General features: G+C 71.1%; 772 protein-coding genes, 17 tRNA genes, 3 rRNA genes, 1 other RNA gene, 22 pseudogenes and 2 riboswitches (1 of these 817 running past the window's edge). Of the genes and pseudogenes, 464 read left to right on the forward strand and 351 right to left on the reverse strand.

What is annotated here, in order from left to right:
• Positions 1–413 precede the first annotated feature (413 nt).
• Entirely contained in the window at positions 414–941 is a 528-nt protein-coding gene (locus ACX25U_RS21025; protein ID WP_454382261.1) for a MarR family winged helix-turn-helix transcriptional regulator, read from the reverse strand.
• A 120-nt stretch (positions 942–1061) separates the two neighbouring features.
• On the opposite strand from ACX25U_RS21025, the gene ACX25U_RS21030 reads away from it, so the two are divergent.
• The 6 genes from ACX25U_RS21030 to ACX25U_RS21055 all read left to right on the forward strand — a co-directional run bounded on the left by ACX25U_RS21030 (position 1062) and on the right by ACX25U_RS21055 (position 8375).
• Complete coding sequence (locus ACX25U_RS21030; RefSeq protein WP_454382263.1) at positions 1062–1853, forward strand: dioxygenase family protein; 792 nt, start codon at positions 1062–1064, stop codon at positions 1851–1853.
• A gap of 434 nt (positions 1854–2287) precedes the next feature.
• Entirely contained in the window at positions 2288–3286 is a 999-nt protein-coding gene (locus ACX25U_RS21035; protein WP_454382265.1) for a sigma-70 family RNA polymerase sigma factor, read from the forward strand.
• Between the two features lie 704 nt (positions 3287–3990).
• A complete protein-coding gene (locus tag ACX25U_RS21040) occupies positions 3991–4752 on the forward strand; it encodes a DeoR/GlpR family DNA-binding transcription regulator (protein WP_454382267.1) in 762 nt (253 codons plus the stop codon).
• Positions 4749–5696, forward strand: coding sequence for a 1-phosphofructokinase (gene pfkB, locus ACX25U_RS21045; protein WP_454382269.1), 948 nt, complete (start codon positions 4749–4751; stop codon positions 5694–5696). Before ACX25U_RS21040 ends, pfkB begins: the two co-directional genes overlap by 4 nt.
• A 136-nt stretch (positions 5697–5832) precedes the next feature.
• Positions 5833–8010: a PTS fructose transporter subunit IIABC gene (locus ACX25U_RS21050; protein ID WP_454382271.1), complete on the forward strand. Its 2178-nt coding sequence runs from the start codon at positions 5833–5835 to the stop codon at positions 8008–8010.
• A 110-nt stretch (positions 8011–8120) separates the two neighbouring features.
• The gene (locus ACX25U_RS21055; RefSeq protein WP_454382273.1) at positions 8121–8375 is read left to right on the forward strand and encodes a hypothetical protein; all 255 of its coding nucleotides are present in this window, start codon (positions 8121–8123) and stop codon (positions 8373–8375) included.
• Between the two features lie 27 nt (positions 8376–8402).
• Here the strand turns inward: ACX25U_RS21055 and ACX25U_RS21060 are convergent, their stop codons facing one another.
• From ACX25U_RS21060 to ACX25U_RS21070, 3 genes are all read right to left on the reverse strand, one after another.
• The gene (locus tag ACX25U_RS21060) at positions 8403–9149 is read right to left on the reverse strand and encodes a DUF6227 family protein (protein ID WP_454382274.1); all 747 of its coding nucleotides are present in this window, start codon (positions 9147–9149) and stop codon (positions 8403–8405) included.
• A gap of 174 nt (positions 9150–9323) precedes the next feature.
• Positions 9324–10544 carry a L,D-transpeptidase gene (locus ACX25U_RS21065; protein ID WP_454382276.1) on the reverse strand — a complete coding sequence of 407 codons (1221 nt, stop codon included), beginning with the start codon at positions 10542–10544 and terminating at the stop codon, positions 9324–9326.
• Positions 10545–10709: 165 nt separating this feature from the next.
• On the reverse strand, positions 10710–11738 hold the full coding sequence (locus tag ACX25U_RS21070; protein WP_454382278.1) for a P1 family peptidase: 1029 nt from the start codon (positions 11736–11738) through the stop codon (positions 10710–10712).
• Positions 11739–11873: 135 nt separating this feature from the next.
• On the opposite strand from ACX25U_RS21070, the gene ACX25U_RS21075 reads away from it, so the two are divergent.
• Positions 11874–12056 carry a hypothetical protein gene (locus tag ACX25U_RS21075; protein ID WP_454382280.1) on the forward strand — a complete coding sequence of 61 codons (183 nt, stop codon included), beginning with the start codon at positions 11874–11876 and terminating at the stop codon, positions 12054–12056.
• Between the two features lie 76 nt (positions 12057–12132).
• Here ACX25U_RS21075 and mscL read toward each other — a convergent pair whose 3' ends face one another.
• The 6 genes from mscL to ACX25U_RS21105 all read right to left on the reverse strand — a co-directional run bounded on the left by mscL (position 12133) and on the right by ACX25U_RS21105 (position 17886).
• Positions 12133–12591 carry a large conductance mechanosensitive channel protein MscL gene (gene mscL / locus ACX25U_RS21080; RefSeq protein WP_454382281.1) on the reverse strand — a complete coding sequence of 153 codons (459 nt, stop codon included), beginning with the start codon at positions 12589–12591 and terminating at the stop codon, positions 12133–12135.
• Positions 12592–12648: 57 nt separating this feature from the next.
• Complete coding sequence (locus ACX25U_RS21085) at positions 12649–13245, reverse strand: hypothetical protein (RefSeq protein ID WP_454382282.1); 597 nt, start codon at positions 13243–13245, stop codon at positions 12649–12651.
• A 159-nt stretch (positions 13246–13404) separates the two neighbouring features.
• Positions 13405–14238: an S-methyl-5'-thioadenosine phosphorylase gene (locus ACX25U_RS21090; RefSeq protein WP_454382283.1), complete on the reverse strand. Its 834-nt coding sequence runs from the start codon at positions 14236–14238 to the stop codon at positions 13405–13407.
• 268 nt (positions 14239–14506) lie between these two features.
• Positions 14507–14809: an FmdB family zinc ribbon protein gene (locus ACX25U_RS21095; protein ID WP_454382284.1), complete on the reverse strand. Its 303-nt coding sequence runs from the start codon at positions 14807–14809 to the stop codon at positions 14507–14509.
• Between the two features lie 67 nt (positions 14810–14876).
• Entirely contained in the window at positions 14877–16172 is a 1296-nt protein-coding gene (locus ACX25U_RS21100) for an MFS transporter (RefSeq protein WP_454382285.1), read from the reverse strand.
• A gap of 202 nt (positions 16173–16374) precedes the next feature.
• On the reverse strand, positions 16375–17886 hold the full coding sequence (locus ACX25U_RS21105) for a potassium/proton antiporter (RefSeq protein ID WP_454394407.1): 1512 nt from the start codon (positions 17884–17886) through the stop codon (positions 16375–16377).
• Between the two features lie 203 nt (positions 17887–18089).
• Between ACX25U_RS21105 and ACX25U_RS21110 the strand changes: the two genes are divergently transcribed.
• On the forward strand, positions 18090–20918 hold the full coding sequence (locus ACX25U_RS21110) for a penicillin acylase family protein (protein WP_454382286.1): 2829 nt from the start codon (positions 18090–18092) through the stop codon (positions 20916–20918).
• Positions 20919–21005: 87 nt separating this feature from the next.
• Here ACX25U_RS21110 and ACX25U_RS21115 read toward each other — a convergent pair whose 3' ends face one another.
• The gene (locus ACX25U_RS21115; protein WP_454382287.1) at positions 21006–21620 is read right to left on the reverse strand and encodes a 5-formyltetrahydrofolate cyclo-ligase; all 615 of its coding nucleotides are present in this window, start codon (positions 21618–21620) and stop codon (positions 21006–21008) included.
• Positions 21621–21723: 103 nt separating this feature from the next.
• Between ACX25U_RS21115 and galU the strand changes: the two genes are divergently transcribed.
• The 8 genes from galU to ACX25U_RS21155 all read left to right on the forward strand — a co-directional run bounded on the left by galU (position 21724) and on the right by ACX25U_RS21155 (position 28469).
• The gene (gene galU, locus ACX25U_RS21120; protein ID WP_454382288.1) at positions 21724–22626 is read left to right on the forward strand and encodes a UTP--glucose-1-phosphate uridylyltransferase GalU; all 903 of its coding nucleotides are present in this window, start codon (positions 21724–21726) and stop codon (positions 22624–22626) included.
• A 5-nt stretch (positions 22627–22631) separates the two neighbouring features.
• The gene (gene glp / locus ACX25U_RS21125; RefSeq protein ID WP_454382289.1) at positions 22632–23954 is read left to right on the forward strand and encodes a molybdotransferase-like divisome protein Glp; all 1323 of its coding nucleotides are present in this window, start codon (positions 22632–22634) and stop codon (positions 23952–23954) included.
• A gap of 86 nt (positions 23955–24040) precedes the next feature.
• Positions 24041–24553 (forward strand): cyclic pyranopterin monophosphate synthase MoaC, encoded by a 513-nt coding sequence (gene moaC, locus ACX25U_RS21130; protein ID WP_454382290.1) that lies wholly within the window; start codon positions 24041–24043, stop codon positions 24551–24553.
• A complete protein-coding gene (locus tag ACX25U_RS21135; RefSeq protein ID WP_454382291.1) occupies positions 24550–25092 on the forward strand; it encodes a MogA/MoaB family molybdenum cofactor biosynthesis protein in 543 nt (180 codons plus the stop codon). Before moaC ends, ACX25U_RS21135 begins: the two co-directional genes overlap by 4 nt.
• Before the next feature lie 20 nt (positions 25093–25112).
• Entirely contained in the window at positions 25113–25739 is a 627-nt protein-coding gene (locus ACX25U_RS21140; protein WP_454382292.1) for a GNAT family N-acetyltransferase, read from the forward strand.
• Between the two features lie 204 nt (positions 25740–25943).
• Positions 25944–27116 (forward strand): divisome protein SepX/GlpR, encoded by a 1173-nt coding sequence (sepX, locus tag ACX25U_RS21145; protein ID WP_454382293.1) that lies wholly within the window; start codon positions 25944–25946, stop codon positions 27114–27116.
• Between the two features lie 100 nt (positions 27117–27216).
• A tRNA-Ala gene (locus ACX25U_RS21150) sits at positions 27217–27290 on the forward strand.
• 303 nt (positions 27291–27593) lie between these two features.
• Positions 27594–28469 (forward strand): putative RNA methyltransferase, encoded by an 876-nt coding sequence (locus tag ACX25U_RS21155; protein WP_454382294.1) that lies wholly within the window; start codon positions 27594–27596, stop codon positions 28467–28469.
• Between the two features lie 42 nt (positions 28470–28511).
• Here the strand turns inward: ACX25U_RS21155 and ACX25U_RS21160 are convergent, their stop codons facing one another.
• Entirely contained in the window at positions 28512–32306 is a 3795-nt protein-coding gene (locus tag ACX25U_RS21160) for an AAA family ATPase (protein ID WP_454382295.1), read from the reverse strand.
• Between the two features lie 22 nt (positions 32307–32328).
• On the opposite strand from ACX25U_RS21160, the gene ACX25U_RS21165 reads away from it, so the two are divergent.
• From ACX25U_RS21165 to ACX25U_RS21185, 5 genes are all read left to right on the forward strand, one after another.
• Complete coding sequence (locus tag ACX25U_RS21165) at positions 32329–32514, forward strand: hypothetical protein (protein ID WP_454382296.1); 186 nt, start codon at positions 32329–32331, stop codon at positions 32512–32514.
• A 322-nt stretch (positions 32515–32836) separates the two neighbouring features.
• The gene (gene pglW / locus ACX25U_RS21170; protein WP_454382297.1) at positions 32837–37249 is read left to right on the forward strand and encodes a BREX system serine/threonine kinase PglW; all 4413 of its coding nucleotides are present in this window, start codon (positions 32837–32839) and stop codon (positions 37247–37249) included.
• 77 nt (positions 37250–37326) lie between these two features.
• The gene (locus tag ACX25U_RS21175) at positions 37327–37800 is read left to right on the forward strand and encodes a hypothetical protein (protein WP_454382299.1); all 474 of its coding nucleotides are present in this window, start codon (positions 37327–37329) and stop codon (positions 37798–37800) included.
• Positions 37797–39251, forward strand: a complete 1455-nt coding sequence (locus ACX25U_RS21180) for a KGGVGR-motif variant AAA ATPase (RefSeq protein WP_454382300.1) — start codon at positions 37797–37799, stop codon at positions 39249–39251. Before ACX25U_RS21175 ends, ACX25U_RS21180 begins: the two co-directional genes overlap by 4 nt.
• Entirely contained in the window at positions 39248–40735 is a 1488-nt protein-coding gene (locus ACX25U_RS21185; RefSeq protein ID WP_454382301.1) for a hypothetical protein, read from the forward strand. The genes ACX25U_RS21180 and ACX25U_RS21185 overlap by 4 nt, the downstream gene beginning before the upstream one ends.
• A 55-nt stretch (positions 40736–40790) precedes the next feature.
• On the opposite strand, the gene ACX25U_RS21190 is transcribed toward ACX25U_RS21185, so the two are convergent.
• Positions 40791–41435 (reverse strand): hypothetical protein, encoded by a 645-nt coding sequence (locus ACX25U_RS21190; protein WP_454382302.1) that lies wholly within the window; start codon positions 41433–41435, stop codon positions 40791–40793.
• 15 nt (positions 41436–41450) lie between these two features.
• Positions 41451–41918 carry a hypothetical protein gene (locus ACX25U_RS21195; RefSeq protein ID WP_454382303.1) on the reverse strand — a complete coding sequence of 156 codons (468 nt, stop codon included), beginning with the start codon at positions 41916–41918 and terminating at the stop codon, positions 41451–41453.
• Positions 41919–42192: 274 nt separating this feature from the next.
• On the opposite strand from ACX25U_RS21195, the gene ACX25U_RS21200 reads away from it, so the two are divergent.
• A complete protein-coding gene (locus tag ACX25U_RS21200; RefSeq protein WP_454382304.1) occupies positions 42193–42537 on the forward strand; it encodes a hypothetical protein in 345 nt (114 codons plus the stop codon).
• Between the two features lie 12 nt (positions 42538–42549).
• Positions 42550–45996: pseudogene (pglX, locus tag ACX25U_RS21205) on the forward strand (BREX-2 system adenine-specific DNA-methyltransferase PglX); the annotation flags it as partial.
• 25 nt (positions 45997–46021) lie between these two features.
• Here the strand turns inward: pglX and ACX25U_RS21210 are convergent.
• On the reverse strand, positions 46022–46315 hold the full coding sequence (locus ACX25U_RS21210) for a GntR family transcriptional regulator (protein WP_454382305.1): 294 nt from the start codon (positions 46313–46315) through the stop codon (positions 46022–46024).
• A 158-nt stretch (positions 46316–46473) separates the two neighbouring features.
• On the opposite strand from ACX25U_RS21210, the gene ACX25U_RS21215 reads away from it, so the two are divergent.
• The 7 genes and pseudogenes from ACX25U_RS21215 to ACX25U_RS21245 all read left to right on the forward strand — a co-directional run bounded on the left by ACX25U_RS21215 (position 46474) and on the right by ACX25U_RS21245 (position 57954).
• Positions 46474–46812 (forward strand): hypothetical protein, encoded by a 339-nt coding sequence (locus ACX25U_RS21215; protein ID WP_454382307.1) that lies wholly within the window; start codon positions 46474–46476, stop codon positions 46810–46812.
• On the forward strand, positions 46812–47174 hold the full coding sequence (locus tag ACX25U_RS21220; RefSeq protein ID WP_454382308.1) for a hypothetical protein: 363 nt from the start codon (positions 46812–46814) through the stop codon (positions 47172–47174). The genes ACX25U_RS21215 and ACX25U_RS21220 overlap by 1 nt, the downstream gene beginning before the upstream one ends.
• A 74-nt stretch (positions 47175–47248) precedes the next feature.
• Entirely contained in the window at positions 47249–47596 is a 348-nt protein-coding gene (locus tag ACX25U_RS21225; RefSeq protein ID WP_454382309.1) for a DUF6247 family protein, read from the forward strand.
• A 174-nt stretch (positions 47597–47770) separates the two neighbouring features.
• Positions 47771–49975: a hypothetical protein gene (locus ACX25U_RS21230; RefSeq protein WP_454382310.1), complete on the forward strand. Its 2205-nt coding sequence runs from the start codon at positions 47771–47773 to the stop codon at positions 49973–49975.
• Between the two features lie 1741 nt (positions 49976–51716).
• Positions 51717–54440 carry a BREX-2 system phosphatase PglZ gene (gene pglZ, locus ACX25U_RS21235; RefSeq protein ID WP_454382311.1) on the forward strand — a complete coding sequence of 908 codons (2724 nt, stop codon included), beginning with the start codon at positions 51717–51719 and terminating at the stop codon, positions 54438–54440.
• Entirely contained in the window at positions 54437–55783 is a 1347-nt protein-coding gene (brxD, locus tag ACX25U_RS21240; protein ID WP_454382312.1) for a BREX system ATP-binding protein BrxD, read from the forward strand. The genes pglZ and brxD overlap by 4 nt, the downstream gene beginning before the upstream one ends.
• A pseudogene (locus ACX25U_RS21245) lies at positions 55780–57954 on the forward strand (DEAD/DEAH box helicase). Before brxD ends, ACX25U_RS21245 begins: the two are co-directional and overlap by 4 nt.
• A gap of 121 nt (positions 57955–58075) precedes the next feature.
• Here the strand turns inward: ACX25U_RS21245 and fmdA are convergent.
• The 3 genes from fmdA to ACX25U_RS21260 are packed head-to-tail and all read right to left on the reverse strand — an operon-like array spanning position 58076 to position 60306.
• Positions 58076–59326, reverse strand: a complete 1251-nt coding sequence (gene fmdA / locus ACX25U_RS21250) for a formamidase (RefSeq protein WP_454382313.1) — start codon at positions 59324–59326, stop codon at positions 58076–58078.
• A gap of 9 nt (positions 59327–59335) precedes the next feature.
• Positions 59336–59989 carry an AmiS/UreI family transporter gene (locus ACX25U_RS21255; protein WP_454382314.1) on the reverse strand — a complete coding sequence of 218 codons (654 nt, stop codon included), beginning with the start codon at positions 59987–59989 and terminating at the stop codon, positions 59336–59338.
• Between the two features lie 38 nt (positions 59990–60027).
• Positions 60028–60306 carry an FmdB family zinc ribbon protein gene (locus ACX25U_RS21260; RefSeq protein WP_454382316.1) on the reverse strand — a complete coding sequence of 93 codons (279 nt, stop codon included), beginning with the start codon at positions 60304–60306 and terminating at the stop codon, positions 60028–60030.
• Positions 60307–60758: 452 nt separating this feature from the next.
• On the opposite strand from ACX25U_RS21260, the gene ACX25U_RS21265 reads away from it, so the two are divergent.
• Positions 60759–61181 (forward strand): hypothetical protein, encoded by a 423-nt coding sequence (locus ACX25U_RS21265; protein WP_454394409.1) that lies wholly within the window; start codon positions 60759–60761, stop codon positions 61179–61181.
• Positions 61182–61236: 55 nt separating this feature from the next.
• Here ACX25U_RS21265 and ACX25U_RS21270 read toward each other — a convergent pair whose 3' ends face one another.
• On the reverse strand, positions 61237–61713 hold the full coding sequence (locus tag ACX25U_RS21270; protein ID WP_454382318.1) for a GNAT family N-acetyltransferase: 477 nt from the start codon (positions 61711–61713) through the stop codon (positions 61237–61239).
• 148 nt (positions 61714–61861) lie between these two features.
• Here ACX25U_RS21270 and ACX25U_RS21275 point away from each other — a divergent pair, with 148 nt between their 5' ends.
• Entirely contained in the window at positions 61862–62665 is an 804-nt protein-coding gene (locus tag ACX25U_RS21275) for an exodeoxyribonuclease III (protein ID WP_454382320.1), read from the forward strand.
• 43 nt (positions 62666–62708) lie between these two features.
• Here the strand turns inward: ACX25U_RS21275 and ACX25U_RS21280 are convergent, their stop codons facing one another.
• Together ACX25U_RS21280 and ACX25U_RS21285 are read right to left on the reverse strand one after the other, a co-directional pair.
• Positions 62709–64076, reverse strand: coding sequence for a recombinase family protein (locus tag ACX25U_RS21280; RefSeq protein WP_454382322.1), 1368 nt, complete (start codon positions 64074–64076; stop codon positions 62709–62711).
• Between the two features lie 184 nt (positions 64077–64260).
• Positions 64261–64881: a MerR family transcriptional regulator gene (locus ACX25U_RS21285; protein ID WP_454394411.1), complete on the reverse strand. Its 621-nt coding sequence runs from the start codon at positions 64879–64881 to the stop codon at positions 64261–64263.
• Between the two features lie 237 nt (positions 64882–65118).
• Here ACX25U_RS21285 and ACX25U_RS21290 point away from each other — a divergent pair, with 237 nt between their 5' ends.
• The 4 genes from ACX25U_RS21290 to ACX25U_RS21305 all read left to right on the forward strand — a co-directional run bounded on the left by ACX25U_RS21290 (position 65119) and on the right by ACX25U_RS21305 (position 68788).
• Positions 65119–66630: a flavin-containing monooxygenase gene (locus tag ACX25U_RS21290; RefSeq protein ID WP_454382324.1), complete on the forward strand. Its 1512-nt coding sequence runs from the start codon at positions 65119–65121 to the stop codon at positions 66628–66630.
• Complete coding sequence (locus ACX25U_RS21295) at positions 66627–67616, forward strand: alpha/beta fold hydrolase (protein ID WP_454382326.1); 990 nt, start codon at positions 66627–66629, stop codon at positions 67614–67616. Before ACX25U_RS21290 ends, ACX25U_RS21295 begins: the two co-directional genes overlap by 4 nt.
• Complete coding sequence (locus ACX25U_RS21300; protein ID WP_454382328.1) at positions 67613–68506, forward strand: SDR family oxidoreductase; 894 nt, start codon at positions 67613–67615, stop codon at positions 68504–68506. Before ACX25U_RS21295 ends, ACX25U_RS21300 begins: the two co-directional genes overlap by 4 nt.
• 96 nt (positions 68507–68602) lie before the next feature.
• On the forward strand, positions 68603–68788 hold the full coding sequence (locus tag ACX25U_RS21305; RefSeq protein WP_454382329.1) for a hypothetical protein: 186 nt from the start codon (positions 68603–68605) through the stop codon (positions 68786–68788).
• Positions 68789–68875: 87 nt separating this feature from the next.
• On the opposite strand, the gene ACX25U_RS21310 is transcribed toward ACX25U_RS21305, so the two are convergent.
• Complete coding sequence (locus ACX25U_RS21310) at positions 68876–72535, reverse strand: S41 family peptidase (RefSeq protein ID WP_454382330.1); 3660 nt, start codon at positions 72533–72535, stop codon at positions 68876–68878.
• Positions 72536–72726: 191 nt separating this feature from the next.
• Here ACX25U_RS21310 and ACX25U_RS21315 point away from each other — a divergent pair, with 191 nt between their 5' ends.
• The 6 genes and pseudogenes from ACX25U_RS21315 to ACX25U_RS21340 all read left to right on the forward strand — a co-directional run bounded on the left by ACX25U_RS21315 (position 72727) and on the right by ACX25U_RS21340 (position 77387).
• A complete protein-coding gene (locus ACX25U_RS21315; protein WP_454382332.1) occupies positions 72727–73326 on the forward strand; it encodes a TetR/AcrR family transcriptional regulator in 600 nt (199 codons plus the stop codon).
• A 104-nt stretch (positions 73327–73430) separates the two neighbouring features.
• The gene (locus ACX25U_RS21320; protein ID WP_454382334.1) at positions 73431–75635 is read left to right on the forward strand and encodes an MMPL family transporter; all 2205 of its coding nucleotides are present in this window, start codon (positions 73431–73433) and stop codon (positions 75633–75635) included.
• Between the two features lie 94 nt (positions 75636–75729).
• A complete protein-coding gene (locus ACX25U_RS21325) occupies positions 75730–76269 on the forward strand; it encodes a YbaK/EbsC family protein (RefSeq protein WP_454382336.1) in 540 nt (179 codons plus the stop codon).
• Between the two features lie 491 nt (positions 76270–76760).
• Positions 76761–76837: transfer RNA gene (locus tag ACX25U_RS21330), tRNA-Met, on the forward strand.
• Positions 76838–76909: 72 nt separating this feature from the next.
• Positions 76910–77035 (forward strand): annotated as a pseudogene (locus tag ACX25U_RS21335) (EamA family transporter); the annotation flags it as partial.
• Between the two features lie 79 nt (positions 77036–77114).
• Positions 77115–77387, forward strand: a complete 273-nt coding sequence (locus ACX25U_RS21340; RefSeq protein ID WP_454382338.1) for a dsRBD fold-containing protein — start codon at positions 77115–77117, stop codon at positions 77385–77387.
• A 75-nt stretch (positions 77388–77462) separates the two neighbouring features.
• On the opposite strand, the gene ACX25U_RS21345 is transcribed toward ACX25U_RS21340, so the two are convergent.
• The 6 genes from ACX25U_RS21345 to ACX25U_RS21370 form a co-directional block, all read right to left on the reverse strand.
• Positions 77463–78632, reverse strand: a complete 1170-nt coding sequence (locus tag ACX25U_RS21345; protein WP_454394412.1) for a serine hydrolase domain-containing protein — start codon at positions 78630–78632, stop codon at positions 77463–77465.
• Positions 78633–78709: 77 nt separating this feature from the next.
• A complete protein-coding gene (locus ACX25U_RS21350; protein WP_454382340.1) occupies positions 78710–79156 on the reverse strand; it encodes an organic hydroperoxide resistance protein in 447 nt (148 codons plus the stop codon).
• 106 nt (positions 79157–79262) lie between these two features.
• Positions 79263–79730 carry a MarR family winged helix-turn-helix transcriptional regulator gene (locus ACX25U_RS21355; RefSeq protein ID WP_454382342.1) on the reverse strand — a complete coding sequence of 156 codons (468 nt, stop codon included), beginning with the start codon at positions 79728–79730 and terminating at the stop codon, positions 79263–79265.
• Positions 79727–80476, reverse strand: a complete 750-nt coding sequence (locus ACX25U_RS21360) for an energy-coupling factor ABC transporter ATP-binding protein (protein WP_454382343.1) — start codon at positions 80474–80476, stop codon at positions 79727–79729. The genes ACX25U_RS21355 and ACX25U_RS21360 overlap by 4 nt, the downstream gene beginning before the upstream one ends.
• The gene (gene cbiQ, locus ACX25U_RS21365) at positions 80473–81234 is read right to left on the reverse strand and encodes a cobalt ECF transporter T component CbiQ (protein WP_454382344.1); all 762 of its coding nucleotides are present in this window, start codon (positions 81232–81234) and stop codon (positions 80473–80475) included. The genes ACX25U_RS21360 and cbiQ overlap by 4 nt, the downstream gene beginning before the upstream one ends.
• A 1-nt stretch (position 81235) precedes the next feature.
• Positions 81236–82342, reverse strand: coding sequence for an energy-coupling factor ABC transporter permease (locus ACX25U_RS21370; protein ID WP_454382345.1), 1107 nt, complete (start codon positions 82340–82342; stop codon positions 81236–81238).
• A 187-nt stretch (positions 82343–82529) separates the two neighbouring features.
• Here ACX25U_RS21370 and ACX25U_RS21375 point away from each other — a divergent pair, with 187 nt between their 5' ends.
• Complete coding sequence (locus ACX25U_RS21375) at positions 82530–82895, forward strand: SsgA family sporulation/cell division regulator (RefSeq protein ID WP_454382346.1); 366 nt, start codon at positions 82530–82532, stop codon at positions 82893–82895.
• Positions 82896–82929: 34 nt separating this feature from the next.
• On the opposite strand, the gene ACX25U_RS21380 is transcribed toward ACX25U_RS21375, so the two are convergent.
• The 3 genes from ACX25U_RS21380 to ACX25U_RS21390 all read right to left on the reverse strand — a co-directional run bounded on the left by ACX25U_RS21380 (position 82930) and on the right by ACX25U_RS21390 (position 88314).
• Positions 82930–84600 carry a penicillin-binding transpeptidase domain-containing protein gene (locus tag ACX25U_RS21380; RefSeq protein ID WP_454382347.1) on the reverse strand — a complete coding sequence of 557 codons (1671 nt, stop codon included), beginning with the start codon at positions 84598–84600 and terminating at the stop codon, positions 82930–82932.
• 243 nt (positions 84601–84843) lie between these two features.
• On the reverse strand, positions 84844–86469 hold the full coding sequence (locus ACX25U_RS21385; RefSeq protein WP_454382348.1) for a penicillin-binding transpeptidase domain-containing protein: 1626 nt from the start codon (positions 86467–86469) through the stop codon (positions 84844–84846).
• Between the two features lie 105 nt (positions 86470–86574).
• A complete protein-coding gene (locus ACX25U_RS21390; protein ID WP_454382349.1) occupies positions 86575–88314 on the reverse strand; it encodes a dolichyl-phosphate-mannose--protein mannosyltransferase in 1740 nt (579 codons plus the stop codon).
• Between the two features lie 97 nt (positions 88315–88411).
• On the opposite strand from ACX25U_RS21390, the gene rsmI reads away from it, so the two are divergent.
• The 6 genes from rsmI to ACX25U_RS21420 all read left to right on the forward strand — a co-directional run bounded on the left by rsmI (position 88412) and on the right by ACX25U_RS21420 (position 94143).
• Positions 88412–89260: a 16S rRNA (cytidine(1402)-2'-O)-methyltransferase gene (gene rsmI / locus ACX25U_RS21395; protein ID WP_454382350.1), complete on the forward strand. Its 849-nt coding sequence runs from the start codon at positions 88412–88414 to the stop codon at positions 89258–89260.
• A gap of 236 nt (positions 89261–89496) precedes the next feature.
• Positions 89497–89865: a hypothetical protein gene (locus ACX25U_RS21400; RefSeq protein ID WP_454382351.1), complete on the forward strand. Its 369-nt coding sequence runs from the start codon at positions 89497–89499 to the stop codon at positions 89863–89865.
• A gap of 38 nt (positions 89866–89903) precedes the next feature.
• A complete protein-coding gene (locus tag ACX25U_RS21405) occupies positions 89904–90788 on the forward strand; it encodes a TatD family hydrolase (RefSeq protein ID WP_454382352.1) in 885 nt (294 codons plus the stop codon).
• 47 nt (positions 90789–90835) lie between these two features.
• Positions 90836–92140: a ubiquitin-like domain-containing protein gene (locus ACX25U_RS21410; RefSeq protein ID WP_454382353.1), complete on the forward strand. Its 1305-nt coding sequence runs from the start codon at positions 90836–90838 to the stop codon at positions 92138–92140.
• A 204-nt stretch (positions 92141–92344) separates the two neighbouring features.
• Positions 92345–93253 (forward strand): 16S rRNA (adenine(1518)-N(6)/adenine(1519)-N(6))-dimethyltransferase RsmA, encoded by a 909-nt coding sequence (gene rsmA / locus ACX25U_RS21415; protein ID WP_454382355.1) that lies wholly within the window; start codon positions 92345–92347, stop codon positions 93251–93253.
• Positions 93250–94143 (forward strand): 4-(cytidine 5'-diphospho)-2-C-methyl-D-erythritol kinase, encoded by an 894-nt coding sequence (locus ACX25U_RS21420; RefSeq protein ID WP_454382356.1) that lies wholly within the window; start codon positions 93250–93252, stop codon positions 94141–94143. Before rsmA ends, ACX25U_RS21420 begins: the two co-directional genes overlap by 4 nt.
• A 16-nt stretch (positions 94144–94159) precedes the next feature.
• Here the strand turns inward: ACX25U_RS21420 and ACX25U_RS21425 are convergent, their stop codons facing one another.
• Positions 94160–94753 (reverse strand): Uma2 family endonuclease, encoded by a 594-nt coding sequence (locus tag ACX25U_RS21425; protein ID WP_454382357.1) that lies wholly within the window; start codon positions 94751–94753, stop codon positions 94160–94162.
• A 157-nt stretch (positions 94754–94910) separates the two neighbouring features.
• Between ACX25U_RS21425 and ACX25U_RS21430 the strand changes: the two genes are divergently transcribed.
• From ACX25U_RS21430 to galK, 7 genes are all read left to right on the forward strand, one after another.
• Positions 94911–96734, forward strand: a complete 1824-nt coding sequence (locus tag ACX25U_RS21430; RefSeq protein WP_454382359.1) for an ABC-F family ATP-binding cassette domain-containing protein — start codon at positions 94911–94913, stop codon at positions 96732–96734.
• Between the two features lie 232 nt (positions 96735–96966).
• On the forward strand, positions 96967–98877 hold the full coding sequence (locus ACX25U_RS21435; protein WP_454382360.1) for an outer membrane protein assembly factor BamB family protein: 1911 nt from the start codon (positions 96967–96969) through the stop codon (positions 98875–98877).
• Positions 98878–98977: 100 nt separating this feature from the next.
• Positions 98978–100873, forward strand: coding sequence for an outer membrane protein assembly factor BamB family protein (locus tag ACX25U_RS21440; RefSeq protein WP_454382361.1), 1896 nt, complete (start codon positions 98978–98980; stop codon positions 100871–100873).
• A gap of 182 nt (positions 100874–101055) precedes the next feature.
• Complete coding sequence (locus tag ACX25U_RS21445) at positions 101056–101727, forward strand: helix-turn-helix transcriptional regulator (RefSeq protein WP_454382363.1); 672 nt, start codon at positions 101056–101058, stop codon at positions 101725–101727.
• 164 nt (positions 101728–101891) lie between these two features.
• On the forward strand, positions 101892–102977 hold the full coding sequence (gene galT / locus ACX25U_RS21450) for a galactose-1-phosphate uridylyltransferase (RefSeq protein ID WP_454382364.1): 1086 nt from the start codon (positions 101892–101894) through the stop codon (positions 102975–102977).
• Positions 102974–103942, forward strand: coding sequence for a UDP-glucose 4-epimerase GalE (gene galE / locus ACX25U_RS21455; RefSeq protein WP_454382365.1), 969 nt, complete (start codon positions 102974–102976; stop codon positions 103940–103942). Before galT ends, galE (ACX25U_RS21455) begins: the two co-directional genes overlap by 4 nt.
• Positions 103943–105097, forward strand: a complete 1155-nt coding sequence (gene galK, locus ACX25U_RS21460) for a galactokinase (protein ID WP_454382366.1) — start codon at positions 103943–103945, stop codon at positions 105095–105097. It abuts the gene before it with no gap.
• 92 nt (positions 105098–105189) lie between these two features.
• Here the strand turns inward: galK and ACX25U_RS21465 are convergent, their stop codons facing one another.
• Positions 105190–105552 (reverse strand): aldehyde dehydrogenase family protein, encoded by a 363-nt coding sequence (locus tag ACX25U_RS21465; RefSeq protein ID WP_454394414.1) that lies wholly within the window; start codon positions 105550–105552, stop codon positions 105190–105192.
• On the opposite strand from ACX25U_RS21465, the pseudogene ACX25U_RS21470 reads away from it, so the two are divergent.
• Together ACX25U_RS21470 and ACX25U_RS21475 are read left to right on the forward strand one after the other, a co-directional pair.
• Positions 105544–105714, forward strand: a pseudogene (locus ACX25U_RS21470) (aldehyde dehydrogenase family protein); the annotation flags it as partial. The gene ACX25U_RS21465 and the pseudogene ACX25U_RS21470 overlap by 9 nt on opposite strands.
• A gap of 87 nt (positions 105715–105801) precedes the next feature.
• Entirely contained in the window at positions 105802–105957 is a 156-nt protein-coding gene (locus tag ACX25U_RS21475; RefSeq protein ID WP_458633778.1) for a hypothetical protein, read from the forward strand.
• Between the two features lie 110 nt (positions 105958–106067).
• On the opposite strand, the gene ACX25U_RS21480 is transcribed toward ACX25U_RS21475, so the two are convergent.
• From ACX25U_RS21480 to ACX25U_RS21490, 3 genes are read right to left on the reverse strand one after another with little or no spacing between them, the layout of a single operon-like run.
• A complete protein-coding gene (locus tag ACX25U_RS21480) occupies positions 106068–106295 on the reverse strand; it encodes a hypothetical protein (protein ID WP_454382367.1) in 228 nt (75 codons plus the stop codon).
• 47 nt (positions 106296–106342) lie between these two features.
• The gene (locus ACX25U_RS21485) at positions 106343–106594 is read right to left on the reverse strand and encodes a DUF397 domain-containing protein (protein ID WP_454382368.1); all 252 of its coding nucleotides are present in this window, start codon (positions 106592–106594) and stop codon (positions 106343–106345) included.
• Positions 106595–106636: 42 nt separating this feature from the next.
• On the reverse strand, positions 106637–107398 hold the full coding sequence (locus ACX25U_RS21490) for a GntR family transcriptional regulator (protein ID WP_454382369.1): 762 nt from the start codon (positions 107396–107398) through the stop codon (positions 106637–106639).
• Between the two features lie 497 nt (positions 107399–107895).
• Between ACX25U_RS21490 and ACX25U_RS21495 the strand changes: the two genes are divergently transcribed.
• The 6 genes from ACX25U_RS21495 (at position 107896) to ACX25U_RS21520 (ending at position 113013) form a co-directional block, all read left to right on the forward strand.
• Entirely contained in the window at positions 107896–108198 is a 303-nt protein-coding gene (locus ACX25U_RS21495; protein WP_454382370.1) for a hypothetical protein, read from the forward strand.
• Positions 108182–109021 carry an ATP-binding protein gene (locus ACX25U_RS21500; RefSeq protein ID WP_454382371.1) on the forward strand — a complete coding sequence of 280 codons (840 nt, stop codon included), beginning with the start codon at positions 108182–108184 and terminating at the stop codon, positions 109019–109021. The genes ACX25U_RS21495 and ACX25U_RS21500 overlap by 17 nt, the downstream gene beginning before the upstream one ends.
• Positions 109018–109623 carry a Uma2 family endonuclease gene (locus ACX25U_RS21505; RefSeq protein WP_454382372.1) on the forward strand — a complete coding sequence of 202 codons (606 nt, stop codon included), beginning with the start codon at positions 109018–109020 and terminating at the stop codon, positions 109621–109623. Before ACX25U_RS21500 ends, ACX25U_RS21505 begins: the two co-directional genes overlap by 4 nt.
• Positions 109624–110200: 577 nt before the next feature.
• Complete coding sequence (locus tag ACX25U_RS21510; protein WP_454382373.1) at positions 110201–111073, forward strand: hypothetical protein; 873 nt, start codon at positions 110201–110203, stop codon at positions 111071–111073.
• Between the two features lie 434 nt (positions 111074–111507).
• Positions 111508–111738 carry a hypothetical protein gene (locus tag ACX25U_RS21515; protein ID WP_454382374.1) on the forward strand — a complete coding sequence of 77 codons (231 nt, stop codon included), beginning with the start codon at positions 111508–111510 and terminating at the stop codon, positions 111736–111738.
• Between the two features lie 660 nt (positions 111739–112398).
• On the forward strand, positions 112399–113013 hold the full coding sequence (locus tag ACX25U_RS21520; RefSeq protein ID WP_454382375.1) for a Uma2 family endonuclease: 615 nt from the start codon (positions 112399–112401) through the stop codon (positions 113011–113013).
• 14 nt (positions 113014–113027) lie between these two features.
• Here the strand turns inward: ACX25U_RS21520 and ACX25U_RS21525 are convergent, their stop codons facing one another.
• On the reverse strand, positions 113028–113471 hold the full coding sequence (locus ACX25U_RS21525) for a GNAT family N-acetyltransferase (RefSeq protein WP_454382376.1): 444 nt from the start codon (positions 113469–113471) through the stop codon (positions 113028–113030).
• Between the two features lie 236 nt (positions 113472–113707).
• On the opposite strand from ACX25U_RS21525, the gene ACX25U_RS21530 reads away from it, so the two are divergent.
• Positions 113708–114475 carry a LuxR C-terminal-related transcriptional regulator gene (locus tag ACX25U_RS21530; protein ID WP_454382377.1) on the forward strand — a complete coding sequence of 256 codons (768 nt, stop codon included), beginning with the start codon at positions 113708–113710 and terminating at the stop codon, positions 114473–114475.
• On the opposite strand, the gene ACX25U_RS21535 is transcribed toward ACX25U_RS21530, so the two are convergent.
• Complete coding sequence (locus ACX25U_RS21535) at positions 114434–114931, reverse strand: MarR family winged helix-turn-helix transcriptional regulator (RefSeq protein WP_454382378.1); 498 nt, start codon at positions 114929–114931, stop codon at positions 114434–114436. The two genes, ACX25U_RS21530 and ACX25U_RS21535, sit on opposite strands and share 42 nt — an antisense overlap.
• Before the next feature lie 101 nt (positions 114932–115032).
• Here ACX25U_RS21535 and ACX25U_RS21540 point away from each other — a divergent pair, with 101 nt between their 5' ends.
• Together ACX25U_RS21540 and ACX25U_RS21545 are read left to right on the forward strand one after the other, a co-directional pair.
• Positions 115033–115857 carry a trans-aconitate 2-methyltransferase gene (locus ACX25U_RS21540; RefSeq protein ID WP_454382379.1) on the forward strand — a complete coding sequence of 275 codons (825 nt, stop codon included), beginning with the start codon at positions 115033–115035 and terminating at the stop codon, positions 115855–115857.
• Positions 115858–115860: 3 nt separating this feature from the next.
• Positions 115861–116223: a VOC family protein gene (locus ACX25U_RS21545; RefSeq protein WP_454382380.1), complete on the forward strand. Its 363-nt coding sequence runs from the start codon at positions 115861–115863 to the stop codon at positions 116221–116223.
• A gap of 25 nt (positions 116224–116248) precedes the next feature.
• Here ACX25U_RS21545 and ACX25U_RS21550 read toward each other — a convergent pair whose 3' ends face one another.
• Genes ACX25U_RS21550 through ACX25U_RS21560 form a run of 3 tightly spaced genes read right to left on the reverse strand, consistent with a single transcriptional unit; the run spans position 116249 to position 118194 of the window.
• Positions 116249–116491 (reverse strand): type II toxin-antitoxin system Phd/YefM family antitoxin, encoded by a 243-nt coding sequence (locus ACX25U_RS21550; protein WP_454382381.1) that lies wholly within the window; start codon positions 116489–116491, stop codon positions 116249–116251.
• Between the two features lie 21 nt (positions 116492–116512).
• Complete coding sequence (locus ACX25U_RS21555) at positions 116513–117190, reverse strand: TetR family transcriptional regulator (RefSeq protein ID WP_454382382.1); 678 nt, start codon at positions 117188–117190, stop codon at positions 116513–116515.
• Positions 117187–118194 (reverse strand): acyl-CoA desaturase, encoded by a 1008-nt coding sequence (locus ACX25U_RS21560; protein WP_454382383.1) that lies wholly within the window; start codon positions 118192–118194, stop codon positions 117187–117189. Before ACX25U_RS21560 ends, ACX25U_RS21555 begins: the two co-directional genes overlap by 4 nt.
• 294 nt (positions 118195–118488) lie before the next feature.
• Here ACX25U_RS21560 and ppc point away from each other — a divergent pair, with 294 nt between their 5' ends.
• Entirely contained in the window at positions 118489–121230 is a 2742-nt protein-coding gene (gene ppc / locus ACX25U_RS21565) for a phosphoenolpyruvate carboxylase (RefSeq protein WP_454382384.1), read from the forward strand.
• A 78-nt stretch (positions 121231–121308) separates the two neighbouring features.
• On the opposite strand, the gene ACX25U_RS21570 is transcribed toward ppc, so the two are convergent.
• The 7 genes from ACX25U_RS21570 to ACX25U_RS21600 all read right to left on the reverse strand — a co-directional run bounded on the left by ACX25U_RS21570 (position 121309) and on the right by ACX25U_RS21600 (position 126900).
• Positions 121309–121815, reverse strand: coding sequence for a hypothetical protein (locus ACX25U_RS21570; RefSeq protein ID WP_454382386.1), 507 nt, complete (start codon positions 121813–121815; stop codon positions 121309–121311).
• A gap of 52 nt (positions 121816–121867) precedes the next feature.
• The gene (gene pth / locus ACX25U_RS21575; protein WP_454382388.1) at positions 121868–122470 is read right to left on the reverse strand and encodes an aminoacyl-tRNA hydrolase; all 603 of its coding nucleotides are present in this window, start codon (positions 122468–122470) and stop codon (positions 121868–121870) included.
• 70 nt (positions 122471–122540) lie between these two features.
• Entirely contained in the window at positions 122541–123131 is a 591-nt protein-coding gene (locus tag ACX25U_RS21580) for a 50S ribosomal protein L25/general stress protein Ctc (protein ID WP_454382389.1), read from the reverse strand.
• 188 nt (positions 123132–123319) lie between these two features.
• Positions 123320–124294 (reverse strand): ribose-phosphate diphosphokinase, encoded by a 975-nt coding sequence (locus tag ACX25U_RS21585; protein WP_454382390.1) that lies wholly within the window; start codon positions 124292–124294, stop codon positions 123320–123322.
• A 92-nt stretch (positions 124295–124386) separates the two neighbouring features.
• On the reverse strand, positions 124387–125835 hold the full coding sequence (gene glmU / locus ACX25U_RS21590) for a bifunctional UDP-N-acetylglucosamine diphosphorylase/glucosamine-1-phosphate N-acetyltransferase GlmU (protein WP_454382392.1): 1449 nt from the start codon (positions 125833–125835) through the stop codon (positions 124387–124389).
• Positions 125836–125951: 116 nt separating this feature from the next.
• Positions 125952–126024, reverse strand: a tRNA-Gln gene (locus tag ACX25U_RS21595).
• Between the two features lie 15 nt (positions 126025–126039).
• Complete coding sequence (locus tag ACX25U_RS21600) at positions 126040–126900, reverse strand: hypothetical protein (RefSeq protein ID WP_454382393.1); 861 nt, start codon at positions 126898–126900, stop codon at positions 126040–126042.
• 167 nt (positions 126901–127067) lie between these two features.
• On the opposite strand from ACX25U_RS21600, the gene ACX25U_RS21605 reads away from it, so the two are divergent.
• The gene (locus ACX25U_RS21605; protein WP_454382394.1) at positions 127068–128393 is read left to right on the forward strand and encodes a sensor histidine kinase; all 1326 of its coding nucleotides are present in this window, start codon (positions 127068–127070) and stop codon (positions 128391–128393) included.
• 30 nt (positions 128394–128423) lie between these two features.
• Here ACX25U_RS21605 and ACX25U_RS21610 read toward each other — a convergent pair whose 3' ends face one another.
• A complete protein-coding gene (locus ACX25U_RS21610; RefSeq protein WP_454382396.1) occupies positions 128424–128918 on the reverse strand; it encodes an SUKH-3 domain-containing protein in 495 nt (164 codons plus the stop codon).
• Between the two features lie 41 nt (positions 128919–128959).
• Positions 128960–129475 carry a YwqJ-related putative deaminase gene (locus ACX25U_RS21615; RefSeq protein WP_454382397.1) on the reverse strand — a complete coding sequence of 172 codons (516 nt, stop codon included), beginning with the start codon at positions 129473–129475 and terminating at the stop codon, positions 128960–128962.
• 324 nt (positions 129476–129799) lie between these two features.
• Here ACX25U_RS21615 and ACX25U_RS21620 point away from each other — a divergent pair, with 324 nt between their 5' ends.
• From ACX25U_RS21620 to ACX25U_RS21630, 3 genes are all read left to right on the forward strand, one after another.
• Positions 129800–130828: an SMI1/KNR4 family protein gene (locus tag ACX25U_RS21620; RefSeq protein WP_454382399.1), complete on the forward strand. Its 1029-nt coding sequence runs from the start codon at positions 129800–129802 to the stop codon at positions 130826–130828.
• 8 nt (positions 130829–130836) lie between these two features.
• Positions 130837–133425, forward strand: a complete 2589-nt coding sequence (locus ACX25U_RS21625) for an SUKH-4 family immunity protein (protein ID WP_454382401.1) — start codon at positions 130837–130839, stop codon at positions 133423–133425.
• A gap of 248 nt (positions 133426–133673) precedes the next feature.
• Positions 133674–134540: a cellulose-binding protein gene (locus ACX25U_RS21630; protein WP_454382402.1), complete on the forward strand. Its 867-nt coding sequence runs from the start codon at positions 133674–133676 to the stop codon at positions 134538–134540.
• A 30-nt stretch (positions 134541–134570) separates the two neighbouring features.
• Here the strand turns inward: ACX25U_RS21630 and ACX25U_RS21635 are convergent, their stop codons facing one another.
• Complete coding sequence (locus ACX25U_RS21635; protein ID WP_454382403.1) at positions 134571–136184, reverse strand: sodium/solute symporter; 1614 nt, start codon at positions 136182–136184, stop codon at positions 134571–134573.
• Entirely contained in the window at positions 136181–136687 is a 507-nt protein-coding gene (locus ACX25U_RS21640) for a DUF485 domain-containing protein (RefSeq protein WP_454382404.1), read from the reverse strand. The genes ACX25U_RS21635 and ACX25U_RS21640 overlap by 4 nt, the downstream gene beginning before the upstream one ends.
• 500 nt (positions 136688–137187) lie before the next feature.
• Between ACX25U_RS21640 and ACX25U_RS21645 the strand changes: the two genes are divergently transcribed.
• The 7 genes and pseudogenes from ACX25U_RS21645 to ACX25U_RS21675 all read left to right on the forward strand — a co-directional run bounded on the left by ACX25U_RS21645 (position 137188) and on the right by ACX25U_RS21675 (position 148498).
• The gene (locus ACX25U_RS21645) at positions 137188–137976 is read left to right on the forward strand and encodes an ABC transporter ATP-binding protein (protein WP_454382405.1); all 789 of its coding nucleotides are present in this window, start codon (positions 137188–137190) and stop codon (positions 137974–137976) included.
• Positions 137973–140552 (forward strand): ABC transporter permease, encoded by a 2580-nt coding sequence (locus ACX25U_RS21650; RefSeq protein WP_454382406.1) that lies wholly within the window; start codon positions 137973–137975, stop codon positions 140550–140552. The genes ACX25U_RS21645 and ACX25U_RS21650 overlap by 4 nt, the downstream gene beginning before the upstream one ends.
• A 200-nt stretch (positions 140553–140752) precedes the next feature.
• Positions 140753–144346 (forward strand): transcription-repair coupling factor, encoded by a 3594-nt coding sequence (gene mfd, locus ACX25U_RS21655; RefSeq protein WP_454382407.1) that lies wholly within the window; start codon positions 140753–140755, stop codon positions 144344–144346.
• A 133-nt stretch (positions 144347–144479) separates the two neighbouring features.
• Positions 144480–145193 (forward strand): HNH endonuclease family protein, encoded by a 714-nt coding sequence (locus ACX25U_RS21660; RefSeq protein ID WP_454394415.1) that lies wholly within the window; start codon positions 144480–144482, stop codon positions 145191–145193.
• A gap of 137 nt (positions 145194–145330) precedes the next feature.
• Positions 145331–146062 (forward strand): annotated as a pseudogene (locus ACX25U_RS21665) (hypothetical protein); the annotation flags it as partial.
• Positions 146063–146213: 151 nt separating this feature from the next.
• Positions 146214–146957, forward strand: a complete 744-nt coding sequence (locus ACX25U_RS21670; RefSeq protein WP_454382408.1) for a hypothetical protein — start codon at positions 146214–146216, stop codon at positions 146955–146957.
• 29 nt (positions 146958–146986) lie between these two features.
• Positions 146987–148498 (forward strand): protein kinase domain-containing protein, encoded by a 1512-nt coding sequence (locus ACX25U_RS21675; RefSeq protein WP_454394417.1) that lies wholly within the window; start codon positions 146987–146989, stop codon positions 148496–148498.
• A gap of 32 nt (positions 148499–148530) precedes the next feature.
• Here ACX25U_RS21675 and ACX25U_RS21680 read toward each other — a convergent pair whose 3' ends face one another.
• Together ACX25U_RS21680 and ACX25U_RS21685 are read right to left on the reverse strand one after the other, a co-directional pair.
• Positions 148531–148746, reverse strand: a complete 216-nt coding sequence (locus ACX25U_RS21680; protein ID WP_454382410.1) for a DUF397 domain-containing protein — start codon at positions 148744–148746, stop codon at positions 148531–148533.
• 8 nt (positions 148747–148754) lie between these two features.
• Positions 148755–149591, reverse strand: a complete 837-nt coding sequence (locus ACX25U_RS21685; protein WP_454382411.1) for a helix-turn-helix domain-containing protein — start codon at positions 149589–149591, stop codon at positions 148755–148757.
• A 231-nt stretch (positions 149592–149822) separates the two neighbouring features.
• Here ACX25U_RS21685 and ACX25U_RS21690 point away from each other — a divergent pair, with 231 nt between their 5' ends.
• Positions 149823–150242, forward strand: coding sequence for an ATP-binding protein (locus ACX25U_RS21690; RefSeq protein ID WP_454382412.1), 420 nt, complete (start codon positions 149823–149825; stop codon positions 150240–150242).
• Positions 150243–150250: 8 nt separating this feature from the next.
• On the opposite strand, the gene ACX25U_RS21695 is transcribed toward ACX25U_RS21690, so the two are convergent.
• A complete protein-coding gene (locus ACX25U_RS21695; RefSeq protein ID WP_454382413.1) occupies positions 150251–150694 on the reverse strand; it encodes a hypothetical protein in 444 nt (147 codons plus the stop codon).
• Positions 150695–150901: 207 nt separating this feature from the next.
• Between ACX25U_RS21695 and ACX25U_RS21700 the strand changes: the two genes are divergently transcribed.
• Positions 150902–151861: a hypothetical protein gene (locus ACX25U_RS21700; RefSeq protein ID WP_454382414.1), complete on the forward strand. Its 960-nt coding sequence runs from the start codon at positions 150902–150904 to the stop codon at positions 151859–151861.
• Between the two features lie 228 nt (positions 151862–152089).
• Positions 152090–153832: an insulinase family protein gene (locus ACX25U_RS21705; RefSeq protein WP_454382415.1), complete on the forward strand. Its 1743-nt coding sequence runs from the start codon at positions 152090–152092 to the stop codon at positions 153830–153832.
• 19 nt (positions 153833–153851) lie between these two features.
• Here ACX25U_RS21705 and ACX25U_RS21710 read toward each other — a convergent pair whose 3' ends face one another.
• Together ACX25U_RS21710 and ACX25U_RS21715 are read right to left on the reverse strand one after the other, a co-directional pair.
• Positions 153852–154232: a hypothetical protein gene (locus tag ACX25U_RS21710; protein ID WP_454382416.1), complete on the reverse strand. Its 381-nt coding sequence runs from the start codon at positions 154230–154232 to the stop codon at positions 153852–153854.
• A gap of 64 nt (positions 154233–154296) precedes the next feature.
• Entirely contained in the window at positions 154297–155028 is a 732-nt protein-coding gene (locus ACX25U_RS21715) for a hypothetical protein (RefSeq protein WP_454382417.1), read from the reverse strand.
• Between the two features lie 230 nt (positions 155029–155258).
• Here ACX25U_RS21715 and ACX25U_RS21720 point away from each other — a divergent pair, with 230 nt between their 5' ends.
• The 12 genes from ACX25U_RS21720 to ACX25U_RS21775 all read left to right on the forward strand — a co-directional run bounded on the left by ACX25U_RS21720 (position 155259) and on the right by ACX25U_RS21775 (position 168607).
• Positions 155259–156089: a glycoside hydrolase domain-containing protein gene (locus tag ACX25U_RS21720; RefSeq protein ID WP_454382418.1), complete on the forward strand. Its 831-nt coding sequence runs from the start codon at positions 155259–155261 to the stop codon at positions 156087–156089.
• 156 nt (positions 156090–156245) lie between these two features.
• Positions 156246–156878 (forward strand): SurA N-terminal domain-containing protein, encoded by a 633-nt coding sequence (locus tag ACX25U_RS21725; RefSeq protein ID WP_454382419.1) that lies wholly within the window; start codon positions 156246–156248, stop codon positions 156876–156878.
• 54 nt (positions 156879–156932) lie between these two features.
• Positions 156933–157934 carry a nucleoside triphosphate pyrophosphohydrolase gene (locus ACX25U_RS21730; protein ID WP_454382420.1) on the forward strand — a complete coding sequence of 334 codons (1002 nt, stop codon included), beginning with the start codon at positions 156933–156935 and terminating at the stop codon, positions 157932–157934.
• A gap of 122 nt (positions 157935–158056) precedes the next feature.
• Positions 158057–159310: a cytochrome P450 family protein gene (locus ACX25U_RS21735; protein ID WP_454382421.1), complete on the forward strand. Its 1254-nt coding sequence runs from the start codon at positions 158057–158059 to the stop codon at positions 159308–159310.
• A 228-nt stretch (positions 159311–159538) separates the two neighbouring features.
• Positions 159539–160591, forward strand: a complete 1053-nt coding sequence (locus ACX25U_RS21740; RefSeq protein ID WP_454382422.1) for a transglycosylase family protein — start codon at positions 159539–159541, stop codon at positions 160589–160591.
• A 183-nt stretch (positions 160592–160774) separates the two neighbouring features.
• Positions 160775–160941, forward strand: a riboswitch (cyclic di-AMP (ydaO/yuaA leader).
• Between the two features lie 4 nt (positions 160942–160945).
• Positions 160946–161662: a transglycosylase family protein gene (locus ACX25U_RS21745; protein WP_454382424.1), complete on the forward strand. Its 717-nt coding sequence runs from the start codon at positions 160946–160948 to the stop codon at positions 161660–161662.
• Positions 161663–161885: 223 nt separating this feature from the next.
• Complete coding sequence (eno, locus tag ACX25U_RS21750) at positions 161886–163172, forward strand: phosphopyruvate hydratase (RefSeq protein ID WP_454382426.1); 1287 nt, start codon at positions 161886–161888, stop codon at positions 163170–163172.
• A 118-nt stretch (positions 163173–163290) separates the two neighbouring features.
• Positions 163291–163767, forward strand: coding sequence for an FtsB family cell division protein (locus tag ACX25U_RS21755; protein ID WP_454382428.1), 477 nt, complete (start codon positions 163291–163293; stop codon positions 163765–163767).
• Between the two features lie 26 nt (positions 163768–163793).
• On the forward strand, positions 163794–164351 hold the full coding sequence (locus tag ACX25U_RS21760) for a DUF501 domain-containing protein (protein WP_454382430.1): 558 nt from the start codon (positions 163794–163796) through the stop codon (positions 164349–164351).
• Entirely contained in the window at positions 164348–165313 is a 966-nt protein-coding gene (locus tag ACX25U_RS21765) for a Ppx/GppA phosphatase family protein (protein ID WP_454382432.1), read from the forward strand. The genes ACX25U_RS21760 and ACX25U_RS21765 overlap by 4 nt, the downstream gene beginning before the upstream one ends.
• A 435-nt stretch (positions 165314–165748) precedes the next feature.
• The gene (locus ACX25U_RS21770) at positions 165749–167131 is read left to right on the forward strand and encodes an NAD(P)/FAD-dependent oxidoreductase (protein ID WP_454382434.1); all 1383 of its coding nucleotides are present in this window, start codon (positions 165749–165751) and stop codon (positions 167129–167131) included.
• A 165-nt stretch (positions 167132–167296) separates the two neighbouring features.
• Complete coding sequence (locus ACX25U_RS21775) at positions 167297–168607, forward strand: class I SAM-dependent methyltransferase (RefSeq protein ID WP_454394419.1); 1311 nt, start codon at positions 167297–167299, stop codon at positions 168605–168607.
• Positions 168608–168665: 58 nt separating this feature from the next.
• On the opposite strand, the gene ACX25U_RS21780 is transcribed toward ACX25U_RS21775, so the two are convergent.
• Positions 168666–171194 carry an ABC transporter permease gene (locus ACX25U_RS21780; RefSeq protein WP_454382436.1) on the reverse strand — a complete coding sequence of 843 codons (2529 nt, stop codon included), beginning with the start codon at positions 171192–171194 and terminating at the stop codon, positions 168666–168668.
• 50 nt (positions 171195–171244) lie between these two features.
• Positions 171245–172015: an ABC transporter ATP-binding protein gene (locus ACX25U_RS21785; protein ID WP_454382438.1), complete on the reverse strand. Its 771-nt coding sequence runs from the start codon at positions 172013–172015 to the stop codon at positions 171245–171247.
• A gap of 402 nt (positions 172016–172417) precedes the next feature.
• Here ACX25U_RS21785 and ACX25U_RS21790 point away from each other — a divergent pair.
• A tRNA-Leu gene (locus tag ACX25U_RS21790) sits at positions 172418–172504 on the forward strand.
• 503 nt (positions 172505–173007) lie between these two features.
• On the opposite strand, the gene ACX25U_RS21795 is transcribed toward ACX25U_RS21790, so the two are convergent.
• Both ACX25U_RS21795 and ACX25U_RS21800 read right to left on the reverse strand, forming a co-directional pair.
• Positions 173008–173208, reverse strand: coding sequence for a hypothetical protein (locus ACX25U_RS21795; RefSeq protein WP_454382440.1), 201 nt, complete (start codon positions 173206–173208; stop codon positions 173008–173010).
• A gap of 221 nt (positions 173209–173429) precedes the next feature.
• The gene (locus tag ACX25U_RS21800) at positions 173430–173828 is read right to left on the reverse strand and encodes a helix-turn-helix transcriptional regulator (protein ID WP_454382441.1); all 399 of its coding nucleotides are present in this window, start codon (positions 173826–173828) and stop codon (positions 173430–173432) included.
• A gap of 241 nt (positions 173829–174069) precedes the next feature.
• Between ACX25U_RS21800 and ACX25U_RS21805 the strand changes: the two genes are divergently transcribed.
• The 6 genes from ACX25U_RS21805 (at position 174070) to ACX25U_RS21830 (ending at position 180012) form a co-directional block, all read left to right on the forward strand.
• The gene (locus ACX25U_RS21805) at positions 174070–174285 is read left to right on the forward strand and encodes a hypothetical protein (RefSeq protein WP_454382443.1); all 216 of its coding nucleotides are present in this window, start codon (positions 174070–174072) and stop codon (positions 174283–174285) included.
• A 51-nt stretch (positions 174286–174336) separates the two neighbouring features.
• Positions 174337–174555 (forward strand): hypothetical protein, encoded by a 219-nt coding sequence (locus tag ACX25U_RS21810; RefSeq protein WP_454382445.1) that lies wholly within the window; start codon positions 174337–174339, stop codon positions 174553–174555.
• A 189-nt stretch (positions 174556–174744) separates the two neighbouring features.
• Positions 174745–176661, forward strand: a complete 1917-nt coding sequence (locus ACX25U_RS21815) for a hypothetical protein (RefSeq protein WP_454382446.1) — start codon at positions 174745–174747, stop codon at positions 176659–176661.
• 235 nt (positions 176662–176896) lie between these two features.
• Positions 176897–177481, forward strand: coding sequence for a hypothetical protein (locus ACX25U_RS21820; RefSeq protein ID WP_454382448.1), 585 nt, complete (start codon positions 176897–176899; stop codon positions 177479–177481).
• A 209-nt stretch (positions 177482–177690) separates the two neighbouring features.
• Positions 177691–178866 carry a 4-hydroxybenzoate 3-monooxygenase gene (locus ACX25U_RS21825; protein ID WP_454382449.1) on the forward strand — a complete coding sequence of 392 codons (1176 nt, stop codon included), beginning with the start codon at positions 177691–177693 and terminating at the stop codon, positions 178864–178866.
• A gap of 234 nt (positions 178867–179100) precedes the next feature.
• Positions 179101–180012 carry a Bax inhibitor-1/YccA family protein gene (locus tag ACX25U_RS21830; RefSeq protein ID WP_454382450.1) on the forward strand — a complete coding sequence of 304 codons (912 nt, stop codon included), beginning with the start codon at positions 179101–179103 and terminating at the stop codon, positions 180010–180012.
• Between the two features lie 97 nt (positions 180013–180109).
• Here the strand turns inward: ACX25U_RS21830 and ACX25U_RS21835 are convergent, their stop codons facing one another.
• Positions 180110–180337 (reverse strand): DUF4287 domain-containing protein, encoded by a 228-nt coding sequence (locus tag ACX25U_RS21835; RefSeq protein ID WP_454382451.1) that lies wholly within the window; start codon positions 180335–180337, stop codon positions 180110–180112.
• Between the two features lie 101 nt (positions 180338–180438).
• On the opposite strand from ACX25U_RS21835, the gene ACX25U_RS21840 reads away from it, so the two are divergent.
• Entirely contained in the window at positions 180439–180750 is a 312-nt protein-coding gene (locus ACX25U_RS21840; RefSeq protein WP_454382452.1) for a hypothetical protein, read from the forward strand.
• 19 nt (positions 180751–180769) lie between these two features.
• Here the strand turns inward: ACX25U_RS21840 and ACX25U_RS21845 are convergent, their stop codons facing one another.
• The 3 genes from ACX25U_RS21845 to ACX25U_RS21855 all read right to left on the reverse strand — a co-directional run bounded on the left by ACX25U_RS21845 (position 180770) and on the right by ACX25U_RS21855 (position 184318).
• Positions 180770–181567, reverse strand: coding sequence for a hypothetical protein (locus ACX25U_RS21845; RefSeq protein ID WP_454382454.1), 798 nt, complete (start codon positions 181565–181567; stop codon positions 180770–180772).
• Between the two features lie 306 nt (positions 181568–181873).
• Positions 181874–183094, reverse strand: a complete 1221-nt coding sequence (locus tag ACX25U_RS21850) for an acetyl-CoA C-acetyltransferase (RefSeq protein ID WP_454382456.1) — start codon at positions 183092–183094, stop codon at positions 181874–181876.
• A 198-nt stretch (positions 183095–183292) separates the two neighbouring features.
• Positions 183293–184318 carry an SGNH/GDSL hydrolase family protein gene (locus ACX25U_RS21855; RefSeq protein WP_454382458.1) on the reverse strand — a complete coding sequence of 342 codons (1026 nt, stop codon included), beginning with the start codon at positions 184316–184318 and terminating at the stop codon, positions 183293–183295.
• Positions 184319–184479: 161 nt separating this feature from the next.
• Between ACX25U_RS21855 and ACX25U_RS21860 the strand changes: the two genes are divergently transcribed.
• On the forward strand, positions 184480–185868 hold the full coding sequence (locus ACX25U_RS21860) for a cystathionine beta-synthase (protein WP_454382460.1): 1389 nt from the start codon (positions 184480–184482) through the stop codon (positions 185866–185868).
• Between the two features lie 236 nt (positions 185869–186104).
• Here ACX25U_RS21860 and ACX25U_RS21865 read toward each other — a convergent pair whose 3' ends face one another.
• On the reverse strand, positions 186105–186530 hold the full coding sequence (locus tag ACX25U_RS21865) for a hypothetical protein (RefSeq protein ID WP_454394421.1): 426 nt from the start codon (positions 186528–186530) through the stop codon (positions 186105–186107).
• A 243-nt stretch (positions 186531–186773) separates the two neighbouring features.
• Between ACX25U_RS21865 and ACX25U_RS21870 the strand changes: the two genes are divergently transcribed.
• Both ACX25U_RS21870 and ACX25U_RS21875 read left to right on the forward strand, forming a co-directional pair.
• Positions 186774–187616 (forward strand): MurR/RpiR family transcriptional regulator, encoded by an 843-nt coding sequence (locus ACX25U_RS21870; protein ID WP_454382462.1) that lies wholly within the window; start codon positions 186774–186776, stop codon positions 187614–187616.
• A 146-nt stretch (positions 187617–187762) separates the two neighbouring features.
• A pseudogene (locus ACX25U_RS21875) lies at positions 187763–188374 on the forward strand (hypothetical protein).
• Here the strand turns inward: ACX25U_RS21875 and ACX25U_RS21880 are convergent.
• The 5 genes from ACX25U_RS21880 to ACX25U_RS21900 all read right to left on the reverse strand — a co-directional run bounded on the left by ACX25U_RS21880 (position 188335) and on the right by ACX25U_RS21900 (position 192000).
• Positions 188335–188709 (reverse strand): hypothetical protein, encoded by a 375-nt coding sequence (locus ACX25U_RS21880; RefSeq protein ID WP_454382464.1) that lies wholly within the window; start codon positions 188707–188709, stop codon positions 188335–188337. The pseudogene ACX25U_RS21875 and the gene ACX25U_RS21880 overlap by 40 nt on opposite strands.
• 19 nt (positions 188710–188728) lie before the next feature.
• On the reverse strand, positions 188729–189232 hold the full coding sequence (locus ACX25U_RS21885) for a roadblock/LC7 domain-containing protein (RefSeq protein ID WP_454382466.1): 504 nt from the start codon (positions 189230–189232) through the stop codon (positions 188729–188731).
• A 13-nt stretch (positions 189233–189245) separates the two neighbouring features.
• Positions 189246–190082 carry a MarR family transcriptional regulator gene (locus tag ACX25U_RS21890; RefSeq protein ID WP_454382468.1) on the reverse strand — a complete coding sequence of 279 codons (837 nt, stop codon included), beginning with the start codon at positions 190080–190082 and terminating at the stop codon, positions 189246–189248.
• Complete coding sequence (locus ACX25U_RS21895) at positions 190079–190471, reverse strand: hypothetical protein (protein WP_454382469.1); 393 nt, start codon at positions 190469–190471, stop codon at positions 190079–190081. The genes ACX25U_RS21890 and ACX25U_RS21895 overlap by 4 nt, the downstream gene beginning before the upstream one ends.
• A gap of 170 nt (positions 190472–190641) precedes the next feature.
• Positions 190642–192000, reverse strand: coding sequence for a diaminopimelate decarboxylase (locus ACX25U_RS21900; RefSeq protein WP_454394423.1), 1359 nt, complete (start codon positions 191998–192000; stop codon positions 190642–190644).
• Between the two features lie 176 nt (positions 192001–192176).
• On the opposite strand from ACX25U_RS21900, the gene hutU reads away from it, so the two are divergent.
• Genes hutU through hutI form a run of 4 tightly spaced genes read left to right on the forward strand, consistent with a single transcriptional unit; the run spans position 192177 to position 197684 of the window.
• On the forward strand, positions 192177–193841 hold the full coding sequence (gene hutU / locus ACX25U_RS21905; RefSeq protein ID WP_454382471.1) for a urocanate hydratase: 1665 nt from the start codon (positions 192177–192179) through the stop codon (positions 193839–193841).
• Positions 193842–193900: 59 nt separating this feature from the next.
• Positions 193901–195103 carry an allantoate amidohydrolase gene (locus ACX25U_RS21910; RefSeq protein WP_454382472.1) on the forward strand — a complete coding sequence of 401 codons (1203 nt, stop codon included), beginning with the start codon at positions 193901–193903 and terminating at the stop codon, positions 195101–195103.
• Positions 195100–196449 carry a formimidoylglutamate deiminase gene (locus tag ACX25U_RS21915; RefSeq protein ID WP_454382474.1) on the forward strand — a complete coding sequence of 450 codons (1350 nt, stop codon included), beginning with the start codon at positions 195100–195102 and terminating at the stop codon, positions 196447–196449. The genes ACX25U_RS21910 and ACX25U_RS21915 overlap by 4 nt, the downstream gene beginning before the upstream one ends.
• Before the next feature lie 26 nt (positions 196450–196475).
• The gene (gene hutI / locus ACX25U_RS21920; RefSeq protein WP_454382476.1) at positions 196476–197684 is read left to right on the forward strand and encodes an imidazolonepropionase; all 1209 of its coding nucleotides are present in this window, start codon (positions 196476–196478) and stop codon (positions 197682–197684) included.
• Here the strand turns inward: hutI and ACX25U_RS21925 are convergent, their stop codons facing one another.
• Both ACX25U_RS21925 and ACX25U_RS21930 read right to left on the reverse strand, forming a co-directional pair.
• Entirely contained in the window at positions 197685–199244 is a 1560-nt protein-coding gene (locus ACX25U_RS21925) for a ricin-type beta-trefoil lectin domain protein (RefSeq protein WP_454382478.1), read from the reverse strand.
• Between the two features lie 239 nt (positions 199245–199483).
• Positions 199484–200425 carry an RNA polymerase sigma factor SigF gene (locus ACX25U_RS21930; protein ID WP_454382480.1) on the reverse strand — a complete coding sequence of 314 codons (942 nt, stop codon included), beginning with the start codon at positions 200423–200425 and terminating at the stop codon, positions 199484–199486.
• A 239-nt stretch (positions 200426–200664) separates the two neighbouring features.
• Between ACX25U_RS21930 and ACX25U_RS21935 the strand changes: the two genes are divergently transcribed.
• Both ACX25U_RS21935 and ACX25U_RS21940 read left to right on the forward strand, forming a co-directional pair.
• Positions 200665–201042: an STAS domain-containing protein gene (locus tag ACX25U_RS21935; protein ID WP_112467508.1), complete on the forward strand. Its 378-nt coding sequence runs from the start codon at positions 200665–200667 to the stop codon at positions 201040–201042.
• A 248-nt stretch (positions 201043–201290) separates the two neighbouring features.
• Entirely contained in the window at positions 201291–201839 is a 549-nt protein-coding gene (locus tag ACX25U_RS21940) for an ATP-binding protein (RefSeq protein ID WP_454382481.1), read from the forward strand.
• Between the two features lie 154 nt (positions 201840–201993).
• Here ACX25U_RS21940 and ACX25U_RS21945 read toward each other — a convergent pair whose 3' ends face one another.
• Positions 201994–203532: a peptide MFS transporter gene (locus ACX25U_RS21945; protein WP_454394425.1), complete on the reverse strand. Its 1539-nt coding sequence runs from the start codon at positions 203530–203532 to the stop codon at positions 201994–201996.
• A 516-nt stretch (positions 203533–204048) separates the two neighbouring features.
• Here ACX25U_RS21945 and ACX25U_RS21950 point away from each other — a divergent pair.
• Positions 204049–204726 carry a response regulator transcription factor gene (locus tag ACX25U_RS21950; protein ID WP_454382482.1) on the forward strand — a complete coding sequence of 226 codons (678 nt, stop codon included), beginning with the start codon at positions 204049–204051 and terminating at the stop codon, positions 204724–204726.
• A gap of 34 nt (positions 204727–204760) precedes the next feature.
• Positions 204761–206032: an ATP-binding protein gene (locus ACX25U_RS21955; RefSeq protein ID WP_454382483.1), complete on the forward strand. Its 1272-nt coding sequence runs from the start codon at positions 204761–204763 to the stop codon at positions 206030–206032.
• A gap of 642 nt (positions 206033–206674) precedes the next feature.
• On the opposite strand, the gene ACX25U_RS21960 is transcribed toward ACX25U_RS21955, so the two are convergent.
• On the reverse strand, positions 206675–207211 hold the full coding sequence (locus ACX25U_RS21960; RefSeq protein ID WP_454394427.1) for a GtrA family protein: 537 nt from the start codon (positions 207209–207211) through the stop codon (positions 206675–206677).
• Positions 207212–207454: 243 nt separating this feature from the next.
• On the opposite strand from ACX25U_RS21960, the gene ACX25U_RS21965 reads away from it, so the two are divergent.
• From ACX25U_RS21965 to ACX25U_RS21975, 3 genes are read left to right on the forward strand one after another with little or no spacing between them, the layout of a single operon-like run.
• Complete coding sequence (locus tag ACX25U_RS21965) at positions 207455–208648, forward strand: 5-(carboxyamino)imidazole ribonucleotide synthase (RefSeq protein WP_454382484.1); 1194 nt, start codon at positions 207455–207457, stop codon at positions 208646–208648.
• Positions 208645–209175 (forward strand): 5-(carboxyamino)imidazole ribonucleotide mutase, encoded by a 531-nt coding sequence (gene purE / locus ACX25U_RS21970; RefSeq protein ID WP_454382486.1) that lies wholly within the window; start codon positions 208645–208647, stop codon positions 209173–209175. Before ACX25U_RS21965 ends, purE begins: the two co-directional genes overlap by 4 nt.
• A gap of 5 nt (positions 209176–209180) precedes the next feature.
• Positions 209181–210368 carry a dipeptidase gene (locus tag ACX25U_RS21975; protein WP_454382488.1) on the forward strand — a complete coding sequence of 396 codons (1188 nt, stop codon included), beginning with the start codon at positions 209181–209183 and terminating at the stop codon, positions 210366–210368.
• Between the two features lie 46 nt (positions 210369–210414).
• Here ACX25U_RS21975 and ACX25U_RS21980 read toward each other — a convergent pair whose 3' ends face one another.
• Both ACX25U_RS21980 and ACX25U_RS21985 read right to left on the reverse strand, forming a co-directional pair.
• The gene (locus tag ACX25U_RS21980) at positions 210415–210774 is read right to left on the reverse strand and encodes a VOC family protein (protein WP_454382489.1); all 360 of its coding nucleotides are present in this window, start codon (positions 210772–210774) and stop codon (positions 210415–210417) included.
• Between the two features lie 688 nt (positions 210775–211462).
• The gene (locus ACX25U_RS21985; protein ID WP_454382491.1) at positions 211463–212806 is read right to left on the reverse strand and encodes a UDP-glucose dehydrogenase family protein; all 1344 of its coding nucleotides are present in this window, start codon (positions 212804–212806) and stop codon (positions 211463–211465) included.
• Positions 212807–212992: 186 nt separating this feature from the next.
• Here ACX25U_RS21985 and ACX25U_RS21990 point away from each other — a divergent pair, with 186 nt between their 5' ends.
• The 4 genes from ACX25U_RS21990 to ACX25U_RS22005 all read left to right on the forward strand — a co-directional run bounded on the left by ACX25U_RS21990 (position 212993) and on the right by ACX25U_RS22005 (position 216493).
• On the forward strand, positions 212993–214150 hold the full coding sequence (locus tag ACX25U_RS21990) for an acyl-CoA dehydrogenase (protein WP_454382493.1): 1158 nt from the start codon (positions 212993–212995) through the stop codon (positions 214148–214150).
• Between the two features lie 66 nt (positions 214151–214216).
• Complete coding sequence (locus ACX25U_RS21995) at positions 214217–215074, forward strand: serine hydrolase domain-containing protein (protein ID WP_454382495.1); 858 nt, start codon at positions 214217–214219, stop codon at positions 215072–215074.
• Between the two features lie 84 nt (positions 215075–215158).
• Positions 215159–215983, forward strand: a complete 825-nt coding sequence (locus ACX25U_RS22000; RefSeq protein ID WP_454382497.1) for an SAM-dependent methyltransferase — start codon at positions 215159–215161, stop codon at positions 215981–215983.
• A 147-nt stretch (positions 215984–216130) separates the two neighbouring features.
• Positions 216131–216493 carry a four-helix bundle copper-binding protein gene (locus tag ACX25U_RS22005; RefSeq protein ID WP_454382499.1) on the forward strand — a complete coding sequence of 121 codons (363 nt, stop codon included), beginning with the start codon at positions 216131–216133 and terminating at the stop codon, positions 216491–216493.
• A 78-nt stretch (positions 216494–216571) separates the two neighbouring features.
• Here the strand turns inward: ACX25U_RS22005 and ACX25U_RS22010 are convergent, their stop codons facing one another.
• Positions 216572–217891, reverse strand: a complete 1320-nt coding sequence (locus tag ACX25U_RS22010; protein ID WP_454382501.1) for an LCP family protein — start codon at positions 217889–217891, stop codon at positions 216572–216574.
• Positions 217892–218009: 118 nt separating this feature from the next.
• On the opposite strand from ACX25U_RS22010, the gene ACX25U_RS22015 reads away from it, so the two are divergent.
• Complete coding sequence (locus ACX25U_RS22015) at positions 218010–218567, forward strand: acyl-CoA thioesterase (protein ID WP_454382503.1); 558 nt, start codon at positions 218010–218012, stop codon at positions 218565–218567.
• 167 nt (positions 218568–218734) lie between these two features.
• Here the strand turns inward: ACX25U_RS22015 and ACX25U_RS22020 are convergent, their stop codons facing one another.
• Entirely contained in the window at positions 218735–220225 is a 1491-nt protein-coding gene (locus ACX25U_RS22020) for an LCP family protein (RefSeq protein ID WP_454382505.1), read from the reverse strand.
• A 128-nt stretch (positions 220226–220353) separates the two neighbouring features.
• On the opposite strand from ACX25U_RS22020, the gene ACX25U_RS22025 reads away from it, so the two are divergent.
• Positions 220354–221382, forward strand: a complete 1029-nt coding sequence (locus ACX25U_RS22025) for a glycosyltransferase family 2 protein (RefSeq protein WP_454382507.1) — start codon at positions 220354–220356, stop codon at positions 221380–221382.
• Positions 221383–221433: 51 nt separating this feature from the next.
• On the opposite strand, the gene ACX25U_RS22030 is transcribed toward ACX25U_RS22025, so the two are convergent.
• The 3 genes from ACX25U_RS22030 to ACX25U_RS22040 all read right to left on the reverse strand — a co-directional run bounded on the left by ACX25U_RS22030 (position 221434) and on the right by ACX25U_RS22040 (position 226148).
• Complete coding sequence (locus ACX25U_RS22030) at positions 221434–223077, reverse strand: LCP family protein (RefSeq protein WP_454382509.1); 1644 nt, start codon at positions 223075–223077, stop codon at positions 221434–221436.
• Between the two features lie 103 nt (positions 223078–223180).
• The gene (locus ACX25U_RS22035) at positions 223181–224935 is read right to left on the reverse strand and encodes an LCP family protein (protein ID WP_454382511.1); all 1755 of its coding nucleotides are present in this window, start codon (positions 224933–224935) and stop codon (positions 223181–223183) included.
• Positions 224936–225392: 457 nt separating this feature from the next.
• The gene (locus tag ACX25U_RS22040) at positions 225393–226148 is read right to left on the reverse strand and encodes a TIGR03089 family protein (RefSeq protein ID WP_454382513.1); all 756 of its coding nucleotides are present in this window, start codon (positions 226146–226148) and stop codon (positions 225393–225395) included.
• A 133-nt stretch (positions 226149–226281) separates the two neighbouring features.
• Between ACX25U_RS22040 and ACX25U_RS22045 the strand changes: the two genes are divergently transcribed.
• Positions 226282–227664: a peptidoglycan recognition protein family protein gene (locus ACX25U_RS22045; RefSeq protein ID WP_454382515.1), complete on the forward strand. Its 1383-nt coding sequence runs from the start codon at positions 226282–226284 to the stop codon at positions 227662–227664.
• A 109-nt stretch (positions 227665–227773) separates the two neighbouring features.
• Positions 227774–228856, forward strand: coding sequence for a mannose-1-phosphate guanylyltransferase (gene manB / locus ACX25U_RS22050; protein WP_454382517.1), 1083 nt, complete (start codon positions 227774–227776; stop codon positions 228854–228856).
• A 201-nt stretch (positions 228857–229057) separates the two neighbouring features.
• On the opposite strand, the gene ACX25U_RS22055 is transcribed toward manB, so the two are convergent.
• The 4 genes from ACX25U_RS22055 to ACX25U_RS22070 form a co-directional block, all read right to left on the reverse strand.
• Entirely contained in the window at positions 229058–230104 is a 1047-nt protein-coding gene (locus ACX25U_RS22055; RefSeq protein WP_454382519.1) for a DNA-3-methyladenine glycosylase family protein, read from the reverse strand.
• Positions 230105–230175: 71 nt separating this feature from the next.
• Positions 230176–231510: a coenzyme F420-0:L-glutamate ligase gene (locus ACX25U_RS22060; protein ID WP_454382521.1), complete on the reverse strand. Its 1335-nt coding sequence runs from the start codon at positions 231508–231510 to the stop codon at positions 230176–230178.
• Complete coding sequence (cofD, locus tag ACX25U_RS22065; RefSeq protein WP_454382523.1) at positions 231507–232466, reverse strand: 2-phospho-L-lactate transferase; 960 nt, start codon at positions 232464–232466, stop codon at positions 231507–231509. Before cofD ends, ACX25U_RS22060 begins: the two co-directional genes overlap by 4 nt.
• Positions 232467–232554: 88 nt before the next feature.
• Complete coding sequence (locus tag ACX25U_RS22070) at positions 232555–233094, reverse strand: cysteine dioxygenase (protein WP_454382525.1); 540 nt, start codon at positions 233092–233094, stop codon at positions 232555–232557.
• 666 nt (positions 233095–233760) lie between these two features.
• On the opposite strand from ACX25U_RS22070, the gene ACX25U_RS22075 reads away from it, so the two are divergent.
• The 3 genes from ACX25U_RS22075 to ACX25U_RS22085 all read left to right on the forward strand — a co-directional run bounded on the left by ACX25U_RS22075 (position 233761) and on the right by ACX25U_RS22085 (position 239495).
• Positions 233761–234024 carry a WhiB family transcriptional regulator gene (locus ACX25U_RS22075; RefSeq protein ID WP_003975777.1) on the forward strand — a complete coding sequence of 88 codons (264 nt, stop codon included), beginning with the start codon at positions 233761–233763 and terminating at the stop codon, positions 234022–234024.
• A 180-nt stretch (positions 234025–234204) separates the two neighbouring features.
• Entirely contained in the window at positions 234205–237948 is a 3744-nt protein-coding gene (locus ACX25U_RS22080) for a glycosyltransferase (RefSeq protein ID WP_454382527.1), read from the forward strand.
• Positions 237945–239495, forward strand: a complete 1551-nt coding sequence (locus ACX25U_RS22085) for a DUF5719 family protein (RefSeq protein ID WP_454382529.1) — start codon at positions 237945–237947, stop codon at positions 239493–239495. The genes ACX25U_RS22080 and ACX25U_RS22085 overlap by 4 nt, the downstream gene beginning before the upstream one ends.
• Positions 239496–239523: 28 nt before the next feature.
• On the opposite strand, the gene ACX25U_RS22090 is transcribed toward ACX25U_RS22085, so the two are convergent.
• On the reverse strand, positions 239524–239973 hold the full coding sequence (locus tag ACX25U_RS22090; RefSeq protein WP_454394429.1) for a metallopeptidase family protein: 450 nt from the start codon (positions 239971–239973) through the stop codon (positions 239524–239526).
• Positions 239974–240235: 262 nt separating this feature from the next.
• On the opposite strand from ACX25U_RS22090, the gene ACX25U_RS22095 reads away from it, so the two are divergent.
• From ACX25U_RS22095 to ACX25U_RS22120, 6 genes are all read left to right on the forward strand, one after another.
• Positions 240236–240661: a DUF3499 domain-containing protein gene (locus ACX25U_RS22095; protein ID WP_073949633.1), complete on the forward strand. Its 426-nt coding sequence runs from the start codon at positions 240236–240238 to the stop codon at positions 240659–240661.
• Positions 240662–240815: 154 nt separating this feature from the next.
• Positions 240816–242180 carry a phosphomannomutase/phosphoglucomutase gene (locus tag ACX25U_RS22100; protein WP_454382531.1) on the forward strand — a complete coding sequence of 455 codons (1365 nt, stop codon included), beginning with the start codon at positions 240816–240818 and terminating at the stop codon, positions 242178–242180.
• 141 nt (positions 242181–242321) lie between these two features.
• Entirely contained in the window at positions 242322–242492 is a 171-nt protein-coding gene (locus ACX25U_RS22105; protein ID WP_007382472.1) for a Trm112 family protein, read from the forward strand.
• A gap of 102 nt (positions 242493–242594) precedes the next feature.
• Positions 242595–243722 carry an SIS domain-containing protein gene (locus ACX25U_RS22110; protein ID WP_454382533.1) on the forward strand — a complete coding sequence of 376 codons (1128 nt, stop codon included), beginning with the start codon at positions 242595–242597 and terminating at the stop codon, positions 243720–243722.
• A gap of 45 nt (positions 243723–243767) precedes the next feature.
• Positions 243768–244919 carry a mannose-6-phosphate isomerase, class I gene (gene manA, locus ACX25U_RS22115; protein WP_454382535.1) on the forward strand — a complete coding sequence of 384 codons (1152 nt, stop codon included), beginning with the start codon at positions 243768–243770 and terminating at the stop codon, positions 244917–244919.
• Positions 244920–245074: 155 nt separating this feature from the next.
• On the forward strand, positions 245075–246055 hold the full coding sequence (locus ACX25U_RS22120; RefSeq protein WP_454382537.1) for a cation diffusion facilitator family transporter: 981 nt from the start codon (positions 245075–245077) through the stop codon (positions 246053–246055).
• Between the two features lie 58 nt (positions 246056–246113).
• Here ACX25U_RS22120 and lepB read toward each other — a convergent pair whose 3' ends face one another.
• Positions 246114–246779, reverse strand: a complete 666-nt coding sequence (gene lepB / locus ACX25U_RS22125) for a signal peptidase I (protein WP_454382539.1) — start codon at positions 246777–246779, stop codon at positions 246114–246116.
• A 284-nt stretch (positions 246780–247063) separates the two neighbouring features.
• On the opposite strand from lepB, the gene ahcY reads away from it, so the two are divergent.
• Positions 247064–248521, forward strand: coding sequence for an adenosylhomocysteinase (gene ahcY / locus ACX25U_RS22130; protein WP_454382541.1), 1458 nt, complete (start codon positions 247064–247066; stop codon positions 248519–248521).
• A 133-nt stretch (positions 248522–248654) separates the two neighbouring features.
• Positions 248655–249272 carry a hypothetical protein gene (locus ACX25U_RS22135; protein WP_454382543.1) on the forward strand — a complete coding sequence of 206 codons (618 nt, stop codon included), beginning with the start codon at positions 248655–248657 and terminating at the stop codon, positions 249270–249272.
• 35 nt (positions 249273–249307) lie between these two features.
• Here the strand turns inward: ACX25U_RS22135 and ACX25U_RS22140 are convergent, their stop codons facing one another.
• Positions 249308–250276: an RDD family protein gene (locus ACX25U_RS22140; RefSeq protein WP_454382545.1), complete on the reverse strand. Its 969-nt coding sequence runs from the start codon at positions 250274–250276 to the stop codon at positions 249308–249310.
• A 131-nt stretch (positions 250277–250407) separates the two neighbouring features.
• On the opposite strand from ACX25U_RS22140, the gene ACX25U_RS22145 reads away from it, so the two are divergent.
• The 4 genes from ACX25U_RS22145 to rrf all read left to right on the forward strand — a co-directional run bounded on the left by ACX25U_RS22145 (position 250408) and on the right by rrf (position 257120).
• Positions 250408–251412: a stage II sporulation protein M gene (locus tag ACX25U_RS22145; RefSeq protein ID WP_454382547.1), complete on the forward strand. Its 1005-nt coding sequence runs from the start codon at positions 250408–250410 to the stop codon at positions 251410–251412.
• 554 nt (positions 251413–251966) lie between these two features.
• Positions 251967–253492, forward strand: a 16S ribosomal RNA gene (locus tag ACX25U_RS22150).
• A gap of 304 nt (positions 253493–253796) precedes the next feature.
• A 23S ribosomal RNA gene (locus ACX25U_RS22155) occupies positions 253797–256919 on the forward strand.
• Positions 256920–257003: 84 nt separating this feature from the next.
• A 5S ribosomal RNA gene (gene rrf, locus ACX25U_RS22160) occupies positions 257004–257120 on the forward strand.
• The 16S, 23S and 5S rRNA genes sit together here, the layout of an rRNA operon.
• 73 nt (positions 257121–257193) lie before the next feature.
• Here rrf and ACX25U_RS22165 read toward each other — a convergent pair.
• Genes ACX25U_RS22165 through ACX25U_RS22185 form a run of 5 tightly spaced genes read right to left on the reverse strand, consistent with a single transcriptional unit; the run spans position 257194 to position 262729 of the window.
• Positions 257194–258504 (reverse strand): DUF58 domain-containing protein, encoded by a 1311-nt coding sequence (locus ACX25U_RS22165; RefSeq protein ID WP_454382549.1) that lies wholly within the window; start codon positions 258502–258504, stop codon positions 257194–257196.
• Positions 258504–259493: an AAA family ATPase gene (locus tag ACX25U_RS22170; protein WP_454394431.1), complete on the reverse strand. Its 990-nt coding sequence runs from the start codon at positions 259491–259493 to the stop codon at positions 258504–258506. The genes ACX25U_RS22165 and ACX25U_RS22170 overlap by 1 nt, the downstream gene beginning before the upstream one ends.
• A complete protein-coding gene (locus tag ACX25U_RS22175) occupies positions 259493–260689 on the reverse strand; it encodes a DUF4350 domain-containing protein (protein ID WP_454382551.1) in 1197 nt (398 codons plus the stop codon). The genes ACX25U_RS22170 and ACX25U_RS22175 overlap by 1 nt, the downstream gene beginning before the upstream one ends.
• Positions 260686–261408 (reverse strand): DUF4129 domain-containing protein, encoded by a 723-nt coding sequence (locus ACX25U_RS22180; RefSeq protein WP_454382553.1) that lies wholly within the window; start codon positions 261406–261408, stop codon positions 260686–260688. The genes ACX25U_RS22175 and ACX25U_RS22180 overlap by 4 nt, the downstream gene beginning before the upstream one ends.
• A gap of 4 nt (positions 261409–261412) precedes the next feature.
• The gene (locus ACX25U_RS22185; RefSeq protein ID WP_454382554.1) at positions 261413–262729 is read right to left on the reverse strand and encodes a hypothetical protein; all 1317 of its coding nucleotides are present in this window, start codon (positions 262727–262729) and stop codon (positions 261413–261415) included.
• A gap of 140 nt (positions 262730–262869) precedes the next feature.
• On the opposite strand from ACX25U_RS22185, the gene mtnA reads away from it, so the two are divergent.
• The 7 genes from mtnA to ACX25U_RS22220 all read left to right on the forward strand — a co-directional run bounded on the left by mtnA (position 262870) and on the right by ACX25U_RS22220 (position 271699).
• Positions 262870–264012, forward strand: a complete 1143-nt coding sequence (gene mtnA, locus ACX25U_RS22190) for an S-methyl-5-thioribose-1-phosphate isomerase (protein WP_454382556.1) — start codon at positions 262870–262872, stop codon at positions 264010–264012.
• Between the two features lie 111 nt (positions 264013–264123).
• Entirely contained in the window at positions 264124–264813 is a 690-nt protein-coding gene (gene mtrA / locus ACX25U_RS22195; protein WP_003975799.1) for a two-component system response regulator MtrA, read from the forward strand.
• Position 264814: 1 nt separating this feature from the next.
• On the forward strand, positions 264815–266884 hold the full coding sequence (gene mtrB, locus ACX25U_RS22200) for an MtrAB system histidine kinase MtrB (RefSeq protein WP_454382557.1): 2070 nt from the start codon (positions 264815–264817) through the stop codon (positions 266882–266884).
• Entirely contained in the window at positions 266874–268706 is a 1833-nt protein-coding gene (locus ACX25U_RS22205; RefSeq protein WP_454382559.1) for an LpqB family beta-propeller domain-containing protein, read from the forward strand. Before mtrB ends, ACX25U_RS22205 begins: the two co-directional genes overlap by 11 nt.
• Positions 268707–268847: 141 nt before the next feature.
• Positions 268848–269738, forward strand: a complete 891-nt coding sequence (locus ACX25U_RS22210) for a ComF family protein (protein ID WP_454382560.1) — start codon at positions 268848–268850, stop codon at positions 269736–269738.
• 314 nt (positions 269739–270052) lie between these two features.
• Positions 270053–270745, forward strand: coding sequence for a ribosome hibernation-promoting factor, HPF/YfiA family (gene hpf / locus ACX25U_RS22215; RefSeq protein ID WP_454382561.1), 693 nt, complete (start codon positions 270053–270055; stop codon positions 270743–270745).
• A 207-nt stretch (positions 270746–270952) separates the two neighbouring features.
• On the forward strand, positions 270953–271699 hold the full coding sequence (locus ACX25U_RS22220; protein WP_454382563.1) for a response regulator: 747 nt from the start codon (positions 270953–270955) through the stop codon (positions 271697–271699).
• 3 nt (positions 271700–271702) lie between these two features.
• Here the strand turns inward: ACX25U_RS22220 and ACX25U_RS22225 are convergent, their stop codons facing one another.
• Together ACX25U_RS22225 and ACX25U_RS22230 are read right to left on the reverse strand one after the other, a co-directional pair.
• Positions 271703–272878: a winged helix-turn-helix domain-containing protein gene (locus ACX25U_RS22225; RefSeq protein ID WP_454382565.1), complete on the reverse strand. Its 1176-nt coding sequence runs from the start codon at positions 272876–272878 to the stop codon at positions 271703–271705.
• A gap of 77 nt (positions 272879–272955) precedes the next feature.
• Complete coding sequence (locus ACX25U_RS22230; protein ID WP_454382567.1) at positions 272956–273534, reverse strand: GNAT family N-acetyltransferase; 579 nt, start codon at positions 273532–273534, stop codon at positions 272956–272958.
• A gap of 272 nt (positions 273535–273806) precedes the next feature.
• Between ACX25U_RS22230 and secA the strand changes: the two genes are divergently transcribed.
• Positions 273807–276653: a preprotein translocase subunit SecA gene (gene secA, locus ACX25U_RS22235; RefSeq protein WP_454382568.1), complete on the forward strand. Its 2847-nt coding sequence runs from the start codon at positions 273807–273809 to the stop codon at positions 276651–276653.
• A gap of 50 nt (positions 276654–276703) precedes the next feature.
• Here secA and ACX25U_RS22240 read toward each other — a convergent pair whose 3' ends face one another.
• On the reverse strand, positions 276704–277528 hold the full coding sequence (locus tag ACX25U_RS22240; RefSeq protein WP_454382570.1) for an Rv3235 family protein: 825 nt from the start codon (positions 277526–277528) through the stop codon (positions 276704–276706).
• A 301-nt stretch (positions 277529–277829) separates the two neighbouring features.
• Between ACX25U_RS22240 and ACX25U_RS22245 the strand changes: the two genes are divergently transcribed.
• The 4 genes from ACX25U_RS22245 to ACX25U_RS22260 all read left to right on the forward strand — a co-directional run bounded on the left by ACX25U_RS22245 (position 277830) and on the right by ACX25U_RS22260 (position 286215).
• Positions 277830–278345: a DUF6912 family protein gene (locus ACX25U_RS22245; protein ID WP_454382571.1), complete on the forward strand. Its 516-nt coding sequence runs from the start codon at positions 277830–277832 to the stop codon at positions 278343–278345.
• Positions 278346–278421: 76 nt separating this feature from the next.
• Positions 278422–279090 carry an HAD family hydrolase gene (locus tag ACX25U_RS22250; RefSeq protein ID WP_454382573.1) on the forward strand — a complete coding sequence of 223 codons (669 nt, stop codon included), beginning with the start codon at positions 278422–278424 and terminating at the stop codon, positions 279088–279090.
• Positions 279091–279622: 532 nt separating this feature from the next.
• Positions 279623–284557, forward strand: coding sequence for an NAD-glutamate dehydrogenase (locus ACX25U_RS22255; protein ID WP_454382574.1), 4935 nt, complete (start codon positions 279623–279625; stop codon positions 284555–284557).
• A gap of 143 nt (positions 284558–284700) precedes the next feature.
• Positions 284701–286215, forward strand: coding sequence for a hypothetical protein (locus ACX25U_RS22260; RefSeq protein ID WP_454382576.1), 1515 nt, complete (start codon positions 284701–284703; stop codon positions 286213–286215).
• 15 nt (positions 286216–286230) lie between these two features.
• Here ACX25U_RS22260 and ACX25U_RS22265 read toward each other — a convergent pair whose 3' ends face one another.
• Both ACX25U_RS22265 and ACX25U_RS22270 read right to left on the reverse strand, forming a co-directional pair.
• Positions 286231–287034 carry an ABC transporter ATP-binding protein gene (locus ACX25U_RS22265; protein WP_454382578.1) on the reverse strand — a complete coding sequence of 268 codons (804 nt, stop codon included), beginning with the start codon at positions 287032–287034 and terminating at the stop codon, positions 286231–286233.
• Positions 287027–287941 (reverse strand): ABC transporter permease, encoded by a 915-nt coding sequence (locus tag ACX25U_RS22270; RefSeq protein WP_454382580.1) that lies wholly within the window; start codon positions 287939–287941, stop codon positions 287027–287029. The genes ACX25U_RS22265 and ACX25U_RS22270 overlap by 8 nt, the downstream gene beginning before the upstream one ends.
• A 146-nt stretch (positions 287942–288087) precedes the next feature.
• Here ACX25U_RS22270 and ACX25U_RS22275 point away from each other — a divergent pair, with 146 nt between their 5' ends.
• A complete protein-coding gene (locus ACX25U_RS22275; protein ID WP_454382582.1) occupies positions 288088–288714 on the forward strand; it encodes a TetR/AcrR family transcriptional regulator in 627 nt (208 codons plus the stop codon).
• 68 nt (positions 288715–288782) lie between these two features.
• Here the strand turns inward: ACX25U_RS22275 and galE (ACX25U_RS22280) are convergent, their stop codons facing one another.
• From galE (ACX25U_RS22280) to ACX25U_RS22295, 4 genes are all read right to left on the reverse strand, one after another.
• Positions 288783–289775, reverse strand: a complete 993-nt coding sequence (gene galE, locus ACX25U_RS22280) for a UDP-glucose 4-epimerase GalE (protein ID WP_454382584.1) — start codon at positions 289773–289775, stop codon at positions 288783–288785.
• 80 nt (positions 289776–289855) lie between these two features.
• Positions 289856–291451 (reverse strand): glycosyltransferase family 2 protein, encoded by a 1596-nt coding sequence (locus tag ACX25U_RS22285; RefSeq protein WP_454394433.1) that lies wholly within the window; start codon positions 291449–291451, stop codon positions 289856–289858.
• A 410-nt stretch (positions 291452–291861) separates the two neighbouring features.
• Positions 291862–292137, reverse strand: coding sequence for a hypothetical protein (locus ACX25U_RS22290; RefSeq protein ID WP_454382586.1), 276 nt, complete (start codon positions 292135–292137; stop codon positions 291862–291864).
• A gap of 145 nt (positions 292138–292282) precedes the next feature.
• Entirely contained in the window at positions 292283–292777 is a 495-nt protein-coding gene (locus ACX25U_RS22295) for a MarR family winged helix-turn-helix transcriptional regulator (protein ID WP_454382588.1), read from the reverse strand.
• Positions 292778–292881: 104 nt separating this feature from the next.
• Between ACX25U_RS22295 and ACX25U_RS22300 the strand changes: the two genes are divergently transcribed.
• The gene (locus tag ACX25U_RS22300; RefSeq protein ID WP_454382590.1) at positions 292882–293295 is read left to right on the forward strand and encodes an organic hydroperoxide resistance protein; all 414 of its coding nucleotides are present in this window, start codon (positions 292882–292884) and stop codon (positions 293293–293295) included.
• Here ACX25U_RS22300 and ACX25U_RS22305 read toward each other — a convergent pair.
• The 3 genes from ACX25U_RS22305 to ACX25U_RS22315 are packed head-to-tail and all read right to left on the reverse strand — an operon-like array spanning position 293285 to position 299051.
• Positions 293285–294604 carry a hypothetical protein gene (locus tag ACX25U_RS22305; RefSeq protein WP_454382591.1) on the reverse strand — a complete coding sequence of 440 codons (1320 nt, stop codon included), beginning with the start codon at positions 294602–294604 and terminating at the stop codon, positions 293285–293287. The genes ACX25U_RS22300 and ACX25U_RS22305 overlap by 11 nt on opposite strands.
• Positions 294601–296844 carry a bifunctional glycosyltransferase/CDP-glycerol:glycerophosphate glycerophosphotransferase gene (locus ACX25U_RS22310; RefSeq protein WP_454382593.1) on the reverse strand — a complete coding sequence of 748 codons (2244 nt, stop codon included), beginning with the start codon at positions 296842–296844 and terminating at the stop codon, positions 294601–294603. The genes ACX25U_RS22305 and ACX25U_RS22310 overlap by 4 nt, the downstream gene beginning before the upstream one ends.
• A gap of 8 nt (positions 296845–296852) precedes the next feature.
• Entirely contained in the window at positions 296853–299051 is a 2199-nt protein-coding gene (locus ACX25U_RS22315) for a bifunctional glycosyltransferase/CDP-glycerol:glycerophosphate glycerophosphotransferase (protein WP_454394435.1), read from the reverse strand.
• Between the two features lie 473 nt (positions 299052–299524).
• Here ACX25U_RS22315 and ACX25U_RS22320 point away from each other — a divergent pair, with 473 nt between their 5' ends.
• The 3 genes from ACX25U_RS22320 to ACX25U_RS22330 are packed head-to-tail and all read left to right on the forward strand — an operon-like array spanning position 299525 to position 303232.
• Positions 299525–300973 carry an ABC transporter substrate-binding protein gene (locus tag ACX25U_RS22320; RefSeq protein ID WP_454382595.1) on the forward strand — a complete coding sequence of 483 codons (1449 nt, stop codon included), beginning with the start codon at positions 299525–299527 and terminating at the stop codon, positions 300971–300973.
• A 7-nt stretch (positions 300974–300980) separates the two neighbouring features.
• Positions 300981–302324: a carbohydrate ABC transporter permease gene (locus tag ACX25U_RS22325; protein WP_454382596.1), complete on the forward strand. Its 1344-nt coding sequence runs from the start codon at positions 300981–300983 to the stop codon at positions 302322–302324.
• Entirely contained in the window at positions 302321–303232 is a 912-nt protein-coding gene (locus ACX25U_RS22330) for a carbohydrate ABC transporter permease (protein WP_454382597.1), read from the forward strand. Before ACX25U_RS22325 ends, ACX25U_RS22330 begins: the two co-directional genes overlap by 4 nt.
• A 51-nt stretch (positions 303233–303283) precedes the next feature.
• On the opposite strand, the gene ACX25U_RS22335 is transcribed toward ACX25U_RS22330, so the two are convergent.
• On the reverse strand, positions 303284–306769 hold the full coding sequence (locus tag ACX25U_RS22335; protein WP_454382599.1) for an FHA domain-containing protein: 3486 nt from the start codon (positions 306767–306769) through the stop codon (positions 303284–303286).
• A 531-nt stretch (positions 306770–307300) separates the two neighbouring features.
• Between ACX25U_RS22335 and ACX25U_RS22340 the strand changes: the two genes are divergently transcribed.
• The 4 genes from ACX25U_RS22340 (at position 307301) to ACX25U_RS22355 (ending at position 312954) form a co-directional block, all read left to right on the forward strand.
• Positions 307301–308968, forward strand: a complete 1668-nt coding sequence (locus tag ACX25U_RS22340; RefSeq protein WP_454382601.1) for a serine/threonine-protein kinase — start codon at positions 307301–307303, stop codon at positions 308966–308968.
• 161 nt (positions 308969–309129) lie between these two features.
• Positions 309130–310371 (forward strand): serine/threonine-protein kinase, encoded by a 1242-nt coding sequence (locus ACX25U_RS22345; protein ID WP_454382603.1) that lies wholly within the window; start codon positions 309130–309132, stop codon positions 310369–310371.
• 397 nt (positions 310372–310768) lie between these two features.
• Complete coding sequence (gene prfB, locus ACX25U_RS22350) at positions 310769–311884, forward strand: peptide chain release factor 2 (protein WP_454382604.1); 1116 nt, start codon at positions 310769–310771, stop codon at positions 311882–311884.
• Between the two features lie 302 nt (positions 311885–312186).
• On the forward strand, positions 312187–312954 hold the full coding sequence (locus tag ACX25U_RS22355) for an LPXTG cell wall anchor domain-containing protein (protein WP_454382606.1): 768 nt from the start codon (positions 312187–312189) through the stop codon (positions 312952–312954).
• A 118-nt stretch (positions 312955–313072) separates the two neighbouring features.
• Here the strand turns inward: ACX25U_RS22355 and ACX25U_RS22360 are convergent, their stop codons facing one another.
• A complete protein-coding gene (locus tag ACX25U_RS22360) occupies positions 313073–313264 on the reverse strand; it encodes a hypothetical protein (protein ID WP_454382608.1) in 192 nt (63 codons plus the stop codon).
• Positions 313265–313494: 230 nt separating this feature from the next.
• On the opposite strand from ACX25U_RS22360, the gene ftsE reads away from it, so the two are divergent.
• From ftsE to ssrA, 5 genes are all read left to right on the forward strand, one after another.
• Positions 313495–314184 carry a cell division ATP-binding protein FtsE gene (gene ftsE, locus ACX25U_RS22365; protein ID WP_454382610.1) on the forward strand — a complete coding sequence of 230 codons (690 nt, stop codon included), beginning with the start codon at positions 313495–313497 and terminating at the stop codon, positions 314182–314184.
• A gap of 35 nt (positions 314185–314219) precedes the next feature.
• Positions 314220–315137 carry a permease-like cell division protein FtsX gene (gene ftsX / locus ACX25U_RS22370; protein ID WP_454382611.1) on the forward strand — a complete coding sequence of 306 codons (918 nt, stop codon included), beginning with the start codon at positions 314220–314222 and terminating at the stop codon, positions 315135–315137.
• Positions 315138–315205: 68 nt separating this feature from the next.
• Positions 315206–316384, forward strand: a complete 1179-nt coding sequence (locus tag ACX25U_RS22375; protein WP_454382612.1) for a S41 family peptidase — start codon at positions 315206–315208, stop codon at positions 316382–316384.
• A 63-nt stretch (positions 316385–316447) separates the two neighbouring features.
• Complete coding sequence (gene smpB / locus ACX25U_RS22380) at positions 316448–316927, forward strand: SsrA-binding protein SmpB (protein WP_454382613.1); 480 nt, start codon at positions 316448–316450, stop codon at positions 316925–316927.
• Positions 316928–317047: 120 nt separating this feature from the next.
• Positions 317048–317446, forward strand: a transfer-messenger RNA (tmRNA) gene (ssrA, locus tag ACX25U_RS22385).
• Positions 317447–317531: 85 nt separating this feature from the next.
• Here ssrA and ACX25U_RS22390 read toward each other — a convergent pair.
• From ACX25U_RS22390 to ACX25U_RS22410, 5 genes are all read right to left on the reverse strand, one after another.
• Positions 317532–317948: a PIN domain-containing protein gene (locus ACX25U_RS22390; protein WP_454394437.1), complete on the reverse strand. Its 417-nt coding sequence runs from the start codon at positions 317946–317948 to the stop codon at positions 317532–317534.
• Entirely contained in the window at positions 317948–318172 is a 225-nt protein-coding gene (locus tag ACX25U_RS22395) for a type II toxin-antitoxin system VapB family antitoxin (protein WP_454382614.1), read from the reverse strand. Before ACX25U_RS22395 ends, ACX25U_RS22390 begins: the two co-directional genes overlap by 1 nt.
• 114 nt (positions 318173–318286) lie before the next feature.
• Entirely contained in the window at positions 318287–318538 is a 252-nt protein-coding gene (locus tag ACX25U_RS22400; RefSeq protein WP_454382615.1) for a hypothetical protein, read from the reverse strand.
• Complete coding sequence (locus ACX25U_RS22405; protein ID WP_454382616.1) at positions 318535–318891, reverse strand: DUF6247 family protein; 357 nt, start codon at positions 318889–318891, stop codon at positions 318535–318537. The genes ACX25U_RS22400 and ACX25U_RS22405 overlap by 4 nt, the downstream gene beginning before the upstream one ends.
• 53 nt (positions 318892–318944) lie before the next feature.
• Positions 318945–319388, reverse strand: coding sequence for an ATP-binding protein (locus ACX25U_RS22410; protein ID WP_454382618.1), 444 nt, complete (start codon positions 319386–319388; stop codon positions 318945–318947).
• Between the two features lie 138 nt (positions 319389–319526).
• Here ACX25U_RS22410 and ACX25U_RS22415 point away from each other — a divergent pair.
• Positions 319527–320350, forward strand: a pseudogene (locus ACX25U_RS22415) (helix-turn-helix domain-containing protein).
• Positions 320335–320523, forward strand: a complete 189-nt coding sequence (locus ACX25U_RS22420; protein WP_454382619.1) for a DUF397 domain-containing protein — start codon at positions 320335–320337, stop codon at positions 320521–320523. Before ACX25U_RS22415 ends, ACX25U_RS22420 begins: the two are co-directional and overlap by 16 nt.
• Positions 320524–320547: 24 nt before the next feature.
• Here ACX25U_RS22420 and ACX25U_RS22425 read toward each other — a convergent pair whose 3' ends face one another.
• Positions 320548–321666 (reverse strand): sensor histidine kinase, encoded by a 1119-nt coding sequence (locus ACX25U_RS22425; RefSeq protein WP_454382620.1) that lies wholly within the window; start codon positions 321664–321666, stop codon positions 320548–320550.
• Positions 321667–322005: 339 nt separating this feature from the next.
• Here ACX25U_RS22425 and ACX25U_RS22430 point away from each other — a divergent pair, with 339 nt between their 5' ends.
• The 10 genes from ACX25U_RS22430 to ACX25U_RS22475 all read left to right on the forward strand — a co-directional run bounded on the left by ACX25U_RS22430 (position 322006) and on the right by ACX25U_RS22475 (position 340894).
• Positions 322006–328188, forward strand: a complete 6183-nt coding sequence (locus ACX25U_RS22430; RefSeq protein ID WP_454394439.1) for a DNRLRE domain-containing protein — start codon at positions 322006–322008, stop codon at positions 328186–328188.
• A gap of 135 nt (positions 328189–328323) precedes the next feature.
• The gene (locus ACX25U_RS22435) at positions 328324–328896 is read left to right on the forward strand and encodes a hypothetical protein (RefSeq protein ID WP_454382621.1); all 573 of its coding nucleotides are present in this window, start codon (positions 328324–328326) and stop codon (positions 328894–328896) included.
• Positions 328897–328969: 73 nt separating this feature from the next.
• A complete protein-coding gene (locus ACX25U_RS22440; RefSeq protein ID WP_454382622.1) occupies positions 328970–329572 on the forward strand; it encodes a response regulator transcription factor in 603 nt (200 codons plus the stop codon).
• A 174-nt stretch (positions 329573–329746) separates the two neighbouring features.
• Positions 329747–329944, forward strand: coding sequence for a hypothetical protein (locus tag ACX25U_RS22445; RefSeq protein ID WP_454382623.1), 198 nt, complete (start codon positions 329747–329749; stop codon positions 329942–329944).
• Entirely contained in the window at positions 329941–330129 is a 189-nt protein-coding gene (locus tag ACX25U_RS22450; protein WP_454382624.1) for a DUF397 domain-containing protein, read from the forward strand. The genes ACX25U_RS22445 and ACX25U_RS22450 overlap by 4 nt, the downstream gene beginning before the upstream one ends.
• Positions 330130–330540: 411 nt before the next feature.
• Complete coding sequence (locus ACX25U_RS22455) at positions 330541–335388, forward strand: RICIN domain-containing protein (protein ID WP_454394441.1); 4848 nt, start codon at positions 330541–330543, stop codon at positions 335386–335388.
• Between the two features lie 12 nt (positions 335389–335400).
• The gene (locus ACX25U_RS22460; protein WP_454382625.1) at positions 335401–336645 is read left to right on the forward strand and encodes a hypothetical protein; all 1245 of its coding nucleotides are present in this window, start codon (positions 335401–335403) and stop codon (positions 336643–336645) included.
• A 436-nt stretch (positions 336646–337081) separates the two neighbouring features.
• On the forward strand, positions 337082–338371 hold the full coding sequence (locus tag ACX25U_RS22465; protein ID WP_454382626.1) for an esterase/lipase family protein: 1290 nt from the start codon (positions 337082–337084) through the stop codon (positions 338369–338371).
• 31 nt (positions 338372–338402) lie between these two features.
• Entirely contained in the window at positions 338403–339434 is a 1032-nt protein-coding gene (locus ACX25U_RS22470) for an alpha/beta fold hydrolase (protein WP_454382627.1), read from the forward strand.
• The gene (locus ACX25U_RS22475) at positions 339431–340894 is read left to right on the forward strand and encodes a carboxylesterase/lipase family protein (protein ID WP_454382628.1); all 1464 of its coding nucleotides are present in this window, start codon (positions 339431–339433) and stop codon (positions 340892–340894) included. The genes ACX25U_RS22470 and ACX25U_RS22475 overlap by 4 nt, the downstream gene beginning before the upstream one ends.
• Positions 340895–340968: 74 nt before the next feature.
• Here the strand turns inward: ACX25U_RS22475 and ACX25U_RS22480 are convergent, their stop codons facing one another.
• Entirely contained in the window at positions 340969–342222 is a 1254-nt protein-coding gene (locus ACX25U_RS22480; protein WP_454382629.1) for an MFS transporter, read from the reverse strand.
• 140 nt (positions 342223–342362) lie between these two features.
• On the opposite strand from ACX25U_RS22480, the gene ACX25U_RS22485 reads away from it, so the two are divergent.
• The 15 genes and pseudogenes from ACX25U_RS22485 (at position 342363) to ACX25U_RS22555 (ending at position 359457) form a co-directional block, all read left to right on the forward strand.
• Positions 342363–343322 (forward strand): LysR family transcriptional regulator, encoded by a 960-nt coding sequence (locus tag ACX25U_RS22485; protein WP_454394443.1) that lies wholly within the window; start codon positions 342363–342365, stop codon positions 343320–343322.
• Positions 343323–343639: 317 nt separating this feature from the next.
• Positions 343640–344752, forward strand: coding sequence for a hypothetical protein (locus tag ACX25U_RS22490; RefSeq protein ID WP_458633779.1), 1113 nt, complete (start codon positions 343640–343642; stop codon positions 344750–344752).
• Positions 344752–346971 (forward strand): bifunctional polysaccharide deacetylase/glycosyltransferase family 2 protein, encoded by a 2220-nt coding sequence (locus ACX25U_RS22495; RefSeq protein ID WP_454382631.1) that lies wholly within the window; start codon positions 344752–344754, stop codon positions 346969–346971. The genes ACX25U_RS22490 and ACX25U_RS22495 overlap by 1 nt, the downstream gene beginning before the upstream one ends.
• A 110-nt stretch (positions 346972–347081) precedes the next feature.
• The gene (locus ACX25U_RS22500) at positions 347082–348299 is read left to right on the forward strand and encodes an acyltransferase family protein (protein ID WP_454382632.1); all 1218 of its coding nucleotides are present in this window, start codon (positions 347082–347084) and stop codon (positions 348297–348299) included.
• Between the two features lie 190 nt (positions 348300–348489).
• A complete protein-coding gene (locus ACX25U_RS22505; RefSeq protein ID WP_111005491.1) occupies positions 348490–348912 on the forward strand; it encodes an RlpA-like double-psi beta-barrel domain-containing protein in 423 nt (140 codons plus the stop codon).
• A 13-nt stretch (positions 348913–348925) separates the two neighbouring features.
• Positions 348926–349543 carry a cell wall protein gene (locus tag ACX25U_RS22510; protein WP_454382633.1) on the forward strand — a complete coding sequence of 206 codons (618 nt, stop codon included), beginning with the start codon at positions 348926–348928 and terminating at the stop codon, positions 349541–349543.
• Positions 349544–349579: 36 nt separating this feature from the next.
• A complete protein-coding gene (locus tag ACX25U_RS22515; RefSeq protein ID WP_454382635.1) occupies positions 349580–350482 on the forward strand; it encodes a MauE/DoxX family redox-associated membrane protein in 903 nt (300 codons plus the stop codon).
• Positions 350483–350680: 198 nt separating this feature from the next.
• Positions 350681–350940: pseudogene (locus tag ACX25U_RS22520) on the forward strand (MFS transporter); the annotation flags it as partial.
• A gap of 143 nt (positions 350941–351083) precedes the next feature.
• Positions 351084–352250 carry a uroporphyrinogen-III synthase gene (locus tag ACX25U_RS22525; RefSeq protein ID WP_454382637.1) on the forward strand — a complete coding sequence of 389 codons (1167 nt, stop codon included), beginning with the start codon at positions 351084–351086 and terminating at the stop codon, positions 352248–352250.
• Positions 352251–352383: 133 nt separating this feature from the next.
• The gene (locus tag ACX25U_RS22530) at positions 352384–352977 is read left to right on the forward strand and encodes a CGNR zinc finger domain-containing protein (RefSeq protein ID WP_454382639.1); all 594 of its coding nucleotides are present in this window, start codon (positions 352384–352386) and stop codon (positions 352975–352977) included.
• A gap of 352 nt (positions 352978–353329) precedes the next feature.
• Positions 353330–353851, forward strand: a complete 522-nt coding sequence (locus tag ACX25U_RS22535; protein WP_019056398.1) for a sigma-70 family RNA polymerase sigma factor — start codon at positions 353330–353332, stop codon at positions 353849–353851.
• Positions 353851–354660 carry an anti-sigma factor family protein gene (locus ACX25U_RS22540; RefSeq protein WP_454382641.1) on the forward strand — a complete coding sequence of 270 codons (810 nt, stop codon included), beginning with the start codon at positions 353851–353853 and terminating at the stop codon, positions 354658–354660. Before ACX25U_RS22535 ends, ACX25U_RS22540 begins: the two co-directional genes overlap by 1 nt.
• 79 nt (positions 354661–354739) lie before the next feature.
• Positions 354740–357073, forward strand: coding sequence for a HelD family protein (locus ACX25U_RS22545; RefSeq protein WP_454382642.1), 2334 nt, complete (start codon positions 354740–354742; stop codon positions 357071–357073).
• 378 nt (positions 357074–357451) lie between these two features.
• The gene (locus ACX25U_RS22550; RefSeq protein ID WP_454382644.1) at positions 357452–358867 is read left to right on the forward strand and encodes a malic enzyme-like NAD(P)-binding protein; all 1416 of its coding nucleotides are present in this window, start codon (positions 357452–357454) and stop codon (positions 358865–358867) included.
• A gap of 308 nt (positions 358868–359175) precedes the next feature.
• The gene (locus ACX25U_RS22555) at positions 359176–359457 is read left to right on the forward strand and encodes an HU family DNA-binding protein (RefSeq protein WP_112468873.1); all 282 of its coding nucleotides are present in this window, start codon (positions 359176–359178) and stop codon (positions 359455–359457) included.
• A gap of 842 nt (positions 359458–360299) precedes the next feature.
• Here the strand turns inward: ACX25U_RS22555 and murA are convergent.
• Positions 360300–361640: a UDP-N-acetylglucosamine 1-carboxyvinyltransferase gene (murA, locus tag ACX25U_RS22560; protein ID WP_454382646.1), complete on the reverse strand. Its 1341-nt coding sequence runs from the start codon at positions 361638–361640 to the stop codon at positions 360300–360302.
• A 275-nt stretch (positions 361641–361915) separates the two neighbouring features.
• Here murA and ACX25U_RS22565 point away from each other — a divergent pair, with 275 nt between their 5' ends.
• From ACX25U_RS22565 to ACX25U_RS22620, 12 genes are all read left to right on the forward strand, one after another.
• Positions 361916–362488, forward strand: coding sequence for a YqgE/AlgH family protein (locus ACX25U_RS22565; RefSeq protein ID WP_454382648.1), 573 nt, complete (start codon positions 361916–361918; stop codon positions 362486–362488).
• 28 nt (positions 362489–362516) lie between these two features.
• A complete protein-coding gene (locus ACX25U_RS22570) occupies positions 362517–362795 on the forward strand; it encodes a DUF3039 domain-containing protein (RefSeq protein WP_111003985.1) in 279 nt (92 codons plus the stop codon).
• 139 nt (positions 362796–362934) lie between these two features.
• Entirely contained in the window at positions 362935–364575 is a 1641-nt protein-coding gene (locus ACX25U_RS22575) for a beta-N-acetylhexosaminidase (protein WP_454382650.1), read from the forward strand.
• A gap of 271 nt (positions 364576–364846) precedes the next feature.
• Complete coding sequence (locus ACX25U_RS22580) at positions 364847–365740, forward strand: FAD binding domain-containing protein (protein WP_454382651.1); 894 nt, start codon at positions 364847–364849, stop codon at positions 365738–365740.
• Complete coding sequence (locus ACX25U_RS22585) at positions 365737–367506, forward strand: 2Fe-2S iron-sulfur cluster-binding protein (RefSeq protein WP_454382652.1); 1770 nt, start codon at positions 365737–365739, stop codon at positions 367504–367506. Before ACX25U_RS22580 ends, ACX25U_RS22585 begins: the two co-directional genes overlap by 4 nt.
• Complete coding sequence (locus ACX25U_RS22590; RefSeq protein WP_454382653.1) at positions 367503–369809, forward strand: xanthine dehydrogenase family protein molybdopterin-binding subunit; 2307 nt, start codon at positions 367503–367505, stop codon at positions 369807–369809. The genes ACX25U_RS22585 and ACX25U_RS22590 overlap by 4 nt, the downstream gene beginning before the upstream one ends.
• A 185-nt stretch (positions 369810–369994) precedes the next feature.
• Positions 369995–370486 (forward strand): SUKH-4 family immunity protein, encoded by a 492-nt coding sequence (locus tag ACX25U_RS22595; RefSeq protein ID WP_454382654.1) that lies wholly within the window; start codon positions 369995–369997, stop codon positions 370484–370486.
• 84 nt (positions 370487–370570) lie between these two features.
• A complete protein-coding gene (locus tag ACX25U_RS22600) occupies positions 370571–372031 on the forward strand; it encodes an MFS transporter (protein ID WP_454382655.1) in 1461 nt (486 codons plus the stop codon).
• 40 nt (positions 372032–372071) lie between these two features.
• Positions 372072–372272: a ribbon-helix-helix protein, CopG family gene (locus ACX25U_RS22605; RefSeq protein WP_196462387.1), complete on the forward strand. Its 201-nt coding sequence runs from the start codon at positions 372072–372074 to the stop codon at positions 372270–372272.
• The gene (locus ACX25U_RS22610; RefSeq protein WP_454382656.1) at positions 372269–372661 is read left to right on the forward strand and encodes a type II toxin-antitoxin system death-on-curing family toxin; all 393 of its coding nucleotides are present in this window, start codon (positions 372269–372271) and stop codon (positions 372659–372661) included. Before ACX25U_RS22605 ends, ACX25U_RS22610 begins: the two co-directional genes overlap by 4 nt.
• Positions 372662–372778: 117 nt before the next feature.
• Complete coding sequence (locus ACX25U_RS22615; RefSeq protein WP_454382657.1) at positions 372779–374569, forward strand: DEAD/DEAH box helicase; 1791 nt, start codon at positions 372779–372781, stop codon at positions 374567–374569.
• Positions 374570–374967: 398 nt separating this feature from the next.
• A complete protein-coding gene (locus ACX25U_RS22620; protein ID WP_454382658.1) occupies positions 374968–375609 on the forward strand; it encodes an IclR family transcriptional regulator in 642 nt (213 codons plus the stop codon).
• A 459-nt stretch (positions 375610–376068) separates the two neighbouring features.
• Here ACX25U_RS22620 and ACX25U_RS22625 read toward each other — a convergent pair whose 3' ends face one another.
• The 6 genes from ACX25U_RS22625 to ACX25U_RS22650 all read right to left on the reverse strand — a co-directional run bounded on the left by ACX25U_RS22625 (position 376069) and on the right by ACX25U_RS22650 (position 383015).
• Entirely contained in the window at positions 376069–377790 is a 1722-nt protein-coding gene (locus tag ACX25U_RS22625) for an FAD-binding protein (RefSeq protein WP_454382659.1), read from the reverse strand.
• Positions 377783–378658, reverse strand: a complete 876-nt coding sequence (locus ACX25U_RS22630) for a shikimate dehydrogenase (protein WP_454382660.1) — start codon at positions 378656–378658, stop codon at positions 377783–377785. The genes ACX25U_RS22625 and ACX25U_RS22630 overlap by 8 nt, the downstream gene beginning before the upstream one ends.
• Positions 378651–379502: a hypothetical protein gene (locus ACX25U_RS22635; protein WP_454382661.1), complete on the reverse strand. Its 852-nt coding sequence runs from the start codon at positions 379500–379502 to the stop codon at positions 378651–378653. Before ACX25U_RS22635 ends, ACX25U_RS22630 begins: the two co-directional genes overlap by 8 nt.
• Entirely contained in the window at positions 379475–380578 is a 1104-nt protein-coding gene (locus ACX25U_RS22640; protein WP_454382662.1) for a Gfo/Idh/MocA family protein, read from the reverse strand. The genes ACX25U_RS22635 and ACX25U_RS22640 overlap by 28 nt, the downstream gene beginning before the upstream one ends.
• On the reverse strand, positions 380578–381963 hold the full coding sequence (locus tag ACX25U_RS22645) for an MFS transporter (protein WP_454382663.1): 1386 nt from the start codon (positions 381961–381963) through the stop codon (positions 380578–380580). Before ACX25U_RS22645 ends, ACX25U_RS22640 begins: the two co-directional genes overlap by 1 nt.
• A gap of 155 nt (positions 381964–382118) precedes the next feature.
• Entirely contained in the window at positions 382119–383015 is an 897-nt protein-coding gene (locus ACX25U_RS22650) for a LysR family transcriptional regulator (protein ID WP_454382664.1), read from the reverse strand.
• Between the two features lie 156 nt (positions 383016–383171).
• Between ACX25U_RS22650 and ACX25U_RS22655 the strand changes: the two genes are divergently transcribed.
• The 4 genes from ACX25U_RS22655 to ACX25U_RS22670 all read left to right on the forward strand — a co-directional run bounded on the left by ACX25U_RS22655 (position 383172) and on the right by ACX25U_RS22670 (position 386983).
• Positions 383172–384905, forward strand: coding sequence for an FAD-dependent oxidoreductase (locus ACX25U_RS22655; protein WP_454382665.1), 1734 nt, complete (start codon positions 383172–383174; stop codon positions 384903–384905).
• On the forward strand, positions 384902–385357 hold the full coding sequence (locus ACX25U_RS22660) for a VOC family protein (protein ID WP_454382666.1): 456 nt from the start codon (positions 384902–384904) through the stop codon (positions 385355–385357). Before ACX25U_RS22655 ends, ACX25U_RS22660 begins: the two co-directional genes overlap by 4 nt.
• Positions 385354–386043, forward strand: coding sequence for an SDR family NAD(P)-dependent oxidoreductase (locus ACX25U_RS22665; RefSeq protein ID WP_454382668.1), 690 nt, complete (start codon positions 385354–385356; stop codon positions 386041–386043). The genes ACX25U_RS22660 and ACX25U_RS22665 overlap by 4 nt, the downstream gene beginning before the upstream one ends.
• 148 nt (positions 386044–386191) lie before the next feature.
• Positions 386192–386983 (forward strand): S16 family serine protease, encoded by a 792-nt coding sequence (locus ACX25U_RS22670; RefSeq protein WP_454382670.1) that lies wholly within the window; start codon positions 386192–386194, stop codon positions 386981–386983.
• A 4-nt stretch (positions 386984–386987) separates the two neighbouring features.
• Here ACX25U_RS22670 and ACX25U_RS22675 read toward each other — a convergent pair whose 3' ends face one another.
• From ACX25U_RS22675 to ACX25U_RS22685, 3 genes are read right to left on the reverse strand one after another with little or no spacing between them, the layout of a single operon-like run.
• Positions 386988–387173 carry a hypothetical protein gene (locus ACX25U_RS22675; protein WP_454382671.1) on the reverse strand — a complete coding sequence of 62 codons (186 nt, stop codon included), beginning with the start codon at positions 387171–387173 and terminating at the stop codon, positions 386988–386990.
• Positions 387174–387184: 11 nt separating this feature from the next.
• A complete protein-coding gene (locus ACX25U_RS22680) occupies positions 387185–387769 on the reverse strand; it encodes an ArsR/SmtB family transcription factor (RefSeq protein WP_454382673.1) in 585 nt (194 codons plus the stop codon).
• 57 nt (positions 387770–387826) lie between these two features.
• Complete coding sequence (locus tag ACX25U_RS22685) at positions 387827–388294, reverse strand: Lrp/AsnC family transcriptional regulator (RefSeq protein WP_454382674.1); 468 nt, start codon at positions 388292–388294, stop codon at positions 387827–387829.
• 126 nt (positions 388295–388420) lie between these two features.
• Between ACX25U_RS22685 and hppD the strand changes: the two genes are divergently transcribed.
• Complete coding sequence (gene hppD, locus ACX25U_RS22690) at positions 388421–389569, forward strand: 4-hydroxyphenylpyruvate dioxygenase (RefSeq protein ID WP_454382675.1); 1149 nt, start codon at positions 388421–388423, stop codon at positions 389567–389569.
• 67 nt (positions 389570–389636) lie between these two features.
• On the opposite strand, the gene ACX25U_RS22695 is transcribed toward hppD, so the two are convergent.
• A complete protein-coding gene (locus tag ACX25U_RS22695) occupies positions 389637–391100 on the reverse strand; it encodes a tetratricopeptide repeat protein (RefSeq protein ID WP_454382676.1) in 1464 nt (487 codons plus the stop codon).
• Positions 391101–391192: 92 nt separating this feature from the next.
• Here ACX25U_RS22695 and ACX25U_RS22700 point away from each other — a divergent pair, with 92 nt between their 5' ends.
• The 3 genes from ACX25U_RS22700 to ACX25U_RS22710 all read left to right on the forward strand — a co-directional run bounded on the left by ACX25U_RS22700 (position 391193) and on the right by ACX25U_RS22710 (position 395395).
• On the forward strand, positions 391193–392650 hold the full coding sequence (locus tag ACX25U_RS22700; RefSeq protein WP_454382677.1) for an FAD-binding oxidoreductase: 1458 nt from the start codon (positions 391193–391195) through the stop codon (positions 392648–392650).
• 134 nt (positions 392651–392784) lie between these two features.
• Entirely contained in the window at positions 392785–394449 is a 1665-nt protein-coding gene (locus ACX25U_RS22705) for an RDD family protein (protein ID WP_454382678.1), read from the forward strand.
• Between the two features lie 283 nt (positions 394450–394732).
• The gene (locus tag ACX25U_RS22710; RefSeq protein ID WP_454382679.1) at positions 394733–395395 is read left to right on the forward strand and encodes an RDD family protein; all 663 of its coding nucleotides are present in this window, start codon (positions 394733–394735) and stop codon (positions 395393–395395) included.
• Positions 395396–395419: 24 nt separating this feature from the next.
• On the opposite strand, the gene ACX25U_RS22715 is transcribed toward ACX25U_RS22710, so the two are convergent.
• Positions 395420–395692 (reverse strand): hypothetical protein, encoded by a 273-nt coding sequence (locus ACX25U_RS22715; RefSeq protein WP_454382680.1) that lies wholly within the window; start codon positions 395690–395692, stop codon positions 395420–395422.
• Between the two features lie 481 nt (positions 395693–396173).
• Here ACX25U_RS22715 and ACX25U_RS22720 point away from each other — a divergent pair, with 481 nt between their 5' ends.
• The gene (locus ACX25U_RS22720) at positions 396174–398528 is read left to right on the forward strand and encodes an immune inhibitor A domain-containing protein (RefSeq protein WP_454382681.1); all 2355 of its coding nucleotides are present in this window, start codon (positions 396174–396176) and stop codon (positions 398526–398528) included.
• Between the two features lie 121 nt (positions 398529–398649).
• Complete coding sequence (locus ACX25U_RS22725) at positions 398650–398982, forward strand: hypothetical protein (protein ID WP_454382682.1); 333 nt, start codon at positions 398650–398652, stop codon at positions 398980–398982.
• Between the two features lie 216 nt (positions 398983–399198).
• On the opposite strand, the gene ACX25U_RS22730 is transcribed toward ACX25U_RS22725, so the two are convergent.
• Both ACX25U_RS22730 and ACX25U_RS22735 read right to left on the reverse strand, forming a co-directional pair.
• Positions 399199–399786, reverse strand: a complete 588-nt coding sequence (locus ACX25U_RS22730; RefSeq protein ID WP_454382683.1) for an isochorismatase family protein — start codon at positions 399784–399786, stop codon at positions 399199–399201.
• Between the two features lie 178 nt (positions 399787–399964).
• Positions 399965–401311 (reverse strand): nicotinate phosphoribosyltransferase, encoded by a 1347-nt coding sequence (locus ACX25U_RS22735; protein WP_454382684.1) that lies wholly within the window; start codon positions 401309–401311, stop codon positions 399965–399967.
• Between the two features lie 102 nt (positions 401312–401413).
• Here ACX25U_RS22735 and clpS point away from each other — a divergent pair, with 102 nt between their 5' ends.
• The 8 genes from clpS (at position 401414) to ACX25U_RS22775 (ending at position 406942) form a co-directional block, all read left to right on the forward strand.
• A complete protein-coding gene (gene clpS, locus ACX25U_RS22740) occupies positions 401414–401731 on the forward strand; it encodes an ATP-dependent Clp protease adapter ClpS (protein WP_454382685.1) in 318 nt (105 codons plus the stop codon).
• Between the two features lie 12 nt (positions 401732–401743).
• Positions 401744–402349 carry a DUF2017 domain-containing protein gene (locus tag ACX25U_RS22745; RefSeq protein WP_454382686.1) on the forward strand — a complete coding sequence of 202 codons (606 nt, stop codon included), beginning with the start codon at positions 401744–401746 and terminating at the stop codon, positions 402347–402349.
• Positions 402350–402709: 360 nt separating this feature from the next.
• Entirely contained in the window at positions 402710–404137 is a 1428-nt protein-coding gene (locus ACX25U_RS22750; protein WP_454382687.1) for an amino acid permease, read from the forward strand.
• 231 nt (positions 404138–404368) lie between these two features.
• A complete protein-coding gene (locus ACX25U_RS22755) occupies positions 404369–404791 on the forward strand; it encodes a Mov34/MPN/PAD-1 family protein (protein WP_454382688.1) in 423 nt (140 codons plus the stop codon).
• 101 nt (positions 404792–404892) lie between these two features.
• Positions 404893–404988, forward strand: a complete 96-nt coding sequence (locus ACX25U_RS22760) for a putative leader peptide (protein WP_454382689.1) — start codon at positions 404893–404895, stop codon at positions 404986–404988.
• A 119-nt stretch (positions 404989–405107) separates the two neighbouring features.
• Complete coding sequence (locus tag ACX25U_RS22765; protein WP_454382690.1) at positions 405108–405386, forward strand: MoaD/ThiS family protein; 279 nt, start codon at positions 405108–405110, stop codon at positions 405384–405386.
• A 17-nt stretch (positions 405387–405403) separates the two neighbouring features.
• Positions 405404–406354, forward strand: coding sequence for a PLP-dependent cysteine synthase family protein (locus tag ACX25U_RS22770; protein ID WP_454382692.1), 951 nt, complete (start codon positions 405404–405406; stop codon positions 406352–406354).
• A gap of 108 nt (positions 406355–406462) precedes the next feature.
• Positions 406463–406942 (forward strand): hypothetical protein, encoded by a 480-nt coding sequence (locus ACX25U_RS22775; protein ID WP_454382694.1) that lies wholly within the window; start codon positions 406463–406465, stop codon positions 406940–406942.
• A 24-nt stretch (positions 406943–406966) separates the two neighbouring features.
• Here ACX25U_RS22775 and ACX25U_RS22780 read toward each other — a convergent pair whose 3' ends face one another.
• The gene (locus ACX25U_RS22780; protein WP_454382696.1) at positions 406967–407422 is read right to left on the reverse strand and encodes a type II toxin-antitoxin system PemK/MazF family toxin; all 456 of its coding nucleotides are present in this window, start codon (positions 407420–407422) and stop codon (positions 406967–406969) included.
• A gap of 215 nt (positions 407423–407637) precedes the next feature.
• Between ACX25U_RS22780 and ACX25U_RS22785 the strand changes: the two genes are divergently transcribed.
• Positions 407638–408390 carry an MBL fold metallo-hydrolase gene (locus ACX25U_RS22785; RefSeq protein WP_454382697.1) on the forward strand — a complete coding sequence of 251 codons (753 nt, stop codon included), beginning with the start codon at positions 407638–407640 and terminating at the stop codon, positions 408388–408390.
• Positions 408391–408456: 66 nt separating this feature from the next.
• Here ACX25U_RS22785 and ACX25U_RS22790 read toward each other — a convergent pair whose 3' ends face one another.
• Positions 408457–409722 carry a PTS transporter subunit EIIC gene (locus ACX25U_RS22790; protein ID WP_454382698.1) on the reverse strand — a complete coding sequence of 422 codons (1266 nt, stop codon included), beginning with the start codon at positions 409720–409722 and terminating at the stop codon, positions 408457–408459.
• A gap of 195 nt (positions 409723–409917) precedes the next feature.
• Between ACX25U_RS22790 and ACX25U_RS22795 the strand changes: the two genes are divergently transcribed.
• The 3 genes from ACX25U_RS22795 to rdgB all read left to right on the forward strand — a co-directional run bounded on the left by ACX25U_RS22795 (position 409918) and on the right by rdgB (position 411595).
• Positions 409918–410151 (forward strand): glucose PTS transporter subunit EIIB, encoded by a 234-nt coding sequence (locus ACX25U_RS22795; protein WP_454382700.1) that lies wholly within the window; start codon positions 409918–409920, stop codon positions 410149–410151.
• A gap of 98 nt (positions 410152–410249) precedes the next feature.
• Positions 410250–410975: a ribonuclease PH gene (rph, locus tag ACX25U_RS22800; RefSeq protein WP_454382702.1), complete on the forward strand. Its 726-nt coding sequence runs from the start codon at positions 410250–410252 to the stop codon at positions 410973–410975.
• 17 nt (positions 410976–410992) lie between these two features.
• Positions 410993–411595 (forward strand): RdgB/HAM1 family non-canonical purine NTP pyrophosphatase, encoded by a 603-nt coding sequence (rdgB, locus tag ACX25U_RS22805; RefSeq protein WP_454382704.1) that lies wholly within the window; start codon positions 410993–410995, stop codon positions 411593–411595.
• A gap of 45 nt (positions 411596–411640) precedes the next feature.
• On the opposite strand, the gene ACX25U_RS22810 is transcribed toward rdgB, so the two are convergent.
• The 4 genes from ACX25U_RS22810 to bcp form a co-directional block, all read right to left on the reverse strand.
• Positions 411641–411723, reverse strand: a tRNA-Leu gene (locus ACX25U_RS22810).
• A gap of 13 nt (positions 411724–411736) precedes the next feature.
• Positions 411737–412420, reverse strand: coding sequence for an HNH endonuclease signature motif containing protein (locus ACX25U_RS22815; protein WP_454382706.1), 684 nt, complete (start codon positions 412418–412420; stop codon positions 411737–411739).
• Entirely contained in the window at positions 412417–413079 is a 663-nt protein-coding gene (locus tag ACX25U_RS22820) for an HNH endonuclease signature motif containing protein (RefSeq protein ID WP_454382708.1), read from the reverse strand. Before ACX25U_RS22820 ends, ACX25U_RS22815 begins: the two co-directional genes overlap by 4 nt.
• A 131-nt stretch (positions 413080–413210) precedes the next feature.
• Positions 413211–413678: a thioredoxin-dependent thiol peroxidase gene (bcp, locus tag ACX25U_RS22825; protein WP_454382709.1), complete on the reverse strand. Its 468-nt coding sequence runs from the start codon at positions 413676–413678 to the stop codon at positions 413211–413213.
• Positions 413679–413808: 130 nt separating this feature from the next.
• Here bcp and ACX25U_RS22830 point away from each other — a divergent pair, with 130 nt between their 5' ends.
• From ACX25U_RS22830 to sugE, 3 genes are all read left to right on the forward strand, one after another.
• Positions 413809–414138 carry a DUF3618 domain-containing protein gene (locus ACX25U_RS22830; protein WP_454382710.1) on the forward strand — a complete coding sequence of 110 codons (330 nt, stop codon included), beginning with the start codon at positions 413809–413811 and terminating at the stop codon, positions 414136–414138.
• Positions 414139–414193: 55 nt separating this feature from the next.
• Entirely contained in the window at positions 414194–414550 is a 357-nt protein-coding gene (locus ACX25U_RS22835) for a GroES family chaperonin (RefSeq protein WP_112466413.1), read from the forward strand.
• A gap of 70 nt (positions 414551–414620) precedes the next feature.
• A riboswitch (guanidine-III (ykkC-III) riboswitch) is annotated at positions 414621–414683 on the forward strand.
• A 36-nt stretch (positions 414684–414719) separates the two neighbouring features.
• A complete protein-coding gene (sugE, locus tag ACX25U_RS22840; RefSeq protein WP_454382712.1) occupies positions 414720–415040 on the forward strand; it encodes a quaternary ammonium compound efflux SMR transporter SugE in 321 nt (106 codons plus the stop codon).
• Here sugE and ACX25U_RS22845 read toward each other — a convergent pair.
• Positions 415018–417447, reverse strand: a complete 2430-nt coding sequence (locus tag ACX25U_RS22845; RefSeq protein WP_454382713.1) for a transglycosylase domain-containing protein — start codon at positions 417445–417447, stop codon at positions 415018–415020. The two genes, sugE and ACX25U_RS22845, sit on opposite strands and share 23 nt — an antisense overlap.
• A gap of 204 nt (positions 417448–417651) precedes the next feature.
• On the opposite strand from ACX25U_RS22845, the gene ACX25U_RS22850 reads away from it, so the two are divergent.
• Genes ACX25U_RS22850 through ACX25U_RS22865 form a run of 4 tightly spaced genes read left to right on the forward strand, consistent with a single transcriptional unit; the run spans position 417652 to position 421006 of the window.
• A complete protein-coding gene (locus tag ACX25U_RS22850) occupies positions 417652–418452 on the forward strand; it encodes an ABC transporter permease (protein ID WP_454394445.1) in 801 nt (266 codons plus the stop codon).
• The gene (locus ACX25U_RS22855; protein ID WP_454382714.1) at positions 418445–419302 is read left to right on the forward strand and encodes an ABC transporter permease; all 858 of its coding nucleotides are present in this window, start codon (positions 418445–418447) and stop codon (positions 419300–419302) included. Before ACX25U_RS22850 ends, ACX25U_RS22855 begins: the two co-directional genes overlap by 8 nt.
• Positions 419303–419326: 24 nt before the next feature.
• The gene (locus ACX25U_RS22860; RefSeq protein ID WP_454394447.1) at positions 419327–420307 is read left to right on the forward strand and encodes an ABC transporter ATP-binding protein; all 981 of its coding nucleotides are present in this window, start codon (positions 419327–419329) and stop codon (positions 420305–420307) included.
• A 9-nt stretch (positions 420308–420316) separates the two neighbouring features.
• Positions 420317–421006: a DUF1707 SHOCT-like domain-containing protein gene (locus ACX25U_RS22865; protein WP_454382715.1), complete on the forward strand. Its 690-nt coding sequence runs from the start codon at positions 420317–420319 to the stop codon at positions 421004–421006.
• 25 nt (positions 421007–421031) lie between these two features.
• On the opposite strand, the gene ACX25U_RS22870 is transcribed toward ACX25U_RS22865, so the two are convergent.
• Positions 421032–422369, reverse strand: a complete 1338-nt coding sequence (locus ACX25U_RS22870) for a GDSL-type esterase/lipase family protein (protein ID WP_454382716.1) — start codon at positions 422367–422369, stop codon at positions 421032–421034.
• A gap of 223 nt (positions 422370–422592) precedes the next feature.
• Here ACX25U_RS22870 and ACX25U_RS22875 point away from each other — a divergent pair, with 223 nt between their 5' ends.
• The 4 genes and pseudogenes from ACX25U_RS22875 to ACX25U_RS22890 form a co-directional block, all read left to right on the forward strand.
• Positions 422593–423912, forward strand: a complete 1320-nt coding sequence (locus ACX25U_RS22875) for a DUF445 domain-containing protein (protein WP_454382717.1) — start codon at positions 422593–422595, stop codon at positions 423910–423912.
• A 78-nt stretch (positions 423913–423990) separates the two neighbouring features.
• A complete protein-coding gene (locus ACX25U_RS22880) occupies positions 423991–425520 on the forward strand; it encodes an MFS transporter (protein ID WP_454382718.1) in 1530 nt (509 codons plus the stop codon).
• Positions 425521–425595: 75 nt separating this feature from the next.
• Positions 425596–426054, forward strand: a complete 459-nt coding sequence (locus tag ACX25U_RS22885; protein ID WP_454394449.1) for a ribosomal maturation YjgA family protein — start codon at positions 425596–425598, stop codon at positions 426052–426054.
• A 27-nt stretch (positions 426055–426081) separates the two neighbouring features.
• Positions 426082–426246 (forward strand): annotated as a pseudogene (locus ACX25U_RS22890) (AraC family transcriptional regulator); the annotation flags it as partial.
• Positions 426247–426256: 10 nt separating this feature from the next.
• On the opposite strand, the gene ACX25U_RS22895 reads toward ACX25U_RS22890, so the two are convergent.
• Together ACX25U_RS22895 and ACX25U_RS22900 are read right to left on the reverse strand one after the other, a co-directional pair.
• Positions 426257–426565, reverse strand: a complete 309-nt coding sequence (locus ACX25U_RS22895; RefSeq protein ID WP_454382719.1) for a hypothetical protein — start codon at positions 426563–426565, stop codon at positions 426257–426259.
• 67 nt (positions 426566–426632) lie between these two features.
• A complete protein-coding gene (locus ACX25U_RS22900; RefSeq protein WP_454382720.1) occupies positions 426633–427514 on the reverse strand; it encodes a universal stress protein in 882 nt (293 codons plus the stop codon).
• 248 nt (positions 427515–427762) lie between these two features.
• Between ACX25U_RS22900 and ACX25U_RS22905 the strand changes: the two genes are divergently transcribed.
• From ACX25U_RS22905 to ACX25U_RS22915, 3 genes are all read left to right on the forward strand, one after another.
• Positions 427763–428236, forward strand: a complete 474-nt coding sequence (locus ACX25U_RS22905) for a carboxymuconolactone decarboxylase family protein (RefSeq protein WP_454382722.1) — start codon at positions 427763–427765, stop codon at positions 428234–428236.
• A gap of 176 nt (positions 428237–428412) precedes the next feature.
• Entirely contained in the window at positions 428413–428832 is a 420-nt protein-coding gene (locus ACX25U_RS22910; protein ID WP_454382724.1) for an Hsp20/alpha crystallin family protein, read from the forward strand.
• Positions 428833–428974: 142 nt separating this feature from the next.
• Positions 428975–429403: a DUF2267 domain-containing protein gene (locus tag ACX25U_RS22915; protein WP_454394451.1), complete on the forward strand. Its 429-nt coding sequence runs from the start codon at positions 428975–428977 to the stop codon at positions 429401–429403.
• A gap of 262 nt (positions 429404–429665) precedes the next feature.
• On the opposite strand, the gene ACX25U_RS22920 is transcribed toward ACX25U_RS22915, so the two are convergent.
• Complete coding sequence (locus ACX25U_RS22920) at positions 429666–430082, reverse strand: GNAT family N-acetyltransferase (protein WP_454382726.1); 417 nt, start codon at positions 430080–430082, stop codon at positions 429666–429668.
• Positions 430083–430772: 690 nt separating this feature from the next.
• On the opposite strand from ACX25U_RS22920, the gene ACX25U_RS22925 reads away from it, so the two are divergent.
• The 5 genes from ACX25U_RS22925 (at position 430773) to ACX25U_RS22945 (ending at position 434897) form a co-directional block, all read left to right on the forward strand.
• Complete coding sequence (locus tag ACX25U_RS22925; RefSeq protein WP_454382728.1) at positions 430773–431372, forward strand: hypothetical protein; 600 nt, start codon at positions 430773–430775, stop codon at positions 431370–431372.
• 586 nt (positions 431373–431958) lie between these two features.
• Positions 431959–432390 (forward strand): hypothetical protein, encoded by a 432-nt coding sequence (locus ACX25U_RS22930; protein ID WP_454382730.1) that lies wholly within the window; start codon positions 431959–431961, stop codon positions 432388–432390.
• 112 nt (positions 432391–432502) lie between these two features.
• Complete coding sequence (locus ACX25U_RS22935; RefSeq protein ID WP_454382732.1) at positions 432503–432991, forward strand: Scr1 family TA system antitoxin-like transcriptional regulator; 489 nt, start codon at positions 432503–432505, stop codon at positions 432989–432991.
• Between the two features lie 403 nt (positions 432992–433394).
• Positions 433395–433967 (forward strand): hypothetical protein, encoded by a 573-nt coding sequence (locus tag ACX25U_RS22940; protein ID WP_454382734.1) that lies wholly within the window; start codon positions 433395–433397, stop codon positions 433965–433967.
• Between the two features lie 447 nt (positions 433968–434414).
• Positions 434415–434897 carry a hypothetical protein gene (locus ACX25U_RS22945; RefSeq protein ID WP_454382735.1) on the forward strand — a complete coding sequence of 161 codons (483 nt, stop codon included), beginning with the start codon at positions 434415–434417 and terminating at the stop codon, positions 434895–434897.
• On the opposite strand, the gene ACX25U_RS22950 is transcribed toward ACX25U_RS22945, so the two are convergent.
• Positions 434889–435599: a formylglycine-generating enzyme family protein gene (locus ACX25U_RS22950; RefSeq protein ID WP_454382737.1), complete on the reverse strand. Its 711-nt coding sequence runs from the start codon at positions 435597–435599 to the stop codon at positions 434889–434891. The two genes, ACX25U_RS22945 and ACX25U_RS22950, sit on opposite strands and share 9 nt — an antisense overlap.
• 134 nt (positions 435600–435733) lie before the next feature.
• Positions 435734–436606: an RNA polymerase sigma-70 factor gene (locus ACX25U_RS22955; RefSeq protein WP_454394453.1), complete on the reverse strand. Its 873-nt coding sequence runs from the start codon at positions 436604–436606 to the stop codon at positions 435734–435736.
• Positions 436607–436883: 277 nt separating this feature from the next.
• Here ACX25U_RS22955 and ACX25U_RS22960 point away from each other — a divergent pair, with 277 nt between their 5' ends.
• Positions 436884–437369: a carboxymuconolactone decarboxylase family protein gene (locus tag ACX25U_RS22960; protein ID WP_454394455.1), complete on the forward strand. Its 486-nt coding sequence runs from the start codon at positions 436884–436886 to the stop codon at positions 437367–437369.
• Between the two features lie 348 nt (positions 437370–437717).
• Here ACX25U_RS22960 and ACX25U_RS22965 read toward each other — a convergent pair whose 3' ends face one another.
• The gene (locus ACX25U_RS22965; RefSeq protein ID WP_454382739.1) at positions 437718–438896 is read right to left on the reverse strand and encodes a glycosyltransferase; all 1179 of its coding nucleotides are present in this window, start codon (positions 438894–438896) and stop codon (positions 437718–437720) included.
• 1002 nt (positions 438897–439898) lie between these two features.
• Between ACX25U_RS22965 and ACX25U_RS22970 the strand changes: the two genes are divergently transcribed.
• Entirely contained in the window at positions 439899–440222 is a 324-nt protein-coding gene (locus ACX25U_RS22970) for a hypothetical protein (protein WP_454382740.1), read from the forward strand.
• Positions 440223–440679: 457 nt separating this feature from the next.
• Here ACX25U_RS22970 and ACX25U_RS22975 read toward each other — a convergent pair whose 3' ends face one another.
• The 5 genes from ACX25U_RS22975 to ACX25U_RS22995 all read right to left on the reverse strand — a co-directional run bounded on the left by ACX25U_RS22975 (position 440680) and on the right by ACX25U_RS22995 (position 444946).
• Positions 440680–442053 carry a sensor histidine kinase gene (locus tag ACX25U_RS22975; protein ID WP_454382741.1) on the reverse strand — a complete coding sequence of 458 codons (1374 nt, stop codon included), beginning with the start codon at positions 442051–442053 and terminating at the stop codon, positions 440680–440682.
• Positions 442050–442739 carry a response regulator transcription factor gene (locus ACX25U_RS22980; RefSeq protein WP_454382743.1) on the reverse strand — a complete coding sequence of 230 codons (690 nt, stop codon included), beginning with the start codon at positions 442737–442739 and terminating at the stop codon, positions 442050–442052. The genes ACX25U_RS22975 and ACX25U_RS22980 overlap by 4 nt, the downstream gene beginning before the upstream one ends.
• Positions 442740–442886: 147 nt before the next feature.
• Complete coding sequence (locus ACX25U_RS22985; RefSeq protein ID WP_454382745.1) at positions 442887–443276, reverse strand: hypothetical protein; 390 nt, start codon at positions 443274–443276, stop codon at positions 442887–442889.
• Between the two features lie 624 nt (positions 443277–443900).
• A complete protein-coding gene (locus ACX25U_RS22990) occupies positions 443901–444101 on the reverse strand; it encodes a DUF397 domain-containing protein (RefSeq protein WP_454382747.1) in 201 nt (66 codons plus the stop codon).
• Positions 444101–444946 (reverse strand): helix-turn-helix domain-containing protein, encoded by an 846-nt coding sequence (locus ACX25U_RS22995; RefSeq protein ID WP_454382749.1) that lies wholly within the window; start codon positions 444944–444946, stop codon positions 444101–444103. Before ACX25U_RS22995 ends, ACX25U_RS22990 begins: the two co-directional genes overlap by 1 nt.
• A gap of 233 nt (positions 444947–445179) precedes the next feature.
• On the opposite strand from ACX25U_RS22995, the gene ACX25U_RS23000 reads away from it, so the two are divergent.
• Entirely contained in the window at positions 445180–445821 is a 642-nt protein-coding gene (locus ACX25U_RS23000) for an ATP-binding protein (RefSeq protein ID WP_454382751.1), read from the forward strand.
• Between the two features lie 12 nt (positions 445822–445833).
• Here ACX25U_RS23000 and ACX25U_RS23005 read toward each other — a convergent pair whose 3' ends face one another.
• Both ACX25U_RS23005 and ACX25U_RS23010 read right to left on the reverse strand, forming a co-directional pair.
• On the reverse strand, positions 445834–448983 hold the full coding sequence (locus ACX25U_RS23005) for a DUF3427 domain-containing protein (protein WP_454382753.1): 3150 nt from the start codon (positions 448981–448983) through the stop codon (positions 445834–445836).
• Between the two features lie 170 nt (positions 448984–449153).
• Complete coding sequence (locus ACX25U_RS23010; RefSeq protein WP_454382755.1) at positions 449154–449324, reverse strand: DUF6087 family protein; 171 nt, start codon at positions 449322–449324, stop codon at positions 449154–449156.
• Between the two features lie 504 nt (positions 449325–449828).
• On the opposite strand from ACX25U_RS23010, the gene ACX25U_RS23015 reads away from it, so the two are divergent.
• Together ACX25U_RS23015 and ACX25U_RS23020 are read left to right on the forward strand one after the other, a co-directional pair.
• On the forward strand, positions 449829–450254 hold the full coding sequence (locus tag ACX25U_RS23015; RefSeq protein ID WP_458633780.1) for a hypothetical protein: 426 nt from the start codon (positions 449829–449831) through the stop codon (positions 450252–450254).
• Between the two features lie 207 nt (positions 450255–450461).
• Positions 450462–450590, forward strand: a complete 129-nt coding sequence (locus ACX25U_RS23020; RefSeq protein ID WP_454382759.1) for a hypothetical protein — start codon at positions 450462–450464, stop codon at positions 450588–450590.
• A gap of 166 nt (positions 450591–450756) precedes the next feature.
• Here ACX25U_RS23020 and ACX25U_RS23025 read toward each other — a convergent pair whose 3' ends face one another.
• Together ACX25U_RS23025 and ACX25U_RS23030 are read right to left on the reverse strand one after the other, a co-directional pair.
• Positions 450757–452052 (reverse strand): hypothetical protein, encoded by a 1296-nt coding sequence (locus ACX25U_RS23025; RefSeq protein WP_454382761.1) that lies wholly within the window; start codon positions 452050–452052, stop codon positions 450757–450759.
• A 247-nt stretch (positions 452053–452299) separates the two neighbouring features.
• Positions 452300–453487: a nuclear transport factor 2 family protein gene (locus ACX25U_RS23030; protein WP_454382763.1), complete on the reverse strand. Its 1188-nt coding sequence runs from the start codon at positions 453485–453487 to the stop codon at positions 452300–452302.
• Between the two features lie 94 nt (positions 453488–453581).
• Between ACX25U_RS23030 and ACX25U_RS23035 the strand changes: the two genes are divergently transcribed.
• The gene (locus ACX25U_RS23035; protein ID WP_454382764.1) at positions 453582–454481 is read left to right on the forward strand and encodes a LysR family transcriptional regulator; all 900 of its coding nucleotides are present in this window, start codon (positions 453582–453584) and stop codon (positions 454479–454481) included.
• A 12-nt stretch (positions 454482–454493) separates the two neighbouring features.
• Here ACX25U_RS23035 and ACX25U_RS23040 read toward each other — a convergent pair whose 3' ends face one another.
• Positions 454494–455525 carry an SEC-C domain-containing protein gene (locus ACX25U_RS23040; protein WP_454382766.1) on the reverse strand — a complete coding sequence of 344 codons (1032 nt, stop codon included), beginning with the start codon at positions 455523–455525 and terminating at the stop codon, positions 454494–454496.
• A 178-nt stretch (positions 455526–455703) separates the two neighbouring features.
• On the opposite strand from ACX25U_RS23040, the gene ACX25U_RS23045 reads away from it, so the two are divergent.
• Both ACX25U_RS23045 and ACX25U_RS23050 read left to right on the forward strand, forming a co-directional pair.
• Positions 455704–456021: a DUF6412 domain-containing protein gene (locus ACX25U_RS23045; protein WP_454382768.1), complete on the forward strand. Its 318-nt coding sequence runs from the start codon at positions 455704–455706 to the stop codon at positions 456019–456021.
• A gap of 101 nt (positions 456022–456122) precedes the next feature.
• Entirely contained in the window at positions 456123–456791 is a 669-nt protein-coding gene (locus tag ACX25U_RS23050) for a YidC/Oxa1 family membrane protein insertase (protein ID WP_454382769.1), read from the forward strand.
• A gap of 107 nt (positions 456792–456898) precedes the next feature.
• Here ACX25U_RS23050 and ACX25U_RS23055 read toward each other — a convergent pair whose 3' ends face one another.
• From ACX25U_RS23055 to ACX25U_RS23070, 4 genes are all read right to left on the reverse strand, one after another.
• Entirely contained in the window at positions 456899–457870 is a 972-nt protein-coding gene (locus ACX25U_RS23055) for an endonuclease/exonuclease/phosphatase family protein (protein ID WP_454394457.1), read from the reverse strand.
• A 75-nt stretch (positions 457871–457945) separates the two neighbouring features.
• Positions 457946–458857: an LLM class F420-dependent oxidoreductase gene (locus ACX25U_RS23060; protein WP_454382770.1), complete on the reverse strand. Its 912-nt coding sequence runs from the start codon at positions 458855–458857 to the stop codon at positions 457946–457948.
• Positions 458858–459115: 258 nt separating this feature from the next.
• Entirely contained in the window at positions 459116–459982 is an 867-nt protein-coding gene (locus tag ACX25U_RS23065) for a nitrilase family protein (RefSeq protein WP_454382771.1), read from the reverse strand.
• Positions 459979–461427, reverse strand: coding sequence for a purine-cytosine permease family protein (locus ACX25U_RS23070; RefSeq protein ID WP_454382772.1), 1449 nt, complete (start codon positions 461425–461427; stop codon positions 459979–459981). The genes ACX25U_RS23065 and ACX25U_RS23070 overlap by 4 nt, the downstream gene beginning before the upstream one ends.
• Before the next feature lie 217 nt (positions 461428–461644).
• Between ACX25U_RS23070 and ACX25U_RS23075 the strand changes: the two genes are divergently transcribed.
• Complete coding sequence (locus ACX25U_RS23075; RefSeq protein ID WP_454382773.1) at positions 461645–462229, forward strand: helix-turn-helix domain-containing protein; 585 nt, start codon at positions 461645–461647, stop codon at positions 462227–462229.
• Here the strand turns inward: ACX25U_RS23075 and ACX25U_RS23080 are convergent.
• The 3 genes from ACX25U_RS23080 to ACX25U_RS23090 all read right to left on the reverse strand — a co-directional run bounded on the left by ACX25U_RS23080 (position 462126) and on the right by ACX25U_RS23090 (position 464327).
• Positions 462126–462659: a PIN domain-containing protein gene (locus ACX25U_RS23080; protein ID WP_454382774.1), complete on the reverse strand. Its 534-nt coding sequence runs from the start codon at positions 462657–462659 to the stop codon at positions 462126–462128. The two genes, ACX25U_RS23075 and ACX25U_RS23080, sit on opposite strands and share 104 nt — an antisense overlap.
• Before the next feature lie 115 nt (positions 462660–462774).
• A complete protein-coding gene (locus ACX25U_RS23085) occupies positions 462775–463260 on the reverse strand; it encodes a heme-degrading domain-containing protein (protein WP_454382775.1) in 486 nt (161 codons plus the stop codon).
• Complete coding sequence (locus ACX25U_RS23090; protein ID WP_454382776.1) at positions 463257–464327, reverse strand: Gfo/Idh/MocA family oxidoreductase; 1071 nt, start codon at positions 464325–464327, stop codon at positions 463257–463259. The genes ACX25U_RS23085 and ACX25U_RS23090 overlap by 4 nt, the downstream gene beginning before the upstream one ends.
• Positions 464328–464444: 117 nt before the next feature.
• Here ACX25U_RS23090 and ACX25U_RS23095 point away from each other — a divergent pair, with 117 nt between their 5' ends.
• From ACX25U_RS23095 to ACX25U_RS23105, 3 genes are all read left to right on the forward strand, one after another.
• Entirely contained in the window at positions 464445–464642 is a 198-nt protein-coding gene (locus ACX25U_RS23095; RefSeq protein ID WP_454382778.1) for a DUF1737 domain-containing protein, read from the forward strand.
• A 148-nt stretch (positions 464643–464790) separates the two neighbouring features.
• Positions 464791–465519 (forward strand): SDR family oxidoreductase, encoded by a 729-nt coding sequence (locus ACX25U_RS23100; protein ID WP_454382779.1) that lies wholly within the window; start codon positions 464791–464793, stop codon positions 465517–465519.
• Positions 465520–465654: 135 nt separating this feature from the next.
• Positions 465655–466434 carry an HAD-IIA family hydrolase gene (locus ACX25U_RS23105; RefSeq protein ID WP_454382781.1) on the forward strand — a complete coding sequence of 260 codons (780 nt, stop codon included), beginning with the start codon at positions 465655–465657 and terminating at the stop codon, positions 466432–466434.
• A gap of 10 nt (positions 466435–466444) precedes the next feature.
• On the opposite strand, the gene ACX25U_RS23110 is transcribed toward ACX25U_RS23105, so the two are convergent.
• Entirely contained in the window at positions 466445–466768 is a 324-nt protein-coding gene (locus tag ACX25U_RS23110) for a hypothetical protein (RefSeq protein ID WP_454382783.1), read from the reverse strand.
• Here ACX25U_RS23110 and ACX25U_RS23115 point away from each other — a divergent pair.
• A complete protein-coding gene (locus ACX25U_RS23115; RefSeq protein WP_454382785.1) occupies positions 466767–466970 on the forward strand; it encodes a hypothetical protein in 204 nt (67 codons plus the stop codon). The two genes, ACX25U_RS23110 and ACX25U_RS23115, sit on opposite strands and share 2 nt — an antisense overlap.
• Positions 466971–467074: 104 nt before the next feature.
• A complete protein-coding gene (locus tag ACX25U_RS23120) occupies positions 467075–468109 on the forward strand; it encodes a glycoside hydrolase family 6 protein (RefSeq protein WP_454382786.1) in 1035 nt (344 codons plus the stop codon).
• Positions 468110–468172: 63 nt separating this feature from the next.
• Here the strand turns inward: ACX25U_RS23120 and glxA are convergent, their stop codons facing one another.
• From glxA to ACX25U_RS23135, 3 genes are all read right to left on the reverse strand, one after another.
• A complete protein-coding gene (glxA, locus tag ACX25U_RS23125; RefSeq protein ID WP_454382788.1) occupies positions 468173–470107 on the reverse strand; it encodes a radical copper oxidase GlxA in 1935 nt (644 codons plus the stop codon).
• The gene (locus ACX25U_RS23130; protein WP_454382790.1) at positions 470104–472161 is read right to left on the reverse strand and encodes a glycosyltransferase family 2 protein; all 2058 of its coding nucleotides are present in this window, start codon (positions 472159–472161) and stop codon (positions 470104–470106) included. Before ACX25U_RS23130 ends, glxA begins: the two co-directional genes overlap by 4 nt.
• 400 nt (positions 472162–472561) lie before the next feature.
• Positions 472562–472635, reverse strand: a tRNA-Lys gene (locus ACX25U_RS23135).
• A gap of 311 nt (positions 472636–472946) precedes the next feature.
• On the opposite strand from ACX25U_RS23135, the pseudogene ACX25U_RS23140 reads away from it, so the two are divergent.
• The 3 genes and pseudogenes from ACX25U_RS23140 to ACX25U_RS23150 all read left to right on the forward strand — a co-directional run.
• Positions 472947–473087 (forward strand): annotated as a pseudogene (locus ACX25U_RS23140) (SPFH domain-containing protein); the annotation flags it as partial.
• Between the two features lie 97 nt (positions 473088–473184).
• Positions 473185–473790 (forward strand): lytic polysaccharide monooxygenase auxiliary activity family 9 protein, encoded by a 606-nt coding sequence (locus ACX25U_RS23145; RefSeq protein WP_454382792.1) that lies wholly within the window; start codon positions 473185–473187, stop codon positions 473788–473790.
• A gap of 88 nt (positions 473791–473878) precedes the next feature.
• A complete protein-coding gene (locus ACX25U_RS23150) occupies positions 473879–474340 on the forward strand; it encodes a DUF3592 domain-containing protein (protein WP_454382794.1) in 462 nt (153 codons plus the stop codon).
• Between the two features lie 44 nt (positions 474341–474384).
• Here ACX25U_RS23150 and ACX25U_RS23155 read toward each other — a convergent pair.
• The 5 genes from ACX25U_RS23155 to ehuB form a co-directional block, all read right to left on the reverse strand.
• A tRNA-Lys gene (locus ACX25U_RS23155) sits at positions 474385–474458 on the reverse strand.
• Positions 474459–474622: 164 nt separating this feature from the next.
• Positions 474623–475351 carry an ectoine/hydroxyectoine ABC transporter ATP-binding protein EhuA gene (gene ehuA / locus ACX25U_RS23160; protein ID WP_454394459.1) on the reverse strand — a complete coding sequence of 243 codons (729 nt, stop codon included), beginning with the start codon at positions 475349–475351 and terminating at the stop codon, positions 474623–474625.
• Positions 475352–475472: 121 nt separating this feature from the next.
• Complete coding sequence (gene ehuD / locus ACX25U_RS23165; RefSeq protein WP_454382796.1) at positions 475473–476123, reverse strand: ectoine/hydroxyectoine ABC transporter permease subunit EhuD; 651 nt, start codon at positions 476121–476123, stop codon at positions 475473–475475.
• Positions 476120–476869 (reverse strand): ectoine/hydroxyectoine ABC transporter permease subunit EhuC, encoded by a 750-nt coding sequence (gene ehuC, locus ACX25U_RS23170; protein ID WP_454382798.1) that lies wholly within the window; start codon positions 476867–476869, stop codon positions 476120–476122. The genes ehuD and ehuC overlap by 4 nt, the downstream gene beginning before the upstream one ends.
• Complete coding sequence (ehuB, locus tag ACX25U_RS23175; RefSeq protein WP_454382800.1) at positions 476866–477798, reverse strand: ectoine/hydroxyectoine ABC transporter substrate-binding protein EhuB; 933 nt, start codon at positions 477796–477798, stop codon at positions 476866–476868. Before ehuB ends, ehuC begins: the two co-directional genes overlap by 4 nt.
• Before the next feature lie 195 nt (positions 477799–477993).
• On the opposite strand from ehuB, the gene ACX25U_RS23180 reads away from it, so the two are divergent.
• The 4 genes and pseudogenes from ACX25U_RS23180 to ACX25U_RS23195 all read left to right on the forward strand — a co-directional run.
• A complete protein-coding gene (locus ACX25U_RS23180; RefSeq protein WP_454382802.1) occupies positions 477994–478725 on the forward strand; it encodes a maleate cis-trans isomerase family protein in 732 nt (243 codons plus the stop codon).
• Positions 478726–478895: 170 nt separating this feature from the next.
• Complete coding sequence (locus ACX25U_RS23185) at positions 478896–480050, forward strand: glutathione-independent formaldehyde dehydrogenase (RefSeq protein WP_454394461.1); 1155 nt, start codon at positions 478896–478898, stop codon at positions 480048–480050.
• A gap of 212 nt (positions 480051–480262) precedes the next feature.
• Positions 480263–480388, forward strand: a pseudogene (locus ACX25U_RS23190) (alkanal monooxygenase); the annotation flags it as partial.
• A 370-nt stretch (positions 480389–480758) separates the two neighbouring features.
• A pseudogene (locus tag ACX25U_RS23195) lies at positions 480759–481304 on the forward strand (MsnO8 family LLM class oxidoreductase); the annotation flags it as partial.
• Positions 481305–481311: 7 nt separating this feature from the next.
• Here ACX25U_RS23195 and ACX25U_RS23200 read toward each other — a convergent pair.
• Positions 481312–483297 carry a putative bifunctional diguanylate cyclase/phosphodiesterase gene (locus ACX25U_RS23200; RefSeq protein ID WP_454382804.1) on the reverse strand — a complete coding sequence of 662 codons (1986 nt, stop codon included), beginning with the start codon at positions 483295–483297 and terminating at the stop codon, positions 481312–481314.
• Positions 483298–483697: 400 nt separating this feature from the next.
• Here ACX25U_RS23200 and ACX25U_RS23205 point away from each other — a divergent pair, with 400 nt between their 5' ends.
• Positions 483698–485029, forward strand: coding sequence for a M6 family metalloprotease domain-containing protein (locus ACX25U_RS23205; RefSeq protein WP_454382806.1), 1332 nt, complete (start codon positions 483698–483700; stop codon positions 485027–485029).
• Between the two features lie 200 nt (positions 485030–485229).
• Here the strand turns inward: ACX25U_RS23205 and ACX25U_RS23210 are convergent.
• The 8 genes from ACX25U_RS23210 to ACX25U_RS23245 all read right to left on the reverse strand — a co-directional run bounded on the left by ACX25U_RS23210 (position 485230) and on the right by ACX25U_RS23245 (position 493496).
• A tRNA-Lys gene (locus ACX25U_RS23210) sits at positions 485230–485303 on the reverse strand.
• Entirely contained in the window at positions 485294–485908 is a 615-nt protein-coding gene (locus ACX25U_RS23215; RefSeq protein ID WP_454382807.1) for a bifunctional DNA primase/polymerase, read from the reverse strand. Before ACX25U_RS23215 ends, ACX25U_RS23210 begins: the two co-directional genes overlap by 10 nt.
• Positions 485909–486030: 122 nt before the next feature.
• Positions 486031–486405 carry a hypothetical protein gene (locus ACX25U_RS23220; RefSeq protein WP_454382809.1) on the reverse strand — a complete coding sequence of 125 codons (375 nt, stop codon included), beginning with the start codon at positions 486403–486405 and terminating at the stop codon, positions 486031–486033.
• Between the two features lie 109 nt (positions 486406–486514).
• Positions 486515–487864 (reverse strand): AAA domain-containing protein, encoded by a 1350-nt coding sequence (locus ACX25U_RS23225; protein ID WP_454382811.1) that lies wholly within the window; start codon positions 487862–487864, stop codon positions 486515–486517.
• Positions 487865–488061: 197 nt separating this feature from the next.
• Positions 488062–489669 (reverse strand): hypothetical protein, encoded by a 1608-nt coding sequence (locus ACX25U_RS23230; protein WP_454382812.1) that lies wholly within the window; start codon positions 489667–489669, stop codon positions 488062–488064.
• Positions 489660–490832: a hypothetical protein gene (locus ACX25U_RS23235; protein ID WP_454382814.1), complete on the reverse strand. Its 1173-nt coding sequence runs from the start codon at positions 490830–490832 to the stop codon at positions 489660–489662. The genes ACX25U_RS23230 and ACX25U_RS23235 overlap by 10 nt, the downstream gene beginning before the upstream one ends.
• Positions 490744–491742 (reverse strand): phosphatase PAP2 family protein, encoded by a 999-nt coding sequence (locus ACX25U_RS23240; RefSeq protein ID WP_454382815.1) that lies wholly within the window; start codon positions 491740–491742, stop codon positions 490744–490746. The genes ACX25U_RS23235 and ACX25U_RS23240 overlap by 89 nt, the downstream gene beginning before the upstream one ends.
• A gap of 332 nt (positions 491743–492074) precedes the next feature.
• Positions 492075–493496, reverse strand: a complete 1422-nt coding sequence (locus tag ACX25U_RS23245) for a hypothetical protein (protein WP_454382816.1) — start codon at positions 493494–493496, stop codon at positions 492075–492077.
• A 297-nt stretch (positions 493497–493793) separates the two neighbouring features.
• Here ACX25U_RS23245 and ACX25U_RS23250 point away from each other — a divergent pair, with 297 nt between their 5' ends.
• Both ACX25U_RS23250 and ACX25U_RS23255 read left to right on the forward strand, forming a co-directional pair.
• Positions 493794–494210, forward strand: a complete 417-nt coding sequence (locus tag ACX25U_RS23250; RefSeq protein WP_454382817.1) for a hypothetical protein — start codon at positions 493794–493796, stop codon at positions 494208–494210.
• A 73-nt stretch (positions 494211–494283) separates the two neighbouring features.
• Positions 494284–495153, forward strand: coding sequence for a spermidine synthase (locus ACX25U_RS23255; protein ID WP_454382818.1), 870 nt, complete (start codon positions 494284–494286; stop codon positions 495151–495153).
• Positions 495154–495168: 15 nt separating this feature from the next.
• On the opposite strand, the gene ACX25U_RS23260 is transcribed toward ACX25U_RS23255, so the two are convergent.
• Entirely contained in the window at positions 495169–495705 is a 537-nt protein-coding gene (locus ACX25U_RS23260) for a hypothetical protein (protein ID WP_454382820.1), read from the reverse strand.
• A gap of 139 nt (positions 495706–495844) precedes the next feature.
• Here ACX25U_RS23260 and ACX25U_RS23265 point away from each other — a divergent pair, with 139 nt between their 5' ends.
• Both ACX25U_RS23265 and ACX25U_RS23270 read left to right on the forward strand, forming a co-directional pair.
• Positions 495845–496549, forward strand: a complete 705-nt coding sequence (locus ACX25U_RS23265; RefSeq protein WP_454382822.1) for a response regulator transcription factor — start codon at positions 495845–495847, stop codon at positions 496547–496549.
• The gene (locus ACX25U_RS23270) at positions 496546–497949 is read left to right on the forward strand and encodes a sensor histidine kinase (RefSeq protein WP_454382824.1); all 1404 of its coding nucleotides are present in this window, start codon (positions 496546–496548) and stop codon (positions 497947–497949) included. Before ACX25U_RS23265 ends, ACX25U_RS23270 begins: the two co-directional genes overlap by 4 nt.
• A 286-nt stretch (positions 497950–498235) precedes the next feature.
• Here ACX25U_RS23270 and ACX25U_RS23275 read toward each other — a convergent pair whose 3' ends face one another.
• The 4 genes from ACX25U_RS23275 to ACX25U_RS23290 form a co-directional block, all read right to left on the reverse strand.
• Positions 498236–499672 (reverse strand): GH1 family beta-glucosidase, encoded by a 1437-nt coding sequence (locus tag ACX25U_RS23275; RefSeq protein WP_454382826.1) that lies wholly within the window; start codon positions 499670–499672, stop codon positions 498236–498238.
• An 81-nt stretch (positions 499673–499753) separates the two neighbouring features.
• The gene (locus ACX25U_RS23280) at positions 499754–500656 is read right to left on the reverse strand and encodes a carbohydrate ABC transporter permease (protein WP_454382828.1); all 903 of its coding nucleotides are present in this window, start codon (positions 500654–500656) and stop codon (positions 499754–499756) included.
• A 12-nt stretch (positions 500657–500668) separates the two neighbouring features.
• Positions 500669–501682, reverse strand: coding sequence for a carbohydrate ABC transporter permease (locus ACX25U_RS23285; RefSeq protein ID WP_454394463.1), 1014 nt, complete (start codon positions 501680–501682; stop codon positions 500669–500671).
• Between the two features lie 5 nt (positions 501683–501687).
• Entirely contained in the window at positions 501688–503010 is a 1323-nt protein-coding gene (locus ACX25U_RS23290) for an ABC transporter substrate-binding protein (RefSeq protein ID WP_454382830.1), read from the reverse strand.
• A gap of 415 nt (positions 503011–503425) precedes the next feature.
• Here ACX25U_RS23290 and ACX25U_RS23295 point away from each other — a divergent pair, with 415 nt between their 5' ends.
• Complete coding sequence (locus ACX25U_RS23295) at positions 503426–504487, forward strand: LacI family DNA-binding transcriptional regulator (RefSeq protein ID WP_454382831.1); 1062 nt, start codon at positions 503426–503428, stop codon at positions 504485–504487.
• Positions 504488–504670: 183 nt separating this feature from the next.
• Positions 504671–505879, forward strand: a complete 1209-nt coding sequence (locus tag ACX25U_RS23300) for an MFS transporter (RefSeq protein ID WP_454382833.1) — start codon at positions 504671–504673, stop codon at positions 505877–505879.
• Between the two features lie 931 nt (positions 505880–506810).
• On the opposite strand, the gene ACX25U_RS23305 is transcribed toward ACX25U_RS23300, so the two are convergent.
• Positions 506811–507218, reverse strand: a complete 408-nt coding sequence (locus ACX25U_RS23305; RefSeq protein WP_454382834.1) for an ATP-binding protein — start codon at positions 507216–507218, stop codon at positions 506811–506813.
• A 105-nt stretch (positions 507219–507323) separates the two neighbouring features.
• On the opposite strand from ACX25U_RS23305, the gene ACX25U_RS23310 reads away from it, so the two are divergent.
• Complete coding sequence (locus tag ACX25U_RS23310; protein WP_454382835.1) at positions 507324–507584, forward strand: hypothetical protein; 261 nt, start codon at positions 507324–507326, stop codon at positions 507582–507584.
• 186 nt (positions 507585–507770) lie between these two features.
• On the opposite strand, the gene ACX25U_RS23315 is transcribed toward ACX25U_RS23310, so the two are convergent.
• Positions 507771–509369 carry an acyl-CoA carboxylase subunit beta gene (locus tag ACX25U_RS23315; protein WP_454382837.1) on the reverse strand — a complete coding sequence of 533 codons (1599 nt, stop codon included), beginning with the start codon at positions 509367–509369 and terminating at the stop codon, positions 507771–507773.
• Positions 509370–509465: 96 nt separating this feature from the next.
• Between ACX25U_RS23315 and ACX25U_RS23320 the strand changes: the two genes are divergently transcribed.
• Entirely contained in the window at positions 509466–510593 is a 1128-nt protein-coding gene (locus ACX25U_RS23320) for an acyltransferase domain-containing protein (RefSeq protein WP_454382838.1), read from the forward strand.
• On the opposite strand, the gene ACX25U_RS23325 is transcribed toward ACX25U_RS23320, so the two are convergent.
• Positions 510554–512824 (reverse strand): multicopper oxidase family protein, encoded by a 2271-nt coding sequence (locus ACX25U_RS23325; protein WP_454382840.1) that lies wholly within the window; start codon positions 512822–512824, stop codon positions 510554–510556. The genes ACX25U_RS23320 and ACX25U_RS23325 overlap by 40 nt on opposite strands.
• Positions 512825–512933: 109 nt before the next feature.
• Between ACX25U_RS23325 and fabG the strand changes: the two genes are divergently transcribed.
• The 10 genes from fabG to ACX25U_RS23375 all read left to right on the forward strand — a co-directional run bounded on the left by fabG (position 512934) and on the right by ACX25U_RS23375 (position 520344).
• Entirely contained in the window at positions 512934–513674 is a 741-nt protein-coding gene (gene fabG, locus ACX25U_RS23330) for a 3-oxoacyl-ACP reductase FabG (protein ID WP_454394465.1), read from the forward strand.
• A gap of 10 nt (positions 513675–513684) precedes the next feature.
• Positions 513685–515172 (forward strand): peptide MFS transporter, encoded by a 1488-nt coding sequence (locus ACX25U_RS23335; RefSeq protein WP_454382841.1) that lies wholly within the window; start codon positions 513685–513687, stop codon positions 515170–515172.
• A 93-nt stretch (positions 515173–515265) separates the two neighbouring features.
• Complete coding sequence (locus tag ACX25U_RS23340; RefSeq protein ID WP_454382843.1) at positions 515266–515586, forward strand: TcmI family type II polyketide cyclase; 321 nt, start codon at positions 515266–515268, stop codon at positions 515584–515586.
• A 68-nt stretch (positions 515587–515654) separates the two neighbouring features.
• A complete protein-coding gene (locus ACX25U_RS23345) occupies positions 515655–516080 on the forward strand; it encodes a cupin domain-containing protein (protein WP_454382844.1) in 426 nt (141 codons plus the stop codon).
• Entirely contained in the window at positions 516077–517342 is a 1266-nt protein-coding gene (locus tag ACX25U_RS23350) for a beta-ketoacyl-[acyl-carrier-protein] synthase family protein (protein WP_454382846.1), read from the forward strand. Before ACX25U_RS23345 ends, ACX25U_RS23350 begins: the two co-directional genes overlap by 4 nt.
• Positions 517339–518550, forward strand: coding sequence for a ketosynthase chain-length factor (locus ACX25U_RS23355; protein ID WP_454382848.1), 1212 nt, complete (start codon positions 517339–517341; stop codon positions 518548–518550). The genes ACX25U_RS23350 and ACX25U_RS23355 overlap by 4 nt, the downstream gene beginning before the upstream one ends.
• 295 nt (positions 518551–518845) lie before the next feature.
• Positions 518846–519103 carry an acyl carrier protein gene (locus ACX25U_RS23360; RefSeq protein WP_454382850.1) on the forward strand — a complete coding sequence of 86 codons (258 nt, stop codon included), beginning with the start codon at positions 518846–518848 and terminating at the stop codon, positions 519101–519103.
• Position 519104: 1 nt separating this feature from the next.
• On the forward strand, positions 519105–519572 hold the full coding sequence (locus ACX25U_RS23365; RefSeq protein WP_454382852.1) for an SRPBCC family protein: 468 nt from the start codon (positions 519105–519107) through the stop codon (positions 519570–519572).
• A complete protein-coding gene (locus ACX25U_RS23370) occupies positions 519569–519913 on the forward strand; it encodes an antibiotic biosynthesis monooxygenase family protein (protein WP_454382854.1) in 345 nt (114 codons plus the stop codon). The genes ACX25U_RS23365 and ACX25U_RS23370 overlap by 4 nt, the downstream gene beginning before the upstream one ends.
• Positions 519910–520344: an SCP2 sterol-binding domain-containing protein gene (locus tag ACX25U_RS23375; protein WP_454382855.1), complete on the forward strand. Its 435-nt coding sequence runs from the start codon at positions 519910–519912 to the stop codon at positions 520342–520344. Before ACX25U_RS23370 ends, ACX25U_RS23375 begins: the two co-directional genes overlap by 4 nt.
• A gap of 121 nt (positions 520345–520465) precedes the next feature.
• On the opposite strand, the gene ACX25U_RS23380 is transcribed toward ACX25U_RS23375, so the two are convergent.
• Together ACX25U_RS23380 and ACX25U_RS23385 are read right to left on the reverse strand one after the other, a co-directional pair.
• Positions 520466–521206 (reverse strand): SchA/CurD-like domain-containing protein, encoded by a 741-nt coding sequence (locus ACX25U_RS23380; RefSeq protein ID WP_454382856.1) that lies wholly within the window; start codon positions 521204–521206, stop codon positions 520466–520468.
• 24 nt (positions 521207–521230) lie between these two features.
• Complete coding sequence (locus tag ACX25U_RS23385) at positions 521231–521677, reverse strand: anthrone oxygenase family protein (RefSeq protein WP_454382858.1); 447 nt, start codon at positions 521675–521677, stop codon at positions 521231–521233.
• Positions 521678–521877: 200 nt separating this feature from the next.
• Between ACX25U_RS23385 and ACX25U_RS23390 the strand changes: the two genes are divergently transcribed.
• From ACX25U_RS23390 to ACX25U_RS23410, 5 genes are read left to right on the forward strand one after another with little or no spacing between them, the layout of a single operon-like run.
• A complete protein-coding gene (locus ACX25U_RS23390) occupies positions 521878–522345 on the forward strand; it encodes an anthrone oxygenase family protein (RefSeq protein ID WP_454382859.1) in 468 nt (155 codons plus the stop codon).
• A gap of 59 nt (positions 522346–522404) precedes the next feature.
• Entirely contained in the window at positions 522405–523457 is a 1053-nt protein-coding gene (locus tag ACX25U_RS23395; protein WP_454382861.1) for a methyltransferase, read from the forward strand.
• Positions 523458–523504: 47 nt separating this feature from the next.
• On the forward strand, positions 523505–524254 hold the full coding sequence (locus ACX25U_RS23400) for an SDR family NAD(P)-dependent oxidoreductase (protein ID WP_454382862.1): 750 nt from the start codon (positions 523505–523507) through the stop codon (positions 524252–524254).
• A 1-nt stretch (position 524255) separates the two neighbouring features.
• Positions 524256–524567 carry an antibiotic biosynthesis monooxygenase family protein gene (locus ACX25U_RS23405; RefSeq protein ID WP_454382863.1) on the forward strand — a complete coding sequence of 104 codons (312 nt, stop codon included), beginning with the start codon at positions 524256–524258 and terminating at the stop codon, positions 524565–524567.
• Positions 524564–524893: an antibiotic biosynthesis monooxygenase family protein gene (locus ACX25U_RS23410; RefSeq protein ID WP_454382864.1), complete on the forward strand. Its 330-nt coding sequence runs from the start codon at positions 524564–524566 to the stop codon at positions 524891–524893. The genes ACX25U_RS23405 and ACX25U_RS23410 overlap by 4 nt, the downstream gene beginning before the upstream one ends.
• Before the next feature lie 235 nt (positions 524894–525128).
• On the opposite strand, the gene ACX25U_RS23415 is transcribed toward ACX25U_RS23410, so the two are convergent.
• The 3 genes from ACX25U_RS23415 to ACX25U_RS23425 all read right to left on the reverse strand — a co-directional run bounded on the left by ACX25U_RS23415 (position 525129) and on the right by ACX25U_RS23425 (position 528001).
• Complete coding sequence (locus ACX25U_RS23415) at positions 525129–526130, reverse strand: beta-ketoacyl-ACP synthase 3 (protein WP_454382865.1); 1002 nt, start codon at positions 526128–526130, stop codon at positions 525129–525131.
• 46 nt (positions 526131–526176) lie between these two features.
• Positions 526177–527109 carry a hypothetical protein gene (locus tag ACX25U_RS23420; RefSeq protein ID WP_454382867.1) on the reverse strand — a complete coding sequence of 311 codons (933 nt, stop codon included), beginning with the start codon at positions 527107–527109 and terminating at the stop codon, positions 526177–526179.
• A 349-nt stretch (positions 527110–527458) separates the two neighbouring features.
• A complete protein-coding gene (locus ACX25U_RS23425) occupies positions 527459–528001 on the reverse strand; it encodes a MarR family winged helix-turn-helix transcriptional regulator (RefSeq protein WP_454382868.1) in 543 nt (180 codons plus the stop codon).
• 173 nt (positions 528002–528174) lie between these two features.
• Between ACX25U_RS23425 and ACX25U_RS23430 the strand changes: the two genes are divergently transcribed.
• Positions 528175–528603, forward strand: coding sequence for a DUF6069 family protein (locus ACX25U_RS23430; RefSeq protein ID WP_454382870.1), 429 nt, complete (start codon positions 528175–528177; stop codon positions 528601–528603).
• Positions 528604–528712: 109 nt separating this feature from the next.
• Positions 528713–530593, forward strand: a complete 1881-nt coding sequence (gene asnB / locus ACX25U_RS23435) for an asparagine synthase (glutamine-hydrolyzing) (RefSeq protein ID WP_454382872.1) — start codon at positions 528713–528715, stop codon at positions 530591–530593.
• 112 nt (positions 530594–530705) lie between these two features.
• On the opposite strand, the gene ACX25U_RS23440 is transcribed toward asnB, so the two are convergent.
• Positions 530706–532535: a BTAD domain-containing putative transcriptional regulator gene (locus tag ACX25U_RS23440; protein WP_454382873.1), complete on the reverse strand. Its 1830-nt coding sequence runs from the start codon at positions 532533–532535 to the stop codon at positions 530706–530708.
• Positions 532536–532770: 235 nt separating this feature from the next.
• Here ACX25U_RS23440 and ACX25U_RS23445 point away from each other — a divergent pair, with 235 nt between their 5' ends.
• Both ACX25U_RS23445 and ACX25U_RS23450 read left to right on the forward strand, forming a co-directional pair.
• Positions 532771–534387, forward strand: coding sequence for an MDR family MFS transporter (locus tag ACX25U_RS23445; RefSeq protein WP_454382874.1), 1617 nt, complete (start codon positions 532771–532773; stop codon positions 534385–534387).
• A 286-nt stretch (positions 534388–534673) separates the two neighbouring features.
• Positions 534674–535039 (forward strand): holo-ACP synthase, encoded by a 366-nt coding sequence (locus ACX25U_RS23450; protein WP_454394467.1) that lies wholly within the window; start codon positions 534674–534676, stop codon positions 535037–535039.
• Here ACX25U_RS23450 and ACX25U_RS23455 read toward each other — a convergent pair.
• The 5 genes from ACX25U_RS23455 to ACX25U_RS23475 form a co-directional block, all read right to left on the reverse strand.
• Positions 534990–535328, reverse strand: coding sequence for a DUF6059 family protein (locus ACX25U_RS23455; RefSeq protein WP_454382875.1), 339 nt, complete (start codon positions 535326–535328; stop codon positions 534990–534992). The two genes, ACX25U_RS23450 and ACX25U_RS23455, sit on opposite strands and share 50 nt — an antisense overlap.
• Before the next feature lie 408 nt (positions 535329–535736).
• Positions 535737–535809: transfer RNA gene (locus ACX25U_RS23460), tRNA-His, on the reverse strand.
• Between the two features lie 111 nt (positions 535810–535920).
• Positions 535921–536529, reverse strand: a complete 609-nt coding sequence (gene orn, locus ACX25U_RS23465; RefSeq protein ID WP_454382876.1) for an oligoribonuclease — start codon at positions 536527–536529, stop codon at positions 535921–535923.
• Between the two features lie 259 nt (positions 536530–536788).
• Positions 536789–537991 (reverse strand): helix-turn-helix domain-containing protein, encoded by a 1203-nt coding sequence (locus tag ACX25U_RS23470; RefSeq protein WP_454382877.1) that lies wholly within the window; start codon positions 537989–537991, stop codon positions 536789–536791.
• A gap of 378 nt (positions 537992–538369) precedes the next feature.
• Entirely contained in the window at positions 538370–538669 is a 300-nt protein-coding gene (locus tag ACX25U_RS23475; protein WP_454394469.1) for a hypothetical protein, read from the reverse strand.
• Between the two features lie 449 nt (positions 538670–539118).
• On the opposite strand from ACX25U_RS23475, the gene ACX25U_RS23480 reads away from it, so the two are divergent.
• Positions 539119–539646, forward strand: coding sequence for a universal stress protein (locus tag ACX25U_RS23480; protein WP_454382878.1), 528 nt, complete (start codon positions 539119–539121; stop codon positions 539644–539646).
• A 191-nt stretch (positions 539647–539837) separates the two neighbouring features.
• Here ACX25U_RS23480 and glmS read toward each other — a convergent pair whose 3' ends face one another.
• Together glmS and ACX25U_RS23490 are read right to left on the reverse strand one after the other, a co-directional pair.
• The gene (glmS, locus tag ACX25U_RS23485) at positions 539838–541655 is read right to left on the reverse strand and encodes a glutamine--fructose-6-phosphate transaminase (isomerizing) (RefSeq protein WP_454382879.1); all 1818 of its coding nucleotides are present in this window, start codon (positions 541653–541655) and stop codon (positions 539838–539840) included.
• Positions 541656–541714: 59 nt separating this feature from the next.
• Positions 541715–541972 (reverse strand): hypothetical protein, encoded by a 258-nt coding sequence (locus ACX25U_RS23490; RefSeq protein WP_073952882.1) that lies wholly within the window; start codon positions 541970–541972, stop codon positions 541715–541717.
• Between the two features lie 222 nt (positions 541973–542194).
• Here ACX25U_RS23490 and ACX25U_RS23495 point away from each other — a divergent pair, with 222 nt between their 5' ends.
• Positions 542195–543814, forward strand: a complete 1620-nt coding sequence (locus ACX25U_RS23495; protein WP_454382880.1) for a beta-N-acetylhexosaminidase — start codon at positions 542195–542197, stop codon at positions 543812–543814.
• 65 nt (positions 543815–543879) lie between these two features.
• Here the strand turns inward: ACX25U_RS23495 and ACX25U_RS23500 are convergent.
• The 9 genes and pseudogenes from ACX25U_RS23500 to ACX25U_RS23540 form a co-directional block, all read right to left on the reverse strand.
• A pseudogene (locus tag ACX25U_RS23500) lies at positions 543880–545646 on the reverse strand (IucA/IucC family protein); the annotation flags it as partial.
• Complete coding sequence (locus ACX25U_RS23505; protein WP_454382881.1) at positions 545643–546170, reverse strand: GNAT family N-acetyltransferase; 528 nt, start codon at positions 546168–546170, stop codon at positions 545643–545645. The pseudogene ACX25U_RS23500 and the gene ACX25U_RS23505, both read right to left, overlap by 4 nt.
• Positions 546167–547444: a lysine N(6)-hydroxylase/L-ornithine N(5)-oxygenase family protein gene (locus ACX25U_RS23510; RefSeq protein ID WP_454382882.1), complete on the reverse strand. Its 1278-nt coding sequence runs from the start codon at positions 547442–547444 to the stop codon at positions 546167–546169. Before ACX25U_RS23510 ends, ACX25U_RS23505 begins: the two co-directional genes overlap by 4 nt.
• Positions 547428–548870: a pyridoxal phosphate-dependent decarboxylase family protein gene (locus ACX25U_RS23515; RefSeq protein WP_454382883.1), complete on the reverse strand. Its 1443-nt coding sequence runs from the start codon at positions 548868–548870 to the stop codon at positions 547428–547430. Before ACX25U_RS23515 ends, ACX25U_RS23510 begins: the two co-directional genes overlap by 17 nt.
• 167 nt (positions 548871–549037) lie before the next feature.
• Positions 549038–550087 (reverse strand): ABC transporter substrate-binding protein, encoded by a 1050-nt coding sequence (locus ACX25U_RS23520; RefSeq protein ID WP_454382884.1) that lies wholly within the window; start codon positions 550085–550087, stop codon positions 549038–549040.
• Positions 550088–550239: 152 nt separating this feature from the next.
• Entirely contained in the window at positions 550240–551400 is a 1161-nt protein-coding gene (locus tag ACX25U_RS23525) for an acyl-CoA dehydrogenase family protein (RefSeq protein ID WP_454382886.1), read from the reverse strand.
• 6 nt (positions 551401–551406) lie between these two features.
• Positions 551407–552357 carry a hydroxymethylglutaryl-CoA lyase gene (locus ACX25U_RS23530; RefSeq protein WP_454382888.1) on the reverse strand — a complete coding sequence of 317 codons (951 nt, stop codon included), beginning with the start codon at positions 552355–552357 and terminating at the stop codon, positions 551407–551409.
• Positions 552354–554306, reverse strand: coding sequence for an acetyl-CoA carboxylase biotin carboxylase subunit (locus ACX25U_RS23535; protein ID WP_454382890.1), 1953 nt, complete (start codon positions 554304–554306; stop codon positions 552354–552356). The genes ACX25U_RS23530 and ACX25U_RS23535 overlap by 4 nt, the downstream gene beginning before the upstream one ends.
• 16 nt (positions 554307–554322) lie before the next feature.
• Positions 554323–555939 (reverse strand): carboxyl transferase domain-containing protein, encoded by a 1617-nt coding sequence (locus ACX25U_RS23540; RefSeq protein WP_454382891.1) that lies wholly within the window; start codon positions 555937–555939, stop codon positions 554323–554325.
• An 85-nt stretch (positions 555940–556024) separates the two neighbouring features.
• On the opposite strand from ACX25U_RS23540, the gene ACX25U_RS23545 reads away from it, so the two are divergent.
• The 4 genes from ACX25U_RS23545 (at position 556025) to ACX25U_RS23560 (ending at position 559907) form a co-directional block, all read left to right on the forward strand.
• Entirely contained in the window at positions 556025–556639 is a 615-nt protein-coding gene (locus ACX25U_RS23545) for an SACE_7040 family transcriptional regulator (RefSeq protein ID WP_454382893.1), read from the forward strand.
• Positions 556640–556853: 214 nt separating this feature from the next.
• Complete coding sequence (locus tag ACX25U_RS23550; protein WP_454382895.1) at positions 556854–558011, forward strand: acyl-CoA dehydrogenase family protein; 1158 nt, start codon at positions 556854–556856, stop codon at positions 558009–558011.
• A 34-nt stretch (positions 558012–558045) separates the two neighbouring features.
• Positions 558046–558918 carry an acyl-CoA thioesterase II gene (tesB, locus tag ACX25U_RS23555; RefSeq protein WP_454382897.1) on the forward strand — a complete coding sequence of 291 codons (873 nt, stop codon included), beginning with the start codon at positions 558046–558048 and terminating at the stop codon, positions 558916–558918.
• Between the two features lie 5 nt (positions 558919–558923).
• A complete protein-coding gene (locus ACX25U_RS23560) occupies positions 558924–559907 on the forward strand; it encodes a cation diffusion facilitator family transporter (RefSeq protein WP_454382898.1) in 984 nt (327 codons plus the stop codon).
• A 15-nt stretch (positions 559908–559922) separates the two neighbouring features.
• Here the strand turns inward: ACX25U_RS23560 and ACX25U_RS23565 are convergent, their stop codons facing one another.
• The gene (locus tag ACX25U_RS23565) at positions 559923–560714 is read right to left on the reverse strand and encodes a phosphatase (RefSeq protein ID WP_454382900.1); all 792 of its coding nucleotides are present in this window, start codon (positions 560712–560714) and stop codon (positions 559923–559925) included.
• 16 nt (positions 560715–560730) lie between these two features.
• Positions 560731–562368 (reverse strand): helix-turn-helix domain-containing protein, encoded by a 1638-nt coding sequence (locus ACX25U_RS23570; protein ID WP_454382901.1) that lies wholly within the window; start codon positions 562366–562368, stop codon positions 560731–560733.
• A gap of 158 nt (positions 562369–562526) precedes the next feature.
• Between ACX25U_RS23570 and ACX25U_RS23575 the strand changes: the two genes are divergently transcribed.
• The 5 genes and pseudogenes from ACX25U_RS23575 (at position 562527) to ACX25U_RS23595 (ending at position 568266) form a co-directional block, all read left to right on the forward strand.
• Positions 562527–563987, forward strand: coding sequence for a sodium:solute symporter (locus tag ACX25U_RS23575; RefSeq protein WP_454382902.1), 1461 nt, complete (start codon positions 562527–562529; stop codon positions 563985–563987).
• 56 nt (positions 563988–564043) lie between these two features.
• Entirely contained in the window at positions 564044–565012 is a 969-nt protein-coding gene (gene speB, locus ACX25U_RS23580) for an agmatinase (RefSeq protein ID WP_454382903.1), read from the forward strand.
• A 46-nt stretch (positions 565013–565058) separates the two neighbouring features.
• A complete protein-coding gene (locus ACX25U_RS23585) occupies positions 565059–566744 on the forward strand; it encodes a thiamine pyrophosphate-binding protein (protein WP_454382904.1) in 1686 nt (561 codons plus the stop codon).
• A 218-nt stretch (positions 566745–566962) separates the two neighbouring features.
• The gene (locus tag ACX25U_RS23590) at positions 566963–567211 is read left to right on the forward strand and encodes an AAA family ATPase (protein WP_454382906.1); all 249 of its coding nucleotides are present in this window, start codon (positions 566963–566965) and stop codon (positions 567209–567211) included.
• 38 nt (positions 567212–567249) lie between these two features.
• Positions 567250–568266: pseudogene (locus ACX25U_RS23595) on the forward strand (AAA family ATPase).
• A 17-nt stretch (positions 568267–568283) separates the two neighbouring features.
• Here ACX25U_RS23595 and ACX25U_RS23600 read toward each other — a convergent pair.
• The 3 genes from ACX25U_RS23600 to ACX25U_RS23610 all read right to left on the reverse strand — a co-directional run bounded on the left by ACX25U_RS23600 (position 568284) and on the right by ACX25U_RS23610 (position 570003).
• Positions 568284–568892 (reverse strand): hypothetical protein, encoded by a 609-nt coding sequence (locus tag ACX25U_RS23600; RefSeq protein ID WP_454382908.1) that lies wholly within the window; start codon positions 568890–568892, stop codon positions 568284–568286.
• Positions 568893–568994: 102 nt separating this feature from the next.
• Positions 568995–569216: a DUF397 domain-containing protein gene (locus ACX25U_RS23605; protein WP_454382910.1), complete on the reverse strand. Its 222-nt coding sequence runs from the start codon at positions 569214–569216 to the stop codon at positions 568995–568997.
• Complete coding sequence (locus ACX25U_RS23610; protein WP_454382911.1) at positions 569209–570003, reverse strand: helix-turn-helix domain-containing protein; 795 nt, start codon at positions 570001–570003, stop codon at positions 569209–569211. Before ACX25U_RS23610 ends, ACX25U_RS23605 begins: the two co-directional genes overlap by 8 nt.
• A 162-nt stretch (positions 570004–570165) precedes the next feature.
• Here ACX25U_RS23610 and ACX25U_RS23615 point away from each other — a divergent pair, with 162 nt between their 5' ends.
• From ACX25U_RS23615 to ACX25U_RS23640, 6 genes are all read left to right on the forward strand, one after another.
• Positions 570166–570327, forward strand: coding sequence for a hypothetical protein (locus ACX25U_RS23615; RefSeq protein WP_454382913.1), 162 nt, complete (start codon positions 570166–570168; stop codon positions 570325–570327).
• Between the two features lie 159 nt (positions 570328–570486).
• Positions 570487–570807 (forward strand): hypothetical protein, encoded by a 321-nt coding sequence (locus tag ACX25U_RS23620; RefSeq protein WP_454382914.1) that lies wholly within the window; start codon positions 570487–570489, stop codon positions 570805–570807.
• A gap of 62 nt (positions 570808–570869) precedes the next feature.
• Positions 570870–571793 (forward strand): serine hydrolase, encoded by a 924-nt coding sequence (locus ACX25U_RS23625; RefSeq protein ID WP_454382916.1) that lies wholly within the window; start codon positions 570870–570872, stop codon positions 571791–571793.
• A gap of 91 nt (positions 571794–571884) precedes the next feature.
• Positions 571885–575613 (forward strand): ABC transporter ATP-binding protein, encoded by a 3729-nt coding sequence (locus tag ACX25U_RS23630; RefSeq protein ID WP_454382918.1) that lies wholly within the window; start codon positions 571885–571887, stop codon positions 575611–575613.
• 80 nt (positions 575614–575693) lie between these two features.
• The gene (locus tag ACX25U_RS23635) at positions 575694–576083 is read left to right on the forward strand and encodes a hypothetical protein (RefSeq protein ID WP_454382920.1); all 390 of its coding nucleotides are present in this window, start codon (positions 575694–575696) and stop codon (positions 576081–576083) included.
• 109 nt (positions 576084–576192) lie between these two features.
• Positions 576193–577644: a S28 family serine protease gene (locus ACX25U_RS23640; protein ID WP_454382921.1), complete on the forward strand. Its 1452-nt coding sequence runs from the start codon at positions 576193–576195 to the stop codon at positions 577642–577644.
• A 50-nt stretch (positions 577645–577694) separates the two neighbouring features.
• Here the strand turns inward: ACX25U_RS23640 and ACX25U_RS23645 are convergent, their stop codons facing one another.
• The 3 genes from ACX25U_RS23645 to ACX25U_RS23655 all read right to left on the reverse strand — a co-directional run bounded on the left by ACX25U_RS23645 (position 577695) and on the right by ACX25U_RS23655 (position 581514).
• A complete protein-coding gene (locus ACX25U_RS23645) occupies positions 577695–578321 on the reverse strand; it encodes a hypothetical protein (RefSeq protein ID WP_454394471.1) in 627 nt (208 codons plus the stop codon).
• Between the two features lie 140 nt (positions 578322–578461).
• Positions 578462–580276: a glycoside hydrolase family 3 protein gene (locus ACX25U_RS23650; RefSeq protein ID WP_454382922.1), complete on the reverse strand. Its 1815-nt coding sequence runs from the start codon at positions 580274–580276 to the stop codon at positions 578462–578464.
• A 320-nt stretch (positions 580277–580596) separates the two neighbouring features.
• The gene (locus tag ACX25U_RS23655) at positions 580597–581514 is read right to left on the reverse strand and encodes a LysR family transcriptional regulator (RefSeq protein WP_454382923.1); all 918 of its coding nucleotides are present in this window, start codon (positions 581512–581514) and stop codon (positions 580597–580599) included.
• A 107-nt stretch (positions 581515–581621) separates the two neighbouring features.
• Here ACX25U_RS23655 and ACX25U_RS23660 point away from each other — a divergent pair, with 107 nt between their 5' ends.
• Both ACX25U_RS23660 and lpdA read left to right on the forward strand, forming a co-directional pair.
• The gene (locus ACX25U_RS23660) at positions 581622–582551 is read left to right on the forward strand and encodes an EamA family transporter (protein ID WP_454382924.1); all 930 of its coding nucleotides are present in this window, start codon (positions 581622–581624) and stop codon (positions 582549–582551) included.
• Between the two features lie 30 nt (positions 582552–582581).
• A complete protein-coding gene (gene lpdA / locus ACX25U_RS23665) occupies positions 582582–583982 on the forward strand; it encodes a dihydrolipoyl dehydrogenase (protein ID WP_454382925.1) in 1401 nt (466 codons plus the stop codon).
• Between the two features lie 117 nt (positions 583983–584099).
• Here lpdA and ACX25U_RS23670 read toward each other — a convergent pair whose 3' ends face one another.
• On the reverse strand, positions 584100–585146 hold the full coding sequence (locus ACX25U_RS23670; RefSeq protein ID WP_454382926.1) for a LacI family DNA-binding transcriptional regulator: 1047 nt from the start codon (positions 585144–585146) through the stop codon (positions 584100–584102).
• A gap of 284 nt (positions 585147–585430) precedes the next feature.
• Here ACX25U_RS23670 and ACX25U_RS23675 point away from each other — a divergent pair, with 284 nt between their 5' ends.
• The 6 genes from ACX25U_RS23675 to ACX25U_RS23700 all read left to right on the forward strand — a co-directional run bounded on the left by ACX25U_RS23675 (position 585431) and on the right by ACX25U_RS23700 (position 593330).
• Positions 585431–586582 (forward strand): Gfo/Idh/MocA family protein, encoded by a 1152-nt coding sequence (locus tag ACX25U_RS23675; protein ID WP_454382927.1) that lies wholly within the window; start codon positions 585431–585433, stop codon positions 586580–586582.
• Positions 586583–586865: 283 nt separating this feature from the next.
• Positions 586866–588053 (forward strand): dihydrodipicolinate synthase family protein, encoded by a 1188-nt coding sequence (locus tag ACX25U_RS23680; RefSeq protein ID WP_454382928.1) that lies wholly within the window; start codon positions 586866–586868, stop codon positions 588051–588053.
• Positions 588050–588886 carry a sugar phosphate isomerase/epimerase family protein gene (locus ACX25U_RS23685; protein ID WP_454382929.1) on the forward strand — a complete coding sequence of 279 codons (837 nt, stop codon included), beginning with the start codon at positions 588050–588052 and terminating at the stop codon, positions 588884–588886. The genes ACX25U_RS23680 and ACX25U_RS23685 overlap by 4 nt, the downstream gene beginning before the upstream one ends.
• A gap of 313 nt (positions 588887–589199) precedes the next feature.
• Positions 589200–589433, forward strand: coding sequence for a DUF6507 family protein (locus ACX25U_RS23690; RefSeq protein ID WP_454382931.1), 234 nt, complete (start codon positions 589200–589202; stop codon positions 589431–589433).
• A gap of 43 nt (positions 589434–589476) precedes the next feature.
• Positions 589477–591741: an SF1B family DNA helicase RecD2 gene (gene recD2 / locus ACX25U_RS23695; RefSeq protein WP_454382933.1), complete on the forward strand. Its 2265-nt coding sequence runs from the start codon at positions 589477–589479 to the stop codon at positions 591739–591741.
• Between the two features lie 299 nt (positions 591742–592040).
• Positions 592041–593330, forward strand: coding sequence for a citrate synthase (locus ACX25U_RS23700; RefSeq protein WP_454382935.1), 1290 nt, complete (start codon positions 592041–592043; stop codon positions 593328–593330).
• 660 nt (positions 593331–593990) lie between these two features.
• Here the strand turns inward: ACX25U_RS23700 and ACX25U_RS23705 are convergent.
• The 3 genes from ACX25U_RS23705 to ACX25U_RS23715 form a co-directional block, all read right to left on the reverse strand.
• The gene (locus tag ACX25U_RS23705) at positions 593991–596258 is read right to left on the reverse strand and encodes a heavy metal translocating P-type ATPase (RefSeq protein WP_454382936.1); all 2268 of its coding nucleotides are present in this window, start codon (positions 596256–596258) and stop codon (positions 593991–593993) included.
• A gap of 57 nt (positions 596259–596315) precedes the next feature.
• A complete protein-coding gene (locus tag ACX25U_RS23710) occupies positions 596316–596591 on the reverse strand; it encodes a heavy-metal-associated domain-containing protein (protein ID WP_454382938.1) in 276 nt (91 codons plus the stop codon).
• Between the two features lie 75 nt (positions 596592–596666).
• Entirely contained in the window at positions 596667–597365 is a 699-nt protein-coding gene (locus tag ACX25U_RS23715) for a TetR family transcriptional regulator (protein WP_454382939.1), read from the reverse strand.
• Between the two features lie 167 nt (positions 597366–597532).
• On the opposite strand from ACX25U_RS23715, the gene ACX25U_RS23720 reads away from it, so the two are divergent.
• Positions 597533–600028, forward strand: coding sequence for an MMPL family transporter (locus ACX25U_RS23720; protein WP_454382941.1), 2496 nt, complete (start codon positions 597533–597535; stop codon positions 600026–600028).
• Positions 600029–600098: 70 nt separating this feature from the next.
• Positions 600099–601142: a zinc-dependent alcohol dehydrogenase family protein gene (locus ACX25U_RS23725; protein WP_454382942.1), complete on the forward strand. Its 1044-nt coding sequence runs from the start codon at positions 600099–600101 to the stop codon at positions 601140–601142.
• A gap of 46 nt (positions 601143–601188) precedes the next feature.
• On the opposite strand, the gene ACX25U_RS23730 is transcribed toward ACX25U_RS23725, so the two are convergent.
• Positions 601189–601389, reverse strand: a complete 201-nt coding sequence (locus ACX25U_RS23730; protein WP_454382943.1) for a helix-turn-helix transcriptional regulator — start codon at positions 601387–601389, stop codon at positions 601189–601191.
• A gap of 312 nt (positions 601390–601701) precedes the next feature.
• On the opposite strand from ACX25U_RS23730, the pseudogene ACX25U_RS23735 reads away from it, so the two are divergent.
• From ACX25U_RS23735 to ACX25U_RS23760, 6 genes and pseudogenes are all read left to right on the forward strand, one after another.
• A pseudogene (locus tag ACX25U_RS23735) lies at positions 601702–601878 on the forward strand (5-deoxy-glucuronate isomerase); the annotation flags it as partial.
• 71 nt (positions 601879–601949) lie between these two features.
• A pseudogene (locus ACX25U_RS23740) lies at positions 601950–602154 on the forward strand (3D-(3,5/4)-trihydroxycyclohexane-1,2-dione acylhydrolase (decyclizing)); the annotation flags it as partial.
• Positions 602155–602168: 14 nt separating this feature from the next.
• On the forward strand, positions 602169–603671 hold the full coding sequence (mmsA, locus tag ACX25U_RS23745) for a CoA-acylating methylmalonate-semialdehyde dehydrogenase (RefSeq protein WP_454382944.1): 1503 nt from the start codon (positions 602169–602171) through the stop codon (positions 603669–603671).
• Positions 603672–603856: 185 nt separating this feature from the next.
• Complete coding sequence (locus tag ACX25U_RS23750; protein WP_454382946.1) at positions 603857–606508, forward strand: alpha/beta fold hydrolase; 2652 nt, start codon at positions 603857–603859, stop codon at positions 606506–606508.
• Positions 606505–607368, forward strand: coding sequence for an ABC transporter permease (locus ACX25U_RS23755; protein ID WP_454382948.1), 864 nt, complete (start codon positions 606505–606507; stop codon positions 607366–607368). The genes ACX25U_RS23750 and ACX25U_RS23755 overlap by 4 nt, the downstream gene beginning before the upstream one ends.
• 153 nt (positions 607369–607521) lie before the next feature.
• Positions 607522–608082 carry a chaplin gene (locus ACX25U_RS23760; RefSeq protein WP_454382950.1) on the forward strand — a complete coding sequence of 187 codons (561 nt, stop codon included), beginning with the start codon at positions 607522–607524 and terminating at the stop codon, positions 608080–608082.
• Between the two features lie 643 nt (positions 608083–608725).
• Here the strand turns inward: ACX25U_RS23760 and ACX25U_RS23765 are convergent.
• Entirely contained in the window at positions 608726–609988 is a 1263-nt protein-coding gene (locus ACX25U_RS23765; protein ID WP_454394473.1) for an NAD(P)-binding domain-containing protein, read from the reverse strand.
• Positions 609989–609990: 2 nt separating this feature from the next.
• Complete coding sequence (locus ACX25U_RS23770; protein WP_454382952.1) at positions 609991–611334, reverse strand: carboxylate--amine ligase; 1344 nt, start codon at positions 611332–611334, stop codon at positions 609991–609993.
• 167 nt (positions 611335–611501) lie between these two features.
• On the opposite strand from ACX25U_RS23770, the gene ACX25U_RS23775 reads away from it, so the two are divergent.
• Positions 611502–612815 carry a glycoside hydrolase family 26 protein gene (locus ACX25U_RS23775; protein WP_454382954.1) on the forward strand — a complete coding sequence of 438 codons (1314 nt, stop codon included), beginning with the start codon at positions 611502–611504 and terminating at the stop codon, positions 612813–612815.
• A gap of 71 nt (positions 612816–612886) precedes the next feature.
• On the opposite strand, the gene ACX25U_RS23780 is transcribed toward ACX25U_RS23775, so the two are convergent.
• The 8 genes from ACX25U_RS23780 to ACX25U_RS23815 are packed head-to-tail and all read right to left on the reverse strand — an operon-like array spanning position 612887 to position 622367.
• Positions 612887–613546, reverse strand: a complete 660-nt coding sequence (locus tag ACX25U_RS23780) for a lipopolysaccharide biosynthesis protein (protein ID WP_454382956.1) — start codon at positions 613544–613546, stop codon at positions 612887–612889.
• Positions 613543–614703, reverse strand: a complete 1161-nt coding sequence (locus tag ACX25U_RS23785) for a glycosyltransferase (protein ID WP_454382958.1) — start codon at positions 614701–614703, stop codon at positions 613543–613545. The genes ACX25U_RS23780 and ACX25U_RS23785 overlap by 4 nt, the downstream gene beginning before the upstream one ends.
• A gap of 1 nt (position 614704) precedes the next feature.
• The gene (locus ACX25U_RS23790) at positions 614705–615487 is read right to left on the reverse strand and encodes a polysaccharide deacetylase family protein (RefSeq protein ID WP_454382960.1); all 783 of its coding nucleotides are present in this window, start codon (positions 615485–615487) and stop codon (positions 614705–614707) included.
• A complete protein-coding gene (gene murJ / locus ACX25U_RS23795; protein ID WP_454382962.1) occupies positions 615471–617159 on the reverse strand; it encodes a murein biosynthesis integral membrane protein MurJ in 1689 nt (562 codons plus the stop codon). The genes ACX25U_RS23790 and murJ overlap by 17 nt, the downstream gene beginning before the upstream one ends.
• A complete protein-coding gene (locus tag ACX25U_RS23800) occupies positions 617156–618499 on the reverse strand; it encodes an O-antigen ligase family protein (RefSeq protein ID WP_454382964.1) in 1344 nt (447 codons plus the stop codon). Before ACX25U_RS23800 ends, murJ begins: the two co-directional genes overlap by 4 nt.
• A 5-nt stretch (positions 618500–618504) precedes the next feature.
• Positions 618505–619932 carry an exopolysaccharide biosynthesis polyprenyl glycosylphosphotransferase gene (locus tag ACX25U_RS23805; RefSeq protein WP_454382966.1) on the reverse strand — a complete coding sequence of 476 codons (1428 nt, stop codon included), beginning with the start codon at positions 619930–619932 and terminating at the stop codon, positions 618505–618507.
• Complete coding sequence (locus tag ACX25U_RS23810) at positions 619929–621224, reverse strand: glycosyltransferase (protein WP_454382968.1); 1296 nt, start codon at positions 621222–621224, stop codon at positions 619929–619931. The genes ACX25U_RS23805 and ACX25U_RS23810 overlap by 4 nt, the downstream gene beginning before the upstream one ends.
• 54 nt (positions 621225–621278) lie before the next feature.
• Complete coding sequence (locus ACX25U_RS23815) at positions 621279–622367, reverse strand: DUF3344 domain-containing protein (RefSeq protein WP_454382970.1); 1089 nt, start codon at positions 622365–622367, stop codon at positions 621279–621281.
• A 291-nt stretch (positions 622368–622658) separates the two neighbouring features.
• On the opposite strand from ACX25U_RS23815, the gene ACX25U_RS23820 reads away from it, so the two are divergent.
• The 5 genes from ACX25U_RS23820 to ACX25U_RS23840 all read left to right on the forward strand — a co-directional run bounded on the left by ACX25U_RS23820 (position 622659) and on the right by ACX25U_RS23840 (position 625107).
• A complete protein-coding gene (locus tag ACX25U_RS23820) occupies positions 622659–622898 on the forward strand; it encodes a chaplin (protein WP_454382972.1) in 240 nt (79 codons plus the stop codon).
• Positions 622899–623067: 169 nt separating this feature from the next.
• Positions 623068–623775, forward strand: a complete 708-nt coding sequence (locus tag ACX25U_RS23825; RefSeq protein WP_454382974.1) for a hypothetical protein — start codon at positions 623068–623070, stop codon at positions 623773–623775.
• Positions 623776–623907: 132 nt separating this feature from the next.
• On the forward strand, positions 623908–624141 hold the full coding sequence (locus tag ACX25U_RS23830; RefSeq protein ID WP_454382976.1) for a hypothetical protein: 234 nt from the start codon (positions 623908–623910) through the stop codon (positions 624139–624141).
• Between the two features lie 272 nt (positions 624142–624413).
• On the forward strand, positions 624414–624671 hold the full coding sequence (locus ACX25U_RS23835) for a hypothetical protein (RefSeq protein ID WP_454382978.1): 258 nt from the start codon (positions 624414–624416) through the stop codon (positions 624669–624671).
• Positions 624672–624816: 145 nt separating this feature from the next.
• Entirely contained in the window at positions 624817–625107 is a 291-nt protein-coding gene (locus tag ACX25U_RS23840; protein ID WP_454382980.1) for a hypothetical protein, read from the forward strand.
• A 117-nt stretch (positions 625108–625224) separates the two neighbouring features.
• On the opposite strand, the gene ACX25U_RS23845 is transcribed toward ACX25U_RS23840, so the two are convergent.
• Together ACX25U_RS23845 and ACX25U_RS23850 are read right to left on the reverse strand one after the other, a co-directional pair.
• Positions 625225–626154 carry an alpha/beta fold hydrolase gene (locus ACX25U_RS23845; RefSeq protein ID WP_454382982.1) on the reverse strand — a complete coding sequence of 310 codons (930 nt, stop codon included), beginning with the start codon at positions 626152–626154 and terminating at the stop codon, positions 625225–625227.
• Between the two features lie 149 nt (positions 626155–626303).
• Complete coding sequence (locus ACX25U_RS23850) at positions 626304–627857, reverse strand: PucR family transcriptional regulator (protein WP_454382983.1); 1554 nt, start codon at positions 627855–627857, stop codon at positions 626304–626306.
• Between the two features lie 112 nt (positions 627858–627969).
• On the opposite strand from ACX25U_RS23850, the gene ACX25U_RS23855 reads away from it, so the two are divergent.
• Together ACX25U_RS23855 and ACX25U_RS23860 are read left to right on the forward strand one after the other, a co-directional pair.
• The gene (locus ACX25U_RS23855; RefSeq protein WP_454382985.1) at positions 627970–629463 is read left to right on the forward strand and encodes a purine-cytosine permease family protein; all 1494 of its coding nucleotides are present in this window, start codon (positions 627970–627972) and stop codon (positions 629461–629463) included.
• Positions 629464–629517: 54 nt separating this feature from the next.
• Positions 629518–630378, forward strand: coding sequence for a polysaccharide deacetylase family protein (locus ACX25U_RS23860; protein ID WP_454382987.1), 861 nt, complete (start codon positions 629518–629520; stop codon positions 630376–630378).
• Positions 630379–630572: 194 nt separating this feature from the next.
• On the opposite strand, the gene ACX25U_RS23865 is transcribed toward ACX25U_RS23860, so the two are convergent.
• Both ACX25U_RS23865 and ACX25U_RS23870 read right to left on the reverse strand, forming a co-directional pair.
• Positions 630573–631394, reverse strand: a complete 822-nt coding sequence (locus ACX25U_RS23865; protein WP_454382988.1) for an IclR family transcriptional regulator — start codon at positions 631392–631394, stop codon at positions 630573–630575.
• An 18-nt stretch (positions 631395–631412) separates the two neighbouring features.
• Positions 631413–632693, reverse strand: a complete 1281-nt coding sequence (locus ACX25U_RS23870; protein ID WP_454382990.1) for an MFS transporter — start codon at positions 632691–632693, stop codon at positions 631413–631415.
• 298 nt (positions 632694–632991) lie between these two features.
• Here ACX25U_RS23870 and ACX25U_RS23875 point away from each other — a divergent pair, with 298 nt between their 5' ends.
• Positions 632992–635628, forward strand: a complete 2637-nt coding sequence (locus ACX25U_RS23875) for a SpoIIE family protein phosphatase (protein WP_454394475.1) — start codon at positions 632992–632994, stop codon at positions 635626–635628.
• A gap of 182 nt (positions 635629–635810) precedes the next feature.
• Here the strand turns inward: ACX25U_RS23875 and ACX25U_RS23880 are convergent.
• Positions 635811–635886 (reverse strand) — tRNA-Arg (locus ACX25U_RS23880).
• 321 nt (positions 635887–636207) lie between these two features.
• Between ACX25U_RS23880 and ACX25U_RS23885 the strand changes: the two genes are divergently transcribed.
• The 8 genes and pseudogenes from ACX25U_RS23885 to ACX25U_RS23920 form a co-directional block, all read left to right on the forward strand.
• Positions 636208–637821: a dynamin family protein gene (locus ACX25U_RS23885; protein WP_454382992.1), complete on the forward strand. Its 1614-nt coding sequence runs from the start codon at positions 636208–636210 to the stop codon at positions 637819–637821.
• 3 nt (positions 637822–637824) lie between these two features.
• On the forward strand, positions 637825–639840 hold the full coding sequence (locus ACX25U_RS23890; protein WP_454382994.1) for a GTPase: 2016 nt from the start codon (positions 637825–637827) through the stop codon (positions 639838–639840).
• A 215-nt stretch (positions 639841–640055) separates the two neighbouring features.
• The gene (locus tag ACX25U_RS23895; protein ID WP_454382996.1) at positions 640056–640526 is read left to right on the forward strand and encodes a single-stranded DNA-binding protein; all 471 of its coding nucleotides are present in this window, start codon (positions 640056–640058) and stop codon (positions 640524–640526) included.
• A 251-nt stretch (positions 640527–640777) separates the two neighbouring features.
• Complete coding sequence (locus tag ACX25U_RS23900) at positions 640778–642112, forward strand: Cys-Gln thioester bond-forming surface protein (protein ID WP_454382998.1); 1335 nt, start codon at positions 640778–640780, stop codon at positions 642110–642112.
• Between the two features lie 101 nt (positions 642113–642213).
• On the forward strand, positions 642214–642510 hold the full coding sequence (locus tag ACX25U_RS23905; RefSeq protein WP_454383000.1) for a hypothetical protein: 297 nt from the start codon (positions 642214–642216) through the stop codon (positions 642508–642510).
• Between the two features lie 87 nt (positions 642511–642597).
• On the forward strand, positions 642598–642792 hold the full coding sequence (locus ACX25U_RS23910; protein ID WP_454383002.1) for a hypothetical protein: 195 nt from the start codon (positions 642598–642600) through the stop codon (positions 642790–642792).
• A gap of 61 nt (positions 642793–642853) precedes the next feature.
• A complete protein-coding gene (locus tag ACX25U_RS23915) occupies positions 642854–642991 on the forward strand; it encodes an NUDIX domain-containing protein (protein ID WP_454394476.1) in 138 nt (45 codons plus the stop codon).
• Positions 642931–643299, forward strand: a pseudogene (locus ACX25U_RS23920) (NUDIX domain-containing protein); the annotation flags it as partial. The gene ACX25U_RS23915 and the pseudogene ACX25U_RS23920, both read left to right, overlap by 61 nt.
• Before the next feature lie 405 nt (positions 643300–643704).
• On the opposite strand, the gene ACX25U_RS23925 reads toward ACX25U_RS23920, so the two are convergent.
• The 3 genes from ACX25U_RS23925 to ACX25U_RS23935 all read right to left on the reverse strand — a co-directional run bounded on the left by ACX25U_RS23925 (position 643705) and on the right by ACX25U_RS23935 (position 646171).
• Positions 643705–644070 (reverse strand): hypothetical protein, encoded by a 366-nt coding sequence (locus tag ACX25U_RS23925; RefSeq protein WP_458633781.1) that lies wholly within the window; start codon positions 644068–644070, stop codon positions 643705–643707.
• A 752-nt stretch (positions 644071–644822) separates the two neighbouring features.
• Positions 644823–645287, reverse strand: coding sequence for a GNAT family N-acetyltransferase (locus tag ACX25U_RS23930; protein ID WP_454383004.1), 465 nt, complete (start codon positions 645285–645287; stop codon positions 644823–644825).
• 365 nt (positions 645288–645652) lie between these two features.
• Positions 645653–646171, reverse strand: a complete 519-nt coding sequence (locus ACX25U_RS23935; RefSeq protein WP_454383006.1) for an HAD domain-containing protein — start codon at positions 646169–646171, stop codon at positions 645653–645655.
• 241 nt (positions 646172–646412) lie between these two features.
• On the opposite strand from ACX25U_RS23935, the gene ettA reads away from it, so the two are divergent.
• Genes ettA through ACX25U_RS23950 form a run of 3 tightly spaced genes read left to right on the forward strand, consistent with a single transcriptional unit; the run spans position 646413 to position 649201 of the window.
• Positions 646413–648077: an energy-dependent translational throttle protein EttA gene (gene ettA / locus ACX25U_RS23940; protein WP_454383008.1), complete on the forward strand. Its 1665-nt coding sequence runs from the start codon at positions 646413–646415 to the stop codon at positions 648075–648077.
• 9 nt (positions 648078–648086) lie between these two features.
• The gene (locus ACX25U_RS23945; RefSeq protein ID WP_454383010.1) at positions 648087–648515 is read left to right on the forward strand and encodes an acyl-CoA thioesterase; all 429 of its coding nucleotides are present in this window, start codon (positions 648087–648089) and stop codon (positions 648513–648515) included.
• A complete protein-coding gene (locus ACX25U_RS23950; RefSeq protein ID WP_454383011.1) occupies positions 648512–649201 on the forward strand; it encodes a hypothetical protein in 690 nt (229 codons plus the stop codon). Before ACX25U_RS23945 ends, ACX25U_RS23950 begins: the two co-directional genes overlap by 4 nt.
• Before the next feature lie 10 nt (positions 649202–649211).
• On the opposite strand, the gene ACX25U_RS23955 is transcribed toward ACX25U_RS23950, so the two are convergent.
• From ACX25U_RS23955 to ACX25U_RS24050, 20 genes are all read right to left on the reverse strand, one after another.
• Positions 649212–650171 (reverse strand): ABC transporter ATP-binding protein, encoded by a 960-nt coding sequence (locus tag ACX25U_RS23955; RefSeq protein WP_454383013.1) that lies wholly within the window; start codon positions 650169–650171, stop codon positions 649212–649214.
• 103 nt (positions 650172–650274) lie between these two features.
• Entirely contained in the window at positions 650275–653004 is a 2730-nt protein-coding gene (locus ACX25U_RS23960; protein WP_454383015.1) for an ABC transporter permease, read from the reverse strand.
• A 1-nt stretch (position 653005) separates the two neighbouring features.
• The gene (locus ACX25U_RS23965) at positions 653006–656293 is read right to left on the reverse strand and encodes an FtsX-like permease family protein (protein ID WP_454383016.1); all 3288 of its coding nucleotides are present in this window, start codon (positions 656291–656293) and stop codon (positions 653006–653008) included.
• Positions 656294–656455: 162 nt separating this feature from the next.
• Entirely contained in the window at positions 656456–656860 is a 405-nt protein-coding gene (locus ACX25U_RS23970; protein ID WP_454383017.1) for a globin, read from the reverse strand.
• A 124-nt stretch (positions 656861–656984) separates the two neighbouring features.
• Positions 656985–658265, reverse strand: coding sequence for an FHA domain-containing protein (locus tag ACX25U_RS23975; protein WP_454383018.1), 1281 nt, complete (start codon positions 658263–658265; stop codon positions 656985–656987).
• A 92-nt stretch (positions 658266–658357) separates the two neighbouring features.
• Positions 658358–659704, reverse strand: coding sequence for a vWA domain-containing protein (locus ACX25U_RS23980; RefSeq protein WP_454383019.1), 1347 nt, complete (start codon positions 659702–659704; stop codon positions 658358–658360).
• Between the two features lie 157 nt (positions 659705–659861).
• A complete protein-coding gene (locus ACX25U_RS23985; RefSeq protein WP_454394478.1) occupies positions 659862–661460 on the reverse strand; it encodes a protein phosphatase 2C domain-containing protein in 1599 nt (532 codons plus the stop codon).
• A 12-nt stretch (positions 661461–661472) separates the two neighbouring features.
• Positions 661473–664016, reverse strand: a complete 2544-nt coding sequence (locus ACX25U_RS23990; protein WP_454383020.1) for a tetratricopeptide repeat protein — start codon at positions 664014–664016, stop codon at positions 661473–661475.
• Complete coding sequence (locus ACX25U_RS23995) at positions 664013–665344, reverse strand: hypothetical protein (RefSeq protein ID WP_454383021.1); 1332 nt, start codon at positions 665342–665344, stop codon at positions 664013–664015. The genes ACX25U_RS23990 and ACX25U_RS23995 overlap by 4 nt, the downstream gene beginning before the upstream one ends.
• Before the next feature lie 33 nt (positions 665345–665377).
• Complete coding sequence (locus ACX25U_RS24000) at positions 665378–666394, reverse strand: glutamate ABC transporter substrate-binding protein (protein ID WP_454383022.1); 1017 nt, start codon at positions 666392–666394, stop codon at positions 665378–665380.
• 14 nt (positions 666395–666408) lie between these two features.
• Entirely contained in the window at positions 666409–667824 is a 1416-nt protein-coding gene (locus tag ACX25U_RS24005) for a hypothetical protein (RefSeq protein WP_454383023.1), read from the reverse strand.
• 344 nt (positions 667825–668168) lie between these two features.
• Entirely contained in the window at positions 668169–668615 is a 447-nt protein-coding gene (locus ACX25U_RS24010; RefSeq protein WP_454383024.1) for a hypothetical protein, read from the reverse strand.
• A 91-nt stretch (positions 668616–668706) separates the two neighbouring features.
• Positions 668707–669678, reverse strand: coding sequence for an N-acetylglucosamine kinase (locus ACX25U_RS24015; RefSeq protein WP_454383025.1), 972 nt, complete (start codon positions 669676–669678; stop codon positions 668707–668709).
• Complete coding sequence (locus ACX25U_RS24020; RefSeq protein ID WP_454383027.1) at positions 669669–670934, reverse strand: 6-phospho-beta-glucosidase; 1266 nt, start codon at positions 670932–670934, stop codon at positions 669669–669671. The genes ACX25U_RS24015 and ACX25U_RS24020 overlap by 10 nt, the downstream gene beginning before the upstream one ends.
• Before the next feature lie 4 nt (positions 670935–670938).
• Positions 670939–671832: a carbohydrate ABC transporter permease gene (locus ACX25U_RS24025; RefSeq protein WP_454383029.1), complete on the reverse strand. Its 894-nt coding sequence runs from the start codon at positions 671830–671832 to the stop codon at positions 670939–670941.
• Positions 671833–671834: 2 nt separating this feature from the next.
• Entirely contained in the window at positions 671835–672776 is a 942-nt protein-coding gene (locus ACX25U_RS24030; RefSeq protein ID WP_454383030.1) for a carbohydrate ABC transporter permease, read from the reverse strand.
• Positions 672777–672782: 6 nt separating this feature from the next.
• Complete coding sequence (locus ACX25U_RS24035) at positions 672783–674120, reverse strand: ABC transporter substrate-binding protein (protein WP_454383031.1); 1338 nt, start codon at positions 674118–674120, stop codon at positions 672783–672785.
• A 69-nt stretch (positions 674121–674189) separates the two neighbouring features.
• Positions 674190–675521 (reverse strand): ROK family transcriptional regulator, encoded by a 1332-nt coding sequence (locus ACX25U_RS24040; protein ID WP_454383033.1) that lies wholly within the window; start codon positions 675519–675521, stop codon positions 674190–674192.
• Positions 675522–675686: 165 nt separating this feature from the next.
• Positions 675687–676307: a Uma2 family endonuclease gene (locus tag ACX25U_RS24045; RefSeq protein WP_454383035.1), complete on the reverse strand. Its 621-nt coding sequence runs from the start codon at positions 676305–676307 to the stop codon at positions 675687–675689.
• Positions 676308–676511: 204 nt separating this feature from the next.
• A complete protein-coding gene (locus ACX25U_RS24050; RefSeq protein WP_454383037.1) occupies positions 676512–677621 on the reverse strand; it encodes a mechanosensitive ion channel family protein in 1110 nt (369 codons plus the stop codon).
• A gap of 313 nt (positions 677622–677934) precedes the next feature.
• Here ACX25U_RS24050 and ACX25U_RS24055 point away from each other — a divergent pair, with 313 nt between their 5' ends.
• The gene (locus tag ACX25U_RS24055) at positions 677935–678471 is read left to right on the forward strand and encodes an HNH endonuclease (RefSeq protein WP_141360845.1); all 537 of its coding nucleotides are present in this window, start codon (positions 677935–677937) and stop codon (positions 678469–678471) included.
• 328 nt (positions 678472–678799) lie between these two features.
• Here the strand turns inward: ACX25U_RS24055 and ACX25U_RS24060 are convergent, their stop codons facing one another.
• Positions 678800–679045 carry an ATP-binding protein gene (locus ACX25U_RS24060; RefSeq protein ID WP_454394480.1) on the reverse strand — a complete coding sequence of 82 codons (246 nt, stop codon included), beginning with the start codon at positions 679043–679045 and terminating at the stop codon, positions 678800–678802.
• On the opposite strand from ACX25U_RS24060, the gene ACX25U_RS24065 reads away from it, so the two are divergent.
• The 3 genes from ACX25U_RS24065 (at position 678962) to ACX25U_RS24075 (ending at position 680517) form a co-directional block, all read left to right on the forward strand.
• A complete protein-coding gene (locus tag ACX25U_RS24065; protein ID WP_454383038.1) occupies positions 678962–679654 on the forward strand; it encodes a DUF5753 domain-containing protein in 693 nt (230 codons plus the stop codon). The two genes, ACX25U_RS24060 and ACX25U_RS24065, sit on opposite strands and share 84 nt — an antisense overlap.
• 2 nt (positions 679655–679656) lie before the next feature.
• Entirely contained in the window at positions 679657–679830 is a 174-nt protein-coding gene (locus ACX25U_RS24070; RefSeq protein WP_454383039.1) for a DUF397 domain-containing protein, read from the forward strand.
• Between the two features lie 300 nt (positions 679831–680130).
• Positions 680131–680517 carry a VOC family protein gene (locus tag ACX25U_RS24075; protein ID WP_454383041.1) on the forward strand — a complete coding sequence of 129 codons (387 nt, stop codon included), beginning with the start codon at positions 680131–680133 and terminating at the stop codon, positions 680515–680517.
• 51 nt (positions 680518–680568) lie between these two features.
• On the opposite strand, the gene ACX25U_RS24080 is transcribed toward ACX25U_RS24075, so the two are convergent.
• The 4 genes from ACX25U_RS24080 to ACX25U_RS24095 all read right to left on the reverse strand — a co-directional run bounded on the left by ACX25U_RS24080 (position 680569) and on the right by ACX25U_RS24095 (position 686271).
• A complete protein-coding gene (locus tag ACX25U_RS24080) occupies positions 680569–681924 on the reverse strand; it encodes an FtsX-like permease family protein (protein WP_454383043.1) in 1356 nt (451 codons plus the stop codon).
• Positions 681921–682610, reverse strand: a complete 690-nt coding sequence (locus ACX25U_RS24085; RefSeq protein ID WP_454383045.1) for an ABC transporter ATP-binding protein — start codon at positions 682608–682610, stop codon at positions 681921–681923. Before ACX25U_RS24085 ends, ACX25U_RS24080 begins: the two co-directional genes overlap by 4 nt.
• Positions 682607–683149, reverse strand: coding sequence for a PadR family transcriptional regulator (locus tag ACX25U_RS24090; RefSeq protein ID WP_454383047.1), 543 nt, complete (start codon positions 683147–683149; stop codon positions 682607–682609). The genes ACX25U_RS24085 and ACX25U_RS24090 overlap by 4 nt, the downstream gene beginning before the upstream one ends.
• An 80-nt stretch (positions 683150–683229) precedes the next feature.
• Positions 683230–686271, reverse strand: a complete 3042-nt coding sequence (locus ACX25U_RS24095) for a beta-N-acetylglucosaminidase domain-containing protein (protein WP_454383049.1) — start codon at positions 686269–686271, stop codon at positions 683230–683232.
• Between the two features lie 253 nt (positions 686272–686524).
• Here ACX25U_RS24095 and ACX25U_RS24100 point away from each other — a divergent pair, with 253 nt between their 5' ends.
• The 4 genes from ACX25U_RS24100 (at position 686525) to ACX25U_RS24115 (ending at position 690992) form a co-directional block, all read left to right on the forward strand.
• Complete coding sequence (locus ACX25U_RS24100) at positions 686525–686842, forward strand: hypothetical protein (RefSeq protein ID WP_454383051.1); 318 nt, start codon at positions 686525–686527, stop codon at positions 686840–686842.
• Complete coding sequence (malQ, locus tag ACX25U_RS24105; protein WP_454383053.1) at positions 686843–688981, forward strand: 4-alpha-glucanotransferase; 2139 nt, start codon at positions 686843–686845, stop codon at positions 688979–688981. It abuts the gene before it with no gap.
• A gap of 78 nt (positions 688982–689059) precedes the next feature.
• A complete protein-coding gene (locus ACX25U_RS24110) occupies positions 689060–689329 on the forward strand; it encodes a hypothetical protein (protein WP_454383055.1) in 270 nt (89 codons plus the stop codon).
• 193 nt (positions 689330–689522) lie between these two features.
• Entirely contained in the window at positions 689523–690992 is a 1470-nt protein-coding gene (locus ACX25U_RS24115) for an FAD-dependent monooxygenase (RefSeq protein WP_454383057.1), read from the forward strand.
• Positions 690993–691007: 15 nt separating this feature from the next.
• Here ACX25U_RS24115 and ACX25U_RS24120 read toward each other — a convergent pair whose 3' ends face one another.
• The 4 genes from ACX25U_RS24120 to ACX25U_RS24135 all read right to left on the reverse strand — a co-directional run bounded on the left by ACX25U_RS24120 (position 691008) and on the right by ACX25U_RS24135 (position 699026).
• Positions 691008–691526, reverse strand: a complete 519-nt coding sequence (locus ACX25U_RS24120; RefSeq protein ID WP_454383059.1) for a MarR family winged helix-turn-helix transcriptional regulator — start codon at positions 691524–691526, stop codon at positions 691008–691010.
• Between the two features lie 75 nt (positions 691527–691601).
• On the reverse strand, positions 691602–694232 hold the full coding sequence (gene pepN / locus ACX25U_RS24125) for an aminopeptidase N (protein WP_454383061.1): 2631 nt from the start codon (positions 694230–694232) through the stop codon (positions 691602–691604).
• 115 nt (positions 694233–694347) lie between these two features.
• Complete coding sequence (locus ACX25U_RS24130; protein WP_454383062.1) at positions 694348–695364, reverse strand: aspartate-semialdehyde dehydrogenase; 1017 nt, start codon at positions 695362–695364, stop codon at positions 694348–694350.
• Between the two features lie 344 nt (positions 695365–695708).
• On the reverse strand, positions 695709–699026 hold the full coding sequence (locus ACX25U_RS24135) for a S8 family serine peptidase (RefSeq protein ID WP_454383063.1): 3318 nt from the start codon (positions 699024–699026) through the stop codon (positions 695709–695711).
• Positions 699027–699274: 248 nt separating this feature from the next.
• Here ACX25U_RS24135 and ACX25U_RS24140 point away from each other — a divergent pair, with 248 nt between their 5' ends.
• The gene (locus ACX25U_RS24140) at positions 699275–699721 is read left to right on the forward strand and encodes an NUDIX hydrolase (protein ID WP_454383065.1); all 447 of its coding nucleotides are present in this window, start codon (positions 699275–699277) and stop codon (positions 699719–699721) included.
• 283 nt (positions 699722–700004) lie between these two features.
• Here the strand turns inward: ACX25U_RS24140 and ACX25U_RS24145 are convergent, their stop codons facing one another.
• Together ACX25U_RS24145 and pepN (ACX25U_RS24150) are read right to left on the reverse strand one after the other, a co-directional pair.
• Positions 700005–701057: a hypothetical protein gene (locus ACX25U_RS24145; protein WP_454383067.1), complete on the reverse strand. Its 1053-nt coding sequence runs from the start codon at positions 701055–701057 to the stop codon at positions 700005–700007.
• A 202-nt stretch (positions 701058–701259) separates the two neighbouring features.
• Positions 701260–703848 carry an aminopeptidase N gene (gene pepN, locus ACX25U_RS24150; RefSeq protein ID WP_454394482.1) on the reverse strand — a complete coding sequence of 863 codons (2589 nt, stop codon included), beginning with the start codon at positions 703846–703848 and terminating at the stop codon, positions 701260–701262.
• Between the two features lie 131 nt (positions 703849–703979).
• Between pepN (ACX25U_RS24150) and ACX25U_RS24155 the strand changes: the two genes are divergently transcribed.
• Entirely contained in the window at positions 703980–704666 is a 687-nt protein-coding gene (locus ACX25U_RS24155) for a mycothiol-dependent nitroreductase Rv2466c family protein (RefSeq protein ID WP_454383069.1), read from the forward strand.
• 9 nt (positions 704667–704675) lie between these two features.
• Here the strand turns inward: ACX25U_RS24155 and ACX25U_RS24160 are convergent, their stop codons facing one another.
• Positions 704676–704897, reverse strand: a complete 222-nt coding sequence (locus ACX25U_RS24160) for a hypothetical protein (RefSeq protein ID WP_454383071.1) — start codon at positions 704895–704897, stop codon at positions 704676–704678.
• 713 nt (positions 704898–705610) lie between these two features.
• Between ACX25U_RS24160 and ACX25U_RS24165 the strand changes: the two genes are divergently transcribed.
• Positions 705611–706192: a biotin transporter BioY gene (locus ACX25U_RS24165; protein ID WP_454383073.1), complete on the forward strand. Its 582-nt coding sequence runs from the start codon at positions 705611–705613 to the stop codon at positions 706190–706192.
• A 101-nt stretch (positions 706193–706293) separates the two neighbouring features.
• On the opposite strand, the gene ACX25U_RS24170 is transcribed toward ACX25U_RS24165, so the two are convergent.
• Entirely contained in the window at positions 706294–707013 is a 720-nt protein-coding gene (locus tag ACX25U_RS24170) for an LPXTG cell wall anchor domain-containing protein (RefSeq protein WP_454383075.1), read from the reverse strand.
• Positions 707014–707172: 159 nt separating this feature from the next.
• Between ACX25U_RS24170 and ACX25U_RS24175 the strand changes: the two genes are divergently transcribed.
• The gene (locus ACX25U_RS24175; protein WP_454383077.1) at positions 707173–708930 is read left to right on the forward strand and encodes a protein kinase domain-containing protein; all 1758 of its coding nucleotides are present in this window, start codon (positions 707173–707175) and stop codon (positions 708928–708930) included.
• 75 nt (positions 708931–709005) lie between these two features.
• Here ACX25U_RS24175 and ACX25U_RS24180 read toward each other — a convergent pair whose 3' ends face one another.
• On the reverse strand, positions 709006–710484 hold the full coding sequence (locus ACX25U_RS24180; protein ID WP_454383078.1) for an amino acid permease: 1479 nt from the start codon (positions 710482–710484) through the stop codon (positions 709006–709008).
• Between the two features lie 218 nt (positions 710485–710702).
• On the opposite strand from ACX25U_RS24180, the gene ACX25U_RS24185 reads away from it, so the two are divergent.
• Together ACX25U_RS24185 and ACX25U_RS24190 are read left to right on the forward strand one after the other, a co-directional pair.
• Positions 710703–711188, forward strand: a complete 486-nt coding sequence (locus ACX25U_RS24185; RefSeq protein ID WP_454383079.1) for a ribose-5-phosphate isomerase — start codon at positions 710703–710705, stop codon at positions 711186–711188.
• 578 nt (positions 711189–711766) lie between these two features.
• Positions 711767–712576, forward strand: coding sequence for an Fpg/Nei family DNA glycosylase (locus ACX25U_RS24190; RefSeq protein WP_454383081.1), 810 nt, complete (start codon positions 711767–711769; stop codon positions 712574–712576).
• A 6-nt stretch (positions 712577–712582) separates the two neighbouring features.
• Here the strand turns inward: ACX25U_RS24190 and ACX25U_RS24195 are convergent, their stop codons facing one another.
• Positions 712583–713824 (reverse strand): GNAT family N-acetyltransferase, encoded by a 1242-nt coding sequence (locus ACX25U_RS24195; RefSeq protein WP_454383082.1) that lies wholly within the window; start codon positions 713822–713824, stop codon positions 712583–712585.
• A 162-nt stretch (positions 713825–713986) separates the two neighbouring features.
• On the opposite strand from ACX25U_RS24195, the gene ACX25U_RS24200 reads away from it, so the two are divergent.
• Entirely contained in the window at positions 713987–715165 is a 1179-nt protein-coding gene (locus tag ACX25U_RS24200) for a PP2C family protein-serine/threonine phosphatase (protein ID WP_454383083.1), read from the forward strand.
• A gap of 12 nt (positions 715166–715177) precedes the next feature.
• Here ACX25U_RS24200 and ACX25U_RS24205 read toward each other — a convergent pair.
• Positions 715178–715321: pseudogene (locus ACX25U_RS24205) on the reverse strand (hypothetical protein); the annotation flags it as partial.
• 303 nt (positions 715322–715624) lie between these two features.
• On the opposite strand from ACX25U_RS24205, the pseudogene ACX25U_RS24210 reads away from it, so the two are divergent.
• Positions 715625–715975, forward strand: a pseudogene (locus ACX25U_RS24210) (hypothetical protein); the annotation flags it as partial.
• 92 nt (positions 715976–716067) lie between these two features.
• On the opposite strand, the gene ACX25U_RS24215 reads toward ACX25U_RS24210, so the two are convergent.
• The gene (locus ACX25U_RS24215) at positions 716068–717180 is read right to left on the reverse strand and encodes an acyltransferase family protein (RefSeq protein ID WP_454383084.1); all 1113 of its coding nucleotides are present in this window, start codon (positions 717178–717180) and stop codon (positions 716068–716070) included.
• 559 nt (positions 717181–717739) lie between these two features.
• On the opposite strand from ACX25U_RS24215, the gene ACX25U_RS24220 reads away from it, so the two are divergent.
• Complete coding sequence (locus tag ACX25U_RS24220; RefSeq protein WP_454383086.1) at positions 717740–717934, forward strand: hypothetical protein; 195 nt, start codon at positions 717740–717742, stop codon at positions 717932–717934.
• Between the two features lie 73 nt (positions 717935–718007).
• Here the strand turns inward: ACX25U_RS24220 and ACX25U_RS24225 are convergent.
• A tRNA-Gly gene (locus tag ACX25U_RS24225) sits at positions 718008–718078 on the reverse strand.
• 272 nt (positions 718079–718350) lie between these two features.
• Between ACX25U_RS24225 and ACX25U_RS24230 the strand changes: the two genes are divergently transcribed.
• The 5 genes from ACX25U_RS24230 to clpX all read left to right on the forward strand — a co-directional run bounded on the left by ACX25U_RS24230 (position 718351) and on the right by clpX (position 723223).
• Positions 718351–718424, forward strand: a tRNA-Pro gene (locus ACX25U_RS24230).
• Positions 718425–718620: 196 nt separating this feature from the next.
• The gene (tig, locus tag ACX25U_RS24235; RefSeq protein ID WP_454383088.1) at positions 718621–720057 is read left to right on the forward strand and encodes a trigger factor; all 1437 of its coding nucleotides are present in this window, start codon (positions 718621–718623) and stop codon (positions 720055–720057) included.
• A 282-nt stretch (positions 720058–720339) separates the two neighbouring features.
• Positions 720340–720945 (forward strand): ATP-dependent Clp protease proteolytic subunit, encoded by a 606-nt coding sequence (locus ACX25U_RS24240; protein ID WP_454394484.1) that lies wholly within the window; start codon positions 720340–720342, stop codon positions 720943–720945.
• Between the two features lie 141 nt (positions 720946–721086).
• Positions 721087–721767, forward strand: coding sequence for an ATP-dependent Clp protease proteolytic subunit (locus ACX25U_RS24245; protein WP_361408447.1), 681 nt, complete (start codon positions 721087–721089; stop codon positions 721765–721767).
• Positions 721768–721936: 169 nt separating this feature from the next.
• Complete coding sequence (gene clpX, locus ACX25U_RS24250; RefSeq protein ID WP_454383090.1) at positions 721937–723223, forward strand: ATP-dependent Clp protease ATP-binding subunit ClpX; 1287 nt, start codon at positions 721937–721939, stop codon at positions 723221–723223.
• 71 nt (positions 723224–723294) lie between these two features.
• Here the strand turns inward: clpX and ACX25U_RS24255 are convergent, their stop codons facing one another.
• Positions 723295–724272, reverse strand: a complete 978-nt coding sequence (locus ACX25U_RS24255; protein ID WP_454383092.1) for a hypothetical protein — start codon at positions 724270–724272, stop codon at positions 723295–723297.
• A 137-nt stretch (positions 724273–724409) separates the two neighbouring features.
• On the opposite strand from ACX25U_RS24255, the gene ACX25U_RS24260 reads away from it, so the two are divergent.
• The 11 genes from ACX25U_RS24260 to ACX25U_RS24310 all read left to right on the forward strand — a co-directional run bounded on the left by ACX25U_RS24260 (position 724410) and on the right by ACX25U_RS24310 (position 740043).
• Positions 724410–727034, forward strand: a complete 2625-nt coding sequence (locus ACX25U_RS24260) for a valine--tRNA ligase (protein ID WP_454383094.1) — start codon at positions 724410–724412, stop codon at positions 727032–727034.
• Positions 727035–727281: 247 nt separating this feature from the next.
• On the forward strand, positions 727282–728799 hold the full coding sequence (gene folC / locus ACX25U_RS24265; protein WP_454383096.1) for a bifunctional tetrahydrofolate synthase/dihydrofolate synthase: 1518 nt from the start codon (positions 727282–727284) through the stop codon (positions 728797–728799).
• 6 nt (positions 728800–728805) lie between these two features.
• Entirely contained in the window at positions 728806–729180 is a 375-nt protein-coding gene (locus ACX25U_RS24270; protein ID WP_454383098.1) for a DUF4233 domain-containing protein, read from the forward strand.
• Positions 729181–729236: 56 nt separating this feature from the next.
• Positions 729237–729650 (forward strand): nucleoside-diphosphate kinase, encoded by a 414-nt coding sequence (gene ndk, locus ACX25U_RS24275; RefSeq protein ID WP_454383099.1) that lies wholly within the window; start codon positions 729237–729239, stop codon positions 729648–729650.
• 314 nt (positions 729651–729964) lie between these two features.
• Positions 729965–730984: a rod shape-determining protein gene (locus tag ACX25U_RS24280; protein WP_111005632.1), complete on the forward strand. Its 1020-nt coding sequence runs from the start codon at positions 729965–729967 to the stop codon at positions 730982–730984.
• A 162-nt stretch (positions 730985–731146) separates the two neighbouring features.
• Positions 731147–732082 (forward strand): rod shape-determining protein MreC, encoded by a 936-nt coding sequence (mreC, locus tag ACX25U_RS24285; RefSeq protein WP_454383102.1) that lies wholly within the window; start codon positions 731147–731149, stop codon positions 732080–732082.
• A 13-nt stretch (positions 732083–732095) separates the two neighbouring features.
• Positions 732096–732776 (forward strand): rod shape-determining protein MreD, encoded by a 681-nt coding sequence (mreD, locus tag ACX25U_RS24290; RefSeq protein ID WP_454383103.1) that lies wholly within the window; start codon positions 732096–732098, stop codon positions 732774–732776.
• A gap of 135 nt (positions 732777–732911) precedes the next feature.
• A complete protein-coding gene (gene mrdA, locus ACX25U_RS24295) occupies positions 732912–735185 on the forward strand; it encodes a penicillin-binding protein 2 (protein WP_454383105.1) in 2274 nt (757 codons plus the stop codon).
• On the forward strand, positions 735182–736381 hold the full coding sequence (gene rodA / locus ACX25U_RS24300; RefSeq protein ID WP_454383107.1) for a rod shape-determining protein RodA: 1200 nt from the start codon (positions 735182–735184) through the stop codon (positions 736379–736381). Before mrdA ends, rodA begins: the two co-directional genes overlap by 4 nt.
• A gap of 166 nt (positions 736382–736547) precedes the next feature.
• Positions 736548–738056, forward strand: a complete 1509-nt coding sequence (locus ACX25U_RS24305; protein ID WP_454383109.1) for a CYTH and CHAD domain-containing protein — start codon at positions 736548–736550, stop codon at positions 738054–738056.
• 40 nt (positions 738057–738096) lie between these two features.
• Positions 738097–740043, forward strand: coding sequence for a TIGR03960 family B12-binding radical SAM protein (locus tag ACX25U_RS24310; RefSeq protein WP_454383111.1), 1947 nt, complete (start codon positions 738097–738099; stop codon positions 740041–740043).
• Here the strand turns inward: ACX25U_RS24310 and ACX25U_RS24315 are convergent.
• Positions 740030–740893 (reverse strand): COG4705 family protein, encoded by an 864-nt coding sequence (locus tag ACX25U_RS24315; protein ID WP_454383112.1) that lies wholly within the window; start codon positions 740891–740893, stop codon positions 740030–740032. The two genes, ACX25U_RS24310 and ACX25U_RS24315, sit on opposite strands and share 14 nt — an antisense overlap.
• A gap of 141 nt (positions 740894–741034) precedes the next feature.
• On the opposite strand from ACX25U_RS24315, the gene ACX25U_RS24320 reads away from it, so the two are divergent.
• The 10 genes from ACX25U_RS24320 to ACX25U_RS24365 all read left to right on the forward strand — a co-directional run bounded on the left by ACX25U_RS24320 (position 741035) and on the right by ACX25U_RS24365 (position 755243).
• Positions 741035–742150, forward strand: a complete 1116-nt coding sequence (locus tag ACX25U_RS24320; RefSeq protein WP_454383114.1) for a hypothetical protein — start codon at positions 741035–741037, stop codon at positions 742148–742150.
• A 98-nt stretch (positions 742151–742248) separates the two neighbouring features.
• The gene (locus ACX25U_RS24325; protein ID WP_454383116.1) at positions 742249–743034 is read left to right on the forward strand and encodes a TIGR03936 family radical SAM-associated protein; all 786 of its coding nucleotides are present in this window, start codon (positions 742249–742251) and stop codon (positions 743032–743034) included.
• A gap of 279 nt (positions 743035–743313) precedes the next feature.
• Entirely contained in the window at positions 743314–747447 is a 4134-nt protein-coding gene (locus ACX25U_RS24330) for an Rne/Rng family ribonuclease (protein WP_454383117.1), read from the forward strand.
• Between the two features lie 177 nt (positions 747448–747624).
• The gene (locus ACX25U_RS24335; protein ID WP_454383118.1) at positions 747625–748377 is read left to right on the forward strand and encodes a phosphocholine cytidylyltransferase family protein; all 753 of its coding nucleotides are present in this window, start codon (positions 747625–747627) and stop codon (positions 748375–748377) included.
• The gene (locus ACX25U_RS24340) at positions 748365–749426 is read left to right on the forward strand and encodes an iron-containing alcohol dehydrogenase family protein (protein ID WP_454383119.1); all 1062 of its coding nucleotides are present in this window, start codon (positions 748365–748367) and stop codon (positions 749424–749426) included. Before ACX25U_RS24335 ends, ACX25U_RS24340 begins: the two co-directional genes overlap by 13 nt.
• Before the next feature lie 190 nt (positions 749427–749616).
• Positions 749617–749937 carry a 50S ribosomal protein L21 gene (gene rplU, locus ACX25U_RS24345; RefSeq protein ID WP_454383120.1) on the forward strand — a complete coding sequence of 107 codons (321 nt, stop codon included), beginning with the start codon at positions 749617–749619 and terminating at the stop codon, positions 749935–749937.
• A 14-nt stretch (positions 749938–749951) separates the two neighbouring features.
• A complete protein-coding gene (gene rpmA, locus ACX25U_RS24350) occupies positions 749952–750206 on the forward strand; it encodes a 50S ribosomal protein L27 (protein WP_030051735.1) in 255 nt (84 codons plus the stop codon).
• A 140-nt stretch (positions 750207–750346) separates the two neighbouring features.
• Positions 750347–751783, forward strand: a complete 1437-nt coding sequence (gene obgE / locus ACX25U_RS24355) for a GTPase ObgE (RefSeq protein ID WP_454383121.1) — start codon at positions 750347–750349, stop codon at positions 751781–751783.
• Between the two features lie 121 nt (positions 751784–751904).
• Positions 751905–753953, forward strand: a complete 2049-nt coding sequence (locus tag ACX25U_RS24360; protein WP_454383122.1) for a glycosyltransferase — start codon at positions 751905–751907, stop codon at positions 753951–753953.
• 204 nt (positions 753954–754157) lie between these two features.
• Positions 754158–755243 (forward strand): glycosyltransferase family 2 protein, encoded by a 1086-nt coding sequence (locus ACX25U_RS24365; RefSeq protein WP_454383123.1) that lies wholly within the window; start codon positions 754158–754160, stop codon positions 755241–755243.
• 45 nt (positions 755244–755288) lie between these two features.
• Here the strand turns inward: ACX25U_RS24365 and ACX25U_RS24370 are convergent, their stop codons facing one another.
• Both ACX25U_RS24370 and ACX25U_RS24375 read right to left on the reverse strand, forming a co-directional pair.
• Positions 755289–758852 (reverse strand): bifunctional glycosyltransferase/CDP-glycerol:glycerophosphate glycerophosphotransferase, encoded by a 3564-nt coding sequence (locus ACX25U_RS24370; RefSeq protein ID WP_454383124.1) that lies wholly within the window; start codon positions 758850–758852, stop codon positions 755289–755291.
• 24 nt (positions 758853–758876) lie between these two features.
• Complete coding sequence (locus ACX25U_RS24375) at positions 758877–761108, reverse strand: bifunctional glycosyltransferase/CDP-glycerol:glycerophosphate glycerophosphotransferase (protein WP_454383125.1); 2232 nt, start codon at positions 761106–761108, stop codon at positions 758877–758879.
• A gap of 325 nt (positions 761109–761433) precedes the next feature.
• Here ACX25U_RS24375 and galE (ACX25U_RS24380) point away from each other — a divergent pair, with 325 nt between their 5' ends.
• The 8 genes from galE (ACX25U_RS24380) to ACX25U_RS24415 all read left to right on the forward strand — a co-directional run bounded on the left by galE (ACX25U_RS24380) (position 761434) and on the right by ACX25U_RS24415 (position 769147).
• Complete coding sequence (gene galE, locus ACX25U_RS24380; RefSeq protein WP_454383126.1) at positions 761434–762405, forward strand: UDP-glucose 4-epimerase GalE; 972 nt, start codon at positions 761434–761436, stop codon at positions 762403–762405.
• A 503-nt stretch (positions 762406–762908) separates the two neighbouring features.
• On the forward strand, positions 762909–763133 hold the full coding sequence (locus tag ACX25U_RS24385) for a hypothetical protein (protein WP_454383127.1): 225 nt from the start codon (positions 762909–762911) through the stop codon (positions 763131–763133).
• A gap of 217 nt (positions 763134–763350) precedes the next feature.
• Entirely contained in the window at positions 763351–764049 is a 699-nt protein-coding gene (locus ACX25U_RS24390; RefSeq protein WP_454383128.1) for a hypothetical protein, read from the forward strand.
• 185 nt (positions 764050–764234) lie between these two features.
• The gene (proB, locus tag ACX25U_RS24395) at positions 764235–765362 is read left to right on the forward strand and encodes a glutamate 5-kinase (RefSeq protein WP_454383130.1); all 1128 of its coding nucleotides are present in this window, start codon (positions 764235–764237) and stop codon (positions 765360–765362) included.
• A gap of 161 nt (positions 765363–765523) precedes the next feature.
• Complete coding sequence (locus tag ACX25U_RS24400; protein ID WP_454383131.1) at positions 765524–765952, forward strand: hypothetical protein; 429 nt, start codon at positions 765524–765526, stop codon at positions 765950–765952.
• 62 nt (positions 765953–766014) lie between these two features.
• The gene (locus tag ACX25U_RS24405; RefSeq protein WP_454383133.1) at positions 766015–767301 is read left to right on the forward strand and encodes a glutamate-5-semialdehyde dehydrogenase; all 1287 of its coding nucleotides are present in this window, start codon (positions 766015–766017) and stop codon (positions 767299–767301) included.
• A gap of 90 nt (positions 767302–767391) precedes the next feature.
• Positions 767392–767967 carry an SCO2584 family spore wall biosynthesis protein gene (locus ACX25U_RS24410; RefSeq protein WP_454383135.1) on the forward strand — a complete coding sequence of 192 codons (576 nt, stop codon included), beginning with the start codon at positions 767392–767394 and terminating at the stop codon, positions 767965–767967.
• 109 nt (positions 767968–768076) lie between these two features.
• Positions 768077–769147, forward strand: a complete 1071-nt coding sequence (locus ACX25U_RS24415) for an SCO2583 family membrane protein (RefSeq protein ID WP_454383137.1) — start codon at positions 768077–768079, stop codon at positions 769145–769147.
• Between the two features lie 31 nt (positions 769148–769178).
• On the opposite strand, the gene ACX25U_RS24420 is transcribed toward ACX25U_RS24415, so the two are convergent.
• Entirely contained in the window at positions 769179–770288 is a 1110-nt protein-coding gene (locus tag ACX25U_RS24420) for a M48 family metallopeptidase (RefSeq protein ID WP_454394486.1), read from the reverse strand.
• 101 nt (positions 770289–770389) lie between these two features.
• Between ACX25U_RS24420 and ACX25U_RS24425 the strand changes: the two genes are divergently transcribed.
• From ACX25U_RS24425 to ACX25U_RS24455, 7 genes are all read left to right on the forward strand, one after another.
• A complete protein-coding gene (locus tag ACX25U_RS24425) occupies positions 770390–770548 on the forward strand; it encodes a hypothetical protein (RefSeq protein ID WP_454383139.1) in 159 nt (52 codons plus the stop codon).
• 127 nt (positions 770549–770675) lie between these two features.
• Entirely contained in the window at positions 770676–770831 is a 156-nt protein-coding gene (locus ACX25U_RS24430; protein ID WP_454383141.1) for a hypothetical protein, read from the forward strand.
• Between the two features lie 63 nt (positions 770832–770894).
• The gene (gene nadD / locus ACX25U_RS24435) at positions 770895–771569 is read left to right on the forward strand and encodes a nicotinate-nucleotide adenylyltransferase (RefSeq protein ID WP_454383143.1); all 675 of its coding nucleotides are present in this window, start codon (positions 770895–770897) and stop codon (positions 771567–771569) included.
• Between the two features lie 16 nt (positions 771570–771585).
• Positions 771586–773352: an LCP family protein gene (locus tag ACX25U_RS24440; RefSeq protein ID WP_454383145.1), complete on the forward strand. Its 1767-nt coding sequence runs from the start codon at positions 771586–771588 to the stop codon at positions 773350–773352.
• A gap of 77 nt (positions 773353–773429) precedes the next feature.
• Positions 773430–773876 (forward strand): ribosome silencing factor, encoded by a 447-nt coding sequence (rsfS, locus tag ACX25U_RS24445; protein WP_454383147.1) that lies wholly within the window; start codon positions 773430–773432, stop codon positions 773874–773876.
• A 26-nt stretch (positions 773877–773902) separates the two neighbouring features.
• The gene (locus ACX25U_RS24450) at positions 773903–774544 is read left to right on the forward strand and encodes a histidine phosphatase family protein (protein ID WP_454394488.1); all 642 of its coding nucleotides are present in this window, start codon (positions 773903–773905) and stop codon (positions 774542–774544) included.
• A gap of 118 nt (positions 774545–774662) precedes the next feature.
• A tRNA-Ala gene (locus ACX25U_RS24455) sits at positions 774663–774735 on the forward strand.
• A gap of 64 nt (positions 774736–774799) precedes the next feature.
• On the opposite strand, the gene ACX25U_RS24460 is transcribed toward ACX25U_RS24455, so the two are convergent.
• A complete protein-coding gene (locus ACX25U_RS24460) occupies positions 774800–775750 on the reverse strand; it encodes a helix-turn-helix transcriptional regulator (protein ID WP_454383149.1) in 951 nt (316 codons plus the stop codon).
• Positions 775751–775964: 214 nt separating this feature from the next.
• Here ACX25U_RS24460 and ACX25U_RS24465 point away from each other — a divergent pair, with 214 nt between their 5' ends.
• The 4 genes from ACX25U_RS24465 to ACX25U_RS24480 all read left to right on the forward strand — a co-directional run bounded on the left by ACX25U_RS24465 (position 775965) and on the right by ACX25U_RS24480 (position 778001).
• A complete protein-coding gene (locus ACX25U_RS24465; protein WP_454383151.1) occupies positions 775965–777323 on the forward strand; it encodes an MFS transporter in 1359 nt (452 codons plus the stop codon).
• 69 nt (positions 777324–777392) lie between these two features.
• Positions 777393–777566 (forward strand): hypothetical protein, encoded by a 174-nt coding sequence (locus ACX25U_RS24470; RefSeq protein ID WP_454383153.1) that lies wholly within the window; start codon positions 777393–777395, stop codon positions 777564–777566.
• Between the two features lie 3 nt (positions 777567–777569).
• Positions 777570–777803, forward strand: a complete 234-nt coding sequence (locus ACX25U_RS24475) for a hypothetical protein (RefSeq protein WP_100566877.1) — start codon at positions 777570–777572, stop codon at positions 777801–777803.
• A 125-nt stretch (positions 777804–777928) separates the two neighbouring features.
• Positions 777929–778001 (forward strand) — tRNA-Ala (locus tag ACX25U_RS24480).
• A gap of 132 nt (positions 778002–778133) precedes the next feature.
• On the opposite strand, the gene ACX25U_RS24485 is transcribed toward ACX25U_RS24480, so the two are convergent.
• Positions 778134–779744 carry an NADH-ubiquinone oxidoreductase-F iron-sulfur binding region domain-containing protein gene (locus tag ACX25U_RS24485; RefSeq protein ID WP_454383155.1) on the reverse strand — a complete coding sequence of 537 codons (1611 nt, stop codon included), beginning with the start codon at positions 779742–779744 and terminating at the stop codon, positions 778134–778136.
• The gene (locus tag ACX25U_RS24490) at positions 779741–781048 is read right to left on the reverse strand and encodes a cytochrome b/b6 domain-containing protein (protein WP_454383156.1); all 1308 of its coding nucleotides are present in this window, start codon (positions 781046–781048) and stop codon (positions 779741–779743) included. The genes ACX25U_RS24485 and ACX25U_RS24490 overlap by 4 nt, the downstream gene beginning before the upstream one ends.
• Before the next feature lie 448 nt (positions 781049–781496).
• Here ACX25U_RS24490 and leuS point away from each other — a divergent pair, with 448 nt between their 5' ends.
• The 8 genes from leuS (at position 781497) to holA (ending at position 792708) form a co-directional block, all read left to right on the forward strand.
• On the forward strand, positions 781497–784370 hold the full coding sequence (gene leuS / locus ACX25U_RS24495) for a leucine--tRNA ligase (RefSeq protein ID WP_454383158.1): 2874 nt from the start codon (positions 781497–781499) through the stop codon (positions 784368–784370).
• Positions 784371–784513: 143 nt separating this feature from the next.
• Positions 784514–785242, forward strand: a complete 729-nt coding sequence (locus ACX25U_RS24500; protein WP_454383160.1) for a hypothetical protein — start codon at positions 784514–784516, stop codon at positions 785240–785242.
• An 83-nt stretch (positions 785243–785325) separates the two neighbouring features.
• A complete protein-coding gene (locus ACX25U_RS24505) occupies positions 785326–786171 on the forward strand; it encodes a DegV family protein (RefSeq protein ID WP_454383162.1) in 846 nt (281 codons plus the stop codon).
• A 1119-nt stretch (positions 786172–787290) separates the two neighbouring features.
• Positions 787291–787971 carry a helix-hairpin-helix domain-containing protein gene (locus ACX25U_RS24510; RefSeq protein ID WP_454383164.1) on the forward strand — a complete coding sequence of 227 codons (681 nt, stop codon included), beginning with the start codon at positions 787291–787293 and terminating at the stop codon, positions 787969–787971.
• On the forward strand, positions 787968–790574 hold the full coding sequence (locus tag ACX25U_RS24515) for a ComEC/Rec2 family competence protein (RefSeq protein ID WP_454383166.1): 2607 nt from the start codon (positions 787968–787970) through the stop codon (positions 790572–790574). Before ACX25U_RS24510 ends, ACX25U_RS24515 begins: the two co-directional genes overlap by 4 nt.
• Positions 790575–790578: 4 nt before the next feature.
• Positions 790579–791379 carry an arylamine N-acetyltransferase family protein gene (locus ACX25U_RS24520; RefSeq protein WP_454383168.1) on the forward strand — a complete coding sequence of 267 codons (801 nt, stop codon included), beginning with the start codon at positions 790579–790581 and terminating at the stop codon, positions 791377–791379.
• A gap of 33 nt (positions 791380–791412) precedes the next feature.
• Entirely contained in the window at positions 791413–791658 is a 246-nt protein-coding gene (locus ACX25U_RS24525) for a hypothetical protein (protein ID WP_454383170.1), read from the forward strand.
• 60 nt (positions 791659–791718) lie between these two features.
• On the forward strand, positions 791719–792708 hold the full coding sequence (gene holA, locus ACX25U_RS24530) for a DNA polymerase III subunit delta (RefSeq protein ID WP_454383172.1): 990 nt from the start codon (positions 791719–791721) through the stop codon (positions 792706–792708).
• 208 nt (positions 792709–792916) lie between these two features.
• Here holA and rpsT read toward each other — a convergent pair whose 3' ends face one another.
• The gene (gene rpsT / locus ACX25U_RS24535; protein WP_454383174.1) at positions 792917–793183 is read right to left on the reverse strand and encodes a 30S ribosomal protein S20; all 267 of its coding nucleotides are present in this window, start codon (positions 793181–793183) and stop codon (positions 792917–792919) included.
• Between the two features lie 221 nt (positions 793184–793404).
• Here rpsT and lepA point away from each other — a divergent pair, with 221 nt between their 5' ends.
• The 4 genes from lepA to hemW all read left to right on the forward strand — a co-directional run bounded on the left by lepA (position 793405) and on the right by hemW (position 800877).
• Entirely contained in the window at positions 793405–795273 is a 1869-nt protein-coding gene (gene lepA / locus ACX25U_RS24540) for a translation elongation factor 4 (protein ID WP_454383176.1), read from the forward strand.
• 260 nt (positions 795274–795533) lie between these two features.
• The gene (locus ACX25U_RS24545; protein ID WP_454383178.1) at positions 795534–797408 is read left to right on the forward strand and encodes an AMP-dependent synthetase/ligase; all 1875 of its coding nucleotides are present in this window, start codon (positions 795534–795536) and stop codon (positions 797406–797408) included.
• Between the two features lie 230 nt (positions 797409–797638).
• Positions 797639–799585, forward strand: coding sequence for a SpoIIE family protein phosphatase (locus ACX25U_RS24550; protein WP_454383180.1), 1947 nt, complete (start codon positions 797639–797641; stop codon positions 799583–799585).
• A 59-nt stretch (positions 799586–799644) separates the two neighbouring features.
• Entirely contained in the window at positions 799645–800877 is a 1233-nt protein-coding gene (gene hemW, locus ACX25U_RS24555) for a radical SAM family heme chaperone HemW (protein WP_454383182.1), read from the forward strand.
• Between the two features lie 219 nt (positions 800878–801096).
• Here hemW and ACX25U_RS24560 read toward each other — a convergent pair whose 3' ends face one another.
• Both ACX25U_RS24560 and ACX25U_RS24565 read right to left on the reverse strand, forming a co-directional pair.
• Positions 801097–801951 (reverse strand): DUF3097 domain-containing protein, encoded by an 855-nt coding sequence (locus ACX25U_RS24560; RefSeq protein WP_454383183.1) that lies wholly within the window; start codon positions 801949–801951, stop codon positions 801097–801099.
• 32 nt (positions 801952–801983) lie between these two features.
• Positions 801984–802718 carry an MBL fold metallo-hydrolase gene (locus ACX25U_RS24565; protein ID WP_454383185.1) on the reverse strand — a complete coding sequence of 245 codons (735 nt, stop codon included), beginning with the start codon at positions 802716–802718 and terminating at the stop codon, positions 801984–801986.
• Positions 802719–802854: 136 nt separating this feature from the next.
• Here ACX25U_RS24565 and hrcA point away from each other — a divergent pair, with 136 nt between their 5' ends.
• The 11 genes from hrcA to ACX25U_RS24620 all read left to right on the forward strand — a co-directional run bounded on the left by hrcA (position 802855) and on the right by ACX25U_RS24620 (position 817281).
• Positions 802855–803871 carry a heat-inducible transcriptional repressor HrcA gene (hrcA, locus tag ACX25U_RS24570; protein ID WP_454383187.1) on the forward strand — a complete coding sequence of 339 codons (1017 nt, stop codon included), beginning with the start codon at positions 802855–802857 and terminating at the stop codon, positions 803869–803871.
• Positions 803872–805011, forward strand: a complete 1140-nt coding sequence (gene dnaJ / locus ACX25U_RS24575) for a molecular chaperone DnaJ (RefSeq protein WP_454383189.1) — start codon at positions 803872–803874, stop codon at positions 805009–805011.
• A gap of 74 nt (positions 805012–805085) precedes the next feature.
• On the forward strand, positions 805086–806174 hold the full coding sequence (locus ACX25U_RS24580) for a nitronate monooxygenase (RefSeq protein ID WP_454383190.1): 1089 nt from the start codon (positions 805086–805088) through the stop codon (positions 806172–806174).
• A complete protein-coding gene (locus ACX25U_RS24585) occupies positions 806171–806911 on the forward strand; it encodes a 16S rRNA (uracil(1498)-N(3))-methyltransferase (protein ID WP_454383192.1) in 741 nt (246 codons plus the stop codon). The genes ACX25U_RS24580 and ACX25U_RS24585 overlap by 4 nt, the downstream gene beginning before the upstream one ends.
• Before the next feature lie 86 nt (positions 806912–806997).
• A complete protein-coding gene (locus ACX25U_RS24590) occupies positions 806998–807570 on the forward strand; it encodes a hypothetical protein (protein ID WP_454383194.1) in 573 nt (190 codons plus the stop codon).
• Between the two features lie 298 nt (positions 807571–807868).
• On the forward strand, positions 807869–811066 hold the full coding sequence (locus ACX25U_RS24595; protein WP_454383196.1) for a S41 family peptidase: 3198 nt from the start codon (positions 807869–807871) through the stop codon (positions 811064–811066).
• Between the two features lie 159 nt (positions 811067–811225).
• Positions 811226–811579, forward strand: coding sequence for a histidine triad nucleotide-binding protein (locus ACX25U_RS24600; RefSeq protein ID WP_454383197.1), 354 nt, complete (start codon positions 811226–811228; stop codon positions 811577–811579).
• Positions 811580–811586: 7 nt separating this feature from the next.
• A complete protein-coding gene (locus tag ACX25U_RS24605; RefSeq protein ID WP_454383198.1) occupies positions 811587–812492 on the forward strand; it encodes a ribonuclease Z in 906 nt (301 codons plus the stop codon).
• A gap of 20 nt (positions 812493–812512) precedes the next feature.
• Complete coding sequence (locus ACX25U_RS24610) at positions 812513–813505, forward strand: adenosine deaminase (protein WP_454383199.1); 993 nt, start codon at positions 812513–812515, stop codon at positions 813503–813505.
• A 436-nt stretch (positions 813506–813941) separates the two neighbouring features.
• A complete protein-coding gene (locus tag ACX25U_RS24615; RefSeq protein WP_454394490.1) occupies positions 813942–815063 on the forward strand; it encodes a carbohydrate kinase family protein in 1122 nt (373 codons plus the stop codon).
• 112 nt (positions 815064–815175) lie between these two features.
• Complete coding sequence (locus tag ACX25U_RS24620; protein WP_454383200.1) at positions 815176–817281, forward strand: TIM-barrel domain-containing protein; 2106 nt, start codon at positions 815176–815178, stop codon at positions 817279–817281.
• Between the two features lie 30 nt (positions 817282–817311).
• On the opposite strand, the gene ACX25U_RS24625 is transcribed toward ACX25U_RS24620, so the two are convergent.
• From ACX25U_RS24625 to lxmK, 15 genes are all read right to left on the reverse strand, one after another.
• A complete protein-coding gene (locus tag ACX25U_RS24625; protein ID WP_458633782.1) occupies positions 817312–819087 on the reverse strand; it encodes an ABC transporter ATP-binding protein in 1776 nt (591 codons plus the stop codon).
• 133 nt (positions 819088–819220) lie between these two features.
• Complete coding sequence (locus ACX25U_RS24630) at positions 819221–819418, reverse strand: LxmA leader domain family RiPP (protein WP_454383202.1); 198 nt, start codon at positions 819416–819418, stop codon at positions 819221–819223.
• 270 nt (positions 819419–819688) lie between these two features.
• The gene (locus ACX25U_RS24635; protein WP_454383203.1) at positions 819689–821005 is read right to left on the reverse strand and encodes a M16 family metallopeptidase; all 1317 of its coding nucleotides are present in this window, start codon (positions 821003–821005) and stop codon (positions 819689–819691) included.
• Positions 821002–822273 carry a M16 family metallopeptidase gene (locus ACX25U_RS24640; protein WP_454383204.1) on the reverse strand — a complete coding sequence of 424 codons (1272 nt, stop codon included), beginning with the start codon at positions 822271–822273 and terminating at the stop codon, positions 821002–821004. Before ACX25U_RS24640 ends, ACX25U_RS24635 begins: the two co-directional genes overlap by 4 nt.
• Before the next feature lie 138 nt (positions 822274–822411).
• Positions 822412–822609 carry an LxmA leader domain family RiPP gene (locus tag ACX25U_RS24645; RefSeq protein ID WP_454383205.1) on the reverse strand — a complete coding sequence of 66 codons (198 nt, stop codon included), beginning with the start codon at positions 822607–822609 and terminating at the stop codon, positions 822412–822414.
• Between the two features lie 273 nt (positions 822610–822882).
• Positions 822883–823149 (reverse strand): hypothetical protein, encoded by a 267-nt coding sequence (locus tag ACX25U_RS24650; RefSeq protein WP_454383206.1) that lies wholly within the window; start codon positions 823147–823149, stop codon positions 822883–822885.
• A gap of 40 nt (positions 823150–823189) precedes the next feature.
• The gene (locus ACX25U_RS24655; RefSeq protein WP_454383207.1) at positions 823190–823933 is read right to left on the reverse strand and encodes a class I SAM-dependent methyltransferase; all 744 of its coding nucleotides are present in this window, start codon (positions 823931–823933) and stop codon (positions 823190–823192) included.
• Positions 823930–824955 (reverse strand): hypothetical protein, encoded by a 1026-nt coding sequence (locus ACX25U_RS24660; RefSeq protein WP_454383209.1) that lies wholly within the window; start codon positions 824953–824955, stop codon positions 823930–823932. Before ACX25U_RS24660 ends, ACX25U_RS24655 begins: the two co-directional genes overlap by 4 nt.
• Entirely contained in the window at positions 824952–825578 is a 627-nt protein-coding gene (locus ACX25U_RS24665; protein ID WP_454383210.1) for a flavoprotein, read from the reverse strand. The genes ACX25U_RS24660 and ACX25U_RS24665 overlap by 4 nt, the downstream gene beginning before the upstream one ends.
• Positions 825571–826554, reverse strand: a complete 984-nt coding sequence (locus ACX25U_RS24670; protein WP_454383211.1) for an LLM class flavin-dependent oxidoreductase — start codon at positions 826552–826554, stop codon at positions 825571–825573. The genes ACX25U_RS24665 and ACX25U_RS24670 overlap by 8 nt, the downstream gene beginning before the upstream one ends.
• Positions 826551–827435, reverse strand: a complete 885-nt coding sequence (locus ACX25U_RS24675) for an ABC transporter permease (RefSeq protein WP_454383213.1) — start codon at positions 827433–827435, stop codon at positions 826551–826553. The genes ACX25U_RS24670 and ACX25U_RS24675 overlap by 4 nt, the downstream gene beginning before the upstream one ends.
• A 3-nt stretch (positions 827436–827438) precedes the next feature.
• The gene (locus tag ACX25U_RS24680; RefSeq protein WP_454383214.1) at positions 827439–828251 is read right to left on the reverse strand and encodes an ABC transporter ATP-binding protein; all 813 of its coding nucleotides are present in this window, start codon (positions 828249–828251) and stop codon (positions 827439–827441) included.
• A 150-nt stretch (positions 828252–828401) separates the two neighbouring features.
• Positions 828402–828740 (reverse strand): helix-turn-helix domain-containing protein, encoded by a 339-nt coding sequence (locus ACX25U_RS24685; protein WP_454383215.1) that lies wholly within the window; start codon positions 828738–828740, stop codon positions 828402–828404.
• A 3-nt stretch (positions 828741–828743) separates the two neighbouring features.
• Positions 828744–829796, reverse strand: a complete 1053-nt coding sequence (locus ACX25U_RS24690; protein WP_454383216.1) for a T3SS effector HopA1 family protein — start codon at positions 829794–829796, stop codon at positions 828744–828746.
• Positions 829793–830917, reverse strand: coding sequence for a class V lanthionine synthetase subunit LxmK (gene lxmK, locus ACX25U_RS24695; protein WP_454383217.1), 1125 nt, complete (start codon positions 830915–830917; stop codon positions 829793–829795). The genes ACX25U_RS24690 and lxmK overlap by 4 nt, the downstream gene beginning before the upstream one ends.
• Positions 830918–831406: 489 nt before the next feature.
• Here lxmK and ACX25U_RS24700 point away from each other — a divergent pair, with 489 nt between their 5' ends.
• On the forward strand, positions 831407–831901 hold the full coding sequence (locus ACX25U_RS24700; RefSeq protein WP_454383218.1) for a LuxR C-terminal-related transcriptional regulator: 495 nt from the start codon (positions 831407–831409) through the stop codon (positions 831899–831901).
• Between the two features lie 112 nt (positions 831902–832013).
• On the opposite strand, the gene ACX25U_RS24705 is transcribed toward ACX25U_RS24700, so the two are convergent.
• Positions 832014–832274: a hypothetical protein gene (locus ACX25U_RS24705; RefSeq protein WP_454383219.1), complete on the reverse strand. Its 261-nt coding sequence runs from the start codon at positions 832272–832274 to the stop codon at positions 832014–832016.
• 775 nt (positions 832275–833049) lie between these two features.
• On the opposite strand from ACX25U_RS24705, the gene ACX25U_RS24710 reads away from it, so the two are divergent.
• Positions 833050–833259: a DUF397 domain-containing protein gene (locus ACX25U_RS24710; RefSeq protein ID WP_454383220.1), complete on the forward strand. Its 210-nt coding sequence runs from the start codon at positions 833050–833052 to the stop codon at positions 833257–833259.
• Between the two features lie 385 nt (positions 833260–833644).
• Here ACX25U_RS24710 and era read toward each other — a convergent pair whose 3' ends face one another.
• The 9 genes from era to ACX25U_RS24755 all read right to left on the reverse strand — a co-directional run bounded on the left by era (position 833645) and on the right by ACX25U_RS24755 (position 841573).
• Positions 833645–834598: a GTPase Era gene (era, locus tag ACX25U_RS24715; protein WP_454383221.1), complete on the reverse strand. Its 954-nt coding sequence runs from the start codon at positions 834596–834598 to the stop codon at positions 833645–833647.
• 43 nt (positions 834599–834641) lie between these two features.
• Positions 834642–835001, reverse strand: a complete 360-nt coding sequence (locus ACX25U_RS24720; RefSeq protein ID WP_454383222.1) for a cytidine deaminase — start codon at positions 834999–835001, stop codon at positions 834642–834644.
• Positions 835002–835040: 39 nt separating this feature from the next.
• The gene (locus ACX25U_RS24725) at positions 835041–835400 is read right to left on the reverse strand and encodes an MmcQ/YjbR family DNA-binding protein (RefSeq protein ID WP_454383223.1); all 360 of its coding nucleotides are present in this window, start codon (positions 835398–835400) and stop codon (positions 835041–835043) included.
• Complete coding sequence (locus tag ACX25U_RS24730) at positions 835397–836707, reverse strand: hemolysin family protein (protein WP_454383224.1); 1311 nt, start codon at positions 836705–836707, stop codon at positions 835397–835399. The genes ACX25U_RS24725 and ACX25U_RS24730 overlap by 4 nt, the downstream gene beginning before the upstream one ends.
• A gap of 7 nt (positions 836708–836714) precedes the next feature.
• Positions 836715–837212, reverse strand: a complete 498-nt coding sequence (gene ybeY, locus ACX25U_RS24735; RefSeq protein ID WP_454383225.1) for an rRNA maturation RNase YbeY — start codon at positions 837210–837212, stop codon at positions 836715–836717.
• A gap of 12 nt (positions 837213–837224) precedes the next feature.
• The gene (locus ACX25U_RS24740; RefSeq protein WP_454383226.1) at positions 837225–838307 is read right to left on the reverse strand and encodes a PhoH family protein; all 1083 of its coding nucleotides are present in this window, start codon (positions 838305–838307) and stop codon (positions 837225–837227) included.
• A gap of 129 nt (positions 838308–838436) precedes the next feature.
• Positions 838437–839807 (reverse strand): GH1 family beta-glucosidase, encoded by a 1371-nt coding sequence (locus ACX25U_RS24745; RefSeq protein ID WP_454383227.1) that lies wholly within the window; start codon positions 839805–839807, stop codon positions 838437–838439.
• A gap of 46 nt (positions 839808–839853) precedes the next feature.
• The gene (locus tag ACX25U_RS24750; protein ID WP_454383228.1) at positions 839854–840120 is read right to left on the reverse strand and encodes a protealysin inhibitor emfourin; all 267 of its coding nucleotides are present in this window, start codon (positions 840118–840120) and stop codon (positions 839854–839856) included.
• Positions 840121–840475: 355 nt separating this feature from the next.
• Positions 840476–841573: a M4 family metallopeptidase gene (locus tag ACX25U_RS24755; RefSeq protein ID WP_454383229.1), complete on the reverse strand. Its 1098-nt coding sequence runs from the start codon at positions 841571–841573 to the stop codon at positions 840476–840478.
• A gap of 382 nt (positions 841574–841955) precedes the next feature.
• On the opposite strand from ACX25U_RS24755, the gene leuA reads away from it, so the two are divergent.
• Both leuA and ACX25U_RS24765 read left to right on the forward strand, forming a co-directional pair.
• Positions 841956–843686, forward strand: a complete 1731-nt coding sequence (gene leuA / locus ACX25U_RS24760) for a 2-isopropylmalate synthase (RefSeq protein ID WP_454383230.1) — start codon at positions 841956–841958, stop codon at positions 843684–843686.
• A 195-nt stretch (positions 843687–843881) separates the two neighbouring features.
• On the forward strand, positions 843882–844580 hold the full coding sequence (locus tag ACX25U_RS24765; RefSeq protein ID WP_454383231.1) for a TerB family tellurite resistance protein: 699 nt from the start codon (positions 843882–843884) through the stop codon (positions 844578–844580).
• 218 nt (positions 844581–844798) lie between these two features.
• Here ACX25U_RS24765 and ACX25U_RS24770 read toward each other — a convergent pair whose 3' ends face one another.
• On the reverse strand, positions 844799–845104 hold the full coding sequence (locus tag ACX25U_RS24770; RefSeq protein WP_454383232.1) for a hypothetical protein: 306 nt from the start codon (positions 845102–845104) through the stop codon (positions 844799–844801).
• A gap of 273 nt (positions 845105–845377) precedes the next feature.
• On the opposite strand from ACX25U_RS24770, the gene ACX25U_RS24775 reads away from it, so the two are divergent.
• The 3 genes from ACX25U_RS24775 to ACX25U_RS24785 all read left to right on the forward strand — a co-directional run bounded on the left by ACX25U_RS24775 (position 845378) and on the right by ACX25U_RS24785 (position 848962).
• Entirely contained in the window at positions 845378–846130 is a 753-nt protein-coding gene (locus ACX25U_RS24775) for an SCO2525 family SAM-dependent methyltransferase (protein ID WP_454383233.1), read from the forward strand.
• A 75-nt stretch (positions 846131–846205) separates the two neighbouring features.
• On the forward strand, positions 846206–848050 hold the full coding sequence (locus tag ACX25U_RS24780) for an SCO2524 family protein (protein ID WP_454383234.1): 1845 nt from the start codon (positions 846206–846208) through the stop codon (positions 848048–848050).
• A 3-nt stretch (positions 848051–848053) separates the two neighbouring features.
• Positions 848054–848962: an SCO2523 family variant P-loop protein gene (locus ACX25U_RS24785; RefSeq protein WP_454383235.1), complete on the forward strand. Its 909-nt coding sequence runs from the start codon at positions 848054–848056 to the stop codon at positions 848960–848962.
• On the opposite strand, the gene ACX25U_RS24790 is transcribed toward ACX25U_RS24785, so the two are convergent.
• A complete protein-coding gene (locus ACX25U_RS24790) occupies positions 848862–850022 on the reverse strand; it encodes an ISL3 family transposase (RefSeq protein WP_454383236.1) in 1161 nt (386 codons plus the stop codon). The two genes, ACX25U_RS24785 and ACX25U_RS24790, sit on opposite strands and share 101 nt — an antisense overlap.
• Positions 850023–850243: 221 nt before the next feature.
• Here ACX25U_RS24790 and ACX25U_RS24795 point away from each other — a divergent pair, with 221 nt between their 5' ends.
• The gene (locus tag ACX25U_RS24795; protein ID WP_454383237.1) at positions 850244–850690 is read left to right on the forward strand and encodes a protein-tyrosine phosphatase family protein; all 447 of its coding nucleotides are present in this window, start codon (positions 850244–850246) and stop codon (positions 850688–850690) included.
• Here the strand turns inward: ACX25U_RS24795 and ACX25U_RS24800 are convergent.
• Both ACX25U_RS24800 and ACX25U_RS24805 read right to left on the reverse strand, forming a co-directional pair.
• Positions 850627–850821: pseudogene (locus ACX25U_RS24800) on the reverse strand (DUF397 domain-containing protein); the annotation flags it as partial. The gene ACX25U_RS24795 and the pseudogene ACX25U_RS24800 overlap by 64 nt on opposite strands.
• A gap of 293 nt (positions 850822–851114) precedes the next feature.
• A complete protein-coding gene (locus ACX25U_RS24805; protein ID WP_454383238.1) occupies positions 851115–851603 on the reverse strand; it encodes an NAD(P)-dependent oxidoreductase in 489 nt (162 codons plus the stop codon).
• 97 nt (positions 851604–851700) lie between these two features.
• On the opposite strand from ACX25U_RS24805, the gene ACX25U_RS24810 reads away from it, so the two are divergent.
• Positions 851701–853044: an IS701 family transposase gene (locus tag ACX25U_RS24810; RefSeq protein ID WP_454383239.1), complete on the forward strand. Its 1344-nt coding sequence runs from the start codon at positions 851701–851703 to the stop codon at positions 853042–853044.
• 21 nt (positions 853045–853065) lie between these two features.
• On the opposite strand, the gene ACX25U_RS24815 is transcribed toward ACX25U_RS24810, so the two are convergent.
• The 5 genes from ACX25U_RS24815 to ACX25U_RS24835 form a co-directional block, all read right to left on the reverse strand.
• Positions 853066–853569: an NAD(P)-dependent oxidoreductase gene (locus ACX25U_RS24815; protein WP_454383240.1), complete on the reverse strand. Its 504-nt coding sequence runs from the start codon at positions 853567–853569 to the stop codon at positions 853066–853068.
• A gap of 48 nt (positions 853570–853617) precedes the next feature.
• A complete protein-coding gene (locus tag ACX25U_RS24820) occupies positions 853618–854784 on the reverse strand; it encodes a pyridoxal phosphate-dependent aminotransferase (RefSeq protein WP_454383241.1) in 1167 nt (388 codons plus the stop codon).
• The gene (locus tag ACX25U_RS24825; protein ID WP_454383242.1) at positions 854781–855746 is read right to left on the reverse strand and encodes a hypothetical protein; all 966 of its coding nucleotides are present in this window, start codon (positions 855744–855746) and stop codon (positions 854781–854783) included. Before ACX25U_RS24825 ends, ACX25U_RS24820 begins: the two co-directional genes overlap by 4 nt.
• On the reverse strand, positions 855743–859693 hold the full coding sequence (locus ACX25U_RS24830; protein WP_454383243.1) for a P-loop NTPase fold protein: 3951 nt from the start codon (positions 859691–859693) through the stop codon (positions 855743–855745). The genes ACX25U_RS24825 and ACX25U_RS24830 overlap by 4 nt, the downstream gene beginning before the upstream one ends.
• A gap of 128 nt (positions 859694–859821) precedes the next feature.
• Positions 859822–860265: a GNAT family N-acetyltransferase gene (locus ACX25U_RS24835; RefSeq protein WP_454383244.1), complete on the reverse strand. Its 444-nt coding sequence runs from the start codon at positions 860263–860265 to the stop codon at positions 859822–859824.
• A gap of 284 nt (positions 860266–860549) precedes the next feature.
• Here ACX25U_RS24835 and recO point away from each other — a divergent pair, with 284 nt between their 5' ends.
• Complete coding sequence (gene recO, locus ACX25U_RS24840) at positions 860550–861296, forward strand: DNA repair protein RecO (RefSeq protein ID WP_454383245.1); 747 nt, start codon at positions 860550–860552, stop codon at positions 861294–861296.
• A gap of 45 nt (positions 861297–861341) precedes the next feature.
• The gene (locus ACX25U_RS24845; RefSeq protein WP_454383246.1) at positions 861342–862181 is read left to right on the forward strand and encodes an isoprenyl transferase; all 840 of its coding nucleotides are present in this window, start codon (positions 861342–861344) and stop codon (positions 862179–862181) included.
• Positions 862182–862629: 448 nt separating this feature from the next.
• Here the strand turns inward: ACX25U_RS24845 and ACX25U_RS24850 are convergent, their stop codons facing one another.
• From ACX25U_RS24850 to ACX25U_RS24865, 4 genes are all read right to left on the reverse strand, one after another.
• Positions 862630–863049: a Fur family transcriptional regulator gene (locus ACX25U_RS24850; RefSeq protein ID WP_454383247.1), complete on the reverse strand. Its 420-nt coding sequence runs from the start codon at positions 863047–863049 to the stop codon at positions 862630–862632.
• Between the two features lie 58 nt (positions 863050–863107).
• Positions 863108–864010 (reverse strand): metal ABC transporter permease, encoded by a 903-nt coding sequence (locus tag ACX25U_RS24855; RefSeq protein WP_454383248.1) that lies wholly within the window; start codon positions 864008–864010, stop codon positions 863108–863110.
• Positions 864010–864813, reverse strand: coding sequence for a metal ABC transporter ATP-binding protein (locus ACX25U_RS24860; protein WP_454383250.1), 804 nt, complete (start codon positions 864811–864813; stop codon positions 864010–864012). The genes ACX25U_RS24855 and ACX25U_RS24860 overlap by 1 nt, the downstream gene beginning before the upstream one ends.
• Before the next feature lie 65 nt (positions 864814–864878).
• Positions 864879–865841 carry a metal ABC transporter substrate-binding protein gene (locus tag ACX25U_RS24865; RefSeq protein WP_454383252.1) on the reverse strand — a complete coding sequence of 321 codons (963 nt, stop codon included), beginning with the start codon at positions 865839–865841 and terminating at the stop codon, positions 864879–864881.
• Between the two features lie 185 nt (positions 865842–866026).
• On the opposite strand from ACX25U_RS24865, the gene ACX25U_RS24870 reads away from it, so the two are divergent.
• A complete protein-coding gene (locus ACX25U_RS24870) occupies positions 866027–867409 on the forward strand; it encodes a glycine--tRNA ligase (protein ID WP_454383254.1) in 1383 nt (460 codons plus the stop codon).
• 131 nt (positions 867410–867540) lie between these two features.
• Here ACX25U_RS24870 and ACX25U_RS24875 read toward each other — a convergent pair whose 3' ends face one another.
• Complete coding sequence (locus ACX25U_RS24875; protein WP_454383256.1) at positions 867541–867990, reverse strand: hypothetical protein; 450 nt, start codon at positions 867988–867990, stop codon at positions 867541–867543.
• A 281-nt stretch (positions 867991–868271) separates the two neighbouring features.
• Positions 868272–869717, reverse strand: coding sequence for an MFS transporter (locus tag ACX25U_RS24880; RefSeq protein ID WP_454383258.1), 1446 nt, complete (start codon positions 869715–869717; stop codon positions 868272–868274).
• A gap of 95 nt (positions 869718–869812) precedes the next feature.
• Between ACX25U_RS24880 and dusB the strand changes: the two genes are divergently transcribed.
• Positions 869813–870982, forward strand: coding sequence for a tRNA dihydrouridine synthase DusB (dusB, locus tag ACX25U_RS24885; RefSeq protein WP_454383260.1), 1170 nt, complete (start codon positions 869813–869815; stop codon positions 870980–870982).
• Positions 870983–871001: 19 nt separating this feature from the next.
• Here dusB and ACX25U_RS24890 read toward each other — a convergent pair whose 3' ends face one another.
• Entirely contained in the window at positions 871002–872633 is a 1632-nt protein-coding gene (locus ACX25U_RS24890) for a CDP-alcohol phosphatidyltransferase (RefSeq protein ID WP_454394492.1), read from the reverse strand.
• A 1343-nt stretch (positions 872634–873976) separates the two neighbouring features.
• Here ACX25U_RS24890 and ppdK point away from each other — a divergent pair.
• The 5 genes from ppdK (at position 873977) to ACX25U_RS24915 (ending at position 879624) form a co-directional block, all read left to right on the forward strand.
• On the forward strand, positions 873977–876724 hold the full coding sequence (ppdK, locus tag ACX25U_RS24895; RefSeq protein ID WP_454383261.1) for a pyruvate, phosphate dikinase: 2748 nt from the start codon (positions 873977–873979) through the stop codon (positions 876722–876724).
• Positions 876725–876883: 159 nt separating this feature from the next.
• Entirely contained in the window at positions 876884–877813 is a 930-nt protein-coding gene (locus ACX25U_RS24900) for an oxidoreductase (protein ID WP_454383262.1), read from the forward strand.
• A 284-nt stretch (positions 877814–878097) separates the two neighbouring features.
• Positions 878098–878880: a sulfite exporter TauE/SafE family protein gene (locus tag ACX25U_RS24905; protein ID WP_454383263.1), complete on the forward strand. Its 783-nt coding sequence runs from the start codon at positions 878098–878100 to the stop codon at positions 878878–878880.
• 52 nt (positions 878881–878932) lie between these two features.
• The gene (locus ACX25U_RS24910; protein WP_454383264.1) at positions 878933–879193 is read left to right on the forward strand and encodes a ribbon-helix-helix domain-containing protein; all 261 of its coding nucleotides are present in this window, start codon (positions 878933–878935) and stop codon (positions 879191–879193) included.
• Positions 879190–879624, forward strand: coding sequence for a PIN domain-containing protein (locus tag ACX25U_RS24915; protein ID WP_454383265.1), 435 nt, complete (start codon positions 879190–879192; stop codon positions 879622–879624). Before ACX25U_RS24910 ends, ACX25U_RS24915 begins: the two co-directional genes overlap by 4 nt.
• Before the next feature lie 81 nt (positions 879625–879705).
• Here the strand turns inward: ACX25U_RS24915 and ACX25U_RS24920 are convergent, their stop codons facing one another.
• From ACX25U_RS24920 to ACX25U_RS24940, 5 genes are all read right to left on the reverse strand, one after another.
• Entirely contained in the window at positions 879706–880326 is a 621-nt protein-coding gene (locus ACX25U_RS24920; RefSeq protein ID WP_454383266.1) for a class F sortase, read from the reverse strand.
• 112 nt (positions 880327–880438) lie between these two features.
• On the reverse strand, positions 880439–880975 hold the full coding sequence (locus tag ACX25U_RS24925; protein WP_454383267.1) for a hypothetical protein: 537 nt from the start codon (positions 880973–880975) through the stop codon (positions 880439–880441).
• A gap of 530 nt (positions 880976–881505) precedes the next feature.
• Positions 881506–881988: a hypothetical protein gene (locus ACX25U_RS24930; RefSeq protein WP_454383268.1), complete on the reverse strand. Its 483-nt coding sequence runs from the start codon at positions 881986–881988 to the stop codon at positions 881506–881508.
• On the reverse strand, positions 881972–882172 hold the full coding sequence (locus ACX25U_RS24935) for a DUF397 domain-containing protein (protein ID WP_454383270.1): 201 nt from the start codon (positions 882170–882172) through the stop codon (positions 881972–881974). Before ACX25U_RS24935 ends, ACX25U_RS24930 begins: the two co-directional genes overlap by 17 nt.
• 3 nt (positions 882173–882175) lie before the next feature.
• Positions 882176–883063: a helix-turn-helix domain-containing protein gene (locus tag ACX25U_RS24940; protein ID WP_454383271.1), complete on the reverse strand. Its 888-nt coding sequence runs from the start codon at positions 883061–883063 to the stop codon at positions 882176–882178.
• A 188-nt stretch (positions 883064–883251) separates the two neighbouring features.
• Here ACX25U_RS24940 and ACX25U_RS24945 point away from each other — a divergent pair, with 188 nt between their 5' ends.
• The gene (locus tag ACX25U_RS24945) at positions 883252–883728 is read left to right on the forward strand and encodes an ATP-binding protein (RefSeq protein WP_454383273.1); all 477 of its coding nucleotides are present in this window, start codon (positions 883252–883254) and stop codon (positions 883726–883728) included.
• Between the two features lie 61 nt (positions 883729–883789).
• Here the strand turns inward: ACX25U_RS24945 and ACX25U_RS24950 are convergent, their stop codons facing one another.
• From ACX25U_RS24950 to ACX25U_RS24965, 4 genes are all read right to left on the reverse strand, one after another.
• Positions 883790–884380 (reverse strand): hypothetical protein, encoded by a 591-nt coding sequence (locus ACX25U_RS24950; protein ID WP_454383274.1) that lies wholly within the window; start codon positions 884378–884380, stop codon positions 883790–883792.
• Between the two features lie 639 nt (positions 884381–885019).
• A complete protein-coding gene (locus ACX25U_RS24955; RefSeq protein ID WP_454383275.1) occupies positions 885020–886150 on the reverse strand; it encodes a catalase family protein in 1131 nt (376 codons plus the stop codon).
• Between the two features lie 55 nt (positions 886151–886205).
• Positions 886206–887558 carry a Dyp-type peroxidase gene (locus tag ACX25U_RS24960; RefSeq protein ID WP_454383276.1) on the reverse strand — a complete coding sequence of 451 codons (1353 nt, stop codon included), beginning with the start codon at positions 887556–887558 and terminating at the stop codon, positions 886206–886208.
• Between the two features lie 108 nt (positions 887559–887666).
• Positions 887667–888257 carry a hypothetical protein gene (locus tag ACX25U_RS24965; RefSeq protein WP_454383277.1) on the reverse strand — a complete coding sequence of 197 codons (591 nt, stop codon included), beginning with the start codon at positions 888255–888257 and terminating at the stop codon, positions 887667–887669.
• 417 nt (positions 888258–888674) lie between these two features.
• Here ACX25U_RS24965 and ACX25U_RS24970 point away from each other — a divergent pair, with 417 nt between their 5' ends.
• Positions 888675–889352, forward strand: coding sequence for a GAP family protein (locus ACX25U_RS24970; RefSeq protein ID WP_454383278.1), 678 nt, complete (start codon positions 888675–888677; stop codon positions 889350–889352).
• Positions 889353–889449: 97 nt separating this feature from the next.
• Here the strand turns inward: ACX25U_RS24970 and ACX25U_RS24975 are convergent.
• Positions 889450–890624, reverse strand: a pseudogene (locus ACX25U_RS24975) (IS3 family transposase); the annotation flags it as partial.
• Between the two features lie 265 nt (positions 890625–890889).
• Between ACX25U_RS24975 and ACX25U_RS24980 the strand changes: the two are divergent.
• Both ACX25U_RS24980 and ACX25U_RS24985 read left to right on the forward strand, forming a co-directional pair.
• Entirely contained in the window at positions 890890–891456 is a 567-nt protein-coding gene (locus ACX25U_RS24980; protein ID WP_458633783.1) for an SMI1/KNR4 family protein, read from the forward strand.
• Between the two features lie 18 nt (positions 891457–891474).
• Positions 891475–891969 (forward strand): DUF5959 family protein, encoded by a 495-nt coding sequence (locus tag ACX25U_RS24985; RefSeq protein WP_454383280.1) that lies wholly within the window; start codon positions 891475–891477, stop codon positions 891967–891969.
• Positions 891970–892264: 295 nt separating this feature from the next.
• Here ACX25U_RS24985 and ACX25U_RS24990 read toward each other — a convergent pair whose 3' ends face one another.
• Together ACX25U_RS24990 and ACX25U_RS24995 are read right to left on the reverse strand one after the other, a co-directional pair.
• Positions 892265–892729, reverse strand: coding sequence for a hypothetical protein (locus ACX25U_RS24990; protein ID WP_454394494.1), 465 nt, complete (start codon positions 892727–892729; stop codon positions 892265–892267).
• A 309-nt stretch (positions 892730–893038) separates the two neighbouring features.
• Positions 893039–894682: a M4 family metallopeptidase gene (locus ACX25U_RS24995; protein ID WP_454383281.1), complete on the reverse strand. Its 1644-nt coding sequence runs from the start codon at positions 894680–894682 to the stop codon at positions 893039–893041.
• 129 nt (positions 894683–894811) lie between these two features.
• Between ACX25U_RS24995 and ACX25U_RS25000 the strand changes: the two genes are divergently transcribed.
• On the forward strand, positions 894812–895261 hold the full coding sequence (locus tag ACX25U_RS25000; RefSeq protein ID WP_454383282.1) for a gamma-glutamylcyclotransferase family protein: 450 nt from the start codon (positions 894812–894814) through the stop codon (positions 895259–895261).
• 10 nt (positions 895262–895271) lie between these two features.
• Here the strand turns inward: ACX25U_RS25000 and ACX25U_RS25005 are convergent, their stop codons facing one another.
• The gene (locus tag ACX25U_RS25005) at positions 895272–895958 is read right to left on the reverse strand and encodes a SanA/YdcF family protein (RefSeq protein ID WP_454383284.1); all 687 of its coding nucleotides are present in this window, start codon (positions 895956–895958) and stop codon (positions 895272–895274) included.
• Between the two features lie 149 nt (positions 895959–896107).
• Between ACX25U_RS25005 and ACX25U_RS25010 the strand changes: the two genes are divergently transcribed.
• The 4 genes and pseudogenes from ACX25U_RS25010 to ACX25U_RS25025 all read left to right on the forward strand — a co-directional run bounded on the left by ACX25U_RS25010 (position 896108) and on the right by ACX25U_RS25025 (position 902235).
• The gene (locus tag ACX25U_RS25010) at positions 896108–897454 is read left to right on the forward strand and encodes a deoxyguanosinetriphosphate triphosphohydrolase (protein ID WP_454383286.1); all 1347 of its coding nucleotides are present in this window, start codon (positions 896108–896110) and stop codon (positions 897452–897454) included.
• A gap of 143 nt (positions 897455–897597) precedes the next feature.
• Positions 897598–898863 carry an NAD(P)/FAD-dependent oxidoreductase gene (locus tag ACX25U_RS25015; RefSeq protein WP_454383288.1) on the forward strand — a complete coding sequence of 422 codons (1266 nt, stop codon included), beginning with the start codon at positions 897598–897600 and terminating at the stop codon, positions 898861–898863.
• Positions 898864–898929: 66 nt separating this feature from the next.
• Complete coding sequence (gene dnaG, locus ACX25U_RS25020) at positions 898930–900840, forward strand: DNA primase (RefSeq protein ID WP_454383290.1); 1911 nt, start codon at positions 898930–898932, stop codon at positions 900838–900840.
• Between the two features lie 116 nt (positions 900841–900956).
• Positions 900957–902235, forward strand: a pseudogene (locus ACX25U_RS25025) (RNA polymerase sigma factor).
• Positions 902236–902435: 200 nt separating this feature from the next.
• Here the strand turns inward: ACX25U_RS25025 and ACX25U_RS25030 are convergent.
• From ACX25U_RS25030 to ACX25U_RS25045, 4 genes are all read right to left on the reverse strand, one after another.
• Entirely contained in the window at positions 902436–904412 is a 1977-nt protein-coding gene (locus ACX25U_RS25030; RefSeq protein ID WP_454383291.1) for an ABC transporter ATP-binding protein, read from the reverse strand.
• Positions 904412–906145, reverse strand: a complete 1734-nt coding sequence (locus ACX25U_RS25035) for an ABC transporter ATP-binding protein (RefSeq protein WP_454394496.1) — start codon at positions 906143–906145, stop codon at positions 904412–904414. The genes ACX25U_RS25030 and ACX25U_RS25035 overlap by 1 nt, the downstream gene beginning before the upstream one ends.
• Before the next feature lie 164 nt (positions 906146–906309).
• Positions 906310–907764: a xylulokinase gene (locus ACX25U_RS25040; protein WP_454383292.1), complete on the reverse strand. Its 1455-nt coding sequence runs from the start codon at positions 907762–907764 to the stop codon at positions 906310–906312.
• A gap of 160 nt (positions 907765–907924) precedes the next feature.
• A complete protein-coding gene (locus ACX25U_RS25045; RefSeq protein WP_454383293.1) occupies positions 907925–908227 on the reverse strand; it encodes a YtxH domain-containing protein in 303 nt (100 codons plus the stop codon).
• Between the two features lie 145 nt (positions 908228–908372).
• On the opposite strand from ACX25U_RS25045, the gene ACX25U_RS25050 reads away from it, so the two are divergent.
• From ACX25U_RS25050 to ACX25U_RS25060, 3 genes are all read left to right on the forward strand, one after another.
• Positions 908373–908445, forward strand: a tRNA-Asn gene (locus ACX25U_RS25050).
• Positions 908446–908450: 5 nt separating this feature from the next.
• Positions 908451–908523, forward strand: a tRNA-Asn gene (locus tag ACX25U_RS25055).
• A 189-nt stretch (positions 908524–908712) separates the two neighbouring features.
• Positions 908713–908789, forward strand: a tRNA-Ile gene (locus ACX25U_RS25060).
• 191 nt (positions 908790–908980) lie between these two features.
• Here ACX25U_RS25060 and ACX25U_RS25065 read toward each other — a convergent pair.
• Together ACX25U_RS25065 and ACX25U_RS25070 are read right to left on the reverse strand one after the other, a co-directional pair.
• Positions 908981–909145 carry a hypothetical protein gene (locus ACX25U_RS25065; RefSeq protein WP_454383295.1) on the reverse strand — a complete coding sequence of 55 codons (165 nt, stop codon included), beginning with the start codon at positions 909143–909145 and terminating at the stop codon, positions 908981–908983.
• Between the two features lie 81 nt (positions 909146–909226).
• Complete coding sequence (locus ACX25U_RS25070) at positions 909227–909934, reverse strand: ANTAR domain-containing response regulator (protein ID WP_454383296.1); 708 nt, start codon at positions 909932–909934, stop codon at positions 909227–909229.
• Between the two features lie 439 nt (positions 909935–910373).
• Between ACX25U_RS25070 and ACX25U_RS25075 the strand changes: the two genes are divergently transcribed.
• A complete protein-coding gene (locus ACX25U_RS25075; RefSeq protein WP_454383297.1) occupies positions 910374–910550 on the forward strand; it encodes a hypothetical protein in 177 nt (58 codons plus the stop codon).
• Positions 910547–911488, forward strand: coding sequence for an anti-sigma factor RsbA family regulatory protein (locus ACX25U_RS25080; protein ID WP_454383298.1), 942 nt, complete (start codon positions 910547–910549; stop codon positions 911486–911488). Before ACX25U_RS25075 ends, ACX25U_RS25080 begins: the two co-directional genes overlap by 4 nt.
• A gap of 416 nt (positions 911489–911904) precedes the next feature.
• Here the strand turns inward: ACX25U_RS25080 and ACX25U_RS25085 are convergent, their stop codons facing one another.
• The 3 genes from ACX25U_RS25085 to ACX25U_RS25095 form a co-directional block, all read right to left on the reverse strand.
• A complete protein-coding gene (locus ACX25U_RS25085; protein ID WP_454383299.1) occupies positions 911905–912945 on the reverse strand; it encodes a rod shape-determining protein in 1041 nt (346 codons plus the stop codon).
• A gap of 133 nt (positions 912946–913078) precedes the next feature.
• On the reverse strand, positions 913079–914440 hold the full coding sequence (locus ACX25U_RS25090) for a carboxyl transferase domain-containing protein (protein WP_454383300.1): 1362 nt from the start codon (positions 914438–914440) through the stop codon (positions 913079–913081).
• On the reverse strand, positions 914433–915384 hold the 3' portion of the coding sequence (locus ACX25U_RS25095) for an acyl-CoA synthetase (RefSeq protein ID WP_454383301.1). It continues 494 nt past the right edge of the window; the window shows 952 of its 1446 coding nt (coding positions 495–1446); the start codon falls outside the window, past its right edge; the stop codon is at positions 914433–914435. The genes ACX25U_RS25090 and ACX25U_RS25095 overlap by 8 nt, the downstream gene beginning before the upstream one ends.

The following is a 915384-nucleotide window of genomic DNA, read 5'->3' on the forward strand; positions in this document are numbered from 1 at the left end:
CCACCGGTTTCCGGCTGCACCCTTGCGATCACCCTGTGTCGCGGGGGCGGTCGGCGCGCGTTGGAGCCGTCCGGTCGTGGGACACCTCGTCCGGTCGTGGGAACGGATGCGGCCGGGTGGGTGCGGTTCGGGTCGCGCAGGATTCGCGACGGGACGGATGTGACTCAGGCACGGGAAAACTCGGGACGGGTGCGAGACAACCGGAGCCCCGTCCCGTCGCGGTACGGTCCACGACCGGGACCGCAACGCCGCAGTCGACGTCGAACAGGCCGCCGGACCGGCGGTGACAGCCTGTGGAGCGCGAGTAGGACCGGACCGTGGTCCGGCACAGCGCGGTGGCCGGGTCCGGTGCCGGTGAGGGTGCGGAGGACGAGGTGGCGGTGCCCGTCGTCGCCCAATGAGCGGTACGTGCCTCAGCGGAGCCAGGGCAGGTCCGCACCCGCCTCGTTCGGCTGGAGTCCCTCGGCGACGATCTGCATGATCTCGCCGAGGGACTTCTGCTGTTCGGGGCTGAGCCGGTCGAACAGCGCCTGGCGTACGGCGGCCACATGGCCCGGCGCGGTGCGCCGCAGCACGTCCATGCCCTGGTCGGTCAGCACCGCGAACTGGCCCCGCTTGTCGGAGGGGCAGTCCTCGCGGCGCACCCAGCCGTTCGTCTCCAGGCGGGCGATCGCGTGCGAGAGGCGGGAGCGGGTGATCTTGGCGTCCATGGCCAGCTCGGTCATCCGCAGTCGGCGGTTCGGGGCCTCGGCGAGCTTGACGAGGAGGCCGTAGTAGATGTGCGGCATGCCCGCGTCGCGCTGCAGCTGGCGGTCGAGGTGGTCCTCGAGGAGGGTGGTGGCGTGCAGGTAGGAACGCCAGACGCGCTGCTCCTCGGCGGTGAGCCAGCGGTGGGTTTCGGCGGAGGCGGGCTCGGGTGCGGGTGCGGGTGCCGTGTTCATGCATCCACTGTACGAGACTTCTCATTGAAAGTTAAACAAATTTGCCGTAGTCTTGAGGCAGAGCTTTAGACTTCAAGTAAACCGATCCCGAGCAACACCAAGTCGGAGGGAGTAGCCGCCATGTCCGCCGCCACCTCAGAGCGCATGCCCGCCCTCTATCTCAGCCACGGCGCCCCGCCGCTCGCGGACGACCCGGTCTGGCCCGGCCAGCTCGCCGCCTGGTCCGCCGACCTGCCCCGCCCCAAGGCGATCCTCGTGGTCTCCGCACACTGGGAGGAGGCCCCGCTGGCCCTCGGCGCCACCGAGACCGTCCCGCTCGTCTACGACTTCTGGGGCTTCCCCGAGCACTACTACCAGGTGAAGTACGCCGCCCCCGGCGCACCCGAACTCGCCGACAGCGTGCGGAAGTTGCTGCGCGCCCCCGGCATGCCCGTGCAGGACGTCCCCGACCGCGGCCTCGACCACGGCGCCTACGTGCCGCTCGTCGAGATGTTCCCCGCGGCCGACATCCCCGTGCTGCAGGTGTCCATGCCGACCCTCGACCCGGTCCGGCTCATGGACATCGGCCGCAGGCTCGCGCCGCTGCGCGACGAGGGCGTACTGATCGTCGGCTCCGGCTTCTTCACCCACAACCTGGCCGCGCTGCGGTACGCCGGCAGCGGCACCCCCAGCTGGTCCGCGGAGTTCGACGACTGGGGCCGGCGCGCACTGGAGACCCGTGACTTCGACGCCCTGCTGGACTTCCTCGACAAGGCCCCGGCCGGCCGGTACGCCCACCCGCGCACCGAGCACTTCGCCCCGCTGTTCGTGACCATGGGCGCGGCGGAGGCCGGCGGCGAGCTGGACACGCAGAAGTCGGTGATCGACGGCTTCTGGATGGGGCTGGCGAAGAGGTCCGTTCAGTTCGGCTGAAACATGTGCGCCTCCGCTGCGTAAGACGAGGGTGTGGAGAGTCTGGGAATTCCCCGAGAGTCCGGGTTTGCGGCAACCTTCCGGCGGTCCGGCCCGTCCATAGGTGTGGGAGGCGGTCGAGGGCGACGTACTGCGCCATCGGTGTGAGGGGAGTCTCATTCCCGGCGCCACCGAGGGGGCCGTGAGGTCCCCGGGGAGTTCCCGGCTCCGCCCTGACCTGCGGTTACGTGGCCGTCGGCGGAGACGTCGGGCGGCTGCGGCGCGACAGGATACTGCATGATCAGAAAATTGGGGGGCGGGTTGGGAATTCTGTCCGGATTCCAGTCGTTGTTTCCATCGGATGCGGGGCACCCGAGGAGAGTTCTCAAGGCTCCGAAGAGAGTGCCAAGCGTCCCAAGGACCACCCGCTGACCCACCATCGCAAGGGAGCACGCATGGCAACCCGTGCCGTCGCCCGTCGCAAGTCCGCCACCGGCGAGACGGCCGACGCGGCAAGCAGTGTTCGCGCCCATGGCGGCGAGATCGCCGATCGCGACCTGGTCGGCATGTACCTCGACGAGATCGCGCGTACACCGCTGCTCGACGCCGCCAAGGAAGTCGAGCTGTCCCAGATCATTGAGGCGGGTGTGTTCGCACGGCAGATCCTCGACGGGCATGAGGAGTCCACGACGGACGCCACCCGCGAGGAGCTCGAGGCCCTGGTCGCCCAGGGCGAGCGGGCCAAGGACGTCTTCATCCGCTCCAATCTGCGCCTGGTCGTCGCCGTCGCCCGCCGCTATCCGCGCAGCGGCCTGCCCCTGCTGGACCTGATCCAGGAGGGCAACGCCGGCCTGGTGCGCGCGGTGGAGAAGTTCGACTACCGCAAGGGCTTCAAGTTCTCGACGTACGCCACCTGGTGGATACGTCAGGCGATCACGCGCTCCATCGCGGACCAGTCCCGTACGATCCGGCTGCCCGTCCACCTGGTGGAGGAGCTGGGCCGTATCCGCCGCGTCCAGCGCGAGTTCAACCGGGAGCACGGTCGCGACCCGGAGCCCGCGGAGATCGCCGCGGAGCTCGGCTCGACGCCCGAGCGGGTGACGGACGTCCTGGACTGGGCCCGTGACCCGGTCTCGCTGAACATGTCGGTGGACGACGAGGGCGAGACCCAGTTCGGCGACCTCCTGGAGGACACCTCCGCGGTGTCGCCCGAGCAGTCGGTGCTGACCCTGCTGCGCAGCGAGGAGCTCGACGACCTCATCGGCCGCCTCGACCAGCGCACGGCGTCCATCATCAAGATGCGGTACGGCATCGAGGACGGCCGGGAACGCACGCTGACCGAGGTCGGCAAGGAGCACGGTCTCACCCGCGAACGCATCCGTCAGATCGAGAAGCACGCGCTGCTGGAGCTGAAGAAGCTGGCCCGCGACACCGGCTTCGACGCGGCGGCGTGACGCGAGCGACCGTACCCGCCGACCGCGTACGCCCGGTGGCGAAAGACCGCGCAAACATGGCCGTGTACCGTCGCTTCAAACGGCGGGGTCGTGGGAACAACCTTTCAGAGCCCAGGAGTTCGGTCCTCGGGCCGGCTCCGGCTCCCCCGAGACGTACTGATGATCCGAACGCGTACTGATATCCGCCCTGAGTCGATGTCCGTTCTGAGCTGATGTCTGTCCTGAGCACGTACTGACGTCCCGAGCCACGTCCCGACGCACTCCCCCCCGGCGCCGGGACTCTCCCTGAGCCGGGCTTCGGCGCCTCACCCCCCGGGCGCCGGGGCCCGGCTCCTCTTCTGTCCGGGCCCGCCGGAGAGGTGGGCCACCCCGGACCTGAACCCCGGGGTGGCCCACCCAGAGGGCAGATTGTGCCACAGGGGCACAGCCCGCCGACGTGACGAGCTCCAGCCCCTCCTCGGCAGGCCTCCTCACTGACCGAGCGCCCCGATGCGGCCACCCGTATGGGGATCGGCCGCGCGGCGGCCCGCCCGGCCACGACTGCCTCGTTCTCGTTGTACTCGGCTGTACTCGGCCGCACTCGGATACACCCGGAAGTCCGTTCATGCCCGGTTGGATGCCCGGACCTGTTTACTTTCCGGACATACTGGCGTAGCCTCCGGAGTGAAACCACAAGTTCGGGCATCTGTCGGAGGCGAACGGACATGTACGCACCGGAGCGGCAGCAGGAGATCCTCCGGCTCGCCCGGGACGGCGGACGGGTGGACGTCGTGTCGCTCGCCGAGGAGTTCCAGGTGACGGCGGAGACGATCCGCCGTGACCTGAAGGCCCTCGACCGGGCCGGTCTGCTGCGCCGGGTGCACGGCGGGGCCATCCCGGTCGGCCGCCTCGACTTCGAACCGGACCTCGCCGAGCGCGAGTCGACCGCGGCGGACGAGAAGGACCGCATCGCCAAGGCGGCCCTGGCCGAACTGCCGGCCGAGGGCACGCTCATCCTCGACGCCGGTACGACGGTGGCCCGCCTGGCCGCCGCCCTCCCCCTGGAGGCCGAGCTCACCGTCGTCACGCACTCCCTGCCGATCGCGGCCCGCCTCGCGGACCACCCCGGCCTGCAGCTCCACCTCGTGGGAGGGCGCGTGCGCACCCGTACGCGCGCCGCCGTGGACGCCTGGGCGCTGCGGGCCTACGGCGAGATCCGCGCCGACGTGCTGTTCGTCGCCGCCAACGGCTTCTCCGCCGAGCACGGTCTGACCACCCCCGACCTCGCCGAGGCCGCGGTGAAGCGCGCGGCGATCGCCGCCGCCCGCCGCGTGGTGCTGCTCGCCGACTCCACCAAGCACGGCCAGGAGCACTTCGCCCGTTTCGGCGGCCTGAGCGACGTGGACCTGCTGATCACCGACAGCGGGCTGAGCCCCGAGGACGCGGCCGCCATCGAGCGCGGCGGCACGGAAGTAGTACGCGCATGATCGTCACCGTCACCCCCAATCCCTCCCTGGACCGCACCTACGAGGTCCCCTCGCTCGAGCGCGGCGGGGTCATCCGGGCCACCGGCGAGCGCATGGACCCGGGCGGCAAGGGTGTCAACGTCTCGCGCGCGGTCGCGGCCGCCGGGCGGCGCACGGTCGCCGTACTGCCCCTGGGTGGTGCGCCGGGCGCGCTCGTCGCGGATCTGCTGGACGCCCAGGGCATCGAGGTGGCGCCGGTCCCGATCGCGGGGGCCACCCGCTCCAACATCGCGCTCGCCGAGACCGACGGCGTACTGACGAAGATCAACGCTCCGGGGCCCGAACTCTCGGCGGAAGAACAGGAGTTGCTGCTGGAGACCGTGCGGCGGCAGTCGCGCGGCGCCGACTGGATCGCCTGCTGCGGCAGCCTGCCGCGCGGGCTCGCACCCTCCTGGTACGCCGACCTGGTCGCGCGGGCGCACACCGCCGGCGTACGCATCGCACTGGACACCTCCGGGCCCGCGCTGCTGGAGGCGCTGCGCGAGGGACCGGACGTGGTCAAGCCCAACGCCGAGGAGCTCGCCGGGGCCGTGGGCCGTCCGCTGGCCACGGTCGGCGACGCGGTGAAGGCGGCCGAGGAACTGCGCGGGCTCGGCGCCCGGACCGTGCTCGCCAGCCTGGGCGCCGACGGGCAGCTGCTCGTCGACGGCGACGGCGCCTGGTACGGCAGCGCGCGCGTCGACGCCGTCCGCAGCAACGTCGGCGCCGGCGACTCCTCCCTCTCCGGTTTCCTGATCGCCGGCGGCACCGGCCCCGAGGCCCTGGCCCTCGCCGTCGCGCACGGCGCCGCCGCCGTCCAGCTGCCGGGCAGCGTGATGCCGACGCCCGCCGACCTGAACCCGGCGGCGGTGTCGGTCACCGCGGACATGCCCGTGGACCGCCCACTGACGGAGCCGGTGTCATGACCGCCCGCCCGCCCCGCACCAGGTGCCGTACGACCGCTACGACGGCCCCGACCCCCTCCGCTTCCCCCCACAGCATCCCCGTCCCCACTCCCGCCCACCCCACTGACCGGGCGATATGCGTGCTAAGGAGCCCGCGATGAGCGACATGATCACCGCGGACCTGGTCGATCTCGACCTGTCCGCCGACACCAAGGAGGCGGCGGCGCGCGCCCTCGCCGAACGGATGGTGGCCCTGGGCCGGGTGACCGACCTGGAGGGCTTCCTCGCCGACGTGGCCGCCCGTGAGGCACAGATGCCGACCGGCCTCGACGGCGGCATCGGCATCCCGCACTGCCGCAGCGAGCACGTCACCGAGCCGACGCTGGCCTTCGGGCGCAGCGCGGCCGGGATCGACTTCGGCGCGGCGGACGGCCCCGCCGACCTGATCTTCCTGATCGCGGCGCCGGCCGGTGCCGACGACGCCCATCTGACGATCCTGTCGTCGCTGGCTCGGCAGCTGATGAACGCCGAGTTCACCTCGGCGCTGCGGTCGGTGGACGACGCGGCGGTCGCGGCCGCGCTCATCCGCGGGGAAGAGGCTCCGGTGGCTGAGGCTCCGGCGCCCGAGGCTTCGGCGCAGGCCGAGAGCCCCGCCGCGGACAGCGCGGGTGCCTCCGCGCAGGACGCGCAGGGCACCCAGGACGTGCAGGACGCGCGGGCCAAGGGTGCCTCCGAAGACACCGCCGCGGCGCCGGGGGCGGCCTCCTCCGGCGCCGCGGCGGCCGGCACGGCCGGGGCTGCGGGCGAGGTGGGTGAGCGGTCCGGCGACCGTCCGTTCCGGGTCGTCGCCGTCACCTCCTGCCCCACCGGCATCGCGCACACCTACATGGCGGCCGAGTCGCTGGAGAACGCCGGCCGCGAGGCGGGCGTCGAGGTCGTCGTCGAGACACAGGGCTCGGCCGGCTTCACCCGGCTCGACCCGGCGGTGATCGCGGCGGCGGACGGCGTCGTCTTCGCGCACGACGTCCCCGTACGGGACAAGGACCGCTTCGCCGGGAAGCCGACCGTCGACGTCGGCGTGAAGGCGGGCATCAACCGGGCCGCCGAGCTGATCGCCGAGGTCCGCGACAAGGCCGCGCGCGGCGAGGTGACCGCGGCGGCGGCACCCGGCGGCACTCCGGTCGAGCGGGCCGGCGAGGCGGGCGAGGGCTACGGCACGAAGCTGCGCAAGTGGCTGATGTCGGGTGTCAGTTACATGGTGCCGTTCGTCGCGGCGGGCGGTCTGCTGATCGCCCTCGGCTTCGCGATCGGCGGCTACGAGATCAACAAGGCGCCGTCGGTGATGGACCACTTCGTGTGGACCCAGGCCGACAGCTGGGCCGCCCTGCTGTTCCAGATCGGCGGCGTGGCCTTCGGCTTCCTCGTCCCGGTCCTGGCCGGCTACATCGCCTACGGCATGGCGGACCGCCCCGGCCTCGTCCCCGGCTTCGTCGGCGGCGCGATCGCCCTCACCATCAACGCGGGCTTCCTCGGCGGTCTGGCGGCCGGTCTGATCGCCGGTGGTGTGGTGATGGCGATCCAGAAGGTGCGCATCCCCGCGGCCCTGCGCGGGATCATGCCGGTGGTGGTGATCCCGCTGATCTCCTCGGCGGTGGTCGGGTTCCTGATGTTCGTGGTCATCGGCAAGCCCATCGCCACCGCGCAGAAGGGTATGACCGACTGGCTGAACCACCTGACCGGCACCAACGCCGTCCTGCTCGGCGCGCTGCTCGGCCTGATGATGTGCTTCGACCTCGGCGGCCCGGTCAACAAGGTCGCCTACACCTTCGCCACCGCCGGCATCGCGGTCTCCAACCCCAGTGACTCCGCGATGAAGATCATGGCCGCGGTGATGGCGGCCGGCATGGTGCCGCCGCTGGCGATGGCCCTGGCCACGACCGTGCGCGGCAAGCTGTTCACCCGGACCGAGCGGGAGAACGGCAAGGCCGCCTGGGTCCTGGGCGCCTCCTTCATCTCCGAGGGCGCGATCCCGTTCGCGGCGGCCGACCCGCTGCGCGTCATCCCGGCGTCGATGGTGGGCGGCGCGGTCACCGGCGCCCTGTCGATGACCTTCGGCGCCACGCTGCGCGCCCCGCACGGCGGCATCTTCGTGGTCCCGCTGATCGGCAACCCGCTCCTGTACCTGGTCGCCATCGCGGCGGGCATGTGCGTGACGACGGCCCTGGTGGTCGTCCTCAAGACGCTGCGCAAGCCGGCGCCGGGCGCGGCGGCCCAGGGGGCGGACGAGGGTGCGCTGAGCGCGCAGGCCGACCGGAAGCAGCCGGTCGCGGCGTAGGGGACACACAGCCTCTTGTCCCTTTAGGGCACTGTGAGTTGTTCACGGCACATGCGAGATACGTCACGGTCCGGGGCGGAAGCCCCGGACCGTGGTGTCTACTGGAAGACATGCCTGAGCACGTCTCCCTCCTGATGTGGTTCGGCGTGGCCCTGCCCGCCGCGCTGACCTTCGCCGCCATCATCGGCATGGCCCGCATCCGGCGCAGCCTTCGCCTCGAGACCGCTCGACAGCATCCCGCCCGGCGCCTGACGGCCCTCCCGTCGCAGCCCGGGGCCGCCCCCCGCCGGGAGTCCGTCGAACTGACCCCGGCGGAGCAGGACGCCTTCGCCGGCCTGATGCGCCGACTCGGCGACGGCCCCTGAAGCTCCCCGTACGGGCAGACCCTGCCGCTACGGCACCTGCGCCGCCCGCCGTTCCATCGCGCTGCGGGCCGCGTCCTCCGTCGCGTACACCTCGCACATGTGGCGTCCGTCGGGGGTCGCCGTGTGCTCGACCTCCCACAGGGAGATCTCCCCGCCGTCGCTCAGCAGGAACGCGTGCTCGTAGAGCGAGAAGCACAGTCCCGCACGACCCGTCCGGCAGGGGCGGCCGAAGGCCTGGGTGATCTGGTGCCCGGACGCCGTCGCCAGCAGCGAGGCGATGTCCGCGCCGGGCCGGTCGGCGTTCTCCGCGCGCCGCAGCAGACGGCGTGCGTGGTCGGGCGAGCCGTCGGGGACGTACGCGTGCCGCGCCTCGGGCATCGGCGCGAGCTGGACCAGCACCGGCAGCTCCAAGTCCGGTGTGTCCGGCGGGAGCGGCAGCCGGGCGGTGGCGGTGCTCAGCTCCTCCTCGTCGAGGTACACCTCGTGCTGCGCCTCGCCGCCCGGCGCGGTGTTGTGCACCAACTCCCAGAGGGTGAGCGCCGAGCCGTCGTCGAGCAGCCAGGTGTGCCGGTACGTCTCGCGGTGCAGCCCGGCGCTGTGGTGCGCCGAGTACAGCGAACCGTCGTACGCCAGCGCGCACTCGAGCCGCCGTATCGTCTCGTCGGGCAGCTCGAAGGAGTTCAGGGCGCGTCCGAGGAGCCGCGCGAGGTGCTCCTCCGGAGACTCGGGCGACTCGGTTGGTTCGTACGCAGTCGTCTCGTACGGAACGCTCAAGGTTTCTCCCGGCGTTGCTGCATGTCACCTTGTGGGTGCATACCGTAGCCCCTCGGTCGGACATCATGTCCGGGAACCGAGAAAACGTACGCCGGAAAAACGGCCCGGCCGCGCGAGAAGTTCCCGCGCGACCCGATGTTCCGTCAAAATTCGCTGCTCAGCGGCCGTTGGTGATCAGACCGCGCCTCCGGCGGTCCACTGACTCCATGGCATGTTCCAGGCGTTGAGGCCGTTGTCCGGGGCCACGGTCCTGTCGGGGGAGTGCCTGACGATCACCACGTCCCCGATGAGCGAGTGGTCGTAGAACCACTTGGCGATGGTGTCGCCCTGTCCTCCCTTCACGTCCGCCATGCCGACGCAGCCGTGGCTGGTGCCCTCGCGGCCGAAGGGAGGATTGCCCTTGAGGTACCAGTAGTTGCCGTGGATGAAGGTGCCGGATGTCGTCAGGCGCATCGCGTGTGGCACGTCCGGGATGTTGTACTCGCCGCCCAGATCGACCGTCCTGCTGTCCATCCGGGTCTGCGTGAACTTCTCCGAGATCACCATCTGCCCGTTGTACGTGGTGTGCTGCGGGCTGCCCGTCGAGACCGGGATCGTCCTCACGGTCCGCCCGTCCCGCACGACCGTCATGGTCTGCGTGCTCACGTCCACCGTGGAGACCTGCGAGCGGCCGACGGTGAAGGCGACCGTCTTCTTCTGCACGCCGTAGACGCCGCGGGCACCCTGCACGCCGTCCAGGTCGATCTTCATGGTGACCTTGGAGCCGGCCTTCCAGTACTCCTCGGGCCGGAAGTCCAGCCGCTGCGCGCCGAACCAGTGGCCGACGATCCGCTGCCCGCTGCTGGAGGTGACCGTGATGTGCGACTGCACCGCCTTCCTGTCGCTGATCGCCTTGTCGAAGGTGAACGACACCGGCATCCCGACGCCCACCGTCGTGCCGTTGTCCGGCGTGTACGTCCCGATGAAGCTGTTCGCCGCGCTGACGGTCGTGAAGATGGAGTTGGCGGCCGCCGTACGGCCGTTCGCGTCCTTGGCGGTCGCCGAGATCCGGTACTTGGTGCCCCGCTCCAACTGCTCCTTCGGCTTCCAGCCGGACCCGTCCGCGGAGACCGAACCCGGCACGGCCTGTCCCGACCCCGCCACCGTCATCCTCACCTCGGTCAGCCTGCCGCCGCTGACCTTCACGCCGGTCGCGTTGATGGACGCGCTCGTCGAACCGTCCTCGGCCGAGATGACGATCTTCGCCGTGGACATTTTGGCGGTGTCCTTGCCACCGTCCTTGCCGTCGTCGTGGGCGTTGGCGTCGCCGCCGCATCCGGTGAGGGCGAGGGACCCGACCATCAGGGCGGCACAGGCCCCCAGTACGCGCCGCGCTGCTGTGTCCGGCCTTGTCACGGGCTGCTCCAGGTTCGTGTGGTGTGAGTGATCCGCCGCAGTGCGTGGGTAGAGAGGGCGCCTTCGCCCGCCGGAGTTCCCATCGCCCGAGCCGAACGCCGACACGTGACAGAACCGGGACAATCGCGGCCCCACCGAGACGCACGGGGTGGACTCCACCCCGGCTCAGCGAGATCCGTACAGGTCCTCGTACGCCGGCCACGTCCCGCCCGGTCCGTCCACCGGCTCGGCGGCCCGTACCGCGCGGACGATCGCGCGGGTGACCTGATCCGCACCCGCGGCGAGGATCTCGTTCAGGGCGAGGGGGGAGCCGGGATCGAGTGAGTGCGCCCCGGTGGCCAGGGCGAACACCGTGTCGCCGTCGTTGAGCAGGTGCACCGGCCGTACGGCGCGCGCGATGCCGTCGTGCGCCGTGCCGGCCAGCTTCTGCGCCTGCGCCTTGGACAGGTCCGCGTCGGTGGCGACCACCGCGAGCGTGGTGTTCAGCGGGGGCGGCGCGTTCCGTTCGGCGGCCTCGGCGAGGCGCCGGCGCGCGGCCTCGTGCACCCGCGCGTCGGGGTACCCCACCGGTCCCTGGAACAACTCCCCGTACAGCACCCCCGTTTCCGGATCCACCGCCGATCCCACCGCGTTGGCCACCACCAGTGCCGCCACCGTGATACCCGAGTCGAGCACCGTGCTCGCCGTGCCGACCCCGCCCTTGAACGGCCCCACGACCGCTCCCGTCCCCGCGCCCACGCACCCCTCGCGCACGCGCCCGCCCACCTCGCTCGCCGCCGCGGCCTCGACCGCGGCGCGCCCGGTGGCCGCGTCCGGCCGGGCCCGGAAGTCGCCACCCCGGCCCAGGTCGAACACACAGGCGGCCGGCACCACCGGCACCACGTGCGAGGGGTCCCGCCCGACCCGCACGCCGCGCCCCTGCTCCTCCAGCCAGGCCATCACCCCCGAGGCGGCGTCCAGCCCGTAGGCGCTGCCGCCGGTCAGCACGACCGCCTCCACCGTCCGCACCAGGTTGCGCGGATCCAGGGCGTCGGTCTCCTTGGTGCCCGGGCCGCCGCCGCGCACATCCACGGCGGCCACGGCGCCGCCCTCCGGCGCGAGCACGACCGTCGTACCGGTGAGCCAACCGCCGCCCGTACGCGTCGCATGCCCCACCCGCACACCTGAGACGTCCGTCAAAGCGTCCACTGCCATGGGAGCCAGTCTCCCCGGGCAGGCCCCGGGGAATGTCATGGGCCCCTTCGGCGGAACGGGGACGTCACACCGCCTGCGCCGAGACGAGGCCTGCAGCGGGACGGCCTCGCCCGCCGCGGACCGTACCCTGGAGATATGAGTACCGCCCCCCAGCCCGCCCCCGAACCGAGTGACCCGAAGGCCGCACTGATCTTCGACGACCCGCTGAACCAGCAGTCCACGGACGACACCGACCGCGGGTGGGGCGAGCGTCCGGACGGCGACGCCGTCTCCGACCTCAAGCGCTTCCTCGACGAGAAGCCGCCCCACCACCTCTGAAGCCCGCGCGCCCACCGGACCGCGGCGGCCACCGCCCACCGGACCGCGGCGGCCACCGCCCACCGGACCGCGGCCGCTACCGTCCGCGGTACTGCGAGCCGCGCTGCGCGACCAGCTCGTCGCGTATCTCCTTGAGCACCTCCAGTTCGGTCGCCTCCGGCACCTCCCGCGTGTCCTCCCTGGCCCTCTTCCGTGCCTCCTGGCGGGCCAGGAACTTCGCCATGGGCAGGAGCATCAGGAAGTAGACCACCGCCGCGGTGATCAGGAACTGAAGGGCGGCGCCGAGGACCGAGCCCCACATGATCTGGATGCCCTGGTCGCCCTCGCAGGTGGAGCTCAGGCACGAGCTGTAGTGATCGAGGTTCTTGGTGCCGATCGCTCCGACGACCGGATTGATCACACCTTTCACCACCGAGTTGACGATGTTGGTGAAGGCGGCGCCGACGACCACCGCGACTGCCAGATCGACGACGTTCCCGCGCATCAGGAAGGCCTTGAAACCCTGCCAGACGCTCGGGTCCTTCTTCTCGCTCACCTGGGGCCCCTTCTTGAACGTGCAGCTTGCGGAACAAACAGCTCCGCAACCTACGGCTCACCACAGGGTCACCGCCAGCCTGGCCGTCGCGCTCGCCCCGGCCAGACGCGCCGCGGTGGAGCGCGGCACCGACAGCGCGACCAGCGCACCGCCGCCGGCCACCTCCTCCACGGGCTCCGGGACCTTCGCCACCCGGGCGCCGCGCGCGACCACCTCGGCCCGTCCGCCGGTCGCAGGGTCCTCCGCGGCGATCACGTCGACCCGGTCGCCGGGGCGCAGCAGCCGGACCGTGGCCGCGTCCGCGATGCGTACGGGCGCGGTCACCGTCCGCTCGTCGTCCGGCTCGCGGGCCCCGGACGCCAGGTCCGCGCTGTCGGCCGGCGCCGGATGTCCGCGGGCCGGTCCGCCACGCGGAGGGTCCGAAGCGGCCCGCGGACCCGCCGCCACGAGCGCGGCCGCGGTGACGGCGAGCCCGGCCGCCACGGCACGCCTGCGGTGCCGTACGAACCGGCGCAGCGCGTACTTCCCGCCGCGTACACGCACCGGCGCGAAGTGCGGCACCTCGCACGTGGCCGGAGCGTCCGTGCCGGGCGCGTACGGAGAGGAGAGGGGAGGGGGAGAGGGGGGGAGGGGAGTCGGACAGGGCAGGGACATGTGGACCACCACCAGCGACGTGGATCTCGGCTTGTGATGCCACGATGAGGCATCGCGCCGTCGGCCGCCGGAGCCCGTGTGTTACTCGCGGGTTGTGGACAACTCCCTCACTCGAACGAGGAATTCCGGCCCGCGACAGGCACGCCGACCCGCGTCCGGTTACGGCAGCACGAACCCCGGATCCATCCCGCCCAGCGCGTTCGCGCACAGGCAGTCCCGTTCCCCGGCGGCGGGCAACTCGGCCACCGCGTCGAACAGAACGTCCCGCAGCCGTTCCACATTGGCCGCGAACACCCGCAGCACCTCCTCGTGCGAGACGCCCTCGCCGCTCTCGGCTCCCGCGTCCAGGTCGGTGACCAGCGTCAGCGAGGTGTAGCAGAGCTCCAGCTCGCGGGCGAGCGCCGCCTCGGGGTGGCCGGTCATGCCCACCACCGACCAGCCCTGCGCCTGGTGCCACAACGACTCGGCACGGGTGGAGAAGCGCGGCCCCTCCACCACGACGAGGGTGCCGCCGTCCACCGCCTCCCAGTCCCGCCCGCGCGCAGCCTTCAGCGCGGCCGTCCGGTCGACGGGGCAGTAGGGATCGGCCAGGGAGACGTGCACGACGTTCGGCACCGTGCCGTCGGGCAGGGGGAGCCCGTCGAAGTAGGTCTGCTCCCGGGACTTTGTCCGGTCCACGAACTGGTCGGGCACGATCAGCGTGCCCGGCCCGTACTCGGGGCGCAGCCCGCCCACCGCGCAGGGGCCGAGGACCTGGTGTACGCCCACGGAGCGCAGCGCCCACAGATTGGCCCGGTAGTTGATGCGGTGAGGGGGGAGGTGGTGGCCGCGGCCGTGCCGGGGCAGGAAGGCGACCCGCCGGCCGGCGACCTCGCCGAGGAAGAGGGAGTCGCTGGGCGCCCCGTACGGAGTGTCCACCCGGATCTCGGTCACGTCGTCGAGGAACGAGTAGAAGCCGGAACCGCCGATGACACCGATCTCTGCGTTCGCCATCAGTCTCCTAGCGAGGGGACCACCGGCTTCGGCCGGTGGGGAATCGCTTACTGAATTTGTGGTGGTTTCCGCCCGTCCTGCAAGGGATCGGTTCGGGCCGGACCGCAACCCTCGGGTGGGAAGCCCCCACTTTCAGGTGGGGGAGCGGAGTCACGACCGGCACATTAGTCGATGTGCCGGTGCCGGTACGGGGATGCGTCGAAGGCCCGTCCGAAAAAACGCCAGGGACCCCGCCGCCCTACGACGGCAGGGTCCCGGAGGCGAAACGTCAGGCGGCGGAGCTGCCCGCCGAGCTCGTCGACGACGAGGACGAGGACGAGGACGACGAGGACGAGGACGACGAGGAGCCGTTCGACGACTTCGACGACGACGCCGGGCTGCTGCTCGACGAGGAGCCGCGGCTGTCGTTGCGGTAGAAGCCGGAGCCCTTGAAGACAATGCCGACCGCGGAGAACACCTTCTTCAGGCGGCCACCGCAGCCGGGGCACTCGGTGAGCGCGTCGTCGGTGAACTTCTGCACCGCCTCGAGGCCGTCGCCGCACTCGGTGCACTGGTACTGGTAGGTGGGCACTGTCTTCCTCCTGGCACTCTTGCTCGGTGAGTGCTAACGACGGTCCATAGTGACTTATTCCCGAGGATCAGTCCACTGCGACAGGTGCGCGGTGACCGACGCCACGTGCGACGGTGCGGCTGTGCGGCCGGTCCGTGAGCCGTGACCTGAGCGCCACCAGGATGACGAGGGCGAGCACCGTGCCGGCCATCGGGACCAGGAACCCGGCGCCGCCCCACAGCCGGTCCTCCAGCTGTCCGGCGGCGGTGACCGCGGCCGCCTGGCCGAGCGCGACCGCGCCCGTCAGCCAGGTGAACGCCTCGGTGCGGGCGCCGGCCGGGACCAGGCTCTCGACCAGGGTGTAGCCGGTGATCAGGGTCGGTGCGATGCACAGGCCGACCAGCAGGCCGAGCGCGGTCAGGAGCAGCACCGAGTGCGTGGTCCACAGCGTGGACGCGGCCAGCGCGAGGGCGGTGTAGCCGACGACGAGGCGGTGGCGCGGGGCGGCCTTCCAGGCGATGGCGCCGCAGACGATGCCGGAGAGCATGTTGCCCGCGGCGAACGTCCCGTACAGCACGCCGTTGAGGCCGGGCCGGCCGATCGACTCGGTGAACGCGGCCAGCGAGACCTGCATGCCGCCGAAGACGCACCCGATGCCGAGGAAGGTCACGATCAGCACGCGCACGCCGGGGACGCGCAGGGCGGAGACGTGCTCCACGCGCGCGTGCCGGTCGGTGGTGACGGGCGGCTGGGTGCGCTTCTGCGCGGCGAACAGCAGGCCGCCGATCAGGGTCAGCCCGGCCTCCGTGACCAGCCCGGCGGCCGGGGCGACGGTCGTGCACAGGGCGGTCGCCAGCAGGGGGCCGAGGACGAAGGTCAGTTCGTCGGTGACCGACTCGAAGGCCGCCGCGGTGGTCATCAGCGGCGAGTCGCCCAGCGCCACTCCCCAGCGGGCGCGCACCATGGGCCCGATCTGCGGCACCGAGGCGCCGGTCGGCACGGCCGCCGCGAACAGCGCCCACAGGGGCGCGTGCGCCAGGGCGAGCGCGGTCAGTGTCAGTCCTGCCAGGGCGTGCACCAGGACGCCGGGGAGCAGGACGGCGCGCTGCCCGTAGCGGTCGGCGAGCCGTCCGCTGTACGGCGCGAACAGCGCCATGGAGACCCCGGTGACGGCCGCGATGGCGCCCGCAGCGCCGTAGGAGCCGGTGGTGTGCTGCACCAGCAGGACGATGGAGATGGTGAGCATCGCGAACGGCTGGCGCGCCGCGAAGCCGGGGAGCAGGAACGTCCAGGCGCCGCGGGTGCGCAGCAGTTGCCCGTATCCCGGGCGGGAGGATGCCGTCGAGGTCTGCGCCGGTTCGGTTGTGGTGACCGTGGATCCCACGGCCCGTGCCTTTCTGCCGCCTGGTGGCGCGGCCCCTGCGTGTGGGCACGCCGAGAGCTGTCCTCTTGCGCGGACTGCGGTAGATACCCGGCGCCCGCTGCGGGGGCGACCCGGCCGCCATACGGTCGCGCCAGCTCTGCGTCAGGCAGAGTTGGTTCGATCAGGGTGCGGCTTCATCGTACAGGGGTGTGCGAAACGCCCCTCAGCTCGCGCCGCCCGCACCGGTCCCGTTCGTGCCCAGCCATCCCGCCAGCTTGCCGCCCCGGCCGACCGCGCGCAGGCGTCGTTCCGCCGCCTCGCGGACGGGATCGGTGGCGACCACGAGGAGTTCGTCGCCGCGCCTCAGGGTCGTGGTGGGCAGCGGTACGAACGACTTGCCCTCGCGGACGACCAGGGTGACCGCGGACCCGGCGGGCAGCCGCAGCTCGTTGATCTCGACGCCGTGCATCCGGGAGCCCTCAGGGATGGCGACGGACAGCAGATGGCCGCGCAGCCGCTCCAGGGGCGCCGACTCGATGCCGAGGTCGGCGGCCTCCTCGCCGTTGCCCAGCCGCAGCTTGCGGGCGAGCCAGGGCAGGGTCGGCCCTTGTACGAGGGTGTAGACGACGACGAGGACGAAGACGATGTTGAAGATGCGGTGGGTGGCGTCGACGCCGTTCACCATGGGGATCGTCGCCAGGATGATGGGCACGGCGCCGCGCAGCCCGGCCCAGGACATCAGGGCCTGCTCCTGCCACGGGACGCGGAACGGCAGCAGGCTGGCGACCACGCCCAGCGGGCGCGCGACCATGGTCAGCGCCAGGCCGATGACGAGGGCGGGCCAGATGTCGTCGACCAGCTCGTGCGGGGTGACCAGCAGGCCGAGCAGGACGAACATGCCGATCTGGGCGATCCAGCCGAGCCCTTCGGCGAAGCCGCGCGTGGCGGGCCAGTGCGGCAGCTTGGCGTTGCCGAGCACCATCGCCGCGAGGTAGACGGCCAGGAAGCCGCTGCCGTGGGCCAGCGCGCCGGCGGCGTACGCCGTGACCGCGATCGCCATGACGGCGATCGGGTAGAGGCCGGAGGCGGGCAGCGCCACGTGCCGAAGAGCCCAGGAGCCGAGCCAGCCCACCGTCAGGCCGATGGCCGCGCCGATGGCCAGCTCCAGGGCGATCTCGCCCACCAGTACGTACCACTGCTCGATCGGACCGGCGGTGGAGAAGGCGACGACCAGGATGACCACGGGGGCGTCGTTGAAGCCGGACTCGGCCTCCAGCGTGCCCGTCACGCGCGCGGGCAGCGGGATCTTCCGCAGCACCGAGAAGACGGCCGCCGCGTCCGTGGAGGACACCACCGCGCCGATGATGAGCGCCTGACTCCACCCCAGGCCGGTGAGGTAGTGGGCGGCGGCCGCTGTGATGCCGACGCTCACGGCGACGCCGACCACCGCCAGGGCGGCGGCGGCCGGAAGGACCGGTTTTATCTCTTTCCACTTCGTGCCGAGGCCGCCCTCGGCGAGGATCACGACCAGGGCCGCGTAGCCGATGACCTGGGTCAGTTCGGCGTTGGTGAAGTGGATGTGGCCGAGGCCGTCCGAGCCCATGACGACACCGATCCCCAGGTACACGAGCAGGCTGGGGAGCCCGCTGCGCGAGGAGATCCGGACCGCTGCGACCGCGACGAGCAGGACGAGTGAGCAGGCGAGCAGGAGCTGGTTGAGGTGATGAACAGTCAGCAGCGGTTCCTTCCGCGAGTGCCCGGAGTACTTCGTTACCTTACCTAACTCTTGACGCTTTCTTGACGCCCTTGATGGCGAAATCGAACGTCCGCCCGGCGCCCGGACCCGACTCCGCGTCAAGCGCGATCGGGCCCTGCGCCTATGGTTGCTCCAGCACTCCAGGACCGCCTGCCGCTCGCGTTAGGACAGCAAGGACAGCGATGCCCCCCAACACCACCGCCTCAACGGGTGACAAGCCCGGCAAGTCCGGCAGGAAGAAGGGGCGAAAAGCCCGACTGGTCGTGCTCGTCCTGGTATTGGCGATCATCGGAGGCATCGCCTACGGGGCCTACTGGTCCGTCAGCACCGTGCGCGCCTCCTTCCCGCAGACCAAGGGCGCCCTCACGCTCAAGGGCCTGTCCGGCCCCGTCGACGTCAAGCGGGACGGCTACGGCATCCCGCAGATCTACGCCTCCTCCGCCGAGGACCTGTTCATGGCGCAGGGCTTCGTCCAGGCGCAGGACCGGTTCTACGAGATGGACGTGCGCCGGCACATGACCTCCGGGCGCCTGTCGGAGATGTTCGGCAAGGGCCAGGTCAAGAACGACGAGTTCCTGCGCACCCTGGGCTGGGACCGGGTCGCCAAACAGGAGTACGACACGAAGCTGTCGGCCTCCACCAAGAAGTACCTGCAGGCGTACACCGCGGGAGTCAACGCCTACCTCGAGGGCCGGGACGCCAGGGACATCTCCCTGGAGTACGCGGCCCTGGGCTTCGCCAACGACTACAAGCCCGGGCAGTGGGCCCCCGTGGACTCGGTCTCCTGGCTGAAGGCGATGGCCTGGGACCTGCGCGGCAACATGCAGGACGAGATCGACCGCGCCCTGATGACCAGCCGCCTCGGCCCCAAGCAGATCAAGGACCTGTACCCGGACTACCCGTACAGCCGGAACAAGCCGATCGTCACGCAGGGCCGGTACAACGAGCTCGCTCAGGCCTTCGAAGCGAGCGGCAGTGCGACCGGCTCGACGGGCACGGGCGCCTCGACGGGTACGTCCGGGACCTCGACCGGTACGCCGGGCACGGCCGGCACAGGTGCCGCCACCGGCACGGCCGGCACCTCGTCCGGAACGTCGGGCGCGACCGACACCTCCGCGCTGCAGAGCCAGCTGATGGGCCTGCACGACGTCCTGGACGGCCTTCCGACGGCCGTCGGCGTCAACGGCAACGGCATCGGCTCCAACTCCTGGGTCGTCTCCGGGCAGTACACCATCACCGGCAAGCCGCTGCTCGCCAACGACCCGCACCTGTCGGCCTCGCTGCCCTCGGTCTGGTACCAGATGGGCCTGCACTGCCGCACCGTCTCCAGCGCGTGCCCGTACGACGTCAGCGGCTACACCTTCGCGGGCCTGCCCGGCGTGATCATCGGCCACAACCAGAACATCGCCTGGGGCATGACCAACTCCGGCGTGGACGTCACCGACCTGTACCTGGAGAAGCTCAGCGGCGACGGTTACGTACGCGACAACAAGACGGTGCCGTTCCAGACCCGCGAGGAGATCATCAAGGTCGCCGGCGGCACGTCCAAGACGATCGTCGTGCGTACGACCAACAACGGGCCCCTGCTGTCCGACCGCTCCGGCGAACTGGTGACGGTCGGCAAGAAGGCCCAGGTCAACGCCGCGGCACCCGACCGCGGCGAGGGCTACGGGATCGCCCTGAAGTGGACGGCGCTGGAGCCGGGCACCACCATGGACGCCGTCTTCGCCATCGACAAGGCGAAGAACTTCGACGACTTCCGCTCGGCCGCCGGGCTGTTCGACGTGCCCTCGCAGAACCTGATCTACGCCGACACCGAGGGCAACATCGGCTACACGCTGCCCGGCCGCATCCCCACGCGCGCGCAGGGCGACGGTTCCGTCCCGGCCCCCGGCTGGGACTCCAAGTACGCCTGGACCGGCTACATCAAGCCGGAGGAACTGCCCTACGAGTACAACCCCAAGCGCGGCTACATCGTCACCGCCAACCAGGCCGTCGTCGACCAGAAGAGCTACCCGTACACCCTGACCACGGACTGGGGCTACGGCACCCGCAGCCGGCGCATCACCGACCTGATCCAGCAGAAGATCGACGGCGGCGGCAAGATCTCCACCGACGACATGCGCCAGATGCAGCTGGACAACAGCAGCGCGATCGCCAACCTGCTGGTGCCCAAGCTGCTGAACATCGACATCGGTGACAAGGACGTCCGCGAGGCGCAGAAGCTGCTGGAGGGCTGGGACCGCACGCAGGACGCCGACTCGGCCGCGGCCGCCTACTTCAACGCGGTCTGGCGCAACATCCTCAAGCTGTCCTTCGGCAACAAGCTGCCCAAGGAACTGCGGGTCGAGGGCCAGTGCCTGTGGGTGGAGCCGGCCGGCAACACCGGCCCGGCCGACGAGAACCGGAAGGTCCGCGAGTGCGGCCGGCGCGACGCCGACCAGGCGCAGCCGGACGGCGGTGACCGCTGGTTCGAGGTGCTCCGCAACCTCATGGACAGCCCGGACAGCGACTGGTGGAAGACCCCGGCGTCGGGCACCCGGCCCGCGGCCGACAACCGCGACGAGCTGTTCGAGCGCGCCATGATCGACGCCCGCTGGGAGCTGACCGCCAAGCTCGGCAAGGACATCGACACCTGGAGCTGGGGCCGGCTGCACCGCCTGTTCCTGAAGAACCAGACCCTGGGCACCGAGGGTCCCGGCGTCCTGCAGTACGTCCTCAACCGCGGCCCGTGGAAGCTCAGCGGCGGCGAGGCCGCGGTCAACGCCGCCGGCTGGAACGCGGCCGGCGGCTACGGAGTGGTGTGGGTGCCGTCGATGCGGATGGTGGTCAACCTCGACGACCTGGACAAGTCCAAGTGGATCAACCTCACCGGCGCCTCCGGGCACGCCTACAGCGCCCACTACACCGACCAGACGGACAAGTGGACCAGGGGCGAGCTGCTGCCGTGGTCCTTCTCGGCGAACGCGGTCGACAAGAACACGAGCGACACGCTGGTGCTCAAGCCGTGAGCCGCTGACGGCCGGCCGACGACGAAGGCCCTCCACGCGCGCGTGGAGGGCCTTCGTCGTACGAGTCGCCGCCGCAGAGGTCGGGAGTCAGACGAAGCGGCGTACCCCCGAAGGGGTCACCACCGCCTGCACGGGCCGGTCGTGGGCCTCCTCGGGGACGCGTTCGACGACTTCCGTGTCGTACAGCAGGACCACGCGCGCGGGATGCGCGTCCGCCGCTTCCAGGCGGGCGAGGACACGGTCGTAGGACCCTCCGCCGCGCCCGAGGCGCATCCCGCGCGCGTCGACGGCGAGACCGGGCAGCAGGACGACATCGGCCTCCGTCACGGCGTGCGGGCCCAGGCGCTCGCCGGCCGGCTCGAACAGCGCCATTTTCCCGCTGTGCCGCACGCGCGCGAGGGAGCCCTCTCCGGTGTAGGCGCCCCAGTCCAGGTCGTTGTCGGGCAGCAGCGCGGGCAGCAGGACGCGTACGCCCCGCGCGCGCAGTGCGTCGAGCAGGGGAAGGGTTCCCGGTTCGGTGCCCACGGAGACGTACGCGGCCACCGTGCGGGCACCCGTCAGCTCGGGAAGCTCCAGGGCGCGCCGCGCGAGCGCGTGTGCCGCCTCCCGTACGTCATCCACCGTCAACGTGTTCCTCACCGCGAGGAATTCTCGTCGCAACGTGCGCTTGTCAGGCTCGGCCCCGCGTCCGGTGTGGCTCACTGGTCCTTCCGTGCCCTTCTTTATGTCGGTATCTGTGCTCATATGGGATTCAATTAACCGGAGTCGCGGATTCCCCGCAAAGGCAATGGATAAGGTTGCGGGCATGACTCAGGAGCACCCCAGGATCAGCAAGGCTGTCATTCCCGCGGCAGGTCTCGGTACCCGGTTCCTGCCGGCGACCAAGGCGACTCCCAAGGAGATGCTGCCGGTCGTGGACAAGCCGGCGATCCAGTACGTGGTCGAGGAGGCCGTCTCCGCGGGCCTCGACGATGTCCTCATGGTGACCGGCCGCAACAAGCGGCCTCTGGAGGACCACTTCGACCGCAACTACGAGCTGGAGTCCGCCCTGGAGAAGAAGGGCGACGGCGACCGGCTCGCCAAGGTGCAGGAGTCCAGCGACCTCGCGATGATCCACTACGTCCGCCAGGGCGACCCCAAGGGTCTCGGGCACGCGGTGCTCTGCGCGGCCCCGCACGTCGGCCACGAACCCTTCGCCGTCCTGCTCGGCGACGACCTGATCGACCCGCGCGACCCGCTGCTGCAGCGGATGATCGAGGTCCAGGAGACCTACGGCGGCAGCGTGGTCGCCCTCATGGAGGTCGAGCCCGAGCAGGTCCACCTCTACGGCTGCGCGGCCGTGGAGACCACCGAGGACGCCGACGTCGTCCAGGTGACCGGCCTGGTCGAGAAGCCGGACGCGGCGGAGGCCCCCTCCAACTACGCGATCATCGGCCGTTACGTCCTCGACCCGCACGTCTTCGACGTCCTGCGCAGGACCGAGCCCGGCCGCGGCGGCGAGATCCAGCTCACCGACGCGCTGCAGCAGCTCGCGCAGGACGAAGAGATCGGCGGCCCGGTGCACGGCGTCGTCTTCAAGGGCCGCCGCTACGACACCGGCGACCGCGGCGACTATCTGCGTGCCATTGTCAGACTCGCGTGCGAACGTGAAGACCTGGGCCCGGACTTCAGGGCCTGGCTTCAGCGGTACGTAGCCGAGGAGATGTAACGACGTTGAGCAGCGCCGAGCCCCGCACCGCCGGCCCGGACCACCTGTGGTCGGTGGACGAGCACCTGGAGGACATCCTCACCACCGTCCGCCCGCTGGAACCCATCGAGCTGCAACTGCTCGACGCCCAGGACTGCGTCCTGGTCGACGACGTCACGGTGCCGGTCTTTCTGCCGCCGTTCGACAACAGCTCCATGGACGGTTACGCGGTACGGGTCACGGACGTCTCGGGCGCGAGCGAGGAGTTCCCGGCCGTCCTTGACGTCGTCGGGGACGTCGAGGCGGGCTCGGCCGGACTGCTCCGGGTGGGGCCGGGACAGGCGGCGCGGATCATGACCGGTGCCCCGCTGCCGCCCGGCGCCGAGACGGTCGTCCCCGTGGAGTGGACCGACGGCGGGCTCGGCGAGGGCCCGGTCGGCGGGATGCGTGCCCGCAGCCTCGCCCCCGAGGGCGCCGGCGGGCAGGTACGCGTGTACCGGGCGGCCGAGGCACGCGCGCACGTGCGCGCCAAGGGCAGCGACGTGAAGGCCGGCGACCGCGCTCTCGAGGCCGGTACGGTCCTCGGTCCGCCGCAGATCGCCCTGCTGGCCGCGATCGGCCGCGGCACGGTCCGGGTGCGCCCACGCCCGCGCGTGGTGGTGCTGTCCACCGGCAGCGAGCTCGTCCAGCCCGGCGAGCGGCTCGGCGACGGCCAGATCTACGACTCCAACAGCTTCGCCCTGACCGCGGCGGCCCGGGACGCCGGCGCCATCGCCTACCGGGTGGGCGCCGTCGCCGACGACGCCGACACCCTGCGCACCACCATCGAGGACCAGCTCGTCCGCGCCGACCTGCTGGTCACCACGGGCGGGGTGAGCGTCGGGGCGTACGACGTCGTCAAGGAGGCGCTGTCGCACGTCGGCGACGAGGACGAGCCGGGCGGCGGCGTGGAGTTCCGCAAGCTGGCCATGCAGCCCGGAAAGCCCCAGGGCTTCGGGTCCGTCGGCCCCGACCACATCCCGCTGCTGGCCCTGCCCGGCAACCCGGTGTCGTCGTACGTCTCCTTCGAGCTGTTCGTCCGGCCCGCCATCCGTACCCTGATGGGCCTTCAGGACGTCCACCGGCCGACGGTCCGCGCGACCCTGGCCGCGGACAAGGCGCTCGGCTCGCCCAAGGGGCGCAGGCAGTTCCTGCGCGGGACGTACGCCGACGGCGAGGTCAGGCCCGTCGGGGGTGCCGGTTCCCATCTGATCGCCGCCCTCGCGCAGGCCGACGCCCTCATCGTCGTCCCCGAGGACGTCGAGTCCGTGGAGCCCGGCGCCGAGGTCGAGGTGGTCCTGCTCGGCTGAGCTCCGGAGGGTGGCGGTACCGTGTCGCGCACAACAGGCCCGCGCGCCGCACCGCGCCGGGCCAGGACCGGGAGCCCCACAAGATCATGACTGTGCCTTCCCCGGGGGAGACCCCCGGACCACCAGCGCCGGACCGGCTGACGCACGTCGACGACGCGGGCGCCGCCCGCATGGTCGACGTCTCCGGCAAGGACGTGACCGCGCGCACCGCCCGCGCCAGCGGCCGCGTCCTCGTCTCGCCGCGCGTGGTCGAGCTGCTGCGCGGTGAGGGCGTCCCCAAGGGCGACGCGCTCGCCACCGCGCGGATCGCCGGGATCATGGGTGCCAAGCGCACCCCCGATCTGATCCCGCTGTGCCACCCGTTGTCGGTGTCGGGTGTGAAACTGGACTTGTCGGTCGCGGACGACGCCGTGGAGATCCAGGCCACCGTGAAGACGACGGACCGCACGGGCGTCGAGATGGAGGCGCTCACCGCGGTGTCCGTCGCCGCGCTCACCGTGATCGACATGGTCAAGGCGGTCGACAAGGGGGCGATCATCACGGACGTACGAGTGGAGGAGAAGACGGGCGGCAAGTCGGGCGACTGGAGCCGGGCATGACACTGGACGCATCGGCGGGGAGCGCGCTGCTCGCACCGTACAGCGCTCTCGTGGTCACCGCCTCCAACCGGGCTGCCGCCGGGGTCTACGAGGACAAGGGCGGTCCGCTGATCGCCGAAGGGCTCAAGCGCTTCGGGTTCGCCGTGGACGGACCGCGGGTCGTGCCCGACGGCGACCCCGTGGAGGCGGCCCTGCGGGCCGGGGTCGAGGCCGGTTACGACGCCATCGTCACCACCGGCGGCACGGGCATCTCGCCCACCGACCGCACCCCCGAGGCCACCCGCCGGGTGATCGACCACGAGGTGCCGGGGATCGCCGAGGCCATCCGGGCGTTCGGCAGGCAGAAGGTGCCGACCGCGGCGCTCTCCCGGGGCCTGGCCGGCGTGGCAGGGCGGACGCTGATCGTCAATCTGCCGGGCTCGACCGGCGGGGTGAAGGACGGACTGACCGTCCTGGAGCCTCTGTTGGCGCACGCCGTCGACCAGCTGCGCGGCGGCGACCACGCCAGGCCCGCCGCCAGTAGTGGGGGTGCGAGCTGAACAGCTCATCCTGGCCCGTCGTGCTGACGGAGGGCGATGTCGTCCTGCGGCCGATAAAGCTGCGCGACCAGAAGGTCTGGCGCGAGGTGAACCGGCGCAACCGGGACTGGCTCCGGCCCTGGGAGGCGACCATTCCGCCGCCCACGCCCGGCGGGCCCCTCACGCACCGGCCGACCTACCGGCAGATGGTGCGCCACCTCAGGTCCGAGGCGCACGCGGGCCGGATGCTGCCGTTCGTCATCGAATACCAGGGGCGGCTGGTCGGGCAGTTGACGGTCGCCGGGATCACCTGGGGCTCGATGTGTTCGGGCCACGTCGGCTACTGGGTGGACGAGTCGGTGGCCGGCCGCGGGGTCATGCCGACGGCGGTGGCACTCGTCGTGGACCACTGTTTCCGCACCGTGGGACTGCACCGCATCGAGGTCTGCATTCGCCCCGAGAACGGGCCGAGCCGGCGGGTGGTGGAGAAACTCGGATTCCGCGAGGAGGGCCTGCGCCCGCGTTATCTCCACATCGACGGGGCCTGGCGCGACCACATGGTGTTCGCGCTCACGGCGGAAGAGGTGCCTGAAGGGCTGCTGAACCGCTGGCGGAGGACCCGGGCACAGCGGGCGTCGAACGGGAATCCCGCGTCACCCAGAAATTGAATATATGTTCGAAATTGAACGCACTGTGATGCCTGCGATGCGTACTGGATCCGGTCGCGATCGTACGGGTGACATTGAATTCACGTCCTTGACGGCCTACTGATCACATCGATCGCAAAAAAAGTTCGAAATATCAGCCGGATCGTGCGACACACCGGCCCAATTGGCGGATGGCCTCACGCAAACCCCTCTACGGTGTGAGACGTGAGCAGCAGCGGCCTCATCTACGCAGTCATCGTCGGGGCCTGGGCCGCCTACTTGGTGCCGATGTGGCTCCGTAGGCAGGACGAGCTGAACGAGGCCCGTCCGACGGAACGCTTCAGCACCGCCATCCGGCTCCTGTCCGGGCGGGCGGGAATGGAGCGCCGGTACGCCAGGGACCTCAAGGCGCGCTCCGCCGAGGAGGAGCCCGGCGCCGGGGAGCCGGACGCCGTCACCGACTCGGTGGACGTCCGGGCCTTCGCCATGCCTCCGACCGGTTCGCGGGAGCGGCAGCGGCCGCCGGCGCATGACGTGCGGGAGAAGGCGAAGGACGAGCGCGCCCCTCGGGACCGGACCACGGCACCGCCGGTGCCCCCCTCCGTCGACGCGCCCGCGCGCAACGGCGTCCCCGCGGCCCGACGCACGCCCGGCGCAGAGGCGGCCGCAGCACGCGCCCGGCGCTCGAAGGTGCTTGCGCGCCGTCGGCGCACCACCGTCATCCTCTTCCTCGCCTTCACCCTCGGCGCGATCGTCGCCGCGGTCGGCGGACTCGCCTTCCTGTGGGCGCCCGCCGCACCCGCCGTGCTGCTCAGCGCGTACATCGTGTATCTGCGCGCCCAGGAGCGGCGCCGCTTCACCTATCAGATGGACCGCCGCCGCGCCGAGGCCGCCGCGCAGCGGCTGCACGAGAGCCGGCGCCGGCCCCGTCGGCGCGCGCCCCTGGCCCCCTCCGCCGGCGAGCCGGACGCGGGGCCCGAGCCCGAGACGGACCCCGGACTCTCCGCCCTCGCCGCCGACCGACGCGCCCTGGTCGAGCAGACCGACCACGCCGAGTGGCTCGACCAGCAGCGCGAGCGTCAGCGCCGCCCCGGCCAGGGCGACAGCTGGGACCCGGTCCCCGTACCGCTGCCCACGTACGTCACCGCCCCGGTCGCCCCGCGCGCCACCTCCGACGTCGACCTCGGCGCTCCGGACACCTGGAGCTCGGCGCGCTCGTCCACGGCGGTACCGGAGGAGGACGCCGCCCCCACCGCGGACGAGCTCTCCTCGCCCACCGCCGACGACCGCACCGACGCCCGCCGCGCGGCCTCGGCCCGCCGCTCCCGCGAACGCGGCCGCACCCCGCTCTTCGACCAGAACGAGGACGGCGACCGCCCGCGCGCGGCCAACGAGTGACCCCGGGGCCGAACACCGCCTCAGGAGGCCCACCCCTGACCAGCCCGGCAACGGATTTCCAACCACCCGGACGAGGATGCTAAAGTTTCACTCGTTGCAAGGGCCTGTGGCGCAGTCCGGTAGCGCACCTCGTTCGCATCGAGGGGGCCAGGGGTTCAAATCCCCTCAGGTCCACGCAGCTCGAAGCCCCGGTCGGTGATCACCGACCGGGGCTTCGACGTGTTGACGGTCGGCTGTCGGTGTACTGGCGACTCGTTGTAGCCTCAAGCCATGGCATGCCTCGGCATCCCGCACCTCTTTCTCTGAACGCAGCGGTCACGGCAGCGGCGTTGGCCATCCGGCCCGGACCGGAGAGCTCTGACGACGCCGCTGCCTCGTCGTGCCCTCTGACGAGACCCTCACGGTCGGTCGGGCACGCCAACGGCTTCGCACCCATGCTCCGCCGATCACGCAGCCGACCGCTGCCGAGGAACAAGCATGCCCACTTCACCCAACGCGCGTCGCGAGGCGCGGCACAGGCTCTTCGACGTCCTGACCTGCCCGGTGTGCCACGACCGCCTTGAACCCGCCGACCAGGCTCTGCGGTGCCCCCATCGGCACACCTTCGACTTCGCCCGGCACGGCTATGCCGGCCTGCTGACCGGCAAGCAGCGCCCCACCAGTGGGGACACCGCCTCCATGGTCCAGGCTCGTACCGCCTTCCTGCGGACCAAGCACTTCGCGCCGCTCACGCACACCCTCGCCGGCCTCGCCGCGGAGCTGTGCCCGCCCGGCGGCACCGTGCTGGACGCCGGGGTCGGAACCGGTTACTACCTCGCCGCCGTCCTGGACGCCCTCCCCGACGCCGCCGGCCTCGGACTGGACACTTCCCCGCACGCTCTCCGCCGGGCAGCCCGGGTTCACCCCCGCGCAACGGCTGCCGGCTGGGACGTCCGGCGGCCGTTGCCGGTACGCAGCCGCTCCGTCGACCTCGTGCTCAACGTCTTCGCGCCGCGCAACAGCCCCGAGTTCCACCGGGTCCTCCGGCCGGGCGGCGCCCTGCTCGTCGTCACCCCCGAGTCGCGGCACCTCGGCGAACTCCAGCGGCACCTCGGCCTGCTGTCGGTCGACCCCGCCAAGGAGGAGCGCCTGCGCCGCACGCTTTCCGCGCGCTTCCAGCGCGCTCACACCGAAGCGGTGGAGTACGTCATGCCCCTGAGCGACCAGGACATCGAGGCCCTGTCCTCCATGGGCCGCACCGTTTACCACGTCAATGCTGACGTACTCCGCCGGAGGACCGCCTTGCTGAGCACCACCTTGAGGCGAAGGACCTCGACAGCTCCCTTCTTGCCGGCTCGAGGCGCTTTTCGCTGAGCGGGTCGCCTGCCGGGCAGTCCGCTTCATGAAAGCGCGAGGCTAGGAACCCGGATGCCGCCGTGCTGTTCGCTTGGCGACTCGCCGTGCCGGCCCGGGCTGACCACCCGCTGGGTCTGGTGGCATGGCCGGTGTCACCCCCAGGACCTCGGACGCCAAGTGCAGCCAGGCCTGCGCGTCGGCGCCGTTGAGGTCGTCCGTCCACATGAGGGAACCGTTCGGTCCGCCGCCCTGGGTGTGCGGAAGGATGCCGTTCTCTGCGTACCAGGCCTTTTTGAGTTCCCATTTCCGGGCGTAGTCGGGCAGGTCGAGCATGCCTGCATGCTCCCAGTAGACCGTGTGGCCGTTGCCGTCCGAGATCGTGAAGTCGGGCAGGACGACGCGTCCGTCGGCACCGGTGAACGGTTCCTCGTATCGCCATTTACCAGGGACGAGCCGGTCGAGGAGGCCGGCGATGATGACCTCGTTCTTCGACGCCATCGCGATGCCGTTCGCCGACACGTGCATGAGCTTGCGGTCGAAGCGGTGGGCTGTGCCCCGGATCCGGAGCGCTACCGGGTGCGGCGCCTCGAACAGGTCGGTCAGTCGGCGGGACGTCTCCGAGCGCCAGGGCTGCGCAAGGTCGCGCAGATCGGAGAGGGTGCCCTCGTGGAGAATGACGACCTTGTCCTTCTGCCGGGTGAGGGCGGTGTACATGAGCTCTCGGGAGACATTCGCCCGGGCGGGGAGGACGAGGAAGGTCGTGCCGAACTCCGATCCCTGCGACTTGTGGACCGTGACCGCCCAGGCGAGCTTCAGCAGCGCGTCATCGGACTCTGTCGGCCAGTACGAGTACTGAAACCCGGGTTGGGAGGAGAACTCGACGTTGAGGCGCAGTCTGTTCTTCGGTGTCTTCGTCGCCGGCGAGACGAATCCGATCGCGACACCGATCTCTCCATTCGCGACGTAGTTCATCGCGTCCTGCCGCGGCCATGCCTGCAGACGCTTGTTGGTGGTCTGCATGACCTTGTCGCCGCGAACGATCAGCTCGGGGCCGATCGGCTTCGGGATGTTGCCGCGCCGGGTGTCCCGCTGTGCCCACGAGGTGTCGCTCGACCGGTACGTCCGCTTGATGTGGCGGTTGAGTTCGACCGTGCCGAACGCCCGTGAGCGGGTCGGTGAGAGGATCTGCCAGTCCTCGGCGTGCTGCCCCGCGCCGGCCTGCCAGTTGAGGTACGCGCCGTTGAGGACGCCGCCGTAGGTGAGAGCGAAGGCGCGTGCTGGATCCGGGTCGCGATCGAGAGGCAAGTTGTGCCTGAGCTCGTCGGTCAGTGCTTGGACGGCGGACCTGTTGCCCCAGGGCACGTATTTCACGGTGGGCAGGTCAGGGTTGGCGGCCAGCTCCGCCCAGATGGCTTCGTCGCCCGCACCCCGTGTGTTGTCGCCGAAGAAGGCTGCCAGTTCGAGGTCGTGCCGGATGCCGTGGCTTCCGTCGGCGAGTTGACGCCGGGGCACCTGCAGTTCGACGTAGCCCGGCGCCACCCGCACCCAGTCGTTGAACCTGTCGGGTCGCAGCTTGTTGACGAGATCGACGAAAGGGCGGCCTGCGCCGATCGGCGGGAGTTGCCGTGGGTCGCCGACCAGGATGAGTCTTTCGACCTCTGCGAAGGAGTCGAGGGCGGCCGCGAGCATCTCCTCGGTGAGCATCGACGCTTCGTCGATGACGACCAAGGCGTAGCTGTGCCGTGGTTGCCGATCTCCCCACACGAGGTACCGGCCGGTCTCCGCGTCGTACCTGCGAGTGGCGCTCAGGTACGACGCCAGGGTCCTGGCGGGCAGCTTCACCTTGGTTTCCAGCTGCACTTTCGCCTTGCCGGTGGGAGCGAGGAGGAGGACGTTGCCCGCGGCGACCCCCGGGTACTCGACCAGGGCGCGCAGCAGCGTGGTCTTGCCGGTTCCGGCCGGCCCGATGAGCACGGAGAGCGGCGCGTCATGAAGGGCGGAGAGGCCGGCGGCCTTCTCGGTGCGAGCTCGTTCCTCCAACGAGTCGGACTCTCCCGGGACCTTTTCTCCCGTGACCTTCTGGTTCCGGTCGAGCGCGCTGTCCAGCACCCGGCGGGCGTCCGTGATCGGCCCGAGGCTTCCCCGGTTCTCCTGGGCCCCGACCCAGTCCCGGATGACCGAGGAGACCTCCTCGAACCGTGTGAGCTTGTACGCGGGAGTGCCGTCGGCGAGCGACACGTTCGTCAGCGGCGACCAGTCACTCCACTCGTCGACGCCGTCGTGGTCCAGGCCGAGGCCGGTCAGGATGGTCTTGGTCAGTGCGGGCGGCTGAGCGAGTGGGACATCATTGGCCAGCGCGATGGTCTCGCCTTCCGGTACGACCGTGTCGCCTTGCCGGCCCTGCCGTTCAAGGACATCGGTCAGCAGCGCTTCGATCCGACGCCGGTCGAGGTGACCCTCCAGCTCGACCTCGTCGGGAACGGGTGGCTCCCAGGTGACGTGGGTCGGCGGGAAGAGAGCGCGGTCGACGGTCGTGAACGGCACGTGCTCCGGGACGCCGTAGGTACACGTCGCAGCGAAATACGGGTTGACCAGCAGTTCCTCCGCGGTCATCTCGACCTCGGTCTCACCTTCCAGCAGCATCCGGACCTGGGCCGGTGAGATGTCGAAGCCGGAGAGCAGGCGCAGCACCGCCTGCCGCTCGGGCGTCATCTTCTTCCAGATCCTGGCCTGTGGTGCGCCGATGTGCGGCCTCAGCGCACTCGGCGCACCGGACGGATCGGCGAAGACCGTCTCGAGGAAATCCCACGGGTGGGTGTCGGCACCCTCCTGCGCGACCACCGCTCTCGCCGCCACGTACGGCTGCTGGACGCCGATCTCTCGGAGGACTCCCGGCAGGCCGGGGACGGGACCACGCATCTGCCAGAGCCGCTCGATCTGATCCTGTAGCCACTGCCGCCCGGTGTCGGGCAGCTCCACACCCAGTTCCCGCATGCCGTCGACGGCCGACTGGAGGGAGCTCAACGCCTCGATGGCGGCGTCGTCGGACAGGTGCTCGGTGACGTACGAGAACTCGACCTCGCGGCCCTCGGGAGCCCACGCGAGCGCCTTGTCGACATCGATACCCCCGTCCATCAGGGGAATGAGCTGCTGGTAGGGCAGCAGGATCCCGTCGGTCATGTCGGTGCGGAGCGAGTGCTCGACGATCGTCTCCCACATGGAGGACCCGAAGGGGGCGTCGTCCGACTGGTTCCACATCGGCGGAGGGGTGACGCGCGTGACCCGCGCAGCGCCTACCAGCAGCCGGTCCGTGCGCTGCTCCTGAAAGGGTGAGTGCTTCAGATAAGCGAAGACCAAGGAGTCACCCGGGGCGACGGGCTCGAAGAAGGCATCGAGGACGGCACGCTGGTTGTCGCCGTCCATCACCCACGGAGGCTCGTAGCTCAGCGCGGCATCAGCGGCATCCTCCGCGGTCTGGTCGAACAGGGGGACCCGCTCGTGGCCGATCTCCTGCGCGAAGAACTCACGGTTCATCCAGCGGAACGGAACTGCCTCGAACGCGTATCCGGGAAGAGTGACCTGCGTGTCGTGGAGCTTTCCTCGTAACGCACGGTTGTGCCGATACGCATGCCGCTTGACGACCGTGTAGCCGAGCGGGGACATGAACGTCGCGCGCTCGCTGAGACAGGGGAGCCGGTTGTGATCGAGGCTGTCGATTCCGGCACCGGCGTGCGTGACCTCGAACGAGTCGTCCCGGCCCTTGCCGATCGCGGCGAGCAGCGTGCATGACGAGTTGCCCAACGGGTCGTCGCAGACGAACTGGTCCCAGGGACGGTCCCGCCACGGAACTCGCATCGAGAGATGCTGAATTGCGGCCATGCGGGAGATCTACCACCTGCTGGGGACGCAGTTCCGGGCTTCCGGCTCCCTGATGCAGTTCGGTTCCAAAGTCCTCACCGAGCTCGTACACCGTCGCGCCCGCCCGGTAGCCCTCGATGCGGCGCTGTATCTGCTCCTCGTCGAGTCGCCGTTGCCCTGCCGTGTGTTTCTGGGCCACATATAAAACACGTGTTCGAATTCAGGATGTGTCCATCTTTTGAGCGACCCAGCCACTGAGGGGCAGCTTTACGGAGCCGGCAGCCATGCGTGCCGCTGCCCCCTCCCGTCCGCCCGGGTGATCGTTCCTGCGGCCGGGCGCGGGGAACGGACCGATTAGGATTGCCGTCCCAGGGCGGGGCCGGGCAGAGGACGCCCAGGCACGTGGAAGCAGCCACTCCAAGGACTTCCGCACCCCGGCCGACAGCGTGGGCTCATGTCGCTCCGCCTTCCGTGCCGACGTTCGACGATGCCAGGAGGTCTCGGTGACGCCACCCGCGTGACCGTCCGTGCCGAAGCCCGGACCTCCTGCCGACCGTGAGCGGTGGTTCCAGCCGCGGCGCTCCGGCTACGCCTGGGAACAGGAGGGCCTGGAACACGTCCGGCGGCTGATGCCCAAGGCCGAGCCCTACCGTGCCTGGGCGACGTTCCAGTTCACCGGTCCCTCCGGTCGCGTCAACGAATGCGACCTGCTGATCGCCGTGCCCGGCGGGGTGTACCTGCTGGAGCTGAAGGGCCACCCGGGCCGGGTGGTGAACCACGGGGACACCTGGCAGTTCCACGACGACCGGGTGCGCACGCTGAAGAACCCGCTGCACCTGACCGACCTCAAGGCCAAGGAGCTCAAGGAGCAGCTGGCGCGGGCGGCGCGCGGTATGGGGGAGGACCCCAGGCGGGTTCCCTTCATCAAGCCGGCGGTCTTCCTGCACGACCCCGACCTGGTGAGTGAGCTCGACGAGTTCCAGCGCACGGCGGTGTACGGGCGTGACGGCGGCGGCAGCGGTCTGCCGGGCATCTGGGAGGGCTTGCTGGGCCTGCCGCCCGAGCGCGAGAGCTGGCGGGTCACCCCGCAGGCCGGCGCGCTGCTCGAACAGCTGATGAAGCGCATAGGCGTGAGCCACTCGACGGCTCACCTGCGCTTCGGCGACGACTGGCGGCTTCAGCCGCGCGCGCTGGACGCGGGCCCCGGCTGGGAGGACCGGCTCGCCGAGCGGGACGACGGCCTGGTGCAGGAGAGCGGCCGGGTGCGGATCTACCTGACCGGTGAGGCGGCATCCCAGCAGCAGCGGCAGCAGGTGGACCGGGCGGCCCGCCGTGAGTACCAGGTGCTGCAGGGCATCAACCACCGCGGCATCGTGCAGGCGGTGCAGATCCGCGAGCACGTCAGCGGCCCGGCGATCCTGTTCCGGCACCGGGCGTCGGACCTCCGGCTGGACGCCTACCTCGACGCGTACGGCGGCCGGCTCACGCCCGAGGTCCGCCTGGACCTGGTGCGGCAGCTCGCCGAGGCGGTGCGCTACGCCCACAACCGCTCCCTCTACCACCGTGCACTGTCCGCCCGGTCGGTGTACGTGTCGGCGGCGGAGGACGGCAGCGACCCGGTGCTGCGGATCGCGGACTGGCAGACCGCCGCCCGCGACTTCGAGACCACCCTGCACCGCACGCTCGGGGACACTCCGCTCGACGTCAACCTGATCGCGGACGTGGCACAGGTCTACCTGGCCCCCGAGACCGGTCAGGAGTTCGCCGACCCGGTGGACCTCGACGTGTTCGGGCTGGGCGCCCTCGCGTACCTGCTGCTCACCGGCCGCCCGCCGGCCGACCGGCGCAGCGCCCTGGTGGACCGGCTGAGGGAGGAGGGCGGGCTGCACCCCTACGCGGTCGCCGACGGCGTGTCCGAAGCGCTGGATCTGCTGGTCTTCCACGCGACGGCGGCCGACGTGCAGGACCGGATGGCGTCGGCCGACGAGTTCCTGCGGCTGCTGGACGCGGCCGAGGCCGACGCGGCGGCTCCGGAGCCCTCGGGTGCGGCGGTCGCGGACCCCCTGACGGTCCAGCCGGGCCAGCCCCTCGACGACACCTGGACGGTGGCCCGGGTGCTCGGCACCGGCGCCACGGCCCGTGCCCTGCTGGTGCGCCGTACGGAGGACGAGCCGGGCGGGCAGACGGATTCCCCGAGGGTGTTCAAGGTCGCGCTGGACCACGAGAAGGACGCCCGCCTGTACGCGGAGGCCAGGGCGCTCAAGGAGGTCGGGGGCGGCCGGATCGTGAAGCTGCTCGCCGAGCCGCGCGAGCTCGGCGGGCGCATGATCCTGGAGATCGAGTACGCGGGCGGCTTCCGTCCGCCCGGGGACAGGGAGCCGGTCAGCCTCGGCTCGCGGCTGCGCGGAGAGGGCTCGCTCGGCTACGACCAGCTGGAGCGTTTCGGCAACGACCTCTTCGAGGCCCTGGACAGTCTCTCCGCGCGCGGAGTGCGGCACCGCGACATCAAGCCGGACAACCTGGGCCTGTTCAAGCGCAGCGACGGGTCCTGGCAGCTGATGCTGTTCGACTTCTCACTGGCCGACGCGCCCGACCAGGACCTGCACGCGGGCACGCGTGGCTATCTCGACCCGCTCCTGGGCGGCAGCAGGCGCGAGCGCTACGACGACCACGCAGAGCGGTACGCCGCCGCGGTGACCCTGCACGAGATGGCCACGGGCGAGCGCCCGGTGTGGGGCGACGGCCAGAGCGACCCGCTCACCGTGCCGGACGCCGAACTCCACATCGCCGACGAGCTGTTCGACCAGGCGCTGCGTGACGGCCTGACCACGTTCTTCCAGCGGGCCCTGCACCGCGACGTCGAGCAGCGCTACGACAGCCTGCGCGAGATGCAGGAGGCGTGGCGCCGGGTGTTCCGCACGGCGGACAAGGCACCCCCGGCGACCACGCCCGCCACGATGGGCATGACGGCGGAGGACATCGAGGAGGCCCGGGACCAGGCCGCCGCGGTGGCGGGTCCGAAGACCCCGCTGGACGCGGCGGGCCTGTCACCGCGGGCCGTGTCCGTGGCCGCCGCCCTCGGCGCGTCCACCGTGGAGGCCCTCCTCGACATCCCGCCGCACACGATCTCCCGGGCCCGCGGCGCGGGCAACGTGATCCGCAAGGAACTCAACCGCCGTCACCGCCAGTGGACGCAGGCCCTGCGCAGGCGCCCCGCACCCCGCACCCCCGTGGCCGTCCCGGTGGACGCGCCCGAGGAGGCGGTGGAGTCGGTGGAGACGCTGGCGGCGCGGCTCACGCCCCCGGAGGGCAAGCGCCGTACGAAGCCCCGCCCCGACGTCGTCCGTGCCACGCTCCAGCTGCCCGGCGGCGAGCGGCTGGAGCCGTGGCCCGCCCAGCCGGCCATCGCCAGGGCCCTGGGTATCAGCCAGCCCACGGTCTCCCAGCACCAGCAGGCCGCGATCGAGCTGTGGGCGGCGCTGCCGTGGCTGCGCCGGGTCCGTGACGAGCTGGCGGCGATCCTCTCCGAGCAGTGCAGGGTCGCGACCGCCGAGGAACTGGCCGCCGAGCTGCGTGCCCGGCACGGGGCGGGTGACGGGGACCCCGCCGACACGCTGGCGCAGGCACTGGCCGTGGTCAGGGCGGCGGCGGAGGCGGAGTCCCGCAAGCGGGAGGAGGACACCGGTCCCGACGGCGAACCGCCTGCCCGGCTGGCCGTGCTGCGGCGCGGCGGACGGGTGGTGCTGGCCCTGGAGGACCAGCCGGGCGCCGACGATCCCACCCCCGCCGAACTCGCGGACTACGCGGCCGTCCTGGGCGAGGCGGCGGCCGACGTCGCGGGCCGTGACCCGCTGCCGGGCCGGGCGACGGTGCTGCGCGAACTGCGCGCGGTGCCCGCGCCGGAGGGCATGGCGGCCATGGCCGACACCCGGCTGGTCGACCTGGCGGCGGCCATGGCGGGCGGCGTCGCGGTCTCTCCCCGGCTCGAACTCTTCCCGCTGGACCTGGACCTGGTCCGCGCCCTGCGCATCTCCCAGGCCCCGGCGGGGGTGCGCGCCGACACCGGGGTAAGCGCCGCGGAACTCACGGCCCGGATCCGCGCGCGGTTCCCGGGCCTGAAGGTGCTGGCCGACACCACCTACGTGGAGTTCGAGGAGGCCCTGGCCCAGACCGACTTCCCGCTCCGCTACGACCGCCACCGCAAGCGGTTCATGCCGAGGGTCCGCGAGTCGGCCGGCAGCCGCCACGAGCCGTCGGTGTCCCTCCTCACCAGCACCGGCACGCTCATCGCCGCCGCGCAGAGCGAGCTGGCGCTGGGCCGTGACCCACGCCGGGCCAAGGAGGCGCAGCTTCTGGCGGCCCACAGGCGCGGCGGTTTCCTCGCGCTCACCGTCAAGGCGCCCAAACTCCCTGGTGTGGCAGAGCGGTTGGCGGAGCGCTTCGACGTCGTGCCGGTCTCGCTGGACGACCTGTTCCTCACGGCGCTGAGGGAGCTGGCCGGGGAACAGGGCGTCGAGTGGCAGGCGCTGCTGCGCGCGGACGCCGTGTTCGCCGCCTCGGGCACGCTCGGCGCGGGGCTGGCCTCGTATGCGCGGGCCGCGTCCGAGCGGGTCGTCGCACGTGCCGTCGCCCTCGCGGAGCAGTCGGGGCCGCGTGCCGTGCTCTTCGCCCAGGAGGCCGCGCTCGTCGCCCGCTACTGGGCGGCCGGCGGCCGTGAGCTGCTGGTCGCGCTCCAGGAGGCCGCCCGCCACCCGGCGAGCGCCCCGCACGGCCTGTGGCTGCTGGTCCCCATGGAGGACCCGGAGGCGTCGCCCGCGCTGGACGGCCGCACGGTGGACGTCGTGGACCAGAGGAGCGAATGGGTACAGCTGGTCGGCTTGTTCCTCAAGGAATTGAAGTCCGATGAGGAAAGGGCGGGGGAGTTGACAGGCCAGGGGTGACAAGTGGCGTTCATGCGAACGGTGTTGCATCCCCTTTTCCCTGCCGCCTCCGGCATACCCGGCCTAAGATCGATTGCGTGCCGGAGACCTTACAAGAGGACCACTTCGCGAAAGCCGCCGCGCGTCACTTCCACGACGCCGCCTACTGCCACACCGACGATCGTCTGCCCACGGCCGACCACCTCTACGGGTTCGCGGCGGAGTGCGCGACGAAGAGTCTGCTGCTGCGGTTCACGGACGTGAGGATGGGCCCGTCCAACAGGCCCGAGGCTCCGCATCCCGAGCATCCTGACGATCCCGACCACACTCTCAAGTTCGGTCACGTCAACGAGCTGATCAGGGAGATCAAACTGCTCGCGCACGGCCGGACGGGTGCGGTGCTGCACACGGCGCTCGACGCCGACCTCAAGGTGTTCAGGAGATGGCACGTCAGCACCCGCTACACAGACGGCACTTATGCGCAGGTCGAGATGGTGAACCGGCGCCGGGACGCAGCCCGCCGGATACTCTCCCTGCACGAACAGGCACTGCTCAACGGAAGGCTGCCGTGACCTTCTTCCCGTTTCCCGTCCGCTTCGACGAGGCCCGGCAGCGTGCCTTCGAGACCGCCCGTGCCGCGGCCGGACAGGGTTTCCACGTCGTGCTGGTCCGGGACGTGCTCGGCCGCTTCTCCCTCGTCGTCGACGACCAGGGGAAGGAGAAGGAGACGGTACGCAGGTTAGCGGCGTCCTGGGAGACGGAGTTCACCGACCGTCTGGGCCGGTACCGGTCCGGTCAGCCGGTGCTGCTGGCCTCGGACATGTTCTCGGCGGACACGCTGCTGACCTCTCCGCGCGCGGTGGCGGACCCCGACGGCCCGGCCGGAGCCGGCTCCGTCCGTTTCCTCGACAACACCGTCGTCGGTGAGGACTGGGCCATCGTGTCCCCGCCCGGTGACGGGACCGGCGGCGTCCATGCCCACCGCACCGCGCTGTACGGCTTCAAGGGCGGTGTGGGCCGGACCACGGCGATGGCCGTGCTGGCGCGGCATCTGGCCGACCGGGGGCACGCCGTCCTGGTCGTCGACCTGGACCTGGAGTCACCGGGCGCGGGCCCGCTCCTCATGGGCCGGGACCTGCCCCCGCACGGGCTGGTGGACCAGCTTGTCGAGGACGCGGTCGGCAACGCCGACGGCCTGGAGATCGTGACCCGTTCCTCGTACGTCCCGCCCCGGGCGGCGGACGGCCGTTTCGGGGAGCTGTGGGTGGCCCCGGCCCGCGGCAGGGGAACGGACGACGTGCCCTACTCGTACGCCGACAAACTGAACCGTGTCTACGCCGACACCGCCGACGCGGCCTTCGCGGACCGGCTGGAGCAGGCGGTGTGCGCCTGCGAGGACGCGGTGGAGCGGGACAGCGACACCGGTCGCCGCCCGGACGTCGTTCTTCTGGACAGCGGAGCCGGTATCCATGACGTGGCGGCTGTGGCCATCTCCCGGCTGAGTGACCTGGCGCTGCTGTTCGGCTCCCACAACGAGCAGACATGGATGGGCTACGGCGACCTGTTCGCCGCCTGGCAGTCCTCGGGGCAGGCGTCGCGCATCCGGGAGAAGCTGCGCATGGTGGCCTCGATGGTGCCCGACTCCGTGCATTACCCGATGGACAGCTACCTGGAGGCGTTCCGCAAGCGGGCGTTCGAGTGCTTCGCGGTGCTGTACGACACGGTCGCAGCGGTCGACGTACGGGACGTCGACGTACGGGACGCCGAGGCCTTCGCCGAGGCCGCCGCCTCGGCGGGGGACGCCTTCTTCGCCCCGACGCTCGCCGACGACCAGGCACCGCACTCGCCCATCCCGATCCTGTTCGAGCCGGGTCTGGTGGGCATGGACGCGGTCAACGCGCCGGGCTGGCAGGACCGTGCCTTCGTGCAGGCCGCGTACCGTGACTTCCTGGACGGAGCCACCGCGCTGATCGATCAGGCGCTGCGAGCCGGCCGGGACCGGGAAGGGGCGCGGGACACGTGACGAACGAGGCCACCCTCACCGCACATGAGTACCGGGACCTGCTGTCGGCGGCGCTGGAGGAGTCGCTCTACGGCGACACCCGGGAGCCGACCGCGCACACCCTGTTCATGCCGGACTCGCACCGTACCGCCCTCTACGTGGACAACGTGGTCGTGCCGGGCGGCCGGGGCGTCGGCAAGACGTTCTGGTACCGCACGCTTCTCGACGACAAGCTGCGCGAGGTCGCCGCAGCCGAGTACCGCATCAACCGACTGCGCCGTCTCAGAGTCCACCCCGGACACGGACTGGACCTGCGCCACGACTGCTATCCGGGACCGCCGGACCTGCGCGCCCTGGCCGAGGCCGGCGAGGACCCCTACTACCTCTGGTACGCGGTGCTGTTGACAGCGCTCGAGCAGGAGGAGCTGCGCGAACTGCCCGAGTGGCGGGACAGGGTCGCCTGGGTGCGCGCCCACACCGGTCAGGCCCAGCGCACGGTGGAACGGGCGGACCGCGAGGCGCATGAGGCGAACGTCGTCCATCTGCTTCTCTTCGACGCCCTGGAGCATCTGCACCCCGACCGCGAGCAAGCCGACCGGCTGGTCGGCGGCATCCTGCGGCTCGCCCTGGAGATGCGGTTCGGCACACGCAACATCCGCTTGAAGGTGTTCATCCGCCCCGACATGTTCGAGGCCGCGAAACTCGCCTTCGCCGACGCCGCGAAGCTGTCCGGGTACGCGTCGGCCCTGGAGTGGAGCCAGACCGACCTGTACGGTCTGCTCTTCCACTGCCTGGGCAATGAAGACGGCGAACAGGCCGAGCTGGCACGGCGGTTCCGCGAGGTCACCGGGGGCTGGGAGACCGATGAGAAGGTCGCACGGCACGAGCCGCCCCTGCTGCTGCGCAATGTCGCGGAGGTCCAGGAGAAGCTCTTCGCTCAGATCGCCGACCCGTTCATGGGCGGTAACTACCGCAAGGGGAGGCCCTATACCTGGCTGCCGAACCACCTCATGGACGGCAGGGGAAAGATCAGCCCCCGCAGCTTCCTCCAGGCCCTGGCGACGGCCGCCGACGCCACCCGCACAAGCCACCCCTCCCATGACCGGGCCCTGCACCACGAAGCGATCCGCGCCGGGGTGCAGGCCGCTTCGAAGCGGCGGGTGGAGGAGGTCAGCGAGGACACCCCCTGGGTGAAGCTGGCGATAGAGCCGCTCGTGGGCTGCCAGGTGCCCATCGAGAAGGAGAAGGTTCTCGAGCTGTGGAAGGCGGCCGACCTACCGGCCGCGCTCGCCCAGGACGCGGCTCAGTACATGCAGGCCGACAAACCGTCCCTCGTCCGCACCGGCCCCCGCCACCCGGACGACCTGCCCCGGCTGATCACCGAGCTGATCGAGCTGGGCGTGATGACGGAGCGGCGCAGCGACGGCCGGCTGGACCTGCCCGACGTGTACCGGATCGCCTTCGGACTGGGACGCCTGGGCGGTGTTCCCCGGCCGAAGCCCTGAAAACCGCGGGTGAGCGAAGGAGGGCGCTCCCCGAGGGGGCGCCCTCCTCATCCGGTCAGTGCACCAGGTTCACCACAGCCACACAGTGCGGGTCGTCCTCTGGGGACTCGAACAACTCACGCTCCTGCGAGCGTGGGAACACCTCGGCGATCACTGCCGGTCCTGCCTCCGCGAGCCGCACATCGCAGCCCACCACATCGGGATCGCCCTGGTGCCGCACGTACAGCCGCATCCGGCCCTCGTCGAGGTACAGGAAGCCGACCAGCAGAGACTCCGCCTTCTCCCGCTCCTCGTCGCCCGGTGCCGGACAGTTCAGCGTGGTCAGCAGCGCGTACGCCCGGTCCTCCGGACGCTCCTCGTAGGGCACGTCCTCCGAGAGCCTGATCAGCGGTGTACCGAGCACGGTGTCCACTTGGCCGCCGGAGTAGAAACGCACTTCGCCCGCCTCGTGCCGTACGCGGCTGACCGCATCCCACGGGCTCAGCATCTCGTCCTGCCGGGAAAGCGGGATCTCGTAGATGGTGAGGAGGTCATGGACGTCCGCTTTGCGTTTGCCGAGGGCGATCCGTAAGGCCGGAGCCTGGTGGGGGGCCGGGAGGACGCCGCGGACGCGGAGCTTCTTCACGAGGGGCGCCTGTGTGTAGCGGATCATGTGGCCGGTCACGTCGGCCTGTGCGACGGCCACTTCCCACGGCGTCATACGAACGTCTCCCTGTCAGCGTGTGAACTGGGCGGTGGACTGGTTCATCCAGTTGGGGCACTTCGTCATGCCCTTGCAGAAGGCGGTGATGACGCCGATCATCTGACCCTTCCCGGCGTCGTACCGCTTGTCCTGGGTGCGGCGGGTGACCTGCGCCTTGACGATGATCTTCACCTGCGGGTGCTTGCCGTCGAAGGCGTAGCCCCAGTATTCCAGCCCTCCCTTGCCGTCGTTCTTGTCCGGCTTTCCGTTGAGGGGGGCGTTGACGATACGGCAGGTGCGGATGTTGTGCCTGCCGGAGAAGTGGGCCCAGCCGAGTTCGCTGTTGCCGATGCGGGTGGGGACGTTCCGTCCGTCCCAGTCCTTCTGCTGGCACTTGACTGTTTTGTTCCAGTGTGGGGCGGCCTGCGCGGAGCCCACCTGGGTCAGGGCCAGGAGGCCAGCCGAGAAGGCGACGAGCGATGCTTTCGCGATCTTCTGCATGTTCTCCGACCCTGCCAGACAACTGCCCGGCGAAATACCTGATTTCTGGTCATCCTGGCTCAACGGGACACGGACGGATGATTCAGTTCGAGGGTGGACCGGACGGAGGTGCTGGGCGGGACCCGGTCGCCTCTGGCCGTGGCCGAGATCGTGTCCCCGCGCGGGGCGTGCACCGGCTGGTGCCGGTACCTGACGGTTGGCGGAGCCGACCTGGCAGGATTGGCGGGCGCGCCGTGTGCACACGGCGGGTCGGTCGGGATGGAGAGGTTCGCCGGTGTCGTCTGAGGAAGTCCGTGACGCGCAGTCGCCCGCGGGAAGCGCGCGAAAGAGCCATGACGCGCTGCTGAAGGACTTGCAGAAGCAGGTCACTCTGCTGGAGCGGGACCTCAGGGAGCGGGCGGCCGGCGAGGAGTTCGACGCGTCACTGCGGGCCGAGTACCGGCGGGCCGACGAAGAGGGCCGTACGGGCGTCGGCTACGAGACCTGGCTCGACGACCGGCTGGTCCAGATCGCCGCCGCGTGGGTCCTGGCCTGCGTCTTCGTCCGGTTCAGCGAGGACAACGGGCTGATCCCGGAGGCCTGGCTGTCCGGCCCCGGCGAGCGGCTGGCCGAGGCGTAGGACCGCCACGACGACCACTTCCGCGCCCACCCGGAGCACAACGACCGCGACTGGCTGCTGGAGGCGTTCAACGCGCTCGGCGAGGCCCACCCGACGGCCGCGAGCCTGTTCGACCAGCGCTTCAACCCGCTGTGGGAGGTCACCCCCTCCTACGTCGCCGCCACCCGCCTGTTGACCTTCTGGCGCGAGCGCGACGCGGAGGGCCGGATCCGCCACGACTTCACCGACCCCGAGCTGGACACCCACTTCCTCGGCGACCTCTACCAGGACCTCTCCGAGCACGCCCGCAAGACCTACGCCCTGCTCCAGACGCCGGAGTTCGTCGAGAAGTTCATCCTCGACCTGACGCTGGAACCGGCCGTGGAGGAGTTCGGCCTCGACCCCGTGTGGAAGCACCGGCCCGAGGGCTGGCGGGGCGAGACCGACGAGGACGGCCAGGTCCGGGGCCTGCGCTGCATCGACCCCGCGTGCGGCTCCGGGCACTTCCTGCTTGGCCTGTTCGACCGCATCTACGCCAAGTGGCGTGCCCTGGAGCCCGGTGTGGACCGCTGGGTGCACATCCGACGCACGCTGGAGTCCGTCCACGGCGCCGACAAGAACCCGTACGCGGCCGCCATCGCCCGCTTCCGTCTGCTGGTCGCCGCGCTGAAGGAGGGCGGCGTACGGGAACTGCGGCGTGCGCCGGCCATGCCCATCCGGGTCGCGGTCGGGGACTCGCTGCTGCATGGGCGGGAGGCCGGGCAGGAGGCCGAGGCGACGTTCGACGACGTGGTGCGGGGGGAGGTCTTCACGTACCGGACGGAGGACGTCAACGAGTACGTGCGGGAAGTGGACCTGCTCGGGCGGGGGTCGTACCACGTGGTCGTGGCGAATCCGCCGTACATCACGGTCAAGGACAAGCAGGAGAACCAGAACTACCGGGACGTGTACTGGGCCTGCTCGGGCAAGTACGCGCTGTCGGTCCCCTTCGCCCAGCGGATCTTCGAGCTGGCGCTGCGGGCGGGTGGGAGCCGTCAGGACGGTGGCTTCACGGGACAGATCACGGCGAACTCGTTCATGAAGAGGGAGTTTGGGAAGGTACTGATCGAGTCGTTCTTCCGTGGGGGGCCTTACAAGGACCCCAAGAGCAAGCGGAAGCGTGACTTCGGTGGTGTGGATCTGACGCACATCATCGATACGTCGGGGGCGTATATCCCGGGGCACGGTACGCCGACGGTGATTTTGGTGGGGCGGAACCAGGTGGCTCGGCAGGCTAAGCCTATTCGGGCTGTGCTGGGGGTACGGGGTGAGGCCAGCATTCCTAAAGAGGGCGCGCTTGGGCCGGTGTGGGTCGCGATCACTGGGCAGGTGGGGAAGCCTGGGAGTGAGTCGGAGTGGGTGAGTGTTGAGGATGCGACGCGGGAGCGGTTTGCTTCGTTTCCTTGGTCGCTGAGTGGTGGTGGTGCAGGTTCTCTCCTGGAACAGATCGAGGCTGCTGCGCGATCCCGCCTTGGCTCGGTCGCTGACTCGCTCGGTATCACCTGTTTCACCTTGGAGGACGACCTCTACCTGCTCCCCGAGAGTGCGGCGCGGAGGGCCGGGGTTGCTGCGCAGTGGACTCGCCCGATGGTCACCGGTGACCTATTGCGCGATTGGGCGGAGGGAGACTTCGAGTATGCCCTTTTCCCGTATACCGAAGAGTTCGCGCCCATTGATGTGGAGCGCGTTGATTCTCTTCATCGGTTCATGTGGCCGAGCAGGACGACGATTGCTAATAACATTCTCTTCGGCAGAAAAACGAAGATGGAAGGAGGGCTTAAATGGTCAGAATACGGGCGGCTGACCTCAAGTAAGCTTCGAACGAAGCTGTCGATCGGGTACGGCGAGGTTGCTACGCATAACCACTTTATACTGGATCGAGGAGGTAAGGTATTCAAGCAGACGGCGCCTGTTGTCAAGTTTCCTGAAACGGTCGACGAAGATCAGCATCTGCAGATCATGGGGATGCTGAACTCGTCGGCGGCGTGCTTCTGGCTGAAGCAGGTAAGTCACGATAAGGGAATTCGAGGAGAGGGGGGAGGGTTCACGAGTAGTGATTGGGAGCGCTTCTATCGGTTTAGTTCATCTAAATTGCAAAGCTTTCCCATTCCCGCCGTGCTTCCTCTTGGCCTGTCTCGCGAACTCGACACCCTCGCTCAGAAGCTGACTAAGTATGAGCCCTCTGCCGTCACCGTCTCCACCACCCCCACCCGTGCCGCTCTCGACGAAGCCAGCAAGGCTCAAGACCGCATCCGTTCGCGGATGGTCCTTCTTCAGGAGGAGCTGGACTGGACGGTCTACGGAGCGTACGGGCTGCTCACCGCTAAGGAGGTCGCGACGGCCACCCTGCCTGGGGATCCCGCCGAGCTGACCGACGAGGATGTACCACAACTCAAGCTCGGCCAGCGGGCCTTCGAGATCGTGCTGAAGCGGCAGGCTGACGCCGGGGAGATTGAGACCGTCTGGTTCGAGCGGCACAGATCCCAGGACACCGCCGTCTCCGATATCCCCGCCGAGTGGCCCGAGGCCTACAAGAAGGTTGTGCAGGCCCGGCTCGACCTCATCGCCTCCCACAAGGACATCCGGCTCCTCGAACGCCCTGAGTACAAGCGCCGCTGGTCCACCGAGGAGTGGGAGAAGCGGGAGGCTGCCGCGCTGCGTACCTGGCTGCTGGACGCAGCCGAGCGCGAGGAGCTGTGGTTCGGGGAGCGTGGTGAGTACACCGCACCCCGCACTCTCACCGTGTACCAGCTTGCCGACGCCCTGCGTCACGACGAGGACGTCCAGGCCGTCGCCGCGCTCTATGCGGCCGACCACCTCAAGAAGTCCGAGGCGTCCCTCGCCACCGTGCTCCAGGCCGTCATCGAGGCCGAGCACGTCCCCTACCTCGCCGCTCTCCGCTACAAGGAGACCGGCCTGCGCAAGCGCGCGCAGTGGGAACGGGTCTGGGACCAGCAGCGCGAGGAGGACCGCGACGGCGTACGGCTCGACATCAAGGTCCCGCCCAAGTACAGCGGCGCCGACTTCCTCCGGCACTCCTACTGGTCGAACCGCGGCAAGCTCGACGTGCCCAAGGAGCGGTTCATCTCCTACCCGGGTGCCTCCACCGACAGCGACCCCTCCCTGCTGCTCGGCTGGGCCGGCTGGAACCACCGCGACCAGGCCGAGGCCCTCGTCAACCTCATCATCGACCGCGCGGCCGAGGACGGTTGGCAGCGCGAGGATCCCCGGTTCGTGCCGCTGCTGGCAGGTCTGCTCGAAGTCATGCCTTGGGTCCACCAGTGGTACGACGAGTACGACGAGGAGTGGGGCGACAACCCGGCCCAGGAGTTCCAGACCGCGCTGAACAAGGGCTGCACCGAACGCCACCTGTCGGAGGCCGATCTCCGCGCCTGGCGCCCCGAGAAGCGGCGGGGTGGACGAGTGAAGTCCGCCGAGTAGCGACAGGGCAACGGGGGTGGGACCGTCAGTCGGCGGTCCCGTCTCCGGGCGCGTCGGTCGGCGGCCGTTCCACGACGAAGGAGCCCTTGCCCCGCACGGTGACGATGAGTCCTCGTTCGCGGAGTTCCTGTGCGGTCCGCCGCGCGGTGAGCCGTGCCACGCCGTACTCCTCGGCGAGGTGGTTCTCCGAGGGGATCGGCCTGTCCGGCGCCAGTTCCCCTGACCTGATCTTCTTCGCGATGACATCGGCCAGCTGGACGTAGAGCGGCTTGGCGCTCATCGGGTCCAGAATCGGCTTCCGCTCCTCTGTATCGCTCATGTGTCCAACGTAGGCGTGCACCTACCTGCACGTTCGGGTGGATCCCTCCCTACTTGTATGTAGAGGGATGCATCCTGCGCTAGCTTCAGCAGTAGAAAGACCCCGGCGAGGTGGCTAGACCTCCCGGGGCACGGCCAACGCTTACCAGGAGCGTCGACATGTACGACCTTATCCGCCGCCTCGCCCATTGGCTGAGCCTTCTCTTCGGCCCCGGCACCGGAACCCACCGAGCGGGCGACCCCCACCCCCGCCGTCACCGCCCCGCGCACCTCACCCCCCACCCCGCCGACTCCCTCTGCCTCCCCCTCCACCGCTCCCCGTACTGCCTGCACCTCCCCCTCGACGGCACCGAGTCACGCCTCGTCCGCCCCTACCTCACCGCCCACGAACAGAAAGAAGCACGTCAGCGGCGCCGCCGTCTCACACTCGTCCTCGCCGCCGACTTCGGCATCGACCTCGACCAGCACGTGATCGGCGCGGAGAGGGCGGCGGCCTGATGGATTCCCTCACCACACTCCGGCTGCTGCCCTGGCTCTCCCCGGAGGGCAAGCCCTGCTTCCTCGCCAACGGCAGCGAGGGCGGGTACATCTCCCGCCTGGCCGACGAGACGGAGGACCTGCAACTGGCCGAGGGCCTGGAGGTGCTCGTCGAGGCCCGGCGGCTGCTGCGCGACCCCCTGTCCCCGAACGTCGAAGTGCGCTACGCCGCGATCCGGCTGTCCGAGTGCCTGGCCGACGTACTGCGCGTGGCCGAGTCCCGTGGCCGGCGCCTGCCCCCGTCCGACACCGGCGACTCCGAAGACATCAGGGGTGACGAGAACGGCGGAACCGATGACGGCGGCCCGGGAACTCGGTCATGAGCCCCCGGACCGCCGAGGCGGGCTATCGTCGGAGTCACCGTGCGCCGAAGGAGCACAAAGGAGTACATCCGGTCATGACCGCACACGCCGCAGAACCCACGCCGGTCGTTCCGCCCATGCCCGAGCGGAACCCGAAGGCGCTGCGCGCCGCCATCGCCCAGCACGCTCCCCAGCTCCTTCCCGACTTCGACGACCACTGGAAGTGGGCCGTTGCGGACGCGTACGACATCAGCACCGTGCCCGCGTTCATGGCCCGCTGGTGGGGCGAGTACGCCATCGCCCGGGATCCGAAGCTCGACGCGCACATGGCTGATCTCCACCAGCGCGCGTCGGAGTCCACCGACATCGCCGAGGCCAAGGCACTCATCGAAGAGGCCGCAAAGATCCGCTACCGGGCGCGGGAGGTGCGGCCCGGCCAGTGAGTGTGATGTCCGGCGTCCGGTGAGCCGCCTAAAGCCCCGCACACCACCCCCTCCCGCCCAGCCGAGCTGGCAGGATGGAGGGCGTGTGTGCGGGGCGCGGGTGACCGCGGGGCTCCGCCGGGCAGCCGGCCGGGTGGTGGCCGGGCGGGACGCTGTGGGAAGCAGGGGCGGTTGATGGCCAGGGGTGGCGGACATGTCGCACTGAAGGACGTTCTCGACATCAAGGAGGACGCCCACGCCGGCGACTTCAAGGTCGAGCTGTCCCAGGGGTTCGGCGGCGCCTCGGCCGGTTCCGTGGCGGACTACGTCGTCACCGAGCAGCTGGCGAAGGAGTTCGACAAGGCGCTGAGGCTGGTGCGCGGCGCCGTGCGGAAGAACTCCTCGTACGCCGCCTACCTGCACGGATCGTTCGGCTCCGGTAAGAGCCACTTCCTGACCGTGCTGCACGCCGTGCTGAACGGCGACCCGGCCACGCGGACCAAGTCCCGGCTGCGCGAGGTGATCGCCGACCACGACGACTGGCTGCGGGGCCGGAGGTTCCTCATGGTGCCCTACCACCTGGTCGGGGCCGCCAACCTGGAGTCGGCGCTGCTCGGCGGCTACGTCAAGACCGTACGGGCCCTGCATCCCGAGGTTCCCGTTCCGACCGTGTACAAGTCGGACGCGCTGCTGGCCGACGCCCGCGCGCTGCGGGAGTCGCTCGGCGACGAGGCCTTCGTAAAGCTGCTGCCCACCGCCGCGCCCGCCGCCGGGGACGGGCTGACCCCCATCGGCGCGGGCGCGGCCCCGGCCGCCGGGGACGGCCTCGTGCCCATCGGGTCCGTCGCCGCCACGCCGTGGACCGGTGCGGAGCTGGACGCCGCCTTCGCGGCCCCCGGGGGCGACCCGGGCCGTGAGCGTCTGGTGTCCGCGCTGATCAACGGCCCCATGAAGTCGTACTCGGGCGGCGCGGAGGGGTACAAGTCGCTCGACGACGGCCTCAGCGAGATCAGCAGGCACGCCCGCACGCTCGGCTACGACGGCGTGGTGCTGTTCCTCGACGAGCTGATCCTGTGGCTCCAGGCCCGGATGCGGGAGCGGACCTGGGTCAACGAGGAGATCCAGAAGCTGGTCAAGCTGATCGAGTCGGACAACCCCGACCGGCCGGTGCCGATCGTCTCCTTCATCTCCCGCCAGCGGGACCTGTCCCAGCTCGTCGGCAAGGACATCCTCGGCTCCGACGTGCAGAACATGGAACAGGCGCTGGAATACCTCAAGGAGCGCTTCACCGTCATCAACCTGGAGGACCGCAACCTCCCGGAGATCATCAAGGAGCGCGTGCTCAAGCCGAGGCCGGGTCAGGAGGAGGTGCTGAACGCCGCCTTCCGGGGCATCGACAAGTCGAACCAGCAGGTCAAGGACGTCCTGCTGGACGACAAGGGCGCCACGCACGCCGGCTGGGACGACTTCCGCGCCGTCTACCCGCTCTCGCCCGCGCTGCTGAACGTGCTGGTCGCGCTCTCCGGCGCGCTCCAGCGCGAGCGCAGCGGTCTCAAGCTCGTGCAGCAGCTGCTGGAGAAGAACGCCGACGCCCCGCTCGGCAGGCTGATCCCGCTCGGCGACCTGTGGGACGTCCTCGTCGACGAGACGGGGGCCGCCTTCACCGACCAGCTCGCGCACGAGGCGGAGGCGGCGAAGAAGTTCCACGCCAAGGCCCACCAGTTCCTGCTGGGCAAGTACGGCCGGGCCGACCATCCCGACCTGCTCGCCGACGACCGGTTCGTCAAGACGCTGCTGCTCGCCGCGCTGGCGCCCGAGGTGCCCGCGCTGCGCAGGCTCACCGGCGCCCGGCTCGCCGCTCTCAACCACGGGTCCGTGCAGTCGCGGACCGTGCCCCCGGCGACAAGGTCGCCGAGCGGATCGCGGCGCTGCAGGGCCAGTTCATCACCGAGGTGCGCAGCGAGGGGGAGACCGACCCCGTCTTCTCGCTGCACCTGTCCGACCTGGACGTCGAGCCGATCCTGGCCGCCGTCGCCGGGGAGGACAAGGACGGCGTGCGCCGGGTGTGGGTGCGCGACCGGCTGTGGGACCTGCTCGGCGTCAAGCAGGGCGAGTTCATCGACCAGAAGGACGTCGTCTGGCGCGGCACCAAGCGCACCGTCGAGTTCGTCTTCGGCAACGTCTGCGAGTCCCGGAAGCTGTCCGACGAGCAGTTCACCCCGGCCACCGGCGGCAACATCCGGTTCGTCGTCGACTACCCGTTCGACGAGGACGGCCGCACCCCGTCGTACGACTACCAGCGGGTCAAGGAACTCCAGCAGAACGGTGTCGAGGAACCCACCCTGGTGTGGCTGCCCGACTTCTTCTCCGAGCAGCGCAAGGCCCAGCTCGGCCGGCTGATGCGGATCTCCTTCCTGCTGGAGCGCAACCGGCTGGACGAGTACACCCGCACCTTCGCCCCCGACGACCGCGCCAAGGCCCGCCGCCAGCTGGAGCTGGGCCGCGACACCCTCACCCGCACCCTGGCCGACTCGCTCGGCGAGGTGTACGGCATCTCCGAGCCGAAGGAGGGCACCAAGGCCGCCGAGGTCGTCGACGGCCGCCATGTGCTGTCGCTGCTGCCGAAGTTCCCGCGGCCCGAGCCCGAGGGCGGCAAGACGTTCGCCGACAACCTGCTCCACCTCGCTGACGGCATGTTCGCCGCGCTGTACGACAAGCACCCCGACTTCGGCCCCGACCCTCGCAGCGGGAAGCCCAAGGCCGTCACCTTGGGCGAGCTGCGGACCACCCTGGAGTGGATCACGCGGGCCATGGACGAGGACGGCCGCGTCGAGGTCGGCAACAAGAACGATCTCGCCACGGTCAAGCGGATCGTGGAGCCGCTGGAAATCGGCACCGTCCATGACGGCCCGCTCGTGCTGCGCGCGGACTGGCGTACCCGGATCAACCAGGTGGCGGCCAAGCACGGGGAGCGCGACCTGCTCAAGGCCGAGGACATCCGCCGCTGGATCGCCGACGACCTCGGTTACAGCGGTCTCGACCGGCAGGTGGAGAACCTCCTCATCGCCGTGTACGCCCTGCTCGACGACCGCGCCTGGGTGTACCACTCCGGCCCGGAGACCGCGGCGCCCGAGCTGACGGCGATCGGGCCCGGCTGGGCCCTGCGCGCCCAGCCGCTGCCCGCCAAGGACGTGTACGAGACCGCCCGGGACCAGGCCGCCCGTCTGTTCGGCGTGCCGTCCAAGCCCAACCCGTACGCGCGCAACGTCAACAAGCTCGCCGAGGACGTCCGCGCCAAGGCCGGGAAGTTCGAGGACGACGTGGTGGCCGTACGCGCCACCCTGGAGCGGCACGCCGCCCTGCTCGGCCTCGCCGGCGCTGGTCCCGCCCCGCGCTCGGTGGTCCTGCGGGAGGCCGCCGGACTGCTCGCCCGGCTCGGCCGGCACGCCACCGACGCCACCGCCCTGGTGGAGGAACTGGCCGCCGTCTCCTACGAGACGTCCGCCCGCGAACTGGCACACGCGATGGAGAGCGCCGAGGACGTGCTGAACGCCCTGGACGCCACCGACTGGCGGCTGCTGCAGAGCGTGAGCGAACTGTCCGGCCGTGACGACAGCGTGGGCGACCGCGCCGGACGGCTGCTCGCCCAGATCGCCGAGGCCGCCCGCGCCCCGGAGTTCGAACGGTCGCTGATGACGGTGCTCGACGGCGTACGGGACACGGCGATGGCGATCGTCGACGCGGCGCTGAAGGTGGAACGGACGGCGCCTCTGCCTCCGGCCACGCCGGTCCGGCCCCTTCCCGGACCCGAGCAGGTGTCCCTGACCGAGCACGGGAATCCGGCCGTGCCCTCGCAGCCGGTCCTTCCGCACCCCGCCGACGGGGAACCGACCGTGCCTGTCCCGGGGACGGCGGCCGGAGCGACCACCGGGGCAGTGGCCACCGGGGCGGCGGCCGCTTCCGGCCGGGGCGTCCGCCGGGTCATCGGCGCCGGGACCAGCGGCCTGGAGGCCCTGCTGACCGAACTGGCCGCCGTGCGACGGGAGATCGAGGAGTTCCGCGCGGGGCACCCGGACACCGAGGTGGAGATCGTCTGGCGCAGGGCCGACGGCACCGGCAACGACGACGGGGGAGCGGACCGTTGACAGCCACGCGTCCCGTCGTCGGCCGACGCGCGATCGAGATCCTGCTGCAGGCCGAACTCCCGGGCGCGGCGGGAGAGCGGCTCGTCCTGGTCGACGCCGCCTACGAAGCCCGAGGCCGGGAGACCGAGTTCACCCTGCGCGTCGACGGCCGCAGCCGTCGGGTCCGGGTCAGCGACCAGGACTCCGTGCTCGGCATCGTCGACGCATGGCGCCGGTACCGCGCCGAGGCCGGCCCGGACGGCACCGGCGTCCTCGTCGTCACCGGTCAGGTGCCCGCCGACCAGCTCGGCTGGGACCTGCGGGCCCACGCCGTACGCCGCCACCCGCTCGCCGTCGACCGAGCCGACATCGTCAAACAGCTCTTCGGCGCCGCCGACCTGGACACCCGCATGGCCGGGGAACGCTGGCTCCTCGACGCCCTGCTGGAAGCCGAACCCGTCGACGGCTGGCCGCGCGCCGGTGCCGTCCTGACCCGCGACCGTGCGGTGCGGGCCCTCATCGCCGCCCGGCTCGGACTCGGCGACACCACCGCCGACACCCTCGACCTCGACGCCGACACCCTGTTCACCTGGTCCCGCAACCCGGCCGGCCCGGCCCGCTTCGCCGCACTGCCCCCCGCCGAACGCGACGGGATCGGCGAATGGCTCGCCCGGACCGTCGGGTTCGCCGCACCCACCCTGCTCGCCCTCGCCGCCGACGGGCGGGGCACGGACGCCCTGCCACTGGGGGCGCTCGCGTCGGCCGCGCTGTCCTCCACGGCGGCCGAAGCGGCCGGCTTCGCCCTCGGCACCCTCTTCGGCCCGGCGCTGTCCTCCTTCGACGCGCTGCGGCCCTTCGCCAACGCCGCCACCGGCGTCCTCAGCCGGTGGATCGCCCAGGCCGAGGGCAGCGGACCGCAGCGCGCCGAGGCCCGCGACCGCGTCCTCGACGTCCTCGGCCGCGCCGACCGGCTCGCCGCCGAGGCCCGGCTCAGCCCGCTGATCGGCGCCGACCAGCTGCTGCCCTCCGGATACCAGGCACGGCTGCGCCGGCTGGCCGGCCTCCTCGACGGACCGGCCGCATCCGTCGAAGCCGCCCTGCAGGAACTGACGGAGCACCAACTCGGCGGCATGTACGCCGACTCCACCGAGACGGCCCGTACCGCCGTCCGGCTGGTGCGCTGGACGCAGTCGCCCCTGCCCGCGGTCGAGTCGGTGGCCCAGGGGGTCCGCACCCACCTGGCCTCCTCCGGCTGGGCCGACCTCGCCGTGGGGATCCTCGCCGAAGGGGAGACGTCCCGGGACCCGGCCGTCGCGGACGCCTACCAGCGGCTGATAGGAGCCGTACGCGCCCGCCGTGCCCTGCTCGACGAAGCTTTCGCCAAGAGGCTCGCCCTGTGGACGGAGACCGCCTCCCAGCAGGCGCCCGGCGGTGCCCTGCTCGTCGAGGACGTCCTCGCCGAGGCGGTCGCGCCCCTCGCCCGCGACGGCGGCAGGCCGCTGATCCTGGTCCTGGACGGCATGAGCGCCGACGTGGCCGTACAACTCGCCGGCGAGCTGGACCGGAGGGTGTGGACCGAGATCGTGCCCAAGCCCCGGCAGGGCACCGGGGCGGTTTGGCAGGCCGCGGTGTCGATGCTGCCGTCCGTGACGCGCACCAGCCGCGCCTCCCTGCTGTGCGGACAGCCGACCGAGGGCGGACAGGACAAGGAACGCGCGGGCTTCGCCGCGTTCTGGAAGAAGCGCCACCGGGGCGCCCACCTCTTCCACAAGGGCGGCTACGAAGGCCCGCCCGGCCACCGGCTGGCCCCCGAGCTGCTGCACGCCCTGGCCTCCGAGGACGTCGTCGCGGTCGTCCTCAACACCATCGACGACGCGCTGGCCGACGGCCGGGAGGGCGCCCGCGGCCGGTGGTCGCTCGGCGACGTCGCCAAACTGCCCGACCTGCTGAACGCGGCCCGCGACTACGGCAGGCCCGTCGTCCTCGTGTCCGACCACGGCCACGTCCTCGACCGCACCCCGCGCGGGCAGCCGTCGGCCGCGGCCGACGGCGCCGAAGGCGCCCGGTGGCGCACCGGCACCCCGGGCGACGGCGAGATCGCGGTGGCCGGACCGCGGGTGCGCACCCGCACCGGCCGGGCCGTCCTGCCGTGGCGCGAGGACCTGCGCTACACCGCCCGGCAGGCCGGATACCACGGCGGTGCGTCCCTCGCCGAGGTCACCGTTCCCGTGATCACACTGGTGCCGTCCGCCGACCGGATCCCCGCCGGCTGGACGCTGCTCCCGGCCGAGCGCATCGCGCCGGGCTGGTGGCAGGGCAGTGACGAGAACACGCCCGCCGCCGAACCGGAGCCCGTCCTCGGCCGGACGCACCGGCAGGAGCCGGAGAGCGAGAGCGGCTCCGTGGTGCCCGGCCGGGCCACCCTCGGGGAGCGGACCGTGCAGTCGGCCCCGTACCGGGCGCAGCGCGAGTTCGTGCGGCTCGCCCCGGCCGACAAGGCGGTCGCCGCCGCACTCGACGCGCTGCTCGCGGCCGGCGGAAAACTGTCGCCCGGCGCGGTGGCGGCCGCGGCGCAGACGGCCACCGGCAAGTCGCAGCGCAATCCGGAGCGCTTCGCCACCATGCTGGAACGCCTCCTCAACGTCGACGGCTACCCCGTGCTCCAGCTCATCGAGTCCGGACGCACCGTCCAGCTCGACAAGGCGCTGCTCACCCAGCAGTTCCCGGGAGACGCGGCATGAGGGGGGTGAACACGCCCGGACCGGACGTCAGCCTCGCCCGCAGGCGCGACGTGATCGACGCCCTGCGGCGCGGCACCGTGCCGCAGGCCGGCCTCGGCCTGTTCGCCGTCGGACTGGAACGCTTCGAAGCCGCCCTCGACGACGACCTTGCCACCGTGGCCCGCGGCGGCTCCGCATTCCACGCGCTGCGCGGCGAGTACGGCTCCGGCAAGACCTTCTTCGCGCGCTGGCTCGCCGAACGGGCCAAACGGCGCGGCCTCGCCGTCAGCGAGATGCAGATCTCCGAGACCGAGACCCCGCTGCACCGGCTGGAGACGGTCTACCGGCGGCTCGTCGAACGCCTCACCACCGCCACCCACCCGCCCTCCGCGCTCCGGGCGGTCGTCGACTCCTGGTTCTACGCCCTGGAGGAGGAGGTCCTCGACGGCGGCGACATCGCCGACGACGACGAGGCGGCGCTCGCCCAAGCGGTCGACGAACTGCTGGAACGCCGGCTCGCGGACGTCGCCCGCACCACCCCGGCCTTCTCCGCGGCCCTGCGCGGCTACCGGCGGGCCGTGGCGGCCGGGGACGGCGCGCACGCCGAGGCCCTGATCGCCTGGCTCGGCGGGCAGCGGTCCGTGGCGGCGTCCGCCAAGCGCGCCGCCGGCGTGCGGGGCGACCTCGACCACTTCGCCGCACTCGGCTTCCTCCAGGGACTGCTCACCGTTCTGCGAGACTGCGGGCATCCCGGGCTGCTCCTCGTCCTCGACGAGGTGGAAACCCTGCAGCGGGTGCGCAGCGACGTACGGGAGAAGTCCCTCAACGCGCTGCGCCAGCTCCTGGACGAGATCGACGCCGGCCGCTTCCCGGGGCTCTTCCTCGTCATCACCGGCACCCCGGCCTTCTACGACGGCCGGCAGGGCGTGCAGCGCCTGGCACCGCTCGCCCAGCGGCTGGCCACCGACTTCACCACCGACCCGCGCTTCGACTCCCCGCGCGCCGTACAGCTCCGCCTGCCCGGCTTCGACCTGACCTCGCTCGGCGAGCTGGGGCGCAAGGCGCGGGACCTGTACGCGGGGGCCGCCCGCCACCCCGAGCGGCTCGCCGAACGGGCCGACGACGCCTATCTCGACGAGCTGGCCCGCGCGGTCACCGGCTCCCTCGGAGGCAAGGCCGGCATCGCGCCCCGGCTGTACCTGCGCAAGCTCGTCGCCGACGTGCTGGACCGGGTCGACGAGTTCGCCGACTTCGACCCACGCGTGCACTACGCCCTCACCCTGCGCAGCTCCGAACTGAGCGAGACGGAGCGGAACGCGGCCACCGGTGCGGGAGACGTCGAACTCGACCTGGACCCGTCGTGAGCACCACCCCGGAACCCGCCGAGGACGTTTTCGACCTGCTCGATCCCGTCCTCGGCCACCACATCGTCAACTCGCTCGGCTGGCGCTCCCTGCGCCCGCTGCAGGAGGCGGCGATCGAACCGCTCCTGGGCGGCGCGGACGCCCTGCTGCTCGCGCCCACCGCCGGGGGCAAGACCGAAGCGGCGGCCTTCCCGCTGCTGACCCGCATGGGCCGGCACGGCTGGAAGGGCACCAGCGTGCTCTACGTGTGCCCGCTCAAGGCCCTGCTCAACAACCTGCACCCCAGGCTGCGCACCTACGCGGAATGGGTGGGCCGTACCGCCGAACTGTGGCACGGCGACGTCACCTCGCCCCGTCGGCGCCGCATCCTCGCCTAGCGCCCCGACATCCTCCTCACCACACCGGAGTCCCTGGAATCGATGCTGGTGAGCACCCATGTCGACCACCGCGCGTTCTTCTCCGGACTGCACGCCGTCGTGGTCGACGAGGTGCACGCCTTCGCGGGTGACGACCGGGGCTGGCATCTGCTGGCCGTACTGGAGCGCCTGAGCCGGGTCGCCGACCGTCCGCTTCAGCGGATCGGCCTCTCGGCCACCATCGGCAACCCGGAGGAACTGCTGGCCTGGCTTCAGGGCGCAGGTCGGGGCCGGCGCCCGGCCAAGGTCGTGGCCCCCGACCTCGTCGAGCGGACCGGACCCGGCCCGGCCACCGGGGCGGCAGCACCTGCGGCGCCACCGCCCGGGGACATCGAACTCGACTACGTCGGTTCCGTCGCGAACGCGGCGACGGTCATCGCGGCCCTGCACCGGGGCGAGAAGCGCCTGGTCTTCTGCGAAAGCCGCCGCACGGTCGAGGAACTGGGTGAGCAGCTTCGCCTGAGAGGTGTCACGACCTTCCTCTCCCACGCCTCTCTCTCCGTCGACGAACGACGCCGTGCCGAGGCCGCCTTCGCCGAAGGCCGTGACTGTGTCATCGTCTCGACCAGCACCCTGGAGCTCGGCATCGACGTGGGAGACCTCGACCGGGTCATCCAACTCGACGCGCCGTCCACCGTCGCCTCCTTCCTGCAACGCCTCGGCCGTACGGGCCGACGCCCCGGCACCAGGCGCAACTGCCTGTTCCTGGCGCTCGACCGTGACGGGCTGCTCTCCGCGGCCGCACTCCTGCTCCAGTGGTCCCGAGGCTGGGTGGAACCCGTGGTGGCGCCGCCCGAGCCCCGCCACCTGGTGGCCCAGCAACTGCTGGCGCTGTGCCTGCAGGAGCACCGGGTCGGCGAGAATCTGTGGCAGGAGTGGTGGCGCGGCACGGGACCCTTCGCCGCGGACGCGGCCCCCGTGGTCCGACATCTCGTGCAACAGGGATACCTGGAGCAGGACGGCGGGCTCCTCTTCGTCGGACCCGAGGCGGAACGCCGCTTCGGACACCGCCACTTCATGAACCTGACGGCGGTGTTCACGGCTCCGCCGGAGTTCACGGTCTTCAGCGGACGCAACGAAATCGGACGCACCGACCCGGACCTTCTCACCGAGCAGATCGAAGGTCCCCGGAAGTTGCTGCTCGCGGGCCGGAGCTGGCTGGTGACCTACATCGACTGGACCCGCAGGCGCTGCTTCGTCGAGCCTGCCGACGGGGGAGGGCGTGCCCGGTGGAGCGGTTTCGGCACCGAGCGCATTCGCTCGTTCGCCCTCGCCCGTGCCGTCCGCGACGTCCTCCTCGGTGAGGACCCGCCGGTCGGCCTGACCAAGCGGGCCACATCCAAACTCGCCGAGGCACGCGACGCACAGCTGCACACCGTCCACCCGGGCGGGACCGTGGTCACCCGGACCACTGACGGCGACGTCCGATGGTGGACCTGGGCGGGGCACCGGGCCAACGCCACGCTGGCCGCGTCCCTGTCGTCAGCCGTGGTCCCGCGCCGACGCGTCGACGACGCGTGGATCCCAATCCGTGAGGGCTTCACCGCAGAGGATTGGAAGACCGCCTTCGCGGACACCCGCAGGGGACTGTGCCTGCCGGAGATCGACGAACGGGCAGTGCGCGGCCTGAAGTTCGGCGAAGCCCTGCCGCCGCGACTCGCCGAGGCAACGCTCGCCGCGCGTGGTGCCGACGAGGAGGGCGCCCGCAAAATCCTGACGGAGCCAGTGCGTTTCGTCACGCTCACCGGCGTTTAGGAGCGGACCTCGGCCGAGCAGCAGGTACGACGAGGCCCGCACCTTGCTGCATCGTGCGGCCCCGCAGCGCGTGCTATGCCGACCAACGGCATCTGCGTGCTGCGGGGCCGTCGTGGTCCGGTCAGGCGCTGGTCAGCGCGGCCTGGCCGCGGTCGGCCTTCGTCGGGCCGGCGGCGGAGGGCCGGACGTCGAAGTCGAACATGGCGGTGGGGACGTACAGCGAGCAGCAGGCGTTGGGGATGTCGACGATGCCGCTGATGCGCCCCTCTATGGGGGCGGAGCCGAGCAGCAGGTAGGCCTGCTCGCCGCTGTAGCCGAACCTCTTGAAGTACTCGACTGCGTTGAGGCAGGCCCGCCGGTAGGCCAGCGTCGCGTCCATGTAGAAGTTGGTGTCCGTGTCGTGGTCGACGGAGACCCCGATGAAACTGATGAACTCCGTGTAGCGCGGCTCGACGTTACCGGGCATGAACACCGGGTTGGTGGTGATGCCGTACTTCTCCATGCCGCCCTTGATCAGGTCGACGTGGAAGTCGATGAAGCCGCCCATCTCGATGGCGCCGCAGAAGCTGATCTCTCCGTCGCCCTGGCTGAAGTGCAGGTCGCCCGCGGAGAGCTTGGCGTCCTTGACGTACACGGGGAAGAAGGCCCGCGAGCCGCGGGTCATGTTCTTGATGTCCTGGTTGCCGCCGTTCTCACGGGCCGGCACCGTGCGTGCGCCTTCCGCGGCGATGCGGGTGGCGACGTCTCCGGTGGCCTTGCCGGCGAGCGCGTTGTTGGCGTCCGGAGGTACGGCGAGGGGCGGGACCCGGTTCGGGTCGGTGTCGATCAGCGCCTTCTCGCGGGCGTTCCAGCGCGCGAGCATCTCGGCCGACGGTGCCGTTCCGAACAGCCCGGGGTGGGTGATCCCGGTGTAGCGGATGCCGGGCAGGTGGCGGGAGACCGCCTGCTGGCCGTGGAAGTTCCAGATGGCCTTGTAGGAGTCCGGGAAGTAGTCGGTCAGGAAGCCTCCGCCGTTGGCCTTGGCGAAGATCCCGGTGTAGCCCCAGCCCTGGCCCGCCGCGTCCCCGCTCTGCTGCGGCACGGGACCGAGGTCGAGGATGTCGACGACGAGCAGGTCGCCGGGTTCGGCGCCCTCCACGCCTATCGGGCCGCTGAGCATGTGAGGGATGGTCAGGTCGATGTCGCGCACGTCGTTGGCGGAGTCGTTGTCGCCGATCTGGCAGTCGGTCCAGTCACGGGTCTCCATCCGGAACTCCGCTCCCGGCTTCACCATGGTGGCGTTGGGGACGTCGGGGTGCCACCTGTTGTGTCCGGGAACGTCCTGCTCACGCATCGACTTGGTTTGGTCCACACGGAAGATGATTTCGGGCATGACAACTCCTCACTTCTGATCCGGTGATGTTGGAGCACCCGCACTATTGGCCGGCGGAGCGGCTTGGGTCGGCTGAGGCGGTTGACGGGTGAGCGGCCACAGCCCCACGAACATCAGCACGCCGAAGACCCCCAGGGCGATGGCGGTCTCGGTGGGGTGCTTCCAGTAGCCGGAGAGCAGTAGCCCCGCGGGAATGACACCGGTGACCCAGCCCTCGATCGCGGTGATCCAGCCCGTATAGGTCGTGAGGTGGTCCATCTTGAGACCGAGTAGCAGGAAGAACAGGAACCACAGCAAGGCCCAGTAGAGCCAGATGACCCCGAAGGGGTAGTCCTTCAAGAGCCGAAAATTGACGTACGAATATCCCAGGGCGGAAATTGCCACAAACAATGAGTAATAGCCGACCCCGGTGGTGTCGAGGTTGGCGAGCAGGCCGATACCCACATAGAGGTAGGTGAATCCGAACAGGTAGATGCCGGATGCCGCCAGGATCTTCTTGGGGTCGCCGCCGGCGGTGAAGATGAGGTAAGTCGGCGTCAGTACCTGCAGTGCGCCTACGAACAGGTTAAATACCGCTCCTGCCCGGGCATCGACCTTGCCGAGAAGCAGCAACCCATTGATGAAGAGCACCGCACCGACAAAGAGCAGTCCCACGTTTCCCACGGGGACGCACCTCCTGACTCCGTGTGGGGTGGAGACAGTCAGGGACGCGGCAACCGCGAAAGCGCGGGGTGCGGCAGCCGCTCCGGCCTTGTGCGCGGCGGCACTTCGGAAACCACTGCCGGGGCCTCGCGGGCCTGCTCCTCCCGTTCGTGGAGGGCGGCGGACACGCTCGAGGTCAACGACAGGCCGGGCGCGGAGTACAAACGCCTCGCAGGGTTTGTGCAAACGGGGCAGCCATACGTCTTGGGTGCCGTTCCGATCGTCAATTTCACGTCGAAAGAGCCACAGTGGCTGCACAGATATTCGTAAGTGGCCATTATCGCTCCGGAAACCGCTGGACGCTCGCGAACCCGAGTGTGCGGCGCGCCTGGAAAAGCGTGTGCCGCGGCTGTTTCCTCTCTTCAAGGAGACGTCTCGTCAATGGGCGTGTCAAGTCGGGGCGGGTCGCCCGCCCCTGACCTGCTCCGGCAGCCCGTGGTGTGCGCCGGGGCCCACCGGAAGCCGGCATGAACGAGCGGCCGCGTTGATCAGTCAGGCGCTGCGCGGAACCAGGAGAAGATCCATTACGTGAGGGGGCAATGGATCTTCCGGCATGCCGTGCCCACTGCGGCCTCGAGCCTGCTGTGAGCCGACTCACTCCGAATTTTGCTGGACGGCTGTGACCGACACCTTTAGTTTCGGTAAATAGATTGATTTTTCTTATGCGGAGGCGCCGGCGCCGCGCATAATGTCTCGCAAGAAAGCCAAGGAGGGCGGATCGGTGAGCAACATGGACGCCGTGTGGGTACGAGGCGTGAACGGCATTCAGTTGCATCACGTGACCGACCTTCAGGATGCCGGCAGGTTTTTGGGCAACGCGGCGATGGCGCTGCGGGCCGCGCACGTGAGGACCGGCACCGACCGGTACGCCGACATCGCCGCCGAACTGAACAGCCTGCTGAAGCGAGTGCGGGAGCTGGAGGACAAGGCGCGGGCGAGCATGCACGACCTGCACGCCAGTGACCCCGAGCAGTTTGCCCGCTGCAGGGATGGTGAGGAGCCGTGGCCCGGTGAGATCCCGGCAGGATTCATCCCCCGCCACACCTGCAGGGACGAGTGCCTCTACCACGACCGCGACGTCCTCGACGCCCTCATGCAGTGCACATGCGGCCGGCCGCCGTGCCGGGCGTGCGAGATCGGCGGGAAGCTCTGACGAGCCCGAGCCCGAGCCCGAGCCCGAGCCCGAACCCCAGCCCTGTCGACGCGCCCTACAGCCTCTTCGCCAGGCAGATGCTCGACTCGTACTCGCGGTAGTAGCCGAACTTGACGCACGGCTCGTAGCCGCTGGAGGTGTAGAGGGCGATGGCCTCCGGTTGCTGGTCGCCGGTCTCCAGGACCATGCGGAGGCGGCCGGCGGCGCGGGCGTCCTCCTCCAGCGTGGCGAGGATGCGGCGGGCCAGGCCCCGGCCGCGCATCCGCTCGATCACGTACATCCGCTTGAGCTCGGCGTCGCCGTCCTCGTTGCCCTCGGCGTTCCTGTCCTGGCTGCGCCAGCCGCCCGTGGCGACGGGGGTGCCGTCCTCGTCGTAGGCGATCAGGTACGCGCCGTTCGGGTGCCGGAAGTCGGCCGGGTCGAGGGGCGTGGCGTCGCCGCCGTCGCCGTAGCGGACGTGGTACTCGGCCTGGACCTCGTCGTTCAGCTTGACGGCGTCGGGATGGTCGAAGGGCACAGGGCGGATATGCATGTGGTAAACCGTATATCGATGCGTTGGCGGGCAGGGGCGCGGTCTTCGAAAAGACCTCGTTCAGTGTGCAGGTATGGTGCCTCCGTGTTGACTGTGACCTCCGTCAATGTGTCCGGAGGGGGTCGTCAGTGAAGGCAAGGAGAGTGTTTTGCTCACTGTGACCTCCGTCAATGTGAACGGACTGCGCGCCGCCGCCAAGAAGGGCTTCGTGGAGTGGCTCGCCGGGACCCGGGCCGACGTGCTGTGCCTGCAGGAGGTGCGCGCCGAGCCGCATCAGCTGCCCGAGCACGTCCGCACGCCCGACGGCTGGCACGTCGTGCACGCGCCCGCCGCCGCCAAGGGCCGCGCCGGCGTCTCGCTCTACACCCGCCGCGAACCCGACCGGGTCCAAGTCGGCTTCGGGTCTGCCGAGTTCGACGGCAGCGGGCGGTACGTCGAGGCCGACCTGCCCGGTGTCACCGTCGCCAGCCTCTACCTGCCCTCCGGCGAGGTCGGCACCGAGCGGCAGGACGAGAAGGTCCGCTTCATGGGCGAGTTCCTCGCCTACCTGAAGGAGCTGCGCGAGCGGGCCGCCGCCGACGGCCGCGAGGTCCTCGTCTGCGGCGACTGGAACATCGCCCACCAGCAGGCCGACCTCAAGAACTGGCGCGGCAACACCAAGAACTCCGGCTTCCTGCCGGAGGAGCGGGAGTGGCTGACCCAGGTCTTCGACCCGGCGGACGGTGGATACGTGGATGTGGTGCGAGCACTGCACCCGGAGGTCGAGGGGCCGTACACGTGGTGGTCGTATCGAGGGCGCGCTTTCGAGAACGATTCGGGATGGAGGATCGACCTCGCCGTCGCGACTCCTGGGCTCGCCCGGCGTGCGGTCAAGGCGTATGTGGAACGGGCTGCCAGCTATGAGGAACGCTGGTCGGATCATGCTCCGGTGACGGCGGTCTTCGAGCCATGAGGAGACGGTGTGGGGCGCACCGAGTCGGCACGCCCCGTCCGTTTCAGTGTTGTGGCTGGTCGGGTGAGGAGTTCCCGATAGTGAACGTCAGGCGTGAAGTGTCCGGGCCGGCCAGCCGTTCCGGCCCGCCGCCGGGCCGTCCCTTCGTGACAGTGACACGGACGCCGTCGCGGAGCAGATCCTCGCGGGACACAGAGATCTCCGTCGCCGTCGCTCGACGATAGTGGTCGAGCGTGTACTTCTCGAGCCAATCGGAGCGCATGCCCGCCGGAGTGGAGCACACGTCACCCCGCGCGGTCGCTCGACACACGTAGTCGCCGTGCGGGTACCCCTTGCGTACGGCGAAGTACATTCGACCACCGCAGCCCGCGCAGTATGCGATACCGGTGAGCAGCGAAGTCGTCCGACTTCTCGGACAGCGGGTGCCGTTCGAGCGTGCGTCGAGGGCATCCTGCAACGCGTCGAAATCCTTCTCGGAAAGCAATGGCTGCCCGATGAGTACGGGCGCACCGGATGAATCGCGGACGGTCCGGCCCTGGTGCGTGCGATGTCCCACCAACGACGGGCTGCGCAAAACTTTGGACAGGGTGCCCGACGTCCATCGGAACCGTTCGAAGTCCCGCCCGTGGCGTCGTCCGCCCATCGGCCGGCCTTGGAGCTGAGCGTGGCGGTCGCGGGGCACTGGCACACCTTGGTCGCTCAGTCCTCGTGCGATGGCCACCAGAGATCGTCCCGCATGTACGTCCTCCACGATCGACCGGACGAGGGTGGCGGTCTCGGGGTCGGGAGCCAGACACCAGCCGATGCCATTGGGGTGCGGAATCTTCCGGTAGCCGAAAGGAACCAGACCGCCGCCGTATCGGCCTGTGGCGCGCAGTGCTTCGTGGGCGCCGGTGAGCCGAGCAGAGATGGCGCGAGCTTCCTGCTCGGCGGCGTAGGCCAGGTCCATGCACCGACGGATGACGTTGCCGTCTGCCTGCGGCATGACAACGAGAGGCTGTTGAGCCTCGGGCATCCCGAAGACGAGCATCGTTGTGTGCGTTTGTCCCCACTCGATCAACTGGGACATGTGAGCAACGGATCGTACGGCGCGGTCCACATGTGACCACACGAGGGCGTCGTACTCGTCAGGACGTTGCAGCCAAGGCGACAGGGACGGCCTTTCGAACGGAGACGTCTTGCGCGCAGAGACTCCGAGATCTGCAGCTTCGGCGATCAGGGTCAAGCCCAGTTGCTCTGAGCACAGTTGGATCGCGGCACGCTGCCTGCCGGGTGACGTGGTCACTTTGGTGAGAATGCTGAGACGTACGACACCGAGGGCTCGCGATGATCCGATACGAGCTGAAGTCGGCTGGGATGGTTGAGGGTTATGCTCATGCACGTCGGCGCTCCCAAGCAGTGTCGGCCACACCCCGGGGCTGGTCGCACAGCCGCCGGGGGCTTTTCGATTTCACTCTCGGAGCGCGAGCTCGGTGCTGTCTTCCGTTATGCGGAAAGTGCCTCGATGGAGTGAATGTGCACAAAACGCAGGACGCTAGACCAACTGTGCTTCCATACCGTGCTCCACGGACGGTCGTCGGTCGTTCAACCGCAGGTCACGCCTGCTTCCGCAGCCGCCGGTCCAGCGCCATCGACAGTTCCGCCTCCACCACGCTCTTCGCCAGCGGGCGCAGGCGCCGCAGGTCCTCCTCGGGGGCGTGGCGGAGGATCAGGTCGGTGAAGAGGACGGCGAGGGCGTCGGCGTGTTCGCGGACGCGGCGGCCGGCGGCGAGGACCTCGGCGAGGGGGATGCCCTCGCGGACCAGGGCGGAGGAGACGTCCAGCAGGCGGCGGCTGACGTGGACGATCTCGCCGCCGTCGGTGCCGACGTAGCCGAGTTCCATGGCGGCGGCCAGGTTCTCGGCCGTGACCTCGCCGGCGAAGTGGTCGGCGAGGTCCTCCGGGGTGAGGCGGACCGGGATCTCCTCTGTCGGGGCGCCGAGGCCCAGCAGGTCGCCGACGTCCCGGCCGTGGTCGAAGGCCTCGGCCAGCTCGGCTATGCCGTTGAGGGTGTGGCCGCGTTCCAGCAGCGCCGAGATCGTGCGCAGGCGGGCCAGGTGACGGTCGTCGTACCAGGCGATACGGCCCTCGCGGCGCGGCGGCGGGATCAGCTTGCGCTCGCGGTAGAAGCGCAGGGTGCGCACGGTGATGCCGGCCAGCCGGGCCAGTTCCTCCATGCGGTACTCGCGTCGGCCGCCGGCCTGTCCGCCGCGTTCCCCACCGTCTTCTGCCACGGCAGCAGCCTATGTTGTACCGCCGGTACCCGCGGCGGCAGCCGCTGATGTCAAACGCCCCTGCACGCCCCCTACCCATCAGTACGCACCTCCTCTACTCTCCCCATTGCGCCAGTGTTCACTGGCAGAGTCGCCGAAGGCTGGACGCGAGTCGCGGCACGCGAGGCAGGGAGGGGTGCGATGTCCGAGCACCAACATGTGCGGGTGGCGGTGATCGGGTCCGGCTTCGGCGGGCTGGGCGCCGCCGTGCGGCTGCGCCGGGAGGGGATCACCGACTTCGTCGTGCTGGAGCGGGCGGGCAGTGTCGGCGGCACCTGGCGCGACAACAGCTATCCGGGGTGCGCCTGCGACGTGCCCTCGCACCTGTACTCGTTCTCCTTCGCGCCCAACCCCGACTGGCCGCGCACCTTCTCCGGGCAGGAGCACATCCGCGCCTACCTGGAGCACGTCACGGACGTCTTCCACCTCCGCCCGCACATCCGCTTCGACTCCGAGGTCAAGAAGATGACCTGGGACGCGGAGAAGCTGCGCTGGGACATCGAGACCACCGGCGGGAACCTCTCCGCCGACGTCGTCGTCTCCGCCACCGGGCCGCTGTCCGACCCGAAGGTCCCGGCCGTCCCGGGGCTCGACTCCTTCCCCGGCAAGGTCTTCCACTCCGCCCGCTGGGACCACGGCTACGACCTCGCCGGCAAGCGGGTCGCCATGGTCGGCACCGGCGCCTCCGCCATCCAGATCGTGCCGTCCATCCAGCCGGAGGTCGCCCGGCTCACCGTCTTCCAGCGCACCCCGCCGTGGGTGCTGCCCCGCGTCGACCGCGCGATCAGCGGCGCGGAGCGCTCACTGCATCGCGCGCTGCCGTTCACCACGCAGCTGCGCCGCGGACTGCTGTGGGGCATCCGGGAGTTGCAGGTCCAGGCGTTCACCAAGCACCCCGACGAGCTCGGCTTCGTCGAGCGGTTGGCCAAGCGCAACATGGCCCGCGCCATCAAGGACCCGGCGCTGCGCGCAAAGCTCACCCCGGACTACCGCATCGGCTGCAAGCGGATCCTGCTGTCCAACACGTACTACCCGGCGCTCGCGCAGGACAACGTGGACGTCGTCGCGAGCGAGATCGTCGAGGTCCGCGGGTCGGCCGTCGTCGCCGCCGACGGCACCGAGGCCGAGGTGGACGCGATCGTCCTCGGTACGGGCTTCCACGTCACCGACCTGCCGATCGCCGAGCGGATCGTCGGCGCGGACGGCCGTACGCTCGCCGAGACCTGGAAGGACGGCATGGCGGCGCTGCGCGGTGCCTCCGCGGCAGGCTTCCCGAACTGGATGACGATCATCGGGCCCAACACCGGCCTCGGGAACTCCTCGATGATTCTCATGATCGAGTCCCAACTGAACTACATGGCCGACTTCCTGCGCCAGCTGAACGTCCTCGGCGGCCGGGCCGCCCTCGACGCCCGCCCGAGCGCGGTGAACGCCTGGAACCGCAAGGTGCAGGACCGCATGGAGCGCACGGTGTGGAACACCGGCGGCTGCACCAGCTGGTACCTGGACGCGAGCGGCCGCAACACCACCGTCTGGCCCGGTACGACGGCCGAGTTCCGGCGGGTCACGCGGCGGGTGGACCTCGCCGAGTACCAGGTGCTGCGGGCGCCCGTCAGGAAGAGTGCCGCCGAGCCGGCGGAGGTGGAGGCGTGAGACGTACGCTCCGCGTCACGCCCGGCCCCTACGCCCCTCCCGTCCCCGCCCACGAACTCACCGCCGTCTCCGCCGACGGCGCCCGGCTGCACGTCGAGGTGCACGGGCCCGCCGACAGACCTGACGGCCCCGACGCCCCGGCCGTCGTCCTCGTCCACGGCTGGACCTGCTCCACGGCCTTCTGGGCCGCGCAGATCCGGGACCTGGCCGCCGACCACCGTGTCATCGCCTACGACCAGCGCGGCCACGGACGCAGTCCGGCGAGCCGCGCGTGCGGTACGGAGGCGCTCGCCGACGACCTGGAGGCCGTGCTCGCCGCGACCCTCGCGCCCGGCGAGAGGGCGGTGATCGCGGGCCACTCGATGGGCGGGATGACGGTCATGGCCGCGTCCGGCCGGGCCGGCTTCCGGGAGCACGCGGCGGCCGTTCTGCTGTGCAGCACGGGAAGTTCACGGCTGGTCGCCGAGGCGACCGTCGTACCGATCCGGGCCGGGCGGCTGCGGACCTGGCTGACCCGGCACATCCTCGGCTCCCGGGCGCCGCTCGGGCCGGTCACTCCGCTCGCCCTGCGCATCCTCAAGTACGGGACGATGGGCCCCGGTTCGACGCCGCACATGGTCGAGGCGTGTGCGCGGATCGTGCACGCCTGCCCGCGCCGGGTGCGCCACGCCTGGTCGCAGGTGCTGTATCTGCTCGATCTCGACCATGGTGTAAGGGAGTTGAACGTGCCGACGGCGGTCGTCGTGGGCACGGCCGACCGGCTGACCCCGCCGGTGCACGCGCGGGCGCTGGCCGAGGCGCTGCCGCGGTGCGTCGGCCTGACCGAGCTGCCCGGGCTCGGGCACATGACGCCGGTGGAGGTGCCCGAGCTGGTCACCGGGAGGATCCGGGAGCTCGTCACCGCCTACGTACGCGCACGCGAGAGCGACAACGACAACGACGACGCACGGATCAACGACGACGCACGGATCAGGGAGGGCGCATGAGCAGGGCGGGCCTGGAGGGGCAGGTCGCGGTCGTCACGGGGGCCGCGCGGGGCGTGGGCGAGCTGCTCGCGCGCAAGCTGTCCGCGCGCGGCGCGAAGATCGCGCTGGTCGGGCTGGAGCCGGACGCGCTCAAGCAGGTCGGTGAGCGGCTGCACGGCGAGAGCGCCCACTGGCACGCCGACGTCACCGACCACGAGGCGATGACACGGGTCGCCGCGGAGGTCGAGGAGCGGTTCGGCAAGGTCGACATCGTGGTCGCCAACGCCGGTGTGGCGAGCGGCGGTCCGTTCGCCGCCTCCGATCCGGAGTCCTGGCGGCGGGTGATCGAGGTCAACCTCATCGGATCGGCGGTCACCGGGCGGGCGTTCCTGCCGGCGCTCACCGAGAGCCGGGGCTATCTGCTGCAGATCGCCTCGCTCGCCGCGATCACGCCGGCGCCGATGATGACGGCGTACTGCGCCTCCAAGTCCGGTGTGGAGGCGTACGCGCACAGCCTGCGTGCCGAAGTCGGCCACAAGGGCGTGCGGGTGGGCGTCGCGTATCTGTCGTGGACCGACACCGACATGGTCCGCGGGGCCGATCAGGACGACGTCATGCGGGAGTTGAGGCAGCGGCTGCCGTGGCCGGCGAACAGGACCTATCCGCTGGGGCCCGCGGTGGACCGGATCGTGGCCGGGATCGAGCGGCGCGCCGGCCATGTGTACGGGCAGTGGTGGCTGCGTGGGATGCAGGGCGTGCGCGGGTACCTGCCGGGGATCGTCGCGACCGCGGGGCAGCGGGAGATGCGGCGGTTCGCGGACCGGCTGACGGGCATGCGGACCGGGTTGGTCGGCGCGGGCGGCGCGGCCGACGAGCAGCACCGGACGACCTCGACTACGTACCGTCACTGATCGACATGCGCAGGGTCACCGCCCGTGTGAATCTGGTCGAGGCCGATCCCCTCGTCCACTTGGGGATCACCCTCACCCATACGGGAGTGAAACAGCATGGGCATGAAGGACAAGTCCCAGGGCCAGGCCGGGCAGGCGCAGCGGCAGGGCAAGGAGAAGCCCGGCGCGGGCCGGGAGAAGACGGGTCAGCGCTCCCCCCAGGAGCGTGACCGTGCCCGGCAGGGTGTCGGGGACACACACGACGAGATGGAGGACCGCCTCAACCAGGACTACGACCGGTAGTCACTGTTGTTGCCGCGCTCGGCTTCGGCCGTAACGGCGTGGGGTGCCCCGTGTGTTGGGGCACCCCACGTTTGTCGGCGGGCGGGCTCAGTGACGCGGAGGCAGCTTCGGCCGCGAGCGGTCGGGTACGTCGCTGTAGTCGGGCGGGGTCGCCGCCGGGTTGGCCTCCAGGAGTTCCCGGGCCAGTTCGATGGCGTCGTCCATCTCGACGTGGCGGCCCTCGGCCCAGTCCAGGGGGGTGCGCAGGCTCTCCACGTCGGGGGCGACGCCGTGGTTCTCGACGGACCAGCCGTAGGCGTCGAACCAGGCCGCGTTCATCGGTACGGTGATGATCGTGCCGTCGCCGAGGCGGTGCCGGCCGGTCATGCCGACCACGCCGCCCCAGGTGCGCTGACCGACCACCGGGCCCAGCTTCAGCAGCTTGAAGGCCGCGGTGATCATGTCGCCGTCGGAGGAGGTCGCCTCGTCGGCGAGGGCCACGACCGGGCCGCGGGGCGCGTCGGAGGTGTACGACACCGGCTGGGCGTTACGGGTCAGGTCCCAGCCGAGGATGGTGCGGGTCAGCTTCTCTATCACCAGTTCGCTGATGTGGCCGCCGGCGTTGCCGCGGACGTCGACGATCAGCGCGGGCCGGGACATCTCCATGCGCAGGTCCCGGTTGAACTGGGCCCAGCCGGAGCCGCCCATGTCGGGGATGTGCAGGTAGCCGCAGCGGCCGCCGCTCAACTCCCTCACGACAGCCCTTCGTTTGGCCACCCAGTCCTGGTAGCGCAGCGGGCGCTCGTCGATCAGCGGGACGATGGCGACCCGGCGTGGCGGCCCGCCCTCCGCGGGCTCGAACGTCAGCTCCACCGTCGTACCGCCCGAACCGGCCAGCAGCGGATACGGGCCCGCCACCGGGTCCACCGGGCGGCCGTCCACGTGGGTCAGGACCGCGCCCTCGCGGATGCCGGTGCCGGCCAGCGGGGAGCGGGCCCTGGAGTCGGAGGAGTCGCCGGGCAGGATCCGCTTGACGGTCCAACGGCCGTCCCGGCACACCAGGTTGGCGCCGAGCAGGCCCTGCCAGCGCTGGTAGTGCGCGGGGCCCTCGTTGCGGCGGGCGGCGGCGACGTAGGCGTGGGAGGTGCCCAGCTCGCCGAGCACTTCGCGCAGCAGGTCGGCGAACTCGTCGGGGGACGCGACGCGTTCGACCAGCGGGCGGTACTGGGCGAGCACCCCGTCCCAGTCGATGCCGCACATCTCCGGCTCCCAGAAGTAGGCCCGGATCAGCCGGCCCGCCTCCTCGTACGACTGGCGCCACTCGGCGGGCGGGTCGACCACGTGCAGGATCCGGCGCAGGTCGATCCAGGTCGTGGTGTCGCTGTCACCGATCTCCGTGGAGGGCACCGCGCGCAGGTCGCCCTCGTCGGCGACGACGAGCCGGGTGCCGTCGCCGCTGACCGCGAAGAAGTCGAGGTGGCCCACGAGTTCGTACTTCTTCGCCTTGCTGAGGTTGAAGTGCTCCAGCGTCGGCCGGCCGGAGGTGTCGTCCGGGTTGACGAACGTCTCGCCCAGCGCACCGGAGATCGGCCAGCGCAGCCAGACCAGACCGCCACCGGCGACCGGGCGCAGCGCGGAGTACTTGGACGCCGTGACCGGGAACGGCGTGACCCGGCTCTCCAGGCCCTCGACCTCCACGGTCACCGCGCCGGGCTCGCCGGTCTCCTCGTCCTCGGCGGGGTCCAGACCGCCGGCGGCCGGGCGGCCCTCGGGGTTCAGCGCGAAGGGGGAGGGGGTCGCGGAGGACAGCGGGACCAGGTAGGGCTTGCAGCCGAGCGGGAAGGACAGGTCCCCGGTGTGCACGTCGTACACCGGGTCGAAGCCGCGCCACGACAGGAAGGCCAGATACCGGCCGTCCCGGGTGAACACCGGGTTCTCGTCCTCGAACCGTCCATTGGTCACGTCGACGATCAGCCGGTCCTTGATCCGGGCCATCCTGATCTGCCGCAACGACCGCCCCACCCCGGGCTGCGACCAGGTCAACCACGCCCCGTCCGGCGAGAACGCCAGATCCCGCACGGGACCGTTGACAGACCGCGCCAACTCGGTGACGCCCCCGCCCGAACTCTCCGCGGTACCCCCCGCGGCGGGTCCGGCGGAGCCGGCAGTGGGGCCGGGGGTGCCGGAGCCGGCGGAGGTGCCCGCGGGGCTCGCGGCGCCGGAGCCGCCGAAGTCGGCGGAGCCTGTCGCGCCTTGGACGTCCTGCGAGCCGACGGGACCGCTCACGCTCGCGGGACGGCCCGCATCCGCGGGTTCGCCTGCGTCCGTGGGACTGCCTGTGCTCGTGGAGTCGCCTGCGTCCGTGGGACGGCCCGCATCCGCGGGTTCGCCTGCGTCCGTGGGACTGCCTGTGCTCGTGGAGTCGCCCGCGCCCGTGGAGCCGCCCGCGCCCGCGGGCTCACTCCCGATGTCCGACCCCCCGGCGTCCGCCGAGCCCTCCGTCGCTCCCGAGCCGCCCGAGTCACCAACGGCGTCCGAGTCACCGGCATCCACGTCCAGGAGCAGCAGGCGGCCGTCGTGGGAGGCCATGGCCAGGCGTTCGCCGGCGGGGTCGGAGGTCAGTTCCAGGACGCGGCCGAGGCGGCCGGAGGCCAGGCGGCGGGGTGGGCGGGCTCCGGTGGCTCGGGGGAGGTGGGCGATCTCGACGGCGTCCTCGCCCTCGGCGTCGGTGACGTAGGCGACCTGGCCGGTCTCGCCGAGCATCTCCGGCAGCCGGATCCGTACGCCCGGTGTGTCGATGAGGGTGCGCGCGGGGCCGTCGCGGTGGGTCAGCCAGTGCAGGGAGCCCCGTACGACGACCGCGCTGGCCCGGCCCGTCTCGTCGACGGAGATGCCGTCGACGTGCTGGGCGGCCGGCACGTGGTAGCGGCGCCGGCCCGCCTGTGCCCCGCTCAGCCGTACCTCGAGCTTGCGCGGGACCGAGTCCGGGGACAGGTCGTCCACGACCCACAGGTCGCCCGCGCACTGGTACACCACCCGCGTGCCGTCGCTCGCGGCGTGCCGGGCGTAGAAGGCGTCGTGGTCGGTGTGCCGGCGCAGGTCGGAGCCGTCGTAGGCGCACGAGTAGAGGTTGCCCACGCCCTCGTGGTCGGAGAGGAAGGCGATCCGGCCGCCGACGAACATGGGACAGGCCAGATGCCCTCCGGTGCCGGCGAGCAGCCGTTGCCCGTGCAGCCACAGCCGGCCCATGGCACCGCCCCGGTACCGCTTCCAGGAGGCCGGTTCGTGCGGCGGCGTGCCGGTCAGCAGCAGGGTCTTGTGCCCGCCGTCCACGTCGGCGACCTGGAGGTCGGCCACCGGTCCCCAGGGCAGCTTGCGGCCGGGGGAGCCGTCGGTGGCGACCTTGTAGGCCGAGGTGAAGTAGGAGAAGGGCTCGCCGTGGGAGGTGACGGCGAGGATGTCGAGGTGGCCGTGTTCGTCGGGCGGCGCCCACCCGCACACGCGGGTGTCGGTGCTGCCCCAGTACGTCAGCTGCCGGCCCGGTCCGCCGTCCACCGGAACCAGGTGGATCTCGGGCACCAGACTCCGCCAGCTCGTGTACGCGATGTGTCGCCCGTCGGGCGAGAAGCGGGGATGGCCGACCTTGGTGCGGTCCACGGTGAGCCGCCAGGCACGGTCCGCTCCGTCGAGCGGCGCCAGCCAGAGGTCGTCCTCGGCCACGAAGCACAGCAGGTCGCCGCTGAGGTGCGGCAGGCGCAGATAGCTCACCTTCCCATGCTTCGCCCGGGTATGGCCCGCAGCAACTTATGAAGAACCGACAACCGTGACTCAGCCCACGTACGAAACCGTTTCGTTTCGCTCCGTCCCTGCGCTACATTCGTCGCGTACGAGACGCACACCGAAGCACGTGCAGAAGCGCGTACGAGACCGTGTCGTTCGGAGAGGGAAGGCGACAGACCATGGCTGAGGTCGCACCACCGCGTCGCAGCCGTCTCACGCCCGAGCGCGAGGCCGAGCTGTACGAGACCGTGCTCGACCTGCTCCGCGAGGTCGGCTACGACGCCCTCACCATGGACGCCGTCGCCGCCCGCACCCGCTCCAGCAAGGCCACCCTCTACCGCCAGTGGGGCGGCAAGGCCGAGCTGGTGGTGAAGGCCATCCGGCACGGCAAGCCCGCCCGGATCGAGGAGATCGACACCGGCACGCTCCGCGGCGACCTGCACGCCCTCGTGGCGCTGGAGGACGACTGCACCGTGGAGCGCAACGCCGCGCTGATGCGGGGCGTGGCCATGGCGATCCACCAGAACCCGGATCTGCGCCAGGCGTTCCGGGAACAGCTGGTGGAGCCGGAGATGGCCGAGTTCCGGCGGGTGCTGCAGCGCGCCGTCGACCGGGGCGAGATCCGGCCGGACTGCCCGGCACTGGAGTTCCTGCTGCACATGATGGTCGGCGGGTTCGCCACCCGGACACTGCTGGACGACCAGCCGCCGACGCGGACCTTCCTCACCTCGTACATCGACGCCGTGGTTCTCCCCGCCCTCGGCGTGTCCACCTCCTGACAGATCCCCACCTCGCGTAGCACCTGACGCCGAACCGCTCACGTCGTCGGGCTGATGACCCCTGCCCAGAACAACCCCCACGACCTGACCGGGAGTACGTCAACGTGGCCACGATCCTCTACAGACTCGGCCGCCTCGCCTTCCGGCGACGGCACTTCGTCGCCCTGATCTGGGTGGCGCTGCTCACCCTCGCCGGCGTCGGCGCCGCCTCCGCGCCCACCGCGGGCAACACCTCCTTCTCCATCCCCGGCACCGAGGCGCAGCGGGCCTTCGACCTGCTGGAGCAGCGCTTCCCCGGCGCGAGCGCCGACGGGGCGACCGCCCGCGTGGTGTTCAGGGCGCCGGACGGCGAGAAGATGACGGACGCCGGCAACAAGGCGACCGTCAAGAAGACCGTCAAGGAGCTGTCCGACGGCTCCGAGGTCGCCTCCGTCACCGACCCCTACACCACCAGGGCCGTCAGCCGGGACGGCACGATCGCGTACGCGTCGGTGAGCTACAAGGTCTCCGGAATGGAGCTGGAGGACTCCTCCCGCACCGCCCTGCAGACGGCCGCGCAGCACGCGCGGGACGCCGGGCTGACCGTGGAGATCGGCGGCGACGCCCTCCACGCCGTGCCCCGGACCGGCGCGGCGGAGGTCATCGGGATCGGCATCGCGGCCGTCGTCCTCGTCATCACCTTCGGCTCGCTGCTCGCGGCCGGACTTCCGCTGCTGACCGCGCTCATCGGCGTCGGCATCGGCGTCGCCACGATCACCGCCCTCGCCGGCACCCTCGACCTGGGCTCCACCACCTCCACCCTGGCCACGATGATCGGCCTCGCGGTCGGCATCGACTACGCGCTGTTCATCGTCTCCCGCTACCGCGCGGAGCTCGCCGAGGGCCGCGAGCGCGAGGAGGCGGCCGGGCGGGCCGTCGGCACGGCGGGCTCCGCGGTGGTCTTCGCCGGCCTCACCGTCGTGATCGCCCTGGTCGGCCTGTCCGTGGTCAACATCCCGATGCTGACGAAGATGGGCATCGCCGCCGCCGGAACGGTCGTCATCGCCGTCCTCATCGCGCTCACGATGATCCCGGCGCTGCTGGGCTACGCGGGCCGCAAGGTGAAGCCGGCCGGGGAGAGCGGGCTGCTCGGCCGCGGGCGCGCCGGGAAGAAGCCGGGCCGGCCGAACATGGGCACGCGCTGGGCGAGCTTCGTCGTCCGCCGCCCCGTCGCCGTACTGCTGCTCGGCGTGATCGGCCTGGGCGCCGCCGCGATCCCGGCCGCCTCCCTCGAACTGGGCCTGCCCGACGACGGCTCCCAGCCCACCTCCACCACCCAGCGCCGCGCCTACGACCTGCTCTCCGAGGGCTTCGGCCCCGGCTTCAACGGCCCGCTCATGGTCGTCGTCGACGCGAAGGGCAGCGACGATCCGAAGGCGTCCTTCACCCGGGTCACCGACGAGATCAAGGGTCTCAAGGACGTCGTGACGGTGACTCCGGCGCAGCCCAACAAGGCCGACGACACGGCGATCGTCACCGTCGTCCCCCAGTCCAAGCCGTCCTCGACCGCCACCGAGGACCTGGTGCACGCCATCCGCGGCGCGGGCGCGGACATCGAGGCCAAGACGGACGCGAAGGTCCTGGTCACCGGCTCCACGGCGGTGAACATCGACGTCTCGCAGAAGCTGAACGACGCGCTGCTGCCGTACCTGGCCCTGGTGGTCGGCCTCGCCTTCCTGCTGCTGATCGTGGTCTTCCGCTCGGTCCTCGTCCCGCTCAAGGCGGCGCTCGGCTTCCTGCTGTCGGTGCTGGCGGCGCTCGGCGCGGTGGTCGCGGTCTTCCAGTGGGGCTGGCTGTCCGGACTGATGGGCGTGGAGCAGACCGGCCCGGTCATGTCGATGATGCCGATCTTCATGGTGGGCGTCGTCTTCGGTCTGGCCATGGACTACGAGGTGTTCCTCGTGACCCGGATGCGCGAGGCCTACGTCCACGGGGAGAAGCCCGGCCAGGCCGTGGTGACCGGCTTCCGGCACAGCGCCCGGGTGGTGACGGCCGCCGCGGTCATCATGATCGCCGTCTTCTCCGGGTTCATCGGCTCCAGCGAGTCGATGGTCAAGATGATCGGCTTCGGCCTGGCGGTCGCGGTGTTCTTCGACGCGTTCATCGTGCGCATGGCGATCGTGCCGGCGGTCCTGGCCCTGCTGGGCCACAGGGCCTGGTGGCTGCCGAGGTGGCTGGACCGCGCCCTGCCCAACGTCGACGTGGAGGGCGAGGGCCTGCGCACCGAGCAGGCCGATCCCGCCGACGGCCGGGCGCTGGTACGGGCCTGAGCCCACGGCTCGGCCGGGAGACCGGCCGGTGAGGGTGCCGTGGGGACGGCGCACCCTCACCGGCCTTCCGTACGCAGCGGCTAACCTGCCGTCCATGACGACGCCACCCGAGTCCGCGGCCCATCCCCGTTTTGCCGAAGCCCTGCGTGAGCTGGGGCTCGAGGAGCTGATCGCCGAGGTCCGCCGGTTCCCCGAGGCGACCCGGACCGCCGCCGAGGCCGCCGCGGCCGTCGGCTGCGAGCTGAGCCAGATCTGCAAGTCGCTGATCTTCGCCGCATGGGGGTCCCCCCTGCTCGAGCGCAGTCGAGAGCTCGGGGGAGGGGAGCCGGTCCTGGTGCTCATGGACGGGTCCTCCCGCGTGGACCTCGAACGGGTGAGGGAGGAGCTCGGCGCGGAGAAGGTCACCCGGGCCAAGGCCGACGTCGTACGGGAGACCACCGGGTACGCCATCGGCGGCGTACCGCCCTTCGGCCACCGGACGCGGACGCGGGTGCTCGCCGACCGTTCGCTGCTGGAGCACGACGTGGTCTGGGCGGCCGCCGGAACTCCGTACACCGTCTTCCCGATGGAACCCAAGGCGCTGGCCGCCCAGGCCGGGGCCGTCCTCGTGGACGTGCGTGAGCGCACCGCGTGACGCCACCCGTGACCGCCGCCGTGCTGCCGGCCGCGGATGGGGGTACCTCCCACACGTTCAGCAGTGGGGGAGCATGCGAGCAGGAACGCGATCGCCCACCGGATCACCGGCAAGCTGGTCGGGTTACACCCATCGCGGGCGGGGCCTGCTGATCGGGCTGACCACGGCGCCGTTCGCCCCGCTCCCGGCCCACGGCGCGTGACCGTACCTGTGCGCCTCGGCGGCCATCCACGTCGTGTACCACGCCCTGCCGACGAAGTCCTTCCGGCCGGGCGACTTCGGGCAGGCCTGTCCGAACTCGCACCGGTCGCCGCGCTGCGGGAATCATCGGTCAAGCACTGCTCATGCAGTAATGACCTGGCTGGTCGGGGGCCGGACGCCGAGCAGTGGCCAAGGCGTGGAGCTTTTGAGCCCGCTCGGTCCCGGAGGGAGCAGGCCACCGTGGCTGGTCACTGGATGCCGCTGAGTGGCGTAGAGTGTTCCTACACCGACGCGGGGTGGAGCAGCTCGGTAGCTCGCTGGGCTCATAACCCAGAGGTCGCAGGTTCAAATCCTGTCCCCGCTACCACATGAAGCGGAGCCTGGGCATACACGCCAGGCTCCGCTTCGTATATTGCCGGGCAGTTTTCTCTCGGCCCAGCGGGTGATGTCGATCCTCGTGGGTGCCGCGGTCGGTGCGGTGTTCTCCAAAGAGCGCTTCGGGGCGCCGCGCATCGCCGCCGCGGGGCTGCTGGTCGTAGGGATCGAGCTGATGCTGCGCGCCGGGCAGGGCCGGGTTTTGGGTGCGCGAGCGCCGTGTGAGGGGCACTCTGGAAGCAGGTGTTCCGGAGGTGATCGTCATGACGATGAAGACCGCTGTGGGATGGCATGTCGAGCTGGAGTTCAAGGAGGACGACCAGCACACCCGGGCGGTGGCGTTGGTCCGCCTGCCCGACGGCAGCGAGGTCCGGGCGCACGGGCGGGCCAGCCGGCACCGCACCGACTCCAATCAGCCGCGGGTCGGTGAGGAGATCGCCGGAGCGAGGGCCCTGAACGAGCTCGCCTTGGAGCTCCTGACCAAGGCGCACACCGAGATCGACGAGGCATCGGGCCGCACGTCCCAGCCCATCCACGTCTGATACGGCCGCACCGGGCGGTACCGCCGCCCCGCTCCGGGCCCCGGCCCTGGGCCCGGACGCGCCCCGGGCTCGCGGCTACGTCAAGGACGCCGCGACCGCGCGTACCAGGGCCTGGGCCCTCGGGTCCGCCGTCACGCTCTTGCGGAAGCCGTTGGTGACATAGGCGAAGGCGATGCCCGAGTCGGGGTCGGCGAAGCCGAGGGCACCGCCGCGGCCCGGGTGGCCGAAGGAGCCGGGGCCGAGAAGCGGGGACGCGCTGCCGTGCAGCATGTAGCCGAGGCCGAAACGGGTGCCCACCACCAGGACGCGGTCCGGTCCTGCGGAGTGTTCCGCGCGGGCCAGGTCCCGGGTCTCAGGGGTGAACAGGCGCTTGCCGCCGTCCACTTCGCCGATCAGCGCCGCGTAGAAGCGGGCCAGGCCGTCGGCCGTGGCGATGCCGTTGGACGCGGGCAGGACCGCCGCGTGGTGGGCGGGGTCGTTCTCGTCGGGCGGTGGGGTGATGGCGGCGAAGGCGCGCCGGGTGAGGGAGTCGGGGTCGGCGTAGGCCTCGGCCACGGATCGCTTCGGGCGCGTCCGCAGGCCGTTCGCCGAGTGCGGGGGCTCGATCGGGCCCACCCTGCCCACGCGGCCGGTCTCGCCAGGCGGCAGGCCGACCCACAGGTCCGCGCCGACCGGTCCGGCGATCCCGTCGGCGATCCACTCGCCGATCGTACGGCCCGTGACCCGCCGCACCAGCTCGCCCGTCAGCCAGCTGTACGTGTGCGCGTGGTAGCCGTGGGCCGTGCCCGGCTCCCACGCCGGCGCCTGCGCGGCGACCGCCTCCGCGCCGAGCACCGGATCGGCGGCCTGCTCGGGCGTGAGCGGCCGGTCCAGCACCGGCACACCCGCGCGGTGGGCCGGCAGATGCCGTACGAGCGTCTGCTCCTTGCCCGCCGCCTTGTACTCCGGCCAGTACGTTCCCACCGGCGCGTCCAGGTCCAGCTCGCCGCGCTGGTGCAGCAGCAGGAGTACGGCGGCGGCGACGCCCTTGGTCGCCGAGCGCACGATCTGCGCGGTGCCCCGCTCCCAGGGGGCGGAGCCGGCCGTACCGTCGACGTCCCGCGCCCCCGCCCACAGGTCGACGACCTTGTGCCCGTCCCGGTAGACGGCCACCGCCGCGCCCCGCTCGCCCCGCACCGTGAAGTTCGCCGCGAACGCCTCCCCCACCGGCTCGAAGCCCTCGGCCACTGTGCCGTGCACGTCCACGTCCGCCACCCTTTCCGCTCTTCGCCTGCGACAGTGGGTGCAACACGGACGTACGGCCTGCGATTCCTGGGCGCCGGCTACCCGAGGACGATCGTCACGTCGATGTTGCCGCGCGTCGCGTTCGAGTACGGGCACACCTGGTGGGCCGCGTCGACCAGCTTGGCCGCGACGTCCGGGTCCAGGACCGGGAGGGAGACGCTGAGGGCGACGGCGAGGCCGTAGCCGCGGTGCTTGTTGGGGCCGATGCCGACCTTCGCGGCGACCGCGGAGCCGCTCAGGTCGTAGCCCGCGCGGTTGCCGACCAGGATCAGGGCGTTGTGGAAGCAGGAGCTGTACCCGGCGGCGAACAGCTGCTCGGGGTTGGTGCCCTCGCCGGTGCCGCCCATCTGCGGCGGCATCGCGACCTTCAGGCCTAGGTGGCCGTCCTGGCTGGTGACATAGCCGTCCCGGCCGCCGTGCGCGGTGGCCTCGGCGACGTACATGATCTTCGTCGGGCGGGTGTCGGCAGCGGTGCCGTCAGTCATGGTCGGCCTTCCCCGGAACAGGTGCGCGCAAGTGCATCGTGCACAAGGTACTGGCCGGTAAGTCAGTTGTCCCCACCCGGGGGCGCAACTGCGGGTAACTTTTTGATCAGTGGCGCCGCGCGGCCGCGTCGGCGCGCTCCGCCAGCCGCCGCAGCTCCTCGCGCAGCCGTACGACCTCCGCCGCGCCGACCCCCGTCGTCGCCAGCAGCGCGCCGGGCACGCGCGCCGCGCGCTCCCGGAGCTCCTCCCCGCGCCCGGTGACCGTGACGAGCACCGAGCGCTCGTCGCGCGCCGAGCGCTCCCTGCGCACCAGCCCCGCCGCCTCCAGCCGCTTCAGCAGCGGCGACACCGTGCCGTAGTCCAGGCGCAGCGCCGCGGCCAGCTCCTTCACCGTGGTCTCGCCGCGCTCCCACAGCACCAGCAGCACCAGGTACTGGGGATAGGTGAGCCCCAGCTCGTCGAGGAGTGGCCGGTACGCGGCCGTCACCGCGCGCTGGGCGGCGTACAGCGCGAAGCACAGCTGGTCGTCCAGCAGCAGCGACCCGGCGGGCCTTTCGTCGTCTTGACGCGTCACGCACCCATTGTCACGGACCGCGGATCGAAGCCGAAGGGCAGCTCCAGGCGGTGGGCACGCATCAGCGTGTCGTCGGCGAGCAGTTCGCCGGTCGGACCGTCCGCCGCGATCACCCCGTCGCTCAGGATCAGCGAGCGCGGGCACAGCTCCAGAGCGTACGGCAGGTCGTGGGTGACCATGAGCACCGTCACGTCCAACGAGCGCAGGATGTCGGCCAGTTCGCGGCGCGAGGCCGGGTCGAGGTTGGACGAGGGCTCGTCCAGGACCAGGATCTCCGGCTCCATGGCGAGGACGGTCGCCACGGCGACCCGGCGGCGCTGGCCGAAGGAGAGGTGGTGCGGCGGGCGGTCGGCGAACTCCCGCATGCCGACCCGCTCCAGGGCGGTGTGCACCCGCTGCTCCAGCTCCGGGCCCTTCAGTCCGGCCGCCGCCGGCCCGAAGGCCACGTCCTCCCGTACGGTCGGCATGAACAACTGGTCGTCCGGGTCCTGGAAGACGATGCCGACCTTCTGCCGGATCTCGGCCATGTGCTTCTTCCCGACCGGCAGCCCGGCCACCCGCACCGTGCCGGTCCCGCCGCCCAGGATGCCGTTCAGATGCAGTACGAGGGTGGTCTTCCCGGCGCCGTTCGGCCCGAGCAGCGCCACCCGCTCCCCGCGTCCGATGTCGAAGTCCACGCCGAACAGGGCCTGGTGGCCGTCGGGGTAGGCGAAGGCGAGGCCGGAGACCTCCAGAGAAGCTGTCATAGCGTCCATCCCAGCAGACAGACCACGAGCGCCGCGCAGGGGAGGGCCAGGGCGTACGACCACTGCGCCCGGGACGCGGTCACCTCGTCGATGACCGGCATGGAACCGGCGTATCCCCGGCTCACCATGGCCAGGTGGACCCGCTCCCCGCGCTCGTAGGAGCGGATGAACAGCGCGCCCGCGGACTTGGCGAGCACGCCCCAGTGCCGGATCCCGCGCGCCTCGAAGCCGCGCGACTCCCGGGCGATGCGCATGCGCCGCATCTCGTCGGTGATGACGTCGCCGTAGCGGATCATGAAGGAGGCGATCTGCACCAGCAGCGGGGGGAGCTTCAGGCGCTGCAGGCCGAGCAGCAGCTCCCGCAGTTCGGTGGTGGCCGCGAGCAGGACGGAGGAGGCGACGCCCAGGGTCCCCTTGGCGAGCACGTTCCAGGCGCCCCACAGGCCGTTCACGCTCAGCGACAGCCCGAGGACGTCCACCCGCTCGCCCTGGGCCACGAACGGCATCAGCACCGCGAACGCGACGAACGGCACTTCGATCAGCAGCCGCTTGAGCAGGAAGCCGGCGGGCACGCGGGCCACGGACGCGACGACCGCGAGCAGGGCGGCGTACAGGGCGAACGCCCACATCGCCTCCCGCGGGGTCGACACCACGACCACGACGAAGGCGAAGGCCGCGGCGAGCTTGGTGTGCGGCGGCAGGGCGTGCACGGGGGAGTGCCCGTGCCGGTACAGCCGGTGCGCGTGGCCCGCTCCCATGTCAGACGGCCTGGGACGAGGCGGACTCGGAGGAGTCGGCGGCCTCGGCGGCGGCCGTACGGCGCTTGCGGACCACCCAGAAGACACCGCTGCCCGCCACGACGGTCGCCCCGACGCCGATCACGCCCGCGAGCCCGCCGGACAGCCGGGCGTCCGAGACGTCCTTCACGCCGTAGTCGGCGAGCGGGGAGCCGGCGTAGGTGTGCTCCTTCTCCGTCCTGTCGATGCCGTGGTCGTGGGCGACCTTCTCCAGGCCGTCGGGGCTGGCGGAGGCGTAGAAGCTGACGAAGCCGGCGAGTATGAGGGAGGTGACCAGACCGGTGATCCACAGCTTGCGGTGGTGGGGGTGCCTCCCCGCTCGAGCGGAGCCGAGAGCTTGGGGGAGTGCGGCGACAGGGGCGGGCCCCGAGGCGGCCGGGGCGTCGACGAGTTCCCCGTTGACCCGCAGCTTCAGGCGCTGCTGGAGGTCGCGCGCGCCGTACACCAGGTCCGGGCGTACGGCGATGACGGCGCCGACGGTCAGCGCGGTGATCGCGGCCTCGCCGATGCCGATGAGGACGTGCACGCCGATCATGGCGGTGGCGACCTTGCCGATCGCGACGTCGGTGGTGCCGCCGACCGCGTAGATCAGCGTGAAGGCGACGGCGGCGGCCGGGACGGAGACGAGGGCGGCGACGAAGGAGGCGACGGTGACCGTGCGGCGGCCGCGCGGGAACAGCTTCACCAGACCGCGGAAGACGGCGTAGGCGACGACCGTGGTGACGACCGCCATGTCGGTGATGTTGACGCCGAGCGCGGTCAGCCCGCCGTCGGCGAAGAGGATGCCCTGCATGAGCAGGACGACCGAGACGCACAGGACCCCTGTGTAGGGGCCCACGAGTATCGCGGCCAGCGCCCCGCCGAGGAGATGGCCGCTGGTTCCGGCCGCGACGGGGAAGTTGAGCATCTGCACGGCGAAGATGAATGCCGCGACGAGACCGGCCAGCGGCGCGGTCCGCTCGTCGAGTTCCCGGCGCGCACCGCGCAGGCTCACGGCGAGGGCACCGGCGGCGACGACTCCGGTGACGGCGGAAGTGGGCGCGTTGATGAATCCGTCAGGCACATGCACCGTTCGATGATAGTGGCTTGTTGCGAGCCTTTTGCAAGAGCGAGGTGGTCGTGCGGAGGCGCCGGCGCATCGATGCCCGGCCGGGGGTTCAAGAAGCGGATTTCAGGAAATGTGGGAAATTAGGGGAGGGCTGAAAGCGCGGAACGCGCAGCTCTCGCACAGGCAACACCGCGTAAGGGGTCGTCCGATGTCGGTAGTCGAACAGTGCGTACGCGCCCACATACTCACGGACGACAACCAGGACGAGCAGGAGGACGTCGCCGTTCCGGTCGGCCTGCGCTACGACCCTCTGGCGGACCCGCGCGAGGTGCGGGTCGACCTGCCCGGCGCGTGCGAGTGGGCCTTCTCCCGGTCGCTTCTCGAGCAGGGCCTGTGCGCCCCGGCCGGCACCGGCGACGTGCGGGTGTGGCCGTGCGGGCGGGTGCAGACCGTGGTTGAGCTGCACTCCGCGCACGGTGTCTCGGTGGTGCAGTTCGAGACCAGGACGCTGATCAGGTTCCTGCGGCGGACCTACAGGGCGGAGTCGTTCGTCGCGACCGTCGCCCACGGGTGACGCCCGGAGCCCCGCCGGTGGCGCCGGGGCGTGTTCAGCCGCCCGCCTTCAGCAGTGCCGCCACGATCGGGCCGGCCGTGTCGCCGCCGGTGCCGCCCGCCTGGACGACGCCCGCGGCGGCGAGATCGCCGCGGTAGGCGATGAACCAGCCGTTGGGCTTCTTCTGGTTGTCGACCTCGGCGGAGCCCGTCTTCGCTCCGTAGTCCGGGCCGAGACCGGCCATGGCCTGGGCGGCGGTGCCGGACGCGGCCGTGTACCGCATCAGGTCGCGCAGCTGGGACAGCGTGGACGCGGACATCGTGCGGGAGGCCGTGGCGAGCTTGCGGCTGTCGACGGACGGCGAGACCAGGTACGGCTGGTGGAAGACGCCCGCCTTGACCGTCGAGGCCACCGACGCCATGTTCAGCGGGTTCATACGGACCCCGCCCTGGCCGATGAGCGAAGCGGCCATCGGGGCCGCCGTCTGCACCGGGACCGCGCCGTCGAAGGACGGCACGCCGATCGCCCAGTCGCCCTGCGCCAGGCCGAAGACCTGCTGGGCCTGCTGGGTCAGGTCGGAGTTCTTCAGCTTCCCCGCCTGGCTGATGAAGGCCGTGTTGCAGGAGCGGGCGAAGCTCGCCTTGAACGTCCCGTCCTTGATCTCGAAGTCCTTGTGGTTGTGGAACTCCCAGCCGCCGTAGGGGAACGTCTTCGGGCAGGGATGCGGCTTGTCGGCGGAGGCCAGGCCCTTCTCGATGAGCAGCGACGCGGTGACGACCTTCATCGTGGAGCCGGGGGCGAGGGAGCCCTGGAGGGCGGTGTTGAAGTTGCGGTTGCTGTTCGCCACGGCGAGGATCTCACCGGTCGACGGGCGCATCACGACCACCGAGGACCGGTCCTTCCGGGACACCTCCTTCTCCGCCGCGGCCTGCAGGGACGGGTTCAGCGTCGTCTTCACCGTGCCCGGCGTGCCCTTGCTCAGCTCCAGGAGCGTCTTGTCGGACAGCTTCGCCTTCTTCGACTCCTTGCCGCGGACCACGCGCAGTTCCACGCCCGCCCTGCCGCCCGCCGTCGCGCCGTACTTCTCGCGCAGCCCGTCCAGGACCGGACCCAGCGAGGGGTACGTGGCGGTGGTCATCTCGTCGCCGTCCCGGTCCAGGGCCTTGACGGGCGGGGTGCCGGACTCGCCGGTGACGAGGGTGTCGCCGTCCTTCAGCTCGGGGTGGACGACGGCGGAGTGCCAGTCGACGACCGGCTCGCCGTCCTCGGCGCGCCGGACGACGGTCAGCGCGCTGTCGTACGCCAGCGGCTTGGTCTGCCCCTTGTAGGAGACGGTCGCCTTCACGGAGAACGGCACCTTGCCGCCGCTGCGGGTGCCCGCGGTGAGCGTGACGTCCTTCAGGTGCGCGTCCTTGGTGCAGCCGGTCAGCAGGGCGGCGGCCGCCGCGGAGTCGCTGGTCGCGGCCGCCGCCTCGGTGGGCCTGCCCTGCTGCCAGGCGGTCAGGAACCGTACGGCCGTGGTCTGCACCTCGGTCGCCGACAGCGGGCCGGTCTTCACCGCCTTGCGGTGGCCGTCCGCCGCGGTCTGCGTCCGGTTCTCGGCCTCCGCGCCGCCGTACAGCGCGTAGGCACCGGCGCCCGCGCCGATGGCGACCACGGCGATCACTCCGCCGACCACGGCGGGAGACGTCTTCCGTCGCTCGGCGACGCGCCTTCTCTTGCCCACTGTGTTCCGTCCTCCGCGATTCCCCAGGGCGCCCCCACTGCCCTCACCCGCCACACGCACCTCGACGTCGACCACCCTAGAGCCTGCCGCCGCATCCCGGCCTGCCGGGCGACGCCGGGCGCTCCCCGAGCCGGGCCCGGTTGTCGGCGCGGGTGTGGGGGGCGCGCCCGCGCGGCGGAGCCGCACGTCGATACAGTCCCGCGCCCCTGGGCGGGGGCGTGTGCGCCCGCGCTCCGGGCCCGGTCAGCCGCCCGTGCGCAGGACCGCTGCCACGATCGGGCCCGCCGCGTCGCCGCCGTGGCCGCCCTCCTGGGTCATGGCGGCGGCTGCCATGTCGCCCCGGTAGCCGGTGAACCAGCTGTTGGACTTGGCCTGGCCGTCCACCTCGGCGGAGCCGGTCTTCGCGCCGATGTTGCCGCTCAGGCCCGACATCGCGGTGGCCGCGGTGCCGCTGGTGGCCGTGCGGTTCATCATCCGCCGCAGCTGGTCGACCGTGCCCGCAGACAGGCCCCGGGCCCGGGCCAGCGGGCGGTCGTCGAGCGACGGCGGGACGATGACCGGCTGGCGGAAGGTGCCGGTCATCGCGGTGGCCGTCACCGACGCCATGTTCAGCGGGCTCATCTGGACCTGGCCCTGCCCGATGAGGTTGGCCGCGGTGTCCGGCCCTCCGGAGGCGGGGACCGAGCCGTCGAAGGTCGGGACGCCGACCTTCCAGTCGTCCCGCCCGAGCCCGAAGCGGTCCTCGGCCTCCCGGGTCAGGGAGTCCACCTTGACGTCGTCCGCGTACTTCACGAACGCCGTGTTGCAGGAGCGGGCGAAGCTCTCGGCGAGGGTGGCGTTCTCATTGGGGGCCATGCTCTTGAGGTTGTGGAAGGTCTGGCTCTGCCACACCGCCTCGTCGGGACAGGGCGCGGGCCCGCCCGCCGTGGTGATCCCGTTGTCGATGAGCGTGGCCGCGCTGATGATCTTCATGGTGGAGCCGGGCGCGAGCCGTCCGAGGAAGGCGGCGTTGAAGCCGTCGGCACGGTGGTTGGCGACCGCGAGCACCTCGCCGGTGGACGGCTTCACGGCGACCACGGACGACTCGGCGTAACTCCGCACGGCCCGCTCGGCCGCGGCCTGCGCGGTTGCGCTGATGGTCGTGGGCAGCTTGCCCGGCCGGCCCTTGGCGAGGGTGATCAGCGGGGTCTCGGCCGCGTTCGTGTCCTCGTGCCGGATGCTCAGCTCAATCCCGGGCGTGCCGCCGGCCTTGTCGCCGTACTTCTCCCGCAGCGCGTCGAGGATCGGCCCGAGGGACGGGTACTTGTCCCTGGTCAGCACGGCTCCGTTGCGGTCGACGGCCTCGATCGGCGCCGCCGCCGACTCGCCGGTGACGAGCGTGTCGCCCTTCTTGAGCTCGGGGTGCACCACCGACGGGTCCCAGTCGACCAAAGGCCGGTGCGTGGTGGCGCCGCGCACGACGGTCAGCTTGCTGCGGTAGGCGAGCGGCTTGGACTTCCCGCCGTAGGACACGGTGGCCTCGACCGAGAAGGGCACAGTGGTGCCGGAGGCCGCCCCGGGCGTGATCCTCACGTCGGTGATGTGCGCGTCGTTCCCGTAGGCGGTGAGCAACTGCCCGGCCACCTCGGGGAAGTTCGTGTACGACGCGGCCGTCGCCGCCTGGTTCTTCTCCCAGGCCGCGAAGAACTTCGCCGAGGCCTCCTTCACCTCGTCCCGGCTCGGCGGCCCGGTCCTCGCGGGCGCGGGACCGCCGCCGACAACCGTTTTCCCGTCCAGCGCGGACACGAAGTTGTACGTCCCGTACCCCGCTCCGCCCACCAGCGCGGCGAGCACCCCGCCGACGACGGCGACCTTGGCCCCCTTGCGCATGAAAGCGCTCCCTCCCCGTTAGCAGAACCACGACTCTAAGTGGCTGAAGGGGAAACTGTGAGGCTTGTTTTCGGATGTTGTCCGAACAGTGATCAGCCGGCTGACTCAAACCCAGGTGTCCAGCCACATACGTGAACGCCACGAGTCGATCGGGATCGACGTGCCGGTGTACAGCGGCCAGAAGTAGACGAAGTTCCAGGCGATCAGCAGGACCAGGACCCCCGCGCCGGTCGCGCCCGCGACGCGGCGGGTGTCCGTGGAGCCGGGCGGGCCGACGATCGCGCCGATCAGCGTCGCGACCGCGAGGCACAGGAACGGCAGGAAGACGACGGCGTAGAAGAAGAAGATCGTGCGTTCCTGGTACATGAACCAGGGCAGATAGCCGGCCGCGACGCCGCAGGCGATGGCGCCCGCGCGCCAGTCGCGGCGGAAGAACCAGCGCCACAGCACGTACACCAGCGCCGCGCAGGCCGCCCACCACAGCATCGGCGTGCCGATGGCGAGGACCTCGCGGGCGCACTTGCCGACCGCGTCCGCCGGACAGCCGTCCGTGCCGGGGGAGGGGGACTCGTAGAAGTACGACACCGGGCGGCCGTCGACGATCCAGCTCCACGGGTTGGACTGGTAGGTGTGCGGCGAGGACAGGCCGACGTGGAACTTGTAGACCTCGTGCTCGTAGTGCCACAGGCTGCGCAGCCAGTCCGGCAGGAAGGCGAAGAAGCCGCCCTTGCCGTCGGTCGCCGCCCAGTTGCGGAAGTAACCGCCGGTGCCGTCGTCGGGGGAGCGGATCCAGCCGATCCAGGAGACCAGGTAGACGGCGATCGCGACCGGGACCGTGGACAGGAACGCCCGGCCGAGGTCGTACTTGAGGACCGCCACGTACGGGTGCCGGGCGCCGGCCACCCTGCGGGAGCCGACGTCCCACAGCACGGCCATCACGCAGAACGCGACCAGGACGTACAGGCCGTTCCACTTGGTGCCGAACGCCAGGCCCAGCATGAGGCCCGCCGCCCACCGCCACGGGCGCAGGCCGAGGCGGGCCGTCTCGGCCGTGTGCGCGTCGGGACGGACCCGGCCGTCGGCGTCGGCCGGGAGCGCGGCGGCGAGTTTCGCCCTGGCCCGGTCGCGGTCGACCAGCAGGCAGCCGAAGGCGGCCAGCACGAAGAACATCAGCACACCGTCGAGCAGCGCGGTCCGGCTCATCACGAAGTGCAGGCCGTCCACCGCCATCAGCGCGCCCGCCAGACAGCCGAGGAAGGTGGAGCGGAACAGCCGCCGGCCGATCCGGCACAGCATCAGCACGGACAGCGTGCCGAGCAGCGCCGTCATGAACCGCCAGCCGAACGGATTGAACCCGAAGATCAGCTCGCCGAGGCCGATCGCGTACTTGCCGACCGGCGGGTGCACGACGTACGCCGCGTCCGAGGGGATGGGGACGTGGCCGCCGGTCTTCAGGATCAGGTCGTTGGCGTTCTTGTCCCAGTTGACCTCGAAGCCGCGGTGGACGATCGCCCACGCGTCCTTGGCGTAGTACGTCTCGTCGAATATCACCGCCTTCGGGCTGCCCAGGTTCCAGAACCGCAGCACGCCCGCCATCAGCGTGACCAGCAGCGGGCCGCCCCAGCCCGACCAGCGGGCGAACCGGTCGGCGAACGTCCGCGGAACGCCGAAGGCAGCCCACAGGCGCTCACTGGGCTGCGCATACGGCGGCACCAGACGGTCGCGGACGTCGCTTGCGGGCCCCGCCGAGTAGCCGAAGCGGCGCAGCCGCTGCTGCCACGACGGTCGCTGGTCGTACGGGGCCAGGCCCTGCCGGGTGTCCGTGGAGGACGTGGTACTGGTCACCGCGCCATCGTAGGGAACCGTTCTGTGTGAGTCCCGCGCATGGCCGGTACCGGCCGGGATGCGTCCGCCTCCCAGGGCGCTTGAGAGGATGGGAGGCGTGACTGGAACCCTGGTTTTGGCGGGCACTCCCATCGGCGACGTCCAGGACGCACCGCCCCGGCTCGCCGAGGAGCTGGCCGGCGCGGACGTGATCGCCGCCGAGGACACCCGACGGCTGCGCCGGCTCACGCAGGCGCTCGGCGTGACCCCCAAGGGGCGTGTCGTGTCGTACTTCGAGGGCAACGAGTCCGCCCGTACGCCGGAGCTGGTCGAGGAACTGCTCGGCGGCGCGCGCGTGCTGCTGGTGACGGACGCGGGCATGCCGTCCGTGTCCGACCCCGGCTACCGGCTGGTCGCGGCGGCCGTCGAGAGGGACGTCCGGGTGACGGCCGTACCGGGTCCGTCCGCCGTGCTCACCGCGCTCGCGCTGTCCGGGCTGCCCGTCGACCGGTTCTGCTTCGAGGGGTTCCTGCCGCGCAAGGCGGGCGAGCGGCTGACCCGGCTGCGGGAGGTCGTCGGCGAGCGGCGCACGCTGGTCTACTTCGAGGCCCCGCACCGGCTCGACGACACACTCGCCGCGATGGCCGAGGTGTTCGGCGCCGAGCGGCGGGCCGCCGTGTGCCGGGAGCTGACCAAGACCTACGAGGAGGTACGGCGCGGCGGGCTCGGGGAGCTGGCCGCGTGGGCCGCCGAGGGCGTGCGCGGCGAGATCACCGTCGTGGTCGAGGGGGCGCCCGAGAAGGGGCCCGAGGAGGTCGGCGCCGAGGAGCTGGTGCGGCGGGTACGGGTGCGCGAGGAGGCCGGCGAGCGGCGCAAGGAGGCCATCGCGGCGGTCGCGGCCGAGGCCGGGGTGCCCAAGCGGGAGGTGTTCGACGCGGTGGTCGCCGCCAAGCGCGCGGGGGCGTGAGAGGGCGCCCGCGGCCGCTCTGAGCAGGACGCATCTCTCCTGAGCGGGCGCCCCATGGGGCGGCAAAGGGCAGTGCTGGAAGGCAAAGCGACTTCGGCCGTCCAGGGGAGCCTTTGACAAGCGGAGTCCAAATCGCCTCCAACACTCCACAGGCCGTGAGCGTTCGCGTCAGGGGCGGCGTTCACTGGACGGCGGGACGTGTCCGTCCCTTTGTCCAGTGGACGAGAGGAGTCGGCGTGAGCGGGATCACAGGGCCGGCCGGCCGGCGCGGCACGGCCACCGCAGTCGTCAACGAGTCCTACTCCTTCGCCTGCATGCGATGCGGGCACGGATGGGAGCAGTCGTACGAGATAGAGCACCACACGGACGGTGACGGCAACGAGTTCGTGCGGTACGTGGCGGACGGCCGCGTCGTTCCGTCCCCGCTGTCCCGGCCGAGCTGCGGGAACTGTGACGGTCACGTCGTGAGGATCATGCGGGCCGGACGGGTGTCGTCCGCGCAGAGCCCGCTGCACCGGCGGCCCCCGGCCCCGGCAGGCCGGCCCGAGCGCCACCACTGGCACCTGTCCGACCTGCTGCACCCGTTCCACCGCCACACGGGATGACGAACGGTGACGGCATGCCCCTTTCGTAGGATCGGGGCATGCCTTCCCACGCCGACAAGAACGCGGCGCCCCCGCTTCCGGAACCGCTCCGGATACCGGTCGCCGACTCCCACACCCACCTCGACATGCAGTCCGGCACCGTCGAGGAAGGCCTGGCCAGGGCCGCGTCCGTGGGGGTGGCGACGGTCGTCCAGGTCGGCTGCGACCTCAAGGGCTCGCGGTGGGCCGCCGAGACGGCCGCGGCGTACGGGAGCGTCCACGCCACGGTCGCCCTGCACCCGAACGAGGCCCCGCGCATCGTCCACGGCGACCCCGACGGCTGGTCGAGGCAGGGCGCCCGCGAGCCCGGCGGGGACGCGGCGCTGGACGAGGCGCTGGCCGAGATCGACAAGCTGGCCGCGCTGCCCCAGGTCAAGGGCGTCGGCGAGACCGGGCTCGACTACTTCCGCACCGGCCCCGAGGGCAAGGCGGCACAGGAGAGGTCCTTCCGCGCCCACATCGAGATCGCCAAGCGGCACGGCAAGGCCCTCGTCATCCACGACCGCGAGGCCCACGCCGACGTCCTGCGCGTCCTCAAGGAGGAGGGAGCCCCGGAGCGGACGGTGTTCCACTGCTACTCGGGCGACGCGGAGATGGCGCGGATCTGCGCCCGGGCCGGCTACTACATGTCCTTCGCCGGCAACGTCACCTTCAAGAACGCCCAGAACCTGCGGGACGCCCTCGCCGTCGCCCCGCTGGAACTGGTCCTCGTGGAGACCGACGCGCCCTTCCTGACCCCGGCGCCGTACCGCGGACGGCCCAACGCCCCGTACCTCGTTCCGGTCACGGTACGCGCGATGGCCGCCGTGCGGGGCATCGACGAGGACGCCTTGGCGGCGGCGCTGGCGGCGAATACGGCACGGGCGTTCGATTACGTTCGGTAGTCGGTCGGCTTTGGAGGGTGGCGGTCCCTCCGCTAGGTTCTGACGCCGTGAAGAACTCGCCGTACGAGACCCACGAGCCATACGTGGGCGTCGGTGCCCCCCACGACGTGCACACCGCACCGACGCTGCCGTACGGGGCTCACGGGTCGCCGTACGTCGGCACCCACCGCCCCGTTGCCCACGAGCCCACCCAGCCGGTGCTGCCCCGCCAGGTGGGCAGGGGCGGCCGGCGGCGCAGGGCGCGGCACGCGGAGGGGCCGGAGGCGAGCGTGCGCCGGCTGCTGCCGCGCGCGCTGATCGTCGCGTTCCTGGCGGGCGGGACCACGGCGTTCGTCGCCAAGGACAAGGCGATCGAGCTCGACGTCGACGGCCACAGACGCACCCTGCACACCTTCGCCGACGACGTGTCCGAGCTGCTGGCCGACGAGGGCGTACGGGTCGGGCCGTACGACGTGGTGGCACCCGCCCCCGGCACGGCGCTCACCGACGGCGACGAGATCGCCGTGCACCACGGACGGCCGGTCCGGCTCACGCTCGACGGGCACGCGCACGAGGTGTGGACGACGGCGCGCACGGTGGAGGGGGTGCTCAGCGAGCTGGGCGTGCGCGCGGAGGGCGCGTACTTGTCGGCCTCGCGCTCCCGGCCCATCGGACGCGCCGGGCTCGCGCTCGACGTGCGCACCGAGCGCTCGGTGACCGTCATGGCGGACGGCCGGGCACGCACCGTCCGCACCAACGCGGCGACCGTGCGGGAGGCGGTGGAGGCGGCCGGGATCACGCTGCGGGGCCAGGACACCACGTCCGTGGCGCCGGACAGCTTCCCGCGCGACGGGCAGACGGTCACCGTGCTGCGGATCACCGGGAGCCGGGAGGTGCACGAGGAACCCATCCCCTTCGCCGTACGGCGCACCGCCGACCCCTCCCTGTTCAAGGGGACGGAGGTCGTCGAGCGGGCCGGGGAGCCGGGGGTGCGCCGGGTCACGTACGCGCTGCGCACGGTCAACGGCGTGCGGCAGCGGCCGCGGCGCCTGGAGTCCGAGGTGGTGCGCGAGCCGCGCACCCGGATCGTGAAGGTCGGCACCAAGGCCCACCCGCCGTCCGTGCGAGGCGCCGACGGCCTGAACTGGGAGGCTCTGGCCCGGTGCGAGTCCGGCGGCCGGCCGGACGCGGTGGACTCCTCGGGGACGTACGGCGGCCTCTACCAGGTCGACACGGAAACCTGGCACAACCTCGGCGGCAAGGGCCGCCCCCAGGACGCGTCGGCGGAAGAACAGACCTACCGGGCCAAGAAGCTGTACGTACGCCGAGGCGCGAGCCCGTGGCCCCACTGCGGCGACCGACTGCATGCCTAGTGCTGCGACCGGAAGGGTTCACCGGCTCGCGACGCCCGGCACGGCACCTCGCCGCGTTGTCGCATCACCCGAGTACATCCAGTACGCGGGTGATGCTCCGCCTTGCGATGCACCGCACCGGACGCCGCGAGCTTTCCGGCAAACCTTTCCGGTCACTAGCCGGCATGGCAACCACGTCACCCGCACCCCCGTACCCTTGTGGCCGTGAGCAGCCCCACCCCCGACGCCCTCCTGGGCCCCGCCGACATCCGCGAACTGGCGGCAGCCCTGGGCGTGCGCCCCACCAAACAGCGCGGCCAGAACTTCGTGATCGACGCGAACACGGTCCGCCGTATCGTCCGTACCGCCGACGTCCACCCCGAGGACGTGGTCGTCGAGGTCGGCCCGGGGCTCGGCTCCCTCACCCTCGCCCTGCTGGAGGCCGCCGACCGCGTCACCGCCGTCGAGATCGACGACGTACTCGCCGCCGCGCTGCCCACGACCATCGCCGCCCGCATGCCGGACCGCGCCGGCCGTTTCGCGCTGGTCCACTCCGACGCCATGCACGTCACCGAGTTGCCGGGCCCGGCCCCCACCGCCCTGGTCGCGAACCTCCCCTACAACGTGGCCGTCCCGGTCCTGCTGCACATGCTCGACACCTTCCCGAGCATCGAGCGCACCCTCGTCATGGTGCAGTCGGAGGTCGCCGACCGGCTCGCGGCAGCGCCCGGCTCGAAGGTGTACGGCGTGCCCTCCGTGAAGGCCAACTGGTACGCCGAGGTCAAGCGGGCCGGTGCCATCGGCCGCAACGTCTTCTGGCCCGCGCCGAACGTCGACAGCGGGCTGGTGTCCCTGGTCCGGCGCACGGAACCGATCAAGACCACCGCCACCAAGGGCGAGGTCTTCGCCGTCGTCGACGCGGCCTTCGCCCAGCGCCGCAAGACCCTGCGGGCCGCGCTCGCCGGATGGGCCGGGTCGGCCGCGGCAGCGGAGGCGGCACTCGTCGCCGCCGGGGTGTCGCCGCAGGCGCGGGGCGAGTCGCTGACCGTCGAGGAGTTCGCCCGTATCGCCGAAGCCGCATCACTGCGGGAGACGACCCCCGCACCCCCGAAAGAGGAGCCCGGCAACCAGTGAGCGTCACCGTCCGCGTCCCGGCCAAGGTCAATGTCCAGCTCGCCGTGGGCGCCGCCCGTCCCGACGGGTTCCACGACCTGGCGAACGTCTTCCTGGCGGTCGGCCTGTACGACGAGGTCACGGTCACCGAGGCCGACGAGCTGCGCGTGACCTGCGCGGGCCCGGACGCCGGCCAGGTCCCCCTGGACCGTACGAACCTCGCCGCCCGCGCGGCCCTCGTCCTCGCCGAGCGCTACGGTCACCGCCCCGACGTCCACCTCCACATCGCCAAGGACATCCCGGTCGCCGGCGGCATGGCGGGCGGCAGCGCGGACGGCGCGGGCGCGCTGGTGGCCTGTGACGCACTGTGGGGCACGAACGCCTCGCGTGACGAACTGCTGGACATCTGCGCCGAGTTGGGCAGCGACGTACCGTTCAGCCTGGTCGGCGGGGCGGCGCTGGGCACCGGGCGCGGGGAGAAACTCCGTCCGCTGGAGGTCGGCGGCACCTTCCACTGGGTGTTCGCGATGGCCGACGGCGGGCTGTCCACCCCGGCGGTGTTCCGCGAGTTCGACCGGCTGAACGAGGGCGTACGGATCCCTGAGCCGGTCGCCTCCGACGACCTGCTGGCCGCCCTGGCGAAGGGCGACGCCCACGCGCTCGCGGGCGCCCTCTCCAACGACCTCCAGCCCGCCGCGCTGTCCCTGCGCCCGTCCCTCGCGGACACCCTCGCGGCGGGCCGTGGGGCGGGGGCTCTGGCCGAGCTGGTCTCCGGGTCGGGGCCGACGACGGCGTTCCTGGCCCCCGACGCGGAGACGGCGACCGCGGTGGCGGAGGCGCTGCTCGCCTCGGGGACCTGCCGGGCCGCCCGGGTCGCCGAGTCTCCGGCGCCCGGGGCGACGGTGGTGTGAGGGACGGGCGTGGGCGTTACAGCTCGTTGATCACGGTGAGGTCGATGTCGATGTCGTATGGCGCGGAGACCTTGACACGGTCGCGGTGCATGCCCATGTGAACGTACGCGTGAGTGAGCGGGTCGAGTTCGTAGACGTGGACGAGTGGGCTGCGGCCGCTTCCGTCACGCTCGACGCGCCAGAAGTTGGGGATGCCGGCGGCGGCGTACTTCTGCGGCTTGGTCGTACGGTCGCGGGACTCCGAGTCCGGTGACACCACCTCGACGGCCAGCAGCACGTCCAGCGCCTGGTAGCTCGTCTGATCCGGTCCGCTGACCGCATCGGCCAGGACCACGCTCACATCGGGCTCCGGGCCGTTGCGCCGGTCGAGGACAATGGTCATTTCCCGCTTCACTTTGAACTTCTTCGGAACGCTTCGCCGGAGGCCGCTGACCAGCAGGTCGATCACGTCTGCGTGGAAATTGCGTTGCGGACTCACGATGACGAGGCTCCCGTCGATCAGCTCGGTGTGCGGCGGGAGATCGGGCAGTGTGAACAGGTCGTCCACGGTGTAACCGTCCTTGGGCGGCACGTGCCACTGGCTGTGCTGCGTCACGGACTCGGCGGTCATGGTTCCTCCCATGGACGGGATCCTGCTGCCTGCCCTCCACGGTAGCGGCCCGTTCCCGATCATGTCATCACAAAGAGTGACCCTCCCCTCGCGCGCCGCCCCCGCCTCCGCAGGCCCTACGCTTGAAGGCTGACCGACCCCCGCGCACAGGAGTGAAATGGCCGTCAACCTGGTCAATGTCGAGAACGTCAGCAAGGTGTACGGCACCCGTGCCCTGCTCGACGGTGTCTCGCTCGGCGTGTCCGAAGGAGACCGGATCGGGGTCGTCGGACGCAACGGTGACGGCAAGACCACGCTGATCCGGATGCTGGCCAAGCTGGAGGAGGCCGACACCGGGCGGGTCACGCACTCGGGCGGGCTGCGGCTCGGGGTGCTCACGCAGCACGACTCGCTCGACCCCCGGGCGACCGTGCGGCACGAGGTCATCGGGGACCTGGCCGACCACGAGTGGGCGGGCAACGCCAAGATCCGCGACGTACTGACCGGGCTGTTCGGCGGGCTGGACCTGCCCGGGTTCCCCAAGGGACTGGACACCGTCATCGGACCGCTGTCCGGCGGCGAGCGGCGACGGATCGCGCTGGCCAAGCTGCTCATCGACGAGCAGGACCTGATCGTCCTGGACGAGCCCACCAACCACCTCGACGTCGAGGGCATCTCCTGGCTCGCCCAGCACCTGCGCGCCCGGCGTTCGGCGCTGGTGTGCGTCACCCACGACCGGTGGTTCCTGGACCAGGTGTGCACGCGCATGTGGGACGTGCAGCGCGGGACCGTGCACGAGTACGAGGGCGGCTACTCCGACTACGTCTTCGCCCGCGCCGAGCGTGAGCGCATCGCCGCCACCGAGGAGGTCAAGCGGCAGAACCTGGTCCGCAAGGAGCTGGCCTGGCTGCGCCGCGGCGCCCCCGCCCGTACGTCCAAGCCGCGCTTCCGCGTGGAGGCCGCCAACGAGCTGATCAAGGACGTTCCGCCGCCGCGGGACAGCAGCGAGCTGATGAAGTTCGCCTCCTCGCGGCTGGGCAGGACCGTCTTCGACCTCGAGGACGTCACCGTGCAGGCCGGGCCCAAGGTGCTGCTCAAGCACGTGAACTGGCAGCTCGGGCCGGGCGACCGGGTCGGTCTCGTCGGCGTCAACGGCGCGGGCAAGACCTCCTTGCTGCGGGCCATGGCCGAGGCCGCGCGGACGCAGGGCGAGGAGCAGCCCGCGGGCGGCCGGGTCGCCGTGGGGAAGACCGTGAGGCTGGCCTACCTGTCCCAGGAGGTCGCCGAACTCGACCCGAACTGGCGGGTGCTGGAGGCCGTGCAGCGGGTGCGCGAGCGCGTCGACCTCGGCAAGGGGCGGGAGATGACCGCCGGGCAGCTGTGCGAGACGTTCGGCTTCGGCAAGGAGAAGCAGTGGACGCCGGTGGGCGACCTGTCCGGCGGTGAGCGGCGGCGGCTGCAGCTGCTGCGCCTGCTCATGGACGAACCCAACGTCCTCTTCCTCGACGAGCCCACCAACGACCTCGACATCGAGACCCTCACCCAGCTCGAGGACGTCCTCGACGGCTGGCCCGGCTCGATGATCGTCATCTCCCACGACCGGTTCTTCGTCGAGCGCACCACCGACACGGTGTACGCCCTCCTCGGCGACGGCACGCTGCGGATGCTGCCGCGCGGCATCGACGAGTACCTGGAGCGGCGGCAGCGGATGGAGCAGCAGGCCGCGGCCGCCGCCCCGGCCCCGGCGCCCGCCGCCGAGAAGGACGTGCCGGAGAAGAGCGCCGCCGAACTGCGCGCCGCCAAGAAGGAACTGCAGAAGATCGAACGGCAGCTGGACCGGATCTCCGAGAAGGAGACCGCGCTGCACGCGCGGATCGCCGAGCACGCCACCGACTTCTCGAAGGTCGCCGAACTCGACGCCGAGCTGCGTGCGCTGACGGGCGAGCGGGAGGAGCTGGAGATGCGCTGGCTCGAACTCGCCGAGGACGCCCAGGGCGTGTGAAGGGGGGCGTGTGAACGCGGGCGCGTGCGCCGTGTGAAGGGGGCGTGAAGGCGCATAACGAGCGCGTCACGGGCCGGTCCTCCCTTGGGAACAGGGGTCCACGCGGGCCGGTGGACTGTCATGGGCGGGTGATAGGAAGGAGCTGCCCGTGACATTTCCGAGTACGGCTCTGGGCCCATCGCGTGCCTCAGGGCGTGGCTAAAAATCAGTGGATTGAGGGGGAACGGCGCTGATGACTCAGCCGCCCAACCAGCCGCCGCAGGGCGGCTTCGGAGCACCGCAGGACCAGCCGCCGCAGCCGCAGCAACCACCGCAGCAGCCGCAGGCCGGTGGTTTCGGGCCGCCGCCCCCGCAGAGCCCGCCCGCCCAGGGCGGCTTCGGCGCCCCCCGGAACCCGGGCCAGGCCACGCCCCCGCCCCCGGCCCAGCCGCCGCAGACCCCGCCCGCGGGGCCCCCGCAGCCCCAGCCCGGCTACGGCTACCCGCAACAGCCCGGCCCCTACGCCCAGCCGGGACCGTACGGCGCCCCCGCCGCCCCCGGCCCCTACGGCGCCCCCGCCGCCCCCGGCCCCTACGGCGCCCCCGCCGCGCCCGGTCCCTACGGGCAGCCGCAGCAGCCGGGACCGTACGGGCCGCAGCCCGGCTACGGCTACCCGCAGCCGCAGTTCCCGGGCGCGCCCGGCACCCCGCCGCCCGGCGGCTCCCGCAACCCGTTCAAGGGCAAGCCGGCCGTCGTCGTCGGCGCCGCGGTGGCCGCCCTGCTCGTGGTCGGCGGCACCGTGTGGGCCGTCACCGGCAGCGGCGACGGCGAGAAGAAGCCGGTCGCCGGGAAGAGTGACGGCTCCAGGCCCTCGGGGCCCGCCGTCTCCGGTGCCCCCGTCGACCCCGGCGACGGCGGCGGCGACGGTGACACGGACCCGGAGGACCTCAACGCGGGCCGCCAGGCCGGCGAGGCCAAGGTGCTCTGGTACAAGGAGGCGCCCGAGGCACCCGGTTCCGGCGCCGACGCCCCCGGCATGTGGATCACCGGCAAGGCGGCGGTGAAGGCGGCGTACAAGCAGGTCTTCGCCTACAACGTCGGTGACGGCAGGCCCACCTGGGAGCCGGTCGCCCTCCCGGAGAAGATCTGCGCGGTGACGCCGCAGAAGACCGCCGACGACAAGGTCGTCGTGGCCTACATGAGCGGCAGCAGCGACCGCGCCAAGTGCAACCGGATCCAGCAGCTCGACCTGAACACCGGCAAGAAGGGCTGGAGCGCCGAGGTCCCCGAGGGTGGGCTGTTCGACATCTCGTCCGACGTCACGCTGAGCGTGACCGGCAAGACCCTGATGGTGGGCCGTTCGCAGTCGGGCACGGCGTACGACATCGACAGCGGCAGGAAGCTCTACGTCAAGCAGCGCTACGGCCAGGCCTGCTTCCCCGGCGCCTTCGCCGGCGGTGCCCGGCTGATCTCGGTCTCGTCCTGCGCCGTCGGCGCGCCGAACGCGCACGACGAGGTGCAGGAGCTCGACCCGGCCACCGGCAAGGTCAAGTGGACCAAGCAGATCCCCAAGGACTGGGAGGTCCAGCGCGTCTTCTCCGTCGACCCGGTGGTCCTCTACTCGACGGACAAGGACCGGAAGCACTGGAACATCTCGACGCTGAACAGCGGTGGTTCCATCCGCTCCCAGGTCGACTCCAAGGCGACCTTCGACCCTCGGTGCGGCTTGTTGGTCTCCCTGACACGCACCATGCAGAGCTGCAAGGGGGTCGTGTCCGACGCCGACACCCTCTACCTGCCCACCAAGGCCGCCACCGGTCCCAACGAGATCGTCGCGATCAGCCTGGCCACCGGCAAGGAGAAGTGGCGCGTGAAGTCCCCGACGAACACCTCGATGATGCCGCTCAGGGTGGAGAACGGGCAGCTCATCGCGTACGCCGAGGCGTGGTACGACGCCGGCGGCCAGATCGTGTCCGTGCCGACGACCGGCTCGGACCACACCCCGGTGAAGCTGCTGCAGAACCCGGAGGGCACCGTGAGCATCGAGAGCGGCTTCTTCTCCAAGGACGTCGACTGGGTCGACGGACGCTTCTACATCTCCACCACCCGGCTGAGCGGGAGGAGCGACAGCAAGGAGAAGTTGATGCTCGCCTACGGCAAGTGAGCCGGGCCGGCCGCCCCGTGCGGCCGGCGCCCGCGCGCCGTTCCGGCCACCCGGCTTCCCGGTCCCGCCGTCGTTTCCGTACCCCCGAGGTGTCCCCGTCATGACCCAGCCGCCGCCCAACCAGCCGCCGCAGCAGGGCGGTTTCGGCCCGCCCCAGGACCAGCCGCCCCAGTCCGCGCCTCCCGCGGGCGGCCCGGACCTAGGCAAGTCCCCCCAGCCGGCGCCGGGTTACGGCTACCCGCAGATCCCCCAGCCGCCGCAGGGCACCCCGCAGACGCCTCCGGCCCCTCCGGCGGGCCCGCCGCAGCCCCCGCCCGGCTACGGCTACCCGCAGGCACCCCAGGGACAGCCCGCCCCGCAGCCGCCCCCGGGCTACGGCTACCCCGCTCAGCAGCCGAACCCGTACGCCCAGCCCTACGCCCCGCAGCCGGGCCCGTACGGCGCCCCGGCCGTCCCCGGCCCCTACGGGCAGCCGCAGCAGCCGGGCCCGTACGGCGCCCCGCAGCCCGGCTACGGCCATCCCGGCCAGCCGCCGACCATGCCGATACCTCCTCAGGCCGGACAGCCGGGCGGCGGCCGCAAGGGCAACGCCCAGCTGGCGATCATCGTCTCGGCCGTCGTCGCGATCGCACTCATCATCGGCGCCGGCGTCTGGTACTCGAAGTCGTCCGGCGGCGACGGCAAGCAGGACACCGCGAGTTCCAGTGGCGGCACCGGCGGCAAGGACGGCGGCACCACGGCCGGAGGCAAGGAGAAGGTGCCCTCCAACCCCGCCTCCAAGGTCCTCTTCCAGGTGCCGATGCCGGAAGTGACCGACACGGTCTCCACCCCCGGCTCCTGGCTCACCGACAAGGTGTACGCCAAGACCGGTGTCGCCGAGATCGTCGGCTACGACCCCGCCAAGGGCACCAAGCTGTGGACCCTGAAGCTGCCCGGCCCGGTGTGCCAGGTCAGCCGGCACATGACCTCCGACGGCAAGACGGCGATTCTCCACGAGCCCGCCATGCCGACCAAGGCCGAGCCCTACCACGGCTGCAACCAGATCGCGGCGATCGACCTCGGCGCCGGCAAGAAGCTGTGGACGCAGACGGTCAAGTCCGGTGACCAGGTCAGCAGCCTGGACAACGTCACCGTCAGCGCCGGCACGGTCGCCGTGGGCAGCACCAGGGGCGGAGCCGCCTTCGACATCGCCGACGGCAAGGCCCTGTGGCTCCCGAAGCCGGACGACACCTGCTACGACGCCGGCTACGGCGGCGGGGAGAAGCTGGTCGCGGTGCGCAAGTGCGGCCCGTACGACCAGCGTGAACTGCACATCCAGACCATCGACCCGAAGTCCGGGAAGGTGATCTCCGAGTACAAGATGTCGCGGGGCATCGACACCGCGGTGGTCGTCTCGACCAACCCGCTCGTCGTGGCCGCCGAGGTCGGCGACCGCAGCGGCGTCTCGGATCTCTTCTCCGTCGACAACCGGACGGGCAAGCTGCGCACCCGCATCTCGGCGCCCCGCGACAGGTACGCGTTCCGCTGTCAGCGCGTCAACAGCATCGAGTACTGCGCGAACCTCGTGGTCGGCAACGACCGGCTGTACGTGCCCACCGAGGAACACGACGGCACCGGCGAGTACACCAGGACCAACGAGATCGTCGCGTTCGACCTCGGCACCGGCAAGCAGACCGGCCAGCGCGCGGACGCGGGCGACGGCTACCGGATCTACCCGCTGCGCATGGACGGCGGGAACGTCATCGCCTACAAGACCCCGCCCTACGACAAGGGCGGCCAGATCGTGAGCATCGACGGCAGCAGCTTCAAGGCGACCAAGCTGCTGGAGAACCCCTCCGGCGAGGCCGTGCGGAACGTGGAGAGGACCATGTCCCCGGACTACACGGAGATCCTCTACTCCCAGGGCCGCCTCTACATGGCGGACACCTACGCCCGCAAGCCGTCGTCGGGCCTCGGCAGGCAGTACCTGGTGATGGTCCTCGGCACGAACGGCTGACCCCCACAATGACCCTTCATCGAGAGGAATGCCAAAAAGTCCGCCGATCCGGGGCACTTCTCGCCGGTAGGGGCAGCGCGACGTCGAACAAGCGTGTAGCTTCCGGGGCATGAAGGGCGGGTGTGCCGGGGGGCCACTGCCCGTAGGGCTGTGGGCATCCGCTGGGGGGACTGGGGGGCTCGATGGGAGTGCGGCTCATGGTGGTCGACGACCACCGACTGCTCGCCGAGGCGCTGGCCTCGGCGCTGAAGCTGCGCGGACACCGCGTGCTGGCCGCCGCGGCGCCGGCCGCGGGCGCGGCCGACGTCGTGATCAGCCGCGCGCCGGAGGTGTGCCTGCTCGGTACGGCGACGCCGGCCGAGCCGGGCACGTTCGACCCGGTGGTGAAGATCAAGCGGGAGCGTCCCCAGGTCGCGGTGGTCGTCCTGGGGCCGGTCCCGTCCCCGCGCGGCATCGCGGCCGCCTTCGCCGCGGGCGCCTCGGGCTACGTACGCCATGACGAGCGCATCGAGGGCGTCGAGCGGGCGATCATCAAGGCCAGGGCGGGCGAGGCGGCGATCTCCCCGCAACTGCTCCAGGGCGCCTTCAGTGAGTTGCTGAACCCCACCGCCCAGCCGGACGACGAGGGCCAACGCCTCCTTCAGATGCTCACCCCGCGCGAGGTGGAGGTCCTGGTCCGCGTCGCCGAGGGCGAGGACACCCGCCTGATCGCGGCCGGCATGGGCATCGCCCCCAGCACGGCCCGCACCCACGTCCAACGCGTTCTGATGAAACTGGGCGTGGGCTCCCGCCTCGAAGCAGCGGCCCTGGCCGCCCGCACGGGCCTGCTGGACCAGGCGCCCCGCCCGATGTAGCCGCGGCAACCCCCGTCACCGGTCAAGCGATCGCACATCACTCACCGCGCCCTGCTCCGTCGCACCCATCGATGGTCGGTTGTGATGTGTTATGTTTGATTGTGTTGGGTGGGTGATGGGGTGCTGACGGGTGCGGGCCCGAGGCCCAGGTAGGGAGTCCGACAGTGAAGAAGACCTCGACCCGGCTGGCCGACGGTCGTGAGCTCATCTACTACGACCTGCGGGACGGCACCGTGCGCGGCGCGGCCGACCGGCGCCCGCCGGCGCGCACGGTCACCACCTCCGAGATACGCCGGGACGTCCTGCTCGGCGACGCGGTCGCCGTCGCCTCCCACCGCCAGGGCCGCACCTACCACCCGCCCGCCGACGAGTGCCCCCTGTGCCCGTCCCGGGACGGGAGGTTGAGCGAGATCCCCGACTCCTCGTACGACGTGGTGGTCTTCGAGAACCGTTTCCCGTCACTGGCCGGCGACTCGGGCCGCTGCGAGGTCGTCTGCTTCACCTCCGACCACGACGCCTCCTTCGCCGACCTGAGCGAGGAGCAGGCACGGCTGGTGCTGGACGCCTGGACGGACCGCACGGCGGAGCTGTCGCACCTGCCGTCCGTCGAGCAGGTGTTCTGTTTCGAGAACCGCGGGCCCGAGATCGGCGTGACCCTGGGGCACCCGCACGGCCAGATCTACGCCTACCCCTTCACCACCCCGCGCACGGCGCTGATGCTGCGCTCACTGGCGGCCCACAAGGAGGCCACCGGCGGCGAGAACCTCTTCGACGCCGTCCTGGAGCGCGAACTCGCCGGCGAGCGGGTCGTCCTCGAGGGCGAACACTGGGTGGCCTTCGTGCCGTACGCGGCGCACTGGCCCTACGAGGTCCACCTGTACCCCAGGCGCCGCGTCCCCGACCTGCTCGCGCTCGACGAGGCGGCGCGCACGGAGTTCCCCCAGGTGTATCTGGAACTGTTGAGACGCTTCGACCGGATCTTCGATGGGCGGGATGGAGGGGAGAACTCCGCGGGTGGGCCTCCCACGCCGTACATCGCGGCCTGGCACCAGGCCCCGTTCGGCGCGCTGGAGGAGTTCGACGGTGTGACGCGCGACGACTTCGCGCTGCATGTCGAGCTTTTCACCATCCGCCGCACTTCCGGCAAGCTGAAGTTCCTCGCCGGTTCCGAATCCGGTATGAGCGTGTTCATCAACGACGTGCCGCCCGAGCGCGCGGCCGAGCGACTACGAGAGGTAGCGAGTTCATGAGCGGGAAATACCTGGTGACGGGCGGCGCGGGCTACGTCGGCAGCGTGGTCGCCCAGCATCTGCTGGAGGCCGGCCACGAGGTCGTCGTGCTCGACAACCTCTCCACGGGCTTCCGCGAGGGCGTGCCGGCCGGCGCCTCCTTCGTCGAGGGCGACATCCGCGACGCCGCCAAATGGGTGGACTCCAGCTTCGACGCGGTGCTGCACTTCGCCGCCTTCTCCCAGGTGGGCGAGTCGGTGGTGAAGCCGGAGAAGTACTGGGAGAACAACGTCGGCGGCACGATGGCCCTGCTCGCCGCCATGCGCGAGGCCGGCGTGCGCAAGCTGGTCTTCTCGTCCACGGCGGCCACGTACGGCGAACCGGAGCAGGTCCCGATCGTCGAGACCGCCCCGACCCGGCCCACCAACCCCTACGGCGCCTCCAAGCTCGCCGTCGACCACATGATCACCGGCGAGGCGGCGGCCCACGGCCTGGGCGCGGTCTCGCTGCGCTACTTCAACGTGGCCGGCGCCTACGGGACGCACGGCGAGCGCCACGACCCCGAGTCGCACCTGATCCCCCTGGTCCTGCAGGTCGCGCAGGGCCGCCGGGACGCGATCTCCGTCTTCGGCGACGACTACCCGACCCCGGACGGCACCTGCGTACGCGACTACATCCACGTCGCGGACCTGGCCGAGGCCCACCTCCTCGCCCTGAAGGCGGCCGCCCCGGGCGAGCACCTGATCTGCAACCTCGGCAACGGCAACGGCTTCTCCGTCCGCGAGGTCGTCGAGACCGTCCGGCAGGTCACCGGCCACCCCGTACCCGAGGTCGTGGCCCCGCGCCGGGCCGGCGACCCGGCGGTCCTGGTCGCCTCGGCCGCCGCCGCCCGCGACAAGCTCGGCTGGAACCCGTCCCGCGCGGACCTCGCGGGTATCGTCGCGGACGCCTGGGAGTTCGCGCAGCACATCGCAAGGGAGAGGTAAGTGGGGGCACTTGAGGTCCGGGAAGGCTTCACCGAGCTGTACGGCGCCGCACCGGAAGGGGTCTGGGCGGCGCCGGGCCGCGTCAACCTCATCGGCGAGCACACCGACTACAACGACGGCTTCGTGATGCCCTTCGCGCTGCCGTACGTCACCCTCGCCGCGGTCGCGCGCCGCGCGGACGGCGTGCTGCGCCTGCACTCGGCGGACGCGCCGGGAACGCCCGTGGAACTACGGGTCGCCGACCTGACCCCCGAGTCCGACCGGAACTGGACCGCCTACCCCGCGGGCGTGGTCTGGGCCCTGCGCGAGGCGGGCCACGAGGTGACGGGCGCGGACGTCCACCTGACGTCGACGGTCCCCACGGGCGCCGGCCTGTCCTCCTCCGCGGCCCTGGAGGTCGTGGTCGCCCTGGCCCTCAACGACCTCTACGACCTGGGCCTGAAGGGCTGGCAGCTGGCCCGCCTGTGCCAGCGCGCCGAGAACGTCTACGTCGGCGCCCCCACCGGCATCATGGACCAGACGGCCTCCGCCTGCTGCGAGCCGGGCCACGCCCTGTTCCTCGACACCCGCGACCTGTCCCAGCGCCAGATCCCCTTCGACCTGGCGGCCGAGGGCCTGCGCCTGCTGGTCGTCGACACCCGGGTCGAGCACGCCCACAGCGACGGCGAGTACGGCAACCGCCGCACCGGCTGCGAGAAGGGCGCGGCCCTGCTGGGCGTGGACGCCCTGCGGGACATCCCCTACGCGGACCTGGACGCGGTGCTGCAGCGCCTGACGTCCGACGAGGAAGTGACCCGCCTGGTCCGCCACGTGGTGACGGAGAACGCCCGCGTCGAACGCGTCGTCTCCCACCTGGAATCAGGCGACCTGAGGTCCATCGGCCCGATCCTCACCGAGGGCCACGCCTCCCTGCGCGACGACTTCCGCGTCTCCTGCCCGGAGCTGGACCTGGTGGTCGACACGGCCCTCGCCTCCGGCGCCCTGGGCGCCCGCATGACGGGCGGCGGCTTCGGCGGCTCGGCGATCGCCCTGGCGGAGGAGAGGGACATCCCCGCCCTCACCAAGGCGATGGAAGAAGCCTTCGCCACGGCGGGCCACACGGCCCCGCGCGTGTTCGAGGCGGTGCCATCGGCGGGAGCGCGGCGGCTGGACTGACCGGCATACGTCTCAGCGATGTGCTCAGGGCCGCCCTCACTGATTCGGCGCAACAGCCCGGTGCAGCCGCTACCGGCGGCGGGCACGTGCGCTCAAAAGGGGAAGGTTCGCTTCGTGTCACGGGCGGTGACCCACTGCAGCTCGGTGAAGTCCTCGACCGCGAACCCGACACCGAAGCGGCCCCAACCGCTGTTCTTGGTTCCACCGAAAGGCATGTGGGGCTCGTCGTTGACATGGATGATGCCGGCGGTGATCCTGCGGGCGACCTCAAGGCCCTGGACGGAATCAGCCGCAAGGACGGCCGCGGTAAGTCCGAAGCCGGAAGCGTTGGCGCGCTCGACGGCCTCGTCGCGATCATTGACCACGGTGAGGACCACAACGGGACCGAAGGTTTCGTCGAAGGCCAGCTCGATGTCGTCGGGTACACCAGTCAACACGGTCGCCGGGTAGTGCACATCAACGACCAGACGGTGAACGACGAAGCGGTGGCACCGTTCGGAGGAGTGAAGGCATCGGGTACGGGCTCCCGCTTCGGCGGGGCCACCGCGAACATCGAGGCCTTCACCGAGACCCGCTGGATCACCATGCGCGGCACCACCGCGCGCTACCCCTTCTGACTGATACGCCTTGCTCCGACCGGGGCGCCTCGTCCGGGGCCCCGGCCGGACCAAGCATCGCCGGCTCCTGCAGACGCCATCAGCGTTGTGGGAGCCATCGCGCACGGACTCACCACCGCCGACGCCCAGCACCGCTCCCTGCGGGCGCTGGGGGCGAGGATGACCGACGGCGGCTTCGGCGGGGGCACGACGGCTGGACTGACGTCCGCTGCCGGGGGTGCGGCTGTGGGCCCGGCAGCGTAGCTATGCCATGTCTGTTGTGACGTCAGGTCCGTCTCAAGGTGCCCGAAGTGGCCCCTGCGTCGCACTCGTCGGGATCATGGGTGCCCGACTGCCGGCTATGGGTTCTTGCTTCACTTCCTGTCAGTGTCGGCGGGAAGTGAAGCATCTTTCTGTACCGGGTCTTCGGTTGGGGTGCGGTAACGGCCCATGCTCGCCATGATCAGAATGGTTCCGGCCGGAGCTGCGAGTCCGTAGGCCAGCGGGAAGCTGTCTTTCACCAGGTTGAGCAGGACAAGCAGACCGACGAGGCCGACGACGAGCGCGGGACGTCGGATGATGTGCCGCGCAATGATCTTCAAGCGCCTTCTTCCGCGGGCGTGGGTGAGCCGTTCCCACTCTGACGCTGTCATGTCATCAGCCTAGGATCGCCCCCGTGTGCTTGGTGCCTGGAGCTGCTCGCCGGTCGGATGTCCAGCACCTCAATGAACGCCGTGAAGGCAGCGCGCGATACGGACAGGCTGCCTCGTGTGGGGGCTTTCGAATCGCGGATGGCGGTGGCTCTGCCGTGGAGCGCCACCTCGGCGCACTCGTTGCCCTCCCCTCCGCTGTAGCTGCTCTTGAGCCATGTCGTGCTCGCCATGAGGACAGCTCGTGCCATGTCGTGGTCGGCACGCGAGGGCGGCGGGTGCCTTGGCTCGGTTCAAGGGGACTGATCCACCGCGAACTCGTAGGCCACCTCCCAGCGCACGTCCGGGACCGTGATGTCCGCTGTTTCGACCGGCCGCCCGTCCGTGTCGTAGTACGTCCTCTCGATCTGGAGCACCAGGTCGCCCACGTTGATGCCCAGCAGATTCGCCTGCGTCTGGTTGGCGCGGGAAGGTCGTGGCACTTCGACCGCGCTTTCGATCTGTACGCCGATGGAGCGCATGCGCTCGACCACCCCGGCACCTGCCAGGGGGCCCATCTCCGGCAGAACGATCGGTGTTCCGTCCGTGAGGGCCATCGGTTCCCAGGACTGGGACAGTTGGACGGGCTGTCCGTCGGCCAGGAACTCGTAGCGTGTTGTTACGCAGAGATCCCCGGGGCTGATGGCGAGCCGCTCGGCGATGGCCTCCGGGGCCGGCACGCGGGCCTGACTGTGCGACTCCCATGTGCCGTTCCGGCCCCGTTCCTTCATGTCGGCACGGAAGGGGGACCCGCCTCGGCGTTCCCGATGCCGTGAGCGGACCATGCGCATGCGCTCGCGCGGCTTTCGGACGTACGTGCCCGATCCCGCCCGTCCTTCGAGAAGTCCCTCGACGATCAGACGGTCCATCGCCCGCTGGGTGACGTTGCGGCCGACGCCGTACTCCTCCGCGAGTTGGGCACGAGACGGCAGGCGGGTTCCGACTTCCCACTCTCCCGCGAGGACTCGTACGCGCAGTGCGTCGGCTACTTCGAGATACGGCGCCTCTCGGGGCATGGCGGCCTCCGGTTCCCCTGTCGTGGGGCGATGTTTCCAGCGACGTCGACAAGTTACTGCATCAGGTGAAAGCTACTGGAGTAGAAATACGCATTGTGTTCATACCGCTACAGGAGGCTCCTTTGTGTGCTCCCGATGCGCGGGCGGCTGTGCTGGCCCTCAGGCTCACTGCCGTGACCGGGCACCGGGCGTGGACCGAGGAACTTCCGGATCGAGTCCGTGTCGGCACCATGGTTCCCGCGCGACTCACAGCGGCATGCCGTCGCTCGCTTCTCAAGGTCCTGGCCGACGCCGACCGGTACGGACATGACGCGACGGCACAGGGCGAGGTCGTCTGGGCCGAGATCGACAGAGGCGCAACGGCCCGGAATCCAAGCAACGACTCGTGAACAGAGGACGATCACATGGCCCGTACGATCGCTCGCGCACGCGACTTCCTTCGCTCCGTCGGTGTTCCGCGTGGAAGACACCGCGCCGCCGCACGGAGGGGCTTCCGCTTGGGAGCGCCGTTCGGCCGCCTGATGCAGCCGGGGCTCTCGGCAGGCTCCGCCATGCCGAGGACGTCCAACCCGGGGCCGTCCCGCACGGTGCCCGCCTTCACCGTCCGTCGCTGGTACGAACCCATCGACGGTGCCGCCACCGTGCTCGTCCGTCCCTACCTCACCGCGTACGAACGCGAGGAGAAGGCGCGGATTCAGCGGCTGCGGCGGGATGCGCTGTGGTGTGCCACGTACGGCGTCGACCTCGATACCCGGGACATCCACGCCTGCCTGGGGCGGCCTCGTGACAGGCTTCGGTGACTGCGACGACGTCATGCGGGACACCGCGAAGGACGCGCCCGACCTCGTACGGCTGCTGCCGTGGACCGGCGCCAACGGGCAGCCCTGCCTACTCCTCACCGACGGCGACGGGACCGTTTCCCGACTCGCCGACCGGATCGAGGAAATGCAACTCGCCCTCGGGGAACGGCTGCTCGGCCGGTCCCGCGCACTGCTCACCATGCGTGGCGTGCCGACGGCCGGTGAACTCGGGATCCTCATCGGACAACTGTCCGACGCACTCGACGACGTACTGCGCATCGCCCGGTCCCGAGGGGCCCGGTTCGGGGGTGGACCGCAGGGGCTTCCCGTGACATTCGCGCCCCTGGCGTTCGGCCAGTTCTCCCTGCCTGGCGACGACCTCGCCTCCGCCCCCACTGTCCGGCGCCAAGTGCGTGACACGGCCCGGTCGTGGGGTCTGCCTCCCGGCGTTACGGACGACCTGGAGACGATCGCCGGAGAGCTGGTCGCCAACGCCCTGGAACACAGCGACAGCCTCACCGTCATGGTCGCCTGTGCACTCACAGCCCGGTCGGTCACGATCAGCGTGACCGACGAGGGCAAAACCGGCGCACCGGTGCCTTCCGCCATGCCCACCGGATCGCCGGGGCCGGACCAGGAGCGGGGCCGTGTACTACTGATCACCGAAGCCTTGGCCACCAGGTGGGGAACCTGGCGGACGCGGGCCGGCAGTGGCCTGACGGTCTGGGCCGAGATTCTCATCGAATCCGCCGCCCCGGTCCGATACACGACGCCCGCTCCAACAGGTTGTCGCCGTCATACTGGGAGGCGGGAGGACCCATGACTCAGCAGACCCTGTACCGGCGCCTCCGCGACCGCCGTGATCGCATCACTCCGCCGCCGGGCTTCGCCTGGCCCGAGATCAGTGACGGACAGCTTGTGATGATGATGAGCCCGCGGCCTCGCCACCAGTTCACGGCGAAGCTCGTTTCCCGGCAGCTCGACGAGCAGCTTCCCGAGGGCTTCTTCGCGTTCGAAGCGACCGACACGGACGACGAGGCCCTCGGCAAGCTGCGTGTCCCGGACATCCTCGTCTGTCCCAGTGAGGCCATGCAGACGGACGATCCGCTGGATCCCCGCAAGATTATCCTCGCCATCGAGATCGTCTCGCCGTCGAACCCGGAGAACGACTACGAGAGCAAGACCCGCGACTACCCTGCCATGGGCATCCCGCACTACCTGATCCTCGACCCGCGCGACGGGACGTGGACGTACCAATGGGAGATAGGGCGGAGCGAAGGCCGACCTGCGTACGAGAACCGGTTGCGCCTCCCGTACGGCAAGCCGGTGACCATCACCACCGACCTCGGGACCTGGACGATCGAGACCACCGATCTGCCTCGGTACAGCGCCAAGGACATGGGGATGGAGCCGGAAGCGGAGTAGTCCTGGAGGGCGGCCCGCTCAGCGCAAGCGCTTCGGCGGCGTGTACTCGGTTCCCGGATGACCGGCGGCGGCCTTCACGGCCCGTGCGTCTTCGAGGCGGTGCCATCGGCGGGAGCGCGGCGGGTGAACTGACGGTATCCGTTCCTACGGCCCACACCGGCCTCGTGCGCGATCAATGTGTACGGGGCCGGTGTCGTCGTTCCCAGACCTTGGCGTCGGACACCGAACGCCAGGAGTTCGTAGGGGACTTGGCAGGCAACGGTAATGTGCATGGCTGCGCCGCAATGACCGGCGGTGCACCGTCAGACGCGGGGGAGGCCACATATGGCGTGGGAAGAGTGGGAGCAGCTGAAAGCCCAGGCGGCCGATCGGCATTCCACACGGATGCAGCTCAACCAGTACCCGGCCGACCAAGGAGGCGACGGCACCCAGGGAGACCTCGTAGTGGGGCACAAGGACCTCGAAGCGGTCGGCAAGGCGGCCCATGACCTGTTCGACCACTTCACGACCTGGAGAGTCCCTCGGACGTGCGCTGGAGAGCGCCGTCACCGGAGTCGCGGCCGGTGACACTTCCTCCATGGCCCCACCGCACAGCGCGGCGCAGATCGAGATCATGGCCAACATCATGAATGCGGTGGCTCAGTCCGGGGGCGGTGAGGCTCTTGTGACCAAGGGGTTGGGCGAGAGCTTCGGGGACATAGCGGCTGCTTACATGCCGGAAATAAGCCAGGGCCTTGCCGGCCCTAACTCGGGATCTATTTTCCTCACGAACAGTGAAGTGCCCGATGCTTTCCAAGGGAAACGTGTCCCTGATGTAGTGAGATTCCTTTCCGTGACGTCCGCAGACCCAGCGGGCAGGGCCGGGATCATCTGCGGAGAAAGCATTTATACTGGCAGCCTCCTTGAGGCGCACCTTTCTGACCCATCTCTGTTCGACGGCTCCCGCAATCAAATCCTTGAGAGCATCGGGAGGAATGCGGGTGTTATCGAGGGTATCGTCGGACATTCCGTTGCGGACGGTGAAGTAAAGGCTTTCGTCGACGGGGAGAAGAGCTACAACGATGCGCTGAAGCAAAAAGGGGATTTCGCTAAGAGTTGGGTCTCGATCGGCCTCACCGGCCTCAAAGTACCCGAACACCTGGGCGGTGAGCTCATGGGGTCCGTGGTCGGGGGAGGGGCTGGAGCCGTTGCCGGTGCGGCCATTGACCGCCTACTTGAGGGTCAGCAGATGGGGGGCGCCAAGGACGATGGACTGTATGTGAGCGCCAAAGACCTGTACGCGATGCGGGATTCCGTCAACCAGCAAACGCAATGGTCGACTGAAGACGCGCTCGCTCGGCACCATGTGAACCTGCCCAAGGACGGCACTGACGATCTCGTCCGCATCGCTGTCAATACAGGCTGGGACGCTAGTAGTGAATACCTGAGCAACACGAAGGAGCGTCCCTAGTGGAGAAAACGCAGAGGAGTCGAACGCAACTTGCTTCTTGGGGGAGTGGGAGAGTCGTCCTTCTGTTCCTGGTGGTTCTTGGGCTCTTCTGCGGCGCTGGATGGATTTTCCTGAACAAAGGTCTCTACCTGCTTCCAGGAGAAATGTGTGAAGGTATTCTCAAGCGAGATATGGTGAAGCGGGTGCTGCCGCAGGCGCGAGCGGCTGACAGCGGCTCCGACCGTCAGGGAGCGGGAGATGGACTTGAATTCTGGTGTCACGTCACCACCAGCAATGATTCAATCCTCTCCGGGAGAGCACGGGTCCAGCCGCTTTCCCGCGAAAAATGGCTTGAATGCTATCGGGGGTCCGGGGGGCAGAATCGGATAATCCGCGTCTCCATAGGCGACATAGAAGCTCTGGCTCAAATCGGTTCCAGTGCGGACACCTCATCGGTGTACGTGCCCTGTGCTCCGCCCGGTGTCCCCTCCTACAACGCCTCCCAGCCCTACGCGGTCGTCGGTGAGGCCCTGGTTTACGGACGCGCCAAGGTCACGGGCGTACCGCTGCACCAAGCCCTGACCGACTTCGCCTACCAGCTCACCAAGCACGCCTACAAGCTGGCCGAGTGCAAGGCGCCCCGCGACTTTCCCGAACAGTTGCCCCGTTACGAGGAACGACGATGAAGGACGACGAGATACGGTCCCGCTTCGACGGACGGGGATTGGTCGAGATCCGGGGCGAGGTGTCGGTGAAGGCTCGGGCCGAGGTGATCGCGCACGCGCTCGGATACCGGCTGATCTCCACCGAACACCTCCGGGGACCGAGCCTAGGGTTGCTCTCTCCCGAGTTGTTCTCTCCCGGATACCGCGCTCCTGCCAGCGTGCGGCTGCTCTTCCGGCGCGACGACGATCCCCGGGCCCGCCGCCGGGCCGAGCAGGCCGTCGAACGGCTGCGGGCGGGCGGCCCACTGATGCCGGAGGTGGAGCCGCCTCCGCCCCCGCCGCCGTCTCCGGCGCCGCCCCTCACACCCCGGCCGCCCGCACCCCGTCCCCGGCGGTCGCTGGAACCCCAGCCGCCTCCACCGGTAGGCCCACCCAGGCGCCGGATCCCGCCTCGGCCGCCCTACCCGCCTCCCCCTCCGCCACCACCTTCCGTTTGAGTACTGGCCTGACCGGCAGCGCCCAGAACTCGACCAGGCGGGTCAGTGTGAGGCTGGGGGCACGACAACACCGCTCCCGCTGAGTCACACCACGGGCCCGGTCGTCACCCTTTGTGATGACGTTCGTCGATTACGGCGGCTACCGTGGACGGGCAGGCCGAGGATGCCGCCCATGGGAGGAATCATGACTGCCGAGCCCACTGCCGAGCCCACTGCCGAGCCCGGCTGCCGCTGGCCGGTGCCGCCCCGGGACGGATACACCGTGGACGACCTGTTCACGGTGCCCGACCTCCCGCCGCACACCGAGCTGATCGACGGGAGCCTGATCTTCGTGAGTCCGCAGCGGGATTTCCACAGCATCGTGATCGACCTTCTGGTGACCGGCCTGCGCCGCACGGTTCCCGCGAAGATGAAGATCCGCCGGGAGATGACCGTCGTCCTGGACCGTCGTAACGGACCGGAGCCCGACATCTGCGTGGTCCGCGCAGAGGCGGTCACCAGTAGGGAGCAGACCCGCTTCCCCGTCGCCGATGTCCTGCTGGCCGTCGAGGTCGTCTCACCGGACTCCGAGGCCCGGGACCACGACACCAAGCCGCACAAGTACGCCGCCGCGGGCATCCCGCACTTCTGGCTGGTCGAGATGAGTGGCTCCGATCACCACCCCGTGGTCCGCACCTACGAACTCGACCCGCTGACCAAGACGTACGCCCTTACCGGCACCCATCGCGACCGGCTCAAGCTCGACGTGCCTTACGACATCGACATCGACATCACCACGGAGGCGCTCGACGCGCTCTGAGGGTCGCTGTTGGCTCAGATCAGACGCTTTGTCAGCGTGTACTCCGTGATCCCCGGCGGATAGTCCGGGATCACGCAGACCACCTCGTAGCCGTGCCGGCGGTAGAAGTCCGGGGCCTGGAAGTCCCAGGTCTCCAGGCGTACGGCTGTGCAGTCGCGCTTGTCGCGGGCGATGCGTTCGGCCCGCTTGAGGAGGTGGGAGCCGAGGCCCGTGCCGCGGTGGGGGACGTCGACCCACAGGTACGTCACGTGCAGCCAGGTCGCCCAGGTGTGGCCCACCAGGCCGCCGGCCAAGCCCCCTGACTCGTCCAATGCCCAGACATGCAAGGGAACTTCGCGTGCGGCGGTGGTTCTGCGCAGGGCGGCCAGCACGGGGGAGGCCGCCGTGTTCGTGTCGCGGAGGCGGGAGCGGAGCAGATCGCGGCGTTCTTTGTCGACTTCTGCCTCGATACGAAACATGCGGCACACCTTAAACGCGCACGGCTGTCAGTTCTGCGAATTGCCTTCCCCTGCCGGTCACCGCCCGTACTCTGAGGAGCGGTACCGGTGGGGGCCGGTGCCGGTCAGGGGGGGGCGAGAGGCGTCGGGGCCGCGCCGGTCGGTGTTCTCCGTCGCGTTCTCCGAGGCGTTCTTTGACGCACTTTTGACGAAGAGAATCCCCTGCTCCGCCAGGAGCCTGGGGAAGGGGGTTTTCCGTGGTTCGCATCCGAGTCCTGGTCGTCGACGACCACCGAATCTTCGCCGAGTCGCTCGCCGCCGCCCTGGCCGCCGAGCCCGATGTCGACGTCTCCGCCGCCGGGTCCGGGCCGGCCGCGCTGCGCTGTCTGGAGCGGGCCGCTGCCGAGGGCCGCCGCTTCGACGTCGTCCTCGTCGACGCCGACCTCGGCGGAAACGTCCTCGGGGCCCGCCCCGCCGTCCCCGTGCGGGAGGGCGAGGAGGACGGGCTGGTGGACGGGATCTCCCTGGTCGCCGGGGTGCGCGGCGCCCAGTCGGCGGTGCGCGTCGTCGTACTGGCCGAGAAGGACGATCCGCGGCGTGCCGCGCTCGCCCTGCAGGCCGGGGCCTGCGGCTGGGTCGCCAAGGACTGCTCGCTGTCCCGGCTGCTCACCGTCGTCCGCGGTGTGCTGCGCGACGAGACCCATCTGCCGCCGGCCCTGCTCACCGGCGTACTGCGGGAACTGACCGCCGCCCGCAGGCACCGCACCGAGAGCGAGCGCCTGGTGGAGTCGCTGACGCCGCGCGAGCGGGAGGTGCTGCGCTGCATGGTCGCCGGGCTCGGACGCAAGGCCGTCGCCGAACGGCTGTACCTGTCCCCGCACACCGTCCGCACCCATATGCAGAACGTCCTGGGCAAGCTCGGCGTGCACTCCACCCTCGCCGCCGTCGCCCTCGCCCGCCGCGCGGGGGTCGGACCCGCGGACCTAACCGGGGATGTTGTCGAACGGGGCGGTCAACTGGCGTAGCAGGCTCGCCAGTTCGACCCGCTGGGTGGACGACAGCTCCGCGAGGATCGCCCGCTCCTGGTCCAGCAGCCCCGCCAGGGAGCGGTCCGCGCGGTCCCGGCCCTCCTCCGTCAGGCGGACCAGCACACCGCGCCGGTCGTTGGGGTCGGGGAGACGCTCCACCAGGCCCTTCTTCGCCAGCCGGTCGATGCGGTTGGTCATCGTGCCCGAGGTGACCAGGGTCTGGGTCAGCAGCTGTCCGGGGGAGAGCTGGTACGGCGTTCCCGCGCGCCTGAGCGCCGTCAGGACGTCGAACTCCCAGGGCTCCAGGCTGTGCTCGGAGAAGGCCAGCCGCCGCGCGCGGTCCAGGTGCCGGGCCAGTCTGCTCACCCGGCTGAGCACCTCGAGCGGTTCCACGTCGAGGTCCGGACGCTCCCGGCGCCACGCTGCGACCAGCCGATCGACCTCGTCCTCCATGGCGATCAGTGTAGTGGTTGTGTCGACGTGAAGTCTCTTGATATCAATTTTCTTGATGTCGAGATACATTGTCGAGGTGCATCGAGGAGGCCGACATCGACATGCCCGCCCACACCCCCGCCTGGGACCCCGCCCAGTACCTGCGCCACGCCGGCCACCGCGCCCGCCCCTTCACCGACCTGCTCGCCCGCGTCCCCGACCTCCCCGGCGGGCCCCGCCCGCCACGCATCGCCGACCTCGGCTGCGGTCCCGGCAACGTCACCGTCCTGCTCGCCGGCCGCTGGCCCGCCGCGCACATCACCGGCTACGACAACTCGCCCGAGATGCTCGACAAGGCCGTGGTCGACCACCAGGGCCCCACCCCCGGCGGCGGCCGCCTCGACTTCGCCCACGCCGACGTGCGCACCTGGACGCCCGGCGAGCCGTACGACCTGATCGTCAGCAACGCCACCCTGCAGTGGGTGCCCGGGCACGTAGACCGGTTCGCCGACTGGGTGGCGGGGCTGAGCCCCGGCGGCAGCCTCGCCTTCCAGGTCCCCGGCAACTTCTCCGCCCCCAGCCACCGGCTCATGCGCGACCTCGCCCACTCCGCCCGCTGGCGCGACCGCCTCGCGGACGTCCTGCGTCACGAGGACGCGGTGCTCAGCCCCGAGGCGTATCTGGAGAAGCTGACCGCGCTCGGCTGCACGGCGGACGTGTGGGAGACGACGTACATCCACCTGCTGACCGGCGAGGACCCGGTCCTGGACTGGGTGAAGGGCACCGGGCTGCGGCCGGTCCTCACCGCCCTCGGCGACGACCCCCGGACGCGCGAGGAGTTCCTGGCCGAGTATCGCGCGGCCCTGCGCGAGGCCTACCCGGCCGGCCCGCACGGCACCCCGTTCCCCTTCCGCCGCATCTTCGCGGTCGCCACCAAGGAGGCGTAGACCATGCTCACCGCCCTCGACCACGTCCAGCTCGCCGCCCCGCCCGGCTCCGAGGACGACCTGCGCGCGTACTACGTCGACGTCCTCGGCATGACGGAGATCCCCAAGCCGCCGGTCCTGGCCGCGCGCGGCGGCTGCTGGTTCCAGGCCGGTGCCGTGCAGCTCCACCTGGGCGTCGAGGAGGCCTTCCGCCCGGCGCGGAAGGCCCACTCGGGCCTGCGGGTGACGGGTATCGAGGCGTACGCGGCCCGGCTGGCCGAGCGGGGTGCGCAGGTCACCTGGGACGACAACCTGCCGGGCCACAAGCGCTTCTACTCGGAGGATCCGGTGGGGAACCGGCTGGAGTTCCTGGAGCCGGTCAGCTGACGGCAGGCAGGCAGGCAGGCCCGGTTCAGATGCCCAGGATGCGACGAACCTCCTCGCGGGGGATGCCCGGCGCGAGCGTTCCCTCTGCCTTGCGGCGCTGGTGGTCGGCGACGGCGAGGGCGTCCTCCAGGTCCTCGATCACGTGCGGCGACACGAGGAGAGCCGCGACGCGCCCGTGGTCGGTGAGGGCGATGGTCTCCCCGTCACGCGCGCGGCGTACCAGCTCTTCGAGGCGGGAGTCGGCTGTGCTGATCTCGATCTCGGTCATGGCCGCATGCTCCCGCGGGGGTCAGCTCTTCCGGTGGCCGATCAGCCGCGGCCTCGGCTCCAGCCCGTCCAGGCCGTGCCACGCCAGGTTCACCAGATGGGCCGCGACCTCCGCCTTCTTCGGGCGGCGGACGTCCAGCCACCACTGGCCCGTCAGGGCGACCATGCCGACCAGGGCCTGGGCGTACAGCGGGGCCAGCTTGGGGTCGAAGCCGCGGGACTTGAACTCGCGGCCCAGGATGTCCTCCACCTGGGTGGCGATGTCGGAGATCAGGGAGGCGAAGGAGCCCGTCGACTGCGGGATGGGGGAGTCACGGACCAGGATGCGGAAGCCGTCCGTGTACTCCTCGATGTAGTCCAGGAGGGCGAAGGCCGCCTGCTCGCACAGCTCACGCGGATGGCCGGCCGTCAGCGAGCTGGTCACCATGTCCAGCAGCCGCCGCATCTCGCGGTCCACCACCACCGCGTACAGGCCCTCCTTGCCACCGAAGTGCTCGTACACCACCGGCTTGGACACCCCGGCCTTCGCCGCGATCTCCTCCACCGAGGTGGCCTCGAAACCCTTCGCCGCGAACAGGGTGCGACCGATCTCCAGCAGCTGCTGGCGGCGCTCGGCACCGGTCATACGGGTGCGACGCGCGCGCCGCGGCTTGTCGTTGCTGGGGGTGCTGCTGGAGTCGGTCGCCACGGCGTCAATCATGCCGCCTCGGCGGTCTCCTTACGGCGCCGGGAGCGGTCCTTGCCGGTGTTGCGGCGGGAATCGATACGCGAGCGTGACGGCCAGCGCACGTCGTACGCCCAGCCGAGCTGCTCGAACCAGCGGATGATCCGCGCAGAGGAGTCCAGCTGGCCGCGCTCCACCCCGTGCCGGGCAGAGGTCGGGTCGGCGTGGTGCAGGTTGTGCCAGGACTCGCCGCAGGACAGCACCGCCAGCCACCACACGTTGCCCGAGCGGTCCCGCGACTTGAACGGGCGCTTGCCGACCGCATGGCAGATCGAGTTGATCGACCACGTCACGTGGTGCAACAACGCCACCCGAACGAGTGAACCCCAGAAGAAGGCGGTGAACGCTCCCCACCACGACATGGTGACCAGACCGCCGATCAGCGCCGGAAGCGCGAGCGACACCGTCGTCCACAGCACGAACTGGCGGGAGATCCGCCGCATGGCCGGATCCTTGATCAGATCCGGCGCGTACTTGTCCTGCGGGGTCTGCTCCTCGTCGAACATCCAGCCGACATGAGCCCACCACAGGCCCTTCATCAGCGCCGGAACCGTCTCGCCGTACCGCCACGGCGAGTGCGGATCGCCCTCGTGGTCGGAGAACTTGTGGTGCCTGCGGTGGTCGGCGACCCAGCGGACCAGGGGCCCCTCGACCGCCATCGACCCCGCGACCGCCAGCGCGATCTTCAAGGGCCGCTTCGCCTTGAACGAGCCGTGGGTGAAATGCCGGTGGAAACCGATCGTGATGCCGTGACAGCCCAGGAAGTAGAAGAACACCAGCAGGCCCAGATCCAGCCAGCTCACCCCCCACCCCCACGCCAGCGGCACCGCCGCCAGCAGCGCGAGGAAGGGAACGGTGATGAACAGCAGCAGAGTGATCTGCTCGATCGAACGCTTCTGCTCACCACCCAGCGTGGCGGACGGCAGCGCGGTGCCGGTCGCCTTCGGGGAGTCGTCGATCACATCGGAGCTCGTGGTCATGGGCGTCCCCTGTGGGTCGAGAGTCGAGACAGGTGCCGGCGGCATCCGGAACCGTCCAGCTCCCTACGGTTCCGTAACCTACGGCGTCGTAAGTATGGCAGCGCGTCGCCCCGCGGCAAGAGCCCGCAAGCCTTGCGCGTCCCGCCCGAGACCTAGACTTGGAATCGGTCGGACAGCGCGGTCCGCTGAAGAAAATCCCTTCCCGGATGCCCGGCCCGTATGCGGCAGCCCGCCGCGCGGCACCCGTCCGGGTCCCCTCCCAGAAGCGCTTCAACCCTGCAAGGAGCCGCACCTGTGAGCAGTGCCGACGACCAGACGACGACCAGCAGCGAGCTGCGCGCCGACATCCGCCGACTGGGTGACCTCCTCGGGGAGACCCTCGTACGGCAGGAAGGCCTCGAACTCCTCGAACTGGTCGAGAAGGTCCGCCGCCTCACCCGCGAGGACGGCGAGGCCGCCGCCGAACTGCTGCGCGGCACGGAACTTCAGACCGCGGCCAGGCTGGTCCGCGCCTTCTCCACCTACTTCCACCTCGCCAACATCGCCGAACAGGTGCACCGCGGCCGCGAACTGCGCGCCCGCCGCGCCGCCGAAGGCGGCCTCATCTCGCGCACCGCCGACCGGCTCAAGGACGCCGACCCCGAACACCTGCGCCAGACCGTCCGGCACCTCAACGTCCGCCCCGTGTTCACGGCGCACCCCACCGAGGCCGCCCGCCGCTCCGTCCTCAACAAGCTCCGCCGCATCGCCGCCCTCCTGGAAACCCCGGTCGCCGCATCCGACCGCCGCCGCCACGACACCCGGCTCGCCGAGAACATCGACCTCGTCTGGCAGACCGACGAACTGCGCGTGGTGCGCCCCGAACCCGCCGACGAGGCCCGCAACGCCATCTACTACCTCGACGAACTCCACGCCGACGCCGTCGGCGACGTCCTGGAGGACCTCACCGCCGAACTCGAGCGCGTCGGCGTCAAGCTGCCCGACGACACCCGCCCCCTCACCTTCGGCACCTGGATCGGCGGCGACCGCGACGGCAACCCCAACGTCACCCCCCAGGTCACCTGGGACGTGCTGATCCTCCAGCACGAACACGGCATCAACGACGCCCTCGACATGATCGACGAGCTGCGCGGCCTTCTGTCCAACTCCATCCGCTACACCGGAGCCACCGACGAACTGCTCGGCTCCCTCCAGGCCGACCTGGAGAAGCTGCCCGAGATCAGCCCCCGCTACAAGCGCCTCAACGCCGAGGAGCCCTACCGGCTCAAGGCCACCTGCATCCGCCAGAAGCTCGTCAACACCAAGCAGCGCCTGGCCACCGGCACCCCCCACGAGCCCGGCCACGACTACCTCGGCACCAGCGAGCTTCTGCACGACCTGCGCATCATCCAGGACTCCCTGCGCGAACACCGCGGCGGCCTGTTCGCCGACGGCCGGCTGGGCCGCACCATCCGCACCCTCGCCGCCTTCGGCCTCCAGCTCGCCACCATGGACGTCCGCGAACACGCCGACGCCCACCACCACGCCCTCGGCCAGCTGTTCGACCGGCTCGGCGAGGAATCCTGGCGCTACGCCGACATGCCCCGCGAGTACCGCGCCAAGCTGCTCGCCAAGGAGCTCAGGTCGAGAAGGCCCCTCGCCCCCACCCCCGCCCCCGTCGACGCGGCCGGCGCCAAGACCCTCGGCGTCTTCGAGACGGTTCTGCGGGCCCTGGAGGTCTTCGGACCCGAGGTCATCGAGTCGTACATCATCTCCATGTGCCAGGGCGCCGACGACGTCTTCGCCGCCACCGTGCTGGCGAGGGAAGCCGGCCTCGTCGACCTGCACGCCGGCTGGGCCAGGATCGGCATCGTGCCGCTCCTGGAGACCACGGACGAGCTGAAGGCCGCCGACACCATCCTCGAGGACATGCTCGCCGACCCCTCCTACCGGCGCCTGGTCGCACTCAGGGGCGACGTCCAGGAGGTCATGCTCGGCTACTCCGACTCCTCCAAGTTCGGCGGCATCACCACCAGCCAGTGGGAGATCCACCGTGCCCAGCGCCGCCTGCGCGACGTCGCCCACCGCTACGGCGTACGCCTGCGCCTCTTCCACGGCCGCGGCGGCACCGTCGGCCGCGGCGGCGGCCCCACCCACGACGCCATCCTCGCCCAGCCCTGGGGCACCCTCGAAGGCGAGATCAAGGTCACCGAACAGGGCGAGGTCATCTCCGACAAGTACCTCATCCCCTCCCTCGCCCGGGAGAACCTCGAACTGACCGTCGCCGCCACCCTGCAGGCCTCCGCCCTGCACACCGCCCCCCGCCAGTCCGTCGAAGCCCTCGCCCGCTGGGACGCCGCCATGGACGTCGTCTCCGACGCCGCCCACGCCGCCTACCGCCGCCTCGTCGAGGACCCCGACCTGCCCGCGTACTTCTTCGCCTCCACCCCCGTCGACCAGCTCGCCGACCTCCACCTCGGCTCCCGGCCCTCCCGCCGCCCCGACTCCGGCGCCGGCCTCGACGGACTGCGCGCCATCCCGTGGGTGTTCGGCTGGACCCAGTCCCGGCAGATCGTCCCCGGCTGGTTCGGCGTCGGCTCCGGACTCAGGGCACTGCGCGAGGCGGGCCTGCGGCAGGAAGGGGACACCGTGCTCGACGAGATGCACGAACAGTGGCACTTCTTCCGCAACTTCATCTCCAACGTCGAGATGACCCTCGCCAAGACCGACCTGCGCATCGCCCGGCACTACGTCGACACCCTCGTCCCCGACCGCCTCAGGCACGTCTTCGACACCATCCAGGCCGAACACGAACTCACCGTGCGCGAAGTCCTCCGCGTCACCGGCGAGAGCGAACTCCTCGACCACCAGCCCGTCCTGAAGCAGACCTTCGCCATCCGCGACGCCTACCTCGACCCGATCTCCTACCTCCAGGTCGCCCTGCTCAAGCGGCAGCGCGACGCGGCGGCGGCCGGCGAGGAGGCCGACCCGTTGCTCTCCCGGGCCCTGCTCCTCACCGTCAACGGCGTGGCGGCCGGCCTGCGCAACACCGGCTGACCGCCTGGACAGATGAAGGTGCCCCCGGTTTCGTACGGACCTCCGTACGAAACCGGGGGCACCTTCATGCCGCATGGCTCACAACGCCAGGAACGCCGCCGTCAGCAGCGCCACCCCCGACCCCGCCAGCACCCACGCCGCCCGGGTCCGCCGCAACCCGCCCGCCACCACCACCGAGGCCAGCAGCAGCGCACCGCCCAGCGGAGCCCACGCGTACAGAATCCCGGCCGGACCCGACCGCACCACCTCGTCCGTCCCCGGCTTGACGACGACGCTGTAGGTCCGGCCCTTCCGCGCCGCCACCGTATGGGCGATCACCACCCGCTCACGGGCCGCCGACCCCGTCGAGACCGGCGTGTACGGCCCCGTGCACATGTCGCCGGCGCACTCCGTCACCGTGACCGTGCCGAGCTCACGCCCCTTGGTCAGCATCACGTACGGCGCGGTGTCCCACGACGCCCACACCCCCGCGATCAGGATCAGCACCGTCACCACACCCGTCGCCGCGACCCGCCCGAACCGGAGCGCGACGTACGAGGCCTGACGGGAACGAGTGGCGGTGGCGGCAGGCATGGCGGGGATCATTGGCCATACCTCTACGGCCGGTCAACTTCAGGGGAGTCCGGCGGGCGACAAGTCAGGAGTTGTACGCGCTTTGCGCCCGCTCGAGCCCCTCCGCCAGCAGACACTCCACCGAGTCCGCCGCCCGGTCCACGAAATAGTCCAGCTCCTTGCGCTCAGCCGACGAGAAATCCTTCAGCACGAAGTCCGCCACCTGCATACGGCCCGGAGGACGCCCGATCCCGAACCGCACCCGGTGATAATCCGGACCCATCGCCTTCGTCATCGACTTCAGGCCGTTGTGACCGTTGTCACCACCGCCCAGCTTCAACCGCAGCACGCCGTAGTCGATGTCCAGCTCGTCATGGACCGCCACGATGTTCGCGAGCGGCACCTTGTAGAAGTCCCGCAGCGCGTTCACCGGCCCACCCGACAGATTCATGTACGACATCGGCTTCACCAGCACCACCCGGCGACTGTCCGGCCCCGGAGAACCCATCCGGCCCTCCACCACCTGCGCCTGTGCCTTCGTCGCCCGCTTGAACCGGCCCCCGATCCGGTCGGCCAGCAGATCCACCACCATGAACCCCACGTTGTGCCGGTTCATGGCATACCCCGGTCCGGGATTGCCCAGGCCGACGATCAGCCAAGGGGCATTCGCGGCGGTCGTCACGTCCATGTCTCCTCAATACGCGTCGGCCGCCGCTCCCCAAGGAAGCGGCGGCCGACGAAACGACGACGGTTCCGGCTCAGGCCCCGGCGACCTCTTCGCCTTCCCCGCCCTCCGCGGCCTCCTCGGCCTGCGCGGCCAGGATCTGCAGGACCGGAGTGTCCTCCTCCACGGCCAGCTTCACACCCTCCGGCAGCGGGATGTCCTTGGCCAGGATCGCCGCACCGGCCGCCAGACCCTGCACCGACACCGTCAGCTGGTCCGCAATGGTCGTGGCCTCGGCCTCCACCGGCAGCGCGGAAATGACGTACTCCAGCAGGTTCCCGCCCGGAGCCAGCTCGCCCTCGGCCACCACCGGAATCTCGACGACGACCCGCTCGCCACGCTTGACCATCAGCAGGTCCACGTGCACCAGGTGACCCTTCAGCGGGTCACGCTGCACCGCCTTCGGAATCGCCAGCTCGTTCGACTTGCCGTCGATGTCCAGCGAGATCAGAACGTTCGACGTACGCAGCGCCATCAGCAGCTCGTGACCCGGCAGCGCCAGGTGGATCGGCACCATGCCGTGCTCGTACAGCACACCGGGAACCTTGTTCTCACGGCGGATACGACGCGCCGCACCCTTGCCGAACTCGGTGCGCGTCTCAGCGGCGAGCTTCACCTCGGACATGCTCTTCACTCCTCGTAGAAGTACACGGAAAACGGTCGGAGTCACCCGGCCACGAACGGCCTGCTACGAAGAGCGCGTCGATAACGGACCGCCATACCCCGAAAACGAGTACGGCCTCCCTCGCCGAGCAACTGCAGCAGTCTACTCGGAGCGGGAGGCCGCACCCAAAACGATCTACAGCGCGATCATCACTGCTCGTCGAACAGGCTCGTCACCGAACCGTCCTCGAACACCTCACGCACCGCACGCGCGATCGTCGGCGCGATCGACAGCACCGTGATCTTGTCCAGCTCCAGCTCGTTCGGCGTCGGCAGCGTGTTCGTCAACACGAACTCGCTCACCTGCGAATTCTTCAACCGGTCCGCCGCCGGACCCGACAGCACACCATGCGTCGCCGTCACGATCACATCCTCCGCACCGTGCGCGAACAACGCGTCCGCCGCGGCGCAGATCGTGCCACCGGTGTCGATCATGTCGTCCACCAGGACACAGATACGGCCCCTCACATCACCGACGACCTCATGCACCGTGACCTGATTCGCCACATCCTTGTCACGCCGCTTGTGCACGATCGCCAGCGGCGCACCCAGCCGGTCACACCAACGGTCCGCCACCCGCACCCGGCCGGCATCCGGAGACACGATCGTCAGCTTCGAACGGTCCATCTTGGCGCCCACGTAGTCCGCCAGCAGCGGCAGCGCGAACAAGTGGTCCACCGGCCCGTCGAAGAAACCCTGAATCTGGTCCGTGTGCAGATCCACGGCGAGGATACGAGTCGCACCGGCCGTCTTCATCATGTCCGCGATCAGACGCGCCGAGATCGGTTCACGCCCCCGGTGCTTCTTGTCCTGCCGCGCGTAACCGTAGAACGGCACGATCACCGTGATGGAACGGGCCGACGCGCGCTTCAACGCATCGATCATGATCAACTGCTCCATGATCCACTTGTTGATCGGAGCCGTGTGGCTCTGGATCAGGAAGCAGTCGGCACCACGCGCCGACTCCTGATACCGCACATAGATCTCCCCGTTCGCGAAGTCGAACGCCTTCGTCGGGACGACCTCGATGCCCAACTCATGGGCGATTTCCTCGGCAAGCTCGGGGTGAGCGCGGCCGGAGAAGAACATCATCTTCTTCTCGCCGGTCGTCTTGATCCCGGTCACAGCAGTGTCTCCTCAGAGGGTGTTCGCAGCGTGGTGGCGTACACGAAAGTGCACTTATCACGGTACGCCGTGTTCGGCGCACCCGTTTCCGGTCAGACCTCGCCCTCCGCCTCCGGAACAGCCGCCTCGGCCGCCTTCGCCGCCGCACTCCCCGGACGCTTACGAGCCACCCAACCCTCGATATTCCGCTGCTGACCACGGGCCACAGCCAGCGCACCGGGCGGCACATCCTTCGTGATCACCGAGCCGGCAGCCGTATAAGCACCGTCCCCGACCGTGACAGGAGCCACAAACATGTTGTCCGAACCCGTCCTGCAGTGCGAACCCACCGTCGTGTGATGCTTGCTCTGCCCGTCGTAGTTCACGAACACACTCGCGGCACCGATGTTCGTGTACTCACCGATCGTCGCGTCACCGACATACGACAAGTGAGGAACCTTCGTCCCCTCGCCGATCGACGCGTTCTTCGTCTCCACGTACGTACCCACCTTGGACTTCAGCCCAAGACGCGTCCCCGGCCGCAGATACGCGTACGGCCCCACCGACGCCTGCGGACCCACCACAGCCCCGTCCGACACCGTGTTGTCCACACGCGCCCCGGCCCCGACCCGCGTATCCGTCAACCGGCTGTTGGGCCCCACCTCCGAGCCCTCACCAAGATGCGTCGACCCGTGCAACTGCGTCCCCGGATGCACGACGACGTCCCGCTCGAACGTCACCGTCACATCCACCCAGGTCGTCGCCGGATCCACCACCGTCACCCCGGACAGCATGGCGGCCGCCAACAACCGGTCGTTGAGAATCCGCCGCGCCTCCGCAAGCTGCACCCGGTTGTTGATCCCCGCGATCTCCCGATGATCACCGGCCACACACGCACCCACCCGGTGACCCGCCTCACGCAGAATCCCGAGCACATCCGTGAGGTACTCCTCACCCTGACTGTTGTCCGTCCGGACCTTCCCCAGCGCCTCCGCCAGCAACCGCCCGTCGAACGCGAACACCCCGGAATTGATCTCCCGGATCGCCCGCTGCGCCCCGGTCGCGTCCTTGTGCTCCACGATCGCGGTCACGACACCGGTGGCGCCGTCCCGCACGATCCGGCCGTACCCGGTCGCGTCCGGCACCTCGGCGGACAGCACGGTGACGGCGTTGCCGCCCTCGTGGTGCGCGGTGGCGAGGCTCTGCAGCGTCTCACCGGTGAGGAGAGGAGTGTCCCCGCAGACGACGATCACGGTCCCGTCGACGGGCCCGCCGAGCTCCTCCAGCCCCATACGGACCGCGTGCCCGGTCCCCTTCTGCTCCTCCTGCACGGCCGTACGGACCTCGGGGTCGACCTCGGCCAGATGCGCGGTGACCTGCTCCCGCGCGTGCCCGACGACGACGACGAGATTCTCCGGCTTCAACTCACGCGCGGCGGCGAGCACATGGCCCACCAGGGAACGGCCACAGATCTCATGCAGAACCTTCGGTGTGGCCGACTTCATACGGGTGCCCTCACCCGCTGCGAGAACGACGACGGCTGCCGGGCGAATGGCGCTCACGGGATGCCCTTCGGCTGTGGATGGGTGGGGGTGGACATCCGCAGGATACCGGGGCGTGTCTGGGGGGAGATGAGAGCGGGTCCTGACCCGTGGGGGGCAGGACCCGAACCGAGCAGCTCCGCCAGCTGGATTCGAACCAGCACTACAGGGCTTCAAAGGCCCGCGGGCTACCAGTTACCCCATGGCGGATCGCTGCATCAGACCTTACCGGAGACGTGCTGGGGCCTGTGCCACCATTCCATTCCACCAGCCCTCGATGCGGCGGTAGAGCTCGGCGCCCTGCGATACGCGGATCACAAGGCAGCCCCGGTAGTTCTCGCCCACGTTCTTGCGGACGGTCTTCGGATTGTGCTTCTTGATCGTCGTCTTCTGGAACGTGGCAGCGTCGACGCCGACCAGGGCGGCCCAGTAACGCTTGGCTGCCTCCACATCTGCCGTCATGTGAATCATTACGCGGTACTGCAGGCGCTCCGCCTCAACGTCCAGGAGGCTCAGCCAGGCGAGATAGAGCTGGATCACACCGGGGTCGCTGTTGACGAAGATGACGGTTTCCCGCCGTTCGTACGGTTTGTCCTTTGTCCCCTCTGCCCAGTAGAGGGCTACTCCAGCTATGAAGAGGTCCCGGTCGGACATCTCCCCGACCTCCTGCGCGGCAACGGCCTTGGTTTGCTGCCGTGCCTGGTCGCGTACGGCGAGCTCGTGCTCCCATCTCTTCCGCGCTGCCAGCTTTGCCTGCTCCGACGGATCGCGCCGCTCGGGCTTCGGTAGATCCCGCACCCACAAGGAGATCGAGCTCTTCGAACACCCCAGCTCCACCTGGATCTGGTCGTACGTCCAGCCCTGGAGACGAAGCTCGCGTGCCTTGTCGCGCAGGTCGTCCTTCGCGTTCGGGCGTTTGGTCCACTCCGGAGGCGGCTCGCCCTCCAGGAGGCGGTTGAGGATGTCGTTGTTGTCGACGTGCAGGCGGTCTCGGATCTGCCGTCGGCTGAGCCCTGCCCGTCGCAGCGCGACCGCCCGCTCCCGGAGCCCCTCGAAGTCGGCGTACTTGCCTTGTGCATGTGCCATGGGCATACCGTCCGGGCGGAATGCCCGGTTCCGGGGTCGAACGGGGGGTGGTTCAGCAGTTCGAGGGATTCCGGATGGTTTCGCTGTCATTCGATTACGGAGTGTGGTCCAGTCCTGTGCCCGGAACTCGGCGGAAAAGCCGGGGCGGCCGCCCGTAGGCTGGGGGTATGACCACGACGGGGGAAGACCACGGGACGGCCCCGACCGGGCCGTGGTGGTGGGCGCGGTGGCGTGGTGCGGTGCTCGACGGGAGCCTTGCGCTGGTGTCCGCGCTGGAGTGTGGGGTCGAGGGCGTGCCGTTCGCGCGGGACGCGGGGGTTCCGGCGGCCGTGGGGGTCGTGTTCGGGGTGCTCGCGGGCTCCGTGCTGCTCGTTCGGCGGCGGTGGCCCATTGCCGTGGTGCTGGTGGCGATCGCCATCACGCCGGCCCAGATGGGCTTCCTGATGGCGATCGTCGGGCTCTACACCCTGGCCGCGTGCGAGTTGCCGCGCAGGGTCATCGCCGCTCTCGCCGGGATGTCCTTCCTCGGGACGATGATCGTGACGTTTGTGCAGGTGCGCCAGGACATGGCCCGGGGGGATCTGACCCTCGGGAACTGGTTCGTGCCGTTCGCCGCGGTCACCACCTCGCTGGGGCTGACGGCGCCGCCGCTTCTCCTCGGTCTTTACGTGGGGGCGCGGCGGCGGCTCATGGAGAGTCTGCGGGAGCGGGCGGACAGTCTGGAGCGGGAGTTGCAGCTGCTCGCGGAGCGGGCGGAGGAGCGGGCCGAGTGGGCTCGTAACGAGGAGCGGACGCGGATCGCGCGGGAGATGCACGACGTGGTCGCGCACCGGGTGAGTCTGATGGTGGTGCATGCCGCCGCGTTGCAGGCTGTCGCCCGGAAGGATCCGGAGAAGGTTGTGAAGAACGCCGCTCTGGTCGGGGACATGGGCCGGCAGGCGTTGACCGAGTTGCGGGAGATGCTGGGGGTGCTGCGCAGTACGGAGGGGCAGGTGCCCGCGCAGGCCCGTGAGCGTGTGGAGCGGGCCGCTGTGCCGTTGGCCGCGGTGGGGGCGGCCGCGGCGGCCGCGGCTTCCCGGGCGGCCGGTGGTGGGGCCGAGGGTCCGTGTCTGTCGGAGTTGGGCGAGTTGGTCGGGCAGTCGGTGGCGGCGGGGATGGCCGTGGATCTGTCGGTGGAGGGTGAGGTCCGCTCGTATGCGGTGGAGGTGGAGCAGACGGCGTACCGGGTGGTGCAGGAGGCGTTGACGAACGTCCACAAGCATGCGGCGGGGGCGAAGGCGTATGTGCGGTTGGCGCACCGGTCGTCGGAGATCGCGATGCAGGTGGAGAACGAGCCGCCGCCGGAGCCCGCGTCGGCGTCGGCGGGGCTGCCGTCGGGCGGGAACGGTCTGGTGGGGATGAGGGAGCGGGTCGTCGCGCTGGGTGGTGTGTTCGTGTCGGGGCCGACGGATGCGGGGGGTTTCCGGGTGTCGGCGGTGATTCCGGCGTCGTAGGGCCGGGTGCGGGACGGGTTCCTGGTTTGTTCAGCCTGTTGTCAGCCGTACCGGTTGCATGCCGGAGATGAGGGCGGTCAGGGCCTGGTCGATGTCGGGGCCGAGGTACCAGTCGCCGGTGTGGTCGAGGGCGTAGACGCGGCCTTCGGTGTCGATGGCGAGCAGGGTGTCGGTGTCGGTTTCGGTGCCGAGGGGGCAGATCTCGGTGTCGAGGGCGCGGCCGAGGTCGCCGAGGGTGCGGGCCATGTGGAGGCCGTGCAGGGGGTCGAGGTGGAGGGTGGCGGGGGCGATCTGGCGGCCGGGGCCGGTGGGGGTGATGTGCAGGTCGCCGAATTCGGCCCAGGCTTCGACGGCGGCGGGGAAGACGGCGTGGCGGTGGCCGGCGGGTGAGGTGTGGTCGCGCAGGGTGTCGGCCCAGATTTCGGCTTGTTTTATGTCCCAGCGTCCGGGTTGCCAGCCGGCGGCGCGCAGGGCGGCGTCGACGGGGACGGCGAAGCGGGTGGTCGAGGTGCGGTCGGCGTGCATCTGCCTTCGTTCGTCGTGGGGGTGGTGTGGTGGGGGCGGGGTCAGGTGTCGTCGGTCGTGGGGTCGACGATGCGGACGCCGAAGTGGGCGCTGAGTGCGGTGCAGGCGCGGCAGGGGGTGGCGAAGCTGCCGTGGAGGGGGTCGCCGTCCTCGCGGATGCGGCGGGTGGTGAGTTTGGCCTGTTTGAGCGTTTTGCGGGCTTCGCCGTTGGTCATGGGTTTGCGGGCGGCGCGTTTGCTGCGGGCGGCGTCGGCGGTGGCGATGTGCCGGGAGATGAGGGTGGTTTCGGCGCAGCGGCCGGTGAAGCGGTCGCGTTGGGCGCTGGGGAGGGTGTCGAGGAAGTCCTGGACGAGGGGGTGGAGGGCGGGGGGTTCCTCGCTGCGGGCGGCGGTGCCGGTGAGGGTGGCGCCGCGGACGGAGAGGGCGGCGGCGACGGTGGGGAGTATGCCGTCGCGGCGGTGGCGGAGGGTGGGCGCGTGGGGGGTTTCGGTGGTGCTCCAGCCGATTCTCGGGTCGCCGGAGGCGTTTGCCTGCGGTCCCGTCTGTGTCGCGCTCATGATCGTTTTTTCCTCCTGTGCATCCCCCCGAAGGACACAGATTGCCAAATGGCGTTGCCGCCGCGGTAGCTGGGGCGGTGTGACACGCCCGGGTGGGGGCGGTGCGTCACGGCGGGGTGACGGCTGGTCACGTCTGGGGGGCGGTGGGGGCGTGGAGGCGGGGTGGAGGCCCGGTGACCGGTGTCGTCGTACCGCATAGGCTGTCGGCACGCCGCGATGCGCGCGGTTGACGCGTTGGAGAGAAGTAGGGATACGGGTCTTGGCGGGCCGGAGCTGGAAGCCGGTCGCCGTGGGTCGTACAGAGTGCCTCAGGGGGCAACCGCCATGACGACAGGTCGGCTCGGGCTGGGGGTTCCACCCGGCCGCCAGGCTGGGGGACAGGCCGCGCCGCCGAACGCGGCCTATGCCGGGCAGATCGTGCACTTTCCGGATCCGGTCCGGGCCGCTCGTCACCCGAGAGGGGTACGGGTGGACGAGCGTGGTTTCCCCGACTTCTCGCCGTATGCGCGGGCCGCGGTGGAGATCGCGGAGCCGCCTGCGGGGTTCGGGGTCGACGAACTGCGGCTGACGGACTATGTGTCGGCGAACGCGGCGCTGGCGGCCTCCGGGCACGAGCTGTGGGACACGGTGCCGAGTGTGGCGACTCCGCACGGCTGGACGTGGCATCACGTGGCGGGTGGCCGGCGTCTGGAGCTGGTGCCGGTGGAGGTGAAGGCGCTGTTGCGCCATCACGGCGGGATCGCGACCGCGAACGTCGACCGGGCCAAGCGGGGTACGCGTCCGTTGCAGGAGACGCGGCCGGCGCACTTCGGGCTGCCGAAGTCGGGTGTGGCGGTGTCGGAGCAGCAGGTGCTGGGGGTCGAGGAGGACCTGGGGTACCGGCTGCCGGGTGCGTACCGGTCGTTTCTGAAGGCGGCGGGTGGTTGTGCGCCTGTGGGGACGGCGTTGGGCGCGGAGTTGGGGCTGCTGATCGACCAGCCGTTCTTCACGGTGCGGGAGGAGGCGGCGGTCAATGACCTGGTGTACGTCAACAAGTGTCTGCGCGACCACTTGACGAAGGATTATCTGGGGGTCGGTTTCGTGCAGGGCGGGCTGCTCGCGGTGAAGGTGAGGGGCGAGCGGGCCGGTTCGGTGTGGTTCTGTGCGTACGACGATGTGCGGGACGTGGATCCGTCGTGGTCGCAGGCGGAGCGGGTGGAGCGGTTGCTGCTGCCGTGCGGTGAGGACTTCGATGTGTTTCTGTCCCGGCTGGCGGGTTCCCCGACGGAGTTGGAGACGGTGGCGAACCTGATGGTGGACGGCGGTTTCGTGCGTGTGGTCGCTGTCTCTTCCGGGCCGTCGGTGGGGGAGTGAGTCGGGCGATGGTGACGTTCGCGCAGGCGCAGGAGCGCGCGGAAGAGTGGGTCAACGGGGATGTGCCGGCGTACCAGCATCGTGAGGTGCGGGTACGTGAGTTCGAGCTGGGTTTCGTGGTGTGGGCGGAGGACCGTGAGGGCGGTCCGCGGCTGGACGGCGGTGCGCAGCGGCTGGTGATCGCCCGGGACAGCGGGGAGGCCACGCTGTGGCCCGGCTTGCCGGTGGGTGAGGTGATCCGCCGGTACGAGGAGGAGTACGGCCGTTCGGAGCAGGTCGCGGACGCGGTTCCGGCGCCGGCGGCCCGGGTGGATCTGAATCAGACGTCGTTCTTGCTGAGTCCGCCTCAGTGGCTGCAGGAGGCGGCGGACAAGCTGGGGATTCCGGACCGGCGGGGCGGGTCGGAGGCGGCGGAGGACGGTGCGCTTCCGCAGACGCAGGCCGGGGTGCCGGTGGGTGGGTCCGCGGGCGCGGGTGTGCCGGGTGCGCCTGCCGGGGCGACCCCGTGGGCCGGGACGGACACCAACGCGGATGCGGGGGACGACCGTTCCGTGCCGCTGCCGGACACGGTGTACTCGCCGTCGCTGAGCGAGGCCGACGACGACACTCCGCCGCCGCTCGCCGCCGCGTCGGACGCCGAGACGGCACTGATGGCGGGCGGGAGCGGGCTTCCGCGTACGACGCAGGCACCGGCGGTCGACGGGGCCGGCGGGAGCGGTACTCCGGCCGATGCGGGCGTGTCTGGTGTCCCGTGGGGCGGCACGCCGCCGCCTGCGCCGCCGAGCACGTTGCCCGGTCCGGGCACGCCGCCCACCGGCGCCCCGCAGGGCGGGCCGCAGGATTCGGCCGGTCCGGCGCGGCCGCTCGCGCCCAACGCGGGTGACATCGCCGACGCCGTGACGAGCAAGGCGCCGCCTCCGCCGCGCCGTGGGCGGAGTGGCTCGACCGCGCCTCCGCCTCCGGGTGCCCCGGGGGCGCCGGGCGCGCGTCCGGGCGGAGCTCCCACGCCGCCTCCGCCCGGTGCGCCGGGTGCCGCGGGCGGTTACGTGCCGACCCAGCTCGTGTCGTCGCTCGGCCCCGACGGCCCCGAGGGTGCCAATGGTCCGGGCGCGCCCCAGCCGCCGGGGGTGCCGGGGGCGCCTGGTGGTACGCCTCCGGGTGGGGTTCATCACGCGGCCACGATGCTCGCGGACCCGGGCCGGACCGGTGGGGGGACGCCGCCGACGGCTCCGCCCGGTGTTCCTCCGGGCGCTCCGGGGGTGCCGGGCGCGCCCCAGCCGCCGGGAGCCCCGGGTGTGGTGCACCACGCGGAGACGGTGCTGGCCGCGCCGTCGCCGGGCGGCCCCGGTATGCCCCCGCCGCCTCCGGGTGCTCCCGGTGTGCCTCCGGGTGTCCCGCAGCCGATGCCGCCGGGTGCGATGCCACCGCCTGGCCGGCAGCCTGTCCCTGGGCAGCCCGTGCTTGGGCAGCCTGTCCCTGGGCAGCCCGTGCCTGGGCAGCCCGTGCCTGGGCAGCCTGTCCCTGGGCAGCCCGTGCCTGGGCAGCCTGTCCCTGGGCAGCCCATGCCTGGACAGCCCGTCCCCGGGCAGCAGCCCCCGGCCTACGGCTACCCCCAGCAGGGGCAGCCGACGGTCGGCCCCGGCTATCAGGCCGTGTTGCGCTACCGCGCGCAGGACGGTTCCGAGCAGCAGCTGATCCGGCGCTCCGCGCCGGGTACGCCGCACCCGGAGTGGCAGATCTTCCACGAGCTGCGCGCCATGAACGTGCCGCCGGACCAGGTCCTGGAGCTGCACACGGAGCTGGAGTCGTGTCAGCTGCCGGGTGCGTACTGCGCGCGGATGATCCGTGAGCAGTGGCCGCAGGCGCGCATCACGTCGATCGCGCCGTACGGCACCGATCACGCGAGCCGCCGGCAGGGCATGCAGCAACTCCTCGCCCATCAGGGCGAGTTGCACCAGGTGGCGGACGGTCCGGCCCGCCCGGGCCCGGTCCGTGCGCCGTTGCCGCCGGTGCAGGCGGCGCCGCCGATTCCGCCGGAGGCCATCGCCCAGGAGCTGGGCGCGGCCTTCGGGCCGGGCGTCTTCCGGTTCGAGCATGCAGCGGTCTCCCGGCAGGGCGTTCCGCCGATCGTGGCGCACATCCTGGTGGTGGCGGGGCTGCCGGTCGACATGGGTCCGTTCTTCTGGGCGCAGGCCCAGCCGGGGCGCCCGGTGCCGACGTTGGCGGAGCTGGCGGCCGAACGCGGGGTGCAGCCGGCGCCGGACGCGGGCTCGTACCTCGTCATGGGCAGTGACTTCGGCAAGGCGATCTGCGTGCAGTACGGCACGGCGAACATCGTGGCGGTGCCCGTGGAGGCGGGGCCGGGCGGTGGGCCCGTACCGCCGCAGTTCGTGAACACGGGGCTGCCGGAGTTCGCGCGCTGTCTGGCGCTGCTCGGGCGGATGTGGCGGCTGCGTTTCGGCCTGAACCAGGAGCAGGCGGGCCGCTGGACCGTCGACTTCCAGGCGCAGCTGGCGGCGCTGGACCCGGCGGCGCTGGGTTCGCCCGAGAGCTGGTGGTCGGTGTTGCTGGAGCAGATGTGGGACGGGCTGCTGTGAGGCGTCCCGGCTGACGGCCGCACACCGTGCGGGCAGGGCCGGACCCGGTCGTCGCGACCGGGTCCGGCCCTTTTGCGTTCGTCCTTGTGTCCGTAGCCCTCCGGGCGCCGTCCGACTTCCGCACCCGGAGTGTCGCGTTATGAACATTCACGCCCAATACATCAAGATATGCGCGAAATAATCATGTCGTATTCCGTTCGTGCCGTTCGGCGGTGTTCCGGCAGCGTTCCGGCGGAGAGGGGTCCAGGATGAGCAGCGCACCGGAGTCGCCGCACGGATTCGTGGTCGCACGGGGACGCGGCTACCGTCCCGCCCAGGTCGACGCGTACACGGCTGCCCTCTCCGACGACCGGGACGCCGCGTGGGAGCGCGCGGCGCGGCTGACCGTCCTCGCCCGGGAGATGGAGGCGGAGCTGGCCCGGCTGCGTGAGGCGGTGGCGGGACTGGGCCCTCAGACGTACGAGAGTCTCGGTGAGCGTGCCGGGCGGCTCTTCGAGCTGGCTCAGGAAGAGGCGCACGCGGTGCGCAAGGGCGCGCGGCGGGTGGCGCAGCGCCTGGTGGAGGCGGCGCGGGCCGATGCGGAGGGCGTACTCGCGGCCGCACGGGCGCAGGCCGACGCCGTGCGCGCCCGGGCCGACGAGCAGGCCGAGCGGCGCCTCCTCGCGGCTCGTACGGAGGCCGACGAACTGCGGGTCACGGTGCGGCGGGAGGCGAAGGAGTGCCGCGGCGAGGCGCTGGCCGCGCTGCGGGAGGCGCGGCAGTGCGCCTCCGGGATGCTCACCGCGCAGGCCAGGGAGCACGCCGAGCGGTGGGCGGAGGCGGAGCGTGTGGAGGCCGAGCGGCGGGCCGCCCTCGAGGCGGAGCACGCCGCCCGGGCGGCGGCCGCCGAGGCGGCCCTGTCGGAGGCGGTGCGGGCGCTCGTCGAGGCCGAGCAGGCGGCGCTGCGGGGGCAGCAGGAGGCGCGGGCCCGGGCGGCGGAGGTGCTGACCGAGGCCCGGCTGCGGGACGAGTGGATCGCCGGGAAGACGGAGCGGGCGCTGCGCGAGCACGACGGGGCGTGGGACGGCGCACGGGCGCGGAGGGATCCGGTGCGGAGCGGCATGACGGGACGCTGACCGGGCCGGGCGGGCGAGGAGGTGGCCGCGTCAGCTTCCCCTGCGTACCGCCCCCGCCAGGATCCACCCCTCCACCGCCTCGTACTGCCGACGCTGCTCCTCGGCCGTGCGGCGGCCGGAGGCCAGTGTGCCCAGCCAGCCGAGGAGGAAGCCGAGCGGGATGGTGACCAGCCCGGTGGTGGTGAAGGGGAAGAAGGCGAAGTCGGCGTCCGGGAAGGCGGAGACCGGGGAGCCGGAGACGAGGTTGGTGCCGGGCATCAGCAGCAGGACGGCGAGTGTGCCGCCGATCAGGGTGCACAGCAGACCCGTTCGGGTGAAGCGGCGCCAGAAGAGGCTGTAGACCAGGGCGGGCGCGATGGCGGAGGCGCCCAGGCAGAAGCTCAGCGTCACCAGCGGCTGGAGGCTGCGGTGTTGCACCAGCGTGGCCAGCAGGATGGTGGGCAGGCCCACCGCCAGGGCGGAGAGGCGGGCCAGCGTCATCTCGCGGCGTGCCGGCATCTCCTTCACGCGGGCCGCGAAGACGTCGTGGGCGAGGGAGTTGGCGCAGGCCAGGATCATTCCGGCGACCGAGGCGAGCAGGGTCAGGAAGACGGCCGTGGTGACGGTGGTGAACAGGAAGGTCTCCCCCGCGGACACGTCCGCCCCGAACGCGGCCCGCGAGCCCAGCAGGTACGCCGTGTTGCCCTGCGGGTCGGCCCGTGCGATCGTCCCGCGTCCGATCAGCGCCGTGGCACCGAACCCGACCACGGTGATGACCAGCACGAACAGTGCCACGCCGGCCACGGCCCAGGACATCGACCGCCGTACCTGCCGTGCGCTGGAGGCGGTGTACATGCGCATGGTGACGTGCGGCAGGCACGCTCCGCCCAGGACGACCGTCAGCTCGGACGTGATCATGTCCAGGCGGGGGTGGGGCCCGCCCGCGAACTGCAGCCCCGGGTGCAGGAACGCCGGCCCCGCGCCGCTGTGCCGCGCCGCCGTGTCGAACAGGGCGCCCGGGTCCCAGTCGAACCGCCGCAGCATCAGTACGGCGACCACCGCGCCGGACCCGAGCAGCATCACCATCTTCAGGATCTGGATGAGGGCCGTGCCCTTCATCCCGCCGATCGCCGCATAGCTGATCATCAGGACGCCCAGGCCGACCACACAGCCGGTCTTGAGGGAGTCGCCGGCGAAACCGAGGAGGAAGGCGAGCAGTTGGCCCGTGCCGGCCAGCTGCACGAGCATCATCGGCACCAGCGCGGCGATGGTGACCGCGCACGCCGCGATGCGTACCGCCCGCCCCGGCATCCGCCGCGCCAGCACGTCTCCCATGGTGAACCGGCCCGCGTTGCGCAGGGGTTCGGCCAGCAGGAACATCAGCAGCGTCAGCGACAGCGCGGTGCTCAGTGCCAGCACGATCCCGTCGTAGCCGCACAGGGCGATCACGCCGGTGGTGCCCAGCACGGTCGCCGCGGAGATGTAGTCGCCTCCGATGGCCAGGCCGTTGCGCATGGGGGACAGGGAGCCGTAGCCGGTGTAGAACTCGTCGAGGTCGTCGCGGTCGGGGCCGGTCATCACGCACAGCAGCAGCGTGATGGTGGCGACGGTCGTGAACGCCACCAGGGACATCGTCTGCGCTGAGCCGCTGAACTGCGTCGTCATCGCGTCGCCTCCCGCTTGGCGTCCAGTTCGGCCTGCTTGCGGATGAGGTTCGCGATCGGGTCGACGTACCGGCGCGCGGTGTGCTCGTAGAGGGCTGTGGCCAGCCAGGTGACGGGCAGTTGGGCCAGGGCGAGCAGCAGTCCGGCGGGCAGTCCGCCGGTGACCTCGCCGGCCATGAGGGACGGGGCGAAGGCGGACAGGACGAGGAACAGCGTGAAGTATCCGAGCGCGGTGAGCGCCGCCACGCGCCGCTGCAGGCGGTAGGCCCTGCGCAGCATCCGCAGGTCGCTGTGGTGTCCCAGCGCCGCCCGGCGCGGCAGCCGCCGCGCGGGCTCGGGCCGGGGCTCGGGCGACTGCCAGGGGTAGGTCGGGTGCGGCGGTGACGACGGGTGCGGGGCGTATGCGTGCGGGGCGTGCGGGGCGTACGGGTGCGGCGGTGACGACGGGTGCGGGGCGTATGCGTACGGGTGCGGCGGGTGCGGCGGGGAAGGGTCGTACGACATCCCGGTGCTCCTAGAGTGGCGGCTCTTGCGGGGATGTGGGGGGTGCGGGTCACGCACGCTACTCGGAGCCCCGGTGACGCGCGGCGTTTTGGCCAAACTGAGCGGTCGGTATGCGCTTGCCGCGCAGGCCGGGGAGCGGTCGCCCTTGACCTTCACGCGGCGGGAGGGTGGACGCTCGGTGGGCCGATGGGTGGAGGCGACCCTGAGACGGGGTCCACCTGTCGGCGGACGACCCCTAGGGGGAGCTCCGTACTCGGGGTCGGGGAGGGTTCGTACCGGCGGAGGACGTGAAGGGGCGGGGGCCGTCCTTAGTCTGGCTTTACGCCGCAGGGGGGCGGTGAGCCGCACCGACGGAGGTGGGGTTTTCCCCAGCGAAAGACTGCGCTGAGCACCAGCGCGCCAGGGGGACTTCGCCGAGCACACTCGATGGCGTACCGATTCACCACATCACGCATCTCTTCCAGCGTGACCCACCAGCCAACCGATATAGGAGACTTAACGTGACAACGGCTGTGACCATTCCCAGGCACGGGGGTACTGGAGGGACTACGGCCGTTGCCGCGCGGGCGCGGCAGGTCGTAAAGGCGTACGGGGCCGGCGAGACCCGTGTCGTCGCCCTCGACCACGTCGACGTGGACATCGCCCGCGGCCAGTTCACCGCGATCATGGGTCCCTCGGGGTCCGGCAAGTCCACGCTGATGCACTGCCTCGCCGGTCTCGACACCGTGACCAGCGGTCAGATCTTCCTGGACGAGACCGAGATCACCGGCCTGAAGGACAAGAAGCTCACCCAGCTGCGCCGGGACCGGATCGGCTTCATCTTCCAGGCGTTCAACCTGCTGCCCACGCTGAACGCGATCGAGAACATCACCCTGCCCATGGACATCGCCGGCCGGAAGCCGGACGGGGCGTGGCTGGACCGCGTGGTGGAGACCGTGGGTCTGGCCGGCCGGCTCAAGCACCGGCCCAACCAGCTCTCCGGCGGCCAGCAGCAGCGCGTCGCCGTGGCCCGCGCCCTGGCCGCCCGACCCGAGATCATCTTCGGTGACGAGCCGACCGGGAACCTGGACTCCCGCGCGGGCGCCGAGGTGCTGGGCTTCCTGCGCCAGTCGGTGGACGAGCTGGGCCAGACCATCGTGATGGTCACCCACGACCCGGTGGCCGCCTCCTACGCCGACCGCGTGCTGTACCTGGCCGACGGCCGGATCGTCGACGAGATGCACAAGCCGACGGCCGACCAGGTCCTGGACCGCATGAAGGACTTCGACGCCCGGGGGCGCACGTCATGACCGTCCTGAAGACCTCCCTGCGCAACTTCTTCGCGCACAAGGGGCGCATGGCGCTGTCGGCCGTCGCCGTTCTGCTGTCGGTGGCGTTCGTCTGCGGGACGCTGGTGTTCACCGACACCATGAACACGACGTTCGACAAGCTGTTCGCCGCCACGTCGTCCGATGTGACGGTCAGTTCGAAGGACGCCTCGGAAACCGGCGAGACCACCTCGGGCAACGGCAAGCCGCCGGTCATGCCGGCGTCCGTGCTCGGCAAGGTGCGCGGCGCGGACGGGGTGGAGTCGGCCGAGGGCGCGGTGTTCTCGTCCTCGGTGACCGTGGTCGACGCCGACAAGGACAGCCTGTCGCCGACCAGCGGTGCGCCCACCATCGTCGGCAGCTGGAACGGCAACGACGCCCGCACCATGAAGATCACCTCCGGTGCGGCGCCCAAGGGCCCGGACCAGATCATGGTCGACGCCGACACGGCCGACAAGCACGGCCTGAGGCTCGGTGACGAGGTCGCCGTGATCAGCGCCGTCGGCACGCACAAGGCGAAGATCTCCGGTGTCGCCTCGTTCACCGTCACCAATCCCGGCGCGGCGATCTTCTACGTCGACACGAAGACCGCCCAGCAGGCCCTGGTCGGCCAGACCGGCGTGTACACCAGCGTCAACGTCACCGCGGCGGCCGGCGTCAGCGACGCGCAGCTGAAGAAGAACGTCACGGCCGCGCTCGGCGGCGGCTACAAGGTGCAGACCGCCCAGGAGATCACCGACGCCAACCAGAAGGAGATGAGCAGCTTCCTCGACGTGATGAAGTACGCGATGCTCGGCTTCGCCGGGGTCGCCTTCCTCGTCGGCATCTTCCTGATCATCAACACCTTCTCCATGCTGGTCGCCCAGCGCACCCGGGAGATCGGCCTGATGCGGGCCATCGGCTCCTCCCGCACGCAGGTCAACCGGTCCGTGCTGGTCGAGGCGCTGCTGCTCGGTGTGGTCGGCTCCGTGCTCGGTGTCGGCGCCGGCGTCGGCATCGCGATCGGGCTGATGAAGCTCATGGGCTCCATGGGCATGCACCTGTCCACCGACGATCTGACCGTCGCCTGGACCACCCCGGTCGTCGGCCTCGTCCTCGGTGTCGTGGTCACGGTGCTCGCCGCCTACCTGCCGGCCCGTCGCGCCGGCAAGGTCTCGCCGATGGCCGCGCTGCGCGACTCCGGTGCCCCGGCCGACGGCCGCGCCGGACGCGTCCGGGCGGTGCTCGGCGTGCTCCTCACCGGCGCCGGCGGGGCGTCCCTGTACGCGGCCGCCGCGGCCGACAAGGCGAGCCAGGGCTCGCTGTGGCTGGGCCTGGGCGTGGTGCTGTCGCTGATCGGCTTGGTGGCCGTCGGCCCGCTGCTGGCGGGCGGCGTGGTCCGGGTCCTCGGCGCCGCGCTGCTGCGGGTCTTCGGCCCCGTCGGCCGCATGGCCGAGCGCAACGCGCTGCGCAACCCGCGCCGCACCGGAGCCACCGGCGCGGCCCTGATGATCGGCCTGGCCCTGGTGGCCTGCCTGTCCGTGGTCGGCTCCTCCATGGTGGCCTCGGCCACCGACCAGCTCGACAAGACCGTCGGCACCGACTTCATCATCCAGTCCGACAGAGGAGAAGTGATCACTCCCGATGCGGTCAAGGCCGTCAAGTCGGTGGACAGCCTGGAGCGCGTCACCGAGTACCGGATCATCGACGCCGCCCTGACCACGCCCGACGGCAAGACGTCCAAGAAGGAGACGATCAACGCCGCCGACCCGACGTACGCCACGGACCTGCGCACCGAGACGGTGGCCGGCAACCTCGCCGACGCCTACAAGGCCGACTCGATGTCCGTCTTCGAGGGTTTCGCCGAGAAGCACGACATCAAGATCGGCTCCACGGTCGAGGTCGCCTTCAAGGGCGGCGGGACGGCCAGGCTGACCGTCCGCGCGATCACCAGTGACGACGTGGTGGTCGACAAGGGCGCGATGTACGTCTCCATCGACACCCTCGCCAAGTACGTCCCCGCCGAGAAGATGCCGCTGGACATCCTGCTCTTCGGCGCGGCGAAGGAAGGACAGCAGGACGCCGCGTACAAGGCGCTGAAGGCGGAGCTGCACGACTACCCGCAGTACATCGTGCGCGACCAGACCGACTACAAGCAGGCGCTGAAGGACCAGATCGGGCAGCTGCTCAACCTGATCTACGGACTGCTGGCGCTCGCGATCATCGTGGCGGTCCTCGGTGTGGTGAACACCCTGGCGCTGTCGGTGGTCGAGCGGACGCGTGAGATCGGCCTGATGCGGGCGATCGGCCTCTCCCGCTGGCAGTTGCGGCGGATGATCTGCCTGGAGTCCGTGGTGATCGCCCTGTTCGGCGCGCTGCTCGGACTCGGGCTCGGGATGGGCTGGGGCGCGACCGCCCAGAAGCTCCTCGCCCTGGAGGGTCTGAACGTCCTGCAGATCCCGTGGGGCACGATCATCGCCGTCTTCATCGGCTCGGCGTTCGTGGGCCTGTTCGCCGCCCTGGTCCCGGCCTTCCGGGCGGGCCGGATGAACGTACTGAACGCGATCGCCACGGACTGATCCCGGGGTGCGGCCCCAGGGACGGAAGGGCAGGGGCGGCGGGGGCGAGACACCCCCGCCGCCCCTGCCCCCGTTGTCCACAGCCCCCACAGCCACCGGCCCCGGCGTCGTACGCTGAAGGGACCCCGGCCCGCCGCACGAGTCGGGCCCTTCGTGTTTCCCACCTCGTGTTGCCCACCTCCGGACGGAAACAGCCCCTCATGAGCCTGCACGGTCTGCTCGACGCCGTCGTCAAGGACCCCGCCCTCGCGGAAGCGATCGCCGCCGCGGCGGACGGCAACCGCATGCACGTCGACCTCGTCGGCCCCCCGGCGGCCCGCCCCTTCGCGGTCGCCGCCCTGGCCCGCGAGGCCGCCCGCCCCGTGCTCGCGGTGACGGCGACCGGCCGCGAGGCCGAGGACCTGGCCGACGCCCTGCGCTCGCTGCTGCCCCCTCAGGGCGTCGCGGAGTACCCCTCCTGGGAGACGCTCCCGCACGAGCGGCTCAGCCCCCGCAGCGACACCGTGGGCCGCCGCCTGGCCGTGCTGCGCCGCCTGGCCCACCCCAGCCCCGACGACCCGGAGACCGGCCCGGTCTCCGTCGTCGTCGCTCCCGTGCGCTCCGTCCTCCAGCCACAGGTCAAGGGCCTGGGCGACCTGGAACCGGTAGCGCTGAGGAGCGGGCAGACCGCCGACCTGAACGACGTCGTCGACGCCCTGGCCGCCGCCGCGTACTCCCGCGTGGAGCTGGTGGAGAAGCGCGGCGAGTTCGCCGTGCGCGGCGGCATCCTCGACGTGTTCCCGCCCACCGAGGAACACCCCCTGCGCATCGAGTTCTGGGGCGACGACGTCGAGGAGATCCGCTATTTCAAGGTCGCCGACCAGCGTTCCCTGGAGGTCGCCGAGCACGGCCTGTGGGCACCGCCCTGCCGTGAGCTGCTGCTCACCGAGGACGTACGCACGCGTGCGCGTGCCCTCGCCGAGCGGCACCCGGAGCTCGGCGAACTGCTGGGCAGGATCGCCGAGGGCATCGCGGTCGAGGGTATGGAGTCCCTGGCACCGGTCCTGGTCGACGACATGGAGCTGCTGCTCGACGTACTGCCCAAGGGCGCCATGACCGTCGTCTGCGACCCGGAGCGGGTGCGCACGCGCGCGGCGGACCTGGTGGCGACCTCGCAGGAGTTCCTGCAGGCCTCCTGGGCGGCGACCGCGATGTCCAGCGCGGACGAAGTCCGCTCCGGCAAGGGTGGTGGTGGGCGACGGGTGGGAGGCGAGGCGCCCATCGACGTCGGCGCGGCCTCCCTGTGGTCGATCGCGGACGTACGGGACCGCGCGCGCGAGCTGGACATGATGTGGTGGACCGTCTCGCCGTTCGCCGCGGACGAGACGGCGTACGACGGGGACGGGGACACCCTCAAGCTGGGCATGCACGCGCCCGAGACCTACCGCGGGGACACCGCGAAGGCGCTCGCCGACACCAAGGGCTGGCTCGCGGACGGCTGGCGCACGGTCTTCGTCACCGAGGGCCACGGCCCGGCCTCCCGCACCGTCGAGGTGCTCGGCGGGGAGGGCATCGCGGCCCGCCTGGACGTGGACCTGGGACAGCTGTCGGCGTCGGTGGTGCACGTGGCGTGCGGCTGCATCGACCACGGCTTCGTCGACCCGGGCCTGAAGCTGGCGGTGCTCACCGAGACCGACCTGACCGGCCAGAAGGCGGCCGGCCGCGACGGCGCCCGGATGCCGGCCCGCCGCCGCAAGTCCATCGACCCGCTGACCCTGGAGGCCGGCGACCACATCGTCCACGAGCAGCACGGCGTGGGCCGCTACATCGAGATGGTGCAGCGCACCGTGCAGGGCGCCACCCGCGAGTACCTGGTGGTGGAGTACGCCCCGGCCAAGCGCGGCCAGCCCGGCGACCGCCTCTACATCCCCACCGACCAGCTGGAGCAGATCACCAAGTACGTCGGCGGCGAAGCGCCCACCCTGCACCGGCTCGGCGGCGCGGACTGGACGAAGACCAAGGCGCGTGCGAAGAAGGCGGTCAAGGAGATCGCCGCCGACCTGATCAGGCTCTACAGCGCGCGCATGGCCGCGCCCGGGCACGCCTTCGGCGCCGACACGCCCTGGCAGCGTGAGCTGGAGGACGCCTTCCCCTACGCGGAGACGCCCGACCAGCTCACCACGATCGCCGAGGTCAAGGAGGACATGGAGAAGTCGGTCCCGATGGACCGTCTGATCTGCGGCGACGTCGGCTACGGCAAGACGGAGATCGCGGTCCGCGCCACCTTCAAGGCGGTCCAGGACGGCAAGCAGGTGGCGGTGCTCGTGCCCACCACGCTGCTGGTGCAGCAGCACTTCGGCACGTTCTCCGAGCGGTACGCGCAGTTCCCGGTGAAGGTGAAGGCGCTGTCCCGCTTCCAGACCGACACCGAGGCCAAGGCGGTCCTGGAGGGGCTGCGCGAGGGCTCGGTGGACGTCGTGATCGGCACCCACCGCCTGTTCTCGTCGGAGACGAAGTTCAAGGACCTGGGCCTGGTCGTCGTCGACGAGGAGCAGCGCTTCGGCGTCGAGCACAAGGAGCAGCTGAAGAAGCTCCGCGCCAACGTCGACGTCCTGACGATGTCCGCGACGCCGATCCCGAGGACCCTGGAGATGGCCGTGACCGGCATCCGGGAGATGTCGACGATCACCACGCCTCCCGAGGAGCGCCACCCGGTGCTGACGTTCGTCGGGCCGTACGAGGAGAAGCAGATCGGCGCGGCGATCCGCCGTGAGCTGCTGCGCGAGGGCCAGGTCTTCTACATCCACAACCGGGTGGAGTCCATCGACCGCGCCGCGGCCCGGCTGCGCGAGATCGTCCCCGAGGCGCGGATCGCCACCGCCCACGGCCAGATGTCGGAAGCCACCCTGGAGCAGGTCGTGGTCGACTTCTGGGAGAAGAAGTACGACGTGCTGGTCTCGACGACGATCGTCGAGTCGGGCATCGACATCTCCAACGCCAACACCCTGATCGTGGAGCGCGGCGACAACTTCGGCCTCTCCCAGCTGCACCAGCTGCGCGGCCGGGTGGGCCGTGGCCGCGAGCGCGGCTACGCCTACTTCCTGTACCCGCCGGAGAAGCCGCTGACGGAGACGGCCCACGAGCGCCTGGCGACCATCGCCCAGCACACGGAGATGGGCGCGGGCATGTACGTGGCGATGAAGGACCTGGAGATCCGCGGCGCCGGAAACCTGCTGGGCGGCGAGCAGTCCGGGCACATCGCGGGCGTCGGCTTCGACCTGTACGTGCGGATGGTCGGCGAGGCGGTCGCGGACTACCGCCGCCAGCTGGAGACCGGTGGGATCGAGGAGGAACCGCCGCTGGAGGTCAAGATCGAGCTGCCGGTCGACGCGCACGTCCCGCACGACTACGCGCCCGGCGAGCGGCTGCGCCTGCAGGCCTACCGGTCCATCGCCTCCGCCGACTCGGAGGAGGACGTCAAGGCCGTCCGCGAGGAACTCACCGACCGCTACGGCAAGTTGCCCGAACCGGTGGAGAACCTGTTGCTGGTGGCCGGGCTGCGCATGCTCGCCCGCGCGTGCGGCGTCGGCGAGATCGTGCTGCAGGGCAACAACATCCGCTTCGCCCCGGTGGAGTTGCGCGAGTCGCAGGAGCTGCGCCTCAAGCGCCTCTACCCCGGCTCGGTGATCAAGCGGGCCGTCCACCAGGTCCTCGTGCCCCGCCCCAAGACCGCGAAGGTCGGCGGCAAGCCGCTGGTCGGGCGCGAACTGCTCGGCTGGGTGGGGGAGTTCCTGGCGTCCGTCCTGGGGTCGTAGCCGTGCCGCACCGCGCCCCGTGCCTCCGTGCCCCCCGTGTGACATGGACATCCTCCCCGCTACCGTGGGCACTTCGGAAAAGAGGCCCGCACCAGGGGCGGGACCAGGCATGCAAGGGGAGGGGCGCGGCGTGATGCGTCTGAGGGGTGGTGCGGTCGCGGCCGCCGTCATGGCGTTGACCGTGACCGGTTGCACGGAGGAGATCAACGGCTCGGGCGAACCCGGGAAGGCGGCGGGCGGGGGCGGTGCGGCGCTCGCCGCCGCCGAGTCGCTGCCCGTCAAGGGGCGTGCGCCGAAGACCGGTTACGAGCGGGGCAGGTTCGGCAGCGCCTGGGCGGACACCGACTCCAACGGCTGCGGCACCCGTGACGACATCCTCAAGCGGGACCTGAAGGAGGTCAGGTTCACCGGCGGCACGTGCAAGGTGTCGTACGGCGTGCTGCCCTCGGATCCGTACTCCGGCAAGGAGATCACCTACCGGCGCGGTCGCAGCCAGGTCGACATCGACCATGTGGTCGCCCTGTCGGACGCCTGGCAGAAGGGCGCCAAGTACTGGAACGCGAGCAAGCGCATAGCCCTGGCCAACGACCCGCTCAACCTGCTCGCCGTGGACGCGAGCACCAACCGCTCCAAGGGCGACGGCGACACGGCGACCTGGCTGCCGCCCAACAAGGCCTACCGGTGCACGTACGTCGCCGCGCAGGTCGCCGTGAAGAAGAAGTACGAGCTGTGGGTCACCGCCGCGGAGAAGGACGCGATGAAGAAGGTCCTGTCCGCCTGCCCCGGCCAGAAACTCCCCTCCGGCGGCAACCCGACGAAGGCACCGGAGCGGTTCCAGGCGCGGTGACGCGACGCCGTACGGCCGGGGAGGCGGGTGTGCCTCCCCGGCCGGGGCGACGGGTGTGCCTCCCCGGCCGGGGCGACGGGTGTGCCTCCCCGGCCGGGGCGACGGACCGCCGGTCGGATGGCCTGGTACTGAGGTGACCGCCGCCGGAATCGCGCGGCCCGCGGGGGTCGGCCGCGCGGCCGTCAGCAACTGGCGCCGCCGCCACGCCGACTTCCCTCGCCCCGCCGCCGCCCGCCACCGGGGCCCCGCCGGTGCGCTGGCCGCTGACCACCGTCGGCGAACTCGCCCGTGCCGGCGCCCTGGTCCTGCGCACCGCCGGCCCCACCGCCGCGACGCACACGCGTACCTCCGCCACGGCGCCGGCCCGCGCGGGCGCCCCGGTCCTCACCGACCACGACGTCCTCGCCGCCGCACCCTCCGGACTGCTGCCCGACGGGGAGACGGCCGAGGACACCGTGCTCACCGAAGCCGGCGACGTCGTCGTCCCCGTCCTCGGCGGGGGAGGCGTCGCCCGCGTTCTCGACGAGCGCACCGCCGGCGCCGTGCTCGGCCGCAACCTCACCCTGCTGCGCCCCGACCCGGCCGCGCCCGACCCGGCCGCGCCCGACCCCTGGTTCCTCGCCGGACTCCTGCGCGGCACCGCCAACAACCGCCAGGCCGGCAGCTACGCCTCCACCGCCACCCGGCTCGACGTGCGCAGGCTCCAGCTTCCCCGGATCCCGCTGGAACAGCAGCGGCCCTACGGCGAACGGTTCCACGGCCTGGCCGCCTTCGAGGACACCCTGCGACTGGCCGGACGCCTCGGCGAGCAGCTCGTCCGGGGCATGTACGACGGGCTGACCGACGGGACGGTCCCACCCGACGCCTGACCGGGAGACGACAACGGTTCGGTACATCCGAAGCCGGGCGTCCGAGCGGACCGATACCCTCGGAACACGCCCGGAACACCCCCGGTGGTACCGCACCGTACGCAACGTCCCCTCAGGCGCCTCACCGGCGGCCTCGGCACTAGGAGCAGTCATGCACGGCCCCGGCTACGCGCCGCCGCAGCCTCCGCGCCCCTCGACCGCGCTGGTGGTCGTGCTCAGGGTGCTGTTCGTGGCCCTGTCGGTGCTGAGCATCGGCTTCCTGGCCTGGGCCGCCATGCTGCGCGTCGCCTGCGTGACCCGTGCCCGGCGCGACTGGTTCCTGTTCGGCGTGTCACTGGCCGTCCTGGTCGTCGCGTGCGTGCTCATCAACAACGACCCCACCGACGACCTCAGTACTCCGAGCGGCGACCTCGCCGTGGTGATGCTGCTGCTGTCCGCGTTCGGCAGCGCCGGCTACCTCCTGTACGCGGATGTCCGCCGCCTCCGTACGCCGCCGGTCGGTCCCAGTCCCACGGCCACCACCGTGGTGTACGGCTACCCGCCGTCCATCACTCCCCAGAGCTACGCTCCGGCACCGGCCCCCCACCTCCCGCCGCAGCCCGCTCCCTACGCCCCGCCGCAGCCCGCCCCCTACGTCCCGCCGCCGCCCGCGGCCTTCGGCACCACCCCGGCCCCCGCGCACGCGCCCCAGCCCGCGCCGGCCCCGATACCCCAGCCGCAGCGCCCCGCGCCCGCCCGGATCGACCAGGTCCGCGCCGAACTGGACGAGCTGAGCGACTTCCTGCGCGGCCAGGACCACGGCCCCGACCACGGCCGTCAGCCCGGGCAGGGCGGAACCCGGGGCAGCTCGGACACCGGGTACGGAAAGGGCCAGGGTACGGGGGGCGGCCGGTGACCGCACGCGTCATCGCCGGACGCTACGAACTGTCCACGCTCATCGGACAAGGCGGCATGGGCCAGGTCTGGACGGCCTACGACCAGCGGCTCGACCGCCGCGTCGCCGTCAAACTGCTGCGCCCCGACAAGGTCGCCGGACCCGACAGCCAGGACGCCGCCGAACTGCGCCGCCGCTTCGTCCGCGAGTGCCGCGTCACCGCCCAGGTCGACCACCCCGGCCTGGTCACCGTGCACGACGCCGGCAGCGAGGGCGAGGACCTGTACCTCGTCATGCAGTACGTCGACGGCGCCGACCTCTCCGACCACCTCGCCGAAAACGAGCCGTACCCCTGGCAGTGGGCGGTCGCCGTCGCCGCCCAGCTGTGCGCCGTGCTGTCCGCCGTGCACGCCGTGCCGATCGTCCACCGCGACCTCAAACCGCGGAACGTGATGGTGAAGCCGGACGGCACCGTCACCGTCCTCGACCTCGGCGTCGCCTCCGTCCTCGACAGCGACACCACCCGCCTCACCCACACCGGCTCGCCCATCGGCAGCCCCGCCTACATGGCCCCCGAACAGGCCATGGGCGGCGCCGTCGGCCCGTACACCGACCTGTACGCGCTCGGCGTGGTGCTGCACGAACTCCTCAGCGGGAACGTCCCGTTCGCCGGCCCCACCGCGCTCGGCGTGCTGCACCGCCACCTCTACGAGCCGCCCCTGCCCCTGCGCCGGCTGCGCCCCGAGATCCCCGACGCCCTCGAATCCCTCGTCCTGCGACTGCTCGCCAAGGACCCCCAGCACCGCCCGGCCGGCGCCCAGGCGGTGTACGAGGAGCTGCTGCCGCTGCTGCCCCCGCGCGGCCCGCACACCGGCGGCCCCCTCGACCCCACCCGCCCCTTCCTGCGCCCGCACGCCCCCTGGCCCGACCGCGCCGTCATCCCCGCACCGCGCCCCGAACCGCCCACTGCCGAGGCCGGCGGCCACCGCGATGTCGCCACCGCCGTCGACGAGGTCAAACAACTGCTCGGCGAGGGCCGTATCACCCAGGCCGTCGACATCCTCGGCGCGATCCTCCCGGCCGCCGCCGCCCAGCACGGCGAGCACTCCCCGGTCGTACGCACGCTGCGCAAGCAGTACGCGGCCACGCTGATGGACGACGGCCAGTACCGGCGTGCCCTGCCCGAACTGCGGCGCCTGGCCGACGAACGGGCCGCCGAGGCCGGCCCCGCCGACCCGCAGTCCCTCCGGTTCCGCTACGACGCGGCGCAATGCCTCGAACAACTCGGCGAGCCGGTCGCGGCGCTCAACGAGTACCGGGCCCTGCTGCCGTACTTCGAGAACCGGTTCGCGGAGAACCCGTACACGGCCGCCGACCCCGATCTGCCCTTCGAGCTCCGCCGCCGCATAGGGCACCTGCTGCTCGCTCTCGGCGACCGGGCCGCCGCCCACGACACCCTGCTGCGCCTGCTCCACGACGCGGAGCGCCGCCACGGCCCCGGCCATCCCTTCCCGGCCGAGATCCAGCGCACCCTTCACTGGCTGGGCCAGGTACGCGGCTGACCGCGGGGAGGGCGTTTCTGCTGCCCTCTGCTTCAGTCGTGGAATCCGGCGAGGTCGGTCCCCGTCGAGCAGCCCTCGCCCTTGAGAGCTTGGACGAAGGCGCTGAAGGCGCCGGCCGGGAAGGTGAGGGTGGCCCTGGCCGGGGCTTTTGAGTCGCGGATGGCTATGTGGGTGGGGGAGTTCGCGATCTCGACGCACTCGTTGCCGTCGCCCGGGCCCGAGTAGGACGACTTCCGCCAGGTGTCCATGGGGTTCCTCACAACTCCTTCGCCAGCCTGTGGACGAATTCACGCGACTGTTCGGGTTCGAGTGACGCGGCCTCCACCTTACGGAAACTCGTTCGGTAGGTATTGAGCTGAGCCTCGGAATCAATGAAGGCTGAGCCGTGCAGCGCGTCGCGGACCACAGTGTCAAGCTTGGGCAGGGGACCGCCCACATACGTCATCGTGCTTGAGGCGCTGGCGAAGCCGTCCAGGTCGAAGGGGATGACGCGCACGGTGATGTGGTCCGCTTCGGAGAGCTCGAGAAGCCGGGTGAGCTGAGCCCTTGAGGTGGCACGGTCGCTGACTCTGATCCGAAGTGCCGCCTCATGGATCACCGCTTCGTACGGGATGGTGAACTCCTGGCGCGCCTTTCGGTGCTGGATGCGCAACTCGAGTTCCTCATTGGTCAGTTCTGGCAGCCTGGACGAGAAGACGGCACGCGCGTAGTCCTCCGTCTGCAGTAGGCCCGGCACGTACAGGATCGCCACGTGGCGTAGGAACCGGGCGTGGTGCTCCAACTCGGACAAGTCCAGGAATGACGTGGGGAGGAGGCCCCGGTACTCCTCCCACCAGCCGCGTGTCCGATCGGTGGCCATCGCCACCAGGGCGTCAATGAACCCGTCGTCGGTGCAGGCGTAGTGGGAGGCGAGGCGACGGAGTCGCTGCTCGCTCACGCCCGCGAGTGCGGACTCGATATGAGTGATCTGGGCGGGACTCACGCCGAGCAGCCCGGCTGTCTGGCGGGAGTTGAGACCCGCGGCCTCACGGAGCCTGCGCAGTTCAGTTGCCAGCCGCAACTGGCGTGCCGTTGGTTCGCGCCTCTTCACCATCGACTGGCCTCCCTAACGCGCTTGTAGGCGCGACTCGTTCGGCGTCAGATTACGCGACCAGCTTGCCGCGTCCCTAGATTTAGATCTACCGTCGGTGACGCGAAGCACACGCTGCGGCATTCCGGGATCCCGGAAGCGCACCGCTCCGTCCTGCCACGACGGCCGCGGCAATGCCACCGCCCGCACACCGCCGTAGAGCCCAACCCCTCACCCGACGATCGGAGCTGACCCATGCCCGAAACCGGCACCACAACCGACCCCTGGGAGTACTGCCTCTACATTCCCAACGACCCCCGCGCCGTCACGGTCAGCCGCCGCACCCTCCGCCTGATCCTCACCATGCACGGTCTGATCCGCCTCGTCGACGCTGCCGAACTCCTCGCGACCGAGCTGGTCTCCAACGCCGTACGGCACACCAAGGGACCCGCCGCCCTGCGGGTGCGCTGGGCGGCGGGCGTGCTGCGGATCGGGGCGTGGGACGCCGACCCCGCGCCGCCGGAGCCGCCGGTGCCCTTGGAGCGGGTGGCGGACCTGGAGGAAGGGCGCGGGCTGGCGCTGGTCAAGGCCTGCGCGGACCTGTGGGGGTGGCAGCCGCTGGCCAGGGAGGGCAACCGGGGCAAGGTCGTCTGGTGTGAGCTGGCCGCCGCCTGACCGACAGGTCAGCGCGTCACCGGAAACGCCGCCACGAACCGCGGCCCGTCTCCCAGGTGCTGGACCGGGAACGAGACCTTCAGGCCCTGCTCCTGGCCGGCCACCGACAGGTGGGTGACGTAATGCAGGCCGAGGAAGGCCCTCTTGGAGCCGCCCGCGGAGACATACGCGCGGGGAAGGTTGAGCTCCAGCCTGCCCGGCTTTCCACCACGGTTGCCGTCGAAGAACAGCACGCGCTGGTCGGTCAGGACGATGTACAGCGGACGGGGCGTCACCGTGGCCATCACGGTGCCCGCGCTGAGGATGCCGACCGCGGCGGCGGTGAGCGCCTGCCTGCCGACGGAGACCGAGCCGACCCCGGCCAGGCTCGTCAGCTCCACGCGCTCGTCCGCGAGGAGCAAGGGGGCGACAGCCTCGCGCAGTTGACGGGCGCGGCGGGCGTTCAGTGCCATGGGGAACTCCGTTGGGCAGGGCGGTCCCGGCGAGAGGCGCCCGTCGATCAAGACGGGCGGAGGTTAGGGAGATCAGGTGAACAGTAGGTGTCCGGGAGGTACGTGTACGGTCAAGCGGCGGTTGTTTTCGTGCCGCGTCCCTGTGCCGCCCGACCTGCGGGCTTCCCGGTGGCGGCACTGTCACCGGCCTCGCTTAGGATCCGCCGCATGTCGCTCGCCTTCTCCGCGTCCTCCCTGCCGCCGCCCGACTTCGAGGTCGCCTCCGCCTTCCCCGAGGCCGCCTGGCTGCGGCAGGCCGCCGCCACGGGGGACTGGGCCTCGGTGCGTCAGTACGCCGACTCCCTGCCGCAGGGCACCGACCGGGCCTTCGCGGTGCGCGTGCTGGCCGAGGTGCCAGGCGTCGAGCAGCCGCTGCGCGAGCTGGTCGCAGCCGCTCCGGACGACGTGTTCGCCCTGACCGTGCTCGGCGCCCGTGAGATCGAGGCCGGCTGGGAGATCCGTACCGCGGCGCGCGCCGAGCACGTCAGCCGCGAGCATTTCGCAGCCTTCCACGCGCACCTGCGGGAGGCCGAGAAACTGCTCATCCGGGCCACCGCCCTCGACCCGTCCCACGATGCGGCCTGGGCCGAGCGGCTCAACACCGCCCGTGGACTGCAGCTCGGGCAGAACGAGGCGCGGCGCCGGTACGACCGGCTGGCCGCTCATCATCCGCACCACTTCACCGGCCAGGCCCGCCTGCTCCAGCAGCTGTGCCCCAAATGGGGCGGAAGCTGGCAGTCCACCCACGGCTTCGCCCAGGAGTGCCTGCGGGGCGCTCCGGACGGGGCCCTGAACGGCGGCCTGGTCGCGGAGGCGCACCTGGAGCACTGGATGGAGCTGCGGGCCGGCCAGGAACGCACTGATTACCTGCGGCAGCCCCACGTCCACGCCGAACTCGTCGAGGCCGCCGAGCACTCCGTGTCCCACCCGCACTTCCGGCCCACCTACGGGTGGGTCACTGTCCAGGGGTGCTTCGCCGCCCTCTTCTCGCTGATCGGGGACCGCGCACGGGCCGCCGCGCACTTCCGCGCGCTGGGCAACCTGGCCTCGGAGTACCCGTGGAGCTACCTGGGCACGCCGGCCGACGCCTACGTCAAGCACCGCGACGCCGCCCTCGCTCCGGGCTGACGGTCCACGACACCGAGCACCCCGGTCCCGCCGGACCCGCCGGGTCCACCACGCACGCCAGGCACGCCGGACCCGCCGGGCACGCCGGCCGACGCCTACGTCAAGCACCGCGACGCCGCCCTCGCTCCGGGCTGACGGCCCACGACACCGAACATCCCGGACCCGCCGGACCCGCCAGGCACGCCCGAACCCCACGAACGTGACGAACACGCCGAACAGAGGCCGAAGATGAACCCGCAGGCCGCCGTCCGCCTCACCGAGACCGACGGCATACCCACCCTCTTCGCGCAGGCCGCCGGGCCGATGCGCGCCGGACTCGTCTTCCGCGTCGGCGTCGCCGACGAGACGCTGGCCCGGGCCGGCGTCACCCACATGGTGGAGCATCTGGCCCTGCACCGCCAGGGCCTGGCCGACTACCACTTCAACGGCGCCACCAAGGCCGCCTTCACCCACTTCCACGTGGAGGGCGCCGAACACGAGGTGGTCGCCTATCTGCAGGGCGTCTGCGCCTCCCTCACCGCTCTGCCCCTGGAGCGCCTGGAGACCGAGAAGGAGATCCTGCGCACCGAGGAGTCACGGCGCGAGGCCCCCCAACTGCCGCTGTGGCGCTACGGCGCCCAGGGGTACGGTCTGGTCAGCTATCCGGAGTGGGGTGTGCGGAACCTGGGTCCGCAGGACGTGGAGGCCTGGGCACAGACCTGGTTCACGCAGGGCAACGCCGTGCTGTGGGTCGCCGGTGAGCGCCTGCCGGCCGGACTCACGCTCAAGCTGCCCGCCGGTCCGCGCCGTTCCCTGCCCGCCGTCACCTCCGCCCTTCCCGCCACCCCCGCCTACTTCTCCGACGGTTCGGGCGGCGTGCTGCTGGACGCCGTCGTCACCGACGGCGCCGCCGCCCGGCTGTACGCGGGTGTTCTCGAGCGGGAGCTGTCCCGCGCCCTGCGCCAGGAGGGCGGCTACTCGTACACGGCGGCCACCGACTGCACCGCGCGCCGTGACGGTTTCGCCCTGGTGACGGCCTTCGCGGACGCCCTGCCGGCCAAGCAGGACGCGGTGCTCGGCGGCTTCGTCGACGTCCTCGCCGGGCTCCAGGTGGGCCGGATCGGGCAGGGCGACCTGGACGCGGTCCGCACCCGGGCCGACAGTGCGCTGACCGCGCCCGACGCGGCCGTACGGCGGCTGCCCGGCGCGGCGGAGGACCTGCTCGCCGGGCGGCCCTCGCGCACCCTCGACGAACTGCGCGCCGAGTTGTGGGCGGTGACGCCCGAGCATCTGCACACGGTGGCCGTGGAGGCGGCGGCAACGGCTCTGCTGCAGGTGCCCAGTGGGCACAGTGCGGACTGGGCCGGGTACACAGAGGCCCCGACGAGTTCGTCGTACGCCGTGACCGGGCGGCGGTTCGCCTCGATGAGCCGTGACGGTTCGGCGCTGGTCGTGGGAGAGGAGGGGGTCAGCATGACGGCGGGCGCGCAGGACGGCACGGAGCGCGCGGCGACCGTGCCCTACCGCGCCTGCGCGGCCATGCTGAGCTGGCCGGACGGCGGCCGTCGGCTCATCGGCACCGACGGTCTGGTCGTCGATGTGGAACCCGGTCTGTACGGCGTCGACGCGCACACCATGGCGACCGTGGACGCCGCAGTGCCGCCGACCGCGGTGGTGTGGCTGCCGCCCCGGCAGCGGACGCCCGCGCCGGAGCCGGGACCGGCCCCTGACGGGAGCGGCGCGACCCGCGCCGGTTCGCCGGGCCGGGCCACGCCCACCCGGCGGACCGGCGGCCAGACGGCGGCCCTGGTCGTCCTCGGGCTGCTCGGCGCTCTGTTCGGCTTCCTGGCTCTCTCGTTCACGGTCTTCGGGGCCGATGATCCGGAGACCAGTACCGGTGAATGGCTCGCCATCGCGGGCTTCATGTGGGGACTCACCGGCCTGGTGACCTGGCCGGCTGTCGGGATCCTGCGCCGCACCCGGCGGGTGTGACCGGTACCGGGGCCTGCCGCTACCGTCCGTACGGGTATCCGTACGTCTGTCCCTGAGCAGGTGCCGTCGGTGCCCCGTACGCAGGCTGCACCCCCTGCGCCGGCCGCCGTTTGTCGAAGACGGCGAACAGCAGCATCGCCGTCGCCGTCAGCATGCACAGCAGGGCGACGGCGCCCAGGATCGGGTCGCCGTCGCCGTCGCCGCGGGAGGTGATGGAGGACCACGGCAGCGTCACGCACTCGTAGAAGACGAACGCGGCGAACGCCCCCCAGTCCGAGCCCCGGCCGCGGCGGATCGCCACGTACAGGAACGGGACCCACACCAGCAGGCCCAGCGAGCCCCATGCCAGAACCGACCAGGCGATCCGCTGGAACCAGCCGGCCTCCAGACGCTTTTCCATCTCTACCCCCCAAGGCAGTGCAGGGGGCAAGATTAAGCCACCGGGCGGCGCACGCGGCCCCCTGTCAGGAAGTCTTCTTCAGGGACGCGACGATCCGCTCCGTCAGTTTCTTCGCCGTCGCCGCGCCGTTGTCGTGGCCGTCCGTCGACATCACGCTGACGACGTTCGTGCCGACCTGGGCGGCGATGAGCGTCGTGCCGTTCTCCCAGGCGGTGTTCGTCAGGGTGATCGTGTAGGCGGAGTCGCCCAGGCCGGGCGTGGCCTGTCCGGTGACCTCGACCTTCGAGTGGGTCTGGGAGTCGGTGAAGCCCGTGCAGGCCGTGGCGGCCTTCTCCACGCCCTTCAGGACGTCCGCCGCCGTCGTGCCCCGGTAGGCGTCGATCTCCTGGCCGATGTTCTCGGAGGTGTTCTTGTTGACGTAGTCGTTCTGCGCGAAGGACACCCCGGTGATCCCGGTGATGTCTATCCAGGCGGTGCCGCCCAGCTTGGTGCAGTCGGGCTTGGCCGCCGGGGCCGTCGAGGGGGGCGTGTAGGTGTCGCCGGAGTCCCTGGCCCCGCTCGGGTCGACGGCGAAGCCGGAGGCGAAGAACGACGCCGGGGCGAGGGCCTTCTTCAGCTGGGCACCGGTGAGCAGACCGGCGTTCGGGTCGCTGGAGGCGCTCGAGGACGGGCCGGAGGAATCGGAGGAATCAGAGGAATCAGAGGAATCGGAGGAGCCGGACGGGCCGCAGGCCGTCAGGGCCAGGGGAAGCGCCGCCAGGGCGAGGACACGGACGGCACGGGACGGGAGGTGCATGTGAGGTGCTTTCTCGGGCTGGGCCACAAAAAAAGGGGGATGGCCAGCGGATCTTATGACGCCACGAGCAGGCCCGAACGCCACCCGTCATGGCCGGCACACACGTTTTTGCTGTGACTTGAGCGATTCCTGTGGCCAGTGAGGCGATCTTTTGTGCGGTCCGAGAGGCTTCGTCGATTAGCGTGCGGCGCAGCGCGCACCGGCGCGTACACGAGCACACAGGGGTGGGGATGGCCGAGCACCGGCAGTCGAAGAAGCGCAGATACATCACGTGGGCGGCGGCCGGGGCCGTCGTCGTCGCCGGTGCCGGAATCGCGGCGCAGACCTCCATGGCGGCCACCACCTGGCCCGCGCAGAAGACCTTCACCGGCCGTGCCTTCGACACCTGCACCGCGCCCTCGCTGAACGCCATGAAGGCCTGGCGCACCGACAAGTACTACGGCGCCGCGGCCGTCTACGTCGGCGGCAAGAACCGCGGCTGTGCCCAGCCCAATCTCACCGCTTCCTGGGTGAAGTCCGTCAGTTCCCAGGGCTGGAAGCTCGTCCCGATCTACGTCGGCGCCCAGCCGCCCTGCCAGAAGAGCGCCAACCCGGAGAAGCTCACCGCCTCCACCGCCTCCTCCCTCGGCACCGCCGACGCCAAGGACGCGGTGGCCAAGGCCTCCGCGCTCGGCATGAAGGCGGGCAGCGCGATCTACCTCGACATGGAGCCGTACGACGTCACCGACAAGTCGTGCAACGACGCCGTGCTCACCTACGTCCGCGCCTTCGACAAGGAACTGCGCGCCAAGACCTACCGCGCCGGCTTCTACGGCTTCACCAGCTCCAGCGCCAAGGCCATCGCCACCGCGAGCAACAAGACCGACCTGCCGGGCAACCTCTGGTACGCCCTCTGGGACGGCAAGGAGACCACCACCACCGACTGGCCCTGGAACCCCACCCAGTTCACCGACCACAGCCGTGCCCACCAGTACAAGGTGAACAGCAAGGAGACGCGCGGCGGCTACACCCTCACCGTCGACCGCGACTGGTGGGACGCGCCGGTGGCGATCACGGGCTGACACCGGCCGGCCATCGTCAGGCGGGAGCGGGGCGACGGTGCCCGAAGTCGCGGTGAATCGTTGGTCCAATGGCTTGGCCGGAGCCCGGCCACTGCCTACTATCGATCACCGCAAGACCTTGTGCACCGTCGCACAATCTCCAAACGGGAGGTTTCCTTGCACCGCCGCCGTCGCACCGCGCTCGTCCTGTCCGCCGCGATCGTCGCGGCGGCTCCCCTGCTCACCGCCTGTGGAAGCGACGCGCATCCCGGTGCGGCGGCCGTCGTCGGCGGGCAGCGGATCACCGTCGCGCAGCTGCAGAACAGGGTGAACGAGGTGCGCCAGGCGCAGCGGTCCGCGGTCGCCGACGAGACGCAGTACCAGCAGGTCGTCGCCAGGACCGGCGCCCTCACCCGGGACACCCTGCACCAGATGGTCCTCGACCGTGTGCTCGACCGCGCCGCCGGGAACGCCGGCATCGAGGTCACCCGCAGCGAGGTCCAGCGGTTGCGCACCGAGCTGGAGCGGCAGGCGGGTGGCGCCAAGGCGCTGGAGAACACCTGGCTGCACCAGTACGGAGTGCCGCCGCAGCACCTCGACGAGAACCTGCGTCTGCAACTGGAGGCGCAGAAGCTCGCGGCCCGGCTGCAGACCGACACCAGCCGGCCGGCCTTCTGGAAGGCGCTGTCCGACGCCTCCACCGAACTGAACGTCGACCTCAACCCGCGCTACGGCACCTGGGACGCGCAGAAGACCAGCCGGGTGGACGCGAAGGCGCCGTGGCTGCGGGACGTCTCGGCCGCCGGCTGACCCGGCCGTCGGCCGACCCGGGGCGATGCCGGTCCGGTGCGTTACGTTCGGAGCGTGAACACCACCAGCGCGACCACCTCCGAAGCGGCCCCGGGCCGGATCGTCCTGCTCACCACCAGCCACCGGGTCGCCCCCGGACTGCTGTCCTGGCCCGCCTGGCAGGAGCTGCGCACGGCCGACCGGGTGCTGTGCGCGGACGGGACGCATCCGCAGCTGCCGTATCTGCGTGAGGCGGGCATAGCCGTGGACGAGGCCGCGCCGAGCGCCGGGGAACTGGTCGACGCGTGCGCCGGCGGCCGTACGGTCGTGGTCGTGGCCACCGGCGAGGGCGAGCCGGCCCTGACCGACGGCCTGGCCCGCCTGGCCGGTTCCGGCCGCGTGAACATGCCGGAGCTGGAGCTGCTGCCCGCCTCCTACGACCTGCCGGGCGCCCGCCTGCTCGACCTCGTCCAGGTCATGGACCGCATCCGCGCCGAGTGCCCCTGGTCGTCGCGGCAGACCCACGAGGGCCTGGCGAAGTACGGCATCGAGGAGGCGTACGAGCTGGTCGAGGCGATCGAGGACGGCGACCGGGAGGAGCTGCGCGAGGAGCTGGGCGACGTACTGCTCCAGGTGGTCTTCCACGCCCGTATCGCCGAGGAGGACCCCGAGGAACCGTTCTCCGTCGACGACGTGGCCGGCACCATCGTCGCCAAGCTGATCCACCGCCATCCGCACGTCTTCGGCGAGGAAACGGCCACCACCCCGGAGGAAGTCAAGGAACACTGGCTCCGCACCAAGGCCGAGGAAAAACGCCGCACCTCGGTGACGGAGGGCATCCCCCTCGGCCAGCCGGGCCTGGCCCTGGCGGCGAAGCTGGCGTCCCGGGTCCGCACGGCGGGCCTGGACGTCCTGCTCCCCAGGACGGACGGCTTCGGCTACGAACTGCTGGCCCTGGCGGTCCGGGCAGAGGCGCAGGGCGTGGATCCGGAGGCGGCACTGCGGGCGGCGGCGCGGGCTTATCGGGATGCGATCAGGGAGGCGGAGGAAAAAATCAGCCCGTCTGGGGGAGTTTGAGGACGAGACCGAAGGCCGATGACGGGGGTCCGGGGCGCAGACCCCAGGGACGGGAAGGGCAGGGGCGGCGGGGGCGAAAACCCCTCGGCCGTCCCCCGCCCGCACGGTCTAGGGTCGACCGTATGCACGACCAGCCACCCACCCTGTTCACCTGGGAGTTCGCCAGCAACCCCTACCCCGCCTACGCCTGGCTCCGTGAGCACGCCCCCGTGCACAAAACCCGCCTCCCCAGCGGAGTGGAGGCCTGGCTGGTCACCCGCTACACCGACGCCAAACAGGCCCTCGCCGACCAGCGCCTGAGCAAGAACCCGGCGCACCACGACGAGCCCGCGCACGCGAAGGGCAAGACCGGCATCCCCGGCGAGCGCAAGGCCGACCTGATGACGCACCTGCTCAACATCGACCCGCCGGACCACACCCGCCTGCGCCGCCTGGTCAGCAAGGCGTTCACCCCCCGCCGCGTAGCCGAGTTCGCCCCCCGCGTGCAGGAACTCGCCGACGGTCTCATCGACCGGTTCGCCGCCCGCGGCACCGCCGACCTCATCCACGAGTTCGCCTTCCCGCTGCCCATCTACGCCATCTGCGACATGCTCGGCGTCCCACGCGAGGACCAGGACGACTTCCGGGACTGGGCAGGCATGATGATCCGCCACGGAAAGGGCCCCCGCGGCGGAGTAGCCCGCTCGGTGAAGAAGATGCGCGGCTACCTCGCCGACCTCATCCACCGCAAACGCCAGGCCCTGCCCGCCGAACCCACCCCCGGCGAGGACCTCATCTCCGGCCTCATCCGCGCCTCCGACCACGGCGAACACCTCACCGAGAACGAGGCCGCCGCCATGGCCTTCATCCTCCTCTTCGCCGGCTTCGAGACCACCGTCAACCTCATCGGCAACGGCACCTACGCCCTGCTCACCCACCCCGAACAGCGCGACCGGCTGCAGCGGTCCCTCGCCGAGGGGGAAAGGGACCTGCTGGAGACAGCGGTGGAGGAACTCCTGCGCTACGACGGCCCCGTGGAGCTGGCCACCTGGCGCTTCGCCACCCGCCCGCTCACCGTCGGCGGACAGGACATCGCCCCCGGCGACCCGGTCCTCGTCGTCCTCGCCGCCGCCGACCGGGACCCGGAGCGGTTCACCGACCCCGATGTCCTCGACCTCGGCCGACGTGACAACCAACACCTCGGGTACGGTCACGGCATCCACTACTGCCTCGGCGCCCCGCTCGCCCGGCTGGAGGGCCAGACCGCCCTCGCCACCCTGTTCACCCGGCTGCCGGATCTCCAACTCGACGCGGAAACAAGCGACTTGCGCTGGCGCGGCGGGCTCATCATGCGCGGACTGCGGACCCTGCCCGTGAGCTTCACCCCGCACCCCTAAGTCCGGACAGGGCCGGAAAAAGGGCCGTGCGCAGGCCCTGCACCGGCCTGCGGCTGCCCGCCGACGAGCGCAAAGGTGACACGCGTTCAACTACGTGACCTTCACGTGATCTGCGCGGCATTAACTTGTGACAAGTGATCGACAGCCGCTACCTTCACCCATCAACGTGGTGGTGTCCAGCCGTATCCGCCGCCTCGTTGTCACTGCTGTCGGTTGAAAGGTCTCCGCATGCTCTCCGGGAACGGTCGTCACCGTCGCCCCCGTCAGGCTCCGGCTCTCCTCGTCGCTGCCGGAGTGACCGGATCCGCCATCGCCATCCCGCTGATGGGCGCCTCCGGAGCCAGCGCGGCGGACGGCACCACGTGGGACAAGGTGGCGGAGTGCGAGAGCGGCGGCTCCTGGAGCGCCGACGCCGGCAACGGCTTCTACGGCGGGCTGCAGTTGACCCAGGAGGACTGGGAGAAGTACGGCGGCCTCGACTACGCCCCGAGCGCCGACCAGGCCAGCCGGTCCCAGCAGATAGCCGTGGCCGAGAAGATGCTCGCCGACCAGGGCCCCGGCGCCTGGCCGACCTGCGGACTGCTCTCCGGGCTCAGCAAGAAGTCCGGCGCGGCGAACGTCGACACCGGTGTGGGAGACGGTTCGTCCGGATCCTCCAACTCGTCCGGAAAGTCCGGCCCCTCCCTGTCGAACGGTCTCGGCCTGTCCAACTCGTCGCAAGGGTCGGGCGACTCGTCCGGTTCGTCCGACTCGTCCGCCGCCGAGTCCGATGCGGCATCCACGCCGAGCGCGACTCCGGCGAAGCCGTCGCCTTCGGCCTCTTCGCCCGGCAAGGCGGACAAGTCGGCCAAGTCCGACACCGCGCCCGAAGTCGACGCGAGTGACACCTCGGCACCCACCGCCTCGCCCTCCATCGCGCCCGAATGGGGCGACTCGGACAACTCCGGCTATGTCGAGGGCGCTTCGGCGCTGGTCGACACCGGCGCGCTCGGTACCGGCCGCCACCGCGGGGGCAGCGCGGTCGAGGGCTCGGTCGACAGCCGTACCGCCGCTCCCTCCGGCCGTCACGCCTCACGCGGCGGCAACGGCGTACGCACCAACGCGAGCAGTTCCTACACCGTCCGCTCCGGCGACTCCCTCGAGTCCATCGCCGACTCCCTTGGCCTCCAGGGTGGATGGAGCGCGCTGTACGACGCGAACAAGCAGGCGATCGGTGCCGACCCGGGTCACATCGTCGCCGGTCAGACCCTGGATGTCCCTGCCGAAACGGCCCAAAAGTAGCGGGAGTTCGCGCCACACTTCGCACTGAATGTCCCTTTCGGTGAAAGTGTGGGATGAGTCTCAGAAGCCCTGATCGTCTTTGAAATTCCGCGGATCTCGTGTCTACGGTCATGACCGCTCGCCATCGCGAGCCCCGGCTGCCGCGAACGCCGAATCCTGCCAGCGGCCGCACGGGAACAGTCGTCGCGTCAAGCGCCGTAGGCAGGAGCGGGGGACCCAAGGTAAGTGCCGCGCCGGACAGTTGACGGAGCGGCTAGGGGTGGAGCCGTGCCTCGCGGAAGAGGCACGGCCGGGCAACTCAACCGGCCCGAACCCGACAGCTCACCTCGCAGGCGTCGGTGAGGGGATTCATCCATGCTGTTCTCCGGCAAGGGCAAGCACCGTCGTCCGTCCAAGGCCAGTCGCGTTGTCGCGCTCGCCGGTGTCACCGGCGCCGCCGTCGCCGCCCCGCTGATGGCGGCCGGCAACGCCTCCGCCGCCACCGCCTCCGAGTGGGACGCGGTCGCCCGGTGCGAGTCCGGCGGCAACTGGTCCATCAACACCGGCAACGGCTTCTACGGCGGCCTGCAGTTCACCAAGTCCACCTGGGCGGCGTTCGGCGGCACCGCCTACGCCCCGCGTGCCGACCTGGCCGCCAAGTCGCAGCAGATAGCCGTCGCCGAGAAGGTCCTCGCGGGCCAGGGCAAGGGTGCCTGGCCGGTCTGCGGCAAGGGCCTGTCCGGTGCCGCCTACAACGGCGGCGCCCCCTCCTCGTCGAGCGCCGGCTCCAAGAGCGGCGACTCCAGCAGCTCCGCGAAGAGCGGCACCACCAAGCGCTCGACCGAGCAGCGGGCCGCCAACCGTTCGGCGGCGCGTCCGGCCCCGGCCCCGAAGAAGACCGTCACCACCCCGACCGGCGAGAAGGTCAAGAAGGGCGACGGCGAGTACAAGGTGGTCTCCGGCGACACCCTCAGCTCCATCGCCGAGCGGAACGGCGTCCAGGGCGGCTGGCAGAAGCTGTTCGAGCTGAACAAGGACGTCGTCGACAACGCCGACCTCATCTACCCGGGCCAGCAGCTGCACCTGAAGTAACCGGCCCGCCCCCGTCCCCAGGGGCTCCCCGCCCCGGTGCGTGTCCCCCGTACGCACCGGGGCGGGGCTCTTTTTTGTTCCGGCCGGAAACAAAAAGGGTATCGTCAGCCTGTCCCACCCCGTCCACGGGACGGTCGGTCGGCCGGCCGACGGCCCCGGACGGTTAGGCTCTAGTCGCAAGGCTCACACGCCCCGCACTTCAAGCGTCACATCCACGAAGGAGATGCTCGTGCCGTCCATCGACGTCGTCGTAGCCCGGGAAATCCTGGACTCCCGAGGCAACCCCACGGTCGAGGTCGAGGTCGGCCTCGACGACGGCAGCACGGGTCGTGCCGCCGTCCCGTCCGGCGCCTCCACCGGCGCCTTCGAGGCCATCGAGCTCCGTGACGGAGACCCCAACCGCTACCAGGGCAAGGGCGTCGAGAAGGCCGTCCTCGCCGTGATCGAGCAGATCGGCCCGGAGCTCGTCGGCTACGACGCCACCGAGCAGCGGCTGATCGACCAGGCCATGTTCGACCTGGACGCCACCGACAACAAGGGCTCGCTGGGCGCCAACGCCATCCTCGGCGTCTCCCTCGCCGTCGCCCACGCCGCCTCCGAGGCGTCCGACCTGCCGCTCTTCCGCTACCTGGGCGGCCCCAACGCGCACCTGCTCCCGGTGCCGATGATGAACATCCTGAACGGCGGCTCGCACGCCGACTCCAACGTGGACATCCAGGAGTTCATGATCGCCCCGATCGGCGCGGAGTCCTTCTCCGAGGCCCTGCGCTGGGGCACCGAGGTCTACCACACCCTGAAGAAGGTCCTGAAGAGCAAGGGCCTGTCCACCGGCCTCGGCGACGAGGGCGGCTTCGCCCCGAACCTCGGCTCCAACCGCGAGGCCCTGGACCTCATCCTCGAGGCCGTCAAGGAGGCCGGCTACGCCCCCGGCGAGCAGATCGCCCTCGCCCTCGACGTCGCCGCCTCCGAGTTCTACAAGGACGGCAAGTACGTCTTCGAGGGCAAGGAGCGCTCGGCGGCGGAGATGACCGAGTACTACGAGGAGCTGGTGGCCGCCTACCCGCTCGTCTCCATCGAGGACCCGCTGTTCGAGGACGACTGGGCCGGCTGGAAGGTCATCACCGACAAGCTCGGCGACAAGGTCCAGCTCGTCGGCGACGACCTGTTCGTCACCAATCCCGAGCGCCTGGCCCGCGGTATCGAGGAAGGCGCCGCCAACGCCCTGCTGGTCAAGGTGAACCAGATCGGCTCGCTCACCGAGACCCTGGACGCCGTCGAGCTGGCCCAGCGCAACGGCTTCAAGTGCATGATGTCCCACCGCTCCGGCGAGACCGAGGACGTCACCATCGCCGACCTGGCCGTCGCCACCAACTGCGGCCAGATCAAGACCGGCGCCCCGGCCCGCTCCGAGCGCGTCGCCAAGTACAACCAGCTGCTGCGCATCGAGGAGATCCTCGACGACGCGGCGGTGTACGCGGGCCGCAGCGCGTTCCCCCGCTTCAAGGACTGAGCGGCAAAGGGTAAGGCTTCGCCCGTCGTACGTACGTCCCCGTACCCGGTCCCGTACCGTGTGCGGGGACGTACGCACGTGTGAGCGGCGTGAACGGCACGAACGGGAGGCGGGGACGATGGCCGTCAAGGACCGGGACCGGTTCTCCACCGCGACCAGGCTCAGGCTGCTCGGCGAGCAGACCGCGGCCCGCGTCTACCGTTCGCAGACTCGGCGCCAGGCCCGCCGCTCCCGGCTCACCGGCCGCGCGGCGCTGCTCGCGCTGGTGGTGTGCTCGATGGTGGTCGCCCTGGCGTACCCGATGCGGCAGTACGTCTCCCAGCGCGCCGCCATCGCCGACCTCGAGCGGCAGAAGCGGCAGGCCCAGCAGCGGGTGGAACAACTGCGCGACCTCAAGGCACGCTGGCAGGACGACGCCTACGCCGAGCAGCAGATCCGGCGGCGGCTGCACTACGTGAGGCCCGGGGAGACCGGCTACGTCGTGATCGACCCGGGCCCGGCCGAGCGGTCCCGCGCCGAGCAGGGCTCGGCCCGCCGACCCTGGTACGCCAACGTCTGGGACGGCGTCGACAAGTCCGACGCCTCCGACCAGTGAACCCACAGAGAGAAACTACGCAAGGCATGGAAACCCCACCGCCGCCCACCGAGCGCACCGAACCCACCGACGCGGACGTCGAGGCCTTCGAGCAGCAGCTCGGGCGGCCGCCGCGCGGGCTGCGCGCGATCGCGCACCGCTGCCCCTGCGGACAGCCGGACGTCGTGGAGACGGCCCCGCGGCTGCCCGACGGCACGCCCTTCCCGACGCTGTACTACCTGACGTGCCCGCGCGCCGCCTCGGCCATCGGCACGCTGGAGGCCGACGGCGTGATGAAGGAGATGACCGAGCGGCTGACCACCGACCCCGAGCTGGCGGCGGCGTACCGGGCCGCGCACGAGGACTACATCCGGCGCCGGGACGAGATCGAGGAGCTGACCGGCTTCCCGAGCGCGGGCGGCATGCCGGACCGGGTCAAGTGCCTGCACGTCCTGGTCGCCCACTCGCTGGCCGCCGGTCCCGGCGTGAACCCGCTGGGCGACGAGGCGATCGCGATGCTGCCCGAGTGGTGGCGCAAGGGCCCGTGCGTGACGGTGCCCGCCGAGCCCGAGAAGCACGGCGAGCGTGAGGAGGGGCAGCAGTGACCCGGGTCGCCGCCATCGACTGCGGTACGAACTCCATCCGTCTGCTCGTCGCGGACGCGACCGTGTCCAACAGCGCCTCCGGCGCGGGCACCACCGGCGAACTCGTCGACCTGGACCGCCGTATGACCATCGTGCGGCTCGGCCAGGGCGTCGACCGCACCGGCCGGCTCGCCCCCGAGGCGCTTCAGCGGACCTTCGCGGCCTGCCGCGAGTACGCCGGGATCATCAAGGAGCACGGCGTCGAGCGGCTGCGTTTCGTGGCCACCTCCGCCTCCCGGGACGCCGAGAACCGGGAGGAGTTCACACGCGGGGTGATGGACATCCTCGGCGTCGAGCCGGAGGTGATCTCCGGCGATCAGGAGGCGGAGTTCTCCTTCACGGGCGCCACAAAGGAACTGGCGGGGCGTGCGGATCTCGCCCGGCCCTTCCTGGTGGTGGACATCGGCGGCGGCTCGACGGAGTTCGTCGTGGGCGACGACCACGTGCGCGCGGCCCGCTCGGTGGACGTGGGCTGCGTCCGTATGACCGAGCGCCACCTGGTGCGGGGCGGTGTGGTCACCGACCCGCCCACCGAGGAGCGGATCGCCGCCATGCGGGCCGACATCGAGGCCGCGCTCGACCGCGCCGAGGAGACGGTCCCGCTGCGCGAGGCGCGCACTTTGGTGGGCCTGGCCGGCTCGGTGACGACGGTGTCGGCGATCGCCCAGGACCTGCCCGAGTACGACTCGACGGCCATCCACCACTCCCGCGTCTCCCACGACCGCGTCCGCGAGATCACAAGGAGGCTGCTCCACTCCACGCACGCCGAGCGTGCGGCGATCCCGTCCCTGCACCCGGGCCGCGTCGACGTCATCGGCGCGGGCGCCCTCGTCCTGCTGGCGATCATGGAACGCATCGGCGCCGAGGAGGTCGTCGTCAGCGAGCACGACATCCTCGACGGCATCGCGTGGTCGGTGGCGTAGACCTCGTTGGCTACCGGTCGGTAGCATTCGGGTGAGCGGGTCGGACAGCGTGCGGGCGGTGCCCAGGGGTCCCTTTCCGGTACCCCCGGGGGCCGCCCTCCGGAAAACTTCGTGAAGTTGTTCACAAGGAAACCGGCCCGGTTCGAGGGTAAAAAGGTCCCCGTAGGCCCATTCGGGGGCTCAGTAGGCACGAAACGGTGCTCGGGGGAGTGCCGGGCGGGGGTCGCGGAAGGGCCGTTCGGTCCCTCCTCGCGGGACCTCCGGCAGGGCGGAGGAGCAGCTCACACGGCCTTGACAACGGTCCGAACCGGACGGCGGCCACCTTCCGGCGACGGGGCCTGCGCAAGGCGGGGCGCGGACTATAACACAGGCCCCGCCCAAGCTTGTGAAGGGGCGCACGAGCTACCCACCTGGGGTGGGGGGATACTCGATGCCATGAGCACCACGGAGCGTCCCAGGATCCTCGTAGTAGGCGGTGGGTACGTAGGCCTGTACGCGGCTCGGCGCATCCTGAAGAAGATGCGCTACGGCGAGGCGACCGTCACGGTCGTCGACCCCCGGTCGTACATGACCTACCAGCCCTTCCTCCCCGAAGCCGCCGCCGGCAACATCTCCCCCCGGCACGTCGTCGTCCCGCTGCGACGCGTGCTGCCCAAGGCGGAGGTCCTCACCGGCCGGGTCACCACCATCGACCAGGACCGCAAGGTCGCCACGGTCACCCCGCTGGTCGGCGAGTCCTACGAACTGCCCTTCGACTACCTGGTCATCGCGATGGGCGCGGTCTCCCGCACCTTCCCGATCCCCGGGCTCGCCGAACAGGGCATCGGCATGAAGGGCATCGAGGAGTCCATCGGCCTGCGCAACCACGTCCTCGAGCAGCTCGACAAGGCCGACTCCACCACGGACGAGGAGATCCGCCGCAAGGCGCTCACCTTCGTCTTCATCGGTGGTGGCTTCGCCGGCGCCGAGACCATCGGCGAGGTCGAGGACATGGCCCGGGACGCGGCCAAGTACTACCGGAACGTCTCCCGCGAGGACATGCGCTTCATCCTCGTCGACGCCGCCGACAAGATCCTTCCCGAGGTCGGCCCGAAGCTCGGCCAGTACGGCAAGGAGCACCTCGAGAGCCGCGGTGTGGAGGTCTACCTCTCCACCTCCATGGATTCCTGCGTCGACGGCCACGTGGTGCTCAAGAACGGCCTCGAGGTCGACTCCAACACCATCGTCTGGACCGCAGGCGTCAAGCCGAACCCGGCGCTGGCCCGCTTCGGTCTGCCGCTCGGCCCGCGCGGCCACGTCGACACCCAGCCGACCCTCCAGGTCACCGGCACCGACTACATCTGGGCCGCCGGCGACAACGCCCAGGTGCCCGACCTCGTCGGCCGCAAGGCGGGCAACGAGAACGCCTGGTGCCCGCCGAACGCCCAGCACGCGCTGCGCCAGGCCAAGGTCCTCGGCGACAACGTGATCTCCGGCCTGCGGGGCTTCCCGCAGAAGGAGTACGAGCACGCCAACAAGGGTGCGGTCGCGGGCCTCGGCCTCCACAAGGGCGTGGCGATGATCGTCGTCGGCAAGATGAAGCTCAAGTTCAAGGGCCGTCTCGCCTGGTACATGCACCGCACCTACCACGGCATGGCCATGCCGACCTGGAACCGCAAGATCCGCGTCTTCGCCGACTGGACCCTCGCCATGTTCCTCAAGCGCGAGGTCGTCTCCCTCGGCGCGATGGAGAACCCCCGCGAGGAGTTCTACGAGGCCGCCAAGCCGGCCCCGGTCGCCGCCGCCCCGAAGACCGGGGAAAAGGCCAAGGCCTCCTGACCCCCGGTCACCGAACGGTCCGAAGGGCCTCCCGCCATCCGTGGTGCGGGAGGCCCTTCGGGGTGTTTGCCCATTTGTAACTCCGTTGCGGGACTGCGTCGCGGGCGTCCCGGTGTTTACGTGGTGGATGACATTCCGGCGTTCGTCGTCACGGAGGTGTTCACCATGCCCGACGCCGCGCTGCGGCTCACGAGATTTCTCGAACAGTTGGCGGGGGTCCCGCTCCCGGTGCGGATCCGCGCCTGGGACGGTTCGGAGGCGGGGCCGCCCGGGGCACCGATGCTCGTCGTACGCAACCGCCGCGCCCTGCGACGGCTGCTGTTCAAACCCGGTGAACTGGGCCTGGCCCGCGCCTGGGTGGCCGGGGACCTGACCGTCGAGGGGGACCTCTACACCGCCCTGGACCTGCTCGTCGGCCTCATCTGGGAGCGCGAGGAGGACGCCCCCGGGCTCACCCGGGCGCTGCGCGACCCCGAAGTGCGGGCCGCCGTCCGCGGACTGGTGAAGATGGCCGGGCCCCCGCTGCCGCCCGCCCCGCCCCGAGAGGAGGTCCGCCGGCGCCGCGGCCCCGTGCACACCAAACGCAGCGACAAGCGCGCCATCAGCCACCACTACGACGTCGGCAACGACTTCTACGAACTCGTCCTCGGCCCGTCCATGGTGTACTCCTGCGCCTACTGGCCGGCCCCCGAGCCGCGCGCCACCCTCGAACAGGCCCAGCGCGACAAGCTCGAACTCATCTCCCGCAAGCTCGGCCTGGAGCCCGGCCGGCGCCTCCTCGACGTCGGCTGCGGCTGGGGCTCCATGGCCATCCACGCGGCCCGCGAGCACGGCGTGAGCGTCGTCGGGGTCACCCTGTCCCAGGAACAGGCCGCGTACGCCCGTAAACGCGTCGCCGACGAAGGGCTCACCGACCGGGTGGAGATCCGCGTCCAGGACTACCGGGACGTGGACGACGGGCCGTACGACGCCATCTCCTCCATCGGCATGGCCGAACACGTCGGCGCCGCCCCCTACCTGGAGTACGCGCGAGCCCTTTACGCCCTGCTCGTGCCCGGCGGACGGCTCCTCAACCACCAGATCGGCCGACGCCCGCAGCGGGACGAGTCGGTGTACCACGTGGACGAGTTCATCGGCGCCTACGTCTTCCCCGACGGCGAACTCGCCCCCGTCGGCACCACCGTCACCCAGCTGGAACGCGCCGGGTTCGAGGTGCGCGACGTGGAGTCGATCCGCGAGCACTACGCGCTCACCCTGCGCCGCTGGGTCGCCAACCTGGAGACGCACTGGGACCGCGCGGTACGGCTCACCGGCCCTGGTCGCGCCCGCGTCTGGCAGCTGTACATGGCGGCCTCGGCCGTCGCCTTCGAGCGCAACCGCATCGGCGTCAACCAGGTGCTGGCCGTGAGGACCCCCGAGTCCGGCGACTCGGGGATGCCGCTGCGGGCCCGTACGTGGGGTGCGCCGGCCGTCTGACGGATACCCCGAAAGGTGCCCCGTTCCGCGCTGGAGCGGGGCACCGTCCGGGGTACGGCTACTCCGACTTGATGGCCTGCAGCATGTTCAGACGGGCCGCGCGCCGGGCCGGCCACAGGGCCGCCAGCACACCGACCGCCGCCGCCAGCAGCAGGAAGACGGCCAGCCTCCCCCAGGGCAGGACCAGTTCGTACGTCGCCATCCTGGTGCCGAGCAGTTCACCGGCCGCCCAGCCGAAGAACACGCCGAGTCCGATGCCGAGGACGCCGCCGAACAGGGAGATCACCAGGGACTCCAGGCGGACCATCCGCTTGACGCCCCTGCGGTCCAGGCCGATCGCGCGGAGCATGCCGATCTCCTGGGAGCGCTCGAACACCGACATCGCCAGGGTGTTGATGACACCGAGGACCGCCACGATCACCGCCATGGCGAGCAGGCCGTAGAGCATGTTCAGCATCAGCGTGAACATCTGCGCGATGGCGCTGGAGATGTCCTTCTTGTCCTGGATCTGGATGGCCGGGTTGGAGCCGAGGGCCTTGACCAGCCTGTCCTTGGTCGCGTCGGACGCGCCGTCGGCGGTCCTGACCATGACCTGCATGTCGGTGGGGTCGGACTGGTGCGGGGAGAGGGTGGCGTTGTCCAGCATGATCCCGCGGATCATCTCGTTGCCCTCGTAGACCCCGGCGACCGTCAGCTTCTGCTTCCTGCCGTCCTCGTAGGCGACGGTGAAGCTCGAACCGGCCTTCCAGTGACGGGACTTCGCGGTCCTGTCGTCGACGACGACCCGGGTGCCGCCGACCGTGAAGGAACCGTCCTCGACCTTCAGGTCCGTCAGCTCGCCGATCGCGGAGCCGTTGACACCGGTCAGGTACTCGGTCCGGCCCTCGATACGGGAGGGCGCGTTGCGCAGCGGGCTGGTGGCGGTGACGCCCTCGGTGGCGCGCAGCTTCTTGTCGACGTCCGGGGAGAGGAAGTTGCCGTTCGCCATCGACACCACGTAGTCGGCGCGGATCGCGGACGAGGCCATCTTGTCGATCGCGTGCTGCAGGCTGCCCGCCGTCACCGTCATGCCGGTGATCAAGGTCAGGCCGATCATCAGCGCGGACGCGGTGGCCGCCGTACGGCGCGGGTTGCGCACCGAGTTCTGCCGGGCCAGCTTGCCGGCCACGCCGAACGCGCGCAGGACCGGGGCCGCGGCGGCGATCAGCGGGCGGGACAGCAGCGGTGTCAGGACGAACACGCCGGTGATCAGCAGCACCGCGCCGAGACCCATGGGGGCCTGGGCGGAGTCGGCGTCCATCGTCGTGGCCGTCAGGACCACCGCGACACCGGCGGCCGAGAACAGGGCGCCGATGATGTTGCGCAGCACCAGCGACTTGGTGGTCGCCTTCGCGTGCACGCTGCTCATCGCCGCCACCGGCGGGATCTTGGCGGCCCGGCGGCCGGGCAGCCACGCGGCCAGCATGGTCACGAGGACGCCGACCGCCAGGGCGGTGACGACCGTGCCGGGCGCGACGACCAGCGGCCCGTCCGGGACGGTGGCGCCCAGCGTTCCCATGAGGGACTTCAGCCCCGCGCCGATGCCGATACCGGCGACCAGACCGGTCACGGCGGCCACCGCGCCCACCACGAACGCCTCGATCAGCACCGACCGGGTGACCTGCCGGCGCGAGGCGCCCACCGCGCGCAGCAGCGCCAGCTCCTTGGTGCGCTGGGCGACCAGCATGGAGAAGGTGTTGGCGATGATGAACGTACCGACGAACAGCGCGATCCCGGCGAAGACCAGCAGCCCCTGACGCAGCCCGCTCATCGAGTCCGAGATCATCCGCGCCTGGTCGTCGGCGAGCTGCTCGCCGGTGATCGTCCCGGTCCTGCCGCTGGGCAGCGCCCGGTCCAGCTGCGCCTTCAGCGCCGCCTGGCTGGTGCCCGCCTTCGCCTTCACGTCGATCTCGTCGTACGTGCCCGGCTTGCCGAACAGCTTCTGCGCGGTCGCCGTGTCGAACAGGGCGAGGCTGCCGCCGGCGGCGACGTTGCCGTCGTCGGTGGTGAAGATGCCGGTGACGGTGGGCGTCAGGACGGGACCGTCGACGGAGATGCGGATGGTGTCGCCGACCTCGTAGCCGGCGCGGCGGGCGGTCTCGGAGTCGATGAGGACCTGACCCTCGCCGTGCGGGGCGGCGCCGGACTTCAGCGGGTACCGGGGGTCCTCGCTGCCCCAGTAGTTGCCGCCCTGGGACCGGAAGCCGCCGCCGATCAGCTTGCCGTCCTTGCCGGCGATCGCGGTGAAGCCCCGGACGACACCGATGGCGGAGGCGGCCCCCGGTACGCGGGCGCTGTCGTCCAGCAGCGCCTGGGTCAGCTCGGCCCGCTTGCCGAGCCGGTCGCCCTTGCCCTCCTGGTACGTGGCCTCCACGGCCACGTCGACGTGGCCGAAGCCCTTGGCGGAGCTGTTCTGGTACGCGTCCGAGATGGTGTTGGTGAAGACCAGGGTCCCGGACACGAAGGCGACGCCGAGCATCACGGCGAGCACGGTCATGAGGAGCCGGGCCTTGTGCGCGAGTACGTTGCGCAAGGCGGTGCGGAACATGGTTCTGTCTCAGTCCAGAGGTACGTGTACGAGGTGTACGGGGAGGGGGATCAGCTGGTGCGGCTCTTGCCGTCGAACTGCTTCATGCGGTCCAGAACGGCATCCGCCGTCGGCCCGTACACCTCGTCCACGATCCGGCCGTCCGCGAGGAAGACGACGCGGTCCGCGTACGCCGCCGCCACCGGGTCGTGGGTCACCATCACCACGGTCCGGCCGAGCTCGCGCACGGAGTTGCGCAGGAAGCCGAGCACCTCGGCGCCGGAGCGTGAGTCGAGGTTTCCGGTGGGTTCGTCGCCGAAGATGATGTCCGGCTTGGAGGCCAGCGCCCGGGCGACGGCGACACGCTGCTGCTGGCCGCCGGACAGCTGGGAGGGCCGGTGGCCCAGCCGGTCGGCGAGCCCGACCATGCCGATCACGGAGTCCAGCCACTTCTGGTCCGGCCTGCGGCCGGCGATGTCCATCGGGAGGGTGATGTTCTCCAGGGCCGTGAGCGTCGGCAGCAGGTTGAACGCCTGGAAGATGAAACCGATCTTGTCCCGGCGCAACCTGGTGAGCTGTTTGTCCTTCAGCGAGCCGAGCTCGGTGTCACCGATGAGCACCGAACCGGAGGAGAAGGTGTCCAGACCCGCCACACAGTGCATCAGCGTGGACTTGCCGGACCCGGACGGCCCCATGATCGCCGTGAACTCGGCCTGCTGGAAGTCGACCGAGACCCGGTCGAGCGCGACCACCCGGGTCTCGCCCTGTCCGTAGATCTTCGACAGATCCCTGGCGCGCGCGGCCACGGCGGTGGTCCGGCCGGCGATGGAAGAGGTGGTCACGGGTGGTGCTCCTGACGGGACGGCGACGTTCTCGGGGACACGAACCATCGTTGCGGCCGATCCGGCCCGTGTAGTCAGCCGCAGTTCCGGTTCCGGGGGCCGACTCGGGTCGGACCGCGGCCGAGCACGTCATACCTGGGAATGACGGCCGCCCCTGAGACGCGTCCCCCGACCGGGGATGTTCGGAACAGGTGGAGCCCCCTGGTTCGGAGGGTGAAATTCCGTCATTCCGCGTACGTGGTCGGCCGCTGTCCACAAGGCTGCTGGCAAGTGCCGATGGCCACTCCGTGGGGCTGATGCTTCATCAGTTACCCATGAAATAAGACAACATGATTCGACCCGCCCGCTGCCCGGGGAAAGCATCCCGATAGGCTCGGAGACCCAGCGCGGACCCCATGGCCTGCCCGGATGGTGGAATGCAGACACGGCGAGCTTAAACCTCGCTGCCCCTTCGCGGGCGTGCCGGTTCAAGTCCGGCTCCGGGCACCACCCGTCACCCACGGTCAGTCCTCGTCGACCGTCCGTACGGCTCCGTCGATGCCGTGTGTGCCTCGGGACCGTCCGATCGCCGTCGGACGCGGGCCTGGGCGTGGACAGGGTGTGCCGGGCCGCGGGCAGGTCGGTGGCCCCGGTGCCTCGCACGGCCACGGTGCGGACCGGACCGGCACGGCGCAGTCGCAGTTCCTGGTGCTCGTAGCCGCTCTTCGTCGAGAGCGGGGGCTGCGCGGCGGCCCAGGCGGCGTACGCTTCGCCGGCCGTGAGGACGACCGCCGCCCCGGGAGCGGCCGGTTCGGCCCGGGCGCCGGGCAGGAGGAACACGGCCGCGAGCGCGTACCGGATGCCGTCGGACAGGTGGAGCGGACGGCCGTTCTTCCGGCGAAGAGGGCCGTCACCACCGCATGGAACTGGAGGCCGGTCGGGGCGGAGCCGGTGAACCACGCGGCTGCCGGACCGGCGCATACGGTTCCTTGATCGAACCGCGGCGCGGGCGGTCAGCCCTCGTAGACCGTCAGCACGGCTCCGCCGACCTCGATGCGGCGGCCGGCGCGCATGCCGTTGCGGCGCAGGGTCTGCAGGCACTTGCCGAACAGGACCAGTTCGTCGGCGTCCAGGATCGCGGCGGCCAGGTCCAGGAGCTCGGCGAGGGCCTCGTCGGTGAGCACCTCGGGCAGTTCACCGGACAGCAGGACCATCGCGTCTCCGGCGGGATTCCGGACCACCGCTGTGGTCGGTCCGCCATGCACGAACAACACATGTCCCCCCTGGGAGCCCGGGTCGTGCGGCTTTCGCGTCTCGGGCAGGGAGAGACTAGCGGTGGATCTCGGCGGATTTGGGGCCGTCCGGATTCTTTTTCCGAGTTGGTGGGAGAACGGGCGTTCGGTGTCATCCGACGGCCGACCGGTGGCCCGCGGGGTCACTTCTCCCGCGTGGAGCGGTCCAGCAGGGACTCCACCAGAGCGGCGACGTGCCGGCGGTCGTCGGCCGACAGCTTCTGGACGCTGGCGATGAGGAGGTCGACCTCGGGGTCGGTGGAGCGCGGGGCGCCGCCCTCGGTGTCCGCGCCGGACCCTGGGCCGTAGACGTGGATGCCGCAGGCCTCGGCGGCGGCGCGGCGCACGGTGTCGAGCGGCAGTTCCAGGCCCTTGGAGAGCCCCTCCAGCGTGGCCGGCTGGGGCATGCGCACCACGCGCTCGGCGGTGGCCAGGTGGTGGACGGTGGAGCGGGGAACGCCGCCGCGGCGCGCTACGTCGCCGTATGACCAGCCCTTGCGGTCGAGGCGCTCACGGATCAACTGCTGCAGTGCGTTGGCCACTGATGGTCACTTCCTGCTCGCTGCCTGGCAAAACCCGCGGTCATCCCTCCACGTGGGGCCCGATTCTACGGGCGTCGGCGCGGACGGCCGAGAGGGGATCGGCGAATGGGGTTGCGCGAGGGGTCCCCGAGGCCCTAGTGTCCAATCTCGTTGGACAGCTCGTCCGACCAAGTTGGACGGAGTCCGGGGGGAACCTGACTCGGTCCGACCGGAAACGCCCATCCCTGAGGGGGAATTGATCATGATGGACGCCCACGAGCTCGAGGCCGAGTCCGCGGAGCTGCTGCCGGGACGCGAGGCCCTGGGCCGGCTGAAGTTCAGCTTCACCAAGTCGGTCAACGTCACCAAGCACGTCGCCAACGTCTCGGCCGCCAACCAGTCCGCCGCCCTCAACGACCACTCGCTGTGGTCCGTGGCCGACTCCGGCGCCGCCCAGAGCATCAACGTCGCCCAGTAACACCCACTCCCGGTCGAACCCGATCCCGTAAGACACGAAAGGACATCCATCATGAGCATGGACATGCACGAGCTGGACACCGAGTCCGCGGAGCTGCTGCCGGGCCGTGAGGCCCTGGGCCGGCTGAAGTTCAGCTTCGGCAAGACGGTCAACGTCACCAAGCACGTCGCCAACATCTCGGCCGTCAACGAGTCCGGCGCGCTCAACGACCACTCCGCCTTCTCGTCCGCCCAGTCGACGGCGCTGCAGAGCATCAACGTCTCGCAGTAACGGCAGTGCCGTGACGGCGCCGCTACGGCGCCTGCCACGGCAGCAGATCCGGGGGCGGACCGCGCAGGGGTACGGCGCGGGCCGCCCCCGGAGTCGGACCGGGGGGTTCACCTCCGGGACCGGGCCGGGGTTCCGCCCCCGGACCCGGATCAGGGGGGAGAGCGGGGAGGACGTGGGGGGAGACCACACATGACGGTGCTCGGAGACGGGGCGCCGCCGCTGCACGACACGGGTCCGGTTCCCGGGCCCGGCGGCTGGCCGGTGACCTACGAGCAGGTGGCGACCGGCAGCCTGCCGGTCGTCGAACAGCCGGCGGCACTCGTTCCGCGGCTGAGCGCGGGACTGCGACTGCACGGCGAGTACCAGGGGTCGGGCTTCACCGAACCCAAGTACATCGCCCGTCGGGGGGACGGGCAGGTCGTGCAGCTGTCACGGCTGCTGTATCTCGTGGCGTCGTCCATCGACGGCGTCCGCGACGTCGAGACCATCGCCCACCGCGTCAGCGCGCGGTTCGGGCGGGAGGTCAGCGGCGACAACATCCGCTACCTGGTCGAGAACAAGCTCGAACCGCTCGGAGTGACGGTCCCCGACGGCCAGGAGAGCGAGGAGGTCGACGCCCCGCGCTCCGACCTCCTGCTCGCCCTCAAGGGCCACCGGGTGATCTTCAACGAGCGCCGTACGGCGAAGATCGCCCGGACCTTCGCCTGGCTGCACCGGCCGGCCGCGGTCGCGCTGGTGCTGGCCGCGGCGGTCGTCATGGACGTCTGGCTGTTCGGCTTCTTCGGGGCGATCGAGCCGGTGCTCGAGGTCCTCGACCAGCCGGTGCTCATCCTCATCGTCTTCGTCCTCACCGTGGCCTCGCTCGTCTTCCACGAGTTCGGCCACGCCTCCGCCTGCCGGTACGGCGGTGCGAGACCCGGGTGCATCGGCTGCGGGCTGTTCCTCATCTGGCCGTCGATGTACACCGACGTCACCGACGTCTACCGGATCGGGCGCGGCGGACGGCTGCGCACCGACCTGGGCGGGATCTACTTCAACGTCGTCTTCATGCTGGCCATGGCCGGGGCGTACTTCGCCACCCAGGCGCAGTTCTTCCTGGCCGCCGTCTACCTCGGGCACTTCGAGATCCTGGAGCAGCTGATGCCGGCCGTCCGGCTGGACGGCTACTACATCCTCGGCGACCTGGCCGGGGTGCCCGACCTGTACGGCAAGATCAAGCCGATCCTGCTCGGCCTGCTGCCGGGACGGAAGGGCCGGGCCGCCCGCAAGGAGGTCGCCGGGCTGAAGAAGTCGGCCCGCACGATCGTCGCCACCTGGGTGCTGACCATGGTGCCGCTGCTCGTCGGCGAACTCGGGTACGCCCTGTGGAACCTGCCCCGGATCGTCGCCACGATGATCCGGTCGCTGGCCGAGCAGGTCGGCGGCACCGGCTCGGCGTTCGTGCACGGGCAGGTCGTCGAGGGCCTGGTAGGCCTCATCGGCTGCGTCATGCTGCTGTGCCCGATGGCGGGTGTCGTCTATCTCTCCGTGAAGCTGGGCGGCCGCCTCTTCCGGGTCGCCAAGCGGGCCACGGAGGGTCGGCCGGGACTCCGGGTGACGGTGTGCGCGCTCGCGCTGGCCGGTCTCACGGGGCTGAGCTACGCGTGGGTGTCCGGGATGACGCCGCAGCCGCTGCCGAAGAAGCCGCCGATCGCGCCGATTCTGCAGCCGGGGGTGTCCACGCAGGAGCCGCAGCCGCGGCACGCGTCGACGCCGGACGGGCCGGAGCCGGGCGGGCCCTCGGCCGGGGCCTCCGCCGTGCCGTCGGGGTCCGCCGGGACGACGGGCGTGTCGGCGGGGCCGGGCGGCGGGCCTTCGGGAACGGCGTCGGGCCGTGCGTCGGCGTCGGCGGGGGAGTCGGTGGCGGCGTCGGGGAAGCCGAGTGCTTCGCCGAAGGCGGTGCCGAGCGGCAAGGGCGCGGTGGAGGAGCCGGTGGCTGCGCCTACGCCGTCGGAGAGCGCGGCCGCGCCCACGCCGTCGGAGAGCGTGTCGGCGTCGTTGCCGACCGAGAGCGTGTCCGCGCCGCCGGTCGTCAGTGGGCCGGAGAGTCCGGCTGGGTCGCCCTGACGCGGGCCGGGGGTGGGTGCGCCCGCCCTGCTCGAGGGGTGCTGCTGCGCCCACCCGTGCCCCCCTGGGGGTCCCCCTGCTCGAAGAGCTCGGGGGAGGCACGACTGCCCGCAGCTATGTATGACCATCCATCACAGGAGACTTCATGAGCAGTCATCGGAAACCTCGTTCCAGCAGTCGGCCGATTTCTCAGCGGGCCGTGCGGATAGGGTTGTTCGCCGCCGGGGTTGCCGGGGTGGCGACCGCTGTGCCGGCGCAGGCGGCGACGGCCGCGCCGCATGCCGCGGTCGCGTCGGACAATGTGTTCACCCATGCCGACCGGTTGCACCACACACAGGCGAAGGACTCGTTCACGGTCCGGCAGTTCGGCACGGTGAACGCGGCCGGTGTGCGCAACCAGGCCAACGCCGTCTCCACCGGGTGCTCGGCCGACGACGCGTGCCGTTCGGTGGCGCTGTCCTTCCAGATCGTGACGATCGCCGGGGAGCACACGCGCCTGAACGCCGTGAACCGCAGTGACGCGGTGAACAAGAAATGCACGGGCTGCCAGACCCTCGCCGGGGCCTACCAGTTCGTCGTCTCCACGCCCACGGCGTTCCGCTTCGACGCCACCACCCAGCGGCGGCTCACCGACCTGCACCGCCGGCTCGACGGGCTGACCCGGTCCTCGCTGCCCGCGGTGGAGCTGAAATCACAGGTGGACGCTCTCGCCGCCGAGGTCACCGACGTCCTGCACGACGCGGTCGCGAACGCCCCCAAGGGCGACGTGCGGCCCGCCGTGACCATGCACCGCCACCTGGACGGCTGGCCGGGCCGCTGACCGCGCCGTAGCCCGTCCGTCCCCCTTGGCCGACCGCCGGGTCCGCGACCTGATCGCGCGGACCCGGCGGTCGCTCGCGTGTGGGGACACCATTGACATCGGGTGAGTCCGGACGGAAACTCAGGGGACGCTTGAGTGAAGAATTTTTCACTACACGAACACGCTCGACCCGCCTCCAGGCAATGACGCCAACCCGAAGGGAACGACCGATGCGCACCACCGTCGGCATCATCGGAGCCGGACCGGCCGGCCTGCTCCTCGCCCGGCTGCTCCACAACGCCGGGATCGACTCGGTCGTCCTGGAGAGCCGCGACCGCGCCTACGTCGAGCACCGGCAGCGGGCCGGAATCCTGGAGCAGGGCACCGTCGACGTGCTGCGCGCGGCCGGGGCCGCGGAGCGGATGGACCGCGAGGGGCTCGAGCACGACGGGATCGAGCTGCGCTTCGACCGGCGCCGGCACCGCGTCGACTTCCCCGCGCTCACCGGCGGGCGGTCCGTGATGGTCTACGCCCAGACCGAGGTGTGCAAGGACCTCATCGCCCTGCAGCTCAAGGAGGGCGGTCCGCTGCTGTTCGGGGCGGAGGCGCTGGCCGTGGAGGGGGCCGAGACCGACCGTCCCTCCATCCGGTTCCGCCACGAGGGGCGCGAGGACGTCCTCGAGTGCGACTACGTCGTCGGGGCCGACGGCTTCTGGGGCGTGGCCCGCAAGGCGATCCCCGCCTCGATCTCCCAGGTGTTCGAGCGGACGTACCCCTTCGGCTGGCTCGGCATCCTCGCCGACGTGCCCCCCTCGCACGACGAGCTGATCTACGCCCGCCACGACCGCGGGTTCGCCCTGCTGTCCATGCGCTCCCCGTCCGTCTCCCGGCTCTACCTCCAGGTGCCGGCGGACACCGACGCCGGGACGTGGAGCGACGAGCAGATCTGGGACGAGCTCGAGCGGCGGTTGGAGACGGACGACGACTGGACCCTGCGGCGCGGGCCGATCACCCAGAAGTCGGTGACCCCCATGCGCTCCTACGTCCACGAGCCCATGCGCCACGGCCGGCTGTTCCTCGCCGGGGACGCCGCCCACATCGTGCCGCCGACCGGCGCCAAGGGGCTGAACCTCGCCGTCGGGGACGTCGTCACCTTCGCGCGGGCGCTCGTGCACCAGAAGGAGACCGGGTCCGCCGAGCTCCTCGACGCCTATTCGGCGAACTGCCTGCGGCGCGTCTGGCAGGCCGAGCGGTTCAGCTACGACATGACGACGATGCTGCACCGCGCCCCCGACGCCATCCCGTTCGACCGGCGCCTGCAGCTGGCCCGTCTGGACCGCATCAGCTCCTGCCGGGCCGCCGAGACCGACCTCGCCCTGGGCTACACCGGGTTCCCGCTCGACTGACGGACGGTCCGAGCAGGCGGACGGTGCCCGGAAACCGGCCGGTTGTCTCCGGCCGGTTCCGGACGGGTCGCGGCTTGGTGATGAATGACACCGTCCGCTGCCGGGAATCACCTGGTCGCGTAGCGTGTTCGACAGCACGAGGAGGGAAAGATCCTTCCTAGGTACTAGGGCCCATCCTTTGCCTTTCCATTACTCTTGGGCCAAGGCTGCGCAGTGCGGCCATGGAGGAGTGAGATGAGGAGCAGAAACCCGGTCTTCTCGCGACGGGGGTTCAGCCGCGACAACGGCTACGCGGGCTTCAACACCGCGCCGCAGGCCGGGGGTCCCGCTGTCGGCACGCAGGCCAATCCGTACGCGCAGGGCAACCCGTACGCCCAGCCGAGCGGCAACCCCTACGCGCAGAACCCCTACGCTCAGCAGGACCTGCAGTACGGCACGCCGCCGCAGGCCCCGGCCACCACCGGCCGGATGACGATGGACGACGTCGTCCTGCGCACGGCGTCCACGCTCGGCACGCTGGTCGTGACGGCCGCGCTCGCCTGGGCGCTGCTGCCGGTCGACGGCGCCAACATCGGCCGTACCTACGCCATCGGGATCGGCGCCGCGCTGGTCGGCATGGTGCTGGCCCTGGTGCAGTCCTTCAAGCGCAAGGCCTCGCCCGCGCTGATCCTGACCTACGCCGCCGTCGAGGGCGTGTTCCTCGGCGTCGTCTCCAACATCGTCGACACCCACATCGCCAGCGGCGCGGCCATGCAGGCCGTGCTCGGCACGATGGCGGTCTTCGGCGGCGTCCTGCTGGCCTACAAGGCGGGCTGGATCCGCGTCAACCGCCGGTTCTACGGCTTCGTGATGGCGGCGGCGCTCGGCTTCGTGCTGCTGATGATGGTGAACATGCTGTTCGCCGTGTTCGGCGGCGGTGACGGCCTCGGCTTCCGCAGCGGCCCGCTCGGCATCTTCTTCGGTGTCGTCGGCATCATCCTCGGCGCCTGCTTCCTCGCCCTGGACTTCAAGCAGGTCGAGGACGGCATCGCCTACGGCGCCCCGCGCGAGGAGGCCTGGCTCGCGGCCTTCGGCCTCACGCTGACGCTGGTGTGGATCTACATGGAGTTCCTGCGGATCATCGCGATCCTCAACCAGAGCGACTAGTCCACCGGCGACACGCCGAGAGAACCGAGAGAACCGAGAGAACACGGAAGGGCCCCGGGGTTTCCCCGGGGCCCTTCGCCGTGCCGACGGTGCGCGCCTAGAGCAGTTTGCGCGCGGCCCTCCTCAGGTCGTACTCGTGGATGATCGCCTTGGCGTGGCCGTACGCGAGGTTGTGTTCGTGGCGGAGCCAGCTGACCTTCTCTTCGAAGCGGAGCGCGGGGCCTTCTTCGACGGTGCGCAGCCAGTCGGAGATCTCACGACCGGTGCAGTGGGGGATGCGGGCGAGCAGATTGCGATGGGTCTCCTCGGAGAAGACTTGGGACATCGGCGCCTCCGGACGCATTCGACGAAGCCGGTCCTTCACGTCACCGTGCCCGAGGGTTCGCGTGTTGGCAACAGTCCTGGTGCGACGCGTAGTCTCGCGGCGTGGTGGACACGACTTCTCTGACCCGGGCAGTGGATCACTTCGCCGACCGCCTCAGGGCGGCGCCGCAGAGCCGGTTGCAGCGGGCCGGCGCCGCCGAGGCACTGGCGCTGGCCAGGGAGTTCGCCCGGCGGGCCCAGCTCGCCGAGCGCCCCGGGACCGAGCCGCGGGAGATGCCGGACGCGGGGATGTTCGCGGCCGCGGACCAGGTCACCGTCGCCGGACACGATCTGGCGCTCGTACTGAAAACCGAGGACGAGGTGGCGGAGGCCGTACGTCTGGTGCAGGAGGCGCAGCGGCGGGCGAGGGTCTGACCCCGGTCGCGGGCCCCGGCTACAGGGAGGCGATGACGCGGTCCGCCAGGATGTACACGTTCTCCTCACCGCAGGCGAAGGTGAGCGTGTAGGCGCCGGAGACGCCCGAACCGCCCAGCAGGACCGGGGACTCGCCCGTGCACAGGGCGGCGGCCAGGCGCTCGGCGGTCTCCCGGTGACCCGGGGTCATGCACAGGGTCGTACCGTCGGCGAAGACGTAGACGTCGAGGGTGCCCAGCGGGCCCGGGCGGACGTCGGTCAGCTCCACGCGGGTCGCGGCCAGCTCCTCCAGGGCGGCCACCGTGCGCTCGTGGTCGTCCACGACCGGGGACGGGCGGGGCGTGAAGTCCGGGTGCGAGGGGTGCCGGCGGCGGGCCGCGGCCAGCTCCGGGGACTCGCCGGAGGCGGCCTGCTCGTCGGCCTCCGAGCCGGTCTCGGCCACCGGCTCCAGGTGCTCCAGCCCCGCGCAGTCGGCCTGCCGGGGCAGGAACAGCTCGCTGTCGGGCAGCCCGAGCAGGGAGGGCGCGTCGGCGGCGTCCCTGGCTTCCTGGGCGGCCCAGAACGCCCGTGCCTCGGCCAGTTCCCGCTCCCGTTCCTCGGCGAGCGCCTGGACCACGGCGGCACGTATCTGCTCCGCGTCAGCGTGGCCGCGGGCGTCGGGCAGCAGGGCGCGCGCGGTGGCGGCGTGGTTCTCCGCCAGCTGCTTCTGCAGAGCCGCGACCTGGCGCCGCAGGGCGAAAAGGGTGCGCAGGACGGCGACGCCCACGGCGCCGGTGGCGGCCGTGGTAAGCAGCAAGGCGATCGGCATGGCGCTCACTGACGTACTCCCGGGTTCAAGGTCGATCCCCGACTTCCTACATCAGCTTGAAGGGCGGACTATCCAGTTGTCAGTGCGTAACGTCACGAAACGGGCAGGAAAGCGACCTGTGGGTTTCCTGAGGGAAAACGCTGACCTGCGAGGATCCCTCTGCCGAGGGAGAAAGGTCACATCCTGAGGGAGATTGGATCACAAAACGGCCCGGAATCCAGGCGTTTCCTGGATTCCGGGCCGTTCGATCACGGCGGGTGGTAAGGCGGCCACTGACGGTCTTCCGGACGGCCGCGTGTCCCGTCGTCCAGAGGGTCAGCTGAGGCGCTCGATGACCATCGCCATGCCCTGGCCGCCGCCGACGCACATCGTCTCCAGGCCGAACTGCTTGTCGTGGAACCGCAGGGAGTTGATCAGCGTGCCGGTGATACGGGCGCCGGTCATGCCGAAGGGGTGGCCGACGGCGATCGCGCCGCCGTTGACGTTCAGCTTCTCCAACGGGATGTTCAGGTCGCGGTAGGAGGGGATCACCTGGGCGGCGAAGGCCTCGTTGATCTCGACCAGGTCGATGTCGTCGATGGTCAGCCCGGCCCGCTGCAGGGCCTGCTTGCTGGCCTCGACCGGGCCGAGGCCCATGATCTCCGGCGAGAGGCCGGAGACGCCGGTGGAGACGATCCGGGCGAGCGGGGTCAGGCCCAGCTCGCGGGCCTTGGTGTCGGACATGATGACGAGCGCGGCGGCGCCGTCGTTGAGCGGGCAGCAGTTGCCGGCGGTGACCAGCCCGTCGGGGCGGAAGACCGGCTTGAGACCGGCCACGCCCTCCACGGTCACGCCCGGGCGCGGACCGTCGTCCTTGCTGATGACGGTACCGTCGGGCAGCGTCACCGGGGTGATCTCCCGCTCCCAGAAGCCGTTCTTGAGGGCCTCCTCGGCGAGGTTCTGCGAGCGGACGCCGAACTCGTCCATCTCCTGGCGGGTGACGCCCTTCCAGCGGGCGAGGTTCTCCGCGGTCTGGCCCATCGCGATGTAGGCGTCGGGGATCAGGCCGTCCTCGCGCGGGTCGTGCCAGGTGGTGCCCTCCTGCTCGGCCACGGCCGCGGTACGGGCCTCCGCCTCGGCGAACAGCGGGTTGTGCGTGTCCGGCAGGCTGTCGGAGTTGCCCTTGGTGAACCGGGAGACCATCTCCACACCGGCCGAGACGAACACGTCGCCCTCACCGGCCTTGATGGCGTGCAGGGCCATGCGGGAGGTCTGGAGGGAGGAGGAGCAGTAGCGGGTGATCGTGCAGCCGGGCAGGTGGTCCATGCCCATCTGCACGGCGACGATCCGGCCGAGGTTGTTGCCCTGCTCGCCGCCGGGCAGGCCGCAGCCGAGCATCAGGTCGTCGATGTCCCTCGGGTCCAGCTCGGGGACCTTCGCGAGGGCGGCCTGGACGATCGTGGCGGTGAGGTCGTCGGGGCGCAGGTCCTTGAGGGAGCCCTTGAAAGCGCGGCCGATGGGGGAGCGGGCGGTCGAGACGATGACGGCTTCGGGCATCACGGCTCCGTATCAGTGGGGCGGCGCGTAGCGCCTCGTTGAGGGGTGGTGGCCGGGTGGCGGGTGGGCGTACGTATGGGTGAGGGGCGGCTGCTTGGAAGTTACCCGCCCGTATGGCGAAGGTCACGGGAACCGCGGTGTGACCCTGACCGCACTTGTCTAAGCGCTTGCTTGGCTGTCATCCGGTCGCGCCCACCCTCAAACCGACGGAGTCACCGGCGCGGGCTGCGGCTCCGGCACCCTCCTCCGCCGACGCCGCTTGAGCAGGGCCCACGGCCCCCGCGGCCCGGTGGGCATGGCGGCCGTGACCTCCGTACCCGCCTCCGACGCCGCCTCCGCCGCCGCACGGGCCACCGGCAGGAAGCCCTCGCGCCGCGACACGTCCGGACGTTCCTCCTCCGCCGGCCACAGCCCCAGCGCCGCGCACACCGTCGGCAGCACCGCCATCGCCGCCGTGGCGTACCCCTCGGCGGAGGGGTGGTAGTTGTCCGGCCCGAACAGCTCCCGCGGATTCGCCTCGAACTCGGGTCCGAGCAGATCGCCCAGCGACACGGTCCGGCCCCCCTGCTCCACCACTCCGATCGTCTGCGCCGCCGCCAGCTGCCGTGAGGCGCGCCGGGCCAGCCACCGCAGCGGCTGCTGGACCGGCTCGATCGTGCCCAGGTCGGGACAGGTGCCCACGACGACCTCCGCCCCCGCCGTACGCAGCCGCCGTACCGCCGCCGACAGATGCCGCACCGAGCGGGTCGGCGGCATCCGGCGGGTCACGTCGTTCGCGCCGACCATGATCACGCAGATGTCCGGGACCTGCGCCGGATCGGCGAGCACCAGCGCCACCTGCCGGTCCAGGTCGTCGGACTGCGCCCCGGGTGCGGCGACGTTCCGCAGCCGCACCGGACGCTCCGCCACCGCCGCGAGCCCCGACGCCAGCAGAGCGCCCGGCGTCTGCCCGGCCCGGTGGACGCCCTGGCCCGCGGCCGTGGAGTCACCGAGCATGACCAGGCTCAGCGGCAGCTCGCCGGGGATGCCGTACACATGGCCGTACAGACCGTCCGCGACCGGCACGTGATTGTCCGTGCCGTTGCCCACGTGACGCTTGGCCATCTGCACCTCGGCCAGCAGCAGACCGACGGCGGCCGCGCCGACCAGGCCGAGCCCGCCGCCCCCGTACGCGGCACCGGCCGCGATCCGCCGGGCCACCCTCGCCCTCGACATGCTCGTCATGCCCGCCGCCACCTCCTGCGTAGCCGTACACCCACTCCTTGCCCCGTACCGACCGTGGTCCAATCTCGACGGGGAGTGAACGCCCGCCCCCGGAGCCGCGCCCCTGGCCTACGCTGGCGGAACCATTACGACCACACCTTTTGCAGCGACCGGAGACAACGGTGCAATTCCACGACTCGATGATCAGCCTCGTCGGCAACACCCCGCTGGTGCGGCTCAACAACGTCACCAAGGGCATCAAGGCGACCGTCCTGGCCAAGGTCGAGTACTTCAACCCGGGCGGTTCCGTGAAGGACCGCATCGCCCTGCGCATGATCGAGGCGGCCGAGCAGAGCGGGGAGCTCAAGCCCGGCGGGACGATCGTCGAGCCGACCAGTGGCAACACCGGCGTCGGCCTCGCCATCGTGGCCCAGCAGAAGGGCTACAAGTGCGTCTTCGTCTGCCCGGACAAGGTCTCCACCGACAAGATCAACGTGCTGCGCGCATACGGCGCGGAAGTGGTCGTGTGCCCGACGGCCGTCGCGCCCGAGCACCCGGACTCGTACTACAACGTCTCCGACCGGCTGGTGCGGGAGACGCCGGGCGCCTGGAAGCCCGACCAGTACTCGAACCCCAACAACCCCCTCTCGCACTATCACTCCACCGGCCCCGAGCTCTGGGAGCAGACCGAGGGGAGGATCACCCACTTCGTGGCCGGCGTCGGCACCGGCGGCACCATCTCCGGCACCGGCCGCTACCTGAAGGACGCCAGCGACGGCAAGGTCAGGGTGATCGGTGCCGACCCCGAGGGCTCGGTGTACTCCGGCGGCTCCGGACGGCCGTACCTCGTCGAGGGCGTCGGCGAGGACTTCTGGCCGACCGCCTACGACCGGACCGTGGCCGACGAGATCGTGGCCGTGTCCGACAAGGACTCCTTCCAGATGACCCGCCGCCTGGCCAAGGAGGAGGGCCTCCTGGTCGGCGGCTCCTGCGGCATGGCGGTCGTCGCCGCCCTGCGCGTGGCCGAACGGCTCGGCCCGGACGACGTCGTGGTGGTGCTGCTGCCGGACAGCGGGCGCGGGTACCTCAGCAAGATCTTCAATGATGAATGGATGGCCGACTACGGCTTCCTGGAGGACGAGGGCCCGAGCGCGCGGGTCGGTGACGTGCTGAACGACAAGGAGGACGGCATCCCGTCCCTGGTCCACATGCACCCGGACGAGACGGTCGGCCAGGCCATCGAGGTGCTGCGCGAATACGGCGTCTCGCAGATGCCGATCGTGAAGCCGGGCGCCGGTCACCCGGACGTCATGGCGGCGGAGGTCGTGGGGTCCGTGGTGGAACGGGAACTGCTGGACGCGCTGTTCACCAAGCGGGCCTCGTTGGAGGACCCGCTGGAGAAGCACATGTCGGCCCCGCTGCCGCAGGTCGGCTCCGGTGAGCCGGTCGGCGACCTGATGGCGGTGCTCGGCACGGCGGATGCGGCGATCGTGCTGGTGGAGGGCAAGCCGACCGGTGTGGTCAGCCGTCAGGACCTGCTCGCCTTCCTGGCCAAGAGCGGGAAGCAGTAGGCAGTCACGGAAGTGGTGCGAGCGTTCACGTGCCCGCAGCACCCGCTTAACACGGGTCCGGAAGAGTAGGGGGTGCGAACGGCGCCAGGGCCTCCGGAGCGGCTCCCGGACCTCCATGGACGCCGTGGACGCGCCTGCCCGGCCCTGAGCCGGCCCGCGTCCCCCCGCGCGGGGACCGCCGTCGTCCCGCCCCCCGGTCACACGGGGGTGTGGCGGTCCCCGCGCACAGCTTCCGCTCAGTTCTCCCAGGCGTCGTCCTTGGCCGAGCCCCGGCGGCCCGTGAACAGTCCGGGGTTGGCGCGGGCGGCCTGGACGGCGTTGACGCCCACGATGCCGACCCAGGCGGCGATGAGGCCGGGCAGGTCACCGACGCCGCCGCCGATCGCGGACAGCGGGACGGCCAGTACCAGGGAGACGATGCCGAAGCCGAAGCGCTCGCCCCAGGAGTCGGTGGCCTTCGGCGAGCGGGAGTCACGGGCCGTCGTCATCTGCTGCTCGGCGAGCTGCCGGCGCACCCGGCGTTCGACGGCGCTGTCGATGCGCTGGTCGACCTTCTCCAGGAACGAGTCGACCAGCGCGGACTCGTACTCCTCGCCCAGCTCCCTGCGGGCCTGCAGGGAGGCGTTGAGTTCCTTCTTCAGATCGGCGTCCCGCGCGTCCATTCCGGTCATGCGGACCAGGCTAGGCAGCCGGGGCGCCCGCCGCACTGGGGATAGCCCCCCTGTTCGGCGGGGGCAGGCCGCCGCCGGTGTCGCCGGGGTGACCGTTCGGACACACTTGGCCGGTCTCCTGCCGTCCCTTGCCGTGACTGCATGACCTCATGCAGAGTTCTTGGTGTCTGAATAGAAACTGGTCGGGGAGGTAGCCTCCCGGGGCGTCGACGACTTCTGGAGGGGAAGCACGTCATGAGCGGGACCGACAGCCCTGCCGCACGGTTGCAGGCGCTCTTCGAAGGACACCGGCTCACGCCGACCCAGCGGCGCATCGCGCACAGCATGGTGCGGCGCGCCGCCGACGTGCCGTTCCTGTCCAGCGTCGAACTGGCCGAGCTGGCCGGGGTCAGCCAGCCGTCGGTGACCCGCTTCGCGGTCGCGCTCGGCTTCGACGGCTACCCGGCGCTGCGCCGGCATCTGCGCGAGGTCGCGCCCGCCGAACCCGTGGCTCAGCCGGCCTCCTACAACGAGTACCAGCAGGCGGTCGAGGCCGAGATCGAGAACCTCCGGCACCTGGCGGAGGCGCTGGCCGATCCGCGGCCGGTGCGGGAGGCGGGCCGTGTTCTCGCCGCCTCCCGTCCGCTGCCCGTCCTGGGCCTGCGGGCCGCGGCCTCCCAGGCCTACGGCTTCGCGTACTTCGCCGGCAAGGTCCACCCCGACGTACGGCTGCTCGACGAGGGCGGCACGATGATCCAGGACCGCATCGACGGGGCCGTACGGGCGGGCGCCTCGGCGCTGCTGTGCTTCGCGCTGCCGCGCCATCCGCGCGAGGTCGTGGACACCCTCGCCTACGCCAAGGACGCGGGGCTGACCGTCGTCACGGTCGCGGACTCGGCCTTCGCGCCGGTCGCCAAGCACTCCGACCTGCTGCTGCCCGCGGCGGTCGGCACCGGGCTCGCCTTCGACACCGCGTGCGCGCCGATGCTGCTGGGCCGGGTGCTTCTGGAGGCCATGTGCGACGACCTGCCCGACGCGCAGGCGCGGCTGGAGGAGTTCGACGGGAAGGCGGCGGCGCGGGGCCTGTTCGTGGAGTGACGCTCCTTACGCGGCGCGGGAACTCTCGGATTCGTCCCACGGACGCTCGTCGGCCTGCCCGCACCGACGAGTGTGCCGGGACGACGAGGAGACAGCACGTGGCACGCGGAGGTCGTGCGGATCGCGGAGGTCGGGGCCTGGCCCGGGTGGCCGCCGTGGTACGGGCCGGGGCGGCGCCGCTGTGGTGGCTCGGGGTGCTCGCGGCGGGGATCGGGGTGCTGGTGCCGGGGCCGACCGGGCGCCGGATCGGTGTCCTCGCGGGGGCCGCGCTCTTCCTGGTGAAGGTGGCCGTCGTGGCCCGCGCGCGGCGCCGGCGCCATCAGGCACTCGCGCGTGGCGCCTCCCGCGCCGGACGGCACGACGTGCTCCAGGGCCGGGCGGTCGGTGTCCGGGTCTGGCGCCGGGGGCACCGCTGGTGGCTGCTGTCGGCGTTCGTGGCCGCGCCGGGCGGCTCCTTCGTCCTGCCCGCGGCCGGCAGCATGCCGCCGGCCGCGGGCAGGGGCGGGGCTGTGGCTGAAGGCCGCCTGGCTCGGCCGGCTGGAACGGTCCGGGGACGCCCCGTTGTGGGTGCACGTCGACCGGCTCGGCAGGCGCGGCGGACGCCCGCGGGCAGGACGGTCCGCGCCTACCACGCCACGGGCCTCGCGGCGGGCGACGCGGCCCCGGGCGGGGCACGTCGCCGCACCGCGGCGCTCGTCCAGTCTCCGGGGGCGCCGGATCAGACCTCCAGGTCCTCCTCGATCCTCTTCAGCTGGTGACGGGCCATCGCCAGGTTGGCCCGCTTGCCGTCGAGGACGAGGTACAGGAACAGGCCGTTGCCGCCGCGCCCGCTGATCAGGCGGATCAGGTGGTACTGGTCGGACAGGGTGATCAGGATGTCCTCGATCTGCGCCTTGAGGCCGAGGTGTTCCATGGTGCGCATCTTGGCCCGTACGACATCGGTGTTGCCTGCCGCGGCGACGTTCAGGTCGAAGCTCTTGCTGCCGCCCATCGTGCCCAGCGCCATGCCGCTGGTGTAGTCGACGAGCGCGACGCCGGTCGCGCCCTCGATGGAGGCGAGCGCTTCCTTCAGGCAGGTCTCGGTGTTGGCCATGGCGGGTCTCCTTGTTCTCTCAACTTTCGGTGGTGGTACGCGCGTTGGTGGCAGTGGTGCGTGGTGCGCGCGTGGTTCTGGTCCGTGTGGTGCCGGTCCTGGTGGCCGGTTTCGCGGGCTTCGCGGGCGCCTTGCCGGGGGCCTTGGCCGCCGCTTCGGCGTCGACCAGTTCCCCGATGCGGGCGCCGGCCCTGCGGCCCTCCAGGTGGAGGCGGCCGACGTTGACGCGGTCCTGGGCGAGCAGGGTCAGCACCGCGGTGCTGCCCGCCGCGTAGGTCGCGACATAGCCGTAGGCGCCCCGCACGAGCAGTTCGCGCAGGTCGCCCTGGCCGGTGACGTCCGCCATGCGTACGGCGACGCCGAGCGCGGCCGCGGTGAGTGCCGCCACGCTCTCCGGCTCCACGCCCGGGGTGTCGTGGGCCAGTACGAGGCCGTCGACACTCGCGGCGAGGGCGCCGGTGAGCTGGGGTACACGGGCTCTCAACCGGCGTAGTTCGTCCAGGATTTCCGGCTCGGCTGCCATCCGGTGTCTCCTCTCAAAGGGCCTCCAGCGCATCCCTGAGCCTCTTCAGCAGCGTGATGTGGGGGTCGGTGGTGTACGCCAACCGCTCGGCGAGCGTGGGTGTCTCCCCGCCGCCGGCCGGCCCGGGCGCATCCCGTGGTGCGACGAGTCCGGCGGCCGCCAGGCGCCGTACGTCCACCAGGGTGTGGAACGCCTGCCGGCCCAGCTCCCGGGCCAGGTCGGTGGCAGTGCGGGCGCCGTCGATCCGCTCCAGGAGCGCGTGCTGGCGGGGTGTGAGCTTCGGTGCGGCGGTGGCGTACGTCCGCACCAGCGGGGCGCTGTCCGGCCTGGCGTCGGGCCAGATGCGCCGCAGCAGCTCGCGCCGGCGCAGGGTCTCGCGCTCCAGGTCGGCCACCGGGACCGGCAGGACGGGGCCGAGCCGGTGGGCGATGCCGTAGCGGAAGCGGCCCGGGGCGCTGCTCGGGGCGAGCGCGAAGTAGGCGGCGTCGTACAGCGCGCCCAGGTGGCACAGTTCCAGGGCGCCCTCGGACAGATGGCCGCCGTCCAGCAGCAGGTGGGCCGCGCCGTGCCGGTCGTCGGCCCGGGCCACGGCGTCCCGCCACACCGCGGCCTCCAGCGTGCCGTGGGCGGTCAGCAGCAGCTCCAGGCCGGGCGTCAGGGGGCTCTCGGCGTGCACCACGCGGCCCTCGGCGAGGTAGAGCGTGCCGCGTTCGCGGACCAGGACGCCGGTGGCCTGTTCGGCGGCGAGCCGGGTCAGCATCGGCGATACGCCGCCCCAGGCCGGCTCGGCGGCGGCCGGCTTGCTGCGCACCGGCAACCGGGGCGGCGGCGGGGTGTCGACCACGGTCATCCCAGCACCAGCCGCTCGGCCATCTCGCCCAGGCGTATGCGGGCCAGGGCGAGGTTGCCCTCCGTACGGGTCAGCCACAGGTGCAGGAACACGCTGCTGTCGAAGGACGTGTCCACGAACCGCAGCAGGTGGTAGCTGTCGCGGTTGCTGACGATCAGGTCCTCGACCGGGGGCCGCTCGCCGTCGGGGTCCTCGGCGGAGGCGAACGCCCCGTGCTCGGCGGCCAGCCGGGCCAGTTCGGCGGCCTCCGCCGCCGTGGTCTCGTGGTCGCCGCCCGGGGACTCCCCGACGGTGCCCAGGGCAAGTCCGCTCGTCCAGTCGACCAGCGCGGCGCCTCTCGCACCGGGCAGCCGCATGGCTTCCAGTAGGCACTCGTCGATTCCGGGCACCGTTGTTCCCCTCCCGCCTGGGGCTTCGGCTGAGTGATGGAGACGCTACGCACGGTGTGCGGCGACGGCGAGGGTTACGGCATTTTCCGGTGGAACATGCGGTCGAGGGGCTAATGTGGGTCAACTGACCCGGGTTTCACACCAGATGCGCCGGGTGCGCTCGGCGTGCCTCAAGCGCGCTCGGGTGCGCGCAGGGTGGTGAGCGCCGCCGCGTGCTCCCCTCCCGCCTCCGCCACGATTTCCCGGACCGTCTGCGGCTCGCGCACGGTCGCGAAGGCGATACCTCCCGAGCCGTCCGGGGTGAAGCCGTAAATCCCGGGCCGGGGCAGGGAGTTGTAGGCGTAGTGGTGCGCGAAGTAGTAGGCGCCGGTGTCCAGCGCCGCCACGTGGTCGCCCGGTTCGAGCGGGGCGAGGGCGCGGCCCTCGGCGAGCAGGTCGCCGGCGAAGCAGGCGGGCCCTGCGACGTCCTGCACCACCTCGGGTCCCGTCTTGGGCCGCCCCTTCGCGTCGTACGCGGCGAGGCGCAGCGGCCACGCCCCCGGTACGTACACCGTGCGCGTCGCGACCTGCACGCCCGCGTGGGTCACGGCGACCGGTCGCCCGCCGGCGCTCTTGGTGTACTCCACCCGGGCCACCACCGTGCCCTGCTTGGCCAGCAGCGACCGCCCGAACTCGGTCACCAGCCCGTACCGCCCGTCGAACAGCCCCGGCACCACCTCGCCCAGCAGCCGCGCGTACTGCGCGTACGTCGGCGCGGTCGCCTCCGAGCCGAAGTTGACCGGCAGCCCGCCGCCGATGTCGAGGGTGTCGATCTGCCGCCGTCCCACGCGCGCGTTGATCTCCTCCGCGAGCGCGTACGCCTGCGCCACTCCCCGTGCCATCAGGGGGAGCGGGATGCCCTGGGATCCGGTGTGGGCGTGCAGCCTTGTCAGCCAGGGGCGGTCCAGATACGCCCGTACGACCCACTCGCGCGCGCCCTCGTCGCACAGCCCCACCCCGAACTTCGAGGTCGCCGTGGCTGTCGACAGCGCCTCGATGGAGCCCCCGCCGACCTGCGGGTTCACCCGGATCCCGAGCGGTGAGCGAGGGACGGCGGACCCCACGAGGGCGTCGATGCGGGCCAGCTCCTGAGGGTTGTCCGCGTTGACGGCGATGCCCAGCTCCAGCGCCTCGCGCAGCTCGGCCGGGGTCTTGGCGGGGGAGTCCAGGACGGTGCGGGCGGGCGGCACCCCCGCCGTCCGCGCCAGCGCCAGCTCGCCCGGGCTCGCCACCTCGGCGCCCATGCCCTCCTCGTGCAGCAGCCGCAGCACCGGCACGAGCGGGGTCGCCTTGACCGCGAAGGCGTGCAGCACCGGGGTCCCCGGCGCCGCCACCGCCTCGAACGCCGCCCGGAGCGACGCCGCCGACTCCCGGATGCCGGTGGCGTCGAGCAGGCCCACGATGGGGGAACCGGGCCCGAGCAGTCCCTGGTCCACCGCGGCCCGTACCGCCGCGTCCCGCCGGACGACCCGCCCGCGGTCCTTGTCCATGCCGCCGTCCCCCGTCCCCGTCGCCCTGTCGCTGCCTGCCGTCATGCGTCCAGCGAAACATCCGGGGTGGGCCCGTGTCGGCAGGCGGCGACGTATTGACTAGCTCTATTCATCAGGTCAGGATGTGAATAACGGCAGCAACAGCCCGCTGGGAGCAATCCGCTGGGAGGCAGACCATGTCAGGACCCCGCCCCGTACGAGCGCCGCGCGGTACGGAACCGAGCGCCCTGGGGTGGCAGCAGGAAGCCGCCCTGCGGATGCTCCAGAACAACCTGGACCCCGAGGTCGCCGAACACCCCGACAAGCTCGTCGTCTACGGCGGCACCGGCAAGGCCGCCCGCGACTGGCGCTCCTTCGACGCCATGGTCCGCACGCTGAAGACCCTCAAGGCCGACGAGACCATGCTCGTCCAGTCCGGCCGTCCCGTCGGAGTCATGCAGACCCACGAGTGGGCCCCGCGCGTGCTCCTGGCCAACTCCAACCTCGTCGGCGACTGGGCCAACTGGGAGGAGTTCCGCCGCCTGGAGGCCCTCGGCCTGACCATGTACGGCCAGATGACCGCCGGCTCCTGGATCTACATCGGCACCCAGGGCATCCTCCAGGGCACCTACGAGACCTTCGCCGCCGTCGCCGCGAAGAAGTTCGGCGGCACCCTCGCCGGGACCATCACCCTGACCGCCGGCCTCGGCGGCATGGGCGGCGCCCAGCCGCTCGCGGTGACCATGAACGACGGCGTGGCCATCTGCGTCGACTGCGACCCGCGCGCCATCGAGCGCCGCATCGAGCACCGGTACCTCGACGTCAGGGCCGACTCCCTCGACCACGCCCTCCAGCTGGCGGTCGAGGCGCGCGACGCCCGGCGGCCGCTGTCCATCGGCGTCCTCGGCAACGCCGCCGAACTCGTCCCGCAGCTGCTCGCCATGGGCGCGCCCATCGACATCGTCACCGACCAGACCTCCGCCCACGACCCGCTGTCCTACCTGCCGCTCGGCATCGACTTCGAGGACATGGCCGAGGCCACCGCCAAGGACCCGGCCGGGTTCACCACCCGGGCCCGCGAGTCCATGGCCAGGCACGTCGAGGCGATGGTCGGCTTCCTGGACGCCGGCGCCGAGGTCTTCGACTACGGCAACTCCATCCGCGGCGAGGCGCAACTGGCCGGATACGACCGGGCGTTCGCCTTCCCCGGCTTCGTCCCCGCCTACATCCGGCCGCTGTTCTGCGAGGGCAAGGGCCCGTTCCGCTGGGCCGCGCTGTCGGGTGAGGCGTCCGACATCGCCAAGACCGACAAGGCGATCCTGGAGCTGTTCCCCGAGAACGAGTCCCTGGCCCGCTGGATCAGGATGGCGGGCGAACGCGTCCACTTCCAGGGCCTGCCCGCGCGCATCTGCTGGCTCGGCTACGGCGAGCGCGACAAGGCGGGCGAGCGGTTCAACGACATGGTCGCGAGCGGTGAGCTGCGGGCACCGATCGTCATCGGCCGCGACCATCTCGACTGCGGGTCCGTCGCCTCTCCCTACCGGGAGACCGAGGCCATGCTCGACGGGTCCGACGCGATTGCCGACTGGCCGCTGCTGAACGCGATGGTCAACGTGGCGTCGGGGGCGTCGTGGGTGTCGATCCACCACGGTGGCGGTGTCGGCATGGGCCGGTCGATCCACGCCGGGCAGGTGACGGTGGCCGACGGTACGGCGCTGGCCGGCGAGAAGATCCGCCGGGTTCTCACCAACGATCCCGGGATGGGCGTGATCCGGCACGTCGATGCCGGGTACGACATCGCGGAGTCGGTGGCGGGGAAGCGGGGGGTTCGGGTGCCCATGCGTGAGGGTGACGACGGGTGACCCGGCGTTCTGGTGATGGCCGGAAGCCTGTAGCGGGCGGCGGGGGTTCCTTCCACGAGATGTGGCGGGACCTCGCTTCCATCGGACGGCACGCGGAGTCCGGTGGTTACCGCCGGTTTGCGTGGACGGCTGCCGACGCGGAGTGCCGGGCCTGGTTCAAGGAGCAGGCCCAGGGCCGCGGGCTGGCGTACGAGGTCGACCGGAACGGGAATCAGTGGGCCTGGCTCGGGGATCCCGCCCGGGGGGACGCTGTCGTCACCGGGTCGCACCTCGACTCCGTGCCGGATGGCGGGGCCTTCGACGGGCCCTTGGGTGTCGTGTCCGCCTTTGCCGCTCTCGACGAGCTGCGGAGCAGGAACGTGCGGTTCGCCCGGCCGCTCGCCGTCGTCAACTTCGGGGACGAGGAGGGCGCCCGGTTCGGGCTCGCCTGTGTCGGGTCGCGGCTGACCGCCGGGCAGCTCACCGCCGAGCAGGCGCACCGGCTCACCGACGGCGACGGGATCACGCTGCCCAAGGCGATGGAGGCCGCCGGGTACGACCCCGACGCCATCGGGCCGGACCCGGAGCGCCTCGCAGGGATCGGGGCCTTCGTCGAACTGCACGTCGAGCAGGGGCGCGCCCTCGACCTCACCGGGGAAGCCGTCGGTGTGGCCGACGCGATCTGGCCGCACGGGCGGTGGCGGTTCGACTTCCGGGGTGAGGCCAACCACGCGGGTACCACCCGGCTCGCCGACCGGCGCGACCCGATGCTGTCGTACGCCGAAACGGTGCTCGCCGCCCGGCGCGAGGCCACGCTCGCCGGTGCCGTCGCCACCTTCGGCAAGATCGCCGCGGAGCCGAACGGCGTCAACGCGATCCCCTCCCTGGTGCGCGGCTGGCTCGACTCCCGTGCCGCCGACCAGCAGACCCTCGACACCGTGGTCAGCGGTATCGAGAAGGCGGCCCGCGAGTACGCCGCGGCGCACGGCGTCGATCTGGACGTGGTGCGCGAGTCCTTCACGCCCGTGGTCGAGTTCGACCACGCCCTGCGGGACGAACTCGCCCGCATCCTGGGCAAGGACACCGGCCTGACGGTGCCCGTTCTCGGCACGGGCGCGGGACACGACGCCGGAATCCTGTCCGGGACCGTTCCGGCCGCCATGCTGTTCGTGCGCAACCCCACCGGTGTCTCGCACTCCCCGGCCGAGTTCGCCGCCGAGGACGACTGCCTGGCCGGGGTACGCGCACTCGCCGACGTACTGGAAGGACTGGCCTGCGCGTGACCCCCACTCAGCAGACGCGGACGTACTGGCTGGAGCAGGCCTGGCTCGGCACGCACGTCGAGCCGGGCGTGGCGCTCGACGTGCGCGACGGTCGCATCGCGGCCGTCCGCACCGGCGTGCCCGCCCCGCCACCGGGAGCCGAACCCCTCCGGGGGCTCACGATCCCCGGCCTCGCCAACGCGCACAGCCACGCCTTCCACCGGGCCCTGCGCGGCACCGTCCAGGTCGGCGCCGGCACCTTCTGGACCTGGCGCGAGGTCATGTACACCACCGCCGACCGGCTCACCCCGCATAACTACCACGCGCTGGCCCGCGCGGTGTACGCCGAGATGGCGCTCGCCGGGATCACGGCCGTCGGCGAGTTCCACTACGTCCACCACGCGCCGGGCGGCTCCCGGTACGCCGACCCGAACGCGATGGGCGAGGCCCTGATCGAGGCCGCCGCCGAGGCCGGCATCCGCATCACCCTCCTCGACACCTGTTATCTGTCCTCCGGCTTCGGGCAGCCGCCCGACACCCACCAGCTCCGCTTCTCCGACGGGACGGCCGAGGCCTGGGCCGAACGCTGTTCAGTTCTCGGGGAACGGGATCACGCACGGATCGGTGCCGCCGTGCACTCCGTACGGGCCGTGCCCGCGCGGGAGCTGGCGACGGTCGTGCGGTGGGCCGAGGAGCGGCGGGCCCCGCTCCATGTGCACCTGTCGGAGCAGACCGCCGAGAACGACGCCTGCCGGGCGGCCCACGGGTGCACCCCGGCCCGGCTGCTGGCCGACCACGGCGTCCTCGGCCCGCGCACGACCGGCGTGCACAACACCCACCTCACCGACGAGGACATCGACCTCATCGGCCGCTCCGGCACCGGCACCTGCATGTGCCCGACCACCGAGCGGGACCTGGCCGACGGCATCGGCCCCGCCCCGGCCCTGCAGCGCGCCGGCTCGCCGCTGTCCCTCGGCTCGGACAGCCACGCCGTCGTCGACGTGCTCGAAGAGGCCCGCGCGATGGAGCTCGACGAGCGGCTGCGCACCCGCGCCCGCGGCCACTGGACGGCCGCCGCCCTGCTGCGGGCCGCCACCGCCGACGGTCACGCGGCCCTCGGCTGGTCCGACGCGGGCAGCCTCACCCCCGGCGCCCTCGCCGACTTCACGACGATCGCGCTGGACTCGGTCAGAACAGCGGGGACGCTGCCCAGGCTCGGCGCCGAGACGGCCGTATTCGCGGCGACGGCAGCGGACGTACGCCATACGGTCGTGGGCGGCCGGCACGTCGTACGGGACGGCGCCCACACCCTCGTACCCGATGTGCCGTCAGCGCTGGCAGAGGCCGTCGAAGCCCTGCGCGGCTGAATCCCACCGTCGACGCCGAGGACACCATGAGCAGCACCGTCATCACCAACATCGCCACGCTGGTCACCAACGATCCCTCCCTCGGATGGGGGTCCCCCCGCTCGAGCACGTTCGAGAGTGGGGGAAGGACTCCTCTCGGACTGGTCCGGGACGCGGCCGTCGTCATCGACGGCGACCGCATCGCGTGGACCGGTGAATCCAGGAAAGCACCCGCCACTGACAACCGGGTCGACGCCGGTGGCCGGGCGGTGATCCCGGGCTTCGTCGACTCCCACTCCCACCTGGTCTTCGCGGGCGACCGCACCGAGGAGTTCAACGCCCGTATGTCCGGCCGGGCCTACAGCGCGGGCGGTATCCGCACCACGGTCGCCGCCACCCGCGCCGCCACCGACGCGGAACTGGAGGCCAACCTCACCCGTCATCTCGCCGAGGCCCTGCGCCAGGGCACGACCACGTTCGAGACGAAGTCCGGATACGGGCTGACCGTCGACGACGAGGCCCGCGCCCTGCGCATCGCCGCCCGCCACACCGACGAGGTCACCTACCTCGGCGCGCACATCGTCCCCCCCGACTACGCCGAGGACCCGGCGGCGTACGTCGAACTGGTCACCGGCGAGATGCTCGACGCCTGCGCGCCGTACGCCCGCTGGATCGACGTGTTCTGCGAGAAGGGCGCCTTCGACGGCGACCAGGCCCGTGCGATCCTCACCGCGGGCAGGGCCAGGGGCCTGCACCCGCGCATCCACGCCAACCAGCTCACCTATGGCCCCGGCGTCCGGCTCGCCGTCGAACTCGATGCGGCCAGCGCCGACCACTGCACCCACCTGACGGACGCGGACGTCGACGCCCTGGCCGACGGCAACACGGTCGCCACGCTGCTGCCCGGCGCCGAGTTCTCCACCCGCGCCCAGTGGCCCGACGCCCGGCGCCTGCTGGACGCCGGTGTCACGGTCGCACTCTCCACCGACTGCAACCCGGGCTCGTCCTTCACGTCCTCGGTGCCGTTCTGCATCGCGCTTGCCGTACGGGACATGGGCATGACCCCCGACGAGGCGGTCTGGGCGGCGACGGCGGGCGGCGCGAAGGCCCTGCGCCGCGACGACGTGGGCCGGCTGACCCCCGGTGCCCGTGCCGACCTCGCCGTCCTCGACGCGCCCAGCCACGTCCACCTGGCCTACCGCCCGGGCGTCCCCCTGGTCACCCAGGTCTGGCGGAAGGGCGTGCGCGAGGTCTGATCAGGCGTCCCCCGCCCGCCACCGCTGCGTCGTGCCCCCGGTCAGCGGGTTGAGGGAGAGGTAGCCGTCGGCGTTCGGGGTGAGGCCGGTCGCGATGGCGACGGCCGGGCGGATCACGCCGTCCGGGTCGACGGTGAACGTCAGGTTCCGGCCGTTCCTGCCCTCCACGGAGGAGCACTTCCAGATGCCGACGCCCTTCTCCACGGAGCCACGGCTGTCGAGGCAGAAGTCGGGGTCGGCCGCCGACTGCAGCACCCCGCGGTAGGAGTCGACGCGCCAGCGCTGGGTGGCCGCGGACCCGCACGGGGCGGTGACGACGTCCGTGCCGTTGTCGAAGTCACCGGCCACGTCCAGGCAGCGGCCCGTGGCGACGTTCACCACCTGGGCGTAGGACGCGCCCGGCGGATACGCGGGCGTGGGCTTGGGCTTGGGGGTGGGCTTCGGCTTCGGACGCGCCGTCCTGGAGGGGCTCGGCGTGGGCTTGGGCGAAGGAGGACGGGAGGTCGCGGAGGGCGAGGGCGACGGCGGCGTCGCCGAGACGGTCGCCGTCACCGTGACCTCCACCGGCGGAGTGGGTGTGGTCGCCGCGCCCGCCGCCTGCTGGTGCTGGGGAGCGCCGCCCGAGGTGACCAGGAACAGCAGCAGCGGCGCGAGGGCCACGCCGAGCGCTGCCGAGGCCAGCATGTAGCGACGGGAGGGCGGCCAGGCGGCGGCCCGCGCGCGGGCGCCCGGGCGCGGTTCGGCCGACCGCCGGGTGACGTATGCGGTGCCCCCCCAGGGGAGCAGGCCCTCGGCCGACGCGGTGCGCGGGTGGTCGCGCAGGGCGGACTGCTCCTCGAAGGCGGCGGTGCAGTGACCGCAGTGCGCCATGTGGGTGTGCAGGTCGAAGCTGGGACGGGGGTGGTCGGGCCGTACCGCCTCCTCGATGAGCCGGCGGAAGTCGCCGCAGTGCGGGTCGTCGGAGGCGGCGAGGCGGGACCGCAGGGAGGCCTGGGCCATCGCCTTGAGCGCCTGCGGGACGCCGTACGCCACGTCCTGACGGCCGACGCCGAGGAACTTGGCGGTCCGGTCCTCGGGCTCCTGCTCCACGGCCCCGTACCAGAGCAGGCCCTGGGTGCGGGTCGGCAGCGACTGGAAGGCGGCGAGCAGGGGCGGTACGGGGCCCTCGGGGCGGGCCGTGTTCAGGACCAGCAGGAGCCCGGCGTCCACACCGCCGGACCGCTCGTCGCGCGCCCAGGCGGCGGCCAGCCGGGCGGTCAGCAGCAGCAGGTGCAGCCGGACCGGGACGCCGGGGTCCACGCCGCGTGCTGTCTCACGGGCGGCGAGGGTGAACGCCTGCGCGGCGAGCTGCCGTGCGGCCGACTCGCTCGTGGTGCACTGCCGGGCGTAGGCGAGGACGGAGGGGAGGTGGCGGGCGCGCAGTTCCTGCAGTGCCGGATAGACGGTCGGTGTGTCGGCGCCCAGGAGCCCGGTGAGCCGCGCGTCGGACGCGCCCTCGTACGGTCCGCCGCCCGCGTCCCCGGTCTCGACACCGTTGTCGGCACCGTCGGCCCGAGCCATGCACCCGCCTCCTCGCACCCCGGCGTCGATCTCGGCGCCCTCGCCGGACTCCTGACGTACCGGCCAGTTTGGGGGTGACCATAGTGGTGCAAGGGAGCCCGTGGGGAAAGACGTTTCCCGGGGTAACCAGCGGGGCGCCGACGGCTTTTCGGTAAATGCCCTGTACGGCGTGGAGACGGCCGGAACGCGGCCCGCCCGGCGCCGCTTCCGGCACCGGACGGAGGCGTCCTGTCACCCCGTCACTCCTCGAGCGTCAGCCCCTTGCGCAGCCGCCCGAGCGTGCGCGACAGCAGTCGCGAGACGTGCATCTGCGAGATGCCCAGCTCCTCGCCGATCTCCGACTGGGTCATGTTGGCCACGAACCGCAGGGACAGGATCTTCCGGTCCCGGGAGGACAGTTCGGCGATCAGCGGCTTCAACGACTCGACGTACTCGATGCCTTCGAGCCCGTGGTCCTCGTACCCGATGCGGTCCGCCAGGGCGCCCTCGGAGTCGTCCTCCTCGGGCTGTGCGTCCAGCGAGGAGGCGGTGTACGCGTTCGAGGCGGCCATGCCCTCGACCACCTCGTCCCTGGACAGACCGAGATGCCCGGCGAGTTCGGCCACCGTCGGCGCGCGGTCCAGCCGCTGGGCCAGTTCGTCACCGGCCTTGGCGAGGTCCAGGCGCAGCTCCTGCAGCCGGCGCGGGACGCGCACGGACCACGAGGTGTCGCGGAAGAAGCGCTTGATCTCGCCGATGATGGTTGGCATCGCGAACGTGGGGAACTCGACGCCACGGGAGAGTTCGAAGCGGTCGATCGCCTTGATCAGGCCGATGGTGCCGACCTGGATGATGTCCTCCATCGGCTCGCTGCGGGAGCGGAAGCGGGAGGCGGCGAACTTGACCAGCGCGAGGTTGAGTTCGACGAGCGTGTTGCGGACGTACGAATATTCGTGGGTGCCTTCCTCGAGGGACTCCAGCCGCTCGAAGAGGGTCTTGGACAGGGCCCGGGCGTCGTCCGGGGCCACTTCGTCGTACGGAGGGATGTCCGGAAGTCCGGCCAGTGGGGCCGGTGTGGCCTGATCGGCCCGCTCGGCGCGTACGTCGTGAAGCTCGATGGGATCCAGGTGCTCCGCTGGGGATGCCGACGTCGCCCTCTGGGTATGCGATGCGTCGAGCCGGGGTGACATGATGTCCTCCATCGTTCTCGGCATATGGCTGCCGAAGCCAATACGTGCACTGCGGTGTGCGGCGCCTCCAAAGCCGGCCGTGTCGGGTACGGGTCTCTACTAGCCCTACCCGCTTTCCCAACACTGCCGCAAGTGCATTACGTGAGGGTATGTCCGTTTATGTGCGGTTGTCGGGTGTCGAAGTGGTGGCAGAAGCAGTAGTGTTCGAGGGCATCAGTCATCGGATCAAGACCCCGGGAGAGAGAGACGGCATGGACCGCGGGACGGTCGGCAGCGCACAGTCGGGCCGGCTTCTGGTGGAGGTGCGGCAGGAGGGCTCCAGTGCCGTCGTGACTCCGGCGGGCGAGCTGGATCACCACACGGCCGACCTGCTGCGCGAACCGCTCGAGGAGTGCCTCGCCAAGGGGCGCTCGCGACTGGTGGTGGACTGTTCACGCCTGGAGTTCTGCGACTCCACGGGTCTGAACGTGCTGCTGGGCGCGCGGCTGAAGGCGGAGGCGGCCGGAGGCGGTGTGCATCTCGCCGGGATGCTGCCGGTGGTGGCTCGTGTGTTCGAGATCACGGGGGCCGATGCGGTCTTCAGCGTGCACGACACGCTCGAGGACGCCCTGGCCGACGAGGCCGGCTGAGCCGGCCGCCGGATCGTCGACGTGCCCCTTCCGGACTCCCGCGACCGGCGCGCACCGGGCGTCACGCCCCACGCGCCGAAAACGGGGGTGTTCCACCGGATCGGTCGGGCAGGAGACAACCTGAGTGGATCGGCCGCCCGCACGGGATCCGGCGACCGGGGTTCTGGCGTGTGTACGGATGTACCGACCGTGTACGTGTGAAGTGACTTTTGAATCGTGAACTGGTGAATCGGTGAGGTGAAGCGCTGATGAGCACCACCCGGCCTTACTCGCCGGGCGACCGCGGCCCGGAGCCCAGCGGCGCTTCCGGGGCGTCCGAGGGGGGCGTGCCGGCGGGAGGGGCGTCCACAGGGGGTGCGACGGCCGTGCCGGCGGTCCCGTCGGGGGGTCGCCAGGTCCGCAGGCTGAGCTTCGACGGCCAGAGCGGCGTCGTGCCGCTCGCCCGCGACTTCACCCGTCAGGCGCTGCACGCGTGGGGCTGGCTGCCCGCCGCGACCGCCGACCAGCGGGCCGCCGCCGAGGACGTGCTCCTCGTCGTCTCCGAACTGGTCACCAACGCCTGTCTGCACGCCGAGGGCCCCGACCAGCTGGAGATCACCTGTGACAACAAGGTGATCCACATCGAGGTCTCCGACCGCGGCACCGGCCAGCCCGCCCCGCGCACCCCGCACCGCGCCGGCCGCCCCGGCGGCCACGGCATGTTCATCGTCCAGCGACTGTGCCTGGACTGGGGGGTCGTACGCACTCCTGGCGTCATGGGCAAGAGAGTGTGGGCCGAGCTGGGGGCGCCCGCCTGAGCCGGCCGGGGGCGACCGGGACTTCTTTCGTCACGCGTTCCACGGGTCGTACGACTCCGGCCAGGAATTCCACGGGCTCCGCGTGACACGCCGAAGGGCCACCACATCCTCGGATGTGGTGGCCCTTCGGCGTGTCGGCCGGACCGGCCAGGGCTCAGCGCACGTCGCCCATCAGGGACTTGACCTTCCGGCGGTACATGTAGACCGCGAACCCGGCGAGGACGGCGAGGACGGCCTCCACGGCGACCGCTCCCGTGCCACTGAGGTCGACCCCGGCCACGGCGGGGTTGGACAGCAGGCCGGTGATGGAGTCGCCCGCGGTGACCGCGAGGAACCACACGCCCATCATCTGGCTGGCGTACTTCGCCGGGGCCATCTTGGTCGTCACCGACAGGCCGACCGGGGAGAGGCACAGCTCGCCGACGGTCTGGATCAGGTAGATGCCCACCAGCCACATCGGGCTGACCAGTGCGTCGCCCGTGGCCATGCCCAGCGGCAGCAGGAAGAAGAAGAACGAGACGCCGATGAAGAACAGGGCGGCCGCGAACTTCGCGACGGTGCTCGGCTCCTTGCCCTTGCGGTTCAGCCACAGCCAGAACCAGGCGAAGACCGGGGCCAGGGCCATGATGAACACCGGGTTCAGCGACTGGTACCAGGAGGACGGGAAGTCGAAGCCCAGCAGCGAGCCGGAGGTCTTGGTCTCACCGAACGCCTGGACCGTGGAACCGCCCTGGTCGTAGATCATCCAGAAGACGGCGGCCGCGACGAAGAACCAGATGTAGCCGGTCATCTTGGACTGCTCGACGTCCGACAGCTCCTTGTCCCGCTTGATGCGCAGCAGGACGCCGGCCGGGATGACCAGACCGATCACGGTGAGCGGGATCATCGCCCAGTTCAGGGTGAAGTGGCCGCTGAAGCCGACGATGCCGTAGAAGACGGCGGCGACGGCGAGCCAGATCAGACCCTTGCGCAGCCAGGAGGCGCGCTCCGCGGCGTCCAGCGGCTTGGGTACGACGCTGCTCTGCGGGTTCAGGTTCCGGGTGCCGATGAGGAAGGCCGCGAGGCCGATCGCCATGCCCACGGCGGCGAGACCGAAGCCCAGGTGCCAGCTGACCTGCTGACCGACGGTGCCGATGATCAGCGGGGCGAAGAAGGCACCCATGTTGATGCCCATGTAGAAGATCGTGAAGCCACCGTCGCGGCGCGGGTCGTCCGGGCCGTCGTAGAGATGGCCGACCATGGTGGAGATGTTGGCCTTCAGCAGGCCGGAGCCGAGCGCGACCAGCGCCAGACCGGCGAAGAAGGGCGCCTGTCCGCCGGGCACCGCCAGCACCGCGTGACCCGCCATGATCGTCACGGCGGCGATCGTCACCGTCTTGCGGGGACCCCAGACGCGGTCGCCCAGCCACCCGCCGGGCATGGCGAGCAGGTACACCATCGACAGGTAGACGGAGTAGATCGCGGTGGTGGTGGCCAGATCCATGCCGAGCCCACCGCCCATGCTCCCCTTCTTGGCGTCGGGACCGCCGGAGAGCAGGTAGACGACGAGAAGGGCGCGCATGCCGTAGAAGCTGAAGCGCTCCCACATCTCGGTCATGAAGAGGGTGGCCAGGCCGCGGGGGTGGCCGAAGAAGGTCTTCTCGGAACCGGGGGTGCCCGGATGGACCGAGTCCTTCGTCAGGCTGGACGCCATGGTCGTTCCTTGCTGGTCGGGACGCGCTCCGATCAGCGGACACGCGCCCGGTGTGGGGGCGGCCGGCACCGGCGGGGCCGAGGTCCACCCCACGCCCAGGGGGAGCCCGCTCCAGGTCATGAAGCGGCGGACGACGGCCACCGGGATCCACACCTCTGCCCGTGTCGACACGCGTAGAGGCCCGGCCCTAGGTCATTCCTTTCCGGGCCGGCCGGGGCCGACCCGCACGCAAAAAGGACCTTCAGCGTCGAAGTGAGCGCCAAAGGTCCGCTGCGTGCTACAGGCGTTCAACTCACCATACGGCAGTACAGTGCCGGATATGGAAGGACTTGAGACATGGATCACAAGGGACTGGGGACTCCTGTCCGCCCTTTCCAAGGTCCATGCGGAGCCCCGTCAAGGATCACACTCCGCGCCTGTTGGTCCATACCATTGGGCGGGAAGGTAAGAAGCCCGCTCGACGATCACACCGCAGCACCGCCCCAGCAGACGGCGCGGGCGGACTACCATCGGTTCATGACCCGTGTACTGCTCGCCGAGGACGACGCGTCCATCTCGGAGCCGCTGGCCCGCGCACTGCGCCGGGAAGGTTACGAGGTCGAGGTGCGTGAGGACGGACCCGCCGCGCTCGACGCCGGAATGCAGGGCGGTGTCGACCTGGTCGTGCTGGACCTCGGGCTGCCCGGCATGGACGGCCTGGAGGTCGCCCGCCGACTGCGCTCCGACGGCCACACGGTGCCCATTCTGATCCTGACCGCGCGCGCCGACGAGGTGGACACCGTCGTCGGTCTCGACGCGGGCGCCGACGACTACGTCACCAAGCCCTTCCGGCTCGCCGAACTGCTCGCCCGCGTCCGGGCCCTGCTCCGGCGCGGCGCCACCGAGCCGCAGCAGCCGCCCGCCACACACGGTGTGCGCATCGACGTCGAGTCCCACCGCGCCTGGATGGGCGACGAGGAGCTGCAGCTCACCGCCAAGGAGTTCGACCTGCTCCGGGTGCTGGTGCGGGACGCGGGACGGGTCGTCACCCGCGACCAGCTGATGCGCGAGGTCTGGGACACCACCTGGTGGTCGTCGACCAAGACCCTCGACATGCACATCTCCTGGCTGCGCAAGAAGCTCGGCGACGACGCGGCGAACCCCCGCTACATCGCGACCGTGCGAGGCGTCGGCTTCCGCTTCGAGAAGAGCTGAGCCCCGCCGCCGGGCCTTCGTCAGGTAGGAGGACATGCGCCGTCGACTGATCCAGTCCACGCTCGCCGTGGTGCTCGTCGTGATCGCCGTCTTCGGTCTCTCCCTGGTGATCGTCGAGACCCGCACGATCAGCAACAGTGCCCAGGAACGGGTCGACTCCGAGGCGGTCAGGCTGGCCAGCATCGTCGACAGCCGGCTGCTCGGCGCGGAGACCGTCAACGCGGAGGTCCTGCGCGACCAGGTGGCCGGCGGCCAGTACGCCGTGATCGGCATTCCCGGACAGCGGCCCATCGAGGTCGGCAGCAAACCGTCCGGCGACGTGATCCACTCCATGGCCAGGGGCGAGCGGGGCGAGACCGTGCGGGTGGAGGAGTCCCGCTCCTCGGTGACCCGCGAGGTCGGCCGCACGCTGCTGATCATCGGCCTGGTCGCGCTGCTCGCGGTGGTGGCCGCGGTGCTGCTCGCGGTCCGCCAGGCCAACCGGCTCGCCTCCCCGCTGACCGACCTCGCCGAGACCGCCGAACGCCTCGGCTCCGGCGACCCGCGCCCCCGCCACAAGCGCTACGGCGTCCCCGAGCTGGACCGGGTCGCGGACGTGCTCGACGGCTCCGCCGAGCGCATCGCCCGGATGCTGACCGCCGAGCGGCGCCTGGCCGCCGACGCCTCCCACCAGCTGCGTACGCCGCTGACCGCGCTGTCCATGCGTCTGGAGGAGATCACCCTCACCGACGACCCGGACACGGTGAAGGAGGAGGCGAACGTCGCCCTCACCCAGGTCGAGCGGCTGACGGACGTGGTGGACCGCCTGCTGACCAACGCCCGGGACCCGCGCACCGGCTCCGCCGTCTCCTTCGACCTCGACGAGGTCATCCAGCAGCAGATCGCCGAGTGGCGCCCCGCCTACCGCAGCGCCGGTCGCGCCATCGTCAGCTCCGGCAAGCGGCACCTGCGGGCCGTGGGCACGCCGGGCGCGGTCGCCCAGGTGCTGGCCGCGCTGATCGAGAACTCCCTCATGCACGGCGGCGGCACGGTCGCGCTGCGCACCCGCGTGACCGGCAACCAGGCGGTCGTGGAGGTCACCGACGAGGGCACCGGCGTCCCCGCCGACCTGGGCGCCCGCATCTTCGAGCGCACGATCAGCGGACGCAACTCCACGGGCATCGGCCTCGCCGTCGCCCGCGACCTCGCCGAGGCCGACGGCGGCCGCCTGGAACTCCTCCAGACCCAGCCCCCGGTCTTCGGTCTGTTCCTCTCCCGCACCCCGCCACCGAAGAAGCAGGCGCAGCAGCAGCCGACGGTACGCTGACCCGCGCGCACCGACGACGAACGGGCGGACGGCATGGGCGGGCACGCCTCGTCCGACGAGGGGCTGAAGGCCGCCCGGCTGTCCCTGCGGCGCCCGACGGCGGGCTGAAGACCGCCCGGCTGTCCCTGCGGCGCCCGACGGCGGGCGCCGTCCTCGCGATCCACAGCGACCCGCCGCGTGCGCCCGCAACCCTTCCGGCGCCCTCACCGAGCGGACGGAGGCCGAGCGGCTCCACCTGCGCCGGGACGACCAGGGGCGGCGCCACGGCTACGGATACCGGGTGGTCCGGCACCTTGGCGCGGCCCGCACGCCGGGGCTTCTGCGGGGTCAGGCCCATGGACCTGGCGGGCCTGCGGATCCTCGGCCCCTTCCACCGCTTCGACCCCGCCGCCCGGGGCCGGGGCCTGGCCGGCGAGGCCGCGACGGCGGTCGTGACCTGGGCGGATCGGCGGGTGCCGCGGCTCCCGTGGTCGCCCGGATCCGTCCGGCCAACACCGCTTCCCGGCGCGTCGCGCTCCGGGCCGACCCGGTCCGGGCCGCACACCTCGGCGGCCCCGGTGAGGACGGCCTCGACCGGATCTCCGCGACGAACCTCCCCGGCGGCACAAAGCCCCGACAGCCCGGCGGCAGGGGTGGGGGCCGCTAGCGGAAGGCCCTCTGCTGCGGCTTCTCCGATTCGGCCTGCAGGATCGACTCCACGCCCGCCACGGCGTCCCGGGCCGGCAGGGCGCGGAACACCCAGGTGCGGTAGGACCAGAAGCGGAACAGGGTCGCGATACCGATGCCGAGGAACTTGAAGAAGTTGTTCTGCAGCGGGCTGCCCCAGCCGAAACCGTACGTCGCCAGGTACAGCACGCCGTTCTCGATCACCAGGCCGACCACGCTGAACAGCAGGAACAGGGTCAGCTCCCTGGTACGGCCGCTCTTGTCGCGGTCCCGGTAGGTGAAGTACCGGAAGCCGATGTAGTTGAAGATGATCGCGACGACCGTGGCAATGACACTCGCGCGCACCACCTGCAGGCCGGTCACCTGCCGTACCAGGTTGAACACGAGCAGGTTGACAAGGAGTCCCGCTCCGCCCACCGCGCCGAACTTGGCGACCTCGCGCCACAGCCGGCCCACGCGCCTGCGCAGCGCGCCGCGAGGTACCGGTTGAAGCCCTGATGAACCATGGCCCATGGTCGTGCAGGCCCCCGTCTCGGTCGGTGTCTCGGTCGGTCCAGTCAACTCCGCCATGCTAACCAGCGCTCCGGGCCCGCGCCCGTGGACGGGCTTCCAGCCGGGGAACGGGTCGGAAAGAGCCCTGGAAATGGCAGGAAAGAGACGTCGGAACAACCGGTAAGAGCGTCGGTGCGCATGTCAGTGCGGGCTCCGACAGGCGCCGAATCCGGCCGGCGTGGCGCGGCCGATACTCTTGGAGGCGTGACATTCCCGGTTGTCGGCATGGTCGGCGGTGGCCAGCTCGCTCGTATGACGCACGAGGCGGGCATCCCGTTGGGCATCAGGTTCAAGCTTCTCAGTGACACCCCCCAGGACTCCGCGGCACAGGTCGTGAGCGACGTCGTCGTCGGCGACTACCGCGACCTGGAGACGCTGCGCGCGTTCGCGCGGGGCTGCGATGTGATCACCTTCGATCACGAACACGTCCCCACCGAGCATCTGCGGGCCCTGGAGGCGGACGGCATCCCCGTGCGCCCCGGCCCCGACGCGCTCGTGCACGCCCAGGACAAGGGCGTGATGCGCGCGCGGCTCGACGCGCTCGGCGTGCCCTGCCCGCGGCACCGGATCGTGACCGATCCGCAGGACGTGGCCGCGTTCGCGGCGGAGCTCGAAAGGGGCGGGCACGAAGTGCCCTCCGGCAAGGGCGGTGGTGGGCGACGGGCGGGCGGCTTCCCGGTCGTCCTCAAGACCGTCCGCGGCGGCTACGACGGCAAGGGCGTGTGGCTGGTGAACTCCGTCGAGGAGGCCGCCGAACCGTTCCGCGCCGGCGTGCCCGTCCTCGCCGAGGAGAAGGTCGACTTCGTCCGGGAGCTGGCCGCCAACGTCGTACGCTCCCCGCACGGCCAGGCCGTGGCCTACCCGGTCGTGGAGTCCCGTCAGGTGAACGGCGTCTGCGACACGGTCGTCGCACCCGCCCCCGGCCTGGACGAGAACCTCGCCCTGCGGGCCGAGGAGATGGCGCTGCGGATCGCCAAGGAACTCGGCGTCGTCGGCCACCTCGCCGTCGAGCTGTTCCAGACCCGCGACGGCCGTGTCCTCGTCAACGAGCTGGCGATGCGCCCGCACAACTCCGGCCACTGGTCCATGGACGGCGCGATCACCTCCCAGTTCGACAACCACCTCCGCGCGGTCCTCGACCTGCCGCTGGGCGACCCCCGCCCGCGCGCCGAGTGGACGGTCATGGTGAACGTCCTCGGCGGCGACTTCCCCGACATGTACTCCGCGTACCTGCACTGCATGGCCCGCGACCCCCAGCTGAAGATCCACATGTACGGCAAGGACGTGAAGCCCGGCCGCAAGGTCGGCCACGTCAACACCTACGGCGACGATCTGGACGACGTGCTGGAGCGCGCTCGTCACGCAGCCGGCTACCTGAGAGGCACCATCACCGAATGAGCCCTGTTGTTGGCATCGTCATGGGGTCGGACTCCGACTGGCCCGTCATGGAGGCCGCCGCCGAGGCGCTCGACGAGTTCGAGATCGCCTACGAGGTCGACGTCGTCTCCGCACACCGCATGCCGCGCGAGATGATCGCCTACGGCGAACAGGCGGCGGGCCGCGGGCTGAAGGCCATCATCGCCGGCGCGGGCGGCGCCGCCCACCTGCCCGGCATGCTCGCCTCCGTCACCCCGCTGCCGGTGATCGGCGTGCCCGTTCCGCTGAAGTACCTGGACGGCATGGACTCCCTGCTGTCGATCGTGCAGATGCCGGCCGGGGTACCCGTGGCGACCGTGTCCGTCGGCGGTGCCCGCAACGCGGGCCTGCTCGCCGCCCGGATCCTCGCCGCGCACGACGAGGAACTGCTCGGCCGGATGCGGGAGTTCCAGCAGGAACTGAACGACCAGGCCACCGAGAAGGGCAAGCGGCTGCGTGCCAAGGTCGAGGGCGCGGCCGGCGGTTTCGGCTTCAACTCCGGGAAGTGACGCCGATGACGGCACTGGAGGAAGCCCGGGAGCTGCTGCGCGAGTTCCCGGTCGTCGACGGCCACAACGACCTGCCCTGGGCGCTGCGCGAACAGGTCCGCTACGACCTCGACGCCCGCGACATCGCCACGGACCAGGGCGCCCATCTGCACACCGACATCCCGCGCCTGCGCGAGGGCGGCGTCGGCGCCCAGTTCTGGTCGGTGTACGTCCGCGCGGACCTGCCCGACGCGGTGCCCGCGACGCTGGAGCAGATCGACTGCGTACGGCAGTTGATCGCGCGCCACCCGGCCGACCTGGCTCCCGCGCTGACCGCCGCCGACATGGAGGCGGCGCGGGAGCAGGGCCGTATCGCCTCGCTCATGGGCGCCGAAGGCGGCCACTCCATCGCCAACTCCCTCGGCACGCTCCGGGGGCTGTACGCGCTCGGCGTGCGCTACATGACCCTCACCCACAACGACAACGTGCCGTGGGCGGACTCGGCGACGGACGAGCCGGGCGTGGACGGTCTGTCGGCCTTCGGCCGCGAGGTGGTCCGCGAGATGAACCGCCTGGGCATGCTGGTCGACCTCTCCCACGTGGCCGCCACGACCATGCGGGACGCGCTGGACACCACCGGCGCGCCGGTGATCTTCTCCCACTCCTCCGCGCGGGCCGTGTGCGACCACCCCCGCAACATCCCGGACGACGTGCTGGAGCGGCTGCCCGCCAACGGCGGGGTGGCGATGGTGACGTTCGTCCCGAAGTTCGTCCTCCAGGCCGCCGTCGACTGGACGGTCGCGGCCGACGAGAACATGCGCGCCCACGGCTTCCACCACCTCGACACCACCGCCGAGGCGATGAAGGTCCACCACGCCTTCGAGGAGTCGAACCCGCGCCCCGTCGCCACCGCGGCCACGGTCGCCGACCACCTCGACCACATGCGCGAGGTCGCCGGCATCGACCACCTCGGCATCGGCGGCGACTACGACGGCACGGCCTTCACCCCCGACGGCCTCAGGGACGTCTCCGGTTACCCGAACCTGATCGCGGAACTCCTGGACCGCGGCTGGTCGAAAACCGACCTGGCCAAGCTGACCTGGCAGAACGCGGTACGGGTCCTGGGCGCCGCGGAGGACGTCGCCCGCGACCTGCGGGCCACGCGCGGCCCGTCCAACGCGACGATCCGGGAACTGGACGGTCTGGACGGCTGAAGCCGCTACGGCTGCCCGGGACCGGGCGTACCGCGACGCGGCCCTGTCAGCAGGCGCACAGGCAGAACGGGTGTCCGGCCGGGTCGGCGTAGACCCGGAAGCTGCGCGTCCGGTCCGTCGCGTCCAGCGGGCGTGCGCCGAGCGCCAGGACGCCCTTCTCCGCCGCGTCCAGGTCCTCGACGTCCAGGTCCAGGTGGAACTGCTGCGAGCCGTCCGCGGCGGGCCACTTCGGCGGCACGTGGTCCGGTGCCTTCTGGAACGCCAGCGCCGGCCCGCCCGGCACCTTCAGGTCCACCCACTCGCCCTCGTCCTTCACGGTCCCGCCGAGCACCTCGGCGTAGAAGCCGGCGAGCGCGCGCGGGTCGGGGCAGTCCAGGACGACGACACCCAGCTTGGCGAGAGCCATGACTTCCTCCTCGTGTGATGGTTACCCGTTGTAGGCGAGTATCCGGTAACTGTTACCGCATCTCCTATACCGGGTAGCGATGCGACCGTATGCGCGAGGTGCCGTCGCCGGCATGAGTTGAGAGATCGCCCGCGTCGGGGGCCTGGCTCTGGCGGAGTCCTCGGTGAACACGCTGGACATCGAGACGGGCACCGACTCGCTCGACACGCCGGATGGCCGGGCGCACCTCGGGATCTCGGAGGTGGAACCGCTACGGGCGCGCGAGCTGCGCGAGCGAAGAGGCGGTGCTACCGCGCACTTGCTCGGTGCTCCACCCTTCAGGGTGGAGATGAAGGGCATTCTGGTACCGGCGGCCCGGCGGGCCGCAGCGACACCGCTAAAGTCGCCTTGCCCGACGACGTAGTCGGCGGACCTACCGCCGGACGGGCGGGAAGTGAAGCCTGTGGAGACCTTGTCAGACCACCCTCACGGGCGGCAGGGGTCGATGAAGCAGGAACCCGAGGGAGCACCGCGGAGCGGTGCAGACCGGAATCGTCTGCGTTCACGCAGGCGAGGGCGTCAACGGGCGAAAGAGGTGTGATCCACAGGGGTTCCTTCCGCATGCCCCGGCCCGGTGGTGCACAATGCGTGAAGACGCCGGTTCGGCCGACTGAGCCTCGGCCGAACCGGCGTCGTCCGGCACGTCCCGCTACGCGGTCGGCCGCCCCATCGCCCGGTACGACCACCCGGCCCGGCGCCACCGCTCCGGGTCCAGCGCGTTGCGCCCGTCCAGGATCACCCGGGCCGCCACGGCCTCGCCCAGCTCCGCCGGGTCCAGCTCGCGGAACTCCCGCCACTCGGTCAGGTGCAGCACCACGTCCGCACCCCGCACGGCCTGAAGCGCCGAGTCCGCGTACCCGAGCGTGGGGAAGACCCGCCGGGCGTTGTCCATGCCCTTCGGGTCGTACACCGTCACCTGACCGCCCTGCAGGTGGATCTGCCCGGCGACGTTGAGCGCGGGGGAGTCCCGTACGTCGTCCGAGTCCGGCTTGAACGTGGCGCCCAGCACCGCGACCCGCTTGCCCAGGAACGGCCCGCCGCTCAGCGCCTGCCGGGTCAGCTCCACCATCTGCCCGCGTTGACGCATGTTGATCGAGTCGATCTCGCGCAGGAACGTCAGCGCCTGGTCGGCGCCCAGCTCACCCGCGCGCGCCATGAACGCCCGGATGTCCTTGGGCAGGCAGCCGCCGCCGAAGCCGATCCCGGCGCGCAGGAACTTCCTTCCGATCCGGTCGTCGTACCCGATCGCCTCGGCCAGCTTCGCGACGTCGCCGCCCGCGGCCTCGCACACCTCGGCCATGGCGTTGATGAAGGAGATCTTCGTGGCGAGGAAGGAGTTCGCGGCGGTCTTCACCAGCTCCGCGGTCGGGAAGTCGGTGACCACGAAGGGGGAGCCCTCGGAGATCGGCGTGGCGTACACCTCGCGCAGCAGCTTCTCCGCCCGCTCGCTGCGCACCCCGACCACGATCCGGTCCGGGTGCAGCGTGTCCTTCACGGCGAAGCCCTCGCGCAGGAACTCCGGGTTCCAGGCCAGCTCCGCGTCCTCGCCCGCGGGCGCGAGCTCGGCGATCGTACGGGCCAGGCGGTCCGCGGAGCCGACGGGCACCGTCGACTTGCCGACGACCAGGGCGGGACCGGTCAGGTGCGGGGCGAGGGAGGCGATCGCGGCGTCGACGTAGCTCATGTCGCAGGCGTACTCGCCGTGCTTCTGCGGGGTGTTCACGCAGACGAAGTGGATGTCGCCGAACGCGGCCGCCTCCGCGAAGTCCGTCGTGAACCGCAGCCGGCCGGTCGAGCCCTCGATCCCGGCCACGTGCCGGCGCAGCAGCTCCTCCAGACCGGGCTCGTACATCGGGACCTCGCCCCGCCGCAGCATCTCGATCTTCTCGGGGACGACGTCGAGACCCAGTACCTCGAAACCGAGCTCGGCCATGGCCGCGGCGTGCGTCGCGCCGAGATAGCCGGTGCCGATCACGGTGATCTTGAGGCTCATGGGTGCTCCAGGAGGGACGATGGTGATGCGGTGCCCGAGCATATCGGGGGCATGCGCAAGGCCTTCGCCGGGCAATGTCCTCGCTGTCACCAAGCTCACGTATCACCGGGCGTGGGCGGGCCACTAAAATTTGAGTTACTTAACGGTAGTTAGCGTCAGTGCGTATCTTCTTTGGAGTGAGAGACCTTGGCCGGATCGGCTGACTTCGACCTGTACCGCCCGTCCGAGGAGCACGACATGCTCCGCGACGCCGTCCGCTCGCTGGCCGAGGCGAAGATCGCGCCGTACGCCGCCGAGGTGGACGAGGAGGCCCGCTTCCCGCAGGAGGCCCTCGACGCGCTGGTCGCGAACGACCTGCACGCCGTGCACGTGCCCGAGGAGTACGGCGGCGCGGGCGCGGACGCCCTCGCGACGGTCATCGTGATCGAGGAGGTCGCGCGGGTCTGCGCCTCGTCCTCCCTGATCCCCGCGGTGAACAAGCTGGGCTCGCTGCCGGTGATCCTCTCCGGCTCCGAGGAGCTGAAGAAGAAGTACCTCGCCCCGCTGGCCAGGGGCAACGGCATGTTCTCGTACTGCCTCTCCGAGCCCGACGCGGGCTCGGACGCGGCCGGCATGAAGACCAAGGCGGTCCGCGACGGCGACACCTACGTCCTCAACGGCGTCAAGCGCTGGATCACCAACGCGGGCGTCTCGGAGTTCTACACGGTGATGGCCGTCACCGACCCCGCCAAGCGCAGCAAGGGCATCTCCGCCTTCGTCGTGGAGAAGTCGGACCCGGGCGTCTCCTTCGGCGCCCCCGAGAAGAAGCTCGGCATCAAGGGCTCCCCGACCCGCGAGGTGTACCTGGACAACGTCCGCATCCCGGCGGACCGGATGATCGGCGCCGAGGGCACCGGCTTCGCCACCGCGATGCGCACCCTGGACCACACCCGCATCACCATCGCCGCCCAGGCCCTCGGCATCGCCCAGGGCGCCCTCGACTACGCCAAGGGCTACGTCAAGGAGCGCAAGCAGTTCGGCAAGCCGATCGCCGACTTCCAGGGCATCCAGTTCATGCTCGCCGACATGGCCATGAAGATCGAGGCCGCCCGCCAGCTCACCTACGCGGCGGCGGCGAAGTCCGAGCGGGGTGATGCGGATCTGACCTTCCAGGGCGCCGCCGCCAAGTGCTTCGCCTCCGACGTCGCCATGGAGGTCACCACGGACGCCGTCCAGCTCCTCGGCGGCTACGGCTACACCCGCGACTACCCGGTGGAGCGGATGATGCGCGACGCGAAGATCACCCAGATCTACGAGGGCACGAACCAGGTCCAGCGCATCGTCATGGCCCGCAACCTGCCGTGACGTCCGGCTGACAGCAGGAGGGTGCCCAGGAGCTGGGCACCCTCGCGGGGGGCGATGAGGGTGTTCGTGCGACGGGGCGTGCCGTTGTGTGTGCTGGGGTCGGGGCGGGAGCTCCGGGCGGAGAACGGGCATGACGGCGATCGGTTCGTCGAGATCGGGTCGCTGACCAAGGTGCTCACCGGGACCGCGCTGGTGCGCATGGCTCAGGAGGGTCTCCTGGGAGTGGACGATCCGGTGCGGCGCTGGCTGCGCGCCGCGCCCGGGACGGGCATCACCCTGCGGCATCTGATGGAGCACACCTCGGGGCTGCCCAGGCTTCCTCCGCAGACGCGGGGGCGCAGCAAGGATCCGTATGCGGGGTTCGGCCCGGAGCGGTTGAGGCGGCTTGTCGGGCGGCTCGATGAGATCGTCGAGCGTCCCGCGGGCCGGGAGACCACCTACTCGAACCTCGGATACGCCGTGCTCGGGGCCGCACTCGAGGAGGCGGCCGGGGAGCCGTATCCGGACCTGCTGCGCGCTCATGTTCTTGAACCGCTGGGTCTGGCCGACGAGGTGACGGCCGATCCGCCCGCCGATCGACTGCTCGCCGCCCGTGGGTGGTTCGGGCGGACGCGGGCGCCGTGGACCATGAGCGGAGCGATCCTGCCGGCGGGTGGGCTCTGGGCGACTCCCCGGGCGATCGGCGACCTGGTCGCCCGGCTGCTGGTGGAGCGCAGGCTGGGTGAGCCGGCCGCTTCCTGGCAGCGGGCGGGCCGACTGCGGTGGCACAACGGCGCGACCCGCGACGCGTCGGTGTTCGCGGGGGCCTTCGACGACACCGGCGACTGGGTGGTGGTGCACCGGCTCGGTGGAAGACCGCGAACGACGGACCGGCTCGGCGCCCAACTGCTCATGCGGGAACGCCCTCGGAAGTCGCCGAGTTGAACAAGTGCCCGGTCCGGAAAGGGGCTTGAGGCCAGGTTGGTGGTGCGTGTTTGATCAGTGCCTGTCATAAGGAGAGCAGACGCCATGTCCGACCTCTCGGGGACACGTGACGAAGGAGTCGCGCGTGCGGCCCGGGTGCGGAGCGACGTGTCGCACTCGGCCCGGATCTGGAACTACTGGCTGGGCGGCAAGGACCACTACCCGGTGGACGAGGAAGTCGGCGAGCGGATCCTCTCCTTCGTGCCGCAGCTGCCCCGTTCCGCGGTCGCGGACCGCGGGTTCCTGGCGCGTGCCGTGACGTTCCTCGCGGGGCAGGCGGGGATACGCCAGTTCCTGGACATCGGCACCGGGCTGCCTACCGCCGACAACACCCACGAGGTTGCCCAGCGTGTGGACCCGTCCAGCCGGATCGTCTACGTCGACAACGACCCCCTGGTGCTCGTCCACGCCAACGCCCTGCTCACCAGCACCCCCGAGGGAGCCGCGGCCTACATCGACGCGGATGTGCGCGACCCCGAGGCGATCCTGCGGCAGGCCGCCGAGACGCTGGACTTCGACCAGCCGATCGCCATCACCATGCTGGGCATCCTGAACTTCGTCATGGACACCGACGAGGCGGTCTCCATCGTGCACCGGCTGCTGGACGCCGTACCCTCCGGCAGTCATCTGGTCGTCTCGCATCCGACCGCGGAGGTCGACGGCGAGGCGATGACCCAGGCGGTGGGGTACTGGAACAGCCAGGGCTCGGCGCTGATGACCCTGCGCAGCCGCGCCGAGCTCGTCCGTCTCTTCGACCGGGTCGACGTCCTCCCGCCCGGCATCGTCTCCTGCTCACGCTGGCGTCCCGACGAGACGGAGGTGGAGATCGTCGACGTCACCCACTTCGGCGGCGTCGGCCGGAAGCCGTAAGCCGGGGAGCCGGGAAGCCGGAGCAGTACGCCGGACGGGTGCAGCGGAGTCCTCGTCCGTCGGATGGCGCCGGGCCGGGGGCAGGCGTACGACGGAAGGGAAAGGGGACCGTTTCGGGGTCCCTTCGCCCCCCCCCAGGAGGAAGCCATGGCCCAGCCCGGAACCACGACCCCCATGAGCAAGGAGATGCAGGACTGCGTCCAGGCGTGCATGTCGTGCTACACCATCTGCGAGGAGACCATGAGCTCCTGCATGCAGATGGGCGGCCAGGCGCAGATGCAGATCATGCGCGCGCTCATGGACTGCTCCGAGATGACCCGCATGTGTGCGGACATGATGATGCGCCGCTCGCCGCTGGCGGCGGAGATGTGCGGCCTGTGCGCCAAGGCGTGCGACATGGGCGCGGAGGCGTGTATGTCCATGCCGGACGACAAGATGATGATGCGCTGTGCGGAGGCGTGTCGTCGCTGTGCGGAGATGTGCCGCAGGATGGCGGGCGCCAGGATGTGACCTGAGCCCGGCGGTACGGCCGGAGCCCCGCGGTCGCCGGAGTACGGGCACCGCGGGGCTCTCCGTGGCGGGGGCCGGTCAGTTGCCGGTGACGGTGACCTTCTGGTCGTTCTTCAGCTCGTCCACCAGCGTCTTGACCTTCGCCTTGTCCCAGACGAGGTTGCCGCCGACGGAGCCCGAGATCGGCATGTTCATGGAGGTGCCGTCGCCGCCGTTGACGTTCTTCATCGCCCAGAACATGGAGACCAGGTCCCACAGGCTCATGTCCTTGTCGACGATCAGGGAGTCCAGGCCCGCGCCCATGGTCGGGTACAGCTTGAACGGGTTCAGGACCGTCGAGGGGGTGGCCACCTCGTGGGACAGCGCGGCCAGGAACTTCTGCTGGTTCTTGGTGCGCTCCAGGTCGGAGGCGGCGAAGGCGTGCCGGGTGCGGACGAAGGCCAGCGCCTGCTGGCCGTCCAGCTTCTGCTTGCCCGCCTGGAAGTCGGCGCCCGAGTACTTGTCCTTGAAGCCCTTGTCGATGGTGAGCTCCACACCGCCGACCGCGTCGACGATGTTCGCGAAGCCGGCGAAGCCGATCTCCACGTAGTGGTCGATGTGCAGGCCGGTGTTGTACTCGACGGTGCGGACCAGCAGTTCCGGGCCGTCGTAGGCGTAGGCCGCGTTCAGCTTGTTCGGCCCGACCGGGCCCCTGAGCTTGCCGGACTCCGAGCCGCGGAACTGCGGGATCGTGACGTTGGAGTCGCGCGGCAGGGAGATCAGCGTGTCGCCGTTGGAGCCGACGTGCAGGATCATCATCGAGTCGGTGCGCTTGCCCTCGGCGGACCCGGTGTGCAGCTTCTTCTTCTGCTCGGCCGACATGCCCTCCCGGCTGTCGGAGCCGACGATCAGGTAGTTGGTGCCCTTGCCGGTCTCCGGCCGGTCGATGACCTTGGACAGGTCGACGGCGCGGTTGAGCTTGGAATCGGCCCAGAAGTACGTCGCGACAGTGGTCACCAGGAGCACGGTGACCAGGGTTATCGCGGTCAGCTTGATGCGGCGGCCCCAGTTCGGCGCGGGGCGGGACCCGCGCGCGTATCCGTCGCCCGGCCCGCCGGGGCCGCCGGCCTGCCTGCCGTAGACCTGGCCGGTGTTGTAGCCGTTGTCGTACCCGTAGTCGCCGCCGGGGGCGTCGTAGCCCCGGCCGTCGACGTACGACGGCTGCTGCGGGACCCCGTACGGCGGCGCCGAGGGGCCGGGGCCGCCCGGACCTCCGTACCCGCCGTGCCCGGCGGGTGCCGGCCCACCGCGCCGCACCTGGCGCATCACGCGCGCGCCCTCCGGCCGTGCGCCGGCACTGCCGCGTCCGTACCGGGAGCCGCGGTTGTCGTCGGACCACCCCTCGGGCCAATTATTCATGCGCCCCAGTGTGCAGGGCAGGGCTGTGCGCCTGACAGAGGCGTCGGAGAATAAGGTCACCGCTGTTGCCAAGCTGACACAAATTCCCCGGATCTCGCCTCGGCATAAGGTGGAGGTCATGACAGACCAGGCCTCCACCGCGGAATCCGGAACCACGGATATACCGGGCAAGCCGACCTCGGCGTCCCGGACCACCCTGAGCCACATCATGACCCACAACGACACCAACCTGCTGGGAACGGTGCACGGTGGGGTGATCATGAAGCTGGTCGACGACGCGGCGGGCGCGGTGGCCGGCCGGCACAGCGGCGGGCCCGCGGTCACCGCGTCCATGGACGAGATGGTGTTCCTCGAACCGGTCCGGGTCGGCGACCTGGTCCATGTGAAGGCCCAGGTCAACTGGACCGGTCGGACCTCCATGGAGGTCGGAGTGCGGGTCCTGGCCGAGCGCTGGAACGAGTCCACCCCGTCCACCCAGGTCGGTTCGGCCTACCTGGTCTTCGCCGCCGTGGACGCCGACGGCAAGCCGCGCCCGGTACCGCCGGTCCTGCCGGAGACCGACCGGGACAGGCGCCGCTACCAGGAGGCCCAGATCCGCCGCACCCACCGCCTGGCCCGCCGCCGCGCCATCAGGGAACTGCGCGAGAAGCGGGCGGCGGAGGGTTACGAGGACTGAGGGCGGAGGCGGATGCCGCCGGGAGCGCCGCGGCTCCCGCCGTCGGCCGCACGCGATCTCGCTGTTCTCGTGGGCGGTCGCACGCGATCTCGCTGTTCTCGCGGGCGGTCGCACGCGATCTCGCTGCTCTCTAGGCCGGCCGCGCACGGCCTCGACTGCCCCCGTCGTCAGCCGCACGTCACCTCGTCGCCTCTCACCACCGCGGTGGCCGCCTGGGCCGGGTTCTCCACGCGGACCTTGCGCACCTGGCGGTAGTCGCTGCCCGCGATCACCCTGAGCGTGGCGCCCTGCCCCGGCACCGGACGCAGCTCGCTGCCCGACAGGGCGGTGGCGAGTGACTTCGCCGAGCGGTCCCAGCGGGGGTCGTAGAGCACCACGGTCCGCGTGACGCCCCGCTCCTTGGCGTCCAAGGGCGCCTTGGTCGTGAGGAAACCGGCCGCCGCCAGCTCCGTGTCCACCCGCCGGCCGAGCCCGGCCGTTTCGGTGCCGTTCTCCACCTGGACGCGGATTCGCTGCGGGGCGACCTCGACGGACTCGGGAGGGTTCGGTCGGCGGGGCTTGTGCGCGGCCAGCGGCCGGTCCTCGCGCAGCGCCTGGAAGAGCTGGTCGGCCCTGGCCCGGTCCCACTTCACGGTGGAGCCGACGCCCTTGACCGGGTAGGCCATCTGCGCGATCGGGACGGTGGTGAACTCCGAGGAGGAGGGGGAGAAGTTCCGCATCGCCCGCCCGAGGTCCAGCAGCTCGTCGGTGTGGAAGCCCTTGTCCGCCCGTACCGAGCCCAGCACGGCCACGGCCACGTCCCGGAACTTGATGGGGTTCAGCAGCACCCGGGAGGAGGTCGCCCGTTCGATCAGGGCTGCCAGGAAGCGCTGCTGGCGCTTCATCCGGCCGAGGTCGCTCGCTCCGTCGACGTGCCGGGAGCGGACGTACTGCAGGGCCTGGCCGCCGGAGAGCGTGTGCGTCCCGGCGGCCAGGTCCAGGCCGGTGTAGCTGTCCTTCATCGGTTCGGCGGTGCAGATCTGCACCCCGCCGATCACGTCCACGGTCCGCATGAAGGTGGTGAAGTCCACCTCCAGATAGTGGTCGATCTTCAAGCTGGTCATGTTCTCGACCGTGCGCACGGTCAGGTTGGGCCCGCCCTCCGCGTACGCCGCGTTGAGCTTGACCGGGTGCGGCCCGTGCCGTCGCCCGGTGTTCTGGTCGACGTGCTCGGGCAGCTCGGCGTAGGAGTCCCGGGGCAGGCTCACCACGCTGGCCCGCTCCCGGTCCTGCGACAGGTGCACGATCATCATCGTGTCGGTGCAGTTGCAGGGGCGTCCGCCCAGCCGGTACTGGCGTCGTTCCCGCTCGCTGATCCTGTCCCGGCCGTCGGTGCCGACCAGCAGCACGTTCATGCCGTGGCCGGCCGGCGGGCGGTTCTTCATGTCCTTGAAGGGGTCGACCCGGGCGATGTCCGCGTCCAGGCTGGAGACCACCGCGTGCCCGATCCCGGCGGAGGCGAGCACCACCACCGACAGTGTGGTCGCCGCCCGCATGGCCCAGCGTGGTCTGCGGCGCGGTACGGGCGCATACGGCACGCGGGCCGGCCTCGCCGGACCGGCGGCCTGCCGTGGGGCGCGCTGCGACCGCGGGCGCGGGCGGTACTGCGTGGTGGACATGCGGGGACACCTCCGCTGATGGCGTGGGTGGACACCGTGTGCACCGTAGGGGCATACGATCGGCTGATCAGCGCAGCGCCCCCCGCGGCGCGCACCGGTGTCCCCCGTTCGCGGTAACGTGAGCACCGATGAACACCAAGCCCGACGTGCGGCTCCCCGCCGTTTCTGTGATCATGCCCGTCCTCAACGAGGAGCGGCATCTGCGCGGAGCCGTGGAAGCGATCCTCGCGCAGGAGTACGACGGCGAGACGGAGGTCGTGATCGCCCTCGGTCCGTCCACGGACCGCACGGACGAGATCGCCGCCGAGCTCGTACGCGAAAACCCGCGCGTGCACACGGTCCCCAACCCCACCGGCCGCACCCCCGCCGCGCTCAACGCCGCGATCAAGGCCTCCCGCCATCCGATCGTGGTCCGCGTCGACGGCCACGGGATGCTCTCGCCGAACTACATAGCCACGGCCGTACGGCTCCTGGAGGAGACCGGCGCGCAGAACGTCGGCGGCATCATGCACGCCGAGGGTGAGAACGACTGGGAGCACGCGGTGGCCGCCGCGATGACCTCGAAGATCGGGGTGGGCAACGCGGCCTTCCACACCGGCGGCCAGGCCGGTCCCGCGGAGACCGTGTACCTGGGGGTGTTCCGGCGCGAGGCGCTGGAGCAACAGGGCGGCTACAACGAGGAGTTCGTCCGCGCCCAGGACTGGGAGCTGAACTTCCGCATTCGCGAGGCGGGCGGCCTGATCTGGTTCTCGCCGGAGCTGCGCGTCTCCTACCGGCCCCGCCCGACCGTGAAGGCGCTGGCCAAGCAGTACAAGGACTACGGCCGTTGGCGGCACGTCGTCGCCCGCTACCACGAGGGCTCCATCAACCTGCGCTACCTCGCTCCGCCGGCCGCGGTGTGCGCCATCGCGGCCGGGATCGTGGTGGGCGCGGCCCTGACCCCCTGGGGTTTCGTGATCCCCGGCGGCTACCTGGCGGCGATCGTCGCCGGATCGCTTCCCGCGGGCAAGGGCCTGCCCCTGAAGGCCCGCCTGCGCATCCCGGTCGCCCTCGCCACCATGCACATGTCGTGGGGCTGGGGCTTTCTGACGAGTCCGAGGTCGCTGGCGAGGAAGGTCATCGCCTCGCGCAGGTCCGCGGTCGTCACCGCCGGCTGAGCGGTTCGACTCGGTGGGCCCCTCTCCCCGGGAGAGGGGCCCTACGCGCGTCTACCAGCGGTAGGGCGCGTACACGTCCATGCACTGGCTCTCGTCCGAGCCGTTGATGGCGTCGGAGTTGCCGGGCAGGTCGCCGGCCTTCGGTGTGGACTCCTTCGGATAGGTCGTCCCGGTACGCCAGTCGGCGCCGACGACGACGGTGACACCGGAGACGTCGGTCGACCTCTTGACCGAACTCATCGGAATTCCCAGGGCCTTGGCAACGCCCTGCGCGTCACCCTCCATGTCGGCGCTCGGGTAGCGCACGAGGGTCTCCTCCTCGGACAGCGCCGCCGAGGTGTCGGCCGCCGCCCTGGTGAAGCCCTTCTGCCGCAGCTCCTGGCTGATCGTGTGGGCCCGGTTGCGGACCGGGGCCTGAGCGGAGGTTCGGGTGGCGTTCTGCACCACCACGCCCAGCCGGTCGGCCGCGACCGAGGGAGCCGTGGTGGCTTCGTCCTTGCCCGGCGTCCTCGCCTCCGACTTGGGGCCGTTGTCGTCGAAGGGCACGTCCTCGCGGAGCATCTTCCACATCTTCGTGGCGCCGGCGCCGTCCGGGAGCAGGTGGTCGCTGTTCTCCGGATCCTGGACATTGGGCATCGTCGTCATGGTGATGCGGTCGGTGGGGACCGTCTTGAGCTGCATGCCCAGGTCGTAGAGCTTCTTGACGGTTCCGATCTCCTCGGAGACCTTCAGCGACTTCGTGGCCGCCTCCGCCAGGTTCATCAGCCGGCCGGTGTCGGTGAAGACGTTCTGGTCGCGCAGCGTGCGGATCATCGAGTTCAAGTACATGTGCTGGGCCCTGGCCCGCAGCGGGTCGCTGCCCCAGGCGTGCCGGGTGCGCAGCCACTGCAGGGCCTCTTTGCCCTTGACCTTCTTGGTGCCGGCCCGCATTTTCAGGCCCGAGCCCCCTGGTACACCGGGCAGCGGGCGGTCCCACACGTTCTGCTTCGTGCAGACCTCGACGCCGCCGATGGCGTCCGCCATGTGCACCACGCCCGCGAAGTCGATCGTCATCCAGTGGTCGATGTAGACACCGGTGAGGTTCTCCCAGGTGGCGAGCGTGCAGCCGGGGCCGCCGCGGGCCAGCGACTCGTTGATGATCTCGTTGATCGGGGGGTAGACCTTGCCGGTGTCGGAGTCGGTGCACTTGGGGATGTCGACCCGGGTGTCGCGCGGGATGCTCACCACGGCGGCGCTCTCGCGGTCCGCGGAGAGGTGGATGAGCATCTGCACGTCGCCCAGCGGCGGGTTGCCGCGGTTGTCCCTGCTGCCGCCCAGGGCGACGTTCGCATCCGAGTTACGGCTGTCGGAGCCGATCAGCAGGATGTTCATGGGCGTCTGGCCGGCCGAGTTCGGCCTCGTCCTCTCCGCCTTGGAGTCGCCGCTGCTGCGCTGGCCCTTGCGTATGTTGTTGTTCAGGTGCTGGTAGTAGAGATATCCGGCGCCGGCCGTGCCGAGTATGACCAGTGAGAGCACGGTGGCCGACCAGCGCAGTATGCGCCTTCGAGGGCGTCTGGCGGCGGCGCCGTGCCCTTTGCCTCCGCCCTGCCCTCCGCCGTGCCGGCCGTGACCACCCGCCGCGCTGTCGTCCCGCGCGGCGAGTGACGTCGTGACCTCGACCGCAGGCTCCTCCCCGCGCAGACTGCTCTGCGTCAACTCCCCATCCTCCCCACCCTGGTGTTCCATCGAACGGGCCTGTCATGCGCCGTGTTAGACGCATGACAGGCCCATAAGGTGGCGTGGTGCGTTCAACTTGCGTTCAGCTGGCGCACTGAACCTTGTCCGCCGTGGACTGTCCGTCGACCTTCGGTGCCTTCGTCGGGGGGGTGAGCGGCACCCCCGCACCCTTGAAGTCCTTGCCCAGGGTCAGCGTCATCGTCGGCAGACCCTGGGAGTTGGTCACGCTCTCGCCCAGCTTCAGTGCCGACCCGGGCAGTCCCATGATCGCGGCGAGTTTACGTGCCTGCGGCGCCTGGTCGGCGTCGTACTCGAGGGTGGTCTTGCCGAGCTTCTCAGGCGCGTTGCCGGCGTTCTCGGACTTGGACACGCCCTGGGAGGTCTGCAGCCAGGCAAGGGTCTCCTGCGCGGAACCGGAGGCGGCCCCGCCGTTGAAGATCCGTACCCGCACCTCGGAGGCGGCGGACTGGGTGCCCTTGAGGCGGGCGGCCTCGGCGCTCTTGGCTGCCTTCTGCTTCTCCTTCACCTGGGTGAAGGAGACGTCGTTCGCGATGGCGTTGAAGACCTGCGGGGCCTGGGCCTGGTCCACGACAACAGTCGCGTGGACCTTTTCGGCCGGGTTGTCGCGTACCGGCACGGTCAGGAAGGTGATGTTCTTCGGCGGCACCTTCTTCAGCTCCTGCGCCACGTCCATGAGGGTGCCGACCTTGCCGATGCCCTTGTCGACGGTCAGGGCCTTGGTGGCCGCGTCCGCCAGGTTGTACAGCTTGGTCGGGTCGGTGAGCGTGTCGCCGGAAGCCATCTTGCGCATCAGTGAGCTGAGGAACTGCTGCTGCACCTTGATGCGGTCCAGGTCGCCCTGGTTGCCCCAGGCGTGCCGGGTGCGCACGAAGGCCAGCGCGTCTTCGCCCTCGATCGTGGACTCTCCAGCGGGCAGGTCCAGGCGCGAGTCCTTGTCCTTCACGGCGTGCTTGAGGCACACGTCGACTCCGCCGACCGCCGTCGTCAGCGTCTTGACCGCGTTGAAGTCGGCCATCATGAAGTGGTCGGGCACGATGCCGGTGACCTCTTTGACCGTGCGCATCGTGCAGCCCGCGTCGCGGCCGTCCTGGCCGAGGCTCACGTTGAAGCGGACGTTGTCCGTTCCCGGGATGACCTTCGTGGTGTCGTCGGGCTGCTTGGTCGGGCAGTCCGGGATGTTCACGATCAGGTCGCGCGGGATGCTCAGCGCGGTGGCGTTCGTGCGGTCCTTGGAGACGTGCAGCAGGACGTTGGTGTCGGCGTGGCCCACGCTGCCCTTGTCGCCGTAGCCCTCGTTGCCCTTGCCGGTGCGCTTGTCCGTGCCGATGATCAGTATGTTGAAGGCCTCGTCCTTGCTGAAGCTGTCCTTGGCCGCGCCGGCCACGTCGGTGGTGGTGACGTTGCCCTCGAGGTGCTTGAGGACCAGATAACCGGCCGTGCCGACGCCGACCAGGACGAACGCCATGGTGCCGCCGGTCCACAGCAGGGCCTTCTTGGCCTTCGACTTCTTCTCCGGCCGGCGTCCCCGCCGCCCGGGCAGCGGCTCCTCGGGCGGTGCGCCGCGGCGGCGGCGCGGGCCGGGGACCGTACGGGCGGGGGCGGCCTCACGCGCCTGCTGCCGTCCGGGCGCCGCTCTGCGGCCTCCCGCCGCACCGTCGCCCCCCGCGCCGGGCGAGGCCGGCCGGCGGGGTCCCGGAATCGGCGACTGCGGAGCGGAAGGACTCAGTCGCAGCTCGTATTCGCCGGTGTTCGGGTTGAGTACCCATTGGTCTGCGGGATCGATGTTGTCCGCCCGCCCACGGCCTTGCGCGTCCACGGTTGTCCGAATCCTCCGTCGGGGCCACGCGGCGCCTTGTCCCCCTCAAGGCGCTCAGGTCTGCTTCACAGTGCTCGACCCCAGGAAGACCTCGCGGCCAGTAGCACCGGATCGCTCACACTATCCGGCTGGTTCGGCGTCAAGCGACGCCCGTGACAAATTCCACTTCCCTACAAGTGGGCAATCCGCCCATTTCCTTGGACAAAAGTTCGCCTCTGGCCGTGGCTTTACCCGCGGAAGCCCTCCATCGTGGTGTGTTGCGGCGGAACGCCGGGGTGAGCGGGGTGTGCATCCCGGGGTTCCCGGCTCGGTTGCCGACGCCGTACGCGCCGTCAAAAACCTACTGAACGTAGTCGCATGACCGCGCAGACGAATCCTCGTCGTCCGTTGGGAATCCGAATCGCCGGAAGGGGAATTGACGTCCTTTGTTCCCGAATCCCGTGGTACTTCCGCTGCGTCACCTTGCCGTCGCCGTGACCCGTTCCGATTCGATGCGCTTGGCGAGTGCGTCCTCGGAGAGATGGTCGAGGTTGCGGCACAGCACGACGGAGGCGCCGGCGGCGAGGGGGGCGTACAGGCCCGCGCTGAGGCCCTCCCAGGTGCCGTACGGCAGCGCGGACAGCATCCGGGAGCCGGGGCCCGTCAGGTCCAGGGCGGGGGCGTCGGCGCGGGCGTGTTCCACGACCTCCGCCGCCGAGTACTCGGCCCCGGCCACGATCAGGGCCGGCTCGTCCGGGTCCACCGGGGCGAAGGGCGCGAACACGTCGCCCTGCCCCGGCACCTCGACGGCGTAGTCCGCGAAGCCCTCCGGCGGTTGCGGGAACCGTCCGCCGAGCGGCCGCAGCGCCAGCGCCACCCGCTCCCCGGAGCAGGCCCGCGCCGCGTCCAGTGTGTCCGGGCCGCTGACCACGACGTCCGCGGCCGCCGGGTCCCCGTCGACGTCCGCGACCGTGCCCACCGACGCGCACGCCAGCAGCCACACCGCCGTCTGCCAGTGCGCCGGCAGCAGCAGTGCGACCCGGTCGCCGGGCCCGGCGGCGAGGTCCCCCTGGAGGAGGTTCGCGGTCTTGGCCACCCAATTGGCGAAGGTGGCCACGGACAGTTCGACGCGTTCCCCCGTGGCATCGTCGTAGAAGGTCACCAGCGGGCGTCCGGGGTCCGCGGCGAGCGCGGAACGCAGCAGGTCGGCAGGGGTGCGTTCAGTGGCGTTCACCCGCGCAAGCGTACGCGGCGCCGCGCCCGCGCACCGTGCGGCGGGGCCACGTGCGGGGGAGTGGCGCACCACCGGTTCGGCCCAACCGTGGCCGACGGCCCGTCAATTCCCCGATGGACAGATTTGTATGATCATGTCCAAGGTCAGGGGTATGCGTCGATACGGATTCCTGGCGTCCTCGATCGGTGTCACCTGTACGGCCGCCCTCATCCTCACCCTCGCGCCGGGCCTTCCCGTCGCCGCGGCCACGGCGAGACCGACGTCGGCCACCGGGCCGTCGGCCGTACCCGGCAGCACCCAGTCCCTGCCTCTCCTCCCGCTCATCCGCGACCGCGCCCGCGGCGCCGCCGTCGAACAGGGACTGCGCCGCACGGACGTCCACCACTTCTCACTGGTCGGCGTCGTCTGGGACGACCCGGACACCGAGCTGCACGGCAGTGTCCGGATCCGCACCCGCTCCACCGCCACCGGCACCTGGTCCCACTGGCAGGACGTCGACACCCACAACGCCGACCACGGCGCCGACCCCGGCACGGCCGAGCGCACCTCCGGGCTCGTGCACGGCGCCACCGCACCGCTGTGGGTGGGCGAGTCCGACGGCGTCGACGTACGCGTGCGCGTGGACACCGGGGACCGCGACGGGGGTGCCGCCGCCCCGCCGATCACGCTGCCCTCCGGCCTGCGCCTCGAACTCGTCGACCCGGGCGACGAGCCCCCGCCGCAGGACCCCCGGGCCGACGCCTCACACACCGGCGAACCGAGCGAGGAGGCCACCGCGGCCTCCGCGGCCAACGCCCGGCTCGCCCCGCTCGGCGCCACCGAGATCCCCGCGCTCGACCGCGAGGACACCGAACGCGAACTGCTCGCCCTGCACGGCGACGAACTGACGGAACGCCGGCGCGCACAGCCGTACATCGGACCGCGCCCGCGCATCGTCACGCGCCGCGGCTGGGGCGCGGACGAGTCGCTGCGCGGCCGGGGGTTCGTCTACACCAAGAAGGTCAAGGCGGCGTTCGTCCACCACACCTCCTCGGGCAACAACTACGGCTGCGCGCAGGCCCCGTCGGTCATCCGCAGCATCTACCGCTACCACGTCAAGAGCGTGGGCTGGCGCGACATCGGCTACAACTTCCTCGTCGACAAGTGCGGCAACATCTACGAGGGCCGCGCCGGTGGTGTGGCGAAGGCGGTGCTGGGCGCCCACACCCTGGGGTTCAACACCAACAGCGTGGGAATCGCCGTCATCGGCTCCTACGGCAGGTCCAAGCCGTCGTCGGCCGCCGTGACGGCCGTGGCGCGGCTGGCGGCATGGAAGCTCGGCCTGTACGGGATGAATCCGCGCGGAAAAACATATCTGACGTCCGGCGGTGGCAACCTCTACCAAAAAGGAAAGAGCGTACGCCTGAACGTGATCTCCGGCCACCGGGACGGCTTCTCGACCGACTGCCCCGGCCGGCAGCTCTACGGCAAGCTCGGCACGGCCCGCTCGTCGGCGGCGCGCTACCAGGGCCGCTGAGGGGGGCCGGAGGACCGGACAGGGCTCCACAAGGCTGCACGAGCGCGTCTGCATACACTGGCCGGCCGAGGACTGATCGGCCGGTCCCGGCAGGAAGCAGAGACGACAGGTGACAGAAGCGATCCTTCTGGTCGGCGGCAAGGGCACCCGGCTGCGCCCGCTCACGGTGCACACCCCCAAGCCCATGGTGCGGGCGGCGGGGGTGCCGTTCCTCACGCACCAGCTGGCGCGGGCGAGAGCGGCGGGCGTCGAGCACATCGTGCTCGCCACCTCCTATCTGGCCGAGGTCTTCGAGCCGTACTTCGGCGACGGCTCCTCACTCGGACTCCACCTCGAGTACGTCACGGAGGAGGAGCCCCTGGGCACGGGCGGCGCCATCCGCAACGTCGCCTCGCGCCTGCGCTCCGGTCCCGACGAACCGGTCCTGGTCTTCAACGGCGACATCCTCACCGGGCTGGACATCGGGGCGCTGGTGCGCACGCACGAGGAGACGGGCGCGGACGTCTCCCTGCACCTGACGAAGGTGACGGACCCCCGTGCCTACGGCCTGGTCCCGACGGACGACACGGGCCGCGTCCTGGCCTTCCTGGAGAAGCCGCAGACCCCCGAGGAGATCGTCACCGACCAGATCAACGCGGGGGCGTACGTCTTCCGCCGCTCGGTCATCGACACCATCCCGCGGGGCCGCCCGGTGTCGGTGGAGCGCGAGACCTTCCCGGACCTGCTGTCCGCCGGGGCCCACCTGCAGGGCATGGTGGACTCCACCTACTGGCTGGACCTCGGCACTCCCGCCGCCTTCGTACGCGGCTCCGCCGACCTGGTCCTCGGCCGCGCCCCCTCCCCGGCGGTCCCCGGCCGCTGCGGCGACCGCCTGATCCTGCCCACGGCCGTCGTCGCCCCCGACGCCAAGCTGACCGGCGGCACGGTGGTCGGCGAGGGCGCGTTCGTCGCCGAGGGCGCGCGGGTCTTCGGCAGCACGATCCTGCCCGGCGCCGTCATCGAGCCCGGCGCCGTCGTCACCGACTCCCTCATCGGCACCCAGGCCCGCATCGGCACCCGCTCCGTCCTCACCGGCACCGTGATCGGCGACGGCGCGGTGGTGGGCGCCGACAACGAACTGAGGGAGGGCGTAAGAATCTGGTGCGACGCCCGCATCCCGGCGGGCGCGGTGAGATTCTCCTCGGACCAGTAGACACGGAGGTACGCAGCTCCGTAGCTGCGGGCGGTCGTGCCGCCGTAGCTGCGGGCAGTCGTGCCGCTGGGGCGCTGGGGTCCCCCTGCTCGAGCGGAGCCGAGAGCTTGGGGGAGGGTGGGCGCGGCGGCACCCACAGCCCAGGGTCATCTGTCAATCCGAGTCAGCTGTCCCAGCCGCCCACCTCAACCGCCGCGCACCTCAGAGCCGCCCGATGTCCCCCGTCGGCCTCCGCGGCCCCCGCCGCCCCGGCGCCCGCCCGCTCAACAGAATCAACCGAGCAGCCCGATGCCGCTGTCCCGCATACGGCTCGAGCAAGCGCAGCATCTCCGCGTCATCGGCCCCCCGATGCCCCGCCAGCGCGAACCCCACGATCCCCGGCAGATGCAGATCCCCGACCGTCACCGCGTCCGCCGCACCATGACTGCGCTGCACGGTCTCCGCCGACGTCCACGGCCCGATCCCGGACACCAGCTCCAACCGTTCCTGCGCCACCGCCGGAGGCATCCGCACCGCCTCCTCCAGCCGCGCGGCGACCCGCACCGCCCGCAGCACCGTAGACGCCCGCTTGTCGTCGACCCCGGCCCGGTGCCACTCCCACGACGGAATCAGCGCCCAGGTCCGCGGCGCCGGCATGACGTACATCCGCCCGGGAGCGGGTCCCGGTGCCGGCTCCCCGTACTTCCGTACGAGCACCCGCCACGCCGCGTACGCCTCGACCGTCGTCACCTTCTGTTCCAGGACCGACGGGATCAACGACTCCAGCACCAGCCCGGTCCGCGTCAGCCGCAACCCCGGCCGCCGGTGCCGCGTCAGCGCCAGCAACCGGTGCCGCGGCTCGAACAGGGACGGGTCGTCGGCGGCCCCGAGCAGCTCGGGCAACTGCTCCAGCAGCCACTCGGCTCCCGGCCCCCACGCCTCCCCGCGCACCTGCCCGCCGCTCGCGGACACCCGCAGCGTCCCGGGCCCGAGCGGCGTCCGGCTGGCCCGCCACACCGACCCGTCGGGCATCGCCCGGAACGTGGGATCGCCGGGCCCCCGCCGCAGCGGCCCGAGCACCAGCCCCAGGTCCAGCGGCCCGTCCGGCACCCACGTCCGCACCCGCCCCGGCGCGACGGTCTGCTGCGGCACCCCCGCGGACGCGCTCCCGGGCGCGTCGACCTGCCCACCGCGCACGGGCATGGGGGCCCCTCCCGCGCCGTCAAGGCTGTGGGGGAGCGTGGGCCGCGGAGCGAAACGTCCTGCCATGAAGGAGATCCAGGAGGGCCGAAGGTACCGAAGAAGCTCTACGAGCCTAGGCGGTCATGCGGACGAAGCGGTCACAGCGAGACCACGAACGCCCCCGCGTCCCGCTCCGGCCGCGGCTTCGGCGGCCCGGCCGGATGCCCGACCGCGACCGCCCCCATCGGATCCCAGTCCTCCGGCAGCCCCAGCACCTCGCGCACCACGTCCCGGCAGAACATCGTCGAGGACACCCACGCCGAGCCGAGCCGCTCCCCGGCCAGCGCGACCAGGAAGTTCTGCACCCCGGCCCCGGCGGCGACCACGAACATCTCCCGCTCGGCACCGTCCCGCCGCTCGTCGCCGTACACGTGCGAGCCGTCCATGACGAGGCACGGCACCACCAGGTAGGGCGCGTTGCGCAGCACGTCCCCGCGCCGGATCCGCTTGGCGATCGACTCCTCGCCCCTGCCGTCCCGCCGCAGGTCGGCGATCCAGGCGTCCCGCATCGCATCCAGCAGACGCGTCCGCGACTCCACCGACTCCAGCAGCACGAACCGCCACGGCGTGGTGTGGTGCGGCGCGGGCGCGGTCACCGCCGCGGCCACCGCGCGCCGTACCGCGCCCGGGTCGACCGGCTCGTCGGTGAAGGACCGTACGGTACGCCGCTGGGTCACCGCCTCCCGTACGGCCTCGGAGGTCCCGAGCCGGAACATGTCGTCGCGCGCGTCCCGCACCATGGCCCGTGCTCCCTCCCCGTGTTCCTCGGTCACCACGTGCCCCAGCCCGCGCACCACGGCGATGGGCAGCCCGGCGGCCTTGCCCTTGACCAGGTCGCCCGCGGCGGCGAGTTCGTCGGCGGTGGCGACGACGGTGGCGCTCAGCGGATTGCCGTGCGCGTCCGTGCCACCGCGCAGATCGTCCAGCGCGCGTACGCCCGCGGCGCCGATGGCGACATCCGTGAGCCCGGCGCGCCAGGGTCGCCCGAAGGTGTCGGTGACGAGCACCCCGACCGTGACCCCGAGGGCGTCGCGCAGGCCGTCCCGGATGGCGCGCGCGGACGCGTCCGGGTCCTCGGGCAGCAACAGCACCGTGCCGGAAGGGGTGTTGGAGGCGTCGACTCCGGCGGCGGCCATGACCAGCCCCTGCCGGTTCTCCACGATCCGCAGCGGCCCGCGCCGGGCCACGACCCGTACGGTCTCCGCGTCGATCGCGGCTTCCCGGTCGACCGCCTCGACGATCCGGCCCTCCGCCTTGGAGACGATCTTCGAGGTGACGAGGAGCACGTCCCCGTCGGCCAGAGCGGGTTCCGCGGCGGCGATCAGCTTCGCCAGGTCGTCGCCCTGCTGCACCTCGGGAATCCCGGCAATCGCCCAGACCCGGAACTCCGGGGCGGACGCGTCCGCCCGCGCGTGCGCCGTCGCGCCGCTCATGCTCCCCGCACCTCCTCGGCCAGCACCAGCGCCTCCCGTGCCATCCGGGCGGCGGCGTCGACGTCGGTCATCATCAGCGGCACCGCCCGGCACCGGATGCCGGCCGCCTCGACCCGCTCCACCGAGGCCGCGTCGACGGTGTCGACGAGCCAGCCGTCCAGCAGTCCCGAGCCGTAGTGCTCGGCCACCGCCGCGGCCGTGGACTCCACGCCGACCGCCGCGAGGACCTTGTCGGCCATGCCGCGCACGGGCGCGTCGCCGACGATGGGGGACAGTCCGATCACCGGTACCCCGGCGTCGGCGACGGCCTCCCGGATACCGGGCACCGCGAGGATCGTGCCGACGGAGACGACGGGGTTGGACGGCGGGAAGAGGATCACGTCCGCCTCGGAAATCGCCTCCAGCACCCCGGGCGCCGGCTTCGCCTGTTCCGCGCCGACCGGCACGACCGCCCCGGCCGGCACCGACGCCCGCAGCCGCACCCAGTACTCCTGGAAGTGCACCGCCTTGCGCTCACCGTCCAGCTCGACGGCGACGTGCGTCTCCACGCGGTCGTCGGTCATGGGGATGAGCCGCACCCCCGGCTTCCACCGGTCGCACAACGCCTCGGTGACCGCGCTCAGCGGATACCCGGCGCCGATCATCTGGGTGCGCACGATGTGCGTGGCGAAGTCCCGGTCGCCGAGGCCGAACCAGTTCGGTCCCACGCCGTACGCCGCGAGCTCCTCCTTGAGATGGAAGGTCTCGTCGGCCCGACCCCAGCCCTGCTCCTCGTTGATGCCGCCGCCGAGCGTGTACATCACCGTGTCCAGGTCCGGGCAGACCTTCAGCCCGTAGAGGTGGATGTCGTCGCCGGTGTTGCCGATGACCGTGACGTCCGCGTCCGGCACGGCCCGCTTCAGACCGCGCAGGAACCGGGCACCACCGATGCCGCCTGCCAGAACCACAATGCGCATGGGGTCAAGTCTTGCAGGCGGGTACGACAACGTGGCACGTGCCCGCCGTTCCGGCACCTGCTCGTCCGGGCAGGTCCCCCGGCGGGCCTCAGGCGCCGACGGCGTCCACCGGGCCCGTGCAGGCCCCGGCGTACCGGGCGGCGGTGCGGGCGCCTCCGGCCGAGGACCGGGGGTGCATGGGCATCTCGGTCAGGCCGGGGAAGTACACGTGCAGGCTGACCGCCGGCTCCAGCGTGTCGTTGACGACCTCGTGCGCGTACCCCGGCGCGAACACGCGCTGCGCGCCGCCGCCCAACGCGCGCGTGCCGCGCTCGGTGCGCTCGGTCAGCTCGCCGTCCAGGACCGTGAGGACACCGGAGGAGGGGCCGTGGCCGTGCAGTCCGCTGCCCTGCCCGGGCACCCAGGACAACAGCCACACCTCGTAGCCCGGGCCGGTGCGCAGCCGGTGGTACCAGCGGGTCGTCGCGTCGTAGCGGACGAGATGCTCCCAGTGGGTGCGGTCGGCGGCGATGGAGCGGGCCAGGCCGACGAACTCGGCCACGGTGGCCGGGTGCTCGCGCGGGGCCTGGAGCAGGTGCGGGACTTCGAGGATGTCGCCGGCGATCTGAAGGTCGCTGTCGCTGTTCATGAGGGTGGGGGTTCCTCGGTGAAAGGTGAAAGGAGGTCGAGGGGAACGGGCGTCGAGCGCAGAGGGACTCGGGCGACGGCTGGAGCACGCGTGCGCGTGTGGGGCTCAACAGCCGGAACAGCAACAGCTACAGCGAGCGCGGGCAGCACCGAGGGACCCGGCGGTGCGGGTCGTGGTGAGTGCCGGATTCGCGAGCATGCCCACTAGGACAGCGGTTCACACCTCCACTGTCAACTCGACGCCCGGAATGTGGGACATGTTTCACCTCATCCGGTTCATCTCGCAGGTGAAAGGTTTGCTCATGGGCCGACCGGGACACATGGGGCACATGCCGGGCGCGCAAGCGCCGTTGCGATTCCGTGATCCGACCGTGATCCGGGCCGCTTCGGTGTGCGTGTCGGAACGAGATCGAAGCCCTGGGCGTCCTTCCCTGTGTGGGCCCCGTACAGGGGTGCGAAGCCCTCGGGACCTTGGCTGTGTGTCTGGGTTTAAGTTGATTTGAACACTTTCTGGAGAGGCTTGGTTCCGGAGAGTGAATAAGGGGCCCAATAGCAGATCTCGGCTTGACTCGCCCGGAGCAGCACACTTGTAATTTCACTCGTGTCGTTCAGCCGGGACAGGTAACGGCTGCATCACGGGGACGCGAAAGACAGACGAGGGGCGCACATGACCGAGCTGGTGCAGCAACTGCTGGTCGACGACGCGGACGAGGAACTCGGCTGGCAGGAGCGCGCGCTGTGCGCCCAGACCGACCCCGAGTCCTTCTTCCCCGAGAAGGGCGGCTCCACCCGCGAGGCCAAGAAGGTCTGCCTCGCCTGCGAGGTCCGCTCCGAGTGCCTCGAGTACGCCCTCGCCAACGACGAGCGCTTCGGCATCTGGGGCGGCCTGTCCGAGCGTGAGCGGCGCCGGCTGAAGAAGGCGGCCGTCTGACCGCACGCCCGGCGCACATCCCCATACAAACGTCACGAACGGCCCGTCGCAGGTGGGTTATCCACAGGCGGCGGGCCGTCGTCCTGGCCAGCCGATAGTGTGGTCGCTCGTCCGAGACGCCCCCCTGCCCCCCCGGGCACAGGCGTCCACCGCAGTCCACCGAACCGGGGCCGTATCTCGATGTCCGTGCACAGCCATACGGCAGCCCACTACGACGTCGCTGCCGCAGCGCCGTCCGACCCCGCGCGCGCGACGGCGTCCGACCCGAGCCGCGCGCCGGAATACCCGAGGCACGTCGTCACCGCCGTGCTCGTCTCCCACGACGGCGCCCGCTGGCTGCCCGACGCGCTCGCCGGCCTGCTCGGCCAGGAGCGCCCCGTACAGTACGCCGTAGCGGCCGACACCGGCAGTGCGGACGACTCCGCGCAGGTGGTCACCGACGTCCTCGGCGCCGACCGCGTGCTGCACCTGGCCCGGCGCACCGGCTTCGGCCAGGCCGTCGAGGAGGCCATCCACGCCGCCCCGGTCCTCACCCCGGACGACCTGCCGTACCTCAAGCGCCCCAGCGGCTGGGACCCCGTCACGCGCACATGGCGCGACGACGCCTACGACCTGCCCGAGCTGCCGTACGGAGAGCCGGTGCAGTGGCTGTGGCTGCTGCACGACGACTGCGCCCCCGAACCCGACGCCCTGGCCCAGCTGCTGCGGGTCGTCGACAACGAGTACGAACTCGGCCGCGACGACGTGGCGATCGTCGGCCCCAAGCTGCGCGGCTGGTACGACCGCAGGCAGCTGCTCGAAGTGGGCGTCAGCATCGCCAACTCCGGCCGCCGTTGGACCGGTCTGGACCGCCGTGAACAGGACCAGGGCCAGCACGACCACGTACGGCCCGTGCTGTCGGTGTCCACCGCCGGAATGCTGATCCGGCGTGACGTCTTCGAGGAGCTGGGCGGGTTCGACCGCAGGCTGCCCCTGATGCGCGACGACGTCGACCTGTGCTGGCGCGCCAACGCCGCCGGCCACCGCGTCCTGATCGCCCCCGACGCCGTCGTACGACACGCCGAAGCCGCCTCCCGCGAGCGCCGCACCGTCGACTGCGCCGGCCGCACCGCCGCGTCCCCGCACAAGGTGGACAAGGCCGGCGCCGTCCACACCCTGCTCGTCAACGTCCGCACGGCAGCGCTGCCCTGGGTGCTGCTGAGACTCGTGCTCGGCACCCTGCTGCGGACGGTCGCCTATCTCGTCGGCAAGGTACCGGGGCAGGCCGTCGACGAGATCCGCGGCCTGATGGGCACACTCCTGCGGCCCGAGCGGATCGTCGCCGGCCGGCGCAGACGCGGGAAGCCGCAGGTCGACAAGGGCGAGATGCGGCCGCTGTTCCCACCGCCGGGCGCCACCGTCCGCGCCACGGTCGAACAGGTCGCGAGCAACCTCGTCGGCCGCTCCGACCCCGAGGTCTCCTCGGCCGGCCGGCACGGCGGCGCGGTCGAGTCCGGGCCCGGCGGCGAGGACGCCGACTACCTGGAGATCGAGCAGTTCGCCCGCCTCAAGCGCATCGCCCGCAAACCCGGCCCGGTGCTCTTCCTGATGCTGCTGATCGTCTCCCTGGTCGCCTGCCGCGGCCTGCTCGGCGGCGGCGCGCTCGCGGGCGGTGCCCTGCTGCCCGCCCCGGCCGGCTCCTCCGAGCTGTGGTCGCGCTACCTCGACTCCTGGCACCCGGTCGGCGCCGGCGGCACCCCGTCCGCGCCGCCGTACCTGGCGATGGTCGCGATGCTGGCCTCCCTGCTGCTGGGCTCGACCGGCCTCGCGGTCACCGTCCTGCTGGTCGCCTCGGTGCCGCTGGCCGGATTCACGGCGTACTTCGCCTCCCGCCCGCTCGTCCCCTCGCGCCTGCTGCGCGCCTGGGCGGCCGTCGTCTACGCCTTCCTGCCCGCGACCACCGGCGCGCTGGCCGGCGGCCGCATCGGTACCGCGGTCCTGGCCGTGCTGCTGCCGCTCATCGCCCGCGCGGGCATCGCGGCCGGCGGCCTGGCCAACGCGTCCGGTGCCCGCGGCAGTTGGCGCGCCACCTGGGCGTACGCCCTGCTGCTGACCGTCACCACCGCGTTCACGCCCATCGTGTGGCCCCTCGCGTTCCTCCTCGGCCTCGGCGTGCTGGCCGTACGCCGCGACGACATCGTGGCGTACGCACCGCGCTTCCTGGCCCAGTTGGGCACTCCGCTGCTGGTCCTCGCCCCCTGGTCGCTGACGCTGCTGCCGTTCGGCTTCTTCCAGGAGGCCGGGCTGGAGTACGGCTCCTCGGCCGCCTCCGCCCTCGACCTGCTCGGCGCCGGCCCGGGCGGCCCCGGCACGGTGCACGGACTGATGCTCATCGGCATCGTCCTGGCCGCGCTGGCCGCGCTGCTGCGCGCCGAGCGCCAGTTCGCGATCTGGACGGCCTGGGCGGTCGCCCTGGTGGCGCTCGTCTTCGCGGTGCTGTCCAACGGCTCCACCTGGGCCGGCCCGGCCACCCTCGTCTACGGCCTCGCGCTCCTGACCGCCGCCGTGCTCGGTGCCGACGGGGCACGCGCGCGCGTGGCCGAGCAGAGTTTCGGCTGGCGCCAGCCGGTCGCCGCGCTGATCGCCTTCGCCTCGGCCGCGGGCCCCTTGCTCGTCATCGCCGGCTGGATGATCCGCGGCGCCGACGGCCCCGTTCAGCGGCGCGACCCCGTGCAGGTGCCCGCGTTCGTCGCCGAGGAGAGCAGCACTCGCGACCAGGCCCGCACCCTGGTCCTCGACAGCGACTCGCCCGGCCACGTCGGCTACATGCTCGTCCGTGGCTCCGGCGCCCGCATGGGCGATGCCGAACTGGCCGCGGCGAACGGCGGGAACAGCACGCTCGACAAGGTCGTCGCCAACCTCGTCGCCGGCTCCGGCGCCGACCAGGCGGGCCAGCTCGGCGGCTTCGCCGTGCGCTACGTCCTCGTCCACAAGGGCGCGCCCCGCGAGGTCGGCCGCGTCCTGGACGCCACGCCCGGCCTGACCCGGCTCAGCCAGCAGGACGGCAGCGCCCTGTGGCGGGTGAACCAGGAGGTCTCGCGCGCCGCCATCGTGCCCGCCTCCGGCTCCGGCACCGCCCAGCCGGTCGCCGCCGGGCCGGTCGAGATCCACACCACGGTCCCGTCCGGTGCCGAGGGCCGCGTGCTGCGCCTGGCCGACTCGGCCGACGCGGGCTGGACGGCCACCCTGGACGGAAAGCCGCTCACCCGCACGACGGTGGACGGCTGGGCCCAGGGCTTCCAACTCCCCGCCTCCGGCGGGAAGCTGGACGTCACCTTCGACGACCCGATCGGCCACACCGCCTGGCTGTGGGGCCAGGGCGCGCTCGCCGCCGTCCTCGTCGTGCTCGCCCTGCCCGGCCGGCGCCGCGACATCGACGACGACCTGCCCGAGGAGGAGCTCGTCCCAGCCCAGGCCGTCGCCGGGGAGGGCCGCCGGGCCCGCCGGCTGCGTGCCCAGGCGGAGGCCGAGGAGGCCGGCCAGGAGGGGCAGGAGGGGCAGGAGGACTTCGAGCCGGGGCCGGACGGACCGGAGACCATGTCTCCGCCTTCCCAGGAGGAGGCTCCCGCCGCCGTTCCGCACCAGCAGTCCTACGGCGAGTGGGACACCACCGCCTACGCGGGGGCCGGAGCCGAGTACGGCGCCTACGGCGGCGAGCACTACCAGGGCACCCAGCCCCAGCAGTACCCGGCGGGCGCCTACGACCAGGCGTACCCGGCCGACCCGTACCACAGCGGTCAGTACGACCCGTACGCGTACGGCGGCCAGGCCCCCTCGGCGCCGTACGACCAGGCGTACCACCAGGGGTACGAGGAGCCGTACGATCCGGCCCAGCACCACCCGCACGGCAACGGCAGTGAGCGCCCCGACGGGAGCCAGCAGTGAACCGCACGACCCTGTCCCTGATCGCCGGCGTGACCGCGCTCGCCGCCGTCACCGGATTCGCCGCGCTGGACACACCGGACGCCGCGGGCGCCGGCCCCGCCAAGGCGGCTGCCCAACTGCCCGTCGAGCGCACGACCCTGGTCTGTCCGACGCCGAGCAGCTCCGACATCGCCGACACCTCGTACACGTCCTTCACACCTGCGACCCAGGGCGCGGGCAGCACGGGCAAGGCCCAACTCCGGCCCGCCACCGGGCAGTCGGCGACGGACGCCGGCAGCGGGAAGGACGGCTCCCAGGGCAGCTCCAAGGAGAAGGACAAGGCCAAGGACGGTGACGGCGGCAAGAAGCAGGCCGTCAAGCCCGTCCTGGAACCCAAGGAGCCCGGCACCCCCGTCACCGGCGACACCTCGGGCGCGGACGCCCCCGCGCTGATCGGCACGGCCGAGGGCAAGTTCGCGCCCGGCTGGACGATGCAGCAGACCACCGAGGTCGCCGCGGGCACCGGCCGCGGCCTGCTGGGTGTCAACTGCACCGCCCCGGACACCCAGTTCTGGTTCCCGGGCGCGAGCACGGCCGCCGGCCGCTCCGACTACGTCCACCTGACCAACCCCGACGACTCCGCGGCCGTCGTCGACATCGAGCTGTACGGCAAGGACGGCGCCGTGAAGTCGGCCGTCGGAGAGGGCATCACCGTTCCGCCGCACTCCAGCGAACCGGTCCTGCTGTCCACGCTCGCCGATGCCCCGCAGGAGGACCTCACCGTGCATGTGAGCGTGCGCAGCGGCCGGGTCGGTGCGGCCGTGCAGGCCCTCGACGACAAACTGGGCGGCGACTGGCTGGCGGCGTCCGCGGACCCGGCGGGCAGCCTGGTGCTGCCGGGCATCCCCAAGGACGCCACGTCCGTACGGCTGGTCGCCTTCACGCCGGAAGACTCCGACGCCGACCTGAAGGTGCGGCTGGCCTCGCCGTCCGGGCTGATCACGCCCGCCGGGCACGAGACGGTCCACATCAAGGGCAGGATGACGACCGCCGTCGACCTCGGTGAGATCACGCGCGGGGAGGCGGGCTCGCTGGTGCTGACGCCGACCTCGCAGTCGGTGCCCGTGGTCGCGGCGCTGCGGATCGTCCGGGGCAAGGGCGACAAGCAGGAGACGGCGTTCATCCCGGCGACGAGCCCGCTCGAGACGCGCGCGACCTCGGCCGGCAACAGCGCCAAGGGGTCGACGCTCTCGCTGACCGCTCCCACGGCCACCGCGCAGGTCAAGGTCACCGCCTCGGCGGGCAGCGGAGGCGGCGCACCGGAGTCGAAGACCTACACGATCAAGGCGGGCAGCACCCAGGACATCGACCCGCCGGTGCCGTCCGGTCTGAAAGGGACGTACGCCCTGACGGTGGAGCGCCTGTCCGGCGGCCCGGTCTACGGGGCGCGGACCCTCGAGGCGACGCGTGTGGGCATCCCCGCCTTCACGGTCCAGACACTGCCGGACGACCGGGGGACCGTGGCGGTGCCGCGGGCGGACCAGGATCTGTCGGTGCTGCAGAAGTGAGGCGGGCGCCCCGGACGGCGCCCCCGGCTCAGTCCTCGCCGTACCGGGGGTCCACCGTCTCCGGGGTCAGCCCCAGCAGTTCGGCCACCTGCTCGACGACGATCTCGTGCACCAGGGCGGCCCGCTCGTCGCGCCCCTTGGTGCGGATCTCCACCGGCCGCCGGTAGACCACCACGCGCGCGCGTCGCCCGTCTTGCGAGGCGATCGTGCCTCCGAGCGGCACCGCCTCGTCGCTCCAGGGCTGTCCCGGCCGGTCCAGCCGCGGCACCTCCAGCACGAGGAAGTCGATGTCGGCCAGCTGCGGCCACCGTCGCTCCAGGCGGTCCACGGAGTCCTGCACCAGGTCCGCGAACGCTTCGGCACGGCTCGCCGCGAGCGGCACCTGCGGCGGTGCGATCGGGCCGCGCATGCCGCGGCCGTGGCGATCACGTCGTCGGGGCCCGGGGCCGGCGGCACGGGGCGGTACACGGTTGTCCATCACTGCTGAAGGGTAGTCCCCGGCGCCCGCGCGTGCCCGGCCTCGACGGTCTGCCGTCCGGTGACCATTCCAGCCAGGACTGGGCTCGATTCCGTATCTCTCCAAGACCGTCGATCTCAAGGCAATTGACGGCGTTTGTACCCGGTCGTGACCGGATCCAGGGTTGTTCGAAATTTCGACAGGAGACGTCCGCGCAGGTCAGCGAAGTATGACAGAAGGTGTGTGCCGGGCGTTTCACTCCGCGACACGGTGGAGTGACCTGATGGAGAGTCGTCGCGGCCCGCTCAAGAGTGCGGTACCGTCCAACATCGTGAGCCCTGTACGTCGCTGTTCGCGCACCGCTTGCGGCCGTCCTGCCGTAGCGACGCTGACGTACGTCTATGCCGACTCCACCGCCGTCCTCGGCCCGCTCGCCACCTACGCCGAACCCCACTGCTACGACCTGTGCGCCGAGCACTCCGAGCGCCTCACCGCCCCCCGCGGCTGGGAGGTCGTCCGCCTTCTCGACGGCTCGGCTCCCGCGCGGCCCAGCGGTGACGATCTGGAAGCGCTTGCCAATGCCGTGCGCGAGGCGGCCAGGCCCCAGAAGCGGGCGGCCGAGGCCGGAGGCGGCGGCCCGCGCACGGCGGACCCGATGGAGGTCGCGCGCCGCGGCCACCTGCGCGTGCTCCGCTCGCCGGACAACTGATCGCCGGGCAGCCGCGAACATTCCTGGCCCTTCGCCACCCGATGGCGTTCCGTGCAAGCGCTTGCGCCACGACGTGCGCTCGGTCCCTGACGCCACCACCGTCAGCAGGCACCGGTAGCTTGTGGTGACCGATAGGACTCCAGAAGGGTTGGCCGTGGCTGCTGATCTGTCGCAGATCGTGAAGGCGTACGACGTACGCGGAGTGGTCCCGGACCAGTGGGACGAGTCACTGGCCGAACTCTTCGGGGCGGCCTTCGCCCAGGTGACCGGCGCGAGCGCCCTCGTGACCGGGCACGACATGCGGCCCTCCTCGCCCGGCTTGACCCGGGCCTTCGCGCGCGGGGCGGCGCGGCGCGGCGTGGACGTCACCGAGATCGGGCTGTGCTCCACGGACCAGCTGTACTACGCCTCGGGCGCCCTGAACCTGCCGGGCGCGATGTTCACCGCCTCCCACAACCCGGCCCAGTACAACGGCATCAAGATGTGCCGCGCGGGCGCCGCTCCCGTCGGCCAGGACTCGGGCCTGGCGGAGATCCGCGAACTGGCCGAGAAGTGGCGGGAGTCGGGCGCCCCGGACCCCGCGGACCGGCCAGGAACGATCATGCAGCGCGACACGCTGGACGACTACGCGGCACACCTGCGCTCCCTCGTCGACCTGACCTCCATCCGCCCCCTGAAGGCCGTCGTCGACGCGGGCAACGGCATGGGCGGCCACACCGTCCCGACGGTCCTCGCCGGGCTGCCCGTCGACCTCGTGCCGATGTACTTCGAACTGGACGGCACCTTCCCCAACCACGAGGCCAACCCGCTGGACCCGGCCAACCTCGTCGACCTGCGAAACCGGGTCCGCGCCGAGGGCGCCGACATCGGCCTCGCCTTCGACGGCGACGCCGACCGCTGCTTCGTCGTCGACGAGCACGGCGAGCCGGTCTCCCCGTCTGTGATCACCGCGCTGGTCGCCGCCCGCGAGCTGGCCAGGAACGGCGGCAAGGGCGTGATCATCCACAACCTCATCACCTCCTGGTCGGTCCCGGAAGTGGTGAGGGAGAGCGGCGGCACGCCCGCACGCACACGCGTGGGCCACTCCTTCATCAAGGCCGAGATGGCGCGGACGGGCGCGATCTTCGGCGGCGAGCACTCCGCGCACTACTACTTCAAGGACTTCTGGAACGCCGACACGGGCATGCTGGCCGCCCTGCACGTCCTCGCGGCCCTGGGCGGTCAGGACGGCCCCCTGTCGTCACTCGTGGCCCAGTACGACCGCTACGTCGGCTCCGGCGAGATCAACTCCACGGTCGACGACCAGACCGCCCGCCTCGTCGCCGTCAAGTCGGCGTACGCCGGCCGCGACGACGTCACCCTGGACGAACTCGACGGCCTCACGGTCACCGCCGCCGACTGGTGGTTCAACGTCCGCCCCTCCAACACCGAACCGCTCCTGAGGCTGAACGCCGAGGCCCGCGACGAGGTCACGATGGCCAAGGTGAGGGACGAGGTCCTGGCCGTCATCCGCGGCTGAGGCGCTGTAAGGGCCACTCCCGACCACCCCGGGCGTGGCCCGACGGCCCGGCCCGACCCCGCCACGCACCCTCACCGGCGGTACCCTGACCAGGCACGACCGTACGACCACACACGCCCGCCCGCCCCGAAGGGAACGCCCATGCCGCTCGAAGCCGGCCTCCTGGAGATCCTCGCCTGCCCGGCCTGCCACGCCCCCCTCAAGGAGCAGGACACCGAGCTGATCTGCACCGGCCAGGACTGCGGCCTGGCGTACCCCGTGCGCGACGGCATCCCCGTCCTGCTCGTCGACGAGGCCCGCCGCCCCGCGTAGCACGGACCCGTCCGCGGGAGGCCCGCCGCCCCGGACGGACGTGGTCCGCCGCCCCCACAACCGACGACCCGGTGTTCGGAGCCCGATCGGAGGCTGCCGCCCATGCTCGACGAATCACTGCTCGACGACCCCGGGGGGCTCGCCGAGGCCGACCACCGCGGACTGCTTCGCGGAGCCGCCGAGGCCGGCGCCCGGATCCGCACCGCCGCCCGGAACGCCGCCGAGGCCGGCGTGGGCGACCTCAAGCCCGACGGCCGCCCGCGTGCCGTCCTGATCGCCGGACCGGGCGCCGCCGCCACCCACGCCGCCGACCTGCTCGGCACGCTCGCCGGCGCCGGCAGTCCCGTCACCCGGCTGGCACCCACCGGCGTGGCCCCGGCCGCCGGCGCCCTGCGCTGGGAGCTGCCCGGCTGGGCAGGCTCCGTCGACCTGCTGCTGATCGCCACCCCGGACGGCACCGAGCCCAGCCTGTCCCTGCTCGCCGACCAGGCCTACCGGCGCGGCTGCACGGTCGTCGCCGTGGCCCCGGCCCGCACCCCGCTCGCCGAGGCCGTCGAGGCCGCCCACGGCCTGTTCGTACCGATGGCGACGGCGCCGTACGACCACGACGAACCCCTCGCCGGATCCGCCCCCGGCGTGCTGTGGGCGCTGCTCACCCCGCTGCTCGCGCTCCTGGACCGGGTGGGCCTGCTGACCGCCCCGCCCGATGCCCTGGAGAAGGCCGCCGACCGGCTGGACCACATCGCGGAGCGCTGCGGGCCCGCCATCGTGACGTACAGCAACCCGGCCAAGACGCTCGCCGCCGAACTCGCCGACGCGCTGCCCGTGATCTGGACCGAAGGCGTCTCCGCCGGCCCCGCCGGCCGCCGCTTCGCCGCCGGGCTCGCCGAGCTGTCCGGCATCCCCGCGGTCGTCGCCGAACTGCCCGAGGCGCTGGCCGCGCACAGCGCCCTGCTCGCCGGCCCACTGGCCGCCAGCGCCGACCCGGACGACTTCTTCCGCGACCGCGTCGAGGAGACCCCCGCCCTGCACGCCCGCGTGGTGCTGCTCCGCGACCGCCCGCTCGGCGGCCTCACCGCCGCGCCGGCCGCCCGTGACCTGGCCCTCAGCAACGACACGCCGATCAGCGAGCTGGAACCGGACCCAGGAGACGAAATCGAGACCCTCGCCGAACTGATCGCCGTCACGGATTTCACCGCCGTTTACCTGGCGCTCGCCTCCGGCGCCTGATCTGTCCTCGGTACCCCCGCCGGCAAGAACTGCAGAGAGAAGCCCATGGACCGCCTCGACAACACCATCCGCCCCTACGCCTGGGGTTCCACCACCGCCATACCCCACCTGCTGGGTGTCGAGCCGAGCGGCGAACCGCAGGCGGAGATGTGGATGGGTGCCCACCCGGGCGCGCCCTCGCGCACCGGACGCGGCACCCTCGCCGAGGTCGTCGACGCCGACCCGGAGCGGGAACTGGGCGCCAAGACGGTCGCCAGATTCGGCCCCCACCTGCCCTTCCTGCTCAAGATCCTCGCCGCCGGCGCCCCGCTCTCCCTCCAGGTGCACCCCGACCTGGACCAGGCCGGGTGGGGATACGCCGACGAGGAGCTCCGCGGCGTCCCCCTCGACGCCCCGCACCGCAACTACAAGGACGCCAACCACAAGCCGGAACTGGTCTGCGCGCTCACCGAGTTCGACGGCCTGTGCGGCTTTCGTGAGCCGAGCCGGGCCGCCGACCTGCTCGACGCCCTCGGCGTGGACTCCCTCAAGCCGTACGTCGACCTGCTGCGCGCCCGCCCCACGGACGCCGCCCTGCGCGAGGTCCTCACCGCCGTCCTCACCGCCGACCGCGAGGAGATGGCCGGCACGGTCGCCGAGGCCGCGGCCGCCTGCGCCCGCCTCGGCGGCGACCACGCCCCCTACGCGGGCATAGCCCGCCACTACCCGGGCGACCCGGGCGTCCTCGCCGCGATGCTCCTCAACCACGTCCGCCTGCAGCCCGGCGAGGCACTCTTCCTCGGCGCCGGCGTCCCGCACGCCTACCTCAACGGCCTCAGCGTGGAGATCATGGCGAACTCCGACAACGTCCTGCGCTGCGGTCTGACCCCCAAGCACGTCGACGTCCCCGAACTCCTGCGCATCGTCCGCTTCGAGGCCGGCGACCCCGGCATCCTGCGCCCGGAGGCCGCGGTGGACGGCGAGGAGGTCTACGACACCCCCATCGACGAGTTCCGCCTGTCCCGCTACGTCCTGCCCGAGGGCGCCACCGGCCACGACCTCACCCTGGAGACCCCGCAGATCCTGCTCTGCACGGCCGGTTCCGTCCGGACGGGCGAGCACGAGTTGACCCCGGGGCAGTCCGTGTTCGTCCCGGCGGGCGAGAAGGCCGAAGTGTCCGGCGCCGGCACCCTCTTCCGGGCCACGGTCGTCGTCTGACTTCCGTTCGCTCCGCTCGCGACGACCTGACGCACGGTGCCGGGGTACCGCTGTCGTACCGGGCTGCAACAATGACCCACCGGCAAAGCGCGGGCAAAAGCCGGAACCGGCACAAGGACGACGGCGAGACGACGGCGAAAGGATCACGCGAACACATGAGCGCGTCAGGCGGCACCAAGGCGATCGTGGCGGCACTCGGCGCCAACCTCGCGATCGCGGTATCGAAGTTCGTGGCGTTCGCCTTCAGCGGCTCGTCGTCGATGCTCGCCGAGGGCGTGCACTCCCTCGCCGACTCCGGCAACCAGTTCCTGCTGCTGATCGGCGGCAAGAAGGCCCAGCGCGAGGCCACCCCGCAGCACCCGTTCGGCTACGGCCGCGAGCGCTACGTCTACGCCTTCCTGGTCTCCATCGTCCTGTTCTCCATCGGCGGCATGTTCGCCATATACGAGGGCTACGAGAAGATCCGCCAGCCGCACGCACTGGAGCACTGGTACTGGCCGGTGGGCGTCCTCGTCTTCGCGATCATCGCCGAGGGCTTCTCCTTCCGCACGGCCATCAAGGAGGCCGACGAGCTGCGCGGCAAGCTGTCCTGGACGCAGTTCATCCGCCGCGCCAAGGCGCCCGAGCTGCCGGTCGTCCTCCTGGAGGACTTCGGCGCGCTGATCGGTCTCGTCCTCGCCCTCGGCGGCGTCGGCCTGACCCTGCTCACCGGCGACGGCGTCTGGGACGGCATCGGTACTGTCTGCATCGGCGTCCTGCTCGTCCTGATCGCCCTCGTCCTGGCCGCCGAGACCAAGTCACTGCTGCTCGGCGAGGCCGCCGGCACCGACGTGGTCCAGCAGATCGAGGCCGCCATGGTCGACGGCGACACCGTCACCCGCATCATCCACATGCGCACGCTCCACCTCGGCCCCGAGGAGCTGCTCATCGCCGCCAAGGTCGGCGTCCAGCACGACGACACGGCCACCGAGGTCGCCGCCGCCATCGACGCCGCCGAGGCCCGCGTCCGCACCGCCGTTCCCATAGCCCGCGTCATCTACCTCGAGCCCGACGTCTACAGCGAGGCCGAGGCCGCCAAGGGCCCGGACCGCGAGGCCACCCCGGGCGGCCCGGCGCCGCACACAGGCGGACGCTGAGCCCGCCACCGCGACGGCCGACGGGGCCCGCCGACCATTCGGCGGGCCCCGTCCGCGTTCACACCCGCGTGGGCCACGGGGGCACGGCCCTCCGCGGCCGCACGACCAGGGCCGCCACCCCCAGTCCGAGCCCGACCAGCACCATGACGGCCCCCACCAGCACCGCACCGCCGATCAGGACCGGTGCGGTACGGCTCGCGACGACCCGGCCCCGCACGGCCGAGACGGACACCGTCCCGTCATGGTCGGAGGCGAAGAAACGCGAGTCCATCGCGTTCGCCCGGTAGTCACCCAGCAGGAACAGCCGGCCCTGGGGAACCTTCACGTCGTACGTCCTGTGCATCCCGTCGGCGTCGCCGTCCTTCACGTACGGCTCCTCGAGCGGCCGGCCGTTCACGGTGACCCGGGCGTCCGTTCCCGCACCCGTGCAGCACACGACGTGATCGCCACCGACTCCGACGACCCGCCACATCACCAGGGTCTCGAAGCCGTAGCGGTCCGGTGCCGAGAACAGGACGACATCGCCGCGCCGCACCCGGGTGCCGTCGACACGTTCGAAGAAGACCCGGTCTCCCGGCTTGTACGTCGGGGACATGCTGGTGCTCTGCACGATCGATCCCCCGTACGCCTCCTTGCCGTACACGAACGCGCCGATCCCCAGGACCAGCCCCACCAGACCCACCACCATCGCCGCGAGCCCCAGTCCCCGGCTTCTGCCTGCCATTCGTCCCCTCCCTCAGCGGCCCGTCCGCGGCGCAGAGGGTAACGAAGTGTCCGGAGGCGGACTGGGGGCGGCCCGGCTCTCCGGTGTAGCTTGGGACGGAGCCAGACGTCGCTGCTGATGGCGGTCGGGCGGTCCCACGAAGGGCCGGCCGAGGGAGAGAGGGCCTCCGACGGACTGCGCTGCGCGCACGCGGGCATGCCTGTGTCCTCTTTGGGCACCCCAGTGTCCGCCGCCGCGCAGGTCAGCCGTACCCACCTCGACCCAACCCCGAGGAGCAGCCCGTAATGACGACTGTCGACAGCCGACAGGACTTCAAGGTCGCCGACCTGTCCCTGGCCGAGTTCGGCCGCAAGGAGATCTCCCTCGCCGAGCACGAGATGCCCGGTCTGATGGCGATCCGCAAGGAGTACGCCGCCGCACAGCCCCTGAAGGGCGCGCGCATCACCGGCTCCCTGCACATGACCGTGCAGACCGCTGTCCTGATCGAGACCCTGGTGGCCCTGGGCGCGCAGGTCCGCTGGGCCTCCTGCAACATCTTCTCCACCCAGGACCACGCGGCCGCCGCCATCGCCGTCGGCCCGAACGGCACCCCCGACAAGCCGCAAGGCGTCCCGGTCTTCGCCTGGAAGGGCGAGACCCTGCAGGAGTACTGGTGGTGCACGGAGCAGGCACTGACCTGGCCGGACAGCCCCACCGGCGGCCCGAACATGATCCTGGACGACGGCGGTGACGCCACCCTCCTGGTGCACAAGGGCGTCGAGTACGAGAAGGACGGCAAGGTCCCCTCGCCCGACACCGCCGAGTCCGACGAGCACCGCGTCATCCTTCAGCTGCTGACCCGCACCCTGGGCGAGACCCCCCAGAAGTGGACCCAGCTGGCCTCCGAGATCCGCGGCGTCACCGAGGAGACCACCACCGGCGTGCACCGCCTGTACGAGATGCAGCGCGACGGCACTCTCCTCTTCCCGGCGATCAACGTCAACGACTCCGTCACCAAGTCGAAGTTCGACAACAAGTACGGCTGTCGGCACTCCCTGGTCGACGGCATCAACCGCGCCACCGACGTCCTGATCGGCGGCAAGACCGCCGTCGTCTGCGGCTACGGCGACGTGGGCAAGGGCTGCGCGGAGTCCCTGCGCGGGCAGGGCGCCCGCGTGATCATCACCGAGATCGACCCGATCTGCGCCCTTCAGGCGGCGATGGACGGCTACCAGGTCACCACCCTGGACGAGGTCGTCGAGACGGCCGACATCTTCGTCACCACCACCGGCAACAAGGACATCATCCTTGCCTCCGACATGGCGAAGATGAAGCACCAGGCGATCGTCGGCAACATCGGCCACTTCGACAACGAGATCGACATGGCCGGCCTCGCCAAGGTCCCCGGCATCGTCAAGGACGAGGTCAAGCCGCAGGTCCACACCTGGACCTTCCCGGACGGCAAGAAGATCATCCTGCTGTCCGAGGGCCGCCTGCTGAACCTGGGCAACGCCACCGGCCACCCGTCGTTCGTGATGTCCAACTCCTTCGCGGACCAGACCCTGGCCCAGATCGAGCTGTTCACCAAGCCCGACGAGTACCCGACCGGCGTCTACGTGCTGCCCAAGCACCTCGACGAGAAGGTCGCCCGCCTCCACCTGGACGCGCTCGGGGTGAAGCTGACCAGGCTCCGTCCCGAGCAGGCCGCGTACATCGGCGTGGACGTCGACGGCCCGTACAAGTCGGACCACTACCGCTACTGACCGACACCGGCACCGGCACCGGCGCTGAGCCGTGCGCCGCGTCTCAGCCAGGTCCTTCGAGGCAGGCCCCCGCACCCCCGTGCCGGGGGCCTGTCCCTTTCGCCGGACCAGCCCCTCAGAACTCAGGACCCCCATGCCCCGCGGCCGTTATTCGCTCCACGATCCGCACGATCACACCCCTTACGCAGAAGAGCACTTCCAGTGCGCCCCCGGCCCCTCCGGCTGGCGCTACGTCTCCCAGCTGACCACCCCCTCGGGCGACCATCACGGCTCCGTCGACCTCGCTCTCGACGAGCTCGGCCGCCCCATCCGCCTCGAACTCCACGCGGGAAGCTGGCAGGTGCGCGGCGCCGCCCTCGACGGCGTCACCTGGGTCCGCACCGATCCCACCGGCACCCATGCCACCGAAGGCAATGTGCGTGCCCACGCCTTCACCGGCACGTCTCCCGCATTCCTCGTCGCCACCACTCGTCTCCTGCGTCTCACCCCCTCCGCCGCCGCGACCCGCGTACGCCTCGTCCTCTTCACGGAACCGGTCCTCGCCCCGCGCACCGTGGACCAGTCCTGGGCCCTGGTGGAAAGAGAAGCACACGCCACTGACAACGGCCCCCTGATCGTGGACGAATACCAGGTCACAGCACTGGACACCGGCGAACAGCACGCCGTGCACATCGCCGGGGACGTGGTCCTGGCGGCCCCCGGCATCGAGCTCGAGGACCTCCAGTCGCCGCCGTCGGTCTTCAGCTCCTGAACGCGAGGCGACAGGCACTGGGCCGGTCGGCCGGCTCAGGCGGGCGGCACGAACCCGGTGCTCGGGCGCTCGGTCCGCGCAGTGCCGGGTGCGGGAGTCTCCGGGTGCCCGCCGGTGCCGTATGCCGAGGACTCAGGACGGGCTCCGGCCGGATACGACGGCGGAGGTGTGGTGGGCGCCTGCGGCTGCGGCGTGGAGAAGCCGGACGCACCTGGCAGGGCATCGCCCCCGCCGGCGGTCTTTTCCGCCGCCGGGCTCTTTCCGAACGCGCGCCGGGCCTCCCGGGTCTGCCGCTCCTGCAGCATCGCCGCCAGATACATGGCCGGCGGGACCCCGACCGGCGCCGGAGCCCCGGTGCTGGAGGCGAGATCGGCGGCAAGCCGCTCCGCCATGCCCTGGCCGACCTGCGGGTCCAGCTGCTGCATCCGCGTCAGGTACTGCCGGATCGTCAGCCACAAGCCGTCGGGGACCGCTGACAGGTCCAGTGCCGAGAAACGCCCCGCCAGCCAGGGCGGCGGCGGAGGCACGAACGCCGTCGGCCCGGCCGGTACCCGCTCCCGCACAACCAGGGTGCCCGCGAACACGTCACCCAGCCGACGCCCGCGCGCCGACACCAGCGAGGCGATACACGCGATCACTCCGAAGGTCATCAGAATCTCGACCACACCGATCGCACCGCGGACCAGCGCATGCCGGAACCGGATCGGCCCGCCGTCGTCCCTGACCACTCGCAGCCCGCACGCCACCTTCCCGAGCGACCGTCCGTGGCTGAGCGTCTCCACGGCTATCGGTCCCCCCACCAGCACGAGCAGGAACGTCGCGATCGACAGCGCGATCTGCGCCGCCTCGTCCAGGGAAGCCGTGGCGGCAACCACAACCACGGTCACGGCGACGTAGACCGCCACGGCCACGAGGAGGTCGAGCAGCACCGCCAGCGCCCTGCTGGGCAGCCTCGCAGGGCGCAACTCCAGCGCCACCGCCTCGCCCGTCACCAGCTCACTCACACCCGTCGTCCTTCCCCTGGCCTGCCCCGAGAACGGCCAGTCTGCCAAGCTGAGGGCAATCGCGCCGCAGTACGACAAGCTGACACAGCCGACGCGCCGTCGAACAACCAGCCGAGGAACAGGCAGACCCGATGGACCTGGACGTCTTCGTCTCCGCCCACCGAGCCGAGTGGGACCGCCTCGACGCCCTGCTCCACCGTCGCCGCCTCACCGGTACGGAGGCCGACGAACTCGTCGCCCTCTACCAGCGCGCGGCGACCCACCTCTCCCTGATCCAGTCCAGCGCTCCGGATCCTCAGCTGACCAGCTGGCTCAGCCAACGCGTGGCACGCGCGCGGAGTGCCGTGACGGGAACCCGCCGTGCCTCGTGGCGAGACGTCACCCGCTTCCTGCTGGAGGGCTTCCCCGCAGCGGTCTACCGGACCCGCTACTGGTGGGGGCCCACCGCGATCCTCTCCACTGTTGTCGCGGCACTCCTGGGATGGTGGATCGGCACGCACCCCGAGGTGCAGGCCGCGATCGCGGCCCCCAGCGAGCTACGGGAGCTCACCCGACCCGGCGGCGAGTACGAGACGTACTACTCCAGCCACCCCGCGGCCTCCTTCGCCGCCCAGGTGTGGACGAACAACGCCCGGGCCGCCGCCATGTGCCTGGTCCTGGGCGTCTTCCTGGGACTGCCTGTCCTGTGGATCCTCTTCGAGAACATGCTCAACCTCGGCGTCGGTATCGGTCTGATGTCCTCGGCCGGCCGACTCGACACATTCCTCGGTCTCGTCCTGCCACACGGCCTGCTCGAACTGACGGCCGTCTTCGTCGCCGCCGGTACGGGACTGCGCCTCGGCTGGACGCTCATCGACCCCGGCCCCCGCTCTCGACGCACCGCCCTCGCCGAAGAAGGCCGAGCCGCGGTGGGCATGGCGATCGGCCTGGCCCTGGTCCTCTTCGTGTCCGGCGCCATCGAAGGCTTCGTCACTCCCTCGGGTCTGCCCACCTGGGCTCGCATAGGCATCGGCGTCGTTGCCGAGCTGTCCTTCCTCGTGTACGTCTTCGTCCTCGGCGGTCGTGCGGCCCGGGCCGGCGAAACCGGGGACGTGGAGGCAGTCGAGCGAAGCGCCACCGTGCCGATGGCCGCCTGATGTGCGTTTACGTCTGCTGAGCTGCTACTCTCCTCTTCGCCGCACCGGAGCCGTTGACACGGATCGAGTGTGGAGGTAGATTCGAACAGTTGCCTGGAGCTGGACCTGGTCCAGATGGGTGACAGTGAGCATCTGTCTGCTTCTGGAGACGACGACAACGTCGATCGTGAAGAAGCCCCCTCCCGATGAATCGGAACAACGGCCGGTCAGACCGGCTCAAAAGTTCTGATAAAGTCGGGGCCGCCGGAAAGGAAAGCGCGAGAGCGTGAACCTGGAAGGCACCGAGGAAATCGGATCGGAAAGATCTGATAGAGTCGGAAAAACCGAAGGGAAGCGCCCGAAGGAAAGCCCGCGAGGGTGAGTACGAAGGAAGCGACCGTTCCTTGAGAACTCAACAGCGTGCCAAAAATCAACGCCAGATATGTTGATACCCCGTCTCCGGCATCCGCCGGGACGAGGTTCCTTTGAAAAAACACAGCGAGGACGCTGTGTGCGAGGGGATCATTCCTCCTCTCGCACCGCTCTCGTGGTGTCGACCGGATTACCGGTAAACATTCACGGAGAGTTTGATCCTGGCTCAGGACGAACGCTGGCGGCGTGCTTAACACATGCAAGTCGAACGATGAAGCCCCTCGGGGTGGATTAGTGGCGAACGGGTGAGTAACACGTGGGCAATCTGCCCTTCACTTCGGGACAAGCCCTGGAAACGGGGTCTAATACCGGATATCACTCCCGCAGGCATCTGCGGGGGTCGAAAGCTCCGGCGGTGAAGGATGAGCCCGCGGCCTATCAGCTGGTTGGTGAGGTAACGGCTCACCAAGGCGACGACGGGTAGCCGGCCTGAGAGGGCGACCGGCCACACTGGGACTGAGACACGGCCCAGACTCCTACGGGAGGCAGCAGTGGGGAATATTGCACAATGGGCGCAAGCCTGATGCAGCGACGCCGCGTGAGGGATGACGGCCTTCGGGTTGTAAACCTCTTTCAGCAGGGAAGAAGCGCAAGTGACGGTACCTGCAGAAGAAGCGCCGGCTAACTACGTGCCAGCAGCCGCGGTAATACGTAGGGCGCGAGCGTTGTCCGGAATTATTGGGCGTAAAGAGCTCGTAGGCGGCTTGTCACGTCGGGTGTGAAAGCCCGGGGCTTAACCCCGGGTCTGCATTCGATACGGGCTGGCTAGAGTGTGGTAGGGGAGATCGGAATTCCTGGTGTAGCGGTGAAATGCGCAGATATCAGGAGGAACACCGGTGGCGAAGGCGGATCTCTGGGCCATTACTGACGCTGAGGAGCGAAAGCGTGGGGAGCGAACAGGATTAGATACCCTGGTAGTCCACGCCGTAAACGGTGGGAACTAGGTGTTGGCGACATTCCACGTCGTCGGTGCCGCAGCTAACGCATTAAGTTCCCCGCCTGGGGAGTACGGCCGCAAGGCTAAAACTCAAAGGAATTGACGGGGGCCCGCACAAGCAGCGGAGCATGTGGCTTAATTCGACGCAACGCGAAGAACCTTACCAAGGCTTGACATACGCCGGAAAACCCTGGAGACAGGGTCCCCCTTGTGGTCGGTGTACAGGTGGTGCATGGCTGTCGTCAGCTCGTGTCGTGAGATGTTGGGTTAAGTCCCGCAACGAGCGCAACCCTTGTCCTGTGTTGCCAGCAGGCCCCTCGGGGTGCTGGGGACTCACAGGAGACCGCCGGGGTCAACTCGGAGGAAGGTGGGGACGACGTCAAGTCATCATGCCCCTTATGTCTTGGGCTGCACACGTGCTACAATGGCAGGTACAATGAGCTGCGATGCCGCGAGGCGGAGCGAATCTCAAAAAGCCTGTCTCAGTTCGGATTGGGGTCTGCAACTCGACCCCATGAAGTCGGAGTTGCTAGTAATCGCAGATCAGCAGTGCTGCGGTGAATACGTTCCCGGGCCTTGTACACACCGCCCGTCACGTCACGAAAGTCGGTAACACCCGAAGCCGGTGGCCCAACCCCTTGCGGGAGGGAGCCGTCGAAGGTGGGACTGGCGATTGGGACGAAGTCGTAACAAGGTAGCCGTACCGGAAGGTGCGGCTGGATCACCTCCTTTCTAAGGAGCACTTCTTGCCGGGCTTGCCCGGTCAGGGGCCAGTACACCGGCGAGTGCCCGGTGCTGGTTGCTCATGGGTGGAACGTTGATTATTCGGCCGGATGCACGGGCCGGAGGCTGCCAGTACTGCTCGCAGGAGCGTGGAACGCATGATCTCCGGACGGGTTCCGGCCGGGCACGCTGTTGGGTGTCTGAGGGAATGACCTTTCCTCGGCCGCCGGCCCCAGTGAACTCCGGATGTTGTCCGGGGGTGATGGGTGGCTGGTCGTTGTTTGAGAACTGCACAGTGGACGCGAGCATCTGTGGCCAAGTTTTTAAGGGCGCACGGTGGATGCCTTGGCACCAGGAACCGATGAAGGACGCGGGAGGCCGCGATAGTCCCCGGGGAGCCGTCAACCAGGCTGTGATCCGGGGGTTTCCGAATGGGGAAACCCGGCAGTCGTCATGGGCTGTCACCCGCTGCTGAACACATAGGCAGTGCGGAGGGAACGCGGGGAAGTGAAACATCTCAGTACCCGCAGGAAGAGAAAACAACCGTGATTCCGGGAGTAGTGGCGAGCGAAACCGGATGAGGCCAAACCGTATGCGTGTGAGACCCGGCAGGGGTTGCGCATGCGGGGTTGTGGGATCTCTTTGCTGTTGTCTGCCGGCAACAGGACGAGTCAGAAACCGTTGGCGTAGGCGAAGGACATGCGAAAGGTCCGGCGCAGAGGGTAAGACCCCCGTAGCCGAAACGTCAGCGGCTCGTCGAAGAGACACCCAAGTAGCACGGGGCCCGAGAAATCCCGTGTGAATCCGGCGGGACCACCCGCCAAGCCTAAATATTCCCTGGTGACCGATAGCGGATAGTACCGTGAGGGAATGGTGAAAAGTACCCCGGGAGGGGAGTGAAATAGTACCTGAAACCGTGTGCCTACAAGCCGTGGGAGCGTCGGAACGAGGCTTGCCTCGTTCTCGTGACTGCGTGCCTTTTGAAGAATGAGCCTGCGAGTTTGCGGTGTGTTGCGAGGTTAACCCGGGTGGGGTAGCCGTAGCGAAAGCGAGTCCGAACAGGGCGGTTGAGTAGCACGCTCAAGACCCGAAGCGGAGTGATCTAGCCATGGGCAGGTTGAAGCGGAGGTAAGACTTCGTGGAGGACCGAACCCACCAGGGTTGAAAACCTGGGGGATGACCTGTGGTTAGGGGTGAAAGGCCAATCAAACTCCGTGATAGCTGGTTCTCCCCGAAATGCATTTAGGTGCAGCGTCGTGTGTTTCTTGCCGGAGGTAGAGCACTGGATAGGCGATGGGCCCTACCGGGTTACTGACCTTAGCCAAACTCCGAATGCCGGCAAGTGAGAGCGCGGCAGTGAGACCGTGGGGGATAAGCTCCATGGTCGAGAGGGAAACAGCCCAGAGCATCGACTAAGGCCCCCAAGCGTACGCTAAGTGGGAAAGGATGTGGAGTCGCTCAGACAACCAGGAGGTTGGCTTAGAAGCAGCCACCCTTGAAAGAGTGCGTAATAGCTCACTGGTCTAGTGATTCCGCGCCGACAATGTAGCGGGGCTCAAGCGTACCGCCGAAGTCGTGTCAATCCAGCGGCAAGCCCCAACGGGTGCTGGGTTGGGTAGGGGAGCGTCGTCTGCCGGGTGAAGCGGCACCGGAAGGTAGTCGTGGACGGTTGACGAGTGAGAATGCAGGCATGAGTAGCGATACACACGTGGGAAACGTGTGCGCCGATTGACCAAGGGTTCCTGGGTCAAGCTGATCTGCCCAGGGTAAGTCGGGACCTAAGGCGAGGCCGACAGGCGTAGTCGATGGACAACCGGTTGATATTCCGGTACCCGCTGTGAAGCGTCAAACATCGAGCATCGTGATGCTAAGGCCGTGAAGCCGCCCTGATCTCTTCGGAGTTGAGGGGAGTGGTGGAGCCGCCGGACCAAGCGGTCAGTAGGTGAGTGATGGGGTGACGCAGGAAGGTAGTCCAGCCCGGGCGGTGGTTGTCCCGGGGTAAGGGTGTAGGACGCCAGGCAGGCAAATCCGCCTGGCATGCAGTCCGAGACCCGATGCCGAGCCGATTGCGGCGAAGTGGATGATCCTATGCTGTCGAGAAAAGCCTCTAGCGAGTTTCATGGCGGCCCGTACCCTAAACCGACTCAGGTGGTCAGGTAGAGAATACCGAGGCGTTCGGGTGAACTATGGTTAAGGAACTCGGCAAAATGCCCCCGTAACTTCGGGAGAAGGGGGGCCGCGCCCGGTGACGAGTCTTGCACTCCGAGCTGGGGGTGGCCGCAGAGACCAGCGAGAAGCGACTGTTTACTAAAAACACAGGTCCGTGCGAAGCCGTAAGGCGAGGTATACGGACTGACGCCTGCCCGGTGCTGGAACGTTAAGGGGACCGGTTAGCTCACCTTCGGGTGGGCGAGGCTGAGAACTTAAGCGCCAGTAAACGGCGGTGGTAACTATAACCATCCTAAGGTAGCGAAATTCCTTGTCGGGTAAGTTCCGACCTGCACGAATGGCGTAACGACTTCTCGACTGTCTCAACCATAGGCCCGGTGAAATTGCACTACGAGTAAAGATGCTCGTTTCGCGCAGCAGGACGGAAAGACCCCGGGACCTTTACTACAGTTTGATATTGGTGTTCGGTTCGGCTTGTGTAGGATAGCTGGGAGACTGTGAAAGCCGCACGCCAGTGCGGTGGGAGTCGTCGTTGAAATACCAGTCTGGTCGTGCTGGATGTCTAACCTGGGTCCGTGATCCGGATCAGGGACAGTGTCTGATGGGTAGTTTAACTGGGGCGGTTGCCTCCTAAAGGGTAACGGAGGCGCCCAAAGGTTCCCTCAGCCTGGTTGGCAATCAGGTGGTGAGTGTAAGTGCACAAGGGAGCTTGACTGTGAGACCGACGGGTCGAGCAGGGACGAAAGTCGGGACTAGTGATCCGGCGGTGGCTTGTGGAAGCGCCGTCGCTCAACGGATAAAAGGTACCCCGGGGATAACAGGCTGATCTTCCCCAAGAGTCCATATCGACGGGATGGTTTGGCACCTCGATGTCGGCTCGTCGCATCCTGGGGCTGGAGTCGGTCCCAAGGGTTGGGCTGTTCGCCCATTAAAGCGGTACGCGAGCTGGGTTTAGAACGTCGTGAGACAGTTCGGTCCCTATCCGCTGTGCGCGCAGGAGTCTTGAGAAGGGCTGTCCCTAGTACGAGAGGACCGGGACGGACGAACCTCTGGTGTGCCAGTTGTTCTGCCAAGGGCATGGCTGGTTGGCTACGTTCGGGAGGGATAACCGCTGAAAGCATCTAAGCGGGAAGCCTGCTTCGAGATGAGGACTCCCACCCACTTGATGGGGTAAGGCTCCCAGTAGACGACTGGGTTGATAGGCCGGATCTGGAAGCGCCGCAAGGCGTGGAGGTGACCGGTACTAATAGGCCGAGGGCTTGTCCCCAGTTGCTCGCGTCCACTGTGTCGGTTCTGAAACCACGAACGGTCCCATGTGGCCACACATGGCCGGCTGACGGTTTCATAGTGTTTCGGTGGTCATAGCGTGAGGGAAACGCCCGGTCACATTCCGAACCCGGAAGCTAAGCCTCACAGCGCCGATGGTACTGCAGGGGGGACCCTGTGGGAGAGTAGGACACCGCCGAACAAATATTGAAGAAAACCCCGCACCTCACGGTGCGGGGTTTTCTGCGTTCATGGGGGGCTTACGCCCACCCATTTCAAAGTCGTCCCGCTGCCTTCAACGCCAGATATGCATCCGCCAGCGCCGGCGCCAGGTCGTCCGGTGTCGCGTCGACGACCGTGACGCCGTGGTGGCGGAGTTGCTCTGCTGTGCGCCGGCGTTCGGTTTGTGCCTGGGCCGCCGCGGCGGCCTCGTACACCGCCTCGACGTTTCCGCGGGACGCGGTCATCCGCGCGATGTGCGGATCCGCCACCGAGGCCACCAGCACCGTATGGCGCTGGGTGAGCTGGGGGAGCACGGGCAGCAGACCCTCTTCGACGGGCGCCGCGTCCAAAGTGGTCAGCAGCACGATCAGCGTACGGCGCGGAGCCGTACGCAGGGCCGTGGCCGTAAGACCTCGGGCATCCGTCTCGAGGAGTTCGGGTTCCAGCGTCGCCATGGCGTTGACCAGGGAGGGGAGGAGGTCGTTCGTCGTACGGCGCTGGACGAGGGCGCGTACGCGCCGGTCATAGGCGAGCAGGTCGACGTGGTCGCCGGCGCGGGAGGCGAGGGCCGCGAGGAGCAGGGCCGCGTCCATGGCGGCGTCCAGGCGCGGGGCGTCGCCCACACGGCCCGCGGAGGTACGGCCGGTGTCGAGGACCAGCAGGATGTGCCGGTCGCGTTCGGGGCGCCAGGTGCGTACGGCGACCGCGGACTGGCGGGCCGTGGCGCGCCAGTCGATGGAGCGGGTGTCGTCGCCGGGGACGTACTCGCGCAGGCTGTCGAATTCCGTTCCTTCTCCGCGTGTGAGCACGCTGGTGCGGCCGTCGAGTTCCCGGAGCCGGGCGAGCTTGGAGGGCAGGTGCTTGCGGCTGGTGAACGGGGGCAGGACACGTAGCGTCCAGGGGACCTTGTGGGTGCCCTGGCGGGAGAAGAGCCGGAGAGGGCCGTAGGAGCGGATCGTGACGCGGTCGGCCTGGCGGTCGCCGCGGCGGGTGGGCCGCAGCCGAGTGGTGACGCGGCGGCGTTCGCCGGGCGGCACGGTCAGACGGTGGCGGGAGGTCCCCACCTCTGTGCCGGGCTGCCAGCTGCTGGGCGGCCAGGCGTCACGCAGCTGGGCACGGAGCGGGCGGCGGGAGGGGTTGGTGATCGTGAGGGTGACGTCGGCGCTCTCGCCCAGGCGTACGGAGGTGTCGCCGGAGCGCGTCAGGCCGAGGCGTCGTACCGGCGCAGCGAGGGCGTAGTCGCAGGCGCAGGCGATGGCCAGCGGGGCGTTCACGGCGAGGACGCCTGTCCAGCCGGCGTCCCAGATGCCGACGGGGAGGGAGCCGAGTGCCGCGAGGAGCGCGGCGCGTCCGGTGAGAGCCATCAGCGGGGGACCGGGACGTGGGAGAGGATCGCGTTGATCACCGAGTCGGCGGTCACGCCTTCCATCTCGGCTTCCGGGCGGAGTTGCACGCGGTGGCGCAGGGTGGGGAGGGCGAGTGCCTTGACATCGTCGGGGGTGACGTAGTCGCGGCCGGTCAGCCAGGCCCAGGCGCGGGCCGTCGACAGCAGGGCCGTCGCTCCGCGGGGGGAGACGCCGAGGGCGAGTGAGGGGGATTCGCGGGTTGCCCGGCAGATGTCGACGACGTAGGCCGTGATCTCGGGGGAGACGGTCGTCTTGGCGATGGCGGTGCGGGCCGCGTCCAGGTCGGCGGGGCCGGCCACGGGGCGTACGCCGGCGGTGCGCAGGTCGCGCGGGTTGAAGCCCGCCGTGTGGCGGGTGAGGATGTCGATCTCGTCCTGGCGGGAGGGGAGCGGGATCGTCAGTTTGAGCAGGAAGCGGTCCAGTTGGGCCTCGGGGAGGGGGTAGGTGCCCTCGTACTCGACCGGGTTCTGGGTGGCGATGACCAGGAAGGGGTCGGGGAGCGGGCGTGGGGTGCCGTCGACGGTGACCTGGCGCTCCTCCATGGCTTCGAGCAGTGAGGACTGGGTCTTGGGCGGGGTGCGGTTGATCTCGTCGGCGAGGAGGAGGTTGGTGAAGACCGGGCCGGGCTGGAAGGAGAACTCGGCGGTGCGTGCGTCGTAGACCAGCGAGCCGGTCACGTCGCTCGGCATCAGGTCGGGGGTGAACTGGATGCGCTTGGTGTCGATGTCGAGCGCGGAGGCGAGCGTGCGGACGAGCAACGTCTTGGCGACCCCGGGGACTCCTTCGAGGAGAACGTGTCCGCGGCACAGGAGGGCGACGACGAGACCGGTCACGGCGGGATCCTGGCCGACCACGGCCTTGGCGATCTCGGCGCGCAGGGCTTCCAGGGAGGACCGGGCGGCGGCCGCGTCCCCGGTGTGCCCGGCGTTGTCAGTGGTCGGGTCCATCATGGACGGCGTACCTCTCTTTCGAGGGCGTCGAGTCGGTCGGCGAGGGAGACGAGGGCCGCGTCGTCGTTGGGCGGCGGGCCGAAGAGCAGGTCGTGCAGGGGCTGTCCGTCGCTGTCGAGCCGGGCGGACAGGGCGGGGAGCAGGGCCTCGGGCGTGTGCGCCTGGGTGACGGGCACGCCGACGAGGGGGGCGAGGCGGGTGCGTGTGGTGGAGCGAAGAGCGGTGGCGGCGCGGTCGCGGGCGTTCGCCTTGCGGTAGAGGCGGGCGCGGCCTTCGGCGGTTTCGGAGGCGCGGATCGCGACGGGAAGTTTTTCGGGCACGAGGGGGCCGAGTCGGCGTGCCCGCCACAGGGCGGCCAGGGCGGCGGCGATGAACAGCTGCAGGGTGCCCCAGAGCCAGCCCGAGGGGAGCAGGTCGAAGAAGGTGCGGTCGCCGGTGTCGGGGGCCGAGGCGTCGGAGAGCGAGGGGAGGTACCAGACCAGATGGGGGCGGGAGCCGAGGAGTTGGAGGGCGAGCGAGGCGTTGCCCCGCTTGTCGAGGCGGTTGTTGTAGAGGATGTCGGGCGCGCCGAGGACGACGGTGTCGCCGCCCTTGGCGGTCTGCGGGATGCGCAGCAGGGTGGGCAGTCCGTCGCTGGGGTAGCAGATGTCGGCCTTGCGGGCGGTGGTGGAGTAGCGGATGCCGCCGCCGCTGTCCGCGGTGCCGGCGCGGCGGGCGGCGGGCAGGGAGCAGCCGGGGGAGAGGGTGGTGTCGAAGCTGGGTGCGGGGTCGGCCGTGACGCCGGGAGCCAGTCGGCCGACGGAGGGGGTGTCCGGGGCGACGAGGACGGTGCGTCCGCCGGAGGCCGCTGTTGCCGCGCGCAGCCGGGACTGCTGACCGTCCGTCAACAGGTCGGGAACGGCGACCAGCAGGGTCGTGTCGGGACCGGCCGTGGCCCGTGCCTGGTCGAGGGTGGTGACCACGCGTGTGGACACGCCGTGGTCGGCGAGGATCGCGGCGACGGCGCGGCTGCCGTAGGGATCGGCGGAGCGCGGGTCGAGGCGGCCGTGCTGGCCGCCCGAGCGGAGTGCGGCGATCGCGACGGCTCCTACGAGGAGGAGGATGAGCGCGAGCAGGATGCCTCGCGTACGGGTCCACACCTGGCGGGCGGTGGGCGAGGCCGAGGTGGACGGGAGTGTGGCCTCGGTGGTCATTCGGCGGCTCCCTGGCGGGTGTGGGGGGCCGTGCTGTGGCTGGTGGTGGCGAGCTGGGGCTTGGTGCGTTCCAGGTCGCGGTCGAGTCCGGTGATGCGGTGGTACGCCTGTTCGGTCGCCCTGCGTCCGCCGTACGTGACGTCGTCGAAGTCCCGGGCGGCGGCGCGGAGTCGGTCGGCATGCGCGGGGAGGGTGCGCCCGGCCTCGGCGGCCGCTTCGTCGGCGGTGCGTCCGGGGCGTACGTCGAGCAGGGTGCGTTCCTCCAGGGAGCGGACGATGGCGCGCATCCGTTCCTGGACGGCCTGGTTCCAGTGGCCCTGGGCGGCGTGTGCCTCGGCGGCGGCGCGGTGTTCGGCGGCGCTGCGGGGGCGGTCGTCGAACAGGGCGGCGGAGGAGGTGGGTTCGCGTCGCGGTGTGCCGAGGCGCCACCACAGGGCGCCGAGCACGGCGAGCACGGCCACGACGACGACGGCCAGGCCGACGCCACCGCCGGGTGTGGCGGACGAGGCGGAGTCGAAGAGCTTGCCGAGCCAGTCCCAGAAGGCGTTCAGGGCGCGTTGCAGCAGGCTGGGGTCGTGCTCGTGGTACATGCCCTTGGACAGCTCGCGCTGGGCCGCCTCCCGCGCGGGATCACGCGGGAGGGTCACCGGTGGTTCGGTCGCGGCGGGCGCGCGTGGAAGCGCCAACAGTGCTGTGAGGACTGCCCCCGTCGGGCTCACGCCATCAGCTCCCCGGGGTGGTCGCGCCGGAACCGTGGCTCGGGACGCCGGCGGCTCGGGCCAGTTCGAGGTCGAGGGCCTCGCGGCGAATGCGCTGGTCGATGTAGAGCAGCACGGTGACGCCGGCCGAGATCGGAAACGTGATCATCGAGCCGATCACCGCCCCGATCCCGGTGATGACCAGGTAGGTCCAGCCCAGCTCGGGGGTGCCGTTGAGGAAGTTCGTGAGACCGTCCCCACTGGACATCATGGCGATCACGGCGAAGGGGAGGGCGACTACCACGGAGACCAGGAACGTGATGAGTACGGTCAGCAGTTGGATGCCGAAGATCCGCCACCAGGAGCCGCGGACCAGCTTGCCGGATCGGCTCATCGCCTTGATGATGCCCTGCTTCTCCAGCATGAGGGCCGGCGAGGCCAGGCAGAAGCGGATCCACAGCCACACAGCGGGCACGAGAGCGGCGACGCTGCCCAGGAATGCCAGCCCGATGCCCCCGAGGGGGGATCCCGTGGCGGCCACGATGACGCCGGGCAGTACGCCGACGGTGACTATGCCGACGCCGATGAGCAGCAGCAGGAAGACCAGCCCGAACAGCTTGAGCACCTGCGGGCGGGCGTCCCGCCAGGCTTCGCCGACGGTGACCGGCTTGCCGAGCACCGCACGGCTGGTGACCGTCGTGAGCAACGCGGTGGCCACGACGGTGCCGACCATGGTGGTCATGAAGGCGACGCCGGAGCCGAGCAGGGAGTTGCCCATGGCGCGGATGAACTCGCTGGGGGTGGCGTTCGGGTCTCTGAGTATCTGGGTGGTGGCGTCGTCGAGGGTGAAGCGCTGCGCCAGGATGGCGATGACCCGGGTGATGACCGCCACGACCAGGGAGATGCCCAGGACGGTGCGCCAGTGGGTGCGCATGGTGGTCACCGCGCCGTCGAGGATCTCGCCCAGGCCCAGCGGGCGGAGCGGGATCACGCCGGGCTTGGCCGCGGGCGGTGGGCCGCTCCAGCCCGCGCCCCAGGCACCGTAGCCACCGGGGCCGCCGTAACCGTAGCCACCCGGAGCGCCGTAGCCGGGCCGGCCCCAGCCGGGGCCGGGCGGTGGTGGCGGTGGGGTCTGGCCGGGGGCCGGGGCTCCCGTGGGCGCGGACCACTGGTCGGGCGGCGGCTGCTCCTTGGACCACTTCACGCCGGGGCCCTGCGGCTGTTCGCCCGGCTGGTCCGCAGGCTGTGCCGGGCCGGCGGCGTCGGCAGGCCCGGACCCACCGGGCTCCGGTCCGTCGGACGGGACGGATCCGGGCGAGGACCAGCCCGGAGTGTCATTCATCGTCGCTCCTTCACGGTGCCCGTCCGCGGTCGCGGCGGCAGGTTGGCAGCCATCGTGCCATGGGGTGGTCTTCGGGTGACCGGCGGTGGTGGCGGCTGTGTACCTTCAATTGTCCGCCGGATACGGGGCAGACTGACGACATGGCTGATCAGTACGCGCAGACTCGCGAGGACAACCGGCCGGCCGGGACACCGGTGATCCGCTGGGAGGAGCCGCCCGAGGGCCCGGTCCTGGTCCTCCTCGACCAGACGAGGCTGCCCGCCGAGGAGGTCGAGCTGGTGTGCACGGACGCGTCCGCTCTGGTGGAGGCGATCCGGTCGCTGGCCGTGCGCGGAGCGCCGCTGCTGGGCATCGCCGGGGCGTACGGCGTCGCGCTCGCCGCCGCGCGCGGTTTCGACGTGGACGAGGCCGCGAGGGCGCTGGCGGGTGCCCGGCCCACGGCGGTCAACCTCTCTGTCGGTGTGCGCCGGGCACAGTCCGCTCATCAGGCGGCGCTCGCCAGGACCGGCGATGCCCGGCGGGCCGCTTCGGCGGCGCTGGCCGCGGCGCGCCGGTTGCACCAGGAGGACGCCCAGGCCAGTGCGCGGATGGCCGAGCACGGGCTGGCAGTGCTGGACGAGTTGCAGCCCGGCGGCGGGCACCGCATCCTCACGCACTGCAACACCGGGTCACTGGTGTCGGGCGGGGAGGGGACGGCGTTCGCGGTGGCGCTCGCGGCGCATCGCGCGGGGCGGCTGCGGCGGCTGTGGGTGGACGAGACCCGGCCGCTGTTCCAGGGCGCGCGGCTGACGGCGTACGAGGCGGCCCGCAAGGACATGGCGTACACCCTGCTCACGGACAGCGCGGCGGGCTCGTTGTTCGCGGCCGGTGAGGTGGACGCCGTGCTGGTCGGCGCGGACCGTATCGCCGCCGACGGCTCGGTGGCGAACAAGGTGGGCAGCTATCCGCTCGCGGTGCTCGCGCGCTACCACCACGTGCCGTTCATCGTGGTGGCGCCGGTGACGACGGTGGACCCGGAGACCCCGGACGGTGCGGCGATCGAGGTCGAGCAGCGCCCGGGCTACGAGGTGACCGAGATCATCGCGCCTCAGGTCCCGGTCACGGGAGCCGGCGGCGGCATCCCGGTCGCGCCGCTGGGGACGCAGGCCTACAACCCGGCGTTCGACGTGACCCCGCCCGAGCTGGTGACCGCGATCGTCACCGAGGAGGGCACCGTCTCGCCGGTGACGGCCAAGGGCCTGGCCGAACTGTGCGCCAGGTCGCGGCAGACGGCGGTCGAGTAGGGACGGCGTCCCGTTCTCGGGGTGAGGGCAGACAGTAGCGAGTCGGTGCGACTATCGTCACAGGCCAGTGAACTCCCTCACCTGGATCTTCGCCGCCGTTACGAGAATGGGATGATGTCGTTTATGAAGGGACGAGTCCTTGTCGTCGACGACGACACCGCACTGGCCGAGATGCTCGGGATCGTGCTGCGTGGTGAAGGTTTCGAGCCGTCTTTCGTAGCCGACGGCGACAAGGCGCTTGCCGCTTTCCGTGAGACCAAGCCCGACCTGGTACTGCTGGACCTGATGCTGCCCGGCCGGGACGGCATCGAGGTGTGCCGCCTGATCAGGGCGGAGTCCGGGGTGCCGATCGTGATGCTGACGGCCAAGAGTGACACCGTGGACGTCGTGGTGGGCCTGGAGTCCGGCGCCGACGACTACATCGTGAAGCCGTTCAAGCCGAAGGAGCTCGTGGCCCGTATCCGGGCGCGGCTGCGCAGGTCGGAGGAGCCGGCGCCGGAACAGCTCGCCATCGGCGACCTCGTCATCGACGTGGCCGGTCACTCCGTGAAGCGGGACGGGCAGTCGATCGCGCTGACGCCGCTGGAGTTCGATCTGCTGGTCGCCCTCGCCCGCAAGCCGTGGCAGGTGTTCACCCGCGAGGTGCTCCTGGAACAGGTCTGGGGCTACCGGCACGCGGCCGACACCCGCCTGGTGAACGTGCACGTGCAGCGACTGCGCTCCAAGGTCGAGAAGGATCCGGAGAAGCCCGAGATCGTGGTGACCGTCCGTGGTGTCGGTTACAAGGCCGGGCCGAGCTGACGTGTCGGGGGACAGTGCCGCTTCGACGCCCGGAGGGACCGGGACCCGCGCGGGGCGGCCTGTCGGTCGGACGACCGCGGGTTCCCGCTGGGAGCGCCTCCTGGACGGCGGGCTGTTGCACGGCGGCGTGCAGGGCAGCCCGGTCCTGCGTCTCTTCCTGCGCTGGGTGCGTCGGCCGCTGCTGCCCGTCATGCGGCTGTGGCGGCGCAACATCCAGCTCAAGGTCGTCGTCACCACGCTGCTGATGTCGCTGGGCGTCGTCCTGCTGCTCGGTTTCGTCGTCATCGGCCAGGTGCGCAACGGGCTGCTGGACGCCAAGGTGAAGGCGTCGCAGAGCCAGGCCACCGGCGGCTTCGCGGTGGCCAAGCAGCGGGCCGACGAGGCGACGACCGTCACCGGCGACGCCGCCTCCACGACGGACGGCCGCTCCTCCCAGAACGTCATCCAGTGGATGAGCGACCTGGTGTCCGCGCTGTCCAGCGGCGGCCAGGGGGCCTTCGACGTGGTCACGCTGCCCGCGGGCGACGACAGCGGCGGCGGCCGCGGTCCGCGCGCCTCCGGCGGCGTGGACCCGACGGCGAGCGTGCCCGAGGAGCTGCGGGCGCGGATCAACATCAACATGGTGGCCGCCCAGAGCTACGCCCGCATCGTCTACAAGGACAGCGACAAGGGCTCCCAGCCGGCGCTGGTCATCGGCAAGCAGGTCAACGACCCCAACGGTGACCCGTACCAGCTGTACTACCTCTTCCCGCTCAGCCAGGAGGAGAAGTCGCTGAGCCTGGTCAAGGGCACCCTTGCGACGGCCGGTCTCTTCGTCGTCGTACTCCTCGGGGCCATCGCCTGGCTGGTGGTGCGGCAGGTCGTCACGCCGGTGCGGATGGCGGCCGGGATCGCCGAGCGGCTGTCGGCCGGGCGGCTGCAGGAGCGGATGAAGGTCACCGGCGAGGACGACATCGCGCGGCTCGGTGAGGCCTTCAACAAGATGGCGCAGAACCTGCAGCTGAAGATCCAGCAGTTGGAGGACCTGTCGCGGATGCAGCGCCGGTTCGTCTCCGACGTCTCGCACGAGCTGCGCACGCCGCTGACGACCGTGCGGATGGCCGCCGACGTCATCCACGAGGCGCGCGAGGACTTCGACCCGGTCACCGCCCGCTCGGCGGAGCTGCTCGCCGATCAGCTGGACCGGTTCGAGTCGCTGCTCGCCGACCTGCTGGAGATCAGCCGTTTCGACGCGGGTGCGGCGGCGCTGGAGGCCGAGCCGATCGACCTGCGGGAGGTCGTGCACCGGGTCGTCAGCGGCGCGGAGCCGCTGGCCGAGCGCAAGGGCACCCGGATCCGGGTCGTCGGTGACCAGCAGCCCGTCGTGGCGGAGGCCGACGCGCGGCGCGTGGAGCGTGTTTTGCGCAACCTGGTCGTCAACGCCGTGGAACACGGTGAGGGCAGGGACGTCGTCGTCAAGCTCGCCGCGGCCGGCGGCGCGGTCGCGGTCGCGGTGCGCGACTACGGGGTCGGGCTCAAGCCGGGCGAGGCGACCCGTGTCTTCAGCCGCTTCTGGCGGGCGGACCCGGCACGCGCGCGTACCACGGGCGGTACGGGCCTGGGGCTGTCGATCGCCCTGGAGGACGCCCGGCTGCACGGCGGCTGGCTGCAGGCGTGGGGCGAGCCGGGCGGCGGCTCGCAGTTCCGGCTGACGCTGCCCAGGACCGCGGACGAGCCGCTGCGGGGCTCGCCCATACCGCTGGAGCCCAAGGACTCGCGGCGCAACCGCGGGCTCGACGACGCCGGTCTGCCCAGCGGGGGAGAGAAGCGTGCCACCGTGCCGATGCAGGCGACGGGTGAGGCGCGGGACCCGATCGCACCGCGGCCGGCCGCGGTGCCACCCACGGCCGACCCGACGGCGCTGCCCGGCAACGGCGCGCGCGTGGTGTCCCGGCCGGCCTCGGGCGCGCGACGGCAGGAGGTCGTGCCCGCGGTGGAGACGGCGGGGAACGAATCGGAGGGCTCCGTGGATCCGGAGGGAGCCGGGCCGCGGGACGTGACGCAGCAAGGGGAGGCATTTCGTGGACGCTGACCGCGAGGGGGGCGTGCGGCGGCCGGTGCGCGCGGTGGCGTATGCCGCCTGTGGGGTCGTACTGCTGACAGGGTGCGCCACGATGCCCGACAGCGGGGACCTGCGGGATGTGGAGTCCACCCCGCGTCAGGACACCGAGGTACGGGTGTTCGCCATGCCGCCCCGGGAGGGTGCTCCGCCCGCGGAGATCCTTCAGGGCTTCCTGGAGGCGCTGACCAGCGACGATCCGCAGTATGCGACGGCCCGCCAGTACTTGACGGGAGCGGCCGCGCGGCAGTGGCGGCCGGAGTCGTCCACGACCGTGCTCGCCGGCGGCCCGGGTATCCAGGTGGACCGTACGACGGGACACGACGACGCCGACGACTACGCGTTCACGCTGACCGGCAGCAAGGTGGCCCGGGTGGACGAGCAGCAGTCGTACACGCCGTTGGCCGGCCATTACAGCCAGCCGGTGCATCTGACGCGGGACAAGAAGAGCAGGCAGTGGCGCATCGACGTGCTGCCGCAGGGCGTCGTCATGGGCCAGTCGGACTTCCAGCGCAACTACACGTCCGTCAACAAGTACTACTTCGCCTCCGGCACCTGGGCGGAGTCGGGGACGCCGACGACGGCCGTCGCCGATCCCGTCTACGTGCGCCGGCGTGTGGACGCGATGACGCAGATGGTGCGCTCCCTGCTGGCCGGGCCCACGAGCTGGCTCAAGCCGGTGGTCAGGTCGAGCTTCCCGACCGGTACGGCGCTGCGTGGCGGCGTCACCGCGCTGACACCCGACGACCAGAACAAGCTGACCGTGCCGCTGAACGGCAAGGCCTCCAAGGTGGGGCACGAGAAGTGCTGGGAAATGGCGGCCCAGCTGCTGTTCACGCTGCAGAACCTGACGCCCACGGTGGACACGGTCGAGCTGCAGCGGGCCGACGGCAGCACCTTGTGCGCGTTCGGAGAGGGCCAGGCCGAGACCGTCGCCAGGCGCGGGTCGGTGAAGCGGTCCGAGTACCTGTACTTCGTCGACGACAAGCGTCGGCTGGTGCGGATGCCCGGTACCGGTACCAGCGCCGAACCGGTGCCGGGCGCGCTGGGCGAGGGCGTCCAGCCGCTCGGGTCGGCGGCCGTGTCATGGGACGAGCGCACCGCGGCCGGGGTCAGCGCCGACGGGAAGTCGCTGTTCGTGAGCTCGCTGGTGGCGGGCGGTCCGCTCGACGCGCCCGTGTTGGAGAGCAACGGCAAGACCGCGGCCGACGGGTTGACGGCGCCGAGCTGGGACGCGCGCGGCGACCTGTGGGTGGCCGACCGCGATCCCACCGGGCCACAGCTGGTGGTACTGGAACAGGGTGAGGGAAAGCCGCTCGGCGTGCGCGTCCCCGGGCTGAAGGGGCGCATCGACGCGGTGCGCGTGGCCGCCGACGGGGTGCGGATCGCGCTCGTCGTGCAGGCGAAGGACGGCAACAAGTCCCTGCTCATCGGGCGGATCGAACGGGACGACAGCTCCGGGGACCGGCCGGTGGTGTCGGTGCTGGAGCTGCGTTCGGCGGCGCCGGAGCTGGAGGACGTCACCGCCATGTCGTGGGCCGGTGACAGCCGGCTCGTGGTGGCCGGGCGGGAGCAGGGGGGCGTGCAGACGATGCGGTACGTCCAGGTCGACGGCTCCACGCCGGAGGGTCCGGCGCCCGCCGCGCTCACCGGGGTGAAGTCGATCGCCGCGTCCGAGGACGATCAGTTGCCGCTGGTGGCGTACTCGTCGGAGGACGGGATCGTCCGGCTGCCGTCCGGGGCGCAGTGGCAGAAGGTGGTCAAGGCCGGGTGGGCGCCGGTCTATCCCGGCTGAGCACTCCTGCTGCTTCTGTCCCGGCCGAGCGTCCCTTCGCCATCCGTGTGGGGGAAGCTCTGGTCGCCGTGAGCGGAGTTGTCCACAGGGCGTTGTCCACAGGGCTGGCCGGGACGGTGCGGCGTTGGCACAGTGGAGTGCATGCGCGGGTGGTGGCAGGACCTGACCGACCTGGTACTGCCGGCCGAGTGCGGGGGCTGCGGCCGGCCTCGCACGGTGCTCTGCCCCCAGTGCCGGGCCGCCCTGTGCGAGGGCGCACCACGCCGGGTGCGTCCGGTGCCGGAGCCGCCCGGACTGCCGGCGGTGTACGCGACGGCTCCGTACGCGGACGCGGTCAGGGCGGCTCTGCTCGCCCACAAGGAACGGGGCGCACTGGCTCTCGCCCGCCCGCTGGGCACGGCGCTGGCGGGCGCGGTGCGGGCCGGGCTGCGGGTGGCCGCCGGGGCAGGGACAGGAACAGGGACAGGGACAGGAACAGGAACAGCGGGCGGGGGGCTGCTGTGGACGATGGGCGGGACCGTGCTGCTGGTTCCCGTGCCGTCCGCGCGGCAGGCGGTGCGGGCCCGCGGGCACGATCCGGCGCGGCGGATCGCGCTCGCGGCGGCCGGTGAGCTGCGGCGGTCCGGGACGCCGGCCAGGGCTCTGACCGTGCTGCGCCAGCGGCGCGCCGTGGCCGACCAGTCGGGGCTGAACTCCCGGCAGCGGCTGGACAACCTCGCCGGTGCGCTTCAGGTGGCCGCGGGCGGTGCGGGTCTGCTGCTGAGCGGTCCGGTGGTGCTGGTCGACGACCTCATGACGACGGGCGCCTCCCTGACAGAAGCGGCACGTGCGGTGAAAGCGGCTGTGTATGCGGTGCGGACTCGGGAAGGGATGGGGGAACGGAAGTCTGGAGCAAGGCAGGAAGCAACGCAGAAGGAGGGGAACTCGGTGTATGGCGCACTGGAAAACGGGGGTGCGTATGGCGCCGGTGACGTGATCTGTTCGGCCGTCGTCGCGGCGTCTCCGGATTCCTTCGAAATAAACCGGAACTGACTGCGAACCTGCATCGTTGCAGGTAATGAGGGGGGCAATTCACCTGAACGGAGGTACGCCGCAGTAGAGGGTGACGTCATCCGTCCGGGCGAGATATGTTCGGGGTGTGAGGGAAAGGCGCAGGCCATCCCCGCCATATCCGAATGCCGTGCTGCGGGTTTTCCGCAATCATCCGCACCGGCTGGGTGGAGATCTTGCCCCGGGGGAGGAGGAGGTGGACGTCACCGAGTCCGAGGTTCCGGGCTCACCGGAACCGGTGCGAAAAGGGAGATGCTCCGCCGACGTGGCGGAGCGATCCGGGAACGGAGTTCTGCGTGGACATCGTCGTCAAGGGCCGCAAGACCGAGGTGCCCGAGCGGTTCCGCAAGCACGTGGCCGAGAAGCTGAACCTGGAGAAGATCCAGAAGCTCGATGGCAAGGTGATCAGCCTCGACGTCGAGGTGTCCAGGGAGCCCAACCCCCGGCAGGCCGACCGCAGTGATCGAGTGGAGATCACGCTTCGCTCCCGCGGTCCGGTGATCCGGGCGGAGGCAGCGGCCAGCGATCCGTACGCGGCACTCGACCTGGCGGCGGAGAAGCTGGGTGCCCGGCTGCGCAAGCAGCACGACAAGCGTTTCTCGCGACGCGGCGCGCGCCGGATCTCGGCCGCCGAGGTCCCCGACCACGTCCCGGGCGCGGCGACGCTGAACGGCAGCGGCCAGACCGCCGCGGAAGAGGAAGCGGGCCAGGCGCCCACCAAGAAGGTCGGCTCGCTGGAGGTACAGGGGGACGGTCCCCTCGTTGTCCGCGAGAAGACCCACGTCGCCTCCCCGATGACCCTTGACCAGGCCCTCTACGAGATGGAGCTGGTCGGGCACGACTTCTATCTGTTCGTCGACTCAGAGACCAAGGAACCCAGCGTCGTCTACCGACGGCACGCCTACGACTACGGCGTGATCCACCTCAGGACGGACACGATGGTCACTGAGGCGCACTCTCCCGAGGCGGGCGGCACACTGGGCGGCTGACCCACCCGGCCGACAGCTGAGACGGTGCCCCTGGATGCGCGTGTGCGCCCCCAGGGGCACCGGCGTGCGACCCCTTCGCGCCCCGCTTGGTCACCGCAGTGTCGGTCGGACATGGAATCATGGCGGCAACGGCTCAACGGATGGGCTGTTGCCTCGGGTTGGCCATGGCACCACACACCAGGCCACAGCCTCAGGGGGAGGACAACGATGGCGGACAGCTTCGGACCGATGCGGGACGAGGATGCCGACGGTGGCGTCGTCGGCATGGGCCCGGACGCGGGCACTGCGCGCAAGGAGCCGATCAGAGTCCTTGTCGTGGACGACCACGCCCTCTTCCGCCGCGGCCTGGAGATCGTGCTCGCCGCCGAGGAGGACATCCAGGTGGTCGGCGAGGCGGGTGACGGTGCCGAGGCCGTGGACAAGGCCGCCGATCTGCTGCCCGACATCGTGCTGATGGACGTACGGATGCCCAAGCGCGGCGGGATCGAGGCGTGCACCTCCATCAAGGAGGTCGCTCCCAGTGCCAAGATCATCATGCTGACGATAAGCGACGAGGAGGCCGACCTCTACGAGGCGATCAAGGCGGGCGCGACCGGCTACTTGCTCAAGGAGATCTCCACGGACGAGGTGGCCACCGCCATCCGCGCCGTGGCCGACGGCCAGTCGCAGATCAGTCCGTCCATGGCGTCCAAGCTGCTCACCGAGTTCAAGTCGATGATCCAGCGGACCGACGAGCGCCGCCTCGTCCCCGCACCCCGGCTGACCGACCGTGAGCTGGAGGTCCTCAAGCTCGTCGCCACAGGGATGAACAACCGGGACATCGCCAAGGAGCTGTTCATCTCCGAGAACACCGTGAAGAACCACGTGCGCAACATTTTGGAGAAGCTCCAGCTGCACTCCAGGATGGAGGCGGTGGTGTACGCGATGCGGGAGAAGATCCTCGAGATCCGCTGACGCTCAGCCGAGCGCGCGGGCCAGCTCCCGGGCCAGGGGCTCGCGCAGCTCGGGCGCGTCCACCCGTTCCACGCGTACGTCCGTGCAGTCCACCCAGCTCGCCGCCTCGACGAGAGCCTGGGCGACCGCGGGCACGGACCTGGCGCCGTCCAGGGTGACCTGCTTGGCGACCAGGGTGCGGCCCTCGCGGGCGGGGTCCACGCGGCCGACGAGGCGGCCTCCGGCGAGCACCGGCATCGCGAAGTAGCCGTAGACCCGCTTGGGCTTGGGGACGTAGGCCTCCAGGCGGTGGATGAAGTCGAAGATCCGTTCGGTGCGGGCCCGCTCCCAGATCAGGGAGTCGAAGGGGGACAGCAGGGTGGTCCGGTGCCGGCCGCGCGGGGCTGTCGCGAGCGCCGCCGGGTCCGCCCAGGCCGGCCTGCCCCAGCCCTCGACCGTGACCGGGACCAGCCCCGAGTCCGCTATCACCGCGTCGACCTGCTCGCCCTTGAGGCGGTGGTAGTCCGCGATGTCCGCGCGCGTGCCCACGCCCAGGGACTGGCCGGCCAGACGGACCAGTCGGCGCAGGCACTCGGTGTCGTCCGGCTCGTCGTGCAGCAGCTGCTCCGGGACGGCGCGCTCGGCGAGGTCGTACACCCGCTTCCAGCCCCGGCGCTCGACGCAGACCACCTCGCCGTGCATCAGGGCGCGCTCGACGGCGACCTTGGAACCGGACCAGTCCCACCACTCACTGGTCTTCTTCGCCCCGCCCAGCTCCGTCGCCGTCAGCGGGCCCTCGGCGCGCAGCTGCTTGATGACCTGCTCGTAGACGCCGTCGGGCAGTTCGTGGTTCCAGTGCGGGCGGTTGCGGTAGGCGCGGCGGCGAAAGGCGAAGTGCGGCCACTCCTCGATGGGCAGGACGCAGGCGGCGTGCGACCAGTACTCGAAGACGTGCGTGTCGGTCCAGTAGGCGCGGTCGACGGTTTTGCGGCCGACCGCGCCCAGACGCGCGTAGGGCACGAGCTCGTGGGAACGGGCGAGGACCGAGATCGTGTCGAGCTGGACGGCGCCGAGATGACGCAGGACGCCGCGCACCCCGGCCCGCCGGTCCGGCGCGCCGAGGAAGCCCTGGGCCCGCAGGGCGATGCGGCGGGCTTCGTCCGCCGAGAGGTCGGTGGTGGGGCGCGGGAGGGAGGTCATGGCTCCGCACGATAGGGGGTGGCACTGACAACGCGGGTCGAGTCGGGCGTTCGTCCCGGTGTCGTCGTCCCCGATGTCTACGCGGGCGCCGGCAGGTAGGGCGCCGCCGACGGCAGGTCCAGGTCCGACGGCAGCAGGGAGCCCACCCAGCAGTCGCGTCGTACCCCCTTGTTGTCGAGCGCCGAGCGCAGGGTGCCCTCCAGGGTGAAGCCCACCCGTGCGGCCACCGCGCGGGAGGCCGTGTTGCCGACCTCGGCGCGCCACTCCAGGCGGTCGACGGCGAGGTGGGTGAAGGCCCAGCGGGCGGTGGCGAGAGCGGCCTCGGTCATGTAGCCGTTGCCACGGTGTTCCTTCGTGCCCCAGAAACCGATCTCGGCCTCGCCCGGCGAGCGCATCGTTATGGCGAGCGTGCCCACGAGGTCTCCTTTGGAGCCGGGGAGGAAGAGGCCGAAGGTGAACACCGAACCGTCGGCCCAGCCCTCGGGGACCGTTTCCTCGGTGAAGTTCCGCGCGTGCTCGGGAAGGTAGGGCGAGGGCAGCTGGGAGAGCCAGCGCTGCATGTCGGGGTCCTGCACGGCGGCGTACACGGCGTCGGCGTCCTCGGGGCCGAGGGCGCGCAGGAGCAGGCGGTCGGTGGTGAGTGTGGCGGGTTCCATCGGCCGATTCTCCTCGGGGGATGCGACAGGGCACCATCCTTTTGTGCCCTGAGTGAGTGGACGATCACAATTCGCGTAAATCTTCGGGGAAAGGCGGCACCATCCGCGACCCCCGGACGTTGTCCTGTGTGTAGCCCTCGCGGTGCAGTGGACGCGTGCCCTTGCGGCAGGCCCTCCCGGCTTGGCCGTGTCCTCGCATACGATGGCCGTTGCTCAGTCAGTCAAATGGAAACCGACCGTCCCAGGCCCGACCGGCAAGGAGACCAACCCCCGTGTCCGTCCTCTCGAAGATCATGCGTGCAGGCGAAGGCAAGATCCTGCGCAAGCTGCACCGCATCGCGGACCAGGTCAACTCCATCGAAGAGGATTTCATCAGCCTCTCCGACGCCGAGCTGCGTGCCCTCACCGATGAGTACAAGCAGCGGTACGCGGACGGTGAGAGCCTGGACGACCTGCTGCCCGAGGCGTTCGCCACGGTGCGCGAGGCGGCCAAGCGCGTCCTGGGCCAGCGGCACTACGACGTCCAGATGATGGGCGGCGCCGCCCTGCACATGGGCTACGTGGCCGAGATGAAGACCGGTGAGGGCAAGACCCTCGTCGGCACCCTGCCGGCGTATCTGAACGCCCTGGCCGGCGAGGGCGTCCACATCATCACGGTCAACGACTACCTGGCCGAGCGCGACTCCGAGATGATGGGCCGCGTCCACCGTTTCCTGGGGTTGAGCGTCGGCTGCATCCTGGCCAACATGACGCCGGCCCAGCGCCGCGAGCAGTACGCCTGCGACATCACCTACGGCACGAACAACGAGTTCGGCTTCGACTACCTGCGCGACAACATGGCGTGGTCCAAGGACGAACTCGTCCAGCGCGGCCACAACTTCGCCATCGTCGACGAGGTCGACTCCATCCTCGTCGACGAGGCCCGTACGCCGCTGATCATCTCCGGCCCGGCCGACCAGGCCACCAAGTGGTACGGCGACTTCGCCAAGCTGGTCAAGCGCCTCAAGCGCGGCGAGGCCGGCCAGCCGCTCAAGGGCATCGAGGAGACCGGCGACTACGACGTCGACGAGAAGAAGCGCACCGTCGCCATCCACGAGTCCGGCGTCAGCAAGGTCGAGGACTGGCTGGGCATCGACAACCTGTACGAGTCGGTGAACACCCCGCTCGTGGGCTACCTCAACAACGCCATCAAGGCCAAGGAGCTCTTCAAGCGCGACAAGGACTACGTCATCATCGACGACGAAGTCATGATCGTCGACGAGCACACCGGCCGTATCCTCGCCGGCCGCCGCTACAACGAGGGCATGCACCAGGCGATCGAGGCGAAGGAGGGCGTGCCGATCAAGGACGAGAACCAGACGCTCGCCACGATCACGCTCCAGAACTTCTTCCGCCTCTACAAGCGCCACGACCACAAGGGCAAGGAACTGCCCGGCCTGTCCGGCATGACCGGTACGGCGATGACCGAGGCGGCCGAGTTCCACCAGATCTACAAGCTCGGCGTGGTGCCCATCCCGACCAACCGGCCGATGATCCGCAAGGACCAGTCGGACCTCATCTACCGCACCGAGGTCTCCAAGTTCGAGGCGGTCGTCGACGACATCGCCGAGAAGCACGAGAAGGGCCAGCCGATCCTGGTCGGCACCACCTCGGTGGAGAAGTCCGAGTACCTCTCGCAGCAGCTCAGCAAGCGGGGCATCCAGCACGAGGTGCTCAACGCCAAGCACCATGAGCGCGAGGCGTCGATCGTCGCCCAGGCCGGCCGCAAGGGCTCGGTGACCGTGGCGACGAACATGGCCGGCCGTGGTACGGACATCAAGCTCGGCGGCAACCCCGAGGACCTCGCCGAGGCCGAGCTGCGTCAGCGTGGCCTCGACCCCGAGGAGCACATCGAGGAGTGGGCCGCGGCCCTGCCCGAGGCGCTGCGGCGCGCGGAGGAGGCGGTCAAGGCCGAGAAGGAGGAGGTCGAGAAGCTCGGCGGGCTCTATGTGCTGGGCACCGAGCGGCACGAGTCGCGTCGTATCGACAACCAGCTGCGCGGTCGTTCCGGTCGTCAGGGCGACCCCGGCGAGTCCCGCTTCTACCTCTCCCTCGGCGACGACCTGATGCGTCTGTTCAAGGCGCAGATGGTCGAGCGCGTGATGGCGATGGCGAACGTCCCGGACGACGTGCCGATCGAGAACAAGATGGTCACGCGCGCGATCGCGTCCGCCCAGTCGCAGGTCGAGCAGCAGAACTTCGAGACCCGTAAGAACGTTCTGAAGTACGACGAGGTCCTCAACCGGCAGCGCGAGGTCATCTACGGCGAGCGGCGCCGCGTCCTGGAGGGCGAGGACCTGCAGGAGCAGGTGCAGCACTTCATGAACGACACGATCGACGCCTACATCCAGGCGGAGACCGCCGAGGGCTTCCCGGAGGACTGGGACCTCGACCGGCTGTGGGGCGCCTTCAAGCAGCTGTACCCGGTGAAGGTCACCGTCGAGGAGCTGGAGGAGGCGGCCGGCGACCGCACGGGTCTGACCGCGGAGTTCATCAGCGAGTCCATCAAGGACGACATCCACGAGCAGTACGAGGAACGTGAGGCGCAGCTCGGCTCCGAGATCATGCGGGAGCTGGAGCGCCGGGTGGTGCTGTCGGTTCTGGACCGCAAGTGGCGTGAGCACCTCTACGAGATGGACTACCTCCAGGAGGGCATCGGCCTGCGCGCGATGGCGCAGAAGGACCCGTTGGTCGAGTACCAGCGCGAGGGCTTCGACATGTTCACCGCGATGATGGAGGGCATCAAGGAGGAGTCCGTCGGCTACCTGTTCAACCTGGAGGTCCAGGTGGAGCAGCAGGTCGAGGAGGTCCCGGTCGAGGACGCCAAGCCGGTGGCCGACCTGGAGAAGCGCGACGCGGTACCGGCGCAGGCGGGCGCGCGTCCGGAGATCCGGGCCAAGGGGCTCGATGCCCCCCAGCGGCGGGACCTGCACTTCTCCGCGCCGACCGTGGACGGCGAGGGCGGCATCGTCGAGGGCGAGTTCGCCACCGACGGCGGGCCCGTGCGCTCGGAGTCCGACGGCCTCACGCGCGCGGAGCGCCGCAAGCAGGCCAAGGCGGGCCGCCGCCGCAAGAAGTGACGTGACGTGCAACGGCCGGGCACCCTCGAGGGTGCCCGGCCGTTCGTTTCTCAGGGGAGTTCGTCGTCCGCGTGGGGCATGCGGGGACCGCCCAGCTCCACCGCCGTGCAGCGCCAGCGCCGGTCCCGGCCCTGCTCCAGGCGGAACGCCATCGCCCGCAGCCGGTCGCCCGCGCCGATGCGGGCGAAGGCCTCCACGGCGCCCGGGCGGGGCTCGTAGTAGCCGATGTCCCGCACGACCGGGCGTGCGCCACGGGTGCGCAGAGCGCCGCGCTCGGCAAGCCAGGCGAGTTCGTCGTACGCCCGACCCGCGGTGTGCCGGAGCATCCAGTGCACGGGCCGCTGCCCGCTGAGCACGGCGAGAAGCCGATCGGCGAACAGATCGGTGGCAACAGGCAGCGAAGCCGCCCGCAAGGCGGCCTGCGCATCCACCACGGGGACGGTGCCGCGCGCCACGGGGGCGTGGGCACCCGCCGCCGTCCGGCCCGCCGCCGTCCTGGCAGCTGTGCCCGCCGGGCCGGCTACGCCCCCTGTACGCGCCGTGCTTGCCCGCGTGACGGTGTCGCCGGTCCGGCGGGGAGTGCGGGCGTCTGCTCTGCCGGCTGCGGCACCGGTGCCGTTGGCCGGGACAGGGGCCGCTGCCCGGTCGGCTGCCGCCGGAACATTCGTGGTGCCGGCCCAGGTGCGGGTGCTTGTTCCGACGGTCGTACGGGCATCGCTCGGACGGGACGGGAGCGGAGAGCGGGCGGAGGAGGCGGAGTGGGCGAGGGTGCTGGTCGGGGTGCGTGGTGGGGAGCCGCCGGGGCGGCGGGTGTCGTGGCGGCCCGGCGGGCGGGTGCCCGGGCGGCGCTGGGCCCTGGTCATGACCTTGTTCATGAGTCCCCGTTCGGTGTGGTCGCCCGGTGCGTACCGGGCAGTAACTTTCTGCTGGGCCTCTTGTACGGGGCGAAAGCGGCGGCGGCAAGGAAGGTGCGGCGCGCGTCGCGGGACGGACGGATTCACCTATCCGTGTGATCGAGGGGTCCGCGAACCCTGGGAGAACAAGGGCGCATCGGGTGAGACGAGGGGCCCGGAGTGGACGATTCAGGGGGTGTGGCCGGGACTCGAAAGAGGGCTTGCGCACGTATCCTGAAGGCCGTCCGGGCGGCGAACCCTCCGACCACGAAAGCGGCCTGCCATGCGTGTCTACGTCCCTCTGACCCTCTCCGGTCTCGCCGAGGCGCACAAGACGGGGGAGCTCGGGGCGGAGTCGCTCCTCGCGTACGCCGTGACACCGGCCCTGCGCGAGTGGTACCTCTCCGACGACATCGAGGAGCTGGAGTACGCCGCGCTGAGCCGGGCCGCGCTCGCCTCCCTGCGGCTGCTGGCCATGGACCCGGGCGCGCCGCGGCACCGGGTCGTGGTCGCCGCGGACGTACCCGACAACACAGCGGCGGCCGACCCCGACCGCGGACTCGACCCTGCCGCGCTCGGCGAGGTGCGGGTGGCCGGCCCCGTACCGCTGGCCAAGGTGGCCGCCGTGCACGTCGACGCGGGCGACGCGGAGGCGGACGTGACCGCCGCCGCCGAGGCACTGGGGGCGGCGGACGCCGGGGACGACGACGCCCAGTTCGTCGTGGACGGCGCCGAGGACCACGAGCTGCTGTGGTACGCCACGCAGGAGATCCCCAGCCTCATCGGGCTCGGCGGCTGAAAAACCCACCGGACCCGGGTCCGCCCCCTGGCCTGCTGTTCTCCTGATTGTCAGTGGCGGCGAGTACGTTTTTGGCATGGGGAAGCAATCAGGGGCGCACATCGTCTGGGACTGGAACGGCACGCTGTTCCACGACAACGACGCGGTCATCGGAGCGACGAACGCGGCGTTCGCCGAGCTCGGCCTGGATCCGATCACACTGGAGCAGTACCGCGCGCTGTACTGCGTGCCGGTCCCGAAGTTCTACGAGCGGCTGCTGGGCCGGCTCCCCACCGAGGCCGAGTGGGACGCGATGGACGCCGTCTTCCACCGGTACTACGCCGAGCACCGCACCCGCTGCGCGCTGACCGAGGGAGCGGTGGAACTGCTCACCGGCTGGACTTCGTCCGGCCACAGCCAGTCGATCCTGAGCATGTACGGGCACGAGGACCTCGTCCCGCTGGTACAGGGCTTCGGAATCGAATCGCACTTCATACGGGTGGACGGGCGGACGGGGCCGTCCGGCGGCAGCAAGGCCGAGCACATGGTGCGGCACCTGGGCCTGCTCGCCGGGACGGTGAACCCGGCGCGCACGGTGGTCATCGGGGACGCCGCGGACGACGCGCTGGCCGCGCGGCACGCCGGGGCGCGGGCGGTGCTCTACACCGGCGGTTCGCACAGCCGGGCCAGCCTGGTGGAGGCCGGTGTGCCGGTGGTGGACACCCTCCGTGAGGCAGTCGCCGAAGCCCACCGCCTCGCGGAGTGAAAGCGGGAGGGAAAAGACGGAGGAAGGAAGGGAGAAGGGGGAAAAGAGGGGCAGAAGCAGTAAAGGGAGACAAGCGGGCATACATTGCTTTCGCCTCCGCCGCCCCTGTGCAGAACGTCAAACTTCCACCCCCCGTTTTGTACACATGCGGCTCATGACGGGCCCCCCTGGAAGAGGGATAGCCTTGGTGGCGTGATCAGCGCGATAGTCCGCGGGGGCACCGTCGCCTTCGCTGTGCGCCCGGTGAGCACGGACCACATCCGTGTCCGGGCGGCGGTCGTTGATCCCCGCGGGCGGGAAGGGGGTGCGACGGCCCCCAGGGCGCCGCGTCAACTTCGGGTACCGGTGCCATGGAGAGCAGCGTCACACCCGTCGGACGCGTCGAAGATGGCTGATATCCCCCCGCTCATCTCACCCCGAGGCATAGCGTCGGAGCGGGCCGGACACCCCGGTCCGAGGCGTCACGCCGAAAGGGCGGAGACCGTACTTCCTTCTACGTCACGCAACGGCGCGCGACAGGAGCCAGAGGACAATGCAGACCAAGCTGGACGAAGCCAAGGCCGAGCTGCTCGAGAGGGCCGCCCGGGTAGCTGAGAACAGTCCGGTCGGGGGACACCTCCCGACCGGGTCGACGGGCGAGGGCGCCCCGGACCGGGACTCCGTCCTCGCCTTCCTCCAGCGTTTCTACCTGCACACCGCCCCCGAGGACCTCACGGACCGCGACCCGGTCGACGTCTTCGGAACCGCCTACTCCCACTACCGTCTGGCCGAGAACCGCCCGCAGGGCACGGCCAACGTCCGGGTCCACACCCCGACCGTCGAGGAGAACGGCTGGACCTGCACCCACTCCGTCGTCGAGGTCGTCACCGACGACATGCCCTTCCTCGTGGACTCCGTGACGAACGAGCTCACCCGGCAGGGACGGGGCATCCACGTCGTCGTCCACCCGCAGTTCGTGGTGCGCCGGGACGTCACCGGCAAGCTCATCGAGGTGCTGCCCACCGCGTCGCCCGGCGAGCCGCTGCCGCACGACGCGCTCACCGAGTCCTGGATCCACGTCGAGATCGACCGCGAGACCGACCGCGCCGACCTCAAGCAGATCACCGCCGACCTGCTGCGCGTGCTGTCCGACGTCCGCGAGGCCGTCGAGGACTGGGAGAAGATGCGCGAGGCGGCGATCCGGCTCGCCGAGGGGCTGCCCGGCGAGTCCGTGCCCGACGACCTGCACCCGCGGGAGGTCGAGGAGGCCCGCGAGCTGCTGCGCTGGCTGTCCGACGACCACTTCACCTTCCTCGGCTACCGCGAGTACCAGCTGCGCGGCGACGACTCCCTGGCCGCCGTGCCCGGCACCGGTCTGGGCATACTGCGCGCGGACCCGCCGCACGCCGGCGACGACAGCCACCCGGTCAGCCCGTCCTTCGAGCGGCTGCCCGCCGACGCCCGCGCCAAGGCGCGCGAGCACAGGCTGCTGGTGCTGACCAAGGCCAACAGCCGGGCCACCGTCCACCGGCCCTCCTACCTGGACTACATCGGCGTCAAGAAGTTCAACGACAAGGGCGAGGTCGTCGGCGAGCGCCGTTTCCTCGGCCTGTTCTCGTCCGCCGCCTACACCGAGTCGGTGCGCCGGGTCCCGGTCATCCGGCGCAAGGTCGACGAGGTCCTCGAGCTCGCCGGCTTCTCGCCCAACAGCCACGACGGGCGCGACCTGCTGCAGATCCTCGAGACCTACCCGCGCGACGAGCTCTTCCAGACCCCGGTCGGCGAGCTGCAGGCGATCGCCACCTCCGTGCTGTACCTGCAGGAGCGCCGCCGGCTGCGCCTGTACCTGCGCCAGGACGAGTACGGCCGCTACTACTCGGCCCTCGTCTATCTCCCGCGCGACCGCTACACCACCGGCGTACGCCTGCGGTTCATCGACATCCTCAAGGAGGAGCTGGGCGGCACCAGCGTCGACTTCACCGCCTGGAACACCGAGTCGGTCCTCTCCCGGCTGCACTTCGTCGTCCGCGTGCCGCAGGGCACCGAGCTGCCGCAGCTGTCCGACGGCGACAAGGAGCGCATCGAGGCCCGCCTGGTCGAGGCCGCCCGCTCCTGGACGGACGCCTTCTCCGAGGCGCTGACCGCCGAGCTCGGCGAGGAGCGCGCCGCGGAGCTGCTGCGCCACTACTCGGGCGCCTTCCCCGAGGGCTACAAGGCCGACCACACCCCGCGCGCCGCGGTCGCCGACCTGGTCAACCTCGAGCAGCTGAACGAGGACAGGACCTTCGTGCTCAGCCTGTACGAGCCGGTGGGCGCCGCCCCCGAGGAGCGCCGTTTCAAGATCTACCAGAAGGGCGGCTCGGTCTCCCTGTCCGCCGTCCTGCCGGTGCTGAGCCGGCTCGGCGTCGAGGTCACCGACGAGCGGCCGTACGAGCTGCGCCGCGCGGACCGCACGACGGCGTGGATCTACGACTTCGGTCTGCGCATGCCCAAGGAGGTCAGCGGCAACGGCGACTACCTGGGCGACGACGCCCGCGAGCGCTTCCAGGACGCCTTCGCCGCCGTCTGGACGGGCAAGGCGGAGAACGACGGGTTCAACGCCCTGGTGCTGTCCGCGGGGCTGACCTGGCGGCAGGCGATGGTGCTGCGCGCGTACGCCAAGTACCTGCGCCAGGCGGGCTCGACCTTCAGCCAGGACTACATGGAGGACACCCTCCGCAACAACGTCCACACCACCCGGCTGCTCCTCTCCCTGTTCGAGGCGCGGATGTCGCCGGACCGCCAGAGCGCCGGGCACGAGCTCGTGGACGCGCTGCTCGAAGAGGTCGACGCGGCCCTGGAGCAGGTCGCCTCCCTCGACGAGGACCGGATCCTGCGGGCCTACCTCACCGTCATCAAGGCGACCCTGCGCACCAACTTCTTCCAGCGGGCGCAGGACGGCCGGCCTCACGGGTACGTCTCCATGAAGTTCGACCCGCAGGCCATGCCGGACCTGCCGGCGCCGCGCCCGGCGTACGAGATCTGGGTGTACTCGCCGCGTGTGGAGGGCGTGCACCTGCGCTTCGGCAAGGTCGCCCGGGGCGGCCTGCGCTGGTCCGACCGGCGCGAGGACTTCCGTACCGAGATCCTCGGCCTGGTCAAGGCGCAGATGGTGAAGAACACCGTCATCGTGCCGGTCGGCGCCAAGGGCGGCTTCGTCGCCAAGCAGCTGCCCGACCCGAGCGTGGACCGGGACGCGTGGATGGCGGAGGGCGTCGCCAGCTACAAGACGTTCATCTCGGCACTGCTCGACATCACCGACAACATGGTCGCCGGCGAGGTCGTGCCCCCGCGGGACGTCGTACGGCACGACGGCGACGACACCTACCTGGTGGTCGCGGCCGACAAGGGAACGGCGCGGTTCTCGGACATCGCCAACGAGGTCGCCCAGTCGTACGACTTCTGGCTCGGTGACGCCTTCGCCTCCGGCGGCTCGGCGGGCTACGACCACAAGGGCATGGGCATCACCGCCCGCGGCGCCTGGGAGTCGGTCAAGCGACACTTCCGGGAGCTGGGCGTGGACACCCAGACCCAGGACTTCACGGTCGTCGGCATCGGTGACATGTCCGGTGACGTGTTCGGCAACGGCATGCTGCTGAGCGAGCACATCCGGCTGGTCGCCGCCTTCGACCACCGGCACATCTTCATCGACCCCAACCCGGACGCGGCCGTCTCCTACGCCGAGCGCCGCCGCCTGTTCGAGCTGCCGCGCTCCTCGTGGGCCGACTACAACACCGAGCTGCTCTCGGCCGGCGGCGGGGTGTTCCCCCGTACGGCCAAGTCGATCCCCGTCAACGCGCACATCCGCGAGGCCCTCGGCATCGAGCCCGGCGTCACCAAGCTGACCCCGGCCGACCTGATGCGGGCGGTCCTCAAGGCCCCGGTGGACCTGTTGTGGAACGGCGGCATCGGTACGTACGTCAAGGCGTCCACCGAGTCCCACGCCGACGTCGGTGACAAGGCCAACGACGCCATCCGCGTCGACGGCCGCGACCTGCGGGTCCAGGTCGTCGGCGAGGGCGGCAACCTGGGCTTCACCCAGCTGGGCCGGATCGAGTGCGCGATGCAGGGCGTCCGGAACAACACCGACGCCATCGACAACAGCGCCGGCGTGGACACCTCCGACCACGAGGTGAACATCAAGGTCCTGCTCAACGGCCTGGTCGCGGACGGCGACATGACCGTCAAGCAGCGCAACAAGCTGCTCGCCGAGATGACCGACGAGGTCGGCTCCCTGGTGCTGCGCACCAACTACGCGCAGAACACGGCGATCGCCAACGCGCTCGCCCAGTCCAAGGACATGCTCCACGCCCAGCAGCGCTTCATGAAGCACCTGGTGCGCGAGGGCCACCTGGACCGGGCGCTGGAGTTCCTGCCCACCGACCGCCAGATCCGCGAGCGGCTGAGCGCCGGACGCGGCCTGACCAGCCCGGAGACGGCCGTCCTGCTGGCGTACACGAAGATCACGGTCGCCGAGGAACTGCTGCGCACCTCGCTGCCGGACGACCCGTACCTGCGCGGTCTGCTGCACACCTACTTCCCGACCCCGCTGCGCGAGCAGTTCGGCGAGCGGATCGACAACCACCCGCTGCGCCGCGAGATCACCACGACCGTCCTGGTCAACGACACGGTCAACACGGGCGGTACGACCTATCTGCACCGCATGCGGGAGGAGACCGGGGCGTCGCTGGAGGAGATCGTCCGGGCGCAGACGGTGGCCCGCGCCATCTTCCGGTCGGCGCCGGTGTGGGACGCGGTCGAGGCGCTGGACAACAAGGTCCAGGCCGACGTCCAGACCCGTATCCGGCTGCACTCGCGCCGCCTGGTCGAGCGCGGCACGCGCTGGCTGCTGAACAACCGGCCGCAGCCGCTGGAGCTCGGCGAGACCATCGAGTTCTTCGCCGACCGGGTCGGACAGGTCTGGGCGGCACTGCCCAAGCTGCTCAAGGGCGCGGACCTGGAGTGGTACCAGCAGGTCTACGACGAGCTGTCCGGCGCCGGCGTCCCGGACGAGCTGGCCACGCGGGTGGCAGGGTTCTCCTCCGCCTTCCCGGCGCTCGACATCGTCTCGGTGGCCGACCGCATGGGCAAGGACGCGATGGACGTCGCCGAGGTGTACTACGACCTCGCCGACCGCCTGAACATCACCCAGCTGATGGACCGCATCATCGAGCTGCCGCGCGCCGACCGGTGGCAGTCCATGGCCCGTGCGGCGATCCGCGAGGACCTGTACGCGGCGCACGCGGCCCTGACCGCGGACGTCCTGGCCGTGGGCAACGGCTCCTCCACGCCGGAACAGCGGTTCAAGGTGTGGGAGCAGAAGAACGCGGCGATTCTCTCCCGGGCGCGTGCCACGCTCGAGGAGATCCACGGATCGGACGCGTTCGACCTCGCCAACCTGTCGGTGGCGATGCGGACGATGCGCACGCTGCTGCGCACGCACTCATAGCGAGCCTGGGCAGTACGTCGAGGGCGCCCCGGACCGGCGGGTCCGGGGCGCCCTCATGTCCTTGAGCATCCGCAAGTGTCCTTGAGCGGGATCGTCCGGGACATTTGGATAAAGTTGCCGCGTGACTGCGATCCTCCTGGTCGATGCGCACGGCGCCGACTGAGGCGCCTCCCGCGGGCAGAGCCGCCCCCCGGCCGGCGGTCACCCCGGGGCGGGCCGTCGCGCCCCGCGCGACGGCCGCACTCCTCGTCGCCCTGCTGTTATGGGTGATCGTCCGGCTGCCCTGGGCCGGCGATCTCGGCATGCACGCGGCGACCATCGAGCGGCTGCGTCACAGCCTGCTCCACCCCGGCAACCCGCTCGTCGACGCGGACACCCCGAGCCCGTACTACTCGCCGTGGATGCTGCTGCTCGGCTGCGTCGCCCGAGCGACCGGGCTGTCGGTCTTCGTCGTCCTGCGGTTCGCCGCGCTCGCCGGGCTCGCGCTGCTGGTGACGGGCGTACGGCGGTACGTCAGGACGCTGAGCGCACACCGGGCGGCGCCCGCCCTGGCCGCCCTGAGTCTCGTCCTGCTCTGGGGAACGGCCGTCATCAACTGGAGCGGCTTCCTCTCCCTGAACTCCCTCGCGCTGACGGTGTCGTACCCCAGCGTGTTCGCCCTCGGCCTCTCCTTCCACCACTGGGCGTGGCTCACCCGGGCGCTGCGCGCGCCCGCCGGATGGCAGACCTGGCCGGGGCTCGGGGCGCTGTGGGCGGCGATCCTGCTCTGCCACCAGTTCACCGGGCTTGTAGCCACCCTGGGCGGCCTGGCCGCGGTGCTCTCCGCCCGGCCCCCGCGGGCGCTGTGGCCGCGGCTCGCCGCCTCGGCGGCGCCGGGCCTGCTGCTGCTGTGGCTGTGGCCGTACTACGACTTCTTCGCCCTGCTCTCGGTCGACGGCGACCTGGAGGAGGTGCACCGGGCCCTCTACGAGCACTTCCTGGGCCGCTACTGGCTGGCCCTGCTCGGGGTGGCCGCCCTGGCCCTGCGGTGGCGGCGCGACCGGCGGGACCCCCTGGTGATCTTCTTCCTGCTGGGTGCGCTGATGTGTGCGGCGGGCTTCGCGGACGGCCACTACTCCTGGGGCCGCGCCCTGCCCGCCGCCCTGATCCCGGCTCAGCTCGCCGCCGCGCTCGAGGTGGTCCAGGGCGGCCGGCGGGCCGTACGGATCCGCTGGGCGTGGGCGCTGGCCGGAGCGCTGGCCGTGGGCGCGTGGGCCCAGGCCGGGATGCTCGGATACGTCGCCGGACGCGCAGCGCTGCCGGACGTGCTCGCGGTCGACTACACCCCGCCGTGGGCCGGGTACGACTGGATCACCCCGTATGTGGAGTACGGGGACGTGGTCATGGCCCGGGACCTCCCCTCCCAGCTGATCCCGGCCTACGGCCCCTACACCGTCGCCCCCGGTTACCCGGACTTCTTCCTGACGGACGAGTTCCAGCGCGAGCTGGCGGTGCAGCGCTACTACACACGTGGCACGCCGGCCGTCGCGCGCGGGGAGATCCTGCGTGAGTACGGGGTGCGCTGGGTCCTGGACGGGCGCGGCCCCCGGCACGACCCGGGCCTGCGGGCGGTGGCGCACGGCCCGGACGGCGAGGTGCTGTACGCCGTGGTGCCGTGACTCCTTCCCGGCCGGCTATTTCCTGGCGCGCTTGTCGGCACCGCTGGTGAAGGCCTCGTACGCCTCCAGGACCTCCTCGGTCGGCCCGTCCATGCGGAGTTCCCCGCGCTCCAGCCACAGCACGCGCTCGCAGGTGTCGCGGATCGACTTGTTGTTGTGGCTGACCAGGAAGACCGTGCCGGCCTCCTTGCGCAGCTCCCGGATGCGTTCCTCGGAGCGCTGCTGGAACTTGCGGTCGCCGGTGGCCAGCGCCTCGTCGATCAGCAGGACGTCGTGGTCCTTGGCGGCGGCGATGGAGAAGCGCAGCCGGGCCGCCATGCCGGAGGAGTAGGTGCGCATCGGCAGCGTGATGAAGTCGCCCTTCTCGTTGATGCCGGAGAAGTCGACGATCTCCTGGTAGCGCGACTTGATCTCCTCGCGGGACATGCCCATGGCCAGGCCGCCGAGGTGGACGTTGCGCTCGCCGGTCAGGTCGTTCATCAGCGCCGCGTTCACGCCGAGGAGGGAGGGCTGGCCGTCGGTGTAGATCTTGCCGCTCTCCACCGGCAGCAGGCCCGCGACGGCCTTGAGCAGGGTGGACTTCCCGGAGCCGTTGGTGCCGATCAGGCCGATCGCCTCGCCCTTGTAGGCGACGAACGAGACCTTCTTCACCGCGTGAACCCGGCGTACGCCGGCGGCCTTCTCGGCCTTCTGGCGGCGCAGGATGCGGTTGAGGGCGGCGGTCGCGCTGCCGCGGCCGGAACCGGTGCCGTTGACCCGGTAGACGATGTCGACCTTGTCGGCGATGACGGTGGGGACGGGTTCGGTGTTCTCAGCCACGGCCGTACGTCTCCTCAGCCTTCCAGAAGTAGATGAACCCGCCGACACCGGCGAGCAGCGCCCAGCCCAGCGCCAACGCCCACACGTGGTGCGGGAGCTGGTTCGCCTTGAAGCTGTCGATCAGCGCGAAGCGCATCAGGTCGATGTAGACGGCGGCCGGGTTTGACTCCAGCAGCACCTTCACCACGTGCGGCATATTGGTGTGCTTGAGCGTCTTGTCGATGCTCCACATGACGCCGGAGACGTACATCCAGGTGCGCAGGACGAACGGCATCAGCTGTGCGATGTCCGGCGTCTTCGCGCCCATCCGGGCCATGAGCATCGAGACACCGGCGTTGAACACGAACTGCAGCGCCAGCACCGGGAAGGCCAGCACCCACGACACGCCGGGCGTCATGCCGAAGCAGAGCAGGATCACCACGAGGGCGGCCATCGAGAACAGCAGCTGCTGGAGCTGCTGCAGCGCGAACGAGACCGGCAGCGCGGCCCGCGGGAAGTGCAGGGCCCGCACCAGGCCGAGGTTGCCGGAGATCGCGCGGGTGCCGGACATGATCGAGTTCTGCGTGAACGTCCAGACGAACACCCCCGTCACCAGGAACGGGATGTAGTCGGCCACACCGCGGCTGGTGCCCAGCAGGACGCCGAAGATGAAGTAGTACACCGCCGCGTTCAGCAGCGGGGTGGCCACCTGCCAGATCTGGCCGAGCTTCGCCTCGCTGTACTGGGCGGTGAGCTTGGCCGTGGCGAAGGCGCTGATGAAGTGGCGTCGCGCCCACAGCCGGCGCACGTACTCCGGCAGGGAGGGGCGGGCGCCGCTGACGGACAGGCCGTGGCGGGCGGCGAGCGCCGCGAGGTCGTCCTCGGCCGGGGCCGGGGCGGGGGGCGGTGCGTGGAGGACCTGGCTCACATCCGTTGCTTTCGCTCGGAACGTTTTTCTTACGGCTCTCTTCACAGTTTCTTACGTCGGGACGGGACCGTATCGTCGCAACGTGAGCGTAGGGCGAAGTGACGTCGGGACGCAACCGTTTCGTCGTCACGCCCTATGCTGGGCCCATGACGACGAACGCCGAGGACTCCCGGACGCGTCCGCGCCGCCGCGCCCCCGCCGGGGCGGCCGTACTGCGCGAGGACGTGACGGAGGCGATCCGGGCCGCGGTCTTCGAGGAACTCGCGGCCGTCGGCTACGCGCGCATGTCCATCGAGGGGATCGCGCGGCGCGCGGGCGTCGGCAAGACCGCGGTGTACCGCCGCTGGCGCTCCAAGCTGCACCTGGTGCTCGACATCGTCTCGGCGCTCGCCGTGCGGGGCCTGCCCGCGCCGGACACCGGCTCCCTGGAGGCCGACCTGCGGCTGCTGTACGAGGTGACCTCCCGGGCCCTGCGCCACCCCGTGGCCTCGCAGATCATCCCGGATCTGCAGGCCGAGGCGGCCCGCAACCCGGACATCGCCGAGGCCGTGCAGAAGGCCCTGCGCGACGGCCAGGAGAGCGTGGCCAGCAGCATTCTGACGGCGGCCGAGGGCCGCGGCGAGGTCCGCCCCGGCCTGGACCGGGACCTGGCCCTGGACCTGATCTCGGGCCCGCTGTACTGGCGCGCGGTCGTCATCCGCACCCCGAAGCTCCCCAAGGGCTACCTGGACGCCCTGGCCCGGGGGACGGCGGAGGCCATCAAGGCGCTGTGAACACACCTGACGGCGGCTGAAACGCCGCTGGGCCCGCCGGAGCGGGCCCAGTGGCGGAGGACACGCGGTCAGTCGCGGGCCGCCTCCGGATGGCGGTGGGTCCAGCCCTGCCAGGCCGAGGTGATCATGTCGTGGACGTCGTGCTTGGCCTGCCAGCCGAGTTCCGTGGCGATGCGGTCGGCGGAGGCGACGACGCGGGCGGGGTCGCCGGGGCGGCGCGGGGTGACCGTCGGGGGGCTGTCGTAGCCGGTGACGGCGTTGATCGTGTCGATCATCTCGCGCACCGAGACGCCCTCGCCGCGGCCGATGTTCAGGGTGAGGTCCAGACCCGGGGAGGACAGCAGGGCGCGGGCCGTGGCCACGTGGGCCTCCGCGAGGTCCACGACGTGGATGTAGTCACGGATGCAGGTGCCGTCCGGCGTGGGGTAGTCGTCGCCGAAGATGCGCGGGGGCGCCTTCTCGGTCAGCCGCTCGAAGACCATCGGGACCAGGTTGAACACGCCGACGTCGGCCAGCTCCGGACTCGCCGCGCCCGCCACGTTGAAGTACCGCAGGGACGCCGTGGCCAGGCCTGTCGCCCGGCCCGTGGCACGGACCAGCCACTCGCCGGCCAGTTTGGTCTCGCCGTACGGCGACATGGGCACGCACGGAGTCTCCTCCGTGACCAGGGCGTCGTCCCGCGCGGCGTACGGCATGCCGTACACGGCCGCCGAGGAGGAGAACACGAACGCCCCGACCTCGGCCGCCGTCACGGCCTCCAGCAGGACGCGCAGGCCCTCGACATTCTCCCGGTAGTAGTGCAGCGGCCGGTCCACCGACTCGCCCACCTGCTTCTTCGCGGCCAGGTGGACGACCCCGGTCACCTCGTGCCCGGCGAGCGCGCGCGCCACCCGGTCGCCGTCCAGGGTGGAGCCCACCACCAGCGGGACCCCCTGCGGGACGCGCTCGGCGATGCCGGTGGACAGGTCGTCGTACACCACCGCCCGCTCGCCCGCTTCCGTCATCGCGCGGACGACGTGCGCTCCGATGTAGCCGGCGCCGCCGGTGATCAGCCATGTCATGTGCGGGCTTCTCCTCGTCAGTTGACCCAGGACGTCGTACGGGTGCGGGAGCGCGGCCGGGGTTCCGCCCCGGCCCGTCCTCAGTGAAGCAGACGGCGGAGCCTGCCACGGAGCACCGACGTGACCCCGCTGAGCCCGGCCGCCAGGCGCAGGGAGAGCGCGCCGGAGTGCGTGGCGTAGGGCTGGACCAGCAGGACGCCGTACCGCACGCTCGGCACGGCACGGCGGCGCAGCAGACCGGCGCCCGCGCGGGCGTGCGCCGTCGCCTCGCGGCTCGTGCCGCCGGCGAAGCACACCCGCACGCGCAGGTCCCAGGTGCCGGCGCCGAGCCCCGCGAGGTCCACGACCGCCTCGGCCGACCAGGTGCCGGCGGTGGCGGGCGTGAGGGGGACGGTGGCGCGCTGGGCCGTGCGGCCCGCCTCCCGGTGCCGCCACTCCAGCTCCAGGGTCCTGGGGCCGGCGGGAGCCACCCCGCCGTACAGCTCGTGCAGGCGCAGCCGCAGCAGGCTGCCACGCGCGCGTGGGCGCAGTTCCGCGTCCACGGCGAGGGGCAGGAGATGTGCCGGCCGGGTCAGGTAGGGCTCCAGCGTGATCTGGGGCAGGTCCTCCGCCCAGACCGGCGTGCCGTCCTTGTCCCGCGCGTACGGCGGGCACAGCCGGGCCGGGCGGGCGGCGAGCTCCTTCAGGCGCGGCAGGTCGCGCGGTTCGGGCGAGGCCAGGATCACCCGTGCGAGGAGGCGGCCGGGGGCCGTCGGGTTGACCCCCAGGTCGGCCGCGTCGTACTCGCCGAGGTACGCGCGGGTGTGCGTCCACCACGCGCGCCGGTACTCCGCGTCGCGCAGGCCCAGCTCGCGCGCGTACATGCGCAGTTCGTGGTCGAGGAACTTGGCTCGCGCGGCTCGCGCGAGCTCCTTCTGGCCGGCGTTCAGCAGGATCTCGTACGCCGTCCGGCTCGCCTCGATGCGCTCTTGCCAGTTGTCGATGGTCGCGCGGTCCAGCGAGATCGACAGGTTTTCGGCGGACCGGCGCACGTTCCACACGTACACCCGGTCCGGGACGAGGGCGATGCGCGGTCCGGCGGCCAGCACGCGCGCGGTGAACACGAAGTCCTCGTAGCGGAAGCGGCCCTCGGGGAAGCGGATGGCGTGCTCGCGCAGGAAGTCGGTGCGGTACAGCTTGTTGACGCACAGGGTGTCGTGCACGAGGCGGGGGAGCCGGGCGGGGCGCGTGAGGACGGCGCTCTCCTTGTAGAGCTGCTCCTGCCACGGCACCTCGCGCCCGGAGGGCAGCTCACGGCGCACGCACAGACCGCTCGCGACCTCCGCGTGCTCCTCCCGTGCGGCGCCGAGCAGCGCGTCCACGGCGCCCGGGGGCAGTACGTCGTCACTGTCGAGGAACATCACGTACGGCGACGTCACCGCGTCGAGGCCGGTGTTGCGCGGGGTGCCGCAGCCGCCGCTGTTCTCCTCGTGCCGGACCACCCGCACTCTCGGATCGGATTCGGCGAGGCGGCCGAGCAGCTCGAAGGTGCCGTCCGTCGAACAGTCGTCGACGGCGACGACCTCGCTGACGGCGGGTCCCTGCGCGAGTGCCGAGCGCACGGCGTCGGCTATGTGGGCGACATCGTTGTAGCCGATCACGACGACGCCGACCTGGGGGGTCTGGTGCGGGTGCATGGAATCCACGGCCGGGAATAGTAGGTGCGGTCGGTAAATCTCCGATTAAGAAGGACTTGGTGTCCCGTGCGGAAGAGGGTGAGACTCGGACTCGGGTTCCCCGTTCAGCCTGATCAATTTCGTCGAGCGCCACAGTTGGCCGAGAGACAGTACCGCGACGGCGGCGAGCAGACCGTCGCGGACGGGCGTGAGGGCACGGCCTGTCCCTGTGCACGCCGCGACCTGGTGGCAGAGCGTGGGGCAGGCGATGACGCTGACCAGACTCGCGAGTGCGACCAGCGCGACCAGCGCGGCCGCGGGGCGCTGTGCGGTCTGCCGTGATGTCGGACACACCGCGGACGCGCCCAGCGGCCAGACCATGTGTCGCGCTCTGATCACCCGGCTGGTGACGGTGAACAGCGGTACGGCGCTCAGCGCGGCGTCGTACGGTGTGGCCCCGTCCAGAGCCGGGCGCGGGCCCGCCACAGCAGCACCGCGCCGGCGATGGCCGGCAGGGCCAGTGACAGGTGGGCGAGGGTGAGCGCCGCGGAGGACTGGGAGTACGTCGGCCAGGGCGGCAGCGCTGGCGACAGCAGCACCACTCCCGTGCCCGGCGGGTACTGCCACACCGTGTCGTGCGCCGGGAAGGCGCCGTGGGACAGCACGACGTACCGGTGCTGGTACAGCTTCCACACCTCACGCGCCACCGGCAGCCGGCGGTCTGGCGGCCCACCGTCGTCACGGGCGCCCGTCCTCCACTGCCGGGTGTCCCGTGGTCGTCGTGCGGGGCTTGCCGGTCCGGTGTCGTCGGCCGTCCGGCGGTCCCGCTGGCCGGCGGTCTGGCGGCCCGCGTCACTCGCAGCCCGGTGTCTCCTCCAGCGCCGCCGTGTCGAGGGCCGTCGTGAGGTGGTCGAGGCGGGTGTGGAGGTCGCGGACCTCCTCGAGGGTGAGACCGGTGGCCGACACGATGCGGCGGGGTATCCGGAGCGCGCGGGCGCGCAGTGCCGTGCCCTGTTCGGTCGGGCGGACCTCCACCGAGCGCTCGTCGCGCGTGCTGCGCTCGCGGCGTACCAGACCGGCCGCTTCCAGGCGCTTGAGCAACGGGGACAGGGTGCCGGAGTCGAGGCGGAGGTGTTCGCCGAGCTTCTTCACAGGGGTCTCGCCGCGCTCCCACAGGACCAGCATCACCAGGTACTGCGGGTAGGTCAGTCCGAGTTCCTTGAGGACCACGCGGTAGACGCCGTTGAAGGCACGCGAGGCGGCGTGCAGCGAGAAGCAGATCTGGCGGTCCAGGCGCAGCCATTCCGCGTCCTGCGCGGCGGCGCCCTGCGGAACCTCGGTAGTCATGCCGTCAGGATAGCTCTGGTGCACTATTTAGTTGTGCGCAATTGAATTGCGTGCTGTACTGGTGCCCAGGCAGCCGCACGACTCCTCGAGAGGGATGGTTTTCCATGGACACGCTCTACACCGCCGTCGCCACCGCCACCCACGGCCGCGAGGGCCGCGCCGTCAGCTCCGACGGCCGCCTCGACCTGCAGCTGGCCCTCCCGGTGGAGATGGGCGGCAACGGGCAGGGCACCAACCCCGAGCAGCTGTTCGCCGCCGGCTACGCCGCCTGCTTCGCCAGCGCCCTCGGCCTCGTCGGCCGCCGGGCCGAGGTGGACGTCGGCGACGCCGCGGTCACCGGCGAGGTCGGCATCGGCAAGCAGGGCGAGGGCTTCGCGCTCGCCGTCACCCTGCGCATCGAGCTGCCCGACTCCGTCGACGAGGCCACCGGCCGCAAGCTGGTCGAGCAGGCCCACCAGGTCTGCCCGTACTCCAACGCCACCCGGGGCAACATCCCGGTCGAACTCGTCATCGAGTGACCGGGCTCAGCCCTGCCTCCTCACTCGTCGCCCGCGGGCCCGGTACGCCCACCGCCACCCGGCCCGCCGCGCCCTCCAGCAGCAGCGGCACTCCCACCACCGGCAGCAGCCAGGCGAGCACGATCAGCCGTTCGCCCCACACGGTGATGTCGGGATGCGCCGCCTGCGTGAGGATCCCGGTGAAGGCGGCCGCCACTGCACACAGGCCGAACGCCCGCTGCCGCCGCAGCGCACCCCACGCGCCCGCGGCGAGCAGTGCCGCGAACAGCGGCTGCCACAGCTGCCGGCGCAGCCACTCCAGCCAGAAGTTCGCCTCCAGGTGCGGCAGCTCCCGCCAGGGACGGGCGAGGTCGGGCCGGGCGTAGTGGCCGGTGAGCAGGTCCTGCAGGCTGTCGCTCCCGGTCGGATAGCGCAGTGCCCGGGCCAGCAGCACCGTGCCGACCACGGCACAGCACGCCACCGCCGTGACCGCCAGGACCCCGCGCCCCACCGGCCGCCGCCGCGTCCACCGCCGTACGGCGATCAGCGCGCCCGCGGCGGCCAGGCACAGCCCCAGGAACAGCGCCTGGGAGTGCTTGACCGTGAACAGCGCGAGCAGCGAGCCCGCGACCAGAGCGGTCCCGGCCCGCCCGCGCCCCTCCAGCGCCAGCGAGCAGCCCCACAGCGCCGCCAGGGTCAGCGCCAGCATCAGGCCCTCGGCCATCGGCCGCATGGCCGTGGTGCCGCACGGCAGCACGTAGTAGAGGCCCTGGCCGGTCAGCGCCAGGGGCACGGGCACCCGGCGGCTGCGCAGCAGCAGATGGACGAGGACACCGCCGGCGACCGTGACGACGACACTCGCCGCCCACATCCCCCACGTCGCGCCGAACACCGTGATGAACGGGATCAGGAACACCGGATAGCCCGGCCGCACCTCGAAGATCCGCATGAAGCGCGCCGACGTGAACGGCAGGGTGTGCCCGCCGGTCTGCCCGGCGCGCAGCCGCGCGTCCACCTCGCGCCACAGCTCGGCCCGGCACTCCTTCGCCACCCGCGCCGCCGGGCTCGGCTCGTGGAAGCGCAGCACGTCCACGCTCTGCCCGCGGCGCGCGCGGGCCGCCTCGCCGGCGCACACGTAGTCGATGGTGACGGCCGCCGCCTCCCGCTTGCTCTCGCCGCGCAGGCTCAGCGCGTACGACAGGTAGTTCTTGGTGTCGGGGGTGTCCCGGCCGGTGACGGTGGAGAGCTGGAGCAGCGCGAACAGCGCGGCCAGGACCAGTACCCACGTGCGGGGCCGCCAGGAACGCCACCCGGGCGTACGCGCCCTCATGACGGCGCCAGCAGGTCGTGGCCCGAGGCCTGTGCGGGCAGCTGGGCGACCGCCCCGGTCGGCGCGGGTGCCGACGGCTCCGGTGCCCAGTCCTCCTCGCCGAGGATCAGGGTCCGTACCACCCGCTCGGCCGCCCAGCCGTCGTCGAACTCGCAGAACCGCGCCCGGAAGCCGGTCCGCAGCCGCGCCGACTCGGTGTCCCGCCAGCTCCCGGACGCGAACAGCCACGCCAACTCCCGGTAGGACCGCGACACATGGCCCGGCGGATCGGCGGTGATGTCGAAGTACGCGCCCCGGCTCGCCGTGTACGCCTCCCAGTCGTCGGCGTGCACCACGATCGGCCGGTCCAGGTTGGCGTAGTCGAACATGATCGACGAGTAGTCGGTGACCAGCACGTCGGCGGCGAGCATGACCTCCTCCACGTGCGGCTCGTCGGTCGCGTCGACCAGCACCCCGCGCCGGTGCAGCTCGGCCAGGCCCATCCCGCGCGCCGGACCGGCCCCCGGCGACGGGTGCAGCCGTACGACGAGGGTGTGGCCCTCGCCGAGGTCCGCGGCGAACCGGGCCAGGTCGACGCGCTCGACGTATCCGCCGCGCCGGTACTCACGGCGCGTCGGCGCGTACAGCACCACCGTGTGCTCCGGTGGGATGCCCCACCGGGCGCGTACGGCGGCGCCCGCGCCGGGCCGGGCACCCACGAGCACGTCGTTGCGGGGGCTGCCGGTGCGCGCGGAGGTGAACCGGCAGGGATAGGCCCGCTCCCACACCAGCTCGGAGTGGCGGTTGGCGACCAGGCTGTAGTCCCAGCGGTCCGCGCGGCACAGCATCCGCGGAACGTCGACGCCGTGCCGGGCGCCGGGCTTGCCCAGCAGGTCGGCCGCCATGTACTTCAGCGGGGTGCCCAGGTGGGTGTGGATGTGGACGCTGCCGGGCCGCTTGGGCAGGGCGGCGGGCCAGTTGACGTTGTTGACGAAGAACGCGGCGCGCGCGGCGAGCTGCCGGTGGCGCAGGGTGCCGGGCAGGACGTACTCCACGTCCTGCGGCAGCAGCGCGGCCTGCTCCCGGTCCTTGACCACCCACACCCCGCGCAGATGCGGCGCGACCTCCCGCGCCTTGCGGTGGATCGCCGCCGGGTCACCGAGCATCCCCCGGTGCGAGAACGCCGAGTACAGGACGAGGTCGGGGTCCAGCGGGCGGCGGGCGTGCAGCGCGGCCCAGCCGCCCTTGACCCGTCCGGCCGCGGCCCGGCGGACCCGCAGCGCGCGGCGCCCGAGCTCCCGGCCGGCCCTCCCGGACTGGCGCCTGACCTGGTAGGCGGCGTAGCTGCCCTCCAGTACCCGGACCGCACCGGACGTGTCGGCGCCGGCCGGCCGGCGCGCGCGGAACACCTCGGCGGTACGGCGGAAGAACTCGGCCTTGTCCGAGGGCGGCAGCCGGTCCGGCTTGGCGAGGACGTCCAGGCAGTGCTCGCCCATCTTCCGGTGCAGATACGGCCGCCAACTCGCCAGCTGAGGGCGGGAGTCGAGATACGCGAAGACCCGCTCGTACTGGTCGTGGATGTCGAAGTGCTTGCGGCTGGTGGTGGACAGGATGTTGCCCCGGCGGCGCTGGCGGTAGAGCAGGCAGATCCGGTCGAGCGTGGCGATCCGGCCCGCGCTGAGCATCACTGGGAACGTCCAGGGAGTGTCCTCGTAGTAACCGGGCGGGAAGGTGAAACCGTGCTCCTCGACGAAGTCGCGCCGGTAGACCTTGTTCCACACCACCATCAACAGGTCGAGGATCTCCGGGTGTTCGGCGGCCGTGAAGGTGCCGTCCCCTGCTTCGGTCAGCACCCGGGCCAGCACGTTGCGCCGGGTCCCGCCCCACCAGTACGTGCGCGCGTAGTCGAAGACCAGCACGTCCGGGTCGCCCGTCTCGGCCAGCCGGTCGGCCATGGCGCGCAGCGCGCCCGGGGTGAGGGTGTCGTCGCTGTCGAGGAAGAACAGGAAGTCGCCGGTGGCGAGCGGCATTCCGGCGTTGCGGGCGCGGCCGAGCCCGACGTTCTCCGGCAGGTGCAGCACGCGCACGCGTGGGTCGCGGCCGGCGTACTCGTCGAGGATCGCGCCGCAGCCGTCCGGGGAGCGGTCGTCGACGGCGATCACCTCGAAGTCCCGGAAGGACTGCGCCAGTACGGAGTCCAGGCACTCGCGCAGGAAGCCCTGCACCTTGTAGCAGGGGACGATGACGCTGAAGCGGGGCAAGGCTCTTGTCAGCTCCTTACGAGGGTGGCGGCGGGGGCCGGGACGCGCTCGGCGAGCGGGATCACGGGCGGGAGCTGCTCGGGCGGCTCGCCGAGGAACACCCGGCGTACGACCCGCTCGGCGGCCCGTCCGTCGTCGAACTGGCAGAACCGCTCACGGAAGCGCGCCCGCAGCTCCGCCGACTTCGGGCCCGCGTACGAGCCGTCGCGGAACAGGCGTGCCAGCTCCTCAGGGGTGCGCGCGACCGGGCCGGGCGGCAACTGCATGAGGTCGAAGCAGACGCCCCGCGTCTCCCGGTAGACCTCCCAGTCGTCGGCGTGGATCACGATCGGCCGGTCCAGGTTGGCGTAGTCGAACATGATCGACGAGTAGTCGGTGATCAGCGCGTCGGCGGCCAGGCACACGTCCTCCGAGGAGCGGTGCGCGGTGACGTCGATGATCCGGCCGCCGCTGCCCGGCCCGCCCCGGTCGTAGAAGTAGTGGGCGCGCAGCAGCACGACGACGTCCTCGCCGGCCGCCGCGCAGAAGGCCTCCAGGTCCAGACCCGGCTCGAAGCCGGTGTGGTGGTCCCGGTGGGTGGGCGCGTACAGGACAGCCACCCTGCCTTCCGGCACACCCAGTTCGCGGCGGACGCGGGCCACGTCCTCGGCGCGGGCCGTGCAGTACACGTCGTTGCGCGGATAGCCGTACTCCAGGGGCTCGTACGCGCCCGGGAAGGCGCGCTCCCACATCTCGGTGGAGTGGCGGTTGGAGGAGAGGTTGTAGTCCCAGCGGTCCACGCGGCGCAGCAGCTTGGTGAAGCTGCCGGACTGGGCCGCGACCACCGGGTACGTCGACTGGTCGCAGCCCATGGTCTTCAGCGGGGTGCCGTGCTGGGTCTGCAGGTGCACGCTGCCGGGGCGTTTGACGACGGCGTCGGCGAAGTTGGCGTTGTTCACCAGGTACTTGGCGCGGGCCAGCACCTTCCAGTAGCGGTGGCTGCCGATCAGCGCGTGGTCGACGCCCTCGGGGACGGTGTGTTCCTGGCCGGGCTCCACCAGGAACACCGCGCGCAGATGCGGGGCGAGTTCACGGGCCTTGGCGTGCAGGGCGGCCGGGTTGCACGCGTAACCGCGGCCCCAGTAGGCGCAGTACACGACGAGGTTCCGGTCGAGCGGGCGGTGCAGGTGCCAGCGGTAGGCCAGGCGCGTCAGCAGGCCGCCCGCGCGGGGAAGCCGGCCGGCCACCGCCCGCAGCCGGTCCACGGCGCACAGCGCGCGAAACGCCGTGTACGCCCCCGCCGCCAGCAGCCGGTGCCGCGCGCCGGACCGGCCGCCCGGCACCCGGAACCCGGCCGGGCGGTGGCCGCGGTACACGCGGCGCGCCCGGCGGAAGAAGGCCCGGCGCCGGCGCGCGGGCAGCCGCTCCGGACGCGCGGCCGTGGCGAGAACCGTGTCGAAGAGCTGCTCGAACAGCGGTGCGAACCGTTCCGTCGGCAGTCCCTCTTCGGCGGCCCGGACGAGCACCCGCTCGGTCTGGTCGAGGAGGTCGAGCTGGTGCTCGCCCGGGAGTTCGAGCCGGCTGCCCTGCCGGCGCAGCAGATGCCGTACGACGACCCGGCGCAGCACCGCGATCCGTTCGGCGGCCACGGTCACCAGACCGCCCCAGCCGACGTCGGTGCGGTGCCCGTCGGGGAAGGCCAGGCCGTGGCCGGTCACGAAGGAGCGGCGGTAGGCCGCGCCCCACGCGGGCAGTGGGACGCCGGTCAGCCGCGGGGCCTCGGCGGGGGAGAAGGCGGGCGCCGAGACCGTGACCGGGGGCGGCCCGGCCGTGGTGACGGGCTCGCCCTCCCACCACGGCGTCCGCTCGTGCTCGAAGTACAGCACGTCGACGTCACCCGTCTCCTCCAGCCGGGCGGCCAGCGCGGTCAGCGCGCCCGGCACCAGGACGTCGTCGCCGTCGAGGAACAGCAGATACGCGCCGCTCGCCGCCCGCATCCCGGCGTTGCGCGCCGCGCCGAGGCCCGCGGACGGCGGCGAGTGCACCGGGGTGATCCGCGAGTCCCGCCGGGCGTACCCGGCGGCGACGTCGGCGGCCGGGGCGTCGGGGCCGTCGCACACCGGGATCAGCTCGAAGTCGCCGAACGACTGGGCGAGGGCCGAGTCCAGCGCCTGGGACAGCCGGCCCGCGACCCCGTGGGACGGAACGATGATGCTGAAGCGGGGCATTCTGCTCTTTTCGTCGTTGTCCGGGTTCTGCGTCACATGTCGGAGTGCGTACGGACTCCCGAAAGAGCAAACGGCGTTCAAAGCGTCCGGGTGACGGTCTGCCGGACGGCGGGTTGCGGCACGGTGGCGAACAGGAAACCGATGGGTGCCGCGCCACGAAGAAGTCGCGTCGTGAACATCGCGGAGCACACAGGGACTTGACTGCCCGCTCGGCCGTCCGGCGGCACCGGGCCGTCGCCGGCCGGCCGGAGCGCCCGGGGCGTGCGGTGCGGGCCGAGGCGGACCAGGGCGTGCCGCAGAACCTGTTGTGCGCGGACGATGACACCGAGCGAGAACTGACATCGAGTCACGACGTGGTCACGATCGCCCACTTGACAGTGTGGGCGCTCTTGCCGACTCCAGGGCCCCGGCGTAGACCAGACCGCACGGGACAGCGCTCGGACGTTCGACGAGGAACGGAGAACGGGGCAGTCATGCGCAGCACGAGCAGCACCATCCGGACACACCACACCGCCAGGACCGCCAGGACCGTCAGAACCGTCAGAACCGCCAGGACCGCCAGGACCGCCAGAACCGCGGCAGCCGTCGCCGCAGGAGCACTGGCGCTCTCCCTCACCGCGTGCGGCGGCGGAAGCAGCGACAAGAAGAGCGGCGACGACCAGAGCAGCAGCAAGGGCGCGGAAACCGCCGCCACCGTCACCCTTCCCAAGCTGAACGGCACGACGCTGGAGGTCGCCGCCGTCTGGACCGGCGGCGAGCAGGCGAACTTCAAGAAGGTCCTCGCGGAGTTCGAGAAGCGCACGGGCGCCAAGGTCACCTTCGTCCCCGCCCAGGACCCGATCATCAACTTCCTCGGTTCGAAGATCGCGGGCGGCCAGCCGCCGGACGTGGCGCTGCTCCCGCAGCCGGGCGCCATCAAGCAGGCCGTGGACAAGAAGTGGGCCAAGCCGCTGGGCCCCGAGGCCCAGGAGCAGCTCACCAAGAACTACTCGCAGGGCTGGCAGGACATCGGCAAGGTCGACGGCAAGCAGTACGGCGCCTACTACAAGGCCGCCAACAAGTCGCTGATCTGGTACAACGCGAAGGTCTTCGAGAACGCGGGCGCGAGCGAACCCAAGACCTGGAAGGACCTGCTGACGACGGCGCAGAAGGTCTACGACTCCGGTGTCACCCCGTTCTCGGTCGGCGGCGCCGACGGCTGGACGCTCACCGACTGGTTCGAGAACGTCTACCTCTCCCAGGCCGGCCCGGAGAAGTACGACCAGCTCGCCCGGCACAAGATCAAGTGGACCGACCCGTCCGTCAGGGACGCGCTCACCACGCTCGCCCAGATCTGGTCCAAGAAGGACTACGTCGCGGGCGGCCCGAACGGCGCGCTGCAGACCGAGTTCCCGGCCTCCGTCACCCAGACCTTCACCGGAGGCGACCAGCCGAAGGCCGGCATGGTCTACGAGGGCGACTTCGTGCAGGTCAACATCGGTGAGACCAAGGCCAAGGTGGGCACGGACGCGAAGGTGTTCCCGTTCCCGGCCGTGAGCGGCACCGCGCCGGTGGTCTCCGGCGGTGACGCGGCGGTGGTCCTGAAGGACTCCAAGGCGGCTCAGGCGCTGGTCACCTTCCTGGCCTCCTCGGACGCGGCGACGATCCAGGCGAAGCTCGGCGGCTACCTCTCCCCGAACAAGAACGTGCCGAACTCGGCCTACCCGAACGAGGTGCAGCGCAAGATCGCCCAGGCCCTGATCGACTCGGGCGACGACTTCCGCTTCGACATGTCCGACCAGGCCCCGCAGGCCTTCGGCGGCACGCCCGGCAAGGGCGAGTGGAAGGCCCTGCAGGACTTCCTGAAGAACCCGGGCGACGTCGCGGGCGCCCAGGCGAAGCTGGAGAAGGACGCGGCCGCGGCGTACGGCGGCGGGAGCTGATCCGGCCATGACGTCGGCCACGGCGGCGGGAGCTGATCCGGCCCCCGCCGCGCCCCGTACGCGCAAGAGCGTGACCGGCACCCGCAAGGCCGTGGCGGCCCTCTTCCTGCTGCCCGCCCTGGTGCTGCTCGGCGCGCTCGTGGTCTACCCCATCGGGTACTCGGTCGTCCGCAGCTTCTACAACGCCTCGGGCGACGGATTCGCCGGGTTCGACAACTACAAGGCCCTGTTCACCGACGACGGCATCCGCACCGCGCTGAAGAACAACGTCATCTGGGTGGTGTTCGCGCCGACGGTCGCCACCGCGCTCGGTCTGGTCTTCGCGGTGCTGACCGAACGGGTGCGCTGGGGAACGGCGTTCAAGCTGGTCGTCTTCATGCCGATGGCGATCTCCATGCTGGCGGCCGGGATCATCTTCCGGCTGGTGTACGACCAGGACCCGGACAAGGGCGTCGCCAACGCGGTGTGGGTCGGGGTGCACGACACCTTCGCCCAGTCCTCGGCGTTCCCGAAGGCGCACCCGGGCCGGAACTCGCCGCTCGAGCCGGACCAGGGCGGTTTCATCACCCCGGCCACGGTCCGTGCCGGCCAGTCGGTGACCCTTCCGCTCGTCGGCGTCGCCCCCGACCAGATGCCGAAGAGCGCGAAGAAGGCCGCGCGGGCCGAGCCGGAGCCGGGGAAGATCACTGGCACGACCTGGCAGGACTTCACCCGCGGCAAGGGCGTCGGAAAGCTCGGCGAGGTCGACGCCTCCGAGCTCGGCTACGCCGGGATGCGCATCGAGGCGGTCAAGGACGGCAAGGTGGTGGCGTCGGCGAAGGCCGCCGACGACGGCACGTTCACACTGCCCGCCAAGGCTGACGGCGCCCAGCTCCGGCTCCCGGCGAGCAACTTCAAGGCGCCGTACAACGGCGTGGACTGGCTCGGCCCGTCGCTGGTCACCCCGGCCATCATCGGGTCGTACGTGTGGATGTGGGCCGGGTTCGCGATGGTGCTGATCGCGGCCGGACTCGCGGGCGTGCCCCGGGAGCTGCTGGAGGCCGCCCGGGTCGACGGTGCCAACGAGTGGCAGGTGTTCCGGAAGGTCACGGTGCCGCTGCTGGCCCCGGTGCTCGCGGTCGTCGCGGTCACCCTGATGATCAACGTCCTGAAGATCTTCGACCTGGTCTACATCATCGCCCCGGGCTCCTCGCAGGACGACGCCAACGTGCTCGCCCTGGAGCTGTACCGCAAGGGCTTCTCCGAGGGCCGGCCGGGCATCGCCAGCGCCATCGCGGTGTTCCTGTTGCTGCTGGTCATCCCGGTGATGCTGTTCAACATGCGCAGGCTCAGGCGGGAGGTGCGGCGATGACGGCGGAAGCCGGGAGCCCGACCAGGACGGCGCCCGTCCCCGAGCCCGTGAAGGCGCGGCAGTCCCTGGGCGCGCGGCTGGTGGAGGCCGTCGGCGGCGGCGTACTGAGGGCCTTCCTGATCGTGGTGGGCCTGTTCTGGCTGGTCCCGACGATCGGTCTGCTGCTGTCGTCGCTGCGCGCGCCGCAGGACATGAGCGCGAGCGGCTGGTGGACCGTGTTCAGCAAGCCCTCGCAGCTGACCTTCGACAGCTACCAGAGGCTGCTGGAGAACAGCGACATCACCAACTCACTGGTGAACACCGTCCTGATCACGGTCCCGGCGACGGTCCTGGTGGTCGTGGTCGGCTCGCTGGCGGGCTACGCGTTCGCGTGGATGGAGTTCCCGGGCCGGGACTGGTGGTTCCTGGCCGTGGTCGGCCTGCTGGTCGTACCCGTGCAGGTGGCCCTCATCCCGATCGCCGAACTCTTCGGCAAGATCGGCCTGTTCGGCACGATCTTCGGGGTGATCCTGTTCCACACGGGCTTCGGCCTGCCCTTCGCGGTGTTCCTGCTGCGGAACTTCTTCGCCGAGATCCCCCGCGAGCTGCTGGAGGCGGCCCGCCTGGACGGCGCCGGTGAACTGCGGCTGTTCGCCCGCGTGGTGATGCCGCTCGGCGGGCCCGCGATCGCGAGCCTGGCCATCTTCCAGTTCCTGTGGGTGTGGAACGACATGCTGGTCGCGCTGGTGTTCACCAAGTCCGGTACGCAGCCGATCACGGTCGCCCTGCAGACGCAGGTACGCCAGTTCGGCAACAACATCGACGTACTGGCACCCGGCGCGTTCATCTCCATGGTGATCCCGCTTGCCGTGTTCTTCGCCTTCCAGCGGCAGTTCGTGTCCGGCGTGATGGCGGGCGCGGTCAAGTAACCGCGGCACCACGGCAAGGGCGGGCCGGCACCGGCCCGCCCCCTCGGCCGTTCAAAGCAACGAGGGAACCTCCGCCGCGGACACCTCCCGCGCCGCCCGCTCCAACGCGCTGGCCAGCAGGGCCAGGTCCGTCGGCCCGTTGCCCAGCTCCCGCACCGAGCGCCGGGTCGGCGGGTCGCCCATGCGCTGCCAGTCCAGGGGGACCACGGTCGGGCGCTGGGTCGCCGTCCGGGGGATACGGCCCGTGACGCGACCGCCCTGGAACGCCGTCACCCGGCCGTCCGCACAGGTCAGCCGCCCGCGTCCGGGTGCCGGCTCGTCCGGCCCCGAGGCCGGTGCGTCCAGCGCGGCCCGCAGCGCGGCCCGGCGCGCCGGTTCGGTCTCCGCCGTACGGCCGCCGGGCGTGGTGGCCGCGACCAGGTGGACGCCGAGCCGCTCGCCCTCCCGGGCCACCGCCTCCAGCGCGCGTATCACGGAACCGGCCGCGGGCCGCCCGGGCGAACCGAGCGCGGGCGAGACCAGGGCGTCCAGGTCGTCGACGACCACGACCAGCCGGGGCAGCGGCGGACCGGCCTCCGCCTGCCGGCGGGCCGCGCCGGGCCGCAGCCGCAGGGTGGAGCTGGGCGGGGTGTCGAGATCGGCCGCGCCGGCGCCGCCCGCGCCGGCCGATCGTGCTCCGGCCGGTCCCGCGCCGGCCCGCTCCGGAGCGGGTGTGCCGCGGGTCGTCGCCGTGCGCTGGGCGACGATACGCCCGGACACCGCGCGCCGGGTGTGCCACTCGGCGAAGTCGGACCGCCCCAGCAGCTCGGCCCGGCGCTTCAGCTCCGCGCTCAGTGACTGCGCGAACTCCCGCATACGGACCGGGTCGTTGGCGGTGAGGTGGGTGGTCACGTGCGGCACGTCCGTACAGACCCGCAGACCGTCGCCGTGGCCGCCGCCCGCGCCGTCCCGGCCGTCCACCAGCACGATGCCCAGGCGGTCGGGGCGCTCGGCGGCGGCGAGCGAGGCGACGACGGAGCGCAGCAGCTCCGTACGGCCGCTGCCCGCCGGTCCCTCGACCAGCAGGTGCGGTCCGTCGGTCACGAGGTCGGCGCAGACCGGCCCGCGCGGACCGGCGCCGAGTATCGCCCAGGCCCGCCCGCCGAGGGCCGTGGTGTCGTCGGCCGCGTCCGCCCAGCGCGCCTGCAGCGACGCCGGGGTGGCCCGGGCCAGCCCCAGCTCGTCCAGCAGCCGCGCCGACAGCGGAAGCGGCGCCGACACCCGGGCGGGGCGGTCTCCGGCGGGCCCGTCCGTCCGCAGGGGGGCCAGGGCACGTGCGAACCGCTCGGCCCACGCGGAGGACACGGCGTCGACGACTGCGACGGTGCCGGGGGCCACGGGGGTGGGAAGCGAGGGTTCCGCCGCCGGGGGCCGGCCGGCCGCGCCGGTGTTCGGTCCGTCGGCCGCCGGGTGTGCCGCGACGCGCATCAACCGCAGTGCCGTCGCCACGTCGCCGCTGAGCAGGGCCACGGCTCCGCACTCCCGGAACACCGGCGACGCCGCGCACGCCGTCTCGTAGGTGTCCGTCACCGGGGACGCGGGCGAGGCGGGCGCCGCCTCGGCGATACACACGACGTGTATCCCGGCCCGGGGCCCCTCCTGCGCCAGGCGGGCCACCGCCTCGCGCACCGCGGCGCCGCCCGGGTCGCCGTCCACGACCACCACGGTGCACGGCCCCGCGAAGCCCCCCTCGTCGGCCGGGTCGTCGTCCCGTGCCCAGGAGGGCCTGCGGGCGGCCGCGCGCGCGTCGGTCGCCCGCGGGCTGCCGGCGGCGGGAGCGGCGCTCGGGTGGTCCTCCAGGCGCCGCAGGAGTTCGTCGGTGCGGGCGGCGGCCTGTTCGCGGTCGTAGGCGAGGAGGAGGCGGCAGTCCTGTCCGTGGGCGGGGCGGACGTGGGGGAGCCAGCCGAGCCAGGACCACTCGGCGGTGCGCTCCGCCACGGGGCGGGCGCGGTCGGCGCTGAGCAGGACGATCTCGAGCGTGTCGGGGGAATGCGCCGCGGCGAGCTGGGCCAGCACCGCGCGCGCGAGCCCGGACAGGCGGGCGCGCGGTCCGGCCAGGCCCAGTGCCCCCACCTCGCGCAGGTCGGCGGTCACCGGGACCGCGGGCAGCAGCCCCGAGCCGTCGGGGGCCGGCCGGTCGGCCGTGCCGAGCCGCACCGTGAGCGCCTCGGGGTGCCCCGGTCCGCGCTCCCACAGCCGCGGTCCCGGGCCCAGTGCCGTCAGCAGCAGCGCCGCGGGGTCCGGCCAGGTCTCCGGCTGCCGTCGTGCGGCGTACGGGGTGGGCGGGTCCTGCGCGGGCGCGTCGGCGGCGGTGTCGTCGCACGGCTCGTGCCGGTCCGCCGCCTGCTCGGCGCGGCCGCCGGCCAGCCGTCGCGCCCAGGCCCCGAGCCCGCCGCGCCTGCGCAGGACCTGCGGTACGTCCGTGCCCCGCGGGGGCGTTCCCTTGCGGCCGCTCGTGCCGTCCACGGCGAAGGCTCCGGCGTGTCCGTCCGCCCCGGACCGTCCCGTGCGGGTCTCGTCGCCGGGGGCGGGCGCGGGTGCCGTGCCGTGTGGGCCGTTGTCGCTCTCGATCCGCGGTGCGTGGGCCTGTGCGGGGACCGCCGGGGGCCGGCCGGGGCCGGGCTGCCAGGTTCCCAGGGTGTGAGACGTGGGTGCTCCTCCGGGCGCCGCCATCGTGCCCGTACCGCGGGTCGTGGCCGCGCCGATCGCCTCGCCCGGTACGCGTGCGTGTGCCGCCCCCGCACCGTTGACGCCGTCCCCCACGCGCGCGTGGGCGCCGTCGGCCGCACCGGCCGGGGGCGGGACGCTGTCGGAGGTGACCCGCACATGGCCCTCACCGTCGGGTGCCGTCCGCACGCGGGCGCTCGGTCCGCCGGACGGCGTCAGGCGCAGGGCGGACTCGCCGATGCGCAGCAGCGCGCCCGGGGCGAAGCGGACCGGGCGGGGGCCGACGCGCCTGCCGTCCAGCACCGTGCCGTTGGTGGAGCCCAGGTCGGCGACCGAGACGCGGCCGTCGGGGCCGACCGTCACCGCGCAGTGCACGCGGGAGACGTCGGGGTCGTCCAGCGGGACGTCGGCGTCGGCGGAGCGGCCCACGGTGATCTGCCCGCCGTGCAGCAGATGGACCCCGCCGGCGTCCGGTCCCGCGACCACGTGCAGCTGGGTCGGGGCGTCGTCCAGTTCGGGGTGCGGCTCGGGGTCGGCGGGGGCGCCCAGGGACAGCACCGCGCCGTCGAGCAGCGGGGGCTCGCCGAGCGTGCAGCGCTGGGCGTCCAGCCGCTCCGCTCCGGCGTACAGCACCACGGGGCCCGCCCCGGGCTCCCGGCCGCCCCGCTCGGACCCCGGGCCCCCCTCACCGGCGACCGCCGCGGCCAGCGCCGACGCCACCGCGGCCAGCGCCGTACCCGCGGGAGCCGTGACCAGCACGTCGCGGCTCGCGGCGCGGCCCCGGGCCGTCGGCGGGCCCAGCGGATCTACGACGGTCAGCCGGATCTGCATCGCCGTCAGCGGTCCCTTCTGCGCGGGCGCCCGCGACCGGCGAGGGACGAAGCCGCCCCGCGGTCCCCCACCGCGGACATCCCCCACCACCGCACGAGCACGTCGGCCAGTTCTGGAAGGCATCCTCGCACCTGCCACGGACAGCGCGCCCGCCGCCCACCGGCAAGTGATCTTGATTGGTCGGCTCTGCCCCCAAAAATGCCTGACCAGTGCCCAGCGAATGTCCTCTTGGTACCCGCTTGAGATCGGTCACGTCCGTATGCGGCAACCAACCGACCGAGCCGAGCGTCTTTCCATCGAGTCCATTGAGTCCATTGAGTCCATCGAACCCATCGAACCCATCGAACATGGACGGCACCCCGTGCGTAAGTCGCCTCGGAAGGAGTCGGCGCGGACCGGGGAGGCATCGCCGACCGCGGCAGCACGACCGCCCGGCATCGCGCGGGGAGGCCCTAGAGTTGGGTCGGAACACCCGCGAGGCGCCCCGGAGGGCGCGGGAACCAGGCAAGCAAGCAACAGGGAGCGCATGACGTGCGGCCGGTAGGCAGCAAGTACTTCCTGGAGGAGCCGCTCGGACGCGGTGCCACCGGGACCGTCTGGCGAGCCCGCCAGCGTGAGACGGCGGGTGCCGAGGCGGCCGTGCCCGGTCAGCCCGGCGAGACCGTCGCGATCAAGGTCCTCAAGGAGGAGCTGGCCAACGACGCCGACATCGTGATGCGGTTCCTGCGGGAGCGGTCCGTGCTGCTCCGGCTGACCCACCCGAACATCGTGCGGGTGCGCGACCTGGTGGTCGAGGGCGATCTGCTGGCGCTGGTCATGGACCTCGTCGACGGCCCCGACCTGCACCGCTACCTGCGCGAGAACGGCCCCTTCACGCCCGTGGCCGCCGCGCTGCTCACCGCTCAGATCGCCGACGCGCTCGCCGCCAGCCACGCCGACGGGGTGGTCCACCGCGACCTGAAGCCGGCCAACGTACTGCTCAAGCAGGACGGCGGCGAGATGCACCCGATGCTGACCGACTTCGGCATCGCCCGGCTGGCCGACTCGCCCGGTCTGACCCGCACCCACGAGTTCGTCGGCACGCCCGCGTACGTCGCGCCCGAGTCGGCCGAGGGCCGCCCGCAGACCTCCGCCGTCGACATCTACGGCGCCGGCATCCTGCTGTACGAGCTGGTCACCGGCCGCCCGCCGTTCTCGGGCGGATCGGCGCTGGAGGTGCTGCACCAGCACCTGAGCGCCGATCCGCGCCGCCCGTCCACGGTTCCCGACCCGCTGTGGGCGGTCATCGAGCGCTGCCTGAGCAAGAACCCGGACGTGAGGCCCAGCGCCGAGAACCTCGCGCGCGGGCTGCGTGTCGTGGCCGAGGGCGTCGGGGTGCACGCGGGCGCCGCGCAGATCGCCGCCGCGGAGGGCGTCGCGGCGCTGCTGGCGCCCGACCCGGCGCCCGCGGCCGTGCCGGACGTGCCCGGTGCCGCCGACCCCACCCAGGTGCTGCCGCAGGGCGCGGCGTCGTACGACCCGAACGCCGCGACCAGCGTCCTGCCGCACGGCGGCGGACCGGGCGGGGTGCCCGGCGCGGCCGACCCGACCAGCGTGCTGCCCCAGCACGGCGCCGCCGATCCCACGCGCGTGATGCCGCCGATGCCCGAGGGACGGCCGGGCGCCGGTCCGCAGGGCCAGGGCCAGCAGCCCGACCAGCCGCACCCCTGGCAGTCCCAGCTGCGTGCCGCGCGTGACCGCAACGAGCAGACGCAGGTCCAGTACCTGGATCCGAGCGAGGACCCGCTGCGCCGGCGCCCCCAGCGGCAGGTGGCCCGGCCGCAGCAGCAGCCACGGCCGGCGCCGCGTCCGCAGCCTTCCCGGCCGCAGCCCGGCTACGGCCATCCGCAGCGGCAGCCTCAGCAGTACGCCCCTCAGCCCCAGCGGTACGCGCCACCCGCCCCCCAGCCGGAGCCGCGCAGGCCGGCCCGCGAGCCGCGGCCGCCGCGGCAGCGCAGCGCGAACCCGATGAGGATCCCCGGGCTCGGCTGCCTCAAGGGGTGCCTGTTCACGATCGTCATCCTGTTCGTGGCCGGGTGGCTGGTCTGGGAGCTGACTCCGCTGCAGGACTGGATCGGGACCGGCAAGGGCTACTGGGCCCAGCTGAGCGACTGGACCCAGCAGGTGTCCGACTGGATCAAGAAGCTGAGCGGCAACTGACGGCGCGTGGGCGGAGGAGTGCGCGGGCTGCCCCGCCGTCGCCTCCGCCCTCGCGAGTTTGGGTATTTGTCGACAGCCGACGGGTGATTTCCGCCTCCGCGGTGAAGGTTGGCTCGCGGGACGCGTAGTTTTATCGGCAACACGCGTCTGTAGGAGCAGTCTTGGCACGGAAGATCGGCAGCCGGTACACCGCCAACCAGATCCTGGGGCGGGGCAGCGCCGGCACGGTGTGGCTCGGCGAGGGGCCCGACGGGCCCGTCGCGATCAAGCTGCTGCGCGAGGACCTCGCGTCCGACCAGGAGCTCGTGGGCCGCTTCGTACAGGAGCGGACGGCGCTGCTGGGCCTGGAGCATCCGAACGTGGTCTCCGTACGGGACCTGGTGGTCGACGGCAACGACCTCGCCCTCGTCATGGACCTGGTCCGCGGTACGGACCTGCGCACCCGTCTGGAGCGGGAGCGGCGGCTCGCGCCCGAGGCGGCGGTGGCGATCGTGGCCGACGTGGCCGACGGGCTGGCCGCGGCGCACGCGGCGGGGATCGTGCACCGGGACGTCAAGCCGGAGAACGTGCTGCTGGACATGCAGGGGCCGCTGGGGCCCGGCGGTTCGCACCCGGCGCTGCTGACGGACTTCGGTGTGGCCAAGCTCATCGACTCGCCGAAGCGGACGCGCGCGACGAAGATCATCGGTACGCCGGACTATCTCGCACCGGAGATCGTGGAGGGGCTGCCGCCACGGGCCGCCGTGGACATCTACGCGTTGGCCACGGTGCTGTACGAGCTGCTGGCGGGCTTCACGCCGTTCGGCGGAGGGCACCCGGGCGCGGTGCTGCGCCGGCACGTCACGGAGACGGTGGCGCCGCTGCCGGGCATCCCGGACGAGCTGTGGCAGCTGATCGTGCAGTGCCTGGCGAAGGCGCCGGCCTCGCGGCTGCGGGCGTCGGAGATGGCGGCGCGGCTGCGGGAGCTGCTGCCGACGCTCGCGGGGATGCCGCCGCTGGACGTGGACGAACCGGATGCGGACCCGGTGCGGGAGCCGGGCGAGGAGACGTCCGCGCGGCCGTCCGCGGAAGCGGTCGGGGAGCGGGTACGGCGACGGGGGGCGGTCCCGCTGGTGCCCGGGGCGAAGCCGGACTCCAACCGGGACACGCACACGTCGATGCGGGTGCCGGGGCCGGACGAGCTGGCGGGGGGTGCGCGGGGGACGGCGCGGGTGCCGCGGACGGCGGGCGCGCCGCGGCCGGGCTCGGCCCGCCACCGGGCCGCGGCGCGGCGGCGCCGGCTGACGCTGGGGGGCGCGGGGGTGGTTCTCGCGGCGGTGGTGGGGGCGGGGGCGTGGTGGGCGGCGTCGGGTGACGACGCGCCTTCGCGTCCTCCGGCGGACTCGGCGCCGCCGACGCCTTGACGTCTCGGTGTCTCGGTGGGCGTCCCGGACCCGGGGCTTCGCCCCAGAGCCCGTTTCGGGGCTGCGCCCCGGCTCTGCCACCCGGCCCGCCCGTCTCGGTGGGGTGAGGGGTCCCCGCCCTGGGGCTTCGTCCCGGACCCCGGCCGGGGGCTCCGCCCCAGCCCCCGGCAGGGGGCTTCGCCCCCTGCACCTCCGTTTCCCACTCTCCCACCCGTCTCGCTGGGGGAGAGAGGTTCCGCCCCCCTGCACCGGGGCCTGGTCTGCTCCGCTCACCTCGGCCCGCCCCCGTGCTCCCGCCTCTCAAGCGGCCGAGTCGGGTGGGTGGGCGAGCGAGCCCGGGCCCCGGCGGCCGCCCACCCGGCGTTGCTCGGTCGGCGGAGCCGTTACGCTGGAGGGCGTGGCAGTCGTCGATGTATCCGAAGAGCTCAAGTCCCTCTCCTCGACCATGGAGTCGATCGAGGCCGTTCTGGACCTCGACAAGATGAGGGCAGACATCGCCGTGCTCGAGGAGCAGGCGGCCGCGCCGTCCCTGTGGGACAACCCGGACGAGGCGCAGAAGATCACCAGCAGGCTCTCCCACCTCCAGGCCGAGGTCAGGAAGGCCGAGGCCCTGCGCGGCAGGATCGACGACCTCGAGGTGCTCTTCGAGCTCGCCGAGGCCGAGGACGACCCGGACACCCGCGCCGAGGCGGAGGCCGAGCTCGCCGACGTCAAGAAGGCGCTGGACGAGATGGAGGTCCGGACGCTGCTCTCCGGCGAGTACGACGCCCGCGAGGCGCTTGTGAACATCCGCGCCGAGGCCGGTGGCGTCGACGCCGCCGACTTCGCCGAGCGGCTGCAGCGCATGTACCTGCGCTGGGCCGAGCAGCACGGCTACAAGACCGAGGTCTACGAGACGTCGTACGCCGAGGAGGCCGGCATCAAGTCGACCACCTTCGCCGTGCAGGTGCCGTACGCCTACGGCACCCTCTCCGTCGAGCAGGGCACCCACCGGCTCGTCCGGATCTCGCCCTTCGACAACCAGGGGCGCCGCCAGACCTCCTTCGCCGGCGTCGAGGTCCTGCCCGTCGTCGAGCAGTCCGACCACGTCGACATCGACGAGTCCGACCTGCGCATCGACGTCTACCGGTCCTCCGGGCCCGGCGGCCAGGGCGTCAACACCACCGACTCCGCCGTGCGGATCACCCACATCCCCACCGGCATCGTCGTCTCCTGCCAGAACGAGCGCTCGCAGATCCAGAACAAGGCCACGGCGATGAACGTCCTCCAGGCCAAGCTGCTCGAGCGGCGCCGCCAGGAGGAGCAGGCCAAGATGGACGCGCTCAAGGGCGACGGCGGCAACTCCTGGGGCAACCAGATGCGTTCGTACGTCCTGCACCCGTACCAGATGGTCAAGGACCTGCGCACCGAGTTCGAGGTCGGCAACCCCGAGGCCGTGTTCAACGGCGAGATCGACGGCTTCCTGGAGGCCGGCATTCGCTGGCGCAAGCAGCGCGAGCAGCAGAGCCAGTAAGAAGAAGCAGAGGTTTTGTCGACAAGGCAACTGCCGCTCCCGATGCGGTAGTTGCCTTTTTCCTGCCCGGCTGCGTGCGTTTTGCGTCACACTTGCGACGCCGCTCTCCGGCAAAGAGCCCGTACCTGGACATCGCGTGCGCAACGGCCTTGACGTTGCTTTGAAATGTGGGAAAGGTAAAGCGCGGCATGCGTTCTGCGGGGCGCATGTGAACCGGGGGACTTCATCGTTTCAGCTACCTCCGTCGATCACTGCCCCGAGCGCGGCCTCATTGACGATCAGCTACTGGGGGTAGCAACTACATGACAAAGAAGACGCGGATCCGTGTCGCGCGCATAGCTGCCGGCGCCGTGATCGCGGCCGGTGCCTCGCTGACCGCCGCGGGCGCCGCCTCGGCCCTGGAGATCGGCGTCAGCGCCGGTGTCGGTGGCGGTGGCGTCAAGGCGAACGTGAAGCTCGACGGCGAAGAGCCCGACCCCTGCGACATCAGCACCGGTCCGGAATGCCCCGACCCGGGTGACGGCGGTGGCAACCCGGGTGAGCCCGGTGACGGCGGTGGCAACCCGGGTGAGCCCGGTGACGGTGGCGGCAACCCGGGTGAGCCGGGCGATGGCGGTGGCAACCCGGGTGAGCCCGGTGACGGTGGCAACCCGGGTGAGCCCGGTGACGGTGGCGGCAACCCGGGTGAGCCGGGCGATGGCGGTGGCAACCCGGGTGACGGCGGCAGCACCCCCGGCAACCCCGGTGGCGGCAACCCCGGCGGTGGCGGCAGCATCCCCGACAACCCCGGCGGCGGTTCCGGCGGCGGGGGCGGCTCGGAGAACACCGGCGGCACCTCCCCCAACGGCGGCGGCAACAACGCCGTCCCGCAGGAGGAGGGCTCCTCGGCGCTCACCGACACCGGCTCCGCCTCGAACGCCACGCCCCAGGGCAACGGCAAGGAGCTCGCCGAGACCGGTGCCGCTCAGACCACGTTCCTGCTGGTCGGCGCCGCGACGATGATCGCCGGCGGCGTCGGCTTCCGTATCCTGCCGCGCCTGATGACCGGCCGCGGCGGCGCCGCCGCCTGACGGCAGCGTCAGCGGTAGCGGCAGCGGCGACCGTACGCACCGTACGTACGCCCTGAACACCGAAGGGGCCCGGAGCGGCAAGCTCCGGGCCCCTTCGCACGAATTTCGTGTGCGCGCCCTACGCCGTCTGGTGTGCCAGCAGCGCCACCGCGGCGATCAGCACCACCAGCAGCGCGATCAGCGCCGTCGGGTTCAGCCCCGCGAAGAAGTTCTCCTGCTGCAGTCGCTCGCGGCTCGCACGGCACACGGGGCACCGGCCCTCGCTCACGGGCGCCGCACAGTTCGCGCACACCAACCGGTCGTACGTCATGCGCTCGCCCTCCTTGCAACACCGGTTCCACTCATTCAACGCTCACGGGCACGCGAACGTTCCCCCGTCCACAATGCCAGGTTCCCCCGAACGGCGCGCGGATCGCTGTCCGAGAGCAAGCCCCGTACAAAAACACACAACCCGCACTCAACCCTGACCGGCGACTGCGCACCCGTACCTGGTTCGCGTAAGGTCACGCTCATCTACCCCCGGCGACCCGTGGTGCATCCGTGATCCGATTCGACAACGTCTCCAAGGTCTACCCCAAGCAGACCCGCCCAGCCCTCAGGGATGTCTCCCTGGAAGTGGAGAAGGGCGAGTTCGTGTTCCTCGTGGGGTCCTCCGGCTCCGGAAAGTCCACCTTCCTGCGGCTGATCCTCCGCGAGGAGCGGTGCAGCCACGGCCAGGTGCACGTCCTGGGCAAGGACCTCGCGCGCGTCTCCAACTGGAAGGTGCCGCAGATCCGCCGCCAGCTGGGAACGGTGTTCCAGGACTTCCGTCTCCTGCCCAACAAGACGGTCGCCGAGAACGTCGCCTTCGCGCAGGAGGTCATCGGCAAGTCCAAGGGCGAGATCCGCAAGTCCGTACCGCAGGTGCTCGACCTCGTCGGGCTCGGCGGCAAGGAGGACCGGATGCCGGGCGAGCTGTCCGGCGGTGAGCAGCAGCGCGTCGCCATCGCGCGCGCCTTCGTCAACCGGCCCAAGCTGCTCATCTGTGACGAGCCCACCGGCAACCTCGACCCGCAGACCTCCGTCGGCATCATGAAGCTGCTCGACCGCATCAACCGGACGGGCACCACCGTGGTGATGGCGACCCACGACCAGAACATCGTGGACCAGATGCGCAAGCGCGTCATCGAGCTGGAGAAGGGCCGTCTCGTCCGCGACCAGGCGCGCGGCGTCTACGGCTACCAGCACTGAGCGAAGTCCACGACGGAAAGGCTTGACCAGACGCCATGCGCGCCCAGTTCGTCCTGTCGGAGATCGGTGTGGGTCTCCGCCGCAACCTGACGATGACCTTCGCCGTCATCGTCTCCGTCGCCCTGTCGCTGGCCCTGTTCGGCGGGTCGCTCCTGATGAGCGACCAGGTCAACAACATGAAGGGCTACTGGTACGACAAGATCAACGTCTCGATCTTCCTCTGCAACAAGAGCAACGCCCAGTCCGACCCCAGCTGTACCAAGGGCGCGGTCACCGAGGACCAGAAGAAGACGATCCTCGCCGACCTGAAGAAGATGCCGGTGGTCGAGAAGGTCACCTACGAGTCCCAGGACGAGGCGTACAAGCACTACAAGGAGCAGTTCAGCGACTCTCCTCTGGTCAACGTCGTCACGCCGGACCAGATGCCCGAGTCGTACCGCATCAAGCTGAAGAACCCCGAGCAGTACAAGGTCATCGCGAGCGCCTTCAACGGCCGCGACGGCGTGCAGTCCGTACAGGACCAGAAGGGCATCCTGGACAACCTCTTCGGGCTGCTGAACCTGATGAACCGGGCGGCGCTCGGCGTGATGATGCTCATGCTGATCGTCGCGCTGCTGCTGATCGTCAACACCGTGCGCGTCTCGGCCTTCAGCCGGCGCCGCGAGACCGGGATCATGCGGCTGGTCGGCGCCTCCGGCTTCTACATCCAGGCGCCGTTCATCATGGAGGCGGCCGTGGCCGGCCTGATCGGCGGCGGCCTCGCCTGCGTGTTCCTCGTCGTCGGGCGGTACTTCACGATCGACCACGGCATGGCGCTGTCCTCGAAGCTGAACCTCATCAACTTCATCGGCTGGGACGCCGTGCTCACCAAGCTCCCGCTGATCCTCGCCGCGAGTGTGCTGATGCCCGCGTTGGCGGCGTTCTTCGCGCTGCGCAAGTATCTGAAGGTGTGACGCATGCCAAGGGGACCGTACGGCCAACCGGCCGTGCGGTCCCGGGGCGTTGTCCTAGACTCACCGCCATGTCAGGTCGTGACCCGTTCTGTCAGCCCCGCCGCAGCCGTGCCGGGGCCGCCCTGACATTCGTCTTCGTCGGCGTGCTCGTGGCCGGTGCGGCGACGGGCTCCCTGCCCGGCCACGACGACCGGAAGTCCGAGGCGGAGCAGGCCGGTTCGGCCGCTGTCGCCGCGGGCGGCCGGCACGAGGGCGTGAGCCGGGCGGCGGCCGAGGCCATGGCCGACGGCACGTCCCCCCTGCAGGCCGCCGAACGGGCCGTCAGCCGCAGCGGGGACCGCTGGGGCGCCGTCTACTCCCACAGCGAGTACGAGGAGTTCCAGGGGGCCCTGGAGGGCCAGTACACCGGCGTCGGCCTGTGCGCGCGGCGCGAGCGGGACGGCCGTATCGAGGTGACCAAGGTGCGGGAGGGCTCGCCCGCGGCCGCCGCCGGAATCCGCGCGGGCGACCGGCTGCGCAGCATCGACGCCGAGAAGGTGGACGGCCTGCCGGTCACCGAGGTCGTCTCCTTACTGCGCGGCGACGCCGACGGCGCGCCCGCCGGCACCGCCGTCACCCTGGGCCTGCAGCGCGGCACGCGCGCGTGGAGCGAGACACTGCACCGGGCCCGCCTGTCCACGGAACCGGTCACGGTACGGCGGCAGGCCGACCACGTGACCGTGATCAGGGTCGCCGCCTTCACCAAGGGCGTGGGCGACGAGGTCCGTACAGCCGTACGTCACTCCCCGCCCGCCTCAGGGATCATCCTGGACCTGCGCGGCAACTCCGGCGGCCTGGTCACCGAGGCCGTCACCACGGCCTCCGCCTTCCTCGACGGCGGCCTGGTCGCCACCTACGACGTCGACGGCGAGCAGCGCGCTCTGCACGCCGACCCCGGCGGCGACACCGCCAGACCCCTGGTCGCGCTCGTCGACGGCGGCACGATGAGCGCGGCCGAGCTGCTCACCGGGGCCCTGCAGGACCGCGGCCGCGCGGTCGTCGTGGGCTCGCGCACCTTCGGCAAGGGCTCGGTGCAGATGCCGAGCCGGCTGCCCGACGGTTCCGTCGCCGAACTCACGGTCGGGCACTACCGCACCCCCGGCGGCCGCGGTGTGGACGGCCGGGGCATCACTCCGGACCTGGACGCGGGCAGCGACGCGGTGAATCGGGCCGAGACGGTCCTGACGGGCCTGGGCGCCCCGTCGTAGGCACGGGGCACGCTTTATATGCTTCCCGCCCACCCCCTCCGTAGTGCGAAAATGGGCTGCACTATGGCTAAGGAAAAAGGGCGCAAGCTGATCGCGCAGAACAAGAAGGCGCGGCACGACTACCACATCCTCGACACCTACGAGGCCGGTCTGGTGCTCATGGGGACAGAGGTGAAGTCGCTGCGTCAGGGGCGAGCGTCGCTGGTCGACGGCTTCGTGCAACTGGACGGACACGAGGCGTGGCTGCACAACGTGCACGTGCCCGAGTACAGCCAGGGCACCTGGACCAACCACAGTGCCCGCCGCAAGCGGAAGCTGCTGCTGCACCGCGAGGAGATCGACAAGCTCGAGTCGAAGTCCCAGGAGACGGGCCACACGATCGTGCCGCTCGCCCTCTACTTCAAGGACGGCCGGGCCAAGGTCGAGATCGCGCTGGCGAAGGGCAAGAAGGAGTACGACAAGCGACAGACCCTCCGCGAGAAGCAGGACCGCCGCGAGGCGGAGCGCGCGATGTCGGCGGTACGGCGCAAGCAGCGGGCGTAGCACGGGGCTCGCGCCCCCGGGAATACGCTGGCACGGACGCACGTTGGTCACGTACGATGGCACCAGCACCGGGAAGCCGGTGCACGCGGCCCCTCCTGGAGGGGTTTGAAAAATCAACATGGGGATGATCGGTTTCGACAGCGGCTGTCGAAGCAGGGGAAGCGTGTCGAGGAAGCGGCCATGATCTCGTAAACCACAGGCCGAAAAAAATAATCGCCAACACCAAGCGCGATTCCTCCCAGCAGGCCTTCGCCCTCGCTGCCTGATAGGCAGCGCGAGCGAGCCTCCTACTAAAGGGAGTGTCAGCCCGGGGCTGTTCCCGACCCGGATCCTGGCATCGACTAGGGGACTAAACCTTGATCCCGGTCACGGGGTGAAGAGGGAAACCAAACAGTGACTGAGCCCGTCGGAGACTTGTCCGCGTGATCTCCGGGGCCGAGAAAAGCGCAGCGGACTGCACACGGAGAAGCCCTGGTTCCGCACCGTTGGACGCGGGTTCGATTCCCGCCATCTCCACTCATCCCATGTGGGCAAAGGCCCCGCCGCTTCCGAGCGGCGGGGCCTTTGCCGTCTGCGCCTGGCGGGACACGTCGGGCGCGATCAATCAGTCGCGCGGACCGTCGTGGACGTTGTGCTGGCTCAGTTCCACCGCGAACCGGGCCGCCGTCACGAAATCGGCGTCGTCATGGAGGACGACGAGTCCATGGTGAGCCGCCGTCGCACAGATCTGGAGGTCGACGGCGGACAGAGCCCTGTGCGCCCCCTGGTCCGCCGCCTGCTGCTGGAGAGCGCCGATCCACAGGCACGCGCTCTTGGGCACGGAGACGTCGTCGTAGAGATCGGTGAACATGTCGCTGAACGCCCTGTACTCCTTGGCATCACGCGCGGACCGAAGGAACTCGGCCCGCTGCGGACAGCACGAGAGGACGTAGCCGTCCGTGACCACCGGCCGCCACGCTTCATGCAGGTCGCGGTCCCGGAGCAGGCGCCACAACGCCGACGAGTCGAGCAGGTAGCGCATCACCGACGTGCCGCGTCCTTGTCCGCTCGATGTGCCTGTTCGGCCCCCTCGATGTCCCAGCTTCGGGCCATCTCGAAGTGCTTGTCATAGGCGGCGTCGCGAGCCAGGCGCTTGTTGTACATCTCCAGTGCCGCCGCGACGGCGGCCGTCTTGGTCCGGTGCCCGCCCAGGCGCTTCGCCGTGTCCAGGGCTTCGTCGTCGATATCGATGTGGGTGAGTGACACCGGGCCCTCCCGGATGTACATAACAGTTCATCAATCAGGGCCATTATTGTACATCGTGCCATCAGGGCAAGGACTCGTCGCTTCGAGCGGCGGGGCTTTTGCCGTGCGCCCTGCTCAGAGGTAGGTCACCTGGTGAACGTACAGGCACTCGTGCCGGGGGACGACCAGGTACAGGAAGAACCCGTCGGGGACGTGGGCGATGTCGCCCTTCGGTCCCATGCCCTGGTACGTCGTGCCGTCCAGATAGAACGCCGCAGCGGCGCTGACCAACTCGTCGGCCTTCTTCTCGACCTCGGCCACGAAGGCGGGCGGGGCGCCACCGGCGACGTGCGCCTCGTCCGGGTCGTACTCCCATCTCCAGGTCACTCCGACACCGCCTGCCGGGCCTCGACCTCGACCGCATGGAGTTCGTTCATCGCGCTCCGGAATTCCGGCGCGTCCTTGCCGCCGCTCTCGTTGATCTTCACGAGTGCCGCTCGATGGCGGGCGTGGAGTTCGGGGCGGCGCTCGATCTCGACCTGGATCTGCCAGTGTGTGAGCCAGTGCTGCAAGTGACCGATCTTGCCGTCCTGGATGGCCGTGGCCAGTGCCTGTTCCTTGTGTTGCTCCATCTCGCCCAGCCGGTGCGGAGCGATGCGGGCCAGTGCGACGCGGACGGCTTCAGGGGTTCTTTCGGGGCGTGGGACGAGCTCGTGGCCCTGGTCGGGTTGCGTGGTCACACCAGGCTCCTTCGGGTGGGCTTCCGGTGCCCACGGTACTGGCAGCACTGACATCACATGCCTGTCCGTGCTTCTGAGCCGAGCTCGAACCAGACCGTCTTGCCGATGCCGCCGGGGCGGGGCTCGGCGCCCCAGTCGTCCGCCAGGGCTGCCACCAGGGCGAGGCCGCGGCCGGATTCGTCCTCGGGGGACGCCTCGCGGGGCGTGGGAAGGGTGTCGTTCGCGTCCGTGACCGAGATGCGGAGGCGGCCGGTGTCGTTCAGGACGCAGCGGGCCCGGATCTCGCGGCCTGGGGAGACCTTCGCGTGGCGGTAGGCGTTCGTCATCAGCTCACTGAGCAGGAGAACCGCCGTTTCCGTCATCTCGTCGGGGAGTTTCCAGGATGTTGCCTGTTCGCGCAGGAGCGCGCGGGCGCGGCCCGCGCTGCGGGCATGGCGGGGGAGGCGGAATTCGATGTCCTGGGGGAGCGCGGTGGGGGAGCGGTGGGGCGTCGGCATGCGGGCGGGGTTCCTTGCGTGTGATTCTCCGTCATTTGGCGGGATAAGGCTGGTGGACTGCGTTTAGCCTCGCGAGTAGCGGTGCGGGTACGCAGCGTGCTTGTACACGGTGCGCAGGAGGAAGGTCGGTGAGTGCGCGTGGCCACGGGGGAGTCGCAGCAGGCGCAGCAGAACTGGCGTTACTGCGGTGGACAGATCAAGTTGTGGCGCGAGGAGGCGCAGGTCAGTCGGCAGGCGCTGGCGGACGAGGCCGGGTACGACTACGAGTACGTGAAGTCGATGGAGTGCGGACGGCGGCGGCCGACGCTGCGGCTGTTGCAGGCCGCGGACCAACTGTGCGGGGCGCGGGGGAAGCTGCTGGCAGGGCACGAGTTCCTGAAGCCGGAGCGCTATCTGTCGTACGCCGAGGACTACGTGCAGTACGAAGCTGAGGCGGTCGTGCTGAGTGCCTACCAACCGCTGCTGATTCCAGGGCTGCTGCAGACAGAAGAGACGATCAAGGCTTACCTCGACACGCACTTTCCTCCGCTGGATGATGAGACGCTCGAAGAGCGGGTCGCGGGACGCCTGGAGAGGCAGTCGTTGCTTGAGCAGTGCGCCAAGGCCTTCAACTTCGTCATCGGTGAACTCGCTTGCGCAACCAGGTGGGTGGTGTGGAGGTGCATCGAGAGCAGTTGTGCCGACTGGTGGAGGTCGGCAAGGCTCGCAACGTGACGATTCAGGTGCTGACGTTCGCGGGAGCCGGCCCTGAGCTCGATGGCCCCTTCGTGCTGCTGGAGACGGCCGAACACGACACTCTGGTCTACGAGGAGGGGCAAGCGACGGCGAGGTTGTACGCCGACCCGGGTAAGGTCAGTACCGTTGTCCAGCGCCATGCGATGATCCTTCGGAAGGCGCTCAGTCCTGACGAGTCGGCGCGCTTCATCGAGAAGTTGGCGGAGGAGCTATGTCCACCGAGCTGATGTGGTTCAAGTCCAGCTACAGCAGCACCGGCGGCGGCGAATGCCTCGAAGTCGCCGTCCGCCCCCACACCGTCCACGTCCGCGACTCGAAGCTCGGGGCTCGGAGCCCCCGCTTCGCGGTGCCTGCCGACGCCTGGAGCGCGTTCCTCGCATACGCCGCCCGCGAGGCCTGAGCCCCCAGGGTGGGGGCGGCCGCGTCAGCCCAGTGGCAGAACCGCCGTCACGGAGAACCTGTGGTCCTCCGACCTGGCGTGCAGTGTTCCGCCGAGCGCGACGACCCGTCCCTTGAGCCCGGCGAGGCCCGTGCCGCGGCGCCCGGCCGTCGGGGCGGAGGGCGGCGTCGAGCCGGCGGCGACACCGTCGTTGCGGACGGTCAGCCGGATGCCGTCCGGGCCGGTGCGGAGTTCGATCTCGCAGAACTTGGCACGGCTGTGTTCGAGCACGTTGCCCACCGCCTCATGGAGCACCGACCGCAGACACTCCGCCACCGCGTCGTTCAGCTCGAGACGCGGCGGCAGCGAGGCGTGAACCCCTGTCCCGGAAGCGGTCAGCAGTCGCTGCACATGGGCGAACTCATCGGCCAGCGAATGGGGCGCCTCGGGGACGCTGATACGCCGCACGTCCTCCTGTGCCCGCCGGGCCAGCTCGACGACCTCGGTGAGTGCTGCCCGGGCGGATTCGGCGGGAGCGTCCGCCCGCAGGGCGTGCTCCGCCCGCACCACGACGGCCACCAGTGACGAGCCCACCAGATCGTGCAGGTCCTGGCGCATCCGCGCTCGGGCACGCTGCTCGGCGAGCCGGGCCGTCTGCTCCTTGCTGCCGTGCAACCGGGAGGAAAGCAGAGCGAGATGGACGACCGCGAAGACGGTGCTCGCCGTGATCGCCGTGCTGAGCAGAACGGCCAGTGAACCGCGACTGCTGTCGACCACGCCCGTGTGGATGAGCAGTGGCCCGCTGGCGACGATGGCCAAGGCGGCAGGAACGGAGTTGGAGGGAGGCAAGCTGAGCAGCACGGCGCCGGCCAGGAAGCCGAGCAGAGTGAACCATCGGTGTTGGAAGACCACCAAAGGCATGTAGGTGAGCACAGCCTGCACCAGCAGCAGGCCCCATCTCCAGTGGTACGGCAGTCGGTAGGGAGGAGGTGCGTATTGGCCGAGCAGAACAGCGGGCGTCAGTACCAACACGGTCAGACCGGCGGCAACAGTGCGCCTGTGGAACGGCGAAGCGACGACATCCAGCGCCACCAGCCCCAGTGAGCCGACCACCAGCACGATCAACGCGCCTAATGCGACCCGCGCTCCCGGCGGAGCCGTCACACCGTTCACTGTCCCGCTCCGCATTTTCGACCCGCTCCTACCTTGATCACCTACAGCCGATTATGGACTGGCCTGGGAAGGACGATCGGACCTGCCGAGAGGTTCTGCAGAGCTCTGACCTCCGCATTCGAGCGATTCCCCGGGCTCTTCACAGATCGTGAACTCTTCACTTCTTCGGCTGCGGCATCCCTGCTTTGATCACGTCTGCTTCATGTTCACATCAATAAGGGATTGCTGATCATGTCAGAGCGAACACGCCCGACCGGCGGATGGGAGGGGTCGGCCGTCGCCTTGCAGAGGCACAGACGGCTGCTGCCCCGGATAGCGGTCCTGACCGCCATGGTGCTTGCGGCGGAGACGGCGGTAGTGGTCGCCGCCACCGGCCAAGTGGTGGCAGTCAACCGTGAGAAGACCCAGCAGGCAGTCGGCAAGGATACTCCCAGGGGCCCTGATACTGCCGCGGACATCCCCTCCGCGAAGGTCGCGGCCCGGCTCCACGGCAAGCGGGTCGAGGCGCTGTCCGAGCGTACCGAGACCTCCACGACCTGGGTGAACAAGGACGGCTCGCTCACCACGGAGCTCACCGCCGGACCTGTTCGGTTCATGGACGAGGCCACGGGAGAGTGGCGCGAGGTCGACCTGGACCTGGTCCGGGGCGCCGACGGGACGGTCGAGCCCAAAGCGCACCCGGGCGGGCTGCGTCTGGCCGGCAGGTCCGGGACCCCGGCGAAGTCGCTGAAAGCCGCTCAGCAGGCCGAGGCCACCGACCTGGTGACCCTGGGGGAGGGCGATCAGCAGATCACCCTGCAGTGGAAGGGCGGCCTGCCCCAGCCGAAGCTGGACGGCATCCGGGCGGAATACGTCAATGCCGTACCCGGCGCGGACGTGGTCGTGGAGGCCACCCGGACCGGCTTCGAGCAGTACGTCGAGCTCAAGCAGCGTCCCGAGACCGGTGACGCGGGCGGCTACTCCTACACGCTGCCGCTGAGGGCCAAGGGCCTGAAGGCGAAGCAACTGGCCGACGGCAGCGTGCTGTTCACCGACAGGAAGAACAAGAAGCGGGCGGTGATGCCCGCGCCGGTGATGTGGGACGCCACCGTCGACGAGCGCTCCGGTGAGCACACCCGCAAGGCCGGGGTCGGCATGAAGGTGGTCCAGAAGGGTGCCTCCGTCGACCTGGTGATCACCCCGGACGCCGGTTTCCTCGCCGACCCGGACACCCGGTACCCGGTCACCATTGACCCGTCCACCTCCTCGCTGTCCAACGTCTTCGACACCTACGTGCAGCAGGGCGAGACCGTCGACTGGTCCACCGACACCGAGCTGGACTGGGGCAACCCGGGCACGAAGAACGCCGACGGCACCCCGCGCACCGCGGAGACCTTCATCTCCTGGAACACCACGCCGATCCAGGACGCGCTGGTGCTGGACGCGAAGCTGTCGCTGTACAACTTCCACTCGGGCAACACCGACTGCAAGGCGTATCCGTGGGAGGTGTGGTCCTCCCCCGCCGCCTCCACCTCCAGCCGGTGGACCAACCGTCCGACGATGACGGCGAGGAAGGCCACCTCCACCGAGACCCGCGGCAACCCGTCGTGCACCGGCACCCAGCCCAAGGGCTGGATCAACGCCGACATCACCACACTGGTGCAGGAGTGGGCCTCGGCCAAGGCCACCCGCGGCCACATGGGCATCCGCGCCTCCAGCGAAACGGTCGTGGCCCAGTGGAAGCGGGTCAACTCCGCCAACGCCGCCTCCAACCCGCCGAAACTGGTGGTCAACTACAACTACCGGCCGCGCACCGGCACCAAGCAGGAGGCCGGCCCGCCGTACTTCTCCTACGGCGGCGACTACGTGGTCAACACGACCACGCCCACCCTGCGGGACGTCTTCGTCGATCCCGACGGCGACAAGGTCAACGGCACCTTCCAGATCTTCGACTCCGCCACCAACGCCCAGGTCGGCAACGTCCTGGTGTCGAAGTACGTGCCCTCCGGGCAGGTCGCCTCGGTGACCGTGCCGTCCGGGGTGCTGGCCGAAGGAAAGACGTACAAGTTCCGCACCAGCCCGTACGACGGCACGCACTACAACACCGGCTGGTCGGCGTGGAAGACGTTCACCGTCGACACCAAGGCCCCGTCCGCCCCGACGAAGATCGTCTCCACGGACTACCCGTCGGACAAGTGGGTCAAGGGCGCCGGTCAGGCGGGCACGTTCACCGTCACCCCGCCCGCCGGCGGTGACCACAACTGGCTGGAATGGTCGCTGGACGAGGTGACCTGGACCAAGGTGACCACCAGCGGCTCCGGTTCCAACAAGACCATCAGCATCGCCCCGCCCAAGGACGGCACCCACACCCTGCAGGTGCGGGCCGTGGACAAGGCGGACAACAAGTCCGAGGCGGCCGAGTACACCTTCCACGCCGGCCCCGGTGGCTTCGTCCAACCCTCCGACGGCGAGCGCACCGCCCGCCGCCTGCCACTGGCTGTCGAGGTCGAGGCGGGCAAGTACAACGCGGTGTCCTTCTCCTGGCGCCGCTCCGAGGCAGACAAGTGGGTGCAGATCCCCACCGGTCACGTGACCTCCGGCGGCACCCCGCTGACCGCATGGCCCGTACCACTGACCAACGGCAGGAATGCCCCGCTGGTCTGGAACACCACCGACACGGTCGACCCGGACGGCACGATCCAGATCAAGGCCGACTTCACCGGACCGAACAGCGCGGCCGGCAGTACCGAGCCGCTCACGGTGGTCGTCGACCGGAACGCGTCGGGCGCAGCCTCAAAGGTCGTGGGCCCGGGCACCGTCAACCTGCTGACCGGTGACTTCCTGCTGTCGGAGGGCGACGCATCGTACTTCGGCCTCTCCGCGGGGCGTACCGCCTCCTCCCGAGAGCCCAACGCGCAGACGGACGGCCAGGTGCCGATCTTCGGCAAGGAGTGGTCCAGCAGTGTCATCGCCGACAATGCCGGATCGGACTACGTCCAGATCGAGAAGGTCTCGGCCACGGCCCTCTCTGTCGTCGAGGAGGGCGGCAAGACGATCGCCTTCACGGCCAACGCCGCGCAGAACGGCTGGATCCCGGAGCCGGGCTCCGAGGACCTGACCCTCAAGGGCACTTTCGCCACCGGTTTCACGCTGACCGACAGCGACGGCGCCGAAACCCTCTTCACCAAGCCGGACGTCTCGGCGACCACCTGGGTCGTCGACACGTCCAAGCTCAACGGCCTCGTCTCCAGCACCTCCAACGTCGTCTCCGAGACGGTCGTCGTCGGCGGCAAGGTCCTGGCCCGTCCGAAGCGGATCATCGCTCCGACATCGGCCGCATCCAATGCCACGTGTGCGGCGACCCCGGCCACCGTCGGCTGCCGCTCGCTGGAGTTCGTCTACGCCACCTCCACCACCGCCACCTCCACCGCCGACGGTGACTTCAGCGGTCAGGTCAAGGAAATCCGGCTGTGGTCCACCGAGGCCGGCGCCAACGTGGCAACGTCCAAGGCGGTCCAGAGCTATCTGTACGACACGGCCGGCCGTCTGCGGCAGGTGTGGAACCCGCAGATCACGCCCGCTCTGAAGACGACGTACAGCTACGACGCCGCAGGACGGGTCACTCAGCTGACCCCGCCCGGTCAGTTGCCGTGGACGTTCGCCTACGGCAAGGCCGGAAACGCCGCCACCGCCGGTGACGGCATGCTCCTCAAGGTGAGTCGGCCCGGCCTGAAGCGTGGCACGGCCGACGTGGTCGAGGGCACCAACACCACCACGCTCGTCTATGACGTCCCGCTGACCGGGGCGGCCGCCCCGTACAAGATGGGCGCGTCCGATGTACGGGCCTGGGGCCAGACCGACGCGGCGACCGACGCCACAGCCATGTTCCCCGGTGATGTCATTCCGCCGTCGAACTCCGCCTCCGGCCTCGCCGCCGCCGACTACAAGCGCGCGGACGTGTACTACCTCGACGTCTCAGGACGTGAGGTCAACACGGCCCAGCCGGGCGGCCATATCAGCACCGAAGAGTTCGATCGTTTCGGCAACCCCGTCCGCAGCCTGAGCGCCGGCAACCGCGCGCTGGCCCTGGGCACGGCGCCCGGGGCGGCCGAGACGCTCCGCGACCTCGGCATCAACGCCCTCACCACCGCCGAGCGGGCCGAGGAACTGTCCACGCTCACGTACTACAGCGCCGATGGTCTGCGTGAGACGGAGAGTCTGGGCCCGCTGCACCGGGTCGAGCTCACTCAGGACCTCAAGAGCGGCTCGACCGTCCTGGTGACCGGCGGTGCGTCGGTGCCGGGCCGCGAGTGGGTCGTCAGCGAGTACGACACCGGCCGTCCCACTGACGGCAGTGCTGTCGTCAAGGACCAGCTCACACTCACCACCAGCGGTGTCCGGGTCCGCGGTTACGACTCGAACATGGGTGAGAAGCTCGTCAACGAGACGCTGTACGACTGGGTCAAGGGCCTGCCGAAGCTGGCCATCACGGACTCGGGCGGCCTCAACCTCACCACTGCCACCGCGTACGACGCCCAGGGCCGCGTCACCGACGTGAGCCAGCCCGGCTCCACCGGCTCCGACCCGGCGACCCGTGTCTCCGTCTACTGGTCGGCGACCGGTACCGGCAGCTGCAAGGGCCGTCCGGAGTGGGCGGACGCGTTGTGCTGGACGGGTCCCGCGGGTGCCATCACCGGCGGCGGCTCGCAGCCCACGCAGGTGGCCGACACCACCTACGAGTACGGCTTCTTCGGCCAGAACACCAAGCGGAACGAAACGGCGAACGGCTCGAGCCGCACCACCACCACCACGTTCGACAATGCCGGCCGCCAGCTGAAGACCACGGTGACCGGCCCGGGCCAGGCGGTCCCGGACTCCACCCGGGTGTACGACTCGGCCACCGGCCTTCCGGCTGGTACGACCTCGTCCACCGGGGGCACGATCACCAAGGCATACGACAAGCTCGGTCGCCTGATCTCCTACACCGACGCCGACGGCGGGGTCACCAAGCAGGAGTACGACCTGCTCGACCGCCCGGTCAAGGTGTCCGACTCCGTCCCGTCCTCCGTCACGTACACCTACGACGCGACGGTCGAGCCGCGCGGACTTCCGGTCTCCGCCACCGATTCGGTGGCGGGCACCTTCTCCGCCGGGTACGACGCCGACGGCACCACGACCAGCCAGAGGTTGCCCGGCGGTTACACGCTCGCCCAGGAGGTCGATCCCGCCGGCGCGATCACCAGCCGCGTGTACACGCGGGACAGTGACGGTGCCACGGTCATGTCGGACAGCGTGTCCAAGTCCGCGCACGACCAGGTCATCAGGCATTCCGGCTGGTCCAGCCAGACCTTCCGGTACGACAAGGCCGGTCGTCTGACGTCTGTCGACGACATCGTCGCGGACATCTGCACGCGCCGCACCTACACGCTGGACAAGCGTTCCAACCGCACCTCGGCCATCAGTGCTTCGGGAGCCTCCGGCGCCGACTGCCCGACGACCGGTGGCACCACCAGGACGAGCGCGTACGACACCGGCGACCGACTCGTGGACAGCGGCTACACGTATGACGCCTTCGGCCGCACCACGGCACTGCCGGGCAGCACGATCGGCTACTACGCCAACGACCGTGCCTACCAGCTCACCTCCGGCACCCAGCGGCAGACGTGGCAGCTCGACTCCGCCATGCGCTTCCGCTCCTGGAAGACCGAGGCCGGCAGCGGCAGCACCTGGACCCAGACCGGATCCAAGCTCAACCACTACGACGGTGACGGCGACAGCCCTCGCTGGATCGTGGAGGACACCGTCACCGGCGCGCTCACCCGCAACGTCACGTCCTTCGGAGGCGATCTCCTCGCCACCACGAGCAAGACCGGTGAAACCGTCCTGCAGCTGAGCAACGTACACGGTGACGTCGCCCTTCAGCTCCCGCTGGACGGCGAGCAGCCCCCGGTGGCGCTGGACAGCGACGAGTTCGGCAACGCCCGTGTCGGTCAGAGCGCGTCCCGGTACGAGTGGCTCGGTGCCAAGCAGCGTTCCGCCGAGACCGTGGCAGGCCTGACCCTGATGGGCTCCCGCCTGTACAACTCGGAGACGGGCCGCTTCCTGAGCCCGGACCCGGTGTACGGCGGCAACGCCAACCCGTACGTCTACCCGGCCGACCCGGTCAACGCCTACGACCTCGACGGTAACAAGAAGCAGAAGAAGCCCCGTTCCTGTGGCTTCTGGTGCAACGTCTTCACCGGCGCCATCTCTGGAATCGCCGGTGTGGTCTGCGCCCCGTTCGCGGGTCCGGTCATCTGCGGCGCCGTCGCCGGCGGCGTCCTGGGCTTCGCCCAATACTGGTGGACCCACCACGGCGGTCACGGGTACACCATCAAGGGCGCCATGAAGGCGACCCTCCTGGGTGCAGCGATCGGCGGATTCGGCGGAGCGGTAGGAAAGCTCATCCTGAAAATCGGAGGCAAGATCTTCCGGGGCTACGGTGACCGCGCCTCCATCAAGGCGTGGGACAAGTTCCAGAAGGCCATGAAGTAGTAAGGCCCCACTACTCCGGTGCCTGGTGGCCGTCTCGCCACCAGGCACCGGACCCAGTACGGTCCACCCCCCACACAGAAAACGGGAATTCCACTCATGTTCAGCTATTGGCTCGCGACCATACGCCGTGCTGCCGTGGCGTTCGCTGCGGTCGCCGTTGTCTGCGGCAGTGCCATGGCCGGTGTAATGATCTGGGACGACGCGACCGCCTGGGCGGCCGCGCTGCTCCAGGGGGCGCTCGCCGGCCTCGTGCTGGGTGCTGTCATGGCCGTCATGATCGCCACGTCGAACACGTGGCAGGCCGCGCGTACGGCTTCGCGCCATGGCCTGACGCTGTCCGCCGAGGCCGTGCCCTTGCCGTGCACCGCAGAGATCCGCGTACCGATACGTTCCGGCACCACCGCCTACCAGCTCACCGACAGCGTGCTGCACGCTCTCAAGCAGCTCCCGGCCCCCCAGATCGACGAGGTCACGGAGTTCACCCACGGCAAGCTCACCCTCATCTGCAGGAAATCGCTGAGCCTCCCGGTGAGGTTCCGCATCTCCGTCACTACAGACCGGGACACCGCGACCGTGACGATGGACGCCCGCCCCACGGCCACCTGGAGACTCCTCGACGACGGCGCCAGCTGGAGCGTCCTCAAGGCTTTCGAGCCGCACGTCAGCAAGGCCGTCCACGACGAAGTGGGCGGTATGAGCGAGACTTGAGCACGGCCCCCTCCTCGAACTGCTCGCGTCCACGGCGGCAGCAGTAGTGATCTTGGTGAGGGACAATCGGTCGGTGATCAGAGTGCTGGTGGTCGAAGACCATGCCGTCGTGCGGTCCGGGCTCACGGCGCTGCTCTCGGGAGAATTGGGCATCGTCGTCGTCGGCGAGGCCGCTGACGGGGCCGTGGCGCTTGCGGAGGCCGAGCGGCTTCGGCCCGATGTGGCTCTCGTCGACATCGATCTGCCCGTCGTGGACGGTATCGCCGTCGCCGCCGTGCTCGCCGAGCGGCTGCCTGAATGTCGCATCCTGATTCTCACGGCGCTGGACCGGCCCGGGTGTCTGAGCCGTGCCATGGGCGCGGGAGCCTCCGGCTATCTCCTCAAGAGCGCGACCTCCGCCGAGACCGCGGACGCGATTCGCCGGGTCGCCGCGGGCGGGCGAGTGATCGACCTGCGGATGCGGGGCGGCCGGGCCGATGAGGCCAGCCCTCTGACCGAGCGGGAAGCCGAGGTGTTGCGGCTGGCGTCCTCGGGTGCGCATGCCCGCGAGATCGCCGCCGACCTCTTCCTGAGCGTGGGCACGGTGCGCAACCGGCTCTCGTCCGCCGTCGGCAAGCTCCACGCGCGCACCCTCGTCGATGCCGTCCGCATCGCCGAACGCCACGGCTGGCTGTAGATACGTGAAGATCTCACTACCTGGGCCCCGCGCCGCGTGCTGGGATCAAAGTCGACCGATTTGCGCCCGCCGACCACAGGCGCGGCGCGGCAGACGCGCACAGGAGATGGGGAGCGCACGGTTTCGATGGCGGGGCGGCGGACCGCGGCAGGGCGAGCGAGGGCGGAGTTGGCCGTGGCCTACGCTCTGGCCGCACTGGTGCACGGATCGGCCGTGGTGGGCGTGGTGCTCGGCGGGCCGTGGACGCTCGTGTGGTTCCTGCCCACCATGCCGGGTTCGCTGGTGGCGATCTGGTGCGTGCGTCATGGGATCCGACTGGAAACGTCGGAAGAATCCGCCCGGTTCATCAGGAAGGTGACGGAGGAGCTGTGAGCGACGAGCTGTCATGGTTCAAGTCCAGCTATAGCGACTCCGAGGGCAGCGCCTGCCTCGAAGTCGCCGTCCGCCCCCGCACCGTCCACGTCCGTGACTCGGAGCTCGGGGCTCGGAGCCCCCGCTTCGCGGTGCCCGCCGACGCCTGGGCCGCGTTCCTCGCGTACGCCTCTCGCGAGGCCTGAGCTTCGGAGTGGAGAGCGGCAACGGCCGTGATGAGGGCGGCCGTTCGTCCTGAGCCGTCCGGCCTGGATGGCGTGATCTGGTCAACTTTGTCCGCTTGCTCAGGGAGCCGCGAACCCCTGTCTTCACAGCGAGCGCACAGGTTCCGCGAACTTCCTCTGCGCCGTACCGCACCGGCGGTTTTCAGCCGCATCCCGGGCGGGATCTTGTCGCACACACTTGCGACCTGCCTAAGGTAGCCGCCGCGCACGGACGGAACTGACCCATCCGTCACCGAGCGCACCGACCCGCGGCCGGGGGGACATCGCCGCAATGCGTCTGCTGCGTCTGCGTCTTCGGACTCTTCGGACGGGCACCCCCGCCTGCCCGTTCACGAAGAAGGATGCAGCTTGAAGCCCAGACCAGGCTTCCTCATGCCTGCGCTACGGAGATCGCAACACTTCGCGCGCCTCGTTCCGATCATCCTCGCCCTGGCGGTCCTGGCCACCCTCGCGGCCCGGCCGGACCTGTTCGGCCGGTCGGCCGCCGACGGCAGCCTTGTGGCCGACAGCTACGACGGCTTCGACGTCACGGCCGCCGAGCAACTGCGGCAGGACCAGTGCCTGATGGGCGGCACGCTGCGGCTGGGCGGCCCGAACATGTTCAGCCTGGCGCAGGACGGGCTGAACCGGCCCGCTGATCAGCTGCACACGGCGGCGAACCGGGAGTACTGGAACGACACGCCGCTGTCGAAGGCGTTCGACCAGGACAGGGCCGCCGCCGACAAGGAGGTCGCGGCACTCGGCGCCCGCGAAAAGACCTGGAAGACACCGCTCGACGGCCTCTCCACCCCCGCAGGCTTCACCGATGCGGACTTTCACTGGCCTCCGGGCACCAGCGGACAGGGTGCGGGCTTCTTCGAGCAGACCGGCCTGTCGAAGTGGATCGGCGACCGCTGGTGGCAGCGCGAGGACGACTTCTACGAGGACCCCACCCGCAAGGCCGACGACGCCACGGTCAAGGTCGTCAAGGACCTCGGCGACCCGCTCTACGGCAAGGTCCCCGACCCCTCACTGCCCGCTGACCAGTGGCGGCAGGCGTACACGGAACACCAGGCCTGGGACAGCCTGGTGAACTGGCCCATGGAGCCGACCGGCGCGGACAACGCCCGGCTCTTCCTCTCCTCCGGTGGCTTCCCGCGCAGCGCGCCCGAATCCGGCACCCTGGAGTTCCGACTCGCGGTGGAGGACCTGAAGGCCCGCTTCGCGGCCTGCGCCTGGCGTTCCCCGGTGGACCCGAACAAGGTTCTCGGCAAGGAGGTCGCCGCCGCGTCCGCCGAGTGGCAGCAGGAGGTCGCCGCCCAGGCCACCCAGCGCAACCAGATCCTCAACGCCAACCGCGACGCCACCAAGGCCCTGGCGGGCGGCGCCAAGGCGCTGGGCGAAATGCTCGGCCAGTCCTGGATCGCCGACCACCTGGCCCGCTGGCAGGACTACTGGTCGGCCGGCGGACCGGGCTGGATCGGCGACAGTCCGATGGTCGTGCACATCCACGCCGCCGCCGGCAAGTGCCTCGACGTCCAGGGCGGCAAGAAGGACAACGGCACACCGGTGCAGCTGTACACCTGCAACGGCGGTGCGGCCCAGAAGTGGGAGATCCGCAAGGGCGCGCTGGTGAACACCAACTCCGGCAAGTGCCTGGACGTCAAGAGTGGCAACTCCGCGAACGGGACCGTGATCCAGATCTGGACGTGCAACCAGAGCGCCGCCCAGAACTGGGAGTACACCACGCACGCCACCACGCGCCTGCTCAACACGGGCACCGGCAAGTGCCTCGACCTGCACACCTACACCAACGGCCAGGACGCCCAGCTCTACACCTGCAACGGCACCGACCCGCAGAAGTTCGACATCGTCCCGGACGGCCACAACGGCACCGACAAGCTCGACTACCCGACCAAGGCCCAGTTCGACAAGGCGAAGAAGGGCGTCACGGACGCCCAGACCGAGGCGAAGAAGCAGCTCGACCTGCTGAAGGCCCAGGCCGCCGCGGCGAAGAAGGCCGCCGCGGACACCGACTCCGCCGAACAGGCCGCCTACGCCGTCGCCGACAAGGCCGGTGCTCCCCGGGGCCGTGCCCTGCTGGTCGGACAGCAGAAGGCGCAGGTGACGAAGGCGTCCGCGGCAGCGCTGGAGGCGATGGCGAAGGCGGGCGACACCGCCTACGCCGCCACCCGCGCCTCCGCCGGCGACAGCGCCACCATCGCCGCCCGCGCCATGACACAGGCCGCTGCCTCCAAGGCCGCGTTCCGTACGGCCGCCGCGCAGAAGGCCAACGAGCAGGCGAAGGCCGCCGCCGACGCGGCGGCCGTACAGGCGAAGAACGCCAAGGACGCCCGGGACACCGCCAGGACCAAGCTCGCCGAGACCCGAAAGGCCGAGGCGGACGCGAAGGCGGCTGCCGCCACGGCGCACGCCAAGCGACTCGCGGCGGAGGCGGAAGAGGCCACGGCGAAGGCGGAGAAGCAGACCGCCGCACAGAAGCAGGCCGAGGCGGCCGAGCACAAGAAGAACGCCGAAGGCTACGCGACGAAGGCCAAGGCCGCCGAGAACAAGGCGGAAGCCGCCGAGTCCACCGCCCGGGACAGGCGCAAGGACGCCGAGACGGCACGGGACAGGGCCAAGGGCAAACGGGACGACGCCTGGGACGCGGAGCAGAAGGCGAACGCCGCACGCGCCATGGCCGATGCCAAGGACGCCTACGCCGATGCCCACGAGTCCGCTGACGACGCCAAGGCCGCACGGGCGGCGGCCGACGAAGCCGACAAGGCCGCGGGTGACGCGGAGTCGGCCGCGACCTCGGCTCGCGCGGAGGCGGACGCGGCGACGAAGGCGGCGGCCGACGCGGACGCCGCCGCGACGCGCGCCGAGGCGGCGGCCAAGCGGGCCCGTTCGGACGCCGACGAGGCGAAGGCCGCCAAGCTGAAGGCCGAGGCCGCGGTGAGGACGGCGACCAGCGCGGCCGCGGACGCCATCAAGGCGTCCCAGACCGCGGCGAATGCGGCCCGCACCGCGGTGAAGCTGGCCGACGACGCGCAGAAGAACGCCGCCGACGCCAAGAAGCAGGCCGACGCGTCGAAGGCGGAGGCACTCAAGGCGGTTGCGGGCGCGGCGGAGGCCGCCGGGCACGCGTACACCACGGCGCAGGCGGCACAGGATGCCTGCAACTCGGCGCAGCAGGTCGCCGCTCCGGCCAACGACGCGATCCAGCTCGGCTCGCCCTACGTCACCACCGACTCGGCCGCCGGACTCGTCGTCCTGACCGGCCAATCGTCGAAGACGATCGCCGAGCAGCAGCAGGCCGTCGCCGAGGCCCACGCCCAGAACGCCCAGAAGGCCGCCGCACAGGCCCAGAGCACCGCCAACGCGGCGACCGGGGACGCCAAGGCCGCCTACACGATCGCCGCCGAGGCCGCGGGCCACGCGGCGAACGCCCGCAAGTCGGCGAAGGAGGCACTGGGGTACGCGGCGGAGGCGGCACAGGCCGCCGCGGACGCGCAGAAGTCACTGGCCAACACCATCGAGTACGACCGGCAGGCCGGCGTGGACGCGGCCGCCGCGGACAAGGCAGCCGGCCGCGCCGAGGGCTACGCCAAGGACGCCCGCGACTCCGCCGACCAGGCGGCCCTGGACGCCGCTGCCGCCCGCACCGCCGCCTCCGAAGCCGAACAGGCGGCCAAGGACGCCCGCGCCGCAGCCAACCGCGCCGACGCCGAAGCCACGGCAGCGGAGGAGGCGGCGAAGGACGCCCAGAAGTACGCGGAGTCGGCGCAGCAGGCGGCCGAACAAGCCCAACGCAACGACGCGAACAAGCAGGTGCAGACAGGCGCGGCCACCGGTGTCGGAGGCGTGTTCTCCGTCATCGACGACATCAAGCAGAAGGGCGACCCCGAACGCCTGCCGGACGACTGCTCCCGTCTGCCCTGCGACCTGGTCTTCAAGGCGCATTTCGATGTGGTCGTCAGCTACTACCTCTGTACCGACCCTGACGTCCCTGCCACCGAATCCGGCTGCCCTGCCGAGGACACGGTCTTCCTGAAAACGCAAACGATCAGGGACCTGACCAAGACGGTCAAGATCTCCTCGTGGCAGGCGACCAAGGACCTGTGGAAGGGCATCTTCGACTCGATCATCAGTGATTTCACCGGTTGCTACCACAAGTTCAACGGCGATGGCGGAAGCTACGGCGACTGCGCCTGGGCCGCCACCTGGCTGCCGCTCGGTGGGCCCGTCGCGAAGATCACCGAGGCGATCCGCGCGGTGGATGCCGCCATGCGCACAGGTATCGGTGTCTCCGATGCCCTGAAGGCACTGAGGGCCCTGGACGTGGACGCCCACACGCTCGCCGGCATCGAGTGGACGGTGGCGGTGTACGAGGAGGCGCGGACGGCCTGCAGGGTCAACAGTTTCCCCGGCAGCACCGAAGTGGTTCTGGCCGACGGAAGCCGTAAGGCGATCCATGACGTGGACCTGGGAGACCTGCTTCTGGCCGCGGATCCCGCGACTGGGCGCACTCGGGGTGAGCCGGTCACGCGTACCTTCCACCACACCGCCGACGAATTGCTGGACATCACCCTGGCAGGCGGCGGACGCATCACGACCACACCAGGTCACCGGTTCTTCGTCGGAGGGCGGGACTGGACCTTGGCGTCCGACATCCGTACCGGAGATCGCCTGCGCACCCCGGACGGAACTCTCCGCACGGTGGTCTCGCTGCTCGACCGGCAGGACACCACCGCGCCCCGGGCTGTGTACGACCTGACCGTGTCCGGCCTGCACACCTTCTACGTCGTGGCAGGCGGCACTCCGGTTCTCGTCCACAACTGCAACGACCTCATCGCTGACGACGGCGTGTTCCGCGGACTCGCCCACGTCCTGGACGAGCACGTGGACCCCGACAAGGCGAGGGCGGTCGCGCTGGCGGCCGAGAAGTCACGTAAAGCGGGCCGGAACGTGCCGAACAGCGTGTTCCACGATCTGCAGACGGCACAGCAGGTCGTCGACTACGCGATTGCCAACCGGGCGGGCGCCATCGCCAAGTGGCTCCGGGGGAGCAAGCAGGAATACGAGTGGACGGGTACGTTCGGGGCGAGGAACTCCCTCGGCACGGTGTACTACGCGGACACAACCGAGAAGGCCGCGGGCAACGGCTTCTACATCATGATCAAGAGGGCCAAGGGACACCCCCGTGGCTACTACGTGTACACCGCGTACCCGCAGTGAAGGAGGTGACAAGTGGTACAGCGTTTCACCGAGTTCGATTTCGGACTGTCATGGGTGATGGGCTTCTTCCATCAGGACTGGATGTACGACGGGCCCACGGCTGCCGATGCGGTGAAGAAGCACTTCGCGGAAGAGGTCGACCAGGAGGTCCTGGCGGTCCGGCGTGACGCCCAAGCTCTTGTCGACGGCCTCCCCTCGGAATCCATCGAGGTGCTGTGGACGGCCGGAGCCCAGTACCTGCCCGGCTTCGAGTCGACCACAGGATCGGAGTGGACGCGGACGGTCATCGCCCTGTGCGACGCCAGGCTGGCCACAACGGCGGACGTACGCCCGCTCACCGGAGCCGACCTGGAGGACGGTACAGCCCAGGAAGAAGCGATCGTCGCCGAGATCGGGCGGCTGGACTTCCTCGACGCCGATGTCAAGGAGGCCCTTGCCGAATGTGCTCGCCGCTGCAGCCCGGACCTGGCCTTCCGGGTGCTGCTGAGAGTCCTCGTGAACGCCTCCGGTGCGTGGCTGTCCACCGATCAGTACGCGAGGATGGAGGCGATCGGATCGGCTCTGCACTACGGCGAGTTCGTGGTGGAAGACGTCAGGTACCTGGTTGCGGAGGAACCGCCACCGCCGGGGGAGGTACGCCGGTTCACCGACTGCGACTTCGGCGTGACCTGGCTGATGCGCGAGTTCCGTCCGGATTACGGGAGCAGTGTGCCGGCATCCCCGGCCCGTACTGTCCGCGGCCACTTCGTCGACGAGTCGGATCCGAGGGCGGTGCTTGCCGTTCGCCGGGACGCACAGTTCCTCCTCGACTACCTCCCGGCCCACACGAGCGAGGTGTTGTGGCTGGCCGGGACGGGGCTCGGGCCCGGCTTCTTCTCGGTGGACACGCCCGACACGGAGTCGGGGAAGGTATGGATGCGGACCATCATCAGGGAGTGCGATGCCTGGCTGGCCGGCCGGGACGTGGAACCGCTCTCCGGGGCCGACCTGGCAGGTAGCCGGAACAGGGACGGTCGGCTGGTCGACGAGATCGGCAAGATCGTTCGCCGCCTGGAGGCGGATGTCGGGCGGGCGATCACCGAGTGCGCCTGGCTCTGCAGCTCGGAGCTCGCTGTCCGGCTGATGCTCAGAGCACTCGCCGTGGCCGGTGCGTCCCTGTCCCCGAGCCAGTACGCGCAGTTGGAGAGCTGGGGAGCGATGTTCCACTACGGCGGTCCTGTAGTGGCCGACGTCAGCCATCTGGTCCGCGAGGGCTAGCAAGGGAACACAATGCCGATGCCCTGCTCCGCCGTCGAACTGCTCGTTCGGCGGCCCGACGGCGGAGCAGGCACGGCGAGTGCACCGGCTGCCGCGTCCCCGGCCGCCCGGAAGCCCTGCCCGGAGGTCTCTGCCGAACCTGCCGCAGTTCGGGCGGAACCACGTCTTCCGAAGGGCCGACCCGTATGCAGCCCGCAGCGGTACGCGCCCGTGCCGCCGAAGTGCGCGCCTCGATGCGCGCCACAGCCCGTGTGAAGCGCGGCGCCCTGGTCGTGGGCTTGACGGCCGACACGGCCGTACGGGATCAGCAGGCTTCCACCCCATACGGTCCGCCTCCCTTGTGTGGCTCGCACACATGCCCTCCTCCCTCAACCCGCGCCTAACGTGTGCGCCGCGCGGGACGGAGCCGTGCAGGCGTGGACGAGGGGGTCAGGACATGCGGAACAGACGGAGCCGTGCGGGCCGGTGGCGGTTGTTGCTCGCCGCGCTGCTGGCGGTGGTGGCCGGGCCGGTGGCCGCCGGGGGGACCGCGGTCGCCGCCGGGCCGCCTTCCCACCTCACCCTCGAGGCGAGTTACGGAGCCGGCACCGTCACCAACGGCTGGGAGCGTGTGGAGCGTTATCTCGACACCACCAGCGGGTTCCGCACCGAGGGCTACCCGCCGGACGGCCGCGGTGACCAGGACGGGAAGCGCGTGACGTACTTCGGTGGCGTCTCCCGCCCGTACTCCGGCCGCTTCCTGCTCTACTCGGCCCCCGGCTGGAACACCGGCACCCGCACCACGCCGGTCCTCCTCGTCCACGGCGCGAACGACACCGCGGACCGCGCCTGGGCCAATCCGGGCGAGGCGGGCGGCTACGGCTGCGGCGCCCTGTCCTGCCCGTCCACCGGGCTGATGCAGTACCTGGCCGGACGCGGCCACCGCGTCTTCGCCGTCGGCTTCGCGCACAAGCAGGGCGACAACCTGATGCAGGCGCAGATCGTCGGCGACGCGATCGCCGTCATCAAGGCGAAGCTGGGCGTCGACAAGGTCGACCTCGTCGGCTGGAGCAAGGGCGAGATGTCGACCCGCGCCTACGTGTCGTCGCTGAAGCCGAGCTGGGGACGGGCGTACGCCGGTGACGTACGCAGGCTGATCACCGTCGGCGGCCCGAACGGCGGCTACGACTACCCGTACGCACACGGCTGGGCGCACGACTTCTCCGTCTGGCCCGAGTGCGGAGGCAAGGTCAACGCCCCCTCCCCGCACTCGCGCATGACGTGCTACGGCCTGTACACCGCGCACCCCGAGTTCTCGATGACGCCCTCCGGCGGCTACGACAACTACCCCGGCCAGCGTCAGATGCTCGCCCGCTGGGACGGCAGGTACGGAGTCGACGGCGCCGCGCAGGACTGGTACACGACGTACTACGGAGGCCAGGGCTTCTACACCGCGGGCAGCGGCATCCAGGCCGCCATCGACGCCGGCTCCCTGATCAAGCCGCTGCACGACGCCGGCGTACCCGCCTCCGTCACCACCTACCTGCTGGCCGGCGGATCCCCGGACGTCATCGGCATCTTCAACGAGAACCGCGGGCCCAGCGACGGAGTCGTCTTCATCGCGAGCGCGCTCGACACCACCGGCATCCCCACGGTCGGCTCCACCGCCACCATTGCCGGCGCCAACCACCTCGAGCTGGGATGGAACAACTCGGCCGCCGACCGGATCGCCACTTGGCTCTCGTAAAAGATCACAAGAATCAAAGGATCAGAGGACGATGACCACGAGCAGCATCCGTACCCGCCGCGTGTCCACCGAGCGTCTCACCGTCCGGATCAGCGAGGTCCGGGACGAGGGCGAACCCGTCGTCTTCGTCCACGGCAACGTATCCTCCTCCGCCTTCTGGGACACCACCCTGACCCTGCTTCCGGACCGCTACCGCCCCATCGCCCTCGACCTGCGCGGCTTCGGCGGCACCGACCCGCTGCCCATCGACGCCACGCGCGGCCTGCGCGACCACGTCGACGACCTCGCCGCGCTGCTGGCGGCCCTCGGCATCGACCGGGCCCACCTGGTGGGCTGGTCCATGGGCGGGGGCGTGGTCATGCAGTACCTGCACGACCACCCGGCCGCGGTGCGCTCCCTGACGCTGGTCAACCCGGTCTCCCCGTACGGCTTCGGCGGTACGCGCGGGGTGGGGGGAACCCTCAACTCCGCGGACGGGGCGGGGTCGGGCGGCGGCACGGCCAACCCGGAGTTCGTCGCCCGGCTCGCCAAGGGCGACCGCGGTGAGGACTCCCCGACCTCGCCCCGCTCCGTCCTGGCGAGCTGCTACGTCAAGCCGCCGCTGCGGCCCGAGCACGAGGACGCGTACGTCGAGTCCATGCTCACCACGCGGACCGGCGACGACCACTACCCGGGCGACAGCGTGGCGTCGACGGCCTGGCCGGGCGTCGCACCCGGCACCCGTGGGGTCCTCAACTGCCTTTCCCCGCTGTACTTCCGCCTCGACGAGCTGCATCTGATCGACCCCAAGCCGCCGGTGCTGTGGATACGCGGCGAGGACGACGTGATCGTCTCGGACACCTCGGTGTTCGACCTGGCCCACCTGGGCTCGATCGGCGCGGTGCCGGGCTGGGACGGGACCCCCGCCCAGCCGATGGTGGCCCAGACCCGGCACGTCCTGGACCGCTACGCCGCACAGGGCGGCACGGTACGGGAGGTCGCCGTACCCGACGCCGGACACGCCGTGCACCTCGAACGCCCCGAGGAGTTCGGCGCGGCACTGCTGGGGATCCTGTCGGCATGACGGTGTGCACCACTGAGCAGGGCGCCGTCCGCGGCGGTCTTTCCGCGGACGGCGTGGCGTCCTTCCTGGGCATCCCTTACGCGGCCCCGCCCTTCGGCCCCCGCCGCTTCCGCGCGCCGTGTCCGCCCGAGCCCTGGACGGGCGTGCGCGACGCCACGGCCTACGGCCCGACCGCGCCGCACGCGCCCTACGCACCGCCCTTCGACACCCTCATCCCGGAGGACGTCGTCCCCGGTGAGGACTGCCTGAACCTCAACATCTGGACCCCCGCTCCAGGGCCGGGAGCAGGACTGCCGGTGATGGTGTGGCTGCACGGCGGGGCGTTCTCCAACGGCGCGGGCTCGGTACCGGCGTACGACGGCAGCACCTTCGCCCGCGACGGGGTCGTCTGCGTCACCCTCAACTACCGTCTGGGCTCGGACGGTTTCCTCCACCTCCCCGGTGTCCCCGACAACCGCGGCCTGCTGGACCAGGTGGCCGCCCTGCGCTGGATCCGCGCCAACATCGCCTCCTTCGGCGGCGATCCCGATCAGGTGACGGTCTTCGGCGAGTCGGCGGGCGCGATGAGCATCGGCGTCCTGCTGGCCACGGGCGGGGCGCGTGGCCTGTTCCGCCGGGCGATCCTGCAGAGCGGCGCCTGCCACCACTTCCTGCGTCCGTCCTCGGCGGCCCTGATCGCGGCCCGCCTGGCCACGAAGCTCGGCATCGATCCGACCCCGGAGGCCTTCGCCGCGGTCCCCCTCGGCGACCTCCTGCCCGCCCAGGCCGAGCTCCGCGCCGAGGTGGGCGCCCGCCCGGACCCGGCCCTGTGGGGCGAGGCGGCGCTCAACATCATGCCGTTCGAACCGGTGACAGCCGTTCCGACAGCAGGTCCGTCCCTCCCCGGCCCCGACTGCGGCGTCGACCTCCTGATCGGCAGCAACCGCGAGGAGTACCGCCTCTTCCTGGTCCCCACCGAGCGCCTGGAATCCTTCACGGAGCCGCGGCTGCGTGCCATGACGGCCGCCTACGGCGCGGACCCGGACAAGGCCCTCCCCGTGTACCGCGCCACCCGCCCAGCCGCCGTCCCGGGCGAGCTCCTGGACGCGGTGGCGACGGACTGGTTCTACCGGATCCCCGCCATCCGTCTGGCCGAGTCCGTCCCCGGCTCGCACCTGTACGAATTCGCCTGGCGCTCCCCGCGGTTCGCCGGCCGCCTCGGCGCATGCCACGCCCTGGAGCTGGGCTTCGTCTTCGACCGCCTCCACGACCCGTCGTACACCCCGATGCTGGGCACCCGGCCACCCCAGGCTCTCGCGGACGCGATGCACGCGGCGTGGGTCTCCTTCGCGAAGACCGGCGACCCCGGCTGGCCGGCGTACGACACGTCCACCCGCACGACGATGGTCTTCGCCGAAGACCCCACCCTGGAAGACGACCCGCGCGGTCAGGAGCGCCTGCTCTGGGAAGGCGTGCGCTAGCGAGCCGGGCTGCCGGCCGGACGGCCCGTCGTCGTCGCGTCGCACGGGCGCGGACGGAGTGCCGCCGGCTACGGCTACGGCAGCGGGTAAATCCGGCTCGCCCGGGTGGTCCGCCGCTGCCCTGCGGCGGCGAGTGAGATCAGCAGTGCGACCGCCGCCGCCGTCACCGGCACCCCGTAACCGGCCGTCGCCGACACGTGTTCGACCACCCAGCCGCCGGTCGCGCTGCCGCAGGCGATGCCGCCGAGCAGGCCGGTCACCGCGAGGGTCATGCCCTCGTTGAGGCGGCCCTCGGGGGAGCGCTGCTGGACCAGGGTCATGTTCGTGACCATGGTGGGCGCGGTCGCCGTACCGGCGATGAGCAGCGCGGCGGACAGCGCCAGGAGGGAACCGGTCAGGGCGGCGGCCAGCAGCGGCAGTGTCATGAGCGCCGTCATCGCGGCCACGCACCACGGCAGGCGCCGCCCCGCCGGGCCCGCGGGCTTCACCACCCCGTACACCAGCCCGGCCACGCACGAACCGGCCGCCTGCAGCCCGAGCGCCACGCCCGCCGCCGAGCGGTGACCCCGGTCGTCCGCGAACGCCACCGTGACGACCTCCATCGCGCCGAACACCGCGCCCATGGCGAGGCACACGGCGAGCTGCGCCGGCATACCGGGGGCGCGCAGCGGCGCACGCGCGGGCGTGCGCGGCCTCGGTGGCGGCTCGGTCGAGCGCTGGGCGGCGAACAACAGGACGCCCGTGAGCAGCAGCACCGCGCCGACCAGCATGCCGGCCTCCGGGAAGAACGTCCCGCACAGGAAGGCCGCGAGGACCGGACCGAGCATGAAGCACAGCTCGTCCGCGGCCTGTTCGAAGGAGTTCGCGGTGTGCAGGGCCGCGGGGTCCGACGGCAGCAGGTGAGCCCAGCGGGCGCGGGACATCCCGCCGGTGTTCGGGGTGGTCGCGGTGGCGGCGTAGGCGGCGAACAGGGTCCAGTCGGGGGCGTCGTAGCGCACGCACAGCAGCAGGGCCAGGCTGCCCAGGACCGCGCAGACGGTGGCGGGCACGGCGATCCGGGCCTGCCCGTACCGGTCCACCAGCCGGGCGATCCAGGGGGCGGTCGCCGCGGTCGCCGCGAGGCCGGTCGCGGTGACGGCGCCGGCGAGTGCGTACGAGCCGCGTGTCCCGGCGATCATCACGACCGCGCTCACGCCGAACATGCCCATCGGCAGCCGGGCCATCAGGTTCCCCGCGGTGAAGGCGCGGGTGCCGGGGAGGGTGAACAGGCGGCGGTACGGGGCGAAGAGGGGCGAGCGGGCGGAGACCGGGGTGGAGGAATTCGGCATGGTGTCACCGTCGTTCGGCCGCCGGTCCGCGGTCCAACACCTGATCCGGCGCGATTGACGCACCCGCGTTGTAAGTTCGGCCCGTGCCCGCCCGACCCGAACCCGTATCCGTATCCCGACCGTCCGTCCTCTCCGAAGGAATCACCCCCCGGCTGCTCCGTGCCTTCGTCGCCGTGGCCGAGGAGCTGCACTTCACCCGTGCCGCCGCTCGGCTGTACGTCGCCCAGCAGGCCCTCAGCCGTGACATCCGGCGGCTCGAGCGTGAGTTGGGCGCCGAGTTGTTCGTACGGAGCACCCGGCAGGTCGCGCTGACCGCCGAGGGTGCCCGGCTGCTGCCGTACGCCCGTCGGGTGCTTCAGGCGCAGCGGGAGCTGCTCGACGCCTTCGGCCGGGGTGAGCCGGAGCGGCCGTTGCTCGTCGATGTCAACAGCCCTGGGCTGTTCGGGGAGCGGGTGCTGGACCGGGCGCGCGCACTCGTTCCCGATCTCGAACTGATGACCCGTTTCGAAAGCGGTCTGACCGGTGCCGCCGCCGAGATGCTGGCCGGCCGGCTCGACGCGTCGTTCGGGCGGTTCGCCGGGCTCGACCCCGCCGTCCGCGGCCGGCTGCTGCACCAGCCCGTGCGGTACGAACGGATGGCCGTCGTCCTGCCCGAGGACCACCGGCTCGCGCGCCTGGCCGAGGTGCCGCTCGACGCGCTGGCGGGGGAGAGCGTGTACGCGGGCGCGGGCAATCCGCGCACGCTGGAGTGGACCGACCTCGCGCATCGCCTGTTCGAGGGGCGTGGTATCGAGGTCGCACCGCCCGCGCCCCTCGCGATCGGTGTGGCGGAGTTCCGGCGGATCATGGCCAAACACCGCACGCCTGTCCTGACCGTCGTGGATTTTCCGGCCATGCCTCAGACGGTCCTGCGGCACCTGGTCGACCCCGTTCCACTCTCTCCCGTGTCACTGGTGTGGCGAAAAGGGCTGGTGCATCCCGGATTGGATGCGCTCAGGTGTTCTGCGACCGAACTGGCAAGCGAGGAAGGGTGGCTTCGACGGCCGGCGGATGGCTGGATTCCGGCCATGGATGCGCAAGTGATGGGGGCCTACACCTGAGACGGAACTCCACGGCATGACCACATGCGATACATTCAGGGACCCGGGTGCATTGTGATAAAGGGGCGCTCGGGCCGGGTGGGGGCCCGGCTCGGCAACTGGTACGTAGACCCGGATTCGTACGCCCCTCTGGTAGTGATGCCCCATGGGGGGGAAATTACGTGCGCGCCGACAAATGGCGGAATGACGCCCAACCGAGCGGGTCCGGTTCCGCATCAGGAGGTCTCCGCGAGACGGCCGGGGCCATGAACCCGGGCGGGTCGTTCGACTTCGGTGACGCGCCCGGCGCGGAACCGGAATCAGGCCGACCCCCCGGCGTGCCGCCGGCACCGGGTGACCGGACGGGGTGGCCGGAAGCCGATGGCCGTGGCCGTACGGCGGCCTGGCCGACGGCCCGTCCGGGCGATGAGGGCGGCTACTGGCCGGGAGCGGGCGGAGGCCCCGCCCCGGACCCGGCACCGGGCTCCTGGTTCGACAAGGGCAGCCCCACCGGGCCGGTGGCCGAGGCGGAGACGCGGATACTGCCCGAGCAGGCGACCGACTCGGCCGACTCGATCGGTTCGGCGTCGGACTCGTCGACACGTGCGGACACGGAACCGTTCGGCCCCGCCGGCACCGGCCCCCTGCGGGTGAAGGTCGACGACCCCTGGCAGGCCGACGAGACCGGCGGGACCCACGACCCGCACGAGGTCACCATCCAGCTCGACGCCATAGAGCTGGGCGGCCCGTCCGCCGGACCGGCCGGTGTCGTCGGCGGCAAGGAGGCCGACAAGCCCGTCTTCGTCGACGAGTCCGGCCGCCGCAGCCGCCGCTTCCGCCGCCTCGGCATGGCCGTCGGCCTCACCTGCGCCGTCTACGCGGTCGTCATCGTCGTCACCCTGCTGTCCGGCAACGCGGCAGCTCCCTGGGTGCCGGTCCCGATCCCCGGCGCGGACGACACGCCGGCGAGCAAGGTCAAGGAGTCCCCGCACCCGTCGGAGTCCGCCGCCCCGTCCACGGAAGCCAGTGGCGTACCCGGCGTCAGCGCCGACCCCAGCACCCCGAGCACCGGCGTGGTCCCGACCCCGGGCACCACCGTCGTACCGGGGACGTCGGCCCGGCCCGGCACGACGCCCGGCGCCTCGACCCCGCCCAAGCCATCCGTGTCCAGCACGAAGAAGGGCACGCCGGGCGGCACCACCACGCCCGTCGACCCCGGGGGCAACGGCTCGCCCCCGGTCACCAACCCGTCGTCGCCCGCTCCGTCGACCGACCAGACCCCGGACCCGGACGCGCCCCCGCCCGGCGGACCCGGTGGTGACCCCGGTGGCAACAGCGCCAACACCAACAACGCCGCACCGGCCCCCACCCAGGCCCCGATCGCCTCCAGCGGGCCGGCCCCGGCCCAGCCCGGTGCCACACCCGTCCAGTCCCCGGAGAACGTCCTCTGATGGCCTCGCGCTCCAACCGTCGCCGTTCCAGTCGAGCCGACGGGCGCTCCCGCCGTGCCCCGGCCCACGTCAACGCGCGCCGCGTTCGCCTGCCCATGCGCTGGCTGCTGCCCGCGACACTGCTGATTGCCGTCACCGCGATGCTGATGCTGCGCGGCTACGTGCACAGCGAGATCCTGGCCGACTACCGCATCCGGCCCGAGGCGGCCGCCGACAAGGTGCCCGAGGAGATCGTCGCGGGCGGCCCGGTCATCGACACCCGCAACGGCAAGACCGCCAGCCTGACCGTGCCCAAGCAGCGGCTCGTCCTCACCTTCGACGACGGCCCCGACCCCGCGTGGACCCCCAAGGTCCTCGACGTGCTCAAGGAGCACAACGCGCACGCGGTGTTCTTCATCACCGGCACCATGGCCTCGCAGTACCCGGACCTGGTCAAGCGCATGGTGCGCGAGGGCCACGAGATCGGGCTGCACACCTTCAACCACCCCGATCTCTCCTACAAGTCGGAGAGCGGCATCGACTGGCAGCTGTCCCAGAACCAGATGGCGCTGGAGGGCGCCGCCGGCATCCGTTCATCGCTGTTCCGGCCGCCGTACTCGTCCTTCCCCAGCGCGTTGGACAACGCGTCCTGGCCGATCGTCAAGTACGTCGGCTCCCGCGGCTACCTCACGGTCCTCAACCACACGGACACGGAGGACTGGCAGAAGCCGGGTGTCGACGAGATCATCCGCAACGCCACCCCGAAGAACGGCGACGGCGCCATCGTCCTGATGCACGACTCCGGTGGCGACCGGAGCCAGACCGTCGAGGCACTCGAGCGGCTCCTGCCCGACCTCCAGGGCAAGGGTTACAAGTTCCAGAACCTCACCGAGGCCCTCGGTGCACCCAGCGCGCACACCCCGGTCACCGGCGCGGAGCTGTGGAAGGGCCGGGCCTGGGTCTTCCTCGTCCAGGCTTCGGACAAGGTCACCGGCGTTCTGGTCATCGGCCTCGCGGTCGTCGGCTCCCTCGTCCTCGCCCGCTTCGGCCTGATGCTGCTGCTCTCCGGCGCGCACGCCCGCCGGGTGCGCCGGAAGGACTTCCGCTGGGGCCCCGCCGCCCCGGTCACCGAGCCGGTCACGGTCCTGGTCCCGGCGTACAACGAGGCCAAGTGCATCGAGAACACGGTGCGTTCCCTCGTCGCCGGCGAGCACCCGATCGAGGTGCTGGTCATCGACGACGGCTCCAGCGACGGCACCGCCCGCATCGTCGAGGATCTGAACCTGCCGGGCGTACGGGTCATCCGGCAGCTCAACGCGGGCAAGCCGGCCGCCCTCAACCGGGGCCTGGCCAACGCCCGGTACGACATCATCGTGATGATGGACGGCGACACCGTCTTCGAGCCGTCCACCGTCCGTGAGCTGGTGCAGCCCTTCGCCGACCCCCGGGTCGGGGCAGTCGCCGGCAACGCCAAGGTCGGCAACAAGGACACGCTCATCGGGGCCTGGCAGCACATCGAGTACGTGATGGGCTTCAACCTCGACCGCCGGATGTACGACATCCTCGGCTGCATGCCGACGATCCCCGGAGCCGTCGGCGCCTTCCGGCGCAGCGCGCTGGAGCGGGTGGGCGGCATGAGCGACGACACGCTCGCCGAGGACACCGACGTCACGATGGCGCTGCACCGCGACGGCTGGCGGGTGGTGTACGCGGAGAACGCGCGCGCGTGGACCGAGGCCCCGGAGTCCGTGCAGCAGCTGTGGTCCCAGCGCTACCGCTGGTCGTACGGCACCATGCAGGCGATCTGGAAGCACCGCAGGGCCATCGTGGAGCGGGGCCCGTCGGGCCGCTTCGGCCGGGTCGGCCTGCCGTTCGTCTCCCTGTTCATGGTGGTGGCCCCGCTGCTGGCCCCGCTGATCGACGTCTTCCTGCTGTACGGGCTGGTGTTCGGCCCCACTGAGAAGACGGTCGGCGCCTGGCTCGGCGTGCTGGCGGTGCAGGTGGTCTGCGCCGCGTACGCCTTCCGGCTGGACCGCGAGCGGATGAGTCACCTCCTCTCGCTGCCGCTCCAGCAGATCCTCTATCGGCAACTGATGTACGTGGTCCTGCTCCGGTCCTGGATGACCGCGCTCACGGGCGGTCGGCTTCGCTGGCAGAAACTGCGGCGCACGGGTGGGGTGTCCACACCGCCGACCGGGTCCGTCCAGCACGAGCCCGTCGTGGGCGGGAGGACGGCCTGATGTCGAATCCGCCGTTCCCGTCCCGGGCGACGCCTCCGCAGCAGCCGTACTTTCCGCCGCACTTCTCGGCGCCGCACATTCCGGCACCAACTACCCAGGAAGCACAGTACGTGACCGCACCCATCCTGCCGTACGGGACGGACGACGCCACCCGGCCGGCGCCTGTGGAGCAGCCCCGGCGCGCCCCTGTCCGCGACCGCTACTTCGACCTGCTGCGCGCGGTCGCGCTCTTCCGCGTCGTCTTCTACCACCTGATGGGCTGGGCCTGGCTGCCCGTGGTCTTCCCGTCCATGGGAGTGATGTTCGCCCTGGCGGGCAACCTCATGGCCCGCTCCCTCAAGCGTCCGCCCCTGCAGGTCGTACGCAGCCGGATGCGCCGACTGCTGCCGCCGTTGTGGCTGCTCGGCGCGATCGGCGTGAGCGGCATGGTGCTGCAGGGCTGGGGTCCGAACAGCGACGGACACCCCGGCTGGTGGTGGTTCCACCTCACGTACTGGATCGTTCCGCTGAGCGACCCGCCGTACGCCGAGGGCCTGCACGGGGTCCACGGCGTCCTCGGCGACGACTGGGCCTCGGAACTCGCGGGACCGCTGTGGTACATCCGGGCCTACCTCTGGTACGTGCTGCTGTCTCCGTTCCTTCTCAAGGCCCTGCGTGCGCTGCCGTGGGTGACGATCCTGTCGCCGATCGCGCTGTCTGCGGCATTCGAGTTCGGCTACCTCAACCTGCCTGGCGAACGGTTCCCGTCCGCTCTCACCGACTTCAGCACCTTCGGCGCCTGCTGGATCCTGGGCATGGCCCACCAGGAAGGCGTCCTGAAACGCATTCCCCGCTACATCGTCCCGTCCGTGGCTCCGGTGATCGCATGCCTGGGCCTGTGGTATGCGCTGACGCACGGTTTCAAGCAGGGCCACGACCTGGATGACCTTCCGTTCGCCCAGTCCTTGTGGTCCTTCGCCACGGTGCTGCTGCTCCTCCACGTCAGCCCGTCCTGGTCGGAGTGGCCCCGCTGGCTGCGCCCCTTCGACCGCCTGATCACACTGCTCAACTCCCGTGCGGTGACGGTCTATCTCTGGCACAACATCTGTATTCTCATCGCCTCCACCATGTGGGACCAGCTGTGGCGCATCGACGTGATGGGGCAGCACTTCTCCTGGCTTCTGAACAGCCCGTGGCCGGTACTCGCCATCACCTGGCTGTTCATCGGCAGCTGCATCGTCTGGTTCGGCTGGATGGAGGATGTGGCAGCGAAGCGCAAGCCGCAACTGTGGCCGGACGGTTCGTCGCGTAAGCCGACCAAGGGAAGGATGGGTGCGCACCGCGGATAGCGCAGACGGAAACGTCCGGGGCCGGTCTCTCGCCGAGGGACCGGCCCTGTCAGTGGTTCAGACCGATGAACCTTCAACTTCCTTCTGGCCAACGCGCGTAGACGGGCCCATCATGAGGGTGCTCTGTGTGCACAACCCTCGCAGTGATTTGTCATGAGCGCGACATTCAACGGCAAAGGGAGGCGGCACGATGGCTTGCGGATCGACCAGCCTGTGGGCCGGTGAGACGAGCTGGTTCTGTTGCGGATCCGCGTGGGGTCCGTGCGGCAGCGCAGGCGGCGGCGCCTGCGGCAACTGCCGGTCCAGCGCGAATCACGGCGCCTGGCCCAACGCGTCACAGGCGTGCTGGGACATCACCCGGCCCGACCTGTGCGGCGAGAACATCCCCAGACGCGGCTGCGGCGCCGTGATGAACGTCCGGCACCAGTGCTCCGGCGCCACCGTCTGCATCACGATCACCGACTGCGGACCGCGCACCAAGAGCTGGTGCGGCGAGGCCACCTGCTGCAACGGCGCCTGCCGCACCAACCGCGTCCTGGACCTGACCCCGGCCGCCTTCTCGGCCATCGGCAGCCTCAGCTCCGGCAAGCTGCCGGTCTACATCTACGAGTGAGGGGGAGACCGACATGACGTACCGTCAGAACGACAGCGGCGGCCTGGGCCGCCGGCGCTTCCTCACCACGGCCGCCCTCGGCGGCGCGACCATCGTCGGCGCGACCGCCCTCGGCGGTATCGACGCCGACGCGGCCTTCGCCTCCGAGCCGTCGCTCGACCCGGCGATCCCCAAGTCGTCCTTTGCGGAGGGCCGGATCACCGGCATCACCGGCAGTGTCCTTCAGGTCGCGGGATCCTACGGCGACCACCACCGGGTCCGGATGACCAACGCCACCAGCGTGTGGAAGGTCCGGCCCACCACCGCCGCCGAGATCGAGGTCGGTGACGGGCTCTACGCGCGTGGCGTACCGATGCCGGACGGTACCGTCGCCGCCGACGCGGTGTGGGTGAACATCGTGAACCTCGACACCACGATCCGCGGCATCGCGAAGGACCGGCTGCACCTCTCCCACGGACAGCACGAGATCGTCGGCCGCGTCCGTCCGGACACGACGAACGCCTCCTACGCGGGCCGCGCGCTCACCTCGGACCTGTCCCGGCTGCGCATCGGACAGAGCGCCCAGGTGCTCGGGGCCTGGCGGCCGTCCGACAACTCGGTGGACGTCGTCCGTATCTCCGTCGGGCACTGACGGCCGGATCGGAGGAGGGAGAAGGGTGGGGCAAAGATGCTCTCACTGACAACGGGCCTCATACCGCTGGTTCTTGCGGGCCTGCTGGGGTGGACCGGCTCGGTCAAGCTTTTCGACCGTGCCACCGTGCGCCGGGCACCCAAAACGGCGCTGGCCCGCATGCTGCGCAGCAGCGAGCGGGCGGCGCTGGTGCTGCGCGGCGTCGGCGCCGTGGAACTCCTGCTCGCCGCAGGGCTGCTCGCCGTACCGGCGAACCCGGTGCCGGGCACGGCCACCGCCGTCCTCGGGGCCGGATTCCTCGGCTACCTCGGTTACGGCCGGGCGCTGGCACCGGAGTCCTCCTGCGGCTGTTCGGCGAACGACGACGCCCCGATCACCTGGCGCGCGTTCGCGCGCGCCGCGGTGGTGCTCGCGGGCGGCGCGACGGCGGCGGTGGCGAACGGCACCTGGTGGTCCACGATCAGCGAACGGCCCGGCGGCTCGCTCGTCCTCCTGGCCGTGGCCGTGGTCGTACTGGTGGCGCTCTCGGTCGATCCCGACCGGTGGTGGCTGCTTCCACTGCGCCGGCTGAGGCTGCGTGCCTTCGGGCATCCGCTCTTCGGCGGCGAGGTGGGGGAGCGCGTGCCGGTCGCCGCCAGCGTGGAGCTGCTGGAGCGCTCCCTCGCCTGGCAGACCGCCTCCACGGTGGTCCGGTCGGGTCTGCTGGATCACTGGGAGGAGGGTGGCTGGCGCATCCTCCTGTACTCGGGCGTGTACGGGGCGGGGGAGAGCGCACGGCCGGTGTCCGTGGTCTTCGCCCTGGACGCCACCGCCAGCCGCGACACCCCCGGTGATCCCGTGGTCCGCGTCAGCTTCGTCGACGCGGACAGCGGGGAACCGGTGGCACAGGAGATGCTGAACGCGGTTCCTGCGCGCAGGGTTCTGCCGATGGTGGGTTGAGGAACCATCATGCGGTTCACCGCCACCTGCTCACGTGCCCGCAGGTGGCGGTGAGCCATTCGCCGCCGCCGTCGGCCCCTCACCCCCGCTCCCCGCGAGGTGGGAGCAACGTTCCCTCCCGGTCACGCGCGGCCACGGCGCGGAAACGCGAGGTCCCTGCCTTCGGGACCCAGCCACTCGGCGCACCGTGGAGGCGTCGTGGCAGGCGGCCGTCGCTGGATCGAGCACGGGGACCCGGAGGACGAGGACTTCCGGGAGAGGACGGGGGAGCAGGTCGCCCACCGGAACCTCGCCCTCTCCGTGCTCTGCGAGCACATCGGGTTCTCGGTGCGGACGCCATGGTCCGTGCTCGTGCTGTTCATGGGGCCCGAGTACGGACCGACCCCCGCCGACAAGCTCCTGCTCACGTCCCTGGTGACGCTGGTGGGGCGGTCGTACGGGTGCCGTACACCTTCGCCGCCCGGCCGAGGGCGTGCCGAGCCGTGACGTGATACTTGACGTGACACTGGGGACATCACGCCGAACCAGGCCCGTCACGCACTGTTGACAGGATCGGTCGGCGAGTGGCGGATACGACGACTCGAGTGCGGGACGGGAGCCGATGGACGGCGATCAGCAGCGGACGGAAACGCGGCGACCGGAACACGGGCCCCTGGCCGGTTTCACCGTGGGGGTGACGGCCGCGCGCCGGGCCGAGGAGCTGGTCGCGCTCCTCGAGCGGCGCGGGGCGTGCGTCGTGCACGCGCCCGCCCTGCGGATCGTGCCGCTCGCCGACGACAGCGATCTCCTCGCCGCCACCGAGGAGATCATCGACCGGGCGCCCGACGTCGTGGTGGCCACCACCGCGATCGGTTTCCGCGGCTGGGTCGAGGCGGCGGACGGGTGGGGACTCGGCGAGGCGCTGCTCGACCGGCTGCGCAGGGCGGAGCTGCTGGCGCGCGGGCCGAAGGTCAAGGGCGCGATCCGGGCCGCCGGGCTGAGCGAGGAGTGGTCGCCGTCGTCGGAGTCCATGGCGGAGGTGCTGGACCGGCTGCTGGAGGAGGGCGTCGACGGCCGCCGGATCGCCGTACAGCTGCACGGGGAGCCGCTGCCCGGGTTCGTGGAGGCGCTGCGGGCCGGAGGCGCGGAGGTCGTCCCGGTGCCGGTGTACCGGTGGATGCCGCCGGAGGACCCGGGGCCACTGGACCGGCTGCTGGACGCGACCGTCGCCCGCGGGGTTGACGCGCTCACCTTCACCAGCGCGCCCGCCGCCTCGTCGCTGCTGTCGCGGGCGGAGGAGCGGGGGCTGCTGCCGGAGCTGCTGGCCGCGCTGCGGCACGACGTGCTGCCGGCGTGCGTGGGGCCCGTGACCGCGCTGCCACTGCGGGAACGCGGGGTGGACACGGTCCAGCCGGAGCGGTTCCGGCTGGGGCCGCTGGTGCAGCTGCTCTGCCGGGAACTGCCGGTCCGGGCAAGAGTGTTGCCGGTCGCCGGGCACCGGGTGGAGATCCGCGGGCACGCGGTGCTGGTGGACGAGGAGCTCAGGCTCGTACCCCCGGCGGGCATGGCGCTGCTCCGGGCACTGGCACGGCGGCCCGGCCGGGTGGTCACCCGCGCCGACCTGCTCCGCGCCCTCCCGGGCACCGGCCGCGGCGAACACGCCGTGGAGACCGCCGTGACCCGCCTCCGCACCGCCCTGGGGACCCCCGAGCTGATCCAGACGGTCGTCGAACGCGGCTACCGCCTGGCCCTGGACCCGGCGGCCGAGACGAAGTACGCCGACCTGTAGGGGCGCGCCCGGTGTGCGAGGGGTACCGGGGGCGGCGCTGGGCAGGCACTGTGGAAGGGAACGGTTTTCCGGCCTCCGACGAGTGCCCCGGTCAGGTCCGCCGGCCGGGGTGAGCCCAGGTGGTGACAGGCGCATGGTGGTGGGTACGGCCACGGGCCCCTACGAGCTGCGGTTCGATGCCGGGCGGGTCTGTCTGGACCTGCTGTCCACCAGCCATCCCGCCGAACGGCTGCACTCCCTCTCGCCGTTGCGCGCCTGGATCACGGGGGCGGGCCTGGTGCCGGCCGGCACCGCGCTGGCGCACGTGGACGCCTCCTGGCTCACCGCGTTCCGTGAACTGCGGGGGGATGTCCGGCAGTTGGTGCTCGGATACCTGGCCGTCGAGCCCCGGTCGTACGACCTCGCGCTCGCCCGCGTCAACGAGGCCGCCCGTACCGCGCCCCCGGCCCCCCGTGCCGTACGAGGTGAAGACGGAACCCTGGTACGCGAGTTGGCCGGTCCGCCCGAGTGCGCGGCGCTGCTCGCGGCCGTCGCCCGGGACGCCGTGGAGCTGCTGACCGACCCCGTCGCCCGGGCGGGCCTGCGGCAGTGCGAGGGCGACAACTGCCCGATCGTGTACCTGGATACGTCCCGGGGACACCGGAGGCGCTGGTGTTCCAGCGAGGTGTGCGGGAACCGCGAACGGGTGGCCCGGCACCGCCGCCGCGCCGCCCTCGCCCGCGCATAGAGACCGAGGACAAAGAGGCCGAACGACCGGTCGGTCATCCTGTTTGCCGGTTGTGCGAGGTCGTCGCCGAAGTGATTTCGGCAACATCCCGTTTGGTGCCCGTGCTTGACGGGGAGTCGGCGCGATCTTGATATTGTGTCGGAAATGTGAACATCACGCGGTGGGAATGTGCTCCCATGTCCCCCTCGTCACGCCGGCCCGCGGAAAACTGTCGGCTGATTTTGAACACGGCGCGACCCACATCCGTATCCGACGGCGAGCGACCGACTGGGGGATCCCCCGGACACCGGAGGTGGGCGTGCGCAAGGATGCGGCCGTGGCCAAAGAACGTGGAGCGAGGGCCCGACATCGCATGTCCCAGTCCTCGGAACCCGATGAGGAGTTGATGCGTGCGCTGTACCGAGAGCACGCCGGACCTCTCCTCGCCTACGTCCTCCGGCTGGTCGCCGGAGACCGGCAGCGTGCCGAGGACGTGGTGCAGGAGACGCTCATCCGTGCCTGGAAGAACGCCGGCCAGCTCAATCGAGCGACCGGTTCGGTACGCCCCTGGCTGGTGACGGTCGCCCGGCGCATCGTCATCGACGGCCATCGCAGCCGGCAGGCCCGGCCGCAGGAGGTCGATCCGTCGCCGCTGGAGGTCATCCCCGCGGAGGACGAGATCGACAAGGCGCTGTGGCTGATGACGCTGTCGGACGCGCTCGACGACCTGACCCCGGCTCACCGGGAGGTGCTCGTCGAGACGTACTTCAAAGGGCGTACCGTCAATGAGGCGGCGGAGACGCTGGGTATACCCAGCGGCACTGTCCGCTCCCGGGTGTTCTATGCCCTGCGTTCGATGAAGCTGGCTCTGGAGGAGAGGGGGGTGACGGCGTGATGAGCATGTACGGGGGGTTCGGAACGGGTGGTCCGGGTATGTCTGGGGCCATGCAGGGATCTCCGGCCCCGAACGAGCACGAGACCGTCGGCGCCTACGCCCTCGGAATTCTCGACGACACCGAGGCGACCGCGTTCGAAGCCCACCTCGCAGGCTGCGAGTGGTGCGCGCAGCAGCTCGACGAACTGGCTGGGATGGAACCGATGCTGGCCGCGCTCGCGGACCTGCCGGACTCCGGCTCGCCCGCGATCGGCGAGTCCCTGTCGGCCAAGCCCAGCCCACGCCTGGTGGAGAAGCTCGTCGACGAGGTCGCCGAGCGTCGCGCCCGGAAGCGCCGACGCGGCTTCTACCTGGTCGCGGCGGCGGCAGCGCTGATCATCGGCGGCCCGCTGACCGTGTACACGGTGAGCGGTTCGGACAGCGGCGGCAAGGCCGACGTGGCGGCGGGCACCGCGCAGACCACCTTCCGGGAGATGCCGGACAAGGTCACGGCGACGGACCCGACGACGCACGTCACCGCGACCATCGCCCTGGAGAAGAAGGACTGGGGCACGAGCGCCGTCGCGGAACTGAAGAACGTCACCGGCCCGCAGAAGTGCTCGCTGATCGCCGTCGGCAAGAACGGCGAGCGCGAGACCCTCTCGACCTGGTCCGTCCCGAACTGGGGCTACGGCATCCCGAACGCCAAGACGGAGGAGGCCAGGAAGCCCCTCTACGTCCGCGGCGGCGCCGCCCTGGAGCCGAACCAGATCGACCACTTCGAGGTGATGACCTTCGACGGCAAGCGACTCGTCGAGGTCAAGTCCTAGAACGGAAATGCCCGGCTTCCGCGAGCGGGTCCCCTTCGCGTACGGTTGACGGCTGCCCAGCACGTCAGAAGGGGGCCCGGTGGCCGCTCAGGCTCAACAGGATTCCGCGGTCGGACCGGTCCACGGCCCGGATCGCGGCTCGGTTCACGGCGAGGCGTACGACTCCGTACGGGACCGCGAGATCCACGGGGAACAGCAACACCTGGACCGGGTGTACCGGCGCCTCGAGGAGAAGATCCACGAGGCCGAGTTCCTGATGCGTGACGCGGCCAGGCGCGGCCAGGTCGGCACGCCCGGCGCGCTGGCCGAGCGGGACGCACAGGTCTTCCGGGCGGGCATCCACCTCAACCGGCTGAACAACGAGTTCGAGGACTTCCTCTTCGGCCGTATCGACCTGCTGCCCGGCAAGGACGGCAGGAAAGGACCCGACGGGGCCTACACCGCCGTGGAGCCGGCCGAGGGCGCGGTGCGCGAGGACAGCACGGCCGACATCGCCGAGACCCTGCACATCGGCCGTATCGGTGTCCTCGACGAGGACTACGCCCCGCTGGTCATCGACTGGCGGGCACCGGCCGCCGCCCCCTTCTACCGCTCCACCCCGGTCGAGCCCGGCCGGGTCGTACGCCGCCGGGTCATCCGCTCCAAGGGCCGGCGCGTCCTCGGCGTCGAGGACGACCTGATGCGCCCCGAGCTGCGGGCCTTCCTCGACGGCCACGAGTTGCCCGTCATCGGCGACGGCGCGCTGATGGCGGCGCTCGGCCGGGCCCGCGGCCACACCATGCGGGACATCGTCGCCTCCATCCAGGCGGAGCAGGACCTCGTCATCCGCGCCCCCGCCGCCTCGGTGACGTACGTCGAGGGCGGTCCGGGCACGGGCAAGACGGCGGTCGCCCTGCACCGGGCGGCCTACCTGCTCTACCAGGACCGGCGCCGCTACGCCGGCGGCATCCTGATCGTCTCCCCGACCCCGCTGCTCGTCGCCTACACCGAGGGCGTGCTGCCCTCGCTCGGCGAGGAGGGCCAGGTCGCCATCCGCGCGATCGGCTCGCTGGTCGAGGGCGCCGAGGCCACGCTGTACGACTCCCCGTCGGTGGCGCGGGCCAAGGGGTCGTACAGGATGCTGAAGGTGCTGCGGAAGGCGGCCCGGGGAGCGCTGGAAGCGAACGGTTCACCGGACCGGCTGCGGGTCGTCGCCTTCGGGCGCCGGCTGGAGCTGGAGGGCGAGGAACTGGACCGTGTCCGGCGCACCGCCCTGGGCGGCACCGCGCCGGTCAATCTGCTGCGCCCGCGCGCCCGCAGGCTGCTGCTGGACGCCCTGTGGGAGAAGTCCGGCGCCGGCGCCCGGCACACCGACCCGGAGCTGGCCGCCGAGCTGCGCTCCTCCTTCGACGAGGACATCACCGACGAGGACTCCTTCATCGCCTTCCTGGACGCCTGGTGGCCCGAGCTGACCCCGCGGGCCGTGCTCACCGCCATGGCCGACGAACGGCGGCTGGGCCGCTGGGCCCGGCGGATCCTCAACCCCGGCGAGGTGCGCAGGGTCGCCCGCTCGCTGAGGCGGGACGGGTACTCGGTGCACGACATCGCCCTGCTCGACGAACTCCAGGCGATCCTCGGCACCCCGGCCCGCCCGAGGAAGAAGCGCGAACTGGACCCGCTCGACCAGCTCACCGGCCTGGAGGAGCTGATGCCCGTGCGCGAGGAATCGCAGCGCGAGCGGGCCGAGCGGCTGGCGCAGGAGCGCACCGAGTACGCGCACGTCATCGTGGACGAGGCGCAGGACCTCACGCCCATGCAGTGGCGGATGGTCGGCCGCCGCGGCCGGCACGCCACCTGGACGGTCGTCGGCGACCCCGCCCAGTCCTCCTGGTCCGACCCGGACGAGGCCGCCGAGGCCCGCGACGAGGCCCTGGGCACGCGTCCGCGCCGCCGCTTCCAGCTCACGGTGAACTACCGCAACCCGGCCGAGATCGCCGAGCTGGCCTCGAAGGTCCTCGCCCTGGCCATGCCCGGCTCGAAGGCCCCGTCGGCCGTCCGCTCCACGGGCGTGGAGCCGCGCTTCGCGGTCGTACGGGGCTCGGTGGAGAAGACCGTACGGGCGGAGGCCGAGCGGCTGCTGGACCGCGTGGACGGCACGGTCGGCGTGGTCGTCGCCATGAACCGGCGCGAGGAGGCCCGCCGCTGGCTCGCCGGGCTCGGCGACCGGGTGGTGGCCCTGGGGAGCCTGGAGGCGAAGGGGCTGGAGTACGACGCGACGATCGTCGTGTCCCCGGCGGAGATCGCCGACGAGTCCCCGGCCGGCCTGCGGGTCCTCTACGTCGCCCTGACCAGGGCCACCCAGCAGCTGACGGTCGTCTCGGGCGAGCGGGACGAACCGGACGGGGCCGGGGTGCCGGATCTGCTGCGGGGCTGAAGGGGAACGAACCGCCCCGGCGGGAATGGCCGCAGGGCATCCTTTTGTTAGCCTGGGTGTGACACCGGCCCGATCCAAGCCCCCGGGCCCAACCTTTGTCGCTTCGAGCGACCACTTGCCGCGAGGCGAGCATGGCGGGTCGGTGTCGCTTCATTGCTTCCAGAGGTCCGCGTCACGGGAGTGACGCGGACCTCTTTTGCTGTGCGGGCACCTTCCGCCGCCCCGCCGGTTCTCGTATGGTGAAAGTCACTTTCCGAAAATGGCACGTCCCTGAGAACAAAAAGTCCGCAATCGAGGGCGGTTACCACGTACTCAGGGGTAGGTGCGACGATCGGACGGCACAACTACGCGACACGGTGAAAGCAGAGGAAGTCGGTCATGGCAACGGCGCCCAGCGTCTCCTACTCGATGACGATCCGGCTGGAGGTGCCGGCGGGCGGGACCGCCGTATCGCAGCTCACCACGGCCGTGGAGTCCTCCGGAGGCTCGGTGACCGGCCTCGACGTCACCGCGTCCGGCCACGAGCGGCTTCGTATCGACGTCACCATCGCGGCCACCTCGACGGCGCACGCCCAGGAGATCGTCGAGAAGCTGCGCGGCATCGAGGGTGTCACGCTGGGCAAGGTCTCGGACCGTACGTTCCTCATGCACCTCGGCGGCAAGATCGAGATGGCGTCCAAGCACCCCATCCGCAACCGTGACGACCTGTCCATGGTCTACACGCCGGGTGTGGCCCGCGTCTGCATGGCGATCGCGGAGAACCCCGAGGACGCCCGCCGTCTGACCATCAAGCGCAATTCCGTTGCGGTCGTGACGGACGGCTCGGCGGTGCTGGGTCTGGGCAACATCGGCCCCAAGGCCGCGCTGCCGGTCATGGAGGGCAAGGCGGCCCTCTTCAAGCGGTTCGCCGGCATCGACGCCTGGCCGATCTGCCTGGACACCCAGGACACCGACGCGATCGTCGAGGTCGTCAAGGCGATCGCCCCCGGGTTCGCCGGCATCAACCTCGAGGACATCTCCGCGCCGCGCTGCTTCGAGATCGAGGCGCGGCTGCGCGAGGCGCTGGACATCCCCGTCTTCCACGACGACCAGCACGGCACCGCGATCGTCGTGCTCGCCTCGCTGACCAACGCACTTCGCGTGGTGGGCAAGGAGATCGACAGCGTGCGCGTGGTGATGTCCGGTGCCGGTGCGGCCGGTACGGCCATCCTCAAGCTGCTGCTCGCGGCCGGCGTGAAGAACGCCGTCGTCGCCGACATCCACGGCGTCGTGCACGCGGACCGCGAGGACCTCGTCGACGCCGCCCCGGAGTCGGCGCTGCGGTGGATCGCCGAGAACACCAACCCCGAGAACCTCACCGGCACGCTGAAGCAGGCCGTGCAGGGCGCGGACGTCTTCATCGGGGTCTCGGCGCCCGACGTGATCGACGGCGACGACGTGTCCGCCATGGCCGAGGGCGCGATCGTGTTCGCGCTCGCGAATCCCGACCCCGAGGTGGACCCGGCGATCGCCCGCGAGACGGCGGCAGTCGTGGCCACCGGCCGCTCCGACTTCCCCAACCAGATCAACAACGTGCTGGTCTTCCCGGGCGTCTTCCGCGGTCTGCTGGACGCGCAGTCCCGCAGCGTCAACACGGAGATGATGCTGGCCGCGGCGCAGGCCCTCGCCGACGTGGTCACCGAGGACGAGCTGAACCCGAACTACATCATTCCGAGCGTCTTCAACGACAAGGTCGCGGGCGCGGTCGCGGGGGCCGTCCGGGAGGCCGCGGAGAAGTCCGGGGCGACGGCGTGACGATCGCCACGGCGCCGCGAAACCGGCGCGTCGCGGGACATCCGGTCACCGGCGCGGTCTTATCGTGCCTGGAATCGGGCACTCTTTTCGTGTAACGCCCAGGGGTGTTCTCACGACTCCTAACGGGTGCCGGATTGGCATTGGTGCCGCAGGTGGAGGCAGGATGCCACTCTGGGCGCGAGGGTCTGGCGACGGACCCGGGTCCGGGGACTGACCGAGGACCCTGGCAGCATCGGCTTCGCTGTGCCCAACATGCGGCTTCGCCGCGTGGCACGCCTCAACGGCAAGAAGAACACGGGAGTAACAACATGAACCGCAGTGAGCTGGTGGCCGCGCTGGCCGACCGCGCCGAGGTGACCCGCAAGGACGCCGACGCCGTGCTGGCCGCGTTCGCCGACGTCGTCGGCGACATCGTCTCCAAGGGGGACGAGAAGGTCACCATCCCTGGTTTCCTGACCTTCGAGCGCACCCACCGTGCCGCTCGCACCGCCCGCAACCCGCAGACCGGCGAGCCGATCCAGATCCCGGCCGGCTACAGCGTGAAGGTCTCCGCGGGCAGCAAGCTCAAGGAATCCGCCAAGGGCAAGTGACCTTGCCGTCCGTACGCCACGAAATGACGTACGAGGCCCTGTAGGGCGCACCACGCCAATGGGGCGGCCCCCCTTCACCCGGGGAGCCGCCCCATCGCCGTACACACCTGCCGAGCGGAGCCGAGCCCCTGCCCGGGGAAGCCTGCCGTTTCGGCGGTGTCCGACCGGCTGACGCGCTTGCACGGGGCTTTGCCCCCGGGCTCCGGGCTCCGGGCTCCGGGCTCCGGCCGGGGCCGTCAGGCAGCTGATCAGGGGCGTCTTCCACCGCAGCCCGGCTCGCCGGGTTGCCGCACTGACCGGACGGATGGCCCCGGGCCCGCCGGAGGGGTGTGGGCCGGGGCGCCGGGCGAGGTGGCTGATCCGCCTTGCCGAGCGCTTGGGCCGAAAGTCCTGGGTTTCGGTGGGTCCGACCAGGCGGTGCGTCTCCCGGGCGGGGGCATCCCCACCATCGGAAGGTCAGGCCGGTCCTCGGCGTCCGGTGCGCCTCCCGGGCGGGGGCATCCCGGCGCGTGGCCTCCGCGTCCCGGCCGATGTGCCGCTCGGACCGCCAGGGGCGGGCCACTGTTCGGTCAGGCGGGTGCCTGGGCCGGGGAGCCCGCGGTTACGCGAGTCCGACTGGCCGGTGGGCTTGCGGGGGCCATTCCTGGGCGTTGGCTTCGCGGCCCTGGCCGGGGACGGCTGGGGAGCCACTGTTCGGTCAGGCGGGCGCCTGGGCCGGGGGGCCCGCCGTTTCGGCGAGTTCCACCGGCCGGTGGGCTTGCCCGGGGTTCTGGCCTGGGGACGGCCCCCAGGCCCCCGGCCGAGGGCGTCGGCCGGGCCGTCAGGCCGGGTGGCCGGGGTGATCAGCCGAGGGCCTGGCCCGGTAGTTCGACCTTGGCGCCGAGTTCCACGAGCTTTTCCATGAAGTTCTCGTAGCCGCGGTTGATCAGGTCGATGCCGTGGACGCGGGAGGTGCCCTGGGCGGCCAGGGCGGCGATCAGGTAGGAGAAGCCACCGCGCAGGTCCGGGATGACCAGGTCGGAGCCCTGGAGGCGGGTCGGGCCGGAGACCACCGCGGAGTGCAGGAAGTTGCGCTGGCCGAAGCGGCAGTCGGAGCCGCCCAGGCACTCGCGGTACAGCTGGATGTGCGCGCCCATCTGGTTCAGCGCCGAGGTGAAGCCCAGCCGGGACTCGTACACCGTCTCGTGGATGATCGACAGGCCGGTCGCCTGGGTGAGGGCGACCACCAGCGGCTGCTGCCAGTCGGTCTGGAAGCCGGGGTGCACGTCCGTCTCCAGCGCGATGGACTTCAACTGCCCACCGGGGTGCCAGAAGCGGATGCCCTCGTCGTCGATCTCGAACGCGCCGCCCACCTTCCGGTAGGTGTTCAGGAACGTCATCATCGACCGCTGCTGCGCGCCGCGGACGTAGATGTTGCCCTCGGTCGCCAGCGCCGCCGACGCCCAGGACGCGGCCTCCAGACGGTCCGCGAGCGCCCGGTGGGTGTAGCCACCGAGCTTCTCCACACCCGTGATGCGGATCGTGCGGTCGGTGTCCATCGCGATGATCGCGCCCATCTTCTGCAGGACGCAGATCAGGTCCTCGATCTCCGGCTCCACGGCCGCGTTGGACAACTCCGTGACGCCCTCGGCCAGCACGGCCGTCAGCAGCACCTGCTCGGTCGCGCCGACCGACGGGTAGGGGAGGCGGATCTTCGTCCCCCGCAGCCCCTTCGGCGCCTCCAGGTACTGACCGTCGGCCCGCTTCTCGATCACCGCGCCGAACTGCCGCAGCACGTCGAAGTGGAAGTCGATCGGGCGGCCACCGATGTCACAGCCGCCCAGCCCCGGGATGAACGCGTGCCCCAGCCGGTGCAGCAGCGGGCCGCAGAACAGGATCGGGATGCGCGAAGAGCCCGCGTGGGCATCGATGTCGGCCACGTTCGCGCTCTCCACATGGGTCGGGTCGAGCACCAGCTCACCCGGCTCGTCGCCCGGCCGGACCGTCACCCCGTGCAGTTGCAGCAGACCGCGTACGACCCGCACGTCACGGATGTCCGGAACGTTGCGCAGGCGACTCGGCTCACCGCCCAGCAGAGCGGCGACCATGGCCTTCGGCACGAGGTTCTTCGCACCGCGGACACGGATCTCGCCCTCCAGCGGGGTTCCGCCATGGACAAGCAGGACATCGTCGTTGACGGTCATGTATCTCGCGTTCCGATGAGTTGGTCAGGGGCCGGCCGATCACTTCGGTCAGGAGGCCGGAGAGACAGAGTAGTCGCCGCGCGCCCCCCTTCCGTAAGCCCGTCGACGGCGCAGTCGGGTCATGACCGTGTCACAACACGAACCGTTGAACACCGGGTACCCGCGGTCACCGGAACCGCGGTGCGCCGGTCATGCATCCGTCCCCCTGAGCTGCTCTCACTCACGTAGCCGGATTGGCTCCCCACGCGAAGGGAAGATGCGGGATCATGTCTGGCATGACCGAGGTGTCCTCGCTCACAGGGCGGCTGCTCGTGGCAACGCCCGCCCTGGCGGACCCGAACTTCGACCGTGCGGTGGTGCTCCTTCTCGACCACGACGAGGAGGGCTCCCTCGGTGTCGTCCTCAACCGTCCCACCCCCGTGGACGTGGGCGACATCCTGGAGGGATGGGCGGATCTCGCCGGGGAGCCCGGTGTCGTGTTCCAGGGCGGCCCGGTGTCGCTGGACTCCGCGCTCGGCGTCGCCGTCATCCCCGGCGGCGGCTCCGGCGAACGCGCCCCGCTGGGCTGGCGCCGGGTGCACGGCGCGATCGGTCTCGTCGACCTCGAGGCACCTCCCGAGCTGCTGGCCTCCGTCCTCGGCTCACTGCGGATCTTCGCCGGGTACGCCGGCTGGGGCCCCGGCCAGCTGGAGGACGAGCTGGCGGAAGGGGCCTGGTACGTCGTCGAGTCCGAACCCGGCGACGTCTCCTCCCCGTTCCCCGAGAGGCTCTGGCGCGAGGTGCTGCGCCGCCAGCGCAACGAGCTGGCGATGGTCGCCACGTATCCGGACGACCCGTCGCTCAACTGATGCCGGCCGGCTTCAGTACCCTTGCCGTATGAGCACTCTCGAGCCCGAGCGCGGCACTGGTACGGGGACCCTCGTCGAGCCGACGCCGCAGGTGTCCCACGGCGACGGTGACCACGAGCGCTTCGCCCACTACGTCCAGAAGGACAAGATCATGGCGAGCGCCCTCGACGGTACGCCCGTCGTGGCGCTCTGCGGCAAGGTGTGGGTGCCGGGCCGTGACCCGAAGAAGTACCCCGTGTGCCCGCTGTGCAAGGAGATCTACGAATCCATGAGCGGCGGCGGCGAGGGCGGCGACGACAAGAAGTAACCGGCCACCGCTCGGCTGAGACGTGTGGGCCCCCGAGGCGCGTTCCGGCGTGCCCGCGGGGGCCTGTGCTGTCGAGTGGAGTGTGCAGCATGTGCAACGCTCGTTGCGCTGCGTCGCGCCCGGCGCTACCCATGAGGGCATGACCGACGTGATTCCCGCGCCGCGCGCCGTGGCCGGCACCCCGGGCCGCGCCGTCCCGCTCGACCGGGAGACCACCCTGTGGGCCACGCCGGGCACCGGCGGCACGGAGCGCTGGCTGCGCGCCACCCTCGGCGCGGCCCTCGGCCTGCCCTTCCCCGCAGGCCCCGAGGACGCCCTGAACTCCGTACGGCTGTGCCTGGACGACACCCTGGAGCCCGAGGCGTACCGGCTCGCCGCCGTCCCCGGCCGGGGCGTCGAGATCCGCGGCGGCTCTCCGGCCGGGGTCTTCTGGGGCGCGCAGACCCTGCGCCAGCTGCTCGGACCGGACGCCTTCCGGCGCGCCCCCGTACGGCCGGACGCCGCCCACGCGGTCCCGGCCCGGGTCGTCGAGGACGCCCCCCGCTTCCGCTGGCGCGGGCTGATGCTCGACGTGGCCCGGCACTTCATGCCCAAGGACGGCGTCCTGCGCTACGTCGATCTGATGGCCGCGCACAAACTCAACGTGCTGCACCTGCACCTGACGGACGACCAGGGCTGGCGCGTCGAGATCGAGCGCTACCCGAGGCTGACGGAGGTCGGCTCCTGGCGGACGCGGACGAAATTCGGCCACCGGGCGTCCCCGCTGTGGGAGGACAAGCCCCACGGCGGCCACTACACCCAGGACGACATCCGGGAGATCGTCGCCTACGCCGCCGAGCGGCATATCGGCGTCGTCCCCGAGATCGACGTACCCGGGCACTCGCAGGCCGCCATCGCCGCGTACCCGGAACTCGGCAACACCGACGTCATCGACACCTCCGCCCTCACCGTCTGGGACAACTGGGGGATCAGTCCGAACGTACTCGCCCCCACTGACAACACCCTGCGGTTCTACGAGGGCGTCTTCGAGGAACTGCTCGAGCTGTTCCCCGTGGACGCGGCCGAGTTCTCGGCGTTCGTCCACATCGGCGGCGACGAGTGCCCCAAGGAGCAGTGGCGGGCCTCGCCCACCGCGCAGGCGCGCATCAAGGAACTCGGGCTGGCGGACGAGGACGAGTTGCAGGCGTGGTTCGTCGGCCACTTCGACACCTGGCTCTCCGCGCGCGGGCGCAGGCTGATCGGCTGGGACGAGATCCTGGAGGGCGGACTGGCGCCCGGCGCCGCGGTGTCGTCCTGGCGCGGATACGCGGGCGGAATCGCCGCAGCGCGGGCCGGCCACGACGTCGTCATGTGCCCGGAACAGCAGGTGTACTTGGACCACCGTCAGGCCCCGGGCGAGGACGAGCCCGTGCCGATCGGCTACGTGCGCACCCTGGAGGACGTCTACCGGTTCGAGCCGGTTCCCCCCGGACTCGGCGCGGACCAGGCCCGTCGTGTGCTGGGCACCCAGGCCAATGTGTGGACGGAGGTCATGGAGGACTCCGCGCGCGTGGACTACCAGGCCTTCCCCAGGCTGGCCGCGTTCGCCGAGGTCGCCTGGAGCCCTCTGCCCGCCCCCGCGGAACGGGACTTCGCCGGTTTCGAGCGGCGGATGACCACCCACTACCGGCGGCTGGACGCCCTGGGTGTCGGCTACCGCCCGCCCACCGGACCGCGTCCGTGGCAGCGGCGGCCGGGTGTCCTTGGCCGGCCCGTCGAGGGGCCGCCGCCGTCGCGGTAGCCGGCCGGTGCCGAGGTGACCGGCCGCCCGCCGTCTCGAACTGGTGACGGAAAAAGTTCGCAAGAGTCAGCGAAGAGTGGAAATTCGCCCGCACCGGTGATGCCGTGCCAAATCGGACCATGTCGCTGGTGAGGTGGGCGAATACCCCTTAGCGGACCCCTGTCTTCGGCCCCTGCGAAGATGTGCCAGAGTTGCCACGTCCGCCCTGTCGGCACGTACCGTACGGCAGCACGGGTGGGACCAGTGGGGCAGCGGGAAGGGGCAGCCGGTTTTGACCACGCACGCACCGCAGGCGGGGCAGGCCGTCACGCTGCCCACGACGCTGGACGAGGCCGTGGCGGCGCTCACCGCCGTGCCCGCCGCGGTTCCCGTGGCGGGCGGCACCGACCTCATGGCCGCCGTCAACTCCGGGCAGCTCAGGCCCGCCGCGCTGGTCGGCCTCGGCCGGATCAGCGAGATCCGTGGCTGGCAGTACCAGGACGGCCACGCGCTGCTCGGCGCGGGCCTCACGCACGCGCGTATGGGGCGCCCCGACTTCGCCGCCCTCATCCCCGCCCTCGCGGCGGCGGCACGCGCGGCCGGCCCGCCGCACATCCGCAACGCGGGCACCCTCGGCGGCAACATCGCCTCGGCCGCCCCCACCGGGGACGCGCTGCCGGTGCTGGCCGCCCTGGAGGCGACGCTGATCATCGTGGGCCCGGGCGGAGCCCGCCGGGAGATCCCGGTGTCGCACCTGCTGGCCGGCGTGGAGATGCTTCGCGCGGGCGAGCTCATCGGCTACGTGCGCGTGCCGCTGCTGCACGCGCCGCAGGTCTTCCTCAAGGCGACCGGCCGCACCGGCCCGGGCCGCGCGGTGGCGTCCGTGGCGCTGGTCCTCGACCCGGCCCGGCGCGGGGTGCGGTGCGCGGTGGGTGCCATAGCGCCGATGCCGCTCAGGCCGCTGGACGCCGAGCACTGGGTGGGCCGGCTCATCGACTGGGACAACGGCCGCACGATCGTCCCGGAGGCGCTGAACGCCTTCGGGGAGTACGTCGCCGCGGCCTGCATCCCCGACCCGGCCCCGACCGAGGACGGCTCCGTGCAGCAACTTCCGCCCGCCGTACTGCATCTGCGGCGCACCGTCGCCGCGCTGGCCCGACGAGCACTGGGGAGGGCGCTGTCGTGACCGACGACCAGCACGGAGAGGGAGCCCCGGGCAGCGGCGGCCGCTGGGACCCGCTGCCCCAGGGCGACTACGACGACGGCGCCACCGCGTTCGTGAAGCTGCCCGAGGGCGGCATCGACGCCCTCCTGGCCGCCGACAGCCCGCTCGCCGCGCCCGGGCAGGGCTATGTGCCGCCGCAGATAACGGTCACGTCCACCTCGACGGCGGCCACCGACCCGGCCGCCACCGGCAGTTGGGCCGTGCCGGGCGCGCCCGCCGAGGGCGCCCGGTGGCCCGAGCCGGGCGCCGTGCCGCCGGACACGGGCGCGGAGGCGGACGACCGGTTCACGTACCGTCCGGAGGCCACCCAGCACTGGACCTTCGACGAGACCCGGGCGGACCGGGCCGCCGAGGCCCCACACGCGTCCGGGCAGGATGTGACCGGGCAGTGGTCGATCCCCGTCGCCGGGGGTGACATCCCGGACGAGTCGGGCGAGTTCACCACGTCGTCCCTGATCCAGCAGTGGGGCGGCACCCCTCCGGCCACCCTTCCCGGCGGCGCGTCCGCGCCGTGGGCGACGGAGGCGGTGGGCGAGGCGTGGAGCCGGCCGCGCGCCGAGACGGAGCCGGGCGGGCAGCCAGCGGACGGCACGCACGCGCGTGGGTCGGCCGAGGGCGGGCACGGCACCGAGTCGGCACAAGACCCGTACCGGGCCGGGACTTCGGCAGGCGGCGCGCACGGCGGTGAGTGGACGTCGGCGGATGCCCGTGCGGAAGGCCGGCGGGCGGGGGCGCCGCACGCGGGCGAGGAGCCCGCGTCGCCCGAGCGGGAGACCACCGCCTCCGCCGCCACGGGCGGCCGGCCGCCCGCCGCACCCGGACACGACACCCGGACCTCGCCCGAGCCCGGCGCCGAGGTCCCCCGGGGCCCCGTCCCCGGGGCAGTCGAGGCCGGCGAGGTTGCCGCAGCGGCCGCCGAAGGCCCCGCAGAGCCGCCCGCACGGCCCGACGCGGCCGGGGACACCGGCCCGTCCTCCCGGGCCCCCGAAGGGCCCGTCACGGGCGCCGACACCGCCACCGCGCGCCAGGACGCCCCGCGCCCGGACACCACCTCCCCGGCCACCACGTCCTCCGAGGGCCCACCGTCCTCACCTCCGCAGGACGAACACCCGCTCGCCTCCTACGTGCTGCGCGTCAACGGCGCCGACCGGCCCGTCACCGAGGCCTGGATCGGCGAGTCACTGCTGTACGTGCTGCGCGAGCGGCTCGGCCTCGCGGGTGCCAAGGACGGCTGCTCGCAGGGCGAGTGCGGCGCCTGCAACGTGCAGGTCGACGGACGCCTGGTCGCCTCCTGCCTGGTGCCGGCGGTCACCGCGGCCGGCAGCGAGGTCCGTACGGTCGAGGGCCTGGCCGTGGACGGGCAGCCCTCGGACGTGCAGCGGGCGCTCGCCCGGTGCGGCGCGGTCCAGTGCGGCTTCTGCGTGCCCGGCATGGCGATGACCGTGCACGACCTGCTGGAGGGCAACCCGGACCCGACCGAACTGGAGACCCGCCAGGCCCTGTGCGGCAACCTGTGCCGCTGCTCGGGCTACCGGGGCGTCCTGCAGGCCGTCAAGGAGGTCGTCGCCGAACGCGAGGCGCACGCCTCGACGGACGACGCCGAGCCGGACACCGACGAGCCGCGCATCCCCCACCAGGCGGGACCGGGCGACGGCGGGGTCCACCCCTCGGCGTTCGAGTCCCCGCGACCGCACGACCCCTACGGCCAGGACGGAGGCCGGGCGTGAGCAACGAAGCCGCCACCGCTGCCGCCACCGAGACCGCCGCCGCGCCCGAGCCGCTGCCGCACGGCCTCGGCTCCTCGCTGCCGGCCGCCGACGCCCGGGCCAAGACGGAGGGCACCTTCCCGTACGCGGCCGACCTGTGGGCCGAGGGCCTGCTGTGGGCGGCCGTGCTGCGCTCACCGCACCCGCACGCGCGCATTGTGTCCATCGACACCACACACGCGCGCGAGATGCCCGGTGTACGGGCCGTCGTCACCCACGAGGACGTCCCCGGCCGCCCGGTGTACGGCCGGGGCACGGCCGACCGCCCGGTGTTCGCCTCGGAGGTCGTACGCCACCACGGCGAGCCCATCGCGGCCGTCGCCGCCGACCACCCGGACACCGCGCGGATGGCCGCCGCGGCCGTCATCGTCGAGTACGAGGTGCTCGACCCGGTGACCGACCCCGAGCAGGCCTTCGAGGCCGAGCCGCTGCACCCCGACGGCAACCTGATCCGGCACATCCCGCTGCGCCACGGCGACCCGGAGGCGGTCGGCGAGGTCGTCGTCGAGGGCCTGTACCGCATCGGCCGCCAGGACCCGGCCCCCATCGGGGCCGAAGCCGGGCTCGCGGTGCCCCGCCCCGACGGCGGCGTGGAGCTGTACCTGGCCTCCACCGACCCGCACACCGACCGCGACACGCTCGCCGCCTGCTACGGCCTGGAACCCGAGCGCGTGAAGATCGTCGTCACCGGCGTTCCGGGTGCGACGGCCGACCGCGAGGACCAGGGCTTCCAGCTGCCGCTCGGCCTGCTGGCGCTGCGCACCGGCTGCCCGGTGAAACTGACGGCGACCCGCGAGGAGTCCTTCCTGGGCCACACGCACCGCCACCCGACGCTGCTGCGCTACCGCCACCACGCCGACGCCGAGGGCACGCTGGTCAAGGTCGAGGCGCAGATCCTGCTGGACGCGGGCGCCTACGCCGACACCTCCTCCGACGCCCTGGCCGCCGCCGTGGCCTTCGCCTGCGGCCCCTACGTCGTGCCGAACGCCTTCATCGAGGGCTGGGCGGTGCGCACCAACAACCCGCCCTCCGGCCACGTCCGCGGCGAGGGCGCGATGCAGGTGTGCGCCGCCTACGAGGCGCAGATGGACAAGCTGGCCAAGAAGCTCGGGCTCGACCCGGCCGAGGTGCGCCTGCGCAACGTCATGGCGACCGGTGACGTACTGCCGACCGGCCAGACGGTGACGTGCCCGGCGCCGGTCGCCGAACTGCTCCAGGCCGTACGGGACCACCCCCTGCCCCCGCTGCCCAAGGACACCCCCGAGGAGGAGTGGCTGCTGCCCGGCGGGCCCGAGGGCGCGGGCGAACCGGGCGCGGTGCGCCGGGGCGTGGGCTACGGCCTGGGCATGGTGCACATGCTCGGCGCGGAGGGCGCCGACGAGGTCTCCACGGCGACCGTGAAGGTCCACGGCGGCGTGGCGACGGTGCTGTGCGCCGCGGTGGAGACCGGCCAGGGCTTCACCACGCTCGCCCGGCAGATCGTCCAGGAGACCCTCGGCATCGACGAGGTCCACGTGGCACCGGTCGACACCGACCAGCCGCCGGTCGGCGCGGGCTGCCGCGGCCGCCACACCTGGGTGTCGGGCGGCGCGGTGGAACGCGCGGCGAAGATGGTCCGCACGCAGCTCCTGCAGCCGCTGGCGCACCAGTTCGGCATGTCCACGGAGCTGCTGCAGATCACGGACGGCAAGATCACGTCGTACGACGGCGTCCTGTCCACGACCGTGACGGAGGCGATGGACGGCAAGGAACTGTGGGCGACGGCCCAGTGCCGCCCGCACCCCACGGAGCCCCTGGACGAGGTCGGCCAGGGCGACGCCTTCGTGGGCCTCGCCTTCTGCGCGATCCGCGCGGTGGTGGACGTGGACATCGAGATGGGCACGGTACGGGTGGTGGAGCTGGCCGTGGCGCAGGACGTCGGCCGGGTCCTGAACCCCGCCCAGCTGACCGCCCGGATCGAGGGGGGCGTCACCCAGGGCGTGGGCATCGCCCTCACGGAGAACCTGCGCACCCCGCGCGGGCTGATCCGCCACCCCGACCTCACGGGCTACGCCCTGCCCACGGCCCTGGACACACCCGACATCCAGATCGTGAAGCTGGTCGAGGAGCGGGACGTCGTCGCCCCCTTCGGCGCCAAGGCGGTCAGCGCGGTACCGGTCGTGACCTCCCCGGCGGCCGTCGCCTCCGCGGTACGCGCCGCCACCGGCCGCCCCGTCAACCGCCTGCCGATCCGCCCCCAGGCGGCGGTCGTGACCGGCCAGTAGCCGAGGCACTTGGACGGACCCGGTGCCGGGAGGGAACGCCGAGCCCCCGCCCTGCGTCTTCCGTCCCGGGGCGTTGTCAGTGGTGCGGCGTAGTGTTCCAGCCAGTGGGGACGACGGCCTCCGCCCGAGGCGGCACGCCGAAGCGCGCCCTGCCCGGTACCTGAACCGATCCGCACGGGGGAGCAATGAGCACGACCGACACCGTTGCCGCGGTGATCACCCTGCCCGCATCCGGACTGACCCTCGACCTGCCCACCCGCCTGCTGCACCAGGAGTTCGGCCAGGGCCGCGTCGCCCGCTTCGAGGACGTCGACTTCCCCGCCACCCTCACCCACGAGCCGACCCGCCGCTTCCTGCGCGACACGGGCCTGCCCGAGGACGGGATCCTCCTCCAGCTCGACAGCGACGTGCCGTTGCCGACCCTCGCCGAGTTCTACGCCGAGGAGCGCGTCGACGTTTTCTGGCCGGGCGAACTTCCCTCCCGCGCCGACCACTTGATACGCCTGGGCCGCCTGGTGGACGGCAACAGCCTGGTGGTCGACGGCACCACGGGCAAGGTCGGCACCTGGAGCGAGGACCGGGCCACCCTGTCCCCGTTCATCAAGGACGTCTCCGTCCTCACCCTCACACTCTGGCTGTTGCACCGCGCTCTCGGAGGCCCCATACGCCGTTCATGAACGGCGGTCGTACGACCAAGGTCGCAGGTCACGGGCGACTCCCGACAGGGGCCGAAGGCGTCTGCGCACCTTACGCTGGCGGGCATGAGTGCCCTGGAACCGCGCGACGCCGACGTCGCGGACATCTCCGACAGAAGCCGGCCGTGTGACGAGCCGGCCGACACCGTGCTGAGCCGGAGCCACCGGTCGCTGAGCATCGGGATCGTGTCGGTCGTGCTGCTGATCGCCTTCGAGGCGACGGCCGTCGGCACCGCGATGCCCGTCGCGGCACGGGAGCTGGACGGGGTGTCGCTGTACGCGTTCGCGTTCTCGGGGTTCTTCACGACGAGCCTGTTCGGGATGGTGCTCTCCGGGCAGTGGTCGGACCGGCGGGGGCCCCTGGGGCCGCTGACCGCGGGGATCGGCTCGTTCGCGGCGGGGCTGCTGCTGGCCGGGACGGCGGGTGCGATGTGGGTGTTCATCCTGGGGCGCGCCGTGCAGGGACTCGGCGGCGGGCTGGTGATCGTCGCCCTGTACGTCGTCGTCAGCCGGGCCTACCCCGAGCGGCTGCGGCCGTCGATCATGGCGGCGTTCGCGGCGGCCTGGGTGGTCCCGTCGATCGTCGGTCCCCTCGCCTCGGGCGCGGTGACCGAGCACCTCGGCTGGCGCTGGGTGTTCGTCGGCATCCCGGTGCTGGTCGTGTTCCCGCTGGCGATCGCCCTGCCGCAGATACGGCGGCGGGCGGCCGGTCCGGTGGGGGAGCCCGGCGAGGAGCAGGCCTCCTTCGACCTGCGGCGCATCCGGCTCGCCCTCGGTATCTCCCTGGGCGCCGGGCTGCTGCAGTACGCGGCCCAGGACCTGCGGTGGCTGTCGCTGCTGCCCGGAGCGGCGGGGGCCGCGCTGCTGGTGCCGGCCGTGCTGGGACTGCTGCCGCGCGGCACGTACCGGGCGGCGCGCGGGCTGCCGTCCGTCGTGCTGCTGCGCGGGGTCGCGGCGGGCTCCTTCATCGCCGCCGAGTCCTTCGTGCCGCTGATGCTCGTCACCCAGCGGGGGCTGTCCCCGACGCTGGCCGGGTTCTCCCTCGCGGCCGGTGGGGTCACCTGGGCGCTGGGCTCGTGGGTGCAGTCGCGGCCGCGGATGGCGCCGTACCGGGAGCGGCTGATGACCCTCGGGATGCTGCTGGTGGCCGCGGCCGTCGCCGCCGCGCCCAGCGTGCTGATCGACGCCGTGCCCGTCTGGACGGTCGCCGTCGCCTGGGCCTTCGGCTGCTTCGGCATGGGCCTGGTCATCGCCTCCACCAGCGTGCTGCTGCTGCGCCTGTCCGCCCCCGAGGAGGCCGGCACCAACTCCGCGGCCCTGCAGATCTCCGACGCCCTGTCCAACGTCGTCCTTCTCGCCGCGGGAGGCGCCGCGTTCGCCGCGCTGGGCGGTGGCACGGTCGCCCACACGACCGCGACGGCCGGCTCGGCCTCCCACCCGGCCGCGTTCGCGGTGGTGTTCCTGCCGATGGCGGGGGTGGCACTGGTGGGGGCCTGGGTGACGCGGCGGTTGCGGGTTCACCCCTGAGTGGTACCAGTTTGACCCCATCGCATGGTACTGTTCTGGTATGGCTATGAATCTGCGTCTCCGTGACGACCAGACGGAAGCACTGAAGCTGCGCGCCGAGGAGGAGGGCGTCAGTATGCACGCGATACTGCTGAGGGCCGTGGACGACTACCTGGCCAGGACGGCGCACGAGGCACTCGTCCGCAAGGCCGCCAAGGAGCAGACCGTCAAGTGGGCGGAGCTCCTGGAGCGGCTGAAGTGACGTGCGTCTATCTGTCGGCCGAGGACGTCCTGACCATCGCCGAACATGCCGTGGACGATCAGAAGGTCGTCGTGCGTGACGCGGGCCTGCTGGAGTCGGCGGTGCACCGGCCGTCGGCTTCGATGTTCGGGCAGGAGGCGTACACCGACCTGTTCGACAAGGCGGCCGCGCTCCTGCAGTCGCTGGCCATCAACCGCCCCTTCGTCGATGGGAACAAGCGCACGGCCTGGACGTCCTGCGTCGTCTTCCTGGCCCTGAACAACGTGCAACTGCGTCCGGACATCGACGCGGCCGAGCGCCTGGTCATCGCCGTGGCGACGGGCAGCCTCGAGGAGGAGGTCAAGGTGATCGGTGAGGCGCTGCGGGAGCTCGCGGAGCGGGATGTGTGACCTCAGTCCCATCTCCGGGTGACGCCGTGCCGTTGGCGCGTTGACACCGCCGGGCCGCCGGTAGGGTGGCCCGGTCGTCATACGTAGCCGAGCCCCCAGCACAGCGAACCGGAGACCGTGACTACCACCGCCGCCTCCTCCCACCACCTCTCGCCCGCCTTCCCCGGTCGCGCCCCCTGGGGCACCGCCGGCAAGCTGCGTGCCTGGCAGCAGGCCGCGATGGAGAAGTACGTCCAGGAGCAGCCGCGCGACTTCCTGGCGGTGGCCACCCCCGGCGCCGGAAAGACGACGTTCGCGCTGACGCTCGCCTCCTGGCTGCTGCACCACCACGTCGTCCAGCAGGTCACCGTGGTCGCGCCGACCGAGCACCTGAAGAAGCAGTGGGCGGAGGCCGCCGCGCGGATAGGGATCAGGCTGGACCCGGAGTACAGCGCGGGCCCGCTCGGCAAGGAGTACCACGGGGTCGCCGTGACGTACGCGGGCGTCGGCGTCCGCCCGATGCTGCACCGCAACCGCGTCGAGCAGCGCAAGACCCTCGTCATCCTCGACGAGATCCACCACGCGGGCGACTCCAAGTCGTGGGGCGAGGCCTGCCTGGAGGCGTTCGAGCCCGCGACCCGCCGGCTCGCCCTCACCGGTACGCCGTTCCGCTCGGACACCAACCCGATCCCGTTCGTCACGTACGAGGAGGACGCGGCCGGCATCCGGCGCTCGGCCGCCGACTACACCTACGGCTACGGCTCCGCCCTCTCCGACGGCGTGGTCCGCCCCGTCATCTTCCTCTCCTACAGCGGCAACATGCGCTGGCGTACGAAGGCCGGCGACGAGGTCGCGGCCAGGCTGGGCGAGCCGATGACCAAGGACGCGGTCAGTCAGGCCTGGCGCACCGCGCTCGACCCGCGCGGCGAGTGGATGCCGGCCGTGCTGCGCGCCGCGGACCAGCGGCTGACCGAGGTCCGCAAGGCCATCCCGGACGCCGGAGCCCTGGTGATCGCCTCCGACCAGGACTCCGCCCGCGCCTATGCCAAGCTGATCCGCGAGATCACGGGCAGCAGCGCGACGGTCGTCCTCTCCGACGACACCGGCGCCTCGAAGAGGATCGACGAGTTCAGCAACGGCGACGACCGCTGGATGGTGGCCGTCCGCATGGTGTCCGAGGGCGTCGACGTACCCCGGCTCGCGGTCGGGGTGTACGCCACCACCATTTCCACCCCGCTCTTCTTCGCCCAGGCCGTCGGCCGTTTCGTGCGGTCCCGGCGGCGCGGCGAGACCGCCTCCGTCTTCCTGCCGACCATCCCGGACCTGCTCACCTTCGCCAACGAGATGGAGGTCGAGCGCGACCACGCCCTCGACAAGCCGAAGAAGGACGGCGAGGAGGACCCCTACGCCGAGTCCGAGAAGGAGATGGAGGAGGCGAACCGGGAGCAGGACGAGGACACCGGCGAGCAGGACATGCTGCCCTTCGAGGCGCTGGAGTCCGACGCCGTCTTCGACCGGGTCCTCTACGACGGCGCCGAGTTCGGCATGCAGGCCCACCCGGGCAGTGAGGAGGAGCAGGACTACCTCGGCATTCCCGGCCTCCTCGAGCCCGAGCAGGTGCAGCTGCTGCTGCAGAAGCGGCAGGCCCGGCAGATCGCGCACAGCCGCAAGAGGCCCGACGCCGAGGCCGACCTTCTCGAGCTGCCCGCCGACCGGCGGCCGGTGGTCACCCACAAGGAGCTGATGGAGCTGCGCCGGCAGCTCAACACGATGGTCGGCGCGTACGTCCACCAGAGCGGCAAGCCGCACGGGGTCATCCACAACGAACTGCGCCGGGTGTGCGGCGGCCCGCCCAGCGCGGAGGCGACGGCGGGGCAGCTGCGGCAGCGGATCGCCAAGGTGCAGGAGTGGGCGACGCGTATGCGGTGACGCTGCGCCGGCTGCACCGGGGGCTTTCCCGCCCACCCGCCCGTCTCGATGGGGTGGGAGGTGACCGTCTTCCCGGGGTTCCGCCCCGGACCCCGGCGGGGGCTGCGCTCCCCGATCCGGATCGGGGGGCGTATCCGGATAAACGTGAGTAATCCGTAACGGTCGGTGACCGGATTCTGGACGGAGGCTTCCGCTCAGCGAACCGGCTTCGCTAATGTCCCGCTACGCACACGCCCCGTGGCAGCGCCGCCGCGGAGCGCAGCCGTGAAGCGACTTCAGTCCGGGACGGCCCGGACCGTCGGCCGATCGGCGGCCTCTGTCGCGCGTCACCGACGGGACTCGGTGACGCGTCCGACGCGAAGGGGTCCGCCGACCTCAGCACTTAAGGAGTGGGCGTCGTGACCGCGGAGACCTCTCAGACGCTCGATCGCGGCCTCAGGGTCCTCAAGCTGCTGGCCGACACGGACCACGGGCTGACCGTCACCGAGCTGTCCCAGAAACTGGGCGTCAACCGGACCGTGGTGTACCGACTGCTCGCCACCCTGGAACAGCACGCGCTGGTACGCCGTGATCTGGGCGGCCGCGCCCGTGTCGGGCTCGGGGTGCTGCGGCTGGGCCGCCAGGTGCATCCGCTGGTGCGGGAGGCCGCGCTGCCGGCGCTGCGGTCGCTGGCCGAGGACATCGGGGCGACCGCGCACCTCACGCTGGTGGACGGCGCGGAGGCACTGGCCGTCGCCGTGGTCGAGCCGACCTGGACGGACTACCACGTGGCCTACCGGGCCGGGTTCCGGCACTCCCTGGAGCGGGGCGCGGCGGGCAAGGCGATACTCGCGGCCCGCCGGCAGCCGACGGCCGAGCCCGGCTACACCCTGACCCACGGCGAACTGGAGGCGGGCGCCTGCGGGGCGGCGGCGCCGCTGCTCGGGGTGACGGGGGTCGAGGGGAGTGTGGGCGTGGTGATGCTGGCGGACTCCGTGCCGGAGCGGGTGGGGCCGCGGGTCGTGGACGCGGCCCGCGAGGTGGCGGAAGCGCTGCGCTGAACCGGGCTGTGTGCTGCCAGGCGCCGAGACCGGCGTCGGGCGCACGACGGTGAAGCGCTCCACTCATCGGGGCCGGCGCAGCCGAACCGGGCTGCTCGCCGTGCTCGCCGCGCTCGCTCCGCGAGATCGCGAACCGGCAGCCGACCGACGGCCGCCCCGCGAGACCGCGAATCGACGGCCGACCAACAGCCGACCGACGGCCGCCCCGCGAGACCGCGAATCGACGGCCGACCGACAGCCGACCGACGGCCGCCCCGCGAGATCGCGAACCGACGGCCGACCAACAGCCGACCGACGGCCGCCCCGCGAAACCGCGAACCGACGGCCGACCAACAGCCGACCGACGGCCGCCCCGCGAGACCGCGAATCGACGGCCGACCGACAGCCGACCGACGGCCGCCCCGCGGGGGGCGCCCTGGCCGGACTCGGCCCGGCGCCCCCTGTTGTCGGAGCCGTACGTCAAGCGCGGCCCCGGCCCTGGCCGCGGGCGGCGTGGCGGGCGGCCAGGTATCCGAAGGTCAGACCCGCGCCGACCTGACAGCCCGCCCCGGGGTATTCCGACGCCATGATCGAGTGCGCGTCGTTGCCGCAGGCGTACAGCCCGGGGACCGGCTCGCCTTCCTCGCCGAGGACCTGGGCGTCGGCGTTGGTCCGCAGACCGAGCGCGGTGGCCAGCGGGGTGGGGACGACGGCGATCGCGTAGAAGGGCGCCTTCTCGATCGGGCCGAGGTTGACGTTCGGGGTGTGGGCGGGGTCGCCGTACTGGTGGCCGAAGGGACTGCGTCCCTTGCCGAACTCCTCGTCGACGCCGGTACGGGCGAAGCGGTTGTTGTCGGACACGGTGCGTTCGAGGCCGTCGGCATCGACACCGATGGCGGCCGCGAGCTCCCGGACCGTGCGGCCGGTGTGCAGGTAGCCGGCGTCGATGTACCGCTTGAGTCTGGCCTTGGGCAGGTGCGGGCGGACCATGCCGAGCCCGTACGCGGTCAGCTTGGCGGAGTCGATCACGAGCCAGGCCGGGACGGTCGGCACGGACTTGTGCGAGTCGTACATCGCGCGGGTGAAGCGGTGGTAGGAGACCGACTCGTCGACGAACCGGCGTCCGGCGGCGTTGACGGCGATGATGCCGGGCTTGGCCCGGTCCCAGATGTGCGGGAAGACCGCGGTGGAACCGTCCGGGCGGCGGCCGATGGAGCTGGGGAACCACAGGGCGTTGTCGTCCTGGGGATCGCCGAGCGCGCCGCCGACGGCGAGGGCGAGGGCGAGGGTGTCGCCGGTGGCGCCCTCGCCGGCGCGGGTGAACTGCGGGGTGGGCTGCGGCATGTACCGGGCGCGCAGCTCCGGGCTGGCGGAGAATCCGCCGGCGGCCAGGACGACGCCACGGCGGGCGGCGACCCGGACCGTGCGACCGCGGTGCGAGACGACCGCGCCCACGACGCGGCCGGTGCGGTCGGTGACGAGCTCGGTGGTGCGCGCGGTGAACCACACGTCGCCGGAGCGCCGCAGGAGCTTGTGGTACAGGTTCGCGACGAGCGCGTTGCCCATGGCCAGCCGGGTCCCGCGCGGATAGTTGAGCCGGTCCGCGGCCCAGCGGACGCCGAGGCGCGCGGCGACGGCCATGCCGCGCACCGAGCCGTCGAAGATGGTCAGGAGCTGGTTGACCTCGGGGCGGCGGACCATGAGCGTGCCGTGGAAGAGCGCGAACTCCGGCACCGGGCGGCGGATCCTGCCGAAGCGGGCCTTGCCGAGCTTGCGGCCGTCGAAGGTGTGGGGTTCGAGGGCGCGGCCGATGCCGGACCCGGAGATCTCGGGGTGGTAGTCGACGACGGTCTTGGAGTGCCAGAACCCGACACCGATCCGGTCCAGGTAGTCGACCATGGCGGGGCCGTGTGCGAGGTAGGCCTCGCGCAGCTCGCGGGGGGCGCGGTCGCCGACGAGGTCGTCGAGGTAGCTGCTCGCGGCGGCGGTGTCCGCGGCGGGGTCGTCCTGGTACCGGTGTCCGGGGATCCAGCAGGTACCGGCGGAGTAGGCGGTGGTGCCGCCGAGCCACTCGGTCTTCTCCAGCACCAGCACGGACAGCCCCTCCTGGGCGCCGACGACCGCCGCGCCCATGCCGCCCGCGCCGGACCCGAGGACGAGGAGGTCGACCTCGTGCTGCCAGGTTCCGTCGTTGTCAGTCATGGATCCGTTCCGTCCTGTGGGTGGTGAGAGCCGACAGGTGCTCTCGCATGCGATCGAGGTCGGGTGTGGCGCCGGTGAGCACGGCGAGGGTCATCGCGGCCTGGGCGACGAGCATCGCGCCGCCGTCCAGGACCCGGCAGCCCGCGGCGCGGGCGGCGATCAGCAGCGAGGTGTCCAGGGGCCGGTAGACGACGTCGGCGACCCAGTGCCGGGGGGCGAGCGCGCTGGTGTCGAAGGGCAGGCCGGGGTGGCCGGTCATGCCGATCGGGGTGGCGTTGACGACTCCGTCGGCACGCGTGAGCCCGGCGGGTATCCGGTCCGGGGGCAGGCTGGTGATCTCGCCGGACGGGAACGCGGCGGTCAGCCTGGTGACCAGGGCGGCGGCCCGTTCGGTATCGGCGTCGGCGATCTCGACGGCCGCTCCGGCGCCCGCGAGGGCGTAGGCGACGGCGGAGCCCGCTCCGCCCGCACCGACCACGGCGACCCGGTCGAGCCGGGCGTCGGGGAGACCGTGGCGCAGGCCCGCGAGGAAGCCGCTGTGGTCGGTGTTGTGGCCGATGAGCCGGCCGTCGGTGACGGAGACGGTGTTGACCGCGCCGAGGGTGCGCGCGTCGGGCGAGAGGTCGTCGAGCTGGCCGAGCACGGCCTGCTTCACCGGGTGGGTGATGTTGAAGCCGGTCACGCCCCGCTGGACGGCGTGACGCAGGCGCCAGCCGGGTGGGAGACGGTCGAGGTCGAGAAGGGTGTAGGTGTAGTCGAGGCCGAGCGCGGCGGCTTCCCGCTCGTGCAGGGCGGGCGAGAGCGATCCGCCGATGCCCGCGCCGACCAGGGCGACCCGGTGACGCGCCGGGGTGAGCGTCTCAGGCATGGGCGTTCACCGCGGCCAGGACGTCGCGCAGGCTCTGGAGGTTGCGCCGCGCGTACTCGAGCGGGGTGAGGCGGGACTGCAGCGCGGCGTGGGGCACCTCGATGCTCAGTGGTGTTCCGGCGGGGGCCGCGGCGATCAGCTCCGTCAGCGGCAGTTCGCCCTCGCCGATCAGCTGCCGCTGGACGCGGGCCTCGACCTGCAGGACCGAGCCGTCGGCCTTCATCCCGAGCGGAAGCTGTGCGGGGAGGTCGAGGTGTTCGGGTGCGGTCAGTGGGCCGTCGCACAACTGCAGGCACGGGACGAGCCGGGGCTCGAGGGCGCGGACGTCGTCGATGGAGCTGCCGCCGCGCTGGATGTGCAGGGCGTCGAGGAGGACGGCCGCGCCGGCGGCCGAGGCGATCGCGGCGGCCTCGGTGACGGTGCGCACCGGCTGGTAGCTGATGGGTTCGAGGGTGGGCCGGATACCGACGGCCGCGGCGTCGGCGGTCAGTGCGGCGAGGGTGTCGGTCAGGCGCCGCCGGTCCGGGTCGGTGCCGACGACGCTGATCGTGCGGGCGCCGAGGGCGGCGCCGGCGTCGAGGGCGGGCCGCCAGTGGGCGGGGCCGGTGTCCGGGCCCAGGGTCAGGAACTCCACGTCGCGAACCTGCAGGCCGGTGTCGTCCAGGCGCGTCAGTGTCTCGCGCGACATCGGCGAGCCGGGCTCCATGGGGTACTGGCGCTCGCCCTCGGTGACCGCGTTGACCCGGATGCCGACGAAGTCGTAACCGGCCGCCGCCGCGGTGCTGACGAGTTCCGGCGGGCTGAGTCGTAGCAGGGTCAGGTGGGCGAGCCCGATGGGGGGCATGCGGTGGTCTCCTGGTTCAGGGTGGGGACAGGCTCGGGGCGGCCGGAAGCGGCCGAGGCGTACAGAGCGGTGAGGATCGCGAGGGACTTCGCGGCCTCACGCCCGGTGACCGCGGGTTCGCGGCCTTCCCGGACGGCGTCGGCGAAGTCCGCGATCAGCAGCGCGTGGAAGGGTGCGAGGGCGCCGTTGATCCGGGACAGCGGAAGATCCGCGGTCAGGCCGGAGCCGAAGGGTGACACGGCCGTCTCGGCGCCGGGGACGGCCCACAGGTCGATCCGTGCCTCGCTGCCCTCCGGGTACTCGGCGAGCCCCGCGCTCGCCCCGGTGCGCCCGGAGACCTGCACGCGGGTGCCCAGGCCGGGGGTGAGCGCCGTGGACGCGGCGAGCGTGGCCAGGCCGCCCGAGGCGAACCGTACGGTCGCGACGGCGGTGTCCTCGACCTCGATCGCGTCGCCGTGCTTGAACGCGGCGTGTGCGGCGCTCACCTCGACGGCCCCGCCCATGTACCACTGGAGCAGGTCGATGTTGTGGATGGCCTGGGTCATCAGGACTCCGCCGCCGTCGGTCGCCCAGGTCCCGCGCCAGGCGTCGGCGGTGTAGTACGACGTGTCGCGGTGCAGCAGGACCGAGGTGTGCCCGAGGATCGGGACACCCAGGGTGCCGTCGTCGATCGCTGTCCGGATCCGCCGGGCGGCGGGCCAGAACCGCCGCTGGAACGCCACCCCGAGGGTCACTCCGGCCGCTTCGCACGCGGCCACCATGCGGGCGGCCGCGTCGAGTCCGGTCGCGATCGGTTTCTCGCACAGCACGTGTACCCCGTGCGCGGCGGCCCTGGTGACGACGGCCTCGTGCGCGGGGTGCGGCGTGCAGACGCTGACCAGGTCCAGGCCGAGCTCGAAGATGTCGTCGGGGCCGCTCGCCGCGGCCCCGTACCGCCCGGCGAACCGGGCGGCACGGGCCGGGTCGACGTCGCCGCAGGCCACCAGTTCGACACCGGGCAGGTCGCGGTAGGCGGCGGCGTGGTTGCCGGCGACGTTCCCGCAACCGATCACGCCCGCGCGCAGCACCGGCCCCATCACAGCGCCGTGGGGACGTCGGCCCGATGGCTCGGCGCGGTCGCGGCCGGCTCCGTGGACCGGCGCTCGCCGAGCTGGGCGGTGGGGGTGCGGAAGGTTTCCGGGCCGGTCAGCGCGGCGATCGCCGAGGCGAGGACGAAGCCGGCGCACATCCACGCCACCGGCGTCCAGTTCGCCTGGTCACCGGCGGTGATGGCCGTGGCGATCAGCGGGGTGAAGCCCGCCGCGAGCAGGCCGACCATCAGTCCGATCGCCATGCCGCTGTAGCGGACCCGGGCCGGGAACTGCTCGGGGAAGTAGGCCGGGTAGATGCCGTTGGGCGCGGCGTAGCAGAAGCCGATCAGCAGGATGGCCGAGGCGTAGATCCACGGGACGTTCTGGGTGCCGATGGCGTGGAAGAACACGAACACCATGACACCGACACCGATCAGGCCGACGACGAAGACCGGTTTGCGTCCGATCCGGTCGGCGATGATCCCGTAGACGGGCTGGGTGAGGACGGCGACCCCGTTGGCGATCGAGATGACCGCCAGCATGGTGGGCTTGGAGATGCCGGCGACCTCGGTGGCGTAGGCGAGCGCGAAGACGTTGACGATCGTGTTGACCATGGCGAAGGCCGCACAGACCGCGATCCGCAGCACGGTCACCCAGTGGTCGCGGAACAGCTCGACGACGGGCGCCTTGGCGGTCTCGGAGCTCTCCTGCAGTTCGGCGAAGACCTCGGGCTCGTGCAGCGAGCGGCGCAGGAAGTAGGCGACCGCGGTGACCGCGATGCTCAGCCAGAACGGGATCCGCCAGCCCCAGCTGAGCAGCTGGTCGTCGGGCAGGGAGGCGATCGGGATGAACACGAGGCTCGAGATGACGATCCCGAACATGATCCCGCTCATCGTGAAGCTGGTGTAGAACGCCCGGCGCCGGTCGGGGGCGTGCTCGACGGTCAGTGAGCTCGCTCCGGGGGACTCTCCGCCGGCGGACAGGCCCTGGAGCAGCCGCAGCACGACCAGGAGGATCGGCGCGGCGACGCCGATCTGCCCGTAGGTGGGCAGGCAGCCGATCAGGAAGGTCGAGACGCCCATCAGCAGCAGCGTGAACATCAGGGTGTTGCGGCGGCCGAGCCGGTCGCCGAGGTGTCCGAACAGGACCGCGCCGAGCGGGCGGGCGACGTAGGCGACGCCCAGGGTGGCGATGGACATCAGCGCACCGGTGGCCCCGGCGTCGGGGAAGAAGATCTTGCCGAACACCAGGGCGGCGGCCGAGCCGTAGATGAAGAAGTCGTAGTACTCGAGGGTGCTTCCCAGGAAGCCCGAGATCGCGGCCTTCCTCGGGTTGTTGCGGGTTCCGGAGGTGGTACTGCCCGAGTGAGGGGCCGATGCCGTGGTGGACACGGGCGCTCCTTTCGATCCGGCGTCGTCGACGGAGATCCGGCCCCAGGCTGTGGCGCTCGAGCAGGGTCCGGTGTGGGTGTCGATGAGGGTCGCAGGCCCGAATATGCCCCGTCCAATACTTGATTTCACTTAAACTTTGTGCGCGAGACACATAATCACAGCTCCGGTGTGGGCAGCACCTCTTCGGCGACCTCAAGTACGGCCCGCAGGACGGGAGATGGGTTGTCCCCCAGCCATGCCAGGGCGTGGTCCATGTAGGTCGGCTCATCACGCAGCGGCACGAACACCGCGGCCGAGGGCATGATCCCGGCGACGTCGGACGCCATCAGCGCGACACCCACGCCGGCCGACACCAGGGTCAGGATCATGTACGGGTCGGTGATCTCCTGGACCACACGTGGGCGGAACCCGGCCTTGACGCATGCCTGCAGCGTCAGTTCCTGCAGCGCAGACCCGGCCGCGGCCGGCGTGGTGATGAACCCTTCCTCCGCCAGGTCGGCGAGGTCGACCGCGGACTCCCCGGCCAGTGGGTGGTCGATCGGCAGCGCCGCGCCCAGCGGCTCCCGGCCGATCAGCCGCGTCCGCACCGGGGACGGGTTGATGGGCAGAGCCACGAAGGCCATGTCCAGGCTGCCCTGCTCCAGCTGCTCGACTCCGTCCCGGGTCATGACCCGCCCCGTCAGCGACAGCTTGACCTCGGGATACCGCTGACGGACCGCCCTGGTCAACGGCGGCAGCGTGAGGTGGTTGAGGGCGCCGGAGAACCCGATGGAGACCGCCCCGTACACCTCCCCCGCGCTGGCCCGCGTCGACTGCCGCCCGAGCTCCAGCTCCTCGAACACGCGATGAGCGTGCGGCAGGAACGCGTGCCCGGCCGGGGTGAGCGCGACGCTGCGCGTGCTGCGGTCGAACAGCCTCACCCCGAGTTCCTTCTCCAGCCTGCGAATGGTCTGGCTCAGCGGCGACTGGGCCAGCCTCAGTCGCGAGGCGGCACGGCCGAAGTGCAGCTCCTCGGCGACGGCGACGAACGCCTCGAGCCAGCGGATCTCCATGAGCAAAACCTCCCCGGTCGCGGGGCTTGCGCTGCCCCACGTTCCGCATATAGTCACTCGGAAGCACAGTGATGCGCCGATTTTAGATGAGATCTTACATAGTTCCGGACGGTGCGGCACACAGTCGGCTCCCGGGGCGCAGGAAGGAACAGCGTCGTGACCACCCGAACAACCCTGACCGCACCGGCACAGGAGTGCGACGTGGTCGTCGTCGGCTCCGGAGCGGGAGGACTCGCCACGGCGGTGACCGCCGCCCGCCACGGCCTGCGGGTCGTGGTCCTCGAACGCGCCGAGGTCTGCGGTGGCGCGACGGCCTGGTCCGGAGGCTGGATGTGGACACCGGGAAATCCCCTGGCGCGGGCCGACGGGATCCGGGAGGAGACCGAGGAGTTCCGCGACTACCTGCGCGCCGCGCTCGGCGAGGACTACGAACCGGCACGGGTCGACGCGTTCCTGGCCGCCGCTCCCGAGATGGTGCGGTTCTTCCACGAGCAGACCGCCCTGACCTTCGTGCCGGGCGCGAAGATCTGCGACATCTACGGCGATCTCCCCGGCGCCGGCACCGGGCACCGGTCCGTGGGGCCCGCCCCTGCCGACCTCCGCCGGCTCGGCGACGACGTGGCCCGCCTGCTGCGCCGCCAGCTGTACGAGACCTCGTTCCTCGGCATGGGGGTCATGGCCGGGCCGGACCTGGCCGGCTTCCTCGCCGCGTCCCGCGGCGACGTCCGCGGGCTGCTGCACGCCACGCGCCGGGTCACCCGGCACCTGTTCGACCTGGCCACCAGGCGGCGGGGGATGCAGTTGGTCAACGGCACCGCGCTGGTCGGACGGCTGCTGCGCTCGGCCCTGGACGCCGGTGTCGACGTGCGGGTGTCGTCCCCCGTCACCGACCTGATCCGCGAGAACGGCCGGGTCACCGGCGTGGTGGCGGCCACCGCGGACGGTCCGCTCCGGATCACCGCGGCGCGGGGCGTGGTCCTCGCCGCGGGCGGTTTCCCGCACGACGAGACCCGGCGCCGCGAGCTGTTCCCCCGCGGGGAGCGGCACTGGACCCTCGCCCCGAAGGAGGCCGACGGTGCGGGCATCACCCTGGCCCGGTCGGCCGGGGCCGCCCTGCGCACCGACCTCGCCTCCCCGGCCGCCTGGTGCCCGGTCTCCCTGGTGCCCTACCGGAACGGCCGCACCGGCGTGTTCCCGCACATCATGGACCGCGCCAAGCCCGGCAGCATCGGCGTACTGCGCGACGGGCGCCGGTTCGTCAACGAGGCCAACGGTTACCACGACTACGTGGCGGCGATGATCGCGGCGACCCCGGACGGCGAGCCGGTCGAGGCCTGGCAGATCGCCGACGCCCGGTTCGTGCGCCGCTATCCGCTGGGCATGGCCAAGCCCCGCCCGGTCCCCCTCTTCCCCTACCTGCGCAGCGGCTACCTCCGCCGCGGCCGCACGATCGAGGAACTCGCCCACGCCTGCGGCATCGATCCGGCCGGGCTCGCCGCGACCGTCGAGGAGTTCAACGCCGCCGCCCGCCGCGGCGAGGACCCCGCCTTCAACCGCGGTTCGACACCGTTCAACCGCTACGGAGGCGACCGGGCGGCGAAGCCGAACCCCTCGCTCGCCCCGCTGGAGAAGGGACCGTTCTACGCCGTGCGGATCGTGCCCGGCAGCTTCGGCACCTTCGCCGGGGTGGCCACCGACGAGCACGCCCGGGCCCTCGACGACCAGGACGAACCGATCCCCGGGCTCTACGCCGTCGGCAACGACCAGGCGAGTGTGATGGGCGGCCACTACCCCTCCGGCGGCATCAACATCGGGCCCGCCATGACCTTCGGCTGGATCGCCGCGCGCCACCTCGCCGACGTGGACGCCGAACTCGGAGCGGCCGTATGAGCGCCCAGCCGCTGGGGCGGCCCGACCAGATCGGCGTCGTCGTCCGCGACCTCGACGCCGCCGCCGACGGCATGCGCCGGGTGTTCGGCCTCGAACCCCACACCCGCACCGAGAACACCTACCGCCGCACCACCTACCGGGGCCGGGAGATCGACGCCACGGTCGGGGTGATGCTCTACGACCTGCACGGCATCGAGCTCGAGTTCCTCGCCCCCCGGACCGCCGGCAACATCTGGCAGGACTTCCTCGACGAGCGCGGCGAGGGCCTGCACCACGTCCGGTTCGCGATCGGTGACCACGCGGCGGTGCGCGAAGACCTGCACGCCCGAGGCGTCGAGACCTACCAGGAGGGGGAGTCCATGCGGGGCGGCGGCGTCCGCTACGCCTACTACGACTCCGTCCCGTTCCTCGGATTCCTGATCGAGACGCTCAACCACGAAGGAGTCGCATGAGCTACCCCGAGGGCGTTCTCGCCCTGGTCACCGGTGGAGCAAGCGGGATCGGCGCCGCGACCGCGGCGAAGCTGCGCGGCGACGGCGTACGGGTCGTCACCGCCGACCTCGCTCCGGGCGCGGACGAAAAACTCGACGTCACCGACCCCGAGGCCGTCGCCGCGCTCGTCGACCGGCTGGGCCCGGTGGGGATCCTCGTGCACTGCGCGGGCATCGTGGGGCCCTCCCGCCCCCTCGCCGAACTCGACCTCGACGAGTGGCACAACACCTTCAGGGTCAACGTCGGCGGCACCTTCCTGATGTGCCGCGCCGTCGTACCGGCGATGGTGGACGCGGGCTGGGGCCGGATCGTCACCCTGGCGAGCATCGCGGCCAAGGACGGCAACCCCACCCAGAGCGCCTACTCGGCGTCGAAGGCCGCCGTCGTCGCGCTCACGAAGTCCCTGGGCAAGGAGCTCGCCACGACCGGAGTGCTGGTCAACGCCGTCGCGCCCGCGGCCGTCAGTACCCCGATGAACGCGCACACCGACCCCGCGGTGCTCGCCCGCTCCCAGGCCCTGACCCCGATGGGCCGCTTCGGCCGGGCCGAGGAGATCGCCGAGCTGATCGGATGGCTCTGCTCGGAGCAGGTCAGCTTCTCCACCGGCGCGGTCTACGACGCCAGTGGCGGCCGGGCGACGTACTGAAGACGCGCGCCGGGAACGACGTGCCCGCGGACGTCGTCGTGCCGGGCCCGGGCGCGGGGAGCGCACGCGTGGTGGGGCCGAGGCGACCACGGCCGGCGGGGGAGCACCGCCGCATGGCCGGATGTCGTCGGCGCGTTAGATTGATCCCGTGCTCTCTCGCCTCTCACGTCCCCAGGCCCTCGCCGTCTGTGCGCTGCCCGTCGTGGCTCTGGTCGCCACCGCGGTGCTCGCGCCGCTGCCGTTCTCGGTGGCGCAGCCGGGCATGACGGCGAACGTGCTCGGCGAGAACAAGGGCACCCAGGTCATCACCGTCTCCGGCGCCCCCACCCGCAGGACGAGCGGGCAGCTGCGGATGACGACCATCGAGGCGACCGGCCCGGACGCGAACGTCACGCTGGGGGACGTGATCGACGGCTGGTTCGCCACCGACCGGGCGGTCATGCCGCGCGACGCGGTCTACCCGAACGGCAACAGCGTCAAGGAGATCGAGCGGCACAACGCCGAGCAGATGCGGCAGTCCCAGGACGCGGCCACCCGGGCGGCCCTGAAGTACCTCGGCGTCGACGACAGGAACGTCGAGGTGACGCTGAAGCTCGCCGACGTCGGCGGTCCCAGCGCGGGCCTGCTGTTCTCCCTCGGCATCGTCGACAAGCTCGACGGCGACGGCAGCGGCGGCGACCTCACGGGCGGCCGTACGATCGCCGGCACGGGAACCATCACCGCCGACGGCAAGGTCGGCGCGGTCGGCGGCGTGGCCCTCAAGACCCAGGCCGCCCGCCGGGACGGCGCCACGGTCTTCCTGGTCCCCAAGGCCGAGTGCGCCGACGCCGGGTCCGAGCTGCCGAAGGGGCTGCGCCTGGTCCCGGTGACCACCCTGAAGGGCGCGGTGAGCGCCCTGGTGGCCCTGGAGAAGGGGAAGGGCTCGGTCCCGAGCTGCTGAAAGGCTAGACGGCGGGGGCCGTCCTGGGAGCGGCGGCCAGGCGCAGGCCGACCCCTACGAGGGTCCAGCCCAGCTGGGTGCGAAGGGCGCCCGGGCGTTTGGCCAGGGTGACCAGCCGGTACGCGACGGCCTCGGCCTGGAGTTCGGCGGCGCGGGCGCGGTGCAGGGCGAGGTGGGTCTCGGCGTGCATGGGTCGGCCTCTCAGTCCGTGCGGGTGGGGAAGACGTGCGTGTGGACGCGCACCGTCTCGGTGTCCGGGGTGCCGTCCTCGGGGGCCAGGGCCCGGTAGCCCTCGACGAGTTCGTGCATCTTCTCGATGAGGTCGAGGGCGAGCGCGGGCGTCAGGCGCAGTGTCCAGTCGCTCATGTCCGAGGCGCGGCGCCAGGCCTCGGACCAGTCGTTCCTGGTGCCGAGCCAGGTCGCCAGCTCCTGGGTGCGCTGGTTCGCGAGCTCGTGCAGGAACAGGTCCGCGGCGCCGCGGACTTCGGGGTCGGGGTCCTTCAGCAGCGTCTCGTCGAAGCTCACGCCCCCGTGGGCCGCCCGCCACCAGCGCTCCCGTCCCTTGCCGTGCTCGGGCGCGTCCTCGACGAACCCGTGCGCGGCGAGCTGACGCAGGTGGTAACTGGTGGCGCCGCTGGACTCGCCCAGTTTCGCGGCCAGTTGGGAGGCGGTGGCCGGTCCGCCGTGCCGCAGCGCGGTGAGCAGCCGCATGCGCAGGGGATGGGCGAGACCCCGCAGTGAGCGGGCGTCGAGAGGGCGGACCGGCTGGGCCCAGGGCTCGTTCATGCATACAAAGATAACGTTGCAAAGGAAGCTTTGCAACGGGTCCTTTGGAACTCACCCTCACTCCTCCGCGGCCTGCTCCACCAGCGGGATGACCCGCAGCGGCACCGGGTTCTCCATCACGATCGCCGTCGAGGCGCGCACGATTCCCTCGAAGCCCACCACCCGGTCGATCACCCGCTGCAGATCGGCGTTCGAGCGGGCGACCAGCCGGCACAGCATGTCGCCCGAGCCGGTGGTGGTGTGCAGTTCCAGCACCTCCGGCACGGTCGTCAGATGGGCCCGTACGTCCGCGCCCTGCCCCTGCCGGATCTGCAGCGTCGCGAACGCCGTCACCGGGTAGCCGAGCGCCGCCGGGTCCACCTCGGGGCCGAAGCCGCGGATCACCCCGCTCGACTGCAGGCGGTCCAGCCGCGCCTGCACGGTGCCGCGCGCCACCCCCAGCCGCCGGGACATCTCCAGCACGCCGATACGCGGCTCACGCGCCAGCAGCACGATGATGCGGCCGTCCAGATGATCGATCGCCACGCGTCCCGCCTCCCGGGGTGGTCATCCTGTACAGAAAGCCCGCAGGTTCGCCGCTTCCACTGGTCATATTGCCCAGTGAATGCGCGAACTATTGCGCACCTTGCGGGACCAGGTGACCCTTCCGCCATGACGCAGACCACACACCACACTCCCGACGCGACCGCCCGGCAGGCCGACCCCTTCCCGGTCAAGGGAATGGACGCGGTCGTCTTCGCCGTGGGCAACGCCAAGCAGGCGGCGCACTACTACTCCACCGCCTTCGGCATGAAGCTGGTCGCCTACTCCGGACCGGAGAACGGCAGCCGCGAGACCGCGAGCTACGTCCTGGAGAGCGGATCCGCCCGGTTCGTGTTCACCTCGGTGATCAAGCCTGCCACCCCCTGGGGCCACTTCCTCGCCCAGCACGTGGCCGAGCACGGCGACGGCGTCGTCGACCTCGCCATCGAGGTACCGGACGCGCGCGCCGCGTACGCCTACGCCGTCGAGCACGGCGCCCGCTCGGTGGCAGAGCCGTACGAGACGAAGGACGAGCACGGCACCGTCGTCCTCGCCGCGATCGCCACCTACGGCGAGACCCGCCACACCCTGGTCGAGCGGACCGGCTACGACGGCCCGTACCTGCCCGGCCACGTCGCCGCCAAGCCCATCGTCGAGCCGCCCGCCCAGCGCGTGTTCCAGGCCGTCGACCACTGCGTCGGCAACGTCGAACTCGGCCGGATGAACGAGTGGGTGGAGTTCTACAACAAGGTCATGGGCTTCACGAACATGAAGGAGTTCGTGGGCGACGACATCGCCACCGAGTACAGCGCGCTGATGTCGAAGGTCGTGGCCGACGGCACGCTCAAGGTCAAGTTCCCGATCAACGAGCCCGCCCTCGCCAAGAAGAAGTCCCAGATCGACGAGTACCTGGAGTTCTACGGCGGCGCCGGCGTCCAGCACATCGCGCTGAACACCAACGACATCGTGCAGACGGTCCGCCAGATGCGGGCGGCCGGTGTCGAGTTCCTCGACACCCCCGACACGTACTACGACACCCTCGGCGAGTGGGTCGGCGACACCCGCGTGCCCGTCGAGACCCTGCGCGAGCTGAAGATCCTCGCCGACCGCGACGAGGACGGCTACCTGCTGCAGATCTTCACCAAGCCGGTCCAGGACCGCCCGACCGTCTTCTTCGAACTCATCGAGCGGCACGGCTCGATGGGCTTCGGCAAGGGCAACTTCAAGGCCCTGTTCGAGGCGATCGAGCGCGAGCAGGAGCGCCGCGGCAACCTGTGAGCCCCCGCAGCGCCGTACCGCCCGCCGTGCCACCGCACGGCGGGCGGACCCCCGTCGCCTCGCGGGCTCACCGGCGCTGCCGCCCGGTGACGCCCTCCGGCGCCTCCGTCACCGGCAACTCGCCCAGCGCCGCCAGCGCTGCCCGCGCCCGAGGCGCGGCCAGCGGAGAGAAGTAGGGGTTGGTCCGCAGCGCCTTCTCCAGGTGCCGCCGGGCCGGTCCGGGCAGCCCCAAGCTCTGCTCGATCATTCCCCGGTGGTGGACGTACAGCGCGTTGCGCACCCCGCCGCCCTCGGCCGTCTCCGTGGCCTCCATGGCGAACTTCAGCGCCTCCTCCTCCCGCCCGGCCCGGTGCAGCGCCCACGCCAGGGCGTCGGCCACCGCCGTCCCGGGCTGCCGCCGCCACTCGGCGCGCAGCCGCCGCACCGCGGACTCCGCGTCGCCGTGGTCCGCCTCGAACCGCCCCAGCACCAGCTCGTCGTCGACCCCGGCCGCCGCGTTGCGCCGGACCCGCGCCCGCAGCAGGTCGTACTGCGCCCCGGCCTCCCGCTCCATCCCCAGCGACTGGTACAACTCGCCCAGCTCCAGGGCGTGTTCGGGGTCCGACTGCTTGGCCAGGGCCCGCTGGTACGCCGTCAGCGCCTCCGTCGTCCGGCCCAACGCGGCCAGCACCCGTCCCCGGCCGGCCATCGCCGCCCGCTGGTCGGGGTCGAGCCGCAGGGCCGCGTCGAAGTACCGCAGCGCGTCCTCGCGGTCCCCGCGCTCGAACGCGATCCGGCCGGCCTGCTCCAGATACGCGGCCTGCTCGACGGGCGAGGTCGCCGAGGCCACCGCGTCCGACAGCTGGGCCGCCGCGTCCTCGCGCCGGCCCAGGTCCCAGTAGACGGCCGCCGCCTTGGCCTGCACGGCGGGGGAGTGGTGCAGGCGCAGCAGCTTGTCCAGGGTGTCCTGCGCGGCCTTGTGGTCGCCGAGCCCGGTGCAGGCGTCGATCAGCAGCGGATACGTCGTCCACCGCTCGGGCTCCAGCCGCAGCGCCTCCTCGCCCCAGGAACGGGCCGCGGGGAAGTCCCGCCGCTCGTTCGCCAGCGCCGCCAGCCCGTCCAGTGCCCGGGCGTTGCTCCTCGGGCGCAGCCGCAGCGAGGTGCGCAGCGCGTCCTCGGCCTTCGGATAGTTCGCCGCGTCGGCCGTGCGCCGCCCCTGTTCGACGTAGGCGGCCCCGAGCACCGCCCACGCCCGCGCGTCCCGAGGCTGCGCCCGCAGGTGCCGCTCCCGCTCGGCGATCAGCGCCGCCAGGCCGGGCAGCGAAGCCGGCGCCCCGGCACCCACCGCGGTCAGCGCCGCCGCCCCGGGCGCCGGACCGGGCGCCGGCGCGGGCGCCTTCACCACGGGCCGCTCGGCCGGCGGCGTCAGCAGCACCGCGCCGAGCACGCCGGCCGCCACGAGCAGCGTGAGGAGCACCCGGCTCAGCAGACGGGGGCGGCGCCGCGGCCCGGTCGTCAGCGACGTGGCCGGGCTCTGCAGTGGGTTCTCCATGGCGCACACTGTGCGTCCATACGACTATCGCCACCCGGGAGGCGGAGAGGTGCGGCCGACGGGTTCACACCGATGGCCGCGAGTGCGACGCTGTGATCATGAGCCGTATTCAAGCCGCCCCCGACGAAGCCCAGGGCAACCTCACCGACCGGCTCCTCGCGGGCCTGCCGGCCGAGGCGGTCCTCATCGATCCCGACGTCACGGCCTCCTACGCCAACGACATGGCGAGCTTCTGCCCGTCCGGAGCCCCGGCCGTCGTCGTCCTGCCGCGCACGGTGGAAGAGGTGCAGCATGTCATGCGCATCGCCACCGAGTTGCGTGTCCCCGTGGTCCCGCAGGGCGCCCGCACCGGTCTGTCCGGCGCGGCCAACGCCTCCGAGGGCTGCATCGTGCTGTCCCTGACCAGGATGGACCGCATCCTGGAGATCAACCCGGTCGACCGGATCGCGGTCGTCGAGCCGGGCGTCGTCAACGCCACGCTGTCCCGCGCGGTGAACGAGCACGGCCTGTACTACCCGCCGGACCCCTCCAGCTGGGAGATGTGCACCATCGGCGGCAACATCGGCACCGCCTCCGGCGGCCTGTGCTGCGTGAAGTACGGGGTCACCGCGGAGTACGTGCTCGGCCTGGACGTGGTGCTGGCCGACGGGCGGCTGATGTCCACCGGCCGCCGTACCGCCAAGGGCGTCGCCGGGTACGACCTGACCCGCCTGTTCGTCGGCTCCGAGGGCTCGCTCGGCATCGTCGTACGAGCCGTCCTGGCGCTCAAGCCGCAGCCGCCGCAGCAGCTGGTGCTGGCCGCCGAGTTCGCCTCCGCGGCCGCGGCCTGCGACGCGGTGTGCCGGATCATGAAAACAGAAGGGCGCGAAGCGCTTCCGCAGAAGGGTGGTGGTGGGCGACGGGCGGGCGGACACGTGCCGTCGCTGCTGGAGCTCATGGACCGTACGACGGTCAAGGCCGTCAACGACTTCGCGCACATGGGGCTGCCGGAGACCACCGAGGCGCTGCTGCTGGCCGCCTTCGACACCCCGGACCCGGCCGCCGACCTCGCCGCGGTCGGCGCGCTGTGCGAGGCGGCCGGCGCCACCCAGGTCGTGCCCGCCGACGACGCCGCCGAGTCCGAGATGCTGCTGCAGGCGCGGCGGCTGTCGCTGACCGCGCTGGAGGCCGTCAAGGGCACGACGATGATCGACGACGTGTGCGTGCCGCGGTCCCGGCTCGGCGAGATGCTCGAGGGCATCGAACGGATCGCCGAGAAGTATCAGCTCACCATCGGGGTCTGCGCACACGCCGGTGACGGCAACACGCACCCGACCGTCTGCTTCGACGCCCACGACCCCGACGAGTCGCGGCGCGCCCGTGAGTCCTTCGACGAGATCATGGCCCTCGGCCTCCAACTCGGCGGCACGATCACGGGAGAGCACGGTGTGGGCGTGCTGAAGAAGGAGTGGCTGGCGCGGGAGATCGGCCCGGTGGGGGTCGAGATGCAGCGGGCGATCAAACAGGCCTTCGATCCGCTGGGCATCCTCAACCCCGGCAAACTGTTCTGATCGCGACTGTGAAGTACATGTACGAGGTTGCCCGGAAAGGAGTGGGTCCGGCCGGACTGGCGGTGGCGGGTGCCCCGGTCTGATAGATGTGGAGGCCCCCAATACGACCCCCGAGCAGATACGGGACGACGGACATGAGCGCCCCAACCCCGGAACCCGGTGACGACAGGCCCCGTGAGGGGTACTACCCGGACCCGTCCATCCCTGGATACGTCCGGTACTGGAACGGCTCCGCCTGGGTGCCGGGCACCAGCCGCCCGGCGCCGGCCGGCGGCGAGCCGCTCGGCCCGCCGCCCGGCGTGCGTCCCGCGCCGGCCCCGGCGGTCGAGGAGACGGGCCCCCACTTCTTCGACGAGGACGACCCCGTCCTCGGGCCCGACCCGGCGGCGGCCCGGCACGGCAGCCGGCCCGAACCGGCGTCGGCGTGGGGCGCCGACCGCTCCCAGCAGTCCGGCTTCGGCGGCGACCAGAACCGCCGCGTCTCCTGGGGCACGGACCCGAGGGTGCCCCACACCGCGGGTCCGGAGGCAGCGGGCAACGCCCCCGGCATCCCGAGCCCGGGCACCCCCGCCGACGAGGGCACGATGACCTTCCGCCCGGTGCCACCGAGAGCCTTCCCGACCCAGGGCCCGCCCGCGTCCGGCGCGTCGCCGGCGCCCGGTCCCGCCCGCCAGGACCCGCCGCGCGGCACCGCGCCCGCGGGCGAGCCCGGGGCGTCCGCGTTCGGCGGGGGTTCCGCTGCCGGTGGGCCTGCCCCGGCCGGGGGTTCCGGCGTCGGCGGCCCCGGCTTCGGTGCCGGAAAGGCCGCCGCCGAGCGCGCGGCAGCGGCGCAGGCGCAGGGCCAGGCGGGCAGCCAGGCGCAGGGCCAGGCAGGGGCGCGGGCGGGGTCCGCCTCCCCGCAGGCTTCCGCCGCCGCGGCCGCGAGCGCTGCCGCGCCTGCCGCGAACCCCGCCGAGCCCGGGGCAGCCGCGCCGGCGCAGGGGCGCGCTCAGGCCGGCGCTCAGCCGCGGGGTCAGGTCGGCGCTCGACCCGGAGCCGCTGCCCCGCAGGCTTCCGCCGCCGCTCCCGCCCCGCCAGGCGCGTCCTCAGGGCTCTCGGGGGGCGCCGTTCCCTCGGAGCCCCCCGCCCCGTCCCTGCCGCAGCAGTCCGGCGCCCCCCGGGCCGCGTCCGCGCCGCTGACCAGTGGGCCCGGCGGCGGGCAGTCCTCGTGGGCGCAGCAGGTGCACCAGCTGGCGGGGGCGGGTGACGAGCAACCCGTCGCGCCCTGGAAGCCGCCGGTCGAGGACCCGTTCCAGGCGGCGGCGCGACGGCAGGCGGCGGCTCGCCCGGCCGGCCTCGGCAAGCGGCTGGCCGCGCGGTTGGTCGACTCGGTCGTCGTCGGGGGCGTGACCGCGGTGGCCGCCGTACCGCTCGGCGCCAGGGCGATCGACCACATCAACGACAAGATCGACGCGGCCAAGCTCTCCGGCCGCACGGTCACCGTCTGGCTCCTGGACGGCACCACGGGGACGTACCTCGGCATCGTCCTCGCCGTGCTGCTGCTCTTCGGCGCCCTGTACGAGGTGCTGCCCACGGTCAAGTGGGGCCGCACCCTGGGCAAGAAGCTGTGCGGTCTGGAAGTACGGGACATCGAGGCCCACGAGCCCCCGGCCTTCGGTCCCGCCCTGCGCCGCTGGCTCGTCTACAGCGTCCCCGGTCTCCTCGGCGTCGGCCTCGTGGGCGTGGTGTGGTGCCTGTTCGACCGACCGTGGCACCAGTGCTGGCACGACAAGGCGGCGCACACGTTCGTGGCCGGTTGACCGGACCGACGCGGACCGCCCCGGGCACCGGACGGCTTCGGCGGGTTGACGTGCGTGGCGCGGGTTGACGCGTGGTCGGGGCGTTCGCCGTTTTCGTACGGCTGTCCGCCGCGCGCGGGCGCCGGGCCGCCCCCGGGCCCCGCGCCGCAGCCCGCTGCTCCGGGCGGGGAGTCGCCGCCCGGTTCCGGCGGTTGGCCGTGGCGCGGCGCCGCCCGGGCGGCCGGGGTCATCCGTACGGCCCGTCCCGGGTGCGGGCCGGACCCGCTCGCGGTGCACTCGGCGCATGAGCACCGAACCGCCCCACGGCTCCGGACCGCAGCCACCGCCCCCCGGCGGGCAGCCGCCACCCTCCGGCGGCGGCCCCGAGGGCGGAGGGCCGTACGGCGGAGGCCAGGGTGGCGGCCCGTACGGCCCCGATGGGCCCCATGGCGGTGGGGGCGGTCCTTACGGTGGCGGTCCTTACGGAGGTGGGCCGTACCCCAAGGACCCCCTCGCCGGCATGCCCCCGCTCGCCGACAGTGGCAAGCGCACCCTCGCCCGGATCGTCGACCTGATCCTGGTGGGGATCGTCGTCGCGCTGATCACCTGGGCGCTGCGGATCGACGAGTACGCGGTGAACGCCGAGAACGTGCAGGTCGGCAAGTCCGTGGCGCAGTCGGTCGTCGGGGTGGTGCTCTACATGGCCTACGACACCTTCATGATCACCAGATCCGGGCAGACCCTCGGCAAGAAGTGGCTCGGCCTGCGCGTGGCCAACCTGGACGACGGCTCCACCCCGTCCGTCCAGACCGCGCTGGCACGCGCCGCGGTGCTGTGGATCCCGTGCTGGTTCTGCTGCGCCTGCCTCTGGCTGGTGATCTGCGGCGGCTGGAGCTTCTTCGACCGCCCCTACAAGCAGGGCCTGCACGACAAGGCGGCCAAGACGGTGGTGGTCAGCACCGGCTGACCGCGATTCCGAGGACGGGAAGGGTCAGGGAGCCGTCCGCCCCCGCACCGGCTCCACCCCCGCCGAGACCGGCTCCCGCCGCACCCGCACAGGCACCTGCCCGGCGGCCGGCTCCGCCGTGCGTGCCTTCGGCAGCGGTACCGTCATGGCGACCAGGAGGCCCAGTGCGAGCGCCGATACGGAGATGACCACGATTCCCGGGCCCGAACTCGTCCGGGACAGCAGCAACATGGCGAGCGTCGAGAAGATCACGGTGCAGGAGCCGTAGGCGAGCTGTGCGGTGGTCGGACGAGGCATGGCAATCGGTCCTCGGAAGTGGGGGTCTCCCCCCGTGCCTCTCACTTGGGGGAGGGTGCGGACAGGGAACTGCGGGTGTGACAAGGATGTCGGCCTGGTTTTCCACCGGCTTCCGGGTGTTCCGCCGGTCGACTCTACCGCCTGTGTGCCCGAGCGGAACCGTTGGTAAGCGTGGCCTAACCCACGGTGCCGGTGCACAGGGGGCGCACGGAGTCATGCGGTCCACGTAGTGGACGGATTCGCGCGCCCATTCGGGGCCGTTCCGTTCGCACGGCCCCGCGGCCCGCCGCCACCCCCGCGTCCGTAAAGCGGACGTACGCTCCGCATAGTGCAGTTGACCTGTTCAAGTCAAGGTCTGTATTTTCTCGTCAACCTCTAGTCGAATGACGTCACTTGACTACACGCGTTGCTCGCGCGCGGACATTCCCTTGTTCCCAGGACCCCCTTCCGCGTGCGCGAACGCGTCAGGGGAGGACATCAAGTGACCAGTAGGCCATGGACGTTCAGAACAGCCGCGATCGGTGTCGCGCTCGCGGCGGCCACCGCCACGTTCTCGACGTCCGCCGTCGCGGAGGCCGTCACGACGGCCGACTCCGCCTCCGTGGACCGGCACGACCCGCAGCCGGTCGAGCAGCACGAGCACGACCTGGACGGCCCGCTGAGCCAGACTCGGAAGGCCCAGCGCCAGGAGGCCCTGAACCAGCTCATCGCCGGCAAGACCAAGGTCCAGAACCGGCACGGCTCCAAGGTCGTCGAGCTCAAGGGCAAGAAGGGCGACACCAAGTACGTCGAGCTGGGCCGGGAGAAGACCGACAAGATCTTCACCATCCTGGTCGAGTTCGGCGACAAGACGGACCCGAAGTACGGCGGCACGCCCGGCCCCCTGCACAACCGGATAGACCCGCCGGACCGCAAGAAGGACAACAGCACGGCCTGGCAGAAGGACTACGACCGGAAGCACTTCCAGGACCTGTACTTCGGCACCGGCAAGAACGTCGAGTCGGTCAAGAAGTACTACGAGACCCAGTCCTCGGGCCGCTACTCGGTCGACGGCGAGGTCTCCGACTGGGTCAAGGTGCCCTACAACGAGGCCCGTTACGGCAACAATGCCTGCGGCTCCAGCAACTGCCCCAGCGTGTGGAACATCGTCAGCGACGGCGTCACCGCCTGGGTCGCCCAGCAGAAGGCGGCCGGCCGGACCGACGCCCAGATCAAGGCGGACCTGGCCCAGTACGACCAGTGGGACCGCTACGACTACGACGGCGACGGCGACTTCAACGAGCCGGACGGCTACATCGACCACTTCCAGATCGTGCACGCCGGTGAGGACGAGTCCGCCGGCGGCGGCGCCCAGGGCACCGACGCGATCTGGGCCCACCGCTGGTACGCCTTCGGCACCGACGCCGGCGCCACCGGCCCCGAGTACAACAAGCTCGGCGGCGCGCAGATCGGCGACACCGGCATCTGGGTCGGCGACTACACCATCCAGCCGGAGAACGGCGGCCTCGGCGTCTTCGCCCACGAGTACGGCCACGACCTCGGCCTGCCGGACGAGTACGACACCGCGGGCGGCGAGAACTCCACCGGCTTCTGGACGCTGATGTCCTCCGGTTCCTGGCTCGGCCGCGGCAAGGACGCCATCGGCGACCTGCCGGGCGACATGAACGCCTGGGACAAGCTGCAGCTGGGCTGGCTGAACTACGACACCGCCAAGGCCGGCGTGAAGTCCGCGCACAGGCTGGGCCTGTCCGAGTACAACACCAAGCACCGGCAGGCCGTGGTGGTCTCCCTGCCCGACAAGGCGGTCACCACTACGGTCGTCACCCCGGCCCAGGGCGCCACGCAGTGGTGGAGCGGCAGCGCCAACAACCTGAAGAACACGCTGACCCGGTCCGTGGACCTCACCGGCAGGACGTCGGCCACCCTCACCCTCGACGGGTGGTACGACATCGAGGCCAACTACGACTACCTCTACACCGAGGTCTCCACCGACGGCGGCGCCAACTGGACCGCCGTGGACGGCACCGTCGACGGCCGGCCGATCCCGCGTGACGCCAGCGACGCCCCGGCCCTGACCGGCTCGGTCGACGCCTACAAGAAGCTGTCGTACGACCTCGACGCCTACGCCGGCCAGAAGATCCAGCTCCGCTTCCGCTACCAGACCGACGGCGGTGTGGCGCTGAAGGGCTTCGCGGCCGACCGGATCACGCTGACCGCGGACGGCTCGGTGCTCTTCGCGGACGACGCCGAGAGCGCGGACCCGGCGTGGACGGCGAACGGCTTCTCCCGGATCGGCGCGTCCTTCACCAGGGACTACAAGCAGTACTACATCGCCGAGAACCGGCAGTACGTGTCGTACGACACCACGCTGAAGACCGGCCCGTACAACTTCGGCTTCCTCGACACCGACCGTCCGGACTGGGTGGAGCACTTCCCGTACCAGAACGGCCTGCTGATCTGGAAGTGGGACACCTCCCAGGCCGACAACAACACCAGCAGGCACCCGGGCACCGGCCGGATCCTCCCGGTCGACTCGCACCCGGACGCGCTGAGGTGGTCCGACGGCACGCTGATGCGCAACCGCATCCAGAGCTACGACGCGCCGTTCAGCACGTACGGCACGGACGGCTTCACGCTGCACAAGGCGGGCGTGGCCACGAAGATCAAGCCGTCGAAGGGCGTGCCGGTCTTCAACGACCACACCAACACCTACTGGGACCCGTCGAACCCGGCCGGCAGTGTCCAGGTCACTGACACCAACACCAAGATCAAGATCACCAAGGAGGCCAAGGACGGCTCCACGATCGAGCTCGAGGTCGGCAGCGCGGTGAAGTAGTCGGTATTTCCGCAGGTCAGACGCGTATCGGCGGCAACCCCCTGGCGGGTTGCCGCCGATCGTGTTTAGGTGCCTGCTGTCGCTCTCTTATTGACACCGACCGGAACGGGGATGTGACCGCATGGCCGCAGGAGGTTTCTGCAAGCTGCCGAACGGCACCGTGGTGGTGGCGCTGAACCTGCCCAGCCCCGCCCCCGACGGCGTCGGCGGCGTCCGCGTGCTCGTCCACGCCCGCAACCGTGCCCGCGCCCTGACCCGCCTGCGCAACCTGGGCCTGCGCGCGATCTACCTGCGCGGCAACGCGGCCCCACCCACCCCGGACGAGGTCACCGCGGTCCTCCACCACCCCGACGGCCTGATATGGCGCACGTCCCCCGACAACCCTGTCGACGTCCTGGAGCTGTGGCACCCGATCAGAACCCTGCTGCGCCGCGGGACGGCGGTGCGCGCGTAACGCCTGACGGCGGGGCGCCTGCCTGACTGGTGGCGGGTGTCCGGGGGCGGCGCGGGTCCGGTGGCCGTGCCTGTGCGGCGGTGGAGACGCCGGTGGCCGCGGAGGCGTCGGTGGCCGCGGGGACGGCGTCGGCGGTGGGCACGCCGGTGATGCGGCGGTGGGCACGCCGGTGACGCGGCGGTGGGCTGTGGCTGTGCCGCCCGGGGGTCCGCGGGGTCAGGCGACGACCGGTTTGCCCTTGAGTTCCACGCCTGCCTGGCGCAGCTCCTCCAGGGCCCGTTCCGTGGTGGCCTCGGCCACCCCGGCGGTGAGGTCCAGCAGCACCTGGGTGCGGAAGCCCTCCTTGACGGCGTCCAGGGCGGTGGCGCGGACGCAGTGGTCCGTGGCGATGCCGACCACGTCCACCTCGTCGATCTCGCGGGCCCTGAGCCAGTCGGCCAGGGACACGCCGTTCTCGTCCGTGCCCTCGAAGCCGCTGTAGGCCGCCGAGTAGGCACCCTTGTCGAAGACGGCGTCGACCGCGCCGGAGGCGACGGCGGGGGCGAAGTTCGGGTGGAAGCCCACGCCCTCGGTGCCCGCGACGCAGTGCGCGGGCCAGGAGCGGACGTAGTCGGGGTTGTCGGCGAAGTGGCCGCCGGGCGCGATGTGGTGGTCGCGGGTGGCCACCACGTGCCGGTAGCCGGCGGGCGCCTGCCCGATCAGCTCGGTGATCGCGGCGGCGACGTCGGCGCCCCCGGCCACCGCGAGGCTGCCCCCCTCGCAGAAGTCGTTCTGCACATCAACGACGATCAAGGCGCGGCGCATGGGCGGTGTCCTTCGACTATCGGGTCGGCGGGATGAACGGGATGAACCGGATGAACCGGATGAAGGGGTGCGGGGCCCGGCCGTGGAACCACGAGCCCGTGGACTTCACGGGCCGGGCGGGAGGGCACTTCCGGCGGCGTGGGGGTTTTCGGCGGCGTACTGAAGCGGGGCACCGTTTTTAGCTACCCGAGCCCCCGTGGACGTACTCCGTCGGAAGGACGGGTTCCCCTCGGGAGAGCTGTGTCGCGGACAGCGGCAGACCGGCGCGGGCGGCCGCGTGCCGGTCCCGGGCCGCGTCCAGCGGCTCGCGGGCGACCACCTCGCCGCCCTTGACCAGCTCGACCAGCAGCTGCCGGTCGGCCAGCGCGTCCGGCACCGGCCCGGTGCCCACCACCTCGGCCTCCGGGACCCCGTCCGCGTCCAGCCGGCGCGCCGCCCACTTGCGGCCGCCGACGGAGGTCTTGCCGCCGGTGGACTTCTTCGCCACCGGCATCAGCGGCGCTCCCGGCTCGGCGCTCTCGGCACGGGCGACCAGCTTGTAGACCATGGAGGCCGTCGGATGGCCGGAGCCGGTCACCAGCTGGGTGCCGACCCCGTAGGCGTCCACCGGCGCGATCGCGAGCGAGGCGATGGCGTACTCGTCCAGGTCCGAGGTGACGATGATCTTCGTGTTCCGGGCACCCAGCTCGTCCAGCTGCTGGCGCACCCGGTGCGCGACCAGCAGCAGGTCGCCGGAGTCGATGCGCACCGAGCCCAGCTCCGGCCCGGCGATCTCCACGGCCGTGCGGACCGCCTCGGCCACGTCGTACGTGTCCACCAGCAGCGTCGTGTCCCGGCCCAGCGAGTCGACCTGCGCCTGGAAGGCGTCCCGCTCGCTGTCGTGCAGCAGGGTGAAGGCATGGGCGGAGGTGCCGACGGTCGGGATGTTGTAGCGGAAGCCGGCGGCCAGGTCCGAGGTGGAGGCGAAGCCGCCGACGTAGGCGGCCCGCGCGGCGGCCACCGCGGCCAGCTCGTGGGTGCGGCGGGCGCCCATCTCGATCAGCGGCCGGTCACCGGCGGCCGAGGCCATCCGGGAGGCGGCGGCCGCGATCGCGGAGTCGTGGTTGAGGATCGACAGGATCACGGTCTCCAGCAGCACGCACTCGCCGAACGACCCCTCCACCCGCATGATCGGCGAGCCCGGGAAGTAGACCTCGCCCTCGGGATAGCCCCAGACGTCACCGCTGAACCGGTAGCCGGCGAGCCACTCCAGCGTCGCCTCGTCGACGACCTCGCGCTCCCGCAGGAAGCGGAGCACGCCCTCGTCGAAGCGGAAGTTCTCCACCGCGTCCAGCACCCGCCCGGTGCCGCCCACGACACCGTAGCGGCGCCCGTCGGGCAGCCGCCGGGTGAAGACCTCGAAGACGCTGCGCCGCTCGGCGGTCCCGGCCTTCAGGGCCGCCTGCAGCATGGTCAGCTCGTAGTGGTCCGTGAAGAGCGCCGTCGACGGGACATTCACCGGCAGCCCAAGGTCCGCTGTGTTCATGACGACGGATCGTACTCCCATCTCGTCAGACTGACGATTTGGGGGCTGCCGCGCGGATCACCGCGGTGCCCGTTTGTGCGGGTACCCCCTCGGGATGGCAGCATGGGCCGTGTGACGGCAGCCGCACCCATCGAGATCGAGAAGACCGAGTCGGCGGAAGAGGTCTTCGCCGTACCCGAGCCCGACGTCCCCTGGGTGACGATCGTCCACAACGACCCCGTCAACCTCATGAGCTACGTCACGTACGTCTTCCAGGCGTACTTCGGCTACTCCAAGGACAAGGCCACCAAGCTCATGCTCGACGTCCATCACAAAGGCCGGGCGGTCGTCTCCAGCGGAACGCGCGAGGAGATGGAACGGGACGTGCAGGCCATGCACGGCTACGGTCTGTGGGCCACCCTCCAGCAGGATCGGAAGTAGCGAACCCCCTTCATGGCAGGACACTTCGAACCGCTCCCCGGCGGTGGCGCGGCCATCGCCCTCGACGACGTCGAGATCTCCGTCATCCGCTCGCTGGCCGTGCAGCTCCTGGAGCTCATCGGCCCCGGCCCCGCCGAGGACGCCTCCGGCGACCCGCTCGCCGAACTGTTCGCCGAGGGCCCGAGCGAACCACCCTCCGACCCGGTCCTGATGCGGCTCTTCCCGGACGCCTACTGCGGCCCCGAGGAGCCTCCCGGCACCCCGCAGGACGCCGCCGAGCGGCGCGCCCACTCGGCCGAGTTCCGCCGCTACACCGAGAACGACCTGCGTGCCGGCAAGCGCGAGAACGCCCTCGCGATGATCCACTCGCTCAACGAGCTCGCGCCCGCCGGCGAGGGCGGGGCGGTGCTGGAGCTGTCCGTGGAGGACTCCAGGCGGTGGCTCGGCGCGCTCAACGACCTGCGCCTGGCGATCGGCTCCCGGCTGGAGATCACCGACGAGGACGACACCGACGACCTCTACCTCCTGTCGGACGAGGACCCGCGCAAGCCGATGGTGATGGCCTATCTGTGGCTGGGCGGCCTCCAGGAGACCCTCGTCTCCACCCTCATGCCGTAGTCCCCTCCGACATCTCCCGGATCTCTTCCGGATTTCTCCCGGTTTGTGTGGATTCCGTGTTCGCTCAGGGGACGCTCAAATCCGGATAACGATCAGGTCACCGCCGTGGCCTGTTATGGGCCCGCGATGTGCGCTTCGCCCGCTTCTCCCTGTGGCATGCCTCACAAAGATTCCCGTTGATCAGTGTTGCCACCGTGATAAACCTGCACGATCGCCCGGCGAACACCACCCACGTTCAGCCGGGTGCGCCACCGAGCCGGTCACCACCGGCGGGGCACAACTCCATCAATCCGGGGGGATCGGAACCCGATCCGCGGCCGACCAACGGCCCGGATCGGCATGGAGAAAGGCGCACCACACATGACCTCACCGAAGGTCACGGAGGCTCCCGAAGAGGGATACGAGCGCGGACTCGGCAGCCGCCAGGTCCAGATGATCGCCATCGGCGGCGCCATCGGCGTCGGCCTCTTCCTGCAAGCCGGGGCGAACATCGCCAAGGCCGGACCGAGCCTCATCGTCATGTACGCCCTCGCGGGCCTGATCATCTTCTTCGTCATGCGGGCGCTCGGCGAGCTCCTGCTCTACCGCCCGGTCTCGGGCTCCTTCGCGGAGTACTCCCGCGAGTTCCTCGGCCCGTTCTTCGGCTACTTCACCGGCTGGACGTACTGGCTGATGTGGGTGGTCACCGGCATGGCCGAGCTGACGGCCGCCGCGATCTACATCAACTACTGGTTCCCGGCGATCCCGCAATGGGTCACCGCCCTGGTCTTCCTGGTCGTTCTCTTCGTCGCCAACCTGATCTCCGTCAAGCTGTTCGGCGAGATCGAGTTCTGGTTCTCGATGGTCAAGGTCACCGCCATCATCGGCATGATCGTCATCGGCCTGGGCGTGCTCACCTTCGGCTTCAGCGCCGCCGGTGACACCGCCACCGCCGCCAACCTCTGGCAGTTCGACGGCTTCTTCCCCAAGGGCATCGGCTCCTCCCTGATGACCCTGCAGGGCGTGATGTTCGCCTACCTCGCCGTCGAACTGGTCGGCGTCACCGCCGGCGAGTCCGAGAACCCCGAGAAGACCCTCCCCAAGGCCATCAACACCCTGCCCTGGCGGATCGCCCTGTTCTACGTCGGCGCCCTCACCGTCATCCTGTGCGTGGTGAAGTGGACCGAGTTCGCCCCCGGCGTCAGCCCCTTCGTCAAGGCGTTCGCGGTCATCGGCATCCCGGCGGGCGCCGGCATCGTCAACTTCGTGGTGCTCACCGCCGCCCTGTCCTCCTGCAACTCCGGCATGTACTCCACCGGCCGCATGCTGCGCACCCTCGCGGACAAGGGCGAGGCCCCCCGGTTCTTCAACCGCCTGTCGTCCTCCAGGACCCCGGCGCTCGGCATCACCGTCTCCGTGCTCTTCATGGGCATCGGCGTGGTGCTGAACTACATCGTCCCGGAGAAGGCCTTCGGCTACGTCACCTCCGTCGCCACCGCGGCCGGCATCTGGACGTGGCTGATGATCCTCATCAGCCACGTGCTGTACCGGCGGGCCGTCGACGCGGGCCGGCTGCGCGCCTCCTCCTTCCCGGCGCCGGGCGGCTCGGTGTGCTCCTACATCGCCATCGCGTTCCTGTTCTTCGTCACCGGCCTGATCGCCTACGACGCCGAGACCCGAGTCTGCCTGTACGTGATGGCCGTGTGGACCGCCGCCCTCGCCGCCGGCTGGGCGGTCCTCAAGGCCCGCAACCCGCAGGTCACCGAGCGCCGCGAGCCGCAGCTCGAGAAGGCCGAAAAGGTCGGCTGACCCGGCGGCGCTCCCCGGACCGGACGCCCGGCGGGGGCGGGCACTCCTGGCACCCGCTCCCGCAGCCGCTCAGGACGTCCGCCATGTGGGCCGCCCCGTACCACCCCTCGGTACGGGGCGGCCCGCCCGTCGCCCACCACCGCCCTGCCTGACGCTCCCCCAGTGCCGAAAGTCTGGGGGGACCCCCACCGCGCGGCCGCCCCTTTTTTTGGTCTGTCTATGCTGGCCGGCATGCTGACCATCACCCAGGCCCTCTACGACCAGATCGTCGCCCACGCCCGCAAGGACCACCCGGACGAGGCGTGCGGCGTCATCGCCGGCCCCGTGGGCTCCGGCCGGCCCGAGCGGTTCATCCCCATGGTCAACGCGGCCCGCTCGCCCACCTTCTACGAGTTCGGCTCCCAGGACCTGCTCAAGCTGTACCGGGAGATGGACGACCGCGACGAGGAGCCGGTCGTCGTGTACCACTCCCACACCGCGACCGAGGCCTACCCCTCCCGCACCGACGTCACCTACGCCAACGAGCCGGGCGCCCACTACGTCCTGGTGTCCACGGCCGACACCGACGGGCTCGGCGAGTTCCAGTTCCGCTCGTTCCGCATCGTGGAAGGGGAGATCACCGAGGAGGAGGTCAAGGTGGTCGAGGCGTACTGACCGGCCTGCGCATCCCGCACATATCCCGCAACGTGGACAAAGCCGTCCGAGGGGTGAGATCGCCTTCCGGGTTCCGGACCGGGAATCGATACGATGACCCCATGGTTTCCCATGACGTGAGCGATCAGACGCCGGGCATGCTGCTCGTGGCGCGGCTGCACGTCGACCTGTGCAGGCTGAACAGCGCCATCTGTTGACGTTCCCTGCCGCCGTACGGCCGTGAGCCGCGGCGCTCCCCCAGTGCCGAAAGCCTGGGGGGACCCCCATCGCGCCCCCCGAACCGAACGACACCCTTTTCCGACAGGAGCCCGCCACCATGGCCATCGAGGTCCGCATCCCCACCATCCTCCGCCAGTACACCGACGGCCAGAAGACCGTGGAAGGCAACGGGGAGACCCTCGCCGAGCTCTTCGCCGACCTCGAGACCCGGCACCCGGGCATCCAGGCCCGCATCGTCGACGGCGAGCAGCTGCGCCGCTTCGTCAACGTCTACCTGAACGACGAGGACGTCCGCTTCCTGGACGGCATCTCCACCAAGCTCGCCGACGGCGACAACGTCACGATCCTGCCGGCCGTCGCCGGCGGCATGCGCTGATCGGTCGCTGATCAGCGATGCGCTACGACTCCCCGCTGGCCGCGGTGGGCAACACCCCCCTGGTGTGCCTGCCGCGGCTGTCGCCGTCCGCCGACGTCCGTATCTGGGCGAAGCTGGAGGACCGCAACCCGACCGGTTCGATCAAGGACCGCCCCGCCCTGCACATGATCGAGCAGGCGGAGAAGGACGGCCGCCTCACCCCGGGCTGCACGATCCTCGAGCCGACCTCCGGCAACACCGGCATCTCGCTGGCCATGGCCGCCAAGCTCAAGGGCTACCGCATGGTGTGCGTGATGCCCGAGAACACCTCCCAGGAACGCCGGGACCTGCTCGGCATGTGGGGCGCGGAGATCATCTCCTCGCCGGCCGCGGGCGGCTCCAACACCGCCGTACGCGTGGCCAAGGAACTGTCCGCCGAGCACCCGGACTGGGTGATGCTCTACCAGTACGGCAACCCGGACAACGCCGGCGCCCACTACGCCACCACCGGCCCCGAGATCCTCGCCGACCTGCCCTCCATCACGCACTTCGTCGCGGGCCTGGGCACCACCGGCACCCTCATGGGCGTCGGCCGCCACCTGCGCGAGCACAAGCCGGACATACAGATCGTCGCCGCCGAACCGCGCTACGACGACCTGGTCTACGGCCTGCGCAACCTCGACGAGGGCTTCGTCCCGGAGCTGTACGACGCCTCCGTCCTGACCACCCGCTACTCGGTCGGCTCCGCCGACGCGGTCACCCGCACCCGGGAACTCCTCCAGCAGGAGGGCATCTTCGCGGGCGTCTCCACCGGCGCCGCCCTGCACGCGGCCATCGGCGTCGGCAGGAAGGCGCTGAAGGCGGGCGAGAGCGCCGACATCGTGTTCATCGTCGCCGACGGCGGCTGGAAGTACCTCTCCACCGGCGTCTACACGGCGGCCACCACCGAGGAGGCCATCGACAGGCTCCAGGGACAGCTCTGGGCATAGCCCTTCGGCAGCCCTTCGGCCGATTTCGCGGTCACGCCGAAGTTCAGCGGAGGCAGACGGGGCAAGAAGGACAGGGAACGGCACCCGGGTCTGAAAGGCGGCCGTCCCATGCGCCGTACGACGCTCCAGCGCACCACCGTCACCGCCGCGGCGGTGACGGTGCTCCTGGCCGGGTGCGGCGCGGGGCACGACGGCGCGGGCTCCGGGAGGGACGGCGCCGGCTCCCCGTCGGCCTCCGGTCCGGCCTCCGCCCCGAAACCCGCGCCAGGCTGTACGGACCACGCCGAACTCACCGCCGCCGACTCCGGGCAGACCCTCTGCCTGAGGGTCGGCGGACAGGTGCGGCTCACCCTGGACGGGACCAAGGACCGCCCCTGGAGGCCGGTGAAGTCCACCGGAACCGCCCTGCGGGCCACCAACGCCGGCATCGTGATCCTGCCGGGCGACGCCGTCGCCGCCTTCGACGCGGTCACGCCCGGAACGGCCCGGCTCACCTCCACCCGCCCGCTGTGCGCGGCCGGCCCCGGCCGGACCGGGTGCGAGGGCATCCAGACGTGGACGGTCACCGTAAAGGTGGCGAGGCCATGAACCGCACCCGACGCGGCCCCCCGCTCAGCCGGCCAGATACCGCACCTGGTCCCACAGCACCGGGTCCACGACCCCCACCCGGCGCCGGAAGTCCCACACCGGCACCTCCCGGACCTCGTCGGTCTCCAGGAAGCTGGTCCGCCCCTGCGCGTCCCCCACCGAGCCCGGCGGCAGGGGAATCACCCCGGTCCGCTCGTCGTGGTACTTGCTGGTGATCCTCGCGACCCTGGCGCGCTTGCCGTGCACCGACAGCACCAGACAGGGCCGGTCCTTCGACCCCGGCCCCTCGTCGTAGGGCACGTTGGCCCACCAGATCTCCGCCGGCTGCGGACGCGCCACGGCGGTCCGGCCGTCCGGACGGCCGGGTGGACGCATCCGCCGGCCCGCGGGCCGGCGGCCCCGCCCCCAGCCGTCGACGAGCGTGGCGACGAACGCGAGCAGCACCACCGCCGCGAGCGCCGGCCACCAGGACGTGTCCATAAGGATGACGGTACCGGCGCGCGACCCTCTGTGCGCGCCCTCTTACGGACCCCATGCGCCCCACATCCAGCCGAACCGGTGACACCACAGGTGAGTTCGCCCACAACAGCCCTTACCGGAGGAGCGACTGGACGTTTTGCGCCTTACGCTCGACGGACCGCACGACCCCCGTCACCTTCTTTTTGCTGTTCCCCGCCAGCGGAGGTTTCTGCTTCATGAAGCTCACCGTCGTCGGCTGCTCGGGGTCGTTCCCGTCCGCGGAATCGGCCTGCTCGAGCTACCTCGTCGAGGCCGACGGCTTCCGGTTGCTTCTCGACATGGGCAACGGCGCCCTGGGCGAGCTGCAGCGCCACTGCGGTCTCTACGACCTCGACGCCATCTTCCTGAGCCATCTGCACGCCGATCACTGCATCGACATGCTCGGCTACTTCGTCGCGCGCTACTACCGGCACGACGGAGGCCGCTGCGACCCCATCCCGGTCTACGGGCCCGAGGGCACCGAACACCGGCTCACCACCGCCTACGCCGACACGCCCACCGCCTCCTCCATGAGCGAGGTGTTCGACTTCCACACGGTCAAGCCCGGCACCTTCGAGATCGGCCCCTTCATCGTGCACACCGACCTGGTGGCCCACCCCGTGGAGGCGTACGGCATCCGTGTCGAGCACGGCGGCAAGGTACTGACGTACTCCGGGGACACCGGGGTGAGCGACGCGCTGGACGAACTCGCCCGCGACGCCGACCTGTTCCTGTGCGAGGCCGCCTTCACGGACGGCAAGGAGGACATCCCCGCCCTCCACCTCAACGGCCGCGAGGCAGGCGAGACCGCCACCCGCGCCCGCGCCCGCCGCCTGGTCCTCACCCACATCCCCCCGTGGACCGACCCCGAGATCAACCTGGCCGACGCCCGCGCGGCCTACGCCGGCCCGGTCGAACTGGCGGCGCCGAGCGTGACGTACGAGATCTGAGCCCGACGCACGCGACGGCCCCGGAGCGGGAAAGCTCCGGGGCCGTCGCGCAGGTGCTGCCGGGCCCTACTTGGCCTCGGTCCTCTGCAACTCGGCGAGCTCCTCGTCCGACTCACGTCCCGGCGTGGGCAGATTGAACTTGGTGATCGCGAAGCGGAAGACCGCGTAGTAGACCACGGCGAAGCACAGACCCACCAGGACCAGGCCCCACGGGTTGCTCGCGATGCCCAGGTTCAGTCCGAAGTCGATCACGCCCGCCGAGAAGCCGAAACCGTCCTTCATGCCCAGCGCCCAGGTCAGCGCCATCGAGACACCGGTGAGCACCGCGTGGATGGCATACAGCACCGGCGCGATGAACATGAACGTGAACTCGATCGGCTCGGTCACGCCGGTGACGAACGACGTCAGCGCGACCGAGAACATCATGCCGCCGACCACCTTGCGGCGCTCCGGACGGGCGCAGTGGACGATGGCCAGGCACGCCGCCGGCAGACCGAACATCATGATCGGGAAAAAGCCGGTCATGAACTGGCCCGCCGTCGGGTCGCCGGCCAGGAAGCGGGCGATGTCGCCGCTCTTGCCCTGGTACTCGCCCGCCTGGAGCCACGGGAACGAGTTCAGCAGGTGGTGCATGCCGACCGGGATCAGCGCACGGTTGGCGACACCGAAGACGCCGGCGCCGACGGCACCCGAACCGACCAGCCACTCACCGAGGTTGTGCAGGACCGCGCCGAGGACCGGCCAGACGTAGCCGAAGACGATGCCGATGAGCAGGCCCGCGAAGGAGGAGAGGATCGGCACCAGACGGCGTCCGCCGAAGAAGCCCGCCCAGTCCGGCAGCTTGGTGCGGTGGAAGCGCTGGTACAGCAGGGCGACCACGAGGCCCATCACCACGCCGCCGAGGACCCCGGCGTCCACCGGCTTGTCCATCATGACGATCTTGCCGTCGACGACCTGTGCCACCTTCGTCAGGTTCTTGTCCGTGAACGTGGCCAGTACGTTCTTGAAGACCAGGTAGCCCACGACCGCCGCGAGGGCGGTGGAGCCGTCGGACTTCTTCGCGAAGCCGATCGCGATGCCCACGGCGAACAGCAGCGCCATGTTGTCGAGAATCGCGTTGCCGCCGGCCGCCATGAAGGAGGCGATCCTGGTCAGGAACGTCGGGAAGGACGGGCGTCCCAGCATGTCGTCGTTGCCGAGGCGCACCAGAAGGGCGGCGGCGGGCAGTACCGCCACCGGCAGCATGAGGCTGCGGCCGATGCGCTGCAGCACAGCCATCACGCCGGCGCCCTTCTTCTTCTCGGCCGCGGGAGCGGCGTTGGCTGTGGTCACAAGTCCCTCCAGTGGCGTGACGCCGCCCGGACAAACAGAAAGGGAAGGGCGGCTCTCAGGTCTACACCACTCAGTGGTGTAGACCTGTTCTAGCACGATGGGGTCGACGCAAGGAACCCACCATGTTTGGCCCCTGTCCCCAGGGTGGTGTAGACCAGTCCCCAGACGGTTCGGTACCGACCAGGGAGAAGGATCATGGCCAGCAAGGCTGAGAAAATCGTCGCCGGGCTCGGCGGCCTCGACAACATCGAAGAAGTCGAAGGCTGCATCACCCGCCTCCGCACCGAGGTCAACGACCCCGCACTGGTCGACGAAGCCGCCCTCAAGGCCGCCGGCGCCCACGGCGTCGTCAAGATGGGCACTGCCATCCAGGTCGTCATCGGCACCGACGCGGACCCCATCGCGGCGGAGATCGAAGACATGATGTGAACCCCGCGGGCCACCGCAAGGCCCCGCGGTTCACCCGGTAAGGGGCTCTTCCCACCGCGGAAGGAGCCCCTTCCCCACGGGGGACTAGGCTCGACGCCATGTCTCGAATCGACGGCCGCACCCCCGAACAACTCCGCCCGGTCACCATCGAACGCGGCTGGAGCAAGCACGCCGAGGGCTCCGTCCTCGTCTCCTTCGGCGACACCAAGGTCCTCTGCACCGCCTCCGTCACCGAAGGCGTCCCGCGCTGGCGCAAGGGCAGCGGCGAAGGCTGGGTCACCGCCGAGTACGCCATGCTCCCCCGCGCCACCAACACCCGCGGCGACCGCGAATCCGTCAAGGGCAGGATCGGCGGCCGCACCCACGAGATCTCCCGCCTCATCGGCCGCTCCCTGCGCTCGGTCGTCGACTACAAGGCCCTCGGCGAGAACACCATCGTCCTGGACTGCGACGTCCTCCAGGCCGACGGCGGCACCCGCACCGCGGCCATCACCGGCGCGTACGTCGCGCTGGCCGACGCGATCTCCTGGGCCCAGTCCAAGAAGCTGATCAGGCCCGGCCGCCAGCCGCTGGCAGGCACGGTCAGCGCGGTCTCGGTGGGCATCGTCGGCGGAGTCCCGCTCCTGGACCTCTGCTACGAGGAAGACGTACGCGCCGACACCGACATGAACGTCGTCTGCACCGGCGACGGCCGCTTCGTCGAGGTCCAGGGCACCGCCGAGGCCGAACCCTTCGCCCGCGACGAACTCAACACCCTCCTCGACCTCGCCGTCGCCGGCTGCACGGAACTCGCGGCCATCCAGCAGACGGTCCTGGCGAAGTGAAGGAGCGGAACCGAAGCATGACCCGCCTGGTCCTCGCCACCCGCAACGCCGGAAAGATCACCGAACTCCGAGCGATCCTCACCGACGCCGGCCTGCCCCACGAACTGGTCGGCACCGACGCCTACCCGGACATCCCCGACGTCAAGGAAACGGGAGTGACGTTCGCCGAGAACGCCCTCCTGAAGGCCCGCGCCCTCGCCCGGGCCACCGGCCTCCCCGCCGTCGCCGACGACTCCGGCCTCTGCGTCGACGTCCTCGGCGGCGCTCCCGGCATCTTCTCCGCCCGCTGGTCCGGCCGCCACGGCGACGACAAGGCCAACCTGGACCTGCTCCTGGCCCAGCTTGCGGACATCGCCGACGACCACCGAGCCGCCCACTTCGCCTGCGCGGCGGCCCTCGCCCTGCCGGACGGCACGGAGAGGGTGGTCGAGGGCCAGTTGCGCGGGGTCCTGCGGCACGCCCCCGCGGGCACGAACGGCTTCGGCTACGACCCGATCCTCCAGCCGGAGGGCGAGACGCGCACCTGCGCGGAGCTGACTCCGGAGGAGAAGAACGCGATCAGCCATAGGGGGAAGGCGTTCAGGGCGCTGGTGCCGGTGGTGCGGGAGCTGTTGGGCTGAGTAATGGGAGAGGGGCTGCCCAGCTGGGCAGCCCCTCTTACGGCGTGCGGCCGGTGGGAGTCGAACCCACATGGGCAAACGCCCCGAGGCACCTAAAACCTCTGCTTATACCGTTCAGCAACGGCCGCGTGCCTGCCCATGCTACCGGGAATCACCCGCCTGCTCGCGATGTCGCTTCCTGCCCCGGCACCAGGTGCTGGTGATCGCATGGCAGTTGGGGCACAACAGGCGTAGGTTCTCCCGCCGATCGTCGCTCCAATCCCCGTTGATGTGGTCGACCTCCAACGTCATGGGTCTCCCGAGCCATTCCGGCCCAACGCCGCACCTGGCACACTCCTCGGGTACGCCGACTTCGCGGAGGGCGCGACGCAGCAAGCGAGTTCCCCTCCGGACCTTGCCGTCGTGCTGGATCAGGATGTCCTTGGCACGCTTGGCAGGAACTGGTCCTGGCTTCCCGCGCTGATGCGCCTGACCCAGGAAATGCGCGGTCGAGAACTGCGCTTCGGCGATCCACTCGCGAAGCATCGCACGCTGTGCCTCGTTGTCGGGGCGGTCGAGACGGCGGAGCACTTCGGCGATGGACGCTGATTGGGCCACCGCTACACGCACCGCCTCGGGCGTGGGCCGAGTCGTGAGCCTAGTCCGCCTGCCACAATGACGGAAGTGCGAGACATCGATTCCGAAGTGCTCGAAACGCCGGAAAAGGTAGCGGCGGAGGCTGTTGTACGGCCGAGTGCCGAGAAACGCGATGACCTCGTCAATGTCAGAACACTTGGCGGCAGCCTCGGTCAACCACTCGCGTGTGTACTGCACCCCCATGCTCATACCTCGCCAGCCACACGGCGGCCCTTGCCGCGCCCTCGGTAGTTGTCGGTCGTCGAGTGGCAGTTGGGGCAAAGGAACCGTAGATTCTCGGTGCGGTTGTCGCGCCAGTTGCCGTTGATGTGGTCGACCTCGAGCGGTAGTGGCTCGTTCTGCCAGTCCGCCCCGATCCCACACAGTGCGCAGCGCTCCTCCACGCCCAGTTCACGCAGCGCCCTCTTGAGTCGGTTGTTCGGTACACGCCTAGGATGCGCTGACGTGTCTTCGACGAGGATCTCTGCGGCGGTCCGGCGGCGCTGGTTGTGCCGCATGCGCTCGGTTCTGACCGTCGGCATAAAGTGAGACGTGTCGATGTGGTACGTCCTGATCCGGCGACTGATGTGTGTGTGATGCCCGCCGACGACCTCAAGGCCGAGATGGCGCAGCACCTCATTCACACTCGTGGAGGCCGCCACCACCCGTTCCAGGACTTCCCTCGTCCATTTCACTCCCTCCCGCTCGAAGTGGGACACGTCCACGCCCAACTTCTTCATCCGCGCTCGGATGTAGTCCCTCGTCGAACTCCTCGGATCCACCCCCAACCTCTCCAGCGCCTCCGACAACGTCCGCGCCCCGCGAGCCGCCTCCTCCAGCCGCTCCCGGGTGTACGCACTGGCCCCCATGGGTCCCCTCCGTTCTCGGCCATACGTTCATGGCCCATACGGAGTAACGAACCGGTAATCGGACAGTCACGCAGGGAATGCGAAGCGGCCCGCGCCGGGGATTTCCGGTGCGGGCCGCCGAGGGTCTGCGCTCAGATGCCCAGATCCTTGATGATCTTGGCCACGTGGCCGGTGGCCTTGACGTTGTGGAGGGCGCGTTCGACCTTGCCCTCCTCGTCCACGATCACCGTGGAGCGGATGACGCCGACGACCGTCTTGCCGTAGAGCTTCTTCTCGCCGTAGGCGCCGTAGGACTCCAGGACCTTCTTGTCGGGGTCGGCCAGGAGCGTGACCTTCAGGGACTCCTTCTCGCGGAACTTCGCCAGCTTCTCCGGCTTGTCGGGGGAGATGCCGATCACGTCGTAGCCGGCGGCCGCCAGCACGTCCAGGTTGTCGGTGAAGTCGCAGGCCTGCTTGGTGCAGCCGGGGGTGAGGGCGGCCGGGTAGAAGTAGACGATGACCTTGCGGCCCGCGTAGTCGGCCAGCGACACCTCCTTGCCGTCGGCGTCGGGGAGGGTGAAGGCGGGGGCGGCGTCCCCGGGCTGGAGTCGCTCGGTCATCGAAGGTCGTCTCCTCGTACGTGCCGATACCGTGTCGCTCCGAGGGTAACCGGGGGTGCCGACAGCGCGGTCGGAGCGAGAGCTGACAGACTGTGCTGAACAGGCATCAGTTGACTTCGGAGGCGGTACGGTGGCGGACACCGCGGACACCAGAACCCCGGCTGAGATCGAGGCGGACATCAGGCGCCGCCGCGAGGTGCTGGCCGAGACGCTCGACGAGATCGGGGCGCGCGTGCACCCGAAGACCATCGTCGGGGACGCCAAGGCCAAGGTCGTCTCCAACATCGATCACACGCTCGGGCGGGCCTATGTGCAGGTCAACCGGGTCGTGAGTGATGTGCGGGGACAGTTTGTGGACGAGCAGGGCGCCCCGCGTCTCGAGCGGGTCGTACCGGTCGCGCTCGTTGCTGTCGGGCTGGTCGGGCTGCTCGCTCTGGGTGCCCGCAGGCGCCGGAGCTGAGCCGCTCGGCCACCCACCGCGTGCGGGCGCGTTGAAGGCAGGTAGGTTTTCAGGCGTGAGCGCCAAGAGAAATGAGCACAGCAGCCACCACGACAAGCTGCCCATCCGGATGCTGCACGACCGGGTGCTCGTCCGGCAGGACACGAGCGAGGGCGAGCGGCGTTCGGGCGGCGGCATCCTGATCCCCGCGACGGCGGCGGTGGGACGCCGGCTGGCCTGGGCGGAGGTCGTGGCGGTCGGGCAGAACGTGCGGACCGTGGAACCGGGGGACCGTGTGTTGTTCGACCCGGAGGACCGTGCCGAGGTCGAGGTGCGTGGGGTCGGGTACGTGCTCATGCGCGAGCGCGATCTGCACGCGGTGGCCGCGGACCGGTTCGAGGGGTCGGAGGACTCCACCGGCCTGTATCTGTAGACCGACGTAGTCCGAGTTGAAGGGGCTGGTGACCCTTGTCACCGGCCCCTTTGCCGTTCCTGTTCCTTTGCTAGCCTCATGCACGAGCCCGACGAGACGCGCCGTACCGGGACGTAGGCAAAGACGACGCACCCCCGTTTCCCGTCACGTCGTCTCGGAGGTGCCTGTCATGGCCTGGGTTCTGCTCGTCGTCGCCGGTCTGCTGGAAGTGGGCTGGTCGATCGGGATGAAGTACACCGACGGGTTCACCCGGCTCGTGCCCAGCGTGCTCACCGGCGCCGGGATCGTCGCGAGCATGGTCATGCTGTCGTACGCCGCCCGCACCCTGCCCATCGGAACCGCCTACGGCGTGTGGGTGGGCATCGGGGCGGCCGGTGCGGCGGTGGTCGGCATGGTGGTGCTGGGGGAGCCGGCGACCGCCGCCCGGATCTTCTTCGTGTGTCTGCTGCTGGTGGCCGTGGTGGGGCTCAAGATGACTTCCGGCCACTGAACAGGCCGGCCGTCGTGCCGCCGTCGCCGGAGGTGCCGACCGACGTGCCCCCGCTGCCGTTGCCCTGGCCGCCGCCGTTCCCGCCGGGCGTGCCTCCCGTGCCGCCGTCGCCGGGCGGGGTGCCTCCGGTGTCCGAGCCGGTGTCGCCGGTCGGCGGGGCGCCGCCGGTGTCACCCGTGGGGCTCTCCGTGGGGCCCCCGGTGGGGCCGTCCGTGGTCTGGCCCTCGGTCCCCTGGTCCTGGCCCTGCCCCTGGGTGCCCTGGTCGCCGCTGTCCGTGCCGCCGTCGCCGTTGTCCTCGCTGTCGCCCGGCGTCTCGGCGGGTACGGAGGGCGGCTCCTCGATCTGGTCGGCGCCCGGCTGGAGCTGGAGGTCGAAGTCGGTGACCGGCTTGTTCTTCAGGGCGTCCCTGGTGAACTGCGCCCAGATCTGGGCGGGCGGCCCGCCGCCGTTGACGCGGTCCAGGCCCATGGCGCCGTAGAGCGACTTGTGGTGGGCGGTGACCGGGTCCTGGCCCATGACGGACACGACGGTGGCGAGGTCGGGGGTGTAGCCGGCGAACCAGGCGGCGGTGTCCTCCTCGGCGGTGCCGGTCTTGCCGGCGGCCGGGCGGCCGGCGGCCTGGGCGGCGGTGGCGGTGCCGTTCTGGACGACGCTCTGCAGGATCGCGGTGGTGGTGTCGGCGGCCTGGCGGCCGATCTCCTGGGACTCGGTGCGCGCGGGCAGTTCGACGGTGTCGGTGCCGTCCTTGGTGATCTTCTTGATCATCGTGTACGGGCCGTGCTTGCCGTGGTTGGCGAGCGTGGCGTAGGCCTGGGCCATGTCCACGACGCTGGCGTTGGCCGTCCCGAGCGCGATGGACGGGACGCCGGTCAGCTCCGGGGTGTCGGCCGGCAGGCCGAGCGCGACGGCCGTGTCCCTGACCTTGTCGGGACCGACGTCGACGGCCATCTGCGCGTACACCGCGTTGACGGACTTGTCGGTGGCCTCGCGGACGGTGATGTCGCCGTAGGAGCGCTGGTCCTCGTTCTCGGGGTCGTAGAAGCCGCTCCAGCCCTCGACGGGGCGCTTGTTGGTGCCGTCGTAGTAGGTGTTCGGGGTGATCAGGCGGCCGTCGCGGGTCTGGGAGACGTTCTGGACGGCGGCGGTGAACACGAACGGCTTGAAGACGGAGCCGACCTGGAAGTCCCGGCGGGTGGCGTTGTTCGTGTACTGCTGGACGTAGTCGATGCCGCCGTACATGGCCACGAGTTCGCCGGTCTTGGGGTCGATCGCGGCGCCGCCGGCCCGGACGTAGGTGTCGACCTTGCGGTTTTTCTTGTCGAGCTTGCTCATCAGCTGGTCGTTGACGGCCCTGACGAAGGCGTTCTGCTTGTTCTTCCGCAGGGTCGTGGTGATGCGGTAGCCGCCCGCGTCGAGCTGGTCCTCGTCGAGGATCTTGTTCTTGGCCAGGTAGTCCTTGACCGCGCGGACGATGTAGCCGCGCTGTCCGGCCATGCCGATGGGGGCGGTGGCCTCCTTCGGCGTGGGGAACTTCATGCCGGCCCGCTGCGAGGGGCTCAGCCAGCCCTTGGTGACCATGCCGTCCAGGACGTAGTTCCAGCGGGCCGTCGCGGCGGGCTTGTTCTCCGGGTGGGCGACGACGTCGTACTGGCTGGGGGCGTTGACCAGCGCGGCCAGGTAGGCGGCGCGGGCCGGGTCGAGGTCCTTGGCCTTGACGCCGTAGTACGCCTGGGCGGCGGCCTGGATGCCATAGGCGTTGCGGCCGAAGTAGCTGGTGTTGAGGTAGCCCTCGAGGATCTGGTCCTTGGGCTCGCTGCGGTCCAGCTTGATCGCGATGAAGAACTCCTTCACCTTGCGGGCGACGGTCTGCTCCTGGCCCAGGTAGTAGTTCTTCACGTACTGCTGGGTGATCGTGGAGCCGGACTGCCGGCCCTTGCCGGTGGCGGTGTTCCAGGCGGCGCGCACCATCGCTTTGGGGTCGACGGCGGACTCGGTGTAGAAGTCGCGGTCCTCGGCGGCGAGCACGGCGTGCTGGGCGTCCTTGGAGATCTGGGCGAGGCCGACGCTCTCCCGGTTGATCTCGCCGTCGCGGGTGATCTCGGTGCCGTCGGCGTACAGGTAGACGTTGGCCTGCTTGACGGCCAGGGCGTTGGCGGGCGGGATCTTCACCAGCGAGTAGCCGAGGAAGAACGCTCCGATGCCCAGCAGGACGACGGTGAGGAAGCCGCCGAGCACCGTGCGCCAGGTCGGGACGGCACGGCGCCATCCGGTGCGCCTGGGCCGGCCGGCCTCCTCGCCCTCCGCCTCGGGCGCCGCCGGTGGCTCCGGTGCGGCCACGCCCTGGTTCGGGGCCTGCGGCTCCGGTCGCGCCTGCGGCTCCGGCTTCGGCTGCGGCTCGTCGCTCATCTCGTGTACGGACTCCTGTTTTCGCGTCGTACGTTCCCGTACGCCCTCATGCGCCTTCCGCGCCCCCAGATGAAGACTCTCGCACCAAGGGTTCCGTTCCCGGTCAAGCACACTTGTCCGGGCCGGAAAATGCGTGGCATATCACGTCCTGGGCGTAATAGGCTCGCGCGCTTTCGTTGTCGTGGGCCTGGAAGGCGGGTGGACGTGGGCGCTGGGCGGTTGTACGCGGCCGTCGCGGCGGGGGGTTTCCGACGGTACGCGACGTACCGGACCGCGACGGCGGCCGGGGTGTTCACCAACACGGTGTTCGGACTCATCCTCGTGTACACGTACCTGGCGCTGTGGGACGTCCGGCCGCACCTGGGCGGCTACGACCCGGCGCAGGCGGTGACGTACGTGTGGCTGGGGCAGGCGTTCCTGGCGGCGCTGGCGATCGGTGGGGGCGGCGCCGAGGAAGAGCTGATGGAACGCATCCGTACGGGTGATGTCGCGATCGACCTGTACCGGCCGGCCGACCTCCAGCTGTGGTGGCTGGCGGCCGACGTGGGCCGGGCACTGTTCCAGCTGGTGGGGCGCGGGGTGGTGCCGTTCGTGTTCGGGGCGCTGTTCTTCCCGGTGTCCCTGCCGGTGGATCCCCTGACCTGGGCGGCGTTCCTCGGCGCGGTGGCGCTGGCGATGCTGGTGGGCTTCGGGATCCGGTTCCTGGTGGCACTGAGCGCGTTCTGGCTGCTGGACGGTACGGGCGTGCTGCAGATGGCCCGGCTGGCCGGGTTCTTCTGCTCGGGGATGCTGCTGCCGCTGAACGTCTTCCCGGGCGCGCTCGGCGAGGTGGTCCGGGTGCTGCCGTGGTCCTCGCTGCTCCAGGCCCCCGCCGACGTCCTGCTGGGCCACGCGGACCCGCTGGACACGTACGCCTTCCAGGGGACGTGGGCGGTGGCGCTGCTGGCGGCCGGCCGGCTGGTGCAGCTGGCGGCGACGCGGCGGGTGGTGGTGCAGGGTGGCTGAGATCACCGGACAGGCCGAACTCACCGGACACACGGCGGGCAACCGGCTGCTGGACGGGCTGCGGGCCTACCGTCTGATCGCCGGCATGTGGATCCGCTCCACGATGGCCTACCGCGTCTCCTTCGTCATGACCACGTTCGGGAACTTCGTGGCGAGCGGGCTGGACTTCGTGGCGATCCTGCTGATGTTCTCCCGTGTGGACGCGCTGGGCGGCTATCCGCTGCCCGAGATCGCCTTCCTGTACGGGCTGTCCAACACCGCCTTCGGCCTGGCCGACCTGGCGATCGGCTCGATGGACCGGCTGGGGCGGCGGGTGCGCGACGGCACCCTCGACGTCCTGCTGGTGCGGCCCGCGCCGGTGCTCGCCCAGGTGGCCGCCGACCGGTTCGCGCTGCGCCGGCTGGGCCGGGTGACGCAGGGTTCGCTGGTGCTGGGCTGGGCGCTGACGCGGCTCGACGTCGACTGGACGCCGCTGAAGCTGCTGCTGATGCCGGTGATGGTGGTCAGCGGCTGCGGGATCTTCTGCGCGGTGTTCGTGGCGGGGGCGGCCTTCCAGTTCTGGGCGCAGGACGCCTCGGAGGTGCAGAACGCCTTCACCTACGGCGGGACCACGTTGCTGCAGTACCCGCCGACGGTGTTCGGGAAGGAGCTGGTGCGCGGGGTGACGTTCGTCCTGCCGCTGGCCTTCGTCAACTGGCTGCCCGCGCTGTACGTGCTCGGGCGGCCGTATCCGCTGGACGTGCCCTGGTGGACGGCGTTCATGCCGCCGCTGGTCGCGGTGGGGTGCTGCGCGCTGGCGGGGGCGGCGTGGCGGGCGGGGCTGCGGTCGTATCGGAGTACGGGGAGCTGAAGGGGAGTGCAAGGGCGTATGACGATGACGGTGGACGGCGTGGACAGCGGTTTCATCGAGGTCGACCGGGTGGAGAAGGTCTTCGAGGTCCGCAGGAAGACCGGGTTCCTGCGGCGCGAGCGGCGGCAGGTGCGGGCGGTCGACGGGATCTCGTTCCGCGTGGCGCGCGGCGAGATGGTCGGCTACATCGGCCCGAACGGCGCGGGCAAGTCGACGACGATCAAGATGCTCACGGGCATCCTGACACCCGGCGGCGGCCGGCTGCGGGTCGCCGGCATCGACCCCTCCCGTGAGCGGACCCGGCTCGCGCAGCGCATCGGGGTGGTGTTCGGGCAGCGTACGACCCTGTGGTGGGACCTGCCGCTGATCGACTCCTACCGGCTGATGCACCGCATGTACCGCATCCCCGACGCCCGTTACCGCGTCAACCTCGACCGCTGTGTGGAACTCCTCGAGCTGGGCGCCCTGCTGGACGTCCCCGTACGGCAGCTCTCGCTCGGCCAGCGGATGCGCGGGGACATCGCGGCGGCCCTGCTGCACGACCCGGAGGTCCTCTACCTCGACGAGCCGACCATCGGCCTGGACGTCGTCAGCAAGGCCAAGGTCCGCGGGTTCCTGCGGGACCTGAACGCCGAGCGCGGTACGACGGTGCTGCTGACCACGCACGACCTGCAGGACATCGAGCAGCTGTGCTCACGGGTGATGGTCATCGACCACGGGCGCCTGGTGTACGACGGCCCGCTCGCCGGCCTGCGCGAGGCGGGCGAGAGCGAGCGCACCCTGGTGGTCGACCTGGAACGGGAGCTGCCGCCGATCGAGCTGCCGTCGGCGCGCGTGGTGCGGGTCGAGGGGCCACGCCAGTGGCTGGCCTTCCCCGCGGGCGAGTCGGCGGCTGTGCTGGTGGCCCGGATCGCGGCCGAGTACCCGCTGGTCGACCTGTCGGTACGGGAGCCGGACATCGAGACGGTCATTGGGAGGATGTACGCCGAGAAAGCGGTCTCGTAGGCTGCTGCCATGACGGAGGACCTCCCGGAGCTTCGCGCTTCAGACGCCGATCGTGAACGAGTCGCCGAACACCTGCGGGACGCCCTCGCGGAGGGGCGTCTCGACATGGCCGAGTTCGAGGAGCGGCTGGATGCGGCGTACAGGGCGCGTACGTACGGCGAACTCGCGCCGCTCACCCGGGACCTGCCCGTGCCCGGGGTGAGCGCCCCGGTCGTCGACATGACCAAGCGGCCCGCACAGGACAGCGGTTGGGCGGGCCGGGTGGTCGGCGGCGAGGGGACCTCGTCGTGGGCCGTCGCCGTCATGGGCGGCTTCGAACGCAAGGGCCGCTGGACCGCGCCCAAGCGGTTCAACTGCTTCGCCTTCTGGGGCGGCGGCAACATCGACCTGCGTGAGGCGAACTTCGCCGACCACGAGGTCGAGATCAACTGCGTGGCGATCATGGGCGGCGTGGACGTGGTCGTGCCGCCCGGCGTCGAGGTCGTGGTGCGCGGCGTCGGCATCATGGGTGGCTTCGACCACCGGGAGGACGGCGCCCCGGCCGAGCCGGGCGCCCCCCGCGTGATCGTGACGGGCGTGGCCTTCTGGGGCGGCGTAGGAGTCAGGCGCAAGGTCACGGAGGCGGAACGCCGCCGCCAGAAGGAAGAACGCCGCCAGGAAAAACTGGAACGCAAGGCCAGACGCCGAGAACTGTCATGACCGCGGGCGGCTGCGCCGGCGCGCGTCACAGCGCCGCCGGGGCCGCCCCCTTCAGCTCCCGGAGGTCGAACACCTCGCCCATCTTCCGGTACCCCCGGTCACTGGGGTGCAGATGGTCCCCGGAGTCGTAGACGGGCCGCAGCCGCCGCGGAGCATACGGATCCCGCAGCGCCCGGTCGAAGTCGACGACGGCATCGAACACCCGCCCGCCCCGGATCTCGGCATTGATCCGCTGCCGCACGGCCTCCCGCGCCGCCGTGTACCCCTGATGCCCCTCGAACGGCATCAGCGTCGCCCCCACGACCTTCAACCCCCGCGCATGAGCCTGCCCCACCAGCGTCCGCAGCCCAGCAGTGATCCTCTCCGGATCGGCGAGCCGCGGATTCCGCAGGATGTCGTTGATCCCGAGGTCGATCACCACGACCTTGACCCCGGTCCGCCCCAGCACATCCCGCTCGAACCGGCTCACCCCACTGGGATTGTCCGCGGGCCGTCCCCGCCCGCTCGCCAGCACCTGGTTCCCGCTGACGCCCTCGTTGACGACGCTGTAGCGCGGCACGTCGCCCCGCCCCTCCCCGACCGCGTCCCGCACCCGCCCGGACAGCACATCGGTCCAGCGACGGTTGGCACCGACGGTCGAGGTGATGCCGTCGGTGAGCGAGTCCCCGAGGACGACGACCGTCCCCTCGGCCTCGTCGCTCAGCACGTCCAGTGCGGTCAGGTAGCGCCAGACCGTCGTCCGCTCGGTGTACGGCGCCCCGGTCACGTCCTCGGTACGGTTCCCGGCGGCGACGTAGGAGATCTGCTGTGCGCGCGGGTGGTGGGTGACCGGTCCCGACGGAGTGGGGGAGTACGTGGTCACCAGTACGTCACCCCCGCGCGGCACGGCGATCCGCACCGCGTCGCTCATCACCTGCCCGCCGGCCGGCACCACGACCGAGGCGGCGCCGGAGAAGGCGAGCCGCCGCATGGTGCCCGCCGCGGCGGCCGCGCTGCCGTCACCGGCGGCGACCGCGATCGTGGCGTGGGTGATGGCCAGTGGGGACCGGCCGTAGAGATTGGACAGCGTGATCCGGGCACTCGTACCCGCGACGCTCGCGTGCACGACGTTGCGCACCGAGCGGCCCGCCGTGCCACGGGTCTCCGTACCGGGTTCCGCGGCGGCCGGGGAGGTGGCCCAGGCGCCGACCCAGGTGCCGGTGGAGACGGGGGCGGCGGAGGTGCCCGGGGCGCGGCCTCCGCCGAGGGAGTCGGCGGGGCGGCGGTGGGTGCCGGAGGCGGCCCCGGCGTAGATGGCGGCGGACACGACGACGATCAGTGCGACGATCGCGGTCAGCAGGGCACAACCGTGACGCTTGGTCATGCGGACGATGCTCTCCTCGGGCTCATCGGGCTCCTCGGGTTCCGCGAACGGTGGAAACCCGGGGCTCCGATCCGATGGGCCCATGATCCTTCATGGGCTCGGGAGTGTTGACGGAACCCTGCCGCCGACCCCCCTCCTGACAGACGCCGGGAACTCTCGTTCCGTTCCGGGAGTCGGTCAGGAAGGGACAATTGTGTGCGGGATCATCGAACGGGTGGAGTGGATGGAACAGACGACGCAGGCAGGCCCGGAAACGGCGGAAGCCGTCTCCCGCCGCTCGATGACCGTGTTCAGCCCCGCCGACGAGGAGCGGGCCCGCGGGGTGCGCCGTATGAAACTGACCGCCACCGGGCTCCTGCTGTTCGTCGCGGTGGTGTACGTCCTCGCCACCTGGGCCGAGCACGCGGGCGCCGGCGCCTGGACGGCCTACGTCGCGGCCGCCGCCGAGGCCGGCATGGTGGGCGCGCTCGCCGACTGGTTCGCGGTCACCGCCCTCTTCCGCCACCCGCTCGGCCTGCCCATCCCGCACACCGCGATCATCCCGAACAAGAAGGACCAGCTCGGCATCTCACTCGGCGAGTTCGTCGGCGAGAACTTCCTCTCCGAGGACGTCGTACGCCAGCGGCTGCGCGCCGTCGGCATCGGCAGCCGGCTGGGTGCCTGGCTCGCCCGGCCGGAACACGCCGACCGGGTGACGGCGGAACTGGCCACCGCGCTGCGCGGCGCCCTCACCGTCCTGCGCGACTCCGACGTGCAGGCCGTGGTCGGCGAGGCGATCACCCGCAGAGCCAACATGCAGGAGATCGCGCCCGGCGTCGGCAAGCTGCTGGAGAAGGTCGTCGCCGACGGCGGTCACAAACGGGCCGTCGACCTGATCGTCACCCGCGCCCACGACTGGCTGGTGCTGCACGGCGACTCCGTGATGGGCGCCGTGCAGGGCGGCGCGCCCGGCTGGACCCCGAGGTTCGTCGACAGGAAGGTCGGCGAGCGGGTCTACAAGGAGCTGCTGCGCTTCGTCACCGAGATGCGGGACATGCCCAGCCATCCCGCGCGCGGAGCCCTGGACCGCTTCCTCACCGACTTCGCCTCCGACCTGCAGTCCGACACCGACACACGCGCGCGTGTGGAGCGGCTCAAGGGCGAGGTGCTCGGCCGCGGCGAGGTCCAGGACCTGATCGCCTCCGCCTGGAGCGCCGTACGGTCCATGATCGTCGCCGCGGCGGAGGACGAGCGCAGCGAGCTGCGCCTGCGGGTACGGGCCTCGCTGCTGTCCCTGGGCGCCCGGATGGCCGAGGACCCCAAGGCGCAGGGCAAGGTCGACGGCTGGCTCGAGGGCGTGGCGGTGTACGTGGTGACGACGTACCGCAAGGAGATCACCTCCCTGATCACCGACACGGTCGCCGGCTGGGACGCCGAGCACACCACCCGCAAGATCGAGGCCCACATCGGCCGCGACCTGCAGTTCATCCGCATCAACGGCACGGTGGTGGGCTCCCTCGCGGGCCTGCTGATCTTCACGGTGTCGCGGGTGCTGGGGGCGTAGCCCGGTCGGCCGCACCGGGCGTGATCCCGACGGTTCGGGGGAACCCGCATGGCGTTCTGCTCGACGTGGAGGGAGCCCATGACCACCGCTGAGGCCGAGACCGGCCGTACCGTGACCACCAACATCCCCGCCAGACTCGACCGCCTTCCCTGGTCGCGCTGGCACTGGTCGATCGTCATCGGTCTCGGCACCGTGTGGATCCTCGACGGCCTGGAGGTCACGGTCGTCGGCAACATCGCCAGCCGCCTCTCGGAGCCCGGCAGCGGCCTCGCGATCAGTTCCGGCCAGGTCACGGGCGTCGCGGCGGCCCTGTATGTGGCGGGCGCCTGCATCGGCGCCCTGTTCTGGGGCCGCCTGACCGACCACTACGGCCGCAAGAAACTGTTCCTGATCACCCTCGCGGTGTATCTCGCGGCCACCGCCCTGACCGCGATCTCCTTCGAGGCCTGGTGGTTCTTCCTCTTCCGCTTCCTGACCGGCTTCGGCATCGGCGGCGAGTACGCGGCCATCAACTCCGCGATCGACGAGCTGATCCCCGCGAAGTACCGCGGCCGCATCGACCTGATCATCAACGGCAGCTTCTGGCTGGGCGCGGTCGGCGGCTCCCTGCTGTCGATCCTCGCCCTGAACACCGGCATCCTGGCCGCCAACGTGGGCTGGCGCGTGACGTTCGCGCTCGGCGCGGTCCTCGCCCTGGTGATCCTCCTCGTACGCCGTCACGTTCCGGAGAGCCCGCGCTGGCTGCTGATCCACGGCAGGGACCGCGAGGCGGAGGACATCGTCACCGGGATCGAACGCCGGGTCGAGCACGAGAAGGGCGAACCCCTCCCCGAGCCGCACGGCGAGATCACCATCCACCAGCGCGGCAGCGTGAGCTTCACCGAGATCGCCCGCACGGTCTTCGCCCGCTACCGCAAGCGCGCGACCCTCGGCTTCTCCCTCTTCATCGGCCAGGCCTTCCTCTACAACGCCATCACCTTCGGCTTCGGCGCGATCCTGACCAAGTTCTTCGACGTCCCCTCCGACCACACCGGCTACTATTTCGCCGTCATCGCGGCCGGCAACTTCCTGGGCCCGCTGCTGCTGGGCCACCTCTTCGACACGGTCGGCCGCCGGGTGATGATCTCCTCCACCTACCTGCTGTCCGGCCTGCTGCTGTTCGGCACGGCCTGGCTGTTCGACCGGGGCACGCTGAGCGCCGGCACGCTGACGGCCTGCTGGTGCGTGGTGCTGTTCTTCGCCTCGGCCGGCGCCTCCAGCGCCTACCTGACCGTCTCCGAGGTCTTCCCGATGGAGACCCGGGCGATGTCCATCGCCTTCTTCTACGCCCTCGGCACCGCGGCCGGCGGCATCAGCGGCCCGCTGATCTTCGCCGACCTCACCAGTACCGGCAAGGTCGGCGACACGGTCCTCGCCTTCCAGATCGGCGCCGGCCTGATGTGCGCGGCGGGCCTGGTCGCCGCCTTCCTGGCGGTCAACGCCGAGCAACGCTCCCTGGAGGACATCGCCAAGCCGCTGTCGGCGGTGACGCGGAAGGCGAAGGCGGCGACCAAGGGCACCAAGGGTCCCCGCGGCGACGCCACGCCCCCGTCGTCGAGCCCGGCCTGACGGTCGCCACGCTGCCGGATGCCCGGTGCTCCGCTTGGAGCACCGGGCATCCGGCAGTATGACCCCGTGCCCCTCCTGCCCGGAACCCGTGATCGCGCCGCAGGCGCCGCCGCCGACCCGGTACGGATACGCCTGGCGGCGGCGGGGGCCGCGGTGGTGACCATCGGAGCGGGGCTGGGGCTCAGGGCCGTGGCGGCGGGGAGCGTGGGCAAGTACGGCGGAGACGCGCTGTACACCGTCCTGCTTCTGGCCCTGGTCGTTCTGGTGGCGCCCCGGGCAACGCCCCTGACGGCCGCCGCAAGCGCGCTGGCTGTCAGCTGGGGGATCGAGTTCCTGCAGCTCAGCGAGGTGCCGGCGGAGCTCTCCCAGCGCAGTGCCGTCGCCCGCCTCGTGCTCGGTTCCACCTTCGATCCACCCGACCTGTTCTGGTACGCGGTCGGCGCGGCAGCGGGCTGGCTCGTCCACACCGCGGCGGGCTCCTTCTCGTCACGGGGGCGTACGGGGTGCGGCGCGCTCAGGCAGGAGGACCAATGAGCGCGCATCCGTCCGGCTCCGGTGCCCCGTCGCGGCCGGACCGCTACGGGAACCGGCCCCTGGCTGCCTCGTCGCCGTCCTGGCGCTCAGGCCGGCTTCGGCTCCCCGACGGCGTTCCGCGAGCGCTTCCGCAGGGTGGTGGGGACGAGCCCGAGGGCGTACCGGAGGGCGTTCCGGGCGACGCGGGCCTGAGAGAAGGGGACTACCGGAGGCTGCGCCGATCGGCGACGACCCAGGAGGCGAGGGCGACCGCCCCCGCGACCCCGAACACGGACGGCCAGGCGCCCACCTTCTTGGCCGGCGGATGCGACCCGGCGAACGCGGCGACGTACGCGGCGGTGAGCGCCCCGGCCGCCTTGCCGCCGGCCCTCTCCCGCCACTGCCGCGCGGCAGCGGCCCCCGCGACGGCCAGTACGGCCCCGCCCAGCTGCCGCTTCCCGGTCCACCGAGCCACGCCGTACCCACCGACGAGCCCACTGGCGGCGACCACAGCCGCAGGAACCCTGGCCATCACTGCCTCCCGAGGAAGTAAGAACACCCCGAGGCCAACCCGTACGCGGACCCAAGCCTCGGCATGGTCACTCCTCACCACGGACGACGGTGACGGGGCAGTGCGCGTGGTGCAGCAGGGCCTGGCCGACCGAGCCGAGCAGCAGCCCGGTGAAACCGCCGCGGCCGCGGGCACCGACCACCACCAGCTGGGCGGACCGGCTCGCCTCGATCAACGCCTCCCGAGTCCTGCCGTGCACCACCTTGTGCTCCACCACCACACCCGGGTACCGCTCCTGACAGCCGGCGAGCGCCTCGGCCGTCAGACGCTCTTCCTCCTCGGCGAGCGCGCCCGGCGGGTTCGCGTACGGCATCGACACATCCTGCGGGGCGGGCAGGGCCGCATTCCACGTCGTCCAGGCATGCAGCGCCACCAGCGGCGCCTTCCGCAGCTCGGCCTCGGCGAAGGCGAAGTCCACCGCCCTCCGGCCCGCGGCCGAGCCGTCCACACCCAGGACGACCGGACCCTCGGCCTCCGGCTGCCCGCGCACCACCAGCACCGGACACCGGCCGTGCGCCGCCAGGTGCACCGCCGTCGACCCCACCAGCAGCCCGACGAACCCGCCCATCCCCCGGGACCCGACCACCACCAGTTCCGCGGCGCGTGACTGGGCCTCCAGCACGGTCAACGGCTCACCCGTCACCACGGCATGGGAGACGTCCACCCCCGGCGCCACCGCCCGCGCCCGCTCCACCGCCTCGGCCACCAGTCGGTCGGCCATGTTCTGAAGCCCACCCTCCGGCGGACCCAGCGGCGACGGCCCCAGGGGCACATGCATCACGGGCCACAGAAACGCATGCACCACCCGCAGCTCCGCCCCGCGCAACCGCGCCTCCCGAGCCGCCGCCTCCACCGCGGCAAGACTCGACGCCGACCCGTCCACACCCACGACCACGAGACCGGGCACCATGCCTCCTCCACCTGAACGTTCTTGCTTCCGCCCCAGGGTCGCCCAGGGAGCACCTTGCTGCCATGGGCCCAAGGGCCCCATGCGTGGGCCGTCCGGCACACAGGTGGGGCACCCGGCAGCGAGGAGCTGCCGGTGAGACACAGGTCACACGTCTGGACCCCGGGGGCCCGTCACATCCACCGGTCCGGCTCCGTCGTAGGGATGGAACCAAGAACCGAAGCGGACAGACCCATACGAAGGAGCCCAGGGTGGAACCCCGTCTCAACCCCCTCGAAAACCCCGTCGCGGCCAGTTTCCTCCGCCGGATCGTCTCCGCGAGCAAGCCCCTGACGGACTCGGGACTCCCGGCGTCGACGCAGGAGCTGGTGAAGATCCGCGCCAGCCAGATCAACGGCTGCGCCTTCTGCACCGACATGCACACCAAGGAGGCCGCCCACGCCGGCGAGACGGCCGTACGCCTCAACCTGGTCGCGACCTGGCGCGAGGCCAAGGTCTTCACCGAGGCCGAACGCGCCGCCCTCGAACTGGCCGAGCAGGGCACCCGCATCGCCGACGCCGCGGGCGGAGTGAGCGACGAGGCCTGGTCCAACGCCGCCAAGCACTACGACGAGGACCAGCTGGCGGCCCTGGTCTCCCTCATCGCCCTGATCAACGCCTTCAACCGCCTCAACGTCATCATCCAGCAGCCGGCGGGCGACTACGAGCCGGGCATGTTCGGCTGACGACGCCTGCCCAGGCCGCACAGGCGCGATGGCCCAGCCCGGGAAGGGGCTGGGCCATCGCGTTGACGGGGCAGGTGGCCGAACATGAGCCTGGTCTTGTCAACTTTCATCCTTCGGGCTATATAAGAAGTGGTAGGGCATCGCACAACAGCACCACACGAAGGGAGTGACCTGTGATGCTCATGCGCTCCGACCCGTTCCGCGAACTCGACCGCCTCGCGCAGCAGTTCTTCGGACCCACCCGCCCGGGTGCGATGGCGATGGACGCCTACCGCTCGGGAGACGACTTCGTCGTCCACTTCGACCTCCCGGGGGTCGACCCGGAGAGCATCGACCTCGACGTCGAGCGGAACGTCCTCAACGTCCACGCCGAGCGCAGGTCCCCGGCCCCCGAGGGCGCCGAACTGATCGTCGCCGAACGGCCCACGGGCACCTTCTCCCGCCAGCTCTTCCTCGGCGAGACCCTCGACACGGACCGCATCGACGCCTCCTACGAGGCCGGCGTCCTCACGCTGCGCATCCCGGTCGCCGAGCAGGCCAAGCCACGCAAGATCCAGATCACCGGCGGCAGCGACCGCAAGCAGCTCAGCGGCTGAAGCGGCCTGCCGAACGCGTCCCGTGGGCCCGGTACCCCGCCCACGGGACGCGGCGACGTGTCCGGACGGACCTACGACCCACGCGGAGGAGGACCACAGGATGATCGCGCCGACGGTACGGGGCGAGACCACGACGCGAACCATGAGCATCCGCAACGAAGCGGCTGAGCAGCGGAAATGGAGGGAACTGACCGAGAAGGTGCAGGAAGCCGGCCAGTACACGACGAGAGCGGAGGCGGAACGCGTCACCCGCATCGTCCTGTCGGCCCTCGGCGGCCACATCACCGGCGACGAACGCGTGGACCTGGCCCGCACCCTCCCCCAGGAAGCGGCCGGAGTGATCGCCTCCCAGATCCCGGTCACCCGCCCCCTGACGGCATCGGAATTCGTCGACGCGGCAGCAGCCCGCATCGACGGCTCCACCCCGGCCACGGCCCGCTGGGACGTCAGCTCGGTCCTGAGCGTCCTGTCCGACCTCCTGGACCAGGACCTGCTGACCCGCATCCTGGCCCAACTCCCACCGGGCTACGCCCTGCTGTTCGGCCGAGCGGAACTGACGCCGACGCAGTAGGGCACGCGGAACACGCACGGGAAGCGGCCGCCGCCACCAGCGACCAAACCCTGGCGGTGGCCGCCGCCGGGTGGCACAGGGGCACCCGGCATCGACGGCGCGGCGGTGATCCGCAGCAGTCGTCTGCTCCCCGTCGTCACCGGTCCCACGGTCGCGTACTCGTGTCGCCACCGGCACGGTGCGGCGGGGATGCGCGCCGAGCGCGGGAGACGGGTGGTGCAGTCACAACTGCCTGATGCGGCAAGCGGCTCCGCCTGTGGATCTATGCCTGGCCGAAGGTCCAGACGAGCACCACCTGCTTGTCTTCCGGTATGCCCCCGGCGCGGCCGTACGTCGCCAGTGCCGCCGGGTTGTCCTCGTCCGTGATCACCCACATGCCGTAGCAGTCGCGTTCGCGCGCCAGATCCGCAAGCGCCGACGTCAGAGCCCGGCCGACACCGCGCCCGCGGAACGGCTCGTCCACACCCAGCTCGTACAGGAACATCTCGGTGCCCTTGTCCGGATGTGTCATCTCGACGCCGGTGACCATCCCTGCCGGGACGCCGTTCACGTAGGCGATCAGCAGGTGGTGACGCTCGTCCGCCAGGAACCGCTCAGTCGCTTCCGGCCGAGGAGGTGCGTCGAACAGATGCCCGGCATCCCTGACGGCCTCGACCTGAGTGACGCGGCGGATCTCCATGCGGGGATCCTGACAGGTCTCGGCACGGAGGACACCGAATTTTTCTCCCCCCACCAGAGCCTCCGGCTCCAGCGCCGGGTTCCGCACCCAGCCTCCGCGAACAGATGAGCGACGTCGTTCGTGCCATTGCCGTCCTGCTGTCACACCATCAGACGATCAGGCCATCGACCCGGCCTCGGCGCGGCAAGCGTGAACAGCGAGCCCCGGCTGCCAAGCTCTCGATGTCTCACCGTCGACTGTGCGCGAGCTCGTCAGCTGCGTGGCGGCGTGACCTGCACTGATTACCGCGCGTTGAACGGACATCGCGTGAATTCGGAAACCTGTGCGGGTGCGTCGGCCGGGTGAGGGGTCGTCATGGGCGCAAGGCCCTGGCGGGCAGGGTGGCTGCCGTGGTCCGGTCCGTGACCCGCCTGTCCCGGTATGCCGGGGCTCATCGCGCCGGCAGTTCCAGGCGACTCGCTGCCGCATGGGTGAGCAGGCGTCAGAGATCACCTCGAAGGCCTAATTGTTCATCAATCCGCCTGTCTTACTTGACTATTTGACACTTCATCAGCAGCTGGAGAGTACCCCGTTCGGCCCCTCGGTGCCGGTCCTCCCGATATATCCGAAATGACAGCTTTGGGGGCCGTCAGTACGTTCGATCACAAGTCGGCCGTCAAAGCCGGCCTCTCTGAGAAGGAGCACAGCACCATGATCATGACCCGTTCTCACGCGATCACCACGGCCGTCGCGGCCGCCGCGGCCCTGACCGCGACCGGCATCACCTACGCCACGGCCGCCCCCGCATCGGCACCCCAGACGGTCTCGGCCGTCGTCCAGCAGGCACCCGTTCCCGCCCAGGCGCCCACGGGCGGCGAAACCGGACCGGGGCAGGGCAACGAGCGCGGCGAGCGCGGCGAGGGCAACGAGCACGGCGAGCACGGCGAGCGCGGAGAGCGCGGAGAGCGCCGCCACCACGAGGTGGGCCGGATCTTCATCAACGAGCGGTCGTTCTCCGCCCACCCGGACGGCTGCATCACCGTGGTGAGCGGCCTGGGCTCCAAGAGCTTCAACATCCGCAACGACAGCAAGCGGACCGTCGAGTTCTTCCGCGGGGTGACCTGCGACAACGGCGCCCCCGTCGCCACGGTCGGCCCCCGCAGCGAAGCGAACGGTGTCAGGCCGGGGCACGTCGAGGGCATCCACGTCGAGGACGGAGTGGTGGGCAGCTTCCGGGTGATCCACCACGGCAATTTCGAGTTCGGCAATTTCGAGTTCGGCAATTTCGACTTCGACGAGTTCGAGTACTGAGCCGGCCGCATGAGGCGAACCATGTAGAACCCCGGCCCGCCGTAATCGGGCCGGGGTTCTGCTTTCAGCCCCCGCCCCGGGGCACCCAGCTCGTGGTGCCCGCACCTGACCATTGCCTGACAGTCCACGTGCCTGCCACGCCATCCTAAAACCGGGCAGTAGGTGCTGCGAGCCCGCCCGCGCTGACGTCCACCTGCTTCACCGGCTCACCCTCAAGGGGATTCCCGCTGGAACACCCCCTGTTGGTGTTGTTTCCGAGCGACGGCCACCGGTCTCCTTCGCGGCGGTCGGGCGAGCCCGAACGGGTGACGAAAGCGCAGACCGCACACCTGGCCCGGCTCCCTTCCCCGACCTGAGACTGTGACCACACGGTACTTTCCCCACCCAAGACCCCACGGGGACGAGTGGTACCCGAAACGCCGGTGGACGTACGCCGCCCAGGCCGCGTTCGGCGAGTCCCCGGACTTCACCGTCCGGACCTGGCCGGCCCGGGTGAGGATCCACTGACTGAACGTCGCCGAGCCGGCCGGCCGACCGGTGCGGCCGGCACGGCGCCAAGACGTCCCGTATCGAGAACGCCCTCACCGTGCCGTCCACGAAGGACATCCGGGCGTGGGCCGCCGCCTGCGGGGCCGCGGGAACGGCGGACGACCTGGTCGCCCAGTCGCTGCATGCCGAGTCGATGTGCACAGAGTGGCGCCACCGTGTGCGCAGCGGCCTGAAGCAACTGCGGGACGAAGCCGTCCGGTTCTTCCACGAGACTCGACTGTCCCGCGTCCACTCCTCGTCGCCGGTACCCGGCCTGCTCCGGACGGAGGGCTACGCCGCCGGCGTACTGGGCATCAGCGCCCGCTTCCGCGAACTCCCCGTCGACGACAGCACGGGGGCCGCCAGAGCACGCGTCAACCGCTCGGGGTCGTGTCCCGCCTCGTGGTGCAAGCGACCTCGCTCGACGCGTTCCGGTAAGCCGCACGCCGGCCACCCCATGGGACACGGCTCACGCATCGCGCGCGGTTGACCTGCTGTCAGCGCCATGGGTGGCCCCTGAACCGCGTCGATGCGGCGGTGACCTGCGCATTCCGAGTACCTGATCGGCTACACCACCTGGCGGGACGCGATCCCGCTCGGGTGTGATCCGCGAGCCGGGGCACGGGTTCGTCCTGGTGGTCGAGGAGTCCGCCCTGTACTGCCGCGTCGCCGACGAGGACTCCATGTCCGCCCAACCGGGCCACCTCCTCGCAGCGGACGCGCTGCCCCAGGTGTCGCTCGGCATCATCCCGTCGGCAACCCGTGACCGAGCCCCATGGCCGCGCGAGACGTTCCACGCCCACGAGGACAAGCCCGTGTCGGTGGAACTCGTCTCCGCCCAGGTCAGGATCATCCAGCCGTCCGAGATCGCGCTGTGCCCGAAGGCGTTCGAGCGACTGAGGAGCACGGCCGTTCACGGCACGGAGGCGAGAGCCCTGGTCGTCGGGGCGATCGAGGCGCTGCGGTGGGCAGGCGCCCTGGAGACGTCCTCAGCCGGGTCCCGCCGACCGGTCAGGCTTCTCGCGGGTCGAGCACAGCATCGCCCACCCGAAGAACTGGCGGGTACCGGTCCGTCACATCGGCCGCCGTAAACAGATGAGCGACGCCGTCCAGGCCATTGCCGCTCTGCTGTCCGGTCCGGGCCGGATGGCGGACGTCATGGGCGCAAGGCCCTGGCGGGCAGGGCGGCTGCCGTGGTCCGGTCCGTGACCCGCCTGTCCCGGTATGCCGGGGCTCATCGCGCCGACAATTCCAGGCGACTCGCTACCGCATGGGTGAGCAGGCGTCAGAGATCACCTTGAAGGCCTAATCGATCATCGATCCGCCTTTTCCATTGGGCTATTTGACGTGCCGTCAGCGACTGGGGAGTACCCCGTTCGGCCCTCCGGCGCCGGCCCTTCCGATATGCCCGAAATGACAGCCCTGGGGGTCGTCAGTACGTTCAATCACACGTCGGCTTTCAAAGTCGGCTTCTCAGAGAAGGAGCACAGCAACATGATCATGACCCGTTCTTCTGCCATCACCGCGGGCATCGCGGCCGCCGCGGCCCTGACCGCGACCGGCATCACCTACGCCACGGCCGCCCCCGCGCCGGCGCCCCAGGCGGCCCCGGCCGTCGTCCAGCAGGCACCCGCTCCCGCCCAGGCGCCCCTGGGCGGCGAAGGCGGACAGGGAAAGGGTAACGAGGGTAACGAGCGCGGCGGCGAGCGCGGCGGCGAGCGCGGCGGCGAGCGCGGCGAGGGCAAGCGCCACCACAGGGTGGGCCGGATCTTCGTCAACGAGCGGTCGTTCTCCGCCCACCCGGACGGCTGCATCGTCGTGGTGAGCGGCCTGGGCTCCAAGAGCTTCAACATCCGCAACGACAGCAAGCGAACCGTCGAGTTCTTCCGCGGGGCGACCTGCGACAACGGCGCCCCCGTCGCCACGGTCGGCCCCCACAGCGAAGCGAACGGCGTCAAGGTGCACCACACCAGGGGCATCCACGTCAAGGACGGAGTGGTGGGCAGCTTCCGGGTGATCCACCGCCACCACGGCAAGGAGGACTTCGACTTCGACTTCGACTACTAGAACCAGCCGCATGAGGCGAACCATGTAGAACCCCGGCCCGCCGTAATCGGGCCGGGGTTCTGGTCTCAGCCCCGCCTTCCGTGGGCACCCAGCTCGTGGTGCCCGCACCTGACCATTGCCTGACAGTCCACGTGCCTGCCACGCCATGCTAAACCGGACAGTAGGTGCTGCGAGCCTGCCCGCGCCGACGTCCTCCTGCTTCACCGGCTCACCCTCAAGCAGATTCCCGCTGGAACACCTGCCGTTGGTGTTGTTCCCGAGCAACGGCCACCGGTCTCTTCCGCGGCGGTCGGGCGAGCCCGAACGGGTGACGAAAGCGCAGGCCGCACGCCTGGTCCGGCTCCCCTCGCCCGGCCCGCGACCGCAAGCACACGGGCCCGGGGTGGAGTGACAAGCCGCGCGACCACACGGCAATTCCCCCACCCAAGACCCCACGGGATGAGTGATATGAGCAATCACCTGGTGGAGGACGCGAGCGACGACAGCTACGTCATGGACATTCTCGACATCACTTTGGCCCCCGCACTGCCGCGCCTCGGACACCCGGTCCGCTGGGAGATGGACAGCCGTCTCAAGGAGACGGTCGACCTGACCCGGGTCACCTGCAGGGTGATCATGAAGATCGGCCCGATGAAAATACTGGACAGAAGCTACAGGCTGCCCGATCTGCTGGAAAGCATGGGCACGAGCCTCTCGGGCGACCCCCGGCCGCCCGCCGGGCCGTGGAAGCAGACCTGGAACCTTCAGATCCCCAGGACGGTACCGGTGGCGAGGCATCGGATCCACCTGCGCGCCCGAACGGGAGACGGGAAGAACTTCCTCGCCCTGGACATTCCCGTCGCCTTCAGCCACAGATGGGCCACGACCAGCGACGACATCGGCTCACCGAACCGCCCCGGGCTCGACAGGGATCTCAGCTGGTCACTGTGACCCGGAGCTTCCGCCCAGGCGGAGCGGTGAGTGCCGGGCGGAGGAAGCCGGCGCCGATACGGAGCGTGCGATGCGGAATCCCACGTCGTCGATGCGGAAGGTCGGGTGGCTGCGGCGTCGTACCGAGGCCCGGCAGCTCCAGTGCTCGTCGGACCACCCGCCTCCGCGCAGTACCCGGTAGGTGCCGTAGACGTCGGGGTCGTAGAGGTCCCAGCACCAGTCCCAGACGTTGCCGAGCATGTCGTACAGGCCCCAGGCGTTGGGCTGCTTGCCGCCCACCGCGTGGGGCCGCTCGCCGGAGTTGCCCCGGTACCAGGCGACCTCGTCGAGCGGGCCGTGGCGCGGTCCGGCGGTGCCGGCCCGGCACGCGTGCTCCCACTCGGCCTCGGTCGGCAGCCGGTACCCGTCGGCGCAGGCGTCCCACTCGACCGCCCCGCCGTCCTCGTCGCACCGGGGATAGGCGGGGGTCAGCCCCTCGCACCGGGACAAGGCGTTGCAGAACCGCACCGCGTCCCACCATGACACGCCCTCGACGGGCAGTCGGTCCCCTCGGACGGCGCTCGGCCGCCGTCCGGTGACCTCCGTGTACAACGACTGCGTGACCGGGACCGCCGACATCCAGAACGACGCGACCTCGACCGGCCAACTGCGCCGCGTCCGCCGGTCCGACAGCGTCACCCGCCCCGCCGGAACGGCGACCATCCCGTTTCCCGCCCCCGCATCCACGACAGGCGACCCTACCGTTCGGGTCCGGCCATGGGTTCGCCGTGCTCGTGATCGAGTCCTGGTTCGTCGATGACGGAACGAGCGCAGGTTTCGTTCTGTGGGGACTGGGCTCAGCGGCGCAGGGTGGTCTCCCGCCGCATGTGCGACAGTTTCGCGGGGTTGCGCACGGCGTAGAGCCCGGTGATGAGGCCGTCGTCGATGCGCACCGCCACGACGGTGTCGATCGCGTCGCCCTGCCGGAGAACCAGCGCCGGGTAGCCGTTGACCTGCGCCGGCCGCAGCGACCCCACGGCGGCGATCCTGCCCAGCCCGGCGGCCAGCAGCCGGCCCACCTTGTCGGCCCCCACGACGGGCCGCGGGACGGCCTGCTTGACTCCGCCACCGTCGCCCAGGAAGACGACGTCCGGCGCGAGGATGTCGAGCAGGCTCTGCAGGTCGCCCGTTTCGGCCGCCCGCCGGAACGCGTCGAGCGCGTCCCGGGTCTCGGCCGGGGAGACGACCCCGCGCGGCCGGCGCGCCGCGACATGGGCCCGTGCCCGGTGCGCGATCTGACGGACCGTGGCCGGACTCTTGTCGACGGCTTCGGCGATCTCGTCGTACCCGAGGTCGAACACCTCGCGCAGCACGAACACCGCCCGCTCGGTCGGCGCGAGCGTCTCCAGCACCAGCATCATCGCCATCGAGACGCTGTCGGCCAGCTCGACGTCCTCGGCCACGTCGGGCGTGGTGAGCAGCGGCTCGGGCAGCCAGGAGCCGACGTAGGACTCCCTGCGGCGGCCGAGCCTACGCAGCCGGCTCAGCGCCTGGCGGGTGGTGATCCGGACCAGGTACGCACGCCGGTCCCGCACCGTGCCGAGACCGACGCCCGCCCACCGCAGCCAGGTCTCCTGCAGGACGTCCTCCGCGTCGGCGGCCGAGCCGAGCATCTCGTAGGCGACGGTGAACAGCAGGTTGCGATGGGCGACGAACGCCTCGGTGGCCAGGTCCGTGCGTCCACCCCGGCGAGCTGCCCGGCCGTGTCCTCGGTGTGCTCGCTGTCCTCGGTGTCCTCGGTGTCCTCGGTGTGCTCGCTGTGCTCGCCCTTCACCGGCTGCTCCCGCCTGTTCGCTCCCGACGATCCCACGCGCACAGGACGCCGGTTGCCGCGGCTTTGTGACACCCACGAGCGGTGGCGCACGTCACACGACCGCCCCGTCACAAGGAGCGGGTCACCGGCATCTCGTGTTCGTCCAGTACGACACCACGAGTGAGGACGAAGCCATGGACGCCCGGTTCGACCTGTTCGACAACGAGCTCGCCACCAAGTTCGCCAAGCGGTTCGCGGGCGCCGGCCTGGTGATCCACCAGTCGTCGCTGCCGAAGTCCACGCAGGAGCTGGTGTCGCTGCGCGCCAGTCAGATCAACGGCTGCGGCCACTGCATCGACATGCACACCAAGGAGGCCGCGGCCGCCGGGGAAACCGCGGTCCGGCTCCACCTGGTCGCCGCCTGGCGCGAGTCCACCGTGTTCACCGAGGCCGAGCGGGCCGCGCTGGCGCTCGCCGAAGAGGGCACCCGGCTCGCCGACGCCCACCAGGGCGTGTCCGACGAGACCTGGGCCGAGGTGCGCAAGCACTACGACGACGACCGGATCGCCGCGCTGGTCTGCCTGGTCGCCCTGATCAACGCGGCCAACCGGCTCGCCGTGATCGTCCACCAGCAGGGAGGCTCCTACGAGCCCGGCATGTTCGCCGCCGCGTTCGACTGACCGGCGGACGCGTTCGGCCCCGGCCCGGATCACTCGATCCGGGCCGGGGCCGCGCAGGTCCGGGCGCGGCCATGACGCCCCTGAACACATGGCTGGACGGTCCGTCAGGGCGGCCCAGCGGCCCTCAGCCGCCGGGCTCCTTTCCCGCCTTCCTGGTCAGAGCGCGTGGGCTTGTCCTCACAGGGGGCGACGGCGAATGGGAGCGGCCCCCACCCTGCCCTGACAGACAGACGCTGACCTCCCACGCCGGACCGGCGGAGCACTCGGGGTCCGGCCGCCGGCGCTTCGGAAAGCAGCACATGCCCCCAGGACGCGACCGCCCTCACCCTTTGGCCGCGCGCTTCATCCCTACTTTCTGCGGGCTCTGACTGCCTTTTTCTTCCCGGAGCTTGTCGCGGTTCTGCCCGCTCGGCCGGCCTGGGACCTGTGGGGCGGCGAGGAGGGCTGCGGGACGGTGGCGGTCGGCCGGGCTGCGAACTCCCGGGTGATCTCGGTCTGGGAGCGGATGGATTCGGGCAGGTCGGGGATACCCAGGAGGGTGTCGCACGCCTGGAGCGAGGCGGGAAGATCGCCCACCCAGTACGCGGTGATCGCGTACTCGAAGAGCAGGCCCCAGCGGTACACCCAGGACCTGGTGAAGAGCAGGTCGCCCGGTTCCTCCCGGCCGACGACGGCGCCGAGGACGGCGTGCGCGGTGTGCCAGCGGCCTTGGACACGCAGGCGTGAGGCGAGTTCGTAGCAGGCTTCCAGCCGCTGGGGACGTGAGTCCCAAGCGCGGGAGAAGGCGTCCATCGCCCCGGCCCAGTCGTTGCCCCTGTCGGCCTTGAGGATGCCGGCCTCGAGCAGTGAGCAGTAGACCTCTTCCGCCCAGCCGCCCATCGCGGCACGGCGCTCGTACAGCGCGATCGCCTCTTTCACGTGGCCCAGGTCGCGTTCGGTGTTGGCCAGGTAGAAAACCGTGCGCGGGTTGGAGGGATCGCGTTCGAGTTCGCGCCGCAGCAGGCGTGCGTCGCGCTCGGACTTGTCGCCGCGGCAGCCGCCGTCGGCATGGTCCTCGATCACCAGCGCGTCGAGGTTCTCCTGGAGGTCGGGCCCGTCGGCGCAGGGGTACTCGTGGGTGACGCCTTCGTAGCGCCAGGCCAGGTCGCCGCGCATGAGGTGCTTGAAGCGGTGCTGGGTGTCCGGTGTGTCGTAGCGCAGCATGTACGAGGTCGCGGTCAGGCGCGGCAGCGGTGCGTCCTGGCGCAGTACGTGGTCGGCGTCGAGGGTGAGCAGGTAGTCGGCCCTGCCGCGGGCCCGTCGGATGTTCTGCGTGCGGTTGTGGCCGAAGTCGACCCAGGGCTCATCGTGGAGCTCGCCGGGAATGCCGTCGAGAGTCTTGCGGATCAGGTCCTGTGTGCCGTCGCTCGAGCCGGTGTCGGAGATCACCCAGGTGTCGATCAGGTGGCGTACGGAGCCGAGGCAGCGTTCGATCACGCGGGACTCGTCCTTGACGATCATGCACAGGCAGATGGTCTGCTTCGTCACGCCTCACCGGTCCCGGATACTGGCTGGCCTCTTCGCGCGGGAGCGTTCACCACCGTGGCACGTGCTGAATCCGCGACACGGCATCCACGCACAGGCATGGATGACCCGTCATCAGTCGTGGTGACACCTCGTTTGCCGGAGAACTGCCCCGTTCGGATTTTTCACATGGGCCGATTTGCTGACGCATGAACGCGCCACGGCCGGGCACGCCGCTCGTCCAAGGGACGGCAGGTCAAGCTCCCGCTCATGGAAACCTTTCGCACACCCGTTGGACAAGGGAGCACCTAGATGAATCCTGGGGGCACAAGACGCCGGCCATGGGGGCCACTGGCGCGGGACGGCTTCAGGAAGGCGGGCATGCTGGCCTCGCTCGCGCTGGCCCTGACAGCCTGCGTGGCCGGTCCGGCCGCCGAGTCGATGCGGGGCACGGCAGACCCCACGGCCGTGGCGTACGGCGGTGACAAGGACGAGTGCACGCACAACTCGCACAAGGCCCGTCAGCAGCACTACCGCACGGCCTCACTCGACGGTGGCGGCGGCAACGGCAAGGACCACTGCCGTGGAGCAACGGGCCCCACCGGTCCGCCTGGTCCGCCTGGTCCGTCGGGGCCACCTGGTCCGTCGGGGCCGCCCGGAGCTGTCGGGCCGTCGGGTCCGCCCGGGGTTGCCGGGTCGCGGGGCCCGTCGGGTCCGCCTGGTCCGTCGGGGCCGCCCGGGGTTGCCGGGTCGCGGGGCCCGTCGGGTCCGCCTGGTCCGTCGGGACCGCCCGGGGTTGCCGGGTCGTCGGGTCCGCCTGGTCCGTCGGGACCGCCCGGAGTTGCCGGCCCGTCAGGGCCGCCTGGTCCGTCCGGGCCGCCCGGGGCCGCCGGTTCGGCTGGTCCGTCAGGTCCGCCGGGCCCGTCGGGGCCGCCCGGAGCGACCGGCCCGTGCGCGGACATCGACACCGTCGCCCCATCGAGGTCGGAGCAGTTCAGCGCGGTGATCACGGGTGGTGTCACGTCCGTGGGCCGCCAGGACCTCCTGCCCACCATGGGCGCCTACACGTGGGTGAATCTCAGCGGCAACACCAACTACCCAGGGCCCTCGGTCTGTGGTGTCGGCGTCTCCACCCAGGGCAACGACCTGTGGGTCCAGGTCCTGACGACCGGCGGGCAGGTCTGGCAGACCCACTGCAACGTGCCGGGGACGACCCTTACCTGTACGGAGGCGTGGGTCCAGCAGAAGCCTCCGCCCACGTCCCCGAGTGTTCTGGGCCCAAGGAACGGTTCGGTTCCGGGCAGCGGCCCGAACCGCCGTACCGGCCCGCTGCCCACCAGCTTCCCGTAGAACGGCCCGGTCAAGTAGCCCAGGCGATCCTGAACCGGCCTGGTGTCCTCCGCCGTGCCCGGCACAACCGACCGGGCACGGCGGACGCCGGAGGCCGTAGCGGCATTCGGACGCCGCGGGCCGGTACGGCCGACAAACCGAACCCGGGGGCGTTCCTCATCACCGTCGGCGTCCTTGTCACGCGGCGGGTACGAGGCCATGGGCACCTCCGGCAGAAGCCGGCCGTGCGGCGAGCCGGCCGACACCATGCTGGTCATACGCCGACGGCGCAGCCCTCCGCCACGCCGCGTCACGACACCTTAACGAGCAACAGGCTTGACCCCGCAGGCGGAAGTGGAGGATTTGGGCCACCTGCGATCTGGGAAGATACGCCCGCGGGCAGGCGGCGGACCCGCGGACAGTTCATCCTCACGCGCGGCGGCGAGTCATGCCGCGAGGTCGGAGGGGTGGCGGGAGCTCAGGTGCTGGAGGACTGCGGTGTTGTGGCGGCGGGCAAGTGGATGGTGATGACGGCGCCCCCGTTCGGGTGGTTGGCGGCTGTGACGGTGCCGCCGCAGTCCTGCGCGATGTGCGCCACGATGGCCAGGCCGAGGCCGGACCCGGGCACCGAGGGAGCGCTGGTGGCGCGGTAGAAGCGGTCGAAGACGTGCGGCAGGTCCGCCGGGGCGATGCCGGGGCCGTGGTCGCGTACCTCGATCCGGTCGGGGCGGACGGTGACGTCGATCGAGGTGCCGTCCGGGCTGAACTTGACCGCGTTGTCGAGCAGGTTGCTGACGGCGCGCAGCAGTTGCCCGGGTTTCGCCGCGATCCGCACCGGGGTGGTGTCCATGACGACGGCTCGCCCGCTGCGGCGCCGGGTCCGGTCGCTGGCGCGTTCGACGAGCTTGTCCACGTCGACGTGCTGTGTGGCCTCGTCGCCGTGCCGGTCGAGCGCGAGGGCGACGAGTTCGTCGACCAGGGCGGACAGCGCACGCAGTTCGCTGTCGAGGTCGGCCAGGACGCGCTCCCTCAGGTTGCCGCCGAGGGCCGGGTAGCGCCGGAGTGTGTCGACGTTGGAGCGCAGGCTGGTCAACGGGGTGCGCAGCTCATGACCGGCGTCCTGTACCAGGCGGTGCTGCTGCTCGCGGGAGCGGGTGAGGGCGGCGAGCATCGCGGCGAAAGCGCGGGCGAGTCGCCCGACCTCGTCCCGGCGGCCGGTGGGCACCTCGATGCCGAGGTCGCCGGTCGCGGCGATCCTCTCGGCCGTTGCCGTGAGCAGGGTCACCGGGGCGCTGGTCAGCCGGGCGATGAGGACTCCGGCCGCGGCGGCCAGGGAGGTGATCACCAGGCCCACCGTTACGGACTGGGTGCGCGCCCCATCGAGCACCCGTTGGGTGGGGGCGAGACTGCGGGCGATCCTCAGCTCGCCGGCAGGCAGCGAGATGGTCATCACCCGGTAGTCCTGCCCGCTGAGCGTTTCGGTCCATGGGCCCTGCTCCGTGTCCGGGCCGCCGCCGCGGGCCGCCGCTCGGAGTATGACGTTGGGCGGGCCGAGCAACGTGATGACACCGCCGTCCGCGAAGACGCACTGGACGACATCGGGCATGCCCGCGACCGCAGGCAGACTGGTCTTTCCCGCGGCCCCGCTGACTCCGACCACGGCCACCGGGCAGTAGTTGTAGATCGTTGCTGTGCCGGACGCGGTCAGCGCCGCCGCGAAGCTCTTCAGCCCGGCATCGGCCGCTGTGTACAGGCGCTGGCTGGTGACCGCGTAGTTGATCGAGCCGGCCACCGCCACCGACAGTCCGGCGAGCGCGACCAGGGCGAGCGCGAGTCGGGTCCGTAGGGTCATGACTGCCTCAGCGTGTAGCCGACGCCCCGCAGCGTGTGGATGAGCCGCGGCCGGCCACCGGCTTCCAGCTTGCGTCGCAGGTAGCTGATGTAGACCGCGAGCGCTTTCGAGTCCGGCCCGAAGTCGTAGTCCCAGATCCGCGAGTAGATGGTGGACTTGGGGAGCACCACCCCGGCGTTGCGGGCCAGCAGCAGGAGGAGTTCGAACTCGGTCTTGGTCAACTCGATCTCGCAGTCCCCGCGCCAGGCACGGCGGGCGGCCTCGTCGATCAGCAGATCGGCGACCCGTATCTCGTGTTCCGGCTCGCTGGACCCGTTGTCGCTGATCCGGCGCAGCAGCGCGCGCAACCGTGCCAGCAGCTCCTCCAGCGCGAACGGCTTCGGCAGGTAGTCGTCGGCGCCGGCGTCCAGGCCGGCGACGCGGTCCGACACTTCGGTACGGGCCGTCACGATCAGGATGGGTGTGCGGTCCCCCGCCGCCCGCAGCCTGCGGCAGACGGTGAGCCCGCCCGCCTGCGGCATCATCAGGTCGAGCACGATCACGTCGGGGGGCCGCGCCGATATCTCGTCGAACGCGGCGGCCCCGTCGGTGACCGCCTGGACGTCGTAGCCTTCCAACTCCAGAACGCGCGCGAGTGACTCACGCGTGGCGCGGTCGTCTTCCGCCAACAGGACCCGGTGGGACATTCGCCGGATCCTTTCATGGCTCTGGACATGTCCGATAGGCCGGTGGGTGTTTTCCGCCCCTGGCAAAACGCATGGGGGCGATTGGCCTCGGCTCGCCGGGCGGGCCCGACGAGCCGAGGTGGAAGGCAAGCGACGCCTAGCGCTGGGTCAGCGCCCGACGGACGCCACCAGCCCGGTCCCCATGCCGCCCTTGCCGCCGACCGCGACGCCGTGACCGATGGGGGTGTTGCCGCCGGTGGAGATGCTGTCTCCCTTGCCGTTGCTGCCGATGGCGGCACTTCCGGCCGGACCGTGCACCGGGGCACCGGTCGCGGCGCAGCGACCCGCGTTGGTCGAGCCGGACTGGGACGCGCCCTTGGCGGTGGAGCCGGACTGGGCGCCCTTGGCGGTCGAGCCGATTGCACCGCCGGGGCAGTTCGCGGCGGTCTTGGTGACGTGGGACTTTGCTGCCAGGCTGGTCGCATTCGCGGCGGCGGCGAAGCCTCCGGCCAGGAGGGTTCCGCCCAGCACCGCGGCCACGATCGTCCTCTTGCGCATGCGTACTCCTTGAGTCGTGGACTCGTTCGTCCGTTCCCACCCGCGCTTGCGGGCTTGGGAGGAGGCTGGCTGACGCAAGTAATGTCAACGCTCGCGCATGCTTATAGCACGGTAAGTAAACGGCATCGGCGGTTGTTGAACTGTCCCCGACCACCGTGCTGTTGACCGCTCCCCGACGGTCGGCACCGAGGCCAAACGGGCGTCGGCCCGTCTGTCGGCAACGGTTGAATTTGGGTTCTACCCGAACACAAAGCCCAGCTACGACGAGTGCCCCTTCGACGACACCATGCAGGGGGCACCGCCTACAACCCGCCCAACCGTGCCATCAGTGGGCGTTTGATATTGATTCGAGATGGGCATTTCGAGAAGATTTGCTGTATTTATCGCCAACGTGCAGAGCCTGGAATGCCTGGAAACCCCGCACTGGCGAGAACCTTCCGCCCCATTAATGGACCAGACGGAATCCGGCGCCGATAAGCAGACCAAACGGGCACCCGAGTCGACCCCCTGAAGGCCGCGAAGGGGCATGTAAGGTACGAGTCGACCCAAAGAATGTTGGCCACATGGGCGACTTAGCGCCACAATCCATCCCTAAATGCCCTCTCAGGGCGTTGAAAAGCCGTATCAGTAGGCAAGTTGGGTATGGCGCGCACCAGCCACGAAGCCCGTCCATGCCTCCGCCGTCATGGTGAGATGGGGATGCTCGGGCCACTTGGAGTCGCGCACGAGCACGCCGGACGGGACGAAGGCGGCTTCTACGCACTCGGTCCCACTGCCGCCGCTGTAAGAAGACTTGAACCAGTGCGCTTCTGCCGACGTCACCATCAAGGCTCCCTGCTAATCCGTTCGATGAGCTCAGCGGAGGACTCGAAGTCGAGTGCCTGGGCGCTGAGGTATTCGAACGCCAATCTATAACGCTCCAGTTCCTGCGGCTTCTCCATGAAGAGGCCGCCGCCGATGAGGTCTACGTACACCACGTCGAGTTCGGGGGCCTGACCGCGGAGGACGGCGAAGCTGCCGACAGCCGCTGCGTGCGCGCCGCATGCGAACGGGAGTACCTGGACGGTGATGCGGGGGCGTTGGGACACAGCAAGCAGGTGTTCCAACTGCTGCCGCATGACCTTTTGGCCGCCCACCTTCCGTCGGAGCGCTGCCTCGTCGATCACACACCAGATGTGCGGTGGCTCCTCGCGGTCCAGCAACTCCTGCCGTTTCATGCGAATGTCGACCATGTGCTGGACCTCGCGCTCCGGGCACTGGACCTCCGAGGCCCGGTGTACGGCTTCGGCGTATGCGCGGGTCTGGAGCAGGCCGGGAACGTACATGCACGCGTAGTGGTCCTCGCGTACGACCTCGTCTTCGAGCGTGAGCATGAGGTTCATGGACTCGGGAATGGGGTCGGCGAGGGAGCGCCACCAGCCCTGGATCTTGGCGCCCTTGGCCAGCTCCACCAGCGCCAGACGTTCCTCGTCCGTTGCGCCGTACTCACGGCAAAGGGCATCGACGGTCGGCCACTTCACCGAGCCTTCCTTCGTTTCGTAGCGGCTGAGTGTCGCCTTCGAGATGCCGACGCGAGCGCCCGCCTCCTCCAGTGTCAGCCCCTTGAGCTCTCGGAGCCGGCGTAGGTCAGCTCCCAGTTGGCGCCTACGGGTGGTCGGTCCAACTGCCATGTCTATGGCCCTTCCTGTCACTGCGGTAGATCGTCGTCGTCCCTCGGGAGAGGCGGCAAGGTGGCGTGCGCCGGGGCGCGTTGTGCGGTGTCGTGCTCCTCTTCGCTAGTCATGAGAGTTCCATTTTGAAACTCTCACTGCAACTCTTGGTTGCTGTGTTGTCACTGAGCGCACAGGGCGCCACTGACAGTGTGAGTTAGGAAGCTGAGTACGTCATGGAATGCACCGGATGTATGCCAAGAAGGACGTGGGAGCTGCCGTTCCTGGCACAGGCGGAAGAAGTTGCCGCTCTGCGGCGCCTGCTGCGGCTCCACTTGGAGCTTTGGGGCTTGCCGGAAGTCAGCGAGGCCGCCCAGTTGTGCGTCAGCGAGCTCGTCGCCAACGTCATCAAGCACGTGGGGCCCGCGACCCCCACCACGCTCGCCGTCTTCATGAACGGCACCCGCTTGCGTATCGAAGTCCACGACCCCGACCCCCGCGCCCTCCCGGCCCTGACGGATGCGGACTCGGACGCCGAGGCGGGGCGAGGTATGGCTCTCATCGACGCCATCACCGAGCGTTGGGGCGTCGACCTCACCGCCGGGCACAAGGCGACGTGGTGTGAGCTGCGTACGAGTCTCACCGCGGCCGACGGGCACGCCGCGAGTCCTCGCATGGCACGAGCCGCGCACGTGCTCGGGCTCTACACCGAGGTGGCGAAGCTGCCACAAGGCTCCCGGCTCACTCGATTGGGGACGGCGGTGGCGGAGGAAACGGCGATCAACGTGATCGCCGACCTCCTCCACTGGCTCGGCGCTCATGGCCGGGACCCGGACGAGGTACTGGAGCGCGCTCAGGCCCACTTCCAGGCCGAGGCCGAACCCGCTGATTTTTAGCAGTGCTGTGGATCAGCTCGCCATGATGGCCGAGTACGTCCACACGTCGGCAGGGAGATCGTGCTTCAAGCGCCAGGTGATCGCCATCGGCTTGCTTCCCGTGTGGGACTGGTACGTTGCCGGGCCGAGGAGCATCCACGGCTGGGATTTGCCTATGTCGGTGTTCTTGTAGCGCCGCATGAACAGCAGGACGTGACCACCGCGCTGTTTGTGCTGCCGGTAGCGCATCCCGGTTCGGGAGTTCTCGGCCGTTGAGTTCTGTGACTCCCAGTGGAAGAGCGTCGGGCTCAACGCGTAGTCCTTGTACCGGACGGTGGGCGAGAAATCCTTCTCGTTCTTCTCCAACGTGATGAGCAGGGCGTCCGTCTGGAGCTCCTCGACCCACTGGACGCCCTGCGCGAAGGTGCGGGGCATCTGCCCACCGAAGCGGGCCACACCGAGGGCGGCGAGGATCTCCGAGCGGTTGTAGGAGCTGTGAACCTTCAGCGGGACCTGGCTGAGGTGGCCGGACAGCGGGATGGGGAAGTGGTCGGCCTGCTCGATGACGTGTGACAGTACCTGTCCCAGCTCGTCACGGAACGCTCGCTGAGAGCGAAGGGATTCAAGCCCCTCCTGGAAGCCGGTGAAGCCTCCCGCGTTGTCCCAAAGGTTGAAGAACAGCATGCGGGCGTACGACTGATCGGTCGGGCCCAGTTCCTCGTACGGTGAAGCGCCATCTTGGAGGAGGCGGAGGTAAGCGTCCGCGCGCTCCGGGTCGTCCACGTGGAGGAAAGCGTGGACCCGCTTCAGTAGCGCCGCTTCCCCATCTGCCGCGGGCTCCTCGATCAGGCCGGCCCGGCGCAGGACGGTCGTCCAGGAGTTCTCGCTCTTGTAGAGCTCCTTGATCTCCCGACGGCTCTCCCTGAGGTAGTCGGCAAGGCGCGGAGTGCTGTAGGCCTTGACCTCCTTCACCAACGTCTTCACCGTGGCGTTCACTTGAGCCCGGATGTTGTCGAGGATGAGATCCTTCGACTTGCCCTCCAGGATGATCTGGCACCCGGACGGCAGTTGCGGGAAGTCGTGCTCGATGTGATCGACGAGCCGGTTCCGCGACAGGTTGGTCAGTGCCCGGAACTGCTCCTCGAAGCGGAACTCAGCCCGGTGCTGCCCGATGAAGTCAAGGACGGTGAGCACCGGCTTCGTCTCAGTGCGTCTCAGCCCCCGGCCTAGCTGCTGGAGGAAGACGGTGGCGCTGTTGGTGGGGCGGAGGAGGAGCAGCGTGTCGACGTCAGGGATGTCGAGTCCCTCGTTGAACAGGTCGACGGAGAAGATCACTTGGAGGTTTCCGTCGCGCAGATCAGACAGGGCCTGGGCACGCGCGTCAGCGGATGAGTCGCTGTCGAGCGCCACGGCCTTGAAACCGGCCTTGCGGAAGAAGTCAGCCATGAAGTGGGCGTGTGCCTTGGTCACGCAGAAGCCGAGTGCGCGCATGGCCCCTGGGTCGGAGACCTTGTCTCGGATCTGCTTCACCACGATCCGTGCGCGGGCGTGGTTGCCCGTGTAGAGGTTGCCGAGCTCCTGGTCGGCGTACGAACCCTTCTGCCAGCCCAAGCTCGTCAGATCGGTGCCGTCAGGGATGCCGAAGTAGTGGAAGGGGCACAGCAGGTCGTTTTCCAGGGCTTCCCACAGCCGCATCTCGGCAGAGATCCGGCCCTCGAAGAACTCGTCCTGGACGTTGAGCCCGTCCATCCGCTCGGGGGTGGCCGTCAGGCCGAGGAGTTCCTTCGGCGTGAAGTGGTCGATGACCCGCCGATACGTGGTCGCGGTGGCGTGGTGGAACTCGTCGATGACGATGATGTCGAAGTGGTCCGGAGCCAGTTGCTCAAGGCGCTGGACATTGAGCGATTGGACGCTGGCGAAGACGTGGTTCCACTCGCGCGGATCTTGTCCCGAGTGCAGCAGCTCCCCGAACGACGCGTCGTCCAGGACCTCTCGGTAGGTGCGCAGAGACTGCTTGAGGATCTCTTTGCGATGGGCCACGAACAGCAGCTTCGGCCGGCCGCCGTCCGACTTCTTGCACAGGCTGCGGTAGTCCAGGGCAGCCATCACCGTCTTCCCGGTACCGGTGGCCGCGACCAGCAGGTTCCGGTGCCGCCCACGAAGCTCCCGCTCGACGGTGAGCCGCTCCAGCATGTCTCGCTGGTGCGGGAAGGGGCGTACCTCCAGGCCGGAAAGGTTGATCTTCAGGTCGGTGGCGGAGCTGGTGCCACTCGCCTGGGCCAGCGCTCCATCGAGGCGCTCACCGTGCAGGTCTGGGTCGTAGGTCTCGAAGGCGGTGTCATGCCAATACGCGTCGAAGGTCGCCTCGAACTTGTCCAGTACCGCGGGGGTGGCGACGGACGACAGCCGCACGTTCCACTCCAGGCCGTCGAGCAGTGCGGCCCTGGACAGGTTCGAGCTGCCGACGTAGGCGGTGTCGAAGCCCGTCTTGCGCCGGAACAGCCAGGCTTTGGCGTGCAGGCGTGTGGAGCGGATCTCGTAGTTGACCTTGACGGTGGCGCCGAAGTCTCGCACCAGCCGGTCGAGCGCGTGACGGTCGGTGGCGCCCATGTATGTGGTCGTGATGACCCGAATCTGTACACCGCGCTCCTTGGCCGCGCGTAGCGCGTCCTCCAGGACGCGGATTCCGTACCACTTCACGAACGCGCAAAGCAGGTCGATACGGTCCGCGGTCGCGAGCTCGGCGCGCAGCTCCGCACCCAGACTGAGGTCCTCCGGCGAGTTCGTGAGCAGCGAGGTCTCGGACAGCGGAGTGAGCGGACGGATCGCGTAGGCGCCCGGCGCCTCCTGCTCAGCGAGCGCGAGCAACTGCCGCGGGCCCTCGACGACCGTGCTTATGGGATCGATGTCGCTCTGGCTGGTGGCACCGGTGGCCAGAGATTCCAGGACCTTGTTGACGAAGGGGACCTGCTGATCGGACGGGAGCTGGTTGAGCGTGCGGGCGACCACCTCGCTGACATGCCGAGCCAGCACATGAGGCGTGGACTCGGAACTCACCTCCGCGTCGATGGCCTTCCACCCCACGGCCTCGAGCTGCCCCAGCTCATCACGCACATCCTCAGTGATCAGCTTCTCGTACACGCCCGCGACCGGCTGCCCCAGATCCTGTGCTTCTGCCATCATGTCCCCCTTGATCAGCGTCAATGGCTCTGTTTTAACAGGAGCCACTGACAGGCGATACAGGTGGCAGGCTCATCGGTGCTGGGATCGAGCGCCTTGGAGCCGCGCTGAGGTGACGATCATCCAGTGCCAAGACCCGCGGCCGTACCCAGACCGGCACGCACATCCCCCGTTCATGGCGTTTCCGGCCTCCGGTTCACCCACTCCCTCGCCCTCGTGAGGTCAGACGCCGTGCCCACCACCTGGTACGCGAAGCCGTCCCATTCCTCCAGGACGCGTGGCTCGTCCGGTCGTAGATGGCCGGCGCCGCCGTGGATCGGCCGGTGGCGGCGGTGGACGTCCATCGGCGGTCAGCGTCGCTTGTCGTACGCGGTGAGCGGGCGTCGGCGTCGAGCCGGGGAACAGACCTGGGCGACGGTGCTTGGCCATGCTGTCGATCAGAACGGCGACACAACATCGCCGCCGCCACCCGCCACCCGCCACCGCGCCCGCGACGCCCCTCACCGCCCCCGGGCTGGGCTGATCAACCAGGACCTGCCTGCTCAACCGGACAGATCTGCTACTCGCAAAGGCCCTGACCGCGAACCCCGGACGGGATGCTGACGGTGTCGGTTCTGCTTCGCAGGGTGAACATGGTCACGCTCGTAATTCTTGCCTTCGCGGCTCGTGAAGGCGAGTATTAACTCGCCGAGAGGTGCATTTAGGTAATTCATCAGAGGGGGGAATTCGTGCGCGTAAAGCACGCTTGCAAATCCTTAGCAACCTTCGCTGCGACTGTCGCGGTGGTCGCACTCGCGGCCCCGGCATCGGCACACGCATCAGACGATGCGCCGGGCGCGACGGGGCCCGTGTCAACCGTCAACGAGGCAGATGTGGAAGTGGCTGCCGACTCCACTGTCTGCAAGCGGCAGCACTATTCGAAGGTGGCATACACCTTCTGGATCGGCCCAATGAAGATGCCTCTGCGCTGCGGGACGAAAAGCTGGGGGTACAATCACATCGTGGAGCGGGGGCGCTGGAGTACCAGCTTCAAGAACAAGATCTCAGACACCCTCTACAAGGGCTATGAGCGATCCCCTGGCGTCTACTACCGCTACAAGGTTTCGGAGACCTGCACCCCGAAGCCGATCAAGAATTTCAAGGTGGTCGTCAACAAGGGGCCGCTCGGCGGAAAGCCGGGCGGCCTGACGCCGCAGGGAGTCATCACGGCTGTGGAAGAATACACGTCGGGTGCCGCAGCAGGTTCTCTGGATGCTGCAGGGACAAAGTGCTAAGAGGGTCGAATGGCCAGTCAAGAGCAGATCAGAGATGGACTCCATCGTAGGCTCTCCGGAATTCAGAGACAGGGGTCGGTCCCCATCGAGGTCCTGGATCTGAAAGTGTCCTCATCGCACCCAGAACTGCTCTTGGTGTTCCGTGTGTGCGTCGCAGGTGAGGTGTGGGAGGTTTCGCTCGATTACACGGGGTATGAAGCGAGCCTCATGAGCGGGGACCCTGCCAAGGAATCATTCGACTACCTGGCATTCCTCGCCCGGACCCACCTCTTCGAGTGGTGGCACACCAAAGACACCGAGAAGATCTCTGCGCGCATGGGGAAACGACTGGACTGAAGCAGCGGGGCGGCGACTCGACATCGCCGTCCCGTTCCTGTTCGTGCCGGGCAGCGCGCAGCGTTTCCGCATCAGCAGATGCCCAGCCTGCGGATGCCCGAGCCCTGAACAACTCAGGAACCGCGCCGGTCATCCCGTCTCGGTGCAGCAGGCGCAGACCCCAGGGCTACCGCCCGTTCTCCCCACCCCGCAACGACGACAAGACCAACCGCCCGTATCGCGTGGTCAAAGCCGCAGCCGTCGCCGCCACAGACAGCCCGAGGCCGACGAGAAGGTGGGGCAGGGAGTGGTCGTCCAGCACCTGCAGGATGCCCAGGGCCGTGCCGAGCGGCAGACCCAGGATGGTGAGGACGCCCAGGGCGCCGCTGATCTGCTGGCTTTCCTGGGTCTGCACGAGGCGGCTGTAGTCGGCCGCCTCGGCGAGGATCTCGGCGAAGCGGGCCGGGAGGCGGTGCTGGTGCTGGAAGGCGAGGAGGAGTTCGTTGGCGGGGCCGTGGGCGGTGAGGTGCTGGCGCCAGTAGCCGCTGCGGAACAGGGCGATGCTGCGCTCCAGGGTGGCGACGCGGCGGGCCAGGCGCCGGGGTGAGGTGAACACGTCCGAGAGTTCGTCGGTGAGCTCGTCGATGTGGTCGCGCTGGAGGGAGCCCAGCAGCAGGGCGTCGAGGTAGACGGTACGGGAGTGCAGCGCGCCGAACTCGAAGAAGTCGCCCTCGCCCGTGTCGGGCCGGTGGCCGAGGAAGGCGGCGCCCTGCCGTAGTACCAGGGCGCTCCAGTCCGCGGAGATTCGTACGGCCCCCTTGAGCTCTTCGGCGGCGGTCTCCGGGGCCGGAGGGAAGTCCGCCGAGTTGGAGCGGGAAGCCAGTTGCCACAGCCAGCGGTCGGCCGTGGCGGGCAGGACGCCTTCCGGGCTGTTGCGGAGGGCGGGCGTGTGCCGGTCCGTCGGGGTCAGGAAGGCGATCGTGTACGGGCGGGCGAGGGCGAAGGGTGTGGCGGAGACACGGACGTCGGCGATTCCGGCGAGGAGCGCGGCCGGGTCGAACGGGCCGGTGAGGCCGGTGACCGGGTCGTCATCGGCGGAGGGGCGGCGGCCGGCGAGGGACCGCAGTACCGGCAGGAGCGGTCGTTCCACGGTGAAGTGCAGTACCGCGAGGGCGTGTTCAGGGTCGCGGGCGGTGGCCGCGCGGAGGAGTTCCATGCCGAGCAGGCGCAGCCCGTCGTGCTTGATGTCGAGCGGCAGGTGCCAGCGCCGTGGCCGTCCGGGGGCGCCGTACAGGGCACGGGCGGAGGCCGGGGTGAAGTACGTCGACCTGGTCGGCGCGTCCGTACGACGGCTGCCGAGCTCGAACGGGAACGGGCCCTCCGGCCAGCCGGGAGCGCGGCGGAGCCGGGCGGGCAGGACGACGGTCAGTTCCTGGCGAGCGCCCGTGACGTCGTCGAGCGGTGACACTTCGTTGCCGGTCACCGGTAGTACGCCGCCGGATCCGGCTGGTCAAGGCGGATGTCGACGATGGTCCCGTGACGCGGCGATGTGCCGTCCGGCTTCAACGCGTCTCGCACTTCAGGCCGCCCCACGGTCCCCCTCGCGTGTCACCTGGTCGTGCCGTCACCGGTCACCACGCAGACTATCGCGGGTGCTGGGACGGCAACAGTGCGCAATGCGACGGTGATTGGACCAAGCCTATGTGCCGGGGCGCGGAGCGCGGGCGTACTCAGTGAGGGCGCTCCCTATCGTCGGTCACTGCCCGGTGGTACGCCTTGTTGGCGATGCGCCACCTGCCGTCGGCGTGGACCAGCAGGAAGACGTCGGTGAAGGTGTCCGCGCCGTGCCGGAGGGTCATGGACGCGGTCGCGACGGTGCCGTGGACGTCGATGGTGTCGATGCGGCGGGAGCGAGTCGGTTCATCCGGGGCCGGGTGGCCGGGGAAGAAGGCGCAGTACTCGTCCAGGGGCCATGACACGAAGGCGCCGTCCCGGATGCCCTCGATGTGGGCGGTGGGCAGGAACGCGTCGCGGAAGTGGGTGGGGTCGCCGGTGGCGTGGCCGCGGATGTAGGAACGCAGTGGTTCGAGTACGGCGTCATCCGTGGCGGGGACCGTGGCGGCGACGGCGATGTCGGCCTCGGGGTCGGCAGGGGCGTCGGCCAGGTCGGCGGCGCTGCGCAGGGGGCTGTCCGAGGCGGCGGCCAGCAGTGCCATGTCCTTGGCCAACGCGCCGATCGTGAACTCGGCCGGGGCCGCGGTCGCGGCCGACCGGTCGGCGAGGAACGTGCGCTTGCGGGTGACGAACTTGCCGAGCTGGCCGAGTTCGAGGACGTCCAGCACCTGGGCGCGGGGCAGGCCCAGGGCGTCGGCCTGCCGCAGTGAGTCGCGCAGCGCGAGGACGGCGCCGGCGAGGCTGCTGTTGGCGACCAGCTTGAGCGCGGCGGCGGTGGCGGCGTCGTCGACGTGTCGCACGGTGCCGAGAGCTTGCAGTACCGGTTGGACCCGGTCGAGCGCGTCCTGGTCGGCGGCGGCGATAATCCGCAGGGCGCCGGTGGTGACGGCCGGCACGGAGCCGAGTACGGGTGCGTGGACGTAGGAAGGGCCGAGCTGCCGGGCCAGCGCCGAGGCCTCGGCGGGGGCGATGGTGCTGGTGTTCAGCACGATCGTGTCCGGTCGCAGCGAGTCGCGGACCTGGTCGACGATCTGCCGGCACGCCTGGCCGTCGAACAGCGCCAGGAGCGCGATGTCGGCCTTCGCCACGGCGTCGTTCGGATCGCGGGTCGTCTCGACGGCGCCTGCGGTGCGCCCGGACCGTGTCCAGCCGACGACGTCCCAGTCGTGGTCGGCGAGTCGTGTCGCGATCGCGGAGCCCATGCGTCCCAGGCCGAGGACGGCGATGGTGTGCGGTGTGGTCATGCGTCCGAGCGTGGGGCATCGGGAGGGGTGCGACAAGCGCAGATCCGGCAGGGCTGCTCTGCGAGGTCCGCATATCGGCAGGCATGCTTGTGCCATGGTGCTCACTGCGTGGCGGACGTTTGTGACGGTGTGTCGGCTCGGGTCGCTGTCGGCGGCGGCCGGCGAACTCGGTTACACGCAGTCGGCCGTCTCCCGGCAGATCGCCGGGCTGGAGCGCGAGCTCGGGGTGCTGCTGGTGCAGCGGCATGTGCGGGGCGTGCGCCCGACGCCTGCCGGAGAGGTGTTCCGCCACCACGCCATGGCCGCGCTCGACGAGGCCGACCGGGCCGTTCGTGCCGTACGGGAACTGCGTGACGGTGCGCCGGGCCGGCCGTTGGCCGTCGGGGCGACGCCGTCACTGGCCGCCGGGCTCGTGCCCGTGGCGATCCGCCGCCTGCTGGACACGGCCGGACCCCTCCGGTGGAGCCTGCTGCCCGGACTGAGCCTGGAGCTGCACGACCGGGTGGTCTCCGGCGACCTCGACGTCGCCGTCGTCACCGATGCGCCACCGGGGCTTCCCAACGACCCGCGTCTCGAACGACGGTTCCTGGGGATGGACGAGATGGTCGTCGTGCTGCCCGCCGACCACCCGCGGGCCGGATGCGGCCCGGTGCACATTCGGGAACTGGCCGACCAGACCTGGGTGGAGGACAACGAGGGCTCCGCGGCACTGCTGCGCCAGCACGCCGCCCGCGCCGGAGTGACCGCCCGCATCGACCTCACCGCGACCGATCTGCCCGGCAAGACGGCCCTGGTCGCGACCGGCCACGCCATCGCGCTGATACCCGGAGTGCTGACTCGCGCGCTGCGGACCGACGTCACCACGGTGGCTCTCGTCGATCCACCGACCCGCGGCATCTACGTGATCACACCACGTCGCGCCCCACACCCGTCCGCGGCGTCCTTGCTCGATCAGCTCGTGATGGCCTTCGGCGAACCCGGGCAACGGGAATGAATCGCGTTCCCCTCAGGTGGTTCCGGCAGGGTCGGGCGTCCCGTGGCACTCCCCGTACGTCCGTCCCGATCCACACCAGCAAGCCGCTCCCCGCTGCGGAGGCCACGCCACCGCCCGTCCCCGAGCCGCCAGTGTCGTCGCGTACTGCGGCAGCAGCGTCGCGTCGGACGGGGACGCGCCCTCCGAGGCCGCGAAGGCCTCGTAGGAGGGGACCGTGCCTGTGACGATGCCCAGGTTCGGGGTGCCGGAGGAGGCAAGCTCGCGCAGGGACGCCTCTATCGTCGCCAGGTGGGTCTCGTGGGAGGGGTACTCCGTGGCCAGGGCGGCGTAGGCCGTGAGGAGTTCGGTCAGTTCTGCCGCCGGCCAGTGGAGGACCGCCACCGGGAAGGGGCGGGAGAGGGCGGCGCGGTAGGCGCCCAGTTCGGCGTGGAGGCGGGTGATCTCCGCCTTCAGTTCCGCGGGGTTCTCCGAGCCCAGGGACCAGACCCGTTTCGGGTCGTGGAGTTCGTCCAGGGGGACGGGGGAGGTGTGGAGGGTGTCGGCCAGCATGTCCCAGTCGTCGTGGGCGGCGCCCAGCATGCGGCGTACGCGGTGGCGGCCGAAGAGGAGGGGGCGGGTGGCGTACGGGGGTTCCGTGGCGTTCGTCAGCAGCCGCTCCACTCCCTCCGTGAACGTCTCGTGCGCTGCCTCGAGCTCGTCGTGGGACTCCAGGGACTCCGCGATGATCACCCAGGGGGCCGGGTCGCGGGGGGACGCGGAGCGGATGCCCTCGATGATCGCTCTCGCCTCCGCCTCGTGGTCGTACTCCCAGAGGTTGGAGGCCTTGAGGGCGCGGACCAGGTGGGAGTTCTCCAGGGCGGCGGGGGAGGAGAGCAGGTGGTCGTAGAGGGTGGTCGCGGCGGGGCGGTCGCCGGACAGTTCCAGGTGGGCCGCGGCCCGGAGGAGGAGGGCCTCGGCGTCCTCGGGATACAGATCGGCGGTCCGCCGCAGGCGGGCCGCCTCGGCGGCGTGGTCGACGTTTTCGGCGGGCGTGTCGGGGCGCATGGGGGACACCGTACTGCCGGGCGGTGACATGAGTGAGGCAGGTGCAGGTCAAGTGGCCGGGCGCCCGATCTGCTCGCCGCCGCGTCCCGGGGTGCAGCGAGGCTCGGAGGAGCCGCCCGGGCGCCCTTCGTATAACCTCGGGTCCGAGGCTGTGCGCCGGTGCGGGAGGGGAGTTGACGTGATCCGTAGTCGGGTTGGTCTGCGTCTCTTCGCCGCGCTGCTGCTTCTGCTGCTGCCGGTCGTTCTGCTCGACACCGGTGGTCTCTTCGCGACCGTTGCCGTCGCGCTCGCCGCTACCGCCGCTGCCGGGGCCGCGCTCGTCGTCTGTGCGGTGCTGGCCTCGCGGTGTGTGCCCGCCGTGGCGCCCACTCGGGTGCGTACGGCCATGCGTGACCGGGCCCTTCGTACGGCCTTCCTGCCGCAGCGGGATCCCGATGCCGCGGGTCGGCGCCGGCCCAGGGCGCCCGGGTGCTTCCTTCCGGCGATCGCCGCGTAGGGCACACCACGCACCTCACCTCGTGACCCTGCGCGGGTCGTCATGCCGTCATCACGTCATCCCGTACGTCCGGCACGACGAGACCCCCGGAGGGCTCACCCATGTCCGTTTTCGCCAGTCTGGTCGAGCGGCTCGCCGACCTGCTCCAGCCGCTGTTCCACGCCTCCGCGGCCGCCGCCGCGATCGTTCTGTTCACCGCCCTCGTACGACTGCTCGTCCACCCCCTCTCCCGGGCCGCCGCGCGTGGGCAGAAGGCGCGGGCCGCGTTGCGGCCGAGGGTCGACGAGCTGCGGAGGAAGTACCGGAAGGACCCCGAGAAGCTGCAGAAGGCCGTGCTGGAGCTGCACGCTCGGGAGAAGGTGTCGCCGCTGTCGGGCTGTCTGCCCAGCCTGCTGCAACTGCCCGCCTTCTTCCTGCTCTACCACCTGTTCTCGAGTACGTCGGCGGCCGGCGGTGACGGGCTGCTCAGTCACCGGTTGCTGGCCGCGCCGCTCGACGGGCGGTGGGTCGATGCGCTGGCGCAGGACGGTGTGTTCGGGGCCGCGGGAGCGGTGTATCTGGGGCTGTTCGCGGTTGTGGGCCTGGTGGCCACCTTCAACTTCCTTCAGGCGAGGCGGAGCCTGGTCGACGTGGGTGCCGTCGGCAGGGTCATGCCGTTCATGTCCTTCTTCACGCTCGTCACCGTGGCCGTGGTGCCGCTGGCCGCCGCGCTGTACGTGGTGACCAGTACGGCGTGGAGTGCGGTCGAACGGGTTGCGCTGTATCGGTGAGATCCAGTACGTGAACGGGGTATTGCTGGGTGAACATTTGGGCAGCCGCCGACGGTGGCTTCTGCGATCGCCTGTCGTCACCGGGACTGCTTCTTCAGTCCAGTTCTTCAGTCCAGCGTGATCCTGGCGGCCACCGGCAGGTGGTCGCTGCCGGTGGCGGGCAGGGTGCGGATGTGGGTGACGGACGCCGAGCGGGCCATGACCTGGTCGATCCGGGCCAGGGGGAAGACGTCGGGGAAGCTGAAGGCGAGGCCTCGTTCCGCCACGTTCATCTGTGAGGTCAGCGGGGCCAGGCCGCGGTCGTCGACCGTGCTGTTGAGGTCGCCCAGCAGGACCACCGTTCCCAGCTTCTCGGCGGCGATGGCCGTGCCCAGCAGGCCGGCGCTCTCGTCGCGCCGGGCGGATGCGAGGCCGCTCGCCCGGACGCGGACCGAGGGCAGGTGCGCGACGTACGCCGCGATCTCGCCGTGCGGCGTGTGGACCACGGTCCGCAGCCCGCGGCTCCAGTCCTCCGAGATCCCCCGGGGTTTGATGTCCAGCAGCCGGGTGCCGGTCAGCGGATGCTTCGACCAGAGTCCGACGGTGCCCCGGACCGCGCGGTACGGGTACTGCGGAGCGAGGGTCTTCTCGTAGACCGCCAGCGCCGGGGGCACCAGCTCCTGAAGCGCGATGAGATCGGGCTCGGCGCCGGCCAGGGCGCGGGCCGTGCCCGCCGGGTCGGTGTTCTCGTCGCTGACGTTGTGCTGCACCACGAGCAGGTCGTGCGCGCCGGGCTCCGGTCCGGGCAGGAGCAGTCCGCCGAAGAGGTACGTCCAGGCCGCCACCGGCAGGAGCAGGGCCACCAGCGCGACGGCCGAACGGCGCAGCAGCGCCAGGCCGAGCAGCACCACGACCACCAGGCCGAGCCAGGGCAGGAACGCTTCCAGCAGACTGCCCAGACGGCCCACGGAGTTGGGCACGGCCCGGTGGAACACCAGCAGCCCGGCCGTCAGCACCGCGAGCGCGGCGAGCACCCGCCCCCGCGTCCACCGGGGTGCCGCCGCCTTCGCCGCCGGCGTCGCACCGCTGTCCGCCCGCACCTGCTCCACCGTGGCTCCCCGTCCCCTTGACCTCACGTCCTAAGACGATCTACCAGGTGAATCAGTTTCCGAAGGTCACCCCAGGAGGGAGGCCAGCCTGCGCCATTCCTGCCTCGGCAGGGCTTCCCGTGGGCCGTCGGTGACCACCTGGAGTGCCACGTGGTCCGCGCCCGCCGTGTGGAACGCCTCGATGCGCTCGCGGACGCGGGAGTCCTCGCCCCAGGCGAACAGCGCGTCGATCAGGCGGTCGCTGCCGCCGTCGGTGACGTCGGACTCGGTGAAGCCGAGGCGCAGGAAGTTCTTGGTGTAGTTCGGCAGTTCCAGGTAGGGGGCGAGGTAGGCGCGGGCCACCGTGCGGGCGCGGGCCGGGTCGGTTTCCAGGACGACCTTGAACTCCGGGGCCAGCAGGGCGGCTTCGCCCAGCACCTCGCGGGCCTGCGCGGTGTGGTCCGGCGTGCCCAGGTACGGGATCGCGCCGGCCGCCCGGTCCCGGGACAGCTCCAGCATCTTCGGGCCGAGGGCGGCGAGCACGCGGCGCCCGGCGGGCACGCCGCCCTTGCCGGACCGGTCGAGCTCGTCGAGCTGGTCCAGGTAGCCGACCATCGTCGAGTACGGCTTCCGGTACTGCTCCACGCGCGGGCCGTGGCTCACTCCGAGGCCCAGGACGAAGCGGCCGGGGTGGGCGGCTTCCAGCTCGGTGAACTGCGCCGCGGTGTCGGCGGGCTCCTGCTGCCAGACGCTCTGGATGCTGGTGCCGACGACGATCCGCCGGGTCGCCTCGATCAGCGGGGCGGCGTTGCGGGCGGTGCTGTTGCCGCCCAGCCAGACGGCTCCGTATCCCAGTTCCTCCAACTCGGCGGCAGCCTCGGCGAGTTCGCCGCGCCGGGCCGCGTCCTCCGAGCGGAGCCCGATGCTCCAGATGCCGTACCGGCCGACGGTCTCCTGCAAAGGGCGCGAAGGGTGCAAAGGGCCTGTGGTGTCGCTCATCGGTTCCGATCCCTCCGGACGGGGTGCTGTGCCTTGATCGTCACGCGTACAGCACGTCCCAACCGGAGGGCGTCCCGGGATAATCCCCGGCTTCCCCCGAGAGGACCAACGCTGTTCCGGGGACCGCCCGAGCAGGGGGCCACCCGGCACCGGATGGCCCCCGGAGGGATCATCCTGTCGGCGCGTCGGGTCCCACTCCCGCCCGGTGGGCGTCGAGCGGGGCGGGCGGCTGCTGCACGATCGCGACCGTCGTCTGCGTCATGGCCGCCCCGTTCCTCGGTGTGCGTACAGCTCGGGCCGGCGGTCCGCGTGCACGTCGTTGCGGTCGCTGATGGCCTTGTTCCGCGCCTCGGTGAGGTCGAGCGTCGCGGTGACGACCGCCTCCTCGCCCAGACGCAGCGGAGTGACGGGATAGCCGTCGGCGTCGACGATCACGCTGCCGCCGAGCCAGTCCTGGCCCCGTTCGGTGCCGGTGCGGTCGGCGACCGCGACGAACATCCGGTTCACCGCGGCGTTTGCCTGGACGCGGATGATCTCGCCCGGACGCTCGCCCTCCGGTCGCGGGTACAGCGGCCAGTTCACCGGTCCGCACAGCAGCTCGGCCCCGTCCAGGGCCACCAGCCTCACCCACTCGGGGAACTCGAGGTCGTAGCAGACCAGCATCCCGATACGCCCGTACGGGGTGTCGACCACGGGCGGCCGTACGTCCCCGGGCGTGAAGCCCCAGGTCTTCTCACCGTCCCACAGATGCGCCTTGCGGTACGAGGCGCGCGATCCTGTCTCGTCGACGAGCACGGCCGAGTTGTACGCGCGGCCGTCGGCGCCGAGTTCGGCGAAGCCGCCGACGATGACCAGCCGCAGCCGGGCGGCGAGTTCCTCCCACTCCCTGATCGTCGCGCCGTCCAGTGGCTCGGCCACCGACAGCAGTTCGTCCGCGTCCTCGAAGACGTAGCCGGAGTTGGCCAGCTCGGGCAGAACCACGATGTTCGCGCCCCGCCGGGCCGCCTCCTCGACCGCCTCACGGATCTGCCGCCGGTTCTCCTCGACACGGCCGACACGTGGCGCGATCTGGCAGCTCGCGACCGTGACCGCCGGGCGCGCCTGGGATATGGGTTGCGGCGTCACCGGGCGGTTCCCTCCAGTTCCGCTTCGCTCTCCGCGCGGGCATCGGCCTCCGCATCACGGTCCAGATTCCGTGAGAACAGCAGGTAGAGCACGCCGGAGACGGTCAGACCGATGATGAACGAGAAGTCGGCGCCGCCGAGCGCCTCCGCCACGGGGCCGACGTAGAAGCTCGTCGAGAAGAAGGGGATCATCGCGACGAACCCGGCGATGTACGCGGTGACGCCGCGCCATGCCCAGCGGCCGTAGGCGCCGTTCGGCTTCAGGATCTCGGCGATCGCGTACGTGCCGCGGCGCACGAAGTAGAAGTCGACCAGGTTGACCGCGGTCCACGGCACCAGGAAGTAGAGCATCAGCAGGACGAAGTCGTTGAAGCTGCCGATGTAGTCGTCGGGGATCAGCAGGGCGACGACGATCGATACGGCGCCGACCACGACGAGACCGACGACCCGCAGCCGCACGGTCGGACGCACCTTGCGGAAGCCGTCGATCGCGCTGGTGCCGGTGAGCATCGCGCCGTACGCGTTGACGCCCATGATCGAGACCAGCGCGAGGACCGAGGTGACCACGGCGATCAGGCCGAAGCCGGGGAAGAGCAGGTCGCCGACCTCACGCAGGGCCAGGATCGGGTCGGGGTTCGGCAGATAGCTGGCAAGGATCGCCCCCAGCGACATCAGCCACACCGCGGAGAACGTGGCGCCCGAGTAGACGGCGGTGATCAGCTTGCCCGCGGGCGCGTCGGCCGGGAGGTAGCGCGTGTAGTCGGAGACGTACACCGAGTAGCTGATGTTGTAACCGGCCGCGAGGGAGAACTGCACGAGGAAGGCGTTCAAGTCCCACCCCGCCGTCGTGGCGGGGGCGTCCGCGGGGATCGGGCTGGAGGAGAAGTGCACGATGGCCACGATCGTGAGGATCGCGAAGACGACGATGAGCACATACGTCAGCCAGCGCTGGACGAAGTGGAGCAGGTCGTGCCCGACCACGGCGATGACGATCGATGCCGCGATCAGCACCGGATACCAGAAAAGCTTGCCGTCGGGCAGGAGGAGTCCGATGCCCTGCTCGGCGAGGACCGTGTCGAAGACGAGGAAGCCGACGTAGACGAACACGGTCGCGGCGAACGGCACCGTGGAGCCGCGGCTGCCGAACTGCGCCCGTGACTGGATCATTTGGGGCAGGCCCATGCGCGGCCCCTGGTTGGCGTGGAACGCCATGAAGAAGGTGCCGAAGCCGACGCCGAGGAGGATGGCCAGCACGCTGTAGCCGACGCTGAGGCCCATCGAGGCGCCGACGAAGCCGGCGACCATGGTCGGGAGCACGAAGTTGCCGGTGAACCAGAACGGTCCCTGGTGCCATACCTTGCCGTGGCGCTCGGTGCTGGGCACGTAGTCGATCGAGTGCTGCTCGATCGCGCCTTCGCGGCTCGGCACGGTATCTGAAGCGGACATCGCCTTCGTCCTGTCACTGGGAGGTCGGTCGTCCGGCGGGAACGGAGGGTTTCGACAGAGCCCGCCGGAACCTGGTCCCTCGGATCTGCGACCCTTGAGAGTTACCTATACACAACAAAAAATGTCTATTCGACAATTTTCAGTGCGGGTAGTCTGGCTCCGGGCCACGAACCTGTCAAGAGCCGTCCGTGAGCCGGCCGAACAAGGCGAGGAGTTCATGAAAGCGCTGCATCCGGCGCCCTCCGGCGACCCAGTCCGTGTCGGAGCGCGGCTTCGAGCGTGCCGCAAGGCGCAGGGGCTCACGATCGAACAGGTCGCCGCTGCCACTGGCCTCACCAGGGGGTTCCTCAGCCGCGTCGAGCGCGACGAGACCTCGCCGAGCGTTTCGACCCTCGTGACCCTGTGTCAGGTGCTCTCGCTGCCGGTCGGTTCTCTCTTCGAGGACGCCGACACCGAGGTCGTGCGCCTCACGGAGGCTCCGAAGATCAACATGGGCGGCCACGACGTCATCGACCGCCTGATCACACCGCGCGCGCAGTCGAAGGTCCAGGTCCTGCGCTCGCACCTCGAACCAGGCGCGAACGGCGGCGACGACCTCTACACCATCAACTGCGACGTCGAGGTGCTGCACGTCGTCAGAGGCGAGGTCTCCGTGGAGTTCACGGGGCGCACGCAGACACTGACGGCCGGCGACACCCTCACGTTCTCCGGTCGCGAGCCCCACAACTGGCGCAACTCGGGCCCGTCCCCGGCCGAGGTCCTGTGGACCTTCGTCCCGGCCCCATGGAGCGGCTCCCGTTAGTGTGATGCGCCGGGAATTTCAGCTGTAAGTACCTACGGCCGTGGCCCCGAAAAGGGCGTCCGACTCCTGCCGTGGCGGGGCAGTGAGCAGCGGCACCCGGGGGCACGACCCGGCGGGCGCGCTGTCCGGTGATCGTCGCGATCCGTTCGAAACCCCCGTCGTCATGCGGGACCGTGGCGCGATGGCGCTCGGCCGTGGCGGCGATGAGCAGGTCCGCCATCGACAGCGAACGGTGGAAGCCGCCGGCGAGCGCCTCGCGCTGCACGTCAAGCACACGGTCCCACACGTCGTCAGGGGTGGGGAGCAGTTCGAAGCCGTACGGCAGCAGGCGGAGCCGCTCCCCCGACCGCGTCCTCCGTCGCCATGCGAACGGCCTTGGCCTTTGTCCACGTTCCGTGGATGCGCGTGGCTTCCGCGAGGATCCTGCCATCGGGGCCGATCACGGTCCGGGACATGGCAGGTCCTTTCGCCGACGGAGTGCGATGTCTGCGATGACATCGCTTCGCGTGTGCCGGACGATGCCGAATGCTGGGCCGGAGCTTTCCTTACCCTTGGGTCAGAAACCGCTCCAGCGCCTCGACCACCAGGCGGTGGTCCTCCAGTTGCGGCAGACCGGACACCGTCACCGCGCCGATCACGCCCGCGCCCTCGACGTTGATCGGGAACGAGCCGCCGTGGGCCGCGTAGACGTCCGGGTCCAGGCGGGAGGATGCCTCGAAGGTGGTGCCCTTGGCCCGGAAGCGGGCGCCCACCAGGTAGGAGGCGGAGCCGTAGCGCTCCACCACCCGGCGTTTGCGGGCGATCCAGGCGTCGTTGTCGGGGGTGGAGCCGGGAAGGGCCGCGTGGAAGAGCTGCTGGCCGGCGCGGTGGATGTCGATGGCGACCGGGGCCTGGCGCTCGCGTGCCAGGTTCACCAGCAGCGAGCCCAGCGCCCAGGCGTCGTCGTACGTGAAGTGGGGGAGGACCAGGCGGCGCTCCTGGGCCTCCAGTTCCTCGACGCTCGGGGTGGTCCGGGTGTCGTTGTTCGTCACAGCCGCACCGCCACGCCGTCGCGGGCCGAGCGGTGGGCCGCCTCCAGGACGTCGAGTGCGGCGGCTGCCTCCCGGGCGGTCACCGGGTTCGGGGCGCCCTCGCGCAGGGCGGCGGCCACGGCGGCGTAGTACGCCGGGTAGTCGCCGGGCAGGGTCGGTACGGGGCGGCCGCCGCCGGTCAGCGGGGACTCTCCCGCGCCGATGCGGCCCCACATGGACTCGGGTTCCGTGCCCCAGCCCTCGGGGCCCGGGCGCCTCCCCTCCCGCAGTGCCGCCTCCTGCGGGTCCAGGCCGTACTTCACGTAGCCCGCCTGCGAGCCCAGCACCCGGAAGCGCGGGCCGAGTTGGGCGGCCGTGGCGGAGACGTAGAGGTGGGAGCGGACGCCGTTCGCGTGGGTGATCGCGATGAACGTGTCGTCGTCGGTCTCGGCGCCCGCGCGGCGGATCACCGACTCGGCGTACACCTGGGTGGCCGGGCCGAACAGGACCAGGGCCTGGTCGACCACGTGGCTGCCGAGGTCGTACAGCAGCCCTCCGATCTCCGCCGGGTCGCCGGACTCCCGCCAGCCGCCCTTCGGCTTCGGCCGCCAGCGCTCGAAGCGGGACTCGAACCGCCATACGTCACCCAGCTCGCCCTCGGCTATCAGCTTGCGGAGGGTGAGGAAGTCGTTGTCCCAGCGGCGGTTCTGGAAGACGGACAGGAGCAGACCGCGCTCCTCGGCCAGGGCCGCGAGGTCCCGGGCCTCGGCCGCCGTACCGGCGATCGGCTTGTCCACGACCACCGGCAGGCCCGCCTTCAGGGCGGTCGTGGCGAGCGGGACGTGGGTCTTGTTCGGGGAGGCGACGACGATCAGGTCCAGCTCGCCGGCACGGGCGAACAGCTCGTCGGGGCCGGTGACGGTGCGGACGTCCGGGAACTCCGTCCGGGCCTGCTCCTGACGCTGCGGGTTCGAGGTGACCACCGTGTCGAGGGTCAGGCCCTCGGTCGCGGCGATCAGGGGGGCGTGGAACACGGAGCCGGCGAGACCGTAGCCGACGAGGCCCACGCGGAGGGGAGTACCAGTCATGCCCCCTACTCTCGCAATGCCGTTGGCCAGGTGCACATGCGGGTCCGAAGTGGGGGCGCCGAGGAGGCGGTGAGGCCTCGACGGCGTCGGCGGCCGGGCGTGTGACACGCTGGGGGCATGACGACACCACCGGACGGGCTGCCCGTTTACCGGGTGCTGACCGGTCCTGACGATGCGGCGTTCTGCCACCGTGTGAGCGAGGCCCTGGCGATGGGATACCGGCTGCACGAAGGGCCGTCGGTCACGTTCGACGGAGAACGGGTGATCGTCGCGCAGGCGGTCGTCTGGTCCGGGTGCCGGGAGACCGGGAACTGAGCCCGCGGCTGCGTGCGCACCGGCTGCCCGCAGCGGTGTCGCGGCCGGTCGAGGGCATCCGCCGGCTTCGGTACATGCCGCGCCCACATGGTGGGTCATATGCCATATTGCGGACATGGTCCGACGAAAGGCAGACGAAAGGCATGCCATGAGGTTCGCAGTCATCGGCGGTACCGGGCTGATCGGGTCGCAGGTCGTCAAGGATCTGAACGCCGCCGGGCACGAGGCGGTGCCGCACTCGCACTCCACCGGAGTCGACGTCATCAGCGGCCAGGGCCTGGACGAGGCGGTGGCGGGAGCCGACGTCGTCGTCAACCTGACGAACTCCCCGACCTTCGACGAAGCCTCCCTGGCCTTCTTCCGGACCTCGATGGACAACCTTCTGGCCGCGGCCCGAAGGGGCGGCGTCGGCCACTTCGTCATCCTCTCGATCGTCGGCGCGGACCGGGTGCCGGAGCTGGACTACTACCGGGCCAAGGTGCTCCAGGAGGGCATCCTCGCGGCCGGGCCGATCCCCTACTCGATCGTCCGGGCGACGCAGTTCATGGAGTTCATGGACGCCGTCCTGTCCTGGACCACCGACGGCGACACCGTCCGGCTGCCCGCCACGCCGATCCAGCCGATCGCCTCCAGGGACGTGGCCGAGGCGGTGGCGGAGGTCGCCGCGGGCACCCCGCTGAACGGCATTCGCAACATCGCCGGCCCCGAGGTCTTCCCCCTGGACGAGCTGGGCCGGATCACCCTGTCCCGCAAGGGCGACGACCGCACCGTCGTCACCGACCCCACCGCCGGCATGTTCGCCGTCGTCAAGGGCGACGTCCTCACCGACGAGCACGCTCACCTCGCCCCCACCCGCTACACCGACTGGCTCTCCTGACCCGCTCGCGCCCTTCCAGGCGCGCGGTACGCGGAAAGCCAAGCTCCGGCGCCGTCCGCCGGACCGTTTCGGCAAGATCCGGGCACTGGTTACGCTGGGGCTCACGCACGCCCGCGTACGGCAGGAGACCCGCACATGCCAGACCGCAAGCCCATCGAGTCGTGGCTCACCGACATGGACGGTGTCCTGATCCACGAGGGTGTTCCGATCCCCGGTGCCGACGCCTTCCTGAAGAAGCTGCGGGAGTCCGGCCGGCCGTTCCTGGTGCTCACCAACAACTCGATCTACACCCAGCGCGACCTGCGCGCCCGGCTGGTGCGCATGGGCCTGGACGTGCCGGAGGAGAACATCTGGACCTCCGCCCTGGCCACGGCGCAGTTCCTCGACGACCAGCGGCCCGGCGGCAGCGCGTACGTCATGGGTGAGGCCGGTCTGACCACCGCGCTGCACGACATCGGTTACATCCTGACCGACCACGACCCCGACTTCGTGATCCTCGGGGAGACCCGGACCTACTCGTTCGAGGCCATGACGAAGGCCGTGCGCCTGATCAACGACGGTGCCCGGTTCATCGCCACCAACCCGGACAACGTGGGCCCCTCCGCCGAGGGAGCCCTGCCCGCCACCGGCTCGGTCGCCGCGCTGATCACCGCGGCGACCGGTAAGAAGCCGTACTTCGTCGGCAAGCCCAACCCGCTGATGATGCGTGCCGGGCTGAACGCGCTCGGCGCCCACTCGGAGACCTCCGCCATGATCGGCGACCGCATGGACACCGACGTGCTCGCGGGCCTGGAGGCCGGGATGCGGACGTTCCTGGTCCTGTCCGGTGTCACCCAGCCGAAGGATGTCGACCGCTTCCCGTTCCGGCCGTCCTACGTCGTCGACTCGATCGCGGATCTGGTCGAGCGCGTCTGAGGCCGCCCGGTCACCCGTTCGGAGCAGTGCGGGGCCGGGGCGGATGCGGGGCCGGGCCGTCGGGCGTCTCCTGGTAGGCGGAGGTGTCACGATGGGTCCAGTACGTCTCACGCTTTGTGCGGGACTTCTGGTGGGGGCCCTCCTGGTCCCCACGGCCCGGGCGGCGGAAGGGCAACCCGAGGTCCCTGATGCCGCCCCTGCCGCCGTGGAGGCCCCCGCCCCCGCCGGTCCCGGTGCCGCGCACGCCGTGACCGGGCTGGTCCTCGCGGGTGCCGCCGCGGCGGCCGTCGTCCACCGGAGCCGTAGGACGGACGACCGAGGACGCGATCACCATGCCCGATCCTGACTTCGACCCCGGCATCGGCCGTGCCCCCTCCCGCGGCACCGGCCGTCTCCTCGTCGGCCTGGCCTGGGTCGTGCTGCTGCTCGGACTGTGGCTGTGGGGACATGACCTGGGCGACGTACGGCAGCCGCCGACCGTGCCGGTCACCGGGGACATGGCCGCGGCCGGCCGGCCCGCCGGAACCGGTCCCTGAGCCCCTGCCGTAACAGGTCCCCGACAAGCACCGGCGGAGTGCGTGAGGGCCGCGCCACCCGTGTGTCAGCATGGGGCGTGGCTGAACGCACCAGGGGGGAAGGCATGTACGGCAGCAGGAAAGGGGCTCTCTCGCGCGCCTCTTCGGCGGGGATCCGGGCGTCCACGGTGGTGCTGGGGGCGGCGTTGCTGGCCGCCGGGTGCTCCTCGGGAGGCGACGACGGCAAGGACGAGGGCGCCTCCATCACCCAACAGCCCAAGGAGGCCGACCCGTTCTGGGTCAACCCGGACAGCAGGGCGGCCCGGCAGGTCGCCGCGTACGTCAAGGCCGGCAAGAAGGCCGACGCCGAGCAGATCCGGAAGATCGCCGAGCAGCCGACCGGCGAGTGGATCGGGCCGGAGAACCCCGAGCAGGAGGCCCGCGGCTTCACCGGGGCCGCCGACAAGGCGGGCCGCACCGCGCTGCTCGTCCTCTACAACATCCCGCACCGCGACTGCGGCCAGTACTCGCAGGGCGGCGCCGGTGACGGCGACGCCTACCGGGCCTGGGTGGACGGCGTGGCCAAGGGCATCGGGGACCGCGCGGCCACGGTGATCCTGGAGCCGGACGCCGTGCTGCACCTGGTGGACGGCTGCACCCCGGAGGAGTTCCAGGCCGAGCGCTACGACCTGCTCAAGGGCGCGGTCGAACGGCTCAAGTCCCTGAAGAACACCAAGGTCTACCTGGACGCCGGCAACGCGGGCTGGGGCCATCCCGACCAGATCTTCGAGCCGCTGCGACGGGCGGGCGTGGACCAGGCCGACGGTTTCGCGGTCAACGTCTCCAACTTCTACCCCACGAAGGACTCCATCGCCTACGGCAAGCAGCTGTCCGCCAAGACCGGGAACAAGCACTTCGTCGTCGACACCAGCCGCAACGGCAACGGCCCCTACGACGGCGGCGATCCGGACGAGCGCTGGTGCAACCCGCCCGGCCGGGCGCTGGGCGAGGCACCCACGACCAGGACGGCCGACCCCCTGGTCGACGCCTACCTGTGGGTCAAGCGGCCCGGCGAGTCCGACGGCACCTGCAAGGGCGGGCCCAAGGCGGGCGACTGGTGGGCCGAGTACGCGCTGAAGCTCGCCAAGGCCAGTAAGTAGCAGCGTCCGGAGACGACTCGGGGGCGCCCCCATCAAAGAAGGGCGCCCCCGAGAGCCGTCGGTCTACGGCACCTTCACCCACTGCGCCTTGCTCGGCGTCCCCTGGTCGTCGTCCACGAACAGCATGTACCACCCGGACTGCACCAGGTTCCGGTTCTTCGGCACCTTCACCGTGATCTTGTCACCGGACGTGGTGAAGTCCAGCGCGATCGAGCGCTGGTCGACGTCCGTCACGTGCGTGGATGCGCTCGGGCGGATCAGCCGGACCTTCTTGACCGTGCCGGCGTGCTGCGAGGTGAACGCCCCCGAGGCGCCCCGGGCGATGGTCTGCGGGCCGCCCGACAGGGAGGGCCGCGAGTCCCGGTACAGGTACGGCGGCGTGTAGATCTCGACGCGCTGCTCGAACGTACCGGGCTTGGTGTTGGCCTTGTCGCCGTAGAGCGAGTCGGAGCCGAAGAACATCACCCGGCCGTCCGGCAGCAGGATCGAACCGGCGTGGTAGTTGCGGCCGACCAGCGGGTCGGCGACCCGCTTGAAGGTGCTGGACTTCGGGTCGTAGAGCCGGGCCTGGAGGATGTTGGAGTCGCCGCGGCCCCGGTAGTCCTCCGAGCCGCCGGAGACCAGGACGGAGTCGTCGGGCAGGATCGAGGACTGCGGGTAGCGGGTGCCCTTCTCCAGCGACGGACCGTCCGTGAAGCGCGGGTTCCTGCTCTTCAGGTCGATGATCCGGGTCTTCCTGCTGGCCAGCTTGGACTCGCCGACCCCGCCGCCGCCGATCACCATGAACCGCTCGTCCTGCGCGGGCGGCAGCAGGACCGTGCCGGAGGTCTCCATCATCCTGGCGTCGCTCAGGCCGGGCAGCTTGGTGAACTCGTTGCTGTCCACGTCCCAGACGCCCGGGTCGCGGCCCACGTCGGCCGGGCCGTAGCCCGCGTTGGAGCCCGAGTAGAACAGCTTGCCGTTCTGCAGCGGGAACAGCGCCGGGTAGGTCGGGAACTGACGGATCTTCGGCGTGTACGTCCACTTCTTGGTCTTGGGGTCGAAGATCTCGTTCTTGCCCGGGACCAGCTGGCCGATGTCGTCGAGGCCGGAGACGCTGAGGATCTTGCCGTCGCTCAGGGTGGTGAGCGTCGGGTACCAGCGGGCCTCGTTCATCGGGTCGACCTTGATGTACTTCTCGGCGACCGGGTCGAACTCGTAGGCGTCCCGGATCCCCTGGAAGTCCTTCTTGTCCAGGGCGAGCTTCTGCGCGATGCCGTAGGTGTTGCGGGCGTCGGCGTCGGTCAGGCCCTGGATCCTGTAGTTGTCCTGGGTTCCGGTCTCGTACGTGGCGCCGCTCCTCTGCGCCTCGACGTAGATACGGCCCAGGCCCGGGGTGTTGCCGGTGAACCTGCCGGTGGCGTCGAAGTTCTTCTTGGCGCGCGGCACCAGCACCGGGTCCTTGGAGACGAACGTCCTGCCGTTCTCCTTGCCGGTGAACCTCGTGCCCGCGGGCAGCGTGATCGGCTTGTCCGGGTTCTCGTTGTGGACGATCATCAGGCCGCCGGCCTTGGTGACGTCGCCCTTGAGCTTCTCGTACCGCTTGGTGCCGCCGGCGATCAGGATGTTGCCGTCGGCGAGCTGGGTGTGGCCCGTGCAGAACAGGTCCTCGGGTGTGGGCACCTTCTTGACGGTGCCCTTGACCGGGTCCCAGATACGGGTGTCGAACTGCCGGGCGTCGAAGTTCTTCTTGTTGTTGCCCGAGCCCGCGACCATCAGCACCTTGCCGGTGTGCAGCAGCACGGCGTGGATGGTGTTCTGCCGGTACTCCTCCGGGAACTGGACGATCTCCCAGTGGCCGTTCTCGGCCTTGTACTCGGGCTTGTTGATCTTGTACTGGTGGTAGCGCTCCGTGCCGAAGCGGTAGAGCCACGGCCCGTTCATCCCGGCCAGAGCGACTACCACCACCGCGCCGATCCCGAGCCGTCGGGCGCGGCGGAGGCCGGCCTGGTCCTTCATTCCTTACGTCCCCCAAGTCCACCGAGGGCGATCTGCATGGTGTGCTCGCCCGTCGTTCCGTTCGTCGTTCCGTCCGTCGCGTTGTTCGCCGTGCCGCCCGCCGCGGCCCAGGTGGGGCGCTGCTGTGCGGGGTTCGGCGCGTATCCCGGTGGCACCTCCGCCACGGGGACGGGCATCCCCTGGGCCGGTGTGTGGGCCCGGTGCGCGTGTGCCGGGACCGCGTCCCGCGGCTGGGGCGCGGCGGCCGGGCCCGCGCCCCTCTTCCGCTCCTGCCTCAGCGTCCACCGCCAGGCGAAGATCGGTGCGGCCGTGATGAGCATGGCGAACGTGGCCCAGGTGATCATCGCCGGGTGGGAGTGCCCGAAGACGAAACCGGCGGCGAGCGAACCGCCGAAGACCAGGATGAAGAACCAGTGGATGCGGAACGTGCCGAACAGCGTGTCGGGGCTCGCCGACTCGCCCTTCGGGGTCACCACGAACTTGCTCTTGCGGCGCAGCACGGCGTCCATCAGCGAGCGCGCGTAGATCGGCGCCGACAGCGCCGACATCACCATGCCGGCCACCCCGCCGGAACCCTCCGGTTCGTGCGGGGAGACGTTGTGCCGGCGGTTCCAGATGTACAGGCCGATCTGGAGCGCCGAGGCGTTGCCGTAGAGCATCAGCCACACGGTCGGGTCGATGTTCACGCCCGAGGCGCCCAGGCCCAGGAACAGCGCGCAGCTCAGCGCCGCCAGGATCCAGTTCAGGGCGGACATCGGGTAGAAGATGATCATCATGGTGTAGTTGAAGAGCTTGCTCGGCGGCAGTGTGCCGAAGCCCTTCCAGTACTGCTTGAGGATCGTCTCGTACGTGCCCCGCGACCAGCGCAGCTGCTGGGTGAAGAAGTCCGTCCAGGCGTTCGGGCCCTCGCCGACCGCGAGGACGTCCGGGGTGTAGACCGACTTCCACTTGCGGCCGGTGGCCGGGTTCTTGGCGCGGTGCATCTCGAAGCCGGTGGCCATGTCCTCGGTGATCGAGTCGTACAGGCCGCCGATCTGCTTGATGGCCTTGATCCGTACGGCGTTGGAGGTGCCGACGAACATGGGGGAGCCGTAGCGGTTGCCGGCGCGCTGGATGAGGGCGTGGAAGAGGAACTGCTGCGACTCGGCCGCCTTGGTGACGAACGTGTCGTAGTTGCCGTAGACCTGCGGGCCGATGACGAAGCCGATGTCCGGGTCACGGAAGTAACCCAGCATCCGCTCCAGGTAGTTGGGCAGCGGTACGTGGTCGGTGTCGACGGAGGCGAAGAAGTCGTAGTCGTCGCCGTGCGCCTGGAGCCAGGCGTTGTAGTTGCCGTGCTTGGTCTTGGCGCGGTGCGGGCCCTTGGGCTGGTTCCAGCGCGCGACGCCCTTGCGGCTGAAGTGGTGGACGCCCAGGCGCGCGCAGACCGCCTTCACCTCGGGGTCGTCGCCCTCGTCGAGCAGCCAGACGTGCAGCAGACCCCGGTGGCGCAGCCGTACGGCGGCCTCCAGGGTCTTGGTCACCATCTCCAGGGGTTCCTTGCCGGGCACGAAGGAGGTCAGGAAGGCGACCCTCGTGCCGGTCTCGGGCACCACGGGTATGGGGTCGCGGGCGACCAGGGTGGCGTGCGCGTTGGACAGCACGTTCATGCAGCGGAAGAACTCGATCAGGCCGATCGAGACCAGCATCACCATGTCGAGGGCCGGCAGGAAGTCGTAGGCCGGGTAGTCGCGTTCGGTCCAGTGCTTGGGCTGCAGCAGCCAGACCAGCAGGACCAGCGACAGCAGCGGCGCGGCGGCCAGCATCAGCGCGACCCGGATGCGGTGCGGCTCCTGGGAGATCAGTGAGCGGTACTGCACCTTGTACGGCTTGTCCGGGTCGGGCTGGGTGAGGGGGCCGGCCAGGCGGCTGTAGTGCTCGTAGTCGTATCTCGGCAGGGTCTTCTTGATTCTGCGCAGGGTCCCGGTGTTGCTGCCGCGGTGCCACGGCAGCCGGAGCTGAGTGGTCTGAGAAGGATCAAAATCCTGTCGGGCGCCCTTCGGCGTGGACGTCATGAGTCATCCCCCCACACGCACATGTGCGCGTGTTCGTCGGTTCCTTCGCCTGCTTCGGGTCCCCCTCGACCTTTCGCAGACGTGTGCGTGGTGAGCCGCAGGCACCACGTCGTCCCACCCTATAGACATGGCACCGCGGCCCGCCGGTTGCATGGCTGCCCCCCTCGGCGGCCTTCGACGCATGGGGCCCCTTCTCCCCACGGAACGGGCAACCGGCTGTTACAACCCCCCAACACCCCCCAACGTCCTCAACACCCCCCAACTGCCACTTATCGGCGACAGTTTGGCATACAGGGTTCTACGGCGTTCGGCATGATCGCAAGACGCCCGGCGGGAGCCGGATGCAGCGAGGGCGAGCCCGGTCCGCGTTTCCCGCGGACGTGGCTCGCCCTCGTCACTGTGCGCCGCCAGGGACTCGAACCCCGGACCCGCTGATTAAGAGTCAGCTGCTCTAACCAACTGAGCTAGCGGCGCCTGCTGACCCGTTTACTTTACATGACGCCCGGAGGCGTTCCCGACCATTTGCGTGCGTCGTCCGGACCGTCAATACGCGTATCCGGGCGGCGGTTGTGATAATGATCAAGGAGTATATATCCTGACATATCCATATGGAGCGTGAGGGAGATCGCATGGAGTCTCCGGAATCCGAGGGGTGTGGGGCGGCGGTACCCGCGGACGGCCGGGTGAACCGCGGCGGCCCCCGGCTCATCCGCGACGAGACGACCACCGGGATCCCCGTCCACCTGCTGTTCCGCGACGAACCCGGCCCGGCCCCGGTCAGGCCCGCGGTGGTGGACCCGGTCGAGGACACGGTGACCCGGCTGACCGTGCGCGGCCTGATCGACCTGGACGACTACGAACGCAAGGCCCGGGTGCGGGACCTGACGGTGGCGTTCTGCGCGGGGCGACGGGAGCCGGGCCCGTGATTGGTATGGACATGTTCAACAGTCGGCAATAATCTGGGACTTGGTCTAGACCTGCACAGCTCAGTGAACCTCCCCCACGTTCTCCAGGAGCGGCAGTATGCGCACCAAGGCCAAGTTGTACGCAGCCGTGCTCGGCCTGACGACCGCCGGAGCCTTCGTGCTCTCCACCGGCGGCGCCAGCAGCCACGGCTACACCGACCTCCCCATCAGCCGGCAGAAGCTCTGCGCCAACGGCACCGTTCCCAACTGCGGCGACATCCAGTGGGAGCCGCAGAGCGTCGAGGGCCCCAAGGGCTTCCCGGCGTCCGGGCCCGCCGACGGACGGCTCTGTTCCGGGAACAACACCCGGTTCGGCCAGCTCGACAGCCCCAAGACCCCCTCGGGCGGCGCCTGGCCGACCACCAAGGTCAACGGCGGGCAGAGCTACACCTTCCGCTGGCAGTTCACGGCCATGCACGCCACGACGGACTTCAAGTACTACGTGACCAAGCAGGGCTGGAACCAGAACCGCGCCCTGACCCGCGCCGACCTCAACACGACCCCGTTCCTCACGGTCCCCTACGGCGGCCAGCGCCCGCCGTCCACCCTCAGTCACAGCGGCACCCTGCCGACCGGGCTGAGCGGCCACCACGTGATCCTCGCGGTCTGGACGGTCGCCGACACGGGCAACGCGTTCTACGCCTGCTCGGACGTGACGTTCTGAGCGTCCCTTGAGGCGCCGGGCCGGCCGGCATGGGTAGGTTGCTCCCACGCCGGCCGATCACGGCCGCGCACGGAGTTCGGGGGACCTCATGGAAGCGCTGTTCTACGTCGTGCCGCTGCTCATGATCGGCGCCGCGGTCTTCATGTTGGTCAAGGTCGTCCGCCGTTCCCAGGACATCCGCGACGCCTGGAGCAGCGGACTCACGGCCGAGGCACGGTGCCTGCGGGCGTACACCACGACCAGCGGCGGCGGGGAGACCATGGTGAGCACGACGTTGCACCATGTGTACGAGTTCACCACGCGCGAGGGCCGCAGCGTCCGCTTCGAGGAGAGCAACGGGCCCGCGACGGTCGTCGAGGGTGACATCGTCACCGTGCACTACGCGGCCGAGCGGCCGGAGCGGGCGACGGCCCACGCCCCGGCACGTGGGAAGCTGGCGGCGGAATCGGGGTGCCTGCTGGCCTTCCTCGGCGTGTTCATCGTCGGCTGTGTCATCTTCATGGTCGTCGTCCACGGGTTCTTCTGGATGGCGGACGCCTTCCTGCGGTGAAACGCCCGAAGGGCCCCTCGTGATCACGAGAGGCCCTTCGTCTGTGCGCCGCCAGGGACTCGAACCCCGGACCCGCTGATTAAGAGTCAGCTGCTCTAACCAACTGAGCTAGCGGCGCATGACTCCCGCCGTCCGCTCTCCGCGTCCGGCGACAAGGAAAATACTACCTGGTTCCGAGCGGTGCTTCCGACCACCCCGGCGGGGTGCGGGGACGCACATGCCGCCGGGGGTGGTGCGCCCCCTGGAGACGCGTCCCCTGGAGAACCGCGTCAGAGAACCGCGTCAGAGAACCGCGCTCAGGAACTCCCTGGTGCGCTCGTGGTCCGGGTCGCCGAAGAGCTTCTCCGGCGGGCCGGACTCGATGACCCGGCCCGAGTCGAACATCAGGACCTGGTCGGAGATGTCCCGGGCGAAGTTCATCTCGTGGGTCACGCACAGCATGGTGATGTCGGTGCTGCGGGCGATGTCCCGCAGCAGGTCGAGCACGCCCGCGACCAGCTCCGGGTCCAGCGCCGAGGTCACCTCGTCCAGCAGCAGCACCCGCGGCCGCATCGCCAGCGCCCGCGCGATGGCCACCCGCTGCTGCTGCCCGCCGGAGAGCTGGGTCGGGCGCATGTCGCACTTGTCGGCGAGGCCCACCAGGTCCAGCAGCTCGCGGGCGCGGGCCTCCGCCTCGTCCCTGGACAGGCCGAGGACGGTCACCGGAGCCTCGGTGATGTTGCGCAGGACGGTCATGTTCGGGAACAGGTTGAACTGCTGGAAGACCATCCCGATCTTCTTGCGGACCTCCCGGCACTGCTTCTCCGGCGCCGGGAACAGCTGCTCCCCGTCGACGGTGATCACGCCCTCGTCGGGCTTGGTGAGCGTCATCAGCAGCCTGAGGATCGTCGTCTTGCCGGAGCCGGACGGGCCGATCAGGGTGACGTGCTCGCCGGCGTCCACGGAGAAGTCGAGCCGGTCCAGGACGGTGTTGCCGCCGAAGCGCTTGGTGACCTGCTCCAGACGGATCAGCTCACGGCTGCCGGGACTGCCGGCGGGACTGCCGGCGGGGCTGTCGGCGGGGCTGCCGGCGGGGCTGTCGGCGGGGCTGTCCACGGTGGCGGCCGCGGTCTTCGGGATCGAGGGTTCGGTGTCAGCGGGCAAGGCGTCGCTCCAGGGCTCGCAGAAGAAGGGAGGCGGGGTAGGCGATGAGGACGAAGGCGATGCCGACGGCCACGATCGGCTCGTTCATCTGGAAGGTCCGCGAGCCGAACTGGCGCGCCTGGCCGAGCATCTCCAGCACGCCGATGGTCATCAGCATCGGCGAGTCCTTCAGCATCGCGATGACGTAGTTGCCGAGCGCGGGCGCCACACGGCGCAGCGCCTGCGGCAGGACCACCGCGGTCCAGGTCCGCGAGCGCGGCAGGCTGAGCGCCGTGGCCGCCTCCCACTGACCGGCCGGTACGCCGTCGATGCCGGCGCGGTAGACCTCCGCGGTGTACGTCGAGTAGTGCAGCCCCAGGCCGATCACGCCCGTGGCCAGCGCCGAGAGGGTCAGGCCCCACTCGGGCAGCACGTAGAAGATGAAAAAGAGCTGCACCAGCAGGGGTGTGTTGCGGATGAACTCCGTGACGGCCGTGACCGGCCAGCGCACCGCCTTCAGCGGCGAACGCTGGGCCAGCGCCCAGACCAGGCCGAGGGCGAACGCGATCAGCGCGCCCAGGACCAGGGCCTGCAAGGTCACCAGCACGCCGTGCCGGAAGACGGGCAGGAAGTCGCCCAGCGTGGACCAGTTCCAGTTCACGAGACACCTCCGGTGGCCGACGAGCTGCCGGCGAGGTCCTGCCGCGGGGCCCGGCCGGTCTTCGCGGTCACGGCGGGCTCCGCGGGCGCGAGCCGCCCGACGCTCGCCTTGGCCCTGCGCTCCACCAGCCGCATCCCCCGGGTGAGGAGGAAGGCGAGGACGAAGTACATGACGAGGATCACCGTGTAGACGGGGGCGCTCCGGCCGGTGGCGTTGCGCACCAGCTGGGCCGCGAAGGTGATGTCGCCCACGCCGAGCACGGACACCAGGGCGGTGCCCTTCAGTAGCTCGATCAGCAAGTTGTTGAACGGCGGAACCATCTCCGGCCAGGCCTGCGGCAGTACGATCTTGCGCAGCCGCTGGGCCGGGGTGAAGCCCAGGGCGACACCGGTCTCACGCTGCGCCTGCGGCACGGCGGCCACCGCGCCCCGGACGACTTCCGAGCCGTAGGCGCCGTAGGTGCACCCGAGCGTGAGCACGGCCGCCCACAGGGGGACGAGCTGCCAGCCCAGCGTCATCGGCACCACGAAGAACACCCAGATCATCAGCACCAGTGCCGAGGTGCCCCGGAACAGCTCGAAGTACGCGCCCGACACGAACCGGACGATCCACAGCCGGTGGGTGCGGGCCAGCCCCACGGCGAACGCGACGGCCGCGCCGAGCGCGGCACTGAACACGGTCAGCTGGACCGTGACCCACACACCGTGCAGCAGCAGGCCCCACAGACCCGATGTGATCTCACTCATGCCCGGCACTTCTCCTCGGCCGTGAGCGTCGTCATCTGGTCCTCGGAGAACCCGAAGGGGCGCATGACCTGCAGCAGTTCGCCGCTGCGCTTCATCTTGTGCAGCTCCCGGTTGAAGGCGTCGCGCAGATTCCGCTCGGGCCTGCGGAACGCGAAGCCGCCGACGTCGACGACCGGCTTGCCGTCCACGTACGGCGTGACCTCGTCGGTGGCCTCCGCCCTGGTACTGCGGGTCTGCTCCAGCACGTTGCGCACCGTGACCGCGGTCCCCGCGAAGACGTCGACCCGGCCCTGTTCGACGGCGAGGAGACCGGCCAGCTGGTCGGGCAGGGTGGTGATCTTCTTCACCCCGGCCGCCTTGGCGTAGTCGATCTCCGCGTAGCCGATACCGGTCGCCATCCGCGCCCCGGCGCGGGCGATGTCCTTGTAGTCGTGCAGCTTCATCGGATTGCCCTTGGCCACGATGAAGGCGTCCTTCATCTGGTACTCGGGATCGGCGAAGAGCACTTGTTGGCAGCGGTCCGGATTGATGTACATGCCCGCCGCGACCACGTCGAACTGCAGCGAGTTCAGTCCGAAGATCAGCGAGCCGAACTCGGTGGGGAACGGCTCGACGTGGTCGACGCCGAGTCGCTTGAAGATCCGGGTGGCTATGGCCGGGGCCGACCCCGTCACCTTGCCGTCCTTGCCGATGTAGCCGTAGGGCTGCTCGCCCGCGACGCCCAGGCGCACGCTGCCCCGGGCCCGCAGTTGCTCCAGCAGCTGCCCGCCGTCACCGGTGTCGGCGGTGGCCACCCGGCTGCATCCGCTGCTCGTGCCGATCGCACCGGCCGCGGCCAGGGCGGCGGCGCCCGAGAGCAGGGCGCGGCGGCGCAGGCCGGGTCTGTTCGTACCGGGTGAGCCCTTGTCGTGTGCCTGGAAGGGAACCATGGGCGCGCCGCTACCCGGATCACGGGAGGGTATTCCGGCCGGATTCCACCCCTCCTTCAATCCTTCACAGGCGTAATCCACACCTGATCCCGGCCGGCCGGGTCACGATGTGGGCTGCGCCGCGCCGACGGGGTACCCGAGTCATGGGGCCGTACTGGCCCCCCTACTGTCCGAAGAACAGCAGGAAGGCTGGACATGACCGCACTCGGATTCCTCTACCCGGGTCACTTCGCAGAGGACGACTATCCGCGCATCGAGCAGCTCCTGGGCAGCGACATCCGGCTGGACCTGGTCCACACCGGCCCCGGCGAGGACACGCACCGGGTGGACGCGCTGTACGAGATGGGCTCGCCCGAGCGGCTCGCCCAGGGCATGGAGGGGCTGCGCCTGTCCGGGGCGGAGGCGGTGGTGTGGGCGTGCGCGGGCGGCAGCTTCGTACGCGGCTGGCAGGGCGCGCACGAACAGGTCCGCGAGCTGGCCCGGGCGGCGGGCATGCCGGCCTCCTCCACCTCCTTCGGCTTCGTGCACGCGGCGGCCGAGATCGGCGCGCGCCGGGTCGCTCTCGCGGCGACCTACCCGGAGGACGTCACCGGTCTGTTCGCGGACTTCCTGCGCGCCGGGAAGGTCGAGGTGGCCGCCGCCCGCAGCGCCGGGATCGTCACGACGGCCGAAGTGGCCACCTGGGGCGAGGCGGAGGTCCTGGCCCTGGCGCGGGAGGCGGACGTCCCGGAGGCGGAGGCGGTCCTGCTGCCCGACACCGCCCTGCACACCGTGTCCCACATCCCGGCCCTGGAGAAGGACCTCGGCAAGCCGGTCCTCACGGCGAACCAGGTGAGCGTGTGGGAGGCCCTGCGCCTCACCGACCGCCGCGTCAACGCCCCCGCGCTGGGCGCGCTGTTCACCCGGGAGCCGATCGTCCAGGTGTGAGCCGCCGCGGTTGCGGACCCTGCCGTGGGGGCGTTACCTGGAAGTACCGGCGGTGCAGCGAGAACGCCCGGGCCCACGGCACGGGGCGACCGACCTCGCCTGCGTGTGCGTCCCCGGTAACGGCCCGTCGTCGCCGCCGTCGTCCAGCGTTCGACGCGGAGGTGACCCAGGTGAAAGCCGTCGTCTACGAAAAGCCCTTCAACGTGACGGTGAGGGACGTCGACGATCCGCAGATCCAGCATCCGAACGACGTGATCGTACGCGTCACGTCGACTGCGATCTGTGGATCCGACCTGCACATGTACGAGGGCCGCACGGCCGCCGAGGCGGGCATAGTCTTCGGCCACGAGAACCTCGGCATCATCGAGGAGGTCGGCAACGGCGTGACCTCCCTGTCCCAGGGCGACCGGGTCGTGATGCCGTTCAACGTGGCCTGCGGGTTCTGCAAGAACTGCCTGGCCGGCAAGACCGGGTTCTGCCTCACGGTCAACCCCGGATTCGCCGGCGGAGCCTACGGATACGTGGCGATGGGCCCCTACATGGGCGGCCAGGCGGAGCGGCTGCGGGTGCCCTTCGCCGACTTCAACTGCCTGAAGCTGCCGCCGGGCGACGAGTTCGAGAACGACTTCGTGCTGCTCGCCGACATCTTCCCGACCGGCTACCACGGCTGCGAACTCGCCCAGGTGAAGCCCGGCGAGTCCGTCGTCGTCTTCGGCGCGGGGCCGGTGGGCCTGATGGCCGCCTACTCGGCGCTGCTGCGAGGCGCGGCGAAGGTGTTCGTGGTCGACCGGGTGCCCGAGCGGCTCGCCAAGGCGGAGGAGATCGGGGCCATCCCGATCGACTTCAGCAAGGGTGACCCGACCGAGCAGATCAAGGAACAGACGGACGGAGAGGGCACCGACAAGGGCGTGGACGCCGTCGGCTACCAGGCCCAGTCCCACAAGGACCCCGGCCAGGAAGAGCCCGCCATCGTCCTGAACCAGCTCATCCAGACGGTACGGCCCACCGGCATGCTCGGCGTACCGGGGCTGTACGTGCCCTCCGACCCGGGCGCGCCCAACGAGCAGGCCAAGCACGGCCAGCTGCTGGTCGCCATCGGCAAGATGTTCGAAAAGGGTCTGGCGATGGGCACCGGCCAGTGCAACGTCAAGCAGTACAACCGCCAGCTGCGCGACCTGATCATCGCCGGGCGCGCCAAGCCCAGCTTCGTGGTCTCCAACGAGCTGCCGCTGAGCGACGCGCCTGGCGCGTACCAGAAGTTCGACAAGCGGATCGAGGGCTACACCAAGGTGGTTCTGCACCCGGGCCACGCGCTGGCGGCGTGACGGAGGGATAAGGGGGGCGGCGGGGCTCCGTCCCGGAGCCCATCGGGTTCGGGGCGAGTCCCGCCGCTGTTTCCCCCGGGATCCGGGGCGGAGCACCGCGTCGGCTCCTTCCAAGGGACCGAGACGGGTGGGCGGATGGGAAAAGGAACAAAGGGCAACGGTGCCCTGCTGACGCCGGTCAGGAAAACGAGCGGCGAAAGCAGGAGGCACCGGTGGCAGACGAGATCAGGGGAACGACCCACGGAACCGCCCCCGTCCCCTGTCCGTGCAGTGCATCGTCATCGTAGGCGCGGGCCACACCGCAACCGACGTACTCAAAACCAGCGTCACCCTGGCAGCCCTCACGGAGCCTGCGGCTACGATCAGTGATCGAACATTTGCTCGGCGCTCCATCCTCCAGGGGGGAGATGAAGGGCATCCTTCCCACTACGGCCCGGAGAGCCGCAACCGCACGACTAAGATTGCCTCATCCGATGACGGAGTTGTCGGATCTACCGCCGGACGGGCGGAAAGTGACGTCTGTGGAGGCCCCTGTAAGACCGATCTCCTCGGAGAACGGCAAGGGCCGGTGAAGCAGGAACCCGAGGTGGCACCGTGCAGCGGTGCGGACCGGAATCTCCTGCCCTCGGGCAGGAGAGGACGTCAATGGGTGGCCGAGCACCACTCGATGTCGTGCGCTGTCTCCCTATCGCGGGATGCACGCCGTCTTCCTCGGGCGGCGTGCAGTCCACGCACCGCCCGCCGATCTGGCTGCTCGGCTCCTCCGGGTTCAGCGCCCGCCTCGCCGGCATGCTCGGCCTGCCCTTCGCCTTCGCCCACCACTTCTCCGCGCAGAACACCGTCCCCGCCCTCGACCTGTACCGCGAGTCCTTCCGGCCGAGCGCGGTGCTCGACGCCCCGTACGCCCTCATCGGCGTCGCCGCGCTCGCCACCGACGAGGAGAAGGAGGCCCGCCGCCAGGTGCTGGCCGCCGCGCTGAACATGGTCAGGCTGCGCACCGGCCGCCCCGGCCTCGTGCCCACCCCCGAGGAGGCGGAGGCGTACGAATTCAGCCCGATGGAGCGGGAGTTCGTCACCTCCTGGAACGCCAACGTCGTGCACGGCACCCCCGACGAGGTCCGCGCCGGCCTCGACGACCTGCACAAGCGCACCGGCGCCGACGAATTGATGATCATGAGCAACGCGCACAGCGGCGACATACGCCTGCGCAGCTACGAACTCATCGCGGATGCCTACGAGTTGCCCGGGAACTGAGCGAGGTTCAGCACCGGCCGCCCAGCAGCTCGGAGATACGGTCCGGCGACACCGGCCGGGAGTACAGCCATCCCTGTCCGGTGTCGCAGCCGATCCGGCGCAGTCGGCTGGCCTGGTCGCAGGTCTCCACGCACTCGGCGGTGACGGTGAGCCCCAGCCGGTGGGCGAGCTGGACCATCGCCTCCACGATGACCTCGTCCGCGGGGCTCGGCCGGCCCGCCGTACCGCCTTGCTCCTCGTGCTGGAAGCCCCGTACGAAGGAACCGTCCAGCTTCAGCGCCGACACCGGCAGCCGGCTGAGATAGGCGAGATTGGAGTAGCCGGTGCCGAAGTCGTCGATGGCGATGTGCACGCCCATGTCGCTCAGCGCCCGCAGTGCCTGAAGCGGCCGGCCGGCCGAGCCCATCACCGCCGACTCGGTCAGCTCCAGCTGCAGCAGATGCGGCGCCAGTCCGGTCTCGGCCAGCACCTCGGCCACGTCCGAGACCAGGTCGGAGTCCCAGACCTGGCGGACCGCGACGTTGACGCTGACGAAGATCGGCGGCGCGTCCGGGTGGTCCAGCTGCCAGCGGCGGGCCTGGCGGCAGGCGGTGGCCAGGATCCAGCGGCCGAGCGGCACGATCGAGCCGTCCTCCTCCGCCAGTGCGATGAACCGATTCGGCGTCAGCGTGCCGAACTGCGGGTGCCGCCAGCGCACCAGGGCCTCCACCCCGCGCAGCCGCTCGTCGTCCATGCCGACCAGCGGCTGGTACTCCAGGGTGAACTCACCGCGTTCGACGGCCGCGCGCAGTGAGGAGACGAGCGCCTGGCGGGTCATGCGGTGCGCGTTGCGCTCCGGGTCGAACAGGGTCCAGCGGGCCTTGCCGTCCGCCTTCGCCCAGTACAGCGTCGTATCGGCCGCCTGCATCAGCGCGGTGGCCGACGTACCGGCCGCGTGCCGTTCGACCACGCCGATGGACGCCGACACCGACAGGCGCCGGCCGGAGATCTCGAACGGCGTCTGCAGGGCCGTGAGCACCGACTCCGCCAGCTCCGCGAGCTGTTCGGTGCCGGTCGAGTCCTCCACGAGCAGCGCGAACTCGTCGCCGCCGAGACGGGCCACCAGCGGGGCGCTCGAGCGGCCGTGGCCGGCCTCGTCCGCGCACCGGGTCAGCCGTTCGGCCACGGCCGCGAGCAGCCGGTCGCCGGTCCGGTGGCCGAGGGTGTCGTTGACCGCCTTGAAGCCGTCCAGGTCCAGGTAGCACAGCCCGATCCGGCCGCTCCCGCCGCACTCGTACGACTCCGCCTCCAGCGCGGCCGACAGGCGCTCGAAGAACAGGGTGCGGTTGGGCAGCCGGGTCACCGGGTCGTGGTTCTGCAAGTGCCGCAGCCGGTCCTGGAGTTCGCGCCGGACACTGATGTCGGCGACGGACAGCAGCACGTCCGGGGACTCCGGCGTCAGGGACGCGACGGTGATCTGGACCCACAGGCAGTGGCCGTCGGGGTGTTTCAGGCGGCGGGCGCAGCGCAGCCGGGCCTGCCGGCCGCCCAGCACCTCGCGGTAGGCGTGCCGGGTCCGGGCGTCGGAGGTCAGGTCCACCAGGTCGGCGGCCGCCTGCCCGGCGAACTCCTCGGGACCGCCGCCGAACAGCGCGCCGAAGGTGTCGTTGGCGCTGGACACCAGACCGTCGCGGTCGACGACGGCCATGGCCAGCGGCGCGGCGGAGAAGGCGGAACGGAAGGGGGGCTCCGGGGCGGCGGCGGGCGGACGTTGCGCCATGTCGGTGAATCCGGCGGGAGTGGGCGCGGGTTCCGCCATCGGAGTGAGGCCTGCGGCGGGGAGGGGTTCGCCGGGGCCGCTGCGAGGCGGCGCGGGCGGGGCGGTGGCAACGGCCTGCCGGCCCGCGGCGACCGCGACCGGCCCGGTACTCGGACACGCCGTCATATCACTCTGTGTGATATTCGGCTGGATGGGGTCTGTCGCGGGCGTCGGCCCTTCGGACGTTCCGCTCACCGCTCGCTCCCGCAGTGCACTCGGTCTTCGTATCGGTCTCGTCGGGTGGCCGGCCGGGGGACGAACGGTCCCACGGCCCGTGTCCGCGCAGGAAAGTGCAAGGAAAGTGTGCCGATCATAGATGCCGTCGGCGGACCCCTTCCAGCCACTTGCCGGCCTCACGGAACGACCGGCCCCACTGGCAGATCGTTTCTGCCCACACCTGGACGGGTTCTTCGGCCGACCGATCACTTGTGACGTTCCGTGAGCGGCCCGGGGGTGTTGCTTCCCCGGGCCCCACGCCGGGCCGTCCAGCCGTGAACTCCGGCCTCTCACCCTTCCGGTGCAGGCAAACAGGGCGTACCCCTACAAACTGGCACAAGCTGGGTTCGGTGTCCCGTGAACCGCCCCGGAGGTCCCCGTGCCGCGTCAGCTCCCCCTGAAGGCGCTCAGCCATGACGCCCTCAGGGCGCTCAGCCGGGCGGGAGTGCGCGGGGCGCGCCCCCGGCTGCGCAGCACCGCGGCCGTGGTCACCACCCTGTCGGCGGTCGCCGCCACCTCGATCCTGACCGGGCCGTCCGTCGCCGAACCGTTCGCGACCTCACCCTGCGCCCTGCGACGCACGGACGCGCACCACTCGGAGGGCCTGGACACCTGGAACGCCTCCTACCCGCAGCCCACCCGGCCGCTCGACGCCGTCCTGGTGTTCCTGTCCTTCCCCGACTCGGCCCCGCTCACCACCCCGGCCGAACTCGCCGCCGACCACTTCCCGGCCACCAGCCGGTTCTACGAGCAGGCGTCGTACGGCAGATTCACCCTGCGCCCGCACCCGCTGCGGCACTGGATCCGGATGCCGCGCCCGTCCACGGCGTACGCCATGCACCGGGACTGGAACGCCCGGGAGCGTGCCGCCTACCTGAGCGACGCGCTCGCCGCGGCCGACCCCGAGGTCGACTTCTCGCGCTACGACGTCGTCTACTTCGTCGCCGACCCGGACGCGCCCGGCGTCGACTCGGACGCGACGAAGGTCGTCAACCTGGACATGCCGCTGCAGGCCGACGGCAAGGAGATCCGGCGGGTGGTGACGGTGTTCGAACGGCATCCGCCGGACCGGCTGGTGCTCGCCCACGAGACCGGGCACGTCTTCGACCTGCCCGACCTGTACCACCGGCCGGTGGACGGCAAGGGCGACTGGGACACCTACGTCGGGGACTGGGACCTGATGGGCAGCCAGTTCGCGCTCTCACCGGACCCGTTCGCCTGGCACAAGTGGAAGCTCGGGTGGCTGGACCCGCGCCAGGTGACCTGCGTACGGGGCACGGGGCCGGCCCGGCTGACGCTGGAGCCGGTGGAGGTGGGGCCGGCGGGGGCGACGGGCACGGGGACGGGCGCCGCCGGGTCGCCGCTGTTCGGGCTGGGCAGCGGGACGAAGCTGGCGGTGGTGCGCACCGGGAGCGACAGCGCGCTGGCCATCGAGGCGCGGGCCCAGCTCGGCAACGATGTGACCGGATGCCGGGAGGGGGTGCTGGTGTACAGGGTGCGCAGCACGGCGGAGTCGGGCGACGGCCCCATCCAGGTGATCGACGCCCACCCGCGGAGCGGGGCCTGCGCGGAGACCTCCGTCTACCCGCCGCTCGCCGACGCGCCGATCGACGTCGGCGAGACCTTCACCGTGCCCGGGGACGGGGTCCGCGTGGAGGTGGAGAACCGCACGGCGTCGGGCGCGTACACGGTCAAGATCACACCCGGTTGACTCCCGCGGTGGCCGGAGGGCTGACTCCCGCGGTGGTCGGAGGGCTGACTCCCGCGGTGGTCGGAGGGCTGACTCCCGCGGTGGTCGGAGCAAGGGGGTGTGGGTGGCGAAGCCCCCACAACGCGCGGCGAAGCCGCGCAAAAACAACGATGGCGAGGCCGACCCGCGCTTTCCGCGGACATGCCTCGCCATCGCCATCGTGCGCCGCCAGGGACTCGAACCCCGGACCCGCTGATTAAGAGTCAGCTGCTCTAACCAACTGAGCTAGCGGCGCCTGCTGACGTCGTAGACCTTAGCACCCTGGTCGGCGGGAGGAAAAATCGATATCCGCACGGTCGTCCGGGCCGCCCGCACGGCCGCCCACAGCAGGGCCTCCGGGCCCGGCAGCCAGGGGTGACGGGTGTCCGGGGCGACCAGCCAGCGGGAGTCGGACCGCCCGGGGGAGGCGCCGCCGGCCGGGGGCGGGAGGGTCACCGCGTCACCGTTGCCGTGGCACAGCAACGGTGGGATGCCCTCGCCGCGGCCGGCCGTCCGGCCCCGGGACCCCCACTCCTCCCACTCCAGCAGCGAGGGCAGCCGGTGCGCGGTGCCCGGCGCGGCGAAGAGCAGCATCCGCCCCCGGTGGACGGCCACCGGGCCCGAGCCCGGGCCCTCGTCCCACAGCCGGTCCAGCATCCGGCGGCCGAAGACCGCGGGCGTGTTCACCACGTCGAAGGCGGTGCCGCAGGGCAGGACGACCGGCGCGTCCGGCCGCTCCCGCCAGAGCGCGAGCGTGCTGCGCGGGTACATCCCTGCCGAGGCGAGCCAGGCGGCACCGTCCACGGTGACGCCGGAGGCGTGCAGATGGTCGAAGAACGGTTCGTTCCCTGTGCGGCTCATGGCGGATACATCTACCCGCCGTGAGCGACCGCTTCCACAGGGTTGCGGAAAACCGGGACAAGGAGGAGCGGACGGGAGTATCTTGCGCCCCCGGCATATGCCAGGCCGGGGAGGCGGGCGGGCTAGAGGGGATCGGCCGGGTTGGCGTGCACGCCGCCCTCGGTTCCGCTGAGCAGATCCCGGCCGAACTCCACCATCTTCTTGGCGTAGTCCTCGGTCCACTCCGCCCGCTCGGCGATGTCCGCCGGGGTCAGCCGGTCGAACCGCCGCGGATCGGCGAGCTGCGCCGCCGCGATCGCCTGGAACTCCACCGCCCGGTCGGCCGCCGCGCGGAACGCCTGCGTCAGCTCCGTCGCCCGCGCGAGCAGCGCGCGCGGATCGTCGATCGACTCCAGGTCGAAGAAGTGCTCGGGGTCGGCACTCGCCGCGGCGGGCTCGAAGAGCAGGGGCGCGGGGCGTAGCCGCGGTTCGTTGCGATGCGGCGTTGGCTCCGCCATGTCGTGTCCTCCTCGTACGGTTCGGATGGCACGGCCCTGCGAAGGACCACCCTCCATTGTCTCGCGCGCACGCAAGAGGGCGGAGGGACGAAAGCCCACCCCCGGTCTCTCAAGGCTTCCAGCCCACCCGGTGTTCCCGCAGGTGCGCGAGCACGGCGTGGTTCGCCTCCCAGCCGTCGGGGAACTTCACCGTCACCCCCAGCTGGACCGGCTCCGTCGACGGGTGGTCGTCCAGGAGTTCGCTCACGCCGGCGCGGCAGATCACGATGCAGGCGTGGCGGTGGCGGGAGGCGAGGACGCAGAGGCGGCCGGTTTCCAGGTGGAAGGCGGTGGCGTCGGGGCGGCCGGAGAGGGGGTGGAGGACCACCGTGACGTCGAACTCCCGGCCCTGGAGGCGGTTCGCGGTGTCCACGGTGACGTCGGTGACGTCCAGGTCCGCCAGGGCCGCCCGTACGGCCGCCGCCTGGTCGCGGTGCGCCGTGCCCACGGCGATCCGGTCGGCGGTCAGCGGCGCCGGGTCCGGCGACCGCTCCGAGACGGCCGCGCCGCCCCGCTCCAGCAGCCGCCGTACGACCGCCGCCAGCGCGCGCACCGCCTCCGGGTCCGTGCGCGGGGTGTGCCGCGCGGGCAGCTCCAGCAGACCCCAGCCGGACTGGGCGGCCTCGTCGATCACCCGGTCGGGGGCCGAGCCGTCCGCGGGGACGGCGAAGGTGAGCCGCCGGTCCCCGGCCGCCGTGCCGCTGCGGAACGGCGTGTACGGGTAGAACGCGTCCGAGACCAGCGGCGCCGCCGACGCCGGGAGCCGCCAGGACACCGGCAGCCGGTGCTGGGGCAGCTCGGGGTTGTGCGCCAGCAGGGTCGTCACCGCGGACGCCGACGGATCGTAGGACAGGCCCGCCCACTGCTCGCTGCCGACGATCGAGAACGGGTCCAGCTGGCCCGGGTCGCCCACGAACAGCGCCCGCTCGAACAGCCCGGCCACCGCCAGCAGGGCGTCCGAGCGCATCTGGTACGCCTCGTCGACGATCGCGTGCCGCCACGGCTCGTCGGCCTTCACATGCGCCCACTTCGCGGCGGTCGACAGCACCACGTCCAGACCGGCGAGGTCGGCGGCCTTCGCGGACTTGCGTACGTTCGGCAGGTCGTCGAGCGCCTTGTCGTACGGGTCGGCGTCACTGCTGTGCAGCCGGCCGACGGGCAGCTCGGGGTTCTTCTCCGCCAGCCGCACCACCAGGTCGTCGACCTGTGCGTTGGTCTGCGCGACCACCATGAGCGGCCGTCCGGCGGCGGCCAGCTCCAGCGCGGCGCGGACGACGAGCGTCGACTTGCCCGCGCCGGGCGGGGAGTCGACGACGACACCGCGGTGCGGGCCGTGCAGGGTGTCACGGAGGATCGCGTCGGTGGCGCGCGCGGCCGCCGCCCCCGGGTCGAGGGCGGTCTCGTGGGCGGGGGTGGTCACCGAAAGCTCCATTTGTGTGACATACGGTGGTATCGGGATGTGCTGAGCGAGAGCCAGGCCAGCACAGCGATCTCCAATCTCTGGGGAAACCGGGCTGGTTCCCACCCGGCTGGTGCTGATCGCGGAAGACTCGACTGCTCGCCGAGCGACCGAGCGGCGTGAGCCAGGAATCCCTCTCGTTCACCGAGGGGGAGAGTTCAAAACAGGTCTTCCTCGGTCACGGGGTCGGCCACTTCAGGTACGGCGCCCGCCTCGCCCGGCGGGCCGCCGTGCGTCCACGGGGTCTCCTCCGGGTCGGGCAGCTTCGCGCCGCCGCGCTGCTCGTGCTCGAAGAGCGTGAAGCACACGCGGTCGCCCTTCTCCGGCACGGAACCGGCCGCGGGCTCCTTGCCGCGGCCCATCTTGTCCAGGATCCGGAGCACGATCAGCGTTCCCTCGGTCCCGCCCTCCTCGTGGGCGACGAACTCGGCCGACTGCGGCTTCCCGTCCAGCGAGCGGTACACCCGGGCCCGCTCACCCAGGTGCGGCAGGTCGTCCGTGTGCACGGTGACCAGCGGGCGCGGGCTGGGCCGCCTGCCCTCGCTGTACGCCATGACGACGTCCGTGACCTCGCCCGCGAACGCCTCCCCGGCCAGCCGCCGCCCCGCCATGACCAGCGGGTCGTCCAGTGCCTCCTGGGCCTCCAGGCGGGCCTGCTCACGCTCGCGCGTGGCCAGTTTGTTCGCCGCGGTGACCGCGTCGTCGCGGCGCGGCTGCGGCGGCTCGCCCGCCAGCACGCGGTCGCGGTGGCCGGTGAACGACCAGCGGTCGCGCGTCCACCGCTCCTCGACGTGCGCGCCCTCGGGCAGCGCCCGCAGCAGGTCCAGGCCGTCCCAGACCTTCTCCCAGGTGGGCAGGGCGCACTTCTCGACCAGCGCGCGGATCTCGCGCTCGGCGGCGGTGAGGGCGCCCAGCCGGTCGTCGGCCTGCAGACCGTCCTCGGCGGCGGCGAGGGCCGTACGCGCGCGGTCGTAGCGCTCGATGGCCGGCGCCAGCAGCTTGTTGTCGAACGCCGGGTCGGTCGCCGGGCCCGCCGGCGGGCACTCCAGCTGGCCGTCGGCGCCCCGTGCGAGCTCGGCCCGCAGCGCGGCCCGAGCGCCCGAGGAGCCCTCCGGCGGGGTGATCCACGCCAGCAGCGCCCCCAGGTGCTGGTCCTCCAGGCTGGACTGGCCGGTGGTCCAGTGCCGGGCCAGCAGGTCGGTCAGCGCCGGCAGCAGCGAGGAGCCGGGCACCCGCGCCCGCTCCCCGAAGTGGGTCAGCCACCGCCCGAGCAACGGCACCCTCGGCGGCGCCGGGTGCGGATCTTCCGGATCCTGCTCGGCGGTGCGCCGAAAGCGCATGGAGCGCCCGAGCAGCCGTACGAAGTCGATGCCCGCGCGGCTCGGCACGATCAGCTGGGGCGCGTCCGCGCACAGCTCGACCTCGACCTTGACCCGCTTGCCGCTCTCCGGGTCGGTCTCGGTGCGCTCGGCGGCCTCCACCGTGCCGGCGTAGGAGTCGATGTACGGCAGGACCACGTCGGCCAGCTCGGCGAGGAACGCGAACCTCAGGTCCCGGTCGCGCGGCTGCGGTACGGCCAGCAGCCGGGGCGCGTGCCGGTCCGTGCCGACCAGCGCGCCGAGCGGGGCGCCCGCCTCACCGGCGGTGGTGAGCGGTACGAACACCAGCGGCCGCTCGGACAGGTGCCGGTGCCGGACGGTCGCGGCGGGCTGGGCCTGACCGGCGCGCACCGCCTCGAGCCGGGTGAGGGTGGCGATCAGCGACATGCCGCCTCCCGACCGGCGAGCCCCAGCGCCTCGGCCCGCAGCGCGGCGGCCCTGCGCAGGGCCGCGACCGCCGGGTCGTCCGGGTCGCCCGCCTCGCCGTGGGCCGCCGCCAGCACGTCGTCGACCGTCGACAGACCGCCCAGTTCGGCGCGGACCGAGCGGCCCAGCGCGGTCACCGCGCCCCGCGCGCGGGAGTGCGCCCGGCAGTGGAAGGCCAGCTCGCACGCGGCCAGGCACTCCGGCGCGTACGTCGCCGGGACCGCCTCGACCGCGGCCGTCAGCTCCGCGCGGGGCAGCTCGGGGGAGAAGCACACCCCTTCGGGGAGCGCGTCGGCGATGTCCTGGATGCGGGTCAGCCGCGTCAGCTGCCGGGCGGTCACCGCGCGCTGCTTGCGGACGTCGACGGCGGAGGCGGTGGGCAGGTTGGAGAAGTCCTTGGGGCACACCAGGAGCACCCGGCGCCGCACGCGCGGGGCGGGGTCCAGACGGGCGGCGACGCCCTCCAGCGCCAGCACGTACACCGCCGCCTGCCGGGCCGCCGCGCCCACCTTCGCGGGGTCCGCGGAGCCGTCCAGCATCGGGAAGGACTTGATCTCCACGACCGTCCAGCTGCCGTCCGGGTGCACCACCACCGCGTCCGGCTCCAGGAAGGCGGGCGAGCCGGCCACCTCCAGGGCGAGCATCGGATGGTCCAGCAGTGTCCAGCCGCCCGCCCCGGTGGCCTCGCGCAGCGCCAGCGCCGTACGCGCCGTGCGCCCGTCGGGGCCCTGAGCGGTCAGGTCGGGGACGTGGGCCTCCTGGGGCGGCTCGGCGCCGGGGTCCAGCTCCCGGTGTGCCAGCCGCAGCAGCTCCGCGCCGCCGTCCGCCTTGACCCGCGCCTCGAACGCGTTGCCCCGCATGAAGGCGAACTGGGACTGGCCGAAGGCCGAGGGCGCGCCCAGCGCGTCCGCGAGCGCCGCCTTGTCCACACCCGCGCCGTCCAGGATCGCGCGCCGCCGGCAGCCCGGGTTCGCGGCGAGCGCCGCGAGGGCGCGGGCGTCCAGCGCCCGGGCCGGTACGCCGGGCCCGCGCAGCTCAGCGAGCTTTCCCCAAGCTCTCGACTTCGCCCGAGCAGGAGAGGCCCCAACCCGGAGCGCCGTCCCCTGCTTCGTCAGGGAGGGCATCCGGCGTGGCTCCGGGACCGAACCGTGCATCGCGCTGCCGTGGAATTCGCTCACCCGCCGAAGTCTGGCATCCCTCACTGACAACCGGTGAACTTGCGCCCCCCGAGGGCCCCGTGACGGCCGTGACACGGGCCTCCAGCACCGCCCTGGCCCGGTCCACGCCCCGCGTCACATGCGGCGCGAGCAGCAGCCCGACGCCCATCACGGCCGCGCCCGCGACCGCGTCCAGGAAGTAGTGGTTCGCGGTGCCCATCACCACCAGGGCGGTCACCAGTGGATAGACCACGCCCGCGACTTGCGCCGTACGCGTGCCGCCGTGGCGCCACAGCATCACTCCGCACCACAGGGCCCAGCCCACGTGCAGACTCGGCATGGCCGCGTACTGGTTCGTCATCCCGCCGAGCCCGCGCGGCGCGCTGGCCTCGCCGCCCCACCAGCCGTACGAGCTGTAGTGCGCCATCGTGTCCACGAAGCCGTGTTCCGGGGAGAGCAGGCGGGGCGGGCAGGTGGGCAGCAGGGTGAAGCCGATCAGGCCGATGAAGGTGGAGGTCATCAGCCAGGTCCGGGCCGCCCGGTAGAGCGTGGCGCGCGCTCTGAACAGCCACACCAGGATCGCGGGCGTCACCAGGTAGTGCAGCGACGCGTACCAGAAGTCCGCCGGGACACCGAGCCAGGGCTCGCGCGTGAAAAGGCGGTTGAGGGGGTGCTCGGCGTTCAGGTACAGCAGCTTCTCGACACGGAGGATCGCCAGGCCGTGGTCGACTGCGGTGGAGACGTCCCCGCGGGCCAGCAGGCGGCCCGCCGAGTAGCAGCCGTACACCAGCAGTATCAGCGGCAGTTCGGTCCACCAGCGCAGCCGGGTTCGCGGGGGTGCCTCGGTGCGCGGTGCCGGTGCCTCGGTCTTCGGCATCCGATGCCCCTCCCCCTGTTGTGTCGCTGCGGTGCCCGGTGGTGGGCCGGGTCGTGACACTTTACGGTGTACGCGCCGGTCCCCCCGGGGCAGCCCCCGGCCCTCATAGACGCGGAGATCGCCCCGCGGGTTGCGTGAGTCCGCGGGGACGGTGGCCCGGAGTTGCTGTGGGCGGGTGGGGCTGCTTGCCCGCGCTTGCGGGGTGCTGCTGCGCCCACCCTCCCCCAAGCTCTCGACTCCGCTCGAGCAGGGGGGACCCCCATCGCCCTGGGGGTCCCCTGCTCGAAGAGCTTGGGGGAGGCACGACTGCCCGCAGCTACGACGGCACTACCTCACGCCGGGCGCGGCGACGAGGCATGCCGCTCAAGGAACGCCGACACCTCCGAAGCCCGCCGGTGGGGCAACAGCACCCGCGCCGTCCCCGCCAGCATCGTCTGGACGCGGGACGACTGGACCTGGTCCAGAAGATCCAGCACCCGCATCCCCGCGGCAGCGGCCTCGTCCGGGCGCCCCCCGCGCGCGAGGTCGTCCGCCAGCTCGGCCGTGTACAGCGCGATGTTCCGCGTGAAGTGCGGGTCCTGCAGATGCGCGGCCCGCCGCGCGTGCCGGGCCGCCCGCGGCCAGTCGCCCAGCGTCGACCAGCACTGCGCCTCCAACCCCTCCAGCTCGGCCTCGCCGTAGAAGCTCATCCACTCGGGGTCGGTGTCCGAGGGCCCCCGCTCGTACAGGGCCTGCGCCCGCGTGAGCGCCTGTTCGCAGCCGGTGCGGTCGGCGAGCCCCGCCCAGCCGCCCGCCTCGCGCAGCGCCAGCAGCGACATCAGCCGCGCCGAGCCCAGGCCGCGCCCCACGCGCTGCGCGGCCTGCGCGGCCCGCACCGCCTCCCGCGGCCGTCCCGCGTCCCGCGCGAGGAACGCCGTGTTGCAGAAGGCGTGCGCCTCCAGGGCCGGGTCCCCGGTCATGCGCGCGGTGGCCAGTGCCTCCGCGTAGTGCGAGCGGGCGTCGTCGAAGCGCCCGGAGTCGTGGGCCAGCCAGCCCACCGAGATGGCCAGTTCCCCGGCGCCCGAGTACAGCCGGTCGGCGGTGGTCTGCCGGGTCGTGCCGGCGTCGAGCAGCGCGTAGGCGGCGCGCAGCGGAGCGGCCGCGCGGCGGTAGAGGCCGTCGGCTCCGTGCCGGTCGTCGAGCAACCGGATCCTGCGGACGGCCTCCTCGACGGCGCCGGCGTCGCTCGCACCGGAGCGGCGCGCGGGGCGGTCCGCGGCCGACGCGTCGAGGGCGAGCCCCAGGGGGCCCAGCGAGGCGGCGGCCACCGTGGCGCCCCCGCGGGTCATGAATGCGCGACGCAGCACGTCGCTCTCCTCGTGGTCTTCGTGCGGGTGGTACGGGTCCTGCGGGTGGTCCTGCGGGTCGTGGGACTGGAACGGCCGGTCCGCCTCCCGTGTCTCATACGGGGTGCGGCGTGCCGCGCGTCCGCGGACGGCCGACCGGGGGGCGAACCCCAGGTCGGTGAGCGTCCGGCCGGGGAACATGTGCAGAAACACACGTTCGTAGGCGTAGTTGGGACAGCGGATCTCACCCGCCTCCACCCGGCCGATGTAGCGGGCGTCACAGCTGACCCGCTCACCGATCTCCTGGGCGGCCCGCCGTACCATCGCGGCGAACTCGGCCGGCGAGCGCTGTCCGCGCAGCCGCCGGAAGGCGAGATTCGGCCGTGGTGGCGGGGGGAACTGGGATGAGGTCACCGTCGACGACGTCATGGCCGGGCCCTCTCGTGCGAACCGTCGAACCATGCCGGGCTCGGGGAGAGTTGTCCGAATGGTTCACGTGGCTCCCTGTTTCCGGCGAGCAAGAAAGTACCGGTTGTGTCCGGTCCGCCACGCTGTGGTTGGCTGCAAAACGGATATCTCGCCCGTGATCTGCCATGAAGTGCCATCCTTTGCGGCGGACTTCGGCCGTACCCGTTGACGCACCGCCGCGTTGAATCCCGTGGACCGGGAGCCGCCCGACTCCCGACCCGCTCGTTCACGAGGAGGGTGTTCGCGATGGAGGCCGGGATGGAGACCCCGCAGAGACGCGATCCGTGTACGCAGCCACCGCAGCCACCGCAGCCGCCGCGGTCTTCGCAGCTCCCGTGCGACCTGGTGACGGTGCCGGCCCGGCAGGGGCTGGAGGCGGTCGACATCCTGCGCCGCGGCACGGGGGACGCGGTGGGGCCCGTACTGCACGACGACGAGGACGACACGCTGGGCTTCGTGGTGCCGGCCGGCACGGCCGCGGCCTGGGACGTGCCCGGGAGCACGTGCACGGAGACCGACGGGCAGGGCCTGCGACTCGCCCCGGAGCCGCCCGTGGAGGGCTCGGACTGGCTGGTCCCGCCCGGCGAGGCCGATCTCGCGACCGACCCCGCGGTGCTCCGCCGGGCGCTGGGGGAGGCGGCCCGGATCATCGAGGCGGCGGACAACTGCCGCTGACGCCGGCCGGGCGGACACCCACGGCTCGGCACGCGCGTGCGTGCGACAGTGCACGACTTGCGACAATGGGCACATGGGAAGGTCCAGAAGTCCCCGCCGCGGGCGAGGAGCCGTCGAAGCCGTCGCCGAGCAGGTCGACGGCGGGCTCGCGCAGCTCATCCCCGACCGGGAGCGGGCGCGGGGCTGGACCCTGCTGATCGACGGGGCCCCGCAGTCGTACGTCGACCTCGACGACCAGGAGTACCTCTCCTTCGAGTACCAGCGGAGGCTCGGTCACGTGATCGACCTCGCCGCGCCGGCCGGCAAACCGGTCCACGCCGTGCACCTCGGCGGCGGAGCGCTCACGCTCGCCCGGTACGTCGCCGCCACCCGGCCCCGCTCCACCCAGCAGGTCGTCGAGCGGGACGCGGCTCTGGTCCAACTGGTGCGGCGCGAGCTGCCGTTGGATGCGAACGCCCGCATACGGGTGCGGTCGGCGGACGCCCGCGAGGGGCTCGCCAAGGTGCCGGACGGCTGGGCCGACCTGGTCGTCGCGGACGTGTTCAGCGGCACCCGTACGCCCGCCCACCTCACCTCCACGGAGTTCCTCGACGAGGTCCGCAGGGCCCTGAAGCCGGGCGGGGTCTACGCCGCCAACCTCGCCGACGGCCCGCCGCTGGCCCATCTGCGCGGCCAGATCGCCACCGCCGCCGCCCGGTTCACGCAGCTCGCGCTGGTCGCCGACCCGGCCGTGCTGCGCGGCAAGCGGTTCGGCAACGCCGTGCTCGCCGCCTCCGACCTTCCGCTGCCGGTCGCCGAACTGACCCGCCGGGCCGCCTCCGACCCGCACCCGGGGCGTGTCGAACACGGCCGCGCCCTCACCGACTTCACCGGAGGAGCCGTACCGGTCACGGACACCGCGGCCGTCGCCTCACCGGCCCCGCCGCCCTCCGTCTTCCACTGAACCGGGCGTCCGTCCCTAGTAGTTGCCGATGTCCACGTGCGGTGGTCCGTCGTGCCAGGCGCAGATGACCGACACCCGGTCCGTGTCCGAGGTGAACTCCACGCGGATCCACGTCTCGGTCTTCCACACCTGCATCGACCAGCCCGTGCCCGGAGTCGCGGAGACCAGGTTCGCCGAGGCCTCGTCGAGGTCGAAGACCACCCGGCCGCCCTCGGTGTCGTAGCTCCTGACCTGGCCGGAGGCGGTGGGGGAGGGGGAGGGGGCCGGAGTGTGCGCGGGGGGCGCCGACTTGGAGGGGCTGGGGGCGGTCGGCCGCTTGCCGGGGGTCCGGCTCGGCGTGGGCGACGGGCTCTTGGACGAGGGCGGCCGGTGGGTGGAGGAGGCCTGCGGTCTCGACTCCTGCGTGGTCGCGCCGGCCGCCGTGATGGGCAGGGCGCGCGGCGGGTCGTAGGCCGTGCCCGCCATCACCGTGTGGACGCCCCACCACGACAACGTGACCGCCGCGCCGGTGGCGAGCGACCACGCCAGTACGTGAACGAGTCCTCTGTACATCGCGGCCATCCTGCCTCACCCGTCCCACCGGTGTCGCTCGAACGCGGTCGGGACGAGGTTGTCCACAGGCGGCGGGAGCTCGGCCGAAGTTGTCCACAGGCCCGTATCGGTCGCGTCCGCATGGCGTACGGTGCGGCGCATGGCAAGTGTGCTCGTGGTCGAGGACGACCAGTTCGTACGCTCGGCGCTCATCCGGCACCTGACCGAGGCTACGCACACCGTGCGCAGTGTCGGTACGGCGCTGGAGGCGCTGCGCGAGGTCGCCCATATCCGCTTCGACGTGGTCGTCCTGGACCTCGGACTGCCCGACCTGGACGGCTCCGAGGCCCTGAAGATGCTGCGCGGCATCACCGACGTGCCCGTCATCATCGCCACCGCCCGGGACGACGAGGCGGAGATCGTCCGGCTGCTCAACGCCGGGGCGGACGACTATCTGACCAAGCCGTTCTCGGTCGAGCACCTGTCCGCGCGCATGTCCGCCGTTCTGCGCCGGGCCCGCTCCGGAGCCGGGGAGGCCCCGCCGTCCACCGTGATCCATGTCGGCGGCCTGACCGTCGATCCGCTGCGCCGCCAGGCCGAGTTGGACGGCGTACGGCTGGACCTGACCCGCCGTGAGTTCGACCTGCTCGCCTTCCTCGCCGGGCGGCCCGGTGTGGTCGTGGCGCGCAAGGAGCTGCTGGCCGAGGTGTGGCAGCAGTCCTACGGCGACGATCAGACCATAGACGTCCATCTGTCCTGGCTGCGGCGGAAGCTGGGCGAGACGGCCGCCCGGCCCCGCTATCTGCACACCCTGCGGGGCGTGGGCGTGAAGCTGGAGCCGCCCGGAGCGGAGCCGCCGCGATGAGATGGGCACTGGTCAAGGTCTGCCTGGCGGTCACCACCATGGTCGTGATCGCCTTCGCCGTCCCGCTCGGTCTGGTCATCAAGGAGATGGCCCGCGACCGCGCCTTCTCCAACGCCGAGCGCCAGGCCGCGGCGGTCGCCCCCGCGCTGTCCATCACCACAGAGCGCGAGCAGCTGGAGCGGGTCGTCGCCTCGGCCGGCTCGGACGCACAGATGGCCGTGCACATACCGGCGGCCGACGGCACGGCGGCCGTCGACATCGGCCGCGGCCGGGCCGCCGGCGAGGACATCGCGACCGTACGGAAGATGGGCCGCGCCTCCACCACCGAGGTGGACGGCGGGTCCACGCTGCTCCAGCCGGTCGCGCTGAGCTCCGGCGCCATCGCGGTCGTCGAGGTCTACGTCCCCGAGTCCGAGGTCAGCAACGGCGTCGACACGGCCTGGGCGGTGCTCGCCGGTGTGGGCGCGGCGCTCGTCGTCGGCTCGATCGCCGTCGCCGACCGGCTCGGCGTGCGGATGGTGCAGCCCGCGCAGCGGCTCGTCGAGGGCGCACGCGAGCTGGGGGAGGGCAAGCTGGGCGCCCGGGTGCCCGAGGAGGGGCCGACCGAACTGCGGCTCGCGGCGGTCGCGTTCAACTCCATGGCCGACCAGGTCGTACAACTCCTCGCGAATGAACGCGAGTTGGCGGCCGACTTGTCCCACCGGCTGCGCACGCCGCTGACCGTGCTGCGGCTGAACGCGGCCTCGCTCGGCGACGGGCCGGCCGCCGAGCAGACCAGGGCGGCCGTCGCCCAGCTGGAGCGCGAGGTCGACACCATCATCCGTACCGCCCGTCAGGCCAAGCCGCAGACGGCGGCCGCCGGTCCGGGCGCCGGGTGCGACGCGGCCGAAGTGGTCCGCGAGCGGATGGAGTTCTGGTCGGCGCTCGCCGAGGACGAGGGCCGCAAGTGGCGGGTGGCCGGAGTGGAGCGGCCGGTGCGCATACCCGTGGCCCGCGCCGACCTCGCCGCCGCGCTGGACGCCCTGCTCGGCAACGTCTTCAGGCACACCGCCGAAGGCACGGCCTTCGCGGTCGACGTGCACAACGCCGACGACGCGGTGATCGTGCTCGTCTCCGACGCGGGCCCCGGCATATCCGACCCCGAGGCCGCCATGGCACGCGGCCGTGGCTCCGGCACCGACGGCTCCACGGGGCTCGGCCTGGACATCGTGCGCCGGCTCGCGGAGTCGACCGGCGGCGACGTGAGGATCGGCTCCTCCGTGCTCGGCGGCACGGAGGTGCGCATCTGGATCCAGGTCGACGGCCGCAGGCCGGTGCGCAGGGGCCACCGGGGGACCGTGCGCCGCCGCCGGACGGGCAAACTGGTCTCGACCTTCAGCCGCTCCCGGTCCCTTCCTTGAGCGCACCCTGAGATCCTCGACGCCCGCCCGGATCAAGCGATTTGCCGGATTCCGGATCGCTGGCGTGCTGCCGCACCCCGCACCGCGAACACCGAAGGCGGACACGATGGGCACACACCGGTTCGCCGCCTTCGACTGGCCGACAGGACGCCCACGTTCCACAGACCGCCACCGGGAAACGGGGAACGCGCCCCGGCCGGTTCACCCCCCACCCGGCCGGGGTGCGCTGCTGTACCCATGCGCGCAGGGCGCGGCACACGCCGCCTGTCCCGCGTGCCGCGCCAAGTCAGGCGGCGTCCACCGGCGGCAGCTCCCCGGTGCGGGCCGCACGCCCGTACCAGTGGGCGCTGGACTTGGGGGTCCGGGCGAGGGTGGCGTAGTCGACGTAGACCGCGCCGAACCGCTTGCCGTAGCCGTAGGCCCACTCGAAGTTGTCCATCAGGGACCACAGGTAGTACCCGCGGACGTCCGCGCCGTCCGTGATGGCCCGGCGCACCGCCGCCAGATGGCCGTGCAGATAGGCGATGCGCTCCGGGTCGTGCACGCGGCCGTCGGCGTCCACCTTGTCGTCGTAGGCCGCGCCGTTCTCGGTGACGTACAGCGGCAGCCCCGGCGCCTCCCGGGTGTAGCGCATGATCAGCTCGTGCAGGCCGGTCGGGTCGATCGTCCAGCCCATCTCGGTGCGGTCGCCGGGCGTCTGGTGGAACGTCACGTCGTCCGCGCCCGGCCACGGCGAGTGCGCGCTCGCCCCGTGACCGTCGGCCCGCGGGCCCTGCCGCGGCGCGTCCGCCGCCCCCACCAGCGCCGGCGTGTAGTAGTTGAGCCCGAGCGCGTCCAGCGGCTGGTTGACGACCCGCAGGTCGCCGTCCAGGACGTACGACCAGTCGGTGATCGGCGAGGTCGCCTCCAGCAGCGTGGCCGGGTAGGCCCCGTGCAGCATCGGGCCGTGGAAGACGCCGTTGGCCAGGTCGTCGATCCTGCGTACGGCCGCCAGGTCCGCCGGGTCCTGGGAGACGGGCCGTACCACCGAGGAGTTGAGGCTGACCGCGACCGAGTTGCGGGCCGGCATCGCCGAGCGCAGCGCCTGCGTGCCCAGGCCGTGCGCCAGGTTCAGGTGGTGGGCGGCGCGCAGGGAGGCCAGGGGCTCGGTACGGCCCGGGGCGTGCACGCCGGAGCCGTAGCCGAGGAAGGCGCTGCACCACGGTTCGTTGAGTGTGATCCACTGCTCCACCCGGTCGCCGAGCGCCTCGCCGACGATCTGCGCGTACTCCGCGAAGCGCAGCGCGGTGTCCCGCTCCGGCCAGCCGCCCGCGTCCTCCAGTTCCTGCGGCAGGTCCCAGTGGTAGAGGGTGACCGCCGGCTTGATCCCGTGGGACAGCAGCTCGTCCACCAGGCGGCGGTAGAAGTCCAGGCCCACCTGCACGGCGGGGCCCCGGCCGGTCGGCTGCACGCGCGACCAGGAGACCGAGAAGCGGTAGGCGTTCAGGCCCAGGTCCGCCATCAGGGCCACGTCGTCGCGGTAGCGGTGGTAGTGGTCGACAGCGATGTCACCGGTCTCGCCGCCGGCGGTCTTGCCGGGGGTATGGCTGAAGGTGTCCCAGATCGAGGGCGTACGGCCGTCCTCCCGCACCGCCCCCTCGATCTGGTAGGCGGAGGTCGCGGCGCCCCAGAGGAAAGCGGGCGGAAAGGCCACCGGGGTCACCGGCTGTGCGGACTCAGACATGGAAGCGCTCCCATACATGGTCGTGAAGACCGACGGGTCGGAGGGGGAGGGAAAAGAAGGGGGTGGGCGGAGCCGCGGGCGTCAGCCCTTGACCGCGCCCTGCATGATGCCACCCACGATCTGCTTGCCGAAGACCGCGAAGACCAGCAGCAGCGGCAGCGTGCCCAGCAGTGCGCCCGCCATGATCAGGGACTGGTCGGGGGTGTAGCCGCGGCCCAGACCCGCGAGGGCGACCTGCACGGTCGGGTTGCCGGTCTGGGTCAGCACCAGGAACGGCCACAGGAAGTCGTTCCAGGTCTGTACGAACATCAGCATCCCGAGCACGGCCATGGCGGGCCGCGCGGCGGGGAACACCACGTGCCACACCACACGCCAGCTGCTCGCGCCGTCCACCCGGGCGGCCTCGATGATCTCGTCCGGCAGCGCCTGCAGCAGGTACTGCCGCATGAAGAACACACCGAACGCGCTGACCAGCGACGGCAGGATCACCGCCTGCAGCTGGTCGGTCCAGTCCAGCTTGGCCACCATCATGTACAGCGGGATGATGCTGAGCTGCGGAGGCACCATCATCGTGCCGATCACGATCAGCATCAGGGCACCGCGGCCCCTGAAGCGCAGCTTGGCGAAGGCGAAGCCGGCGATCGTCGACAGGAACACGATGGTCGTCGCGGAGATCCCCGCCACGATCGTGGTGTTGACGAACGCCTTGCCCAGGTTGGCGTCCGTCCAGGCGACCTGGAGGTTGTGCATCAGGTTCGAGCCGAACCAGAAGGGCGGCGGGGTCTGGGCCAGCCGGTTGTTGTCGCGGGAGGCGGCGATCGCCGTCCACACCAGCGGGAACAGCGAGCCGATGGTGAACAGGGCCAGGATCACGTACGCGATCGGGCCGGCGTGCATCTGCCCGCCCGCGCGGGCGGCCTTGGGCCGGCGCGTCCGGCGCGGCTCGGCGGTCGGCGCATCGGGTTTCGTCAGGGTCGTCGTCACGGCCGGTACTCCTTAACTACTGGCGCGCAGCCGGCGCGAGATGACGTAGTTGACGATGCCGATCACGATCAGGATCAGGAACATCGTCCAGGCGATCGCGGAGGCCCGACCCAGGTGCTGGTTCACCCAGCCCTGCTCGTACAGGTACAGGCCGAGGGTCTGGAACTGGTGCTCCGCGCCGCCGGAGGCGCCCTTGTTGGCGTCGAACAGCAGCGCCTCGCCGAAGAGCTGGCTGGCGCCGATGGTCGACACCACGGCGGTGAACAGGATGGTCGGACGCAGCTGCGGCAGGGTGACGTGGAAGAACTGCCGGAACCGGTTGGCGCCGTCCAGGGCCGCCGACTCGTACAGGTCCTGCGGGATGGCCTGCATCGCCGCCAGGTAGATCAGCGCGTTGTAGCCCGTCCAGCGCCAGATGACGATCGTGGAGACGGCGATCTGCGAGGGCCACTTGTCGTTCTGCCAGTCGACGTGGTCGAAGCCGACCGAGTGCAGCACCCAGTTGATCATGCCGTAGTCGCGCCCGAAGAGCAGCACGAAGACCAGCGAGGCGGCGGCGATCGAGGTCGCGTACGGCGCGAGCATCGCGACCCGGTAGAAGGTCGAGGCGCGCAGCTTGTAGTTCAGGATGTGTGCCACGCCCATCGCCATCAGCAGCTGCGGGACCGTGGAGATGATGCCGATGGTCAGGGTGTTCTTCGCCGCGTTCCAGAAGAAGTCGTCGTCGAAGATCCGGGTGTAGTTGCGCAGGCCCGCCCATTCCATGTCGGTCGGCGCGGTCAGCTCCACCGTGTGCAGCGAGGCCCACGCCGTGTAGATCAGCGGGAACAGGCCGAACGCGACGAAGAGCAGGAAGAACGGCGAGACGAACGCGTACGGACTCCACCGCACGTCCCGCTGCCAGCGGCGGGACAGCCGGGCCCGGCGCCGCTGCTCCGCCTGGTCGAGCCCGGCGCCCGCGGCCGGGCGGCCCGGGGCCGCGCCCCCCTCGGCGGGGGGCGCGGCGGTGTCGTGCCGGGTGGCCATACCGGTCACTTCTCCAGGTTGTTGTCGATGGTCTTGGTGGCCGTCTTCCACGCCTCGGCGGGCGACTTGCCCTTCGTCACGAGGATGACGCCGTTGTCCGTCAGGCCCTGCTGGATGATCTGGTCCTTCGGGCCGATCGGCTGGAGCGGGATGGTGTTGGCGGCCTCGGCGAAGATCTTGCCGATGGGCGCGTCACCGGTCATCTCGTTCTTCCCGCCGGTGACCTCGGAGCTGCTGTAGGCGGCCGGCGCGCTCGGGAAGCTGCCCTGGACGGCGAACAGCTTCGCCTGCTGCTCGGGAGCCGTCAGCCAGGTGATGAACTCCGTCGCCTCCTTCACGTGCTTGCCGCTCTTGGGCACGCCCAGGAAGGAGCCGCCCCAGTTGCCGCCCTTGGGCGGCACGGCGACGTCCCACTTGCCGGCCGCGTCCGGCTTCGCCTTGCCCTTGATGGTGCCGAGCATCCAGGGCGGGCAGGAGACGGTGGCGAACTTGCTGTTCGCGATCGTCTGGTCCCAGGCCGGCTGGAACTGGGTCTGCGGCTGGACCAGACCCTTCTCGGCGGCCTTGGAGGTCAGGTCGAAGGCGGCCTTGACGGCGGGGTTCGTCTTGTAGATGACCTCGCCGGAGGAGTCGTAGAACTTCTCCTTCTCGCTGGCGAGGATCGCGTTGATCAGGCCACCGGGGGAGTCCATGAAGTAGGTGCCCGAGGGCGCCTTCTTCTTGTAGTCATCGCCCACCTGGAGGAACTTGTTCCAGTCGCCCGCCCACAGCTTGCCGACCTCTTCGCGGTCGGTGGGCAGTCCGGCCTGCTGGTAGAGGTCCTTGCGGTAGCAGATCGCCATCGGGCCGATGTCGGTGCCGAGGCCGATGACCTGGCCGTCCTTGGTGGCGGCCTGCTCCCACTTCCAGTTCAGCCAGTTGCTCTTGTCCACGCCCGGGGCCTTGGACAGGTCCTCGAACTTGCCCGCCTGGGTGGCGACGACCTCGGCGATGTTGCCGACCTCGATGGCCTGGACGTCCATCAGGCCGCTGTTGGTGGTGAGGTGGTTGACGAGCGCCGGGTAGTAGTTCTCGTTCCGCTCGACGACGTTTTCCTGGATCTTGATGCCGGGGTGCAGCTTCTCGTACTCGGCGTAGAGGCCGGCCTCCTTGAAGCCCATGGTGCCGAAGAGCCCCATCGTGATCGTGGTCTTGCCACTGCCGCCGTCGTTCGGCGAGCCGGCCTTCTCTCCGCTGTCCTTGGAGCAGCCGGCCAGCAGCCCGGCGCCCAGCGACGCGGCTGCCGCCAGGACCACCGCCTTGCGGGAGGTGGAAAATCGTGCTCGCATTGCGTCCTCCTGTTGCCCTGACGTGCCGACCCCCCGGCCAACTGCATGGTTGGGCCCGTTGTGTGCTCGCTGCGGCTCGGGCGGGGAACGTGCGGGTTGTGTATGTGTCAGGTACTGTGGGAGCGCTCCCACAAGTGATGTGTTGAAGAGTTGCGGGTTCGAGCGGGGGTGTCAAGGGTGTGAGCGAGGACAAATTCGTTCAGTTATCGGCCTGTTAACTAACGCGGGAAATCGGGAGGTTGGCCTTCCGGGAGGGAGGGGCCGACCCGTCCGGACGGTCGCGCGAGGCCGCGGGCGGAACCGGAACGACTGCCCCCGGAACCGTCCTCGGGGGCGACCCCGGGGACGACCCCCGTTCAAGGATGACTGTTAGATTCCAGGCCAAAGCGGTTTTGACGGCGGAAGGGCGGAGCCAATGGCAGGCGCAGGCCACGGAGCACGGGGCCGGAGCGGCGGTCGGCCGACCCTCGAAGAGGTCGCCGCACGGGCCGGCGTCGGCCGCGGAACCGTCTCCCGGGTGATCAACGGCTCGCCCCGGGTCAGCGACGCCACCCGCGCCGCGGTGGAGGCGGCGGTCGCCGAACTCGGCTACGTCCCCAACACGGCCGCCCGCGCCCTGGCCGCCAACCGCACGGACGCGATCGCCCTGGTCGTCCCCGAACCGGAGACCCGCTTCTTCGCCGAGCCGTACTTCTCGGACATGTTGCGGGGCGTGGGCGCCGGACTGTCGGACACGGAGATGCAGCTGCTGCTGATCTTCGCCGGCAGCGACCGGAAGCGGCAGCGGCTGGCGCAGTACCTGGCGGCCCACCGGGTGGACGGCGTCCTGCTGGTCTCGGTGCACGCGGACGACCCCCTGCCGGACATGCTGGCCCAGCTGGAGATCCCGGCGGTGATCAGCGGCCCGCGCTCGGCGGGCGAGACCCTGACCTCGGTGGACTCCGACAACTACGGCGGTGCCCGCTCGGCGGTGGAGCACCTGCTGGCCCAGGGCCGCCGCACCATCGCCCACATCACCGGCCACATGGACGTCTACGGCGCCCAGCGCCGCGTGGACGGCTACCGCGACGCGCTGCGGGACGCGGGCCGGGAGGCCGACGAACTCCTGGTTGCTGAGGGTGACTTCACCGAGGAGGGCGGCCGTCGCGCGATGGCCCGTCTGCTCGCCCACCGCCCCGACCTGGACGCCGTCTTCGCCGCCTCGGACGTCACGGCGGCCGGTGCCCGGCAGGTGCTGCGCGAGGCGGGCCGCCGCATCCCCGACGACGTGTCCCTCGTCGGATACGACGACTCCGCCATCGCCCGCCACATGGACCCGCCCCTGACCAGCGTCCGCCAGCCCATAGAGGAGATGGGCCGCGCGATGATCGACCTCCTCCTCGCCGAGATCGCGGACCGCCGCCCGGCCGCGTCCCGGGGCCTGGAACGGCGGCAGGCGGTGCTGCCTACGGAGCTGGTGGTGCGGACGTCGTCGTAGCGGGCGACCCGGTGTGGCGAAAGATCGGCAGTCTGCTGGACTCTCGCTCTCCTTTTGCCGGGCTGTCTCCCGGCAGCGGGTTCCCAGGGTCGTTGTCGTCCCCCGGAGGTCCGGTTCCGCGGACCTCCGAGGACCTTCGAACCCGCACGTGATTCCCTCGGCATTTGGAGGCACCCTGATGCGGTGACGACTGAGGGAACGGCGGCCGGGGCATCGTCCGGGATGCGGCCGTGGCGGTTCGTGGTGTGGTTCGGCACGGTCAGCCTGCTCGCCGACTTCGTCTACGAGGGCGCCCGCTCGGTCACGGGTCCGCTGCTGGCCTCACTGGGAGCGTCCTCCCTGGTCGTCGGGTTCGTCACCGGTGCCGGTGAGGCGGCGGCGCTGGGGCTGCGCCTGGTCTCCGGCCCGCTGGCCGACCGCACCCGCCGCTTCTGGGGCCTGGCGATCGCCGGATACGTCCTCACCGTGGTGTCCGTGCCGCTGCTGGGCGTGGTCGGCACGCTGTGGGCGGCCTGCGCCCTGGTGATCGCCGAGCGGGTCGGCAAGGCGGTGCGCTCCCCGGCGAAGGACACACTCCTCTCGCACGCCACGGCCGCCACCGGGCGCGGCCGCGGTTTCGCCGTGCACGAGGCCTTGGACCAGGTCGGCGCTCTGGTCGGCCCGCTGCTCGTGGCCGGCGTGCTCGCGCTGACCGGGGGCGACTACGGACCGGCGCTCGGCATGCTCGCCGTACCCGGCATCGCGGTGCTCGCACTGCTGGTGTGGCTGCGCTCCCGGGTACCGGACCCGGAGGCCTACGAACGAGACGCGCCGGCCACGTCGTCGGTGCCGCCGGACGCCCCGGGCGGACGTCTCCCGGCGGCGTTCTGGACCTACGCCGCCTTCACGGCGGCCACCACGACCGGGTTCGCCACCTTCGGCGTGCTCTCCTACCACCTGGTCGAGCGGCATCTGCTCGCCGCCGTGTGGGTGCCGGTGCTGTACGCGGCGGCGATGGCCGTGGACGCCGTCGCCGCCCTGGCCACGGGCTGGCTGTACGACCGGCACGGTCCCCGGGTTCTGATCGCCCTGCCCGTGCTGACCGCGGGTGTGGTGGTGCTGGCGTTCACCGACACGCTCGCGGTGGCGGTGACCGGGGCGCTGGTGTGGGGGGCGGCCATGGGCATCCAGGAGTCCACCCTGCGTGCCACGGTCGCGGATCTGGTACCCAGCGGGCGGCGGGCGACCGCGTACGGGCTGTTCGCCGGCGTCGTCGGCGCGGCGAGTCTGGCCGGTGGCGCGCTGACCGGCGGTCTGTACGGCTACTCGATCCCCACGCTGATCACGGTGGTCGTGGCCATCCAGGCCCTTGCCGTGGTGCTGCTGGCCGTCATGCGAACCAAACGGCCCTGACGGCGGGGAGGTTGCCGGACGGCCCAGGCGGCCTCCACTCCGTGGACGTCTGCGGCTGCCCGCCGCGCCGGAGAAGAGCGACGGTTTCGGGATGGGGCCCGTTGACCGTCCACTCCAGGGGAGAGCGGCCCGCGCCGTGATCCTCACGAAGGCCGGTACCGGCGCCGTGCGCCAACAGTTCGCGCACTGCCTCGGATGGTGTCCCGCCAGGTGGTGCAGGGGATCAAGGCGCCGGAATCTGCAGGTGGGGGACGGTTGGCTTCGCCGGATCGAGTGTCCGACCCGTCCCAACGGGACACTTCGCGGGCTGCCGCTTCCCCGGAGATCGCCATGGACCTCGTGCCGGAACGTGAAGGGCTTGATCGCCTGCACCACGTCGTGGGACACGACCCCGCGACGCCCGGCCAGGAGGCACATACCCCTCTGAAAAGGGGGAGCATTCCGGCCTCCAGTGTTCACATGCCGCTCATTTGAGTGCGTGAGTTACATTCACTTGCCGGGTGCTCACCCTTTTCAGCAGGGTGGGTGTCATGAGCCCCCGGAAGATCGCGCCCCGCCGGGTGGTGTCCCCTACGAGCAGCAGCAGTTCCACGCCCTGATGACCGAGAACGGGGTCCTGTCCGTGCCACCGAAGGAGGCGGCCGAGATGGCCGCACACCTCCGGGCGGCCGTTGCCGCCCGGGGCGTCCTTCGCATGCCGGGGGAGCCCCGCGGCGTGTGACCATGCCGGTCGAGGAGGGCCTTGCCGTTGGGCGGAGGCGCGGCCGTCTCTGATCATCGGTGTGTGAAGACAAACGATCAAGCGGCGGCCGCAGGTCGCAGCGTGGACCCTGCCCGCTGGCAGGAGGCGTTCGAGGAACTGATGGGGCAGATGGGCCTTGGGGCGAGCCCCGTGGTCCAGGCGCGCCACGATGACTTGGGCTTCCCCCGGTCACTGGGCCGGCTCGCTGACCAGCTCGGCCCAGACCTGTTTGCCCCAACGGAACAGGTCGGTTCCCCAGCGTTCGGCGAGGGCGTCGACCAGGAGGAGCCCACGGCCGCTGGTGAGCAGGTCGTCGCCCGGCTTGGTCATCTCCGGCAGAACGTGGGCCTTGTCGACCACGCCGGTCCTCACGAACTGCTCGCTCGGCCGGGAGACGACGATCCGGATCACGCGGCTGTCGGTGTGCTTGACCGCATTGGCCACCAGTTCCGAGACGAGCAGTATCGCGGTGTCCGTCAGCTCCTCCAGGTGCCATGCGGCCAGGGCCGTCCGTACGAGCTTGCGGGCGACCTCGGCGCTCGCCTCGAGACCCGGACGGTCCGGAACCGGCTGACTGGAAAGACCCGTTGGCCTCATCCGCGTCAGCGGGAAGCATCGGAGGCAGTATTCCTGTGCGGGGCCGAAGAGCTGGGCTTCCGCCCGCCTGCGGCAAGACGCCCCACCAGCGAACCGGAGTCTCCCGTGAGGCGCAGGAACTCCCTCACCGCCACCACCGGTACAGCCGCCGCCGTCGTGGTGCCCATCGCGGACTCGCGACCGACCTCTGTCGGCACCTCCGACGTGATCCGTCTCCGCAGCGGCCTGGACGCCCTGGTGGCGCTGGACGCCGCCCGAGGCGGTCATGAGGACCTGGAACACGCGGATCTCGCCCCGTACGCCAAGACCCGCGCGGTGAGGGGGCTTGCCGGCCGGGTACGAGAAGTCGCCGCCGCGAAGTCCTGAAGCGGAGACTGACGGGGAAGCTGCCGACACCCCGAAGGCACGACTCCGTCTGTCTTCGGGGCGTTGGCCGAGCGCACGTTTTCGTGTCGAGGCAGTGGATGGCTGACATCGGAGCGCCGGCCGAGAGTTCTCTTCACGCCCTGCCGGGAGGCGTGGGCCCATCATCGGGTCCGGGGCGGAGTCTGCTCACTGGGGCTGGTTTCCGTGTTTGCGGCTGGGGAGGGGGGCGTGCTTGGTGCGGAGCATCTCCAGGGCCCCGATGAGCCGGCTCCGGGTCTCCGCCGGATCGATCACGCTGTCCACGAGACCGCGTTCGGCCGCGTAGTACGGGTGCATCAGCTCCGCGCGGTACTCCTTGACCAGGCGCGCGCGGGTCGCCTCCGGGTCCGGCGCGTTCGCGATCTCACGCCGGAAGACGACGTTCGCCGCTCCCTCGGCCCCCATCACAGCGATCTCGTTGCTGGGCCAGGCCAGGGACACGTCCGTGCCGATGGACCGGGAGTCCATGACGATGTAGGCCCCGCCGTACGCCTTGCGCAGGATCAGCTGGACACGCGGCACCGTGGCGTTGCAGTAGGCGTAGAGCAGCTTGGCGCCGTGGCGGATGATGCCGCCGTGCTCCTGGTCCACGCCGGGCAGGAAACCGGGGACGTCGACGAGGGTGACCAGTGGGATGTTGAACGAGTCGCAGGTCTGGACGAAGCGGGCGGCTTTTTCCGACGCATGGATGTCCAGCACCCCCGCGTACGAGGCGGGCTGGTTGGCGACGATGCCGACCACCTGGCCGTCCAGGCGCGACAGGGCGCAGACGATGTTGGTCGCCCAGGCCTCCTGGATCTCGAAGAAGTCGCCGTCGTCGACGATCTCCGCGATCACCGGCCGCATGTCGTACGCCCGGCCGGGGTCTGCCGGGACCAGGTCGAGCAGCGCCTCGGTGCGGCGGTCCGCCGGGTCGGTGGCGGGCTCCGCCGGGGGAAGCTCGCGGTTGTTGGACGGCAGCAGTGACAACAGGTAGCGAACGTCCTCGAGGCAGGACTCCTCGTCGTCGTACGCGAAGTGGGCCACGCCGGAGACCGATGCGTGGGTGTCGGCGCCGCCGAGCGCGTCGTGCGAGATGACCTCGCCGGTCACCGCCTGCACCACGTCGGGCCCGGTGATGAACATCTGCGCGCTGCCACGGACCATGAAGACGAAGTCGGTCAGCGCCGGGGAGTAGGCGGCGCCGCCGGCGCACGGCCCCAGGATCACGCTGATCTGCGGGAGGACCCCGGAGTTGCGGACGTTGCGGGAGAAGATGCCGCCGTAGCCGGCGAGCGCGGTGACGCCCTCCTGGATCCTGGCTCCGGCACCGTCGCACAGGCCGACGACCGGGGCACCGGCGGCCTCCGCCAGGTCCATCAGCTTGTGGATCTTCTCCGCGTGGGCCTCCCCCAGGGCACCGCCGAAGATCCGGAAATCGTGAGCGTACGCGAACACGGTGCGGCCGTAGACCCGTCCCCAGCCGGTGACGACGCCGTCCGTGTGCGGACGGCGGTCCTCCAGGCCGAAGCCGGTGGCCCGGTGCCGCCGCAGCTCTTCGATCTCGGTGAACGTACCGTCGTCGAAGAGCAGCGAGACGCGCTCGCGCGCGGTCAGCTTCCCCTTGGCGTGCTGCGCCTCGGTCGCCCGCTCGCTCGGGCCGCGGCGCACGCTTTCGTGCAGCTCGGCGAGCTCGGCGGCACGGTCACGCAGGTGGCCGCCCCCGACAGCCGCCGGTATCGGCGGCTCCTTCTCGACAACGCTCATGGACGCCAGCGTGCGCGAGCCCGCTCAAGGCAGGCTCAACGGTCTCTGTACGAAGGGGTGGAGAGCGGCTCGACCCGGGCCGTCCAGCCTTGGCCCATGACTCACCTTCAACGGCGCTCCGTCGTCCTGATGTTCCCGGGCACGGGGGCGCAGCACGCGCGGATGGCGGCCGGGCTCCATGGGCACGAGCCGGTCTTCACAGAGGCGGTCGACACGGTCCTGGCCCTGCTCGGCCCGGAGGGCGAGGCCATACGGTCCGACTGGCTGGCCGACGAGCCGGCCGAGCCGCTGGACGCCGACACGCGCTCCGCACCCCTGCTGTTCGCCGTGAACTACGCCATGGGACGTCTGGTCGAGAGCTGGGGCGTCCGCCCGGACGCCTATCTCGGGCACAGCATGGGCGAGTTCACCGCGACCGTGCTCGCCGGGGTGTTCGGGCTGGAGGACGCGGTCGGGCTGCTGTGGGAGCGCGTCCTGCTGCAGCGTGACACCCCGGCGGGCGGGATGCTCGCGGTGGCGGCGGCCCCTGAGGAGCTGACCGGATACCTGCGGGACGGTGTGGTGGTGGGCGCGGTGAACGCTCCACGGCACACGGTGCTCTCCGGCCCGGAGGAGCCGCTGCGCGCGGTGGCGCGGAGGCTGGCGGCCGACGGCAGGACCTGCAGACGGCTCGCGACGCGGAGTCCGTACCACAGCCCGGCGCTGGCGCCCGTCGTGGACCGGACCGAGGCGCTGATCCGCGGCTTGCGTCCGTGCCCGCCGCGTGTCCCGGTCTACTCCGCCTACACCGCGCGGCCGCTCGGCCCGGAGGAAACGGCCGACCCCGCGTTCTGGGCGGTGCAGCCGACGGCTCCGGTGATGTTCTGGCAGACGCTGGAGCGGGTGTTGCGGGACGACGACCGGCTGCTGGTCGAGGCGGGCCCGTCGCAGACCCTCGCGGTGCTGGCCCGGGGGCACGAGGCCGTGCGTGCGGGCCGCAGCGCGGTGGTCACCACGCTGCCTCCTCGGGCCCGGGGGCCCGAGGAGGACCGGCGGAGCGTGCGCGCGGCGCGCGAGCGGCTGCTGGCGGAGGCGGGGCGGGACCCCCGGGAACCCGTAGGGCCCCAGGAGTCCCCGAAGTCCCAGGAGTCCCGGAACTCCCCGAAGTCCCAGGAGTCCCGGAACTCCCCGGAGCCCCGGGACGGTCACTCCGGAAGGTTGCCGGTGGAGCTGCCCGCCTCGTAGGGGGTGCTCACGCCGTCGTAGGCCAGGTGCAGCACCATTCCGTCGCGGGCGTGGTCGAGGTTGTGGCAGTGGTCCATCCACAGGCCGGGGTTGTCGGCCGTGAACGCGACCTCGTACCGCTCGCCCGGCGCCACGTTCAGCGTGTCGGTCCACCACGGACTGCCTGTCGCCCGCTCGCCGTTCCTGGAGAGGACGAGCATGCGGTGGCCGTGCAGATGCATCGGATGGTCGTCGAGGCTCCGGTTGACGAAGGTGGTGCGCACCCGGTCCCCCTCCCGTACGAGCAGGGCGGGGATGTCGGGATGGACGGCGTTGTTGACGGTCCACAGCACCATCGGGCTGCCGTCGAAGAACCCGAAGCTGTTGCCGAGCACGAGGCGGAAGTCCCGGTCGTACGCCGTGCCGTGGCCGAAGGGCGTGCCGGCGCGGGAACCGTAGTGCAGCGGGTCGAACAGCGGGCCGGTGACGGCGGCCGGGGGCTTCGCGGCGCCGGTGGGGTCCAGCAGCAGCGACGCCGTTTCCGTCCTGCCCTCTCCGTACGCCCCGTCCTCGCCGCAGCCCTCGAAACCGCCGTTCGCGCCCACGGCGTTGGCGTCGCCGACCACGGTCAGCTGCACGGGTCCGGCCGGCTGACGGAAGGTGACGTCGTACCGGCCGCCGCCCGCGACGCGCAGCCGCCGTCCCTCGACGTCCGTGGGGCCGGACACGTCGTTGCCGTCGATCGCGACGACCTTGAAGGCGGTACCGGCGACCGAGTAGGTACGGGGGCAGTTGTCGGCGTTGACCAGGCGCAGCCGGACCGATGTTCCGGCGGGCACCTTCTCGCGCCGCGCCCGGGTGTCGTCGCCGAACGCGGTGCGCATCGGGCCGCCGAGTCGCCCGTTCCGGCCGCTGAGCGCGCCGCCTCCGCCTCCCCGCGGCGGTCCGGCGGTCCGGCCGTTCGCGCCGTCGACGGACCAGGCGTGCGCGACGACGGTCCGGTCCAGGCCCGCCGGCCGCGCGCCGGGCTCCTCCACGATCAGCGCGCCGAACAGGCCGCGTGCCACCGCCGTACTGGACTGCTGGTGCGAGTGGTACCAGAAGGTGCCCGCACGGTCCGGCCGGAAGCGGTACACATGGCGTTCGCCCGGCCGTACGGCGTCCTGCGTGACACCGGCCACGCCGTCCTCGGCATTGGACACGTCCACGCCGTGCCAGTGCACCGTGACGCCGTCCTCGACGTTCTGGTTGACCAGGACCACCTCCACCAATTCACCCTTGCGTACCCGGAGTTCAGGGCCGGGGAGCTGTCCGTTGAAGGCGAGGGCCGCCACCGTCTCGCCCGAGGCGAGGCGCAGGGTGCGCTCGGTCGCGGTGAGAGTGAAGCGCCGGTCCGGTTCGCCGGTCCGTGGCCCCGTGAGGGTGGTGAGATCGCGTGCGGGTGCCTGTCCGGCCGCCGGGCCGCCGCCCGCGTCGTACGCGTGCAGGTGGTGGGAGCCGTCCGTCCGGCCCGGCAGCCGGCTCTGCTGGGCCATGAACGTGCAGCCGCCGACGGACAGCACGGCGGCGCAGGTCACCACGGCGGTGGAGCGCAACAGGCGCCTGGCCCGGGTGGGCGGCCGCCAGCCGGGGGAGTCCATGGCGGTCCGGCGTGACTGCTGGCGCAGGAGCAGCGCGCCCGAGGCCACGGCCAGCACCGCCACCTCCAGCACGAGCAGGCCCGCGTACGGCGGGGCGGGCGGATGCAGCGTGAGCAGCGCACCGGCGAGGACGGCGACGAAGCAGGCCCGGACCGGGACGACCAGCCGGGGCCGAGCGGCCGCGCGGCGCAGCGCGGTCTCCTCCGCGTCCGCGTCCGTGCGTACCGAGTGATCCGCGTCTGTGCGTACCGGGTCGTCCGCGTCTGTGCGCACCGGGTCGTCCGCCCCCGTGCGGGCCAGCCGCCAGTAGGCGGGCACCGCGAGCGCCACGACCGCGACGGCGGCCGACGCCGGCGGCACGGCCGCGAACAGCACGAAGTCGTCGGCCGCCCACCACCCCGCGGCCCCGGCGAGCGCGAGGGCGAGGGCGACCCGCAGCGCGAGCACCAGCAGGCAGACACACAGCAGGACCAGGCCGAGCCGGGCCCTGCGCCGGATCGAGCGGGCTGTGCCGCGGAACGCCAGGAGCCGCGCGCCGCGTGCCGCGAAGCCCCAGAAGACGGCTGCCAGCACGGCCCACAGCACGTTCTGTTCATAGAGGTTCTCCACCATGCGGTCAGCGTGGCGCGCGTCCGTCGAGCCTCCCTCGAGGCGGCTCGACCATGCTCGCCCCGGCCGTGGCAGCCGCCCGGCCGAGGTGAGCGGCAGAAAGGGCCACATGATGGGGGAAAGGCGTTGTGCGCTGGTCACGGGCGGGTCGCGGGGCATCGGCCGCGCGATCGCGGTCCGGCTGGCACAGGAGGGCCATGACATCGCGTTCTGCTCCCGGTCCGCCGACGAGGCGGCCCTGGAGACGGTCCGTCTCGTCGAGGAGGCCGGGGCCGCCGTCCACCACGCCGTCTGTGACGTCACCGACGCCGAATCCGTCCGCCGGTTCACCGGCGAGGCGGAGGAGAAGCTGGGCCCGCCGTATGCGGTCGTCAACTCCGCCGGTGTGCTGCGGGACCGCCCGATGGCGCTGATGTCGGCACGGGACTGGACCGCCGTGGTCGGCACCAGTCTGGACGGGACCTTCAACGTCAGCCGCGCGGTGCTGCGCGGTCTGATCACCCGCAGGGCCGGCGCGATCGTGAACGTGTCGTCGGTCATCGGTGTGTACGGCAACCCGGGGCAGACCAACTACGCGACCGCCAAGGCGGGGCTGAACGGCCTCACCCGCGCGCTCGCGAAGGAGGTCGCGCCCTACGGGGTGCGGGTCAACGCGGTGGCGCCCGGGTTCATCGAGACCGACATGCTGGACGGCATGACGGCCAAAGCCCGCGAGGCCGCCGTGGGGAAGGTCGCCATGGGCCGCTTCGGCACCGCGGAGTCCGTCGCCGCGCTGGTCGCGTTCCTGCTGTCCGACGCCGCCGACTACATCACGGGCCAAGTGGTGCAGATCGACGGCGGGATATCGCTGTGAGGGGGCGGCGATGACCTCGGACGGCGTGGCACCCACCACCGCCGCCCCGGCCCAGGACGGCGGTCCCGCCCGGCCGGTGCGGGCGATGTTCCGCGAGCGCTGGTTCAGCACGCTCTTCATGACGGACATGTGGGAGCGGTTCAGCTTCTACGGCATGCAGGCCCTGCTGTTCCTCTACGCGACGGCGCCCGCCGCGGAGGGCGGCCTCGGGCTGTCCGACGGCACGGCGGGGGCACTGTTCGGGCTCTACATCTCGGCGTCGTTCCTGGCCGCCATGCCCGGTGGCTGGCTCGGCGACCGGGTGCTGGGCACCCACCGGGCGATGCTGAGCGGGGCCCTTGTCATCGCGGCCGGCCACGCCTGCATGGCCGTACCCGCGCACACCACCTTCTATCTCGGCCTGCTGCTGGTCGCGTGCGGCACGGGGTTGCTCAAACCCAACCTGCCCGTGATGTTCGACCAGATGAACCCGGGCGCCGACAGCTCGCAGCGCCAGGCGGCCTTCTCCCTCTTCTACATGAGCATCCAGGTCAGTGCCCTGCTCGGCCCCCTGGTCACCGGGGCACTGGGCGAGCGCGTCGACTGGCATCTGGGGTTCGGTGCCGCGGCGGTCGGCATGGTCTTCGGCGTACTGCAGTACCTGCACGGCGCGCCGTCGCTGCGCGGCGCCCGGACGGGGCCCAGCCGTCCGCTGCCGCCCGCCGCGCTGCGCCGGCTGGTCCGCGGTGCCTGGGCGGCACTGGCCGGCGCGGTGCTGCTCGTCGCCGGGGTCGCGGCGACGGGCGGGCTGCCGCTGCGCCCCGTCCTCGCGGTCTGCGGACTTGCCGCGCTCCTCGCGCCTGTCTGGTACTTCCGGCGGCTGCTGCGCGGCCGGGACGTCGACGAGGCGGAACGGGCCCGGATCCGCGCCTTCCGGCGGATCTTCGTGCCGTCGGTGCTGTTCTGGGCGATGTACAGCCAGCTCGGCTCGGTCTTCAGCCTGTTCGCCCGGGAGCACACGGACCGGGACATCGCGGGGTTCACGGTTCCCGCCAGCTGGTTCCAGTCCGCCCACCCGCTGTTCCTGCTGCTGCTCGCCCCGCTGTTCGCCTGGCTGTGGCTGCGGATCGGCGCCGGGGCCGGTGTCGTACGGAAGTTCTCCGCGGGCCTGCTGTGCGCGGCGGGCGGCTTCGCCGTCCTCGCGGCCGGCGCCTGGTTCGCGGGCGACGGGGACGCACGCGTGTCCGCCCTCTGGCTGCTCACCGCGTTCCTCTGCATGACGTGCGGCGAGCTGGTCTTCGGCCCGGTCGGACTGAGCACCACCGCGGAGTCGACGCCAAAGGGCCACAACAGCCGGATGATGGGCCTGTTCTACCTGGGCGCGGCACTCGGCGGCGGCGTGGGAGGCCAGTTGTCGCACCTCGTGGGCGTCCTGCCGCTGTGGACCTACCTGGCGGGTTTCGCCGCTGCCGCCGTCGTCATGGCCGCTCTCCTGTCCCACAGAACGACTCAAATCTGACGTCGAGTTTGTCTGGACACCGGCTCAAGCCGCCGCGTACAGCCTGGATCCCACCCGGTCCGACCGCTCCGGACACGACCCGAAGGAGTCCCCATGGCTCATCGCACGCTCATCGTCGCCCGGATGAACCACGACGACGCGGACAAGGTGGCCGCGCTGTTCGCCGAGTCCGACGCGACCGACCTGCCGCACATGATCGGCGTTCAGCGGCGCACGCTGTTCCGCTTCCACGGCCTGTACTTCCACCTCGTGGAGGCCGAGGAGGGCATCAACGACAGTCTCTACAAGGCCCGCAGCCACCCGCTCTACCAGGACATCAACACCCGGCTCCAGCAGTACATGACGCCGTACGACCCGTCGTGGCGCGAACCCAAGGACTCCATGGCCGAGCCCTTCTACAGCTGGACGCCCTGATCCCCCACCGCCGCACCCGTCCCGGCTCCCGGGACTTCAGTCCCCACTCCCCACCTGTGGAGAACCTGATGCAGACCACCGACCTGACCAAGGTCGCCATCGACGACGTGCCGCCCAACCGCAAGCGGGGCGGCGATCTGCGTGTCCTGCTCAGCCCGAAGACCTGTGGAGCGACCTCGGGGTTCATGGGCGTCGGCACGCTGGAGCCCGGCGAGTTCGTCTCCGAGCACTACCACCCGTACTCCGAGGAGTTCTTCCACACCATCCGCGGCCGGATCCTGCTGCGCGTCGAAGGGCAGGAGCTGACGCTGGAGCCCGGCGAGTCCTTCATGGTCCCCATCGGCGTCCGGCACCGTATCGAGAACCCCTACGACGAGCAGGCCTTCGTCGCCTTCTTCCTCAGCCCGCTCGCCCCGCGCCCGGATCTCGGCCACGTCGACTGCGAGCCGCTGCCCGGCGAGGGCACCCTGCCGGAAGTGGGGGGCGCGGGATGACCCGCCGCGCGGTGATCACCGGCATCGGTGTCGTGGCTCCGGGCCGGCCGGGCCGGGAGGCGTTCTGGGAGATGATCGTCAAGGGCCGTACGGCCACCCGGCGCATCACCCTCTTCGACCCGGCGCCGTTCCGCAGCCGCATCGGCGCGGAGTGCGACTTCGACCCCGAACAGGCCGGACTGTCCTTCCAGGAGATCCGGCGCACCGACCGGGCGGGCCAGTTCGCGCTGGTCGCCGCCCGGGAGGCGATGGCCGACAGCGGCCTGGACACCGACGCGGAGGACCCGCACCGGATCGGCGTGAGCGTCGGCAACGGTGTCGGCAACGCCATCTCCATGGAACAGGAGTACCGCACGGTCAGCGACAACGGCCGTGAGTGGCTTGTCGATCCGTCCTACATGACGCCGCACCTGTACTCGTACGTGATGTCCAGTTCGCTGGCGTCCGAGGTGGCCTGGGCCGTCGCCGCCGAGGGCCCGGCGACCGTGGTCAGCTCCGGCTGCTGCGCGGGCATCGACGCGGTCGGGTACGCCGTGGACCTGATCCGCGAGGGCTCTGCCGACGTGATGGTGGCCGGGGCCACGGACGCGCCGATCTACCCGATCACGGTGTCCTGCTTCGACACCCTGCGCGCCTCCTCCACCAGCAACGACGACCCGGAACACGCGTGCCGCCCGTTCGACCGGCGGCGCAACGGCCTGGTCCTCGGCGAGGGCTCCGCGGTGTTCGTGGTCGAGGAGCTGGAGCACGCCCGCCGCCGCGGCGCCCGGATCTACTGCGAAGTGGCCGGCTACGCGGCGCGCGCCAACGGCTACCACATGACGGGCCTGCGTCCCGACGGCCGGGAGATGGGCGAGGCGATCACCGCCGCGCTCGACGAGGCCCGGATCAACCCCGACGAGATCGACTACGCCAACGCCCACGGCTCCGGCACCAAGCAGAACGACCGGCACGAGACCGCCGCGTACAAGCGCAGCCTCGGCGAGCACGCGTACGACATTCCGGTCAGTTCGATCAAGTCGATGGTCGGGCATTCGCTCGGCTCGATCGGTTCGATCGAGATCGCGGCCAGCGCGCTGGCCATCGACCGGGGCACCGTGCCGCCGACCGCCAACTACGAGGAACCCGACCCCGAGTGCGATCTGGACTACGTGCCGGGCTCCGCACGCGAGGCGGAACTGGACGTCGTCCTCAGCGTGGGCAGCGGCTTCGGCGGATTCCAGAGCGCCGTGGTGCTCACTTCGCCGAGGAGGATCGCATGAACGCGCCCGTCATCACGGGGGTGGGCGTGGTCGCCCCCAACGGCCTGGACCGCGAGGCGTGGTGGCAGGCGACCCTGGACGGAAAGTCGGGCCTCGGCCGGATCACCCGGTTCGATCCGGCCCCCTACCCGGTGCAGGTCGCGGGCGAGGCCGTCGGCTTCGACCCGGCGGACCACGCGCCGCAGCGGCTGGTCAGCGAGACCGACGCCATGACGCAGTACGCCTTCGCCGCGACCAACGAGGCCCTGGCCGACGCGGCCGTGGACACGGACTCCCTCGCCGACCTGGACATGGCGGTCATCACCGCCAACTCCTCCGGCGGCGTCGAATTCGGCCAGCGCGAGCTGCAGAAGCTGTACACGGAGGGCCCGCAGGCCGTGGGCGCGTACATGTCCATCGCCTGGTTCTACGCGGCGACGACCGGTCAGCTGTCCATCCGGCACGGCATGCGCGGTCCCTGCGGTGTGCTCTGCTCGGAGCAGGCCGGAGGCCTGGACGCGCTGGGCCAGTCCCGACGGGTGCTCGCCAAGGGCACGCGGCTGGTGGTGTCCGGCGGCACGGACGCCTCGCTGTCCCCGTACGGGCTGGTCTGCCAGATGGCGAACGGCAGGGTCAGCGAGGAGCCGCGGCCCGACCGCGCGTACGTGCCCTTCGACGACGAGGCGAGCGGCTACGTGCCCGGTGAGGGCGGCGCGATCCTCGTGCTGGAGAGCCGGGACGACGCACGGACCCGGGGCGCGGAGCGGATCTACGCCGAACTCGCGGGCTACGCGGCGACCTTCGATCCGCGTCCGGGCTCCGGCCGGCCGCCCGGGCTCGGCCGTGCGGCCGAACTCGCCCTGGCGGACGCCGGGACGGCGGCGTCGGACATCGACGTGGTCTTCGCCGACGGCTACGGTGTCGCGGAGCTCGACCGGCAGGAGGCCGAAGCCATCACCGGGATCTTCGGCGCCCACGCGGTCCCGGTCACGGTCCCCAAGACCATGACGGGCCGACTCTACGCGGGTGGCGCCGCGCTCGACGCGGCGGCCGCGGCTCTGGCGCTGCGCGACCAGGTGATCCCGCCGTCGGTCAACTCCCGGCCGTCCGCGGCGCACCGCCTCGACCTGGTCACGGAGCAGCCACGCGAGGCCCGCCTGCGAACCGCGCTGGTCCTGGCCCGCGGCTACGGCGGCTTCAACGCGGCCGCGGTCCTGCGCACGGCGTGAGCCCCGCGGCGCTTCCGCACCCCCGGGCAGACCCACGGACCCGCACCCGGCAGACCGTGGGCCTGCCCCGGGGCAGACCCGCGGGACTGTCCCGGGCAGCCCGCGGGCCCCGTCCGCGCACGGGCCGCGCGGCCCGCCCCCGGCAGGACCGCCGGCTCCACAGACCCCGCCGGCCGCTGTCCCGGTCCCTGATCCGCTGCCGGCCGGCCCTCGCGGTCCGGCAGCCACGGCCCGCACCACCGTCCGGCGACCGACCCCGACACACGACGCACGACACACCATGCAGGAGGAACAGATGAGCAGCCCCATGACCTTCGAGGACCTCAAGGCCATCGTGAGCCGCTGCACCGGCGAGCTCGACGGACTGGACCTCACCGAGGCGGACCTCGGCACCTCCTTCACCGAGATCGGCTACGACTCCCTCGCGGTGCTGGAGATCGCCAGCCAGATCCAGCGGGAGTACGGCCTGCAGATCCCGGACGAGGCCATCGAGACCATGGACTCCCCGAAGGCCGTGATCGACTACGTCAACACCAGCCTCGCGGCGGCCTGATATGGCACTCACCGACAACAGCATCGTCGTCGACGCACCCATGGAACTGGTGTGGGAGATGACCAACGACGTCGCGTCCTGGCCGGAGCTCTTCTCCGAGTACGCCAAGGCCGAGATCCTCGAGCGGGACGGCGACACCGTCCGCTTCCGGCTCACGCTCCACCCCGACGAGGACGGCAACGTCTGGAGCTGGGTCTCCGAGCGCACCCCCGACCCCGCCACCCGTACCGTGCGGGCGCGGCGGATCGAGACCGGCCCGTTCGAGTTCATGAACCTCCACTGGACCTACACCGGGACCGACGACGGCGTGGAGATGCGCTGGCGGCAGGAGTTCGAGGTCCGGCCGGGTCTGCCGTTCGGGAACGAGGAGATGGCCGAGCGGCTGAACACCAACACCCGCCGGGAGATGGCCCGGATCAAGGGACTGGTGGAGAAGGCCGCCGCGGAGCGCGCGGCGGCGGGCCGATGAAACCCGGGCTGCGGGTGCTGCTGCGGATCCGGATCGCGCCGGGGCACGAGGCGGAGTTCGAGGAACTGTGGCGCACCCACGCCGAGACCGTCCGCCGGTTCCCGGACAACCACGGACAGCAGCTGCTGCGGCGGAGCGGGGAGAGCGGCCACTACACCGTGCTGACCGACTGGACCGACGAGCCGTCCTTCCGGGCCTTCGAGCGCAGCGCCGAGCAGCAGGCGTATCTCCAGCGGCTCTGGCCCCTGCGGGCGGACGGCGAGATGCAGCTGCTCGAACCACTCCACGAACTGTCACCGGCCGCCACGGCCGGAACCGAGGGATCCAGGAGGAACGCATGAGTTCGCGGCAGGAACAGGTCACCGAGCTGATCGAGCTGGTCGAGACGACGCCCCCGAAGGAGCTGGAGGCCGCCGTGGCCCGGCGCGAGGGCGGTCTGGACGGCGCGCTGACGCTGATATTCGACCTGCTCGTCTCCGAGTTCAACCCCGAGAAGGCGAAGGGACAGAAGGGCGTCTTCCAGTTCGACATCGCCTCCGGAGAGGGGCAGAAGCTCCACTACGTGCACGTCGAGGCCGGCACCTGCCGGACCGACAAGGGCCTGCACGAGTCCCCCGACATCACCATCGGGATCAAGTTCCCCGACATGCTGGCCATGGGCGTCGGCAAGCTGCCCGGGGCCAAGGCGTTCCTCACCGGGAAGCTGAAGCTGCGGGGCAGCCCGCTCATGGGCACCAAGCTGGGCGAGTGGTTCGACCACCCCGAGGTGTGACGCCCGAGGTGTGACGACGGGTGGGACAGCGTGAAACCGCCGCCGTGGCCCCGGGCACGGCGGCGGTTTCGTCGTTCGGTCGTGCGGCTCCAGCCGTGCGGATGCGGCAGGCCGGGCGGGGTCAGTCCACGCCCAGCACCGACATGTGGGCGATCGACAGCATGGCCTGCTCGTGGACGAGGGCCAGATAGGCGTCCGGGTGGGAGGGCCACTCGGTGCTTCGCAGGTACGGCTCCAGCCACCGCTCGGCGTCCTCGCCGAAGCAGCGGTCCGTCAGAAAGCCGACGACGTCGTACGGGTGGCCGTCGTACTGCACGACCCGGACCAGGGTGTCCTCGTGCAGGAACAGCGCCGTACGGACGATCGTCGGATGCCGGTCGCTGAGCGGCAGCGACGCCTTGCGGTTCCCGGTCGCGCGGGCGGCGGTCAGTTCCGCCCCCGCGCCCGGGCGCAGCGGATACCGCACGGCGACGGTGCCGGCCGCGGGCCGCTCATCGGGACTGTGCTGCTCCAGCACGGTCATCAGGCTGCGGTGGAAGTGCTCCCGGAAGCCCTCCGGCGTCTCGGTGTCACGCGGTTCGGCGAGATAGGGCAGGATCGCCCGTTCGGCCTCGTGGACGCCCCGCTGCACCGACATGTGCCGGGCGATGTGGGCGGCGCCGACCCCGTCGTGGTGGATCACCCTGACCAGGGTGTCTCCCTGGACGAAGAGACCGGTTCCGAGCAGCATTCCGATGGTCTCGCCCGAAGCGGCCTTGATGACGGGCGAGTCGACCCGGGTGAAGTTGTGGGGCGAGAAGACCTCGGCGAGTACGTCCTCGTGGCCGGGACGGACACGGTATTTGATCGCGTCCAGTGGCATGGCGGTTCCTCCTCTTGCAGGGCTTCAGCGGGTGGTGAGCACCGCGACGGTGACGATGAGCAGGGCGAACGAGGCCAGCGCCGTGCGCAGCCGGTGCCAGGCACGCCACTGCGGCCTCGGGTCCCGCCAGGGGCCGTCGGCGGCGAGCCGGCTCAGCGAACGGTTGATCGGGACGTTGCCGAGGTGCGAGACCGCCTGCACCCCGACGAGCAGTACGGACGCCACCGGGAACAGCACCTGGCCCGGCGCCTCGGCGAGAAAACCGAGGACGAATCCGCTGATGGTCACGGTGTTGACCAGAATCGGCATCAGCGGGTGGTAGCCCTTGCCCAGCAGGGCGTGGGCCTGGAGATAGTCGGCGCGTCCCATGGCCGACATGGCCGGGGCCACGCTGACGAGCACCGCCACGAAAACGCCCGTGACAGTCCCCGTCCCGGTGAGCACGACCCCGGTCAGCACTTCCTCAAGCATCACGACTCCCGGTCCTGGTGGATGTGTCCGTCACCGTGCCCCCGCCTGCTCGATTCGCTGTGGAGGGGTGCTCGACGGTGGGGTTCCGCGGCCTTCGCCAGTGATCGTCGAGCCGTCTTCGAGTCCGTTTCGACCCGCTGCTCCGAGAGTCGGGGCAGGGGCCCGCCGCACGGAGCGGCGGCCAGGCCGGGAGGTGACGCGTGGTTGGGTTCGTGCGGATACTGATGCCCGCGGCACTGCTCGCCGGCGGCCTCGCGGCCGGTGGCCTCGCCATCTCGGTGCTCGCGGCGCCGCTGTTCACCACACTGCCCACCGGGATGTACGTCCCGGTGCACAAGGGCCTCGTCACCCGGTTCGACCCCTTCATGCCGGTCTCGCTGCTCAGCTGTCTGCTGTGCGACGTGGCCCTGGCCGTCACCGCGCCCGGCCTCTTCGTACGGCTGCTCGTGGCCCTGGGGGCGCTGCTGCTGCTCGCCACCATGACGGTGTCGCTCACCAAGAACGTGCCGATCAACCGCTGGCTGTCGACGCTCGATCCGCAGAACCTGCCCGCCGACTTCGACAGCCTCGACCCGCGCGAGCGCTGGATCCGCTGGAACCGCGTGCGGGGCGCGCTCGCCGTCGCGGCGCTGCTGGCCAACGTCAGCGCCGCCGCCGTACTCATCTGACGCCCCGAACCCGACACCCCGTCACCCAACCCCTCGGCCTAGGAGAAGGTGTGGACCCCATGACCGGTGTGGTCGGCCCGGCGATGACCGCCGCGCTGCCGCCTCACGTACGGCTTCTGCTGCTGACGGACGGCAAACGGATATCCCGCGTTCTGCACGTGGTCGCCGAGCTCGGCATCGCCGACGAGCTGGCCGACGGCCCGCTCACGGTCGCGGAGCTGGCCGCGCGGACCAGCACGCACGCCGACTCGCTGGGCCGCGTGCTCCGGGTCGCCGCCGCCTTCGGCGTGTTCGCCGAGCAGCCGGACGGGAGGTACGCGCTCACGGAGCTGAGCGAGGCCCTGCGCTCCGGCGTGCCCGGCAGCCAGCGGGACATGGTGCTGTACAACGGCGACGAGATGCTGTGGCGCTCCTACGGCCGGCTGATGCACACCGTGCGGACCGGTGAGCCCGCCTTCGAGGCCGCCTACGGGCACGGCTTCTTCGCGCACCTGGAGCAGAACCCGCAGGCGGGCGCCCTGTTCGACCGCGCGATGACGGGGATGAGCCGGGCCACCACCCGGATGCTGCTCGACAGCTTCGACTTCGGCCGCTTCGGCCGGATCGCGGACATCGGCGGCGGACGCGGCTGGTTCCTCGCGGAGCTGCTGGGGAGCCATCCACAGGTGCGCGGCACGCTCGTCGACCGCCCGGCCGTGGTCGCGGAGGCGCACAAGCTCTTCGAGGAGGCGGGGGTCGCGGACCGCGTCGAGGTGGTCCCGGGCGACTTCTTCGAGGAGGTGCCCGCGGGCCGGGACGCGTACGTGCTGAAGGCGGTCCTGCACGACTGGGACGACGAGCGGGCGGCGGCGATCCTCGGCCGGATCCGCGCCGCGCTCGAGGGCAACCCCGAAGGACGCCTGCTGATCTGCGAGTTCCTGGTGGGGCCCGCCAACCAGTGGGACCGCGGCAAGCTGCTCGACCTGGACATGCTCATCCGGTTCGGCGGGCGGGAGCGCGGCGAGGACCAGTGGCGCTCGCTGCTCGCGACCGCGGGCTTCGAGCTGGTGAACGAGCCGGTCGCCGGGCGCTGGGCGGTCCTGGAGTGCCGCCCCGTCCCGGCCGGCCGGTGAACGGACCGATCCGACGCGGCGTGGGCCGCACAACGACGGAGGATGGCATGGAACTTCGACTGGTGGGCAAGAACGCGCTGGTCACCGGCGGCAGCCGGGGCATCGGGCGGGCCGTCGTCCTGGCCCTGGCCAAGGCCGGCGCCTCGGTGGTCACCTGCTACCGGCAGGAGGGCGAGGCGGTGGACAGCCTGGCCCGCGAGCTGAAGGAGATCGGCGGGGACCACGCGCTGGTACGGGCCGACGTCGGCACGGCCGAGGGCGTCGGACTGCTGCTGCAGGAGTGCCGCAGCCGGTTCGACACGCTGGACGTACTGGTCAACAACGCGGGCGTGATCAGCCAGGTCCCGTTCGCCGAGCTGCCGTTCGAGGAGTGGGAGCGGGTGGTCACCACCAACCTCACCGGTCCCTTCATGGTGATCAGCAAGGCCCTGCCGCTGCTGCACGAGGGCTCTTCGGTGATCAACATCGGCTCCCGCGGTGCCATGGCCGGCATCCCGCTGCGCGGCCACTACACCGCCTCCAAGGCGGGCCTCGTCGGGCTCACCCGCACGCTGTGCAAGGAACTCGGCGGCAGGGGCATCCGGTTCAACGTCGTGGCCCCGGGCGTCATCGACACCTCGGAGCCGGACGAGCTGACCGAGGAGCAGCGCGCCGCCTACAACGAGCGGTACCTGCGGATGATGGCGCTGGGCCGCTTCGGGCGCCCGGACGAGATCGCCGGCGCCGTACTGTTCCTCGCGAGCGAGCTCTCCACGTACGTCAACGGCGAGACGCTGCACGTCGACGGAGGTGTCTGAGATGGCGGAGCGGGCCGGTTCCTTCCGGGTGCTGCTGACCGTGCAGGTCAAGCCGGGTCTGGAAGCGGAGTTCGAGGAGGTCTGGACCGAGGGCAGCAAGGAGGTCACGGCGCAGCCCGCGAACCTGGGCCACACCCTGGCGCGCAGCACGCAGGACGAATCCGTGTACTACGTGGTGAGCGACTGGACCGACCGTGACTCCTTCCTGTCCTTCGAGAGCAGTCCGGAACACGTTCGCCACCGCGAGAAGCTGCATCCGTACCGGACCGGCGGATCGCTGGCGATGATGCACCTGGTGGAGGTCGCCGGATGAGCGGGGCCGCGCCGAGGGCCGCCGGCCGGGTGCGGATCCTGCTGTACCTGCGGGCCGCCGACGCGGACGTGTCCGCGGTGGCGGAGGCGTACCACCGGATCAGCAAGGACCTGGCGGGTACGCCGGGCCTGCTGGGCAACGAGTTGCTGCGCGAGGTCACCGACCCGGGCGCGTACGCGGTGCTCAGCGAGTGGGAGAGCATCGCCGCCTTCCGCAACTGGGAGGCGGGCTCGTCCCACCGCGGCACGACCTCCCCGCTCCGCCCGTACCAGGACGGCGAACGGCCCAGCCCGTTCGCGCTGTTCGAGGTGACCGCGGCGTACTGACCGTCCGGCGGTCCACCGTGCCGTGGGGAGCGAGCGCTCTCCACGGCACTTCCGCATGTCCGCCGCGCCGCCGTTCCCGGCGCCCCGGGCATCGCGTGTCCTCGGAGTGCGGGGCCAGTGCCTCGCACCCGCCCTTCTGGACAGGGCCGGACCAGGACGGACAGGAAGCGGGCGCCCGGCCGCCGTTCGGCAGCCGGGCGCCCGCTTCGTACCGGAGCGGCCCTGTCGCCGGAGCTCAGGGCAGGCGCACCACCTGGCCCGCGTAGACCAGGCCCGCACCGAAGCCGACGAGGAGGGCGAGACCACCGCTGGGGGCCTGCCCGGAGGCCAGGAGTTCCTCCATGGCCAGCGGGATCGATGCGGCCGAGCTGTTGCCGCTGGTGACGATGTCACGGGCGACGGCCGTCCGTTCGGTGAGGCCCAGCTGCTCCACGACGAAGTCGGTGATGAGCATGTTGGCCTGGTGCGGGATGAAGGCGTCCAGCTGGTCCGTGGTGACTCCGGCCAGTTCCAGCATCCGCCGGGTGGCGGGGACCAGCTCGTTGGTGGCCCAGCGGTAGACCTTCCAGCCCGACATGGTGATGGCGGGCCTGTCGTCAGGACGCTCCCCGGTCCCGTCGTGCCAGGGCGCGGTCATCTTCAGAGCGGCGTTGCGCGAGCCGTCGGCACGCCAGACCACCGGGCCGATGCCCGGCTCGTCCGACGGGCCGACGACCACCGCACCGGCGCCGTCGGCGAAGAGGAACGCGGTGTCGCGGTCGGAGTGGTCGAGGATGTCGGTCATCCGCTCGGCGCCGATGACCAGCACGTAGTCGGAGCGGCCCACGCGGACCAGGTCGCTCGCGAGCGCCACCGCGTGGCAGAAGCCGGCGCAGGCCGCCGAGATGTCGAAGGCCGCCGCCTGCCCGGCCCCCAGCCGGTGCGCGACCTCCACGGCCACGGCGGGCATCTGCTCCATGGAGGTGATGGTGGCCAGGATGACCGTGCCGATCCGGTCGGCTCCGATGCCCGCGGCGGCGAGCGCCTTCTCGGCGGCGGCGGTCGCCATCGTGGGCAGGGTCTCGTCGGCGGAGGCGTAACGGCGGGAGCGTATGCCCGAGCGGCGCTCGATCCAGTCCGGGTCGAGTCCGGTCCGCTCGGCGATCTCGGTGTTGGGGACGGACCGCTCGGGACGGTGGACGCCGACTCCCAGGAGCCGGCTGTGACGCAGGACCTGGGTGTCCTGAATCGGGGGCATGGTGATCCTTTCGGGGTGTACGGGCAGACCGGACGGCGGACGGGAGTCAGCGGACCGAGGCCCGCGGGGAGCGCCGGCGTCCTCGGCGAGTGGGGCCCCACGGCTTGTACGTGGACACGGCCGTCATGAAGACCAGTGAGAGCAGGGCCAGGGCGGCCGCCGAGGTCATGGACCAGCCGACGGTGTTCAGTTCGCCGCCGCGCACCGGAGCGCCCTGGTCGACCAGTTCGTTGGCGCGCAGGATCAGCTGGTGGATCACCGAGAAGCCGAGCACCATCACCCCCATCGTGGTGAAGAACTTCACGGCCACCCACCTGCGCTGAAGCAGGCCCCACTTGGTGCCGGCGCCCACGACGATCCCGGTGATCAGCGCGAACATGCTGGTCATGCCGAGGAAGATCTCGTCGAGCATGGACATGGTGCGGTACATCGCGGCCTGCTGCTCGGCGCTGCTCGTGGTGGCCCCGGCGACCGACATGGCGAACATCCCCGTCACCAGCCCCAGCCAGCCGACGGAGATGGCCACATGGGCGGTGAGAACCGCCTTGCGCATGCGCTGCGAGATCGTGCGGTTCCGCTCGCGCACCTGCGCCACCCACCGGTTGACGGAGGGGACGTACAGCAGGACCAGACCGACGACCGAGGGCACCAGGCTGGCGACGGCGAGGCTCGCCTGCAGCGGCCCGACCAGGGGCCGTCCGCCGAGCTGTGCGAGGCCGAGGCCGGTGAACAGCAGGCCCAGGGAGGTGAACACGGTGAGCAGCACCCGCCCCCACTGGCGGCCCGCGCGCAGCATCTCGGCGAAGAAGCCGAACAGCGCGCAGAAGGCGATGGTCAGCGCCAGGTCGCCGGTGGTCGCCGCACCGGCGACCCCGGTCTCCACTTGATGGGCGATCTCGAAGACGTTGCTCGCGATCGCGGCGAGCGTCGCCACGATCACCATGGCGTAGGCCCAGCCGACGGCGGGCGGGGGAGCCACCGGTGCGTCGGTGGCGGGGGCCGGACGGACCGGGCTCGCGGGTGACGGGCGGTCGCTGTTCGCCTGGGGGGCTCGCCGCCCGTCTGTCCGGTCTGTTGCACTCACCGTCGCGCCTCCTTCGGGACAGGCGCGGACTCCCCGCGGCAGCGGGGCTCTGACGCGCCGTCGGTATGCGGGGTTCTGGCGCGATCAGCGTGGCCGGGTGGGCTCGAAGGTCACTCGAAGTCCGGTGGGACGGTGGGACGGCACCCCGGACGGGACGGACCGGCAGGGGCACGGACACATGTGCCGGAGCCGGTACGGGCGGGTGCCCGGGCCGCCGTACGGCCGCGGGCCGGGGGCGGCCGGTTCAGCCGCGCGCCTCGGCGCCGTCCAGCGAGCGTACGAACTTGGTGAGCAGCCGGGCGAACTCCCGCTGCTCCTCGGCGTCCCAGTCCTGCAGCACGGTGGTGTAGAAGCCCTGCCGGGTACGGTGCGCGGCGGCCATGGCGTCACGGCCCGCCCGGGTCAGCACCAGGCAGCTGCGGCGGCCGTCCTCCTGCGAGGCGACCCGGCGCACGAAGCCGGCCTTGACCGCGTCGGCGACGATCCTGCTGGCCCGCGACGGATCGATGGCCAGCCGGTCCGCGACGAACCCCACGGTGACGTCGCGGCCCTGCTCGCTCAGCCCCTCGTCGACCGCGTCGATGACGCTGAGCGTGTTGAGAGCCACGGGCTCCGCCATGCCCTGCACGACCGGCCGGGCCAGGCTGCGCCGGGACTGACGGCGCCGGATCCGGATCAGCGCCAGTTCGACGGCGGTCAGTACGTCCGCCTCCACGGGGGCGGTGCGGCCCGTTCCGGAGCTGTTCTCCTGACCGGCCTTGTCCTCGGCTGTGTCTGCGCCACTCATGCTTCGAGGCTACTTCACGTCATATGGGCCGAGCATTCCTGTGGACCCGGCACTTCCAGGTGTGAGACCATTATGTGCCAACGTCATGTATATGCTTCACGCATTGAGATGGTGTGCGGCGAGGGCCGTCCCCGAAACGGTCGTCCGCACCCGAGATCCCCAGGAGGGCTGAGATGCCGGACAACCCCACTGCCACCCGCACCGAGGGCCGGGGGCGCACCCGCGCCCTCGCCGTCGTGGGCGCCGTCGTCGCCGACGCGCTGATCTGGGTCATCGCCCACTCGGTGCTCGACGTCGACCTGCGCACTCCCGACGGCCCCGGCTCGACCACCACGAGCGAGCTCCCCTTCGCCGCCGTGCCGATCTCGGTGGCGGTCGTCTCCCTGCTGGGCTGGGGTCTGCTGACCCTGCTGGAGCGCAGGAGCGGCCGCGGCCGGAACCTGTGGACGGGCATAGCCGTGGCGGTGCTCGTCCTCTCGCTGTTCGCGCCGCTGTTCGCGGAGGGTCTGACCACGGGCAACCGGGTCGCCCTGGTCCTGCTCCACCTCACGGTGGGCGCGATCCTCATCCCGGCCTTCCGCGGGAAGGCCGCACGGGCGTGAGCCGAGGCCCGGCCCGCCCGGGCTGGTCCAGCGCCTCTCCAAGAGGCTTCGAGCGCCCCGGGAGATCGTTGCGGTGAGGGCACCGAGAGGCCACGGAAGGAGACCCGTAATGTGCGGCATCGCAGGCTGGGCCCACCGCGAGGGCGGCCCGGTCCGGGAGGACCCCGCGGTCGCGGGGAGCATGGCGCGGACGATGGCCTGCCGGGGCCCGGACGACCAGGGCGTGTGGGCGGACCGGCAGGCAACGCTGATGCACACCAGGCTGGCCGTCATCGACATCGACGGTGGCCGCCAGCCCATGACCGCGCCGGCCGGGGATCCCGCCGGCGACGAGGAGCCGCCGGCGGTCCTCGTCTACAACGGCGAGGTCTACAACTTCCGGGAGCTGCGCGAGCAGCTGGCCGGCCTCGGCCACCGCTTCCGCACCCGCAGCGACACCGAAGTGGTGCTCCACGCCTATCTGGAGTGGGGCGAGGACTGTGTGGAGCGGCTGGAGGGCATGTTCGCCCTCGCGGTGTGGGACGTGCGCCGGCGCACCCTGTTCCTGGCCCGCGACCGCTTCGGCATCAAGCCGCTCTCCTACGCGCAGGTCCAGGACGGTCTGGTCTTCGGCTCGGAGTCCAAGGCGCTGCTGGCCCACCCCGCCGTCCGCCCGGTCGTCGACCTCGACGGGCTGCGGGTGCTGTTCTCCATGGCCCGCGCCCCCGGCGAGAGCGTGTACCGCGGCATCCGCGAGCTGCCGCCCGGCCACACCCTGACGTACGGTCCGGGGGGCATGGTGCTGCGCAGGTACTGGCAACTGGAGGCCCGCACGCACGAGGACGACCTGGACGACACCGTCCGGAACGTGCGGGAGCTGCTGGAGAGCAGCGTGTCCCGCGAGCTGGTCTCCGACGTGCCGCTGAGCGTACTGCTCTCCGGCGGCCTCGACTCCAGCACCGTCGCCGCGCTCGCCGCCCGCGCCCTGGCACGCGAGGGCGGACGCCGGGTACGCACCACGACCGTCACCTACAGCGGCTACAGCGACAACTTCCAGCCCGACCTGGTGCGCAGCGCCCCGGACGCTCCGTACGCACAGGCCGTCGCCGAGCACATCGGCGCGGACCACCTGGAGATCGAGCTCACCACCACGGACCTGATCGACCCGGCCGCCCGGCGCACCGTGCTGCGTGCCCAGGACATCCCGGCCCCGTTCGGCGACATGGACACCTCGACGTACCAGGCGTTCGCGGGCGTGCGCGGGCACTCCAAGGTCGCGCTGACGGGCGAGAGCGCCGACGAGATCTTCGGCGGCTACAGCTGGGTGCACATACCCGACCTGGCGTACCAGGAGCAGTTCCCCTGGGTCGCCTTCGAGCAGTGGCACCCGGGCACCCGTGAGGGCCTGGGGCAGGGGCTGCTCTCCCCTGCCTTCAAGGCCCGTCTCGACATGGACGCGTACTACGCGGAGCGCTACTCCCAGGCGATGACGGAGATCCCCCGGCTGTCCGGTGAGGACCCGGAGCAGCGCCGCGCCCGCGAGATCTGCCACCTCCATCTGACGCACTGGCTGCCCCGGCTGCTGGACCGCAACGACCGGCTCAGCATGATCTCCGGACTGGAGGTACGGGTCCCGTTCTGCGACCACCGCCTGGTGCAGTACGCGTACAACATCCCCTGGGAGATGAAGACCTTCGACGGCCGGGAGAAGAGCCTGCTGCGGGCGGCCGCCGCCGACCTGCTGCCCGAGCAGGTCCTGGAACGGCCCAAGGCACCCTTCCCGGTGAGCCAGGACGCCACCTACACCAAGGCGCTGCACCAGGAGTTCGCCGAGATGCTGAACGACCCGGACGCTCCGGTCCTGCCGCTGCTGGACCTGGAGAAGGCGCGCCACGTCATCACGCCCGAGGGCGAGGCCGCCGCGCAGGACTGGCTGCACCGGATGAACGTCGAGATGGCGCTGCAGGTCAACGCCTGGCTGCGGGGGCACGGAGCCGGCCTGGAGCTGTGAAGGCCGGGCCGAACGGTACGTCGGCCCGGTATGCCGTACGGACACACGTTCAGGGGGAGCCCCGCGGGGCTCCCCCTGAACGTGCTGCTCGTGGAGCGGACGCCGTCGGGCCTCAGGCGAAGGTCCGCTCCCGGGCCCCGCGCAGCGCGGTGCGCAGGAGGGTGGGCAGGCGGTACTGGAAGCACCGCCCGGTCGACGGGTCGCTGGCGAGGTCCACCTCGAGAAGGAAGAACTCCACCAGTTCCTCCAGCATGTCCTCGGTCTCGTCCGGATCCAGCTCCAGGGCCACGGCCGCCCGCTCGACGGTCAGCATGCCGTCGGCCTCCCAGGCGAGCTTGACCAGCGCTTCATGGAGCCGGGGCTTGAGACCCCCGCAGCGCCGGAGCACATGGTGGAAGGGGTGCGGACGCTGGAGGGCCGCCCCGGCCCGGCGGTCGCGGCCCATCCAGTCGATGAGCTGCCGTACACGCCAGTGCGGACGCAGCATCAGCATCCCCACGGCCTCGAGCATCGGGCCCGGCAGATCACCGCAGAGCTGCTGCAGCATGTGCAGCCCCGGGACGTCACTCAGGGTGCGCTCCCGGCCGAGCGCGTTGAGGAAGAGCTCGAGCGACTGACCGGAGCCGAGGGACGGCATGTCCACGCGTGTCCTGAACGGGCCGCCGTACAGGCGCCGGTAGCCGGCCAGGAGCACGGCCGACCGGGAGTTCGCCGGCATCAGGGGCGCGACCTGGTGGGCCGCCGCCACGTCGTCGACGACCAGCAGCACTCGGCGGTCCGCGGTCCAGGACCGGAACATCCGGGCGCGGTCCGCCGGATTGGCCGGCAGCTCGTCGCGCCGGTGGCCGACCACTTCGAGCAGGTCGGCGAGCACGTCCTGGACGGACCGCGGATCGGCCGGATCCCCGAACGACACGTACAGCCGTCCGTCCGGGAAGGCATCACCCAGGCGGTGGGCGAGGCCGACGGCGAACGCGGTGGTGCCGGCGCCGGGCGGCCCGGCCACGGCCACGCATCGCGGCCCTTCCTTGCCGGGGTGCTCCGTCAACGCCTGTGCCACCTGGGTGAGTTCGGCGTCCCGTCCCATCAGAGGGACGCTGCCGGGCAACGTTACCGGCGGTTCGTCGGCCGATGCGCCGCGCACGGTCGTCCGTCCGCCCGGCAGATCGAGCCTGCGGTCGCCGGCCAGCATCTGCTGGTGCAGCCGCTGCAGTTCCGAGCAGGGCTCCAGGCCGAGCTCCCGGGTGAGCACCCGGCGGATGCGCTGGAAGACCTCCAGGGCCTCCGGGCGGCGGCCTGCCCGGTAGAGCGACAGCATCAGCTTGGCGTGCAGCCCCTCCCGGGTGGAATTGTCGGCGGCCAGTGCGGTCAGCTCGCTGATCAGCCGGTGGTGGCGGCCGAGGAGCAGATCCGCGTCGATGCGCGCCTCCAGGACCTCGTAGCGCTGTTCCTCCAACCGGAGAGCGTCTATGCCGACGATCGGCCCGGGGGCCAGATCACTGAGAGCGGGCCCCCGCCACACAGCGAGGGCCCGCTGGAGCAGCTCCGCGGCTTCCGATACCGCTCCTCTCTCCAGGGACTCTCTGCCGCGCGCGGCGAGTTCGTCGAACTCCTGTGCATCCAGGCAACCCTGAGGGACCGACAGCCGGTAGCCGCCGTGGGTCGTCAGCAGTGCGTGGGTGCGTTCGGAGGGGTCGGGGTGCTGGGAATCGCACAGCCCGGGCAGCTTGCGCAACTGGTAGATGTACGTCTGGAGGGTGGTGGCCGCACTGGACGGCGGACGCTCCTCCCAGAGTTCCTCCACGAGCTGGTGCAGCCCGACCGTGGTGTTGGCCCGCAGGGCCAGTAAGGCGAGGACTTGCCGGACCTTCGGGGCGGACGGCGTGACATGGACGCCTTGGTGGACGACTTGCAGAGTTCCAAGTAGGCCGATCTGCAGCACTGATCCTCCCGTTTCGTTGCACCGTTCGCACGGCCTGATGCACTTCGTGAGCGTGAGGTCGATTACTTGACTTCTGCTTGAGCGGCACTCGACTGGGGCTGACGGTCAGCCCACGATTCGGCAACGACCTGTGCGATCCCCCCCGTGAGCGCGAACTCAGGCTACACAAGGCCCATGTGTGCGCATAGCATATAGCTGCACCCATCCTCTATATGTTTCCTGACGGGGAAAGTCGATGTCCGAATCCAGCCCCGGCGGTCCGCCGGAAGCCACCACAGCCCCGCTTCCGCCCCGCTTCCCCCTCCTGCTCGCCGCCTTGTTACTGACCAGCGCGATGTCGATGCTCGACCAGTCGATCGTCGCGACCGCGGGCCCCCAGCTCACCGCGGATCTGGGCGCCCTGAACCTGTACAGCTGGACGTTCACCGCGTATATGCTCACGTTCAGTGTGGCCATGCCGATCTACGGCAAACTCGGCGATCTCTTCGGCCGCCGCACGGTCTATCTGTCCGCCGTCGTGGTCTTCCTCATCGGCTCCATGGCGTGCGGCGCCGCCGGATCGATGGGCCAGCTCATCGTCTTCCGCGCGCTCCAGGGACTCGGCGGCGGCGGGCTGCAGGTGAGCGCCTTCGCCGTGCTCGGCGATCTGATGCCGCCCCGGCGACGCGCCAAGTACCAGGGGTGGTTCGCCGGCGTCATGGTCATCGCCAATCTGGCGGGCCCGCTCGCGGGCGGCGTCCTGACCGACCAGCTCGGCTGGCGCTGGATCTTCTACGTCAACCTGCCGCTCGGACTTCTCGCCCTGGCTGGCATCCGGGCCCTGCTCCCCGCCGCCCGCGGCGAGGCACGTCCGCGCATCGACTACGCCGGTACGGCACTGCTCACCGGGCTCATCGCCTGCCTGGTCCTGGGCGCCGACCTGGCCGGCCGCGGCGGCTGGGGCCGGCCCCCGGTCGTCGCCTTTGGCGTCGGCGCCCTGCTGCTGGGCGCCCTGTGGCTGCTCCGCGAGCGCTCGGCGGCCGAACCGGTCGTCCCGCTCGGACTGTTCACGGACCGTACGTTCACGATCTGTGTGGTCGTGGCATTCGCCGTCAGCTTCGCCTTCTTCGGGTGCGTCAACTTCGTACCGCTGCTCTTCCAGGCGGCACAGGGCGTCAGTGCCACAGGGACCGGGCTGCTCTTCCTTCCCGCGATGATCGGCATGGCCCTGGCGACGGTGGTGGCCGGTCAGGTGATCGGCAGAACCGGCCGGTACAAGTGGTTCCCCGTGGCCAGCACCGCGCTTGCCGCCGTCGCCGCCGCCCTCATGTCGATGACCTCGCAGGACACCGGTGCCGCGACCGTCGCCGCCCTGCTCGCCGTCATGGGCGTCGGCGTGGGGCTCTCCTCACAGGTGACCACCCTCGTCGCGCAGAGCACCGCACCCCGGCGGTACATCGGTGTCAGCACCTCCACCGTCGGCCTCTCCCGGAACCTCGGTACGGCCTTCGGCGCCACGGTTTTCGGCTCACTGCTCAACGCCCGGCTGGCCACCGAGGCGACACACCTGCTGCCGCCGGACACGGCGGACCGCATCGTGGCCGGCACCTGGGACCCGACGCGGTCGGCGTCCCTCGCCCCCGAGACCGCGGGGGCGGTGGCCGAGGTGTACAGCAACGCACTGTCGACCGTCTTCCTCTCCGCCGTACCTGTGCTCCTGGCCGGACTGGTGCTGGCGCTGATGCTGAAGGACGTCCGGCTGGAGGCCCGCGGCCCGGGTGGACCGGGCGGACCGGGTGGGCCGGCGGGTCAGGCGCGCCGGACGGACATGGCGGGCCCGGGGAACCGGGCGAACCGGGAGGACGGTGCGTGACGGCCGCGTAGGAAAGGCGTCGGCAGAGAGAAGGGCCGGCAGAGAGAAGGGTGGACAAGCAGCCGGACATGGCGGTCCGGCTGCCCCTCGGGAGCTCTTCGAGCCGACGTCGAGCCGCGCCTGCCAGCCTCACCGCATGCGACCTCACCGTCCGCAGAACGACGACGCCCCGGGCGAAGAGCTCGGCGGCCTCCTCGCCGCCGTCGTCCGGTGGCTGACCCGGACCCTGCCCCGCGCGTTCGCCGGCTCGCCCCTCACCTCGCCCACAGCCCCGTACCCGTCTCAGATCGTGGCGGTCGGAATCGATGTGGCGGCGATCGGGCGGTTCGCCCTCGCGCTGGAACGCAACCCCGGTCTGGTCACCCGGCTCTTCACTCCGGCCGAGCTGACCCTCCCGTCAGGCGCCCGGCGCGGCCCGGCATCCCTGGCCGCGCGCTTCGCCGCCAAGGAGGCCGTCGCGAAGGCCCTGGGAGCGCCGGGCGGACTCCGCTGGCACGACGCCGAGATCCGTACGGACCCCTCGGGCCGCCCTGTTCTGCGGGTCCGCGGCAGCGTCGCCGCGGCGGCGACCGGACGGGGCATCACCTCATGGCATCTGTCGCTCACCCATGACGCGGACGTCGCCTCAGCCGTGGTGATCGCCTCGTCCTGAGCGCCGGCTCGGCACGCTCCCACACGTCGTCCAGCTGCCGCCAGACGGCCTGCTCGGCACTGGACAGCGCCGACACCGGCACGGCGACCAGACGCTCGGGATGCCCCGGCCCCGGAACGCACCCTGCGTCGGCGTCGGGCCCTTCGCCCACTGGCCCGGTGCCGTGGCACTCGGGGGGTGTGAAGGCACCGAGGCCCTGACCCATCGCGACCAGCCCCGCCGCCAGTTCCCGCCCCGCCAGCCGCAGCCACGTCCACCCACGCCACACGACGGCTTCCCTTCGCCTCACCCAGGGGCCCCGGAGGGCCCAGGTCCCGGCGAGGCTAGGCGGCCGTGCTCGAACGACGCTGGAGCAGACATCCAACCGACCGTCAGAAGCCCACCCTTGTTCCAGTGGGACACGAGCGTACGGTCAGTGGCCGCCGAGCGGGTCTCGAGTGTGCCCGGGAACACTGCTGACGGGGTCGCTGCCAACGGCCTGGCAGACCCCGTCGGCGGACGGAACGCCGTGTCCTCCCCCGTGGCGCCGCGTTCCGTCCGCCACCAGGCGACCCGAGACCACGGTGGCCGACACATCGATGCCACGAAGAGACCGCAGGCGAGGCCTGTCGGGTCCCACGGGCGTGACTTCGGCAGGCCCCGGGAACAGAAGAGGCCGACGACCGGATCATCGCCGGTCATCGGCCTCTCGAACGAGGGTGAGTGACGGGACTCGAACCCGCGACATCCTGGACCACAACCAGGTGCTCTACCAGCTGAGCTACACCCACCACGACCGGTCACAGAGGATTTATGGTTTCCCCGACCGGCCGAGAAGAAGTCTACAGGGTCCGGAGGGGTGCTCGCGCACGGGTTTCGCGGAGCCCCCCTCGTGGCCCTGGTCAGCCCTCCTGAGCAGGCAGGACGTACTTCGCGGCGATCGCCTTGGCGGTGTCGGAGTCGGGGCCGGGCGGCGGGACGAAGACGGCCTCGCGGTAGTAGCGCAGCTCCGCGATGGACTCGCGGATGTCGGCGAGGGCGCGGTGGTTGCCGTTCTTCTCCGGGCTGTTGTAGTAGGCCCGCGGGTACCAGCGGCGGGCCAGTTCCTTGATCGAGGACACGTCGACGATCCGGTAGTGGAGGTACGCCTCCAGCGTCGGCATGTCGCGCAGCAGGAAGCCGCGGTCGGTGCCGACCGAGTTGCCGCACAGGGGGGCCTTGCCGGGTTCCTTGACGTACTCCCGTACGTACGCCAGGACCTGCTCCTCGGCGTCCTTCAGCGTCGTACCGCCGGCCAGCTGCGCGAGCAGGCCGGACGCGGTGTGCATCTCACGCACCACTTCGGGCATCGTCTCCAGCGCGGAGTCCGGCGGCCGGATGACGATGTCGATGCCCTCACCGAGTACGTTCAGCTCGGAGTCGGTGACGAGGGCGGCCACTTCGATGAGCGCGTCGTCGGACAGCGAGAGGCCGGTCATCTCGCAGTCGATCCACACCATGCGATCGTTCATATGCCTAACCATACGGCGCGCCGCGGCGAGCTGAACCGACCGTGCGGCGCCGTTGTCTCCGACGGTGGCCAACAGGGCCTCGCGCGTGCCCGGTGCGGTCCCCGCCGGGGTGGGCGGGCCAAGGGAGGCAGTGGGCGGGCCAAGGGAGGCAGGGGGCGCAGCCCCGCCGGGGTCCGGGGCGGAGCCCCGGGGCGGGACCTTCTGTCCCAGCGAGACGGGCGGGTGGGCGGGAAAAGCGCTCCCGCCCACCCAGCGGCAGCTACCCGCTCCGCTGCCCCGGCACGCTCGCCGACAACGCCGCCGGTGCCCGGCGGCCCTGGTGGGGGACCTGGTTCTCCGGGTGGTGGAGGGAGTGGGCGGGCGGGGGTGCCATGGCGCCACCCGTGGGGGGCGGCGTGGGCGTCGGGCCCGGAGGGGCGTCGGCGTCCGCCGGGCGCTCGGTCTGCGGGCGCCGCGCCCGGTACGCCGCCCGGTAGGCCGCCGGCGACGAGCCCAGCTGCCGCCGGAAGTGGCCGCGCAGCGCCACCGGGGAGCGGAAGCCGCAGCGGCCCGCGACCTCGTCCACCGAGTAGTCCGACGTCTCCAGCAGGCGCTGCGCCTGCAGCACACGCTGCGTGATCAGCCACTGCAGCGGCGCGCTGCCGGTCAGCGAGCGGAAGCGGCGGTCGAACGTACGGCGGCTCATGTACGCCCGCGCCGCCAGCGTCTCCACGTCGAACTGCTCGTGCAGATGCTCCAGCGCCCAGGCGACGACCTCGGCCAGCGGGTCGGCGCCGATCTCCTCCGGTAAAGAGCGGTCCAGGTAGCGTTCCTGGCCCCCGCTCCGGCGGGGCGGGACCACCAGCCGCCGGGCCAGCGCGCCCGCCGCCTCGTTGCCGTGGTCCGAGCGCACGATGTGCAGGCACAGGTCGATCCCGGCGGCCGTACCCGCCGACGTCAGCACGTCGCCGTCGTCGACGAACAGCTCCCGTGGATCGACGTGCACCGACGGATAGCGCTTGGCCAGCGTCGGCGCGTACATCCAGTGTGTGGTCGCCGGGCGGCCGTCCAGCAGGCCGGCCGCGGCCAGTACGAAGGACCCGGTGCACAGGCCCACGATGCGGGCGCCCTCCTCGTGCGCCCGGCGCAGCGCGTCGAGCGACTCCTCCGGTGGCGGAGAGGTGATCGAGCGCCAGGCCGGCACGACGACCGTGCCCGCCCGCGAGATCGCCTCCAGGCCATGCGGTGCGGTGAGTTCCAGGCCCCCTGTGGTCCGCAGTGGGCCGTCCTCGCCGCCGCACACCAGCAGTCGGTAGCGCGGCACGCCGGCGTCCTGGCGGTCAACCCCGAACACCGACAGCGGTATGGAACTCTCGAAGATGGGGCCGCCGCTGAACAGCAGCACCGCGACGATCTCCTTGCGGCGTCGCCCGGACAGCTTCCGGGCCGCGGTTTCCGGCGCGGCAGTGGAGTCGTGGCTCATACTGCTAAGCCCCCCTCGGTGGTCGCGGCTCCTCGGTTGTGTCGCTCCTGCACGTTTCCCCTCGGTCCTGCACGAGTCCCCCGCCGTAAGACAGTCAAGATCGAATCTACTGTGTCACGCCGTGCCGCGGTGACCGGTTCGCCACCCGGCAGATTGTCGACATGGCAACTTGGCGTGAAGCATTCGATCACGAAGCGTTGCACTCGGGGAGCGTGCGGGGAAGTGTGCCTTGTCGCGGTGGCCAAACCGCGTAGGGTGCGCGGGGCCCCCAGGGTCCTTTCCGTGCAGGTCGAACGGGGGGTGGGGGGTATTTCGACCGGGGAATGTGCAGGTTCGAGAAGTTGGCTGAAAACATGCGTTCGTGTGCGCGGAAACCGGTCAGTCGACCGGTGTCGCTCCGCCCGGGTGCCGACCGCCCCTGCGAGCCCCCGTCCCGGTTCTGTGGTGACGGCCGCGATGCGGGGCGCGCTCCTCGCCGCGCATCCGGGCCGCCCCGCGCTCCGACTGGCGCAGCAGGACCCGGCAGACCCCGGTGACGGCCGCGAGGCCCAGCGCGGTGCCGGTGGCGCCGGCGAGCGAGGTGCCGTACCAGAGCAGGACCACCGGAACGACGACGCAGCTGAAGGCGGACCAGCGGATCACCTCGCTCACGCTGTCGTCCGCCGCGCCGGCCCCCACGTCCCTCTCGGGCGACGGGCGGTGCTCGGGGGCGGCGGGGACGGTACGGGGTCCGGACACGGCGTGCTCCCTACGGCGGCGGCTCTCCGGGTTCAACGCCTGTTCGACCGGTCGGTCACTCTGCGGCACCCCGTGCCGGGCGGGCGGCCCGTACCGCTCGGGTACGGCCACCGGTGAGTGAATCCCGCACAAACCGCCTGTATGGGGCACCAACCATTGCGTCACGGGCCGTCGCTCGTGCATGCTCCGGTGAACCGCCACAATGGGGGCCCTGCTCGTCAAGAGCTCGGGGGAGTGCGCGGGACGGTCCGGGTCCCACAGGACACCGCAGGGCCTTAAGGAGGCGTGCCACCGTACCCTTGGGGGTATGGGGACGGGAAGACGATTCCCGGACACCGCTCCGCCGCACACTGTCGTCCCCGACAAAGGATCACATCGCCGAGACAGCCATGGCCGGTCACGAATTCTTCGAACCCGCGGACCGCAAGCGACCGGTCGCCGACCCCACGGCGGCCGATCCCCTGGCGGCGGAAGAGCCACGCCATCCCTGTGATCCGGCGTTCAAGCACGGCGTCGTCGTCGGCTTCGACGGTTCCGTCTCCAGCGAGCGCGCCCTCGCCTACGCGATCGGCATGGCGCAGCGCACCGACTCGGGGCTGATCATCGTGCACGTCGCCAACCGGCTGCCCACCACGGTGTGGGCCGGGTGCGAGCCGCCCGTCTTCGTCGACGTGCCGGACCACCGCACCGAGGTCCTCGGGCTCGAACTCGCCTGCGCGGACTATCTCGCGGAGGTGTCGTGGATCCTGGTGGAGCGCGGCGGCGACATCTGCCACGAGCTCGAAGAGGTCGGCAAGGAGTACGAGGCGGACGCGATCGTGGTCGGCTCCACGCACGGGATCGTCGGCCGGCTGTTCGGCTCGGTCGCCGGCCGGCTCGCCAAGCGCGCGCAGCGGCCGGTGGTCGTCATCCCCTGACTCTTGGCTGCGCAGGCTGGGGGGTTGGGCGGCTGCCCGGAGTTGAAACGGACCCCCGCGTGATGGGTGGCACACGCGGGGGTCCGTACTCGTGGTTCGGCCTGTGCAGGCGCGTCGTGGTTTCTCGCGCCCGCGCGGCGGAGCCGCATATCGGTGCGGCCCCGCGCCTCTTTGCGCCTCTTTGGGGCGCTTTACTCCACCGTTACCGACTTGGCGAGGTTCCTCGGCTTGTCGATGTCGCGGCCCAAGGCCAACGCCGTGTGGTAGGAGAGGAGTTGGAGGGGGATACCCATGAGGATCGGGTCCAGCTCGTCCTCGTTCTTCGGGACGACGATCGTCTGGTCGGCCTTCTCCTGCTCCTGGTGGGCGACGGCGAGGATCCTGCCGCTGCGGGCCTTGATCTCCTCCATGGCCGCGCGGTTCTTCTCCAGCAGGTCGTCGTCCGGCACGATCGCCACCGTCGGCAGGGCGGGCTCGATCAGGGCCAGCGGGCCGTGCTTGAGCTCGGAGGCCGGGTAGGCCTCGGCGTGGATGTAGGAGACCTCCTTGAGCTTCAGGGAGGCCTCACGGGCCACCGGGTAGCCCCGGACACGGCCGATGAAGAGCATCGAGCGGGCGTCGGCGTACTGCTCCGCCAGCTTCCTGATCTCCTCCTCCTGCTTCAGGATCTCGGAGATCTGCGCCGGGAGCCTGCGCAGGCCCTCGATGATCCGCTTGCCGTCGCGCACCGACAGGTCGCGGATACGGCCCAGGTGCAGCGCCAGCAGCGCGAAGGCGACGCAGGTGTTGGTGAAGCACTTGGTGGACACCACGCACACCTCGGGTCCGGCGTGCACGTAGATGCCGCCGTCCGCCTCGCGGGCGATCGCGGAGCCGACGACGTTGACCACGCCCAGCACTCGCGCGCCCTTGCGCTTGAGCTCCTGTACGGCCGCCAGCACGTCGTACGTCTCACCGGACTGGGAGACCGCGATGTAGAGGGTGTCGGGGTCCACGACCGCGTTGCGGTACCGGAACTCGGAGGCCGGTTCGGCGTCGGCGGGGATGCGGGCCAGCTCCTCGATCATCTGGGCGCCGATCATGCCCGCGTGGTACGAGGTGCCGCAGCCCAGGATCTTCACCCGGCGCACCGCGCGCGCCTCGCGGGTGTCGAGGTTGATGCCGCCGAGGTGCACGGTGGCGAACCGGTCGTCGATCCGGCCGCGCAGCACCCGGTCCACGGCCTCGACCTGCTCGTGGATCTCCTTGTGCATGTACGTGTCGTGGCCGCCCATGTCGTACGACTCGGCCTCCCACTCCACGGTGGTCGGCTCGGCGGTCGTCCGGGTGCCCTCGGTGGTGTACGTGCGGAAGTCGTCGGCCGTGAGGGTGGCCATCTCGCCGTCGTCGAGGGTGACTATCTGGCGGGTGTGGGTGACCAGCGCGGCGACGTCGGAGGCGACGAACATCTCCTTCTCGCCGATGCCGAGCACGACCGGCGAGCCGTTGCGGGCCACCACGATCCGGTCGGGGAAGCCGGCGTGCAGCACGGCGATGCCGTAGGTGCCCTCGACCAGGCGGACGGCCTGGCGGACCTTCTCCTCCAGCGTCTCGGCCTCGGAGCGGGCGATGAGGTGGGTGAGGACCTCGGTGTCGGTCTCGGAGAGGAACTCCACGCCGTCCGCCTCCAGCTTGCGGCGCAGGTCGGCGGCGTTGTCGATGATGCCGTTGTGCACGACGGCGACCTTGTTGTCGGCCGACATGTGCGGATGGGCGTTCACGTCGGACGGGGCGCCGTGGGTGGCCCAGCGGGTGTGCGCGATGCCGGTGGTGCCCTTGAAGCGCGCCGGGACCTTGGCTTCCAGGTCGCGGACCCGACCCTTGGCCTTGACCATCCTCAGGCCCGGCGTCTTCGGCGAGGTGACGACGATGCCCGCCGAGTCGTAGCCGCGGTACTCCAGGCGCTGCAGGCCCTCCAGGAGCAGCGGGGCGACGTCACGCTTCCCGATGTATCCGACGATTCCGCACATATAAGTCCCTTTTGTCCGTGGTTTTCTGTCGACCGGTCCGGCGACCCCCGCCGCCGCTGTCAGCCGTAGACGATCCGCCGCAGCTGCCGGAGGGAGAGCTCCGGCGGCGCCACCGCGCGGTACTTCAGTTCCGCCCCGATCCGTTCGAAGATCTCCGCGTTCACCAGGCCCTGGGCCTGCAGCTCGCGGTGGCGGCGACGGACGAACTCCTCGGTCGTCTCGTCGAAGTAGGCGAGCACGTCCTGGACCACCCGCAGTGCCTCGCCCCGGTTCAGGGGCGTGGACCGCGCGAGGTGATCAACAAGTTCGTCGTGCACCCGGAGGATTTTGGAGCACGAGGGTCGCTTGTGCAAGAATCCTGCCCGATTTCGGGCAGGGTTTTGCCTCTGGCGGTGCGAAGGGGCGCCGGTCATGGGTCGTCCGTCTGGGTGATTTCCGCCATGGGAGGACTGCTTCACCGCATCTGAGAGAGAGTGGTCTATACCGTCGGGGCGGGGCTCGCCGAGCCCTGGCCCCATCCGAAGGTGAAGGGAGCGCATGTGAGACGGCACCACAGAACGACTCCCCGTACGATCCGGACGTTCCGAGCCCTGGGTTCGCTGCTGCTGGTGGCGGCGACCGGGGTTTTCACCGTGGGTGCGGCGCCCGTCGGACGCGCGGGGCCCCAGCGGGCCGCGACCCCCCTGGACCAGGTGGTCCCCGCCCCCGCCTCCGTGAAGGCCGGCAAAGCCGCGTACCGCATCACCCCCGGCACCCACATCCGCGTCGACGGCTCCCGCGAGGCCCGCCGGGTCGGCGCGTACCTCGCGGACATCCTGCGCCCCTCGACCGGCTACCGCCTGCCCGTGACCACGCACGGCCAAGGAGGCATCCAACTGAGGCTGGCCAAAGGCTCGTTCGGCGCCGAGGGCTATCGCCTGGACAGCGGCGCCAAGGGCGTGACCATCACCGCCCGGGAGCCGGCCGGACTCTTCCACGGCGTGCAGACCCTGCGCCAGCTGCTGCCCGCCGCCGTCGAGAAGAAGTCCGTGCAGCCGGGGCCGTGGCTGGTCGCGGGCGGCACCATCCAGGACAGCCCGCGCTACGAATACCGCGGCGCCATGCTCGACGTCTCCCGGCACTTCTTCACCGTCGCGCAGGTCAGGCGCTACATCGACGAACTCGCCCTCTACAAGTACAACGCCCTGCACCTGCACCTCAGCGACGACCAGGGCTGGCGCATCGCCATCGACTCCTGGCCACGCCTGGCCACCCACGGCGGCTCCACCCAGGTCGGCGGCGGCCGGGGCGGCCACTACACCAAGGCCGACTACAAGGAGATCGTCCGCTACGCCGCCTCCCGCCATCTGGAGGTCGTCCCCGAGATCGACATGCCCGGCCACACCAACGCGGCCCTGGCCTCCTACGCCGAGCTGAACTGCGACGGCGTGGCGCCCCCGCTCTACACCGGCATCAACGTCGGCTTCAGCTCCCTGTGCGGGCACAAGGAGATCACGTACGACTTCGTGGACGACGTGGTCCGCGAGCTGGCCGCCCTCACCCCGGGCCGCCATCTGCACATCGGTGGCGACGAGGCGCACTCCACGAGCCACGACGACTACGTGAAGTTCATGGACCGGGTGCAGCCCATCGTGGCCCAGTACGGCAAGACGGTCATCGGCTGGCACCAGCTGACCGGCGCCACCCCCGCCAAGGGCGCCCTCGTCCAGTACTGGGGCCTGGACTCCACCAGCGCGGAGGAGAAGGCCCAGGTCGCGCGGGCCGCCCAGAACGGCACCGGGCTGATCCTGTCCCCGGCCGACCGGGTGTACCTGGACATGAAGTACACCAAGGACACACCGCTGGGGCTGGCCTGGGCCGGCTACGTCGAGGTCCAGCGGTCGTACGACTGGGACCCGGGCAGCTATCTGCCGGGCGCGCCCGCGTCCGCCGTACGCGGTGTCGAGGCCCCGCTGTGGTCGGAGACCCTCTCCACCTCCGCGCACCTCGACACCATGGCCTTCCCCCGGCTGCCCGGCGTCGCCGAGCTCGGCTGGTCGCCGGCGGCCACGCACGACTGGGGCACCTACAAGGTGCGCCTCGCGGCCCAGGCGCCGCGCTGGGACGCCCTGGGGATCGGGTACTACCGGTCGCCGCAGGTGCCCTGGCCCGCCGCATAGGTGCGAGATCCTGATGACGGGCACCCCGGAGGACCGTACTCCGGGGTGCCCGTCCGTCCGGGTCGGAACTCCGCGATGGGGTTCTTCAGGCTTTCGACCAGCTGCAGCGCGCCCGACGGGTCCGCCAGGTCCACCATCTGCCGGTTGTTCCGCAGCTGGAGCCGGTTGAGGCAGCTCAGCGCGAACTCGGGGGCGAACATGTCGTACTGCCGGAACTTCTCGGCGAGTTCGGGCACCGACTCCTGGTACTCGCGGACCACCTCGGCGACCGTCCGCCAGAAGTCGTCCTCCTCCAGGATCCCCTCGGTGGCGAGCTGCGCGGCCAGGAAGCGGAAGAAGCAGTCGAAGACGTCCGTGAAGATCGACAGCAGCTTCTTGTCCTCCGGGACCTCCACCCGGATCCGCCGCACCTCGGGCGGCAGTACGGCGTCCGGGTCCATCACCGCGATCTCCTCGGCGATGTCCTTGTAGATCGCCCGCCGCACCGCGCCGTCCTTCAGCACGAGGATCACGTTCTCGCCGTGCGGCATGAACACCAGGTCGTAGGCGTAGAAGCTGTGCAGGAGGGGGGTGAAGTAGGCCCGCAGACAGCGCCGCAGCCACTCCCTGGGTGCCAGCCCCGAGCGCTCGATCAGCGCGCCCGCGAAGGAAGCGCCCTCGTGGTCCACATGGAGGAGGCAGGCCATGGTGGCCAGGGACTCGCCCTCCCGGAGCGAGGGCACCGGGCTCTCCCGCCAGAGCGCGGCCAGCATCTTCCGGTACGGCGAGTAGCGGTCCGTGGCCGCCTCGTACTCCAGGTTCCGGTAGCCGACCGCCGCCCGCTCGCGGATGATCGTCAGGCTTGTGGACCTCAGCACCGGGTCGTCGTCGATCAGCTGGGCCAGCCAGTCGTTGATGGCCGGGGTGGCCTCCATGTAGGCGGCCGAGAGCCCGCGCATGAAGCCCATGTTGAGGATGGAGAGAGCGGTCTTGACGTAGTGCCGCTCCGGGCGGGAGGCGTTGAAGAAGGTCCGTATGGACTGCTGGGCCAGGTACTCGTCGTCGCCCTCGCCCAGGCAGACCAGATGACGGCGGGCGATCTCGGCGGCGAAGGTGACGGTGAGCTTGTTCCACCACTGCCAGGGGTGGACGGGGATGAAGAGGTGGTCGGCGGGGTCGAGACCCTGCTCGCGCAGCCGCTTTTCGAACCGCTCGACGGTCTCCTCGCCCAGCTCCTGCCGCAGGAAGGTCTCGTACTCGATGCCGGCGCCCGCCGTGAACGCCGCCCGCGAGCGGTGCGCGGCCAGCCACACCAGCCGGACGGGGCTCGCGGCCTCGGGGGCGTAGGAGAGGTACTCGTGGATGCCGAAGCCGAGCCGCCCGTTGTTGGCCACGAAGCAGGGGTGGCCCTCGGTCATGCCGGTCTCGATGTCCTGGAAGCCGCGATTCGCGAGCTCGGCGGAGGTGACCCGCGGCTTGGCGAGCTTGTAGCAGGTGCTCGCCAGGGTGGAGGAGATCTCCTCCAGGTAGACCGGCAGGATCTCGTCGCCCAGGCCCAGGGTCCGCTTCAACTCGATGAAGAAGTCCAGTGCGGCGAGAGGGAGTTCGGCGCCGTCCCGGTGGCGGGAGATGGACTCCGGGTCCACCTGCCAGTGGTCGAGGGCTCGGCGGGTGGCGGTGAAGCGGTAGTGGGTCAGACCGTCGTCGCCGCGGACGACGTAGTGGTCGCCGTCCTGCTCGGGCGTGATCAGCCGCTCGTGGGCGAACTCGGCGAGGGCCTTGCGCATCAGGAGACGGTTGGCGGTCTCCCAGCGCTCAGGGGAGAGGTGGGCCACGGCGTCGGCGGGGGTCATGCGCGCACCGCCTTCTCGAACCGCTCCCGCGTGCAGAAGCTGAGCAGCGCCGTCTTCTCCGGCTTCCGGATCTCCCGCTCCGGCACAAAACCGACGGCTTCGTTCAGGGCGTGCACGGCCGTGTTGCGTACGTCGGGCTCGACCACCACCCTTTTCGTCCTCGGGTCCTCGAAGAGGCGGGTCATCACGGCGGTGATCACGGCCCGGGAGAAACCGTGCACGGGTGTGTCGGTGGGCGCGACCAGGAAGTGCATGCCGACGTCGCCGGGCTCGGGCTCGTACAGCCCGGCCAGCTCCCGGTGGGCGGGGTCGTACCGCTCCATCAGGAAGGCGGGCTCCCCGTCGTGCAGGCCGAGGAACGCGTGGTGGTGCTCGTCGGCGGCGATCTCCATGTAGGCGCGCTCGACGTCCTCGAGCTTCGCGTCCCGCATCATCCAGAACGCGGCCTTGGGGTGCGTGACCCAGCCGTGCAGCAGCTCGGCGTCCTTCAGCGGGTCGAGCGGACGGATCGTGAAGGTCGTCATACCGCGAACTCCTGGAATGCGATGGTCTTCTCGACCGGGTAGTACTCGGTGCCGAGCAGCTCCCGGATGATGCAGCTGTTGCGGTACGCGCCCATGCCCAGGTCGGGGCTGGTGACGCTGTGGGTGTGCACGCCGGCGTTCTGGAGGAAGACGCCCCGGCCGGTGACGTCGACGGCGTAGTTGCGGGCGATGTCGAAGTTGCCGTGCGAGTCGCGGCGCAGGCGGTCGTGGATCGGCCGCAGGAACTCCGGTTCGGCGTACCGGTAGCCGGTCGCCAGGACCAGGCCCTCGCTGCGCAGCTCGAAGTCCTTGCCCTGCTCCTCCTGGCGGAAGGTGAGGGTGTACGTGCCTTTGTCGCACGTCGCTTCGGTGAGCGCGGAGTTGGTGAGCAGACGGGTGGGGACCGGGCCGGTGAGGTTCTTCCGGTAGAGCAGGTCGAAGATGTCGTCGATCAGGTCCCCGTCGATGCCCTTGAACAGGCCTTTGTGCTGTTCGGTGAGGCGGTAGCGGGTCGGCTCCGGCAGCGCGTGGTAGTAGTCGATGTACTCCGGGGAGGTCATCTCCAGGGTGAGCTTGGTGTACTCCAGCGGGAAGAAGCGCGGGGAGCGGGTGACCCAGTTCAGCCGGTAGCCGTGGACGTCGATCTCGCCGAGCAGGTCGTGGTAGATCTCGGCGGCGGACTGGCCGCTGCCGACCAGGGTGATCGACTTCTTGCGCTGGAGCCGTGCCCTGTGCTCCCGGTAGCGGGAGCTGTGGACGAAGTCGCCGTCCAGGCCGCGGCAGGCGTCCGGGACGTGCGGCGGGGTGCCGGTGCCGAGGACGAGATGGCGGCTGCGGAACGCCTCCCCAGCCTCGGTGCGGACGACGTAGAGATCGTCCTCGTACGTCACCTCGGTGACCGTCGTGCCGAAGCGGACGCTGCTCAGCCGGGCCGCCGCCCAGCGGCAGTAGTCGTCGTACTCCAGGCGCAACGGGTAGAAGTTCTCGCGGATGTAGAACGAGTACAGACGGCCCTTCTCCTTCAGATAGTTGAGGAAGGAGTACGGGGACGTCGGGTCGGCCAGGGTGACCAGGTCCGACAGGAACGGGGTCTGCAGATGGGCGCCGTCGAGGAACATCCCCGAGTGCCACTCGAAGTCGGGCTTGGACTCCAGGAAGACGCCGCTCAGTTCGGCGATCGGCTCGGTGAGGCAGGCGAGGCCGAGGTTGAAGGGGCCGAGTCCGACACCCACGAAGTCGTAGGGCGTGGTGGGGGCTTCAGGACGCACGGTCAAGGGACTCTCCCGGGTACTGCTCGGCGTGGCCGGCGATCAGGTCGAGGACGGCGGCGAGGTCGTCCGGCTCGGTCTCGGGGTTGAGCAGGGTGAACTTCAGGTAGTGGCGGCCGGCGACCTTGGTGCCGGCGACCACGGCGTCGCCGGAGGCGAACAGGGCCTTGCGGGCGTGCAGGTTGGCGCGGTCGATCTCGGCCGGGTCGGTGACGGCGGCCGGGACGCAGCGGAAGACCAGGGTGGAAAGGGCCGGCTCGACGACGACGTCGAAGCGCGGGTCGGCGGCGAGCAGCCGGAAGCCCTCGGCCGCCAGGTCGCACACCTCGTCGAAGAGCTGCCCGATGCCGTCGGCGCCCATCACGCGCAGCGTCATCCACAGCTTGAGGGCATCGAAACGGCGTGTGGTCTGGAGGGACTTGTCGACCTGGTTGGGGATGCGCTCGGTGACCGCGTGGTGCGGGTTGAGGTAGTCCGCGTGGTAGGTGACGTGCCGCAGGGTGGAGGCGTCCCGGACCAGCAAGGCGGACGAACTCACCGGCTGGAAGAAGGACTTGTGGTAGTCGACGGTGACCGAGTCGGCGCGTTCGATGCCGGTGAGCAGGTGGCGGCGGGTGGGGGAGACCAGCAGGCCGCAGCCGTAGGCCGCGTCGACGTGCAGCCAGGTGCCGTACCGCGCGCACAGCTCGGCGATCCCGGGCAGCGGGTCGATGGAGCCGAAGTCGGTGGTGCCGGCGGTGGCGACCACGGCCATCGGGACCAGGTCGTCGCGACGGCAGCGCTCCAGCTCGTGGGCGAGTGCGACCGTCCGCATCCGCTTGTCGTGGTCGACGGGGACGGGGACCACCGACTCGGGGCTCAGACCCAGCAGTCCGGCCGACTTCCGCACGCTGAAGTGGCTGATCTCGGAGGTGAGGATCCGCAGCCGGGCCGGTGAGTCCGTCTTGGCCTCCTCACGGGCGAGCAGCAGCGCCTGGAGGTTGGACTGGGTGCCGCCGGAGGTGAACACACCGTCGGCGGCGGGGCCGAGGCCGATCCGGGTGGTCGTCCAGTCGATGAGCTTGCGCTCGATCAGCGTGCCGCCGGCCGACTGGTCCCAGGTGTCCAGGGAGGAGTTGACGGCGGACAGGACGGCCTCGCCGAGCACCGCGGGGATGACGACCGGGCAGTTGAGGTGGGCGACGTAGCGGGGGTGGTGGAAGTAGACCGCGTCCCGCAGGTAGACCTCCTCCAGTTCGTCGAGGGCCGCCGTGGTGTCGCTCAGCGGACGGTCGAGGTCGATCCGCTCGATGCGGGGGGCGAGGGCGTCGGCCGTGATCCCGGTGAACGGACGGTCGGTGGCGGCGAGCCTGGCGGCCACCCGCTCCACTCCTTCTTTCACGGAGCGGCGGTAGTGCTCCGCGGTGAGGTCATTGAGCAGGTGTGAGCGCATGTGGGGGTCCTCCGGTGGGTGGGGACGTCCGCAGGGACGCGTTGAGGGGCGGAGTCGCGCGATATCAACTTAGGTTAGCCTAACCTAAGTTGAGTTCCGGCGGAACGCCGCCCCTCCCCTGACCGGTGTCACTCCACCGCGCCGGCTCGGCTCTCCCGGCGGAGGGCTCAGTCGACCTTCCTGGCCGTCTCGATGGCCTTCGCCAGGTCCTCCAGGAGCGGGGCGCACTTGTCGTAGGACAGGATCGGCTCGGCGGTGCGCGGGATGACCTGGCCGGCCTTGACGGCGGGGAGCTTCTTCCAGGTGGCCTGGGTGATGTCGGCGGGCTGGATGGCCGAGGTGCGGTTGTCCATCATGATGATGTCCGCCGCGTACTTGTCGGCGTTCTCCCAGCTCAGCGACTCGAACCAGCCGCCGCCCTGCTTCTTCGCGCTCTCCGGGGGCTCGACGAGGTTCACGCCGAGGGCCTTGAAGTGCTCCAGGTCGATCGAGAGGTTGGTGCCGGAGACGTAGAACAGGTCCTGGCTGGCCGACCCCGCCATGACCTTGATGTCCGGCTTGGCCTTGGCGGCGGCGCGCAGCCGGGCGGCCGCGTTCTCGAAGCGCTTCTTGGCCTGCTTGACCTTGTCGGTGGTGACGTCCGCGCCGAGGGACTCGGCGAGCGCGAGCATGCGCTCCAGCGGCTCGGTCAGCTGCCGGTCGTAGACGGAGATGCCGACGGTGGGGGCGCCGACGGCGAGGATCTTCTTCTTCGACTCCTCGGGGACGTACCAGAGAGTGCCGGCGTCGTCGAACATGGTGGAGATCAGGGCGTCGGGGGCGAGGGTCGCGTACTTCTCGATGTTGAACTGGCCCCACTCGTTGCCGAGGACCGTCACCTTGCTGACGTCCATGTCGCCGGCCTGCACATCGGCCTTGCCGTCCTTGGTCGTCGTCGGGCCGAAGACGCCCTTGGCCTGGACGCCGTAGTCGTACAGCGCGGCGGCCACGCCGACGAAGGCCACGATGTTCGACGGAACCTTGTCGGCCTTGACGCTCTGCCCCCGGTCGTCCTTGAAGGACCAGGGGCCGGACCTGGCGGCAGTCGTTCCGCTGCCCGACCCACCGCTTTTCGCGTCCTCGCTGCCGCAGGCTGCGAGGACGGCACCGAGGCCGAGGGCGCCGCCCGCGGCGAGGATGCCGCGGCGGGAGAGGGTGGTGGCGCGGGCGTTGGGCATGGGTATGACTGCTTTCGAACGGGGCGGGGCACCCGCCGGACAGGTTTGAAGGTAGGTTAGCCTAACCTCACTTGCTGTCCAGGGGGCGGGTCACCACGCCCGCGCCCGCCGACGGCCCGTGCGCCGGCGGCGCGTCAGCCGCTGGTGGTGTGTCAGCTCGTCAGACCCAGCTCCCTCGCGATCAGCATGCGCTGCACCTCGCTCGTGCCCTCGCCGATCTCCAGGATCTTGGAGTCGCGCCACATGCGGGCGACCGGGTATTCGTTCATGAAGCCGTAGCCGCCGTGGATCTGGGTGGCGTCACGGGCGTTGTCGACGGCGACCGTGGAGGAGTGGAGCTTGGCCAGGGCCGCCTCCTTCTTGAAGGGTTCGCCGGCGACCAGCCGGTAGGCCGCGTCACGCCAGGCGAGGCGGGCCGTGTGGGCCTTCATCTCCATGTCGGCGATCTTGAACTGGATGGCCTGGTTGGCGCCGATCGGCTTGCCGAAGGCGATGCGCTCCTTGGCGTACTTCACCGACTCGTCCACGCAGCCCTGGGCGAGTCCCGTCGCCAGCGCCGCGATGGCGATACGGCCCTCGTCGAGGATCCGCAGGAACTGCGCGTAGCCGCGGCCCTCCTCGCCCAGCAGGTTCGCCGCCGGCACCCGGACGTCGGAGAAGGACAGCTCACGGGTGTCCGAGGCGTTCCAGCCGACCTTTGAGTAGGCGGGCGCCACCGTGAAGCCGGGCGTGCCCGAGGGGACGATGATCGCGGAGATCAGCGGGCGGCCGTCGGGCTTGCGACCGGTGACCGCCGTCACCGTCACCAGGCCGGTGATGTCCGTGCCCGAGTTGGTGATGAAGCACTTGGTGCCGTTGATCACCCACTCGTCGGTCTCCGGGTCCAGACGGGCCGTCGTACGGGTCGCCCCCGCGTCCGAGCCGCCGTCCGGTTCCGTCAGCCCGAAGGCGCCCAGCATCTCGCCGGAGCACAGCTTCGGCAGCCACTGGCGCTTCTGCTCCTCGGTGCCGAACAGATGGATTGGCATGGCACCGAGCGACACCCCGGCCTCCAGCGTGATGGCGACCGAGGAGTCGACGCGGGCCAGCTCCTCCAGCGCGATACCCAGGGCCAGGTAGTCGCCGCCCATGCCGCCGTACTCCTCCGGGAACGGCAGCCCGAACAGGCCCATGCGGCCCATCTCCCGGACGATCTCGTACGGGAACTCGTGCCGCTCGTAGAAGTCGCCGATCTTCGGTGCCACGACTTCGTGCGCGAACTCCTCGACCGTACGGCGGAGTTCCTCCAGCTCGGGGGTCAGACGGTGGTTCATCGTCGATCACTGCTCCTTGTGGGAGAGGGCGCGGAGGGTGCGGGAAGGGCTGGGACGGCCCAGCCGGTCGGCCATCCACTCGCTGGTGGCGACGAGGCGGCCGAGGTCGACTCCGGTGTCGATGCCGAGGCCGTGCAGCATCCACACCAGGTCCTCGGTGGCGAGGTTGCCGGTGGCGGACTTGGCGTACGGGCAGCCGCCGAGGCCGCCCGCGGAGGCGTCGGCGGTGGTGACGCCGTGCTGGAGCGCGGCCAGGGTGTTGGCGAGGGCCTGGCCGTAGGTGTCGTGGAAGTGCACGCCGAGCGCGGAGGTCGGCACGTGCCGCTCGTTGAGCGCGGCCAGCAGCTCCAGTACATGACCGGGGGTCGCCACCCCGATCGTGTCCCCGAGGCTCAGCTCGTCGCAGCCCATGTCCAGCAGCGCCCTGCACACGTCGACGACCTGGTGGAGGGGGACGGCACCCTCCCAGGGATCGCCGAAGCACATGGAGACATAGCCGCGGACATGGGCGCCCTCGTCCTTCGCGCGGGCCACGACCGGTTCGAAGACCGCGAGGGACTCCTCCACCGTGCGGTTGAGGTTGGCCTTGGCGAAGGACTCGGTGGCGCTGGCGAACACGGCGATACGGTCCGCTCCGAGGGCGAGCGCGCGCTCCAGGCCGCGCGTATTGGGCACCAGGACCGGCAGGCGCACCCCCTTCAGATCCTTGACCTGCGGGAACAGCGCTTCCGCGTCGGCCAGTTGGGGCACCCACTTCGGGTGGACGAAGCTGGTGGCCTCGACCGTCCTCAGGCCCGCGTCGGCGAGGCGGCGGATGAACTCCGCCTTGACCTCGGTCGGCACGGTCGCCTTCTCGTTCTGCAGCCCGTCGCGCGGGCCGACCTCGTGGATCCTGACCCGGGCGGGCAGGTCGGGGGCCGGGACGACCATGGGCAGGTCGGGTTCGGGGATGCTCATGCCGTCTCCTCCTTCGCGCCTTCCTCGTCGAGCGGGGCGATCACGGCCAGCACCTGGTCCATGGCGACCGTCGTGCCCGGCGCGACGTCCAGTTCGGTGACGGTGCCGGCGTGCGGGGCGGAGATGACGTGCTCCATCTTCATCGCCTCGACCACCAGCAGGCTCTGGCCCGCGGCCACCTCGTCGCCCACGGCCACCTTCACCACCGTGACCGTGCCCGGCATGGGCGCCGTGAGCGAGTCGGCGCCGGCGTGGGCCGCGCGGGTGAGGGACGCGGCCACCGGGTCGTGGTCGCGCACGTGCCAGGCGTCGCCGTCGCGGCCGATCCAGTCGGCGGCGCGGTGGAAGGTGTGGCGGACGCCGTCCAGGGTGACGCTGACCGTGTCGTCGGTGACCGTGTGGGCGCCGCGTACCGGGTGAGCGACGGGTTCGAGTCCCGGCATCCGCAGCGGGAACGCCACCGGTTTCGGCTCCCCGCCCAGCCGCCAGCCGCTCGGCACCGAGAACGGGTCGGTCCAGCCCCCGCCCTTGGGCCGCAGTGCCTCCAGCCGTACGGCGGCGGCGGCCTCGTAGACCTCCTCCGGTACGTCCGTGGCGACCAGCTCGTCGACCACCCGCTCGACCAGCCCGGTGTCCAGCTCGCCCGCCACGACGGCGGGGTGGGCCAGCAGCCGGCGCAGGAAGCCGGCGTTGGTCTGCACGCCCAGGGTGACCGTGCGGGCGAGGGCCGCACGGAGTTTCCTGAGCGCGGTGGCGCGGTCCGGGCCGTAGGCGATCACCTTGGACAGCATCGGGTCGTACAGGCTGCCGACCTCGGTGCCCTCGCTCAGTCCGGAGTCGGTGCGCACTCCGTCTCCCTGCGGCTCGCGCAGCCGCAGCACGGTGCCGCCCGAGGGCAGGAACCCGCGCGCCGGGTCCTCCGCGCACAGGCGGGCCTCGATCGCGTGACCGGTCAGCCGGATGTCCCCCTGAGCGAACGCCAGCGGTTCGCCCGCCGCCACCCGCAGCTGCCACTCCACCAGGTCGAGACCCGTGATCATCTCGGTGACCGGGTGCTCCACCTGCAGGCGGGTGTTCATCTCCATGAAGTAGTACGACGTCGGGTCCCCGCCGGGCACGATGAACTCCACCGTGCCCGCGCCCCGGTAGCCGCAGGAGCGGGCGGCCTGGACCGCCGCCTCGCCCATCGCGGCCCGGGTCTCCTCGTCGAGGAGCACGCTCGGCGCCTCCTCGACGATCTTCTGGTGGCGGCGCTGGAGGGAGCACTCGCGTTCGCCGAGGTGCACGACGTTGCCGTGGCCGTCGGCCAGCACCTGGATCTCGATGTGCCGGGGCCGGTCGATCCAGCGCTCGACGAGGAGGGTGTCGTCGCCGAAGGATGCGCGGGCCTCGCGGCGGGCGGCGGCGATCTCCTCGGCGACCCGCCCGGCGTCACGCACCAGCCGCATGCCCTTGCCGCCGCCTCCGGCGGAGGGCTTGAGCAGCACCGGCATGCCGATCTCGCGGGCGGCCCCGGCGAGCTGGTCGTCGGTGAGTCCGGAGCCGCTGGAGCCGGGGACCACCGGAACCCCGGCCGCCTCGACCGTCTCCTTGGCGCGGATCTTGTCGCCCATGAGGGAGATCGCGTCCGCGGGAGGGCCGATGAAGACCAGCCCGGCCTCCTCACAGGCGCGTGCGAAGCCGGCGTTCTCCGCGAGGAAGCCGTACCCGGGGTGGACGGCCTGGGCGCCGGTGCGGGCGGCGGCCTCCAGCAGCCGGTCGACGGACAGGTAGCTCTCGGCCGCGGGCGCCGGGCCGATCCGTACCGCAGTGTCGGCCTCCCGGACGTGCCGGGCGTCCGCGTCGGCGTCGGAGAAGACGGCCACCGAGCGCACGCCGAGGGCGCGCAGGGTGCGGATGACGCGGACGGCGATCTCGCCGCGGTTGGCCACCAGAACTGTTTCGAACATCTCTGCGAGCTCCCCCTCACATCCGGAAGACGCCGAACTGGGGGTCGCCCAGTGGGGCGTTGGCGCACGCGGTCAGGGCCAGGCCCAGCACCTGACGGGTTTCCAGCGGGTCGATCACGCCGTCGTCCCAGAGGCGGGCGGTGGCGTAGTAGGCGTTGCCCTGACGGTCGTACTGGGCGCGGATGGGCGCCTTGAAGGACTCCTCGTCCTCGGCGGGCCACTGCTCCCCGCGGGCCTCGAGCTGGTCGCGCTTGACGGTGGCGAGGACGGAGGCGGCCTGCTCGCCGCCCATGACCGAGATCTTGGCGTTCGGCCACATCCACAGGAAGCGGGGGGAGTACGCCCTGCCGCACATGGAGTAGTTCCCCGCGCCGTACGACCCGCCGACGACCACCGTCAGCTTGGGCACGCGCGTGCAGGCGACGGCCGTGACCATCTTGGCGCCGTGCTTGGCGATGCCGCCCGCCTCGTAGTCCCTGCCCACCATGAAGCCGGAGATGTTCTGCAGGAACACCAGCGGGATGCCCCGCTGGTCGCACAGCTCGATGAAGTGGGCGCCCTTCTGGGCGGACTCCGAGAACAGGATGCCGTTGTTGGCGACGATCCCGACCGGGTGGCCGTGGATCCGGGCGAAGCCGGTGACCAGGGTCTGCCCGAACTCGGCCTTGAACTCGGCGAAGCGGGAGCCGTCCACCACGCGCGCGATGATCTCGCGGACGTCGTAGGGGGTGCGGGGGTCGGCCGGGACGGCGCCGTAGAGCCCGTAGGGGTCGACTTTCGGCTCGACGGCCTCGGTGACCTCCCAGGGCAGCTCCCCGCGCGCGGGGAGGGTGGAGACGATCGTGCGGACGATCCGCAGGGCGTGGGCGTCGTCCTCCGCGAGGTGGTCGGTGACACCGGACGTACGGGAGTGCACCTCGCCGCCGCCCAGCTCCTCGGCGGTGACGACCTCGCCGGTGGCCGCCTTCACCAGCGGGGGCCCGCCCAGGAAGATCGTGCCCTGGTTGCGGACGATCACGGCCTCGTCGCTCATCGCCGGGACGTACGCCCCGCCGGCCGTGCAGGAGCCGAGGACGGCCGCGATCTGAGGAATCCCGGCGCCGGACATGCGGGCCTGGTTGTAGAAGATCCGGCCGAAGTGCTCACGGTCGGGGAAGACCTCGTCCTGCATGGGCAGGAAGGCGCCGCCGGAGTCGACCAGGTAGAGGCACGGGAGGCGGTTCTCCAGGGCCACCTCCTGCGCGCGCAGGTGCTTCTTCACCGTCATCGGGTAGTACGTGCCGCCCTTGACGGTGGCGTCGTTGGCGACGATCACGCACTCGCGGCCGCCGACCCTGCCGATCCCGGCGATGACCCCGGCGGCCGGGGCCTGCCCCTCGTACATCCCGTCGGCGGCCAGCGGGGCCAGTTCCAGGAAGGGCGAGCCGGGGTCGAGCAGGGTGTCCACGCGGTCGCGCGGCAGCAGCTTGCCGCGCGCGGTGTGCCGCGCGCGTGCCTTCTCGCCGCCGCCGAGCCGGGCGGCGGCGAGCCTGCCGCGCAGCTCCTCGGCGAGCGCGCGGTGAGCCTCTTCGTTGGCCCGCCAGGCCTCCGACGCGGGGTCGGCCGCGCTCGTCAGCTCCGGTGCCTGATGCATCCTGCGGTCCCCTCACGTGTTAATGACCGTTAACGCACTCCCTTCAGGTTAACGACCGCTAACCTCCCTGTCTAGAATCGTTCTCATGGCCACGCGAACCGACGCCCCCACCCGCCGCGAGCAGATCCTCAAGGAGGCCGCGCGGCTCTTCGCCGAACGCGGCTTCCACGGCGTCGGCGTCGACGAGATAGGCGCCGCGGTGGGCATCAGCGGGCCGGGCCTTTACCGGCACTTCGCGGGCAAGGACGCGATGCTCGCGGAGCTGCTGGTCGGCATCAGCGGGCAGTTGCTGACCGGGGCGAAGCGGCGGCTGGCGGAGGCGGACGGGGGAGCCGGACCGGGCGGCCCGGAGGCCGTGCTCGACTCCCTCATCGAGGGGCACATCGACTTCGCGCTCGACGACCGCTCCCTCATCACCTTGCACGACCGTGAGCTGGACCGCCTGCGGGACAGTGACCGGAAGCTGGTGCGGCAGCTTCAGCGGCAGTACGTGGAGTTGTGGGTGGAGGTGGTGCGCGAGGTGCACCCGGGCCTTGCGGAGCCGGCCGCGCGGTCGGCCGTCCATTCGGTGTTCGGGCTGCTGAACTCGACGCCGCACCTGGGGCGGGCCGGGTCGTTGCCGGGGCGGGGCGCCACGGCGGAGCTGCTGCACCGGATGGCCCGGGGGGCCTTCGCGGCGGCGTCGCCCGCGGCGGGCTGAGCGGGGCGCGGGCGCGGGGCTGTGCCCCGCGCCCCGCCCGTGCGTGACCCGCGTTACGGCTGCGGGGCTTTACTGAGGTGCCTACTCGCCGGTACGTTTATGTGAGCAAGCGCTTAGCCACTGGGTTGCAACCATCGATCGAGGAACCCGGGCGGCGAGCAACCAGGTACGCGAGAGCGGCGCCGGTTCAGGCGCATGGAAGGGCGGTGGCGGCATGCGCCGTACGGTGTTCAACGAGGATCATGAGGCGTTCCGGGAGACCCTTCGCGCCTTCATCGAGGCCGAGGTCGTACCGGTGTACGACGACTGGTTCACGCAGGGCATCGTGCCCCGCGAGTTCTACCACAAGCTCGCCGAGCTGGGCCTCTTCGGGATCAACGTGCCCGAGGAATACGGCGGGGCGGGACTCGAGACGCACAAGTTCGAGGCCATCCAGTACGAGGAGACCGCCCGCGCGGGTGTCACCTTCGGCGGCTCCGGCGTGCACGTCCTGCTCGCGCTGCCCTACCTCAAGATGCTCGCCACCGACGAGCAGAAGAAGCGGTTCCTGCCCAGGTTCGTCTCCGGCGAGGAGATGTGGGCCATCGCGATGACCGAGCCCGGCACCGGCTCCGACCTCGCGGGCATGAAGACCACCGCCAGGCTGAGCGAGGACGGGACGCACTACGTCCTCAACGGCGCCAAGACCTTCATCACCGGTGGCGTGCACGCCGACAAGGTCATCGTCTGCGCCCGCACCGCCGCGCCCACGGCCGAGGACCGCCGCCACGGCATCTCCCTGTTCGCCGTGGACACCGGGTCCGAGGGCTACTCGGTGGGCCGCAAGCTCGACAAGCTGGGGCTCAGGACCTCCGACACCGCCGAGCTCGCCTTCGTCGACGTCAAGGTGCCCGTCGGGGACCTGCTCGGCGAGGAGAACAAGGGCTTCTCCTACCTCGGCGCCAACCTGCCCTCCGAGCGCTGGGGCATCGCCTTCGGCGCCTACGCGCAGGCCAGGGCGGCCGTCCGGTTCGCCAAGAGTTACGTGCAGGAGCGCACCGTCTTCGGCAAGCCGGTCGCCCACTTCCAGAACACCAAGTTCGAGCTGGCCGCCTGCCAGGCCGAGGTGGACGCGGCGGAAGCCGTCGCCGACCGGGCGCTCGAAGCGCTCGACGCCGGCGAGCTGACCCCCGCCGAGGCCGCCTCCGCCAAGCTGTTCTGCACCGAGGTCGCCCACCGCGTCATCGACCGCTGCCTGCAGCTGCACGGCGGCTACGGCTACATGAACGAGTACCCGATCGCCCGCCTGTACGCGGACAACCGCGTCAACCGCATCTACGGCGGCACCAGCGAGATCATGAAGTCGATCATCGCCAAGGACATGGGTCTGTAAGGGCCCCGAAATCAGTGCAGGATACAACTGACATATGAGTCAGGCACTTCAGTCCCTGCTCGATCTGCTCGACCTCGAGCGGATCGAGCAGGACATCTTCCGCGGCCGGTCCCGCTCCACAATCGTCCCGCGCGTCTTCGGCGGGCAGGTCGCGGCGCAGGCACTGGTCGCCGCCGGGCGCACGGTCCCCGAGGACCGGCACGCGCACTCGCTGCACGCGTACTTCCTGCGCCCCGGCGACCCGGGCGCGCCCATCGTCTACACGGTGGACCGCATCCGCGACGGCCGCTCCTTCACCACCCGCCGGGTGGTCGCCGTCCAGCACGGGCAGCCGATCTTCCACCTCTCGGCGTCCTTCCAGACGTGGGAGGACGGGCTCGACCACCAGGCCCCCATGCCGGCCGCCCCCGACCCGGCGACCCTGCCCACCTCCGACGAGCGCCTGCGCGGCTACGACCACCTCCCGGCCGAGGTCGTGGAGCGGTCCCTGGAGGCCCGCGAGGCGGTCGACCTGCGCTACGTCGACGAGCCGCCGTACGGCAGGTTCGGCGAGCCGCGCGAGCCGCACTCCCAGGTGTGGTTCCGCACCAACGGCAAGCTCGACGACGATCCCCTCCTGCACGTCGTCCTCGCCACCTACGTGTCCGACATGACGCTGCTCGACTCGGTGCTGCTCGCCCACGGGCGCGGCGGCTGGGCGGTCGGGGACGTCGTCGGGGCCTCACTGGACCACGCCATGTGGTTCCACCGGCCGTTCCGGGCCGACGAGTGGCTGCTGTACGACCAGGAGTCGCCCTCCGCGCACGGCGGGCGGGGCCTCGGCCAGGCCCGTATCTACACACAGGACGGCCGGCTGGCCATCTCGGTGATCCAGGAGGGCGTGGTCCGCGTTCCCCGGGAACACTGAGGAACATGGCGGACACCGCACGGAAAGCTGCCCAGGAGGACACCGGCGGCGAGAGCACCTTCACGGTGATCGTCGCCGGCCTCGCCAACCTCGGGATCGCGCTGGCCAAGGCGATCGCCGGAGCGATCAGCGGATCCAGCGCGATGCTGTCGGAGGCCGCGCACTCGGTCGCCGACACTGTCACCGAGGTGCTGCTGCTCACCGCGCTCAAGCGCAGCGGGAAACCCGCCGACGAGGACCACCCGCTCGGCTACGGACCCGAGCGGTACCTGTGGGCGCTGCTCGCCGCCGTCGCCACCTTCGTCGGCGGCGCCGTCTTCTCCCTCTACGACGCCGTCCACACCCTCACCCAGGGGGAGCGGCTGGGCGACCCCCTGGCCTCGTACCTCGTGCTCGCGGTCGCCTTCCTGCTGGAGGGCTTCTCACTGCGCACCGGCGTGCGCCAGGCGCGCGGCGAGGCGGCCCGCCGGAAGATGCCCTTCCGGCGCTATCTGCGGCGCACCCCCGACACCGCCGTCAAGGCGGTGGTCATGGAGGACTCGGCCGCGCTGATCGGCCTGGCCTTCGCGGCGGGCGGCCTGCTCGGCGGGCAGCTCACCGGATCCGGGGTCTGGGACGGGATCGCCTCCCTGTGCATCGGCGTACTGCTGCTGTACGTCGCCTGGGTGCTGGGCCGGTCGAACGCCGAACTGCTCATCGGGCGCCCGCTGCCCCGGTCCACGCGGGAGCGGATCCGCCAGGAGCTGCTGGCGGTGGAGCACATCGAGGCCGTACTGGAGTTGACCACGCTCGTGCAGGGCCCGCGCGAGGCCCTGGTGGCCGCCAAGGTCGACTTCCGGGACGTGTCGAGCGCGGCCCAGATCGAGTGGGCGTGCGAGCAGGCCGAGCAGCGGCTGCGGGAGAAGTTCCCCGGCGTCGGGCGGGTCTACCTGGACCCGACACCGGGCTACGCGCAGCGCCGCTCGGAAGGCTTGAACCCCTGGTCGTAAGAGCCGGGCCGGCCCTTACGCCGCCAGGCCCGCCTGGCCCAGCAGATACGCCGTCATCGGGTCGTAGTACCGGGGGCTGACCACGTGGTCGTCGAGCGGCACCGTCACCTGCAGCGTCCCCTCGGCCTCGGCGAGGAAGAGGGCCGGGTCGTTGCAGTCCGCGTAGCCGACGGAGTCCACGCCGTGCTGACCGGCACAGCCCGCCCAGCCGTGGTCGGCGACGACCAGGTCCGGCAGCGGGCGGCCCTCGCGCTCCAGGCCGGTGAGGATGGCACGCATCGGCTCGCCGGAGTGGGTGTGCCACAGTGTGGCGCCGTGCTCGAGGACGGCCACGTCCGCGAACTGCATGACGTACCCCTCGTCCGTCTGCAGCCCGTCCGGGATGACGGTGATCTCGCAGCCGGCGGCGCGCAGGGCGGCGGCCGTGGCGCGGTGCACGTCGAGCAGACCGCCGGGGTGGCCGGTGGCGAACAGCACCCGCTGCTGCCCGTCGGCCGCCTTGCGCAGCCGGCCGGCCATCCGCTCCAGGGCGTCGACGGTCAGCCCGGGGTCGATGGTGTCCTGGCCGTAGCGGTGCTCCGGGTCGTCGCTGACGCCGACGCGCTCGGCCATCACCGCGAGCACGTCCTGCTCGTCGCTCCAGCGGTCGCCGAGCTCCAGCCCGAGCCAGAAGTTGCGGTCGCCGTTCGCGAGTTTGCGGTAGTGGGAGAGGTTGTTCTCGCGGGGGGTGGCGACGTCCCCGGCGATACGGGTCCTCACGAGGTGATCGACGAGTTCGGCGCGGCTGGGTGTCCCGGGTATCGGCATGGCCCCCATTGTGGTGTCAGGCCCGCCGCAGGGCGAACCACAGTTCCATGCGGACGTCCGGGTCGTCCAGGTCGGTGCCGAGCAGGGCGGCGCAGCGGGCGATGCGCTGGCGGACGGTGTTGCGGTGCACGGACAGGGCGACCGCGGTGCGGTCCCAACTGCCGTGCAGGGAAAGCCAGGTGCGCAGCGTCTCGGTGAGCGCCGGCACCGCGCTGATCGGGGCGAGCAGTGCGCGGGCGTGCGCGTCGGCCTCGTCGCGGGGGAGCAGGTCGGTGAGGCCGGGGCGGTCGCCGTGGCGGACCAGGGCGGTACGGGTGGCGCGGGCGCGGGTCAGGGCGCGGGCCGCCTGGGCGTCGGCGGTCGGCCAGTCGGCCGCCGCGACGGCGGCGCTCACACCGAGGGTCCAGCCGGGCTGCGGGGCCGGCTCCCGCTCGGCGGGGACGAGCACCCGTACGACGCCGTCCGCGAGGTCCACCAGCGCGGACCCGAGCGCGGCGCCGAGCGCGGAGGCGGCCACGGCGTCATGGGGGTTCCCCCTGCTCATGGAGGTACCCCCTGTTCGAGCGGAGTCGAGAACTCGGGGAAGAAGCCGAGAGCTCGGGGGAGCCTGCGCGTTCGGCCGCGCGTGCACCACGACCCACCGCCCGGCCCCGAGCAGCGGCGCCACCTCCTCGGGCGCCGCCCCCAGCAGCATCCGCACGAGCGCCGACGACCGGGCCGCCCCCGTACCGCTCTGGTGCTCCCCGGTGAGCAACGACAGCAGCACCGCGGCGACGGAAGCGATGGTGTGGTCCCCGGGGTCCCGCCCCGGGGCCGCCACCCCGAGCACGAACCCCTGTCCGGTCCCGAGCGCGTAGGCGGCGAGATGACTGCCGCCGACGGTATCGGTGGCGGAGGAGGGCGCGGGCCGGCCGGTGGTGGCGGGGGAGGGGGCCGGCCGGGTCGTGCTCGCCGGGACCGGGCGCACCACGCCGGCCAGCTCCGCGAGTGCCTTCCGGACCTCGTCGCGCGGGTCCCGTCCCGACGAGGCGATTTCCGTGCCGTCGGGGCCGTAGAGGGCTGCCCAGCCTGTGAGGCGGTGGGCCAGTTGGCGAAGGACCGAGGGGACGGGATCCGGGCGGGAGGCAGCGGCGGCCAGGCTCTGCTGGGCCTCGGTGACGCGGCGGAGTTCGGCCAGGCGGGCCTGGGCCATCAGCTGCCAGACGGCGCGGGCGACGCCGGAGAACGTGGTCTGCGGGGGGACCTCCAGCAGCGGGAGGCCGTGGGCGTCGCAGGCCGCCACCAGGGCGGGCGGCACCGTGTCGTGCACCGGCGCCAGGCCGAAGCCGAGGGCCGCGCCGCCCGCCGCGACGACCCGGGAGGCATAGGTGTCGAAATACGGGCCGGTGCTCGCGGCCGGCTCGACGTGGACGCCGGCCGTCAGCAGCAGTTCGCCGCCCAGCAGGTACGGGTAGGGGTCGGCCATTTCCGAGACGTGTGCCCAGTGGATGACCGTGTCCCGGTCGGTCGGCCCCGCGATCTGGCGCAGGGCGAGATCCTCCCGGGCCAGCAGGGCCGACAGGGGGATCGGTGGGGTCGGTGGGACCGCTGGAGTCGGTGGGACCGCTGGGGCAGATGGAACCGGCGCGTCCGGCATGATGTGCGTTCCCTCCATACCGTCTCGCTCCAATGGATGAAACGTACACTTCGCAGTCGCTTTTCGGCCACCTAATGTCGACTCGGACCGGCAGCCACGGTACGGGCGGACGCCCCCGCGAGCCGCTGCCGCCGTCCCCACCCCCAGACACCCCATGTGTACGAAGAGGAGGGCCCATGGCCGTCGACTACACAGTGATCGTCGTCTATCTGGCCGGGATGCTGGCCATGGGCTGGTGGGGCATGCGCCGCGCCAAGTCCAAGAGCGAGTTCCTGGTGGCGGGCCGCCGGCTCGGGCCCGCCATGTACTCCGGCACCATGGCGGCGATCGTCCTCGGCGGCGCCTCCACCATCGGCGGCGTCGGCCTCGGCTACAAGTACGGGCTCTCCGGGGCCTGGATGGTCTTCACCATCGGCCTCGGAATCCTCGCCCTCTCGATCTTCTTCTCGGCCCGGATCGCCCGCCTGAGGGTCTACACCGTCTCCGAGATGCTCGACCTGCGCTACGGCGGCCGGGCCGGCGTCATCTCGGGCGTGGTGATGTGGGCGTACACCCTGATGCTCGCGGTCACCTCCACCATCGCCTACGCCACGATCTTCGACGTCCTGTTCGACCTGAACCGCACCGTCGCGATCATCCTCGGCGGCACGATCGTCGTCGCGTACTCCACCCTCGGCGGCATGTGGTCCATCACGCTGACCGACATGGTGCAGTTCGTGGTCAAGACGATCGGCGTACTGCTCCTGCTGCTGCCGATCGCGGTCGTCAAGGCGGGCGGCTTCAGCGAGATGAAGGCCAAGCTGCCGACCTCCTACTTCGACCCGCTGGGCATCGGCGGCGAGACGATCTTCACCTACGTCCTGATCTACACCTTCGGCATGCTCATCGGCCAGGACATCTGGCAGCGCGTCTTCACCGCCCGCAGCGACACGACGGCCAAGTGGGGCGGCACCGTCGCCGGCACCTACTGCCTGGTCTACGCCATCGCCGGCGCCGTCATCGGCACCGCCGCCAAGGTGCTCTACCCCAACCTCGGCAGCGCCGACGACGCCTTCGCCACCATCGTCAAGGACGACCTGCCCATCGGCGTCCGCGGGCTGGTGCTCGCCGCCGCCCTGGCCGCGGTGATGTCCACGTCCTCCGGCGCGCTGATCGCCTGCGCCACCGTCGCCAACAACGACATCTGGTCCCGGCTGCGCGGCATCGTCCACCGCGACGGGGAAGAGCACGACGAGGTCAAGGGCAACCGCGTCTTCATCCTGATCATGGGCGTCGCCGTGATCTGCACCGCCATCGCCCTCAACAACGTCGTCGAGGCGCTGACCGTCGCCTACAACCTGCTCGTCGGCGGACTGCTCGTGCCGATCCTCGGCGGGCTGGTGTGGAAGCGCGGCACCGCGCAGGGCGCCCTCGCCTCCGTGGCCGTCGGCGGCCTCGCCGTCATCGGCCTCATGGCGACCTTCGGCATCCTCGCCAACGAGCCCGTCTACTACGGCCTGCTGTCCTCCCTCGCCGTCTACGTCGTCGTCTCCCTGCTGACCAAGCCCACCGACGAGGCCGTCCTCACCGCCTGGCGCGAACGCCTCGCCGGACGCACCCCCGAACTCCCGTCCGAACCCGCCCCGGCCCACCAGTAGAGTCGGCCGGAAAGCAGTACATCCGCGATGAAGCGCGAGAAAGAAGGCAATTCACCATGAGCAGCAACGAGACGCCCCGCGGTCCCGTCGACTCCTCCCGCGTCCCGCGGTACGCCGGCCCCGCGACCTTCGCCCGGCTGCCCCGCCTCGACGAGGTCGGCACCACCGATGTCGCCGTCGTGGGCGTGCCGTTCGACTCCGGTGTCTCGTACCGGCCGGGCGCCCGCTTCGGCGGCAACGCCATCCGCGAGGCGTCCCGGCTGCTGCGCCCCTACAACCCGGCGCAGGACGCCTCCCCCTTCGCCCTCGCCCAGGTCGCCGACGGCGGTGACATCGCCGTCAACCCGTTCAACATCAACGAGGCCGTGGAGACCATCGAGGCCGCCGCCGACGAACTGCTCGGCACCGGCGCCCGGTTGATGACCCTCGGCGGCGACCACACCATCGCCCTGCCGCTGCTGCGCTCCGTCGCCAAGAAGCACGGCCCGGTCGCCCTGCTGCACTTCGACGCCCACCTCGACACCTGGGACACCTACTTCGGCGCCGAGTACACCCACGGCACCCCGTTCCGCCGCGCCGTCGAGGAGGGCATCCTCGACACCTCCGCCCTCTCCCACGTCGGCACCCGCGGCCCGCTGTACGGCAAGCAGGACCTCACCGACGACGAGAAGATGGGCTTCGGCATCGTCACCTCCGCGGACGTCTACCGCCGCGGTGCCGACGAGGTGGCCGACCAGCTGCGCCAGCGCATCGGCGACCGCCCGCTGTACATCTCCATCGACATCGACTGCCTCGACCCGGCCCACGCACCCGGCACCGGCACCCCCGAGGCGGGCGGCATGACCTCCCGCGAGCTGCTGGAGATCCTGCGCGGCCTGGCCGACTGCCACCTGGTGTCGGCGGACGTCGTCGAGGTGGCGCCGGCGTACGACCACGCCGAGATCACCTCGGTGGCCGCCTCCCACACGGCGTACGAACTGACCACGATCATGACCCGCCAGATCGCGGCCGCCCGCAACGCGTGACTCCCGCGCACGACGCGTACGACTCCCCGAAGGAGACCGAGCCCCAGTGACTCACGACCACGACCTGGTACTCCGCCCCACGCCCGCCCAGACGGAGGCAGCGCTCAATCCTCCCCCCGGCCGCAACGGCGGAGACCTGGTCGTGGAGACGCTCGCCGGGCTCGGCGCGACGACCGTCTTCGGCCTGCCCGGCCAGCACGCCCTCGGCATGTTCGACGCGCTGCGCCGCTCGGACCTGAGGTATGTGGGCCTCAGGGTGGAGAACAACGCGGGCTTCGCGGCGGACGCCTACGGCCGGATCACGGGCGAGGCCGCGCCGTTGTTCCTGTCGACCGGCCCGGGAGCCCTCACCTCCCTGGCCGCCCTCCAGGAGGCGGCAGCGGCCTCCGCTCCCGTCCTGGCCGTCAGCAGCCAGATCCCGACCGCCGGGCTCGGCGGCGGCCGCCATGGCTACCTGCACGAACTGCCCGACCAGGCCGCCTCGTTCCGGGGAGTGGTGAAGTCGGTCCACACCGTCCGCACCCAGTCCCAGATCCCGTCCGCGATCGCGGCGGCCTGGAAGTCGGCGCTGACGGCCCCGCACGGGCCCGTGTGGGTGGAGATCCCGCAGGACGTGCTGCTGGCGCGGACGAACCTGCCGGTGGTCACGGCGGTGGACGCGACGCCGGAGGAGCCGGCTCCCCGCCCGGAACTCACCGCCGTGGCGGCCGACCTGCTCTCCCGCGCCGCCCGCCCCGCGATCATCGCGGGCGGGGGAGTGGTCCGCGCGGACGCGTCCGGCAAGCTGCTGGCCCTGGCCGAGAAGCTGAACGCCCCCGTCGTCACCACCTTCGGCGGCAAGGGCGCCTTCCCCTGGGAGCACCCGCTGTCCCTCCAGTCCTGGCTGGAGGACCGGCACACCACGGACTTCCTGGAGGACGCCGACGTCCTGCTCGTGGTCGGCTCCGGCCTGGGCGAACTCTCCTCCAACTACCACACGTTCGAGCCGCGCGGCCGGGTCGTCCAGATCGAGGCCGACCTCGGCAAGCTGGAGTCCAACCACCCGGCGCTCGGCATTCACGCCGACGCCCGCCTGGTGCTCCAGGCGCTGCTGGAGACCGTGGACGACCGCCCGGACGAGGGCGCCGCCGACCGCGTACGGGAGCTGCTGGGCAAGGTCCGCGACCGCATCGCCGCCCAGGAACTCACCCTGGAACAGGACGTCCTGGCCTCCGTCCGCCGCGCCCTGCCCGCCGACTCCCCGTCCTTCTGGGACATGACGATCCTGGCGTACTGGGCCTGGTCGGCCTTCGACGCCAAGTCCCCCAACACCATGCACTCGGCCCAGGGCGCCGGCGGCCTCGGCTACGGCTTCCCGGCGGCGCTCGGCGCGGCGGTCGCGGACCCGGCCCGCCCGGTCCTCGCTGTCTCCGGCGACGGCGGCGCCCTGTACTCCATCGCCGAGCTGGCCACGGCCCGCCAGTACGACCTGAACGTCACCTGGCTGATCGTCGACGACGGCGGCTACGGCATCCTCCGCGAGTACATGACGGACGCCTTCGACCAGGCCACGGCGACGGAACTCACCCGCCCCGACTACGTGGCCCTGGCCGAGTCCTTCGGCGTCCCGGGCGTGCGCACGACCCCCGAGACCCTCGAGACGGACCTGTCGAGGGCCCTGGCCGCACCGGGGCCCTCGGTGGTCGTCCTCCCGGCGGTACTGCGCATGTTCGCGCCGACGCACCTGGACTGAGAGAACGGCACACCGGACAGGACGGCCCTTGCTCCGGTCCGCACGATGCCGTGTCGCCGGGAGGCGCGTGAGCGGACCTTGGCGAAGCGACTTTCAAGGTGATCACTCGTTAGGCCGCGCCCGACCTCCGGTAACAGGTACGTTCCCGAAGGCTGTGGCTTCCCCGGATGAGCGGTGTCGGCCCCGGAGATTACTCTGAGCCGGGAGAGGAGGACAGTGTGCTGCTGAGGTTCCGTGTGGCGAACGTACGGTCCCTGCGCGATGAGCAGGAGCTGTCCTTCGTCGCGCCCGAGGACGAGAAGGACTCGCCGGCCCGCACGCTGGAGCCGGCGGGTGGACGTTCCGTAGGCGTGTTCCCGCTCATCGGCATCTTCGGCGCCAACGCGTCGGGCAAGTCGAATGTTCTGGCCGCGCTGGTCGACATGCGATCGGCGGTCCTCAACTCCTATGCCCGCTGGGCCTCGTAGACGGAACGAGCCGCTCGGTCTTCGCGCTGGACCCCGCCATGGAGAGCGAGCCGAGCTTCTTCGAGGCCGATTTCGTCGTGGACGGGATCCGCTGGACCTACGGCTTCGAGCTCGGCCGGGCTCGTGTCGAGGCCGAGTGGCTCCACAGTTATCCACGAGGTCATCGCCAGGTGTGGCTCGATCGTGACGCCTCCCGGCGGGAGGTCTACGAGTGGCCGGGAAGCCGTGTCAAGGACCGCGCGCAACTGGTGCGGCGCACTCGGCCCAACGCCCTGCTGTTGTCCACGGCCGGTATGGACAACCACCCACAGCTCTCCCCGCTGTTCCACTGGTTCCGCCGCAATCTGTGGTTGATCAATCCGGAGGAGTAGCGCCCCCAGCGGGAGGCGTTCACCCGGCAGGAGCTCTCCGGCGCCCGAGCACGTCGCATCGAGGAGCTGCTGCGTGTGGCCGACCTCGGTATCACAGGGGCCGAAGTCGTCGACGACGGCAGAGGCAGGCCGACGGTGAAGCTCGTGCACCGATCGGGCACCGGCGAGGTCGCGTTCGACTGGCAGACGGAATCCCTCGGCACCCGGTCGTGGTTCGCCCTGCTCGGCCCCATGCTGCTGGCCCTGGACGAGGGCGCGGTGCTGCTGGTGGACGAGCTCGACGCGAGTCTGCACCCGCGCTTCGCCGCCGAAGCCGTACGGCTCTTCCACGACGCCTACGCCAATCCCAGGGGCGCGCAACTGGTGTTCACCTCGCATGATCCCTCGGTTCTCACCACACCAAGTGGCGGCCGTCTGCTGGAACCGGGCCAGGTGTGGCTGACGGAGAAGGACAAGGACGGAGCGACAGAGCTCTACCCGCTGACCGCCGCGTCCCCGGGTGGGACGGAGCTCACCCGCCCCGACTACGTAGTTTTGGCCGAGTCCTTCGGCGTCCTGAGGTCCGTACGACCCGCGAACCCGTCGACCGTCTCCCGGTCATCCGGGCGGGCAGCACACCGACTTGAGCAGCCGGACACGATCCCCAGCGTCTGCTCCTTCTCAGGTGTCGGCTCTTTGGAGTGAGCGACTGTATGGCTCTGTTACCGGGTGATGGCCCAGGGAGCGAGCAGGTCGTGCAGCAGTTGGGTGAAGGCGCCGTCCAGTGCCTCTTCCCGGTCCCGGTCGCCAACGGCTTCGGGACAGAGGGCGGCGGGGCGGGCGATCCACAGGATTTTCCAGGGCATGGAAGCCAGTGCCGAGTCGCCCCAGATTCCGCCGTGCGGGCAGAGGGGGTGGAGCAGATCACTGATGCGTTCCATCGCGACCTGGAGCAGCGGACCCTTGGTCGCCGTGTACGCCGCCGAGAACGCCTTGGGGGAGGACCGGGCGACGGCAGCGGTCGTGGGGTGACGACGGATGACGCGCACCACCTGCGCCAGGTGCTCGGTGAGTCCCCAGACGGTGCCGTCGCTGGGGCATCTGTAGTCCGCCGTGTCGAAGGCGTGCGCGAGTTCCGCCTTCAGCGCGAGCAAGTGCAGTGCGGAGGCGGTCTTCCAGTTGGCGTAGAGGAAGTTGCGTGACGTTCCGCAGTGTCGGGCGATGTTGGCCAGGGGTACGGCCAGTCCGTCGGTGCGCATCAGCGTGCGCACCGTGGTGAGCACATGTCCTGTGCTGTGCGGGTTGTGACCGTACGCGAATCCCTGGCTCATCCCATCCACTCTGTGAAAAAGCGTGAGCATCTGGTGGGTGGATGCCACCTATGCACTCAAATGAGCGACAGGAGGACAGTGGTGGTTCGGATGCTCGCCGTTTCAGGTGGAGGGGGTCGCTTCCTTGACGGCAGCGATGAACGACGACCAACCGGCGGCCGAGAAGACCAGCGCCGGTCCCTGCGGAACCTTGGAGTCCCGCACGGGAACCCCGGAAGCGTGGCCGTCGAGGACCTCCAGGCAGCTGCCGCCCTGGTCGTTGCTGTGTGATGACTTCCGCCAGCCCTGCAGTGCGGCCGCGTTCGGAATGGATCGGTCAGTCATGGCGTTCGTAGTCCCTTGCTGTTGCCCTGAGCAGAGCCGTTGATTCCTTGAGCGGCAGTGCATTGCCCAACGCGAAATCGTAGCGATGCTGCAGATCCTGGACCACGGACGGGGCATCGTGAATCCTGCCCATGTACAGGCCCTCGCCGTATGCCATGGGTGGCTGGTCCTCGAACCACATCAGCGTGAGCATGTTGCTCAGGAGCGGGTGGACACCCAACGCGAACGGTATGACGTACACCTGGATCCGGCCACGCTCGGCGAGGCGCACGAGGTGGTGAATCTGCTCCGCCATGACGTCCGGCCCGCTGATCCGGCGGCGTAGCACCGCCTCGTCCAGCAGTGCCCACACCACCGGTGTCACCGGATCGTCGAGGATCTTCGCGCGGTCAAGGCGTGTGACAAGGCGCCTGTCACATTCCTCTTCACCCACCGGAGGGAACGCCGTGCTCAGAACCGCACGCGCGTACCTTTTCGTCTGGAGGATGCCCGGGACGAACGACAGGACGAACTCACGGATCATCACGGCCTGTTGTTCGAGAAGCCGCGCCGCCTCGAAGTAGTCGGCGACCGCGGCGTCCTGCTCCGGCAGGAAACTGCTCAGCACATTCCCCGTGCTCAAAGCCCTGTCCAGCCGACGCGCGTCCTCCTTGGAAGGGATCCGTCGGCCTCCCTCGATGTGCGCGATGTGTGAGCGCGTCATGATCGCCATGTCGGCGAGCTGCTGCTGCGTCAGGCCCGCCGCTTCCCGCTGTTCCTTGAGCCAGTCGCCGTAGTTGTTGCCCAAATCGCCGGCTCCCTCGTGACAAAAGCTCTGTCACCAGCTCCTCTCCGGCGAGCCTGGCCCGACCCGTCTCACGCTGTGAGTGGATCGCTACACAAAGCGAGATCCCCGAGGTCGCGCGACCGGTCCGGGTGTGGTCATCAACGAACCCAAGGGGTCGACGACATGAGTCAGCGCATCGCCCGTCTCTTCGAGCCGCTGCTACGGCTCCTGCTGCCCGGTCGTGGACGGCACCGCCGCGTCGCCCTGCCGTCCGGCCACCAGCCGCTCGTCCCCTGTCCGGAAGCGCCGACCACCCGGCAGGCCGGCGCCCTCCCCCCGAGGTGAGGACAACGCGCTCATCCGTCCCCACCTCGTGGCCCACGAGCGCCGGGAGGAAGCCCGGCGGCAACGGGTCCGGCGGCGCGCGCTGTGGCCGGCCGTCCACGGGATCGACGTAGGTCCGCGTGTCATTCACGGAGTGGAGGTGACGGCGTGAGGCGCGGTGTGGAGACCACACGCCTGCTGCCCTGGACGGGGCCGGAGGGCAAGCCCTGTTACCTCGTCACCGACGGAACCGGCTACCTCTCCCGGAGAGCCGACGCCATTGAGTCCGTACAGCTCGGCATGGCGGGTGAACTCCTCGGTCAGGCGGCCGGCATGCTCGCCGACCACCGCGCGACCTCCGCCCAACTCCGCTTCCTGCTCGCGCGCATGCACGAGGCGCTGACCGACGTACGGCGTATCGCGGAGAGCCGGGACGCTCGCCTTCCCGCGCCTGCGTACGACGCCCCAGACGGCTTTCAAGACCCTGAGGACGTTTGGTAACGACGGGTCAAATCCCGGCCCACTCGCACAACCATTCCCCCGAGCCCGCGCGTCAACTGGGCATGACTCACTGGATATCCCAACGCGCCAGAGTGCTCGCGGCGGGCGTCGGCGCCGGGATGCTGATTCCCTGTGTGACCGCCGCGACGCCCGCTGCGGCCGCAGCTCCGACGGTCAGCTGCACGTCCGGCAAGGCGGGGCTGGCCGCCAAGTTGCAGAAGGACATCACCGCGGCCATGAAGGGCCGCAAGGGCACCGTCGCGATCGGCCTGCTCGACCGCGGCACGAAGACGACCTGCACGCTCAGGGGGTCGACGGCCTACGACTCCGCCAGCGTGGTCAAGGTCACCGTCCTCGCCACCCTGCTGTGGGACGCCAAGAAGCACAACCGCTATCTCACCACCCGCGAGTCCACCCTCGCCAAGGCGATGATCACCAAGTCGGACAACAGCGCGACCTCCAGTCTGTGGAAGCAGCTGGGTGTGACGAAGGTGAAGGGCTTCCTGGCCGCGGCCGGCATGACCCAGACCAGGCCGGGGGCGAACGGCTACTGGGGCCTGACGCAGATCACGGTGCGCGACGAGCAGAAGCTGCTCGCACTGATCACGGCGAAGAACTCCGTGCTGAGCGACAACTCCCGCGCCTACATCCTCAAGCTCATGGGCCAGGTCGTCTCCTCCCAGCGCTGGGGCACGCCCGCCGGAGCGCCGTCCTCCGTGGCCATCCACGTCAAGAACGGCTGGCTGCAGCGCTCCACCCACGGCTGGCGGGTGCACAGCGTCGGCACCTTCGACGGCGCCGGCCGCGACTACATGATCACGGTGCTCACCCAGGACAACAGCACCATGAACTACGGCGTCACCACCATCCAGAACATCGCCAAGGCCATCCACAAGGACCTGGTCCCCACGACGGCGAGCACAGTGCGTTACACACCGACCACCGCGCCCAAGGAGGCGTTCGTGGCGGTTCCGCCGAACGGCTGACGCCCACGGGGCGGATCGTCGCGGCGGGATGAAATCCGCTCCCGTCCGCGTTGGTGCCTTGGGAAGATCAGGTCGTCAGGGAGGCACCGACGTGGCAGCGCAGCCGGGATGGGCGCGGAGACTGGCCGGGTACGCCTGGCGGTATCCGAAGGACGTGGTTCTCGCCCTCGGCGCGTCCCTGGCCGGCATGGCGGTCATGGCCGTCGTCCCGCTGATCACCAAGGTGGTCATCGACGACGTGATCGGCGACCACAGCCGCCGTATGGCCCCCTGGGCCGGCGCCCTGATCGGCGCCGCGCTCGTCGTCTACGTCCTCACCTACATCCGTCGCTACTACGGCGGCCGGCTCGCCCTCGACGTCCAGCACGACCTGCGGACGGAGATGTACGGGACGATCACCCGGCTCGACGGCCGCCGCCAGGACGAGCTGTCCACCGGCCAGGTGGTCGGCCGCGCCACCAGCGACCTGCAGCTGATCCAGGGCCTGCTCTTCATGCTGCCGATGACCATCGGCAACGTCCTGCTCTTCCTGATCTCCCTGGTGATCATGGCCTGGCTGTCGCTGCCGCTGACCCTGATCGCCCTCGCCGTCGCCCCGGCCCTCGGCTGGATCGCCAGACGCAGCCGGACGAAGCTGCACCCCGCCACCTGGTACGCCCAGGCCCAGGCCGCGGCCGTGGCGGGAGTGGTCGACGGCGCGGTGAGCGGCGTGCGCGTGGTGAAGGGCTTCGGGCAGGAGGAGCAGGAGACCGCCAAGCTGCGGGAGGTCGGCCGGCGGCTGTTCGCCGGGCGGCTGCGCACGATCCGGCTGAACGCCAGGTTCACCCCGGCCCTGCAGGCGGTCCCGGCGCTCGGCCAGGTCGCCATGCTGGCCCTCGGCGGCTGGCTGGCGGTGCGCGGGCACATCACGCTCGGTACGTTCGTCGCCTTCTCCACCTACCTCGCCCAGCTCGTCGGCCCGGTCCGGATGCTCGCCATGGTCCTCACCGTCGGGCAGCAGGCCCGGGCGGGCACCGAGCGCGTCCTGGAGCTGATCGACACCGAGCCCACGCTGATTGACGGCACCAAGGAGCTGCCCGCCGACGCCCCCGCCACGGTGGAGTTCGACGACGTGTCGTTCGGGTACGCCGACGGCCGGCCCGTCCTGAAGGGCCTGTCCTTCGAGATCCGCCCCGGTGAGACCCTGGCCGTCGTCGGCTCCTCCGGCTCCGGGAAGTCCACGGTCTCCCTGCTGCTGCCGCGCTTCTACGACGTCACCCACGGCGCCGTCCTGGTCGGCGGCCACGACGTGCGCGAGCTGACCCTGGACTCGCTCAGGGCCGCGATCGGGCTGGTGCCCGAGGACTCCTTCCTGTTCTCCGACACGGTCCGCAACAACATCGCCTACGGCCGCCCCGACGCCACCCAGGAGCAGATCGAGGCGGCCGCCCGCGCCGCCCAGGCCGACCGTTTCATCGCCGAGCTGCCCGACGGGTACGACACCACGGTCGGCGAGCACGGTCTGACCCTCTCCGGAGGCCAGCGCCAGCGCATCGCGCTCGCCCGCGCGATCCTCACCGACCCGCGCCTGCTCGTGCTGGACGACGCCACCTCCGCCGTGGACGCCCGCGTCGAGCACGAGATCCACGAGGCCCTGCGGCAGGTCATGGAGGGCCGCACCACCCTCCTGATCGCCCACCGCCGCTCCACCCTGAACCTCGCCGACCGCATCGCCGTCCTCGACCAGGGCCGCCTCGCCGACATCGGCACCCACGACGAGCTCCAGGAGCGCTGCGCCCTCTACCGGCGCCTGCTCACCGACCCCGACGAGCTCGGCGGCGTCTCCCCGGGCCACGCGCAGCCCGTCGCACCGCAGGAGGACACCTCCGTACGGGAGGAGCTGGACGCCGAGTTCGACGCCGAGCGCGGGGTGACCCCGCGGCTGTGGACCGGCGACCGGGAGCCGAAGGACACCGCCCTGTCGGGCAGCCCGGCCACCCCCGAGCTCCTCGCCCAGGTGGAGGCCCTGCCGCCCGCGACCGACATCCCCGACGTCGACGAGCGGCAGGCGGTCCGCCCGGAGAAGTCCTACGGCCTGCGCCGCCTCCTGCGCGGTTTCGGCCTGCCCCTCCTGATCAGCCTGGGCCTCGTCGCCGTGGACGCCGGCATGGGCCTGCTGCTGCCCGTCCTGATCCGGCACGGCATCGACCAGGGCGTCACCCGGATGGCCCTCGGCGCGGTCTGGGCGGCCTCCCTGCTCGCGCTGTTCGCCGTCCTCCTGCAGTGGGCGGCGCAGATCGGCGAGACCCGGATGACCGGCCGCACCGGTGAGCGCGTGCTGTACTCGCTGCGCCTGAAGATCTTCGCCCAGCTGCAGCGGCTCGGCCTGGACTACTACGAGCGCGAGCTGACCGGGCGGATCATGACCCGGATGACAACCGATGTCGACGCTTTGTCGACATTTCTGCAGACGGGTCTGGTCACGGCGTTCGTCTCCGTGGTCACCTTCTTCGGCATCATGGTCGTCCTGCTGGTGATCGACGTACAGCTGGCGCTGGTCGTCTTCGCGACCCTGCCACCGCTGATCGTCGCCACCTTCTTCTTCCGCCGGGCGAGCGTGAGGGCGTACGAGCTGGCCCGGGAGCGGGTGTCGGTGGTCAACGCCGACCTGCAGGAGTCGGTGGCGGGGCTGAGGATCGTGCAGGCGTTCCGGCGCGAGCGGGACGGCGGACGGCGGTTCGCCGAGCGCAGCGACAGCTACCGCAGGGCCCGTGTCCGGGGACAGTGGCTGATCTCGGTCTACTTCCCGTTCGTGCAGTTCCTGTCCTCGGTCGCGGCGGCCTCGGTGCTGATCGCGGGCGCGGGCCGGGTGGAGGCGGCGACGCTGACCACGGGCGCCCTGGTGGCGTACCTGCTCTACATCGACCTGTTCTTCGCGCCCGTCCAGCAGCTCTCCCAGGTCTTCGACGGCTACCAGCAGGCGACCGTCTCCCTCGGTCGTATCCAGGAGCTGCTGCGGGAGCCGACGTCCACGGAGTCCGCCGCCGAGCCCCTCGACGTGCCCGCCCTGCGCGGGGAGATCGCCTTCGAGGACGTGCACTTCGCGTACGGCGCCGCCGACGAGGGGGATGCGGCGCTGAGCGGCATCGACCTGCGCATCCCCGCCGGGCAGACCGTCGCGTTCGTGGGCGAGACCGGCGCGGGCAAGTCGACCCTGGTGAAGCTGGTGGCCCGGTTCTACGACCCGACCGGCGGGCGGGTGACGGTGGACGGCACGGATGTCAGGACGCTGGACCTCACGGCGTACCGGCACCGGCTCGGGGTCGTCCCGCAGGAGGCGTACCTCTTCCCGGGCACCGTGCGCGACGCCATCGCCTACGGCCGCCCCGACGCCACCGACTCCCAGGTCGAGGCCGCCGCGCGGGCCGTCGGCGCGCACGAGATGATCGCCACGCTGGAGGGCGGCTATCTGCACGAGGTCGCCGAGCGCGGGCGCAACCTGTCGGCCGGTCAGCGCCAGCTCATCGCGCTGGCCCGCGCCGAGCTCGTCGACCCCGACGTGCTGTTGCTCGACGAGGCGACCGCCGCGCTCGACCTGGCCACCGAGGCCCAGGTCAACCAGGCCACCGACCGGCTCGCGGGCCGTCGTACGACGCTGGTGGTCGCCCACCGGCTGACGACGGCCGCCCGCGCGGACCGGGTGGTGGTGATGGACCACGGCCGGGTCGCCGAGGACGGCACGCACGACGAACTCCTGGCCCTCGGCGGACGGTACGCCGAGCTGTGGCGGACCTTCGTCGGCGCGCCCGAGCCGGAGGAACCGGTCAGCGCGTCCCGTTGAGCGCGGGGGCGCAACCATCCGGCGTATGTACCGCGTCCGTACATCTGTACGCTTGAGTAACTTTCGCAGGGGGGACGGAAGTGGGCAGTGGTGCGATACGCCGACGGCTGGCGCTCGGTATGGCCGTGCTGACCGGGGCGGGGCTGCTGGCGCTCGCCGCGCCCGGCACCGCACAGGCAGCCGCGTCCACCTGTTCCGGCCGCCAGGTCAGGACGCTCCCGTTCGCCACCGGTTCCGTCCACGTCTACAAGCGCGACGGCTACGTCTGCGTCCTCACCCTCGCCAAGAACCCCGGCACCAAGCGGCAGATGTCGGTCACCGTGCAGGCCCGCGGCAACCGACCGGTCACCGACAAGGGCCGCTACTCACGGCACGCAGGCCCGGTCACCGTGCACGCCGGCCGCCGGTGCGTGCGCGTCGCCGGATCGGTGGGGTCGCAGTCGGTGCGCAGCGGCTGGATCCTGTGCTGAACGCGTGACGAATCCCTGACACCGTATGGGGTTTTCCCCTACTCCCCTGGTGTGCACCCGGGTTGCTCCGATAGCTTCCGGCGCACATCTGTCTGAAAAGGGAGGGTGCATGCGCAAGGCGCTCAGATGGCTGCTCGCGCTCACGGTGTTCATCGGCACGCTGAGTACGGCGGGGGCGGCCACCGCTGCCCAGCCGGAGGCCACGAACGGCACCGCGAGCAGTGCGGACACCGACATCATGGAACGGCTCCTGGCCATACCGGGCATGAGCCTGATCCAGGAGAAGCCCTATCCCGGCTACCGCTACTTCGTTCTCAACTACACCCAGCCGGTCGACCACCGGCACCCGTCGAAGGGCACCTTCGAGCAGCGGATCACCGTGCTGCACAAGGGAGTCGACCGCCCGACGGTCTTCTACACCGGCGGCTACAACGTCTCCACGACGCCGAGCCGCCGCGAGCCGACCCAGATCGTGGACGGCAACCAGGTCTCCATGGAGTACCGGTTCTTCACCCCGTCCCGGCCCGCCCCGGCCGACTGGTCCAAGCTGGACATCTGGCAGGCCGCCAGCGACCAGCACCGCATCTTCCAGGCCCTGAAGCCGGTCTACTCCCACAACTGGATCGCCACCGGCGGCTCCAAGGGCGGCATGACGGCCACCTACTACAAGCGCTTCTACCCCGGTGACATGGACGGTGTGGTCGCCTACGTCGCCCCCAACGACGTGGTCGACAAGGAGGACTCCGCCTACGACCGCTTCTTCGCCACCGTCGGCACCAAGGACTGCCGCGACCGGCTGAACGGCGTGCAGCGCGAGGCGCTGGTGCGCCGCGGGACGCTGGAGAAGAAGTACGCCCAGTACGCCGCCGACAACGGCTACACCTTCACCACCGTCGGCACCCTCGACAAGGCGTACGAGGCCGTCGTCCTGGACTACGTGTGGGGCTTTTGGCAGTACAGCCTGCTGAAGAACTGCGACACCATCCCGGCGGACGTCAAGAACGCCACCGACCAGCAGATCTGGGACTCCATCGACACCCACTCCGGGTTCGACGCCTACACCGACCAGGGCCTGGAGACCTACACGCCGTACTACTACCAGGCGGGCACGCAGCTGGGCGCGCCGACCATCCACTTCCCGCACATCGAGAAGAAGCTGGTCCGCTACGGCTACCAGCCGCCGCGGAACTTCGTGCCGCGCTCCATCCCGATGAAGTTCCAGCCGTCGGCGATGCGGGACGTGGACACCTGGGTGCGCCACCACGCCCACCAGATGCTCTTCGTCTACGGGCAGAACGACCCGTGGGGCGCGGAACCGTTCCGCCTCGGCCACGGGGCACGCGACTCCTACGTCTTCACCGCGCCGGGCATGAACCACGGCGCGAACGTCGCCGGTCTCGTCCCGGACGAGAAGGCGCTCGCCACGGCCAGGATCCTCGAGTGGGCCGGAGTCGCCACCTCGACGGTCCAGGCGAACCCGTCGGTGGCCAAGCCGCTGGCCCGCTACGACGCCAAGCTGGACGTGCGTGACGTGGAGCGCGAGCCGGCGCTCAGGCCGTAAGGCCTGCCAGAAGGCCCTTGCACGTTGCGGCTGCGCCCGGGTTCACGGCCTCACAGCCTCCGGGCGCAGCCCACCGGATCCTCACCGTCCAGCTGCACGTACAGGGCGGTCGACGCCGGGCACTGGGCGCGGCTGCGCACGGCCCGCACCACCTTGTACTCCGGCTTCCTCTTCCCCGAGCCGTCGCACGCGGTCTCCCGCACCGCGCCGCGGCCCGCGCCGTAGACGCAGTCGCCGACGACGGTGCGCGGCCCGCCCCCGCCGCCGGGATCGCCCGGGTGCGGCGGCTGCAGGTTGCGCATGCAGGCGTAGCCCTGCGGGATCGCGCCCTCCCCGTCGGCGGCGGGCTGGGCGCCGATGTGCAGCACGAAGTCGGTGGCCGGCGGACACGGCGGCCCGTCGCCCGGCATGCCGTCGTGGCGGGCGATCACGCGCGCCGCCGCCCGTTCGCCGGTACAGGGCACCTCGGTGAAGCTCGTCGTGCCGAAGGAACTGCACTCGTCCACGCCGAGGAACACCGCGCCGTAGCCGGAGGACCGCGTCGGCGTACCGCTGGGCGGCGCCCCGGACTCCGCGGAGCCGGACGTCTGCCGGCAGCCCGTCAGCAGGGCCGCGAGCAGCGCCGCGAGCAACGCCGGCAGGGCGCACCCCACCCCCGTCGGCCAATTCCTGCGCATCGCCATCCCCCGGTCCACCCCCGTCCAGCGTGGCCCGTCGCGGCGGGGCCACGCCAGACGTGCGGGGGTGCTTTGGGCCAGTCGGGGGTGGTAGGCCGGGTGTGCGGCGTACGCGCCGTACGTCCGATGCGCGACCCAGGCTAGTAGGACAGGCCGTACCCGATGGGGTACAGGACCTTCGCCGGGTCGTCGGCCCGCTGCACCGGCACCGGCAGCTTCCCGCGCGGCTTCACCTGGCCGGCGATCACCCGTGCGGCGGCGCGCAGTTCCACGTCGGTCCAGGAGTAGGCGGCCAAGTGAGCTGGGACGGTGGGAAGTTGGGCGACGTCGTAGGGGTTGCGGACGGCGACCGCGATCACCGGGCGGCCGGTGGCGACGAGCCGCTCCACCAGGGTCCTCTGGGAACTGCCCGCCGTGACGTTGTACGTCCCGACCACCACGGCGTCCGCGTCCCGGGCCGCGGCGACCGCCTTGTCGATGGCCGCCGCCGACGGGGCGGTGCCGGTCGACAGGGCCGTGGCACTGAAGCCGAGTTCGGTGAGGGCTGCGGCGAGTACGCCGGTGGGCGGGCCCGTGGTGCCCGAGGGGGAGGCGGGGTCGGCGCCGACGACGAGGACCTTGTTGTGGCTGCGACGGGACAGCGGCAGCAGGCGGCCCTCGTTGACCAGCAGGGTCGTGGTCCGCTCGGCGACGCGGTCGGCCGCCGCCAGGTGGGCGCGGGTGCCCACGGTGCGGTCGACGCCGGCCCGGGTGACGTACGGGTCGTCGAACAGGCCCAGCCTCGCCTTCAGCCGCAGAATGCGCAGGATCGATTCGTCGAGCCGGGCCTCGGTGAGCTCGCCCTCGCGTACGGCGTTCAGCACCGCGTTCCAGGAGACGTCCAGGGAGGGCGGGTTGAGCAGCTGGTCCACGCCCGCCTCGAGCGCGAGCACCGGCACCCGGTCGTCGCCGTACTTGGTGCGCACGCCCTCCATGCCGAGGGAGTCGGTGACCACGACCCCGTCGTAGCCCAGTTCCTCGCGCAGGATGCCGGTGAGGATCGGGCGGGAGAGGGTGGCCGGGTCGTCGGAGCCGTCGAGCGCCGGGACGACGATGTGAGCCGTCATGATCGAGTCGATGCCGGCGGCGATCGCGGCCCGGAACGGCGGCGCGTCGAGCCGCTCCCACTGCTCGCGGGTGTGGTGGATGTAGGGGAGCTTGGCGTGGCTGTCGTCGACCGTGTCGCCGTGCCCGGGGAAGTGCTTGGCGGTCGCCGCCACCTTGGAGCTCTGGTAGCCCTTCACCTCCGCGGCCACCAGCCTCGCCACGGCGTCCGGGTCGGCGCCGAGGGAGCGTACGCCGATGACCGGGTTGGCCGGGTTGACGTTCACGTCGGCGACGGGGGAGTAGTCCTGGTTGATGCCGATGGCGCGCAGTTCGGCGCCCGAGACACGGCCCAGGGTGTGGGCGTCGGCGGCCGAGCCGCCCGCGCCGATCGCCATGGCGCCCGGGAAGAGGGCCGCGGGCTTGCCCACGCGGCAGACGATGCCGTGCTCCTGGTCGGTGGAGATGAGCATGGGCAGGCCGCGCGGCCGCGTCAGGGAGGCCCGCTGGATCCCGTTGGACAGGTCGGCGATCTGGTGGGGATTCCGGGTGTTGTTGGCCCAGGCGAAGTAGATGATGCCGCCGACGTGGTACCTGGCGATCAGCTCGGCGGCCGTGCGGACGCCGATCTCCTTGAGGTTGGCGTCGATGTCGGCCTGGTCGGGGGCGGTGGCGGAGTGGCCGTAGACCCGCATCACGAAGAGCTGGCCGACCTTCTCCTCGAGCGTCATCCGGGAGATGAGGGCGCGCAGCTTCTTGTCGTCGTGGGAGGCGGCGTGGGCGGTGCCGGAGCCCTGGACCGCGAGGGCGGCGGTGAGGCCGGCGGTGGCGGCGAGGACGGTACGTCTGGAGGGGCGTATGGAGTCGTGCACGTGCGCTCCTTCCGGAGTCTTCCACTGAAGGAAATTTCCGAGGAGTCACCAATATCCGGGAAGTTTCTGCCAGTCAAGAGAGCGCACACTGCTCGGCGAGGGGCCGCCATCGGCGCTGTCGGAGGGGGCGCGCCGATGGCGGCGTGCCGCCGGCCGCGGTACGGAGGAGAGGGTGGTCAGCGATCGCAGCCAGCAGCGAGGGCCGACACCGCACCACGGAGACTCGTCCGGCGGCTTGCCGGTTGGACGAGCGGGAACGGGGCCGGGTTCCCGGACGGGCGCGGATTTCCGGAAGTCGGTGGGCGAGTGGCCGCGGGAGTTCAGCGGGGCGCGTGCGCCGACACCGCCGGCCAGTGTTCCCGCAGCGTGCGGACCGTCTCGGCGATCGCCGGACGGCGCGCGGCGCCCGTGCGCCACAGCGCGTACAGCCGCCGTACGGGCATCGGGTCCAGCGGCACCTCCACGACACCCGCGGGCAGCGGGCCGCGGCCCAGGCGCGGGATCAGCGCGACGCCGAGACCGGCGGCGACCAGGGCGACCAGGGTCGGGTTCTCGTCGGCCTGGTGGACGACGTCCGGTTGATGACCGGCGGCGCGCAGGGTGCGTAACAGCCACTCGTGGCAGACCCGGCCCGGCGGCTGGCAGATCCACCGCTCGCCGCCGAGCTCCGAGCGCCCTACCGCACCGCGCCCCGCGAACGGATGCCCCGCCGGCACGAGCAGGTCGCACAGGTCGTCCCCGATGACCGCCTGCTCCACTCCGGCCGGGGCGGGCAGCGGGGCGATGTCCCAGTCGTGCGCCACGGCCAGGTCGACGGCGCCCTTGGCGACCAGGTCCACGGACAGATGCGGGTCGACCTCGCTGAGCCGGGCGTCGAGGGCGGGGTGCCTTCTCGCGAGGTCCGCGAGGACGGACGGCATCAGCCCGCGCGCCGCCGAGGCGAACGCGGCCACCGTCAGCCGCCCGGCCGGCACCCCGCGCCGCTCCTCCAGCTCGGTCTCGGCGCGCTCGACGATCGCCAGCAACTCCCGTGCGGCAGCGACCAGTTGATGCGCCTCGTCGGTGAGCCGCACGCCGCGTCCCTCGCGCTCCAGCAGGACGGTCCTGGTCTCCCGCTCCAGCTTGGCGATCTGCTGCGACACCGCCGACGAGGTGTATCCGAGCGCGGCGGCGGCCGCTCCGACGGTGCCGTGCACGGAGACGGCGTGCAGGGCGCGCAGACGCTGGAGATCGAGCACGGTTCTTCCTCTTCTTCCCCGGCCGGCCGACTGGTTAGCGTTCCTTCACGCAACGGTGCAGCAATCATCGCTGGTGCTGCACGGTTCGCGGAAGTGATCCTCGATGGATGCGACCCGCCCATGTCCTTCTCGCCGTCCTCGTCGCCGCCGTCTGGGGCGTGAACTTCACCGTCATCGAGGTCGGCCTCGGCCACTTCCCGCCCCTGCTCTTCTCGGCCCTGCGTTTCCTCGCCGCCGCCGTGCCCGCGGTCCTGCTGGTGGGCAGGCCGAAGGTGGCCTGGAAGTGGATCGTGGCGGTGGGGCTGGTGCTGGGCGTGGCCAAGTTCGGGCTGCTGTTCGTCGGAATGGACGCCGGGATGCCCGCCGGACTCTCCTCCCTGGTGCTGCAGATCCAGGCGGTGTTCACGGCCCTCTTCGCCTGCCTGGCGCTGGGCGAGCGGCCGTCGGGCCCACGGCTGCTCGGCATGGGCGTGGCGCTCGCCGGCATCGGCGTCGCGGCCGTGGACGAGGGCGCCTCGGGCCCACTCGGCGCGTTCGCGCTGGTCGTCGCCGCGGCGGCCTGCTGGGGCGCCTCCAACGTCCTGACCCGCAAGGCGGCTCCCCCGGACGCGCTGAACTTCATGGTCTGGGTGAGCACGGTTCCGGTCCTGCCGCTGCTCGGCCTGTCGCTGCTGCTGGAGGGCCCCTCCCGGGACCTCGCCGCCCTGCGCGCCCTGGACTGGCAGGGCGCGGGCACGGTCCTCTACGTCGCCTGGGTCACCACGGTCTTCGGCTTCGGGGCGTGGGGGTGGCTGCTGCGCCGCCACCCGGCCTCCACGGTCGCGCCGTTCTCGTTGCTGGTCCCGGTGTTCGGCATGTCGTCGGCGGCACGGTTCCTCGGCGAGCCTGTGAGCCCCCTGCGGTGGTGCGCGGCGGCGCTGCTGGTGGGCGGGGTGGCGCTGACGTCCCTGGCGCCCGGCCGCCGACCGGTGCCCGCCCCGGAGACGGTGGCCGGTGAGGGCAAGGTCACAGTAGGTGGCCGGCCGTCCCGGTTGTAGGTCCGCCCGGTCCGGCCGAAGGTTTTTCTTGTGAGCCAACACTTCGACGTACTTGTTCTGGGAGCCGGTCCCGGCGGCTACACCGCCGCCGTACGCAGCGCTCAACTCGGCCTCGCCACCGCGATCGTCGAGGAGCGCTACTGGGGCGGGGTGTGCCTCAACGTCGGCTGCATCCCCTCCAAAGCCCTGCTGCGCAACGCCGAGCTGGTGCAGTTCGTCACCAACGAGGCCAAGTCCTACGGAATCACCGTGGGCGGCGAGGTGTCGGCCGACTACGGGGCCGCGTACCAGCGCAGCCGCAAGGTCGCCGACGGCAGGGTGAAGGGCGTTCACTATCTGATGAAGAAGAACGCCATCACCCAGTTCGACGGGCGCGGCACCTTCACCGACGACCACACCATGGTGGTGGCCCTTTCCGACGGCGGCACCGAGACCGTGACCTTCGGTCACTGCGTCATCGCGGCCGGCGCGAGCCCGCGCCTGCTGCCCGGCACCTCCCTGTCGGACCGGGTGGTCACCTTCGAGAGCCAGATCCTCAGCGACACGCTGCCCAGCAGCATCGTCATCGCCGGTGCGGGCGCGATCGGCGTCGAGTTCGCGTACGTGCTGCGCGGCTACGGCGTGGACGTGACCATCGTGGAGTTCTTCGACCGCATGGTCCCGCTGGAGGACGAGGAGGTTTCCAGGGAGCTCGCCCGGCACTACCGCAAGCTCGGCGTCGAGGTCCTCACGGGCACCGCCGTGGAGGCCGTCGACGACTCCGGAGAGCGGGTCCGGGTCACGGTCGCCAAGGGCGGCGAGCGCCGGGTGCTGGAGACGGACAAGGTCCTGCAGGCCATCGGCTTCGCCCCGAACGTCCAGGGCTACGGCCTGGAGAACACCGGTGTCCGCCTCACCGAGCGCGGTGCCGTCGACGTCGACGGACGCTGCCGCACGAATGTGCCGCACATCTTCGCGATCGGTGACGTCACGGCCAAGCTGATGCTGGCCCACGCCGCCGAGGCCATGGGCATCGTGGCCGCCGAGACCATCGCGGGCGCGGAGACCATGGAGCTGGACTACACCATGATCCCGCGGGCCACGTACTGCCAGCCGCAGATCGCCAGTTTCGGCTGGACGGAGACCCAGGCGCGCGAACGCGGGTTCGACGTCAGGGTGGCCAAGTTCCCCTTCGCCGCCAACGGCAAGGCGCACGGTCTGGGACACCCCGTCGGCTTCGTCAAGGTCATCAGCGACGGCACCCACGGCGAACTGCTCGGCGCCCACCTCATCGGCCCCGAGGTCACCGAACTCCTGCCGGAGCTGACCCTGGCCCAGCAGTGGGACCTGACCGTCCACGAGGTCGCACGCAACGTCCACGCCCACCCCACGCTGGGCGAGGCGGTCAAGGAGGCGATCCACGGCCTGGCCGGACACATGATCAACATGTAGGGGCCGGCGGCAGGACGCGGGACTCGTCCGCCGGGCGCCGCGCAACCGCCGCCCCCCCAGGCCCGCTGCCGCGGCGCCCTCCGCGTGAGAGCGCCCCGGCAGCGGCCGCTTCGGCACCTATCCCCGAGGAACCGCCGAAGACCCCCGCACCATCAGCTCCCCCCGCACCGTCGCGATCCCCCCGGGCGGCGGCTCCTCGCGGCCCATCGCGATACGGCCCGCCCGGGCGCCCGCCTCGGCGAGCGGCAGCCGTACGGTCGTCAACGACGGCACCGCGTCGATGCTGAAGGGCAGGTCGTCGAAGCCCGCCACCGAGACGTCCTGCGGGATGCGCAGCCCGGACTCGCGCAGGGCCGCGCAGGCGCCCAGGGCGACGGAGTCGTTCGCGGCGACGACCGCCGTCAGGTCCGGGTCGCGGCGCAGCAGTTCCAGGGTGGCCTCGTAGCCGGACCGGCGGTCGTAGCGGCCGTACACCGTGCGGCGCGGGTCGTCCTCGACGCCCGCCGCCGCCAGGGCCTCCCGGTGCCCCTCCAGGCGGTGGCGGGTGGTCGTCCGTTCCTCGGGTCCCGCGATGTAGCCGAGCCGCCGGTGGCCGAGGCCGATCAGGTGTTCGGTCAACTGCCGCGCGCCCCCGCGGTTGTCGAAGGCCAGCGCGATCGCCCCGGTGCCGGGCGCCGGAGGGCGCCCGCACAGCACCACGCGCGTCCCGGCGTCCGCCAGCTTGCGCAGCTTCGCCGAGACCGCCGCCGCGTGCGGCGCGTCCTCCACGGCCCCGCCGGTCAGCACCACCGCCGCCGCCCGCTGCCGCTGCAGCAGGGTCAGGTACGTCAGCTCGCGGTCCGGCGAGCCGCCCGTGTTGCAGACCACCGCCAGCCGTTCCCCGCCCGCCCGGCCTCCCGGCCCGCCGATCTCCGACTGGATCGCGCTTGCCATGATCCCGAAGAAGGGGTCGGCGATGTCGTTGACCAGGATGCCGACCAGGTCGGAGGTGGCCGCGGCGAGCGCGCTCGCGGGGCCGTTGAGAACGTAGTCCAGCTCGTCGACCGCCTTCAGCACCCGCTCCCGGGTGGAGGCGGCGACCGGGTAGTTCCCGTTCAGCACGCGCGACACCGTCGCGGGCGAGACCTGTGCGCGGGCCGCCACGTCCGCCAGGGTCACCGTCATCTCGTCGTCCTCCGGTCGCGCATGTCGTCGTACGTGCTCGTACGCCCCTGTCCGCAGCCCGCGGGGCCACCGCCGGACACGGCGTGTCGTGCAGACCCTACGACCACCCGGCCCCCCTTGTTCGCCCCCTCGAACAACACGTCCCTGGACGCGCTCTTGTCCGGAGCGCTGTTCAGAGGCTAGCTTCTCTCTACATAGAAAGCGCTTGCTGTATCGCTCACCAGTGACACCGCTGGGACGTACGCGGCGCGTGGACCGCGTACGTTCGTACGAAGGGGACTGACGTGACACGCAAGACGGTGCGGATCGCCATGAACGGCGTGACCGGGCGCATGGGACACCGCCAGCACCTCGTCCGCTCGATCCTCGCCCTGCGCGAGCAGGGCGGACTCGACCTCGGTGACGGCACCGTGCTGTGGCCGGAACCCGTCCTGGTCGGCCGCCGCGAACACGCCCTGAAGGCGCTCGCCGAGAAGCACGGCCTGGAGCACGTCTCCACGGACCTGGACGCGGTCCTCGCCGACCCGTCGGTCGACATCTACTTCGACGCCCAGGTCACCTCGGCCCGCGAGGAGGCGATTGAGAAAGCGATCTCCGCGGGCAAGCACATCTACACCGAGAAGCCCACCGCCACCGGCCTCGACGGCGCCCTGGAACTCGCACGCCTGGCGCACGCCGCCGGCATCAAGCACGGCGTCGTACAGGACAAGCTCTTCCTGCCGGGCCTGCTGAAGCTGAAGCGGCTGGTCGACGGCGGCTTCTTCGGCAGGATCCTGTCCGTGCGCGGCGAGTTCGGTTACTGGGTCTTCGAGGGCGACTGGCAGGAGGCCCAGCGCCCCTCCTGGAACTACCGCGCCGAGGACGGCGGCGGCATCGTCGTCGACATGTTCCCGCACTGGGAGTACGTGCTGCACGAGCTGTTCGGCCGCGTGAAGTCCGTCCAGGCGCTCACCGCCACCCACATCCCCCAGCGCTGGGACGAGCACGGCAAGCCCTACGACGCCACCGCCGACGACGCCGCCTACGGCGTCTTCGAGCTGGACGGCGGTGCGATCGCCCAGATCAACTCCTCCTGGGCGGTCCGCGTCAACCGCGACGAACTGGTCGAGTTCCAGGTGGACGGCACGGAAGGCTCCGCCGTCGCCGGCCTGCGCAACTGCCGTGTCCAGCACCGCAGCGCCACCCCCAAGCCGGTGTGGAACCCGGACATCCCCGCCACCGAGGTCTTCCGCGACCAGTGGCAGGAGGTGCCCGACAACGCCGACTTCGACAACGGCTTCAAGGCCCAGTGGGAGCTGTTCCTCAAGCATGTCTACGCCGACGCCCCCTACCACTGGGACCTGCTGGCCGGCGCCCGCGGCGTGCAACTGGCCGAGCTGGGCCTGAGGTCTGCCGCCGAGGGTCGCCGCATCGATGTACCGGAGATCCAGCTTTGAACCCTCCCCCCGCCGAAGCAATGGGATTCCTGGCTCAAGCAGCTCGTTCACTCAGCGAGCGGACGAGTCTGACGCTCTCAGCACCAGCCGGGGCGGAACCTGCCCGGTTGCCCAACAGGGCAAAGGAGTTGCGCGTGCTTGGCTCTCGCGACGCACAGCGGCCAGCTTACCCGGCCAAGGGAGCAGTCTTTCGCCTTTCTGGCGAAATCGTGCTCTCTGCCCTGTTCCATGGAAGTCCAACACATCCCCCGACCGAAGCCGGGGACATCCTTGGAGGTTTCAGGTGACCATCCACCTGCCGGACTCCCAGGGCGGCCTCCGGGCCTACGAGCCCCGCACCGAGCCCCTCGCCGTCACCCCGGGCACCCCCTTCACCTCCCGCACGGTCTTCTCGGCGGCGCACGTCGTCGCCGACCCGTTCGCGGACACCTCCCCCGACTCGCCCGCCGCCGTCGACTGGGACGCCACCCTCGCCTTCCGCCGCCACCTGTGGGCCCACGGACTGGGTGTCGCCGAGGCCATGGACACCGCGCAGCGCGGCATGGGCCTGGACTGGGCGGGCGCGGCCGAGCTGATCCGCCGGTCGGCGGCGGAGGCGCGGGCCGTGGGCGGCCGTATCGCCTGCGGCGTCGGCACCGACCAGATCACCGACCGGACCACCGACCGGACCACCGACCGGGCCACCGGCGGGTCGCTCGCCGGGATCCGTACGGCGTACGAGGAACAGCTCGCCGTGGTCGAGGAGTCCGGCGCCCAGGCGATCCTGATGGCCTCGCGCGCCCTCGCGGCCACCGCGCGCGGCCCCGAGGACTACCTGGAGGTCTACGGCCACCTGCTCCGCCAGGCCGCCGACCCGGTGATCCTGCACTGGCTCGGCCCCATGTTCGACCCGGCGCTGGAGGGCTACTGGGGCTCCGCCGGCCTGGACGCGGCCACCGACACCTTCCTGGAGGTCGTCGCCGCCCACCCCGACAAGGTCGACGGCGTGAAGATCTCCCTGCTGGACGCCCGGCGCGAGATCGACCTGCGCCGCCGCCTGCCGCGGGGCGTGCGCTGCTACACCGGCGACGACTTCAACTACCCGGAGCTGATCGCCGGCGACGAGCAGGGCCACAGCCACGCGCTGCTCGGCATCTTCGACCCACTGGGCCCGTTGGCGGCCGAGGCCGTACGGGTCCTGGACACCGGGGACGTCAAGGGTTTCCGCGCCCTCCTCGACCCGACGGTCGAGCTGTCCCGCCACCTGTTCCAGGCACCCACCCGCTTCTACAAGACCGGTGTGGTGTTCCTGGCCTGGCTGGCCGGCCACCAGTCGCACTTCACGATGGTCGGCGGCCTGCAGTCGGCCCGCTCCCTGCCGCACCTGGCCCGCGCCTACGAACTCGCCGACGGCCTGGGCCTGTTCCCGGACCCGAAGCTCGCCGAGGAGCGGATGAGGAACCTGCTGTCGTTGTACGGGGTGAACCGATGAGCACCGGTCTCGAACGCTTCTCCATCAACCAGATGACGGTGAAGCAGCTGTCCCTGCCCGAACTGGTGGCGGCCTGCGCGGAGTCGGGCATACCCGGCGTGGGCCTGTGGCGCGAACCGGTCCAGGCCCACGGCGTGGAGGCGGCGGCGAAACTCGTCCGCGACGCGGGCCTGACGGTGACGACCCTGTGCCGGGGCGGCTTCCTCACGGCCACCGACCCGGCCGAGCGGGCGACCGCCCTGGCCGACAACCGCCGCGCGGTCGACGAGGCCGCCACGCTCGGCACCGACACCCTGGTCCTGGTCTCGGGCGGCCTCCCGCCCGGCTCGAAGGACCTGCACGGCGCGCGCGAACGCATCGCCGACGCCCTCGCCGAACTGGGCCCGTACGCTCAGACCCGCGGCGTGAAGCTCGCCATCGAGCCGCTGCACCCCATGTACGCCGCCGACCGCTGTGTGGTCTCCACCCTCACCCAGGCCCTGGACCTCGCCGAACGCTTCCCCGCCCACCAGGTCGGCGTCACCGTCGACACGTACCACATCTGGTGGGACGACCACGCCCCCGGGCAGATCGCCCGCGCGGGCGCGGCCGGCCGCATCCACACCTTCCAGCTCGCCGACTGGACGACGCCCCTCCCGGCAGGTGTCCTCAACGGTCGCGGCCAGATCGGCGACGGTTCGATCGACATGCGGGAGTGGAAGGGGTACGTGGAGGCGGCGGGATACCGCGGAGCGATCGAAGTGGAGCTGTTCAACGAGGAGTTGTGGGCAAGGGAGGGGAGGGAGGTGCTGGCGGAGACGGCGGCCCGGTTCGTGGAGCACGTGATCCGGTGAGCACGTGGTCCGGGAAAAATCTTGCGGAGCCGTGCAACTCTTTCCGCGCCCCGCGTGTCGTAACTGACGTCAGAACTCTTGGAGGGGGATCTGGGGGGATCGCGGGGGGTTCTGATACGGGAGGGGAAAGCCGAGGGGGCCCGGTCGACGGACCGGGCCCCCTCGAAGCTGTTGAGGATGCCCGCCTTCTTCGCTTGTGGCAGGACTGTGGCACAAGGCGGTCGCGGGTGCGATCGCCTGTTGTGAACATGGTGCGTGCGGAAGCGTTCGACAAGAGAAGTGGCAACCCTCCTCACGGAGAGGCGGGTTCGGCGTGAAGTTCGACAGGGGTGCGCGGACGCTGTCGACGTTGATGCGTGAGCCGCAGGGGTCGAGCGACGATCTGAGGTCGTTGATCCAGCAGCTGGTGCGGGCGGGCAATTCGTTGCAGGGTGTGGTGGATGCGACGGCGGCGTATCCGAACGGTGACCGGCAGATGGCGGCGGAGGCGCGGCACAGGACGCTGAGCGCGCCGGAGGTGGGCCTGCCGGGAGTGGGCAAGGCGTGATCAGCGGTCCCCGCTGTCACACCTCGGCGGTACCGTCGCAGGCATGAGCACGGAGGCGAATCGGGCGGGACAGGCCGGAGCCGGGGAATGGCGGCCGGCCGTACTCGAGGGCGTCCTGGAGCGGATCACATACGCCAACGAGGAGAACGGCTACACGGTCGCCCGCGTCGACACCGGCCGGGGCGCCGGTGATCTGCTCACGGTGGTGGGCGCGCTGCTCGGGGCCCAGGTGGGGGAGTCGCTGCGGATGGAGGGGCGCTGGGGGTCCCACCCGCAGTACGGGAAGCAGTTCCAGGTCGAGAACTACACGACCCTCCTGCCGGCCACCGTCCAGGGCATCCGCCGGTACCTCGGCTCCGGGCTCGTCAAGGGCATCGGGCCGGTCTTCGCCGACCGCATCACCCAGCACTTCGGGCTGGACACGCTGAGGATCATCGAGGAGGAGCCCGAGCGGCTCATCGAGGTCCCCGGCCTCGGGCCCAAGCGGACCAAGAAGATCGCCGACGCCTGGGAGGAGCAGAAGGCGATCAAGGAGGTGATGCTGTTCCTGCAGACCGTGGACGTGTCCACCTCCATCGCGGTGCGCATCTACAAGAAGTACGGCGACGCCTCCATCTCCGTCGTGAAGAACCAGCCGTACCGGCTCGCCGCCGACGTCTGGGGCATCGGCTTCCTGACCGCCGACAAGATCGCCCAGTCCGTCGGCATCCCGCACGACAGCCCGGAGCGCGTCAAGGCGGGACTGCAGTACGCGCTGTCGCAGTCCGCCGACCAGGGCCACTGCTTCCTGCCCGAGGAGCGGCTGATCGCGGACGCGGTCAAGCTCCTCCAGGTCGACACCGGGCTCGTCATCGAGTGCCTCGCCGAGCTCGCGGAGCCCGCGGAGGACGGCGGCGATCCCGGGGTCGTCCGGGAGAAAGTGCCGGGGCACGATGGCGGTGACCCGGTCACCGCCATCTACCTCGTGCCCTTCCACCGCGCCGAGCTCTCCCTCTCCGCCCAGCTGCTGCGTCTGCTGCGTACGGACGCCGACCGGATGCCGTCGTTCCGGGACGTGGCCTGGGACAGGGCGCTGGGCTGGCTCAGGGGCCGTACGGGGGTCGACCTCGCCCCCGAGCAGGAGGCGGCCGTGAAGCTGGCGCTGACCGAGAAGGTGGCCGTGCTGACCGGCGGCCCCGGGTGCGGCAAGTCCTTCACCGTGCGCTCGATCGTGGAGCTCGCCCGGGCGAAGAAGGCGAAGGTCGTGCTGGCCGCGCCCACCGGCCGCGCCGCCAAGCGGCTGTCCGAGCTCACCGGCGCGGAGGCCTCCACCGTCCACCGCCTGCTGGAGCTCAAGCCCGGCGGGGACGCCGCGTACGACAGGGACCGGCCGCTCGACGCCGATCTCGTGGTCGTCGACGAGGCGTCCATGCTGGACCTGCTGCTGGCGAACAAGCTGGTCAAAGCCGTGCCCCCGGGTGCCCACCTGCTGTTCGTCGGGGACGTCGACCAGCTGCCCAGCGTCGGTGCCGGGGAGGTCCTCAGGGATCTGCTGGCCGACGCCGGCCCCATCCCCGCCGTCCGCCTCACGCGCGTGTTCCGCCAGGCCCAGCAGTCCGGCGTGGTGACCAACGCGCACCGGATCAACGCCGGGCAGCACCCGCTCACCGACGGCATGAAGGACTTCTTCCTCTTCGTCGAGGACGACACGGAGGCGGCCGGCCGGCTCACCGTGGACGTGGCCGCGCGCCGCATCCCGGCCCGGTTCGGGCTCGACCCGCGCCGGGACGTGCAGGTGCTCGCGCCCATGCACCGCGGCCCGGCGGGCGCCGGCACGTTGAACGGCCTGCTCCAGCAGGCCGTCACCCCGGGCAGGCCGGATCTGCCGGAAAAGCGGTTCGGCGGACGGGTTTTCCGCGTCGGGGACAAGGTCACTCAGATCCGTAACAACTATGAGAAAGGGGAGAACGGCGTCTTCAACGGCACCGTGGGCGTGGTCACCTCGCTCGACCCGGTCGAACAGCGCCTGACGGTGCTGACGGACGAGGACGAGGAGGTTCCGTACGAATTCGACGAGCTGGACGAACTGGCGCACGCGTACGCGGTGACCATCCACCGCTCACAGGGCAGTGAATATCCCGCCGTGGTGATCCCCGTCACCACCGGCGCCTGGATGATGCTCCAGCGCAACCTGCTCTACACGGCGGTCACCCGGGCCAAGAAGCTGGTCGTCCTCGTCGGTTCGCGCAAGGCGATCGGTCAGGCGGTGCGCACGGTGTCGGCGGGGCGGCGCTGCACGGCGCTGGACTTCCGGCTCGGCGGCGGCTGACCCGCGGCCGGCCCGGTTCGGCGCCGACCTACTCCGCGAGGGCTGAAAACCGCCGCTCGCGGGGCCGGAACCCGCTTTCTGACGATCCGTCACAAAAAATGATCGATCAAGCGAGTCGTAAAGGTCACACAGCACTTCCCGTGGCCGGATCGAGCGGGCAGGATGAGCAGATTGGCGGCACTGAGTGCCGCCAATGGGCCCAATGGTCGACCCCGAGTGCACTCTCCTGAGCCAAATGGGGGATGGTAGAGACAGTCAGGGCACCTCGAAGATGAGGCACTACGTCGGTGAGGGAAGACGTGAGCGACAACTCTGTAGTACTGCGGTACGACGGCGGCGAGTACACCTACCCGGTGGTCGACAGCACCGTCGGCGACAAGGGCTTCGACATCGGGAAGCTGCGCGCCCAGACCGGTCTCGTGACTTTGGACAGCGGATACGGCAACACCGCCGCGTACAAATCCGCCATCACCTATCTCGACGGAGAGCAGGGCATCCTCCGGTACCGCGGCTACCCGATCGAGCAGCTGGCCGAGCGCTCAACCTTCCTGGAGGTGGCCTACCTGCTGATCAACGGTGAGCTGCCGACCGTCGACGAGCTCACCACGTTCAAGAACAACATCACGCAGCACACCCTGCTGCACGAGGACGTCAAGAACTTCTACACGGGCTTCCCGCGCGACGCGCACCCGATGGCGATGCTGTCGTCGGTGGTCTCGGCGCTGTCGACCTTCTACCAGGACAGCCACAATCCCTTCGACGAGAAGCAGCGCAACCTCTCCACCATCCGCCTGCTCGCCAAGCTGCCGACGATCGCGGCGTACGCGTACAAGAAGTCGATCGGTCACCCGTTCGTCTACCCGCGTAACGACCTCGGTTACGTCGAGAACTTCCTGCGCATGACCTTCTCGGTCCCCGCCCAGGAGTACGAGCTGGACCCGGTCGTCGTCTCCGCGCTGGACAAGCTGCTGATCCTGCACGCCGACCACGAGCAGAACTGTTCGACCTCCACGGTCCGCCTGGTCGGCTCCTCGCAGGCCAACATGTTCGCCTCGATCTCGGCCGGCATCAGCGCGCTGTGGGGCCCCCTGCACGGCGGCGCCAACCAGTCGGTGCTGGAGATGCTCGAGGGCATCCGCGACTCCGGCAACGACGTCGACACCTTCATCCGCAAGGTGAAGAACAAGGAGGACGGCGTCCGCCTGATGGGCTTCGGCCACCGGGTCTACAAGAACTTCGACCCGCGCGCCAAGATCATCAAGGCTGCCGCGCACGATGTGCTCTCCGCGCTGGGCAAGGAGGACGAGCTCCTCGACATCGCCCTGAAGCTGGAGGAGCACGCGCTGTCCGACGACTACTTCGTCGAGCGCAAGCTCTACCCGAACGTCGACTTCTACACCGGTCTGATCTACCGGGCCATGGGCTTCCCGACCGAGATGTTCACGGTCCTGTTCGCCCTCGGCCGGCTGCCGGGCTGGATCGCCCAGTGGCACGAGATGATCAAGGAGCCGGGCTCCCGCATCGGCCGCCCGCGCCAGATCTACACGGGCGTGGTCGAGCGCGACTTCGTTCCGGTCGAGGAGCGCTGACGCAGGCACCCGCCGGACCTGCTGCCGGCCGGTGTCATCGGGCCCCGTATCCGTACGACCGGCGGATGCGGGGCCTTGTGCCGCTCATGGAAAAGTTCATGAAAGCCCACGAAAGCTCATGAACGAACGGAAGGCGCCCCGGTACGCCGGTCCCCCCACGGGCCGACGACCAGGGCGCCTTCCCATGTCCCGGTGCGGATTCCCCCCACGGGATCCGGCCGGGCGCCTATGAGGGCCAGCGCCTGAATCGCTGTGAGCACAACGAGCAGAACTCGCCGCGCTCCTGTACCGCAGTCGTGCTGCCTGTGCGATCTGCCGGGACAGCGCACGCACGGGAGGGCCGCTCAAAGCTTCCCGCTGTACCTGCCCCGGCAACGCATCTCCGAGGAAGTCCCCCAAGACATCCCCGGATGCCGGTCAGCGCCCCCCAAGACGCTGCCCGACATGACATCGCCAACTTAGACCTTCGAACCCCTTCGATGGTTACGTTCGCATCACTGTGATCTGCGTCTCGTGCATATGTCCGTTAGGTGTACAAGGGCCTAAGTATGGTGAACGGGACCCCAGCGTAAGGATGATGCGCGAGCCTTGTGAAGAGCTTATGTGAGGCGCGCGTTGGACTCCAGAGGGTCTCTTGCTTCCGTCAGAAGTTGCACGCTCTCAACGGAACGTCCGCAGCCGCAGACTGTTCGTCACCACGAACACCGAGGAGAACGCCATCGCCGCCCCCGCGATCATCGGGTTGAGCAGGCCGGCGGCGGCCAGCGGCAGCGCGGCCACGTTGTAGCCGAAGGCCCACACCAGGTTGCCCTTGATGGTGGCCAGTGTCCGCCGGGACAGCCGGATGGCGTCCGCGGCCACCCGCAGGTCGCCGCGCACCAGCGTCAGATCGCCGGCCTCGATGGCGGCGTCCGTGCCGGTGCCCATCGCCAGGCCCAGGTCGGCGGTGGCGAGCGCGGCGGCGTCGTTGACGCCGTCGCCGACCATGGCCACGGTCCGCCCCTCGGCCTGCAGTCGCCGGACGGCGTCGACCTTGTCCTGCGGCAGCACCTCGGCGATCACGTCGTGGGGGTCGATCCCGACCGCCCGTGCCACGGTCTCGGCGACCGCGCGGTTGTCCCCGGTCAGCAGGACGGGGCGCAGCCCCAGCGCGCGCAGCTGCCGTACGGCCTGAGCGCTGGTCTCCTTGACCGCGTCGGCCACGGAGATGACACCCCGTGCCACCCCGTCCCAGCCGACGACGACCGCCGTACGGCCCTCGCTCTCGGCCTCGCGGCGGGCGCGGGCCACCTCCTCCGGTAGCTCGGCGGTGAGGTCCACGAGCCGGCCCACGGCCACGTCGTGGCCCTCCACGCGCCCGCGTACGCCCCGTCCGGGGACGTTCTCGAAGTGCTCGACCGGGGGCAGCGGACCCACCCGCTCCTCGGCGCCGGCGGCGACGGCCTTGGCGATCGGGTGCTCGGAGGCGTGCTCCAGGGCGCCCGCGAGGCGCAGCAGCTGCTTCTCGTCGATGCCCTCTGCGGCGTACACGTCCTGGAGGGTCATACGGCCCGTGGTGACCGTTCCGGTCTTGTCCAGGACGACGGTGTCGACGCGGCGGGTGGACTCCAGCACCTCGGGGCCCTTGATCAGGATGCCGAGCTGGGCGCCCCGGCCGGTGCCGACCATCAGCGCGGTCGGTGTGGCCAGGCCCAGCGCGCACGGGCAGGCGATGATCAGCACCGCGACGGCCGCGGTGAAGGCCGCGGTCACGTCACCGGTGACGAACAGCCAGGTGAGCAGGGTGCCCAGGGCGATGACCAGGACGACCGGCACGAAGACCGCCGATATCCGGTCGGCCAGCCGCTGCACCTCGGCCTTGCCGTTCTGCGCGTCCCCGACCAGCTGCGCCATGCGCGCGAGCTGGGTGTCCGCGCCGACCCGGGTCGCCTCGACGACCAGGCGGCCGCCCGCGTTGACCGTGGCGCCCGTGACGGCGTCGCCGACGCCGACGTCCACCGGAACCGACTCGCCGGTCAGCATGGAGGCGTCGACCGCCGAGGTGCCCTCGACGACCGTACCGTCGGTGGCGACCTTCTCGCCGGGCCGTACGACGAACCGGTCGCCGACGGCCAGCGCCGACACCGGGATCCGTACCTCCGCCCCGTTTCGCAGTACGGCGACGTCCTTCGCGCCCAGCTCCATCAGTGCCCGCAGCGCGGCCCCCGCCCGCCGCTTGGAGCGGGCCTCCAGGAAGCGGCCGAGCAGGATGAACGCCACGACTCCGGCGGCGACCTCCAGGTAGATCGTGGAGGACGCGTCCATCCGGGAGACGGCGAGGCTGAACTCGTGGCGCATGCCGGGCATGCCCGCGTCACCGAGGAACAGCGCCCACAGCGACCAGCCGAACGCGGCGAGGGTGCCGATCGAGACGAGCGTGTCCATGGTGGCGGCGCCGTGCCGGGCGTTGGTCAGGGCCGCCCGGTGGAACGGCAGGCCGCCCCAGACGACGACCGGCGCGGCGAGGGTCAGCGAGAGCCACTGCCAGTTGTCGAACTGCAGGGCCGGGACCATGGCGAGCAGGACGACGGGGACGGCGAGGAGTGCGGAAACGGTCAGGCGCTGACGCAGGGAGACCAGCTCGGGGTCCTGGGGCACCTGCTGCTCGGTCGGCTGTGCTTCCGGTTCCGGCCGCGGAGGCTCCTCGGCCGTGTAACCCGTCTTCACCACGGTGGCGATGAGATCGGCGACCGATACCCCCGCGGGGTAGGCGACCCTGGCCTTCTCCGTGGCGAAGTTGACCGTCGCGGTGACGCCGTCCATGCGGTTGAGCTTCTTCTCGACGCGGGCCGCGCAGGACGCGCAGGTCATCCCACCGATGAGCAGCTCGACCTCGGCGAGGTCCGGCTGGTCGGTCATGGGCGTCTGTGGGGCGGCGGGGGTGTTCATCCGTGGAACTCCAGACGGCGGACGGGTGAATGGAGGGACGGTTCGGCCGGACTTTCGTCAGGCCGTGCCGACGAGCTCGAAGCCGGCCTCGTCCACGGCGGCGCGCACCGCCTCCTCTTCGAGCGGGGCCGCGGAGACGACGGTGACCTCGCCGGTGGAGGCGACGGCCTTCACCGAGCTGACGCCGGGCAGCTCGGAGATCTCGGCGGAGACGGAACCCTCGCAGTGTCCGCAGCTCATTCCGCTCACCTTGTAGACGGTGGTGACGGTGGTGACGGTGGTGACGGTGGTGACGGTGGTGACGGTGTCCGGGGTGCCGGTCCGGTCGGTCATGTCGTACTCCTCGGTGTCGTGGTGTGTGGGGTGCGCGGGACCCGGGGGCCTCGCTCTCCACCCGACACTATACCCCTAGGGGGTATTACCCCAAGGATTCGCGACCCGGATGGCGGCGCGTTCGCCGACCATCGGGGCGAGGTAGCGCACGAGGAGGTCCTTCAGTTCCCTCACGTAGGCGTCGCGCTCGGCTCCCTCGTGGGCGAGTACCAACTCCAGGCCCGCCTTGTACACGCTCAGGCACACCTGTGCGGTACGGGCGACATCGGCGGCGGGGGTGTCCGGCGCGAAGGAGGAGAGCAGGACCTCGACCCGCGAGAGCAGGGTCGCATGCAGGGCGTCGTGCTCCTCGGCGATCCGGCCAGGGATGTCGGGGCCGTGCATCAGTGCGAAGAAGACCGGGTGCCGGCAGTTGAAGTCGGTGAGCCGGTCGACGGCGGTCCCGACGGCCTCCTCGAGCGGGGTGCCGGGCTCGACCGGCGCGAGCGCCTCGCCGTACGTCTCGCGCATCTCGTGCACGAGCCGGTCGCCCAGTTCGATCGCGATGGCCTCCTTGTTCGGGAAGAACTGGTACAGCGTGCCCGGCGACACGCCCGCCTCGCGGGCGATCGCGTTGGTGCTCGCGGCGGTGTAGCCGGTGGTGCAGAAGACCGAGGCGGCGGCCTCGAGCAGCTGGGTGATACGGCGCTCCCCGCGGGCCTGGCGGCGGCGCGGCCGGTCGCCGGCCGCCAGGTCCTTCCCGGGCTTCGCGGGCTTCTCGGTCGGGTCGGGCACGAGTTATCCCCAGCTCTCCGCAGGCGATTGACAAACGCGAGCGGTCGCTCGCATTCTGGAGAAACGCGAGCGATCTCTCGTGTTTGCCAGTTTATTGGCAATGGCAGACCCATGCTGCCTGCTGTGCGCGGCGAGGGCAGCAGTCATGGTGAAGGGGACACCGCAGGATGACCGGAGTCAATGAGCCGCCGGGCGGCGACGGCGGGAGCGAGGACGGCAGCGGAGGAGAGGCACCGCGCGGGCGGGGGGAATCCGCGGGCGCGGGCAGGGGCTCGGGAACCGGCGGGGGCTCGGGCTCGGGTGTGGGCGCACGTGCCGGCGGGGCTGCGAGCACGGGCGCGGGCGCGCGCGCCGAACCGGGCGACGCGGGCGCCGGGTCCGGGGAAGCCGGAGGGCGCGGTGCGGCGCCGCGCGTCGGGGCCTGGACCCGCTTCGTGACCGCCCGGCCCCGCCTGTCGCTGCTCGCCGCCCTGGTGCTCACGGTGCTGGCCGTGCTGGCGGGCAGCGGGGTCGCCGACCGGCTGGGCAGCGGCGGCTGGGAGGACCCGGCCGCCGAGTCGACGTACGCGACGAAGGCGCTGGAGCGGGAGTTCCCCGACTCCCAGCCCAACCTGCTGCTCCTGGTCGACGCGGGCCGCTCCTCGGTGGACGACCCGGTGGTCGCCGCCGAGGCCAGGCGGCTCGCCGCGCGTCTGGCCGCCGAGAAAGGGGTCATCGGCGTCGGCTCCTACTGGCAGTCGGGCGCACCGGCCCTGCGCGCCCGGGACGGGCACGAGGCCCTGATCGCCGCCCACATCACGGGCGACGAGAAGGCCATGGGCAACACCCTGGACCGCATCGCGCCCACCTACCGGGGAGCGCACGGACCGGTGGAGGTGACGGTCGGCGGCCCGGTTGCCGTACGGCACGAGATGCAGACGATCATCCGCGAGGACCTGACCCGGGCCGAGCTGATCGCCCTGCCGGTCACGCTCGTGCTACTGGTCATGGTCTTCGGCAGCGCCGTCGCCGCCCTGCTGCCGCTCGGCATCGGCATCGTCGCGATCCTCGGCACCAACGCGGTGCTGCGCGGCCTGACGGAGTTCACCGACGTCTCCGTCTTCGCGATGAACCTCACCACCGCGCTGGGCCTCGGCCTCGCCATCGACTACGCGCTGTTCATCGTGCGCCGCTTCCGCGAGGAACTCACCGCGGGCGCCGAACCGCCCACAGCCGTGGGCACCACCCTGCGCACGGCCGGCCGCACGGTGCTCTTCTCGGCCCTCACGGTCGCCGTGTCCCTGGCGGCGATGCTGCTCTTCCCGCAGTACTTCCTGAGGTCCTTCGCCTACGCCGGCATGGCGGTCGTCCTGCTCGCGGCGGCCGCGGCCCTGATCCTGCTCCCGGCGGCCCTGGTGCTGCTCGGCCATCGGGTGAACTCCCTGGACCTGCGGCGCCTGTTCCGCCGCGGCCGGCCGCCGCGGACCGTCGGCACGCAGGGCGTGGAAAGCACGGAGGGCACGGCCTGGGCGCGCACGGCGGCCCTGGTGATGCGCCGCGCCCCGTTCTTCGCCCTGGGCACCACGGCCGTCCTGGTACTGCTCGGACTGCCCTTCCTCGGCGTGAGGTTCGGCACCGCCGACGACCGTCAACTGCCGTCCACGGCCGAGTCGCACGTGGTGCAGCAGCACATCAGGGAGGGCTTCCCGGGCAGCCCGGGCGGCGGCCTGGAGGTGCTCGCCCAAGGCCGGGCGACACAGGAGCAGTACGCCGCGTACAAGGAGCGGATCGCAGCCCTGCCGCAGGTGCTGCGGGTGGACGGACCGCTGGTGAAGGGCGACTCGGCGTACTTCACGGTGCTGCCCGAGGGCGAGGCCGTCGACGACGCCGCCCAGCGCCTGGTGGGCGAACTGCGCTCCACCGAAGCCCCCTTCGACACCAAGGTGACCGGCACGGCGGCGGTCCTGGTCGACTCCAAGCACGCGATCGCCGAGCGACTGCCCTGGGCGGCGGCGTTCATCGCGGTCGTCACGCTGCTGCTGGTCTTCCTGCTCACCGGCAGCGTGCTGATACCGCTGCAGGCGGTGGTGCTCAACGCGCTCAGCCTGACCGCCATGTTCGGCGCGGTGGTGTGGGTCTTCCAGGACGGCCACCTGTCCGGCCTGCTCGGCTTCACCAGCCCCGGCTCCATAGAGACGACCCTGCCGGTCCTGATGTTCTGTGTGGCTTTCGGCCTGTCCATGGACTACGGCGTGTTCCTGCTCTCCCGTATCAAGGAGGAGTACGACCACACCGGTGACCACCACGGGGCGGTCCGGCACGGGCTCCAGCGCACCGGCGGACTGATCACGGCGGCCGCGGTCATCCTCGCCGTGGTGATGGTCGCGATCGGAGCCTCCCGGGTGACCAACACGAAGATGCTCGGCCTGGGCATCGCGCTGGCGGTGCTGATGGACGCGATGGTCGTCCGCAGCCTCCTGGTCCCCGCGGTCATGCGCCTGACCGGCCGGGCCACTTGGTGGGCCCCGGCCCCGCTGCGCCGCTTCCACGCCCGCTTCGGGCTGAGCGAGGGCGAACCGCCGGCGGTGGCGGCCCCCGGGGAGGCCGGGGACTCCGGGCAGGCAGGGGAGCCGGAGCGGACAGCAGGTGACCGGAGCCGGGACAGGGCCGCGACCCGCGGCTAGGAGCCCCGTACTACGGTTTCGCCGACAGCGGTGAGCTGTGGGGAGATCCGGGCGGAAGGCGAGGCGGCGGATGCGGGCTGTGGTGTTCGAGCGGTACGGGGAGCCGGCCGAGGTGCGGGAGGTGGCCGACCCGCGGCCCGCGGAACACGGGGTCGTGGTGCGGGTCGAGGCGACCGGCCTGTGCCGCAGCGACTGGCACGGCTGGCAGGGCCACGACCCCGACATCACCCTGCCTCATGTGCCGGGGCACGAACTCGCCGGGACCGTCGAGGAAGTGGGTCCGCGGGTGACCCGCTGGCGGCCCGGCGACCGGGTCACCGTGCCCTTCGTCTGCGCCTGCGGCACCTGCCCCGCCTGCGCGGCCGGCGACCAGCAGGTGTGCGAGCGGCAGACCCAGCCCGGCTTCACCCACTGGGGCTCCTTCGCCCAGTACGTGGCGCTCGACCACGCCGACGTGAATTTGGTCGCCGTACCCGACGGGCTGTCCGGCGCGACGGCGGCCTCGCTCGGCTGCCGGTTCGCCACGGCGTTCCGCGCGGTGGCCCAGCAGGGCCGGGTCGCCGCCGGCGAGTGGGTCGCCGTGCACGGCTGCGGGGGCGTGGGCCTGTCGGCGGTGATGATCGCGGCGGCGTCGGGGGCCAGGGTGGTGGCGGTGGACCTGTCCGCCCAGGCACTGGAGCTGGCACGGAAGTTCGGCGCCGAGCAGTGCGTGGACGCGACCGGTGTGCGGGACACGGCGGAGCGGGTGCGCGAGGTGACCGGCGGCGGCGCCCATCTCTCGCTCGACGCGCTCGGCTCGCCCGCCACCTGCGCGGCCTCGGTGAACGGTCTGCGCCGCCGGGGCCGCCATGTCCAGGTCGGCCTGCTGCCCTCCCCGACGGGCACCACCCCGGTGCCCATGGCGCGCGCGATCGCCCTGGAGCTGGAACTCCTGGGCAGCCACGGCATGGCCGCGCACGCCTACCCGCGGATGCTTCAGCTGGTGGAGGCCGGTGTGCTGCGGCCCGATCTGCTGGTGACGTCGACCATCCCCCTGGCGGCCGTCCCGGACGCGCTCGCGGCGATGGGGGCGGCACCGGGGTCCGGGGTCACGGTCATCGAACCGTGGCGCTGAACCGGTCCAGCCGTGGAGCCGGCCGGCCCGAGGGAGAAGCGGAGCCTCAGTCGGCTCTGCGGCCGCGGTTGCCGGGCCGGGCGGCGACCCAGGTGCGGACGGTGTCGGCGTACCAGTAGGGCTTGCCGCTCTCCACGTGATCGGGCGGCGGCAGCAGCCCGTGTTTGCGGTAGGACCGCACGGTGTCCGGCTGCACCCGGATGTGCGCCGCGATCTCCTTGTACGACCAGAGCCTTCGGTCGGTCATGACGTGTACCTCCCCACGCGCGCCACGGCGGCGGCCGGGGAGGCCGTCGGGGGAGCCGGGCGCTGCGCTGGTGATCACCAAGCCTGTGCTCGGTCAACGACGCTCCGTGCACACCGGCAAGCGCCTGTCGGCCGGATGTGACCTGGCGCACGCGTACATGCGACATGCGTGACACGACAGAGGTCTTTGTGACACATCTGAAGCGATCTCCCCTCACTCTCGTCCGAATGTCCGGACAAACCATTGACAGAGTGCGGTGCCGGCACTACAACCGGTAGAGGCGGCCGGTGGACGGTACGGACACACGGCGCCATGGATGACGAAGAGTTTCAAATCCCCGGCAGCGAGGGCGCTTTGGGTGAAGACCCCATGCGCCCTCGCGGTGCCCGGGCACCGATCGCCTCCGGCGCGGGAGGCCGCTTCGCCCTGGCAGGAGCGAAGTGCGAGCGTCGACTCCCCGCCCGCTACGGCCCCGCGCCGGAGGTCCCCGACAGGCCCCCGACACCCACGCCGGAAGCGGCGGGGCGGCAGGCGGCCACGCACCGCCTGCCTGTGGAATCCGCGCAGCCCTCGCGGCGAGGCGCGCGCGGCGACACCCCTACATGTGTCTACGTGGAGACGGAAACCGCAGACACAGTGTCGGGGGCGCCCGACGCGCAACGCTGGTGGGATGGACGTGTGACCGGGACCGCGACCCGACTGTCGGCGGCCCGGGCACATGAGCTGTACGAACGGCAGGTCTCGACCCGACGCCGCCATCTGTGAAGGAGTAACCGGGCATGACGAAGATCGTCAACCACTGGATCGGCGGGAAGACCGTCGAAGGCGCCTCGGGGACGTACGGGCCGGTCACGGACCCGGCGACCGGCGCGGTCACCACGAAGGTCGCGTTCGCCTCCGTCGAGGAGGTGGACGCCGCGGTCGCCGCCGCCAAGGACGCCTACGCCACCTGGGGGCAGTCCTCGCTGGCCCAGCGGACCTCGATCCTGTTCAAGTTCCGCGCGCTGCTGGACGCCCACAGCGACGAGATCGCCGAGCTGATCACCGCCGAGCACGGCAAGGTGCACTCCGACGCGCTCGGCGAGGTCGCGCGCGGCCTGGAGATCGTCGACCTGGCCTGCGGCATCAACGTGCAGCTCAAGGGTGAGCTGTCCACCCAGGTCGCCACCCGCGTGGACGTGGCCTCGATCCGGCAGCCGCTGGGCGTGGTCGTCGGCATCACGCCGTTCAACTTCCCGGCGATGGTCCCGATGTGGATGTTCCCCATCGCCATCGCCTGCGGCAACACCTTCGTGCTCAAGCCCAGCGAGAAGGACCCGTCGGCGTCGATCCGCATCGCCGAGCTGCTGGCCGAGGCCGGACTGCCCGACGGTGTGTTCAACGTCGTGCACGGTGACAAGGTGGCCGTCGACCGGCTCCTGGAGCACCCGGACGTCCAGGCGGTCTCCTTCGTCGGCTCCACCCCGATCGCCCGCTACATCCACACCACCGCCTCCGCCAACGGCAAGCGCGTACAGGCCCTGGGCGGCGCCAAGAACCACATGCTGGTCCTGCCGGACGCCGATCTGGACGCCGCCGCCGACGCCGCCGTCTCGGCCGCGTACGGCTCGGCGGGCGAGCGCTGCATGGCGATCTCGGCCGTCGTGGCGGTCGGCTCGGTCGGCGACGAGCTGGTGGAGAAGATCCGCGAGCGCGCCGAGAAGATCAAGATCGGCCCCGGCAACGACCCGGCCTCCGAGATGGGCCCGCTGATCACCAAGGCGCACCGCGACAAGGTGGCCTCCTACGTGGCCGACGCCGCCGGCGAGGGCGCCGAGGTGGTCCTCGACGGCACCGGCTACACCGTGGAGGGCCACGAGGACGGCCACTGGATCGGCATCTCGCTGCTCGACAAGGTGCCGACCGGCGCGAAGGCGTACCAGGACGAGATCTTCGGCCCGGTGCTGTGCGTGCTGCGCGTGGACACCTACGAGGAGGGCGTGGCCCTCATCAACGCCTCGCCGTTCGGCAACGGCACCGCGATCTTCACCCGGGACGGCGGCGCGGCCCGCCGCTTCCAGCTGGAGATCGAGGCCGGCATGGTCGGCGTCAACGTGCCGATCCCGGTGCCGGTGGGCTACCACTCCTTCGGCGGCTGGAAGAACTCGCTCTTCGGCGACCACCACATCTACGGCAACGACGGCACCCACTTCTACACCCGCGGCAAGGTGATCACCACGCGCTGGCCCGACCCGTCCGAGGCCCCGGCGGGCGTGGACCTGGGCTTCCCGCGCAACCACTGATGCGATGAAGGGGCGGGGCCACGCTCCCGTGGGTGCCCCCGGCGGTTCACGCCGGGGGTGCCGTACGGTCCGGGCCTGTACCACGGCCGCAGTATGCCGCGACGGGTCCGTACTCCCCGGGGAGGGGTGGAGGTTCGGTCCGGCGGGGGCATCGGTTGTCAGCGGTGGCCCGTACGGTGGAAGGCATGGATCTTCGACTGCCCGGACTGCGTGGGCTGCTGCGGAGGCCCCGGCTGCTGCTGGCCGCCGGGGCCGTCGTCGTCGTGCTCGCCGGTGCCGGTACGTGGGCGGCGGCCGCCTCCGACGACCCGCCCCCGGTGCACCGCGCCGACCGGGTCATGACCATGGGCGACGGGGTGCGGGTCGACACCTCGTACTTCACCCCGGCCGGCCCCGGCCGGCACCCCGCGGTCCTGATCGGACACGGCTTCGGCGGCAGCAAGGACGACGTACGGCAGCAGGCGGAGGACCTCGCCGGAGGCGGGTACGCGGTGCTGACCTGGTCGGCACGCGGCTTCGGCGGGTCCACCGGGAAGATCGGACTGAACGATCCCGAGGCCGAGGTCGCCGACGTCTCGAAGCTGATCGACTGGCTGGCGAAGCGGCCCGAGGTCGAGCTGGACAAGCCCGGTGACCCGCGCGTGGGCGTGACCGGTGCCTCCTACGGCGGCGCGATCTCCCTGCTCGCCGCCGGGTACGACGACCGGGTGGACGCCATCGCCCCGGCGATCACCTACTGGAACCTCGCGGACGCGCTGTTTCCGAACGGCGTCTTCAAGAAACTGTGGGCGGGCTGGTTCATCAACTCCGGCGGCGGCTGTGGGAGGTTCGAGCCCGCGCTGTGCCGGATGTACGAGCGGGTCGCCGAGTCGGGGAAGCCTGACGCCGAGGCCCGCGGACTGCTCGAGGAGCGCTCGCCGTCCGCCGTCGGCGACCGGATCAAGGTGCCGGCGCTGCTGGTGCAGGGCCAGTCCGACTCCCTCTTCCCGCTCGGCCAGGCCGACGCCGCCGCGCAGGCGATCCGGGCGAACGGCGCACCGGTCGACGTCGACTGGATCGCCGGCGGCCACGACGGCGGCGATGCGGAGACCGGCCGGGTACAGGCGCGCGTGAAGACCTGGTTCGACCGCTACCTCAAGAACGACAGGAGCGCCGACACCGGGCCCGCCTTCCGCGTCACCCGCACCGGAGGCATCGACTCCACCGACGGCAGGGCCCTGCTGCGCGGCGCGAGCGGCAGCGCGTATCCGGGACTGGAGAGCGGGCAGCGGTCCATCGCCCTGAGCGGGGGCGAGCGGCGCCTGGAGAATCCGGCGGGAGCCAACCCGCCCGCCGTGTCCTCGCTGCCCGGCCTCGGCGGCTCCGGCGGTCTGGGTCGGCTGTCCTCGCTCGGCGTCGGCGTGTCGCTGGACCTCCCCGGACAGCACGCGAAGTTCGACTCCGCCCCCCTCGGCGGCGACCTGCGCATCACCGGGTCGCCGACGGCGACCGTCCACGTCACGTCGACGAGCGACGACGCGGTGCTCTTCGCCAAGGTGTACGACGTCGGGCCGGGCACGGCGCGTCCGGTGCTGCCCGCCCAGCTGGTGAACCCCGTGCGCGTCGAGGGCGCCAAGGCCGGCAAGGACGTCACCCTCACCCTCCCCGCGATCGACCACGAGGTGCGCAAGGGCCACCGGCTCCGCCTGGTCCTCGCCTCCACCGACCTCGGCTACGCCTCCCCGACCGCCCCGGCCGCGTACACCGTCACCCTCAAGAGCGATCTGAAGGTGCCGACCGCACCCGGTGTGACCACCGCGGCGGCGCCGCTGCCCGCGTGGGTGTGGTGGCTGCCGCTCGCCGGCGCGGTGGTCGCGCTCGCCCTGCTGCCGGCCGCCCGCCGCCGCACGGCCGCGCCCGCTCCGGACCCGTCGCTGGCCGACGTTCCGCTGCGGATCACCGACTTGAGCAAGCGCTACGCGAAGTCGGCGGACCGGTATGCGGTACGGGACCTGTCCTTCCGCGTCGAGAAGGGCCAGGTGCTCGGCCTGCTCGGGCCGAACGGCGCCGGCAAGACGACCACCCTGCGCATGCTGATGGGGCTGATCCGGCCGGACGGCGGCGAGATCCGCGTGTTCGGCCACGCCGTCCGGCCCGGCGCACCCGTGCTGTCGAGGGTCGGCGCCTTCGTCGAGGGCGCGGGCTTCCTGCCCCACCTGTCCGGCCGGGAGAACCTGGAGCTGTACTGGCGGGCCACCGGCCGCCCGCCCGAGGACGCCCACCTGGACGAGGCCCTGGAGATCGCCGGACTCGGCGACGCGCTGGCCCGCGCGGTGCGTACCTACTCGCAGGGCATGCGCCAGCGCCTGGCGATCGCCCAGGCCATGCTGGGCCTGCCGGACCTGCTGATCCTGGACGAGCCGACCAACGGCCTCGACCCGCCCCAGATCCGCGAGATGCGCGAGGTGATGATCCGCTACGCGGCCGGTGGCCGTACGGTGATCGTCTCCAGCCATCTGCTCTCCGAGGTCGAGCAGTCCTGCACGCACCTGGTGGTGATGGACCGCGGGCGGCTGGTGCGGGCCGGTGAGGTCGGCGAGATCGTCGGCTCCGGGGACACCCTGCTGGTCGGCACCGCCACGCCCGTGGAGGAGCCGGTCGTGGAGAAGGTCGCCGTGCTGCCGGGCGTGGCCTCGGCGATACGGACCGAGGGCGGCCTGCTGGTCCGGCTGGAACCCGGTGGCACGGCGCAGGACCTGGTCGTGGACCTGGTGCGGCTGGAGGTGCCCGTCTCCTCGGTCGGTCCGCACCGCCGGCTGGAGGACGCCTTTCTCACCCTGATCGGAGGTTCCGCATGAGCACGCTCGCCCAGAGCACCGAGGTCGCCTCCGGCTACCGGGCGGGCCGCACCCTGCCCCTGCGGGTCGAGCTGATACGGCAGCTGAAGCGGCGCCGCACACTGATCATGGGCGGCATCCTGGCCGCGCTGCCCTTCGTGCTGGCCGTCGCCTTCGCGATCGGCGGCGACCCGGGAGGACGCAGCGACCGGGTGACGCTGATGGACACGGCCACCGCGTCCGGCGCCAACTTCGCGGCGGTGAACCTGTTCGTGTCGGCGGGCTTCCTGCTGGTGGTCCCGGTGGCGCTGTTCTGCGGGGACACGGTCGCCTCCGAGGCGAGCTGGTCCTCCCTGCGCTATCTGCTCGCCGCGCCCGTGCCGCGGGCCCGGCTGCTGTGGTCCAAGCTGGTCGTCGGGCTCGGGCTGAGCCTGGCCGCGATGGTGCTGCTGCCGGTCGTGGCGCTCGCCGTCGGCACGGCCGCCTACGGCTGGGGTCCGCTGCGGATACCCACCGGCGGCGCGCTGGACGCGGGGACCGCCGTCCAGCGGCTGGTGGTGGTCGTGGCGTACGTCTTCGTGTCGCAGCTGGTCACCGCGGGCCTGGCGTTCTGGCTGTCGACCAGGACGGACGCGCCGCTGGGCGCGGTGGGCGGGGCGGTCGGGCTGACCATCGTGGGCAACGTCCTGGACGCCGTCACGGCTCTTGGGCACTGGCGTGACTTCCTGCCCGCGCACTGGCAGTTCGCCTGGGCCGACGCCGTGCAGCCGCGCCCCGAGTGGTCCGGGATGATCCAGGGCGCGGCGGTCTCCGTCACCTACGCGCTGGTGCTGTTCGCCCTGGCCTTCCGCGGGTTCGCCCGCAAGGACGTGGTGTCCTGACCCGGTTGTGCGGTCCAACCGGGTGAACTCCCGACACCAATGCGCACGCATCGGGTTGATGAAGCAGGAGGGCACACGCGCTACGGGAAACGTACGCGCCCATGCCCGGTAGGGCCCGGCTTTCCCGATTCGTCAAGCAGGAAGACAAGCACATTGCGACAGACACTGAGCAGGGGAGTGTTCGCGGCGGCCGCCGCCACGGGCATTCTGTCTCTGTATGGCAGCTCCGCCCTCGCCGACACGTTCGCGACCGGAGCCGCCGAGGATTCTCCCGGTGTGCTGTCCGGGAACACCGTGCAGGTGCCGGTCGAGGTGCCGGTGAACGTGTGCGGCAACGCCGTTGGTGTGCTCGCGGGGCTGAGCGGCGCGTTCGACAACACCTGCGTCAACGCCTCGGACAGGACGAAGGTCCGGTCGCCCGAGCCCTCCCACGGGGACTTCGACGACTGCACGGACGAGTGCGAGGCGGCTCCGCCGGCCACCGGCGCTCCCACCCCGTCGGCCCCGCGCACCAGCGAGACGCCGCGTCCCACGCCTCCGCCCACGCGGACCGCCCAGACGCCGCCTCCGGCCGCGGGTGAGCAGCCCGGCAAGCCGCCGCAGCTGGCCGAGACCGGCGGCAAGGCCCTGCTGGCGGCCTCGGCCGCCAGCGCCGCACTGATCACGGGCGGTGCGATGCTGTACCGCCGTGGCCGCGCCACCTCACACCGGTAGCCGCCACCGGGTGCCGGCCGCGCCCCGCCCGGCACCCATGCCCGCCTCGAGCCGAACCGCGGCGACGGGGCCCCTGTACGTACCACGGCGGTGGGTCTCGACGCGGGCGGCCGAGCAGGGTCCTCGCGCCGGCCGCGCACCGGTGACGGCTGCCCGCCCGGCACTTGGACCCCGCGAGGTCCGGACCCGCGCCGCCCGGACCTACGCGGTCCACCGCGCAGGGCAGCCGGAGTTGGTCCGGGAGCGAGCCGTTGCACGGCCGTGTCGGCGGTGGGTCTCGGCGTGGGCGGCCGAGCAGGGACCCCGCGCCGGCCGCGCACCGGCGACCGGCCCGGCACCCGCGCCCCCTGGGTCCGAGCGCGGGCGGTCCGGGCCGGCGGAATCTGCCGCGCAGGGCAGCCGGAGCCGTCCGGGAGCGGGCCGTCGTACGGGTTCTGTCCGGCAGCCCGCGCCGGAGCTCGCCGCCGATGTCGCCGTGCGACAAGCTGCCTGCCCGGCATCCGCGCCCCCTGGACCCGAGCGCGAACGGGCCGGAGTGGCGGGGCCGCCGCACAAGGCAGCCCCAGCCGGTCCGGGAACGGGCCGCCGCACGAGTCGTGCCGGCGGTGGGGCCGGGCTCAGGCGGCCGGGCGAGCGGCTTGCGTCAGCCGTGTACCGGGGACGGTGAGCCGCTGCGGCTGCCTCCCGGTACGGGGATCGTTCCGCCTGTCGGGGTCGTCCTGAGGCGGCGGCGTACCCCGCGGACGAGGGTCGCCGCCGTGAAGGGCGCGCCCTGGACGAAGCGCATGGCCGGGCCGAAGCCGGAGGCGGTCATCAGGCCCGCGAGGAACAGGCCGGGGTAGGAGGACTCGAAATCGCGTCCGACCTCCGGGGAGCCGTCGGGCAGGGTCGCCAGCGTCGCGCGCAGGTCGGCGGAGAGCATCGCGATCCGGTCGCAGCGCGCCTTGAACCCCGTGGCGGCGACGACGTGTTCGGTCTCCAGGGTGCGCTTGGCACCCCTGCGGCTCACCGTGTCCAGCCGCAGGCCGCCCGGTACCGCACTGGCCGCGGCGACCTCGTGGCCCGTCAGCACGTCCACCGCGCCCTCCACCCGGTTCCGCACCCACCACGCGCCCGCCGGTCCCAGCGCCGTGGTCGCGATCCGTGACCGGGTCTGCTCCGGCAGACGCCGGAAGAGGTTGGGACGCTCGGAGTAGAACCAGTTCCGCCAGCCGGGGCCGAGGCCGCTGTGCGGGGAGCGGACCGACTGCCACCAAGGACGCTCCCAGGGCGGCGGCACGTCGTTCCACACCAGCCGGTCCGCGCGCGCCAGCACACGCACGCGCGAGCCCTGTTCGGCGAGCAGCGCCGCGGTCTCCAGCGCCGCCTGGCCGCCGCCGATCACCGTGACATCCTTGCCGCGGAACTGGTCGAGGTCGCTGTGGTCGCTGCTGTGCGACACCAGCGAGGGGTGCAGTCCGCGCAGTGCCCGCGGTACCTCGACGAACGGCATCACACCGACCGCCAGCGCCACCGTGCGCGCGTGCACCGTCTCCCCGTCCTCGGTGACCGCCGTGAAGCCGCCCGGCCCGGACGTCACCCGGGCCACCTGGCGCTCGTCCACCTTCGGCACGGCGTGGCGCGCGAACCACAGGCCGTACGCGGCGAAGTCCTCCACCGAGATCGGCTCGGCGTGACGTGCCGTCAGGCCGTGCTCCGCGCAGTACGCGTCCAGGCGCCAACGCCCCCGCGGGTCGGACAGGTTCGACGCCCACGGCTCGGACTTCAGCAGCATGCCGCTGGGCATGTGGTCCCGCCAGGACGCCATGGGCCGGCCGAACACGCGCAGGTTCAGCCCCGCGGACGCGGCGTGGGACGCGATCGACAGACCGTACGGTCCCGCGCCCACCACTACAAGGTCGTACATCATCAACTGCTCGCTTTCTCGTTGTCGGTCACGGAGGGATGGGAGGGATGGGAGGGATGGGAAGGATGGGAGGGATGAGAGGGATGAGAGGGATAGGGGGTATGGGAGGGATGAGAGGAAAGGGAGCCAGTGACCGCCCGGGGGGCCGGGCGTGGCACCGGCAGCGCCGCGGTGGAGCCCAGCCGCTGCCGCAGCCGGCGGGACACGTGACGGCACCACAGGCCCCACATGGCCCACCCGGGAGCGCGGTCGTCCCGGGCGTACCAGGCCAGTTCGCGGCCGCCCGGCGCCGCACGCAGCGCGGCGAGCGGCGCGTAGTTCTCCACCACGAACGCCCGCCCGACCCTCGGGGCCCCGTCCGGCAGGGCGCGGCCCGTCAGGTCCAGGTGCAGGGCGCGTACGACGTCCAGTTCCGCGCTGTCCGCGAAGAGCCGGAACTGGGCGCCGGGGCGCGGGTTGAAGTCGAGCAGGTGGTAGCGGCCCGTCGCCCCGCAGCGCCGGAAGTCGAGGTCGAAGATGCCGCGGTAGCCCAGCTCGCCGGTGAGCCGCTCGGCCTGCGCCCGCACCTCGGGGTTGGCCGTCCAGCGGCCCACCGCGGTCAGCCCCGCGCTCCGCGGCCAGGCCAGCTGCTTGCGGCCGGCCCCGCCCGCGCGCACGGTGCCCGAGCGGTCGGCGTAACCGTGGAAGAACCAGTCGCGGTCCGGTCCCGGTGGCAGGTACGCCTGCAGCAGCAGCCGGCTGCCCGCCTCCTCGGTGCGCAGATACAGCTCCCGGGCCTGCTGCTCGGAGCGCACCAGTACCGTGCTGCGCAGGTCGCTGCCGGCGGGCAGCAGCCAGGGCCGGCTCCACTTCGCCACCAGCGGCAGCCCGAGCCGGCGCGCGTCCGCCGCGGCCCGCGCCGGGCTGTCCGGGATCAGCGTCACCGGGTGCGGGACGTCCGCCGAGGCGCACACGGCGGCCAGCTCCGCCTTGTCGGCGACGCGTTCGGGCAGCGTGCCCGGCATCTCGGGCAGCAGGTAGGAGGGGGCGAGTACGTCCCGCATCCGGCCCGCGGCGATGGCGCTCGCGTCGTCCAGCGGTACCAGCACGGCGGGACGCGCGATCCGGTCGGCCACACGGCGCAGCACGGCGAGGATGTCGTCGGCGGACGCCCCCGGAATCGGCGGGGGATGCACCTCACGTACATAACGCGACGCGTGGACGGGACTTTCCGCCGCGTCGGCGACGAGATGCACTTCCACTCCCGCCCTGCCGAGCGAGCGCACGGCGCCCAGCGTTCCGTGGTGAAAGGGATTCCGGTCGATCCGCAGCAGAACCGCGGGGACACGGGTGTCGAGCAACGGCACGAATTTCCTCTTCTTTCGGATCGGCTCACCCGTACGGGCGAGAGAGGCACTCGAAAGCCGCGATGGCGGTGGCGCCATGGGTTTTCCTGTGCGTGACTTCATATGACGGTCCGTCAATACCGAGGACGAGAACGGAAGACCGGACCGGAGCGAGGAAAGGAGCAGGAATGACCCCAGAGCACAAACGGGCCCGGGTCCGCCGGCTGGCCTTGGGCGCGGCGGTGGTCGCCGGCCTGGCCACCCTGGCGGCCGGCCCGGCGGCGGGCGTGGAGGTGGTGCGCGCCGCGGGTGCTCGCGCTCCGGTGCCGACCCCGGCGGCACCCGCGGTGACCGCCCCGGCAGCCCCCGCCGTGCCCACAGCCCCCGCCCGCATGCCGCGGATCCCCGCGCCCGTGGCCGTCCCCGCGCTGCCGGCGCTGCCCACACCGAACATCCTGGTGCCCCTCGAGGACATCCCGGCCTTCGGCGCCTTCCTCAGCTCCGAGGCCGACGGCGTGGCCCGCATGCCGCAGCTCAGCCACTGGCTGGGCGGTGCCGAACTCCGCGTCGGCCACACCTACCTGCCCGGCGAGACCTGGAGCGACATCGAGGGCGAGGCCGACTTCCTCCAGGCGTGGGCGCGCTGGCGCAACGAGCGGCCCGACCGGATGCTCGTCCTCAACGTCCCCCTGCAGGAGCGCAACGAGGGCGACGTCCCCGACAACGAGGTCGGGCAGTTGGTGCGGCAGGGCGCGGCGGGGAAGTTCGACCACCACTTCCGCGCCCTCGCCGAGCGGCTGGTGCGGCTGAAGGCGCCGGACACGGTCCTCGTGCTCGGCTGGGAGATGAACGGCACCACGTACACCCACCGCTGCGGGCCGGACCCGGAGGCGTGGAAGAAGTACTGGAGAAGGATCGTCACCACCATGCGGTCGGTGCCGGGCCAGAAGTTCCGTTTCGATTTCACGCCGAGCCGCGGCCTGGACGACGTTCCTTGGACGCAGTGCTACCCGGGTGACGACACGGTCGACATCATCGGCATGGATTCCTACGACCAGCCGGCCGGGCTTTCCTTCGAGAAGCAAGTGAAGGAGTCCTACGGGCTTCAGGCGCACGTGGATTTCGCGAAGGCCCACGGAAAACCGATCTCCTATCCCGAATGGGGACTCTTCCGCAACGGTGACAATCCCGAATGGATGCGGGGCATGCTCGCGTGGATGGACGAGCACAAGCCGCTCTACAACACGCTGACCGACTACTGTCCGCACGGTGTGTGGCAGTGCACGGCCAATCCCAAGTCGTCCGAGGTCTACCGGTCCGTCCTGTTCGGCCGCACCGACGAGCCGGCCCCGACGCCCACGCCCGCACCCGCGCCGAAGCCCACCGCGCCGGCCACACCGCCCCCGCAGGGCTGCACACCGGTGGACCTGGGCGGCTGGGTGGAGCACTGGCTCGGCGGGAGGCTCTGCGTCCGCTTCGACTGGTGGTCGGACGACAAGTAGCGCCCCCGCCGGTGGTGGCCGGCCCGCTCCTGGGGCCGGCGCCACCGGCGCGCACCGCCCGCGCACGGCCGTCACCGCTGTCCGGCATCGGCGGCGACGGCCGGGCCGGGCACCGAGGCGGCGGGGGCGGGGTCGTCCTCCTGGCCCTTGCGCCGGGGGCGCACCAGCAGGGCCAGACCGCACAGCAGCCCGCCCGCGCTCGCGCCCACCAGAGCGGTCACCCAGGCGGACGCGGACGTCGGCTCGGTCGGCCTGACCGCCCGCGAGAACTGCACGAGCCGGACCTGGGTGCTGCCCTTGGCGGCGTCGGCCTGCCGGGTCAGCGCCTGGGAGACGGCGTTGGCCATGTCCGCGGCCAGCACCGGACGCGAGGAGGTGGCCGACACGGCGACCATCGGAGCGTCCGGTGAGGTCGCCGCCTGCACGCTCCGCTGGAGGGTGCGCAGCGGCACGCCCGCCCTGTCCTGCGCGTCGACCAGCACCGCGAGCTGCGTGGCGACCCGGCCGTAGGCCTGCGCGAAGCCGAGGGCGGCGCCCGAGTCGGACTTCGCGGTCGGTACGGCGACGACATAGCTGGTGGCCGTGTACGTCGGGGGTGTCAGCACGCCGTACGCGCCGCCGCACAGGCCGCCGAGGACGGCGCCCGCCGCGAGCACGGACCAGGACGGCGGCCGCAGCCTCCTGAGACGGGCCAGGGACAGGCGGCGCTGACGGGTCGGGGTGTCGGTCATGAGGGGCTTGCTCCCAGGGATGAGACCAGAGGTGAGAGGGATGACGACGAGCCGGCGACCGCTGTCGCGTACACGTCCATGAGCCGGGCCGCGCTGCGGGCGATGCTGTAGCGGTGCGCGGCCTCGGGGGCCGTCCGCGGCCGGGGGCCCGCCGCGCGGACCTCGGCGATCGCACGGGCGTACGCCTCGGGGCCGCCGCGCACACGGCGGGCGGCGGGCGGCGGCGGCAGGTCCTCGATGGCCGGGCAGGAGGCGTAGAGCACGGGCAGGCCGCAGGCCAGCGCCTCCACGGCGGCCAGGCCGAACGCCTCCTCCGTGGACGGGGACGCGAGCAGGTCCATCGCACAGGTGAGCGAGGGCAGGTCGGGGCCGGAGGAGCCGTCGGGGAGGTAGGGACGTTCGCCGGTGAGCAGGACGCGCCCGGCCACACCGGCCTCGTGGGCCGTACGGCGCAGGACCTGCTCCTCGGGGCCGCCGCCCACCAGCAGCAGCCAGCAGTCGTCCGGGAGCCGGGTGAGCGCGTGGACGAGGACGTCGAACCGCTTGCCCCGGGTGAGCCGGCCGACCCCGCCGACGACGTACGCGCCCTCGGGCAGGCCGAGGCGCCTGCGGGTGCGCTCGCGCCGCTCCTGGTCGAAGCGGAAACGGTCCAGGTCGATGCCGTTCGGAACGACCTCGATACGGGGCGCGGGCACGCCCCAGTGCTTCAGGCGGTCGGCCACCGCCGGGGAGACGGCGACCGTCGCCGAGCCCAGGCGCTCACTGGCGAGGTACAGCGCGCGCACCCCCGCCGTCAGCCTGCGGCCCTCCATCTGCGAGTCGCCCAGGGAGTGCTCGGTGGCGACGACCGCGCGGACCCCGGCGAGGCGGGCGGCGAGCCGGCCGTAGACGCAGGCCCGGTACAGGTGTGTGTGCACCAGGTCGCAGCCGCTGGCGCGGATCAGCCGGACCAGGCGGGGGAGCGCGGCCAGGTCGCGGTTGCCGCCCATGCCCAGGTGCGCCACGCGGACGCCGTCGGCGGCCAGGCCCTCGGCGACCGCGCCGGGGTTGGTCAGCGTCACCACGTCGCAGTCGACGGGCAGGTGGCGCAGCAGCAGACGCAGCTGCTGCTCGGCCCCGCCGACGCCGAGGCCGGTGATGATGTGCAGTGCCTTCATGTCACAGGCCCTCCACCGGACGCCGGCGCAGCCGGTGCAGCCGGTGCTTGAGATGCAGGCGCCAGGAGGTGTCGTTCTGGCCGACGTGCACGCGCGGCAGGGCGTGCGGGCCGGTGAGCGGGCCGGGGTCGATGGCGCAGGCGTAGGCGTATCCCGCTTCCCGTACGGCCTCGACGGCGCGGGCGTCGATGGTGCCGTAGGGGTAGCAGAAGCCGTCGACGCGGACGCCGGTCAGCTCCTCGAGCAGCGCGCGGCTCTCGACGAGCTCGGTCTTGAGGGTGAGGTCGTCCGCCTTGGTCAGGTCGACGTGGGTGAGGCCGTGCGAGCCGATCTCCATGCCCTCGGCGGCCGCGCGCCGGATGCCGTCCGCGGTCAGCAGCGGCTTGCGCGGGCCGAGCGGGTCCCAGGCGTTGTCGCCGCCGAGCCGTCCGGGCAGGGCGAACAGTGTGGCGCGGCAGCCCCAGCGGCGCAGCAGCGGCAGGGCGTCGGTGACGAAGTCGGCGTACCCGTCGTCGAAGGTGAGCCCGACCAGGCCCCGCCCCTCGCCCCGAGCGCGGGCGGCCAGCAGCTCGGCCACGGACACACCCCGCAACCCGCGCCGGCGCAGCCAGGCCAGCTGCAGGCCGAGCCGCTCGGGCGTGACCGTGATGCGGTACGGGTCGTCGGAGCAGTCGCCCACCGAGTGGTACATCGCCACCCACGGCAGCGGACCGGGGCGCGGAACGGAGAGCCTGCCGGTGACGGGGAAGTCACCGGTGCCGGCGGAATCAACGGAAGCGGCCATGTGTGAGCCTTCGTGTGACGGTGCGTACGGAGCGGAGTGCGGAGGCGCAGCCCTGGGCACCGAGGGCCCAGGTGAGCGGAATGAAGATGGCGATCACGGTCAGGCAGCCGGCCGCCAGGCCCGCCACCGGGGAGTCCGGCCGGCTCGCGACGAACGCCCCGGCGACGGTGGCGACGATCGCGGCGCGCACCGGCCTGCTCAGCTCGGCCAGTACCTTCCGGACGCGGATCGAGAGGCTGTGGGGGTCGCTCTGCCGGCCCGCGCGCAGACCGGCGAGCAGCATCGCGGCCGTGACGGTGATGCCGAGGGCGTTGGCGGCGGCGATGCCCGCCACGCCCCAGGGGGCCACGGTCGCGGCGCCGCCCCAGGACGTCACGGCGATGCCCGCGGTCATCGCGCCGACCGGGTACCAGCTGGGCCGGCCCGCCGAGAAGTAGCCGCGCACCAGGGCGCCCACCAGGGTCTGGCCCAGCAGCCCGAGGGCGTACACCCGCATGACGTCCGCCGTGGCGGCGGTGTCGCTCGCGGTGAACGCGCCGCGCTGGAAGAGCAGTTCGGTGATCTGCGGGGCACAGGCGATCACGGTGCACGTGCCCAGCAGGACCAGGCAGGAGGCCAGTGCCAGATCCCGCTCCACACGGCTGCGGGCCCGTTCCGTGTCGCCCTCCGCCAGTGCCCGGGAGACCACCGGGAAGGTGACGGTGCACAGCATCAGCGACAGCGTCATCGGGATCTGGGCGACCTTCTGCGCGTAGTTCAGGTGCGAGATGGCCCCGGCGGGCAGGGTGGAGGCGAGGAAGCGTTCGACGAGGACCTGCGACTGGCGGCACAGGGCGAACAGGAGGACGGCGGCGACCAGGGCGACCTGCACCGGCCGCGGCTCGATGTCCTCGCCGGCCGGACGGGGCGCCCGCCTGCGCGACGTCAGCTGCCGCCACAGCGAGGGGACCTGCACCGCCACCATCAGCAAGCCGCCCGCCGCGACCCCGACCGCCGCGGAGCGCACGCCCCAGCGCGCGCCGAACAGGAACATCGCGGCGACGATGCCGGTGTTGTAGGCGACGTAGATCGCCGCGGGCGCGAAGAAGCGGCGGTGCGCGCGCAGGGCGGCGCTGCAGTATCCGGCGAGCCCGAAGGCCAGCACGCAGGTCGCGGTGAGCCGGGTGCAGTCGGCGGCGAGCCCGGGGTCGGGCAGGCCGGGCGCCAGGACCCGTACCAGGTAGGGAGCCCCGCCGGCGACCAGCGCGGCCACCGCGGCCAGGGCCAGGCACAGCCGGGGCAGGGTGGAGGCCACCAGGGCCCGGACCGGGTCGCCGGCGGCGCCCCGGGCGCGGCGGGCCAGCGCCAGGCTGAACGCCGGGATCAGCACCAGCGCCAGCCCGTCCTCGATGAGCAGTGTGGAGGCGAACTCCGGCACGGTCCACGCCACCAGGAAGGCATCGGTGTCGCTGCCCGCACCGAACAGCCGCGCCAGCGCCTGGTCGCGCACCAGGCCGAGCAGGGAGCCGGCGATCGACAGCGACGCCGTGACGAGCGTGGCCCGGGCGAGGAACTTCCGGGACGCCGAGGGCGCCTCGGCGCTCTCCACGGCCGTGGCGGCGGCACGCGCCGGGGGTACGGTCGCCGCGCCGTCGGTCGCGGGTCCGGGGGTGTGCGAAGGCTTCACCGTCATCGCGCCACGGCCTCCTCGACGCGCTCGGGCACCGCACCCTGCGGCACGGCGTCCCGCCGCTCACCGCCGGCCAGCGCCCACCACGCCACCAGCCCCAGGGCCATGCCGGTCAGCACGGTCGAGGGGCCGCCGATGTCCCCGTAGACGAAGTCGGTCAGCAGCCACAGCAGCAGCCCGCAGGCGACGAGCGCGCAGTCGAGCACCGGTCCGCGCTCGCGCGCGCGCCACAGTCTGCGCAGCGCGCACACCAGCAGCGTCAGCCAGCTGCCGACGAGCCCGAGCAGCCCGATCAGGCCCTGCTCGCTCAGCACCAGCAGATACATGTTGTGCGGCGACAGCAGCGGCTGTCGCTGGTACGCCGCTCCGGCGCCCGCGATCTCGGCGCCCGACGACAGTGCCAGGGTGGCGTGCCCGTCGCGGTACTCGGGAAAGGCCTTCAGGCCGACGCCGGTCAGCGGGTGCTCGCGCCAGATGCCGGTGGCGGACGCCCACAGGGTGTACCGGTCGACCACGGAGTGGTCGGGAGCGTCGGTGACCCGTGCGATGGAGTCGATCCGCTCCTGCAGCAGCGCCGTACCGACACCGAACCCGCCCACCAGGATCACCCCCGCCGCGGCGAGAGCCGCGGCCACCTTCAGGGCGCGCCGCATCCCGGCCAGCATCAGCTGCACCGCGCACGTCAGGGCGGTCGCGATCCAGGCGCCCCGGCTGAAGGACAGCGCGAGCGGCAGCAGCAGGACCAGCGCGCAGCCGGCGGCGGTCGCCCGCTGCCGCACCGACGCCCGGCCCAGCGCGATGCCGACCGCGCACACCAGGCCGAGCGCGACCGCGCTGGCCATGCCCATCACGTCGTGCGCCCCGAAGGTGCCGACCGCCCGGATCTCCTCGCCCTGGTAGGAGGCGCCGGTCCCGGTGACGTACTGGTGCACGCCGAGAGCCCCCTGCCACAGCGCGAGCCCCACGAACGCCCAGGCCAGCAGCCGGAAGTCGGCCCGGTCGCGGACCAGCAGCAGCACCGCCGCCGGGACCAGTACGAAGATCTGCAGATAGCGGCCGAGGCCGTCGAACCCGGCCGCCGTCGAGGACGCACCCATGGCGGCGAGCGCGAGCCCCACCACCGGCAGGCCCAGCACCACGGCCGCCACGGGGGACAGCGGACGCCGCCGGTCGCGTACCAGACGGACCAGGCAGTACACCACCATCAGCCCGGAGACCACGTCGGCGGGTCCGGCGCCGCCCGGCGTCAACGGCAGGGCCAGCAGGGCGACCACGGCCACCGCGGGCAGGACCGGCGTCAGCGCGGCAGCCCGGCGCCAAGGCGCTGTCAGGGCGAGGCTCACGTCGCTCAGCTCCCCGTGGGACGTACCAACGCGGCCGCCGTGCGCAGCAGGATGCAGACGTCCTGCCACAGCGACCAGTCGTCGATGTAGGCGTTGTCGAACCGGCTGCGGTCCTCGATCGAGGTGTCACCGCGCAGCCCGTGGACCTGGGCGAGACCGGTGAGTCCGACCCGCATCCGGTGGCGGGTCGCGTAGCCGGGGTAGGTCTGGCTGAACTGCGCGACGAAGTACGGTCGTTCGGGCCGCGGCCCGACCAGGCTCATGTCGCCCCGCAGCACGTTCCACAGCTGGAGCAGCTCGTCCAGCGAGGTGCGTCGCAGCATCCGGCAGAACCGGCGCATCTCGTTCTCGTTCGCCACGCTCCACCGGGTCGCCGACTCGTGCTCGTCGACCGGGCGGTGGGTACGGAACTTCAGCAGCGTGAACGGCCTTCCGTTCTTGCCGATGCGCTCCTGACGGAACACCACACCCGGCCCGTCACTGATCCGCAGCACCACCGCACACGTCAGCAGCAGCGGGCTGAGCAGCAGCAACAGCGTCCCCGACACCAGGATGTCGAGCATCCGCCCGCCCACGCCCTCGCGGCGCGCCGGGGACATGTCCAGACGCCGGCAGGGGAATCCGGCCAGCCGCTCCCTCGCCGCGTACGACGGGCAGTCCGGGTCGACCTCCCACACCACGCAGCCCGACGCGGCCAACGACCGCAACAGCGGCTCCTGTTCGGCGCGCGCGGAGGGGTGGACGGCCAGCACCGCCCGCACCCCGTTCTGGATGACCGCGCGCTTGACCTCCTCGGCGGTCGTCAGCACCGGCAGGCCCTCGGTGCCGTCCGGCTGGTCGGCGACGATCCCCACCGGCCGCACACCGCACCGCGGATGACGCAGCACGGCGGCGGCCACGCGCTGCGCCGTCGCCACCGGCCCGACCAGGAGCGCGGTGTGCGGGTGGCGCAGCAGCGCGGCGCGCCGCCGCATGTGCACGACGCCACGCAGCGCGCAGCCCGCCACCGCCTGCAGGGCGAGGCCCGTCAGCACGGTGCGCAGGGACAGGGGGTGCTCCGGCCGGTACGCCGCCACGAGCGCCGCGAGCGTCAGCCAGGCCACCGCGACACGGCCCCATACGGAGGGCAGTTCCTCCAGCAGCGCCGGCACCGGCGGCCTGCCGTCGCGCGGGCGCAGCAGCAGCGACGCCACGACAAGCAGGGCGACGGCCAGCGGGTGGCGCTCGGCCTCGGACAGCGCCAGGACGCCCAGCAGGGCGGCGACACCGTCCGCGACGAGCAGCGGCACCGGTGAGGCCGGCCGTGCAGGGGGCCGCGCGGGGGGGAACGGGAAACCGGTGGCGGTGCCGCGCGGCGGCATGACCGAGACCGGTGAGGACGGGTGTTCTCGTGGTGGTACGCCGGGTGAGGGGACTGTGGATTCCGCGGTCACGAGTGCTTCGACTCCCTGTGCTCGGTGGGCTGTACACGCTGTGCCGCCTGGTTCGCCCCGGCGTCACAGCCTGGGTCGAGCGGCCGACCGTGCTCAGCGCCGCGAGCCCTCGCGCGCCCGGCCGCTTCGGACAGAGACAGAGCCGCCCTTTCGGCGGCGGGCCATGGGCCGAGCAGGTCGCGGTAGACGTCCGCGACCGCCTCGGCGGTGTGCCGCACGTCATGGGTGGCCAGCACGTGCCGGCGGGCCCGGCCGCCGAGCGAGGCGCGCAGCGGCGGGTCGAGCAGCACCCTTGTGAGGGCTCCTGCCAGCGCCGCCGGGTTCTCCGGCGGGACCAGGCACCGGTCGGCGAAGGAGGGCGGCAGGCTCTCGCGGGCACCGTCGACGTCCGTGACCACCACGGGCCGCCCGCAGGCCATCGCCTCCAGCGGGGCCAGCGCCATGCCCTCCCAGCGGGACGGCAGGACCACGAGGTCGGCGGCCTGGTACCAGGGGCAGGCGTCGGCGACCGCTCCCACGAACAGCACGGACTGCGGGGCCCGTTCGCGAAGCCGGTCGTCGTCCGGTCCGTCGCCGACCAGGGCGAGGCGGGCGCCGGGCACCTCACGCACGACGGTGTCCCAGGCCCGCAGCAGCACGTCCTGCCCCTTCTGCCGGCACAGCCGTCCCACGCAGACCACGAGCGGGGCCGCCGGGTCGAGACCGGCGAGCGGCGCGAGCCCGGCCCGTACGGGGCCGGCTTCGGCCGGGTGGAAGCGCTCGGGGTCGATGCCGTTGGGTACGACGGTGAATCGGGCGTCGATCCCGGCATGCACGCCGGTGGCGCGCTCCGCCTCGCTCACGCACACCACCCGCGCGGCCCACCGCGCCCCCCACCGCTCCCAGCGGAGCGCGAGGGCCGCGGTGGTCCCCCCGACCGCCTCGAACGACCAGGCGTGCGGCTGGAAGACCGTCGGAATCCGCCCGCGCACCGCGAGCCGCCCGGCGAGCCCGGCCTTCGCGCTGTGCGCGTGCACCAGATCGGGCCGCACCTCGTCGATCAGCCGCGCCAGGTGCCGTACCTCCCGCACCAGCGACGGACCCGGCGACCGCGTCGCCCGCCAGTGCCGTACGTCCGCGCCGAGCGCCCGCAGTCGCGCGGTGAGCGCGCTGTCGGGGCAGGCCGCGGTCACGTCCAGGCCGGCCGCCGACTGGGCGCGGACCAGGTCCGCCACCACGCGGGCGACCCCGCCGTCCACGGGCTGGGTGAGGTGCAGGACCCGCGGCCGGGGGCCGGTGGGGGGCAGGGCCATGAGTGCGGTTTCCTCGATGGTGAAGACGCTCGGGACGGGGGGAGGGTCACGCGTTCACTGCCGGGCGTCGATGGCGGCGAAGAGCACACCGGCCCACGCCGTGTCCCGCTGGGACCGCAGCCTGAACGTCGCCTCGTCACCGGCGCGTCGCAGGCGTCCGGCGAGATCGAACACGTCGGAGTCGTAGCCGAGGGTGTGGGCGTACGCCGGCACACGCGCCGAGGGAGCCGTCCTGGGGTCACTGATGGTGGAGTTCAGGACGTCGTCCGCGGGATTGGCGGAGTCCGAGAGGTTGGCGGACCCGTTCTGATCGGCCGTCAGGGTGAAGGAGTCACCGGTGGTGCCGCGGTCGCCGTTGTACGCCACCAGTCCGGCGACGCCTCCCGCGCCCGCCGGAAAACGCAGGCCGCGCAGCCGCATCTCTTGCGCCCCGCGGGACTTCAGCGGGGCGAAGCCGTCCCAGATCGCGAGGTTGCGCAGCGGCTCCGCCGGGTTCTCGTACGCCACCACCAGCGTCCAGCCGCCCCACGCCCCGGCCGCCGACTTCCCGGCCGCCACGTTGACCTGCGCCACGGTGTACAGGCCCGGACCGCTCTCCTGCACCTGCCTGGTCACGTCGGCCGAGGCCTGGAAGGCGTCGGCGCCGTCCGCCACGCGGTGTCCGACGACCGTGTCGGCGAGGAGTTCCTTGTACGCCCCGCCGGGTTCGGCGAACAGCACGCGCCCGTTGTCCTCCGCCGGCTTCTGCTCGCCCACGCGCAGGTTGCCGCCCCAGTACAGGCGCGCGTACGTCACCCGGGAGCCGACGGGCAGGCGGACCTCCGCACGGGAGGAGTTGTAGGTGTTCGGATCGTCGTCGACGTCGACGTAGAACATGTCGAAGTCGCTGTTCACCCCCTGCGCGCCCCTCTGGACGTCCCCGCACGAGGGTGCTCCCGGGGTGGTGCGGCAGGTGATGGAGACGTTGGCCGCGCGCACGATGCCACCGTGCTGGAGCGCGTGGTACCGCCGGCCGAACGTGATGCCGGACGCCTCCGGTGCGGTCGGCGCGGCGGCCGGGGAGCCGCCGGGCACCCACAGCGCGGCGAGGGCGACGGTGCCCACCGTCGCACGGCGAAGCAGCGGACCCAGGGAATGGCGCATGACTGTCGTCGCCCTTTCGAAAAGCAGGTGGCGTTGGCAGGCAGCGGCACCCATGCGATCCGTCCGCCTGAAGAGATCTGTCGGAAGGTGCGCAACAGTAGTCACCAACCTGGCAAAAGTCGGTGAAATCCTACGAAATACGACAAGTGTGTCGGAATCGTGAAGGCGATCCCCGTTCCAGGGATCACTCCATTGGCGGCACAACTCGGACAGGGGCCGCGCGTTGACACAGAGCCGGGCGGGCATGCCGCCCCGGGTGTTTTGAAGTCAACTCCAAGGAGCGCCTCCCCAATGTCGCGTATCACCAAGGGCCTGGTCCTCACCTCCGTCGCCGCCGCGGCCGTCGCCGGCAGTGCCGGTGTCGCCTCTGCCGACAGCCACGCCAAGGGGGCCGCCACCCGCTCTCCGGGCGTGCTGTCGGGCAACGTCGCCCAGGCTCCGGTCCACATTCCGGTCAACGTCTGCGGCAACTCCATCCACGTGATCGGTCTGCTGAACCCGGTGTTCGGCAACACCTGCATCAACTACTGACGTCCGCGTCCGTCCTTCGATCCGGCCGCCCTCCCTGTCAGGAGGGCGGCCGGTGTCGTTCCCCCGGACGGGGGCCGGGTTGGTCCACAGGGGCGCATGGCCGGTTGCCGGTGACCAGGGGCGATTCCACGGTGGGCTCAGGATCCGACGTCCATCGAAAGGAACCCCCATGCGTGTTCTGCCCGCACGGCACCTCGCGTCCGGTGCACTGTGCGCCGCCCTCCTGGTCGGGATCGCCGGGCCCGCCGCCATGGCGGCCGCCCCGGCCCGCGAGCGCGGCCACGCGGCGTCGCCCGACGCGCCGCGCCCCAGCGCCGACGCGCTGCGCGCCCAGGTCGGGAAACTCGACGCCGTCGGGAGCGCGCTCACCCCGGTCGCCGACCTGTTGAACGCCGCGCTCAAGGCGGACGGCGGCCGACTGTCCGCCGCCGAGGCCAAGAAGCTGGGCGACGCGGCCAAGCGCGCGTTGGCCGATTCGGCCAAGAAGGCCAAGAAGGCCAAGAAGGCCAAGAAGGCCAAGAAGGCCAAGGCTCCGGCGGCCCCGGCCGCGCCGAAGGCGCCGCGCACCGCGTCCGAGCGGCGCGCCGCCGACACCACCGACGGCACGCCGGCCGCCGTGCAGAAGGACATCGACAAGCTGGTGGCGGCGATCGCCGCCGGTGACGTCGACCAGGTGCTCGCGTTCGCCGCCGACCTGCTGGCCGACGTGCTCGACTTCGTCACCGACACACTGACCGACAGCGCCCTGTCGGAGGCGGCCACGTCCACCGATCCGGCGTCGGCGGACATCTCCGCGGCCACACCGGAGGCCGAGTCGCCGGCCGTCACGCTCCCCGCGATCGCCCTGCCGGAGCCGGTGCTCCCGCCGGAGGCGTAGGGCTTGTCCGGCGCCGATCTCATATGAGGACTCACAAATCTTCGGCGTCTTGGGTTTCCGGCCAGGCCGGGGCTCGTTGGACACGGCGACACAACCCCTCCGGCGACCCGCGTTGCCGAAGAAAGGAACACGATGAAGTCCCTGAAGGCTGCCGCCGTCGTTGCCGGGTCCCTGGTCGCCGCCGGTGCCGCCGCGCCCGCGTTCGCCGGCACCAGTGGCCCCCTGGACCTGAAGCCCCTGAAGGTCGAGTCGGAGAACCTGCTCAACACCGAGAGCAAGGACTCGGCGCTGCACACGGTGAAGGACACCACGAACACGCTGAACAACCACAAGCAGATGCTCGGCGGCCTGCCGCTGCAGCGCTGAGACCGCGGATCCACGGGGAGAGCCCCGGCGCCAGGAGGGCGCCGGGGCTCTTTCGTCGCCCGGTGACGGACGCCGGTCGCCGTGACCGGACACGGTGTCACCTCCGCGTCGTCCGTGCGTGGTTGTCAGGATTCCGGACGGATCGTCGGAGCTTTCGCGAAATTTTCGCGAATCGGTGTTTCGCGGACCAAAAGCCGCCAAAAGCCCCCTACAGTTATGACTGTCAGCGATCAGCCCAACACGGGTTGTGATGACACGAACAAGGAGAGGTAATGCGCAAGTTCCAGAAGGCCGCTGTCGTCGTGGCCATGCTCGGGAGTGTCAGCTTCCTTGGTGCCGGTGCCGCCCAGGCCGGGGAGCAGCCGTCGTTCAAGCTGGACAACGACCAGACCAACTCGTGCCCGGCCAGCGAGCACTCCGCGGGTCTTCTCAACCACGTCCTCGACCGCGTCAACGTGCAGGTTGTCGCCAACGAGTCCCCCGTGAACCAGGGCAACATCATCCACTGCACGAACGTCTTCGGCAAGTGATCGCTGCTTAGGTGATCCAGGCAGGCCCCGGAGTCCGAACCCAAGTGTCCGGGCCCCGGGGCCTGCCGCTGCTTTTCGCCGATCCAGGCGTCCGGAACGTCTCTGTCCTCCAGCCACGGGGGAGCTACCGCAAAGGAGAAGGTAGATGCTCGATTCAAAGAAGATCGCAGTGGCAGCGGGAGTCCTGTGGAGCTTTGCTCTGATCGGTGCCGGTGCCTCCCAGGCCTTCGGTCACGACGGCTCCGGCAAGTGCGTCGATGACGGCAAGGGCAACGTTCGTTGCGTGCAGGAGGGCGAGTACCGCTCCACCACCGACAAGCGGGGAAACGGCCACGTCTCCAGCAGGCAGACGCAGACCTGCCCGGCTCCGCAGAGTTCGCAAGGTTCGAATGTCGTGTGCGTCAACAGAATCGTCATCGGTGGCAAGAAGCTCTGACGTCCGCGCGGCGGAGATTGGCCGGGATCCGGTACGGATCCCGGCCAATCGCGTATGTCTCCCGGTCAATCGCGTATGTCTCCCGGCCCCGGAGCCGGTCGCCGGCCCTGGAAATCCTCAGGGGCGTCCATCATGGAAACGGGACCGTGGGACAGCGACTCGACGGGGGTTCTCGACGGGGGTGCAGTAGGGCAGGTCGTCGATGGGGCGGTCGGTGCAGAACCTGCCGATCAGGTCCGCGACCTCCTGCTGGCGTTCGACCGGGGCCAGATGGTCGGCTTCCTTGACCGTCGTGAACCGCGCCGAGGGCATCGCCGCGGCCACCTCGCGGCCCATCTGCGGGGTGCACAGGGTGTCGTACTCCCCGGTGAACACCAGGGACGGCACGTCCGGTACGGGCAGCGGCTCGTAGCATCCGTGCGTCGTCAGCCTGGTGTTGTGCTCGAGCGCCTTCCTGAGCTCGTCCGGCGTCTGGTTCATGAACTGCCGGTACAGCAGGCGTGCCACCGCCGCGTGCTTGCGGACCTGACCGGCACCGGGGTTCGACATGAACATCCGCACCAGTCCGTCGGCGGCCTGGGCGATCTCGCCGCGTTCCAGCGCGCGGGACAGACGCGGTACGGCGTCGACGTAACTCTCGGGAAGCCGCTTGGCCGCACCGCAGAAGACGATGCGACGGACGAACTCGGGGTGCAGCTGAGCGAATCGGAGACCGACGACTTCACCGAAGCAGCCGCCGAAGAGGTTCACGCGCGGCATCCCGAGTTCCACCAGCATGTGCCTGACCGCGGCGGCGAGGAAGTCGATGCCGTGGCGCGCGGGCAGGAAGTCCGCGGAGCCGTAACCGGGAAGGTCCACGGTGATCAACGTGCACAGCGGCGCCAGCCACTTCTCGTGTCCCAGCCATGAGTATCTGTTCTGGGAAGAGCCACCGAGCAGCACCAACGGGGCGGTTTGTGGGGAGGGTTGAGGGACGATGCGGCACTGGTACGCGAAACCCTCGAAAACGAGGCTCCGTTCCTCGGCGGTGGTGACGGCAGTGCGCATGAAGAGCTCCGGGGAAGAGGGAATGGCTCGAACCACCCCATGATTACCAGAAGTTCCACCAGACGGACGTAACCACTCATTTGTGGGCGATCCTGAGGAGATTCTGTGGATCCTGGAGATCCCGCGGCGTTGAGGAACGGCCGCCGCCGTCAGTCCAGTCGGTCCAGCCGCCGGTACAGCCGCAGCGCGAGGTGGAGGGGCAGGGCGCGGGGCGTGCCGGTGGGGTCGCCGCCGAGGACGTCGAAGGCCCGCTCGAGCCGGGCGTACAGCGACTGGCGCTGGAGGTGCAACTCGGCCGCGGTACGGGTCTTGTTGCAGCCCGTGGCGAAGTACGTCTCCAGTGTGGCGAGCAGCGGCCGGCGCTGCTGCTCGCGCAGGGCGAGCACCATGCCGAGCTGCTCCTGCACCAGCCGGTCGACCGCCGCCCGGGCGTCGTCGCCGGCCACCAGCCGCTCGATGCTCCACTCCGTCGCGTCGACGACGAGCCCCGCCGGGGCTCCGGTGGACTGCCTGGACTGCAGTCCCAGGCACTCCACGGCCGCGCCCAGCGAGGCCGGGGCGCCGGTGAGCGAGGGCAGCACCGGGCCGACCGTCACGATGACGTCCCGGCCGGCGTTCCACTCCCGCAGCCCGTGCAGCACCTCGGCGCGGGCGAGCGCCGCACGGCGCCTGTCCCGCAGCGAGACCAGGGCGTGCAGTTCCAGCGGGGCGGGCACCGCGACCGCGGTCAGGCCGTGCCGCCGCAGCACACCGTCGAGCCGGGTGAGGTCGGGGGCGCCGGTCGCCGCACGGGCGGCGAGGCCGAGCACCGGGGCGTCGGCCTCGAAGCCCACCGCCGGGCCCAGCTGCCGGATGCGCGCCGGGGCCGTTCCGGAGGCCGCGAGCCGGACCAGTTCGGCGGCGGCGAAGTCCCGGGCGCTCGGCGGGCGGGAGCGCAGCAGGGCCAGCTGCAGCGCCTCCGCCGCCCGCTCCTGGGCCAGGCGCAGGGTCTCCTCGTCTACCTCGGCCGCCGCGGTCGCCGGGTACAGGACCAGGGTGGCGATGTGCGCGCCCCGTACGGTGATGTGCGCGCCCACGCTGCCGAGGGGGCCCGGCGCGTCCGGGATCCGGCCCGTCTCGTCCGGGCTCTGTCCGCTCTCGTCGGGCGACCGGGAGGCGATGACCGCGCCCGCCCGGTCGAAGAGGACCGCCGCCGTGCCGGTGCGGCGGACCAGTTCCTCCAGGACCTCCCGTACACCCCCGCCGTCGGCGAGGATGCCGGAGAGTCGGTGGGCCAGCTCACCGGCGTCCCGCAGCCGGGTCACCGACGCGTTGACAAGTGCGCTGTTGACCGCCTCGGCCACCGCGACGAACGGCACCACCCGGCGCAGCTCGACCACCGGGAAGTCCAGCGCCTCGGCCTCCTCCAGCAGCGGGGCGGGCAGGCCGGGCCCGTGCGGGCCGGTCTCGATGGCGACCCCGGCCACCGCGCGCGCGGCCAGGTCACGGACGTAGCGGCGCTGTTCCTCCGGGAGGGCGGCGGCCAGGGCGGTGCCCCCGGTGAGCAGCAGTTCGCCGCCGCGCAGCAGCGGCGCGATGTCGAGCACCTCGCTGGAGTGGATCCACCGTACGGGCCTGGTCAGGCCGTGTGTCCCGGTGCGCAGCAGCGGGCGCGCCGGGGCGAGGCTGGGATGTTCGAGGACACGGGCCAGCGTCATCTGCATGACAGAACGGTAGCCAAAGTCTTCGGCATGTATGACATTTCGTCGCTTGTTGAGTGTGACGTGGCCGCAGACCATGGACGGTGACGCAGGCCGTCCACCGGGAGGTCACCCCATGTCAACCCCGCCCACCGCCGAGCCCGAGCCTGGTGGCATCCACCAGGTCGAGCAGACCCTGCAGCCCATCCCCGAGTCCCACCGCACCCACAGCGTGTCCGGACAGTTCTGGATCTGGTGCGGCGCCAATATCGCTCCGATCAACTGGGTGCTCGGCGCACTCGGCGTCAACCTGGGTCTCGGCCTGGCCGACACCGTCTCCGTCCTGGTTCTCGGCAACCTCGTCGGCATGGGCCTGTTCGGGCTCTTCGTGCTGCTCGGCCAGAAGACCGGTGTGACCGGCATGGTGCTGGGCCGCGCGGCCTTCGGCCGGCGCGGCGGCTACATTCCGGCCGGCATCCAGGGAGTGCTCGCCATCGGCTGGTGCGCGGTCAACACCTGGATCATCCTCGACCTGGTCATGGCGCTCCTCGGCAAGCTGGGCCTGGTCGACCCGAACGCCACCAACGACGGCTGGCGGATCCTGGTCGCCGCCGGGATCATGGCGATCCAGGTGGTCATCTCCTGGATCGGGTACCGGGCCATCTCCGCCTTCGAACGCTGGACCGTGCCGCCCACCATCCTGGTGCTGCTGGTGATGTCGGTGGCCGCCTGGTTCTTCCTGCACATCGACTGGTCGTACGCCGGACCACCCGGCAAGGTGCTCACCGGCACCGAGCGGTGGGCGGCGATGACCTCGGTGATGACCGCCATCGGCATCGGCTGGGGAATCACCTGGTTCACCTACGCGGCCGACTACTCCCGGTTCGTCAGCAGGTCGATGCCCCGCCGCAGGCTCTACCTGGCCAGCACCCTCGGGCAGTTCCTCCCCGTGGTGTGGCTCGGGCTCCTCGGGGCGACCCTGGCCACCAAGAACGGCGCGGTCGACCCCGGACGGCTGATCGTCGACAACTTCGGCGCGCTCGCGATCCCCGTACTGCTGCTGGTGGTGCACGGGCCGATCGCCACCAACATCCTCAACATCTACACCTTCTCGGTGGCCTCCCAGGCGCTGGACATCCGGCTGAACCGGCGGGTGCTGAGCGCCCTGGTCGGCGCGCTCGCCATGGTGGCGGTCGTCTTCCTCATCTACCAGCGGAACTTCGCCAACGTGCTGGACACCTGGCTGGTCGGGCTGGTCGCCTGGGTCGCGGCCTGGGGCGGCATCATGCTCGTCCACTACTACCGCATCGAACGCGACCAGGTCTCCGTCGAGCGGCTCTTCGACCCGGTCGGCACCTCCCGGCTGCCCGACTTCAACTGGGCCGGCCTCACCGCCTTCGGCACCGGCATCGCGACCACCTGGCTGTTCATGTACGGGGTGATCCCGTTCTTCCAGGGCCCGATCGCCACCGCCATGGGCGGCTTCGACCTGTCCTGGCTGGCCGGCGGCGTCACCAGCGCCATGGTGTACGCGGTGCTCGGGCCGCGGGTGGCGCGACGAGCCCTGCCGGACCTGCCTCCGCCCGTGCCGGACGGCGCCACCGCCCCGGTCCGGCCGAGCGCCGCCTGACCGCATCCCTGTCCGAAGCCTTCCGGACCGTATCGCCCACTGAAAGGGACCCCCGTGCACTACCCCTGGCCCGACGGCCACCGCGCCGCCGCCTCCTTCACCTTCGACGTCGACGCCGAGTCCTGCGTCCTGGCCCACGATCCCACGGCCTCTTCCCGGATGTCGCTGATGTCGCACCAGGCGTACGGCCCGAAGGTCGGCGTGCCCCGGCTGCTGCGCGTGCTGCGCCGCCGGGGGATCACCGCCACCTTCTTCGTCCCCGGGTTCACCGCCGACTGCTACCCGGACACCGTGCGCCGGATCGTGGACGAGGGCCACGAGGTGGCCCACCACGGCTACCTGCACGAGCGGATGCAGGGCCTGGACCGCAAGGAGGAGGCGGAGGTCCTGGACCGCGGCCTGGAGGCGCTGGACCGGCTCGGCGTACGCCCCACCGGTTACCGCGCCCCCTGGTGGGAGACCAACTGGCACACCCCCGACCTGCTGATCGAGCACGGCTTCACCTACGACTCCAGCCTCCTCGACGGCGACGTGCCCTACCGGCTGGCGGGGGAGCGGTCGGAGGGCTCGCTGGTGGAGATCCCGGTCGACTGGGGTCTGGACGACTGGGAGCAGTACGCCTTCTACCCGGGCTGGACGGGCAGCGGGGTCATCGAGAGCCCGCGCAAGGCGCACGAGATGTGGCTCCTGGAGGCGGAGGCCCACCACGCCGAGGGCGGCTGCTTCGTCCTGACCAACCACCCGTTCCTGTCCGGCCGCCCCTCCCGCGCCGCGGCCCTGGAGCAGCTGATGGAGGACGTCCAGTCCCTGGACGGCATGTGGGTGGCCCCCCTCGGCGAGATAGCGGCCCACGCCGCGTCCACCCTGACCGAGATCCGCCAACCGCGCCGCATCGAGGCACCCGAGGAGCCGTAACCGCGGGGGCATCACACGGGACGGGTCACGCCGGGTGCGAACGGAGCACCGGCCGTAGACCCGTCCCGTGTTCCGCGGGCCGGCGCCCACGGAGGCGGGCGGGGCGTGCGCCCTGACTCGTGCGGGCCTGTGCCGTCCGGCGGACGGCGTGGGCCGGGGGCGGGACTGAGGTGGCCCTACCGCCGTCGGTGCCGTCAGGCAGCCGGTGCGGGGCGGCGGCCGCCCAGGCGGGCGGTCACCTGGTCGGCGGCCTCGCGTACCGTGTCGGCGACGAGGGGGAGTCGTTCGGCGGAGACGCGGAAGCGGGGGGCGGAGACCAGGACCGAGGCGACCGTCTCGCCGCGGTGGTCGAAGACCGGGGCGGCGACGCCCACCTCCTCCAGCGAGGTCTCCCCGTAGTTGACGGCGTAGCCGCGCCCGGCGGTCTCCGCGAGGCGCGCGAGGTACGCGTCGAGCGCCGCGTCGCTGAGCCCGGGGTGGACCACGGCCCCGCTCTCGAGCAGGGCGCGGACGCGCTCCGGCGGCAGCTCGCTGAGGAACACCTGCACCGAGGAGCTCGCCGCCGTCCGGTAGCGCGTGCCCAGGGGCGTACTGTGCTTGACCTCGTGCCGGCTCGCCACCTGCTCCACGCAGACCGCCTCCGCGCCGTTCCACACCAGCAGCGCCGCGGTCTCGCCGGTGCGGTGGCTCAGCTCCTGCAGCACCGGGTACGCCGCCCGGCGCACATCGAGGTCGGCCAGCAGCGGGCCCGCCATCGCGATCACGCCGAGCCCCAGCCGGAACCGCCGCGAGCCCGGGTCCCGCTCGACCAGGCCGTCCTGCTCCAGGGTGGCGAGGATGCGGGAGACGGTGGACTTGTGCAGTCCGACCCGGGCGGCGATCTCGGTGACGCCGAGCTCGGGTTCGTCGACACTGAAGGTACGCAGTACGCCGATGCCGTTGCGCAGTACGGTCATGCCGCGGCCGGAGGCGTGCGCGGTGCCGTCGGGGCTCTCGTCCGTCGTGTTGCCTGCCATGGTGGGCTCCATCATGCCCTACCTCCTGCCGCCCGAAGCGGGGCTGTCTTCGAGGGTGCCGGGGCGGCAGGCGCGGAACGCGCCGGCCGCCATCAGGGCGAGCGCCACCAGCAGCAGCCCGAACGGTGCCCCCCAGCCTCCGGTGGCGTCGTGCAGCAGCCCGAACAGCAGCGGACCCAGGCAGGCCAGCGTGTAGCCGACGCCCTGGATGAATCCGGAGAGCCGTGCGGCGCCCCGCGCGGTGCGGGTGCGCACCCCGATGAGCGTGAGCGACATCGCGAAGGTGGTGGGCCCGACGCCCACCAGGAACACCCACAGCACCGGCACCGTCGCGGGCGCGAGGTACAGCCCCGTGTAGCCGGCCAGGTAGCACAGCACGCAGACCACGACGACGGGGAACGGGTTGCGCAGCCGCGTGCACAGCACCGGGGCGACCAGCGCCGAGACGATGCCGATGGCCGAGAACAGCGCGACCATGGCGCCGCCGAATCCGGCGCTCGCCCCGGCGTCGGCGAGGATCTGGGGAAGCCAGGTGAACAGGGCGTACGTGCTCAGCGAGGTCGTACCGATCATGACGGCGAGGCTCCAGGCGAGCGGCGAACGCCAGATCGGGGCGGTGAACGCCACCTCGCTCCCGCCGCTCACCGCGCCACCCTCGGCCGGGGGAACGCGCCGGGCCGACGGCAGCAGCCAGGGCACGGCGGCCGCGAAGGCGAGCAGCGCCCACATGCCCACCGACACCCGCCAGCCGTAGGCCCGCGCCACCGGCACCGCGGTGAGCGGCGGGATCGTGGTGCCGAGCTGCACACACGCGATGTAGACCGCGCTCAACGCGCCGACCCGATCGGGGAAGTAACGCTTGACCAGCGGCGGCAGCACCACGTTGCCGACCCCCATGGCGGCCAGCGGCACCGCGGAGAGCAGCAGCAGCGCCGCCGTGGAGGAGGCGCCGGCCCGGGCGAGCGTGCCGGCGCCGGTCACCAGCATGGCGCCGAGCGTGACCCGCTCCAGACCGAACCGGGCCACCAGCGGCGGGGTCGCCAGACCGAACAGCGCGAACATCGCGGTCGGCAGCATCCCGAGCGTCCCCGCGGCGAGCGGGCCGAACCCCAGGGCGGCGCCCACGGTGCCGAGCAGCGGCGTGATGGCGGTGACCGCCGCGCGCAGCGTCAGCGCCGCGAGGACGATCCCGGCCAGCGCGGTGAGGCGGCCGGTCAGCGGATGCCGTGGGGTGCCGGGGCGGTGCGGGGCGGCGGTGGGCCCGGGCCCCGGCCGCCCGGTGCGAGGGGGACGGCTCACGGATGCTCCCTGCCTCCCTGGGTGCCGGGTACGTTCCGCTCACGGGCGAGCGGCAGGCCGATGTGTTGCCTCTGATGCAACACTGTTGAAAAAGCGTGGAGCCGCGGCCGGGTGACTGTCAACCCGTTGATCGCCGGAATGCCGGCCGGACCACAGGGCGCAAAATGGAGAAGTGCTCGCACAAACCCGCCGATCCTCGGACCGGCGGCCCCGGGAAGACGACGGGGAAGGCGCAACGTCGGCGCCGCCCGTAGGTCGGCTGCGGTCCCTGATCCCGGTGCGCAGCGTCGCCGGGCAGATGTTCCTGCTCCAGGTCGTCGTCGCCGTACTGATCATCGTCACCGCGCTGGTGGCCCTCGTGGTCCAGTCCCGCGACGAGACCGCGACCGTGGCCCGGCAGCGATCCCTGGGCATCGCCGAGACGCTGGCGTACGCCCCGGACACGCTGAAGGCCATGACCGGCCCCAACCCCTCTGCGGTGCTCCAGCCCATCGCCGAGAGGATCATGAAAGGGGCCGATGTCGACCTCGTCGTCATGTACTCGAAGGACGGGATCCGCTACACCCATCCCAACCCGGCCTTCATCGGGAAACCCGTCCCCGGTTCCCGCACGCCACCGCGTTCCCCCATGACCCAGACCCTCGAGACCACCCAGGGACGTGCGGTGGTCTCGTACGTCCCCGTCACCAAGGCCGACGGCACGGCTGTCGGCACGGTCGCGGTCGGGTTCACGGTCGAGAAGGTGAAGAGCATTGCGGCCCAGGAGCTTCCGCTCCTCCTCGGGGCGGGGGCCGGGGCGCTGGCCTTGTCCGCCGGCGGCACGGCGCTGGTGAGCCGGCGGCTGCTGCGCCAGACGCACGGTCTGGGGCCGGTGGAAATGACACGGATGTACGACCATCACGACGCCGTGCTGCACGCGGTGCGGGAGGGTGTGCTGATCGTCGGCGACGACGGACGGCTGCTGCTGGCCAACGACGAGGCCCGGCGACTGCTGGACCTGCCCCCGGACGCGGAAGGGCGCAAGGTCACCGACCTGCCCCTGGACGCGGGCCTGGCCGGGCTGCTGATGTCGGAGTGCACGGCCACCGACGAGGTGCACCTCACGGCCGACCGGCTGCTCGCGGTCAACAAGCGGCCCACCGCTCCGTACGGCGGTCACGCGGGCAGCGTGGTGACGCTGAGGGACAGCACGGAGCTGCGGGCGCTGACGGGGCGGGCCGAAGTGGCGCGCGAGCGCCTGAAACTCCTCTACGACGCCGGGGTGGGCATCGGCACCACCCTGGATGTGACACGCACCGCGCAGGAGCTGGCCCAGGTGGCGGTTCCGCGCTTCGCCGACTCCGTCACCGTGGAACTGGCCGAGGAGGTCCTGCGCGGCGAGAAGCTGGGCGGGGCGAGCACCGCCATGCGCCGTACGGCCGTGAGCGGCTCGCCCGCCCACCGGCCGCCGGCACCGGTGGGCGAGCTGATCCGCTTCTCCCCCGGCTCGCCTCAGGCGCGGTGTCTGGAAAGCGGCCGGGCGGTGCTCGAGGCGGACCTGAGGACCTCGCGGGGTCTGGACCCCGAGCACACACGGCGCCTCCTGGACCACGGCATCCACTCCCTGATCGCGGTGCCGCTGCGGGCCCGCGGCACGGCTCTGGGGACGGTGGACTTCTGGCGCTCGAAGCGGGCGGAGCCGTTCGACGAGGAGGACGCGCCGTTCGCCGAGGAGTTGGCCGCCCGCGCCGCGGTGGCGCTCGACAACGCCCGCCGCTACACCCGTGAGCACACCATGGCGGTCGCCCTGCAGCGCAGCCTGCTCCCGCGCGGCCTGCCCGAACAGGACGCCCTGGAGGTGGCCTACCGCTACCTGCCGGCCCGGGCCGGGGTGGGCGGGGACTGGTTCGACGTCATCGAGCTGTCCGGGGCCCGGGTGGCCCTGGTGGTCGGGGACGTGGTGGGGCACGGGCTGCACGCGGCGGCCACCATGGGCCGGCTGCGCACCGCGGTGCACAACTTCTCCACCCTGGACCTCTCCCCGGAGGAGCTGCTGGCCCGCCTGGACGACCTGGTGGCCCGCCTCGACCAGGAGCAGGTGGCCCAGGGCGGCGACGAGGGGCTCACCGGGGCCACCTGTCTGTACGTGATCTACGACCCGACCTCCGGCGTCTGCTCGCTGGCCCGGGCCGGTCACCCGCCGCCCGCCCTGGTCCACCCCGACGGCACCGTGGTCTTCCCCGAGCTGCCCGCGGGGCCGCCCCTGGGCGTGGGCGGCCTGCCCTTCGAGACCACCGAACTCCGGCTGCCCGAGAAAAGCCGGCTGGTCCTCTACACCGACGGGCTCGTGGTCGACCGCGACCGCGACATCGACACCGGCCTCGAAATCCTGCGCACCGCGCTCGCCCGCCCCGACCGCTCCCCGGAGCAGACCTGCCGGGCGGTGCTCGACGCTCTCCCCCCTGACCGCGCGAGCGACGACATCGCCCTGCTGGTGGCGCGCACCCGCATACTCGGCCCCGAGCAGGTCGCCGACTGGGACGTGCCCCGCGATCCCGCGGCCGTCTCCCGCGTCCGCGCCGATGTCACGGCCCAACTGGAGGCATGGGGTCTGGCGGAGGCCGGGTTCGCCACCGAACTCATCCTCAGCGAACTGGTCACCAACGCCATCCGCTACGGCAGCGTCCCCATCCACGTCCGCCTGCTGCGCTGCCGCAAGCTGATCTGCGAGGTCTCCGACGGCAGCAGTACCTCGCCCCACCTGCGCCACGCGGCCACCACCGACGAGGGCGGACGCGGCCTGTTCCTGGTCGCCCGGTACGCCGAGCGCTGGGGAACCCGGTACACCTCCACCGGCAAGGTCATCTGGACCGAGCAGCCCCTGTACGGCGGCGGACCGGAATCCGGCGGGGAAGTGGACGACCTGCTCGACCAGTGGGCGGACGTGACGCTGTGACGCCTGTTCCGGCCCGGCGTGGGGACGGAACCTCGAGACGTCCGTGGATTCGCTCGGCCGGGCGGGTGAGTTGTCCGCGGTTCTCCGATTGCTCCACAAGGCCGGATGGGTCCTGTTGCCCCACAAGGCCGGACGGGTCCCGTCCGGCCGGCGGGAATTCGCCATTCCGGCGAAGAGCCGTGTGGCGCCCCCGGCAGGACTCGAACCTGCGGCCAAGCGCTTAGAAGGCGCCTGCTCTATCCACTGAGCTACGGGGGCCTGGTGTGGTGGCCTCTGTCCTGGTGCCCGGGTGTGGGCCGATCCCTGACGTTGCCGGGGACAAGGATAGGGCTCCCGGATCCATGTCCCTGTTGCTTCGCCTCCGTGGCTCAATGTGGAGGTTCAGTGAAGCGGTCCTGATAATCGCAGGCAGGTACGAATCGTGCATCGCTTTTGACGTCCGGCGCACCTGGTGTTGTGCACTCGTTATGCCTGGACTCTACCCGCGTCCCAGTCATCCTTTCCGTCCCTTGTGTTCCGTCGGCGCGCGTACATGCTCATATGCTTCAGAATTCCCCTAAAATTGGGCATTCTTCACATGTGGTGACCTTGGACGTACGGCCTCAACTGCTCGACGCACTCTCCGCCCTGCGCGACCGTGTCGCCGCCGCACGCTTCCCGCTGCCCCTGGAAGGGGCTCCACGTGCGCGTGCCAACCGCGACGAGTTGCTCGCCCAGCTCGACGACTATTTGGTGCCCCGGCTCAGAGAGCCCCAAGCGCCGCTGCTGGCGGTCATCGGAGGATCCACGGGCGCCGGAAAGTCCACCCTGGTCAACTCCCTTGTCGGACGGCGGGTCAGCGAGGCCGGCGTGCTGCGGCCGACCACCCGCACCCCGGTACTGGTCTGCCATCCGGAGGACCACCACTGGTTCAGCGGCATGCGCGTCCTGCCCCACCTCACACGCGTGTGGATGCCCCGGGACGAACCCGGCCCCGCGGACGACGTGCTGACGCACGGACACGACCCCTCGCGGATCCTGCGCGTGGAGACCGTCGAGACCCTGCCGCCCGGCCTCGCCCTGCTCGACGCGCCCGACGTCGATTCCCTGATCGCCGACAACCGCGTTCTCGCCGCCGAGCTGATCTGCGCCGCCGACATCTGGGTCATGGTCACCACCGCCGCCCGATACGCCGACGCCGTCCCCTGGCACCTGCTGCGCACCGCCAAGGAGTACGACGCCATGCTCGTGACCGTGCTGGACCGGGTGCCGCACCAGGTCGTCTCCGAGGTCTCCCGCCAGTACGGGGCGCTGCTCACCAAGGCCGGGCTCGGCCACGTACCGCGGTTCACGGTGCCGGAGCTGCCCGAGTCCGCCTGGGGCGGGGGCCTGCTGCCCGCCACCGCCGTCGCCCAGCTGCGCACCTGGCTGGTCCACCAGGCCCAGGACCCCGCCGCCCGGCAGTACGCCATGGCCCGTACGGCCCATGGCCTGCTCGACTCGCTGAAGTCCCGGATGCCCGAGCTGGCCGGCGCCGCCGCCGCCCAGTACGCGGCCGCGCTGCGGCTCACCTCCGCCGTCGACAGCGCCTACGACAGCGAGTACGCGCGCGTGCGGGGCCGGCTGCAGGCCGGCGCCGTGCTCGCCGGGGACGCCCTGAAGCGGTGGCGCGCCTTCCCCCTGGACTGCTCCGCCGACGAACTGCTCGACGCGCTCGTGGAGAGCCTCGGCGCCCTGCTGCTGTGCGCGGTCACCGCCGCCGACGAGCGCATCGACGACGCCTGGCGGCGCGAGCCGGCCGCCGCCGCCCCCGAGCTCGCCGACCGCGACCCGGCGCCGGAGAGCGCCGAGCACCGTATCGGGCTGGCCGTACGGCGGTGGCGGCGCGAACTCGAGGAGTACGCCGAGGACGAGGTGCGCGAGCTGGAGCGCAGCGCCGCGCCGGACCCGGAGGTCGTCGCCGCCCTGGCCGCCACCGGGCTGCTGGGGGGCCGCCGGGCGCGGTCCGCGGGCGAGGGGCTCGCCGAGCGGATCGGCGCGCACGGGGCGCTGCGGCTGCGCGACCGGGCCGGACGGCTGCTCGCTGTCCTTCTGGACCGGGTGATGCACAGGGAGCGCGAGCGGCGCCTGGCCCCGCTCGACGCCCTCGAGGTGCACCCCGAGCCCCAGGCCGAACTGATCGCCGCGCTGTCCGTATTGCTGAAGGAGAGGTGACCGGTGACCGCCGTCACTGACCAGGACCGAACGGAACACACCGAGCAGACGGAGGGCGTCGTCGCCACCGAGGGCAACAGGCCGAGCGGGCAGGAGACAGGGGAGGACAGGACCGAGAACCCTCAGGCGGCCGAGGACGTGCCGGAGGCCGGGAACACGGAGAAGCCGGTGAGCGCCGAGGAGCGCCGCCTCTCCGCTCCCGCGGCGGCGGAGCACGGCGGGACCGCGTCCGCCGCGCTCGCCCACACACGCGTGCGGCACCACGACCGCCCCACGCGCGTGAGGGACGACGACACCCCGAGCCGTACGGAATCCGACGGCGTCTGGGACGACGGGCTGATCGCGCGCCGCGTCACCGAGCCGGCCACCATCGGCGCCGTCCCCCTCCTGCCCGTCGAGCCCAGGTCCCCCAGGCCGCTGCCGGTGCCCCCGCTGACGTACGACGCACCGCTGCGGTCACGGCTCGACGCGCTGCGCGAACTGGTGGGCCTGTCCCGCACCCGGCTCGACAGCGGCACCCTCGCCGAGGCGAGCCGCGTCCTGGACGAGGCGGCGGCGCGGCGCCGCCTCTCCGGGCAGCACACCGTCGTCGCCATCGCGGGCGCCACCGGCAGCGGCAAGTCCCAGTTGTTCAACGCGCTCGCGGGAGTGGCCATCTCGGAGACCGGCGTACGCAGGCCGACCACCGCGGCGCCCATCGCGTGCAGCTGGAGCGACGGCGCGGCGAGCCTCATCGACCGCCTCGGCATCCCGGGGCGGCTGCGCAGACGTCCCCTGCAGGGCCCGGATCCCGACCCGCAGCTGCGCGGGCTGGTCCTGGTCGACCTGCCCGACCACGACTCGGCCGCCGTGCAGCACCGCGAGCACGTGGACCGCATCCTCGCGCTCGTCGACGCCGTCATCTGGGTCGTCGACCCGGAGAAGTACGCCGACGCCGTCCTCCACGAGCGCTATCTGCGCCCCCTGGCCGGCCACGCGGAGGTCATGTTCGTCGTCCTCAACCAGGTCGACCGGCTGCCCGGCGAGGCCGCCGACCAGGTCCTGGACGACCTGCGTCGGCTGCTCGACGAGGACGGGATCGCGCTCGGCGAGTACGGCGAGCCGGGCGCGACCGTGCTCGCGGTGTCCGCGCTCACCGGGGACGGCGTCGGTGAACTGCGTGAGGCGCTCGGCCAGTTCGTGGCCGAGCGCGGGGCCGCGGCGCGGCGGGTCTCGGCCGACGTGGACGCCGCGGCGGTGCGCCTGCGGCCCGTGTACGCCACCCGGAGGAGCGCCGGGCTCAGCGAGGAGGCGCGCGAGGAGTTCGCGGCACGACTCGCGGACGCGGTGGGCGCCACCGCGGCGGGCGAGGCGGCCGAGCGGGCCTGGCTGCGCAACGCCAACAAGGCCTGCGGCACGCCCTGGCTGCGGCTGTGGCGGTGGTGCCAGGACCTGCGCGAGCCGCCCACCGGCCGCCTGCCGCTGCGCACGCAGCCGGACGAGGAGGCCACCGCCCGGCAGCGCGTCGAACAGGCGGTGCGCACGGTGGCCGACCGGGCCTCGGCCGGCCTGCCCACGGCGTGGGCGCAGGCGGTGCGCGAGGCCGCCGTACGCGGTGCCCAGGGGCTGCCCGAGGCACTGGACGAGCTGGCGGCGCGCACCGGGCTGCCCCCGGGGCGGCCGCCGCGCCCGGGCTGGTGGCCGGCCGCGGTCCTCGCGCAGGCGGCGATGACGATCCTCCAGGTCGTCGGGGGGCTGTGGCTGGTCGGCCAGATCGTCGGGGTGATGGCGCCGAACCTGGGGGTGCCGGTACTGCTCATGATCGCCGGCATCGTCGGCGGGCCGCTCGTGGAGTGGAGCTGCCGGATCGCTGCACGCGGACCGGCACGGCGGTACGGGCAGGAGGCGGAGCGCCGGCTGCGGGAGGCCGCGGCGGGGTGCGGCCGTGCCCGGGTGCTGGATCCGGTGGCGGCGGAGCTGCTGCGGTACCGGGAGGTGCGTGAGCAGTACGCACGGGTCATGGGGACGGGGGTGCGGTGAGGCGGGGCAGGGAGCCCTGCCACCCGTACGGGTGAGGGAGTTTTCCACAGGCAGGCGGTGGTCCACAGGCCCCAGCGGGCTCGGCCCGGCGGAGGCAGTCTGGTCCCGCGGCGATCGCGACGGACGCGGTCGTCACGGCAGACGCAGCCGTACGGGACGGGCCCGTACGCGTGTCCGCCCGGCCCGGACGGCCGGGCGGAGGAGGGGATCGAACGATGAACGAGACGATCGTGTGCACCGTGGGCAACGTGGCGACGCAGCCGGTGCACCGGGAGCTGCCCTCGGGTGCCTCGGCGCGGTTCCGGCTGGCGGTGACCTCGCGCTACTGGGACCGGGAGAAGAACGCCTGGACGGACGGGCACACCAACTTCTTCACGGTGTGGGCCAACCGCCAGCTCGCCGGCAACGCTGTGGCGTCGCTGAACGTGGGCGACCCCGTCATCGTGCAGGGCCGGCTGAAGGTGCGCACGGAGACCCGCGATGGCGCCAGCAGGACCTGGGCGGACATCGACGCCCTGGCGATCGGCCACGACCTGGCGCGGGGCACGACGGCCTTCCGGCGCACCGTCAGGGCAGAGCCGCGGATGGCGAGTTCGCCTCCGAGACCGGAACCCACGTGGGAGACACCGGCCCCGGACGCGCCCTCACCGCAACAGCCGGAGCCGGTGGCCGCGGTGACGGGCTGACAGGGGTCGTGAGCCGATCTTGGTCATAACGATTCCGATTCGGATCAGTCATCTGACGATACGACAGTCAAGTGGCGGTGCGGGCGGTCCTTAGGATGCCGGGCATGGCTCTTGGGGCTTGAAGATTCTGCTGGTGGGACCGCACCCCCCTGCGTCAACGGTCCTGCTCGAAGGGGAATTCTGTGTGTGCTTGGTACTCTGCGCCGTCCGCGCGCGGGCGAGGAGCGGCCCGTCTCGCCGCCGCGGCCCTGATGTCGGGACTCGTCGCCGCCGGTGTGATGGCCACCGCCGGCCCGGCCGCCGCCGAGGGGACGTCGCAGAGTCCGGGCGGGGCGACCGCCACCCTGGGCGGCCTGAAGACCTACGGCGCCGCCGTCATCCATGACGACGGCGGGGACCACCAGGTCTCCGCGGGCCTGTTCGAGATGTCCGTCGACGGCGGCGGCACCCTGCAGACCTACTGCATCGACATGCACAACCCCACCCAGCGGGACGCCAGGTACCACGAGACGCCGTGGAGCGGCACCTCGCTGGCGGCCAACAAAGACGCCGGGAAAATCCGCTGGATCCTGCAGAACTCCTACCCGCAGGTGAACGACCTCGCGGCGCTCGCCGCCAAGGCGGGCGTCAGGAACCTCACCGAGCAGGACGCGGCGGCCGGCACCCAGGTGGCCATCTGGCGCTACTCCGACGGCGCGGACGTCGACGCCGTCGACCCGGAGGCCGAGAAGCTCGCGGACTACCTGGAGAAGAGCGCCCGCGACCTGCCCGAACCGCGGGCCTCGCTGACCCTCGACCCGCCGGCCGTCTCCGGCCACCCGGGCGAGAGGTTCGGCCCGGTGACGGTGCGCACGGACGCGAGCAGCGTGACGCTCACACCTCCCGTGGGCGCCGCCACCAGCGGTGTGCGGATCGTCGGCAAGGACGGCAAGGAGATCACGTCCGCCACGAACGGCAGCCAGGTGTTCTTCGACGTCCCCGAGGACACCGCGGACGGCGCGGCCACGTTGACGGCGCAGGCCTCCACCACCGTTCCGGTCGGCCGCGCCTTCACCTCCGACAGCCGCAGCCAGGCCCAGATACTGGCCGGCTCCAGCGAGTCCACGGTCTCCGCGACCGCCCGTGCCACCTGGGCCGCGAAGGGCGCGATACCCGCGCTGTCCGCAGCGAAGAACTGCGCCGAGGGCGGCCTGGACATCACCGCGGCCAACAAGGGCGACGAGCCGTTCACCTTCGAGTTGATGGGCATCCGGCACACCGTCGCCGCGGGCGCCTCCCAGACGGTGACGATCCCGCTCCAGGAGGACCAGGCCTACGACTTCACGATCACCGGCCCGGGCGGCCACGGGCAGCGCTTCACCGGCGTCCTGGACTGCGAGACCCAGGGCAGCCCGGCCGGCACCACGGCCCGGACGCTCAGCGAACCCAGCCCCGCCACGGTCGGCACCCCCTCCACCGGCACCAACCTCGCCGACACCGGCGGCACCGACACCACCCCCCTGATCGCCGCGACCGGCCTCAGCCTGCTGGTCCTGGGCGCCACGGCGCTGAGCATCGTCCGCAAGAAGAAGACAACCCAGGACTGACGTCCAAAGTGGGGCGCTACGACATATATCGGGCTAGCGTGGAAGGAGAGACAGACACATCGAGCGGATGCCCGGCACCGGCCGGTGGAACGGGATGCGACATGACCGTGCAAGCAAGCGGAACAGCCCCCGGCACAGCGCCCACCAGGCACCATGGCGCCCGCGCCGCTGCCGAACGCGTTCTCTCGGGCGATGCGGTGACCATCCCCATCGGCAACCACCGGCTCGAACTGCCGCCGAAGGACCAGCTCGTCTACCTCGCGGGCCTCGGCATCCTCACCGCACTCGACCTCATCGAATGGCCGATCGCCCTCGCCGTCGCCGTCGGGCACGAACTGGCCCGCAGCCACCACGGCAAGACCCTGCGCGAGTTCGGGGACGCCCTGGAAGAGGCGTGACGCACGCTCGCGCCGAGACCGCCCGACGGCGACCGCGGTACCGGACCAGCCACTGACACAGTCCCCGAACCGTTCCCAGAACTCGAAGTGGCCCGAGCCCTCAGCGCGCACAACCGGACGGACGACGCACTGTCGATGATCCTCGAAGCGGAGCAGTGGGCACCGGAGCAGGTCCGCAGTCGCTACCTCGCCCGGGAGCTTGTCCTTACCTGGGTGCGGAACCAGCGCGGCCGACCGAGCCGGACACTGGCGGAGCTTGCCCACCGGCTGCATGTCGTCTGAGGTGGGTACGTTCGGCCGCATGGCAGCGAGCGAGCACGAAGCGAAGATGGCGCATCCGCGCATGGCCGCGGGTGCGCTTTTCTTTGGTGCCGGCGGGCGGGTCCTCATGGTGCAGCCTACCTACAAGGACTACGGGGACATCCCCGGCGGCTACGTCGAGGTGGGGGAGTCCCCTTCCAGGCCGCCGTTCGCGAGGTGAGGGAGGAGCTGGGCATCACTCCTCCGCTGGTGCGCTTGCTGGCCGTCGACTGGGCGCCGAACGATGCCGAGGGCGACAAGGTGCTGTACCTCTTCGACGGCGGTCAGCTCACGTCGGAGGCTCAGGCTGGAGTGACCCTGCAGGCGGACGAGCTGAAGAGCTTTGCGTTCGTGGCCCCCGACGAGGTGGCCGAGCGGACGATTCCGCGCCTGGCTCGACGGATCCTTGCCGCCATCGAGGCCCGGTCATCAGGAGCCGCACCGATCTATCTCGAGCATGGCCAGCAGCCGAACGGCGTTGCCGCATAGCGGTATGGAGGAGGCCGATACGGCCTGAGCCTGGTGCGGTGGAAGTTTCTCTACGTTCATCAAGCACCCGTCGTCGCTTCGCTCCTCCGGGCGGGCGCGGGCGTCCGGCGGCGCCCGCGCTCATGTCTCCGCCTCGCTCGGTACCGCCGGCCGCCCGCTCCCGCCCAAGAGGACAGGCACGCAGTGCATGAGGTCAGAACACGTCGTGGCTGAGGCCGGTCGGCTCCACTGCTTTCAGGCAGCCACTTTGGCGCGAGCCTCGAAGATCATGGCCCCACATCAGGCACCAACGGGCAGGTCCACAAGCCTGCCCGATCCGCGGGCCGGCGTAAGGGGCCATGATCACTCGCGCCAAAGCAGCTCCAGCCCGAAAGCCGCTCCGCCGACCGCGTGTTCGACTGCAGGTCACTGGGGAATCCGTCGTCCCGCTTCGGTGAGGACGAGTGTCAGGCGGCCCAGCCATTCACCGTCGTCCGGGTACTCCCAGTTCTCGGCGTCTGCCAGCAGGGCGGGAAGGTCCTGTCGCGGGACGGAAGGACCGGGTTGAAGACCATGGGCCCCATCGGGGGCGATCCAGGGAATGAGGCGGCACACCTCGACCCAACCTTTGTCGACCAGTGGCAGGAGGATCGCAGCAAGATCTGAGGGGCCCCCGGACGCGAGCGGCTCGTCCAGATCGCCTAGGACACCGGGAAGGATGTCGATCTCGGCCGCGTTGATCATGAAGGCGCGCTCTGCGGGCGACAGCTCGTCTGTAGCGGGATACCTCATTCAGAGATCATTGCAGCTGCCGCCTGGCCGGGCCGTCTCTGGGCCGTCCGAGGCGAATCGACGTTGACAGATGATGACAACTAGTCCCGGCATCCACGCAGGTCACAGGCTCAGCCGCAGTGGGCCGCCGCATGCCAGAGACTTGGGTCGTCACTTCCAGAAGAACTAGCCGATACGTGATCCAACACCGAGTCCTTGCTGGAGCGTTGACCTACCGGGCAAAGGTGAGCAGCATACGCTTGTGATCAGGCATCGTCCCGCGATGACACAGGGCCATCATGGCAGTTGAACCACGGCACGATGTGCGTCGGCTGCGTGCGCGTCTGCGCGGCTACCTCCTCGCCGTGCCGATCCTCGCTGGGGTGGCGGTCATAGGTCACTGGTGGGTGCCTGAACCGTGGTCAGCAAGCATAGAGACCGTGCTCTTCATACTTGCGGCAACCGTGCTCTACGGCGAGATCCGCGCCTGGCGACTCCGTCGTATCCACCGTATGCCCGATTGAGCGGAAAGCAACGGGCAGCAACAGTGAGTGTCCAAGTGCGTGGCAACGCCGACGCACAGCGGCGGACAACCACGCACACCTGTGGACCATCGCAGCAGGTGAGCGGCACGGCGGCCCAAGGTCGAGCGCTCACCCAAGTTGCTTCGGGACGAAGGGGTCCGGGCTTCAAGTCCCGGACGAATCAACCAGATCAGAAGGCCCGCATGTGCACATGCGGGCCTTCTGACGTGGCGGCACGGATCGCCTGGCTCAGCGAGGCGCGTACGCCACACGCTCGAAGGGCCACTCGCGGGCCAGCCAGTCGCTGACGACGCGGTAGAGCTCGGCGTCGAGGGAAGCATGGTCCGCCCGGACCCAGGAGCGGGCGTCAGTAACACCAGGGTCCTGGCGTGAGCCGTATATGTAGACACAGCCGATGACGTCATCCCCGGGGACCGACAGGACGGTGTAAGTGAAGCCGACGCGCCGGTCGAAGTCCTCCGCGTGCCGGCGCAGGTCGTCGAGGTTGGCCTCCAGGGACATGCCCCCTGGAGGCGGCCAGGAGCGGCCGGCGAAGTCGGGGTTGGCTCGAATGTGGGCGATGCTGGAGGTCCAGGCGGCGTGATCGGCAGCATTGTGCTGAGGGCCGAGGGGCTCCAGGCGGAAGCGGTCGGTGGCAGGCGGGTGCGGTACGGCGAAATCGGGAGCCACGAGGGGCTGGTCAGGTGAGGTCACCGCGGGAGATTACCCTCGGGCCCCTACCGATCTCTCGCAAATATTGGGAGACAGCACCGAAAGCCGTCGTGACGAGCCCTGACATCAACAACTCCGGGCAGGCGTGTACCCACGCACGCCGATCCGGTCGTCACGACAACGGGCGACGACACCAGAACCAGCCCGCGATCGAACTCCTGATGCGGTGGTCACACGGCAGCAGCACCAATGGCAGTGACGGCAGCACTGACGGCAGCGACGGCAGCACTGACGGCAACGATGGCGAACAGCAGCGGCACTCGGCGACCTGGCGTGGCAGCCACAGGGTGCGATGGGACTGGCTTACCAAGGCGTGCCCGCATCCTCTAATCGCCTGGTCCTGTGGCTCAGCTCGGTGCAACGGCACGGAGCCAGCCGGCGAGCGCGGAGAAGTCGGCGTCTACGAGGCCTTTGGCCGGGTCGACGCGATGAAGGAGCGACGGCCCAGGATGTTGGGCGGCGACCCAGAGGCGGTCCATGGCGCTGATCTCGTCGTCGACCCAGATGAACGGCCGGCGGTTGGCCCACTCGACAAGGTAGCGGGTCTTCCAGTGCAGGCCGCGTGGGCTGTCGTCGGCGCAGGCGTCCGGCCACTCCACGACGGGCAGCCTTGGCAGTCCGATGTGTGGGGCGACGGCCTCGTTCGCCTCCGCCATCCATGTCGAGGCCCACACGAGATGGCAGCCCAAGGTCATGAGGCGCGGCCCAAGGCCGGGGTCAAGCCGTCCGAGCAGCGGGTTCCCCTGGTCGAGGGACGTCCGGGAGCCGGAAGCAGGGACTTGCAGGCGACTGGGTGACGACCCGAACGGGATGAGTGGGCCGTCAACGTCGAGGAAGAGGATGGGGCGCTCCGCCGCGCTTGTCACGGCGGCACGATAGCCCGGCGGCGGGGGAGTGGCACTCTCTGCCCTGGGCCGTCTGTGGGCCGTCCGAGGCCCCCCGAGGCCGACCAACGGCGACCGACAGCGACAGGCGAGCCACATCCGCCACCAGCGAAGCCCCAGGTCAGCGCCCCACGACCGCACGGGTTTCCGCCCAGGGGTGGCGGTGCGGCAAGATGGGGTGTATCTGCCCACTGCCTGATTTCAAGCTGCCGGACGGTTTCTCTTGGCTGAGTTCATTTACACCATGCGCAAGGCGCGCAAGGCGCACGGCGACAAGGTGATTCTCGACGACGTCACCCTGAACTTCCTGCCGGGTGCCAAGATCGGCGTCGTCGGCCCGAACGGCGCCGGCAAGTCGACCGTGCTGAAGATCATGGCGGGGCTGGAGCAGCCGTCCAACGGTGACGCGTTCCTCACGCCCGGCTACAGCGTCGGCATCCTGCTGCAGGAACCCCCGCTGAACGAGGAGAAGACGGTCCTGGAGAACGTCCAGGAGGGCGTCGCCGAGATCAAGGGCAAGCTCGACCGGTTCAACGAGATCGCCGAGCAGATGGCCACCGACTACTCGGACGCCCTGCTGGAGGAGATGGGCAAGCTCCAGGAGGAGCTGGACCACGCCAATGCCTGGGACCTCGACGCCCAGCTCGAGCAGGCCATGGACGCGCTCGGCTGCCCGCCCGGCGACTGGCCCGTCACCAACCTCTCCGGTGGTGAGAAGCGCCGCGTCGCGCTGTGCAAGCTGCTGCTCGAGCAGCCCGACCTGCTGCTCCTCGACGAGCCCACCAACCACCTCGACGCCGAGTCGGTGCAGTGGCTGGAGCAGCACCTGGCCAAGTACCCGGGCACCGTCGTGGCCGTCACCCACGACCGGTACTTCCTCGACAACGTCGCCGGGTGGATCTGCGAGGTCGACCGCGGCCGCCTGCACGGCTACGAGGGCAACTACTCCAAGTACCTCGAGACCAAGGCCGCCCGCCTCAAGGTCGAGGGCCAGAAGGACGCCAAGCGGCAGAAGCGCCTGAAGGACGAGCTCGAGTGGGTGCGGTCCAACGCCAAGGGGCGGCAGGCCAAGTCCAAGGCGCGTCTGGCCCGCTACGAGGAGATGGCCGCCGAGGCCGAGAAGATGCGGAAGCTGGACTTCGAGGAGATCCAGATCCCGCCGGGCCCGCGCCTGGGCAACGTCGTCGTCGAGGTCAACAACCTCCGCAAGTCCTTCGGGGAGAAGTGCCTGATCGACGACCTCTCCTTCACGCTGCCGCGCAACGGCATCGTGGGTGTCATCGGCCCGAACGGCGCCGGCAAGACCACGCTCTTCAAGATGATCCAGGGCCTCGAGGAGCCGGACTCCGGCAGCATCAAGGTCGGCGACACCGTCAAGGTCTCCTACGTCGACCAGACCCGCGAGAACATCGACCCGAAGAAGTCGCTGTGGGCCGTCGTCTCCGACGAGCTGGACTACATCAACGTCGGCCAGGTCGAGATGCCCTCCCGGGCATACGTGTCCGCCTTCGGCTTCAAGGGACCGGACCAGCAGAAGCCGGCCGGTGTGCTCTCCGGCGGTGAGCGCAACCGCCTCAACCTCGCGCTCACCCTGAAGCAGGGCGGCAACCTGCTGCTCCTCGACGAGCCGACCAACGACCTCGACGTCGAGACCCTGTCCAGCCTGGAGAACGCGCTGCTGGAGTTCCCCGGCTGCGCCGTGGTCGTCTCCCACGACCGGTGGTTCCTGGACCGCGTGGCGACGCACATCCTCGCCTACGAGGGCGACTCCAAGTGGTTCTGGTTCGAGGGCAACTTCGAGTCGTACGAGAAGAACAAGGTCGAGCGGCTCGGCCCGGACGCCGCCCGCCCGCACCGCGCCACCTACAAGAAGCTGACCCGGGGCTGATCGAAACAGATGCGCCACACATACCGCTGCCCCCTGCGCTGGGCGGACATGGACGCGTACGGCCACGTCAACAACGTGGTGTTTCTCCGCTACCTGGAGGAGGCCCGTATCGACTTCCTGTTCCGCCCGGACAAGGAGTTCCAGCAGGGGTCCGTGGTGGCGCGCCACGAGATCGACTACAAGCGGCAGCTCGTCCACCGGCACGAGCCGGTGGACATCGAGCTGTGGGTCACCGAGATCAAGGCGGCGTCCTTCACCCTCTCCTACGAGGTCAAGGACGGCGACCAGATCTACGTCCGGGCCTCGACGGTGATCGTGCCGTTCGACTTCGAGGCGCAGCGCCCCCGCCGGATCACCGCGGAGGAGCGGGAGTTCCTCCAGGAGTACACGGACGACGCGGACGACGCCGAAGCCGAGGAGAAGGCCGTCGCCGCATGACGGTCCTCCACCTCGCCGACGAGACGGAGGCGGCGGACCTCGCCGCCTTCCTCTCCCGGCTGCTGCACTACGACCGTGCCGCCGCGGTGCGCCTGCAGGCGGCGGGCACGGCGCTCGCCGTGTTCGGGCGTCCGCCGTCCTTCGAGGTGCTGGCGGTCCGCGCGGTACGGCTGGCCAAGCCGTACGAGAACGGGCTCGACGTCACCCTCGACGCGACCGTCTCCGCCGGTGAACTGCTGGAGGCGGTCGACGAGCCGGCGGCCTCGGCCCGCGTCCCGGCCGCGGTGACCGGACCGCCGTGGGCGGGCGTACTCCCGCCGCGCGGCGGCTGGCGCCCGGAGCCGGGGCTGCCCCCGGCGGAGGCCCTGGGCGCGATGGTGTCCGCCGCCGTCGCCGAATTCCGCTCCCGCACACAGGAGTTGGCTCAGGAGCGGCGCACGCGCGCCGAACTCGACCGGATCGGGCGGGAGATCTGGTCCCGGATGGTCGGACAGACCCAGTTGCCCGTGCGGGCGGTGCACGCGGCGCAGTCGCTGCGGTTCCTCAGGCCCCCGGCGGTCCCCGGGCCGGGGGACCTGGCGCTGTTCTCGTCGGGCGCGTGGCTGCGGCTGCGGACTCCGTACGGCTCGATCGCCGTACGGCGGGCCGAGACGGGGCTCGGCGCCCTGGGCGTCAGCGTCCGCTGACCCGGTCCGGTCAGCCCCTCTGACTGTCGTCCGGCCACACCGCGATGTGGTCCGGCTCCAGCTCCAGCGCCACCCGGTCGCGCATGCCCAGGGCCTGGGTGTACTCGGCGGGCAGTTGCAGGCGGCCGGCGCGGTCCAGCATGGCGTACTCGCGGCTCACCACCCGCTCGTCGCCGGTCGCCGCGTCCACCTCGCTGCGGCGCAGCACCTCCGTGGACGTACGGCCGTCGCGGATGGCGACCGTGCGGCGGACCTCGGTGGCGACCGCCTGGTCGTGGGTGACGATGACGATGGTGGTGCCCAGGCGTTCGTTGGCGGTGCGGAAGGCGGCGAAGACCTGCTCGGCGGTGTGGGAGTCGAGCTCGCCGGTCGGCTCGTCGGCGAGCAGCACCGCCGGGTTGTTGGCGAGGGCCACCGCGATCGCGACGCGCTGCTGCTGGCCCCCGGACATCTCGTGCGGGCGGCGGTCGCGGCAGTCGCCCACCTGAAGCAACTCCAGCAGTTCCAGCGCGCGTTCCGCCTTGGCGCGGCGGCCCCGCCCCCACGTGCCGGACAGCTGCATGGGCAGGGCGACGTTCTGCGCCGCGGTCAGATAGGGCAGGAGGTTGCGGGAGGTCTGCTGCCAGACGAAGCCGACGACCTCGCGGCGGTAACGGAGGCGGTCCTTCGCGGTCATGGTGAGCAGGTCGTGGTCCGCGACCCGGGCCGCGCCGGCCGTGGGGGTGTCCAGGCCGGCCAGGATGTTCATGAGGGTCGACTTGCCGCTGCCGGACGCGCCGACGAGAGCCATGAGCTCGCCCTCGCGGACGAGCAGGTCCAGGCCCTGGAGCGCCTGGACCTCCACGCCGTCGGTGGTGAAGATGCGGACCAGACGGTCGCAGCTGATCAGCGCGTCGTGGCCGTAGACCGGGCGGGAGCGGTCCGCGGCCGCTCGCTGGGCCAGGTCGGCCAGGCTGGGGTTCGTCGTCATCGGAGGTCTCCTGGGCGGCGGTTACGGCGACTCGAGCGGCTACGGCGGTCACGGCGACTGGAGCGGCTGCTGCGGCTCCGGCTGCTGCGGCGCTCGGCTGGATTCATCTCGCGTCCCCCGCCCTCAGCTCCCGTACCGAGCCCCGCCGCCCCGTCCACCAGGCCTGCCCGACGGCGACCCCCACCGCCAGCAGCAGAACCGCCGCCGCCGGCAGGGCGAGGGACAGCGGGTCCGTCCGCAGCGCGTTCCCGCCGGTGGACGCCGCCGTCGACGGCAGGGCGATGGCCGTCAGGTCGATGCCGGGAGACAGGAGGCGGATGGTCACCCAGCCCGTCAGCGCGCCGCCCGCCGCGGCGAGCAGGGCCTGGGGGAGCGACTCCAGGACGAGGAGGCGGCGGCCCTGGGCGCGGGTGAGACCCATGGTGCGCAGGCGGGCGAGGAGCGCGGCACGTTCGGGCGCGGCGCGCAGCAGGGCGAGGAGCAGAGCCAGTACGGCGTACCCGGCACCGGCCGCCACCGCCACCGTGTAGACGGTCTCGGCGCCGGACTGCAGGGGCGAGTCGACGTACTCGGCCCGTTCCCCGGCACGCGTGCTCACGGACGCGGACCTGCCCGCCATCCGGCGCAGGGCGCCCGCGTCCAGGTGGTCACCGGTCAGCAGCAACACACTCGTACGCGCCGTCTCGCGGCTCATCCCGGCCCGGTCCACGACCAGGAAACTGGTGCTGAGCACGGCCGGTGTCCGGTCCCGGACGGCGACGATCCGGACGGTGATGTCGGTGCCGTCGTCCAGCCGCACCGGGAAGGGCCGGGTGCCGTACCTCTCGGCGACCGACGGGGAGGCCAGCGCGGGCAGCGGGGCCCGCGGGTCGGCGGCCGGCCGCCGCAGCTGCTCCTCCGGGAAGGCACCGAGGCCGGTACGCCCGGCCAGCGAGGCGTAGTCCGCCGGGCCGACGCCCGCCAGGGACACCTGCGTCAGGTTCTCTCCCGCCTTGGCCCGGTAGTCGACGCTCACTTCGGTGACGTCCCGCACGCCCGGTTCGCGGCGGACCCGGTCGGGCAGCTCGGCGGGCAGCCCGTCGGGCCCCTCGACACGACCGTCGGCGCCGACCGCGAGGAGAGCGGCGTGGTCGCGGGCGCCGGCCACCCCCGCCAGCACCGAACCACCGAAGGCGGCGGTGGTGAGCGCGGTCAGCAGCGCCAGCAGGGGCAGCACCGCCGAGACGGACGTACGGCCCGCACGGGCCAGGGACAGATGGCCCACCACACCGCGCAGCCGGCCGGCCGGGCGCGTCAGCCGGCGCAGCGGCAACGGGTACAGGCGGACCAGCACCAGGGCCGCGATCACGCCCACCAGCACCGGCGCCAGCGACACCAGCTGATCCCCCGCCCCGTCCGAGACCCCGCGCCGCCGCAGCGTCTCCACCGCCCCCACCGCGATCACCAGCAGCGTGAGCTCGGCGACCGTGCGGCGCCGGGAGGGACGTACGGACACCGTGTCCTCGCGTGGGCCGTGGACGCGGACCACGCGGTGCGCGACCGCCGCGCGCAGCGGCAGCGCGGCACAGGCCACGGCCGTGACCGCGGCGGCCGCGACGACCGCGGGGAGTCGGCGGCCCTCGGGGACGGCGAGCAGGGCCGCACCGAGCCCGAGCGCCCCGGCGGGCACGGCGACCACCGCCGTCTCCGCGAGCAGCCGGCCGGTCAGGCCGCGCAGGGAGGCGCCGCGGGCGCGCAGCAGGGCGAGTTCGGCGCGGCGGCGGTCGGCGGCCAGGCCCCCGGCCATCAGCAGGGCGACGGCGGCGACCGTCGCGCTGCCGGAGACGGCGACCGCGACCAGCGGGACGATGTCGGACCTCAGGCGGCCGTAGGAGGTGAGGACGTCGTCGAGGTCGGTGTATGCCTGCGCGCCCGGATCGGTGGCCGCGCGCAGCCGGGCCAGACCCGGCCCGGACTTCAGGGCGGCGACCGCGGACTTCAGGCCGTCGAGCTCGTGGGCGTGCACGGCGTGGGTGTCGGGCGCCACCTGCCAGTAACGCCAGGGGCTCGCTCCGGTCCCCAGCAGGGCCGGGGCGGCCTCGGGCGGCAGGAGCAGGGCGCCGAGCCAGTACTTCGGCGGGTCGAGATCGGGCGAGGGCACCTCGACCAGGGCCGGCGTGCGCAGCAGCGGCGCGGTCGACCAGTAGGCGCCGTCGGGTTCGCGCGGGGTGAGGATGCCGGTGACGCGGACGGCGAGCGGCGGGCGGTTCACGGCGGGTACGTGAATGACCGAACCGACCTTGATGTGCATGCTCCTGGCCGTCTCGGCGGACACGGCGGCCTCCACGTCCGTGGCCGCGGCCGTCACCCGGCCCGTCGCCCGGGGCATCCGGCCCGTACGCACCGAGGAGTGCTCGGCCAGTCCGCTCTGCGCGACCAGGCGCACCTTCGCGGGCAGTCCGCTGGGCCGCGGGATCCAGCGGTCGGGGACGGCCAGGTCGGCGCCGGTCAGCACCCCGTGGGCCGACTGGCCGGGGTCGGCGACGAGCGGCCGCCGGACGGTGCCGAGGATCTTGGCGTACTGCCGGCCCAGGGCCGGCGGGAGCAGCGCCTCTTCCCGTTCCGACTGCGAGAACTCCAGGCCCGGCACCGGGGCGTACATCGTCAGGGTGGTGCGTGCCGGAGTCGCCCGCTCGACGGCCCGGACCAGCCCGGCGTCCTCGTACCGGTCGAGCGCGCGCGGGAACGCGGCGGCCAGGCACGCGGTCAGCGCGACCAGCAGGGCGAGGGCGGCCGCGGCACCCGGCGCGGTGCGCAGCCGTACCCGGATCCAGGCGGGAGTGACGGGGTGCACCTCACTCACCTCCGCGGTCTCGAAGGGACACCGCCGGGTCGGCCCGGCGCAGCGCCAGCACCGCCGTGACGACGAGCGGCCCGGCGGCGACGGCCGCCAGCAGGGCGATCACCTGGGCGGGCGGCAGGTGGACCAGCACGGTCGGCACGGGTTTCGTGGCCTGACCGGTCAGCATGATCAGGGGGATCACGGCCCGGGTCAGCACGGTGCCCAGGGCCACGCCGACCACCAGAGCCAGGGCCAGCAGCACGCCCTGTTCGGCGGCGAGCATCCGGGCCAGCCGGCGGCGCGGGGCGCCCAGGGCGCGCAGTACGGCGAACTCGGCGTCCCGTTCCCTGAGCGACCCGGCGGCGCTCACCGCGAAGCCGACCGCGGCCAGTGCCGCCGCCACTACGGCCGCCGCGGTGAACGCGGCCGCGGGCCCGGCGCCGAACGGGTCGTCGCGCAACCGGTCGGCGATCTCGTCCCGCACGACGACCTGCGCCGGGTCGATGTCCGGCAGGGCGCGCAGGGCCGCGGCCACGTCCGTCACGTGGTGGGCGTCGGTGCCCAGCCACCACTCGGTGGGCGCGACGCGGTCGCCGTAGCGGGTCTGGAGCAGTCGGTTCACCGACCGCAGATCCACCAGCAGGCCGCCGCCGTCGTGCGCCGCGTCCACGGAACCGCCCTGCTCGGGGACGGCCGTGGTGGGCAGCGCCCGCAGGGAACGGACGATGCGGACGGGGAGGTTCTGGCCGCCGAACCTCACGTCCACCCGCTGCCCCGGGCGCGCGCCCACGGACTCCAGGAAGCGGTCGGTCGCCACGGCCGCGATCTCCGGCTGCGCGGGCTGCGCGACCTGGAGCCGCACGGTCACCGTGCCCGTGACCCAGGGCATCTCGTGCGGCACGTAGCCGGTGCCGTAGGCGACGGTCAGCGGGTGGGTGGACGTCACGACCGGCTTGGCGGGGGCGGCGCCGCCGTCGAGGGGGGAGACGGTGTCGGTGCCGGCCGAGGTCGCCTTCCAGGCCGTCGGCAGCGGCAGGTGCCGTACCGTCCCGTCGCCGCCCGTGGCGGTGACCGCGGAGACGGTGAGGCGGTGCTGCTCGGCGCGGTCGACGGGCTGGACCATGTTCAGGTCGAGGGCGGTGAGGATCACGGGCCCCGTGACGGCGGGGAGGTCCACGTCCAGGGGGCGGGGGCGGCCGTCGGTGAGCAGCGCGCCGAGCGGCATCCGGTACGGGACTCCGTAGCGGTCCTCCAGGGTGACCGCCGCGTCCACCGACGTTCCCGTCCCGGAGCTGTGCAGGGCCGCCGTCAACCGCAGCCGGGCCGTGCCCGCGGGCACCTTCACTCCCGCGGTCGCGGTCTTCGGCGCGAGCCCGGCGAGCAGCGGGCGTACGGGCTCGGGCGCCAGGTCGGGCCGCATCAGCACCGAGTCCGCCGCGCGAGCGGTGTCCAGGGCGAGGACGGTCGCGGTGCGGTCGCCGGCGAGCGGCAGCGTGGTGCGGACGACGGGGGCGGCGGCGCGGACGTGCGGGACGGCCGCGTACTGCTCGGTGCGGCCGAGGTCCCCCTCACCGGCGGCCAGCACGCGCACCGGCGCGCCCGCCCGGAAGTCGGCCTGGTCGTCCTGCGAACGGTCCCAGGAAGCGCCCTGACCGATCGCCAGCATGCCCAGCGCGATGGCGAGGACGAGCAGCAGCACCGGGCCGGCCCCGCGCGCCGGACGGCGGCTGAACTGCCAGCCCGCCAGCGCCGTCGGCAGCCCGCGGCCCCCGGCGGCGCGGCGCTCGGCCAGCCGGGCCACCGGCGGCAGCAGCCGCAGGGTCAGCACCGTCCCGGCCAGCAGGGCGAGCGCGGGGGCGGTGACCAGCAGCGGGTCGATGCCGAGCGTGCCCGTCCGGTCGTCGCCGACCGCGCCCGACGGCTGCCGGCTCAGCTGCCAGTACGCCACGGCGGCCACCGCCAGCAGTCCGATGTCCGCGCCCGCCCGCAGCGGCGCGGGCAGTGCCCGGGCCCGTCGGCCGGCCGCCGACGAGGAGGTCAGCGCGGGCAGCGTCACCGCCAGCGCGCAGCCCAGCGCCACGGCCGCCGCCACCAGCCACACCCCGGCCCGCCCGGTCGCCGAGACGTCCGGGTGCAGCCCGATCCGGGCCAGGGCGCCCTGCCCGGCCAGCAGCCCGGTCAGCGGCCCGGCCAGCAGCGGCGCGCAGGCCACGGCGGGCACGGCGAGCAGCAGCGCCTCCGTGGCGGCGAGGCCCGCGAGCCGGGCCCGGGAGCCGCCGCGCGCCCGCAACAGGCGGGTCTCACCGGCGCGTTCGCTGCTCAGCAGCCGGGCCACCAGCAACAGGGCACAGCCCGCGAGCAGCGCCAGCTGGAGCGCGGCGATCAGCAGGGTCGAGCGGGCGACGAGCAGGGAGCGGTCGATCCGGTCCAGGACGTCGGGCAGCGAGGTCGTGACCTCCGGCGCGCCGCCCACCGCGGCCGTCTTCCGCAGGGACGCGGCACCCTCGCGGACCGCGTCGCGCAGCGCCCCCGTCCGGTCGGTCGTCAGCGTCGAGAAGTCCGCGGACGCCTGCCACGCGCTCTGCCCCGTGCTCACCTTCCCGCCGCCGACGACACCGGGGCCGGCCAGCAGCGGTCCGTACATCGTGAAGCCGACCTTGCGGATCCCGCGGCCGCCCAGGTCGTCCAGTCGCCAGTACGGGGCGTCGGCGTCCGCCGGCCGGTACAGCCCGGTGATCCGCACATGGACCTTCGGGCCGCCGAGCCGGTCGGCGAGGGTGAGCCGGGCGCCGGGCTCCAGGCCGAGACGCTGCGCGGAGGCCACGGGCAGCGCGGCCTCGAGGTCGTTCCCCGTCGCGGTCCCGCGGGGCGGACGGCCGGAGACGAGCCGGATCTGCGTGGGGTCCAGGGCCGCGAAGTACGTCAGGTCCGGATCGCCGGACCGTTGCGTCGGGGGCCGCAAGGAGAGGGGCAGGCCGTACGGGCCGGACCGCACCAGGGTGCGTACGGTGACCGGCAGACCGTCGAAGGCCGTGCGGGCCTGCTCGCGTACGGCGGCGCCGGCGGCCTCGGTGGCCGCGCGCCCGGTGGGCGGCACGTCGGTCCGGACGGCCAGGGTGGTGCCGGCCGCGTTGCGCGGGTCCCGCAGGGAGTGGCGCAGCGCCGCGTCGCCGAGGGCGCCGGAGTACGCGGTGAGCGTCGCCAGCACCGCCGTGGTCAGCAGGACCGTGAGCAGCGCGGCCGCCAGCAGCAGCCGGTGCGCCCGCGCACGCAGCAGGACGAATCCCGTGAATCCCGCCACCCGCTCCCCCCGGAGTTGTCCAGACCTCCGGGCGATGCTTTCAGAGGACACGGGGTCCGGGTAGCGCTCGTGGACCGAGGTTGATCGGATCGTGACCGGAATCCGGCGCGGAACGACCGGAATCCGGGACTCCGGGGACGGGGGGACCGGCGAAGGGGCGGCTCAGTCCGGTGTGTTCACCATCGACGCCGCCGCGTACGTCAGGTAGTTCCACAGCGTCTGCTCGTGCTCCTGCGACAGGCCGAGCTCGTCGACCGCGACCCGCATGTGCCGCAGCCAGGCGTCGTGCGCCGCCCGGTCGACCCGGAACGGCGCGTGCCGCATCCGCAGCCGCGGGTGCCCGCGCCGCTCGCCGTACGTCGTCGGACCGCCCCAGTACTGGATCAGGAACAGCCGCAGCCGCTCCTCGGCCGGACCCAGGTCCTCCTCGGGGTACATGGCCCGCAGCTCGGGGTCCTCGGCGACCCCCTCGTAGAAACGGTGGACGAGCCGACGGAAGGTCTCCTCCCCGCCGACCTGCTCGTAGAAGGTCTGCTCCTGAAGCGTGCCGCGCCGAATCTCATTCACGCGTCCATGCTCTCAGACGCGGGGACCGAGGACCGGAGGCCTAGGACCGGAGACCTGGGGCCGGAGCCGGGGAGGGGGCCGTGGCGGCCCGCCCCTCCCGGCACGGTCCGGTGGGCAGGGCGTTCTAGCCGCGCCTGATCGTGATCGTCGTCCAGGCGCCCACGTGGACCCGGTCGCCGTCCTGGAGGGTGACCGGGACGAAGGGCTGGATGGGTTCCTCGGAGCCGTTGACCGTGGTGCCGTTGGTCGAGTTCTGGTCGACGACCGCCCAGCTGCCGTCGGGCTGCTGGACCAGTACCGCGTGCTGGTGGGAGACGCCCGGGTCCTCCGGCGGCACCGACAGGTCGATGTCGGGGGTGTCGCCGGTGGAGTGCCGGCGGCGGCCGATGGTGACCTGGTTGCCGGTGAGCGTGTGCTGTTGCTCGGGCGAGTACGCGGGCAGGTTCAGGCCCGCGGCCTCGGGGCCGGAGCGCTGCATCATCGCCATGAAGTACTCGCGGTCCGGGCCGATCGTCGCCGTCCAGGTCGCCGGCTGCTGCGGCTGGTGCGGGAAGCCCGGGCCGGGCGGGGCCTGGGTGGCGCCGGGCTGCGGGTAGCCGTAGCCGCCGCCCTGGCCCGCACCCGGACCACCGGGACCGGCCGGACCGGACGGACCGGACGGGCCCGTGGCCGACGGCGGAGAGATCACCCAGTCGTCGTCACCGCCGAAGGACGGGCCGCCCGGCTGGGGCCGGCCCGTCTCCCGCGGGAACCCGGGCGGGGCCGGCGGACCGGCCTGCTGGAACGCCTGCGGTGCGCCCCCGGGCACACCGGGGCCGCCCGGACCACCCGGTCCGCCGGGGTGGGCCGCCCCGGGCGGCGGCGGGACCGGCCGCGACGGGTCGGGGCCGAAACCCGAGGGGCCGGGGCCGCCCGGTCCGCCGGGGCGGCCCGGGGGCTCGGTGCCGAAGGGCGGGCCCGGCGGGATCGGCTCGGCCGGGCGGTTCACCTGCGAGGGCCGGGAGCCCTGGTACTCGTAGGAGTCGCCGCCGAAGGACGGGCCGGGCGGCTGCGGGAAGCGGGGGGCACCCGGGCCGGGACCGGGGCCGGGCGCCGACGGGCGTGGCGCGGCGGGGGTGTACGAGGTCGCCGTGTTCGTCAGGAAGTTCCACCGGCACTCCTCGCAGAACGGCGCACCGCCCTCACGGGGCGTACGGCACTGCGGGCAGAGCTCCGGCTCGGGGTCCGGCACGGCGGACAGGTGCGGGTGCCCGCCGGGCCCACCCGGCCCCGGCGCGGGCGGGAAGCCGTAGCCGCCGACCGGGGGCGGCGGGGGAGGCGGAGGCACGGCACCGGCCATGCGGTGACCGCACACCTCGCACCAGTCTTCGGAACCCGACTGGTGTCCGTTCGGGCAGGTCGGCATGTCGGCCCTTCCCCCTCTCCTTTCCGGCCGTCTCGACCGGATTTCTCCAACCCCGAGGGGCCGGGCTCGCTGTCTGTCGCGGTGGTGCCAGGTCACTTCTTCACACGAACAGTCTTGGTGGACCGTGTCTCGAGAGTCATCTCGTCGGCCTCCTCGACCTTCGCCTTCAGTCGCACAGTACCTGTCGCCGCGTCGACCACGTCCACCACCTTCGCAAGCAGTTTCGCAGTATCCGCGTTCCCCGAGGCGCCGGCGAGCTGAACGGCCCGGCCCAGTTTGGCCGTTGCTCCATCGATATCGCCTGCCTTGCGAAGGTCGAGACCTTGTTGGATGACCTGTGCCAGTTCGGCCTGCCCGGTGTAGTGGGCCACCTGCGGGTTGATCGAGGTGGAGGCGGCCATGTCGTCGGTCCATACGGCCCGTACGAGGCCCTGCGCGCCCAGGTTTTGTGCCGTTCCGTCCGGTTGTGGGACCACCAGGGAGACCCGGGCCGCGAGCATTTCCTGGCCGATGCCGGCCGCGGGCACCTCCACGCAGAGGTGGTAGTCACGGGACTCGTCCCCCCAGGAACCGGTGGGATAGTCCCCGGCACGCGGGCCCGCCTCGGTGCGACGTTCCGTCAACTCCTCGACCACGGGGGCGACTTGCTTGACGAACTTGATGGTCGCGCCGACCGGCGTCCACACCCGCAGGGCGACGTCCGCGACCTCCTTGCCCATCGCCGTCTCCATCATCCGCGTGAAGTCGGCGGCCAGACCGGCCGGGTCGGCGACGATGTCGGCGGTGCCGAGCAGCGCGGAGGCGATCCCTGTGACTTCTTTCACTTCCCAGTCGGTGCCCACGCCACGCGCGTCACACGTGAAGCGTCCCGCGCAGTCGTCGAGCGCCCGCCTGAGGTCCTCGGGCGACTCGTGCTCGTTGCGGCCGTCGGTGAGCAGGATGCCGTGCCGGATCTCGACCTCGGCCGAGGACAGCAGCCGGTCGGCCAGCCGCAGCCAGGTGCCGATGGCGGTGCCGCCGCCCGCGCTCAGCCTGCGCAGCGCCAGCTTGGCCTGCTCGCGGGTGGTGGCGTCGGCGACCGCGAGCCGGCCGCCGCCCGGATAGACCTCCTTGGCCACGTGCGTGCCGCCGATCACCGCGAAGTGCACGCCGTCGCGCAGGGTGTCGATCGCGGCGGCCGTGGCGTCCCGGGCGTTGCGCATCTTGGTCGGCGGGTAGTCCATCGAACCCGAGCAGTCGACCATCAGCGCCACCGCCGCGGACGGCCCCCGACCGGGCGTGTAGAGGTGGGGCGCCGCCACCGCGCCGCCGATCGTGCCACCGCCGGTCGCGGTGACCGTGACGATCGCGTTGACCTCCCGGCCGCCCTCGGGCAGGTACTCGTTCTGGTACACGTCCACCGAGAACCGCGGCACGCTGGACTTCGAGAAATTGGCCATGCCTTCCCAGATCCCCCTCTGGAACCCCCGCGCGCGGGGACGACGACTGTGAACGGACCGGTCCCCTCCGGCCCCTCGGAGCTTCCCCGTCGGTGAGGGCCCGGGTCCGGGCTCCCGTCACGTGCCACGTGTCACGGCATGCCCCGGCACACGTCCCTCAGGGCGATCCTGCCCCCTGCGGCGGGGCCGGGAACGGCAGGACGGCCACTGTTACGTTGTCGTGGCCCCCGCCGTCCAGGGCGTGGCCGACCAGCACCCGGGCGCTGTGCAGCGGCCGTACGGCGGCGTCGAGGGGGACGGCCTCGGCCATCTCCTCGGCCGTCTCGGCGTAGTTCCACAGCCCGTCCGTGCACACCAGGACCACACCCGGCCGGTCCGGCTTGAAGGAGGCGGTGTGCGGCTCGAGTTCGTAGGCGTCCGCGCCGAGCCAGCCGGTGATCGCGTGGGCGCGCTCGTCGGCGTACGCCTCCGCCTCGGTCATCAGGCCCGCGGCGACCATCTGCGCGGCCCACGAGTCGTCCTCGGTGAGCCGGGCCGGGGGCGCGGAGCGGTCCACCGGCACCCAGTAGACGCGGCTGTCGCCGACCCAGCCGACGACCAGCAGGCCGGAGGTGACCACCGCGCCGACGATCGTGCAGGCCGGCGCGTTCTGGTGCGGGGCGTGCTCGCGGGCCGTCGCGGGCTCCTCGGCGAGCGACTCGACCGCCTTCGCGGCGGCCACGATCGCCTCGTGCATGGCCTGCTGGGGATGCGTGCCGCGGGGGAGCGCGGCCAGCAGTGACCCGCCCGCCGCCCGCGAGGCGGCCAGTGAGGCGTCGTCGGGGCGGGTCGCGGAGGACACGCCGTCGCAGACGATCGCCACGGCCGCGGGCGAGCCGTCGGGCAGCGCGGTGTGGCCGACGGCGAAGGCGTCCTCGTTGCGGTGGTGACGCAGACCCCGGTCGCTGACCGCGGCGACCGGGCCCGACTCCTGCTCCATGTGGTCGCGTTCGCGCGGCTGGGCGTGCCCGCAGTTCTCGCAGTAACCGTCGCTGTCGACCCGCCCCGCCCGGCACGCCACGCACACCGCGGCGCCCTCGTCCGGGGCGGCGGCGTCCGCGGCCACCCGCGGGTCCGGCGCCTGCAGCGGGTACTCGTCGGGCTCCGCGGGCCGGTCGAGCCGCACACCGCAGGCCGGTGACGCGGGGGAGCCGCCGATCGGCGGCTGTGGCTCCGCCTGCTGCGGAGGCTGAACTGCCGGGTATGCCTGGGCCTGCGGCTGGGCTGCTGCCTGGGCTGGCGGCTGCGGCGCCGTTCGGCGCGAGGGCTGGGCGGCCCGATGCGCCTGGTCCTGGTCCTGAGTCTGCGGTTGCCGCGGAGGCTGCGGCTCGGCCGCCGCCTGAGCCTGCGGCTCCGCCTGGCGCGAGGGCTGGGCTGCTGCCTGCTGCTGAGGCTGCGGTGCCGGTGCCGGTGCCGGTGCCGGTGCCGGTGGTGGGGGCAGCGGGGAGCCGCCCGCGTGCGTGTCCGGCGCGTGCGGACGGGGCGGGGCCTCGGAGGCGTCCGGGTGCGGGGCGTGGGGCCAGGCGGCGGCGTCGGCGCGCTCGCCGGGGCCGGCCGGGCGCGGTACCGATGCGCCGTTCATGGTGAGCGTCGGCGTGTCGCCCCCTCCCGCGGCGGCCGCGGACAACTCGCATCCGCACGCGCCGCAGAAACGGTCACCCGATTCCACCGGCTCCGCACAGCTCGGGCACTTCGGCAGGGCGGCCTGCTGGTGCATCTGGGACATCAACTACACCCACGTCCGGGGGCGGTAACGGTTGGCACGTTCCACCAGGTCGATCCTCTCCTCGCCGCCGGGCGCCAGCCGGGCCAGCGTGCGGTACGAACGCTCCAGGCCGAAGCGGAGTCCCCGCTCGTCCAGGTCGCTGCCGAGCAGCACCCGCCGGGCGGCCGGGTCGGCGGCCCGGCCCCCGGAGAGTATCCAGTCCAGGGCGCAGCCGAGGACTTCCGCCGACAGCCGTTCGCGCCGCGCCGGATCCAGAGCGTACGCCTGAAGTGCCTCGACCTGCCCGGCGGCGGCCGTCAGATCCTCCAGGAACGGCGTGTCGGACGCGGCCGCCGTCCGGTGCCGCAACCGCGCCCGTACGGCCGCCACCCGCGCCGCCGTGTAGTGGATGGAGGACTCCGGAACCGACTCCAGGGTCCGTACGGCCCCGCGCCGGTCACCGGTGGCCAGTTGGACGCGGGCCAGGCCGAACGCGGCGCTGACCTGGCTCGGGTCGGTGGACCACACCAGGCGGTAGTACTCGGCGGCGTTGTCGAGCTGGCCGAGCACCTCCGCGCACAGGGCGAGCGCCAGCTTCGGCGCGACCTCGCCGGGGAAGGCGTCGTAGATCGCGTCGAAGGCGAGGGCCGCCTCCTCGTGGTCGCCGGTGACCAGGGAGGCCACGCCCCGGTACCAGACGACCCGCCAGTCGTCCGGGTCCTCCTCCTCCAGAGCGCGCAGGATCCGCAGCGCGATGTCCGGCTCGCCGGTCTCCAGCCGGGCGCGGACCTGGCGCAGCCGCGTCTCGGCGGACTGCGTGGGCGCCGCCGCGAGCGCGTGGACCAGTTCGGCGGGCGCCGACGTCAACAGACCCGCCAGAAAACCCGCGTTCGGGTCGGTGGGGTCGACGTGGGGAACCGGCAGGGCGAGGGCGGCGGTCGTCGTGTCGACGGGCTGGACGAGACCCGGCGGGGCCGGCGTGTCCGGGCCGCCGTTGCCGTGCGCCGTGCCGGCGGGGAGCGCCGGCGCGGACCCGCGTGTGCGCGGCACCCGTGCCCCCAGCCGGGACACGTCCTCGTCCAGCCGGGGGAACAACTCCGTGTCCGTCACCCGCAGTTCCGGTCCGAACAGCGTCGACAGGGCCGGCCGCGCACGGCCGGTCTGCAGGGACACCACCTCCCGCAGTACGCCCGTCAGCTGCTCGGACATCTCCTGCGCGGAGGCGAACCGGCGGGCCGGGTCGGGGTCGGTGGCACGGACCAGCAGGCGGTAGAAGGACTCGTACCGGCGGAAGACCTCGATGTGGTCGGGATCGGGCAGACTGTCCGCGAAGACGTTCGTATAGCCCTGGAAGTCGAACGTGAGCACGGCGAGCGTACGGCCCACCGTGTACAGGTCGCTGGCCACCGACGGGCCGGCCTCGGCGACCTCCGGCGCCTGGTAGCCGACCGTGCCGTAGATGGCCGACTCGTCGTCGTCCATGCGGCGTACCGCGCCCATGTCGATCAGCTTGAGCTGGTCCTCGGTCTGGATCGCGTTGTCGACCTTGAAGTCGCAGTACAGCAGGTTGCGGCTGTGCAGGTGGCCGAGCGCCTCCAGGGCCTCGATGCCGTACGCGCACGCCTGCTCCACCGGCAGCGGGTCCCGTCTGCCGTCCGGGGTGCGGCGGGAGTTGGCGATCTCCTTCAGCGACTTGCCGCCGACGTACTCCATCACGATGTAGCCGTCGAGGGAGCCGGTGCGCTGGTCGAGGTGCTCCACGAAGTTGTAGATCCGCACGATGTTGGCGTGCTCGATCTCCGCGAGGAACCGCCGCTCGGAGATCGCCGCCTCCATCGCGTCCTGGTCGCCGGTGTCCAGCAGGCCCTTGAGCACCACCCACCGGTCGGACACCGCCCGGTCCACGGCGAGGTAGATCCAGCCCAGCCCGCCGTGCGCCAGACAGCCCGCGACCTCGTACTGGCCGTGGACGACGTCCCCGGCCCTCAGCTTGGGCACGAAGGAGTACGGGTGGCCGCACTTGGTGCAGAAACCCTCCGTACGGCCCGGCCGCTCACCCCGCGCGCGGCCCACCGGCGCCCCGCAGTCCGCCCGCGAGCAGAACCGCTTCCGCTCCGGCACCTCCGGGTTCTCGAGCACCATCGAGTGCGGGTCGGGCCGCGGCACCTGCGGCACCTGCACCAGCCCCGCGCCCAGCCGGCCGCGGCCGGAGGAGCCCGCCGTCGAGCCGGAGCCGCGCACCGACACCGAGCGGCCGGTGGACCTGCCCGACAGCGAGCGCGACAGCCGTCCCGACACCGAGCGGCGGGACCGCGAGGAACCGGTCGACTGCGACGACGTACGTGAACTGCGGGCGCTGCGCGCGCTGGAGGCCGAACCGCCGCTGCCCGCCGAACCCCGCGAGTCCCTGCCGCCGCCCGTGACTCCGGTGGGCGGTGAGCCCACCATGCCGGTCGCCGACACGACCGGCGCGAGACCGCAGGTGTCGCAGTACAGCTCGCCGCCGCCCATGTCCTCGTACGCGCCCCGGCACTCCGGCCGCTGACAGGTCTGCCCCGCCCGACTCATGGCTCCCCCCTACCGTCACCGTCCCGAGGCCCGCCCTGCTCCGGCACCCGCGCGCCGCCGAGCGCTTCGGCCGCCGCCTGCTGGTAGCGCAGCACGGCCTGCTCGGCCACCCGCAGGTCGCAGGGCGCGCTCCACAGCATGCGGCGCGCCGCGTCGTACCGCTCGACCAGCAGCGGGTCCTCCGCCAGGCCGTGCCGGGCCACCTTCGCCTTGTACGCGTCCAGCCGGCCGCGCAGCTCGGCGCGGACCGCCAGCGGAGCGGTGACCGCCGTCAGCGACTCGCGGGCGCGCAGCAGTTCGTCCTCCGCCTTCTGCTCCAGGGAGTCCAGCAGCGGCGACAGGCGGTGCCACAGGGCCTGTCTGCGGTACTCGGCGGCCGTCGCCAGCTGCTCCTGCAGCACGGTCGGCGGGCCGCTGACCACAGGCACCTCCGTCGCCGCGATCTTCGCCAGCACCTCGCCCCGCGCGGTGCGCGCCTCGGCGAGCGTGCGGTCCGCGCGCGAGAGCAGGTCCCGCAGCCTGATCAGCCGCTGCTCGGCGTCCTGCCGCACCCCGAGCACGGCGTCGATCTCCCGGCGCACCTCCTCCAGCGCCCGCGCCTCACGGTCGTACACCGTGGTGTCCGGCCGGCCGCCGCCCGGCGCCGAACTGCCCTGTGCCGGAATCCAGAAGGCCAGCGGGTCGGAGATCACCTCCTCGCGCAGCCTGGTCAGCGTGCGCGTGATGCGCTCCAGGTCGTCGCCCGCCGGGTGCTCGCCGGGGCGGACGCCGACCGAGTGCGCGAGCCGGCGGGTGCGCTGCAGCTCCGCGGCCAGTAAATCGATCCGCGCGGGCAGCGCCGACCACACCGCGTCGGCGGCGACCACCATGTCCAGGCCGGCCGCGTACAGCTCGTTCATCCGCTCCACCAGCGCGGCCAGGGAGAAGCTCTGGCTGAGCCTGCTCGGGCCGGACAGGGTCGGCGCGTTCGCGGTGGCCGTCGCCGAGCCCGCGACCGTGACCGCCTCGCCGCGCAGCAGTTCCGTCAGCTCCACCAGGTCCTCGCGGCTGGACCAGCGGCGGCGGGCGCGGATCCCACGGGCGGTGCGCAGCGCGCCGCTGTAGGCGTCGAAGTACGTCCACAGCAGCGTGATCGACGCCTCCGTCGCCGCCCAGCGCTCCTTGGTCACGCCGGTCAGATCGGCGCCCTCCAGGAGTCTGCGGCCCGCGTGGTCCTGCAGGGCGAGGAGCGAGGTCTCGATGGCCTCGTGCTCCGAGCCGAGCCGCGCCAGCGCACGGTCCACCTCGTCCCGGTCCATCACCGGCCCGGCGGGGTCCGTGACGCCCATCGATCACCTCTCGCTGCGTTCGTGTTCCGTCTGTCACCGGTAGCTCGCCGTCGGCGGGGTCGCCGACGACGATTCCTTACCCAGCGTGGCGGACAGCCACTTGTCGTACGACGCCTTCCAGCCCCCGTCCTTGCGGTAGTTCTCCAGTATTCGGTTGACCTGACGCACCAGGTCGTCGGCGCCCAGCTTCATCGCCACACCGTAGAACTCCTTGGTGAAGCTCGTGCCCTTCAGTGCCACCGAGGGGTCCTGCGCGGCCTGGCTGGCGGCGAGCGCGCCGTCCGTCACCACCGCGTCCACCTCGCCGAGTTGCAGCCTCACCAGGCAGTCCAGCTGGTTGGGGACGGTGGTGGTGATGTCGGTGGAGGCGGGGAGCCTGCCGTTCTTCTTGTCGGCGGACAGGTGGTCGTAGGCCGTGGATCCCGTCGCCGAGCAGACCTTCCGGCCGTCCAGGGAGGTGTCGTACCCGGTGATCTTCGACGTCTTCGGGGCCAGGACCTGCTGACCGGTCAGGAAGTACGGCGCGGAGAACGCCACCTGCTTCAGGCGGTCGCACGTGATCGTCATGGTGCGCACCACCATGTCCACGCGGCCGCTTCTGATCGCGGGGATGCGCTCGTTGGTGGGGATGGCCTTGAACTGGACCTTGTTCTCGTCGCCGAGGATGTCCTTGGCGATGCGGTGCGCCAGGTCGATGTCGAAGCCCTCCAGCTCGCCGGTGGAGTTGTTCGGGTTGCGGTAGCCCCAGCGGTAGCTGTTCTGGTCGACGCCCACCGACAGGTACCCGCGCGATCTGATGGCGCTGAGGGCGGGGCCGTCCGCGCTCGACGGGGACAGGCTCTGGTCGTGGGCCTCGCTGTCCTTGCAGGTGTCCGCCTTGGCCTGGGTGCCGTGGGCCGTCCTCCGGCCGCTGGGGGCGGGGTCGTTCGTCGCGTGCGGCTGAGTGCGTGGCAGGAGCAGGACCAGCGTCAGCGCCAAGGCGCAGACGGCTGCCATCGCCCCCACGCCTCCCCAGCCCTTCAGACCGGCCCGCAGGCGTCGTGCTCGCATCGTCACGCCCCCTCTCACCGGTACTCCGACAGTCTGCGTCCGATGCCGAGCACCGCTCCGGCCGCGCCGAGGACCGCGAGCACCGCGGAGCCGACGGGCAGGCCGGTCATCGCGGTCAGGCCGGCGCGGGCGGCCTGCTTGAACTCGTTCGTCTCGTGGGTGAGCGCCGACGCCAGTGAGGTGTCGACGTTGTCGAAGCACTCGCCTGTCGACTGGTCCTCGGCCCTGGTGCCGATGACCCGGTCCCGTGCCTTCTGGTAGTCGCCGGAGTCGTTGGCCCGGCGGGCCAGTTCGTGCCGGGACTTCCAGACCTTCATCGACTCGTTCGCCACTTGTACGGGCTTGCGGCCCGAGGCGTCGTCGGCCAGGCGGTCGGCGCGGGCCAGGGTCTTCGCCAGCCTGTCGATCTCCTGGTCGTACGCCCAGTCGTAGGCGTCCATGACCGTGCCGTCCTTCAGCGTCCTGGTCTCCGCGCCGCGGCTGACGAGGGTCAGGTTCTCGTCGCTGCGGGCCTTGAGGGAGGCGATACGGGCGTCGTGCAGCACGCTCAGCGAGCGCACGCCGTGGGTGTGGGAGCCGTTCAGGCCCGCGCGCGCGACGCTGTGGCCGATCACCAGCCACAGCAGGACGACGGTGGTGGCGGCGGTGGCGGCCACCAGGCCGTGGTTCAGCACCCGGTTCGTACGCAGGTAGTTGCGCCGCTGGACCCAGGCGAGGGCCGCGAGGGCGACGGCGCCGAGGGCGATCGCGGCCCATGGGTACGGGGTCGCGTCCGCGTAGTCGGCGCTCAGCCGCTGGTTCTCCTTCTGGTACAGGTCCTCGGCCGCCGGGAGCATCTCGTTCTGCATCGTGTCGTTGGCGGTGCGCAGGTAGGCGCCGCCGACCGGGAAGCCCTGGCGGTTGTTGGCGCGGGCGGCCTCCACCAGGCCCTTGTAGCGGGGCAGGAGCTCGTTGAGCTCGGTGATGGTGGCGGCGGAGGGGGAGCCGGGGGCGGAGTTGGCGGCGGCGGTGACGAGTTTGGCGGCGGCCGTGCGGATGTCGGACTCGTAGCGCTCGCGGGTGGCCGTCGTCTCCTGCAGGCCGGCCAGGTAGCCGCTGGTGGCCATGGTGTTGGCGTCGGCGAGGGAGCGGTAGATGTCCGCGGCGTCGGAGCTGAGGGGCTGGCTGCGGTGGAGGACGTCGTCGGCGGCCGTGGCGCGGTTGGTGGTCTGCAGGGCGGTGACGGCGCCGAAGGCCACGACGAGGAGGGCCACGACGGCGCCGATGATGCGGAGGCGGCCGGGCTCCGTGGTGGCGGCGTGGCGGAGGCGCTCCGCGCCTTCTGCCAGGGCGGTGCGGCGTGGGGGCGTGGGTTGAGGTGGGACCGCGGGCAAGGTGGAGGCGGGCAGGCCCGGAGCCGGTGGTGCCGTGCTTGTCGGCGGGTGTGTCACTGTGACCTCCCCCATGGTCATCCGTCACCGCAAGTATCGCTGCCGCAGCGGAGATGCTTCGCACCACCCCTTGCCCATGAATACGTCGGGGGAATCGGTTCGGTTCCCCCGGGCTGGTGTTGCGCGTTCGGCCGGCGGGTCGGGGCCGTGGCCTCCGGCGGTGGTGCCGGTGCGCCTACGGGTGCGTTGGGGGTGCGTCCAGCCCGCCGCGCACGGGCGTACTGCTGTGGGCTTCCACGGTTGAACTGGGCGGAGACGAAGTATGCGGCGAGCTGCGGACGCACCCCCACGGCCCGCTTCCGCCGTCGTGCGGCCGCGGGTTGTGGGGGTGCGGATCGTCGTGCTCAGCGCAGCGCGGCCGAGCCGGGACGGGTGAGAACCACCTCCAGGCGGCCCGTTCGCCATGCGCACAGCAGCCATGCCGCGGGGAGTTGGAGCGTGAGCATGGCGAAGGCCGCCATGACGAACGCCGAGTCGGCCGGGGCCTCGTCGCCGGCGGTCCAGGACGAGCGGCCCGAGCAGAGCAGGAGTACCGCCAGGTGGATGGATCCGCCGACCAGGACCGCACGCCGGCGTGGCAGCGCGGGCAGCAGGCGTCGGGCCGGCGTCAAGGACGTTGCGGCGGCGGTCGGGAAGGCCGCGTTCCAAGGGTCCTTCAGCCAGAAGGAGACCCAGCCCCGAAGGTCGGCGGAGGCGGCATACCATGCCAGGTCGACAAGCGCCCCGGTCAGCCAGGACAGGAGTACGACGGTGAGCGCGTAGGAGATGGCGCTGCGCCAGGTGACCGTCACGTCAACCGTTCCCCCGGCAGTCGCTCTGCTCGTGCGGTCGACGACAGGTGCGAGAGCTCGTCGTCACCAAGCCTGTTGGGGGTGATGGTCTTCACTGGTCGAAATGGGACCGCAGTGTTTCCTGTGCCCGTGCGGAGGCTCCCACGTGGTCCAGGCCCAGGAGGGCCGCGCCCAGGACCGGGCTCGCCGTGACCACTTGGGGCGTGGCTTTCGGGGCTCGGACGGTCAGGAGGTCGCGGATGGTGTCGTCCAGTTGGGGGTGGCGAGCGGCCAGGACGCTGCCGCCCAGGAGGACCGGGGTTTCCTCGTCGAGGAGGTCCAGGCGGGTCAGGGCCACGGTGGCCATGGTCACCACCTCGTCCGCCAGGCGGTCGATGATCGTGCGGGCGATCGGGTCGCCGTCCGCGGCCGTGCGGAACAGGACCGGGGCCAGTTCGTGGCGGCGGTGGTGGTCGATGCGGTTCAGGTGGAGGGCCTCGATGAGGGCGTACATGGAGGTCAGGCCGAAGTGGGCGGGGAGGGTGCGGGCCAGGGCGGTGGCCTCGCCGCGGCCGTCCTCCGCCCGGGCCGCGTACCACAGGGCCTCCTCCGCCAGGCCCCAGCCGCCGCCCCAGTCGCCGGAGACGCGGCCGAGCGCGGGGAAGCGGGCCGTGCGGCCGTCCGGGCGCATGCCGACGCAGTTGATGCCGGCGCCGCAGACGACGGCGACACCGCGGGGTTCGGCCACGCCCGCGCGCAGGATCGCGAACGTGTCGTTGCGGACCTCCACCGTCGTGCCCCACGCGCGTGCGTGCAGGGCGGTCGCCAGCTGTTGCTCCTCGATGGGCAGGTCTGCGTTGGCCAGGCAGGCCGAGACGTGGTCGGCGGAGGTGACTCCCGCTGCCGCGTAGGCCCGGCTGATCGTTTCTGCCAGGGCGTCCACCGCCGTTTTCACACCCACGGCCGGCGGCCGGAATCCGCCGCCGCGGGCCGTGGCGAGGACGTTTCCGTCGGCCGCCACGACCGCTACGTCGGTCTTGCTGTTGCCCGCGTCGATGGCGAGGACGCTTGCGGTCAGGCCCACGCGAGGTGCTCCCGGTTGTGCGCGATCAGTTGGTCGGTGAGGGTTTCGGCGTACTCGTACTGGCCGATGAGGGGGTGGGAGAGCAGGGCGCGGAAGACGCGGTCCCGGCCACCGTGCAGGGCCGCCTGAAGGGCCAGGTCCTCGTAGGCCGTCACGTTCGCCGTCAGGCCTGCGTAGAGGGGGTCAACGGGGTTGATGGGAAGGGGGATCGCGCCCTTGGGACCCACTGCTGCCTGTACCTCGATCACCGCGTCGTCGGGGAGGAAGGGGAACGTGCCGTTGTTGTGTGTGTTCACCACCTGGTACGGGCTTCCTCCTCCGCCCAGGAGCGCTGCGGCGAGGTCCACCGCCGCCTCCGAGTAGTAGGCGCCGCCGCGCTTGGCGAGGAGGGCCGGCTTCTCGTCGAGGGCCGGATCGCCGTACATCGTCAGCAACTCGCTTTCCATTGCCGCCACTTCGGCTGCTCGGGAGGGTTTTGTGCGCATTTCCTCCACTACTTTGTCGTGCGTGTAGTAGTAGCGCAGGTAGTAGGAGGGGACCACGCCCAGGCGGTCCAGGAGGGGGCGGGGGAGGCGGAGGTCGTCGGCGATCGTGTCGCCGTGGTCGGTCAGGAGTTCGGGGAGTACGTCCTCGCCTTCCGGGCCGCCCAGGCGTACCCCCGTCTCCCAGGTGAGGTGGTTCAGGCCCACATGGTCCAGGTGGATCTCGGTGGGGGCTACGCCCAGCACGGCGGCGAACTTGCGCTGGAAGCCGATCGCCACATTGCACAGGCCGACCGCCTTGTGGCCCGCTTGGAGCAGGGCGCGGGTGACGATGCCGACCGGATTGGTGAAGTCGATGATCCAGGCGTCGGGGTTGGCGCGGCGTACGCGGTCGGCGATGTCCAGGACCACCGGGACCGTGCGCAGCGCCTTGGCCAGGCCGCCGGCGCCCGTCGTTTCCTGGCCGACGCAGCCGCAGTCGAGGGGCCAGGTCTCGTCCTGCTGGCGGGCCGCCTGGCCGCCGACACGCAGTTGGAGCAGGACCGCGTCCGCGCCGTCGACGGCCCTGTCCAGGTCGGAGGTGGTGACGATACGGCCGTTGTGGGCCTGACGGGTGAAGATGCGGCGGGCCAGGCCGCCGACCAGTTCCAGGCGGTCCGTCGCCGGGTCGACGAGGACCAGTTCCTCGACGGGGAGGGTGTCCCTGAGGCGTGCGAAGCCGTCGATGAGTTCGGGGGTGTAGGTCGAGCCGCCGCCGACCACGGTGAGTTTCATGGATTCAACCCTTTACTCCGGTGAGCGTGACGCCCTCGACGAACGCCTTCTGGGCGAAGAAGAACACGAGGATCACGGGGGCCATGACCAGCACGGTGGCGGCCATGGTGAGGTTCCAGTCGGTGTGGTGGGCGCCCTTGAAGGACTCCAGGCCGTAGGACAGGGTCCACGCGCCCGGGTTCTCCGAGGCGTAGATCTGCGGGCCGAAGTAGTCGTTCCAGGCGTAGAAGAACTGGAAGAGGGCGACCGCCGCTATGCCCGGCTTGGCCATCGGGAGGACGACCCTGAGCAGGGTGCGCAGCTCTCCGCAGCCGTCCACCCTCGCCGCGTCCAGGTACTCGTTCGGGATGGTCATCAGGAACTGCCGCAGCAGGAAGACGGAGAACGCGTCGCCGAACGCCATCGGGATGATCAGCGGCCACAGCGTGCCGGACAGACCCAGCTGCTTCGCCCAGAACAGGTACATGGGGATGATGATCACCTGCGGGGGCAGCATCATCATCGAGATCACCAGCATGAGTGACAGGTTGCGGCCCCGGAAGCGGAACTTCGCGAGCGCGTACGCCACCGGGATGGAGGACGCGACCGTCAGGACGGTGCCGAGACCGGCGTAGATCAGCGTGTTCTTCCACCAGGTGAGGAAGCCCGGGGTGTCGAAGACCTTCTGATAGTTGCCCCACTCCCAGGTGTGCGGGACCAGGTCGCGGCTGAGCGCCTGGCTGTCGCTCATCAGCGAGGTGAGGAGGACGAAGACGAAGGGGAGCGTGAAGAAGAGGGCGGCCGCCACGCCGAGGGAGTGGACCGCGATCCACTCCAGGACCGCCCGGCGGCGGGCCGCGCGCTCGGCGGGGGAGACCGGCGCTCCCAGGCCGGCCGGCTTGTCAAGCACTTGGGTCATCGTCAGTCACCTGCCTGGATCAGACCGCCCCGGCGCCGCATCAGGAACGCGGTGAACAGCATCGACAGGGCGAACAGCACCAGCGCGACGACGCAGGCCGAGCCGTATTCGAAGCGCTGGAAGCCGAGGTTGTACACGAGCTGGGGGAGGGTGAGCGTGGACTTGTCCGGGTAGCCGGGCTCGAACTGGGTACCCGCGCCCTGGATCACTCCCGAGGCGACCTTTCCGGCGATCAGCGGCTGGGTGTAGTACTGCATCGTCTGGATCACCCCGGTGACCACCGCGAACATCACGATCGGGGAGATGTTCGGGAGGGTCACGTAGCGGAAGCGCTGCCAGGGCGAGGCGCCGTCCAGCTCCGCGGCCTCGTACTGCTCGGTGGGGACGTCGAGCAGCGCGGCCATGAAGATGACCATCAGGTCGCCGACGCCCCACAGGGCGAGCATCGTCAGGGCCGGCTTGGACCAGGTGGGGTCGCTGAACCAGCCGGGAGCCGGGATCCCGCTCTTCTCCAGGAGGGAGTTGACCGGACCCGTGCCGGGGTTGAGCAGGAAGGCGAAGGCCATGGTCGCCGCCACCGGCGGGGCCAGGTAGGGCAGGTAGAACAGGGTGCGGAAGACACCCGTGCCTGTCTTGATCCTGGTGATCAGCAGACCCACGCCGAGCCCGAAGACCACCCGCAGACCGACCGTCACCAGCACCAGCCACAGCGTGTTGCGCAGCGCCGGCCAGAACAGCGGGTAGTGCTGGAAGACGTACGTCCAGTTCTTCGCCCCGCTCCACCTCGGCGGCTGGAAGCCGTCGTAGCGCATGAACGAGAAGTAGACGGTGGAGATCAGCGGGTACGCGAAGAAGACCGCGAAGCCGATCAGCCACGGCGACATGAAGGCGAGGGTCTTCAGCGCCGAACGGCGGCGCTTGGACGCCAGGGTGACGGTAGCCATGCGCGCCTACTCCGCCTGCGCGATGTCCGTGTCGATCTGCTGGGCCGTCCTGGCCAGGCCCGTCTTGAGGTCCTTCGCCTTGCCGCTCTCGTAGTCGTAGCCGAACTGCTGGATCGTCACCAGGTACTGGCCGCCGTTGACGGAGGCGGGGGTCGTGGTCGAGTCCGGGCTGGCGGCGATGTCCAGGAACGTCTTGAAGCGCGGGTCGTACTTCAGCTTCGGGGACTTCAGCGCGGCCAGCGTGGAGGGCACGTTGTGGATGTCGTTGGCGAAGCCGACCACCGCGTCGGTGTCGGTGGTCATGTACTTCACCAGCTCCCAGGCCGCGTTCTGCTTCTTGCCGGTGGCGGCGATGCCGGCGACGGTGCCGGTGATGTAGCCCTTGCCGTACTGGTCGGCCTGGTCGTCGGGGACGGGCAGCGGGGCCACGCCGATCTCGAACTTCGGCTCGGCCTCCTCGGCCATTCCCAGGCGCCACTCGCCGTCGAGCTGCATGGCCACCTGGCCGGTGTGGAAGGGGTGCTTGGGGCCCCACTCGTCGCCGAGCGTGGCGCGGTACTTCTCCAGCTTCCGGTAGCCGCCGAGCTCGTCGACGAGCCGCTTCTGCAGAGTGAAGCCCTTTTCGAAGGCGGGGTCCTTGACGAGGTTCGACTTGCCGCTGGAGTCGAAGTACGTCGGCGAGAACTGCGCGAAGTAGTGCTCGGTCGTCGTCTCCCAGCCGTGGTAGTTCGGCATGAAGCCGAGCTGCTGGTAGCCGTCGCCCCGGGTGATCGTCAGCTTCTTGGCGGCGGCCTCGAACTCCGACCAGGTCTTCGGAGGGTTCTTGATGCCCGCCTTCGCGAACGCGTCCTTGTTGTAGTAGAGGCCGTACGCGTCGCCCAGCAGCGGCACCGTGCAGCGGTTGCCGTCGAACTGGGTGTACTCGTTCATCGCCTTCGGGAACGTCTTCTCCGGGTCGATGTCCGACTTCTCGAAGAAGGGGCCCAGATCGACCAGCGCGCCGGAGGAGCAGAACTTGCCGACGTTGTTGGTGGTGAAGGAGGAGATCACGTCGGGCGCCTTGTCGCCGCCGGCGCGCAGCGCCTGGTTGATCTTGTCGTCGGTCATGTTGCCGACGACGTTGACGTGGATGTTGGGGTGCGCCTTCTCGAAGCCGGCGATCAGCGACTTTACGGCCTTGACCTCGCTCGGCGCGCTCCAGGCGTGCCAGAAGTTGAGGGTCGTGTCCTTCGACGCGTCGTCGTTCGCGCCGGAGTTCGACTGGCCGGTGCAGGCGGTGGCCAGCAGCGCTATGGAGGCCGAGGCGGCGAGGGCGAGGGCCGCTTTCCGGGACACTTCGGGCATGGCTGGATCTCCCTGGGACGGGCGGGGCGGTGAGAGGGGGTTGCGGGGGCGGGTACGACGGTCGGACGCTCAGCGCGAGGTGTCGAACACCTCGTCGCGGGTGGTGGCGAGCGCGCTCTCCAACGCGCCGCGCAACACGGGATGTTCGCGGACGTCGCCGACGACCAGGCGCGGCCGGGAGGCGGCCAGCTCCTCCAGTTCGGCCTGGACCAGGGCGCGGAGCACCTCGCCGCCGGCGGTGAGCGAGGTGCCGCTGAGGACGACGAGTTCGGGGTCGAGGACGGAGACGAGCGAGGCGAGCCCGGTCGCGAGCCGGGTCGCGTACGTCGTCAGGAACGTGCGGTGGGGGCCGGTGGCGTGGTCGGCGGCGCGGGCGACGAGTTCGGCGGCGGCCTCGGCGTACGGTCCCGTGGGCAGGTCCTCGACGCCGAGCTCCCGGGCCAGCTTCGGCAGCGCCTGCGATCCGGCCAGCTCCTGGTAGCCGCCGCTGTTGGCCCGGGTCACCTTGCGGACCAGGGGAGTGCCGGGCACCGGCAGGAAGCCGACCTCGCCGGCGCCGCCGGTCCAGCCGCGGTGCAGCCGGCCGCCGAGGACCAGGGCGGCGCCGAGGCCCTCCTGGTTCCACAGCAGTACGAAGTCCTGGTGGCCTCGGGCCGCGCCGAGCCGCTGTTCGGCCATGGCGACGAGGTTGACGTCGTTCTCGTACTCCACCGGCATCGGCAGGGCGGCGGCGAGTTCGTCGAGCAGGGTGGGGGAGTGCCAGCCGGGCAGGTGGGAGGCGTAGCGCAGACGGCCGGTGCCCGGGTCGAAGGCGCCGGGGGTGCCGATCACCAGCCGGTGGACGTCGTCGCAGGCCAGCCCCGCCGCCTTCACCGCGCCGCCGAGAGCGTCGGTGACCTGCCGTACGACGGGCGATGGGGGTCTCCCCTGCTCATGGGGGTCCCCCCCGCTCATGGGGGTCCCCCCCGCTCGAGCGAAGCCGAGAGCTTGGGGGAGAAGCCGAGAGCTTGGGGGAGAAGCCGAGAGCTTGGGGGAGGCCGGGCGCCGGCCGGGGGTGGGCAGCTCGTACTCGCCGACCGTGCGGCCGGCGATGTCGGCGACGGCGGCGCGGATGCGGTCGGGGGTGACGTCCAGCCCGGCGGCGTACGCGGCGGCCGGATTGACGGCGTACAGCTGGGCGCTGGGTCCCGGGCGTCCCTCGCTCGTCCCCGTGGCGAGGACCAGCCCGGCGGCCTCCAGACGGGCCAGCAGCTGGGAGGCGGTCGGCTTGGACAGACCGGTGAGCTTGCCGATCCGGGTGCGCGACAGCGGCCCGTGCTCCAGCAGCAGGTCGAGGGCGGCACGGTCGTTCATGGCGCGCAGGACGCGCGGGGTGCCCGGCGTACCGGCGGTTCCTGCCATGCGTCTCGACACCTGCCCTTCGGCTGCCCGGTCCCTCATTGTTAGGAAGGTTTCCTATCGGGTGGGAGGAACGTAGTCCCGGCGCGAACCGGACGTCAAGAGACGACGCCCCCGAGGCAACGGAGTCGTTACCTGCGGGGGCGGGTGTGCGGGTCGGGGCCTGGTTCAGTCCTCGAGGAACGGGGCTGTGTCCAGCGTGGGGTACGGGGCCGGGAGGGGGAGCGGCTCGCCGAGGTCGGCCTTGGTCTCGTCGTCGTAGTACGCCCTGGTGGGGTCGTCGCCGGGGAGGACGGGGGTGGTGTAGCAGTGCGCTGCCCTGGTGTCGCGGTTGACCAGGACGTAGACGGGGATGCCGGCGGCGGCGTAGGTGCGGAGCTTGGGACCGGTGTCCGTCTCATGATTGGTCGAGGTGACTTCGCCGATCAGGGCGATCATGTCGAGGGGGTACCAACCCTTGTGGGTCTTGCGATACGACTCGTCGAACTCGGTCGGCTCACGGTGCAGGACGTAGAAGTCGGGAACGACCAAGGTCTTCGTGCCACCGCTCTGATGCGCGGCACGGAAGCCCATGCCCGTGCCGGCGAGCTCGAACCCGGCGACGTGGAGCTGAACCATGAGCCTGACGGCGCGCTTGCTGTGGTTGTAGTCCGGTTGCGGTGGCGCGATGGCCGTCCCCTCGACGTACTCGGGTCGAATCGGCGCCACGGACGCCTTCTCGATCGCGATCAACAGATCGATGGGGTCCTGCTGCGTCATGACCGGCTCCATGATGGGTGCGGCGCTCATCGCTGGATCTCCTTGTCGCGCTGGTGTCAGGCTACGCCCACGCAGGGTGCCCCGGCGGAAACATGGCGTACGGTGCTCACCCGCTGCGCCACGATGCGCACACATTCACTCGAACGAGTGTGCTGAACCGTTCCGTCCCCCCTGCGCACGCGAAAGGCGGCGCCCGGGCTTCCCGGACGCCGCCCTTGCCGTATGCCTGAAGAGCTACTTCGCCATCGACTGCGGCGGTATCGGCGAGGCGGCCAGTGACTGCGGGGAGCTGGTGCTGGCGAAGGCCGAGGGGGCCGCCATGCCGGCCGTGGGGTCGGAGGCCGGGGTCTCCTCCGCCGGGGCGGTCGCGCCGCCGACGATGGGGATGTCGGCCGCGTCGAAGGCGCGCTTGATGCGCCAGCGCAGCTCGCGCTCCACGGTCACCGACTTGCCCGGCATGGTCTTGGCCGAAACGCGGACGACCATCGAGTCGATCAGCACGCTGTCCAGGCCGAGCACCTCGATCGGGCTCCACAGGAGCTCGTTCCAGGGCTCCTCCTTGCTCATCCTCTCGGCGACCTCGTCGAGGGTGGCCTTCACCCTGTCCAGGTCCTCGTCCGCCTTGACGGTGACGTCGACGCCAGCCGTCGCCCAGCCCTGGGAGAGGTTGCCGATGCGCTTGACCTCGCCGTTGCGGACGTACCAGATCTCGCCGTTGGCGCCGCGCAGTTTCGTCACGCGCAGGCCGACCTCGATCACCTCGCCGGAGGCCACGCCCGCGTCGATCGTGTCGCCGACGCCGTACTGGTCCTCCAGGATCATGAACACGCCGGAGAGGAAGTCGGTGACCAGGTTGCGGGCGCCGAAACCGATCGCCACACCGGCCACACCGGCCGAGGCCAGCAGCGGGGCCAGGTTGATCTCGAAGGTGGCCAGCACCATCAGGGCCGCCGTGCCCATGATCAGGAAGCTCGCCACCGAGCGCAGCACCGAGCCGATCGCCTGGGAGCGCTGCCGGCGGCGCTCGGCGTTGACCAGCAGCCCGCCCAGCGCGGTGCCGTCCACCGCCTGGACCGTACGGCTCATACGGTCGATGAGCTTGGTGATCGCCCGCCGGACCACGCTTCTCAGCACCGCCGCGATCACCAGGATCAGCAGGACCCTCAGGCCGATCGCCAGCCACGTGGACCAGTTCTGCTCGACCCAGCTGGCGGCGTTCGTCGCGCTCTCATGGGCGTCCTGGAGCGTGGGGACCGTCAGGGCCGGTGTCTCGGACGGCGACGGCGACGGACCGGCGGCCAGCAGGACGGCGGACAAGGACACGGCAGGTACCTCCAGGTGCATCCGCCCTCCGGCACAGGGGTCAATATCGTCTGGGTCACGAAGAGGTCACCGGACGGGCAGAACCACCACACTAACGGGGCACGGTGTGTGGATCGGTGCGAAGTTCCGAGGAGGGCCGGCGAGGGGAGGGTGCCCACCGGCCTCTGATCAGGCCGTGTGAAGGGACCGCGGTCCTGGGGATGAACCCGGTGTGGTCGAAAACACTTCCAGCCCGTTACCGGGACATGGTGGCGCGTTCACCAGGCATGAGGGGAAACTGGCTCAAGGCAGCCCCGGCGCGAGCCACGCGCCGCCGGCGTACAAGGAGGCATCCGTGCCGCATGTCCTGGTCCTCAACGCGTCGTACGAGCCCCTCGGCGTCGTACCGCTCCGCCGCGCGCTCGTGCTCGTCCTCGAGAACAAGGCAGTCTGCCTCGAGGAGTCCGGCGCCTATCTGCACAGTGCAACCGTCACCGTCCCCGCACCCAGCGTGGTCCGGCTCAAGCGTTTCGTGCGGGTTCCCTACCGGGGGCCCGTTCCTCTGACCAGGCGAGCGCTCTTCGCCCGCGACGGGGGCCGGTGCATGTACTGCGGTGGCATCGCAACCAGCGTCGACCACGTCATCCCGCGCTCGCGCGGGGGCAAGCACGTCTGGGACAACGTGGTGGCCTCCTGCCGCCGCTGCAACCACGTCAAGGCCGACCGCCACCTGGTCGAGCTCGGCTGGCGCCTGCGCCACAAGCCGGCCCCGCCCACGGGCCTGGCCTGGCGCATCATCGGCACCGGCCATAGGGACCCGCGCTGGCTGCCCTACTTGCAGCCGTACGGCGCGGACGACGCCCTGGCCCGGATCGACGGCATCTCCGCCTGACGATTCCGGGCCTTCGCATGGGCCGACGGGCGTGACGCCCGATCCGCGTCCTGTACGTGTACGCAGGCAGGCGTCACGCTCGGCCTCAGCCGAACCAGCTCACCTGGACCACGACGATCCTCTCGCCGCGCACATCGGTCAGGCGGGTGAGCAGAGCAGCCCACGCGTCTCGGTGCGGACGCCGGGGCCGAGGCCGGTATGGGCGGCGCCCTCCAGAAAGACCATGGATTCCCGTACGGCGATTTCATCGGCCGGCCGCTCCGTCTCGGCGCGAGCTGCTTTCGGGAGTCCGTCCAGCAGATCGTCCTGGAACGGCTCCCAGTGCCGGTCAGCCGCCGGCGACGATCGTCAGCCCGCGCCCGAACTGCTCCTCGTCGGTCGCGTCCCGCGGGCACGGCAGCCGCTCGCCGCGGGGGTCGTCGACCTCGACGCGGAGGGTGGTGGCGGTGACGGCCAGTCGTACGCGGATGAGCCGGTCCCGCAGGCTCCCGTGCAGCAGGGCGTTGGTCATCAGCTCGGAGGCGACGAGGGCGACGTCTCCGGCGAGGTGCGGATATCCCCACTCGGTGACCAGGCGTGCGGCGCGACGGCGGGCGAGGGCGACGCTGCGGGGGACGGGGGTGCAGTCGAGCTTGTCCTCGTGGAGGATGGTGCCGCCCGCATCCGCAACTGGCAGTCCTCACTGGTGCCAGGGCTGTTCAGGATCCCTGAGTACACGCGGGTTCCGGCGGTCGCCGAGGGAAGTTGGGAGGACCCCGACGAGATCGAGCGCTGGGTCGGGGTCAAGCAGAAGCGCCAGGAGCGACTGCTGGGCGAACGCCCTCTCCAGCTTCACGCGGTGATCTGGGAGGCCGCACTACGACAGAAGGTCGGCGGTCCCGACGCCATGCGTGCTCAGCTCGAACGCCTGCTGGAACTCGAGGAGTTGCCGAACGTACGCCTGCAAGTGCTCCCGTTCCGAGCCGGCGCACATCCCTGCATCACGGGTCCGTTCAGCATCATCTCCTTCACGGAGGGCGATGCCCTTGACGTGGTCCAGAGTGACACCAACAGGGGCATGGCCCGGGTGGAGAACGACGTTGAGAGCAAAACATACGGTGTGTTGTTCGACCGCACGTCCCGCCTCGGCCTGGCTCCGTGTGACTCCATCGCTCTCGTCCACGACGTGCGCAAGGAAGTGTGAACGTGTCCGAGTTCGCCTTCGAAAGATCCAGCTACAACACGGTGGACGGCGAATGCGTCGAGGTCGCCCGCGACGTCCCCCACACGATGGCCCTCCGCGACTCCAAGACCCCCGACGGCCCGATACTCCGCCTCACCCCGGAAGCCTGGACGGAGTTCACGGCGTCGTCGAAGTGACGCGAGGCGCTGGGGCAGGTCGCCTTGCGCAACCGGCCCCAGTTGAACCGCCCTCTCAGGTCTTGTTCAAGTTCTGCGTGCTGCTGGACGCTCACCGCGACGAGCTCGCCGAGCTGATCACGCAGGATGTCGGGCGGACCTCACAGTCACTTGACCGGAGCCGCGGGTCACGGTCGCCCGGGCTTCGTGCCTCAGCCGCCGGTCGGAGCCGGAAAGGCCGACAGGCCGATGGCGTGAGCCCGCGCGGCTGCCTACCGTAGGAAGTGGTCGTGGCACCTATGGGGGCAGGAGGGCCGACCCATGGCTGTAGAGCTCAACCACACGATCGTCGCCGCACACGACAAAGAGCGGTCCGCGCGGTTCCTCGCGGAGCTGCTGGGGCTCGAGGTGGCACCGCCGTTCGGCCCGTTCACCCCGGTGCAGGTTGCGAACGGCGTGACGATGGACTACATGGAGACCACCGAGCCGATACACCAGCAGCACTACGCGTTCCTGGTCTCCGAGGACGACTTCGACGCGATCTTCGCCCGTATCCGGACCGCGGGCCTGCCGTACTGGGCGGACCCGCACCACCGGCACCCCGGCGAGATCAACCACAACGACGGGGGCCGAGGGGCGTACTTCGACGATCCGGACGGTCACAACATGGAAATCCTGACGAGGCCGTACGGGAGCGGCGGGGACTGAGCCGGCGGCTGCTCCGGTCCCGAGGTTCCCTCGGCCCCCGGGACCGGTCGTTCACACGTACCGCAGCTCCGCCGGGCGCACCGAGCGCCGTAGCAGCGGCAGCGAGGCGGCTGTGGCCAGCAGGCAGGTGGCGTACACGCCGGCCGGGACCAGGAGGGCCGTGTACGGCACGGTCCCGGCGACGAGGTGTCCGTACCAGACGCCGATCGCCAGGCCGCCCGTGCCTGCCACGAGGACGGCCGGGGCCAGTGGCAGGGCGGTCTCCAGCAGCAGGGCCCGGGCGAGCACCCGTTGCGGTACTCCGGCGGCCACCTGCGCGGCCAGACCCCGGCGGCGAGTGGCGACGGACTCGGCGGTGCCGACGGCGAGCGCCGTGAGGACGATCGCGAGGGCGAGGACGATGGCCGCGGCCGTGAGGTTCAGGCCTGTCGTGTAGAAGGAGGCGTCCGCGGCGAAACCGTGCGTGTCGTCCGCGGTTTCCAGTTCGGCGAGCAGCGCCTGCCGTACTCCCATGAACCCGGTCCCGACCACCGTCACCAGCAGCACCGCCGCATGCGTACGGGCCGCCGCCCACGGGTCGTCCCGCAGCCGCTCCGCCGCGATCAGCACCGCGGGGGAGCCGGTCCGGGGCGCGAGCAGCCGACCGGTCAGCCGGGACAGGGCGCCCGTGAGCCACACCGCGCCCGCGCCGACGGCCAGCACCGCCGCACACACGATGAGCGGGCCGGTCCCGCTGTCTCTGTGGGAGGCGCCCGTGGAAGCACCGGTCACAGCCCCCAGCGCGGCCACGCCCACGATCAGCAGCCCGCCCACGAACAGCAGGCCCGGACCCCGCCCCGACCTCGCGCGGGTCCGCCGCACCCACCCCAGTGGCGACGCCACCACCCGGCGCAGCGCCAGCACCCCGGCCGCCGTGCCCAGCACCGGCACGCACACCGCGACCAGCGCGATCCCCGCCCAGGCCGACGCGGTCGGCTGCTCCCACACGGCCGTCAGCACCGCCGCCGACCCGGCGGTGGCGAGTACCGAGCCCAGCAGGCAGGCCAGCCCGGTCTCCAGCGCCGCGATCCGCCGCACCCGGCCCGGCTCCGCACCCGCCAGCCGCAGCACGGCCGTCCGCCGGTCGCGGTGCACCGCGCCGATCCGGGCGCACTGCCCGAGGAACCCGAGTACCGGGACCAACAGGAGCAGCAGCGTGACGATCACCCCGGAGCGCTCGCCGGGTCGGTCGAGCAGGCCGTTGCCGAAGGAGAAGGAGTACTGCCCGTGCACCGAAGCCAGGACGGCGGCCGCGAGGCCGAGCCCCGTCGCGCACATCGCTCCCGCCGCCGTGAGCGCGATCCGCCACCATTCCTGCCGGTCCGAGCCCCGTACGAGCAGCCAGGCCAGCCGCAGATCGGTCCTCACGCGGGCACCCCCAGCTCGACCGTCACGCCGTCCTGCAGCCGTACCTCGCGGTCGGCGTACGCCGCCATCTGGGCGTCGTGCGTGATCAGCAGCACCGCCGTGCCCGTCTCCCGGGCGGCCCCCACCAGGGCCGTCATCACCTGCTCGCTCGCCAGCGAGTCCAGCGCCCCCGTCGGCTCGTCCGCGAACACCACCCTCGGGCCGGTCACCAGCGCCCTTGCAAGCGCCACGCGTTGTGCCTGACCCCCGCTCAACTCCCCGGGTCTCAAGGCTCCCTGCTCCCGCACACCGAACCGCTCCAGCCACGCCCCCGCCCGCTCCTGGGCCGCCCCCCGCGCGGTCCCGGCCAGCATCAGCGGCAGCGCGACGTTGTCCACGGCCGTCAGCTCGGGGATCAGCTGCCCGAACTGGAACACCACGCCGAAGTCGGTCCGGCGCAGCTCGCTCAGGCGGTGCTCCGGCAGCGTGTCGACGCGCTCCCCGTCGTACGTCACCGAGCCCCCGTCCGGCCGGACGATGCCCGCCAGGCAGTGCAGCAGCGTGGACTTCCCGCTGCCGCTCGCGCCGGTCACGGCGACGATCTCGCCCTCGCCCAACTCGACGCCGGCCCCGCGCAGCGCCGGCGTCCTGCCATGGGACTTGACGAGGTCTCGGGCCACCAGAAGGGGCGCCGGACGGTTGCTCATGATCGGTCGACCTCCACGGTCTGAGCGGTCAAAGTGGTGAGCCGGGCCTGCGTGGTGGTCATCCAGCGCAGGTCGGCGTCGAGGTGGTTGAGGGCGTAGTCCGCCGAGAGCACGGTCGCCAGATCGGCGCCCGGGGCGGTCTTGAGCGCCGTCAGCTCCCGCATCCGCTCCATGTGCGCGGCGCGCTGTGCGAGCAGGTGGGCGGCCGGGTCGCCACCGGTGAGGATCGCGACGACGACCTTGGCGAAGATCTCGTTCGTCACGAAGGGCGCGGGAGACGTGACCTGCCCGGCCCACGTGGCCACCTCCCGGGAACCCTCCGCGGTGAGGCGGTACAGCGTCCGCTCCGGCCCGCCGTCGGAGTCGGTGCCCTCCACCTCCGCCAGGCCGTCCCGGACCAGCCGCTGCAGGGTCGTGTAGACCTGCCCGTAGGCCAGCGGACGGGCCTGCGGGAAGTGCTCGTCGTGGCGCCGCTTGAGGTCGTAGCCGTGGCTCGGCCCTCCGGCGAGCAGGCCCAGCAGGATGTGACGGGTGCTCATGGCGCCTCAGTATGTACTACGTACATGTACTGAGTGAATAGTGATCAGTGAAAAACTCCGGAGCGTGCGATACGGCGGGCTCAGTCCGCCACCGCGTACGCCTCCACCGACCACAGTGAATAGCCGTACTGGGTGGCCCGCTTGTCGCCCTGTACGCGGACGAACCGCACGTCGCGTTCGTCCATGCGGACGGTTTCCTGGCCGCCCCGGCTGTCCTTCACCGCGCCGGCCGTGCGCCAGCGGCGGCCGTCCGGGGAGACCTGGACGCGGTAGGCGGAGGGGTGGGCCTCCTGCCAGTGGAGGGCGACCTTGCCCAGGCGTACCGGCTCGGGGAGTTCCACCTGCCACCAGGCGCCGTCGTCGACAGGGGACGACCAGCGCGTGGACGGGTTGCCGTCGATCGCGGCGGAGGCCGGGAAGTCGGGGGTCTCGTCGCCGGAGGAGCCTGCCGTGCCGGTGCGGGCCAGGTCGGGGCCGGCGGTGCGCGGGAAGGTGCGGACCGTGAGGGTGCGGGTCTCCCCGGCGAAGGCGATGCGGATGCCGTACGGGCGGGAGGGTGCCGTCGGAGGGACGGTCACCTCGACGGGGACGTCCACCGTCGCGCCGCGGGGCACGGTCAGCTCCGTGGTGGGGACGCGCACCTTGATGCCCTCGGGGGCCTCCACGGTGACCCTGCCGCGGACATCGGCCGGGCGGTGGGAGGTCAGCCGGGCGGTCAGCCGCTCGGTGCCGTCGATCTCCGCGTCGGCCACAGCGCGCGGCAGCTCCAGGCCGGCGGCCGCGGTGTCGGCGAACCACGGGACCAGGTGGCGTACGCGGGAGGGGTCGGCGCCGGTCACGCGGACGGCGTCGACCCGGGTGCCGGCCGGCGGGGGAGTCGGCTGCACGAGGGCCGGCGGGCGTGTCCAGAGGCCCGGAGCCGGGGAGGCGGGCGGCCAGAGGGCCGGGGGGTGTGTCGCCCGGCCGGCCGGGGGCGAGGGCTGCCCGGTGTCGAGTTCCGTCGCCCCGCGCTCCGCCAGCGCTCCCACGCGGAGCCAGCCCTCTCCGGGGACGTGGACCTCCACGGCACCGGCGGTTCCGGGGTCGCTGAGGACCGTCACGGCGGTCAGGGCGCGGGCGCGCGGGAAACGGACCGTGCGGGTCAGCACCTCGTCCCGGTCCGCGGCCGGCTCGTGCGTCAGGCCCGCCCAGGTCGCGTACTCCTGCCGCGCACGGTCGAGGAAGGGGTCCAGTACGCCCTTGCCGACCGTCACGTCGGCGCGCTCGATCCCGGCGCGCAGCCGGTCCAGCGTCCGGTACGCCTCCCAGGCCCCCGTCGCGTCGCCCGTGCGCTGGGCGCGGAACATGTCGAGCGCCGCCGTGCCGGCCTCCCCGTAGCGGGCCAACTGAGCCGACCACGGGGCGACTTCGGTCGCCAGGGTGCCGCCGGACGCCAGCCGCCCAGGGGTCTCGCGCAGCACCGTGAAGGCGGCGCGCAGCCGCGCCTCGGCGGTCTCGTTCCTGGCCCGGTCCGTCGTCTTGCGGGCCTCCCACACGGCCGCGATGAGCGGGCGCAGATACGCCGACTCCGTGCCGCCCAGCACCGAGGACGCGTCGTTGCCGGCCAGGGCCGACAGTGCCTCGTGGCGCCGCGCGTCGCCCGCCGCGAGGTCGGCGATGGCCGCCCGCCAGGACTCCTCGGGGCGGTAGTCGCGGGGGTTCCATGCGTAGTCGGCCGCCGTGAACAGCGGGATGCGGGAGGCCTCCGCCTGCTCCATCGCGTTGGCGAGCAGGGCGGCGGAGCCGCTGGCGACGGCCGGTTCGCGGCCGGTGTAGGGGCCGAGGAAGATACGGTCCTCGGCGTAGTCGTTCACCGGGTAGTTGTCCATCGTGACCAGCGGACGCCCGAAGACCGCGCGGGCCTCGGCCAGTTCGCTCCCCGTGATGGTCCGCGGCACCACGCCCACCCCGGTCCAGGCCACCTGCACCGACTGGTCCAGCGCGGACGCCAGTGCCTGCCGGTAGGGCGTCGCGCCGTCCTCGTAGAACTCGGTCGGCATCAACGACAGCGGCGCCGCGTCGGGATGACGCTCCGCCAGGTGCCGGACCACCTCGTTCGCCACCCGCGCCTGCGCCCGCGCCGCCGCCTCCGGGCCGGAGCCGAAACGGTCCGGGTCCGCGCCGCAGTGCCACTCGCTGTAGCTGACGTCATGGAACTGCAGCTGGAACGCCCGGAAGCCGAGTGCCCACATCGCGTCCAGCTTCCGCGTCAGCGCCCGTACGTCGGCGTCCGAGGCGAAGCACAGCGACTGGCCCGGCGCCACCGCCCAGCCCAGTGTCACGTGGTTGCGGCGGGCCCGGTCCGCCAGCTCCCGGAATGCCGCCCGCTGCGCCGCCGGGTACGGCTCGCGCCAGCGCTCCTGGCGGTAGAGGTCGTCGCCGGGGGCGTACAGATACCGGTTCTGCTTGGTACGGCCCATGAAGTCGACCTGCGCGAGCCGCTGCTCCTGCGTCCACGCGGTGCCGTAGAAGCCCTCGGTGGTGCCGCGCACGGCGGTGCCCGGCCAGTCCCGGACGGTCACGCCGGGGATCGTTCCGTCGGGGCGCAGCAGCTGCCGCAGCGTCTGCACGGCGTGGAAGAGGCCGTCCTCGCCCGCGCCGGTGAGGGTCAGGGTGCCGTTGCCGGTGGTGAGGAGGTAGCCGCCGGAGGGCAGCGCGTGGCGCGGGTCGCTGTGCGCACGCTCGGTGCGCGCCCGCACCACCAGGGTGTCCGGCGGGGGCGGGTCCGAGGCGCTCAGGTCCGTGATCGTGCGGGCGCCGGCCCCGTGCAGCAGCGCGCGCAGCGCGTCCAGGGCGTACGGGTCCGTGTCCGCTTCGGTGACCAGGGCGACCCGGTCGGTGACCTTCACGGCGGTGCCGGTCGTACGGAGGGACTGCGGGCGCGGCCACACGGCGAGGCCGGAGGCGGCCGCGGCCGGCTGCTCCGGGTTCGTGGCCGGGGGGCCGGGGGCCGGGCCGGTGCCGGGGTCGGGGGCGGACGGCGCCGCTACGGCCGCGGGGCCGACCCCCAGGGTTCCGGCGACGACGGCGAACGCGAGTGCGGCCGCGCTCTTCCCGTGCCCGATACCGCGCCGAAGCCGCACGGCCCCTCCTCGTCGATCGGCCTTCGCGAGCGGTACCGAAGGCGGTGTCGAAGAGTCTCGACCACACCATCCCCGGGGGAAGGTGTCAACGAGAGTGGCCGTTGTGCCGCGATTGCCCGAACCTGGAGTCAGGCGAGTGTGACCAGGAGCACGTCGTTCGTTCCGGTACGTCTGCCCTCGCGAGCACTGGGTAGGGCTGCGGTAATCCGACCGCTGGACGCCCGTACCCGACGTACTCGACAAGGAGGCCCCCGTGGCCGCACCGGCACACCTTCTGCTCTCGGCCCTGTCCAAACACGTGGCGGAGCCGCCCGCACCCCACCTGCTGCCCGCCGACGATCCGCTGCCCGCCGGCGACCTGCTGTACGCCGACCGGCTGTCGGCCGACGACTCCGGCCTGTGCGCCTTCAGCGCCGAGAGCACCTGCGTCGAGGCCCCGCTGACGAGCGAGCCGCCGCTGCCCGACGCCGAACCGCTCACCAGCGAGCCGCCACTCGCCGAGGCCGCCCCTCTGACCAGCGAATCGGCCGCCGAGACGGCCGACCGGGACTCCGGCCCCGCGGAGTCGTAGATGACAGCGCCGCGGCCGGCCGAACCCCCAGGACCCCCAGACTCCCCCGGATCCCTCGGTGAGGAGCTGACCCGGCTCGCCGGGCTGCACGGCGTCGCCACCTCCTACAGCCCCTCCCCGGACCGTACGGTCACCGCCTCCGCCGCCGCGGTCGTCGCGGTCCTCGCCGCCCTCGACGTCGACGCGAGCACCCCCGAGGCCGCCCGCGCCGCGCTCACCGCCCGCGAACGGGAACTCGGCGAACGGCTGCTCCCGCCGACGGTGGTGCGCTGGGGCGACCCGGCCGCGGAAGGGGGCACCGGACTCCCCGGACTCCACGGCCTCCCGCCCGGCACCCGGCTGCGCATCGACACCGAGCAGGGCGAGACCCGTACCTCCGCCGACCGCCTCCCGCCGGGCGTCCACCGGCTGACCGCCACCGCCCCCGACGGCCGCACCGGGCAGGCGCACCTGATCGCCGCCCCGCCCCGGCTGCCCACCCCGTCGGGACGCTCGTACGGCCTGCTCGTCCAGCTCTACTCCCTCCTCTCCCGCCGCTCCTGGGGCATGGGCGACCTCGGCGACCTCGCCGAGCTGAGCGGCTGGGCGGGGCGGTCGCTGGGCGCCGGATTCGTGCAGGTCAACCCGCTGCACGCGGCCGTGCCCGGTCCGCCCGCCGACCCGTCCCCCTACCGCCCCTCCTCCCGCCGCTTCCCCGACCCCGTGCACCTGCGCGTCGAGGACGTCCCCGAGTTCGCGTACGTCGAGGACCGCGAACGGCTGCGGCCCCTGCTGGAGCGGGCGGGCCGGCTGCGCGCCGCCGTACTGGACGAGGGGGCGCTCATCGACCGGGACGCGGTGTGGGAGCTGAAGCGTCAGGCGCTGGAACTGGTGCGCCGGGTGCCGCTCGGGCCCGGCCGCCGCGCCGCCTACGCCGACTTCCTCGCCGCACAGGGCCAGGCCCTGGAGGACCACGCCACCTGGTACGCCCTCGCGGAGGTGCACGGCGCCGACTGGAGCCGCTGGCCCGAGGGGCTGCGGGACCCGCGCTCGGCCGAGACCGCCCGCGCCCGCACCGGGCTGACGGACCGCGTCGACTTCCACTCCTGGCTCGCCTGGCTCACCGACGACCGGCTCACTGCCGCCCAGCGCACCGCCCGCGAGGCCGGCATGCCGATCGGGATCGTGCACGACCTCGCCGTCGGCGTGCACCCCGGCGGGGCCGACGCCTGGGCCCAGCAGGACCACTTCGCGGCCGGCATGTCCGTCGGCGCCCCGCCGGACGCCTTCAACGCGCGCGGCCAGGACTGGGGCCTGCCGCCCTGGCGCCCCGACCGCCTCGCCGCCTCCGGGTACGCGCCCTTCCGCCGCCTGCTGCGCGCCCTGTTCCGCTACGCCGGCGCCCTGCGCATCGACCACGTCATGGGCCTGTTCCGGCTGTGGTGGGTACCGCGGGGCCGCCCGCCCACGGAAGGCGCGTACGTCCGCTACGACGCCGAGGCCATGCTCGCGACCCTGGTGCTGGAGGCCTCGCGGGCGGATTCCGTGGTGATCGGCGAGGACCTGGGGACGGTGGAGCCCGGGGTGCGCGAGGCCCTGGACCGGCGCGGGGTGCTCGGCACGTCGGTGCTGTGGTTCGAACGGGACTGGGACGGCGACGGCCGCCCGCTGCCCCCCGAGCGCTGGCGCGCCGACTGCCTGGCCACCGCCACCACCCACGACCTGCCGTCCACCGCCGCCCGCCTCACCGGCGAGCACGTCGAACTGCGCCACCGCCTCGGCCTGCTCACCCGCCCGCTGGAGGAGGAGCGCGCGGAGGCGGCCGAGGACATCCGCGAGTGGCTGGCGCTGCTGACGGAACTGGGCCTGCTGCGGGGCACCGGCGACGGCGTCCGCGCCTCCTCGGAGGAGGCCGGGATCCAGGCCGTCCACCGCTTCCTGCTGCGCACCCCCGCCCGCATGGTCGGCCTCTGGCTCCCGGACGCCGTCGGCGACCGGCGCCCGCAGAACCTGCCCGGCACCTGGGACCAGTACCCGAACTGGCGCCTGCCCGTCGCCGACGCCGAGGGCCGCCCGGTGACCCTGGAGCACCTCGCCGCCTCACCCCGGCTGCACGCGCTGACGGACGTGCTGCGGGCCGGAGTGGAGGGGGGCGGCTGACCGCCGGGGAAGCGCCCGCGGGTCTCATACGGCACCCCGGGCGCACACCCCGTTCGGGCGTTCGCTACGTTTGGCACCGTGGACAAGAAGAACGCCCTGCGCGCCGGCGCTCTGGCCGCCGGTACGACGCTGATGATGCTGCTCATGTCGTCCCCCGCGCTCGCGCTGACCCGCGACGACGGCGACGACCCCGGCCAGGGCCTGAGCGTCATCCAGACGCTGGGGCTCTACGTCGGTATCCCGATCGCCCTGTTCGTGATCATCGCGGGCCTGGTCATGGTCCTGGACAGGTCCCAGGACAGGCACCGGGTCACGAGCCGGAACGTGGACGTCAAGACCAAGGCCTGACCACACGCACACCGAGGGCGCCGACCCCGCCACACGTACGCGCACAGCCGTACGTGGGCGAGGTGGGCGCCTTGGGCGCGTTCCGGGGGAGTGGGTCGCTCACGGGTGCGGTGCGGTCGGGCGGCGCCGGCCCGTGGGCGCGAGCCGTTGCCGACGAGCGTCGGCCAACAGATGTTGGTACCAGGAGGTCCCCATGACCGGTACCACTGGAAACCGCACCCCCGGGTCCGGCACCGCTCCCGTCCTCGTCGTCGGCGCCGGCCCCACCGGACTGCTCCTGGCCGGCGACCTCGCCGCCGCCGGCGTCCCCGTCACCCTCGTCGAGAAGCGGCCGCACCGGATCAGCAACCTGTCCCGCGCCTTCGTCCTGCACGCCCGCACCCTCGAACAGCTCGACGCCCGCGACCTCGCCGACGGCCTGGAGGCCGTCGGCCGTCCCCTGGCCCAACTCCGGCTCTTCGGCGGGCTCGCCCTCGACCTCGGTGTCCTGCCCTCCCGCTTCAAGCACGTGCTCGTCCTGCCGCAGTACGAGGTGGAGGAGGCCCTGGAGCGGCGCGCCGCCAGGGCGGGTGTGGACTTCCGGTACGAGACCGAGGTGACCGGCCTGACCCAGGACGCGGACGGCGTGACGGTCCGGGTCCGCGCACCCGACGGCCGGCCGAAGGCGCTGCGCGCGGCGTACGTCGTCGGCGCGGACGGGATGCGCAGCCGCGTGCGCGGGGCGGTCGGGCTGCCGTTCCCGGGGCGCTCGGTGATCCGTTCCGTCCTCCTCGCGGACGTACGGCTCGCCGAGCCGCCGAAGACCCTGCTCACCGTCAACGCCGTCGGGGACGCCTTCGCCTTCCTCGCGCCCTTCGGCGACGGCTACTACCGCGTCATCGCCTGGCGTCGCGGCACCGACGTGCCCGATGACGCGCCCGTCGACCTCGACGAGGTGAAGGAGATCACCCGTATCGCCCTCGGCCGTGACCACGGCATGCACGACGCCCGCTGGACGTCCCGCTTCCACAGCGACGAGCGTCAGGCGCCCGCCTACCGCGTCGGCCGGGTCTTCCTCGCCGGTGACGCCGCCCATGTGCACAGCCCGGCCGGCGGTCAGGGCATGAACACCGGTCTGCAGGACGCGGCCAACCTGAGCTGGAAGCTCGCCCAGGTCGTCACCGGGCACGCGCCCGAGGCGCTCCTCGACACCTACCAGGCCGAGCGCCACCCCGTCGGCAGGTCCGTGCTGCGCAGCAGCGGCGGCATCATCCGGCTCGCCATGGCCCGCCGCCCCTGGACCCTGGCCCTGCGCGTCGTGCTCGTCACCGTCCTCGACCGGGTCGGCCCGGTCCGCCGCAGGGCCGCCGGGCAGGTCACCGGCATCGGCTACCGGTACACCGCTCCCCGGGGCGCCCACCGCCTGGTCGGCGCCCGTGTCCCGGACGTCGCCCTCGCCGGAGGCGGCCGGCTCTACGAGGCCCTGCGCGGCGGCCGGTTCGTGCTGATCGCCCCGCGGGCGCACCCGGTCGGTCAGGACCGGTCCGGCCGGCTGACCGCGAAGCGCTGGGCGAGCGGGCGCCGTACGGCCGTGCTGGTCCGTCCCGACGGCTACGTCGCCTGGGCCGCGGACACGGCCGACGAGGCCGCGATCGAGGCCGCGCTCGCCGCCCACGTGGGCTGAGCGGCCGGGCAGCCGTCACGCCTGCGTCCCCGGCGTTCCGGCCAGCAACTCCCGCAGCAGTTCGGCGAGTTGGCCGGCCCGCTCGGCGTCCAGGGCGGACAGCGCCTCCGTCTGTGCGGCGAGCCCCGCGCCGACCGCCTCGTCGATGAGGTGCAGCCCTTTGCCGGTCAGGGTCACCTGGAGGCCGCGGCGGTCGTGCGGGTCGGGGGCGCGGCGCAGCAGGCCCGCGCCTTCCAGCTTGTCCAGCCGGCCGGTCATCCCGCCCGTGGTGAGCATGAGCGCCCCTGAAAGCTGCCGGGGGGAGAGGGTGTAGGGCTCGCCGGAGCGGCGCAGGGTCGCGAGCACGTCGAACTCGCCGCGCGAGATCCCGTACGGGGCGTACGCCTTCTCCATCCGCTCGCCCATCGCCCGCGACAGCCGGAAGATCCGCCCGAAGACCTCCATCCCGGCGGTGTCCAGGTCGGGCCGTACGGCCGCCCACTGGTCGACGATCGCGTCGACGGCGTCCCCGCGCCGCTGCGGACGTGCGCTCATGCGTCGAGTATCCGCCGCCGTACACGCCGAGGGGCGCCCGGCCGGGCACCGGGCGCCCCCATTGCCGTACGGGCGCTACGGCCGAGTGGCCGCCGCGTCCGCCGCCTGGGCCTTCAGGGCGCGCTCGACGCCCGCCCGCGACTCCGAGACCAGTCGGCGCAGGGCGGCGTTCGGCTCGGCCGAGGCCAGCCACTCGTCGGTCTTGCGCAGGGTGTCCTCGGACACCTGGATCGCCGGGTAGAGGCCGACGGCGATCTGCTGGGCCATCTCGTACGAGCGGGAGTCCCAGATGTCCTTGACCACCTCGAAGTACCGGTCGGTGTACGGCGTGAGCAGCTCGCGCTGGTCGGTCTGGACGAAGCCCGCGATGACCGCCTCCTGGACGGCGTTCGGGAGCTTGTCGGAGTCGACGACCGACGCCCAGGCCTCCGCCTTGGCCTCCGGCGTCGGACGGGCCGCACGCGCGGTGGCCGCGTGCCGCTCACCGGCCGCGGTCCTGTCCCGCTCGTACTCGCCGGCGATCTCCGCCTCGTCGAACCGGCCCACGGCCGCCAGCCGCTCCACGAACGCCCAGCGCAGCTCGGTGTCCACGACCAGGCCCTCGACCGTGTGCGAGCCGTCCAGCAGGGACTCGAGCAGGTCCAGCTGCTCCGGCGTGCGCGCGGTCGCCGCGAAGGCGCGCGCCCACGCCAGCTGGTGGTCGCTGCCCGCGTCCGCCGCGCGCAGGTGGGCCAGCGTGGCGTCCGTCCAGCGGGTGAGCAGGGCCTCGCGGGTGGCCGGGTCGGCGTACAGGTCGACGGCCAGCTTCACCTGGCGGTGCAGCGACTGCACGACGCCGATGTCGGACTCCTTGCCGATCCCGGACAGCACCAGCGACAGGTAGTCGCGGGTGGCCAGTTCCGCGTCCCGGGTCATGTCCCAGGCCGACGCCCAGCACAGGGCGCGCGGCAGCGAGGACTCGAAGTCGCCCAGGTGCTCGGTGACGACGGCCAGCGACCGCTCGTCCAGGCGCACCTTGGCGTACGACAGGTCGTCGTCGTTGAGCAGGATCACCGCCGGCCGGCGCCGGCCGGCCAGCTGCGGTACGGCGGTCAGCTCGCCGTCCACGTCCAGCTCGATCCGGCCGTCCGCGGCGCGCACCAGCTTGCCGCTCGCCTCGTCCAGGTCGTACAGGCCGATCGCGATCCGGTGCGGGCGCAGGGTCGCCTCGCCCTTGGCGCCGGCGGGCAGGGCGGGGGCCTCCTGGCGGATCGCGAAGGAGGTGATGACGCCCGCCCCGTCCTCACCGTCCGTCTCGATCTCCGGGCGCAGGATGTTGATCCCGGCCGTCTCCAGCCACTTCTTCGACCAGGTCTTCAGGTCTCGCCCGGAGGTCTCCTCCAGCGCGCCCAGCAGGTCGGACAGGCGCGTGTTGCCGTACGCGTGCCGCTTGAAGTACGCCTGCACGCCCCGGAAGAACTCGTCCATGCCGACGTACGCCACCAGCTGCTTGAGCACGCTGGCGCCCTTGGCGTAGGTGATGCCGTCGAAGTTGACGAGCACGTCGTCCAGGTCGCGGATGTCCGCCATGATCGGGTGGGTGGAGGGCAGCTGGTCCTGCCGGTACGCCCAGGTCTTCATCTGGTTGGCGAAGGTGGTCCACGAGTGCGGCCACTTCGAGCCGGGGGCGTGCGCCATGCAGGCGGCCTCGGCGTAGGTGGCGAACGACTCGTTCAGCCACAGGTCGTTCCACCACTCCATGGTGACCAGGTCGCCGAACCACATGTGGGCCAGCTCGTGCAGGATCGTGGTGGCCCGCGCCTCGTACGCCGCGTCGGTCACCTTGGAGCGGAAGACGTACTGGTCGCGGATGGTCACCGCGCCCGCGTTCTCCATCGCGCCCGCGTTGAACTCCGGCACGAAGAGCTGGTCGTACTTCTCGAAGGGGTAGGCGTAGTCGAACTTCTCCTGGAACCAGTCGAAGCCCTGCCGGGTCACCTCGAAGATCGCGTCCGCGTCGAGGAACTCGGCGAGCGAGGGCCGGCAGTAGATGCCGAGCGGGACCGACTGCCCGTCCTTCTCGTACACGCTGTGCACGGAGTGGTACGGCCCGACGATCAGCGCCGTGATGTACGTCGAGATGCGCGGCGTCGGCTCGAACACCCAGACGTTGTTCTCGGGCTCGGGGGTCGGCGAGTTGGACACCACGGTCCAGCCCTCGGGCGCCTTGACCGTGAACTGGAAGGTGGCCTTCAGGTCCGGCTGCTCGAAGGAGGCGAAGACCCGGCGGGCGTCGGGGACCTCGAACTGGGTGTAGAGGTACGCCTGGTCGTCGACGGGGTCGACGAAGCGGTGCAGGCCCTCGCCGGTGTTGGTGTACGCGCAGTCCGCGACGACCCGCAGGACGTTACGGCCCTGGAGCAGGCCCGGCAGCGCGATCCGGGAGTCCTTGAAGACCTCGGCCGCATCCAGCGCGTCGCCGTTGAGGGTCACCTCGTGGACGGCCGGGGCCACCAGGTCGATGAAGGATTCGGCGCCTCCCCCACTCTCGGCTTCGCTCGAGCGGGAGGTGCCCCCATCCGCGACGTCGAAGCGCACCGTGGTCACGGACCGGTAGGTGCCGCCCTCCTGCGCGCCGGAGAGGTCGAGATCGATCTCGTACGAGTCAACGGTGAGCAGCTTCGCCCGCTGCTGCGCCTCTTCGCGAGTCAGGTTTGTGCCAGGCACGCGGTCATCTCCTCGTGATGTGTGGGTGCGGTCATCCTTCCACGTCGCGGCCCATGTGAACGGGCGGTCACCGACTATCGGCGACCGCCCGCTCGAAGCACCTACCTGAACGGCCCTACGCGCTCAGCTCCGCCGCCACCAGCTCCGCGAGCTGGACCGTGTTCAGGGCCGCGCCCTTGCGGAGGTTGTCGTTGGAGATGAACAGCGCGAGGCCGTTCTCCACCGTCTCGTCGCGGCGGATGCGGCCGACGTACGACGGGTCCTGGCCGGCCGCCTGGAGCGGGGTCGGGATGTCGGAGAGGGCGACGCCGGGGGCGCCGGCCAGCAGCTCGGTGGCGCGCTCCACGCTGATCGGATGCTCGAAACGGGCGTTGACCTGCAGGGAGTGGCCGGAGAACACGGGCACGCGCACACAGGTGCCGGAGACCTTCAGGCCCGGGATCTCCAGGATCTTGCGGGACTCGTTGCGGAGCTTCTGCTCCTCGTCGGTCTCGTTCAGACCGTCGTCGACGAGGTTGCCCGCGAAGGGCAGCACGTTGAAGGCGATCGGGCGCTTGTAGACGGACGGCTCGGGGAAGTCCACCGCCGCGCCGTCGTGGGTCAGCTTGTCGGCGTCGGCGACGACCTTCTGCGTCTGGCCGTGCAGCTCGGCGACGCCCGCGAGGCCCGAACCGGACACGGCCTGGTAGGTGGCGACGACCAGCGCCTGAAGGCCCGCCTCCTGGTGCAGCGGCTTCAGGACCGGCATCGCGGCCATCGTCGTGCAGTTCGGGTTGGCGATGATGCCCTTGGGGCGGTCGGCGATCGCGTGCGGGTTCACCTCGGACACCACCAGCGGCACGTCCGGGTCCTTGCGCCAGGCCGAGGAGTTGTCGATCACCACGGCGCCCTGCGAGGCGACCTTCTCGGCCAGCGCCTTGGAGGTCGCGCCGCCCGCCGAGAACAGGACGATGTCCAGGCCGGAGTAGTCCGCGGTGGCCGCGTCCTCCACGCTCACCCCGTCCAGGACGGTCCCCGCCGAGCGGGCCGAGGCGAACAGGCGCAGCTCGGTGGCGGGGAAGTCGCGCTCCGTGAGGATCCTGCGCATGACCGTGCCGACCTGACCGGTGGCTCCGACGATTCCGATCCTCACAGTGATTCCTCCACGTGTGCTGTGCGTACGTAATGCTCGGTCGAGGCCCTTCCATCATGCGGCCCGCCCCGGCCCACCTGTCCAATTCTTTGCCCGGCGTGCCCGAGGACTGGGACGGGCGCGCCCGGAGCACACCCGCGGTCCTGCCGCCCGCACCCGTGCCGAACTGCAGAAATTCGCCCGGCGGGGCCTTCCCGCCGCAAGCTGTGCTGCCGCGTGCCCTGCCCAGCGGGTCCCGTCTCATACGGCGATGTGACGTACGCCTCTGAAGCGTACGTCCCTGAAAAGCGTGGGGCGGGCGCCCGTACGGACGCCCGCCCCACTGCCGTATGCGAAACCGACCGCTACGGGACGACCTTGCCGATCTTCACGCTGCCGAGGCCCGCGACGGTGCCCCGGGTGTTCAGCACCTGGACCTCGCCGAAGAACTCGCGGCCCGCGGGGGCCGGCTCGTTCGCGACGACGTCGGCGGAGATCTGCGCCGTGCCGTTCGGGGCGAGCGCGTACACCTTCGACTCGTCGACCTTCACCGAGCCGAGCGCCGCCGAGTAGTACACGTCCCGGTAGTCGTAGGCCGTGGTGCCGGCCGGCACCGAGTATGCGTCGATCAGGACGGTGTACGTGCCCGCGGCGGGCTTGGCGATGGAGACGGACTCCTCCGAGCCGCCCGCCGCCGAGTAGGCGACGCGCTGGCCGGCGGCGTTGTAGACGTACAGGTCCAGGTCGGCCCCGGCGTCCGAGACGTTGCCGATGGCGACGTCCAGCCGCTCGGCGCCGGCCGGCACGACGACGGTCCTGGTCTGCGTGTCACCGTCGGCGATGGTGGGACGGTCCGACTTCGACGAGCCCAGCGAGCCGCCCTTCAGCTTGGCGTCCAGCCCGGCGAGCTTGTTCGTCAGCGTCCAGGACACGGAGGTCGGCGTGCCGGCCTTCGCCTCCTCGACCGTCTGCACCGCGGGGCTGAAGTCCAGCCCGTACACCGCCGCGTTCAGCGTGAACGGGTTGTCGAGCAGTGGCGAGGTACGACGCGACTCGACCTCGATCTCCCAGACGCCCGGCATCGGCTTGGCGTACGAACGCACGTCCGGACGGCAGGTGTTGGCCGGGTTGTTGTAGTTCGGGTAGCAGTACGGGGTCGAGGTGTTGTCCACCGGAGTGCCGTACGGGTGGATCGCGATGAAGCGGGTCTGGCTGTCGGCCTTGAGTCCGCTCATCGAGACCTCGAGGGTCTTCGCGCCCTCCGGGACCGTCACGAAGTACGACTGGGTGCTGTTGCGCTGTGCGACACCCGACACCGAGTAGGCGAAGGACGGCTTGGCGATCTCCGAGGAGACCACGACCGTCAGCATGATCTGCTTGTCCACACCCTCGGTGCGGCGGTCGTCGACCTCGAGGATCGCGCTGTGCACACCGGCGGAGGCGGGGCGCGCCTCGATCTTGACCGTCACCGGCTTGTTCAGCGGCAGCGAGACCTCGCGCGAGCCGACGATCTTGAAGGTGCCGTCGTCGTTCTTCAGGCCCAGGTGGTGCTTGACCGAACCGGCCGGGCCCGTCGTACGGGTGACCTGGACGTCGTAGGTCTTCTTCTGGCCCTTCTTCAGACCGCCCTCGCGGTCGTACAGGCCGGTGCCGAAGTCGGGGGTCTTCAGCGCCCAGGACAGCGAGGTGCTGACCGGGGCCTTGACCGCGTAGTCGTGCGCCGAGGCGCCCTTCTCGATCGACTTCCAGGCCTTGACGATGTCGATCAGGCCCGCGCCCTCGCTGTGCGGCTGCTCGCCCTTGATGTGCTGCGCGGTCGAGGTCAGCGCGGTGCGCAGCTTCGCCGGGGTGAGGTCGATGCGCTTCTGCTTCGCCGCCGACAGCAGCAGCGCGGACGCGCCGGCCGCCTGCGGGGAGGCCATCGAGGTGCCCTGGAGCATCGAGTAGCCGGCCGGGAGGGAGTAGCCGGCCTCGGCGACCGGGCCGCCGGGCAGCCAGGTCTGGGTGGTGTTGATGGCCGCGCCGGGCGCCGAGATGATCGGCGTGAAGCCGCCGTCCTCACGCGGACCGCGCGAGGAGAACGGCATCATGGCGTACTTCTTGCTCACCACGGAGCCGTAGTTGGCCGCCCAGGTCTCCTTGGAGATGGTCGCGCCGACCGAGACGACCTTGTCGGCGAGGCTGGGGTCACCGATGGTGTTCAGGCCCGGGCCGCTGTTGCCCGCCGAGATGACGAGCTGCACGCCGTAGGTGTCGATGAGCCGCGTGTACAGCTCCGCGCGGGCGTTGTTGCCGTCGTTGAGCGCCGGCAGGCCGCCGATGGACATGTTGACGATGTCCACGCCGCGGTTGACGACGAGGTCGATCATGCCCTCGGTGAGCGCGACGTTGGTGCAGCCGCCGTTCCAGTTGCAGGCCCGGGAGGAGACGATCTTCGCGCCCGGGGCGGCGCCGTTCATCTTGCCGCCGAACAGGCTGTTGGCGGCGGTGATGCCGGCGACGTGCGTGCCGTGCTCGGACTCGATCAGGCCGATGTTGACGAAGTCGGCCTTCTTGCCGACCCAGGACCCGCCGTAGGGGTCCATCGGCACGTCCTTGCGGATCTCCACGACGAACGGCTGCCGCTCGACGACGTCCGTCTTCGGGTCGTCGGTGCCGAAGTAGCCGATCTGGAAGCCGTCCTTGTACGGCTTCATCGGCGTGTCGTCGGTGAAGTCGTTGTTGTCGTTCAGGTCCACGCGGACCGTGCCGGCCGCCGGGTCGTACAGGACGCCCCAGGAGTCGGTGGTGTCGCCGTCGCGGTTCACGTCGCCGTTGGCGTCGCCGCCGACGGTGTACGACTCCTTGAAGGTGCTGATCTGGTAAGAGCCCGCCGGGGCCTTCCAGGTCTTGCCGTCGAAGGTGAAGGTGGGCCCGGAGACGGGGTTCACCATCGGGCGCCAGGTCTGGTCGCTGTCGACGATCGGGTCCGTCGCGGTCACCCAGTCGACGATCTTGCGCTCGCCGGTGGTGGTCTTCTGCAGCGCCGGGTGGGCGAGGTCCACGCCGGAGTCGAGGATGCCGATGGTGACGCCCCGGCCGTCCGCCTTCGGGTTCTTCTTCACGAAGTCGACGGCGCCCGTCTCGAAGGACGGGTTGTACGGGTTCTCGGCGGGGGTGTTCTTGCCCGGGGCCGGGTAGGTGGCGGAGCCCTTGCCGCCGCTCTTGCCGCCCTTGGCGGAGTCCGCGTCAGGCCTCGGGTCGTCGAGCGGGATGTCCTGCTTGAGGTCGATGGCCTGCACGGAGGACAGCTTCGCGGCGGCGGCGATCGCCGAGTCCGCCCTGTCCGTCGGCACGGTGGCGCGGACGTAGCCGAGCTTGTCGTAGGTGCGGCCCACGGCGCCGCCCTTGACCGCGTCCAGCTGCTTGGCGACCTGCTCGGTCTGCCCGGGAGCGGTGGCGATCATCATCGTGACGTTCTTGGCGCCCTCGGCCTTGGCCTCGGCGAGCAGTTCGGCGCCGGCCGAACCGAGTTTGTCGTCCGCCGGCTTGACGGCCGGGTCGGTGGACGTCGGGCCGTCCTGGGCGACGGCCATGGATATCGGCCCGGCCATGGAGAGCGCGGCCACCACGCCGGCCGCCGTGGCGATGCGGGCCAGGCGTCTGGCACCGGTGAGCGGTGCGCGCTGGGGATCGGAGGTCATTGGCATCCCTTGTAGGTAAAGGAACCAGGGGAGGTGTGCGATCGGGGCCGATCGCAGCCGTCCGGATTTCGGAGCCGGACGATCGCTCAGGTTTACCTAAAGGAAAGTTGTTTGACGAGAGTTGACCATGGCGGGATGTGCTCATGGCGTACATCCGCCATGCGCCACCCGGGAGATATTCACTCAAACCGCGCCGATTCCCTCAGCGTTGGACCGACCCCCTCCGGGCAACGCCGTAACGTCCCCCCATGCACAAGGAGTTGAGGGTGGCGGCCTACGCCGTATGCGTAAGGGACGGACGGCTGCTGATGGCCCGCTGGGTGGCCGGCGACGGCACCCGCCGCTGGACCCTGCCCGGTGGCGGCATGGAACACGGCGAGGACCCCTACGACACCGTCGTACGCGAGGCCGAGGAGGAGACCGGCTACACCGTCGAACCGGTCACCCTCCTGGGCCTGGACTCCATCCGCCGCGCCTACCCGCGCCGCCTGGGCACCCACGCCGACTTCCACGGCCTGCGCATCCTGTACGAGGCCCGCGTCACCGGCGGCGAACTGCGCCACGAGACGAACGGCTCCACGGACCGCGCCGCCTGGCACCCCCTGGAGGCGGTCCCCGCACTGCCCCGGGTCGGCCTGGTCGACGCGGGGCTGCGCCTGTGGCGCGAGCGCCCGCCCGCGGGCAACCTTGGCTGACCACGACACCGGTCGGCTGTCGAGGGGCGGTCAAAATTCACCGGGTTCATCCCCCAAGGCGAAAGACCACCCACTTGATCGGGCAAGCTGCACTCTGTGCGTTGCGAGAACCAAGCGCGTACGACGTGCCGAGCGACAACCAAGCCGGCACACCAACCTCCGATCTTCGGGGAAACCGGGCTGGTTCCAACCCGGCTGGTGTCGAGAGCGTCGGACTCGTCCGCTCGCTGAGCGAATGAGCAGCTTGAGCCAGGAATCTCCCGGCCTTCAGCTGGGAGAGGGTTCAATACCGGGGCAGCACCACCACATACGCGGCCGGATCGCGGTCGGCGGCCGCCATCAAGGCGGTGCGGACGACCGTCGCCTGTTGCTCCATGGCGTCGCGCAGCTTCCGTGGGGTGATGTGGACGACCGTGATGCCCAGCCGTTCCAGGTACTCGCGCTTGTGGGCGTACTGGGACCACTGGGCGTCCTCGTCCTGCCGGGAAGCTCGGGTGTCCAGCTCCACCGCGACCGCCTGCTCGGGCCAGTACGCGTCCAGGCCGCCCAGGTGGGGGCCGCCCGGCAGCCGCAGGTCCACGTTCCAGACCGGGTCGGGCAGGCCGTGCTCGCGGACCATCCGGTACAGCCGGTCCTCCGCGAGCGCCCGGCCCTCGGCCAGCAGCAGGTTCACCGCGTCCACCACATGCGGCCGGGTCAGGAGCCTCGCGCTTGTCAACTCCCGTACGACCGCCGCCGGCTCGCAGTACCCGCCGCGCACCGCCTCGGTCAGCAGCCGCCGTACCGTGCCCGCGTCCGACAGCCCCGCCACCGCGTCCGCCAGGGCACGCGGCACCGGGGCCACCGGCAGCCCGGTGACCAGGTGCGCCACGGGCAGGTCGGCCGTACGGACGATCCGCGCGCAGCCCGTCGAGCGCAGCCGACGGGCGCGTTCCACCAGGACGTCGATCTGCTCCAGGGACGGCAGGGCGGGTGCGGCGGCGAAACCGTGCAGGGTCAGGGCCGCCAGGCCGGTGACCACCACCTCGGCGTACACCGGGCGGTGCGGGTCCTGGGCGGTCGGCTGCGCGGGCACCCCGGGCGCCGGCCGGGGGAGCGGGCCGCGCGCCGCGTACATGAGCACCGCGTGCAGCCGCTCCTCGCCGGTCGGCGGGCCCGGGTGGAGCAGGAACACGCCCGGCAGGATCTGCTGCCAGGGGCCGCCGCTGCGGCACCGCTCGGTCGTCTCGGCGGCCGACACTCCGTGCTCGCGCAGCTGGGCGGTGGTCAGGACCCGGCGGTGCGCCTCGGCGAGGTGGTGGAGGGGGCGGGGGGAGAGCGGGGTGTTGTGGTTCATGTCCGGCACGTTTCCCGGGCCGGATCCGGACTTTAACCGCTGTTACAGGGACGTCGCCGAACCCGGACAAGTCCGAGCTAAAGGACGGACGTTCGGATACCGAAAACCCCTGGTCCGTCCAGGGGGGACCAGGGGTTACGGTGTGTCTTGACCGAATTTCGTAACGGTTACCGCGCGCCTGAGCCTTGGCCAAAGCCCCGGCTCATCGGGCCGCCGTCCCCGCCGCCGCGTCGCACGCCTGTCCACGCAGCGCCCGCGCCAGGTCGTCCCGCGCCTCCAGGACCAGCCGGCGCAGGGCGGGCGCGGCCTGCTCGTGCGCGGCGAGCCACGCGTCCGTCGCCTCCAGGGTCTCCTGGGAGTCCCGCAGCGACGGGAACAGACCCCGCACCACGTCCATGCCGATCTGGATGGACCGCTCGGTCCACACCCGCTCGATCGCCTCGAAGTACTTCGGCGTGTACGGCGCGAGCAGCTTTCGCTGGGAGGGCTGGGCGAAGCCCGCGATCGTCGCCTCGACCAGCGCGTTCGACAGCGCGTCCGACTCCACCACCTGTGCCCACGCCCGCTCCTTGACGGCGGCCGAGGGCCGCGCGGCCAGGCAGCGCACCTGGTGCCGCTTGCCGGAGGCGGTGTCGTCGCGGGCGAGTTCGTCGGCGAGCGTCCTCTCGTCCGCCACCCCGTGCGCCGCCAGCGGCCCCAGGAACGCCCAGCGCAGCTCCTGGTCGACCTCCAGCCCCTCGATCTCCTTCGTGCCGTCCAGCAGGCCCTTCAGCAGCTCCAGATCGCCCGGGGCGGAGGCCACCGTGGCGAAGAAGCGCGCCCACGCCAGCTGGTGCTCGCTCTCCGGCTCGGCCTGCCGCAGCTCGGCCAGCGCCCCCTCGGCCAGCAGCCGCCCGCCCGTCTCCCGCCAGCTCGGCGCCGCGTAGTGCACGAGCGCCGACTCCGCCCACGCGTGCAGCATCTGCAGCACGCCGATGTCGGACTCGCGGCCCGCGAACCGCAGCACCAGGCCGACGAAGTCCCGGGCCGGCAGCAGCGCGTCCCGGGTCATGTTCCACAGCGCCGTCCAGCACAGGGCGCGGGCCAGCGGGTCGGTCAGCGCGCCCAGGTGCTCGCGCAGGGTGGCCAGCGAGGCCTCGTCGAAGCGGATCTTGCAGTAGGTGAGGTCGTCGTCGTTGACCAGCACCAGTTCCGGGGCGTCCTGACCGGCCAGCTCCGTCACGACCGTACGGGCGCCGTCCACGTCCAGCTCGGCGCGCGCGTACTGCTCGAGGGCTCCCACCTGGGAGCGCCGGTACAGGCCCACCGCCACCCGGTGCGGGCGCAGCTCGGGGTACGACTCGACGGCCTCCTGCAGGACGGCCAGCTCCTCGACGGTGCCGTCGGCGCCCAGCACCACCTGCGGGGTCAGCGAGTTGACCCCCGCCGTCTGCAGCCAGGCCCGCGCCCAGGTGCCCATGTCCCGGCCGCTGGTCTCCTCCAGGACCGCCAGCAGGTCGCCCAGGCGGGTGTTGCCGTAGGCGTGCCGCTTGAAGTAGCGGCGGGCGCCCTCCAGGAACGCGTCCTGGCCGGCGTACGCCACCAACTGCTTGAGGACGGAAGCGCCCTTGGCGTAGGTGATGCCGTCGAAGTTCAGCTTGGCGTCCTGCAGGTCGCGGATGTCCGCCGTGACCGGGTGCGTGGAGGGCAGCTGGTCCGCGCGGTACGCCCATGCCTTGCGGCGGTTGGCGAAGGTGATCCAGCCGTCGGTGAAGCGGGTCGCGCCGACCAGCGCGAAGGCGCCCATGAAGTCGGCGAAGGACTCCTTCAGCCACAGGTCGTCCCACCACTCCATGGTGACCAGGTCGCCGAACCACATGTGCGCCATCTCGTGCAGGATGACGTTGGCCCGCGCCTCGTAGGAGGCCCGCGTCACCTTCCCCCGGAAGATGTACTCCTCCCGGAAGGTCACCAGGCCCGGGTTCTCCATCGCGCCCAGGTTGTACTCCGGCACGAACGCCTGGTCGTACTTGCCGAACGGGTACGGGTAGTCGACGTGGTCGTGGAAGAAGTCCAGGCCCTGCTTGGTGACCAGGAAGACGTCGTCGGCGTCGAAGTACCGGGCGAGCCCCTTGCGGCACATGGCGCCGAGCGGGATCTCCAGCCGCGTACCGTCCTCGAACACCCGCTCGTAGGTGTCGGTCACATAGTGGTACGGCCCCGCCACCACGCAGGTGATGTACGTCGAGATCGGCTTGGTCTCGGCGAACCGCCACACCCCGTCGTGCCGCTCGCCCGCCCCGTTGCTCCACACCGTCCAGTCCTCCGGCGCCCGCACCTCGAAGCGGAAGGGGGCCTTGAGGTCGGGCTGCTCGAAGTTGGCGAAGACGCGGCGGGAGTCGGCCGGCTCGTACTGGGTGTAGAGGTAGACCTCGCCGTCCTCCGGGTCGACGAAGCGGTGCAGGCCCTCGCCGGTGCGGGAGTAGGCGCACTGGGCGTCCACGACCAGCTCGTTGTCGGCGGCCAGGTCCTCCAGGACGATCCGGGAGCCGTCGAAGACCTCACTGGGGTCGAGGTCCTTGCCGTTGAGCGAGACGGCGGTGACGCTCGGCGCGATCAGGTCCGCGAAACTGGACGCGCCGGGCTCGTTGCAGCGGAAGCGGATCGTGGTCACGGACCGGAACGTCCGCGGCCCCTCCCCGGTCCCCTGGCCCACCGCGGACCGCACGTCCAGGGACACCTCGTATCCGTCGACGGACAGCAGCGCGGCCCGCTCCCGGGCCTCGTCGCGGGACAGATTCTCACCGGGCACGGGCGGCACTCCCTCGATCGTGTTCAGCATGCGGACAGGATCGATCCTGCCATGTGCCCCTGACATGCGGCAGCCGGGAATGCGCGGGCAGAGGGTGATGTTGAGCGTTGAAAGACCACACGAGGAGAACCATGCCCGAGACCACCCCCACCCTCACCTCCACCGCGACCCCGTCGTCCGGCAAGACCCCTGTCGACTTCTGGTTCGACCCGCTGTGCCCCTGGGCCTGGATGACGTCCCGGTGGGTGCTGGAAGTGGAGAAGGTGCGGGACATCGAGGTCCGCTGGCACATCATGAGCCTGGCGGTGCTGAACGAGCCCCGGCTGGACGAGCTGCCCGAGGACTACCGCGAGCTGCTCACCACCAAGGCGTGGGCGCCGGTGCGCGTGGTGACCGCGGCCTGGCAGAAGCACGGCGAGGACGTCCTCGGCCCGCTCTACACCGCGCTCGGCACCCGCTTCCACAACCGCGGCGAGGGCCCCACCCGCGAGGCCGTCGCCGCCGCGCTGGAGGAGGTCGGCCTGCCCGCCGACCTGATTGACTACGCCGACCAGGAGAACTTCGAGTTCGACGCCGAGCTGCGCGCCTCCCACAAGGAGGGCATCGAGAAGGTCGGCCAGGACGTCGGCACCCCGGTCATCGCCGTCCCCGGCCCCGACGGCGAGCAGATCGCCTTCTTCGGTCCGGTCGTCACCCCCGCCCCGAAGGGCGAACAGGCCGCCCGCCTCTGGGACGGCACGCTCGCGGTCGCCTCGGTCCCCGGCTTCTACGAACTGAAGCGCACCCGCACGGCGGGGCCGGACTTCAGCAATCTGTGACCCGACGGGTCAGCGGAAGCTCTCGGGGAGGCTGAAGCCCCTCGCCTGATGCCAGCGTGGCTGGACCCACAGGCACCGCCCCTTGGGGGTCCGGCTCTCGCACCGCCACCAGCCGTGGCCGTCCTGCACCTCGCGCGCCTTGTTGATGTGCTTCGCCTCCTCCGGCCCCACCCTGCTGAAGGGGTGCAGCTTCTTCTCGGGGCAGTTGGGGCAGTGGATGTAGTCGGACATACGCGCCTCCCGCTCCGGCCGCCGGACCTTTCTGCGATGTTTGCCGGAATTGGGATCGTAAGGGCGCAGGTGTCGCGCCGCGAGCCCGGAACCGGTCCCGCCAGGGCGGCTTTTCGGACGGAAGCCCCCGCGAGTCACTCCCCTCGGAGGAAGCCCCCCGTTGGCTGGGGGCTTCCTTCTTTTCGCCCGCCCGGGTGAAGGGCGAGAAGGCGATCATCGGGCGCAGGACCCGTCCCGGGCCGTTATTGCAAAGCCAGTGCAACTGCAGGCAGGCAACAGCAAAGCCATGGGTGGGTGTGCCGCGTCGGCTTCGCCTGCGTGTGCGCTGCCAGGCGTAGCCGATCGCCGCCGGGACCAGGGTCGTTCCGCCGGTCGAGTCCGGCGCGAACGACCCTGCTGGATGAATCCCGGTGGCTCTCCTCGCTCTCGACACCGACCGGTACGTCACCGGCGACGGTCCCCCGCGAGACGGAGCCGGGCGGTAGGCGGTGAGTCGTTTGGCGGGACCCTACAGTTCTCGCCGGGCCGGGAAAGTGTCGGAAACCGCTCCACCTCAGTGACCGGCATCACGTCCCGCCAGGTGTACGCCCTTTCCTTTGTGTGAAGGTGACGAAGCGTCCGCTCCCCCCTTGTCGAGCGCTGACGGTGATCGCCGCGCGGCCGCTGGGATAGCGTCGCCGTGTCCCCAAGTGCCCTCACCCCGCGGAGTCCCCATGAGCACCGCCGCCGCCACCCCCGCCCGTAGCGGGGTCGTCCTCGCCGACCTGCTGCCCGCGTCCCGTGTCCGGGACATCGCGCTCGTGGTGGGCGGCGCCGTGCTCACCGGAGTCGCCGCCCAGATCGCGGTGCCCGTGCCGGGCTCCCCGGTGCCGGTGACCGGCCAGACCTTCGCGGCCCTGCTGGTGGGCACCTCGCTCGGCGCCGGCCGCGGTTTCCTCTCCCTCGCCCTGTACGTCCTCGCGGGCGCCGCGGGCGTGCCGTGGTTCGCGGACGGCGCCTCGGGTGCGACCGCCGTCTCCTTCGGCTACGTCCTCGGCATGCTGCTCGCCGCCACCGTCGTCGGCGCCCTGGCCCGTCGCGGCGGCGACCGCAGCGTCTGGCGCACGGCCGGCACGATGGTGCTGGGCTCGGCGGTCATCTACGCGGTCGGCGTGCCCTACCTGGCCCTGGCCACCGGCATGTCCGCGTCCGCCGCGATCGCGGCCGGCCTGACCCCGTTCCTGATCGGCGACACCCTGAAGGCCGCCCTGGCCATGGGCCTGCTGCCCACCGCCTGGAAGCTCGCCAAGAAGTGACGGCTCACCGCTTGACGCTCTGACGCTGCAATTCCGCGGAAGAGGTTCGCCGGGTCGCATCGCGACGTCCGTCCGGCGAACCTCTTCCGCGTTCCCTGCCGTCAGGCCTGCCCCTCCCGCGGCCGGCGTCGTGACCACCACACCCCGGCGGCGCCCGTCGCGATCAGGGCCGCGCCTGCCGCGCCCAGCGGAAGGACGTCACGACCGAGGCCGGTCTTGGGCAGCTCGCCGTTCGGGGTGACCGGCTTGTTGTCGGTGCCCAGCAGGAGTGGTGTGACGGGGGCGTTCGGGGACGGGTTCGTCGTGCCGAACGGCACCGGGCCCTGCTGCCAGTACGTCTTCTTCCCGTCTGCCGTCTGCACGGGCAGGCAGATCTTCCCCTCCTTGCCCAGGTCGTACGTCGCGTCGACGGCGTACGACTTCGACGCGCCCGCGGCCAGATGACCGACCGCGCAACTGAAACCGCTGTTCGAACCGGCCGGCAGATCCTTTTCCGGGATCGCCGAGCAGCCCGGCACATTCGTGACCTTCAGGCCGTCGAAACCGACGACCAGGAGTTTGATGTCACCGCTGTCCTTTGTTCCACCGTTCTTCACGGTGGCGGTAATCGCTGTCTTTTTCGAACTGTTGTCGACCGTGATCTTCTTCGGGAGCAGCGTGGTCACCTTCACGCCCTCCGGTGCCTTGTCGACGACCTTTCCCCCCTGACTGCTGTTTGGTCCCTGGTCATCCGCGGCGGCGGTGCAGGAAAAGATCATCACCGCCGAAAAAGATGCTGTGACCAGCGATCCCGCCATGGTCATCGTGCGACGAGAACTCATGTTCGTCCCCCTTGGCTGCGCCTGAATTCGCAGTATCAGAAGAGGTACCACAAGATTTCCCCGCACTATGCTGGGACGTCCCCAAGTGTGACCATTGTGTTTCCATCGGGGCCGGGCGGGGCGTCGTTGAGGGGGTGCAGCGAATTGCCGGGGAATTCTATGAGTGGCGGTGCTCCGGGGCTATTGGTGACGGGACGCTACCGACTGGCCGAGAGTATCGGCCAGGGGGGAATGGGGCGGGTGTGGCGAGCCGCCGACGAAATACTCGACCGGCCGGTCGCGGTCAAGGAAATGCGCATCGACGGCCTCGACCCCGAGGACACCCGCACCCGCCGCGAACGCGTCCTGCGCGAGGCACGGGCCACGGCCCGGATCGACCACCCGCACGTGGTCCGCGTGTACGACGTCGTGGACGAGGGCGAACGCCTGTGGATCGTCATGGAGCTGGTCCCCGGCCGCTCCCTCGAACAGGTCGTCCTGGAGGACGGCCCGCTGGACCCGCCGGAGACGGCCCGCATCGGCCTCGGACTGGTGGCGGCGCTGCGCCAGGTGCACGCCGGGGGCGTACTGCACCGGGACATCAAGCCCGGCAACGTCCTGGTGGAGCGCGGCGGCCGTGTCGTCCTGACCGACTTCGGCATCGCCGCGATCCAGGACACCAAGGCGCTCACCATGGCCGGCATGCTGGTCGGTTCCCCCGACTACATGGCCCCCGAACGTGTCTCCGGCCGCCCCCAGGGTCCGCCGTCCGACCTGTGGTCCCTCGGCGCCACCCTGTGCGCGGCCCTGGGCGGCCGCTCCCCGTTCTCCCGCGACACGACTCTCGCGACCCTGTACGCGGTCCTGCACGAGGAGCCGCGGCTGCCCGCCTCGGCCGGCCCGTTGACCGAGGTCCTGGCGGCCCTGCTGAAGAAGGACCCGGCGGACCGCCCGGATCTCGACGACCTGGAAGCGGCCCTGCGCCCCCTGGTGTTCCCGCTCCGGCCCCCGGCCGTGCCCGTCCCCTCAGCAGCCGGGAGGCCCCGGCCCTCACAGCCGGCCCTGCCCCCCGAGCCCGTCTCCCCGGAACCCGCACCCACACCCACGCATCCCGACCACGAGCGGCCCCCGCCGGAGCGGCCGACGCGGGCGCTGGGAAAGCGCCCGGACGTCGTACGCCCCGAGGCTCCCGCCACTGCCCGCTCCACCGTGGGCCACCCGGTCGCCCATGCGGTGACCGAGCGGCGGCCCGCGCCGTCGGCCCCGCCGGGGCGGACGGAGGAGCCGGCCGGGAGCGGGCGCGGCAGGAGGCGGCGCAAGGCCGGCCTCGTCACCGCCGTGGGAGTGGTCGTCGCCGGGGCGGTGGCCGGGGTCGTACTCGCCCTGCCGGGCAGGGGAGAGGCGGGCCGGGACACGGCGGGCGGCAGCGCCCGGCCGTCCACGCCCTCCGCCGCGCCCACCTCCGCCTCCACCGGGCCCTCGCCCACCGTGGAGGGCACTTCCAGGCCGCCCAGCCTGCCGCCGGGCGCGCACCGGGAGGCCGGAGGGTTCGCGTGGGCGCCGCCGCAGGGCTGGCGGCGGAGTGTGCAGACGGGCGCGGAGGTGTACTACACCTCACCGGACGGCGAGCAGGAACTCGTCGCCAAGTCGTCCCTGGCCCGGGGGGACCTGATGGAGAGCTGGCGCACCTCGGAGGTCAACGCCCGCCGGGGCCAGGACTACCGCAAGATCCGCCTGGAGCGGACGACCTTCCACGGCCACCCGGCGGTGGTCTGGGAGTACACGTTCACCCTCAAGGGCGCCCCCTGGCACGCCCGCCTGCTCGGCTTCGACGCGGACGGCAAGTCGTACCAGGTCAGCACCTGGTACCGGTCGGACACGGAGCAGCGGGCGCTGCCGACGTACGAGAGGGTCCAGGACAGCTTCACGGTGCTGTGAGCGGGAGGAGAAACACGGGGGGAGAAACGGAGGGAGCCCCGAAGGGCTCCCTCACGCACGTATGCCGTACTCGCGTCAGCCGACCGGGACGTTCTCCGTCGCCTCCGCGCCGGCCCGTGCCGCGACCGCCGCCCGGCCGCCCCCAACCCTCTGCTTGACGAAGGCGATCACCAGCACGATCGCCGCGACCAGCAGCGACAGCAGCACGGTCTCGCGGCCGTCGTGCTCGGTGTCGGTCAGCATGTAGCCGAGGACGAAGACGATCAGTGCGGCCGACGCCCAGGTCAGGTACGGGTACAGCCACATCTTCACGACCAGCTTCTCCGGGGCCTCCCGCTGGATGATCCTGCGCATCCGCAGCTGCGAGAAGCAGATCACCAGCCAGACGAACAGGGCGACCGCGCCGGAGGAGTTGACGAGGAAGAGGAAGACGGAGTTCGGGAACTTGTAGTTGAAGAACACGGCCACGAAGCCGAAGACCACCGACGCGGTGATCGCGGCCACCGGCACACCACGGCTGTTGGTCCGCGCGAACGCCTTCGGCGCGTCCCCGCGCCGGCCGAGCGAGAAGGCCATGCGGGAGGCGGTGTAGAGGCCGGAGTTGAGGCAGGACAGCACCGAGGTCAGCACGATGAAGTTCATGATCTGACCGGCGTGCGCGATGCCGAGGGAGTCGAGGGCGGCGACGTAGGAGCCCTTGTCGGTGACCGACTTGTCGTTCCAGGGGAGCAGGGCCACGACGACGAAGATCGAGCCGAGGTAGAAGACGCCGATGCGCCAGATGATGCTGTTGGTCGCCTTGGTGACGGCACGCTGCGGGTTCTCCGACTCGCCGGCGGCCAGCGTCGCGATCTCACTGCCCATGAAGGAGAACACGACGAGCAGCACACCGGTGAGGATCGCGCCGGGCCCGTGCGGCAGGAAACCGCCGTGGCCGGTGAGGTTGTCGAGCCCGGCCTTGTCGCTGTGCACGCCGGGCAGTACGCCGAAGACGGCCAGCAGACCGATGACGATGAACGCGCTGATCGCCACGACCTTGATCCCGGCGAACCAGAACTCGAACTCGCCGTAGGAGCCGACGGAGCCCAGGTTGGTCGCGGTCAGCACCACCATGACGATGAGCGCCCACCCCCACTGGGGCACGGCCGGAACCCAGCCGGAGAGGATCTTCGCTCCGGCGGTCGCCTCCACGGCCAGGACGACGACCCAGAAGAACCAGTACAGCCAGCCGATGGAGAACCCGGCCCAGCCGCCGAGCGCCCGGTCGGCGTGCGCCGAGAACGAGCCGGAGGTGGGGTTGGCGGCGGACATCTCGCCGAGCATGCGCATCACGAGGACGACGAGCGTGCCGACGAGGGCGTACGAGAGCAGGATGCCGGGGCCTGCGGTGGAGATGCCGGCACTGGAACCGACGAACAGTCCCGCACCGATCACACCGCCGATGGCGATCATCGTCAGGTGACGGTTCTTGAGACCGGCCTGAAGCCCGGAACCGTGTCCTTCGGGGCTTGCGTGGCCGCTTCCAGCCTTCGGCGGGGTCGGCTGCGAGGTCATGTGGGGATTTCCTTTGCGCCGGGTGAGGGGGGCTGCCGTACGAGCGGTGTACGAACCGGTCCAGTGAAACCGAGGTGCGGGGGCTGTGTGAACCTTCAAAACCCAAACTTTACCTCAGCCTTCCCTGAGTTTTGTGGCTTATCTCACATTGTTCCGGCGGATGTGCTAAGGCTCCACCCGGCGCTGTTTCCCGCATTCGGCCGTGTCACACTCGGACCATGCGCGTGTATCTCGGCTCCGACCATGCGGGCTTCGAACTCAAGAACCACCTCGTCGAGTGGCTCAAGGCGGCGGGCCACGAGCCCGTCGACTGCGGCCCGCACATCTACGACGCCCAGGACGACTACCCGCCCTTCTGCCTGCGCGCCGCAGAGCGCACGGCCGGTGACCCCGACTCCCTCGGCATCGTGATCGGCGGCTCCGGCAACGGCGAGCAGATCGCCGCGAACAAGGTCAAGGGCGTCCGCGCGGCCCTCGCCTGGAGCGAGGAGACGGCCGCCCTCGGCCGCCAGCACAACAACGCCAACGTCGTCGCGGTGGGTGCGCGCATGCACACGCCGGAGGAAGCGACGAAGTTCGTCGAAACCTTCCTCAACACCCCCTTCTCCGGCGACGAACGCCACATCCGCCGCATCGACATGCTGTCGTCCTACGAAACGACGGGCGACCTGCCCCCGATCCCGGCGCACCACCCGCAGGGATAGGACGGCACCGGCGCGCGGCAGCGGGCCCGGGGGCGCAGTGCCCGGGGCCCGAGCCTCGCGGGCCCAGCTCGGGGAGCCGGACGGGCCTCAGGCCACGGAACCGGACGGGTCCGGGCCCACGGAGTTCACGAGCCCTGGGCCCACGGAACCGGACGGGTCCGAGTCCACGGAGTTCACAAGCCCCGGGCTCGGGGAACCGGACGGGCGCCAGGCTCACGGAGCAGATGGGCCCGAGGGCCGCAGAGCCCCGCGGGCTTGATGGGAGAGGCTTGGAGCCGTCGGGCGATGGGCGAGGACCCTCGAGGGAGGGACCCGTGAGTCCCCGGAGCCCCGGGGCGGGGCCGAAGCCCCCGTCGGGGTGCAGGGGCGGAGCCTCGTGAAAGCTGGAGCGGAGCACCGTCAGGGGGCGCAGGGGGCGAAGCCCCCGCCGGGGTCCGGGGCGGAGCCCCAGGACCGGGTACTTCTCTCCCACCGAGGCGGGTGGGAAACCGGGGTCCGGGGCGGAGCCCCGGGGCCGGGCAACCCTCACCCCACCGAGGCGGGCGGGTGGGCAAAGGACCGTAGGAGAGGACGCCACCGTGCCGGAGGGCCACACCATCCACCGCCTGGCGCAGGAGTACGCCACCCGCTTCGCCGGCACCCCCACCCACGTCACCAGCCCCCAGGGCAAGTTCTCCGACGCCGCCACCCTCCTCACCGGAGCGGAGCTCACCCGCACGGACGCCCACGGCAAACACCTCTTCCTCCGCTTCCGCGACAGCGACTGGGTCCACATCCACCTCGGCCTCTTCGGCAAGGTCACCTTCGGCGACGCCCCGGCGCCCCCGCCCACGGACACCGTCCGCCTCCGCCTCGCCAATGACACCGCGTACGTCGACCTCCGCGGCCCCACCACCTGCGCCCTGATCACCGACGCCGAGAAGCAGGCGGTACACGACCGCCTCGGCCCCGACCCCCTCCGCCCGGACGCCGACCCGGCCACCGCCTACGCCCGCGTCCGCCGCAGCCGTACGACGATCGCCGCCCTGCTCATGGACCAGAAGGTCATCGCGGGCGTCGGCAACGTCTACCGCGCCGAGGTCCTCTTCCGGCACGGCATCGACCCGTACCGCCTCGGCAAGGACATCACGCCCGCCGAGTGGGACGCCCTCTGGACCGACCTCGTCGGGCTCATGCGCGAGGGCGTCCGCAACAACCGCATCGACACCGTCCGCTCCGAGCACACCCCCGAGGCGATGGGCCGCCCACCCCGCGTGGACGACCACGGCGGCGAGGTCTACGTCTACCGCCGCGCCACCCTGCCCTGCCACATCTGCGCCACCGAGATCCGCACCGCCGACCTCGCCGCCCGCAACCTCTTCTGGTGCCCCACCTGCCAGAAACTCTGAGGCCGGCTAGAACCCGTGCGGCAGCCACGGCGCCACCGCCGACCCGAACCCCACCGACGCCTCCGCCAGCGCCCCCCGCCGAAGCTCCCGCACCCGCCCGGCCGCGGCCAGCGCGGTCAGCGGCACGCCACCGAGGTACGCCGCCCCCAACTCCCGTACCGAGAGCGACACCTCGGCCGTGTCCGACGTACGCTCGCAGGACGCCCCCTTCGCGTCCCCGCTCAGCCGCCACCGCCCGGAGTTCCACGGGCAGAAGTCGTCCGCCACCTCGAACACCACGTCCACCGGCGCCAGGTAGGTCCGCGCCGCGAGCGCCGCCCCCACGTCCACGAGCCGGACGTACAACGCGTCCCGCAGCCGCGGCAGGCACCGCCGGATGTCGGACACCAGGTACTGCCACGCGTCGTCGACCGGCCGCATCCGCATGCTCAGCGTCGACGTCAGGTCGATCCCGTACAGGAACCGCCACAGCGCGGCCCCGCTCGCCGGGTCCAGCGCGTCCAGGTCGCTCAGCACCACCGTGCCCTCGGGCCCACCGCTGTCCCAGCTGGGCTTGACCCGGTAGCGCGCGTACCCCGTGACCTCTCCGTCCCGCTCGGCGACCACGCACTGCAGCGGCGACGCGCCGCCCCGCTCGCTCTCCGGGTCCAGCAGCGTCAGCCGCGCCCAGCCGGGCGGCCGCTCCACCATCCCGGGCCGGGTCGGCACCAGCCGCGCGTACACCGCCTCGCAGGCGTCCAGCACGTCGGCGGGCGCCGCGTACCGCAGCCGTACGTCGTTGATGCCGGCGGGGACCGAGAGCCCGGCCCGGTTGGTGTCGATCTCGGCCTGCAACTGGAAGGTCGCCGCCCCGTACCCGAAGCGGCCGTAGATCGCGGGCTCGGAGGCGGTCAGCACCGCCAGCGGCTCGCCCCAGGACCGTACGTCGTCCAGCTGCCGCCGCATCATCGACGTCAGCACACCGCGCCGCCGGTGCGTGGCGGCCACGCTGACCATCGTCACCCCGGCCGCGGACACCAGCGCGCCGCCGGGCACGGTCATCCGGAAGCTGTACGCCCCCGCCGTCCCCACACACGCGTCTCCGTCCCACACGCCCAGGGAACGGTCGAACTCGGTGACGGACCGCCACGCCTGCCGCTCCTCCGACGACTCCGGAACCCCGCCGAACGCGCGGATCAGGTTGTCGTACCAGGGGTCCCACTCGTCCTGCCGCAGCACTCTCGGCCCGGTCACAAGGTCACTTGCCATACGCCATGCGTACCAGGGCGATACGGAACGGGCGAGCGAATTTCTCCCGGGCGGCAGCGTGACGGCATCCTGTGAAGTTCACTGTGAATCCGGGCCTCGGACGGGGGACAAGTGGGACCTCCCGTGCCAAGCAGCGGGTTCGATGGATAGGGTCCCGAACTAATGGCAGCAGGACGAGAGCGGCGCGCGGAAGCCGAGACGTTCACGGCCCGGTTGAAGATGCAGTGGCACCGGGCCCGCGTCGGCGTGCGCAGATCCGCCGTCGACTACTTCCGCGGGGACGGCTCCGACTGGATCGCGCTCGGCGGCCTGCTGCTGACCATCCCGCTGATCGCGGTGCTGACCCTCGCCAACTCGATCTGGTTCTCGCCGGCCGCGCTCGTGCTGCCCATCGTCGCCGGCGGCCTGCTGCTCCGTCCGGCGAGCCTGCTCGGCCTGTACGCCGCCGCGGCCACGGCGCTGATCGTGGAGTCGGTGCGGCTCGGGCCGTACCCCGAGGGCCCTGCCCGGGTCACCCCGGGTGTGGTGCTGGTGGTCGCCGCCTGCGGCTTGTTCGGGCTGCTGATCGCCCAGTTCCGCAGCAGGGTCGGCGTGCCCTGGCGGCGCGGCGGCACCATGCTGTTCGACCTGCGTGAACGCATCCGCGTGCAGAGCACGCTGCCGCAGCTGCCGGACGGCTGGCACCACGAGATGGCCCTGCGCCCGGCCGGTGGCCAGTCCTTCTCCGGCGACTTCGTGGTCGCCGCCCGTACGAACGGCGGCCGTACCCTGGAGGTCGTCCTCACGGACGTCTCCGGCAAAGGCATGGACGCGGGCTCGCGGGCGCTGCTGCTGTCGGGCGCGTTCGGCGGCCTGCTCGGCAGCCTGCCCCCGCACGCCTTCCTTCCCGCCGCCAACGGCTACCTCCTGCGCCAGGACTGGCAGGAGGGCTTCGCGACCTCCATCCACCTGGTCCTCGACCTGGACTCCGGCGATTACGAGCTGTACACCGCCGGCCACCCGCCGGGCCTGCAGCTCAGCGCGGGCAGCGGCCGCTGGGAGGAGAAGGCCGCCGAAGGCCCGCTCCTCGGCGTCTACGACGGCGCCCAGTTCGACCCGGTCAAAGGCTCCCTGCGGGCCGGCGACGTACTGATGCTGTTCACCGACGGCCTGGTGGAGACCTCCGACCGCGACATCACCGAAGGCATCGACCGCCTCACCGGCGAGGCCGACCGCTACGTCGCCGGCGGCTTCCACGGCGCCGCCTGGCACCTGATCGAAGCAGTGGCCAAGGACGTCAACGACGACCGCGCCCTCCTCCTCATCTGCCGCGAGGGCCCGACGGCCCAGACGGCACGCTGAGCCTGAGGGGTTTCAAAGCTGAGCGGTGCGGAGGTGTCCGCGGGCTCGGCGGGTGGTGACGCGGGGTGTTGGTAAGCGCTGGTGGCCGGCGTTGCGGAAGCCGAACGCGTTGCGGACGACGAGCCTGATCACGCGGTTGATTCCCTCGCCCTTGGCGTTGCTGTGCCCTGTGGCGGTGCGCCCCGGCCCGGCCCGGCGATCTGCCGGTGCCGAGCGCGTCGATGAAGCCCGTGTGCCACCGGTCGCGGACCAGGTGCCACTTTCCGGTGGTCAGGTCCTGTTCCCAGCGCGGTTTTCTGCGCCGGACCTCGTCGATGCCCAGCACCTGCGCCTCGGACAGCGGTGCCTTGGTGACCTCGTGGGGGGCGCGGAAGACATCCCTCACGGTAGGTCAGGAGAGGTGCGGGTCAAGGGTGGCCCGGATGACGGTGGACCCGGCATCGCGCAGCCGCGTGGTGATCCGTGCGCGCCGCGGGCCGGCTGCCCGAGCCGGCCTCCACGGAGATCGTGCCGCTCATCGACGGCTTCGGCGCGCTGCGCGACGACTTCCAGGAACCGGACGACGCGGTCGCCGACATCCTCAAGCACGACAGCGGCTACGGCATCCACGTCGTCGCCGGCATGCTGCGCTGGAACGACGTGCGCATCGCCACCCAGTCCCAGTTCGGCACCCGCGTCGACCTGCGGCTGAACGACCCGAGCGAGTCCACCATCGACCGCAAGCCCGCCGAGACCCTGTCCCCGGAGGAGAAGAGCCGCGTCCTCACCGACGGCAGGCTGTTCGCCCAGGTCGCCCTGCCCCTTACCGACTCGCCGACGAGCGCCTGGTCCTCGGCGCCACGCGACAGGCCGGAGGCCGCCCGCGGACAGCCCCCGGCACCGGCCGTCGAGGAGCGCCGCTCTCAGCGCACCGCCGCCGCCTCGCGCTCGGCGCCACGGCCCGCCGACTTCTCGCGATCGCGGGCCGGTCGGTCCGTGTCCTGCCGGAAGGCCCAGTCCATCCTCGGCTCCATGGCGAACCGGAAGAAACGTCGCACGGGCGGGGTGCACAGCACGGTCATACCGCCCGCCGCGAGGAGGGTGACGACGACCGCGCCGACCGGGCTGTGCAGCCAGCCCGCGTCGAACCCGCCCGCGTACAGCACGCCCTTGACCACGAAACCGTGCAGCAGATAGCCGCACAGCGTGCCCGCGCCGAGCGCCGTGCACCACATCCGCCGGCCCGGCACCCAGGCGAGGAAACAGGCGGTCAGCACCAGCGCACAGCCGAACAACGCCAGCACCATGACCGGCCCGGCCCACCACGGGGCACCCAGGTCCTGCGCGGCGCTGTTCCGGTACACCCACCCGGTGTTCACGTGCGGCACGCTCCACCAGCCGACGGCCAGCGTCAGCACGAACACCGGCACCGACAGGATCCGCGCCGAGCGACGGCGCACCAGACGGAAGTGCTCGGGCTTCAGACACAGGCCCAGCACGAAGCAGGGCAGGAACTGAAAGACGCGCTGGAGTTCCAGTTCGCCACTCATTCCCGGGGTGACCGAGGCCAGCATGGCGACGCCGAGGGCGACGGGCAGAGGCCAACGCACCAGTTTCCAGACGGGTGTGGTCAGACGCCAGATGAACAGGGCGCACAGGAACCAGGCCAGGTACCAGGGGGCGAAGAGGTTGATCTGCCGGTCGTCGGAATGGCCGACGAAGACCCGGAAGAGTGAATAGGCGAGCTGGAAGACGACGTACGGCACGAGAACGCCGGTGATCAGCCGCTTCAGCCGGTGCGGACGAAGATCGAAACTACGGGAGAAGAAGCCGGAGATGATGATGAACGCCGGCATGTGGAAGATGTACACGACGTTGTACGCGGTTTCGAGGGCCCGGCTGTCGCTCTTGATCGCCGCCCAGGTGTGCCCCATGCCCACCAGCACGATCGCCAGGTACTTCGCATTGTCGAAGAACGGATCGCGCTGCTCTCCGGATCTTCCGCCATGCTCAACCGGCCGCCGCGGGCTGGGCACTCCCGGTGCGGACGACTGTGCCGGGGGAAGCGGTGTTCTGTTAGGGCCGGGGGACGAGGCAGCGTGGAACATCTGAGGCACCCTAGCGTTGTCTGTGGGATTTCACGGAACGCCCGACGGCAATCCTGGTTATTCGCTGCGGCTACCCAGGAATTGACGACAAGTGTGTGACCGGCGGGTGACGGTCGACACATCGTCCGCCTCGTTCAGGCACAGCATCCGCACCCACGATGTCGTGATTCATGGCAACAAGTCGACCCATGGTGCGCGCCGTGCGGCAGCAATTCGAATGGCCTGTGAACGTAATGTATGGGCCTTGAAACGAAATTACTCGATTCGCCCTGGAGCCGCGGCGGTGATGAGCGCCGAATTACCCTGCGGGACACGGCCGGTGAGCGGCACCGGCCCTGCGAGCCTGATGCCCGGGCCGCAGTGCTGACCGATGATGCGTCAGCCCCCGCATACAGGAGCCGCGTTGGTGGCACGATGGTTCCAGCGAGGTGCGCGGGGCTGGCGTCCCCGGGCCGGGAGAGCGGACCGACCGAGGGTGTGATCAGTTGTGGCCATTTCACTGTCCGTGGTGCTGCTGTTGGCGATCATCCTGGTGGTGTTGCTCCGAGGGGGATCCATCAAGGCGGGGCCGGCCATCGTCGCCGTGCTCTTCGGCTTCTTCCTCGCCTCCACCGGCATCGCCCCGTCGATCAGCCGCTTCCTGGACTCGATAGCGCACACGATCAACTCGATCAGCTTCTGAGCGGCGTCGGGACACCCGAAAACGATCAGGGCCAGGCGGGAGTCCTCCTCCGACCTGGCCCTGAGCCGTACAGAGCGGGCGACGGGAATCGAACCCGCGTAGCCAGTTTGGAAGACTGGGGCTCTACCATTGAGCTACGCCCGCACACAGTGCGCGCCGCGGGTCTGTCGACCGCGGCACATCAGGCATCGTAGCGGGTCGTGGGGCGTCGCCGCACACCCCGGGGGCGTACGCCGGTCGTACGCATCCGCGAGCCCTCACTCGTGAGTCTGATGCCGGCCTCCGCGGACCGTGATTTGTGGTAGTTTCCGCCTGTCCCGAAAGGGATCGGTTCGGACTGGACCGCAACCCTCGGGTTGAAAGCCCCCCTCCTTCAGGTGGGGGAGCGGAGTCACGTACCCTACGTGTCGCACAGGCGGGGTGTGGCGCAGCTTGGTAGCGCGTCCGCTTTGGGAGCGGAAGGCCGTGGGTTCAAATCCCGCCACCCCGACGATTCGCCGGCCGACGGTCGGCGTCACCGCGCGTGATCGCCTTTTGGGGCGAAGAGTGGCTGCGGTTACTATTCAAACTGCGCGCCCGTGTGTCCGGTCCTGCTGGGGCTGCGAACGCCTCCGGGCGGCGAAACATCCGCCGGAACCGTCCGGCCCCGGCAGAATCCAAGAAGTCAGCCACAAGGAGACCGAACCGTGAAGAGCGCCGTGGAGACCCTGAACCCGACCCGGGTTCGGCTCACTGTCGAGGTGCCCTTCGAGGAGCTCAAGGACAGCCTCGACGCGGCGTACAAGAAGATCAACCAGCAGGTCACGGTCAAGGGCTTCCGCAAGGGCAAGATCCCGGCCCGGGTCATCGACCAGCGGTTCGGCCGCGGTGCGGTGCTGGAGGAGGCCGTCAACGACGCGCTTCCGCGGTTCTACACCGACGCGGTCAACGAGGCCGAGCTGAACCCGCTGGGCCAGCCGGAGGTCGACATCACCGAGCTGAAGGACGGCGAGACGCTGAACTTCACCGCCGAGGTCGACGTCCGCCCGACCATCGAGATCCCGGACTACTCCGGCATCGAGGTCGAGGTCGACGCCGTCGAGGTGACCGACGAGGACGTCGAGAAGGCGGTCGAGCAGCTGCGTGAGCGCTTCGCCTCCACGACCCCGGTCGAGCGCGCCGCCGAGGACGGCGACGTGGTGACCATCGACCTCGAGGCCAAGGTCGACGGCGAGGTCCTGGAGGACGGCGTCGCGAACGGCGTCTCCTACACGATCGGCTCCGGTGAGCTGCTGGACGGCATCGACGACGCCGTGAAGGGGCTCGAGGCGGGTGGCGAGGCCACTTTCGCCTCCGAGCTCAAGGGCGGCTCCGCGGCCGGCAGGGAGGCCGAGGTCACCGTCAAGGTCACCCAGGTCGCCGCCCGGGAACTGCCCGAGCTGGACGACGAGTTCGCACAGCTCGCCTCCGAGTTCGACACCCTCGAGGAGCTGAGGGCCGACAGCCGCAAGCGCCTGGAGAACATGAAGCAGTTCGACCAGGCCACGCAGGCCCAGGAGCGCGTCCTGGACAAGCTGCTCGAGCTGGTCGAGGTCCCCGTCCCCGAGAAGCTGCTCGAGGACGAGGTCAACACCCGTAAGCACAACCTCGAGCACCACCAGCTCGCGCAGATGGGCCTCACCCTCGACAAGTACCTGGAGATCCAGGACAAGACCGCCGAGGAGTTCGAGACCGAGACCCGCGAGGCCGCGGTCAAGGGCATCAAGACCCAGTTCGTGCTCGACGAGCTCGTCAACAAGGAGGAGCTGGGCGTCAGCCAGGAGGAGCTCACCGAGCACCTCATGCGGCGTGCGGCCTCCTCCGGCATGTCCCCCGACCAGTTCGCGCAGGCCGTCGTCCAGCAGAACCAGGTTCCGCTGCTGGTCGGCGAGGTCGCCCGCGGCAAGGCCCTGGCCGTCGTGGTCGAGGCCGCGACCGTGAAGGACACCAACGGCGAGATCGTCGACCTGGACGACGAGGACGAGGCCGCCGAGACCGCCGAGACCGCCGAGGCCGCCGAGGCTGCGGAGGCCACCGAGGTCGCCGAGGCCACCGAGGCGTCCGCCGAGGACAAGGGCGAGGGCGAGGAGAAGGCCGAGGCCTGATCCGTACGGCACCTCCCATGCACGCAGGACGGGCCCCGGGTACGTTGTGACCTGGGGCCCGTTCGCCTACTCAAGGGGCGCGGGGCCACAGACACCACGGCGTACGCCCCCGGCGAACACCCCAGGAACCGGGATGGCACCGCAGGGCCTGCGCGTTAGGGTCCTTGAATACGAGGGCAGGGGAGTCCCCGAACATCGCCGGACGGCCCCCACGCCCCGGCAGAACACGTAAGACGGCCCCGTGCCGTCGTAAGACGAGCAGGTGGATACGTGACGAATCTGATGCCCTCCGCCGCCGGCGAGCCTTCCATCGGTGGTGGCCTCGGCGACCAGGTCTACAACCGGCTGCTCAACGAGCGGATCATCTTCCTCGGCCAGCCGGTCGACGACGACATCGCGAACAAGATCACCGCACAGCTGCTGCTCCTTGCCGCCGACCCGGACAAGGACATCTACCTCTACATCAACAGCCCGGGCGGTTCGATCACGGCCGGCATGGCGATCTACGACACCATGCAGTACATCAAGAACGACGTGGTGACCATCGCCATGGGCCTCGCGGCCTCGATGGGCCAGTTCCTGCTCAGCGCCGGCACCCGGGGCAAGCGCTTCGCGCTGCCGAACGCCGAGATCCTGATCCACCAGCCCTCCGCCGGCCTGGCGGGCTCGGCCTCGGACATCAAGATCCACGCCGAGCGGCTGCTGCACACCAAGAAGCGCATGGCGGAACTCACCGCCTTCCACACCGGCCAGTCGGTCGAGCAGATCACCCGCGACTCCGACCGCGACCGCTGGTTCGACGCCCACGAGGCCAAGGACTACGGCCTCATCGACGAGGTCATCGAGTCGGCCGCCGGCATGCCGGGCGGCGGCGGCACCGGGGCCTGAGCCGCCCACGGAGGCCACACGGCCCCTGAGCCGCTCCCGCGGAGTCCCCGGCCCCGGGGAGGCGCCCCAGACGTCCGAAGGCCTCCGTGAAGCCCAGCCAGCCCCCAGCCGACCGCCCAGCCCCCTTCCAGGAGAGACACCGTGAACGACTTCCCCGGCAGCGGCCTCTACGACCGTACCCGCGCCGAGTACACCGGCCCCACGGCCGAGTCCCGCTACGTCATCCCCCGCTTCGTGGAGCGCACCTCCCAGGGCATTCGCGAGTACGACCCGTACGCGAAGCTCTTCGAGGAGCGCGTGATCTTCCTCGGCGTCCAGATCGACGACGCCTCCGCCAACGACGTCATGGCGCAGCTGCTGTGCCTGGAGTCGATGGACCCCGACCGGGACATCTCGGTCTACATCAACAGCCCCGGCGGCTCCTTCACGGCGCTGACGGCCATCTACGACACGATGCAGTTCGTGAAGCCCGACATCCAGACGGTCTGCATGGGCCAGGCGGCCTCCGCCGCCGCCGTCCTGCTGGCCGCCGGCACGCCGGGCAAGCGCATGGCGCTGCCGAACGCCCGTGTGCTGATCCACCAGCCCTACAGCGAGACCGGCCGCGGCCAGGTCTCCGACCTGGAGATCGCCGCCAACGAGATCCTCCGGATGCGTTCGCAGCTGGAGGAGATGCTGGCCAAGCACTCCAGCACGCCGATCGAGAAGATCCGTGAGGACATCGAGCGCGACAAGATCCTCACGGCCGAGGAGGCGCTGTCGTACGGGCTGATCGACCAGATCATTTCCACCCGGAAGATGAACAACGCCTCCGTCCGCTGAGGCGAAGGCAGGAACGTCTGCCGCTCCTTGGCACAGTGCACGTCAAAGTGAACCGTGCCAAGGGGGGCCCGAACGGGGGGCCCGGCAAGGTACCGTCGACATAAGGCAGCACCAGGAGCCGCTGGACTCAACGCGTCCAGGCGTCTCCCAGGCGAAGGGGAAGCACACCGTGGCACGCATCGGTGACGGCGGCGATCTGCTCAAGTGCTCGTTCTGCGGAAAGAGCCAGAAGCAGGTCAAGAAGCTCATCGCAGGGCCCGGTGTGTACATCTGCGACGAGTGCATCGATCTCTGCAACGAGATCATCGAGGAGGAGCTCGCGGAGAGCAGCGAGGTGCGCTGGGAGGAGCTTCCCAAGCCCCGCGAGATCTACGAGTTCCTGGACGGGTACGTCGTCGGCCAGGAGGCCGCCAAGAAGTCCCTGTCCGTCGCGGTGTACAACCACTACAAGCGCGTCCAGGCCGGCGAGAACGGCGGCGCGCAGGGCCGCGAGGACGCCATCGAGCTCGCCAAGTCCAACATCCTCCTGCTGGGCCCCACGGGCTCGGGCAAGACCCTGCTGGCCCAGACGCTGGCCCGCATGCTGAACGTCCCGTTCGCCATCGCCGACGCCACGGCGCTGACCGAGGCGGGGTACGTGGGCGAGGACGTCGAGAACATCCTGCTGAAGCTGATCCAGGCGGCCGACTACGACGTCAAGAAGGCCGAGACCGGGATCATCTACATCGACGAGATCGACAAGGTCGCGCGGAAGAGCGAGAACCCCTCCATCACGCGCGACGTGTCCGGCGAGGGCGTCCAGCAGGCCCTGCTGAAGATCCTCGAGGGCACCACGGCCTCCGTCCCGCCCCAGGGCGGCCGCAAGCACCCGCACCAGGAGTTCATCCAGATCGACACGACGAACGTCCTGTTCATCGTGGGCGGCGCCTTCGCGGGCCTGGAGAAGATCATCGAGGGACGCGCGGGTGCCAAGGGCATCGGCTTCGGCGCGACGATCCGTTCCAAGCGGGAGCTGGAGGACAAGGACCAGTTCGAGGACGTCATGCCCGAGGACCTGGTCAAGTTCGGCATGATCCCGGAGTTCATCGGCCGCCTGCCGGTGATCACCTCGGTCCACAACCTGGACCGCGAGGCGCTGCTGAAGATCCTGGTCGAACCGCGCAACGCCCTGGTCAAGCAGTACCAGCGTCTGTTCGAACTCGACGGCGTGGAACTCGACTTCGAACGCGAGGCCCTGGAGGCCATCGCCGACCAGGCCATCCTCCGCCAGACCGGCGCCCGCGGCCTGCGCGCCATCATGGAGGAGGTCCTGATGTCGGTGATGTACGAGGTGCCGTCGCGCAAGGACGTGGCGAGGGTCGTCATCACCGCCGACGTCGTCCGCTCCAACGTCAACCCGACCCTGATCCCGAGGGACGCGCGCGGCCGGGGGCCGGGCGAGCAGAAGACGGCGTAACCGCCGAGGCACGGACGGCAGAAGGGGCCCCGGTCGACCGACCGGGGCCCCTTCTGCCGTGTGGGTGCGCGTCAGGCCTCGACGCGGACGTCCTTGCGGAGCTTGGCCGTGGTGTCGGCCGCGTCCTCGGGGGTGCTCGACTTGCCGGTCAACGCGCTGGCGACGTCGACCGGCATCACGAGCCCGAGGGTGCTGTGGTCACCCCAGATGCAGACCGGCATCGTCATGTCCTTGGGGCCGGCGGCCGAGCCGCTCGACGAGCCCAGCTTGACCTTGATCTCCTGGCACTTGAGGACGGCGCCGCCGAGGCCGCTCGGGCTGTACGCCTTCGGACTGCCGACGAGCTCACCGTCCTTGGTGCCCTCCTTCTCCGCGTTCTTCTTCATGTCCGCGAACATGCTGTCGACGGCCTTCTCGGGGTCGTCGATGGTGCCGTAGACGCCGCCGAAGGTGATCATCTTCTGGCCGAACGGGTTGCTCTTGTCCCCCGACTCATAGCTGGCGCTGACGTCCTTCGGGCTCTTCACGCCCCAGCTCTCGGCGTCCTTCAGGTCCGACTTGGACATGCCGTCGCCCCCGGAGCTCTTGCCCTTCTTGTACTGGCCGTCGAGAACCGTTTCGGGTGTGACCAACTTGTGCGGTCCGTCGTCCGCGACGTTCGAGCCGCTGCCCCCGCCGAACACGAAGTACGCGCCCACCGCGATCGCCACCACGACCGCCACCGCGCCGATGATCAGGGCCGCCGTCCTGCCCTTGCCGCCGCCCGAGGCCGGGGGCGGGGGGACGGCGCCGTACGGGGGCTGGCCGTACGGGGGCTGCTGGCCGTAGGGGGACTGCTGGCCGTAGGGGCCCGGCTGGGGCGGGACACCCGGGCCGGGCTGCTGAGGGTAGCCGTAACCGGGCTGGGGCGGAGGGGCCTGCTGAGGGTAGCCGTAGCCGGGCTGCGCGGGCGGAGTCTGCGGCGGTTGCTGGCCGTAGGGACCCGGCTGGCCGTACGGCCCGGGCTGCTGGGGCTGCCCGCCGTACGGGCCCGGCTGGTTGCTGCTCATTACGGGGTTCCCCTCCAGGTGCTTATGTGTTCCTGACATCCTGACCCAGCCACGTCGCGCGCAGGGTGCCGGGGTCCCGCACCGTTACAGAACAAATGCGGTTCGGGACCGCGCCGTAACACCTCTAAACTGACCCCGTGACCGAGAACGCTCAGCAGCAGCCACCAGCGCCCGACACCGAACTGCCGACCCAGTACGCGCCGGCCGACGTAGAGGGGCCGCTGTACGAGCGCTGGGTGGAGCGGGGGTACTTCGAGGCGGACGCGAAGAGTGAAAAACCGCCGTACACCATCGTCATCCCGCCGCCGAACGTCACCGGCTCGCTCCACCTGGGGCACGCCTTCGAGCACACGCTCATCGACGCCCTCACCCGCCGCAAGCGCATGCAGGGCCACGAGACGCTGTGGCAGCCCGGCATGGACCACGCGGGCATCGCCACCCAGAACGTCGTCGAGCGCGAGCTCGCCAAGGAGGGCAAGTCCCGGCACGACCTGGGCCGCGAGGCCTTCGTCGAGCGCGTCTGGCAGTGGAAGAACGAGTCCGGCGGGCAGATCTCCGGCCAGATGCGCCGCCTCGGCGACGGCGTCGCCTGGTCGCGTGAGCGCTTCACCATGGACGAAGGGCTCTCCCAGGCCGTCCAGACCATCTTCAAGCGGCTCTACGACGACGAGCTGATCTACCGCGCCGAGCGCATCATCAACTGGTGCCCCCGGTGCCTGACCGCCATCTCCGACATCGAGGTCGAGTACCAGGACGACGACGGCGAGCTCGTCTCGATGAAGTACGGCGACGGCGACGACACCATCGTGGTCGCCACCACCCGTGCCGAGACCATGCTCGGCGACACCGCCGTCGCCGTTCACCCCGACGACGAGCGCTACCGGCACCTCGTCGGCAAGCTCATCAAGCTGCCGCTGACGGACCGCTCCATCCCCGTCATCGCCGACGAGCACGTCGACCCCGAGTTCGGCACCGGAGCCGTCAAGGTCACCCCGGCGCACGACCCGAACGACTTCGAGATCGGCCAGCGGCACGACCTGCCGTCCATCGCCGTGATGGACGAGCACGCGGTCATCACCGCGCACGGCCCCTTCCAGGGCCTGGACCGCCTGGAGGCCCGCTCCGCCATCGTCGCCGCGCTGCGCGCCGAGGGCCGGATCGTCGCCGAGAAGCGGCCCTACGTCCACTCCGTCGGCCACTGCTCGCGCTGCAAGACCACCATCGAGCCGCGCCTGTCCATGCAGTGGTGGGTCAAGGTCGGCCCGCTGGCCAAGGCCGCCGGTGACGCCGTCCGGGACGGCCGCGTCACGATCCATCCGCAGGAGATGGAGAAGCGGTACTTCGACTGGGTCGACAACCTCCACGACTGGTGCATCTCGCGGCAGCTGTGGTGGGGCCACCGGATCCCCGTCTGGTACGGGCCGAACGGGGAGGTCGTCTGCGTCGGCCCGGACGAGGAGCCGCCCAGCGGCGAGGGCTGGCACCAGGACACCGACGTCCTCGACACCTGGTTCTCCTCCGGCCTGTGGCCGTTCTCCACGCTCGGCTGGCCCGAGCAGACCGAGAGCCTCGCGAAGTTCTACCCGAACTCCGTCCTGGTCACCGGCTACGACATCCTCTTCTTCTGGGTCGCCCGGATGATGATGTTCGGCCTGTACGCGATGGACGGCACCCCGCCGTTCCACACCATCGCCCTGCACGGCATGGTCCGCGACCAGTTCGGCAAGAAGATGTCGAAGTCCTTCGGCAACGCGGTCAACCCGCTGGACTGGATGGACAAGTACGGCTCCGACGCTCTCCGGTTCACGCTCGCCCGCGGCGCCAACCCGGGTGTCGACGTGCCGATCGGCGAGGACTGGGTCCAGGGCTCGCGCAACTTCGCCAACAAGATCTGGAACGCGACGCGCTTCGCACTGATGAACGGTGCGACGGTGGACGGTCCGCTGCCGGACGTCTCGAAGATGTCGGCGACCGACCGCTGGATCCTGTCCCGGCTGAACTCGGTCGTCGCCGAGGTCGACGCGTACTACGACGACTTCCAGTTCGCCAAGCTGTCCGACGCGCTGTTCCACTTCGCGTGGGACGAGGTCTTCGACTGGTACGTCGAGCTGTCCAAGACCACCTTCCAGGCGGGCGGCGAGGCGGCCGAGGTCTCCAAGCGGGTGCTGGGCGAGGTCCTGGACGTCACGCTGAGGCTGCTGCACCCGGTGGTTCCGTTCGTCACGGAGACCCTGTGGACCACCCTTACGGGTGGTGAGTCGGTCGTCATCGCCGAGTGGCCGACCGACAGCGGCTTCCGGGACGCGGAGGCCGAGCGTGAGATCGGGACGCTGCAGTCCGTCATCACCGAGGTGCGGCGGTTCCGGGCCGACCAGGGGCTGCAGCCGGGGCAGCGGGTGCCGGCGCGGCTGACGCTGGACGGTACGGCGCTGGTGTCGCACGAGGCGGCGATCCGGCAGTTGCTGCGGCTGCAGCCGCAGGGCGACTCCTTCACGGCCACGGCGACCCTGCCGGTCGCGGGCGTCGAGGTCGCGCTGGACCTGTCGGGCGCGATCGACGTGGCCGCCGAGCGGAAGCGGCTGGCGAAGGACCTGGCTGCCGCCGAGAAGGAGAAGGCCCAGGCCAACGCCAAGCTCGGCAACGAGGCGTTCCTGGCGAAGGCGCCCGACCATGTGGTCGAGAAGATCCGTACGCGGCTGGCCAAGGCCGAGGAGGACATCACGCGGATCGCCGCGCAGCTGGAGCGGTTGCCGCAGGGCTGACTGCCGCTACGTTGCCAAAAGCCCCGGAGCTGTCTGGTTCCGGGGCTTTCGGTTGCCGTGGGGCGGGGACGCTCACCGCGCTCGACGGGTGCTGCCCGCGCCCACCCTCCCCCGAGCTCTCGGCTTCGCTCGAGCAGGGGCCCCATCGCCCTGGGGGTCCCCCAGGCGTTCAGCACTGGGGGAGGCACGACTGCCCGCCGGCTATGCGGCACGCATGCCCGCAGGCTGCGTACGTAGACTGGGCCCCGTGAGTGAGCTCCCCCCGGACCCCAGTGGTCAGCACGACCCCCTCGACTCCTTCGACGAGATCATCGCGACCGAGACCGACCGCGACCCCGATCTCGCGGTGATCGAGGCCGGTAGCCGTACCCTGCGGACGCAGGGCGGGCCGCCGCGGGCGGAGGTGCCGGGGCGGCCGGAGGATCCCGAGGTCGACAAGGCGCTGCGGGAGGTCGAGGGGGAGCTGGCCACCCGCTGGGGCGAGACCAAGCTGGAGCCCTCGGTCAGCAGGATCTCCGCGCTGATGGACGTCCTGGGCGAGCCGCAGCGGTCGTACCCCTCCATCCACATCACCGGCACCAACGGCAAGACCTCCACCGCCCGCATGATCGAGGCCCTGCTCGGCGCCTTCGAGCTGCGCACCGGCCGGTACACCTCCCCGCACGTGCAGTCGATCACCGAGCGGATCAGCCTGGACGGCGCACCGGTCTCCGCCGAGCGGTTCGTCGAGACGTACCACGACATCAAGCCGTACGTGGAGATGGTCGACGCCTCGCAGGAGTACCGGCTGTCCTTCTTCGAGGTGCTGACCGGCATGGCGTACGCCGCCTTCGCCGACGCGCCGGTGGACGTGGCCGTCGTCGAGGTGGGCATGGGCGGCAGCTGGGACGCCACCAACGTCATCGACGCGGACGTCGCCGTCGTCACCCCCATCGCCCTCGACCACACCGACCGGCTCGGTGCCACCACGGGCGAGATCGCCGGGGAGAAGGCCGGCATCATCAAGCAGGACGCGACCGTGATCATGGCCCAGCAGCCGGTGGACGCAGCCCAGGTGCTGCTGAAGAAGGCCGTGGAGGTCAACGCGACCGTGGCCCGTGAGGGGCTGGAGTTCGGCGTCCTGGCGCGGCAGGTGGCCGTCGGCGGGCAGCTGCTCACCCTGCGCGGCCTGGGCGGCGAGTACACCGAGGTGTACCTGCCGCTGCACGGCGCCCACCAGGCGCACAACGCCGCCGTGGCGCTCGCCGCCGTGGAGGCGTTCTTCGGCGTCGGCGCCCAGCGCGCCGAGCCGCTGGACGCGGAGACGGTCCGCAAGGCGTTCGCGTCGGTCGCCTCGCCGGGCCGGCTGGAGGTCGTACGGCGCTCGCCGACCGTGGTGCTGGACGCCGCGCACAACCCGGCGGGCGCGCGGGTCACCGCCGAGGCGGTCCAGGAGGCGTTCGACTTCAGCCGGCTGATCGGTGTGGTCGGAGCCAGCGGCGACAAGAACGTGCGCGGTCTGCTGGAGGCGTTCGAGCCGATCTTCGCGGAGGTCGTGGTCACGCAGAACTCCAGCCACCGCGCGATGGACGCCGACGAACTGGCCGCCATCGCCGTCGAGGTGTTCGGCGAGGACCGGGTCCAGGTCGAACCGCGGCTGCCGGACGCGCTGGAGGCCGCGATCACGCTCGCCGAGGAGGAAAGCGAGTTCGCCGGTGGCGGTGTGCTGGTCACCGGTTCCGTCATCACTGTCGGTGAGGCCCGACTGCTCCTCGGGAGGGGCTGACTTCTCGTGCGTACGCTGTGTTCCTCGACCCTGATCGGCGAGTTCTTCGTCATCGGTTTCGCCGCGCTGGTCGCGATGAAGGACCCCGGCCTGTCCACGACGACCGTGTGGACGGTCAGCGGCGTCGCCATGCTGCTGTGCCTGCTGCTGTGCGGCCTGGTGACCCGGCCCGGCGGCGTGGCCCTCGGCTGGGCGCTGCAGGTCGCACTGATCGCCTCCGGCCTGGTCGTGCCGCTGATGTACTTCCTGGGCGCGGTGTTCGCGGCCCTGTGGTGGGCGTCGGTGCACTACGGGCGGAAGGTCGACGAGGCGAAGGCCAGGTTCGCCGCGCAGGCCGCCGAACCCACCGAGGCGAGCCCCTCCTCCCCCGACCCTGCGTGACAGCAGCCCTGTAACCTCGTCCCACCGCATATCTGTAGGCAAGAAGGAGCCCGATCGTGACCCAGCGCACCCTCGTCATCCTCAAGCCCGACGCCGTCCGTCGTGGCCTGACCGGCGAGATCATCAGCCGTATCGAGCGCAAGGCCGGCTGGCAGATCACCGCGCTGGAGCTTCGTACCCTGGACACCGAGACCCTGGAGCAGCACTACGGCGAGCACAAGGGCAAGCCCTTCTACGAGCCGCTGGTGGAGTTCATGTCGTCCGGTCCGGTTGTCGCCATGATCGTCGAGGGCGACCGGGTCATCGAGGGCGTGCGCGCGCTGGCCGGACCCACCGACCCGATCGCCGCCGCTCCGGGCTCGATCCGCGGGGACTACGGCGTGATCGTCCGGGAGAACCTGATCCACGCCTCCGACTCCGAGGAGTCCGCCGAGCGCGAGGTCAAGATCTTCTTCCCGGGCCGCGGCTGACACCCGGAAGAACTGGTCCCGGCCGCTCTTCCTGACGTTCCGTCAGCTCGGCCGATCGCCTGACCTGGGCGGCCGTACGAACACGGCCGTCCCGCCGCATAGGGGATGCCGATCGGGGGAACGAGTGCCTCCGATGGGCCGTCTCCACAAGCGAGGCGGTACGCCATCCGCTGACAATGGCGGAGACCCTCGCGCAGTGTTCGTGCAGGCGCGTCTACGATGTAAGCCTTCACGTCACAGCACCCACCTCGCCGTACCTGAAAAGCCTTCAAAAGCTCCCAGGGAAGGCCAGACGAATCCTGATGGGGAACTCAATGTCGTTCATCGGCCGTGACATGGCTGTCGACCTCGGGACCGCCAACACGCTGGTGTACGTCAGGGGTCGCGGGATCGTACTCAACGAGCCGTCCGTCGTCGCGATCAACACGAACACCGGTGGCATCCTCGCGGTCGGTGCCGAGGCGAAGAAGATGATCGGGCGCACGCCCGGCAACATCGTTGCCGTGCGTCCGCTGAAGGACGGCGTCATCGCGGACTTCGAGATCACCGAGCGGATGCTCCGCTACTTCATCCTGAAGATCCACAAGCGGCGGTATCTGGCGCGCCCGCGGGTCGTGGTCTGCGTGCCCTCCGGCATCACCGGCGTCGAGCGCCGCGCCGTCATCGAGGCCTCCTCCCAGGCGGGCGCCCGCCAGGTGCACATCATCGAGGAGCCGATGGCCGCGGCCATCGGCTCCGGCCTGCCGGTCCACGAGGCCACGGGCAACATGGTGGTGGACATCGGCGGCGGCACCACGGAGGTCGCGGTCATCTCGCTCGGCGGCATCGTCACCGCCCAGTCCATCCGCGTCGCCGGCGACGAGCTGGACAACGCGATCATCCAGCACGTCAAGAAGGAGTACTCCCTTCTGCTGGGTGAGCGGACGGCGGAACAGATCAAGCTCACGATCGGATCGGCGTACGACCTCGAAACCGACGAGCACACCGAAATCCGCGGCCGGGACCTCGTCTCCGGGCTGCCGAAGACCGTCGTCATCTCGGCCGCCGAGGTGCGCAAGGCGATCGAGGAGCCGGTCAACGCGATCGTCGACGCGGTCAAGACGACACTCGACAAGTGTCCGCCGGAGCTGTCCGGCGACATCATGGACCGGGGAATCGTTCTGACCGGCGGCGGGGCGCTGTTGCGCGGCCTGGACGAGCGGCTGCGCCGGGAGACCGGCATGCCGATCCACATCGCCGAGGACCCGCTGGACAGCGTGGCGCTCGGATCGGGTAAGTGCGTCGAGGAGTTCGAGGCACTCCAGCAGGTCCTCGACGCCCAGCCGCGCAGATGACACGACTTTTCGATTCCGCCGTACGAGTTGATCCCCTCTCGTACGGCGGATCGTTGATATAGAGACACAAGCTCCCGCAAACGGGCCCCTTGGGATCGCGCTCAGGGTCAGCGCTTCTCGGGGGCCACCCAGTTCCTATGAGGAAGGGCACGGCCGCCGCACGTGAGGGACACGAAAGAGAGCCGGCTGCTCCTGGTGCTGTTGATCGCCATCGCGTTCGCGTTGATCACAGTGGACATCCGCGGTGGGGAGAACTCCCCGGTGGACGGCGCCCGGCACGCAGCCGCCACCGTCTTCGGCCCGATCGAGAACGGCGTGTCGACCGCGGTGAACCCGGTCGGCAACGCGGTCTCCGCGGTCCGTGACTCCGGCGAGCGCCACGACCGGCTCGCCGCGCTGGAGAAGGAGAACGCCGCCCTCAAGGCCGAGCTCGGCAGCGACGACCGCAACCGCAGCCGGCTGAACCAGCTGAACAGGATGCTGAAGCTGGCCGGCCAGGGCCAGTACGGCATCAAGGGCGCCCAGGTCATCGCCATAGGAGCCGCGCAGGGCTTCTCCTGGACCATCACCATCGACGCGGGCGCGAATGACGGCATCAAGCGCGACATGACCGTCCTCAACGCCGACGGCCTGGTCGGCCGCGTCACCACCGTCGGCCCCACCTCCGCCACCGTGCTGCTCGCCAACGACCCCGACTTCACCGTCGGCACCCGCATGGAGGGCAGCGACGAACTCGGCTTCGCCTCCGGCCAGGGCGACCGCCCGCTGCGCGTGCAGCTGCTCAACGCCAAGGCGAACGTGAAGAAGGGCGACCGTCTGGTCACCTTCGGCTCACAGACCGACCGGCCGTTCGTGCCCGGCGTCCCGGTCGGCGTGGTCTCCCGCGTCGACCCCACCGGCGGCGACCTGACCCGCACCGCCTACGTCACGCCGTACGTCTCCTTCACCAAGCTCGACGTCGTCGGCGTCGTCGTACGGGCCCCGAAGAAGGACCCGCGCGACGAGGTGCTGCCGCCCAAGCCCAGGCCGACCCCGACGCCCACGGTGACCGTGACGGTCACCCCGTCCGCCGACGCCCCCGCCCTGCCGCAGCAGTAGGAGCCTGAATTCCATGCGCTTCAACCGGATCCTGCTCTCCACCACGCTGGTCGTCGTCGCCCTGGTGATCCAGGTGAGCGTCCTGGCCCGGCTGCACCTGCCCGGTGCCGTCCCCGACCTGCTGCTGCTCACCGTCCTGGGCCTGGCCATGGTCTACGGCCATGTCGGCGGCGCCCTCGTCGGCTTCGGCGCCGGACTGCTCGCCGACATCGCCCCGCCCGCCGACCACGCCGCCGGCCGCTACGCCCTGGTGCTGTGCGTCATCGGCTACCTCGCCGGGCTCATCAAACCCGAGACCGGCCAGGTCAAGTCGGCCACCGGCCCCATGACCGTGGTGGTCGGCGCCGCCATCGGCTCCACGCTGCTGTACGCCGGTGTCGGTGCCCTCGTCGGCGACACCGCCGCCCGCCACGTCGGCCTGCCCAGCCTGCTGCTCACGGCCGCCGTGTACGACCTGCTGCTCGCCCCCTTCGTCGTCCCCGGCATCATGGCGCTGGCCCGGCGCGCGGAGAACGACCCGCTCGCCGAGACCAACTCCACCTCGAAGAAGGCGGCCGACATCTCCTCCGGCTGGCTCTCCTCCGGCACCGGCCTGCACATCGGCGGCCAGCGCGGCGCGTTCGGCGGCCTGAAGACCAAGGCCCGCGCCCGCACCACCCGGGTCGGCCGCATCAAGGGGGTCAAGCGGCTGTGACGGAAAGGACGCTGACCGGCCGTCGGTCTCACAGCTTCGTCGTATACGACTCGTACACACACTGAGAGGGGGGACAGCGGCAGTGACCGCCCACCCGTCTCCCACCACCACCCTTCCAAGGAATGGGCTTCGCCCATGACCAATATTCCCGAGACCGGCCGGACCCCACGGGTCCAGACCCGGCTCGTCGTCATCCAGATCCTCGTCCTCTCCCTGCTCGGCACCCTCGGCGGCCGGCTGTGGTACCTGCAGATCCGCGAGGGCGCCCACTACCAGAAACAGGCGTCCGGCAACCACGTCCAGCAGGTCGTCCAGCCCGCCGTACGCGGCTCGATCCTGGACGCGCGCGGGGTGCCGCTCGCCGACAACGAGACCCGGCTGGTGGTCTCCGCCTCCCGCACCGACCTGCTCAAGCAGAAGGACGACGGCAAGGCGGTCCTCACCAAGCTCGCCGCCGTGCTCGGCATGGACGTCACGGACGTCATGCAGAAGGTCCGGCTGTGCGACGCCAAGACCCCGCAGCCCTGCTGGAACGGCTCGCCGTACCAGCCCATCCCCATCACCGACGAGGCCACCCCCAAGCAGGCGCTGCAGATCCGCGAGCGCGCCGAGGACTTCCCCGGCATCACCGCCGAGCCCGCGGCCGTACGCCGCTACCCCGGCCCCGGCAAGTCCAATACCGCCCAGGTCCTCGGCTACCTCTCGCCGGTCACCGACGAGGAGATCCAGCGGGCCAAGGACACCGACTCGCCCTACCTGCGCTCCGACATGGTCGGCCGCTCCGGCCTGGAGCGGCAGTACGACCGGGAGCTGCGCGGCAAGGCCGGCGTCACCCGCTACGAGGTCGACAACCTCGGCCGCGTCATCGGCAAGGCCGAGTCCGACGCCGCCGAACCCGGCTCCAGCCTGGTCACCAGCATCGACTCCCGAGTCCAGCGGATCGCCGAGCACGAGCTGGACAAGGCCATGAAGGCCGCCCGGACCCAGTGGGACAGGAACACCAACAGGAACTACAAGGCGGACTCCGGCGCCGTCGTCGTGATGGAGGCCAGGACCGGCCGTATCGTCGCCATGGCGTCCGCACCGACGTACGACCCGAACGTCTGGGTCGGCGGCATCTCCGCCAGGGACTACAAGGCGCTCACCGGCAAGGACTCCGACTACCCGCTGCTCAACCGGGCCATCCAGGGCCAGTCCGCGCCCGGTTCGACCTTCAAGGTGGTCTCCACGGCCGCCGCGGTCGAGGCCGGCTACGACTTCAACGGCAACTACCCCTGTACCAGCTCCTACTCGGTCGGCAACCAGGTCTTCAAGAACTTCGAAGGGGAGAACTTCGGCCCGATCTCCCTCGGCCGGGCCCTGGAGGTGTCCTGCGACACCGTCTTCTACTACCTCTCGGACAGCGAGTGGAAGAAGGACGGCGGCATCAACCCCAAGAAGAAGCCCAAGGACTACTTCTACAAGGCCGCCCACCAGTTCGGCCTCGGCAAGGAGACCGGCATCGACCTGCCCAACGAGGTCACCGGCCGCGTCCCCGACCGCCAGTGGAAGCAGCGGTACTGGGAGGCCAACAAGGACGCCTGGTGCAAGACCGGCAAGAAGGACGGCAGCTACGTCGAGAAGATCGCGTACGAGAACTGTCTCGAGGGCAACAAGCTGCGCGAGGGCGACTCGATCAACTACTCCATCGGCCAGGGCGACACCCTCGTCACCCCGATCCAGCAGGCCGTGATCTACGGGGCGATCTCCAACGGCGGCACCATGTACACCCCGGCCATCGGCAAGGCCGTCATCAGCCCCGACGGCAAGCACATCACCGAGATCAAGCCCAAGTCCCACGGCAAGCTGCCGGTCACCAAGGCCACCCGGGACATGATGGACCAGGCTCTCGCGGGCGTGGCCACCCGCGGTACCGCCGCCTGGAAGTTCTCCGGCTGGCCGCAGGACAGGATCCCGCTGCACGCCAAGACCGGTACCGCCGAGGTCTACGGCAAGCAGACCACGTCCTGGCTCTCCACCTACACCAGGGACTACACGGTCATCATGACCATCGCCCAGGCCGGTACCGGCTCCGGCGCCTCCGGTGAGGCCGTGCGCAACATCTACAGCGCGATGTACGGCGTCCAGGCCGACGGCTCCATCGACAACAAGAAGGCCCTGCTGCCCACCCCGCAGAAGAGCCTGCCGAAGGTCCAGCCGGACGGCTCGATCATCGCCCCGAAGATCTCCGCCGACCCCGCCGAGGACCAGGAGAAGGCGGCCCAGCAGGCCACCCAGCAGCCCACCCGGCCGGGTGACGCCACGCCGAACGGTCAGCAGACGCCCGCGACCACCACCACGCCCCCCACGGGCAACCGCGACACCCGCAGGCGCCCGCGCCGGAGGGGAAGCCGGAGGACGACCGCATGACCGGCGCGAACAGCTTCTCCGTCTCCGGATACGGGCCCGAACGGGCCCGCTGGACCCGGCTCTTCGCCCGCGACTCACTGGCCCGCCGGCTCGACTGGCCGATACTGCTGTCCGCGCTCGCGCTGTCCACGATCGGCGCCGCCCTGGTCTACTCGGCCACCCGCAACCGCACCGAGCTCAACAAGGGCGACCCGTACTACTTCCTGATGCGGCACGCCCTGAACACCGGCATCGGGATCGCCCTGATGATCGCCACCGTCTGGCTCGGCCACCGCGCCCTGCGCAACGCCGTGCCGGTCCTGTACGGCGCCTCGGTGCTCGGGGTACTGCTGGTGCTCACCCCGCTCGGCGCCACCATCAACGGCAACCGCAACTGGATCCGTCTCAGCGGCGGCTTCTCCCTGCAGCCCTCCGAGTTCGTGAAGGTCACGATCATCCTGGGCATGGCGATGCTGCTCGCGGCCCGGGTCGACGCCGGCGACAAGATGTACCCGGACCACCGCACGGTCCTGCAGTCGCTGGGCCTGGCCGCCGTGCCGATCATCGTCGTGCTGCTCATGCCCGACCTCGGCACGGTCCTGGTCCTGCTGACCATCGTCCTGGGCGTGCTGCTCGCCTCCGGCGCCTCCAACCGCTGGGTCTTCGGCCTGCTCACGGCCGGCGTCGCCGGCTGCGTCGCCATCTGGCAGCTGCACATCCTGGACGACTACCAGATCAACCGGTTCGCCGCCTTCGCCAACCCCAGCCTCGACCCGGCCGGCGTCGGCTACAACACCAACCAGGCCCGCATCGCCATCGGCTCCGGCGGTCTGACCGGCGCGGGCCTCTTCCACGGCTCGCAGACCACCGGTCAGTTCGTGCCCGAACAGCAGACCGACTTCGTCTTCACGGTCGCGGGCGAGGAACTCGGCTTCGTCGGCGCCGGCCTGATCATCGTCCTGCTCGGGGTCGTTCTGTGGCGCGCCTGCCGCATCGCCCGCGAGACGACCGAGCTGTACGGCACGATCGTCGCCGCCGGGATCGTCGCCTGGTTCGCCTTCCAGAGCTTCGAGAACATCGGCATGACCCTCGGCATCATGCCCGTCACCGGCCTGCCCCTGCCGTTCGTGTCCTACGGCGGCTCGTCGATGTTCGCGGTGTGGGTGGCGGTGGGGCTGCTGCAGTCGATCAGAGTGCAGCGGCCGATGTCGGCGTAGGCCTCCGGCGGTTGAGCCGTTCCCGGGTGCGGGGCGGCTCTCCCGTGCCGGCCGGCGGGTGGCGTTCCCCCGGGACCGCGCCCCAGGACCCCGATCGGCCTGAACGGCCTCTTCCGGTGCCCTCGGCACACTGCCGCGCCCGGCCGGCCGGCACTAGATTCGGTCTATGGCGGACACCAAGCGCGAGATCGAACGGAAGTACGCGTCCGACGCCGGCGGTCTGCCCGACCTGACCGGCGTCGGCGGGGTCGCGGCCGTCCTCGACAAGGGCGTCGCCGACCTGGACGCCGTCTACTACGACACCGCCGACGAACGCCTCGCCGCCGCCGGACTCACCCTGCGCCGCCGCACCGGAGGCACCGACGCCGGCTGGCACCTGAAGTTCCCGGTCGCGCCCGGCGTACGCGACGAGATCCACGCCCCCCTGTCCGACACCGTGCCGCCCGCCCTCGCCGCACTCGTCCGCTCCCGTGTCCGCCGCAGCGAACTGCTGCCCCTGGTCCGCATCCGCTCCCGGCGCGACATCAGCCACCTCGTCGACGCGGACGGCGCGCTGCTCGCCGAGGTCAGCGCCGACGACGTACGGGCCGAGCGGCTGACCGGCGACCGCCGCGCCGCCCAGTGGACCGAGATCGAGGTGGAACTGGCCGACGGCGGCGACCCGGCCTTCCTCGACACCGTGGAGAAACGGTTGCGCAGAGCGGGCGTACGACCCTCCCCGTCCCCCTCCAAACTGGCCCGCGCCCTGACCGGGACCGCCGGGCCGGACCGCCGCCCCGAGCCGCCCGAGGAGCGGGCCCCCGTGACGGCCGGCGACCACGTCCTCGCCTACCTGCGCGCCCAGCGCGACGCCCTCGTCGCGCTCGACCCCGCCGTACGCAGGGACGTGCACGACTCCGTGCACCGCATGCGCGTCGCCACCCGCCGCCTGCGCAGCGCCCTGCGCACCTACCGCAAGGTCCTGGACCGGTCCGCCACCGACCCCCTCCGCGAGGAACTGCGCTGGCTCGGCGGCGAACTCGGCCTCGACCGCGACCAGGAGGTCCTCACCGAACGCCTCACCGCCGACCTGGACGACATACCCGACACCCTGGTGACCGGCCCCGTCCGCGCCCGCCTGCGCACCTGGTCCCAGGCCCGCCGCGGCGGCTCGCGCCGCCGGCTCCTCGCCGCCCTCGACAGCGGGCGCCACCTGGACCTGCTCGACACCCTGGACGCGCTGCTGGCCGACCCGCCGCTGCGCCCGGCGGCCGCCGGGAAACCGGCCAAGGTGATCGCCAAGGCCGTACGGAAGGAGCACGCGAAGCTCTCCGCCCTGCTGGACCGGGCCCTCGCCCTGCCGCCCGGCCACGACCGCGACCTCGCCCTGCACGAGGCCCGCAAGCAGGCCAAGGCCGCCCGGTACGCGGCCGAGGCGGCCGTCCCCGCCCTCGGCGACCCGGCCGCCGACCTGGTGGGACCCGTCAAGGCCCTCCAGAGCCTGCTCGGCGACCACCAGGACAGCGTCATGGCCCGCCAGGCCCTGCTCGCTCTCGCCGGCCAGGCACAGGCGGTCCGGGAGAGCTCGTTCACCTACGGCCTGCTCTACGGGCGCGAGGAGCGGCGGGCGGCGGCGGTGGAGGCGGAGCTGCCGGGCGCCCTCCGGGCGTGCGGGGCAGGCCCCCGACCGGGTTAGGCTGAATGGTCACCCCTGTCAGCTCACAAAGGTCCGCGAGATGCCTGCCGAAGCCGTCGAGGCTGTTGAGTCTGTGTTTCCGCAGCTCGAAGCACTGCTCCCGCACGTGCAGAAGCCGATCCAGTACGTCGGCGGAGAGCTCAACTCCACGGTCAAGCCCTGGGAGTCCTGCGACGTCCGCTGGGCGCTGATGTACCCGGACGCCTACGAGGTCGGCCTGCCCAACCAGGGCGTCATGATCCTCTACGAGGTCCTCAACGAGCGCGAGGGCGTCCTCGCCGAGCGCACCTACAGCGTGTGGCCGGACCTGGAGGCGCTGATGCGGGAGCACGGCGTCCCGCAGTTCACGGTCGACAGCCACCGCCCGGTGCGCGCCTTCGACGTGTTCGGCCTGTCCTTCTCCACGGAGCTGGGCTACACGAACATGCTGACGGCCCTGGACCTCGCGGACATCCCGCTCCAGGCGCGCGATCGCACGGACGACGACCCGATCGTGCTGGCCGGCGGCCACGCGGCCTTCAACCCCGAGCCGATCGCCGACTTCATCGACTGCGCGGTCATCGGCGACGGCGAGCAGGCGGTGCTGGAGATCACCGGGATCATCCGCGCCTGGAAGGCGGAGGGCCGCCCCGGCGGCCGCGAGGAACTCCTCTTCCGCCTGGCGAAGACGGGCGGGGTCTACGTCCCCGGCTTCTACGACGTCGAATACCTCCCCGACGGCCGCATCGGCCGGGTCGTCCCCAACAGGTCGGGCGTCCCGTGGCGCGTGTTCAAGCACACGGTGATGGACCTGGACGAGTGGCCGTACCCGAAGCAGCCCCTCGTGCCCCTGGCGGAGACGGTCCACGAGCGCATGTCGGTGGAGATCTTCCGCGGCTGCACACGTGGCTGCCGCTTCTGCCAGGCCGGCATGATCACCCGCCCGGTGCGCGAGCGCTCGATCACGGGCATCGGCGAGATGGTCGAGGCCGGCCTGAAGGCGACGGGCTTCGAGGAGGTGGGCCTGCTCTCCCTGTCCTCCGCGGACCACAGCGAGATCGGCGACATCGCCAAGGGCCTGGCCGACCGCTACGAGGACGACAAGATCGGCCTCTCGCTCCCCTCGACCCGGGTCGACGCCTTCAACATCGACCTGGCCAACGAGCTGACGCGCAACGGCCGACGCTCGGGCCTGACCTTCGCCCCGGAGGGCGGCTCGGAGCGCATCCGCAAGGTCATCAACAAGATGGTCTCGGAGGACGACCTGATCCGCACCGTCGCCACGGCGTACGGCAACGGCTGGCGTCAGGTGAAGCTGTACTTCATGTGCGGCCTGCCCACGGAGACGGACGAGGACGTCCTGCAGATCGCCGACATGGCGACCCGCGTGATCCAGAAGGGCCGCGAGGTCTCCGGCTCCAACGACATCCGCTGCACGGTCTCCATCGGCGGCTTCGTCCCCAAGCCCCACACCCCGTTCCAGTGGGCGCCCCAGCTCTCGGCGGAGGAGACGGACGCCCGTCTCGAAAAGCTCCGCGACAAGATCCGCGGCGACAAGAAGTACGGCCGCTCGATCGGCTTCCGCTACCACGACGGCAAGCCGGGCATCGTCGAGGGCCTCCTGTCCCGCGGCGACCGCCGCGTGGGCGCGGTCATCCGCGCGGTCTACGACGACGGCGGCCGCTTCGACGGCTGGCGCGAGCACTTCTCCTACGACCGCTGGATGAGCTGCGCGGACAAGGCCCTGGCCCCCTACGGCGTCGACGTCGACTGGTACACCACTCGCGAACGCTCCTACGAGGAGGTCCTCCCCTGGGACCACCTCGACTCCGGCCTCGACAAGGACTGGCTCTGGGAGGACTGGCAGGACGCCCTCGACGAGACGGAGGTCGAGGACTGCCGCTGGACGCCCTGCTTCGACTGCGGGGTGTGTCCTGCCATGGACACGTCCATCCAGATCGGCCCGACCGGCAGGAAGCTGCTGCCGCTGACGGTCAAGAAGTCCTGACCGACGGGTCGGTTCGGCGTTCCTGGTGGTGGGCCTGGGCCATCAGGGCGAGCAGGATCGCCAGGAGGACGGCCGAGGAGCCCGCGGTGCCGAGGTCGAGGCCGCCCTTGGCGGTCGGCTTGGTGAGGAAGTCGCCGGCGGTGGCGCCGAGCGGGCGGGTGAGGACGAAGGCGATCCAGAAGAGGAGCACGTTCGGTACGGCGGGCACCTTCATCAGGGCGACGAGGACCAGCAGGGCGCCGGTGACCAGGGCCGCGCCGCCGGCATAGCCGAGGCCGGAGCTGTCGGAGAGGAAGTCGCCCATCGAGGTGCCGAGCGTGTTCGAGACGAGGATCGCCGACCAGAACAGGGCCTCGCCGCGGAAGGTGACGATGTCGCGGATCCGGAACGTCGTCCCGGACAGCTTCCACACCGCGAAGATCACGAGCAGGATCGAGACCAGGATCGCGGCGCCGGCGGGGTAGCCGAGGCCCAGGCCCTGCGGTCCCCAGCCGAGCGAAGTGGCGCCGTCCGAGAGGTACTTGGCGCTGGCGTCACGGTTCATGAAGTCGGACGTCGTGGTCCCGGCCATGCTGGTCGACAGGATCACGGTCCAGTAGAAGAAGGGGTTGTAGCGGCGGGAGCCCAACTGGATGACCAAGGTCACCACGAAGATCAGGAAAAGGGCGATCGTGGTGAGGAAGTAGCCCAGCTCGAGCGTCTGGGCGAACAGGTCGCCGGCGGTCTCGCCGAGGGTGGTCGCCGCGATCTTCATGATCCAGAAGGCGAGGGTGACCTCGGGCAGCTTCTTCATCACCGACTTCGCCGTACGCGCGATGTCCGGATCGATGAGCACTTCGGACTTGTCCATGGTGCGAACACTCCGTTCTCGAACGGTGGGGTACGACCGCGCACGGTGCCCCTGTCGTCGCCGACTGTGACAATTCCGACCCAAGCACATCCGGAAGGCGCGATCGGGATCCGGGCGGCGGGTCGTGGCGTCGTTTCAGGTATGAATCTGGAGAAGGCGGGGGCCGGGGAGCGGCCGCCCGAGGGGTGCTTGGTGACGGCGATCCGGCTGCCCGTGCGGATCGTCGTCCTGGTGCTGGTCGTGCCGGTGCGGATGGCGTGGGACGCGCTCGTCGTCGGCGGGCGGTTCCTGCGCGACACCGTGCTGCGGCCGGTCGGGCGGGGCCTGGCGTGGCTCGGGTGGGCGGTGTTCGTGTGGCCCCTGGGCGCGCTGTGGCGGTACGTCGCCGTGCCCGTCGGCCGGGCGCTGGGATGGCTGGGGCGCGTGCTGGTCGTCGTACCGCTCGCATGGGCGTACCGATGGGTGCTGATGCCCGTCGGGCACGCGCTCGTGTGGCTCGCGCGGGGGATCGGGGCCGCGCTGGGGTGGGTGTACGCGCGCGTGCTTTCGCCGGTCGGGCACGCGCTCGTGTGGGTGCTCGGGTGGCTCGGGCGGGTGCTCGCCGCCGTGGGGCTCGGGGTGTTCGCGGGGGTGGCCTGGCTCGGGCGGTGGCTGCTTGTCGTACCCGCGGTGTGGTTGTACACATGGGTCCTCGCGCCGGTGGGGCGCGGGATCGCCTGGTGCGCCAGGGGGCTGTGGTGGGTGCTGGGAAAGGTCGCCGCCGGGGTCGGCACGGCTCTGTACTGGACCGGCCGGGTGCTGTTCGTCCTGCCCGCGCTCGCGCTGTGGCGGTGGGTGCTCGTGCCCCTCGGGCGCGTCCTGGCCGTCGTCGGGCGGGAGGTCGCGGACGCCCTCGGCCATGCCTGGCGGGTCGCGGGACGGATCTCGCTCGCCGTCGGGCGGTTCCTGGGGACCCTCTTCCGGTGGATCTTCGTGGAGCCCCTGCGCTGGGTGTACCGCACGGTGCTGACGCCGGTCGGGCACGTCGTACGGGACGCCGTGCTGCGCCCCGCCGCCCGGGCCGCGCGCCGTGTGGGCCGTGCCGCCCGGGAGGCGTTCGCCGCCACCCGTGACATCGCCCGGCAGACCCGCGCCGACCTGCGCAGGGCGCTCTTCGGGGAGCCCCGGCCGCCCGCCCGGCGGGAACCCGTGGCGGCCGGGACGCGTACTCTAGACAGAAGGACCGGGCGCGAAGCGTCCCCGCCGACCCGGGGGTGACCGGAAGTCAGCCCCGCGCGCCACGGACCGTCCGCCGTACACGAGGAGAAGTTCCACTGGGCAAGCGACAGCCCGAAGGCCCGCCGCCCGCACCCGCGGTGCAGCGCATCCGACTGCGCTACACCAAGCGCGGCCGCCTCCGGTTCACCAGCCACCGTGACTTCCAGCGCGCCTTCGAGCGTGCGTTGCGCCGTGCCGAGGTGCCGATGGCGTACTCGGCGGGGTTCACTCCGCACCCGAAGGTGTCCTACGCCAATGCCGCACCCACCGGCACGGGCAGTGAGGCGGAGTACCTGGAAATCGCGCTCACCGCGCCCCGCGATCCGGAGCGTCTGCGCGTGCTGCTCGACGAGTCGCTGCCCACCGGGCTGGACGTCGTCGAGGCGGTCGAGGCCCGTACACCGGGGCTCGCCGACCGGCTGACCGCTTCCGTGTGGGAGCTGCGGCTGGACGGCGTCGACCCGGCCGAGGCCGCACGCGCGGTCGCGGCGTTCAACGGCGCCGAGACCGTCGAAGTGCAGCGCCTGACCAAGAACGGCATGCGCACCTTCGACGCCCGGTCCGCGGTCGTGGGCCTGGAGAGCGTACCCACGCATGGTTCGGCGGCCGATGGGCCGATCGACCAGCCCTGTGCGATACTGCGGCTGGTTGTTCGGCACGTGACGCCTGCCGTACGACCCGACGACGTCCTGTCCGGTCTCCGCGCCGTGGCCGACCTGGCGCCGCCGGTCCCCGCAGCGGTGACCAGGCTGGCGCAGGGGCTGTTCGATGAAGAGACCGGCACGGTGACCGACCCGCTCGCGCCCGACCGCGAGGCAGACACGGCCGCCCCGGCCGATTCAGCGGGGGCCGCCGCCGCTGCCGCCGCGAAGGCGCCGGCGTAGGGGCGGTTCCGCGCAGGGACGGACGTCGAGAAGCGCCGCCCTCGTACTCGGGAGCCACCTGGGTCGGGCAGCGCACCGACCAGAAGACTTTCGCCAGGCCGTGCACGACAAGGCGTACGGAACCGGCGAGACAAGACACAGAGAGCTCCCGTGCGGCGCCCGCGCCCCGGACGGCGGCCATCGCGCACCGCGCGGCCGCGGACGTCAACGGTGTTCGATCGACGTGATCGGCACCGGACCAGGCGCGGCGCCCGGGAGCCTGACGGGAGATACGCCCGCATGCTCGAGCCGACCGAACCCGCCGAGGGTTCCGAAGAACTGAACACTCCCAGCGACACCCTGCCGCCGCGTCGTCGGCGCCGTGCCGCGTCCCGCCCGGCGGGCCCGCCCGCCGCCGCGTCCGCCGAGACGCCGGCCGAGATCACGGCGCCGGCCGTGCCGGTGGCCGAGCCCGCGGAGGTCGCGGAGGAGGCGGAGGAGCCTGCTGAGGCTGCCGAGACGGTGGCCGTCGCCGGTGACGCGGCGGAGGAAGAGGCCGAGGCCGCTGCCGCCTTGGAGGAGCCCGCGCCCGCGCGTCGTACGCGCCGCCGGGTCTCCGTGCCCGCCGGGGCTCCGAAGGATGCCCAGGGCGAGGCCGCCGCCGAGACCGTCGTGCCGGTGGTTGCCGCCGACGAGACGCCGGCCGGGTCCGGCGAGGCCGTCGTCGAGGTTCCCGCCGGTTCCGTCGAGGTCGGCGAGGCCGCCGCTCCACGGCGTACCCGCCGGCGTGCCACGCGCAGCGTGTCCGCGCCCGCCGCGGTGCCCGCGTCGGAGGAGGCGGCCGAGACGGCCGTCCCCGCCGCGAGCGCGGAGACCACGGAGGCCGCGGACCAGCAGGCCGCCGCTCCTACGAGGCGTCGTGCGACCCGGCGCGTGTCGGCGCCCGTCGGTGCGCCGATGCCGACCGAGGCCGCGGTGAGCCCTGCTCCCGAGGCCGTCGCCGAAGCGCCCGCCGACGAGTCCGCGCCCGTTGCCGAGGCGGCGGAGGAGGCGGCTCCGCGCCGTGCGCGCCGGCGTACCACGCGCCGGGTGTCCGCGCCCGCAGCCCCGCCCACGGGTGAGGCGGAGCCCGAGACCGGTGCCCCCGTCGAAGAGTCCGCGCCGCAGGCGCCCGCCACCGTCGGTGAGCCCGCCCCCCAGGCTGCCGCCGCCGAGGCACCCGCCGAGGAGACCGAGACGCGGCGTACCCGCCGTCGGGCCGTGCGGCGTGCCGCGACCGGGTTCTCCGAGCCCGCCGCCCCGGAGACCCCGGCCGCCGAGGAAGAGGCCCCGCGCCGGCCCGCGCGGCCCGCCGTCGCCGTGTTCCAGCCGCCGGTCTTCGCCGAGCCGAAGTTCCAGTTCCAGACCCCGGAGCGTGCCGCCGCCGCAGCGGCCGCCGCGGCCGTGGAGGGCGAGGCCGTGGAGAGTGAGGAGCACCCGGAGGACCAGGTCGAGCAGGGCGGCTCGCGGCGCCGCCGCCGTCGCCGGGGCTCCGGCTACGGCGGGGAGCCCGAGACCCGGACGGACGAGGCCGCCGACGAGTCCGCCGAGGAAGAGGCGGAGGAGGCCGAGGACGCCGCCGAGGGCGAGGAGGGCGAGGAGACCGGCTCCCGCCGTCGCCGCCGCCGCGGTGGCCGTCGCCGTCGCCGGGGCGAGACCGGCGGGGACGAGGAGTCGGAGGAGACCGACGAGCTCGCCGCCGAGCAGGCCGCGCAGGACGCCGAGGACACTGCCGAGCAGCTCGAGGAGGACGACGAGGAAGGGGCTCACGCCGCGGAGTCGGCCGAGGGCGGCGAGGGACAGCAGGCCGGCGCGGGCGGTGGCTCCAGCAGCAGCCGTCGCCGTCGTCGCCGCCGTCGCCGGGCCGGTGACACAGGCACCGACACCGACACCGAACCGTCCGCCGACGACCCCGAGCGCACCGTCGTCAAGGTCCGCGAGCCGCGCAAGCCCGCCGAGCCCTCCGACGAGGTGCAGTCCATCAAGGGCTCGACCCGGCTGGAGGCCAAGAAGCAGCGCCGCAGGGAAGGCCGTGAGCAGGGACGCCGACGTGTTCCGATCATCACCGAGGCCGAGTTCCTGGCCCGCCGCGAGGCCGTCGAGCGCGTGATGGTCGTACGGCAGCACGGCGACCGCACGCAGATCGGCGTCCTGGAGGACGGCGTGCTCGTCGAGCACTACGTCAACAAGGAGCAGGCGGTTTCGTACGTCGGCAACGTCTACCTGGGCAAGGTGCAGAACGTGCTGCCCTCGATGGAGGCCGCCTTCATCGACATCGGCAAGGGCCGCAACGCCGTCCTGTACGCGGGCGAGGTCAACTTCGAGGCGCTCGGGATGGCCAACGGCCCCCGCCGCATCGAGTCCGCGCTGAAGTCCGGGCAGTCCGTGCTCGTCCAGGTCACCAAGGACCCGATCGGCCACAAGGGCGCCCGTCTGACCAGCCAGGTCTCCCTCCCGGGCCGCTACCTCGTGTACGTCCCCGAGGGCTCGATGACCGGCATCAGCCGCAAGCTGCCCGACACCGAGCGGGCCCGGCTGAAGAGCATCCTCAAGAAGATCGTCCCCGAGGACGCGGGCGTCATCGTGCGCACCGCCGCCGAGGGCGCCAGCGAGGACGAGCTGCGCCGGGACGTCGAGCGGCTGCAGGCGCAGTGGGAGGACATCCAGAAGAAGGCCAAGAACGGCGGCGCGCCGACGCTGCTGTACGGCGAGCCGGACATGACCGTCCGGGTCGTGCGCGACATCTTCAACGAGGACTTCTCCAAGGTCGTCGTCAGCGGTGACGAGGCGTGGGGGACCGTCCACGGGTACGTCTCGCACGTCGCCCCGGACCTCGCCCCGCGTCTGCAGCGCTGGACGAGCGAGGTCGACGTCTTCGCGACGTACCGGATCGACGAGCAGCTCGCCAAGGCGCTGGACCGCAAGGTCTGGCTGCCCAGCGGCGGTTCGCTGGTGATCGACCGGACCGAGGCGATGGTCGTCGTCGACGTCAACACCGGCAAGTTCACCGGCCAGGGCGGCAACCTGGAGGAGACGGTCACCAGGAACAACCTGGAGGCGGCCGAGGAGATCGTGCGCCAGCTGCGGCTGCGCGACCTCGGCGGCATCATCGTGATCGACTTCATCGACATGGTCCTGGAGTCCAACCGCGACCTGGTGCTGCGGCGCCTGCTGGAGTGCCTGGGCCGGGACCGTACGAAGCACCAGGTGGCCGAGGTGACCTCGCTGGGCCTGGTGCAGATGACCCGCAAGAGGGTCGGCCAGGGCCTGCTGGAGTCGTTCTCCGAGACCTGCGTCCACTGCAACGGCCGCGGTGTCATCGTCCACCTGGACCAGACGAGCGCCGCCGCCGGCGGGAGCAAGCGCCGCAAGCGCGCCCGCGCCGGTGCCGAGCAGCCGCACGAGCACGAGGCCGTGGCGACTCAGGCCGCCGCCCAGACCGCCGAGGAGGAGGCGGAGACCGAGGCGGAGGTCGCCGCCGAGGTCGCCGAGCCGGTCGCCCTGCCCGCGCCCGAGATGGCCCCGGACGAGGAGCTGTACAGCAGCGTCGCCGAGGCGGAGGCCGCGGCGAGCCGGGGCCGTGGGCGACGCCGCGCGAGCCGGCGGGTGTCCGCTCCGGCGGGCGCGCCGAAGGCCCACGCCGACGGTGCCACCCCGGCTGCCACGGCTCAGGACGTCACCGCGGCGGAGGAGGCCGCGCGCCCGGTGCGCCCGGAGCCGGCCGAACAGGCCCAGGCCGAGCCGGTGGCCGTCGAGGACCCGGTCGTCCCGGCCTCCCCGGCCAAGGCCCCGTCCGCCGAAGAGGCTGCCCCCAAGGCCCGTACGCGCCGCCGCGTGACCCGCGAGGTGTCCGCGCCGGCCGGTTCCCCGGCAGATGCCGAGGCGGCCGTGGTGACGGTCCCGGAGGCCGCCCCGGAGCCGGTGTCCGCGCCCGAGTCCGCGCAGGCGGAGGAGTCGCCCGCCGAGGCCGCCGCCCCGGCCCGTCCCCGCCGCCGCGCCGTGCGCGAGGCCACCGCGCCGACCGCCCCGGAGGACACGGCCGTCGTGGTCGTCCCGTCGGGCACGGCGGAGGAGGCACCGTCGGAGGCGACGGCGGCCGAGCCCGCGGAGCCGGCGGAAGCCGAAGCGGCCGAGGAGGCCGCCCCGGCCAAGAAGACGGCCCGCAAGGCCGCCAAGAAGGCCACGGCGAAGAAGGCCGCCACGAAGAAGACGGCGGCCACGAAGACGGCGGCCACGAAGACGGCGGCCAAGAAGACCGCCGCGAAGAAGGCGACGGCCAAGAAGGCGGCGAAGACCGCCAAGACGGCCACGGCCGCGAAGAAGTCGGCGTCGAAGAAGACCGCGGCGGCCCAGCAGTCGGCGCCGTCCGTCTCGGCCTCGACCGACGAGGGCTGATCCGGCTCCGGACGCGGTGTGGCCCTGCCCGCTGAGGGCAGGGCCACACCGTTTCCGTACGGGGCCGGGTTACTGTACGGGGGCTTCGCCCGTCGGACAGTCGGGCAGTCGTACCGCCGAGACCGCCAACTCCCGTGTCCCCGGCGGACCATGCGCAAGGTTAAGGAGAGAACTGCGATGATAGGCCTCGTGTTGGCGGCCGGTGCCGGACGGCGCCTGCGCCCCTACACCGACACCCTGCCCAAGGCGCTGGTGCCGGTGGGGCCTGCGGGTACGGACGAGGGTCCCACGGTCCTGGACCTCACCCTCGGCAACTTCGCCGAGATCGGCCTGACCGAGGCGGGGATCATCGTCGGTTACCGCAAGGAGGCCGTGTACGAGCGCAAGGAGGCCCTGGAGCGGACGTACGGCCTGAGGCTCACCCTGATCGACAACGACAAGGCCGAGGAGTGGAACAACGCCTACTCCCTGTGGTGCGGCCGGGACGCCCTCAAGGACGGCGTGATCCTCGCCAACGGCGACACCGTCCACCCGGTCTCCGTCGAGAAGACCCTGCTCGCCGCCCGCGGCGAGGGCAGGAGGATCATCCTCGCCCTGGACACCGTGAAGTCGCTGGCCGACGAGGAGATGAAGGTCGTCGCCGATCCCGACAGGGGGGTTCGGAGGATCACCAAGCTGATGGACCCGGCCGAGGCCACCGGCGAGTACATCGGGGTCACCCTGATCGAGGGCGACGCCGCCCCGGAGCTGGCGGACGCGCTGCGGGCCACCTTCGAGCGGGACCCGCAGCTGTACTACGAGGACGGCTACCAGGAGCTCGTCGACCGCGGCTTCAGGATCGACGTGGCGCCGATCGGCGACGTCAAGTGGGTCGAGATCGACAACCACGACGATCTCGCCAGGGGACGTGAGATCGCGTGCCAGTACTGACCCGGCTCATTTCGTCGCCGGTCGTGGTGGACATCCGTCCTGGCGCCCTCGACGACCTGGCGAGTGTGCTCGCCGACGAGCGCATCTCGCACTCCGGGCGGCTCGCCGTCGCCGTCAGCGGCGGCTCCGGCGCCCGGCTGCGCGAGCGGATCGCCCCCTCGCTGCCCGGCGCCACCTGGTACGAGGTGGGCGGCGGCACCCTCGACGACGCGATCCGGCTGGCCGACAAGATGAAGGCCGGCCACTACGACGCGGTCGTGGGCCTGGGCGGCGGGAAGGTCATCGACTGCGCGAAATACTCGGCGGCGCGCATCGGCCTGCCCATGGTCGCCGTCGCCACCAACCTGTCCCACGACGGCATCTGCTCGCCGGTGTCCATCCTGGACAACGACGCGGGCCGCGGCTCGTACGGCGTGCCGACACCGATCGCGCTTCTCATCGACCTCGCGGTGATCCGGGAGGCGCCGATCCGGTTCGTGCGCTCGGGCATCGGCGACGCGCTGTCCAACATCTCCGCGGTCGCGGACTGGGAGCTGTCCCACCGCGTCAACGGCGAGAAGATCGACGGCCTGGCCGCCGCGATGGCGCGGCAGGCGGGCGAGGCGGTGCTGCGGCACCCGGGCGGCTGCGGCGACGACGGGTTCCTGACCGTGCTCTCCGAAGGACTCGTGCTGTCGGGAATCGCCATGTCGATCGCCGGCCACACCCGGCCTTCGTCGGGGGCCTGCCATGAGATCAGTCATGCGCTGGACCTGCTGTACCCCAAGCGTGCGGCGAGCCACGGGGAGCAGGTGGGCCTCGGCGCGGCCTTCGCCATGCACCTGCGGGGCGACCACGAAGGGTCCCGGCTGATGACCGGTGTCCTGCGCCGGCACGGGCTTCCGGTGGTGGCGGAGGAGATCGGGTTCAGCGACGACGAGTTCGTCCGGGCCGTCGAGTTCGCCCCGGAGACCCGCCCCGGCCGCTACACGATCCTCGAACACCTCGAGTTGTCGCCGACGCGGATCAAGGAGGCGTACTCGGACTACGTCGCGGCGGTCACCGGATGAGACGGCGGCCCGGTTTGACCCCTGCCGGGCACGCCCCGTAGTCTTGACCGTCGGCGTGTCCACTGAGCGCGCCACATCCCCGTAAACCTCTTCCTCCCGGGCACGGGCCGTGGCCGGGAGAGGCGGTCCGCGTGTGTCGCGGGCCCGCTGGACTGCGGGGTGCCGTTCCGAGCGAGAGAGTGAGATCCGCGTGTACGCCATCGTGCGCAGCGGTGGTCGCCAGCACAAGGTTGCTGTGGGCGACATCGTTGAGGTTGACAAGATTTCCACTGCCAAGGTTGGCGACACGGTCGAGCTCTCGACCCTGCTCGTTGTCGACGGCGACTCCGTGACCAGCGACCCGTGGGTGCTGGCCGGCATCAAGGTCCAGGCCGAGGTCGTGGACCACCACAAGGGCCAGAAGATCGACATTCTGCGCTACAAGAACAAGACCGGCTACCGCCGTCGGCAGGGCCACCGCCAGCAGTACACGGCGATCAAGGTCACGTCGATCCCCTCGGCCGCGAAGTAAGGGACTGAAGAGACATGGCACACAAGAAGGGCGCATCGTCCACCCGGAACGGTCGCGACTCCAATGCCCAGCGGCTCGGCGTGAAGCGCTTCGGCGGTCAGGTCGTCAACGCGGGTGAGATCCTGGTCCGCCAGCGCGGCACCCACTTCCACCCGGGCGCCGGCGTCGGCCGGGGTGGCGACGACACGCTGTTCGCGCTGCAGGCCGGTGCGGTGGAGTTCGGCACCAGCCGCGGCCGCAAGGTCGTGAACATCGTCCCGGTCGCCTGATCCCAGGTTCGGACCGGACGTTTCGCGAGGCGGACCTCACTTCCCGGGCGGGAAGGCGGGTCCGCCTTTCGCGTGTTGAGCAGTAGACATTTCCGTACACCTCCGGCCTTCGACCGGGGGAACCCCAGGAGGCACCCACCATGACCACCTTCGTGGACCGCGTCGAACTCCATGTCGCCGCGGGTAACGGGGGCCACGGCTGTGCCTCCGTGCACCGTGAGAAGTTCAAGCCGCTGGGCGGCCCGGACGGCGGCAACGGCGGGCGCGGCGGGGACGTGATCCTCACCGTCGACCAGTCCGTCACCACGCTGCTGGAGTACCACCACTCCCCGCACCGCAAGGCCACCAACGGCAAGCCCGGCGAGGGCGGCAACCGCTCCGGCAAGGACGGCACGGACCTGGTCCTGACCGTGCCGGACGGGACCGTCGTCCTCGACAAGGCGGGCAACGTCCTCGCCGACCTGGTCGGACACGGCACCTCGTACGTCGCCGCCCAGGGCGGCCGCGGCGGCCTCGGCAACGCGGCCCTCGCCTCCGCCCGGCGCAAGGCGCCCGGCTTCGCGCTGCTGGGGGAGCCGGGGGACCTGCAGGACATCGTCCTGGAGCTGAAGACCGTCGCCGACGTGGCCCTGGTCGGCTACCCGAGCGCCGGCAAGTCCTCGCTGATCTCCGTGCTGAGCGCGGCCAAGCCGAAGATCGCCGACTATCCCTTCACCACCCTCGTGCCCAACCTGGGTGTGGTGACGGCCGGTTCGACCGTCTACACCATCGCCGACGTGCCGGGTCTCATTCCGGGCGCCAGCCAGGGCAAGGGGCTGGGCCTGGAGTTCCTGCGCCATGTGGAGCGGTGCAGCGTGCTCGTGCACGTACTGGACACGGCGACCCTGGAGTCCGACCGCGACCCGGTCTCCGACCTCGACGTCATCGAGGAGGAGCTGCGGCGGTACGGCGGCCTCGGCAACCGTCCCCGCATCGTCGTCCTGAACAAGATCGACGTCCCCGACGGCAAGGACCTCGCCGAGATGGTCCGCCCCGACCTCCAGGCGCGCGGCTACCGCGTCTTCGAGGTGTCGGCGGTGGCGCACACCGGGCTCAAGGAGCTGTCGTACGCGCTGGCCGACCTGGTCGCGAAGGCGCGCGCCGCACGGCCGAAGGAGGAGGCGACCCGCATCGTCATCCGGCCGCAGGCGGTCGACGACGCCGGCTTCACCGTCACCCGCGAGGACGACGGCCTCTTCCGCGTGCGCGGCGAGAAGCCCGAACGCTGGGTGCGGCAGACCGACTTCAACAACGACGAGGCCGTCGGCTACCTCGCAGACCGGCTGGGCCGCCTCGGTGTCGAGCAGGAGTTGATGAAGGCCGGCGCCCGGGCCGGTGACGGCGTCGCCATCGGGCCCGAGGACAACGCGGTCGTCTTCGACTGGGAGCCGTCGGTCATGGCGGGCGCGGAGATGCTCGGCCGCCGCGGCGAGGACCACCGCTTGGAGCAGGCCCGCCCGGCCGCCCAGCGTCGCCGCGACCGGCAGGCCGAGCGCGACGAGGCCGAGCGCGAGTACGACGGCTTCGAACCGTTCTGACGGACGTGTCCCAACTGTGACCACAGGGTTGCGCAACTCCTTGCGGTCGCCGTCACTCTAACGAGCCGAACCAACCTGTACGGCGCACCGAAACGCGCCATTCCGGGGGAGGAAGCTCGTAGTGAGAATTGCATTCCTGGTCCGCGATCTGTGCCACATGGGGGGTGTGGTGACGGCGACGCAGAACCTTGCCGGTGCGCTCGCCGAGAAGCACCAGGTGGAGATCGTGGCGCTGCGGAAGGTGCGGGACGAGTCGTACTTTCCGCTCGACGGCCGCGTGCGCGTGCGGGCCCTCACCGACCTGCGGAGGCACTCCGCGTCCTACGACGGCGACGACCCGCTGGCCCACGAGTTTCCGGCGCGCTACCCGTACCCGAAGGCCGAGGAGAAGCCGGTTGTCAGCAGGCTCGCCGAGAAGCGGCTGCTGACGTACCTCGACAACACGGACGCCGACGTGGTGGTGAGTTCCAACCCTCGGATCACCGTGCTGCTGGCCGCGGCGCGGGGCCGGTACGTGAAGATCGCGCAAGAGCACTCCATGCCCGGCATCTACGAGGAGGAGGTGCAGGGGCTGCTCTTCGGCGAGGCCTACCGAGGGCTCGACGCCATCACCGTGCTCTCGCCCGAGGAACAGGACAACCTCGGCCGGCTGGTCCCGAACGTCCGTGACCGGATCAGCGTCATGCCGAACTGCATCCCGGATCCTGGCGGCCGGGTCTCCGACGGCACCGGCAAGGTGGTCGTCACCGCTGGCGTCCTCAAGCCCCACAAGAACTTCCACGGCTTGGTCGACGCCTTCGCGACCGTGGCGGAACGCCATCCGGACTGGCGGCTGCGGATCTACGGCAGCGGCGTCGAGGAGGCGGCCCTGCGACGCCGGATCCACGAGAGGAACCTCTACGACCACGTCCACCTGATGGGGCCCGCGTTTCCGGTCACCGCCGAGTTCGCCAAGGGTTCGATCTTCGTGCTGCCCTCGCTCCGCGAGCCCTTCGGCAATGTGACGGTGGAAGCGATGACCCGAGGGCTGCCGGTGGTCAGCATGGACTGCGACCACGGTCCGCGCAACATCCTCACTCCCGGCACCGACGGCCTCCTCGTCCCCCTCGACGACACCGAAGCCATGGCAGCCGCGATCAACGAGCTCATCGAGGACGAGGGCCTGCGCGTCAAGATGGGCCGTGAGGCACGCCGGACTGCCGAGAGGTTCGCTCCAGGGCCCAGTGCCGAGCGGTTCGAGGCGATCGTGGCCAAGGCGCTGTCCCGGTCCGACGTGGTTCGCGGACTCCCCGGGACGGCCGACTGCGCCGTCCTGGCCGACGGTGACGTACAGGTGGAACTCGTGCCCCGCGAGGCGGGGGACGAGCTGCCGGCCGGACTGCGTCTCGTCTGCCGCGATGTGCGCGGCACCAAGGAGCCCGTCCATGTGCCGTTCGTGCACGGCACGGCCCGGATACCGAGGCGCGGCTGTCTCGGGGACGGCGTCTGGGAACTCGGACTCGTGTCGGACGAGGGTTACGAGAAGGCGTTGCGGGTGGGCCACTGTGACGTGACGGAGCTGGTGTCACCGTGCCACGAGCCGGGCGTGGAGGGCTTGGAGCTGCTGCTGCCGTTCAGGGAGCGGACGACCGGTCACCTGCGGGTCCGTAGCCGGGTCCGGAAGCGACACTCGGAGGTGACCGGACTCCAGGTCGGGCCCGACAGCGTCCACGTCGAGGCCGACTCCTGGAGCGGTGAGGAGATCGTCGTCGGAGCGGAAGTCGCGGCGGTCAACCGGAAGGACAAGAAGCGGGTGCTCCTGTTCCCTGTGACCTGGGCAGAGGGAACCCGGTTCGGCTGTGAGATCACGCTCGACTCCCTGACCGCGGAGCACCGGCACGAGGAGGAGATCTGGGATCTCTGGCTGCGGCCGGCCGACGGTGGCAAGGTGCGGATGAGCAAGCTCGCCACCGATGTGCTGGAACCGTCCAAGGTCTTCAGGTATCCGCGTCCGGTGCGCGAGCGCGCGGGGGGCGAGGGGAGCCGGCCGGCCAAGGGCGGTGCGACCCGCGCTGCCTGGTGGTCCCGGCGAGGTGACCGCGATCCGCAGCCCCCCGCACCGTCCCGGGTGGAGATCCGCCCGTACTTCACGACGGCCGCCCAACTGGCCTTCAAGACGGTGACGCTCTGACACGACCAAAGGGCGGCCCCCGGCGGGCAAGTCCGCCGGGGGCCGCCCTTCGGTCGCCCGGGCGGGGTCGACGTGGGAGCGGCGACGAATCAGCGGCACGGGCTCCGGCCCCGATGGATGAGACGCACCCCCGCACGGAACCGTTGTTGAGGGTGAGGCCGCCACTGCCGTCGCATGTGACGGCGATCGTCGAAACCTTGCTTCATGGGGGAACGCATGGGCGTGGAGCCCACCACAGGTCCGACAGTCTCGGTAATCGTCCCGGTCCACAACGCCGCCGACTACCTGAGGGAATGCCTGCAATCGGTCGCCGACCAGTCGATAGGGTTCGGAAAACTCGAAATCATCGCCGTGAACGACGGCTCCACGGACGGCAGCGCGGCACTGCTCGACGCGTGGGCGGAACGTCACCCGGAACGGGTCCGGGTCGTCCACCAGGAGAACTCCGGTGCGCCGGGCGGTCCTCGCAACCGGGCCATCGAGATGGCCGCCGGCGAGTTCCTGTTCTTCGCCGACCCCGACGACTACCTCGGTGCGGAGGCGCTGGAGCGGCTGGTGGCCGCCGCCCGGCGCAATGACTCGGACGTGGTGCTCGGCCGGATCCGGGGCGTGGGCCGCAAGGCACCGGTCACACCCTTCCGGAAGAACGTGGACGCCGGCGACATCTTCACCTCCCACGCGGTGTGGACCCTCACGGCGCACAAGCTCTTTCGGCGCTCGCTGGTCATGCGGCACCGGCTGCGCTTCGCCGAGGGAGTCCGGCTGGCCGAGGAACAGATCTTCGTCGTACCCGCCTACCTGTTCGCCCGGTCGATCTCCGTCGTGGCCGACTACGACTGCTACTACCTGGTCCGCCGCCCGGGCTTCCCGCATCTGACCCAGGCGGCCCCCGAACCCGCGCCGTTCTACGGCAATCTGCGCGAGGTACTGGGCGTGGTGGCCGCACACGTACCGCCCGGCCGCCGGCGCAACGAACTGCTGCACCGCTGGCTCACCCTCGAAATACTCGGCCGTTTCGGTCCGGCCTTCGCCGAACAGCCCCATGAGACCAGGGCCTTGCACGTCGAGCTCGCCGGGCATCTGCTGCGCGAGTTCTTTCCGCAGGAGCTGGTGGCCGCGTTGCCGCCGCTCGCGCGGCTGCGCTGCTCGCTGATCTCCCAGGGGCTCCTGGAGGAACTCACCGCCCTCAGCACCCTGGTGCCCAAGCCGCAGCCGGCACCCGAACCGGACCCCGCGACGAAGGGCCGGGGCCGGACAACGGGCCGGTTCCGCAAGTGGCTGTGCCGTTGACGACCGAAGAACCGGCCGGGCTCCTCGCCCGGCCGGTTCGACCACTCACACCTCCTTGGCCTGCTCCAGCATCCGGTCCACGACCCGCTGGGAGGCATGGCCGTCGTCGAGGTCGCAGAACAGGTGGTGGAACCGCGCGAACCGGTCCTGGTACTCGGCGGCCACGCTGTCGATGTCCCGGATCGCCGCCACCAGTTCCTCGGACGTGGCGATCAGCGGCCCGGGCGAGTCCTTCTCGAAGTCGAAGTAGAAGCCACGCAGCGTGTCCCGGTAGTGCTCCAGGTCGTACGTGAAGAACAGCATGGGACGCTTCAGATGGGCGTAGTCGAACATCACGGACGAGTAGTCCGTGATCAGCATGTCCGCGGCCAGGTACAGATCGGCGATGTCCGGGTACTCCGAGACGTCCCACACGAAGCCGTTGCCCGCGCCGGGCACGGCGTCGACGACGTTGGAGTGGCGACGGATCAGCAGCACATGGTCCTCGCCGAGATGCCGGCGGGCGTCGTCCAGGTCGATCCGCAGATCGAACAGGTACTGGCCGGCGCTGTGCGACTGGTCGTCCCGCCAGGTCGGCGCGTACAGCACGACCTTCTTGCCGCTCGGGATGCCGAGTGTCTCCCGCACCTTCTCCGCGATCTTGTCGCGGTCGGGCGAGTAGAGGTAGTCGTTGCGCGGGTAACCGGCTTCGAGTATCTCCCCGTCGTAGGAGAAGGCACGCTTGAGGATCGGCGTGGAGAACCGGTTGGAGGAGACGAGCAGGCTCCAGTTCTTCGCTTCGAGCGCCAGGCGGTTCTGGTACTCGCGGTCGAAGTACAGGGTCTCGATGTCGTGGCCGATCTTCTTGAGCATCGTGCCGTGCCAGGTCTGCACGATGACCTGACCGGGCCGGCGTTCCACCCACTCGGGCAGATGCCCGTTGGTGACGATGTACCGGGACGTGGCCAGCGCCTCGAACCATTCGCGGCCCCACATGCGCACCTTGTCCGCGGTGGGCGGCAGGATCACCTGGCCGTCGCGCACGGCCCACAGGAACTTCAGGTCGCTGCCGCGGCGCAGCAGCTCCTCGTGCATGGCGCGTGGGCTGTCGGAGTACTGCTTGCCGTTGTAGCTGAGGAAGAACACCTGGTCGCGCAGCGGCTGCCGGCAGCCCGGCTCGTACACCTCGCGGCGCAGCTGGAGCTGGCGGTACGGGCCGCGCTCCAGGTCGCTCAGCTCGGACCGGCAGTTGAGCTGCGGGAAGTCGCCCCACCGGTTCTCGAACCAGTAACGGCGCCCGTTCAGTTCGGTGTGCAACGGGAACTGGGGCAGGGCGAGCCGGTCGATGACGAACTCGGCGTCCGGCACCTCCGGGTTCGGGGAGCGCAGGAGGAGGTTCCAGCGGCCGGCCTTGAGCGGTACTCGACCGGATCCGCCCATCAGCGACGGGTCGAAGGCCGTGGTGAACGTGCCGTCCTCGGACCAGGTGACGGATGCCTTGCGTTCGTCGAAACGGGCGTTCGCCTTGAGGACCAGATCGGCTCCGGCGAGCGCGAGGCTGCTGCGGCCGTTCACCACGATCTGCCCGTCCTTCAGGCCGATTCCGGTGATCACCGCGCGGCGCGTCCGGCCGATGATCTTCAGATAGCCGTTGGGGCCGGACACGAGGGCGATCTCCCGGTGGGCGCCCGCCTCGCCGAAGGAGCCGGGCAGGTCGAAGGAGAGGTCCTCCAGTCCTTCCCGCATCACACTGCTGAACTGGCGCTCGGTGCCGTCCTCGGCGGTGGCCAGCAGCACGGTGCTCCACTGGCGGCGCTCCGGCTGGGCCTGGTCGTCGACGGTGCTGCTGCCGAGGAGGGCCACGTCGGTGAGCGGCACACGGCTGCGGAAGGTCGTCCTGCCGTCCTGCCGTGTCATCTCGACGGGGTACTTGCGGACCTCGCCGCTCTTGGCATGGTTCAGGCGGAACGCCAGCGTCTCCCCGTCCTTCAGCGGAACACGGATGTCACCGCTGATCTCCACCGCGTCACCGTCCAGCCGCCGATCGGTGATCAGGGCGCGCACCTTCTCGACACGCAGCTTGAAGGCGTCGCGCTCGGCGGTCGGCAGCAGCCGGAAGTCCTCGTCGAGCCACTGGTAGGGCGGGAAGTTCGCGGCCGAGCCACCGCGGGCCCAGACGCCGCTGCGCCGTACCAGACCGGACGCGTAGACGTTGATGCCGACGTGCCAGAGGCCTTCCTGCCAGGCGCCGCCCTTGCGCAGCTTGGCGGGGTCGAGCGTCAGCTCCCAGCCGGCCCAGTCGTAGTTGTACCTCTGCTGTCCGGAGTCGGTGGTGCACTCCGGCCGGTGGACGTTCCTGGTGGGCAGGAAAATGCGACGGCGCGAACCGTGCCGCTTGAGCTGAACGATCTTGACGCTGCTCCGCTTGGCCGACACGTCGATCTTGTCGATCCAGGCGTCGCCGGACAGCAGCAGCTTGCCGTCCTGCCAGGTCACCGAGCGCAGCGGGGCGCGCAGGTCCAGGTCGCCGTCGATGCGCAGGGCGGACTTGGGCAGGTCGTAGCCGCTCTCCTCCAGCGTGCGGAAGCTCGCGTACTTGCGGAAGGTCCCGGAGACCTCCACCGGCTCCCGGCGGCGCTGGGAGGCCAGAAGGGCGATCAGCTCCGGCATGGAGTGCTTGCGGACCAGGAGCCACTGGACCCGCAGGTCCGTGGGCAGGCCCATGACGATCTTCGGGTCCACCATGTCGAGGTAACGGTTGGTGGCTTCCAGGAAGGCCTCGTGGAACTCGGCCGTCGCGTCCGGCAGCACCCGGAGGAACAGCCTGAGGTCGTCGCGGAGCACCCGGTCGTCGTACTGGCGTTTGTACTCGGTGAACTCCGGGCCCGGCTGCTGTGCGAGGTAGTCGCTGACCATGCTCACCGCGGTGACACGGTCGCGGATGGCCTGGGGCTCCTTGCGGCGCTGGGTGATCGAGGGCGCCGACTCGCCCTCGCGCAGCCGCCAGAAGTAGGTCGGCTCACCGATGATGTCGACGGCCTCGGCGCGGTAGTGCGCGGGCAGCACGACCGGGATGTCCTCGTGCAGGATGCCCTCGGGGAAGACGAAGGCCTCCTTTTCCCAGTAGGAGCGCCGGAACACCTTGTTGCAGGCGATGCGGTCGGCGATCAGCTTGGGGTACTGGGAGATGTGGGTGCGCTTGCGGGCCTCACCGGCGAGCATCTTCAGCAGCGGCACCTGCCACGACTTCTCGCCCTTGAGGTGGAAGACGTTGCCGGTGGCGAAGTCCGAGCCGGACTCGTCCAGGCTGGCGATCATCAGCCGGTAGGCGTCCGGCGGGATGACGTCGTCACTGTCGACGAAGGTGAGGAACTCCGCCTTGTCCGACATGTGCGCGATGCCGGTGTTGCGGGCCGCGCCGAGCCCGGCGTTCTCCTTGCGGATGAGCTTGAAACGCTTGTCGCGGGCCTCGTACGCCGCGGCTATGGAGGCGGAGTCGTCCGGGGAACCGTCGTCGACCATCAGGACTTCGATGTCCCGGAAGGTCTGTGCGGCGAGCGAGTCCAGGCACGCGGGCAGATAGCGCTCGACGTTGTAGATGGGGACGATGACACTGAGCCGAGGGGCCATGGCTTTTGTGTGCTCCTTCCGGGGTCAGGCCCGCTCGACCAGTTTGAGCGCCTGGTCGGGGGTCGGTGCGTGGGATCGTTCGGCGAACGGGACGAACGGCAGCGGGTTCTCCTCGCCGAGGAAGACGCGTCGCACCACTCTCTCCGCTGCACGCCCGTCGTCGAACTCGCAGAAGCGGCGGCGGAACGCCGCACGGCGTTCGGTGGCGTCCAGCCCGTCGTACTCGTCCGAGCCGAGCAGCCGGATCAGCTCGGCCTGGGAGGTGGCGACCACACCGGGCGGTTCCTCCAGCAGATTGAAGTACGTGCCGCGGACCGCGGAGTAGATGTCCCAGTCCGGGGCGTAGGTGATGATCGGCCGGTCGAGCACGGCGTAGTCGAACATCGCGGAGGAGTAGTCCGTGATGAGCGCGTCCGCGGCCAGGTAGAGATCCTCCACCCGGGCGTGCCCCGAGACGTCGACGATCCGGCCGCTGCGGCGCAGTTCGGCGACGTGCGGAGAGCTGCCGTAGAAGTAGTGCCCCCGCATCATCAGGGTCACGTCGGGGCCGAGTTCCTCGGCGAGCCGGGCGAGGTCGAGCGCGGGGGTGAAGCCCGGCTGGTATTCGCGGTGGGTGGGCATGTACAGGAAGGCCTTGGCGCCGTCGGCGAGTCCCAGCGCGGCGCGGGCCCGTCGCACGTCCGCGACCGTGGCGTTCACGAGGATGTCGTTGCGCGGGTAGCCGGTCTCCAGGGAGGTGTACGAGCAGGGGTACACCCGCTCCCAGACGGCGGTCGAGAAGCTGTTGGAGCTGAGGCTGAAGTCCCAGCGGTCGCACCGTTCGAGGAGCTTGGCGAAGTCCATGTCGGTGGAGGCGGGGTACTTCTGCTGGTCCAGGCCCATCGTCTTCAGCGGCGTCCCGTGGTGGGTCTGCAGATGGATCTGGCCCTCCCGCTTCACCACGGCGTCCGCGAAGTTCACGTTGTTGACGAGGTACTTGGCGCGCGCCAGGGCCGCCCAGTACGCGCGCGAGCCGACGGGGACGACCTCCACGCCCTCGGGCACCTGGTCCACCGCGTCCGGCCGGATGGCCCACACACGGCGTATCCGCGGGGCCAGGCGGGCGAGTTCGGCGTCGATGGCCGCGGGGTTGCAGGAGACGCTGCGGCTCCAGTAGGCGGAGAACAACGCGAGGTTCTCGTTGATCGGAAGCCGCAGCTGGGACTGGTAGAAGGCACCTATCGCGCTGCGCTTGGACCGGTTGAGCGCCGTGCGGGCCCGGGTCTTGACGGACCGCCGGAACTTCGCGGCCGCGGTGGCGCTCGCCATGGCCGTGTACGCGTCGCGCTCCAGGAGCGCGTACTTCTGGCCGAGTCTGCCGGCCGGCCGCTTGAAACCCTTGGGAACACGTGCGCGGTAGTCCGCGGCGGCGCGGTGGAAGAACTCCGCCCGGGCGTTCTGCGGCAGACGGCCCGGACGCTCCAGCACGGTCAGGTAGTGGTCGGCCATCTTGCGGAACAACGGCTCCCGCCACTGGGCGAGTTCCTCGTGCGCCTCGACGAAGTCGAAGACACGGCGGTACTGGTCGAAGACGTCGAAGTGCTTGCGGCTGACCGTCTTGAGGATGTTGCCGCCCTCGCGGCGCTGCCGGTAGAGCACGCAGACGCGGTCCAGTACGGCCATTCGCTCGGCGCTGATCATTGAGCAGAACGTCCAGGGGGCGTCCTCGTAGTACCCGGACGGGAAGGTGAGGCCGGTGCGGGCGATGAAGTCGCGGCGATAGGCCTTGTTCCAGACGATTTGGAGCAGGTTGAGCAACTGCGGGCGGTCGGCGAGGCGGAAAACGTCCGGGCCCTCGGCCTTGAGCAGGTCCGCTCGCAGATTGGGGCGGACCTGGCCGTCCCAGTAGGTGCGCGCGTAGTCGTAGACCAGTATCTCCGGGTCCCCCGTGGCCTCGAGGCGATCGGATATCGCCGCCAGCGCACCGTCGGACAACGTGTCGTCACTGTCCAGGAACAGAATGTAGTCGCCCTGGGCTTTCTCCAGCCCCGCGTTGCGCGCACGCCCCAGGCCCACGTTTTCAGTGAGGTGAATCACATGAATACGGGCGTCCCTCTCCGCGTATTGGTCAAGAATGGCGCCCGAGCCATCCGGGGAGCAGTCGTCGACGGCGACGATCTCGAAGTCCGTGTAGCTCTGCCCGAGTATGGAGTCAAGGCACTCGGTTAGATAGCCCTGCACCTTGTACACAGGGACAACGAGGGAAAGTCTGGGCATCCTTACAACCTGTTCCGAGAACTGACCACGTGCGCACGGGGACGGACCGCGCTCCGGGAGTCCGTGGGCCTGGAGGGCGTCATCGCATCAGGGTAAAGGATTCACGTGAAGTTTCCGTGGGCGCGGTTGCGGATGTCCAGAGAGTGACTGGTGTCGGAATGGCCCGATTTTAGAATGTTCTTGATCTCCGGGTGAAGGCGGGGACGGTTCTCCCGCAATCAGGCAATTAATGCCCTTTTATCTCTATGTCCCATCTGTCGGATTCGATTTTCCCGCGCCCGCAGAAGAGTCTGCATGCAGTGACTACGACCCTGGAGGCGTGAGGATGAGCTGGCTTGTCACGGGCGGAGCCGGATACATAGGCGCGCATGTGGTGCGTGCCATGCGCGACGGCGGTGAGTCCGTGGTCGTGTACGACGATCTGTCCACCGGCAGTGCGGACCGGGTGCCGGAAGGGGTGCCGCTCGTCGTCGGCAGCGTCGTGGACCGTGATCCGCTGGAGCGGGCGATCCGTGACCATGGCGTGACAGGCGTGGTGCACATCGCGGCCAAGAAGCAGGTCGGCGAATCCGTCGAGCGACCGCTTCACTACTATCGCGAGAACGTCACCGGCGTGCAGACGCTCCTGGAAGCCATGTCCGCGACAGGCGTCGCCAAGATCGTGTTCTCCTCCTCCGCGGCCGTCTACGGCATGCCCGATGTGGACTTCGTCACGGAGGACACCCCGTGCGCCCCCATGAGCCCGTACGGGGAGACCAAGCTCATAGGGGAGTGGCTGATCAAGGCGGCGGCCACCGCGTACGGCATGCGCGGCGCGTCCCTGCGCTACTTCAACGTGGCCGGAGCGGCGTTCCCCGAACTGTCCGACACCGGCGTCTTCAACCTCGTTCCCATGGTGTTCGAGCGGCTGGAGGCGGGGGAGGCGCCACGGATCTTCGGCGACGACTACACGACGCCTGACGGCACCTGCATCCGCGACTACATCCATGTGCAGGACATCGCCTCCGCCCACCTCGCGGCGGCACGGCGTCTCGAGGAGGCCCCGAGGGGGACGGCCCTCACGCTGAACATCGGCCGTGGCGAGGGAAGTTCGGTGCGGGAGACGGTCGACCGCATCCTCAAGATCACCGGCAATGAGGGCGTGACCCCCGAGGTGACGGATCGTCGCGCCGGCGACCCGGCCCGCGTCGTGGCCGCGGCGGACCGCATCCGCGACGAACTGGGGTGGTCGGCCCGGCATGGTCTGGACGAGATGATCGAGTCGGCCTGGCGGGGGTGGCGGCACCGCCGTCAGTGACACGGCGGGAAATCCAGGCCGGATCAGTGTCTCCTCGCAGCGGCTGCCGGCTCGCTTGCGCGAGTCCGTCTCGGACATGACGGAGGCGAAGCCGGTCGGCCGGCCACGCGTCGAACCAGTCGAGCACCCCCTGCTCGTCCGCCGGACGCCGGCCGGGCGGCAGCCGCAGCAGCGACGAGCCCGGGCCCGCCGACGCGAGCGCGGGGGCAATGCGGTACCGGTCGCCGCCGGCCGGGGAACGTGGGCCACGGCCGTTGCCGTCAGCCCGGCTGTCGCGGGCGGGCCGAACTGTGCCGCCGGGGACACGGCGGTCGAGGCGAGCGGCAGCACACGCGGCCCGAGCACCGCCGACGCCTGCGCAGGGGTGGGCGCGCTCAATCGGCTCGGCCCTGAAGCCGCGCGAGTGCTGACGGGGTGTGCGGCCGGCGGATTCGCGGAACGAGGACGGGGCAGTCGGACCGCTGATCACCGGAGGTACCCGGCCCGGGTCTTGCCGGGGTGTCGTGGCTGTGTCCCTGACCAAGTCGCGTGACAGCCACGACCTTGCACTGATCAAGCTCAGCCGGTCCGCGAACGCCGAGCCCTTGCCCCCGGCGGCGAAGCACTCCGCGATCGGCGCGACGACGTATGCCTCAGGCCACGGCGTGGACTCGGCCAGTGGCCGGAGCGACTGGCGCCTGCGCCGGAGTACCGAGCGTGTGGTGGACAACTCCTTCCCGGAGTCCTGACCACGGCGATGGACGGAAAGCCGTGTCATGGGGACTCCGGCGGCCCGCTGTTCAGGCCGGTCGACGGAAACCGTCATCGGATCGGCGTGGTCCCCAGGCTTCCGCAGGGTGATCCCCTCGACTGTTCGGCCGGGCGTACGGTCCACTCCTCCGTGCCCAACAGCCTGGACTGGATCCAGCGCGTGACGCGGGACTTCTGACGGATCCCGCACGGCCGATGCCCGCCGCGGAACACAGCGGCGGCCCAGCAGGCCGCGCCGGTCAGTACCGGCGCGGCGTTGCCGTACGGGTGGTCCTGGGCGCCGAATTCAGGTCGTCCGCGGCCACCCAGGACCTTTTCTCGGCGCTGGGTGCCGAAAAGTCCGAAGACTCGTGGGTGCATATCCGCACGACAGGGGCCGCCCGCATCGCCACGGGCCGCAGCGGCATGATCAACCACAATGAGTTCCTCACCTTCTCACGCATGGGGAACGCGGGAGAGGCGGAGGATGTGGTGATCCGGACCTCCGTGAATCGGACCTCTCTCAACACGCGGAAAGGCGGGCACCGAGAAGTATTGTTTCTTTCCGCAGAAGACCGGAGACATCGTGGTGAGCGTCCTCGACAATCTCCCGTGTGCTCGGAACGCCACGGTGCGGGCGGCGGCCTTCGCCCTGCGCAGGGGCGCGGTCGCTCAGAAGCCCAGGCCGTCGGCCGATCGGGCTGCTCCATACGCATCGTCCACAACGACAGCAATGACGTCAGCAAGCTTTCCGGACACAAGGATACGAAAGGGACCTTCACCGGATCGCGCAATCTGGACGAGTCGTCGCTGCGCGACAACGACGAGACGATGCTCGGGTTGGAAAGGGCGGGGCCGTACGACGCCTACCGTCAGAAGTTCGAGAACACGTCCGCCGTTGCGACTCCTTCCTGATGACGCCCCGGCCCGCGCCCAGGTGCTCCTCGGAAGACCTGACCCGCGCACCCGGCCCCCGGCCGCGGAGGCCGGACACGGATCCGCGGTGCTGTCCGTAGCTCGGACCGATGCGCGGCGCACGACCCCCTTCGCGTAGATTCGGGCGGGGGCAGTCCGACCTACGCGAGGGGACAGGCAGCAAGGTGGCAGGGGCAAGGCAGGCCGCGTGCGAGGCCCGCAGGATCGTCGTCAAGGTGGGGTCCTCGTCGCTGACCACCGCGGCGGGCGGTCTGGACGCCGACCGTGTGGACGCGCTCGTGGACGTTCTCGGCAAGACGCGCAGTGGGGGAGAGAAGGAGATCGTCCTCGTCTCCTCCGGTGCCATCGCCGCCGGACTCGCGCCGCTGGGCCTGCGCCGCCGCCCCCGCGACCTCGCCCGCCAGCAGGCCGCGGCCAGCGTGGGCCAGGGCCTGCTCGTGGCCCGTTACACCGCCTCCTTCGCCCGTTACGGCATCCGTGTCGGCCAGGTCCTGCTGACCGGCGACGACACCAGCCGCCGCGCCCACCACCGCAACGCCTCCCGCACCCTGGACAAGCTGCTCGCGATGGGCGCCCTGCCGGTCGTCAACGAGAACGACACCGTCGCCACCGACGAGATCCGCTTCGGCGACAACGACCGGCTCGCCGCCCTCGTCGCCCACCTGGTCCACGCCGACCTGCTGGTGCTGCTGTCCGACGTGGACGGCGTCTACGACGGCGACCCGAGCAGGCCCGGCACCTCCCGGATAGCCGAGGTGCGGGGACCCGAGGACCTGGCCGGCGTCGAGATCGGCAGCGCCGGCAAGGCCGGCGTCGGCACCGGCGGCATGGTCACCAAGGTCGAGGCGGCCCGGATCGCGGCCGCCGCCGGCATCCCCGTGGTGCTCACCAGCGCCGTCCACGCGGCCGACGCCCTGTCCGGCAAGGACACCGGCACCTACTTCCACCCCACCGGCAAGCGCTCCGCCGACCGGCTGCTGTGGCTGCAGCACGCCTCCACCCCCCAGGGCGCGCTCACCCTCGACGACGGCGCCGTCCGCGCGGTCGTGGAGCGCCGCAAGTCGCTGCTGCCCGCCGGAATCGCCGCCGTGGAGGGCGAGTTCACCGCCGGCGACCCGGTCGAGCTGCGCGACGTGGCCGGGTGTGCGGTCGCCCGCGGGCTGGTCAACTTCGACGCCAGGGAGATCCCCCGGCTGATCGGCCGCTCCACCCGCGAACTCGCCCGCGAACTGGGACCGGCGTACGAACGCGAGGTCGTACACAGGGACGACCTGGTGATCCTGGGGCCGTAATGAGCCGAAACGTCCGGCCACCGGGGTGTCGAGGGCGGGGACGTTCCGTAAAACCGCCCCACGGAGCGCCGCGGCCTGCTCCACTTTGTCTCAGGAACACATCCGGCACGAGCGGTCCGAGCGGGACCCGGCGAGACGAGAGAGACGTGAAGGAGGCCGTCGTGAGACGAGTGCGCCCCGGGACGGCGGCGTCCCGCGGTGGTCTGACGAGCGTGACGGCCGGAGCCGGCTGCGAGGAGCCGCCCGGCCTGCCCCGGCTGTGGCACGTCACCCTCAGCGTCTCCGGCGAGGAGGCCCCGCTGCAGGAGGTGCGGCGCGGCCTGGAACAGCTCGCCCACGACCACCCCTTCCTGCTGACCAGCCGCTACGCGCGCGACCACGCCGAGATCCGCTACTGGGAGGAGGCCCGCGACCTGCACGACGCGGCCGCCGTCGCCCTGCGTCTGTGGGGCGAGCACCGGCACAGCGCCAAGCTGCCGCCCTGGGAGATCGTCGGCCTGGAGGTCATCGACCGCGAGACCTACCACCAGCGACTCGCCGCGGGCCACGGCCCGCGGCCCGCGACACCGGTGGGCGTACACCCTTTTTGACCCCGTCTCGCGCTGTGGGACGGCTGATGGACGGCCCTGTGCGGCGCACTACCCTTCCCTGCATGACCACGCTCTCGCCGTACGACTCGATGTCTCCGGTCACCCAGGCCGCCTACCGTGCCAAGGCCGCCGCCGCCGACCTCGCGCCGCTGCCGCGCGTGAAGAAGGACGACGCGCTGCTGGCCGTCGCGGACGCCCTGGAGGTCCGCACGGCCGAAATCGTCGAGGCCAACGCCAAGGACGTCGCCAAGGCCCGCGAGGCCGGTACGAGCGACGCCCTTGTCGACCGGCTCACGCTCACCCCGGAGCGGGTGCGCGCCATCGCCTCCGACGTGCGCGACGTGGCGGCGCTGCCCGATCCGGTCGGCGAGGTGGTGCGCGGCAGCACGCTCCCGAACGGGCTCGACCTGCGTCAGGTCCGCGTCCCGCTCGGCGTGGTCGGGATCATCTACGAGGCCCGCCCCAACGTCACCGTGGACGCCGCCGCCCTCTGCCTGAAGTCGGGCAACGCGGTACTGCTGCGCGGCTCGGCCTCCGCCTACGAGTCGAACACCGCCCTGGTCCGGGTCATCCGCGACGCCGTGGGCGGGGCGGGGCTGCCCGCCGACGCCGTACAGCTCGTGCCCGGTGAGAGCCGCGAGAGCGTGCGCGAGCTGATGCGCGCCCGCGGCCTGGTCGACGTGCTGATCCCGCGCGGCGGCGCCTCGCTGATCCGGACCGTGGTGAACGAGTCCACCGTCCCGGTGATCGAGACCGGCACCGGCAACTGCCACGTCTACGTCGACGCCCGGGCGGACCTCGACACGGCCGTCGACATCCTGATCAACTCCAAGGCGCAGCGGCCCAGCGTCTGCAACGCGGCCGAGACGCTGCTGGTCCACCAGGACATCGCCGCCGAGTTCCTGCCGCGCGCCCTGGACGCGCTCGCCGACGCCGGGGTGACCGTGCACGCCGACGAGCGGGTCATGGCCTACGCCAAGGACTCGCGGGCCACCGTCGTCGAGGCCACCCCGGAGGACTGGGAGACCGAGTACCTGTCCTACGACATCGCCGCCGCCGTGGTCGACTCGCTGGACAAGGCCGTCGCGCACATCCGGCTGTGGAGCTCCGGGCACACCGAGGCGATCGTCACCACCTCGCAGCAGGCCGCCCGCCGCTTCACCCAGTTGGTCGACTCCACGACCGTCGCCGTCAACGCCTCCACCCGCTTCACCGACGGCGGCCAGTTCGGCTTCGGCGCGGAGATCGGCATCTCCACGCAGAAGCTGCACGCCCGCGGCCCCATGGGGCTGCCGGAGCTGACCAGCACGAAGTACATCCTCACGGGCGACGGGCACACCCGAGGCTGACGGTCCCGGAGTGGCGGAAAGGCGTCTCGGCAGGCGGATGAATTTCCATACCGTCTGCCCAAATTGACCCCCCAGGTCTACTCTGGACCCGTGCCGGAGGACGTGGGGGGCACGCCGTTCCCTGACGGCTGGGAGCCCGACGACGACCACGACCGCGGGGTGTCGGACGAAGAGTTCGCCTCCGTGGTCTTCGACGAGGCCTTCGTACGGGCGGCCGTGATCCACGAGCCGACCGCCGTCGAACGTCTCCTGGCCGCAGCCCAGGCCAGAGCCGAGGCCACCGAGGCCGAGGCCCGGCGCGCGCACGCCAGGGGCGAGCACTACGAGGACGGGTACGGCTCCGACGGCCGCGACTTCGGCCACGATCGGTACCTCGACGACCTGGACGACCCCGACGTCCTCGAAGGCCGCTACGGCACCCCGCGGCCCTTCGGCAAACAGGTCCGCTGGCACCGTCCCGTCGCCTGGGTGCTCGCCCTCGTCATGGGCGTCGGCATGGTGGCGCTGGCCTTCGCGGCGGTCTACCGGGGCGGCTCCTCCGGCAGCCGCGACCAGGTCCCGCCACCCGCCTCCACGGGCCTGGAACAGGGCGGCGCGGCAGTGCCCTCCGCATCCGCCGACTACTACTCCCAGCCACCCGTTCCCGCGGTCCCGCGCACCCCCTGACAGCAGGGCCGGCGTGCTGGTCCGTCCTGGTGCGTCTTGGTGAGAACCTGTCAGAACTTGTCGCGCAGCAGGGCGTTTACCGGGGCTTCCGGAGACCTACCCTGAAGGTATGGGAGGGCCTGGAGACCCACCTGAGGGGACACCCGAGGGCGCCCCGGGAGGTGGGGAGGACGAATACCGATCCGTCGTCTTCGACGAGTCGTTCGTCCGCGCTGCCCGCCTCCAGGAGTACTCCGCGCAAGAGCGGATGACCGACCACACCCCTGCCGTGCGCCGCCGCCCGCCGCTGCGCCGCGGACTGTCCCGGCAGGCGCTGATCCTCGTCCTGCTGATCGCCTTCGCCTTCGGCACCGCGATCTACCTGGGCGTACGGCACCCCTACCAGGCCGCGCAGGCCCAGCAGCCCGTCGACCCGCTGCGGACGACCGTGATCCCGCTCGCCCCGCGGGGCAAGGTGCCCGGAGCCGTCGACCCCGAGTTCCTGTACGCGCACAGCCCGGCCGCCCAGTTCAACGTCGGCGCCGGGGGTATCCCGCTGCCCGCCGTCCGGCGCACCGCGCACTTCTCCGACAGCCAGATCGTCGCCGCCCTGTCCACCGCCAAGGACTACATCGTCGCCTCCTCCCTCGACCCGGAGGTGCTCACCGGCGGCCAGACCCATCCCGTGCGGGCCCTGCTCGACCCCGGCCAGCTCGACCAGTTCGACCAGAGCGTCGACGCCCCCGCCGCCGACGGGCGGCACGCGCCCACCGGGTGGCTGGTCCGCTTCGACCCGGCCCGGGTCGAGCTGGCCGACCGCCGGATCCGGGTGCAGGGCAGCCTGCAGGCCGCCGAGACCGACGCCACCACCCTCGAGGTCAGCGCCGACCACACCGTCGTCTACGCGCTGAAGCCGGTCGGCTCCGCCGCCGAGGCGCCGGCCTCGCTGTTCACCGTCCGGCGCGAGCTGCAGTTCCGCTTCACCCACGACGACCTGCGGCTGCACCAGGTCCAGCTGGTCGTCTCCTACGTCCAGGCCGGCCCGCTGTCCTGCGCCGAGGACCCCACGGGCCACTTCCGGCCGCTGCTGGCCGGCCAGACCGCCAAGGCGGGCGGCCCGGCCGGCACGGACCCCTACGCCACGGACAACGCCACGGCCCTGTGCGGGTCCCTGGCGCCGAGCGCCCAGCCGCGGGTGTGACGTCGCCGGGCGGTGAGCGCCTGGGACGCTGTCAGTCCTCGTCGCGCGGCGGGGTGTCGGCGGGCGGCTGGTCCTTCGGACGGTTGTCGGACGGGGCCGAGCCGGTGAAGCCGCTGAAGCCGCGCCGCACCCGGTCGCCCAGGTCGCCGGCGCCGCCCGCCAGGTCGCTGACCAGTTTCATCAGCGGGTCCTTGGAGCTCTTGACGTGGTTGGCGTAGTGCGCCGCCGACTCGCGGAAGGAGTCGCCGACCGAGGTGTCCTTGTCCTCGGTGCGGCGCGGGTAGTGGCCGTCCATGATCCGCTGGTAGTCGCGGGACGCGGCCCACTTCTTCAGCTCGGCCGCCCGCACGGTGGCGAAGGGGTGGGTGCGGGGCAGCACGTTGAGGATCTTCAGCACGGAGTCGCGCAGGTCGCCCCCGGACTCGTACTCCTCGGCCTGCGCGAGGAACGCGTCCACGTTCATCTCGTGCAGGTGGTTGCCGCCCGCCATCTTCATCAGGCCGCGCATGGACGCCCGCAGGTCCTGCCCGACCAGCAGGCCGGCCCGGTCGGCCGACAGCTCCGACTTGCGGAACCACTCGCGCAGCGCCGTGACGATCGCCATGATCGCCAGGTTGCCCAGCGGGATCCAGGCGACCCGCACGGCCAGGCTCGTCAGGAACAGCAGGATCGTGCGGTACACCGCGTGGCCGGACAGGGCGTGGCCCACCTCGTGGCCGATGACCGCCCGCATCTCCTCCTCGTCGAGCAGCTCGACCAGGCCGGTGGTGACGACGATGATCGGCTCGTCCAGGCCGATGCACATCGCGTTGGGCTGGGGGTCCTGGCTGACGTACATCGGCGGGACCTTCTCCAGGTCCAGGATGTAGCAGGCGTCCCGCAACATGTCGTTCAGATGCGCGAACTGCTGGTCCGAGACGCGCACCGAGTCGGACAGGAACAGCAGCCTGAGACTGCGCTCGGGCAGCAGGCCGCTGAGGGCCTTGAACACCGTGTCGAAGCCGCTCAGCTTGCGCAGAGCGACCAGGGCCGAGCGGTCGGCCGGATGCTCGTACGCCCGCGAGGAGATCTCCGGGAAGCGCGTGCGCTGCCGGCTCGGCACGTGCTCGTGCTCGTTGTGCTCGTGGCCGTCGTCGGACATGTGGTCCCCCATGTCTGTGAGTGTCCCAAATCGCCCCCCAAGCAGTGCCAAGCCTAGGCGGAGATACCGTGGACGGGCAGTACAACGAAGGAGTCCACGCCATGGAGCAGCACTACCCCGCAGCCGCCTGGCTCACCGAGGCCGCCGCCCAGCACCAGGGGGGCGGCTACCTGCTCCGCATCGTACTGATCGTCATGGTCCTGGGCTGCGTCCTCACCGGCTGGTTCCTCCTCCGCGGCTACAAGCGGAACGACGACTGAGCCCGCGGAAAGGTTCCCGGCACCGGCCGCGCCGGCAATGACGGAGTCGGCGTGAGCACTGTGGAGGCGGCCGCTTACGATGGGCCGACATCCTTGCCCGCCCACACCCGGATAGGTTCTGCCGAAGATGAGCTTCCCCAGTGCCGCTGCCCAGTTGGTCGCCCTCGCCGAGGGCGGGGGCGGCAACCACGAGAGCCTCGACCCCCTCCTCACCGGCGGCAGCGCGCTCTTCATCCTGCTGCTCCTGCTGTGGATCACCACCCGCTTCAACCGGGACCGCTGAGTCCCGTCCGTCCCGGGGATCTGCCCGGAGGAGTCCTCAGGCCGGGCCGGTAGGGTCTGCCGCATGGGAGAGCAGGACATGCCTACCGGTCCGGTGAGTGGCACGGCGAAACGCCCCGAGCGCGGGCCCGGCGGCGGCCCCGCGGAGTCGGGCAAGCGCCGCCTGGGCGTCATGGGCGGAACGTTCGACCCGATCCACCACGGGCACCTCGTGGCGGCCAGCGAGGTCGCCGCGCAGTTCCACCTGGACGAGGTGGTGTTCGTCCCCACCGGCCAGCCCTGGCAGAAGAGCCACCGCCACGTCTCCTTGGCCGAGGACCGCTACCTGATGACGGTCATCGCGACGGTCGAGAACCCGCAGTTCTCCGTGAGCCGTATCGACATCGACCGCGGCGGCCCCACCTACACCGTGGACACCCTGCGCGACCTGCGCGCTCTCAACCCCGACACGGACCTGTTCTTCATCACCGGCGCCGACGCGCTCGCCCAGATCCTCACCTGGCGGGACTCCGAGGAACTGTTCTCCCTCGCGCACTTCATCGGCGTCACCCGGCCCGGCCACCACCTGACCGACCCCGGCCTTCCCGAGGGCGGCGTCTCGCTCGTCGAGGTCCCCGCCCTCGCCATCTCCTCCACGGACTGCCGGGCGAGAGTCGCCAAGGGCAAACCGGTCTGGTATCTGGTGCCGGACGGAGTGGTGCGCTACATCGACAAACGCGAGCTGTACCGCGGCGAGTGAGCCGAGAGGGGCACCGGTGAACGACCGATACGACGCTGGGTACGGGGGCGACGGTTACGAGCTCGTCGGCTACGACGAGTACGGCCGGCCTGTCTACCGGCAGGTCCCGGCGCAGCAGACTCCGCAGCAGACCTACGACGCGTACGGACAGCAGGGCTACGGCTACGGCTACGACCCGTACGCGACGGGCGGCCAGCAGCAGCCGGGTCCCTCCCCTTACGGCGCCGGTCACGACGGCGCCGGCCACGACAGCGCCGGTCACGACGGCGGCCACCACACGGGCCGGCAGGGAGCCGTCCCCTCCTCGTACGACCCGTACGGGGCGTACGATCCCCACGCCCACCAGGTCTCCCAGGGTTCCTACGACCCCTATGGCCGGACCGCGACCAGCGGGCCTCAGCCCCGGGTCGCCGAGCAGACCGCCCACATTCCGCAGCAGACCGGCCCCGCGGACGCCGACCGGGCGGCGCAGGCACCGGACCGGGACGTCACGGACGAGCCGGAGTACCGCACCGAGCAGTTCGCCTTCGTCGAGGAGCCGACGGACGACTCCGAAGACGTCATCGACTGGCTGAAGTTCACCGAGAACCGCACCGAGCGCCGCGAGGAGGCCCGCCGCCGCGCCCGCAGCCGCCTCATCGCCCTGGCCGTCGTCCTGGCGCTGGTCGCGGCGGGCGGCGTCGGCTACCTCTGGTACGCCGGCAAGCTGCCCGGCCTGTCGCCGTCCGGCACCAAGACCGGCACCGCGACCGCCGCCGGCGCCCAGAAACGCGACGTGATCGTCGTCCACCTGCACAACACCGACAAGGGCGGTACCTCCACGGTGCTGCTCGTCGACAACGCCACCACCAAGCAGGGCGCCACCGTGCTGCTGCCCAACTCCCTCGCCCTGACGGCCGACGACGGCAGCACCACGACCCTTGCCAAGTCGGTCCAGGACGACGGCTCCTCGGGTACCCGCGAACAGCTCGACACCGTCCTCGGCACCAAGATCCAGGGCACCTGGCGCCTGGACACCCCCTACCTGCAGAACCTCGTCGACCTGGTCGGCAACATCGACGTCGACACCAACGCCGACGTACCCGACCCGGACGCCGGGAAGAAGGGCACCGCGCCCCTGGTCCGCAAGGGCAAGGACCAGACCCTCAGCGGGAAGACGGCCGTCGCCTACGCCACCTACCGGGCCTCCGGCGAGGCGCAGAACGCCCAGCTGGAGCGGTTCGGCCAGGTGATGCAGAGCGTGCTGCGCAAGATGTCCTCCGACGCCTCGCTCGCGACCACGACGGTGCAGACGCTGCAGCAGATCCTCGACCCCTCGCTCACCGACAAGGACCTCGGCACCTTCCTCGCCAAGCTCGCCGAGCTCGCCAAGGGCGGCGACTACAGGACGGCGCTGCTGCCGGTGCAGGCCGACGGCACACTGAGCGCGCAGACCGGCGACAGCGTGGTCAAGGACGTCCTGGGCGGCACCGCGAAGAGCCCCGACCAGTCCTCGGCCGTCCGCGTCTCCGTGCAGAACGCCTCCGGCACCAAGGACTACACGGAGAAGACCCGCGTCGTCCTCCTCAACGGCGGCTTCACCTTCCTGGAGGGCGGCACCGCCTCCGCCGTCCGGGCGACGTCCGAGGTCGTGTACTCCGACGCCGCCGGCAAGGAGAACGCCACCGAGGTCGCCAAGACCCTGGGGCTGCCCGCCACCGCGGTGACGAAGGGCACGGTGACCGCCGGCGCCGACGTCTCGGTCGTCCTCGGCCAGGACTACAAACCCTCGTCAGCACAGTGATCCATCAATCACGTGGGGTGTCCTCGGCGGTCCGTGAGACCCTTGGTGTCAAGTGACCACCGACGGAAAGCCCTGTAGTGACCGCGACCGACCGTTCTCTCGAGCTCATCAACACCGCCGCCCAGGCGGCAGCCGACAAGCTCGCGCACGACATCATCGCCTACGACGTCAGCGACGTGCTGTCGATCACGGACGCCTTCCTGCTGGCGTCCGCTCCCAACGACCGCCAGGTCAAGTCGATCGTCGACGAGATCGAGGAGCGGCTGCTGAAGGAACTCGGCGCCAAACCGGTGCGCCGCGAGGGCGACCGCGAGGCCCGCTGGGTCCTGCTCGACTACGTCGACATCGTCGTCCACGTCCAGCACAGCGAGGAGCGCGTCTTCTACGCCCTGGAGCGGCTGTGGAAGGACTGCCCCGAGCTCGAACTGCCCGCCGACGCCAAGGCCAGCCGGGGCAGGGCCGAGGAGCACGCCAGGCAGCAGGCCGCCGAGGAGTCGGCGGAGCTGGACGGTGACCGCTGGTGAGCGGCGCCGGTGCGGGGTCCGGCAGGATGCCGGACCGGGGCCGCCGCATCATTCTGTGGCGGCACGGCCAGACCTCCTGGAACGTGGAGCGCCGCTTCCAGGGCAGCACGGACGTCGAGCTGACCGAGACCGGCGTCGGCCAGGCCCGCCGCGCCGCCCGGCTGCTGGCCTCCCTCGGGCCCGACGCGATCGTCTCCTCCGACCTGAAGCGCGCCGCGCGCACGGCCACCGAACTGGCCGCGCTCACCGGCCTGGAGGTCTCCCGGGACGAGGGCCTGCGCGAGACCTACGCGGGCGTCTGGCAGGGCCTGACGCACGAGGAGATCATCGACCGGTACGGCGAGGAGTACGCCGCGTGGAAGCGCGGCGAGCCGGTGCGCCGCGGCGGCGGTGAACTGGAGACCGAGGTCGCCGACCGCGCCGCCCCCGTGGTGCTGCGGCATGTGGAGAAGCTGTCCGAGGACGGCACGCTCGTGGTGGTCAGCCACGGCGGCACCATCCGCACCACCATCGGGCGCCTCCTCGGCCTGGAGGCCCGCCACTGGGAGAGCCTGGGCGGTCTGTCCAACTGCTGCTGGTCCGTCCTCGGCGAGGGCGCCCGGGGCTGGCGGCTGCTGGAGCACAACGCCGGCACGCTGCCCGAGCCCGTCCTCGGCGACGACGACTGAGCCGCCCCCGCCGCACGCGACCCGGATTTCACTTTCCGGCAGGTCGCAGGCTAAAGTTCTTCTTGTTCGACCCGCCGAGCGGGACGAGACACCATGCGGCTCCGCCGCGTGGCGGCAAGGGGCTATAGCTCAGTTGGTAGAGCGCCTGCATGGCATGCAGGAGGTCAGGAGTTCAATTCTCCTTAGCTCCACAGCTTCAGGAATCGGCCGACACTCTGTTGAGTTGTCAAGGACCGGTTGTCAGGATCCCGTCCCTCAGGGGGCGGGATTTTCTGTGCTCCACATGCGGATGACCTGCTCGGCCGCCGCGTCCGACACCGGCCACCGCCGCTGCCTCTCCTCCCTGAGCAGCGCCACCTTCTTCCTGGCCTCCTCACTCTCCGGTGTGTACGCCACGATCCGGCACTCCGGCATTCCGTCGATCGACAGGGACATCGAGGTCATCCTCAGCTCGCCCACCGCACGGTGGCGGAACGTCTTCACCCGCGGCCCCGGCGGTATCACCGCGCCGCTCGCCCACAGCTCGGCGAAGCGTGGGCTGGCCGCCGACAGTCGGCGTATGAAGTCCTCCCAGGCGGGCTCTCCGACGTGTCTGCCGTAGGAGGACCGCAGAGTCGCCACCATCACCGGCAGCTCGCGCTCGCGGTGGACCACCGGACAGGCGTCCTCGGAGACCACGAACAGCGTCCACAGCACATTGGGCACACCGACTTCCAGCGTCTCCGGCACCACGAACAGGTCGCGGTAGGCCGCGTTGGTGGCCAGCACGTCGTACCGCGAGTTGTACACCGCCGCCGGATGCGGATCCAGGGCGTCGATGAGGACCTGGATCTCGGGCCCCACCGCCTGGACCGGCCGCCCGGGTGCCGGGTCGTAGGGCACCTCCGCCAGCCGGTACAGGTGCTCCCGCTCCGGCGGGTCCAGCCGCAGTGTGCGCGCCACCGCGTCCAGCACCTGCGGCGAGGCGTTGATCGGGCGGCCCTGCTCCAGCCACGTGTACCAGGTGATGCCCACGCCCGAGAGCTGGGCCACCTCCTCACGGCGCAACCCCGGCGTACGGCGGCGCAGCCCCGGTGGCATCCCCACGTCGGCCGGTGTCACCCGGGCGCGCCTGCTGCGCAGGAACGCGGCCAGCTCCGACCGGCGGCGCTGTGCCGTCCTCGTCGTCGTGCTCCCCATGGTCCCCCCCGTCGTCACGTTCCTCATCGTCGAGGCCGGACCCGTCCCCTGCCAGGTGCTGTCAGTACCAGCATCGGCGGGCACTCGGCACCCGTACCGGAGCCTGGCCAGACTCGACGGCATGACCACAACACCCCGGACGGGACCGGGTGCCGCGTCCGCGCCGCGGCACCCGCTTCCAAGCCCTGCGAACAGTAAAGCGCCCGCCACTGACAATCGGTCCCGGCCGCTGCTCGCGGTCGTGCTCGCGGCCCAGTTCATGGCGCTGCTCGACGTGTTCATCGTCAACGTCGCCGCCCCCACGATCGGCTCCGAACTGCACGCCTCGGGTGCCGACCTGCAGCTGGTGATCGCCGGGTACGCCATCACGTACTCCATCCTGCTGATCACCGGCGCCCGTCTCGGCGACCGGTTCGGGCACGGCCGGGTCCACCTCGCCGGGCTCGCCCTGTTCACCGCCGCCTCGCTCGCCTGCGGACTGGCGCAGGGCGCCACCGAGCTGATCGTCTTCCGGCTCGTCCAGGGCGCCGGCGCGGCGGTGATGATCCCGCAGGTGCTCAGCCTGATCCAGCGCACCTTCACCGGCGAGGCCCGGGTGCGGGCACTCGGCGCGTACGCGGCGGTCCTCGCCGTCGGCGCGGCGGCCGGGCAGATCGCCGGCGGCGTGCTGGTCGACGCGGACCTGTTCGGCACGAGCTGGCGGCCGGTGTTCCTGGTCAACGTGCCGGTGGGCGCCGTACTCCTGGTCGTGGGGCGGTACGTCCTGCCGCGGGACGTACCGAGGCAGCGCGCCCACGGTCTCGACCTGCCCGGCCTGATGCTGCTCGGCGCCTCCGTCTCGCTGCTGACGGTGCCGCTGGTGCTCGGACAGGAGAAGGACTGGCCGCTGTGGTCCTGGCTGTCGCTGGCCACGGCCGCGGTGCTGTTCGCGCTGTTCTGCGGGTACGAGTCGCGGCTCGCCCGGCGCGGCGGCGCCCCGCTGATCACGCCCCGGGTGCTGAGCCACCGAGGCATGGGCCTCGCCGTCTTCCGTATCCTGGCCGCCATGGCCGTCAACGGCGGTCTGCTGTTCACGCTCACCCTGCACGTGCAGGGCGGCCTCGACTACAGCGCGCTGCGGGCCGGACTGACCTTCGCGCCGACCGCGGTCGTCTTCGGCCTGGTCGGGCTCACCTGGCGCCGGTGGCCGGCGTCCTGGCTGCGCCGGCTGACCCCGGCCGGGTTCGCGCTCACCGCCCTGTCCGTGGCCGGTGTCGCACTGGCGTTCGGGGGTGGCGGTGACGGCGGCGCCCTCCTCTACGTGGCGTACGCCGGCGTGGGCACGGGGCTCGCGCTCGGGTTCAGTCCCACTCTCACCGGCGCGCTGGCCGCCGTGCGGCCCGAGGACGCGGCGGACGCGAGCGGTCTGCTGGCGACGGTCTCACAGCTCGGCCAGCTGACCGGTGTCGCGGTGTTCGGCACACTGTTCTTGAACCGGCTTGAGTCACTTGGGGCCCCGGGGGCGTATACCTCTGCGAAGGCGCTCTCGGAGTGCATGTACGCGCTGGCCGGGACGGCCGCGGCGGGTGTCGTGGCCGGACTGGTACCGAGGCGTCGCTGACCGTATTGGCCCGGCCATGGCAGAATCAAACGGCCGGAAGGGGGCGCGGCCCGACGGGAGGGAGTGGCGATGCCTGCGAGCATCCTCGAGGAGGTCGGTCACCTCCTCGATGCGGCGTTGATACGAGACACGATCACCCGCCTCGTGTGCCCTTCCTGCGGTTCCCTCCATGTGGCCCAGGTCCTCGGCGACAACGGCGGGATCTCGTACGTGTGCACGGCCTGCGGCCACAGCTGGAGCTGACCCATGGGTGCACACAGGCGAAAGTGCGACTGGTGCGGCGGCGGCACCCCGATCGTCCGCGACATGGAACCGATCAACCCCGACTACCAGTACTGGTGCGAGGAGTGCGCGCGGGCGCTGATCATAAAGGGCGACCCGATCGAGACCTACCGCGAGCTGGAGGGCGAGCCGATCTACGGCCGGCTCCTGGAGGAGCACTGCACCCTCAAGCGGTTCTACTCCTTCGTGACGGCCTGACGCCGGCCGCTCCGCCCGGCCTGTGCCGGCTCGTGCCGGGCGGGGCGGAAACCGATTTGGTGTTCCACCCCCTGGACCGTGTAATGTTGGCGTCGCCGCCAGGGAGACCAGGCGGAACGTGGCAAGGGGCTATAGCTCAGTTGGTAGAGCGCCTGCATGGCATGCAGGAGGTCAGGAGTTCAATTCTCCTTAGCTCCACAAGAGGTGAGGGCGAGTCATCCGGACAGATGGCTCGCCCTCGACGTATGTCCGGTCGCGTGTACGGCGGCACCGGGAGCGGCAACGCAAAACGGCGGGTCACCCAAGGAGGTGACCCGCCGTCGTGTGTGCTCAGCGCCCCAGGGCGCGGCGGCCGCGGCCCTGGGAGAGGACCGGCAGGTTGCGGGACGGAGCCTGCGAGCGGGTGTCCTCCTCGATGCGCAGGGCCAGCGCCGGGCAGCGGCGTACGGCACGCAGGGCCTTGGCCTCCGCATAGCGCGGCACCTTCGCCTGGGCGACGGTCGGGAATCCGTCGGCACCCAGTTCGAAGACCTCGGGGAGGATGTCCGCGCACAGGCCGTGGCCCCGGCACAGCGTCCAGTCGACGTAGATCTTCTGACGGCTGACGCCGCCCTCCTCGGCCTCGCCGCCGCCCGGGACGCCCGTAGGGGCCCTGCCCCCCTCGAAGAGCGGCAGAACGCCCTCCACCGGCCGTCCGCAGCCGTTGCCGAGGACATGGGCGGCCAGGTCGTCCGTGAACGCCTTGACGGTCGATTCCAGGAACATCGCCGAACCGTCCGGGTGCGAGCACGCGCCGCGCCGCTTGACGTTCTTGGCGACTTGCCTGAGGGCCTCCAGGGCGGCCGGTCCGCCGCCGTTGAGGATGTCCTCCATCCCGCGCGCGGCGGCCGGCAGGCCGAGGTAGCAGGGGCCGCACTGGCCCGCGCTCTCCTCCGCCAGCCACTTCGCCACCTGCAGTGACTCGCCGAGCGGGCAGGTCTCCTGGCTGATCGGCAGAATCGCCCCGGCGCCGAGCGAACCGCCCACCGCGTCCAGCGAGTTGCGCGAGACGATCGCCTCGTTCACGGTCGCCGCGTCGATCCACTTGCCGTGGTAGCCGCCGGTCAGCACGCCCTGCGGCACCGGCGGCGCGCCGGCGAGCTGAAGGACGTAGCGCAGCGGCACGCCCGTGGGGACCTCGATCACCATGGGGCGCGCGACGGCGCCGGAGACCGTCAGCATGACGGTGCCCGGCTCGTCGTACAGGCCGGTGTTGCGGTAGCGCTCCGGGCCGATGCGGGCGCCGATCGCCAGCTGGGCGAAGGTCTCGGCGTTGGACAGCAGCGTGGGCGCGCCGCCCACGCCGTTCTGCGAGGCACTGGTCTTGCGGCCCGGAGGGACCGCCGGACCGCCGTCGATGGAACGGATCAGCGAGGCCGCCGCACCCGTGACCATGCGCACCGGATTGCGCTGCACGCTCGCGCGCAGTGCCGACCTGCGGCTGTTGCTCAGACCGCGTTCGGCGAGCGCGGCCTCCATGGAGCGCTGGGTGGACTCCCGGGTGACGCCCACCACGAGCGTGCGGGCGCCGAGGGCCTCCGCGACCAGCAGGGCGCCGTCCAGGATGAGGTGCGGGGCACGGTTGATCAGGACCGTGTCCTTGCGGCAGGCCGGCTCGTCCTCGCTTCCGTTGACGACGACGACCGGCCGCACGCCGCGTTTGATCGCCGCCTCGGCGACCGAACGCAGCTTCCTGTGGAAGGGGAAGCCCGCGCCGCCGCGGCCCTTCAGGTTGATGGCCTCGGCGAGCTGCGCGAGCTGCTCGCCGCCCATCGGTTCAAGCGGCCCGTGCACCTTCAGGTGCATGGGCAGATCGAGTCGTTCGACAAGGTCGAAGCCCGACGTGAGCTGGGGAAGACCGACCACGCGGACTTCGGGGACGTCGGGCAGGGCCTCGTTCACCTGTAGCCTCCGGAAGGCGTGTTCCAAGGTTCGCCCGAACCCGGCGCGTCGTAGGAGGCGCCGGGGGGTGTTTCTGTGGCGGGACCGCTGTTGTACGTGTCACTCGGGTTGTACGTGCCGTAGGGCGTGTTCGTCTCACCGGTGTCGTACACATCACGTCCGCCGTACACGTTCGCGCCCGGATTGTTGTAGGTCGGGATGTTGTATCCCGTGTCGTTCAGCGGATCGTAGGCCGACGGGGGCGCCTCGCCGACGGGCGGCGGGGAGGGGACCGGCCAGCTGCCCGGCGCGCCGCCGGCGCCGTCCATGCGCGGCATCGCCTCCGTGGCCTGCATGTCGAACGGCGTGTTCATGCGCGCGGTCCGGTCGGCCGGCTGCCCGCCGCCCGGAGGGGTCGAGACGGCTCGGTAGGCGGCCGCGAAGCCGGGGGAGGGCTCGGCGTTCGCGGCGGGCGCGGGAGCCTCGTACAGCGGCGAGGAGGGGCTCGGAACGCGCGGCAGGGACCCCGTCGTGTCGGCGCGCGAGGGCCTCGCCGCACGCGCGCCCTCGTAGCCCGCCAGTGCGCTCTCCGCCACCCTGGCCCGGCTCGCGTCCAGGTCGTCCAGCTCGGGCCGCTCCCCGCCGCCCAGGGCCGCCACCAGCCGGTCGGCGAGCCTGCGCTTGAACGGGCGCGGCGCCGCGCGCACGGCCAGGGCCGCCATGACACCCAGCAGGGACAGGCTGTAGAGGATCACGAAGATCGGCTTGGCCTCCCGGCCCGCGTACAGGCCGTGGATCAGCGCCGCGCACCAGGCCGGGTAGGCCAGCATGTGCATCGCCCGCCAGCGTGCCGCGACCGGGGCCGGGGTGGCGAAGTTGCTGCGCAGCGCGCCGGTGATGCCCACGAAGATCATCAGCAGGCCGGCCAGGGAGCCCAGGCCGACCAGGCCCTCGATTCCGGTGAAGCCGAGCGAGAACGGGATGAGCGCGGCGATCAGCTGGGTGTGCTGCAGGGCGATCTTGGTGGTGATGTGCACCAGGAGGAACGCGATCGAGCCGACCGCGGTGGTCCGGTGCACCGCCTGGGCCACGATCCGCTGGCGCGTGTTGAGGATGATCCGGTCCTGGGCGACCAGGCCCCAGATCACCGAGCAGCTGAGCGAGACGAGGGAGAGCACGCCCGCGCCGAAGTTCAGGAACTCGCGGAACTGGCTGCCTCCGGCCAGCACGACCACGGGTATGAGGAGCAGGACGACAGCGGTCGCCACCCCGTAGGCCGAGCGGCCGGGTTTGGGGAGCGAGCTGTTACTGCGACGAGGGTTCATGGGGGCGACTCCGAGCGGTTCGGGAAAGCGGTCCCGAGGACGAACTCTAAGCGGCTCCCAAACCGAGCAGTACGCCATTCGAGTTATTGCCTTGTTATCAAGGGGGCTCTCGGGACTCACGTTGTCCCCATAGGCTCCGTTACGCCGGGTAATTCTTGAACTTTGTTCAACTTTTCGGAACCTCCACAAGCGGATCCCGGCTCCCCCACGGGCCGCCGGCGCGCCGGTTCCGCCCCGCGGAAGCTCGTCGCGGCGCACTCGACGGCTGCGGTACCCTGACGCCATGCGTGCCGTACGCCTTCTGCTTGGCGAGCCGCGCTGATCAGTCCCGGCCGCCGGATCGATCCGGTGGTCGGCATCGGCGCGGCGTCCCCTCCTGTGCGAGGGGATTTTTCATTTCCGAAAGTCGCAGCCGTGGGCAGAGACGATCGATGGAGCTTTGAGAATCATGAGCGAGACGAACCCCGCTGCCCCCTCCGAGGTGGCAGCGCCGCACCGCTACACGGCCGCCGTGGCGGCCGAGATCGAGGCACGCTGGCAGGACTTCTGGGACGCCGAGGGCACGTACGCCGCGCCGAACCCCAAGGGCGACCTGGCCGGCGACCCCGAGCTGGTCGCCAGGCCCAAAAAGTTCATCATGGACATGTTCCCGTACCCCTCCGGTGCGGGCCTGCACGTCGGCCACCCCCTGGGCTACATCGCCACCGACGTCTACGCCCGGTTCCAGCGGATGACCGGCCACAACGTCCTGCACACCCTGGGCTTCGACGCCTTCGGCCTGCCCGCCGAGCAGTACGCCGTGCAGACCGGCACGCACCCGCGTGTGTCCACCGAGGCCAACATCGAGAACATGAAGGCCCAGCTGCGCCGGCTGGGCCTGGGCCACGACAAGCGCCGGTCGTTCGCCACGATCGACCCGGACTACTACAAGTGGACCCAGTGGATCTTCCTGCAGATCTTCAACTCCTGGTACGACGACGAGGCGAAGAAGGCCCGCCCGATCTCCCGGCTGATCGCCCAGTTCGAGTCCGGTGAGCGGACCGTACCGGGGCACACGCGCGCGTGGCACGAGCTGAGCAACGCCGAGCGCGCCGAGGTCCTGGGCGAGTTCCGCCTGGCCTACGCCTCCGACGCGCCCGTCAACTGGTGCCCCGGCCTCGGCACCGTGCTGGCCAACGAGGAGGTCACCGCCGACGGCCGCTCCGAGCGAGGCAACTTCCCGGTCTTCAAGGCCAAGCTGCGCCAGTGGAACATGCGCATCACCGCCTACGCCGACCGGCTGCTGGAGGACCTGGAGGAGCTGGACTGGCCCGAGGCCATCAAGCTGCAGCAGCGCAACTGGATCGGCCGCTCCGAGGGCGCCCGCGTCGACTTCCCGATCGACGGCGAGCACATCACGATCTTCACCACCCGCCAGGACACCCTGTTCGGAGCCACCTACATGGTGCTCGCGCCCGAGCACCCGCTGGTGGAGAAGTTCACCCCGGTCGCCTGGCCCGAGGGCACGCACGAGGTGTGGACCGGCGGCCACGCCACCCCCGCCGAGGCCGTCGCCGCCTACCGCGCGCAGGCCGCCTCGAAGTCCGACGTCGAACGCCAGGCCGAGGCCAAGGACAAGACCGGTGTCTTCACCGGCGCGTTCGCGACCAACCCGGTCAACGGCGAGCAGATCCCGGTCTTCATCGCCGACTACGTCCTGATGGGCTACGGCACCGGCGCGATCATGGCCGTCCCGGCGCACGACTCCCGCGACTTCGCCTTCGCGCGCGCCTTCGAGCTGCCGATGCGCTGCGTCGTGGAACCGAGTGACGACCGGGGCACGGACCCGTCCACCTGGGACGACTCCTTCGACTCGTACGACGCGAAGATCATCAACTCCTCCAGTGACGACGTGAAGCTGGACGGCCTGGGCGTCGTCGACGCCAAGGCGCGCACCACCGAGTGGCTGGAGCGCAAGGGCATCGGCGAGGGCACCGTCAACTTCCGCCTGCGCGACTGGCTGTTCAGCCGCCAGCGCTACTGGGGCGAGCCCTTCCCGATCGTCTACGACGAGGACGGCGTCGCCCACGCGCTGCCCGAGTCCATGCTGCCGCTGGAGCTGCCCGAGGTCGAGGACTACTCGCCGCGCACCTTCGACCCCGACGACGCCGATACCCACCCCGAGACGCCGCTGTCGCGCAACGAGGAGTGGGTCGACGTCACCCTGGACCTGGGCGACGGACCGAAGAAGTACCGCCGCGAGACCAACACCATGCCCAACTGGGCCGGTTCCTGCTGGTACGAGTTCCGCTACCTGGACCCGCACAACGGCCAGAAGCTGGTCGACCCGGAGATCGAGCGCTACTGGATGGGCCCGCGCGAGGGCATGCCGCACGGCGGTGTCGACCTGTACGTCGGCGGCGCCGAGCACGCCGTGCTGCACCTGCTGTACGCGCGCTTCTGGTCCAAGGTCCTGTACGACCTGGGGCACGTCTCCTCCGAGGAGCCGTTCCACAAGCTGTTCAACCAGGGCATGATCCAGGCCTACGTCTACCGGGACAGCCGCGGCATCGCGGTGCCGGCCGCCGAGGTGGAGGAGCGCGACGGCGCGTACTACTACCAGGGCGAGAAGGTCTCCCGGCTGCTGGGCAAGATGGGCAAGTCCCTGAAGAACGCCGTCACCCCGGACGAGATCTGCGCCGAGTACGGTGCCGACACGCTGCGCCTGTACGAGATGGCCATGGGGCCGCTGGACGTCTCCCGGCCGTGGGACACGCGCGCGGTGGTGGGCCAGTTCCGGCTGCTGCAGCGGCTGTGGCGCAACATCGTCGACGAGACCACCGGCGAGGTCACCGTCGTCGACGCCGAGCCCGGCGAGGAGACGCTGCGCGCCCTGCACAAGGCGATCGACGGGGTACGCCAGGACCTGGAGGGCCTGCGCTTCAACACCGCCATCGCCAAGGTGACGGAGCTGAACAACCACCTGACCAAGTCGGGCAGGGCGGTGCCGCGCTCCGTCGCCGAGCCGCTGGTGCTGATGGTCGCGCCGCTGGCCCCGCACATCGCCGAGGAGCTGTGGCGCAAGCTGGGCCACACCGGCTCCGTCGTCCACGAGGACTTCCCCGTCGCCGACCCGGCGTACGTCGTGGACGAGGCCGTGACCTGCGTCGTGCAGATCAAGGGCAAGGTCAAGGCGCGCCTGGAGGTCTCCCCGGCCATCACGGAGGAGGAGCTGGAGAAGGTCGCGCTGGCCGACGAGAGGGTCGTCGCGGCGCTCGACGGCGCGGGCATCCGCAAGGTGATCGTCCGGGCGCCGAAGCTCGTCAACATCGTGCCGGCGTGACCGCGTGAGGGCCGGGGCACGAGCGCCTCGGGGTAGTCCCCTACGGGCAGGTTCGGGGTTCATCCGGAACCCGGAACCTGCCCGTTGCGTTTACCGTGGAGGGGCGGCGCGACCCGTGCCGCCGCAGCCGGAGGAGGAGCGCCGTGGAAGCCGTCATCACCGTCTTCACCCTGCTCTTCGTGCTCTTCCTGGCCTTCGGCGTCTATGCCACGGTGAAGGTGGTCGGCGCCGCCAAGCGCGGTGTGGACCGCACCCTCACCCAGGCCCGCCGCACGGTCGAGGACCACACCCTGCGGGCCAAGTCCTTCGCCCAGCCCGGTCCGGCGGGCGAACTGGCCCAGCTCCGGCTCACCCTGCGCACCTCGATGCGCGCCACGCAGGACGCCCTGGACGCGGGCGTGCGCGAGGACGAGTCCCTCAAGGAGTCCGTCGCCCTGTTCGAGCGCCTCAGCACGCACGGACACGAACTGGACGGGGAGCTCAAGCGCCTGGAGGCCGAGCCGGACCGTACGACGCTCGCCGAGCGGCTCCCCGTCCTGCGCGAGCGCACCCGGCGCATCACGGAATCGGCCGACTCCCTGCGCTGGGCCGCCCGCGACCGTGCCCGCCGCTTCGCCGACGACGATCTGGACGCGCTGAGCGCCCAGATCGACGTGGAGGCCGGCGCGCTGCGCCACTGGACGAAGGTCGAGCCGTCGACCGGGTCTGGGCCGTGGCCCGCGCCCCCGGCCGCCGAAGCGGGCCCGCAGACCTGGTCCGAGGCCCCGAAGCCGACCTCCGGCCAGGAGCCTGCCCGGCCCGCCATCACCCCGCCGGGCCGCCGCCCCGCCTACCCCTGGCAGAAGAAGGCCCGCCCCGAGAGCACGACGTGATCGCGACATGATCCGGCCACACGTGACCCGCTGAGAAGAGGCTGGGCTGCCGTCGGAGCGCTACGGCAGGTAGCCTCCAGCTCATGTCCCGCCATGTCGCGATCGTCACCGATTCAACGGCCTACCTGCCGCCGCGGACGATGGAGCGCCACGGCATCACCGCGGTTCCGCTGACCGTGGTCCTCGGCGACCGGGCGCTCGAAGAGGGCACCGAGATCTCGACGCGTTCACTCGCCCAGGCGCTGCAGAAGCGGCGGCCCGTCACCACCTCGCGCCCCAGCCCCGAGCTGTTCGCCGAGACCTACCGCAGAGTCGCGGAGTCCGGCGCGAGCGGCATCGTCTCCCTGCACCTGTCCGCGGAGCTCTCCGGCACCTACGACGCCGCGGTGCTCGCCGCCCGCGAGGCACCGGTGCCGGTACGGGTGGTGGACACCGGAATGATCGCGATGGCGCTCGGCTTCTGCGCCCTGGCCGCGGCCGAGGTCGCCGAGGCCGACGGCACGGTGGACGAGGCGGTCACGGCCGCGGAGAAGCGTGCCGGGGGAACCTCCGCGTTCTTCTACGTCGACACGCTCGACTATCTGCGCCGCGGCGGCCGCATCGGCGCGGCGCAGGCGCTGCTGGGTTCCGCGCTCGCGGTGAAACCGCTGCTGCAGTTGCAGGGCGGCCGTATCGAACCGCTGGAGAAGGTCCGCACCGCCTCGAAGGCGATCGCCCGGCTGGAGGAGGTCGTGACCGAGCGTGCGGGCGGAGCCGACGTGGACATCGCCGTCCATCATCTCGCCGCCCCGGACCGGGCGTCGGCCCTCGCGGACCGGCTGCGCGCCCGAGTGCCCGGACTGGCCGACCTGCACGTCAGCGAGGTCGGGGCGGTGATCGGTGCGCACACCGGGCCGGGGCTGCTGGGAGTCGTGGTCTCGCCCCGGTAGCTCGTCCGGGTGACGGAGTTATCCACAACTGGCGGGTAATCCCCGAGAATTGAGCAAGATCATCGCGAAGGCGCCGGGTTGCCCGACGCTCCTCGCATGGCACTTCGATCACGCTCACATACGTCCGCAGCGACCAGCGGACCGGGTCGCGCCCCCGCCTCGGACAGCCGCGCCCGTCACCGCCGACCGACCCGCCACGCCTCGGCCGAGGAACTGCGCCGACGCGCGCAGTCCCTCTTCGCCGAACGTGCCGTACGGGCGGGGGAGTCGGGAATCGGCCCCCCGGAAGCCGCGGAGAAGCCCAAGCCCGGCCCGCACCCGGCGTCGTCGGCCCGGTCCGGTCGGCCCACGCCGTCCTGGGCCGTCCCGGTCCCGGTCCCGGTCTCGGACCCGGCCCGGACCGGCCGCCCAGTGGGCGAGACCCACGCGCCGCCGAGCAGCCCGCACCGGACCGATGCCGGCACCGCCCGGCAGCACGCTCCGGGCCCGGCTGCGGTGGTTGGCGCGGGCTCGACTCCGGCGGGTGGCGAGGACGCGATTGCCGGAGTCGGAGCCGGCTTCGCTGCCCCGAGGCAGGCGAGCCCGTCTGCCTCGGGTGCCGCGGGCCCGGTTACGACAGACGCCACGGACTCGACTGCCATGGCCGACGCGGGTTTTGACCCCGTGTGTGAGGCGAGCCCGGCCGCGGTGGCCGCCGCGCGCTGTGCTGCCGCGCGTCGGGCGAGTCCGTCCGGGGCGGTCCGCGTGGGTCGGACTGGTGTGGTTCACGCAGACCTGACCGGCGTGGCAGACACGGGCCGGTCTGCCGTGGCCGACAGGGGTGCACCTGCCGTGGCCGGCGCGGGCCCGGCTGTCGGGAGCAAGTCGGGCCCGATTGCGGCAGGTGGCGTGGTGCCGGCCGGCGTGGGCGATGTGGGTCCGGCTGCCGCGGTTCGGATTCGCCCGTCCGGGGTGGTTGGCGTGGGCTCCGCCGACATGGCCGGTGCTGTCCTTGCCGATAGGAGCGAGGCGGGCTCGGCGGAGCCGGCCGGCGTAGGACCGGTTGGCGGGGCCGGTGTCGGCCGGGCCGGGTCCGTGCCGGACTGGCGGGGGCGAGTTGCGGGTGCGGTGCGGGAGCGGATGCCGTTGTGGTTGCAGGCGCGGTGCGGGCTGGAACGCAGGAACGTGGTGGCACTCACGGTGCTGCTCGCCGTTGCCGCGGTTCTCGCCGTGCAGCACTTCTGGACCGGCCGTACCCAGGCCGTCCAAGCACCCGGGGTGGTGCGGGCCGTGGCTCCTCGTCAGGGCCAGGCGGAGGGCAAGGGCACCGCCGCCGCGGCGCCGGTCACTTCACCCGGCGCCCCCGCAGCGGCCGGCACGGAGATCGTGGTGGACGTCAGCGGCAAGGTCCGGCACCCCGGAATCCAGCGCCTGCCCGCCGGATCGCGGGTCGCCGACGCGCTGCGGGCGGCCGGCGGGGTGCGCCCCGGCACCAACACCGACGGCCTCAATCGGGCCCGCTTTCTCGTGGACGGCGAACAGGTCGTCGTCGGCGGCCCGGCCCGGGCTGCGGAACCCCCATCGCCCGGCAAGGGTGCGGCCGGTGGGGGCGGTGCGGGCGCTCCCACGGCCCCGGTCTCCCTCAACACGGCCACCGCGGACCAGTTGCAGACCCTCCCCGGCGTCGGCCCCGTGCTGGCCCGCCGCATCATCGACTACCGCACGCAGCACGGAGGCTTCCGCTCGGTGGACCAGCTGCGTGAGGTCAGCGGCATCGGCGAGCGCCGCTTCGCCGACCTGCGAAGCCTGGTCGGCCCATGAGCCGGAACTCCGACGACCCGCGCGGACCCACGGTTCTCGATCGCCACGTCCGCCCGGCGGTGCACGCCGCCTCCGGCAAACGGCTCGGTGCCGCCCACCCGCGACAGGAAGGACCAGCAGACCTCCGGCTCGTCCCACCCGCGCTCGCGGCCTGGGCGACGGCCGCACTCGCGCTGGACGCCCCCACGGGCCGGGTGACCGGCTTCGTGATCACCTGCCTCGCCGCAGCCGCCGTACTCCTGCTCGGCCGACGACATCCAGGACACGGACGGACGCCTGCCCTTCCCACCGGGCGGACCTGGGCGCGTGCCTCCGTCGCCGCAGTGCTGCTCGCCACCGCCGCGGCCGCCGTCTCCGCCGGGCTGCACGGCGCGGACGTACGGCGCGGGCCGGTGCCCGCCCTGGCGCGGCAGTACGCCACGGTGACCGCCGAGGTGGAGCTGACGTCCGACCCTCGTCTCACCCGCCCCCGGGTCCGCGGCGACCACGTGGCGCCGACCTCCGTACTGATCGACGCCGAGGTACGGCGCGTCGAACGGACGGGCCGAGCGGCGGCCGTGACGACCCGGACTCCGGTGCTGATCCTCGTCAGCACCGGCTCGTGGAAGCCGGCCCGCACCGAGGGCACGTCAGCGGGAGCGCGACGTGCGTCGGCCGACCCGACGCGGCGCTCGCCCTGGCTCGGCCTGCTGCCGTCCACGCGGCTGAGAGTGACCGCGCGGCTGGCGCCCCCGCTGACGGGCGGCGATCGGATCGCGGCGGTGCTACGGGTCCGGGACCGGGCGGCGCCCGAAGTGGTGGCGGAGCCGTCCGGACCACAGCGGCTGGCCGGCCGGCTGCGGGCGGGGCTGCGGGAGGCGACCGACGGCCTGCCGGCGGACGCGCGGGCACTGCTGCCGGGCCTGGTCGTCGGGGACACCTCGCGTATCACCCCCGAGCTGGACGAGGCGTTCAAGGCGACGGACCTCACTCACCTCCTGGCCGTCTCCGGAAGCAACCTCACCATCCTCCTCGCCCTGCTCGTCGGACCGCCCGGCCTGGCCCAGCATGCCGAGCGCCGCGGCCTCGCGCCGCGACTCGGCCTCACGCTGCGCGGCACCGCGCTGCTCGGCGCGGTGCTCACCATGGGGTTCGTCGTCGTGTGCAGACCCGACCCGAGCGTGCTGCGGGCCGCGGCCTGCGGAGCCGTGGCGCTGCTCGCCCTCGCGACCGGGCGCCGCAGATCGCTGCTGCCCGCCCTGGCGACCGCCGTGCTGCTGCTGGTGCTGTACGACCCGTGGCTGTCCCGCAGTTACGGCTTCCTGCTGTCGGTGCTGGCCACCGGCGCCCTGCTCACGCTCGCACCCCGCTGGAGCGCGGCGCTGCGACGGCGCCGGGTGCCCGCCCGCCTGGCCGAGGCGCTGGCCGCGGCGGCCGCCGCGCAGGCGCTGTGCGCGCCGGTCGTGGCCGTGCTGTCGGCCCGGGTGAGCCTGGTCGCGGTGCCGTGCAACCTGCTCGCGGAGGTCGCGGTCGCGCCCGCCACGGTGCTGGGCTTCGCCGCGCTGGCGACGGCACCGGTCGCGATGCCGGTGGCGGAGGCGCTCGCCTGGTGCGCGAGTTGGCCGACCGGATGGCTCGCGAAGGTGGCCCGGGCGGGGATGGCCCAGCCCGGCGGAGGAGTGGACTGGCCGGGTAGCTGGACCGGGGCGTTGTTGCTGGCCCTCGTCACGGCGGCGACCGTGCTCGTGGGCCGGTGGCTCCTCAGGCGCCCCTGGCTCTGCGGTGTCTGCGGGGCACTCCTTCTGCTGGTGATCGTGCAGCCGCCGCCGCTGACCCGGGTGATCACCGGCTGGCCGCCGCCGGGCTGGCGGTTCGCGATGTGCGACGTGGGACAGGGCGACGCGACGGTGCTTGCGGCGGGCCGGGGCGCGGGTGTGGTCGTGGACGCCGGGCCCGACGCCACGCTGGTGGACCACTGTCTGCGCGCGCTCGGCATCACCAGGGTCCCGCTGGTCGTGCTGACCCACTTTCACGCCGACCACGTGGCCGGCCTGCGCGGCGTACTGCGGGGACGCTCGGTGGGCGCGATCGAGACGACCGGGCACGAAGAACCGGCGCAGCAGGCCGAGTTCGTACGGAAGGAGGCGGCCGGCCGCGGCATTCCGCTCACCCGTGCCGTCGCCGGGGAGGAGCGCGGCACCGGTGACCTGATCTGGCAGGTGCTGTGGCCACCACCGCCCCCGGCACCGGACCCGGACGGGCCCAACGACGCCAGCGTGACGCTGCTCGTCCGGTCCGGCGGACTGCGGCTGCTGCTCCTCGGTGACCTCGAACCCCCGGCCCAGCAGCAGCTGTTGCACTCCTCGGCGATCGCACAACTGGCGAGCGTGGACGTATTGAAAGTCGCCCACCACGGCTCGGCCTACCAGAGCCCGGACCTGATACGCCTGGTGGCCCCGCGCCTGGCCCTGATCTCCTGCGGCGCGGACAACCCGTACGGACACCCGGCCCCCGCCACCGTCGCCGCCCTGCGTGCGGGGGGCGCGATGGTGCTGCGCACGGACCGGGACGGCGCGCTCGCGGTGACCGGGGCGGGTGCGGGGTTGCGGGTGGCGCGAGACTGAAGGCATGGATGCCGTACAGGTCGACGCCTACCTCCGCCGCATCGGGGCCGAGCACCCGGCCCCGCCCACCACAGCCGCCCTGCGGGAGTTGCAGCTGCGGCACTTGAAGACCGTGCCCTTCGAGAATCTGTCGATCCACCTCGGGGAGGGGATCGTACTGGAGGAGAAGCAGTTGGTGGACAAGGTGGTGGGGGTGCGGCGGGGCGGGTTCTGCTACGAACTCAACGGGGCGTTCGGGGCGCTGCTGGACGCGCTGGGGTTCGGCGTCGCGCTGCTCGCGGCGCGGGTGTACGGGGAGGAGGGGCGGCTGGGCATCCCGTACGACCATCTCGCGCTGCGGGTGCGGACGGTGGACGGGGGCGACTGGCTGGCCGACGTGGGCTTCGGGGCGCTGAGCCACTTCCCGCTGGCGTTCGGGGAGCGGGGCGAACAGGTCGAGCCGGGCGGCACGTTCAGGATCGTCGAGGCGGAGGCCGGTGATCTGGACGTCGTCCGGGAGGGGCAGCTCCAGTACCGGCTGGAGGTACGGCCCCGGGCGCTCGGCGACTTCCTGGCCGGGGCCTGGTGGCACAGCACCTCGCCCTCCTCGCACTTCACACGGTCGCTGGTGTGCTCGCGGCTCACGGAGGACGGCGGTCGGATCACCCTCAGCGGCCGCACGCTGACCACGACGGGGACGGATGGGACGCGCGAGGTGCGGGACCTGGCCTCGGACGAGGAGGTGCTCGCGGTGTACCGGGACCGGTTCGGGATCGAGCTTGCCTCGGTCCCGGTCGTGCGGGAGCTCGGCGGAAGGAGCGGCTGAGGAGGGCTGGTCCGGGTGCCGGAGAATGTCGGCGTGAGTGATGTGAGACATGTGCTGGTGCTGCCCGACCGGGATGCCGCGGAGGAGGTGGCGGCGGCGCTCGGGGAGCGGTTCGCGGTCGGCGAGGAGCCGCGGATCGTCCGCGATGCGCTGGCCGGGGAGGACGACGCCGAGGACGCGCAGTGGCTGGTCGTCCTGCGGGACGAGGAGGGGCGGCTGGATCCGGGGGAGCTGGAAGCGTTCGTGGGGGAGTGGGAGGGCTGGTGGGAGGGACCGTAGCCCCCGCCCGGCCCTGCGGATCCCGTGGCGTTGTCAGTGGCCCGTGGGATGCTTGTCGCGATGGCCAGGAAGACTGCGAATGACGACCCTCTCGCCCCGGTGACGCTCGCCGTGGGGCAGGAGGAGCTGCTGCTCGACCGTGCTGTGCGGGAGGTGGTGGCCGCCGCCAGGGCCGCCGATGCCGACACGGACGTACGGGACCTCACCCCGGACCAGTTGCAGCCCGGCACGCTCGCCGAGCTGACCAGTCCGTCGCTCTTCGCGGAGCGCAAGGTCGTGGTCGTGCGCAATGCGCAGGATCTGTCGGCGGACACGGTCAAGGACGTGAAGTCGTATCTGGGGGCGCCCGCCGAGGAGATCACGCTCGTGCTGCTGCACGCGGGCGGCGCCAAGGGCAAGGGGCTGCTCGACGCCGCGCGCAAGGCGGGGGCGCGGGAGGTGGCCTGCCCGAAGATGACCAAGCCCGCCGACCGGCTGGCGTTCGTCCGGGGCGAGTTCCGTGGACTCGGACGCTCGGCCAAGCCCGAGGCGTGCCAGGCGCTGGTCGACGCGATCGGCAGCGACCTGCGGGAGCTGGCCTCGGCGGTGGCACAGCTGGTCGCCGACGTCGAGGGCACGATCGACGAGGCCGTCGTCGGCCGTTACTACACCGGACGGGCCGAGGCCTCCAGCTTCACGGTCGCCGACCGGGCCGTCGAGGGGCGGGCGGCGGAGGCTCTGGAGGCGCTGCGCTGGTCGCTCGCGACCGGCGTGGCACCGGTGATGATCACCAGCGCGCTCGCCCAGGGCGTACGGGCGATCGGAAAGCTGTCCTCCGCGCGCGGTGGCCGTCCGGCCGACCTCGCGCGGGAACTCGGTATGCCACCGTGGAAGATCGACCGCGTCCGCCAGCAGATGCGCGGCTGGACCCCGGACGGGGTGGCCATCGCCCTCCGCGCCGTGGCCGAGGCCGACGCCGGCGTGAAGGGCGGTGGCGACGACCCCGAGTACGCCCTGGAGAAGGCGGTGGTGACCATCGCCCGCGCGGCCCGCTCCCGCGGCCGGGCGTAGCCAGGAAGGCACGTACAGGCACGTACATGCCGAAGACCCCGGTTCCTCCCCTGGGGAAAGGGGACGGCTCCGGGGTCTTCGGTTCACGCTGGTTGGATCCGCGCCCGCGTGGCGAACGCAGGCCGCGCGCGGATCCGAGGGTGCCGGCCGGGGGCGGATGAGAGAGGGCCCGCCCTGGGTCCTTCCGGCGGTCAGATCAAGGAAGGGTTCAGCCCTTGAGGGACGTGACCTTGGTGGCCAGCGCCGACTTCTTGTTGGCGGCCTGGTTCTTGTGGATGACGCCCTTCGAGACGGCCTTGTCGAGCTGACGCGCGGCAGCGCGCTGCAGCTCGGTGGCCTTCTCGACGTCACCCGCGGCAACGGCCTCGCGGGCCTTGCGGATCGCGGTCTTCAGAGAGGACTTGACGGCCTTGTTGCGCAGCCGGGCCTTCTCGTTGGTCTTGTTCCGCTTGATCTGGGACTTGATGTTCGCCACGAATGAGCCTTTTCAGGTTCTGGCACGGGGCCGCACGGGTCCCGCACCGGTGATTTCTTGAGATGTGCCTCGCGCGGAGAAGGCATGAGACACAGCTCCCCACGCTACCAGTGGCCCGCCGGACGGCCCAAACCGGTCACCGGTCCTCCACCCGTGGGACCATGGAAGCTACGTATCGATCCGACCCGAGGCATAAGGCGCCTCAAGAAACAGGACCCTGCGTGCCCGCGACCCCTAACCACGTGCCCGAGCCGAGCCGTACCGCCCCGGCTCTGATCCGCAATTTCTGCATCATCGCGCACATCGACCACGGCAAGTCCACGCTCGCCGACCGGATGCTCCAGTTGACCGGCGTGGTCGAGCAGCGGCAGATGCGCGCTCAGTACCTCGACCGCATGGACATCGAGCGCGAGCGCGGCATCACGATCAAGTCCCAGGCGGTGCGTCTGCCGTGGGCCCCCACCCACGACCCCGGCAACACGCACATCCTCAACATGATCGACACCCCGGGTCACGTCGACTTCACCTATGAGGTGTCGCGGTCGCTCGCCGCCTGTGAGGGGACCATCCTCCTCGTCGACGCGGCCCAGGGAATCGAGGCCCAGACCCTCGCCAACCTCTACCTGGCGATGGAGAACGACCTCACGATCATCCCGGTGCTCAACAAGATCGACCTTCCGGCCGCGCAGCCGGAGAAGTTCGCCGAGGAGCTGGCCAACCTCGTCGGCTGCGACCCCGACGACGTGCTGAAGGTCTCCGCCAAGACCGGCCTCGGCGTCGAGGCGCTGCTCGACAGGGTCGTCGCGGAGATCCCGGCCCCGGTCGGCGTCGCCGACGCCCCCGCCCGCGCGATGATCTTCGACTCGGTCTACGACTCCTACCGCGGCGTCGTGACGTACGTCCGTGTCATCGACGGTCAGCTCAACAAGCGCGAGCGGATCCGGATGATGTCCACCGGCGCCACCCACGAGCTGCTGGAGATCGGCACCAACTCGCCCGAGATGCTGCCGGCCGACGGCCTCGGCGTCGGCGAGGTGGGCTACCTCATCACCGGCGTGAAGGACGTCCGCCAGTCCAAGGTCGGTGACACCGTCACCAGCCAGCACAAGGGCGCCGAGGAGCCGCTGGGCGGCTACAAGGACCCCAAGCCCATGGTCTTCTCCGGCCTGTATCCGCTGGACGGTTCCGACTACCCCGAGCTGCGCGAGGCGCTGGACAAGCTCCAGCTCAACGACGCCGCCCTGGTCTACGAGCCGGAGACCTCCGCCGCCCTCGGCTTCGGCTTCCGCGTCGGCTTCCTCGGCCTGCTCCACCTGGACGTGATCCGCGAGCGGCTCGAGCGCGAGTTCGGTCTCGACCTGATCGCCACCGCCCCCAACGTGGTCTACCGCGTGATGATGGAGGACGGCACCGAGCACACGGTCACCAACCCCAGCGAGTTCCCCGAGGGGAAGCTCGCCGAGGTGTACGAGCCCGTCGTACGGGCCACGATCCTCGCGCCCACCGAGTTCATCGGCTCGATCATGGAACTGTGCCAGACCCGCCGCGGCACCCTCCTCGGCATGGACTACCTCTCCGAGGACCGCGTCGAGATCCGCTACACGCTCCCGCTCGCCGAGATCGTCTTCGACTTCTTCGACCAGCTGAAGTCCAAGACCCGCGGCTACGCCTCCCTCGACTACGAGCCCACCGGAGAGCAGAGCAGCTCCCTGGTCAAGGTCGACATCCTGCTGCACGGCGACAAGGTGGACGCCTTCTCGGCGATCACCCACAAGGACCAGGCGTACGCGTACGGCGTCCGGCTCGTCGCCAAGCTCAAGGAGCTGATCCCGCGGCAGAGCTTCGAGGTGCCCGTCCAGGCCGCCATCGGCTCCCGCGTGATCGCCCGCGAGACCATCCGCGCCATCCGCAAGGACGTCCTCGCCAAGTGCTACGGCGGTGACATCTCCCGTAAGCGGAAGCTGCTGGAGAAGCAGAAGGAGGGCAAGAAGCGCATGAAGATGGTGGGTTCCGTGGAGGTTCCGCAGGAGGCCTTCATCGCGGTGCTCTCCAGCGATGACAGCGCGGGGTCGGCCAAGGGCAAGAAGTAATCGCCCGGCTGCCGGCACCACCCCTGCAAACCGGGTGGAAAAGGGCCCGTCGTACCCAAGTGCGGCGGGCTCCACGCGTGCGCGTGGTAGCGCTCTGTGGGAAGCGACAGGCCACAGCCCCTTACGCGGTGGCCGGGAGCCCTTTACGCTGATGCCTGCTCGATAGTTACTCGCGAGTTAAACAGCAGCCTGAACCACCCCCGTGAGTCACCCCAGCCGCACTTGAGCCAGCCGCGATGTCGCGGGCCCCGGAGGATGTCGTGAGCGACGCACAGACCCTGATCGAGAACCGTCCGCCGTCCGTGGCGGCCCTCTTCCTGGAGCGCGTGGCGGCCACACCGGACGCCGAGGCCTACCGCTACCCCGTACCCCCTGCCTCCGGCCAGGGACCGGACGACTGGAAGTCGCTGAGCTGGGCGCAGTCCGCCGAGCGGGTCTACGCGATCGCGGCCGGACTCATCGAACTGGGCGTGCGGCCCGAGGAGCGGGTCGCGCTCGCCTCCGCCACCCGCGTGGAGTGGCTGCTCGCCGACCTCGGCATCATGTGCGCGGGCGCCGCCACGACCACCGTCTATCCGCAGACCAACGCCGACGAGTCCGCGTTCATCCTCTCCGACTCCGGCAGCAAGGTCCTCATCGCGGAGGACGCCGGCCAGCTGGCCAAGGCGCTGGAAAAGCGTGCCGAGCTGCCCGATCTGCACCACGTCGTGGTCATCGACCCGGCCGGCGTCGAGACGAGCGACTGGGTGCTCACCCTCGCCGAGCTGGAGAGGCGCGGCGCCGCCCACCTGGAGGAGCACCCCTCGCTGATCAAGGAGCGGGTCGGCGCGATCACCAAGGACCAGCTCGCCACCCTCATCTACACCTCCGGCACCACCGGCCGCCCCAAGGGCGTCCGGTTGCCGCACGACAACTGGTCGTACATGGCCAAGGCCATCGCCGCCACCGGGCTGGTCGGCGCCGACGACGTGCAGTACCTGTGGCTGCCGCTCGCCCACGTCTTCGGCAAGGTCCTCACCTCCGGTCAGATCGAGGTCGGCCACGTCACCGCCGTCGACGGCCGCGTCGACAAGATCATCGAGAATCTGCCGGTCGTCCAGCCCACCTACATGGCGGCCGTCCCGCGCATCTTCGAGAAGGTCTACAACGGCGTCGCCGCCAAGGCCCGCGCCGGAGGCAACGCCAAGTACAAGATCTTCCAGTGGGCGGCCGAGGTCGCCCGCGAGTACGCCAAGGTCACCCAGGACAACTTCAAGCGCACCGGCACCCACTCCGCGCCCTTCGGCCTGGCCGCCAAGCACAAGGTCGCCGACACTCTCGTCTTCGCCAAGATCCGCGAGGCCTTCGGCGGCAAGCTGCGCGCCTGTGTCTCGGGCAGCGCCGCCCTCGCCCCGGAGATCGGCTACTTCTTCGCCGGCGCCGGCATCCACATCCTGGAGGGCTACGGCCTCACCGAGTCCTCCGCCGCCTCCTTCGTCAACCCCGGCGAGGCCTACCGCACCGGCACCGTCGGCAAGCCGCTGCCCGGCACCGAGGTCCGTATCGCCGACGACGGCGAGATCCTGCTGCGCGGCCCCGGCATCATGGAGGGCTACCACAAGCTGCCCGAGAAGACCGCCGAGGTCCTGGAGTCCGACGGCTGGTTCCACACCGGCGACATCGGCGAGCTCTCCCCGGACGGCTATCTGCGCATCACCGACCGCAAGAAGGACCTCATCAAGACCTCCGGCGGCAAGTACATCGCGCCCGCCGAGGTCGAGGGCCAGTTCAAGGCGGTGTGCCCGTACGTCTCCAACATCCTCGTGCACGGCGCCGACCGGAACTTCTGCACCGCCCTCATCGCCCTCGACGAGGTCGCCGTCCTGGAGTGGGCCAAGGAGAACGGCCTGGGGGGCAGGTCCTACGCCGAGGTCGTCGCCGCGCCGCGGACGGTGGAGATGGTCGACGGCTACGTCAAGCGGCTCAACGAGGGCCTGCAGCGCTGGCAGACCATCAAGAAGTTCCGCCTGCTGCCGCGCGACCTCGACGTCGAGCACGGTGAGATCACCCCGAGCCTGAAGCTGAAGCGGCCCGTGGTGGAGCGCGAGTACAAGCACCTGATCGACGAGATGTACGCGGGCGCGCGCGAGGCGTAGCCGCTGTGCCGACGCAGGCCCGGGCCCCGTACCCCTCAGAGGTGCGGGGCCCGGCTGTGTTCGACTTGCGTCCGGATACGCCCGGATCTGTCCATATTTGATCGCTTCTGCAGTGCGGTTCTCATCCTCGACGACTCACTTCGGTAACTCCTTGCTTATGGGTGCAGTCTGTCTGTCACTCTGTCCTCGTCGACAGAACCGATTCGTCCGCACTGCTCGGGGAGCCGCAGATGGGGGCCATTCCGACGCAACGGGAGACCGTCTTCCGTGCCTCCGAGGTGCCTGCGCACGCCTCCGGCGCGACCGCGCACCACGGCACGGAGGCGTATACGACGCTGCCCGGCAGCCCCCTCGCGCCCGGCTCCGCCCGCGCACTGCTGCGCACGGCGCTGACGGAGTGGGCGGACCTCGGATTCGTGATCGCCGAGCGACTGGCCGAGGACGCCGTCATCGTGGTCAGCGAGCTGGTCACCAACGCCGTCGTGCACGCGGGCACCGACGTCGAGCTGACCTGCCGGCTGGAGCCCGAGACCGGCGCCTTCGTCATCGAGGTCTGCGACCACCACCCCTCGCGCACCCCCCGCGACCACGGCGGCGAGGTGCCGTACGAGCCCGCGGAGTACGGCCGCGGGCTGCGCCTGGTCGCCACCCTCTCCGAGGCCTGGGGCATCACCTACCGGACCGGCGCCAAGACGGTGTGGGCGCGGCTGCCCGCCGAGGGCGGCACCGTGGGCGAGAGCGCACAGGCCTACGACACCGAGAGCGGGCTCGCCGTCGCCGAGGTCTTCGCGCCCGGGCCGCAGTACACCGGGCGGGACCGGGAGTGGCTGGGCCGGGGCGCGCTGTCCTTTCTCGCCGAGGCCTCCGACCTGCTCGCCGGGCAGCTCGACGAGGACCTGGTCGCCTCGCTCACCGGACAGCTGCTCGTACCCCGGCTGGCCGACTGGTGCGCGGTGTGGCTGGAGGACGAGTCCACCGCGCGGTGGGGGTCCTCCCACTGGAGCGGGGACGAGAGCGGGGCGGGCCGGAGCGACGGCACCGGCGTGGCCGGGCCACGGCTCGCCCGCGTCTGGCACGGCAGCGAGAACCACATCGAGGAGCTGCGCCGCGCCCTGGAGAAGGACCCGCCGCATCCGGGCGACGGCCTGCGCTCCGGGCCCACCCCCTACCCCTGGCCCGCGGAGGCCCTCGGTCCCCACGCGGCCCACGGTGCGGCACTCGCGTACCGGCTGATCGCCGGCGGCCGCCCGCTGGGCACGCTGGTCATCGGACGGACCGGGCTGCTCCGCTTCCCCGACGAGGTCACCGGGCTGGTCGAGGACCTCAGCCGCCGGGTCGCGCTCGCCATCGGCGCGGCCCGTCAGTACGCCCGGCAGGCCACCATCAGCGCCGTACTGCAGCGCGGGCTGCTGCCCGGCGCGGTCGCCGAGATCCCCGGTCTGCGCAGCGCGCTGGTGTACGAGCCGTGCGACAAGGGCGGCCCGAGCGGCGACTTCTACGACCTCTTCCCGGCCGGCGACGGCCGCTGGTGCTTCGCCGTCGGCGACGTACAGGGCAAGGGGCCCGAGGCCGCCGTCGTCATCGGGCTCGCCCGGCCCTGGCTGCGGCTGCTGGCCCGCGAGGGATACCGCGTCGCCGACGTCCTCGACCGCCTCAACCAGCTTCTCCTCGACGACGCCACCGAGGCCGCCGACGCCGCCGCCCGCGTCCTGGCGGCCGCCGGCGGCCGGGCCCAGGCCCCCGGCGACAGCCCCCAGACCCGCTTCCTGTCCCTCCTGTACGGCGAGCTCGCCCCCTTCGACGGCGGCGTCCGCTGCACCCTCGCCTGCGCCGGGCACCCGCTGCCGCTGGTCCTCGGGCGCGACGGAGACGTGCGTGCGGTCGCCCGGCCGCAGACCCTGCTCGGGGTGATCGAGGACGAGACGTACACCTGCGAGACCTTCGAGCTCGGCCCCGGCGACACCCTGCTGTGCGTCACCGACGGTGTCACCGAGCGGCGCTCCGGCTCCCGCCAGTTCGACGACGGCGACGGGCTCGCCGCGGCCCTCGCCGGCTGCGCCGGGCTCGACGCGGAACTGATCGCCGAGCGCATCCGGCGGCTCGTGCACGAGTTCGGGGCCAGGCCTCCGGAGGACGACCTGGCCCTGCTGGTGCTGCAGGCGGAGTGTGTGGAGTAACGGTTCTGGAGCCGACCGGCGGGACGGGTCTTCCGTCGTGGTGCTGGACAATGGGACGCATGCCTTCCGCACTTCCCGACGGCGAGCCCGTACCCGGCGACGGCGCGCTGCCCGCGCACGCGCTCGCCGGGGCGGCCGACCGGCCCCTCGGGTTCTACCTGCACGTCCCCTACTGCGCGACCCGCTGCGGTTACTGCGACTTCAACACCTACACCGCCACCGAGCTGCGCGGCACCGGCGGGGTGCTCGCCTCCCGCGACAACTACGCCGGGACTCTCGTCGACGAGGTCCGCCTCGCCCGCAAGGTGCTCGGCGACGACCCGCGCGAGGTCCGTACGGTCTTCGTCGGCGGCGGTACGCCCACACTGCTGGCCGCGGACGACCTGGTGCGGATGCTGGGGGCGATCCGCGACGAGTTCGGCCTCGCGTCCGACGCGGAGATCACCACGGAGGCCAACCCCGAGTCGGTCGACCCGGCCTACCTGGCCGCGCTCCGGGAGGGCGGTTTCAACCGGATCTCCTTCGGGATGCAGAGCGCCCGGCGGCACGTGCTGAAGATCCTCGACCGTACGCACACGCCCGGGCGGCCCGAGGCGTGCGTGGCCGAGGCGCGTGCAGCGGGTTTCGAGCACGTCAACCTGGATTTGATCTACGGCACGCCCGGTGAGTCCGACGACGACTGGCGGGCCTCGCTGGACGCGGCCCTCGGGGCCGGGCCCGACCATGTGTCGGCGTACGCGCTGATCGTGGAGGAGGGCACGCAGCTGGCCCGCCGGATCCGGCGGGGGGAGATCCCGATGACGGACGACGACGTGCACGCCGATCGGTATCTGATCGCGGAGGAGGCGCTGTCCGGGGCGGGGTTCTCGTGGTACGAGGTCTCCAACTGGGCCACGTCGGAGGCGGGCCGCTGCCTGCACAACGAGCTGTACTGGCGGGGCGCCGACTGGTGGGGCGCGGGGCCCGGCGCGCACAGCCATGTGGGGGGTGTGCGGTGGTGGAACGTGAAGCACCCCGGCGCGTACGCGGCGGCCCTCGCCTCCGGCCGTTCCCCGGGTGCCGGTCGGGAACTCCTCACGGAGGAGGATCGGCGGGTGGAGCGGATTCTGCTGGAGCTGCGGTTGCGGGAGGGTGTCCCGCTGGACCTGCTGCGTCCGGAGGGCCTGGCGGCGTCCCGGCGGGCGCTGTCCGACGGGCTGCTCGAGGAGGAGCCGTACGCGGCCGGGCGTGCCGTGCTCACCCTGCGGGGGCGGTTGCTGGCGGATGCGGTGGTGCGGGACCTGGTGGACTGACTGGGGCGCCGTTGGTGTTGCTGTGGGGGTGGGGTCGCTCACCGCGCTTGCGGGGTGCCTCCCCGGAGCTCTTCGAGCAGGGGTACCCCCAGCGCCCACCCGTGCCGCCCCTGGGGGTCCCCCCAGGCGTTCAGCACTGGGGGAGGCACGACTGCCCGCAGGCTGAGCGGCACGACTGCCCGTGGCTGCGGCAGATGCCGCCCGCAGGCTGAGGTAGCGCTAAGCCGTTACGAAATCGATCAGTTGCTCTACCCTGCCCAATAGCTCCGGCTCCAGGTCCTTGTACGAGTGGACCTTGGACAAGATCCCCTTCCAAGCCGCGCCCGTGTTCTCCGGCCAGCCCAGTGCCTGGCACACGCCTGTCTTCCAGTCCTGGCCGTGGGGGATGGTGGGCCAGGCCTCGATGCCCAGGGAAGAAGGCTTCACGGCCTGCCAGATGTCGATGTAGGGGTGGCCGACCACCAGGGCGTGTTCGCTGGTCACCGACTCGGCGATGCGCCACTCCTTCGTGCCGGGGAGCAGGTGGTCGACGAGGACGCCGAGGCGGGCGTCCGGGCCGGGGGCGAAGTCCTCGACGATCGCCGGCAGGTCGTCGACGCCCTCCAGGTACTCCACGACCACGCCCTCGACGCGCAGGTCGTCGCCCCACACCTTCTCGACCAGTTCGGCGTCGTGCCGGCCCTCGACGTAGATGCGTCCGGCGCGGGCCACGCGCGCGCGTGCGTGGGGGACGGCCACCGAACCGGAGGCCGTACGGGTGGGCCGCGGCGGACCGGACGACGGCTTCACCAGCGTGACCACCCTGCCCTCCAGCAGGAAGCCGCGGGGCTGGAGCGGGAACACCCGATGCTTGCCGAAGCGGTCCTCCAGCGTCACCGTGCCCGCCTCGCAGCGGATCACCGCCCCGCAGAAGCCGGTGCCCGGCTCCTCCACCACCAGACCGGGCTCGGCCGGAACCTCCGGCACGGCCTTCGGCTTCTTCCACGGCGGAGTCAGGTCGGGCGAGTACGAACGAAGGCGCGGGCCCGGAGGACCCTCGTCGGAAGGGTGGTGGCGGGAGACGGGTGGGCGCATTCGAGTGACGATATGGAGAAGCCCGTACGCGGTCAGCGCGACACGCCGAAGCGTGCGGCCAGGGCGTCCCGCTGGGCCCGGACGAAGGCCGCGTCCACCACCGCTCCGTGACCGGGCACGTACAGCGCGTCCTCGCCGCCGAGCGTCAGCAGCCGGTCGAGGGCGGCGGGCCACCGGGACGGTACGGCGTCGGGGCCCGCCTGGGGTTCGCCGGACTCCTCGACCAGGTCGCCGCAGAAGACGACGGCCGGCTCGCCCGGGACGACGACCGCGAGATCGTGGGCGGTGTGCCCGGGGCCCACGTTCGCCAGCAGCACCTCCCGTCCGCCGCCGAGCGGGAGCGTGACCCGGTCGCGGACCTCGCGGCCGGGTCGTACCAGAGCGTCCGCCGCCTCCTCGGCCGCCCGTGCGTCCAGCCCGTGGCGCACCGCGTCCGCGCGCAGTTCGGCACGCGCGCCCCCGGTGCCGTCGTACACCGCGCGGGAGCCCTCGGCGGCGAAGACCTCCGCGTCCGTGAACGCCGCCGCCCCGAAGACGTGGTCGAAGTGCGGATGCGTCAGCGCGAGAAGCGTCACACCGCCGCCGGCGAGTTCACGCGCCTGCGCGCACAGCCGCGTGCCCTCCGCCAGGCTCGCTCCCGCGTCGACGAGCAGCGCGCGGCCCGCCCCGACGACCAGCCCGGCCGTGCAGTCCCACACCGGAAGGCGGACCCGCCCGACCCCGTCCGCCAGCCGCTCCCACCCCAGCTCTTCCCAAGTCACGCTCATACGGCGACGCTAGCCTCGCAGGACCGGCCTTGCCCTGGGTGTACCCGACAGCCGTACACTGGGCGGGTAAAGCTGGCACTCGTATGCGCCGAGTGCCAGGTGGGGAAGCCGATCAACGATTCTGGAGGTGTGCGCGGTGCTCAGTGAGCGAAGGCTTCAAGTGTTGCGCGCCATCGTCCAGGACTACGTCGGCACCGAGGAGCCGGTCGGCTCCAAGGCCCTGACCGAGCGGCACAACCTCGGTGTCTCGCCGGCCACGGTCCGCAACGACATGGCGGCCCTGGAGGAAGACGGCTACATCGCCCAGCCGCACACCAGCGCCGGCCGTATCCCCACCGACAAGGGGTACCGCCTGTTCGTCGACAAGCTGGCCGAGGTCAAGCCGATGACCGCGCCGGAGCGGCGCGCCATCCAGAACTTCCTCGGCGGCGCCGTCGACCTCGACGACGTGGTGGCCCGCACGGTGCGGCTGCTCGCGCAGCTGACCCGGCAGGTCGCCGTGGTGCAGTATCCGTCGCTGACCCGTTCGACCGTGCGGCACGTGGAGCTGCTGGCGCTCGCGCCCGCGCGTGTGATGCTCGTGCTGATCACGGACACCGGCCGGGTCGAGCAGCGGATGATCGACTGCCCCGCGCCCTTCGGGGAGACGTCGCTGGCCGACCTGCGGGCGCGGCTGAACAGCCGGGTCGCAGGCCGCCGCTTCACGGACGTCCCGCAGCTGGTCGAGGACCTGCCCGAGGGCTTCGACGTCGAGGACCGCGGTACCGTCTCGACCGTGCTGTCCACTCTCCTGGAGACGCTCGTCGAGGAGAACGAGGAGCGGCTGGTGATCGGCGGCACCGCCAATCTGACTCGCTTCGCGCACGACTTCCCGCTCACCATCCGCCCCGTCCTGGAGGCGCTGGAGGAGCAGGTCGTCCTGCTGAGGCTGCTCGGTGAGACGCAGAATCCGGGCATGACCGTGCGCATCGGTCACGAGAACGCCCACGAGGGACTCAACTCCACGTCCATCGTGTCGGTCGGCTACGGTTCGGGCGGCGAGGCAGTGGCCAAGCTCGGCGTGGTCGGACCGACCCGCATGGACTACCCGGGAACGATGGGAGCGGTACGCGCAGTGGCACGGTACGTCGGACAGATCCTGGCGGAGTCGTAGGTGGCCACGGACTACTACGCCGTTCTCGGCGTGCGTCGCGACGCGTCGCAGGAAGAGATCAAGAAGGCCTTCCGGCGGCTCGCGCGCGAGCTGCACCCGGACGTCAACCCGGATCCGAAGACCCAGGAGCGGTTCAAGGAGATCAACGCCGCCTACGAGGTGCTGTCGGACCCGCAGAAGAAGCAGGTCTACGACCTCGGCGGTGACCCGCTCTCGCAGTCCGGCGGCGCCGGCGCGGGCGGCGGCTTCGGGGCGGGCGCCTTCGGGAACTTCTCCGACATCATGGACGCGTTCTTCGGTACGGCGTCGCAGCGCGGACCGCGTTCGCGCACGCGCCGGGGCCAGGACGCGATGATCCGGCTCGAGGTCGAGCTGGACGAGGCGGCCTTCGGCACGACGAAGGACATCCAGGTCGACACGGCCGTCGTGTGCAACACCTGCAACGGCGAGGGCGCGGCCCCCGGCACCAGCGCTCAGACGTGCGACATGTGCCGTGGCCGCGGTGAGGTCTCCCAGGTCACCCGGTCCTTCCTGGGCCAGGTCATGACCTCCCGCCCCTGCCCCCAGTGCCAGGGTTTCGGCACGGTGGTGCCCACCCCGTGCCCGGAGTGCGCCGGCGACGGCCGCATCCGCGCCCGCCGCACGCTGACCGTGAAGATCCCGGCCGGTGTGGACAACGGCACGCGCATCCAGCTCGCGGGCGAGGGCGAGGTCGGCCCCGGCGGCGGCCCCGCCGGTGACCTCTACGTCGAGATCCACGAGCTGCCGCATCAGACCTTCCAGCGGCGCGGCGACGACCTGCACTGCACGGTCACCATCCCGATGACCGCGGCGGCCCTCGGCACCAAGGTGCCGCTGGAGACCCTGGACGGCCTGGAGGAGGTCGACATCCGCCCGGGCACCCAGTCCGGCCAGTCGATCCCGCTGCACGGCCGGGGCGTCACGCATCTGCGCGGCGGCGGACGCGGCGACCTCATCGTGCACGTCGAGGTGCAGACCCCGACCAAGCTCGACCCCGAGCAGGAGCGCCTGCTGCGCGAGCTGGCCAAGCTGCGCGGAGAGGAGCGCCCGCAGGGGCAGTTCCAGCCGGGGCAGCAGGGGTTGTTCTCCCGGCTCAAGGACGCGTTCAACGGTCGCTGACGGGGGATACCTCCGGCATATGCCGGAGGTCGCCCGGATTCGGACTTGTGCGGAGGGCGTGACACCATGCGGTCATGTCCTCCGCGCTGACCGATCTCTTCCCGCACCCGATCGTGCAGGCACCCATGGCGGGCGGTCCCTCGGTGCCGGGGCTGGCCGCCGCGGTGTCCGACGCGGGCGGACTGGGCTTCCTCGCCGCCGGTTACAAGACCGCGGACGGCATGTACCAGGAGATCAAGCAGCTGCGCGGGCTGACCGGCCGTTCCTTCGGCGTCAACGTGTTCATGCCGCAGCCGGAGAGCGCCGAGTCCGGCGCCGTCGACCTCTACGCCCAGCAGCTGGCCGGCGAGGCCGGCTGGTACGACACCGAGCTCGGTGACCCGGAGAACGGACGCGATGACGGCTACGACGCCAAACTCGCCATGCTGCTGGACGACCCGGTACCGGTGGTCTCCTTCCTCTTCGGCGTGCCCACCCGCGAGGTGGTGGACTCGCTGCACCGGGTCGGCACGTTCGTCCTCGTCACCGCGACGACCGCCGAGGAGGCGCTCGCCGTGGACCGGTCGGGCGCGGACGCGGTGATCGCCCAGGGCGTGGAGGCCGGTGGCCACCAGGGCACCCACCGCGACCTGCCGGAGAACGACGGCGCCGGGATCGGCGTGCTCTCGCTCGTCGCGCAGATCCGTGAGGCGGTGGACATCCCGGTCGTCGCGGCCGGAGGCATCATGCGCGGCAGCCAGATCGCCGCCGTACTCGCGGCGGGCGCGAGCGCGGCCCAGCTCGGCACGGCGTTCCTCGCCACCCCCGAGTCCGGCGCGTACGCCGTGCACAAGCAGGCGCTGACCGACCCGCTGTTCCCGCGTACGGAGCTGACCCGCGCGTTCTCGGGGCGGCCGGCCCGCGGGCTGGTCAACCGCTTCATGCGGGAGCACGGCCCGTATGCGCCCGCCGCCTACCCGGAGGTCCACCACCTCACCTCACCACTGCGCAAGGCGGCAGCGAAGGCGGACGACGCGCAGGGCATGGCGCTGTGGGCGGGGCAGGGCCACCGGATGGCCCGCGAGCTGCCCGCCGGGCAGCTGGTGGGGGTGCTGATGGACGAACTCGACGCGGCCAGGACGGCGTTGTCGGCCCGTCCGGCGGCGAGAGGTGGTGCGCGATGACCGCGCCGGTGTTCATCGTCGACCAACTGGACGGCATCGGACCGGAGTTCGTACTCGACGGGCCCGAAGGGCGGCACGCGGTCTCGGTCAAGCGGCTGCGACCGGGCGAGGACGTGGTGCTCACCGACGGCCGGGGGCGCTGGATCGAGGGCGTGGTGAAGGCCGCCGAGGGCAAGGACCGGCTGGTGATCACCGACCTGGAGTCCCTGGTCGAGGAACCGCCGGAGACCCCCCGTATCACCGTCGTCCAGGCCCTCCCCAAGGGCGACCGGGGCGAGCTCGCCGTGGAGACGATGACCGAGGTCGGCGTCGACGCGATCGTGCCGTGGGCCGCATCCCGCTGCATCACGCAGTGGAGGGGCGACCGGGGGCTGAAGGCGCTCGGCAAGTGGCGCTCGACCGCCCGTGAGGCCGGCAAGCAGTCCCGCCGGGTCCGCTTCCCCGAGGTCGCGGACGCGGCGACGACCAAGCAGGTTGCCGCACTTCTGGCCAAGGCCGACTTCGCCGCCGTACTCCACGAGACCGGCGAGGAACCCCTGGCCACCGCCGAACTCCCCACCGAGGGCGAGATCGTGCTCGTCGTCGGCCCCGAAGGCGGGGTCTCCCCGGAGGAGTTGGAACTGTTCCGGGAGGCGGGCGCGAGGGCGTACGTCCTCGGCCGTACCGTGCTGCGCACATCGACCGCGGGCACGGCGGCAACCGCCCTGCTCCTGGGCCGCACTGGCCGCTGGTCCTGACCCGCAGGGGCGCCTGGGCGCACGCGGCGCGCGAGTGACCGTATGCGCTCTACCGCCCCGGGCGCAGCGGTGGCACGCTTCCGGACATGGGCGGATCGAAGCGGATTCCGCGTCTGTCGCGGGGGCGGAGGGTGATGGCCGGAGCGGTGCTCGTGGTGAGTGCCGTGGGTGGTGCCGTCGCGTGTGATCCCGGTGGGCTGAGCACCGCGTCGGTGGCGTACACGACCGACAGGACGGCGACCGCGGAGCTGAACCGGCGGCACGCTTCCGTGCGTTGGCTCACCTGCACGGGCAACTACGGCGGCGACAAGGCGTACACGCCGGGGAGACCGACGCCGTCGGCGTCCGCGACCACCGTGGTCACCGTCGACTGCCAGGGGGAGACGAAGGACGGCCGGAAGATCACCGTCACCGGAAAGGTCACCCGCGCAGTCGACGGCGCCTGTGTGCGCGGGGACCTGACCGCCGAGGTGGGCGGGAAGGAGTGGTTCCACGTGAGCGGCCTCGGCAACTGCGATGCCACGACCGGGCCGACGTACAGGCCGCCCGTCACCCACCGGCCCACGAACGGGCAGCCGGGCCCGACGGTCACGGTGACCGTCACGCGGACGGTCTGGTGCCAGGGCGACCCCACCTGCTGGCCCGTCCAGGGCAAGTGAGGCCGACCTCTACGGCTTGAACCCTCTCCCGGCCGAAGCAGGGAGATTCCTGGCTCACGTCGCCTGCGGGCCCAGCGGACCAGCAGGTCTTGCACGATCGACACCGGCCGGGGTGGAACCGGCCCGGTTCGGCACTGCGAGCAAAGGAGTTGCCGTGCCGGCTTGGTTCTCGCTCAGCACGGTGAAGGGCGTACCAGCCCGTCCGATTCCTCCCCTCCCTAAAGGAGGAGGCATCCTCGGAGGTTCCCGGTGATCCCGCCCCCTGTCGACGGCCGCCGCCGCTGCGTAGGGTGATCGGGTGACTCAGTCCGCACCCTCTGCGTATCTCCGGTTTCCGCATCCGCACGGCGAGTTGGTCGCCTTCACCGCCGAGGACGACGTGTGGCTCGCGCCGCTGGACGGCGGCCGGGCCTGGCGGGTCAGTGCCGACAACGTGCCGGTGAACCACCCCCGCCTCTCGCCCGACGGCACCACCGTCGCCTGGACCTCCACCCGCGACGGCGCCCCCGAGGTCCACGTCGCTCCCGTCGACGGCGGCCCCGCCGAGCGCCTGACCCACTGGGGAAGTTGGAAGACCCAGGTGCGCGGCTGGACCCCGGACGGCGAGGTCCTCGCGATCAGCACCCACGGCCAGGCCAGTCTGCGCCGCACCTGGGCCCGCGCCGTCCCGCTCGACGGGGGACCGGCCGCCACCCTGCCGTACGGGCCCGTCGGCGACATCGCGCACGGCCCGCACACCGTGCTGCTGTCCGCGCCGATGGGCCGCGAGGCGGCCTGGTGGAAGCGGTACCGGGGCGGCACGGCCGGCAAGCTGTGGATCGACCGCGAGGGCGACGGCGAGTTCGTACGGCTGCACGAGGACCTGGACGGCAACCTGGAGTACCCGCTGTGGGTGGGCGGCCGGGTCGCGTTCCTCTCCGACCACGAGGGCACCGGCGCCCTGTACTCCTCCCTCGCCGACGGCTCCGACCTGCGCCGGCACACCCCCCTGGACGGCTTCTACGCCCGGCACGCCGCCACCGACGGCAGCCGCGTCGTCTACTCGAGCGCCGGTGAACTGTGGCTGCTCGACGACCTCGAGGGTGCCGAACCGCGGCGCCTGGACATCAGACTCGGCGGCCCCCGCGTGGACCTGCAGCCCTACCCGGTCAACGCCTCCCACTGGTTCGGCTCCGCCGCCCCCGACCACACCGCGCGCGGCAGCGCCGTCTCGGTGCGCGGTGCCGTCCACTGGGTCACCCACCGCTCCGGTCCGGCCCGTGCGCTCGCCGCCGAGCCCGGCGTACGGAACCGGCTGCCGCGCACCTTCCGCGCCGAAGGGGAGGAGTGGGTGGTGTGGGTGACGGACGCGGAGGGCGAGGACGCCCTGGAGTTCGCGCCCGCCACCGGCCTCGCGCCCGGCGCCACCCCGCGCCGGCTGGGCGCCGGGCGGCTCGGCCGGGTCCTGGAGCTCGCCATGGCCCCCGACGGCAGCCGCGTGGCCGTCGCCTCGCACGACGGCCGGCTGCTGCTCGTCGAACGCGAGACCGGAGAGGTCCGCGAGGTCGACCGCAGCGAGCACGGGGACGTCGGCGACCTCGCCTTCTCGCCCGACTCCACCTGGCTCGCCTGGTCGCACCCCGGCCCGCGCCCGCTCAGCCAGCTCCGCCTGGCCAACACCACCGACCTGTCGGTCACCGACGCGACCCCGCTGCGCTTCCGCGACTACGCCCCCGCCTTCACCCTCGACGGCAAGCACCTCGCCTTCCTCTCCCACCGCTCCTTCGATCCGGTCTACGACGAACACGTCTTCGACCTGGCCTTCGTCGAGGGCTCCCGCCCGCACCTGATCACCCTGGCCGCCACCACGCCCTCCCCGTTCGGCCCGCAGCGGCACGGCCGGCCCTTCGAGACCCCGGACAAGGAGGAGACCCCGGACAGCGAGGGCACCCCGGCGACCCGTATCGACCTCGAAGGGCTCGCCGACCGCATCGTGCCCTTCCCTGTCGAGGCCGCCCGCTACTCCAACCTGCGCGCCGCCAAGGACGGCGTGCTCTGGCTCAGGCACCCGGTGCGCGGCGTGCTCGGCGCATCCCGCGCCACGCCCGACGATCCCGACCCGAAGACCGAGCTGGAGCGCTACGACCTCGTCCAGCAGCGGATCGAGCACCTCGCCGCCGACGCCGACCACTTCGCGGTCAGCGGCGACGGCAAGCGCGCCCTGCTGTGGACCGACGGCAAGCTCAAGGTCGTCCCCAGCGACCGGCGCGCCTCCGGCGACGAGGACAGCGACTCCAACATCACCGTCGACCTCGGCCGGGTGCGGCAGACCGTCGAACCGGCCGCCGAGTGGCGGCAGATGTACGAGGAGACCGGCCGCATCATGCGGGACCACTTCTGGCGGCCGGACATGGGCGGCGTCGACTGGGACGGCGTCCTCGACCGCTACCGGCCCGTCCTGGACCGCGTCGCCACCCACGACGACCTGGTCGACCTGCTGTGGGAGGTGCACGGCGAGCTCGGCACCTCGCACGCCTACGTCATGCCGTACGGCGACTTCCGCCAAGACGGCCGGCAGGGGCTGCTCGGCGCGGACATCTCCCGGCACGAGGACGGCAGTTGGCGCATCGACCGGATCCTGCCCTCGGAGACCTCCGACCCGGACGCGCGCAGCCCGCTCGCCGCGCCCGGCGTCGCGGTGCGCGCCGGGGACGCGATCGTCGCTGTCGGCGGCCGGCCGGTCGACCCGGTGACCGGGCCCGGCCCGCTGCTCGTCGGCACGGCGGGCAAGCCGGTCGAACTCACCGTCTCGCCCGCCGGCGGGGGCGACCCCCGGCACGCGGTCGTGGTCCCCGTCGCCGACGAGGAACCCCTGCGCTACCACGCGTGGGTCGCCGACCGCCGGGCCTACGTCCACGAGAAGTCCGGCGGCCGGCTCGGCTACCTCCACGTGCCGGACATGCAGGCCCCCGGCTGGGCACAGATCCACCGCGACCTGCGCGTGGAGGTGGCCCGCGAGGGCCTGGTCGTGGACGTCCGCGAGAACCGCGGCGGCCACACCTCCCAGCTGGTGGTGGAGAAGCTGGCCCGGCGGATCGTCGGCTGGGACCTGCCGCGCGGCATGCGGCCGGAGAGCTACCCGATGGACGCGCCCCGGGGACCGGTCGTCGCCGTCGCCAACGAGTTCTCCGGCTCCGACGGCGACATCGTCAACGCGGCGATCAAGGCGCTGGGCATCGGGCCGGTCGTCGGCACGCGCACCTGGGGCGGCGTCGTCGGCATCGACAGCCGCTACCGCCTGGTCGACGGCACGCTGATCACCCAGCCGAAGTACGCGTTCTGGCTGGAGGGCTACGAGTGGGGTGTGGAGAACCACGGGGTGGACCCGGACGTGGAGGCCGTCCAGCGCCCGCAGGATTACGCGGCGGGGAGGGACGTACAACTGGACGAGGCGATCCGCATCGCTCTGGAGGCCCTGGAGGCAACGCCCGCGAAGACTCCGCCCTCGCTGCCCTGACGTCCGGGGGCCGCAGCCCCCTGACCCCCGCTTCGGCCGGAACGGCCTCGTCCTCAAACTCCCCCGAGCTCTTCGAGCAGGGGGCGCCCCCATGGACGGGCTGCTTTTCCTACCCTCGATACCATGCCCCCGTACTGGATCAACCCGAGGAGGCACCGCATGGCTGGGGAACCCCAGGACGACTGCCTGTTCTGCAAGATCGTCGCAGGCCAGGTCCCCGCGACGATCGTCCGCGAGACGGACACCACCGTCGCCTTCCGCGACATAAACCCCCAGGCGCCCACCCACATCCTGGTGATCCCCAAGGCGCACCACAAGGACGCCGCCGCCCTCGCCGCCGCCGCCCCGGACCTCGCCGCGGACGTCCTGCGCGAGACGCAGGCGATCGCCGACGAGGAGAAACTGGACAGCTACCGCATCGTGTTCAACACCGGTTCCGGCGCAGGCCAGACCGTCTGGCACGCCCACGCCCACGTCCTCGGCGGCCGCGGCCTCGAGTGGCCCCCCGGGTAGGCCGACCGTGTCCGTACGTGAACTGGTCGTCCTCGGCACCGCCAGCCAGGTCCCGACCCGGCACCGCAACCACAACGGCTACCTGCTGCGCTGGGACGGCGAGGGCATCCTGTTCGACCCCGGCGAGGGCACCCAGCGGCAGATGCTGCGCGCCGGGGTCGCCGCGCACGACATCAACCGGATCTGCGTCACCCACTTCCACGGCGACCACTCCCTGGGCCTGGCCGGAGTGATCCAGCGGATCAATCTCGACCAGGTGCCGCACGAGGTCACCGCGCACTACCCGCGCTCGGGCAGGCGCTTCTTCGACCGACTGCGGTACGCCACCGCCTACCGCGAGACCGTCCGGCTCACGGAGACCCCGGTCGACGCCGACGGGGTCCTCGCGACGACGCCGGCGTACACCCTCGAGGCCCGCCGGCTCTCCCACCCCGTGGAGTCCTACGGCTACCGGCTCGTCGAGCCCGACGGGCGCCGTATGCTGCCCGACCGGCTCGCCGCGCACGGGATCAAGGGCCCGGACGTGGGCCGCATCCAGCGGGAGGGGTCCCTGAACGGGGTCCCGCTGGAGGCGGTGAGCGAGGTGCGGCGCGGTCAGCGGTTCGCGTTCGTCATGGACACCCGGCCGTGCGACGGGGTGCACGCGCTCGCCGAGGGCTGCGACCTGCTCGTCATCGAGTCGACCTTCCTCGACGAGGACGAGCAACTGGCCCTTGAGCACGGTCACCTGACTGTGGGTCAGGCGGCTCGTGCGGCCCGGGTCGCCGGCGTACGGCACCTCGTGCTCACCCACTTCAGCCAGCGCTACAGCGACGCGGAGGAGTTCGAGCGGCAGGCGCGGGCGGCCGGTTTCGACGGGGAGCTGACCGTGGCCCGGGACCTGCTGCGGGTACCGGTTCCGAAACGCCGCTGACCAGGCCGTACGATGCCTTGATGCCCCTGCCGAAAGCCGAACTGCACCTGCACATCGAAGGCACCCTGGAGCCCGAGCTGGCCTTCGCGCTCGCCGAGCGCAACGGTGTCGAGCTGCCGTACACGGACACCGACGAGATCCGCGAGGCCTACCGGTTCGAGGACCTGCAGTCCTTCCTGAACCTGTACTACGAGCTCATGGCCGTCCTGCGCACCGAGCGGGACTTCGAGGACCTCGCGAACGCCTACCTCGCCCGCGCCGCCGCGCAGGGCGTGCGGCACGCGGAGATCTTCTTCGACCCGCAGGCCCACATCGCGCGCGGGGTCGGCATGGGCACGGTCGTCGAGGGGCTGTGGCGGGCGCTGGGCCGCAGCGAGGAGAACCACGGCGTCTCCACCAGGCTGATCATGTGCTTCCTGCGCGACGAGTCCGCCGAGTCGGCCCTGGAGACCCTGCGGGCCGCCGAGCCGTACCTGGACCGGATCGTGGGCGTCGGCCTGGACTCGGCCGAGGTCGGGCATCCGCCGGTGAAGTTCCGCGAGGTGTACGAGACCGCCGCCGCCCTCGGCCTGCGGCGCGTGGCGCACGCCGGTGAGGAGGGCCCGCCGGAGTACATCAGTCAGGCCCTGGACGTGCTCGGCGTCGAGCGCGTCGACCACGGACTGCGCTGCCTGGAGGACCCGTCCCTGGTCGACCGTCTGGTCCGCGACCGCGTCCCGCTGACCCTGTGCCCCCTGTCCAACGTCCGGCTCCGCGCGGTCGGCACCCTCGCCGACCACCCGCTGCCCGCCATGCTGGACGCCGGACTGCTCTGCACGGTCAACTCCGACGACCCGGCCTACTTCGGCGGCTACGTCGGCGACAACTTCGACGCCGTACGCGACACCCTGGGACTCACCGAGGACCGCCTGCGCGAGCTGGCCCGCAACTCCTTCCTCGCATCCTTCCTGGAGCACGACGAGGAGCGGCGCCGACGGTACCTGGCCGAGGTGGAGGCGTACGAGTTCCCGTAGGCCCCGCCCCGTTGTCCGAGGGCATCCGTGTACTCAAACTCCGTTCGCATACGCGGATGGCCGCGGGGGGAGACGAGCGAGGGTGACCGCCGGACCCGACCTCACCGCCACCGGGATACGGCTGACCCCGATCCTGGTGGCCGGCCCGCCTGCCCGCCGAGAAGCCGGCCGGCCGTCAGGTCTCCGATCCCAACGGCCGCCTGCGCGACCGCGACGACGCGGCCGCGATGCGCGTCGCCGAGCCGGGCCGGGGCACCCCGGCGACCCCGCGCTGGCAGGCCGGGAGGGCCTGCGCGTCCCGCGGCGTGCGGTGCCGACGCGTTGTCGGTGCTCTGGTGCACACTGGCCAGACCCGCACCATGTCAGGGAGCGCACCGTGACCCCGTCCAGCACGTCCACCGGAGAGGAACCGGAGTACCCGGAAGACCGGGAGTACATCGTCGGAGCACCGCACGCCCACCTCCACCCCCAGGTCGACCCGCTGGCCCGGCTGCGCACGGCGGACGACCCGCCCTGGGACGTCTACCTCACGGGCACCGTCTTCCTCGACATCATCTTCACCGGGCTCGACTCCGCCCCGGTGCGCGGTACCGAGTCCTGGGCGCGCGGGATGGGGTCGAGCCCCGGCGGCGTGGCCAACATGGCGACCGCGCTGGCCCGCCTGGGCCTGCGGACGTCCCTGGCGGCGGCGTTCGGCGACGACCACTACGGCGACTACTGCTGGGACGCCCTCGAACAGGGCGAGGGCATCGACCTGTCCCCGTCCCGCACCGTGCCCGGCTGGCACTCGCCGGTCACCGTCTCCATGGCGTACGAGGGCGAGCGCACGATGGTCTCGCACGGCCACGAGCCGCCCCCGGAGGCCGTGTTCCTCCAGGAGGGTGCCCCGGACTGCCGGCCCCGCGCGCGTGCCGCCGTGGCCTCTCTGACACCCGGCCGGCCCGCGCCCTGGATCGCCCAGGCAGCGAGCGAGGGAACCCGCGTCTTCGGCGACGTCGGCTGGGACGAGACCGGCGCCTGGAATCTGGCGGGCCTGGCCGACCTGGAGCACTGCGAGGCGTTCCTGCCCAACGCCGAGGAGGCGATGCGCTACACGGGCACCGACTGCCCGCGCACCGCCGCGCACACGCTCACCGAGTTCGTGCCGGTCGCGGTGGTCACCCTCGGCGCGGAGGGCGCCTACGCGGTCGACCGGCGCACGGGGGAGACCGCCGAGGTGCCCGCCATCGCGGTGGAGGCGCTGGACCCGACCGGCGCGGGCGACGTGTTCGTGGCCGGCTTCGTCACCGGCACCCTGGCCGGCTGGCCCCTGGCCGACCGCCTCGCCTTCGCCGGCCTCACCGCCGCCCTGTCCGTGCAGGAGTTCGGCGGCTCGCTGTCGGCCCCCGGCTGGTCCGAGGTCGCCGCCTGGTGGCGCCGGGTGCAGTCGGTCGACGGCCAGGATCCGGCGGCGCTGCGGCGGTACGCCTTCCTGGAGGACATGGTGCCGGAGGCGAGCGTCGAGCCGTGGCCGCGGCGCAGGGCCGTACCGACGATCGGGTTCCGCAGGCCGGCGTGACGGGTGTTGACCGACGGACGTTGACAGGTGACTGCTGACGCTCAATCATCGGCACGATCGAGCACGATGGGACAAGCAGCCTCCTGACTCCCTCCGTCGAAGGACATGCGTCGTGCGCAGACCGACCCGCAGACCCGGAGTGCTCCTCGCCGTCCTCGGCCTCAGCCTGGCCCTTCCCATGGCGTTGACCACGCCGGACCCGGCGCAGGCACGGACACGGACCGAGGCGCCCCCTGCCCCTCGAGCCCCCCGGCTCACCCCCTCCGCGGACGCGCTCACCCTGACCGTACCGCCGAGCGGCACCGCTCCCGGCTACACACTCCGAGTGACGGTCGGTCAACTTTCCTTGACGACGAGGCGTTCGGGCAGCACGGTCCTGGCCACCGCCGGCGGGAACACCGGCGCGCTGCGCTTCCACGCTTCCGGCACCTGGCAGTACGCCACCCGCGTCACCGACTGGACCTGGAAGAGCGGCGCCCTGACCCTCACCGCCGCCACGACGCTGACCGGCGCGACGGTGCGGGCCCGCGTCACCCCGTCCGCCGACCGCTACCAGCTCGACTGGCAGGTCGGGGGAGTGGCCCCCGAACGCCTCGGGCTGGCCTACGACTTGAAGTCCGCCGGCCACTGGTACGGCCACGGCGAGGCACAGACCCCGAACGGCGGCCCCGCCACCGACCAGCCCTGGCCGCTGTCCAGCGGCCAAGTCGTCCACCCGACTTTCGGCCCGGCCTCGTACTACATGGTCGACCCGTTCTGGTACACGTCCTCGGCGACCGGCCTGCGCGTGGACACCGGACACGTGATGAACGTGGCGATCAACCAGGGCGAGGACGGCCTGGGCCGCTTCGACATCGAGTCCGCGGACCCGTACCGGGCGACGGTCTTCGTGGAGTCCACGCCCCTGGAGGTCTACCGCGACTACGTCGGCATCGTGGGCAGACCGGCGAAGACCGACGCGACGTACCGCCAGTACGCGGAGCCGGTGTGGAACTCCTGGGCGCAGTTCTACACCCACGTCGACCAGGCCGGGCTCCTGGACTACGCCCAGGACCTCCACGGCCACGGCCTCACCGGCCACACGCTCCAGCTCGACGACAAGTGGGAGTCCGACTACGGGAACCTGACCTTCGACCCGAAGGCCTACCCCGACCCCAGGGCGCTGTCACGCCGGATCCACGACCTGGGCTTCGACTTCGGCCTCTGGGTGACGCTGTGGATCAACCTGGACTCCGACCAGTACGAGTACGCCGCCGACCACGGCTACCTGCTGGCGGACGCCGCCGACCCCAGGAGGCCCTGCCGGGTCACGTGGTGGAACGGCACCGCCGGCATCGTCGACCTCGCCGACCCGGACGCGGCGGCCTGGTACAAGTCCCGGCTCAAGACCCTGATGACCACGTACGGCATCGACGGCCTGAAGTTCGACACCCGCTTCTTCGACGAGCGGTGCGCCCCGCGCGCGGGCTACGCCCCCGCCGACTACCAGCGCCTGGGCGCCCAGCTCGCCGACGGGTTCGACCTCCAGGGCGTAGGCATCCGCGTCCACTGGGACACCACCGCGCACCGGGCCGGATTCGTCACCCGCCAACTGGACAAGGGCACCGGCTGGAACTCCCTGCGCGCCTCCGTCACCCAGAACCTCGCCATCTCCACGATCGGCTACCCCTTCGTCACCACCGACATGATCGGCGGCTCCAGCGCCCAGCCCGCCCCCACGAAGGAGGTCCTGGTCCGCTGGGCCCAGTCCGCGTCCCTGATGCCGCTCATGTACGCCTCCACCTCCCCCGTGGACACCATCGACGTCACGACCGGCAAGAAGGTGGTCTACGACCAGCAGACGACCGCCCTCTACCGTCAGGCCATCGCCCGCCACGCCCGTCTGGCCCCGTACATCTGGGACCAGGTCCAGCACACCCTGAAAACCGGCGACCCGATCATGCGCCCCCTGTTCTTCGACTTCCCGCACGACGGACAGGCGTACACGATCACCGACGAGTGGATGCTGGGCCCCGCGATCCTGGCGGCCCCGCAACTGACGAACACCCCCACCCGCCCCGTCCACCTCCCCCCGGGCACCTGGTACGACGTGACCCGCGCCCAGACCCTCCAGGGCCCCCGGACGATCCAGTCCTACGCCACCCCCCTGGGCGTTACCCCGGTCTTCGTCGACCTCGGAGCGAGGGGGTCGGACAAGGCCCTGAGGGCCCTGCGCTGAGGGAGCCGTCCGAAGGGGTACCGGGGCGTGTCAGGGCGTGAGCGCCGCCGGAGTCGCGGCCCCGTCCAGCGGGGACCACCGCTGGCTCTCCACCAGGTCGCGGTAGTGCGCGTTGGTGGCGATGAGCTCCGCGTGGGTGCCGGTCGCGACCACCGTGCCCTCCTTGAGGACCACCACGTGGTCGGCGTGCATCACCGTGGACATCCGGTGGGCGACCACCAGCACCGACCGGTCGCGGGCGAGGGTGTCGACGACGTCCCGCAGGCGCAGTTCGTTGAGGGCGTCCAGCTGTGAGGTGGGCTCGTCCAGGAGGAGGATGTCCGCCGGGCTGAGCAGGGCCCGGGCGAGCGCGATGCGCTGTCGCTGACCGCCCGAGAGGTCGACCTCGCGGCCCAGTACGGTGTCCAGGCCGTCGGGCAGGGACCGTACGGTCTCGGCGAGGCCCACGGAATCGAGGGTGTCCATCAGCCACTCGTCCTCGCCCCTGCGGCTCCCTTCGGGGCCGGCTTCGCTGCCGAGCAGCAGGTTCTCCCGGATCGTGCCCTCCAGGAGCGTGAAGGCCTGGTCGACGTAGCCGAGGCGGGAGCGGAGTTGCTGCAGCGGCCACTGCGAGACGTCACGGCCCAGCACGCTCAGGGTGCCGTCCGAGCTGTCCATGAACCGCTCGATCAGGGTGAAGAGGGTGGACTTGCCCGCTCCCGAGTGGCCGACGACGGCGGTCAGGCCGCGGCGCGGTACGCGGAACGTCACGTCCCGCAGGACGGGTTGCCCGTCGTAGGCGAAGGAGACCCGTTCGAAGCGGACGGCGTCGGCGCCCGCGGAGGCTGCCGGTACGGCGGCGTCGGGCACCGAAGTCACCTCGTCGACCGGCTCGGTCGGGACCGCGAGCAGCTCCTCGAAGCGGCTCTTGGCGGCGAGGCCGGTCTGAAGGCGTCCGAACCCCATCACCATGACCGTGACGGGACTGACCAGCTGGAGCAGGAACAGCAGGAAGGCGATGAAGTCGGGCAGGGCGAGAGCGCCGTCGGTGATGCGGGCGCTGCCGACGATCACGATGGCGGCGAGGGCCACCTCCTGGCCCAGGGACATCACGGGCAGGACCACCGACTGGAGCTTGGACGCGTTGAGCATCTCCTTGGTGATCGCGCCCGCGTCCTCGGTGAGCGAGTCGGCGGTACGGCGTTCGGCCCGGTACGCCTTGACGGTCAGCAGTGAGGCGAGCGAGGTGGTGAAGCGCTGGGCGAGCGAACCGGTGGCGATCTGGATGGACTCGTAGCCCTTGCGGACCCGGCGCAGGACGTACCAGATGGCGCAGCCCGCGAGGGCGAACGCCGTGAACGTCAGCAGGACGAGCACCCAGTCGAGCAGGGCCATCAGCACGATCGTGGCGAGCGCCGTGACGACGGCGACCGGCACCTGGACGACGCCCACGTCGATGACGGAGCGCAGCAGCATCGCGTCGGACGTGATGCGGGCGACGAGGTCGCCGGCGCCGGCCGCCCGGACGGACTGCAGGGGCATGCGCAGCGTGTGCTCCATGACGCGGGAGCGGAGCCTGAGGACGAACCGTTCGCCGACGCGCGCCAGCAGGTAGCCGGAGATGGAGGAGGCCAGTGCGCCGCCGAGGGCCAGCGGCACCATCCAGGCCAGGGTCCCGACGATGCTGCCGCGCTTCGCCAGGGTTTCGATGAGATCGCGGACCAGCAGCGGAATGGCCAGGGTGGACGCCGTCGCGATCAGACTCAGCACGAGTGCGAGAAGGACCTGGGCGAGGTTGTCGCGCAGCAGGTCGCTGAAGACGCGCACCTGTCGTGGCGCGCGCGAGGAGGATGTGGGTCCGGTCCCCACCATGGCGTGTCCCTTCCGATGAGGTCGAGAGAGGGTGCCGCCCGGTCGGCACTCCGGCCACGGGGGCCGGGGCACCGACCGGGCAGCGGGTTCAGCAGCCGGTGGAGACGGTGTAACCGGCGCTGAAGCTGGCGGCACCACCGATCGAGGCCAGAACGCTCTCGACGGAGACGATCGTGACCGTGGTGGTGGGCGTGATCGCCGGGGCCTCGGCCGCGGCGTCGGCAACCATCTCGGCCGAGTCCGTGTAGGCGGTGTAGCCGGCGATGAGCTGGTCAGCGGTGTTCATTGTTCCTCCAGAACGGAAACTGGTCTGACGGAGAATTTCTCTCACGGGACCCGGCCGGGGGCCACCCCCTTTGTTTGCGGCATTCGATGCGCTGGCTGGGAAAACGCGGCGAAAAGATTCTTTATTGGCTCACCGGCGCCGCGTTGATGCTTTGGTTCCGGTTCACTGGCGGAGTTCACGGAACGGTATTCCGAAAGGTGGGAACGGAAAAGCCGGTGGTGCCGCGCCGGAACGCGGCACCACCGGCTCGTCGGGGCGCAGCTCAGGGCCTCACGCCCAGGAGATCCGCTCCTCCCACGCGCCCGGCGCGCCCACGGCGACCCCCGTGAACGCGTCGGCCCGGTAGTGCTGTTCGAGGGCCTCGGAGACCTGTGCGGCCGTCACGGCCCCGAGCTGCTCGGGGAAGTCGCGCAGCCAGCCGGGGCCCATCCCGTACCCGAGCACGCCGACGAGGGTGGAGGCCAGGCCGGACTGCGAGGTCTGCCCGATGTACGTGATGCCCGTGATGTATTTGCGAGCTGCGTCGATCTCCCGTGCCGAGGGGGGCCGGGAACGAAGCTGCTCCAGCTGTTCCCTTATCTCCCGGAGGGTGTCCGGGGCGGTGTCGACTGCTGTGGCGCAGTTGATGAGAATGGTGGGGTGGGCCAAAACATCGTCAATGGTTGATTCGATCTGGTAGACGAGTCCGCTTTTCTCGCGGAGTTGTCGCATGAGGCGCGAGGAGAAGAACCCGCCGAAAAGACAGTTGCCGACGCTGAGTGCGGGAAACGAGGGGTCCGTCCGCGGTGGCGCCGGGGCGGCCAGTGCCAGTTGCGCCTGCGCCGCCCCTTTGTGGTGCAAGACGGCGACCCCGCCGCCCGACCAGGCCGGCCGGGGTACGTCGGGCGGGGGTCCGGTGTCCGGCCAGGAGGCGAAGGCCGCCGCCCCGTCGGCGGCGGCCTGCTGGGGGTCGATGGCGCCGACCACCACCAGGAACGCGCCGCGAGGAACCACCGCGGCCGTGTGCAAGGCCGTCACCTGTTCCGCCGTGACGGCGCTCAGGGTGTCCGGACCGGGCCGCCAGGTGTGGGCGGCGTCGGGGAAGCAGCGCGCCCGCAGTGCTTCCTGGGCGGCCACGGCGGGCGCGGTCAGGGCGCCGTGCGCTCGTTCGGCCAGCCGCCGGGCGACGGCCTCGCACGTCGGGTGTGTGTAGTGCGGACGTTCGAGGAACTCGGCGATCAGGTCGAGGGTCCAGCGCAGTGCGTGGGCCGGCACGGAGGCGCTCAGGGCCAGGCCGCTTCCGGTCCAGGCGGCGGAGAGGACGGAGCCCTCCCGGCCGAGCGCCTCCTCGATCTCGGCGGCGGTGCGCAGGGTGGTGTTCCCGGTCAGCAGCGCGGCCAGGACCGAGGCCGTGGCGGGGTCGGCGCTGTGTACGGGCAGCGGCAGGAACAGCCGTATCTCCACCATGGGTGTGGAGTCCGCGCGCACGATGACGACCCGCAGTCCGTTGGGCAGCAGCAGGTCCGTGTGCGGGGGCAGTTCGTACGACTGGTGCGGGTCGAGCGAGGGCAGCGCGCCGACGGCCGGTGCCTGCGCGGCGGTTGTCATACGAGGGCCTCCTCGTGGGTGCGCAGTCGGAGGACCGCCCGGGGCACGGAGAGGAGCCGCGCGGCGGCCGCGCTCACGTCGTCGGCGCCTACCTCACCGATCAGGGCCGGCAGGGCGTCGATCAGGGCAGCCCGGCCGTGGAGCAGTTCGAAGGCGCCGGCGTGGCGGGTCCGTACCAGGAGGTTGTCGTAACCCCGGGCGGTCGAGGTGCGGAGCCTGGCCAGGGTGTGGGCCAGTTGCACGGGATCGGGTTCGTGGTCGGCGAGTGCGCGCAGTACAGCGTCGGTCTCGGCGAGCAGGTCCTCGGGTGCCGCGTCCTGCCGGTGGGTGATGACCAGTTGGAAGGTGTCCGGGTCGCGTGCCTGGAGCGGGCCGAAGAAGCCGCAGCCGGATCGCACGGCGGTGGCGAGCCGGGTGCCGGTCACCAGTCGGTGGGTCAGCAGCGACCGGTCGGTTCCGGTCAGCAGCGCCGACAGCACCATGTGCGCGAGGTACGCGGGCAGTTCCCGGCCCGGGTCGGGCATCCGGTGGCCGAGGGCGAGAGCGGGCAACGCGGCGTGCCCGTCCTGGTGCGTACCGGAGCGCTCGCTGTCCGGCGCCGGCTCGCCGAGTTCGGGCAGGGGTGCGGTGGGGCGGCCGGGGATCCGGCCGAAGTACCGCTGCACCAGGTCCGCCGTTCGGTCCGCGTCGAAACCGCCGCAGACCGTGAGGACGGCGTTGGAGGGGGCGTAGTACGCCTCGTGGAAGGCGGCGCACTCCTGGGTCGTGGCCCGTTCCAGGTCCCGCAGGTCGCCGTAGCCGTTGTGGCCGTTGGCGAACGACTCGTACAGGACGCCGGGCAGGACGGTCCAGGGGAATCCGCCGTAGGGGCGGTGGGTGACGTTGGTGAGGATCTCCTCCCTGACCACCCGCAGCTGGGTGTTCAGGTTGTCCTCGGTCAGGCGCAGTCCGGCCATCCGGTCGGACTCCAGGAAGAGCAGACGTTCCAGTGCCGCCGCGGGCGAGACCTGATAGAAGTCCGTGTAGTCCTGGTGCGTCGATCCGCCGGCCGTGCCGCCGGACGCCTGGACGTGGGAGAAGTGCTCGCCCTGCGCGACATGGGCGCTGCCCTGGAACATCAGGTGCTCGAAGAGGTGGGCGAAGCCGCTGCGGCCCACGGGCTCGCCGCGGAATCCGATCCCGTAGTGGACGGCCACCCCGATGACCGGGGCGACGGCGCGTGCGTCGAGCACCACCCTGAGGCCGTTGTCCAGTGTCAGGTGCCGCATGGGGCGGGGCCCTCCTGTCGGTTTTCGCGGTCGTGAGGCCGTGGTCCCCGCCGGGCCCGCCCCACGTGCCGCCGGTCCGGCGCCCGCGGAGTTCGGGGCACCGGACCGGCCGGGTCACGGTCGTGCGTGGTGATGGGGTCAGCAGCCCTTGCCGACGGTGACACCGACGCTCATGCTGATGCCCGCGCTGCACGCGTAGGACGACTCGGTGATGGACACGGCAATGGAGAGGCTGACCGGGCTGATCTCCGGCGCGCCGCCGTCCTGGACCGCGGCGATCTCGTCGGCGGAGGTGTACATCGCGTAGCCGGCCATCAGGTTGTCCGTGGTGTTCACAGTGGCTCCTCTTGAGAACTGCATTCGGCGGACGGTTTCCGCCTTCGAGATAATTTCTACACGGACTTCCGAGGGTAATCCAGCGGTGAAAAGTAAATGGCTCACTGATCGGCCGCCGAAACTTTATCCTTTTCCTGCGGGCGGTGGTCAACGGCCTTCCAGCCTGCACTTTCGGGGAGGCCGGCGGAGGGGAATCAAATATTGCGAGAAGGGGGCGGGGCCGCTTGGCCCCGCCCCCTCACGCTGCGGAAAGATCCGTCGGCAGGCGCCGCCCTAGGCGGGCAGCTCCTCCACGTAACGCTTCGCCATGGCGAGCGAGACATAAGGGTATTCCTCGCGGACCACCTTGATGGCGGCCACGTTGCCCCGTTCCCTGCGGACTCCCTGGATGCGCTCCTGGTCGACCTGGCTGCGGAATCCCTCGAAGGATCCGTACCGGTCCCAGAAAGCCTGTTTCCGCTTCTTTGTGGTGCGGTCGCCGGCGACACCAATCACCGTCGAGACGCCGACCGCGATGGCACTCGATATTCCCTCGATCATGTTCCTCCCTAACTGTTGTGCGCACCGTGCCGCGCGTATTTCAGTTTACCCGTTCGTAGACCGATACATGCCGCGGACTGATTGCGGTGTACGGCTGCTGGTGCCATCCGCCCCAGCGTTCGACGAATTTCAGCCCCGCCATTTCGGCCAGCAGATCGATCTCGAGCGGGAACGCGTACCGCAGCACATGCTGGGTGGTCTCGGGCGGCCCGCCGTCCACGATGGTGTGGGTGGCGACCATGAGCTGCTGCGAGCGGTCGACCATCATGGTGTCCAGCATGACCGCGGTCTCGTTGAGGTAGCGCATCGAGAAGTCGGGCTTGGTCATCACGTGGTAGGGCGACGGGTCGAACGCCTCCAGGACGAACCGGCCGCCCTCCGCCAGCTGGTCGCGTACGTTGCGCAGGCAGTTGAGCTGCGCCTCGCGGGAGACGGCCACGAAGAAGGTGTTGAGGACGAGGGTGACCAGGTCGAAGTCCCCGCCCATGTCGAGGTCGGGCTGGGTGAAGTCCCCCAGCACGGCGGTGACGACGCCCTCGGTGTCGCGTTCGGCCAGTTTCGCGAGCATCGCCTCGGAGCCGTCGACACCGTGCAGACGGAAGCCGCGTTCAGCCATCGGGAGCGCGATGCGTCCGGTGCCGATGCCCAGCTCCAGCACCTTGGCCTCGGGCTTCAGCATCCCGGAGAGGTACTCGACGGCGGCGTCGGTGTCGAAGCCGATGGGGTACATCTGCTCGTAGACGCTGGCCATCTTCTCGTTGTAGTGAGCGTTCTGCGCTATCACTGTTCCTCCGGTTCATGGGTCTGACGGTGTCCGGCAGGTGCGTCGGGGGAATCGCCGACGGCCGCCAGGGGGTGGTCGATCAGGTCTGCGAGCAGGTCCAGGTACTGCGTCAGCTGATCCGTCCAGTCGACGAACGCGGCGTAGTCGTGGGTGTGGACCAGCATCCGCAGTACGGCGGCCCGGGCCACCTCGACGCGGTCCACGCCGGCTGCGCCGTAGCCCTCCAGCAGCGCGCCGCTCGCCTCGGCACAGTGCGCGGCGGCCGCGTCGGCCGCGGGGTCCCCGCCCGCGAAGTGCAGCAGCCGGAACTCGGCCAGTTCTCCCAGCGCCCACCCCAGGTCGTAGGCGGCGGGGCCGCGGGCCAGCTCCTCCCCGGCCATGATCAGACATCCGGTTCCGGCCGGGCTGGGCACCACCGAGCCGAGGGCCGCACCGCCGAGCAGGAACACGCTCTGTCCGTCGGGCGAGTTGAGCGTGGCGCACCACTGGGCGGCCCGCTCCAGCCGGTCCCGGCCGAGCCGCGCGCGTGCCTCCTGGCGGAGCCGTCCGGCCCGTCCCGGGCCAGGGCGGCCCGCCAGCCAGCCCGCCAGTCGGAGGGTGCCGTGCGGGGCGCCCTGCGCGGTCGACGCGGGCACCCGCTCGTGCACCGTGCGCAGTGTCCGTCCGGCCTGGCGCAGCAGCCGGGGCAGCGCAGCCCACTGGTGGGGCGCCGCCTGGTGGTTGCCGAGCACATGGCCCAGGGAGTAGGCGGAGCCGACCCGGTAGCGGCGCTCGGTGACCCCGGCCGCCGCGTCCTCCCCCGGGCCCACCACCGCGTCGTCGCCCAGTACGACCCCGGCGCCGTCCGCCGGCAGTACCGCCAGTGCGCGGCGGGCCGACGGCGGTATCGGGGTGAAGCCGCTGGTACGAGCGGCGCCCGGGGCACGGCACCAGAGGTAGTCGGGCCCGTCCCGCAGGATCCGGGTGGTCAGGTAGCCGGTGCCGAACGCGGCGACCGTCTCGAGCCGCGTCGGCGCGGTCATGGCCGTGCCCCCTGGGCCGCCGGACTCGTCCGGGCGCGCAGCGCCTCGGCCGCGGCCATGACGGCGGGCATCGGCGCGTTGAGCGCCGCGTCCCAGCGGCCGGTGGTGGAACTCAGCCCCGGAATCGGCGGTACGACGGTGACGTGGGGCAGTTCCTCAAGCGCCGCCCTGGCCCGTATGTAGGCCGCCGAGCGCAGCCCGCCGGGCGGGAGCGAGGGCGCGATCGCCACCGGTGCCGTGGTGCACTGGAGGGCGAGCAGGACGGGGCTGTCGGCCAGTCCGTTGGCCAGCCGGGAGCAGAACCCCAGGGTGGCAGGAGCGACGAGGAACGTGTCGGCCCACTCGGTGAGTTCCACGTGACGTGCGTGCACGGCCGGCTCCCGCGGCCACTCGTCGACCATTACGTCCTGACCGCTGATCGACGCCAACGCCTGCCGGGTGACGAACCGTTCGGCGGAGCGGGTCAAGGCCACCCGCAGAAGCACCTCGGGGTAGACCGAGCGCAGCCAGTTCACCCAGAACGGGGTGTGAGCGGCACTCAGGGCGCCGGTCACGGCGTAGAGGACCCGGCGGCCGGTGAAGACCGGCACATCGTTGGGGTCGGGGGCCGTGGCGTCAGTCATCCGCCCTGACCGCCTCCAGGATCTCCCGCAGGTCCCTCGCGGCGGCCTGGGGCCCCTCCGTGAGGTAGAGACCGCAGACGTTGATGACGACCTCGTCGACACCGGCCTCGCGGTGTGCGCGGACCACCTTCGCGATGTCCTCGGCGGTGCCCGTGGCGAAGACCTGCTCCCTGATCAGTTCCTCGGCGCCCCTGAGCGGGTCTCGGGGGTCCACGGACAGTCCGGCGCGGTTGAGCATGTCCGTGTAGTGCTCGGACCCGAGGTGCGGGCCGGCCGCCGCGAAGACCAGCCTCCGCAGGTTGCGGCCCGGCCTGGCCAGGGCGGCGTGCACGATGGACGCCACCCGCGGGGTGCCGGCCCGCCCGACGTTCTGGGCGCCCTGGGCGATGGCGGGTGCCAGCTGCTCGTCGATGTACCAGTGCGGGGTGAGCCAGGTGATGGCGACGTCGGCGATCTCGCCGACCGTCCTGGCCATCCCGGGACGCAGCACTCCGAGGCCGACCTCGACCGCCGGGGCGGGGACGTGCAGCATGGCGGAGATCGAGGTGAAGTACTCGCCCTCGTGGACGACCTGCTCGCTGTCCAGCAGCCGCCGCACGACGCTCACATACTCCGTCATGGCCCGCAGCGGCTTGGCGTAGGGCTCTCCGAGGAACTGCTTCTGGAAGCTGGTGGCCCCGGGACCGAAGCCCGCGACGTAGGGGGCCCCCGACAGCGCACTGATCGACCTGGCCTCGACGGCCGCCTGATAGGGGTGGCGGAGGATGGTGAGGGCCACGCTGGTGCCGAGCGGCACCCCCGGCACGCGGGCGGCGAACGCCGCGAGCGCCAGGTGCGTCTCCACCCGCAGGGACTGGCCCAGCCACAGCCGGCGTACCCCGAGATCGCGGGCGAACGTCCCGAACTCCACCATGGGCTCCAGCGCGTCGGGCTGGATCGGGAAGATCGCGGAAGTGTGCTTCAGCGTTCCGCTCATGACGATGCCTCAGTTCTCTTGGGTCGGTTGCCGGACGCACGACGGGTCATCCGGTGCAGTACGCGAGGGGCGAGGAGGAAGCCCGTCACCGCCCAGGCTCCGTTGATCAGGTACACCTTCGAAAGCTCCCAGCTGCCGCCCGTCTCGGCGCTGAGCGCGGAGTCCGGCAGCACGGCGGCCCGTACGCCCTGTGCGGTCCACTTCAGCGGGAAGGCCTGTACGACGTCCTGGACCGCGGTGGGGAGTTTGGTGATCGGGAAGTAGATGCCGGAGAACACCATCAGGGCCAGCAGCGGGATCATCAGGAACCCCAGCGCCTCCCGGGCGTTGGGCAGGATCGCGCCGAGCACCGCACCGATCGGCACCACCGCCACCAGCCCGAGGGCCGTCACGGACAGCAGGATCAGCCAGTGCCGCGGGTCGGCGGGCGGGGAGGACCCCACCACCAGCACCCCGGCCGCCAGGGTCAGCGCACTGCCGCCCAGTGCGGTCAGGGCCACCACCACGGTCTTGGCCACCAGATAGGCCGGGATCCCGTGGGGCACGGCACGCATCCGCAACAGTGTGCCGTCCTCGCGTTCCACGGCCAGGGTCTGGGTAAGTGTCAGCAGCCCGGCCTGGACGATCATGGTGGTGATGCCGCCGGCCACCATCAGCTCCGCCATCGGCACGGTCGACCCGGGGATGTCCCCGTCCATCAGCGTGCTCAGCACGATGAACAGCAGAGGCGTGCTGATCAGGGTGAACGCCTCCCGCGGGGTGCGCAGCAACTGGTGCAGTTCCAGCAGCCCGCGGCGGGTCCCGATGGCGAGGACGCGGCGCAGCGAGGGCGAGCGGCCGGCGGTCGCGGTGCCGGGCTCGGTGGTCAGTGCTCGGGACATGGTTCAGGCACCCGCTTCCGCGATCATGCGGAGGTAGACGTCCTCCAGCGTGGGCCGGTGCACCTCCAGGTCGGGTACGGGCCCGTCGTGCTTGCGGTGCAATTCCCAGACGTAGCGGGAGGGGTCGCTGGTCTGCTCCTCCCGCCGTACGCCGTCCTCGGTCCACACGACGCGGGCCTGTGCCCGTGCCTCGGCGGCGAGTTCGGCGCCGGTGCCGAAGGCGGCGATCTGGCCGTCGATCAGTACCGCCGTGCGGTCGGAGAGACGTTCCGCCTCGTGCAGGTCGTGGGTGGTGAGCACCATGGTCATGCCGTCTTCCTTCAGCCGTTCGATCAGCTCGTGGAACTCACGCCGTACGACGGGGTCGAAACCGGCGGTCGGCTCGTCGAGGAAGAGCAGACGGGGGTCCCCGATGATGCCGAGGGCCACGTCCAGGCGCCTGCGCTGCCCGCCGGACAGGCGCTGGCACACCTGGTTCGCGTGAGCGGTCAGGCCGAGCGTGTCCAGGGTCTCGGCCACCGAACGCGGCGCCCGGTAGTAGGAGGCCACGTGCTCCAGGAGCTCACCGACCCGCCAGCGGGCGTGGTCGCGCCAGGACTGCAGGACGACGCCCACCTGGCCGCGCCACTCCTCGCCCGCCCGTTGCGGGTCCTGTCCCAGCACCCGGACCTCGCCGTCGGTGCGGGACCGGAACCCCTCCAGGATCTCCACGGTGGTGGTCTTTCCCGCTCCGTTGGGGCCGAGCAGGGCCAGTACCTCGCCGTGCTCGACCGTCAGGTCCACACCGCGCAGTACGTCCTGGTCGCCATACCGCATGGTGAGGCCTCGTACGGCAATCGCCGCTGTGTCCGCTTCAGCCGGACCGCGCATCGCTGTGGCCTTCCTGTGCTCTGTGCTTCTGCAGTCGTCGGGTATAGGTACGGCGCGGAATCCCCAAAATGACGCAGAACCTCGAAACACTGATTCCTAGTTCCGTTCGTACTGCTTCGAGGTGACGGAAGGGACGCGCCGGTACTCCTCGGTTCGCCGCCAGGTCATCAGCTCCACATAGGCCTCGCCGAGGGCCTGCTTCAGCTTGTGCACCTCTTGAAGCAGGGCCGCCTCGCGCTGACTGCCGGTGCAGGCCGCCGACTTGCCGGCCAGGGCGGCGCTGCCGCCCTCGAGGAACTGCCGGCGCCAGTTGGCGATGGACTGCTCCGAGACCTGCGCGGCGCGGGCCGCCTCGGAGACGGTGCGCTCCTTGGACAATACGGCGAGGACCAGACGGGTCTTCTGCTCCGACGGCAGGGCCGGGGGGCGCGGCATTGCTCAGACCCCCTTTCGCGGGTCGGCGTGCGGTCGGCCCGGGCTCCGGGCCGGGTGGGCGGGGTCGACACCCGCCTCGGCGAGCGCGGCGGCCACCGCGGCGGCGACGGATGGATGCGTGGGGGTGAGGCGGTGCGCGGTGAGCCCCGCGGCGACGGCCGCCGACCGGTGCTCACCGAAGCTCATGGCCCGGTGGCCGGGCCGGTTGTCGTCGGGCTCCCAGGCCGCGGCGAAGCCGGGCGCGATCTCGTCGGCGAAGGGCGAGGTCTGCGCCCCCAGTCCCGGAACGTCGTGCACGGCCTCGCGCACGGTGTCGACGGCGTGCAGCGCGTCGGCGCCCAGGTAGACCACGAGGGCGTCACGACGGGGGTAGAGCAGGGGCGACGAGCTGATCTTGGCCCGGTACGGGGCCCGGGCCTCCTCCAGCGCGGTGAGGACCGTGCGCCAGACGCCGGGGGCGTGACCGGCCTCCGTGACATGGGTGTACAGCCGCAGCACCGCGCCCTTGGCGGGCCGGCCCAGGGATCCGTCCGCCAGGAAGAAGCCCGGTGACAGGGCGGGCCGCGCGGCCGGGATGTACACGTTCACGTAGATGTCGCCGTCGGCCGTCGCCGAGCGGGCGGCGATCTCCCGCAGGTCACCGGCGACGGAGAGGGCGGGCGAGGCGACGGCGCCGGGCGCGGCGGCGGCCTCGGGGATGCAGACGCGGATGCCGTCGATCTCGACCACGGGAAGGTTCTCGTGCAGGCCGCACAGCCGCGCCCGGTGGGGCGTCGAGCGGTGCGGGGTCGCCTCGTGCAGCAGCCGCTCGAGTTGCCAGTCCCGCAGGCTGCGCGGCATGGACTCCTCGCGTTCGGGGCGTCCCGCGTGCAGGTGCTCGTAGATCAGCACCGCCAGCCGGTCGCGCAGTTGTGCCGGGGTGTCGGCCGTGATCTCACGATCCGCGATCCGGGCCGACAGACAGTCGGGCGCCAGGTCCACCAGGGTGATGGCGTCGGCCAGGCGCCGGTTGAGTCCGTCCACGGTGATGCGGGTGCCCTCGTCCAGGACGGTCATCGTCTCTCCTCAAGACCCAGTGTCGAAACGAAACGCTCCGGGGTCAGCAGCGCGTTGCGCCCGATGCCCATGGCGGCCCGGGACACGGCGGGAAGTCTGCTGCCGCGCACGGCCGTCGCCATGGCGCGGTCGATCATGTGCCAGCCCGCGTAGGCGGTGGCGCGGACGGCGAGGCCCGGGTCGTCGGCCCGGCGCACGGAGTGGTAGCCGGACCAGAAGGCGGCGATCAGCGGCCGGGCGCGGTCCATCTCGCGTACGCCCCGCGCCAGGATCTCCTCGTGGGTGGGTTCCGTGGGCGACAGGCCCGCCTCGTCGTCGTCCGAGTCACGGCCGGTCAGGCCGGTGACGGCCCGGTACAGCCACTCGCCCGCCATCGCCCCGAGGTCGCGCGCGGGGTCCCCCCAACGGAACTCCTCGCCGTCGGTCAGATACAACTCGTGGTCGGCGAGCAGGAACTGATCGAATCTCAGGTCACAGTGCGAAGGCACCAGGGGCGCCTCCCGTTCGGTACCGCGCAACCGCGCGACGGCGTCGGTGAGCACCCGGTCGCCGTGCAGGATCTGCCAGAGCGTGACCTCGGCGAAGGTGAGCCCCATGAAGCCCCGCATCGGCAGCGCCCGCATCAGCCCGAGACTCGGGAAGGGGAACGGCGAACGGTCCAGGGCGGGTTCCGCGTGCTGCGCGTCGAGCAGGTGCAGCGCGCCGGTGGCCCGGCCGGCCCGATGTGCGAGCGCGCTGTCGAGTTCGTCGTCCGAGGACAGCTCGGCGTAGGTACGCGCGTCGTCGAGCAGCCGATACACCAGGACCCGCGACGACGCGTCGAATCCGATGAGTTCCGGAGTGGCGAGGTCGGGCGAGCCGCTCTGCCGGATCAGGGCGGCGAAGGTGCGTGAGCGCGCGACGCGTCGGTCCGCGTCCTCGCCCCCGCCATCCAGCGAGACCCGTTTGACGAAGACGCCCACGCCAGCGGTGGTGGTGCCCACCCAGTTCTCGTTGCGTCCGAAGAGCGACTCCACGCCGTCCGTGTCCAGCCTGCCGACTCCGAGAGTGTCGAGCACCGAGTTGACCTCGGGTGCCGCCTCGAGATCGACCGGCGCGAACGTACTTCGACCCGCGCGCACATGCCCCCCTTGTAGTCGCGATGGTGTGCCGGGCACTGCCGACGTGAGGATCCTGCCTGCCGTCGGCGTCCGGCCACATCGGCTGAACGGCGGCTTCCACCCCCGCCAAGTAGCGGTAGTCAGAGTCGAGTTGAGGTTTTCGGCACCCGATGCGGGTGAAGCACACCCGTTTTGACGGGTAGTTCCACTTGTACGCGGCGGGCCACCTCAAGTAACCCTCAAGTTTCCGAAGGAAAGTTGACCCTCTTGTGACCTCAACTAGAGGATGTACACCGATCAAATGTGAGCCGTGACTGGCTATACAGGGGGAAAATATTCATGATCGGAGTTCTTGTCGCACATGATGAGAGCCTCGTTAAGGCTGGGCTGAGCGCCGTCTTAGAGGAGGCTCCGGACATAGAAATAAGGGGTACCTCTGACTGTATCGACGTCGCCGAGGCAGCGGCACGGCACCGCCCGGACGTCGTGGTGATGGGCATCCAGCCGTGCATGCGGCTCACCTTCTCTCTCGTGGCCGCGCTGCGGCGGCTGCCGGCTCGGCCGGAGACCACGCTCCTGGCACACGACGTGGAGGGGACGATCGCGCGGGAGGCACTGCTCAACGGCGCCGCGGGTGTGCTGAGCCCGGACGCCGATCCCAGGACGCTCCAGGACACGATCCGCGTGGTCTCCACCGGGAACCGGGTGCTGACCTCGGCCGCCACCCACTCCCTGCTGGACGTGCTGGGCCGCGAGGCCGTCCCGCGTGAGGTGCAGGAGCGGGCCAGCGCTCTCACCCCGCGCGAGACCGAGGTGTGCACCATGCTCGCGGCCGGACTGTCGAACGTCGAGATCGGCCGGTCGCTCCTGCTGAGCCCGGCGACGATCAAGGATCACATCAGCGCCATCTACTCCAAACTCGGCACGACCAACCGGGTGCGGACCGCTGTTCTGGCTCATCGTCTGGGCATGAGCAGGCCGCCGAAAACGCACGTCTCGCCCTGACGGTATGCGGGTGCCTTGCACCGGACCAGCCGGCGGCCCGGCGTAAGGCACCCACTGCGATAGCCGTTTTGCCACTGGTTATCACTTGTCAGTGACGTTTTCTCAGCGGTGATCACTTCCAGATTCTGTTGAGGGCGAGGGCGGCGCGGGCGATGTCGCCGATCCGGCTGGGGCTGAGGGTGACGTGTTGCAGGGTGCGCCGGCGCTGCTTGAGCTCGGCTGCGGCGCGTTCGCCGAGAGCTCGGATGCCTCTGATCAGTCGCAGCCTCGCGCGGGGTTGTTGCCGCCCCGTGACTGGGAGGCAGAGGAAGCCCGGGAGCGTGCAGACGCTCTTGTCCGGCTCTACGTGGCCGCACTGGGCGACAGGCGTCACGTCCGGACCGCGCAGGCGCCCAGGTCGACCCCTGGGAGAACGCGTGAGGAACGCCCAGGACGCGGACGGCAGCGTCACCGCGGACGCTCAACGCCCCACGTTCCAAGCACACGTGAGACACGCGACGACGTGCCCCCTGTGCTCTCGTTGCGCCTACTGCGTTGCGGGTGGCGTCCTGGTCGAGGCGCTGCGCGAGGCGCCCGGAAGGACGACGTGATCACGTGACGATGACCATTGCCGTCCACCGCGTCAACCCGGAAACCGGCGCGCACCCAGGTCCGTGAAAAACACACGGTGAAACCCCTTGAGGTGCCGGAGACGACTTCTGCACTTCCGCCGTGTTCCTGCCCGGGCTGCGTCGGCGACACCGTCCGGCTGTACGCCAAGGTGAGGGAGGCCAACCGGCGCAGTCGGAGGGAACTGTGACCGACTCGACCACGACGGACACGTCAACCATGTCCGCGGAATGCGGGGTCGCGCAGCGCCCGGAACACAGGGGCTTGCACAGCGCGTGCCGCCAAACCGTCGGCATTCCGCTTCCGGGCGGGTCGGGCATCGCGCTTGCGCCTCGCGGCACCTGCCGGTGTCACCCGTACAACAAGAGGACGAAAGCCTGAACTGGGCACCGCACCCGATGACTGCCCCTTCCGGAGCACTGCGAGGCGCGAGGACAGCAGCGCACGGCCCCCGCCACTGTGGGCGAGTGCCTGCAGGGGCGGGTCGCAAGACGGCGCGAGGACCGGTTCCTCGCAACAGCACGACGAAGGGAAAGCGCATGACCGTAGTACCCGAGTTCGCGTTCCGCACATCTACGGCGTGCACCTACAACAACAACGACCCCCGATGTGTGCAGGTGACCACGAACGTTCCCGGCAAGGTGGCGGTCCGCAACTCCGCGACCGGTGAAACGGCCGACTTCACGGCGGACGAGGGGACCGACTTCCTGACCGGTGCCAAGCTGGGCGAATTCGACGTCACGGCGTAGGAGGTGGTCATGAGGCAGTGTCCGCGGTGCGGCGGCAACGCAGAGCCGGACCCGGAGCACCCCAGGGTGTTGCGGTGCCTGTCTGCCGGCACGCCTGGACACTGCCCCGTGAGCATGTCTGTCCCGGTTACCGGCCAGCCCTGAGCGCGGCACTGCGAAAGCTGGACGAGTACCGGGACGGACGCCGCTGGACCCCCGCCCCGGCCTCCTCCGACCGGAGCGGGCACGGCCCTCGACCGACGCGGCAAAGAACGCAGTCGGGGCTCCTGCGTGTGCGCCCAGGGCGCGGGCCCAAGCCACGTGATGCTCGCGTTGCGGGGGCACTGAGCAGAGCCCCGGGGTCGGTCACTCGTGACCCACCGAGTCGGGTGGGTGGGCAAAGAACTCAGAAGCCGAGGCGGCGCAGCTGCTTGGGGTCCCGCTGCCAGTCCTTCGCGACCTTCACATGGAGGTCCAGGAACACCGGCGTCCCCAGCAACGCCTCGATCTGCTTACGGGACTTGATCCCCACCTCCTTCAGCCGCTTGCCCTTGGGCCCGATGACGATGCCCTTCTGACTCGGCCGCTCGATGAAGACGTTCGCGTGGATGTCCAGCAGCGGCTTGTCCGCCGGCCGGTCCTCCCGCGGCAGCATCTCCTCCACCACCACCGCGATCGAGTGCGGCAACTCGTCCCGCACCCCCTCCAGCGCCGCCTCCCGGATCAGCTCGGCCACCATCACCTGCTCCGGCTCGTCCGTCAGGTCGCCCTCGGGATACAGCGCCGGTCCCTCCGGCAGCAGCGGGACCAGCAGATCGGCGAGCAGATCCACCTGCTTGCCGCCCGTCGCCGACACCGGCACGATCTCCGCCCAGGCGATCCCCAGCTCCTCGCCCAGCCGGTCGACCGCGATCAGCTGCTCGGCCAGCGTCTTGGAGTCCACCAGATCCGTCTTCGTGACGATCGCGACCTTGGGCGTCCGCTTGATCCCGGCCAGCTCCTTCGCGATGAACCGGTCACCGGGCCCGATCTTCTGGTCGGCCGGCAGACAGAACCCGATCACGTCGACCTCGGCCCACGTGGTCCGCACCACGTCGTTCAGCCGTTCCCCCAGCAGCGTGCGCGGCTTGTGCAGCCCCGGCGTGTCCACCAGGACCAGCTGGGCGTCCGGCCGGTGCACGATGCCCCGCACGGTGTGCCGCGTCGTCTGCGGCCGGGTCGAGGTGATCGCCACCTTCTGCCCGACCAGAGCGTTCGTGAGGGTGGACTTGCCCGCGTTGGGCCGGCCCACGAAACAGGCGAAGCCGGCCCGGTGGACAGCCTCGGTGGGCTGTGCGGATGACTGGGTACGAACGCTCATGGCGCCCATTGTCCCTGATCCGCAACCCCCCGCTGCACGCGCACTACTCGTCCGTCCCCGCGGGCAGCGTGAGCCGCACCTCCCCGTCCGGCCCCGCCAGCAGCACCGGCGTCCCCGCCCCGCCCAGGTCCCCTACGGCGGCCCGGTCCTCGGGCGCGATCCCCTCCGCCTCGCTGACCACCGCCGCCGCCTCCAGCGAGGTCGCCCCGGACGCCACGGCCATGGCCACCGCCGTCTGCAGGGCGCTGAGCTTCAGCGAGGCCAGGTGCACCGACCCCGCGACGTACGTACGCCCGGTCTCGTCCCGTACGGCCGCGCCCTCCGGCACACCGTTGCGGGCCCGGGCCGAGCGGGCCAGGGTGACGATCTTGCGGTCCTCGGGGTCAAGCGCGTTGTCGGTCATGCCCCGAAGCATACGGAGCCGCACCGCCGGGCCAGGAGTTCAGGCCCGGTCGAGGCGGAGTCGCTCCGCACGCGGCAGTCCCGCCACGACCAGGTCGTAGGAGTCCTCGATGAGCTCGCGGACCAGGCGGTCCGGGAGCCCGGCGCCGACGGTGACCGTGTTCCAGTGGCGTTTGTTCTGGTGATAGCCGGGGACGATCAGGCCCTCGTACTCGGTACGCAGCCGGATCGCGTCCTCCGGGTCGCACTTGAGGTTGACCTTCAGCGGGCGGGTGTCCAGGGCCGACAGCGCGAACAGCCTGCCCTGGACCCTGAAGACCGAGGTCTCCGGGTTGAAGGGGAAGTCCTCGACCACCGCGTTGAGCGACAGGCAGAAGGCGCGCAGCTCCTCGGGACTCACTCCGGCTTCCCCTCCTCGTCCCTGGAGGACTCGGCCGGAGCCACCGGCTCCACCAGCACCGTCACGATCTTGTTCCGGCGACCCGCCGCCGCCTCCGCCGTCAGCCGCAGCTCCCGGTCGTCCGGCAGCCCGACGACCGCCGACGCCCCCGCGATGGGCACCCGGCCCAGCGCCTTGGCGAGCAGCCCGCCGACGGTCTCCACGTCCTCGTCGTCGTACTCCTCCAGCCCGTACAGCTCGCCCAGGTCGGTGATGTCCAGACGCGCGGTGACGCGGTAACGGCCGTCGCCCAGCGCCTCCACCGGCGGCAGCTCACGGTCGTACTCGTCGGTGATCTCGCCGACGATCTCCTCGAGGATGTCCTCGATGGTGACGACACCGGCCGTGCCGCCGTACTCGTCGATCACGACGGCGACGTGGTTGCGCTCCTTCTGCATCTCGCGCAGCAGGTCACCGGCGTTCTTGGTGTCCGGCACGAACACGGCCGGGCGCATCGCCGTCGACACCAGCTCGCTCTCCGCGTCCCGGCTGATGTGCGTCTTGCGGGCCAGGTCCTTCAGGTAGACGATCCCGACGATGTCGTCCTCGTTCTCGCCGGTGACCGGGATGCGGGAGAAGCCGGAGCGCAGGGCCAGGGTGAGGGCCTGGCGGATCGTCTTGTACCGCTCGATCACCACCAGGTCGGTGCGCGGCACCATCACCTCGCGCACCAGCGTGTCGCCGAGCTCGAAGACCGAGTGCACCATACGGCGCTCCTCGGCCTCGATCAGCGACTCCCGCTCCGCCAGGTCGACCATCGCGCGCAGCTCCGCCTCGGAGGCGAACGGGCCGCGCCTGAAGCCCTTGCCCGGGGTGAGCGCGTTGCCGATGAGGATCAGCAGCGAGGGGATCGGGCCCAGCACACGGGCCAGCGGCACCAGGACGTACGCCGCCACGATCGCCGTGTTCAGCGAGTGCTGGCGGCCGATGGTGCGCGGGGAGACCCCGATGGCGACGTAGGAGACGAGCACCATGACCGCGATGGCCACCGCCAGTGCCTGGGCCGTACCCGCGAACGCCTCCAGACACGCGTACGTGACCAGTGACGCCGCCGCCATCTCGCAGGCCACGCGGATCAGCAGCGCCAGGTTCAGGTACCGGGTCGCGTCCGCGGCGACCTGGGCCAGCTTGGTGCTGCCCCGGCGGCCGGACTTCACGGCCTCCTCGGCCCGGAAGCTGGTCACGCGCGGCAGGGCCGCCTCCGCGCAGGCGGCGAGCCAGGCGACGACCACCAGGGCGATCGCGCCGAGAACGATCTGAGGACTCATGGGCGGCTTACGAGACGGTGGGCGCCGGGGACGGACCGCTCAGGCCCCGCTCCGCGCGCCAGCCGTCCACGATCGCGGCCTGCAGACCGAACATCTCGGCCTTCTCGCCCGGCTCCTCGTGGTCGTAGCCGAGCAGGTGCAGCACCCCGTGGACGGTGAGCAGCTGCAGCTCCTCGTCCATGGAGTGCTGCGTCGGGGCCTCGGAGCCCTGCTTCGCGGCGACCTCGGGGCACAGCACGATGTCTCCGAGCAGGCCCTGCGGGGGCTCGTCGTCGTCCTTCGACGGCGGCCTCAGCTCGTCCATCGGAAAGGACATGACATCCGTGGGCCCCGGCAGGTCCATCCACTGGACGTGCAGCTGCTCCATGGCGTCGGCGTCCACGACGATCACCGAGAGCTCGGAGAGCGGGTGGATGCGCATCCGTGTGAGCGCGTAGCGGGCGATGTCGAGGATCGCCTGCTCGTCGACCTCGGTTCCCGACTCGTTGTTGACGTCGATCGACATGGTGGTGCTGGTCTACTTCCCCTTGTGCCCGCGCCCGGCGGCCCTGCTGTGACCGGCGGGCTTGTGCGCGCCGTTCTCGGTGCCGTGCTTGCTGTCGTACTTTTCGTACGCGTCGACGATACGGCCCACCAGCTTGTGCCGTACGACGTCGTGCGACGACAGGCGGGAGAAGTGGACGTCCTCGACCCCCTCCAGGATCTCCTGCACCTGCCGCAGACCGCTCTTCGTGCCGTTCGGCAGGTCCACCTGCGTCACGTCGCCCGTGATCACGATCTTCGAGTCGAACCCGAGCCGGGTGAGGAACATCTTCATCTGCTCGGGGCTGGTGTTCTGGGCCTCGTCCAGAATGATGAAAGCATCATTGAGCGTGCGCCCACGCATATAAGCCAGCGGCGCGACCTCGATCGTCCCCGCCGCCATCAGCCGCGGAATCGAATCCGGGTCGAGCATGTCGTGCAGCGCGTCGTACAGCGGGCGCAGGTACGGGTCGATCTTCTCGTAGAGCGTGCCGGGCAGGAAGCCCAGCCGCTCACCGGCCTCGACCGCCGGGCGGGTCAGGATGATGCGGTTGACCTGCTTGGACTGCAGGGCCTGCACCGCCTTGGCCATGGCCAGGTAGGTCTTGCCGGTGCCGGCGGGGCCGATGCCGAAGACGACCGTGTGCTTGTCGATCGCGTCGACGTACCGCTTCTGGTTGAGCGTCTTGGGGCGGATGGTGCGGCCGCGCGAGGACAGGATGTTCTGCGTCAGGACCTCGGCCGGGGTCTCGTGGCCGTCGCTCTCCCCGTTCTCGCTCGCCTTGAGCATGGCGATCGAGCGCTCCACCGCGTCCTCCGTCAGCGGCTGGCCGGTGCGGAGCACCAGCATCATCTCGTCGAACACTCGTTGGACCAGGGCGACGTCCGCCGGGGCGCCGACCGCGCTGATCTCGTTGCCCCGGACGTGGATGTCGGCCCCCGGGAAGGCCTTCTCGATCACGCGCAGGAGGGAGTCGCCGGAACCCAGCACCGTCACCATGGGGTGCTGGGCGGGGACGGTGAACTGCGCTTTTGCCTGCCCCTGCGCGGGGCTGTTGGCTGCGGGTGTCTGCGTCATGGGCCGGCTCTGAAGGCCTGCTGATTCCTCCTCGTCACGGCCGCGCGACTGACCGCGGCCTCGCGCTTCCCAGGGTACGACGGGCCGACGACAACCCTGTAGGGCTTTTCGGCGTCCTCGGCGGCGGGGTCACCGCCGCACGTCGCCGCGGGGACGAGCCCCGGCCACGTCCCGGCGCCGCTGGTCCCGCAGCACGTCCCGGAACCAGGTGTACGAGGCTTTCGGCGTCCTCGCGAGTGTGTCGTAGTCCACGTGGACCAACCCGAACCGGCGTGCGTAGCCCTCCGCCCACTCGAAGTTGTCCAGCAGCGACCAGACGAAGTAGCCGCGCACGTCCACGCCCGCCTCGATCGCCCGGTGCAGGGCGCGGACGTGGCCGTCCAGGTAGGTGATGCGGTCCTGGTCGTCGAGGCCCTCGTAGGAGCAGCCGTTCTCGGTGATGACGACGGGCGGGAGGCGGTCGCCGTAGCGGTCGCGGAGGCCGGTGAGCAGCTCCGTCAGCCCCTCGGGCACCACGGGCCAGCCGAAGTCCGTCTTCGGGCGGCCCTCGATCTCCCGGACGGAGAAGGGGAGTTCGGCGGGCAGGGTCACGCCGCCGAACTCGATCTCCGTGCCCCGCGGGGCACCCACCCGGGTGGGTGCGTAGTAGTTGACGCCGTAGAAGTCGACCGGCTCGGCGATGACCCTCAGATCGGCCCCGACGTCCGTCCCCCCGTCGGACAGCAGGTCGCCGATGATCCCCGGGTAGCCGCCCAGCAGGACCGGCTCCGCGAACATCCGGTTCAGCAGGACGTCGTAGAGGTCCGCCGCCTCCACGTCCGCCCGTTCCTCCGACGCCGGCCAGGTCGGCCCGTGCGAGTTGGCGATGCCGATGTCCGTGGCCCCGGCCGCGCGCAGCGCCCGTACCGCCAGGCCGTGGGCGAGCAGCTGGTGGTGGGCGGTCGGCAGCGCGTCGAACAGCAGCCGCCTCCCCGGCGCGTGCACGCCCAGGGCGTGACCCAGCAGGGTGTGCTCGGCGGGCTCGTTGAGCGTGATCCACTTTTCTGTGCGGTCGCCCAGGCGTTCGGCGACCACCGACACGTGCTCGGCGAACCGCGCGGCCGTGTCCCGCTCCAGCCAGTCCAGCCCCACCGGCAGGTCCCAGTGGAAGAGGGTCGGCACCGGTCGGACGCCCACCGCGCACAGGTCGTCGACCAGGCGGTCGTAGAAGTCGAGGCCGCCGGGGGAGTTCACCCGCGGCCAGGAGACGGAGAAGCGGTACGCGTCCACGCCGAGGCCGGCCAGCAGCGCCACGTCCTCGCGGTGGCGGTGGTAGTGGTCGCAGGCCACCGCCGCCGTCGAGCCGTCCTTCACCCGTCCCGGCTCGGCCGTGAACGCGTCCCACACGGACGGCTCGCGCTCGTCCGCCGCCCCCTCGATCTGGTGGGCCGAGGTCGACACGCCCCACAGGAAACCGGCCGGGAACTGAGGTATCGGGTTCGTCGCCATGGACCGGATCATCCTTACCGCCGGTAACGGAAGTCAACGCCCAGGCACCGACCGTGAGTTACGCACCTTCCTTGAGCACTCTGGAGATGAGCTCCCGCTGCTCCCCGGTCAGCCGGGGATCGGCCGCGTACACCGTCCGGCCATCCACCGTGATCTCGTAACTGAACCCGTCGGGCACCCCGGCCGGCGGCGCGGACCGGCCGGCGGCCAGCGCCCGCTCGGCCAGGTCCCGCAACTCCTGGGCGTCGGGCCGCGCCGAGGTGTCGACCTCGACGCGGCGCTCGATGCCCGCGAAACCTCCCGTGCGCCTCACTCGAATCCGCATGGGTCCGTGTCTAGTACGGAACTGCAGCGTCCGCACCGTTCCTGAAGAACGAACATGAGTTGCACGTGCTCAGTCACACGCCCCGAACGGTTGTGGGCGTACTGGTCCCCGGCGTACTCGTCCCCGGGGCGGCGACACACATCCTGTGTGTGGTCCGGTCCCGAGGGGCCGGTTCCCTGCGCGACCTGGGCAGGTGGACACGGCCAGAGGCGACGGGGAGGCCCCAGACCATCTCTCTGGTGGCAAGGGGCCCCGCACGCCGACACCGTGCCCGGTGTCCCAGATCACGCTGATCACGCTACTCCGGTCAGCCCACGCCACCGCGAGCCCGCGAGCCGACCATGACACGATCGAGCTAAACGGACCTTGCGTGCACTCCCTGACGAGCGGTTGGCACCCCGACCTGTTCCCACGCCTTCCGCACGGCCTCGAGTTCGTCGCCGACGCCGTAGCGCTCCCGGGCCGCCTTCACGGTGAGGGTGGCGAAGTCCGCGAACAGCGCGTCCTCCTGCAGGTGGCCGCTCGTCAGGACGTCGTACCAGATCTGCCCGGCCCTCTCCCAGGCGTGGCCGCCGAGCGCGGTGGCGACCAGGTAGAAGGCGTGGTTGGGGATGCCGGAGTTGATGTGCACGCCGCCGTTGTCGCTGCCGGTGTGGACGTAGTGGTCCATCGTGGCCGGCTGCGGGTCCTTGCCGAGCAGGTCGTCGTCGTACGCGGTGCCGGGCGCCTTCATGGAGCGCAGCGCGGTGCCGCTGACGCTCGGGGCCAGCAGCCCGGCGCCGATCAGCCAGTCGGCCTCGGCCGCGGTCTGGCCGAGCGCGTACTGCTTGATCAGTGAGCCGAAGACGTCGGAGACCGACTCGTTCAGCGCGCCGGACTGACCGAAGTAGGCCAGGTTGGCGGTGTGCTGGGTGACGCCGTGGGCCAGCTCGTGGCCGATGACGTCGACCGGGATGGTGAAGTCGAGGAAGATCTCCCCGTCGCCGTCCCCGAACACCATCTGCTCGCCGTTCCAGAAGGCGTTGTTGTACTGCTCGTCGTAGTGCACCGTCGCGTCCAGCGGCATGCCGCGGCCGTCGATCGAGTCCCGCCGGTAGACCGTGAGATACAGCTCGAAGGTGGCGCCGAGCCCCGAGTAGGCGCGGTTGACCGTGGCGTCCTTGCCGGGTCCGTTTCCCTCGCCGCGCACCTTCTTCCCGGGCAGGTCGGTGCGGTGCTGGGCGTCGTAGATCGTGCGGTGCGGCTGCCCGTCCCGCCGGCCGGCGGGCGGGGCGACGGCGGGTGCGCCGATGACGGTGGTCAGCCGGCGGCGGGTGCGCTCGAGGGCGTCGCGTTCCAGGGTGCGGCGGGCGGGTCCGGAGAGCGCGGGGTCCTCGTTGCGCGCGAGGCGGTCGAGGACGTGGGGCGGCACGATGGTGCAGAAGACGGGCTCGAAGCCCCCGTTGGTCGTCATGCCCGGAACCATGGCACTGCGTGATGCGACTGTCACCAACTGCAACCATGATTGGTGAATATCGGGGCAAGAGGGCCTTCGGTCGGCGGCGAAATGGTAGGGAGGGGCGTGGAGGGCCGTCGAGTGTGAGGGGGTGGGCGTGACGTCGCACACTTTTTGTCCATTTCGTCCCGTCGGTTTCGCATACTGGAACGGGCCCGCGCATCCGGCGCGGCTCGGCTAGGCTGCGGAGCATCATGCGTTTCGGGCTGCTTCTCCTTAGCTGCCGCGGCGAGGGCCTGTAGTCGAGGCCGACTCCCTCACCGCGGTGTTTGGCGTTGCGCCGTCGGCCGTTTCCCGGCACCCGCGGACCTGCGGACTTTTTCGAGGAGCCCACGCAACCATGGCGAACCGCCAGCAGCCCAGTTCCATGCCGATCCACAAGTACGGCCGCTACGAGCAGGTCGACATCCCCGACCGCACCTGGCCCGACAAGCGGATCACCGTCGCCCCCCGCTGGCTCTCCACCGACCTGCGCGACGGCAACCAGGCCCTGATCGATCCCATGTCGCCCGAGCGCAAGCGCCGGATGTTCGACCAGCTGGTCAAGATGGGCTACAAGGAGATCGAGGTCGGCTTCCCGGCCTCCGGCCAGACCGACTTCGACTTCGTGCGCTCGATCATCGAGGAAGAGGGCGCGATCCCCGAGGATGTCACGATCTCCGTGCTGACCCAGGCCCGCGAGGACCTGATCGAGCGGACCGTGGAGTCCCTCAAGGGCGCCCACCGCGCCACCGTCCACCTGTACAACGCCACCGCCCCGGTCTTCCGCCGGGTCGTCTTCCGCGGCTCCAAGGACGACATCAAGCAGATCGCCGTCGACGGCACCCGCCTGGTGGTGGAGTACGCCGAGAAGCTGCTGGGCGACGAGGCTGATGGCACAGTGTTCGGCTACCAGTACAGCCCCGAGATCTTCACCGACACCGAGCTGGACTTCGCCCTCGAGGTCTGCGAGGCGGTCATGGACGTCTACCAGCCGGGCCCGGGCCGCGAGATCATCCTCAACCTGCCCGCCACGGTGGAGCGTTCGGCGCCGTCCACGCACGCGGACCGCTTCGAGTGGATGCACCGCAACCTGTCCCGGCGGGAGTACGTCTGCCTGTCGGTCCACCCGCACAACGACCGCGGTACGGCCGTGGCGGCGGCGGAGCTGGCGGTCATGGCCGGCGCGGACCGCGTCGAGGGCTGCCTGTTCGGGCAGGGCGAGCGCACCGGCAACGTCGACCTGGTCACCCTGGGCATGAACCTGTTCTCGCAGGGCGTCGACCCGCAGATCGACTTCTCCGACATCGACGAGATCCGCCGTACGTGGGAGTACTGCAACCAGATGGAGGTCCACCCGCGCCACCCGTACGTGGGCGACCTGGTCTACACGTCCTTCTCCGGCTCCCACCAGGACGCCATCAAGAAGGGCTTCGACGCCATGGAGGCCGACGCGAAGGCCAAGGGCGTCACGGTCGACGACATCGAGTGGGCGGTGCCGTACCTGCCCATCGACCCCAAGGACGTCGGCCGGTCCTACGAGGCCGTCATCCGCGTCAACTCGCAGTCCGGCAAGGGCGGTATCGCCTACGTCCTGAAGAACGACCACAAGCTGGACCTGCCGCGCCGGATGCAGATCGAGTTCTCCCGGATCATCCAGGCCAAGACGGACGCCGAGGGCGGCGAGGTCACTCCGAAGGAGATCTGGGAGGTCTTCCAGGACGAGTACCTGCCGAACCCGGACAACCCCTGGGGCCGTATCCAGGTCAAGAAGGGCCAGTCCACCACGGACACCGACGGAGTGGACACCCTCACGGTCGACGCCACGGTCGACGGGAAGGACACCGTCCTGACCGGCTCCGGCAACGGACCGATCTCGGCCTTCTTCGACGCCCTGCACTCCATCGGCGTCGACGTACGCCTGCTGGACTACCAGGAGCACACGATGAGCGAGGGCGCCTCCGCGCAGGCCGCCTCCTACATCGAATGCGCGATCGACGACAAGGTTCTGTGGGGCATCGGCATCGATGCGAACACGACACGTGCGTCCCTGAAGGCGGTCGTCTCGGCCGTCAACCGGGCGGCCCGCTGACCGCTTCGACCGGTGTTCGTCCGGGCCCCGGCCGCCTGTCGAGGCGGCCGGGGCCCGTCGTGCGACCGTCGCATACCGGCCACCCGTTCGTGCAGGTCACGGAAAGGTCTCGTCCAGGATGCTGACTCCGCCTCACCGATGTGGCTAACATCACGCCAGTGCGGCGATGTTGCCGTGCGGTTACGGAGGTGCGACGTGCTGCCAGTACGGGGACGAAACGGCCGTGCCGCCAGGCTTGCCCGGATGCTGGGCACCCGTACCGCGTGGACCCCGGTCGGCGACGGCGAGTTCTTCTGCCCCGGCTGCGGCGGCGACCGCAACTACCAGCGCCTGAGCGGCCGTCGGCGCTTCACCGTCCTCGGCGTGCCGCTGCTGCCGCGCGGCGCGGCCGCACCGGTCGTCGAGTGCGCCGCCTGCGGCGGCCACTTCGGCACGGACGTCCTGGACCACCCGACCACGACGCGCTTCTCGGCGATGCTCCGCGACGCCGTGCACACCGTCGCCCTGGCGGTGCTCTCGGCGGGCGGCACCTGCTCCCGTACGGCCCTGGAGACCGCCGCGGCCGCGGTCCGCGCGGCCGGTCTCGCCGACTGCACCGAGGAGCGGCTGGCCGCCCTGGTCGAGGCGCTGGCCGCGGACACCGGGCGCGTCCACGACGGCCGGCCGTGCGGCGCGGGCCTGGCCATAGAACTGCACGAGGCCCTCGACCCACTGGCCCCGCACCTGGCTCCCGCGGGCCGTGAGTCGATCCTCCTCCAGGCCGCCCGCATCGCCCTGGCCGACGGCCCCTACACCCCCGCCGAACACGACACCCTCACCACCGTCGGCGCGGCCCTGACCATCCACACGGACGAGGTGGCCCGTCTGCTGGCGGCGGCCCGGACGCCGTCCTGATGCGACGGCGGGCCGGCCGCTTCGGGACAGACCGGGGCGCGTCACAGCACGAGGCACATCACCTTGCGGTCCTCATCCGGACCGAAGTAGTCCCGGCGCAGCCCCCCCGTCGCGCGGCTCCGGGCGGAAACCCAGGGAACGGGAGAGCAGGATCGCGGCGTCGCCGGCGGGCTCCACGGTCAGCCGGACCCGCTCGGCCCCGCAATGGCGCAGGCACGTCAGGACGTAGCCGCGCAGCCGGCCGTCGTCGTCCAGAACCAGCAGGTGACCGGAGTACAGATCGAGAGCCGCCGCAGCAGGAACGCCGGATGGGCGACCTCCTGGAAGACATCCTCGTCGAGCCGCTGCAGCTCGGGCAGGTCGGACTCCCGTGCCGTCCGCAGCAGCGGGGGCCGTGGTTCCGTGAAGGTGTCGGCCGGGTGAGGCGCTCCTCGTGGTCCAGGACGCGCCCAAGTGGTTCGGTGATCATGCCACCCCCAGTCGGGACGTGAGACGGCACCGCGGCAGCCGTGGCCGCCGTTCACACGAAGGAGGGAATGGGCCCCGGTGGCTGCTTCTGGCCGGAGTGAGCGTCCAACTCGCCTCTCAGGCAAGGGCGGGTTCAGGCATGACAGGACTGTGCCGGCGTGCGCCTGATGTGTGCCCGGGCACGGAGGACTGGCGTGTTCCTGGCTGTCTCCGCGCGCCCACCGGACTTACCGTGCGAACACCGGAGCCGCTTTTGTCCGCCGACGTCCAGGGGGACTCGTGCGCCGGCACACGGTCTTGTCCGACACTGAATGGAACTTGGCAGGGTGATGATGGATCGAAACGCCGACGCGCCATGGTCGAACTTCGATCCGGAGGTGTACGTCGACCTCAATTACCGCACCCCGCTCGAGGTCGATCTGCTGATCGTAGGGCTCATGCGCGACTATTTCAGCCGCTGCCACGAACAGGGCATGCCGGCCTCGGTCCAGGGAGTCGACGTGGGCGCCGGCGCGAATCTCTATCCGGCCCTTTCCATGCTGCCTTGGTGCGAGAACATCCTCCTTCTGGAATATGCGACTCCGAATGTCGAATACCTGGAGAAACAGGCGTCCGGCGGGGGGTACGACACGGCGTGGGACGCGTTCTGGGACGTACTGAGTCAGGCCCCCGCCTACCGGGACGTCGAGCCGAGGAGCCGGTTCGGCGAAGTCGTCCGGGTTGAACGCGACAACCTGCTGGACCTCGACGGACAGCGACGCTGGGACATCGGGACCATGTTCTTCGTCGCCGAATTCATGTCCGAGTGCCCCGACGAGTTCCGGCGGGGAGTGGGGTGCTTCATGGACGCGCTGAACAAGGGAGCCCCCTTCGCCGCCGCGTTCATGAAGGAAGCGCTCGGATTCCAGGTCGGCGCACACACATACCCCGCCTACCGGGTCAACGCGGACCGGATCCGGGAAAGCCTGGAACCCTTCACCGCGGAGCTGGAGATCCACGACCTGGCCCGCACGGTGCGGCCGGGACACGAGGGAATCCTTCTCGCCCTGGGACGGCGGAATTCGGAGACTGCCGTCCCGTAGCGGAGATTGCCGCCCCGTGGGAACGGGGACCATGTCTGCACACAGGGCAACGAGATCTGTACGAGGGGTGCGGGGATGCAGATCAAGCCACGCCGGCATCTTCTGGACATCTGGCGGGCCACGGCCCGTCATTCGTTCGACGACGGGAAGCTGGTCCGGGGGGACACCGACGGGCTGAGCAGCGTCGCCGACGCCGAACGGCTGCTCTGCCTGCTGTACCCCGCCACCGAGGTCCCCGCCTTCCGCCTCGACCAGCCGGACACCACCGAGCGGGACGTCCTGCGCGCGCTGGAGGGCGTCGGCAGCCGGCTGGAGATCCCGCCCAACCTGGTCACCGCTCTCACCCAGTTCATGCGCACCCACACGGGTCCGGACGACAGCCCCACCTTCGCCGGCGGCCACTACTTCAAGTCCGCCGACCCGACAGGCGAACTCACCCACGAGCAGAGCCAGTTGGGCGTGGTGGACTCCTACTCCATGTCCGTCACGCTCTGCCTCGCCACGCTCGGGTTCCTCAAGGTCTACGAGGGCACCACGACCCGCCCCGAGGTGCGCAGGGCGATCGCCGAACTGAGGGAGGCCACGAAGATCCGGCTGACCGCGGCGATGATCAGCCTGCTGCGCTCCTTCACCGTCAACGTCTTCGACGCCGAGTCCGAACAGGGCCGGCGGCTCATCCAGGTCATCGGGCAGCGCAGACAGTCCGACCGGGCCGTCCTCCAGCAGTTCTCCCGCCGGCTCCGCCCCCTGCGCGCCACGATCATCGAAAGCCTCACACGCGGCATCCAGGTCGACGAGAGCATCCGGGACGAGAGCAGGCTCTTCGAGTGCGGCTGGGCCTGGGGCGTGGTCAAGGACGCGCCGAAGGTCACGGACCTGGACGTCCAGGTCCCCGGCCAGCCCGACGGCATCGCCGACCGGCTGCCCTACGTGTACTTCACCGTGGTCGCCCTGGACGGCATCCAGGACCTGTTCTCCGAGCGCACCCTCACCCTGGGCCTGCTGGACGCCGACCAGCAGAAACTCGCCGAGGCGCTGCGGCTGCGCTGGGAGCTCAGCCAGCAGTACTGGTCGGCCGTCGCCCGTTTCGGCGCCGAGCGCTGGCCCCTGGAGGACCTCCCCTGGCAGACGACCGGCCTGCGGCTGGAGTCCGAGTACTTCTCGCTGACCGTCGCGGCCATCCTCGTGCACGACCTGATCCGCCGGAAGGCGACCGACGACGACCTCACCCGCACCGTCGCCGTCATGGAGCGCCTCGCCGACCGCGGCCGGGTCACCAGCCGGATGACCAGGGACGACCCCGCCATCCGACTGCACACCCCGGGAGTCACCATGCCGCTCGCCGGGTCCGAGCGCTCCGGCGGGCTGCTCCAGTGGCGGATGACCGATTTCTCGGCACAGCTCCTGAAACGGATCGTCCAGCTCGCCGAGCTCTCCCGGAACATCGGCGCACAGGACCGTCTGCTGCGCCTGGCCGAGCAGGCCTTCGAACACCTGTGGAACCGGCGGATCGAGGAGGGCGAGGGCGCCGGCCTCTGGGACGACGTACGGGCCGTCTACCCGGAGGCGCGCGACGCCGGCAGCCGCCTGTCCTGGAGCATCACCGAACGCGTCACCGAGTGTCTGGTGGCCGCCCGCAACCTGTACGAGCAGCAGCCCATCCGCAGCCCCGAGCTCGCCCAGCTGGCCCGGGAACTGCTCAGCGAGGCCACCCACCTGTTCGGCAGGGAGCAACTGGAGGCGTCCGCCACCGCCGACGGAAGCCGCAGCCGGGCGATGCGCAGCATCGAAAGCCGCCTGGACCACGCGCGCAGCCTGGTCGACGAGCGGCCCGCCACCGCGTTCGCCCTGGCCCTGCCCGTGCTCCAGGAGCTCGACGCCCTGGCCCAGGCCAGGGGCGCCGCCGCCCGGGAGGTGTGAGCCGTGCTCGTCTTCGCCGCCTCCGACAAAGGAGGCACCGGCCGCTCGGTGACCAGCGCCAACCTGGCCTACCAGCGCGCCCTCACCGGCGACCACGTGGCGTACGTGGACTTCGACTTCGGCTCGCCCACCGCCGCCGCCGTCTTCGACGTATCCGGCGCGATGCGCGGTACCGAGGAGCGCGGCCTGCACCCCTACCTCGAGGGCGCGGTCACCGAACCGGCCAGGATCGACGTCTGGCGGCAGACCGAGCACCCCCGGCTGCGCGCCCGGCCCAACCAGGCGGGCCGTCTGGTGCTGTTCCCCGGCGACGTCGGCGGCGGCGAGTTCGCCACCGGCGAGGATTCCCTCGAACGGTGCGTCGACCTCCTGCTGCGGCTGAACGGCGAGTTCGACCTGATCGTCGTCGACCTCGGCGCCGGCCGCAGCTACGCCGTCGACATGGCCCTCGCCGCGACCGCCCACCCCCGGATGCGCTACGTCCCGTTCCGTTGGCTGGTCTTCCACCGCTGGACCCGGCAGCACCTGATCGCCGCCGCCGGACTCGTCCACAAGGACCACGGCATCATCAAGGGCGGCGTCGAACACGGACACGAGGAAGAGGCGCTGCAAGGCACCCTCCGCCTTGTCCGGGCCGCCGTGCCCGACCCGGACTCGCCGCTGTGGTCCCAGGGCACACCCGCCCAGGCCGCCTGGATGCAGTCCTGCGACGAGGCGCTGCGCCGACTCGCCGCGGAACACCGCATAGGCGACAGCGTGGTGCTCGGCGTCGTACCCCTGGAACCCGTCCTGCAGTGGCGCGAACAGCTCATCACCGAGAGGCGGCGATCTCGTCCCACCAGTGGTCGACGGTGGCGGCGAGGCGGCGGACCTCGGGGATGCCGGCGTCCGCGCACCAGGTCAGGAACTTGAAGCGGGCGTGGTCGAGTTGGTGGCGGTCGGCGCCGGTGCGGGCCAGGGCGAGGAGGTTGCGCAGGGACTCCTTGGCGATCCGCGCGGTCAGCAGCGTCTGTCCGGTCTTCCCCTCGCCGAGCAGGGGGTTCCACATCGTCGCGAACTGCTCGTCGGTGAGGCCCTCCCGGTTGCGCAGCAGTTTCCTGCGGGCCCTCCACTCCGGGTCGGTGGCACGGCCGCGGCGCCCGCGCAGTTCGGCGGTGGTGCGGCGCCTGACCTGCGAGAGCATCTTGTCGGCGAGCTGGACGACGTGGAAGTGGTCCACGACCACGACGGCACCCGGGGGCCCGGTGCGCACAGCGGCCCGGTAGGTGGTGGACATGTCGATCGCGACGTACCGGATGTTCTTTCTCCACTCCAGGCCGGTGGTGGACAGCCAGGCCAGGACGTCGGCGACGGTGCGGCCCTCGACCTGGCCGAGCAGCCCGCCGGTGCCCAGCGTGTCGACGAACCCGGTGTGCCACCGGTCGCGCACCAGCTGCCACTTGCCCGTCTCCGGGTCTTGTGCCCACTTCGTCTTGCCCCGCCGGGTCTCGTCGATGCCCAGCACCTCCACCTCGGGCAGCGGCTTGGCGGTGACCTCACGGGCCTGGACACGGAAGGCTTCCATCACGGTCGGCCAGGACAGATGCAGGTCGCGGGCGGCCTGGATGACCGTGGAGCCGGCGTCCCGTATGCGGCGTCCGGCCGCACCCCGCAGCCGGGCGGCCGGCCTGGCACCGGCCGGGATCTGCGGGATCTGCTCGGTGAAGGAGCGGCGGGAACAGCCGGCCTCGCGGCAGTACCAGCGTCGCTTGTGCCGGCGGAACTCCCATCCGCTCTCGCCGTATGGGAGATCTCGCGGCCGGGTGACCGCCGAGCCCTTCACCCGGGTGGCGAACACCCCGCAGGCCGGGCAGGCCCTGGCCGTCTCGCCGGCCGTGACCAGGTGGACCCTGCGCCCTCCGTCAGCCGGCCGCTCGACCCGCACCACGGACACCCCGTCCAGATCGAGGAGCAACGTCGTATCGTTGACCAAGCTCGTGGCTCCTGCATGATCGTTCTGCGTAGAGAACAGAAATGATCACGCAGGCCCACGGGCACTCTGCGTCCAGGGGACGATCACCACCACGGCAGTCACACACCGTGACACCACGTCAGTGCCCGAGATGAGGCGCACCGCTCAACTTCGAAGACCCGCCTTGTGCGGTCGCCGCGCCGCACCGCACCGGAACACGCCGGAAGGGGGCCGCCACGCCCATGAGTAAGCAGTCCGCGCCCCGGTGGGACGAACACGCCCCGGGCGTCCTCCGACTCCCGTCCGGTCGGCTGGTGAGGGGCAGAGGCCTGCGCCGCCCCCTCGACCCGACGGCGCCGGCCCCGACGTATGGCGTCTACCTCCTTGGCAGGCAGCCTCCCGAGGTCCCCTGGGAATCCCGCTGGCTGCGCTGGCCCGACTTCCGCCTGCCGTCCGATCACACCGCCGCCTCCGCCCTGCTCGCCGAGGTCTGGGAGCGCGCCGCTACCGACCGTGTGGAGGTCGCCTGCGGCGGCGGCCGGGGCCGCACGGGGACGGCACTGGCCTGCCTGGCCGTGCTGGACGGCGTACCGCCCGCGGAAGCGGTCACCTACGTCCGGGCGCACTACGACCGGCATGCGGTGGAGACGCCGTGGCAGAAGCGGTACGTGTTGCGCTTCGGGGACTGAGGAGCCCCTGAAGGCGGGACGCCCCTCACGGCGCCGACGAACTCCACCCACGCCGAGCCCGCCATCACCAGCACGGCACCACCCGGCACCTTGCTGTCCCAGACGAGCACGACGCCGGTGGTTCCGTCGGCGACCGCGACGTTGCTGTAGGTACTGCTTGCACCAGCAGACGTTGGTCAGGTCGTACCCGCGCATCCTCTGTAGTCCTCCACCGCCGCTTCGGTCATGGCCAGGAACATCTCTGATGGCAGAGCCGCGATCCTGAGAGGGTCGCAACCCGTCTGTATCCGCTCCACCGTTGCCGGACCGTCCAGCCGATTGCCTGACAGCGCCCTTTCTGTGCAGACGGGTGACGGTGCGTCGGCCGAAAACGGCAGTGCCCGCACCAGAACCCTGCGGCTGCGCATCGGCCCTGGGCGTTCGACTACGGGCGGGCTGTTCGCCGCACCGACCGGAAGTCCGGGTTGGAGACCAGATGATGAGAATCACCGTCGAGGACGTCACACACTGCCTCAGCAGCCCACCTGCTGGCCCTCAGGTTGGCCTCTGCCGTGTTGAAGCCCATGGCAGGTACGGCCAGGAAACGCTCAGGTCCGAGGGCCAGCAGATGCTGCCAAGCCGACCCGGCGGAGACACCGTCGAAGGCACCCCGCACGGACTTTGTGTGCGCGGCCCACAGCAATGCGTTCGGATCCACCAGATCGGGATGGGCGGTGTTGATCAGGATGACGGCTTCGCGTGCGACTTCGAGTTCCTCGCGCCCGACCTCGGGTGGCTGCCCGGGCGCCGGACCAGGCCGGTGCAGGCTGATGACATGGCTTCGCTCGAACAACTCCTGCCTGGTGCAGGGCTCCACTCCCAGTTGAAGTTCTGCCGTAACGTTTCTTTCCCTGTTGTAGTAGATGACGTCCATTCCCAGACACGGCAGCTGTAAGTCTTGATCGTTGGCGTGCCTGTGCAGGTCAGGGGTGGTGCAGGCGTGGGAACGGCCACCGCGATCATGGTCGTTTGTGAGGACAACGCAAGATGTGGTGGCCGTGGAGGCCACGATAGCCCAGCAGGAGTGGACGGCCGCGTTCGGGGACGTGATGGCGCAGGTCGCGGACTGCTTCCCGCGGCGGGACTCGCGGCTGCTGGCCCGGGAGGCGGTGCAGGCGATGCTGATGGAGCTGGAGCGGCGCAACTGCTGGTCGCTGGCCGAGGCTCTGGGGCATGGCGGGCCGCACCGGCTGCAGCACTTCCTCTCCCGCGGCGCGTGGGACCACGACCTGGCCCGGGACCGGCTCGCGGTCTGGGCGGCCGGTGAACTCGTCGGCCAGGAAGCGGTGTTGGTGGTGGACGAGACCGGGGATGCGAAGTCGTCCACGGACTGCGTCGGTGCCGCCCACCAGTACTCCGGTGCTCTGGGTGGGGTCGGCCTGTGCCAGGTCGCCGTCCACCTGACCTACGCCTCCACCCGCGGCCATGCGCTGATCGACCGGGAGCTGTACCTGCCGGCCGGCTGGGCCGCGGACGAGGAGCGCCGCCTGCTGCGGCACGTGCCCGACGCGGTGGAGTTCGCCACCAAGCCGCAGCTTGCCGCCGCCATGCTCGCCCGCGCCCGATCCCTGGGCATCTCGGCGCGCTGGTTCGCCGGGGACGAGGTGTACGGCGGGCGCGAACTGCGCCGCACCGCCCGCTCCCTGGGATTCGACTACGCCCTGGCCGTGAAGGCCGACCACCACGCCACCACCCAGGCCGGCCGCCTGAGCGCCGCCGAACTCGCCCGTCGCGTCCCGAAGAAGGCGTGGATGCGGATGCGCACCGGCCACGGCCTGAAGGGCGACCGGCACTACGACTGGGCCGTGATCGACGTGATCGAGGACGACACCCCCGCCGACGAGGCAGCCGCCGCCGGGCACGCCCACCTGGTCGTCCGTCGCCACCGCTACACCCGCGAACTCTCCTTCTACCGCTGCCACTCCATCACCCCCGTCAGCCTCGCTGACCTCGTCCACATCATCTGCACCAGGTGGAAGATCGAAGAGGACTTCCAAGGCGCGAAGGGGACCACCGGCCTCGATCAGGGCCAGGTGACCTGCTGGAACTCGTGGATGCGCTGGAGCCTGATCAGCCTCCTGGCCGCCGCGGTCCTGACCGTCACCCGCGCCCGCGCCACCGGCCCCGCAGGCATCGACCTCGTCCCGGCCAGCCCGCGTGAACTCCTGGCCGTCCTCCGCGCCACCGTCATCCCGATGCCCCGCCGCGACCTCGACCACGTCCTGCACTGGTCCGCCTGGCGCCGCCGCCACCAACACCGCGCCACCACCTGCCACCGGCACTGGAACAACGTCACCGCCGAGGCGAGCACATGACCCGACGGCCAAGATCAAGACTTACAGCTGCCGTGCCAGACCCAGCTTCGCGACTCGCGCAACGCGTCCGCCGATGCGGCCGAGGCCGAGGATGCCGAGACACTTGCCGTCCAGCTCCAGTCCGGGCGTTTCCTGCCCGGCTCCTTCTGAGCCGACCCTGGTGATACCGGAGAGCAGGGGACGGGCCATCGCAAGGATCAAGGAAACCGTGAACTCCGCCACCGAGACGGCGTTGGCGTCGGCACTGCTGATCAGAGCTACGCCCAGCTCCTGTGCTCGGCTCCACCCTTCGACATACGCTTTGTAGTCCGTACCGACGAATGCGACAGCCTCCAAAGCGGTGGCCTGTTCAAAATTTTTCGCGGATGCGGACTCGTAGCCGCCTATCAAATATCCGCGTGCTCCGTCGAGTAATTTGTCCAGCTCGGCCGAGGTGAAGTGATCCTGTGGTGTATGGCGAGTCTCGTAGCCGCGGAACCGTATATAGCTCAGTACATCCTCCGGAACCAGTTTGCTACCGCTCACCGCGATGATTCCTCTATGGGGCACGGGCTGATTCCTCTCCGGTGCGAGTCAGAGATCGGCGAGTGCGTGAAGCAGTGTGTCGCAACCCTTACGGAAGAGCGGCTGCTCTCTGAGCAGGGCCACCCTGGTCCAGTCGTGCGATTCAGCGACCGTGTTGTGCGATTCCCAGAAGAAGGCGTTTCCAGGAAGTAATTCCAGGTTTCTGGCGCGGCAGGCTGCTAGCAGGGGAAGGGTGAGCTCGGCGAAGTGCAGCCACTCCACGCTCATGGAGATACTCGGGACGGTGGACGAACCTTTCCCGGTGAAAGGATTCTTCTTCGGGTGCACCTCTGAGAGTCGGGCACGCAGGTAGTCCCGATTGGCGCGAGCCAGGTCTCGCGCGGCGGCTACTTCATCACGCCCCGCGCTGCGCGTATCGAGGGCGGCCGTCAGGAACAACACGTCCAAGGTCGATACATTGAGCAGGTACTGACTCACTATCTCGGTCAGGAGGGGAGCCAGATCCGAGGTGAAAGACAGTACGCTCACCTTGGTGTCGAGCAGTGGAATGACTTTTCCAGTGTCATCAACCGTCGCCACGGGCGCGCCGACTGCGTCCGCCAGCGCCAGGACATCCACACACGTGGCCGGTTCCAGCATGCGGAAGGACATGTCGAAGGCCACAGTCACCCGCCGCGAAGCAGCCCACTCGAGCAAGCGGCACAACTCGGCGCGATCCAGGAAATGACCAGTCGGGTTGTTGGGGGTGACGACGAGGAGCGTATCGATTCCTGTGAGTTCCAGGTAATCGGTATCGGCGTGTGGCAGCAGTCGCTCTTCGGGTATGGGTACGATGTCTCGGCAGGACATGCGCAGCAGAGCAGGGATATTGTCGAAGGTGGGTGTGATGACGCCCACCCTGCTTGCCCGGGCGCTGAAGAATTTGCCGAGTATATCAATGGCCACGGACGCGGAATAAAGGACGCGAGTCCGTTCCGGCGCGTATATCTCTCCGGTTCGCCGGCCGAGACAGTGCAGAAACTCTTGCTCAGCCTCCTGATGGCACCCGGAGTTCGAAGTGTCGGGATTGAAGGCGTCGTTCAGTATGGAGCCGAAGCGAGCGAGAGTGTCTGGGTGCAGACTGTGCCGCGCATGCCCGTCGGCGAAGTCCATCATGTGCGTGGACTGTGCGAACTTCTCGATCTCGGTGGAATTTCTGAACTGGGAATCTGTCATTGTCTTCCACAGGCGACTATTGAAAGCGCCCCCGCCTTGGAGAACGCTTTCGTGGTCAGGATCTCTTGGACGTCGAATTCGGTTTCATGGCTGATCCGGTGTGCTATGGCGGGCAGTCCTTCGGGAGAGGCGTCGCCCGGCTCGTGTTCGAGCAGGATCCAGCCGCTTTCCAGGCGGCGGGCGAGCCGGTGAAGCATGCCGACGACGTTGTCCGAGTAGCAAAGCCCTTCGTGTAGAGCCGGCGACGGGGTACGGTCGGGAAACAGGATGGAGGCCGCCGCACGCAACGGTTCGGGCACGTTCAGGGGTATCCCCGTGCGATAGAAGGGTGGTGACGTGAAGACCACGGCATCGCACATGTCGAAAGGGATCCCGTCCCAAGCCGGTTCCTCCCGGCAGTCACCGCAAAAGACACGCCCTTCGGCGACGATGCCTGACTCCTGTGCGCGGCTTTCGGCGAGGTCTGCCTCCATGTCGTCCAGACTTATGGGCATTCCTTCTTCCCGGGTCAGGCACATCAGGGCGGCCAGAGCGGCGGTACGCATGTCATCCGTCGGCTTCTCCCGGTTGATTGCCAGGCCTTGACAGAAGGTCAGCAGACCCTGCGGGGTGGCTATGTCGGGATCACGGCGTATCCGGTGAAGCAGGCCGAGGCGAGCCGTTGCCTTGGCGTCGGCGACGCAGGCGAGGACCGGGTCTCGCTCGATACCGAAGAAGGGCACCCCCAGTCGGCGTGCGACGACAGCCGAGCAGCCGGCCCCGCAGAACGGATCGACGATTGCCGTCGGGTGTTGTCCGCTGAGGTCGAGAATGGTCAGCATCGCGGTCGTGACGTTCCCGGAGTTGGGGCGGTTGTACCAGCGCTCCACGGGGCGGGTCAGATCCGGCAGATATTCCTGCAAAGTACTCGGGCGGTTATAGGGTCTTGTGCGAGGAGACGGCCCCGACTTGTACGCGGTCACAGGACCAGCCTCGCGATCGATGCGACTTCCCTGCCGTCGCACTCCTTCAGCAATTGCCTCAACTCCCTGATCGCAAAGGCGTGTACCGGGGCCGTCAGGCCGAGCGTCTCCACCGCACGTGTCCACCGAGCATCATGGTCCGCGGCGGCTGCCAGCAGGCCGAGGCCCCGATCACCGGCTACATGGCGATGGAGGCTGCCCTGCAGTGCAGGCCAGCGGGTGATGATCTCGGCGAGGACGATCAAATGACGACTGCGCTCGATCGCGGCGGCCGGACGGGTCAGGGGGTGTGTCACCGCCAGGGCTCTCTCATAGAGTTGCCACACGTTGAGCTGCCGCTTCGCCTCCCGAATGGACCGGTCTGTCCGGGACGACAGCCGTGCGGCTATGAAGTCGCGGATCTGGGGATGGCTCTGCATCGCCCGCCAAGGGACGGTCTCGACAGGAGACACGGGCAGCTGAAGGGCCGAACTTCCACCCCTGAGGGCCGGGCCGGCTGGGGCCGGTGGGGCGGGCAGTGCCGCTGGAGCAGGTGTGGGCTCGCCGGCAGCGCCGGGCCGGACTCTCGGTGTCGTCGCGGTCCTGGGCGGCCCGGTGTCCGGAGGCTGCGTAGCAGGGGCGACGGCGGTCACGACATCGACGAAGCGGTCGATACCCTGCTCGGTTATCTGGGGGACCACTACGGGAAGCTGGACCAGCTTGCGAAGGAAGGCCCATCCCGGGGTGGGGTCGTCGCCGTGAATTGTGGCGGCGTTGGTCATCAACTCCGCGTGCACATGATCGAGATGGGCGGCCACAACCGCGGGGTCGAGGCCGATGACGAACCGGGCTCTGAGGTCTCCGCGGTGAGTGAATCCTGAGAGGAACAGATTGATGGCCTCGAACACTTCGGCGGTCGTCGCCGCCCGGCACCGGTCGAGGTCATCGACGAAGACGACGAGTTCGTGACCGGATGCCGTCAGGTCCGCGAGGACGTCCCCGACGTCATGCTGATGCAAGTACAGCGAGCCGGCCCGCGCCCGGAGGAGGGGGTCGTAGAAGCTGTACGCGGTCTCGCTGCCGCCGGAGCTGCTGTCCGAGCCTGAGTCGGCACCAGCAAGGGGCGCGGTGAAGAGTGCGACCGGGAAAAAGTCCGTTGCCTTTCCCCACCAGTAACGCAGCACCGTGTGCAGGATTCCGAGGGCCACCAGCGCCGCGGACAGGCAGAGCAACATTGTCTCGGGCGTCAGTTGCAGACCCAGTATGTCGAGCTTGGTCGTGTGCTCACCGACGGTCGCAGCCAGCTGGATGACAATGGCGCCGGCGCCGACGCCCAGGATCGGTGACAGCAACCTGCGCCAGACCGAACGACGCAGGGCGAAACGCTCGATCCGGGTGATGTTGCGGTCGAACCAGTACTCATGCCGGGCTTCTTCCGTGGGACACAGCACTTCCGTGGCGGCCTGGATGATGGCATCCGTCAGTCCTGCCCACAGCTGTTCCCCCGACTGGTGCGCCCACGGGTTGAACCATGCGGTCACGACCCGAGCGGGCCGTGCCGCTGAGACAGATCTGCTTGTCCGGTGCGGCGCCTCTCTTCCGTCGAGGCGGCGGACGGCCCGCCGAACGGTGAGCCGACGGGGACGGCTGGTACCGGACGGTCGGTTTCGGTCTGAGTGTGTCTGAAGCTTGTTCTGCACCAGCCGCATCAGGGTGCTCTTGCCGCACCCCCAGGGGCCCTCGATGGTGACGACGGTCGGTCCGGGTTCGTCGTCCTGATCGGTGCCTTCCGGGTGGATGATCTGATCCGCGATCGCCTGGGCCAACGTGTCGCGGTCGAGAAGGTCGGATTCAGCGGGCGCATCCGACAGCCCCCAGAGGGTGACCGGCCCTGCTTCGATGGTACGGATGGCCAATCCGAGTTCCGGGTCCCACATGCGGATCGTGCCGTCGTAACCCGCAGAGACGAGTCGACAGGTGCCGGCGTGATCCTGCCAACAGGTGAGAGACCAGATCATCAGGGTGTGGCCGACCAGGGGCGGGCCCGTCGGAGAGCCCGTCGTGGGATCCCACACCCGGACGACGGCGTCGAAGCCTGCGGACGCGACACGGACCCTTCCGTCCGGGTGGGTCCACGAGGTGAGTGCCCGGATACGCCCGGCATGTCCGTTCAGTGGGCTGCCCACGGCTGTCTGCCCGTATGCGTCCCAGATGCGTACCGTGCCGTCGTAACCGGCTGAGGCCAGTCCGGCGGTGCCGTTGTCCCGTGTCCAGGCAGTGAGGGCGAGAACGCCTCCGACATGCCCGGTCAGGGCGGGGCCGACCTGCGCTCCCGTATCGAGGTCCCAGACACGCACGGTCCCGTCGTCGCTCGCCGATCCGAGCCAGTCCTGTCCCTGGGGACCTGTGAAGTGAGCCAGCGCCTGTACCTCGGCAGTGTGCCCGGCCAGCGTCGGTCCGTTCTGTTCACCGGTCTCGGTGTCCCAGACACGAATCGTGCCGTCGTAGGCACCGGCGGCGACCAGTTGGGTCCCAGCGGCAGTGGCCCAACTGGCCAGCGACAGGACACCGCCGGGCTGTGCAGGGGGTGGCGTACCCACAGCCTCCCCTGTTTCGGCATCCGTGAAGCGGACCGTTCCGTCGTAACTGGCGGACGCGATGCGGCTTTGTCCTTCTCCGGTGATCCAGTAGGCGAGCGCGCGGATCCATCCGGTATGGGCCTCCACCGCTTCCCTTCCGGGCGTGCCGGTGTCGGCGTCCCAGATGTACAGCCTGCCGTCGGCGTGGCCCGAGACGATACGTGCTCCGCCGTCGTTCCCGAACCAACTGGTGAGCGCCTGGATCGAGGCGGTGTGCCCGCTGAGGGGTTCTCCCACGGGCGTCGCGGACTCCGGATCCCACAGCCGGACGGTTCCGTCGTCACTGGCGGAGGCGAAGCGTGGGGCGCCTGAGGGCCGCTTCCAACTGGTCAAGGCCATCACGCCGGCTCGGTGGCCGATCAGCGGTGTGCCGACCGGTTCGCCGCTCTCGGAGTCCCAGACGCGTACCGTCCGGTCGTAGTGGGCCGATGCGATCCGGATGGCTCCGTCCGCGCCGCGCCAAGAACTCAGTCCCATGATCCAGGAGCCTGACGAAGGACCGGTGAGCAACGGGCGGCCCGCGGCGTCCCAGAGGTGGATCTGTCCGTCGGCACCTCCCGAGGCGATCCTGACCTCTCCGGCGCCGTCCCGCCAACTGGTCACGGCCAGAACGCGCCCTTGGTGACCGGCGAGCGGCGGACCGACCGCCATACCGGTCGCGCTGTCCCAGATCCGTACGGTCCCGTCGTCCCCGGCGGACGCGATGCGCGCCGATCCATCGGCGGTGAGCCATGAGGTGAGCGCCCAGATACCGGCTTCGTGGCCCCGCAGTGGAGCGCTCAGTGGGGTGCCGGTGTCGGCGTCCCAAATCCGGACGGTGTTGTCCTCGCCCGCGGACGCGATGCGCGCCGATCCGTCGACGCTGAGCCATGAGGTCAGCGCCCATACGCCCGCCTCATGGCCTGCCAAGGGGGCGCCCAACACCGTGCCCGACACCGGGTCCCAGATGCGGACGGTCCCGTCGTCGCTGCCGGATACGACCCGGGCCGCTCCACCCGTCGTGCACCAGGAGGTGAGCGCCCAGAGGCCGGCATCGTGGCCTGTCAGCGGCGCTCCGATGGAAGCACCGGTCTCGCCGTCCCAGATTCGCACGCTGCCGTCGTCCCCGGCGGATGCCAGGCGCGTCGATCCGTCGGCGTTGACCCACGAGGTCAGCGCCACCGCGCCCCCCGGCTGGGGAGCCAGCCCAGGTAAGCCTCCCAGCGTGCTTTGCGTCATGGGATCCCCCCGACCTCTGACGTGTTTCGCCCCCGCTGTGCCGCGCCTGTCAACGGGTTGGGCACGGGCGCTACGGCGCCGGCGGTTCGCTGATGCCTCCTCCTTTCCCATCGGTGAAGTTGTTCATGCCGCGGAGCTTTGGTGCTTTTGCGGGGCTCGGTCCGGCGGAGCGCGACTACGGACAACCGTGTGCGCTCAGCGGCGACGGCCATGGTGGGTGGGTTCGTCGGGCCGGGACGTCACAGGCGCAGAGTCATGACGAAGCGGTCTTCTCCTTCCCCGTAGTAGTTTTCGCGCACACTGCCGAGCCGGGTGAAGCCGAGGGACCTGTAGAGAGCCATGGCCGGGACATTGGTGGGCGCGACCGTCAGGCGCGCCTCGCATGCCTCGTGGGCGCGCAAGCGGCGAAGGCCCTCGAGCAGCAGGGCCCGGCCCAGGCCCTGCCCTCGGAAGTCTCGGGCGACGCAAAGACTCAAGATCCAGCCGGGCGAGGTCGGCGGTCCCGAGGATGCCAGAAAGCAACCGCACAGGACCGCACCGTTCTCGGCGACAAGCAGGTTGGCCTGTTGCGCGTCGAAGAGCTGGCGCAGTACGAGGTAGGGATACGGGTTGCCCGGGAAGGACTCCCGGTCGAGAACGGCCAGTCGCGGAAGATCCGCCTCCACGACAGTCCTGATGCGCACGGGGCGAGAGTCGATCAGTGACGGAGACTCTGCCGATACGGCGAGCGGGGAAGATCGAAATCCAGGAAGAGCGCTCATGCCACTCCCGGGGGCGGGTCCGATTCCTCAGGCAACGCTGATTACTGGAGAGGGTCCGGACTTGTCTGGGATTGCCCAAGCTTAGAAGTGGTGGTTGTTGATCGGAACCCGACTCGCGGTTGTACGCCGGTCATGTGGCATCAGCTCGGTTCCGGAGAGTGGCGGGCGGGGCCCGGGCGTCGTCTGCCGTGGGGGACAATGGGCTCATGAGTCTGTTCCGCGACGACGGCGTTGTGCTGCGTACCCAGAAGCTGGGTGAGGCGGACCGGATCATCACCTTGCTCACCCGCGGCCACGGGCGGGTGCGGGCCGTGGCGCGTGGGGTGCGGCGGACCAAGTCGAAGTTCGGGGCCCGGCTGGAGCCGTTCTCGCACGTGGACGTGCAGTTCTTCGCGCGGGGGAGCGAGCTGGTGGGCCGGGGGCTGCCGCTGTGCACGCAGAGCGAGACCATCGCCCCCTACGGCGGCGGGATCGTGACCGACTACGCCCGCTACACCGCCGGGACGGCCATGCTGGAGACCGCCGAGCGGTTCACCGACCACGAGGGCGAGCCGGCCGTCCAGCAGTACCTGCTGCTGGTGGGCGCCCTGCGCACCCTCGCCCGGGGCGAGCACGCCCCGCACCTCGTGCTCGACGCCTTCCTGCTGCGCTCGCTCGCCGTCAACGGCTACGCGCCCAGCTTCGGCGACTGCGCCAAGTGCGGGATGCCCGGCCCGAACCGTTTCTTCTCCGTGGCGTCCGGCGGCTCCGTCTGCGCCGACTGCCGGGTGCCGGGCAGCGTCGTACCCTCGCCGCAGACACTGGAACTGCTCGGCGCGCTGCTCACCGGGGACTGGGCGACCGCGGACGCGTGCGAGCCGCGGTACGTCAGGGAGGGAAACGGGCTGGTGTCCGCCTATCTGCACTGGCACCTGGAGCGCGGGCTGCGCTCGCTTCGGTACGTGGAAAAGTAGTCCGCCCAAGTAGTACGCCCGAAAATCTAGGGAGACGAGAAGCACATGGTCGTACGCGGGATCCTGGGGCGTCAGCGCCGTGAGTACCGGACGCCTGAGCCGCACCCGTCCGGCGCGCGCCCGCCGAAGCTGCCGGGCGAGCTGGTCCCCGAGCACGTGGCGATCGTCATGGACGGCAACGGCCGCTGGGCCAAGGAGCGCGGCCTGCCCCGCACCGAGGGGCACAAGGTCGGCGCCGAGCGGGTGCTGGACGTCCTGCAGGGCGCCCTCGAGATCGGCGTCGGCAACGTCTCCCTGTACGCCTTCTCCACCGAGAACTGGAAGCGCTCGCCCGACGAGGTCCGCTTCCTGATGAACTTCAACCGCGACTTCATCCGCAAGACCCGCGACCAGCTCGACGAACTCGGCATCCGCGTGCGGTGGGTGGGCCGTATGCCCAGGCTGTGGAAGTCGGTCGCCAAGGAGCTCCAGGTCGCCCAGGAGCAGACCAAGGACAACGGCCGGCTCACCCTGTACTTCTGCATGAACTACGGCGGCCGGGCCGAACTCGCCGACGCCGCCAAGGCGCTGGCCGAGGACGTCAGGGCGGGCCGGCTCGACCCGGCCAAGGTCACCGAGAAGACCATCCAGAAGTACCTTTACTACCCGGACATGCCGGACGTCGACCTGTTCCTGCGCCCGAGCGGCGAGCAGCGCACCTCCAACTACCTGCTCTGGCAGAGCGCCTACGCCGAGATGGTCTTCCAGGACGTCCTGTGGCCCGACTTCGACCGCCGCGACCTGTGGCGCGCCTGCCTCGAATTCGCCTCCCGGGACCGCCGCTTCGGCGGCGCCATCCCCAACGAGGAACTGCTGGCCATGGAGGGCCGCACCGAGGAGAGCTGACGGCGGCTGCCGGCGGGGGTGACCTGGAGACTTCCTCGCCTCCCGCCGCCCCTGCCCGTCCCATCCCAGGGACGCCGCCCCTTCGCCCCGCCAGGGGCTGCGCCCCTGAACCCCCGGGGGCTGCAACCCTTGCCCCCTCGGGGGTGAGGCCTTTGGGTCGCTGGGGGTTGTGTTCCCGGATCCCGGGGTGAGGCCTCCGGCCGTCGGAGGGCGGTCCGTGGGCCCCGGTGGAGGCCGCGCTGTCCGGCCCCGTTCGCGGCTGCGGCCCGCCGGGTCCTTGTCGCGGCTCCGCCCAGGACCCCGCTGGTCGAGCTCCCCGAGCTCTTCGAACGGGGCCTGGGCGTTCAGCCCGTCCGGGGTACCCCCTGATCACAGGGCTCGGAAACCGGGATCTGGGGGCGGCAGCCCCTGGGGACGGTCACCCCGGGCCACCGGTACGCGGCCCGGCTCAACCGCCGGAGTCCGCCGCGCACTCCGCGCACGTACCGAAGATCTCCACCGTATGGGCGACGTTGACGTAGCCGTGTTCCGCGGCGATCGCCTCCGCCCACTTCTCCACCACCGGTCCCTCGACCTCCACCGCCTTGCCGCAGACGCGGCAGACCAGGTGGTGGTGGTGTTCGCCGGTCGAGCAGCGGCGGTAGACGGACTCGCCGTCGGAGGTGCGCAGTACGTCGACCTCGCCCGCGTCGGCGAGGGACTGCAGGGTGCGGTAGACCGTCGTCAGGCCCACTGAGTCACCCCTGTGCTTCAGCATGTCGTGGAGCTCCTGCGCGCTGCGGAACTCGTCGACCTCGTCGAGGGCCGCCGCGACAGCGGCACGCTGCCGAGTGGCGCGCCCCCTCACGGGCGGTCCAGCGGTGGTCACCGGTTGCCTCCTTACGTCTGGGCCTGCCGGCCATTGTGCCAGCCCCGGCCGTGGGCGGTCAGGCGCCGACCCCGTCGGCGGCCCCCCGGCCGGCCGGAATCACGCACTCCACCGGGTCCCCGGCCGGGCGCGCCGCGGCCAGCGCCCGCGCGCGCCGCCGGGCCAGGGGAGTGGCCAGCGCGGTGAGCGCGATGAACGCGGCGATGGTCAGCAGCACGATCGTCGCGCCGGGCGGCACGTCCTGGTAGTACGACGTGATCGTGCCGCCGATCGTGACGCTCACCCCGATGGCGACGGCGATCGCGAAGGTCGCGGCGAAGCTGCGGCTGAGCTGCTGGGCGGCGGCCACGGGGACCACCATCAGCGCCGAGACCAGCAGCAGCCCGACCACGCGCATCGCGACGGTCACCGTCACCGCCGCCGTGACCGCCGTCAGCAGGTTCAGGGCGCGCACCGGCAGCCCGGTCACCCGCGCGAACTCCTCGTCCTGGCTGACCGCGAACAACTGGCGGCGCAGGCCCAGGGTGACCAGGACGACGAAGGCGGCCAGCAGGCAGATCGCGGTGACGTCCGACTGCGAGACCGTCGACAGCGAACCGAACAGATACGACGTCAGGTTGGCGTTGGAGCCGCCGGGGGCGAGGTTGATGAACATCACGCCGCCCGCCATGCCGCCGTAGAAGAGCATCGCCAGGGCGATGTCGCCGCGGGTGCGGCCGTACCAGCGGATCAGCTCCATGAGCACCGCGCCGAGGATCGACACGGCCGTCGCCATCCACACCGGGGAGGTGGACAGCAGGAAGCCGAGGCCGACGCCGGTCATGGCCACGTGGCCGATGCCGTCGCCCATCAGGGCCTGGCGGCGCTGGACGAGGTAGATGCCGATGGCGGGGGCGGTGATGCCGACCAGGACGGCGGCGAGCAGGGCCCGCTGCATGAAGGCGTAGTTCAGGAGTTCCATCAGCTCAGCAGTCCCGTGCGGATCGGACCGGCGCCCGAGGCGTCGTGCGGATGTACGTGGTCGTGGCCGGGCTGGGGGTACCCCCTGCTCGAACGTAGTTGAGAGCTTGGGGGAGTGCTGGCCACCGCCTTGGGAGGCGGCCCGTCGTGCAGGACGCAGCCGTCGCGCAGCACCACCGCCCGGTCGATCAGGGGCTCCAGAGGGCCCAGTTCGTGCAGCACGAGCAGCACCGTCGTACCGGCCGCGACCTGCTCCTGAAGCGTGTGCGCCAGGATCTCCTGGCTGGCCAGGTCGACGCCCGCCATCGGCTCGTCCATGATCAGCAGCTCGGGTTCGGCGGCCAGCGCGCGGGCGATCAGCACGCGCTGGTGCTGGCCGCCGGAGAGGGCGTCGACGGAGTCCTTCGCGCGGTCCGCCATGCCGACCAGCTCCAGGGCGCGGTGCACGGCGGTGCGGTCGGCCTTGCGGAAGACGCCGAAGCGGGTACGCGACAGCCGGCCCGAGGAGACGATCTCCGTCACGGTCGCCGGGACGCCGCCCGCGGCGGTCGTGCGCTGGGGGACGTAGCCGACCCGCGACCAGTCGCGGAAGCGGCGCAGCGGGGTGCCGAACAGCTCGATCCCGCCGGCGCTCACCGGTACCTGGCCGATGACGCTGCGTACGGCCGTCGACTTTCCGGAGCCGTTCGCGCCGAGCAGCGTGACGACCTCGCCGCACCGCACGGTGAGGTCGATGCCGCGCAGGACGGGGCGCGAGCCGAGCTCGGCGGTCACTTCGCGCATGGCTATGACGGGCTCGCCCATGGTGTCGTCTTCCCTGTCTTCCCTGTCTTCCCTGTCTTCCCTGTCCTCCCGTTCGCCCCTGCCGCTCACTCGGCGCCCAGCGCCTTCTGCAGCGCTTCGAGGTTGGCCTCCATGACCTGGAAGTAGTCGGTGCCGTGGGACTTGTCGGTGATGCCCTCGATCGGGTCGAGGACGTCCGTCTTCAGGTTTGCGTCCTTGGCGAGGGTCTTCGCGGTCCTGTCGCTGACGAGCGTTTCGTAGAAGACGGTCGTCACCCCGTCGGCCTTCGCCGTCCTCTCCAGGTCCCGCACCCGGGCCGCGCTGGGCTCGGACTCCGGGTCGAGGCCGTTGATGGCCTCCTCGGTCAGGCCGTAGCGCTCGGCGAGGTAGCCGAAGGCGGCGTGCGTGGTGATGAAGACCTTGTTCCTGGTGTTCCTCAGCCCGGTCTCGTACCGGGTGTTGAGCTCGTCGAGTTCCTTGACCAGGGCTTCGGTGTTCTTGCGGTAGTCGGTCGCGTGGGCCGGGTCGCCCTTCTCGAAGGCCTTGCCGACGCCCTCGGCGATCTGCGCGTAGCGCACCGGGTCGAGCCAGACGTGCGGGTCCTTGCCGCCGAGCTCCCCGCCATGGTCGTGAGTGTCGTGGGCGTCGGCGTGCTCGCCGTGCTCGTCGCCGTGCTCCTCCAGGGTGGTCAGGGAGGCGGCGTCGATCTTCGTCCTGATCCCGGACTGGGCGACGGCCTCGTCGACGGAGGGCTGCAGGCCCTTGAGGTAGAGCACCGCGTCGGACTCCTGCAGTTGCGCGGTCTGCTTGGCGCTGATCTCCAGGTCGTGCGGTTCCTGGCCCGGCTGGGTCAGACTGGTGACGTGGACGTGGCTCCCGCCGATCCGCTCGGCGAGGAAGGCCATCGGGTAGAACGACGCGACGACGTCGTACTTGCCGCTGCTGTTGCCGGCCGCAGTGGAGGAGGAACAGGCGGAGAGGGCTCCGAGGCCGAGGGCGGTGGCCGCCGCGGCCGCGGTCACCGATATGAGGCGTCGTCGTACGTTCATGACAGTCATTTTCAACTGACATGGAAACCGTTGTCAACAAGCTCCCGCGGGAGAGCCGCGCGAGGCCCAAAAGGGCCCTTACCCGGTACCGATTTGGTTGAGGGGGAGCCCCCGCCGGTACCCTGAAGCATTCCGCTCGTGAAGCGTCTCGCTTCGTCGCCCGTCGTCGTAATGAAGAGAGCACCGTGGCCGCCGACAAGATCGACACCATCGTCAGCCTGAGCAAGCGCCGTGGCTTCGTATTCCCCTGCAGTGAGATCTACGGCGGACAGCGTGCCGCCTGGGACTACGGGCCCCTGGGTGTCGAGCTCAAGGAGAACCTCAAGCGCCAGTGGTGGCGCTACATGGTGACGTCCCGCGAGGACGTGGTCGGCATCGACTCGTCCGTGATCCTGGCCCCCGAGGTCTGGGTCGCCTCCGGTCACGTCGCCACCTTCACGGACCCGCTGACGGAGTGCACCGCCTGCCACAAGCGGTTCCGCGCCGACCACCTGGAGGAGGCGTACGAGGAGAAGAAGGGCCGCGCCCCGGAGAACGGTCTCGCGGACGTCAACTGCCCCAACTGCGGCAACAAGGGCCAGTTCACCGAGCCGAAGCAGTTCTCGGGCCTGCTCTCCACCCACCTCGGCCCGACCCAGGACTCCGGCTCCGTCGCCTACCTGCGCCCCGAGACCGCCCAGGGCATCTTCACCAACTTCGCCCAGGTGCAGACGACCTCGCGCCGCAAGCCGCCGTTCGGCATCGCCCAGATGGGCAAGTCGTTCCGCAACGAGATCACGCCGGGCAACTTCATCTTCCGCACCCGCGAGTTCGAGCAGATGGAGATGGAGTTCTTCGTCAAGCCGGGCGAGGACGAGAAGTGGCACGAGTACTGGATGGAGCAGCGCTGGAACTGGTACACCGGCCTGGGTCTCCGTGAGGAGAACATGCGCTGGTACGACCACCCGAAGGAGAAGCTCTCCCACTACTCCAAGCGCACCGCCGACATCGAGTACCGCTTCCACTTCGGCGGCAGCGAGTGGGGCGAGCTCGAGGGTGTCGCCAACCGCACCGACTTCGACCTGGGCGCCCACTCCAAGGCCTCCGGCCAGGACCTGTCCTACTTCGACCAGGAGGCGGGCGAGCGCTGGACGCCGTACGTCATCGAGCCCGCGGCCGGTGTCGGCCGGGCGATGCTCGCCTTCCTGCTCGACGCCTACGTCGAGGACGAGGCGCCCAACGCCAAGGGCAAGATGGAGAAGCGCACGGTGCTGCGCCTGGACCACCGCCTGGCCCCGGTGAAGGCCGCGGTGCTGCCGCTCTCCCGCAACCCGGAACTGTCCCCGAAGGCCAAGGGCCTCGCCCAGACCCTGCGCCGGCACTGGAACATCGAGTTCGACGACGCCGGCGCGATCGGCCGCCGCTACCGCCGCCAGGACGAGATCGGCACGCCGTACTGCGTGACGGTCGACTTCGACACCCTGGACGACAACGCGGTCACGGTCCGCGAGCGCGACTCCATGAAGCAGGAGCGGGTGTCGCTGGACCAGATCGAGGGCTACCTGGCCGGCCGCCTGGTGGGCTGCTGACTGCAGTAGTCACGCTCCAGTAGTCACGACGACGACGTACGGCCGCCGAGCGATCCGGCGGCCGTACGCGTTCGAGGAGGGACCGGTGCGGTGCGGGCTACGAGCCCGTCAGCACCGTGTCATCCCCCTGGTCAGGACACCCTCACGGTGACCGTCTTGGAGTGCGTCCCGTCGTGCGTCACCCGCAGGTGCTGCGTGCCCTTGCCGGTGAGCCTCACGGGCTCGGAGAAGGTGTCGCCCCTCTTGACCGTGGTCGTGTGAAGGGCCGTCCACTTGCCGTTGACCAGGTGCTGGACGGTCAGCCTGGTGCCGACCGGTACGTGGGTGACGCGCCCGCTGAGTGTCACGCTCTGGCCGGACCTGATCGTGCTGTGGCTGGCCCTGGCCGTGATCGCCGCGGCTGCCCTGGTGGGCATGGGGCTGTGGGTGCGGGTCGGCATCGGGCTCGTGTGGGTGCGGGTCGGCATCGGGCTCGGGTCGGTCGCGGCGACGGCTCCGGCCGATCCGGCCGACAGCAGCGCGGCGGACAGGGCGCCCGCGGCGGCCCCACGGACACAGCGGCTGCGGAGTGTGAGGTGCATGGTGGTCTCCCGTTGATGGATTTCCCCCTTGCGTCACGCGTGTCCCACTGAGCTCACTCGCCCCACTGGGCCATCGCGCCCCTCCAGATTTCCCCCAGATGGCCCGCGCGGCGACTCGAAAGGGCTCACGGAGCGTACAAAAGGGCACTCCTTTGACGAAAAGCCGCAGCTCAGCAGGGGTGCTCTCGCTTACCTTTTTCTTACCTGGCGGCCGTGGCGGACCCGGCTCGCACCGGGCGGTCACCCGTCAAAAGCCGCGCGCCCCGGGTCTCGGCGGCGGCTCAGGCGCCGATGCCCGCCGCCTGCCGTACCTCGTTCTCCCGCAGCCGCTCGGCCGTGCGCTCGGCGGTCCGACCGGCCCAGCGGCCGCTGGTGAGCGCGCCCAGGACCAGCACGGCCGCCCCGCACGCCACCAGGACCCACCACCCGGGCCGGGCGGCGGAGACGAAGGCGTCCCCGTACGACGCCGAGCCCACCCCGGAGGCCAGCAGCGCGCCGACCACGGCGACGCCGAGGGCCTGCCCGAGCTGCCGGCTGGTGGAGGCGACGGCGGCGGCGACGCCGGCCTGGGCGCGCGGCATGCCGGAGACGGCGGTGTTGGTGATGGGCGCGTTGACGAAGCCGAAGCCGATGCCGAACAGGACGTATCCGATGACGAGCATGAGGTCGGAGGTCTCGGCCTCGAAGACCGCGAACAGCACCGCGCTCACGGTCATCGCGGTACCGGCGATCAGCAGCGGCAGGCGTGGCCCCCGGCTGCCGACCAGCCGCCCGGACAGCGGTGCGCACAGGAAGGTCGGCGCCGCCATCGGCAGCATCCACAGGCCGGCGTGCAGGGCGTCCAGACCGCGCACGTTCTGCAGGTACAGCGTGGACAGGAACAGGAAGCCGCCGAGCGCCGCGAACGCGCTGATCGCCACGACGGTGGCCCCGCTGAACGGCGCCGAGTGGAAGAAGCGCAGGTCGATGAGGGGTTCGGCGCGGCGCGGCTCGTACCACAGCAGGCCGAGCAGGGCGGCCGCCGCTACGACGGCGAAGGGCAGGATCCCGGCGAGGCCGGAGGCCGGGGCCTCGATGATCGCGTACGTCAGGGCACCGAACAGGGCGATGACCAGGACCTGGCCGACCGGGTCGGGCCGACGGGGCCTCGGTGCGCGGGACTCGGGGACGAAGCGCAGGGTGAGCAGGAGTGCGGCCAGGGCCACCGGCAGGTTGACCCAGAAGATCGAGCGCCAGCCGACCGACTCCACCAGCAGTCCGCCGACTAGGGGGCCCGCGGCCATGGATATGCCGACCACCGCGCCCCACACGCCGATCGCGCGGGCGCGCTCGCGCGGGTCGGTGAAGGTGTTGGTGATGATCGACATGGCGACCGGGTTGAGCATCGAGCCGCCGACCGCCTGCACCATGCGGAAGACGACCAGCAGTTCGAGGTCGGGCGCGAGGGAGCACAGCAGCGAGCCGATGCCGAAGACGACCAGGCCCGTCATGAAGACGCGCTTGCGCCCGATCCGGTCGGCCGTGGAGCCCGCGAGCATCAGCAGCGAGGCGAGCACCAGCGTGTAGGCGTCGATCGTCCACTGCAGACCGGACGTGCTCGCGTGCAGTTCGCGCTGCAGCGAGGGCAGGGCGACATTGAGAACGGTGTTGTCGATGCTGACGATCAGCAGGCTCATGCAGCAGATCGCCAGCACCAGCAGCCGCCGCCGGTGGCTGAGCTCGGGCATGGGTTCCAGCGTAGCGGATTTCAATAGTGCGGTTAACTAATGGCTTATGCAGGATCATTGCCGGTACTCGGCAGCCGATACGCGACAATGGGGGAATGCCCACGCCCGAGTCCCCCCTGCAGATCGGCCCGCACAGCGTCCAGCCCCCGGTGGTCCTGGCCCCCATGGCCGGCATCACCAACGCCCCTTTCCGCACTCTGTGCCGGTCCTTCGCCGGAGGCGACCCAAAGGACGCGGCCAGTGGGGGCAAGGGGCTGTTCGTCAGCGAGATGATCACGACCCGGGCGCTGGTCGAGCGGAACGACAAGACCATGCAGCTGATCAAGTTCGACGCGAGCGAGCGGCCGCGTTCGATCCAGCTGTACGGCGTGGACCCGGCCACCGTCGGCAAGGCCGTCCGCATGATCGCGGAGGAGGACCTGGCCGACCACATCGACCTGAACTTCGGCTGCCCGGTCCCGAAGGTGACCCGCAAGGGCGGCGGCTCGGCCCTCCCCTACAAGCGCAACCTGCTGCGGGCGATCCTGCGCGAGGCGGTCAGCGGCGCCGGCGATCTGCCGGTCACGATGAAGATGCGCAAGGGCATCGACGACGACCACATCACCTACCTCGACGCCGGCCGGATCGCGGTCGAGGAGGGCGTGACCGCGATCGCGCTGCACGGCCGCACGGCCGCCCAGCACTACGGCGGCACGGCGGACTGGGACGCGATCGCCCGCCTGAAGGAGCACGTCACCGAGATCCCCGTGCTCGGCAACGGCGACATCTGGTCGGCCGAGGACGCGCTGCGGATGGTGCGGGAGACCGGTTGCGACGGCGTGGTCGTGGGGCGCGGGTGCCTCGGCCGGCCGTGGCTGTTCGCCGACCTGGTGGCCGCCTTCGAGGGCCGTACGGAAGCCCTGGCGCGGCCCACCCTGCGCGAGGTCGCCGACGTCATGGTCCGGCACGCCACGCTGCTGGGCGAGTGGCTCGGCGACGAGTCGCGGGGCGTCGTCGACTTCCGCAAGCACGTCGCCTGGTACCTGAAGGGCTTCGCGGTCGGCTCCGAGATGCGCAAGCGGCTGGCGATCACCTCCTCGCTCGAGGAGCTGCGCGCCGGCCTGGACGAGCTGGACCTCGACCAGCCCTGGCCGGCCGGCGCCGACGGGCCCCGCGGCCGTACGTCCGGCAACAACCGGGTGGTGCTGCCGGACGGCTGGCTGAAGGACCCGTACGACTGCGCGGGCGTCGGCGAGGACGCGGAGCTGGACACCTCCGGGGGCTGAAACCGCCTTCCGCCGGGGCTCAGTTCTCGCGGGGGTGCGGGGTGGACCCGTACGCCGTGAGGAAGCGGTCGCGGAAGGAGCTCATCTTCCACACCGGGGCGTCGTGGGCGGGCCGCAGGCCGTCGGTCCACCCCCAGTCGGCGATCTTTTCCAGGACCTTCGGGTCCTTGGCCACGATCGCGCACGGCACGTCACGGCTGGCGTGGTCGCCGCTGACCCGGGCGACGGGCTGGTGGTCGCCGAGGACGACGAGCACGGTGTTGTCGTTGGCGTAGCGCTCCATCCACTGGGTGAGGGCGGTCACCGAGTACTGGATCGACTTGCCGTACTCCTCGCGGGAGCGGGTCGGGTCGGTGATGATGTCCGCCGGCCTGGTGCCGGCCGCCTCGATGCCCTTGAAGACCGAGCCGTCGCCGATCTCGTCCCAGCCGACCATCTTTGGGACCGGTGCCCAGGGCTGGTGGCTGGAGGTCAGGATGACGAACGAGGCCAGCGGCTTGTCGCGCTTCTTGCCGTGCTCCAGGCGCTGGAACGCCTCCAGGGCGTACTGGTCGGGCATGGTCGACCAGCTGAACTTGGGTCCCTCGTAGCCCATCTGGAAGGCGTTGTAGACCTTGTCCAGGCCGTACCACTTGGCCTCCGGCCAGCCCTTCTGCACGCCCGGCATGATGCCGACCGTGTCCCAGGCGCCGGTCTTCCTGAACGCCTCGGTCAGGGTGAGGTGGTCGCCGGCGGTCACCGTGCGGTAGCGGTTCTGGTTGTCGACCCACAGGCCCGACATGAACGTGGAGTGGCCGAGCCAGCTGCCGCCGCCGTACGTCGCCGAGGTCAGCCAGCCGCTCTTGGCGTGGAAGCCCGCCTTGGCCAGGGCCTGGGTGCTGACGTCCAGGGTCTCGTCGACTCCGGGCGCCATGATCGGGTCCTCGATCGCGCTGCGGCCGTAGCTCTCGATGAACGTGAAGATCATGTCCTTGCCGCGCAGGCCCGGCACGAGCTGACTGCCCGGCGTGTTGCCGAACGTGTCGGCCTTCGCCGTCCGCGCGAACTCCCGCTCGTCCCGGAGCGTGGAGCGCACCCCCTTCTCGCGGTACTTGAGCATCGTGACCGTGTGCTCGGAGGCCACCGGGAAGCCGGAGACCTGCACGTTCAGGGTCGAACACAGCATCCACAGCGCGCTGGCGAGCAGCAGTCCGCGTGTCGAGCGGGCCTTGTCGCGGCCGAGGAAGTCGCCGACGCGGACGACCGCGAGCGCCATCACGGCGAGCAGCGCCAGCACGAGGAGCACGACACCGACGGCGGCGAGCAGGGCGACGGTGCCGCCCAGGGTGTCCGCGAGGTACGACTGGGCGTCGTCCAGCAACTGCCAGTCCAGGATCACGTTGAAGCTGCGGCCCAGGTACTCGTTGAACTCGATGTCCGTCAGGTTCAGCACGGTCAGCACACCGAGGGCCACCCCGCCGAGCACCGCCACGACCACCCGCGCCCGGCGCCCCAACGCGACCAGCAGGGCCGCCCCGAGCAACGCCTCCACCGGCAGCCGGATGAACGCCGCGACCTCGAACTGCTCCCACTTGTTCGGCAACAGCAGGGCGACGACGACCAGGAGGAGGGCGAGGACAGTGACGGCGAGGGAGAGCACGCGGGCGGGCACCGGGTGCGCACCCTGCCAACGCCGGAAGCCCTGACGGACGGCACGGGGGCGGAGGGCGCGGAGGACGCGGAGCGGGAGGGACGGGGCGACTGCCTCCGGCTCGCCGGCCTCGGACGCGGCGCCGTCGCCTGCCGGCGCGGCGGACTCGTGGTCCCTCGGTGTCCCGGTATCGGCGGGGGCGCCCTCGTCCTGGGGTGCGCCGGCGCCTGCCTCCGGCTGGGGGGCCTGGGGCCGGGCGGTGGCGGCTTCTGCCGGCTCGCCGGTTTCCGGGGGCGCGTCCGTGGTCCGGTCGGTGGTTGTGGCTGTCGAGGGCTTGGTGGTGGGTGTGTCGGTGTCTGCTGGGGTGTCGGCTTCCGGGGACACGTCCGTGGTCCGGTCGGTGGTTGTGGCCGAGGCTGTGGCTGCCTCGGGATCGGCGCTTCGGGCCGTGGCGGTGTCGTCCGCCGCATCGGCGGGGGCGTCCTTGGCCCGGGGCGCGGCGGCCTCCGGTTCGTCCGCTTCGGTGTCGGCCGGGGCGGACCCGGAGCGTATGGGGCCGGGCGCCGCGGAGGCCGACTCGGTGTGCTCGCCCGCGCCCGCGCCCGCGCCCGGGGCCGGGGCCGCCTGGCCGGGTGCGGCGGGCTCGGTCCTGTCTTCGTGCGATGCCGGCCCGGCCTCCGGTGGTGACAGGATGCCGTGCTCGGTTGCCCCGGTCGTGCCCGATGACTGGTGTGTACTCGTGTGCTGAGGCACCCGAAGGTCCTTCCGTGCGCGGCGTCGCTGAGGAGGCGGGCCACGCTGGGGAGGCAGGACCCGCCGCACTCCCGTACGGCCCGGTCGACACCCCTGTTCACGGCACCGGGCAAACACCCGGCAAACGCGCGGTTTCCCCGCCCCTGGCAGGCCCGGACCCTCCGCTCCCGCCCATGGCCCGGCGCCCTCCCGACGGACCCGGCCCGCCCCCGAACCCGGCGTCGCGGGCCTGTCCGCATGGTGAAATCCCCTCGGCTGTGGCAGCGTGATTCTCGCCACCCTTGATAAGGGTTGCGCTCAGATGAGCGGATCTTGAGCGGCTGCACTTCTCCAAGGGGTGGCACTCAGTGCCAGTCGATGATCGTTCATCGATCGAAATCAAACGCGCTGAGATCCGCTCATCTGAGCGGATAAACGGGTCTACGGGTGTGGGCTCGTTCAAGAAGTGAAAACATCCGGCCCTGACGGCTTGCCAAGCCTTGACTTTCGATCCGCTGGCGGACGACTGGTTACGAGCGCATGACGCACAAGTGGACGTACCCACAGGCCTTTGATCTGGGTATGTTCCTCGCCGTCAGGGCAGCCACCGCGTCCTCGAGGAGTCGAGACCCGTGTCGGAAAACAAAGATCCCCAGGTAGCCGAGGACGGCAACAGCGTTGAGGCCGTGAAGTTCGTCTACAACTTCACCGAGGGCAACAAGGACCTCAAGGACCTCCTCGGCGGCAAGGGTGCCAACCTCGCCGAGATGACCAACCTGGGCCTTCCGGTTCCCCCGGGCTTCACGATCACCACCGAGGCCTGCAAGGTCTACCTCGACAGCGGCGAGGAGCCGGCGGCACTGCGTGACGAGGTGAGTGCGCACCTCGACGCGCTCGAGCAGAAGATGGGCAAGAAGCTCGGCCAGCCCGACAACCCTCTGCTCGTCTCCGTCCGCTCCGGCGCCAAGTTCTCCATGCCCGGCATGATGGACACCGTCCTGAACATCGGCCTGTCCGACAAGTCCGTGCAGGGCCTGGCCAAGCAGGCCGGCGACGACCGGTTCGCCTGGGACTCCTACCGCCGGCTCATCCAGATGTTCGGCAAGACCGTCCTCGGCGTCGAGGGCGACCTCTTCGAGGACGCCCTCGACAAGGCCAAGGAGGCCAAGAAGGTCACCGTCGACACCGAGCTGGACGCGGCCGACCTGAAGAAGCTGGTCACCAAGTTCAAGAAGATCGTCAAGACCGAGGCCGGCCGGGACTTCCCGCAGGACCCGCGCGAGCAGATGGACCTCGCCATCAAGGCGGTGTTCGACTCCTGGAACACCGAGCGCGCCAAGCTCTACCGCCGCCAGGAGCGCATCCCGCACGACCTCGGCACCGCCGTCAACGTCTGCTCGATGGTCTTCGGCAACCTCGGCCCCGACTCCGGCACCGGCGTCGCCTTCACCCGCGACCCCGCCTCCGGCCAGCAGGGCGTCTACGGCGACTACCTGCAGAACGCGCAGGGCGAGGACGTGGTCGCGGGCATCCGCAACACCGTCCCGCTGGCGGAGCTGGAGCGGATCGACAAGAAGTCGTACGACCAGCTGATGCAGATCATGGAGACCCTGGAGAACCACTACAAGGATCTCTGCGACATCGAGTTCACCATCGAGCGCGGCCAGCTGTGGATGCTGCAGACCCGGGTCGGCAAGCGCACCGCCGGTGCCGCCTTCCGCATCGCCACCCAGCTGGTCGACCAGGGCCTGATCGACGAGGCCGAGGCGCTGCAGCGCGTGACCGGCGCCCAGCTCGCCCAGCTGATGTTCCCCCGCTTCGACGAGCAGGCGAAGGTCGAGCAGGTCGCCCGCGGCATCGCCGCCTCTCCGGGCGCGGCGGTCGGCAAGGCGGTCTTCGACTCGTACACCGCCGTGAAGTGGTCCCGCTCGGGCGAGAAGGTCATCCTGGTCCGCCGGGAGACCAACCCCGACGACCTGGACGGCATGATCGCGGCCGAGGGCATCCTGACCTCCCGCGGCGGCAAGACCTCCCACGCGGCCGTCGTCGCCCGCGGCATGGGCAAGACCTGTGTGTGCGGCGCGGAGGAGCTGGAGGTCGACACCAAGCGCCGCCGGATGACGGTGCCGGGCGGACACGTCGTCGAGGAGGGCGACCTCATCTCCATCGACGGCTCCACGGGCAAGGTCTACCTGGGCGTGGTCCCGGTCGTCCCGTCCCCGGTCGTGGAGTACTTCGAGGGCCGGATGCACCCGGGCGCCGACGACGCGGACGAGCTGGTCGAGGCCGTGCACCGGATGATGGCCTTCGCCGACCGCAAGCGCCGCCTGCGCGTGCGCGCCAACGCCGACAACGCCGAGGACGCGCTGCGCGCCCGCCGCTTCGGCGCCCAGGGCATCGGCCTGTGCCGTACCGAGCACATGTTCCTCGGCGACCGCCGCGAGCTGGTCGAGCGCCTGATCCTGGCGGACACGCAGGCGGAGCGCGAGGAGTCCCTCAAGCAGCTGCTGCCGCTGCAGAAGCAGGACTTCGTGGAGCTCTTCGAGGCGATGGACGGCCTCCCGGTCACCATCCGCCTGCTCGACCCGCCGCTGCACGAGTTCCTGCCCGACATCACCGAGCTGTCGGTCCGCGTGGCCCTGGCCGAGTCCCGTCAGGAACCGCACGAGAACGAGCTGCGCCTGCTCCAGGCGGTCCACCGCCTGCACGAGCAGAACCCGATGCTCGGTCTGCGGGGCGTACGCCTGGGCCTGGTCGTCCCCGGCCTGTTCACCATGCAGGTCCGCGCCATCGCCGAGGCGGTCGCCGAGCGCAAGGCCGCCAAGGGCGACCCGCGCGCCGAGATCATGATCCCGCTCGTGGGCACCGTCCAGGAGCTGGAGATCGTCCGTGAGGAGGCCGACCAGGTCATCGCCGAGGTCGAGGCCGCGTCGGGCACCCACCTCAAGCTGGCGATCGGCACGATGATCGAGCTGCCGCGCGCCGCGCTGACCGCGGGCCAGATCGCCGAGGCGGCGGAGTTCTTCTCCTTCGGCACGAACGACCTGACTCAGACGGTCTGGGGCTTCAGCCGCGACGACGTGGAGGCGAGCTTCTTCACGGCGTACCTGGAGAAGGGCATCTTCGGCGTCAGCCCGTTCGAGACGATCGACAAGGACGGCGTCGGCTCCCTGGTCAAGGCCGCCGCCCAGGCCGGCCGCGCCACCCGCCCCGACCTCAAGCTCGGCGTCTGCGGCGAGCACGGCGGCGACCCGGAGTCCGTCCACTTCTTCCACGAGGTCGGCCTGGACTACGTCTCCTGCTCCCCGTTCCGCATCCCGGTCGCACGCCTGGAGGCCGGCCGCGCGGCGGTCGAGTCGGAAGGCAGCGACCACCGGTAGAAGACCCCGGAGTCCTCGTCGTGGTCCCCGACCCTCAAGACCGATTGCGACGAGGACTCCGGTTCACGGAAAGCAGGGGCGGCATCCTGTGCGGGGATGCCGCCCCTCTTCTACGTTGGGATCACAGAGATCCGGTCCACCGCCCCAGGGAGCCCGTTCATGCCCGGCTGGAACACGCACGACATTCCCGACCAGAGCGGCCGTACGGCCGTCGTGACCGGGGCCAACAGCGGGCTCGGGTTCGTCGTCGCGCGGGAGCTGGCGCGCAAAGGGGCCCGGGTGGTGCTCGCGTGCCGGAGCGAGGTGCGGGGGAGGGAGGCCGCCGACCGGGTCGTGGGCGAGGCGCCGGACGCCGAGGTCGAGGTCCGGCGGCTGGACCTCGGGGATCTGGGGTCGGTGCGGAAGTTCGCCGAGGGCCTCACCGGTGAGCGGATCGATCTGCTCGTCAACAACGCGGGCGTGATGGCGCTGCCGTACGGGACGACCGCGGACGGGTTCGAGACACAGTTCGGGGTCAACCACCTGGGGCACTTCGCGCTCACCGGGCTGCTGATGCCCACGCTGCTCGGCACCCCGGGCGCCCGCGTCGTGACCGTGTCCAGCCTGATGCACATGCTGGCCAACATCGATCTGCGCGACCTCAACAGCGAGCGGCGCTACCGGCGTGGGGTCGCCTACGCCCGCTCCAAGACCGCCAACCTCCTGTTCACCCACGAGCTGGCCCGCAGGCTGGAACAGAGCGGGACCGGCGTGGTCGCTGCCGCCGCCCACCCCGGGTACGCCGCCACCAACCTCCAGACCGCGGGGCCGCGGGCCGAGGGACGCCGGGCCGCCGAACGGCTCGTGGCGGCCGGCAACCGGATCTTCGCCCAGTCGCCGGAGGCGGGGGCGCTGCCCACGCTGTACGCGGCCACCGCCCCCGGCGTGCGGCCCGACTCCTTCACCGGCCCCTCCTTCGCCATGTGGCGCGGCGCGCCGGCCCCGTCCCGGCGGGCGCCCTGGACCCTCGACGACAGGGCCGGCCGACTGCTCTGGGAAGCCTCCGAGCGGCTCACCGGAGTGGAGTACGACGCGCTGAAGGGCGGCTGAACCGGTCCGGTCCTGCCGGAAGCTCCTGCCCCCGTACGTCGTCACCCGCACCCAGTCGTATGTGAGGGGCGGTGGGGCGTTTCCCGGGTGTGGAGCTGCGGAAGCAGGTCGTCGCCGAGGAGCGCGGCGACAACTGATCGCGGGGCGGTGGCAGCGGGGCTTGCGCGTCACGGCGTACGGGCTCCCGCTGCCGCCGACGTACGCCCTGCTCGGTGGGTCCTCGTACCTCAGATGTCCCTCAGATGCGTGGACTGCACACACATCGCGTCCCTAGGGTCGCGATCATGCCCGACATATCGCTGACCGTGGTCGTCCTCCTGTGCCTCGCCGCCTTCGCGGCCGGGTGGATCGACGCCGTGGTCGGCGGGGGCGGGCTCCTGCTGCTGCCGGCGCTGCTGCTCGGGCTGCCCGCCGGCACCCCGGCCGCGTCCGCGCTCGGCACCAACAAGGCGGTCGCGATCGTCGGCACGACCGGCGCGGCCGTGACCTACGTCCGCCGGGCGCCCGTGGACGTCCGCACCGCCGTACGCATCGGTCTGGCGGCGCTCGCCGGATCCTCCGCCGGAGCCTTCCTCGCGGCCGGGATGAGCACCGACGTGCTCAAGCCGGTGATCATGGTGGTGCTGCTCGGGGTGGGGGCCTTCGTGATCCTGCGGCCGGCGTTCGGCACCGCCCCGGCGCCCGGCCCGGCCACCCGCCGCCAGATCCTCGCGGCGATCGGCCTCGCGGGCCTCGGCATCGGCTTCTACGACGGCCTCATCGGCCCCGGCACCGGCACGTTCCTCGTCCTGGCGCTCACCGCCATCCTCCACCTGGACCTGGTGACCGCCTCCGCCAACGCCAAGATCATCAACTGCTGCACCAACGCCGGCGCCCTGGCCACCTTCGCCTGGCAGGGCGCGGTCCTGTGGCAGCTGGCGGCCGTCATGGCCGTGTTCAACCTCGCGGGCGGCGCCCTGGGCGCGCACACCGCGCTGAAGAAGGGCAGCGGCTTCGTCCGGATCGTGCTGCTGACGGTGGTGTTCGCGCTGGTGGCGAACCTGGCCTATCAGCAGTGGGTGGCCTAGTCGGTGCCGCAGCAGCGGGTACTGGTGTCGGTGCCTGTACTACGCTTGGTACATGACTCTCAAGCGGACCAACGTGTATGCCGACGCCGAGGACCTGGCGATCATCAAGGAAGCCGCAGAGCGGAAGGGGATCTCCGAGGCGGAGATAATCCGCCGGGCGATCCACCTCGCGGCGCTGTCGGAGCGCACCTGGGACGAGCCGTTTGTGACGCGGAAGTTCCGGAGTGGCGGCGCGCAGATCGACAAGCAGGCAGTCCGGGACGCCGTCGTCGAGGGGGTCATGCGCAGGCGGGAAAGGGACACTGAAGCGTGATCGTCGTCGCCGACACCTGCGCGATCCTCGCCGCCTACGACGAGGACAACCCGGACTCGGACGGCTGTGCGCACGCACTGGGCGCGGCGGGCCTCGTCGTGGTGTCACCGCTCGTCGTGGCCGAACTCGACCACATGGGGACCCGCCTCTTCGGCAGAGCCGCCGCGCGCAGCGTCCTCGCCGATCTGCGCAGCCGAGCCAGGATCCTGCGTGCCGTGGTCCCTGAGGTCGGGCCGGAAGTCCTCGACCGGGCCGAGGCGATCCGGGACCGCTACTGCGACCTCGACCTCGATCTCTCCGACGCGGTGAACGTCGTCCTCGCCGACGTCTACTCCACCGAGATGATCCTGACCACGGATCGGAGAGACTTCCGCGCAGTGCGGCCTCTCGGCAAGTTCAAGGCGTTCAAGCTACTGCCCGACGACGCCTGAGCGGTCTTCGGCGGTCAGGAGACGTGACCTCGTACGTCGCCACCCGCACCGGCTTGTGTTCAGGACCGCCCGGAGGTCCTGCTAACGGCTGCCCGTGAGGTACGCGAAGACGACCACGTTGCCCTGGTAGCCGGTGGATTTGGAGTAGCCGCCGCCGCAGGTGATCACCCGTAGTTCGGGGCGCTTGGCGGCGCCGTAGACCTTCTCGTCGGGGAAGTCCTTCGCCTCGTAGACCTCGATCGCGTCCACGGTGAACACCGCGACGCCGCCGTCCCGGCGGTCCACCTCGATGGTGCTGCCCTTCTTCAGGGCGCCGAGGTCGTAGAAGACGGCGGGGCCCTGGGTGGTGTCGACGTGCCCGGCGACGATCGCGGTGCCCTTCTCGCCGGGGGTGGTGCCGGCCTCGTACCAGCCGGCCAGGTTCTTGTCGTCGGCGGGCGGGACGTCCAGGCTGCCGGACTTCGTCAGGCCGAGGCCGATCAGGGGGGCGTTCACCCGGATGGAGGGTATGCGGATGCGGAGGGGCGGGGACGGCGGCAGCGCGGGGGCGGCGAGCCCTTCCCCGCCGGGGTCGAGCACGCCCTCGGCCGCGCCGGGCTGGGGCGGGACATGCGTCGCGTCGCCGCCGTACAGGAGCCACACGCCGGAGCAGAAGGCGACCACGGTGACGGTGGCTATCGCGGTGTTGCCGATCCTGGGCATACGGACCCCTCTCGGGTTCGGTGCCCCGCACCCCCTCCGGGTCGCGAGGGGCGTCGCATCCGGAGGGGGAGGGGACGTGCGGTACCGGCGGACGGACAGCGGAGGGCGTCCGTCAGATCCCGTCGCCTCTCGCCCGGCGATGCAGGAGCCAGGTACCGCCCGCGGCGGCGACGGCGAGCGCCGCCACACCGGCCGCGGTCCGTACGGGGTCGGTGCCCAGCGCGCCGCCGGCCCCCGTCTTCACACTTCCCCGGGGCTGCACCTCCCCCTGCGCAGCGACCAGCGTGACCACCAGGTCGCCCTTGACCTCCCGGTCGCCCGAGGCGCACTGCGCGACGATCTCGTACGTCCCCGGCTGCGCGCTCTCCGGCACCCGGAACTGCCCGATCGCCTCGCCCTTGCGCGCGCTGGGCGCCAGCGTGAAGGGGCCCGCGCCGACCGCGCTGGCGTCGCCCGCCGCGGCCGCCTTCTCGCCGCACCCCTTGGTGTTCACCGTGACCTGACCGCCCGGCTCGACCGAGTACGGGTACACCTCCAGGCTGCCGCCCTCCGCGCCGTACGCGGGCACGGCCAGACCGCCCACGGCGGCGACGGCGAGCGCGGCCCCGGCCATGACCCCGGCCGGCGGACGGGCGGCGGTACGTCGCATCGGTGCTCCTCCGGGCTCTGCGCCGGGCACGCCCCGCGACACCCACGTGCGCCGCCGTCGGCCGTGCCCCTGCCCTTCCGAGGTAAATGGCCCGCGACCGCTCCCGCTCCCTGAAGGGACGTCAGAAATAGGATGAACGGGTGCTGCGATCGCCGGCCCGGACCGGCCTGCGACGACTGTTTCGGCAGGCCAAGGCCGCCGTGCTGCCGGGAGTCCGGGACCACCCGGAAGGACGCGGGGCGCGGAGATGAACGGGTGAGGACGACCGGCCCCGCAGGCGTGGAGCGTCGGACCCCGCGAGCAGGAGCGGCCCCAAGCGGTGACGAGCGGCTCAGGCAGCCGGGATACGGTCCGGATCCGCGTCGGCGGCCAGGCGGGCGTGGAGCCCGGCGTCGAAGCGCACACCGTCATGCTCCAGTTCCTGCCGCTCCAAGCCCTCCACTGCAAAGCCGGCCGCCCTGGCTACGCCACAGGAAGCCGGATCGTTGACCCGATGACCGGGTTCCAGGCGGAGGGGTCCGGCAAGCAGCTCACCGTCCACGCCGCTGGACGGCCAGCGCGGTCGATGGGATCCCCAGCCCGTTCAATCGGGACAGGAGTTCTTCCTCCTGTTCCTGTGTGACGGCGATCCACAGGGATGTTCCCGAGTCACTGGCGCTGAAGACCAGCCGGTCCCCTCGCCGGCCTTCGGCGTTGACCGTGTAGGGAGCCAGGTCCGAGAGCACCTCGAACTGTCCGTCGTCGCGGACGTCGATGTCGATCCCCATCCCGGGGTCGCAGCGCCGGGAGCGAGTGCCGTCCGCCACCGCCTTCCGGGCCAGGGACAGCGCGCGTTCGTACGAGTGCAGCACCGCGGGCGGCCAGGCGTCGTCGCTGTAGGCGTCGAGGTGGGCTGCGTCGATGCCGGAACGCAGCACGCGAAGAGCCTCGCGGTGGACCAGCACGACGTCCGCAGGGCTCAAGCCGTCAACGAGTACGAGTTCGCGACCGGGGTCGTCAGTTTGGTCGGTCACACGTCAGACCTTCCCGCACGGTTCGCTGGAAGGCCGTCCAGGCGGCCGGGGTGACGTGGAGGGACGGGCCGGTGGGGAGCTTGGAGTCCCGTATGGCGACGGTGGTGGGGATGTTGGTGGCCACTTCGACGCACTCGGCCACCTGGTCGCTGTGGCTGGATTTGCGGTACTGGAAGTCGGGCACGGCTCACAGTTCCCTTCGAAGCCTGCGGAGGAGCGACGCCGACTCCTCCTCGTCGAGAGAGTGTTCGGTGATTACCTCGAACAGCTCATCGTAAGCCGCTGCGCCCTCGCCGCCCTCCACCCATCGTTGAGCGAAGGGGGCTTCCACGTAGACGACGTCCATGGCGCCGGGTTCGGCGAACGAGAGGATGTTGAACGAGCCGTTCAGACCGGGATGCGTGCCTGCGCCGAAGGGAAAGATCCGCAACAGGACGTTCGGGAGGTCGGCCGCCTTCAGAAGATGGTCGAGCTGTCCGTGGGCCGTTGCCGTCCCGCCGGGGAAGTTCCGCAGTGCGGCTTCGTAGATCACCGCCTGGAACGTGAGTGGCGGGTCCTGGGAGAGCAGTTGCTGGCGCGCGAGCCGCGCGGCGACGAACTCCTCGTCGGACGCCGGGCTCTTGATCGCTGCTGGGCTGAGGTCCCCCCTCAAGTCCATGATGTACTGCGGAGTTTGGAGCAGGCCGGGCACGAATGACGGCTGCCACGCCTTGATGGTCGTTGCCGCGCTCTCCAGCGCGACGTACTCCTGCATGACGCCGTGGATCGTGTAGTCGTCCCACCAGCCCTTGGCCTTGCGTCGCTCTCGGTCGACCCGTGCCAGCTCCAGGAGCGAACCGACGACTCCGGGGTCGCGGACGCCGTACAGCTCGCACAGCGCGCGAATGTCCGGGTCGCGCATGGGCACCCAGCCGCCCTCCATCTTCGCGACTTTCGTGGTGGAGGCGGTGAGCGCCTTGGCGGCGTGGGTCTGGGTGAGGCCGGCAGCCGTGCGCAACTCGACGAGCTCTCCACCCAGTCGGCGCCCCAGAACAGTGGACGTGCTGTTGCCCTGCATCGCCTGACTCGCGGTCACGTTGGCGCTCCTCGTGGTGTCCGTGCGTGGTCAGTCTGACGCGATATGTGAACAGCACGCAAACCCGTTGGGAGGAATTCCTCCGAGAGGAACTTGCGCACAGAGTTGCACCGCTTCTACGTTCGGCGACGAACTGATCGCGCAGCGCCACCGGTTCAGGCGTCGGCGCTGCCCACCCCTGCCCGGAGGTGAGCGACTTGGTCGCCCCCTGCAACCCGCTCCAGTACGACCGACTCGACTACACCCCGCTCCCGAAGAGCGTCACCCTCGCCCGGCGCCGGGCCCAGCGTCTTCTCACCGACTGGGGTCACCCCGAACTCGCTGCCAATGCAGCCCTGTTGGTCTCCGAGCTCGGCGGCAACGCCGTACTGCACGGATGTCTGCGGGACAGGCTCTTCCGCGTCGAACTCACCCTCACCGAACGGGCCGTGCGCATCTCCGTCTCCGACCCGAAGGGAGAGGTGCTCCCGACCCCGCGTGACGCCACGCAGGACGACATGTTCGGGCGCGGACTGCTCATCGTCCGGGAGGTCGCCGACCGGTGGGGCGTGGAGCGGCTCACCGTCGGAAAGTCCGTGTGGTGCGAACTGGACGTCGTGGCCGTCGAAGGTGCTGGCGCACGGCCGGCTGACGCCTCCGACGTGCGACTGCCGCGCCGGCCGTGACCGGCCTTGTGCTGCATCGACGAGGGCCTCGCGCCGGGCACGCCGGTGAGCGTGACCGGCCTCACCACCAGCAGTCGATGTCGGCCGATCCCCCGCGGACAACCGGATCGGTGCTCGTACCGCTGATCCGCAGAAGACCGCCGTCCCGCCCCCAGTCCAACTCGTACGTGCCTGCGTCGACGGGCCGGTAACCATCGTCGACCGTCCAGGATCCTGACTTGCCCAAGGCCAGGCCGGTGCGCCCCACCGCGTAGGCCTCGCCGTTTCCGATCACGAGAAAGGACGTCTCCCGCACCACGACCGTGCAGCCCCCCGGCCCCGCAGGGCGCAGCACGTGGTACTCCGCGTCCGAGATCAGGTCGTTCACCGCTCCCCACGCCGTGCCGAGCACCGCCGTGACGATCAGCAGACTGCTCCCCGGCCGTGTCCACGCGGCTCGCTTCCGCGGGAACTGCGAAGCACCCGCCGGGCGGTCCACCCGGGTGAGGGCCCATCGGAGAACGAGCGACATGACGAGGAGGGCCGCACTCACCACCCAGCCGGGGACCACCCGCCCCTGCACGACCAGCAGGAGGCTGCTCCAGCTCGCCACGGCGGCGAGAGCCAGACTCCCGATGCCTGCTGCGGTGGAGACGGTGGGCGACAACCTCACGCCGTGCTGTGTACGTTCTTCGGTCACGGCGGGTACGACTCTCCGAACGCGCCGACAGTTGCGGTGGGGGCCCGAAGCACGGCGAGAGCCCATCACGGACCCGAGGTTCCGGCGAGACCGGCGCGGGGCGCCCTGCTTCTTCTTGTCCTGGGTCTTGTCCGGGATCTTGGTGACCTGCGTTTTCCCTGCTCAGGAGCGGTGTTCCTGAGCGCCTGGTGGTCGTCGTTGGTCGTCCTCGGCCACTGTTGAGCGGCCTCGGACGGCCCAGAGACGGCCCAGCCTTGGCGCGCTCGGCTGGCGGCCGGCACCTTTGATGCGACCCGTCCGAACCTCAGCCGACGACAGTCAGCCGCGACGGCCAGCCCGTGACGACGATGCCTGAGCCCTCAGCTTGGGAAGCTCGGGTCTTCCACGGGCGGTTGCTGGATTGACCTGTGGTGGAGCGGCTACGGCATCTGGCTGACAGTCGACCTGGTCCCCGCCATTCCCCGTGGTTCCCCGCACGACCTGGCACGGCTTCTGGCACGACCTCTGCGTCCCGCGCTATGGGCACGAAGGGCACTGAGGTCTGCTGGGCTGGTCAGGCGGTCGCTGCGGCGTGTTGATCGGAGTGGGCGCTTGCCGTTACATCAGTCGGCCTCATTGGGCCGGGCCGAGTACTTCGTCGGCGCTTCGGGGCTCTGTGCGCGGCTGCTGGTTGAGCTTGTGGCGTGCGATGGAGGAGTGCCGGTAGACCTCTTTGCGGGCGCGCATGATGTTGCCCAGGGGGGCGTGTTCGGCGGTGACCCGCCAGGGTGTGAAGGACAGCGTGTCCATCTTCTCCAGGTTTTCCGGGCTGGAGATGTCCTGCTGCGGCAGCCGCAGTTTGGCCACGGTGACGGACGGCGAGAGCTGCTCGGGCCACTCCACTGTGGTGTCCTCCACCGGCATGCGCTCCAGGTCGGTGCAGAGTTGGACCTGGATGTCGAAGGTGTAGGGCCGCTCCTGCAGCTCGGCCTGCAGGGCCGGTCGGAAGACCTCCGCGGCCGAGGCCGGGTCGATGTCGCGCCGGACCACCGCGGCGGCGGAGGACGGGTCGGGGGTGATGCGCACCTTGGCGATGTAGTCCCCGTGCCGGACCGCGCCCATCGTCCAGTAGCTCGACAGCAATACGTTGACCGGAGGGGTCTTGGACAGGCGCAGGAAGGCCAGGAACTCGTCCCACGCCCAGTCGTCCTGGTCCAGCGTTCCCTTTCCGGTCACGAATTCGGTGAAGAAGCGATGTGCGCCGGGTCGGCCCTGGGAGAAGTAGGCCGGCGCGTTCAGGAACAGTTCCTGGATAAACAGGTAGTGCTCGACTGTGTTGCAGAAGAAGATCGGTCCGTTGATGTTGGCGTAGTCGAAGGTGCCCGTGTCCGGTTCGTCTTCCAGCAGGGTCGGGCCGGGGATGTCGAACATCTTCAGCGCCAGTCCGGTGGCGGCGCCCAGTCGCGCGTCGGCTCCGGCGTGAGGCGAGCCGTTGGAGAAGCGGATGAGCGCATCGTGGGTTCCCGGGGTCGCGTAGATCCCCTGGGCGTACTCGGGGGGCAGCCCGTCCAGGATCTCCACTTCCCCTCGGACCAGCCCGTAGCCCTTGGCATGGGCGTCGCGCAGGGCCCGTCCGGTGCCGCCGGCCTCGACCGACTCGGCGATGTAACTTTCGGTCTTCTCGATCACCGTCTGCACGTTCTCGTCGAAGTGCGGATCGTCGTCTTCGATGTCCGGTGTGTAGCGGACGAACTGTGCTGCCATGACTTCGACCTCTCCTCGGCGACCGTGACCGCGCCTCAGGGGCTTGGAATTGGCCTCAGCCCTCCAGTTCGGCGAGCCAGCGCAAAGCGCGCAGACCTGGCACAAAGCAGTACTCACCGCCTCGGGTGACCACAAAGCTGGGCAGGTTCTGCAGGCGACGCCGGACCGGCTTCTCCGGGATGGTGACGCTGCCGGTTCCGCCGTGATGCCCGGCTACCGGGTCCTTCTCGCCGGGGTAGCCGATGAAGTTGCCGTCGTTGACCCATTCGGCCTTGATGAACTCAAACTGCCGTTCCAGGTGGGCTCCGAGGAAGACTCCGACCAGGCCGCGGTCGGCGCCGTCGTCCTCCAGCACGCCTTCCGGCAGCGGTGGCCCGTAGGTGGTGCCGCGGCGGATGAGGCGGTGCATCCGTGCGTCGCCGATGATGGTGGAATCGCGGGGGTTGGTGCGCCGGATGTGCGCACCGGCGGGGCACCGGTACCCCCGGTCGTCGTTCTCCCGGTACAGGAAGTTGTTGACGCGGTGCGGATCGGCCGCCAGCTCCGGATCGTCGTGCTCCGGCGCCAGCATCAGTGGTGCTCCGCTGGGCCAGCGCCCGACCATCTTGGCCGCCAGGAGTGCCTCCTCCCCGGCGCTGGAGCTGTTCGCGCGCAGGTACCGGCGCCAGGCCGCCACGTTGGTGTGGGTCTTGCGCACGGCCGCGTAGGTGCCGTTGCGGCCCAGGACATCGGGTTTGGGCATGGGGGGCAGGCTGCCGGTTTCGTCGGGGTAGCCGAGGATGAACTCGCCGGCCTTGAGGGGGGCTTCCTGCGGGTTGGATCCGGGCAGTCCGACACCCTCGATGTTCGGATGGCTGATGCCGTCTCGGAATCCGAAGGTGGTGCGCCCGGTCGGGAGCTGGCGCACCTCCTGCTGCCAGATCACCTGGACGCCGGACGTGTCCTCGTAGGCGACACGGGCCCGTTCCAGCTCCCTGTCCAGCTGTGCCGTGTCGGAGGAGAGGGCGCTCAACGCGATGTGGACATCGCCGGTTCCGAACGGTGCCTCCCAGTGGGCCGGGGCACTCTCGCCCACGTCGCCGATCAGCTCCGCCCGAGCGGCCATGCCCTCACGGAACGCCCGCGGAAAGCTGTCCAGCGACTCCTGCGGCACCCCCAGGGCCCTCAGCCCCTCATAGGTGAACGCCACGGCGACCCAGGCATCCTGGCTCTGTTCCGCGCTGGGCAGGCCACCCGAGGTCACCGGGAGCAGCCGCCGCAGCAGGGCGCGTCCGGCGTGGCGGTCATCGACGCGCAGGAAGATGTACTTTCCCTGATAGGGCACGGGCCGTGGACGCAGGGCCCCGCTCTGGACGTCGTCGATCTCGACACGCACACCGGCCGCGCTGCTGCTGTCCGCCGTGTTCATGATCGCTTGTGCCTCCACATCGGTCTCTGTCCGGGCAGCCCCGCAATGGCCGACTCCCACCCGCCGACGCGGTCCACCGGCGGTGGGTCGGCTCTGAAGGTCCGGGCGCTAGGCCGAGGCTTCCTCCAACAGTTTCTGGAAGGCGGGCGTGGCCACCAGCTCCGCGTTGGCCGGGTTCTCCAGCGCCTCCCGGAACTGGGTGGTGTCGAGCACCTCCTGGAACGCGTCGTCCACGCGGTGGTCCTTGTAGATCTGCTGAACGGTCAAATCGGGGTAGGCGCTGACGAAGACCCCTGCGGGCTCCTGATGGGCGAGGAACCAGTCCTTGACCCCTGGATCTTTGATGCCGGGGAACCCTTCGCTGTGCGAGAAGACCTTGTCGAAGCGTTCCCCGACCACCGTCTTGGCGAAGTCGTCGATGTAGGTGTCCCAGGAGCCGTCGAAGACGCTGGCGAACATGAACCTGGTGTCGTTGTCGAAAATGACGTGCCGTGCGTCATGCAGCGTGCCGATCTGGCGCAGCGCCGCATGGACATTCTCGTCATTCGCCGCGTCGCCGAGCCAGGTGAGATCCTCGCGCAATGCATCGGCCTCGCCCGGCTTGATCTTGGTGAAAACGGTGAACTCGCTGCAGACCCCATCCGACCTGCCGGGCCGCTCAGGGTGAGCCGACTGGGTTGCACCTGTCGTCGCAGTCATCGTGTGATTCTCCTGCCACGGATCGGTGCGAGGGCCGCCAAGCGCCAGAACATGAGGCGCCCTCGCCCCCACATATCAATCCTCACCACGGATGCACTGCCTCGCATCCCGGGCCCTGGGCACTGTGGTCACCTGAGGTGGATTCCCGGGAGAGTCTGGCACTGCGGAGTCCGGCCTGGTCCCTCCCGTCCAGAGGCTCCCGAGGACAGATCCGGCCAGGCGCAGGAAGATGGAATGGGCGGGACGTGCCGAGTACGTCGTCGTCACCATTCCCGGGCAGCCACTTGCGCACGGCCGTGGAGACAGTGGCACAGCCGATCGCACACCGACCCGTTGCGCCGCCGAGGCGGTCGGGGCCCCTCTCGCGCCAAGCCCTGCTCGACCGGATCGCCACCCTGACCTCACGCGGAGGCAACCATGGGCGCAGTTCTCGGTGACGTGCTGGGTTTCGCCGCCGCCGTCGCGGTCAGCCCGCTCCCGATCATCGCCGTCATCCTCATACTCGCCACGCCTCGGGGACGTCTCAACGGAGTCCTCTTCACCGTCGGCTGGATCCTGGGACTCTCGGCACTGGGCGCGGTGATGCTGGCGATCGCTTCCCCCGCAGGTGCTTCCGCCCGCAATCACCCGGCCACCTGGGTGGGAGCCCTCAAGCTCGCCCTGGGCCTGTTCCTCGTCCTCTTCGGCGCCCGGCAATGGCACCGACGCCCAAAGGATCTCTCGCAAGCCCAGCTGCCGAAGTGGATGAGCGCGATCGACCGCCTCACACCGGTCAAGGTCTTCGCACTCGGACTGGCCCTGGCCGCGCTCAACGCCAAGAACGCACCGCTGACCATCGCCGCGGGGGCCGCGATCGGCTCAGCCGGCCTGCCGGTAGGGCAGCAGATCGCATCTCTGGCGATCTTCGTCCTGATCGCCACCCTCGGCCTGCTGGCCCCGCTGGGAGTTTTCCTGCTCGGGGGAGAGCGAGCCAAGACCACGCTTGGCAACTGGAAGGACTGGGCAGCTCAGCACAATGTCGCCGTGATGGCGGTCCTGTTCTTCGTCCTCGGGCTGAAATTGCTCGGAGACGGCATCTCCATCCTCACCTCCTGACCGGCTTGCTCGCGTCGCCGTGTGGTTCCAGCGGATGACCTGCCAGCGCCGGCCGCGCACCACTTCTTGTCAAGCCCCGGGTTTCGTGGACAGTGAATCAGCTGGTTTTCAGGGTGAGTTCTGGGACGGCTATTGCGATGTGACGGGCCTCGAACTCGGCGGGTGGGACGTGTCCGAGCTCGCCGTGGAGGCGTCGCCGGTTGAACCAGTCGACATACTCGGCGACGGCGATCTCGACATCGGTGATGCCGGTCCACGGCCCCTTGTTGCGGATCAGCTCGGCCTTGAACAGGCTGTTGAATGCCTCGGCGAGGGCGTTGTCGTACGAGTCGCCCCGTGAACCGACCGAGGCGACCGCGGCGGCTTCGGCGAGTCGGTCGGTGTAGCGAACGGCACGGTATTGCACGCCGCGATCGGAGTGATGGACGAGACCGGTCAGGTCCGCGCCGTCGCGCCGACGGCGCCAGATCGCCATCTCCAGGGCGTCCAGGGCCAGGTCGGTGTAGAGGCTGGTGGCGACCTGCCAGCCGACCACCGTGCGGGAGAAGACGTCGATCACGAACGCGGCGTACACCCAGCCGGAGAAGGTGCGGATGCAGGTGATGTCGGCCACCCACGGCTGGTTCGGCGCGGTGGCGGTGAACTGCCGGTTGACCAGGTCCGCCGGCCGTGCGGTCTCCGGAGCGGGACGCGTGGTGCGTGGGCTCTTGGCCCTGGTCACACCGCGCAGCCCGGCCTCGCGCATCAGCCGCTCGACGGTGCAGCGGGCCACCTTCCGGCCTGCTCTGCGCAGCGCGGCGTGGATCTTGCGGACGCCGTAGACGCCGTAGTTCGCGGCGTGGAGGACACGTATCTCCTGGGTGAGCCGCTCATCGCGCAGGCTCCGGGCAGAGGCGGGCCGGCTGGTGGCGGCGTAGTAGGTGCTCGGCGCGATCTCGGCGTCCGTCCCCTTCAGGACGTCGCAGATCGGCTGGACGCCGAACTCCTGCTTGTACTGGTCGATGTAGGCGACCTTCAGCGCAGTGGACGGTCCAGCTCCGCCGCGAAGAAAGCCGAGGCGGACTTCAGGATCGCGTTCGCCCGACGCAGCTCCTTCACCTCCCTCTCCAGCTCCGCGATGCGGGCGGCATCGGCACTCGTGGTGCCCTCGCGCAGGCCCTCGTCGGTCTCGGCCCGCTTGACCCAGGTCCGCAGGGCCTCCGGGTGCACATCGAGCTGCTCGGCGATCCGCCGGATCGCCCCCGTCCGCGCGGCAGGGTCCCTGCGGGCCTCGACCGGCGCGGGCGGAGCGGGCCGGAGGCAGGAGCGGCGCCCGCGGCGGAGCCGGGAAGCGCGCCCGGAGGAGCGAAGCGACGACGGGTGCTTGAACCAGCAGAGAAAGTTGTAACGCAGTCTCGGGGTTGTCACTGGGGTTGTCAGCGCGTGCAACTGCGGTGAGGTTCCCGAGTCGATCATGGAGAGCGTCATGTCCGCCCAGAACTCTTCTTTGAAGTCGCTGCTCAGTCTCGTGTCCTCTGGGCACGGGGCCGATGAGGAGATGGACTGGCAAGCAGCCGAAGAGGCTCTCGGTGTTGGTCTCCCGAGCGACTACAAGGCGTTCATGTCCGTCTATGGCGCGGGCGACATCGGAGAACTCGGCATCCTGGGGCCGATGCCCGTGGAGTACGTGCAGTGGGACCCCGGCAATGTCCTGGACAGCACGCCTGCCTTCCGTGACTTGTGGGACAAGGAGGGCGGTGTCCCCGGCATCACGGCGGAGAGCAGTGCCGTGCTGCCCTGGGGCTCTGGCTGCAACGCCAACGAGTTGGGCTGGCTGATGCTCGACCCGGACCCCGACGAGTGGCCCGTGGTGGCCTGGCGCCGGCAGATCCACTACGGCGACTCCAGGTGGAAGCTCTTCGACTGCGGCATGGTCGACTTCCTGGTCAGGATGATGTGCGCCGAGCTCGACCAGTGCCCTCTCGGTGACGCCTCTCTCCGGGGCGGGACCGCTCCTTTCGTGCACTGGCGCGAGCAGCAGCGGCGTCGGCTTGCAGGGCTCGGCCCCGAGACGGGGGAGCCGGACCCCGTCGTGCAGGGCTTCCTGCAGTGGCCCGCATCTTGACGTTGGGGGAGGGATCTCATGGACGCGACGGACGGCGTCATCGACTTGGTCCACCTGGCCGACCGGCCTGGAACCAGCGGGCACAGTGTCGTCGTGCGCGTGCTGGGCCGCTGGCGGCCCGGCGTCCTGTTCGGTCATGACTTCCTCGAATGCGAGATCGTCATCGCCGCGGAGTCCCTCAGCGCCGTCTTCTCGGTGACCCTCCTTCCCGAGGATCTGGAGGACTGGGAGGACGCCTTGACGACCCTGGGATCCTGGCGATTCGCCATGTGGCTTACCTCCGGGCGGACTCCGTCCCTGAAGTTCAAGCCCGACGGCCATGACCGGATGTCGGTGTCCGTACACGACGGGCCCTCGTCAGGGGTCACCGTCACGGTCCCGCTGTTCGCGCTGCCGACAGGGTGGGTCGATGAACAGCGGGCCCTGCTCGCCCGCGTCCGCGAGGTCTACCCACGTGAGGTTGTCGAGACGTCGCCGGGCGCCTACGTGTGGCGCCGCGGCAGCGAGAACTGAAGGCCTCACAAGCGGCCGGCGGCCCGGAGACGGCCCTGATGCGCGTGCCGCAGCGCGGTCCTCCTGGCGAGTTGGGCTGCATGAAAGCGGGTGTGGCAACGGCCCCCCGCACACGCACGCGATTCTCGCCCGGATGCTCGGTGTCCACATCCGGGTCGCCGGCCAGTGGCAGAAGGCACCAGCCTGCTCGACGGTGCCGCGCTCAGATGCCCGGGCGGACACCGGCCTCATGTTTCACCCGAGTTGTGATATCGCTCGGCGGCCCCGCTACGAGCGACTAGGCCCGCCTCTCGCCTCAGATCCGCCCGCCGGTCAGACGAGTGATCGGGCCGTGCGTGCGGCGCCCCGCACGGCGACCCGCCAGGTATGACGTGGCACCCAACGCCGACAAGCCCGCACCCACACCGGCGGTGAGGAGCTTTCGATGGGCGATCAACGTCCATGCCGTCTTGGCGAGGGCCACGGCCTGTCCCGAGGCGGCGATGACGGCCTGGCGGCCGGCTTGGACACGCTCGGCCGCGCCGTGCACGACCGCGGCGCTCGTCCCGGCCGTACGCTCGGCCGTGTCCACGGCTGCTGACGCCACGTCACCGGATTTCTCGGCTGCCTTGTCCGCCGCCTGCGACGCGGGAGCAGTCGCCTTCGCCGTGACCCGCCGGGCCTTGGCAGACGCACTCCGCTTGGATACGGAATCTTGATTCGTGCCGCTGCTCGATTGACTCATGGACTTCGCGTTGCCGCTCGCGTCAACGGCAAACACACTCCGCCAGGACGGTGCACGCCGATACACATCCAGAGCGTGTTTCAGCTGTTGGCCGACATGAGCCTTACGTGGCGGTTTGTCATCCGTGCGAGCCCGGTCGATCTGCTGGTGGCGGTCACTGCCCGGCATCACAGGCTGACCGTGCTCCACGAGGATTCCGACTTCGAGAACATCGCCCGCGTCACGGGGCAGCCCGTGCGTCGGATCGTGGAGTGGGGGCGGGTTCGTCCCGCGCGCCCGGTTGTACGAAGAGGCCGCTCCCGCCTGTGATGCGGGAGCGGCCGTATTCGTTGAACGACCGCGTGCTCAGTTCACGTTGACCGCGCTCCACGCCGCCGCCACCGCGTTGTACTCCGTGCTGCCCGCGCCGTAGAGGTCCTTGGCGGCGTTCAGGGTCGCCGTCCTCGCGCCCGCGTACTTCGTCGAGGACGTCATGTAGACCGTCAGGGCCCGGTACCAGATCTTGCCGAGCTTGTCGCGGCCGATGCCGGTCACCGTGGAGTTGTTGCAGGTGGGGGAGTTGTAGCTGACGCCGTTGAGGGTCTTGGCGCCGCTGCCCTCGGCGAGCAGGTAGGCGAAGTGGTTGGCGACGCCCGAGGAGTAGTGGACGTCGAGGTTGCCCACCGAGCTGCTCCAGCAGTCGGCCGAGCTGCCGTCCTTGGAGGGCTTGTCCATGTAACGCAGGGCCGTTCCGCCGAAGCCGGAGCGGACGATCTTCTCGCCGATCAGATAGTCGCCCGTGTCGCTGGAGTTGTTCGCGTACCACTCCACCAGCGTGCCGAAGATGTCGGAGGTGGCCTCGTTCAGGCCGCCGGACTCGCCCGAGTACGTCAGCGCGGCCGTCTTGGACGTGACGCCGTGCGACATCTCGTGCCCGGCCACGTCCAGGGCCACCAGCGGGCCGAACGTGGTGCCGTCACCGTCGCCGTACGTCATGCAGAAGCAACTGTCGTCCCAGAAGGCGTTGTTGTAGTTGCTGCCGTAGTGGACGCGGTTGTACGAGCCCTTGCCGTCGCCCGCGATGCCGTTGCGGCCGTGGACGTTCTTGTAGTAGTCCCAGGTCTCGTTGGTGCCGTACTGCGCGTCGACCGCCGCCGAGGAGCGGTCCGCGGTCGTGCCGGTGCCCCAGTGGTTGTCGGCGTCCGTGAAGACCGTGGCGGGGGCGCGCTGGAAGCAGATGCCGAGGAAGCACAGGTCGGTCTTGTTTGCCGCGTCACCGGTGTACGTGTTGCCGCGCGTCGGGTCCTTGAGCTGGTACGTCGATCCCGACAGCGTGGTCTCCAGCGGTATCGTGCCGCTGTAGAGCGACTGGCCGTCGCCCGCCGCCGTCTCGATGCTGTCCCAGGCGTCGATCCGCGCGCCGGTGCGGGCGTCGGTCAGCACCGTACGGGCCACCGGGTTGCCGAGCGAGTCCAGCCCGACCGCGTTGGTGCGCCAGGCCAGGCGCGGGGCGCCGTGCAGGGCGTCGACGATCAACTCGGGCTTGGCCTTGGCCTGCTTCAGCTTCGTGCCGCGGTTCGCCGTGCGCAGATCGTCCAGCGCGAGGTCGGCGGCCTTCGGGGCGGAGAGCTTGGGCGCGGTGCTCGCGAGGGAAACCGTGCCCTTCGAGGCCCGGTTCGCGCCGCGGTAGGTGCCGTTCGGCGTCAAGTGGACGACGAAGTCCCCGCCCAGTACGGGCAGTTGGCGGTAGGCGCGGTCGTAGCGGACGTGCTGCGTGCCGTCCTTGTCGACGACCACGTCCCGTACGGTCGTGGCCTCGGCGGAGGTGAGGTCCAGGGCCGCGGCATGGTCCTCGAGCGCCGAGGCGGCGTTCTCGATCGCGGCGGCCCGGGTGGGTCTGTTCTCCGCGTGCGCGGCGGGGGAGAGCACGGCGGCCAGCAGGGTGGCGGCGGTGGCGGCTGTGCCTGCCGTGGCCAGGCGGGAAGCGCGGATGTGCCGTGTCCGACTCATCGGTCTCCTTGAGCGCGGGCGCCCTGGGGCGCGTGGGGTTGCGCTGGTGTCCCCAGAGATTTAAGTGGTCATGACATGTCATGTCCATAGCCGCCGCGTGCTGATGTGTGAGGGGAGAGAATCGTTTCTGTGACGCCTCCGACGCCCGCTCCGCTCCCGTTCTTCGTCTACGGCACCCTCCGCCCCGGCGAGGGCAACCACGGCGCGTTCCTGCACGGCCGCACCCACTCCGAGGAACCCGCCCGACTGGCCGGCGCGGTGCTCTACGACGGTCCCGGCTACCCGTACGCCGTGGAGGAGCCCGGCGGACTGATCCGCGGCGAACTCGTGGCCGCCCTACCGGAGCGGTACGGGGAAGTCCTCACCGCCCTGGACCGGCTGGAAGGTTACGTGGCCGGCGACCCGCGCAGCCTCTACGAGCGGGTCGAGCGCGAGGTCGTCCGCGAGACCGACGGCGCGTCCGTGCGCGCCTGGGTGTACGTCGCCGGACCGTCCGTCACGGCCCGGCTGCTGGCCGACGGCAGGCGCATCGAGAGCGGGGACTGGACGGTGCGGAGCCGAACCGCCGGCCCTTCGTGAGGTGAGCGCGTCAGCCGGCATCGGCCAGCGCGCGGGCGACGCCGTGCTCCTGCCGCCCCAGGAACGTCGGATCCGGCTGGAACACGGCCTTCAGGACCGCCTTGCCGGCCGCGAACACCTCGCGGGTGCCGCCGTAGTACCAGGTGACGTCGTGTTTGGCGTCCACGCCGACGCCGTAGGAGTCCACGCCCGCCGCCTCGCACAGGGCGACCGCGCGCCGGACGTGGAAACCCTGGGTGACCAGGACCGCCCGGTCCACACCGAAGATCTTCTTCGCCCGGACACAGGAGTCCCAGGTGTCGAAGCCGGCGTAGTCGCTCACGATGCGCATGCCGGGCACGCCGCGCTTCGTCAGGTACGCGCGCATGGCGTCCGGCTCGTCGTAGTCCTCGCGGCTGTTGTCGCCGGTGACCAGGAGCACCTTGACCCTGCCCTCGTGGTACAGCTTCGCCGCCGCGTCCAGCCGGTGCGCCAGGTACGGCGACGGCTCGCCGTCCCACAGGCCCGCGCCGAAGACGACGGCCACCTCGGTGTGCGGCGCGTCCGCCGTGGTCCGCAGCCGGTCGCCGGCCACGACGTACATCCACGTCGCCGGAAGCAGCGCCAGCACGCACACGGCCATCACCGCCTGCATCAGCCGACGCCGCCCGGCGCGGGTACGTGGCAGGCGCGGTCGTGTCCGCGACGGTCGGCGCATCGGACGATCCCCTCCCCGGGCGGCCCCGGCGGGCCGCGCTCCACCTCACTATGATCAAGGACGCGGCGCACGGCGGCTTGGTTCGCCGACCTCGGCCGGAAACGGACCGGGAGATCCCGAATGTCAGTGGCTGCCCTTAGTGTCGAGTCATGGAAGGGATCGCATCCGAGGCGGCCGGGCCGCACGAGCAGGCCGACCGGCCGTACGAGAACCACGTGCCGCCGGCCGGGTACGAGGCGTCGGCCGTCGAGCGGTGGGCCACCGAGCCGGACAAGCGGCCGGGCCGTACCGCCTTCCAGCGTGACCGCGCGCGCGTGCTGCACTCCGCGGCGCTCAGGCGGCTGGCCGGCAAGACCCAGGTGGTCACGCCGGGGGAGCGCAGTCAGGCCTGGGACGCCAGCCCCCGCACCCGGCTCACCCACTCGCTGGAGTGCGCCCAGGTGGGCCGCGAGCTGGGCGCCGCGCTCGGCTGCGACCCGGACCTCGTCGAGGCCGCCTGCCTCTCCCACGACCTGGGCCACCCGCCCTTCGGGCACAACGGCGAACAGGCGCTGAACGAGTTCGCCGAGGACTGCGGCGGCTTCGAGGGCAACGCCCAGTCGCTGCGCCTGCTCACCCGTATCGAGCCCAAGCGGTTCGTCCCCGACCCCGGGACGGACGAACTGGTCAGCGTCGGCCTCAACCTCACCCGCGCCGCCCTCGACGCCGCCACCAAGTACCCCTGGCCGCGAGGCGCCCACCCCACCGACCCGACGTCACCCAAGTTCGGCGTCTACGAGGACGACCGACCGGTCTTCGACTGGGTGCGCAAGGACGCCCCCGGCACGCGTACGTGCTTCGAGGCCCAGGTCATGGACTGGGCGGACGACGTGGCGTACTCGGTGCACGACGTGGAGGACGGCCTGCACGCGGGCCACATCGACCCCGGCGTCCTGCACGCCGAACCCGAGCGGCAGGCGGTCTTCGCGGTCGCCGTCGGCCGCTACGTCCCGGCCGGCACCGACACCGAGGAGCTGGCCGAGGCCCTCGACCGCCTCCTGGACCAGGAGTGGTGGCCGCACGGCTACGACGGCTCGGCGATCGCCCAGGCCCGTCTGAAGGACGCCACCAGCCAGCTCATCGGCCGCTTCTGCCTGGCCGCCGAGGGCGCCACCCGGCAGACGTACGGGTCGGGGCGCCTGACGCGGTACGGCGCCGAGCTCGTCGTGCCCAGAAGCACCCGAATGGAGTGCGCGGTCCTCAAGGCCGTCGCCGACCGGTACGTCATGCAGCGCGCCGAGCAGGAGCGGCTCCGCGCCGACCAGCGGATCGTGGTCGCCGAGCTCGCCGAGGCGCTGACCGCGCGCGCCCCCGAGGGCCTGGACCCGCAGTTCCGCGCCCTGTTCGACCAGGCCGGCGACGACCGGGCACGCAAGCGCGTGCTCGTCGACCAGATCGCCTCCCTGACCGACGCCTCCGCCCGCTCGCTGCACGCCCGTCTGACGAGGTGCGCATGACACTGACAGCGCTCTTAGCGACACCGGGGATACCAGTGGGACACATGGGACCCTCCGTGGCCTGATCGGGCCATCCCCTCTTCCCGCGACACGCTCCGTGCGGGACGCTCGCATGTGGCGGCACCCTTACGAGGAGGCAACAAGTGGTCGACGCGGATCAGACATTCGTCATCGTCGGAGGAGGCCTGGCCGGCGCGAAGGCGGCCGAGACCCTCCGCGCGGAGGGCTTCAGCGGCCGCGTGATCCTCGTCTGCGACGAGCGCGATCACCCCTACGAACGCCCGCCGCTGTCCAAGGGCTACCTGCTCGGCAAGGAGGAGCGCGACAGCGTCTTCGTGCACGAACCCGCCTGGTACGCGCAGAACGACGTCGAACTGCACCTCGGCCAGACGGTCGACGCCATCGACCGGGCCGCGAAGACCGTCCACTACGGCGAGGACGGCACCCATGTGCGCTACGACAAGCTGCTGCTGGCCACCGGCGCCGAGCCGCGCCGCCTGGACATCCCCGGCACCGGCCTCGCCGGCGTCCACCACCTGCGCCGCCTCGCCCACGCCGAGCGCCTGAAGAACGTCCTGACCCACCTCGGCCGGGACAACGGCCACCTGGTGATCGCGGGCGCCGGCTGGATCGGCCTGGAGGTCGCGGCGGCGGCCCGCGAGTACGGCGCCGAGGTCACCGTCGTCGAGCCGTCCGCCACCCCGCTGCACCACGTGCTCGGCCCCGAGCTCGGCCAGATCTTCGCCGAGCTGCACCGCGAGCACGGCGTCCGCTTCCACTTCGGCGCCCGGCTCACCGAGATCGTCGGCCAGGACGGCGTGGTGCTCGCCGCCCGCACCGACGACGGCGAGGAGCACCCCTGCCACGACGTGCTCGCCGCGATCGGCGCCGCTCCGAGGGTCGCCCTCGCGGAGTCGGCGGGCCTGGAGCTGGCCGACCGGGCCCACGGCGGCGGCATCGCGGTGGACGAACGGCTGCGCACGTCCGACCCGGACATCTACGCGGCCGGTGACGTCGCCTCCTTCCCGCACGGGCTGTTCGACACCCGGCTGCGGGTGGAGCACTGGGCCAACGCGCTGAACGGCGGCCCGGCCGCGGCCCGCGCGATGCTCGACAGGGAGGTCGTCCACGACCGCGTGCCCTACTTCTTCACCGACCAGTACGACCTGGGGATGGAGTACAGCGGATGGGCGCCGCCGGGGTCGTACGACGAGGTGGTGATCCGCGGGGACGCCGGAAAGCGCGAGTTCATCGCCTTCTGGGTGAAGGAGGGCCGGGTGCTCGCCGGGATGAACGTCAACGTGTGGGACGTCACGGACCCGATCCAGCACCTGATCCGTACGAAGGCACGGGTGGACACGGAGGCGCTGGCGGACCCGCGCGTTCCGCTGGCCGGCCTGGCCTCGTAGCCGAGGTGACCGAGGCGGCCGAGACGGCCGGGCAGGAGTGTCGGTGGACTTTCGTAGACTTCAGGCGTGGCAGGACGGATCAATGACGAGGACGTGAAGGCGGTACGGGACGCGGTCCCGATCGACGCCGTGGTGTCCGAGTACCTCCAGCTGCGGAACGCGGGCGGGGGCAACCTGAAGGGCCTGTGCCCGTTCCACGACGAGAAGTCGCCGTCCTTCCAGGTCAGCCCGAGCAAGGGACTCTTCCACTGCTTCGGCTGCCAGGAGGGCGGCGACACCATCACGTTCGTGATGAAGATCGACCACCTCTCCTTCTCGGAGGCGGTCGAGCGGCTGGCCGCCCAGGCCGGCATCACCCTGCGCTACGAGGAGGGCGGGTACAACCCCGCCCACCAGCGAGGCGAGCGCATCCGCCTGGTCGAGGCGCACAAGCTGGCCGCCGAGTGGTACGCCGAGCAGCTCGCGGCCTCCGCCGAGGCCGAGACCGGCCGGGTCTTCCTCGCCGAGCGCGGCTTCGACCAGTCCGCCGCCGTCCACTTCGGCGTCGGCTACAGCCCCCAGGGCTGGGACCACCTCACCCGCTTCCTGCGCGGCAAGGGCTTCACCGACAAGGAACTGCTCCTCTCCGGCCTCTCCCAGGAGGGCCGCCGCGGCCCCATCGACCGCTTCCGCGGCCGGCTGATGTGGCCGATCCGCGACATCGGCGGCGAGGTGGTCGGCTTCGGCGCGCGCAAGCTGTACGAGGCGGACAGCGGGCCGAAGTACCTGAACACCCCTGAGACGGCGATCTACAAGAAGTCCCAGGTCCTGTACGGCATCGACCTGGCGAAGAAGGAGATCGCGAAGACCTCCCGCGCGGTCGTGGTCGAGGGCTACACGGACGTCATGGCCTGCCACCTGGCCGGCGTCACGACCGCCATCGCCACCTGCGGCACCGCCTTCGGCGGCGACCACATCAAGATCCTGCGCCGGCTGCTGATGGACAACGGCTCGGCCCGCGTGATCTTCACCTTCGACGGCGACGCGGCCGGCCAGAAGGCGGCGCTGCGCGCCTTCGAGGACGATCAGAAGTTCGCCGCCGAGACCTACATCGCGATCGCCCCGGACGGCATGGACCCCTGCGACCTGCGGCTGGCCAAGGGCGACGAGGCGGTCGCCGACCTGGCCGAACCGCGCACCCCGCTCTTCGAGTTCGCGCTGCGCCGGATCGTCGCCCGCTACGACCTCGACACCCCGGCCGGCCGCGCCGCCGCCCTGGACGAGGCCGCGCCGGTCGTCGCCCGGATCAAGAACCGTGGCGCCCAGCACGAGGTCGCGGTTCAGCTCGCCGGTCTGCTCGGCATCCTCGACACCCAGTTCGTGGTCAAGCGGGTGGCCCAACTGGCCCGTTGGGCCCGCGAGCGCGGCGGGCGCGGTCCCGCGCCGGACCGGCGGCAGCAGGGGCCCCAGCCCCAGTACGCCGCCGCCCGGCCGGCGCTCCGTGGCCCGGCGCTCAACCTGCGCAACCCGGTGTACGCCACCGAACGCGAGCTGCTGAAACTCGCCCTGCAACGCCCGGAGCTGGTCTCCCCGGCCTTCGACGCCTACGGCGTGGACGAGTTCACCGCTCCGCCCTACGCCGCCGTACGCCAGGCGATCCTGGACGCGGGCGGCGCGGAGTACGGCGTGGGCGACCCCCAGGAATACCTCGCCCGCGTCCGCGAGGCGGCCCCGGACGACACGGTCCGCGCGATGGTCACCGAGCTGGCGGTGGAGGCGATCCTGATCCGCCGGGAGGTCGACGAGGCCTACGCCGGCGCCCAGCTGGTCACGGTCCGCCGCCGCGCGGTCGAACGCCGCATCCGCGACCTCCAGAGCACGGTAGCCCGCCTCAGCACCGGCGGCGACCCCGCCCAACTGGCCGCCGCCCAGAACGAGTTGTGGATCCTCCAGCAGTACGACCAGTCACTGCGCGAGCGCGGCACCGCGGCGCTGTGAGGGCGGCCGCGGGCTCCCGTCCACGACCTGAGTAACCACCCCGTCACGGACCGGACGCAAAAAGTCACCGCACGACCCTCGTGGCCGTGATGTGTCGTACCCCACACTGGGGTGCGGTGCCTGAGTCCTCGGAGCGCGGCCGAACCGCCCCCCACGGGTCCTGCATTCCCGCGGCTTCGCTCATCGCGTACGGGACGGACAGCGGCGAGGCCGCCGACTCCGCCCCCCGAGTACCGCTGCTGCACACCTCAGCAGCGATCATCCTGGAGGTCGCCCCCCGTGCAGACCCAGACCCTCACCCACACCGAGATTCCCACCGGCCTCGGCGTCGACGGGCCGGACCCGGACCGGGAGGCCGATGTCATCGCGGCCGTACCTCCGCAGGACCGGGCCGCGCACCACCCCGAGGGGGAGCCGGAGGTGGCCCCGATCGAGTCCCCCGAGCCACCCGAGCCGGCTCCCGCCCGCACCGAGACCGGCAGCGGACCCTCCTCCGACCTGTTCCGCCAGTACCTGCGGGAGATCGGCCGCATCCCGCTGCTCACCGCCGCCGAGGAGGTCGACCTCGCCCGGCGCGTGGAGGCCGGACTGTTCGCCGAGGAGAAGCTGAACAACACGCCGGACCTGGACAGCCGGCTCGCCCTCGACCTGGACCGCCTCGTCGTCATGGGCCGGATGGCCAAGCGCCGGCTCATCGAGGCCAACCTGCGGCTCGTCGTGTCCGTGGCCAAGAGGTACATAGGCCGCGGGCTCACCATGCTCGACCTCGTGCAGGAGGGCAACCTCGGACTCATCCGGGCCGTGGAGAAGTTCGACTACGCACGCGGCTACAAGTTCTCCACCTACGCCACCTGGTGGATCCGCCAGGCCATGTCCCGCGCCCTGGCCGACCAGGCCCGCACCATACGCGTGCCCGTGCACGTCGTCGAACTCATCAACCGGGTGGTGCGGGTGCAGCGGCGGATGCTGCAGGAGCGCGGCTACGAGCCGACCCCCGACGAGGTGGCCGCCCACCTCGACCTGCCGCCCGAGCGGGTCGGCGAGGTGCTGCGGCTGGCCCAGGAGCCGGTCTCCCTGCACGCCCCGGTCGGCGAGGAGGACGACGTGGCCCTCGGCGACCTCATCGAGGACGGCGACGCCGCCTCGCCCGTCGAGTCGGCGGCGTTCCTGCTGCTCCGCGAGCACCTGGAGGCCGTGCTGTCCACGCTGGGGGAGCGCGAGCGGAAGGTCGTCCAGCTCCGGTACGGACTCGTCGACGGACGGCCCCGCACCCTGGAGGAGATAGGGCGCATCTTCGGCGTCACCCGGGAGCGGATCCGCCAGATCGAGTCCAAGACCCTCAACAAGCTCCGCGACCACGCCTTCGCCGACCAGCTCCGCGGCTACCTGGACTGACGTGGCTGCGGGCAGTCGTGCCTCCCCCAGTGCCGAACGCCTGGGGGCCCCAGGGCGATGGGGGTCCCCCCGCTCGAGCGAAGCCGAGAGCTCGGGGGGAGGGTGGGCGCTGGGGGCACCCCCTGCTCGAAGAGCTCGGGGAGGCACGCCGCCAAGCGCGGTGAGCCGACCCACCCGCCCGCACCAGCCCAGGGCACCGTCTAGTCGACCTCGGCCACCGCCTGCGCGAACTGCGCCTTGTACAGCCGCGCATACGCCCCGTCGGCCGCCAGGAGCTCGTCGTGGGAACCCTGTTCGACGATCGACCCGTTCTCCATCACGAGGATCGTGTCCGCGTCCCGGATCGTGGAGAGCCGGTGCGCGATGACGAACGACGTCCTGCCGTGCTGGAGTTTGGCCATCGCCTTCTGGATCAGCACCTCGGTACGGGTGTCGACCGAGCTCGTCGCCTCGTCGAGGACGAGGATCACCGGGTCGGACAGGAACGCCCGCGCGATGGTGACGAGCTGCTTCTCACCGGCGCTCACCCCGGACCCCTCGTCGTCGATCACGGTGTCGTAGCCGTCGGGCAGCGTACGGATGAACCGGTCGGCGTGCGCGGCCCGCGCGGCCTCCTCGATCTCCCCGCGGGTGACCTTGCCCACCCGTCGCCCGCCACCACCCTGACCGAGTGCGCTTCGCGCACCCCCTTCTACTCCAGCTCCATAGGCGATGTTCTCCGCGATGGTGCCGCCGAACAGCCAGGTGTCCTGCAGCACCATGCCGATCCCGGAGCGCAGTTCGTCACGCGACATGCGCGCGATGTCCACGCCGTCCAGCGTGATCCGCCCGCCGGTGACCTCGTAGAACCGCATCAGCAGGTTGACCAGCGTGGTCTTGCCGGCGCCGGTCGGGCCGACGATCGCGACCGTGTGGCCCGGCTCCACCGTGAGCGACAGGTCCTCGATGAGCGGCTTGTCCGGGTCGTAGCGGAACGACACGTGCTCCAGCGCCACCCGCCCGCGCAGCTCCTGAGGCCGCACGCCCGGCACCGGATCCGCCTCCTGCTCCTCGGCGTCCAGGAGTTCGAAGATCCGCTCGGCCGAGGCGACGCCCGACTGCACCAGGTTCGCCATCGACGCCACCTGGGTCAGCGGCATCGAGAACTGCCGCGAGTACTGGATGAAGGCCTGCACGTCACCGATGGACAGCGCGCCCGACGCCACCCGCAGACCACCGACGACCGCGACCAGCACGTAGTTGATGTTCGACACGAACATCATCAGCGGCTGCATGACGCCACTGTTGAACTGCGCCTTGAACCCCGCCTCGTACAGCGCCTCGTTCTGCTCGGCGAACTGCTTCGCCGACTCCTCCTGCCGTCCGAACACCTTCACCAGCGTGTGCCCGGTGTACATCTCCTCGATGTGCGCGTTCAGCTTGCCGGTGGAGCTCCACTGCTGCACGAAGTGCGGCTGCGACCGCTTGCCCACGCGCATGGCGACGACGAACGACAGCGGCACGGTCACCAGCGCGACCAGGGCCAGGATCCAGGAGACGTAGAACATCATGGCGAGCACGCCGATGATGGTCAGCAGCGAGTTGATGAGCTGGCCCATCGACTGGTTCAGGGTCTGCCCGATGTTGTCGATGTCGTTGGTGGCGCGGGAGAGCACCTCGCCGCGCTGACGCTTGTCGAAGTACGACAGCGGCAGCCGCGACAGCTTCGTCTGCACGTCCTCGCGCATCCGGAACATGGTCCGGTTCACCGACCGGTTCACCAGCCGTGTCGCCACCGCCATCAGCAGGCCGGCCACCAGGAACGTACCCAGCGCGAACAGCAGCACCTCGCCGACGGCGCCGAAGTCGATGCCCTGGCCCGGGGTGAAGTCGGTGCTCCTGAGCATGTCGGCGATCCCGCCCTGCCCGCGCTCCCGCATCGAGGCGAGGGCCTGCTCCTTGGTCGCCCCGGCCGGCATCCGCCGTCCGACGATCCCCGCGAAGACCAGGTCGGTGGCCTTGCCGAGGATCTTCGGCCCGATCACGCTGAGCGCGACGCTCACGACCACGCACAGCACCAGGACGCCGACCGTGACCCGTTCGGGCTTGAACTGGGCGACGAGCCGTTTGCCCGACTCCTTGAAGTTCAGCGAGCGGCTGTCGGGGCCGCCCGCCATCCGCCCCATCGGCCCGGCCATCAGGCAGCCTCCGCTTCCGTCAGCTGGGAGAGCACGATCTCCCGGTAGGTCTCGTTGTCCGCCATCAGCTCGTGGTGGCGGCCGGTGCCGACGACGCGTCCCTCGTCCAGGACGAGGATCCGGTCGGCGTCCCGGATGGTCGCCACCCGCTGGGCGACGATGACGACGGTCGCCTCGGCGGTCTCGCGGGCCAGCGCCGCGCGCAGGGCCGCGTCGGTGGCGTAGTCGAGGGCGGAGAAGGAGTCGTCGAAGAGGTAGATCTCCGGGCGCTGCACGAGGGTGCGGGCGATGGCGAGCCGCTGCCGCTGACCACCCGACACATTCGTGCCGCCCTGGGCGATCGGCGCGTCGAGGCCGCCCTCCAGCCCGCTGACGAACTCCTTGGCCTGCGCCACCTCCAGCGCGTGCCACAGCTCCTCGTCGGTGGCGTCCGGGTTGCCGTAGCGCAGGTTGGTGGCCACCGTGCCCGCGAACAGGTACGGCTTCTGCGGCACCAGGCCGACCGTCCTCGCCAGCAGCTCCGGGTCCACGGTCCGCACGTCCACGCCGTCGACGAGAACCTCGCCGTCGGTCGCGTCGAACAGGCGGGGCACCAGCCCGAGCAGGGTGGACTTGCCGCTGCCGGTGGAGCCGATGACGGCGGTCACCTCGCCGGGGCGGGCCACCAGGTCGACGGCCTTCAGCACGGGCTCCTCGGCCCCCGGGTAGCGGAAGCCGGCGCCGCGGATCTCCAGATGGCCGTGGCGGCGCAGCTCGGTCACGGGCGCGGTCGGCGGCACGACGCTGGACTCGGTGTCCAGGACCTCGTGGATGCGCTCGGCGCACACCTCCGCGCGCGGCACCATCATGAACATGAAGGTGGCCATCATCACGGACATCACGATCTGCATCAGATAGGCGAGGAACGCGGTCAGGTCACCGATCTGCATCCCGCCGCTGTCGATGCGGTGGGCGCCGAACCACACCACGGCGATGGACGACAGGTTGACCACCGTCATCACGATCGGGAACATCAGCGCCAGCCAGCGTCCGGTGGCCAGCGACATCTCCGTCAGGTCCTCGTTGGCCCCGCGGAAGCGGTCCTTCTCGTACTCGTCGCGGACGAAGGCGCGGATCACGCGGTTGCCGGTGATCTGCTCGCGCAGCACCCGGTTCACCGTGTCCAGGCGCGTCTGCATGGACCGGAACAGCGGGCGCAGCCGGCGCACGATCAGGGTCACGCAGATGCCGAGCACCGGTACGACGGCGACCAGGACCGCGGACAGCGGCACGTCCAGGCCGAGGGCCAGGACGACACCGCCCACGCACATGATGGGCGCCGACACCATCAGGGTGAACGTCATCAGGGCCAGCATCTGGACCTGCTGCACGTCGTTCGTCGTACGCGTGATGAGGGAGGGCGCGCCGAAGTGGCCGACCTCGCGCGCGGAGAAGGACTGCACGCGGTCGAAGACGTCCGCCCGTACGTCCCGGCCGAGGGCGGCGGCGGTCCGGGCGCCGAAGTAGACGGCACCGATGTTGCACACCACCTGCGCCAGCGAGATGCCGAGCATCACGGCACCGAACGTCAGGATGTAATCGGTGTCACCCTTCACCACACCGTTGTCGATGATGTGGGCGTTCAGCGTGGGCAGGTAGAGAGTGGCGCAGGTCTGCAGGAACTGCAGCAGCACCAGGAGGGCTATGGGTCTTTTGTACGGCCTGAGATAGGCCCGTAGAAGTCGTGTGAGCACGCTGGGTCTTTTCGAGTCGGCGATGGGGGCGGTCATGTCCCCTGGCCCCTATCGTCGGACACTCCACCCGTGTTACCTCAACCGATTAAATCGGCTGCGGGCCAACGGCCGAGGCCCGCCCGGCCATGGGCGGCATGTCTCAAATACCCTCATATGGGGGACCGTTACGCCTGGAACGCCCCCGGATGGATCTGCTCGCGCACCGACACGTACTGCTGGCGCACCGCCTGGCCCACCGCCAGATCCTCGCCGGGCTCCAGGACCTGGGCGACCGCGCCCTGCCAGACCGGCGGGGTGCGCGGGTCCAGGGTGCCCTGCGACACGCCGAGCGCCCAGGCGGCCTGCCGGGCGGCGCCGATCGCGGCGTAGTCCGCGGGCTGCGGCACGACGACCTGCGCCCCGAACAGCGAGGGCGCGGCGGCCTGTACGGCGGGCAGCTCGGCGGCCGGCCCGAGCAGGAAGACACGGCGCACCTCCACACCCCGGCCGCGCAGCACGTCCAGCGCGTCCGCGAGCCCGCACAGCATGCCCTCGAACGAGGCCCGCGCCAGGTGCTCCGGCTTCATCGACTCGCGCCTGAGACCCGCGAGCGTTCCGGCGGTGTGCGGCAGGCTGGGGGTGCGCTCGCCCTCCAGGTAGGGCAGCAGGACGAGCCCGTGGGAGCCCGGAGTGGACTTCATCGCCAGGTCGGACAGGGCCTCCAGGTCGGGCAGGCCCAGCAGTTCGGCGGTGCCGCGCAGCGCCCGCACGGCGTTCAGCGTGGTCACGACCGGAAGGTGCATGCCGGTGGCGTCGGCCAGTGAGGTGATCACCCCCGCCCGGTCCACGAGGGCCTCGGGGTGGATCGCCATCACCGAACCGGAGGCGCCCAGCGACACCACGGCGTCGCCCAGCCCCAGCCCGAGCCCGAAGGCGGCGGCCATGGTCTCCCCGGTCCCGGCCGAGATCAGCAGCCCCTCCGGGGTCGTACCGGCCGCGTCCGCGGGGCCGATCACGTCGGGGAGCGCGGCCTGGTGGCCGAGTGCCAGCTCCACCAGGTCGGGGCGGTAGGCGCCGGTGGCGGCTGACCAGTAGCCGGTGCCGGAGGCGCCGCCGCGGTCGGTGGTGCGGCGCAGCGGGCGGCCCAGCAACTGCCACACCAGCCAGTCGTGCGCCTGCAGCAGGAGCGCGGTGCGCCGGGCGGCCTCGGGTTCGCTCTTGGCGAGCCAGCGCAGCTTGGTCACCGGCAGCGAGGCCTGCGGCACGCAGCCGACCGCCTGCGCCCAGGCCTCACGGCCGCCGAGCGCGTCGATCAGATCGGCCGCGGCGACCTGGGCCCGCCGGTCGCCGCCGACCAGCGCGGGACGGACGGTGGCGCCCTGGGCGTCGATCGGGATCAGCGCGTTCTGCTGCGCCGACACGCCGATCGCCTGCACGCCCTCCAGGAGCCCGCCGCCGGCGGCCTCCCCGAGGGACAGCAGCCAGGCCTGCGGGTCGACGTCGGCGGGGCGCCCGCCGCCCTGGGGGTTCTCCACCGGGTGCGGGGCATATCCCTGCCTGAGCACGGAGCCCGTGTCCGCGTCGCAGACGACGATACGAGTGAAATCGGGCGAACTGTCCAACCCGGCGACTATCCCCATGGCCAAAATTCTGCCGTATCGCTGCGCTTGCTTTGGCCGTGGGCGCCTCGGCGCCGTGGGGCATGCGGGTTGTGTGGCGGGTGCGGGTGCTCTGTGGCTGATCGCGCAGTTCCCCGCGCCCCTGAGGAAGTGGCTGTGGCCGGTGCTTACAAGGTGCCGTTCACGTGTTGCTCGTGCCCCAGTCGTCCTCGGGGGTGCCGTTGGTGTGGGCGCGCAGGGTGCGCATGCGGTGGGCCACCGCCTCGGGGACGTGGCCGCCGACCTTCTCGCTGACCGTGTGGTAGGCCTTGCCCGCGAACTGGCGGCCCTGCTGGGCCGCGCTCTCGGCGGTGTTGCGCACCGCGGGGTTCTGGGCGACCTGACGGGCGGACTTCTTGATCTGCTCGTAGCGCTCGCGCCCGGCCCTCGTGCCCAGCACGAAGCCCACGGCGAGCCCTGCGAAGAACGCGAGCCGGTAACGCATGGGTGGCCACCCTTCCCTTGCCTCGAGATCACACGCGGGGTACTGATTGGCGGAGCACCCCCCTGCTTGCGCTAATGTATGTGTCGCAGCGAGCGCTCGCCCCCTGGCGAATACCCAGGTAGGTGCGTTCGATGCAACGAGGCCTTCCTCCGTAGCTCAATTGGCAGAGCAGCCGGCTGTTAACCGGCAGGTTACTGGTTCGAGTCCAGTCGGGGGAGCTCGGTCCTCCGTAGCTCAATTGGCAGAGCAGCCGGCTGTTAACCGGCAGGTTACTGGTTCGAGTCCAGTCGGGGGAGCCTGGTGAACGAGGACCCTCCGGGGTCCTTTTTCATGCCCGGACTCATGTCCGTGGGAACCGCCGCGGCAGCGGTGAAGTCCTTCAAGGTCATGAAGGGCCGCGGAAGACGACCATCCGGAGCAGGAGATCGTATGAGCGGCTATGCTGCGGCAGACGGCGCGCACACTTGTACGCGACACGCCGCGACGGGGCGGTAGCTCAGCCGGTTAGAGCAGCGGACTCATAATCCGTCGGCCGTGGGTTCGAGTCCCACCCGCCCCACCAGGAGCTACCCGCGCAGAATCGATCTGACCTGTGGCTTCGCGGGTCAGATCGGCTCGCTTCGACCAAGTCTGCGGCCCCCGGAAGTCGATCCGGGGGCCGCCGGTGCGTGTCGGGGGTGTTTTCACCCGGACGGAGGAATGGGGATCACGCGGTCGGGCTACATGCCGTCAGGGACCGGGGTCTTCCGTCCGTCAGGGACTGTCGTCGTCGGCGGCGTCGGCCGTCTCGGGCAGATCGTCGCGTTCGCCCTCGGCCTGGGAAGGGGTCGGGTACGGCGTGTCCGGCGGCTCGGCGGTGCGCCGGGTGTCGGTGTCGTCGCGTTCGCCCTCGGCCTGGGAAGGGGTGTGCTCTCTCATGGTGGTGACTCCTGCGGACGGGGCTGGTCACTCGTCCGTACACCGGGTACCCCGGAACACACTCCGCCACCGCCGCGCCTCTCACACGTCGGAGCTGTGCGCGATCGCCGTGCGCAGAGCCGTACGTATCTCCGCCGGGGGCGGTGAACCGCCGCTCCGGGCGCCCTCGGTGACCGCGGCGGCCACCGTGCGCAGCTTGGTGTTGGACCGCTGGGAGGTCTCCCGGAGGATGTCCCACGCCTGCTCCGGCGTGCACGCGTGAACGGCCATCAGGATGCCGCGGGCCTGGTCGATCACAGGGCGGGAAGCGATGGCCCGGCGGAGCTGTTCGACCTCCACCTGCAGCTGCAGAAGCCGCTCCGACCGCTCCAGGGCCACCGCGGAGGCGACCGGCGGCTCCGGCCGGCCCGGTCCCGCCCCGCCGGCCGACGGGTGCAGGGGATCGGTGGTGTCCAGACCGGCCAGTTCCAGGATGCGGCGCGGCTGGCCCGTCCAGCCGGTCGCGGTCACCTGGACCGTTTGACGTCGGCCGTGGTCGTCGAGGATGTCCAGGAAATCCAGCCCCGCGGTGTCCATGAAGGTCACACCGGACATGTCCAGATCGACCCGGCTGGTGCCCGGCGGCAGCTCCGCGAGCGTCTTGGCCAGGGTCTGGGCACAGCCCTGGACCAGCTCCCCGCGTGCGGTGAGCGCCGCCCGGCCGCCGACGTCCGTGCGCATGTCGATGGTGAGCGTGTCGCCCGGAGTGTTCAGCCGTCGTGCGAGAGGTTGTGGTTCCGCTGAGGTCATGTCCCCGCCTTGTTCGTCCCCGGCAGTCCTCGCGACGTCGCGTTCCCTGTCCCCGCCGGTCCACGTCCGACGCACGCCGCGGGCGAGACGAGGTCCGCGGAGTCCCGGCGGTGCTGCCTTGCGCCTGCCCGCTTCCCCGCGGTGTACACGCGAGGGGGGAACGCGGGATTCCCGTCCGTGGGGTGCGGGGGAAGGGGAAGCCGGGTGTGCCCCGTCGGCCGGAGGCCGCGGCCGTGGGATCCGCGCCATGGCGGGTAAACGGACGTGGGTCCCGAAACGCGGACGACAAGGTGCGACATGCCTTCGAAGGTGTCCTCGGCGTGTCCCGGGACGGCAAGGAGACGGTGTGGACATCCCGGGCCGGAGGCGGGTTCCGGCAGATGGCGCGGCGTTGGAGCCGGAGGTGTGTCCGCTGCCGCGGCGAAGCGGGCTGCGGGCGGTGCGCGAAGGTGAGGACGTGTACTACCCGGAGCTGTCGGCCGTGACCTTCGTCACCGGCGCCTGCGTACTCGCGGACGCCGTACGGCGGCTCGAGCCGGACCGCCGTATGGTGCTGCGCCGGATACTGGAGATGTGCTGGCCCGGCCTGTCGGGGATGGGGGTGTCGACGGCATGACCGCGACCGCAAAGCCCTTCGTCCACCCCGCCCTGTTCTACCGGGACGAGCGGGAGTACCTAGCGGGCACCGTGCCCTTCGTACGCGAGGGGCTCCGGTCCGGTGAGCCGGTCGCGGTGGCCGTCCCCGGCGAGAACCTGCGGCTGATCGAGGACGCGCTGGGCGCGGACGCCGGCGCCGTACGGCTGCTGGACATGCGCGAGGCCGGGCGCAACCCGGGCCGGATCATCCCGGGGGTGCTGCGCGCCTTCGCCGACGCCCAGCCGGCCGGCCGCCGGGTGCGGATCATCGGCGAGCCGATCTGGGCCGGCCGGACACGGGCCGAGTACCCTGCCTGCGCCCAGCACGAGGCGCTGATCAACGCGGCGTTCCAGGGCCGCGAGGTCACCATCCTGTGCCCGTACGACGCCACCCGCCTCGACGAGCGGACCCTCGCCGACGCCCACGCCACCCACCCCGTCGTCATCCCCTCCGGCTCCGCCGGGCAGCGGGAGAGCGCCGCCTACGCCCCCGAGCACGTCGTCGCCCACTACAACGAGCCGCTGCCGGTCGTGCCGGACGCGCTGTCGTTCCCCTTCACGGAGCAGACCCTGCCGCAGGCCCGGCACGTCGCCACCGCCGAGGGCGCGCGGCTCGGGCTGGCCGGCATCCGGCTGGAGGACCTGGCCCTGGTCACGGCCGAGCTGACCACCAACAGCGTGGTGCACGGCGGCGGTTCGGGCGAGCTGCGGGTGTGGGCGCGGGACGGGTACGTGCTGTGCGAGGTACGGGACCGGGGCCGCCTGGACGATCCGCTGGCCGGCCGCCGGCCCGCAGTCCGCGACCAGCGCGGCGGCCGCGGACTGCTCCTGGTCAACCTGGTCGCGGACCTGGTCCGCGTGCACTCCGGCGAGGACGGCACGACGGTCCGCTGCTGGTTCACCGTTCCTAAGGGCTGAGCAGGAGTGAGCCTGATCAGCCGCACGCCCCGAACGGTTGTGGGCGCACTGGTCGTCCTCCGCGACCGGAGGTCGCTGATGGATGCTGCCGCGTCCCGGGCGGCGACACGGATCGTGTCCGTGGTCCGGGCCGGGCGGGCGGCCCGCAGCCGGAGGCTGCTGATGTACGCGCCTGACGACCTGGCCATGTGGGTACGGCCAGAGGCGACGGGGAGGCCCTGAACCATCTCGCTGGTGGAGCAGGGGCCCCGCACGCCGGCACCGTACCCGGCGTCCCGGATCGCACGGCAACGCCACCCCGACCGGCCCAGCACACCGCAGGGCAGGCAGCCGACCATCACACGATCGAGCGAAACCGACCTTGTACACACTCCCCGACGAGCAGTCGCCAACCCCCTGACCGCGGGCGCATACGCCTAGTTGGTGCCCAGCGGGTCCAGGATCAGTGGCTCGATCCGGCCCTCCAGCATCGCGCCCAGCCCCTGGACCGCGCACAGTTCGGGGCGATCGGCGATGTGCACCGGCATGCCGGTCACCTCGCGCAGCATCTGGTCCAGGCCCGGGAGCAGGGCCGAGCCGCCGACCATCATGATCCCGCGGTCGGCGAGGTCGGCCACCAGGTCCGGCGGGCACTCGCGCAGCACCTTGTAGATGCCGTCGAGCACGGCGGTCAGCGGCGTCTGGATGGCGTCCCGTACGGCGGCGGTGTCGATCCGGACGGACCGGGCGAGGCCCGTGGCCACGTCCCGCCCGTGGATCTCGGTGGAGACCGGGCCGTCCGAGGTCAGCCCGTTGCCGGACAGGGCCAGCTGCAGCGGCCGTACGGACTGGCTGGGCAGCAGCAACGCGTGTGCGTGGCGCAGGTGTTGCACGATCGCGTGGTCGATGGCCTCCCCGCCGACGGGAATGCGTTCGGCGGTGACGATCGAGCCGAGCGAGAGGACGGCCACCTGGGTGGCCGCGGCCCCGCACACCATGATCATGGTGGCCTCGGGCCGCTCCACGGGCAGCCCGCAGCCCACGGCGGCGGCGATCAGCGTGTCGACGAGTTCCACGCGGCGGGCGCCGAGCCCGATCAGCGTCTCGACGGTGGCCCGCTGGGCGAGCGGATCGGAGTCGTGCGGGGTGCAGGCGGCGGCCCGCAGCCGGGTCTTGCGGCGCAGGGTGCGGCGCATCTCCTCACCGAGCAGGTGCCGCAGCATGCGCTGCGCCATCTCGATGTCGACGACCGTGCCGCCGGAGACCGGGCGGACCACGCGGATGTAGCCCGGGGTGCGGCCGGTCATCCGCTCCGCGAAGTCCCCGACCGCGATCAGGGCGCCGTTGCGGGTGTTCACCGCCGCGACCGAGGGCTGGTCGACGACGATCCCCGCGCCCTTGACGTACACACGGGTCCGGGCCGCTCCCAGATCGACGGCGAAGTGGCAGCGGCGCAACTGCTCCAGACTGGCGGCCATGGCGGATCCTCCCGAGAGCGCGGACCGTCGCGGCCGCCGGGCGGCGGCCTCTTTGGCATCGTGCGGGGGCGGGGGAGGGGGCGCCTGTTCTGGGGGGCCGGGAGTGGTGCGGCCAAACGAGTGAATTTTATGATTATGTGTCATATAGGGGGTGTGTCTTGTGGCCGACGATCCCCCGGACGACACCCAGCTCGAGCAGGTCCTGGGGGCGGATCCGGAGCTGGTCGGCCGTGGCCGGCGCCTGCTCGGGCGGACGCTTGAGTATCGCGGCGGCGAGCTCGGGGGCGATCACCGAGAAGTAACTGTCCGGCGTGGCCCAGGTGTTGCCGGGCGCGGCCAGGGCGAGCGCGCCGCCCGAGCCGCCCTCGCCGATCACCAGCGTGGTGAGGGGCGTACGGGCGGACGCCACCGCGCCGAACAGGTCGGCGATCGCGGCGCCGACGCCCTGCCGCTCGGCCTCCGCGTCGTTCGCCGCGCCCGGCGTGTCCACCAGGGTCAGCACCGGAATGCCCAGGCGGTCCGCGAGCCGGATCAGCCGGGCGGCAACGCGGTAGCCGGCGGGCCGGGTGGCGGTGCCGGTCTGGGCGGCGTAGGCGACGGTACGGCCCTCGTGCTCGCCGAAACCGCACAGCATCCCGTCGTCGGCGCCACCGCAGCGGTCACCCCGGACGGCCGCCCGCCGGGTGAAGTAGGCGTCCAGGTAGCGCTCGGCGCGCGGGTGTCCGGGAGCGCGGGCCCGCTCGACGGCCTCCCAGCCGGTGGCGGGGAGGCCGGATGTGCACAGGGCCCGGGGAGGCGGGGCGGCCGCCGCGGACGGGCTCGTCAGGAGCCGCAGCCACAGCCCCAGCGTCCGGCGCAGCTCCTCCGGCCGTACGACCGCGTCCACCGCGCCGGCCGCGAGCTGCGCCTGTGCGGTGTAGACCGCCGGGTCGGCGTCCGGCGGCCGGACCCGGGAGCCGGCGAAGCCGACCTGGGCGCCGGGCAGGGCGAGGACCACGTCGGCGCCGGCGCCGAGGGTCGCCCAGCCGCCGCCCGTCGTCGGGTCGCGCACCACCGCGATCTGCGGCAGACCGGCCTCCCGGGTGAGCGCGGACTGCCTGGCCACGCGCTGGAGCTGGGTGAGGGCGAGCATGCCCTCCTGCATCCGGCTGCCCCCGGTGGCGAGCAGCGGGACGACCGGCAGGCGGTGCTCGCGGGCATGGGCGTACGCCGCCTCCAGCCGGTCGCCGGTGTGCCGGCCCAGCGAGCCGCCGAGGAAGCCGAACTCGAAGGCGATGAGCACGGCCCGGGTGCCCTCGACGTGCGCGGTGCCGCAGACCACGGACTCCTGCTCGCCGGTGCGCTCGGCGGCACGGGCGCGCGCGGCGTCGTAGCCCTGCCAGCCGAGCGGGCCGTCGGGCCCCGGCTCCCTTGCGCCATCGGGCAGTTCACGGAAGTCGTCGGCGACGAGGGCGATGGCCTGCCGGGCGGAGAGCCGCTCAGCCCGCTCAGCCATGCGTCAGCGCCCGCTTCATGATCTTCCCCATGTCGTTGCGGGGCAGCGAGTCGAGGACGCGGACGACGCGGGGCCGCTTGTGCGGTGCGAGCCGCCGGGCCACGTGATCGGCCAACTCCTCGACTCCCGGCGGGGACTGCGGATCCGCCGGCACGATCCAGGCGACGATCCGCTCGCCGAGGTCGGGGTCCGGCTCCCCGGTGACGGCGGCCTCGCGCACCCCCGGGTGTTCCAGGAGCGCGTTCTCGATCTCACCCGCGCCGATCTTGTAACCGCCGCTCTTGATCAAGTCGGTGGCCTTGCGGCCGACGATACGGACGTAGCCGTCGCCGTCGCGCACCGCCATGTCCCCGGTGCGGAAGAAACCGTCGGCGGTGAACGCGGCGGCCGTCGCGTCGGGACGGTTCAGGTACTCGGTGAACAGGTTCGGGCCGCGCACCTGGATCTCGCCGACCGTCTCCCCGTCGTACGCCGTGATCTCCGTACCGTCCTCCTCCACGAGCCGCAGTTCGACCTCCGGCAGCGGCACCCCGACCGTCCCCGCGCGCGCATCGCCGTCGGCGCGCACGCTGGTGTTGATGAGCGTCTCGGTCATGCCGTACCGCTCGATCACCCGCCGGCCGGTCGCGGCCGCGATCCGCTCGTGGTCGTGCACGGGCAGCGCGGCCGATCCGGAGACCAGCAGCCGCGCCCCCGCGAGTGCCCTGGCCAGCTCCGGGTCCCAGGGCAGCGCCTCCGCGACGCGGTGGTACATGGTCGGCACGCCGAAGAGCATGGTCGCGCCGCTGTTCAGCTCCCGCGCGACGCCCTCGGTCGTGAACCGCCCCAGATGCCGGACGGCCCCGCCGTGCCGCAGCGGCCCGAGGACGCCCAGCACCAGCCCGTGCACATGGAACAGCGGCAATCCGTGCACCAGCACGTCCTCGCCCGTCCACCGCCAGGCG

The organism is Streptomyces sp. JNUCC 63, assembly GCF_054366325.1.

What these genes read in the sequence shown, in the direction of transcription:
- ACX25U_RS23950 (WP_454383011.1), top strand. Translation starts at nt 648,512, where the DNA reads ATGACGGTCCTCCACCTCGCCGACGAGACGGAGGCGGCGGACCTCGCC.
- ACX25U_RS21890 (WP_454382468.1), bottom strand. Translation starts at nt 190,082, where the DNA reads ATGACCGTGGTCGACACCCCGCCGCCGCCCCGGTTGCCGGTGCGCAGC.
- ACX25U_RS24280 (WP_111005632.1), top strand. Translation starts at nt 729,965, where the DNA reads ATGTCGTTCATCGGCCGTGACATGGCTGTCGACCTCGGGACCGCCAAC.
- ACX25U_RS22750 (WP_454382687.1), top strand. Translation starts at nt 402,710, where the DNA reads ATGACCTCACCGAAGGTCACGGAGGCTCCCGAAGAGGGATACGAGCGC.
- ACX25U_RS24980 (WP_458633783.1), top strand. Translation starts at nt 890,890, where the DNA reads ATGGACTGGCAAGCAGCCGAAGAGGCTCTCGGTGTTGGTCTCCCGAGC.
- ACX25U_RS21795 (WP_454382440.1), bottom strand. Translation starts at nt 173,208, where the DNA reads ATGGTCCTGCTGTCCGGTGAACTGCCCGAGGTGCTCACCGACGAGGCC.
- ACX25U_RS24640 (WP_454383204.1), bottom strand. Translation starts at nt 822,273, where the DNA reads ATGCGGCACCTGACACTGGACAACGGCCTCAGGGTGGTGCTCGACGCA.
- ACX25U_RS24700 (WP_454383218.1), top strand. Translation starts at nt 831,407, where the DNA reads ATGCGGCTCACCTTCTCTCTCGTGGCCGCGCTGCGGCGGCTGCCGGCT.
- ACX25U_RS22320 (WP_454382595.1), top strand. Translation starts at nt 299,525, where the DNA reads ATGCGCAGCACGAGCAGCACCATCCGGACACACCACACCGCCAGGACC.
- ACX25U_RS23005 (WP_454382753.1), bottom strand. Translation starts at nt 448,983, where the DNA reads ATGATGGCAGAAGCACAGGATCTGGGGCAGCCGGTCGCGGGCGTGTAC.
- ACX25U_RS22815 (WP_454382706.1), bottom strand. Translation starts at nt 412,420, where the DNA reads ATGAGCATGGGGGTGCAGTACACACGCGAGTGGTTGACCGAGGCTGCC.
- mmsA (WP_454382944.1), top strand. Translation starts at nt 602,169, where the DNA reads ATGACGAAGATCGTCAACCACTGGATCGGCGGGAAGACCGTCGAAGGC.
- ACX25U_RS24430 (WP_454383141.1), top strand. Translation starts at nt 770,676, where the DNA reads ATGAGCTTCCCCAGTGCCGCTGCCCAGTTGGTCGCCCTCGCCGAGGGC.
- ACX25U_RS24475 (WP_100566877.1), top strand. Translation starts at nt 777,570, where the DNA reads ATGGGTGCACACAGGCGAAAGTGCGACTGGTGCGGCGGCGGCACCCCG.
- ACX25U_RS23075 (WP_454382773.1), top strand. Translation starts at nt 461,645, where the DNA reads ATGAAAGCGCTGCATCCGGCGCCCTCCGGCGACCCAGTCCGTGTCGGA.
- ACX25U_RS23915 (WP_454394476.1), top strand. Translation starts at nt 642,854, where the DNA reads ATGGCCGCGGGTGCGCTTTTCTTTGGTGCCGGCGGGCGGGTCCTCATG.
- ACX25U_RS21135 (WP_454382291.1), top strand. Translation starts at nt 24,550, where the DNA reads ATGACACTGGACGCATCGGCGGGGAGCGCGCTGCTCGCACCGTACAGC.
- fabG (WP_454394465.1), top strand. Translation starts at nt 512,934, where the DNA reads ATGGGGGAAAGGCGTTGTGCGCTGGTCACGGGCGGGTCGCGGGGCATC.
- ACX25U_RS22080 (WP_454382527.1), top strand. Translation starts at nt 234,205, where the DNA reads ATGTCCGTGCACAGCCATACGGCAGCCCACTACGACGTCGCTGCCGCA.
- ACX25U_RS21190 (WP_454382302.1), bottom strand. Translation starts at nt 41,435, where the DNA reads ATGACGCCGTGGGAAGTGGCCGTCGCACAGGCCGACGTGACCGGCCAC.
- ACX25U_RS21055 (WP_454382273.1), top strand. Translation starts at nt 8,121, where the DNA reads ATGCCTGAGCACGTCTCCCTCCTGATGTGGTTCGGCGTGGCCCTGCCC.
- ACX25U_RS23855 (WP_454382985.1), top strand. Translation starts at nt 627,970, where the DNA reads ATGTCAACCCCGCCCACCGCCGAGCCCGAGCCTGGTGGCATCCACCAG.
- ACX25U_RS22880 (WP_454382718.1), top strand. Translation starts at nt 423,991, where the DNA reads ATGACCACCGCTGAGGCCGAGACCGGCCGTACCGTGACCACCAACATC.
- ACX25U_RS23755 (WP_454382948.1), top strand. Translation starts at nt 606,505, where the DNA reads ATGAGCACGCTCGCCCAGAGCACCGAGGTCGCCTCCGGCTACCGGGCG.
- ACX25U_RS21225 (WP_454382309.1), top strand. Translation starts at nt 47,249, where the DNA reads ATGACCGCACACGCCGCAGAACCCACGCCGGTCGTTCCGCCCATGCCC.
- ACX25U_RS24720 (WP_454383222.1), bottom strand. Translation starts at nt 835,001, where the DNA reads ATGACCGACAACGCGCTTGACCCCGAGGACCGCAAGATCGTCACCCTG.
- ACX25U_RS23660 (WP_454382924.1), top strand. Translation starts at nt 581,622, where the DNA reads ATGCGACCCGCCCATGTCCTTCTCGCCGTCCTCGTCGCCGCCGTCTGG.
- ACX25U_RS21770 (WP_454382434.1), top strand. Translation starts at nt 165,749, where the DNA reads ATGAGCACCACGGAGCGTCCCAGGATCCTCGTAGTAGGCGGTGGGTAC.
- ACX25U_RS21935 (WP_112467508.1), top strand. Translation starts at nt 200,665, where the DNA reads ATGGACCGCGGGACGGTCGGCAGCGCACAGTCGGGCCGGCTTCTGGTG.
- ACX25U_RS21955 (WP_454382483.1), top strand. Translation starts at nt 204,761, where the DNA reads ATGCGCCGTCGACTGATCCAGTCCACGCTCGCCGTGGTGCTCGTCGTG.
- ACX25U_RS21570 (WP_454382386.1), bottom strand. Translation starts at nt 121,815, where the DNA reads ATGATCCCCGCCATGCCTGCCGCCACCGCCACTCGTTCCCGTCAGGCC.
- ACX25U_RS21925 (WP_454382478.1), bottom strand. Translation starts at nt 199,244, where the DNA reads ATGGCTCGGGCCGACGGTGCCGACAACGGTGTCGAGACCGGGGACGCG.
- ACX25U_RS24565 (WP_454383185.1), bottom strand. Translation starts at nt 802,718, where the DNA reads ATGAGCGTGACTTGGGAAGAGCTGGGGTGGGAGCGGCTGGCGGACGGG.
- ACX25U_RS23145 (WP_454382792.1), top strand. Translation starts at nt 473,185, where the DNA reads ATGCGCACCAAGGCCAAGTTGTACGCAGCCGTGCTCGGCCTGACGACC.
- ACX25U_RS23070 (WP_454382772.1), bottom strand. Translation starts at nt 461,427, where the DNA reads ATGTCCGCTTCAGATACCGTGCCGAGCCGCGAAGGCGCGATCGAGCAG.
- ACX25U_RS24160 (WP_454383071.1), bottom strand. Translation starts at nt 704,897, where the DNA reads ATGTCCGACTACATCCACTGCCCCAACTGCCCCGAGAAGAAGCTGCAC.
- ACX25U_RS24580 (WP_454383190.1), top strand. Translation starts at nt 805,086, where the DNA reads ATGTCCTCCGCGCTGACCGATCTCTTCCCGCACCCGATCGTGCAGGCA.
- ACX25U_RS22875 (WP_454382717.1), top strand. Translation starts at nt 422,593, where the DNA reads ATGGAACAGACGACGCAGGCAGGCCCGGAAACGGCGGAAGCCGTCTCC.
- ACX25U_RS21830 (WP_454382450.1), top strand. Translation starts at nt 179,101, where the DNA reads ATGAGGAGCAGAAACCCGGTCTTCTCGCGACGGGGGTTCAGCCGCGAC.
- pth (WP_454382388.1), bottom strand. Translation starts at nt 122,470, where the DNA reads ATGGACGTGACGACCGCCGCGAATGCCCCTTGGCTGATCGTCGGCCTG.
- ACX25U_RS21580 (WP_454382389.1), bottom strand. Translation starts at nt 123,131, where the DNA reads ATGTCCGAGGTGAAGCTCGCCGCTGAGACGCGCACCGAGTTCGGCAAG.
- clpS (WP_454382685.1), top strand. Translation starts at nt 401,414, where the DNA reads ATGGGCCGTGTGACGGCAGCCGCACCCATCGAGATCGAGAAGACCGAG.
- ACX25U_RS21430 (WP_454382359.1), top strand. Translation starts at nt 94,911, where the DNA reads ATGGCCGTCAACCTGGTCAATGTCGAGAACGTCAGCAAGGTGTACGGC.
- ACX25U_RS22135 (WP_454382543.1), top strand. Translation starts at nt 248,655, where the DNA reads ATGCCCCGCGGCCGTTATTCGCTCCACGATCCGCACGATCACACCCCT.
- ACX25U_RS22710 (WP_454382679.1), top strand. Translation starts at nt 394,733, where the DNA reads ATGAGCACCGAACCGCCCCACGGCTCCGGACCGCAGCCACCGCCCCCC.
- ACX25U_RS23900 (WP_454382998.1), top strand. Translation starts at nt 640,778, where the DNA reads ATGTCGGGACTCGTCGCCGCCGGTGTGATGGCCACCGCCGGCCCGGCC.
- ACX25U_RS24255 (WP_454383092.1), bottom strand. Translation starts at nt 724,272, where the DNA reads ATGAGCAGCAACCAGCCGGGCCCGTACGGCGGGCAGCCCCAGCAGCCC.
- ACX25U_RS24035 (WP_454383031.1), bottom strand. Translation starts at nt 674,120, where the DNA reads ATGCCCGAAGTGTCCCGGAAAGCGGCCCTCGCCCTCGCCGCCTCGGCC.
- ACX25U_RS21945 (WP_454394425.1), bottom strand. Translation starts at nt 203,532, where the DNA reads ATGGCGTCCAGCCTGACGAAGGACTCGGTCCATCCGGGCACCCCCGGT.
- ACX25U_RS21440 (WP_454382361.1), top strand. Translation starts at nt 98,978, where the DNA reads ATGACCCAGCCGCCGCCCAACCAGCCGCCGCAGCAGGGCGGTTTCGGC.
- ACX25U_RS24120 (WP_454383059.1), bottom strand. Translation starts at nt 691,526, where the DNA reads ATGAGCGCACGTCCGCAGCGGCGCGGGGACGCCGTCGACGCGATCGTC.
- ACX25U_RS23340 (WP_454382843.1), top strand. Translation starts at nt 515,266, where the DNA reads ATGGCTCATCGCACGCTCATCGTCGCCCGGATGAACCACGACGACGCG.
- fmdA (WP_454382313.1), bottom strand. Translation starts at nt 59,326, where the DNA reads ATGCCCGAAATCATCTTCCGTGTGGACCAAACCAAGTCGATGCGTGAG.
- ACX25U_RS22555 (WP_112468873.1), top strand. Translation starts at nt 359,176, where the DNA reads ATGAACCGCAGTGAGCTGGTGGCCGCGCTGGCCGACCGCGCCGAGGTG.
- murJ (WP_454382962.1), bottom strand. Translation starts at nt 617,159, where the DNA reads ATGACGGTGAAGCCTTCGCACACCCCCGGACCCGCGACCGACGGCGCG.
- asnB (WP_454382872.1), top strand. Translation starts at nt 528,713, where the DNA reads ATGTGCGGCATCGCAGGCTGGGCCCACCGCGAGGGCGGCCCGGTCCGG.
- ACX25U_RS24660 (WP_454383209.1), bottom strand. Translation starts at nt 824,955, where the DNA reads ATGACCGCGCCGACGCGGCTCGAGACGGTCGCCGCGTTCGGCACCGGC.
- ACX25U_RS23290 (WP_454382830.1), bottom strand. Translation starts at nt 503,010, where the DNA reads ATGCGAGCACGATTTTCCACCTCCCGCAAGGCGGTGGTCCTGGCGGCA.
- ACX25U_RS22985 (WP_454382745.1), bottom strand. Translation starts at nt 443,276, where the DNA reads ATGCGCAAGAGGACGATCGTGGCCGCGGTGCTGGGCGGAACCCTCCTG.
- ACX25U_RS22510 (WP_454382633.1), top strand. Translation starts at nt 348,926, where the DNA reads ATGACGTACCGTCAGAACGACAGCGGCGGCCTGGGCCGCCGGCGCTTC.
- ACX25U_RS23850 (WP_454382983.1), bottom strand. Translation starts at nt 627,857, where the DNA reads ATGCAGATGACGCTGGCCCGTGTCCTCGAACATCCCAGCCTCGCCCCG.
- ACX25U_RS21650 (WP_454382406.1), top strand. Translation starts at nt 137,973, where the DNA reads ATGACCGTCCTGAAGACCTCCCTGCGCAACTTCTTCGCGCACAAGGGG.
- ACX25U_RS24965 (WP_454383277.1), bottom strand. Translation starts at nt 888,257, where the DNA reads ATGACTGCGACGACAGGTGCAACCCAGTCGGCTCACCCTGAGCGGCCC.
- ACX25U_RS21215 (WP_454382307.1), top strand. Translation starts at nt 46,474, where the DNA reads ATGTACGACCTTATCCGCCGCCTCGCCCATTGGCTGAGCCTTCTCTTC.
- speB (WP_454382903.1), top strand. Translation starts at nt 564,044, where the DNA reads ATGAGCAGCAACGAGACGCCCCGCGGTCCCGTCGACTCCTCCCGCGTC.
- galE (WP_454382365.1), top strand. Translation starts at nt 102,974, where the DNA reads ATGAGCGGGAAATACCTGGTGACGGGCGGCGCGGGCTACGTCGGCAGC.
- ACX25U_RS23565 (WP_454382900.1), bottom strand. Translation starts at nt 560,714, where the DNA reads ATGCCGATACCCGGGACACCCAGCCGCGCCGAACTCGTCGATCACCTC.
- ACX25U_RS23265 (WP_454382822.1), top strand. Translation starts at nt 495,845, where the DNA reads ATGGCAAGTGTGCTCGTGGTCGAGGACGACCAGTTCGTACGCTCGGCG.
- ACX25U_RS22390 (WP_454394437.1), bottom strand. Translation starts at nt 317,948, where the DNA reads ATGCGCTACCTGCTCGACTCGTCGGCGTTGTGGCGCCTGCTCCGGGAC.
- pfkB (WP_454382269.1), top strand. Translation starts at nt 4,749, where the DNA reads ATGATCGTCACCGTCACCCCCAATCCCTCCCTGGACCGCACCTACGAG.
- ACX25U_RS21290 (WP_454382324.1), top strand. Translation starts at nt 65,119, where the DNA reads ATGTCCGAGCACCAACATGTGCGGGTGGCGGTGATCGGGTCCGGCTTC.
- ACX25U_RS22675 (WP_454382671.1), bottom strand. Translation starts at nt 387,173, where the DNA reads ATGCACGCCGAGACCCACCTCGCCCTGCACCGCGCCCGCGCCGCCGAA.
- ACX25U_RS22635 (WP_454382661.1), bottom strand. Translation starts at nt 379,502, where the DNA reads ATGCCCCCCATCGGGCTCGCCCACCTGACCCTGCTACGACTCAGCCCG.
- ACX25U_RS23010 (WP_454382755.1), bottom strand. Translation starts at nt 449,324, where the DNA reads ATGGACGTCCACCGCCGCCACCGGCCGATCCACGGCGGCGCCGGCCAT.
- ACX25U_RS24585 (WP_454383192.1), top strand. Translation starts at nt 806,171, where the DNA reads ATGACCGCGCCGGTGTTCATCGTCGACCAACTGGACGGCATCGGACCG.
- ACX25U_RS21745 (WP_454382424.1), top strand. Translation starts at nt 160,946, where the DNA reads ATGCTGTTCTCCGGCAAGGGCAAGCACCGTCGTCCGTCCAAGGCCAGT.
- ACX25U_RS24520 (WP_454383168.1), top strand. Translation starts at nt 790,579, where the DNA reads ATGGATGCCGTACAGGTCGACGCCTACCTCCGCCGCATCGGGGCCGAG.
- ACX25U_RS25090 (WP_454383300.1), bottom strand. Translation starts at nt 914,440, where the DNA reads ATGGCTGAGCGGGCTGAGCGGCTCTCCGCCCGGCAGGCCATCGCCCTC.
- ACX25U_RS23955 (WP_454383013.1), bottom strand. Translation starts at nt 650,171, where the DNA reads ATGACGACGAACCCCAGCCTGGCCGACCTGGCCCAGCGAGCGGCCGCG.
- ACX25U_RS23525 (WP_454382886.1), bottom strand. Translation starts at nt 551,400, where the DNA reads ATGAACCACCGTCTGACCCCCGAGCTGGAGGAACTCCGCCGTACGGTC.
- ACX25U_RS23220 (WP_454382809.1), bottom strand. Translation starts at nt 486,405, where the DNA reads ATGGCGGAGCCAACGCCGCATCGCAACGAACCGCGGCTACGCCCCGCG.
- ACX25U_RS22660 (WP_454382666.1), top strand. Translation starts at nt 384,902, where the DNA reads ATGAGCGCCCAGCCGCTGGGGCGGCCCGACCAGATCGGCGTCGTCGTC.
- ACX25U_RS23645 (WP_454394471.1), bottom strand. Translation starts at nt 578,321, where the DNA reads ATGCGCAGGAATTGGCCGACGGGGGTGGGGTGCGCCCTGCCGGCGTTG.
- galE (WP_454382584.1), bottom strand. Translation starts at nt 289,775, where the DNA reads ATGACATGGCTGATCACCGGCGGCGCCGGCTACATCGGAGCGCACGTC.
- ACX25U_RS22170 (WP_454394431.1), bottom strand. Translation starts at nt 259,493, where the DNA reads ATGGACCCGACCACTGACAACGCCGGGCACACCGGGGACGCGGCCGCC.
- ACX25U_RS23430 (WP_454382870.1), top strand. Translation starts at nt 528,175, where the DNA reads ATGCCGGACAACCCCACTGCCACCCGCACCGAGGGCCGGGGGCGCACC.
- ACX25U_RS23345 (WP_454382844.1), top strand. Translation starts at nt 515,655, where the DNA reads ATGCAGACCACCGACCTGACCAAGGTCGCCATCGACGACGTGCCGCCC.
- ACX25U_RS23685 (WP_454382929.1), top strand. Translation starts at nt 588,050, where the DNA reads ATGAGCACCGGTCTCGAACGCTTCTCCATCAACCAGATGACGGTGAAG.
- ACX25U_RS22230 (WP_454382567.1), bottom strand. Translation starts at nt 273,534, where the DNA reads ATGGAACCCGCCACACTCACCACCGACCGCCTGCTCCTGCGCGCCCTC.
- mtnA (WP_454382556.1), top strand. Translation starts at nt 262,870, where the DNA reads ATGGCTGATCAGTACGCGCAGACTCGCGAGGACAACCGGCCGGCCGGG.
- ACX25U_RS24960 (WP_454383276.1), bottom strand. Translation starts at nt 887,558, where the DNA reads ATGAACACGGCGGACAGCAGCAGCGCGGCCGGTGTGCGTGTCGAGATC.
- ACX25U_RS21680 (WP_454382410.1), bottom strand. Translation starts at nt 148,746, where the DNA reads ATGGACACCTGGCGGAAGTCGTCCTACTCGGGCCCGGGCGACGGCAAC.
- mrdA (WP_454383105.1), top strand. Translation starts at nt 732,912, where the DNA reads ATGACCAATATTCCCGAGACCGGCCGGACCCCACGGGTCCAGACCCGG.
- eno (WP_454382426.1), top strand. Translation starts at nt 161,886, where the DNA reads ATGCTCGTGCCGTCCATCGACGTCGTCGTAGCCCGGGAAATCCTGGAC.
- ACX25U_RS21110 (WP_454382286.1), top strand. Translation starts at nt 18,090, where the DNA reads ATGCCCCCCAACACCACCGCCTCAACGGGTGACAAGCCCGGCAAGTCC.
- hppD (WP_454382675.1), top strand. Translation starts at nt 388,421, where the DNA reads ATGACGCAGACCACACACCACACTCCCGACGCGACCGCCCGGCAGGCC.
- glmS (WP_454382879.1), bottom strand. Translation starts at nt 541,655, where the DNA reads ATGTGCGGAATCGTCGGATACATCGGGAAGCGTGACGTCGCCCCGCTG.
- ACX25U_RS22185 (WP_454382554.1), bottom strand. Translation starts at nt 262,729, where the DNA reads ATGAATGACACTCCGGGCTGGTCCTCGCCCGGATCCGTCCCGTCCGAC.
- ACX25U_RS22430 (WP_454394439.1), top strand. Translation starts at nt 322,006, where the DNA reads ATGGTGCTTGCGGCGGAGACGGCGGTAGTGGTCGCCGCCACCGGCCAA.
- cofD (WP_454382523.1), bottom strand. Translation starts at nt 232,466, where the DNA reads ATGCGCATTGTGGTTCTGGCAGGCGGCATCGGTGGTGCCCGGTTCCTG.
- ACX25U_RS22240 (WP_454382570.1), bottom strand. Translation starts at nt 277,528, where the DNA reads ATGAACAAGGTCATGACCAGGGCCCAGCGCCGCCCGGGCACCCGCCCG.
- ACX25U_RS21835 (WP_454382451.1), bottom strand. Translation starts at nt 180,337, where the DNA reads ATGTCCCAAGTCTTCTCCGAGGAGACCCATCGCAATCTGCTCGCCCGC.
- ACX25U_RS23245 (WP_454382816.1), bottom strand. Translation starts at nt 493,496, where the DNA reads ATGACGTCGTCGACGGTGACCTCATCCCAGTTCCCCCCGCCACCACGG.
- ACX25U_RS21560 (WP_454382383.1), bottom strand. Translation starts at nt 118,194, where the DNA reads ATGACCACGAGCTCCGATGTGATCGACGACTCCCCGAAGGCGACCGGC.
- ACX25U_RS21870 (WP_454382462.1), top strand. Translation starts at nt 186,774, where the DNA reads ATGAGCGGGACCGACAGCCCTGCCGCACGGTTGCAGGCGCTCTTCGAA.
- ACX25U_RS21155 (WP_454382294.1), top strand. Translation starts at nt 27,594, where the DNA reads ATGCCCACTTCACCCAACGCGCGTCGCGAGGCGCGGCACAGGCTCTTC.
- obgE (WP_454383121.1), top strand. Translation starts at nt 750,347, where the DNA reads ATGACCACCTTCGTGGACCGCGTCGAACTCCATGTCGCCGCGGGTAAC.
- ACX25U_RS24680 (WP_454383214.1), bottom strand. Translation starts at nt 828,251, where the DNA reads ATGCGGTATGGCGACCAGGACGTACTGCGCGGTGTGGACCTGACGGTC.
- ACX25U_RS23375 (WP_454382855.1), top strand. Translation starts at nt 519,910, where the DNA reads ATGAGTTCGCGGCAGGAACAGGTCACCGAGCTGATCGAGCTGGTCGAG.
- ACX25U_RS22070 (WP_454382525.1), bottom strand. Translation starts at nt 233,094, where the DNA reads ATGAACAGCGACAGCGACCTTCAGATCGCCGGCGACATCCTCGAAGTC.
- ACX25U_RS22255 (WP_454382574.1), top strand. Translation starts at nt 279,623, where the DNA reads ATGCAGACCAAGCTGGACGAAGCCAAGGCCGAGCTGCTCGAGAGGGCC.
- ACX25U_RS24550 (WP_454383180.1), top strand. Translation starts at nt 797,639, where the DNA reads ATGGGGGCCATTCCGACGCAACGGGAGACCGTCTTCCGTGCCTCCGAG.
- purE (WP_454382486.1), top strand. Translation starts at nt 208,645, where the DNA reads ATGAGCCCTGTTGTTGGCATCGTCATGGGGTCGGACTCCGACTGGCCC.
- ACX25U_RS23780 (WP_454382956.1), bottom strand. Translation starts at nt 613,546, where the DNA reads ATGACCGACACCCCGACCCGTCAGCGCCGCCTGTCCCTGGCCCGTCTC.
- tesB (WP_454382897.1), top strand. Translation starts at nt 558,046, where the DNA reads ATGAGTCAGGCACTTCAGTCCCTGCTCGATCTGCTCGACCTCGAGCGG.
- ACX25U_RS21635 (WP_454382403.1), bottom strand. Translation starts at nt 136,184, where the DNA reads ATGACGACGCAGTTCAGCGGCTCAGCGCAGACGATGTCCCTGGTGGCG.
- ACX25U_RS24050 (WP_454383037.1), bottom strand. Translation starts at nt 677,621, where the DNA reads ATGCACCTGGAGGTACCTGCCGTGTCCTTGTCCGCCGTCCTGCTGGCC.
- ACX25U_RS22680 (WP_454382673.1), bottom strand. Translation starts at nt 387,769, where the DNA reads ATGAACGAGCCCTGGGCCCAGCCGGTCCGCCCTCTCGACGCCCGCTCA.
- ACX25U_RS21445 (WP_454382363.1), top strand. Translation starts at nt 101,056, where the DNA reads ATGGGAGTGCGGCTCATGGTGGTCGACGACCACCGACTGCTCGCCGAG.
- ACX25U_RS23050 (WP_454382769.1), top strand. Translation starts at nt 456,123, where the DNA reads ATGTCCGTTTTCGCCAGTCTGGTCGAGCGGCTCGCCGACCTGCTCCAG.
- malQ (WP_454383053.1), top strand. Translation starts at nt 686,843, where the DNA reads ATGACAGCGCCGCGGCCGGCCGAACCCCCAGGACCCCCAGACTCCCCC.
- ACX25U_RS24875 (WP_454383256.1), bottom strand. Translation starts at nt 867,990, where the DNA reads ATGCACCTCACACTCCGCAGCCGCTGTGTCCGTGGGGCCGCCGCGGGC.
- ACX25U_RS22665 (WP_454382668.1), top strand. Translation starts at nt 385,354, where the DNA reads ATGAGCTACCCCGAGGGCGTTCTCGCCCTGGTCACCGGTGGAGCAAGC.
- ACX25U_RS22165 (WP_454382549.1), bottom strand. Translation starts at nt 258,504, where the DNA reads ATGGCTCTCACCGGACGCGCCGCGCTCCTCGCGGCACTCGGCTCCCTC.
- ACX25U_RS21555 (WP_454382382.1), bottom strand. Translation starts at nt 117,190, where the DNA reads ATGATTGACGCCGTGGCGACCGACTCCAGCAGCACCCCCAGCAACGAC.
- ACX25U_RS24985 (WP_454383280.1), top strand. Translation starts at nt 891,475, where the DNA reads ATGGACGCGACGGACGGCGTCATCGACTTGGTCCACCTGGCCGACCGG.
- dusB (WP_454383260.1), top strand. Translation starts at nt 869,813, where the DNA reads ATGCCCACGCCCGAGTCCCCCCTGCAGATCGGCCCGCACAGCGTCCAG.
- ACX25U_RS22730 (WP_454382683.1), bottom strand. Translation starts at nt 399,786, where the DNA reads ATGCGCCGCGCCTTGATCGTCGTTGATGTGCAGAACGACTTCTGCGAG.
- ACX25U_RS21385 (WP_454382348.1), bottom strand. Translation starts at nt 86,469, where the DNA reads ATGCGCAAGGGGGCCAAGGTCGCCGTCGTCGGCGGGGTGCTCGCCGCG.
- ACX25U_RS22920 (WP_454382726.1), bottom strand. Translation starts at nt 430,082, where the DNA reads ATGGAGATCCGCCGCGTCACTCAGGTCGAGGCCGTCAGGGATGCCGGG.
- ACX25U_RS22275 (WP_454382582.1), top strand. Translation starts at nt 288,088, where the DNA reads ATGACGACGAACGCCGAGGACTCCCGGACGCGTCCGCGCCGCCGCGCC.
- ACX25U_RS21700 (WP_454382414.1), top strand. Translation starts at nt 150,902, where the DNA reads ATGTCGCTCGCCTTCTCCGCGTCCTCCCTGCCGCCGCCCGACTTCGAG.
- ACX25U_RS21810 (WP_454382445.1), top strand. Translation starts at nt 174,337, where the DNA reads ATGAGCATGGACATGCACGAGCTGGACACCGAGTCCGCGGAGCTGCTG.
- ACX25U_RS22295 (WP_454382588.1), bottom strand. Translation starts at nt 292,777, where the DNA reads ATGACTACCGAGGTTCCGCAGGGCGCCGCCGCGCAGGACGCGGAATGG.
- ACX25U_RS23720 (WP_454382941.1), top strand. Translation starts at nt 597,533, where the DNA reads ATGACCGGAGTCAATGAGCCGCCGGGCGGCGACGGCGGGAGCGAGGAC.
- ACX25U_RS21265 (WP_454394409.1), top strand. Translation starts at nt 60,759, where the DNA reads ATGGACGCCGTGTGGGTACGAGGCGTGAACGGCATTCAGTTGCATCAC.
- smpB (WP_454382613.1), top strand. Translation starts at nt 316,448, where the DNA reads ATGGCTAAGGAAAAAGGGCGCAAGCTGATCGCGCAGAACAAGAAGGCG.
- ACX25U_RS24405 (WP_454383133.1), top strand. Translation starts at nt 766,015, where the DNA reads ATGACCACGCTCTCGCCGTACGACTCGATGTCTCCGGTCACCCAGGCC.
- ACX25U_RS22420 (WP_454382619.1), top strand. Translation starts at nt 320,335, where the DNA reads ATGTCCACCGAGCTGATGTGGTTCAAGTCCAGCTACAGCAGCACCGGC.
- ACX25U_RS21525 (WP_454382376.1), bottom strand. Translation starts at nt 113,471, where the DNA reads ATGTTTCGTATCGAGGCAGAAGTCGACAAAGAACGCCGCGATCTGCTC.
- ACX25U_RS22325 (WP_454382596.1), top strand. Translation starts at nt 300,981, where the DNA reads ATGACGTCGGCCACGGCGGCGGGAGCTGATCCGGCCCCCGCCGCGCCC.
- ACX25U_RS24685 (WP_454383215.1), bottom strand. Translation starts at nt 828,740, where the DNA reads ATGCCGCGCCCCCCGGCCCTGCCGTCGGAGCAGAAGACCCGTCTGGTC.
- ACX25U_RS21230 (WP_454382310.1), top strand. Translation starts at nt 47,771, where the DNA reads ATGGCCAGGGGTGGCGGACATGTCGCACTGAAGGACGTTCTCGACATC.
- ACX25U_RS23315 (WP_454382837.1), bottom strand. Translation starts at nt 509,369, where the DNA reads ATGAGCGTTGTCGAGAAGGAGCCGCCGATACCGGCGGCTGTCGGGGGC.
- ACX25U_RS21865 (WP_454394421.1), bottom strand. Translation starts at nt 186,530, where the DNA reads ATGGACGCGCGGGACGCCGATCTGAAGAAGGAACTCAACGCCTCCCTG.
- ACX25U_RS23395 (WP_454382861.1), top strand. Translation starts at nt 522,405, where the DNA reads ATGACCGGTGTGGTCGGCCCGGCGATGACCGCCGCGCTGCCGCCTCAC.
- ACX25U_RS22910 (WP_454382724.1), top strand. Translation starts at nt 428,413, where the DNA reads ATGCTCATGCGCTCCGACCCGTTCCGCGAACTCGACCGCCTCGCGCAG.
- ACX25U_RS24955 (WP_454383275.1), bottom strand. Translation starts at nt 886,150, where the DNA reads ATGGCAGCACAGTTCGTCCGCTACACACCGGACATCGAAGACGACGAT.
- ACX25U_RS22375 (WP_454382612.1), top strand. Translation starts at nt 315,206, where the DNA reads ATGTCAGGTCGTGACCCGTTCTGTCAGCCCCGCCGCAGCCGTGCCGGG.
- ACX25U_RS21960 (WP_454394427.1), bottom strand. Translation starts at nt 207,211, where the DNA reads ATGGGCCATGGTTCATCAGGGCTTCAACCGGTACCTCGCGGCGCGCTG.
- ACX25U_RS23470 (WP_454382877.1), bottom strand. Translation starts at nt 537,991, where the DNA reads ATGAGCCACGACTCCACTGCCGCGCCGGAAACCGCGGCCCGGAAGCTG.
- ACX25U_RS22990 (WP_454382747.1), bottom strand. Translation starts at nt 444,101, where the DNA reads ATGGTGACGTCGGCAGAAGCGCACTGGTTCAAGTCTTCTTACAGCGGC.
- ybeY (WP_454383225.1), bottom strand. Translation starts at nt 837,212, where the DNA reads ATGTCGATCGACGTCAACAACGAGTCGGGAACCGAGGTCGACGAGCAG.
- rpmA (WP_030051735.1), top strand. Translation starts at nt 749,952, where the DNA reads ATGGCACACAAGAAGGGCGCATCGTCCACCCGGAACGGTCGCGACTCC.
- ACX25U_RS22245 (WP_454382571.1), top strand. Translation starts at nt 277,830, where the DNA reads ATGCGTGTCTACGTCCCTCTGACCCTCTCCGGTCTCGCCGAGGCGCAC.
- ACX25U_RS24195 (WP_454383082.1), bottom strand. Translation starts at nt 713,824, where the DNA reads ATGGCAAGTGACCTTGTGACCGGGCCGAGAGTGCTGCGGCAGGACGAG.
- ACX25U_RS23765 (WP_454394473.1), bottom strand. Translation starts at nt 609,988, where the DNA reads ATGTACGACCTTGTAGTGGTGGGCGCGGGACCGTACGGTCTGTCGATC.
- ACX25U_RS24170 (WP_454383075.1), bottom strand. Translation starts at nt 707,013, where the DNA reads ATGAGTTCTCGTCGCACGATGACCATGGCGGGATCGCTGGTCACAGCA.
- ACX25U_RS24515 (WP_454383166.1), top strand. Translation starts at nt 787,968, where the DNA reads ATGAGCCGGAACTCCGACGACCCGCGCGGACCCACGGTTCTCGATCGC.
- ACX25U_RS23480 (WP_454382878.1), top strand. Translation starts at nt 539,119, where the DNA reads ATGGCCGGTCACGAATTCTTCGAACCCGCGGACCGCAAGCGACCGGTC.
- ACX25U_RS22005 (WP_454382499.1), top strand. Translation starts at nt 216,131, where the DNA reads ATGGCCCAGCCCGGAACCACGACCCCCATGAGCAAGGAGATGCAGGAC.
- ACX25U_RS21855 (WP_454382458.1), bottom strand. Translation starts at nt 184,318, where the DNA reads ATGACGAGCATGTCGAGGGCGAGGGTGGCCCGGCGGATCGCGGCCGGT.
- ACX25U_RS23810 (WP_454382968.1), bottom strand. Translation starts at nt 621,224, where the DNA reads ATGGCCCTGCCCCCCACCGGCCCCCGGCCGCGGGTCCTGCACCTCACC.
- ACX25U_RS21360 (WP_454382343.1), bottom strand. Translation starts at nt 80,476, where the DNA reads ATGACAGCTTCTCTGGAGGTCTCCGGCCTCGCCTTCGCCTACCCCGAC.
- ACX25U_RS22895 (WP_454382719.1), bottom strand. Translation starts at nt 426,565, where the DNA reads ATGGCCAGGGTTCCTGCGGCTGTGGTCGCCGCCAGTGGGCTCGTCGGT.
- ACX25U_RS23000 (WP_454382751.1), top strand. Translation starts at nt 445,180, where the DNA reads ATGCCAAGAAGGACGTGGGAGCTGCCGTTCCTGGCACAGGCGGAAGAA.
- ACX25U_RS23100 (WP_454382779.1), top strand. Translation starts at nt 464,791, where the DNA reads ATGAGGTTCGCAGTCATCGGCGGTACCGGGCTGATCGGGTCGCAGGTC.
- ACX25U_RS22765 (WP_454382690.1), top strand. Translation starts at nt 405,108, where the DNA reads ATGGCCATCGAGGTCCGCATCCCCACCATCCTCCGCCAGTACACCGAC.
- ACX25U_RS23365 (WP_454382852.1), top strand. Translation starts at nt 519,105, where the DNA reads ATGGCACTCACCGACAACAGCATCGTCGTCGACGCACCCATGGAACTG.
- ftsX (WP_454382611.1), top strand. Translation starts at nt 314,220, where the DNA reads ATGCGCGCCCAGTTCGTCCTGTCGGAGATCGGTGTGGGTCTCCGCCGC.
- bcp (WP_454382709.1), bottom strand. Translation starts at nt 413,678, where the DNA reads ATGACCGAGCGACTCCAGCCCGGGGACGCCGCCCCCGCCTTCACCCTC.
- ACX25U_RS21640 (WP_454382404.1), bottom strand. Translation starts at nt 136,687, where the DNA reads ATGTCGTACGACCCTTCCCCGCCGCACCCGCCGCACCCGTACGCATAC.
- ACX25U_RS24505 (WP_454383162.1), top strand. Translation starts at nt 785,326, where the DNA reads ATGTCCCGCCATGTCGCGATCGTCACCGATTCAACGGCCTACCTGCCG.
- ACX25U_RS22000 (WP_454382497.1), top strand. Translation starts at nt 215,159, where the DNA reads ATGTCCGACCTCTCGGGGACACGTGACGAAGGAGTCGCGCGTGCGGCC.
- ACX25U_RS22465 (WP_454382626.1), top strand. Translation starts at nt 337,082, where the DNA reads ATGCGGAACAGACGGAGCCGTGCGGGCCGGTGGCGGTTGTTGCTCGCC.
- ACX25U_RS24025 (WP_454383029.1), bottom strand. Translation starts at nt 671,832, where the DNA reads ATGACCCAAGTGCTTGACAAGCCGGCCGGCCTGGGAGCGCCGGTCTCC.
- ACX25U_RS21435 (WP_454382360.1), top strand. Translation starts at nt 96,967, where the DNA reads ATGACTCAGCCGCCCAACCAGCCGCCGCAGGGCGGCTTCGGAGCACCG.
- galE (WP_454383126.1), top strand. Translation starts at nt 761,434, where the DNA reads ATGAGCTGGCTTGTCACGGGCGGAGCCGGATACATAGGCGCGCATGTG.
- ACX25U_RS22045 (WP_454382515.1), top strand. Translation starts at nt 226,282, where the DNA reads ATGTCCAAGGTCAGGGGTATGCGTCGATACGGATTCCTGGCGTCCTCG.
- ACX25U_RS23115 (WP_454382785.1), top strand. Translation starts at nt 466,767, where the DNA reads ATGCCCGATCCTGACTTCGACCCCGGCATCGGCCGTGCCCCCTCCCGC.
- ACX25U_RS22360 (WP_454382608.1), bottom strand. Translation starts at nt 313,264, where the DNA reads ATGACGTACGACCGGTTGGTGTGCGCGAACTGTGCGGCGCCCGTGAGC.
- ACX25U_RS21910 (WP_454382472.1), top strand. Translation starts at nt 193,901, where the DNA reads ATGTGGCGGGACCTCGCTTCCATCGGACGGCACGCGGAGTCCGGTGGT.
- rph (WP_454382702.1), top strand. Translation starts at nt 410,250, where the DNA reads ATGTCTCGAATCGACGGCCGCACCCCCGAACAACTCCGCCCGGTCACC.
- ACX25U_RS23035 (WP_454382764.1), top strand. Translation starts at nt 453,582, where the DNA reads ATGGTGCTCACTGCGTGGCGGACGTTTGTGACGGTGTGTCGGCTCGGG.
- ACX25U_RS24425 (WP_454383139.1), top strand. Translation starts at nt 770,390, where the DNA reads ATGGAGCAGCACTACCCCGCAGCCGCCTGGCTCACCGAGGCCGCCGCC.
- ACX25U_RS23815 (WP_454382970.1), bottom strand. Translation starts at nt 622,367, where the DNA reads ATGCGCCATTCCCTGGGTCCGCTGCTTCGCCGTGCGACGGTGGGCACC.
- ACX25U_RS21625 (WP_454382401.1), top strand. Translation starts at nt 130,837, where the DNA reads ATGGTGACGTTCGCGCAGGCGCAGGAGCGCGCGGAAGAGTGGGTCAAC.
- ACX25U_RS21780 (WP_454382436.1), bottom strand. Translation starts at nt 171,194, where the DNA reads ATGTTCCGCACCGCCTTGCGCAACGTACTCGCGCACAAGGCCCGGCTC.
- nadD (WP_454383143.1), top strand. Translation starts at nt 770,895, where the DNA reads ATGGGAGAGCAGGACATGCCTACCGGTCCGGTGAGTGGCACGGCGAAA.
- ehuC (WP_454382798.1), bottom strand. Translation starts at nt 476,869, where the DNA reads ATGAGTGAGATCACATCGGGTCTGTGGGGCCTGCTGCTGCACGGTGTG.
- ACX25U_RS23710 (WP_454382938.1), bottom strand. Translation starts at nt 596,591, where the DNA reads ATGACCGACCGGACCGGCACCCCGGACACCGTCACCACCGTCACCACC.
- ACX25U_RS21535 (WP_454382378.1), bottom strand. Translation starts at nt 114,931, where the DNA reads ATGGAGGACGAGGTCGATCGGCTGGTCGCAGCGTGGCGCCGGGAGCGT.
- ACX25U_RS21075 (WP_454382280.1), top strand. Translation starts at nt 11,874, where the DNA reads ATGAGTACCGCCCCCCAGCCCGCCCCCGAACCGAGTGACCCGAAGGCC.
- ACX25U_RS23060 (WP_454382770.1), bottom strand. Translation starts at nt 458,857, where the DNA reads ATGAGCGACACCACAGGCCCTTTGCACCCTTCGCGCCCTTTGCAGGAG.
- ACX25U_RS21735 (WP_454382421.1), top strand. Translation starts at nt 158,057, where the DNA reads ATGCACGACCAGCCACCCACCCTGTTCACCTGGGAGTTCGCCAGCAAC.
- ACX25U_RS22940 (WP_454382734.1), top strand. Translation starts at nt 433,395, where the DNA reads ATGATCATGACCCGTTCTTCTGCCATCACCGCGGGCATCGCGGCCGCC.
- ACX25U_RS22480 (WP_454382629.1), bottom strand. Translation starts at nt 342,222, where the DNA reads ATGCCGAATTCCTCCACCCCGGTCTCCGCCCGCTCGCCCCTCTTCGCC.
- ACX25U_RS23945 (WP_454383010.1), top strand. Translation starts at nt 648,087, where the DNA reads ATGCGCCACACATACCGCTGCCCCCTGCGCTGGGCGGACATGGACGCG.
- ACX25U_RS24860 (WP_454383250.1), bottom strand. Translation starts at nt 864,813, where the DNA reads ATGGGCGAGCCCGTCATAGCCATGCGCGAAGTGACCGCCGAGCTCGGC.
- ACX25U_RS21630 (WP_454382402.1), top strand. Translation starts at nt 133,674, where the DNA reads ATGAGCAGCGCACCGGAGTCGCCGCACGGATTCGTGGTCGCACGGGGA.
- ACX25U_RS23615 (WP_454382913.1), top strand. Translation starts at nt 570,166, where the DNA reads ATGAGTCAGCGCATCGCCCGTCTCTTCGAGCCGCTGCTACGGCTCCTG.
- ACX25U_RS22075 (WP_003975777.1), top strand. Translation starts at nt 233,761, where the DNA reads ATGACCGAGCTGGTGCAGCAACTGCTGGTCGACGACGCGGACGAGGAA.
- ACX25U_RS24090 (WP_454383047.1), bottom strand. Translation starts at nt 683,149, where the DNA reads ATGAGCACCCGTCACATCCTGCTGGGCCTGCTCGCCGGAGGGCCGAGC.
- ACX25U_RS22785 (WP_454382697.1), top strand. Translation starts at nt 407,638, where the DNA reads ATGAAGCTCACCGTCGTCGGCTGCTCGGGGTCGTTCCCGTCCGCGGAA.
- ACX25U_RS22225 (WP_454382565.1), bottom strand. Translation starts at nt 272,878, where the DNA reads ATGACCTCCCTCCCGCGCCCCACCACCGACCTCTCGGCGGACGAAGCC.
- ACX25U_RS21195 (WP_454382303.1), bottom strand. Translation starts at nt 41,918, where the DNA reads ATGCAGAAGATCGCGAAAGCATCGCTCGTCGCCTTCTCGGCTGGCCTC.
- ACX25U_RS21900 (WP_454394423.1), bottom strand. Translation starts at nt 192,000, where the DNA reads ATGGACAAGGACCGCGGGCGGGTCGTCCGGCGGGACGCGGCGGTACGG.
- ACX25U_RS23865 (WP_454382988.1), bottom strand. Translation starts at nt 631,394, where the DNA reads ATGGCAGGCAACACGACGGACGAGAGCCCCGACGGCACCGCGCACGCC.
- ACX25U_RS21165 (WP_454382296.1), top strand. Translation starts at nt 32,329, where the DNA reads ATGCGGGAGATCTACCACCTGCTGGGGACGCAGTTCCGGGCTTCCGGC.
- ACX25U_RS22525 (WP_454382637.1), top strand. Translation starts at nt 351,084, where the DNA reads ATGGACGGCGATCAGCAGCGGACGGAAACGCGGCGACCGGAACACGGG.
- ACX25U_RS23845 (WP_454382982.1), bottom strand. Translation starts at nt 626,154, where the DNA reads ATGCGCACTGCCGTCACCACCGCCGAGGAACGGAGCCTCGTTTTCGAG.
- ACX25U_RS21880 (WP_454382464.1), bottom strand. Translation starts at nt 188,709, where the DNA reads ATGGCCAACACCGAGACCTGCCTGAAGGAAGCGCTCGCCTCCATCGAG.
- ACX25U_RS23255 (WP_454382818.1), top strand. Translation starts at nt 494,284, where the DNA reads ATGGGAAGGTCCAGAAGTCCCCGCCGCGGGCGAGGAGCCGTCGAAGCC.
- ACX25U_RS22640 (WP_454382662.1), bottom strand. Translation starts at nt 380,578, where the DNA reads ATGGGGCCGGTGCTGCGCGCGGGCGTGATCGGTTGCGGGAACGTCGCC.
- ACX25U_RS24560 (WP_454383183.1), bottom strand. Translation starts at nt 801,951, where the DNA reads ATGCGCCCACCCGTCTCCCGCCACCACCCTTCCGACGAGGGTCCTCCG.
- ACX25U_RS23875 (WP_454394475.1), top strand. Translation starts at nt 632,992, where the DNA reads ATGTTCCTGCTCCAGGTCGTCGTCGCCGTACTGATCATCGTCACCGCG.
- ACX25U_RS22145 (WP_454382547.1), top strand. Translation starts at nt 250,408, where the DNA reads ATGGACCTGGACGTCTTCGTCTCCGCCCACCGAGCCGAGTGGGACCGC.
- ACX25U_RS23575 (WP_454382902.1), top strand. Translation starts at nt 562,527, where the DNA reads ATGGCCGTCGACTACACAGTGATCGTCGTCTATCTGGCCGGGATGCTG.
- ACX25U_RS24135 (WP_454383063.1), bottom strand. Translation starts at nt 699,026, where the DNA reads ATGACCTCCGATCCCCAGCGCGCACCGCTCACCGGTGCCAGACGCCTG.
- ACX25U_RS25080 (WP_454383298.1), top strand. Translation starts at nt 910,547, where the DNA reads ATGACCGCGACCGCAAAGCCCTTCGTCCACCCCGCCCTGTTCTACCGG.
- ACX25U_RS22770 (WP_454382692.1), top strand. Translation starts at nt 405,404, where the DNA reads ATGCGCTACGACTCCCCGCTGGCCGCGGTGGGCAACACCCCCCTGGTG.
- ACX25U_RS23705 (WP_454382936.1), bottom strand. Translation starts at nt 596,258, where the DNA reads ATGAACACCCCCGCCGCCCCACAGACGCCCATGACCGACCAGCCGGAC.
- ACX25U_RS23270 (WP_454382824.1), top strand. Translation starts at nt 496,546, where the DNA reads ATGAGATGGGCACTGGTCAAGGTCTGCCTGGCGGTCACCACCATGGTC.
- ACX25U_RS21985 (WP_454382491.1), bottom strand. Translation starts at nt 212,806, where the DNA reads ATGAGCCTCAAGATCACCGTGATCGGCACCGGCTATCTCGGCGCGACG.
- ACX25U_RS25040 (WP_454383292.1), bottom strand. Translation starts at nt 907,764, where the DNA reads ATGGGGATAGTCGCCGGGTTGGACAGTTCGCCCGATTTCACTCGTATC.
- ACX25U_RS21690 (WP_454382412.1), top strand. Translation starts at nt 149,823, where the DNA reads ATGCCCGAAACCGGCACCACAACCGACCCCTGGGAGTACTGCCTCTAC.
- ACX25U_RS21325 (WP_454382336.1), top strand. Translation starts at nt 75,730, where the DNA reads ATGACGACGCCACCCGAGTCCGCGGCCCATCCCCGTTTTGCCGAAGCC.
- ACX25U_RS23320 (WP_454382838.1), top strand. Translation starts at nt 509,466, where the DNA reads ATGACTCACCTTCAACGGCGCTCCGTCGTCCTGATGTTCCCGGGCACG.
- leuA (WP_454383230.1), top strand. Translation starts at nt 841,956, where the DNA reads ATGGCGAACCGCCAGCAGCCCAGTTCCATGCCGATCCACAAGTACGGC.
- ACX25U_RS24650 (WP_454383206.1), bottom strand. Translation starts at nt 823,149, where the DNA reads ATGATCGAGGGAATATCGAGTGCCATCGCGGTCGGCGTCTCGACGGTG.
- ACX25U_RS24180 (WP_454383078.1), bottom strand. Translation starts at nt 710,484, where the DNA reads ATGACCTCGCAGCCGACCCCGCCGAAGGCTGGAAGCGGCCACGCAAGC.
- ACX25U_RS22090 (WP_454394429.1), bottom strand. Translation starts at nt 239,973, where the DNA reads ATGGACAACCGTGTACCGCCCCGTGCCGCCGGCCCCGGGCCCCGACGA.
- ACX25U_RS24590 (WP_454383194.1), top strand. Translation starts at nt 806,998, where the DNA reads ATGGGCGGATCGAAGCGGATTCCGCGTCTGTCGCGGGGGCGGAGGGTG.
- ACX25U_RS24970 (WP_454383278.1), top strand. Translation starts at nt 888,675, where the DNA reads ATGGGCGCAGTTCTCGGTGACGTGCTGGGTTTCGCCGCCGCCGTCGCG.
- ACX25U_RS23775 (WP_454382954.1), top strand. Translation starts at nt 611,502, where the DNA reads ATGACCCCAGAGCACAAACGGGCCCGGGTCCGCCGGCTGGCCTTGGGC.
- hemW (WP_454383182.1), top strand. Translation starts at nt 799,645, where the DNA reads ATGCCTTCCGCACTTCCCGACGGCGAGCCCGTACCCGGCGACGGCGCG.
- ACX25U_RS21520 (WP_454382375.1), top strand. Translation starts at nt 112,399, where the DNA reads ATGACTGCCGAGCCCACTGCCGAGCCCACTGCCGAGCCCGGCTGCCGC.
- ACX25U_RS23325 (WP_454382840.1), bottom strand. Translation starts at nt 512,824, where the DNA reads ATGGTGGAGAACCTCTATGAACAGAACGTGCTGTGGGCCGTGCTGGCA.
- ACX25U_RS22120 (WP_454382537.1), top strand. Translation starts at nt 245,075, where the DNA reads ATGAGCGCGTCAGGCGGCACCAAGGCGATCGTGGCGGCACTCGGCGCC.
- ACX25U_RS24310 (WP_454383111.1), top strand. Translation starts at nt 738,097, where the DNA reads ATGCCTGCCGAAGCCGTCGAGGCTGTTGAGTCTGTGTTTCCGCAGCTC.
- ACX25U_RS23215 (WP_454382807.1), bottom strand. Translation starts at nt 485,908, where the DNA reads ATGAGCCGCACAGGGAACGAACCGTTCTTCGACCATCTGCACGCCTCC.
- ACX25U_RS24155 (WP_454383069.1), top strand. Translation starts at nt 703,980, where the DNA reads ATGCCCGAGACCACCCCCACCCTCACCTCCACCGCGACCCCGTCGTCC.
- ACX25U_RS24390 (WP_454383128.1), top strand. Translation starts at nt 763,351, where the DNA reads ATGCCCGCCGCGGAACACAGCGGCGGCCCAGCAGGCCGCGCCGGTCAG.
- ACX25U_RS23535 (WP_454382890.1), bottom strand. Translation starts at nt 554,306, where the DNA reads ATGTTCGAAACAGTTCTGGTGGCCAACCGCGGCGAGATCGCCGTCCGC.
- ACX25U_RS21490 (WP_454382369.1), bottom strand. Translation starts at nt 107,398, where the DNA reads ATGCCCCGAGAGGCGCCGTATCTCGAAGTAGCCGACGCACTGCGCGTA.
- glxA (WP_454382788.1), bottom strand. Translation starts at nt 470,107, where the DNA reads ATGAAGGACCAGGCCGGCCTCCGCCGCGCCCGACGGCTCGGGATCGGC.
- mtrA (WP_003975799.1), top strand. Translation starts at nt 264,124, where the DNA reads ATGATGTCGTTTATGAAGGGACGAGTCCTTGTCGTCGACGACGACACC.
- ACX25U_RS21695 (WP_454382413.1), bottom strand. Translation starts at nt 150,694, where the DNA reads ATGGCACTGAACGCCCGCCGCGCCCGTCAACTGCGCGAGGCTGTCGCC.
- ACX25U_RS24795 (WP_454383237.1), top strand. Translation starts at nt 850,244, where the DNA reads ATGAGTAAGCAGTCCGCGCCCCGGTGGGACGAACACGCCCCGGGCGTC.
- ACX25U_RS21050 (WP_454382271.1), top strand. Translation starts at nt 5,833, where the DNA reads ATGAGCGACATGATCACCGCGGACCTGGTCGATCTCGACCTGTCCGCC.
- ACX25U_RS21030 (WP_454382263.1), top strand. Translation starts at nt 1,062, where the DNA reads ATGTCCGCCGCCACCTCAGAGCGCATGCCCGCCCTCTATCTCAGCCAC.
- ACX25U_RS24820 (WP_454383241.1), bottom strand. Translation starts at nt 854,784, where the DNA reads ATGACAGATTCCCAGTTCAGAAATTCCACCGAGATCGAGAAGTTCGCA.
- ACX25U_RS21805 (WP_454382443.1), top strand. Translation starts at nt 174,070, where the DNA reads ATGATGGACGCCCACGAGCTCGAGGCCGAGTCCGCGGAGCTGCTGCCG.
- ACX25U_RS23150 (WP_454382794.1), top strand. Translation starts at nt 473,879, where the DNA reads ATGGAAGCGCTGTTCTACGTCGTGCCGCTGCTCATGATCGGCGCCGCG.
- ACX25U_RS24365 (WP_454383123.1), top strand. Translation starts at nt 754,158, where the DNA reads ATGGGGGAACGCATGGGCGTGGAGCCCACCACAGGTCCGACAGTCTCG.
- cbiQ (WP_454382344.1), bottom strand. Translation starts at nt 81,234, where the DNA reads ATGGGAGCGGGCCACGCGCACCGGCTGTACCGGCACGGGCACTCCCCC.
- ACX25U_RS21610 (WP_454382396.1), bottom strand. Translation starts at nt 128,918, where the DNA reads ATGCACGCCGACCGCACCTCGACCACCCGCTTCGCCGTCCCCGTCGAC.
- ACX25U_RS22605 (WP_196462387.1), top strand. Translation starts at nt 372,072, where the DNA reads ATGGCTATGAATCTGCGTCTCCGTGACGACCAGACGGAAGCACTGAAG.
- ACX25U_RS24335 (WP_454383118.1), top strand. Translation starts at nt 747,625, where the DNA reads ATGATAGGCCTCGTGTTGGCGGCCGGTGCCGGACGGCGCCTGCGCCCC.
- ACX25U_RS22055 (WP_454382519.1), bottom strand. Translation starts at nt 230,104, where the DNA reads ATGGCAGGACGTTTCGCTCCGCGGCCCACGCTCCCCCACAGCCTTGAC.
- ACX25U_RS21220 (WP_454382308.1), top strand. Translation starts at nt 46,812, where the DNA reads ATGGATTCCCTCACCACACTCCGGCTGCTGCCCTGGCTCTCCCCGGAG.
- ACX25U_RS23040 (WP_454382766.1), bottom strand. Translation starts at nt 455,525, where the DNA reads ATGCGCCCCGACACGCCCGCCGAAAACGTCGACCACGCCGCCGAGGCG.
- ACX25U_RS23975 (WP_454383018.1), bottom strand. Translation starts at nt 658,265, where the DNA reads ATGCCGACCTGCCCGAACGGACACCAGTCGGGTTCCGAAGACTGGTGC.
- ACX25U_RS24140 (WP_454383065.1), top strand. Translation starts at nt 699,275, where the DNA reads ATGCACAAGGAGTTGAGGGTGGCGGCCTACGCCGTATGCGTAAGGGAC.
- orn (WP_454382876.1), bottom strand. Translation starts at nt 536,529, where the DNA reads ATGAACGATCGCATGGTGTGGATCGACTGCGAGATGACCGGCCTCTCG.
- ACX25U_RS24305 (WP_454383109.1), top strand. Translation starts at nt 736,548, where the DNA reads ATGGCGGACACCAAGCGCGAGATCGAACGGAAGTACGCGTCCGACGCC.
- ACX25U_RS24920 (WP_454383266.1), bottom strand. Translation starts at nt 880,326, where the DNA reads ATGCCCAGGATCGGCAACACCGCGATAGCCACCGTCACCGTGGTCGCC.
- ACX25U_RS23790 (WP_454382960.1), bottom strand. Translation starts at nt 615,487, where the DNA reads ATGGCCGCTTCCGTTGATTCCGCCGGCACCGGTGACTTCCCCGTCACC.
- ACX25U_RS23985 (WP_454394478.1), bottom strand. Translation starts at nt 661,460, where the DNA reads ATGCACCAGCAGGCCGCCCTGCCGAAGTGCCCGAGCTGTGCGGAGCCG.
- ACX25U_RS23670 (WP_454382926.1), bottom strand. Translation starts at nt 585,146, where the DNA reads ATGACGGTGACCCTGGCGGACGTGGCGGCCCGCGCACAGGTCTCGCCC.
- ACX25U_RS22980 (WP_454382743.1), bottom strand. Translation starts at nt 442,739, where the DNA reads ATGTCCCACCGGGTCCTGTTGGCGGAAGACGACCGCGCCACGCGTGAG.
- ACX25U_RS24900 (WP_454383262.1), top strand. Translation starts at nt 876,884, where the DNA reads ATGCCCGGCTGGAACACGCACGACATTCCCGACCAGAGCGGCCGTACG.
- ACX25U_RS23835 (WP_454382978.1), top strand. Translation starts at nt 624,414, where the DNA reads ATGCGCAAGTTCCAGAAGGCCGCTGTCGTCGTGGCCATGCTCGGGAGT.
- ACX25U_RS22020 (WP_454382505.1), bottom strand. Translation starts at nt 220,225, where the DNA reads ATGTCCACCACGCAGTACCGCCCGCGCCCGCGGTCGCAGCGCGCCCCA.
- ACX25U_RS24775 (WP_454383233.1), top strand. Translation starts at nt 845,378, where the DNA reads ATGATGGATCGAAACGCCGACGCGCCATGGTCGAACTTCGATCCGGAG.
- ACX25U_RS22015 (WP_454382503.1), top strand. Translation starts at nt 218,010, where the DNA reads ATGACAGACCAGGCCTCCACCGCGGAATCCGGAACCACGGATATACCG.
- ACX25U_RS23550 (WP_454382895.1), top strand. Translation starts at nt 556,854, where the DNA reads ATGCGCCGTACGGTGTTCAACGAGGATCATGAGGCGTTCCGGGAGACC.
- ACX25U_RS21720 (WP_454382418.1), top strand. Translation starts at nt 155,259, where the DNA reads ATGGCCGAGCACCGGCAGTCGAAGAAGCGCAGATACATCACGTGGGCG.
- ACX25U_RS24000 (WP_454383022.1), bottom strand. Translation starts at nt 666,394, where the DNA reads ATGCGAGCACGACGCCTGCGGGCCGGTCTGAAGGGCTGGGGAGGCGTG.
- ACX25U_RS23275 (WP_454382826.1), bottom strand. Translation starts at nt 499,672, where the DNA reads ATGTCTGAGTCCGCACAGCCGGTGACCCCGGTGGCCTTTCCGCCCGCT.
- ACX25U_RS24610 (WP_454383199.1), top strand. Translation starts at nt 812,513, where the DNA reads ATGCCCCTGCCGAAAGCCGAACTGCACCTGCACATCGAAGGCACCCTG.
- murA (WP_454382646.1), bottom strand. Translation starts at nt 361,640, where the DNA reads ATGACCGTCAACGACGATGTCCTGCTTGTCCATGGCGGAACCCCGCTG.
- rdgB (WP_454382704.1), top strand. Translation starts at nt 410,993, where the DNA reads ATGACCCGCCTGGTCCTCGCCACCCGCAACGCCGGAAAGATCACCGAA.
- ACX25U_RS22595 (WP_454382654.1), top strand. Translation starts at nt 369,995, where the DNA reads ATGAGCACGACCGACACCGTTGCCGCGGTGATCACCCTGCCCGCATCC.
- ACX25U_RS24420 (WP_454394486.1), bottom strand. Translation starts at nt 770,288, where the DNA reads ATGTCCGACGACGGCCACGAGCACAACGAGCACGAGCACGTGCCGAGC.
- ACX25U_RS24730 (WP_454383224.1), bottom strand. Translation starts at nt 836,707, where the DNA reads ATGAGTCCTCAGATCGTTCTCGGCGCGATCGCCCTGGTGGTCGTCGCC.
- ACX25U_RS22250 (WP_454382573.1), top strand. Translation starts at nt 278,422, where the DNA reads ATGGGGAAGCAATCAGGGGCGCACATCGTCTGGGACTGGAACGGCACG.
- mreD (WP_454383103.1), top strand. Translation starts at nt 732,096, where the DNA reads ATGCGCTTCAACCGGATCCTGCTCTCCACCACGCTGGTCGTCGTCGCC.
- ACX25U_RS24905 (WP_454383263.1), top strand. Translation starts at nt 878,098, where the DNA reads ATGCCCGACATATCGCTGACCGTGGTCGTCCTCCTGTGCCTCGCCGCC.
- ACX25U_RS24755 (WP_454383229.1), bottom strand. Translation starts at nt 841,573, where the DNA reads ATGACGACCAACGGGGGCTTCGAGCCCGTCTTCTGCACCATCGTGCCG.
- ACX25U_RS22220 (WP_454382563.1), top strand. Translation starts at nt 270,953, where the DNA reads ATGGCGGACAGCTTCGGACCGATGCGGGACGAGGATGCCGACGGTGGC.
- ACX25U_RS23095 (WP_454382778.1), top strand. Translation starts at nt 464,445, where the DNA reads ATGACGACACCACCGGACGGGCTGCCCGTTTACCGGGTGCTGACCGGT.
- ACX25U_RS21615 (WP_454382397.1), bottom strand. Translation starts at nt 129,475, where the DNA reads ATGAGCGCGACACAGACGGGACCGCAGGCAAACGCCTCCGGCGACCCG.
- ACX25U_RS22715 (WP_454382680.1), bottom strand. Translation starts at nt 395,692, where the DNA reads ATGCCTCGTCCGACCACCGCACAGCTCGCCTACGGCTCCTGCACCGTG.
- ACX25U_RS23425 (WP_454382868.1), bottom strand. Translation starts at nt 528,001, where the DNA reads ATGAGTGGCGCAGACACAGCCGAGGACAAGGCCGGTCAGGAGAACAGC.
- ACX25U_RS21885 (WP_454382466.1), bottom strand. Translation starts at nt 189,232, where the DNA reads ATGGCAGCCGAGCCGGAAATCCTGGACGAACTACGCCGGTTGAGAGCC.
- ACX25U_RS21160 (WP_454382295.1), bottom strand. Translation starts at nt 32,306, where the DNA reads ATGCGAGTTCCGTGGCGGGACCGTCCCTGGGACCAGTTCGTCTGCGAC.
- ACX25U_RS22455 (WP_454394441.1), top strand. Translation starts at nt 330,541, where the DNA reads ATGCCTGCGCTACGGAGATCGCAACACTTCGCGCGCCTCGTTCCGATC.
- ACX25U_RS23350 (WP_454382846.1), top strand. Translation starts at nt 516,077, where the DNA reads ATGACCCGCCGCGCGGTGATCACCGGCATCGGTGTCGTGGCTCCGGGC.
- ACX25U_RS22925 (WP_454382728.1), top strand. Translation starts at nt 430,773, where the DNA reads ATGATCATGACCCGTTCTCACGCGATCACCACGGCCGTCGCGGCCGCC.
- ACX25U_RS21815 (WP_454382446.1), top strand. Translation starts at nt 174,745, where the DNA reads ATGACGGTGCTCGGAGACGGGGCGCCGCCGCTGCACGACACGGGTCCG.
- recO (WP_454383245.1), top strand. Translation starts at nt 860,550, where the DNA reads ATGAGTCTGTTCCGCGACGACGGCGTTGTGCTGCGTACCCAGAAGCTG.
- ACX25U_RS21715 (WP_454382417.1), bottom strand. Translation starts at nt 155,028, where the DNA reads ATGCACCTCCCGTCCCGTGCCGTCCGTGTCCTCGCCCTGGCGGCGCTT.
- ACX25U_RS22410 (WP_454382618.1), bottom strand. Translation starts at nt 319,388, where the DNA reads ATGCCGACGCCCCACCGCTCCCCCACCGCGCTCCCCCAGGACATCGAA.
- ACX25U_RS22695 (WP_454382676.1), bottom strand. Translation starts at nt 391,100, where the DNA reads ATGGAGAACCCACTGCAGAGCCCGGCCACGTCGCTGACGACCGGGCCG.
- ACX25U_RS23385 (WP_454382858.1), bottom strand. Translation starts at nt 521,677, where the DNA reads ATGCTTGAGGAAGTGCTGACCGGGGTCGTGCTCACCGGGACGGGGACT.
- ACX25U_RS24600 (WP_454383197.1), top strand. Translation starts at nt 811,226, where the DNA reads ATGGCTGGGGAACCCCAGGACGACTGCCTGTTCTGCAAGATCGTCGCA.
- ACX25U_RS23530 (WP_454382888.1), bottom strand. Translation starts at nt 552,357, where the DNA reads ATGAGCATCCCCGAACCCGACCTGCCCATGGTCGTCCCGGCCCCCGAC.
- ACX25U_RS22870 (WP_454382716.1), bottom strand. Translation starts at nt 422,369, where the DNA reads ATGACCAAGCGTCACGGTTGTGCCCTGCTGACCGCGATCGTCGCACTG.
- ACX25U_RS21510 (WP_454382373.1), top strand. Translation starts at nt 110,201, where the DNA reads ATGGCCCCACCGCACAGCGCGGCGCAGATCGAGATCATGGCCAACATC.
- ACX25U_RS24635 (WP_454383203.1), bottom strand. Translation starts at nt 821,005, where the DNA reads ATGACAACCGCCGCGCAGGCACCGGCCGTCGGCGCGCTGCCCTCGCTC.
- ACX25U_RS24330 (WP_454383117.1), top strand. Translation starts at nt 743,314, where the DNA reads ATGCTCGAGCCGACCGAACCCGCCGAGGGTTCCGAAGAACTGAACACT.
- ACX25U_RS24925 (WP_454383267.1), bottom strand. Translation starts at nt 880,975, where the DNA reads ATGCGACGTACCGCCGCCCGTCCGCCGGCCGGGGTCATGGCCGGGGCC.
- ACX25U_RS22565 (WP_454382648.1), top strand. Translation starts at nt 361,916, where the DNA reads ATGACCGAGGTGTCCTCGCTCACAGGGCGGCTGCTCGTGGCAACGCCC.
- ACX25U_RS24780 (WP_454383234.1), top strand. Translation starts at nt 846,206, where the DNA reads ATGCAGATCAAGCCACGCCGGCATCTTCTGGACATCTGGCGGGCCACG.
- ACX25U_RS21755 (WP_454382428.1), top strand. Translation starts at nt 163,291, where the DNA reads ATGGCCGTCAAGGACCGGGACCGGTTCTCCACCGCGACCAGGCTCAGG.
- ACX25U_RS23905 (WP_454383000.1), top strand. Translation starts at nt 642,214, where the DNA reads ATGACCGTGCAAGCAAGCGGAACAGCCCCCGGCACAGCGCCCACCAGG.
- ACX25U_RS22470 (WP_454382627.1), top strand. Translation starts at nt 338,403, where the DNA reads ATGACCACGAGCAGCATCCGTACCCGCCGCGTGTCCACCGAGCGTCTC.
- ACX25U_RS25070 (WP_454383296.1), bottom strand. Translation starts at nt 909,934, where the DNA reads ATGACCTCAGCGGAACCACAACCTCTCGCACGACGGCTGAACACTCCG.
- ACX25U_RS23130 (WP_454382790.1), bottom strand. Translation starts at nt 472,161, where the DNA reads ATGACGTCCACGCCGAAGGGCGCCCGACAGGATTTTGATCCTTCTCAG.
- ACX25U_RS21025 (WP_454382261.1), bottom strand. Translation starts at nt 941, where the DNA reads ATGAACACGGCACCCGCACCCGCACCCGAGCCCGCCTCCGCCGAAACC.
- ACX25U_RS24040 (WP_454383033.1), bottom strand. Translation starts at nt 675,521, where the DNA reads ATGGCAGGAACCGCCGGTACGCCGGGCACCCCGCGCGTCCTGCGCGCC.
- ACX25U_RS21950 (WP_454382482.1), top strand. Translation starts at nt 204,049, where the DNA reads ATGACCCGTGTACTGCTCGCCGAGGACGACGCGTCCATCTCGGAGCCG.
- ACX25U_RS23600 (WP_454382908.1), bottom strand. Translation starts at nt 568,892, where the DNA reads ATGAGCCAGGGATTCGCGTACGGTCACAACCCGCACAGCACAGGACAT.
- ACX25U_RS23355 (WP_454382848.1), top strand. Translation starts at nt 517,339, where the DNA reads ATGAACGCGCCCGTCATCACGGGGGTGGGCGTGGTCGCCCCCAACGGC.
- leuS (WP_454383158.1), top strand. Translation starts at nt 781,497, where the DNA reads ATGAGCGAGACGAACCCCGCTGCCCCCTCCGAGGTGGCAGCGCCGCAC.
- ACX25U_RS24020 (WP_454383027.1), bottom strand. Translation starts at nt 670,934, where the DNA reads ATGAAACTCACCGTGGTCGGCGGCGGCTCGACCTACACCCCCGAACTC.
- ACX25U_RS22535 (WP_019056398.1), top strand. Translation starts at nt 353,330, where the DNA reads ATGTCCCAGTCCTCGGAACCCGATGAGGAGTTGATGCGTGCGCTGTAC.
- ACX25U_RS23260 (WP_454382820.1), bottom strand. Translation starts at nt 495,705, where the DNA reads ATGTACAGAGGACTCGTTCACGTACTGGCGTGGTCGCTCGCCACCGGC.
- ACX25U_RS24415 (WP_454383137.1), top strand. Translation starts at nt 768,077, where the DNA reads ATGGGAGGGCCTGGAGACCCACCTGAGGGGACACCCGAGGGCGCCCCG.
- ACX25U_RS23980 (WP_454383019.1), bottom strand. Translation starts at nt 659,704, where the DNA reads ATGGCCAATTTCTCGAAGTCCAGCGTGCCGCGGTTCTCGGTGGACGTG.
- recD2 (WP_454382933.1), top strand. Translation starts at nt 589,477, where the DNA reads ATGAGCACGGAGGCGAATCGGGCGGGACAGGCCGGAGCCGGGGAATGG.
- ACX25U_RS23120 (WP_454382786.1), top strand. Translation starts at nt 467,075, where the DNA reads ATGTACGGCAGCAGGAAAGGGGCTCTCTCGCGCGCCTCTTCGGCGGGG.
- ACX25U_RS23415 (WP_454382865.1), bottom strand. Translation starts at nt 526,130, where the DNA reads ATGCCCCCGATTCAGGACACCCAGGTCCTGCGTCACAGCCGGCTCCTG.
- ACX25U_RS24845 (WP_454383246.1), top strand. Translation starts at nt 861,342, where the DNA reads ATGGTCGTACGCGGGATCCTGGGGCGTCAGCGCCGTGAGTACCGGACG.
- ACX25U_RS22845 (WP_454382713.1), bottom strand. Translation starts at nt 417,447, where the DNA reads ATGAGCGACGAGCCGCAGCCGAAGCCGGAGCCGCAGGCGCGACCGGAG.
- ACX25U_RS21350 (WP_454382340.1), bottom strand. Translation starts at nt 79,156, where the DNA reads ATGACTGACGGCACCGCTGCCGACACCCGCCCGACGAAGATCATGTAC.
- ACX25U_RS23400 (WP_454382862.1), top strand. Translation starts at nt 523,505, where the DNA reads ATGGAACTTCGACTGGTGGGCAAGAACGCGCTGGTCACCGGCGGCAGC.
- ACX25U_RS23785 (WP_454382958.1), bottom strand. Translation starts at nt 614,703, where the DNA reads ATGAAGGCACTGCACATCATCACCGGCCTCGGCGTCGGCGGGGCCGAG.
- ACX25U_RS23020 (WP_454382759.1), top strand. Translation starts at nt 450,462, where the DNA reads ATGAGCGGGGACCCTGCCAAGGAATCATTCGACTACCTGGCATTCCTC.
- ACX25U_RS21975 (WP_454382488.1), top strand. Translation starts at nt 209,181, where the DNA reads ATGACGGCACTGGAGGAAGCCCGGGAGCTGCTGCGCGAGTTCCCGGTC.
- ACX25U_RS22995 (WP_454382749.1), bottom strand. Translation starts at nt 444,946, where the DNA reads ATGGCAGTTGGACCGACCACCCGTAGGCGCCAACTGGGAGCTGACCTA.
- ACX25U_RS22335 (WP_454382599.1), bottom strand. Translation starts at nt 306,769, where the DNA reads ATGCAGATCCGGCTGACCGTCGTAGATCCGCTGGGCCCGCCGACGGCC.
- ACX25U_RS24745 (WP_454383227.1), bottom strand. Translation starts at nt 839,807, where the DNA reads ATGATCCGGTCCATGGCGACGAACCCGATACCTCAGTTCCCGGCCGGT.
- ACX25U_RS22725 (WP_454382682.1), top strand. Translation starts at nt 398,650, where the DNA reads ATGGCCGCAGGAGGTTTCTGCAAGCTGCCGAACGGCACCGTGGTGGTG.
- ACX25U_RS23640 (WP_454382921.1), top strand. Translation starts at nt 576,193, where the DNA reads ATGCGCAAGGCGCTCAGATGGCTGCTCGCGCTCACGGTGTTCATCGGC.
- ACX25U_RS23235 (WP_454382814.1), bottom strand. Translation starts at nt 490,832, where the DNA reads ATGCCCTCCCTGACGAAGCAGGGGACGGCGCTCCGGGTTGGGGCCTCT.
- ACX25U_RS21660 (WP_454394415.1), top strand. Translation starts at nt 144,480, where the DNA reads ATGCGTCTGAGGGGTGGTGCGGTCGCGGCCGCCGTCATGGCGTTGACC.
- ACX25U_RS21540 (WP_454382379.1), top strand. Translation starts at nt 115,033, where the DNA reads ATGCCCGCCCACACCCCCGCCTGGGACCCCGCCCAGTACCTGCGCCAC.
- ACX25U_RS24145 (WP_454383067.1), bottom strand. Translation starts at nt 701,057, where the DNA reads ATGAACCACAACACCCCGCTCTCCCCCCGCCCCCTCCACCACCTCGCC.
- ACX25U_RS24910 (WP_454383264.1), top strand. Translation starts at nt 878,933, where the DNA reads ATGACTCTCAAGCGGACCAACGTGTATGCCGACGCCGAGGACCTGGCG.
- ACX25U_RS22650 (WP_454382664.1), bottom strand. Translation starts at nt 383,015, where the DNA reads ATGGAGATCCGCTGGCTCGAGGCGTTCGTCGCCGTCGCCGAGGAGCTG.
- ACX25U_RS24175 (WP_454383077.1), top strand. Translation starts at nt 707,173, where the DNA reads ATGAGTGGCGGTGCTCCGGGGCTATTGGTGACGGGACGCTACCGACTG.
- ACX25U_RS24855 (WP_454383248.1), bottom strand. Translation starts at nt 864,010, where the DNA reads ATGGAACTCCTGAACTACGCCTTCATGCAGCGGGCCCTGCTCGCCGCC.
- ACX25U_RS23305 (WP_454382834.1), bottom strand. Translation starts at nt 507,218, where the DNA reads ATGAGGCCAACGGGTCTTTCCAGTCAGCCGGTTCCGGACCGTCCGGGT.
- ACX25U_RS23730 (WP_454382943.1), bottom strand. Translation starts at nt 601,389, where the DNA reads ATGACCGACCGAAGGCTCTGGTCGTACAAGGAGATCGCGGCGCACATC.
- ACX25U_RS21705 (WP_454382415.1), top strand. Translation starts at nt 152,090, where the DNA reads ATGAACCCGCAGGCCGCCGTCCGCCTCACCGAGACCGACGGCATACCC.
- ACX25U_RS25085 (WP_454383299.1), bottom strand. Translation starts at nt 912,945, where the DNA reads ATGGCCGCCAGTCTGGAGCAGTTGCGCCGCTGCCACTTCGCCGTCGAT.
- ACX25U_RS24675 (WP_454383213.1), bottom strand. Translation starts at nt 827,435, where the DNA reads ATGTCCCGAGCACTGACCACCGAGCCCGGCACCGCGACCGCCGGCCGC.
- ACX25U_RS21775 (WP_454394419.1), top strand. Translation starts at nt 167,297, where the DNA reads ATGCCCGACGCCGCGCTGCGGCTCACGAGATTTCTCGAACAGTTGGCG.
- ACX25U_RS21825 (WP_454382449.1), top strand. Translation starts at nt 177,691, where the DNA reads ATGCGCACCACCGTCGGCATCATCGGAGCCGGACCGGCCGGCCTGCTC.
- ACX25U_RS21405 (WP_454382352.1), top strand. Translation starts at nt 89,904, where the DNA reads ATGCCTTCCCACGCCGACAAGAACGCGGCGCCCCCGCTTCCGGAACCG.
- ACX25U_RS24670 (WP_454383211.1), bottom strand. Translation starts at nt 826,554, where the DNA reads ATGAGCGGAACGCTGAAGCACACTTCCGCGATCTTCCCGATCCAGCCC.
- ACX25U_RS24665 (WP_454383210.1), bottom strand. Translation starts at nt 825,578, where the DNA reads ATGACTGACGCCACGGCCCCCGACCCCAACGATGTGCCGGTCTTCACC.
- ACX25U_RS22960 (WP_454394455.1), top strand. Translation starts at nt 436,884, where the DNA reads ATGGACGCCCGGTTCGACCTGTTCGACAACGAGCTCGCCACCAAGTTC.
- ACX25U_RS21375 (WP_454382346.1), top strand. Translation starts at nt 82,530, where the DNA reads ATGTCGGTAGTCGAACAGTGCGTACGCGCCCACATACTCACGGACGAC.
- ACX25U_RS23515 (WP_454382883.1), bottom strand. Translation starts at nt 548,870, where the DNA reads ATGCGCTCACACCTGCTCAATGACCTCACCGCGGAGCACTACCGCCGC.
- ACX25U_RS24165 (WP_454383073.1), top strand. Translation starts at nt 705,611, where the DNA reads ATGAGCACCGCCGCCGCCACCCCCGCCCGTAGCGGGGTCGTCCTCGCC.
- ACX25U_RS22010 (WP_454382501.1), bottom strand. Translation starts at nt 217,891, where the DNA reads ATGAATAATTGGCCCGAGGGGTGGTCCGACGACAACCGCGGCTCCCGG.
- ACX25U_RS22625 (WP_454382659.1), bottom strand. Translation starts at nt 377,790, where the DNA reads ATGACTGACAACGACGGAACCTGGCAGCACGAGGTCGACCTCCTCGTC.
- ACX25U_RS21710 (WP_454382416.1), bottom strand. Translation starts at nt 154,232, where the DNA reads ATGGAAAAGCGTCTGGAGGCCGGCTGGTTCCAGCGGATCGCCTGGTCG.
- era (WP_454383221.1), bottom strand. Translation starts at nt 834,598, where the DNA reads ATGAGCGTTCGTACCCAGTCATCCGCACAGCCCACCGAGGCTGTCCAC.
- ACX25U_RS22285 (WP_454394433.1), bottom strand. Translation starts at nt 291,451, where the DNA reads ATGCACCCGCACCAGACCCCCCAGGTCGGCGTCGTCGTGATCGGCTAC.
- ACX25U_RS21550 (WP_454382381.1), bottom strand. Translation starts at nt 116,491, where the DNA reads ATGACCGAGATCGAGATCAGCACAGCCGACTCCCGCCTCGAAGAGCTG.
- ACX25U_RS21605 (WP_454382394.1), top strand. Translation starts at nt 127,068, where the DNA reads ATGACCACGACGGGGGAAGACCACGGGACGGCCCCGACCGGGCCGTGG.
- ACX25U_RS23990 (WP_454383020.1), bottom strand. Translation starts at nt 664,016, where the DNA reads ATGAGTCGGGCGGGGCAGACCTGTCAGCGGCCGGAGTGCCGGGGCGCG.
- sugE (WP_454382712.1), top strand. Translation starts at nt 414,720, where the DNA reads ATGGCCTGGGTTCTGCTCGTCGTCGCCGGTCTGCTGGAAGTGGGCTGG.
- ACX25U_RS24690 (WP_454383216.1), bottom strand. Translation starts at nt 829,796, where the DNA reads ATGACCGTCCTGGACGAGGGCACCCGCATCACCGTGGACGGACTCAAC.
- mfd (WP_454382407.1), top strand. Translation starts at nt 140,753, where the DNA reads ATGAGCCTGCACGGTCTGCTCGACGCCGTCGTCAAGGACCCCGCCCTC.
- ACX25U_RS24375 (WP_454383125.1), bottom strand. Translation starts at nt 761,108, where the DNA reads ATGCCCAGACTTTCCCTCGTTGTCCCTGTGTACAAGGTGCAGGGCTAT.
- ACX25U_RS22305 (WP_454382591.1), bottom strand. Translation starts at nt 294,604, where the DNA reads ATGAGGGCGCGTACGCCCGGGTGGCGTTCCTGGCGGCCCCGCACGTGG.
- ACX25U_RS21070 (WP_454382278.1), bottom strand. Translation starts at nt 11,738, where the DNA reads ATGGCAGTGGACGCTTTGACGGACGTCTCAGGTGTGCGGGTGGGGCAT.
- ACX25U_RS24045 (WP_454383035.1), bottom strand. Translation starts at nt 676,307, where the DNA reads ATGAGCGCCGCACCCATCATGGAGCCGGTCATGACGCAGCAGGACCCC.
- ACX25U_RS22515 (WP_454382635.1), top strand. Translation starts at nt 349,580, where the DNA reads ATGCTCTCACTGACAACGGGCCTCATACCGCTGGTTCTTGCGGGCCTG.
- ACX25U_RS22760 (WP_454382689.1), top strand. Translation starts at nt 404,893, where the DNA reads ATGGTTTCCCATGACGTGAGCGATCAGACGCCGGGCATGCTGCTCGTG.
- ACX25U_RS23370 (WP_454382854.1), top strand. Translation starts at nt 519,569, where the DNA reads ATGAAACCCGGGCTGCGGGTGCTGCTGCGGATCCGGATCGCGCCGGGG.
- rodA (WP_454383107.1), top strand. Translation starts at nt 735,182, where the DNA reads ATGACCGGCGCGAACAGCTTCTCCGTCTCCGGATACGGGCCCGAACGG.
- galU (WP_454382288.1), top strand. Translation starts at nt 21,724, where the DNA reads ATGACTCAGGAGCACCCCAGGATCAGCAAGGCTGTCATTCCCGCGGCA.
- ACX25U_RS23080 (WP_454382774.1), bottom strand. Translation starts at nt 462,659, where the DNA reads ATGGCAGGATCCTCGCGGAAGCCACGCGCATCCACGGAACGTGGACAA.
- ACX25U_RS22210 (WP_454382560.1), top strand. Translation starts at nt 268,848, where the DNA reads ATGCGCGGGTGGTGGCAGGACCTGACCGACCTGGTACTGCCGGCCGAG.
- ACX25U_RS24510 (WP_454383164.1), top strand. Translation starts at nt 787,291, where the DNA reads ATGCCGTTGTGGTTGCAGGCGCGGTGCGGGCTGGAACGCAGGAACGTG.
- ACX25U_RS21260 (WP_454382316.1), bottom strand. Translation starts at nt 60,306, where the DNA reads ATGGCCACTTACGAATATCTGTGCAGCCACTGTGGCTCTTTCGACGTG.
- ACX25U_RS23830 (WP_454382976.1), top strand. Translation starts at nt 623,908, where the DNA reads ATGAAGTCCCTGAAGGCTGCCGCCGTCGTTGCCGGGTCCCTGGTCGCC.
- ACX25U_RS23410 (WP_454382864.1), top strand. Translation starts at nt 524,564, where the DNA reads ATGAGCGGGGCCGCGCCGAGGGCCGCCGGCCGGGTGCGGATCCTGCTG.
- brxD (WP_454382312.1), top strand. Translation starts at nt 54,437, where the DNA reads ATGAGGGGGGTGAACACGCCCGGACCGGACGTCAGCCTCGCCCGCAGG.
- ACX25U_RS23405 (WP_454382863.1), top strand. Translation starts at nt 524,256, where the DNA reads ATGGCGGAGCGGGCCGGTTCCTTCCGGGTGCTGCTGACCGTGCAGGTC.
- ACX25U_RS22530 (WP_454382639.1), top strand. Translation starts at nt 352,384, where the DNA reads ATGGTGGTGGGTACGGCCACGGGCCCCTACGAGCTGCGGTTCGATGCC.
- ACX25U_RS22575 (WP_454382650.1), top strand. Translation starts at nt 362,935, where the DNA reads ATGACCGACGTGATTCCCGCGCCGCGCGCCGTGGCCGGCACCCCGGGC.
- ACX25U_RS22975 (WP_454382741.1), bottom strand. Translation starts at nt 442,053, where the DNA reads ATGACCCTACGGACCCGACTCGCGCTCGCCCTGGTCGCGCTCGCCGGA.
- ACX25U_RS21740 (WP_454382422.1), top strand. Translation starts at nt 159,539, where the DNA reads ATGCTCTCCGGGAACGGTCGTCACCGTCGCCCCCGTCAGGCTCCGGCT.
- ACX25U_RS22860 (WP_454394447.1), top strand. Translation starts at nt 419,327, where the DNA reads ATGACGGTGGACGGCGTGGACAGCGGTTTCATCGAGGTCGACCGGGTG.
- ACX25U_RS21425 (WP_454382357.1), bottom strand. Translation starts at nt 94,753, where the DNA reads ATGACCGCCGAGTCCGTGACGCAGCACAGCCAGTGGCACGTGCCGCCC.
- ACX25U_RS21620 (WP_454382399.1), top strand. Translation starts at nt 129,800, where the DNA reads ATGACGACAGGTCGGCTCGGGCTGGGGGTTCCACCCGGCCGCCAGGCT.
- manA (WP_454382535.1), top strand. Translation starts at nt 243,768, where the DNA reads ATGGACCGCCTCGACAACACCATCCGCCCCTACGCCTGGGGTTCCACC.
- ACX25U_RS22315 (WP_454394435.1), bottom strand. Translation starts at nt 299,051, where the DNA reads ATGCCCCGCTTCAGCATCATCGTTCCGTCCCACGGGGTCGCGGGCCGG.
- ACX25U_RS22820 (WP_454382708.1), bottom strand. Translation starts at nt 413,079, where the DNA reads ATGGGGGCCAGTGCGTACACCCGGGAGCGGCTGGAGGAGGCGGCTCGC.
- ACX25U_RS21545 (WP_454382380.1), top strand. Translation starts at nt 115,861, where the DNA reads ATGCTCACCGCCCTCGACCACGTCCAGCTCGCCGCCCCGCCCGGCTCC.
- ACX25U_RS23540 (WP_454382891.1), bottom strand. Translation starts at nt 555,939, where the DNA reads ATGCATCAGGCACCGGAGCTGACGAGCGCGGCCGACCCCGCGTCGGAG.
- ACX25U_RS21600 (WP_454382393.1), bottom strand. Translation starts at nt 126,900, where the DNA reads ATGGCACATGCACAAGGCAAGTACGCCGACTTCGAGGGGCTCCGGGAG.
- ACX25U_RS25030 (WP_454383291.1), bottom strand. Translation starts at nt 904,412, where the DNA reads ATGGCCGGGCCGATGGGGCGGATGGCGGGCGGCCCCGACAGCCGCTCG.
- ACX25U_RS24630 (WP_454383202.1), bottom strand. Translation starts at nt 819,418, where the DNA reads ATGAACACCGCTGACCAGCTCATCGCCGGCTACACCGCCTACACGGAC.
- ACX25U_RS23250 (WP_454382817.1), top strand. Translation starts at nt 493,794, where the DNA reads ATGGAGACCCCGCAGAGACGCGATCCGTGTACGCAGCCACCGCAGCCA.
- ACX25U_RS23335 (WP_454382841.1), top strand. Translation starts at nt 513,685, where the DNA reads ATGACCTCGGACGGCGTGGCACCCACCACCGCCGCCCCGGCCCAGGAC.
- ACX25U_RS22795 (WP_454382700.1), top strand. Translation starts at nt 409,918, where the DNA reads ATGGCCAGCAAGGCTGAGAAAATCGTCGCCGGGCTCGGCGGCCTCGAC.
- lepB (WP_454382539.1), bottom strand. Translation starts at nt 246,779, where the DNA reads ATGGCAGGCAGAAGCCGGGGACTGGGGCTCGCGGCGATGGTGGTGGGT.
- ACX25U_RS22095 (WP_073949633.1), top strand. Translation starts at nt 240,236, where the DNA reads ATGGAGAGTCGTCGCGGCCCGCTCAAGAGTGCGGTACCGTCCAACATC.
- ACX25U_RS22570 (WP_111003985.1), top strand. Translation starts at nt 362,517, where the DNA reads ATGAGCACTCTCGAGCCCGAGCGCGGCACTGGTACGGGGACCCTCGTC.
- ACX25U_RS22945 (WP_454382735.1), top strand. Translation starts at nt 434,415, where the DNA reads ATGAGCAATCACCTGGTGGAGGACGCGAGCGACGACAGCTACGTCATG.
- ACX25U_RS22780 (WP_454382696.1), bottom strand. Translation starts at nt 407,422, where the DNA reads ATGGACACGTCCTGGTGGCCGGCGCTCGCGGCGGTGGTGCTGCTCGCG.
- ACX25U_RS25005 (WP_454383284.1), bottom strand. Translation starts at nt 895,958, where the DNA reads ATGCGCCGACCGTCGCGGACACGACCGCGCCTGCCACGTACCCGCGCC.
- ACX25U_RS24030 (WP_454383030.1), bottom strand. Translation starts at nt 672,776, where the DNA reads ATGGCTACCGTCACCCTGGCGTCCAAGCGCCGCCGTTCGGCGCTGAAG.
- ACX25U_RS21270 (WP_454382318.1), bottom strand. Translation starts at nt 61,713, where the DNA reads ATGCATATCCGCCCTGTGCCCTTCGACCATCCCGACGCCGTCAAGCTG.
- ACX25U_RS23030 (WP_454382763.1), bottom strand. Translation starts at nt 453,487, where the DNA reads ATGACCACACCGCACACCATCGCCGTCCTCGGCCTGGGACGCATGGGC.
- ACX25U_RS23180 (WP_454382802.1), top strand. Translation starts at nt 477,994, where the DNA reads ATGACCGCACTCGGATTCCTCTACCCGGGTCACTTCGCAGAGGACGAC.
- ACX25U_RS23380 (WP_454382856.1), bottom strand. Translation starts at nt 521,206, where the DNA reads ATGCCACTGGACGCGATCAAATACCGTGTCCGTCCCGGCCACGAGGAC.
- ACX25U_RS22755 (WP_454382688.1), top strand. Translation starts at nt 404,369, where the DNA reads ATGCTGACCATCACCCAGGCCCTCTACGACCAGATCGTCGCCCACGCC.
- ACX25U_RS24710 (WP_454383220.1), top strand. Translation starts at nt 833,050, where the DNA reads ATGACCGTAGTACCCGAGTTCGCGTTCCGCACATCTACGGCGTGCACC.
- ACX25U_RS23825 (WP_454382974.1), top strand. Translation starts at nt 623,068, where the DNA reads ATGCGTGTTCTGCCCGCACGGCACCTCGCGTCCGGTGCACTGTGCGCC.
- ACX25U_RS22300 (WP_454382590.1), top strand. Translation starts at nt 292,882, where the DNA reads ATGGACACGCTCTACACCGCCGTCGCCACCGCCACCCACGGCCGCGAG.
- ACX25U_RS24470 (WP_454383153.1), top strand. Translation starts at nt 777,393, where the DNA reads ATGCCTGCGAGCATCCTCGAGGAGGTCGGTCACCTCCTCGATGCGGCG.
- ACX25U_RS23750 (WP_454382946.1), top strand. Translation starts at nt 603,857, where the DNA reads ATGGATCTTCGACTGCCCGGACTGCGTGGGCTGCTGCGGAGGCCCCGG.
- ACX25U_RS21940 (WP_454382481.1), top strand. Translation starts at nt 201,291, where the DNA reads ATGAGCACCACCCGGCCTTACTCGCCGGGCGACCGCGGCCCGGAGCCC.
- ACX25U_RS23820 (WP_454382972.1), top strand. Translation starts at nt 622,659, where the DNA reads ATGTCGCGTATCACCAAGGGCCTGGTCCTCACCTCCGTCGCCGCCGCG.
- ACX25U_RS22865 (WP_454382715.1), top strand. Translation starts at nt 420,317, where the DNA reads ATGACGGAGGACCTCCCGGAGCTTCGCGCTTCAGACGCCGATCGTGAA.
- ACX25U_RS24880 (WP_454383258.1), bottom strand. Translation starts at nt 869,717, where the DNA reads ATGCCCGAGCTCAGCCACCGGCGGCGGCTGCTGGTGCTGGCGATCTGC.
- ACX25U_RS23725 (WP_454382942.1), top strand. Translation starts at nt 600,099, where the DNA reads ATGCGGGCTGTGGTGTTCGAGCGGTACGGGGAGCCGGCCGAGGTGCGG.
- ACX25U_RS24750 (WP_454383228.1), bottom strand. Translation starts at nt 840,120, where the DNA reads ATGCGGATTCGAGTGAGGCGCACGGGAGGTTTCGCGGGCATCGAGCGC.
- ACX25U_RS23570 (WP_454382901.1), bottom strand. Translation starts at nt 562,368, where the DNA reads ATGGAGGGAACGCACATCATGCCGGACGCGCCGGTTCCATCTGCCCCA.
- ACX25U_RS21305 (WP_454382329.1), top strand. Translation starts at nt 68,603, where the DNA reads ATGGGCATGAAGGACAAGTCCCAGGGCCAGGCCGGGCAGGCGCAGCGG.
- ACX25U_RS24805 (WP_454383238.1), bottom strand. Translation starts at nt 851,603, where the DNA reads ATGGACGTCATCTACTACAACAGGGAAAGAAACGTTACGGCAGAACTT.
- ACX25U_RS22025 (WP_454382507.1), top strand. Translation starts at nt 220,354, where the DNA reads ATGAACACCAAGCCCGACGTGCGGCTCCCCGCCGTTTCTGTGATCATG.
- ACX25U_RS22540 (WP_454382641.1), top strand. Translation starts at nt 353,851, where the DNA reads ATGAGCATGTACGGGGGGTTCGGAACGGGTGGTCCGGGTATGTCTGGG.
- ACX25U_RS24115 (WP_454383057.1), top strand. Translation starts at nt 689,523, where the DNA reads ATGACCGGTACCACTGGAAACCGCACCCCCGGGTCCGGCACCGCTCCC.
- ACX25U_RS23090 (WP_454382776.1), bottom strand. Translation starts at nt 464,327, where the DNA reads ATGACTGGTACTCCCCTCCGCGTGGGCCTCGTCGGCTACGGTCTCGCC.
- ACX25U_RS22950 (WP_454382737.1), bottom strand. Translation starts at nt 435,599, where the DNA reads ATGGTCGCCGTTCCGGCGGGGCGGGTGACGCTGTCGGACCGGCGGACG.
- ACX25U_RS22475 (WP_454382628.1), top strand. Translation starts at nt 339,431, where the DNA reads ATGACGGTGTGCACCACTGAGCAGGGCGCCGTCCGCGGCGGTCTTTCC.
- holA (WP_454383172.1), top strand. Translation starts at nt 791,719, where the DNA reads ATGGCCAGGAAGACTGCGAATGACGACCCTCTCGCCCCGGTGACGCTC.
- ACX25U_RS23110 (WP_454382783.1), bottom strand. Translation starts at nt 466,768, where the DNA reads ATGGTGATCGCGTCCTCGGTCGTCCGTCCTACGGCTCCGGTGGACGAC.
- ACX25U_RS23605 (WP_454382910.1), bottom strand. Translation starts at nt 569,216, where the DNA reads ATGACTGACCGATCCATTCCGAACGCGGCCGCACTGCAGGGCTGGCGG.
- ACX25U_RS24995 (WP_454383281.1), bottom strand. Translation starts at nt 894,682, where the DNA reads ATGAGTCGGACACGGCACATCCGCGCTTCCCGCCTGGCCACGGCAGGC.
- ACX25U_RS21850 (WP_454382456.1), bottom strand. Translation starts at nt 183,094, where the DNA reads ATGCCCGAAGCCGTCATCGTCTCGACCGCCCGCTCCCCCATCGGCCGC.
- ACX25U_RS21085 (WP_454382282.1), bottom strand. Translation starts at nt 13,245, where the DNA reads ATGTCCCTGCCCTGTCCGACTCCCCTCCCCCCCTCTCCCCCTCCCCTC.
- ACX25U_RS23295 (WP_454382831.1), top strand. Translation starts at nt 503,426, where the DNA reads ATGGCAGGCGCAGGCCACGGAGCACGGGGCCGGAGCGGCGGTCGGCCG.
- ACX25U_RS24490 (WP_454383156.1), bottom strand. Translation starts at nt 781,048, where the DNA reads ATGAACCCTCGTCGCAGTAACAGCTCGCTCCCCAAACCCGGCCGCTCG.
- ACX25U_RS22705 (WP_454382678.1), top strand. Translation starts at nt 392,785, where the DNA reads ATGAGCGCCCCAACCCCGGAACCCGGTGACGACAGGCCCCGTGAGGGG.
- ACX25U_RS21485 (WP_454382368.1), bottom strand. Translation starts at nt 106,594, where the DNA reads ATGGCACGAGCTGTCCTCATGGCGAGCACGACATGGCTCAAGAGCAGC.
- ACX25U_RS24740 (WP_454383226.1), bottom strand. Translation starts at nt 838,307, where the DNA reads ATGACGCAGACACCCGCAGCCAACAGCCCCGCGCAGGGGCAGGCAAAA.
- ACX25U_RS24460 (WP_454383149.1), bottom strand. Translation starts at nt 775,750, where the DNA reads ATGAGGAACGTGACGACGGGGGGGACCATGGGGAGCACGACGACGAGG.
- ACX25U_RS23560 (WP_454382898.1), top strand. Translation starts at nt 558,924, where the DNA reads ATGGCGGACACCGCACGGAAAGCTGCCCAGGAGGACACCGGCGGCGAG.
- ACX25U_RS24830 (WP_454383243.1), bottom strand. Translation starts at nt 859,693, where the DNA reads ATGGGAAAGGAGGAGGCATCAGCGAACCGCCGGCGCCGTAGCGCCCGT.
- ACX25U_RS22900 (WP_454382720.1), bottom strand. Translation starts at nt 427,514, where the DNA reads ATGGTGCCCGGTCTCGTGGTCGTGGGTGTGGACGGGTCGGCGTCGAGT.
- ACX25U_RS23840 (WP_454382980.1), top strand. Translation starts at nt 624,817, where the DNA reads ATGCTCGATTCAAAGAAGATCGCAGTGGCAGCGGGAGTCCTGTGGAGC.
- ACX25U_RS23445 (WP_454382874.1), top strand. Translation starts at nt 532,771, where the DNA reads ATGTCCGAATCCAGCCCCGGCGGTCCGCCGGAAGCCACCACAGCCCCG.
- ACX25U_RS21285 (WP_454394411.1), bottom strand. Translation starts at nt 64,881, where the DNA reads ATGGAGGAACTGGCCCGGCTGGCCGGCATCACCGTGCGCACCCTGCGC.
- ACX25U_RS22735 (WP_454382684.1), bottom strand. Translation starts at nt 401,311, where the DNA reads ATGAACACAGCGGACCTTGGGCTGCCGGTGAATGTCCCGTCGACGGCG.
- moaC (WP_454382290.1), top strand. Translation starts at nt 24,041, where the DNA reads ATGACTGTGCCTTCCCCGGGGGAGACCCCCGGACCACCAGCGCCGGAC.
- ACX25U_RS22110 (WP_454382533.1), top strand. Translation starts at nt 242,595, where the DNA reads ATGCTCGACGAATCACTGCTCGACGACCCCGGGGGGCTCGCCGAGGCC.
- ACX25U_RS21090 (WP_454382283.1), bottom strand. Translation starts at nt 14,238, where the DNA reads ATGGCGAACGCAGAGATCGGTGTCATCGGCGGTTCCGGCTTCTACTCG.
- ACX25U_RS23105 (WP_454382781.1), top strand. Translation starts at nt 465,655, where the DNA reads ATGCCAGACCGCAAGCCCATCGAGTCGTGGCTCACCGACATGGACGGT.
- ACX25U_RS22600 (WP_454382655.1), top strand. Translation starts at nt 370,571, where the DNA reads ATGAGTGCCCTGGAACCGCGCGACGCCGACGTCGCGGACATCTCCGAC.
- ACX25U_RS22060 (WP_454382521.1), bottom strand. Translation starts at nt 231,510, where the DNA reads ATGAGCGGCGCGACGGCGCACGCGCGGGCGGACGCGTCCGCCCCGGAG.
- ACX25U_RS22630 (WP_454382660.1), bottom strand. Translation starts at nt 378,658, where the DNA reads ATGCCTGAGACGCTCACCCCGGCGCGTCACCGGGTCGCCCTGGTCGGC.
- ACX25U_RS21930 (WP_454382480.1), bottom strand. Translation starts at nt 200,425, where the DNA reads ATGGAGGACATCATGTCACCCCGGCTCGACGCATCGCATACCCAGAGG.
- ACX25U_RS23360 (WP_454382850.1), top strand. Translation starts at nt 518,846, where the DNA reads ATGAGCAGCCCCATGACCTTCGAGGACCTCAAGGCCATCGTGAGCCGC.
- ACX25U_RS21315 (WP_454382332.1), top strand. Translation starts at nt 72,727, where the DNA reads ATGGCTGAGGTCGCACCACCGCGTCGCAGCCGTCTCACGCCCGAGCGC.
- hutU (WP_454382471.1), top strand. Translation starts at nt 192,177, where the DNA reads ATGTCAGGACCCCGCCCCGTACGAGCGCCGCGCGGTACGGAACCGAGC.
- ACX25U_RS25065 (WP_454383295.1), bottom strand. Translation starts at nt 909,145, where the DNA reads ATGAGAGAGCACACCCCTTCCCAGGCCGAGGGCGAACGCGACGACACC.
- ACX25U_RS23505 (WP_454382881.1), bottom strand. Translation starts at nt 546,170, where the DNA reads ATGACGACCTTCACGATCCGTCCGCTCGACCCGCTGAAGGACGCCGAG.
- ACX25U_RS23240 (WP_454382815.1), bottom strand. Translation starts at nt 491,742, where the DNA reads ATGCCGAAGACCGAGGCACCGGCACCGCGCACCGAGGCACCCCCGCGA.
- ACX25U_RS22105 (WP_007382472.1), top strand. Translation starts at nt 242,322, where the DNA reads ATGCCGCTCGAAGCCGGCCTCCTGGAGATCCTCGCCTGCCCGGCCTGC.
- ACX25U_RS24320 (WP_454383114.1), top strand. Translation starts at nt 741,035, where the DNA reads ATGAATCTGGAGAAGGCGGGGGCCGGGGAGCGGCCGCCCGAGGGGTGC.
- ACX25U_RS21760 (WP_454382430.1), top strand. Translation starts at nt 163,794, where the DNA reads ATGGAAACCCCACCGCCGCCCACCGAGCGCACCGAACCCACCGACGCG.
- ehuB (WP_454382800.1), bottom strand. Translation starts at nt 477,798, where the DNA reads ATGGTTCCCTTCCAGGCACACGACAAGGGCTCACCCGGTACGAACAGA.
- ACX25U_RS24085 (WP_454383045.1), bottom strand. Translation starts at nt 682,610, where the DNA reads ATGAGCAACCGTCCGGCGCCCCTTCTGGTGGCCCGAGACCTCGTCAAG.
- ACX25U_RS23995 (WP_454383021.1), bottom strand. Translation starts at nt 665,344, where the DNA reads ATGGGCGTCACGGACCCCGCCGGGCCGGTGATGGACCGGGACGAGGTG.
- ACX25U_RS21685 (WP_454382411.1), bottom strand. Translation starts at nt 149,591, where the DNA reads ATGGTGAAGAGGCGCGAACCAACGGCACGCCAGTTGCGGCTGGCAACT.
- ACX25U_RS21505 (WP_454382372.1), top strand. Translation starts at nt 109,018, where the DNA reads ATGACTCAGCAGACCCTGTACCGGCGCCTCCGCGACCGCCGTGATCGC.
- ACX25U_RS22260 (WP_454382576.1), top strand. Translation starts at nt 284,701, where the DNA reads ATGCGCACGGCGCCGACTGAGGCGCCTCCCGCGGGCAGAGCCGCCCCC.
- ACX25U_RS22745 (WP_454382686.1), top strand. Translation starts at nt 401,744, where the DNA reads ATGGCAGGACACTTCGAACCGCTCCCCGGCGGTGGCGCGGCCATCGCC.
- ACX25U_RS25010 (WP_454383286.1), top strand. Translation starts at nt 896,108, where the DNA reads ATGGAAGGGATCGCATCCGAGGCGGCCGGGCCGCACGAGCAGGCCGAC.
- ACX25U_RS23520 (WP_454382884.1), bottom strand. Translation starts at nt 550,087, where the DNA reads ATGCCCAACGCCCGCGCCACCACCCTCTCCCGCCGCGGCATCCTCGCC.
- ACX25U_RS24450 (WP_454394488.1), top strand. Translation starts at nt 773,903, where the DNA reads ATGCCGGACCGGGGCCGCCGCATCATTCTGTGGCGGCACGGCCAGACC.
- ACX25U_RS25045 (WP_454383293.1), bottom strand. Translation starts at nt 908,227, where the DNA reads ATGCGTTACCGGCTCGCGTTCTTCGCAGGGCTCGCCGTGGGCTTCGTG.
- ACX25U_RS22505 (WP_111005491.1), top strand. Translation starts at nt 348,490, where the DNA reads ATGGCTTGCGGATCGACCAGCCTGTGGGCCGGTGAGACGAGCTGGTTC.
- ACX25U_RS23545 (WP_454382893.1), top strand. Translation starts at nt 556,025, where the DNA reads ATGGCCACGCGAACCGACGCCCCCACCCGCCGCGAGCAGATCCTCAAG.
- ACX25U_RS21040 (WP_454382267.1), top strand. Translation starts at nt 3,991, where the DNA reads ATGTACGCACCGGAGCGGCAGCAGGAGATCCTCCGGCTCGCCCGGGAC.
- ACX25U_RS22175 (WP_454382551.1), bottom strand. Translation starts at nt 260,689, where the DNA reads ATGACCACCGAGGCCACACTCCCGTCCACCTCGGCCTCGCCCACCGCC.
- ACX25U_RS24075 (WP_454383041.1), top strand. Translation starts at nt 680,131, where the DNA reads ATGGCTGTAGAGCTCAACCACACGATCGTCGCCGCACACGACAAAGAG.
- ACX25U_RS22550 (WP_454382644.1), top strand. Translation starts at nt 357,452, where the DNA reads ATGGCAACGGCGCCCAGCGTCTCCTACTCGATGACGATCCGGCTGGAG.
- ACX25U_RS21980 (WP_454382489.1), bottom strand. Translation starts at nt 210,774, where the DNA reads ATGGCTCTCGCCAAGCTGGGTGTCGTCGTCCTGGACTGCCCCGACCCG.
- ACX25U_RS21300 (WP_454382328.1), top strand. Translation starts at nt 67,613, where the DNA reads ATGAGCAGGGCGGGCCTGGAGGGGCAGGTCGCGGTCGTCACGGGGGCC.
- ACX25U_RS24200 (WP_454383083.1), top strand. Translation starts at nt 713,987, where the DNA reads ATGGCAGCAGGACGAGAGCGGCGCGCGGAAGCCGAGACGTTCACGGCC.
- ACX25U_RS22495 (WP_454382631.1), top strand. Translation starts at nt 344,752, where the DNA reads ATGGCCTCGCGCTCCAACCGTCGCCGTTCCAGTCGAGCCGACGGGCGC.
- ACX25U_RS23625 (WP_454382916.1), top strand. Translation starts at nt 570,870, where the DNA reads ATGACTCACTGGATATCCCAACGCGCCAGAGTGCTCGCGGCGGGCGTC.
- ACX25U_RS22915 (WP_454394451.1), top strand. Translation starts at nt 428,975, where the DNA reads ATGAGCATCCGCAACGAAGCGGCTGAGCAGCGGAAATGGAGGGAACTG.
- ACX25U_RS22775 (WP_454382694.1), top strand. Translation starts at nt 406,463, where the DNA reads ATGCGCCGTACGACGCTCCAGCGCACCACCGTCACCGCCGCGGCGGTG.
- ACX25U_RS21670 (WP_454382408.1), top strand. Translation starts at nt 146,214, where the DNA reads ATGCACGGCCCCGGCTACGCGCCGCCGCAGCCTCCGCGCCCCTCGACC.
- ACX25U_RS24240 (WP_454394484.1), top strand. Translation starts at nt 720,340, where the DNA reads ATGCCCTCCGCCGCCGGCGAGCCTTCCATCGGTGGTGGCCTCGGCGAC.
- ACX25U_RS24185 (WP_454383079.1), top strand. Translation starts at nt 710,703, where the DNA reads ATGCGCGTGTATCTCGGCTCCGACCATGCGGGCTTCGAACTCAAGAAC.
- ACX25U_RS24370 (WP_454383124.1), bottom strand. Translation starts at nt 758,852, where the DNA reads ATGGCCCCTCGGCTCAGTGTCATCGTCCCCATCTACAACGTCGAGCGC.
- hutI (WP_454382476.1), top strand. Translation starts at nt 196,476, where the DNA reads ATGAGCAGCACCGTCATCACCAACATCGCCACGCTGGTCACCAACGAT.
- ahcY (WP_454382541.1), top strand. Translation starts at nt 247,064, where the DNA reads ATGACGACTGTCGACAGCCGACAGGACTTCAAGGTCGCCGACCTGTCC.
- ACX25U_RS21340 (WP_454382338.1), top strand. Translation starts at nt 77,115, where the DNA reads ATGAAGACCGCTGTGGGATGGCATGTCGAGCTGGAGTTCAAGGAGGAC.
- ACX25U_RS22355 (WP_454382606.1), top strand. Translation starts at nt 312,187, where the DNA reads ATGACAAAGAAGACGCGGATCCGTGTCGCGCGCATAGCTGCCGGCGCC.
- ACX25U_RS23230 (WP_454382812.1), bottom strand. Translation starts at nt 489,669, where the DNA reads ATGTCGCTGATCGCCACCCTCACCCGGCTCGAGGCGGTGCGCGCCGGT.
- ACX25U_RS22330 (WP_454382597.1), top strand. Translation starts at nt 302,321, where the DNA reads ATGACGGCGGAAGCCGGGAGCCCGACCAGGACGGCGCCCGTCCCCGAG.
- ACX25U_RS23895 (WP_454382996.1), top strand. Translation starts at nt 640,056, where the DNA reads ATGAACGAGACGATCGTGTGCACCGTGGGCAACGTGGCGACGCAGCCG.
- ACX25U_RS24865 (WP_454383252.1), bottom strand. Translation starts at nt 865,841, where the DNA reads ATGAACGTACGACGACGCCTCATATCGGTGACCGCGGCCGCGGCGGCC.
- ACX25U_RS24315 (WP_454383112.1), bottom strand. Translation starts at nt 740,893, where the DNA reads ATGGACAAGTCCGAAGTGCTCATCGATCCGGACATCGCGCGTACGGCG.
- ACX25U_RS23285 (WP_454394463.1), bottom strand. Translation starts at nt 501,682, where the DNA reads ATGGCCACCCGGCACGACACCGCCGCGCCCCCCGCCGAGGGGGGCGCG.
- ACX25U_RS21210 (WP_454382305.1), bottom strand. Translation starts at nt 46,315, where the DNA reads ATGAGCGATACAGAGGAGCGGAAGCCGATTCTGGACCCGATGAGCGCC.
- ACX25U_RS23925 (WP_458633781.1), bottom strand. Translation starts at nt 644,070, where the DNA reads ATGAGGTATCCCGCTACAGACGAGCTGTCGCCCGCAGAGCGCGCCTTC.
- ACX25U_RS21035 (WP_454382265.1), top strand. Translation starts at nt 2,288, where the DNA reads ATGGCAACCCGTGCCGTCGCCCGTCGCAAGTCCGCCACCGGCGAGACG.